Below are 922746 nucleotides of genomic sequence, written 5' to 3'. Positions count from 1 at the left end.
TCGGTTGACGAGGTGGTTGAGCTCACTATGAATTTCTACCGAAGGAATTATATTGAGGGCTTGTTTCTAAGTTCGGGAATTTTTAAAAATGCTGATTTTACGATGGAGCGCTTGTTACTGGTTTGCAAAAAGTTGCGACTGGAACAAAATTATAATGGTTACATCCATTTGAAAACAATTCCTGGAGCGAGTGATGAGTTGATCAAAGAGGCCGGGCTATATGCTGATCGGATGAGCATTAATCTTGAAATGCCTACCGAAGCTGGTTTAAAGCTGCTGGCTCCTGAGAAAAGCCATAATGACGTGATTAAACCCTTATCATTTGTTCAGCAAAATATCAAACAATTCGCAGCAGATAAAAAACTGATTAAACATGTACCAAAGTTCGTACCAGCTGGACAAAGTACCCAAATGGTCATTGGCGCAACACCGGAAAGCGATAAAGATATCATGTACACAGCGAATACATTTTATAAAAACTTTTCTTTAAAGCGTGTTTATTATTCAGGATACGTTCCAATCAGCAATGATAGCAGGATGCCGGTTTTAGGAACACAACCTCCATTGCTACGCGAAAACAGACTTTATCAAACAGATTGGCTCATGCGTTTTTACGGATTTAAGGTACAGGAGATTTTAAATGATGCTAATCCCAATCTGGATGTTGATATCGACCCGAAATTAAGCTGGGCTATTCGCAATATGCACCACTTCCCGATTGATATAAATAAAGCTGATTATAAAATGATTCTTCGCATCCCGGGAATTGGTGTAATGTCTGCACAAAAAATTGTTCAGGCACGTAAGTTTGGGAAGCTCAGAATTGATCAGTTAAAAAAGATAGGTGTGGCCTATAACCGGGCGAAACATTTTATTACCTGTGCCGACAGTCCTTATCAATTGAAAGACTATCAGGGAACTCAAATTAAGGCTTTCATTTTAGCCGATAGTCAAAGTAAGTACATAAAAACAGATAGCAATCAACTGATCCTGTTTTAATCCTATTGTTTTTTGATTCAAACAATTCTGTTCCGCTAGAATAAAATGACCTATATCTTCGATGGCTCTTTTCCCGGTCTTCTCACAGCAGTTTTTGAGCACTTCGAGCGTAAAGCGGCAAAAGTAAAGCTAAAAGCTGCAACGGTTTTTCAACCTGAAGCTTTTTCCGAACATTTGTATGTGATTACAGATTCAGAAAAAGCTGACCGGGTTTGGACGGGATTGCAAAAAAAAATAAAGCGGGACTGGATTCGAAAGTTTTATTGCAGTTATTTATCAGAAATTGCGGAAGCGTATGACCATTTATTTCAGTTTGCAATATATATTTTTCAGAACGAAGCCGGGGCCGAAAGCAATTATGGGAATGACCACGTGATAGCCTTGTCTAAATATGCCAAAAGTGTTGAACGGGAAAAGCACCGAATGGAAGCGTTTATTCGTTTTCAGCATACAGCCGATGGAATATTTTACACAGGTGTTGATCCCGATTTCAATGTACTCCCTTTGATTTCCAATCATTTTAAAAATCGTTATGCCGATCAGCAATGGATTATATACGATTTGAAAAGAAAATACGGCCTTCATTACAACCTCGACACCGTTGAAGAAATTACAATAGATTTCTCGAAAGGTACAAACAGTAAAAATCCAGATCCCATATTGCTTGATGGAAAGGAAGAATTGTATTCGGTTTTGTGGAAAGATTATTTTAAGAGTGCAAATATAGTCGCACGCAAAAATACCAAACTCCATATCAGACATGTTCCCAAAAGGTATTGGAAATATTTAACCGAAAAGCAATTGAGTTAACCTGGCATTAACATAAAACTATTAAATTGCACACATGAAATTGAGTGTGCTGGTTTTATTTACTGCCCTGGCTGTGTCATTATCTATCGGCATGGTAAATTTTTACTTTCAGCACAGTTGGTACTATCTGGCCATTTCATTTGGTGTGTCGTTCCTGAGCAGTTTCCTTGTTTTTTACTATCTTCTGGAGAAATACATTTATACCAAGATTAAGTTGATTTATAAGTTGATTCATAATCTTAAACTTGGAAAAGATTTAAAAGATGCGCTGGGCGAGTATGTAAGTTCTGACCCTATAAATGATGTTGAACAGGAAGTAAAAGAATGGGCCGGTGCGAAAAAGAAAGAAATCGATATGCTCAAAAAACAGGAGCAATTCCGTCGTGAATTTCTTTCTAACGTATCTCATGAATTTAAGACCCCTCTTTTTGCGATACAGGGGTATATAGAAACCTTGCAGGATTGTATTGAAGACGATCCGGATATGGCCATAAAGTTTTTGAAGAAGGCTGAAAACAACGTTGAACGTTTAAGCTACCTGATTAATGACCTGGACGCTATTTCAAAGCTTGAGACCGGGGAGTCGCCCATCAATTATCAAAAATTTGACTTTGTACAGCTGGCCAGGGAGGTAATGGAAAACCTTGAAGACAGAGCGAAAGACAAACACATTAAACTTTTTTTTAAAGATAAGTATACCGCCCTTACCATGGTTAATGCCGACAGGGAAAAAATCCGTCAGGTATTGATTAACTTAATGGTTAACAGTATTAAATATGGAATAGAGCAAGGCGAAACCGCAATAAAAATATTTGAACTACATGATCAGTTCCTGATAGAGGTTACCGATAATGGGATTGGCATTGAAGAAAAACATTTACTCCGTTTATTTGAGCGGTTCTACCGTATTGACAGCCATCGGGCAAGAGAGGTTGGCGGGACGGGTCTTGGACTGGCCATTGTAAAACACATTCTGGAAGCACATCAGCAAACCATTTCAGTGAGAAGTACACCCGGGATTGGCACCACCTTCGCATTTACATTACAAAAAGGGGGATAGGCACATCCGATCTATGACTTTGCTTACAGATACATTCTTAACTTTATAACAGCGGACACCAGTGAAGTGTGTAGTGGCCATATTCATCCTTAAGTATTCATTATCAAACAGCTAAAATCGTTGGCTTAATGGATTTATTGACTAAAATCAGTTAATATAATTATGAAATTAACATTAACTTAACATTGAGCTTGTAGCTTTGCAACATATTAAAAATTAACATGAATAATATTTTTAAGTTCTTTACACCTCAAGACAGAAAATTTCATCCTCTTTTTGAGCAAGCCGGTAGCAATGCTTTAAAAATTGCTGACGCTCTTTTAGAAATGGTAAGTACAGCAGATGCAGAAAGCAGAAAAACCATTTTTAAGGAAATAGAACGCTTAGAACACGTCGGAGATGATATTACACATTCAATCTTTCTTGAGTTAAGCAGGAACTTTATCACTCCCTTTGACAGGGAAGATATCCATGCATTGGCTACAGCTGTTGACGATGTTGCTGATTACATTTATGGAACAGCAAACCGTATGCAAATGTATAATATGAATACAATCAATGAGCCGATTGTTAAAATTGCCGAGTTGCTGGTTGAAATGTGTACTGACATCGACAAAGCTATCAAAGAACTACGCAGCTTTAAGAACATCCGCGTAATTGCAGATGCATGTATCCGCATTAACAGTGGAGAAAACCAGGCTGACTACGTATTTACATTGGCTGTTGCCCGTTTATTTGAATACGAAACCAATGCAATTGAATTAATCAAACAAAAAGAGGTTTTACAAACGATAGAAAAAGCGACAGATAAATGCGAAGATGTAGCAAATGTTCTTGAAACTATCCTGGTTAAAAACGCTTAATAAAACACAAACATGGTAACTACCTTATTGGTTGTTGTTGTAATTCTGGCAATTGCTTTCGATTACATTAATGGCTTTCACGATGCCGCTAACTCGATTGCAACGGTTGTTTCTACAAAAGTTCTTACGCCTTTTCAGGCAGTTTTATGGGCTGCGCTATTTAATTTTGCAGCTTATTTCTATTTTACAGACCATAAAGTGGCCAATACCGTTGCTAAAACGGTAATTGAAAGTTACATCACCCTGGAAGTAATTCTTGCCGGCTTAGTGGCTGCAATTATGTGGAATCTGTTAACCTGGTGGTACGGTATTCCTTCCAGTTCTTCTCATACATTAATTGGGGGATTTGCTGGCGCAGGAATGACACATGCTTTACTTACTGGCGCAAGTCCGCTTGCCGCTGTGGAGATGGGTTATGTTGTTAAAATTGTCTCTTTTATTGTATTAGCGCCAATTATTGGTATGGTAATCTCTGTTATATTAACCTTGATCATTATCAATATTTGCCGTTACGCTAAACCGGCGACTGCTGAAAAATGGTTTAAAAGATTGCAGTTGTTATCATCTGCAGCATTAAGTTTCTTTCACGGTGGTAACGATGCACAAAAGGTTATGGGTATTATTGCCACGGCATTAATTGCTGCGAAAGTAATTCCAAACTTCGAAGCGATGCCTGCGTGGGTTCCAATCTGTTGTTACTCCGCAATCTCTCTTGGTACAATGAGTGGTGGCTGGAAAATTGTAAAAACAATGGGATCTAAAATCACTAAAGTTACAGCCCTTGAAGGTGTTGCAGCTGAAGGTGCCGGCGCGGTAACCTTGGGAATTACTGAGCACTTCGGGATTCCGGTTTCCACTACACATACCATTACCGGTTCAATTGTTGGTGTGGGTGTTGTAAAGAGTGTTTCTGCTGTTCGCTGGGGTGTAACTATTAATTTGATCTGGGCCTGGATTTTAACTATTCCGGTTTCGGCAACTTTAGCCGCAATTATCTATGCCATTATCTATTTTGTAAAATAGAGCAACAATATATCGAATAAAAAAGACCATAGCAAAAGCTATGGTCTTTTTTATTTACAAGTATAATTGAATGAAAGCAACTAAAATTTAACACTTAACTCCACTTCGTTGGTCCCTTTTTGAGGCAACACCCAGTCTGGACCGGCCTGAACTAAACGGCGGGCCTCCGCGTCGGCCTTTTTATCAAGCGACTTAATTACTTTGATGTTTGATGGACGACCATTTTTGTTGACTTTAAAGCTTAGGATTACGTATCGCTCCGGACCTTTAGGATTGTACAGTTTATTGTTATGCTCCAGATATTCCTGATAATTAATGGTGGACACAGGAATTGGTTTAGAAATTTCTTCAAGCGGCTTACCATCTAAGTTTTGTACTGCACGCAAAGTAATTGTAGGCGCTTTGATATCTTCTTTCTTCCTACCATTTGACCCTGTAATTAATGCTATTTCCTGTAAAGATTTATCACCACTCATTGCATTTCTTATCGCATTAGGGTCCTGAACACCTATTACCGGAACTTCCTTAAACCCTATTGCACTAATCAGCAAGTCTTTATCCTTTGCTATGCTATCAACTGGTAGCGAGAAAAATCCTTTTGAGTCTGTAGCCGTAATGCCCTTTCCACCCAACGATTTTACTATAGCACCTTGAATAGGCCTGCCGTTCAGCTTATCGACTACATTCCCACTAAACACAACCTGCGCATTCCCTGTTGTGGGCAAAGGACTCATATCTGATTCTTTAAGTAATGTCTGCTGATCAGCCTGACGCGCTAGCGGTTGAGTTTTGGCCTTGACAGCAGTTTCTTCATATAATCGCTCCTGAGAGGCAGTAACGTCTATTTTGGCCTGCCTTGTGGCTTGTTTCCTGTTTTTTGCCAGATACCCTGTTTTTGCTTCAGTGATGGCATGGTCCATCGAAGATGACTGAAGGGCGATCTTTTGGCCGCCAGGCGTATGTGGCTTAGTTACTGCAACAGCGGTAGCGGTATCAAGATTAACGATTACTCCATTGGCTTTTCTAGCTGCTATTTCTGCATTCTTACGATTGGACTCCCTCATGAAAAACAGAATGCTTACCGCAATAAAAGCTACGGTGGCGGTTGCTGCAATGCTCAGACGCTGAGTGGTGATCCCCCACATTCTACGCTTAACAGGTTTTTCAGAAACCCTGTCATGAAGTTGTTTCTGTAAAATAGAAAGTGTTTGTTTACGTTTTGGTGACTGCCGCAAACCTTCAAGTGCTTCGGCCACAAATGGATCTTCCAGTGCCTGGCGCTCGACAAAGTGCATGCCCCTGGCATCAAGTTTACCATCAAGGTAATCTTCCAGCACATTAATATCTAACCAATCGTTATTCACCACTGTTTTTTTCTATACAAATCTTTAAATTCCGTTTACCATTCTGAATGTAGCTTTTGACCTTAAGCATATCATAACCAGTAATCTCTGCTACCTCTTTGTAGCATTTTTCCTGGAGATAAAATAAATCTACGCTTTTTCGCTGTTCCTCAGTTAAAGTTTCCATGCACTTTTCCATAATGGTAAGCTGTGTTTCTTTTGTGTTGTCAATATCCAGATGCACAAACTCCGTATTTTCCACAAAGGTGTCGTCTATAGAAACGTTATTTTGCCTGGAAGATTTTCTCAATGCCATCAGGCAATGATTCCTGGTTAAGACATGAAGCCAGCTTTTAAAATTCAGTACCTCGTGGATCTTGAGCTTAGTAACCAATTCTTCGAAAATATGCATTACAGCATCCTTACTCAATTCCTCATCTTTAAAATAATTGAAGCAAACACCGAAAACCAGGTGCATATACTTGTTATAAAGCGTACCCAATGCATTTAAATCACCTGTGTTTTTATACGCGGCGATAAGTTCTGCATCCTGGTGCTGGTTATTTCCAGCTGTGTTCTTTATAAACTTCAAAAATTAAGGTAGCTATATTAATTATCCCTCAAGTATAAAAAATATTTTTGAGTATCGATATGGAAAAGTAAGAGTAGCTACATCATCCTTAAAACTAACCGATTATGAAAAAGCTACTTTTATGTTTAATTGCAATTGTTTTGCTGGTGAGCTTCTCGCCGGACAAGAAAAGAATCATTACCGGAGTTGTTACTGATGGGAGCACCGGCCTGCCCAACGCCGCTATAGCAACCAACATCAGCAAACGGGTCACTACTACAAATTCAAAGGGAGAGTTTACTATTGAAGTGTCAGATAAGGACACTGAGCTGAGGGTATCTTACATTGGGTATGTTAGTCAGCATATCAAAATCGGGCGCAATAACAGGATTTCGATTACGCTGGTACCGGATTTGAAATCACTTGATGAAATTGTCGTCGTTGGGTATGGCATTCAGAAAAAAACTTCAATTACGGGATCTGTGGCCACTTTGGATCAGGCTCACGCTTTTCTGGGAAGAGCTGCAGGAGTATCCGTAAGCAAAATGAGGATGGAAAAAATGGACATGGTTAAAAACAATGAAAGCTATTCGATGATAAACGAGAATATTTTTCATAAAGCTAAAAGTGATCCGCTTTCTACGTTTTCTATTGATGTTGATGCAGCTTCCTATACAAATATCAGAAGATATGTAAATGGTGGAAGCCTCCCTCCTGCAGACGCTGTAAGGATAGAAGAAATGATCAACTATTTTGACTACGAATATGAACAACCAAAAAACGGGGAGCCGGTTAATATCATCACAGAGATTGGTCCTGCGCCATGGAATGCTGAACATAAACTGGTTCAGATCGCCTTGCAGGCAAAAGTAATTCCAACTGAACATTTACCTGCGTCCAATCTGGTATTTCTAATTGATGTGTCGGGGTCGATGAGTGATCCAAATAAATTACCGCTTCTGGTATCGTCTTTTAAATTGCTGACCGATCAGCTTAGGGCAAAAGACAAAGTGGCAATTGTTGTATATGCCGGTAATTCCGGAGTGGTTTTGCCGGCAACAAATGGTGATGAGAAAATTAAAATTAAGGAAGCCCTGGATAAGTTAAGCGCCGGCGGTTCAACAGCGGGAGGACAAGGCATAGAGCTTGCCTATAAAATAGCGGGGGAAAACTTTGTAAAAAACGGAAATAACAGGGTGATATTAGCTACTGATGGTGATTTCAATGTGGGTGCAAGCAGTGATGCTGATATGCAGGAGTTAATTGAAAAGAAAAGGGAAAGCGGCATATCTTTAACTGTTCTCGGTTATGGGATGGGCAATTACAAAGACAGTAAAATGGAAATAATGGCTGATAAAGGTAACGGTAATTACGCCTACATCGATAATTTAACTGAGGCCAGAAAGGTATTAGTTAATGAATTTGGCGGAACATTATTTACCGTTGCAAAAGATGTGAAGCTGCAGGTTGAATTTAATCCTTCGAAAGTTCAATCCTACCGTCTTATTGGATATGAAAACCGCTTGCTAAATAAAGAAGACTTCAATGACGATAAGAAAGATGCGGGTGAAATTGGTTCTGGGCATACGGTTACTGCACTCTATGAAATAATTCCGGTCGGTGCCAAAGATGTTTTATCAGGTTCTGTTGACGACCTGAAATACCAGAAAACCATTCAATCAGGATATGAAAATTCAGGAGAGATGTTAACAGTAAAGCTGCGTTATAAAGAACCTACGGGAAACAAAAGCAAATTAATCATACGCGGTTTAAGCGATAATCCTATTGGTTTGAATGCACGAAGCGATAATTTCAGATTTGCCGCAGCGGTTGCAGAATTCGGAATGATATTAAGGAAGTCTTCATTCAAACAAAATGCTAACTTTGAGCAGGTAATTTCTTTAGCTGAAAATGCAAAAGGAAAAGATGAAGAAGGTTACCGTTCAGAATTTTTAAGTTTGGTAAAATCAGCCAAACTAATGGCAAAAGATTTGCTAAGCATAAAAGATAAACTCATCATGAATGAAAAAAATTAATATTCTATCTGCATCCCTGGCATTAATGTTATTTTCAAACCTGAATGTAAACGCTCAGATTAAACTGGGCGATATTTTCAAGAAAGTAACTGAAAAAGCCACAACCACCAGTGCAACCGGCACACCCACTACATTGGAGATTGGACAGGGAATTAAGGAAGCCTTGCAAATCGGTGTTTCGGCCGGCGCTGATCGATTATCTGTTAAAGATGGTTTTCTGGGCAACCTTGCAGTGAAAATTTTAATGCCCCCTGAAGCCCAGAAGGTAGAAAAAACGCTTCGAAGTATTGGGTTTAATTCACTTTGTGATAATGTAATTACCAGTTTAAACCGTGCTGCTGAAGATGCAGCTAAAGAAGCAAAACCCATTTTTGTTTCTGCCATCAAGCAAATGACGTTGACCGATGCGACCAATATCCTCTTAGGCAATAAAGATGCAGCAACGGAATATTTTAAAAGGGTAACAACAGCAGACCTGACTCAAAAGTTCAGTCCGATTGTGACCAATAGTTTAAGTAAAGTAAATGCGACAAAATATTACAGCGACCTGACGACACAGTACAATAAAATACCATTAGTTAAACCAGTGAACACGAATTTAACTGCCTACGTTACACAGAAAGCGATTGACGGCTTATTCATTGAAGTAGCCAAAGAAGAACTTAAAATACGGGATAATCTAAGTTCACGAAGTTCGACACTTTTACAAAAAGTATTCGGTTACGCTGATAAAAAGAAATAGATTTAAAAAAAGCCCTGACTCAGGGCTTTTTCATTTAAGGCATATCAAAGTAAAATAATAGCTTTAGCTCATTGTGATAAAGTGATTACAAAAACAATTTGTAAAATTGTCCATGAAGAAACTCGACTTGATCCTCATTGCGTTCAGCACCTCATTCACAATAATGATTAGTTCATGCAATCATAAAAGCAATGATGCCAGTACGCCCGTTCTGGATACGGTTTCGCTTAGCGGCAAGAACTTTGCGCTAGCCTATCAGGATGGCAGTAAGATTGTGGCAACAAGCATTGACACCATGAAACAAATTTCATTTGGTGGCGCAACCCATCCGGCAATTTCTCCTGACGGAAATAAATTGGCTTATACGGTTACAGATAGTGCGGGTAATAAAAGTATCTGGGTTGCCGATTTGGAGAACAAGAGTCAGCAGCAGCTACATGCTGACAGCGAACAATTTGACCAGGCTTCATGGTCGCCTGATGGGCAAACCATTGCTTACCAGATACGGGTTAAAAACGGATGGAAAATCGGAACAACAAAAATTGATAATACCCAAAATATCATTTTTGATGAGCAGTCCAATATAAGCTATTTTGCACCTACCTGGAAAAACAATAGAGAAATAATTGCTCACGATTTAACCGGTCTATACACCTACGCTGTAACCGGAAAAGAATTATCCAAACAGTTGATTTCCGGCCTGGTAAATCACCAAATTACGATATCGGCTGTAAATCCCTTCTTCTATTCCAGTGATGGAAAACATATCATTTTCAGTGCCGGCAACAATGAGGTATTGGCAGGATCTGACAAACCCGGTACCGCTATTTATATTCTTAACCTTAAAAGCAAAGCGGTAAAAAGGATATCTCCGCAAAATACCAATACCCCTGATCTTTTTGTTACTCGTGACGATCGTATCTTTTTCAGTGGCTCGGAAAAACATTCTGAAAGCAGCAAAATCTATATTTCTGATTTAAAAGGCAATATTAAAGTGCTTGTAGACAAAGGGACATATCCAACAGCAGCCCTAAAGTAAGTTCAGCTATCAGTACCAATAAGGCTATTAAAAAAATCGTAAATAATTTAAAGTAATATTTACTTTCATCCGTTTACTGGTATATCTAACAGAATTTAGTGCCTACAAACGAATCCCAAAATATAATCTCTACCGTTGCCAGCTATGGCAAACGCTTATTTAGTTTCATCCGAGGCAGGGTGAATACAGATGAGGACGCAGAAGATATTTTACAGGATGTATGGTATCAATTGAGTAACCAGCCTGAAGCTGGTGCGATTGAACAGATTGGTGGCTGGCTTTATCGTGTCGCCAGAAACAAAATTACTGATCGCTATCGTAAACAAAAAGATGTTCTTATTGAAGATCTGAGCTACGAAGATGAAGATGGTGAAATTAACTTCAGGGAAATTTTACTCGCCGAATCTTACTCACCAGAAGAAGAAGGTTTAAAAAAATTATTCTGGGACCAGCTTTTCCTCGCACTGGAAGAACTTCCTGAAAACCAACGCTATATTTTTGTTCAAAATGAACTGGAGGACAGGACATTTCAGGAGATAGCTGATGAAACAGGTGAAAATATTAAAACATTAATTTCAAGAAAGGGCTATGCAGTTAAGCACTTGCGTAGTCGTTTACAAAATTTATATCAGGAATTTATAAACTATTAACTAGGAAGATATGATAAACAGAAAGTTTAGTAAAGTGCAAAAATTTATTTGCTTTTTACCTGTTGTGGCATTAATTGCAGCAGCTTTGGGCTACATCGTCATGTTTCTTTGGAACGCTATATTACCTGAAGTGGTACACGCGGGCAGGTTGAACTTTTGGCAGGCACTAGGCCTTTTGGTGCTGTGCAGAATACTGTTTGGGAACTTTAAAAAAGGTGGAGATAACAGCCGCTTCAAACAGCGTGCAATGGCCATGCGATCGAAATGGCAAAATATGAACGATGAGGAGCGGGCAAGGTTCAAAGAAGAATATAAACGAAGATGTGGCGGCGGATGGGGACACCGCAACAAACAATAATTCTGGCCGGCTTTTAAGCTGGCTTTTTTTATGCCGTATAGTCAACAAATCTCGCTTACAAACCCTGGAGGCTTATAAAAAACATTTTACGTTTTTTAAAGTAAAAATTAAGTTCTTCCGTCTACCCTATTAAATAACAGGATATCAATATGAAACAAATATTAAAATCAATAGGATTTGGAATTGTACTTGGTGCAATTACATTCTTTATACCATTTATATTTAAATTTATTTTTGGCATGATCATCATAGGGTTTGTATTTAAAATGTTCTTCAGGGGACGAAGACATCGCAGATTGGAACAGCATTATGAAAACTTCAGCTCGCATCATGCTCCGGTTGTTCCAATAGATAACCAATGGTATAAACCTGTAATCAGCGAAAACGGATACATCCAAAACATTAACGTAAACTACCAGTAATATGAAGGCTTTCAGAATAATATTAGCATTATTTGTGGCTGTAACGACCTTTTACAGCTTAAATGTATTGGCTATACAGTATGGTTATCGCGACAGACTGGATTTTAAAAACCGACATTATCACGAATATGACTGTAAGGATGAACATTATCGGAATCACGTCCATAACCATCATGTAGGAAAAGTAGAAGATAGCAATGTGGTGCGCATTGATAGTTCAATCAAAATAAGATAAGTTATGTCGCAGATTTTACTACTCAGCAGCCCTTCTCAGGATGATGTAAATCCAATTCTCCACTTAGCCAGTGAATTAATTAATCGTGGCGAACAGGTGACCTTTTTTAGTTCGGATGAATTCAAACGGCCTATTGAAGATATTGGAGCTGAATTTAAACCTTATAGCAAAGAGCTGGACGCATTTAACAAAAATGCTGACGAAAAACCTACATCTGGGTTGATTACAGCGCTTTTGGAACCGATGAAGTTCATCGACGATATTGCCGTACAAATAAGAGGATTGAAATTTGACTATGCCATATTTTCACCTGATTATCCATATGCCAGCATCATCACGAGGTTACTTGGAATTCCGAGATTGCAATACAGCAACTCTAATTGATGATATCAGTTAAATCAATAAATTAAATTTTTAAAAGAACAAAAATGTACAACGAACATAGATGCCATTCGGGCAAAATACACAGTGGCTGGAGACAAAAGGGAAAATTTGGTGACCACCACGGCAGAAAATTTACACGGAACTTTGAAGGGTTCTTCAGGGAAGGATTCAGACGTGTACCGGCAAATATTGAAGAAACAAACGAAAATTTCATCATCTATTTATTTGCACCTGCATTGATTAAAGAATATTTGAAGGTAAATACAAAGGACGACATATTAACCATTTCCTACTCGCCGAAGGAAACTGAGGAAACTATAGAAAAGTTTACCAGAAGAGAATACAGCAACGGAAGCTTTGAACGGGCTTTTTCCTTAAATGGAAAAGTTATGACCGACGCGATTGCTGCTAGTTATACAGATGGCATCTTAAAAATTACCCTTCCAAAAAACCCCGAAACTAATATTCCTGCGAAAGATATCGCTGTGAACTAGGTTTCGTCTATTATAATTTCAGCCGCCCTGATTGTGAAACAATCGGGGCTTTTTCTTTTTGAAAAGCCTGTAAATAGAAAGAGATTTTATCGGATCGTCGCCTTCAGAATCTTTTAACAGACGGATATTTAAATCGCGCTTGCTATTGGCCATATTTTAAGGTACTTTTGCTGAAATAGATAAAGATAACAGTTTGAATTTTAACGACTTTAATTTTAACCCCGACTTATACGAAGGCCTTATGGCAATGGGGTATAAAAGCGCTACTCCTATACAAGAACAAGCTATTCCTGTAATTTTAGATGACCATGACCTGATTGCCTGCGCGCAAACTGGAACAGGGAAAACTGCCAGCTACCTTCTTCCTGTAATGGATAAGATTAGCCGTGCGGCCGAGCGGCATAACAATACCTTAATCCTGGCACCTACGAGAGAGTTGGCTCAGCAGATCGACTTACAGGTTGAAGCGCTTGCCTACTTTACCAACATTAGCTCTCTAGCGGTTTATGGTGGTGGAGACGGCATTGCATACGAGCAGCAGAAACGCTCAATGCGTGAGGGCGTGGACATCATAATTGCTACCCCGGGTCGCCTTATGGCACACCTTTCATCAGGAGCCTTAAAGCTGGAGCATCTGCAACATTTGATTTTGGATGAAGCTGACCGCATGTTGGACATGGGGTTTTATGATGATATTATGCGTATTGTTAGCTATCTGCCGAAGAAAAGACAAACGTTGCTGTTTTCGGCTACAATGGCTCCGAAAATCAGAAAAATGGCGGGAAGTATTCTACATGAGCCGCAGCAGATTACCATTTCGATTGCTAAACCGGCTGAAGGAATTGATCAGCAAGCTTATAATATTCATGATCAGCAAAAGCAAGCCTTATTAAGTGACATCTTTAAGGATGGAACTTATAAAAGTGCCATCATTTTTGCCTCTACAAAAGACAAGGTTAAAGCACTTTACAAAACCTTTAAAGGACTAACGATTAAAGCTGAAGCTTTTCACTCAGACCTTGGACAAAAGGAACGTGAAGATATTTTACTGGCGTTCAAAAACAAAAGATTGCCGATTATTATCGGAACCGATGTGCTCTCGCGCGGTATTGACGTAGAGGGTGTTGACCTGGTTATCAATTATGATGTACCCGGCGACCCGGCAGATTATGTACACAGAATTGGTAGAACGGCAAGAGCAGCAACGAAAGGTACAGCCATTACACTTGTAAACGGACGTGATAAGCGTAAGTTCGACAATATTGAAAAGCTGATTGAAAAAGAAGTTCCGCGGATGCCTTTACCCGATCACATTGCAACAATGGAAATCAGCCACGTTGAAGAGAAAAAGCCTCAACATCAAAAGAATAACGGAAAGAAAAAGGTGTGGTTTAAAAAGAAAGCCAAACCAAGTAATCCAAGCTAAAAGTATTTAAACGCTGATCAAAATTGATTGGCGTTTTTGTTATGCTCTTATTATATAACTATAAAAAAGCCACAAGTTTAAATTATCTGGACTGCATATTTTTTTATCAAACTATTAACACTCTGGCAAACTTATTGGAATATTGGTTGCCAAACCACCATCAGAGGTTTCCTTGTATTTTGCATTCATATCCAGAGCCGTTTCCCACATGGTATTCACCACAGCATCGAGGCTAACTTTCGCTTTATCAGGATTGCTTTGTAAGGCCAGTTGGCTCGCCGTAATGGCCTTAATCGCACCCATGGTGTTCCTTTCAATGCAGGGAATCTGCACGAGCCCACCTATAGGATCGCAGGTAAGGCCAAGGTGATGTTCCATAGCAATTTCGGCCGCCATTAACACCTGCCGCTGTGAACCCCCTAAACATTCGGTCAACGCTGCTGCAGCCATTGCCGAAGACACGCCTATCTCTGCCTGGCAACCACCCATTGCGGCAGATATGGTAGCGCCCTTTTTGAAAATGCTACCAATTTCGGAAGCACAGGCAATGAATTGTATAATTTTATCTTCAGAATAGCCGTCACAAAAGGCAATGAAATATTGCAGAACAGCCGGAATAACTCCCGCAGCGCCATTTGTAGGGGCAGTAACTACACGGCCAAAAGAAGCATTTTCTTCATTTACGGCCAGTGCAAAACAACTTACCCAATCTAAAATATAGTTGAATCCATTACCACCTTTTCTAATTGCCTCAATCCATGAATTATAATCATGGTATTCCGTTTTGCCAATCAGGCGCTTATTCAGCGCAAAAGCCCTACGGGCAACATCCAGGCCTCCAGGTAAGAAGCCGGTGGTATGGCAGCCTCTGTAGATGCAGTCGCGCATAACAGCAAAATGTTGTAAAATACCGGCTTTGGTAACTGATTCAGCTCTCCACGCCAGTTCATTTTCCATCACGATTTCACTCACCTTTAAGCCGGTAGATAAACACCAGTGCAGGAGCTCTTTTGCTTTTTCCACCGGGAAAGGTAAATCAACCTGAGGCTTTAAGCTATTATCTTCACCTTCTTTAACTACAAAGCCACCTCCAATAGAGTAATATGTTTCTGAAAAAGCCTTACCAGTATTTAAAAAAGCCTGTATCGTAACGGCGTTAGGATGAAAAGGCAAACTTTCTGCAAATAGAAAAAGTAAGTCCTCATTATAGTCGAATTTGATTTCACGGTGTCCCGCAAGATTGAGTTTCTGGTCGTTTTGAATGGCAAGAAAAGTTGGGGTTACCGCATCTACATCAAAAGTCACCGGGTCGGCACCTGTTAAACCTAATAGCAAAGCTACATCCGTCCCGTGCCCTTTACCCGTTTTGGCCAAGGAACCGTAAAGCAAAATTTTTATCGTTTCAACACCATCTATTAAACCCTGACTACTAAGTGAATCCGTGAACTGTTGTGCAGCTCGCCACGGGCCCAGCGTATGAGAACTCGACGGGCCTATTCCTATTTTAAAAATATCGAAAACGGAGATTTGTTCCTTAATCATGAAGCAAATTAGTTACGCAAAGCTATGATTTGTTTTCTTAAAAAAACTAATTTGCCACCAAATACCAATTTTACAATACGATAATCTCAGAAATAAGTTTAATTGTTGATTTCTTATTAGATTTGAAAATGAAATTACGCTTTACTCTATTATTTTTTATTGCAGTTATTGCCAGTACTTATGCACAAAAGGCACAAAATGTATATCTGTTTAAAGATAACGGCAAACAGGTTGCAGATAAAGCTGATGCCGATTATATCCGCATTATACAAGAGCCGGATTCGGGAAATACTAATTTTAAATTACTGGAATACTATCGGAACGGCAAACGCAAAACAATCGGCGAAGTAAAGTCGTTTGAACCTACACTTATTTTTGATGGGATTATTATGAGTTACGACTCTTTGGGCAAGAGGACAGAGATGATTACCTATAAGGATGGCAGGCCAGCCGGCAGCAGCATAGCCTTTCATCCGAATGGAAAAGTGAGAAGGGAATTAGAGTACCTGACTGTAAGTCCATCTATGAATCAGATGATTGGTAAAAGCAGTTCGGTAAATGATTTTATTTTCAACACCAGTTCAAAGATCATGTTTGATGCAGATTCGTCTGGAAAGGTGAATATAGAGAATGGAAAAGGCCATTTGAAAGTTGTAAATAAATTTGATGATTTTGAATCAGTTGAAGAGGGGAATTATCTCGACGGATTAAAGACTGGTGAATGGACTGGCTATGATACCAAATCACAGACATCATTCAAGGAAAACTATGAGGCTAACAAATTAATAGCTGGTGAAAGTTTGAAAGATGGTATAACGTATAAGTATACAGTAAGTATGCAGGCTCCGGAATTTGATGGTGGGCAAGCCGCATGGAACAGATTTATTGCCTCAACAACGAAATACCCTTCAGATGCACAGAGAAGTGGCGTAAGGGGAACAGTTTATACGAGCTTTGTGGTAGATGGCAAGGGCCGTATTGTTGATATCAAAATTGAAAAATCTGTTTTTCCTTCCCTGGATGAAGAAGCAAGGAGAGTATTGCAATATTCACCTAAATGGGAACCAGGCCGGCAAAGAGGAATTCCTGTTAGGGTAAAGTACAACCAAAGTTTTCACTTTAACCTCCGCTAATATATTGATGAGTGCAATTTTCGAATATTCAAAAATCAAATTCAATAATATCATCGTCCTTTAGCATTTGCTCAACGAATTTCTTATGGTTTTTAGGGGTTCCGGTAGCAATCCAGTTGCCGGTAATGACGTTATTGACCAACGAATGCTTGCCCCGGTTAGGCTTAAGTTTGTTTTCTCTGAATACATCCTCATAGCTCTCCAGATCGCCATGGGCATGTTGTTTTTTGACTATCCTATAAACACGTTTGGTAAAGCGGCGGTCTCCGATTTCCTCTAAAAATGGAAAGATGATCAAAGCTAAAAGTACTACACCCGTAACGCCTATTGCCTGTTCGTAATACCCGGAACCGATAGCCATTCCTATTGCAGCTACAATCCAGATAATACAGGCTGTTGTTAGGCCTTTAACTCTGTTTTCTTCCTTAAAGATTACTCCCGCTCCTAAAAAGCCTATACCTGTAACAATATTCGAAGCAATGCGATCCTGGCTGGTAGGGCCTATTTTAATAGATAGAATAGTAAATAATGTGGCGCCTAAGCCAATCATCATCATGGTTTTTAAACCTGCAGACTTGCTTCTGTATTCCCTCTCAGCGCCTATTATACCACACAGGAGTGTAGCCAGCAAAAATTTATTGACTTCACTTTGGGTAATAAAATGGCTGTTATCCAAAATATCGTTCATTGCCCTTATTTAATGAAAGGCAAATTAATAAAAATCATAACACCTTAGGCCATTTGCCCTACCGCCGCTGGAACTATTTTTATAATATTTTTCATACCCTACTCCAATTTCAGAGGTTCCGCCAGTATTGCTATAATTGATTTTAGATGTGGTGGCATCATGGCTGATACCTAACCTGAATTTTTCACCATTGGTTCTGCGATTGAAGATATCAAAGATTACAGAAAAGACTATGGCATCATTTCCGTTTGCATTTCCATCATTTCTATACCAGATCCCCGCATTAATGCCGGCATATTTATATTGCAATCCTGCGCTATAAGAGCTTACATTTTGCTGTTTATAAGCCACAATAGATGGAATGATGTAACTGCCATCGCGATCATACTGATCAGGGATAAGCGTTAACTTGTAACTTAGGTTCCCAGAAATGCGAACAGGGAGTTTTGCCTGAAAGCCTGAAATCGATTCATCAGGACGGTTTAAGTGATGCGCGGCCAGCCCCATCATAAATTTCCCGAATACCAGGTTGGTACCGGCATTCGCATCCAGATAAAAACGGCTGTCGACACTGGGCCTTTCTGCTCCCGAAATACTACCTGGCAAATATCCTGAGCCAATGTCAATCTGATCGCCAAATACAAGCTTATCCCAATTCAGCTTCTGATTCGTGATTCCCGCTTGTAATCCAAAAGACAGGGTAAAATCATCCCCATCAATAATGTAAGAATAGCTGGCTGCAATATTATTTTTAACCAGGTATGCTGTGCCTTCACTGCTTCGGTTAAATATCAGGCCGATACCGCTATTCATGTTATGGAAATTTAAATCTCCCGACGCACTCATATAGGCATAGTCGCTCGCTAAACCGCTCCACTGGTTCCGATATAAGGCGTTAAAACGCATATCACCTTCAAACTGACCTGTTAAAGCTGGATTTAGATAGATTGGCGCGTTATAAAACTGCGAAAAAATATGATCCTGCCCTAAAGCAATTAGTGGCCCTGCTATCAGCAGCAATAGTAAACTCACCCTCCTCATCATCATCTGATTAAATATATTACACCTGTTTTTCGCGGCGGAGAGGAATCGAATGTCATCCCCTTCCAATCGCTTCCGTTTATGAACTTGACATCTATTTTCCAATAATAAACCCCCTGTGGCTGTTCCTGACCATTGTATGTACCATCCCATCCTTCCAAAGGTGCTCCATCATCAAGCTTCGTGGTTTCCCATAGTAGCTGACCCCATTTATTAAATACCGACATCGTCCATGATGCAATTCCCCTACCCTTAGCTTTAAATGTGCGGATTTCATTTTTAGCGCTTGCGGGCATAAAGGAATTCGGAACACTTAAATTTCCGGGAACGCCTATAATCCTAACCGATTGGGTAGTGGCTGATGAGCAACCCTCCTTGTTTAAAGTTTTCAGCGTAACGGTATATGTACCATTTTCAGCATAAGTGTGATTTGGATTTTGGAGCGTAGAAGATGCGCCATCGCCAAAGGTCCATTCCCAGCTAACAGCATTCATACTAACATCTTTAAAACCGAAGGTATAATTCGGAATAGACAACTCATTTCCGGGACTAACAGTGAATGCAGCAACGGGAGGAGAAACAATGCTGATGAAATTGGATATTGTAGTGGTGTTGGTACAGCCAAGTGTATTGGTGGTGGTTAGCTTAACCGTATAGTTTACGCCCGTTCCGGCATAAGTGTGTTCGGGTTCAAATTGTGTTGATGGTGTTGAACCGTCTCCGAAATCCCACAGGTAACCGACAGCTCCAACACTGGTATTTTTAAACTTGACTAACAAGTTAGTACAGCCACTGGTTTTGTCAGCAGAAAAAGCAGCAGTTGGTTGTGCCCTGACGGTTACTGTCTCAGTAGTGGTGTTTTTGGAACAATCGTTTTCTGCATCCAGTCTGATCGTGTATCTTCCGGGTTTAGTAAAGGTATAGGGATACACGCCAGCCGCGGTTGAGAATGCTGTATTCACCTCACCTGTATCTTCATTGGTAAAAGTATAAACAAAGCTGCTGGCACCGCTGGTGTTATTGACAAAGTTTACGGTATGTGGCGCACAACCAATTTTCTCATTACCATTTACGACCAGTTCGGGCACAATGTTATTGGGAGAAACCCTGATCGTATTAGATGTTGTTTGTTCCCCACAATCATTTTTCGCTGTCATCCTCACCACAAAATCCTTTACAACAAGTGTTTGGAAGGTATGCGGAACCGTTCTTCTGTCGTTAAAAGTTTCAGGGTTAGTGCCATCTCCAAAATCATAGGTATAGGTTGTGCCTGTACTTTCAGGACCAGTATTGCTAAAATTCACGAGCAGAGCCGAACACCCTGTAGTTTTATCAGGAGAAAATCGTGAAACAGGACTAGCTTTGACCATCACAGTTGAAGTGAAAGTAGATGGTCCACATGGTGTTGTAGCGGTTAGTGTTACTGTATAGGTAATGTCTTTACCTGTAGGATCGGGCTGAAAAGTTACTGCGGGTGGTTGTGGAGCAGTTGAGGTAGTACCATTGCCAAAATTCCAGGCGAAGGTTGCATCGGTTAAAGAAGTTGAGGTATTGGTAAAAGTAACGTTCAATGGTCCACAGCCTTGTGTAGCACTCTGGGTAAAAGAAGGTAGCACATCCTGGTAGCTAGAAAAGGTATGTGATGTTTCAGCAGTGCTACAGCCTAGGCTACTGTTAACAACCAGTTTGATTACAACAGTTCTATTTGGCTCATTTATCGTGTAGCCAGGAAATACGGCCTGAACCCCAATCTGTACGTTATCGGCATACCAGGTGTAGGTGGCATTACGATCGGGATATAAGGTTGCTGCGACATTGTTAGCACTAAGTTGGAAGGGCGCACATGCCTTATCGGTCAAAAAGGTTATTTCCGCCTTTGCAGGAGGATTTATCGTAAGTTTTACCTGGTTGCTTGTGGTGCCGGAACATGATCCACTGGAGACATTTCGTCTGTAATAGATTGTGGAAGTCGGTACGGGAGGGGTGTAGTTTATTGCTGTTGCACCCAATACATCACTCCAGGAAACCGCATCTAAGCTAGACTGCCATTGATAGTTATATGTTCCACTACCACCTGAAGGTGTAGAACCTGTTAATGCTGCTGCGGCGCTTCCCTGGCATATTTGCTGGTCTCCGCTAATGGTATTGTTGCTTAAGGTTGGAAGTACATTCACCTGTACACTGTTGCTGACTGAAGTACAAATGGTACTATTTACAAGCCGCCTGTAATAGGCAGAAAGGGAGGCAACTATGGTCAGGTCTTTACCAGTCGCAGATGTTATATTTACCCACGTATTCCCATCAGCACTACTTTGCCACTGGTAAGTAAAACTGCCTGCTCCACCAGCGGGAACGTCGCCCAGTATGCTTACGCTTTGCCCTGCGCAAACCGGTGACGACGAAACAGAAATATTATTGGTAACCGGAGGAAAATAAGTTATAGATGTTTCAGATGAGGAAGGTGGACACCCTGCGAACCCGTTAATTGTCCACCGGAATGTGTAAGTACTGCCCGGAGTTAAGCCCGTTACGGTAGTATTATTCAGGGATGGATTGGTTATGACAATACCTGTTTGTCCGGATGTAAGGGTCCATATACCAGTATTAGGCGCCGGGTTATTCCCATTTAAGGTAATTCCATTGCCGCTACACAGGGATTGGTTTGGGCCGGCATTGGAGACTACCGTACCTGGATTCACGGTTATTGTTGTTGCGGTTGATGCGGCTTCAATACATGCACCACTCTGAACGATTGCGCGGTACTGAGTGGTTACAGTTAAACCAGAATATACCAGTGGATTAGCGGTTGAGGTAATCGTTGACCAGGTAATCCCATTATCGATTGACCTTTCCCAACGGATAATATCTCCAACCTGTCCCGCGAGCGTAATGCTTCCCCCATTGCTACCCGAGCAAACCGTAGCATCACCAGATGTACTCCCCCCTACACTTAAGGGGTTTACCGTTATTTGCACATCATCTGATGCAGTAGAGCAGGATGCATCGCTAATGGTCCATTTAAAAACATAGCTGTTTCCGGGCTGCAAACCTGAGACTACAGTGTTGGCTTGGGTATCATTGGCAAAATTCACCGTATTTGATGCAGACACTACTGACCACTTACCCGAACCAACTATCGGCGTATTACCTTTTAAGGTGTATGTGCTTGCATTGCAAATAGACTCATCCGGCCCGGCAGCAGGTAATGTTGCACGCGGCTGGACGGTTATGGTTACAGAAACCGGGTTTCCTGTACATCCGGCAGAAGAAACAGGAGTAAAAACATAGGTAACGGTGCCGGTTGTTGTACTTGAGTTAAGCAGAATATCATTTACAGTATTCACTGATGTTGGGCTGGCCATCTGACTGTTTCCTGTGATCAATCCTGTAACAGTACTGGTGTAGCTATAATTAACTGCATTGATATTCGACGCTAAAGTAATTGCTGAAGAAGTATTGTCGCATATGATTAATGCCGCAGGCGTGGCTGTCATTACCGGATTGGGACTTACTGTAACTACTAAAGTAAAGGGCGTACCCTGGCAACCATCCTTTTCGGGCACTATGGTGTAGGTTACTGTTACATTGTTTACGGGATCTGAATTGGTGATAACGTCATTAATCGCACCGCTTCCCGACGGTGAATATCCGGCTGCGCCCTGGGTTCCGGCGGCAGTCCAGTTATAAGTAACCCCTGCTACAGACGATGAGGGGGTGTATGAAACATTTGTGCCTGTGCAGATATTCTTTGATGATGCACTATTCAGGCTAATGTTTTCCTTTATTCTCAAAATCACATCATCATTTATTTCATTGCAGGGCGTACCAAGTGTTGTAGTTGCCCTAAGCTGCAATGTGACCAGGCCGCTAGCCTTTTCTGTAGCAGTTGGCGTATACACAGCGTTCAGCACGCCGCGTCCGGGTGAAAAAGTACCTGCCCCCCCTATCCAGGTCTGGCTGTTTACAGATCCTGTTATCGTTGCATTTAAGGTGAAGTTCGATTCATTAAAGCATATACTCTGATCAGGTCCTGCATTAACAACCGGAGCGGTGGTAAATGTGAGTTTCTGGCTGCTGGTAGCAGTTCCGCAATTATTTTTGTGTACTATATTGACGGTATAGCTATCATAGTTGTCAAATTTGATAGATGGATATTTCGAGTTTGCCGTTGTGCCGCCTGTAAAACTATAGGTTCCACCAGCAGCCGCACTTACGGTCCAGGTATAAGTATCGGCCTGGTCTTGCGAAGTACCCGATATTGTGGTTTTAGTTGGACCGGTTGTGGTATTATTAAAATCATATGTAGCCAGGTTACACAGCGTAAAATCGGGAGATAAAGTTGCAACTGGCGAAGCATTTACCACTACTGTTTGAGGTGCGGTAGTCACTGTACCGCAGGAAGGCGTGGTAATGCTAAGCGTGATGGTATAAACACCTGCATTGGCAAAGCTAAACTCCGGTTCTTTACTTGCGGCGTTCGTTCCATTTACATAATTTACGGCAGGCGAGACATTCCAGGAATACACATTAGCTGCTTCACAAATGTTATCCAGCACGGATAGATCGGCCGCTTTTAAGGTAGAGTTACTACATATGGTATTAGTAGGCAAACTAAACGCTGGTTTTGGCGGGTCCTGAATACAGATTTCCATCTCTACAGGATCTGCCGGACATGCTCCGGAGCTGGTAGATTCCAGACGGATGATATGCTTTCCATGTGTAGGAAATTTATAAACAAGACTGTAAGAAAGCGGTTTATTTACCGCTACGGCTGCACCATCAACAAACCAGTTGTAGGTTACCGTATTGGGCTTACATTCAGGCGTATTCGTGTTAGGATCCTCTCCTAAAACGGATGTATTGGCAAAAGTTATATCTGTATTTGTACAACCCGGAGAATTGAATGAAAAGGCGTTTATAGGCTTTACCACGACTTTAGCAGAAGAAGATATTGGTGTACCGATAGTTCCGCAAAAGGAATTCGAGAGGTTAATGGTAACCGGAAAGGCATTATAGATTGTTCCTGCACTGGTTGTTGAAACACTGCCACAAGAGGATCTGATATAGGAGTGGCTTACTGTTCCGCCACTTTTCTTAATATCACAAAGTGAATAAACTGAAGTGGTTTGGTCTCCCCAGGTAATGGTGTAACTATCTCCTGGAAAATTGTACTGTATTCCTGCGGGCGAAACGATGTCTACATTGAATGTGAGCATGCCCAGCGGCAGACATACAATGTTATTACCTGACGTTCCAAATGCAGTAACAATTCTATTATTAACCAGCAGATAAGCTTTGGTGGCTACTGTTCCATTGGGCATTATGGCCTTAACGAAAATGGTATAATGTGCATACTGCGCTGTAAAAGATTGTATAGGTGTGGAAAAGCTGATGTTTGCAGGACTTCCTCCATTGAGCTCGTCAGTTACGGTTGCAGTAACATTACTGTTCGCAGTAGATTCATTGTTGAGGAAAAACTGATTGTTGTCCCTGCTGATACAGGTACCAAAGGTTTCTGTGTTATTTGGGTTTAAATAATTGGAGGTGACTTTGGCCTCAATAGCTGAACCTGCCTTCACTTCAAACGAGGCAGAGCCATTACTAACAGATGCGGGGTTAGTGGTTTTAATCCTTACTTTATAGCCTGTACCAGGTATTGTACCCGCGGGGATGATACCATTAACATAGGTACTATAAAAACCACTATAACTTCCTATTAAAGTTTCGGATGCGAAGCTTCCATTCTGATCGGAAAGGTATAACTGAAACTGGTTGCCTGGATTGATGCAGTTTGTACCCACATTGAACGGAACGGCAATTGTACTTCCAGGGGTATAGGGACCGCCATCAACAGTACCAATAGTTACCTGGGCAAAAGTTTTAGATGTAAAAAAAACTGCCCCTAAAAAAAGGGCAAATAAAAGCCAATTCCTCTTACAACGAATCTTCATAAATCTCTAACAGTAGGGAATGATTTTATTGCGTTTTTAAAGCGATGTTTTGTTGTTGTAAAGCTTTAATTATCCTACTTACTTATGTGTAAGACATATACAACGCATGTAATAATTATTCGAGTACAAAGAACGTAATTTTTCCTTTACACTAACAAAAGTTTACATCAACTCGAACAAAATGAACGGCTTGCAAGGATCAAAAAAGGCCCATTGCGTTCTATTGAAGCATAAAAAAACCCCCAAGGGTTGTAAACCTTGGGGGTATATTTTTACACGAAATTATTTCTCGGTATTTGGATTTAATGATTACATCATTCCACCCATACCGCCACCGCCCATTGGAGGCATAGCAGGAGAACCACCTTCTTCAGGTTCATCAGCCAAAACAACTTCAGTTGTTAATAACATAGCCGCAATAGATGCTGCATTTTCCAATGCTACACGGGAAACTTTAGTCGGGTCGATAACACCAGCACCGATTAAGTTTTCATAAACATCAGTACGTGCATTATAACCATAATCAGCTGTTCCTTCTTTAACTTTCTGAACCACGATAGAACCTTCAATACCTGCGTTTTCACAAATCTGACGTAAAGGTTCTTCAATAGCACGACGGATAATCTGGATACCAGTATTTTCATCTTCGTTAACACCTTTTAAATCAGCGATAGAAGCAACTGCACGAATGAAAGCAACACCACCACCTGCAACAATACCTTCTTCTACAGCCGCACGCGTTGCATGTAAAGCATCATCAACACGGTCTTTTTTCTCTTTCATCTCTACTTCGGAAGCAGCACCAACATAAAGAACTGCAACACCGCCGGCTAACTTAGCCAAACGCTCCTGTAATTTTTCTTTATCGTAGTCAGATGTTGTTGTTTCGATTTGTGCTTTGATCTGGCTAACGCGAGATTTGATATCATCAGAATTACCAGCACCGTTGATTACAGTTGTATTGTCTTTATCCACTACAACTTTCTCAGCAGAACCTAAATAAGTTAAATCAGCATTTTCTAATTTGTAACCTCTTTCTTCAGATACAACGATACCGCCAGTTAAGATTGCGATGTCTTCTAACATAGCTTTTCTTCTGTCGCCGAAACCAGGTGCCTTAACAGCAACAACTTTCAGTGAACCACGGATTTTATTAACTACTAATGTAGCTAATGCTTCGCCATCCAAATCTTCAGAAATGATTACTAATGGTTTACCAGTTTGAACCGTTTTTTCTAAGACAGGCAACAATTCTTTCATGTTGCTGATTTTTTTGTCGTAGATTAAAATGTAAGGATTATCTAATTCAGCCTCCATTTTATCAGCATTGGTTACGAAGTAAGGAGATAAATAACCTCTATCAAACTGCATACCTTCTACTGTTTTAACTTCAGTTTCAGTACCTTTTGCTTCTTCAACAGTAATTACACCATCTTTACCTACTTTACCCATTGCTTCGGCAATTAAAGCACCAATTACCTCATCGTTGTTTGCCGAGATTGAAGCTACCTGCTTAATTTTGTTGTTGTCTTCACCAACAGTTTGCGATTGCTCTTTTAGGTTTGCAACAACTGCAGCAACAGCTTTATCGATACCACGTTTTAAATCCATCGGATTTGCACCTGCAGCTACGTTTTTAATACCTGTTGTGATAATCGCCTGTGCTAAAACAGTTGCAGTTGTAGTTCCATCACCTGCAATATCAGCAGTTTTAGAAGCTACTTCTTTAACCATTTGTGCGCCCATGTTTTCAACCGCATCTTTCAATTCGATTTCTTTTGCAACAGTTACACCATCTTTAGTAATTGCAGGAGAACCGAATTTCTTATCGATAATTACATTACGTCCTTTTGGGCCTAAAGTTACTTTTACTGCATTGGCAAGAATATCCACACCACGTTTCAGGGCGTCGCGTGCTTCTACGTTATATTTTACTTGTTTTGACATTTCTTTTTAAATTTTGATTGATTGTTTGAGAGAATGATTGAATTGGATTTCGATGTATCCTATCATTCAAAAATCACTCATTCTATAATTTTTGATTATTTCCTTGATCAATGCTGAATTCACTCGTTGAGGCATCCAATCATTTGATCATTATTTACCCTACTACTGCGTAGATATCAGTTTCACGCATAATTAAGTAATCTTTACCTTCGTAAGGGAATTCGGTACCGCCGTATTTACCATAAATTACAACATCACCCACTTTTACGCTTGCTTTTTTGCCATCGGCATCTTCCTCAGAAACGGAAACTACAGTTCCTTTTGATGGTTTTTCTTTAGCGGTATCAGGGATATACAAACCCGATGCAGTTTTTTCTTCTGCGGCAGCTGGTTCAACAATTACTCTATTCGAACTGCCAGCAATTGGTTTTAGGTTTAACGCCATAACTTTTATTATTTTTTATTTTGATTTTGTTTTTAACTAAGCTATCAATTAACACTTTTTATGCCAATAGCCTTTCGGGGACAAATTTACACCACTACTGTCAAATTTCTAAACAAATGGCGTATAAGGACAAAAATTAGATGCCAGCTTGGCAGATTGAATCAATGGATAATTCAACAAGCCCTGATTCCAAAAAAAAAGCTTTCCTTTTAGAGGAAAGCTTTTAAATAATTGCCATTATGATGTTATTTCTTTGTAGTATCTGTTGATGCCGGAGTTGTAGCAGCAGGTTTAGTGCTGTTTAAACCGCCACCTAGCGGAGAAGGAGATGGTGTTTTATCTAAACGCTCCTGAATAGCAGAGTTACCTACTGCGGCAGTACCGCCACTGGTTTTTGAAACTGTAGTTATACCTAATGTTAACACTACGATCGCGGCTAATAAAATCCAGGAGCCTTTTTCCAAAACATCGCCAGTACGTTGTACTCCAAACATATTGCTTGTGCCACCACCTGTAGCTAAACCACCACCTTTAGGGTTCTGTATCAATACAAACAAACCTAAAGCTATACACGCAATAATTAATAAAATGATTAAAAAGGTTACCATGGTAATATTATATTTTTTAAAATTTCTTTTCTATAGATTGGATAAGGTCGGCAAAGTAACCACTTTTTTCTGGATATTTCAAACTTAATTTTTTATAAGTATCTATGGCCTTGTGATAAAGCATTTGTTCGATGTAAATCTTAGCCAGAGTTTCGGAAACGAGGTCGTAGTGGTCTTCAGCGCTTTTCTTTGCTTTATTCTCATTATCGATCTGTTCAGGCTTTGGAGGCTTTATTGTTGGATCTTCCTTTAAGAACTTTTCTATAATTTCTGCCCCTTTGGTATCCTTAATCTCTGCCGGGTATTCTGCAAGGTGATCAGCAACCTCAAACGGTGTTTGTATATGAAAAATATGTTCAACATATTGTTGCTGAAATTCTGCTGCATCAGGTTTTTGCTGTTTTTTGGAAAATTCATCCGGCTTGCGGTGTGCATAAGGTTGAAAAACCTGTTCGTGCTCTTTGCGTGTTTTAGCTAACCACCACAAAAAAGTGTATGGAAGCTGATCATCATCATATTTAGAAACACGACTGAAGTCCGGTTCATCAGGGATTACTGTTTCAATCTGCGGAACCTGTTGCACTGCTACTGTATCAATCTTTTTCTCAAATTCAAAAAAATCAATTGTCGCAACACTTTCTATAAATAGTTCTTCTTCACCTTTCAAACCGGTGACTTCATGCTCCATTAGGGGTTTGTCCTCCTCAACGGATACCATATTCAAGACATGAAAGAGTACATTCCCCTGGCTATAGAGTGCTGCTTTGGGAACAAATGAAGCTTCAGCTCTGGCCAACAACAAATGCAGAGGCTGTGCATAAGGATATTCGGCAACCATTTCTTTTAAAAAAGGTACATGCGACTTCCTCACCTTTCCAGGTTCGGCAATTAAATCAGCAAGTAGCTTTTTGTTATCCATGATCTGAGTTTGGTGCTAAGTTAAAAATTGTAGTCGGTATAAAATATTTTGTTTCACATATGGACACCTACCATTGGGCGAAAGCCCTGTTGAAGATATCTTCTGTAAGCTGCCGGTTGATATTTTCTATTGCTGCAGGTATGGCTGCTGCAGTGGGAGAATAATCAAGATACTTTGTAAAGCTCTCTTCAAAACTCTCTTTCTCATGATCTTTTACATTATTACGGTATTTTACAGATACGGTGATCGTTAATCTGTTTGCACCTGCTGTTGGCGTAGAAGTTCCCTGCAAAGCGACCGGCTTTATATCGTACCCTGTGATCCTGCCTTCAAAAACAGCATCGGCTTCTCCCGTACTTACGCTTAAACGGGTTTGGTTACGAATCCTTGTTTTTAACGCTTCGGTAAGCGCATTGGCTAATGTTGGTACAACAAGTGGCGCATTATTTTCGAACACACGTACGTTCACGGATTTTAAGCCATCGGTAGATGCACCACTGAATTTATAAGTACAGGCCGAACTGACGGTTAGGAGGGCAATTAAAGCAATAAGTCTGATTTTCATCTATTTATATCTTAACACTTGTGTGAAATAGAAAGTGATTTTTAAGCTGGAATTATCTCTTAAAAGCTAAAGTATTATAAATTCAACTCTTTAATTTTCCTGTATAGTGTACGTTCTGAAATACCTAACTCCTGAGCGGCAAACTTACGTTTACCTTTATGTTTCTTAAGGGCTTTTTTGATCAGGTCTGATTCTTTATCCACCAATGATAAGGATTCTTCCACTTCCTCAGCATCGTGCGCGAAATATTCGGGGCTTCCATTGCTGTTATTATTATTGTTTGGTGCCGGATGCTGAATGGTAAATGCATGCTCATTTCCTCCAGGCAGCTCAACATCGCGGTAAAGCTGATTGATGTACTGAGGATTATCGGCCAGCACTGTTGCTGTATTCCCTCCATGCTGAATAATTTCAGCAACAAGTTTTTTCAACTCCACCATATCTTTTTTCATGTCGAAAAGCACCTTATACAAAATATCTCTTTCGGTAAAATCTTCTTTCGACTGTGCATTTATTGCCATTGGCAAATTGCTGCCTGCTTCATTTGGGATATAGTTAAGGATAGCCTGTGCGTTAACATTTCTATCTTTTTCGAGCACACAGATTTGCTCAGCGATATTTTTCAACTGACGAACATTTCCGGGCCAGCTGTAATTGGTTAAAATCTGAACAGCTTCAGGCTCCAGGTGAAGCCCTGGCGAACGGTATTTATCACTAAAATCTGCTGCGAACTTTCTAAACAATAAGAAAATATCTTCCTTACGCTCATGTAGCGCAGGGATACGTAGCGGAACCGTATTCAAACGGTAATATAAATCTTCGCGAAATTTTCCGTTTTTTACACGGGTATATACGTCAACATTTGTAGCTGCGATAATGCGAACGTCTGTTTTCTGTACTTTGGACGAGCCTACTCTCAGGTATTCGCCACTTTCCAAAATTCTGAGTAATCGTGCCTGCGTACCCAGCGGCAGCTCGGCTACTTCATCTAAAAAAATAGTGCCGCCATTTGCTACCTCAAAGTATCCTTTTCGTGCTTCATGTGCACCGGTAAAAGAGCCTTTTTCGTGGCCGAATAACTCTGAATCAATCGTTCCCTCTGGAATTGCACCGCAGTTTACGGCGATAAAAGTTCCATGTTTACGGGCGCTCATTTGATGGATAATCTGAGAAAAAACCTCTTTACCGCTACCACTTTCACCAGTAATTAGCACAGACATATCCGTTGGGGCCACCTGACTGGCAATATCTATGGCACGATTTAGTAATGGAGAATTTCCAATAATACCGAATCGTTGTTTAATATTTTGTGTATCCATTCTTTAGTATCAAGTATATAGTATCAGGACTGGCCGCAAATTAAGATCGTTTGCGTTTAAGCCTTGTGGTTCTACACCACGATCTTTCCTATTAGTGTTGCCGAGGTACACCTTTCGATATATACATTGGCATACTGGCCTGGTTTAACGTTCTCAATTGCCGGGAAAATGGCCATTGCACCACTATCCCCTCTTCCGCAATAATCTTTATCTGATTTTTTAGAAGTGCCCTCTATCAGGACTCTAACTGTTTTGCCCACCCATTCCTGCAAGCGCATTAATGAATGCTCCTGCTGCTTAGCGAGTATTTCGGCTAAGCGACGTTTTTTAACGTCTTCAGGAATATCATCTTCCAGTTTACGGGCAGCTAAAGTTCCAGGTCTTTCAGAATAAGTGAAGTTATAGGCAAAATCGTATTGCACATAATCCATCATACTTAAGGTTTCCTGGTGTTCCTCTTCTGTTTCAGTACAGAAGCCTGCGATGATATCTGTTGAAATTGCACAGCCCGGGATAATTTCTCTGATGGCATCGATGCGATTGATATACCATTCGCGGCTGTAAGTTCTGTTCATTAATTCCAGCACACGGGTATTGCCCGACTGGACCGGTAGGTGAATGTAATTGCAGATGTTATCGTATTTAGCAATGGTACGTAAAACCTCATCGGTAATATCCTTGGGATGTGAAGTGGAGAAACGAACCCTTAATTCAGGACTAACCAAAGCTGTTTGCTCCAGTAGCTGAGCAAAGTTTACTGATTCTGTGCCGTCTTCAGAGGTCCAGGTATATGAATCTACGTTTTGTCCCAGCAGTGTAACTTCACGGTAGCCCGCATCAAATAAAGCTGTAGCCTCCTGAATAATTGAATGTGCATCACGGCTGCGTTCGCGACCTCTAGTAAATGGCACTACGCAGAAAGAGCACATATTGTTGCAACCACGGGTTATAGAAATAAAAGCTGTAATTCCGTTACTATTTAAACGAACCGGGCTAATATCTGCGTATGTTTCCTCGCGAGACAGTAAAACGTTTACGGCTTTATGTCCACTTTCTACCTGCTCGATTAAATTTGGCAAATCCCGGTAAGCATCAGGACCCACTACTACATCGACCAGGCGTTCTTCCTCTAAAAATTTTGATTTCAAACGCTCAGCCATGCAACCCAGCACGCCAACAATTAATTTTGGATTACGGCGTTTTTCCGCACCAAATTGCGACAGGCGATTTCGAACCCTTGTTTCCGCATTTTCGCGAATAGAACAGGTATTAATGAATATCACATCTGCCTGATGGTAATCACCTGTAGTTTCAAATCCAGTTTCAGAAAGAATAGAGGCAACAATCTCACTATCTGCAAAATTCATTGCACAGCCGTAACTTTCGATATATAATTTACGGGCATCGGCTTTAAGTGGTGTATCTAAAATTAAAGCTTCACCTTGCCTTGCTTCATCATGCGTCTTATCCTGTACTTGTAAATCAATCATTACTTAAAAACATTTGGAGGATTGCAAAAATACACAAATAAAATTAAAAGTGACAAATTGACATATTTAGTTGTAATGTTTACAAACGAATTATTTTCGGATTGGTCGTATTGGATCAGGTGATGTCTGAACGGACTAACAGATAGCGCATGAAGATACAAACCTTTCACAGTTCTATCTGTTACCTATCGATAAGGCAATAAAATGACTGCTCAAAAAAGAAATAAACTCTGGACCTGGATCGCGTGTATCATTGGTGGATTAATATTAATCGGAGCTTTTGGTGCAATGTTCATTAGTGCGCGATGGAAGCCTATTCTAACGGAAAAAATAAAAGAGGGGGTTTATAATGGCTCTCATCATCTGTATACTATAGATTTTAAAAGCATTAATCTTAATATTATTACCGGAAGTCTGGCGCTGCGTGAGGTAACTTTAAAGCCAGACACATCTGTGTACGATAGTTTGAAAAAGCTAAGTCTAGCTCCTGCGCACACCTTTGAACTGAAATTGAAAAAACTTCAGATTACACGTGTGGGGATTTTGACTGCATATTTCAAAAAACGTGTGGATGTAAATGAAATCAGGCTAGACAAACCATCTATTAATATGATTTTTAGCAAGGTTCCAAAAAAGGCCGATACCGCCAAAGTAGAAAAATCCCTTTATGAGCAGATTTCCAAAACCTTTAAATCGATTCGGGTGCATAGTATCAAAATTGTTGATGCTGACTTTGATTATGTGAATAACTCAGGTGGTAAAAAGGTGAAAAATGCCATTAAGCACCTTGATATAACAGTTGACGATTTTTTGCTGGATTCACTATCGGGACAGGACACATCACGCTTTTATTACACCAAAGATATTGCTTTCAGATTGGCTGGCTATAAATCGGTAACCAAAGACCGAATGTACAATATGAAAGTTGACACTATTACAGGCTCATATGCTACAGGTAACATCACAGTTAAGGGTTTTAAACTCACGCCACTTTATCCGGAATTAGCATTTGCCCGGAAATATAACATTCAGAAAGACCGGTATAATCTTTCGTTTGTGAAAATTGAATTTAATGGTGTTGACTTTACTGGATTAAATACCGATCAAAGCCTGCATGCCAGGTTGTTAAAAATTGGTCCGGGAAAAGTTGAGGTTTTCATGAGCCGCGAGTCGCCTCCTCCTCCAGGACTAGACAAAGGGCGAAATTATCCACATATGGCGCTAAAGCGTTTGAATATTCCGATGATCATTGATACGGTCAAACTGCAGCAAATAGATTTGAAATATTCTGAATATAATCCGGCAAGTAAGAAAACGGGATCTGTAGAATTTAATTCCCTAACCGGAAATATTCTGAATGTGACCAATGACAGTTTACGCCTGGCCAAAAACAATCATTCTAAGGCTAATTTTAATTCCCTTTTGATGGGCAGCGGTAGGCTGAATGTTAAGATCGATTTCAACCTGACCGATAAAAACGGGGCATTTGACTACAGTGGCAGTCTGGGTAAATTTGACTTTAGAAAACTCAATTCATTATCAAAGAACCTTGGTTTAGTTGAAATTGAAAGCGGCTATGTTCAACATATTGATTTTAAAGCAAGTGGAAATCTGCGCTCTGCTACCGGATCAATGAACATGCTTTACAGTAACCTTAAGGTCAAACTGCTATCGGACAACATTGATGGAAATGGCACTAAAGAAAAAGGGTTTCTATCATTATTGGCCAATGCGATACTGGTAAAGGATGAGAACCCAAAAAAGGGCGATGCGCCAAGAACAGCAACGATGACCAACAGCAGAATCAGCTCGGCCTCATTTTTCAACCTGATGTGGAAGACGATATTTGTGGGGATAAAAGATATTGTAGGTGTTGGTATTGTTCCGGAGAAGAACCCTGTAAAGCAACAGAAAGTCATCGCTAAGAAAATACGGCAACAAAAGCGTGAAGACCGACGTGAGGCCCGGAAAGAAAAAAACAGGAAGAACAGGCAGGAGGATCAATAAATTCATTTTATAAATGTATATTGCTGGTAAAACAAGCACTCCCCGTTTATTAAATGCCAGATACCAAGCGCAACCGTTATCAAGTTTATAAGTGGATTACAGGCGTACTATTCGCCATACTTATGTTGCTTTTTGGTTTGGCCTGGTTTTTAAATGTAAAATCGCGCCCGATTCTTACTGAACGGATCAAAACTTTGCTATACAAATCTACAGATAGCCTTTACACCATTAGTTTCTCTAATGTGTCGACGAATATACTGACAGGTAATGCCACACTGGAAAATGTTAGGATCAGGCCTGACACGACACGTTTTAAGCAGCTTATCGGATTAAAACGTGCGCCAAATAATCTGTATACTGTTTCCCTGAAAAAGCTTTCGGTCAAACATTTCCATCCTTTAACTTTATATCAGGAGCAAAAGCTTCAGCTCGATGAGATTATTTTCGACAAGCCGGAAGTATCTATGCAGAATCAACAATTTGCCTTCAATGAGGGGCGTGCACCAAGGCCGGTTAAATCGCCTTATGCTTTTATTTCGAAAAACCTGAAGGAGTTTTCAATCAAAAACATTCTGTTCAGGGATGCCAGTTTCAAGTACATTAATAAAAATCAAACTCACAGCCAGCCATTTTTGATTGACGATTTAAACATCACCTTAACCGATCTTCTTGTGGATTCCACTTCTGCTGAGGATGAAAGCAGATTTTATTTATTAAAGGATATTGTTATTAATCTCAACAACTATGTTTACACGACACCCAATAAAATGTACAACATTAAACTGGATCAGCTTGATTTCAGGGCTACGACAGGAAAGTTAAGGGTAAATAGTTTTGCTCTGGAACCGCTTTACGATGAGATGCAGTTCAGCAAGATACATCCTGGTAAGGAACGGTTTGATATTCGCATGAATGATTTGCAATTAAACGGGATTGACTTACCGCTGTACATCAGCAAGCAGGAAATATGGGCAAAGGAAATGGCTATTGCGCATGGTCAGGTATCAGTATTCAATGGGAATGATGGACTTCCAAGCGCTAGTGAGCGTGCCAAGGAGAGCAAGGTTGGCCGCTTTCCGCATCAGTTATTGCAATTGGTGGAAGTGCCAATCCTGGTACAAAAAATTCAGCTTAAAGATATTAACATTAATTACGGTGTTTTCAATGGTGAAAGCCAGCAAAAGGGAAGAATTTCCTTTGAGAACACCTCCGGTATCATCAAAAACGCGACTAACCTGGATAAAATCAAAGCCATAAATCCCATCATGGATGTTAACCTCAGGTCTTATCTTTTCGGTCAGGGAAAACTTGATGTAAACTTCAGATTTGACCTTAAAGCGAAAGACGGTGCATTTCTTTACAATGGAGTGCTGCATGGTTTCAATGCCCGAATTCTGAACCAGATCACCAAACCGCTGGGACTGGTGAGAATTAACCGTGGGACGGTAGACCAGCTGAAGTTCAGTTTCAAGGCCAATGATGCAGGGGCTCATGGTAAAGTTGCTTTTTCGTACTATGATCTATCTGTGGCGCTAATGAAAAATGATCCGACTAAAGACCATTTAATTACACGGGGATTTCTTTCCTTTTTAGCAAATGCGCTTATTATAAAATCGGAAAATCCAGGCCCAAGCGGAAAGCTGGTTACTGTTGACGTGGATTACCTGCGTCCCAACTACTCCTCTTTTTTCAACATGATCTGGAGAAGCCTGTTTGTTGGAATAAAGTATAGTGTGGGGATTACAGAAGAGAAACAGAATGAGATTAAAAAACACATTGCCAACTTTAAAGCCATGCAGGAAGGGCACCGCCTTCGCAAACTGAAACGGCTGGAACGCAGAAAAAAAACAGAGCAGCGTTAACCTATCATGTTGACTATTGTAACGTTTTATTATCTTTAGTATCTAAATTAAAAAACACAAGTTATGATTATTGCACTCATTATCATCGCCCTGTTATTCATTATTGGGATTTCATTTTACAATTCGCTTATCGGAAAGAAAAACCAGGTTACCAACGCTTTTTCTGCCATTGATGTGATGTTAAAAAAACGCTTTGATCTAATACCCAATCTCGTTGAAGTGGTAAAACAGTACACCAACTATGAACAGGGTACTTTAACCAGGATTGTTGAGCTGAGAGCTAAAGCCACATCCGGAACGCTTAGTGATACTGAAAAAGCACAGCTTGACAGCCAATTAAGCAGCAGCGTAAACGGGTTGATGGTTAATGTTGAAAATTATCCTGATTTGAAAGCCAATACGAATTTCATTAACCTGCAAACCACCTGGACAGAAAGCGAGGAACAGATTGCCGCGGCCAGAAGAACCTACAATGCCACGGTAACAGAATATAATAATGCCATCATGATGTTCCCAGGGAGCATTTTTGCAGGCATGCTCAACTACCAGACTGTTCCGGTACTGGAAACCGCAGCTGATGAGCGTAAAAATATTAGTGCCAGGGATCTCTTCAATAACTAATGTCTTCCAGTATCAATACAAATGTGGCTTTACAAAATGTGTTGGCTGCAATGGAAGTTGAGCGAAAAAAAATAGCTTCAGCTCAAACGAAAGGATATATTTTTATTGCAACCGGAATTGTTTTGGGGATTGTTGTCTTCTTTCTGGGTTTCCCTATAATTGGAATTATTTCGGGTTTACTACCTCTGGTATATGGCGGAATTTTACTATACCAGATCAATGAAGAGTTGCAAGCCTATAAAAATTCCTATAAGCATGATGTAATAGGTGCTGCACTGAAGTTTTTGGATCAGAGCTTAACCATTCAACCTAATATAGGTATTGAGGTTTCGGAGTTTATGTATACGCAATTATTTAACACTGAACCTGACCGGTACAACACAGAGGACCTGGTAAGCGGATCATCGGGGCAAACGAAGTTTTACTTTGCTGAGGTGCATGCTGAATACAAAACCGTTACGCAAACCAAGAATGGCACACGCACTGAGTGGCATGATATCTTTAAAGGAATTATTTTTGCGGCCGATTTTAATAAAGACTTTAATGGCATTACCATTGTCAGGCCGAAAGATTTTGGCAGCTTATTAGGTGCCTGGTTTTCTAAGCATATTTATTCGTTTGGAAATAAGGATGTGGTTCAGCTGGAGAATCCAGACTTCAGTAAAACCTTCGTAACCTATGGGAGCGATCAGGTTGAGGCCAGGTATATTCTGACACCATCTATGATGGAGCGTATTTTAAGTCTGAACAATCAAAGTAAGTACAGCATTAGCCTTTCATTTGTACAATCCAGAATGTACATTGCCTTTCCGCTTATCCGGAATTACTTTGAGGCTCCTGTTTTTAAATCACTGCTCAACCCAGATGCATTAAATGATGATATTAATGCCATCAGGTTTATGTATGATATTGTTCAGGAGCTGGATTTAAATACAAGAATCTGGGGGAAACGCTAATTTTTAATGCGTCAAATAGAAATTAGCTAAGGTGTTTTTTCACGATTTCTTCCAATGCTAAAATGTCGAATGGTTTTGACAGATAGCTATCTGCTCCAGCTTCGTCAGCAAGAGCCGAAATATCATTATTGGCAGAGAAATATATTACCGGAATGTGTTTGAGATCGGGATGGCTTTTTAACGCTCTTGTAGCCTGTATTCCTCCTAAATCCGGTAACCAGTTGTCCATAAAAATCAAGTCGGGCATATACTCCGAAACTTGTTTTTCAATTTCATTAGCGCTTTCTGATGTTTTAATCTCATAACCTGCATCTTCCAGAATAAAGGTGCACAAATCGAGAATATCCCGATTATCATCGAATACAAAAACCTTTTTCAAACTCATTTTAACCTCCAGAATAGCAATTAATTATTTAATTTATTTATGTACTTAGCCATTTCAAAACTATGCAGTAAAACATGTGGCTTCACATTTGAAGCGGCCTGTTGTGGCATGTAAGGCATTATAGCTGTCTCAGGATTCTGTATAACCACAATTCCCCCCAAATTGTTTACAGTTTTTAATCCCTCTACACCGTCCGCATTCGAGCCGGAGAGCAAAATACAAACCAACTTATCCCCAAATATATCTGCAGCAGACTGGAAAGTTACATCAATAGCAGGGCGGGAATAATTTATCTTCTCTGAATAATCTAACGATATACTTCTGTTTTGCTCAATAAGCAAGTGATAATCCGAAGGAGCCAGGTAAACTTGTCCGGGCTGCAATATTTCCTTTTCCTCGGCTTCAGATACCGGTAAAATGGTTCTGTTTCTTAGTAAATCACTCAGGAGCGATTCATTATTGGCTTTTCGGTGAATCACTAAAATAATGGGGAAAGTGATATTTGGACTGAGGTCGGGAAATATTTCGAGCAATACATCTAAACTTCCTGCTGAACCGCCAATGACCAATGCCTCACATCTTGTAGAACCTATAGTTTGCGCCATATTTTCTCCAGTTTCACTCTTTTATATTCTTTTGATTTGGCCCAGAATTCCAGACTTTCTTTACTGCCTAGTGCGAGGTAGCCCAATTTTTCAATGCTGCTATCAAACAGGTTAAATACCTTATGCTGAAGGTCTTTATCAAAGTAGATCAAAACATTTCTGCACATGATAAGCTGGAACTCGTTGAATGAGTGATCAGAAACTAAGTTATGCGTAGAAAATATCATTTTACTATTTAAGCTTTCATCAAATTTAACCAGTGAATAATTAGCGGTATAGTAAGATGAAAAATCTTTTATTCCTCCAGATTGAATATAGTTTTCAGAATACTGTTTCAGGTAGTTCATGGAAAACATCCCTTTTTTTGCTTTCTCTAAAACCGACGGGTTGATGTCGGTTGCGTAGATCAAAGACTTACCCAATAAATTCAGCTCTTTCAACACTATTGCCAGGGAATACGCTTCCTCTCCTGTTGAACATCCAGCTACCCAAACCCTGATAAAAGGGTATGTACCTAACACGGGAAGTACCTCGTTTCTCAAGGCTTTGTAGAAGGATGGATCACGAAACATTTCGGTAACATTTACAGTGATTTCCTCCAAAAACCGTTTGAAATATTGTTTATCACTTCGAATGGTATACCTGAATTCTGCGAAACTCACAAAGTTGTCAAGTGCATACAGACGTGTAATCCTTCTTTTTATAGATGCATGAGAGTATTCCAGAAAATCGTACCCGTGAGTTTCGAGAACATCATTGAGCAATAATTCAATCTGCTCATTATCTATTACATCACTTATCACCTAATTTGTAAATTTTTCTATTTGTACTATTAACTCATCAACATTTATCGGTTTTGAAACATAACCTGAAGCTCCGGCACTCAGGCAGCGTTCTTTATCGCCTACCATTGCCTGTGCCGTAACAGCGAGTACGGGTATGTTCTGCATTTCCTGGGATTTTTTCATCGCAGCAATTGCCTGGTAACCATCCATGTCGGGCATCATCATATCCATTAAAATGATGGATACATTTTCATTTTGTTGTATGATTGAAAAGCCTTCCCGGGCACTTGTTGCGGAGAGGCAATTGAAACCTTTGGCCTTTAGAACAGCCTTTAAGGCAAAAATGTTTCGGTTATCATCATCAATAATCAGAATTGTTTTTTGAGGCATATTAATTATAAAATGGTTTAAGATGTATGATGATTTTCATAAAGCCAAACCCGCAAAAGCGAAATCAGCTGATCCATATCAACAGGTTTACTAATGTAATCAGAGGCTCCGGCGGCGATACATTTCTCTCTATCGCCCATCATGGCTTTGGCCGTTACAGCAAGAATAGGGAGGTTTCTGTATTTCATGTCTTGTCTGATTGCCGTAGTGGTTTCATAACCATCTAACTCAGGCATCATCATATCCATTAAAACCACATCAACACCAGGATTTTCATTTAGCATTTTTAGCGCCTCTTTCCCATCTGTTGCAGGTAAGACCTTCATTTGATGTTGCTCCAGAATTTTTGTCAGGGAGAAAATGTTCCTTACATCATCATCAGCAACCAAAACGGTTTTACCTTTTAAAACATCCTGCAATTCTGAGAATCGTTTAGGCGCCTTGGTTTTCTCCTTGCTCTGTTCTTCCACCAGATGGAGGAACAGGCCTGCCTCATCTAATATACGCTGGTAAGAATGGGCTGTTTTTACCACAATCGAATCAGCATATTGCTTAATGCGGTTTTCTTCACCTTTTGAAAGGTTTTTACCTGTAAATATAATAATTGGAAGGTTTTCCAGACCAGGTGTTTTCTTTACCACTTCAAGTGTTTCATATGCATGCTTGTCGGGAATACCCATATCAAGAATTACGCAATTCACTTCAGGTTTATGCAATGCAGAAACACCATCATTTACCTGGCTTACAATTTCCGTCTGAATATTGAAGTTGCTTAAGAAATAACTTAAAGCCTTTGCATGCTGCTCATTCTCTTCAACGATCAATACTTTTTTAGGATGCCGGCTCAAAGCATGTTCCAGTTTAGAAAAGATTTCCTGCATGTGCTCGAAAGCAAATGGCTTGTTTATGAAATCGACAGCTCCTTTCAATAAACTTTCCTTCTTAACCTGTAATGATGACATGATATGAACAGGAATTGGTCTTGTTGCCGGGTCTGCCTTCAACTCTTCCATGACCTGCCATCCATCTTTAACGGGCAGCTGAATATCGAGCAGAATGGCCAATGGCTTATAAGATCTTGCCATTTCTATTCCCACATCACCTCTCACTGCAACTAGTCCCTTATAATTGCGTTTGCGGGTAAAATCGAGCAGGGTTTTCGCAAAAGGGGTATCATCTTCAACGATCAATATCACCTTATCATCGGGCGTGATATTATCTCTATCGTCATCGATTTCCTGAGGGATGTTTGCGACAGTTAAGCGTTCAATTTTCTTTGGTGCTGAGTCTGCTACCAGAATTGGTTTTCGTTCAACGATTTCAACCGTTCCTTCCAGGCCTTTATTTTTATCAACGGGAAGCGTAAGTGTAAAAATACTTCCTTCACCTTCTGTACTTTTCAGGTCGATATATCCTCCTAACAATTTGGCGAGTTCCCGGCTAATCGACAATCCAAGGCCCGTACCTCCAAACTTCCTCCTTGTTGAGCCATCTGCCTGCTGAAAAGCTTCAAATACCATCCCCTGTTTTTCCGGGGCAATGCCCACACCAGTATCGGTAACCTTGAAAATCAAGGCTTGTTGTTTTTCAGATTTAGTGATATTTAGTTTAACTGAACCTTGCGTTGTAAATTTGATTGCATTGGATAGCAGATTTTTAATGATCTGTTCCAGACGCATTTTATCAGTGTGGAAATACTCGGGAACATCCTCAGCTTTGTCGACTACGAAGTTCAGGCTCTTTTCTTTAGCCAAAGGATTAAAAAGCGAGCGCATGTTGAGCATGATATCATCTACTTTGATATTTGCCCTATCGAGCTCCATTTTGCCGGCCTCAATTTTCGAAAGATCTAAGATTTCATCAATCAAGCTCAGCAAACCCTGACCTGAGCTTTGTATCACCTCAGCATACTCCTGATGTTCGCGATCCATTTCTTCGTTCTCAGACATTAATCTGGACAGCAACAAAATGGAATTTAGCGGTGTTCTCAATTCGTGCGACATATTTGCCAGAAATTCAGACTTATATCGGGTACTTAATTCGAGTGCTTCAGCTTTCTGTTGAATTTCGATATTTCGTTCTTCGATTAATTCATTCTTTTCCTCGAGCAAGCTGCTCCGTTCTTCGAGCTCCTGGTTACTCTGTAATAACTCTTCCTGTTGCACCCTAAGCTCTTCTTCGGAGGCCTGCAGCTTTTGCGCCTGGGCCTCAAGTTCGGCATTAAGTCCTTCCAGCTCATTATGCTGAACCTGTAGCTCTTCAGATTGTGCCTGGGTTTCTTCAAGCAACTGTTGCAATTTCTGTCTGTTCTGAGCTCCCAGTAATGCCGTACCCACATCGGTTAGGACGAGATTTAAGAAATGGAGTTGCAGGTCCGTATAGTGTCCAACTGTACCCAGTTCAACACCTCCAATTGAAATTTCATTACGGATAATGGGTAAAACTACAAGTTGAGCGGGTTTGATATTTCCTGTGGCATGGGTAATGGTTAACTCATTCTGCGGAACATCTTCAATTAGAATCCGTTTGCCCGACTTTACCACCTGGCCTATTAAGCCCTGACCAAGTTCTATGGTGTCTGCCAAATTTGTTCCCTTTAAGGCGTATTGTGCTTTCAGGTGTAAATATCCATCATCTTTAAAGAGGTAAATTGCGCCAACCTGGCTTTTGGTGTATACGGCCAAAAATTCAAGGATATCTTCGGCCAAATGAAATACATCTTTTTCGCCAACCATTTTGATATTGAGGTTTGCCACACCGGTTTGTAACCATTCATTGTCGGCAAGTGTATCAAAAGATTTCTTCAACGAGGTTGACATGCTATTCAATGAACCTGAAAGCTCGCCAATATCATCCTCCGACTGGCCAGCTAACGTTACACCATAGTTACCAATGGAAATCTGATGTGCAATTTCTTTAATTGCCACAATCCGTTTTTCCATCTCATATTTTTTATCTTCAATTTCCTGGTGCAGTTTTACCCGCTCATCAAAATCTACGGAGACTTTTCTGTAGAAAAACAATGTAATCAGTATTGCGAGTAGGGCTGCAATGAGGATTAATATTGGTGTATATGCGCTAAGTTTGTTTAATTCTGCTGTACGTACATCTAACAGTCTTTTCTCTTCAGCAACCAATTTGCTTACAACGGAACGTGCCTGATCCATATATACCTTTCCCTGGAAAAGTACAGTAGGATCAATTGCGCCGCCGAGTGTTTTGATTTCGATGGTGGAGCTGATAATGCCCATTCGTTTGAAGAGAATAGCCCTTAATGCGGCAACATTTTTTTGCTGAACAACATTGTCTTTGGTTGCCGCTTCCACCCGCTTGAGAATAGCGGCAGCAGAATCGCTTGCGCCGTAGTAGGGAGCTAAAAAAACTTTATTACCGGTTAGAAGAAACCCTCTTTGTCCTGTTTCTGCATCTTTAAGGTAGGAGATAATATTTTCGCTGTTTAATATAACCTCATCGCTATGCTTGACCAGCTCGGTACTTTGAATGAGGTTCCTGATGCTCACATATGAAGCGAGTGAGCTGATGAAAAGAATAATTAGCGATAAACCGAGGCCTAAGCGTAAATTATTTTTAAGCGTTGTTTTCATTATAATATCTGAGGTAATTATTCTTGATTTTTAGTGATTTCTGCTTCGGTTATCGGGATGATAAAGTAAAATTCAGAGCCCTGATAGGGAGTGCTATTTACACCTATGGTACCATTGTGCCTTCTAATGATTTCTGAGCAGATGTATAATCCAATACCTAAACCATTAAATCTGTTGCTGCTATCTTCTACACGATAAAATTTATCGAAGATTTTTTGCTGTTGTTCTTTGGAAATACCTATCCCAAAATCTTTCACCGCAAGATAAAGTTTTTCGTCTTTGATGTTGATGGTTACATTCACCTGGTTGGTTCCAGGTGCATATTTTATGGCATTTGTAATAAAGTTAATTACAACCTGTTCGAGCCTCATCTCATCACCAAAAATCATATCCCTGGTTTGTCCAAGCTTGGTTATGATAAAATCCGGATTTGATTGCTGCAACATTTCAATCGCGTTATTGACCATATTATCGGCGCAAAAAGGCTGCATATTGAACTTCATCTTGCCGCTTTCGATTTTAGAAATATCAAGCAAATCGACAATCAGGTCGTTTAATTTTTCGAGCTGTATGCTGGCTTTATCCAAATGATTTTTGGCCAACTCCTTATTGTCTTTATCGAGGCTTCGCTGCAAGAGTTGAATATAGCCCTTAACACTCGTTAAAGGTGTTTTCAGTTCATGACTGGCTATACTGATAAATTCGTCTTTTTTATGCTCGGCTTCTTTTCTAAACTCTATTTCCTCAAGAAGTTTTTCCTGCACTTCGTTCAGTTTTCTGCTTTGCTCGTAAATGCGGTAGAAGGTTTTGATTTTAAGTAGCAAAACATTGATATCCACCGGTTTTGTGATGTAATCTAGTCCCCCGCTCAGGTATCCTTTGGTAATAAATTTGAGTTCTGTATTAACAGCTGAAAGGAAAATAATGGCGGTATCTTTTGCTTTACTGAACCCGGAAATGGCTTCTGCAACTTCGAATCCATCCATATCCGGCATCTGGACATCAAGAATGATTAACACATAATTGTTCTTTAAAACCTTCTTTAGCGCCTCCTCTCCTGATGATGCCGTGTCGACATCAAAGTTATGTGCTTGTAATACTTTCTGTAACGAGATCAGGTTTTCAGGCCTGTCATCAACTATAAGAATCATCTTTTTTAAAACAAATAAGAAGCTGGGATAATTATGTTTGGTTTAGAGACAAATATCTCATAACTGTAAACAAACAGGGAATATTGAAAAAGGTTTTAACTTTTTACAAATTATTTGAATTAAATGTATCGCCTTGTTTAAAGTCGCCTGTATCGAATCCTTTTTTAAACCAGTATACCCTTTGTTCTGAAGTTCCATGGGTAAAAGAATCTGGCTTTACCTCCCCTGTTGACTGTTTTTGTAGTTTATCATCCCCGATGGCATTGGCTGCTGTTAATGCTTCGTTAATATCTCCTTCTTCCAATCTAAAATCTTTTAGGTTTTGAGCATGATGTGCCCAAAGGCCTGCGAAGAAATCGGCTTGTAATTCAAGCTTAACCGAGAGGCGATTGTATTCAGTTTCGCTCACCTGCCCCCGTCCACGATCTAATTTTTCGGAAATTCCAAGAAGATTCTGCACATGGTGACCAACTTCGTGCGCGATTACATAAGCCTGTGCAAAATCACCTGCAGCTCCGAAGCGGTCTTTAAGCTCATCGTAGAACGATAAATCAATATATACTTTACTATCTCCCGGGCAGTAAAATGGTCCGACATTAGATTGTGCAAACCCACATGCGGTTTGTACTCCATCTCTAAATAACCATAGTTTCGGATATTCGTACTGTTTGCCCATGGCTTCGAATTCCTTTGACCACACAAGTTCTGTAGATTCGAGTACACCGGACACAAAAACAGCCTGCGGGTCATCGGCAGGGACGCCTTTTTTCACCTCTTCAGTACCAGCTCCAGCAGGAATCTGGCTTACCACACCTGTTAAATCTTTACCGAAGATAAGACCCAGTATTACAACTATAATACCGATACCACCGCCCAACACGGTTTTTCCCCCACCACTACTTCTACCGTCCTCTACATTATTACTTCCTTTACCAAACCATTGCATAGCTTTTTCTTTTGTTTAATGAATAACCGTAACTGAGGGACAATTGTTATGCTAAATTATAAATAATTTTCAGGATATTGCACCGGGCCTGATTTAACTGCGGAGAATGATGCAACGCATATAGCACAGCAAACCTCTTTATCCCGAAAAGGCACGAAACGAATACTGCGGACTTGGTGTGGAGTTTATGCGTTCCTGACCACACGGAAGCTAAGCGGAGACGGGCATTATATGCGGTTGAACAATAAGCGAAAGAAAAGCGGGCAATACTGGATTTGCATTACCCGCTATATTATATTTCTATGCACTGAAAGCTGTTAATGCTTTTGTAATTCTATCCTTTGTTTCTTCAATGCCCAGTAAAACGGCGATATCAAAAACGCCAGGCCCGAATTTACCACCTACTAACATGATCCGGAAGGGCAACATTAATTCACCTGGTTTAAAGCCTTTTTCTTCTGCAAGGGCTTTAAAAGCAGCTTCTTCACTCGTTGCATCAGTAAGTGTTAAACGTTCAGCAAAAGAGTTGAAAAAATCAGCTTTTTCCTGGGTCCATTTTGGTTTGACAGCGTTGATGTCATATTCTACAGGGCTGGCAAAGAAATAGCTGCTTTGGGATACAAAATCAGGCAACAAGGTGCACCGATCTTTTATGAGATCAATTACGGTAGTGAGGAAGTCAAGACTGTTCACATCTATTCCGGCATTTCTAAGTTCAAGAGCAACTTCAGGTGCAATTTTTTCGGCGCTTTGCGCTTTAATCCATTCGTGGTTATACCATTTAGCTTTTTCAAAATCGAACTTTGCTCCCGCTTTGCTTATTCTATCTACTGAGAACTTTTCTTCCAGTTCTTTAAGGGAGAAAAGCTCCTGGTCGGTTCCATCATTCCACCCTAATAATGCCAGCATATTCACAAAAGCTTCCGGCATAAAGCCTAACTCTTTGAAGCCTTTTGTAGTTTCATCCGTTTTAGGATCTGTCCAGTTCATGGCATAAACAGGAAAGCCTAGGCGATCACCATCGCGTTTGCTTAATTTGCCATGGCCATCGGGCTTTAAAATTAAAGGTAAATGTGCCCACTGTGGCATATCAGCCTCCCAGCCTAAATATTTCCAAAGTAAAATGTGAACCGGTGCTGAAGGCAGCCACTCTTCCCCGCGGAAAGCATGAGAAATCTCCATTGCTTTATCATCCACCACTACTGCCAGGTGATAGGTTGGCATTCCATCGGCTTTTAACAATACTTTATCATCCACAAGAGATGTATCAAAACTTACGTCACCCCGGATGGCATCGTTGAAATGAACGATTTCATTTTCCGGAACTTTTATTCGGATGACATGAGGTGTTTTTGCTGCAAGCAAATCTTCGACTTCGCTTAATGTTAATGTTAACGAGTTGCGCATTTGCATGCGTGTGGTTTGCCCATACTGAAAGTTGGGAATCTCTTTTCGTTTGACATCCAACTCTTCCGCGGTATCGAAAGCATAGTAAGCGTACCCATCATTAATAAGCTGTTCTGCAAATTTGCGATATCCGGGCTTGCGTTCGCTTTGGCGATAAGGGCCATAGGCACCTGGGTTTGCAGGGCTTTCATCGGGTGTAATTCCACACCAGTTTAAGCATGCTGTAATATATTCTTCCGCGCCTTCTACAAAGCGCGTTTGATCAGTATCTTCTACACGAAGTACAAATGTTCCATTATTCTTTCTGGCAAACAGGTAATTAAATAATGCCGTACGAACGCCTCCTAAATGCAGCCCTCCTGTTGGACTTGGGGCAAATCTTACTCTAACTTTTTTATCCATAATTGGTTGTTTGAGCGCTAAGCATTTGACGTTTGGCATATTAAGCGCTCAACGTCAAGCACAAAACGCAAGACATTGCAAAGATAAGTTTTTCCTCTGTTTTATACCGTTTTCATGTTCGATGAAGGCTTATTGTTATAAAAAAGTTTGCATTTTGCTTTTGGAAAAAGGATAATGGTTTTATGTTTTTTCCGTTTTGTTATTGTAATTTGGCTACCCAAAGCATGAACCCATATCAAAAGAAACGCCGTTGGAAGTTTTTCCTTCTCATTTTTGCCATCCTAATTGGCATTGCTTCAGTATTTTATACAGATTCGTTTGTTAAGAAAATGGAGCGTGAGGAAGCTATTCAGTTTCAGCTTTGGGTGAGAATACAGGAGCGTTCCATGTTTCTAATGGACAACGATAATTTTACTTCGATTGTTGAGACAGTAAGGGCGAACACCAAGGTTTCGGCTATTATGGTTGACTCTACTGGTGTAATCACTTCATTTTTTGGCCTTGACACCACAAAGACGAACTACATTACTGCCGATGCAAAGTTGACTTATGACAGCCTTTACTTCGTGAGGCAACTGAAGGTTATGAAATCGCAGCATAAACCGCTGGAGATGAACATTCTGGGCACGAAGTATAAAGCTTACTACAAGGATTCATTTATACTTACGCAGCTACGTTATTTTCCATACATCCAAATGGGTGTAATATTTTTGTTTTTGCTGACAGCTTATGCTGCATTTAGTTCGGCGCGAAGAGATGAGCAGGATCATGTCTGGGTTGGTCTTGCGAAAGAAACAGCCCATCAGCTTGGCACGCCTATATCCTCGCTAATGGCCTGGACAGAACTCATGAAATCTAAGTTTGATGCTGAAGATGATCCATTGATTGCGGAAATGGAAAACGACATTAAAAGGCTGGAAATTATTACCGACCGTTTTTCAAAAATCGGATCAAAACCTATACTGGAAGATCATACCGTTTATATCGTGATCAGTGATTTTATCAGATATTTCAAAGTTCGAACTTCAGATAAAGTGAAGTTTTTTATTACGGGCGATGAGCAGGTACGTGCGATGCTTAACATTCCACTTTTCGATTGGGTTATTGAAAATCTCCTTAAAAATGCTGCAAATGCTATTGAAAACGAGGGCTCAATTTCTATTAATATTATAGAAAACCTTGCGAAAGAGCAGGTTTTTATTGATGTTACCGATACAGGTAAGGGAATTCCAAGATCGAAATTTGACGCGGTATTTCAACCCGGTTATACGACAAGAAAACGCGGTTGGGGACTGGGATTATCGCTCACCAAACGTATAGTAGAAAATTATCACAGTGGGGAGATTTTTGTAAAAGACTCGGAGCTTGGTAAGGGTACCACATTCAGAATTATTTTAAAAAGCAGCTTGAGATATGAACCGACCACAGCCTAATGAATATCCGATCTGGGGTGAAACCTACATCAGCAAAGTTGACAGGGAGATATTTGAGATTTTAACTGAGCAGATCACAACACTGCCTGCATTATTTGAGCGGAACGCTGAGAAAGCTGATTATGCTTATGCTGAGGGGAAATGGACTTTGAAGGAAATGCTTGGCCATATTATCGACACAGAGCGTGTCTTTGCCTATCGAATTACCTGCTTTGCAAGAAATGAAGCGCAGCCTTTGCCTGGCTTTGATGAAGATGCCTATGTATTAAATGCGCGGTTTGCGACGCGTGACCTCAAGGATCTGATTGAGGAATTTGCGAGTCTCCGGAAGGCCAATTTATTTTTGTTCCGATCATTAAATGAGGATGAGTTGAATAGAAAAGGGATTGCTTCCGGAAGAGAGATTAATGTTAAATCCATTTTATTTATCGCAGCAGGTCACGTGATCCATCATGTTGGTATACTAAAAGATCGTTATCATGTGGTATAAAAACTTTACTGTAGAAGAATTGAATAGCCGCCCCAAAAATCACATCGGGGGATTGCTGGGCATCCAGTTTACTGAAATCGGTGATAATTATATTACAGGTATCATGCCTGTAGATGAACGCACGCACCAGCCTGCCGGCATTTTGCATGGTGGCGCTTCAGTGGTGTTAGCCGAAACCCTTGGAAGTATTGGTTCATATATGTGTATTGACCCGGAGAAGCATGTGGCAGTTGGGCTGGAAGTAAACGCCAATCATTTAAGGCCTGTAAAAAGTGGTTTTGTGAAAGGCATTTGCACCATTGTACATCGGGGGGCGAAGACTCACATCTGGGATATTAAACTTTATGACGAGCGGGGTAAAATGAGTTGCATCAGCCGTTTGACTGTTGCTATTATAAATAAACCTCAGTGATGGCCAAAAGGTGAAATGGTAAGCCGGATGTTAATAACCCGGCTTATCAAATTCAGACTTTCGGGTTATATGATTGGGTATCCAACCATTTCTTCTCGATCAGATAAGATACAATTAAACCGAATCCTCCAAAAACGCCTAAACATCCGAAATAAACTGCAACAGACTGTGATTCTTCCTGATGTGTTAAATCGCTTCCATATATTCCCCGAACCGTAAATAAGGCTACCAATAAGCCTAGCCCTAAGCCCACGAGTAATAGACCAAATTTTAAGCTGACAAAAGGCTTCGGGGTTGCTTTGTGGATACCCGGATCTATGCCACGCTCAATCATGGCCATTTTTTCTTTATTTGATAGATAACGAATTCCGAATACCATCGCGAATGCGCCTAAGAAAAGTGAAATTGGAACTAATATACCTTCCATAACTATAATTTTTAATTGTTAATATTTAAACTCTTGCCTGAACCGTGTTCTGTGTATTATGACTACATGTTTCTTAACCAGGTTACACCTAAAGGGAAAATCAGTCAACAACCGTATACTGCCGTAATGATTTAACCATTCGGTGTAACCTGATCATGATTGATGTCGTCTAATTGCTGAAGATGGAACAGACTACAGATTTAGCGATAATAGAGCGAGTATTGAGTGGTGATTCCACTCAATATGCCTTGTTGGTTAAGCGACATCAACGGTTTGTATTTACACTTGCATTAAGATTTAGTAAAAACCGGGAAGATGCAGAAGAAATTGCCCAGGATTGCTTCGTAAAGGCTTATAAGGCACTTGGCACTTTTAAGCAATCTTCCAAATTCACTACCTGGCTGTATACCATTACTTACACTACCGCAATGACCTTTTTGCGTAAAAAGCGGGTGGCAACTTCTTCGATTAACGATGAGGAAACAGCTTTTCAGCTGGAGAACCACATCTCGGCTTTCAAAGCGGATCATTACGAAAGAAAGGACATCCATAATTTTTTGAACCAGGCCATTGAGCAGCTATTACCCGATGATGCCGCGATCATCACCTTATTTTATCAGGGAGAGCAAAGTTTGGAGGAGATTGGTGAGAGTTTGCATATGGAGCCGAATACGGTTAAAGTAAAATTACATCGGGCACGGCAGCGGCTTAAGGATAAGCTACAATATTTATTACAACATGAAGTAAATGAATTATTATGAACAGAATAGAAGAACAGCTTTGGGATTATATTGACGGGAACCTGGACGAGGCTCATGCAAAAACTATCGCAGATCAGATTCATTCGAACCCGGAGCTAAAACACCAGTATGAGCATTTGGTAAGTTTAAATTTAACGCTGAATGCCTTATCGCAGGACGAACCTTCTTTGTCTTTCACGAGGAATGTTATGGAAAGCATTGCTCATGAACCGCAGCCAGTAGCTTTAACCACTAAAGTTAATAAAAAACTAATATATGGTATAGGTTTGATCCTGGTGCTTCCCCTTTTTTCTATGTTTGCCTATATCGTTTATTATTCAGATTTGAGGTTGCCCGATTTTAATTTAAATCTGAACTTCAATTTAAAAAAGTTTTTTACGCCTACCGCTTTTAATATTTTTATTTTCTCCGACATCGTTATCGGGTTAATATTTCTGGATCATTTACTGAGAAGTAAAGCGGCAGGGAAATAGACGGAAGCATTTGAGGGAGATAAAAAGTGTAAAAAAAAAGGCCCCGATGTGATTCGAAGCCTTATTTGCAAATATGATAGTTAATTAAATTACTTTCACATTAACGGCGTTTAAGCCTTTTTTACCGTTAGCAACTTCGTACTGAACTTTGTCGTTTTCACGGATTTCGTCGATAAGACCTGTTGAATGAACAAAAATTTCGCTATCGCCGTTCGCAGGGATAATAAAGCCAAAACCTTTAGTTACATTGAAGAATTTTACTGTGCCTTCTTGCATTGTATTAAATATTAAATTAAGAACGCAAGGTAAGTTTTAATTTTTAAAATCAAAATAATTTTTAACATTATTTTAACGTTAAAATTTTGTAAACATCAGATTATTAAGGCTTTTTAATTGCCTTACCAATCATAGTCAGCGTAATTTCACTATTGTGTGGGATTCCGAGAGTAGTACCTGGTGCCACATCAAACAAATTTCTGAGGTAGATATCAGCTATCCCCTGCGCTACTTTCTTTTTGGCCTCCACACTTTCAGGAAGTACATTATAAATGGTTTTTACGTGAATGCCACCCTGGAAATCGACAACCGCGGCTACCTGATATGCAAAATCCTTATATGCTCTGTCTATCCGTATAATGTATTGAGGAAACATATAATCGTAGGCTTCAGTTCTGTTATTGGAGCGATCTACGGTACTGATTTTTTCAACCTTGGCAATTTTACTTTTTGAAATAAACTGAACAGGGTCTGTGGCAGCAAAGGCGCTATCACTATTGTTATTCACTGTGGCACAACGGTGTTCTATATAAGCTGTATCTGCTTTTGTTGGTTTTTGTAGTTCTTCTGCTTTAGCTTTTAAGGTCTTAATGTAATCATTGGCGTAAAAAGTCATATTCACATCAGACCGGACATCTGAAGCGATAACCTTACCGTCGACCTGAATGCGCTGGAAAACCAAGCTATCTTTACTAATGTGTTTTACTTTAAAAAATTCAGCTGCAAAGTTATAAACATTGCCATGATCATACTGCAGGTAAAAATTCTGCATCCGATGCTTCTGCGGGCTCCATGCCGACATTGTATCTTCCGCAACTACCTCAATAATCCATGAGGGCTTTTGCATGAAGCCCTGGTCATTGAAAGAATAGCCGTCTTTAAATCTCCGTTTTACTTCTGTGTACCTGATTCCTTTAACAGGTTCAAAAGTAAAGTCTCTCAGCGTTGGATTGCTTGTTTTGGATCCACGGTTGCAGGCGGATAAGATCAGTACAAAAAAAAGCGGGTATAATATGTTTTTAAACATCATAGAAAATATTGGCTAAAATAATCAAATTACCATCAGAATCCTTGAAAACTGTTTTACCTTTTCTTGATCAGAATAACGTTGGCCACTTTGCGCTCGCCTTCATGATCCCACTTTTTATTATCGGTGGGATAGTTCACAATTCCATTATCAGGAAAACCGTTTATCCAAAGGGTAGTAGAACCTCCGCCATCGAAATTGATCGCGCTTTCACAGCCTAGCCAGTGCATGAACCTGGTCAGTTCAAACAGACTCATCCCGGCAGAGAGATCATTACGGCCATCTACTGTAAGTAAGATAATTTTACCGTTTTTCTTTATTCCCAGGCAGGTTCGTGGATGCCTAAGACGATTGAAAGCAGTGGTATCAAGGTATTGGTCTGTATTGTTTATGGTTAGCAATGGTCCGTTTAACAAAACATCAGCAGCTGAAATCCTATTTTCCCAATCTGACGTACCATCCCATTTCGCAATTTCAATTTTTCCATTTTTAATCACTATGGCTGCCTGCTGATGACGTGCCCTAACCCCGTTTTTATCAAATTGGTTAGTATTTACTATTTTGCCCTTTACTTTTACAAAATCAACAGACCCTCCATTCTTTACATCAAAGAAATTACCATTTACAGCAGCTAAAGCAGTATCACGTTTTCCGAAATTACTAGTGGTGACCAGAACTTTTTCTTCGGCCGCAAGGGTAAAAAAAAACTTCTTTCCTGTGTTTTTGACTTCTAAAAAAGAAATATTCTGATTGGCTCCAAATAGATTATTCTGTTTAAAGTGATGCTGATACAAGGCTATTTGTCTGGCAATTTTAGTTTTCTGCCATTTCGTTTTAGTTACAATTATAGAATCTGATTGCTGTGCAAAAGCCTTAAATCCGCAAAGGGATATGAAAATAAGAAGATGAATTTTTTTCAGCATGGTTACCTGTTTTGGATAAAATTAAGAAACACATTAAAACTCTATGTAACCTCTCAGAAATTATACATTCTTTGCTTTACAAAAAAAGGGAGCAGTTAACTGAATAACTGCTCCCTTCTAATGAGTGAGTGAATAAGTGATTACCCAACCACCCGGCTTTATTTCTTTGGATCTAAAATTTCTTTGATCCTGATACTTAAGTCTTCGTAGTGGGCTTTTGTGATTGCATCACCAGCAGCAGATCTTGCTTTGGTTGTAGCCAAAAGGCTTTTCAGTTCGGCACGGACTAATGGACGAATATCAGATAGGCCGACATTGATTGGTGTTAAGCCGTAACTCGCTGCATATTCAAGTGGGAACCCTGCCGGAAGATCATTTTCTTTCGTCATCAAATCTGATAATCGATCTACATAAGCACGTTGCAGGTTGCGTTTAAAGGCATCTGCCCTTCCCGCTACGAAAACGGAAGATTTCAGGTCTGTAAATAACTCAGGTAATGTGTAAGCTTTTACAGCACCATTTTTCACTTCATTATCTAACAAGCGGGCAATACGCGACGGAGACAATAAATTATTCAGGGTATTTGTTTGAACAGCTTTGATTCTATTTAACAATACGCCATTATCGAATTTGCTGAGTTGCTCGTTGCTGATTAACCAGAGTGGCGTCGTAAATAACTGTTGATTAAAGAATGTAATGGCTTCTTTTTGTTTGGTTTTTGGCAAGTAAGCATACACTGGACCTGACTGTTCATAAGTTTTGAAGTTCTCGCTCAAGCCACCAACATTGGTCGCCACGTGACCCATATAGCGGTTGAACTGACCAACGATTTCTCCATAAATTTCTTTTAAATCGCTGTAGTCTTTACCTTTCTGGTAGGTCCATTTTTCTACGTTTGGTAAAATGCGTTTTAAGTTAGCAATACCATAGGTACTGGCTTTCATCGCGTTATCACCCAAGTCTTCACTTTGCAACCGTGGGTCAAGGCTAGTTCCCTGGCGTCCATAGAAATAAAGTGGATTACCAGCATTCTTAAGTGTCCATTGATCGAGAACGTCTTTTTCCTGCTCTGCGGTTTTACCTCCGGGAATCCATGAGTATCCCCATTTAATTGACCATTTATCATACTCGCCGATTTGCGGATGTAGTTTGGTTACGCCATCACCTGGCTGAGCGATATAATTGAAACGTGCATAATCCATGATGGATGGAGCAGTTCCGTGTTTATCAGTGAAAGCTTTAGAACGTAAAGAATCAACCGGATAGGCATAGCTTGATCCAAAGTTATGTGGCAAGCCCAGTGTATGACCAATTTCGTGTGATGATACAAAGCGGATGAGCTCACCCATTTGCTCGTCAGTAAACTGTGCTTTACGTACAGCGGGGTTGATTGCAGCTGTTTGTACAAAGTACCAGTTTCGAAGCAGGTTCATCACGTTGTGATACCAACCGATATGCGTTTCTAAAATTTGTCCTGTCCTCGGGTCGCTGATGTGAGGGCCATAGGCATTTGCAATGTCTGAAGCGAAATAACGTACAACTGAATATCGTGAATCTTCTACACTAAACTGAGGATCTTCCTGTGGTGTTGGCGCCTGTTTTCCGATAATAGCATTTTTAAATCCAGCCGCTTCAAATGCAACCTGCCAATCGTTAATTCCCTGAATCAGGAACGGCACCCATTTCTTTGGCGTTGCCGGGTCTATATAAATGATGATTGGTTTTACCGGTTCAACCAACTCGCCGCGTTTGTATGCAACCGTATCTTTAGGCACTAAATTCCACCTGTGGATATAGGCTGTTCTTTCCGCTTTTTGTGCATTTGTTCCGTAGTCAATTTGCGACTGGCCGAAGAAGCCGACACGACTGTCCATGATTCTAGCTTTAACCGGGTTTTTTGGCAATAGTAACATGGATGTGTTAAATTCAAAGGTTACTGCAGCATTGCTATTGTCAGTCGGAGATTCTGTTGCACGATAAGTTTTAGCTGTTTTAACTTCGAGGTTAATGGGGAAAGTTTTTACAGTATCTATGTAAGACCGTGTCGGATCGTAAGCGATAACTTTATAGGCTTTACGGATCTGGTCTGTTGCGCCGATGGCCATTACATCGCCATTGTAAAAATCTGTTACATCAATTACTACACCTGTAGTATCTTTATTGTAAGCTTTAATTTCGAAGCTTGCCAGTATCTGCGCCAGGTTGGAGTTCTGAACAGATTCGTACATGTCGCTATTTGGATCAGCTTTGGTAGAATAGCTTGGTACACGGATATAAACCTGTTTTCCTCTGCGTTCCCATCTCCATACCTGCTCATTAATTTCTTCACCACCATATTGCTGATTGCCCACTTTAACATTTGCAGGAACCTTGGCTAAGCGTGTAACCACTAACATTTCGCGGTTAATCATGGAATCTGGTATCTCAAAGTACCATTTATCGTCTACTTTATGAGTTTTGAAAAGGCCGTTTGTAGTTCGGGCTTTTGCGGTGACCACTTCAGAAAAAGGCTTGATGCCTTCTTTTTTAGGCACAGCCGGTGTAGCAGCTGGAGTGGCGGGGCTACTTCCTTTCGGTGTTTTTGATTTTTTTTGAGCATAGACCGAATTTGATCCGGCAACACCCAGTGCTACAATACCGGCCAAGGCAAGTACTTTAAAGTTTCTCTTCATGAATAATAAAAAATTTGTTTGCTTGGTAATAAGAAGCTAAAGTTAACCGGTTGTTACAGGTGAAATGATGTTGTAACTATAAAATTACGCCCTATATCCTTTTTTCCAGCGTTACAATTTTAAAATAGACCTTATCTGCCCTAACGATTTCGAAAACAATGGTTCGATCTGATTTTGATTTAAAAAGTTCAGAGAGATCGTTGAGCGTATAAAATTCGACTGGTTTGAAATTGACACCAATAATTTCATCATCGGGACATAAGCCGGCTTTTTCTGCAGGGGAGTTTTCGTCTATTTCGGCAATGATAATTCTTTTAAAGGCTGCCTGATCGATATAAACTGTTAATCCTGTCATATCGTGCTCGAAGGGTTGCTTGTAATACTGATTGGGTTTCAGATACATGAACCCTTCCTGGTAGTTGAGCTGAATATCAAATTTTTTCAGGATCTCTGCCCCAATATTTCCATTTCTAAATTTAAGATCTATTTTTCCGGAAATGGTTTCAAAATCCGGAAAACCAGACAGTACATTTTTGAATGTAAAATGGCCAAGATTAATTTTCGCTATTCTACCCAGGTGTCCTTTGATTTTTCCACTTAAGCTCATTCCTAAACTTGCCGATATTGTTTTAACAGGGAGTGGAAAAGCTTTTCCATCCAACATTTCCATTGATAATGCATGACTGGCTCCAGTATCCATCAAAAATTTAGATTTGACTTTATCGCCTTGAGGGGTCTCCACTTGTGCATATACATAAGGTTTCAGCTTATCAATTTCAATGGGGATTTTGCTACCCCTATATCTGAGCTTTGCATGAGGGGAAGAAAAGATTATTCTGCTAGCGCTGTATCGGATATCTACCATAAAACTATTAAAAAAATGATATCCGATGAGGCCGTAAATTTTTATTCCTAAATATCCTGATAAATTAAACAAATCCTCTTTAAGAATTGCAGTAGGAATATTTTCGATTTTCGCGTTGCCTACCTGTGCATTGATGTCATGAGAGACATATGCTTCTAAAGCCTCGGCACCTAAACCGGAGACATTTATTCTGCGGAGCAAGGCAAAGTTTAAATTGTCGATAATAGAAGAATCAGTTACAATCATCGGACCAACGCCTGTATCCAGAACGAAATCAAAAGGTCCTTTTTCATTTATCATCACAGGGATAATAACCAGATTTTTGATGTTTTTAAACCCTATAGATTGCCTGTCGCGATTGCCGGAAAATAAAAATTCCTGCGACTTCACGGCTATAAAACAAAATAATAGTCCACAGCAAAACATGATCTCGCGTAAACAGATTATTACAACTGGCTTATACCTGGTTAACATTGAATTAAATTTAATAAATTAGTTGCTAATTCTTATCAACTAATTACATACCATGTTCCGATTTAAAAGCTGCTGCATCCTATTGATTTCCTGTATTTTTCTGACATCAGGCTTAACGGGCTGTTCGGCAGACAAAACTATATCCAGAAAAGTATCCAAAGCTTTTAAAAACTCAGAAGTAATAAAGCAGTACCAGGTTGGTTTTGCCTTATATAATATGGAGACAAGAAGAATGATCTTTCAAAAAGATGCAGATAAATACTTTACGCCTGCATCAAATACGAAGCTTTATACTTTTTTTGCCAGCCTGAAAATGATTCCGGAGCACATGCCTGCACTAAAGTATATCGAAAAGAATGATTCATTAATATTCTGGGGAACCGGGGATCCTGCATTTTTACAATTTGCGGTTAAAGACCAATCGGCCTATCAATTTTTAAAAGCATCGAATAAAAAACTCTTTTTCGCACCGGGCCGTTATTCTGGTACTTTCTTTGGCGATGGCTGGAGTTGGGATGATTACGATTATTACTATCAGCCTGAGATTACGGAAATGCCTATTATGGACAATATGGTCACCTCAAGTTATTTGTCGGATAAAAAAATAAATATTGAACCAAAAGTTTTTGCCCCATGTTTTGAGCTTGATTCTAATAAGACTAGCGGGGGGTTCCAGGTAACAAGAGACTTTCTCTCCAACCATTTTAAGTATCCAAAGGTTGAGGTTAAGGCTGGATATAGTCAGCAAAACCCTTATAAAACCAGCGTACAAACAACTATTGATGTCCTTTCAGATACATTGCATAAACCAGTAGGTGTTATTAAAATGAAAATTCCAACTTATGCGAAAACACTACAAGGCGCTAAGAGGGATTCGGTACTGAAACACATGATGCTGCCTAGCGACAATTTTATTGCGGAGCACCTGCTTCTAGTGTGCTCCAATCAAATAGGCGATACATTAAGCACAACAAAAGCGATAGCTCACATCAGTAAAACCTACTTATCGTTTTTACCAGACCGGGTGAAATGGGCAGATGGTTCGGGTTTATCGAGACAAAACCTGTTTACGCCAAGAGATAATGTTTATTTACTGGATTCTATCTATCATCTGGTTAATAACCAGGAAAAGTTATTTGATATGCTGCCTGCCGGAGGGAAGACCGGTACGCTGAAAAGCGCCTATCCAAAAACGGATAAACCTTTTGTATATGGAAAAACAGGATCACTGGGAGGTGTGCACAATCAAAGCGGGTATGTGCTCACTAAAAAGGGAAAAACTTATATTTATTCATTTATGAATAATAATTTTATTAAGCCAACATCGGAAGTGCGTGCTGAAATGGTTCGGATCATGACCTATATCCATGACAATTTTTAGCAATACCCGAAATAAATGAGTTACGATTTTACTTCTATTGATCAGCCTTTTTCAAACCAAATTGAATTGGATGGTAAAACCTATTTATATTTCGGGGGTACAGCCTACCTTGGTTTGCCTAAAAACGGAGATTTTATAGAATTGTACGTTGAGGGTGTTAAACGTTATGGATTAAATAACGGGACCAGCCGAAATAACAACATCCAGTTGGGGATTTATGATGAAGCGGAGCAAGTTGCGGCCGACAGGTTTGGCAGCGAAAATGCATTGATCATTTCAAGCGGTTATCTGGCAGCGCAGCTGGCTATACAAAGCCTGAGCTCATACGGTAAAGTCAGGTATTCGCCGGTATCGCATCCGGCGCTCTGGTTAAATACAGCACCGGATTTTAGCACAGCCACATTCGCGGACTGGAAGGATGAAACTGTTGAGCTAATTAATCATTCGGATGAAAGTAACTGGGTTTTGATCAGCAATTCGATGAATAACCTTTTTCCTGAAATATTTAATTTTGAGTTCATATCGCTCATTGATGTGAAGAAGAAATTGATTTTGATTGTTGATGACTCGCACGGAATAGGCATCAATAACAATGGTTTGGGTGCGATTGCAAAAATTCCAAGCAGAATAAATACAGAGGTGGTAGTAGTTGCTTCAATGGCAAAAGCATTGGGCGTGGATGCCGGAATCGTTTTAGGAAGTCGATTCATCATAAGTAAGCTAAAGGAGAGTCCAATTTTTTCAGGCGCATCTCCCCCTTCCGCAGCGGGGATGTATGCATTTGTTCATGCATCGGAAATTTATATTGATGCTCTTCAGAAATTACGGTCAAATCGGGATCAGTTCAAAAGGCAAATTTCCACAGGCTGGCAATATGAAACTGAGTTTCCCGTATTTTTGGTTAATTCACCGGGTATCGACAGGGAGTTATTAAAAGAAAACATCCTGATCTCATCCTTTCCATATCCATACAAAAACAGCCCAACTTTAAACAGGATAGTTTTAAGTAGCTGGCATACTGATGAAAATATCGATCAATTGCTGGCGGTGCTTGCTAAAAAATAACTTATTAAAAATGAAGAAGCTACTTTTAATTTTATCATTTACATTACTATATTCTGCAGCAGTACTGGCTCAAACAACAGAAATATGGATTGTTCGGCATGCCGAAAAGGATAAATCAGACCAAAAAAATAACGACCCTAATTTATCAGAAGAAGGAAAAATAAGGGCTGGGGATCTGGCTAACTATCTAAGTAAGGTAAATTTTGATGTTGCTTATAGTACTCCCTATAAAAGAACAAGGCAAACCCTTGATTCCATTATTATACAGAAGGTTCTGACCTATAAAGAACCTAAGTCTTTGACTGATTCAGTTAAGAAGAACTATACCGGCAAAACAATAATGGTTGCCGGCCATTCGAACACCGTTCTTGAAATTATCGAGGCTTTTGGGGGGAAACGCCCTAAAGAAATGCTAACGGAAGATGATTATGATTACATTTTTCACCTGACGATCAAAGACGATAAGGTAAAGGTAAAAATGGATCATTTTGGCAGACCGCATCATCTATAGTACATTAATCTGCAAAAATGAAAGTTGATCTGCAGCTTGCTTAAAGTTTTTCAAAAGGAATATCCATCAACTCGTAACCTTGCCAGCCCGAAAAATCATAGTGCCACCACTCATTTTCCAAAACATTCATTTTGTATTTTTTCATGGTATTGATTAAAAGCTGCCGGTTTTTTCTGACCTCATTGCTTACAGGCTCATAGTTGGCTGCAGCGGCGGGTAAAAAACTATCATAGGGCGTTGCCATGGCTACATCCTTATTTGTTTTCAAGTTTACAATAGTAAGATCTATGGCACAACCCCTATTGTGCTTCGAGCCTTTCGCTGGGTTGGCGACGAAATTCTTATCGCTGGCTTTCTGATAAAATGCAATCGTTATGGCGTATGGGCGGTAACCATCAAAGATTTTTAATCCATAGCCCTTCTTATTTAATGCTCTCTGAATCTTCTTCAATGCCTCTACAACCGGTTTCCGCGCAAAAGCCCTTGCCTGCTTGTACATCACTTGTTGCATAAAGTTGTTTTTAGTAGCGTATCTGATATCCAGGCTGATATTTGGAATTGATTTTTTAATTTCAATCAATTCGTTATCCGGATTCGCTTTTACAGAAGCCCTGTACTGGCTATAGGAACTAATTACAACTGGCTTTTGTATTGCTTTTGTTTGTGCAAAAGCACAGGCAGAAAAAAACAGGCTGAAAAGAAAGATTCTAATTTTCATAAGGATGCAGCTTTAGAATTTCGTCTTGCGTGAGCGAATTGACCTGTTTTACTTTTTGCAGACTATGTATTCCTGCATTGAAGATAAGATTATTTACTGGTTTGAAACCACCAGTAATTCTAAATTTTTGAACGGAAGATTAAACATATCTGCAAGGTCTTTATTGGTACAATTGCCCTGATAAATATATAATGCTTCTCTTATTCCGGGATTGTTCCACACCATATTGACCAATCCGCCATATTCTCCAATATCGAGCAAAATTGGCGCAAAAATATTGGTTAAGGCATATGAAGCTGTTCTTGGCACCCTTGAGGCAATATTAGGCACACAATAGTGGATTACATCGTATTTTCTGAATACAGGATTAGTATGATTTGTTACCTCAGAGGTTTCAAAACAGCCTCCCTGATCGATGCTGACATCGATAACAACGGAATGAGGCTTCATTCTGGCCACTGTTTCTTCCATTACCACACAGGGGCTTCTACCATGACTGGCCCGAATGGCACCAATTACGACATCGCAAGTTACGATGGCCTTATTTAAAACGATAGGTTGCATTACAGAGGTAAAAACGCGGCTGCCTAAATTATTCTGTAACCTGCGTAGGCGATAAATAGAACTATCGAAAACCTTTACTTCAGCACCAAGCGCCAAAGCCGTCCGTGCTGCATATTCACCTACTGTTCCTGCGCCTAAAATTACAATTTCTGTAGGTGGCACGCCTGTAAATCCCCCGAGCATCAATCCTTTCCCTCCAGTGACATTACTCAGGTATTCTGCAGCGATAAGGATTGAGGTTGAGCCTACAATTTCACTCATCGCCCTGACAACGCTTAGCACATTTCCTTCATCACGCAGGTTTTCGAAACATAGTGCATTGATTTTTTTGTGCATTAATGACTTGAGGTATTCCTGTTTAAGCGTTCCGGTTTGAAGCGAAGATATCAGGGTTTGCCCTTTGTGCATCAATTCTATTTCATCCAATGTTGGCGGAGCAATTTTCACCAGAATATCTGACTCAAAAACTTCTTTTTTGTCGTATGTGATTTTTGCACCCTGCTCCGCATATTCTGCGTCGGAGAAATTGGCGGCTATTCCAGCTCCACTTTCCAGTAAAACATGATGTCCGTTATTAACCAATAATGCTACAGATAATGGCGTTAAAGCGATTCTATTTTCCTGAAAAGAAATTTCTTTAGGTATTCCAATGTTCAAATTGTTTTTCCTGTTCCTGGTTTCGAGTGTTGCTTCCTGTGTTTGCAATAAGCCCTGACGGGCAATATCAGCCATTCCTTCGCGTAATCCTGTAGCCATGCTGCTTAAAAATGTATTAGTTTTAGGTTGTTCAAGATAAGCAAATTTCTGTTAATTAATTGAGAATTAATTGTTATGCCTTAAGAATTTGAACAATCTTCTGTTATCATCAAGAATGTCGATTTTAACTTTAACGAAATGATCGGGTAATAACTCAGCTACTCTTTCCGGCCATTCAATTAAACATATTTCACCGCCGTAGAAGTATTCTTCGTAACCCAAATCAAAAGCCTCCTGAATGTGCTTTATTCTGTAAAAGTCGAAATGATAAACTGAACAATTTTCACCAAGATATTCATTTACAATCGAATAGGTAGGACTTGATACGACTTCATCTACCCCAAGCATTTTACAGAATTCCTTTATGAAAGTGGTTTTGCCTGCACCCATATCGCCTTCGAAAATGAAAATTTTTTCGCTGCCGGCAAAATCATTGAGCCGCTGAGCAACGAAAGGCAGGTCTGATAAATGATTGGCTGTTATTTCCATTGTAAAATAATAAAGGCAAAAGTAATACATATTTGTATCTCTTTTGCCTTCTTTTTGTTGTGAGATTTATCAAAAAAATGCTGTTATTATCTCGGGGAATACGTTACGACCGGAATAATCATTTCTTCCAATGAAATTCCACCGTGCTGAAACGTTTCATTGTAGTAGTTGACAAACTGATTATAGTTATTGGGATATACAAAATAGCTGTCTTCCCTTGCGAAAATGTAACTGCTACTAATGTTTATTTTAGGTAACAATGCATCATGAGGGTTTTTAATTAGAAAGACATCTTTCGCATTGAAATTGAGGTTTCTTCCCTGCTTATATCTCAGGTTTGTATTCGTGGCGCGGTCGCCAATTACCTTAACCGCTTTTTTAACCCTGATGGTTCCATGGTCTGTTGTAATAATTACTTTGACCTGTTTTTGTGAAATTTTCTTCAGTAAGTCCCAGAGCGGAGAGTGTTCAAACCATGATAAGGTTAATGAACGGTAAGCAGCATCATCATTTGCCAGCTCACGTATCATTTGCATATCCGTACGTGCATGGCTAAGCATATCAACAAAATTAAAAACGATAGCATTAAAATCATTCTTCAACAGCTGATGAGTTTGTTCGACCAGTTCTTTTCCCTGTTCGAAGGTTAAGATTTTGTTGTAACTGAACTTACAATCTTTTCTTAAACTGCGTTTGATGTTATCGGCCAGAAAAGCTTCCTCATGCATGTTTTTACCTCCTTCGTCGTCGTCGTTCTGCCACAGCTGAGGGAACCGTTTTTCCATTTCCAAAGGCATCAATCCAGAGAAAATCGAATTTCGTGCGTACTGTGTTGCCGTTGGCAGAATGCTCGTATACATATCTTCTTCCTCTATTCTGAAATATTCTGAAATTAAGGGGTTGATAATTTTCCACTGATCATAACGCAGGTTATCGATAAGGATGAAAAATACCGGGGTTGTATCATTGATATGTGGGAAAGCCTTTTTCTTTAACAGTTCGTTTGAAAGCAGCGGAGCCTTATCTTTATCTTTAATCCAGTCAAGATAGTTTTCTTCAATAAATTTAGAGAACTGGGTATTTGCCTCTTGTTTTTGCATGGTTAAAATTTCATGCATCTGTGGATCATCCAGCTTTTCGAGTTCGAGCTCCCAAAAGACGATCTTTTTATAAGTTTCAATCCACTCCTCATAATTCAGGCGATCACTAAGCGTCATTCCCAGGCGACGGAATTCCTGCTGATACGCCATTGACGTTTTTTCACTCACCAGGCGTTTGTTATCAATCAATTTCTTGATGGTTAGTAAAACCTGTTTTGGATTTACAGGCTTGATGAGATAGTCGTCGATTTTACTACCAATGGCATCCTCCATTAAATTTTCCTCTTCACTCTTTGTAATGAGTACGACAGGAACATCAGGATTTAAATTTTTAATTGCCGATAAGGTTTCTATGCCACTCATTCCTGGCATGTTTTCATCTAAGAAGACTAAATCGAAATGAGATTTACCAAAAGCTTCGAGTGCGTCATTTCCGTTTGTGAATGTTGTTACGTGGTAACCTTTGTCATTCAATAATAATATATGTGGCTTAAGTAAGTCGATTTCGTCATCGGCCCACAATATCTTTGTTTCTTGCATGTTTCTAATAATAGGTATGAACTCCCTTTTAATTTGGGTAGTTAAATCAAACTATCAATAAAAATAGCAATTTTTGTACCGTATCTATCTATTTAACTATTTTTAACGATTGAATAAGAAGAAAATAATAAATGATCCCGTTTACGGTTTCATTAACATTCCATCAGCGTTAGTTTACGATGTTATTTCACATCCATACTTTCAGCGTTTACGTTACATTAAACAGCTTGGAATGACCCATCTGGTATATCCAGGTGCTTTACATACCAGGTTTCACCATGCATTGGGTGCCATGCACCTGATGAGTTTAGCCATTGAAGTATTAAGGAGTAAAGGGCATTTGATTACAGGGGGTGAAGAAGAAGCCGCTACACTGGCTATTTTACTGCACGATATTGGCCACGGTCCATTTTCTCATGCATTGGAACACTCCCTGGTTACCGGAATCAGGCATGAAGACATTTCATTAAAACTGATGCATGATTTAAATGTACATTTTGAAGGGAAGTTAACGCATGCCATTGAAATTTTTAATGGTACTTATCCCAAAAAATTCCTTCATCAGTTGATTTCAGGCCAGTTGGACCTGGACCGGATGGACTACCTTAACCGCGACAGCTTTTTTACCGGTGTTAGTGAAGGGGTTATCAGCTTTGACCGGATTATCAAAATGTTTAATATTGACGATGACAACTTAGTCATCGATGAAAAAGGTATATATTCGATTGAAAAGTTTCTGATTGCCAGACGTTTGATGTACTGGCAGGTTTACCTTCACAAAACGGTTATTTCCGGTGAAATGATTCTGGTAAAATTATTAGAGCGTGCAAAGGAACTGACCGGGCATGGAGAAAATTTATTTGCGTCCCCATCTTTAAGCTATTTTCTGAAAAATGATATCAACCAGGATAACTTTTTTTTCAACCACCAGAACCTGGAGCATTTTACCAATCTTGACGATCAGGACATTTATGCGGCCGTTAAGGTATGGGTAACTCATCCTGATAAGATACTTGCAAAACTTTGCCAGATGCTTACTTCGAGAAATCTTTATAAAGTAGAGATGGGCAACGAGATGGCAAGCCAGGATCGAGTGGATTTTTTAAAGGATGCTGCAATAAATATACTAGAAATTAAAGCCGAGGAAGCCCGGTATTTCGTTTTTACTAATGCGATACAAAACAGGGCATATAATGCGGGTGTGGGAAACATTAAAATTCTAATGAAAAATAATGACATCGTTGACATAGCAAAGGCCTCGGATTTATCGAACCTTGAATCGCTACAGAAAACGGTTGAGAAGTACATTCTGTGCTACCCAAGGGGTATTTAAACAATTTTAACAAAATATTTGACTTCTACTGCCGTTTTAAGTCTTACTATTGTGTAAAATATACAAGGCTTAACCTTCGCAGGTTTTTTTGTTCATATCAATTTAACATATACCTTTGTACGATGCAATTTACTGCAAAGCAGATAAGCGAGTTTTTAGATGGTTCCATTGATGGCAACCCTGATGTCGCCGTTACCGAACTTTCTAAAATAGAAGATGGAAAAGAAGGTTCTTTGTCTTTTCTTTCCAATCCTAAGTACGAGAATTTTTTATATTCCACTCGGGCATCTGTTGTAATTGTATCAAAAGACTTCGCTCCTGCCCAATCTTACACGAGCACGCTGATTCGTGTTGACAACCCTTACAGCTCTTTTACGATATTGCTTGATAAGTATAATGAGGCGATGAACGCACAGTCGGCACAATCAGGTATTGATAAGCTTGCTTTCGTTCACCCAAGTGCGAAGATTGGCAAGAATGTATTTATAGATGCTTTTGCCTACGTAGCTGAAGGTGTAATTATTGGGGATGGATGCCGGCTTAACGCACAGACCTTTGTTGGTGCAAACTCGAAGGTTGGGGACAACAGCACCTTTTTTCCAGGCGTTAAAGTATACCATAACTCGATCATTGGAAACCGGGTAACCGTACATTCGAATACTGTAATTGGTAGTGATGGTTTTGGCTTCGCTCCCCAGAAAGACGGAACATACAATAAGATCCCTCAAATTGGCAACGTCATTATAGAGGACGATGTTGAGATTGGAGCCAATACAACTGTTGACCGTGCCACAATGGGCTCTACGATTGTAAAAAAAGGGGCAAAAATTGATAATCTTATTCAAATTGCACACAATGTGGAGATTGGTGAAAATACAGTTCTTGCTGCTCAATCGGGTATATCAGGCAGTACTAAAATCGGCCCGAACAGTGTTGTTGGCGGCCAGGTCGGCATTGCAGGCCACTTAACGCTGGCGAAAGGAACCCAAATTGGTGCACAGGCGGGGATAAATTTTAACATTACCGAAGAAGACAAGCAGTGGCATGGTAGTCCAGCCCAACCGTTGCGCAACTGGATGCGTGCATCTGTTATCTTCAAGCATTTACCTGCTATTGAAAAAAGAATAAATACGCTCGAAGAAGAATTGAAAAAGCTAACTGCTGAACTGGAAAAGAACACATTACATAATGAACGTTAGACAAAAAACGATTAAAAAAGAGATATCAGCCTCGGGTGTTGGTTTACACACCGGAGCTAATGTTACCCTTACCTTTTGCCCTGCACCAGAAAACCATGGTTTTAAATTTCAACGTGTTGATTTAGACGGACATCCAATTATTGACGCTGATGCGGATAACGTCACTGACACATCAAGAGGGACTACCATTACCCAGAATGGAGCGAGTGTAAGTACCGTGGAGCATGTGATGGCTTCGTTAGTTGGTATGGATCTGGACAATGTTTTGATCAAACTTGACGGACCTGAAACGCCAATTATGGATGGCAGTTCGATTCAGTTTATTGATTTACTGGAAGAAGTTGGTTCGATTGAACAAAATGCGGATCGTGAATATTTTACGATCCCACATAACATTACGTATACGGAGGCCGACAGAAAGGTAGAGATTGTGGCGATGCCATTAGATGACTACCGTTTTACGTGCATGATTGATTATAACTCACCTGTACTTGGGAGCCAGCATGCGGGAATTAATACCATTGCTGAGTTTAAAAAAGAGATTGCTTCATGCCGTACTTTTTGCTTTCTACACGAACTGGAGTATCAATTACAGCATAACCTGATTAAAGGCGGTGATTTAAACAATGCCATTGTTATTGTTGATAAAGAGGTAACGAAGGCTGAACTGAGTCATTTGGCCAAACTATTTAACCGTGCAGATATTGACGTTGCCCCTCAGGGAATTTTAAACAATATGGAGCTGCGTTACCAGAATGAGCCTGCAAGACATAAATTGCTGGATATGATTGGAGATCTGGCACTGGTTGGTATGCACCTGAAAGGCCACATTATGGCTGCCCGTCCGGGGCATGCCGCGAATGTTGCCTTTGCAAAGAAAATTAAAGCAGCGATTAAAAAAGAAAAGAACAAAAAAATACAGAAGGTTTACGATCCAAGTGCCAAACCACTTTTCGACGTGGTGAAGATCATGGAAATATTACCTCACCGTCAGCCATTTCTATTTGTTGACAAGATCCTTGAATTATCAAAAAACCATGTTGTGGGCGTTAAAAACGTTACCATGAACGAGGAATTTTTCAAGGGGCATTTTCCTGGGGCACCTGTTTTCCCAGGAGTAATTCAAATTGAGGCTATGGCTCAGGTAGGTGGGATTTTAGTTTTATGCACTGTTCCGGATCCTGAAAACTACCTTACTTATTTCTTAAAAATAGATAATGTGCGATTCCGGGCGCAGGTGTTACCAGGTGACACGATTGTTTTCCGTTGCGACTTACTTGAACCGATCAGGAGGGGTATTGCCCAAATGAAAGGCGTGGGTATGGTTGGTGAAAAAATCGTAGTAGAAGCCGAAATGATGGCTCAAATTTCAAAAGTTAAACAAGCAGAACCAGCCCAATAATGATACAACCATTAGCATATATACATCCACAGGCAAAAATAGCCGAAAACGTAGTTATTGAACCTTTTGTAGTGATACATAAAGACGTTGTAATTGGCGAAGGTACCTGGATTGGCTCAAATGTTACCATTATGGATGGTGCACGCATTGGTAAAAACTGCCGTATCTTCCCCGGAGCTGTGATCTCAGGTGAACCTCAGGATTTGAAATTTGCCGGCGAGGTAACTACTGCAGAAATTGGCGATAATACTACTATACGTGAGTGTGTAACCATAAATCGCGGGACGAAGGATAAATGGAAGACTGTTATTGGCAGTAACTGTTTAATTCAAGCCTATTCTCATATTGCCCACGATTGTGAAGTTGGTAATAACTGTATATTCTCAAACAGCACCACGCTAGCCGGACACATCACTATTGGCAACAATGTTGTACTTGCCGGTTTGGTTGCGATACATCAATTTGTAAAGGTTGGTTCATATGCTTTCGTAACCGGAGGTTCATTAGTACGTAAAGATGTTCCTCCTTATGTTAAAGCGGCGCGTGAACCTCTTTCATATGCAGGGATCAATTCTGTCGGTTTACGCAGGAGAGGTTTTACGAATGAGCAAATTGACGAGATTCAGGAAATTTATCGCGTTTTATTTGTGAAACACAATAACGTAACGAAGGCACTGGATATGATAGAGGCTGAATTTAAACCGACTGAAATTCGTGATGAGATCGTTGATTTTATCCGAAATTCGAACAGAGGGGTAATGAAGGGCTTCGGAATGGGAAGTTAACTGAGGCAGCTACTTAACAATGAAAATAGCTTTAAACAATGTGGGCCGGAGATTCAATAAAGAGTGGATTTTCAGGTCATTAACCACAACGTTTAATTCTGGAAGCAGCTACGCAATCCTGGGCCCAAACGGCTCAGGAAAATCGACTTTATTAAGTATTTTAACCGGAAGCCTGGTTCCTTCAGAGGGAGCTATACTATTTTCTGATGGCAAAGATTTGCCGGTAGAGGAGGTATATCAGTATATTAGTTTAGCGGCTCCGTATCTCGAGCTTGTTGAGACCTTTACACTTAGGGAGATTATTGATTTTCACTTTAAATTTAAGGCCTTTGCGGATGGCGTTGATTCAAAATTGCTTGTTTCCATTTTAGGATTGGAAAAGGCGGCTAACAAACAAATCAAATACTTCTCCTCTGGGATGAAACAAAGAACCAAACTTGCTTTGGCCTGCTGCTCTGATTCTCCTATATTGTTTCTGGATGAGCCAACAAGTAATTTAGATGTACAGGGTATTAACTGGTATCGTGAACTGATAGAGCAATTCACAAAAGACCGGCTAACCATCATTGGTTCGAATCAAATTCCGGAGTACGATTTCTGTGACATCCAGCTACAAATATCTGACTATAAGTAAATTGTTAAGTATTAAAGATGTCTATACAGACTTACATTTGTCATCCATTTGTATTATAAAAATATTTTATTAAAAACATTTCGGAATTAACAAATTCTTCTTACCTTTGCACCACCAAAACGAGATACAAATATTAATTATTTCATCGTTTAGAGAAGACAATTTTTTCCATTAATCCGGAATTGAATATATAGCTGTAAAAGGCAAAAGATTTTTTCATAGTTTAGTTTGAGGTTTAGGTTGATTATGCCTTTGGAGTGGTTCCCAAAGGCATTTCTTTTGCGCTCAACTTTAATTGCCGCATTTTAAAATAGCGCTGCTGATGGTGATCAGCAGTGCTATTTTTTGTTATTTCAGTGTTTTTTCAAAAAGCTTAAAAATCCGTTTATATTCATCAGTCCAGCTGGACGGTTCAACAAAACCATGATCCTCTACGGGGTAAACTGCGAGCTCCCAGTTATTTTTACCGAGTTCAATGAAACGCTGGGTAAGGCGAACGATGTCCTGAAAGTGAACATTAACATCAACCATTCCGTGGGCCATAAGCAGATTGCCTTTTAATTTATCAGCAAAGTATATGGGTGAACTTTTTTTATAAGCAATAGGATCGTTGAAAGGTTCATTCAGAATATTAGATGTATAACCATGATTGTAATGTGCCCAATCGGTAACCGAACGTAATGCTGCTCCACTGGCAAAAACATCTGCCTCGTTGAACATGGCCATCAGTGTTATGAAACCTCCGTACGAACCGCCATATAATCCTACATGTTTAGGATTTACACCATATTTCTCTACCAGAAATTTGACGCCGTCAACCTGATCAGTTAAATCCTTTCCGCCCATAAAACGATAAATACCGGTGCGGTGGTCTCTTCCATAACCAGAACTAGCGGTATAATCAATGTCTATTACCGTGTATCCATGATCTGCGAGCAGGTTATTGAACATAAATTCCCTGAAGTAAGTGCTCCAGCCGAAGTGAACATTCTGCAGGTAGCCTGCACCATGCACAAATACCACTGCCGGATGACTGGCGGCAGGCTGATCGGACTTATAAACCCGTGCATATACATCGGCACCATAACGGTTCTTGAAAGACACTAAATCGGGTTCTCTCCATTTATATGAATTAAATTCCGGAGATGTTGATGAAGTAATTTTTGTGGCCTTTGCGCCAGCCTTATTTTGCTGAAGATAAAGCTCACCCGGCTTATTCATATAAGAGTAGTTAATTGCGATGTATTTTTCATCAGGAGAAAGCGTAATATCACTTAATCCTTTCATGGCGGTAAGCTGAATAATTTCTCCTCCGTTTACGCTAATCTTGAAGAAATTCGTAATTCCGGGATGTTCCTTATTGGCCTTGAAATAAAAATAGTTTTTGTCTTTAGAGAGCTCAAGCGTTTGAACTTCCCATTTACCTGAAGTGAGTTGCTTTTTGTCGCCACTGGAAACATTTGCGACATATAAATGAGAATATCCGGATGCCTCACTCTGATAATAAAAGCGATTATTGTCTATCCATCCCGAACTGCCCTGGTAAAAACCACTGATTCCAGGTCCGCCTATCCATGCCTCATCATGCTGCCTGTCGATGAGGTTGAATTTGCCTGTGGAAGCATCAAGTTTTAAAATCCAGCGATCCTTGTTATCCAGAGAGGATGCAATTACTATCGCAGCTGTACCATTCTGATTCCAAACAGGGCCGAAAAAATTAACAGGCCTATCAGCATTCTTCTTTTTTAGACTATCCAATTCCTTTGGATAATCTTTATAGAATTCCGGGATATCTTTTATTCCGGTGATTGTTGAAGTTTGAAGGGCGTAAACAGAATCCTTTACCGTATCGTAAATAAAGCCCTGTGAAAGGTTTTCGGTTTCGCCAACCTTTGTCCTGCCGGGGATATCTTCAGTATATCCTGAAGCAGTTACATAATTAGGGACTATGGTATTGTGGTTACCAGTACCAGGCGAGGTAAGCTTATAGGTGATAAAATGACCATCGGGACTGATTACTAAGCTCGTTAGTGATTTATCATTAGTATAAAGCTGTTTAAGGGGCTTTGAATCAGCAGAGGAAGCACCGAAACGGCCTCTGCCACCACGACCAGCATTCCGTGTTTCTGCATTTCGCTTTTTAATGATATCAAAAAGCTCAGTTTGCTGGGACTTCAGCCAACTTTCCTGTTCGGTGGCCGATTTTGTTGCAGACTTACCAGCGGGCTTTCCTTTGACAAAATTAGTTAGCTGTTTTGTTTCCGCACTGTTTAGGCCTAACTGAAAGAGATTATCGCCCAGCTGATAAATGACATCTCCATTTGTCAGGAAAGCTGGATTGCTTTCTCTTTCTATGGTATTAGTTAACCGCATTTCTTTTTTGCTATTGAAATTCTGCAGATAAATGTCGCCTCCTTTCTCGATCAGACCGAGTGTTTTATCTTTGTTATAGACATAATTCAGGCTCAAAAGCTTCTCATCTTCTTTATCTACAGCTTTTAAAGGCTTTGTTGACGTGGGAGTGATTTTAAAAAGTTCTTCTTTAGTCTTATTTTCCGGATTCCAGTTAAAGTATAATGTTTTGCTATCTGCTGTCCATCTGAAGTTTGCGGGTGAAACGCCCATCCACTTTGGATCGCGCATGATTTTTTCGACAGTTAGTGGAGCAATTTGTTGCGCAAAAGCATAGTTGCCCGTGCAAAGCAATAGGAAAAGTAAAGATTTCTTCATGAATATTGGTTTGGATACCGCAATTTAGACAATGCGAAAACTAAATCATGAAGGAAATGGAAATGTTACAAGTTTGGGCTATCTGATTACCCTTCCTGTTCGATCCACATTCACTATATCAAATGGTTTCAGGTATTCGTTTATGATTACAGAAAATTCCCTTCGGGTTAAGACTTTGTTCATATTGTATTTCGAACTGAATTTGTATTGTTTGACCCATTTCTTCTCGATTTCTGCTTTCGTTGTTTCCGGCGCTTTGTTACCGACATAACACACCAGGGATATCGTATTTTCGAGATTAACCGCGACATCTTTATGGTCGTCGAACCAGATCTGTGCTTTGTAGTAGTAATCTTTTACAGGCTGTTTGATTTCCTCATACAAAACTGCTTTTTCCGGATTAAAGAACAATTTTTCGTTTTTCAATTCTGCCTTTAAAATACCTGTAATACCTACCTTTTGAATGGCCAGCCAGTTTGAATCTGCAATTTTAACATCTTCAAAAGGCATTAGGGGTAGTTTATAACTTAATAATTCACCCTGTATTCTCTTCAAGTTCGACAAGCTGGTTTTAGTTTGGAAAAAGGCCGCATAAGCAGCCGTTGCGCCAGCAGCCTGACCTGTTTCTAAATGATCAGGCTCAATGTATAGGATGTTTTCCTGATCGGGGATGAGTAAATTGTAAAGCGAAATAAAGTTTACACTTTCCCCTATTGCACCAACTGTGGTTCGGTATGAATTTTCATAATAATTAACCGGGGTAGTTTCTGCCGGCTTTAAGGTTTGAATTTTTAAAGCCGCGTAAACTTGTTCAGGGCGATCAGTGATAATCAGAATTTTTGCCCTGATGCTTCTGTCTTTATTAATTTTAGCCTCCCAATTACTCCCCGATCTTTTAATCTCAATTATTGTGGTATTATTAATCACATCGAAAAGTTTCGAACTATCAGACCATGTTTTAACCACGGCATTGAAAATCTGACTCGTTATTACGGGGAGCGGAATACTATCTGCCAGTTTTAAAGATTTTCTGGCTCTTTTCTCAAAAGCTCCCGTTACGCCACTTTGTCTAAATTTTCTATAGTCATCTGTTTTAAACCCATCGCTTTGTGTCAAAACAATCGAATTTACACCCGACTCAGATGCCTGTACACCAGCAGCAAAGGCGGCATTTCCATTGCCTAAAATTAATACATCTGTTCTGGTAGTCTGAGCATCCGCAATTAAAGGAATCAACAGTGCAAAAACAAGAAACAACTTCTTCATTCAACGTGATTTAAATTAATTGCAATATGCTTTAAATGAATGAATTTTTAATGAAATGAAATTATTTTAACTAAATTTAATAGGCACATCGATAGGTTAACCTGTTTCTATAAAAATAAGTACCTTTCGGATATGGATATAGAACTACTTAAATACCCTATTGGACAATTTATCATGCCCGATGTCTTTGATAAGCAACTGGCAGAAATCTGGATTTCGGAGATTGAGCATTTGCCCGATCAGATCAAAAAAGTAACAGACAATTTGAGCGTTGAGGAACTGAATCGAACCTATCGTCCAGGCGGGTGGACTCTAAGACAGGTTGTACACCATATTCCAGACAGCCACATGAACGCTTACATTCGTTTTAAGCAAGCAGTTACTGAAGAAACTCCTGTAATCAGACCTTACTACGAAGAGCGCTGGGCAGAAACAGAAGAAGCGAAAAACGGTGACATTGAACTGTCGGTTACATTACTTGGTGCTTTACACCGTAGGTGGGTAACTTTCCTAAGAACCCTGCAACCGGAAGATTATCAAAAGAAGTACATTCACCCGGCACAGGATAGAGAGCTTACTTTGGCTAATATGTTAGGAATGTATGCATGGCACGGTAAGCATCATTTAGCACATATCACAACAACCATAAACACCACATAGCAGAAGTATGCATTTCGTTTATTGGCTTTCATTGCAGTGATTTACATCATGACCAGCATTGTTGCACTCATGGCAATCATTATTGCATCTTCTACAATGGTAACCGTACTCATTGGTAAATTAAACACTGCACCTAAACAGGCGCATCGAATTTTCTTTTTATTTATTACGCTTTCCAATACACCGAGAATACTAACAGTCATTACAACCAGTGTTACCCAGTTTAAGATCACCGGAGATAAATTACAAGCAAAACCTAAGCCTAAACCCAGTTCAATGAATGCGTAAACATAACCCCACAGGCTAAGCTTTTTAGCGACGATATCGTACATCGCATAACTTTCGGCAAATGCCTTCAGGTCGAGGAATTTGAAGAAGGAGAATACGAGGAAAAATCCTGCCATAAATACCCGCATAAAAGTCATCAAATTCAGGGTACTGTTTTGCCATGAAACGATGAATGAAATTGCAGTTACATAACCAAAAATCAATAAGATTGGCTTATAGGTTTGTATCCATGATTTGCTTTCTTGCATCACGTCATGAGGGGTATTTGCAGAAATCTGATATTTACTGTTTATTCCGCCGAGTGCATGCTGCAGATCAGATAAACCTATGTGCTTAGCCATGCCGATGGTCGCCGAGTTATTCTCCTTCGAAACCTCGACAGAAGTTACATTGGGTAAAACGAGCAGATTATTTTTAACTTTATTTTCGCAACCACTGCAGGTCATGCCGGTAAGTTGATAGGTATGTGTCATCATCATAATTTTAAACAAAAATACCTGATTAGCTGGTTAATAACGTTACAGAATAATCATAAAATGTTACAGGATTTTAAGTGGCATACGCTGTATAGAAATAAAGGGACAAGGTGTGACTAGCCGACCAGAACCGAAGTCATGGTTAACGAGCCGCCTACAGCCTTATCGTTAAAGAAAGAAATATCCTCCCTTTCGTTTTTCATTCCTAAGGTATAAATAAGTGGTAGATAATGTTCAGGGGTCGGAATGGCAAGCATTGCTTCAGCACCTAAATTTCTATAATCGATTAGGGGCTTATGGTCGCCGTTCATGATCAGGTTTTTAAATTTACCATTCATTTCGTTAGCCCAATCGTAGCCTCCTCCGTTAATCATTTCCCAACTCAGCATACGCAGGTTATGAACCATGTTTCCGCTCCCGATAACCAAAACACCTTTTTTACGAAGGGCATAAATCTCTTGTGCGATTTCGTAGTGTTGTTCAGGCGATTTTGTATAATCAATACTTAATTGCAGCACAGGGATGTTAGCTTCAGGATACATATGCCTTACAACAGTCCAGGTTCCATGATCTAAACCCCAATCATGATCTAACCCAACATTAGTACTATGTATGAGCGATGGTATTTCTTCAGCAAGTTTTGCATCACCGGGAGCAGGATACTGCACATCAAAAAGCGTTTGGGGGAAGCCTCCGAAATCATGAATGGTTGATGGAAAATCCATCGCTGTGACGAAAGTGCCACGGGTATACCAATGCGCTGAAACAACGAGAACTGCTTTGGGTACCGGAATATGTTTTGCCAAATCCGCCCAACTCTGGCTAAAATCATTATTCTCAATACCATTCATCGGCGAGCCATGACCAATAAAGATGGTTGGCATTAGCTCCGTTTGTGGCAAACGCTGTGTGAAGTTTTTGAATTGTGATAATGCTGACATCGCCAAGAAGTTTGAATAACAAAATTACAGCGCCAGATGAGGTTAAGTCTTGATATATGATAAGAAAAATAATCCTTTCGGAGGTTGATGTTAAATATAGGCTAAACTTCATCCAAAGGTTTTCTATCATTTAAATGTTTATAGGCGGAAGGTGTAAGACCTGTAACCTTTTTAAATTGAGATGAAAGGTGTGCAACGCTGCTATAATTGAGTTCGAAAGCAATCTCGCTTAAGGTGAGTTCTCCATAAGTGAGCATTTCTTTGGCCTTCTCTATTTTTTGTGCGATAAAATACTTTTCGATCGTTTGATTTTCAACTTCTGAAAAGATAGTGCTCAATTGGGGATATTCGAGATTTAGCAAGCTGCTTAAATAGACAGAAAGATTAATTTTTAATGCTTCCATGGAATAGTGAACGAGATTAATAATTGAGGTTTTAATCTGCTCTGAAAGCTGCGTTCGTTTATCCTCCAAAAGTTCGAAACCAAAAGCATTCAACTGTTCTCCTATTTTAGATTTATCGGTTGCAGAGATATCTTCCTGTAAAGAAACCCGACCCAGTTCGACAGAAACAGGGTTAAAGCCGAGTTTCTGCAACTCTGCTTTAACCACCATTTTGCAACGGTTGCATACCATGTTTTTGATATGCAGATTCATTATTTTGGTTTTATCGTTTCAGACACATCACCACAATCAAACATCATGCTTCCATAGTATGGATTTTCAATGTTTTCCTTTTCATTTAACCAGCTGGCTTTTGCCATCGGGCAATGCTGAACATATACCGTAGCATTATTAAATTTGATATTTCTTACCGTTTTAATCATTGCCGAAGAAAGACTTTCGAAAGATTTTCGCTGTGCTTTGATATCTTTTCCGGCAGCTAATTCGATTGACTTTGCTTTGATAATTTTTGATTGCTCCATCCAAAGCATATGTTGAGCAGCAGGAAGGTCTTTGTGTTGTATAGCATCAACCTTGTTAGAAAGCGCATTTGCTTTTACTTTTGCTACATCTTGTTTGTCGAAAGCCAGTGCATTTTTCACGTCGTAATAAGCTGCAAGCAATTGGTTAAAAGCCGCATCAGTTTTACTTTGTGCAAATGTTGTTTTGGTCATTGAGATAGCAAATACAGCTATCAGTACTATTATTTTTTTCATATTATCAATTATTTTAAAGCATTAAAAAAGTTAAATTCTGCCCTTAAAAGGTACATATTTTTGGTGTATCTGTTTACCATGTTTCCTGTAGCCTGGAAACGATATCCAAGGTCAATCCTTGTTCTGCTGTTTAAAATCAGCTGAACTGCCGGAGCTAAATCCAGGTATGACTCACCAGAGGATGGATCGGTTTTACCCAGCATCTCAAAGTAGAAATTAAAATTAGGCTCCTTGTAATTTTTGTACACCAGGGGGAAAAGCAAATATCCTGAAGACAGGCTGTAAGATAACATATTACTGGGTCGGGGCATTCCTGCGATCTGGCTTTCACTATCCTTAAAAGCATGAGCATAGCCGAGTGTCGCAGAAAGGGCCAGTTTATGCAGCAATTGCGTAAAAATCAGGCCTCCCTGTACCCCACTGTTATCTCCTTCCAGATTAATATCTCTCGTGTAGGTTGGCCGCTTGCTTGTACTTATCCTTCCGAAGGCAGCAGCCCTGAAATGGCTCTGTGCTTCATCTATTGATAAAAACCTGTATTTAACATATAAGCTCCCCCCTTCCAAACGATATTTTCCATCCATATCCGAAAGAAAAGCCTGTGCATGTGCCATCAGGTTTTTGTTAAAGCCAAACATCACTTCGGGAATTGTTCTGCTTACAAAATCAGGATTGTTAAACATACCTTCATTGGTTAGCCTAACCCCGATGGATTTAGTTGGCATATTGCTGGCCGGCTCAGTAAACACATATAATTCCTGGGCTACAACATGACCGACTGTACCGGCCAAAACCAGCACAACAAATAGTAATTTCTTCATTTTTTTAAGAAAGAACTAAGTGAAAAACACGGGTTTTCTTACCATTAACAACGGCAGCGCCGCTTGAATAAGCATCAGAGTTTACCGTTGCAGATTGTTTTCTAAATGCAGATCCTGAGATAAAATCTTTATCAACTACAGCTGCCTTTACTGTTCCGTTAAGCGTTTTGTTTTTAGCATTTACAAACCGGTAAACATTTCCATCCACAATTGCCTGGCCTTTATCGTCTACCTTAACCTGATTAAAAGTAAACTCAGCCATTAGTCCTCCTACCGAAAAACCTGCATCCTGAACTTTTTTACGAACCATGTCAAGATTAATGTCAGCCCCTTTTTTAAAAGTCAGGACAAAAATATTTTTATTAAGATCGGGCTTTACTGAATTGATGAAGCCGAGTGTTTCAAGTGATTTTTGTGTTGCATTTGAACACATAGAGCAGGTTAAACCGGTAACCTTTAAATCGGCTGTTGAAATTTGTTGTGCCGAAACGTTAACGGCAAAAAGAAGCATGATAATGCTGAATAATTTTATTGTTTTCATGATTTTTGAAATTAGAATTTAAGAAATAAACTATTCCTAAGGGATGTTGAACACCCTTTAAGGTTTACTAATTATCCTAATTCCTGAAAATGCAATTGAAAACGTGCAGTGCTACACCAAGCCTGAGCGGAGGTGCTTTGTTGCTTATTTTATTAAAGAAACTTGATTTTAAATCACTAAAGAAAGTAATAACCGGTGGATGAAGAAAAAGTTGAATTGAAAACAACTTAGGCATTTCCACCTTCGCTTCAACCTGATGGCTATCTTTGACTTTTACCGTTACCTGTGTATTTTTACAGCAACCATCGTCTTTCTTTTCAGCAGGAATATCTTTGCAGAACTTACAGGATACAGCATTACTGAACAGTTTAACATTTTCGAGCTTCCCGCCGCAAAAATGTAAACTTAAAGCCAAACCCATAACACTTACCGTATACAATACGGTTAAAGAAAGTGCTATTTTTTGTTTTAACTTCATTATTACAAAGGTAAAGCAAAAAAAACCGAATAACATTGCCTTTTATTTATTGAATTTCATTTTTTAAAGTAATTTAGCCTTAAACACCGTTTAAAATGAAGAAATTACTCCTGCTGATTGGGTTACTTACCACATTATCTACTTTTGCCTCAAAGCCAAAAAATCAATATATCAAGATTAAAACTGAATTTGGTGAATGCATTATCAAGCTATATAATGAAACGCCTCTGCACCGTGATAACTTTTTAAAGCTGACAAAAGATGGTTATTTTAACGGTACTTTATTTCACCGGGTGATTAAGGATTTTATGATCCAGGGCGGGGATCCCGATTCAAGAAATGCAAAACCTGATAGTTTGCTGGGCGAAGGTGGGCCGAAATATACCATCCCTGCAGAATTCAGAGACAGCTTGTTCCATAAAAAGGGTGTGCTTGCTGCTGCCAGGGACGGCGATATGATTAACCCAGAAAAAGCATCAAGCGGAAGCCAGTTTTATCTGGTGCAGGGAAAGGTTTTTACCGATGAGCAGTTAAATAGTCTCGAAGAAAAAAGACTGAAACATAAAATTCCTGACTGGCAAAGACTCGTATATAAAACTATTGGTGGTACACCTCACTTAGACCGGAACTACACTGTTTTCGGCGAGATTATTTCGGGGTTGGATATGGTAGATAAAATTGCAATGCTAACTACCGACAAAAATAACAGGCCTAAACAGGATGTTAAAATGGATATCACAATTTTAAAGAAACGGGAAGTTAAGAAACTTGAGAAGGCATTAGCAAGTCAGCTTTCGTAAAAATGAGACCGTTATTTAGATATTAGTGGTTCCTGACGGTTGTCATAGAAATATAATAAGTATATTCTATCGTTTTGGATCTCGTAAAAGATAGAAGTCAAACTGGTTATATTTCCTTTTCTAAATCTTTCTGATGAAAGGGATTCAAAAATTTCCGGGTGACTTCTGATTATAGAAATAACTTTGTTGGTCTGTTTCAAAAATTTCTTTGATGAGGTTTCTCCAAATCGGTTGTAAATAAACCAAAAAATCGCATCAAAAGTCTCTTTTGCCTCATCACTCCAAAATATTTCAAAAGTCATAGGTATTTGTTATACAATTTCATCACCTCGTCATGAGGTGTAAATTTTCCCTCTTCAACTTGTTTCATTCCTCTTTTAATACCCTCCTGAACGTGTAATGGTAAATCTTCCAAAATAAACTTCTCACTACTGCTTAAAAGCATGTCTAATTCAGACAAAAGATTTTCATCATTAGTTTCGAAGACTTTTTTAGCGATTTCAATTTTTAATTCTTCTATGCTCATAAACAAATTTAACGAAATGAAACTTCAATTACTATAGCCTGTCATCATTAATTTCTAAATTTACCACCAATGAAAATTATCTCCTACAACGTTAATGGCATTCGGGCAGCCAGTACAAAAAATTTTTTCGGATGGTTACAAGCCACGGATGCAGACATGGTATGCTTGCAGGAGGTGAAAGCCTTGCCTGTGCAAATTCCTGAAATAATTGCTTTAATAGAGCAGCTAGGTTACCATCATTATTGGTTTCCTGCTGAAAAAAAGGGATATAGTGGCGTGGCGATTCTTACGAGAATCAAACCTAATCATGTAGAATATGGTTGTGGAGAAGAATGGATAGACAAAGAAGGAAGGATTCTAAGGGCCGATTTCGGCGATTTTTCTTTGATGAGTTTATATATGCCTTCAGGTTCAAGTGGTGAAGAAAGACAGGTAAAGAAATATGATTTTATGCGGTTTTTCAACACCTATATAGGTGAGTTACGCAAGGAAATCCCGAATCTCATTGTGAGTGGCGATTATAATATCTGCCATACTGCCATTGATATCCATAACCCGAAATCGAATGCGAATTCATCGGGTTTTTTACCTGAAGAACGGGAATGGATGCAGCTGTTTTTAGACAATGGTTTTATCGACACCTTTCGTCATTTCAATAAAGATCCTCATCATTATACGTGGTGGAGTTACAGGGCTGGATCGAGAGGAAAGAATCTGGGCTGGCGAATCGACTATCATTTAGCCACGCGACCGATGGAAAGCAGATTGAAAAATGTCAGGATTTTACCTGATGCGATTCATTCAGATCACTGTCCGGTTTTACTGGAACTGGATTAAAGGTTTTCTGCCTCGTATTTTTCACCTGCCTTCAACATCAGCTCAATTTGCTTTAAATCGGCCGGTGTTAGCTCCTCTTTTTCCTGCAGTTCAAATACGGCAATCATGTTGTCTTCGTATTGTTTTTCTGTTTTGATAACGATTTCGTTTGCCATGATTGCTAAAATTTAATAATTGCTGTTGGTGTGATACAAAAATCAAGACGAATGTCGTGTTCACTTAAGTCATCAATTTTTTCTATTGCAGGTGACAAAGATAAGCCTATTTTCCGAGCATTTAAATTTTCAAGGAAGCGGTCGTAAAACCCCTTTCCATACCCTACCCTGTAGCCCTTTTTATCAAAAGCGAGTAGCGGTATAAATACCAGATCAACCTCCCCGTTGTGAAGACCACCTTTTTGTGGTTCTAAGATGTTATAGATGTTTTTCTTCAAATCGTGTGTACCCAGATACTCATGATGGGTCATTAAAGCTGTTTCGAAATCTGCTTTTGGAACGATAATTTTTATCTCCAGGTAGTTTTTTGCCAGCCAGTTAATGAGCAGAAATGTATCAGGTTCTCTTTTTTCGGTTATCGGTAAAAATATATGTAGTGCTTTTACATCACTAAAATCCAAAGTGGTAAACTGATCCAGCAAACCTTTGTTTAGTAATTCATACTCATCTTCGCTAATTGCTAATCTGTCTGTTAAAGCTTGTTTCCTGATCACTGATTTTAACATGGTATCGATTTAGGTAACTAATGCGATGGTACGCTTATTTGTTTGAAAAAACGGTTTAAAACAAAAAGCCCCGCAATGCGAGGCTCATGATCAATCTTATAGATTATTTTACGCGCTCAACATACTCTCCTGTGCGTGTATCAATCTTAATTTTATCGCCCTGATTAACAAACATCGGAACTTTCACTTCAACACCATTTTCAAGAGTGGCTGCTTTTAGCGCATTTGTAGAAGTATCCCCTTTAACTGCAGGTTCAGAATAGGTAATTTCGAACTCAGCAAAGTTTGGCAGCTGGCCCATAATTGCCTCGTCGCTTTCCATTGAAACGATAACACTCATTCCTTCTTTCAGGAATTTAATTGCTGAACCAAATAAAGATTTTTCAACATTATATTGCTCGTAGGAGTTATTGTCCATTACTACTAAATAGTCTCCATCTTCATATAAATATTGATAGTCGTTGGTTTCTACACGGCAGATTTCAACAGCCTCATCGGTATTCATACGTGCTTCAACAATTCTACCTGTTTTAATATTGCGGAATTTACCAGTATAAAAAGCGCCGCCTTTACCTGGCGTACGGTGATTCCATTCGTCGACAGTAACCAGTTCGTTATTTACACGAAGAATGTTACCTGTTTTAATTTCTGATGCTTTAGCCATATTATTTGATCCTATTTGGATTTATGTTTCTTTTTTTTGTGACGGCAAAGGTAAAATTATTTTAACAAAAACCTATGCCGGTAAGGGCTAAGGGATTAAGCTTACTTTACCCGTTCCATGTAATCGCCGGTTTTGGTATCTACCTTAACCTTGTCGCCCTGATTAATAAATAACGGCACCCTGATTTCTGCTCCTGTTTCAACAGTAGCATATTTCTGTGCACTCGTGGAGGTATCGCCTTTTACAGCTGGTTCTGTATAAGTGATTTCCAGTTCAACGCTGTTGGGTAACTGGGCAACTATTGGTTCATCGCTTTCAAAAGCAATGGTAACGTTCATTCCCTCTTTTAAAAACTTAATTGAGCTTCCGAAGAGTAGTTTTGGGATATTGTATTGTTCGAAAGTGTTGTTATCCATCACAACCAGATAATCACCATCTTCATACAAATACTGATAATCGTTGGTTTCTACCCTACAAATTGTTACTTCTTCATCTGTACGAAAACGGTATTCTACAATTTTTCCTGTTTTTACATTACGCATGCGCGCCTGATAGAACGCCCTTAAATTTCCGGGGGTCCGGTGAATATACTCTTCAACGCTTACCAGCTCTCCGTTGAAACGAAGAACGTTCCCGCCTTTTACTTCAGATGCTTTTGCCATTATATTATTAAATGTTATGTTAATTCCGAAACATCAAAGTTAAAAAATGAATTCTGATTTGAAAAAGCAAAAACCTATTTATCAGTTGGTGAGCATTATTGAGCAGGGCTTTAAAAAAACAAGAGATTTATAATGGCTATAATTAATCTTTAAATTATAGTTTTTAACTATATCTATATCAATAAATACAATGAACTATTAGTTATCTGCGTTTGATTGACTGATGAATTCACCGTACCTTTGTGGCACAAAATTAAAGACAACAAATTATGGCAATAGTAGGTAAAAAATTCCCGAGTGTTAGTATTGATGCAATGTCAGACATGGGTGATGACTTGAAGATCAATGTATTTGAAGAAGCTGTAAGCAAAAATAAAAAAGTATTGTTATTCTGGTATCCAAAAGATTTTACTTTCGTTTGTCCTACAGAATTGCACGCTTTCCAAGCTGCTTTGCCTGAGTTTGAGCAAAGAAATACCATTGTAATCGGTGCTTCCTGCGATACAAATGAAGTTCATTTTGCATGGTTAAATACACCAAAAGATAATGGTGGTATTGAAGGCGTAACCTATCCTATCTTAGCTGATACACACAGACAGCTTTCTGGTATTTTAGATATATTAGATCAGGAAGTTAATTATGACGAGGAAGGAAACGAATCTTTCTCTGGTTCGAACGTAACTTTCAGAGCCACTTATTTAATTGATGAAACAGGTAAAGTATTCCACGAAAGTGTTAACGATATGCCATTAGGTAGAAACGTTAAAGAATATTTACGTTTAATTGATGCTTATGCTCACGTACAGAAGCATGGTGAAGTTTGTCCTGCAAACTGGGAAGAAGGCAAAGAAGCAATGAATGCAAACAGAACTGGTGTAGCAGAATATTTAGCTGCCAACTAATTAAATAAAACATTATGTTTTTAGAATTAACAGAAGATAATCTTCAACAGTATTTAGCTGATCATTCGAAAGTTATGGTTCAGTATGCTGCATCATGGTGTGGTAACTGCAGAATCATGAAACCAAAGTTTAAAAAACTGGCTTCAGAAAATGAGGATGTAGCTTTCTTAATTGTTGATGCAGAGAAACTTCCGAATTCACGCAAATTCGCAAACGTTGATAATTTACCGACTTTTGCTGCATTTGAAGGTGGAAATCTGGTTGATCAGGTGCAAACCAACAAGGCTGAAGGTTTAGTAGAATTATTTAATAAAATAAAGTAATGAAGATTCCGGTTATCAGACAATTATTTCAAAATACCACTCCAGCACAACTGGAGACCACTTTAGAGGTTTTAGAGGCTTTTTGTGAATTTAGAGGGGTGAGTGAGCATGAGGTTGATGTTGCGGGCGAAATGATTACCAATATTTGTGGTGCGCTTGAGGTACATCAAATGGTAAGTGAAGGTGCTGCTGAGAAAGATGCGCTAAATGCCTTCGGTCAGAAAGTAATGGGATCGATTGACAGATAATTCTCTTTAATCAGACTCTTTGAAATATTAAGCCCTCTCAGATATAATCTGAAAGGGCTTATTTTTTGATGTTTAAGCCAGGTTACGGCCAGCATTTACAATACCAAAGACGGTTCTAACGGCTAATTTTTCTAAAGCGTGCTGAACCTTTTCATCATGATCATGCTGCAATTTTTCTAGTGCGAAATGCTGGATCAAGACCAGTGGCAAAATAATTTTTTCGCGTGTAGCGATAGATTTTTTATCTACAGGGTAATTGGCCATTAATACAGGCTGACCTGATAATTTTAACAGCATCTCTTTTGTTAATTCGAATTCATTATGCAACTGAGTCCAAAAGGCACCAAATTCTTTATCGTTGGCTAAATGTGCCGTAATCACGAAGTCTGACTTACTCATGCTCATCATACAATTATCTACGATGGTTTTAAGATAATCTGAATCCTCATACACTTTTACCACTTTATCCCAGCTACCCGCTATCTCCTGATTTTTAAGCGCAGTACCCATTCCATAAAATCCGGGAACATTTTGTTTCAGCATACTCCACGCTGTGACAAAACTAATGGCTCTCAGATCCTCTAATTTGAGTTCGCCGCCACCATTTCGTTTAACTGGCCTGCTACTGATATTGGCCTGCGAAAGCAATTTCAGCGGAGAAAGTTTTTCCAAGTAACTTACAAATAAAGGATGCTCGCGCAAATCGACAAAAGCTTTATAACCATCTTCTGCCATTTCATCCAATAGCAACTTATTTTGAGTATCAAGAAGTACGTTATGCTTTTCCTTAAGGCCGGAAGATATCCCAGCATTAATGAGCTGCTCAATGTTAAATTCGGCACTTTCTACAGATCCGTACTGAGAGCTAATGGTTTGCCCCTGAACGGTTAACTGAATATTTTTGTTTGCGATTTCCTTGCCCATGGAGGCATAAAAACGGTGCGTTTTCCCTCCTCCGCGTGATGGAGGCCCTCCTCTGCCATCAAAGAATGCAAGTTGAATATTGTGTTTTTTTGCCACTTCAGAAAGTGAAGTTTTACCGTTAAAAATAGACCAGTTGGCCATGAGGTAACCACCATCCTTTGTACTATCTGAATAACCCAGCATAATATCCTGTTTGTTTCCACGCGTAGCCAAATGGGCTTTATAGAACGGATTACTATATAACGTCTCCATGATCGCTGCAGCGCCCTTTAAATCATTTACAGTTTCAAAAAGTGGCACGAAATCGATTGTAAGGGAATCTTTGCTCCAGCCATTCCAAAGAAAAAGTTCGATCAGCTGAAGGATGTCGCTTGCCTGCTGACAATTACTAATGATGAATCTGTGGCAGGCTTTTTCACCATTGCGCTTTTGTATTCCCTTAATTTCTTTTATAGTCTGTATGGTATCCTCAATCAGGGCATCCCCTTCAGTAGCGTAAACTGGTGTTGCTTCCTTAAATGAAATCAGTTTTAGTTTATCGCCTTCTGGTAATTGGTCATAATCAGCAGGGTATAGAGAAGATATTGGTTTATTCTGTCGACAATAGGCATGAACGCTTCTTAGCACACGGCTATCCTGACGGATATCAAGGGATGCAAAGTAATTTCCATAAAGGTCTATCTTGCGGATCAAATCATTCACCAGATCTACGAATAGCCCATCATGTTCTTTGAGTAAAGTATCTTTAATTTTGTTTAGATTTTCTCTAAGATCATCAGATATATCGGTCAACTCACAGGCCTGATCAAAAGCATTTTTATACAAAACATCATGTAAGTAAGCCAGGTTCTCTTCCACACCCCTAAAAGTGATTCTTCGCTTGATGACTCTGAAATCACGATAGTAGCAACGGAACAAGATCTGGCGTAGCATTTTTGAAACTTCGAGGGTTGTTTCAGCATGAATGTTTGGATTTCCATCTCTGTCACCACCTGGCCAAAAGCCCAATTCGAGTATTTTTTTTGTTTCTAAATTATATTCGTCAAGGTTTTGGTCAATTTCTTCCTGAATATTTGCAGCAGCAAAATAGAAGGTATTTTCCAAAAACCAGGCCAGGTTAAGTGCTTCATCAACTGGTGTGGGAGATTTCTTGTTAAAAAAAGGCGTTTTACCTAATTGTTGTAGTAAGGAATTCATCGAAGTGATATCATTTTCGCGAATTGCTTTTGTGAGATCAGTAATGATGGCGAGAACGCTTCCCGGATAGAATTGCGTTGGGTGAGCGGTTAAAACAAGGCGAAGCGAAAGCTCATCGATTAGCTTTTCAATCTTAGCAAGCATGGGCTTGTTGTCGGCATTTTTTTTCAGGATGAATGCCAGCGTGCTTTGCTCATCTGTTGTGTTCAGCTTAGTAAAAGATGCATCTTCAACTGCATCGAATAGCACTACCTGACGTTCGATGTACTGTATGAACCGGAAAAGCAAGTCAATAATATCCTTACGTTCCGTATAGCTGGTGAACTTGGCGAAAAACTCTTCAATAATCTGCGCAGGCTTCTGTCCGTTTGCAATACCATCTTCACAGCTTTTGAAAAATAAAGGGAGTAAGGTTCCTGTATCTTTTATTTTATAAAAAGGGAGCGTTAAAAAAAGACTATTAAAAAGTTCAAATTTCGAGATCACCTCGTTGTTGAAAATAGATTCTCGCTGTGTGGTCAAACGGAGTTTAGGCATGTTGTAAGCAATAGTTTTGTATCATGTAATACTACAAAAAATGCTTAAGGTATTAAAATTCCAGGGCTTACAATTTGGATAATTGTAGAATAAATTTTAATTTTAGAATCTTATTTGGCTACCTGGTAGCCGGTTAAGAACATTTGCAATGTTTAAGGGCATTGCATTGATTGTTAATTTTTTGGGTTAAAACAGCCGATGTAATAAAATACACCGGCTGTTTTGTTTTTTATCATTATTTATGCCAATTCTTTGCAAATATTAATGGGCATCAGTAACAATATTTGCATTCTTCTTAAACTTTTGAAGATATAATAACGGAATTGAAAACAACATTATTAAACCTGCTACCCAGTAAGCATCGCTATAAGTGAGCAACATGGTTTGTTTAATAACCGAACCTTCTATCGCTTTCATCGCCATTAATTTTGCATCAATAAATGAAGCACCTTTAGCCATAAAGCCGTGTGTTAAAACATTTAATTTTTGAACAAATGCTGGATTATATTCATTGATGTTAGTGAGCAAGCTACTTCTATGGAAGCCGGAACGAATATGAATCAAGGTGGTTAATGCTGCGATACCAAAAGAACCGCCTAATTGCCTGCTCATGTTGTTCAATCCAGACCCCTGACCTATTTCTGGTCCGGATAAATCCTGCATGGCCAATGTTGTTAATGGTACAAACAACAGGGCCATACCAAAACCTCTGATTACTAGTGGCCAGAAAAAGTCGCCAGTACCGGAAGCCAGGGTAGAATTACTCAGCATCCAGCAGAAAACGAAGAATAAAAACATTCCTCCTGTAGCCATGAATTGTGCAGGAACACCCTTTTTAAGCATAATTCCGATAAACGGCATCATGGCAATGGTACAGATACCTCCTGCAATAAAGAGCTTACCCGTTTGCAGTGGCGTAAAGCCTAAGAGATTCTGCGCAAATACCGGGAAAACAAAAACAGAACCGTATAGTCCAAACCCCAGAATAAAGGAAGTAAACATACCAATTGAAAAACTTCTCTTTTTCATGATCCGGAGGTTCACAATAGGAAACTCTGTTGCGGTTTCTCTCCATATAAAAAGTAATAACCCAAATATAGAAACTACGGCCAACGCAGTAATATATGGTGTTGAAAACCAGTCTTCGCTTTCTCCTTTTTCTAGCACAGTTTGCAAGCTACCTACTGCAATTGCCAGCAGGGCAATACCCCACCAATCAACCGGCTTTCCTTTTCCATCTTTTGGTGTTTCCCGAATAAACGTATAGGTACAGTAGGCGGCGAGTATTCCGACGGGAATGTTCACATAAAAAATCCATGGCCAGTCTGCAACCTCCAAAATATAACCGCCAATTGTTGGTCCTACAGTTGGACCCACAACAGCACCCAGGCCAAATAATGCTGTAGCGATACCCACGTCCTCACGAGGCCAGGTTTCGATAAGAATTGCCTGTGCTGTTGAAATTAATCCTCCACCTGCAACCCCTTGTAAAATCCTAAACAGGATCAGTTCACTCAAAGAAGTTGCATTACCACATAGAAAGGAAACCAGCGTAAAAACAATGATGGAGGCTAAGAAATAATTTTTACGCCCGAAACGACTTCCTAACCATCCTGACATTGGCAGGATGATTACATTCGCAACAGCATAACCAGTGGATAACCAGGCGATATCCTCGAGGGTAGCGCCCAGGTTTCCCTGTATCTGAGGGATTGCTACGTTTACGATTGTTGTATCAATCAGCTCCAGAAGAGAAGCCGTGATTACCGTAAATGTAATGATCCACTTTTTTAAACCTACTTCGGCCATTTTAATTTTTAGTTAGTAGAAACTGAAGCCTTAACGCTCATTCCTGGACGTAATTTTGCTAACAATTCCTTTGATGGATGAATTTTAATTTTAACAGGGATACGTTGAACAACTTTTACAAAGTTACCAGTAGCATTATCTGGAGGTAAAAGAGAGCCTTTAGCACCTGTAATTGGTGAGAAGTTATAAACCTCTCCCTCTACCTTTTGATCAGGATAAGCATCAATTTCTATTTCAACTTTAGAACCTTCCTTAATCTTCTCTAGCTGAGTTTCTTTGAAATTTGCCGTTACATATAAACTTCCATCATTAACTACAGAGAATAAAGACTGTCCGGCTTGAACCAACTGTCCTTTTTGAACATTCTTTTTAGAAACCAGTCCTGTTGCAGGAGATTTAATATCAGTATATGATAGCTGGAGCTTAGCGAAATCGATATCACTCTGGCGTTGGCTGATCACGTTACTGCTCACTGCTAACTGCGACTGAGTTGTACCAACCTGTTTTACAGCCGCTGTGTATTGATCTTGTGCCGCCTGATAAGCTGCCTGAGCAACTTGTTTTCCTGCTTCTGCTGCTTCTTTGTTTGCTTTAGACTGATCGAATGCCTGTTGCGTAATGGAACCGTCTTTAACCAGGTTTGCATAACGATTAAAATCTTTCTGAGCCAGATTCAATTTAACTACAGCCGCCTGAACATTTGCTTTAGCCGATTCTACATTTGCTTTAGCTGTGCTGGTATTTGCCTGAGTTGCTACAATCTGAGATTCAGCTACACCTACACCTGCACTGGCCCCTTTTTGACCAGATTGTGCCTGTTCTAATTTTACTTTATAATCGTTATCGTCAAGTTTAACCAGAACCTGTCCCTCTGTTACGTGTGTATTCTCTTCGAAGTTGATGTCTTTTACATAACCGCCAACACGAGCAACTACCGGGCTGATGTCTCCATCAATCTGTGCATCATCTGTATCTACGTGCTTGCTATAATAACTCCACTCGGTGATACCAAAAACGATACCTATTACTAGTAAAACACCTAAAATGATCGGTACTACTTTACTTTTATTTTTCTTTTCAGTTGTCATTGTTGTATTTATTGCGTTATTTTTCCTGTTGATTTTAATAATGTATAATAGGCTAAACCTGCATCGGCTTTGGCTATTTCTAAGTTAATTTTGGCTTGATATAATAAAGTTTCAGCATCAATTCTATCCGTAACCGAGGCTACATTATTTTTGTACTTGGATGCTAATAACTTATCGTTTTCTGTAGCCTGTGAAATTGAGGTTTCTAAAACCTGGATCTTATTGACCGCTACCTGATAGGTCTGGTAGTTTCTGTTAATATCCGTTTTTACCTGATCAGATAGAATATCTTTCTGCAGGGTAATTTCGCTTTGCTGAATCTTCGCTTCATTTACCTTGTTTTTATTTGTCCACAGGTTACCAAAATTCCATGAAACAGTAGCTCCAACCGTTACCGGCAACAGGTACTGATTTACTGGCGGAACGAAACTTCCACTTGGATTAATGTAATAAAGATTTGCTCCAACACCAACCGTAGGCAGGGTATTTGCTTTTATGCTTTTAACATTGAAGCCAGCAACTTTATTTTGTACATCAAGTTGTTTCAGCTCCTGACGATTGGCTAAAGCCATATTAATATATTCATTTAGTGAACCTGCAACTTTTGATTCCGCTGCCGGATCAACAATTTTAACTTCAGTATCTTCCGGTAAACCCAATAGAATATCGAGATTATAATTAATTACCTTGCGATTGCTTTCGATATCCAACTGTGTTAAAGTTACGTTAGCTTGTTGTAATTGAAATCTGAGTACATCATTTTTAGTGACAATACCTTGTTCAAAAAACCGCTGTGCCTGTTTGATCTGAGCGGCGATAGACTCCAGATTCTGGGCCACTACTTTTTTGCTTTGTTCGACCTTATACAATGAATAATAAGTACTGATTATAGCATAGGTTATCTCTTCCTTGTTTTTGTCGGCATCCAGACGGGCAACATCAGCTAATAATTTAGTAGATGCTTTAGCATATTTTAACTTACCCCCACCATACACGAGTTCCTGTATTGCTGCCGTTCCTACAAAAGCATCAGCTCTTTTTGGAAGGTTTAATGTACTAGAGCCTTCACCTAAACTAAAAGTATTGGTTGGTATTTCAGCATGGTTGTATAAAAAGCTTGCATTACCGGTTGGAAGTACATTATCTTTAACTACTTCCAGCTTCGCCACTGCCTGGTCTATTTTATTTTGCGACAGTTTTAAATTCTTACTATTGGCTATGCCAAGTTCGATTGCCTGGTTGATATCTAGTTCCTTAATGCCTTGTGCAAATAAAGCAGCAGGTACTAATGATGCCACAAGCATTAATCTTATTGATTTGGGTATCATTTTTTTGTTGTTAAATAAACTGTTGTTAAGTCTTTCAGATAGGCTATCGCCCTGTCTTTGATTATTTTATTATCCTTCGGGTCGTTTAAATCGAAATTCGAGCACGGCATCACTTTGTTCGGAGAAATCACAATATTGGTAAGTGTGCCCATTATGGTTGCAATAATCATGCGGCCATCGATCTGATTAAAAGTTCCATTTTCCATTCCCTCATTAATAATCCGATCAATGAGCTGCATATTATGGCTCATGGCATCTTTTATTTTATCGTACATTTCAGGTCGTTGAGTTAGAGACAACTCCCTATGCATCATTTTATGAAAAGCTGTGTTGGCAAGAATCCTGTTTGCGTAACCCTCAATTACTTTGTGTAATTTTTCAAGCGAGGTTATTTTATCTTCATTAATGATGCGTAATTGAGAAGCAAAGCCAGCAATTCGGTTATTCATAATTTCCACGAATACCCCTTCTTTCGAACCGAAATAATAATTAATCATTGCCATATTTGCACCAGATTCTTTTGCGATCTGTCGCGTGGAAGTGCCTTCATATCCTGTTTCACAGAACAGTTTCTCGGCAGCATCGAGTATAGCTTGTTTTTTATCTATCTTTTCTGTTTTCATTTCTTTTTGACGGCACAAAATTAATCAAACGATTGATTAAAATCCAAATATATTATACTATCTTTTACATTATCCTGATAAATGATTACAATAAGTGGTATGGTGGGTATATTAAATTTCATACACGGCACTCATTTCTAAAATAAATATTAACTTTGGCACCAAATAACAAAAACATGAGTGTACAAGAAAACAGCAGCAATAATTTCAATTGGTTATATTATGCTTTGGGTTTATTCTTTGGAGTTCTAACCGGAGCAATCATTACACAAAACTATATTTTCGCTTTATTAGGCGGTGTATTTGGCTTACTTTCAGCGGGCTTGTTTTTAAATGCTATTGTAAAAGGCAGAAAATACTAGTCTATTCAGCTATCTCCCTGGCAATTAAACATCCCTATTTAAAGCTTGTTAATTAATTTACAGCAAATGAGAAATATCTTCATTGTTGTTTTCGCTCTTATATGCTTCAATGTTAGTGCTCAGGTAGCAACTAATGCGGACATTAAATTTCCTGCGGCAGATTCAAGTCCAGCAGATATTGTATATTTTCCTTTAAATGTGACTAAGGCGAAAGCCAATGGTTTGGTTGAACCGATCATCAAGGTCATCTATTCCCGCCCGCAAAAAAAGGGGCGTGATATTTTCGGTGTCTTGGAGCAATACGGAAATGTATGGCGCTTTGGAGCGAATGAGAATACTGAAATACGTTTTTTTAAAAAGGTAACCATTGGGGGCAAGAGAGTCAAGGCTGGTACCTATAGTTTATTTGCTATTCCTAATAAAGATAGCTGGACAATTATTTTGAATTTGCAAACAGATAGATGGGGTGCGTTTACCTATGATTCCAGGAAAGACATTGTTCGTGTGAATGTTCCGGTAAAAACATTGCCAAAACCCATCGAATACTTTTCTATTACCTTTACAAATATTGAAAAAGGTGCAACTCTGGTTGCGGCCTGGGACAAAACGCAGATAGAATTACCGATTGTATTTTAGGATTTATAAATCATTTAAAAAAGGCTTCAGGAATTCTGAAGCCTTTTTGCATTTAGAATGTTTACACAGTATTTCCCATAAAAGGATCGGTTGTGGTTATTTCCCCTGTTTCAACTTTTCCGGCATAGCGATGTTTGAAGTCTGGATTTCCACTCTGTAAGATGCTGAAATCATACCAATGTGCACTTTTGGACAAATTTAGTATTACGGTTGAGATCGATTTTGGTTTTAGGTTGATATTTTGGATTGCCGCCCTAAACTTATTGTCAATAACCTGAACAGTAAGTGGCAAAGCACTATTGTTCTGCAAAGAAAATGTCAGATTTCCGGTATTTTTCTTATTCAGAATGCCACTTTGTTCTGACGATGCTTTAATATCAATTTCAGGATTCTTCGAATTTCCTTTAAAGTGCCTGTAAAAGCCATTAGGCCCTGTGATTCTAAAATCGTAGACATTATCATCAAAATCTTCAATATTGATCCTCTCTGTAATGCTATCACCTGCCTTAACTGCATACGCCCATGTTTTGCCAACAACACCCTTGTAACTCGAACTTGTGTTCATGGTAAAAGGGGCGCCCACCGTTTCAACTTCGCTACCGAAAAGTGTCTTAACTGATTTAAATGTAATTTCCAGTTGCCTGTTAACTAATCTGGCATCGACAGATAACTGATATGGCAGTGCACTGGCTGGTTTGGTACCCTGTTCCTGAAAGGGAAGATGAACAGAATTCTGTTTTGAAAATGACTCAAGATCGTTAACCTTATTGACTTCAGTTTTATTTAATGCCACGGGACCAGTTTGAGCGGGTTTATTTTTGGCATTTATAATACTTGTTACAACATTATCGCGCTTCAATGACTCGGGCGAAGGAATCACCTCACCATTATATGGCCTGAAAGCTGATGTTAAATCACCACAGATATGACGACGCCAGTCACTTATGTTCTTACTCTTAATGGTTTTCCCTGATTTTTTAGTCAGCCACTTTTCCATAAACATTAATGATGAAGTATGGTCAAAAACCTGAGAGTTTACGAAGCCTCCTTTGCTCCATGGAGAAGCAATAACCAGGGGTACGCGGTAACCTAATCCAATCGGACTGCCTTTTTTTGTTTCAAAATCGGTGGCAAAATTAATTCCATCAGATACTTTTCCACTTGCCGGATCACTGGGATTTGGCACTACGAATGGTGGATGGTGATCAAAATAACCATCATTTTCATCATATGTAAGTATGAAAATGGTCTTTTTCCAAACCTCCGGATTTTTGGTTAAAATATCTAATGCCTCACTTACATACCAGGTACCGTAAAGCGGAGAACTGGTATGGTCGGAAAATTTTTGTGGTGCCACCAACCATGAAACTGCAGGTAATTTTCCTGAATCAACATCTTTCCTGAATTGATGAAAAATATCCCCTTTTGGCAGATTAATTGTTTCCGTTTTTCCTAAATCGTTTTTAAATGAGAATGGAGCTAAATCCAGGTAATTCTTCTCGCTGATATTGGTTTGAAAGGCTTTATCAATTAGATTTTTCTCCCTTTGAGAAAGTTTATCATATTTGGCCTGAACTTCTGCTGCAGTTAAGGCAGGTTTAACGGTTTTATCGCCGTTTTGCCTAAAATAAGCAGAAAGCTTCACATTGTGTCTGCTGATATACTCTATCGGATTATCTCCATAATTACCGAGCCAGTCATCGACCTCGCCCTGAGGAAGCCTTGAAGTCCATAACTCGTTCTGATAAATTCGCCAGTCAATTCCATTATCTTCTAAGAGTTCCTGGAAAGTTGGCCAATCTACAAAAACATCGTTTTGTGATTCGGCCTGGTCGTTATTCACTACCGCCACCTTGTTTTCACTTTTTTCGCCTCTGATAGTTCCTGTAAAAAAGAACAAACGATTGGGGGTAGTACCGGTTAAGGAAGAGCAAAAATGCTGGTCGCAAATTGTGAACGCATCGGCGAGTTGGTAATAGAAGGGAATATCGTCGCGGTTATAGTAGGCAAGTGTCATGGGTGTTTTTACGGGCAGCCATTTATCGTATCGACCGCCATTTCTTGCCGCTACCTGATCATTCCATGAATGTGGCAATCCCCCCTGCCAGGTAATTTTTGTTTTATTAATATCAATGTGAAAAGGTGCGTAAGTATATCCCTGACCATCTTTTTGTAACCATACCTTGTTACCATCGGGTTGAATGTGCGGGTGGGGATCGTTGAAACCCCTCACACCTTTCATTTTTCCAAACATATGATCAAAAGAGCGGTTCTCCTGCATCAGGAACACAATGTGTTCAGCGTCGTAAAATGTAGTGCCAGGATCAGCATTAATGGTCATGGCTTTTAATATTGATCCAGGCAGGGTATTGGCCATCCCGGTTGTACCAGCAAATAAAGCTGCCTTTTTTAGAAATTCTCTTCTTGAGTCCATAAACAATGTATTATTACCTAAATACTTTCAAGAAGTACAAAGTACTATATCTCCCATGTAAAATTCTAAAATAACCTGATACAACAGCCGCAAATGACATAATTGTTCCAACACTCACCAAGCCGACTTAATTTTCCTTTTTTCCGGTGAATTTCTTCACTTCCTCAAAGGTAAGTTCAGGTTCATTTGTCGTGATGTAATCAACCTGCTCTTTTAAAAGCCACTGGATTTCAGGAACCGTATTCACTGTCCATGCGTTAACTGTTAAGCCCAGTTTTTTTGCGTTTTCAATCCATCCATCCTTTTGATATATGCTATAATGATAATCGACACCTGTTAGGTGGTCGGCCTTCATTTGCTCTGCAGAAATATCACCCTTCAGGTAGGCTACTTTGGCTTTAGGAAGAACCTCAAGAATCCTTTTACAATAGTCGTAATCAAAACTAATGTATTCTGTCCAATCGATTACTCCTACTTTCTTGACCATTTGAATAGCTTTATTGGTCACCTCGATTCCACGTTCTTTACTTATTAACGAGGGCTTAATTTCCAAAATAAGCTTTGTTGACCGTTGCTTTTTACCTTCTTTCAGGTAAGCTTCGAGCGTTGGTATTTTTTCTCCGTTACTCATTGTTTTGGTCAATAACTCCTCATATTTAACTTTTTCAATCGTTAAGCCCTGGAATTCAGGATCATGATTAACAACCAGTATATCATCTGCGGTCATCCAGACATCGAATTCTGATCCATAACAGCCCAACCTTACTGCTTCATTTAGCGAAGCAATAGAATTTTGCGGAAAATTGTTTTTTTTCCATGCCCCCCGGTGAGCAATAACCTGATTTTTGTTCCAGTTAAATTTCTGAGCAAAAGATGTAGTGAAAATGAATACCATTAGGGTAAAAATAAATGCTTGTTTCATTGTGTTAGATATTTATAAAAAAAATCAAAAGTATGCCTTTATCATAACACCTGTTTAAAATCTATGTAACCTTTGTATTAATTAAAATTAAAGGAATATTATGAATAACTTAACAGACCCGAACGATTTTAAGTAAAAATCGAAAGCTATTAAAAATGAGCTCTTTTAATTGATGCGAACAATTTTTACATTTACGGAGATATGGTGAGTAATAATTACAATGAGTTACTAAAAAAAATAGATGAATTCATCCGTAAATTCTATCTAAACCAGATATTGAGGGGTAGTATTTATACATCGACCATTCTTTTAGCTGTATACATCGTTGTTTTTTTAAGTAATTATTACTTTCACCCTTCAATTGTTTTCAAGACCTTTATTTTCTATGCTTACCTTTTTCTGGGCGTAACCTTAATTTATTTTTTTATTGTTAAACCAGCTTTATCTATGCTTAAGCTGGGCAAACACCTAAGTTTTGATGAAGCGTCAATCATTATTGGTAATCATTTCTCGGATATTAAAGATAAACTACTCAATACCCTTCAGTTACGTCGGCTTGCCGATAGCAAACCTGAGCAAAGCCAACTCATTTTAGCTAGTATTGATCAGAAAATTCTGGAACTGCGGCCTGTTCCATTTTATACTGCCGTACGCATTAACGATAATAAAAAGTATTTAAAATATCTTTTAATCCCTGTTTCGATTATCCTTCTAACGGGGGTAATTGCTCCGGCAATATTGCGTGAAGGAACTGATAGTTTTTTTAAATACGATGAATATATTAGTCCAAAAGCACCCTTTAAATTTGTTATACTAAACAAAAGCTTAATGGCCACGCAGGGGGATGATTTGGTCATCAATTTAAAACTTGATGGTGACAACTTTCCGGCAGAAATTTATGTTGAAGATGGAAAAAACACTTACAGGCTTGAAAAAGAAGGTATCAGTAAATTTAATTATGCTCTTAAAAATATTCAGGAGGATAAAAAACTGATTTTTAAAGGTGGTGGTTTCAATTCATCAGTTTTTACGGTAAATGTTAAACCACGTCCGGAACTTTTAAATACAACTGCAACGCTATCTTATCCATCCTATCTAGGCAAACGTAATGAGGATATTGCCAATGTTGGCGATATGTTACTACCAGAAGGAACAAAGGTAACCTGGCATTTTAAAACACAAGAGAGTGATGCTATTTTGTTTGTATTGAATGGAAAGGTATTTGATCTTCCGCTTCATTCGAACGCAACAGGTTTTGTTTCTAAGATAATGGAAAATAGTAATTATAGTATTACCCCCATAAATGATGATGTTGCCAACAGAGATTCGTTAACACATCGGATTACGATCATTAAAGATCAATCTCCTGCAATAATTGTAGAGGAGAAACCGGACTCAACAAGTAACAAAACACTTTATTTTAGCGGACAGGTAACAGACGATTATGGATTCAGCCGTTTAAGTTTTAAATACAATGTTAAAGAGCACAACAAAGTTGTCAAAACGGTTACACGAAATATTCCAATTAAAGCCAATGCCACTGAAAATCTGTTTTTTCATTTCTGGGATCTAAAAAGCATCATGGCTGAACCTGGCCAGGAGATAGAATATTATTTTGAAGTAGCCGATAACGATGGCGTAAATGGCTCGAAGATTACCAGATCTGAAATCAAAACCTTTAAAGAGCCAACTAAAAAGGAAACCGCCGATCAGATCAATGCAGGTAACCAGGCTTTGAAACAGAAAATGCAATCGGCAATACGGCTGGCAAATACGATTGAGAAAGAAAGTAAAAAAGTAGCAGAAAGCCTGATAGATAAAAAACAAATTTCCTTTGAGGACAAAAAACAGATAGAATCGCTTTTAGATAAACAAAAGCAGCTGGATGAAGCTGTTAAAGAAATTAAGGCACAGAATGACAAAAACATTCAGAATCAGGAAGATCAACAACAAACACAGGAACTTTTAGAAAAGCAGAAACAAATCAAAGACCTTTTCGACAACGTACTGGATGAAAAAACCAAAGAATTGCTACAGAAACTTCAAAATCTGATTAATGATAAAAATAAAGATCAGACTCAGAATGAACTGTCGAAAATGCAGCTGGATAATAAAACGCTAAAAAATGAGCTGGATAGAATCCTTGAACTTTATAAACAACTTGATTTTGAACAGAACCTTCAGAATGATATCAACCGTTTGAATGAACTTGCCCAAGAACAAAAAGATCTGGCCCAACAAACAACCGACAAAAAACAGGATAGTGAGTCGTTAAAAAAGAAGCAGGATGAACTGAACAGGGAAATGAACGACCTGAAAGAGGATTTGAAGAAGTTAGAAGAGAAGAACCAGGCGCTTGAACGCCCCAACCCCTTTGAAAATCCCGAAAAGGATGTTCAGGATATCCAGAAAGAGCAGCAGGACAGTAAAGAATCACTGGACAAGAAAGATCATAAATCCGCTAGCCAAAAACAGCAGAAAGCTGGTGAGCAAATGGAAAAACTATCTAAAAAGATGAGTGATATGCAGCAGCAGGGAGAAGAAATGGAAAACAACCTGAATGCCAAAGAACTGAGAAGATTGCTTGAGAACCTGTTGAACACTTCGTTCGAGCAGGAACAGGTGATGCTCAATCTAAAGAAGATGACAGCCGCCGATCCTGCATATACTTCAAATGTGCAGAAACAGCGAAGTTTAAAAGACAATTTGAAAACCATTGCTGATAGTTTATTTGCTTTAAGCAAACGCGTTCCCCAGATAGAATCGACAGTAAATGAAGAAATGAACAAAATTAACTTCAACCTAGATAAAAGTCTGGAAAGTTTAGGTGACCGTAAAACAGCCGAAGCTAACCGTTATCAGCAATTTACCATGACTTCGATTAACAACCTGGGTTTAATGTTAAGCGAAGCATTGAACCAATTGCAAAACATGAAGAAAAACAGTAAAAGCGGAAGTGGAAAGAAACAGAAACAGGGAATGAAGCAGCTTTCGCAAATGCAGGAGCAGTTGAACAAAGGTATGCAGCAGGCACGCGAAAAAATGCAGAAACAAGGTGGAAACCAGGGAACGGTAGGAAAAGGAGAAATGAGCCAGGAATTTGGAAAAATGGTACAGCAACAGCAAATGATTCGACAGGCCCTCGAAAAAATAAACAGGGAGGATAACAAAGACGGTTCAGGCAAAATGGGCAATCTTAACGAAGCCATAAAAGAAATGAAGCAGACTGAAAGCGACTTAGTTAATAAACGACTGCAACAGGAAACGCTTAACCGACAAAAGGATCTTTTAACCAAACTACTTGAAGCTGAAAAAGCTGAACGTGACCAGGAGGAAGACTCAAAACGTGAAAGCAAAGCAGCTCAGCAGTTCCCTCCATCCTATCGAAAAATGCTCGATGATTTCAAAAAACAAGAACAGAACGGTAATGATATGTTGCAGAAAGTACCACCAACATTGAATTATTATTATAAAAACAAAGTTTCGCAGTACCTCAAGTCACTGAACATGAACCAGTAGATTAAGGCCAGTTAATAGCCTAAATTGCCATTCAGGTTGGAATGGTAAACGACAATATTCCTTCCGCTGATCTCATCAATTGCACAAAATTGATGAAACAGATCTTCGCCCTTTCAACGTTATCATTTCCAGGCTTTTTTTCATTAAAAATAATCTGTATTTACTTGTATGGAAATAGCCAGCTTTCTGTGCGTATCTACATGTTTTCAGCCGCATTCGTGGCGGCTCTTTAACAGGGGCCTGAAAGGGAATCGACAAGGCCTTAACAGGGATTTGCCCCTACTAACCCCCTATCAACCCCCTGTTAAACCCCTATTAACCCCCTGTTGACCTACGCTTGACGTTTTCAAATCAATTGCTGACTTATATTTTCTAAATTTGCCAGATAAAAGAACTCATATGCCTGCTATTTCATTTTTCAACGAGTCTGTGTCTTACAAGCTTCCTAATAAGCTAAAATTGAAGAAGTGGATCAAAAATACCATTGAAAATGAAGGCTACAGCCTTGCACAATTAAATTTCATATTCTGTAGTGATGAATACTTGCTTGGCATCAACCAGCAGTATCTTAATCATGATACCTACACTGATATTATCACTTTTGATAATTCAGAAGTAGAAAAACTAATTATTGGCGACATTTTTATCAGTATCGAGCGTGTGAAAGAAAATGCTAAAATCTATAAAACCAATGATTTTGATGAGGTATGCCGAATTATTATACATGGGACTTTGCACTTACTAGGTTACAAAGACAAGGGCAAAATCGCTAAAACACTAATGACTGATAAAGAAAATGAATATCTCGCAATACGTGAGCTTTAGAAAACTGAGATTGAGATATCTCTAGTATTCCATCATAAGCGCATCGCTCCCCGATCATCTGCTTCATGGCTTCAGATTTTGGCCACATGTAGCATAGAACATTGCATCATACGTTTTTCAACAGAGAGTGGCGAAAGAAATACCTAACCACCTTTTAATGTGCCATCCCATAAGCTTAATTTCTTTAGCGCAAGTTTATCTCGTGTTTAAGAATGCTAACATCATCACCCTGGCGTAAAACAATCGTGGATAATTTCAATGTTGATACATTTCTGACTGGCGTTCGTAGTAAAGTAATGTCTGTTCGTCGATACTAAGGCTTTGATGGTATAATAACTGTTGTTCACCTGCAACATATTTTATAGTTGATAGTCTTATTGATATACATTAAAAAGATACAGAACTGAAGTATTGATATTTGAATACCCAGTTGATCAAGATAAAAGTTTAGTTTTAGTTAATGATAGAAGCAGTGGCGGAGCGATTCCAGCCACTGTTTTTCGTTTCTGGCAATGTGGTAAACACGGCACCTTATTTAGCTATTATTAAGCATTCCAGATTGTAGTATTTCCAACAATTATTACTCCTGAGTAAAATATATTATTCCACAATGATACATAACTAAGTTCCAAATATATTATCCGTACTTTTGCTCTAATTTCTCTTTACAAATCTGAAAAACAAATTACATTGAGCACTTTACTTGCGGCAGAAAGCTTGGGTCATGGTTATCACGACGAATGGCTATTTAAAAACTTAACCCTCGGGATCAATTCAGGGCAGCGCGTAGCGTTAGTTGGAATTAATGGTGCTGGAAAGAGCACACTCCTAAAACTATTGGCAGAAAGGTTTCCTCCACTTGAAGGAAAAATTGTGAAAAACAAATCGGTAAAAATTGGATTTCTCGACCAGGAGCCCCAGTTTAACGATGGATATTCTATTAGTGATTTTATTTTTTCACTGGAAAACAAGCAGCAACAGCTGATAAAAGAATATGAAGAATTAATTGAGCAAGAGAACCCTGATGATAAAGCACTCAATAGGTTATATGAAGAATTAAGTGAACATAATGCCTGGGAATACGAACATGAGATTAAGACCATCCTTAACCGCATGGGCATTACCCATCTTCAGCAGAAGATTGCGACACTTTCCGGAGGACAGCGCAAAAGGCTTGCTTTGGCCAAACTACTTATTGAAGATCCTGAAATCCTGGTTCTGGATGAACCTACCAACCATCTTGATATCGACACCATAGAATGGCTGGAAAAACTGCTCACTACGGGTCAGAAAACAATTCTATTGGTTACACACGACCGGTACTTTTTAGATAATGTATGTAATACAATTGTTGAGCTAGACGGTGGAAAGATATTCAACTACAATGGTAACTATGCTTACTTCCTTGAGAAGAAAGCTGAAAGGGAAGCATTGGATTCAACAGTGCTTCATAAAAACCAGCAGTTACTAAAGAAAGAACTTGAATGGATGAGGAGAATGCCTCAGGCCAGAGCAACGAAATCGCAAGCGAGGATTGACGCCTTTTACGACCTGGAGGAAAAAACCAAGAAAAAAACAGATACAGGAAGCATTACCCTAAAAATGAAAATGTCACGTCAGGGCGGCAAGATTATTGAATTGGATCATATAAAAAAGGGATTCGATGGTCGTGAAATTATCAATGATTTCAGCTATACATTTAAAAAAGGCGACCGTATTGGATTAGCCGGTAAAAATGGTACTGGTAAATCTACCCTGTTAAATATTATCACCAGTAACCTTAATCCCGATTCGGGAACTGTTGATACCGGAGAAACAACAGTTTTTGGATACTATAAACAGGGCGGGTTAACATTCGATCCAAAAGAGCGTGTTATCGACGTTGTTAAATCCGATGCCGAATATATTAAGATGGCTGATGGATCGGTAATTACTGCCTCTGCCCTACTTACACTTTTTCTATTTCCACCAAAGAAACAACATGGCATGGTAGAAAAATTAAGTGGTGGCGAAAAGAAGCGCTTGAATCTGATGAAAGTATTGATGCAAAATCCAAACTTTTTGATCCTGGATGAGCCGACCAACGACCTGGATATCGATACCCTAAATGTATTGGAGGAATTCCTTGAAAACTTCCCCGGTATTTTAATGCTGGTATCGCACGACAGGTACCTGCTAGATAAGATGAGTGAACAGTTGTTCATTATGGAGGGAGAAGGCGTAGTTAAAATATATAATGGCAATTATTCAGAATACCGTTTAAGCTTAGATCAACCAAAAATAAAGACAGTAAGCAAAAAAGCTCCTGTCATTGTTGTAGAACCAGTTCCTGTCAAAGCTGTAAAGAAGCTAAGTTTTAAGGAACAAAAGGAACTAGAGGAAAGTGAAAAAGGAATGTCTGATACAGAACAGAGCATAGCCAAGTTAAATGAAACACTCTTAAAAATAGATACTTCAGACTATATCAAAATTCAGGAGATTTCTGAAGAAATAGTAAATCTTAAATTAAAGCTTGATGATTACACCTTGCGCTGGTTGGAGCTTTCTGAATAAATAATTTGAACCTAATGTCAACGTGATGTTTCACGTGGAACGTTATTGAGATATAAATTAAATATCTTTAGATTAAGATAAAATACACAATGTTCCACGTGGAACACGGAAGAATATTATTATGTTTTCAAAATACGATTTAATTGTTGTTGGTGCCGGACATGCAGGCTGCGAAGCTGCTGCTGCTGCTGCCAATCTGGGATCTTCAGTTTTACTTATTACGATGAATATGGGGGTGATTGCTCAAATGAGTTGTAATCCTGCTATGGGTGGTGTAGCTAAAGGTCAGATAGTGCGAGAGGTTGATGCCATGGGTGGATACTCAGGAATAATATCTGACAAGTCGACCATCCAGTTTAGAATGCTTAACAAATCGAAAGGCCCCGCCATGTGGAGTCCAAGAGCACAAATAGACAGGATGCGCTTTGCTGAAGAATGGAGACTAGCGTTGGAGAGGACACCTAACGTAGACATTTGGCAAGATAATGTAGTTGGACTTCTAGTGGAGGATAACACCGTTTATGGTGTTAAAACATCTTTGGGAATTGAGGTTGAAAGTACAGCGGTTGTATTAACCAACGGAACCTTTCTGAATGGGGTAATGCATATTGGCGAGAAAAAATTCGGTGGAGGCAGAACAGCAGAAAGGGCATCCACAGGCATCACTGAGCAATTGGTAGAGCTAGGTATGGAGTCTGGAAGAATGAAAACCGGAACTCCTCCACGGGTTGATGGCAGAAGTTTGGATTACTCTAAAATGGAAGAACAATGGGGAGATGAAAACCCAGGAAAATTTTCATTTACCGATACAGAAGTTTCAAAAGATCAAAGGTGTTGCTGGATTACCTATACCAATGATGAGGTGCATGAAACATTAAAAGAAGGATTTGAAAAATCACCGATGTTTACCGGTAGAATCAAAGGACTCGGCCCCAGGTATTGCCCATCAATTGAAGATAAGATTAATAGGTTTGCAGAAAGAAACCGGCATCAGATTTTTGTTGAACCTGAAGGGTGGAATACGTGTGAAATTTATGTAAACGGTTTCTCTACATCCCTACCCGAAGATGTACAATTCAAAGCACTACGCTTAATACCTGGTTTCGAAAATGCAAAAATGTTCAGACCGGGCTATGCCATTGAATATGATTTCTTTCCTCCTACCCAACTATCTTTAACGCTGGAAACTAAATTAATCAGCAATCTTTTTCTTGCCGGCCAGATCAATGGAACAACAGGATACGAAGAAGCGGCTTGCCAGGGTTTTATGGCCGGTATAAATGCCCATCAAAAAATAACCGATAAGCATGAGCTGATTATGAAAAGATCGGAGAGTTATATTGGTGTATTGATTGATGACCTGGTTACCAAAGGGACTGAAGAGCCTTACAGGATGTTTACCTCCAGGGCAGAGCATAGACTTTTATTAAGGCAAGATAATGCAGATATACGCCTCACTCCTATCGGACATCAACTTGGATTAATATCTGACGAGAGATTAGAAAAAGTCAACAAAAAAATTGAACATGCAGATGCATTGGTTAAATTTACTAAAACTCAGGGGATTGACATGAATGATGCAAATCCGATGCTTGAGCAGCTGGGTTCAAGCCTACTTACACAGAATGTCAAAATCCATAGTCTGGTTGGAAGGCCACACGTTGGTCTACACGATCTGATTAAAGTAAGCGAACCATTAGCCAAAGCAACGAATGAACTTGACACGGAAACCATTGAACAGGCAGAAATCAAAATTAAATACGAAAGCTATTTTGAAAAAGAAAATGAGATTGTAGCCAAGATGCAAAAAATGGAAGATAGAGAAATAAATCCTGACTTTGACTATAATAAAATTGTATCTCTTTCAAAAGAGGCCCGGGAAAAATTATTCAAGATCAAACCGCGTACATTGGGTCAAGCTTCAAGAATTTCAGGTGTTTCTCCTTCAGATATATCGGTTTTAATGGTTTATATAACTAAATAACTGTAAATCAATTACTTAAAATAAAAAATAGTAACTTAAAATAAAGCATTTTAAGCGATTAAAAACAATTTTTAATATTAAGGTTCCAAAAACAGTAAAAATTCATTAGAACGATTAAAACATGCTAAAAATAAAAGACCAATATTTTAACCTTGGAAATTTTATAACATTAACATTATTGCTATTATTTTTTGGTTGTGCAAGTATTCAAAGTCCTCAGGGTGGACCGAAAGATACAAAGCCACCAAAAATATTAAGCATGGTTCCAAAAAATCAAACCCGCAATTTTAAAGCAAAAAAAATCATAATTGAGTTTGACGAATACTTTAATATAAAAGATGAATACAAGGAATTTTCAATTTCTCCAGATCAGGAGACCGCACCAATATTAAAGAAGCGCCAAAAGCGTTTAGAAGTTGAACTTCAAGATTCCCTGGAAAAAAATACTACCTACACATTAAATTTCGGAAAATCAATAGCCGACGTAAATGAGGGAAATGTTGTAAAAAATCTTTCCTACGTTTTTTCTACCGGCCCTGAAATTGATTCGCTATATATTTCAGGAAGGGTAATCAATTCTCTTACTGCAGAATTAGAAAAAGATGTTACCGTATTTATTCTTCCGGTAGAGAGGGACACATTATTTGGGAAGAAACGACCATCAATTTATACTACTACTGATAGTGCGGGAAATTACAGATTAAGCAATTTGCGAAAGGGGTCTTACAAACTATATGCGCTGAAAGAAAATAGTGGCGGGGGTGATAAAATTTACCAGCAATTGAATGATGAAATAGGATTTGTTAAAGAACCGTTGGTTATTGACAAAAACCTGGAAAACCAGAATATAAAGATTTTCAAGGAACTGGCAACTGATTTCAGAGTATTAGAAAGAAAACTAAACCCAGACGGCAGTATTTTAATTACTGTCAATCAGCAGCTTAAGAATCCAAAAGTTACTGTTATGGACCCGCCTACCCTTGATGCTACAAAATATCTTCACTTTAACAAAACAAACGATACCGCGAAAGTATGGCTCACTGATTTAAGTTTTGACTCCGTTAAACTCGCCATACAGGACAAGGGGAAGGTGCTTCAAACCGTGAGTTTAACCCGAGGTAAAAAAGACACCTATACAAGGGAGCTCACCATCAGTGATAATACAAGTAATGGAAAGCTAAATCCTTATCAGCGGTATACGCTATCTTTTCCATTCCCTGTAACTGCTGCAGATCAATCAAAAATTATTCTTCTGGAAGACTCAGTTAAGAGAACTAATTTTCAGCTGGTAAAAGATAGTACAGATTTTCTGAAATACTATATTATATACCCTTGGAAGGTTAAAAAACCTTATGATATTAAATTTTTAGCAGGAACATTTTCGGCAATATTCAATACTAAAAATAAAGACGCCAGCAAACGATTTAATCTGGAAACAACAGATAGCTATGGAACCCTTGCACTTAAAGTAGAGATCCCGGATACAACCAAAACATATATTGTTGACTTTATAGATGAGAAGAAAAATTCAATAAAATCAACTGTAATTGCGAAAAACAGTACTATAAATTTTGCGAACTACCCTGCTGGAAAATATTTCATAAGAGTTGTTTATGACGATAACAAGAATGGAATATGGGACACCGGAGACGTTAAATCTGGCACCCAACCAGAAAAAATCTGGTATTCAACTACAGAAATGTCGCTTAGAGCCAACTGGGAAAGAGAAGAAAAAATCAGCATCCCATTAACAGCACCTGAAATACAGGAGACAAGCATCTTTCAACAGAAAAATGAGGATCAAAATAAAAATGAGCGTTCAGGATTAAGCAATCCTCCAAACAACACCAGAAAAAATTAGAAACTATTTAAACCAGTCAGCATACATGACATAATTATCTGGTAATTTATTTAATAAAGCCCGTTGCTCATCAGTAATGGGCTTTATTTTTTTTGCAGGAGCCCCCGCATAAATATGGCCGGATTCGCAATGTGTATTTTCTAAAACTACCGAACCAGCAGCAATGATGCAATAAGGTTCAATGATCGCCTTATCCATAACAATTGCTCCCATTCCGATTAATACGTTATCATGAACTGTGCAGCCATGTACAATAGCGTTGTGGCCAACTGATACACGATTACCTATTAGCGTAGCAGATTTAAGATATGTGGCATGTATTACTGCTCCGTCCTGTATATTAGATTCATTACCTATAGTAATGGAATTAACATCGCCTCTTACTACAGCATTAAACCAAACAGAACAGTTGTTACCGATGGTGACATCACCTACAATGGTTGCATTCTCTGCGATAAAAACATCAGCCCCCAGCTGTGGCGATTTATCTTTTACGGGAAGTATTAATGGCATTATTGGTCGTCTAAAGATTTACGAAAGTTGTTAATTTGAGTGGATATTAAGGTATAACTGATTATTAAAAAACTGTATCTACCAGTTCATTTGCATGTTTAGGATAATCCGTAGTATAATGTAATCCCCTACTCTCTTTGCGTTGCATGGCGGATTTGATTACAAGGTAGGCCGTTTGAATCACATTCCTCAGCTCACACAGTTTTACAGATACCTTATTCCTTTTGTAAAATTCTTCTGTTTCCTGATGAATTAAAAACAACCTCCTGTGCGCCCGCTCCAATCTGAAATCAGAGCGAACAATACCGACATAATCACCCATTATTTTTTGCAGCTCTCTGAGATTATGTGTCACCAAAACATCTTCGTTACTTTGTGTTACTCCTTTTGAATCCCATTCAGGAATATGATCAGGTATTACATTGTTCTCAAAGTTCTCAATAGCATCCTGATAAATACGGTGAGCAAAGACTGTAGCTTCCAGCAAAGAATTTGAAGCCAGCCTGTTAGCTCCATGTAAACCAGTTGATGAACATTCTCCACAGGCATAAAGATTTTTAATTGAAGATCTGCCATACTCATCAACCAGAATTCCTCCGCACATATAATGAGATGCAGGAGTAACAGGAATATAGTCTTTCGTCATATCGATACCTATAGAAAGGCATTTCGCATAGATGTTTGGAAAATGTTTTAATATATCAGCCTTGCTACGCATGGTAATATCGAGGTAAACAAAATCATCACCAGACTTTTTCATTTCATTATCCACTGCGCGGGCCACAATATCACGTGGAGCAAGGGACTTACGTTCATCATACTCATGCATAAACTCCTCGCCATTCTTGCGCCTTAAAACACCACCAAAGCCTCTCACAGCTTCGGATATTAAGAATGAAGGATACTCACCAGGATGATATAAAGCCGTAGGATGGAACTGGATAAACTCCATATTCCTAACTTTCCCCTTGGCACGATATACCATTGCCATACCATCACCTGTAGCTATAACAGGGTTTGTGGTGGCGGAATAGACATGCCCAGCGCCTCCGGAAGCCATCACAGTCACGTTTGCCACAATCTTTTCCACATCGTTAAGCTCTGTATTAAAGGCATATACGCCATAACAGTTAATATCTTCAGTACGTTTATCAACAAACTCACCCAGGTGATGCTGGGTAATTAACTCCAGTGCAAAGTAGTGTGTTAATATCTCTATGTTGGAATTCTCATGAATCTCTTTTAGTAAAACCCTTTCAATCTCGTATCCGGTGATGTCTTTATAGTGTAAAACACGGTGTTCTGAGTGACCCCCTTCTTTGGCAAGATCATAAAATCCAGAGTTGTCTTTATCGAAGTTTATACCATAATCAATGATCTCCTGAATACGCTGAGGTCCCTCTTTTACAACGATTTCCACAATTTTTTCGTCGCATAATCCATCGCCGGCAATGAGGGTATCCTGTATATGTTTTTCGAAAGAATCATCTTTATCAACAACAACAGCAACGCCTCCCTGGGCATATTTTGTATTAGATTCATCTTCGTTTGACTTGGTAACAATTAACACCTTACCATATTTTGCAGCTTTGAGTGCAAAACTCAAACCTGCTATACCTGAACCAATTACCAGAAAATCGACTTTTCTCATTTAAAAAACATTTACTTTATCAACGATGTTGATAAATATAGAACAACTGTTAGCATCATGTATAAATAATACTAACAAATAAATTTGAATGTTTAAAGCTACTGTAAAAAGACAATTTGCCACAATCTTTTGCGCAATTTTTAAGCTACTTTATACAAGTAATTAACTTTTCACACACTTATAAACAATTAACATTCTGTTATTGATAAATTTTGCCTTCATGTTAGATAGTGCTGAAAATCAATCTTATCATATTACAAAAATGTAATGCAAATGTTAGTAAACGATTAACAACTTACATTAACGAACTTTTTTTTGAAACTTGCCAACAATACTAACACACTAATAAACAAACAAAGATTTATTTAAATAAAATACTTATTAATTATTGAGACGTGGAAAGCTTTATCTTTGAGCCTCGTCAAAAATTCAAAAAAGGAAAGCCGGATAATGAACATAGATGTATTAGAAGAAATCAATAAAAAAGGTTTCGTAGAAGAAGACATTGATCCTACTTTGGATCTGTTTGCTGAAATAGAGAAATTAAAGAAAGAAAAAAATGCCATTATACTGGCTCACTATTACCAGGAGCCTGATATACAGGATATTGCTGATTATATTGGTGACAGTTTAGGCTTATCTCAGGAAGCAGCTAAAACAGATGCGGACATAATTGTTTTTGCAGGGGTACATTTTATGGCCGAAACTGCAAAGATTTTATCTCCGGGTAAAAAGGTTTTGTTACCCGATGTTAAGGCTGGTTGTTCACTGGCCGACAGTTGTCCGCCTCATTTGTTTAGAAAGTTCAAGGAAAAGTATCCTGATCATCTGGTAATTACCTATGTAAACTGCACTGCTGAACTGAAAGCTTTAAGTGATATTGTTTGTACGTCGACGAATGCAGTTCAGATTGTAGAGAGTTTACCAAAAGATCAAAAAATAATTTTTGGGCCGGATAGAAATCTCGGTGCTTATGTTGCCAAAAAAACGGGTAGAGATCTGGTATTGTGGAATGGAGCCTGTATGGTTCACGAAATCTTCTCGAAAGAAAAAATCACCCGCCTAAAGGAACGTCATCCGAATGCTAAGTTTATTGCGCACCCTGAATGTGAGGAGGCTGTTCTTCAGATGGCTGTTTATATTGGTTCTACAACAGGATTGTTGAAATACGCTATTTCAAATCCGGCAACTGAATTTATTGTTGCAACTGAAAGTGGTATTATTCACCAAATGGAAAAGGCCTGCCCGGATAAAACATTTATTCCGGCACCGCCGAATAACAGCTGTGCCTGCAACGATTGTCCGTATATGAAAAGAAATACTTTGGAAAAGTTATATTTATGCATTAAGAACGGGACACCGGAAGTTACTGTTCCTGAACATATTATTGAGCAGGCAAGAAAACCTATTCAAAGAATGCTGGATATTTCGGCTGAATTGGGCTTGTAGCAAATTTGCTACGGAAGCAGGGATTACACGGAATTAGTAGGCTTTGAAACTAAAGAACCGATAAAAATGAACAACATTCTTAAAAATTACTCGGGCTTATTATGGCTTTTGGCGGGAATTACCGTTGGAAGCGTAGTTGGTTTGATTTTTGGAAAGCGAGTAGAATCTATAAAACCATTAGGTGATATATTTCTGAACCTGTTGTTTACTGCAGTCATTCCACTGGTATTTTTTGCGGTTTCATCGGCCATTGCCAACATAGACCGCACCAAGAAACTGGGAAAATTGCTGACCATTATGGTACTGGTTTTTTTAGGTACTATTTTGATTTCGGCAATTTTGACTTTAGTTGCTACCCGGCTCTTCCCTATCCACCAGGCTTTGGGTAATAACCAACTCACTGCTGAGCATGAAAAAATACAGTCTTTTGGTGAGCAAATGACTCAGCTTCTAACGGTTGGTGAATTTTTCGAAATAGGGAGCAGAAAGAATATGCTGGCGCTGATTATTTTTTCTGTTCTGGTTGGATTTTCAACGTTGTACTCGGGCAGGGAAGGCGATGGTTTCAAGAACTTTGTAGTGTCGGGAAACGAGGTAATGAAAAAACTGATTATCCTGATCATGAAATTGGGACCAATTGGATTGGGTGCTTACTTTGCCTACCAGGTAGGTGTTTTCGGACCTCAACTTTTTGGTACTTATGCCAAGGCATTGGGATTGTATTATGGTGTGGGCGCCTTTTATTTTATTGTATTTTTTACCCTGTACGCGTTTATTGCGGGTGGTTTTAAAGCCATAAAAGTATTTTGGAAAAATAACATAGTACCGTCCTTAACTTCTATCGGAACCTGTAGCAGTATTGCAACCATACCTGCCAACCTGGAGGGGACTTTGAAAATGGGCGTTCCGGCTTATATTACCAATGTGACCATTCCACTGGGATCAACCTTGCATAAAGATGGGTCGAGTATCAGCTCTATCGTAAAAATAGCGGTTGTATTTGCTATTTTTGGAAAAGATTTAGCGCACATCGATACCATTATTTTAGCCCTTGGGATAACGGTTTTGGTTAGTATTGTGGAGGGCGGAATACCCAATGGAGGCTATATCGGAGAGTTGTTGATGATATCGGCTTACCAGTTGCCGCCCGAAGCCTTACCGCCTGCCATGATTATCGGTACATTAGTTGACCCGATGGCGACGTTGCTCAATGCAACCGGCGATAATGTGGCGGCCATGTTGATTGCGAGATTTACTGAAGGAAAAAACTGGATGGAAGAAAAAATTTTACCATCGTAATCATAAAAATCGAGGGATTAATCCCATACAATAACATATATGTTTGAAAATAAAGAGCGTACGGATATTAATGAGTTGGGTGAGTTTGGTTTGATCAAACACTTAACCGAAAATTTCAAAATTAAAAATGAGCAGTCGGTAAAGGGAATTGGCGATGATGCTGCTGTTTTAAATGCAAATGGGAAAAAAACCTTAGTTTCAACAGACCTGTTGCTTGAAGGTATACACTTTGATCTGGCTTATGTACCACTTATGCATCTGGGCTATAAGGCAGTTCAGGTAAATCTGAGTGATATTTATGCCATGAACGGTAAAGCAAGTCAAATCACTTTTTCACTGGGTTTATCGAGCAAGTTTCCTTTAGAAGCTGTAGAAGAAATTTACAAGGGTGTTGAACTAGCCTGCAACAAATACAATATTGATCTGATTGGTGGCGATACTTCATCGAGCAAGCAGGGTTTGGTTATTAGTGTTACCAGTATAGGCTATGCCGATGCTGATAAAATTGCGTATAGAAATGGGGCACAAGAACATGACCTGCTCTGTGTTTCCGGAGATTTGGGTGGTGCTTATGTTGGCCTCCAGATTTTGGAAAGAGAAAAACTGATTTACCTGGAAAATCCGCAGATTCAACCAGACCTTGAAGGTAAAGATTATATTATTGAGCGCCAGCTGAAGCCGGAGGCCCGGATGGATATTATTGCACTGTTGGAGGAAATGGATATTAAACCTACATCAATGATTGATGTTTCAGATGGCCTTGCTTCAGAAATACTGCATCTTGCCGATCAATCAGATAAGGGAGTTACCATTTATGAGGAGAAAATACCATTGGATCCGATGACTTATGAAACTGCGCGTGAGCTGGGATTGGACCCAACTGTTTGTGCATTAAGCGGCGGTGAAGATTATGAATTGCTATTTACCATTAGCCAGGATGATTACAAGAAATTGAAACATGATGTAGATATCACGGTAATCGGTCATATTACAGATAAAAACTCCGGGTGTAAAATGGTATCAAAATCAAACAATGTACATGAGTTGAAAGCACAGGGATGGAACGCTTTTAATAAATAGAAATCAGATTCAGGTAAAGCGCCTCAACCTCTTTGTATTTCAAAAGAGTTGAGGCGCTTTTGTTTAGCGGCATGTTCAATTGAAAAATGTATTACAGTAGAATCAAGATGTATTCTGCTAAAAAAATCGCCTTTCAGGGCTTTAAATAAAAATTACTATATTGCCTGGTTTTTTATGCCACTTTTGGATAAAAAAATCGGGTGGCTTCGCCACCTTTTGCAGAGTTTCAAATGGTCAAAAGAATTAGAACTCGTCTGACAGATATCTTGCATCAATGTGTTTGGTGGTTTTTGCGCCAAGTTTCTTTATTTTCTCGGATGTGTTTACCAGATTTCCCGATCCTTCGGATAATTTGTTCAGTGCTTTTTCATAAGCATCATGCCCATTTTTAATGTGTTTGCCAATATTTTCCATATCACTGATAAAGCCTACAAACTTATCGTACATGCTTCCACTAAGTCTGGCAATTTCCAGTACATTTCTATTTTGCCTTTCCTGTTTCCACATGCTGGCTATGGTGCGGAGTGTGGCTAACAAGGTAGAAGGACTCACAATTACCACCCGCCTGTCCCATGCGAAATTAAAGAGTTCTGCATCTTTTTGTACCGCAATGCTAAATGAGGATTCTATCGGCACAAACAACAAGACAAAATCGGGTGAATTGATTTTGTATAGGTCTTGATAATTTTTTGAGGATAGTTCCTGGATATGGTTCTTTATCGAAGCCAAATGCTGCTTTACGTAGCCCTCACGCTCTTCATCCGTATCGGCCGATACAGAGCGCTCATAAGCCACCAAACTCACCTTAGCATCTACGATCAGGTGTTTGTCGTCTGGCAGGTCGATAACCACGTCGGGTTGGAAGCGCCCACCCTCGGCTGATACATGGGAAGCCTGAATACGGTATTCCTGATCGCGTAGCAAACCCGAGCGTTCCAAAACCTTTTCCAAGATTACCTCGCCCCAGTTTCCCTGCTTTTTACTATCGCCTTTTAATGCTTTTGTTAAATTGTTGGCATCTTCCTGAATCATTTTACTCTGGATCTGAAGTTCGGAAATTACTCCTTTCAAAATATTTCTTTCGTCTGATTCTGCTTTGTAAACCTTCTCTACTTTATCTTCAAAAGCTTTTATGTTTTCTTTTAGTGGATTTAAGATCATATCCAGGTTGGTTCTGTTCTGCTCGACAAATTTTGTCGATTTTTCTTCGAGAATTTTATTTGCTATCAGCTCAAAATCCTTGTTCAGTTTTGCCTGCGACTGTTCGTAGCTTAACTTTTGCTCTGAAAGTTTTTCTTTTTCGGCCAGATAGAATGACCTCGTACTTTCGAGTTCTCTATTTGCATCGGCAAGGCGATCTCGTTCGGCCTGTAATTCATCAATTAAACGCTGCTGTTCCTGTTTTAGCAAAAATGTAATGTGTTCTTTTTCTGTGTTCAGGTTAGAAACCCGTTCGTCGGCTTTGGCTAAACTTATTTTCAGCAATTCATTCTCTCCCCTGGTTTTTTCAAAATCCTCAACGGAGATTAGGGGAGCCGAAGATTGCGGTTTTTTGAAGAATAGCAAGACTAAAACCAATAGAATAACAACGAGAAGGCTTATTGCAGCAATTTCCATAATGATAATATTTTTAGTAAAAGTGATGTTTAAAAACATATTAACCAAAAATTTTTGGTAACTGTGTTTGGGTTAAACCACTCATTTAAAATATTTGTTGCCCGTTAAGGCCCAATTTAAACACGCTATCCTATTTAATATTTAGGTCAATTGATCTAATTTTTATATTATTGATTTCAAATACATTTTAATGAACGAATTAACCGTACTCATTTCCTGCCCAGATCAAGTCGGACTGGTAACGAACATTACCCGCGTGTTGGCGGCACATCAACTTAATATTATCGCCATGCGTGAATTTGTTGATGAGGCAAACCGGGCATTTTTTACCAGGATTGCCTGCACCGGTGCACTTAATGATACCGAAAAGCTAAAGGAGAAGCTGCTCGAGAATCTTCCAAATTCAGCGGAAGTAAATTTAATTTCGCGGCAGGAAAAACAGATTGCGGTTTTGGTTACCAAAGAATATCATTGCCTGGCCGAAATCTTGATCAAAAACCAGTTTAAAACTCTTGGAGCGAACGTACAGTGTGTAATCGGCAACTATGGGGAGTTGAAGGATTTTTCAGAAAAGTTGGGGATTCCCTATTTTCACGTAGATCATAACGGGAAGGAAAAAACAGTTTTTGAATCGGAAATCAAACAGATCATTAACCGGTTTGATGTTGATTACGTTGTGCTTGCCAAATTTATGCGCATTCTATCGGCCGATTTTGTTAAAGATTACGAAGGGAAAATCGTCAATATCCACCATTCGTTTTTACCGGCCTTCATTGGTGCAAACCCTTATAAGCAGGCATTTGAGCGGGGCGTGAAGATTATCGGCGCAACTGCACATTTTGTAACGAACAATCTGGATGAGGGACCGATAATTACACAGCATACCACGCATGTTGATCATAATTATGGAGTGAAGGAGATGATTATTGCAGGCAAAGAAATCGAGAAAAAAGTACTTCTTGATGCTTTGGAATTAATTTTCGAGGATCGTGTTTTCGTAAGTGGCAACAAAACTGTCGTATTCAGATAGTACGGCATGTTCAATTTAATCTACACATTAGATAGACAATTATGAATTAGATGTGCTTTGATTGGCTCTGTATGGTGATTTTCTATATTCGTAGTAAATATAGGAACGCTTTTTGATATAATGGAAATTGAAAAACATACAGAAGAAAATGGGAGTTTATTTAATATTAATCGTCCCGGTACTATTGTTGAGCATGTTTGTGCAATGGCGGTTCAGAAATAAATTTTCCAAATACGCCGAAATGCAGATCAGCTCTGGTTTATCGGGCAAGGAGGTGGCAGAGAGGATGCTACGCGATAACGGAATATACGATGTGAAAGTGATGAGCACCGAAGGACAATTAACAGATCATTATAATCCATCAGATAAGACCGTGAATTTAAGCACGGATGTTTACTATAGCAGAAGCGTTGCTGCGGCAGCGGTTGCGGCACACGAATGTGGACATGCTGTACAGCATGCCAAATCATACTCATGGCTTAATTTAAGAAGTACTATGGTACCTGTGGTAAGTATTTCATCGAACCTGTTGCAGTGGGTTTTACTGATTGGCGTTTTATTGATTGGCTTTACTGGCAACCCGATTGTTTTAGCTATTGGCGTATTGGGACTGGCATTGGTAACTATTTTTAGCATTGTTACCCTACCGGTTGAATTCGATGCCAGTAACCGTGCTATATTATGGTTGAAAAACAATCAAAGCGTAATGCAAACTGCCGAAGAGAATAAACAGGCTAAGGATGCCTTATGGTGGGCGGCCATGACTTATGTGGTGGCAGCAGTAGGTGCGCTGGCAAATTTAATTTATTATGCTTCAATGCTTTTTGGAAGAAGCAGAGATTAACATTAAATATACATGCAAAACAAAAGCGGCTCAGAATTTCTGGCCGCTTTTGTTTTGTAATGCTGTCGTATACTAGATCTCACATCCATTTTCATCACATACGGCATCGTTGCTCTTGTTCAGGGATGTTAATTGTGTTTTATGCTGATGTTTCCATTCGTTAAAGCTTTGCGTCAAGGCGTCTTCAAATGCCTGTACAGGCTGTGCTCCTGAAATACCATATTTTCTATCCATTACAAAATAAGGAACACCTTGAATACCGAGATTCTGGCTTTCATAAATATCGTAATGAACAGCTTCGGCGAACTGATTACTTTTTAACACCTCTTTAGCTTCTGATTGATCTAAACCAATTTCTACTGCAATATCAACCAGTACAGCTTCATCTGCAACATTTTTGCTTTGTACAAAATGAGCTTCGAAAAGCTTTTCCTCGGCAGCGTCCTGTAGGTTATGTTTAGCTGCTAAATGGATCAGGCGGTGTGCATTAAAAGTATTTGCGGGGATATTGGAATCGAAATTAATCTGTAAGCCGGCGTTTGCAGCCATATCAACTACCTGTTTTGTCATTTGTTTTGCCTGCTCAACTGGCATCCCTTTGCTTCTCGATAAATAATCAAAAACGGTTTCATTATTTGTGTTGTGGTATTCCGGATTAAGCTGATAGCTTTTCCAGTTTACTTCAATTTCATTTTTAAAGGGCAGGTTTTCTATTGCCTGTTCAAAATGACGTTTCCCGATATAACAAAAAGGGCACATGACGTCTGACCAGATTTCTACTTTCATATTGTAAAGTTAAATGGTAAAAACAAAAGCCAGGTAAGTTGAAAGTAAAAAGGCCGAATGCTTAATGATAGCGGCCTTTTCAAAATCCATATTATTACTTATACAACTGGTTAAAAATCAACTTAAACGTACCATGTGTTTGGGCCCTAAAGGCAATTTCCGGGCCGAATGCGAGCAATGTTCCTTTTCCAATACGCGCTACAAATGCTGTCACGCCATCTTGAAGATAGGCTTGCCCCCATGCCCAGCCGCTTCTCAGTGGCGAAGGAGATCCGAACCACATCAGCGGCTTTATTTTACCCGAAGCAATGGCGTCGCCGGTAAGTTTAAATACCGGACTATTATCAAAATATACATCAGCCTCTTTTTCCATTCCCCATGCAGCAGGTAGTTTTGTGTCAACTTCCACATTCAGGACGCTGCCTGGAACATAGAATTTTTCGGATGGCAGTTTTTTCTCTTCCCCTTTTATAATTTCTACCATGGCATTACGCACAGGAAGATTTAAATGGTAAGCCAGGTTGGTACTGCTACCTATGGTTACAATGTTTCCTCCATCTTCTAAAAATTTCTTTAGCTGAGGAATAGATTTATCTGCGGTAATCCTTCCTAAGCGGTTTCTGTATTCGGCAGGGATATCTTCGGCTTTAGGTCCGAAGGTACGACCTGAGCCCCCTGTTGCCTGAATTGCAGGTACCGCTCCACCAACAAGAATAATCACATCAAATTTAGATTTCAGGTTTCCTGCATCAATATCCTGAGGATAAATAACTGTGGCATCGTAATGATATTGCTCCATCATCCAGCGTACCCAGCCCGAAGCCATTGATCCGCCGTAGGTATCCCAAAGGGCTATTCTTCCTGCTGAAATTTTTATTTTGTTTTTAGGTAAGGCTGCTGGCTTCAGCTGCACATTTGCTTTTGCCAAAATTGCTTTTCCGGCAGAGCCCACATAAAAGTCGCCGTTTTCAGCAGAACGGTAGACGTCAATTTTATTCTTCAACAAATCGTTCACAGCGGTGTATGAATCATTTTGTGCAGCACTTAAAAGAAAAGTATTTGCCGCAGTAATTTTATTTTCTGGTGTTAAAAGTCTGCCATAGGGGTTTTTCTCAAAAGGGCCTGTGAAATCATCAGTGATGCGATCGAATTTTATGTCCATCAAGTAGGCTAAGGTCCAGCCGGCGGCATCATAAGGGGGAATTGGGGCACCGCCTTCGGATTTAAAATCATTGGGGTGATCTTGCGGCTCGAACATATCCAGAACGTGAGGACGAAAAGCCTGATCGGTTTTTACCACGTAACTTCCGGCAGGGTAGTTTTTGCCATTTACTGAAAAAGGGGCTGTTGCTTTTTGTACCACAATGCCTGTTCTGATCAGCGCATTTAAGAACTTGATGGCAGAATTGAAATCAGCCTGGTTTGCAGACAGGATATATCCCCGAGGATCTCTGTTCGCAGGTGCATTCATTACGGTATCAAATGCCTTATTACTGATCGGTCTCCGGGGACCGAAATCAAAGTCTCCACCGGCTGCAGCATTTCCCTTATCCTGTTTAGCAGCATTGTTAATGGCATCAATCTTTTTTGGTGAAAAAGACCAGGTATCTTTTTTTCCTCTTTCTATTGAATTTCGACCCATTTGATAAATGTTAAATAACAGTGCATCGCAGTAGCGCTGGGCATAACCAAGTACGGCATAGTTTAACGATACCGAATAATCTATTGAATTTTTGAAGTACCATTTACGTGGCGTAATGGGGTTAGGAGAATCGCCGTTTGGCAATAGTCGCGACGGAACGAGGGGAATTTCTGAAGGTGTAGGGCTACCGATAATTTCGGTAAGCAAGCCAATCATATTGTGAAAATAAGTGGTTGTACGTAAACCCCCATTGTACCAGGTAGAATAAACCGATCCTCCACGCTGCGTATAGCCAGGTTTATTTTCTATGTTCATACGGTTGTGCATGGCAGCACCAACAGCATCTAAACTTGTTAAAAGCGCTGGATCAAAAACGTAGTTGAAAGGGTCGCGGTATGGCGGACCTGCTACAACTGTTCCTGCCGGGCCTGTTTGGTGGTGGTTATACATGATTTGTGGCAACCATTCTACAAAAAGCTGCCTGCCGATATTTTGTGTTTCCTTAAGGTTAAGCATAAAGAAATCCCGGTTATTATCATGCCCTGCATATTTTTCATATAGAACCGGCAGGCCTGAGGTTGTTCTTTTTTTTTCATCTTTTTCCCTCATATACCAGTTGCTTACGAGTTCCTGACCATCGGGATTGGCATGTGTAAAGAGAATAATCACATTATCCAGAATCTTTAATGTTTCAGGGTCAGTTTTGGAGGCAAACTCGTAAGCGGTTTGAATAAGCTGGTGCGCACCGACCACTTCAGTTGCATGAAGCCCACCATCAATCCATACCACTGCTTTACCTTCCTGGGCCAATGCTTTTGCCTGTTCAGGCGTTATTTCAGCATGGGCTAGTTTTTGTGAAATTTCTTTATACCGATCAAGTTTCTGAAGGTTTTCTGGCGATGAAACGACCAGCATATATTGGCTCCTGCCCTCTTCAGTTTTACCAATATCAACTAGCTTAACCCTTTTTGAAGATGCAGCAAGTTTTTTAAAATAAGCTTCTGTCTGGCTATAATTCGCGAGCTGATAATTATCGCCGATGTCGAAGCCAAAATGAGATTTGGGTGAAGGTACATTCTGGGCATAAGCGTTGCAGGCACCTGCGAGCAGAAACGATAAGCAAAGATTTTTAAAGTAATTTTTAACCATAAAGGGGAGTTTGTTGGATAAATCAAATATAATATAGAATGTTATGGAAAACCGGCTTGCTGTAAATTTGTTACAAGGTTGAAAATCAGGGTAAGTTTGAGTTAGAAATGCATTGGTGTTTAAATGTTGTTGCATTAATTTGAAAGCAAAGCTCAAAGCAGTAATTTAGGGGCTTTAATTAATAAAAATTAAATGACTTTAGAAGAAAGAATAAAGAACTCCACTACTAGTATTTTTAAGGCAGTTTTTCCGAATACGACTAACCATTATGATACCCTGTTTGGTGGTACTGCGATGCATATGATGGATGAGGTAGCTTTTATTACAGCGACCAGGTTTAGCCGTCAGATTATGGTTACGGTAAGTAGCGACAGGATTGATTTCAAAAAACCTATTCCTGCCGGAACAATTGTAGAATTGATCGGCAAAGTCATTCACATCGGAAACACCAGTCTTAAGGTAAGCGTAGAAATTTACATTGAACAAATGTATGCTGAAGGGCGGGAGCTAGCGGTACATGGCGATTTTACTTTTGTTGCGATTGACGAAAATAAGAAACCTGTACAAGTGATTAAGTAATGTTCAATGCTGGCTTTATGGTAATAAGGGATTAGATTATCAGCGCGGCTATTTAATTTTTGTTAGGTACACATCATCGATAAGGCAGACTGAATTGGGTAAGCCATCGGCATAGAAACCGATTTGTGCTGATCCTTTTTGTATTTCGATATTAGCTAGTTTGATTTCTTTCCAATCGTTATTTGTTGTAATTATGGGTTGTTCAATTTTATTGTTATTGCTCGAAGCAAATATTTTGAGCTGATTGAAAGGGCCTATCGTTTTTGCTTTAAATGTTAATTGGTAAATTCCATCGGTTAGAACAACGGCTGGAGCAGAATGAATGGTTTGGCTCACTGTGCGTATGAAAGCTACGCTGTCGGTTATAAGCATGCTTTTTTCACCAGTGACAAATTTACGGTCGGCCTCTGTATTCAGGTAGTTTAGAAAAGAGGTATTCGGATCGAACGGACTTATTTTGTTTCCCTTGGTTATTACGGTGTTCCAGCCGGTAAGTTGTTCCTGAACAGGCTTTACGCTACTCGGAATACGGTTTCTATCGGCTTCAAAACTTCCGTTTAACGCATAATTGTTAGCATCACCAACAATCCACTCTCCGGTTTTTTCGTTTAGATCCCATGAACTTAGTGAATTGAAATATGGCTCTGCTCCGGAGAAAGATAAGGGAGTCCATTGGTTGTAGCCCAACCCGTTCCCTGCAAAGTTAGCCCATCGATCGCCGCAGAAAATAATGGTTTCCTGCTTGGTTCCTTTAACGGATACGAAGAAACCTGTTTGTGTAACATGTGCAAAATCGTTTTCGCAGCCCTGCATGATCTTCATGCTATTGTGGGGTTTATAGGGGCCACGAATATTGTCTGCTACAAGAAAGTAAGCATAAGATGAATCCCATCCATAAATGTTTGATGCACACATGTAATATTTCCCATTGTATTTGAACATGCAATTCCCTTCCCGGCTTTCTCCTTTGAAAACTTCTGTGCAATCCAGTATGGTTACTTTATTTTCCTTAACACCGATTTCAGAAATATAGATCTTGTTCCGACCCCGGCCGTATGAATAAATGAGGTAGGATTTTCCGCTTCCTTCATCCGTAAAAACGGTTTGATCTCCGGTGTTTGAGGTGCCAATGAATGGCGTCATATCAATTTCCTGATGGATTGTAAAATTTCCCGTTGGAGAGCTGGAAACTGTAATAAGGAGCTTTTTGCCATGCTGAACAAACATTGCATATTGTTTAAGCGATTTTATGAAAACGACACCCAAACGGCCAACCCATGTTTTACCTCCATAACTATTAAGGTATTCCTTTGTGAGTACATCTTTCTCTCTGGACCAGTTTATTAGGTCTGTAGAGCTGTAACAGGTAACTGATTCAAATGTTGCATTATGGTGTGTAATTGCAGGATTTTGGCGGTACAAGTCTGCTTCAGCATAATGAACCCCGTACCAGTAATACTTTTGTTGGTTAGAAATGGGATCAGTAAATTTAAATATCCCACCTCCCTGGCTATATATTGGCTGCTGATCTTTAGTATACCAGAAGACATCATTTTTAATGTTAGAAAATTGTGCCTGTAGGGATAAAGATAGCAAAGTGAATATCGCTATACTTAAACCAATTGTTTTCATTTTTAAACTTAGAATCATTGCTTACCCGGTTAGAAAAGGTTGACGAGTAATAAATGTGCAGTTTAATGCGCAAGTAATTGTCCTGTACTGTTCTGAATTTAATATAAAATTAAATAGAGATATGCATATACCACCGGAGCGGCAAGCAATAAACCGTCAAAACGATCTAGCAATCCGCCGTGACCTGGAAGCAGTCCGCCACTGTCTTTAGTATCTAAACTGCGTTTAAGCATAGATTCAACTAAATCTCCCAAGGTTCCGAAGTTCGAAATTAAAACAGACATTCCTATCCAAACCCATACAGGGCTTTCTGTAAACCAGAAAGAGAGGCCAAATGCAACTACAGCGCTCACAAATATTCCTCCTAAAAACCCTTCCCAGCTTTTTTTTGGCGAATGACGTTCAAATAATTTCCGCTTTCCATACTTCACCCCGAAAAGGTAGGCTCCGGTGTCATTTGCCCATAACATTAATAAAAAAGCAAGTGGGTAGTGAAAGTTATATTCGTTCCAGTTTCTTAAAAAGCCTAATGCATGAAAGAAACAGAAAGGTATTGTAACGTAAACAAAACCCACAAATGTGTAAGAGATATTGGCAAAAGGGATTTTGTTCTTTTTATAAAGCTCGGTGATAAATACAGAGAAGATGAGCGGGATACATAAAAGCAGATATTTTACATCATACTGTAGGTAGTGTATGCCTGCGGCCATGAAAAAAATAAGCGCACCAGCTACAACTCCTATATTTCGGTGTGGACGTATGCCTGAATTTTTGATCAGTTTATAAAATTCCAATAGTGACAATATGCTTAACAAGAGATAAAAAGCACTAAAAGTATAGCTACCTAAAAAGATTGATGCGAGCATCACAATGGTAAAAAAAAAGGCGGTTATTGCTCTGGTTTTCATACTAGGAATAATATTTATGAAGTGGTGTGAATGACTTGAAATTATTCAATTTCATTTTGGACAATGTACTCAATAGCTTTATCGAAATCGACCTTGTTCACCAGAACATTAATCTCACCAATATTGTAGGCAGAGAGTTGTTTATTTATTGTAACAGCGGGAATGCCTGCCTCTGTTAACCCTTGTTTTAATACCTCAGCTGCAAACGCATTGCTTGTAGTATATACTTTAATCCAATTTTCGCTCACGTTCTGCGCTATCTTTAAAAAATTTAAACAAAGCTATGGTTATTATCGCACTAAGCAAATAGCCATACCAGGGAAAACCGATCGGTTGATCCGCTTTATCAAGTGGCATATGATGTTTTTGCATGTAAAATGCAGCACAAACGGCATAGGCATTGTTTAAGAAGTGCGCAATAATAGCATACCAAAGATTGCTGCTAAAATAATATAAGTAGCCAAAAGCTGCTCCCAGCAGCATTCGGGGAACAAATCCGTAAAATTGAACATGTATGGCACTAAAGATGATTGCAGTGAGCCAGATAGCGGCATGTGGATTACGAAAAGCTTTATCTAACGATCTTTGAATGCCTCCCCTGAACATTAGTTCCTCTCCTATTGCTGGTAGAATGGCTATCATGATCAGATTAACCACAAAATCCAGGTTACTCCTAACTGTAATTAGCTGAATGGTTACTTTCATCGCAGCGTCTTCTTTGTCTCTCATCCATTTCTCTACACCCTTTAAAAACTCTGGTAATATCATTTTTTGATTGGCCGTAGCTACCCATTCCATAAAGGGCATGCTGGCAATCATGGTACAAACTACTATGGTAAGCAACAGGAGCTGAGGTTTGCCAAAACTGTAAAATTGATTAGGTTTTTTACGTTCAGTATATGCCAGGGCTATTGGGGGAAGAATAAATGTTCCAATCGAGCTCAGAATCTGAATGATTTTAAATCCGGTGAGATACCGCGGGTCGCCCGAAAGAAGCAGGTTCAAATTGCTTATGATGCCTGTTCCATAAATGAGAAACACAATTATTATGGCTATGAAGCTAAAGATTACTGCACCTGCAACTGCGTAAGCCAAAAGTAAAAGTAATTGTAAGAAAGGATTGATTTCCTCATCGTTAGGTGTTACAAAATTCATTATTTGTACCTTTGTATGTTTTATAAATAGTTGAAGATAGATAAATGTCTGTAAAGATAGGAAATATAGATTTAGGTGAGTTCCCTTTATTGCTTGCACCGATGGAAGATGTAAGTGATCCACCTTTCCGGTATGTTTGTAAGCAAAACGGAGCAGATTTGATGTATACAGAGTTTATTTCATCAGAAGGATTGATTCGAGATGCGGCAAAAAGTATACAAAAACTGGATATATTTGAATATGAGCGGCCAATAGGGATTCAGATTTTTGGGGGTGATATTGAGCATATGCGCGAAGCGTCTGAAATTGCTTCTGCAGCAGGGCCAGACCTGGTAGATATTAACTATGGATGCCCTGTTAAGAATGTAGTGTGTAAAGGCGCGGGATCGAGTTTGCTTCGCGATATCGATAAAATGGTGAAGATGACAGAAGCGGTTGTTAAAGCATCGCATTTGCCGGTTACCGTGAAAACGCGATTAGGTTGGGATGATGATAGCAAAAATGTGTATGAGGTTGCCGAAAGGCTTCAGGATGTAGGTATCCAGGCGTTAACCATACATGGCCGCACCAGGGCGCAGTTATACAAAGGTGAAGCCGATTGGACACTAATCAGAGAAATCAAGCGTAATCCGCGAATCAAGATTCCTATTTTTGGAAATGGAGATGTAGATAGTCCGGAAAAGGCTGCAAACTGGCGGATGGAATACGAAGTGGACGGGATTATGATTGGACGTGCGGCCATAGGATATCCATGGATTTTCCGTGAAGTAAAACACTTTTTTGAAACCGGCAAGCATTTAGCAGGTCCTACTATAGCGGAGCGAATCGAAGTATGCCGGACCCATTTGGATAAATCATTAGATTGGAAAGGTCCTAAAACAGGCATCTTTGAAATGCGGCGACATTACGCAAACTATTTTAAAGGGTTACCCGATTTTAAGCCTTACCGAATGCGGTTGGTTGCCGAGCAGAATGTAAATAATATATATAGTATTTTGGAAGAGGTGGCAGAGAAGTTTGGCAATTATGATGCAACTAGTGTAATGGCCTAATTTTTGAAATCTTTTTTCTATATTAGTAAATAATGATGGTTACAGCTATTACAGATGGGGTTAAGGTTTCGGTAGAGACCATTTATCAGCCAGAATATTCAAATCCGGCAAACGAACATTTCATGTTTGCCTATCGTGTTGAGATATCTAATCTTTCGGATTTCGCAGTACAGCTTATGCGCCGTCAATGGTTTATTTATGATTCGAACAGCAGCCACAGAGAGGTTGAAGGTGAAGGTGTAGTGGGCGTTCAGCCCGTGATAGAGCCAGGTGAAACTCATGTCTACGTTTCAGGATGCAATTTAAAGACAGATATGGGCAGTATGCAGGGTACTTACCTAATGAAACGATTAATGGATGAATCAGAGTTTGATGTTGATATTCCGGAGTTTCAACTGATTGCCCCTTACAGATTGAATTAGTGGCTTTTAAGTGGTGTAAGTAAATATTCGAGGCCATTGACTCTGATTTCGAACATCGTTGCCATAAGCTCCCCCAACTTGCCTTTAGGAAATCCTTTATCTTTATACCATAGCAAGTAGCTTTCAGGAATATTGCAAATCAGATAGCCTTTGTATTTACCGTATGGCATTTTCATCTTTACTAAATCTAGTAACAAGGTTGGATCCATCAGGAGTTAAAATTTATGTTATAGCTAATCGATAAGGCCTAGCGTTTCAATTGCTTCATCAACATTACTGATATTATCAAAGGCAATTCGCAAGGTATTTTTAACTTCCTTCAAATTACACATTCGGGGATGATTTTGTGCGAAGGTAAGAATTTTAGTAAACGTAGCGGAATCAAAATAAGATGATTGCTTATCGCTAAGAAAATACCCTCTTAAACTGTTTTTCTTGAAGCTGATTTTCTCGAAACCCAGTTTCTTACCCAACCACTGTAATCGAACAACACTTAACATAGTTTTTACTTGTGGCGGCACCGGTCCGAACCGATCGGCCAGATGTTTTTCAAATACTGCCAAGTCCGTTTCGCTATCGAGCTTTGAGAGTTCGGTGTACAGATTGTAACGTTCAGTAATATTGGTAATATAGGCATCCGGAATATACAGCTCCAGATCGGTATCTACCTGGGTGAAACCAACAAACGGACGTGTCGGTTCATTTTCGAACAGACCTTTGAATTCGGCTTCTTTTAGTTCCTGAATGGCCTCATCCAAAATTTTATGGTACATTTCAAAGCCTATTTCGGCAATAAAACCACTTTGTTCAGCACCCAGGAGGTTACCGCTTCCGCGAATATCAAGATCGCGCATGGCTACATTAAAGCCACTCCCTAAATCCGAAAACTCTTCTATGGCACTAAGGCGTTTTCTGGCCTCAGAAGTTAGTGTGGATAACGGGGGCGACAAGAGATAACAAAATGCCTTTTTGTTACTTCTGCCAACCCTTCCCCGCATTTGATGCAGGTCGCTTAACCCAAACATATGCGCGTGGTTAATGATAATTGTATTGGCGTTTGGAATGTCCAGGCCCGCCTCAATAATTGTTGTGGCTACAAGCACATCTTTTTCACCATTGATGAAATCAAGCATTACATCTTCCAGTGCATCTCCGTCCAGCTGGCCATGGGCAATCCCAATACGGGCTTTGGGAACCAGTTTCTGTATGAGGCCGCCGAGTTGTGGTAAGTCATTCACGCGATTGTGAATGAAGAATACCTGTCCTCCCCGATCCAGTTCAAACTGAACCGCTTCCTGAATCAACTTATCGTTAAAAACATGTAATTCTGTACTAACAGGCTGACGATTGGGTGGTGGGGTGCTAATGATAGACAAGTCTCTTGCGCCCATTAAAGAAAAATGTAGCGTTCGTGGTATAGGGGTCGCCGTTAAGGTTAAGGTATCAACATTTACGCGCAGTGCTTTCAGTTTTTCTTTTGCTGTAACGCCAAATTTCTGTTCTTCATCAATAATCATAATGCCCAGATCTTTGAATTTTACATCTTTGCTTAACAAGCGGTGAGTTCCAATCAAAACATCCACCTTTCCTGCTGCGGCTTCGGCGAGCGTATCTTTAATCTGTTTACTGGTTTTAAACCGGTTGATGTAATCGACGGTTACGGGGAAATCTTTTAAGCGTGCAGAGAAAGTTTTAAAGTGCTGCAAGGCAAGAATAGTTGTAGGTACAAGGATTGCAGCCTGTTTACCTTCGGCTACTGCCTTAAATGCTGCACGTACAGCTATCTCAGTCTTACCAAAACCCACATCACCACAAACCAAACGATCCATCGGGTGTGGTGATTCCATATCCTTTTTAACATCCTGGGTGGCCTTTAACTGATCGGGGGTATCTTCATAAATAAAGGATGCTTCCAATTCTGTCTGCAAATAGCCATCGGGAGAAAAAGCGGTACCAGCCTGGGTTTTGCGTAACGCATAAAGCTTTATCAAATCTCTGGCAATGTCTTTAACTTTTTTTTTTGTTGTTTTTTTTAGTTTATCCCAGGCATCGGTACCTAGCTTATTCATTTTGGGTATTCCGCTATCCTTGCCGCTATATTTTGCGATGCGGTTTAATGAGTTAATATTGACATACAAAAGGTCATTATCTGCATAAATGAGGCGGATCATTTCCTGAGTTTTTCCATTTACCTCTACCTTTTCCAAGCCTGCATATTTACCTATTCCATGATCGATATGTGTAACATAATCTCCGGATTTCAATTCACGAAGATCTTTCAATGTAATGGCCTGACTTTTCTGATAACCCTTCTTTAGTTTGTATTTGTAATATCGGTCGAATATCTGGTGATCGGTGTAAAATGCAGTCTGAATTTTGGGGTCTATAAAACCCTCTCTAAGCATGCTATTAATCGGGGTAAACTTAGCGGTTTTATCAATGTCCTCCAGAATGGCATATAGGCGCTCAATCTGTTTTGGCGAGTCGGTAAAAATGAAATTAACGATTCCTTCTTTCTCATTTTCTTTTAGGTTATGAATGAGAAGGTTAAAGTCTTTATTAAAGGATGGTTGTGGTTTTGTATCGAATTCGAATCGCTCTTCGGTTTTATAAAAAAACTGTTTTCCAAATTCTACCAGGGGAAAATCATGTAAATGATCGCCTAATAGCTTTTCATCAGTGAAAGCAAACTTTGGGTCGATCCAGTCCGGATTTTGACTTTTATCTTTGGCAGATAAGGCCTTCCAGAGTTCAACAGCTTTTTTGTATCCGGATTTGACAATGTCTAACGTGAATTCTACATCTTTAAACCAGAGTTGTGTATCCGGATCTATATAATCGAGAATACTGATGTTGCTTTCAGTTAAGAATTTAGCCTGAACATTTGGTACGATAGTTAGGGACTTAACGTCGCCAACCGAAAGCTGACTCTCTATTTCGAAATTTCGGATACTTTCTACTTCGTCGCCGAAGAACTCAATCCTGTATGGCAAATCGGAGGAGAACGAAAAGATATCAACAATACCCCCCCGGATAGAAAATTGTCCGGGTTCATAAACAAAGTCTCGTCTATCAAAATCGTAGTCAATTAAAAATTCGTTTATGAAATCGATTCCTAATTTCGCTCCAATGCTTATCTCAAGGGTGTTTTTTTCGAGGGCCGAGCGATCGATAACCTTTTCTGCAATAGCCTCCGGATAAGAAACAACAATTTTTCCGTATTCCGAGTCATGGTTAAGTTCATTTAAGACTTCTGCACGTGCGAGCACATTAGCTGTATCAACCTGTGTAAAGTCAAAAGATTTCCGATATGATGAAGGGAATAGCAGCACTTGCTTGTCTAAAATGCTTTCCAAATCTGACTGAAAATATGCGGCCTCTTCCCGGTCAGGAAGTACAAACAGCATAGGTTTATGTAGCAAAAAGTAAGAGGAAAGTGCAATAATGGCATCGGCCGAACCTACCAAACCCTTTAATTGTATCTTCGGGTTTTTAGAGGCATTCAACGCTTTGGTAAACTGTGTTACCCTATCGTTGCTTTTATATCTGTTTAGTAAATCACGAATGTTCAAGGCACAAAAATAAGCTTATCTTTAATATTAACCTGTAATTTTATTAAAGGTTTTTAGTTTGTGTTTTGATTCTTCGGTTGCCAGTCCGAATTCGTCGTATTATATTTACAGTTCGTCGAATAAACATATGTTCCTGTAACAAAGGAAAGTTGAAACCTTCTAAAAGATATAAATTGAAAAGATGAATTACATTAAATACTTCCCAATGGAACTGGTGTTCTGGGTGACGGCTTTAGTGTTATTGGCTACAAGTAATGGCCATGAGCATCACTTTACACTTTGTCCGCTTGCTAACTTAGGTTACGGGGGCTGGTGTCCGGGATGTGGATTGGGCAGGTCAATCAGTCATATTTTTCATGGCCAATTTAATGAGAGCTTTTCTGAACATTGGTTTGGCTTGCCGGCAATTTTAATTATAGTTTATAGAATTTACAGCTTAATAGAACAACAAAGAACACATAAAAATTTAACAATAAAATAAACAGCAACCATGGATATCTTTCAATCGCCCTTAATGTCGTTACCAGGAATAACGCCTGAGGAATATGCATACTTACAACAAGCCACAACAGGTTTAAATGAACAACAATTACGCAATTTTTTAATGATTTATGGTAGTAGAAGAAAGCAGCCATCAGAAATCCTTTTGTTATCCTTAATCGGATTTCTGGGCTTCGCCGGGATTCACAGGTTTGTTATCGGACAAATTGGAATGGGTATTTTATACTTTTTTACAGGTGGCTTATGTATGATCGGGACGATTGTGGATGTAATTAACCATAAAAGCCTCACCTTTGAATATAATCAGAAAGCTGTATTTGAAAGCTTACAAATGGTAAGAATGGGTGGAGGATTTCAATAATTGCAGGGTGCAATTGTTGATTAAAATAATTTTAATGAGGTTGATTCAACAATTGGGTTCGTTTGGAGATTATTTCTGAACGGACTTTCTGTTTGTCAATTTTTTTATCTTTATCAAATGAAATTAGCAGAGATAACCAACTATTTAGAAAGTATTGCACCTCTTCATTATCAGGAAGATTACGATAATTCGGGTTTGATCGTAGGCGACCCCAATATGGAAATTCATGCAGCATTGATTGCGTTGGATTGTGTTGAGTCCATTGTGGATGAGGCTATCTCGGCTGGTTGTAATTTGATTATCACCCATCATCCGATTGTTTTTAAAGGATTAAAGAAATTTAACGGAAAGAATTATGTTGAGCGGGTAGTTTTAAAGGCGATCAGGAATGGAATTGCACTTTACGCCATTCATACCAATCTGGACAGCATACATACTGGCGTAAATGCACGTATCTGCGAGCGTTTGGGGCTTACAGGTACGAAGGTACTTTCTCCTAAGGCCGGGTTGTTAAAAAAACTGGTAACCTATTGCCCAACGGGTCAGGCAGAACAGTTACGTTCGGCTTTGTTTTATGCAGGAGCAGGTAATATAGGGAACTATAGTGAATGCAGTTTTAATGCTGAAGGTTTCGGAACTTTTAAAGGCAACGAACAATCTGATCCTTTTGTTGGAGAACAAGGTATTAGGCATAGAGAACCTGAAGTGAGAATCGAAGTAGTTTTTCCAACCCATGTTGAGCGTAAGGTTTTAGTTGCGCTTTTTGAGAATCATCCTTATGAGGAGGTTGCATATGATATCTATAAGCTGGAGAATAAGCATAATTTGGTCGGGTCGGGCATGGTGGGCTGGCTCGAGTATGATATGGACGCTTATGATTTCCTGCATTTGGTTAAGGATAGTATGCAGGCTAAAGTAATTCGACATACTGCACCGGTTGGTAAAAGAATTAAAAAAGTTGCGGTTTGCGGAGGTGCTGGAAGTTTTTTATTGAGGGAGGCCATTGCTGCGGGAGCAGATGTGTTTATAACCGCTGATTTTAAATACCATGAGTTTTTTGATGCAGAAGAAAAAATCATCATCGCCGACATCGGACACTTTGAAACTGAACAATTTACCTCAGATTTATTGCTTGAAATTATTCAAAAAAAATTTACTAACTTTGCGATCCGTTTAACGGAGCAAAATACAAACCCCATAAATTACTTGTTTTAATGGAACAAACCGTAGAACAGAAGCTAAAGGCTTTATACGAATTACAAAATATTCATACTAAAATTGATAAAATTCGTCAGGTAAGAGGCGAACTACCAATGGAAGTAGCTGACTTAGAGGACGATGTTTTAGGATTGGAGACCAGGATTTCGAAAATCAAAGGTGAGCTTGATGATCTTGAGGACGCAATCGTAACCCGTAAAAATACTATTAAGGATGCGCAAGCAGCAATTAAAAGATACGATACTCAATTAAAAGAGGTTAAAAATAACCGTGAATATGATGCTTTGACTAAAGAAATCGAGATTCAAGGGTTAGATATTCAGGTTTCTGAGAAAAAAATCAAGGAACATGGTTTTGAAATTACTTCAAAAACTGAAATCTATGATGCTGCTTTAGCTGACCTAGAAGGTAGAAAGAAAGATCTTGATGTTAAAAAATCAGAACTTGATGTAATTACTGCAGAAACTGAGAAAGAAGAGCAGGACTTATTAAAGAAGGCTGACAGTTCAGAACCTCAGATTGAAGAAAGGTTACTGGTTGCATACAAACGTCTTCGTAAAAATGCAGTTAATGGCCTTGCTGTAGTAACTATCGACCGTGATTCTTGTTCTGGCTGTTTCAATCAGATTCCGCCACAACGTCAGTTAGATATTCGTCAGCGTAAAAAAATTATTGTTTGCGAACACTGCGGACGTATTTTAGTGGATGAGGCTTTAACTCATGAAGTAGCTGAAGCATAAGAAACTATCAAATCATATTTAAAAGGCGTCGCAATGATAATTGCGACGCTTTTTTTATGGATAAAACAACAATTTGATTTCTGCGTTAAATGTAGATATTTGTTAAATTGTGAATTTCTGCTGTTAATTCAGCGCTTAACTGAAACTTTTTCGAATGGCTAAATGCACACGTTTATTTGTCCTGATTTTATTCATTGCCTCTCCCCTGTCTTTGTTTGCCAACTTCGATTTTAATGCTAATTGTTTAAATGCCTATAAGAGCATTTTCGAACTCAAGCTTGGAAATGCCCGTGCTTATATCTCAACTGAAAAAAAACAACACCCTAGCAATTCCATTATACCATTGCTGGAAAATTACGTTGACTATTTTACAGTCCTGACATCCGAAAGTAAGGCAGATTTTGACAGACTAAAAGGAAATAAATCGATAAGGCTAGATCAGATCAGTGACGACGATAAAGCATCACCTTACTACTTGTATGCACAGGCAGAAATTAATCTGCAGTGGGCTTTAATTCGAGGCCGGTTTGGTGAATATTTTAATGCAGCAATGGAGGTGAAAAGAGCCAATGCGCTATTACTTGAAAACACCAATAAGTTTCCTAATTTTCATCTTAATTACAAAGGGCTTGGATTGATCAATGCCGTGCTTGGAAATCTCCCAGAAGGGGCTTTGAAAACTGCCCTTTCAACTTTTGGCATAAAAGGCAATTTGCAAACCGGATTAAATATGTTTGAACGACTTGCAGATAACTTACCAAAATCTACTTATGAGCCATTTTATGAGGAGGTTGTGTTTTACTATGCATATGTGCTAACAGACGTTGCACATAGTCCGTCAGCCTACTTCAAGACAATGAAATATACCGAACGGATTGCTGATACGAGTTTACTTAAGAGTTATTTACGAAGCTATGTTTGTATCAAAAACTCACATAGTGAGGAGGCAATATCAATTTTGTCGAAAAGACCTGATGGAGGTCTTTATCAATCCTTTCCTTATTTAGATTACCTGGAAGGCGTGGCAAGATTAAATAAGTTGGACCTGAGCGCCACCCTGTGTTTTAACCGATTTTTGCAATCAAACAAAGGCGTAAACTTTATTAAGGACGCAAACCTTCATTTGGCTTGGATTTCCTTACTTAAGGGAGATAAAAGCGGATACAGTGCATATTGCACCAAAGCCATTAATAGTGGGTATAGCTATATGGAAAAAGATAAGCAGGCAAAAAATGATGCAATTGCATTAATCCCAAACGTAGACTTATTGAGGGCCAGACTTCTCTTTGATGGCGGATATTTTGGAAAGGCACAGCAAATCCTTGATAATAAAAAAACGGCTGACTATCCCAATGACCGTGACAAAATTGAATTTAATTATCGCCTCGGACGAATATATGACGATCTGGGCAAAGACGACCAAGCATTAGCAGCTTATCAGAACGCCATTAGCCTTGGTAAAAACCAAAAATATTATTTTGCCGCAAATGCAGCTTTGCAAATGGGTAAAGTTTATGAGCAAAAAAATAATATTGCCAAAGCAAGAGAGGCCTTTAACCTTGCAATATCAATGAAGAATCACGAGTATGAAAGCAGTATTGAAAGCCAGGCAAAAGCCGGTTTGAAGCGAATCAATTAAAACCGATACACAAATGCATTAATATGCATTCCTGCTCCAACTGATGCAAATACAGCAATATCTCCTTCTTTCACTTTATAACCTTGCACCTGTCCTTTCAGAACCAAATCCAGGAGGGTGGGTACGGTTGCAACCGAACTGTTTCCCAGCCAGGAGATTGTCATAGGAACGAGGTTTTCGGGAACTGTTTCTTTCCCATATAGTTTGAACAGGCGTTTCATGATGGCAGTATCCATTTTACCATTGGCCTGATGGACAAATACGATATCTACATCTTCAACATCCAGGCCCGCTTTATCAATGGCCTTTTTTATTACCTGAGGAACCTGTACAACAGCGAACTCATAAAGTTTTCTGCCATTCATTTTCAGATAGTAATTACCGCTTGTTTCTTCGGGATGTGAACCTTTGCCCATGGTTAGTAAATTGCCATAATTTACCGCATGTGTTTCGGTTTTGTGAGCGAGGATGCCTTTTTTCTCTTCATTCTCCTCTTTGCCTTCAAAGATAACTGCTCCCGCACCATCAGAGAAGATCATGCTATCTCTATCATGCGGATCAATAATCCGGCTAAGAGTTTCAGCTCCAATTACAAGTACTCGTTTGGCATCTCCACTCTTGATAAAATAATCAGCTTGTATAGATCCCTGAACCCATCCCGGACATCCAAAAATAATATCGTAAGCTACACAATCCGGATTTACAATACCCAACTGCTGTTTTACCTTTGCCGCCAAAGACGGCAAAACATCAGTACGGTTACTATTGAGAGGAATGTCCCCAAAATTATGGCAGAAGATGATGTAGTCGAGCGACTCTTTATCAATACCAGCATTCTCAATTGCTTTTTCAGCTGCTTTGGCACCAATATGATTACTCAATTGCTCGGGACATGCATACCTACGCTCCACAATTTCTGTAATTTCAGAGAACTTATGAATAATCTCTGCATTTTCCTTTTCCAAACGATTTCCGTTTTCGAAAAAAGTGGAATTGAGGAATTCCTTACCAGAAATAATGTTCTCAGGAATATAACTTCCGGTGCCGGTAATTACTGTATTGATCGCTTTGCTCATAATTATAATACCGCATACTAAATCGGTATGTAGTATAAAACTATGGTTAATAATTTAGAATAAGAAATTTTTAACTAAAATAGTGTTTTCAGTTTAGTTAAAATCATCGATTAAAAACACAAAAAGTTCTTTAGGCCCATGAGCGCCTAATACCAAGGTTTTCTCGATATCGGCAGTTCGGCTCGGACCAGTGATGTTACTGATCATTGAAGGAATCTGGTTCCCATATTTATTTTTTAACAGCGCAAAACCATCTTTAAGGTCAAGCACCAGCTGACTGGTTTTAGCAATTACAATATGGTGATGGGGGAAAATACTCAACCTACGGCCTGCCGCACTTTGATTGGATACCATTACACTTCCATTTCGGGCTATCAGAGCTTCGCACATGGTTATACCAACTTCCGCCTGTTCGAAATCTTTATCAGTCTGGTAAAAAGGAAATTCATATTTGCTAAGAAACGCCTGCAGTTCCGGTTCCCAGCAGTAGATTTTACGCCATTTAAACTTATCAGCGAGCTGCAGCATGTTTTCAAAGAAATCGATACCATCTTCGCAGAAAATAAAATTACCTGAAACCGCAGTCAATTGCTCGGCGAACAAAACTTCCAGTTCATCTGTATTTTTTTTATAAAGCTTACTCTCTTCAAGGTTGGGATAAGGGTTTTCACGTTTTTCTAAAAGTGCTTTTCTTATCTTTTTAAGGATTTGCTCCTTCGCGGTCGTATTATCTTTCATTATAAAAAAAAGCTACCCTGATAATTAAACCAGGGTAGCAAATGTAATTATTAGAAACTATTTATTTATGCTTCTACTGGACTTATGTGTCCGGTGTTGCCGCTTTCTTCGCTTCCGAATAAGCGTTTACCAAATATCTGCTCTAAATCATCTTTAAATAAAACTTCTTTTTCGATCAGAATATCGGCAAGCTGGATCAGCTTATCCTTGTTTTCCTCAAGTAAATTAATGGCTCTTTGATACTGGCCTTCAATTAAGATAGAGATTTCTTTATCGATGGTTAAAGCGGTTTCTTCAGAGTACGGTTTTGAAAAACTATATTCATTCTGGCCAGAAGAATCATAATAAGTAATATTTCCTAGTTTCTCATTCAAACCGTAAATGGTTACCATTGCCCTGGCTTGTTTATTTACCTTTTCAAGATCGCTTAATGCTCCGGTTGAAATGGTGTCGAACATCACTTTTTCTGCTGCTCTTCCTCCCATTGTTGCACACATTTCATCCAGCATCTGGTGCGGACGGACAATTGACCGTTCTTCAGGAAGATACCACGCAGCTCCAAGGCTTTGTCCGCGGGGAACGATGGTAACTTTGACAAGAGGTGCTGCATGTTCCAGTAACCAGCTAACTGTGGCGTGACCAGCTTCATGAATCGCTATTGCGCGTTTTTCGCTAGGCGTTACAATTTTATTTTTCTTTTCTAATCCGCCCACGATACGGTCTACAGCATCAAGGAAATCTTGTTTGTCTACCGCTGTTTTATTTTTACGGGCTGCTATTAGTGCAGCTTCATTACAAACGTTTGCAATATCAGCTCCAGAGAATCCCGGAGTTTGTTTTGCCAGGAATTCGGTATCTAACTCTTCGGATTTTTTCAATGGGCCGATGTGAACCTCGAAGATTTGTTTACGTTCGATAACATCTGGTAAGTCTACATAGATTTGTCGATCAAAACGTCCAGCTCTAAGTAGTGCTTTATCAAGAACATCGGCACGGTTAGTGGCAGCGAGGATAATAACATGTGTATTGGTTCCAAAACCATCCATCTCCACAAGAAGTTGGTTTAAGGTGTTTTCACGTTCGTCATTTCCACCCATTACCCCATTTTTACCACGGGCACGACCAATAGCATCAATCTCATCAATAAATATGATACATGGAGATTTATCTTTTGCCTGCTTGAATAAATCACGTACGCGAGATGCGCCCACACCAACAAACATTTCTACAAAGTCAGACCCTGATAGCGAAAAGAAAGGAACTTGCGCTTCTCCTGCAACGGCTTTCGCCAGCAATGTTTTCCCAGTACCCGGAGACCCCACTAATAATGCCCCTTTTGGAATTTTACCTCCTAAATCAGTATATTTTTTGGGATTTTTTAAGAAATCAACAATCTCCATTACTTCTGTTTTAGCTTCTTCCAAACCCGCAACATCATTGAAAGTAATATTTACCTGGCTTTCTTTGTCAAACAGCGTTGCCTTAGATTTGCCGATGCTAAAGATCTGGCCTCCGCCTCCTGCGCCACCACCCATTCTGCGCATCATAAAAATCCAGAAACCAATTAGAAGAAGTACTGGTAGTATAATGCTTAAAAACCAGCTTGCAAACGGACTGCTTCGGTTTTCAGGGATGTAAGAAATTGCCTTTCTTCCTGCGGGAAGATTTACTTGTGAGTCTTTAAGTTTTGCAGTTAGATCTGCAAATTTACCGCCCACTTCAAAATATACAGTTGGTACTGGTGTATTTGAAAAATTTACCGAGCTAGTGCTTTTAAGCGTTTTGTAGAACGGCTTTTTGTTTAGGGAGTCTTTATTGATGTATACTTCCGCCCTAACCAGATCCTCGCTTTGGTAAGCAACAATTTTATCTACATCACCTGGTAGAAGCATTTTATTTTCAAATACCTCGTAGGTCACTTTTTTTCCGCTATCGCTTGTGAAAAAGAATTGGGCTGCAACAATCGCAACAATAATGGCTGCGTATATCCAAAAGATATTGAATTTGGATCCCTTTTGTGGCTTTTTAGGTATATTGGGAAGCTTTTTTCCTTGTTTATTGTCGTTAATATTTTGGTTTTCGTTCATTTTGTTTTTCAAAATTGTGGTTCAACTGGTTATGCGCTTTGATAATTTGTGCTTTCTGCATCTCCCCAAAGTTCTTCTATACCATAGAAATGGCGTTTTTCTGTTTTAAATATGTGCACAACGACATCGAAATAATCCAATATGATCCAGTCTGCAGATTCAAAGCCTTCTTTATGTCTTGGATCGCTCTGAGTGGCTTTGTATATCTCTTTTTCAACACTATCGGCGATGGCTTTAACCTGCGTACCCGAGTTTGCGCTTGCAATAATAAAATAATCTGCTACTGACGTGTGAATACTAGTTAGGTCTAACCGCACAATATCTTCTCCTTTTTTCTCCTGAATGCCATGAACGGCCAATTCTGAAAGGTATGTAGAAAGGGCTACTATTTTCTTTTTTACCATTAAAATGCTTTAATTTTGGAATTATAACTATATAAATTCAACATTGCAAAATAACACTTTTTCAACACTATTTGTAGGTCAAAATTTAATCAGATTGAAAGAGGTTGATTCTACTAATAACTTTTTGAAAGATTTGGCGTCAAATTCCGAGCCATTAGCTGAAGGTACTGTAATTATGGCAGAAAATCAGTATGCGGGAAGAGGGCAAGTTGAAAGTGTCTGGCAAAGCCAGCCAGGCAAAAATATCAGCACAAGTATTTATTTAAGGCCTTCCTTTTTGCCTTTAAACAAACAGTTTTATCTAACTATTGCGGTTAGCCTGGCCGTTACCGATGCTTTGGGAGCTTTTATACCACATGGGATTAATGTCAAATGGCCTAACGATATATATTTCCAAAACAAGAAGCTGGGGGGAATCTTAATCGAAAACACACTGACAGGGTCATTAATCAAGGCATCTGTAATTGGCATAGGTCTCAATATTAACCAGGAAGAATTTTCCGATAATATCGCTTACAAGGCGATTTCAGTAATTCAAATTTTACAAAAATCTGTTTCAATTATAGATATTCTGGAAAAATTATTCGTTTATATGGAGAAATACTACCTAATTTTGAGATCAGGCAGATATGAATTTTTAAAGGATTTATATCTTGAGCGGCTTTATCTTTTTAAACAGTCTGCAGATTACAGACAAGGTGAAAAGGTTTTTAAGGGGTCGATTATAGACGTTGCAGAAAGCGGGCATATTTTGCTGGAGGTTGAGGGCGAATCACAATCTTTCAACTTTAAAGAATTAGAATTTATACACACAAAATAAACACACAATGAAAAAAATCACTTTAGTGGTTTCGATGGTTTTATTAACCATGTTTAGTGCCCTGGCACAAATTGAGAAACCAGTTACCTGGGCTTATTCTGCAAAAAAAATAAGCAGTACAGAAGCCGTTTTGTATATTAAGGCAACGATTGAAGATAGATGGCATATTTATTCTCAAAACGTTAAAGATGGTGGACCTGTTAAAACAACATTTACTTTCTCTCCATCAAAAGATTTTTCACTAGTTGGCAAAACCATTGAACCAAAGGCAATAACCAAATATGAGAGTACCTTTAAAATGAATGTAAGCTACTTTGAGAAATCTGTTATTTTTCAGCAAAAAGTGAAATTGAATAAGGGTGCTACGACCATTAAAGGGAAAGTAGAGTTTATGGTTTGTAATGATAAACAGTGCCTTCCGCCAGAAGAGGTTGAATTCAGCGTTCCGGTTAAATAAATAATTGACATCAAATTAGTTACAAACAGTCCCGAAGAACTCGGGACTGTTTCTGTTTAAAGTAAAATCTGTTGCTTTGTCGGCCGGTTGGTCCTACCCTTTAAAAATTATTCTTAATTTCACGCCTTCAATACACACACACAAATGAAAAAGGTTTTATTATTGTTAATAACGACCATAATGTTTTTCGCATTACCGGTTGTTAAAAGTTATGCGGCTAAGTTGCAAGATACGACATCGGCCAGTGTACCAGACGATGTCGTTTTTACTGAAGTCGGTTCAGCAGCAGATAGTGCCGCAAATGGAATTGTTAAGGATACTGTAAAAAAAGATGATGTTGTTTCGGCTAAAAAAGTAGAAACTGTTGCGGGACAGGGGGGATCGGATAGTTTGTTCTCCGTTTTTGCTGCCGGATTTATAGCGGGCCTGATTGCTTTTTTATTGCCATGTATATTTCCTATGGTACCTTTAACAGTAAGCTATTTTACTAAAAGAGCTGAGACAAAAGGTAAGGGGATTCAAGGTGCTGTTATTTATGGTGTTTCAATTATTGTCATCTATGTTCTGCTTGGGCTACTGATTACTATAATATTTGGGGCAAGTGCGTTGAATGAACTTGCCACGGATGGTTTCTTTAATGTATTTATCTTCTTAGTGCTTTTAATTTTCGGAATTTCATTTCTTGGAGCATTCGAAATTACCCTGCCAAGCTCGTTTGTAAATAAAATGGATTCAAAGTCTGATTCCAAGGGGTTGACAGGGATATTTTTTATGGCGGCAACGCTTGCTGTTGTTTCATTTTCCTGTACCGGTCCTCTGATTGGTACATTACTTGTTACCGTTGGACAAAGTGGAGGTTTTCTAGCACCTGTAATGGGTATGTTCGGGTTTTCTCTCGCCTTAGCTTTGATATTTGTGGTATTTGCAATATTCCCAAGCTGGCTTACAGGGCTGCCGAAGTCAGGGGGCTGGTTAAACTCTGTTAAGGTTGTTCTAGGACTTATCGAAATTGCACTCGCACTTAAATTTCTATCAACAGCTGATCTAGCATATCACTGGGGGATATTGGACAGGGAGGTATTTATTTCGATTTGGATAGTAATTGCATTTATACTGGGTTTTTACATTATCGGAAAAATTAAATTTTCACACGATAGCGACTTGCCATATGTTTCGACTGCAAGACTATTTATCGCGGGAGTTGCTTTTACTTTTGCATTTTATTTAATACCTGGCTTGTTTGGTGCCCCATTAAAAGCAGTCAGCGCTTTGGTTCCACCCATGTCTACACAGGATTTTGTGTTGGGACAAGAGGGCGGTTCGGCCGTAGCACAAACTGTTGCAGCTCACTCAAAAAGGAAGTATGCTGATTTTTTACATATTCCACACCAAATCGATGGTTTCTTCGATTACGAAGAAGCGCTGGCCTATGCTAGAGAGGTTAAAAAACCGTTGTTCCTAGATTTTACTGGTCACGGTTGCGTGAACTGCAGGGAAATGGAAGCGAGGGTATGGTCGGATCCCCGGGTGTTAAAAAAGCTGAAAGAGGACTATATCGTTGTTTCTTTATACACGGATGATAAAACGGCCTTGCCGGAGTCTGAACAATTTGATTCGAAGGTCTTGGAAACAAGAGTTAATACTGTTGGGAAAAAGTTTAAGCATTTACAAGCCGAAAGATTTAACACAATTTCGCAGCCTTATTACGTACTTTTGGGCACAGATGAAAAAGAATTGGTTTCTCCTCCGATTGGAGTTGAATTTAATATAGATGCATATCTGCAATATCTTGATAAGGGTCTTGCTGCATTTGCAAAAAAACAGTAAAATGAATAAGATTAAGAAAATAGGTGTTTTAACCTCTGGTGGCGATTCGCCAGGCATGAACGCTGCAATCAGAGCTGTAGTAAGGGCTTCAATCTACTACGATATCGAAGTTGTTGGATTTGTTCGCGGATATGAAGGCTTGATTAACAATGATTTTGTTCCGATGGATCGTAAATCTGTGGCTAATATTATCCAAAGGGGCGGAACAATTCTTAAAACTGCCCGTAGCGATGCTTTCAGGACCATTGAAGGCCGCAATCAGGCATATCAAAACTTAAAAGCTCAGGCTGTTGATGCTTTAGTTGTTATTGGTGGAGATGGAACGTTCACCGGGGCTAATGTTTTTTCCAAGGAACACGATTTACCGATAGTTGGTTTGCCTGGCACTATTGATAATGATTTGGCAGGAACAGACTTTACGATTGGTTATGATTCTGCATTAAACACCGTTATCGATGCTGTGGACCGAATCAGAGACACGGCTGAATCTCATGACAGGCTTTTCATTGTTGAGGTAATGGGCCGTGATTCGGGTTTAATAGCGTTGAGAAGTGGTATTGGTGTTGGCGCAGAGGCAATAATGATCCCTGAAGCTAATATGAATGCCGATGATATTCTCCACAAGCTGGAGCATAGCCGTAAAGATAAGGCGTCTAAGATTATCATCGTTGCCGAAGGGGATGATACCGGTGGAGCGTTTAAAGTTGGTGAGATTTTACAGGAAAAATATCCTCATTACGATACTAAAGTTTCTATTTTGGGACACATTCAACGTGGGGGTAAACCTACATGTATGGACCGTGTTTTGGCGAGTCAACTGGGAGTTGCTGCAGTTGAAGGATTAATTAATGGGGAAAGCCGCGTAATGGCAGGGCAAATGAATCGGGAAATTGTATTCACGCCATTTGATCATGCTATTAAACATATTGATGCGGAGAAAGTAAGCTCTACATGGCTAAAGCTTATTGATATCCTCTCTTTCTAAAACATCGGGCTCCATTTAGGAGCCCGATGTTTTTACAAGTCTTCCAGAATAACAGCGGTACCATTGGCGCTAACCATAAGCATGCTGCCTCCGCTACCCACCGTTTCATAGTCCAAGTCGATACCAACGATAGCATTTGCACCTAATGCTGCCGCATATTGTTGCATTTCATTTAATGCGGTGTCTTTTCCTTCTCTCAATACGCGTTCGTATGAGCTTGATCTTCCGCCAACGATATCAGTTATGCCCGCAAATAAATCTTTAAAAATATTTGCACCAATAATGGTTTCTCCGGTTACAAGACCAACATATTTAACAATTTTTTTGCCCTCAACAGAAGGCGTTGTGGTTAATAACATAGTTTTAGCTTTTGTATTTAGAAGTGTTTAAACTTAAATTGTTACATTCCTAAATTCTGTATCTCATTTTACACTTTGAAATATAAACAACCGGTTTTGTAACAAAGAGATAAATACCATAGAGGATGATTTTGGTAATGATTCTTCGAATACGAATTCTTTTCAGTGATATGCAAATTTCTCTTGCAGAACGACCTGAAAATAAAGAAAATAAACTATGTTTTTAATTTACAGTATTTTAGTTATCTTTGCAGCCCCGCAGTATGTAACTCCGGGAACTATGTTGAATACATAAATACAAAAAGAAATGGCAACTAAAATCAGATTGCAAAGATTCGGTAAAAAAGGAAAACCTTTTTTCCACGTTGTGGTAGCAGATTCCCGCTCTCCACGTGATGGTAAATTTATTGAGCGTTTAGGTTCTTATAACCCAAATACCAATCCTGCTACTATCGAAATTAACTTCGAAAAAACCTTAGCCTGGGTAAACAGTGGTGCACAACCAACTGATACGGCACGTGCTATCCTATCTTACAAAGGTGTTTTATACAAAAAACACTTAGAAGGTGGTGTTAAAAAAGGTGCTTTAACTCAAGAGCAAGCTGATGAGAAATTCACGGCATGGTTAGATGCTAAAGCAGACAAAATCTCTGGTAAATCAGAAGGTTTAGCTACTTCAAAAGCAGATGCACGTAAAGCGGCATTAGCAGCGGAAGCTAAGAAAAAAGAAGACAGAGCGGCAGCAATCGCAGCTAAAAATGCACCAGTTGCAGAAGAAGTTGTTGAAGAAGAAGCTCCAGCTGCTGAGGCAACTGAAGAAGCTCCTGCGGCAGAAACTACTACAGAAGGAGCAGAATAATTCTATCTCTTTTTTAAAGAAAATAGCGTTCCGACTATCGGAACGCTATTTTTATTTAAGATCGTCATTAGCGTTATGCCCACCATTCAAAAGGCAACCGGCAGTTGTGCCGGCTTGTTCGCAATGACAATACTATAATTTAGGCTAATGAAACACGAAGAGGCATTTTACATAGGCTACGTAACAAAGACCAGGGGTTTAAAGGGAGAAGTTCAGATATTTTTCGAATTTGATGATTATGAAAAATTAAGCTTTGACGTGGTTTTTGCCGATATGAATGGTAAACTCGTTCCCTATTTTGTTGCTTCAGCTAAACTGCAGGTTAATAAAACAGGTTATTTCAACTTTGACGATCTTGATCATGTTGATAAGGCTCAACCATTGTTAAGAAAGAAACTTTATCTTCCGCTTAGTCACATGCCTGAGCGTGATGAAGATGAATTTTTTTATACTGATTTAAAAGGTTTCACAGCCATTGATGAAACCCTTGGAGAGTTAGGGGAAATCACGGAAGTAAATGAATACCCACAGCAGTTCGTTGCAACTATTTTTTACAAAAACACTGAAATTCTGTTTCCGTTGAATGAAGACTTTATCATTGAAATTGATGATGAAGAAAAGGTTTTGACGCTTGATTTACCAGATGGATTGCTGGATATATATCTGAATAAGTAGAACACATTTTACTCCCTACCTATTATCTTAATGCGGTGTCTTGTGGCCGTTAAACTCCCGAAGAGCAGGTGTTGATCGAATTGTACTATTATTTAATATTAAATTAAAGATGAGTTACCTTTGTGCCATGCGTTTTGATATTATTACCGTACTTCCGGCTCTGTTAGAGAGTCCTTTCGCCCATTCTATTTTACATAGAGCTCAAAAAAAAGGGCTTGCTGAGATTGTAGTGCATAACCTTAGGGATTATGCTACCAATAAACAGAAAAGCGTTGATGACTATCAATATGGGGGTGGCAGTGGCATGGTGATGAGTATAGAACCATTTGCAGCTTGTATAGAAAAATTACAGGCTGAGCGAACATATGATGAGATTATTTTCATGAGTCCTGATGGGGCAACCCTTAATCAAAGTACAGCTAATGAGTTATCCATTAAAAAAAACATCATTATTCTTTGCGGCCATTACAAAGGGATTGATCAGCGAATCCGCGATATTTTCGTCACCCGTGAAATTTCAGTTGGTGACTATGTGCTGAGTGGCGGAGAATTACCTGCAGCTATCGTTGTTGATGCTGTTGTTCGTCTTCTTCCCGGAGTCTTAAACGACGAAACATCTGCCCTATCTGATAGTTTTCAGGGTGAGCTACTGGATGCGCCGGTTTATACCCGACCTGCTGACTGGAGGGGACATAAAGTGCCCGATGTTTTGTTAAGCGGGCACGAAGCAAAGGTTAATGACTGGAGACATGAGCAGGCGTTGGAACGCACCAAGCAACGTCGCCCTGATCTGTTAGAATAAAAATGTTCATTTTTTCGCTTTCTACAATTTTATTAGAGCAACATTATTAGTGCTGATCAATAAAATAGTTAAAATTAATGCATTCGTGAATAAGGTGTATGGCGGGTGCTTTACACTATTATTCTACAAATAATTGCTCTAACTAGTGCTTTGCTGATCTTTTGAAACATAAGTAATTACAATCTGTAAATGTGGATTTCTAAAAGATTGTGGAAAAAATAAAAAAGGTTTTTTTTATTGAAAAAAAATCCCTAATATTGCAATCCGAATTTCACGGGTTGAAATATCGATTTAATAGCTTAAAATCATGGATTTAGTAAAATTTGTTGAAGAGCAGGCCATCGCGAAAAAAGATTTTCCTGCGTTCAAGTCTGGCGATACAGTGAGCGTACACTATAAAATTCGCGAAGGTAATAAAGAGCGTATTCAGATTTACCAAGGTGTTGTAATTCAACGTAACAGTGCTGGTGCAAACGAGACTTTCACTGTACGTAAAATTAGCAATGGTGTTGGTGTTGAGCGTATTTTCCCTTTTAGTTCTCCAAACATCGAGAAAGTAGAAGTGAATAGCTATGGTAAAGTTCGTAGAGCAAAATTATTCTACTTACGTGCTTTAACTGGTAAAGCTGCTCGTATCAAATCTTTAAGAAAATAATATTCTTTATTATAAGATATAACCTTCACGATTAATTTCGTGGAGGTTTTTTTGTTTATACCTTTTTTTTATGTTGGAGTCTGCATTTTTTGATCAAATATTTTGGGGCAATAGCGTTAAAGCTTACTGTCTGTTTGGAGGTATTCTTTTTGTCGGCCTATTATTTAAACGGATAGTGTCGAGACTTTTAAGTAAGCTTTTGTTCAAGCTCTTCAGGAGTTTCTCCAGCCAGTCTCATGATGATGCATTTGTGTCATTGCTTATCAAGCCTTTAGAGACCTTCATTTTGCTCTCGACACTCTATCTGTCGATCAACCAACTCAAGCACCCTTTAGAAGTCGCAATATTTCATTATAGTAAGCTTGTTGGAAAGGTTAAGGAATCTATTCCTGTAAGCATCGGAGATTGTGTTGACAGAATATTTTTATTTATGATCATTCTGTCAATTTTCTGGATTATTTTGAGGATAATTGATTTTATCAGTCACGTACTTTTGTTCAAGGCGTCTTTAACTGATAATAAGTCTGATGATCAGCTCGTACCCTTTTTGAAGGAGCTATTTAAAACTATCGTAATTTTTATCGGATTTTTTACACTCCTTGGTTTCGTTTTTGAGGTGAATGTACTTACGCTGATTACCGGTTTAGGTATAGGGGGTATTGCCATCGCTTTGGCAGCCAAAGAAAGTTTGGAAAATCTAATAGGATCATTTACTATTTTTCTTGATAAACCATTCGTTGTTGGCGACCTGGTTAAAGTAGATGGAGTTGAAGGAACAGTAGAAAAGGTTGGTTTTAGAAGCACAAGGATCCGTACATCTGAAAAAACAATGGCCACTATTCCGAACAGAGGAATGATTGATGGCGTACTGGAAAATCTATCTTTGCGCAATCTTAGAAGAGTAGTTTTCACGATTGGTTTAACATATGAAACAACCGGAGATTCGGTGAAGAAAATTGTTTCCGACATAGCGGTTTACATCCGCTCATTTAACGGCACTGCTGATGAAAGTGTAGCTTTCAAGAGTTTTGGTGATTCTGGTTTGAATGTTGAAATATCCTATTTCGTTACCATACTAGATAACGCCGAATTCATTAAAATCAGACAGGAAATCAATCTGGAAATTATGGACATCGTGATGAGAAACCAATCAGATTTTGCTTACCCTACACAAAGATTGATAAGTGACAGACCACTTGGTGGTGATCATGAAAAAGAGGTTGGTAATGATGCTACCGACTAATATAAAGTATTGAAATACAAAAAAGGTCAATTTGATGCATTCAAATTGACCTTTCTTATGAATTTTAGTTAATTAAAATCCTATGATAAGGTGGCTAATGTCGTAATTCCACCTTTAACTACCTGATTTAACTCTACATTAACTTTTGTTCCAACAGGTAAGAAAACATCAACTCTAGATCCGAATTTAATGAAACCGAACTGTTCAGTTTGTTTCACCTGATCACCTTCTTTTACGTACCATACAATCCGGCGAGCCAGAGCTCCTGCAATTTGACGAAACAATACTGATGTCCCGTTTTTATGTTCTACTACTGTAGTGGTTCGTTCGTTTTCTGTCGAAGACTTAGGGTTCCATGCTGCTAAATATTTACCCGGATGATATTTAAAAAACTTAACTACGCCGGAGATAGGGTTGCGGTTAATGTGTACGTTTACAGGTGACATGAATATAGAAACCTGTAGTCGTTGATCTTTAAAATACTCCCCTTCGTTTGTTTCCTCAATTACAACCACTTTACCATCTGCAGGGCAGATTACGAGATTATCTCCGGCGGAAAAAGTCCGGCCTGGATTCCGGAAAAACTGCAACACAATGATGAATAAGGCTGCAGAGAAAATATAGATAAACCAGCGTAACCAGGTGATGTCATAATATTTGTAGTCAACAACGGCATTGATTACGAAAATGAGTAAGATAGTGATGGAAATGGTTGTGTAGCCTTCTTTGTGTATAGTCATTGTATTTGAAATGATTGTTGCGCAAAGGTGCGAAAAATAAATTAATAGAATGTAAAGTTATCCTGCTGTAGCCCTGTATATGTCAGTTAAGTTCCTCCCCAGCCCGTTATAATCCAATCCGTATCCAACAACAAATTCATTTGGTATTTCGAAGCCGATGTACTCCAAATCCTCAATCTGATACTTTAATGCAGCAGGCTTTAATAAAAGCGAAGCAACTTTTACTGAAGCAGGACTTTTCTCTTTTATGGTTTTTAGAATATGGGTTAGTGTTAACCCCGTATCAACAATATCTTCTACTACAATGATATCTCTCCCTTCGAGATTCTCTGGTAAACCAATTAATTCCTTTATTTGTCCTGTACTACTGGTTCCCTCGTAAGAAGCCACTTTCATGAAAGCTACTTCGCAAGGAACATCTATTTCTTTTATCAAATCGGCCATGAAGAGAAAGCTCCCGTTTAATACACCTATAAATATTGGGCACTTGGATTCGTAGTCTACATTCATTTGGATTCCCAATAAGCGTATTCTTTTGTTTAAAGTTTCGTTTTCCAAAAAAATCTCAAACTCTTTATCTTCTACTTTTATTTTGTGCATGTGAGGTTTTTATCAATTGAAAAGCTGGTGGACAACACTGGAACCCGAATTGAATTTACTGTCCATTTTCTAGTTCTTTTTCTCTTCTCCTTTGTTCGCGCCGCTCCTGCCTAAGTTGTTTTTTTGATTTTGTGGTATCCGATGATTGCACAGTAGGAGTATCCTTTTTTGACCCGCCCCCAAAAATACGATCGAAGAGACTTTTATTTTTGTCTTGCATGATTACTGTTGGCATTCCATCCTCGTCGTCGGTATCGAAGCCTGTTGTGTCAACCGCTGCAGTATCCGGAGCTAAATATTGGCGTAACCCTTCTCTTAACCTTACATTGTAAAAGCCATATCCTGAAGTATCTCCAGGTGTCAAACCACGACGGGCCATTATGTTACCCATAAACCTGAAGTAATTAAACATATAAGGTTTCAAACTGCCGTCAGCCATGAATTTATACATAGATGCCTTGGGTTTCGGAACTATGCTGGCGAGAAATAAACCGTCGCCTATGGTTAAATCTGCGGGTTGCTTACCAAAGTAATACCTTGATGCTTCGCCAATGCCATAGATATTCTGCCCTAGTTCCATGATATTGAAATAAACTTCGAGCATACGCTGTTTGCTTACCAGATGGTTGTGTTCAATGAGCCATACAATCAGTATTTCTTCGGCTTTACGTGCTAGTGTTTTCTGCCTGCTCAGGTATATATTTTTAACCAGCTGCATGCTAATCGTGCTTCCTCCGCGCTTAAATTTCTTCTCTTTAAAATTCACTGCAATCGATTTGCGGATCGATTCTTCAACAAAACCATTATGGGTATAAAAAGATGGGTCTTCAGCAGTTAAAACAGCATTTATGAAATTCTTAGAAATTGCATTTAAAGGTGTAAAATTGGGATTTGAAGGACCAATGGTGATATCGCGCATTGGTTTTCCATATTCATAAGGGGTATAAACGAATGGATTATTGATTTTTTGAAGATTGGTTTTGCCCCATTTTAAGATTTTAAAATTGAGGGGGGTAAGTGTTGAACTGAACCGAACACTGTCAGGAACAGCGGTATCGAGGTAAAAGTTAAGGTTGTATTTCACTTTTCCTTCTACTTTTAATCCGTCAAGGGATTCGAACAGGCCTTGTGGAAAGGCGTCCAGGACAGCCTGAGCATCCTGCTCTTCGGCGTCCAGTTTTAATTCGTAAATTTTGTTTTTACCGAGCGTGTATTTGACAAAGGGATGGATTTTAGCGTCTCGTAAATAGGCGGTTGATGTACTATCTAATGCAATATAATGTGGGCCAACCAATACGTCTGCATCCAATTTTGCACGCTGTACCACGATGTCGTTCCCAGCTAAACGGGCCTGGTTGATGAGCATGTTTTTTACCGACCATGAACCAGATATCTTATAATCGTCGCCGCTGTAGCCGGCATCTTTAAGTTCAGTTTGCAATGTGTCAAAACTTACCTTTCCATGGAATTTATTGTTTAAATAAGGCAACTCAAGCTTTTTGCCATCAGCATAAACTGTGAAGCTTAATTGCTTTTTACCCGGTTTTACAAGCCCGTCAATATGCCAGGTTGACTCGCCTTGATTTACATTGATTGTTGATTTTAAATCACCTCCGTCAATAGTTGCTGTGGTGGCGAAGCTGAGTTTAGCTGTATCGTGATCGTTGAATTTAAATACCAGATTCTTAACATCCATATCATCCGGGATTTTGTACAGAACCTGGTTAAGTATATTACTGGCTAATTCCGGCAGGTTGGCTTTGCCTTTATTCTCTGTGCTATCTTTTTTCTTTCTTTTTAGGAAGTCGATATTGGATGTGGAATCTTTTAGTACTACGCTTACAAATCCATTGGCCAGTTTAACTTCGGAAAGTTTAACATTACCAAAAATAAGCGGAAAAAGCTTAACTCCTACGCTTAGTTCTCCAATTTGAGAAAGCGTATCTCTATCTTTTGGAACAACAGAAACGGAGGTCATTTTAACTGTACTCAGTCCGGCAAAACCGGCAGAACCAATTTTTATTTCCAGGCCATAATCCTTTTCCGCTTTTGCTACGGCTTTCGCCACCATTTTTTTTAAAAGCGCTTCCCGTTTACTATATGCTACAGCACCTAAGGCTATACTGATGATCAAAAAAATGCCCAGAACCCACGCCCCGATTTTTAGATATTTTCCTGGGATTCTAATTTTTGGTATTCGCATATAGTCGTTAAAATGGTTAATTGCTTAAACGTAACAATTAAATGTTTATTTCGTGTTAAAATTACAGTTTAAAAGCCTAAATAAAAGTATTTGTGGCTATGTTTTGTTAATTTTGAATTTAAATTAATACGATGCAGATAAGCCCGCAACAAGTTTTGGATGCTTTAAAAAATGTTGAAGATCCTGATCTTAAAAAAGATCTGGTTACCCTGAACATGATTAAAGATTTAAGCATAGCTGATAACCAGATTAAATTTACTTTGGAGCTCACAACTCCAGCCTGTCCGATGAAGGACATGCTGAAAAATGCCTGTACTAATGCGATCAAACATTTTGTATCTGCAGAGGCAGACGTGAGTATCAATGTAACATCCAGAGTTACCGTGCCGGTTAATACTTCCTCACTTGATAACATCAAAAACATCATTTTGGTTTCATCCGGAAAGGGTGGTGTAGGTAAATCTACTGTATCTAGTAATTTGGCAGTTACGCTAGCGAAGGATGGAGCAAAGGTAGGTTTGATTGATGCGGATATTTATGGCCCATCTGTGCCTACCATGTTTGATTTAGTTGACGCAAAACCAGGTGCGGTTGAAACTGCGGATGGCAAAACTAAAATTATTCCGATTGAAAAATATGGTATTAAACTGCTTTCACTCGGCTTTTTCGCAGATCCTGGTCAGCCTGTGCCCTGGAGAGGGCCTATGGCCTCTAATGCAGTTAAACAATTATTCAATGATACCAACTGGGGTGAACTGGATTACCTGATTGTAGATCTTCCTCCTGGTACGGGCGATATTCACATCACCATTACCCAAAGTTTTCCAATTTCAGGCGCTGTGGTGGTGACAACACCTCAGCAGGTTGCGTTGGCGGATACACATAAAGGATTGGCAATGTTTAGAATGCCTGGAATTAATATCCCTATTTTAGGCGTGATAGAAAACATGTCTTACTTTACTCCGGCAGAACTGCCAGAGAACAAGTATTATATTTTTGGGAAAGGTGGAGGAACCGAACTTGCCAAAAGATTTGATGTTCCGTTTTTGGGTGAAATCCCAATCATACAAAGCATTGCCGAAGCTGGTGATGCCGGCAAGCCGGTTGCGCTTGATCAGCATCCTTTGCTTGATCAAATTTTCGGAAATATAGCCAGTAAAGTTGCACAGCAGATATCTATCAATAATGCGCAGCTAGTGAATTCCTAAAAAATTACTATTTTTATAATCTTAAAAAACTGATAATGAATTTAACAGAGCAAGTAGAACAGGCATTGGAAACTATTAGGCCATATTTAAAGGCTGACGGAGGTGATGTTTCTGTTGAAGAAATTACATCTGAGGGAACGGTAAAGCTAAAGCTTTTAGGTAATTGTGGTTCTTGTCCGATGAGTTTCATGACAATGAAGTCGGGAATTGAGCAGGCAATTATGAAGGCTGTACCTCAAATTACTTCGGTAGTTGCCGTTAACATGGCAGAGCAAGAGTAGCTTTAACACTATTTAACAAGATAGTTTTACTATTAGAATTACTTTTGTATTCATGAGATTTTGTGTTGCCCTAATTTGCGTATTATTTTCTTTATCTACTTTTGCACAGCAGAAGAGGACACAGGAAAAGCTTATCCAATTTTCAGGCATTATTACAGATATTGATAGTACAAATGTCATCCCCTATGTAACCATTACTAACCTTTCTGCAAACAGTAAGCGTGTAGGTGCTGACTATAGAGGGTATTTTACATTCATCGTAAATCCGGGAGACACCATTCTCTTTACGGCCATAGGTTACAAGAAATTTTCTACAATTATTCCCGAAAGCACACCAGATAGTAAATATACTATTATGGTCAAACTAAAATCAAACGTTGTAGATTTACCATCTGTACGTGTTTTTCCATGGGCAACAACTGAAGAATTTACCCGTGAATTCTTAACGATGAAGCTGGCTGATGATGATATGGCTATTGCAAAAAAGAACTTATCGAAAGCTTCCATAAATGGCTTAATTCAAACCTTGCCAAGGGATGGTCAGGAAATTTCAAGTCAGAATTATCGTTATAATTTTGACCGGATGGTGAACAAGAATATGGTTCAAACGAATCCCTTGTTGAACCCTTTTGCCTGGGGCAAGTTAATGCAGCAAATTTTCGACGGAGATAAAAAGCGTAGTGAAGATTATTAGAAGCTCAGTATGCCCTGTAGATTATCCTCGTCACTAAGAGGAAGCAGGTAATGTTTGGATTTCGCATCCTTAATCGTAACTAACGGGCAATAAAAAATGGAAAACAGCTGTGCCATTTTCCATCATTATCTCATATAGTGTATTCCCACCTACTTTTTTTTGTTTCTGTTCACAAACCTCATTCTATAATCGGTTTTTATATTTCCTTTTGCAATAGCATCAAGTTTGCTTTTAAGCATGGTTTTGCGGAGAACACTCACTTTATCTGTAAATAACTTTCCTTCTATGTGATCGTATTCGTGTTGAATCACACGTGCCGGTAATCCGTCTACCTCATCAACATGCTCGTTCCAGTTTTCATCAAGGTATTTTATCTTGATATTTGGTTTTCTTGAGATGTTTTCTCTGATATCCGGAATACTTAAACATCCTTCGTTAAAGTTCCAGGGCTCGCCGGTTTCTTCCAAAATTTCGGCATTAATGAAAACCTTTTTATAACCAGGGGTTCCATCCTCATCTTCACCAGTATCTACAATAAATAAACGGATTGGCAAGCCAATTTGAGGAGCGGCCAATCCAACTCCATTTGCGTAGTACATGGTGTCGAACATATTCGCAATCAATTCTTTCAACTCAGGGTAATCCTGATCAATATCAGCACCTTTTTTTTTCAAAACAGGATCGCCGTAAGCTACTATTGGTAATTTCATTATAAAATATTTTTTTCAAACGTCTAGGTCTGAAGGTATTAATTGTATTTCTAACCCCTGATAAAGTTTTAGCGTTTAGGGATGTTCATTAAGCGGAAGTTAGTTCTTGCCTTACGCGAACAAAATCGGTACAAAAATAAGCATTTATTCCAGTATCGGGCTGAAAGTGAAAATATTCAGTTGCTCTGCATTTAAAACCTCGTTTGCAATCTGAGCAATTCCGGTTGTGGTAACCTGATTAATTTTCTGAAAAACCTGTTCCAGTGAGTCGATTTTATTATGGTCAATAAGACTTTTTGCCATCGATATAATCAGGCCGATTCTGTTTTCTTCACTTAACGCAATTTGCCCGATAAATTTATTTTTGGCTTTCTGGAGCTGTAAATCATTCAAAGGATTATCTCTTAATTTCTTCATTTCTTTAAAAATTAAAGACAAGGCCTTTTCGTGTTTTTCCTTATCCGTTCCAAAGTAAATAGAAAAAATACCTGTATCACTCAAAGGAGAAAAGTTTGATTCTATGGTATAGGCAATACCATATTTTTCCCTGATTTGCAGGTTTAAGACTGAGCTCATGCCATTACCTCCAAAATAGTTATTCAGCAACATTAAACCCGCTTTCTGCTCGTCATGCGTAGAAAAAGTCTGCATGCCTAAAATACAATGCGACTGTGCTATAGGTTTATAAATTTCGGTGATTTTCGGCCTTAAGACAGCTGGTTTTGTTCTGTTAATTGCTGGAGAATTTTCCTTTACGTCAGAAAAATATTTATTCCCTTTATTTGCTACCTTTTTAAAGGTGTAGTCTCCCAAAACAGCTACTACAACTTCATTTGTACGGTAATTTGCATTTCTGAAATTGATCACATCTTCCCTCGTAAAATTATTTACGGTCTCTGTTGTGCCGAGAATATTGTTTCCTAAAGGATTACCGGCAAATAACATGTCTTCAAAATCATCATTGATCGCCTCTTCCGGCTGATCGAGGTAGGATGCAATTTCATCAAGAATTACACCTTTTTCTTTATCCAGCTCTTCTTCCGGGAATGTAGAATGAAAAATAATGTCGTTGAATAACTCCAGTGTTCTATCGAGATAGGGATTTAGGAAGGAAGCGTGAACACAGGTATATTCTTTAGTAGTGTAGGCATTTAAATCTGCGCCTACGCTTTCCAGCCGGTTCAGGATTTGAATGGTACTACGTTTCTCGGTTCGTTTAAAAATTAAGTGTTCGATGAAATGGGCTAAACCTGCCTTTTGTTCAGGCTCATCGCGCGAGCCTGTATTAACGATAATGCAGGCATGAGATATAGTAGAAGCCGAAGGTACGTGTAACACACGAATTCCATTCGCTAAGGTATGAACATTGTATTCCATTGACCGGTAAAGATAAGGAACATATTTCAGTGGATTTTCTCATTCGTGTAATAATGAAAGGCTAATCCACCACTTGTCGACACATTTAATCCTTTTGTCGTTGAACTGGTAAAAAAACTTACGGATTGAAGATATTTAAGCATCAATATTGACATATGTTTAAGCCAAAGCTGATTTACATCTTAACGATTGTTTTTATACTATTTAATAACCATGTATTCTCACAATCGCTCGGCGACCCTATTGTGAATATTGATTTTGGAGCCGGAACAGCAACATATGCAGGCGCTTTGGCTGCTAGTACAACAAGTTATACTTATGTTGCCCAGGCTTTTCCCAATGACGGGTCTTATACGGTGATGAAGAGTACAGCATCATCAGGAAATGTATGGTGGTCAACTCTTGATCATACCGGGAGTGTGACAGGAACATACGGATACATGATGGTGGTAAACGCCAGCTTATCTACCACCGATTATTTTTATAAAACAACTGTGTCTAATCTGTGCCCAAATACGGCTTATGAATTTGGAGCATGGATAGTAAATTTGCTCCGTTCGAGTGATAACAGCCCGCCAAACATTACTTTCACTATTGAAAAAACTGACGGTACTATTATCCAGACATATAATACGGGGCAAATTCCCCTTACATCTTCAGGACCTACGTGGGTTAAAAAGAGTTTTAATTTCTCCACGCCGGTTGGTGTAACAGACATTGTTTTAAGAATGCGCAACAACAGCGCAGGTGGTGCACCGGCCAATGACCTGGCTTTAGATGATATTACTTTTAGTCCTTACGGTCCAACCATTGCCGCCGGACTTGGTTCGGCCAGTTCGTTAACACAGACTTATTGCCAGGGAAGTTCTGGAATTGTGAATTTAAATGCTTCAGTATCTACTGCCGGAGGTTATACCACACCAGCTTCTCAGTGGCAGAGTAATGTTAATGGCGCTGGCTGGACAGATATTGTTGGTGCAACTTCACCCACGGCGACGGTCGATTTAACTGGAGCACCTTCAGGTAAATATTTATATCGCCTGGCTGTTGGTGAATCGGCAAATTTTGGAAATACAAAGTGTAGAATCGTCTCTTCTGTGCTAGCGGTTACCATTAACCCCCTTCCAGCTCCATCCCCCTCCGGGAACACTCCGCTTTGTGTTGGAGAAACATTACGCCTGGTGGCGCAGGGGGCTTCCACCTCTACTTACTCCTGGACAGGACCGAACTTTAGTTCTTCGCTTCAAAACCCAGTAATACCAAATGTTATCGATGCCAACGCCGGAACTTATACTGTATCAGTAAAGACTGTTGATGGCTGTACATCCTCAGGCAGTATAACTATAGCCATTGGCACCAGACCTGCAAGCTCTGTTAGTGAATCGGTAGCCATTTGCGAGGGTTCAAACACAACTTTGACTGCTTCGGGTGGTGTGAAATATGTGTGGACACCGGCTACCGGATTAAGCGACGCTAATATTGCCAGCCCGATAGCTACTCCCTTAGTAACTACAACCTATACGGTAAATGTATATGATGAAAGCAGTGCCTGCCCGGCGACGGGAACAGTAACAGTTACCGTAAATAAAGTGCCGGTTGCCAATGCCGGTGCCGATAAAAGTCTGGTAGTTGGAAATTCCGTTACTTTGTCAGCAAGCAGCAACGAAAGCAATGTGGTTTATAACTGGAGCCCTATCGATTTTCTCAGTGATCCGACAGTTTTGAATCCGGTTTGTACAGCAACTAAAAGCATAACATATACCTTAACCATTACATCTTTAAACGGTTGCGGGGTGAGCAGTGATGATATGAATGTAAAGGTTTACAATAAGTTGTTTATCCCGAGCGGAATTACCCCAAACGGGGATGGGATTAATGATACCTGGAATATTCCCGGGCTTGATTCCTATTCGAAGGTTCAGGTAAGGGTGTTTAACCGTTACGGAACTATTCTGTATGAATCTTCAAGCAATAAGGTAAGCTGGGATGGAACTTTTAAAGGCAGGTTATTGCCTGAGTCCGTTTACTACTATACCATTTTGCTTGATAATCAAAAACCGCTTAGCGGATGGGTGATGCTGAAACTATAACGTTTCTGAATCGGGGTATTGAATATTTAGATCTGAAATCAATTTCTCTTTTGTTGGTCTGCGCAATGCCAGAAATACAAAATTGGCCAGCGCAAAAATTAAAAAGAAAGCGTTATGAGTGAGGTAGAAGCCCACTAAATTGAATAGCGCCCCACCCTCTAACAATGCAGCGCCGATGATGAATGCACTTTGGTACTGATTGATTTTGCTTTCGGATGAAGCTGTTTTGTCGACCTTCGCAATTACGTTTCTGAAAAAATAGATACTTGCCGTGATGGTCATTAAACCCATGATTGGAAATATTGGGTTGAAGGGCGCCGAATGCTCAGGGTTGGCATCAAAAAACATCATGTCGCGGTTAAGGAAAATCGTGATTAATGCAAAAAGGAATACACCACTGCATAAGGCGAGGTGAATCATTTGTAGTGGTTTTAGTTTGTTGTTCATTTGGATTTTACCATTTAAGGGATTTAAGAAATATAAGTCAGTTATGCCTCACTAACTTATATTTCTTAAATGGTTAATGTATGATTTTATTTCTCAATTCCTTCTAAAGCGAACAAAAATGCCCAGCGTAAGGAAACATCTTTCAGGTAATCAAAACGCCCTGAGGCACCACCGTGTCCAAAATCCATATTGGTTTTAAGCAATAGGATGTTTTTATCAGTTTTCAAAGCACGGAGTTTGGCCACCCATTTTGCAGGCTCAAAATACTGTACCTGACTATCGTGTAAGCCTGTAGTAACCAGCATATTTGGATAGGCTTTTTTCTCTACATTTTCATAAGGTGAATAGCTTTTCATGTAATCGTAAGCATCCTTTTTCTTTGGATTTCCCCACTCATCAAATTCATTGGTAGTTAGCGGAATGCTTTCATCCAGCATTGTGTTTACCACATCTACAAAAGGGACGTCGGCAATGGCACCATTCCACAAATCAGGGGCGAGATTTACCACAGCTCCCATTAACAAGCCTCCGGCACTGCCGCCATGTGCATATAGATGTCCTTTTGAAGTATATTTCTGTTCAATCAGATATTCTCCTGCGGCAATGAAATCGGTAAAGGTATTTTTCTTTTTCATCAGCTTACCATCTTCATACCATTGGCGTCCCATTTCCTGCCCGCCGCGGATATTGGCAATAGCATAAACAAAGCCCCGGTTAAGCAAACTTAGGCGTGGCGATGAGAACGATGCATCCATGGTTGCGCCATAAGAGCCATAGCCATAAAGTAACAGGGGGGCATTTCCGTTCTTTTCAACCCCTTTTTTATATACCAAAGCTATCGGGATTTTTGTGCCGTCTTGAGCGTTAGCAAAAACACGTTCGGTTATATAATCTTTAGGGTTGTAACCTCCAACAACATCTTGCTGTTTCATCAGCTTCTGATCTTTCTTCTCGAGATCATAGTCATATACGGAGCTTGGAGTTGTTAAAGAAGTGTAGTTATAACGCAATGTTTTTCCGCCATATTCAGGGTTAGAGCCAATTCCGGCTGCATAAACAGGCTCATCGAATTTGATGTAATAATGGGTGCCATCCTTTTTGATTACACGTAATTCCGTTAAACCATTTTTACGTTCAGAAAGCACTAAGTGATCTTTAAATTCATCACCGTACTCCAGTAAAACATCTTTACGGTTAGGGATCACTTCCTTCCAGTTTTCCTTGTAAGTTTTATCCAGCGGACATTCCATCAAGCGGAAATTTTTAGCGTTCCAGTTGGTCACAATGTAAAACTTATCATCAACAGGCAAAACGTCATATAATACATCTTTAAATCGGGGTGAGAAAATTTTGAAAGCATTTTCAGGATGGTCTGCATCCAGTATTCTATATTCGGTGGTTAAAGTTCCCTGCGAGCTAATGAAAATATATTTTCCGTTTTTAGACTTTGAGACACCGATATAATTGGTATTATCTTTTTCATCATAAACAACGGCATCGGTTTTTGCATCGGTTCCGAGTGTGTGCTTCTTAATTTTTTCACTCAGTAAGGTTACCGGATTTTTTGAAGTGTAGAATAAGGTTTTGTTATCGTTTGCCCATGCCACAACACCTTCTGTATTGATGATGGCATCCTTATATATTTCGCCTGTTTGAAGGTTCTTTACCTGAATGGTATATTGCCGGCGCGAAACTTTATCTACGCCAAATGCCAGTAGATTATTGTCGGGACTTATCGAAAATCCTGTAGCGCTATAATATGAATGCCCTTTTGCCAATGCATCTATATCTAATAAAATTTCTTCTGTAGCCGTTAAGCTTCCTTTTTTACGGCAATACTTATAGTACTGCTCTCCATCGTCGGTTCGGGTATAGTAAAAGTAGCCATTTTTAAAAACCGGCACAGATTCGTCCTTCTCTTTAATCCGGCCTTTCATCTCTTTAAACAAATCTGTCTGGAACTGTTCGGTTCCTTTCATTATCTTATCGAGGTAATTGTTTTCGGCTTTCAGGTAATCAACTACTTTATTGCTATCAGGACCTTTTTTAAAATAATCAATCATCCAGTAATAATTGTCTATAACGGTATCGCCATGAATAACTCTTTTATACGGACTAACTTCAGCTATTGGAGGTTTGGCATCCGGCCATTTTATAGGTTTCATTTCTTGTTTCGTAGGGTTGTTGCAAGCTGTAATTGCACCAAGCAAAAACAGCGAGGGAAATATACGTTTCATCATGATGGTTTGGTTCAGGTTTATGCAATTTAAACTTTTTATCGGAGATTCTGATTTTGGAATAGATGGTTCGGTCTTGTATGGGTTTTTATCCACTCCCTTTTATTATTTGTTTCTCCCGCTGATATAGATGATTTTCGCAGATTTAAAGATTATCAGTTATTACACTAAACGAATATTATCATTTTGATAAAAATTAACCATCGCCCTTATATTCATTCGATTTGAAAAAAATAGATGCTAAATTGCCACATCAAATATTAGTAATGAAATTAGGGTACAAAAAAATTGTTGTTAAAGTTGGTTCAAATGTAATTACACAAGGGAATGGATTACCTGATGAACCGCGGATTCAGCATTTAGTTAATCAGCTGGCAGAGATTAAAAAGCAAGGCATAGAAGTTATTTTAGTTTCATCAGGTGCGGTAGCTTCGGGAAGGAGCCTGATTAAGGTCTCCGAAAAGCATGATGCTGTTACCACACGGCAGTTACTCGCAGCTATTGGTCAGGTAAAACTGATTAACACGTATTCAAATTTCTTTGAGCCTCATCAAATTAAATGCGCACAGGTTTTGGTCACCAAAGAAGATTTTCGCGACCGTGCGCACTATCTGAATATGAAAAACTGTATGCAGATTTTATTGCAGAACGAAGTTATTCCTGTAGTTAACGAAAATGATGTGGTTTCGGTTACAGAACTGATGTTTACAGATAATGATGAGCTTGCGGGGTTAATTGCGTCTATGCTGAATGCAGATGCACTGATTATTCTCAGCAATGTGAACGGGATTTATAATGGCGATCCGAAGCTGGCGGCTTCGAAGGTTATTGAAGAAGTAACTGGCGGCGTAGCGAATTTAGCTTCATTTATCCAAACCGGTAAATCGCAGTTCGGACGGGGTGGTATGATTACGAAATCTACAATGGCGCAGAAGGTTGCCAAACTGGGTATCAATGTTCATATTGCTAACGGAACAACTGATAATGTGCTTACGGGGTTACTAAACAATGCGATTATTCACACCCGCTTTGTTCCCGAGAAAACTAAATCGGGAAAGAAAAAATGGATTGCACACTCAGAAACTTCGGCAACAGGAATTGTAAAATTAAATGATGGCGCTAAAACAGTTTTAACGTCAGGCAAAGCGACAAGTTTGTTGCCAGTTGGAATTATAGCCATACAAAGCGACTTTTTGAAGGGTGATATCATCAAAATTGTTGACGAAGATGATCAGCTAATTGGTTTAGGTATTGCTGAGTATGGGTCGGATAAGGCCAAGGAAAGGATCGGGCAGAAAAAACAGAAGCCGCTGGTACATTATGATTATTTTTATTCGGCAATCTAGCCTGAATGATTAGTGGAAAAAGGCCAAAGTGCGTGTTAAAATAACTTGCTGCTGCTTGCTTCCTCCTACTACATATACAAAAATGGACTATTCAATATATTTCAATAAGGCACAAAAAGCTACTCGTACAATGGTTGGCCTTGATAAAGGAACCATCAATGTTGTTCTTGATGATGTTGCACAGGCTTTGGTTTCAAATACCAACAGCATCCTTGCTGAGAACGAAAAAGATCTCGCTAAAATGTCTGCCGACGATCCAAAGTACGATAGGCTTAAGCTTTCTTTGCAGCGTATTAAAGACATTGCAGCAGATGTAAAAAATATTATTCAACTGAACAGCCCCGTTGGTGAAATTCTATCGGAGAAGACACTGGAAAACCAACTGCAGATACAGAAAGTCCGGGTACCGTTAGGGGTGGTTGGAGTGATTTATGAGGCCCGGCCAAATGTTACGGTAGATGTTTTTTCACTTTGCTTTAAAACAGGAAATGTTGCAGTATTAAAGGGCGGTAGCGATGCTGAATTTTCTAATCTGGCGATTGCCAATGTAATCCATGATGTTTTGGCCAAGCATCAGATTAATGCGGATGTACTCACTTTGCTTCCTGCAGATAGAGCAGCCACGGAAGCACTCTTAAATGCCAGAGGTTTTGTTGATGTATTGATTCCCAGAGGTAGTCAGTCGCTCATCACTTATGTTCGGGAGCATAGTAAAATTCCGGTTATTGAAACCGGAGCGGGGATAGTTCATACTTATTTTGATGAATCCGGTGATCTGGAGAAGGGGAAACAAATCCTTTTTAATGCAAAAACAAGAAGGGTGAGTGTGTGCAATTCATTAGATTGTGTTCTCATCAATCAGAACAGATTAGCTGACTTAAACGAACTTTTAGCCCCCCTGGCCGGTGGAGATGTGGAGTTATATGCAGATGCAAAAAGTTATGAAACATTGAAGTCTTCATATCCATCAGCATTGCTGAGCCATGCTACGCCAGAACATTTTGGCACCGAATTTCTATCTTTGAAACTGGCAGTAAAAATAGTTGATGATTTGGATGAAGCACTTAATCATATTGCTGAATATAGTTCAAAACACAGTGAAGCAATCATTTCTGAAAATGCAGATCATATAACGAGGTTTCTTAATCAGGTCGATGCGGCAGCAGTATATGCGAATGCTTCAACTGGTTTCACTGATGGTGCCCAGTTTGGTTTAGGCGCGGAAATAGGGATTAGTACTCAAAAACTTCATGCCCGTGGGCCAATGGGGCTAGAAGAATTAACGAGTTATAAATGGGTGATTAGAGGTAATGGACAAGTAAGAAAGTAAATAAGTATATGCTTTAGGGTAATCTAGGAATAAGTTATATCTCAAACACTTCTCCCCTTTTGGGCATTTCGACATCAAAGCCATCTTCTTGTATTGCGATAGATAAACTTTCCATGCTTTTTTCTTCACCGTGTACCAGAAAAACCTTTTTAGGATTGCCGGTTTGTTTGATGGTATTTACTAAATCGTCATGGTCGCCATGCCCGCTTAGTAGATCAGTTTGACGAATAGTTGCATAAACCATCATTTCACGATCTTTTATTCTCACAATGGGGGCACCGCTTAATAGTTTGTATCCAAGTGTTCCTTTTGCACAATAACCGATGAAAAGAATGGTACAGTAATAATTCTGAATGTTGTAATATAAGTGATCCTGAATTCTTCCGCCCTCTAACATTCCTGCAGAAGAAATGATAATGCAGGGGTCGAAATAATTGGAAACATCTTTGCTTTCTTTCATGGTTTGAACGTAAGCCAGATGTTCGAATTCAAACTCATCACCCGTGGTTTTATAGAAATCTTTTGCCTCTTGGTTAACCAGGTTATGGTGTTTTCTGTAAACGTCAGTTGCCTGGATACCCATCGGACTATCAACGAAAATCTGAACGGGAGGAAGCAGCTTTTTAGTGAAGATTTGATTGAGGGCAAAAACCAGGGATTGGGTACGGCCGATACTAAAGGCGGGAATAATTAACCGCCCCGGGGTTTTAATGCAGGCTTCAGTAATTTCTTTGATCAGCCTTTCCTCAAGCGTTTGGTCTTTGCTATGGTAGCGGCCACCGTATGTAGATTCGCAAACAAAGTAATCCACAGGTGGGATAGGTTCTGGTTTCACCAATACAGGATAGTGTTCACGGCCAATATCGCCTGAAAAGGCTATTTTTTTCTCTTCACCGTTATCGTTTATGGTTAATACGGCTGCGGCAGCACCTAACAAATGCCCTACCGGAATAAAAGTCAGGCTAATATCGCCATTTATTCTAAAGGCTTTATTAAATGCTATCGTTACGAACCGATCAATCGTGTCCATAACATGTTTGTGCAGGTACAAAGGTTTTGGTCCGCTAAAATTACCTCGCTTGGTGCGTGGTTTCCGGCTTTGCTTTCTTAAAAACAGTTCAACGGAATCGTACAATAATATAGCGCTTAAATCGGCAGTTGGGGGAGTACAAAGTATCTGACCATCAAAACCAAGTCGTACAAGGGTAGGTAAATTGCCGGAATGGTCTATGTGTGCATGAGTTAAAATTACGAGGTTAATATCGGTTGGATCGAATGGGAACTGTTGATTTTCTTCCTGATAGGTTTCTTTCTCATAGTCCAATCCGCAATCTATCAGTATTTTATAATTTCCAACTTCAAGCAGGTGCATGCTTCCTGTTACTTGTTGTGCTGCACCCCAAAACGTTAACTTCATCTTCTAATCTTTCCGTAAATTGTTTGGTGTAAAGTAATACAATTGGTTGGATTTTTAAATAACAGGAAGTAATTTTTTAGTTATCGCAGTTTTTAGATTTCGCTGATGATGACAACAAGCAAAGTAGCTTTAGTGGTTAACTTGATATCATAGGGCATATCAAAGGTACCCCAGATCAAAATAAGATATTCAATTTCTTATCAACTGAGCGACTATCGTTACTGTTTAAAAGCATTATCTTTGTTAAAAAACATATAGCATGCAAGAACCCTTTGATATAGAAATAGGCCCAATAAATTATTCTGTTTTTCCTGAAGGAAATGATACCTATACCATTTTTAAGGATGGAAAAGAATATATTCAGATCATGAAAGATACATCTTCCATCTGGTTGAAACTGGATTATAAAACGGAACTTCCAATTTTTGAGGAAGATGAGGAAGTGAATGCCATTGGACAGGCGATTGAGCATTACGAGCCTGAAGAAGACGAAGAGGATGATTTGTAGTATATTACCCCTCTGGTATAACGAAAAAAGTCCCGACATGCGGGACTTTTTGCTTAGTGATCAAATATTATCTTGTACAGTTTGCTGTCCAGGTTTGACCATCTTTAACAACCAGCATTTTAAGTGAGCTGGCATCGATAGTGATTCCTGTTAATCCCGAGCCAACGCTAACGTAAGAATTATCACCTGTTTTCTCGAATTTTACACCAGTGATATCAGGGATATTACTTCCGAAGTAAAAGTTGTAGGTTTCACCCACTTTGCTCACTGTTACTTTTCCGTCAGAGCTATTAATTGTCGTTTGACCATTACGGTAAGAAACGGTTCCGTTATAGGTACCAACGAAAAAATCTTTGTCTGCCGGATCTGTATCTTTCTTACAAGATACCATTACAGTTAATGCAATTAAAAGCATGCTGAAAATTTGAATTGTCTTTTTCATGTTTTGTTTTTCAATTAGGAAATTGCCTGGTAGAGACAATTTCGGTTAGTTAAATGTAACAGGCTGTTTACAATGACTATGCCAAAACGTGTAAACGATGAATGAAACTTATTTAGCTGTTAACGATTTAAATTTTGTTTTATGACGTTAAGTGTTTGGTAAACAGGTGTTTTTGCTATCTCCTTTTTTGTTAAGCCTGCAATAAAATGAGTGATGCCATAATGTTTCGTACCAGGATGATTAGCAAACAGTGTTTACTAAAGCAGAGCGTGGGATTAACCTGCCCACCCATCTCTATCCAGGCTCCTGTAATTGATGGCCTCTGCAAGGTGTTCAAGTTCCACATCTTCACTATTATCAAGGTCGGCTATTGTCCTTGCTACTTTGAGGATGCGGTCGTAAGCGCGTGCAGATAAGCCGAGTCTTTCCATTGCTGATTTTAACAATTTGGTTCCTGCCTCACTGATATTGCATACCTTTCGTACCATTTTAGCACTCATTTGTGCGTTATAATGCAAGTCAGGTTGTTCTGCGAATCTCAAGTCCTGCTTTTCTCTTGCTTTAATTACCCGGGTTCTGATTATCTCGCTTTTCTCTGCGTTTTCTGATGAGGAAAGCTCTGAAAAGTCGACTGGGGTAACTTCAACGTGAAGGTCAATCCGATCTAATAAAGGTCCGGATATCTTACTTAAGTACTTTTGAACGATACCCGGGGCGCAAACACATTCTTTTTCAGGATGATTATAAAAACCACAAGGGCATGGATTCATAGAGGCTACCAACATAAAGCTTGATGGATATTCAACTGCAAGACGTGCCCTTGAAATGGATATTTTTCTATCCTCCAATGGTTGCCTCATTACTTCCAGCACGGTTCTTTTGAATTCCGGCAATTCATCCAAAAATAATACCCCATTATGTGCCAGGGAAATCTCCCCCGGTTGTGGGTTTGCCCCACCCCCTACCAGCGCAACATCTGATACGGTATGATGCGGGGAGCGAAAAGGGCGAATGGTCATTAGGGCATCTGCTGCCGACAATTTTCCTGCTACAGAGTGGATTTTAGTGGTTTCGAGTGCTTCTGACAGATTTAGCGGCGGTAGTATGGTTGGCAAACGCTTAGCGAGCATGGTTTTGCCTGCGCCGGGCGGACCAATCAAAATCACATTGTGACCTCCGGCAGCAGCTATTTCCAGTGCCCGCTTAATATTTTCCTGTCCTTTTACATCTGCAAAATCATAATCGTAGTTGGCGATGTTTTTAACAAACTCTTTTCTGGTGTCGATTTTAACAGGTGCTAAAAGTTCTGTTTTATTGAAAAAAGCAATTACCTGACTCAGCGTATCTACACCATAAGCGGTTAAACCATCAACAATTGCTGCTTCGCGAACATTCTGCCTGGGAAGAACGAAGCCTGAAAAGCCATCTTCACGTGCTTTTATCGCTATTGGCAAGGCTCCTTTTATGGCTTGAATGCTTCCATCGAGTGATAGTTCACCCATGATAAAAAAGTTTTCCAGTTCATCTGAAGGGATCTGACCTGAAGCGGCAAGGATTCCAATGGCGATAGGCAGATCGTAAGCCGAACCTTCTTTTTTAATATCTGCAGGAGCCAGATTGACCAGGATTTTTTGACGAGGCATACGGAAGCCGGCAGTGCGAATGGCACTGTCTACGCGGCGCAGACTTTCTTTAACCGCAATATCAGGCAATCCGACCATAAAATATTTCGCGCCTGGACTGATGCTTACCTCGATGGTAATTGTTAAAGCGTTAACTCCAAATACGGCGCTTCCGAAAGTTTTTACAAGCATTTAATTTCTTTAGAAAATAAAGGATGTTATGTTATTCGGGGATGGTTAAGACTAATATAGTAAAAATTTAAATAGTTGGTTGTGTATTGATTGGTAGTTAAAAGAAGTTCGTTTACAAGAGAATAGCGCAATGGATAAAACAAACATAAAAAATCCCAATCATTTCTGATTGGGATTATAAATCATCGTGTTCTTCTGGAGCCGATATTATCTTTTACCAAATGGCATTTTCGGCATGCCTTTCATCATGGCTGCTGCGGCGGCAGGATTTGAAAACTGCTTCATCATTTTGCGCATATCTTCAAACTGTTTAATGAGCTTGGTTACTTCTTCAACCTTACTTCCTGAACCTTTTGCGATACGTAATCTTCGGCTTTGCTGAATGGCATCAGGGTTTTCCTTTTCAAAGGGCGTCATTGAGTTGATAATGGCTTCAATAGATTTAAAAGCATCATCCTGAATGTCGACATTTTTCATCATTTTGCCTACTCCGGGAATCATGCCCATCAAATCCTTCATGTTACCCATTTTCTTGATTTGCTGAATTTGGTTATAGAAGTCGTTAAAATCGAACTTATTTTTACGGATTTTTTTCTGTAGTTCAGCCGCTTCCTTCTCATCGAACTGCATTTGTGCACGTTCTACAAGGGAAACTACGTCGCCCATGCCGAGAATACGGGATGCCATACGATCCGGATAGAAGACGTCTAAAGCTTCCATCTTCTCGCCGGTACCAATAAACTTAATTGGTTTGTTTACAACAGATTTAATCGAAAGTGCTGCACCACCACGTGTATCACCATCTAGCTTGGTTAATACAACACCGGTAAAGTCCAGGCGGTCGTTAAACACTTTTGCTGTGTTAACGGCATCCTGACCGGTCATTGAATCAACTACGAACAGGATTTCGTGTGGTTGGGTTTTCGCTTTAACTTCCGAAATCTCATTCATTAACGATTCATCGATAGCTAAACGACCAGCGGTATCAATAATGATCACGTTGTTTCCGTTTTGCTTACCGTGAGCGATACCTTCCAGGGCGATCCCAACAGGGTCATTTGATTCGCGGTTTGCATAAACCGATACCCCTACAGATGTTCCCAGAACCTCCAGCTGATCTACCGCTGCAGGACGGTACATATCACCTGCTACCAATAAAGGTTTCTTACCCTTACCTTTTAAGTGTAATGCCAGTTTACCTGCAAACGTTGTTTTACCTGCACCGTTTAAACCTGCAATTAATATGATGGTTGGGTTTGCTTTAATATCCAACTCTGTAACCTCGCCTCCCATCAGGGCCGCAAGCTCATCGTTCATGATTTTAGTTAGCAACTGGCCTGGTGAAACCGACGTTAATACGTTTTGGCCTAATGCTTTTTGCCTAACATCATCAGTAAATGTTTTGGCTGTTTTATAGTTAACGTCGGCATCTAATAATGCTTTACGAATTTCCTTCATGGTTTCCGCCACGTTGATTTCCGTAATACTGCCTTGTCCTTTTAATACTTTAAATGCTCTGTCTAGCTTGTCCTGTAAATTATCAAACATCTTTTTTATAAGCTAAAAGCCCTTGCGCTGAGCAAAAGCTACTTGTTTTTAATAAAAGGCAAATGTATCAAATTTTGGTTGTAAATCTTTGCAACTCAAAGCCAAAACTTGAACTGATGTGTCAATATATTTTTTGCTCCATGCAACATTTATACATCATGGTGGTCTTATAGTCATTAACTAAACCAAATGAAACGCTGGGCATTCCTATTTTTTACATTTATTACTACTTACTGTGCGGCTCAGGATCCGGCTAAGCAAAAGCAGTTGCAAGCCATACGAACTAATCAATTACCCAAAATTGATGGTGTTTTGGATGATGCCTGCTGGGAGCAGGTGCCTGTTGCCACAGATTTTTTTGAAATCAGACCGGTTCCGGGCCGGGTAGAGAAAAAGGATCGCCGCACAGAGATGAAACTAATATATGACGATGTAGCCATTTACGTTTACGCCCGAATGTACGATGCCCGGGATAGTGTGTCTCATGAACTGGTTTCTCGTGACAATATTGGAAATGCAGATTTCATATCGGTCATTGTGGATCCATTCTACGATAAAATGAATGGCAATGGTTTTTTCGTTACGGCAGCAGGGGTTCAGTTCGATGCTAAATATTCCCAGGTAGGCGATGAAGACCCAAACTGGAACGCGGTGTGGGAAAGTGCAGTTAAAATTGATGATCTGGGCTGGAGCTGTGAAATGAAAATCCCATATTCTGCATTGCGTTTTTCCACTAAGGATGTTCAGAACTGGGGGCTTAATTTCAGCAGGAGAATACAGCGCAGCAATACACAAACATTCTGGAACTATGTAAACCCGACGGTAAATGGCTTTATTAATCAGGAAGGTCTTTGGATGGGTGTTAAGGATATTAAGCCCCCACTTAGATTGTCTTTTTCTCCTTATGTATCGGCATATATTAATCATTATCCGGCAAATTTACCTGGTGTAAAAAACACTACTTCAAGGTTTAACGGTGGAATGGACGTGAAATACGGAATCAATAACAGCTTTACCCTCGACATGACATTGGTGCCGGATTTCGGACAGGTACAATCTGATAACCGCATTCTGAACCTTACTCCTTTTGAGGTCAAGTTTAACGAAAACCGGCAGTTTTTTACTGAAGGAACAGAGCTGTTTAATAAGGGAGATTTGTTTTATTCTAAGCGTATTGGTTCAATACCATCTTATTATAATTATTCGGAAGTGAGTGGCAGCGATAAAATTATAAAAGACCAGACGGAGGCGAAGGTATTGAATGCTACCAAAATCTCTGGTAGAACGGCGAGAGGATTAGGAATAGGCATATTTAACGCCATTACCAATAGCATGAAAACAGAGGTTGAAGATGCAAATGGAAATGTAAGGGAAGTAGAAACTCAGCCACTTACCAACTACAATATTCTTGTGTTTGATCAATCCCTTAAAAATAATAGTTCTGCAACCTTTATTAATACCAATGTATTGAGGCAAGGGAGTGCTTATGATGCCAATGTATCAGCGTTGCTTTTCAACCTAAACAACAAAGGGAACAAGTACTTTGTAAATGGTAATGGTAAAATGAGCTATTTAAGGGGAGCTGAAACCAGTACCGGATATAGTTATACCCTTAGGTTTGGAAAGCAGAGCGGTAATTTTACCTGGAGTTATAATCAGGTTTATGCTGACGATAAATTTGATCCATCGGACATGGGCTTTTTTACCAACAATAATTTTCTGGATCAGCGTATTGGCCTGGGCTATAGTGTGTATAAGCCTGGAAAGTGGTACAATGAATGGCAAAGCTGGCTTAACATTAACTATTCAAGGAGGGCAATTCCGGGTGATTTTCAAAGCGCTGGTGTAAACGGTGGATCATACGTACGCTTTAAGAACTTATGGTCGGCTGAAACAGATTTAAGCTATGAGGCTAAAGGCAAGGATTTTTACGAATCGCGAAACGGGCAGGTTTATAATTCCCCTGAGCGTTATGGTATTTCATTATACATTAACCCTAACCGAGCTAAGGCTTATAATTTCGGCGGAAATATCCGCTTTTTTGAACAGCAGCTTTTTGGAGGAAAAGAATATAATCTTTATTTGTTTCAGAATTTCAGGTTAAATGATAAAGTGGCTTTTGGATTAGACCTGAATTATAATCCCAACTTCGACTATGTGAACTGGGCAACCATGCAAGGCGGTCAATCCATTTTTTCGCGGTATGACAGGCGGACAGTAGAGAATTCATTTGACGCGAAGTATACTTTTACCAATCTGATGGGGGTTACGGTTGTGTTGAGGCACTATTGGAGCGACAGGCGAAATAAAGATTTCTTTTTGCTTAAGCAAGATGGCAACCTGGCGGATTATCAGGGTCCTGCATTAACAGGAACAGACCGGAATTATAATGTTTTTAATATTGATCTGATTTACACCTGGCAGTTTGCACCAGGCAGTACACTATCGGTATCATATAAAGATGCTGCTGAGACTTATGATACCTACTATACCCAGCGGTATAATAAGAACCTCGATGGCATTTTGGCTGCTCCTCAAAATAACAGTTTATCGGTGAAGGTTTTATACTATGTAGACTATCTGGATCTGAAGAAAAAACACAGGAAGATTTAAACTTATCTCGGAAAGGTAAAGGCAAAGCCCAGAGCAAGTGTCTGGCTCGCCTGAATTTTATTCGTTCCGGTATCATCATCAAACAGCATCACACCTGTTAAGCTGGTGTTCATGAAACGGTTGATTTTTGCAGTTAAAGCGATATCCAACCTGTGGTCTATCTTTTTTGCCTGAAAATCTTTGTAAGGGATAAACATCGCATACCTGGCTTTCAGATTGGTGTTGGTGAAAATGTCTTTATCAAAAGCCGTAACTACCTGAAACGCCAGCTCATTTTTGATGTTTTTGCCTTTTTCAACTGCATAAACCTCATTTTTATTATCATAAACTGCGGTATCGAGAACAAAAGTTTGACGGGCAGTACCTGTACCAATTCTGGTAGAGAAATATTTTACAGGTTTGTATTCAAAACCGACAGATTCAGTTAAATACCCTGGGGCCATAAATCTTGAGATTAGTACCTGTTGTTCATCCCCGTTGCCATCTCTGTAGTATCTGTAACCACTGTCAAACTGCGATTCAAAGGTTACTGATCCGAAAAAGAACCAGCTTTTCGATAACTGAAAAGATGCTTTGTTATCCCAATAGATGCGGTCGTTTGTTTTCTTTTGCAGCTGATCTTTGTTTTTAATTTTTCCATACTGCAGAATAACCTCGCTCACATAACTGTAACTGTCTTTGCTGTACTCGGCTTTGTAATTAATAAGACCGCCAACTGCTACCGAATTTGTTCCACCACCTTTCCAGTTATTGCTGAATTGTGCCTGGTTTACGTTGATGCCGATATTGGTTTTTGTTTTCCAATAGTTAACCTTCGCATTCACCACCAAAGGCTTAATATTTACCGGTTCAAAATTTAACGGACCCTGTCTGCTGGGCAAAGGACTACGTTTCAACTTGATTTCCATTCCTTTCGTATTGATGGGAACGGTATCAACTTCCTGTGCAAACAAATGAGCTGAGCAAAAACTTAGAATCAGGAATACGGTAGATAAACAGGTCTTCATTACCTACAAAGAAAAAGAAAAATTCGGGAGATAAAAAGCATTTAACAAAATGATTGTCGCACTGACAATTGTAACTCGCTTTAAATGAATTTATAAACTCAGCTTCAACCAGCCGAACCAACTTCCTTTTTTCAGGTATTTTAGATTGCTATCGTTTTGATAGGCTTCTTTCTCAAAAATGATGTTCCTGTAGGCTAAATCGTGGTTTTTAAAGCGAAGCAAATTGATTAAGTAGTTGATGAGGTATAGCAAATAGAACGGTAAAATAAGCAATTCCAGCTGCTGTCTTAAATGGATCCGTTCATGGTTGATTATTTGCCTATCAGCTTTATAACGTTCAGATTTAAGCAGGATAAACGGAAAAATTGCCATTCCTGCTGCGGGTAATCTCTTTACGATAATGATGGGGGCCATCACAGTTTCTCAATAGTTAATTTAGGAAGCGGAGGTAGCTGAAGGGCCCTTGGGTTGATGCGATAACTTCTGTATGCGTTTCTGATAAACACATTAAAAGCGTAGTCATCCGCATCGAGTACAAACTGATAAGTAGGGCGATATTGCTGCATAAAATCAGTTAGCTCGGTATCTTTTATTCCCAATACCTGCTGAACCAGGTTGGCATTGAAGCGGTAATCAATAAGGTCTTCACGATAGTCTTTTTCCAGTATTTTCTGGAGGTGACGGGCATTTCTTCCCTGTCTGCTGAGGAGGTTGTAAATGGCATCAATACCAAGTCCGACTCCGCCATTCCCCAAATTTAGCAGGTCTTTACTACTTCCTTTTAAAATCTGGTAGCGGTATTCCTGTTTCGATTTTTCATAGAGTTCCTGAGGACTTAATCTTTTTTCCTTGATCACCACATCGCGCAGCCGTATACCCAAAGATTTCAACTGAAAATAGGCTGCTGTTTGACCTTTAAAGATGATGGTATCAACACCATAGCCCGATAGTGCTGCCACGAGTGTGTCGCCAGGTATTGCATAAGTACTAAACTCACCCTTGGTGTTATTGTAGAGGCCGTCGCCGGTTCGGATGTTGTAGATGTAAACTTTTGCCAGGCGTTGTTTGGTTTCCTTGTCAATTACAATTCCCTGCACAGGTTTAGTTTGTGCATAAAGCATTGCAGAGCAACCAAAGCAGAAAAAAAGTAAAGCAAAAAGTTTCATTAGTCTACAAAACTACAAATAACTGTAGTGCAATGTTTAGCATTAACATTATTTAACCTTCAGTATTTGTCCGAGTCTGATGCTATCGGCTGTCATTTCGTTTAACATTTTAAGTTCATCAACGGTGAGGTTGAATCGCTTTGCAATGTTGTAAAGCGTATCACCTTTTACAACTGTATAGGTGCCGTCGGCCAAAATTGGCTTTGCACCTGCCGGAGGGGTATCAACAGGTGTAAACTTCTTTTTCTCCTGTGGGATATTTTGATTGATTTCAGTAAATACCCTGTCTTCACGCGCAATTTTTTGTTTCTCACTTTCAGACTGATCATATTGATAGAGCTGATATTTTTCGATCGTATTGATGAGCAGATCTGGGTATCTGGGGTTTGTTGCATAGCCCGCCGTTTTTAATCCCTGCGCCCAGCTTTTATAATCGTTTTTATCTAACTGGAAAAGAAAGCTATAGCGTTTACGTTTTAGAAATTCGGAGTGGTCTTTAAATGATTCCCGGGCATCTTTATAAACCCTGAAGCAGTCATTTTTCTGATCATCATCACGAAAATAGTTTTTGCCCTTCCAATCCGAAGTACATTTAATTCCGAAGTGGTTGTTGGCATATTTGGCAAGATCGCTGTTTCCACTCCCCGATTCCAGAATACCCTGGGCAAGGGTGATGCTAGCCGGAATGCCATATGCATTCATTTCTTCTATGGCTACTGCTTTAAACTCATCAATATAGCTTAGCGTGTTGTAGCTTTTATAGCTGTTATTATTGGCTTTATTTGCTGCTTTTTCAATTTGTTTATTGTTGCTGGAATATTTACGGGAAGCGCCACATGAGCATAAAAATAAAAGAGCAAAGGCTAGTACATATAAGTGAAGGTATGAACGCATGGGTATGGTGGATTGTAAATTTTTGGTAATTGGTTAAATGTAGCGGATTAGTATTTGATTTTTTGACCGGGCTTAAGCCTATTGCTTTTCATGCCATTTTTTTTCATGATTGCTTTCACAGTCGTTCCTTTTTTCTTTGCAATTACACTGAGGTTATCTCCTGGTTTTACAGCGTAAAGTCTGGCCGAGGTTCTTCTTTTCCGGTGATAGGTGGTTGTGGCATATACAGGCTCTACATATCCTTCAGGGCGTTCATCATATTGGTAGAGCTCATATTTTTTAACAAGCGCTACTACCTGGCTGGCCCAGCTCCGGCTTCGGGCATAACCACTGCGTTGGATTCCTCTTGCCCAGCCTTTGTAATCGTACTGATCATATTTGGCGAAGAGGTTGTTGAAAGGTTCGCGTGTTTCCATGATTTCTACGAAATGGCTGTAGGATTCATCCGCACTTTCATAATCCCGGTACGAGGAATGAATTTCTGCGTTATTGTTCGGGCCTTTTACGCCAAAATGGTTATTAAGGTACTGCGCAATCCTGCTGTTTCCGGCCGCCGATTCATGAATGGCCACTGCCAGAATGATACTTGCCGGAATTTTATGGTCGCGCATCAGGCCTTGCGCAAATTCTACATGTTGTGTAATGTAATCTTCTGTGGTTTGTGCCCGGGCGATTATTCCACTTAATAGTAAAAGGCAAAGTGTAAATATATTTTTCATTCTTGATTCTATTAATGTCATTGCAAGGCAAGAAGCAATGGCAACGGTAGTTATTTTTTTCTGATTACAAATAACCCATCCCTAACAGGTAGAATTAATTTTTCAACCCTTTCATCTTCAGCTATTTTATCATTAAAGCTAGTAATATTCCTGGTGTCTTTATCCTGTTTCTCCTGCAGTACTTTTCCACTCCATAGTACATTATCCACAATGATGATTCCACCGGGGCGTACCCGATCAAAAATCATATCGTAATAAGTTCCATTATTTTTTTTATCGGCATCAATGAATACAATGTCAAAAACCTCATTCAGCTGACCAATCGTTTCACCGGCATTTCCCAGGATATATTTAATTTTATCGTTATATGCTGATTTTGCGAAATTGGCGCGAACCATATCTTCCAGTTCAACATTGATATCCAATGTATAGAGCATACCATCGCTGGTTAAACCTTCTACAAGACACAGGGTGGCGTAACCGGTGAAAGTGCCAATCTCCAGGATACGTTTCGGGGAAATCATTTTGCTTAACATGCTTAACACACGTCCCTGGTAGTGGCCGGAAATCATCCTGGGCATTAAAACTTTAAGGTTGGTTTCGCGATCGATGTGATGAAGTAATTCATCTTCAGGCTCGCAATATTGAGTGAGGAGGTATTGTAAATCGTCGTTTATTAAGCTCATGTGTTCGGTTATAAACGGTTGGTTTCCATAAAATATTGTAAAATGATCGTAGCGGCGATGGTATCAACACGCTCTTTATTCTGCCTGTCGGACTTTTTTAAGCCGCTTTGCATGATGGCCTGGTGCGCCATTTTCGAGGTGAAACGTTCGTCTACCCAATGCTGAGGCATAGCAGGAAAAGCTTTTTTGAGTAAGGTAGAGAAGCCCTTTACATGTTGTTTCGAATCAGAATCTGAACCATCCATTTGTTTAGGATCACCCAGTACAAATGCCTCTACGGTTTCAGTTGACAGGTATTTTTTGATATAGTCAATTGCATCTTTCGGATGAACGGTATCGAGGCCTGTTGCGATGATTTGCAGCGGATCTGTAACGGCAATACCGATGCGTTTAGTTCCATAATCGAAGGCGAGAATACGGGCCATATTAATTTTTAAGCTTTAATTGCGGGTAGATCACCTACAGCTGATTTAATTTTAAAAAGCCAAAGGTAAGGTTTTTTACGGAATGGGTTTTTTACCGGCGGCTGTTCCATGCTGCAGGATATAGAGATTTGTGAAATCTGACTCCACCCCTACTCCACATTGACACCGGGGTTTTACGCTAAAAGGTGGAGTTATTTCGGATTATAGTCAGATTAGATGGCACGCTGCCCATCCGCAGCATTAAGGGAAACCAGGCAGAAAGGTAGTTGAAACCCGGGAATTTAAGTGTCTTAGCCAGATAATTTTCTTAGAATCTGCGGTAAGTTCGGATCGCTGAAGCATTGAATATCATATCTATTTCTTATTTTGCACCAAATGCAGTTTAAACAGATCATAGGACAAGACAGAATTAAGCAACAATTGGTTCAAACGGTTAAGGAAAACCGGGTAAGCCATGCGCAGCTTTTTTTGTCGCCCGCAGGCTCAGGCGCTGTTCCTTTGGCTATTGCTTATGCCCAGTACATCAACTGTTTAGATAAGGGAGTTAGTGATAGTTGCGGCGAATGTTCAAGTTGCAGGAAGTATGAAAGGCTCATTCATCCTGATTTGCATTTCTCCTATCCTTTTTTTGCTTCAGCCAGTACAAAAACTGCTGTAGACGTATTGGAAGAATGGAGAGCCATGCTGATGCAGGATACCTATTTTGACATGGATATCTGGCGTTCGAAGCTTGATGCGGCAAATAAACAGGCCAATATTCCGATTGCTGAATGCCATGACATCATTAAAAAATTAAGTTACAAGGCCTTCGAGGCGGAGACAAAGGTTTTGATTATGTGGCTGCCTGAATATCTGGACAAATCGGGCAATGCTTTGCTTAAGCTGATTGAGGAACCACCAGCCAATACCCTTTTCATTCTGATTGCACAAAACCAGGATCAGATATTGACCACAATTCTTTCCCGGACACAGATTGTGAAAATCCCTAAACTCACGGGTGATGAAGTTTCTGGTTATTTGTGTAACAATAGTGGTTTAACTGAACACCAGGCAATAGACTATGCGTTCCTGGCAGATGGCAATCTAATTGAAGCGAAATCGCTTGCTGCAGATGTTCAAACCGATAGTTCGGGCACATTTACCTCATGGTTAAGAATGGGTTTCGGCAATAAAGTGCCGGATTTGGTGGACTTTACTGATGAGGCAGCGAAATGGGGACGTGAGAATCAAAAGAATTTTTTAAAATATGGTGTAAATTATCTGCGCGAATGCTGTTTGATTTTAAGTGGTGCAGAGGCGCTTGTGAAATTACCGCCTCTAACCCTAGATACAGCAAAAAAGTTAAGCACACATGTACTTACCCTGCCAATGGCTGAAGCCATTATTGGTGAGTTGGAAAAGGCACATTACCACATTGAAAGAAATGCAAATCCTAAAATTCTGTTTTTAGATGTATCTTTACAGTTGGTAAAAATTATAAAGTTTAAAACGCTCCCCGCGGGGACTCAATATATATACAATTAGATATGGGATGTGGAAGTTGTTCAACAGGTGGTGGTTGCACCCCTAATGGATGCAAAAGTAATGGCTCATGTGGTACCGGTGGGTGCCAGACTATGGAAGTTCACGATTGGTTATCCAATTTGGATATGCCTTCAAATTATAAACCTTTTCAGGTTACAGAAGTAAAGTTTAAGGGCTCCCGTAAAGAGTTTTTCCTGAACAGCGATAATATTTATCTTGAGATTGGCGAGCTTGTTGCCGTTGAAGGGCCAACCGGAGGATTTGATGTAGGACACGTTTCGCTTACCGGCGAACTGGTTCGGATACAAATGAAACGCCGGAAGACTGCTTTAGATCAGATAACGAAAAAAATATACCGTAAAGCTACCGAAGCTGATGTAGAGAAGTGGAATGCCGCAAAGGGAATGGAGTGGGAAACCATGCACAAAGCCCGTAAGCTGGCATTGGATTTACGCCTGTCGATGAAAATCAGTGATGTTGATTATCAGGCTGATAAAACCAAGGCCACCTTTTTTTACACTGCCGATGGCCGTGTGGATTTCAGGGAGCTGATTAAAAAAATGGCTGAAAATTTCCGTATCCGTATTGAAATGCGCCAGATTGGGATGCGCCAGGAGGCTGGCCGTTTGGGTGGTATCGGATCTTGCGGCAGAGAATTATGCTGCTCTACCTGGTTAACCAACTTCAAAACCGTTTCTACAGCTGCGGCTCGTTATCAGAATCTTTCTTTAAATACGCTGAAGCTAGCCGGACAATGTGGCAAGTTGAAATGCTGTTTGAATTACGAGCTGGATACCTATCTGGATGCACTTAAGGATATTCCTGATCGTATTGAAAATCTGGATACCGAAGCCGGATATGCTCGCCATCAGAAGACCGATATTTTCAAAAAAATCATGTGGTTCAGTTATCAGGGAGACGAAAACTGGATTCCTGTAAAAGCTGCACGCGTAAAAGAGATTATGGCGCTGAACAAGGCCGGTAAGAAAGCTCCGAATCTTAAAGAGGAAGCAGTACAGGTTGCTGCTCCGGTAGTGGTAGAGAAATCATTTGATTACGAAAATGTAGTTGGCCAGGATAGTTTAACGCGTTTGGATGAGCGTTCAAGAGGTAAAAACAACCAGAACAGAAACCAGAAAAACCGTAACCGCAACGACAACAGAAGAGATAAGCCGGCTGACCGCAATGCGGCTCCGAATCAAAAGCCACAAGGACAACAGGCTGGTCAGAAGCCTCAGCAGAACGCCCAGAAGCCTCAGCAAAATGTTCAGAAGAACCAGCAACCAGGCGGAAACAAAGCGCAACCACAGGTTCCTAAACCACAACATGTACAGGGACCAAAACCGCAAGGCAATCACCCTAAACCAGTGCAGCAGCAAAGTCAGAAGCCTGTTCAGCAACCAAACCAGAAACCTGTGGTTAAGGCCGAGGGCGTAGCCTCAACTGATGGAGCTAAGCCTGATCAAAGTAAAAATAAGAACAGAAATAACCGTAGGAAGAACAACAATCGCCGAAATAACAATAATGGCTCAGATAATAAACCTACTACAGCGTAAAGGGTTAATCCTTTCGGGTTGCCTTTTATTGGTGATTACCTTTTTTTCGGGGTGTACCTCTGGCGTTGTCGATAGTAATTTAGAAATTGCCGACCGCAGGTGGACCTACCGTAATCACATTACTACGCCCTTTGAAATTAAGGATATTACCAAGGCATATAATATTTATTTCAAGCTGCGGCATACTGCAGATTACAAATACTCGAACATCTTTATTCTGGTACACTTTAAAGACGGAAAAACGGTATCGACGAAGCGCTATCAGTATAAGCTGGCCAAAAACGATGGTGAATGGTTAGGCAGCGGGTCGGGTAATATTTTTAATTACACATTACCGTTACTAACGAATCACCGTTTTCCACATACCGGAAAGTTCAGTATCGAAATTGAACAGAACATGAGGGACAATCCCCTGCTTGAAGTTAGCGATGCAGGGATCAGGATTGACCAGGGTACATAATATTTCAGATTGTAGAATAAAAGCGTGTGTCTTTTTTAAAGGTATTGCAACAGGCTTTCCAGTTTCATTCCTCTGGATCCTTTGAGCAGTACCAGGTTGTTTTTGATCTGTTTTTCCTCAAGATAGGCAGCCGCCTCTGCCGGTGTTTCAAAGAAAGTCGCCTTAAGTTTTTCTTTAAATGCGAAAAAGTATTTGCCAATTAATATAATCTCATCCAAACCGCTTTTCGTGGCTTGCGTGGCTATAATCTCGTGCTGCTTTTCTGATTCCGGACCTAGTTCGAACATATCACCTAACACGGCAGTTTTTTTATCTGCCGATAACACCGATATATTATTGAGGGCAGCAGACATGCTGCTTGGATTGGCGTTGTAGAAATCGCATATTACCGTATTGTTTTCGGTTTTGGTGAGTTGTGAGCGGTTGTTTTTCGGCTGGTAACCACTGAGGCCCTTGTTGATTTCTTCCTGTGTCATATCAAAGAAATCGCCGATGCAAATGGCGGCCAGGATGTTTTCAAAATTGTAGCTGCCTGTTAAGTTAGTAGTTACCTCTGAGTTGGTGTCGTGGTTTGTCCATTCCACCTCAATAAGTGGATCACTGCTCTTTAAAGTGCCTTTAATGGCGTTCCCGAGTTCTGTACCGTAATAAATCATCTTATTCAGACCGGCAGACGCACTCATCTCCAACAGGTACGCATTGTCTCTGTTAATAAAGGTATAGCCATTGTTCGCCTTAAGGTAGTTATAAAGCTCAGCTTTACCTTTTTTTACACCTTCAAAACCTCCAAAGCCATCTAAATGTGCCATGCCAACATTGGTAATAATGCCATGGGTAGGTTGAGCAATGGTGCATAACAGTTCAATTTCTTTTTGGTGATTGGCGCCCATTTCAATTACGGCCACTTCCACATCGCCGGTAATGGAAAGGATGCTCAAAGGCACTCCGATGTGATTGTTCAGGTTGCCGAAAGTGGCGAATGTTTTATAACGTTCAGACAACACTGCGTTGATCAGTTCTTTACTGGTTGTTTTTCCATTGCTTCCGGTAAGTCCTACAACAGGGATATTTAGTTGTTTCCGGTGAAAGCGTGCCAGATCCTGTAAAGTGGCCAACACATCTTCTACAAGCAAACACTTATCGTTTACAGCATATTGCTCTTCATCCACAACAGCAAATGCAGCACCTTTTTCTATTGCTTGGGCTGCAAACTCATTTGCATTGAAATTATCGCCTTTAAGGGCAAAAAAGATACAGCCATTTGCGATATTTCTGGTGTCGGTAGAAATTACCGGGTGATTAAGGTAGTGGCTGTAAAGGTTTTCGGTCGAGATCATGCTTATTCGTAAAAAATATGCTGTAAAATTAAGCTTTAGCAATAACAAAAAACAAATTTACTACATTAGTTAAAATTATCCCGTTTATGAAGAAAAGCCTTACGCTCAGCTTGTATTTTATTGCTGCCATTTTCAGTGCAAAATCTCAGGTAAAATCACCTGATGAATTTTTGGGTTATGAGTTAGGCTCACATTTCACACCGCACTATAAGGTGGCAGATTATTTCAGGCAAACGGCTTTAGCTTCATCAAACAACATCAGGTTAATTGACTATGGTAAAACCAATGAGGGCAGGCCGCTATTGGTTGCCGTGGTTTCCTCTGCAGAAAATATTGCCAATCTGGAAAAAATTAAAGCCAATAATATACAGCTGTCGCTTGGCAGTAACAATTCACTGGATTTAGCTAAACAGCCTGCTATCGTATGGCTCAGCTATAATGTTCATGGCAATGAAGCAAATTCTACAGAAACATCGATGAAGATGCTTTACACACTTTCTTCAGGCAAAAATGCGCAAGCCAGTGAGTGGTTAAAAAACACCGTTGTAGTGATTGACCCCTGTTTAAATCCTGACGGCAGAGACCGGTATGTAAATTATTTTAACAGCGTTGTGGGTAAAGTCCCTAATCCGGATCCTTCTTCCCGGGAGCATATTGAGCCCTGGCCAGGGGGAAGACCAAATCATTATTATTTTGATTTAAACCGTGACTGGGCATGGCAAACGCAGGTGGAGAGCCAGCAGCGACTTGCATTGTATAACCAGTGGATGCCTCAGGTACATGTGGATTTTCACGAGCAGAGTTATAATGAACCTTATTACTTCGCCCCTGCTGCTGAGCCTGTTCATCAGGATATCACGCCATGGCAAAGGAGCTTTCAGGTAGTAGTGGGTAAAAACAATGCGAAGTATTTCGATGCTGAAGGCTGGGGTTATTTTACCAAAGAACGTTTCGATTTGCTTTATCCTTCTTATGGGGATACCTATCCCCTATATAATGGTGCCATTGGTATGACTTACGAGCAGGGAGGCATCAGGGCCGGGCTTGCCGTGATCACCAAAGATGGCGATACGTTAACATTGAAAGACCGGATTGCACATCATTTTACCACGGGCATGTCTACTGTAGAGGTTTCTTCGGCCAATCACGATAAGCTTTTGAGTGAGTATAAAAAGTATTTTCAACAGGGATTATCGACCTCTCCGGGCATTTATAAAACTTATGTGATTAAGCCAACGAATCTCTCACGCCAGAAAAAGTTAGCCGAGTTGCTGACTAAAAACAAAATTGAGTTTAGTTACGGAGGGGATAAAAGCGGCAAGGCATACGACTATGACAGCCAGAAGGAAGAAAACTTCAGCGTAGGACGTAATGATATCGTTGTTAATGTTCAGCAGCCACGTGCTGTATTGGCCAATGTATTGTTAGAACCTCAAACCCTGGTAACCGACTCAAATACCTATGATATTACTGCCTGGGCACTGCCATACGTTTATGGTTTAAAAGCTTATGCCAGTAAAGAAAGTTTTAAGGGCAAGTTCAATGCGCCAGAGGAGAATAAAACTGCTTCGACTTCTGTGGATAAGCCTTTGGCCTGGTTATTTTCATGGGGGGCATCTGAAGATACACAGGTTTTAATTGCTTTGCAGCGTGAGGGCATCAGGGTTCGCCAGGCCGACCAGCCTTTTACGGTTGCCGGAAAAGATTATCCTGCCGGGACACTTATTGTATTGCGTGTGGAGAATGAAAGGCTGGTAAAGGATGCCAGGAATAAGGTATTGGCTGTTGCGGGTAAGCTGGACAAGCCTGTATTTGCCATTAGCAGTGGTTTTGTTGATAAGGGAAAAGACTTTGGATCCAACGTTTATCCCATTCTTAAGCAACCCAAAATTGCTGTTGTTTCGGGAAATGAAGCTTCTTCCCTGGCTTTTGGTGAGGTGTGGTACTACCTTGAAAAGGATTTAAATCTATCTCCAAGCATTATCACCGCAAAAGACATTAATACTTTAGATATTAATAAGGTGAATACCCTGATCTTGCCGGATGGCAGTTATAACGCTATCATCGGGGATGGTTTAACTGCCTGGTTAAATAAAGGCGGCAGACTGGTTTTAATGGAAGATGCTATTGAAAGTGTTCTGGATAAGAAAGGGTTCGACATTAAAAAGAAGGTTCCTGTAGTTAAAAAGGATGAAAAACCTTCTCCAAGTACCTTGCTGTTTAAAGATAAAGACCGCGATGATTATGAATTGGCTATACCTGGTGCTATATATAAGGTAAGTATGGATGCCACACATCCGTTTTCCTATGGTTTGGGTAAATTTTATTATTCGCTAAAAACAGACAGGAAAATCTATGAGCCCTTTAGTGAGGGCTGGAATGTGGGTCAGCTAAATGACAAGAGCTTAATGGCTGGTGTTGTGGGTAAAAAGGTTAGAGAAGCACTTAAAACCGGGTTGTTGATCGGAGTTCAGGAGTTTGGGCGTGGTCAGGTGGTGTACCTGGCGAATGATCCGTTGTTCAGGAATTTCTGGGAAGGTGGAAAGACATTGTTTGGGAATGTGGTTTTTTGCGGGTATTAATCTTAGATAATTTAAATTTATTCTGCTAAATAAGTATTAGCAATATTAAACTAATCCCTGACATGTGTCGGGGATTTTTTGTTTTGCCTGGTCACTTTTTGGTGATTCAGTCAGGATTATTTCATTTTCAACGTTAGTTCTAACGTCGTTTTAATGTAAATAATTTGTAACAAAGTGCCGAATGGGCTGCCTCTAGCCCTGATTTGTTAAAATATGTTAAAAAAATATTTGGCGGTGTGTATAAGTAACGATACTTTTAACGTAATAATAATCATTAACTAGCCTATTTCTACTATGAAAAAACTTTTACAAAGTTTGTTCATTTTGATGTTCGTTGCTTTAACAGCGACGGCTCAAGATCGAACAATCACAGGAACAGTTACCTCTTCGGATGACAAACAACCCCTTCCGGGAGTAAGTGTTAAGTTACAGGGAGCACAGGGTGGCGCTGTAACTGGTGCAGACGGACGATATTCCATCAGAGTATCAGGGTCTGCCACAGGTTTAACTTTTAGCTATTTAGGATACATAGCTCAAACAGTTTCACTATCTTCCAATTCAATTAACGTTTCATTGGTTCCAGATGCTACCACTTTAAGTGAAGTAACGGTTACTTCGGCTTTAGGGGTGAAGCGATCTGAAAGATCAATTGGTACAGCTCAGCAACAGTTAACCGCTGAAAAGATTAGTCCGACAAAAATTGCGGATATCAACACTGCTATTGCCGGGAAAATTGCCGGTACACAGATCAGTGGTGGTTCCGGAGCTAAATTCGGAACATCAACCATCCGTTTGCGCGGTATCAATACCTTAGGTGGTGGAAATCCGATTTATGTTGTTGATGGTGTAATTACAAGTGCTGATGGTGTTAACCCAGACGACGTTGAAACATTGAACGTTTTAAAGGGTCCAGGTGCTACGGCACTTTATGGTCAACGTGGTTCTGAAGGTGCTATCGTAATTACTACCAAAAAAGCATCTAAAAAATCAGGAATCGGTGTTGATGTAAATCACTCGACTACATTTGAGGAAGTGTACATTTTACCAAAGTATCAAAATGAATATGGCGGTGGTAACGGACAAACCTTCTTGACCTACACTGCTCCAGCAGGTAGCGCAAATTCAGTATTAAATGGTGCCCGTTATTATGATTTCTCAATTGATGAGAGCTGGGGTCCAAAATTTGACGGACAGCCTTATGCACCATGGTATGCTTTCGATCCAACTGATCCGGAATACGGAAAAACCAAACCTTATGTTGCCCAACCAGACAACGTGAAGAATTTCTATGAAACTGGTATAGCGAATAATACTTCGGTAGCATTATCAAAAGCGGGAGATAATTCGACTACACGTTTCTCATTCACTAATTTGACAAGAAGTGGTGTTTCTCCGAATTCAAGCCAACAAAAAAACTGGGTAGTTTTTAATAATACTACCAATTTAAGTGATCGCTTATCGGTAAGTGGAAACTTCAACTACGTTTACGAGAAAAGATTCAATATTCCTAGAGAGGGATATGGAACTCAAACCGCGGGTTCTTTCAACCAGTGGTTTCACAGAGATATCGAAATTGAAAAATTACAAAGATATCAACGTCCAGATGGTACGTTCACTACCTGGAACATTACAGGTCCGAATGATTTGACTCCAAAGTATTGGGATAACCCATATGTTGAGGTTTATAAAAATTTATCCGAAAGCTTTATCCAAAGAATATACGGAAGCGCGAGTGCCACCTATGATATTGGTTCGGGCTTAAAAGCTTCAGTGATTGCCAGAACAAACGTTACCAATATAAATTCAGACGGAAGAACTGCTTCATTTACATTGAATACACCGGCATTCTCAAGTACTTCTACTAAATTCTCAGAAACCAATTATGTTGGAAATCTATCCTATGATAAAGAATTCGGTTCGTTCTCTTTAAGAGCTGCTGTATATGGAGAATTGATGACTCAGGACAACAACAACGTAGCTGTTGGAACTGTGGGTGGATTCATTGTCCCTAATGTATACAATGTATCAAATTCATTGAATGAAAAATCAGCTACTAATTCATTTAGCCGCAGAAAGGTAAATAGTTTATATGCCTACACTACCTTGGGTTATAAAAATTATTTGTTCCTTGATTTGAACATCCGTAACGATGTCACCTCTACCTTGCCAAAATCTAATAATTCATATTGGTATGGTGGTGCTGCAGGTTCATTTGTTTTTTCTGAGTTTACAAAAGATTTTAAAGCATTATCATATGGTAAATTACGTGCATCTTTTGCCCGGGTTGGAACTGATATTGGTGCTTATGGTTTACAAGAAACTTTTCCATTGGCAGCCACCAACTATACAAAAGCTAGCGTAACTTACCCTTCTCAATCAGTTGCAAACCTTATTCCTAACCCTGAGTTAAAGCCAGCTTTATCTACTGCTTACGAAGTTGGTGCAGAAGTTAGGTTTTTCAAGGATCGTTTAAGAGGTGATTTTAACTTTTATACAAGACAGACAAAAGATCAGATCATTAATGTAACTACTCCAGGTTCATCAGGTTATACTCAGCGTACCATTAATGCGGGTAATATCAAGAATTATGGTTATGAAATTACTTTGGGCGGTACGCCAATTAAAACCAGAGATTTCACCTGGAATGCTGATTTTAATATCGGTATAAACAAAAATAAAGTTATTGCTCTAGCTCCTGGTGTAGATAATATTCTGGGTGGTATTGATGGTTCGGCCGGATCGTTTGGATTCGTGGGATCTCCAACGGCTTCATTGAATGCAAAAGTTGGACAACCATCTGGTTTTATCAATGGCCAGGGAATCGTTAAAGATAAAGACGGTAATAGATTAATTGATGATGAAGGATTCTATGTATTGCAGGATAATATGGATTTAGGTAGTATTCTTCCAAAATTCACTGGTGGTTTTGCAACATCATTTAGCTACAAACAATTTACGCTAGGCGGGTCGCTTGATTTCCAAAAAGGTGGAAAACTTCTTTCCTTAACTAAAATGATTACCGCTGGCTCAGGATTGTCTGAAGAAACAGCTGGTTTGAATGATAAAGGTAATCCAAAAAGAGATGATCCTGCTAAAGGTGGTGGTGTGAGATTAGAAGGTGTTAATGCAACAACCGGCGCACCTAACACTATATACGTAGACACGAGAGAGCTTTATGAGACTAAATTGCAAAACGTATTTGAAAACTGGATTTATGATGCTTCTTACGTAAAACTAAGAGAGGTATCGTTAACCTACAGTCTCCCTAAATCACTTTATAAAAAACTTCCTTTCCAAAGAATCGACTTTTCAGTAATCGGTCAGAACTTGTGGTTAATTTATAGTAAAGTAAAAGGAATTGACCCGACAGAATTACAGTCTTCATGGATAGACACGGCTCAACTTCCAGGAACCAGAACAGTTGGTTTTAATGTTAAGTTTTCATTGTAAGTTAAAGGATAAGAAAAATGAAAAATCAAATTAAAAAATATATATTGTTGTTCACCCTAAGTGCAAGTTTGTTTACAGCTTGTAAGAAAGACTTCGGTGATCTAAATACAAATCCAAATACTCCGTTATCTCCCAGCACTAAATTTTTATTCTCAAGTGCGGTTTTAGGAACAAGGGGTGTACCAAATGGTGCAGCGGGTTTATTATATGTTCAACACATGACTGAATTTGTTTATACAAATGAGTCCAGATATCTGTTAACGCAGTATTCGTATGATGGGATTTACGCCGGTCCGCTTCAGGATTTACAAAGAATTATCAAGCTGAATACTGATCCTGCTACAAAAATCACAAAAGAAGTAACAGATAACGGAACCAATGCCAATCAGCTTGGACATGCCAGAATTTTAAAGGCATTTTTAATGCTTCAGATTACTGATAGATGGGGTAACGTTCCATATACTGAGGCTGGCCTTGGATTAGTGAATGTTCAGCCGAAATTTGACACTCAAAAATTCATTTATAATGATTTATTGAAAGAGCTTAAGGAAGCACCGCTACAAATAGTTGCCGCTCAGCCTAATGATCCATTGTTTGGCGGAGATACTGCGAAATGGAAAAAATGGGCTAATTCACTTAGGGCTATTGTGGCTTTAAGAATGATGAAAACTGAAGATGTTGCTATTGCAAAAGTAGCATTTAGTGAAGCTGTAGCTGCAGGTTTGATGACCTCAAATGCAGATAATGCGATCTTTGCTTATCAGGCTAACTCAACATACGAGAGTCCATGGTATACAAACTATGTAAGGAACGGGCGTATCGACTATGGCGTTTCCCAAACTGTAGTGGATAATAACCTCGTTCCTAATAATGACCCAAGGTTGTCGATATTTTCAAGAACAATCGGTACCCCTGCAGTATATAAAGGTATTCCTTATGGTGTTACTGACCAATATACCGCTGGTGTTGATGGTGCCTTGTTAGGAAGAGCAATTTATGCCCAAACATTCCCTCTGCAGTTGACCACTTATGCACAGATGTGTTTCACTATGTCTGAAGCTGCTTTAGAAGGTTGGATTCCAGGCGGTGACGCTGAAATGATCAGCTGGTATATCAAGGGAATTGATGCCTCTATGGATCAATGGTCTGCTGTATCAACGAATCCAATTGTCTCGATCACACCAGCTCAGAAAACTGCATATGAAGCGCAGGCTAATATTGTGTTAACTGCTGCACAAACCCACAATCAGAAATTAGAAAGAATTCAAACTCAGAAATGGTTGAATTTTTATATGAATAATGGTTATGAAGCTTGGGCTGAATGGAGAAGAACAGGATATCCTGTTTTGGTTCCTGCGCGTGATGCTGCAAGTGCTGACAAGCAGATTCCAAGAAGACAAGCGTATCCTAAAACTGAAAGTGATTTAAATAAAGCCAACTATGATGCTGCGGTAGCAGCCCAAGGTCCGGATGTTTTAAGTACACGTTTATGGTGGGATAAGCCATAATATCATTTAGAATTTTCAATATAAAAAGGAGCTTTATTTATAAAGCTCCTTTTTTTTGTGGGTTTTTTTGTGATTTGTCATTCTATCTTATGTTTTATTTCCTTTCAGCTTATGTTAATTGCGATTTTCGGCAGTGAAGTTTTATAAATTTAGCTTAGTTTGGTAAATAATAGGCTGTTTATCTTTAAATTCTACTCTTAAACTGTTTTTTTAGTTGTTTTTGCAGTAAAAAAACAATGTAAAATATGTTAAATTGTTAAAAATTGTTAAAATAAATTTGGTTAAATGTTTTAGTAGCTATACTTTTAGCACATCATTAAATTATTAACTAAACTATTTTTAAATTATGAAAAAACTTCTACAAAGTTTGTTCATAATCTTGTGTATGGCTACGGCTTCGTATGCACAAGATCGAACAATTACTGGTACAGTTACTTCTCAGGAAGACAATCTTCCCATTCCTGGAGTAAGTGTCAAAATCAAAGGTGCCTCGGGCGGGTCGATGAGTGGGGCAGACGGGAAATTTTCTTTAAGAGCTAGCAGCGGCTCAATCCTCGTATTTTCCTACGTAGGTTTTAAGGTAAAAGAGGTTGTAGTTGGTGCATCAAGTATAATTAACGCCCAACTCGAAACGGATGCCAACCAATTAACCGAGGTTGTGGTGGCTGGTGCTTATGGTATCAAATCATCGGAGCGTTCGCAGGTAACGAATACTCAAACAATTTCTGGTGAAAAGCTAAATACCGTAAGGGGTACAAATGTTAACAATGCGTTAGCTGGTAAGGTTGCGGGTATTCAGGTTAGAAGTCAGTCCGCTGCCGCTTTAGGTAGAAATACTGCAGTAAGGTTACGTGGTGCAGGTGGTTTCGGCACAGGTAGCGGTGCATTGTACGTAGTTGATGGAACTATTCTTCCTAATGCTGATGATGTAAATCTTGACGACATTGAAAATGTTCAGGTATTGCAAGGACCAGCAGCAGCAGCAATACTAGGTTCACAGGCAGCAGCTGGTGCTATTTTGATCACAACCAAAAAAGGAAAGTCGACAACAGGATCTGGTATTACCGTTAATCTAGGTGCATTGTTTGAGAATGCCTATATCCTTCCAAATTATCAAAATACTTACGCCGGAGGTAACACTGCAGACATGACAAGATATACCTGGAAGTCAACTGATCCTGTTGCATGGAAAGCACTAGATGGTAAGTACTATCCAAACTACAGTGATGACTCGAGTTGGGGTCCACGCATGGTTGGCCAGGAATACATTCCATGGTATGCCTGGTATCCTGGTACTGAATATTCTTATAAAACAGCAAGTTTAACTCCAAATCCAGATAATGCTAAAAATTTCTACAACACTGGAGTAACCTTTAACAACTCCATCTCATATAGTGGTTCGGGCGAAAAGTATAATCTCAAGATGACTTATGGAAATCAAAATACAACGGGTTTGCTTCCTAATACGAGTTTAATTAAAAATACCTTCAATTTTAATTCTTCTTACGATTTAAACAAACACTTCACGGTTTCGGCCAATATCAACTATGTGAAAACCGTTCTTAATGGAGCTATTGACGATGCATACAGTAATTTGGCAACTGGTTCATTTTCTCAGTGGTTTCACAGAGATTTAGATATGGACATCATGAAGCAGTTGAGAGGGTTAACTGTTCAGGGGCTTCCTGGGGAAACTGTTTATGCCAGCTGGAATCACTCTGATCCAACCGCATATGATCCGTCAAATCCTAAAGCCTTTTATGGTGGAAATTATTGGTACAATCCGTATGTTTTTGGTGATCAAACCAGTCAGTTAAATCAAAGAGATCGTTTTTATGGAAACGTATCGTTTATCTATAAAGTTAATAATGATTTAAATTTCACCGCAACTTATCGCAAGCAACAAAATACAACTTTCACTGAAAACAAAACAAGAACTGAACTTGAAACCAGTGCCAATCAAACTGGTGTTAAAGCTTCTTACTATAGTGCAAATACATATTCAAACAGAGAAAACTATGAGGTGTTAGGTCACTATACTAAACAGATCAAAGATTTTTCAGTAGATGTAACTGCCGGTACAGATATTTTTAAAGGAGAATCTAATTACAATACCGCTGGTACTGTAAATGGTTTATCAATTCCTAATCTTTTCACTGTTGGTAACTCTGTGGATGCACCGAGTGTAGGAAACTACAGACAGGTTGAAAAATACAGGGCTTTACTTGCGCGCGCAACTTTTGGATACAAAAGATTTGCATTTATTGATGCCTCAATAAGGAATGACTGGTTTTCGACTTTGCCATCTGATCATAGTGGTGTATTGTCGAAAGCATTTGGAGGTTCATTTATTTTCTCTGAACTTTTGCCTAAAGAAGGTTTCAGATGGTTATCTGAAGCTAAGATCAGAGGTTCGTATGGAGAAATTCCTCAAGCTTTGGGAACAACCAACGATTCATTTGGAGCTTACCGCTATCCAGGATTCTCATATGGTGTAAATTCTTTGAAGTTTAACGGAAACCTACTACAAAGCACGCCAGATGCGTTAGTTGATCCGGATATCAGAGGGGCAGTTGCGAAAAGCTCAGAAATTGGTTTAGATCTAAAATTCCTGAACAGAAGATTGGGTGTATCAGCAACCTATTGGGATAAAACAGAAACCAACTATCCACGGTCTGTAGCTGTAAATGGAGCTAGTGGTTTTAGCTCAATACTAACGAACGTTGGTAAAATCACCAGTCACGGACTAGAATTTCAACTAACAGCAATTCCTGTAAATACACCGAAATTTAGTTGGAATATCTCGGCCACCTATGCAAATCTGATCAGTAATAAGGTTGTTGAGGTGAGTGAAAAATATGGAGTTACCCGGGCAACTGTAGAAGGTGTTTGGGGATCTACCATGCCTATCATGGTTCACGATGCAGGTTATGAATGGGGTCAAATCTGGGGTAATGGTAAAAAGCGCAATGCAGATGGAGTTCCATTGTTAGATGCAAATGGTCATTTTGTAAACGATCCAAACGTTTACTTTGGCAGCGTATTACCTAAACATACCGGAGGTTTACAGAATGCATTTACTATTCTCAACATGTTTGATGTAGCTGCAAATATTGATTACCAGTTTGGTGGTAAATTCGTTTCATTATCTAATCAATGGGGATCTTACAGTGGAGTAACTGCCCGTACTGCTGGTGTGAATGATAAGGGTAATCCGATTCGTGATAAAGTTGCTGATGGCGGCGGTGTACGAGTTGATGGTGTTGATGCCACTTCGGGTCAGCCAAAAACGTACTATCTCGAAGCTCAGGATTATTTCCAGGGATTATACAACTCTAAAACATTTGATGATTATATCTATGATCTGACATTCATTAAGTTAAGAGAAGTTTCAATTGGTTACCGCATTCCTGTAAAAAAATTAGGAATTGCTAAATTCGTTCAAAATGCAACTTTTGCCATTGTAGCAAGAAATCCGGTGCTCATTTATGCGAAGACAAAGGATTTTGATCCATCTGAAATCTCAGCAACAAGTGGCGAAACCTCTCAGTTGCCAGGAACACGTGGTTTAGGATTTAATTTGAGAATAGGATTTTAATAGTGGCGATTAAATTTTAAAGAAAAGACATGAAAAAGATTTTTATATATGCATTCACTGGCCTGTTATTGATAACGTCTGCAGGATGCAAAAAACTAGAAGATTTCGGTGCCACAAACGTCGATCCTAATAGTACAACTCAAGCTAACCCCTCTGCATTGTTAACAAATACGTTGGTTGGTTTAGCAAGTTATGCTTACGATACAAACGCAGGTTTTTATGGTCAGTATTTTGCTGAAACCCAATATCCTGATGCTTCACTTTACACCATAAATACGGCCAGGACGTTTACTGGCTACTATAGTGGTGCTTTATATGATTTACAGAATATTCAACTTCTGGAAAGCAGCAATAATATGAAGCAGATATCGAAAATTGTGCAACAATATATTTTTTGGACGATTACAGATAAATTTGGCGACATTCCATATAGCCAGGCACTAAAGGGAATAGAATTCAATGCGCCTGCCTACGATACTCAGGAATCCGTTTACAAAGGCATGATTGCAGCACTGACATCTGCGGTTGGGGCATTTGATAATTCGGCAATTTCTGGAGACATCGTTTTTAATGGCGATGTCGCTTCCTGGAAAAGATTTGCTAACTCACTGAGAATGTTAATGGCTTTACAGTTATCGAAAAGATATCCTGGAGCGACAGATTACTCTGCTACACAGTTTAAGGCAGCTTTAGCAGATGGAAATGGCTACATTTCAACAAATGCTCAAAATGCCAAGATCATCTATAATGTAAATTTTAAAAATCCTTTATTTAATGAATACAACGGCCGTAAAGATTTGGCTGAAAGTAAGACTTTGACTGATTTGATGACTAACACTTTAGCAAACGATGCCAGGCAAGGTGCCTATGGTGGGGCTTCTGAAGTACTTGGAAATACGGCTTCTTCTAGTTTAGGTGTTCCTTATGGCGTAGCCAGAGTTACTGCAACTGCATTCACTGATGCAAATACTACCTGGGCACGTGTTTTAAGAGGTGATCTGCGTACAGAGAGTAGTCCATATGTAATTTTATCTGCAGCCGAGGTTGCATTGGCCCGCGCAGAGGCGGCTAATATGGGTTGGACAACTGAAGTGTTGGCAACGGTTTATCTGTCAGGTATCACATTGTCTCATGAGCAATGGGGCGTAGGCGCTCCATCTGCCAGTTATCTGGCAAATGCCAATGTTGCAATTGGTGCGGTTGGTGCTACGGGCAATCTGAGGAACATTGCTATTCAGGAATATGTTGCGAGTTATCCGAATGGATTGAGGTCTTGGAATGTTTTCAGAAGAACCGGCTTCCCCGCCCTGGTACCTGCTGTTGCAGCAACAAATTCAACCAAGCAAATTCCTCGCAGATATACTTATCCTTCGACAGAATTGACAACTAATTTAGCGAGCGTAAATGCAGCTATAGCAAGATTGACGGGTGGTAATACCCAAGATGCTAAAGTTTGGTGGGATTTATAATAGTTAAGGAGAAATTAATTTTAACAATAAAATTATGAAAAAAGGTTTTTTAAAATACTTTTCCTTAGGAATGGTATTAACAACAATTGTGTTTTCCTCTTGCAGGAAAGATGATTATGTAGGTGATGACCCGCAAGCAACCAATACGGCAGGTAACACATTTGTAAAGGTTTTGGAAAATAATCCAACAAATATTTACTTCACTCCTTTCACTGATATTAAAAAGGTACACTTGATCAGCGTAAGAAGAGATGCTGCAAACGCAGATGCATTAAGTAAGCCCCAAACTATAGTTTTAACAACTGATGCCGCTGCAATAACAGATTACAACACAAAAAATCAATCTGATTACGAAGCGCTTCCAGCATCCATCTATACATTGGCTGCTGATCCTGGTGTTACAAAAACTGCAACAGGATATACGGTTACCTTTGCGGCAGGTGAATTTGCAAAGGAGATTGATATTTTACTAGATGGAAGTAAATACGATTTAGCAAAAAAGTATGCATTCTCAGTTAAAATATCAGATCCGGCAGGTAACCAAATTTCTTCAGGCCATGGTTCAGGATTCGTGTTAATCAGTATTAAGAATAAATATGATGGCATTTATGCCGTTACTGGTACCCTAACTGATGTTACGAATGCTGCATGGAGTCATTATACCAGTAGCGGAGAGAAGCTATATTATGCATTACAAACCTTGTCTGCTACAAAATGTGTGGTAATTGATGAATCGTATACAGGTATTCCTGCTACTCCTTTTTGGACCGGTACAGGTAAAAGCTATTTTGGAACTTTCGGACTGATTGTAGAATTCGATCCTGCAACAGATAAAATTGTGTCTGTTACGAATTATTATGGAACTCCTGCAAACACCAGGGCCGCTGCACTAGATCCTAGTGGAATTAATTCGTACGCTTCGGGTCTGATTAATATAAAATATTACATGTTGCAGCCAAATACGGTTACTACTGCTCCATATATAAGAACGCAATATAATGAGTCGTGGACTTATTATGAAGAGAGATAGGTCGAACTATTTTTTTTGGAGGGGACAGTATTCTGTCCCCTTTTTTATTTAAATTTATTTTATGAAGAAGTCACATCATTATTTACTGATTACCTTAATTGCTTCAGTTATTTTTACGGAAAAACTTAATGCCCAAATTACAACTGTAAATACTTATAAAAATCTTATTACTGTTAAAGAGTCTCGAGCAGACTTGTTGGGATCACCTTATCTTTATGCGGAATGGCAAATTGCTACAGTTAAATTTGGGGAAGGTGTGCAACCCAAAAAAGAGTCAATCAAATATGATCTTTTAGATGATATCTTGGTTGTTAAGGGGGAAGGCGGCAACGAGTATACTTTCACAGATCCACCTAAAGAGTTTCAAATATTGGGGTCTAGTGAGATTTATAAAAATGGTTTTTCTACAGTTGACAGATTTACAGAAAAAACCTTTTATAACGTGATTTACGATGGAAAAGTGAAATATCTTAAAAAGGATTCCAAAATAGTACTTGAAAGTAAATCGTATAATAGTGCGAGTATAGAATACAAGGTTGCAGATGAGACATTTTTTTACCTTGTTAAAGAAGATAACAGGCCTGTAAAGGTAAAGAATAATGAAAAATCTATTATTTCTTTACTTGGGAAAGCTGATCAGCTATCAAAATATATCAAAGAGAATAAGCTTGATGTGAAAACAGACGACGGAATTGTCAAACTGTTAACTTACTATGATACATTGTAATGTGAAATTGGATGTTCATTATCGACCGAAGGTTTTTTACTTTAAAGAATTACACTTTAGATATCTGATCAACAAATAGCAGTCGGTTTTATGTACGATGTGTGAAGTATAATCATCATATACAGTTAAACGTTTGTAAGGTAGTTCGAATATAGTATTTCCACCCAAGATTTGACAGGCTTGTTTGTTATCTGAAATATAATACCATTACATCCTGAAAAACTTGATGATCAGCAGTTTTAAAAAATTGCTCTTTTTTAAATATCATCGTGATAATAATCATAGAAGTTCTAATGAGGTTTTAATCTGGTATTCTAATAACGAATAACTAAATTTTTAGTGTCATTTGAAAATAATCTTTAAAACAGAAATTGTTAAAAATTGTTAATGTAACTTTTTTGTGTTCTATATTTAGTGATTAATTATTACAAATAAATCATTCACTAACTTAAATTTCATGAAAAAACTTCTACTAAGTTTGTTCATGTTCTTAATCTTCGCTTCAGTTGCGTTGGCTCAGAACAGAACGATTACAGGTATTGTGACAGGAAAAGATGATGGACTACCAATTCCAGGAGCAACTGTAAAAGTCAAAAACGGTACAGCAGGTACCACAAGTGATGTAAACGGTAAGTACACACTTAGAATTTCTAACACCGGTAGTGTAGAAATTGAATTCTCTTCTATCGGATTTACAACTATTACCAGAACTTTAGCTGCCAGTGCAACTACGTTAAACGGGAGTCTTGAAAATGACTCAAGAATTTTGGACGAAGTTGTTGTTAGCGGTTATGGATCAGGAAGAAGAGTTTCATCCATTGTTGGATCAGTAACAACAGTAAGTGCAAAAACTATTGAAAACAAGCCAGTAGCAAACGCTTTTGATGCTATGCAGGGTAAAGTTGCCGGTTTGCAGGTATTTACCTCTTCAGGTGAACCATCTGCCACGTCATCTTTGAGATTACATGGTGTTGGATCATTGGGTGCAAGTAACACGCCGCTTTATTTATTAGATGGTGTTCAGGTGAATGAAGGAAGTATTGTAAGTTTGAACCCTAACGATATTGAGTCGGTTTCGGTATTGAAAGATGCTTCTGCTACTTCAATTTATGGTTCACGCGCGGCTAATGGTGTATTGTACATCACTACAAAACGTGGCCAGATTGGCACATCAACAATTACTGTACAAAGTCAGTACTCAGTAACAAATAATGCTAACGATGACTTTTACAAAAATACGTTAAACACAGCTGAACTAAGCGCACTACAAGTTAGACAAGGGCTAAGAACCCAAGCTGCTTCGGATGCATTGCTTGCGCAATATCCAAATGATTTCAACTGGTACGATTATTATTATAAAAAAGATGCACCAGTTTATCAGGCAGATTTAAACGTTTCTGGTGGTGCTGGTAAGACTTCTTACTATGTTTCAGGCAGTTACTTCAAGTCTGCAGGTATTATGTACCGTTCGGCATTCGATCGTATTACCTTCCGTTCGAATATCAATACCAAGATTAATGATTATATCCAATTTGGTATCAACTTATCTGCTGGTACAGATAACAGACAATCCAACCAGTACAATTCAAACAGTGTAAATGGAGGATTATCACTATTGGCTCAGCCATGGTTTTCGCCATATGATGCAAATGGAAATGAGTACTATGGCGTTTTGATTCCGGGTTTAGGACGTTATAGCCCTAGATACCTACAAGATACCAACCCTTACAATGGAAATAATCTTCAATTCAATCCAACGGGTTATATTGAAATCAAACCGATCAAAAACCTGACTTTTAAATCTCAGGCGGGTATGGACGGTTATATCTACAGAGAAACTTTTGGACGCCTTCCATCATTTGTCGGCGGTTTGGGGGCAGGTACCTTGAATGAAACCTATGACAGGAATCTTACCAAAACGTGGACAAATACGTTAGAGTATAAATTTAGTTTTGATCAACATAATTTTACGGCCCTTGCCGGACAGGAATATGTAGATGGAACGCGTAATCAATTTAGCGGTAGTACTGTTGGTTTACCAACTGATGATTTGTTCTTGCTACAAAATGGTACTGCAACCAATAGAGGGGTAAGTTCATCTTTAACAGAATATGCCTATAAGTCACTTTTTGGTCGTCTTGAGTATAACTTCAAAAACAGATACTATTTGGATGGGTCTGTTCGTGAAGATAAATCATCCCGATTTGGTGCTAACAAACAAAATGCAACATTTTGGGCGGTTGGTGCAATGTGGAGAATTAAGCAAGAAAAATTCTTAAGTGAAGTTAGCTGGCTTGATGACCTTGTGTTACGTGCCAGTATAGGTACAAGTGGTAACTCTGCTATTGGTAACTATGAAAGTTTAGCTACTGCAAGTGCTTCCGGGAACTACAATGGTAACTTCGGTTTAGCTACAGCTGCCTCGGGTAATCCTGAATTAGGATGGGAAAGACAAAGGAAAACATCGGTAGGTGTTAAATCTTCGTTCTTGAATCGCATTAGATTAGACCTTGAATATTATTTCCGTGAAACGAGCAATCAGTTGATTAATGTTCCGCAACCATTTACTACTGGTTATGCAACAGTTAGAACCAACATTGGTGCATTACAGAATAAAGGTTTAGATGTGACTTTAGATTTCGATGTGTTAAGTCCGAAAGCGCTTAAGGGTGCCTATATCACACCATATTTCAACGCAAACTTTAACAGAAACAAAATCACTGAACTATTCCAGGGAAAGAACTATTATATTCTACCAAATACAGGAGTACTTTGGGCAATTGGACAGCCAGTATCATTCTCGTATCCAATGTGGGCAGGAGTTAATTCAGCAAATGGTTTGCCTCAATGGTATTTACCAAACAGCGGTGATGGAATTATCAATACAAGAACAGATAATGCAGCTGTAACCAATTCATTCTCAGCAGCAGGACTGGCACAAAATACTGGTATTGAGCGTTACCCTTGGTTAAATGGTGGATTTGGTTTTAATGCTGGTTATGATGGTTTCTATACATCAGTTGACTTTACCTATTCTAAAGGAAAATATTTAATCAACAACGATAGATATTTCTTTGAAAACCCAACAACCTTCGCTGGTTTCAACCAGGCAAAAGGCGTATTAGATTACTGGACAACACCGGGTCAGGATGCCAGGTTCCCTGCGTTAACTCAACAATTTACACAATTTGACTCAAGATTAATTGAAGACGCTTCATTTATCAGGTTAAAAAGTTTGCAGGTTGGATACAATTTCAAACAAAATCTTTTAAATAAAACAAAGGTAGTTAAAGGAGCCAGGGTGTTCTTCTTAGCTCGTAACTTGTTAACATTTACTAAATACACAGGACCAGATCCTGAAGTTGATAGTAACTTAGCTTTAGGAAATAATCCTAATACAAAACAAGTTGGTTTTGGTCTGCAGTTAACATTTTAATAGTTGAATTACTTTAAAAATAAAGTTATGAAAAAAATAATATTAGGGCTGGTAGGGGCGATATTAGCTTTAACGGTGATTACTTCTTGTAAAAAATTAGATTTAACACCGTACGATGCCGTAGCCATTGAAACAGGTTTCAAAACCCTTCAGGATGCAAAATACTGGGATAACGGTTTATACGCAGCGCTTAGGGCTCGTGTGTATGGAAGTTACAACATTCCTCAGGAAGTGCAAGGCGAACAATTAAACGCATCATTAGATTTTGGTAACAGAAATGGTGCACCTCATCGTTGGGGAACGTTTTTTAATGCCGATGATGTAGCAGGTGTTTATCAAGGCTATTACAATGGATTATCAAATGTTAACATTGTGATAAAAGGGTACGATCAAATTACTCCAACAAGTGCCGCTGAAACAGATAGTTTAAACACATTTAAGGCTGATGCGAGATTACTTCGTGCTTATTATTTGCAAAACTTAGCATTAAGATATGCGAAAGCTTATAACCCCGCTACAGCAGCGAGTGATGCGGGAGTTCCATTGCTTACGGAGTTCGATTTAACTGCAAAACCTGGAAGAGCGACTTTGAAAGCAACGTACGACCAAATTCTAGCTGATATTGCAGTTGCAAAATCTCTTAATACTAAACGTGTTAATCACAAGGGTGCTAAATATTTTACACCAGACGCAATTTTAGCATTTGAAGCTCGTGTACGTTTGTATATGCAAGATTGGGCAGGTGCATACGCAGCAGCAAATACATTAATTGCCAGCGGCCGTTACCCATTATATAATACTGCTGCAACAATTAAAAGTTATTGGACTAATGATACTTATCAGGAGGATATTTTCCGTATCGCAGCTACATTAGCTGAACAAGTAAATACAAATAGTATTTATTTAGGTATCAACGGTGCGGGTACAGCATTTGTTCCGGATTTCATCCCGACTCAAACTGTCGTGGATAGCTACGATGCTACTGACTTACGTAAACCAACATACTTCGAACAAAAAACATTGTTGATTCAAGGTGTAAGATATAATAACGTATGGTTAGTTAATAAATATCCTGGTAATCCAGCATTATTCACCAGTACAATTACCAATTACCAGAATGCAAACAAAATCTTCCGTATTGGTGAGATTTATGCAATTGCGGCAGAAGCTGCTGCGAACGCCGGTGATGTTGGTAACGCAGTTATTCAGTTAAACGCATTACGTACAGCCAGAGGATTAACCGCTTTGAGTGGTTTAACAGGAGGAACGTTGTTAGATCAGATTAGAGCTGAGCGTACACGTGAATTAAACTTCGAAGGCTTGCACTTATTTGATTTAAAGCGTTGGGGTTTAGGTTTCACGAGAGGTACAGCTCAAGTTCCGGCTGCTGTAAATCCAAATACTGGTTTCATCAATTTAACCATTAGTGCTACAGATCCTAAATTTACCTGGGGTTTGCCTACAAATGATTTATTATTAAATCCTAATCTAACTCAAAATCCAGGTTGGTAGTTTAATTTTAGTATATTATAAAGCCGTATCCTATTAATGTAGGATGCGGCTTTTTTCTTTCCAGGCATTCTATAAAGTGAAAAGCGTAGTTGTGATTCAACTGATTTATTATAGTCAGCTGTCAAACATTTTCGGATATTTAGCTTTTTTTTTATCTATTTCGATATTTTTTATTGCCTATAAGCAATTATATCTGACATGAATTTTTAGTATTTATGCGTTTTTCGCCAGAATAAACGCTTATTTTCTCTAAATATTTTGATAAAAGTCAAGTTTATATTGTGAATTAGCGGATTTATTAATGTTAGTTTAATCACTTTTGGGTAAAAGGTAGAAATTCAAATTATAAAATTAGTTTGTAATATTTGCATTACAGGTTCCTAAATTCTATATTAGGAAAATAATCAATTAACCTAAACTAAATTTTATGAAAAAACTTTTACAGAGTTTGTTCATGCTGCTGTTTGTCGCAGGTACTGCAATGGCTCAGCAAAGAACAATCACAGGTACTGTTACCGCGAAGGAAGATGGGATGCCACTTCCTGGTGTAACTGTCAAAACTAAAGGAGCAGCCGGTGGAACCACAACCGGCGCAGATGGCAAATTCTCCGTTAAGATTGCAGCCGGCGTAACATCACTTGAATTTTCATCTATCGGGTTTACAACCATTACCCGAACCATTGGCTCTTCAAACACACTTAACGTATCGTTAGAAAATGATTCGCAAACATTAACAGATGTTGTTGTTGTAGGATACGGTACTCAAAAAAGAGGTGAAACTACTGGAAGTACCGCATCTGTTAGCGGCGCCGCCATAGCCCAGAAGCCAATTCAAAGTTTGGAGGCAGGTTTAGCAGGTAGGGCATCGGGTGTTCAAATTACAGTTCCCGCGGGTGTGTTAAATACCCCGCCGGTATTCAGGATCAGGGGAACAAATTCCATCTCATTGAGTTCCCAACCGCTGTTTGTTATCGATGGAATTGTTGCTACAACAGGCGATCAGGGTTTAACAGCCTCTGCAGCAAATCCACTTGCAAGTATCAACCCAAATGATATTGAGAGTATTGATATTGCTAAAGATGCTGCTTCAACAGCCATCTACGGTAGCCGTGCAGCAAACGGAGTAGTGTTCGTTACTACTAAACGGGGTAAAACAGGTGCTCCAAAAGTAAATTACGATTTTTATGTTGGATGGTCGGAAGCGTATCGTTTACCAAAACTACTTGATGCTTTCCAGTATACAGATTATAAAAATGAAGCAATTGCCAATGCTGTAGCCATCCGCGCCAATAGTATGAATGTTACGCTGAATGGTGTTACCCAGGTACAGAAATTTGCGCTAACCAATGGTCCTGACGGGCAGCCTATCAATACCAACTGGTATGATTATGCATATCGCACAGGCGTGTCACAAAATCACAATGTTAATGTTTCAGGCGGTACTGATAATACGAAGTACTACATGGGCTTTGGTTATACCAATCAACAAGGTATATATCAAAAAAATGATTTCAAGCGATTAAATGGTTTGTTTAATATCGACAGCAAGTTGAATAAGTTTATTACCATCGGTGGTAAATTATCTTATTCAAATGAGAAAAACCTGGCTGCTATATCATCAGGTTCGTTGAATGGCGAAGCTTATGGTACTTCAGGGATAGCCAGAACTGCACTGGTAAATTCGCCAAACGTTTCACCGTACAACAATGATGGTAGTTTCAACTTAGGTGCAACCTTCGTAGGCCCGATGAATAACATTGTAACCGGTAACCAGGTAGGATTTTACAACTTTGCTCAGGTATTATCTTTAAATAGGGAAAATAACGAGCTTGACCATCTTCAGTCAAATGCCTATTTGCAATTAACCCCATTTAAATGGTTAAATCTAAAATCCATGTATGGTATTGATTATATCAATAGCGACAATGATATCTTTTACAACCCGGTTCACGGACCAGGACAAGGTGTAAGCGGTGAGGCCATCGGTGCTTTTAGAAAAAGAAAAAACTGGACATGGACCAATACTGCACAAGCTGATTATGCTGTATCTAACCATAACTTTAACCTACTACTTGGACAGGAGCAGCAACGCAATACGGTTACAGGCTATGGGATCGATCGCCAGGGCTTAACCGATCCTGCTTACGATGTAGTTCAGGCCGGCTTTACGCTAAATAACTCAACAGGTGCCGCTTACGGTGAAAATTATCTGTTGTCGTATTTCGGGCGATTAAACTATAACTACAACGGAAAATACTTTTTAAGTGGTAATTTAAGACAAGACGAGTATTCTGCTCTAGGTATCAAAAAAGGAACTTTTTGGGGAGCTTCAGCAGGATGGGAAATTACTAAAGAAAATTTCTGGAGCGATGCTGGTTTAGACAAAGTATTTAGCAGTTTCAAATTGAAAGGTAGCTATGGAAAAGTAGGTAATATTTCCGGAATTGGAGATTATGCTACCTTTTCTACTTATGGATCTGCCTTGTATGGTGGTGTAGCTTCGTCAATCTACAGTGCGGCAGGGAACAAAGAGCTTACCTGGGAAACCAGTAAGAAAACCGATATTGGTATCAATTTCGGAATTCTAAAAGGTCGTATTGAATTTGAGATCGATTATTACAAAAACAACATCGACGGTTTAATTCTAAACGTTTCGCAATCGCCTTCAACAGGTGTTCCCTCTACGGTTGCTACCAACGTTGGCTCGATGTATAATAAAGGTTTTGAGTTTAACGTGAATGCAACACCACTTAAATCGAATGATTTCTCATGGAATAGTAACTTCAATATTTCATACAATAAAAATGAAGTTACAGCTCTGGCTCCAGGTTTAACGGAGATTGTTACGCCTACAGGATCAACCACTACAGGGGAAAATGTTAACCGCAGTATCCCGGGTTATTCAGTAGGTTACTTATATGTTGTGCGTACCGGCGGAGTTGATCCGGCTACTGGTAGAAGAATCTTCATCAATAAAGCAGGCCGCGCTGTAACTTATCAGCATATTGTACCTACAGGTGCGTCACAGTGGACTTATTTAGATAATGGCGCAACCGCACCACCAATAACGCAAGGAGCTGATGCAGAGATGTATCACAACACTGCGCCTAAGTTCTATGGTGGTTTTGATAATACCTTCCGTTATAAAGACTTCGATTTAAACGTAATGCTAACTTATCAGTTAGGTTTCTGGGTTTCTTATGGAACAAATGCTGGTCTACACGATCAGAGATACTGGAACAATGCTGTAGATGTATTAAACCGTTGGCAAAAACCAGGTGACGTAACCGATTTCCCAAGAGCCATCTACACAGATAACGTTTCATATGGTAATACCATTCCATTGGATATAAATGTTTTCAAGGGAGATTTCGTTAAGCTTAGAAATTTAAGTTTAGGCTATACCATTCCTTCAACTGCATTCGGTAAATCAGGAATAAACCGTTTACGCGTTTACGTAGCCGGACAAAACCTTGCCATTATCACTAAATATCCCGGACCAGATCCTGAAGTGTCATCCAATGGATCAAGCGCATCCGGACAAGGTTCAGACCGCAACTCAGGTCCAAACGCCAGAACATATACTATGGGACTTAGTTTAGGCTTTTAAAATATAAAGGAATTAATCATGAACAAAAGAAATTTATATATAGCTATTTTGTGTTCGGCAGTCGTGTTTACCAGCTCTTGCAAAAGAGAGTTGCTCGATCCGTCACTTAAAACATCTGTAGCTGCAGAAAATGCTTTCGATACGCAGTTCCGTATTGAGAGCCAGGCCAATTCATTATATGGCTCGTTAAAGAATGGTGCTTTTTATGGTGGTCGTTATTTGGTTTACGGAAGCATCAGAAGTGAAGACTTTATCAATGAAACCGGGAATTTAGTTACTGCTTCAGATGTTTGGAGCATGAACCTGGCTAATAGTGCAACTTCAGTTAAAGGACTGTGGTCTCAGGCTTATCTTACTATCAACAGGTGTAATGTTTTTATTGACGGGATGACCTCGAAAGGAAATTCTGTTGTAGGAGAAGCTACCGGGGCAAAATATACTGCCGAAGCCAGATTGATAAGAGCCTTATCTTACTACAGTTTATTACAGCTCTTTGCCAGGCCATATGCTGATGGAAACGGAAGTAAGCCAGGTTTGCCACTTCGTTTAACTGGAATTACCGGTCCGGGTTCATCTGATCTGGCACGAAGTACTGTTGATCAGGTTTATACACAGATTCTTTCTGATTTAAATTACGCAGAAGCAAATCTGCCATCAACCAATGCCACAGCGTTATTGAATACTACCAGAGCCCATAAAAACACTGCAATTGCATTAAAAACCAGGGTTTATCTCACAATGGGTAAATGGGCTGAAGTAATTACTGAAGCCAATAAGCTGGTACCGGCAGTTGCTCCTTTTAAGGCAAAGGTGAATGTGGCTAATGATCTGGTATCAGATATTGCCTCGGTATTCAAAGCACCTTATACCACTGCTGAATCTGTATTCTCCTTACCAATGACTTCTTCGGCGAGTCCGCTTGATTACCCTGGTACTCAGAATTCCCTTTCATCTTATTTTTACTGGACAGGATCGGTAGCCGGAACAACCGAATTTTCATTAAATCCTACGGGCATTATCGCAAATACGGCCTGGAAAGCTGCTGATAAAAGAAGAGCTTTGATCTTCACCTCATCGGCATCAAAGCAATTTGTTGCCAAATACACCACAGCAAGTCCTTATACAGATTATGTTCCTGTAATCAGATGGGCGGAAGTCCTATTGAATTTAGCTGAAGCAAGGGTTCGTAGCACCAATACAATTGATCCGCAAGCACTATTGTTACTCAATGCTGTTCGTCAGCGTTCGGATGCAACAACTACACTTGTACCAACATCCGTAGCAGACTTTACCGACGCACTATTGTTGGAAAGAAGAATCGAATTTTTAGGTGAGGGCTTACGTGCACCTGATTTAACGAGATTATTATTAACCATCCCGGCAAAAGGAAGCGCTCCTTCAAAAGGACCAACGGAAAGTGGTTACATCTGGCCAATTTCATCAGATGAATTATCTCTCAATAAATTGATGACAGATAATTAATAAAAAAGGCGATTTGAATCTTTCAAATCGCCTTTTTTATTCTGAAAAAATTGCCTTACTTCTTATCCACACTATATTTCCCTGGACCGATAAAAATCAAACTCAGAAACAAAATACCCGATTCTATTGCATGGCTCGCACCCTGCAACCCATCTCCCTTTCCAAAATGTACCAGCGCTGCCACAATCATTGTGAAAACCAGTAAAATACAGGCAGGGCGGAAAAACAATCCCACAATCAATAAAAATCCCCCGAAGGTTTCAGTCGCTGCGGCCATAAAGCCCCAGAAAACAGGAAGAAAATTAATCCCCACCACTTTCATGCTTCCACCCAAGCCCGTCCAGCCATGAGGACCGCCAGCCAGTTTAGGGAAACCATGGATGATGAACATTACCCCGATTCCTAAACGGAGCAGTAATAAGCCTGTGTTGCGGTACTTTCCTAAAGTATCCAGAATTGCCATGTTATAAATATTTAAAGTGAACGTTATTGTTTTCAACCTTTAACGCAACGTTAGCGCCCAGTGCCATGCTCAGGTTGTTGTCTATATGCCCTGTCGGGAAGTTGAAGCAAACCGGATAGGCGTATTCTTTCACCACGTCCCATATCACCTCTTCAGCCGTTTGTCCAAAAGATATTTTCTCTTCAGCTATCTCATTGAAAGCGCCGATAATCAAACCTTTTAATTTGGCGAGTTTCCCTGCGCGTTTCAACATGCGCATCATGCGGTCTATGGCATACTCCTGCTCGCCAACATCCTCCAAAAAAAGAATTTTATTGTCGAAATCCATTTCCGAAACTGAACCCTGCATATTAACCAGAAGGGTGAGATTACCACCAAGCAAAATGCCTTCACCCACTCCTGCCCTGCTTTTGAAAGTGCTGGTATAGCTGTATTCCTGCGGCTCGCCAAACAGCGTTGCTCTTAAAGATTCAATTGCCGAAGGGGTCGACTCCTCAAAGGTATATGGCATTTGTGCATGCAGGCACTGTGTTTGTGTTTGCGCAATGATGTGCGAAAGTATTACGGTGATGTCACTAAAACCCACAAACCATTTTGGATGTTGTTTAAATACAGTAAAATCCAGCTCATCAATAATACGGATACTCCCATAGCCTCCTCGGCCGGAAATAATAGCCCTGATGCTGGTATCGTCAAGAAACTGCTGAATGTCGCGGGTTCTCAATTGATCGGTTCCGGCAAACTGATGGTGACTGGCATAAACGCTTTTCCCGATCACTACTTCCAGTCCCCAGCTTTCTAAAACTGCAATTGCGGTATCAATGGATTTGGGTAATTTCTTCGCCGGACAAACGAGGCCGATCTTATCTCCTTTTTTTAAATACGGGGGCTGCTTTATCATCTTCAAAACACTTATCTTTGCCAAAATAATAAAAATTGTTTTGGATAATAGTAAAATAAAAAGATATACCGTTACTGCAGCGCTTCCCTATACCAATGGGCCTGTACATATTGGTCACCTTGCCGGAGTGTATATTCCTGCAGATATTTATGCCCGCTACCTGCGCTCCAATAAACGCGATGTTAAGTTCATCTGTGGATCTGACGAGAATGGGGTGCCGATTACGCTGAAAGCGAAAAGAGAAGGCATTACGCCGCAGGAAGTTGTAGATAAATATCATAAAATCATTGGTGATTCGTTCAAGGAGTTCGGTGTATCATTCGATATCTACCACCGTACTTCTTCTCAAACGCATCATCAAACTGCTGCAGAATTCTTCAAAACACTTTACGATAAAGGCGTATTCACAGAAGAAATCACTGAACAATATTATGATCCTACGGCGAAGCAATTCCTGGCCGATCGTTATATCACCGGTACTTGTCCAAAATGTGGAAATGAAAATGCCTATGGCGATCAGTGTGAAAACTGCGGATCAACCCTAAATGCAACAGACTTAATTAATCCTAAGTCCACTTTATCCGGTGATCAGCCGATTCTAAAAGAGACTAAAAACTGGTTTTTACCGCTCGACCGATATGAAGAGCGTTTAAGAACTTATATCGAAAGCCATAAAGAGTGGCGCCCGAATGTTTACGGCCAATGTCAAAGCTGGTTAAATGCCGGCTTACAGCCACGCGCCATGACCAGAGATTTAGACTGGGGCGTACGTGTTCCGCTTCGCGATGCGGAAGGAAAAGTACTTTATGTTTGGTTTGATGCACCTATTGGCTACATTTCAGCTACTAAAGAGCTTTGTAACTATGCCAAGCTCGATGTTTGGAATCCGATGGCTGAGGAGTACTATATCAGCAATTTCGATTCTGACAAATGTGGTTGGGAGGAATACTGGAAAAGCGATGAAACCAAATTGGTTCACTTTATCGGTAAAGATAATATTGTATTCCACTGTATCATTTTTCCGGCAATGTTGATGGCACATGGTGAGTACACCCTGGCAGATAATGTTCCGGCAAATGAGTTCCTGAATCTTGAAGGTCAGAAAATATCGACATCCAAGAACTGGGCGGTCTGGTTAAATGAATACCTGCGTGAGTTTGAAGGCAAACAGGATGTTTTACGTTATGTGCTTACGGCTACGGCTCCTGAAACCAAAGACAATGACTTTACCTGGAAAGATTTCCAGGCCCGCAATAACAATGAGCTGGTAGCTATACTCGGAAACTTTGTAAACCGCGTGGTGGTGCTTACCCATAAGTATTTTGGTGGCTCAGTGCCTACCTGTATGGAAATTACCCCTGTAGATCAGGCTGTAATTGATGAATTAGCAGGTTATCCTGCCAAGATATCGGCTTCTATAGAGCAGTACCGTTTTAGAGAAGCGCTTTCGGAAGTGATGAATGTTGCCCGTTTAGGTAACAAGTATCTGGCTGAAACAGAGCCCTGGAAACTGATCAAAACTGATGAAGACCGGGTGCGTACCATTTTGCATGTTGCGCTACAGATTGCCGCGAACATTCAGATTTTGATTGAACCCTTCCTGCCATTCACTGCAGATAAGTTAATGAAAATGCTGAAAAATGGTGGTCACGACTGGGATGATGCGGGTTCTATTAGTTTGTTAAAACGTGGACATGACATTGGTGAAGCTACCCTGTTGTTTGAGAAAATTGAAGATGCTGAAATCGACTTCCAGATAGAGAAACTCAACCAAAGTAAAGCCAGTAATGCGGCGAACAATGCAACTGCTACCCCTGCTAAAGAAAATATTAACTTCGATGATTTCTCTGCAATGGATATCCGCGTGGCTACCATTATTGCTGCCGAGAAAGTAGAAAAAACCAAGAAGCTCCTCAAGCTTACGGTGAATACCGGTATTGATGAAAGAACGGTTGTTTCCGGAATCGCGGAACATTACAAGCCTGAAGACATTATCGGTAAGCAGGTAAGTATGATCGTAAACCTGGCACCACGTGAAATCAAAGGGATCGTATCTCAGGGAATGATTTTAATGGCAGAGAATGCTGAAGGTAAGCTGACTTTTGTTGCACCAGCTGAGAAGTTTCCGGAAGGTAGCGTGATCCGGTAGAAGGGTGAGATTTAGTTTGAAACAATAGATAATTTTATATATTTGCGCATTCAAGGGGAGTTCAGGCTCCCCTTATTTTTATCCGTCTATTCCTCTCATTAGTATACTATTTTAGTTCATACAATCAAATACTCGCGAATCAGTTTGGTGTTAATTGTTTTTATTTACTTTATTTTGCATATTTCTAATTACATCACTTAACTTGATATTAGGTAGTTCCCGTTTAATTTTGTGGTATATTTCATCTGAGATGATTGACCCAGTTAGATTGAGGGTTTCGAGTTTTTCTATTTTAATAAGTGTTGTACAAATACCTTTAATATCGGATTTTTCTGCTAATTGAATGCTCAAATGCTTTAAATCTGATAGCTCTTGTAACTCTGTTGGTAGTTCAATAAGAAATACCCCCTTTAATGATAATGTTTTGAGCGATTTAAACTCCTTTATGGCCTTTGGCAATGAATAAAAAACAGCATTTGGCGGCATTTTATTATCTGGCGGATAAATTGTCCAATTTGCGTTGGAAATTACAATATGCTCCAATTTTAATACCTCTGGATGTCGTTTAATATAAATTTCTGTAAAGTCAATAGCAGAAAATTCGTGATACCTGATTTCATTAAATGACATAGTTCGAATGCTAATTATACTTGTTCATCATTTTGGTGGGTGGTCAATAACTTTCAATTTTAGAATAATTACTTTTCCTTGTTTTTCGAAACACAAATTAGTGAACGTCAAAAACACAGTGTACTATTTAAAAAAAGCTGAGTCAATGATTTTAATTTTAGGTAAACCAATTTCAAATTTTGCTAATTTTTTTTTGTCTATAATAGAATCCGATAGATCCAAAACTTTTAGATATTTAAATTTCGCAAGATCAGAAATTATTTTCTCGACATTTGAATTTTTGTGTATTGAAAACTTAAGTCTTTCTAAACTTTCCAGCTTTAAAATATTACTATCGAGATTCGAAATGAATAAACCAACCATGTAAAATTCTTTCAAATTTTTACAAGTACCTATCCATTTGGGTATCTCTACCTTAATGCCATTTGTAGGCATATCCATCCATTTTATAACTGGAAAAATCAATATAGACTCATTATATACATAAATTTTTTTAATTTGAGATGCATTTTCAAAAGTATTTGTAGAAATAAATTTTGAGTAATTAATAATTAAATCTTTTTGATCAGTTTGGCCTGCTGCAGAACTCATAATACTCATATAAATAGTCAGTAAAATTAATATATTCCGTATCATAAATTTTTATTCTATTAAGGATGTCACAATACGCTTCGTTAGCATCAGACCATAAATTTTTCTCAATTCTAAGATATATTTTTTGCTGATTATTTGAAGTTATTATATTATAAACTTTATTTAGTTTAGCAAGAACCTGTTGATTGTATGAAGAGTTCATAAGTTTTTTCCATCCGTCAAAATCTATTACTAATACGCCTGTATCAATAACCGAGGTGTTGGCTCTATGAACTGTCTGTTTACACTGAGTGATAGTTTGTCTAGAATTGGGATGAATCAAAGTTTAGATCCTTTTGGAGTTTTTGTGTTGGCGCTGAGGCGGGATATTCCGTCATTATAATTCTGACTCTTTTAAGAATAAAACCTCCTTGGATATGTCTACAGCCCAGCCTACATTTGAAATAACTACTCCAAGGCCAAAAGTTTTATTATATTTGCGAAATTAATTTAATGTTTAATTAGCACTTAACTGCATAGTTAAGCATTTAATTTATTGATTACCAGATTTTGGTGGCGCTTTTCGCAGAGGTTTAAAAAAATCTGGCCCCGTAGTTCAACGGATAGAATAGAAGTTTCCTAAACTTTAGATAGCAGTTCGATTCTGCTCGGGGCTACTTTAAAACAAGAGTGCAAGGCTGCACTCTTGTTTTACTTCTACATTGTTCCAATCTCTTAAAGCGTATTGATAAAGTCAAATATCTTTTTCAAATCAGCATCTTTTTTAAAGTCTGTTTTCTCGGCTATTAAGTATCCGGATATTTGATCCGTTTTTGATGGTACCAAGGCAATGACATTCTTTTTTGATGGTGTAAATTTGGTCAGAACATCACCTTTCTTAATATAATAATTGCTGTTTTGAGTAAACAATGCGCTAACAGCATTTGATCCATAGCCTTTACTATCGATAATGGATACTGTAAACCGTTTATAAAGCGAGATATTTCCAACTGCAATTTCTTCCAGGTAGGATTTTTCATTTAGTTTATCTACAGGTTTAAAACCATTCACAAAAGTACGTGGACCATTAGGGGATTCTATGGTAAATGATGAAACCCGTTCAGATAAAAACATTGGTTCATTGTCGGAACCCTTAAATACCAACAAGTCTTCAGCAATATCATATTTTAAATCAGCATTTTCCATCTTTTTACCTGATGCTGTTTTAAACGAACCCTTATTCCAGTTTTCAATTAGATAGGGGCTTCCCTCAACTTTATCGTATTTTTTTGCTCCGAGAACTCTGCCATCAGAGGATTCAAATCTCATGCTAGTTGGTTGAGCGCTTACTGATAATGCGATGAAGCTTAGTGCGAATAAAATAATTGCTTTCATTTTTTAGTGATTTTGAGTGTTTGTGCTTTAGAATTAATTATGAAACGAAAGATAAACATTTTATATGCTTATCAGTATTTCCAGGATTGAATTAATTTCATTACGCACAATAAAGAGGAGAATCAACCGTATTATATATCGAGAGCGTTAATTTAGATGAACAGGAATGGTCCATAGTGATCGTTCCTGTTTTCTTTTGGTCCTAAACTCGTAATTATGTGCAGTATGATCTATTTTAATATCTTTCTATTTTGATTGCTGTTCTTCTGATCGATCTTTTCTGCTTCGTAACGCATCGTTAAAAATATCCACCTGCGGTTTTGGAAGAGAGCTATTCATTAATTTCTATAATTGCTAGTGTTGATTATTGGGCATTTAAGGCCAAAAATCGAGCTAACCTTAAAATATGGGGTAACTTAAGTCCAGCCTCATTTGTATAATTGTCATATGCCTCATAGGATTATCGTTAAACTCCCTGTCGCCCGCTTTAGCTACCTACCTTGATTAAACCTTTGAAATGAAATCAAAAGCAAGCCCACAATGGGAACCGTCATCGCCCAGGTTTCCATACCGGAAAATACCGCCGTTGCCAGCATGGCGCCGGCAATAAAGCATAACCATATCACCAGTAGCAATGCGGCGCGGCGCTTATGGGTATCCCAAATGCCTTCACTATCGCTGGGATATTTGTTCAGCATGGCTTCCGCCCAATGACCTGCCATATTGGTTAGGGTTCCGGTTACAAAATCAGGATTTACAGCCTGCCTGCCCACTTTGCCAGCCAGGGTATTCATCAAACCTACTGACAAAGCTAGTATTGCCACGGCCGGTACAGTAGCAATACCACAGCTGCGGTCAGCTATCAGGTAGCTCAGGAGCCCGCCTGCAACTACCACGTAACCCAACCACCGCTCCTTATACTCGTTCAGGTGCTTCATCACATTCCCTAGAAATACTCCAGCTATAAAGGAAACAATTGCAGTAGCAGCCAGGGCCATGCCGCCAAAGTTTCCTTTCGCCATCAGGTTTCCGCTTTGTGTGGTATTGCCGCTCATAAACGAGAGGTAAGTTTTAAACTTCATCAGTCCAAACGCATCAATGAATCCGGCTGTGGCGGCCAGGCATACCTGCAATATTTCCTGCTTCCGGTTCAGGGTCATCAGAGGATCTTTTGTTCCTGGCTTCAGGTCATCCGGCAGTTTCATGGTGTGGTTAAAAGGAGAGCTCATCGTTCAGTTTAACAGAGCCATTATGATGTTGCCGGGGCAATAAACAGTTTCCTGCCCGGAAGTTTTTTCACCAGTTCTGCGGGGATTCCAAAATTAGTCATCAGCACATCATCGGGGTTGGCAGCCAGCCATTCACTCAAATCTATGGACTCATAATTACCCGAATTAAATCCGATTAATATCCTGCATACTTCGGTACCTGTGTTTTTAATATAGTGGCCAGCACCCATTGGTACATAACCTACATCCCCTGCGCTGAACTGTTCTGTCACAGCTGTGGCTTCAGCCAGGAACACCGTCATTTCCGCACTACCTGAAATGTAGTATTGCCATTCATCAGCATTGGGATGCCAGTGCATTTCCCTTAAGGCTCCAGGCTCCAGTTCCAATAGCGAACCGGTGATGGTTTTGCTGATCGGGAATTCGTTTTGTGATACTAGCCGTTGTTTGCCTGCGCCCGGTATTACGCGCGGGGCCTGAGCATGCAGAGGGTAGCGGTGTGTACTTGTTAATATGGGGTAAGTTCGTGGCTGTGCAATTGCCGCACTATCATCGGGGTTTGCGCCCAAAACAAAGTAAGCCTCTTTGGTTGGGAAAAGCGCTACTTCTTCCAGGGTAAGTCCTAAATTCTGGGCTACAATCTCTTTAGGGGTGTGGGCAATGAAATCAGTTACGCTAAAAGTGTGGTCTTCAGAGAAATTGCCATTGTCAAAAATCAGGATAAAGTGGCATTCTGTGTTTCCTGTAGCTTCTAAGGCATGTCCATATCCCCTGGGGAAATACCACACATCTCCGGGTTCGAAATTGTCAATGTAGCTGGTGCCATCGGGGTGTACCAGGGTATTGCGCATACTTCCGGTAAGCACATAGCCCCATTCAGCAGCATTGGCATGCCAATGTAATTCGCGCATACCGCCCGGTTGCAAGCGCATAGAAACCCCGGCAAGGCCAACAGATGCCGGAAAATCATTTACCGAAGCGCCTCTGGTTATTCCGCCTGGTGCCAGTCTTGGGACTTTTTTCTCTAACTCATATTTGAAACTTAATTGCTGCTTTTCCATGATAATTTATTTTATGAGGTTGAATGATTGATCTGAATTAAAAGATATTTGGATTAGTTTGTACGTTTGAGGGGGATGGTGAAACCGAATATGGAACCTTTGCCGGGTTCACTTTCCACAAAAACCTTTCCGCCGTGTGCTTCCACAATTCCTTTGGAAAGATAAAGACCCAGTCCGTGGCCTTCAATGGTTCCGGTACGGCCATGGCCCGCCCTGAAGCGCTTGCTAAACAGCTGGTTTACATCAGCGGCGTTAATCCCAATGCCTTGATCAAGAACTGAAAACACGATATTATTGCCGGTTTTTCTGATGCTTACCTTGATGAAACTATGTCTGGGAGAAAACTTTACGGCATTACTCATCATATTATTCATCACTTGTGCCAGTTGTGTGCTATTACCGGAAATCAGTAACTGCTTGCTTAAATCAATCTTAAATACATGATCAGTGTTTACTGCTGCAAATTGCGATACGGTGTGGTAAACCAGTTCAACCACATCGAAGCACTCCGTTTGTACAGTTGGATGGTTTCGGCTGATGGAGAGATTCAGGTACTGATCTACCAGGTTATTCATAAAGGTTACCTGCTGGTCGGCTTTGGCCATATCGTCTGAAGGCCAGTCAGGCATCCGGTTTCTGATGTTTTTTGCGGTGAGCTGAATGTAGAGCCTTAGGGTACTTAGCGGCGATTTCAACTCGTGACAAAGAAAATCCATCAGGTCTGTTTTTCTCGCTTCCTCAAGTTTAAATGCTGTAATATCCAATAGGGTTCCTGTGATTACGTTTTCGCCATCCGTGGCCTGTTCTAAAATTCCGGTAAGCCTGAACCACTTCCATTCGCCATTGGTATCCATCAGCTTTAGCTCCTGTTCAAAGCCATTTCCTGTTTGGGCCAGGGCATTTATCTCGCGAAAAAGATCAAATTGTTTGCTTTCATAAAGCACTTTGTGTAATGATGCGAGGCTTTCAGTACCCTTTAACTGTGTCATTAAACACGATACCGGACAAAGTTTAACCACCTGATCAGCAAAGCTGAACCTCCAGAATCCCAATCCTGCCCTGTTAAGGTGATCATTGTATCGTGCAAATCCTGCTGATTTTCTTGCTGCATCATCCTTCTGTATGGTGTTGCCGGCAAGCCAGGTTTGGTGGTGACTAATCGTCATGATCTCTCTTGCAGGAGATTCGAAGTGCTGAAGTGTTAAGGTGGCATTGTTCATAATCGTGGTTCGTTTTGGTTTAGCTTTGAAGGGGATAAAAAGTATAGGGTTACCCTACCCGCTTTATCATTTAAAATGGTTGATTATATTTTCCAGTGAGTGCTTTGTTCTCAATGCTTTTGGCGAAGTTGGGTGTTTCCTCATGGTTGTGTGCATCTGATGCGGCCTGGCGTGCTGCTGCAGCATCCTTAAGGTTTAATCCATGTGCTTTTATGTACTCCAACATTTCAGGGGTGGCTGTAGCATGAATTTCGTTGGTATACAGGGTGGTATTGTCGTCGATTTTTGTGGCTTTAAGTTCCCATAGTACCTGCACCTTTGTGCGGCCTCCTTTGGTAATGGAATCTGAAATGGAGAGCATGCGGCAGTAATCCGGACGGGCTACATCGGCCACATAGTGCTGCACCATCAGGGCATCGCCAATGGTTTCTACATTTAACGAAACCGGCTGTCCGTCGTAAGTACTGCTAATGGCTGCCCCGATGTGCTGGGTAGAGCAGCGCTGATATTCTGCATCAGGAAGGTTTAGTAACCAATCGGCAATGTTTACTTTTTCAATAGGTGCATTAATGATCGCGGTAACTGCCGAATGTGATAATGCGTTTTCTGGTGTTTGTTGAATTTCCATGTGATATGTATTTAAGTGTTTTTGATTTTCTTAATGTAAATCTAGCGCACACCTAAACACTTGCTCAGCACTATTCAGCAGACGAGGATTAAGGCTCGTTGAAAAGGCATAATTACCCGTTAAACTCCAAACCTATGCTGCACACTGTAAACCGGTAGTAATAATGATGGTAAAGAAAAAAAACAAAAAAAATCAGGGGTCACACAATAAAGCTAGTTTTCCGGCGTATTATATATCGAGAGCGTTAATTTAGATAGACGGGAATTGTCCTTAGTGATGATTCCCGTTTTCTTTTGAAAGTTGAAATACTACAGATTGAGTTCCGTAACTATTTTAATTTAGCTAGTCAAGGCCGGATACCTCTTAAGCATCGTCGGATCTTCTGCCTGCTGTAACAGAAAATCAGCAACGTCAGCTCTAGAAATCTTTCCAACTTTCATTCCCTTATCAAGCTCTGGTAAGGCTTTATACTTTTGGGTAAGTGGACCATTTGTTAACATGCCAGGCCTAACCATTTCCCATTTGAGGCTGCTTTTTGCAATAATCTCCTCCATCCTGGTCTTATCGATATACTGATGCTTAAGAAAAAGTCTGATGACCGTGCGCATAAAAAAGCTCAGAAACTTGCTGCTCTCCCCCGCACCAAAACCCGTTATAACAAGAATTGGCGACTTAAAATCCAATATTTTACCAGCTTCTACCAGCGCACTGGCGGTGTCTGAAAACAGCGTATTTGGTTTTTTATTTTTTGTACCGATGGTAATCATTACCGCGTCTGCATCCTTCATTACCTTAGTGAGGTCGTTTACCGAAGTTGCGCTTCCGTTAACCTTTGTTAAATGGGGATGATCTGGAATACTCTCTGTTCGGGTTGATAAAGCTGTTACGTGATGGCCTTTCTCTAAAGCCTGTTTTAGCGTAGCCAATCCTATACCGGCTGAGGCGCCTATAATTGTAATGTTCATGTTTTTTTCGTTGAATTATTTATCCGAGATCAATCTGTTTGCAATACCAGGAGCAGAAACAACCAAACTTTCGTCGCCCCATTTCCAGCTTTCTCCACTGGCATTCAGGATATCCGCACCAGCTTCTTTTGCAATTAAAATACCCGCCAGCCAGTTAAAGGTATCCAGTCCCAATTGATGAAATACATCTATCCGGCCGGCACCAACATAAGCCAGTTGTAAACCATGCGGACCATAATTTCTAACCACCCCATAACGATTGAGTAAATCTGTCACCGCCGCGCCTTGTTGCACCCTAAGAACCGGGTTTGCGGGCTCTTCGTGTCCATATTCAAAAACAGCAAGCATAATATCCGGATCTGTTTTTACAAGCGGTTTGATTGGAGTGCCATTCATATAGGCTCCTTTGCCTTTCTCTGCCCAAAACAGCTCATCCGCTAATGGATCATATATCACCGACAAATACAATTCTCCGTTGCAAACCAAAACCAGGTTAATGGTCCAGCCTGGAATGTGTTGCAAATATTGAATGGCGCCATCCATGGCATCACAAATCCAATACGCGTGCAGTGGCAATGGATGTTTCTGTCCGTCGTTATCAAATTCATCAACTGTATTCCATGGAATATCCGGAAAACCGGGAGCTAAGCCATTTTCCAGAATCGACATACAACGTTCATCAATCTGGTTAAGTTGTTGAAAAAACGCTTCTTTATTAGCTGGAATAGTATTTTTTTTATAATCCTGAAGGAAGACCTTTCCAGCCTGTTTAACGGTATCCAAAACCAATTGGACGTTTATTTCCTGATTCATTTTTTGCTTTATTTATACCGCAAAGAACGTGGATAAATGCAGGATAAAATAGAACGAACCCTTGAAAGTATAGTCCTAATCGTGGTATTTTTGACGGAATTGCAAAGGTGTAAATCCTGTAATCTTTTTAAATAGCTTTCCGAAATAAACAGGCTCCTCATAACCCAACTGGTAGGCTATTTCCCTTACGGTATATTTTGTAAAACAAAGCAATCGTTTTGCTTCCAGCATGCCATACTGCTGAATCTGTGCTGATACAGAATCGCCCGTTATACTTTTAACGGTATCGTACAAATGTGCCACAGATATGTTCAGTGCTGCAGCATATTTTGCCGGTTGCTTCCAGTCTTTATAATGTTTTTTTAGCAGTTCTGTAAAAGCCTGCTCAATTAAAGTTGCACGATTGGCTTTTGTTTTTCCGGCAGGATCAGCAGCTATAATTTCTCCGGCAATCAGGCCAACCAATGCATTCAGCATGGAGTGACTGATGTGCAATTGAAACGGATTTGTGATGGCTGCCTGCATCTTCTCCATCTGCTCCAGTAAAACAACGGTATGATTGTAAAAAGCAGATGCCGGCTCCAAAATTAAAGGCCGGTTAAAACCTTTTTCCAGAATCGATTGAAACTCCAGATCGATCAATGCCGGGTCTATACTCATTGCCCAACCTTCAGGTTTGTTCGTGGAGATGATGTGATGGATTTGTCCCGGATTAATAAGCAATATGGCAGGCGCTGTAACCACGTTTTTCTCAAAATCTATATCAATGATAAAATCACCTCCAATAGCCACCATAATTAAATAATGATCGTCCCGATGAGGCTTTGAAAGGTCATGCTCATCAACATGCCGCTCAGTTGACATGTTTTTAATTATCAAACCCGCCTTAGCCAAAGGCGATAATGGATATTTGAAAACTCCGGTTGGTTTATGCTTCAATTTTTTTTTATAAGATTTTTAAAGATAGTGATGAAAGGATTACAGCAAATCAAATTTAAAAAGATATTTATCATCGGTAAATCAGCCCGTCAGAAAATTAAATTCCCCCTTCATCCATAGTGATGTAAATCACATTTATCAGCACCAGCTCTGAATGTGATTTATATCACCTGCTTTTCTTTGTTATTAGCCTCACATTCGCTGTACCATTACAAAATGATACACACGGTAGTGTAAACCCATTATTAAACAAAATACAAATCATGAAAACACTTAAATATTATTTAATTTTTTTATTAGCATTAATGGCTAATGCAGCAAGTTTTGCTCAAAATCCTGAAACCGAAAAACCAACCATCATTTTTGTACACGGCATTTGGGCTGATGGTTCAAGCTTCTCTTATCAAATCAGTGCCTTGCAGGCCAAAGGCTATCGGGTAATTTCCGTACAAAATCCAATCACGTCATTGGCCGATGATGTTGCCGCTACACAAAGGGCTATTGACCAGGTAAAAGGTAAAGTATTACTGGTGGGTCATTCCTGGGGAGGTTTTGTGATTACGCAGGCGGGTAACGACCCTAAAGTTGTTGGATTGGTTTACCTGGCAGCCTATGGACCGGAATTAGGAGAATCCCTTCTAGCTGTATCGGCAAATGGTCCCAAAACCGAACTTACCAAATATCTTGCGCCAACAAATGGTTTTGTATATATCTCTGAAGAAGGGGTGAAATCTGTATTTGCCAATGATCTGAACCCGAAACAACAGGCATTGGTTTATGCTACCCAAACGCCCGCTTTCCATAGTGTGTTTGATGATAAAAGTGGTTCACCCGCCTGGAAAACTAAACCCAGCTGGTATGTGGTAGCCAAAAATGATAAAACAATCGCTCCGGACCTGGAACGTTTTATGGCGAAAAGAATGAAGGCAAAAACAACTGAAATCGCATCCGGACATGTACTGATGATTTCAAATGCCAAGGAAGTATTGAATGTAATCGAAGCAGCGGCAAGCGCTAAGTAAACAATTTTTGGAGGAACAAACATGATAAATGACACTAATCTGAAACACACGTTTCAGATTAGTGATATGTTTGCAGGGTATAAAGATTATAATGGCGAGAAACGTAGAATTTGATGAAACGGCAGCAATCCAAAAAGCTATGGAGGTTTTTTGGGAAAAGGGCTATCATGGTACCTCACTTCGCGACCTCACCGAAGCAATGAAAATCAATAGCAGCAGTTTATATAATACCCTTGGAGATAAACAGGAGCTTTTTGTGAAGTGTGTTAATCATTACACCGAGATCAGAAAAAACGATCTTCAGGCGCGGGAAAAGAATAGCGGTTCTTCATTGAATACATTAAAAACATATATTGACGATGCTGTGTCGGTAATTATTAGCGGAGAGAATAGTTGTATGGCTATCAAAACGGCTTTCGAGGCTGCAGTTGATGATCAAAGGATCAAGGATATTCTGAAGGCAGATAGCGATTATGCCTATCAATTTATCCGTAACAATATCGCCAAGGCCATGGACGCAGGGGAAATTTCTAAAGAAGAAGATCCGGAACTTTTAGCAGATTACTTTATCAGCACCTGGACGGGTTGGCATGAATCTTTTTTGCTTCACCAGGACCCTTTGAAGATAAAGAAAATGGCTGCGTATTTCGTAAAACAACTCACTAAGTAATTTTTTTAACTAATTCTGAAGCACTTGCTTCAGATAAAAATCGCTCTTTTAATCGCAGAGATCATTTTGAAACAATCAATACAGAATTATAAATTAAATCATATGACAACAAAAGACCTTTTAGGTAGAACAGCTTTAGTTACAGGTGGAACTAAAGGAATCGGAAAAGCAATAGCAGATAAATTGGCGGCGCAGGGTGCAACAGTAATCGTTTCTGCCAGAAACCATCCATCCGAAAATGACCGTGGTTATCATTTTATCGCTGCCGATTTAACCCAGCCCGAGCAGGTGTTAAAACTCACTGAAGAAATTAATACAAAATTTGGCGGTATTGATATTCTGATTAACAATGTTGGTGGCCTGACTACTCCTGGTGGTGGTTTCAGCACCCTCAGCGATGAACATTGGGAAAATGAGCTTCAACTGAATCTTATTTCAGGAATCAGACTCGATAGGGCACTTTTACCTGCTATGATCGAAAAGAAAAGCGGCGTAATCGTACACATTTCTTCAGTTGCTGGAAAACAGGCATTATGGAACCTGAATATGGCCTATGCAGTTTCAAAAGCAGCGCTTAACAGTTACAGTAAGGCGTTAGCCAGCGAGTTAGCACCTCAGGGAATCCGTGTTGTTACAGTGGCTCCAGGTGCAACCAAAACTCCGCCAATGGAAAAATTTATTCAAGACTATGCAACAGCTTCGGGCATACCGGTAGAAGACGCATTGGTTCAATTACTTGCACAAACAGGTGGTATACCAATGGGAAGAATGGCAGAACCTGAAGAAGTTGCATCACTGGTACATTTCCTTGTTTCTCCATCAGCAGCTTATCTTACTGGAAGTATTTATGCTATTGACGGAGGTAGCTTACCTGTAGTCTCTTAAATCTCCGGCTGTAACCATACCTATTCATCGCAGATTTGAATAGTACCTTGTCATAGACGGGAATTGTCCATAGTGATGATTCCCGTTTTCTTTTACATGCTGATTTCGTTTGTTTTGCTGCAGAAAGCGGAGAGGCACGAAAATTTATCTCAAGCCCCTTGTTTCCTTTTAAAACAAAGTATATTAGGGGCAAAGTTTGGGTATGAAAATAACGCCTCATCAATTTCTTAATTACGGCATAGCAGCGGTTTGGCTGGTAAATGGGATTTATTGCAAGGTATTAAACCTGGTTCCCCGTCACCAGCAAATTGTTGCAGCTATTTTAGGAGAGCAATATTCAGGCTGGTTTACCATTGTCATTGGCCTGGCCGAAACGCTAATGGCCATCTGGGTGCTCAGCCGCTATCGGAGCAAGCTAAATGCCATCAGTCAGATCATTATTATTGCTACTATGAATACGCTGGAGTTTATTTTAGTGCCTCATCTGTTACTATGGGGCAGGTACAACGCTATTTTTGCGGCTTTGCTCATCATCACCATTTATATCAACGAATTTAAACTCCATCAGGTATTTCCTGACAACCCCAATGTTAGCCGCACTTAAAAACCACCCCTTCGCCGTCGAAGCTTTCTTTAAAAGCTCCGTTGTGCTCACTTTTGCTGTTCCTAAACAGCAGCTCGAACAGATGATACCTGAATGTCTGGAGCTCGATACTTTTCAGGATGAGTGGGCTTTTGTAGCAGTAGCCATGGTACAAACGAATGCTTTAAGGCCTAAGGGAATGCCAAAATTTATGGGTAATAACTTCTTTTTAATTGGCTACCGGATTTTTGTACGCTATACCAATGCTGCCGGCAAACGCCTGCGTGGACTCTATATCATTAAATCTGAAACGGATAAAAAGAAGATGGAGTTTATGGGCAACCTGTTTACCCACTACAATTACACCACTACCGATATTCACCAGGTTCATGAGGGAGACCGCTCCACGATTAGTTCCAGTCGATCAGACTTTAGTGTTACGATCACCAAAACTGATGATGCCACACTGCCTAAAGGTTCACCTTTTGCGGACTGGAAAGAAGCCCGGCGTTTTGCTGGTCCCTTGCCGTTCACTTTCACTTACAACGAGCGCAACAAGGAAGTTTTAATTATTGAAGGGGTTCGCGAAAATTGGGTGCCCATGCCGGTAACGGTAAACGATTACCATTTCGGCTTCATGGATGGCTTGAAACTTCAGGGTGCGGTACTGGCCAATGCCTTCATTATCGAAAACATTCCCTATTATTGGAAGAAAGGAAAACGCGAACAATGGCAATAGAACGTCGACCATTTCAGGGTGTACTCAATATTTTAAGCTTCAACAGGCATTTTTATGTGATCGGTTTGCTGGTCCTCGCCGGCATCATTTCAGCTGATTTAATGCTTCATGTCAACCATCTATATCTGTTCATCATAGTTATAGCTTTTATCTATGGTTTGTTTGCGCCGCTTATTGTTTCAGCCTATGTTTACGATTTTTCGGGATACTATACCTTTAACTGGTTGCACAAACTGGCACTAAATCCGAAGGCCAATCATATTGTAAACATTAATGCCGGCTTCGATGAAACCAGTTTTATCCTTGAAGATCATTTTCCGGATGCTAAAATCAGGGTTTTCGATTTTTACAACGCGTCGCAACATACCGAACCCGCTATTGTAAGGGCACGCAAGGTGAGTTTAACCTACCCTGATACCCAGGTTATCGAATCGGGTAATATTCCGGTATCCGATCAGTCAGCAGACTTGGTTTTCCTGTTGTCCGCAGCCCACGAAATCCGAAGTAACCAGGAAAAGGTTGTATTTTTAAAAGAGTGCAGGCGAATTTGCAAGCCCGGTGGAAAGGTAATCATGGTCGAGCATCTGCGCGATTTTCCGAACTTTGTTGCTTTTACCATCGGCTTTACCCATTTCTTTTCTGCCCCTACCTGGCGAAAAGCTTTTACACAGGCAGGCTTCAGCAAAATCGATGAAAGCAAGTTTACGCCATTTATGTCTGTTTTTACTGTAACACCATAACCGCCATTCTACCCTATGGAAATGCACCTTACCATTATTGGCATCCTTCTGGTTCTGCTTGCCCTTATTCACGTCATCTTTCCACGTTATTTCAACTGGTCGCAAGAGTTCGCGGGTTTAAGTGTTATTAACCGGGAGATGATCTATGTCCATACCTTTTTCATTGCCTTCATTGTTTTTCTGATGGGTTTGTTGTGTATGTTCTCAGCTCATGATCTGCTTCATACAACATTAGGAAAGCACATCTGCCTGGGGCTGGGGATATTCTGGTTCCTCAGGTTGCTGGTACAGTTTTTTGGCTACTCGGCAGTTTTGTGGAAAGGAAAGCGGTTTGAAACGGGTGTCCATATATTGTTTACGATATTATGGGGGTATTTCACAGTCGTTTTCTTTTTGGGATACCACCTCTAGATTTGCGTCATATCACTTATTATGCGCATAACAGGGGATCTATTTAATCCCATGTTTACTTAATATCTCCATGATCTGGGGTTGGATCTGTTTAATCATCCTGTCATAACCCAGGTCGCTCGGGTGTGTACCATCAATCGTTCCTTCATGGTCATCGCCAATCATGTTTTCTGAAGTAATGAAGTACAGGTTCTTCATGCCTTTTTGCAGGAGGTTAAGTACTTCAGTTTGCACATTCATGTTTTGTTTCTTTACCTGCCCGCCAAGTGTTTTATCCCAGTAGCCCGTTTCGCGCACCAGGCTTTGCATCACGATAATGGGTGCGCTGGGGTGTTTTTTTCTGATGGTATTAATTAAGTAAGCAGTACGTTCGGTTATGAGTTCCGGATTGGTATTGGGAACGCAGTCTAAAATATAGGCATCAGCATTGATGGAGGCTACCATATCGGCTACCTCGGGTTCCATTTTGGCGCTGCCACTTAAACCCAGGTTAATAAAATTAATGCCTGTTGCTCTCGTTAGCCTGGCGGGATAGGCCATTCCCGGGCGACTTGCGCCGGTACCCTGCACAATGCTCGAGCCGTAAATCAGTACCTTTTTTTTGAAAGGATCCGGGCTCCCGGTCAGGGATGCTCCTTTTGAAATCCCAATCTCTACCTGATCAACACTATCATATAGAGGTAAATACAACAAACATTCTTTTTCGGTATCATTCATGCGCTGAATCAGGATTTCATCGTTACATTGACCATTTACCTTTCCAATACCTGCAAACTGCCACTTGTTTCCGTTTTTAATGTACAGGTCTACCCCCTTTTGAGCGGTAGGTACCATACTGGCATTGGCCCTACTTTTAGAAACGCACCACCGGGCGGCAATTACCGGACTATTTGTTTTAAAAGAGATGGCCAAGCCCGCAGCCTGCGTGAGCAGCTGTGCTACCCTTGCCGGCAAACCCCTGTACTTATTGCTGTCTATCCTTTCATAGCGGCGGGGCGAATCTTCACTTTTACCAACCAGGGTAAGCTTGCCGGCATTGGTATATGTTAGTTCGCTGTTCTTTTGTGCCCTTAGGCTACAAAAGGTGAAGAAAAGGAGTATTGATAAAAGAAATTTCATGATTGATTGCTTGATGTTTGTGTGTTTATTTGTTCGGCGGTTTCATTTAACTTAAAGTGCGCTAAACCATCATGGACTAGCGCACAAATTAGTGATCTGAATAGCGACTTTTTTATTTTGATCCTTTTAACGGTTTAAAATCAAAACCATAGGATAATGATCAGAAGCATAATCCGTAAAGGCATCTTTTACCAGATACGAATTCACGTAACTCCCCAGCAGTGGTGTATTCATCCAGATGTAATCAATGCGGGTGAAGTTCCCATGGGTACGCAATTTCGTTGGGGCGCTCTTGTCATAGTTGCTGCGGTTTATTTTCCAGCTATCGTGGTAACCCGCAGTCAGCATGGCCTGGATGGTGGTGTAGTCTATTTTATCGTTATTCAATACTTTAGTGCCTGGGTTATTCGCTTCAGAGGCCCTCAATAAATTCATTTTGACAACATTATTATCATAAAAGGATGAATCCTGTGGCGACATATTATTGAAATCGCCCATCATCAGCACTTTTTCAGTTGCCGGGATTTTAGCTGCGCGGTTCAGTATGGTATCAATCTCTTCCTTACGTTTCATGTACGTATTCGGGTTGAGGTGGATCACAAAAAAATGATAGTCGAGCACCTTTGCCTGAACCAGGTGAAGCGTAGAGGGTTTAGATTTGATATCAGTAATCGGGAATTTAGAAATTAAGGCTACGGGCAAGCCATTCTGATGGTGCATCAAGGTATAGTTATAGCCCATGCTTCCGGCAAAGCTTTGCAGCTGTGCATAGGTAAAACCTTTCATTTCCTGAAAGGCAATTACGGCCGGTTGCAGGGTATCTACCCATTGCTTAAAGCTGGCGATCCTCGCGGCATCGGCCCTAAACCCTTCATAAATATTGTACGAAAGTACTTTGAAAGTTTGTGTACTATCGCCTGGTGCATTGATGCCCAGGTTGCGGGTATTCTTTTCAAAAGTGGTGTACTGGTTTGCACCGGGTTCCAGTGTTTCCTTGCTGCATGAGGTAAGTGCGCACATGCACACCAACAGGCAGGCAATGGCCTGTTTTAAGCTCGATAATGTCGTTTTCATGTTATGTTTTTTTCTTAGGTTTTTAGTTCTGCCACCATACTTTGCTGGTCAGCCTGTCGCCACCCATTCGGGCTGCGGCTTCATCGTAATTGGTTTTATTGGTTGCTTTTGTAATCAGCGGATATTCGAATCTTACAGGTACTGTTCCATTGTTTTTTGCAGCAGGGCCGATGGGTAATACAGGGTATCCCGTGCGGCGGTAATCGTACCAGGCTTCAAATCCTGAGAAAAACATGGCAATGTATTTCTGGCTCATCAGGCGTTCCATGGTTGCCGTGGTTCCGGTAAACCTTACGGTAGCGCGGGCCAGATAGGTAGTTCCGGCGGTGCCGTCCCAGGTACACTTCCATTGTTTCCACGAGGCTTCAACCCCCTTGTTAAAGTAAGTTTGTGCATTGGCATTGATCCAGCCTTTCAGGGCAGCCTCAGCCAGTAAAAAATTCACTTCAGCCCAGGTTAATACCGGAAAAGGATAGTTGTCGGCTTTTAGTGTAGTGGCCAGGGTAGAGGTTTTCAATCCGCCGTTATCTGCAAAGGCTAACGTTTCCTGTTCGCTATAGCCACTTGGAATGCCCACATAAGCACCAGGTGTGTTTTTGGTAGCGTATCTATACCTTCTGCCATCTACCGTAGTGTTCATTAAATCCATTAAAGGCTTTCCCATCCTTCGGCTGCCACTAAATTCAGCCGCTGCCATCTCGGCAAACAGGTTTATAAAGGGCTTGGTTCCGGTGTAGTTCATCATGGCTTCTTCTTCGTTGCTCTCAATCAGTGGAAACTTGGCGGGGTCGTTAAACAGTTCTGCAATCTGTGCCGGAGCATTCATTTCAGCTTTGCCAGAAACCCTTACCAACAGGCGCAGGCGCATCGAATTAGTAAATTTTTTCCATTTCAGCACATCATTGGCATAAATCAAATCCGAACTCACAAAAGGCTTGGTTTCGTTAAACAGTTCATTGGCCCTTTTCAAATCAGCCAGCAGGCTGGTGTAAATAGATTTTTGCGTGTCGTACTTCGGGTATAAGAGGTTTGCCTGGCCCTGGAAGGCTTCGGTATAGGGGATATCGCCAAACATGTCGGTAAGGTTAGACATGAACCAGGTTTTCATTACCAGTGCCGCTGCCATATTGTTCACATCGTTGAGCTTTTCGGCAATTTTGTACATTTCATTCATGTCGTTGGCCTTCACATAAAGGGTCGACCAAATGGCATCGAATTCATTTTCTTTAAACTCGTATCGGGCAAAATCATTGAGTACGCCGGTTTCCACGGTGTATTGCATCAGTTCATTGTTGAGGCGGTGTGCGCGTTTAGTAATCAGCCACATGCCATCAAACTGTGCCGGGGCCAGGCGCGAGCCGGGAGCCACAGTAGTTACCCTTACCGGATCGGTATTCAGTGTTTCAAAATCTTTGGTGCAGGCCGCAAATAAGCTTAGCACACCGGTTATCGAAATTATGGATGCGTATTTTATCAGATTTTTCATGTCGGGTAGGTTTAAAATGAGGCTTTAAGGGTTGCACCAAAACTTTTTGTAGACGGGAATTGTCCGGTTTCAAAGCCCGGTTCAATTCGGTTTCTGTTTAGCGTTGCAATTTCCGGGTCGTACAGCGGGAATTTCGTGATGAGCAATAAATCACGGCCGTACACACTAAAAGAGGCCGATTGCGCACCAATGTGTTTGAGCAGTTTAGCGGTGAATTTGTATTCAAGCGATAGTTCACGAAGTTTAATGTATGAGGCATCAAAAATATTGGCCTCAGCATTATCGCGCAGGTATTTCTGGTTATAATAATCGCCAGGCGTAGCCACAATGTCGTTTCTGCGGAAGGTACCGTCGGCATTCTGCACTACCCCTTCGCCCACAATACCACCATAGCGGCCTTCGAGGGTAGAGGTTAATTTACCGGCACCTGCCAGTACGGAATTTGAGAACGAGTAGATGTCGCCACCTTTTTGGCCGTCGAATAAAAATGAAAGGCTGAACCTGTTATAGGTAAACTGATTTTGGATGCCCGCTTTAAAATCGGGTACTGCCGAACCTAAAATTTTAAAGTTTTCGGTATCAATTAAAGGGAGGCCCCTGCTGTCGTTTATAATCTGTCCATCCGGTGCGCGGAGGTATCCCGAGCCGTAAATATCGCCTACTGCACCACCAACCACGGCCTTTATGTAGCCCCGTGGTCCTGTAGCCATGATAATTTCACTCACATTTGGCGCAAGCTCCTTTACCAGACTTTTGTTGGATGAGTAGGTTAATGTGGTTTTCCATTGTAGTTTGCTTTTTTTACTTAGCGGACTGGCATTTACCGCAAGTTCGTAACCCCTGTTGTTTATCAATCCCGCATTAAATATTCTGCCGGTATATCCGATAGCCGGATCGTTTGGAACGGTTAGGATCTGGTTGGAGCTATTGGCATTGTAGTAAGTAAAATCAAAACCCAGGCGGTTTCCAAAAAAGCGGATGTCTAATCCTATTTCCCTGTTGGTAATAATTTCGGGTTTCAGGTTATCACCCCCAGGCAAGGTAGTTGGGTTGGTATAACTTCCACCAAATTCTGAAGGGGTTAAATAATAGCCTGTGCGGTATGGGTCGGTATCATTACCCACCTGCGAGATAGATCCTTTAATTTTGAGGTAAGATAAAGCCTTGAAAGCAGATAAATCGAACATTTCAGTTGCAATGGCACTTCCCGAAACAGAATAGTAGAAATAAGAGTTATTGGCTTTCGGCAGCGTGCTCGACCAGTCGTTCCTTCCCGTTACATCTAAAAACAAATAGGTTTTATAATTAAACTGTGCCAGGGCATACAAACTTTGTACTTCTTTGGCTGCGGGCGATAGTGTCACCAATGGCCTGTCTTTTGCGTTGCCCAGGGTATAAATCCCAGGTGCGCTCAGCCTTTCGGCAGTTGTGGTGTTATTCTGGACTTTGTTTTTAAAAATGCTTCCGCCTGCAGAAAGCGAAAGTCCGAGGTTGCCCCATAACTTTTCATCATACTTATACAGGAAATCGTAGTTCTGTTCCCGCATCAGTACCGATTGCTCCTGGTAACGGCCGGCGGCGAAACGGATGCTGCTGAAAGGCCTGCGCAGCGTTCTAAAAGATGAGTTCTGGTCAATTCCCCCTCTCAGCATCAAGCTCATTTTAGCACTAAAGCTATAGGTAGCGGTAATGTTTCCAAAAATCCTATCCTGATCCAGGCTGTTTAAATTTTCGTAGAGGATAAAGTAAGGATTATCTACTGATGGGTTTAACAGGTTGTTTTGATCAATATCTTTAATGTCCCAGTAATCTTTATACCATTCGTTGGGGATGTTGGCCGAGCGGTACATTAAGCCATACATAAAGGAGTTGGTATTGTAGCCCGATAAGGGCAGGTTGTCGCTTTGTTTATGGTAGTAGTTTACGCGGGTGGTTAACTGAAAGTTATTCATTTTACTGTTGCTGGAAAACGAAAGCCTGTTAAAGCTATATCCCGTGTTGGGCAAAATGTAGGTATTGCGCATGTCGTTGTAGGAGAGGCGAACTGCATTTTTGGCGTCGCCCCCTGAAAGTGATAGTGAGTTGTTGTAGGTTGCGCCTACTACAAAAGCATCTTTAACATAATTTTTATCCGCTACCCAAGGTGTTCTGTTTACCCCGCGTGTTTTAGTTGCGGGGTCGAACTGAAAGTACGATTGTCCGTTAAAAGCCGGACCAAAAGAGCGGGTAGAGTTTGTGCTGGGACCATCGGCACTGGCGCCGTAAGAAAAATAGCTATTGATGGCGTTTCCTGCCCCGTATTCGTATTGAAAATCAGGAAAGTGCAATACGTCATCAAACGTTACACTGCTGTTAAAGGCTACACTCAGTTTGCCTTTGTTATCGGTATTGGTTTTGGTGGTGATTAAAATGGCTCCCGAAGCCGCGCGCGAACCATAGAGTGCTGCTGCCGATGGGCCCCTCAATACCGTCACCTCTTTAATGTCGCCGGGGTTTATGTCGCTTAAGGCGTTACCATAGTCTACGGGCGTTTCTGTATTGCCTGTTGCGCCATAGCTTAATCCGTTGTTGCCTACCATGCCACTCAATACCGGTACCCCATCAATCACAATCAAGGGTTCACCTTTATCCAGGTCTAAAGAGTTTTGCCCGCGCAGGGTAATGCGCACTGAACCGCCTGGGCCGGTACCAGCCTTGGTAATGTTTAATCCCGGTACTTTGCCTGAAAGGGCATTTACCCAGTTGTTGGGTACCGTTTTCGAAATTTCTTCTCCATCAATTTTGGTTACGGCATAACCCAGGCTTTTTTCTTCCCGTTTTATTCCCAGTGCCGTAACCACCACACTTTCCAATGCCTGCTCATCGCTTGAAAGTGTTACTGTGATCTGGCGTTCGCCGGGTTTAACATTTTTCAGTAACAAGGTTTGGAAGCCAATGTGGCTCAGCTCCAGGGTATACGTTCCGGCAGGAACAGGAAGTGCAAAAAGCCCTGCACTGTTGCTTGTGGTGCGGCTGTTCAGCTCAACGATCCTAATGGTAGCACCCGGAATGGCCGTTTTTGCCGAATCCACTATTTTTCCGCTAATGGACGTTTCGCGATTAACCTTTTCTACAATCACAATTTTGCCCGCCCTGAAAATGTAGCTTAGCCTGGTTTTGTTTAGCAATTGTTCCATGGCGCTTTCTACCGAAATGTTATTCGCATTTACAGAAACATTACTGTAGCTGCTTACCAGTTGCTCATTAAAAACAATCTGAATACCCGATGCTTTCTGAAGGCCGGAGAGGGCCGCCCGTAAATGCTGGTTCTGGATGCGCAGTGTAATTTTTACATCTGCCGGCGATTGTGCTTGCCCGGAAGTAGCCACTAATAGCTGGCCACTCATTAGCAGAAGCACGAAGAGATAATAAAGATGTTTCATTTGATGTTTTCTTGTCGTTTTATACTTTGATATCAGTGTTATGCACGACTGGTAGTAGAAGAAATTGAAAAATCTTTTTTTAATGGCTAACGGGCCTTGGCGGAAGGCCTAAAGGCACTTATCTTTTTTTAAATGTAATGGTATTGCCTTGCTTAACGTAAGCCAGGTTATTGGCGCTGGCTAAAATGTCGATGATTTCGCTAACCCGGTCGGTCGCTACAAATCCTGCCGTAATCCTAAAATCTTTAATTGCCGGTTCATCAAATTTAAATTGCAGGTGATAGGTGCTGGCAATGGTTGCACATACATCAGTTAAACGTTCGTTGTTAAAGGCCAGGTTGCCGTGCTGCCAGGCCACAATTGTTTTGGCATCAATCACCTGTTTCAGCATGGTGCCATTCTGGCTGTCTACTGTTGCCACCTCATTGGGTAATAAAATTTCTTTTTTCGTGCCGTCGCTGGTCGATACACTCACCTTTCCACGCGTTACGGCCACTTGTAATTCGCTGAGATAATGGTAAGCTTTGATGTTAAATGCGGTGCCCAACACCTGGGTATTGGTGTTTTTGGATGTGACGATAAAAGGATGTTTGGTATCATGTTTTACCTCAAAATAGCCTTCTCCTTCCAGCAGGTACACCTGGCGGGTGTGGTGGTTAAAACGGTTAGGATACCTGATGCGGCTTTGGGCATTCAGCAATACTTTCGAACCATCGGGAAGCGTAAGTTTGAGCTGCTGGTGTTCGCCTACCTGTTTCTCCACATAAACAACAGGGTCTACCACATCGCGAAGTTCATTTCTAAATAATAATACCCCGCCAATGGTAATGAAAAGTACGGCAGCAACCCTGAGTATTGGCCATAGGTTTTTACCAGGGAGGAGTTGTTTATCGATACCCGATTTTATGCGTTTGCCTGTTTCCATCGCCTCTGCATCAGTCCACTGCCATGCATTGCGTTCTGCCTCACTATCAAACCATTCTTCGAGCAGCTGTTTTTCGGCATCCGTGCTTTGTCCGTTTTCGTAGCGTTCCAGTAAATCCTTTGCATCTTTTTTATCCATCATTAAACAATATCGCCAAAAGTGGCTGGAGGTAGTAGGTGTTTTAAAAATAATTTTTGGGCTGTAGGGTTTCGGCTATTATCGCCATAGCAACCAGCAGGTAAACAGCAAACCGGCCGCGCACAAGGTATCTTTATTCAGCACCAGTTTAAAATGTTTCAATGCATTGTTGATTTGCTTTTTTACAGTTTTATCCGAGATACTGAGTTTTTCCGAAATCTCTTTATGGCTGAGCTGATCGTGCCTGCTGAGAATAAAGACGTCGCGCATTTTTGGCGGTAACTGTTCAACTTCCCTGTTAATAATGGCGTTTAATTCTTTAGCGTCGATGGCCTCATTCAGGGTATCCTGGCGGGTAGTGAGGTGCCTGATCAGGCTTTCCACATGCTTTCCCTTTTTGAGTTCGCCCTGCACGTGGCTTATTCCTTTGAACCTGGCCGCGGTAAAGAGGTAGCCCGACAGGGAGCTTTGTCCTGAAATATTGCCTCTGCGGTTCCATAGCGAAATAAAGATATCCTGAACAATGTCTTCTGCGGCGGGCTTATCGCGGATTACTTTGACCACATATAGAAACAGGCGCTGCCAGTATCGGTCGTAAATTTCGTCGAAAGCAAGCCGATCTCCCCGGCATAACCGCTCAAAAAGTACCTTTTCATCCAGGATCAATGATTGCTGATTAGCCATAATTTTTTCAAATTTAGCTATGCCAGGTTAAGTTAACGTTTCGCCAGGATTAAGGTGAATGCAAATCACCAAAGCAGCCAATATATTGGTTAGAGGGCGTTAGATAACAATAAAATTGGTGAATAATACTATTCCATAAGCACGAACATTATTTATTGATTATTAAAATAATTTCAACGTAACACAATAAAGCCTGTTTTCCGGCGTATTATATATCGAGAGCGTTAATTTAGATAGACGGGAATTGTCCATAGTGATGATTCCCGTTTTCTTTTGTATCTTGATTTCATTTGTTTCCCCTGCAGAAAGCGGGGAGGCACAGAAATTACCACAAAGCGCTTTTTATCTAAATGAATATTACCAAACTCGTTTTTCTCTTCCTTTTATTGATGTCAAATGGAAAAGTTTATTCACAAGACTATACATCAAGTTTTGATTTCAACTCTCAGGTTTTTGAGCGTTTAGAATTTAGTAAAAATGATATTCCCTGGTCTGGAATGGGCAATAAGTTATTGCCCTATCGGATAATTGCCTTGGGAGAACCAACTCATGGTAGTGCTGAATTTGCCACGCTTCGGCTGTCATTAACCAAGCAGCTCATCTTGTCAAAGGCCTTAACTAAAATTGGTCTTCGCTAAAGCTTTTTCATTGTTACGCTGCTGTACCTGAACTTTTGTCCTGGTATTAGCTGACCCGGTATTAAGCGTTTCGGTATTCCTTTTCTCCTTCTTCCACAACTCTGATCTCCACTTCGCCCACAAAGCCGCTATAAACAGAATTACTTTATAACCCCCTTTGGCCATATACGCCATTGAAGTTCTAAGGTACTGCTGTCGTGGCTCAAAATAGTCCATTGCTGCGGTGCGGATACTTCAGTTGTTACATCCAGCTGATTGCTTTTGGTGCTAGTCGAAGTTTCCGTGTTTAGCATGCTGCAGGCGGCGCATAGCGCCAGCCCGAGCAATACTAACTTCCTCATAACCCGCCTCCCTTCAGCCAATCGGCAAAATATTTAATGGTACGGATGTGGCGGTATTTGCTGTATACACCATCGCCTTCGTGGCTGCCTGCCGTATTGGTGTTGCCTTCAATGGTAATGATCTACGAGCCACGCTGCGTTTTTACAATACCGCAGTGGCCATCCGTTTCAGGCTGGCAAAATAACTCCAAAAATATCAGCAGGCTGAGATAAACTGCTCGATTTTCCGAGCAATTTATGTTTTGTTAATAAGGTTGTTCCACAACTGTACATAGTTGGGTACAATAACCAATTACGCTTCCATTTTGGTCTGTCCAATTTTGGTTGTATTGATTGTGAATATTCTGATCAAAGCAACGACTTTGACACTCGCCATCAATAGTAGTGCCTCCCATAACATTTTTCATTTCTGACCTAGTCAGACGTTTGATTTCTTGTGTTTTAATTTTCATCTAGATTAAATAATTGGATTTTAGGTGTTTATAATTGGGTCTTCATTGCTGCTAATTCTTTTTCATATTGTGGATTTGAACCCCCGCTCAACTTTATAGCTTCTTCCATATTCTTTATAGCTTCTTCCTTGTTACCTACCTTAAATAAAAGATTACTATACGTATTTATAAACCAAGGTTTTGGAGAACTTTCAGCAGCAAGAACTTTTCTAGACCACTCAAGTGCTATTGGAAAGTACAACGGTTCCTCACAAAACAATAATATTGTTCTTCCATAGCTATCAAGTTTGCTTACTTCCAGGTCTTTTCCAGCTATTTTCAGGTACTCATTTACTGCATTTGTGTAGCCTCTCCAATTTCTTTCCCACTGGTAGTACATTATTTTGGATTCATTTAAAATCTCTGTGGCATACTCCGGGTATTTTCTTTTTAAATTGGCGTCGATGCTTTCCCAATCTATATTTTTGTTATTCTGCCCCTGATATTCATAGAAACCAATTCCAAATATTTTCTTTACACCATTTTTCTTTAATAGTGGAAATACTTCTTCTTCAAATACAATAGTCTTAATCAAAGCTTTTGCCGTTCCCTCACCCATTACGGAGTCAATGGTAATACTATTATTGATAAGTATTGGATAACCTACATCAGTTGTTTTAGCCGTTGATCTGGTAATGAGTTTAATATTTTTTGTTGTTAACAGGTTTTTTTGTTTCGATAAATAAAGATTAGAATAGTTCATCCACTGTTCATAATCTCTATTCATTTGTGCTGAGCTAATTAGCGACAGAAGAAAAGTGGTATCCCGACGGCCTGTTTCAAATAAATGCTTTAAAGTTGAGTATTGTGTTGCAGGCTTCAGTGCTTGTTCTGCACTAGCGATGAACTCTTTGGCATTAAAATTTGCTGAGATTGAATGGACCATCTCTCCATTAGTATTAAAAAACAAATAAGTTGGATAGCTATTGATTTTATATAGTTTTCTTAAATATTCTACATCATTATACCATCCCTGAATATATGAATCATCTTTTTTTGTCTTATCGAATTGTACATTAAGATTTATAAAATTTTTATTAAAAAAATCCCCAACTTCTTTTTTTGTAAAAACGTTTACAGCCATCTCCTTACATGGGATACACCATGTTGTATAGGCGTCAAGGAAAATCATTTTATTTTCTTTTTTGGATTTTTCTATAATAGCTTTCCAGCCTGGCAATTTTTCGAAATTAATTCCTGAGCTTTGGGCAACGACGGTCTGAATATTTATGATGGAAAAAAATAGAATCGTGATTATTGAATATTTCATGCTTCAATTTAATTTTATAAATTAAGAAATATCTATGACTTTGAAACCATAGATGCATTATTTTACGTTTTCAAAAACTACAGTAATTTTTTTTGAAACCGTTAGCAAGCCAGGAAGTATAGGCCAGGCCTCCATAAGTTATAACAGTCCATACCTCACCTGTCGCCATCTTTGTTCCGAGTGAAATCGGTCACATTAATCAAGAGATAATTAAATACCCTGCACGCTTCCGCAATTTATAAAATTCTATAAGAAGTTTTGGGAAGACTTTCATTGAATTATATACTGGTGGAATCAGTCTATGAAACCACCAGTAATCTAGTCTAGCATTCCACCAGGCTACCTTGAGAGCAAGTAGGATTTGAGCCTGTAACACAGTCACTACAAACAATTTCTTTACCTCCTGAACCTGTTGAATATCCGTTCGGGCAACATTTATAGCTTTTAGGCTTTTCAACTACGCCACCCATAATTGTTTTCATTTCATTTCTGTTTAATAAATTAACTTTTTTCATTTTTTTAAGTTTTGAAGTACATAAAGGTTTTATCATTCTTTCACGCAAGAACAACTTAAGCGATGGCAGTTAAGCCGCCATTCATTTTAGGACGTTTGTTTGCAACCAAAAGCCCAATTTTCCGGAATATTCTTTAGCTTTTCTAAAACATCAAGTTTTTTAAATCATCAATCTTATAAGGGATAGGGATTTTATATCCATTAATAAAAACAGTTGGCGTATAGGTAATATCTGCCATCTTACACCAATCCCTTTGCATTTTTGCAAGGGATAAACTTTCATCTGTTGCAACAGCAGGATAGTGTTCCTTTAAAAGTTTGAAGGTTTTTATACGGCCAGAATACCAATCTTCTAAGGCATTTTGGGCTAACATTTCCGCAGTTACATTTAGTGAAAGAATATGATTAGCTACTTGAGCTCCGGGATCTGACAGGTCATCAGCAACATGAAATAGCATCTTTATTTTAATACTTTCGTCTTCTGATGACCAGGTTTTCGCAATTCCATGTGTTTGAAGACATGGTGAACAAAAAGGATCACTTACAATTGTAATAACATTTTCTCCATTCTCATTTCCAAAAATTATAGGCTTTACATCATCTGGCACTGCATATCTTGGCTGATTGTAAAGAGCCTGAGTAAATAAATTGGCATTATACTTAAAGCCATTCAGCTGAAACTTTAATCCACCAACTTCAACCCTATATTTCAGGAGTGGCTTTAATAAACCCCATATCACAATAGGAATAAGTAGGCATAAAAATATATTGAAAAGGATTTTAAAATCAATAATTGTAGTTGCTGAGAACAGGCCCAAAGTGAATGCAGAAATAAATTCAATCCACAAAATAAGTTGAACTGTACAACATAAAATACACCACTTATTATTTTTATACTGATATACAATTGAATATATACTATATGGCAAGCTAAATAGATTTACCCAAACAAGAACATACACTGCATTGTATTCCAAAAGTAAGGCCAGCAAGGTACCTGCAAAATAAAAAAAACCAATTTCGCTCCAACTAAGCCAGGAAGTAACATTTGCTGCATCTGATCTCAGTAATTTAGAGCAGTCACTTTTCCCCATTTTACAGATGTTTTGAACTGTAATGTTTTCTATACCATAACTCTGTGATAACAGCATAATTGTTGTTATCACACCAATAAGCTTTATGAAAATCATACTGGGAAATGATAAGTAAATAGTCTTTGCCTGAAAACCCGCAAATATTATCCAACCAAGTATTAAAAAAAACAATGGTATAGTAAGCTGATTGAGGATATACTTCAGTTTATTGTCCATATAGTTTTGTTCCCCGCTGCTTAGGTCTTTTTTTGCATGTAGCGCTATGCCATCCCAAATTTTTAAAAAGTCTTCTTCAGGAACACTGATATTTCCGATAAATTCATCTTTGTAATTAACTTTACCGTTCTCGATTTTTTGAACCAAAACAAACTTCTTTTCCACATCTTTTATACTGGCTAAGAATGGAAAATTCAGTTCACTGGAATCATATTCAGATTTTTCTATTCTATAGGCTTCATTACTAACTTTAAGCTGTCTTAGACAGTCACTGATAGATAACAAACTCGGATAGTTGGGATGATCTTTTAAAATTGATCTAACAGTGTCTTTATTGAACTTCACCTTTAAACTTCTTAAAAGTTCAAAAGATATATACTCTGAATTTAGATTTGGACTTCTGGAATTCATACATTAATCATTTTATATCTATAGTTTCGTAAAATATAGCCTTTTAGTACTTGATGAAAACTCCGCAATGATTTGCGTTTATTGGGTTTAACTAAGCGTTTTAAGCGCATTATTTAAATCTGATCAATTCAAAAACGTTTCTAAGTGCTTAAATATATTACCTCATTCAAATTCCTAACTAATCGATTTAGGAGAATCAAGAGGATTTTTATTTTTACGAATTTTCTGACAATTTATCTATTATCCAAGTGCCTAATACGACAATTACACCAAAGCACCTTTTTCCAGGACACATCGTTCATTTCGGCTGACAAAATCAAACATAATTTGGAGATTGAGGACGATTAAACCTCCGATTCGTTATGTATATAATTTTAAGAGCATTTTTTATTAATATGTGATGGTGGGTCTACAAAACCACCCTCAACCACCTCATTCCAAACCACCCTATCAATAAACCCATCACCACAATCACCCACCACCAGGCCAGCACAGTTATCTTGTTACTGTTCTTCGCTACAGCTTTTTCATTGTTACGCTGCTGTATCTGAACTTTTGTGCTGGTATTAGCTGACCCGGTATTAAGCGTTTCGGTATTCCTTTTCTCTTTCTTCCACAGTTCCATCATCTCCACTTCCCCAACAAAACCGCTATCAGCAGAATACTTTATAACCCCCTTCGGCCATATACGCCATTGAAGCTCCGAAGTGCTGCTATCCTGGCTTAATATAGTCCATTGCTGTGCTGCGGTTACTTCGCTTTTTAAGCTCAGCTGATTGCTTTTGGTGTTGGTCGAAGTTTCCTTACGCAGCATGCTGCAGGCAGCGCATAGCGCCAGCCCGAGCAATACTAACTTTCTCATAACCCGCCTCCCTTCAGCCAATCGGCGAAATATTTAATGGTACGGATGTGGCGGTATTTGCTGTATACCCCATCGCCTTCGCGGCTACCTGCCGTGTTGGTGTTGCCTTCAATGGTAACAATCCAGGAGCCACGCTGCGTTTTTACCATGCCACAATGGGCAATCCGTTTCATGCTGGCAAAGTAAATCCCAAAAACATCAGCAGGCTGCGGTACCGCTACACGTTTGCTTACAGGAAACAAGCCCGGGCTCCAGGCCGTGCGTGGTGTTTTATAGCCCGCTTTTCCGTATACCCAGCTCACAAATGATGCGCACCAGGGATCGCCTTTGTTATTGCTGGTGTAGCGCAGGTAGCTTTCTACGGCTATGCCATCATTGTTGCCCGTGGCTTCACGTACGCCGAGCTGACTTTCAGCCACCTCCAGGATGGCTTCGCGTTTGCTCAGTGATGAATGCCAGGCGCTTCGCCCGGTGTTTAGAAAATCGCTGCCACACAGGCCACTGCTCCCAAGAACAGTAACGCAAAGCAGGCATAGTAAAAACTTAATTGCTTCCATGATGATAAATCTTTAAACTGTAAAACCATAAAATGAATGTTGGGCAAACCCAGCGCGCTCCAGGCGGCGTAAAGCAGATACCAGCTGATGGTAAGCAAGGCCAGAAAAGTCAGGATGCTGAACAACAACAGCTGCCATACGGCTGCATCCAGTACCGCTGTAGTGGTATTGAAGAAGCCAGCGAAGAGCGGTGCCAACTGATAAGCTAAAATCAGCAGCAGTATGCCTGTAACCCAATAATAGTGTGTTTTATTGATCCGTAGTAACGGATCCATGATGAGTGTTTTCATAATATTAATGATTGAATTAATGAATTTTGAAACAGTAGCCGCAATCAGGTGATTTCATGCTGGCCCAGGTACCAGCTGTTTGACACTTTTTTGCCATTGGCCGAAACATATGCAGCATATACATGCACGGCTTTACCTACATAACTTTCATCCAAAGTGAAAATACCACTACCATCAGTCCGTTTGGCTACGTCGAATTTCCAGCAAGGCCAGTCGATGGTATCTCCCAGCACCACCACAAGCAGTTCATCATCATCGCTGTGGAAGGCATTCGTTAATACCGGCCAGCTTAAAAATATCGTACCTGCACCAGCAGCTTTTACCTTGCATGTTGATGGTGGACTCAGGTATCCATGGCTCAGCTTCACCTTCGCATAATCTATACTCAACTCCGGCCAGGTACCTGCAATTGCTTCTTTGCTGTGGTAACTTGTTGCTTTATTTGCCGGATGATGCCTGGGTTTAACATATTGGTAGCCCACTATGATCACCTCTTTTAAAGCGCCTACAAACTGAGCCGCTAACTTCATGCGTTCGCGTTGATCCAGCTGCTTTGGTGATGGCGGCCGATTGCTTTTGCACGGTAATGATTTCAAATAAAATTTTCCATTGCGGTTGCTGCCTACTACTTTACCAAGCTTACCGCTAAATCCGTCAAGCGGACCTCTTCCCATAAATGCCATAATCTTCTCTTTAAGTTTTTCTAAAAAAGTGGGGCTCTGAACAAGCCCCACCGGTTAATTTAGCTTAGGCCACTACAATTGGCCCGGCATAGGTGCTTTTCGACCTGCGGATGTTATCGCGATCGATGTAAAACATATACACCTCCACATCCTGGCCTGAAAAGTCGGCGGGCAACGCATAGTCTGCCGTACCGTCTCCCCTCAGGGCGAAATCGGATTTGATGGAGAAATAATCCTGTGCCATGTTGTATACCAGCAACACCATTCTGTCGTCGGTAAACCCATTAAGCTCATTCAGCTGCGGGTTCCAGCTCACGGTAAGCGTTGCTGCCGCTGTAGAGGTTACCGATACACCAATTGGTCTCAACAGCGTTCCCTTACTAATCTGCAACATACTATGGTCCAGCGCAAAATCCGGCGATGTTCCGGTAATGGCATTCGCCAGGGCAAACTGTACCCCCATGTTATAGCCTGTTGCTTTGTTGTTGGTTTGGCCTTTGTAGCCCATGTTCAGTACATCTTTTATCGGCGATAAAAAAGCAACCACAAGGGCAAACTTCAATCGTTGCTCTATCTGCTTTTCTGTGGCGGGTTTCGTACTCTTTTTGTACAAGCCTTTGATGTAATCCAAATCATTCCAGCTACTGCCGATGATACTTCCGGCCTTGCCGGAGAAGCCGCCCAGGGCTCCTTTTCTGATAATTCCCATAATCTTAATTTTTAAGTTAATTGGCTAAATGGCCGGCCGGTACATCTAGCACGAAACAAACATAGGGCTGTAAATGAGGCTGTTAAAATTTTGACCTGATTTGGACTGATTTGACCCGATTTGGACTGAATTTAGGTATCGAGACCTGAGATTTGGGATATTAGACGCGAGATTTGGGATATGAGATGCGAGACCTTATGCGATTGATCGTGGAAGGGATCACTCAATTCCCAGACAACTGGTTACCAAACGGGGGAAAAGTTCGGGTGGGTTTCTGCGGTGCTTTTGGTGCCACCTGAACACGGGGCGAACTTGTGCCGAACTTTTCCCGAAGTTGTGTGCCACTTTTCCGGGGCATTTCCCGAAGCCTTCCCGAACACTGGTCGAAGCCGGGTACAAGGTTTCCCGAACAACTCCCGAACAACCCGGCCAGCGCTCCCGAACAAAAATTTAAAAAAAGATTAGAAAATGTACTTTCTGAAGAGGATAAAACGACTAAAATGCAGATCGAAAACCGAGCGCATGTAGCGCGATAACCCATGATTTTTGCAAGTAAAATGGAACCATATATTTATAGTTTGCCTTTCTTTCTGCTTAACTCCAGGGCATCAAGTACATCCTTTTTATAAAAACGATCACCACCCAGAAGCTTCATGGGTTTTAGTACCTCGTCTTTAACCAGGCGTTTATAAGTGCTATCGCTAACTTTGAGCATATCCATTACCTGGGGCTTATCCAGCAGTTCAACATTGGTGAATATTTCAAGCAAGCTGTTTGCTATTCCGGTAAGTTTATTCAGAGAATTTTTGAGTTGAGAAATTTCCTCGGCGATTAATTCAGATCCTTTCATGCCAATAAAAAGTAATACAGGCAGAAAGCATCGGATCCGGTACACTACACCTTATCCCGCACCCTACCTGCGGTGTTTAAATTATTGGACATGACTGACTGTTAGGCTAATATAATAAAATTGAAATTTACAATCAAAATTCTGATTAAACTATTTACGCCTGTTATGTTTGTGGTAATATTGTCGGGTGAAATAGGCCTTTACTTTCTTTTTATACTCCCGGGCAATCAGGATATCATCTACTCTGGTTATACCGGGTTTGAGGATAAGTTCATAACCTTTTACCAATTCAATGACATCAATCGAGTAAAATACACCCTTCCTCACTTCAATAAATATTGAAGGATCAAGGTTTGCCCTCAACACATTTCCGGTAGCTTTAAAGTTTCTTAAATGGCCACTTTTGGTATAAATCGTGGCAAAATCCTTTCCAACAGCTATACACTGTATATCTTCAATTAATTCTTCAAAATTTTTATCGCCCAATGAGCAGGGAATTTTTTCCCAATAAACATACTCATTCTTCTCAGCTGCTTTCTCTTCAGCAGTTTTCGGCACCTCTGCCAGTTGTTTTGTCTCCAGGAGTTTCTTTTCTGTTTCTTCCAGTTTTACCTCCAATTCTTTCGCCCTCAGCCGCTCGGCTTCTATCTTCATTTTCAGCAATTCCTCCTCTTTCCATTTTTGTAGTGCATCTTCTTCCAGCCTTCGCAGTGCAGCCACTTCGAGCCGCGAACGGTAATTCATTATCCATCTCCATCTGATATAATAGGCTCCATTACCTAACAAAAATAACAGGGCAGAAAAAGGCAGTACCTTAACGATAAAACCACTCCCCTCCATAGAATGATTAAACATCATCAAATAAATCCAAACCAGGGCAATATCCATGGCAATAGGAATGAGCAAGCCGAAAAATAGCTGAACAATAATCCTCCATTGGTTCTTTCCCCAGGCACACCACTCATCCAGCCATTTATGAATGATATGCATATATTCTATCAACAAGAAGGCAATTACCGTCCCGAACACCAGTGAAATCCAAAATCTGTTCGTGAATATTAATTCAGACAGCGTTTTTGATGTTCCTGGTTTTAATAAAACAACTGCAATGAGTAAAGCGGCTATGCGCCTTTGTGCCAACGTGAAATAGAGTGGCGTATCCGGTTTGAGATAGAGCTTAAACATAGGTAAATATTTAACTGCGCCAAAATATCAAACCTTACCAATAGTGAGGGATGAAAATTATAACGAATTGGGGGTAAAATTCTTAACTTAATTAGCAGGTCACTTACATTCCAGCGTATAAATTTGCTATCCAGCAGGTTTGATTTGGTCGAAACTTCATCTCTTATTTAGCTTTAAGTGTGCCAGACAATTGTGTTTGGTGTACTAATCTAATCATACATGAATAAAAAACCTTTTACACAATCAGGTTTAAATGCCCTCCGAGCAGACATTAGAAACCTTCCGAAATCCGAAAAGCTGCGGGAAATTGCGGCATTGCAGCAAGATTTTGTCTCGTGGGCCGACGAACACCTGGAGTTTGAGAGCAGCCAGCGGATTTACCTGGCCAATTTAAGTGCTGAATTTATTTCAGTCGCTACCCAGTTATCGGCATTGGCCATTTCAAATGATGAACCGATCAGGTTGATCAAAGCGGAAAAGTCTGCAGGCTTAACAGCTGCTACACTTGCTGAAACTGCTGTAGCTGCCTCATCTGCGGATGCGGAAGGTAAGCTGATTACGCTGGGCTACACCAGTAATCCGGATGATGCAGGTAGCGAAGTGCTTACTTACGAAATCCGCTACACTACGGTGTAAGCAAAAAGATCCAACATCACTTTAACCAATTTTGGGCGTGACTGCTGTAGTGGTGTTGGGTCTTTTTAATCAATTATTGGCTAACCAATTAAGTATCCATAAAATGTTGAACGAATGAACTAAAACTTATCTAACCTATGAACCAAACTAACCTTAAACTTTTAAAAGAAAGACTTGAAAGTTTTTTTCCCATTACTTCCGAAGCCTGGGCTGCCATTCAGGCCAATATCCAAACCGTAATCTTAAACAAAACAGAGCATCTGCCTCGTGAGGTGGGTACAGTATCATACCTGGCCTCCGGGTTTTTGATGGAGGTTGACGGACATAACCGCACTAAAAAAGCTGCCGTGCTTGCCTTTATTCCTGAACAAAGCTTTATTGCCACCAGAATACAGAATCAGGTAAACGTATTGGTTTGTGATGAACCCTGCACCATCTATGAAATCCGGCGGGCAGATTTGCAAGCGCTAGATCGCTTTTTTCCCGGTTTGATTGTGCTGCACGATGCGCTGTGTGCCGAATACGACGAGCGTATTGCTGAGCGCGATCTGCTGCTTAATGAAAAAGATGGCCTTACGCGTATCCGCAAGTTCAAAGATACTTTTAGCCATTCCCTCAACCACATGCTTAAAATTCATATGGCTAATTTTTTAATGCTTGAATACCGTTACTTCATCAAAAACTACAAATACGTTTAATGCTTTCTATAGCATTCAGGTAACTCTAAAGGTGTCTGAAAACTACTATTTTGGTACCCTCATTTTCTTGGTAAAAGGTTGATTCATAGCGAACTTAGTACCAGAGATTGATACCCTAAGTCCTGATGACCTGAACCTGTACCGATACGGTTATGATCCAGTCAGCGGAGTGGTTCCGCCACCAGGATGAAGCTTTTCAATTTCAGGGAAAAATTAATGTAACCATGAAAAATGTAGTTAAACCGGACCAAGTTATTATCAATATCCTTAGTGGATTGCTTATTCTGCTATGGGTATATGTGGCTTTATCCAAACTTTCAGATTTCCACGCCTTTCAATGGCAAATGCGTAATCAGGTGTTCAGTCGGGAGATGGCCAACCTGATCAGCTATGCATTGCCTGGAATTGAACTGATCGTGGCTGCGCTGTTATTTTTTGAAAGCAGCCGGATGGCAGGCTTTGTGGTTTCAGCGTTTATGTTGTTGTTTTTTTCAGGCTACATTTTACTGATCGTGTTGCATGTTTTTCCAAGAGTTCCCTGCTCCTGCGGGGGTGTTTTAAAATCCATGGGGTGGAATGTCCATCTGTGGTTTAACCTGGCTTACCTGCTTCTTTCCATAATTGGGGGCTGGCTAAGCCATAAGCGAAAGGAGGTTTTGGCATAGACCCGATTATGCGAAAGCCAGTAACCACTTTCACCTTTAGCGAGATAATTAACATCATTTATGGCCGGTTATCAAGGGACCATCAATGATTACCTGTAAGTTTTACAGGGATACATAAACAATTTAATGAAAGAGAACATTATGTTTAATTTATTAAAAAATGCCCACATCGGTGCCGTAGCGGTGCTGTTGGGCGTAAGTTTAGTGGTTACACAAAGTGCCTTCAAAGTAGATAAATCCAACAGAGATGACTACACTTTTCATTATACTGGTCCTGGAACAATGACCGTAAGTGAAGTGGAAAATGTCGAAAACTGGAGCTACGAAGAAGATGCCGAATGTCCTGCTGGTAGTGATCGTGCTTGTGCGATCAGTATCAGCGATGGTTATGTAGACAATGAGCCTACGAGTCCAACTTTGAACTCGAGTGCTGCCATTGACGCTACGCTAACCGGATCCGGTAAAGCAAAAGTGGTAAGCCTAGCTAGTGGTCAGATCTTCAACAGATCAAACTAACCATTGGCTAAATGAAGGCAGGGGGATACCACCCCTGCCTTTTTTTAATTTTGAGGTATCCCCTGCAGTACAATATCCAATGGTAATGGCACAGCATAAAAAGATGCGTTCGGTAACAACTCAACCAGATGATTATTGATCTTTCGCTTTAGAATAATATTCCCGCCTTCCCTATTGTAACGCTTAACGTCTATCCACCTTACTCCCCTAAACACCATTTCCTTTCTACGTTCGAGTCTTATTTTCGTGAGTACATCAGTTTTGTCAGTCCCGGTAATGGGAACAAAAGTTTTAGTTTTGTCCCATCGTTTTACCAATAAGGCATTTACATCCAGCAGGGCTGCGTCTACATTTCCGAGCCATGCATTACACTCCGCACAAATCAGGTACAGCTCGTCGGTGGCTAAACCAGTAAAATATAGAGAACCATTAGCGGTATAGTTCCCTTTGAATTGCTGATAACCTGATATCGTAGTAAAAAATCCGGTCTTTCTTAAATCTGCTGTGTTATATGTACCTACGAGCGTGCTATCAATCCTGGCCTGGCTGGGATTGTGTATAACGTTCAACAAGCTCATTTCCGTGTAAAATATTGTTTCTGAATTGAACCGCTTAAATGGTATTGCGGCAGTAAGCGAGGTAATGTTGGGATCACTATTGTAATCCATCAATGCACTATTTAGTTTCATTGCTTCATTAGCATAGTTGAGTGCCTCAGCGTATTTACCCATATACAAATAAGTTCTTGCTAAAAGGGCGTAGGCAGCACCTTTAGAAGGTCTCGTCTGCTTTTGAGGATACGCCGGAAGCAATGCAATGCTCTCTACTGCGTCTGCTATCACCTGATTGTAAGTTTCCCGAACATTAGCTCGTACTGAAGGTACATTGAAATCCGAATTTTTTCTTAAAACTACTCCCATATCCGTAGCAGCCGAACTTTCATTGTATACTTTTGCATATTGAGTGGCCAAATTTAGTGTACTATAAGCCCTGAAAAACAAGCCGGAACCTTTGATATTGTCCCAGGCAGCAGCGTTTTCAGCATTACGTTCAATATTTGCGAGTAAATCCATGCTCAGGTTGGCGTTATAAATAATTTTATAGCCCGCGCTCCAATCATTATCAAACTCGATGTCGGGTAATTTCCATTGATATTGATTCTGATACCATACCGTAAGCGCATTATAATTGGCGGGTAGAATAAAATAATCGTCAGCTGCCGATTCCATTAATCCCGGAGTTACCCTAAAGTTCATGTAATCTGCATCATCCAAAAGGCCTTGCAGATCTTTAAGCGTTTGTGGTGTAACTAACTTATCATTTGATTTAACCTCGAGGTACTTTTTGCAACCCAGGCATGAAAAGGTGAGTAACGCTAAACCTAAATAAATCTTATAAATTTTCATGTTCATTATTTTAAAAGTTAAAATCCTCCTCTTAGCCCAAATAAGATTGATCTCGTGGGCGAATAGGTGCTCATATAATCAGGATCAAGATTGTATTTATTTGCCCGCCAGATAATGCCCAGGCGCTGGATTCCTCCATACAGTTCAAGGCTTTTGAAAAGCGGTTTCTCTTTTTTAAAGCCGAACTTATAACTTAGGTTTACATAATCGAGCCTGATATGATCTGCTCTGATCGCATTCGCATCAGAACTAGTGTAAACAGCATCGCGAGCAGAATTTGCCGGATAGCTGAATGCCGGTATATCCGTAATCAGTTCATCACCGGGTTTTTGCCATCTTGAGGCATAATCACCATAACCCCAACCATTGGTAATCAAATTGGAAGAACTAAAGCCTTGCTTCAATGCGTAATAACCCAGTTTATAAGATAGGTTAACAGATATGGAGAAAGATTTATAGCGGAAAGTATTGATCACTGAACCATAATACACCGGGCTTGATGGTCCCATGAAAACCATATTATCCCCCGTCACTATAGCCTCCTGCATAATGGCTGCATAATCAGTACTGGGGACGCCTTTCAAATAGCCCATGGGGTTGCCGGCATTATCCAGCCCCGCGTACTTATACACTGCCAATCCATATACCGGTTTACCAACCAAGGGACTAATTACATTGCTTGCGCCGATAATTCGATAAAGCCCTTGTGAAGTACCGGTATAGTAGGCAATTGTTTTGGAGGTATTGTAGTTGAAGTACATATCACTTGTCCACCTAAAAGACCTGCTTTGCATATTCAATGAATGCAAATCCACCTCCATTCCCTTTCCACTCATATCGGCTACGTTTTTGGTAATCACGTTTGATCCGCCCCAGGTGGTATAATCGTATAAGGTTGGTCCATATAAGTCGGTTCCCCTTTTTCGGAAAAAAGAAACTGATCCGGTAATCCGGTTACCTGCCGTTGCAAATTCTGCTGTTAAACTGAGTTGAGCCAGTTGCTCCCATTTCAATCCGGGATTGTTGATCGCATTGATACGGGTATAGGCTAATGAGGTTGCCGAATTTGTTGAATACGTTCCTACCGAGAGTGCCGTTTTGGTCACGTCCACATTTCCGCTGTAACCGAATGTAGTTTTGATCCTTAATCTGGGTAGCCATTCCAGGTGATAGAAATTTTCGCTGGAAAGATTCCAGCCTAGGCCTGCCGACCAAAGCGGCGTCCATTTGTCGTTGGTACTGGCGCCGAAAATATTCGAACCATCCGTACGGGCACTTCCTGATAAAATGTATTTTTCTTTAAAGGTATAAGCCAGGTTGAAATAATTACTGATGAACCGGTATTGGGTTGAAGTCAATGACTGGCCTGAGCCAATCTGACTGGAATTACCTGTCAGAGGATTTTTATAGCTGCCAATGGGGTCGACAGCAATATAGGTGAGCGGATCGGGACTATAGCCGTAATAAGAACCGCCGCTGCTGGTGCTGCTCACGTCCCGCATTTCCACTCCAGCCATGGCGTTGATGTGGTGATCGCCATAGGTTTTATCCATGTTCATTTGCCCCCTTGCGGTATAGCTTTTAGTGTTCCCGATGCTCCAGAAATTGATCCCGCCACGGGGAACAATATAGGTCACTATTCCGGTGCTCCTATTATACTGGCTAAAACCATTGATCAGGTTCCGGGTATAGTAACTGTTTTCATCTGCATAAGTATCCGTATTGAGCTGCTGATCCTGATACTGGTAAGCGGCATTCACATCAATCAGATCGAAGATCTTGTAAGATAAATTTGCGCTGGCATAAATCTCTTTAGTGATGTTCGTGGTCACATTATGCTTATAATCTTCAGTAGGATAATATTTCCAGTCGAGCAGTTTGCCGTTGGCCACCGTATCGGTAAATGCACCACGGTAAGTGGTGGCCAGTGGCAGGGCCTTGCCATTGGCATCTGTAAAAGAAAGATAGGGCACAGGGATCGAAGCCGCTACGACCATATTGGAATATGCAGGCCTCCCGGATTTGGCTGTGTTTTGGGTAACATAAGCCCTGGCACTCAGTTTCAGGTTTTTGGCCAGTTTAATTTCCTGCTGAAAGCTTAAATTGATTTTCTTTGAGTGGCTATAGGTCTCACCAATCAAATCCTGAAAATTTCCTGATGCCAGATAAGCATATTGCTCGCTGCCACCCTTAAAATTTACACTGTATTGCCGCGTTTGCGCATTTGTATAGAAAGCATCCAATGCATTTTGCCGTGTATCCTGTGTTTTCAACACATCCAATTGGGCTTCGGTTTCTGCAGCGCTTAACGTCCCATTTCTTTTCCTAAGCAAAAGCTCCACTGCAGGAGTCAGTGCGAGGTACGGCGTACTGGTAATCCTGGAATTGTAAAAGCCTTTATCAAACTTAAAGCGTTCCAGTTCGATATAATCAGCAGAACTCATTTGCGGACGGGCAAATAAATCAGGCAGGGATTGCACCATGTTACTTGCTGCAAAATCTATAGCCAATTTCTGGTTAAAGCTGGCTTTTCTGCTGGTCAGTACGATTACCCCATTCCCTGCCCGCGCGCCCCAGATGGAAGCAGCTGCTGCATCTTTAAGGATCGAAACCTGCTCGATATCATTGGGGTTGATGTTATCGATACTACCCTCGTAAATGAATCCATCCAATACAATCAGGGGATCAAGTGGCCCGTTAAACGTTCCGATACCCCGCACAGCCAATCCGGTTTTATTTTGTACGTTATTGGCGCTTTTACCCACGTTTTGCAGTAAGCCAGAACTTTGTCCCAATATTCTATCCAGAATATTTGCCCCACCCCTCGCATTTAGCTGGTCTTTATTGATGGCCGCAATGCTTCCGTTAGTTTCATTGGGTTTTAAGTTTTGATAACCGGTACTAATTTCTACCACCCCCAAATCAATACTTTCGGATTGTAAACTGATCATCACTTCTTCCTTGCCAGTCTTCAGAACGAATTGCGCTCTTTGATAACCGATTGCCGATACACTTAGCGTATCTGGCAGCCGCCTGATGCTGATGGTAAAGTTTCCGTTTTCATCCGCCTGCACGCTTCCGTTGTATTTGCTATTTACTGACGCACGAACCTTGCCTTCGCTAAAATTGATTTTACCCTTTATAATTTTCGAAGCGTTTTGCGCCAGGCAGCTCATTACCGAAAGGAAGACCGTCAGTAAGGTTAAGACCAGCAGCAGGGCATTCCATCGTTTAGAATACGAATTAAAATTTTCCTGTGTCATCATCTACCTGGTTTTAAGAGGTGCATCAATGGACTCGCCATAAAGGAAGCGGTTAATATTTGCGGCTGTTAGCGCCTTATGATCAGTGATTGCTTTGATTCTGCCGTCCCCCCGATCCAGATGTAATGTGGAACCACCCGGTGTGGAAAGTAGCGCTGCAGGAGTGGATTGTAGGCCATTACCGCAGCGCCAAAAGTCTTTTTGTCCTTTAAGAAGTTTTTCACGAAGCCACGAATATCTTTCAGGCTATCAATCCGGCTTCTGGTATCGAGCATGACCGGCCAAAAGGAATTGTTTACAGACTGAGCTAGACTATCCAGTTTAACCATATTTCTCAGGCATGGCTCGCACCAGCTGGCCCAGTAATCTAAGATAATAGGCTTTCCTTTAAATTGTTTGAGGCGGTAAGTCTGGTTTAAGCCGTCGGATATTTCTGTTAGCGACTCATTCCAAACCGCTGCAGGTATTTTATCACCTACATTTAGTGGAGTGACTTGCTGGGCAATCGCCCTGGTTATATTGAAAGTTAATACGAGTAAGATGAAGAGCAATAGGAGCAAAAAGCTCTTAATTATTGGGCATGGCAAAGCCCTTACGATGGAAATCGTTAATTTTTTCATAAAATCAGTTTTTAGTTAGTTTGAATTTTTGGTTCAGAAAGCCTGGTTAGGGCTTCGAAAGAATCAAAGCAGGCCGCAAGAATTAAAGAACCATTATTTGTCGTGCAGCCTGCTTGCTAGAATTACTCTGGCTGACGAGGCTTCATTGCATAAAGCCTGTTGAAGTGGTAAAATGAACGTTGTTTCATTATATAGTTAGTTTGGTTTATTTTCAATGAGCCATAAAATTTTAGCTACCACGAAGAACCTTTAAAACCTGGCTGCCTGGCACCACGCGCTCCTTCGTGATGCAGCAGGCTGCTTAGGAATCATACATCGCCCTCTCTCGCGATATCTTCCAATTTGTTTAATTCTTATTGCAGTTATAAATACCAAGCCCGTGGTTTTCCACCAGCTGATGGAAAACCATTATGCTAATTATAAAAAGATGCTTACCTTAGAATCGTCACAAACCCAGAATAAGTCCTTTGTGTTTTTAGCATAGGGCTTGTTCCGGAAATAAAATTATTGTTGCAAAGGATACTGTCTAATTAAATTAGGCAGACCGCTCCTTTTTAACAAAAGGCATTTTACTTTCCGGTATTTTTTTTACACACATGGGTATGTTGAATAACCCGTTCTTACGCAGGTTTTAGGGAATGATTTTATTCTGTTTATCAGTAATGAAATCATTTAATGAAATTGAATTTCTGTTGTTACCATAAAACTATCATTTGGTTATGTTAAAAACGATGGACTCTATCTGCGGCTATATTTAACTTATAACAAATATATAAAAGTTTGAGTACAACTCAAACTTTTTTTGAATTTTTTTTGATTTGGAAAAGAAAAATAATAAAAGTGGAAACAAAATTAAGGAGGCTGCTAAAGAAGCTGGGGCGTCTTCAAGACTAATTTCATTATGGGTAGATGTGGACTATACTACAGTAAGTAGCTGGAGCTCTAACAAATATCAGCCGAATGGCGACAACTTAGATCAAATTGGTGAATTACTTCAGAAAGATAATCGAGACTTATTAGAACCGCAAGGTCGAATAGATACAGGGTTGGCTAGAGCTTTAGAACAAGAAATGAAACGGTTGAATAAAGATGAAGGCATGCCTTATGAAATTGACCAATTTGTTAAGAAGAAAGGAAGGAGCGTCAAGGTTAATAACCCTGAAATAATTAAGAAAATCAAGGAATTCGCGTTAAAGTATATTGCCAACAATGATACTCTATAAGCGATTTCAATTCTCACCATAAAAAATAAGGAGAGGTCAACTGACCTGTTTCACATCTAAATTAAAATACCACTCAGTAAAGCGCTCAATTTTCATGGCTAAACCAATAGTATTCGGAGAAATAGAAGGTATTTCAGAAGGTCATCACTTTCAAGATAGGAGAACGATGATGAACGATAGTTTTCACAGAAACTGGGCTGGGGGCATTGATGGTACAGGAAGTACTGGTGTTGCCGCTATAGTCCTTTCTGGGGGCTACGCAGATGACGAAGATCTTGGTGATGTAATTATTTATACCGGTGCTGGTGGCAATGAAGGTGACAGTAAAAAACAAACCAAAAACCAGGACTGGAATAATAGAGGCAATGCTGGCTTACTTAAAAGTATGAACGAAGGTTTGCCTGTGAGAGTAATTAGAGGTGCGAAACACAAAACACCCTACTCGCCAAAAAAGGGTTATACTTATGCAGGTCTATATAGTGTTGTGGAAGCTTGGGAAGAAATTGGAAAAAGTGGTTTTAAAATTTGTAGATTCAGACTTGAATATACAGGCACTAATTCGAGTAGAAAATCAACCGAAGAGATAGAATTAGATTATTCCACTAAAGACAGAAAACAGGTAGAAACTGTTGTTTTAAGAGTAGTTCGTGACACCAAAATCTCAAGGGATATCAAACAGCTTTACGATTTTCAATGTCAAATATGCAATGAAACTATTGTTATCAAAAGTGGCCGTTATGCGGAAGGAGCGCATATCAAACCGCTAGGTAAACCACACAACGGAGATGACAATTCCAATAACTTAATATGTTTGTGTCCTAATCACCATGTAATGTTTGATAAAGGAGTGTTTTCGATATCAGATGACTTAAGTTTATTGGGCAGTGCGGTTGGCAAATTAATTTTGAAGGAACAACATCAATTGAATTTGTTGAATCTAGCACATCACCGCGAGGCACATGGATACGATTAGGGTTGTTTGTGGAATTATATTCAATGAAGATAAAATACTTCTTTGTAGAAGAAAGCCAAATAAGTCTTTAGGTGGTTATTGGGAGTTTCCCGGTGGAAAAGTTGAACTAAATGAATTAGAAGAGGATGCCCTTATTAGGGAATTGCGAGAGGAACTCTCCATTCAGGTTGAAGTAATTAAATTCTTTAAAACCATTACTCATCAATACGAGAATTTTCAAATCGAGCTTATATCATATTGCTGTGCATTCATTCAATCCGATTTTGTATTAATAGATCATGATGAAATTCAATGGGTAGAAACAGCGGACCTGCTTAACTTTAAACTGGCACCTGCAGATGTGCCTATTGCTACCGCACTAACATCTTTTTTAACTTTAAATAAGCCGTTCTAACAGAAGATCCTTCTCTGAAAAAGGTTTGGATGCAAGGACAATTAGAGAGGTTCACCGCACTTTTTTGTTGATTTAAGCTTTGGATATAGGTTGGATGCGTGAAATATACTCGATTGATTATAATCGCCATCTAGTGCACCAGTATTAGGTTCGGATGCTAGATAAAGAATTTAGAGCCTGTAAATAAATTTCTGGCCATTTTGGTTCGAAACAAAAGGGGCTTTGGGGAAATGGCCAGTAAGCCACTTTTTAATATATTGTAATCTTTAATTTGATTGATCGAATAAAATAGAGCGACAAGTCTATTGTGACAGTGTCGCTCTGAGTAATTGTTCATATTTATCTCCTATGGATTAATTGCCTTTACTATTTCCTGAGTTGAAATTTCTTCGAGAATATCCATTAATTCTGTTTCAAAGTTCAATATTGACATATCGTCATTTGCAATCCACTTCATAGCTTCTTGTTTTGGTGATATGCTGTTTTCTTTCAAGTAAGCTTCATAGTCTTTTTTTCTAACCCCTTTACCCTTATCATCTGCATCGACAAGGAAGGCATACTCGGTGTTGTGTTTTACAAAGTTTCTAAATCCATATCTCAAGAACCTATTATAGGTGCTAATTAAATCACTATCTGTTGACGATATTGATTTCGGTATAAATATTATTGGCTTACCGTTAAAAATCGGCAATTCATATTTTCCTTTCACCCAACTTGCTGTTGAGGAGTCGAAAATACTTGATACCTTTACTAAATTAGTTGGTATCCCGTATTTTGCACATTGCTCCTGTGTATACACAATTAATTGTGGCTTAATAATACTTACTATGATATCTGAAATTCTATCAGGACCAATTTGGGGAACCCCAAAATATAGCGTATTATAGGAAAATTGACCAGTTTTCAAAGAGTTTACTATTGATTCAGTATTCTCTTTTATCAAATCTTGTAACACTGAGCCGACAGAATTTCCATGTGGTTTATTAGTAGAATATCCTAGTCTTGTTGCGTTACACTCGTGCAAGCCTTTAAGTAGCATTTTAGATTCGTTACTTCTTTTAAATAATGCGCTGTGGAAGAATGTATCTAAAAAAGAATCTAAGGAATCTTTCATTTGCAAGGTGAGATGTGTTTTTAATTTCAAGACCTTATTATAGTCTACAAAAATTAAGTTGTCTTCCTCTAATTTTACGTCAAGAAAATCAACGTCTGCTTGTGACAAACCTAGTTTGTCTAATGCGAAATGGGTTGTAATGGTCGTTTTCATTTGAAGAAGTTTAATTGCTTATGTATTAAACTTAAATTCTTCATTTCTACCTTAACCTCCTTGAAGCTCGGTATTGTCAATAGTTGATGATTCATATCACAACTATTTCAAACACTATGCCAAAAAAATAAACACGTTTGTTAAACTTTGCATAGTTTATTTAATAAACATATTGTTTTTCTTGTTTAACTGTTTACCTTTGCAGTACCGTATTAGGACTCAATAATGGACTTTAAAACTGCATTGGTAAAGCATATTGGCTCTAAAATAAAGGAGGAGCGACTAAAGATTGGGCTTAATCAAAATGATCTAGGTGAGAAAATTGGTTTAACCCGAACATCGATTTCTAACATAGAAGCTGGAAGACAACAGCCGACTTTAGATATTTTGTATCAAATTTGCTATAATTTAGGCAAGGAGATACATTTTTTCTTACCGACATTTAATGATGTACAAGCATTAACTACTACACCTGAAAATACAACTATTGATAAGCTGAAAACAAATAAGCTTTCCGATAGTTCTATAAACACAGTTAAAGACATACTAAACAAATATAAATTATAATAGCATGAGATATATTGAGGAAAAGGCAGAAGACTTATTAAACAAATTCAGGTTTAATAAGTTGCCTATTAATCCCGAGTTATGTGCTAAAAAGCTTAATATCAGGGTTGAAGACTCTGAACTCGATGATGACATATCTGGAATATTTGTTGTTGAAGAAGATGAGAGTTATATTATATATAATAAATATGAAAGCCGTGTAAGGCAAAGGTTTACAATAGCTCATGAACTCGGGCACTTTATTTTACATAAAAGTTCAGGTGTGTTTGTTGACCGAAAACCGAAAGCACTCTATAGAAATTCGGCTTCAACTACGGGCGAAGTGTTAAAAGAGAGAGAGGCAAATGCCTTTGCAGCAGCTTTATTAATGCCAAAAAGTCTGATTGATAAGGAAATAAAAAAAATTACTGACACCGATGAAATAGTTGACAAGTTGGCAGATTTATTTGTTGTGAGTAAGTCCGCAATGAGCTTTAGATTATCGAATTTGGGCTATGAATTTTGGTAATGTAACTTTAATTCCCAAACTAATTTTTTTGATCGTAATTATGAATGGTCATTTATTGATATAATAATAGTTATAAATAAAATAATATGAACTCTGCAATTAATATAGCGAATTATTTTCTAAAAAAGTCTTTTCAAGATGGGATAGATATGAGTCCAATGAAACTAATTAAATTAGTTTATATTGCACATGGGTGGTATCTTGGCCTATTTGACTCGGAGTTAATATCCGAGCCAACACAAGCTTGGAAGTATGGTCCTGTTGTTTCATCTGTTTATCAGTGGTTTAAAAAATATAGGACTGAAAGGATTTCAAGTATTGATTTTCCTAATGAAAACTTAAAGAATGAATATTATACCTTGTCAAAAGATTTAGAAATAACAGCATTTTTAGATAAAATTTGGGAGGTTTATAAAAATTATTCTGGAGGGCAATTGTCTGATCTTACCCATCAGCCAAATACACCTTGGTCAAAGACGTGGAATGAAAATGGTGGAAGCTTAACATATGGTGCGATTATTCCAAATGAAATGATAAAGGCTCATTATAAGGAAAAGTTCAATCTACAATAAAATAATTTAAACGTGTCTCAATCCGAACTTCTCGACAAAATAGTAGCTCCAGAAAATATCTCGACTTCTGATAAAGTATCCAGTGCCAAAGAGGAAAAAGAATTATTTGATATAAGCTCGGAGACAACTAAATCTCGGCATTCTCGAAATCTTACTATCATTTCGATTTGGGTTTTAGGATTAGCTGGACTCATTCTACTTTTGATAAGAATTTATCATTTTTTAACACCAGTTTGTTGGCAATGGCTTAATGAACCTCAGATTCAAACACTAGATAAGCTGTTATTTAGTGGTACTTTAGGAAGTGTTTTAGGTAAATATAGTGGTTCCGTGTTTTCTAAAGAAAAGTGATAAGCTTAAGCTTTCAGGATTTTTAATATACTTAAAAATTAAACCCTTCTAGACACTAGTATTTGGCCAGTGTCTCAGGCTTGATTGTTGCTATTAACGCCTCTATTTCCTTATTTGCAGAGAAATCTTTTAAATGGAAGATACTTAAGTAGTCTAAATGAGATAATCCAGGTTTTATTAGATGATACCTTTCGAAACTCGATAGAATTCTGATATTATACAAATTTGTATTGTTATAGACTTAACCAACTGGAATTTTCCAAAAGCTTGAGCACAATGGTTTGATCTTCCTATTCTGATGATTATCTTGCAGCGCAATGATCCCTCTTCACGAACGCTTACCGATAAACCTGTTAACGGCCAGTTTTAACAGCACTGCTGCGGCCTATAAATTTTACTGGCTCCTCTCTATACTTGATGAGGTGGCTGATGGTGAGTATTATATCCCTAAGCATCGCTTATTTGTGGGTATGGTGGCTTCGAGTTGGTTCACGATTAATTATTTCAAAGTTAGTTTTGGTAAGCAAGATCAGTTACATAAAGCGGTGGAAGAAATTGGTTTTTTGGAAGGTATTAGTATAGATGACGACCGGAACCGCATTAGGAAACGTTTAAATGAAAGTTATCATCCGAAAACGCAACGGTTGCTTTGGCATTTCAATAAACAGGTGCCACACCGTTTTTTGAGTCCGTGGTTTCCGTTCAAAGGAGAAAATCAGAAATATATTTACGAAGCATCGGGCAGGTTCGAAAACGACTGCTTATACGCGGTGAATGAAACACATGTTACTATTAACCCGATATGGGTGGATTATCTGGCAAATAACATGGGTGTTTTGAAAAGCTTCTGTTACTGGAACTTAAGCTTGTACTTACAGAAACACAATCCTAACGTTCCTGATATTCCTAACAAACTGATAAAACCAGCTAAAAGAAATAACCTGGTTAAACAACACAAGTTTTGGAATACTATTATCAACGAACTTGGTGGCGTAGATTGTATTTATAACAATACGAGGTTGCAGGTAGGTAACTTTGCGGTAGAACACTTTATTCCCTACGCATTTGTATCGCATGATTTGATCTGGAATTTGATTCCAGCCAGTCCTTCCTTCAACAGTTCTAAATCAGATAGGCTCCCTCCCCTGGACAAGTACTTTGATGGTTTTTACCACCTACAGAAACAGGCAATCGAGATCATCAAATATAAAGCGATTAAAGAGCCTTTATTGGAAGATTACCTGAGCATCTTTCCTGATCTGGAAAGCTTAACACAGCTACCTGATGGGTACAAGGCTAAATTCAGATCGACCATTGAGCCATTGATTACGATAGCGGTGAATAATGGGTTTCAAATGATGTAAGATGGATGACGTAAAATGTCGATGTAACTTCCTAAAAAATTATTGCAAAAGCATAGCCTTCTAAAATGAGTAGTGAATATAACTTTATTAATATCCCTGATCAAAAGGGTGATATTAAAACGATTGCTGAGTTAATTAAGGTTACGAATATCGGAATAGAAGCAATTACTCATATTTATTACGACCATTCTTTCGATAAGAATGTATTAGAAAAGATGTTCCCTCTACAGGAAAATTTAATCTATCGGATTTTTGCCGCATTTCATCAGTATGAGCTTTTGATAGTTGGAATTAATGAAAAGTCTGTAATTGACTTAACCGGAGATAGATATTCTGGTCCTTTAGAATCTCATCCAACTGTTTACAGGTACAACAATGAATTAAGTTCTATCGTCGATAGCATCTTTTTTCACCTTTGTTCTGTCTTCGATTATTTTGCTCATTTTATTTCTTACATGTTCGAGCAAAACAAAGATAAAACGCTGGATTGGGATGCGCTGGCTAAAAAGACTAGAAATGTTTATAAAACAACACTAAAATCATCAGATGCTATCAGGGATGCCGACGTGAACATCCGCATTAAATTGGAGTGGCATCGTTCGCAGTTGATTCATAAGAAAAGAGACCTACGTTTTACGGGCATTATAAAAAATGAAACATCTAATTCGCTGAGTTTAATATTTTCTGCATCCTCCGCAACAATGAAACATTTTAAAAATATTATAATGGGGTATAATAGTGAATCTAAATATACATTGGATTGTTTACCATCTGCAGTATTTTATCAAACACTATATTCGATAAATAATCTGCTGAAGTTTTTGCGAATCGATTTGATTGCTAGTTCGAAGTTCACAGAGAACATAAAAAATCCTAAGCATAATTCACCAGCCTACATGCTTCATCCGCATACAAAACAAGCCTATCCTAAGTCTGAAGTGATTTGGGCTGATTATGTAGCGCAGATTAAAAGCATTTATAGTGATATAGAAAAGCGTGGCATGGCATTTAAAAACAATAAATAAACCCTGTTTCAATAAACTGAAAACATTCTTTTTAAATTTTTAGGATTAACTTAACAAAACTGAGCCAGATTAAGTTCAGCATTTGCGAGTTGTTGTGTCCAGAAACCATGTAGTTTGCCATGGTGATAATTTTGATCTTTATTTCGGATCTCCAATATTTTTTCTCTTGCCTTGTGGCTCATATCCTTTAGTGCTGACAATCTTGAATTAGCATTGATACGAACAAGACATTCTTTTGGAATACAATGTGCCTTTAGCCTCCCGTCTCCTCTGGCATCATCATAAATAAAACCCCTATCTGCCTCTGTTATAGAGAACAAAGACTTTAATTCGGCAGTATCTAACACTAAAAAGCCTTTTTGATAAGCTTTTTCACCAACAGGGATTTGATGATCTTCAACCAATAGTAAAATTCCATTATCATTTAGTAGTTTAGTGATCTGCCCGCCATCCTTAAATAGGTCAATCCATTCTATTGGATCAATCTCATGTAGTACGTTACACATGATAATTACATCGAAGCTGTTTTTGTCATATTTTGCCAGAAGATTTCCCATGTCATTAAAATAACGGCATGCTGAATCATCATAAATTTTAGATAACGTTTCAATACAATGGTCACGATCATTGGGAAACTTATCGTATCCTATGTAATCAATTTTCTCGGCTACATTAGCACCTTGTCGCCAGTCGAGCTCTGCCATGTTTGAAATTAATCTACCCTTACCAACACCATAATCAAGCACGCGAAGCCTTTTATCACCTATTCTATCTGCTATAGCTTTCCTAATTTGCTTAGACTGGGGATCATCCGCGGTGGTTTCTACCACCCTTGGTTCAAACAGACATTCGGTGGCATATCTTGAACTGGCAAATTGAGCTGGAAGACTAATGAAGTCTTGCAGTTTTCCAATCTCTTCTTCACTGCCCAATAAGCTATGGAGTACTTTTTCTGGTATTTTTCCTGCGTGTTTCACTTCGCCTTCATCAACAAACCAGATTTGCGCCGGATCGAAGTGCGCCAACAATGGGATAGAATGGGTTGCAATCCATATCTGGCCGTTTTCAATACTCTTCAGAATGCGGTCGATAGTCTCAATAATTACAGAGGGATGCAAGTGGTTCTCCGGCTCATCTAAAACTATAATCAAATCTTTTAGTGCCACTGATTGATTGTAAAGCGCTATGGAAAACTGTAGAAGTATTTTTTGACCATCAGAAAGGTTTGATTTTGAGAGAGGGAATCCAAATAATGTGGGGTTCCCCTCACGGTCTCTGGATAGTTCCGTATTCAAAAAAAGGTTAATTAAGTCCTTTAATCTAGCATAGTCGGATTTGGCCTCCTCTTTTATGGTGTCTCCGCCTGTAAATTCTGGATTGGAGGTGTTATACCAAACATCCTGAATATACTGTATGCAAGCAAAAGTCCCTCCAGAAAGTGCGGATACTCCAATCGTTTTTACACTCTTAGCACTATTGATTAAATCAATTTTATTAAAGCTATTTTGATCGGTTAAATCTAACCTTTTAGGTACAAAAAAAACTGGGTTATGTTGTTCACTAATTTCATCTGTCTCTATTAAGTTCCATGCGAGTGACTTAGCATATATATTTCGCTGGTTGAGTTGATCCCTATTTATGTGCTCTAAGCTTTGTAGCTCGCCTTGTAAATTGTGCTTAATTAAATCGCTGACATTGAGATTACTTAGTTGTTTTTTTAATGCTGAAATGCGAATTTCATTTTTATCAATTTGCTCATTGTAGGCGTCAACCTGTACCTTGTGTGTAATAACCGTACTTTTCGCAGGTTTTCCCTGAATTATTGTCATAATCTTGTTCAAAATTCTGGTCTTGCCTGCACCATTCTTCCCAGCTAGCAAGACAACATTTGACAGCCTGTCCATTTTGATTTCTTTAAGGCCATCTTTGGTATTTGGGTCAACAGGGATATTTATTTTAGTAATTTTCATTTAACTTCAAATGCAATATTAAGTTTTACACGCGGTTTAGCTAACTATTTTAAAGAAGGTTTTTGTTAATTATAATAGTTGAGTTGCTTTTTTGCAATGAATCTTGTACATGGGTTAGGGCTTGTCCAATAGCCTTTGCGATTGGTTTGAATTCCTCATAAGTAAAAAAATTCGATTTAGCATTATTACACCAGTAACAACACCATACGATATTAGCTAATTCATCGTAGGGTTTGAAAGGATCTTTTCTATCTAATTCCAGGCGTTTTCCGCGTTTCCCTCCACGTGTAGCATCAGGTCTGACTCCTGATCTCTGAAGGTTATACAGTTTTAAACTTTGGCTATTAGTAGTGCCACAATAATGGCAGCCTGAATCAAATTCCTCTTTCTTAAACCATTTATCAAATTCATCAAAAGTGGTCGATTTGAATCCTGCGGTTATTTTTAAGGTTTTCTTATTCATTTTCTCTCTTTTGTGAGAAAATATTTTCTGAAGTTCCTTTCTGGTCATTTTTATAAAACTGATTTTTAATAAAGTAGAATTTAATGCTGTTCAATGATAGCAAGTGTATTAACTTGTTTGAGACCTAATCATGAACCCATCTAGTCCAAACGAGGAAGTTTGATTTCCTTGAAGATTGTTGAACGAGCGGTCCGGATTTCCCCTTTTACTATAAAGTCGTTCAAGCTTTTCATATTCGCCATCCATGAGATTTTCATAAACCTCATTCTCAATACCTAACTCTAAGTTTAATGACTTAGACTGTAGCCTAATTACTCTATAGCCTTCATTATTGATTCTAATCGTTTTAGAATTTTCTTGCTGCTGTTCTTCTAAAGCAAAAAAAGGAGAATAGTAGTTCTGATAGAATTTTTCAATGTCAATTGTGATTTCTTTTTCAGAATCGTTAGAAGGAGGATCAACAATCCTTGAGATGATTTTATCAGGTCCGAAATACGTTGCACAAGCTGATAATGTAGCAGGTTTCAGCCCAAATATGGTGTCAACATTTTTTGCCTGTGCTTTAGCTTCGTTAATTTTTGTTCCTAACTGGGGTCTGCTTGTTCCCTTTGCCTCAAAAACATGCCAATGTCCAGATTTACACTTACCAACCAAATCTGGCTCCCTCTTGGATTGCAAATTAACAAAGTTGATCGCTCCTTGATTTTTAAGTGATTCTACATGAATAAGATTAGGTATGTCAATTAGTTTTTCTGCGTAAAGTTTTGCCACTGCCATACCGAGATTATAGCTTACCATTCGTTTTTTGTCAGCAACATAATCATTGAAGATGGGGTGTAAGGATAAGTCTGCATTACTTTGAATATTATTAAAAATCAATAGGCATTTTTCAATTACCGAATTCGACACAGCCCTTGCAAAACCATACCTTCTTATATCAGCTTTGGTCAGATAGCTTGGGTTTCCAACTGTAATCATACAGCGGTACAAGTCCCACACTGAGCAATTTAAAGAAGTCTGAATACCTGTATTAACAGGTAAGTAGGGGGCAAGGTAAGAATCTGCTGTATAATAAATTTGAGGCATTTAATTTAGTCTTGAATTTGTACTATATTGAATAATTGTTAATGACCATCCACATGATCATCATATAAACTTTTCATTAACATATTTGTCAATTCTATTGCATTTGTGATCTCAGTATCAATAAAATTCTTTAGGTCTTTCGGTTGTAATTTCCAGTAATTGATAGTAAGTTTTTTAGAAATTGAAACATAGGCTTTAGTTTTTGGCCTGTTTAATTTACGATAACCATATTGATTTTCCAGGCTTAAAATCTCCATGGATGGAATTACGCCTTCTATCCACTCTTTCCTTGAATTACCGTAACCTTCACCATGTATTGCAAACGCAAACTTGATATTATCTTGCTGTAGTTGAAGGATAGTGGAATACTTTCTTTTCTTATAAAGAATATCTGTTTTTATTGGAAAATCGATGAGCGCGTCTCCTCTCGTATCAGATACAAATGCAATGTTGGTATCAATCTGTTCTGAAAGAGTGTGCAGGAAACATTTTTGTAGAATTGTTTCGAGTTGGTTTGAGGCGATGAATTTTTCGTTGGGTGTAGCATAAGAAAAATCGACCTTATCAATTTTTTTCTTTTTGCCATCCATAAAAACCATATCGTAATCATGTGGCCTGCTCATGAAGTCATTTACACATGATGTTAAACGCTCAAGAAAAATTAAATATTCTCTCAGGATTACAGCATGGTGTTCATCATCCTTCAAAGAAATTTTTTGCAACTGCAGATACATCTGGTAATACGACATTCTCATCCAATTAACATCATTTGATTTTTCCCCTGTTAAAGTCAGAAAATAAAAACGCTTTGGCTTATCCGGAAACTTAATATCGCAAAATTCTTTGTACCTGTGAAGCTGGTTTGAGTGTTGTGATGATTTTAGTTTATTTTCGATAACAACAATTTCGGCACTGGTTTCGAGTAAAATATCAATGCCATTGACCTCGGTATGGATTTTTAAAATTTTACTTTCTGGGGCTGTATTAAATAATGCCTGAAGTAGTATGTGCTTATTGTCGATATCTACTGCCATACAATCGGATGAAAACAACCAGGCAAATAATTGAGAATGAATTCTCTCTACATCGGAGATTCCTAAATATTCGAAAAAAGACCTTTTATGCATTTTGAGAGCATGTTTTAGATTACTGCTACAAGGTATTAAAAATAGTTAAAGTATGTAAATGAATTAATGTATTTTGATTTTTAAAAATGATTTCCTAAATTAGACTACCCTATTGTTGTAATCACATCTCATTTTACCTATTCCGGAGGTTCGAATCCTTTCCGGGATACCAATCATCCCTATTGTTTTTTTGATCATCCCATGATGTACAGCGATTATTGTTGTACTCATTTAACTATTGGTTTTCATCAGATTAATCAAATAAGAAAATGGATTACTTAAAAGATTTGGAAAGTTTTTATGAAGACGTTAAAAAGGGCTTAACAGAGATTGGCGGGCATTTGCCACATAGCCAGCAGGAGGAACTGGAAGCAATGAATCGCAAACTGGTCAGGTCGAAATGTTTTGATTTAATAGAAAAGATGGCGGAGCCGCGTGTGAGCGAGTCATTAAATATCAGAATAGCCGACTTGCAATTGTCTGCGCGAACCAACAATGCATTAATTGGGAACAACATTTTTACGTTGGCAGATTTGCTGAGCCAGAGTATAACGGAGGTGGTAGGCATACGAAGTTTGGGACGTAAATCACTTCGGGAAATCCAGGGTATAATACGTCAATATGATGTAACATGGGAAATGCTGATGCCCAAGCGGGCACGAGAAATGGAAGAAGTGAGATAGCCCGCTGAACATGTTTGATAGGGTTCGAATCATATTGAAAGAACGGATGCCTCTTGTGGTAGCAATCGGCCTATGTTTCCTTATCGAATGGCTTTAAATTTCGTAAACCGGCTTTTTTAATGAAATAAGTTATATTAATTATTTTTTACCAGCCAATATCTAGCTGTTTGTGACGTTTCATTTGTACTTGCAATTGGATCTATGATAATATTTGAATAAACCAATCCCAATTATACCGAATCTGAAGCTTGCGCATAATTTTTTTGCTAAATGGAGAGAATTAATCTTCATAAAATCATATTACAAATGTCTATCTCATGAAGAATTATTTCATAATCGCGTTACTCACCTTATTGCCTTTTGTAAGTGCTTTTGCTCAATCTCAGGGTTGCTTATATAATGGGGTACTTTATCCTAATCTTAATGGAACGCTCATTGTTGGAGCTTATGGCTCCTGCCCTGCGAGAACTTTAATATATGATGGAGCTGCTTCCAAACCATATGTCAACACTTCAGCACAATGTACCGGAGCTAATTCAAATACAGCCGTTCTCGGTACGAAATATACCGGGCCGAATCAGACTAAATGTGTTGTTTTTTTTACTCCAGCCACATTTGTATGCAGCGATGTATATAACTATGTAGCTTGCCCACTAGACTCATCAGCTCCATCGCTTTTCATCTTAATAGCTGCAATAGGTATGTTTTTAGTAAGGAAAAAAGCCTTATTATTTTTTAAGGCTCCTAATTTGAAACATCGTCTAGTCTAAATAAAATATTTGCAATATTCCATCAATCACCTGAACAAGGTTGCAAATCAATTTAAATGTTCGATCCGTGACTTCCTTCCTGATAAACCATTATAAATTCAACTAGTGCCATATAGGCTACTCCAATGAAAGCAATAATGGCAGCCACAAAGACAGATATATGGGTATATGATCACTGGAAAAGCATGGATGCCCCACGGTTCATAGGTGTGATTTCTGCTCAGCAGAGTAAAGGACATAGAATATTTGGATTTGAATACGATCGGTTGCCACCCATCACATTTTTCATCTCAGCTTTGCTGAGTAAATTTAAAGTACGAGGGTAATACTGCCGCTAAGTTGTTTGCAGGATGCGCCAAAATCAATGATGTAGTAATATACACCGGTAGGTAAAGGCACATTATTTCTGGTGCCGTTAAATGGGATTTGATAGCCTACGGAAGAATAAACCAGGCTACCGGCACGGTTAAATATTGTAACTTTAATTTGTGGCGAATTTTCAATTCCCTTAATTAGCCAAACATCATTAATGCCGTCGCCATTTGGGCTAATGCTATTCGGAACAGCTAATGCTGAAAGGCCTACCTCTATGGTTACCGGTACACGGATGCTTTCGCAGTTACCCACTTTTGCGGATACAAAGTAAGTGGTGTTTTTAGATACCAATAGCTTAAATGTACCAGTTGCAGAATGCCCGAGGGGCTGCAATTCGGTTTCATTTTCATATAGAAGATATTCGAACTGCATTTGCGGGGCTTTAACCTGTATGTTTACTTGTCCGGGTGAGCAAAGTACAATAGGTTCTATTTTTGCTAGTGCGGGTGATAACGTTTGGGCGCGGATTTCAAATGTTTGCGAAACGGGTGCGCACCCTGATCCATCCCTTAACTGCAAGATATAGTTTCCGGCCAATTGATTGAGGAGCTGAGGCTCATTACCAATGATAGCGCCTGCTTCATTTAACCACTGATAGGCAATAGTACCTGTTCCGCCTTTAGCAGATAACCCACTGATGCTACCATTGGGAAGCCCGCATACTGATGGCTGTATTTGCAAACTACCCACCTCAAGGCTAACAGGCCTACCCTGCCCAATGGTATAAGTGGCAATCATCAGGTTGCACCCGTTCGCATCAACACCATACAGCTGATAATTTCCCGGGCCTATACCAGATAATATTAAACTGTTATTGTTGATGATGTTTCCAGATGCATCTTTCCAGAAATAGGAACTGGGTAAGACTTCTTCGCCGGTTAACGTAATCTCTATCCTTCCATCGTTTACACAATAGCTGGCATCTTTTAATACCTTGGTGTTACCACCAATTTTGATGAGGTTGGGTTTAGGGGTAATTTCGAAAGGACCATACTCTCTGTTACATGTAGTGTTTGCTGTTTTCAGCCAGTACTTTCCTACTGGCATTTGAGACAGCTGGATGCTGGTGGAAACAACCTGACGTTCCTCATTTACCCAGCTTAAAGTTGTTGCTCCATCAACTGCAATCCCGGAAATGCCACCATCGTTGTTACGACAGGAAGCTGTTTGGTAACTGATACTGCTGGTGTTGATTGAAATACCATTGATTTCGAAAATTTCGATGACGTCGCTCAAAACCGGCCCGCAGCCACCAGCATCTTCTATTTGCAGGATGTACTTTCCGGCAGGAATGTTATTAAGCTCGGCATTTGTTCCAACAATTGCGTTTGCAGCATTTCTCCAGGTGTATTTGATTGCTCCTGTAGCGGTGAATTTTAACCCGGTGATACTTCCTGTACCGGCATTGCAACTGGAATTTGTTTTTTCAACTGCTGATAAATCGATTACAGGCGAGTTTGTGGCCCGTAAAATAATGGGCTCGCCTATAGTTTGGCACTTTGACGACGATACCTTAAGAGTGTAGCTTCCTGCTGGGAGGTTCCTGATCTCACGGGTTGTAGCCACTTCTTTTCCTTCCTGGTTTACCCAGGAATAAGTGAGTGGGCTACTATCAGGCGCATAGGCAACAATATTGGTAATACTGCCATTGGCCAGGCTACAATCGGGATGCCTTATGGTAGCATATGGAACGATGATGGGTCTGAGGTCTTTAATGGTGAAATAATCAGATTCGGCGGAGCAGTATTCGCCAATGACCAGTTTATATCTTCCCGGAGGGGCATTTTCGAGTATGAGGGCATTTGAGACGGTTTCTCCCTTATCGTTTACCCATTTTACCTTGTCGGTATTGGCGATTACAATACCTTCTATTTTACCTGTAGTGGCACAATCGAAATCGGTGATTTTAATTTTTGTGGAATTGATGGCAGGATATGAAAATTCGGATGATTGTTTACCTACGTGTGCGTTTACTAGGATGTTTCGGCGATAGTTAGCTGTAAGATTAAACTGCCAGTTGCCATTGGCATCTGAGTTGGTGGTGCCCAGATAAGTTTCAGGTGCACATCCCTGACAATCGTCGCTAAGGAAAACATCTATAGTTGCCAATGGTGTTGAGGTTCCGCGGATGTAGCCTGTAGTTCGTTCAAGCACTTCCACCACAGGAGCATTAATCCCACGAGCTTCATATGCTTTAGTTACAATACATTTAAAAGAATTCCGGATTACCTTGAGGGCATTAACGCCATAACTGTTCACAATACCGCGACTGTACCCAACTACATTCCCTTTAGCAGGATCTTCATCACCAAAGATAATTTCGGCATCAAACAGCTCTGCAACAAAGGGGACCTGGCCAGGGCCATGTGGGTTTTTGCTATCAAGAGCTACGGTCCCGGTACGGTCTATACCAAACCAGTTGTGGTAAATATGGATAAAACCTTCAAGATATTTGAATTGAATGGCTCCACTGCCTGTTCCGTGAGACATGAGGTTGTCGGTGATTTCTATATTAACTTTAGTTTTTGGCGCGGTACCACTTGAATAAGGGCCATAAATCCTGAAGGTAGTCTCATTAAAGCCCCACTCTGTAGTAATCCCATCCTGATGAACCAGGGCGTTATTATTTTTGATTTTTAAATTGAATATGGTGCTTTTGTTTGTATAGGTAATCACAAAATAGGTAAAGATGATGTTCCTTTTTTTGGTGTCGCCTATTTCAAGATGATCCACATCGGTAAGAATCAGGGCTTCGGTGCGTATCGACTGAAGGGTATAAGGGCTCACACCAATGAGATTATCGAAAAGCTTCAGCCCGTCTGTATTTTTAATAGCTATACTCCCCAGATAGCCATTGTAACCGGTAATTACATTTCCTTTATTTTCATCACCAATAACAATGTTTTTACCATTGGTAATATCAATGCTACGTTTCTCACTACCCGCACCACTCACAGAAGGATTTGTTGTATCCAGGAGATATAATCCGAAAAAAGAGATGTCTTCTACATTGGTGCCTGTAAATACAACTATGGCTGGCTTTTCAAATGTTCTTAATGTTTTAAGGATAATTTTTGCATGGCTGTAACCGATATTGGCTCCAATTTGGGTGGTACCATCAATGGTGATGCGCGAGCTTAAAGCAGGCAAATCCGACAAGAGCTGAATGGTTCTGTCGTCTTCAGTGGTTCCTGGCAGGTTGAAATTTATGAAATCAGTTTCGGCTGTTCCATTGGCATTGGCCAGTGCAATTGCTTCGCGTAAAGTACCTGCACCTGCATCGGCTTTATTGGTTACGGTAAATGTGGCTGCGAGTAGTGAAAACCTGCAAAGTGCCAAGATAAAGAAGGTTAATATGATGGAGCGCATACAGAGGTCTAAATTAAGCATTCCTGCTTAATTTTTATGAGGTTAATTCTGTACCTAAAATACGCACTATGATGGCAAAACCCATCGGCAAAGGGTCAGAGAACGCAAAGCAAAATTGGGTTATTGGAAGCCATTAATATTGATGAAGACTGGAACCGCATCAGGAAACGTTTAAGTGGAAGTAACAGCCCAAGTACAGTTGAATGAATTGCAAAAGGAAAGGTGGAGTTTATTCAAATTGACGGGCGAAGTTACCCGCCAGAAAATACCACATTACTACTGACTTGCTGTCTTGTCGCCGAAATTGAGAAAATTGAAGTTGAATGATAAAGCAAACCAATTTTTGTTTTGATAAATATAGGTCTTACTCTTATCGCCGAAGCCATAATCCCATCCTATAACACCACCAATTTGAAATTTTTTCGAAACATCAAACACTAAGGCAAGGCCATAATTTGCGGCAAACATACTTTCACTCACTGTACCTGAAATACTTGTATTGTTTGCTGCTGTTTGATTAATGCTCGCGATTCCAAAAGAAGGGCCGACACTTACTCCACCAAGCCCAAGATAGCCTAGTCTGTAACCAATAAAAGTTCCTACGCTGAATGACGAATTACTTAATGAAGTTGCATGATTACCTGTTTCAGGATAAATTTTAAAGGGAACAATAAGTCCAGAAACGATGAAACTGTGGGAGTATTTCATAAAGTGGTCAGTTTTCATCGTTTCAAAATCAGCCTTTTTGATGTAGATAAATGTGTTAAAATCATCATCACTAATAAAACCGGTAAACTCGTCAGCCCACTTAACTGTAGCTTCTTTAACACTCTCATCACCATCGGGTATAAAAATTTGTACGTATTCCGTGGAAGTTGCAGGTACTTTGGCTTTTGCCGCTACTGCATTGACTACTGGCGGTCCGGCGGACGCAGGAACAGCCGCTACTGCCGGGATTTCATCTGTTTCAATTTTCACCTCCTTTACGGTGTAGAAATAATATTTGAAATCCCAGAAACGAAATTTAGTAATGTCAGGCAAGCCATTTACAGACTGGTACACTTTCACATTGCTATTGGTTGTTTGCTTAAGTTTAAAACCGTTGAAATCAGGGTTACTTTGTGCATTAGCCACGAGGCAAAAAAATAGGACTAAGAGGGGTGTTAAAATTAGATGTTTAGTTTTCATGTTTTTTGTTTTTAAAATATAACCAGTTACGTTTATTTTAAGATATCGATTCATCGAATACTTACATTAAAACTATTGAGAATAATTTTCATTTAAAATACTTATTTATAGGTATTTATTTATCTGCTATTTCAGGTCTTTGTTCGAGAACTAAATTGAATTTTTAACGTGAGATGAGGGTTTCAACCTGAAATTCTTAACTGAGATATGGGAAACCTTTAATGTTGGTTCTAATAGCTAGGCTAAGTAGAGTGCTAACTATTAGAGTTTAATTAGAGGTTTTGTCAATAAACATGGTTTATAAGTTTTAAACGTAGATTATTAATTAGATTTAATTAGAGATGATTCAGCTACACCGGCCTTTCTCATATAGAGGTGAAGGAGCTTCGTTTGCCCACGGTGCATAGGTATGATTTTTGCTCAGCAGAGTAAAGGACATAGAGTATTTGGATTTGAATACGAACTGGGTTGGCTAAAGTCTGATCAGTTGTTTTTGCTTGATTCCAGCCACTGGAATAACTGTTTTGAATAGGTTATCTTCTATGGATTGCGGTTCTCTTCCTGCACTGTATTTAAGATGGATGTAAAAATCCTTCTCTTAACTTTACTCTTAAAATTTCTGCATTATAGGGTTTGGTAAGGTCTATATGTATCTTTTGCTATTTTCCTTCTCTTAAATCTGATGTGGTTCTACTCTTAGATTTAACAGTAATCTGGCGATTAGGCTGGAAGTCTATCAAATAGTTTATTTAAAAACCTACTCACTAGTCTATCTAAAAGTCTATCTAGTAACCTATCTAATAGTTTATTTAAGCCTATTTACTAGATTATTTACCTAGTCTATCTAAAAGTCTATCTAGTAGTTCATCTTACTTATTTTCTTAAAACCCCAATAGGGTATATCATTGTTCCTGTATAATTGTTTTACTTATAGAAATCTAATATATGCTTTACTTGCTTGTAATCAGTTTTACTCAATAGCTAATTGATTTTATATCTGTTTTACTGAATCATATTGGTATTTTATTAGATTTATTGAAGCAATACGCGTTTTACAGAATTAAGTCCTCATACAAATTCCGCAATGTTACCTGCTGGAACATTATCTTTGCGTGATCAAATCATCCTATTATTAATGCCTCAACAAGAGAAACCAGCCAGGCCGCATAAGCTTAGTGATCTTCCTATGGGATTGCAGATTGTGCTGTTTATAGTTACGCTGGGAATTTTTTACTGGCTAAAACAGAGGCAGCAGGAACTTGAAAAAAGAGCCGGTATCCGCGAACTTCTTCCTGATATCCTGAAGGCTTTAGATGAAATTAAACAAAAGCAAAACATGCTGTTGTATTTCGCTAACAGCGATTGCCGCAAGCTTCAGTCCTCGCACAGTGCATTATTGAGTGCCATCCCAGGAAGCTATCGGAATTGTGGACTGGATCAGGCCGAAGTGGCTACCATTGCTCATTTCATTTCCGGTCATGACAACCTGGAAGCTACGCGAAAAGACTACAATACGCATTTTGTGAAGCGTGAAATAGCCGAGTTTAAAGACTTTTTTGCTGCGCTCGATAAGTATCCGCTCTCACAGGAGCAGATGAAAGCTGTAATATGCGATGAAGACAATAACCTGGTGATTGCTGGCGCCGGTACAGGGAAAACCACTACCATAAGCGCTAAGGTTGCTTACATTTTGGAAAAGAACCTGGCCAGGCCGGAAGAGCTGCTGGTGATTTCTTTTACAAATACGGCCGTAGAGGAGATGTTCGACCGGACTTGTAACTTTCTTAAAGATGATGACCTGGCCAGGTTAATCACGTTTAAAACCTTTAACAGTTTTGGCAACATGGTGATGCGTTACTGTAATCCTCACCCTGCAAAAATCGCTTTTGATGGAATAGATAAGAAGGCGAGGAAATTTCTTCAGGAATCTTTTGAACAGCTTTTTTTAACCAACGGCAGCTTTCAGCAAAAGGCCATCAACTTTATCGCTTTTTTTGCCCGCCCTCCGCAAAACCGGTTCGACTTTAAAACGGAGGCCGATTATTTTAAGCACGAACAATCTTACCGAAATATTTCGCTTAACGGAACAGTATGCAAAAGCCTGGAGGAAGTGATGGTGGCCAACTTCCTCTACTTACACCAGGTAAGCTTTGAGTATGAGTGTTTGTATCCTTTAGCCGCTGAAGACCGCAATCCGGAGTTTGGGCACTATCAGCCTGATTTTTATCTGCCTGAATATGGCTTATACTATGAGCATTACGGCATTGATGAAAATGGCCAGGTTCCTGATCATTTTAAATTTAAAGCACCCTTTCGGTCGGCAACGGAACAATACCAAAGCGGCATGCAGTGGAAGGCGACGATTCATGAAAAATATCAAACCAAACTGATTAAAACCTATTCTTTCCAGAATAAAAACCAGACACTGCTGAAGGCACTCAGGATTCAGCTCAATGCCCATGGGGTGATACTGAATAAGCGCCCTCCGGGTGAAATACTGGATAAGGTGAAGAGCCTCGACGACTATGAGGACTTTATGGGACTGGTTTATACTTTCCTGAACCTGATGAAATCGAACAACACCGGGGTTAAACAGCTAAGGAGCAAGGCTGCCGATAAGCGTTTCAACGTTTTTCTCGATGTTTTTGAACCCTTATTTGATGCCTACCAGCTTGAACTTTCAAGAACGGGTGGTATTGATTATAATGATATGGTGAACCGGGCTACATCGCACATTGCAAAAGGGGAATACCAGAAAAAATACAAGTATATTATGGTAGATGAGTTTCAGGATATGTCGCTGGGCAGGTACGACTTGCTGAAGGCTTTGAAGTTGGCCAATCCGGAGGCGAAGCTTTATGCCGTTGGAGATGACTGGCAGTCGATTTTCAGGTTTACCGGTAGCGACATTAGTATCATTACGCAATTTTCGAAGCATTTTGGGGTAACTGCCATAAACAGTATTTTGCAGACCTACCGTTTTAACAGGCAGATTCTGGACATTAGTAGCGGATTTATCCAAAGTAATCCGGCACAGTTAAGGAAACAACTTACCTCTCCTGCTCAGGCTAAACTGCCGGCATTTAAACTGGTGCCACAGGCTTCGTTTGGCAACAGGGCGCAACGCATGTTACAGAAATTCGATATCCTTTGTGATGTGCTGAGCAAAGTAGCGCTGGATTATAAAAGGGCAACAGTGTTTTTAATCGGCAGATATCACCATAACGCACCATCTGATTTGCGCGAACTACAAAAGCGGTTCCCAGGCTTAAAGATTAGCTATTATACTGCCCATGCCTGCAAAGGCTTAACCTGCGATGTTTCGGTACTGTTAGACCTGAATTCGGGCATCTTTGGTTTTCCATCGGAAGTGGCCGATGACCCTATTCTGAGCAACCTGCTGCACGAAGGGGAAACGTTTGAAAATGCTGAGGAAAGAAGGTTGTTTTATGTAGCATTAACCCGCGCCCGCCACCAGGTTTATATGGTATATGATCCGGGTAGCAAAAGTAAGTTTATGGAAGAGCTGATGGAGGTTTATAGTGTTGGTGAGGGGGAAATGGTGCAGCTTAAATGGTAGGTTAACGATAAGCTTACTGTTCCGAACCCGCTGAAGGGCGGACAAAATACGTTTGTTTGTAACTGGAAATTATATCGAGTTTAACACAGATTTCAAGGTTTTTAAATCATATAAATCTGGAAGTTGATATTGGTTGAAAATCAATGTTGGTGTCGACTTAATTCTGTAATTACTAATCCATTTTTGCTGTTCGTTAAGAATTTGATGGTCTAATTCGTTGATTGTTGACTGAAAGCGGTTCTTCCAATTAGCCGGGTCATCTTTTCCTGTCAGATACCAGGCATCGAGCGCAATGAGTGCGTCTGCAGGCGGTGAAGTCCTAAATAAGGAAAGTAGTGATAGTGCTATCTCTACCTGGTCTTTGTTTTTCTCGTTTAATGCAAATAGTATGTTGATTTTGATATGTGGAAAAGTCTTCATCAATTCAACTACTTCAGCATGCATTTTGGCACATGGACGGCAATAGGGATTACTGATAATAACTAAATGATTTTCACTATTTATATCACCAAAGGTAATTGGCATGTGTTTATGTGATATTTCATAAAACCGCTCTTTTGTCAATAACATTTTGAATACCTCTGAATGATTAGTGAATTTCCGGAGCTTTTGGTTAATTGGTGTCAAATCAATCTTTGCCTGGATCAAAGGTTTGATTATCCACCAGGATATCATCGGAACTAAGAGAGAGATTACTAAAACAAATACTGATGAAAAAGACAGGTTCCAGGATTGCAGCAACAATTGGCCGGATGCACGAGCGTAATATTGAAACGCAAAGAACTCCATCCACAACAGGATTTGGACCGTACAACATAAAAAACAATAGGTCTTTGTTTTGAGTTGATATCCTATTGAATAGAAAGTGTAAGGAATAGCTAGAACATTAAACCAGGCAAATACATTTGCGAAACGGGCATCTGATAGAAGTGATATTATTGAGCCTAGAAAATAAAAAAAACCAACCTCACTCCAACTTAGCCAGCTGGTTAGATTAGCAGCGCTGGATTTTAAAATTTGGTTACAGCCATTTTTTCCTTTGATATTACATAGCTGTTTGATGAAGGGGCTATCTGAATTAAATTTCTGAATTAACAAGGCAACGGATGTTAATAAACCTAAAGTCTTGATGAAAAAAATCAGGGACAATTCAATGGGATATTTCGAGGCTGCTACTTTCAAACCAAATAAAATGAACAGTGAGATGGCTATAAAAGGGAGCAATAGTGAGCGTGCAAATTCAATGAACCTTTTGGTTTTGTAACCATCCTCGCTTATTTCTTTATTTTTTTCTTCTACAAGAAAGATTGTTCCTCCCCAACGATTCAGGAATTCTTGTTTTGGCATTTCCTTTTTCGACAAGTGCTGATTGCTATAGATAATGCTTTCATCCCTAATCTCTTCGATTAAAAGAAAATTACCGTTACCCTCTCGAAGGTGCACTATGAAAGGCACCTCGGTGGCATAGGAAGTAAATTCACTGTGTGGTACGTTATAGGCTGTGTTACTAACATTCCAACCATCCAGACAATCGCTTATTGATAGCAAGCTTGGGTATTCAGGATGTTCCTGTAAACAAGTTCGAACCGAAGTCCGGGTAATCCCAAACCTTTGATTTTCTATTAGTCCAATAGCTACACTTTCTAAATTACTTAAAGGTTTGCGAAACATATTACGTGGTTATTAAAAGTTTCTCTCCAATACACTTACCTGCTATTCATCATTTTGATAATATTTCTGAAAAAGCGCTGAAGTAAGGAGCTTTCCTCAGTGATAATTTCGGCACTTCCCTGCATTCCATTTTTAAGAATAATTCTTCTGGACAAATCTTTATTTTCAAATCTGTCAAAACTCACTTTCGCGATGAATACGCTGTCGCGGTAAGCAACATCCGAAACATAGCTGAGCTTGCCCTCAATCATTCCGTATTGTTCAAAAGGATAACTGTGCATTTTAATCAGCGTAGTGGCGCCACGGCGGATTTTGCCCATGTTATATTGAGGAATTTGTACCTCACCAAAGAAATCTGTATTCCCTGGATTAACAATAAACACCTCCTGCCCGGATTGCAGGTTTTGATTTTGTTGAACAATGCCGGCAAAACTAACCTTCCCGGCCACGGGGGCAATAAACAGGTGTTGCATTACCCAGTTATCAATTTCAGTGATACATTGGTTTAGGGCCTGGGTAAATTTTGACTGTTCTTCGTATATGGTGTGCTTTAAATCGAGCAATTCTTTCTCTTTGGCGCTATAACTGCTCATATTGTTTAATATAGCGGTTTCACTCTGTTGCAGGGGATACTTCGAAACCAGGTATTTATTCTCCTGTTGTTGAAATTCGCTTCTCGATATCACCTTGCTGCCATAAAGTTTTTGGTAAGCCTTATACTCAGCTTCCTGATTGGCGTATTCAAGTTCCTGAATTTTCTTTTGTTTTTCAATTTGGCTGCCCAGCGCTTTGATGCTGTTAAGATCTTTTTCCAGAAATGCCATCCGCCGGAGATAATAACCATTTTTTAATGTAGCCACATATTGCAGGTATTGCTGGTGAAAATTCTGGTAACTACTTTGTAACTCCCCAAGGTTTAGTCCTTCAGGTACAACCATCTGTTGTGCTTCAGCATGATTAACCTTAGCTTGTAATGATTTAAGGCTATTACTTAACTGCAATACATGGGCTGGAATAGCAGTACTTTCGAAATACCCTAAAGGCTGATTAGCATGTACTTCATCGCCGTCTTTAACAAGTAGTGCTGCAAGCTTACCGCTTTGTCTGGCCAGTACAGCTTTTGGGGCATTCAATGAGTTTACCTTAACATTCACCATTACCACATCCGGGTAATCGATAAAGGCAGCCATTAATACAATGCCTGCTAATATGGCAAAGATCAACGTAATGCCCCACTTTAAAATCCATGAGGGTACAGCAGTGATAATTTCATGCACTTCTTCGCTGTGGAGGTTTTCTTCAAAATCTTTCTCTTCCATAACTTTAATTAGTTTCCAAGTTCGAGCTGATTCTTCACCAATTGGTAGTAAACACCCTTCCCGCCCGCCAGCTCGGCATGGGTACCTTGTTCAATAATTTTGCCTTTCTCCAAAACAATAATGTTATCGGCATGCTTTACAGTACTTAAACGGTGGGCTACTACGACAACGGTTTTGCCAACCAAAAAGCGTTCAAGATTTTCCATAATTACCTTTTCATTATGTGCATCGAGGGCATTTGTGGCCTCGTCAAAAAATATGTATTCAGGGTTTTTGTAAACGGCACGGGCAATGAGGATACGCTGTTTTTGCCCCTGACTGATGCCATTACCCTCAGCACCGATTTTGGTATTGAGCCCGAGCGGAAGGCGTTCAATAAAATCGGTGATGTTAGCTACCTCTATAGCATTTTTTAGTTTCGCCTGATCAGGGTATTCATCGCCAACGGCTATGTTGTGTGCAATGGTATCTGAAAAGATAAAACCATCCTGCATCACTACCCCGCAAAGGCTTCGCCACTGCCTGAAGCTTACCTGACTTAATGGTGTATGGCCTACTTTGATTTCGCCTAGCTGCGCTTCGTAAAAACGGAGCAGTAGTTTTAGGATGGTAGTTTTACCGCTGCCGCTCATCCCAACGATAGCAGTGGTTTTACCTGCGGGAATATGAAGATTGACATTGCTGAGCACCGCTTCGCTGCCCGCACCGGGATAGGTGAAAGTAATATTTTGTAAATTTAAACTCCGGTCGGAAGGAAGTTCTTTGATCAGGGTTTTTCCGGAAGGTTCCTCATCTTCCATTTCTCTGATTTCACCAAGCCTTTCTAATGAAATTTTCGCATCCTGCAATTGCTGGATAAATCCGAGCATTTGCTCTATAGGGCTGTTAAGCTGCCCGATAATATATTGTACCGCCATCATGGCGCCTAATGTTAATCCACCTTCGATAACCGATTTGGCAACCAGAAAGGTAATAAGTATGTTTTTACCTTCATTGATAAAAAATGCACCGGCCTGCTGGTATTGGCCAAGGCGTAAACTGCTGATATTGAACCTGAATAAGCCTGCCTGCAATCGCTCCCATTCCCACCGCTTCTGCTGCTCACAGTTGTTGAGTTTAATTTCCTGCATGCCCGTAATTAATTGCACGATGGCACTCTGGTTTTTAGAGGATATGTCAAAACGTTTGAAATCAAGATTGCGCCTCCGTTTGAGGAACAACATTACCCAGAAGCTGTATAATATGGTGCTTACCAGAAAGATAATAAAGATGGTGAGGTTGTAGTAGGCCAGCACGAAACTGAAAATGATGAGGTTAAAAACGGAAAAAATTACATTCAGCGTAGGCCCTGTTAAAAATGATTCGATCCGTTTTTGATCATTCATGCGCTGCATAATATCGCCGGTCATTTTAGTGTCGAAGAAACTGATTGGCAGTTTCATTAGTTTGATCAAAAAATCGGTGAGAATAGAAATATTAATCCTGGTGCTGATGTGGAGCAAAATCCATGACCGGATAAAGTCTACACTCATCCGCCCAACAAATAGCATGGTTTGGGCAATTAGAATGATATAAATGAAATTGAGGTTTCGCGTATTAATTCCGATATCGACAACAGATTGAGTAAGGAAAGGAAGAATCAACTGAAGCAAACTTCCTACCCCCAATCCAACAAAAAGCTGTATCACCAGCGATTTATATTGATATAAATATCTGAGAAGATAGGTAAAGCTCAACGCAGGTTGGTGATCACTCTCCTGCTCAAAAAAATCGGGACTGGGCGACAGCACGAGCGCAATACCCTCTCCCTGGCCTTGTTTTGGGAGCCAGCATTTGCGAAACTCAGTTTCAGAGTAAACAATTAAACCTTTGGCGGGGTCGGCAACATAATAGTTATTGCCCTTTACGCGATGCAGCACAACGAAATGATTCTGATTCCAATGGAGGATCATTGGAAGCTCCGTATCTTTCAGTTCCTTAAGGTAAAGCTTGAGGGCTGTAGTTCGGAAACCTATTTTTTCAGCCGCGTCACTGATGCCCAGCAGCGAAACACCCTCACGGTTGATGCCGGAAATTTCCCGGAGTTTTTGCAGGCTAAAACTTTTGCCATAATGTTTTGCAATCATGCGCAGGCAGCTTGGCCCGCAATCCATTTGATCTGGCTGCTTATAAAAGGTGAATTTTTTCAATGCGATGGGTTAGGTGATAAACGGTTAATTAGATTTCCTGAAGCTTGAAACTACCAGCTTTTTAGCAATTCGAGTAATCTTTTTTCAAAAGCGGGATCATCAGGACTGACAAAATGATCATTTAAAACTGTTCCATTTCTTTTGATGACCAGGTACCTCGGGATGGACTGAATATCGAAAAAAGACATCAGTGGAGAGTGCGGTTTATCAAGTAAACGATATTGGTATAAGTCGCCATACAGTTTGTCATCTTTTAAGGCCGCGATCCATTCACCCGATTTGCTTTCCTCATCGATACTGATGCTGATAAATTTAATGGGTTTATCCCGGAGCCTTGTTTTCACGGCTTCGAGGAATGGCGTTTGTTTGCGGCAAGGTACGCACCAGCTGGCCCACATATCAATAAATACCAGCGAATCTTTTTCATCAATGACATTTTCAAGCGATTGTGTTTTCTGAACAGGATCAATCAGCCGTACACTATTTAACGCCCGGAATTGATATTGACTTAAATGGTTGAGAACTTCCGAATGTGAGCCACCTTTAAGTTGATTGTAGGCAGATGCACGTTTGTAAGCGGCCTGGTAAGCGGGATCGGATTTTCTGGAATAGTGTTTAAGGGAAGCAATAGCAGAAGACAGGACACGTTCGGCTCCAAAAAACTGCTCATTACTAATTAAAAATTTTAACCTTTGATCAATATTTTTCAAATCCCGCTGATCTCTGGTGAGGTGATAAGAAGTAATGTAGTATATCAATGCGTCTACATCTGGCGATTGAATTTGGGAGAGCGTGTTTATTTCTGTAAGGATTTGATGTGCCTTTAGCTTTGTTTCGGCAGGGACATTTTGAAAGTTTTGTGGTGTAATGGCTTTGAGCAATGCGGTATAATAGCCAGTTGTTTTGGCAAGCTTCCAGGTATGGGCAGTAGCCTGGTTTAAAAAACCGGTACCTGAAAGGCTGTCAATACGTTTTAACTGCTTGCGGTATATTGATTTGATTGCATTGAAATAAGCCGATTGCGCCTCCTTTCCTTTAGAAGACGGAAGTTTTGTAGCCTGTTCGTTGAACCATGAATCGATAAAGAGTCGGGAGCTGTTTCCATCTTTAACTTCAATATCAAACTGATTTTTTACCTGAAGTGAAAGCTCATCACCAGGATGAAGGTAGAACTTGTGGTGGTAAAACACGCCGTGGTCAATGAGTCCATAACGAAACTCAATAGCTTTGCTGGAGGCCATGGTTTTAATCAGAATGGTATCATGATTTGACAGGTTTCTGAATCCGATGGTTTTATCTTCATCATAAAATATTGAAAACTTTTCGGCCGGCTTCAGAAAAACCCTGATTTTAATATCCCCTACCGCAACCCGTGCTTGTGCGGGTATAAAATAGCTTACCAGTATGGTGGTAGCAGCCCCTAAAAATAGTAGTGTGGTGATCTTTAGCTTCATATTTTCAAATTAGTTTGCATGGGAATAATCATTCCCATGCATGTGATTTGCTATACATATTCATGTTGCCACCCATCAGAAGGGCAATCCCAACCTGTTCTGTTACCTGTGTAACTTGCGTGACTTGCAGCTACATCGCCGGCGTTTACGTTACCACCTTCGTTTACATAAGCTACGATAGTTCTGGTGTCTCCATTGATTTCATAAACAATACAACCTCTGTCTGAGGTATCAGCTAAGCCACCCATCACATTTTTCATCTCAGCTTTGCTGAGTAAATTTACTTTTTTCATGTTTAAAATTTAAGTTGTGATTGTAATATTGGTCAACCTTTCACGCAAGGTTGACTTGAGCGATGACAGTAAACGCCGTCATTCGTTCCGGGAAGCGATCCGTTTGCAACCGTATGCTTCTCCTTTTTTGCAAAAATTCTTATACTTCTGTATCCAGGCTAACATCGCCCCAGATAGATAGGTACGATGCTAGCGCCAGAAACAAGATTGAGATGGTTAATAAAATATTTTCATATTGGGCATGGTCATTTAAACAGCACTTAATAGTGGAAACTGTTACCTTACTGCTCAGGGTTAGAAGTAAGGGAACAAAAATAACCTCCATTTTTTTGCGATGTGAATTAAATATATTCATACTGCTGATATGCTATTACGACATGACGAAGTTTCCGCTTTTAATGTTTAAATCAAAGCCACTGTAATGCCTATTACACCAAATGCCAGTTTCCTGGGACACACATGGATTTTATCGATACCAAGTGCTATAAGAATCGCCTGTAGCGGACAAAAAGCTCAGAAAAGTCGGTTTTCGTCAAGGTGAAAAGGCTGTGTACTTATGCCAACTGGTTTTTGTATCAAAAAAGACGTATTTTGTCCTTGAAATACCTGGTTTGGTGTATTATTTTTGATCATATACTTTCCAAGAGGTAGTTTTATCTATTGATTAACTTAATCTTTGGAAACATGACGAACAAGAAATTGAAAAAAACAACAATGTTTATCTTTAAAAGAAAACCTGCTTTTCATCTGAGTAAAGAGGAAATGCAAAAGATTAAAGGTGGTGGAGGCAATACCAGCGATGACATTCCACCATCTACGCTTCCGGGATGCGTTGAAGATAAACCGACGTTGGGCACCATCAGCCTTTAAATGCCTCACGTTTTAATCCATTACAATTAAACTAACCTTCCTTGTCAATGCGTGCTTCACTTACATTTTCAATCCTGATCCTACTTACCATTGCCACTGCTTCAACATACGCACAGAGTTGTAACTGTAAGGATAACCTCGAGTTTGTAGTGGCAAGAATTAAAAAGAATTATGTGGGCTACAGTGATAAGGTTAATCTTCAAACGGTAAAAAGATTTGATTTTTTAACTGATAGCCTGCTCGCTGAAGCTGGCAAAGTGCCCACATATCAGTGCTTGCCAATTTTAAAAACATGGTTATCTTTTTTTAATGACAAGCACATCAGCATTTCGTATGATGATAGCGGTTACAGCGTTGAGCAAATAAAAGACTACTACGCCAGGGAGGAAACAACCAGTTGGACAGCCTTATCCTTTAAGGACTATCTTGACAGGAATAAGGCTGTTTTAGACAGTGTTGAAGGTGTTTGGAAGGACGAGAGTGGGGCTTATCAGATTGGTATTGTAAAAGACAGTGGCGATTTCATTGGCTTTATCATTAAGGCTGATGGAAAAAGATGGTTGCCTCAGCAGGTTAAAATGCGTATTTCTAAAATAGGAAATGTTTATGGCCTGAAGTATTTTAGGGCAATAGATCATTCGAACAACATTCTCTCCATTTATAAAAATGCTGATACATTGACTTTTACAGATGGGAAAGTTTTGTCAAGATGGTTTAAGAACGGTCCGCCGGTTAGTGTGTCAGGAAAGCAACAAGCGGGTACATCTACTGAAAAACCATCTTTTAAAATACTTGACGATAAAACTTGCCTTTTTCAGCTACCAGCGTATGCAACATTGGCCAATGTTGCTGCGGTAGATAGCATTCTTAAACAACATAAAAACGCAATTAAAAACCACCGGCATTTAATCATAGATATTCGGAATAATTATGGTGGTTCTGTTCTGGTGTATGATAAACTGATCCCATACCTTTATACCAGGCCCATTTTAACTGAAGGTGGATGTGTATTGGCCACTGAAGAAAATATACGCGACTATTATAGTGCTATACCTGCAAATATTCCCGACAGCATTAAAAAAGGATTTGTCAGGAATTTAAATGTTTTAAAAGCACACCTTAACCAGCTATATCCCTTGTATCCTGTTGACACTATCAAACTCAAAGAAGTAATGGCTTATCCCAAAGAGGTATCGATAGTAGTAAACAGGAATACCGCCAGTGCCGCAGAACTTTTTATGCTCCAGGCTAAACAAAGCAGTAAGGTAAAGCTATTTGGCGAACGTTCTTCAGGGGCAATTGATTATTTGGAAGTGGTGAAAACAAAACTACCCTGCGATATATACACACTGGGATATCCTGCGTGCAAATCGTCGAGACTACCCGATTTTCCGCTGGATAATACCGGAATACAACCAGATGTTCAAATAACTTCAGAAATAAAAGATTGGGTAGGATTTATTCAATCGTATAAGGAAAGATAAATTGAAACAAAAACGGAAAATTATATTATACCACCTGTTCTTCTGGTTGGGATACATGCTGGTGAGCACGCTGATCGAATTTGCGGGCAACCCCGGTGGGTATTTCTTTAGTATCGGTGACTTTTTCTTCACTCAATTTCCGAATATCTGTACTTTTTACCTGTGCCTGTTGGTGTTTTCCAGATACCTTAACCCATTAAAAACATTCCCGCTGATGAGCGCGGTCGTTATGGTATACCTGATTTCATTCCTCATATGGTACGTTACTGCTTATCATGTCAGGCCGCTGATCAAAGCCAATGGTGGCGCCACACCGGAATTTCACATCTGGAAGTTTGCCGTACCTGTGCTGTGGCTATACATTAAGTATGCTTTTTTTGCTTTCGGATATCATTATGCCAGCGAAAACATCAAATACCAAAAGCAGTTGCGTATTATAGTGGAGGAAAAGCACCAGGCACAATACGCATTCCTCAGGGCACAAATTAATCCGCACTTTTTGAATAATACCCTCAATTTTTTCTATGCCAAATCTCTCCCGCTATCTTCAGAATTATCAAACGGTATTATGACTTTGAGTGAAATTATGCATTATTCCTTAAAACAGGATCATGAAAGCCAAACGGAAATTATTGAAGAGGAGGTGGACCACATCAGAAACGTAATTAAGATCAATCAACTCCGGTTTAATCATGAGTTACAAATCCTGCTCGAGGTAAAGGGCAGTACTACAAATGTTCGCGTTGTTCCGCTGGTTTTGATTACTATCGTGGAAAACATGCTAAAACATGGAGATTGTACTGATCCGGCTAATCCAGCCAGAATTACGCTCGATGTTGTTAAAGAACAAAATTGCATAACCTTTAAAACCTATAATATCAAAAAGAAAGGTCCGAAGGAGCAATCAAGCGGAATTGGAATCAATAACATTGGAAACAGACTTGCACACCATTATGGGACGAATTTTAGCCTGGAGATTACTGATACTGCTACCGATTATGCTGTTGAACTTACGCATCCTATATTGATATCAGGCAAAAATTAAAAAACCTACATTATGATAAACTGCATCATTGTCGACGATGAAGCCCATGCGATAGAAGTATTAACTCACTATATTAGATCAATAGATCAACTGAACCTGATCGCCAGCTTCACTAAACCAACGGAAGCCATTACGTTTCTAGGCGGGCAGCATATCGATTTGATATTTCTAGATATCCATATGCCCACGCTCTCAGGCCTCGAATTTATCCAGACAGTTCGCCACAAAAACTATAATTTCATACTCACAACAGCTTACCGTGAGTTTGCTTCTAATGGCTTTGACCTCGATGTGATTGATTATCTGGTTAAGCCTATCCCCTTTCCACGTTTTTTGCAGGCCATCACCAAAGTGCAGAAAACAATAAACCCTATGCCGCAACAGGGACAAAATGAATCAGTGGATGCCGATTACTTTATTGTTAAAACGGCTTCTAAAAGTAAGATGGTTAAAATTTACGTCAAAGATATTGACTACATAGAAGGTATGAAGAATTATGTTGCTTTTCACCATAATGGTATCAGAACGCTGGCTCTTACCACGATGAAAGACATCGAGGAAAAATTACCCGAAAAAAATTTTATGCGCATTCAAAAGTCATTCATAATTGCCTTGAACAAAATTGTCGCAATTAGCGGAAATCAGGTAATACTTAAAGATATCTCATCTGAAATATTGATTGGAGAAACGTATAAAAAGAATTTTTTAGACACTTTAAAAAAGCAAATGATCAACCCTGGTACTTAGCCTTTTCAGCAAGCAGGCATTAGGATAGTTAAGTTACCACTCATGCCATGAAATCGAGCTATTTACCAGCGGTGCTTTTAAGTATTTTGTTGATGTCCACGCCGTGGTTTGCCAAAAAAAGGACGCAGTAAAGAAATAACATCTTCACAGTTGCACCACCTTGTTTATATTTATTATGAGGAACCTGGGATTGAATGAAAGATGGCTTATGATTAAGAATTCAGTATTTCTATGGTCGGAGTTTTATCAGTAACAATATTTACAATAACATTTTGTGAATAAACGCAATACTGCTTAATAATTTCCAATGCCTTGCCTTCATGAAAAATTGGAAAATCTGTCCATTGATAAAGATAGTCCATGTATTTAGAATTTGTAACTTGCTTTAGTATCTTGGAATTAAATTCATCTGAATAGATAACTCCTTCCTTTTTCTCATCAGGGAGATTTTCCTGCATAAGCATATAGGACTGGATGCTTTTAAATGTAAATTTATAGATGACATCTTGATCCTGGTAATGTACCAACGATATAATAAGATCTTCGGTTTCTAGTGGGAACTCAATTTTGACTATTCCAAAGTCTCCAGCAGTGGTTTTTTCTGTAAACCTGTGGAATATGTCTTTCTGCATTTCTGTTATCGATACAATCATGAATTTATAAAATGAGCTCAAAAGCGAAATGAAATAGTACTTCCCATAATATTATCAGGCTAGGTTGCTATCAAAATAACACATAAATTTTAGATTAGGACAAAATTTGTACAATGCCTAATTCAATTTACCAGGTATTAAAAGAAGTATTGATTTACAAAGAAATTCCAGATTATTTTTCCGACAAATGAGCATACCAAAGCTAAAATGAAAAAACAGATACCTAGCCTATATTTCAAGAGTTTGTTTGCCTTAATTAATAACGGACATATACATCCTAACAATAAAAATAAAAAATAACCAGTTGTAAAAATGCGATTGATGAGGGCGAGATTCTTGATATGCTGATTTCCGGGGTAATATAGCTCATCTAAAGGTATTAATTGATATCCTCGATATGCCGTAAACATTCCACTTTGTATTAAGCTGATTATGCCTAAAGGGCCGCCAAATGGCGATATCATATAAGCCAATAAAATAAGTATACAAACGGAAACACTAATGATATACAATGTTTTTAAAATATTAATTCTTTTAAACATATTTGAGAATGTTATTATGATTAGTTTTTAAAGTTAAAGATTTAGTTATTCAAAGCTTATACGCAACGAATCAAATTTAAACCTGAAATGTAGGTTGTAAAAAAACAAGGCTGTAATAATGAATAAACTTATGAAGTATTTTATCTTTTTATTTTGTGGGCTAACATCATTTCAGATAGGACATTCTCAAGTAATAAACAAACAAGAATGGCTAATGATGTTTAAAGAATTAGCAACATACAAATGTATTTGCGCAATAACCGGTGATCAGCTGGAAAAGGCCTTAAACAGCAAAGGGGACATTTCATTTAATTTGCACGAGGAACTTATGGATGACTCTTTCGAGAAAGCAGATTCAATTGGAAGAGCCTATGCGAAAGACATTAAACCACTTGATGTAGATAAAGTTAATGACTTGTATAATTTAAAACCACTATTCCACCAGTGCATGATATTATACGGAAGTGAACATCTGGATAAACTTGCACGAGGATATTATCGAAGATATAAAAGGTTGAAACGTTCGCAAGATCAGTTCGAGTAACTAAATTGGTTGTGCTATGCTAAGTACTTTTAGAATTACAAAACTTAAACCAAAAAAGGTTGATTTAGATCAGCCTCTTTCAAGATATTTTATGGTTTGAATTAGTTAGTGTCTGAATGTTTTGATGATACTATGTAAATCTGTTTCTTCCTTTTTTGTTAAATGGCTTTTATGCCATTCAAAAATCTGTAAAGACTTCGGGCTTCGAAGCAACTTTCCATTCTTAAGTACTTCTCGTGGGGCTCCTATTATTGCCATCTTGTAAAGTTTTTTGGAATTAATCTGATCAAGCGATGGCGATAACGAGAAGGGTATATCGTTTAAGTTTCCGTCGAAAAACCTGTAGATTGAATCCATATTCTTTGAATTATTGACGACTGCATATTTATACAGAACCTTGTTACTGCCGATATTTGATATCTCTTCTGCGATCCCAAAATCCTGACTAAAGGTATTCATATTCGTTTTGCCTAAGTTGTTTTTTAAAAGAGCAGAGTCGAGTTCAATTAGATTTCCAGAACTACTTTTTGTCAAATCATACATGTGGCCAGATGTCTTACCACTTTGAAATATGGCGTAAAGATTTCCTGGTGTACTAGTGTAACCAGTTTTCGTTTCCTCAATATGATCTACAGGCATGATGTATACTTTGTATTCTTTAAAACTGACTATTTTCACATGGTTTTTAAATGTGTCTATCCGATCGTTGAGTCCAAGTTCTGCATAGGTTGTATATTCAATAACATTGACCTTAGTTGTAAGACAGCCAGTGAGTGACATGATGATTAATGCCAATAGAAAAGGCAAATTTTGGAAGAAAGATTTCATTAGTAGAGCGTTTGATTTGACTACAAATATAAGTGTTGAGGGTAGCTTTAGCAATATGATACAATCAGTAACTTTGTGTTTTGAGTCATATAATGAATTTACTTTAAGCACTTAATTCAATATAGCTTTTAAACTACCGCCCTCTTTTTTCGTTTGCAGATTTTTCCAGACTTCAACTTTAGAGATTGAATCAGTCCAAAGTCCATTTCTTTCGAGATGGGCGAAATCCAAAATCTGTCTGGAAACTGTGATATACCTTTCAATACTTCTGTTTTTTACGAAAACAAGTGTACAGTTTTGCTCATTCAGCGAAGAGTTCGATAGTTCGGATGCTAAGTTATCTGAGTATTTAACATTCCTTTTTTTGAATCGTTTTATTTCAGCATAAGGTGGCACTATATATATGTTGTCCCAATCAAATGGAATTAACTCGCAAAAATTAAGTGCAACGGATGTATCCTTACTAAGAATTTTAATTCGATTTTTAAGTGCTGAGTTTAAATCATGTTTTTCGACATGTTTCTTTTCACTGCAACTTAGGCAGAGTGACAGGATTGCCAGGATGTAGATAATATTTTTCATTGGAATTTGTTGCTCATGCAATTCATAAAATGCAGAGTTGTTTGGACTCCAGCTTACGGATTTGTTACATAGAAAAATATAGCGATGACAGTAAGCTGAGTGAAATAGATGGCCGCCTTTCAGACATCCTAATCGAGAACCTCGAAGCGAGGCAATCTCTTACTATTTTCTTATAAGCTCATTGTTGCTTGTCCCTGAGAACCCCCTCCAAAACAGCTCTGTTATTTTCGCCCCATTGCTCGATGCTAATAATTAGTGGCAACAGGCTATTCCCCAACGGCGTTAACCGATATTCGACTTTAGGGATTTTGGTATCGAAAGAAATCTTTTCTACGAAGCCATGGAGCACCAGTTCATTTAGTTGTTTGGTCATCACTCTCCTGTCGGCCGCGATGGTCTTTTGTAGTGCTCCCGGCCGTTTAATATCCTCTGAGATATAGTAGATCAGCATGAGTTTCCACTTCCCGTTTAAAAGCTCCTTAAATATGTGCAGGCCACACTCTTTTCTGATTGGGATTTTCTTTTGATACATCGTTCGGTCAATCAATTGTAAAAGCAAATAAGCACAAATTTGTGCGTACTTGATGTAAGGTTGCTAAGGAAGTAGGTTTGTTGAAATTAATATACAGACAATGATCAAATTTACATTTTTAGTACACAAACTGCCAGGCATGAGCCGTGAAGAATTCATTGATTATCATAAAAATCACCACGCGCCTTTATTCTGTTCTATCCCCGAAACCGAGCTTTATGTGAGGAAGTATGTGGTGAACCACCCAATGGTTGCGGAAGGTTTTCCTGAACCTTTTTACGATGCTGTAGTGGAAATTTCATTTGACTCCTTTGAGGATTTCAATACCTTCTTCTCTTCAGAAAACTATTTAACAAAGGTGCATCCGGATGAGCCTACATTTTTTGATACTTCAAAATATGTTGCAATGGCAACCAATGAAAACATTATCAAAGCGGGTTAATAGCAAAATTAAGTTTATAGTAGAACTATTGTGTGTTTACGGTAGTGAAGATGCGGACAACGGTAAGGCTAGAATAAAAAACCATGTAAGAAATAATGACTTACATGGTAATTCTTTGACGGATTTTTAATGCGGATGACGCATCATTATCTCATACTTTTTTCGATTTGCTTGGAAAGGTCTTTAATATCTCCTGATTTAAGATTATACGATAATGATTTTGAAGTTGAATAGATGGTTTCGCCTGTTTTTGAGTTTACCACACAAACAATTTTGCTCGAACTATCTTTAACGAAAAGTAAATAGTAGGCTGGTTCATCTGAGCTGGTAATCATCTTATCAAGTTCTGCTTTGGTGATGACTTTATAGGGGTACTTATAGTCGTCGAACAGGCGCTCCTCGTCGGCAGTTTTTTCCAGTTTACCAACAAAGGGGCTGAACCTGATCAGGTTGAAATCCGGAACATACAAGTTTTGCGTTGTTAGTTTAGCGAGTTGAGCTTTATTGGCAATATCATCACGTGTAGTTACGTTTTTACCGGCCGAAAGTAAATTAGTAATCTGGCTGAGGTAGTTGTGCAACATACCGGGGCTCCAGTTATAAAGTAAGCCACCGCCATCGAAGTCGTTATTTTTAAAAAAGCTTTTTACATCAAATGCCTTTTCATCGGGAGACAATGCCACCGCTGCTACCGGCTCGTGATCTGATTTTCTTAATAAGCGGTTTCCGGTAAAATATTTCTCTTTAAGGGTGGAGAGGGATAGCGAATAGTAAATGTTGGTTATGTTGTTCGATCTCATGGTTATAGCCTCAAGGACCAGAAAGCTATCATTAGGGCTTAATGTACTCTGATGATCAGGCGAAAGGAAGTCAATGCCTTTGGAGAGTGTCCAGTTTTTTTGGGCTTGCTCAAGGTATTGACTGGCACCAGGAAATTTGATGCTTTGCACCATGATATAGGTTTTACCCTCTTTGATTTTGCTGAGCTTTTTCGCATCGAAGATGCTTACCTGGGCATTAACATTGAATGAAGCTACCGTGAGCAGCAGCAGAGCGAAGCGTATTAATTTGATTGTCATGATTGATAATGTTAAGAATAACTATTTCCAGTCGGTGTAAACGGCATCATTTTCGGATGTATAAATTTCGCCGGTTAAATTCCGATCTTTTTGTTTATTGAAGCCAATTGCTATAGGCTTGGTGCTTGATGGATTATCGGATGTACGGGTGGTTACAGCAAAAGATTTACTTTCGTTAAACAGTGGGGTGACCATACCATTATAGCTACCAAAACTGTATTCGCTTGCACGCCTGAAGTTGATGAACACGTAAGCCTGGTTGATGTGGTTGGGTTTGGAACTGTCCGAAATATAACCGAGAACAAGGTCTTGATTGTTGCTGGAGAAGGCTACATATCGCATGGTTGGATAAGTGGAATTATCTTCAAATACCACATCTGCACTTTTATTGGCTGGCTTGATAATCATTTTGTATTTATCCCCATATAGATAATGATAGCCATGTACCACATAGGCCAGATCGCCTTTCATGGAGACAGAGGCTGATAAAACTTCGAGTGTTGAACCTGCGGTTATTCCATTGTAAGTAAAGTCGGGCAGTTTCATATCTGTTCCAAAATAAACCATTTTATTACCCGATAGGATGTAGAGGGTTTGATCGTCGGCACTCCAGTCAAACGACTTGATATTGCTATACTGGCTTAGCCGGTTGGTTACCGTGCCGGTTATATCTGTAATGACAATGGTGCTGCTGTAATATTCCAGATAAGCGAACTTTTTATGATCGTGCGACATTTTGATCAGTCGTTTGATAACGCCCGGTGTATTGGTAATGCGTTTGCCGGGTTTGGTGATGTTTTCGAGATAGTAAACATCGTTTTTATAGATTAGCGCTACATGTTCTACATCTGGATTTTTGAGCTTAATCAATGCGTCGATCTCTTCTTTGGAGACATAAGGATTTTCTGCTTTTTTGCACGAAAAGAACAGGCTAACCAAAAAGATGGATAATAAAAGTATCTTTTTCATGAGCTTAGAATTGATAAGATATTCCTGTCCCTACAGACCAGGCGGTAAAAACTTTACCTAAATCTTTGTGAAATATTGCCGGAGTGAAATTATCATTGTTTCCGGTAGGAGAATAAAGATTGTATTTTGCCAATACATTAAGGGCGATAGATTCTGTAATTGCAAAAGAAACACCCAGCTTAGGGGCAATATATACGTTTCTATCAGCGATTCCGGTAAACGACGATTGGTAAGGGTCGGTAGAAGTGGTTTCGTAATCGGTTTTATAGATCCCGAAATTTAAACCAACAAGACCTTTGATAACATCTGTAAACCGAATATGGTATAGAAACCCCAGGTAAATAGAAGTTACCTTGTATTGGGTAAACGTGTCAATGCCATAGTTCTCTCCATCATCAAGCAGATAGTAAAATGCTTCGGCACGTGGCTGATAAACGTGGTGCCCGACAGTGATGTTAGCCGAAAACCTGTCGTTTTGAGATAGCAATATACTAATGTTCGGAGAAATTGCTGGTTTGTAAATGTATTTTAGCTCTCCTAGCGGAGAGTCGTAGTCGGCGCCAATCTGGACACCAATACGCAGCCTGTCATCCTCATAATAAGGATACTGGGCTTTCAGAGCAGTGCATAGCAAAGCCATGAAAAATAATAAGAGCGACTTTTTCATTTTTGTTTGGTGCGCTAAAATACATTTTTTCGAGAATTATTAAAACCGGATTAGTGATTTACTAAACCTTCGAAATGATAAATGGCCAGTTCAACTTTTTCAGTTCACAATTGACAATTAACATTCAGCGGCTCAGAAGCGTTAAAATAAGTTAAACCTGATGGTCTTGCCTGGGGCACCAACTTATTAACCGAGCTTCGACTTTAGGGATTTCACTTAAATGTAAGCTTTACTCAGCTATAGGAATCGGTTTTTGTATTTAAACTATTAACTGTACTTTTACAGTATCTCCCTAAAAACCAACAAGAACAAATTATTTAACATCATTTTCTGTTGAATCAAATAACTTAAAGTAATATTAATGAGTGTATTGAAGAGGAATAATGTGCATGTTAAAGGTACCGGCACCTCTCCCATGATGTTTGCACACGGATTTGGCTGTGATCAAAATATGTGGCGTTTGGTTGTGCCTGCTTTTGAGCAAAGCCATCAGATTATTCTATTTGACCATGTTGGCGCGGGACTTTCGGATTTGACTGCCTACAACCCTTCAAAGTATGAAGAGCTGGATGGTTATGCAATGGATATATTAGAAATTGCAAATACACTCCAGTTAAAAGACGTTGTTTTTGTTGGACACTCGGTAAGTGCTATCATGGGCATACTTGCAGCTGCAAAATCACCGGAATTATTCAAAGCCCTGGTTTTGGTTTCTCCTTCCCCATGTTATATTAACGATGGAGATTACATTGGTGGGTTTAGCCGGATAGAAATTGATGAATTACTTACTTCGTTAGACAACAATCATATGGGCTGGTCAATGACGATGGCACCTTTGATTATGGCAAATGCGGATAGAGCTGAATTAAGTGAGGAACTTACCAATAGTTTTTGCCGTACAGATCCTACCATTGCGAAGCAGTTTGCCAGAGCAACCTTCCTTACTGACAGCAGAAGTATTCTGCCTGATTGTAAAACTCCTGCGCTTATACTCCAGTGTTCTGATGATATCATAGCCCCTGTGAGCGTTGGTGAATTTATGCATAAAGAAATGCCAAACAGTGAATTGGTTATCCTTGAAGCCACTGGTCACTGCCCGCATTTAAGTGCTCCTGAAGAAACCATAACCGCTATTCAACATTTCTTATAAACCATTCATTATATGATGAAACTACCTTTTGGGGATAGCCTGGAAGAATTCCTTGAACATTCGCTGTCCGGGCATGTTTTTACAAGTTCCCGTGGAGAAATTATCAATGTAAATGCCAAAGTTGTTGAATGGTTAGGTTTTAGCAGAGAGCAGCTTATTGGAAAGAAAATAACCAGTTTACTCGCTGTAGGCAGCCGTATTTTTTACGAAACACACCTTTCTCCCTTGCTCAGGCTGAAAGGTTACTTCGAAGAAATATCGGCGGAACTGTTATTAGCTGATGGGTCAAAAATGCAGGTACTCATCAACGGATATACCAGGAATGATGATACGGGCAATGAGGTGGTGGTATGTTTAAATATTTATCGGGCAACGGATAGAAGAGTTTACGAAGATAATCTCCGTAATGCCATTACCAACGCAGAAAATATTATTAAGACCGAACGTGAACTTGCAATTTTAAGGGAACAGTTCATAGCAGTTTTGGGGCATGACCTCAGAAATCCATTGGGTGCTATTAAAACCGGATCTGCTTTGTTAGCCCGCTCCCTATCTTCTGATCGGGACAAATCTATCCTGGGAACCATTACCAAAAGCACCCTGCGCATGGAAGAAATGATAACTAATGTAATGGATTTTGCCAGGGTACGATTGGGCGGTGGTATTCTGTTAAACAGGAATGAGGTATTGGTTGAGCCAATCATCATGCATATCGTAAATGAGTTGACTATTTCATTCCCCCAGCGAACTGTGATTATTCATATTAACACGGAAAAACCTGTAAGCTGTGATGTGAACCGTTTTTCGCAAATGCTATCGAATTTGTTGGCGAATGCTTTAACACACGGGGCAGCAGACAAACCGGTGAGGATTATTGCAAACACAACTGAAGATTACCTGGAAATTGATGTCATAAATGGAGGCAGGGCAATACCCCATGAGATAATTGGAAGTCTTTTTGATCCATTTACGCGGGAAGCCAATACGCCAAGCCAGCAGGGTCTTGGTTTGGGATTGTATATCGCTGCGCAAATTGCCAGTGCACACGGCGGCTTGCTTGAGGTTTCATCAGATGCTGATGAAACATGTTTTAGCTTTCGTATGCCGTTGGTAGGTTAGGGGCAGGCTGAAGAGGATTGATTTTAAAATTCACACGCTACATTTAATAAGCTGCAGATGCCTTCTCAATTAACGCAGCTTTATTCGGTACTTTAAGCCAGACCTGATAGGCTTTGACCGCTAGCAAATGCAGCTTTTTACTATTGTAAAATTCAAGAGCGATTCTCAAACTCCTTTTGCCATCTGCTGGCTCAGCAACCCTATCCTTTCTATTAAGGTAATCTTTGTTGATTATGCTCAGCAGGTAGTCACTGCTTTGATTAATCGACTTTTGATGCAAAACACTGAAAACCGGGTTATAAAATGATTTGTCGGCAGCGGTGATTTTAGCTATCAATGCCTTTTCACCTAAACCTTTCAAAAGGCCACCATAATAAACTTGTTCTTTATAACATTGTATCCATTCCTTTTCTCCCTCCCTCCCTTGAGCATTAGAGACATTGGAATAAAGTATAATGAATAAAGCGAAAAATAGAGTTCTCATAGCAGCTAAATTAGTTTGTCAATTCTTGAATTAATCGGTTACCTTAAGTTGCATGACAATTTTCCGGTTGTTAATGCCCAGATTGGAGGTTCGGGTTATAGTGGCTTGTAGGAGGCTTCCGTTATTTAAATTAAAAAGGTGTTTAGTGGATTCGCTAAATTCCATTTGCTTCCCTCCCAGTTGTTTCATAATTCCCTCGCCTTTAGCGGGGTTACTTTTGATGAGGAAATCGCGAATGATCGCGGTTAATATTTTGCCGTCGACCTTTTTAGTAGTTTCTACTGTGCAAAGGGAATCTTTAACGCTGGAGAGCCACACCTTCTCTACTGCTTCAATGAGCACCGGACTAACGGGGTTGGGCATTTTGATATCATTTTGAACAACTTTGCCTGGTGTGTATTCAAATCCATTCATCAAAAGGAAAAATTTAACTGGTTTGGCGATGATGGTTTCTACACCAAGTGGGGTTTCCAATCCGATCTTGAGCCGTTGAAAAACAGCTCTCGTTTCGGGGCTTCGGCTTTTCTCTGCCAGTTCTGCAGCCTTTTTAACTGCTATTCCGCGGATTTCAGCTGAATTTTTAATTTCAATAAATCTGCCAAATTCATTCACCCTGATCAGCAATGGCTGTCCCTTAAGCGGAGCCGTCAGCAAGTTTTCGAATACAGGTTCTCCAGGGGCCAGATTGATTTCGGTAAACCGCCAATCAAGAAGGTAGCCGGTGGGATATTTTTCGAGAACGGTAATGGCAACATTGAAGTTGGTCAGATATTTTTTGGCTACACCCGCCTCTACATCAGTGGTATGATAGGCAATGCTACAATGATGTACTTCATTGACTTGCCAACGGGGGAAAATGGAAATTTTAGCGGTATCGGCCTGCGCAAAAGTGATTACAGGCAGGAGGAGTAGGATTAATTTTGAAAACAGAAGTTTCATTACCGGAGCGTTTGTTATTGTTTTTTATCGCTGGCAAATATAGGGTTATACAGGGATGATTTAAAATCAACCAAAAACCTCCCCCTTTTCTTGTCGCATACTATCTTTTATTTTCTCCCGATGCTGCCATCCCCACTCACTCAGCGTTCGCATCACCTCTCTTAGCGTTTTACTGTACTCGGTTGCTTCGTAAATAATGCTTACCGGCCTGGTAGGGTAAACTTGTCTCCTGATGAAATCATTTAACTCCAGATCTTTCAATTCGTTTGCAAGCACCTTTGGAGATATGCCTCGTAATTCGTGCTGGATCTCATTAAATCTTTTTGAAGATTGAACCAGGCTTAAGATTAATGGAAGCTTCCATTTGCCATTTAATACATAAAGGGCGTCCATAACATTCGTTAGCGAATTGGCACATTCATTTTTATCCGGAAGAATATTTTCTGCAGTCGAAATCATTCTTCAAAGATACGCACTTACCTGAACGTAAGCGCTTTCCTTTAGGTAAGTACTAACCTTTTTATAGTTGAGTAAATTACTTTTGCGGGTACAAAAATTCAATTAAAATTATGAAACGTATTCTTCATTTAATTTCCAGTATACAGGGAAATCAGTCTTATAGCCTACAATTGAGCAGGGCAATCCTGAAAAAGATCTTAGATAAATATCCGGGCAGTGTGGTTGAGGAAGTGGATTTGAACAACGTAAACATTCCACATATAAATTCATCCCTACTGCAATCGATGTTTACGCCTGCTGATAAATACACGGAGGAAACCAGAGCACTCTTACGCTATTCGGATGAAGCCGTTGCCCAGTTGCTGGCTGCCGATATTGTGGTAGTTGGTGCGCCACTCTATAATTTAACGGTACCATCTACTTTGAAAGCCTGGCTTGATCACATCACGCGTGCAGGGATTACTTTTGGCTACGGGGAAAACGGACCGGTTGGGTTGGTAAAAGATAAGAAGGTGTATGTAGCGATGTCATCGGGAGGGGTTTATGCTGATGGGCCGGCAAAAGGCGCTGACTTTGTGGCTCCTTACCTGAAATCGGTGTTCGGACTTTTGGGGATGACAGATGTAACTGTTTTCAGGGCCGAGGGTGTTAAGGTTGCCGGATTGAAAGATACAGCGCTGGCGAAGGGGATTGAAAGTATTGTGATAGACTAGCGCCTGATCGAGAGGTGAATTTTCGCAGCAGGAAAATAAATACCTATCTGCAAAATATCTGAAATGGGATGAGGGCAAATGTGGAAATCATTCCGCAGGAAAGCTCACTATTGCAACTGTTTACTTAAGCAATGCATATGAGAAAAGATGTTGAAATTCTCTACATTTGCCTCCTACCAAACTACGCACTCACCATGTATCGATTATTGCTCCTTTTATCCTTTTTGTCAATCTTTGGTATAGCCCATGCCGAGGTATTTACGGTGAGCAGCCAACTGGATTCGGGGCCAGGTTCTTTACGTGAGGCGCTGGAAAAAGCTGCGGCAAACGGTACTGCTGAAACCGACTATATTCATTTTACAGCCACTGCCAGGCTGATCAGTTTGAAATCGCCTTTAATACTTTCCTCTAATCTTGTGATCGACGGAACCACTTTACCAGGTGCTGTGCTGGGCCTCTCGGATGCTAAAGTCACCCTCGAAACCACTATCCCTTATACCGATTATACGGAACGGACTGCACTGAAGGGGGCGGGGATTAACCACCTCGAGATTTATGGATTAAGTTTTTCAAATTTTGCTGCGGGAGGGCGTGGTGCCAGTCCCATTTACATCAACCAGGGTGCCGACCTTACTTTTGGCGTACCAGGGAAGGGTAATATTTTCCTGGCCTGCGATTATGATATCACCCTGTTCAAATGCAAGAAAATCAAAGTTTCGGCCAACTGGTTTGGAATTGCAGCAGATAAAAAAACAGTAGTAGGCACTGCCTTCGGCGGAACACTGGATTTCAGGTTGTGTGATGAGGTGATGATTGGGGGCGACACGAAGGCTGAAGGAAACCTTTGGGGCTATCGTTATTATGGTGTTGTAGTATCCGGGGTTAACCTTACTACACAAGCAGTGGAAGCAACAGGTGAGAAATGTATCATCAAAAACAATAGTTTTGGCGTGGAAGGCCTGAGTTCCGGAATCAGCAACCGTGGCATTATTCAGGACGTGAAGAATGTAGAACTCATTAACAATACTTTTATTGGCAGTGGCGCTTTCGACTTTAAAAACATTTATAATTCGGGAAAGATACAGGGAAACAGAATGGGCGTACAAAGTGATGGAAGTAAGTCTTATGTTTACAGTACAATAGGCCTGGAGAACTGTTCGAACATCGTTATTGGGGGCAAGAATCCTGGTGAAGCAAATGTGATGGCCAACCGGGTAAGCTTTGGGTCGGGAACGCCAGGTATATGGGCCACCAATTGCGGCGACATATTGATACAGCGCAATGCTATTTATTGTATTTCTGCGATGCCCATCACCTATAAATCAGAAAAATCGAAAGTAGAAATACCGGTGATTAAAATTAACGGGTATAATAACGGTACCCTAACGGGAACAGCTACACCAAATGCGGAGATTGAAGTGTTTTCGGATGGGGAATGTTACCAGTGCGATGCCAAGAAATACCTGGGAAGCACTTTTGCTGATGCACAGGGAAACTGGACAATGACCATTACACCTGATATAGGCTTTACCGCTTCGGCCACATTGAACAACCGTACATCGGAGTTTTTAGGTATGAGCCTGCAGATGGGCAACTATACAGTAAAACAACCTACCTGTGGCCAGGCAAATGGTTCAATTACCGGAATTGTGGTAACGGGAGCTACTGCGGTAGAGTGGCGTAACGCTGAAAACAAACTGATCGGTACCAATGCAGATTTGAAAGGCCTGGCGCCAGGAACCTATTCGTTTACGGCCTACCTGGGTACGGCCTGTAAAACGCAAACCTCTACATGGGAGTTAAAAGACGTGACGCCAGCGCTGTACACCACGGCGATGAAAATCCAGCCTGCCACCTGTAGCATGGAGAATGGCGGGATTAGTAACGTCTATCTGTCGAATCTTGAAACCGCAACAACGAAATCAGTTAATTGGTTGAATGATGCCGGTGAGGTTAAAGGGACTGCACTTACGTTACAAAATGTTAAAGGTGGAAACTACAGGCTGAAGGTGGTTACCACCTACGATTGCACGGTTATGTTTGGCCCTTTTAATATCCCTGCTGAGGGGGCTCCCGTTGCAGACCTCGCAAAAGTGCTGACTGAAAATGCTGATTGTGATTGGAAGAATGGGAGCGTAACCGGATTGGCAGCTACCGGGAAAGGGGTACTATCTTTTACGTGGAGAAATAATAATCAGGAAATAATGGGTAATGAAGCTGATTTACGTGGTGTACCTGCCGGAAAATATACTGTAGAAGTGAAAGATCAGGGCTCATGCGGATCGCTTTTTTATTCTTTCACCATTGATGAGAAAAATGGCATAACCGTTGATGATTCAGCCTACAATCTGAAAAATGCGGGTTGTACGGTTAATGATGGCTGGATCAAAAACCTGAAAGTGAGCTCATCTGAGGCGTTAAGCTACAGGTGGACAAATGATGCCGGAACACCTGTTGGCAACCAACCAGATATTGAAAACCTTCCGCCAGGAAAATACAAACTCACCATTTCAAATACTTATTGTAACCGCACGCTGGAGTATAACATCATCAGGCAAAGCGCAAAAGTTTTTCCCGAATTGAGTTATAAGATCACTGACGCCGCATGCGGTGAAGATTCGGGGATAATTACAGTTCAAACTTCGGGTATCGACCCCACAACAAAGCTGCGCTGGACGGATGCAACAGGCACAAACATTGGCAATACGAATAGTATAACGGAGTTAAAGGAAGGTGTATACAGTTTGTTTTTAACAGATGAAAAAGAATGTGAGCAACATTATAAAGACTATACGGTTTTGCGGATTGAACCCCTCACAATGGATTTGACTCAGGTAAAAAATCAGGCCGACCAGTGTGGTATGGGGCTTGGGTCGGTTAGTGACATTGTTGTTAATGGCGGGATGGCTCCTTATCAATTTGAGTGGCTGAATGACCACGAAGAAGTGGTGAGCAGACAAGCGCTGCTGGAAAATGTGCCATACGGATCATACAAACTACGGGTAATGGACAACAGCAATAGCAACTGTAACGTGGTGGAAAATGTATTTGTTGTCGACAATATCGGCCAGGAAATTGCGGCACCGGGGCTGGCACAGGTAAAGTTGTGTGGCGAGGGGGAGGGAACCATAAAAGTGTTGAACCCTATTGCAGGAAACTATAAACTTTACCAGTTTGACACTGGCGGGCAGTCATTGATGGAGAACAACACCGGAATATTTACCCTGGACATGGTAAAATCAAAATCGTATTTCGTGAGCCTGGCGATCGGAAACTGCGAAAGCAAACGTACTGCTGTGCCTGTTACGTTTGCCGAAAAACCGGTTGATGTCCCCTCCTCATTCACCCCTAATGGCGATGGGGAGAATGATACCTGGATAATCAAAAATATTGAACAATATCCTCAGGCAGTAATAAAGGTTTTTAATCGCCTGGGTAATGTGGTATTTAACAGTACCGGTTATAAAAGCCCGTTTAACGGAGAAACCAAAGGCAAAATTCTACCGGTTGGAGTGTATTTTTATACCATTCACCTTGCAGCAAACTGCAAAAACATTTCGGGTAGTTTGACTTTGATGAGGTAAGTGGGGCTAATAAACAAAAAAAAGCAATGAGTTGCTGCCCATCGCTTTTCGCTGTTCAATAAGGATTGTACTTTATTTACTTAATGCATAGGTGGCGCTGTATTCGGCAAGGCTTTGAGTGCTGGTTTTTAAAGCTGCAAACTGGTTCATTGATAAACTTGGTGTGTGGCCCATTACCAATGCGTGATCTTTTGTAGCTCCGCTTAACGACAGGTTAGCGTGGTCTTTTAATACGGTGTATAATCCGTCGGTATTAGAGTTGATGGTAGCTTGTGCGTAGTCTGATAGGAACAACTGTAGAAATTTGGTTTCGATTTTACCTTCAGTTTTAACGATGGCGTGATCGGCTGCCTGGATGCGGAAAAGGTCTTTTACATATACGGTAACTTTTGCCTGCTCATTTCCTTTGGTGCTGATACATAGTTTTCCGCCGCACTCAGTTACTTTTACACTTCCGGTATTGTCTTCACTGTAAGCAATGCTGCTGCGGCTGCCTTGTTTTACGGTAACTTCTACATTTCCCTGAACAGAGATGGAATTGAATTTTGCGTTTTCGCCTCGGATTGGTGATGGAGTAGTGCCGGCGAATGCTGTTGTAGCAGTTAATACAATTGCTAAACTTGAACTGATGATGGTGTTGATGAAAGTTTTCATATGCTTTAGATTTTAAGGGTTTAAATTTTTTGTTTTTATACTCATGAGACGCCGCTACATGAAAAACGTTGCACGCAATTTCCCTGCTTTATACTTAACGCCCGGGATTCTCGACGAACGGGCATTTTATCTATACTAATGTTAAGTTATGGAATATGCGGATACACGCGAGTAAAGGAGGTTTATTTCCAATTTGGGATCAGGATGCTAATGGAGACTTTTAAAATCCTGTAATAAGGCTTAACAAATTGTTAATCAATATTTAATGGCGAAACGGAGTACGGAAGGAGCTTATTGGCGACTTATGATTTTACAACCATAAAATCAGAATCACAGAAAACCATGAAAACAAAAACCGCATTACCAACGAAGAGCACGGCTACTAAGCTGGCCTTAGCCCTCGGCATTGCTGCCATGTTAGGTTTTAGCGCCTGCAAGAAAGCCGAAATGGAAACAACCGCAGAAACCTTTAGCGCAAAACACCACAACCTGGCCCTAAATGCTGCATCATTAAACGCCGCTGAAGAGCCCGCTTTTAAAGCTTTATCATTCAATGTAAGACATAATGATGCCGCCGATCCACAAAGTATTACCCAACGCCAGGGCATGATTAAACAAATTATTATCGACAACAATCCGGATGTATTTGGATTGCAGGAGTTTTCAGATAACAGTTTCGAAAGCTGGTTCAGGGCGGAGATGACACCACTGGGCTACGGTGAGTACTACGATACGGCCATCACGGGAACACCGAAAGCAATATTTTATAAAAATAGTCGCTTTAATAAACTAGATCAAGGCACTGTTAAAATCGGGCCCACAAATACGGCTACCTGGGTAATATTGCAAGATAAACAGACTGGTAACAAATATTTTATCAGTAACAGTCACTGGCAATTTGATTCGCAGGCGGTAAGGATTGATAATGCGAATGCCTTGGTAGCAGGAGTGAACCAGTTTAATACAGAAAACCTGCCTGAAATTGTATTTGGCGATTTTAATGCCAAACCAGGTACTACTGAAATAGGGATATTGAAAAGCGGACTGGATGTAGTGGATGCGTTAGGTGATAGTGATGGCGAATTTACTTTCCACAGCTGGAATGCTACAGGGAGCAGCAAACTGGATTGGATGACCAGTACGCGCAACCTCGCTTATACCAGTTCGGAGGTAATTAAAACGAGCTACAATGGTAACTGGCCATCAGACCATTGGCCGGTAATGGCCGTATACCGCCCGGCAGTATTTGGCGCTGCACACGAAGACAACAACGGAATAAGTGCCAGCGTTGCTACCAATTACTATTTTGCGGATGTAAATGGCGATGGTAAAAAAGATAAAATTTATTGGAGGAGTAGCTTTGATAGTGGCATTCCACAGGTTTTTTTGTCTAATGGAAACGGTACATTTGCTTCGCCGGCAATAAAACACACCGCAGGCGCATCAGCTTTGGCAAGCAGCTGTTATTACTACGCCGATGTGAATGGCGATGGCAAAGCAGATGAAATTGTATGGAACCCTACGCAAAATGCTGGCCGCACCAGGGTTTATCTGGCTACTTCAAACGGGAACTTTAGCAGCACTGCTATCGAAAATCCGGAAGGTACCAGCCAGGGGGCAACTACAGTATATCATTTTGCCGACGTGAATGGTGATGGCAAAGCAGATAAGATTTACTGGAACGCAACCTTTGATTCAGGTAAAACACGGGTTTACCTGGCTACCTCAAACGGGAATTTCAGCAGTTCAGTGGTGGCAGGAACGGAAGGTGCAAGTACTACAGGAGCTACCAGATTCTGGTATGCAGATATCAATGGCGATACACGTGCAGATAAAATACTATGGCATGCTAATTTGAATGGTGGAAAAACAATGGTATACTTATCTGATGGTGATGGTACCTTCACGCTGTCCAATGGCTTTAGCGATAGCGCTACCAGTGGCCTGGATAATACAAGGTTCTACTTTGCTGACGTAAACGGCGATGGGCGTGCGGATAAAATCTACTGGAATCCTACAAACTACCTGGGCAAAGTAAAAGTCTATTGGTCTACCACTGGAAATGCCTTTTCTGGACCGGTTTACTCATTGCGGGGAACATCACAAAGTGAAAACACCATTTTCTACTTTACTGATATTAATGGCGACAGTAAAGCTGACCAGGTACGATGGAACTATGCAGAGAATAGTGGTGCTTTAAGGAACTATTATGGGGAATAGATTTTAAACCTTAACCTTAAGTAAAAAGTTTACAATGGATAGCGTTACTAAAGTTCAACTAATCGTTGGGTTTTGTAACGCATTCCTGTTTGCTGCGCCTTTGTAGTTAAACTTAAAGATAAGTTAACATGGGCTGTTTAGTTTTGTATGAAATGACCATTAGCCCTAATTTGTTGATTTCCCGAATCAAAGAAGATGACGAGTCGGCTTTTAGCGCCTTGTTTGAACACTATTGGGAAAAATTATATAGCACGGCCTGGGCAAGGGTAAACGACAGTGAGGTGGCAAAAGACATTGTGCAGGAGTTATTTATTAAATTGTGGCAGCGCAGAAAATCACTCGACATTAAAGGTTCGGTTGATGCCTACCTGCAATCGGCGGTGAAGCTCAGTGTGATCAGTCATTTCAGGTCCAAATCAAAAGAAGATTTACAATTGCAGGATGCCGCTACACGGATGGAAATTATTCAGGAAGCAGTGGATGGCCTGGAAGACTATATCTTGCTGGAACAGCTGATTGCGGAAACGGTAGCCCGTATGCCCGAGCTTTTACAGCAGGTATACACCATGCGCAACGAAAGTAAAAGCATTAAAGAAATTGCTGCAGATTTAGGTATCGCTGAGCAAACGGTGAAAAATTATACCGCTGAAGTATTAAGAAGGCTGCGCCTGGTGATCCAGGATAAATACCCGGAAAAGTATGCCGCTTACCTTTCCATATTGCTGTATATGGTTAACAAATAGTTTATATAAGTTTAACTTTAATTAAAAGTACTTTCTGCCTTTTCTGGCGACTTACAGTCAGAACAGATGGAAAGTATTAAGCAATTCAAAAAATCGCTGACGCGGTTTCTTAAGAGAAATAACAGTCATAAAGAGAATCAGGTTGTAGAAGGCTGGTATCAATCGTATGAAGCACTGGAAAAGTATGCCTTCAGCGATGCCGACAAAGCCAGGATCCGCGAGGAACTGCAGATGGCAATACTGCCGCATCTGGTAAAACCCAGGGTACACCGCCTTTGGTGGGCTGCAAGCGCTGCCGTGGTAATATTGGTCGGTAGCTTTGCCTTATGGTCAGTGCGCCAACGCACGGTAAATACACCCGTAGCCTACCTGACCTCGGCTACTGAAACCGGTATGCTGAAGTATTTAATGCTGCCAGACAGTACAGAAGTATGGCTTAATGCCGCTTCAAAATTTAAATACCCACAAGCTTTTACGGCAAATTCAAGGAACGTTTATTTACCTGAAGGGGAAGCCTTCTTCCATGTAAAGCGTGATGTAAAACGCCCTTTCCATGTTAATATGGGTGCTTTACAGGTTACGGTGCTGGGAACATCGTTCGACATTAACAATTACGGCGACCTTACTACACAAACCATTGTAGTGAATACCGGCAAAGTAAGGGTGGCCAGCGGAAAGCGGGTACTGGCAGTGCTTGAAAAAGGCGACCAGCTGATTTATCATAAAACATCGCAGGCTTTTGAATTAAGTGAGGTAGACCAAACCCTGAGCTATAGCTGGAGGGATGGAAAAACCGTTCTCCGAAATGCAAGCTTCCAATCGGTAGCCAGTGTATTTAAAAACCTTTATGGCGTAACGCTCCATTCCGAAATCAGCAATATCCATCGCTTTAGCTACACGGCTACGATTCAAAGCCAGGTAACACTGCAAGATAACCTGGAACTCATTTGTAAAATGCATCACATTCAATATAGAAAGGAGGGCAATGTGGTAGTGCTTTACTAATCATCTGTATCCTTAACAAAACAAAGAAATTTCCTTATTAAAAAAATAAATGAACACTAAACAAACCATATGGAGGCTATTTATGCGAAGCTCATTATTACTATCCATATTTCTGATCAGTCTTTTTACGGTTAAAGCCGTAACACTTAATGCCCAGTCGTTAAGTACTAAAATCGATATCCAGTTTCAGCAAGGCAGTTTGAAAAAAGCCATTGCTACATTGGAGAAAGTAACATCGTTAAACTTTGCTTATGATAACAATTACCTTTCGCTGGATGGGATTAATATTCCGAACAAAAAATACCAGCAGCAACGTATTGGCGATGTGATTACTGACTTATTGCGCAACAGCGATATCTCGTTTAAACAGCAGGCTGCTAATATTGTCCTGTTTAAAAGAATCAACGGTATTATTAAAGGGGTGGTAAAAGATGAAAACGGACAAACTTTGCCTGGTGCTACAGTGCGTTTGGCAGGTAAAACCAATCTGGCGCTCACCAATGCCGACGGTTATTTTGAGCTGCGTGCTGAAGAAGGGACCTATATCCTGGAAGTGAGTTATGTAGGTTATGAAACCATCCGCCAGGAAAGAGTTACAGTTACAGCGGGTAAACCTTATGTTGCTAATTTCACCATGCGCGCAGGTACGTTATTGAAAGAAGTAAACATTAGCTACGGTACGCAGAAGGCAAAAGAAGTGAGTAGCTCGATTAGCGAGGTTGATGCAAAAGCCTTGCAGGATATGCCTGTTATTCAGTTTTCACAAAGCTTGCAGGGGAAAGCTGCGGGGGTACAGGTAGCTTTGAGCAGCGGGCAGCCGGGACGTGGCATTGAATTCAGGATTCGTGGTGCCGCATCGCTTTATGCCAGCAATCAGCCGCTTGTAGTGATTGACGGATTGCCCGTTACCGGAAGTATCAATAACATTAATCCCGATGAGATTGAATCGTTCTCCATATTGAAGGATGCTTCTGCAAGTGCCTTATATGGCTCAAGGGCAGGTAATGGTGTAATTTTAATTACTACCAAACATGCAAAAGCAGGCGATGCACAGATTGAATTTCATAGCAACTTCGGAATCCAGAAAATTCCCATGCGTAATGTGCCGGATGTAATGACTGCCCGTGAATGGGTGGATTTTCAGAATGAGTATTACCAGGACCGCGTGAAATATGAAAACTTTACCGGTACGCTTGATCCGATTTATGCCAACCCTGAGCAATATGGAGAAGGTACTAACTGGTTTAAAGTGCTGACCAGAAATGCGCCGATCCAAAGTTATGATTTAACTCTACGCTCGGCAAAGGAGAATTCATCTACAACGGTAATTGCGGGCTACCAGGAGCAGCAAGGGGTATTGATTAATACCGGAACCAAATTGTATTCGCTTCGTATGAACCACGATTTGCGTTTGGCCAACAACAAAATTAAAATCGGTTTTAACCTGGCACCAAGTTACCGCCTTGATCATAATAACCGTTTAAGCACGGATGGTGTAGGGGGATTATTTGAAAGGATTTTTGAGGCCAGTCCGTTGTTTGATCCGGTGAATCCGGATGGTTCAATGACCAAATATGTTTCCTCGGCACCAATGGTATTATACTTTAACCCTTATGCACAGTTTACCCTGGCTAAAGATGATTATAAAACCACCAGGATATTAGGAAACGGATATTTTAATTATGAATTTTTAAAGGGCTTATGCCTTAAAACCAATTTTGGGGTAGATAAAGGGGCAGAAACGCGTGATAACTTTAACCATTCGCTGCTGAACGCGAATGATGTAGCCTCGGGCCTTGCCAGTTCAATTGACAATTTCTCGTGGACGGCAGAAGCCAACCTGAATTATACCAAAGATTTTAAGGGCGGTCATCACATTGATGTGCTTGCAGGCTATTCAGCACAGAAGTTTGAACAGTTTAGCAGCAGTGTAACCGGAACAGGCTACCCCAGTAATGATGTAACCTATATCAACGCTGCTACAGTAATCAGTGCAGGAACCAGTAATGCTACAGAATATGCTTTACAATCGGTGCTTGCAAGGGCGAATTATGCTTACCAGGGAAAGTATTTGCTTTCTGCAGCCATACGAAGGGATGGATCGTCCCGTTTTGGGATCAATCAGCAATACGGTAACTTCCCTTCGGTATCTGCAGGTTGGGTGGCCAGTGAGGAATCGTTTATGAAAGATTTCAAATGGCTCGACCTGTTCAAACTAAGAGCCAGTTACGGTATTACCGGAAACAATTTCTTTGGTAATTATGCAGCAGTATCTACAATTGGTGAATACAACTATACGCTTGATGGAACGCTGGTTCCGGGACGTACACTAAATAACCTGGGTAATGCCGAGCTGGCATGGGAACGGGTAAAGCAATTCGATATTGGGTTCGACCTATCGATTTTAAAGAACCGGATTTCATTTACCTATGATTACTACCATAAAATTACGGATGGCTTGATTCAGGACAGACGTATTCCACGGGCTTCGGGTTTCACTACCATCAAATACAATGTGGGTAAGTTTACCATGTGGGGACATGAGCTTACGCTGAATACCGTAAATACGACGGGTCAGCTGAAATGGAATACCAACATCAATGTGTCGTTCGACAGAAATATCATTTCTTCTCTGATCAGTCCCGGGTTTATCAGAAGAAACAATACGGTAACTTCCGACTATTACCGTAACCAGGAAGGACATCACCTGGGTGAGTTTTATGGTTTTGTTTATGAAGGCTTATATAAAGATGCTGCTGATTTAGCCAATTCGCCTAAATATAAAAACCAATCGGATATTGGTACCATCAAAGTGAAGGATTTAAACGGCGACGGGGTGATTGACGACGTAAACGACCGTACCTTTATTGGCGATCCTACACCTGATTTTACTTTTGGGGTAACCAACAACTTCAGCTATAAAAACTGGGATTTATCCATCACGCTTGCGGGTTCTGTTGGTGGAGAGATTCTGAATGCATCGCGCTGGGCTTACCGTACCAACCTTGATGGATCGAGAATGCTGACTTCGGACGTAAAAGACAGGTGGCGTTCGTTGGAAAATCCTGGTTCGGGACTTTATCCGCGTACCAAAACCGGAACAACAGCGATGGGAAGACAGGTAAACAGCCAGTGGGTGGAAGACGGTACCTACCTGACTGCCAAAAACATTGCCCTGGGTTATACGATCAACTTAAAGAATAATATGATCATGCGGAACCTCAGGGTGTATGGATCGGTACAACAGGCTTTTGTGATCAGTCCGTATTCGGGTATGAACCCCGAGATTAATTTCGCCGGATTAGACCCGACCCTGGGTATTGGTATTGATGAGAACGCCTACCCTATTCCCCGCACATTTTCTATTGGTTTAACAGCAACTTTCAAATAATTGAATGATGAAAAAAATATTTCCTTTATTGGTGATCGGCTTTTTAGCCAGTTCGTGCAAAAAAGAATTCCTGGAGCTTACGCCGCCGGATTCTTACTCGCCGGGCAACTTTTATAAAACGGAAGCACAGATGAGGCAGGCCGTAAATGCGGCTTATACCCCGCTACGCAGCTTATTGGATAATGACTACTTTACCGGAGAGAGCCGTGGTGGGAATACCCATTACGAATACAATGCCGGCAACCGCGGAACTGCTTTTGTTCAGCGGGAGAGTATTACAGATTTTACCGACGATCCTACAAATGCTTATACCAACGCCGTTTATTTTCACTGTTACAGCAGCATCTCGAAAGCAAATACCGTGATTGAGCGGATTGCTGATGCAGATATTGCCCAAGCTGGTAAAAATGCTTTGGAAGGTGAAGCTAAATTTTTGCGGGCATGGAATTACTTCCGTTTGGTAAGGTACTTCGGCGGGGTGCCCTTATACTTGAAAGAGGTAAAAGTGGCTGATGATGCCTTTTTACCACGGGCGTCGGTTGAGGAGGTGTATGCGCAGATTATTGCCGATGCTCAGGATGCCATAACGAAGCTGGCCGTACCGGCTAAGTTTCCACAAAGTGGCACAGCAACCAAGGGTGCGGCAACCATGTTGCTAGCTGAGGTATATGCCACACAAAAGAAATGGGCGGAAGCCGAAGCACTACTGGTTACGCTTCCTGCCATGGGCTACCAGTTATTGCCCAACTATGCAGATGTTTTTTCCACAGCAAATAAAAACAGCCGTGAATCTATTTTTGAAGTGCAGTATATGCAGGGTTTGCAGGCAGGTCAGCAAAGTACTTTCATTTATCAGTTTTTACCAAGAAGCACCAATACCAGCCTGGTTACAGGTGTAGCAACCAATAATACGGGTACGGGCGGCTGGAATACCCCGAGCGCTGATTTAATGGGCAGCTACGAAGCTGGCGATAAGCGCAAGGAGGCATCTATTGGTATTGCTGAGGGTACTTATAACAGCAGTAAAGTCTTCGCGATTTCGGCCAACAAAAGCAGTGTAAATTATTTGCCGGCAGCGGGTAAGGTGGGGGTTCCTTACATTAAAAAATACCTGAATCCACATACCGATCCAAATAATACCAATGATAACTGGCCGGTTTACCGTTATGCTGATGCTGTGTTATTATTGGCGGAGGCGCAAAATGAGCAGGGTAAAACCGCAGCAGCGATGACCAATGTAAATCTAATCAGAACAAGGGCAGGATTAACCGGGCTTTCCGCACTGGCACAGGCAGATTTGCGCACGCGCATTGCGCAGGAAAGGCGTATTGAGCTGGCCTTTGAAAATCACCGCTGGTTTGATTTATTGCGTACGGGTAATGCGGTTGCTACCATGAGTGCTTATGGTGCGAAGCTAAAAATAACGAACACCTATCTTGGCGCCGACACCTATCAGGTGAACAATAACCGTTTACTGTTCCCCATTCCACAATCGGAACGGGAGATTAATCCTGACCTAACTCAGAATCCAGGATATTTTTAACATATAAATGATGATAAATTTTAAAAGAAGGTTTTGGCAGCAGGGTTTAAGTGTGGCACTGGCCGCGGTGATGTTGTTGAGCATCAGCGCTACATTATTGGACAAACCTGCAGAAGAGCAGGATGAGTTTACCATTGCGGTATTGCCAGATACGCAGTATTATACATCGGAAAAAAACGGGGGCAAAAATGAAATGTTTTTGGCCCAAACCAAATGGATTACCGAAAATTCAAAGAAAGAGAATATTAAGTTTGTGATTCATTTAGGGGATATTTCTGATGATGGGGAAAAATTTCCTGTGCAGTGGGACCGGGCCTGGGCGGCCATGTCGGTACTGGAAAAACCTTCGGCAGATTATCCTCAGGGGATTCCATACGGGATGGCTGTGGGAAACCACGACCAAACACGAAGCCAGTTTCCATTGAGCGGTAAGACCACCCTTTACAATAAGTTTTTTGGCATTAAGCACTTTGAAGGGAAGAAATGGTACGGTGGACATTATGCTAATGACAATGATAGTCACTTCGATTTGATGGAAGCCAATGGCGTCAAGATGCTCATCCTGTTTTTGGAGTACGACTCGTACGATGAGGATATAGAGCCTTTAAACCGCTGGGCAGAAACAGTGCTGCAAAAATATGGCGACAGGCAGGCCATTTTGGTGAGCCACTCGTTTATCCACTTTAATAAAACAGCCGGGACCAACGAGAAAGGTTTTCCTGCTTTTTCAAAACAGGGTCAGCGGCGCTTTGATGCTTTAAAACGTTTTCCGAATGTAGTGATGACCTTATCCGGCCATGTGGGTGATAACGGGGAAGGTTTCAGGATGGATGGCTATGCAGGGAATATCATTAAATCGTACCTTACCGACTACCAGAGCCGACCGCAGGGAGGGCATGGGCTGATGCGCCTGATTACGTTCTCGAAATCGAAGGATTTGCTGAAGTTCAGAACCTTTTCTCCTTTTACAGGCGAGGTGGAGAATGATAGCGACAGTGAGTTTAACATGCCCTGGTTACACCATACTACGGCAGCGCGTTTCATGGATTTTAATAACGACCAGCTGACGGATCTAGTGTCATTTGCTGATGGTAAATGGATAATAGGTAGTAAGAAAGTAGCCTTCGGTAAAGCCGGTGACCTGGCTGCACCAGCTGATTACAATGGCGATGGTAAAACTGAAATGGCCGTGTTCCGCGCGCAGGACGGTAAATTCCTGATCGAAGGTGGTAAGGAGGTATTGCTGGGCATGGCTGGTGACGTTCCGGTTTGTGGAGATTGGGATGGCGATGGTTTTGCCGATGTGGCGGTGTACCGCCCCGCTACCATGACCTGGTACATTGATGGTATGGACAGCATTAAGTTTGGGCATAAAAACGGCATTCCGGTTCCTGCCGATTATGATGGGGATGGAAAGCTTGACGTAGGTTTTTTCCGTACGGATAATTCGATGTGGCAAACGGCTTTAGGAAATATTCCCTTGCAGCTTCCGCATACTCCTGGCGATATTCCGGTTCCGGCCGACTATAATGGAGACGGACGGGTGGATATGGCCTTGTACAGGCCTGCTACCGGCGAATGGTTTGTGGGCTTTAATGCCGCAATTAAATTTGGTCAGCCAGGTGATATTCCTGTCCCGGGGAATTATAGTCCGGGAGGTAAAACCATTCCGGCAGTTTACCGTGACGGGTCCGTCATCACCATAGATGGTAAAAAAATCCCGCTTAATGGGATCAAAATATCGACGCTGGTGAATGTGAAAACCAGCGTTAAGGGTTTTATTAAGTAGTTTATTTCCCTTTTTTCAACTGAACGCAAAACGCCCATGGTGTTTTGCGTTTTTTTTATTATTAATTTCACATTTGCATGCAACATTAATCAGCTGGTTGCGACTTCCCTATAGAAACATATTGATAGCAGATTGTTAACGACTCAAATTTTGCCGATACCACGCGATATCACCGATCAGGAATTGATTTCCATGTGCATGCAGGGAAAGGATGCGGGCTATACAGGCCTGTATCAAAAATATGCCCGCAGGATTTATAATTCCATCAGTCGACTGATTGTGCATACAGCAGAGGCTGAAGATATTTTGCAGGAAACTTTTTTTAATGCCTTTAGTGATCCGGAACGGTTGAAAGGGGTTTTAAATTTTGAAGCCTGGGTGAAGCGGATGGCAATTAATAAAGCTATCTCCCATCTGCGGAGGAGAAAAATCCAGTTTGCCGATATGGGTGACATGGACCCTCGGGCAGAGGAAGATTATGATATGGGGGAAGATGAGCTTTTTAATTGTAAGGTAGAGGATGTGAAAAAAAGTATTGATGCGTTGGCAACAGGCTACAAAACCATCCTGAACTTATACCTTTTTGAAAAGATGAGTCAGGAGGAAATTGCATGCGTGCTGGGTTTATCGCATGCAACGGTGAGAACACAATATCACCGGGCAAAGAAGAGAATATTGTTGGCATTAAAAGATAAGGCATATTATGAATGATCCATTAAAAGATTTTGTAGAGCGGAACCGGGAGGAATTTGATCAGTTAGATGCCCCTCGGTTTAACCTGGATTTGTTTAAGAAACAAATAGAGGTGCCTGTGCAACAGAAAACGAAACCTGCCTTTTTACAGGTGGGCAAGTGGTTGGCTGCGGCAGCTATATTGTTAGTCGTGGCAGGGAGCTTCCTGATTTTCAGAACTTCATCCACGAAACATTTGAATACGCAGGCATCAGCAACGAAAAAAGCACGGCCGGTACAGGTTGTTCCTGATTTGAAAGAGCCGGTAAAAGCACATGTTGCGGCAGTTGCGCCTGGCCGCAGTGGTGATATAACAGCCTCCAGAAATGTAAATGTGGCGCAGGTTTCCAAACACGTATATGTGGCTGAAAAAGTTGATCAACTGACAGATAGCAGCTCGGCCAGTAACCGTTTAGCCCTGATACTGGAAATTGATAAAAGCGGGTACATCAGTGAACATATGATCAACCGGTTAGCGAAAACATTGGAACGCGATGGAAATAGCAACGTTCGTTTGGCGGCCCTGAATGTGATGGGTAAATACAAAGATGACGCGCATGTTTCAGCATTATTAATAAAATCGCTGAACAGCCAGAACGACCCCCTGGTGCAGCTTGAATTGGTGAGGGTTTTGGGAACAATGAACAATGCAACGGTTGACGACCGGCTTTATGCCCTGGTGAACGACCCTAATACGCTCGATGCGGTAAAAGATGAGGCCTACATGGTTTTAATGAAAGAGAATAAGCAATAATAGAAAATAGAGGATATGAAAAAACAACTACAATTGGTGGTAGCGCTGACACTTTTAAGCTTGTCGGTTTCTGCACAGAAAGAATATAAGCTGGCTAAATCGTCAGGAAAGCTCAATCTTAATTTAAGTGGCGCGACGGTAGAAGGCTATAACGGCGGTGAGATTATTTTTAGCTCGCCTGCTTCGGAAAAGGAGCAGGTTGACGAAAGGGCTAAGGGGCTGAAGGCTGTTAACAGTTCAGGCTTTAAAGACAATACAGGATTGGGTTTAGATGTGACGGTTAAGGGCGAAGATATTAATGTGAACCCGGTAAGTTTAACGGATGACCGCCGTTTCAAGATCAGGGTACCTCAAAATATAAAGGTTGTGTTTACAAATAACAGCTCCATGTATCAGGATAGCCTAACACTTAAAAACCTGAAAAGTGAAATTGAGGTTTCCGTTAATTTCAATGAGGTGAAGTTGGAAAATAATACGGGCCCCGTAAATGTGAAAACTTTGAATGGTTCGGTTGATGCGGTTTTCGCAGGTGAAATTAAGGGGCCTATTTCCATTGTCTCTGTACATGGACATGTGGATGTAGCACTGCCTAAAACGGCGAAAGTTTCTTTAGAGGCAGGTACCAATTACGGTAAAATTTATGCCGCTGAAGGACTGAATATTGCTATTGAAAAAGAAGCTGTTGAAAAGACAGATAAGCCTGCAACAGGGGTTGCATACACCACCAACGGAAGTGTTTTATTTAGTGGGTTGGTTTCGGGCAGCGGAGCAAAAGCCAGCACCAGCACACTTACGACTACCCAGGGCGGAAACAGGGTACTCAGTGCGATAAACATTTCGATGCGCAAGGAATCGGAAAATATAAAGGGGAAGATTAACGGGGGCGGTACAGTTTTGATTTTGAAATCGAACCATGATAGTATTTATATAAGAGAGAAATAAACCAAACAACTGAAAGCCCCGCACATGCGGGGCTTTATTTTTTAAAAGAATAGTCAGGAGCGAGTGAAGCCAGTGTGAAACTGGTGTTTGCTCTCTAACAGGAGATGCAATAACATTTCACTAATTCTGTTATTCACCCATTAGTGTTTCTGTTTTGGTGAGGAAGGTTTCTGTACATTCATTGATATCCATACCCATACGATCTGCAAGTGTTGTAAGCCACCACAGGCATTCACCTAATTTATGCTTCAGTTCTTCTTCAGTATCAGGCTGGGGCCATCGACCTTGTTGCGACATCACTAATCGGCCTACTAATCCTGCATCGGTTAAAAAAGCCAGTGCATCTTCTTCTATTGTCCATTCGCTGCCATGATGTTGCCTTTCCAGTTGATGGTATTTTTTACGAATGGCTGCTGTACGTTTTTTGATCGTTTCGAGGTCGAGATTTTTCATCTGATTTTTTGTTTAGTATAGCTGTTATTAAGCCGCTAATTATTTACTGGAAGATTTGGTGCTTAGCCATTAGTTAAAAAGACTTTTCAGCTGTATCCGCTCTTCATTTGCCAGTGGAATAATTTGTTCGACAAGGGAGATTAGCGTTTCTTCATTATTGAGCTGCTGACTGATCAGGGCCAAGATCATTTTCTCCTGTACTTCATTAAGCCCTTTGAATATCCGTGGCTGAATGCAATACAATTCTTTTACGAAATTTAGGAGCTGTTGTTTTCCCTCTTCTCCTTCCTGGCTTAAGCCGAATGCAGGTAGGCTATTGGTAAGTTCAAGCCTTTTAATTAACTCAACTGCGGCCTCATCCCTGACAAACTCTTTTTGCTTTGAAGCGACAATTTTTTGTAACTCTTTTATAAGTTGTTTGAAGATCGGGCTTTGTGGGTTAGAGCCGAATAGGTTTTCTGATGCGTCGGTATCGCTGAAATTGAAATTGTCGAAATAATCTGATTCAATATAAACGCTATGGTAGAAGTTGATGGCATTGTTGTTAAAGGAAGTAAGCTGTTTGAAAACTTCCTTCTTGCTGTTGTCGAGAAAATAGTAGTAAAACTTATCCCCTATTTTTTCATTCCAGCGTACAAAGGTAATGGTGAAGTTAAATCTGGATGTGGAGGCATCTGCAATTTCCCGATGGAATATTTGATGGTCGGCCAGGCTGTCTTCGTAGCGGATAGGTGTGCCATTGATGCATAGCTGATACTGATGTTTACTGTTGAGCAGCAGAAACCATCCAAATTCATGCTTGAGGTAATTGATAAACGCTTCGCTTGAAAATGAGTAAGCGGTAACGCCAAATAAATTAATCAGCTTGAGTCTGGTTCCCGTTTGCTTTAGCTCGTCAATGGTTCTGTTTTCATCGTAATAATAGTCCTTATTGGAGGCATTGATGCTTACATCGTAGTTATAATAATTTCCTGTTTCTTCATCGATGTAGGTGGTATTCCATACGGCTGATTGGGCAAAAGCAATGAATGAAAAGCGGCCTTTTCCTTTTTTACCTCTTACATATGAAGAACGCTGGTCTTTACCGCGTTTCAATGAATCAAGGAAAGAGCCAAATGTTTGTTGAAGGGAATCGAGATTAATTCCACTGCCATTATCAATAATTTCGATGGAGGGGATGAAGTCGATTTCATTGGTGTCGAAAACAATGTCGATTTTACTGGCCCCGGCATCAAAGCCATTCCAGATTAATTCGGAAATTGCTTCGGTATATTCTCTGGTAATGCCCGAAAACTCTACGCTGTTATTGTTGATGCTGACTTTATTTTCCATAGGGATATTGAATGGAAACAAAAATACTAAAATAGTTAGTATGGGAAAGGGGTTTGGAGTAATTTCAGCTTAGATGTTGGATAATTTTTTAGCTTTGATTAACCATTAAATATCCATAGATTATATGAACAACTTTAATATTATTGGAATAGCTGTTGAAACCACCAACAAAGACAACAAGGCTGCAGCAGATTTAGGTAAGCTTTGGCAGGAGTTCTATGCTCAGGAAATTTTTAATAAGATTCCGAATAAAGTAAGCGAGGACGTTATTGCGGTTTATACGGACTATGAAAGTGATTATACGGGCAAGTATACCGCGATCATTGGTCAGCGTGTGAGTTCGTTAGCGGATATTCCGGAAGGGCTTTTGGGTAGGAAAATCGAAAATGAACATTACAAAAAGTATACCGCCAAAGGGGAAATGCCCGCCGCAGTTGTAACGACCTGGCAGGATATATGGGCCAATGACGGCATGCTGAATAGAAGTTACAAAGCAGATTTTGAGGTGTATGGGGAGAAGTCGCAGTTAGGGCCGGATTCGGAAGTAGAGATTTATATTGGGGTGAAGCCTTAATACCAAATAGCTAATTCTACAGAATACCAACAAGGGAAGTAATACGTACGATGTAAACATATACGTATATTAGATCGTTATGAAAGCAAGGGTTAATTTGACAATTGAAAAGGATATTTTAACTAAAGCGAAGAAATACGCTTCAGAAGTTGGAAGTAGTGTTTCTGAATTGGTTGAAAATTATCTTTTAAATATCTCTAAGACAGCTGATGGGCAATCTTTGGTTGACTATATTGACAATTTAAAGGTTCCTGAAACCGATAACGCGATAGATTTCAAAAAACAATATTTCGAAGATATGGCTCAAAAATATGGCGACTAAGCTTTTTATCAACATCTGATGGCGATACCTTTGCCTGTTTTAGTTTCGAGTATAAAAAATGCAGCTATTACATCCAATTAAACGTTTTATTAAAAAATTTTCAAATAATTTTCAAAATTGTTTGCAATTAAGAAAAATAATCTGCTACTTTACGGTGTACAAAATACACGAAGAGCAATGACTTTTAACACTTCAATTATTACAACGATTATTATTACCACCGGTATAAACCAGCGGGGCTAATTTGTTGTAAATTGAATTAACATAAAAACACAGAAAGCGCCCCGATAGAACTCGGGGCGCTTTTTTTTTACCAAAAACCATAGAAACTGCACAGAACCAAATTAATTAACAAGCAACGTGTAAGCTTCATTAAAACCAAAAACAATGAAAGTACTTAAATTCGGCGGCACATCCGTAGGTTCGGCCGAGAACATTAAAACGCTACTGAGCATAGTAGCCCAGGAAAAATTACAAAGCAATCCGGTAGTTGTATTATCGGCAATGAGTGGCGTAACCAATTTGCTGACGGATATGGCCGAAAAGGCTGAGCGTGGCGAAGATTACGACGCATCTTTAAAAGAAATTGAGGCGAAGCACTTTGCAGTTATTCGCGCTCTTCTACCGGCGGCAGCGCAAAACCCGGTGTTTACCCGGCTTAAAATTTTCTTTAATGAGCTGGAGGACCTATTGCAGGCGGTAACCAATCTGCGTGAACTAAGTCTGCAAACCAAGGATCAGATATTGAGCTATGGCGAACGTTGTTCATCATTCATGATTGCGCACATTGCCTCCCAGCAATTTGCAGAAGCGCTTTATGTAAACGGTTCGGAGCTGATTAAAACGGATAGTAATTTCGGACAGGCAAAGGTTGATACTGAACTAACTGAAATGCTGATTAATGATTTCTATCAGGCGAACAGTACTAAAGTGCTTTTTGTAACGGGTTTTATCGCCAGTAATTTGGCCGGAAGGGTAACCACATTAGGTCGTGGAGGATCTGATTACACTGCTGCGGTGTGGGGTGCAGCCTTGAACGCCGAAGAAATTCAGATCTGGACGGATGTAAACGGGATGATGACTGCGGATCCACGGATAGTGAAAAAAGCGTTCTCTTTACCGGAACTGAGTTATACCGAGGCCATGGAGTTGAGTTATTTTGGTGCAAAGGTGATTTATCCGCCTACCATGATCCCCGCTTTCATGAAAAAAATTCCAATCGTAATCAAGAATACTTTCGAACCTGATTTTACAGGTACTTATATCAAAAGCGATGTTAAAACATCAAGCTTACCCATTAAAGGGATCTCTTCCATCGATCACATCAGTATCATCAACCTAACCGGAAGTGGAATGGTAGGTAAGGCTGGTTTCAGCGGCCGTTTGTTTTCACTCCTTTCGCGTGAGCAGATCAATGTGGTGTTGATTACACAGTCTTCATCTGAACATAGCATCACTTTTGCGGTGAAGCCTACAGATGCAGGACAAGCCATCAGTTTAATCAAAAAGGAATTCGAACTGGAGCTTGATGCCAATAAGCTGGCTTTACCTGAGGTAGAAAATAATCTTGCGGTGCTGGCTATTGTTGGTGAGAACATGAAACGTACACCGGGGATGAGCGGAAGATTATTCAACGCTTTGGGCAGGAATGGTATCAATGTACGGGCAATTGCACAAGGATCTTCGGAGTATAATATCTCAGTGATTATCAGCGCTTCTGATTTATCGAAAGCAGTAAACGCCGTGCACGACGCATTCTTTACTGATTTAAAACGTACGCTGAATATCTTTTGCCTGGGAACCGGAAATATCGGAAAGACCCTATTTAATCAGCTGAAAGAACAAATGCCTTTTCTGGCTGAGAATAATGATTTGCAGGTTAAAGTTGCCGGCATCAGCAATACCCGTAAAATGATTTTCAATACAGATGGTTTATCGCTTGAAGGCTGGGAAGATGAATTAAATGCGAATGGTGAGCAGGCTGATCTTGCTGGCTTCGTAGCGCGCATGAAAGCATTAAACCTGCCAAACTGCGTTTTTGTAGATAACACTGCTGCAGAAGCACCAATTGAATTTTATCAGGGCATTTTTGAAAGCAGTATTTCGGTAGTAACCTGTAATAAAAAAGGTAATTCGGCCGGCTACGCACAATACAAATCGTTTAAAGATACGGCCCGGAAGTTTGGAGTAGATTTTTACTATGAAACTAATGTTGGGGCTGGCTTGCCAATTATCCGTACGTTAAAGGAACTGATGATGAGTGGGGATAAAGTTGCCCGCATCGAGGCCATTCTTTCAGGAACCATCTCTTATATCTTCAATAATTTTAAAGGTGAAGCTGGTTTTTATGAAACGGTAAAAGAGGCACAGGATTTAGGCTATACCGAACCAGATCCCCGTGATGATTTAAATGGAAAAGACTTTATGCGTAAAATGTTGATTCTTGCGCGGGATGCCGGCTATCCGTTGGAGGCTGAAAATGTTAAAATTGATAATATTTTACCCGAAGCCTGTTTGAATGCTTCAACGGTGGATGACTTTTATGCAGAACTAAAAAACAATGCTGCCTATTTTGAGGATTTGAAAAACCGTGCCGCGAGCGAAGGAAAGGTATTGCGCTACATAGGAAAACTGGAAGATGGTGATGTGGAAATCAGCCTGCAAATGGTAGATGACAGTCACCCGTTTTACATGCTTTCGGGAAGTGATAACATCATCTCCTTTACTACAGACAGGTATAAAACACGTCCATTGGTGGTGAAAGGGCCTGGCGCTGGTGCAGAGGTTACTGCTGCCGGTGTTTTTGCAGATATTATAAACGTGGGTTCTTTAAGCTAAGATCAATAAGAGACTAATGATAAAATGGCGGTATCAAATCCTGAATTGATTTTCAGTACTGATATCGCTACCTGATAATCAAAAATGAAAGATAGTATAAAAGTTTTCGCTCCGGCTACAGTTGCCAATGTAGTATGTGGTTTCGATGTCCTCGGATTCGCAGTGAATGAGCCGGGTGATGAAGTAGAAATGCGTTTGACCGATACGCCCGGAGTGGTTATAAAGCGTATCACCGGAGATGATGGTCGTTTACCTTTGGATGCGGCTAAAAATACAGTGAGCGCCAGTGTTCAGCATTACCTGCAACATGTAAACCGCTTAGATGTGGGCGTGGAAATTGAATTGCATAAAAAGATGCCTATTGGCAGTGGGTTAGGTTCAAGCTCGGCCAGTACGGTGGCAGGTTTATTTGCCATTAACAAATTGATGGGAGATTTATTAACCGCAAAAGAACTGGTTCCCTTTGCCATGAAAGGTGAAGAACTGGCTTGTGGTTATGGCCATGCCGATAATGTAGCCCCGGCTATTTTAGGGGGCTTTGTTTTAGTAAGAAGTTACGAACCACTGGATGTAATCTCCTTGCCAACGCCCGCAGGAATGTATGCCGCAATTGTTTATCCGGAGGTGGATGTACCCACAAAAGATGCCCGCCAGATGATACGCAGTAAGGTGTTTTTGAAAGATGCGGTTACGCAGTGGGGAAATGTAGCTGGTTTGGTAAGTGGCTTGTTTATGAATGATTTCGATTTAATCGGGCGCAGTATGAAGGATGTTCTGGTAGAACCTACCCGTTCCATCCTGATTCCGGGTTTTGAGGAGATGAGAGCGATTGCCATGGAAAACGGTGCCATTGGTTTTGGAATTTCAGGCTCGGGTCCATCAGTTTTTGCCTTGACAAAAGATGAAGAAACCGCAAAGAAAATAACCAAAGCACAGCAACAGCACTTACATAAAATCAATATTAACAGCAAAGCATATGTTTCTTCGGTTAATGCCGAAGGGCCAAGAGTGCTGTAAAACAACCATCGAACCATGAAATTATATTCAACCAATAATAAAGATTTACGTGTTTCTTTTAAAGAAGCCGTTTTTAATAGTATGCCACGGGATAAAGGCCTGTACATGCCTGTAGAGATTCCGCAGCTTGATCCGGACTTTATCGAAAATATTCAAAAGTACTCGCTGCCTGAGATTGCCAATCAAGTAGCTTCGGCCCTGTTAAGGGATGAAATTCCGGCAGCAGACCTGAAAGCATTAATTGAAGATGCCATCAACTTTGAAGCGCCCGCAGTAAAGCTGGCGGATAAAACTTTTGTGCTGGAACTTTTCCATGGCCCATCGTTGGCGTTCAAGGATTTTGGAGCCCGTTTTATGAGCCGTGTGATGGCTTATTTTTTAAGGGATGGCGAACAGTTACTGGATGTATTGGTTGCCACATCAGGAGATACGGGTGGTGCAGTAGCGTTGGGCTTTTTAGGGGTGCCGAATACCCGTGTAACTATTCTTTATCCGGAAGGAAAGGTGAGTCCGATACAGGAATTGCAGTTAACTACAAATGGACAAAACATCAGGGCCATTGAAATTAAAGGCACTTTTGACGATTGCCAGGCTTTGGTAAAACAGGCTTTTGCCGATGCTGAACTCAATGCAAGCTTCCGACTGACATCTGCCAACTCGATTAATATTTCCCGCTTAATTCCGCAAACATTTTATTATTTCAATACCTATGCCCAGTTGAAAAGGCAAGGTTTAGATGAGATCATTTTCTCGGTACCGAGCGGAAATTTCGGAAATATTGGTGCTGGACTACTGGCCTATAAACTAGGCTTACCGGTGAAGCAATTTATCGCTGCGACCAATGTAAATGATACTGTTCCGAGATTTTTGGAAACAGGCGTTTACGAAACCAGGCCTTCTACGCAAACCTATTCTAATGCAATGGACGTTGGTGCGCCAAGCAACTGGGTGCGGATCATGGATTTATTTAAAGGTGAAATCGACTTATTGAAAGAAGTGGTTACTTCATATCGTTTCACGGATGAGGAGACGCTGGCAGGGATCAAGGAAATTGATGCAAAGTTTGATTATGTTGCTTGTCCGCATACCGCCATTGCCTATCTGGCCATTGAGCAATTCAGAAAACAAAATCCTGAAGATAGAAGCGCAGCTGTATTTTTATCTACCGCCCACGCTTGTAAATTCCCGGATATTTTTCCTGAAGACATTGCCGCTAAAATTGAAATTCCGGAACAGGTGACTGCTTTGGTTGGAAAACCAAAACAAGCTGATCAACTGGGCGTTGATTTTGAAGGTTTCAAAGCTTATTTGCTTGCTAACGCGTAAACAGATCGCTTAACGCATACTGGAGATTTGGAATTCAGCTGCCCAAATCTCCATTTTACGTCGATGTAAGTCGCTGTTTTATAAATACTAAAAGCCTAATTAAGAAAAATTCTAAATAAGGGAATAATCTCTTATCTTTGCGGAAATGAAAGCCGGGCTTTGGGACAAAATTCGTGGAGGAGATTCAGGTGCAATGCGAATGCTATATCAGGATTGTTATCAGGATTTGTATGCTTATGGATTTAGAATTTTGCCCGATAGACAGGTTGTCCAAGATACGCTTCATGAGCTTTTCGCCGGTATCTGGTTAAAAAGGGATACACTTGGACAGGTTGAATTCGTGGACAGCTACCTAAAGACGAGTCTTCGCAATAACCTGATCAGGGAGTCGAACAAGTCAAAGAAATTCAGCAGTATAGAAGATATTCCTTCACTCCTCACCATTAACGAACATTCTTACGAACAATTGCTCATCGAATCGCAGTTTATAGCTGAACGGAAGGACAAAATATCGCATGCGATAGATGCTTTAACGCCCACACAAAGGGAAATTGTAAGGTTGAAGTTTTTCGACGGGATGGAATATGATGCCATTGCGAGGCAACTTGAGCTTAAATCCCGTACGGTTTACAACCATGTTTATGCGGCCATTTGTACGCTAAGAGAAAAGCTACTGCAGAAGCACTAAGAATTTACCACCTAAGATAGGTAAGAGCATGTTGGTTTTTATATTGATTTCGCTGGTTATTACCACCTAAGACAGGTAAGAGCACCTCAGTTTAATATTGATTTCGCCATTTATTACCATCTAAGACACTTGAGAACACGTTAGTTATTTGATCAGTTGCGCACTTGATTACCCACCTAAGACATGCAATAATACTTCAGTTTTTAAACATTAATAAAAAAAGTAAAAAAAATCTGGTAAAAACAGGAGGTTGCTTACTCTATAGCTTAAACCGAACAAAACATCTTTTACCTTTTTACTTTTTGCCGTGGATTACACTTTGTTTCATGCTGAAGATTTTGCAGCAGATGAATCTTTTAATGCTTATTACCTGAAAACAGATGCTGCTGCGGTAGCATTCTGGGAAAGCTGGATTAGCCTACATCCTGAAAAAATGGATGAGGTGTATAATGCGGAACAAATTCTCGCCACATTGTACCTCCGGTTGGAAGATGAAGATTTGCAGATGGCTTTTGCTAAGTTCGATGATTTTCTGCAAGCTGATGCCGCCGATACAATGCCTTACGCACCGGATAAACCCTCGTTGTTGAATACCCGCGTGATGACGTCAGTTGGCGCCCTTGCCGTACTTTTAATCGTGGGTTTTTTCTTCATTAGGTTTAACATGGCAGAAAAATCTTTAAGTTATGTTACTTATCACAATGGTTACGGCAAAATCACTAAACTTAGCTTAAGCGATGGGACAACGGTTACATTGAATGCAAATAGTTCGCTAAAATACCCCAAATCTTTTGCTGCAAAGAAACGTGAAGTGATGCTTGAAGGGGAAGCATTCTTTGAGGTTACTAAAGATCAGGCACGACCCTTTTGTGTGAATGCCAAAGGCACGAGGACAACTGTTTTGGGTACGAAATTCAATATTTCAGCTTATCCGGCAGATAAAAATACTGTGATTGCATTGGTCGAAGGAAAGGTACTGGCAGAGGCTAACAGAGGGAAAGAGAAACTCCTGCTTAAGCCTTCGGAAATGGCCACGTTTAATGGTACTTCCAGACATCTGGTTAAAAGCAGCGTTGATATAGCAGCCATTACAGGATGGAAATCAGGATTGCTAATTTTCAAAGAAGCAGGATTCGAAGAAATTGCTGCCCGGTTTTATAATGTTTATGGCATTCAGCTAGTTGACCATACCAAAAATACCAGATGGAGTTTTTCCGCTCAGTTTGATAAGGCCGACTACATCACCGTGATCAAAAGCATATGCTTTTCTAAACATTTAAAATTCAAACAAACCCAGAACACCATCATATTAACCCGATAAAATGAAGAAAACTTACTCCCGTTATTTATTCAGACTATTATTGCTCTTCTCTCTCACACTTTCCATTACGAGTTATGCCCAGGTAAAAGCGCCTGAAAAAACTGCTGTTTCGATAAATGTTGTCAATAGGCCATTGGCCGAAGTATTAACAATCATCGAAAAACAAAGTGGTTACAAGTTTAACTATGATCAAACCGAGGTGAATATCAATCAAACGGTGAGCATTAAACAAAAATCAACCTTGAAACAAACGCTTGATGGTTTGGCCGGGCAATTGGGTTTGGCTTTTAATATCAATGGGAACTATATTTCTATAAGGAAAGGCCCGAAAGCTAGTCCCGTGCAGACCAGATCGATAAGCGGCCTGGTTACTGATGCAAAGACCGGGGGACCAATGCCGGGAGTTAATGTGTTTATTAAAGGTACCAGACAAGGTGCAGTAACTGATGCCAATGGTAAGTTTGTATATAAGCTAAGCGGAAACAGTATTGATAACCTGATCCTTACTTTCAATTTCGTTGGTATGAAAACCCAGGAAGTTAAAGTGACTAACGAAAATTACTTTAATGTAAAGTTGGATGATGATGCCCTGGGAATGGATGAAGTGGTAGTAACCGGATCATATACGAGTGATAAGAGACGTGAGGAAGTGGTGGGAAGTATTTCGCAGGTAACTGCAGAGCGGTTGCAAACGGACCGGCCTATCGAAAGCTTCGACAAGATGCTTGAGGGTTTGGTTGCGGGTGTACAGGTGGAGACAACGACAACTTTGAATACTCCGGTAAGAATTAATATCAGGGGAATGGGTTCCTTGCCGACTATTGGCGCCTCCAGGACAACTTCTTCTCAGCCGCTATTTGTAATTGATGGAATTCCTTTGTACGAACAACAGCGGGCTAATGAAAGCAGTACATTTAATAATGAAGATTATTTAAATCCCCTATCAAATATTAATCCGGATGATATCAAAAGTATTTCGGTATTAAAGGATGCTACAGCTTCGGCTCTTTATGGTGCCAATGCCTCAAATGGCGTGATTATCATTACGACTAAAAGAGGCGAAGCTGGCAAGACTTCCGTTAATTTGGGGTATGACACAGGGGTTGCAACCTTTATGAATGAATATAAGTGGTTAAGTGGTCCTCAATATTATAGCTTACTTCGAGAGTCATATATGAATGCGGGAACTTCCGCAACACAGGCGTCGCAACTGGCGGGAAGCAAAACAACTGACACAGACTGGCTGGATTTAACCACCAGAAATGCTGTTTATCGGAACGCAGCACTTGATATTTCTGGAGGTAGTGACAACACTACTTTTAGGTTTTCAGGAGGTTACCGTGATCAGCAATCCAGTAATTTAAATAATGATCTTCAAAAAATATACCTCCGCTTAACACTCGATCATAAATTCAGCGATAAATTTAAGGTTGGTTTCAATATGAGTCCGACCGTTACCAACAGTAACACCTTGTCGAGCTATGAAGCGGTAAGTCTTCCGCCTAACTTAGCGCCGTATACTAATGGTACTTATACCGATTTTCTAGGTGTACCTAACCCATTAGCAGTTTATGATCAAAATGAAAACAGCAATAAAGGTGTAACTTTTAATACAAGTGTAAATGCAAGTTATAAGCTTACTAATGAGATTACATTTTCAGGTACCTTAGGTGCAGAGTCATACCAGAATACACAAAGACAATATTTTTCTGGCCTCAACGCTACAGGCAGAACTTCAAACGGAATTCTTAGAATTTTTGATCGTAAGTATCTAGGTTATGTGGGGTTTGTGCAGGCTACGTATGATAAGACCATTAAAACCCATACGTTTAATTTTTTGGTAGGAACACAAGTTGAGGACAAAGAAACTGATCTGTTAAGAGGTAATGGTATAGGATTCAGTTTCGATAGATTGAGGGTGTTAAGTGCTGCTTCTGCGCAAGGCTCAAGTTCATCTAACACCGAAAGCGCTACCATTTCCTACTACTCTCAATTGGGCTATGATCTTGGAAAGAAATACTACCTAAATTTGAATGCGCGTATTGATAAGTCATCTATATTTGGTGGCGATAAACAAGTAGCATTTAATGGATCGGTAGGAGCGGCATGGATTATTTCAAAGGAAGATTTTCTTAAAGACAATAAGATGTTAAGCTTCTTAAAAGCCAGAGCCACTTTTGGTTCAACGGGAAACTCGCGTATTGGCAACTATTCTGCAAAAGGACTATATGATTTCGGTACTTCAAGTGGTAATACTTACAACGGAAATATAGCTTCGTCGCCTGACGGAAGTGCTGCACCAAATCCCGATTTAGGCTGGGAGAAAAATTACAAACTCAACTTTGCTATAGATTTAACTTTATTTAATAAAGTTCAGATTACCGCTGAATACTACAACAACAAAATCACGGATCTCATATCGTCAGTTAACGTCCCGTTAGAAACAGGCTTTTCCACAATTTCTGCAAATACAGGTACAACAAGAAATAGAGGTTTTGAATTGACCTTAGGCTCGCAGATCATCGAAAATAAAGATTTTGGATGGAATATGTCATTTAACCTTGGAGCAAATAAAAACAAGCTGATTGCCTTTAATAATGGTTACTTATCGCTATATGGAGCTAGTGATACAGGTTATGGTTTAAGAGTGGGTAATAGTACAAATGCTATTTACGGGTATAGATGGGCTGGCGTAAACCCACAAACAGGGAGGGAAGAATTTTATGATAATAATGGACAAATTAGAAGTGCTTCAGAAATTAATACATTGAACATTGCCAATGCTTCAGTGTTAGGTGATCGTTTACCGGATTTTCAGGGGGGACTAATTAATAACTTTACATACAAGAATTTTAACTTATCATTCAATATCATATACAGCTATGGAGCTGATATGCTGTTCAGTTATCTAAATGAAGGAGATGGACGAAATTTACAGAACCGCAACCAAAGTGTAAATCTTATAGATAGGTGGCAAAAACCTGGTGACATCACTGATATTCCACAATTACTAATTATTAGGTCGATTGTGGCTAATTCGTCACGTTATGTATATGAAATAAGTTATCTTAAGCTATCCAATGTTTCCCTTGGCTACAAATTTGGAGATAGGCTTACTCATAAATTGAGGTTGAAAAATCTGTCTGTTTTTGCTAACGGTAACAACCTATTCTATGTATATAAAAATCCAGGTACCAAAGGAAGGAACGGTGTTGCTGAGCGAAGATTTGTTTACCCTGAAACGAGGGCTTTTGTCGCAGGAATTAAAGTTGGCTTATAATTATAACAATCATGAAAAAAATATTAATTAACATATTAACTATTGTTTCCATTGTATCTGTTTCGTGTGAGAAAATACTGGACAAAGAGCCAACGGATCAATTATCAATAGAGGATGTATTCAAAGATGTTTCTGGTGCAAAGACTGCTTTGGCAGGGGCTTATCGAGGTTTATTAAGTACAAATCACTATCAAAGAAATACAATGGTGTATACGGACCTAATGGGTGGAAATATCAAATACAGCAAAAGCACAAACAATAGTTTAGAAGATATTTACAATTTTACTCAGGTATCTACCGAGTCGTCGCTTAATGCTACTTATTCAACATTGTACTCTGAGTTAAACAATATCAATAATATCATTTATTACACTGCAAACTCATTTGGATCTGATTTAGATAAAGCTAAGATTATTGCAGAAGCAAAATCCCTGCGGGCACTTATTCATTTTGATCTTGTAAGAATGTTTGCTCAGCCTTTCGGCTATTCAACCAACGGATCTCACTTAGGTATAGCAATTAACTTAAAACCACAGCTGTTTAGTGACGCCCAACCTGTAAGATCGACTGTAGCGCAAACCTATCAGGCAATTATCACTGATTTGACAGCGGCCATTAATACCTTCGATGACGCCAACGTAGGTATTTTAAACAGTGGCTATAAACAAAACTATTTCACAAAAGCCTCCGCACAAGCGTTGCTAGCTAAAGTTTACCTGAATGCCAACCAATGGGATAATGCGTATAACATGGCTGATGTAGTGATTAAAAATGGTTTGTATACTTTAATGCCGAATTCAGCATATGTAGCTAGTTGGACTGGTGTCATTCCTTCGGTCGAATCAATATTGGAGATCCCAAACGCCACTACCGACACAGGAAACTCATTAGGTACATACTATGATATCACAAACACAACTTACCGTCAATATGCCGCAACTACGGATTTGACGGGTTTGTATTCCGCAACCGATATCCGCAGAAGTACAAGCATGTTCAATAGCATTGCGATAAGTGGCGTAAACTATTTATTTACCAAAAAGTATGCTACTGGAGGGGTAAACGCAACACCCGTCAAAATCATTCGTCTATCAGAATTATACTTAATTCGCGCTGAGTCAGCAATTGAGAAAGCAACACCAGACTTTACACAAGCAAACTCGGATTTAAATGTTATTCGGAAACGTGGTGATGCCAGTGCCTCAACCCTGAACCTGACAGCAAAAAATGATTTGACAGATGCAGTTCTGTTAGAAAGACGTAAAGAACTGTGTTTTGAAGGCAACCTGCTTTTCGACTTACTAAGGAAGAAAAAGGATGTAAACCGCAATGATGTAACTGCAACAATTAAAAGCCTTCAGGCCAACGATCCAAAATTAATTATGCCCCTACCGGCGACTACCGTAAATGCTAACAGTAGCATGATCCAAAACACAGGTTATTAATCTTTAAGATATCAAAATATGAAAGCTATATTTTCCATACTTCTTTTAGCACTGATTATTTTCACAGGCTGTAAAAAAGACCAGCCAGCTGATAAGTTAGATTTATATCCTGATCAACCTGTGGCAACGGCTAACTCTTCAACAATAGCCGTGTTCCACCAATCAACAGCATTTTACCAGATGTTCGTTTATCGTTTAGAACCTACAACAAATACATGGGGGTCAAGAATTGCGAGTCATTTTTCCACAGTCTCAGTGTCAGATCCGAGTTTTCTTGGTTTCACAAATGCTGGTGTAGCAGATAGTGGAACGGCCATGTTCGATATGGTTCGGCTGTACAGTACCTATACGGGAACAACAAATATCAAGACTGTTAAAATTAATGTCGATCAGGTTTTGCAATTCTTCCCGGACTATTCGGGTGCCAAAACGGGTATCGTAAAAGTAAAAACCCAGGACGTTACCTTAACGAAATCTGATGCGACAACTTTTAAAATTGGCATGAGTGGTACTGGTACATATGATGAGAATACCAAAGTAATGGATTTGACTATCACTTTTAATGAAGCAGCTATCGGGGGAACGACCAGGACCTTTCAGTATAAGTTGAGCCCTACAGCCTTATCACTTTAGAATGAAACGACTTTTATTTATCGCTGTAATACTTACTTTCTTTGTAAGCACTACAGCTTTCTTGCAGGATGAGGAGTTTAGTATTGCGCAGCTACGCGAGCTGTACAGCGGTGATCAATCGCATTGGCCTAAACCCGATCTGGATGAGGAAGCGAAAGCAGGATTCAGAGATATTGGCTATCTGGGGCGCCCGGTTTATCCCGCATCCAATCCTTATTCCGCAGAGAAGGAAAAATTAGGAAAGCTGTTATTTTTCGATCCGCGTATGTCGGTATCTAAACAAATTGCCTGTGCTTCCTGTCACGATCCGGAACTGGGCTGGGGGGATGGCAAAAGGGTAGCCTACGGGCACGACCGCCAGAACGGTAAGCGGAATGCGATGACCATTTTGAACACCGCCTTTTACAATGAGCTTTTCTGGGATGGCCGAGCAACAAGCCTGGAACACCAGTCTGGCTTCCCGGTGAAAGATCATGTGGAAATGAATACCGATTTAACCATCATGGTTAAAAACATAAAGGCAATAAAAGGATATAAGGATTTTTTTAATAAGGCTTTTGGTTCAAATGAGATTACCCTGGAAAAGATTCAGCAGGCGATTGCCACCTTCGAAAGGGGTATTGTAAGTACGAACAGCAGGTTCGATGCCTTTGTACGTGGCAATAAAGCAGCGCTTAAGGATGATGAAGTTAGGGGTTTGCACTTGTTCCGTACGAAGGCGCGGTGTATCAACTGCCATAATACGCCCTTATTTAGCGATAATAAATTCCACAATGACGGGCAGACACTACTGGGGTCAAAGTTTGAAGATTTGGGAAAATATAATGTGACCAAAAACCTTAAAGATGTGGGCGCATTCAGAACACCTTCTTTAAGAGAAACAAACATTACCGGTCCGTGGATGCATCACGGAAACTTTCCTTCCTTAAGAGATGTGATCGAATTTTATAATCTGGGCAATCCTGTTGCCTTGCAAAAGGCATTGCAGTCGAAGATTCCGGATTCGCTGAGAACGCCAAAGTCGGCAATATTAAGAAAGCTAAATTTAACGCAACCGGAACAACAACAACTGGAAGCATTTTTGAAGTCGGTTAGTACTCAGGTGAACAAAATTAATCCCCCCGTTCTTCCCGACTAGGTAATGCTATAATCCGATGAATACCAATACTAAACTGGTGTTCATCGGATAAATTGAGCTGATTTTATTTAGCGTTTTGAGATTTTAATGAACTCAATTCGCGTTTCAACTCCTCAATCTGTGCCTGTTGTTCTTTGATGCTGGCCACCAGTAATGGAAGAAGGCGCTCATAATCAACTTTGGTAAGGGTTGCCGCATTGAAAGCATTTTTACCCGCAGGATATTGCTTAGCTTCCACTGCAACTACAGATGGTACAGCTGTTTTGGCATCGGCACCCACAAAACCATATTGAGAGGTTGAAGGCAGTTTCAGCTTTTCAACCCAGGTTTTATCATAATTAAAGCTAACGGGTTCGAGTTTGGTAACCATTGCTAAAGCATTGTTAACCGGTTGAACATTGGTTTGTGCTACTTCCTGGGCTTTGACCTGGAAAGATACAGCCGCTAAAAATGCAGCGAAAGAAAATGAAATTGCTCGTTTCATATAATTAGGTATTAAAGTTTATAATAAAATACGTCCCCGCATGTGATGCAGGGCAAAAGGGATGGGTAATAAATTTTAAATGGCTGGCGGAGGAGTGAGTACCTCAGGAAAATAAGCCAATTGAAAAAAATGATCAGGGATGATTATTTTTTGTTGAATGCATGGATAATGCTCAGCTAAGCTTACCAGAAAGAATTGATCGGTAAAATATTCCGGTTCGATTTTCTTCTCTTCCTTTTCGGTAGAATCTTCCTTCATTGAAGCAAGCTCTACAGTGGGATTAGTCAGTTTCAAATAGCTCATTACATTGCACACCTTTAGAAACAAGGTTAATGCAATGCACATTATGACTAAATATTTGAAACAAATCCATCTCATTCCTACAAATATAAGTTGTACAGATTAAAAACAGATAAGGATTTATAGATGTTTTAAGAAAAGCTTAAAATATGGCCCTTGCGATTTGTTTGGTTTGTTCAGGTTTCCCCATCGTATAAAAATGCAGTACCGGAACCCCAAAGTCCATCAACTCTTTACATTGCTTAATCATTGCTGCAGTACCAATTTCTTTTGCCTCAGCATTGTTTTTAGCATGAGATAAGGCATCGGTAAGCTCTTCAGGCAAATCGATATGGAAAATTTTCGGTAACACATTTAACTGTGTTAAGGTGCTTATGGGTTTTAATCCGGGGATAATAGGCACATTAATATCATTCTCCCGACATTTTTTTACGAAGTCAAAATACTTCTGATTATCGAAAAACATTTGGGTTACGATGAATTCAGCGCCCATGTCTACTTTTTTCTTGAGGTATTTGAAATCGGTGTTTAGATTTGGGGCTTCAAAATGTTTTTCCGGGTATCCGGCTACCCCGATGCAGAAATCGCTTTTGAAAGTTTCAATATCCTCGTGTAAGAATTTTCCTTCATTGTGGTTCTTAATGTGCTCAATAAGATCTGTGGCATAGCAGTGACCACCTTTTGTGGGAATAAATGAGCTGTCTGCAGAACGCGCATCACCACGTAATGCCAAAACATTATCGATACCCAGAAACTGTAAATCGATTAAGGCATTTTCAGTTTCCTCTTTAGTAAAGCCTCCGCAAATTAAATGCGGAACAGCATCTATTTTATATTTGTGGATGATTGCAGCACAGATGGCAATTGTTCCCGGACGCTTACGGTAGGAAACCTTTTGTAATAAACCGTTTTCCTGCTCTTTATAAATATAATCTTCCCGAAGGGAGGTTACATCTATGAATGGAGGATTGAACTCCAATAATGGGTCAATTGCATCGTATATCCACTGGATGCTTTGGCCTTTTATCGGTGGTAAGAGTTCAAAAGAGAATAACGTTTTACCGTTTGCGTTTTTAATGTGGTCTATTATTTTCATAACCCAAAAGGGGCTTTTAGTTTGGTTCGTTTATTAATATGCTAGGTTCGGACTTAGCCACCGCTCTACTTCTTCTATCGACATTTCTTTACGGGTAGCATAATCTTCAATCTGATCTTTGGTTATTTTGCCTAAACCGAAGTACCTGGATTCGGGATGGGCGAAATAAAAACCACTTACTGCTGCGGTGGGGTACATGGCATAACTTTCCGTTAAGCGTAATCCGATTTCTTTCTCCGCATCCAGCAAGGTAAACAAGGTTCCTTTTTCGGTATGTTCCGGGCAGGCCGGATAACCAGGAGCCGGACGGATACCTGCGTATTCTTCCTTAATCAGTTCCTGGTTACTCAGGTGTTCATCCTTCGCATATCCCCAGTATTCTTTACGCACGCGCTCGTGCATTCTTTCAGCAAAAGCCTCTGCCAAACGATCGGCAAGGGCTTTGGCCATGATGCTGTTATAATCATCGTGGTTAGCTTCAAATTCTTCTACCAGCGCATCAATTCCAATGCCCGCAGTAACTGCAAAGCCTCCAAAGTAATCCTGAATCCCGCTCTCTTTTGGTGCGATAAAATCAGAGAGTGCGTAATAAGGCTGTCCATCTACTTTTTCTGCCTGCTGACGGAGCGTGTGAATGGTCGTCAGCATTGCATCGCTTTCCACACTTCCGGTTTTTAATTCAATGTCATCGCCAACACTGTTTGCCGGCCAGAAGCCGATTACTCCTTTTGCGGTAAGCAATTTTTCATCGAGGATACGTTTAAGTAAAGTTTGGGCATCATCAAAAAGCTTCCTGGCCTCATCTCCCACGTTTTTATCATCGAAAATTTTCGGGTAGCTGCCACGAAGTTCCCAGGTGTGGAAAAATGGTGTCCAGTCAATGTAAGGAACGAGTTCTTCCAAAGGATAGTCGTCGAAAACTTTGGTACCAGTAAACTCAGGAACCGGTAGACGCTGTTCAAAGTTAATTTTGAACTTGTTCTCACGCGCTTCGGCTATGGTTTTGAAACGCTTATCTGAGCGTTTATTTAAATGTGCCTCGCGGGCTTTATCATATTCAGCTCTTATTCCGGCAACGTAATTATCTTTAGTTTCGGGGTTCATGAGTGTACTACAAACAGTTACACTTCTTGATGCATCCAGCACGTGAATGGCCGGTCCAGAATAGTTTGGTGCCACTTTTACGGCGGCGTGAATACGCGAGGTAGTAGCGCCGCCCAGAATTAACGGAATAGTAAAGCCTTCCCGCTCCATTTCTTTGGCAAAGTGAACCATTTCATCCAATGAAGGGGTAATAAGTCCACTCAAGCCAATAATATCGGCATTTATTTCTTTTGCCTTTTTAATGATGTCTTGTGCGGGCACCATTACGCCCATATCTATAATTTCAAAGTTATTACAAGCCAGTACTACGCCAACAATGTTTTTTCCAATGTCGTGTACATCGCCTTTTACGGTTGCCATTAAAACCCTTCCGGCAGAAGAACTTTGATTTTGATCTGGGTTATCCAGTTTTTCTTGCTCAATAAAAGGCAAGAGGTAGGCTACTGCTTTTTTCATTACCCTTGCGGATTTCACCACCTGAGGTAAGAACATTTTTCCGGCACCGAATAAATCTCCGACGATATTCATCCCGTCCATTAACGGGCCTTCAATTACCTGGATTGGGCGGGCATATTTCTGACGGGCTTCTTCAACGTCATCATCGAGGTATTCTACGAGGCCTTTTACCAGTGAGTGAGATAACCTTTCTTCTACGGTCCCTTTTCTCCATTCTTCGTCCTTTACAATTTCTTTGCCTTTTGATTTAACCGTGTCGGCATATTCTACCAAACGTTCAGTTGCATCGTCTCTGCGGTTAAGCAGTACATCCTCTACCCGTTCCAATAGTTCGGCTGGGATTTCCTGATAAACTTCGAGCATACCTGCATTTACAATTCCCATGTCCAGTCCGGCCTGAATGGCGTGGTAAAGGAAAGCGGAGTGCATGGCTTCGCGGACAACATTGTTTCCCCTGAAAGAGAAGGATATGTTCGAAACTCCACCGCTTACCTTGGCATGAGGAAGGTTTTGTTTAATCCACCGTGTGGCATTTATAAAGTCAACTGCATAGTTGTTATGTTCTTCTAAACCTGTTGCAACGGTTAAGATATTCGGGTCAAAAATGATGTCTTCTGGTGGGAAGCCAATTTCGCTAACCAGAATATCATAGCTGCGTTTGCAAATTTCTACCCGGCGTTCGTAGTTGTCGGCCTGACCTTGTTCATCAAAAGCCATTACCACTACTGCAGCACCATATTTCATAATTTTCTGCGCGCTTTCACGGAATTTCTCTTCACCTTCCTTTAATGAAATGGAGTTTACTATTCCTTTGCCCTGCAAACATTTCAGGCCATTTTCGATTACCGACCATTTGGAAGAATCGACCATGATCGGCAGTTTGGCGATATCAGGTTCAGAGGCGATCAGGTTCAGAAACTTAGTCATCGCCGCTTCTGAATCCAACATTCCTTCATCCATGTTGACGTCGATTACCTGGGCGCCACCTTCAACCTGTTGTAAGGCAACAGCAAGGGCCGCTTCATAATCACCGCCTAAAATGAGTTTTGAAAACTTTGGTGATCCGGTAATGTTGGTTCTCTCGCCTACGTTTACAAAAATGCTGTCTGGCTTGATGGTAACCGGCTCCAGACCGCTGAGGCGCATCACGGGTTCAATTACAGGAAGTTTCCTGGGTTTTGCTTTTTGTGCATTTTTAGCGATGCAGCCAATATGATCGGGTGTAGTGCCACAGCAACCGCCTACGATGTTGACAAACCCGGAGGTAATGAAATCGTCCACCAGGTGTGCTGTTTCGTGTGGCTGCTCATCATAAGCCCCAAATTCGTTTGGCAAACCGGCATTTGGATAGGCGGAAACATAGCAACCTGCCTTATTTGCAAGTTCTTCAATATGCGGACGCATTTCTTTAGCGCCAAGCGCACAGTTAAAACCAATGCTTAATGGTTTTGCATGCATTACTGAATTGAGGAATGCTTCGGCAGTTTGACCTGATAAAGTTCTTCCTGAGGCATCGGTAATGGTTCCGGAAATCATAATTTCCAGTTTCCGGCCGATGATTTCTTCATATTTTTTAATGGCAACAATGGCCACTTTTGCGTTTAAAGTATCGAAAATAGTTTCGATTAACAGTACGTCAGAACCTCCGTCTACCAGTCCGCGAACCTGCTCATAGTAGGCTGCTTCGAGTTCATCGAAATAAATGGCCCTGTAACCCGGGTCGTTTACATTTGGCGACATGGACAGGGTACGGTTGGTTGGGCCGATTGCACCGGCAACGAAACATTTGCGGTCGGGGTTGGCGGCCATAAATTCGCTGGTCGCCTCTTTAGCAATCCGGGCACCTTCGTAACTGAGTTCATATGAAAGGTCTTCCATCTGGTAATCGGCCATGGAGATTCTTTGTGTACTAAAAGTGTTGGTTTCGATAATGTCGGCACCAGCACTCAAGTATTCAAGATGTATCGCTTTAATAATATCCGGACGGGTAATGTTGAGCAAGTCGTTATTGCCTTTTACATCGCATGGATGATTTTGAAACCGTTCCCCTCTAAAATCCTCTTCTGTTAATGTATAGCGCTGAATCATGGTGCCCATTGCCCCATCGATTACCAGAATACGCTTTTCTAATTCTTCTCTAATGTTCATTGTTTTATAGTAGCAAGTAGCTGGTATCGGGTGTCAGGACTAACTGACGAACGACCTAACTGCAGATATTGGGCAAAAAATATAAGGCAAAATTGTCTTTATACTTGATACTTTATACCTGATACTCAAAATGCTTATTCAAAAAGTTGGCGCGGGAATCGTCCTTCCTAAAACTTATCTGTCCCCGATTAAAACCGGGATAGAATTTAGCACCTTGTGTGGACACAGGTTGCTAAGACTTCGTTGGGTCTAATCCCTCCGTCTTTCTTAATAAGCGTACAAAAATGCAACAAAGCGGCATCATTTCCAAAATTTATTGGATACTAGCCAAATAAAATTACAAAGGCCATGCAAATCTGCACGGCCTTTAGAATATTGTTCTGTTGGCGAGCTTATTTTCTGCTTCCGAAAATTCTTAATAAGAACAGGAAGATGTTAATAAAGTCAAGGTATAAGTTTAATGCGGCCATTATGGCTAATTTTTTGGTATCGGAAGAAGGGATTGCTTCACCACTTTGTTCAAGGCCCATTCCGATCTGCTTGATTTTCTGAACGTCGTATGCAGTCAATGCAGTGAAAACTGCAACACCCACAAATGCCATAATCAAACTAAACTGTTCGCTTTTGATAAATAGATTAGCTATCCCGGCAATAAACAAGCCTGCAACACCTACCATTAGGATTGGACCGAATTTAGTTAAATCAACCTCCGTGGTATACCCCAATACTGCCATAATTCCGAAAATTACCGCAGCAGCTCCAAAGCATGAGATAACAGATGTGCCTGTGTAAACCAATAGAATAAAGCTTAAGCTCACACCCAGCAAAACTGAGAATAAGGCGAAAACACCCAGTAAAGCGCCATAAGATAAGCGGCTAAAGCCCGCTCCCATCAATAAAACTAAACCAAGGGGCGCAAACATCGCTACAAAGCCTAAAGCCGTTCTCTGACCGGTTTCAAAGTTAATCAGTAATCTTAATGCGCTTTCTGTGTTTGAAATGTAGAAGGCGGAAAGTGTTGATAAAACCAACGCCACAAACATCCATAAGAAAACATTAGCAAAGAATTTTTTTGAAACAGATTTCTCCTGAACGAAAACGCTGTTGTCCTGATATTGATAATTTTGTTGTTCCATTTTGTTTTATGTGTATTTAAACAGTATAAAGTTAATATTTTAGTTTAATCTTTTTGTCAGCAATTCTTCAACTTTCTTGAAGAACTGAAGGGGTTTTAGTGTTCGCCATGGCATATTATTCAAGGCTCCGCCAAAGTTAATATAATAATCGATGCTATTATCCCGGAACTCTGCAATGACATGGTCCTGAAAGTTTATCCCAACAATCCAGCCATCTTCCACTTCCTGAAACCACTCTTCGTAATAGCTGTCATCTGAGGCGTGGAAGTTTAACACATTCTCCCCGATCAGGATGAATTTATTAATACCTTCATCCATCATCAGTTCCAGTATGTCGCGCTTTAAAAGCATGATGTCGTTATTGATGGCGTCATTCCATTCCCCAATAAATTCGATAATGGCGTACGCCCTGTCGTAATCGGCATACAGCACCTTCATATACAGTGTGTTGGATCCGAATTCATCCCATTGCGGGTGAAGCAGAAAGTTGTAAATCTGTTTATCGAAATGAAACTCAGAATATTCAGTATTGTAAAAAGGCGAACGTTCATCTTCGGCGGAGATATAGTCATCTCTCCATTGGTAATAAGGCTCTATCTCGTGCATGTTTCAAATTATTGAATGATTGAATTTTGAGTGAGTGAATGTTTAAGTTTCAATTCAATCATCCTTTTTCACTCATTTCCTAGAGTTGTCCGGCTTCTACAGCTTTTCTAACACTTCCATATTTATTTAAAAGATCAGCGGCTTCGTTGTAATCAATATTTAATTCATCAGCTACCATTTGCGTTCCGCGATCAACCAGTTTATGGTTTGTTAACTGCATATCGACCATTTTATTGCCAACCACACGGCCAAGCTGGACCATAACCGTAGTACTCAGCATGTTTAAAACGAGTTTTTGTGCTGTGCCTGATTTCATTCTTGTTGAGCCGGTAATAAATTCAGGTCCTACAACCACTTCTACAGGGAAGTCAGATTCTGCTGCAATTGGTCCGCCGGTATTGCACACAATGCAACCCGTTAAAATACCATTCTTTCTTGCTGTATTTAGACCACCAATTACATATGGGGTGGTTCCTGATGCAGCTAATCCTACAAGGCAATCTTTATCATTAATGCCAAATTCCTGAAGATCTTTCCAGGCTTGTTCAGCATCATCTTCGGCAAATTCGACAGCTTTCCTGATCGCCGAATCACCTCCTGCAATAATACCAACTACCCAGTCGAATGGAACGCCATAAGTTGGAGGACATTCAGAAGCATCGACAACACCTAAACGACCACTCGTTCCGGCTCCTATGTAAAACAGGCGGCCACCTTTTTTCATTTTATCGGCTACAGCGGTAGTCAGTTTTTCTATTTGAGGCAAAGATTTTTCAACGGCATAAGCTACCGTTTTATCTTCGTTATTAATGCCCTGCAATACTTCCAAAACCGACATTTTATCGATGTGGTTATAGTTAGATTCCTGCTCGGTAACTCTGTTCATAAATTTAATTTTGATAAAATTCGGTAAATTCTTTCTAAAACTGTGCTTAAAAATTCAAAAATATGTGGTTGCTAATTCTAACAATGTAAGGGGTGGGTTAATTTATATTAAAAATTATAAACAAAAGGTGTGAAAATGCGGTTAAAAAATATATCAAGCCGCTTATTTTCATAAATTTGCAGTAGCGCCAATGAAAAAGAATACCCGTACGAACATACTGATTGCCTTAAGCTATTCTGTGATTTTAATAGTGGGCATGGTATTGGGTATCAAATTCATTAAGGATCAGGGTTTCGGTGTAAAAAGGAGTCCGCAGCTGGCCAGTAACACCGATGGTAAGCTTGATGAAATTCTTCACATCATCAACAAAAATTATGTTGACGATATCAACACCGATTCTCTTCAGAATTTGCCAATCGATAGTGTTTTACATCAGTTAGATCCGCATAGCGTTTATCTTCCTCCATCAGATGCCCAGGATATGACCGACAATCTGGAGGGGAATTTCGAAGGTGTAGGGATCGAGTACTATATGCTTAATGATACCATGATGGTTACAGGTGTGGTGAAAGATGGCCCGGCCTTTCAGGCTGGAATTAAACTGGGGGATAAAATTCTAAGCATAGACAGCACAGTAGTAAGCGGAAGGAATTTGCCAAAAGAACAGCTTTCGGGACGCTTCAGAGGCAGGGCTGGAAGTGGTGTTGGGGTAACATTAATTCATAATGGTACACAGACCCCTAGCCGGTTGATGGTTACTAGGGGTAAGGTGAATATCAGTAGTATTGATGCTGCTTATATGATCAATGCTGAAACAGGTTATGTTCGCATCAGTAAGTTTGGTGCAAATACAGATAGTGATTTTTCTACAGCAGCCAATAACCTCAAGGCAAAGGGCATGAAAAAACTTATCCTTGATTTACGGGATAATGGAGGAGGATACTTTTCTGCAGCAACGGGCTTAGCAGATCAGTTTTTGCCTGAAAACAAGCTGATTGTTTATACCCAGGGTAAGCATGAGCCACGTACGGATTATTTCTCTACCGGTAATGGTGCTTTTCAAAATGGAAAACTTGCGATTCTGATTAATGAAAATACGGCCTCGGCAAGTGAAATTGTTGCCGGAGCAATTCAGGATTTAGGAAGGGGTATTATTGTTGGGCGCCGGTCTTTCGGAAAAGGGCTTGTTCAGGAGCAGTTTTCTTTCGGAGATGGTTCGGCATTAAACTTAACCATTGCACGTTATTACACCCCTTCAGGAAAGAGTATTCAGAAATCATATAAAAAGGGCTATGATGCTTACAAACATGAGCTGGATGAACGCATGATGGACGGTGAGCTAACCGGCGATCGGACTTCTTTTCAGGATTCGGTTGAAAAGACGGAAGGTGTAACTGTTCAACAGAGCAGGAAAGTTAAAATAAGTGGCGGCATTCAGCCTGATGTTTTTGTTAAGCTTGATACCACAGGATACAATAAGTTTTATGCCAGTCTGGTGAGTAAAAAAATCCTTTCAGATTACGTATTTAATGTGTTAACCAATAAGTACAGCGCCAGTTTTGTGGAGCAGAATATTAATATCTTCACGATTAATGATAATGATTTTAAAGATTTTATCGGTTTTATTCAGCGCAAAAATGTGCCAATAGACCGGTACCAGTTGTATAGTGCGCGTAACATCATCCTTAATGATTTGAAGGCCTTGCTTTGCCGTTATTATCTGGGTGATGTAGGCTATTATAAAGCTGCGAATTTAAATGATAGTGCAGTAAGGCAAGCGCTTAATAACTTGCAGTAGGCTATTCAGCATTTGCCTCTGACAGGATATCCATAGCTTAAAAGGATTTAAAAACCTGTGGTCCTTGTTGTTCATCGATTTTCTTATCTTTGCAGCCTGATGAAACAAAATTATCCAAATCTTATTGCTGTTAAGTTCCTTTAACAAGGTTTCATCGCCCCTTCTTACCCAAAATTTAATTTATGCTTAACCCAGAAATAGAAAAACGTAAAACCTTTGCCATTATTAGTCACCCCGATGCCGGGAAAACCACGCTTACTGAGAAGTTTCTTCTTTTTGGAGGAGCGATTAATACGGCCGGTGCGGTAAAACGTAACAAAGCGAATCAAAGCAATACTTCCGATTTTATGGAGATCGAGCGCCAGCGTGGTATCTCGGTTGCAACATCCGTAATGGGTTTTGAATATAGTGGCAAACGTATTAACATTCTGGATACACCAGGCCACAAGGATTTCGCTGAAGATACCTACAGGACCTTGTCGGCTGTAGATAGTGTAATTCTGGTAGTGGATTGCGTGAAGGGTGTAGAGGAACAGACGGAGAAACTCATGTCTGTTTGCCGCATGCGTAATACCCCCGTGATTATTTTTATTAATAAAATGGACCGGGAGGGTAAGGAAGCTTACGACTTACTGGACGAAATTGAGGAAAAGCTAAACATTAGCTTATGTCCGCTTTCGTGGCCCATTGGTCAGGGGCATACATTTAAGGGCGTTTACAGTATTTATAACAAACACTTAAATCTGTTTAATTCTGATAAAACCAAAGTTACCGATTCGGTTGTTGCGGCAAGTGATTTAAATGATGCTTCTTTACTGAATTATTTAAAAGATAGCGAAATCAGTACACTTAAAGATGATGTTGAATTGGTTAACGGCATTTATGGAGAAATTGATAAGGATTTATATACCGACGGATTGGTAGCGCCTGTATTTTTCGGAAGTGCCATTAATAACTTCGGTATAAAAGAGTTGTTGGATACTTTCATCGACATTGCTCCTAGTCCGAGACACCGTGAGGCCGAAGAGCGTGATGTGTTAGTTGAGGAAAAGAATTTTAGTGGATTTGTATTTAAAATTCACGCGAATCTTGATCCTAAGCACCGTGATAGAATTGCTTTCCTGCGGATCTGTTCCGGGAAGTTTGAGCGTAATAAATTCTACTACCACACCCGGCAGGATAAAAAACTAAAGTTTGCTAACCCCATGGACTTTATGGCAAATGAAAAAAGCATTGTAGATGAAGCCTGGCCGGGAGATGTGGTAGGTTTGTATGACAGTGGTAACTTCAAAATCGGTGATACCTTAACTGAGGGTGAAAAGCTGCAGTTCAAAGGTATTCCAAGTTTTTCTCCATCTATTTTTAAGGAAGTGGAAAATATGGATCCGATGCGTACCAAGCAGTTGGAAAAAGGAATAGAGCAATTAACTGACGAGGGTGTTGCACAATTATTTGTAATGCAACCGGGAAACAGAAAAGTGATCGGAGCGGTTGGAGAGCTTCAGTTTGAGGTAATCAATTTCCGTTTAGAACACGAATATGGTGCAAAATGTCGCTTCCGCACATTAAGCTACACCCGTTCGAGCTGGGTAACTTCTGGCGACAGAAAAAAACTTGAGGAGTTCGTTAAGCGTAAGCAACAGCATATTGGTTTCGATAAAGAGGATAACCCGGTTTATCTGGCAGATAGTGAATACATGATCAACTTAACCAAACAGGATTACCCGGATATCGATTTCCATAAGACGAGTGAATTCAAGAACTAGTTTTCAATTTATATCAGCCCCGCAATGCGGGGCTTTTTTTATATATTAAAATGTATAGGGGCACTACTTCATAAACCTTACATTTTCGTACTTTTGCGGCTATGTCAGTTATTAAACCCTCATTAGCAAAAGGTACACGCGATTTTACTCCTGTAGAAATGGTAAAACGCAATTTTATCTACGATACCATTAAAACGGTTTTCAGGAAGTATGGATATGCAGAAATTCAGACACCAAGCTTTGAAAATCTGTCTACCTTAACAGGTAAGTATGGTGATGAGGGCGATAAACTGATCTTCAAAATTCTGAACAGCGGGGAGTATTTGAAAGATCCTAAAAAGAAGGCCTTCGACTTTTCAGAGGAGAATAACAGCAATAAATTGATCCCGTTGATATCTGAGAAAGCATTGCGTTATGACCTGACCGTTCCTTTTGCGCGTTATGTTGTGATGCACCAAAGTGAAATTACCCTTCCTTTCAAGCGTTTTCAGGTTCAGCCGGTTTGGAGAGCCGACCGTCCGCAAAAGGGAAGGTATCGTGAGTTTTATCAATGTGATGTGGATGTTGTAGGCTCGGAAAGTTTATTGAACGAAGCTGAATTTATACTCATCTACAATGAGGCATTGGCAAAACTGGGCCTTAAGGATTTCACGGTTAAGATTAATAATAGAAAAATTCTATCAGGTATAGCTGAGATTATAGGCAAACCTGATTTAATTATAGACATGACTGTAGCCATCGATAAACTTGATAAAATCGGTTTAGATGGAGTAAGTAAGGAGCTTTTGGAGCGTGGTTTTACAGAAGACGATCTGGAAAAACTTCGTCCGGTGATTTTGCTTGAAGGCAGTAATGAGGAAAAGCTTGCAAGTTTGAAGGAAGTTTTAGCTTCATCTGAAACAGGCTTAAAAGGTATCGGGGAAATTGAAAGTGTGTTCGACTATGTGGATAGTCTTATTGCCTATGGTTTGCCGCTTACCGCGAAGTTGGAGCTGGATATTACGCTGGCAAGGGGCTTGAATTATTATACAGGCTGTATTTTTGAAGTGAAAACGAACGAAGTTGCCATGGGTAGCATTGGCGGCGGCGGGCGCTATGATGATTTAACCGGAATGTTTGGCCTTAAAGATTTGACGGGTGTGGGTGTTTCTTTTGGAGCAGACCGGATTTACGATGTACTGGAAGAACTAAACCTTTTTCCCTCCTCCGCAGAGATCGGTACAAAAGTGCTGATCAGTAACTTCGATGCTGAAGCAGAAAAGTATGCTTTACCTATACTACAACAGTTAAGGAGTGCCGGTATTGCTGCCGAATTGTATCCATCATCGGCCAAGTTAAAAAAACAGATGGCTTACGCTGATGCCAAAAATATTCCATTTGTGATTCTGATCGGTGGTGATGAAATGGCCAACGGTGAATTGACTGTAAAGAATATGCAAAGTGGTGAGCAGCATAAGATGAGTGTATTAGCTATACTCGATTTGCTAAAATAGCTTGAGCTGAGGGAACATTTTGTTCCCTATTTACCAATTCTAAGTAGTATCGGGAAATGGACATCTTTTACCGCGTCATTTCCCCAGGCTTCTTTTAGTTCTGTAAACATATATTCCAAAGGATTCCGTTCATTGGCCTTTTTATAGTGCTGTAGCGCAGACCAGGTGTTCAGGTAGCCTATCAGCTGATTGAAAGTCCAGGAGGTTTTGATTTGAAAATGCGGAGCGGTAATTTCTTCAAAAGGAAAGGGAATTGTTTTATAATTTTCTTCTATGTAGCGGCGTTCTGTGTCCCAGTATTTTCCGAGGATATCCTGATATAATTTATGAACAGATTTATCAACTTTTTTATCGATAAACATCAGTCCATAGCCAATTACAGCCAATATACCATCGGGCTTAAGTGTGCGTTTTACCTCTGAATAAAAAGCATCAAAATTAAACCAGTGTATGGCCTGAGCGACTGTGATGAGGTCGAAACTTTGATCTGGAACCTGCGTTTGATCGGAGGACTCCACCTGATAGGTAATATTGGGTAGTTTCAATGCCTGGCTCAGTTGTTTTTCACTGATATCTGTTGCGTAAACGTTCTCAAACTCCTGAGCAAGAATTCTCGCTACCTGGCCGTTTCCTGTTGCACAATCCCAGGCTGCACTTTTGCCCTTTACCAAAGAAAAGAGATAATCATAAAGTTCCTGCGGATAGGTTGGACGGTAAATAGCATATTCTGCCGCCTGTGTAGAAAAATTATCTTTCATATCTAATGTGTGTATAAGTGAACGATAGCCATATCATATCTATAATAATAACAATATTAAGAAATTTGTGTTTTAAGGGACCAAGAAGATAGCATACAATTGCATGCTATCTTTTACTTATTTTATAAGTAATTCTTTTAAATATTTATTTGGCATCTGGATTTTGGTGTCATCAGATATTTTTCCCGTAATCACATCTATTTTCATATTTTTCAATATTACATCTGCGGTATCTGCTGTATTAAGCTTAAGATTCTTGATGTGATATTTGTCTCCAATTGAATCATCGCCGTTAATCTCAATTTTTGATTTTTTTAAACAATTGATCGAAAGATTTTCAAAAGAGTGGGCATTAACTTGAAAGGTTGACTTATTTAGGTTTATATGAAGGTTGTTGATTTTAGTATCGTTGATAGACGAAATAACTTCCCCTTTATTATTGAAATTAGTGATCGCTCCCCCAAGGGTAAGGTTGCCTGTGTTGTTTGCATTGACCGTTAAGGAGTCAATCAATTCCGTTGTTAATTCAAATAAAAATGCGTTACGAATATCTAATGTTTCAACCGTGGGCGAGTAAATGACTATGTCTATTGGCCGCCCCTCACTAAAGTTTCCTGAGATAGATATGTTTAATATGCCATTCGTCACTTCGAAAGTGATTCGGTCTTTTGCGTAGCTGGGAATTTTTATTCCAGTAGAAGTTGATTTTGTAAGGTGTAAACTGATAAAAAGATTCCGTGCATCAGAAAAATTGACTTTTTTAAATGGCGCCTTAATTCCCATGGCTACTCTTCCTGGAGATTTTTGATCAAATGATTCATTGTTTATTTGTTGTCGTTCAAGGTAGGTACTTGGTGGTGCCGGTTGATAATAAAGTTTTACGGTTACAGCAGTTACTAGTATCGGTATGATAATCATTAGCAAGCCAAGGGTGATCAATAGTTTATTACTTGTTTTCATAATTTAGGCGTTAAAGTTTTCTTTTATAAATGCTTCATATCTGCTTTTTAAGTCATTAAAATCTACTTGCAGGAGATACATATTTCTAAACAAAACAGGAAGGTCATCAGCTATGAATTGAACTTTTCGAAAGTTTTTAACTTCTGTTAGGGCATTGGGAGATACGAAAAATCCAATCCCCCTTCTGTTTTGAATGATGTTTTTTTGCTGAAGTAGCTCATATGTACGCATCACGGTATTAGGGTTAACCTCTAGAGTTACTGCCATTTCTCTAACCGAAGGCATTTTTTCTTCAGATTTCCATTTTTGTAGCAGAATATGTTCACAAACATAGTCCGATATCTGTAGGTATATTGCCTTATTGTCTCTGAATTCCATATCAATTGGGATAAATTTTATGCTTCTTTCTCTCGTAAACGGATATATGTGATTCCCCAGAAGGCAAAGGTGAGAATCATCGTAATGATGAATATTGCAGGAAAAATCTGGTCTTTACCAATAATTATATCTCCTTTAACATTGATCATGTTTTTTGTCATCCAATCAGTTATCTTATACACAATGTAGCAAATCAACCATCCAAAACTTACAATCGATACAGCTGTTTTGATATAGTGAAAACGCTTGAAATAAATTGAACCCAGAAGGAATACACTCGTAAGGAACATGGGTACAAATACAAACCCCCAAAATTCTTCGAAATCAATTTCCGTTGTAATTGAATTTACTTTGAAAGTGCTAAAATGTGTTCTCTGCCCCTCAATAATAGTGTTATAATTAAAATTATAGTTTCTGGAAATGGATTCCATATACTTGCAAAAAGATAGATCCACAAGGTAAAAAATGATGATATAGCTAAGGCTACTTAATATAGCAGTATAGAAAACACCAGATAAAAACTTTTCGAAAGTTGAAGATGGCAGCATCAGATCAACAATTGCACGCTCTTTTCTGCCCAGGCTTGCAAAGTAAGTACTGGCCTCAATAGTAACGAAAAGAAAACCGACGAAAGCAAATACCAGGTATCTGAAATCCATATTAAGTGTTCCATTGTTATTCATCCTTGGAATACCTTCATAAAACGTTGGTAGATTAAACCAGTAAAAGCCAACTAATACTGCGGTCACCACCACAAGGCTGATCAGGTAAATATTACCAATATCTAGCCATTGCCTTCTTAATAAAAGTCCGAATCTTTTTATGTTAAAAGTATTGTTCATCACATTTAGTTGAAATAGGGTTTAAATTTATTTTTATCAGATAAGATGGCATTAAACAATAGTTCAATATCCAGTCTGCTTTCTTCTTGGTGGTAATTCGGCATTACTGCGCTATAACCGGATAATGATTGTTCAGCGTACAGGATGGAATTATCTAAATCTTTAACCCTTTTGAAGGTCAGTTTTTGCGTAATTTCTTCAACAGATGCATTTATTGCAATGTCATTCTCGTCCAGCATGATTACCGTATCGATTAGGTTATCCAAATCTCTAACCTGATGGGTCGAAATAATAATGCAACGGTCGTCCGTTAATGCAGAAGCCATTACCTTTCTAAATTGTGCTTTCGAAGGAATATCCAAACCATTCGTGGGTTCATCCATAATTACAAGTTTAGCCTGTGTTGCTAAACCAAAAGCAATCACAAACTTTTTCTTCTGACCATAACTCATATTGATCAGCCTATCCTGAGTTGGCACCCCAAATTCTTTAATCAGTTCATCAAAATATTTATAATTAAAGTTTTTATAAAATGGAGCATTGGCTTTAACAAAGCCGCTAATCTTTACGGACGGCAAGTAAAACTCTTCCGGAATAAAGCAGATTTGTTCCAATAGCGATGGATGACGTTTTTTAGGATCCAGGCCTAGAACGCTTAACGTTCCACTTTCTGCATAAACCAAACCAGCGAGGTTCTTTAATAAACTGGATTTACCAGCACCATTTTTACCTAACAGGCCATAAATATGCCCTGCGCTGAGCTGTAGATTCAGGTTCTTAAATAGGATTTTTCTCTTGCTGTAACCAAAATTAAGATTGTTAATTTGTATCATATCTACTGTATTAGTTAAATAATACACTAATGTATGAAAAAGTAATATGATAACCAAATTTTTATGAAAAAATCAATCCTATTTTATAAGCCCTTTGTAAAATCTAAGTCTAATATTAGTTGCATTGAAACTTCCTTCGATAGTGGATTGTATGTTTGTAAGTAATTCACATTGCGTTTTATCAACACTGCTTTCTTACCTGCCATATAATAGTTATGCGGTATATAAAATCATTAAACAATAAATCATATGTCAAAATTATTCTCTCCTTTTAAGATTAAGGATGTAACCTTGAAAAACAGGATTGTTATTTCACCAATGTGTCAATACTCTGCTGTTGATGGTTTTGCAAACGACTGGCATCTTGTACACCTGGGAAGCCGTGCCGTGGGTGGTGCTGCTTTAATTATACAGGAGGCTACAGCCGTGCTACCTAATGGCAGAATTACCCATGCAGATTTAGGAATCTGGAAAGATGAACACGTCGATAAGTATAAACAGATTGTTTCATTTATTCATGAAAACGGCGCAATTGCCGGTATTCAGCTGGCACATGCGGGTAGAAAAGCAAGTTGCGATTTACCGTGGAATGGTGGCGAACAATTAACAGAAGGCGAAAACAGCTGGGAAACCGTCGGCCCTTCTCCTATTGCCTTTAAGAGCGGCCAGAAGGCGCCACATGAATTGAGCATTTCTGAAATTCAGGATGTCGTTTTTGCATTTCGGGCGGCTGCAAAGCGTGCTGTAGATGCCGGTTACAAAGTGGTGGAGATTCACGCCGCACATGGCTATTTATTACACGAATTTTTTAGTCCGCTGAGTAACACCCGGACCGATATTTATGGAGGTAGTTTTGAAAACCGCATCCGGTTAGTCATCGACGTGGTAGAGGCTGTTCAGTCGGTTTGGCCGGAGAACTTGCCGCTGTTTGTGCGCATTTCTGCAACAGACTGGACAGAGAATGGCTGGAATGAAAATGATTCCTTGCAACTGGCCGCTGTATTGAAAGATAAGGGGGTTGATTTGATTGATACCTCATCAGGTGGCAATGTTGCTGATGCCTTTATTCCGGCAGGGCCAAACTATCAGGTACCATTTGCAGATAAAATCAGAAATGAGGTTGGCATTTACACCGGAGCTGTCGGCATCATTGTAGAAGCTCAGCAAGCTGAGGATATTTTACAGCAGGATAAAGCCGACTTGATATTTATTGCCCGGGAATCGCTACGTGATGCTTATTTTCCAACCCACGCCGCACAAGTATTGGGAGATGATACGGAGTGGCCAAATCAATATGTAAGGGCGAAAAGATAAACCTTCAAAAAAGTTTAACGTTGGACTATAATAAAAATGGTTCATCTGGTGGTACTGGTAATGAGTCAGCAGGCATAAGATGAACCATTAATATATTCTAGATATACCTGTTGATCAGATTCTCAAGATATTCCTGTTTACCACTTCGAACTTCCGGTTCACCGTTTTCGGCTGCATAGTTGCGCAGGTCTTCTAAAGTCAACTGCCCCTGCTCAAACGCGGCTCCCTTACCACTATCAAAAGACGCATAGCGATCAGTCCGGGTTTTTTTGTAATTAGATTTTTGCAGAATGGCATCTGCAGTAATTAATGCCCTTGCGAAAATATCCATTCCGCCTACATGAGCATAAAATAAATCTGCAGGATCAGTTGAATTCCGGCGGATTTTAGCATCAAAATTCACTCCGCCGCCCTGTAGGCCACCACCTTCTAAAATGATCAGCATCGATTCTGTCAATTCATTGATGTCGTTTGGAAACTGATCTGTATCCCAGCCATTCTGATAGTCTCCGCGATTGGCATCGATTGAGCCTAGCAAACCATTGTCAACAGCAACCTGCAATTCATGCTGAAAGGTGTGGCCGGCCAGTGTAGCATGGTTTACTTCCAGATTCAGTTTGAAGTCGTTCAGCAGATCGTATTGCTGTAAAAAGCCTTTAACTGTTGCAGCATCATAATCATACTGATGTTTAGATGGCTCGCAAGGTTTAGGTTCAATAAAAAATGTTCCTTTGAAACCCTGTTTACGAGCATAGTCTTTAGCGGTATGTAGAAATTGCGCCAAATGCTCCTGCTCCCGCTTCATATTGGTATTGAGCAGGCTCATGTAGCCTTCTCTTCCACCCCAGAAAACATAATTCTCTCCGCCAAGTGCTATGGTGGCATCCAGTGCCGATTTCACCTGTGCCGCGCCATGCGCAAGTACGTGGAAGTCGGGATTTGTTGCCGCCCCGTTCATGTAGCGTTTGTGGCTAAACAAATTTGCAGTTCCCCAAAGCAATTTAACACCGCTTTCTGCCTGCTTTTGTTTGGCATATTCAACCAGGCTTTGTAATCGCTGCTCATTTTCAGCAACATTATTCCCATAGTCTACCACATCCACATCGTGAAAACAATAATAGGGCAATTGCATTTTAGTGATAAACTCGAAAGCAGCATCCATTTTATCTTTAGCCCTCTCAATTACATCTTTCTTTTCATCCCATGGAAATACATGTGTTGCGCCTCCAAATGGGTCGCCGCCATTTCCATTAAAAGAATGCCAGTAGGCGCAGGCAAACTTGAAGTGTTCGCTCATTGTTTTTCCTGCAACAATGCGGTTGGCATCATACCATCGGAAAGCAAGTGGATTATCACTTGCCAGGCCTTCATATTTTATTTGGTCAATACCTTTAAAAAACTCTCTTTCGCCAGTGATTACTTTTGTCATGTGATTTTATGTGGTTCTAGTTTGCTAATGCTTTTTCTAATATTACTTTCCATGCCTGATAAACTTCTTCGTAGGCATCAGTATTCTCCGGTGCGATTGATTGAATCATTTGCTGATTAACGAAAGCTTCCTCAGTCGTTTTGAATATGCCAGCACCTATTCCCGCACCCAGAGCGGCGCCAACGCTTCCGTCGTTTTCATAAAGCTCCACTGGAATTCCGGTCACGTCTACAAAGGTTTGTACAAACAAGTCGCTTAAAAATAAGTTGGATTTCCCTGCACGGATCACCTGAGGTTTCATGCCGTTTTCACGCATAATGTCCAGTCCGTAACGAAATGAAAAAGCAATGCCTTCCTGTACTGCCCTGAATATTTCAGCCTGACCATGCAGATTTAAATCGATTCCAAGGATTTGTGAGCCGGTATACTTGTTGTTCAACATTCTTTCTGCACCATTTCCAAAAGGGAGTACCGTTAGTCCCTTGCTTCCTATTTTAGCGGTTGCTACCAGGGCATTCAATTCAGTATAGCTTTTATCTGGTGCAAAGGTATTTCTGGCCCAGCGATACATACTACCGGTACCGTTAATACAAAGCAGTATTCCGGTATGTTTCTGCTTATTGGTATAAGTTACGTGTGCAAAAGTATTTACCCGCGACTGCTTGTCATACGCCAGCCCTTCGCTTACGCCGTAAATGACTCCTGAAGTACCGGCGGTTGCAGCGACTTCTCCGGGTTTTAAAACATTTAATGATAAGGCGTTGTTGGGTTGATCTCCCGATTTATAGGAAACGGGTATACCTGGTGTTAAACCCAGCTTTTCGGCTATTTCTTCCTGAACGTAGCCATGGACTGAAAATAGTGGACTAACATGGGGGATGAGGTGTTCCGCAAAACCATAATTTCGCATCACCTCCTTCGATATTTCATCTTTTTTAAAATCCCAGAAAATTCCTTCAGATAATGCAGAGATACTGGTTGTAATTTCTCCTGTTAATTTCATCGCGATGAAATCTCCAGGTAACATGATTTTATCAATGCGTTGATAAATATCGGGTTCGTTTTGCTTTACCCAGGCCAGCTTGGAAGCGGTAAAGTTTCCGGGGGAATTAAGTAACGATGACAATGCTTTTTCATGCCCGATTTCATCAAATGCTTTCTCTCCAATTTCTACGGCCCGGCTATCACACCATATGATACTGTCGCGAAGTACGTTTTGATCTTTATCGACTACCACAAGACCATGCATTTGGTACGCAATGCCTATGGCAGCAATTTCTTTCGGATCGAACTGTTGGGTCGACTTGACTTTCAAAATAGCCTCCTGAGTATGGAACCACCAGTCGGCCGGCGACTGTTCTGCCCAACCCGTCTTTAGGGATTTAATTCCTGTTTCTTCGTCGGGATACTGAACAGACGCTATACACTTTTGATCAAGTGTCCGGACTACTGAAACTTTTATGGAGGACGTGCCTATATCAATGCCTAATAAAAACATTTCTGATGGGTATATCTGGTTATGCAAACGGTTGCATAAATGTAAAGGATAAATGATGAATAGCAAAATTTTTTAACGGCTTAATAGTTTTTCATAGTTTTAGCCCGATAAAATCAATTGAACGAATGGAAGAAATTAATTGGAGCGACTTTGAAAAGGTAGAATTAAGGGTTGGAACGATTATCGGGGCTTTTGAATTTCCTGAAGCCAGGAGGCCAGCATACAAGCTGCATGTAGATTTTGGAGAATTTGGCATCAAGACAAGCAGTGCACAAATTACAAAACATTATACCCTTGATGAGCTTAAAGGGCGCCAGATTGTAGGTGTGGTGAACTTTCCTAAAAAACAGATTGGTAAGTTTATGTCTGAGTTTCTGGTTACGGGTTTTGCTGACGAAAATGGCGATATCGTGCTGACTACTGTTGAGCGTGAAGTGCCGAACGGCAGCAAATTGATATAGCGGCAGGTTGCTACTGGAGGGTGGATTTGTTTTGATTGCAGAGAACTTTAACCATCTTTGTTTCATGAGTTTTTACAATTTCGAAAATACAGATCCTGAAGAAGAGGATATCCATTATATGAAGCTAGCCCTTGAAGAGGCTAAGAAGGCTTTAGCGGAAGATGAAATTCCGATTGGGGCAATTGTGGTGAGTAAAAACAGGATTATTGGCCGGGGTTTTAATTTAACCGAAAAGTTTAATGATGTTACGGCACATGCAGAAATGCAGGCCTTTACATCAGCGGCACAAACCATAGGAGGTAAATACCTTAGAGATTGTACTTTATATGTTACTGTTGAGCCTTGTGTGATGTGTGCCGGTGCAAGTTACTGGACACAGATTGGCAGAATTGTATACGGAGCGAGGGAAGAAAAGCGTGGTTTCATCTCAAAGGGCGCAAGTTTGCTGCATCCGAAAACAGTTTTAAAGGGCGGGGTGCTGGCCGCTGAATGCGCTGAGATGATGAAAAACTTTTTTGCTAAAAAGAGATAGCCTGCTATTGGTTGCTCTGCAATGGCTTGAGGGCAAAAAACCATTTGATGATAATAACATGAACAAATCTTAACCTACGAATGTTATATTTGCTTTAGAAACATTTTAAAAATTAAAACATAAAACTATGGCTTTTGAATTACCTGCGTTACACTACGCAACCGATGCACTAGAACCGCATATTGATAAAACTACCATGGAAATCCACCATGACAAACATCACCAGGCTTATGTTACCAACCTGAACAAAGCTGTTGAAGGTAAAGCTGAGGCTAGTTTGAGCATCGAAGAAATCGTAAAAAATATCTCTAAATATCCTGCTGCAGTTAGAAACAATGGTGGTGGTCATTATAACCACTCTTTGTTCTGGAACATTTTAGGTCCAAACAAAGGCGGTGAGCCAACCGGCGATTTAGCTAAAGCAATCAATGAAACTTTTGGTTCGTTTGCAGAATTAAAAACTAAATTACAGGAAGCTGGCGCTACACGTTTCGGTTCTGGCTGGGCATGGTTATCAGTTGGTGCAGATAAAAAACTTCAGGTTTCTTCTACTCCAAACCAGGACAATCCATTAATGGATGTTGCTGAAGTAAAAGGTACACCAATTTTCGGTATCGATGTTTGGGAGCACGCTTATTACTTAAAATATCAGAATAAACGCCCTGATTATTTAGCGGCTATCTGGAATGTGGTAAACTGGGATGCAGTTGCTGAACTTTATAAAAAAGCTTTATAAGCGATATTCCAATATCATAAGAAAGTCCCGGTGTAAATCGGGACTTTCTTGTTTTAGGATTATTAGTTAACTTTGAATAATTAAACTATTCAAAATGAAGCGGGTTATATTTTTATTCTTAATGATGGTTGGACTAGGTGTTGCTGCAAATGCACAGCAGAATAAAATGCCAACTCCGGATGAAATTGCAAAAAAAAATGTAGAGGATTTAGATAAAAGATTAAAGCTTAATGATACCCAGAAAAGCGTAATCTATCGCTATACTTACGAGCAGGCAAAAGAACAGGCTGAGATGATCAAAAGACAACAGGCTGGTACTTCACGTGAAGAAGATGTGGATAAATTTTATAAACTGCAGAATGAGACCTCAAAAAACATCCGCGGGGTGTTAAAAGGCACACAAACAACTGAGTATGATAAGATCATTGAAGAAAGGTTGAGTGGCAAATCTGCCAAGAATAAAAAGAAAAAGAAAAAAGGTGAGGAAGAAGAGGTAGAAAGCGATATCAAAGGATTGCTATCCGCTCCTCCACTCGAAAAGCAAAATCAGTAGGGTTAAACCCCTACGATGTCTTTCTTCTTTTTTTGTTTCATCGTTTTGGGAATGATGGCCAGGATTTCCTCTTTCAGCGCATTAAGCATTCTCTTTTTAATGAAGTTTTTATGCGTTACCAGGCTGATTTCACGTACAGGCTCAGGTGATTTAAAGTGACGGATTTTTGATGCCTGCTTTACATTAAGTTCGGCAATGGCCAGTTCTGGCAAAAGCGTAGCACCTCCATTCAGGTCGACCATCCTTACCAGTGTTTCTACACTTCCTGTATTATATTCCAAACCCTGCAATCTGTTGTTTCGGGTAGAACGGCAAATATTAAGCACCTGATTGCGCATGCAATGGCCTTCGTTTAACAGCCATATATTTTCATCATTAAGGTCTTCTGCGTCTACCGCTTTCTTTTTATAGAGTTTACTGTTTTTACTGATGTAGCCGACAAATGTTTCATAATACATTGGGGTTTCTATGATGTTGGCATCAGTTAGCGGTGTAGCCAGTATTCCACAGTCCAATACGCCCGTTTTTAAATGATGAATGATATCTTCTGTGGTATATTCCCAAATTAATAACTTCAGATCGGGATATTTTTCGAGCATAGCCGAAATTACTTCAGGCAGCAGATAAGGGGCAATGGTTGGTATAACGCCAATTTTAAGTTCTCCTAAAACATCCTGTTGCTGGCTGCTGATTAATTCTTTAACCTTTCCGCTTTCCTGCAGGATTATCCTTGCCTGCGCAATCACCTGGGAGCCTATTTCAGTAGGACTTACGGGTTGTTTGCTTCTGTCGAAGATTTTAACGCTCAGTAATTCTTCAAGTTTTTGTACCTGCATGCTCAATGTAGGTTGGGTTACAAAGCATTTTTCTGCTGCTGTTACAAAACTTCGGTAAGTATCTACCGCAACAATATATTCAAGCTGAACAAGTGTCATATAGTCAAAATCAATTTAATATCCCAAATATATAAATTTAATTAATTTGTTTTTTGGCGGGTAGCAGAAGGGTTGTGCTTTCCGGGTGTTGCTGTTCGTCAGGCAGTGTAAAAAAGGAAATTGCAATTAGGTATTAAATTGTAAATTTGTAAGAAAAAACTTTTGGGTAAAGATAAACTTAGACGCTTTGCAGAAATAGAAACTTTTGCAAACGTGTATCAATTAGATCAAGGCAAGGCATTAAAAGGCAAATGGGCGGCAGAACACTTTCAAAACAATAATCCTGTTGTTTTAGAGCTGGCCTGTGGTAAGGGTGAGTATACCGTTAATCTGGCAACTTTGTTTCCGGATAAAAACTTTATCGGCATCGATTACAAAGGAAACAGAATATGGCGCGGTGCAAAAACTGCCATTGAGGAACACATCAATAATGTTGCTTTCCTGAGAATACAAATCGAGAACCTGCTCGATTATTTTGAAGATGGCGAAATCGATGAGATCTGGATTACCTTTCCTGATCCGCAGCCTCAGGATAGCAGAGAGAAAAAACGACTTACTTTTCCTGCATTCTTAAACCGTTATAAAGCCGTTCTGAAAACAGGGGGACATGTAAATTTGAAAACAGATAATGATCAGCTTTACCAATACACTTGCGAGAAGGTAGCAGAATTGGGTTTAAAGATCCATAGAAATACAGATCATTTATATACGTCTGATCTAGTAGATAATGTACTTTCTATAAAAACTTATTACGAGAAAAAGTATTTATTACACGATAAGAATATTAATTACATTCAATTTTCATTTGATTAATGGATACCAGCTTTTACGAACAGGTTTATGAGATCGCACGTTTGATTCCAGTCGGGCGGGTAACATCTTATGGAGCTATTGCTAAAAGTTTAGGCGCAGCAAAGTCATCCAGAATGGTTGGTCATGCAATGGCTTACGCCGGAACGGCGCATCCTAAAGTTCCGGCACACCGGGTGGTAAACAGTAGCGGCCTTTTAACAGGGAAGTTTCATTTTGAAACGCCTGATACGATGGAAGCACTGTTACTTAAGGAAGGCGTTGAAGTCAGGAATGATAAAGTGGTCAACTTTAAAAAAGTCTTCTGGGATCCGCTTCATGAGATAGATCAGGGTCTTTAAGATTACACATTCAATAAGTCACTTACTCAATAATTAAATTTACATGGGCAAATTAGTAGAAGAATTTAACGGCTATCGGGAGAAAATGAACGATAGGATCATGGAGACCGCAAATACAAACATTAAACGGTTTTTTGCGCTGGATACCACTTCCTATGCAGACGGCGCTTTGGATGTAAAGACCAAAGAGATGCTGGGTTTAGTGGCTTCGATGGTGTTACGTTGTGATGATTGCATTAAGTACCATTTAGGCAAATGTTTTGATGCAGGTGTAAACAGCGATGAGATGAATGAAATTTTCATGATTGCTAATCTGGTTGGTGGCAGTATTGTTATTCCGCATTACAGACGGGCAGTGGAATATTGGGATGAGTTGAATGGATAATATCATTCGCTGCTCATGGGCGTCTTCAGATCCGCTTTACATTAAATACCACGATGAAGAGTGGGGAAAGGCGGTATACGATGATAAAACGTTGTTTGAGTTCCTGATTCTGGAAGGAGCCCAGGCGGGTTTGAGCTGGATCACTATTCTACGCAGGCGCGAAAATTACCGTAAGGCCTTTGCTGGTTTTGACGTAGAAAAAGTTGCCTTGTTTGATGATCAGGATGTTGAACGGTTAATGAAAGATGAGGGCATTATCCGCAACCGTTTAAAGGTGAACGGGGCAATCACAAATGCCAGGTTATTCCTTTCGATTCAGCAAGAGTTCGGCAGTTTTTCTACCTATCTCTGGCAGTTTATGCCTCAAAAAACGCCCATTCAGAATCAAATTAACCAGATGAGTGATGTGCCCGCAAGAACTGAGATATCAGATCAAATCAGTAAAGACATGAAAAAACGGGGTTTTAAGTTTTTCGGAACCACCATTTGCTATGCCTTTATGCAGGCAACCGGAATGGTCAACGATCACCTCCTCACCTGTTGTGCCAGATCCTAGTTGCTATTATACACTTTCACCAGGTTAATTACATCCCTGCTGTTGAATTCGGTACTGCTTTCAATAGTGGCTTTAACTGCTGGTTTATCTCCCAGCTTTTGAATCAGAATAGCTTTTACACCAGCTTCTTTATCTTCGTCGGTAATGGCTTTCATTGGTACTTCCTGTAGCGGGCCTGTACCTGGTTTTTCGATAAAGTATCGCACTACGGACGCACCTGCCGGAGGTTCAGGAGCAGAATTTCTGCCTCCACCGATGCTGATTCCACCGCCCATACCCATACCGCCAAACCCACCTGTTCCGGTACCTATACCTACTGACGGACTAAACCTCACCTTTTTTTGTTTGACTTGTGGTGTCAGCGTTCCTCCGCCAAAAGCGTAAAGGTTTACCGTGCCCATTTCAATGACCTTCACAAAACGGTACTCGAAATTTTTGCCATTTGCAAAACCCTTGCTGAGGAAACTATTCCCATTCCAGAAGAAATTCTTTACATCCTTAGCAAGCAAAAATACATCCTTCTCATCGTTTTCACTGATGTACACCGAGTAGTAATCGGTACCCTTTATTGTTCCCCGGATTACTTCATCATTGTTTTTTACAACAAAATCCTGAGCAGAAAGCTTAATAAAGGAGATAAGTATAAAAATAGCGGAAAGTATAAATTTCATAATCGTATGACTGGTTCACAAATAACGGAACTAATTTTGAAATGTTATCATATAATACGACTGAAGATTACATTTAACAGAAGCCCGGAAATTGTGGATAAAGCATTTTACCGGTATGTCTAAATTGGTTATTTTTACAACATGAACAAAAAACTCTTTCTTTTGGATGGGATGGCGCTAATGTACAGGGCGCATTTTGCGTTAAGTAAAAATCCGCGTTTTACCTCAACAGGCATCAACACATCAGCAGTAATGGGCTTCACCAATACACTATTAGATGTTTTAAAGAAAGAGAAGCCCACTCATATTGCAGTGGTGTTCGACACTGAAGCGCCTACAGAAAGACACACGACCTTTGAAGCCTATAAAGCACAGCGACAGGCCATGCCTGAAGATCTGGCGGCAGCAATGCCGTACGTAATTAAGTTGATTACCGGATTCAATATTCCTGTTATCACCTCTGACGGGTATGAAGCTGATGATATTATTGGTACGCTAGCGAAAAAAGCAGAAGCCAAAGGCTATCAGGTTTTTTGTATGACACCTGATAAAGATTTTGCCCAGCTGGTTTCTGAAAATATTTTCATTTACAAGCCTGCCCGTATGGGTAACGACATGGAAATCATGGGGGTAAAGGAAGTGCTGGCGAAATGGGAAATTGAAAATGTTTTACAGGTGATTGATATCCTGGGTTTGTGGGGTGATGCGGTAGACAATATTCCTGGTATTCCTGGAATTGGCGAGAAAACAGCTAAAGCCCTGATTAAACAATATGGCTCGATGGAGGAAATCATCAATAACTCACATCAGCTAAAAGGAAAGCAACGCGAAAATGTAGAGAACTTCGCAGAGCAGGGGCTGCTTTCCAAAAAGTTAGCCACCATACTACTCGATGTTCCGGTTGAACTGGACGAGGATAGTCTGGAATTGTGCGATCCAAGCCGTGACTTATTAGAACCACTTTTTACTGAGCTGGAATTTAGAACACTTGGTCGCCGTGTTTTCGGGGATGAGTTTTCAGTTACTACAGCAAGATTTCAAGAGGGCACACAAACTGACCTGTTTGGAAATCAATCTGGAGAAACCATTCAATATACCAATACACTGGAAGAGGAACCTGCTGAAAAGCTTCCGGCGAACACGATTGAAAATACAGCGCACGATTATCAGCTGATAGATACAGCAGAGAAGCGTGCTGAATTGATAAAATTGTTGCTTGCAGAACCCAGAATCTCTTTTGATACTGAAACCACAGGAACAGATGCAAATACAGCCGAACTGGTTGGTTTATCCTTTTCGGTTAAACCAGGTACGGGATATTATATTCCTGTTTCTTCAGATAGCAATGAAGCTCAGGCAGTTGTTAACGAATTCAAAGTAGTACTGGAGAATGAGCAGATTGAAAAGATTGGCCAGAACACCAAGTATGATATTCTGGTATTAAAGTGGTATGACATCGAAGTAAAAGGGAAGATTTTTGATACGATGCTGGCACACTACCTCATTGATCCGGATACGCGGCACGGAATGGATGTGCTATCTGAAAATTACCTGGGTTACTCACCGATTTCCATCACCAAACTGATCGGTGCTAAAGGGAAGAACCAGATCACTATGCGTGATGTGCCGGTAGAAGATGTAGTGGATTATGCGGCAGAAGATGCTGATGTTACCCTGCAGCTTGCCCATGTGTTTGAACCTAAATTAAAAGAGTTAAATGCTGCTAAGCTTGCGGCGGAAATAGAAAATCCTTTGGTTTATGTTTTAGCAGATATAGAAATGCAGGGTGTACGTATCGATATGGATACGCTCAGAAGCTACTCTGCAGAACTTGAAATTGAAATCAGGAAAGCTGAGCAAAGCGTTTTCGACAAAACAGGTGTTAAATTTAATCTCGCTTCTCCAAAACAACTGGGTGAGGTTTTATTTGATCACCTTCAGCTGGATCCGAAGGCGAAGAAGACCAAAACCGGGCAATATCAAACTGGCGAGGATGTTTTAACAGCGCTGGCCAGTAAAAGTGATATCGTTCAGGATATTCTGGATTTTCGCCAGCTGCAAAAGTTAAAGTCGACTTACGTTGATGCCCTGCCTTTAATGATAAATGAGAAAACCGGACGGGTACACACCTCCTATAATCAGGCAGTGGCTGCTACCGGAAGGTTAAGTTCCAACAATCCAAACCTTCAGAATATTCCAATCCGTACGGAACGTGGGAGAGAAGTACGGAAAGCATTTATTGCCCGCGACGAAAACCATATTTTATTATCTGCAGATTATTCGCAGATTGAGCTGCGCATTATTGCGGAAATCAGTAAAGAAGAGAACATGCTTGATGCTTTTAATAAAGGCATCGATATCCACACGGCAACAGCGGCAAAAGTATATGGCGTCAGTATCGAAGAGGTAGACGGTACACAGCGCAGGAATGCGAAAGCCGTAAACTTTGGAATTATCTATGGGCAATCTGCATTCGGGCTTTCTCAAAATCTGGGCATTCCACGTAAAGAGGCTGCCGAAATCATTGACCAGTATTTTACGCAATACCCCGGAATAAAACGATACATGAGTGATACCATGAACTTTGCCAGGGAAAATGGTTTTGTAGAAACGATTATGGGTAGAAGACGTTATTTGAGGGATATCAATTCGGCAAACCAGACTGTACGTGGTTTCGCGGAGCGAAATGCCATTAATGCGCCGATACAAGGCTCTGCTGCAGACATGATCAAAATTGCGATGATCAATATCCATCAGGAAATGAAAGCACAAAAGCTGCAATCTAAAATGACCATGCAGGTGCATGATGAGTTGGTTTTCGATGTGGTGAAATCGGAGAAAGAGATCATGAAAGCAATTATTCAGGATAAAATGGCCAATGCGATAAAACTGACCGTTCCGATAGTAGTGGAAATTGGTGAGGGAGAGAACTGGCTGGAAGCGCACTAATTTTTTATTTCGCCAATAATAACTAACTTCATTAAAACTTCATCCCGATTAATCAATTTTATATCAACAAATTAATGAGTTAAAAATTAAACAACGAGTATGAAAAAGTTATTAAGTTTAATCGCAATCGCAGCATTTGGTTTGACTACAGCATTTGCTCAAACACCTGCCGCAACAGCTCCTGCTAAAGCTAAAACTGTTGCTAAAAAAGAAGTAAAAACCACTACTGCTCCGGTTAAAGCAGGCGTGAAACAAGAAGCGAAAAAAGTTGAAACTAAAACGACTACAACAGCGGCCAAAGTAAAGGCCGATGGTACACCAGATATGCGTTTTAAAGAAAATAAAGCTAAGGCAGTAACCAAAGTTGCAGGTCCTACAAAAAAAGACGGTACAGCAGATATGCGGTACAAAGCAAATAAAGCTGCCGCTAAAAAGAATTAGGTTTAGGTTTATAATTGAAGGGTCCCGCACAATACATGTCGGGGCCCTTTTTTATTTTACAGGATGATGGTTTCACCAATTGCAGGAAGCAATAAAGTTTTATTTTCCCTTTTGAATTTAGCCACTGCTTCTTCAGTGTCAATACTGATTGGCGGGAAAGTATTGTAGTGTACGCCAATTACCTGATCGCATTCAGCATATTTGGCCGCTATGATCGCGTCGTCCACATCCATTGTATAATGCCCGCCAATCGGTAAGATGGCATAATCAAGGTTGTACAATTCAGCCAATAACTTCATTTCTACTGTTAAAGAAGTATCGCCGGCAAAATAGATTGTTTTTCCTTCCAGGGTAAGCACGAAGCCTGCCGGGTTACCACCATAGCTGCCATCAGGATTTGAGCTGCTGTGTACAGCCCAAACTGTACGTAGTTTGCCAAAGCCAAACTGTTGCGTGCCAAAGTTAAGTCCGGTGACTTTTTCAATGCCTTGCTCACTAATCCATTTTGCAACTTCAACCATGGCAATTACTTCAGCATTGGTTTGTTTTGCCAGCTCCACTAAGTCTGCAACATGGTCTCCATGCCCATGACTCACCAGGATATAGTCGGCTTCGATTTTCGAAGAATCGATATCCTTGGCTAAGGGGTTTGATTTAATAAAAGGATCGAAAAGGAATTTTTTGCCCTCTGCTTCAATTAAAAAGCATGACTGGCCGTAATAGGTGAAATTCATTCTATCTGGATTTAAGTGTGGGGTATAATGATGTATTCATTCAGTTTATGGTTTGGTCTTAACCGCCAAACATTCCACCTAAACCACCAAGCATATCTTTTGCTGATGCCTGCATCTCCGTAGCACTTACCTGCTCTGCACTGGCTAAAGCTTTATTTATCGCAGTTAAAAGAAGTTCTTCCAGCTCTTCTTTATCTGCCTGTTTTAGAAACTCCTCGTTGATGGTTACACCGGTAATGGTTTTATTTGCAGTAGAGGTAATTTTTATCGCTCCGTTTTCTACTTCTCCGTAAACGGATACAGTATCTAAGCGTTTCTTAATCTCTTCGGCTTTTTGCTGTGCCGCCATTAATTTATCAAACATAATCTGTTATTTTAATATCAAACGAAATTAGGGTAAATTGTGTTTTGTAAAGATGAATTTATATCATCTTTAGGTTAAGATGATGACACTAGTCCTCATCACTGCCTGGTAAGCTGCCATTTCCATGGTATGCTCCCTTACGGATGATGGGCATATCAAGGTGCTTATAAAGATCATCTAAATGCATCAGACTACCATTGGTGAGGTTGCCGAGAAATATAACGATAATGTTCTTATTGAGATCACGTACGTAGATGTGACGGAAACCATGCCACCAGCCTGTATGATAGACTACCTTATCCATTTTCTCCCCGTCAAACATTCTCCAGCCGTATCCATAATTAAAGTGACCATTAACAGGCTTATTTCGCCCCACATAAGATGAGTCGCTACTTTTTTTGGTAAGCAACCGGCCGTTTTTTAAATATTTATCGTATAAAACCAGATCATGCACTGTGCTGTAAATTCCTTTATCCCCAACCGGGCCATCTAAAAAGTTTTGCGCTACGGAATATCTCCAGCTGTTGCGGTCATGTCCAACCACATCTACCGGGATTTTTTCATACTCAGTGGTACTGTAAACATGTGTATGCTTCATTCCTGCAGGTTTGAAGATATGCTCCATCATGTATTGGGAGTAACGCTGTCCGGTAACCTTTTCTATAATCGCACCCAACACCATGAAATTCGAATTGTTGTAGTGGAAGCGGTTGTCGGGTTTAACATATGGATTGGGCTTACGCTCGGCAATAATATTCATAACCTCCTGGTTGGTTACGCCCTTTTTCATATTTCGTTTCTCCTTGCGCCATATGTCGTCGATGAAATAGACGTAGTTCATCATTCCACTGCGGTGGGTAAGCAATAGTTTTACCGTAATACCTTCATAAGGGAAGTTTGGAAAAAATTTTTTAACGTTATCATTTAAGGAGAGCTTTCCTGCCTCAACCAGCTGCATAATAGCTGTTCCGGTAAATGTTTTAGTAATGGAAGCCAGCTCGAATTCAGAATCAATTTTTAAGCTGTCGCGATGCAGGTAATCTGCCCAGCCCACGGCTTTTTCATACAATATCTTACCATCCTTTGCCACCAGTACATTCCCGTTGAAAGCGTATTTTCTATGAAGGTTGTCCACAAAATCTCCAATCCATTTATCCCCTTTCGCAGGGTTATAAGCGATCAGAAGGCTATCTGCTTTATCGTCTTCTTTAACGCGTATTCTGGCATCGGCAGCTTTTTTCTCTTCAGATTTTTTACTATTACATGCGGTGATTAAGCTTATGGAGAGGGCTAATGCTGAACATATGTATCTAAAATTCATTTATATCGAGGATAGTGTATTTAAAACCCGAAAATTAAAGAATTTAGACGGTTAAAACGAAAGAGTTTTAAACATTTGCGCAGTTTTGGTTATACCAGCATTCGAATAAATGTCCCTTAGTGCCGTAAACCGGGTCATTATCAGGGCTTTTAACTTTCGTAATTTCCTCATCGGCTTCAGGACGTTCTTCTGGCTTACCATATTTAATATTGTAATCTGCTCCATTGGGGTATGCGCCTATTACAGTGAAGTCTTCGCTCGATTTTAATTTCATGTGGGCCACGCCTGCTGGTATCACCACTACATCGCCTTTGTCAAGCTCAATGCAAACGCCATGATCCCCACCAAACTGAACTTCTGCTTTACCACAGAATACACCCATTACCTCATGTGTGTTGCTATGATAGTGCTGATAGTCGAAAATACCATCTACCCAGGCATTGGTATAGCCATTTTGTGCAAAAACCTTTTTAATGGCCTCTTCGGTTTCATCAGGATGAAGGAGAAAGGCACCTTTATAAATCATTAAAGGAAGATTTGGGTTATTGGGGAAATTACCGTTTTCTTCTATTTTATGTGCTACCAGATAGGCTTCCTGTACTAATTTTTCTTTATCCATAATGAGGGTGTTTCATTAAGTAACAAATTAGAGGAGAAAGGGTTTAAGATTTGTTTCGATCGCTTCGTTAGATCAATGTGCCTTGCATGATCTTAATCTGCGGGACATTTTAATTCCATAGCCCTTAAATTAAAAAAGCCATTCCTGAAGAAGGAATGGCTTAATATGTTAATCAGCCGGGGGGCTGAAATGATCGTTAATCGCTTATGCCAGTAACCTGATTGGCTCTTCCAATAAACCTTTTAAGGTTTGTAAGAACTGTGCTCCGGTTGCACCATCCACCACACGGTGATCGCAACCTAAAGTTAATTTCATTACGTTACCTGGAACTACAGCACCATTTTTAACAACAGGAACCGCTTGAATAGCACCTACAGATAAAATTGCACCATCTGGAGAATTAATAATCGATGTAAACTCATCGATACCAAACATACCCAGGTTAGAAACTGTGAAAGTACTTCCTTCCCAATCTGCAGGTTGTAGTTTTTTAGCTTTTGCTTTTCCACCAAAATCTTTTACCTCAGCAGAGATGTGCGATAATGATTTACCATCAGCAAAACGAACTACTGGCACCAATAAACCATCTTCAACAGCCATAGCTACACCAATGTTAGTATGCTCATTGAAACGGATTTTATCACCACCCCATGATGAATTAACTGCCGGGTGTTTTTTCAAGGCAACAGCAACCGCTTTAATTACGATATCGTTGAAAGAAACTTTTACCGGAGCAACTGCATTGATCGCCGTACGGGCAGCCATTGCATTATCCATATCAATACTTACAGTTAAGTAGAAATGTGGGGCAGTAAACAAACTTTCAGCTAAGCGTTTTGCAATTACTTTACGCATTTGCGAAACCGGTGCTTCAGTATATTTTACCTCTCCAACAAATGTCGGAATAACAGGAGCAGCTTTCTCTGCGGCCGGAGCCGATGATGGAGCTGATTCTGATTTCGCCGGAGCAGCAGCGGCTTTGAAGTTTTCAATATCTTTTTTAATGATACGTCCACCTTCTGCACTACCAGCAACCTGTGCTAAATCGATTCCTTTATCTTTAGCAATTTTCTTAGCCAAAGGCGACGCTTTTACACGGCTATCTAAAGAGCCTTCTGCAACAGGAGCTGAAGTAGAATCAGCAGTTGTAGCTTGTTTTTCTTCTTTCGGTGCTTCTTCTTTGCTTTCAGCTTTTGCAGCCGGAGCAGAACCACCTGCTAAAATTCCGCTTACGTCAGTTCCTTCCGGACCAACAATAGCGATAATTCCATTTACTTTAGCCGCCTGGCCTTTTTCTACACCGATGTGTAATAAAGTACCAGTTGCATAGCCCATCACTTCCATAGTAGCCTTATCGGTTTCTACATCAGCTAAAACGTCATCATCTTTAACTTTATCACCAACTTTTTTATGCCATTCAGCAATAACGCCTTCAGTCATGGTGTCGCTTAACAAAGGCATGCGGATAACCGTTACGCCTTTAGCAGCTAATTCTTCTTCGCTTAAACCACCACCTTGAGCAGGAGCGGCTTCTTCTTTTTTATCTTCAGCTTTAGGAGCTTCAGTGCTTTCGGCTTTTGGAGCCTCACCACCTTTTTCAGCTTCTAATGCTGCTTTATAGTCTTCGCCTTCTTTACCGATAACGGCCATGATGGCATCAACTGGAACAGCCTGACCTTCTTCTACGCCTATGTATAAAAGTGTACCATCCCAATAAGATTCCATATCCATTGTTGCCTTGTCAGTTTCTACCTCTGCCAAAACATCACCGCTTTTCACTTTATCGCCTACTTTTTTGTGCCACTTCGCCAAAACGCCTTCGGTCATGGTGTCGCTCATTTTGGGCATTTTAATTACATCAGCCATTATATCTAATTAATTGAAATCTTATTAATATTAGTCCATTACGTAAGGGTAGTTCTCAGTCATGTATACATCTTTGTATAACTCAGATGCATCTGGCCAAGGAGACTCTTCTGCAAATTTTACAGCCTGATCTACAATCGCTTTAACTTTTGTTTCCACTTCTTCGATCCATGCCTCATCAGCATATTTCTCTTTTAAGATGGTTTCTCTTGCGTGTTCAACAGGATCTTTTGCTTTGTAATCTTCTAACTCTTCTTTGGTACGGTATTTAGCCGGATCGGACATTGAATGACCCCGGTAACGGTAAGTTCTCATTTCTAAGAAAGTTGGTCCTTCACCTTTACGTGCACGTTGAATGGCTTCATCCATTGCATTGTGTACAGCAACAGGATCCATACCATCAACCGGAGCACATGGCATATCGAAACCTAAACCAATTTTATAAATATCGGTCATGTTGGTAGTACGTTGTACTGAAGTACCCATAGCGTAACCATTGTTTTCGCAAACAAAAATTACCGGTAACTTCCAGAGCATAGCCATGTTAAAAGTTTCGTTTAATGCACCCTGGCGTACAGCGCCATCGCCCATATAACAAATGTTAACATTATCAGTTCCTTTGTATTTTTCTGCAAAAGCAACACCAGCACCTAGTGGAATCTGACCTCCAACGATAGCATGGCCACCATAAAAATTATGTTCTTTGCTAAACATGTGCATTGAACCACCTTTACCTTTTGAGCAACCTGTGGCTTTACCATACATTTCTGCCATGATGCTGTCAGCACTTACGCCTAAAGCTAAAGCATGAGCGTGATCACGGTAAGTTGTAATCATCGAATCACCTTTTTGCATTGCAGATATTGCACCTGCAACTACAGCTTCTTGTCCAATGTATAGGTGACAAAAGCCACGAATTTTTTGTTGTCCGTATAACTGGCCTGTTTTCTCTTCGAATTTACGCATTAGTAACATCGATTCGAACCACTTTAACCAAGTATCTTTATTTATTTCTACTGCACTCATTTTAGGGTATTTGTTTTTTTGCGACAGCAAATCTAATTTTTTTATTGTAATTTTTGGCACTTTGAGGTGTAAAATCGTTATGGAACTTTAGTTTATCGTAGAATTAACAGTTGTTTTACAATCAAAGTCTTACAACCCCATCTGTTTTATAAAAAACAGCCATTCTAAAGATTTTAAACTTTGCGGTTTATCTCATTATGTATTGAATTGAAAGGGAAATTAAATTCTGCAAAATGGTCTTTAACCATAATTTATTAATTTCTCCAAATCATCGGTACGGGTGCCTTCGGGTGAGGTAAAATCGAGAATTCTTTATGCAATTTTTTAAGAAAATAAATAACAGTGTGTCGTAAATTGCTGCCGGTAACTGGAAACGCCGGGAATATTTTAACTATTTTAATTTGAGTGCAATATCCTCAACAGTTATGCGTTACCTAACAAGCTGAAAAGGTGGAGATGTTAATAACTTTCACTTTTTAACATTTAACATTTGGATAACATTTGTATAATTGATATTTTTGGCAACCAACAATAAGCCCATGTGGTTTACGTTACTGTGTAAGTGAATACCCAAACATAACTGTATAACATGATTAAAAAATTTTTGTTTTCATCCCTAATCGCTATCTGCACGTTCTCAGCCGCATTTGCGCAAACAAAAACAAAAGAATCTGGTAAAGAATTAAACGATCCCGACAATTTAGCCTCTCAGTATTTCTCGCAGGTTATGGGCGTTGCAGTTGATGCGACATCGAATTTAAAGCTATACAAGTTTATTTATGAGTGGATCGGAACTCCATACAGTTATGGTGGATCGAGCAAAAGAGGCATAGATTGCTCTGCTTTCACTAAAGCGATTTACGACAAAGTTTTCAACACAACCATCAGAAGAAATTCACGTGATATTTTTAGCATGGTTGACCCCTTATCAAAAGAGGACTTAAAAGAAGGGGATTTGGTTTTCTTCAAAATCAAAAGCAGAAGCATATCTCACGTTGGTATTTATCTAGGTGACAACAGATTTGCGCATGCATCCAGCTCTCGTGGTGTGGTCATCAGTAATTTAAATGAGCCTTACTATAGCCGGTATTTCTATAAGGGCGGCAGGGTGCTCGAATCATTTAAGAAAGAGTTTACAGTAGAATAATTACGTTGCAGTTATTGATATTCACAAATAGCCAATTACATCGACGTTAGAATATATAATCCTCCCGAAGTATTTCCGGAGGATTTTTTTATACCATTAAAACCAATTCATGAAGTTCGCAGGTAATCTGATTTTTGCTTTATTGACTATTCTTGTGATATTAAGCTGCACGAGTAATAATGCCCAGGTTATTGTGCCGGTTGCCGTGCAGGATACCCTACCCAAAAAGATAAAAGATACCATATCCATCACAGCAGTTGGCGACATCATGTTAGGGTCTGCTTTTCCATCAAAAACTAATCTGCCACCAGATGATGCAATAAATAGTTTTCAGGCTGTAGATAGTTTATTAAAAGGAGACATAGTTTTTGGGAATCTGGAAGGTTGCTTTTTAAATTCTGGAAATTCTACTAAGTGTAATGGCGTTAATCCCAACAGCTGTTATGCGTTCAGGATGCCTGACCGCTATGCGGGAATTTATAAGAAAGCGGGCTTTAATGTCCTGAGTGTTGCCAATAACCATGTCGGCGACTTTGATGCTAAAGGACGGAAAAATACAGCGCGATTATTGGATTCTCTTGAAATTCATTATGCCGGGCAGGTAAATAAGCCTTTCGAGCTTTTTGAGAAAGATAGCGTTAAATATGCTTTTTGTGCCTTTGCGCCCAATGAAAATACAGTCTCGATCAATAAAATCACAGAAGCGAAGGAACTGGTTGCCCAGCTGAAGCAGCAGGCTGACATTGTAATCGTTTCTTTTCATGGTGGAGGAGAGGGTGCCCGGTTTGAACATGTGCCGCGGAGTAATGAGATCTTCTATAAGGAAAACCGGGGAAATGTTTATGCTTTTGCACATGCTGTCATTGATGCGGGAGCGGATGTTGTGCTCGGTCATGGCCCTCATGTAAGCAGAGCGGTTGAAGTTTATAAGAAAAAATTCATTGCTTACAGTCTTGGAAATTTCTGCACCTACGGCATGTTCAGCTTAAAAGGGAATAATGGTATTGCACCCCTGGTCCGGTTAAAAATCAACGCTCAGGGTGATTTTCTATATGCCGATGTGGTATCCGTGCAGCAAGACAAAATCAACCGTTTAACAGTTGATGAAAATGAAAGGGCCTTCAAAAAAATAAAGGAATTAACCGATACTGATTTCATCGGGCATCAACTCCAGTTCGAAAACAACCGTATTACTGTAAAAGATTAGTTTCCCTTTACATCAAATCCGATTTATTTCAGAATCTTTGCTTTATGAAGAAAGGACTGATTATTCATTATATTATTGCTATCGCGGCTGCCGTACTGTTACTGGCTGCTGCTTATTACATTAATCAGAATCCAAAAAACCTATGGTCGGCAGGAATCATCATATTGGCAGGCTGCCTGGTTGCTTTTAGTCAGTATCAGATTATAAAACAGAAAAAAAAGCAACTCTAGCAGCGAATGATAGCAATTATACTTCGTCTTTTGTATTCTTTACCAGCCCTATTCCGGAAACAAAGAATATTAATCCGATAATACCGTATACCATGAGCCCTCTGGTATTCTGACTGTGATTTACGAAACCATAACCCGCATAAATTAGACCGATTATTCCTAATATGGTCAGTATAGTACCAAATGTTCTTTTTACGTTCATGATTTAAATTTTAGTATCATATAGACAAAAAATAATTCCTTTTGTTTTGGCGTTAAGATTTAAAGGATAAACCATTGTGTTGATTTTTTTATAACTTCATAAAAAAATCTAATTATGCAATACACAATTTACATTCTCGTCGTAATCGGAATTCTCATTCTTTTAAGTTCTTTCGTTACTGTTAAACAAGGTACAATCGCAGTAGTAACTGTTTTTGGAAAATACCAACGCCTGCTTAGGCCAGGATTAAATTTTAAGATTCCTTTAATTGAACAGATCTATTCGAGGATTTCCATTCAGAACAGATCTGTGGAGCTATCCTTTCAGGCGGTTACACAAGACCAGGCCAATGTATATTTTAAAGCGATGTTACTTTATTCTGTAATTAATCAGGATGAAGAAACCATTAAAAATGTGGCTTTCAAATTTGTTGATGCAAGCAATTTAATGCAGGCCCTGATCCGGACGATAGAAGGTTCCATTCGTGCTTACGTAGCCACACAAAAGCAGGCAAATGTATTGGCCCAAAGAAATGAAATTGTACTCCATGTAAAAGAACAAATTGATCAGGTTTTAGATGGATGGGGTTATCATCTTCAGGATCTTCAACTCAACGACATCACTTTCGATGAAGAGATTATGCGTTCGATGAGCCGGGTTGTAGCCTCAAATAATTTAAAAGCTGCTGCTGAAAACGAAGGTCAGGCTTTATTGATCACTAAAACCAAAGGTGCAGAAGCGGATGGAAATGCGATTAAAATTGCTGCAACCGCAGAACGTGAGGCTGCTCAGTTACGCGGACAAGGTATTGCCTTATTCAGGGAAGAAGTTGCAAAGGGTATGACCAATGCTGCTCATGAAATGCAGCAAGCCAATCTGGATACATCGGTAATCCTTTTCACCATGTGGACAGAAGCCATTAAACAGTTTGCTGAGTATAGCGAAGGAAATGTGATTTTCTTAGACGGGAGTACTGAAGGCATGAATAAAACCATGAAGGAAATGATGGCTATGCAACAAAGCCAGAATAATGCAAAGAAAGCTTAAATTTAATTCAATATAAAAAAAAGCCTGTGAGAAGTTTCACAGGCTTTTTTTTAACTCAATAAATGCCCTTAGAACTGCTGGGTAGTATTTCCGAGGTTCATTACATAATTGCCAGACTGTTGCATAAAGTCGCCCATTACTTTTAACGACTCATCTTCGATGAAATCAAATGAATCCTGTTTAGTAACCTTCTCTCCTTTTTTGATTGCAGGAAGGCCTCTTAGCGCCCTCAACTCATTTTGTCTGGCTAAAGATTTAGCTTCCTGAGCATCACGTTCGGCTTTAAGTTTAACCTCATTTAGCGGAACTGAAATTTCAGCGTCACGTTTTTTAAGGTCAGCAATATCCTGTTTCAAATATTTGAAATCCAGTGAACCTGCAACGCGTTGCTCGCTGTTTTTGATTAAGCCTGCCTTAACAGCTGTTAAGTTCGCTACGGCTTTGAAATTTGAGCTTGCAATAACATCCCATGGCAAAGCAGATGGCTCTGTATCTTCACCAATTTTATCCATTGGGTAAACCGATGGAAATGTAACATCAGGTATCACACCTTTATGCTGTGTACTGCTACCAGCTACACGATAAAACTTCGCCATTGTTAAGTTAATCTGACCCAGATTAATATCAGCAGCAGTTGTTGAACTAGGTGATGTTCCCACTGTTTTATCCCTTGAAATGATAGAAGCAATTTTTTGCAACATATTAGGGTTAACCAGCTTGTTTAAATCGATTGATGACTGAACGGTACCCTTACCATATGTTTGACTGCCCATAATGATACCGCGGCCGTAATCCTGAATAGCACCTGCAAAAATTTCAGACGCAGAAGCACTTAAACGGTCAACCATTACACCAAATGGGCCATCCCAGGCTACACCAGTGTTTTCATCTTCATCTACCTCAATTTTACCGCGTAAATCTTTTACCTGTACAACCGGGCCTTTATCAATGAACAAACCAGTTAATGATATCGCTTCAACAAGCGATCCCCCACCATTGCCACGTAAGTCCATCACAATAGCATTTACCTTATCGATGGTTTTTAGTGAGTCGATCAGTTTTCTTACATCACGCGTTGTACTTTTATAATTTTTATCTCCCGCATTTGCCGCTTTAAAATCAGCGTAAAAAGCAGGCAGGGAAATGATTCCGATTTTATATTCCTTACCATTGGTAGTAATGGTCTTTACTTTTTTCTTGGCAGACTGATCTTCCAAAATTACTTTCTCTCTAAGCATCTCTATAATCACTGGCTTAGAAGACATTTCTTTTCCGACAGGAATTACCTTCAACCGCACTTTAGTACCCTTAGGGCCTTTAATTTTAGATACAGTGGCATCCAGTCTCCATCCAACGATATCAACAAATTCTCCATCGCCCTGGGCTACTGCGATAATTCTGTCGCCGGCACTCAGTTGCTTGCCTTTAAATGCAGGACCTCCCGGAATAATTTCAGCAATTTTTACCACTTCATTTTCCAGTTGTAAACGTGCACCAATTCCCTCAAATGAGCGCGACATTTCCTCGTTGAACTCAGTTGCTCTTGATGGAACAAAATAATTTGTGTGTGGGTCTACCGATTCGGTGAAAGCATCCATCAGGATCTGGAAAACATCCTGATTATTGGTTTTCGATGTCTGCGATTGTAAATTCTGATAACGTTTGGTTAATGTTTCCACATTCTTAGCCTCGGCAGTACCGGCAAGGTTTAAGTTTACCAGCTCATATTTTACCCGTTTCTTCCAGTTATCATTCAAGGCGCTAGTAGAGGCAGCCCATGGCATTTTCTCCCTGTCGTAAACAAAGGTGTCGTTTTCGTTGAAGTTAAACTTGGTTTTAATTTGTGCTAAAGAGTAATTAAAGTATTCATTTAAACGTTTGGCATAAACATTATAGATATAGAACGGGCCACTTAAATCTCCATTTTTAAAATCGTCATCAAGCGTAAACCTGTATTTTTCGAAATCTTTGATGTCTGAAGCCAGAAAGTAATTTTTGCCCTGATCCAGTGATTTGATATACTTATCCAATATCAAAGAAGAGATTGAATCATTGATCTGGATTTTTTTGTAATTGTAGCTTTCAATCAGATTAACAACTTCTTTAATCACCAGTTGTTGTTGCTCGTCGGGTTTAACATTGGTAACTCCCTCAACTATAGGCTGAGTTTTAGGCGATGCGTGACAAGCCAGTACAGCAGCCGTAAAAATTACAAAAAATATTCTCTTTAACATCTCTTTAAATGATTTAAAATCCATTTCCAATTCTATATAGCCAATATGATACCATTTTATCAAAAAAACAAAAAAGAGACAGCATTATTACTGTCTCTTGTTAAAACTTTCTCAAATCTAGCTAAAAGCTTTTTATTTAACAATCTCTAAAGCTAACGTGACAGATTTAAAATTGTTTTACCATCCGGCAGGCTTAACCAATCGATTAAAGAATATTACAAAGTGATTATGGTGAAGCTAACTAGCTTTTCGCTTTAGCGCTTGTTTTGGCAGCGATGAGCTCCCGGGCATCCCGGATCTGGTTTTTATACTGGTTGCTTTTAATTGAAGTAGCCAGCCACTCTGCAGATTTTAAATCACGAAGTGCAAGTGTGAAATCTCTTTTTTTGATTTTTACCTGAACAATTCCCAGAACGGATTCAATGTATGCGTGATCGCTTCTCAATTGCTTGGCCAGGATACCTTGCTGCGTGTAGAACCACATGGATTGCGTGTACTTGTTGTTTGCAAGATAAACACGTCCTAACAGGTTATACGAGTTCATCAGACCGGGCTTGCTGCCCATTTTGGAGTAGTTCTTTAAGGCAACGTTCAGTAAAATCTGCTCTGCATCACCGAAGCGGCCAAGCTGATAGTGCATGTTGCTCATTTTTAAAATGGCCTGACCATATTTGCCGAAGTTTTTTATGGCGTTGTATTCAAATGCCGCTTTACCAAAAAGTGTGAGTGCTTCATTATAGTCGCCTTTGCGTTCTGAATCTTCAGCCTCTTCAAAGAAAGTGTTACCATCTTCGAGGTCAAATTTGGAAACGGCAATATTGATAGCTGTACCACCGTTTGGTTCCTGATAATCGGATTTTTCGATGTTTTGAGCGTAAAGTTGTAATGATGCAAAAAGGCTGATAAAAGCCAGTAAAATTTTGGTCATGCAACAAAAATAATACTTTAATTGAAATTTTAGCTAAATACCTGTAAATTACCATCAAAAGATGCCCACACCATATAGGGATGAGAATCGCAATGGTAAATTTCACCCGCAGCAGAAATTCCAATGATTCCGGCAAAGCCATCAAGTACCGCCAGTTCGGTAAAGGTTTTATCTGCAGCATCTTTTAAAGAAAATCCGTCGGTTACCCTGGTAACAATTTTAGCCGCCAATGCACCGCTTACAATATCTTCTCCAACGCCGGTGCATGAAATCCCTGCATGTTGATTGGCAAAGTTTCCGGCAACTGTTGCTGAGTCGCTCACCCTGCATGGAATTTCGAATCCTTTACCTCCTGTTGAAGTGGCAGCGGCAAGGTTACCTTCAGCATCAAGTGCTACACAACCTACGGTGCCTTTATTGTTTTGCTGGTTTAGTTTCGCCTCATATTCCGATTGTCGTTGAGGAGTAATCGGGTTGAAGTAGTCAAAGCCATTTTCCCTTGCAAAGATTTGGGCGCCCTCGCCACTCAAAACGCGGTCGTCGTAAGGAAGTAACTGCTTTGCAACCGCTATCGGATTTTTAATATCTTCTACATTAATTACACCGCTGAATTTTTCGGTTTTACCGTCCATTAGTGATGCACTCAGCCGCACTTTGCCATCACTTTGAATTTGTGAACCGATACCGGCATTGAACAGCTCATTATCTTCCAGCAATGCAACCGTATAAACAACAGTTTCCAAAGCCGTATGTGTTTTCAGGTATTCATGTCCAAGGCGAACAATATCCGAAAGCGCATCCTGTTTAGCTTTTTTGGTCTCCTGATTGGTGGATGACTCACTGAAAAAGCCTCCGTGTATAATGAGTTTCATTTTTGTTGTATCAAGTATCGGGTTAAGTTTTATGCTATCGGAGCAACCTTTGGGTGGTGAATCACCAGACTATGATCGGTTAAATCGTAAACATCTCCGTCGCACATGACGTGTACAACCATATTTTTGATGGATACAGGTTGCCCCATTTCCACATCAGTTAAGTTGGTGTCGGCCATGTGTCTCCCGTCAACCAATATCACCATCCCGGAACCAATGGCTTCCATGGTGTGGCCCTCTGAAATAAACAAACCGGTATCTTCTCCAAGTCCGATACCCAGAATACCAGGGTTGCTGGCAGCTGCATACAGTAAACGGCCTATTCTTCCCCGTTGAACGAAATGCGTGTCTACAATTACATCATCAATAAAGCCAAGCCCACCTGTAATTTTGACCTCACCCTTCAAAAGGGCGTCTTTACTGCTGCCTTGATAGATCATATTTTTTGAACTTGCAGCAGCCCCGGCAGATGTACCGGCAATTACCACAGGTTCGTTTCTATATTTTTCCAATAAAAGCTGATGTATTTTGGTCCCTCCAAATATGGATGACAAACGCAGCTGATCGCCTCCTGTAAAGATAATGACTTCTGCAGCCTTGATCCTTTCATAGTTTTCTTCAGCGTTTGCTTCCTCGCGGTTGGTAATATTTAATACACCCAGGTTGTGTACATCGAGCTGTGCATAAGCTTTAATGTATTCTTCACCAACCTTTTCAGGCATGAGTGAGGCGGTAGTGATGATCTCAAACCGGGATTCTGTGTCGCGTACGGATTCTGTAGTAATTCGTTTTAAAATTCCACGCTCAAAAAAATTCATATTGTCAGTTAAGCCGAACTGCGTTTCTGCAAAGCTTCCTGTGTTGATTGCCCCACCAATAATAATGAGTTTACCTTTCGGAACCATTCTTTGTGTATTATAATTATATCGAAAAACCCAAATATATCAGCTTAAGATAAAAAACACGACTTTTTTTGTCAATAATATTCGCTTTATTAACAAAAGTTGAAATTTTCTGCCCTTTAAATTCGTTTGAATGATGCTGAAAACAAAACAAATAAGCCAGATTTTTGATTTAGCTATTTGGGCGTCTATTTTCAAAATAAATGTATAATTTACAGTCATTAATTTTATCCATCAAACTGATTAAAAAGGCCATCCTAAACTGCATTTAGAAAACGAACAAATTATTACATGAAGATATTAAACATACAAGTATTGAGAGGGCCAAATATCTGGTCAATTAGCAGGAAAAAGCTTATCCAAATGCGTCTGGATCTGGAGGATATGGAGCAAAGGCCAACCAATAGCATCGACGGATTTAGTGAAAGAATTGAAAAACTATTGCCCAGTATGTTTACCCACCGCTGTTCAAAAGGCGTTGAAGGTGGGTTCTTCACCCGTGTAAAAGAAGGCACATGGATGGGCCATGTGATTGAACATATTGCACTGGAAATACAAACACTTGCAGGGATGGATACAGGTTTTGGCCGTACACGCCAAACTAAAACTGAAGGCATTTACAATGTGGTATTCAGCTATCTGGAAGAAAAAGTAGGGGTTTACTCTGCTGAGGCTGCGGTTCGAATTGCGGAGGCATTGATCGATAACAGAGAGTATGATTTGGAGCACGATATCCACAGGATGAAAGAAATCCGTCTGTTGGAGGCATTAGGGCCAAGTACTGGTTCTATCGTAGAAGAGGCGGTGAGCAGAAGTATTCCATGGATCAGGTTAAACAAAAGCTCGCTCGTGCAATTGGGTTACGGGAAAAATCAGGTGCGCTTCAGGGCTACCATGACGGAAAAAACCAGTAGCATTGCTGTCGACATTGCCAGCAATAAAGAAGAAACGAAGCGCTTATTAACTGAGGCTGCAATTCCGGTTGCTTCCGGTGTTACCATTTCCAATCCTGATGAGCTGGAAGCTTCAGTGAAAAAAGTTGGTTTTCCACTTGTATTTAAACCTTTGGATGGAAATCACGGAAAAGGCGCTACAATAAATGTAAAAACGATGGAGGCAGCATTAGCTGCTTTCGAATATGCCAAAACCTTCTCACGCAGGGTTATTATTGAAAAATTTATTACAGGCTTCGACTTCCGCGTGCTGGTAATCGATCATAAAGTGGTTGCTGCAGCGCAGCGCGACCCGGCCCATGTTAGAGGAAATGGTATTCATACCATTCAGGAGCTTATCGATAAGGAAAATGAGGATCCACGCCGTGGTTATGGACATGAAAATGTGTTAACTGAAATCAGTGTGGACCGGGATACCCTGGATTTGCTGGCTAAAAAGGAATATACGCTGGAAACCATACCGGAGAAGGGTGAAATTGTATATCTAAAATCAACGGCTAATTTGAGTACGGGTGGTTCATCGATTGATGTAACAGATATTGTTCATCCACAAAACATATTTATATGCGAGCGGATTTCAAGGGTAATTGGCCTGGATATTTGTGGTATCGATATTATGGCGCAGAATTTAACACAACCGTTAACTGAAAATGGTGGTGTGGTGTTAGAGGTTAATGCGGCCCCTGGATTTAGAATGCACCTTGCTCCAAGTGAAGGTTTACCAAGAAACGTAGCTGCATCGGTAATCGATATGCTTTATCCGCAAGGGAAATTATCTCAGATTCCAATTATAGCTGTAACAGGTACCAATGGTAAAACCACTACTACACGCTTAATTGCGCACATCATTCGAAGCAACGGAAAACGTGTTGGGTATACCACGAGCGACGGTGTTTATGTACATAACACCATGCTGATGAAGGGTGACACCACCGGACCGGTAAGTGCCGAATTTATATTGAAAGATCCTACAGTGGAATTTGCTGTGCTGGAAACTGCCCGTGGGGGCATTTTAAGGGCTGGATTGGGATTTAATGCCTGTGATATTGGTGTGGTAACCAATATTCAGGAAGATCACCTCGGAATAGCGGATATCCATAACCTCGATGATTTAACTCGGGTTAAAGCGGTGGTAATTGGTGCCGTTCGCCGTAAAGGCTGGGCGGTATTAAACGCTGATAATGGTTATTGCGTTAAGATTGCCAGAGACGCACGCTGTAACGTGGCTTATTTCAGTATGGATGAAAACAATCCCGTAATTAAAGACCATTGTAAAAAAGGTGGAATTGCTGCCATTTATGAAAACGGTTACATTACCATTAAAACCGGCGACTGGAAACTTCGGGTAGATAAGGCCACTCACATTCCACTTACCTTTGGTGGTGCGGTGAACTTCATGATCCAGAATGTATTGGCGGCAACTTTATCGGCTTACTTATGGGGATACAAACCTGAAGACATCCGTTTGGCACTAGAAACTTTTATACCATCTGCAGCACATACCCCAGGACGGATGAATGTATTCAGATTTAAAGATTTCAAAGTTCTGGTAGATTTTGCACATAATCCTGATGGCTTTAACGGCGTAAAAGCTTTCCTACAAAGTGTTGAGGCCACTGAACATGTGGGTATTATTTCTGGTACAGGGGACAGGAGGGATGAGGATATTGTGGAAACTGCAAGAATTGCTGCTCAGATGTTTGATAAAATATATATCTGTCAGGAAAAATACCTTCGCGGAAGGGATCAGCAGGAACTGGTGGAGCTTTTGGTAAAGGGGATAAAAGAAATAGATCCTAATAAGGAGATTATTATTAATAACAGAAGTACTGAATGCCTTCAGGATGCAATCAGTAATGCTAAAAAAGGTTCGTATCTGACCATATTAAGTAATACAATAGACAACACCATTCAACGCGTTACTGAGCATCTGGACAAAGAGCTGGAGGCATAGGCACAGAATATAAAGCCGAAGGTTCGCTGATCATGATCAGCGAACCTTCGGCTTTTTTGTTTAAATGTTATTAATGGCTATTGATTATGCCTGTGAATCGCGTAATCTCTTAATCTCATCATGAGAGGTTCTTAGAGCAGCTTTCTGGTCAGAGATCAACGCTCTGATGTTTGCAGGAAGTTCTTCTTCTTCTAAAGCTGCTTTATAAGCATTTTGAGCAGCATCTTCTCCAAACTCGCAGTTGTTTAGAACTGTTTGACGATCATGGCCTGTAAACAAGGCTTTAACATCCATCCATCCTCTGTAAATTTTACCTGAAGTAGTTGTGCCGGTCTCGATATCTTCACCCGATGCTGCAACTTCCGTTGCAAGTGCCATTTTGTATTTCTGACTTTCTTCAATCATATTAAGAAACAACGATTTCAAATCAGCGTCGCTATCTGTTAATTCTTTACGTGCTTTTTCATAACCTGCAATACGGTCGTTATTTATTTGAACAAGGTCATTTAAAATTTCTGATGTTACTGTTGTAGTTTTCATATTTTTAGATTTGATGTATAAATTCAACACGATCAGATACAAAAGGTTTGTCATTTTATAAAAACGGTTTCAGGTTTAGTTGCATACAAGCTGAAAGACAACATGAATAACTTTCTGTTAAGTTTCAGTCGCAAATTTTTTACTTGTTGTTTGGAACAGAAACCCACATTAAATGCTTTTATTAGTATTCTCTGAACAATCTAATTGTCTCAAAATGATGATACTCCAAACTCCGCCTGATGGTGGCACAATATATACAGAAACCAATCTTAATCAATTATTCCCGGAACCGCTAAACACGGTTACAAGCTGTTTCTTTCTGGCTATTGCAGTGTACTGGACATTTAAAATCTGGGGAAAAGGCAGGCAGCATACGTTCTTAACCATTGCACTGGTATTGCTGTATATTGGAGGTATTGGTGGAACTACCTATCATGGATTACGCCGATGGCCTGTTTTCATTATGATGGACTGGATGCCGATTATGCTTTTATGTTTATCGGCAGGCGTGTATTTCCTGGCCAAAATTACCAGGTGGTATTTTGCCGCACTTATCGTAATTGTTTATGCAGTATTTCAGTTTTATGTGCGGAAACTTTTTTCAAATGGAGACTTTCAGATTTTCATTAACATCAATTACGCCTTTATGGCGGCGCTGGTTTTATTCCCGGTTTTTGGTTACCTGATTAAAACAGAGTGGCGGAACGGAAAGTGGGTAGGCTTTGCCCTGTTGTCTTTTATTTTTGCCCTTACCTTCCGCATTGCCGATAAATGGGAGATTCTAACTGTAGGTACTCATTTTTTATGGCATACCTTTGGTGCTATCGCCTCGTTTTGTATGCTGCATTATATTTATCTGGTAAACTACAAGAGAACAATCGGCGGGTAAGCTGCGGCTTTTGGAATAGAGCTGCTTAAAAATTTGAATGAGCTTTGCTGTAGTTTAATTTTTTCTGGTTTCCAATGGCATATTCAATGCCCCCTGAAAGGTGCTTTAAGAATTTATCTTCATCCCAGGTTTCCTTGGTATGCCCCATGGATGTATAAAAGGCCCTTCCGCCGTCAAAGTCGTGGTACCAGCTAAATGGGTGGTTTGATCCGTTCTTACCTCCGGTATACGAACGTTCATCGATATTAATAAGCACCTTAATGTCAGGGTTGATATCTTTAAAGTTGTATAACTCATCTTTGTGCATCCACACAGAGTCTGTGATAAATTTTGTAGAAGGATGATTGTAATCTTTGATAAGAAACCGGGCTTCCTGTACAGCAGGATGGCTAATGAAATAGGCGCCTGCTAGTTTGCCGTACCATGGCCAGTCGTACTCAGTATCTGTTGCGGCATGGATGCCAACATAACCGCCTCCAGCCTGAATGTAACGTTCAAAAGCAATCTGTTGCTTGTCATTCAGTACGTCGCCTGTAGTGCTGAGGAAAACCACAGCGGCATATTTCTTTAAATTTGCTTCGGTAAACGCATCAGCATTTTCTGTGGTATCGGCCACAAAGTTCTTGCTCAAACCCAGTTTTTGAATCGCAAGCTTTCCGGTTTCTATTGAATTGTGTCTGTATCCTTTTGTTTTCGAGAACACTAAAATTCTTGCTGATTTTTTAGTGTTAGTGAAACTTTGAAACAGGAAGATACTGCAAAGAAGCAAGCAAGCAGAAGCTGCGTTTTTCATAATTGGTTAGTTTATTAATTTAAAAGATAAATTTAAGAAAGTTGTTTGATAATTTCTCTACATCTTTTTTCAACCTGCAGGCATACCGGATCAAACAATGCATCGTCCCAGTATGGATCGGTTACTTCATCATTGTCGAGAAACAGTTTTACCTTTTTGCGCTCTTCCTCACTCTGAGCGAGATTTTGTACGTCCTTCAGGTTGTTTCTGTCCATTACCAGAATCAGATCATATCTGGCAAACATGGAGTGGTTGAATTGCTGCGCGCGTTGTGTGCTGATATCATAGCCAAAGGATTTCGCTGCTTTCACACTCCTGTAATCCGGCGCTTTACCAATATGCCAGTTTCCTGTACCTGCAGAAGCAATTTCCCAATTCAGGTTTTGCTCAGCCGTTAAATGCCGCATGATACCTTCTGCCAGTGGTGAGCGACAAATATTACCCAGGCAAACCATTAAAATTTTCAAAATCTGATCTTTATTTTTTAGTCTTTAATTATAATTAAAATGATTTCCCTAGGTGACTGCATAACGAATGAGCAACATGGGCTTTATGCTTACTTATAAATGGTGTTTAGCATTTGCGCAAGCCGAACTCCACCTTTTAACAACTGTTCATTAAGCGTACCAACCCAGTCAAAATTGTAGCGATAGCTTAGCTTAGCATCTGGTTTGGTGTAATCGTAAATTTTTGAACAAACCTGATACGAATCATAAATGCAATCTTTCAGGCTGGTATTTCTCCAGTTGTATAATTGAACAGCAGATGGATGATTGATTGCTTTAGTATATTCGGTGTAGCTCAGTTGCTGGTACTCGATCAACTGTTCATCCCATACCCGGTGTAGGTTGGACTTTTCATTAAACCATAGTACCGAGACCCTATTGCCCCCCAAATCTTCCTTATGTGCAACGTGCATAGGCTGACATAAATCGCCCATCATGTGGATCAACATACGCAGTGCCAGTTTTTTCTCGCTCGCTGTACTTCCTGGTTTCTTCAAAACAGCGGTCAGGTCAACAATCTTGTTGTATAGATTTGGGGCCTTTTCAGTCTCCAGAATATTGTATACACCTTGTTTATCCAGTCCGCCAGGGAGATTAACAAAATGCCAGTTGTAAAGATAGTTGTAGGTTGAGTCTGACTTGATAAAATCTCCCCAGTTTGCCGACATTGCGATGCTTTCTGAACCCAGGATTGCCTGGATTGCTTTCCGGGCTTTAGCTGTAAGGTAACTGTCGGCAATTTCTCCAACTACGCGGTGGCCAATCATACCCCATGCATTGGCCTGTAATGGAAGGTAAGCCATTAAACCAACGGCAGCAATTGTAAATAGTTTCTTTTTGATTGATTTGAATATCATATTATAATTCTTTTTGTACACAGGTAACTTTCTCCTTTAAGGATAATTTAATTTCTCTTTGGTCGCTCAGGCTTTCCAGTACCAGGGTATCAGCTGATTTTTTCCTGATGAGGAAATTTTTCTCATATCGGCCGATTCTGTAGCATCCTGAGATTTTTTGCTTGTAATAGGCATTGGTAAAGGTGGCTCCAACAAATAGGGTATCACCCCGAACGGCGTAAACCCCTTTGGCATATTCTTTCCAGACACCATTGTTGTAACATGAATCTTCATAAAAATTGGTTTTGCTGTGCGTGACAAAGTCAATGTAAACCGAATCGCAGGTGATCTTGAAGTGGTGCTGGGTATAATTACTTAACTTATTGCTAAACGCAACAGAATCTTCATTCCAGATGCCCTGCATAAATTCCTCTCCTTTACCCTGTATGTTGGGCCGGGAAGAACAGGCAAGCTGTAGAACAGAAAATGTGAAAAGTATAAGGGATAAATGCTTTAGCCGGAAACCTCCATTGAACGCTTTCGAGTTGGCAAACTTAATAATTGAAGGCATATATTATTTAAATTCGTTCGGTGGGAATGAATCAGGGAAGCTTCTGAAGCTATTTACGGTATTATAGATCAGTATCAAAAGACCTGCCGCAAAAGAGATTCCACCGAAGAATCCAATGACCCCTGCAATGCTGTAATAGCTGGTGGTTTCAGTCATTGAAAGGTTTCGTGATTGCATCAGGAATGGCATTAATATATTATAAAAAATGCTGATCAAAATTGAAATGGAAGAACCAATCAACATTAAAATGGAATCAATTTTAACTTGTTTGGAAATGTAATAACAGCAAGTGATGAAAATAATCAATGGGGATAAAAGCGAAACCAAGCTATACAATATCGTCATAAGTAAATCTCCTGTATTTTTTTAAAAAATTAAAACACGTTGCCAACTGCTATTTCCATGTTGAATTTTTCGGGCTGCAATCCGGATAGCGCCTTTGATAAAAGTTGCTGACCCTTACTTCATGAGTTAGTAATCAGCAACTTTGTTTAAAGCTTATTTTAAGCTTCCAACCATATCTTCCGGACGTACCCACTCATCGAATTGTTCGCTGGTTAGTAAACCCAATTCTACAGCTGCAGCCTTTAGTGTTTTATTTTCTTTATGTGCTTTCTTAGCAATTTTTGCTGCATTTTCGTAACCCACATGAGGATTTAGAGCAGTTACCAACATTAGAGAGTTTTGTAAGTGCTTTTCAATCTCTGGTAAGTTAGCTGTAATTCCTTCTGCACATTTTACAGTGAAAGAAACACATGCATCTCCAAGTAAACGAGCCGATTGTAAAACATTCGCTGCGATTAAAGGTTTGAAAACATTCAGTTCGAAGTGACCGGACATTCCACCAATTGAAACAGCTACATCATTACCCATCACCTGTGCGCAAACCATTGTTAAGGCTTCCGGTTGAGTAGGGTTAACTTTACCTGGCATGATCGATGATCCCGGCTCGTTATCAGGGATTACAATTTCTCCAATTCCACAACGCGGACCAGAACTCAACATTCTAACATCGTTAGCGACCTTCATCAAGGCAACTGCTGTGCGTTTTAAGGCGCCAGAAAGTTCTACCATGGCATCGTGAGCGGCTAATGCTTCAAATTTATTCGGAGCAGTTACAAATGGAAGCCCGGTTAATTCTGCTATTTTTTTCGCTACCAATACGTCGTAGCCTTTTGGCGTGTTTAAGCCTGTACCTACAGCAGTACCACCTAGTGCTAATTCGGCAACCATTACCAAAGCATTTTTAATGGCCCTGATGCTGTTGTCGATTTGCTGAACATAACCTGAAAACTCCTGACCTAATGTTAGGGGGGTAGCATCCATAAAGTGGGTACGGCCGGTTTTGGTAATTCCTGAGAACTCCTCTACTTTTTTAGCGAGTGCATTACGCAATTGCTCCAGTCCCGGAATGGTATTTTCAACTGTAAGTTTATAAGCTGCAATGTGCATTGCAGTTGGGTAAGTATCGTTTGATGACTGTGATTTGTTTACATCGTCATTTGGGTGAAGAACTTTCTTATCATCAGCCAGCGCCCCTCCGTTAATCACGTGAGCACGATTGGCGATTACTTCGTTTCCGTTCATGTTACTTTGAGTACCTGAACCGGTTTGCCAGATAACCAAAGGAAACTGATCATCTAAATCCCCTGCAATGATTTCATCACAGGCTTTAGCAATTAAATCAGCTTTTTCTGCAGAAAGTACGCCAAGTTCAGTGTTTGCCAAAGCCGCAGCTTTTTTCAGATAACCAAAAGCATGGATAATCTCTTTAGGCATGGAACCTTCCGGGCCAATTTTGAAGTTGTTGCGTGAGCGTTCGGTTTGTGCACCCCAGTATTTGTCGGCAGGCACCTGAACCTCGCCCATAGTATCGTGTTCTATTCTGAAACTCATGATAATTTTGATTTGTATTGTCGCAAATTTAAGTTTTTTGCCTATAAAGCAAGGTATTATATTCGTTATTTCCCAGGGGTGTTTTCATTGGAAGTTCTCTGCGTATGAGGTTCACCAGATTGTATATGAAATTCATCGAATCTGAAGGCAGCCGACAAACAATTTATTCACTTATCTGACTGAACATTGAAGAGGTGTTGACACGGTTTTGGTAGAGGGTTGTCAGGGATTTGTCCCTACTAACCCCCTGTCACCCCCCTGTTAATCCCGCACTAAGCCCCTGTTAATCTGCCAATCTGGCAAAATTGGCCTCTGCGGAAAATTGAGCTCCTTTAGGGTTTATTAACTCGCGTGAGAATCACTATATTTCATTAGACTTTGAAGCAGGTTAAATTGAATTTTTCAATTCAAGTTTCATTGAATCTCCGTATCAACCCTGAGGAAAAAGGGAAGCTTGGCCATATCGTTTTTATATTAGATGAGTTCAGATCTGTGGCACTTTTCTGGGTAGATCAGCGGGCTAAAAACTTATTTTAGTAACAATAAGTTTAAAGCTAGAATGTATCTCTCAGAAGTAAATTCTATCTCATAAGCATCAAAAACTAGTTTAAAGGTTTCATTTACTATTTTGGGGTTTTTAAGGCTAGCTATTAAGTGCAGCTTTATAAAAAATTCCAAACATGAAAAATATAACGCTACTGTATTTATTGATGTTAACAGCGCAGCTATTAAGTGCGCAGAATAAAAACAAGTACCTTGTTGACGAATATGGAAACCCGATGCATTATTCACTGCTATCGAGATGGTCCAATTGCAATGTATTTATGCTTGTTGATGGTGGCACGAAAAAGGTCGTTCCTTATTTAAATTTAGATAACGCTCCGTTTGGAAACCTATCGCTGTTAACGGGAGCAAAAAGGATTGAGCTTGAGACAAGAATCCATAAAGATAGTATTCAATTCTACAGGTACTCTATAATACAAAATGATACAGTGCTTTTGAAAGATCAATTGATTCCTGATAAGGTAAAATTTAGGTGGAATAGTGCGAGCGATTTTCCAGGTTCTTTGACCATGGACTTGGGGACTTACAATATCGCAAACAAAAAATTGGAGGTAAGAATGTATAAGTTACCTCAAAAAACCAAGGTTAGCTATGGCATTATTTATAACAAACCTATAAAGGGTGCCGAGATATTGTTTACATCTGTTTACACTTCGAGAAAAGGAGTTAACGGGTGGCAACCGAACCCATTCAAAGATGGCGATAAAATAAAGAATAATGATGATACCAAAGCGATTGGAATAACCATCAAAAATACGGATTTAAACAGTATTTACGGTGTTACGTTGCAAAATATCGATGGCCGTGGCATGAATTTACTTTCCCCAAATTGGTCGGGTTTTGATAAAGATGGAAACTCGATAATGATGATAGATTCAAAGTATTTCAAAAGCCCGGGAGGTTATGTGATAACTGTTTATACCAAATCAGATCATTTTTCAGATCTCAATAAGCAGGCGCAAAAAATAAAGTTCAATGTTTTAAAAAATAAGACAAGACTTTTCTCCGAAAAACAATTAATCATTTATGGTTTAATAATATGTGCCATTTGCGGTGCTGTTTTCGGGGCAACCCTCACCTACGTCAAAAAGAAAGAGGCTAAGAAACTTGCACAGCAGGCTAAACAAAAAGAACTTGCTCAGCTTCAATTAAACTCTGTGCGCTCACAGCTTAACCCCCACTTTTTATTTAATGCACTGGCCGGCATTCAAAACCTGATGAATAAAAATGAGATTGATCATGCTAACCGCTACCTCAGTAAATTTGCCAGATTGACCAGGAACGTTCTGGATAGCAAAGAGCTGATCAGCCTGGCAGAAGAAAAAACATTACTCGATGATTATCTCCAAATGGAACAATTGCGATTCGGTTTTGAATATTCCATTCAGGCATCATCCGAACTGGATACTGAAAATGTAGAAATACCGGCTATGTTATTGCAGCCTTTTGTTGAAAACGCAGTGAAACACGGGATTGCCGATAAAGGTAGAACAGGTCGGGTCGAAGTGGTATTTGAAAAACGTAATTCAGATTTGATTTTAAAAATAACCGATAATGGTGAAGGTTTTGAGACAGAGCAAACTTACAATGGTTTAGGCTTGATGCTGAGCAAAAACCGGATATCTTTACTAAATACCCTACACAAGGAAACACCTTTTGTATTGGATATAAAATCAGGCTTAAATGGTACTTTAGTATCCGTTACCTTAACGCAATGGCTATAAAATGAGAGCAATATTAGTAGATGATGAACAAGCTAATCTGGAAAACCTTAATACTTTGCTGGCGAAGCATTGCCCACATATCAGAGTAATTTCTACCCTTGCAAATATTGATGATGCGCTGATCCAGATTAATCTGCACCAACCCGATTTACTTTTTCTTGATATACAGATGGGGAAAAATACCGGTTTTGATTTGTTAAGCCGTTTAACCGAAAAAACATGTGAAGTGATTTTTGTTACCGCATTTGACCAGTACGGAATTCAGGCAGTTAAATTTGCTGCGCTTGATTATCTTTTGAAACCTGTTGATCCCGATGAACTGCAGCAAGCAGTAATTAAGGCTGAAAGGCGGATTAAAAGTAAAATAAACGGTGAACAGCTTAGTTTTCTTCTTAGTCAGATGAAGCGCACTGAGCCAGCTGTTCCAAAAATTGCATTGCCTCAGCAACAAGAAATCAGGTATGTTTCGGTTGATGATATTATGCGTTGTGAAGCAGATAATACCTACACTTTTTTCTATTTAGTGAGTGGGGAAAAAATCCTGATTTCGAAGCCATTAAAAGAATATTCAGATTTGCTGAAACCACAAGGCTTTTTACGCGCACATCAAAGCCATTTGGTTAATCCAAAATTTGTAAAAAGTTGGCTAAAGGAAGATGGCGGGGTACTGCTAATGAATAGCGGAGAAAAAATTCCTGTGTCTAAGCCCAACAGGGAAATGGTTAAAGCTGTATTGGCCGGATAAACTGTTGAATGCAGATTTAATAATAACTTAATCTTATCTGAAAAACAAGTTTTAATGTATACTGTATATTCATCAAAATGATGATTATGGAACAGATGAGTGTTCGCCCTGATCAGGAGATCAGCTTCGAGTTTAGCCGGTTTCGTTTGCCGCAGTATGTAAATGAATTCAGGCCATTGCTCTTTAAAAATGGCGCAAGTTATTATGCCGTCTTAGGTCCTGATTTGCAAAATGGGATTTGCGGTTCGGGCGATACCCCCGAAGATGCATTGGTAGATTGGAACGACAAGCTTAGAGATCGGCTCCGGAATCCCGATCTCAACGATCCGGTAATCAAATACGTGATGGAAACCATCAGTGCCTTGAAAAAGGAAATCTGATATGCCTTTTAGTTAAAAGTTTGCCTGAACTCCAACGGCGACATATTGGTTTTCTTTTTGAATAAGGTACTGAAAGACTGAGCGTGTTCGAAACCGAGTTTGTAGGCAATTTCACTGACAGAAAGATTGGTGGTAGAAAGCTGTTCTTTAGCTTTCTCTATTACTCTTATATGGATATGCTGTTGTGTATTTTGGCCCGTATGTATCCTTAACAAGTCGCTCAGGTAATTTGGTGTAAGGTTCATCTGTCCGGCCACATAATTGACCGTCAACAGCCCATTTGCTGCGGTAGTCTGCTCAGAAAAATAAGCCTCCATAATTTGTTCAAATCTGATTAACAACTGGTGATTATTGTTTTTTCTTGTGATGAACTGCCTTTCGTAAAAGCGTTTGGAGTAATTTAGCAGCAATTCAATTTGCGATAAGATAATTTCCTGCGTATGTCTGTCGATATGCGCACATTCGAGGTTAATTTTGTCGAGAATGGCTATCAAATTCTTTTCTTCGTCTTCCGAGAGGTGTAAGGCTTCATTCACCGCATACGAAAAAAAGCCATAGCTCCCAATATTGGCCGCCAGCGGATGTTTAAGCAGGAAATCGGGATGAAAAATCAGTAAATAACCCGATCCGCATTCGGTATTGCGTAAATCCAGCTGCTGAACCTGATTTGGTGCAGTAAAACTCAGCACACCCTTATCGTAATCGTAATGCTGCTGCCCATATCTGATTTTTCCTGTTGCCTCTCTTTCAATGCCACGCAGTAAAAGTGATTAACAAAGCCTTCCCAGATTTCATCTTCCAGAAATGTACATTGATCAAGGTTGATCACGCTCACCAAAGGATGTAAGGGTTCGGGCAACGACAATAACCTATGGAATTGTGAAATTGATTTAATGGCATTCATAGTTGCTAATTTAAAAATTCTAAAAGAAGTATTCCATCTGCAAACAGTTATCCGCAGATGGAAAGTGGTTTAATCGATTAGTCCCATGCTGAACTCATCGTAAGGTAGTCCTGTATCGGTTCCCAATGGGATAATGTTTTCGAGGCTGTTCATTTCTGCTTTACTTAAGGTTATAGCGGCAGCAGCCAGGTTTTGTTCCACATATTTTCGTCTTTTGGTACCTGGAATAGGCAGGATACCCTGATTAATGATCCATGCCAGGGCCAGTTGCGAAGGCGTAACACCTTTTTCGGCAGCCATTGTTTCAATGGCTCTGACCAGTTCGATATTCTTATGGAAATGCGCTTCCTGAAATCTTGGAATGGCCCTGCGGAAATCGTTCTCGGGCAGATCGTCAATGCTGCGGATTTGTCCGGTTAAAAAGCCCCTTCCCAGTGGGGAGTAAGCCACAAAACCGATTCCCAGTTCATTCAAGGTTTTCAGAACGCCGCGCTCTTCTACTGTACGTTCGAAAAGTGAGTATTCACTCTGAACAGCGGTAACCGGATGTATGGCATGTGCTCTTCTTATTGTTTCTGATGAAACCTCTGATAAACCAATATAACCAATCTTTCCTTCTTTAATCAGCTCGCTCATGGCGCCAACCGTTTCTTCGATAGGTGTATTTTTATCCAATCTGTGCATGTAGTACAGATCAATATAATCGGTATCTAAATTTTTTAGGGAACGTTCAACTGCTTTTTTTACGTAATCCTTTTTGCCATTAATGGCCCAGGTTACCTGATTCTGTGCATCTATTTCCCAACCAAATTTACTGGCTATGGTATATTGGTTTCGGTTTCCGGCAATTGCTTTTGCTATGAGCTGCTCATTTTTGAAAGGACCATACAGGTCGGCTGTATCCAGAAAATTCCCTCCGAGTTCCAGCGATCTGTGAATGGTCGCAATGGCCTCATGCTCATCTGCAGGGCCATACATGTGTCCGTCCTGAAATCCGGTCATCCCCATGCAGCCTAGTCCGATTTGAGCTACTTCCAGTCCATCGCTTCCTAATTTGACTTTTTTTATTTCCATGATGTAATGTTTTCTTCTCCTACAAAATTCGTCAACGTGAGGGCGGTTCTTGTATGCTAATCCCCGAATGTTGTTTGCAAAACAAGGTAAAGCCAATGCAGTCAAGTTTTACGGGGATGGCTTCAATAACATTAACATAACGGCATAACCCGGTTAAAAAAACAAAGCATCCTTTCCTTTCGGTCGGGATGCTTCTGAGTTGATGTTGTTACACAGCAACATGGATGTGAAATTAGGGTTTCATTATTAGCGCCATTGTCAATAGGTGTTTTCAACGGCAGCAATATTTTATTTAGCTATTTTAACTTGCTAAGCGCAATTTTAATCCTGGGTAGCATGTCTTTAATATCCTGTAAAGTGCAGGCACCTACCGACGCGCGAAACCATGGCATGCTATCTTCATTTCCGAATGCTGAGAACGGCACCAGGGCTGCTCCTGCTTCCTTAATTAAATAGAAATTGACATCAGCACTGTCTTTCAATAGCTGGCCATCTTCTGTCGTTTTTCCGATGTAATCTATTTTAATCGTCAGGTAAATTGCACCCATCGGTTCAACGGCCTCCACATGGAAACCTTCACTCTTCAATTCATTGAAGCCATCGTAAAGTGCATTTAAGCTATCCTGAATCTGAGCTTTAAAACTGGTCAGGAAAGTATCAACCTGTGTTTTGTCATTAAAATAATGCGACATTGCAACTTGTTCAGCCTTTGGAGCCCATGCGCCCATGTGGCCAACCAGTGCTTTCATTCTGTTGATGATGTCTTCAGGACCAAAACCCCAGCCTACGCGTACACCTGTTGCGGCTAAACATTTCGAACTACCATCTACAAAAACGGTAAACTCGCGCATTGCCGGACGCAATGATACGGGATTTACATGCGCTTTGCCGAAAGTTAAAAGCGAGTAAATCTGATCGTACATGAGGTATAAAGGTTTTTCATCTGCTCCGCGTGACGCATTTTCTTCCAAAACAGCATCACAGATTTCTGCTAATGAATCTGCATCGAACATGGTTCCTGTTGGATTTAACGGAGAGCATAAGGCCAATAATGTTGCGCCTTTCAAATGAGGCCTTAACTGCGTTGCAGTTGGCATGAAGTGATGCGCCGCATCGGTTTCTACAGCGATTGCTTTTGCAGAAGTTAAATGGCAATAGTGGTTATTGTTCCAGGATGGTGCAGGGAAAACAACTGTGTCTCCCGGATCAATTAAAGCTAAGTAAGTAGCATAAATTAACGGACGAGAACCGCCGGAAATCAAAATGCTATTGGTGTTATATTCCAGCCCAAATCTATCGTTCAGCAATTCAGAAACAGTTTCTCTTAAAGTTAAAACCCCATCTGCAGGAGGATAATTTGTTTGATTGGCGTTATACGCATCTACAATTCCGGCTTTTAGTTCCGTGGGAATCGGATAGATATTTGCATCGAAATCGCCGATAGTTAAGTTAGCGATTGATGCACCTTTGCGTTTCATCTCGTTAACTTCGTTACCGATTTTTATAATTTCTGAGCCAATTAATGAACTGGCCAATACTGAAACTTTCATATATAGTTATTGATTGCTGCTTCCAGCAAATTTATAATGCATTTATTATCTTTTGAAGCTCTTTTTTATCAATGCTACTTTCTTCTGATTTATCATAGAGCGTTAACATATTAATCACAATTCCATCAATGGAAGTAGAAACCAGGTAGGTTATGATTCTAAAACCACCACTTTTACCCTTTCCTTTACTTTTTATGGCTAGTCTGATTTTAAAAAGTCCGCTACCTAAATCATTTCCTTGTGCAGGATTTTCCAAGAGTTTCGATTCAAGCTCGTAAAGCTCTTCCACTAAAGAGTGGTACTTTTTTTTGTAGATTTTTGCTTTTTTGATGAAAATGGCAGAATAAACAATTTTGTTCTCCATTAGATATCTTTTAAGCTCAAAGGCTTACGCTCACCTTGCTGCATTTCTTTAATTTCCTTTAAAGCTTGTGCAATTTCTGAAGTAATTTGACTTGTCGGTTCTACTTTAACTTTAGCCCCAATCTTGCTAAGAAATTCTTTAACGAATCCAGCATCTTTGTCTTTAATTTCAATTGTTAAAGTTGTCATAATTACAAAATTAGCAAAATTTATTTAACCAAGTCTTCTATTGCTTTATTCACTTTTTCGAAACCAAACTGAGAGAGTACTTCTTTCATTCCTGCATAAATCTGTTCGTTGCAAAGGTTGCCAATGCTGCCTTCGTGTGTGTGGTATATTTGGCCTGATGGTGCAAAAGTACCACTTTCTATCTGCTCGCCTACGATTTTATAAGCTTCTCTGAAAGGAACGCCCTGCAAAGCTAAATCATTTACCACTTCTACGCTAAACAGGTAATCGTATTTTTTGTCCTTCAGGATATCATCTTTAATGGTAATATTCTGGAACATGAAAGTTGCGATTTCCAGGCACTCGTTTAATGAGGTGATTGCCGGAAAGAGATTTTCTTTTAACAACTGCAAATCACGGTGGTAACCGGATGGCAGGTTGGTAATCATCATTGCAATTTCATTTGGCAGGGCCTGAATTTTATTACAACGTGACCGGATTAATTCAAAAACATCGGGGTTCTTTTTATGCGGCATAATACTCGAACCAGTAGTTAGTTCGGGTGGAAAGCTGATAAAACCGAAATTTTGATTGATGAACAGGCAAACATCCATCGCCATTTTAGCTAAGGTTGCTGCAACTGCACTCATGGCCTGTGCTAATATTCTTTCTGTTTTTCCACGACCCATCTGTGCATAAACCACGTTATAGTTTAAGCTTTCGAAACCCAATAGCTGAGTGGTTAAGGTTCGGTTTAAAGGAAAAGATGAACCGTAACCGGCTGCGGAACCCAGCGGGTTTTTATTGGTAATTTTCCATGCCGCGAGCATGAGTTCAAGATCATCGGCCAGGCTTTCTGCATATGCGCCAAACCATAAACCAAAAGAGGAAGGCATAGCAATTTGTAAATGCGTATAACCTGGCATCAGTTTATCTTTGTGTGTATTGCTTAGTTCGATCAGGAGGTTAAACAAAGTAGATGTCTGGTTAACGATGTCCTCAATGCATGCACGGAAAAATAGCTTTAAATCAACGAGCACCTGGTCGTTACGGGAGCGGCCACTGTGAATCTTTTTACCAGCTTCGCCAATTCGTTGCGTAAGGAGCCATTCTACCTGAGAGTGGACATCTTCAACACTATCTTCAATAGTGAAGTTCCCGGCTTCAATTTCCGCATAAATATGTTTGAGTTCCTGCTGAACGGTTTTCAATTCATCGGCAGTGAGTAAATTGATTGTTTCTAACATTTGTGTATGCGCCAGCGATCCCAGAACATCAAATTTTGCCATTTGTAAATCCAGTTCACGATCTTTCCCAACGGTAAAGCTTTCCACGAACTTGTTTACATCAATATTTTTTTGCCAAATTTTCATTTTGAATTTTAATTTAACGCTTTAATCTTAAGATTTAGCTCTGGATAACTGGTCTCAACATATTTACATATCCTTCTACTCCTTCAGCTACTTCCCTAACATATAAAAACTCATCGGCCATATGCGAACGGCCGGAGAAGCCGGGGCCGCATTTTACCGAGGGGATATCCAGTAAAGCCTGATCTGATGTAGTTGGCGATCCATAAGTGGTTTTACCTAATGCCACACCCGCTTGTACCACAGGGTGGTATTTATCAATAGAAGAAGGTTTCAGGCGAATGGAACGTGGCGTAACATCACAATCTACGTTTGCACGGATGATTTCCAAAACCTCTTCGTTCGTATAAGCATCGGTAACCCGCACATCAACCGTAAAAGTACAGTTTGCCGGTACAACATTATGCTGCGAGCCGGCGTTGATGATCGTTACAGTCATTTTTAGCGGACCGAAAACCTCGGATACTTTTGGGAATTGATAGTTTCTAAACCACTCAATGTCTTTCAAAGCTTTGTAAATGGCATTTTCGCCTTCTTCTCTTGCGGCATGACCTGCTTTTCCATGAGATACACAATCTAAAACCAGCAAGCCACGTTCAGCAATTGCCAGATTCATTTCTGTTGGCTCACCTACAATTCCGAATTCAAGCGCTCCCAAATCCGGCAGTACCAGTTCTAAACCATTGTTGCCTGAGATTTCCTCTTCAGCAGTGGCAGCCAGACAGATGTTATATTTTAAATCTTCCTGTTCGTAATAATATAGAAATGTACCAATTAGGGAAACCAGACAGCCTCCTGCATCGTTACTGCCCAATCCGAATAGCTTATCGCCTTCAATTGCTGCATCATAAGGGTCGCGGGTATAGCCGGAGTTTGGCTTAACGGTATCGTGGTGTGAGTTTAATAAAACTGTTGGTTTACTGGCATCGAAGTGCTTATTGTAAGCCCAAACATTGTTCATTTTACGTTGAGTTTTAATTCCCCGCTCTTCAAGAAACTGTGCAATCAAATACGCCGTTCTATCTTCTTCCTTACTAAAAGACTGAATGCGGATTAACTGCCGCAATAAATCCAGGCTTTCCTTTTTTATATTTTCTAACAACATAGTATTGAGTAGTTAGTATCAAGTATCAAGACAGATCCATCTTAAACTTGCCACATTTATGTTTGCTTAAGCGTTAGCCTCCTGCTTTTAGCCCTCCTTAGTATACAAATTCCCTGCTTTTAAAGCGGATAACTTAATGCCTTTAATTAATGATGAACTAAAACCATTGTGTTCCATTTCGTTTAAGCCCGCAATGGTACAACCTTTCGGCGAAGTTACTTTATCTATTTCTGATTCCGGGTGTGTGCCATGTAATAAAAGTAAATCGGCGGCTCCCTTTGCCGTTTGAACAGCCATTTTGAGGGCTTCGTCTGCATGAAAGCCAATTTCAACGCCACCTTGCGATGCTGCTCTGATTGCCCTTAAAAAGAATGCAATACCACATGCGCAAAGCGCTGTTGCAGAGGTCATAAGATCTTCATTTATTTTAACCACAGAACCAACAGTTTCGAACATCCTGGTTACATCAGCTATGTTTTCAGCCGAAGCATTATCACTGGCCATGCACGTCATCGATTGTCCGATAGCGATTGCCGTATTCGGCATTACCCGGATCACTTCCACATCATCACCGAGTTTTTCGCGTACGGCCGCGCAGCTTACGCCAGAGATTACTGAAATAACCAAATGTTTAGCCGGATCTACAGAATCATTGATTTCATCTAAAACTGTATTCAACTGCTGCGGTAAAACGGCAAGGATAATAACATCTGCATTGGCAACTGCCTGTTTATTGTTGTTACTCACCAGGTATCCTGCCTCAGCAAAAGGTTTCAGATGGTCAATGTTTCTACGGGTAAGCACAATGTCTTTAGCGTTGGCAAAATCTGCTTTTACAAGACCTTTAGCTAAGGACAAACCAATATTTCCGCTCCCTATGATGGCTATTTTTTTCATCTGTATTTAAGTGTTATTTCTTTTCTATTTCAACATCTTCGTTCCGAATGTACCTTCAGCAAGTTCGGCTAATTCATCTGCTTTACCAATGTAAACTGCGGAAACACCCTTTTTTATCGCTTCGAAAGCATTATGTAATTTAGGAATCATGCCGCCCTGTACCGTTCCATCCGCTTTTAGCCCTTCAAACTCTTCAGCCTTAATTTCCGTAACCACCGTAGTATCGTCATTTACGTCCTTTAATACTCCCTTTTTTTCGAAACAATACACCAGGCGTGTTTCGTATAAACCTGACATTGCTACGGCTATAGAAGAAGCAATGGTATCGGCATTGGTATTGAGCAGCTGCGTTTCCCCGTCGTGTGTAATGGCGCATAAAACAGGAACCAAACCAGCCATTAACAGGCTGTCTAACGTTGATGTAGCAACTGAATGTTCATCCAGATCGCCCACATAACCATAATCAATATCTTTAACCGGACGTTTTTTTGCTTTTATCACATTGCCATCGGCACCGGTTAACCCTATGGCATTGCTGCCTTTGGCTTGTAACTGTGCGACAATGTTTTTGTTAATCAGACCGGCATAAACCATGGTAACGATCCTTAAGGTTTCAATATCGGTAATGCGGCGGCCATCCACCATTTTGGCTTCAACACCTAAACTATTTCCCAGTTCGGTAGCGATCTTGCCACCTCCGTGAACCAGAATTTTATCTCCTGGCAAAGCCGTGAAATCCAGTAAAAACTGATGCAGGTTTTCGGAATTGTCAATTACATTTCCGCCGATTTTTATGATGGTGAGTTGTTCCATAATTTTTGGATTTTCGTCATTGCAGGGCACGAAGCAATCTAATCAGAAAGATTGCTTCGTGCTTCGCAATGACGGTCTACTTATTACAATTCTTCCAGCATTGCTTTAATTACTGCTTGTGCAGCCCAAAGTCTGTTTCCAGCCTCATGAATCACCAGTGAATTCGGGCCGTCCAGAATTTCAGAAGATAATTCCAGATCACGACGAACAGGTAAGCAATGCATTACTTTGGCATCGTTGGTAAATTTTAGTTTTTCGTTGTTCATCATCCAGCCATCAGGATAGGTTAAAACCTTGCCGTATTCCTTGTAACTGCTCCAGTTTTTTACATACACATAATCTGCCCCAGCTAAAGCTTCTTCTATATTATATTGAATATCGGCGCCAGGGGTAAATTCTTCAGCCAGTTCGTAACCTTCAGGTTGCGCAATGGTAAAATCGATCATTCCTTCTTCCTGTGCTTTGCACATCCATTCTGCGAATGAATTGGGAACGGCCTGTGGTAAAGCTTTTACATGAGGTGCCCATGCCAAAACTACCTTTGGTTTACGACCGTCGGGTTGTTTAGTCCATGTTTCGTGAATGGTGATAATATCTGCAAAACTTTGTAAGGGGTGTCGTGTTGCGCTTTCTAAACTTACAACGGGAACGGCACAGTATTTTACAAATTTGTTGAAGAAATCTTCACTGTAGTCCTCTTGCCGATTGGTCAGTTTCGGAAAGGAGCGCAAGCCCAGGATGTCGCAATACTGGCCCATAACTGCTGCAGCTTCACGAATATGCTCTACAGTAGAGCCATTCATCACTACGCCGTCCTGCGTTTCCAATGCCCAGCCTTCTTTATCAAGGTTCATCACCATAACGTTCATACCCAGGTTTAGAGCGGCTTTCTGCGTACTTAAACGGGTACGCAAACTTGGGTTCATAAAAACCAGGCCTAAGGTTTTGTTTTTACCCAAACTTTGGTGCGCGTAAGGATTTGCCTTTAATTCAAGCGCATCTTTTACAAATTGTTTGATGCTTGGAACATCGTGTACGGAAGTGAATAACTTCATTTTTTTTTGAGGTTAAAGGTTGAGGGCTGAAAGGTTGAAGGCTTGCCACCTTCTCACCCTACAGCACTCAAAATTTATAAAATGCGATTGTTACCGCTTAATTAATATTTTAATGATAACCTTTGGCTTTGCCTCCAGGCTTTTGGCCTTCAGCCTTCCCGCCCTCAGCCTATTTCACCAGCTTCCCAAATGCTGCCAGAAATTCATCGGCATGTGCTTTAGTTAAATTCAAGGCTGGCAGTAAACGGATTACATTTGGTTTTGCCTCGCCTGTAAAAATGAAATGCTTAAATAACAGTTCTTTTTTTACGTGTGCCAATTCTTCAGGTAGTTCAATACCGATCATTAGTCCACGGCCACGAACTTCTTTTACCTGTTCGAATTTCTTCAATTCGCTGATCAGGTAATTGCCGGTCTCTTCAGCATTTTTCATTAAGTTATCTTTTTCAATCACTTCTAAAACTGCTAAAGCTGCCGCGCAAGCCAGGTGGTTACCACCGAAAGTAGTACCCAATTCGCCATGCCATGGTTTAAATTTAGGAGCAATTGAAATCCCCGCAATCGGAAATCCGTTGCCCATTCCTTTGGCCATGGTATAAACATCTGCCTCAACACCCGAATAGTCGTGCGAGTAGAACAAGCCCGTTCTGCCATAACCACATTGAACAGAGTCGGCAATGTAAACGGCGTTGTATTCATCGCAAAGTGAGCGGATTTTTTGAAGGAAGCTTTTCGAGGCTTCTTTAATACCGCCAACCCCTTGAATACCTTCTATAATTACGGCCGAGATTTCGTTCCCCTGCGATTTGAAAGTTTCTTCTAAAGCCACCTCATTATTAAAGGGCAGGAAGATTACATTTTCGGTCTGGTTAACCGGCGCTACAATCTTAGGGTTATCAGTTACTGCAACTGCCAGAGAGGTACGGCCATGAAAAGCACCTGTGAAGGCGATAACTTTTTTTCTTCCGTTATAGAATGAAGCCAGTTTTAGCGCATTTTCATTTGCTTCAGCTCCGGAGTTTACCAAAAACAACTGGTAATCTTTTTTCCCTGAAACCTGACCTAATTTTTCTGCCAGTTGAGTTTGCAGAGGAATCTTAACTGAGTTGGAGTAAAATCCAACTTTGTTTAGCTGGTCGGTTAAACGGGTAACGTAATGTGGATTGGTGTGGCCGATAGAAATAACGGCATGACCGCCATAGAGGTCTAAATATTTCTGCTCGTTAGCGTCCCATACATTGCTGCCCGATGCTTTTGTGATTTCTATATCGTTAAGGGGATAAACGTCGAATAAGTTCATTTTTTGAGGGTTTTATCATACTGAGGAACGAGGTGTTTGGTTCACTGGTTGCGCCGCTGATCCGTTCCTCAGCATGAAAGGGTTATTAAAAATTCGCGGCCTTTAAACGCAGGCCTGCTGTCTCTTCCAAGCCAAACATTAAGTTCATATTCTGAACTGCCTGGCCGCTGGCTCCTTTTAACAGGTTATCGATAATGCTGATGATAAATAGCTTGCCGCCATGTTTTTCAATGTGAACCAATGCCTTATTGGTATTCACAACTTGCTTCAAATCGATGTTTTTCCGACTTACATGGGTAAAAGGGTGTGCATTATAGTATTCTTCATAAATGCCTTGAGCTTCCTCCAATGTTAAATCACTTTCCAGATATATTGCAGCCAAAATACCACGGGTAAAAGCACCGCGTTGTGGGATAAAACTTAAAGCTTCAGATAGTGAAGGCTGCAACTGCAATAAACTCTCGCCAATTTCATTGAGGTGCTGATGTTCGAAAGCTTTATAAATGGAAAGGTTATTGTTTCTCCAGCTAAAGTGAGAAGTTGTTGCCAAACTCTGTCCTGCACCTGTTGACCCGGTAGTTGCATTGATGTGAACTTCAGCATTAATTAAGCCGTTTGCGGCAAGTGGCAGTAAACCCAATTGTATACAAGTGGCAAAACAGCCGGGGTTTGCAATGTTGTTTGCAACCTTGATTTTATCGCGGTTTAATTCTGGCAAGCCGTATACGAACTCACGATTTTCAAATTCTGCGTTGATGTTTAATCTGAAATCCTGAGATAAATCGATGATTTTAATATTGTCGTTAATTGGATTAGCAGCTAAAAATTTCTTTGCATCACCATGTCCAACGCAAAGAAAAAGTACATCGATATCCTGAGGAATGTCGCTTACAAACTTCAAATCTGTATCGCCGATTAGATCGGTATGTACATCAGAGATTAAATTTCCTGCGTTACTGGTACTGTTTACAAAAGCAATTTCAACATTTGGATGGTTGATCAGAATACGGAGCATTTCGCCGCCTGTATATCCTGCTCCACCAATTATTCCTGCCTTTATTTTATTACTCATCGTTCTAAAGATTATAGATGGATATAAAAGTGTAGTATTTCAGTTTTAAGCTTCTTCGCCGTTAACTTTATGCCAGATCATTACCTGGTTGCCGAAGATTTTTGAGAAACCTTTTACATCTTCACCACTCCAGGCATTATTCATTTCGCCGTAGCTGCCAAACTTGTTGCTCATTAAATCGTGGTTTGATTCGATCCCGATAATCTGAAAACGGTACGGCAACAACTCAACAAATACTTTACCGCTTACAACCTTTTGGGTATCGGCTAAGAAAGCTTCAATATTCCGCATAATAGGGTCGTGGAACTGACCTTCGTGCAACCAGTTGCCGTAAAAAGAAGATAACTGCTCTTTCCAGCTCAACTGCCATTTTGTTAATGTATGTTTCTCTAAAGTATGGTGTGCTTTAATAATTAAAACGGGAGCTGCTGCCTCAAAACCAACACGGCCTTTAATACCGATAATGGTATCGCCAACATGTATATCCCGGCCGATGCCAAATGGTTGAGCGATGGCTTGCAGTTTTTGAATTGCCCTTACTGGCTCCAAAGTTTCACCATCAATGGCAACCAATTCACCTTTTTCGAAAGTTAATTCCAATTTACGGGATTCCGTTTCGGTAACCTGAGTAGGCCATGCGCTTTCAGGAAGGGTTTCGTTAGAGGTTAACGTTTCTTTACCCCCAACTGAAGTTCCCCATAAGCCTTTGTTGATGGAATAAGTCGCCTTTGCGGCGCTATATTCAACACCATGCTCGGCTAAGTATTCTATTTCCGCTTCGCGGGATAATTTTAAATCTCTGATTGGTGTGATGATTTCAACATTTGGAATCAGGATGTTGAAGATCATATCGAAACGCACCTGATCGTTTCCAGCACCCGTACTGCCGTGGGCAACGTAATCAGCGCCAATTTTTTTAACGTAGTTGGCGATAGCGGTAGCCTGACTAACACGTTCTGCACTAACAGAAAGCGGATAAGTTGCATTTTTCAATACATTTCCGAAGATTAAGTATTTAATGCATTCATTATAATAACTTTCAGTTTCATCTACTACAGCATGAGATTTTACCCCTAAAGCGTAAGCTCTTTTCTCAATTTCCTGTAATTCCTCATCAGAAAAACCACCTGTATTTACAATTACCGAGTGAACTTCAAGGCCTCGGTCTTGAGCAAGATAAATACAACAAAATGAGGTATCTAAACCTCCGCTAAAAGCTAAAACTACTTTGTTCATATGGGTATAATTATATTTTAACTGTCTTGTGGATTTGTTGTTTTGATTGATCCACAGGCAATTCTTTATTTATTAAATAACAGGGTAAATAAAAACATCAATACCTTTAAGCCCGATTTTGGCTTAGGTTTAACAACCAAACGCTGTTTGATGCGCATAAAGCGCTCGTATAACTTGGGTTTCTTTTGTAGTTCTTCGGCAAAACGTTTTGCTGCGTCGTGCTTCTGTGTGGCCGGGTCGTAAAGCATGGCGGTACACATGCAGTTCTTACGTTCCTTCATTTTCAGAATTTCGAAGTTAACACAGCTCTGGCAGCCTTTCCAGAATTCCTCGTCCTGGGTAAGTTCGGAATAGGTAACAGGCTCGTAACCCAAATCAGAATTGATTTTCATTACGGCAAGGCCGGTGGTTAAACCAAATATTTTAGCTTTAGGATATAATGCCCGGGAAAGTTCGAAAACTTTTTCCTTGATGGCATGTGCTAAACCTGCTTTCCTGAATTTCGGGGAAACGATCAAACCTGAGTTGGCTACAAACTGTCCGTGGCTCCAGGTTTCGATATAGCAGAAGCCTGCCCATGTGCCGTCCTTGTGGAAAGCGATAACCGCTTTTCCTTCAATCATTTTATTGGCAACATAGTCTGGTGAACGCTTGGCAATGCCGGTGCCGCGTGCTTTTGCAGACTCGGCCATCTCGGTTACGATTTCTTCTGCAAATACACGATGTTCAGGAAGTGCGACCTGTACAATAAATTCGTTAATATCCATTAATTTTCTAACGAAAAAATAAAAGTATTCTTGTTAATTGGGTTTTTAGAGAGGATCAATTCCTCGTAACGTTTAGTATAGGGTACTAAATACGTGGAGTAAAATTTTGCCGGCTTGTGGGGTAATTAAATACAGGCATGAAAGGATTCATAAACAAACGCTTCCCAAACGCCAGTTGCGCTGTGAAAGTAGAAAGTTTATGTAAAAGTTGTTTAATCATTTCTTGCGTATTAAAACGGCTTTAACTCTATTGAGGTGCAAAGGTTTAAATAATAATTGAGTTACGCAATAATAAACTGATTTTTTTATGTTTTGATTACAATTTATTAAACCAGGCTGACGCGGAAATGCCTCCGAACACCGCCTGTTTGTGTCACTGTGTCATTTATTATAGTTCCCGTAAATCGACACATTTTCATGCGGAACAAAAAGTATTAACTTTGCCGTTGGGAGTTTGATAAATTTTAACATTACTTTAACAACATTTAACAAATTCAATACGCTTTAAAAGCAATATTTGTAGCCTGTATAAATTTACCTTGCAGGAGCGCTGCAGATGAATATTAGCCTAACAATAATATAAAAAACATGAAAAATTTTACGCTGAAAAATTTGAGTATCTTCACCATCGGTATTTGTTTATTTGCGCTTATGGGTGCCTGTAAAAAGGAAGAAACCGATACTACCATTGCGTACTTACGAGTAGTAAACGCTTCACCATCGTCGCCTACCTATAACGTATACGTTAATGATTCTAAAATAAATTCAGCTGCTTTACCATATATTGGCAGTACATCTTATGCATCTTACAGTGCAGCTACTTACAGTATTAAATTTACTTCAGCAAGTTCGGCTGTGAGTTTATTAACAAAATCTTTAGCCTTAAACCCATCTACTTATAATTCGTACTATTTGGTGAACAGAGCTGGTGCACTTGATACTTATTCTACGGGAGACGATTTGTCTGTTGCTTCAACGGACAAAGCTTATGTACGTTTTATCAACTTATCTCCTGATGCCCCGGCTTTGGATTTAGCAAAAGCCAGTACTACCACCTCCTGGTTTACCAATAAAACATACAAATCTGCAACAGGCTTTATGGCCGTTGATGGTGGAAGCTATACGTTGAATGCAAAAGAAACTTCAACAGGAACAATCAAAGCCACCTCGGCCAGTATCACTTTTACAGCAGGTTATCATTACGATATTATCTGTGGTGGTGTAGTTACTCCGGCGAACGATTCTGAAAGATCACTGAATATTCAGGCAATCCTGATCAAGTAGCTTTCATTAACGAAATTTCCGTATTTTATTTGATTACTGCCATCCTTGGCAGGATAAAATTTCTTTAGAGGTGTTAAAACATGTAAAATATTGTTTTAACACTTTTCTTATTTAGAATTGTTACAAATTATTTGGATTATATAAAATTCTGCCGTTATTTTGCGTCTGTTTAGAATAAATCCAAATAAATTTAAAATGCTTAAATCCAAACTGTTCAGTTTAACGTTCTTTCTCTCAATTATCGCTTTAACTTCCTTTGCTCAGCAACTGGCAACAATCAAAGGAAAATTAACCACATCAGACGGAGCTCCCGCTCCTTTTATATCGGTAGGATTAAAAGGTAAGGGAATTGGTAATACTTCCGATGAAAACGGGAACTTCACCATTACCCGCATAAAGCCTGGAACTTATATATTAAAGGTTTCTGCTGTAGGCTTAAAATCTGATGAAAAAAATGTGACGGTTAGTGCGGGAGAAACCATTACGGTTAATTTTTCTCTTGCTGAGAACTCAAGTCAGCTAAAAGAAGTTAATATCATTACATCTAAAGCAAATAAATTCGGCACAAAGGCAAGTCCTTATGTTGCTAAGCTCCCCCTAAAAAATTTAGAAAATCCTCAGGTTTATAATACAGTTTCAAAGGAATTGATGGCCGATCAAATGGTAACAAACTTTAGCAGCGCGTTAACTTATGTTGCAGGTTTAGATAAACTCTGGACATCAACTGGTCGGGCTGGTGATGGTGCTGCGTATTATACTTTGCGCGGTTTCTCAACGCAGGTAGCTCTTGTTGATGGCGTAGCAGGTTTAACAAATGGCGATCTTGATCCCGCAAATATTGAGACAATTGAAGTAATTAAAGGTCCGTCGGGAACTCTGTTTGGCGGTGCTTTAACAAATTTTGGCGGTCTGATTAACATTGTTACAAAAAAACCAATCGACACATTAGGTGGTAACGTTACTTATAATACTGGTAGTTTTGGATTAAGCAGACTTACAGGGGATATCTACGGTCCATTAGCCAAAGATTTGTCATTCAGGTTAAACGTTGCCAACACCAAACAAAATAGCTGGCAGGATGCCGGGTTTAGTAAATCCACATTTCTGGCTCCGGCTTTAGAATACAGAATCAACGACAGGTTAAAGTTGAATATAGGTGCCGAATTTTATTCGTACGAGGGTACTAACCCAACGATGATTTTCTTAAACAGATCAAGACAATTGATTGCACGTACGCCTGCTGAATTGAATATTGACTGGGGTAAATCTTATACCAGTAATGATTTGGCGGTTAAAACACCTACCTCAAATGTTCACGGGCAATTGACATATAAGATATCTGACGAGTGGACCTCACAAACGAATTTTTCGCAAAGCAATCGTAAGTCAGAGGGGTATTATCAATATGTGATGTTTTTGGGTACAAATGATAATCTGCTTTCGAGATATGTGGCGAACCTTAATTCAGTAAGTACATCAGCAGACGTTCAACAAAATTTTATAGGCGATTTTAAAATTGGGTCTATCAGAAACCGAATGATAGTTGGTTTGGACTATCTAAACCAATATACTAATAACAGTAATACGCCATATATTCTTTTTGATCAATTTAGTACCGCAGGGATGGCTCCTGTAATCTCAAAGGATGCTGTGAATTCCAGGATTGGCACATTTGTTCTTCCTCCGTTAACTGCAGCTAATGCGCCTACCAAAAATGATTCTCGAAGTAAAGTTTACAGTGCTTATGCATCTGATGTTATTAATATAACTGATGCCTTGTCGGCAATGCTGAGCTTACGTGTTGATCGTTTTGACAACAAGGGGACCTATAATCAATTGAATGGGCTTGTTACAGGAAATTATTTGCAAACTGCTGTTTCACCTAAGTTTGGTTTGGTTTACGGAATTATCAAAGATAAATTATCTGTTTTCGGTAATTACATGAATGGCTTTAGAAATGTTGGAACCGTAACACAACCGTTAGCTGATATCTCAGGTGTTTTTAAACCTCAGCAAGCGAATCAAGTTGAAGGAGGTATTAAAGCAGACTTATTCAATAATAAGTTAAGCTTTACTGCAAGTTACTATAATATCAAAGTTAATAACACTACTAGAAGTGAATCGATTGTTCGTGATGGTACTACATATAATATAACAGTACAGGATGGAACTCAGGTAAGCCGTGGATTGGATATTAGCTTAAGCGCAAGTCCTATTGCAGGATTAAATTTAACAACCGGTTATAGCCACAATAATAGCAAAATGACCAAGTCCGCATTAACGGTTGAAGGCTTACGTCCGGTGGGATCTGGCCCTGAAGACAGCTTTAATGCCTGGTTGAGTTATACATTAAGCAATGGAAAATTTACTGGCTTAGGAGCGGGTGCCGGCGTTAATTATAGTGGCGATAATATCATTACTAACACCACAACAACAGGAGCATTTACTCTTCCAGCTTATACGATTTATGATGCATCTGTTTTTTATGATCAAAAACGTTACCGGATTGGTGCTAAAGTAAACAACATTGGAGACATAAGATATTATAAAGGGTGGACCACGGTTGAAGCTCAACTTCCAAGAAACTTTACGGCTAACATCAGTTATAAATTTTAATTATTAAGGGGGGTTGATACCCCCTTTTTCGAATCAATATAAAATGAGCAAATTAAAACTATTTACACTAACAGCAGCGATGCTGCTGATAAACCTGATTGCATTTGCACAGAATGCAACTATCAAAGGAAAAGTAACTACTGCAAATGGAAATCCCGCATCATTTATCACTATTGGCTTAAAGGGTAAGGGTCAGGGAACCACTTCAGATGAGTCTGGTAATTATACCATTCACCGGGTTAAACCTGGAGAATATACCATTGTTGCTTCAGCGGTAGGCATCAAGCCATCATCGCAGTTAGTAACAGTTACAGCGGGTGAGACTAAAGTTGTCAACTTTACTTTATCGGAAACGGACCAGGCTTTAGAAGAAGTTACCGTAGCAGGAATAAATGAAAAATATAAGGTGAGTTTACCTTCGGCAACACTACGCTTAAATGAACCTTTGTTAGAAGCACCACAGAATATTCAGATCGTAAGTAATCAGATTTTAAAGGATCAGCAGATCATCAGCATGAGCGATGGGTTGATTAGAAATGTGAGTGGTGCTGTACGTTTAGAACACTGGGGTGATTTGTATACAAACATCCAGATGAGGGGATCCCAGATTCAGGCTATGCGTAATGGCTTTAATGTGGTTTCATCATACTGGGGGCCGTTAACAGAAGATATGAGTTTTGTTGACCATGTTGAGTTTGTGAAAGGACCTGCCGGTTTCATGTTGGGTAACGGTGATCCGAGCGGTATGTACAATGTGGTTACAAAGAAGCCTACCGGCCTGAACCAGGGTGAGGTTTCGTTTACGGCAGGTAGTTACGACCTGTTCCGTACCGCTATTGATTTCGACCATAAGCTTACTGCTGATGGAAAGTTTCTGTTCCGTTTAAATGCAGCGGCGCAGAACAAAGGCTCATTCAGACAGTTCGAACAAAATGACCGTTATAGCTTTGCTCCGGTATTAAGCTATCAGATCACGCCAGGTACTAAATTAACAGCTGAGTATGTTTTGCAAAATGCGAAAATGACTGAAGTGGGCTCTTATTATATTTTCAGTACAGATGGCTATGCGACTAAGCCACAGGAGTTCACCCTGACGCAGCCTGGTGCTGCCCCAACCAGGATCAATGATAACAGTTTAACTTTAAACTTAACACAACAACTTGGGCAGGACTGGAAATTAACCGCTCAGGCTGCATATTATAAATATATGCAGGTTGGATCAAGCTCGTGGCCATCAGCGGTAAATACTGACGGAACCATCATCCGCAATATTGCCATTTGGGACGCAAAAAGTGCTATGAAACTGGCTCAGTTATTTGTTAACGGTACAGCAAAAACCGGTGGTATTGTTCACAGGATTCTGGCCGGATTTGACGGAGGAAAGAAAAATTATTTTGCAGATTGGGGACAATCGCACGACCTGGATCTGGCCTCTTCACCGTTTAATGTGAATAATCCAAACTACGGTTTTCCTTCAAATGGCTATCCTCAATTTGATCGCACCACTTCTTTAGAGCAAAGGGCTGCTACTGCGGGAGGTTTGATGGATCAGAAATACCTAAGTGCCTATGCGCAGGATGAACTGGGCTTTTTCAACAACGTGGTGCGTTTAACATTAGCAGGACGTTATACGTATGTGAGTCAGTCGGCCTGGGGAAATGCTCCGGATAAAGCTAAACACTTTACACCTCGCGTTGGCTTAAGCGTATCCGTTGATAGAAGTACATCCATTTATGCTGTTTACGATGAGGCCTTTACACCACAGTCTGGTTTAATGCGTGATGGTAGTAATCCAAAGCCAATTACCGGGAATAACAAAGAAATTGGTATCAAAAAAGACTGGTTCGATGGGCGTTGGAATACTACCTTATCTGTTTACAGAATAATGAAACAAAACGAACTGACCTCAGATCCATCTAATAAGGCGGGAGAAACGTATAGCATTGTTATAGGTGAGAAAAGAGCACAAGGTGTTGAGTTTGATTTAAGAGGAGAATTGGCCAAAGGTTTGAACCTAATTGCGAACTATGCCTACACAGATGGTAAAGTAACAGCGGTGGCTCAGGGTGTAACTTCAATTTTCGTTGGACAGGTAGTGCCTGGATTTGCAAAACATACCAGTAATGCGTGGCTTACTTATGCTATTCAGAATGGTGCGCTTAAAGGAGCCGGAATTTCAGGAGGCTTTACTTACCTCGCCGGACGCGCTACACAAACTTTTAGCGGAACAAATACAAATGAAAACCTTCCAAATTATTTCAAATTAGATGGTGGTGTATTCTGGGGCACCAAAAAAATAAAAATCACTGCGAACGTATTCAACCTGCTGGATAAATACCTGTATAGCGGCGCCTATTACACCGGTTATTTTAATGCGCCAACCTACGATCTTGGAGTGTATTCATGGCAGGCAGAAGCACCACGCAATTACCGCGTGAGCATTGCTTACAAATTCTAAAAAACAACATACCTGTACCGGCTGTGTCAGATCATACGGTGCAGGCTTTTACACTTAACCCGAAAAATTATGAAAACAAAAATCGCATTAATTCTATTGTTCGTCGCCTTTGGCATTTCAAATGTTTTCTCTCACGCTTTGTGGATTGAAACTTCTGCCACAGGAAAAAAAGGGCAGGCACAGGAAGTTAAAATTTTCTTTGGAGAATATGAGCAGAACGAACCAGATTCAGCAAAGAAATGGTTCAGCAATTTAAAGGAATTTAAACTGATTTTAACAGCACCAAACGGATCAACAAAAGTTTTAACTGCTGCTCCTGACGTATTGTTTTTTAAAGCAAGTTTTACTCCTGATCAAAATGGGACGTATAAATTATCAATTGTACACGAGGTAGCTTCCGTTTTTGAGAAAGCAAAAATTGAATATTATGCTTTTGCTGACGTTGCAGTAGGCGGTGGAAAAGTAAATACCACCTTCCCTGCTGATGCCGCTTTAACGATAAGACCTGAAAAGCCGTTCGCTAAAGCAGGGGAAGCAGTTGTAAGTCAGGTAGTGTATAACAAAGCACCATTACCTAAACAGAAATTAACCATTGTTGATGCCCTGAAAAAGGCACAGCCTGCAGAAACTGATGCTGATGGTAAATTTGTTTTTAAACCAGAGACAAAAGGAAACTACTTTTTTGAAGTTTTTGCAGAGGATAAAACTCCCGGCAAATTAAATGGTAAAGACTATGAAAAAGTTTGGCATTTAGTGACTTACACCACGCAGGTTAATTAAAATGCATACTGTTTAAAAATAACTAAACTATAAAATGAGAGTTTTAAAATTAGTATTGGTACTTGCTATTTCCGTTGTGGCGGGTGCACAGGCACAAGACAAGCTGGAGCAAGACAGACAAGCCATCAAGTCGCTTGCCGGATTTTATAAAGTAAATTTCAACTATGCAGAAGTTACTTCGCCAAATCCAGACTATCAGTTCAGTAAACCATACAAAAGCCATGGTAATGAATGGGCAGAAATTATTGTCGATGAGCCAAAAAGAATAGTTATTCAGCACATGCTAGCTATAAATGATTCGACGGTGATTAAACACTGGCGCCAGGACTGGACTTATGAAGATCCGGAGATTATGCTTTACACGCAGGATAATGCCTGGAAGAAAATTACACTGACCCCTGCAGATGTTAAAGGGAAATGGACACAGAAGGTATATCAGGTAGATGACAGTCCGCGTTATCAGGGATATGGCACATGGAGCCATGTTGGTGGTCACGACGCGTGGCAGAGTGAAACAGATTCTCCCCTACCAAGAAGGGAATCGACTACCCGTAACGATTACAACGTATTGAACCGTGGCAGTAGAATCACCATCACTAAAGAGGGTTGGATGTTTGAACAGGACAATAAAAAGGTTTTGCGTACGGCGAAAGGCGATAAGGTACTGGCTGTTGAAAAAGGATATGAAGAGTTTACCAAGATCGACCCTAAGAAATTTGACTATGCCCGGGAATGGTGGGATAGCCAGAAAACTTATTGGGCTGATGTTCGCGAAGTTTGGGCTGACTTAGCCCAAACTACCCGCAGCGATTTCAAGGTGCAGACTAAGGCCAACGGCAAATTGCTTTATGAAACCTTATTTACACTGGGTGATGAATCGATTAAAGAACATTGGTCTGCCACTCAGAACAAGGAAAAAATCAAAGCGGCTTTACTGCCTTATCTGGTGAAATAAAATCTTAATATTGATGAAGATGGTCGGCTACTTTAGCCGACCATTTTTTTTACCTATCTATTAAACGGATTAGCTTAAAGCTTCATGGTGTAATAGTTTTCGACTGGATAATGGTTCATTAGCGGATAAATCATATCTTTAAATTTATTGCGTCTGGAATGAGAAGAAGTATTTTATATTTATTGTGCCTGGCTGTTAACATTTGCTCAGCTCAGGACTCGGCTTATGTACGCAAAACGATAAATCATTTAACTTCTCCCCGTTTCTGGGGCCGGGGCTATACCAAAGATGGAATGAAAAAGGCAGCCGATTTTATATCGGGTGAATATAAATCCATAGGTCTGCTTCCGCTTTCACCAGATTACCAGCAGGACTTTGCTTTTGCAGTGAATACATTTCCTGGAAAAATGCAGGTATCGGTAAATGGAAAAAAGCTTGAACCAGGCAAGGACTTTATCGTGAGCAATGAGAGCCAGGGCATTCGGGCTAAAGCCAATCTTGATCAGCTGGATAGCGCCAGGTTTGCTGGTCAACCAAACATCAGGGTAATATTGAAAAACAAATTAACCTGGTCGGTCGCCAGTGAGGTTGCCGGTTTTACGGAGATTCAAATAGACAGGAATAAATTTAATGATATTCCAAAGCAGATTAACGTCGATATCGAAAACCACCTTATAGATAATTTTAAGGCGTCGAATGTTTGTGGTTTGGTAAAGGGTACAGAATTTCCGGACTCCGTTATGGTGATAACCGCTCATTATGACCACTTGGGTGGGATGGGTAGCGACACTTATTTCCCCGGAGCGAACGACAATGCTGCGGGCGTGGCAACTTTATTAAGCCTGGCCAAGTACTATGCCAGTCACCCACAAGCCTATTCCATCGCTTTTATATGTTTTGCCGCCGAAGAAGCTGGCTTACTGGGGTCGAGGTATTATGTTGAGAATCCCCTTTTTCCATTAGCAAGTATAAAATTTTTACTGAATCTGGATTTGGTGGGTACAGGAGATGCAGGTATGACCGTGGTTAATGCTACCGTTTACCCTAAAGCCTTTTCCATATTAAATGCCCTGAATCATCAGCAACAACTCATTTCAAAAATCACTAAGCGCGGAAAGGCTGCAAACAGCGATCACTATTTTTTTACAGAAAAAGGGGTTCCGGCATTTTTTATTTACACACAAGGCGGACCGCCAGCCTATCATGATGTGTTCGATACAGCAGATGGCTTGCCATTAACTGAATACAACGATCTTTTCAGGCTGATCGTTGAGTTTAATAAGAATCTCATGGCAAATTAATTTGTGATTTTAAACCATGATTTAATCAGCTGTATTACACTATAAAAGCAATGTTACTTTTCAACAGTGTATTATTGGTTAGGAATAATTACTTTTGGTGTCTTGAAACAGCACAGGCAAAACATTGGTAAATATCTCTCAGCATTTATGCTGGTTGTTTTTGCTATTGCATTAACGCCCTGGAGTGTGTTGCATCATCATGATAGTGTTCCTGTTGTTTCAATCGAAAAAAACTGTAAGCATGTTAGCCACGTTCAGGCGCACGGCGATACCTGTTTAGTTTGTAGTGCCAGTTTTGAAAAAAACTATATTCAAACACATCACATTTATCGTGTATTTCTTTCAGCAAAAGTTTTGAGCAAAAAAGAAATTGTACTTAAAAGCAACTATACCGAGCTTTTACGAACCAGTTTGCGCGGTCCCCCAAATAGCTTAATTTCTTAAGCAATTTCTAAGGTTATACAGTTTCAGAATTCACGAAGTCCTTTCAATCCTGTGTTGATTGATATTAAGCTTCGTTTTTTAAGGTTATCGATTCTGTTTTAACCTCATTATCCAAATATTCATTTCATGAGAATCGATGGACAGAATAAAGATGTTTGTTTCCGTTTTTTCTCGAATTTTAATTGATCACACATTATGAAAAAATTACAGCTTATTGGCTTTGTAATTATATATACACTATTGAGCAGCACGGCCTTTGCATCTGTTCTGAAAGACATTAAAGGAAAAGTTATTGATGGCAGCAGTAAGCAAACGCTACCTGGCGCAACTATTTTTATTCCTGATTTAAAAGTTACGGCTGTTACCAATAACGAGGGAGAATTTACATTGAATAACCTTCCATCAAAGGGAAGTTATTTAGTGGAAGTACATTACGTTGGCTATAAAACGGCAACACAAATTGTAAATTTTGCCAATGCAGCCGGATTGGAATTTTCGCTTCAGCCCACAGCGATTGAGACTAAAGAAATCGTAATTACCGGTAGTTTGATTAGCAGTACCAGTAAACGAAACAGTGCCTCTTCGGCAGTTTTGGGTAAAGATGCCTTGTTGGCTCCATCTACCAATTTAATAGATGCCCTGACGAAAATTCCCGGCGTTTCTCAGATTACAACGGGACCTTCAATTTCTAAGCCCGTAATCAGGGGTTTAGGTTACAACCGTATTGTCACTTTGGATGATGGAATTAAACAGCAGGGACAACAATGGGGTGATGAGCACGGTATTGAAATTGACCAGTTTAAGTCAGACCGCATTGAAGTTTTACGTGGGGCCGCTTCATTAATGTATGGTTCGGATGCGCTTGGTGGCGTAATTAATATTTTAGAGCCAAGTGCAGCACCCGAAGGGCAGGTAAAGGGCGAGTTTATTTCTAATTATTCGACCAATAATGGCCTTACAGCCAATTCACTTATGCTAACTGGTAATCAGAATGGTTTTGTATGGAGGGCACGTGGAACGTATAAAAATGCTTATTCTTTTAAAACCCCTACCGGATACTTTCCAAATTCAGGTTTTAATGAAACCGACTTAAGCGGAATGGTAGGATTAAATAAAAGCTGGGGATATACGCATTTGAATGTCTCTAGTTTCCGTAATAACATTGGCTTTTACGATCCATCGTTAGATGCCAATGGCAATTTCGTTAAAGAAGATGGCGAAGCTTTTATGACATCTGATTACAAAAGTCGTGACCTTGATTACCCTCGTCAGGATATCCGACATTTTAAAATTGCGTTAAACAACAATTTTATTTTAGGTAATGGTAATTTAAAAGCAGACTTTGGATACCAGCAAAACCAGCGCCGCGAGCTTGAGGATGGTCCTAGTCCGGCATTATTTTTCGATCTTAAAACCTATACCGGTGATTTGAAATATTATATCCACGAAACCGACGGATGGCAGCCTGTTTTTGGGTTAAGTGCCGATGCCGGCCGCAGTGAGAACAAAGCGGACGATGAATTTTTGATTCCGGATTATACCACTTATGGTATAGGCGTTTTTGCTTTTGCAAAGAAGAACTGGGAAAATAATACGTTTAGTATTGGTGCCCGCTACGACTACCGAAAAAACAATGGCAAAGAACTTTTTGTAGATGGTGAGCAGCAATTTGCAGCATTTCAGAATAAGTTCTCGAATGTAAGCGGTGCTCTGGGATTTACACATCAGTTTAATGAAGAATGGAATTTCAAAGCCAATGCCGGTTCAGCGTTCCGTGCACCAAATCCTGCAGAGTTGGCATCGAATGGTGTTCATGAAGGTACTTACCGCTATGAAATCGGAAATTCCAGCTTAAATCCAGAGCGCAGTTACCAGGTAGATGCAGCGTTGGAATATGAAGGCAAAATTGTGAGTGCGAGTGCCAGTATTTACAATAATTATGTTCACAACTTTATTTATGCGTCGAACAATGGCGAAACCATCATGGCAGAAGGTGATGAATATCCGGTTTACCGCTACGGACAAGTGAATGCAAACCTGTATGGTGCAGAAGCAACTTTGACCATACACCCGGTTCCGTTTATCCATTTTGAAAATACATTTGGCTATGTGCATGCAGAAAATACGAGTCTAAACAAGCCTTTGGCTTTTATTCCTGCCGGTACAATGCGAAATGAACTACGTTTTGAGCCAAAGTTAAAAGGAACAAATGATACCTATGTTTTTGTGGGAATCAATTCGGCATTCAAACAAGCCCGGGTTGACGAAGTTTTCGAAACGCCAACCAGTGGCTATACGCTGTTGAATGCAGGTATCGGCGCTACATTTAATTTAGGGAAGCAGCCAATAAAACTTTCTGTGGCGGCTAATAATCTGTTAGATCAGAAATATTATGATGCATTGAGCCGTTATAAACCGGGTCGTTTCAGCTCTGAAGACCCAAACCTGGGTGTATACAATACGGGTAGAAATATCACCTTCGGTTTGTATATCCCGTTTACGATCGCAAAATAAAAACACATATTTTACAGAAAGGACCTGGTGCACATCGCATCAGGTTTTTTTATGTCCGGGGTTTATTTTTTAAATTCTTGTTATTGGTTTGAATGTTTTAGTTTTCAGTTAATTAGTGTGTGAAAAATAATAAACGTCAATTTAACACTTTTTAATTCAAAAAAATGTGAAGAATCTTTTATGATTTTACTACATTTAGGTTTCTAAACCAAATAACACAAAATTTTAATGAAACAAAATTTACTGGACACGAAGGATTACATTGTATTCGCAGTATACTTCGTTATTGTAGCTGCTTACGGCTTGTACATCTACAACAAGAAAAAATCCACTTCAACAGGTTCAAAAGACTACTTTCTGGCTGAAGGTTCACTCACCTGGTGGGCAATCGGCGCATCGTTAATCGCCTCTAATATTTCAGCAGAGCAATTCATCGGGATGAGCGGATCTGGTTTTAAAATGGGCCTGGCCATTGCAACATACGAATGGATGGGTGGCTTAACACTGGTTATCGTTGCCATTTTCTTTATACCGGTTTACCTGAAGAATAAGATCGCAACCATGCCGCAGTTTTTACATCAGCGGTATAATGGTACCGTAGCCATGATTATGGCTGTTTTCTGGTTGTTATTATATGTTGTGGTAAACTTAACTTCAATCCTCTATCTAGGGGCTTTGGCAGTAAGCAGTATTTCTGGTTTCAGCCTTGACTTGTGTATGTATGCTATTGCTGCCTTTGCCATCATCATCACCCTGGGTGGAATGAAGGTAATTGGTTATACCGATGTTATTCAGGTTTTCTTTTTAATTTTAGGGGGGTTGGCAACAACTTATCTGGCCCTGAACCTCGTTTCTACACATTACGGCACCACAGGTATATTTGAAGGTTATAGTTTAATGACCAGCAAAGCTTCAGAGCATTTCCATATGATTTTTAAGCCGGATAATGAGAATTATATCGATTTACCTGGTTTAAGTGTACTGATTGGTGGTATGTGGATAGTGAATTTAAATTATTGGGGTTGTAACCAATACATCACTCAAAGGGCATTGGGTGCAGACTTAAAAACAGCTCGTGGTGGTCTTTTATTTGCAGCCTTCTTAAAGTTGTTAATGCCGATTATTGTGGTGTTACCTGGTATTGCCGCTTATGTATTATATAAAGACGGTGCTTTTCAGTCGGAAATGGTTCAGGATGGTGCTGTAAATCCCGATCGGGCATACCCGGTATTGCTGAACCTGTTGCCTGCCGGCTTAAAAGGCTTGTCATTCGCAGCCCTGACTGCTGCGGTAGTAGCCTCATTAGCTGGAAAAGCCAATAGTATTGCGACTATCTTTACTCTGGATATCTATAAAAAAGTATTGAAACCAGATGCATCAGAAAAGAACCTGGTTGCTACCGGAAAGATTGCTATTGTTGTGGCGATGATATTAGGTGTAATTATCGCTCCGCATTTGGGAATCGATAAAAAGGGCGGTTTCCAGTACATTCAGGAATATACAGGTTTTGTATCTCCGGGTATTTTTGCCATGTTTATTTTAGGGTTTTTCTGGAAAAGAACCACTTCAAATGCTGCGCTATTTGCCACCATCGGCGGTTTCCTGATGTCTATTTTCTTAAAAGTACTGCCACTTTATACGGATTTATCTTTCCTGTCAGGAATTGGTTTCTCTGTAAAAGCCGCATCAGGTTTGTATGAAATTCCTTTCCTCGACCGGATGGGCATTGTGTTTGTATTCTGTATACTAGGGATGGTGGTGATCAGCTTCCTTGAAAACCGAAAAGGAGATAATCCAAAAGGACTTGAGATTGATGCGAAGATGTTTAAAACCACAACCGGTTTTGCGATAGGTACCTTGATTATTGTGGGATTACTTGTTGCACTTTATAGTGTTTATTGGTAGTAAGTATTAAAGGAAAGAAAGAAGGCGTTCAATTTAGCATTGAGCGCCTTTTTGCATTAGTATTGAATTGTTTGCATGTTAATACACTTCAAAGAATGTATTAAATACTCTTCCTGTAACATTCTCACTGTTTCTACCGTATATGGTAAAAGGACATTTAATATTATGTAGTGCATGATCATTTAATGTACTCAAACCAATATTCATTCGTTTTTCATAATTGGGTTTTAGGTTTGCATTTACCGATTGAAAATCAGTGTTTACCGACACATTATTAAATTAAAATTATTAATACATCATATTTGAACCAGCAATTAAAACCGAATATTATGGCTTTAGCTTACATCAACCTTAGTGCGAAACAGTATTTTAATTTTATGTGCAGAACTGAATATGAGCGCAGGGTTTTTCACGATACCTACAAGGAATTTCAGAAAAAATCCAAACCTTACAGCCTGAATCAAACTTTCCACACGTTTGGCCAAATGTGCGAAGCAAACGGGAAAGCAAATACCTTGCATCAGAAATTACATTATGCCGTAATGAATACTATTGTATCCTTAGAGAACAAAATTCCGGTTTTGAGTGATGTGGATGGAGATTGCATTCTATTTGATCTGGCCAATCTTAGGATCTGTTCGTCTGATTTATTGAACAAGGCGGCACATGTTGTATCCATTACTTATACTAGTCCGAAACTTGTTTTGCATGAGATCGTAGGTGATCTACTGATCTTAAGCTATGATGAGAAAGGTAAGTTTAACAAAACATTTATGGTGAAGATGACCGATGATATTGTTATTAATTACGAGAAAAATCAGGAACTGGTATATAGCTAAAACAGATTTTCTTCTCCCTATACGAAGTATTTATTATTAATTTGCAAACATGCAGCGCTTTAAAACACCAACTTTTATCATTCATGTGGCAGGTTGGCTTTTGTTCTTAACTTTTCCGCTCCTGTTTATTAATAATGAGCAATCCGGGCAAAGCAGCCTGTTGCTGTTGGCATCACCCTATTACTGGTTGTTTTGCTTAACCTACATATCGATGTTTTATGTTAACGCTTTGCTTTTGGTACCGCGTTTAATGTTTAAAAAGCGATATGTATTTTATAGTGCGGTAGTATTGGGATTATTTAGTTTTGTTTATTATTCACAGCCGTACGATAATCTGCTGGGACATAACAAAAGCGTTATGACAGCTTTGGGCGCAGTTCAGGACGCTCAGCCCAAAGGCCTAAACCAGTCATTACAGCCAGATAAAACCCCTGATGTTGGCCCTGATGTTGGTATGCCATTCGGGCCGCTTCCGAATGAGGATTTACGGATGCAGGACCCTAACCTTAAAAGGCCGGGCGGTATTCTGGATCTTCATCAATCAGAAAATATTGATGTGATCAGTCTGTTTATTTTTATGATGATTATGGGGCTGAGTATTGCCACGAGCACCGTCCAGCGCTGGCAAAATGCCGAATCGAAGGTGGTGAAGGCTGAAGCTGAAAAAGCCACTGCCGAGCTTTCTTTTTTAAAAGCGCAGATTAACCCTCATTTTTTATTTAACACCCTGAACAATATCTATACACAATCGGTCATCAACAGTCAGCATACTTCTGAAAGTATCATGAAGCTTTCTAATATTATGCGCTATGTTACTGACGATGTAACACAGGACTTTGTGAATATGAAGGATGAAATTGATTGCGTACGGGATTATATCGAATTACAGCAGCTACGACTTGGGGCCGATGCCCAGATCAACTTTAATGTTCAGGGGAATCCCGAAGGCAAAAGGATTGCACCACTCATCTTCATGACTTTTATTGAAAATGCATTCAAATATGGGGTTACTAAAAAGGAGAGAACGGTAATCAATATCAACTTAAGTATTGAGGCGAATAAAATAGATTTTACCTGCGAAAATAAAATATACAACCATAAATTTAATCTGGAGCGTACCGGAATAGGAATTGCAAATACCCGCAAAAGGTTGGAGCATTTGTATCCGGAGCGTTTTAAATTGAATATTAATGATGGTAATGAAATGTTTTCAGTTAACCTTTGTGTAAATTGCTAATCAAAGAATAATTTATGGCTTTAAGATGTGTAGCTATTGATGACGAACCATTAGCGCTGGAGTTAATAAAAACCTATGTTGCGAGGTTTCCGGGGTTGCAGTTGATACAGGTTTTTGAAGATGCTTTATCAGGCGCAGAATACCTGAAACAAAACCCTGTAGATTTGCTTTTTGTTGATGTGAATATGCCTGATATCACCGGAGTAGAACTGGTACGCAGCCTGGTAAACAGTCCGATGATTATTTTCACCACAGCATATCGCAACTATGCTTTCGAAAGCTATGAATTGCAGGCTATAGACTATCTTTTAAAGCCAATTGACTTCTCGAGATTTACCGCTGCGGTAGAGAAAGCAATTGATTTCTGTAAATACAAAAGTGCCACTCAGGAAAGCATAAGTGATGAAAGCATTTATGTTTACTCAGAGTATAAGATGATTAAGATTTTGTTGCGTGATATCGAATACATTGAAAGTATGGGTGATTATCTGAAAATATATCTTAGCGGTAACGAAAAGCCCATTTTAACGCTGATGACAATGAAGAAGATTCTTGAAAAATTACCAGAAGATAGTTTTGCGCGTGTTCACCGGAGTTTTATTGTCGCCCTGGCTAAAATTAAGTCTATTCACAACAGAAAGGTAAACCTAAGCAGTGCCGAGTTGCCAATTGGCGATGCGTACAGTGGTTTCATTAATCAGCAGAAAGGGATATGAAGTTAAAGGCAAACATTGCGACCAGTGAAAACGGATTTATATTTAATCCGGCAACAGGCGATTCGTTTATCAGTAATTCTATCGCCGCCGAGATTTTGGCGTTGATGAAAACGGGAGAAGATGAGCAGGGTATTAAACGCAAAATTTTAGATCAGTATGAGGTGGAAGGCCACCAGCTGGATCGGGACTGGGACGATTATATGTTTCAGCTGAAAGAGGCGAATTTGTTAGATTTGTAGCAAATTGTCAATTCCGCTAATCATGAACGTTTCTCTTCATCACCCTCAAGCCAAAACCTTAACGGTAGCAGTTACCGGTTTAAATGCCAATGATAATCCGGGCCCGGGTTTGGCGGTAATCAGGGCACTAAGAGAAGGTTTTGGGGAGAATTTACGGATAATCGGCCTGGCTTACGAAACCCTGGAGCCTGCGATTTATCTAAAAGACATGGTGAACAAGACGTATCGGATTCCCTATCCCACTGCAGGAATTGAAGCGTTGAGTGAGCGTATAAGGCAGATACAGGTAGAAGAACATATTGATGTTTTAATACCGAACTTCGATGCGGAACTATATAATTTCATTAAGCTGGAGCAGGATTTGCTTAAGCAGGGCATTCATACCTTTTTGCCCTCCCATAAACAGCTGGCTCAACGAGACAAGGTAAGCTTAAAAGCATTTGGCGATGCCTTTAACTTTGATGTTCCTGAAGATGAAGCGATTTTTAGTGAAATTGATATTCATGATCTCGGAGATCTTTTTGGATATCCGCTTATGATTAAAGGTAAGTTTTATGAAGCTTATACTGTTCAGAATCTATCGGATGCACATAAAGCTTTTCATAAGTTACATGCTAAATGGGGCTTACCAGTGATTGTGCAAAAATTTATAAAAGGTACGGAAATAAATATAGCGGCATTGGGCGATGGAAAAGGAAATACCCTGAGTGTCATTCCGATGCGTAAATTATACATTACAGACAAGGGAAAAGCCTGGGCAGGGATAACCATTGAAAACGATAAGCTAATAGATTTAGCCCGAAGTTTTGCGAAGGCTACCCATTGGAAGGGAGGTTTTGAGCTCGAGGTGATTATGGATGGCGGCAAATTTTTTATCATAGAGGTTAACCCGCGTTTTCCGGCATGGGTTTATCTAACGGCCGCTGCAGGTCAGAATCAACCGAAGGCTTTGGTTGATCTTGCCCTCGGAAATACTGTTGAAGAGTTCAAAAGCTATCAAACGGGTAAGATGTTTGTCCGCTACGCTATGGATAACATTGTCGATGTAGGAGATTTTCAAAAACTATCAGCGTTCGGAGAGCTATAAAGGCATTTCAATCGTGATACACAATGATATTTGTAAAATAAATGAAGCAAAAATACGAACGACCAACCATCAGAAAAATGAACTCCGGCCTGATGAACAAGTTTGGGAGCAGAACTGATCTTGATCCTGTTAAGGAGATTGATGGCATTTCTGTCAAAAACCTGGTTTCAGATTATGGTTCCCCTGTGTTTGTATTGTCTGAAAAGCAGATCAGAAGAAACTACCAGTCGGCGGTACGTTCATTTAAAACCCGCTATCCAAAGGTACAATTTGCATGGAGTTATAAAACCAACTATCTGAATGCGGTATGTAAAATTTTTCATCAGGAAGGGAGTTGGGCTGAAGTAGTTTCAGGTTTTGAATACCATAAGGCGCTGAACAACGGGGTTTTGGGAAATCAGATCATTTTTAACGGGCCTGATAAAAAGGAAGCTGATTTAATTTTAGCGATTGAGAAACATTCCCTGATTCATATCGATCATTTCGATGAACTGTATCAGCTTATTCGCATCAGTGAACGAATCAACAAGAAAGCAAAAGTTGCCATTCGTGTAAATTTCGATACGGGGGTTTATCCTGCCTGGGATAGGTTTGGATTTAACTATGAAAATGGCCAGGCGTGGACGGCTATATCCAAAATTATAGCTGCAGAAAAAATAGATTTAGTTGGTTTACATTGTCATATCGGAACATTTATGTTGTCGACTTCGGCCTACGCGGTTGCGGCAAAAAAACTTTGCGATTTAGCATTGCGCTGTAAAAATGAACATCAGAACTCCATTCAGTATTTAGATCTGGGAGGCGGCTTTCCGTCAACCAATACATTAAAGGGGGCTTACTTACCAGGTGTAGATACAGTTCCCGGTATTGAAGAGTTTGCCGAGGCCATTACCACTACTATTCTGGAATCCGGTTTCTCATCTGATGAGCTTCCTTTGCTCATTTTAGAAAGTGGCCGTGTGCTGATTGATGATGCCGGCTATTTAATTGGTAGCGTGATTGCGAATAAACGCCTGAGCGACGGTCGCAGGGCTACCATCATGGATTTTGGAATGAATGTACTATTTACATCAAACTGGTACAATCATAAAGTTACTGTTGCGCAGGATGCGGGTCAGTATACCGAAGAGACGGTGTTGTTTGGGCCTTTGTGTATGAACATCGATGTGATTCGTGAGAGTATAAACTTTCCCCTTTTGGAAACAGGAGATCATGTAATTGTACATAAAGTGGGTGCTTATAATATGACTCAATGGATGCAGTTTATCAATATGCGGCCTGCGGTAGTTTTAATTGATCACCATGGGAAAAGCCATTTGATCAGAAAGCAGGAAACGCTTGAATATCTCGAAATGATGGAACAATTACCTGATTATTTAAAATAGAATTGAAAAGAAAAGTGCAATATTATCTTCAGGCGGCTTTAAACAGCTATGCGATTTTGTTTTTCTCACAAAACAAAATCCTTGGAGCTTTATTGTTTTTAGTTTCGATGTTTAACCCGAATGCAGGGATTTCTGGTCTGATTGCTTTAATTGTTTCGCTGGCTCTGGTGAGTAGTCTGGGTTTTAATAAAGAGGATATTAAGTCAGGGTTGTATAGCTTCAACTCGCTTCTATTAGGAATTGGATTCGGCACTTTCTATAATTTCAATTATACCTTCTGGCTTTGGTTATCTGCTGCATGTTTGTTATGCGTGGTGTTAAGTGTTAATCTCACGGCTTTATTGGGCAAATATGCTTTGCCAACACTATCCATTCCTTTTGTTATCAGTTTCTGGCTCGTATTGATTGCTGCTAACGGATACACAGGCATGGGTTTGATCCAAAAAAGCAGCTCGCTGGTTTTCGAGCTGACTACCGTAGTGCCTTCGCATTTTACCAGAATTTGTAATTTCTTTGATCGCCTGCACATGCCGGCTTATATGGATCTGTTTTTCCGGTCTGTAAGTGCGCTCTTATTTCAGAACAGCATTCTTGCCGGAATATTGATCAGCATTGGTTTTTTTATTCATTCACGTATCGGGTTTAGTTTGCTGGTTATTGGCTTTGTTATCGCTTGTTTAATCAATCATTTTACCGGCACTTATCCTGATGGAATCAGCAACTATCATCTTGGCGCTAATTTTATGATGGTGAGTTGTGCCATAGGAGGATTTTTTCTTATCCCCTCCTGGCGATCTTATTTATGGGCCGTAGTAAGCATTCCTTTTATATTTTTAATGTTGAACGGAATTTCCAGAATTCTCGGGTTTTACGATCTTCCTGTATTTTCAATGCCATTCTGTTTAGTTACATTGGGTTTGCTTCACTTTTTCCTGTTGCGAAAACAACCGGGTAAATTAAAGCTTACTGCACTCCAGAACTATTCTCCGGAAACAAATTTATACCAGTTTTTAAATGCTGAAGAGCGGCTGAAAGACCTGAAGTATCTGCCTTTGAATCTTCCGTTTATGGGCTCATGGACAATCTCGCAAGCTTATAACGGAGCTATTACCCACAAAGGAGAATGGAGGGAAGCTTTGGATTTTGTATTGACCGATACCGACCAGAAAACCTATTCACTTCCGGGAACAAAGCCCGAGGATTATTACTGTTACAATAAGCCTGTTTTAGCTTCTGCTGATGGTATTGTGCAGGAAGTAGTTAATCACATTGAGGATAATGCTATCGGGCATGCCAACCTTACTCAGAATTGGGGTAATACCGTTGTAATTAAGCACAGCGATAATTTATATACCAAAGTTTCACATTTGAAGAAGAATTCGGTAAAGGTTAAAGCAGGGGATTATATAAAGCATGGGGAGATTATCGCGTTATGCGGAAATTCAGGAAGATCACCGGAGCCTCATCTGCATTTTCAGGTTCAGGCTACACCATTCATTGGTTCGAAAACCATTGCCTATCCTTTTGTGTGTTATGTAGATGAAAAAAGTGATGCTTTAGCATCTTTTGAAATTCCTTCAGAAAATGATGTGATTAAGTCGCCTGAAATCAACCCCTATCTTAAAAACGTTTTTAACTTTCAACCCGGTTATGTCGTAAATATCTCAACCAACCTGGGGCACAAGGAAACCTGGGAAGTATTTTCTGATGATTACAGCTATACCTATTTTTTCTGTCACGAAACCGGATCGATAGCTTACTTTGTAAGCAACCAATATTTATTTTATTTCACCAGGTTTTATGGATCAAAAAACTCGGCTTTATACAGTTTCTACCAAGCTGCATATAGGGTAAGTTACTCGGCACATCCTTTAGAGGATTCATATGCAATGGATACCGGCCAGTTCAAGCCTGCATTGTGGCTACAGGATTTACTTGCACCATTCTATATTTTTACTAAAAATACCTACAGAAATTCTATAACATACAGGGCAGACGGAATTGATATCTATGCAGAAGCATTCACACGGGTTTTTAATAAACGCCAAAGCTTAATGCACGCGAATTTCACAATAGCATATGAAGGAATAACGCAACTCGATGTACAGCGAAAAAACAAACTGTTGAAAATAACATGGCACAGAGATTAAGGCTATTGATGTTGCTATTGTTGTTGACTGTAACAACAATTAAGGCGCAAACCCGCTATCAAAGCGCAGATAGTATTTCCTTTAGCCTGTTTAATGGAGGGGAGTGGCAGAGGCTTATCGCATTTGGAGCCGAGGCTTTAAACAACGGTGAAGACTTTCCTCTATTGCGTTTGAGATTGGGCTATGCATCATTTGTGAGGCAAAATTACAGTGATGCCCTAAAGCATTATGATAAGGTTTTGCTTGATGATAAAACAAACCAGACTGCGTTATACTATTCATATTTAAGCCATGTTTATCTAAACAGGCGAACTGATGCTGCATACCTGGTATCTAATCTGGATACAAATGTTATTGAAGGGGTTGCTGTAAAGCCATTTAAAGTATTACTGGCAGGTACAGAAGGTGGAATAAAGTTTACCAATATCTATGAACGGGGAAATTCATTTTTCTCCAGAACTTTTTTTGATATGAGGCTAGGGTACAAGTTGGATCTCTCTACTTCTTTCACTTATTTTAATCAGCCGGTATTTAATGATTACATTGAGCAACCTGGATATTATACTAAGCTAACCTATACACCCTTCAGAAAAATTAATTTCATTGGGGCCTATCATTACATGCGCTCGAATTTAAGGCAGCTGGTTTATCAAAATCATGCTGGTTTAATCGGCATCCGTTATTCTGACAGTGGAAATGATTTACAGGCAAATTTTATATTGTCTCAGATAGGAGATGAGAAAACCAGGCAATATGATTTAAAATTTACCAGATATATTACCGGAAATTTAAATTTTTATAACATCAGCAGAATTTCAATAGTAGATGTTTTGAATAACATCAACCCGGTTTTTCAACAGACTTTTGGAATTAAGCCCGTGAGGAACTTATGGTTTGAGGCCATGGTGACTTTTGGCAATCAATACAATTATGCTGAGGCCGACGCACTTTATATTTACAATGGGTTTGATAAAACTAAATTCAAGGCAGGGGGAAATTGTTATTTTATGTTAAAACAACACGTTCTATTGGGTATGAATTATACATTTGAACGTAAATCAGATAATATTTTTAGATTTGGTTATTTACAACACTCAATAAACGCAGGCATTACATGGAATTTTTGACACGATTTACATTATTTGCTGTTCTTGGCCTCTCTGGTTTTGAGATACATGCCCAGGGCAACGCGAATATGCAAAGGGCTTTCCAGAGTAGCTACAATGAGGAGAGCAAGAAGAACTATGCAGAAGCCATAAGTGATGTGATGCCGTTTTATTCGGAAGGAAATTATGAAACGAATTTAAGGATAGGCTGGTTGTATTATCTGGCCAAAAACTATAGTGCTTCTCAAAACTATTATACCCGTGCGGTCAATATCAGGCCCAATTCTATTGAGGCCAGGTTTGGTTTGATCAAACCGCTTTCTTTGTTAAGCAGTTGGGATAAAGTTGTAGAGCAATATAATAACATTCTTAAAACAGACCCGCAGAATACTCAGGCAAATTATTGGCTGGGTGTAATTATTTATAACCGAAAGCAATATGCTTCAGCAGCAAAATATTTTGCCAAGGTTGTTGGGGCTTATCCTTTTGACTATGATGGAAACCATATGTTAGGCTGGGCACTCTTGTTTTCAGGAAGAAAAGCGGAGGCAAAGGGGTGTTTTGAACGTGCTTTACTCATCAAACCTGGCGATTCTTCGAGCACAGATGGATTAAATAGGGCTGCCAAATAAGCTTAAAGGCATATTATATGCTTTTTTATGAATTGTGAAAATAAAAAATTGATTATAACTATTTAACCATACCTTTGGTACAAATTAAAATACAATATAATGCAACAAGGAACAGTAAAATTTTTTAATGAAACTAAAGGTTTTGGATTTATCGTACCATCAAATGGCGATGCCGAAATTTTTGTTCATGTTTCAGGTCTAATCGATAACATTCGTGAGAATGATACCGTAAACTACGAAGTAGAAGAAGGTAGAAAAGGCCTAAACGCGGTAAATGTAAAAGTAGCTTAAGAAAACTCAGTCACATAAATCGTAAAGAGTCCCGATGCAAATCGGGACTTTCTTGTTTTACGGACTTTTTATGTTTTCGGATCCCGGATGCTGTGTGATCGCCTCCTTCAACAATCACCGCCTGTAAGCGCTAAAGCGCTAACATTCTGTCGAAATCTTTCAAATTCTTTCACTTAAGCTTTAGAATGTTTCTAAATAAATGTTTTATCGTTGTTTTGTCATAATCGTTTATAAATTCATTGCATAATTAGATACTTTTGCAAGAAATTTAGATATAAATCCTAATCAAATGAGTGGTTTCGGAAATGCACTTTCTTCATCAATAGGAAAGAAATTCATTATGGGTATTACAGGTTTGTTCCTGATACTTTTTTTAATTGTACACGCTGGTATCAATTCGTTAATATTTCTTGACGATAATGGTCTTAAGTTCAACATTGGCGCTCACTTTATGGCGACCAACTGGATCATCAGGGCTGGTGAGTATATTTTGTTTGTTGGATTGTTGGTACACATCTTTCAGGCGTTGAGGTTAACTATTCAAAACAGAAAAGCCAGGCCAGAAAGATATGCTGTGAACGATGGAAACGCTAACAGTAAATGGTATAGCCGCTCAATGGGCTTGCTAGGTACATTATTGTTGATCTTCCTGGTTATTCACTTGAAAGATTTCTGGGTAGTATCCCGTTTTACAGGAATCCCAACGGTTGATGCTAACGGTCATGAAGACCTTTATGCAGTAATGAGAGAGAAATTTCAGGACCCTGTTAGGGTTGCTGCTTACGTATTGTTAATGATTTCATTGTGTTACCATTTACTACATGGTTTTGCATCTGCATTTCAGACCATGGGGTGGAATCACTCAAAATACAATGGGATTATCAAGAGTGTTGGTGTTTGGTATGCGATCATTATATCGATCGTTTTCGCTTTAATGCCAATTGCAGTTTATACCCATTTAATTGATTAAGTTTTAGCACAAAAGAGATATGTCAGATATTAATTCAAATATTCCAGAAGGCGAGTTAACAAGCAAATGGACTAAATATAAGTCTTCTGTGCCTTTGGTTAATCCATCGAACAAAAGAACTATTGAGGTTATTATTGTAGGTTCAGGTTTAGCAGGGGCTTCAGCAGCTGCTACTTTGGCCGAAATGGGTTACAAAGTAAAATGTTTTTGTTTTCAGGATTCTCCCCGCCGTGCGCACTCGATTGCCGCTCAGGGTGGTATCAATGCAGCAAAAAATTATCAGAATGATGGTGATAGTGTTTACCGTCTTTTCTACGATACGATAAAAGGGGGCGATTACCGCGCCCGTGAAGCCAATGTGCACCGTTTGGCAGAAGTAAGTGCTAACATTATTGATCAATGTGTGGCGCAGGGTGTTCCTCTGGCACGCGAATATGGTGGTTTGTTAGATAACCGTTCTTTCGGCGGTACTCAGGTTCAACGTACGTTTTATGCTGCGGGCCAAACCGGTCAGCAGTTATTATTAGGTGCATATTCTGCATTAGAGCGCCAGATTGGTATGGGTAAAGTTGAAATGTATACCCGTCACGAAATGCTTGAAGTTGTTAAAATCGATGGCAAAGCGCGTGGTATCATTGCCCGTAACTTAATTACCGGCGAAATTGAGCGCCATTTCGGTCATGCTGTAGTTTTAGGAACAGGCGGTTATGGAAACGTATTCTATCTTTCTACCAATGCAATGGGCAGTAACGTTACAGCAGCATGGAAAGCACATAAACAAGGTGCTTATTTTGCCAACCCTTGTTATACACAGATTCACCCGACTTGTATTCCGGTATCCGGCGATCACCAGTCGAAATTAACCCTGATGTCTGAATCGTTACGTAACGACGGGCGGATCTGGGTTCCGAAGAAAAAAGATGATAACCGTAAGGCTTCAGAGATACCTGAGGATGAAAGAGATTACTATCTGGAACGCCGTTACCCTGCTTTTGGTAACCTTGTTCCCCGTGATGTTGCTTCGCGTGCTGCTAAAGAACGTTGTGATGCAGGTTATGGTGTAGGTACTTCAAAGCTTGCTGTTTACCTTGATTTTAAAGCCAATACAGAACGTTATGGCCGTATAGAAGCATCAAAAGCGGGTAACCACAATCCTGATAAAGAAACCTGCATGCGTTTAGGTACTGCTGTTATCAAGGAAAAATATGGTAACCTATTTGATATGTATGCGCAGATTACAGGTGAAAACCCTTATGAAACGCCAATGCGTATTTATCCTGCTGTACACTATACGATGGGCGGTCTTTGGGTCGATTATAACTTAATGACTTCAGTACCGGGTTTATATTGTACAGGTGAGGCTAACTTCTCAGATCATGGTGCTAACCGTTTGGGTGCATCTGCTTTGATGCAGGGTTTGGCCGACGGATACTTCGTGTTACCATATACCATCGGATCTTATTTATCGAAGGAAATTTCTGTAAAGGCAATTTCAACAGATCACCCTGCATTCGTTGAAGCTGAAGAAAGAGCTGTAGGCATTTTAAATACTTTGATCAATATAAAAGGAACGAAGTCTGTAGATCATTTCCATAAGCGTTTAGGTCACATCATGTGGGAGAAATGCGGTATGGCCCGTAATGAACAAGGCTTAAAAGAAGCAATCGAAGAAATCAGGGCACTACGTGCTGAATTCTGGAGTAACGTTCGCGTTCCGGGAGTTGCAAATGAACTGAATACGGAGCTTGAAAAAGCAGGCCGGGTGGCCGACTTTATTGAGCTTGGCGAATTGATGTGTATTGATGCATTAAACCGTAACGAAAGTTGTGGTGGACACTTCCGTGAAGAATACCAGACAGAAGAAGGTGAAGCTTTACGTGACGATGAGAACTATGCTTATGTTGCAGCTTGGGAATTTAAGGAAGGTGTAAACTTCGAGCTTCATAAAGAAGAGTTAAAGTTTGAAAATATTAAAGTAGCACAAAGAAGTTATAAATAGTAGCAAGTTAACAGGATCAGGTATCAAGGTCTAAATTCAAACATGACACCTGATCCTGAATAATTGATACTTAAATCTCAATATCATGAGTACAGGAAATATGAACTTAACGCTGAAAGTATGGCGTCAAAAAAATAACAATACCAAAGGTGCTTTGGTTGATTATAAATTATCTGGTATTTCACCTGATATGTCTTTCTTGGAAATGTTCGATGTGTTAAACGAACAATTAATCAATACAGGCGAAGAACCAGTAGTATTTGATCACGATTGCCGTGAGGGAATCTGTGGGATGTGCTCAATGTTCATCAACGGCCGTCCGCATGGGCCTAAAGATCTGGTTACTACCTGCCAGTTACACATGCGTTCTTTCAAAGATGGTGATACCATCGTTGTTGAACCTTGGAGAGCAGCTGCATTTCCGGTAGTTAAAGATTTAACCGTAGACCGGTCTGCTTTCGATAGGGTAATTTCTGCCGGTGGTTTTATTTCGGTAAACACTGGTAATGCCCAGGACGCGAATAACCTGCCCATCCCTAAAATGCAAGCTGATGCTGCTTTTGAAGCTGCCGCGTGTATTGGTTGTGGTGCTTGTGTGGCTACCTGTAAAAATGCTTCGGCAATGTTATTTGTATCTGCAAAAATTTCTCAACTGGCATTGTTACCTCAGGGACAGCCAGAGCGTTACCGCCGTGTACAAAGTATGGTTGCACAAATGGACGCTGAAGGATTTGGTAATTGTACAAATACAGGTGCTTGTGAAGCAGAATGTCCAAAAGGTATTTCACTTGAAAATATTGCCCGTATGAACCGCGATTTCGCTACTGCTAAATTCATCTCTGAAGAGGCGGTTTAAAAGATATACTGTGCATTCCGGGAAACCGGAATTCTTAGGCCTCAAACTTTGTTTGGGGCTTTTTTATGCCGGTGTTTTTAAACTTCGTTAACCTTGTTGTTTAAAGATCGTTCCTGTAATATTCCTGCAATTGAAAAGATTCGAAACATTTATTATTTCCAGGCGAAAGATTTTATAAGTGCAGGTGCCAAAATAAAAGTTTGCGAAACTCATAATTTTCTTATGTTAGCATATTATAAAATTTCAGTTATTGAAATTTTATTTCGTAACATTTGTATATACGTTAAAAAATTTATATTTTTAGTCTTCCGAGACAGGAGAGAAAGCATAAAACCCCGGCAATTTTTGCTGGGGTTTTGTGCTTGGTGCTGTTCGCGAATCCTAGCTTCACGACTAATATAAGTCCCGACAACTGATCCTGATTTGCATGAACAGCAGTTGAGATAACGAGCGTATGGTTTAGTTAAAATATCTAACTCAAAGTGAAATTGATCGGAAGGGTGTATTGCACTTTCACTACTTTTCCATTCCGTACGGCAGGGTTCCATCTCGGTGAATTTTTAATTACCCTCAGTCCCTCTGCATCCAGTTCTTTAGTGATTCCCCTGGTAACTTTTGCATTGGTTATGGTGCCATCCTTCTCTACAGAAAAGGCTACAAATACTTTTCCCTGCATTTTATTTTTAATTGCGATAGCAGGGTATTTAATATTTTTAGCCAGGTATGAATACAGCTTCTGTGGTCCGCCTGGAAATTCGGTCGGTTTATCAGGAGAGCTGTTCAGCGCTTTTTTCTGCTGACCATTATCATTCAGATTGAAATTTACATTGATATTGTATTTTACCCTAACTGGTTTACCCTTGATTAAACCCGGATTCCAGTTTGGTGATTTACGGATTACCCTGATGGCCTCAGCATCTGTTTCCTTGCTCAGGCTTCTGGTCACTATAACATCGTTTAATGCGCCGTTTTTCTCGATAATAAACGATACAAAAACCTTCCCTTGTGTTTTGCTTTTTTGTGCCGCCTCCGGATACCTGATTTCTTTACCTAAATAGTCGTAAAATTTTGCGATCCCCCCGGGATACTCCGGGATCTTTTCTACTGAGGTGAAGTCAACAGGTTTGTCTTGGGCCCTGGCGAAATTTAATTGCATAGCGATGCCCGTTAGGGCTAAAATCATTAGCTTTCTCATCATTTAAAATTTAAATTGTTTATTACTTCTTCGTAGCGCTTTTTTTCGTGGTAATAATTACAACGCCGTTTTTAGTATTTCCGGAATACTGCTTTGATGTATTTGCATCTTTAATCACCGTTACAGATTCAATGGTGTTCTGATCTAGTTTTTCAATGCCCGAAACTTCTTTTCCGTCGACAACATAAAGTGGCTGTGCCTTTTTATCGTTATCCTTAAGAAGAAGGAATCGTTTAGCTGCCGCATCAACGTTTAAGGGGGTGCTCCTGTTAGCACTTCCATTTGGCTTAATAAAGATTCTGCTTGCTTTCCCCTTTAACATTAAGCTGGAGTCGGCCTTCAGGTTTCCTTTGCCTTTTGGGATAATATATGTGCCCTTTGTTTTAATTTCAATAACGCCACCAAAACCTTCACTCCCATATTTCATCATTGCAGTGCTGTCTTTTAATATGTTGATGGATTCAATCGCATTTGGGTCCATTTCCGAAAGCGATCCCGTTCCCCCGAAATATTGCTTATTCCCATCAATTACAATCAGCGGTTGTGGTTCTACGCCCACTGCTGTGCCCCGCAATCTAATCGTTGTATTTGAGGTGCTATCCGCTTTCTGCGCAAAGCCATATATGGCAGTTCCAAGCATTAAACTAAGGGTGATGATCTTTTTCATGTTGTCAGTTTTTAAAACTTTCTCTGAATATTCAGAATGGTTGATGGCTTGTCGATGGTAAGCTCTTGCGTATCAGGTTTTCTGAATAGGTTATTAATGGTTGATTTAGTTGTAATGATAATTGCACCTGCTTTTGCCTTCAAACCATAAAGGTTTATTGCACTCTGATCTTTAAGTACCGATACAGATTCGACATTATTTGGATTGATACTGGATAATGTTGAATTGTCCTGAAGTTTCACACCATCAACTACAATGATTCCCGGGAAATCCTTTCCGCCTTTTAAAGTTAAATTTTTAACTTCTTTTACCGGAGCTTTTGGAGTTTCACTATCCGTTAAGGTGAAGTTCACGTTAATGTTATACTTTACCCTTACCGCCATGCCATCTTTTACACCAGGGTTCCAACGAGGGGACTCGTTTAATACCCTTACCGCTTCCTCATCTAAACCACTGCCCAGGCCACGGGTAACCATAACATCGCTTATGGAACCATCTTTTTCTACAATAAATGAAAGGAACACTTTTCCCTGCACATTTTTTTCCTGTGCCAGTTCCGGATACCGGATTGTTTTGCTCAGGTATTCATAAAATTTTCTAATCCCTCCGGGATATTCCGGCTGGCTGGTAATTGATACAAAGTCGTAGACCTTTTTATCTGTTTCATTAAATGGTTCGCCTTCTATAACCGGACTGTCTTCAGTTATATTGATGCCTGGTAAGTTCGAAACGTTTGAGGTTTTCGAAATTGCTTTCTGTCCCACTCCGGTATCTTTGCCGGCATTAGTGGGTAGCGTTTTAGATACCTCCTGGCTAATTTCTTTCGCCGGAGGTGACACCATTTCCTGAACAAGTTCCATTGGTTTGTCCATTGGAATCTGATCAGTGAATAAGATTAGTTTTTCGTTTTTCCTTACAGTTGCAGATGAGAAAACAATCAAAATCGCAAATAGGGGTATTGAAATACCATATTTAATAATGGCTATTCTTTTTGACCGTTCCTTTTGAAGCATATAAATGCGCTTTTTAATCAATGACTTGTTAAAGAAGCCATTTGTTAGCGCGTTAGGTGAAATGCCGAAAGACTGGCTTAAAATCAGCATCGCATATGCTGCTTTGTCGCCCTGATAATCTGCTGCCAATTCATCCGCTAGAAATTCATGTATATTTTTAATCGATTTCTTATAGAGATAAATAATGGGATTCAGCCAGGTAACCACACCCAGGAGTTCAAAAAAAAGGATATCCAGCGTGTGCAGTTGTTTTACATGGGCTTCTTCATGAATATCGATTACATTTTTTTGCGGCAGGTTTACATCTACCACCTTCCTTGTTAAAAAAGAAAAAGCCGACCCTGTTTTGGCTGCCCGGATAGATTTTTTTACCAGAACCAGATTAAACACTAACCTACATAAGAAAAACACAATACCTGCACAGTATAAATAGACGAAAACATTTCCCCAGTTTAATCCGGAATTGTTATCATTTATTATAGTGGTTTGCTGAAGTACGGTTTGCCAGTTTACCGAAGTATATACCTGCTGTGCAATTTTTTCTTCTGTTAGCCATTCTAAACGAATAAATGGAATACAGATTGACAAGATACCTGCGCCAACCAGAAAGAAGCGGTTTAGCGTAAAATAGGTTTCACGGTCCAGTAACAACTTATAAAAGCCGTAAAAAACAATTAGATATAAGTTTACTTGCAATAGGTAGTGGGCAAAACTCATTTTGGACTGTTTTTAATTTTATTAATCATTTTTAAAATCTCATCGACATCACCTAAATCCAACTTTTCTTCTTTAACAAAGAATGAAAACATACTCTCTACAGAATTCTCGAAATAGTTTCCTAAAAGTTTTTCTGTTGCATGTCGTTTATATTCCTCTTTACTGATCAGGGGATGATATTGGTGTGCTTTTCCAAATGCCTCATGACCAATGAAACCCTTTGTCTCCAGTATCCGTATAATTGTCGATACCGTATTGTAAGCCGGTTTTGGTAAAGGAAGTTCGTCTATAACTTCTTTAACAAACGCTTTTTCCAATTGCCACATCACCTGCATAATCTGCTCTTCGGCCTTGGTTAAATCTTTAATTTCCATAATAATATTGTAATAAGGATATAGCAAAATATATTGCCTAACTAAAATTAAAACTAATTATTTAGTTAAGCAAATATTTTAACACTTTTTTCTTTTGAAGGTATTGAATTACAGGCTGTAGATAAAAAATACAGACATAGCAGGGTGTACAGGTTATGCAATATCTGGGTACTTGGAAAATGAAAGCGGGAGTTGCTTGCTAAATAGAGATAATCTGGTGCTTAATGCCGTACACCACCAGGCCCGTGCGCGATTTGATATTCAATTTTGCAAATAATGATTCCCGGTAGTTATCAACTGTCCGGGGACTCACGTTCATTAAATCTGCAATTTCTTTGTAAGTGAGCTCTGTACTGCAATATTGAAAAAAGGTAAGTTCCCTGGCCGTAAAAGCCGGCTTGTCTCCTTCCTTTAGCGCTACCAGTAACCGCCCAGAAACAACCTCATTCACAAAAAAGCCTTTTTCTACAATCACCTTAATAGCGGTTAGTAATTCAGACGGTGTAGATTCTTTAAGCATATAGCCACCTGCTCCCGCTTTAAGCATTGCGATGATGGCTTTTTCTTCTTCAAGCATGCTTAAAGCAAGCACGTGGACTTTAGGATAATTTGCCTTCACCCATTTAGTTGCCGCGTAACCATCCATCACCGGCATATTAATGTCCATCAATACGATATCGATATCGGGTTGAACGACGATCTTCTTTTGTAAATCTACTCCATTGACTGCCTGAAACCTGATGTCAATTTCATCAAATTCTTCCATTAAACTGGCTAAACCTGACCGGAAAAGGGTGTGGTCATCAACAATGGCAATAGAAATAGTGGGCTGCATAAAACTATGGATAAGGGATTTCGATCAATATGGACGTGCCTTGGTTGGGAGACGAAGTTAAATTTAATTGACCATTAATCATCTCAATTCTTTTATAAATAGAATTTAGTCCCATCCCAGACTTATTTTTATTCTCCTCCACCTCAAAACCGATCCCATTTTCCTTAATGTTTAAAAACAATATACCGTTATTAAAGTAACTTTCGATATCGATGACCGTTGCCTGAGCATGTTTGATAATGTTATTGATCACTTCCTGGAGTAAACGCAGTATAATCAGGTCTTTATCAGGTGAAGTTTCCGAAAAACCCAGAAGCTGATTGTTCACGTTTAGTTCGTAAACGCCGGATTTGCTCAGCCAGTTAATTTCCTGCTCAATGGCATTACCAATACCATTGGCAACAATTTGCTCGCCGTGAAGCAATTTAACCAGCTCTCGTAATTCTTTAATCGAGTTGTTTACGAAACCCAGTGAATTTTCGATCTTTTTCTTCGCCTTATCCAAATTGGAGAGATCAACAGAATTAAGGGTTAAGGTGGTTAAACTTAATAATTGGCCCACATTATCATGAAGTTCTGTCGCGATGCTTTGCATGGTTTGATCCTGAACCTCAATACGGGTCTGAAGTATTTCTGAATCAAACTTCTGCTTCATAGCCGTTTTCTCCAGTGCGTGATTTTTACGGTACTTGATGCTGATTTTGACATAGAATACCAAAATCAAAGGCATTAGTAAGAAGATTACGGAAGAGATGACGACTAGGATTGTAATCTGCGTTGTTTGCTCCTGCATATAAATGAATAAGCTAAAATGCTGTAAAATATAATATTAAGAACAGTGAAAATCCAGTTTCTAAGGGAATTTCCTTTGATCATGATAGATGTGAAAAGCTCATGGAACAAATTAGCGGTAGTTGTGCCAAAGTAAAAGAACAGTACGCCAGTAACCCACCAGAACTCCGGGTTTTTATTGATTTCCATAATCGCGTTATCTGTAAGTACGAAATAATAATAATAACAGCAGTATAACATAATTAAAGCAGATAATACCCCGCCGGCCCATGAGTTGTAGGTCATAATGCCATGCATGAGGAAAAAGGCTATCCAGAGTGAATAAAAAATAACCAATCCAATGATGATTATTTTTTTTGGATTGGTATATGGTTTCAAACAATAGTATATGCCTGTGCTGATCAGCGCAGCTTCAAATAAGGTATAAATATTATATACACAAAGATTATTGTGGAGTTTTCTGGCGGCCAGACGCGCGAAAAACAGCTCTGTGATGCACACAAGAATCATATAAATGAATGATACCTTCCAAAGCGGTTTGCTGTCTTTTCTAATGGTTGCCAGGGCAATTAAAAAGCATAAAAGCTCAAAGAAAGTGGTAAGACTCAGCCTGAGCATTTAACTATAAATTAGTTCCTTCGCAAACTGGAGGACATGACTCTCCCTTGTTTTCAATATCTCCGAGGTCATCCTGATGTTCTTCTTCATCTCCGTAGCCACCGGTAATACCAGAAAGCGTCGGCACCAACAATACGGTATTTCTTCCGAGATATTCTTTAGGAACTCCATCTAAAGAATTGGCAGTATACTGTCCAAAATAAATACGGAGACCATCATGTTTTCCATTTTCAATGCTTTTGGCAATCCTTAAGATCTGGTCGGCAGGGAACCATACTGCTTTAGTGTAGCTGGCTAACCCTGCTGCTTCTTCAGTGTATGCGGCTACCATTTCTTTTGCAATTTCTGCAGGTACATTTGTGAGCGTTTTTTCCTCATTCATAAAATTGGGATAGTTTGTTTGGGTTAAAAATCGATAATTTAAAATGCTTAAGCAAGTATTTTTAGGAAATTGTAATACCGTAAAAATACCCTTATACAAAGGGTGCTTTCTGCCTGATAACGTAAAACGCCAATACTTAATTTTGGTATATCAATTACGGCTAAAAACTGTTCCTGATCAGAAATCAAGTCTATCTCCCTGTTAATGGATATCCATCAATGCCGGAATAACCGCGATTTCTGCCGAATTAATAAGTTGCCTGTCTCAAACAACCAAACGATGATTAATAGTATTCTGCTCAGGGAGAACCACAGTAACATTAGCGAGAGAGAAGTTGAAATAGTACACCTGCTTTCGATGGGATACAATAGTAAAGAAATTGGCGAAATGTTATACATCAGTGAACATACTGTAAACACGCACAGACGAAATATGGTTAGAAAGCTTGATTTAAAAAACTCCTATCAGCTTATTGTATGGGCTTTTAAAGAGCGGATTCTTTCTTTCTAAATAAAAATAAACACATTAACGCAAAGCCTCTCAAATCATGAAGCCTGCTTTTGATTTATCAAAAAGCAGGCTTCTGTGTATTATGGCCTCGCTGGTTGCGGGGCAGGTAATTCCTTTCTCGGAATCTGTGCCTCACGCTGAGCGGTGTTATAAACAAATGAGGCAATAATAGTGGCCGATTGTTTTAAGTCATCTTCAACCAATCTATCGTAGGTATCCATATTGCTATGATGGGTACGCGTATTATAATCTGCCGGATCCTGAATGAACTGGAATCCTGGAATACCTACTGCATCAAATGCCTGATGATCTGTACCACCTGTATTGTTCACGGTAACTGTTCCTGCACCAAGATCGTTAAAAGGGCTTAACCAGCTTTGAAAGATGGGCCCGGCTGCCACATTGCCTTGTAAATAAATTCCCCGTATTTTTCCAGTTCCATTATCCAGGTTATAATAAGCGGATATCTTTTTTTGCTCTGGCTTAAGTTCCATTGTTTTTGGATCACCAAAATGGGTGTTGACATAACCTCTTGATCCATACAAGCCCTGCTCTTCTGAGCTCCACAATGCAATCCGGATTGTACGTTTCGGTTTAAAATCAATCGCTTTTAAAATTCGCATGGCTTCCATCATCACAGCCGAACCTGCCGCATTATCGGTAGCACCTGTAGCAGCATGCCACGAATCAAAGTGTCCACCAATCATAACCACTTCGTCCTTAAGCTTTTTATCTGTTCCCGGGATTTCTGCAATTACATTGTAGCCCTTCGGATCCTGATCATAAAACGATGTTTTAATTTCTGCTTCCAGCTCTACCGGTTTACCTGCGCGTAACAAACGTAAAATGTGCAGGAAATCTTCAGCAGCTACTTCAAGTTCCGGTGAAACCGGTTTAGCGTCTAAAGCATAAGAAGCACCGTTACTGGTAAAAAACGTTCCCTGTCCACCTCTGGCATAGGTAAGGATCAGTGCTACTTTTTCTTCTAATAACATGGCACTCATGGCTGCCCTTACTTCTCGCATCTTCATCATTTGTGCCATCCGGTCGGCCATTGGTCCACCTGCTGGCCGTTGCCTGCCTGCCCCTGCGGCCGCCGGCTTTGCGGCTGCCATCTGTGCTAATGTAGAATCAGCATAACGTGAAAAATCGGCTTTAACCCCGCTTGTCAAGGCCGCACCCTGATCAATCATCACAATTTTTCCCGCTAACTTTCCTTTATATTTTGAGAGGTCAGCAACACTATCTGCCTTGATTAGTACCACCTCAGATTTAATCGGGCCGTTGGTGCCTGGTGTCCATGCTTTAGGCGAAGCAATAATCGGGTGGTAAAACGGAGCTGTTGTAGCAGCATAATACTTATCAACCTGCCACCCTTTTCCAAAGGTTCCCCAGCTTTCTAAATGAGCATTTTTTAGTCCCCAGTCAGTTAATTGTTTTACAGCCCAGTCCTGTGCCCGTTTTAGTCCCGGAGAATTAGATAAACGCGGCCCAGCAACATCGGTTAAATTAAAAGCAATATCCATCACTTTTGAATTTTCTAACCCTGTAGTCCGTATTTTCTTTACTATTGCTGCGTCCGGAATATCTTGTGCAAAAGCAGAGAGACAAAGGCTCATGGCCAGTGCCGGCATTGTAAATTTTTTAATCATATTTTAGAATTGTTGGTTGTTTGATTACTCTAAAATACGGTTAAACCAGACGTTACATGATTTACCATGATATTTTTACAAATTTCCGGCTGTTTTTCTCTGTAAGAGATGAATTAATGAGGCTATTTAATGCTTTTTCTGGTTACAATAAAGTATCCGAGCACAAATAATACCCCGGCATAGATTAAACTGGTGTAAATTTCTTGTGTAAAGATTTCGAAGTCGGCCGGGTTTGAAAGTTTTTTGGCTGCCGTGCTACTGTTTAGTACCAATGAGGGATGGCTGTAGGGAATTAAGTAAGCATATTTCCAACCTACATTGCCGGTGATTATGCCCATGATTGTGCCAATGAAACCGACACCCATTGGCTTCAGGAAATCGCCCCAAACCAAACTTAGAGTAAACTGGATGGATAGAATACCCAGCGAGGATAAGAATAGTTTAAAATAGAATTTCGATAGCAGGAAGGATGGATCATACTGGTTGAAGCTGTATTTAGGTATCAGTATTTGTAGCAAGTGTCCAAAGGCTAGTGTAAGGCCGCCAAAGAGCAGCAGGCAGATGAATATCAGTACTACTGCATATAGATATTTGGCCGTATAAATCGAAAACTTATTTAGTGGTTGTGCAAAAAGTGTTTTCCAGGTATCGTTTTTATGTTCAATGTTATTGACAGAGAAGGCCATAAAGATAACATAGAAGGGCAAGATCAATACGCCCATTACACCCAGTGCGGCACCAATATACCGAAGCCAGAGCAGTAAAGGAGGGTAATGTAGCGCCAAAACCTTCTCTGAGCCTGAGTAAAACCCAAATGAAATGAGTCCGCAAATAATCACTGGTAAAAGGATGGCTGCCCAGAATGCCAGTGTTTTTTTTGATTTATAAAATTCTGATACCAGTGATATGAATAGTGAGCGCATCTTAGTTTTGTTGAGTAATATCCAGAAAAAGGTTTTCGAGGTCTTTGCGTTGCTGATAAAGGCTGCTCACAGTGAATCCGTTTTCAATCAAAAGCGTATTTATATCTCCGCTATGTTTCGATGAGATAAACGGTAAAGTGATCGTTTTATCCGTATGAGAAACGTTTTCAAAACCCGCTTTACTTAAAAATTCAGCGGCTTGATTACTTTGATTAACTTCTATTTCGAGCATGGGTTTACTCAATAAGTGCAGTTCACTGATTGTACCTTGAAACAATAGGCGGCCTTTATTAATGATTCCCACATGTGTGGCAGTGCGTTCAATTTCAGCAAGCAGGTGGCTTGAAACGAGAATTGTTTTATGGTGTTTGGTAGAAAGTTCAATCATCAGGTTTCTGATCTCAATGATGCCATTGGGATCCAGTCCGTTCGTTGGTTCATCCAGGAGGAGTAATTCCGGATCCGATACGAGCGCAAGTGCAATGCCAAGGCGTTGTTTCATTCCAAGCGAATACTTTGCAGATTTTTTATTGGCTGCTTCTGTTAGTCCTACAAGTTCGAGCATTTCATTTGCCTTTATTCTTGGGATACCCAGTAACATACAACGGTTAATCAGATTTTCCTTGCCTGTTAAGTGTCCGTATATTGCCGGCTGCTCAACAAGCGCGCCCATTTTCTTTAAGCAGGCGATCCGGTTCAGATTAATTTCTTTGCCAAAAATAAAAACCTGATCGGCCGGCGAGCGGAGCAGGTTTAATAATAATTTTATCGTTGTGGTTTTACCAGCACCATTTGGTCCGAGGAAGCCATAGATACTTCCCTTTGGAACTTGTAGGGATAGATCTCTAACGATGGTTTGGTTGCCAAAGTTGAAATTCAAGCCTACTGTTTCGATCGCGTAATCGCTCATTGCTTATTGGAAAATTGCCGTGGCCTGTTTTACGATCGCGGTAGAAGTTTTCGCTGGCTTTACTACGATTTCATCGTTTTGATTGGTATTAACCGTAAGCGTTAATATAATCATCATAAATACAGGTACTAATAAAAGTAAAAATGGCGAAGTGTTTGCTAACTTTTTCATAATCTGTTTATCTATTGTTGAGGCGGTTAAACGGTCTTCAGCAATCATCACTGTACTTAATGTATTGTTTACTATTGCTGTTTTCATGGTTGTTATCGTTTTGATGATTCAAAGGAACAGAATGAAAACTACCTGCTAAAATGTATTATACCAAGTGTTCAAGATTCTAGATCAACAGACTTTTTTGGCGTTGGTCGATAAAATTTGCCATTTGGACGGTTGGTAGAAAAAAAATGCCCGTTGGTAGATTGTTTGCTTTCAAAAATGGAAAGTTTATTTACTTTGGAGGCAAAGAAGAGATTAATAAAAAATTATTTGATGAATAAAAGCAAAGCACCAATCATACTACATTCGATTTTTTGGGCGGTGATTGTATCATTGACGATAGCATTCATCGCTACCAGCACTTCAATACTCAGTTTGAAAAGGCAGTTGATTTCATTTGGTGCCTTCGGAATATTAAACGTTTCATTGTTCTATATCAACTACATTTTCTTAATTCCTGAACTGGTTAAGAAAAGAAAAAAATATTGGCTTTACACCATTGCATTTTTCCTTTTGATTTTAATTGTTGCGATCATTAAAACAACTGTTGCTGTTTTAAATCCGTCCGACATGATGATGGACAAGATGCATACCACCAGTCAGAATGTAACAGAATACTTTCTTAACCGGGTTTTTGTAGGTGGCTTCTTTTTGATTTCCAGTTGTATAATCAAATTTACACTCGACTGGTTTGCTAATGAGCGTATTCAACGCAACCTCGAAAGTGAACGTCGTGAAATGGAGCTGCAGTTTCTAAAATCACAGCTTAACCCACATTTTTTATTCAATTCTCTGAATAACATTTACTCGCTGGCCTATCAAAAATCGGATAAAACAGCTGATGCGATCATGAAACTCTCTGAGATTATGCGTTACATGATTTATGAGAGCAATACGCCTACCGTATCACTGAGTAAAGAAGTAGATTATCTAACCAACTATATTGAACTTCAAAAAATCCGCTTTAAAGATGGAGCATTCGTTGAGTTAACATTAAATGGAGAGATAGATGATCAGAAGATTGTTCCGCTGATGCTTATTTCTTTTGTAGAAAATGCTTTTAAGCACGGTGTAGTAACCGATCCTGAAAATCCCGTGAAGATCAATATTATTGCCAATCAGAAAATTCTGCATTTCAGTGTCATCAATAAAAAGAATCAGCAGAATAAGGATGCACAAGGCGGTGTTGGCTTAACCAATGTTGAACGCAGACTTCAATTGATTTATCCTGACAGATATAAATTAAATGTTGTAAATTCGGCTACCCATTATACCTGTGAACTGATGATTGATATATAATCTGTTGATACGTGACAGATTTAAAACCAATCAATATTAATATTAACCTGAAATGAACCTAAACTGCATTGTTGTTGACGATGAGCCGTTGGCGCTCGACATTCTGGAAGACTATATATCAAAAGTTCCTTTTCTTACTTTAGTGAAAAGATGTGAGAACCCCATTGAGGCACTCCAGATTGTGCAGGCAGGTGGAATTGACCTGGTGTTTCTGGATATACAGATGCCAGAGTTAACTGGAATTCAGTTTCTTAAAATTGCCGGAAATAAAACACATTATATCTTAACAACAGCATACCCGCAATATGCATTGGAAAGTTACGATCTTAATGTTTCCGATTATTTATTAAAACCCATCGCTTTCGACCGATTTTACAAGGCGGTAGAAAAAGTACATAAGCAGGCAAAACCTGCTGATGCCCCGGCGAGCATAGCACAGCCAATAGTAACGCCAGCCCCTTTTTCAGGTTCACCAAATCCAGTTCAGGATTATATTTTTGTTAAAACGGAGCACAAAATTCAAAAAATCTACCTGCACGATATTCTGTATATAGAAGGGTTAAAAGATTACATTTCTATTTTTACCAAAGAAGAACGGGTAATTACCCTTCAGAGTATGAAGAAAATGGAAGAAGCACTTCCAAGCAGCCAGTTTATCAGAGTACATAAATCCTATATTGTTGCCGTGGATAAAATAGAAAGCATTGAGCGTAGCCGTATTACCATTTGTGATAAAATCATCCCGGTTGGCGATACCTACCGTGATGAATTTTTCAGGGTAATAGGCAATAAGAACATTTAGGGTTTTTACCCCGCCAGGGGCTATCCAAAAGCTTATTAAGCCTGCCCCAGCACTTTTCTGATTGCTGACTCTGCCTCAAGTGTAATCTCATTAGCTGTTTTGCCTTCAGGTTCAATGGGTTTTAAAACGGTCCATCTTAAGGCATTTCCTGCGGTTAGCGGAAACATTCCAAACCGGACTATTTTCCATGAATTTTCAATGGCAATGGGTACCACCAATGCATTTGGAACAGCCTTTAATATGGTTGCTACTCCTCCGAACTGAAAGGTTTTTACCTGGCCGTCTTTTGCACGTGTACCTTCAGGGAAGATAACTGTACTCCAGTTATTTTCTTTCATCCTACGGCCCAGTTTTATGATTTCCGAAATCGCTTGTTTATTGTCTTTCCTGTTAATATTAGCACCGCCACCCAAACGCAGATTTATTGAAATTGATGGAATTCCTTTGGTCAGTTCAATCTTAGAAATAAACTTCGCGCTGTACCTTCTTAAAAACCAGATCAGAGACGGGATATCGTACATGCTCTGGTGGTTAGCCGCAAATATAATTGGCCTGTCTGTTGGAAGCTGATATTCGTTTTTAAAACTGATCGAGTTAAAAAGAAAAAACTGACAATAGGTAAGGAAGAAATTTAAAAAGTCTACCGATACTTTATGTGCTTTATAGCCAAAAGCTTTATGGCAAATCCATTGAATAGGATGAAAGATACATAAGCTTAATCCGAAGAAAAAATAGAATATGGGGCTTAGAATATAGCCGAAAATTTTGCTCATAAAAATTAACTTAATCACAAAGATAGCAACTATTCTTTTTTGCCAATATCATATCTCGCCATTTAAAATCATGATTTTGACTTTTAAAACTGCGGCAACGCTCATTGAATCGGTAATTGCACCGCTCAATACCATTTGATAAGCCTCGTCAAAACTAATCTTTTTTATGGTTAGCTGTTCAGTTTCTTCAGGCATGGGTATTCCCTGAATTAGTCCGGTAGCAATGTAAATGATAGATAACTCGTCGCTCACTGAATTGGATAAATGCATGCGCTGAATCTCTCTCCAGTTTTTTGCACTCATCCCTGTTTCTTCGAGAAGCTCACGTTTTGCACTTTCCAGTGGCTCTTCATGAAACGGCCCTCCTCCTTCCGGAATCTCCCAGCTATAAGCTTTTAAAGGGTAACGGTACTGGCCTACCAGCCAGGTATTATAATTCTCGTCCAAAGGCAGTATACCTATCGCAAGGTTTTTAAAATGTACCTCCCCATAGATTCCCTTTCCACCCGAAGGGTTGAGTACCTGGTGTTCGGTTAGCCGAATCCAGTTGTTATCATATTTAACTTCACTTGCTAAAGTTTTCCAGGGATTGCTGTCTTCCATGTCGCAAGGTAATGAATTGAAAAAGGCGTTTAAAATAAATTTAAACGCCTTTCATTTTATTTAGAATGAACCTTCATCTGGCCTGTTGTCCTGCTGATCGTCTTTTTTCTTTTTGGCGGCGGTAAAGGTTGTTTTTCCGAAACGATAAGAGAACGTCAGACTACCCATTGTTCCCTGCATCTGGCGTTGGAAATCAACAATGGTGAAATTGTCTTCAGTTGTCATACTCCACCTGCGGGTATTGAATACGTCTCTCACATTGAAACTTAGGGAAGCTTTTTTATTCGGGAAGTCGTATTTAGCTCCACCATCTATACCATACATGGCATTACGTTTTCCTTGTGCCATCACCTCAGGCGCACGGTAGTCACCTCTTACCTGTAATGAAACATTTTTAACTACTGTCAGATTACCGGTTAAGTTGGCGTTCCAGCTAAATCCACTACTTGAAGCAATGTTGAATCTGCTGTCTCCTGCAAATTTAGCCTGATAAAGGTTTACGTTAGTCGTAAAGTTCAACGCCTTAATCAGATCGAAACGCCCAATTAACTCTAAACCTGCATTAATCTGGTTTGATAAGTTTTGGGGAGTTGAAGTAATGATTCCGTTCACAGGCGTACTTCTTACCCTTTGGATCACATCATTAGTCTGACGGTAGTATAAACTCGAAGTCAGCGTAACTTTCTTCCAGTACTTGCTGTAGCCTAACTCAAAAGAGTGCACATCCTCAGGTAATAAGTTGGGATTACCTCCCCTATAGTTCAACGGGTCTGAAACATCCAGGAACGGATTTGTATCCCATGGACGCGGACGGTTGACACGTCGTGTATAACTCACTTGTAGCTGATTATCGCCTTTTAATTTTTGGGTTAAGAACACACTCGGGTAAAGTCTTTTGTAATGAATCTTCCCATCGCTTCCGGTTAACACATTATTGGTGTAACCTTCCAAATGAGTATCCAGCCTCGCATCTTCGGCACGTAAACCAATTTGGTAGCCAAAATCTTTAATTTGATTCTGGTAGTTTAAATAAAGGGCATGCACCTGATCTTTACTGTCAAAATTATTGATCAGTGAATTATTCCTTACCACTACATCAGTGTTGGTTAACAGGGCATCAGCAAACTGATTATTGTTACCCAGGCGAATCTGACTTCTATAACCTGCCTCCACTTTTCCTGCCTTACCAACAGGCAAACTATAATCAGTTTGAATGTTATAGTTGGTATTGTCGCCCGTGTTATACACCCGTTGCAAAGATAAATTTTCGTTCATTTCTACGCCATTCCTGTTTGTCGTGGTGGTACTATAGAACTGATCGCTGTTATTTGTCCCGTGCGAATAGCCGAAATTAAAAGTTAGTTCCTCTTTTGGTTTGCTGAACTTTTGCACGTAATCCAGATTCAGGTCGTAACTACTGCCATAACCTTCTGTTTCATTCGTTCTGTTGCTAAGTATAACCGGAGACCGTGTACTGCTTAACTGTCTGATATCGAGTACTTCGTTTCTTTCATTTTCCCTAGAGTTGAAACCACCTGAAAAACTTACTACACTTTTAGGACTTAAATAGTAGTCAATTCCTGCCTTAGCATTATGACCTTTATCAAGTGAATTCGAAACTGTAGTTTGGTTTGCATATCTGGTCTTTGCTGTATCAGATTTATAAAAAATATCCTGATATCCACCACCTACGCGGTTTCCATAACGGTAACCATAGTTTCCATACAAATTGATTTTGCTGTTCTGGAAGCTTAGGTTGGTATTGGCGTTATAGTTATCGCGGTTACCAGCCGTTAATGCAACTGAACCGTTAAGACCCAGCTTAGTATTCTTTTTCAGAACGATATTAATGATACCCGATTGTCCTTCTGCATCATATTTTGCCGATGGATTGGTGATTACCTCTACGCTTTCGATTGAGCTTGCCGGGATTGACTGCAGGATTTGTGCAACGTTTCCGCCGGCAATTAAAGAAGGTTTTCCATCTATTAATACTTTCACACCTGTAGAACCACGTAAACTCACATTACCGTCCATATCAGTTGAAACTGAAGGAACGTTCTGAAGTAGATCCCCTGCCGATCCACCTTCGCTGATTACACTCTGATCTACAGAAAATATTTTTTTATCAATTCCCATTTGCATACCCGACTTTTGGCCGGTTACGGTAACTTCACTCAGGATATTGCCCTTTGCTGAGTTCATCTTAATGTCGCCAAAATTTAATGTACCCGTTGATGCCGTAATACTTACGTTATCCCTAACCATGGTTTGGTAACCTACGTAACTAATTTTGAAGGTAAACGTACCGGTAGGCAGATCGGCCATGGTAAATGCTCCGTTTACATCTGTTTGAGCAACTTTGGCATTTTTACCGGTAGACTTATTGATTAAAACTGCTGTAGCAAATGGAATAGTTTCTTGTGTTTTGGCGTCTTTTAGTACACCGGTAATTTTTGCTTTCCCACCATTTTGGGCGAAAAGACTTAGCGATAAACTTATAAAAAGAAGAATAAAAGGTATCGTACGCGATTGTAAAAGTCTCATTAAATAATTATATATGTGTGTTTTGTTATAAAGGGAGACAAAGTAACGGAGAGTTAGTTTAAATAAATGCCCGTAACTATTTTATTACAGCTATTTTATGGTAATATTTTCGTGAGTTTAAATATGGTTTTCATATTTGAAAATGTTCTGTCATGTTCAATGAAGCAACATTTCACGTCAAAGGAATGATATCAGCAAAAAAACATTTTTAGTATTGAAGAGATTAAAAACAGCTATAATGTTACTTTTGCTTTAGCATGAAAAAAATATTAATTGTTGATGACTTACACCCTTCTTTTAAGGAGCAGGCTATTGCTATGGGATACCATGTTGATGATCAACCTCAGATTACCCGTCAGCAAACCTTGGCTAAAATAAAAGATTATACTGGCATTGCTGTAAGAACAAAGTTCAGAATCGATGCAGAAGTTTTTGCTGCTGCTACGCAGCTTAAATTTGTTGCCCGTGCCGGAGCAGGACTGGATAATATTGACGATCATATTGCTTTCGAAAGAAATATTGAACTCATTAATGCACCTGAAGGTAATTGCGATGCGGTTGGAGAGCATGCAACTGGCTTACTTCTATCGCTGATGAATAACTTCCGCAAGGCGGATATTGAAATTCGAAATGGAATATGGGATCGAGAGGGAAACCGTGGATATGAGCTGAAGGGAAAAAGGGTTGGTATTATTGGTTATGGCTTCATGGGCCAAAGTTTCGCCAAAAAACTTGCCGGCTTTGAAGTCGACGTGATGGCTTATGATAAATATAAAACAGGCTTTTCTGATGCCTTTGCGCGCGAAGTGAGTATGGAGGAAATTGTAAAACATTGCGACGTGCTCAGTTTGCATATTCCTTTGACTACTGAAACCAGGCAAATGGTAGATGAGGAATACTTCTTCCACTTTAAAAAGCCAATTTTCTTTATCAACACTGCACGAGGAGAAATTGTGAACACAAAGGCCGTACTCGGTGCTTTGGCCTCTGGTAAAATTTTAGGTGCAGGTTTGGATGTTTTACAAACTGAGAAATTTCCTGCACTGCAAGAAGCCGACTGGTATGATGAACTCAGAATGAATGAGAAAGTCATTTTAACGCCACATGTGGGAGGCTGGACCTTCGATTCTTACCGTAAAATTTCTGAAGTATTGGCTGAAAAGTTAAGTGGTCTGAATTTTTAGTTAAAGAAATAATTCAAACATATTTTCAAATGATTGGTTACTATAATAGCGCTCGTTATTGAAAACTTAAAACGATCATGTTATGAAAAACGTAAGCACACCAAAAAACAACCCTACGGTTCAGGGAAGTTCAATTGCAGACAGAGCCAATCACGATGTTAAGGTTGATAAAAAAGTTCAAGGGATAACCAACGGCGGCGGTCAGCGGTCAGATCAGACTTCGAATAAAGACAACCAACGTAAATACGATAACAAAAAGTAATAGATGATGTAGGATGGATGATTTAAAACCATCCATCTTACCTCTTTTTTTCCTACTCTCCTGCCAATTGGATAATCTCCTTACCTTCAACAACTTTTCTTTCGTTGTTGTGGCTTAACACATTGATCATGGCGTTGCCCAGTTCCTGCATCGTACAAAATCCGTTTGCCGAAATTGCCCTACCAATTGGAAATATCCAGTTGATATATTTATAAAATTTGTGTGCGTATTTCTGTTCCTTAATGGGTTTAATAAAACCGGGCCTGAAATTAAAAACCTGCTCAAATGGGAGTTTCAACAAATCATTTTCAGTTTTCCCTTTTACTTTCTGCCAGTTTAAGCGGCCATTTGCATTAGTGCCGCTTCCCGAAACATAACAGAACGTCATATCCGGATTTAACCTGCTCAATGTTTCTGCAACATGTAAGGTAAGTGTATAAGTCATTTTATAATAAACATCGTCAGCAGCACCTACCGAGGTAATTCCGAGGCAAAAAAAGCATGCATTGTAACCGCTTAGCTGGCTTTCAATAGATGAAAAGTCGAAGAAATCAGTATGTATAATTTCTCTAAGTTTAGGATCTGCGTAACCGCAGGGTTTGCGGTTGATTACCAGTATTGAATCTACCTCAGAACTTTTCAGGCACTCGATTAAAACCCCTTCTCCAACCATTCCTGTAGTTCCGGTGATGATGACGTGATTCGGCTTTCTTGTTTTTCCCATGAAATAAGTTTTAAACATTAACTCTTAAAGTTGAGCTTTGTTTCAATCTCACTAAAATAGATGATGCAAAAAAAAAGGATAGCCTTTCGAGCTATCCTTCAAATTTATCTTGAGCCTTTCATCTGATAATCCTTTGGTGGTTCGGCACCTAGCAAATGCTGAACAAAATAATCCCATCTTCTGCGCATCATATATGGAGAATAGGTGCCATAGCCATGTGCACTGTTAGGGAAAATAACCAGGTCGAAAGATTTATTTGCTTTTTCGAGGGCTTCAACCACCAATAGCGTATTGTACGGAGGAACATTGTCATCCATCAAACCATGCACCAGCATTAGTTTTCCTTTCAAATTTTTTGCATAATTCTGATTGGCCTGAACCTCGTAGTCAGCATTTTCTAACAGGCCATTGTAGCGTTCGCCCCAATCGTCCTCATAGTTTCTGTTGTCGTGGTTTCCAGATTCAGAAATTCCAACCTTGAAGAAATCAGGGTAACGAAACATAGCCGTTGCTGTGGCAAATCCCCCGCCCGAGTGACCCCAGATACCAACTTTGGTTGTATCTATCGGGTACTTTGCAGAGAGCTCTTTAATTGCCGCAATCTGGTCGGGTAGCGTGTTAACAGCCATGTTGCCATAACTCATATCGTGAAAGCTTTTCGAACGGTCAGGGTTACTTGTACCTTCAATTACCACTACAATAAATCCTAATTCAGCTAAAGCCTGATGATCTCCCCTTGCAGCAGAAAACGACCAGCTGCCAACACTTCCACCTTGTGGGCCCGGATAAATGTAGTCGATAACCGGATATTTTTTACCTGCTTCGATTTTGGTCGGCGTAAAAACTAATCCATATATGTCTGTCTTCCCGTCGCCAGCTTTTACCGATACCGGTGCCGGGGCTTTCCAGCCTGTTGCAGTTAGCCGGGATATGTCTGTCTTTTCAAGGGTAGAAACAAGTTTTCCATCGAGGCTTCGTAATACAGTTACCTGAGGGATATTGGGCTGTGAATAAGTGTCGAGAAAATATTTTTCTGAAGGTGAAAGGGTAATGCTATGGTTTCCTTCTTCGGGGTTTAAAAGTGTAAGGTTTTTGCCATCGAATCCTGCTTTATAAAAATGGCTGAAATATGGATTGCCTTTTTCCCTGCCATTTGCAATAAAGTAGATCGTACGTGTCTTTTCATCTACCTTAATTAGCTGACTTACCACCCAATCGCCCTTGGTAATTTGATTTTTAACTTTGCCTGTTGTGGCATCGTACAGATAAAGGTGTCCCCAGTTATCCCGTTCTGAATACCAGATGATTTCTTTTGAAGAAGGAAGGTATCGCCAGTTGATTGCTCCTTGTCCTGATTCATACTGAGTCTTTACAGTTTCCTCAAAAACTTCGCGTACAGCTCCGGTTGTAGCGTTTGCAATGCGGAACTTTTCGTTTTTATGATCGCGTGAGGTAGAAACAAATGCCACCTCCGATCCGTCTGCTTTCCAGTCGATATCGTCAAAAGTTCCACTGCTGGAAATGTCATCACTTAAAGTTGCACGATGCTGATCAGGAGGGATATTAAGTGAGATCACCTTTGGCTGATCTACCTCAATGATTACCCTTCTAATCGTTGCAATTTCTTTATCACCTGGTAAGGGGTATTTCCAGGCTTCCAACTTTGGTGCACCCACATTTGTGGTAACCAGGTACATATCTTTCGAGTTGCGTTGGTCTTGCTGAAAGGTGGTAATCTTTTTCGAGTCGGGAGACCAGCGTACAATTGGCGCGTCGCTATGTTTCCATCCGGCATTATCCGTTGCATAGCCGTAATCCTTTACACCATCTGTTGTTAACTGTGTTATTTTGCCAGTGGCTACGTCTTTCAAAAATAAGTTGTAATCTTTAATAAAAACGGCTTTCTTTCCGTCAGGAGATAACTCTTCATTGCGGTTCCTGCGGCGTGGTGGTGCAGAAACACTTTTATATTCTGTGGTTAATACCTTGGTTTTTGCTGCAGGATCAACCAAAAAGGTTTGAGTACCAGTTTGGTTTCTGGTTACATACCAAAACTTGTCATTTTCAAGCCAGTTCGGCGATACGCCGGGGTTATCTATGTACTTTGAAGTGTTATAACCCATAAAACCTTCTGCATATTCATAGTCTTTTGCCGTTAAGGTTTTTTGCTGGGCATTTACGCCAATAGCTAAAGTACAAGCTATTGCGCTGAGCCAATATTTGTTCATCATTCGTTAGTTAATCTTAAAGGTAAAAATAACACTGTTTTACAAATAGAAGAGTATTAATCATGATACAAAATCAGATGAAGCCTATTTACACAGAGATTAAAATGATAAGAAATAATCATTAAAGGCTAATAAATGTTATTTGGACATTTATCGTTTTTTATAACTTGCGTTCCTGATGTCGTTTCAGGGTTTTTGCAGGCAAAGAAATGGTTTAACAAGCATCAGATAATATAACAATGAATTTCTTTTCAACCCAAATGCGGAGTTTACACCTTCTGATGGTAGTGATCATCTGCTCGTTTTCCAACGGACAAGCGCAAACCCGTAGCGAGTTCTTATTGACCAAAAACTGGAAATTCAGTAAGGGTGATCACCCTGAATCTGTAGCAAGCGATTTCAACGATTCCGGTTGGGAAACTGTCACTGTGCCTCACGACTGGGCCATTAAAGGTCCGTTTGATGGCGGTAACGATAGTCAGGATGTGGCTATTGTGCAGAACGGAGAAAATAAAGCGACCAGAAAAACAGGTAGAACGGGCGGTTTACCATTTATCGGTAAAGCCTGGTATAGAAATACATTTGTTGCGCCTGCATTTAAAAAAGGTAAAAAAGTGGTGATATTAATTGATGGGGCCATGAGCAATCCATTAGTTTATTTCAATGGTGAAAAAGTTGGTCATTGGGCTTATGGTTATAATTCTTTTTTCATTGATGTGACCCGGCAGATGAGAGAAGGCCAGAATACCATTGCGGTTGGGCTTGAAAATAAGACTGAAGCTTCAAGGTGGTATCCGGGCGCAGGGTTGTACAGAAATGTCCATGTAATCATCACTGAAGATATTAGTATTCCGGTTTGGGGAACTTATATTACAACTCCTTTAATCAATAAAGACTTTGCAAAAGTCAAGATCAAAACCCAGATCAGCGGCGTTAATGAAAATGATGAGACTTTAAGTCTTCAAACGTCGATTAAAAATGCAAAGGGAGAAACGGTTGCTACGGCGACAAAAGTGTTACTCGCTACCGACTTGAATGAGTTTGAACAGGATATTATTGTTAAATCCCCGGAATTGTGGTCGCCTGAAATGCCCAACCTTTATCAGGCTATTACGAAATTGTATGCCGGTAAAACATTGAAAGATGAGTACACGACCACCTTTGGAATCAGAACGATTAAGTATGAGGCGCAGAAAGGCTTTTCATTGAATGGAGTTTACCGCAAGTTTAAGGGCGTTTGCAACCACCACGATTTAGGCCCTTTAGGTACGGCCATAAATGTTGCTGCATTACGCCGTCAGCTTGTTTTGTTAAAAGATATAGGTTGCGACGCGATCAGAACCTCGCATAATATGCCTGCTCCAGAGTTGGTAAAATTGTGTGATGAGATGGGATTTATGATGATGGTGGAATCTTTTGATGAATGGAAGGCGCCGAAGGTTAGAAATGGTTACAGCCATTTGTTTGATGAATGGGCAGAAAAGGATGTGGTCAATATGGTGCATGCCAATAGAAATCACCCCTGTGTAGTGATGTGGAGTATCGGGAACGAAGTGCCAGACCAGGGAACCAAAAATGGCGACAAAATTTTAAAATTTTTACAGGATATCTGCCACAGGGAGGATCCTACACGGCCGGTGACTGTCGGGATGGACCGGATTCAAAATGCACTCGATAATAATTTTGCTGCTGTACTTGATGTTCCCGGCTTTAACTATAAACCTAACCAATATGAAATGGCTTACACCCGGTTGCCGCAGGGTTTCATCCTGGGTACAGAAACAGCCTCTACAGTAAGCTCAAGAGGTGTGTATAAATTTCCGGTAGTTCCTCAAAAACAAAAAATGTATGACGATAATCAGAGTTCCTCTTACGATCTGGAATATTGTAACTGGTCGCAAATTCCTGACGATGAATTTGTGAAGCAGGACGACTTACAATACGTTATTGGAGAATTTGTATGGACAGGTTTTGATTATCTTGGTGAACCAACACCATATGATGGAAAATGGCCTTCTCATAGCTCTTATTTCGGTATCATCGATCTGGCCGGGATTCCTAAAGACCGTTATTACTTATATCGCAGCAAATGGAATACTGCACAATCTACGCTTCACACTGTTCCTCACTGGACCTTTCCGGGAAGGGAAGGGCAGGTTACTCCTGTATTTGCCTACACCAGCTATGCATCGGCAGAACTATTTGTTAACGGAAAAAGCCAGGGTAAACAATTTAAAAGTCATGCTTCCAATACAAACCGATACCGCCTGATGTGGAAAGATGTTAAATATGAGCCAGGAACGATTAAGGTTATTGCCTATGATGAAAATGGGAAGGTCGCTGCTGAAGAAACGGTAAAAACCGCAGGCAAACCTGATCACGTTAAACTGGAAACTAACCGTAAAACATTAATTGCGGATGGACAGGACCTCGCATATGTTACGGCCAGCATTGTTGATGTCAATGGCAATGTATGTCCTGATGCCAATGATAGTTTGTCTTTTCAGGTTACTGGTGATGGAAGTTATAAAGTAGTGGCCAATGGCGATGCGACAAACCTTGAACTGTTTCACCTTCCGCACATGAAAGCATTTAATGGTAAACTGGTGGTAACTGTTCAATCTACTAACAAAGCTGGAAGCTTAAATCTTAAGGTATCAGGCAAAGGGTTAAAAACAGGAACAATTGCTATCTTAACGAAATGATGTCATAAAAAAAAGCGGGCCAGTAATATAAAATTACCGGCCCGCTTTTAAGCGGAGAGGGCGGGATTCGAACCCGCGGTACCTTGCAGTACACACGCTTTCCAAGCGTGCTCGATCGACCACTCTGACACCTCTCCAGAGTTTGGGTTTGCAAAAATATATTTTTTGTTCATATCTACATCATAGATCAGGAAATTCTCTACGGGTTTTTTTAATCCGGCTGATCCAACATCAGGATTTCTGTGGGAAAAGTACCGAAAATCTGTGGAAAGTGATCTGGATCTGTTCTCTCATAAAACGGAGCTTCAACGGAGATTGTACGGAGTTTGTTCGGACTTTTACGGAAACATCGCGATGAAATTCCATTTTAACCCGGTACAATTTTAGTTGTACTGTCGATGAAAAAGAAAAGGTGCCCATAACTATGAGCACCTTTTACTGGTATTTGAATCTGGATGCAAATTAATCGATAACCGTAATTTTTAGCATGTTGGTTTTTCCTTTAGCTTCCATTGGAATTGCAGCGGTATTAATTACAATATCGCCCTGCTTAACCAGTTTTTTGCTTTTTAAGAACTCGTTAACCTCAATGATGGTATTGTCGGTACTCTCCCATTTATCATAATAGAAACCCCTAACACCCCAAAGTAAACTCACTGCATTTAATAACGCCCTGTTACTTGTAAAGATGAAAGTTAAAGCCTCTGGTCTGTGGCTTGAAATTTCGAAAGCGGTATAACCACTTAAGGTCATCGATACAATACCTACTGCATTGGTTTGTTTAGCCAGGAAACAAGCTGAATCGCAAATGGCATCACTTAAAAATGAAGGAGATTTTGGTTTTAAGAATTTATCAGGATTGAAAGGATAATTGTTATCTTCAATGTTCTGAATAATTTTCTGCATGGTTTCGATCACGATCAATGGAAATTCCCCTACCGAAGTTTCACCACTCAACATCACTGCATCTGCACCATCCAATACTGAGTTAGCCACGTCATTAACCTCTGCACGTGTGGGGCGAGGTGTAGTGATCATGCTTTCCAGCATTTGTGTAGCCACGATTACCGGTTTAGAGGCCGCTCTACATTTAGCAACGATCATTTTTTGTAACAATGGAACTTCCTCCATCGGACATTCAACACCCAGATCTCCACGTGCAACCATGATCCCGTCTGTTACAGCGATAATTTCATCGATGTTAGCAATGGCTTCAGGTTTTTCAATTTTTGCAATTACACGTGCAGTTTTACCACGTTCTGCAATGATTTTTTTAAGTTCGATAATATCTTCTGCCTTACGGACGAAAGATAAACCGATCCACTCTACATCATTCTGAAGTACAAATTCCAGGTTCTCTCTATCCTCTGGCGTTAGCGATGGAATAGAAACTTTAGTATTAGGAAGGTTTACACCTTTTCTTGAAGTTAATATACCACCGTGAACAATTTCACAAACTACTTCATCTTTTAAGTTTGTTGATAAAACTTTCATTTGAAGTTTTCCATCATCCAATAAGATGATTTCTCCTGCCTGTACATCCTGAGGAAAGTTCTGGTAGGTAATGTAAATGCGCTCTTCATTACCAATACATTCGTTGGTGGTGATGATGGTTGTTTTACCGTTGATCAGGTTAATGCCACCTTCTTTTACTAAGCCAATGCGAATTTTCGGTCCCTGTAAATCGGCAAGAATACCTACATTATAATCATATTTCTGGTTTAGATCTTTGATTGTATCTAAAACTGCCTGGTGATCTGCCTGAGATCCGTGTGAGAAATTTAGACGGCAAACATCTAAGCCCGCATTAAACATGCTATATAAAACATCAGGTTTTGCGGATGCAGGCCCAAGGGTGGCTACAATTTTGGTTCTGGAATGAAAAGGTTTCATTTAATTAATCGATTTTTAGCAATGCAGTTTGAGTCGCTAATTATTCTCTAAAATAATTAAACTGCATTAAAATTTATATATTTTGTTTTTTTGTTCGTTGATTATAACCCTCAAATATAGTGTATTTACTACACGAAGTATATAATTTTTATATTACCAAATTCTCCTTGCTTCTTAACTTGGTTGGGTCTATTTTTGCAGCTACCTGAATATCAGGTAGTTTGTTTAGTCCGTTTAGTAAATAACTTAAATCTTCCTTGTCGATAAATTCTTTAATTATGATAAAGAAATCTACATTGGCCATCTCCGGAACGAGTAAACCGTCGCTACTTCTGTTGCTGATCAGATAATATTCTACCTCACCCTGCTCCACAAAAAAATAATATTTTGAGAAAGACCAGGCAGGTTCGTCTATATTGTAAAAGATCTCATGATCATCGATTTTTTCGAATTGTGTGTTTAGCCGCGTATTAATTTTGTGGCATAGAACATAATCTTTCAGGGGGGCGGTGATTGCAATTAATATAAAATCAAGATCTAAAGTAAGCTTTAAGTATGTTCTATTCAAGGCGAAATAAATTATTTACAGAACGAAATTAAAAAACTAATTCTATATTCGCTTGTTATTTGAGAGCCAAATTATGGTGTCGAAATAAAAACATTTGAAAATTGTAAGAATTTATTTTTCTTTGCACAGAATTATTTAACCATTAAATTATAAAATTATGTCTGATATTGCTTCAAGAGTTAAGGCTATTATCGTAGAGAAACTAGGTGTTGACGAAAGTGAAGTTACACCAGAGGCTTCATTCACCAACGATTTAGGTGCAGATTCTTTGGATACTGTAGAGTTGATCATGGAATTTGAAAAAGAATTCAATGTAGCTATTCCTGATGATCAGGCTGAAACCATCGGTACAGTTGGTCAGGCAATCGCTTATTTGGAAAAAAACGTTAAATAGAATTACGCTTTTTCAGTATAAATGGAATTAAAAAGAGTAGTAGTAACAGGGTTGGGTGCGCTCACTCCTATAGGCAATAATGTCCCTGATTTTTGGGAAGGATTGACTAACGGGGTGAGTGGCGCTGCTCCTATTAAAGGTTTTGATACTGAAAAGTTCAAAACAAAATTCGCATGTGAGGTTAAAAATTTCAATCCGGAAGAATTTCTGGAGAAAAAAGAAGCCCGCAAGTTAGATCCGTTTGTACAGTATGCCTTAGTTGCTACAGATGAAGCTGTGAAAGATGGTGGTTTCGATTTTGAGAAACTGGATACCAACAGAATCGGGGTTATCTGGGGTGCAGGTATAGGTGGATTGAAAACTTTTTTAGACGAGATTTCGAATTTTGCTAAAGGAGATGGTACGCCAAGATATAATCCATTTTTTATTCCAAAAATGATTGTAGATATCGCTCCAGGGCATATCTCTATCAAATATGGCCTCCGCGGGCCAAATTTTGCCACTGTTTCTGCTTGTGCTTCATCAACCAATGCCATGATCGATGCGTTCAACTATATCCGACTGGGTATGGCCGATGTGATCATCAGCGGTGGATCTGAAGCCATCATTAACGAAGCAGGGATGGGTGGTTTCAATGCCATGCATGCCTTATCTACCCGCAACGACGATCCTCAAACCGCATCACGACCTTTTGATAAAGACCGCGACGGCTTTGTGGCTGGTGAAGGTGCCGGAACCATTATCCTGGAAGAACTTGAACATGCAAAAGCAAGGGGTGCAAAAATTTATGCAGAGCTTGTTGGAGGTGGTATGAGCGCGGATGCTAATCACATCACTGCTCCCCATCCTGAAGGTTTAGGTGCAAGGATGGTAATGACGAATGCCTTAAAAGACGCAGGATTGACTACTGCCGATATTGACTACATCAATGTTCATGGTACATCTACGCCGCTTGGCGATATCAGTGAAACCAAAGCCATTGCTGATCTTTTCGGAGAAGACGCCTATCGTTTAAACATCAGTTCTACAAAATCAATGACAGGGCACTTATTAGGTGCTGCTGGTGCAATTGAAGCGATTGCGGCGATTCTTTCTGTTCAAAATGATATTGTTCCTCCAACAATTAATCATTTTACGGATGATCCTGCCTTTGATCCAAAGCTGAATTTTACTTTTAATAAAGCTCAAAAACGAGAAGTAAGGGCTGCATTAAGCAATACATTTGGTTTCGGTGGTCATAATGCCTCAGTGATTTTCAAGAAATACGAAGATTAATTTTACTGCTTTGCTATATAATTTTGTATGCTAATTAAAAATGGATAACTTAGTTAAATATGCTGATTAGCCGTTAATTGTGTTATTTATTTAATGCCGATATTTAAATTATATAAACTGTATCTTTCTCCAGAGAAAGAATTTGTAAAAAAGCTGAGAAACATTTTAGGCTTTATACCAGGAAATGTTACGCTTTATAAGATGGCCTTCAGACATCGTTCTGTTGCCAAAGTTCTTAAAAATGGCAGCAGAAGCAGCAATGAGCGTTTAGAATTTCTTGGAGATGCTGTATTAGGTTCGGTTATCGCAGAACTGCTTTTTAAGCACTATCCTTACAAGGAAGAGGGTTTTTTAACAGAGATGCGATCCAAAATCGTTAATCGTGCAAATTTGAATCAGCTTGCGAAAAAGATTGGCTTTGATAAATTAATTCAGTTCGATCAACGCTCGGTGAGTGTGCAAACCAAGCATAATTCTATGCTAGGTGATGCCTTTGAAGCAATCGTAGGTGCAATTTATATGGATAAAGGCTACAACTTTACCAAAGATTTTCTGCTCAGAAGAATAGTTAAGCCTCACATCGATATTCATACCCTTGAACTTACTGAAACGAATTTCAAAAGTAAACTGATTGAATGGTGCCAGCGCCATGGAAAAGATGTGATGTTTGAACTTGTGCAAAATGGTGAAGGAGAGAGCGCAAAATTGTTCACCATTAGCGCTATTGTGGACGGTGAAAAACAAGGAACCGGCAGAGACTATAATAAGAAAAATGCTGAAAAGCTTGCTGCCGAGAAAGCCTGCGAGGCATTAAGCATTTAGTTTGCTGCTTTAGCTACCAATTATTACCAATCAGATTATTACCTCAAATTTATCGAATCATCTTATTTTCCTTTACCAAGCGTGTCAGTAAACTTCTTAGAAGATTCCTTGATGTATTTTATATAGTCATAGCTGTTCCAGTACTGCGCTTTATCGTATTCAGGTCTGCAGTTTAGCATATAGGTTTCCAGTTCCTTCCCCCGTAGATTAGTGTTGTTCTGGATGATCGTACCATTAAAGTATTGATCAATCTGTGTCTGTTTTAGCTCATTGTCTGCATATCTGCTAAACCTGCGTGCATTTTTAGGATCTTTTCCGACTAGATTATAAAGCGCATTTAAGGGACTAAACACAGCTGAGAGAAATGTGGTCTTTCCGCCATTATATACACCTTTATTTTTAAAATCTCGTTTTAAATCTGCCAGGTCCTGCTTTTTGTTATTGCCAACAATGGTCACTTCATCAAGTGTAGTGCTTGCCCTTACCAGATAGATCAGAAGATCCTGGTTGCCCCTTACTACAATTTGCTGATCTATTAAATTTCTCTTGCTTACATACAACGTATCGCCGATTTTTGCTTTCAGCTGGAACATACCAATGTCGTTACTGCCTACCCCTAATCCGGTACGCTGGTTGGTAATTTCGGCGAGCGCTATGCGAATGTTCGAACCCTTTTCAATTACTACCCCCTTTACAATAAAGTCCTGCGCTTTTGTTAAAGTACAATACAAACATAGTATTTGCAGGAGAAAAGTGTATTTCAAAATTTTTATCATTTGTCAGTAGTCAAAGTATCTAAGTAAAAAGCAGCAGATTTTTTAATATAAGTTGCAGCATGCTTTATGTCAGTAAAAGTAAGTTTTCTTACGGTGTTCTAGTCTAACAGCTGATAAGTTTTCTTGTTTGTTATCAGGTCTGATTGTTACATCTTCCAGGATTTTATCTGCCCGAATGAGATTTATCATCATATCCTGATCATTTTTGACAACGGCAAACTGAGCTTCAAAGTTTCGCTTGTAAAACCATAATGTATCACCAACTCTAGCCTTGATTTGAAATAAACCCATATCATTGCTGCCCACGCTAATGTGAGTATCTGTATCAGTTACCAGGGCTAATGCAATACGAATGCTGGTTCCCTTTTCTGAAATAACCCCTTTCGCTACAATTTGTTGCGCCTGTGTATTTGTTAACGGGAGCAAAAGTGATAACAGGATAATTGCCGTCAAATATGCTTTTGTATTCATCGGGTTATTTTCAGTAAAATTAACACTTGTTAACCTTTCGTTTTGTTAAATAACGTTAATGCTTTAATGTTTATTTATGGTTAATATGGCGGTATTCATCGCTACCTGGAAACGTAAAGCGAAGGTGTATTAAAAAACTCTAAAGTTATTTTTCTATCTTTGCGCATGATAAAATCCATGACAGGATATGGCTTAGCAACAGCCGATTATGCAAACGCAAAGTATAGTGTCGAAATTAAGTCGCTGAACAGCAAATTTCTCGAGCTTAATTTAAAATATCCCAAAGCCTTTTCTGATAAAGAATTAACATTGCGTAATATCTGCAGCAAAGATATCGAGCGTGGTAAGGTAAGTTTGAGCATTAATGTAGAAAAAGCAAGTGGTGAACTTACCGGCGCAACTATAAATACAGCGTTACTGAGCCATTACTACAAACAACTGGTTGAAGTAAATTCGCAACTCGGGGCCGAAAGCAGCAATTTATTGCAAACGGCTTTGACCTTTCCTGAAGTAATCAGTTACAAAGAAGAAAGTGTAAGTGAAGATGAATGGAATCACCTTTATCAGATTTTCCTTGATGCATTATCTAATTTCAATAAGTTCAGAGAGGATGAAGGGGCAGTTTTAAAGGCAGATCTGGAGCTGAGGATTAAGAATATTCTTTCTTACTTTAAATTTGTTGAGGAACTTGAACCGAAACGTATTGCCCACATCCGTGAGAAGTTTTCTCAGTTTCTGGAAGACGCGGTTGGTAAAGTTAATATCGATCAGAATCGTTTTGAACAGGAGCTGATTTATTACATAGATAAAATTGACATCACTGAAGAGAAAACCCGCCTAAAAAGCCATTGCGATTATTTTCTGCAAACACTTGCAAGTAAGGAAGCAAATGGTAAGAAAATGGGCTTTATTTCTCAGGAAATTGGTCGTGAAATTAACACCATGGGCGCAAAAGCAAACGATGCTCAGATGCAGCAGTTTGTTGTTGGAATGAAAGAAGAGTTAGAAAAAATCAAGGAACAATTACTTAATGTATTATAGCAAAAAGACTAAGGGCTAAAGCGAGCGCTTCCTGGTCTTTATCTATTAGCGTTCAGCTTAAAAAATGAAACAAGGTAAATTAATCATATTTTCTGCGCCATCCGGAGCAGGTAAAACAACCATAGTACATCATCTGTTGAAGAAGTTCCCTGAGTTAAGCTTCTCCATATCAGCTACAACCCGTCAGTTGAGGGGAGAGGAGACACATGAAAACGATTATTATTTTATCAGCAAAGAAGAATTTTTACATAAAGTTGCCCACCAGGAATTTGTAGAATTTGAGGAGGTATATAATGGTACGTTTTACGGAACATTGCGCTCTGAAATAGATAGGATATGGGATAACGGACAGCATGTGATTTTTGATATCGATGTAGAAGGAGGTCTGCGTTTAAAACGAAAGTATGAAGATGATGCATTAGCCATTTTCGTTCAACCGCCTTCGCTGGAAGTTTTGAAAGAGCGCTTAAGCGGAAGGGGTACAGATAGTGCAGAGAAATTACAAGAACGATTCATCAAAGCTGAAAAGGAGTTAACCTATGCTGATAAATTTGATGTGATTTTAAAGAATTTTGATTTAACCACCGCCTGTGCGGAAGCCGAAAAGCTTGTTGGTGATTTTTTAAATAGTTAGTTTCTGTTGCTGACGGAGTGATCTTAAAAAATGAAATCCGAGAATGAAAACTGGTCTTTTCTTTGGCTCTTATAATCCCATTCATACAGGGCACCTGATCATTGCCAATTACATGGCTAACTATACCGGCCTGGATGAGGTGTGGCTCGTGGTTTCGCCTCATAACCCTTTAAAAGACAAAAGGGGATTGAGTAACATGTACGATCGCCTGGAAATGGCCCGTCTGGCGACTACAAATGCAGAAAATATAAAAGTCTCAGATATCGAATTCGGGTTACCTCAACCCTCATTTACTGTCGATACACTCATCTACTTGAATGAGAAATATCCAGCTAGAGAATTTGTATTGATTATGGGGGCTGATAATTTGGTTTCATTAAAGAAATGGAAAAATTATGAAGCGCTGTTAAAAAACTACCAGATTTACGTTTATCCGCGTCCGGGAGCCGATGTTGCAGAATGGGAAAACCATCCTTCCATTACATTGACAGCAACGCCACAAATGGAAATATCATCAACTTTTATCCGCTCTTCAATCAGGAATAAAAAAAACGTGCAGTTCTTTCTGCCCGATGAAGTGATCAACTTTATTGAGCGGAAAGGGATGTACCGGTAAATACTCAATTGGTTAACTGTTAATCAATACAGTTAACCAATTGATATCTTAATACATTAAAAATATTGTGGGTTTTTTGTGAAGATCAATTTCTTCCTTACGCCAGTTATAAACACTCTGTGTTTTAATATACTCATCTTCAGCTGTTAAGTTGCTGGCCACACAAATCTGGGTGTTTGGTTTGCAGCTTTTCAAGATCTCTTCAAACAACTGGTTATTACGAAACGGAGTTTCAATGAAGATTTGCGTCTGCTTATAACGGCTTGCTGAAAGATCAAGATCTTTAATACGTTTAGTACGTTGCTCCTTATCGATTGGCAGATATCCCCAGAATGCAAAACTCTGACCATTGAAACCAGATGCCATTAATGCAAGCAGGATTGAGCTCGGGCCGACAAGTGGTACTACTTTAATACCTCGTTTATGTGCTTCAGCAACAATGTCTGCACCTGGATCTGCAATACCCGGGCATCCGGCCTCACTCATTAATCCCACATCCTTCCCTGCAGCCAATTCATTAAAAAACTGGCCCAAATCGCTACGGTTATGTTTTCCATAGTCGTGCACAATCAGGTCTTTTTGAGGCGTAGTTAAGCCAGCCTCCTTCAAAAACCGGCGGGCAGTTTTACTGTTTTCCACGATATACGTGTCGATCTGGTTTATGGTGTCAACTAAATAAGGGGTAAATGTTTTGTGAGCCACTTCTTCGGCGAGTGGTACAGGTATAAGGTATAAGGTGCCATTTTGCATACTGCAAAAATACTCACAATAAATAGAATTAATGTTTTAAAGTTTTCTTCAGTGGCAGTATAATCTCTTTTCTAAACAGTGGTGTAGCAAATTTTATTTCTGAATGACTCTTTTTTTGCACAATTAAGCCAGGCTTAAAACGTTAAATAAGAGTTAAATGTGCCCTGGATGGCAATATTTGGCACAAAAGCAAAAAACTATGCAAGCATATTAAACTTTGTATTTTTTTGGTGCTCTAATTGATACACACAACATAGGTTATTAAATAAACACACAAATGAAAACACTGAAATTAAAGGCAATTGTGCTGGGGCTTTTTGCGCTCCTTGCCGGAACCACTACTTTAGTCAGGGCACAAGACTATCAGGACGATTACCAGGATGACGGCTATAGCACTGGCAACGTTTCTATGCAAACTTTCTATGATGAGCTATCTCCATATGGAACCTGGATTCAGGATCCACAATATGGTTATGTATGGCGTCCGGATGTAGACCAAAGCGAGTTCAGACCATACTATACCAATGGTCGCTGGGCGATGACTGAATATGGAAATACCTGGGTTTCCAGTTATGACTGGGGTTGGGCTCCATTTCACTACGGCCGCTGGGTGATTAACAGCTATCGTCAATGGATCTGGTTACCAGATACTACATGGGGACCAGCATGGGTTGACTGGAGAAGTGGCGATGGGTATTATGGATGGGCTCCGATGGCTCCTGCTATCAGCATTAATTTAAGCTTCGGCCGCCGTTATTCAGTACCTGAGTTTTGTTGGAATTTTATACCGCAAGCCAGCATTTACATTAATACATTCCCGAGATATGATTATGGACGGAATAATGTGTATATCCGGAATACAACGATCATCAATAATACTTATGTATATAACAGAAGATCTTATTACGGCGGACCAAGGATTGAAGATATCAGACGTGCAACCAACCGCGATGTAACTGTTTACAGATATGCTCAAAGTAACCGTCCGGGTGCAAGCAGGATTGGTGGAAGAGAAGTTTCGATATACAGACCAAGACCAGAGCGCAATCAGGTAGATAATAGAAAAGCAGCTCCAAGAAAATTTGAACAAGGTAACGCAGGCTTTAGCAGAGGTGGAAGAAATGAAGGCTATGCTAACCGCGATCCCCGAAATGGAAATAACAACGATCGTGGTGTAAATGGTAATGATAACCGCTTTGGATCGCGAAATGATAACAGACCAGCTCAACCTAATCGTGGCAATGATGTGAATCCGGGAAGAGAAAACCAGGCTAATGGAAACAGAGGTAATGTGTATGACAGGAATTCTAATGGCAGAGCAGATCGTGGTAATCCGAATGGTGTAAATCCAAGGGATGCTCAGGTGGGTATTGACCGAAGACAAAACGAACAACGTGCCCAACAGGCAGACCAGCAGAGGGCTCAGCGCAATGAGCAGATGCAACAGCAGCGTTCACAACAGATGGACCAACAGAGGGCTCAGCGTAATGAGCAGATGCAACAGCAGCGTTCACAACAGATGGATCAACAAAGGGCTCAGCGTAACGAGCAGATGCAGCAGCAACGTTCACAGCAAGCCGAACAACAAAGAGCTCAGCGTAACGAGCAGATGCAGCAGCAACGTTCACAGCAGATGGACCAACAAAGGGCTCAGCGTAACGAACAGATGCAACAGCAACGTTCACAGCAAGCGGAACAACAAAGAGCACAGCAACAACAGCAACAGCAGCAGCAACGTGCACAACAAGCCGAGCAGCAAAGGGCTCAGCAGCAACAGCAACGTTCGCAGCAGGTCGAGCAGCAAAGAGCTCAACAACAGCAACAACAACAACGTTCGCAACAGGCCGAGCAACAAAGAGCTCAGCAACAGCAGCAAAGAAGTAATGAAAGCCGCAGTTCAGAAGGAGGCAGACCTTCAAGAGGCGGAAGAGGATAGAATAAACTTAAATGTCCCGATGAAAATCGGGACATTTTTTTTGGTGGATTGGTTTTTGTTATAAAATTTAAAACACGAGTACCTTAATTATGTTTACATACTAAATAACTAAGACCATGAAAAAAGAAACAAAAATTATCGTTGGCGTATTAGCCGGAGCAGCATTAGGAGCAACCATTGCGTTAGCATTATCTTCAGATTCCAGTAGCGACCTAAAAGAAAAGGTTTCTGATTTCTTTGCAGACCTATTGGATTCATCAAAAGATAAATTAGCAGGTTTGGCCAGCAAAGCTTCGGACGTTGCTGATAAGGTTAAGGATAAAATAGCGGATGTACATGCATAAAAATTGTAAATGCCGGATATTTCCGGCATTTTTATGCTAATATTTCTAACCACATTTAAATGAAAATTGCTTTCCACGGTGCGGCCCGTACGGTTACCGGCAGTAAACACCTCATCACTTTAAAAAACAATACTCAAATATTATTAGACTGCGGCCTGTTTCAAGGGATGGGTAGAGTTACTGATAAACTTAACGACTATTTCGGGTTCGATGCCACTAAAGTCACCTATTTAGTTCTTTCTCATGCCCACATCGATCATTGTGGCTTGTTGCCAAAGCTGGTTGCTGATGGATTTTCAGGAACCATCTTCTGTACCTCTGCTACAATGGACCTGGCGAGAATATTAATGATGGATTCAGCCAAGATTCAAATGCAGGATGCAGAATTTTCGAACAGGCATTTACGTGAAGGCGAAGAAATGGAAGAGGCGCTTTACACCGATCAGGACGTAAATAAAACCCTCAGTCAGATGAAAATTGTGGAGTATGAAGAAGACTTCGAAATCGACCAATACATCACCTTACGCTTTACTGATGCCGGACACATTTTAGGCAGTGCAGCAGTTCATTTAATCATCCGTGAAGATAATCGATCGACACGCATCACATTTTCTGGAGACGTTGGCCGCTATGGAGATTTACTTTTAAAGCGTCCGCAGCAGTTTGATCAGGCAGATTATATTATAATGGAGTCTACTTACGGGGATTCTCTGCATAAGGATCTGGATCCGATAGAGGAGTTACTTCTGGAAGTTATTAATCAGACTTGCAAGATTAAAAAAGGTAAAGTAATTATACCCGCGTTTGCTGTAGGACGTACACAAGAGCTACTTTATGCACTGAATGGCCTCGAATTAAAAGGTAAATTACCAGATGTATCATATTATGTGGATAGTCCTTTGTCATCAAAAGCCACTGAAATTTTGAAGAACCATCCGGAGGTATATAACAATGGGGTAAAAGAAATTTTAAAGGTTGATCACGATGTTTTTGCTTTTAAAGGACTTAGGTTCATTGAAAGTGTGGAGGAATCAAAGGCTTTAAACCAGGACCCGAGACCATGTGTCATTATATCGGCATCGGGAATGGCAGAAGCCGGGCGGGTAAAACACCACATTAGAAATAATATCAGTAATCAAAAGAATACGATTCTAATGGTGGGATATTGCGAACCGAATTCCTTGGGCGGGCAACTCATCGCCGGTAAAAAAGTTGTTGAAATATTTAGGGATGAATACGATGTGAAGGCAGATGTAAAATCCATTAAATCAATGAGTGCACACGGTGATTATGAAGATTTGTTACATTTCCTATCCTGCCAGCAACCGGAAAAGGTAAAACAGGTATTTCTGGTTCATGGTGAATATGAGGTCCAGCAGAATTTTGCTACGCGATTAAAGGACGCAGGCTTTAAACATGTTGCCATTCCGGAATATCACCAGGAGTTCCACCTGGAATAAAAACTAGTATTTCGTCATACAAGCCCGTTTTCTATCTTTGCGCTATGGATGTTTTTGGTAAAGCACTAAATGATATTTATAAAACCGGGGAGGCCGATACACTCTGGTTACACAATTCTTATGGTGAACCTGAAGAAATGCCTTTAGAATTCTTTTTTCGGGATGATGAAGACATGCCGGTATTAGAACTTCAGGCATTACAAATGTGTAGTGGGAAAGTATTAGACATTGGGGCTGGTGTTGGTAGTCATGCGTTGCTGTTACAAGCCTTTAATATTGATGTTACCGCGATTGACGTATCTGAAGCCGCGGTGAGCATCATGAAAGACCGCGGAGTGAAAAATGCTTTGCTCCAGGATGTGTATACCTACAATGAAAAGTTCGACACCATTTTGATGTTAATGAACGGGATTGGATTAACAGGAACTTTAGCTGGGTTTAAAAATTTCTTAATCAGACTAAAAGATCTGATAAACCCCGGAGGCCAGGTGTTATTTGATTCATCGGATATTTCCTACTTATATGAAGAGTTACCTAAGCCTCAAAATCAATATTATGGCGAGGTTTCTTATCAATATGAGTATAAAGGTGAAAAAGGACACTGGTTTAACTGGATATACGTGGATGAAAACACCATTAAAAATGTTGCGAACGAAACTGGCTGGAATTGTGAAATCATTTTTGATGATGGGGAAGATCAGTATTTAGTCAAATTGACACAGGCGTAATAATCTAAAAGTCATAAAGGCTTTTGAACTTTTAATTTCAATCTGGCCTCGTATACATTTGCAGGTACAATGGCTAGCATAAAAATTAAACTCAGCGTTTTAGATCAGTCATCTGTAAGAAAAGGTGTTAATGCCGCGAGGGCAATAGAAGAAACCACATTACTGGCACAGGAAGCAGAAAGGTTAGGCTACCACCGTTTTTGGGTTTCCGAACACCATAATACCAGCAGCCTGGCTGGTTCGACTCCTGAAATCTTGATTGCACATCTCGCTAATCACACAAAAACCATGCGCATTGGATCAGGGGGCATCATGTTGCCTAACCACAGTGCATTAAAGGTTGCTGAAAGTTTCAGGCTGCTGGAGGTGATGCATCCTAACCGAATTGATCTGGGGATGGGGCGTGCTCCGGGAACCGACAGAATTACGGCATCAATGCTTAATCCATCTAACAATTGGAGTGAACAGGATTTCATGGAGCAGCTAAATGAACTTCAACATTATCTTCATGATACTTCTGACGGAGGAATTCAAGCGAAAATCAAAGCTATTCCAATTGCGGAAACAGTGCCGCATCAGTGGCTGTTGAGTAGCAGTGGACAAAGTGCATTATTTGCATCACATTTTGGCATGGGGCTTTCGTTTGCTCATTTTATAAATCCTGTTGGCGGGCCGGCAGCGGTTCAGTATTATCGGAAAAATTTTAAGCCATCCTTAAATTTAATAGCGCCTGCAGACAACGTTGCACTGTTCGTTTTCTGTTCTGAGAGTGAAGAAAAAGTAGAACAGCAGGCAGCACTGATGAGCTATCGTTTTTTACAACTAGAAAAAGGGGCTGGATTAACATCAACGGGTTATGAAGATATTAAACACTTAACTTATAATAGTGCTGAACAGGCCCGGATAGACGCGAACAAACCCCGAATGATATTCGGTACACCAGATGTTATTCAGGAAAAACTGACCAAACTTGCAAACGACTATGCTGTCGATGAATTCATGGCAGTGACGATCACTGAACACTTTGAAGACAGGATTAAATCGTATGAATTGCTGGCTGATTTATTTTTGAATTGATTTAAGCATAGCTATATAAAATTAAAAACTGAAAAACGTCGATCTACCACCCACTTTCTGTCCGAAGTTTTGGATGTTGTAGGTCACAGTAAACATTCCATATCTTCCAAGATTATTACTTTGACTATCCACTATACTGTTACCAGTAATTTGAATGTTTCTTCGCACATTGCTTTGCATAATGTCATTAACTGAAAGTTTAAGTTGTAAACGGTCGTTTTTCATCAATAAATAAGTAAGTGCTGCATTCCATAATTTAATGTTATTGTTATAACCATTAATGCTTTGGCTATTAATGGTCATCCCATAACTGGTTTCAAAAACGAGTTTTTTCGGATAGCGGACAATAAGTTCAGATGTACTTTGCTGGGTATTGTTGCTTAAATTGGTGTAATAGGCATCCTGATACTTACTGCGGTTCAGGTTTATGGAGTAAGACTGGTTGATTTCTATAACATCATTTAAATTCAAACGTGCACTGGCGTTAGGGCCGATATTAAACACGTCGGCATCGCTGCGGATATCATTAATGATCACGGGCGAATGGTTGAAGTTCACCCATAAACCTGCGCCTACCTTAAGGCTTGTTTTATCCTTCTTAAAGTCTTTAGAGATATTACCACCTCCACTGAAACTATAAATTCCGCCTGAATTTATAGGGTTGACCGTTTGTATACCATTACTGATATTTACGGTATTAATGATACCGTTTTTAGTAAAGTTTCCATATCCGTATAAATTGTAATTGATCTGGCTTTTAGGATCGTACTTATACATGTTTAGATTGAAGGTCTGCGTACGGGCAGGTAACAAATTAGGATTTCCATTCCGAATATAGAGCGCATTGGTATTATCTGCCACGGGCTGAAGGTAATTTACATCTGGCTCTGCGAAACGTGCGGAATAACTTAGCCTGAATATTTTATAGCGTAATTGAAAGGTTGGCCACATAAAATTGTACCGCTGGTCAATATCCTCCCTATTAGTAAAACGGTTGTTTAAGCCAATATAGTTGTAGATCAACCCGGGTTGGATATTCAAATCCTTTGTAATTTTATAGTTTAAACTCAGGTTTGCATTAGTTTTGACGCCGAATTGTTTAACAGTTTGAGTTAAACTTGGAATAACCACATCATATAACTGATTTGCAGGATTACGGTAAAATGTGTTTAGTGCATTTTCATTATTGATCACATTTCCGTTCACATCAACTTTAAGACTTAACTTCTTACTAATGGGTTCTGAATAGTTGGCATAGAGATACGACCTGAAGTTATCAATTTGGTTATTCCTCAATTGATCTGTTTCTGTAGTAGAGGGGGTTAGATAGGTAATGCGGGTGCTCCGGTTAAAATTTATGTTGGGATTAGGGGTTGAAGACACATCAAAACCAACACTAAATGAACGTCCGGCCTTTTTAAAGTCCTTGCTAAGATCACCAACAAGTTGATATTTATTGGTGGCATTATTGCGGTCGTTTAAATTGCTGAGTGAGTTGATGAGGGTACCAGAAGCATTAGTATTTCTGGAAAGCGTTCTGCTTACTGAATTATTTGAATTCAAAACCACAAAAGGCTCAATTGTAATTTGTGTAAGTGAATCGATCTGCCAGTCTAATTTTCCGGCAATATTATGCTTCAAAGTAATGGAGCTGGTGTTTTCATTGGTGTTGGTGATGAGCCTGTCGGTACCCAATGTTTGATTGGTGTTTGATAAGCGTTCCAGTACATTATCAGATTTACCGAAAAAATATTGAGTATTTAATTTGATCCCTTTTTTTGTTAGGGTATTCAGATTAAAACCAGCACCAGACGAGGTTTGGACGCCACTAGTGGCACCTCCAAAACCTATACCATTAAATTCGAAATAACCTCCGGAATTCATCATCATCGAATTAACCCCACTTCGGTTAAAACCGCCAAGGCGCTGAACGTCATTAGGGTTGAAGCCAGGTTGGTTGATGTTGTTCCCATATCCGAGGATGCTTACCTGTGTGGTATCCCTGAAAAAGTTCATTAAGCCACCTGCCTGATAGAGTTGCCTTAAGCCGCTTCCTGCATACAATTTACCAAATGCGCCTTGTTTGATGGCTCTTTTTAGTTTTAAATTAATTACCTGCGGAATTTCTGCAGCAACAAGGTCAGGATTTCTTCTTTTCGCCTGCTTGTCATCTACTACCTGAACTTTATCGATAATATTTGCCGGAAGGTTTTTGGTTGCAATCTGCTGATCACCTCCAAAAAACTCTTTACCATCAACCAGAATTTTACTTACCGTTTTACCATTTACGGTTATCGAACCATCCTCTGCAATTTGTACTCCCGGAAGCTTTTTTAACAAGTCTTCCACTACCGCAGAAGGCAGGGTTTTGAATGATTCGGCATTAAATTCAATAGTATCCTTACGTACAATTACTGGAGGGCGCTCAGCTGTTACAGTCACCTCATTCAGGTCATTTGCTCTGCTGGAAAGGTACAATGTTCCAAGATTTAATGTGGGGTTTTGCGCAGTAAGTTCTACTTCTTTCCTGTAAATTCCAAACTGCCATGCATTCACCACTAACCTGTATTTGATCCCGGTTTGCAGGTTATTGATTCTGAAAAGCCCCTTTTCGTCAGAAAGTTTGTAAGTCGTTAAAACACTATCACCAGTTTTGTAAACCGAGATGGTTGCATAGTTCAGGGTATTTTTATGATTGGCACTATCAGCCAAAATTCCTGTTATACTACCATTTTTTTGTCCGAAAAGATGTAATGACGCAAGGCAAAATGCAATTAAAAGTAAATGTTTCTTCATGTATTGTAATGATAAGGAATCTAAAATAGATGTGTTCAGGCTTTTTTGGTTAAAAATGTGATGAACTTTACAAAATATGTGACGGATAATTACCCTCTGTTTTACAGACACATCATTTGAAGAAATGTTGCACCTTATTGTTTAACTAAATCTTTAGGTAAAGATAGGTTGCCAGGTATTTAGTTGCAAGCACAATCGAAAAAATTACACAGTTATTTTTCCATATACTATTACTGAACAGCTTTTCTCAGCCCGCTTATTTCAATATTTGATTACTTTTGCGGCATGATTTCATTTTTCGAAGCTTCATTAAAGCAACTATCCATCCATCATACAGGGAATAAACTGGTAGAAGAATATTACAAACTATCTGATGCACCTTTGAAGATTGATGATGAGGTATTGGGTAACCTGCTGATGCAGTATTTCTTAAAACCATTTGAAAAAGTAAACGAGATTTATCGCTTTTATCATCCGAATGATAATTTAAATTTAAACGAGGTTTATCATTTTGCTCACGAAATTTTTGAAAATAATACGCTTTTTCATGAAAATTCACAGCAATTGGCCAAGTACCTGTATGATGTAGCCAACCATCCAAAAATCAAATCAGGCGAACTATATGTTACCTATTTCGAAAAGGTACAGATTGAAGGTGAGCAGCTGGATGTGGTGGGAATATTTAAATCAGAAACTAAAGATACTTACTTAAAGGTTTACCCTGAGCTGGATGGCTTTAATATTAGTTATGAACAGGATGCAATCAGTATTAATAAATTAGATAAGGGTTGTTTAATATTTAATGTAGATCAGGGGGAGGGATATAAGGTTGTCGTGCTGGATCAGTCGAAAAGTAACAACGAATCGGCTGTTTACTGGAAGGATGAATTTTTGAAGTTAAAAATCAGAAATGACAGTTACAACCAAACTAATAACGTCCTGGGGGTTTATAAGAATTTTGTTACGCAGAAGTTAGATGACGATTACGAGATTAGTAAGGCAGATAAGATTGATCTGCTGAACCGCTCTATGAAATATTTTAAAGAAAAGGAAACCTTTGATATTGAGGAGTTTGGTAATGAGGTAATCGGTAATGCAGAAGGCATCGAGTCTTTCAAAAATTATAAGAAAAACTACGAAGAGGAATACGAGAGCCCGATTGCCGATCATTTCGAAATTGCCGAATCGGCAGTTAAGAAACAGGCACGTGCTTACAAGAGTGTGCTGAAACTTGATAAAAACTTTCACATTTATATCCATGGTAATAAGGATATGATTGAGAAAGGTTACGATGACGACAAGTCGATGAATTTTTACAAGGTGTACTTTCGGGAAGAGGAATAAGACCGGGATGTACGCTGGTATCGCTAAATTCTGTTCTGTGCCTTAATGGCCAGATACTGGTTTACTACATTGATGGTTAAGTTTTGTGGAGCAGTTAAAACCGTTAATATTCCGTTTTTATTTAACTCTTTAACCATCAGTTTCTTTTCATAGATGAACTTTTCAGCGATTGTTTTGTGGTAAATGCCCTCGATATTTTTGGCTGGTTCGGTGCTTAGCGCTTTTAATTCGGTGTTTTCGAAGAAGACCACGAGCAGAAGATGGTATTTAGCCAGCCGTCTCAGATAAGGCATTTGCCTTTGAAGTGCCGATAAGCTTTCGAAGTTGGTGAAAAAGATCAATAGCCCACGCTGCTTAACCACAGTGCGGACGCAACTGTAAAGGGCTTCAAGATTGCTTTCCAGATACCTTGTTTTTTCCTGATATAAAACATTCATGATGCTGCCGAGCTGAGCAGCTTTTCTGTCGGCAGGCAAAATAGAGCCAATACGTTCAGAAACAGTGATCAAGCCTGCTTTATCTTCTTTAAGCATGGCAACTTTTGCAAGCGCAACGCTGGCATTGATCGCATAATCAAGTAAGCTTAACCCTTCAAAAGGCATCCGCATTACTCTGGATTTATCAATCAGGCAATAAATATTCTGCGACCGCTCATCTGTATAGGTGTTTACCATTAAGCTTCCCTTACGTGCTGTGGCTTTCCAATTCAGGGTCCTGATATCATCTCCTCCCACATAATTTTTTATCTGGTCAAACTCACGGCTCTGGCCGATTTTTCTGATTTTTTTTATTCCAAGATCGGTAAGCTGATTGGAAACCGCCATTAGTTCATATTGCCCCAGATGTATAAAGGAAGGATAAACAGGAAGCACAACTGCACCATCGAAATTAAATCTCCTGCTAACTAAACCTAATGGCGAACTGATGTAAGTTCGGATAAAACCAAAATCGTATGCTCCACGCTTTGTAGGCCGCAGGTTGTAATGAATGGATTTAACCTCAGCAGATTTTAATCCAAATTTAAAGTCTTTATCCCTAACCTGAAACTGAAAGGGAATTTCGTCAATTACACGTGCCCGGACTTCGAATCCATAACGGTTCTTTATTTCGATTTGAATTGGATTTTCATCCCCATTACTTAAACGCTTCGGGGTAATGCGTTTAGCTTCAATCCCATTTTGGCGGTATAAAATAAATACATCGGTAAAGAAAAGCATACACACCGCGCCAATGGTAACCTGCGGAATGTAACCCAGCCAATGGAAAAAGAACTTTAACAAAAAGAGGACCACGCAGGCTCCTAATACCATAAATAAACGGTCGTTAAGAAACAGATTGGTATAATATTGTTCGATGATCTTTTTCAAAGTCAGCTGTTATGTAATATGTGAATGCTTATCTTGGAACTTCGATTTGCCTGATGATCTGGTTAATAATATCATTTGTCGTCAGGCCTTCCATTTCTTTTTCCGGTGAGAGCAGTATACGGTGGGTTAGAACCGGAGTTGCTACCGCGATTATATCATCGGGTGTTACGAAATCGCGTCCTTGAATCGCTGCAAGGGCCTTTGCACTGTGTACAATTGCCAGTGAAGCCCGGGGAGATGCGCCGAGGTACAGCGCAGGATTATGGCGTGTTTCATTCACGATTTTCGCGATAAATTCTAACAATTTAGGCTCTACAAATAAGTTCCGTACAATAGCTCTTGCAGCCAGGATCTGATCGACAGACAATACCGCTTTTACTTCGCTCGATAAAGTTTTGTTCACCAGGTGGTGCTGCGCTGTCAGTATTGCAGTTTCTTCCTCCAGGGATGGGTATTTGATCTCAATTTTCAATAAGAAACGATCCAGCTGGGCTTCGGGGAGGCGATAGGTACCTTCCTGCTCGATCGGGTTTTGGGTGGCCAGTACCATAAAAGGCTCGTCCATTAAATAGGTAATGCCATCAATGGTGACCTGGCGTTCTTCCATTACCTCAAACAAAGCAGACTGTGTTTTTGCAGGGGCACGGTTGATCTCATCCACGAGAATAATATTACCAAATATCGGACCTTTTCTGAACTCGAAATCTCCGGTTTTGGTGTTGAAGATTGGTGTTCCGAGTACGTCTGAAGGCATTAAATCCGGTGTGAACTGTACCCTTGAAAACTGTGCATCAATTGATTTGGCCAGTAATTTGGCACTCAGCGTTTTTGCAACACCGGGAACACCTTCAATGAGCAGGTGTCCATCAGCGAGCAGGCCAACAATCAAGAAGTCTATAACCTGTTTCTGTCCAATAATAATATCGCCAAGTACATTTCTGATCTGATTAACTGCCTCGTTTAAAGTGGTCAGATCTGTACGCTGGTTAAATTGTTCCTGCTCCATTTCTAGTTGTATTTTTATAAAATTGTTCAATACTGTCATTTAAAGCAATCAGCTCATAATCGCTCAAATTGCTCATTTTTGGAATTTGGATAAAATACCTGGTCAATGTTTTTGCTGATATTTCATTTATTCCGGTTTTTTCTTTTAAAATGTCGGCAAAGCCGCTCTCCATATCATTGGTTTTAAGGTGGTATCTGCCGCGTAAGTATTCAAGAAAATAATTGATTTTTTTTAAGGCGATATCCAGGTTATTTCTTTCATGATAATAAACACTTCCCACTACATTGACAAATTCAACGGATGAATTTTTGTAGGGGTCAGCTACAGGAATTATTCTTTGCCTGCGTTTCATGTCATACAAAACAAACAGAATTAAGCTGAAAATGGCGAGGTAATAAGCCCAGCTTAATTCAGGATGTTCAAAGAAAACCCTGAGTATATCGGTAGTTTCATTCTTTTTTTCTGCAAAGTACTCGTCAAAAATAATCCGGTTGCTTGTTTGGATATAACTAAGTGTTTTTGCAGCATATTCGGCACCATATTTATCAAGTAAGGTAAAATTGGTATAAAAGCCCGGCTCTGCTACCAGGTACAGCGCCCCTTTCCCAAATTGATATTTCACAAAGTTGGGCTGTTGCAAACCATTTACCCCCAGTACGATTGCCTTATATTTATCTATTGAACTGAAATACTGGCTACCTATTCCCCGTTTAAATCCGTAACTCGATTCGGTTTTGAGATTTCGACTGGTGAAGTTGAGTATCCTCCCCTCCTGTGCCAAACCTACATTTGTTTTCAGTTTGAGTTCACTGGCCATTTTACCAAAAGAATAGCTGGCAATGAAGATTGAATTCCCAATGTTCATAAAATTCTTCATCTCTCCAAAGTCAGTTGTACTGATTTCTGCTTTCTGGGCAACTATGAGATAGGTAGAGCCTGTAACTTTTGTATTTTTAAGGGTATTGTAAACAGCTAATTTCGATTTTTCCACAATCACCTTTGGTGCAATATCTCTAATCCTGTTGTGCAAGATATAGGTACCATAAGGAATTTTATCATTACCGAGGTAGGTAGGCGCCCAGTTGGTGGGTGTAGGCTTGTTGTAGAGCGCAACCAGATAAGCCAGGATGAGCAGCACTCCAATAGCAAAAATGATTTTATAACCTTTCATTTAATCTGTGTTTTAAACTCATTAAACAATTGGTTGATTGGTTGAAAATTATGACTGTCTATAGGGAAATCGCCATACCAGATGTAGTCGAACTGAATGGTTAAACGGCTAAAGTTGTTTCGCAATTCAGGTTTACTGATTTCCATCAGGTAGTTGTAATTGGTTTTATCAGGCTGCCATTGAATGATCTGTGCATCGCTCAGTTTTTTTAACGACTGAAGATAGAGCATCCTTACTGCAAGGCGATACTTGCCTTCACTGATCAGGCGATTAAGCTCCTGATCATAATCTATGTCGTGGATATTTTCAGTAATTACATCATATGGTAATATTGTTTCCTGCGATCTCTTGCTAAAAATATTTTCTGCACCCACCATCTTAATGACAATGTAAATGATAATGGCTACTCCGGCACCGATAAAGAAATACTTTAAAACATAATTAGATGCGGCACCATAAAATAGTCTACCGATTAGTCCCCATAGTAACATCCAGAATTTGTCCCACCATGATAGTTGTTGTGCCTGATTATCATCGTATTGAAATTCTTTTTGATCCTGATAGTCTCTTATCGCCTCTCTGTTAAACTTTGCTGGTGCAATATCACTGCTGTCTTTCCGTAAAGCTGTATCGGCTTTTACGGGTTTTAAAGCCTGTGCATGAACCTGGGCAGGATGGAGATAGAGAACAAGTAAAAAAAGAAACCCGGCAAGAAATCGCAGCATATTAATATTCTTCTGGTCGGTGATCTGTTGGTTGTTCAGTATTTCCGAATTGCGTAATACGTTCCATTAATCCGAGGCTCTCCTTTTGTTCCACTAAACTGAAATAGGATAAGGTTATAGTAATGATAGGGACAATGAAAAATACCTGGCATAACGACTGAAGTACTGTAGTGATCATAGTGAGTGTTAATGACATTTGTGGAGACTTGTGTGAGAACATCCCAACCATGTTGAATAAACTCGTAGGTAGTACAACCATACTCATGCAGGCATACACAATGATCCAAACGATTACAATTGTGCCGAATGTTACCCAGAAGTTATCCTTCACCAGTGCAAAGCTTCGGTTAAATGCATAGCCTAGTCTGCTGTTTTCAATAATCATAATGGGATAAACCATGCACACGTAAGGGAACAGCCAGAAAAATGGAACCAGACAAAATAATATCCCTACTCCCAATAATAGTGACAGTACAATCGAACTCCAGAGAACCCTGAAAAAGTAATATTTAAAGTATCCCCAGACTTCATCTGTTGTAGGTATCGCATTTCCTTTTTGCACGTAGATGGCGATATATGAATGTACTGCCACGGTCATGCTAGTGTATGAGATGATAGTGAAGAAGATGGACAAAAAATATTCGATTCCATACATCGACCCGAAAGCGAAAGCACGGGTATTATCTACACTGACATTGTTTATCACATTAACCATTTTGTATTGTTGCAATAGCATTGTTGCCATACTAGCCAGTACAAAAAGTCCGCAAAAAATAAAATAAATTTTGATAAGCGGCTTGAAGTTTTGGCGCATGAAAGTAAATGTATCATTAATGACCTGCCCGAAATCTCTTCTTTTTTTAAATTCAAGTGGTGTTAGCATATTAATTAACAGTCGTTTTTTTAGATAATTTGAGCGGATAGATAATCACATACCAAACCATAAATGCTGCGGATATTAAGAGTATCAGCGAACTTAAGATCCATGGCATTTCGGTGTGTCGGGTAACAAAGCTTTCGAAAATTGCGGCGACGATAAAGATGGGTACCAGGCCGATGACCATTTTAAGTCCGTCTTTTGCCCCTTTTAAAACGGATGCTTTCCTTGTATAAGTTTTAGGAAACAAAAAGCTATTACCTAAAACCAGGCCGGCGGCGCCGGCCAGTACAATTGCTGAAATTTCCAGTGTACCGTGGATCCAGATGACAAGAACAGATTGGATACCCAGACCTTTACTAAAAAAAAAGTATTGGAAAGATCCCAGCATAATGCCATTTCTAAACAAGGAAACAATGGTGCCAATAGAAAAAATAATACCGAGAACGAAAGTATAAAGGGCTACGAAAATATTGTTGGAGCCAATTTGAACGAACATAACAAGTTCATTCTGATGTTTATACACGCCGAACGGATCGCCTTTTGCAATGTTCTCAATAGTCATGTTTACGTATTCATCTCCCATAATGAGGCGCACGAAGGTGTCGTCGTATTTTGCAGAGAGCACACCAATTGCGCAGGCCACCAGAAAAAAGGCCAGGGCATAAAAGATTTGCTTTCGGTGAACAAAAAAAAGTAGCGGTAGTTCTGTTTTCCAGAAATTGATAAAGCGGCTGGTTTTTTCTTTTTTATTTTTATAAACCGATTGATGGAGTTTTGAAGCCAGTCCATTTAGGTAAGCTGTTGTTTTTGAATCGGGATAAAAAGTTCTGGCATAAGCCAGGTCGTTAGTGATTTCTATGAATTGTGTCGCAATTTCATCGGGATTAGCCTGGCGCATATTTTCATATCGCTGCCATTTGTCTGAATTTTGTTTAACAAATAATGCTTCTCTCATGTAAAGGCGTTACCAAATCTTGGGTTAAAATAGTTAAATTTTCAGGGATAAAAAAAATGCTGGGCGAAAAGTCGGTTTATAATTTTTGCAGGGGCTATGGAGATCTCCTTAAAAAAAATTATGTTTGATATATGGATAGCATCAGGATTAACACTTCTCAAAATATAGATATCGATTATGAAATTGCAGGTTTAGGAGAGCGGATTGCCGCCAGATGTATAGATATCGGTATATTTTTAGCACTGGCCGTGATTTTCGTAGTTTTAATGCTGATCGCGCAGATGGGCATGTCGGGATATGCTGCCATGACTCTGTTTTTCGTGTACATGGCTATTTTTGTTTTTTATGACCTGGTTTGCGAGATGGTGATGAACGGGCAAACTGTTGGTAAACGGGTAATGAAAGTAAAGGTAATTAGTATTGATGGTACCCAGCCAACCTTCAGTCAGTATTTAATGCGGTGGTTATTTAGGGCAATAGATTTTGGTTTTCCCTTCGGTTGGGGAGTTGTAGCGCTTGTGGCAGTAGCTGTAAGTAAAAACCATCAGCGTTTGGGTGATATGCTGGCCAAAACTACTTTGATTAAAACAACACCCCGTACGCAGTACGAAAATGTTGCATTTAGCTTTGTGTTACCGGAGACATATGAAGCGCAATTTAAAGAAGTATTACACCTTTCTGATCGTGAAGCAGAACTGATTCATGAGGTTTTGATTGGTTACTATCAAACCAACAATACTGAACTGATTTATGCTCTGGCGGCAAAAATTAAATCTCATATCGCAGTGCAGGTACCTGCCGGGATGAATGAACTACAGTTTCTCGAAGCAGTCTTGAAGGATTATAAACACCTAACTTCTCTTGCCATTTAAGTTTAAGCAGCCAGATATTGAAAAGGCTCTTTTGGAATGTTTCTGGCGATCCAGAAAATCATAACCACTACAAAAATAATTTTTGGTGTAATTGGTTTATACCAGATATTTAACTCATAATCTTTACCGGTAATATAGGTTAAGGCCTTTAAGCTAAAGTGAACGAGCAGTATTGGCAAACTTAATACTAATAATAAGTTATAGTTAATTGCCTTTGAAATATCACCGTTAAGCAATGCATGTATTGATCGTTGTGAACCACAACCGGGGCAGTCGAGCCTGGTATATTTATGGAAGGGGCATTCGGGGAAAAAATGATACACCTCAGGATTATAACGATAGTATACAACACATAATATCACCACCAAAACAATTCCCAAGGTGTATTTCAATTTCATTATCTGTAATTGCTCATCATGGCTCCGCCCATTCCTAATACAACAAAGAAAAGAATGTATAAAACGTAAACGCCTATTCCTATGAAAAAGCCGATTTTAGTCCACTTTCCTGCTGCTGCAGATGCTGCCTGAGCACCAGCGAAATCGCCCATAGCGTATTTGCTGTTCACACTTGCGGCATTCACAATGCCGGCGATTCCAAAAGGAAGGCAACAAAATAAGGTTACAAGAATTGATTCTACAAGCCAGTTTTTAGGTGCCGGTCCAGGATTGTTTCCAAAAGGGCTTTGGCCGAAGGGTTGTTGCCCAAAGGGAGCTTGTTCATTAGGTTTCTGATCTTCCATGTCTAATGTTTAAATAGGTTTTAATTTAAATAGTTAAACTAATGTAAAATTTTTAATTTAAAAACAAAGTAAACAGGACATGAAATTATTTAAGTGATGCGTTAACCCGTTGAAATAAAGTCTGTGCCCATTCGCCATACATCTTTGCGCTCGGGTGCAAACCGTCTGATGCAATAAGCGAAGGATCGGTTTTTGCTCTTCGGGATGCCGTGGTTATAGTCGTGTAAGTTGCCCCAGCCGCAAGTGTAATTTCTTCGTTAGCTTTATTGAATTCATCAATTTCCTTCGCAATAGTCTCTGGATTTTTTCCGGAACTTTTCGCGAATGGTGTAACTCCCCAATCCGGAATGGAAACAACAAAAACTCTGGTCTTATTTCCACCTGCAAATGCGATGGCCTTTTGCAGCAACTCTGAAAACTCTTTTTTATAGGTATTTAAGGGATATTCCCGGTATTGGTTATTGACTCCTATCAGCAGGGTGACGAAACTGAATGTAGTAGTGATGTTTTCGGTCGCGATTGCAGTTTGAAGCTCATTTGTAGTCCACCCGGTTTTTGCAATGATTTTTGGATCAGCAACCTGAAAATTATTGTTTTTCAATAGCTGCTGAAGTTGATAAGGAAAGGACTCAGACTGGGTGACAGATTCGCCTATTGTATAGGAATCACCTAACGCCAGGTAAGTGAATTTCGCTTTTTGTGCTGATGTATCCTGTGTGATGATTTGAACGGGTTGCTGCGTGTCCGACATTTCTGCTTTTTTAGTACAGGCCGAAGATAATAAAGAAAATAAAATGCAGGTGGCAAGTTTCATAAAAGAACTTACGCAAAGTATGGGAAAAAAGATTTGCCGGTTAAATCAGTGCCATCTTAAACAAATCTGCAATATGATTTTTGAGTTTTTCTTCTACCTCTTCCATATTTAGCTCATATCCCAGTTCGGCTTTAAGTGACGTTACGGCTTTATCATCAATACCACAAGGAACAATATTTTTAAAATAATTGAGATCTACGTTTACGTTGAAGGCGAAACCATGCATGGTTACCCAACGGCTGCAGCGAACACCCATCGCACAGATTTTACGGGCTTTGTCATTATCCGGATCAAGCCATACACCAGTATATCCCGGGTATCTTCCCGCTTCAATGCCGTAGTCTTTTAAAGTCAGAATAACGGCTTCTTCCAGGGTGCGAAGGTAAAGATGTATATCTGTGAAGAAGTTGTCGAGGTCTAAAATCGGATAACCTACAATTTGTCCTGGTCCGTGATAGGTAATGTCGCCTCCCCTGTTAATCTTATAGTAGGTTGCCTGCTTATCTTTAAGCCCCTGCTCATCTAACAACAGATTTTCAGGATGGCCACTTTTACCAAGCGTGTAAACATGAGGGTGCTCACAGAAGATCAGGTAATTCGGCGTGGGCGTATGTGTGTTATTGAGCCGGTTTTCAGTTTTAATCGCTACCGTTTTATTCAGCAAATCCTCCTGTTTGTCCCAGGCTTCCTGATAATCTGTTAAACCCCAGTCTATAAATTGAGTGGGTATCAAAATCAAATCCTTTCCCGCTGTTTCTTTCATCACAAATATGTTTAAGAAGGATTAGCTACGTAGCCCAACATATATCCGTCTTTCGTTTTAAAATAATTTACACCAAGTTCTATAGTGCCTGCTGGCAATTCAACAATCGCACTTAAACTGCCTTCATTTTTCAGTTTAAATGGCTTAATATGAATATGCGCTTTAAACTCTAGTCCTTTTTTGCCATGCCATTTGTAAATGGCCTCTTTGGCACACCATGCTACATATAAACCTTCTATGTTGTCGCCAAGTTGCTTTTGAGCAAGTTCAACGTCGCTTAAAAACTTGTGTTTTATCGTTTTTATTTTATGTTTGATTAACTCTATATCAACCCCCACTGCATGCTCTTTGCTGATCATCACAGCGGCATAATCATAAGAGTGACTTAAAGAGATGTGGTAGTCGAAATTAACCAGGTAAGGTTTTCCATCTCTATCGAACTGGCAATCAATATATTCATCAGTATTCAACATTTTTCTGAGCAGTAGGCGAGTACTTAGCCAGTGCAGCAGTCTTTTGCCACTGTTTAATGATGAAATAATATCCAGTTCGTGTTGTTTCAGCTGTAAGCCAGCCAACAGTTCTTCTTCGGTTTCCTCAATTTTCCAGATTGCTAAAACCGAATGCTGATCAATATCTTTGTTGTAAACTATTGGCATTTATTTAATTGGAGATTACATGCAAAATTATCTTAAATAAATGATAATTTAGTCCAAAAATACGCATAAAAATGATATTATCTGATAGCAGAATATTAGAGGAGATAGATAAGGGAACAATCATTATTGAGCCATTTAAACGCGAGTGTTTAGGCACCAATTCATACGATGTTCATTTGGGTAAATATTTAGCTACTTACAAAAACCGTGTTCTGGATGCGAAAGTCCATAACGAAATTGAACATTTCGAAATTCCTAAAGATGGCTTCGTTCTTCAGCCGGGAACATTATACCTGGGGGTAACGTTGGAATATACGGAAACACATGCGCATGTTCCATTTCTGGAAGGTAAAAGCAGTACAGGTCGCCTGGGAATTGATATTCATGCTACAGCCGGAAAAGGAGATGTCGGTTTTTGCAATACATGGACTTTAGAAATCTCTGTGGCTCAACCAGTAAAAATATATGCAGGAATGCCCGTAGGTCAGCTGATTTACTTCGTAGTTGAAGGGAAGATCGATACCATGTACAATACCAAGGGCAATGCAAAGTATAACAATAAAACCACCCGACCTGTTGAAAGCATGATGTGGAAGAATAAGTTTTAATTTTCATAATACCCATTTATATAGTGTTTACAGCAGCGTAAGCTCAAAAACTGTGGGGGGATTTTCAGTTATTAAAGTCCTATTTTGCAGTCGATTGTAACATTTCGGTTAAAGTCGAAATTCATTAGAACTTCATCGAAATATGCCTCAGGTTTTGTACCTTGAGGCATATTTATTTTAACTCGACACATGAAACTCAAAATTACATTAACGCTCTGCTTTTTTATTGGATTATTTGGTTTTACGGCATTTGTATCAGATGATGATCCCTTTGCAGAATTACTCAAAAAGTTTGAAGCCTATACCAATAACTATCCACAGGAAAAAGTCCATTTACATTTAGATAAACCTTATTACGCGATTGGTGATGATATCTGGTTTAAAGCTTACGTTTTGAATACCAAAACGGCGGCACCGTCAAATATCAGCAGGATTTTATATGTAGAGCTGATTAATGAAAAAGATTCCGTTAAAAAAATCATCAAACTTCCTGTGATGGGAGGAATCACCTGGGGTGATTTCAAACTTACGGATTCGCTTGGGGAGGGTAATTATAGAATCCGCGCCTACACGAACTACATGCGTAACTTTGGCACTGATTTCTTTTTTGACAAAACCATCAAAATTGGGAATAGCTGGGCCAATAAAGTTTTTACGAAAACAACCTATAGCTACAGTAAGGAAAACACCACCGATAAAGTTGCCGCAACCATTCATTTTGAAGATAAAAATGGTATTGCGTATAGTGAAAATGATGTAAGCTATGATGTGCAGCTGGATTATCGTTCTGTTGCAAGGGGGAGGGCAAAGACAGATTTACAGGGTAATGTGACCATCAACTTCACGAATAATCAGTCTTTCCAGAATAAATCAGGCAAGATTTTGGCTACACTTACCCTTGCAAATAAGGAAAAGATCTTTAAATCCATTCCGATCACATCGACCTCAAATGATGTGGACGTTCAGTTTTTTCCTGAAGGAGGAACGCTGGTTGAGGAACTGCCGCAGAAAGTGGGGATAAAGGCCATTTCAGCCAATGGACGTGGAGAGGACGTTGAAGGCGCAATTGTAGATAACGAAGGCAATACGGTTACTACTTTTTCGACTGCTTATCTGGGTATGGGTAATCTTGTATTTAATTCTCAAAGCGGAAAAACCTACACTGCCAAAGTCAAATTTAAAGACGGTTCAGAGAAAACATTCAAGCTTCCGGTGGCGGCCAAAAGCGGCTATGCAATTGCGCTGAATAATACTGACACCAGTAAGGTTATACTCAGGATAATGGCGAGTGCCGATCTGGTAAATAGCGCAGAGTTGAAAGTAGTGGCACAAAGCGGAGGTAATGTATATTATGTTTCCAAAGCGAAAATGGACAAACAAGTATTGTTAGCAAATATTCCTAAAAAGAACCTACCGGAAGGGATTGTTCAATTTACCCTGTTTTCGGCAAATAATCAGCCGGTTGCTGAAAGATTGATATTTAACCATAATAAGGCTGATTTCATCGATCTTAATCTGGGCACTTCAGGCGTATCTGCACAAAGAAAAGGCAAGGCCAGTTTTGCTTTTGACGCCAGTAATGGTTCCAGCCCAGTGTTGGGTAGTTTCTCTGTGGCGGTTACCAATGCCAGTAAAGTTTCGCCCGATGAGGATAATGAAAGCAATATCTACACTTCGCTGTTACTCACCTCAGATTTGACCGGTTATGTAGAAAAACCTAATCATTACTTTTTAAAGGAGGATGTTCAAACACAGAAAGAACTGGACAACCTGATGCTTACGCAGGGATGGAGAAGGTTTTTATGGAAAAACGTCATTAGCAATGTTGGTCCGAATATTACCTACAAGCCAGAGCAATCCATTACAGTTAGCGGAACTGTAATGAAAGGGAATAAACCGGTGCCGAATGGTAAGGTAATGCTGATGGCCACAAAAGGTACGATGTATATTCTGGATACCGTGACCAATGCTGAGGGAAAGTTTGTTTTCGATAACCTGAGTTTTAGCGATAGCACTAAATTTGTGGTGCAGGCCAGAACAAAAACCGATCGGAAATTTGTCGAAATTAATCTGGATGTTATCCCCGGGCAAATTGTAACCAAGAATAGAAATGGTGCTGAAGTGGATGTTAATGTCAATAATACGCTGATGAAGTACATTAAGGAGAGCGACAACTACTTTAACGAGATGACGAGGTTAGGTCTGCTCGAAAAAACAATCAAACTGGATGAGGTGACCATTACCGAAAAGAAAAATCCGGCGAAGAACTCATCAAATTTGAATGGGGCGGGCCGTGCTGATTATGTGATGACAGCGGCTGATCTGTCGACCTGTGTTACATTATCGCAATGTCTTCAGGGACGCTTGCCTGGGGTCATTTTCCGTGGGAATATCCCTTATCTGATGCGCAGCCAGAATACCCCAATTCAGTTGATTGTGGATGGAATGCAAATGGAGGCTGATTTCCTGGATAACGTTTCACCTATGGATGTAGAGTCAATTGAATTATTGAAAAGTATCGGCAATACAGCTATTTATGGTTCACAAGGTGGTGGTGGTGTAATCATTATTACAACCAAACGTGGCGACGGCGGGAGAACCTACGATCGCTATGCTCCGGGTATTGTAACTTTCAATCCAAAAGGCTTTTCGGTTTCGAGGGAGTTTTATGCCCCTAAATATGATTCTGCTAATAATAGCAATAAAGCCGACTATAGAACTACCATTTACTGGAATCCACAAGTAGTGGCCGATAAAGATGGAAAGGCCAAATTTGAATTCTATAATGCCGATGAGCCCGGTACTTACCGGGTAGTAATTGAAGGTATAGATGCTGTTGGGCATTTAGGAAGAAAAGTTTACACTTATGATGTAAAATAGCTAAAAATAAATAAATTTGAATATTATGCAAGCATAGCTGTTTGTGTAGTGTTCAAATTTTAAATCCGAAACATGAATACAATTAAGGTAAGTGTAAAAGATCGTTTAGCCACCATTACTTTAAGTCGCGGTAAGTCTAATGCCTTAAACCGGGAGCTGATTACTGAACTTGACGACATGCTCAAAAACATTTCTGCCGACGATAATATTGGCGGCGTAATTTTAACAGGCACAGCACCTTTTTTCTCAGCAGGATTGGATTTGGTAGAGCTGTACAGTTATAACGAAGAAGAAGCAAAATCTTTTTTCCAATTATTTTTTGGATTTACAGCCAACATCGTTTCTTTCAAGAAGCCTTTAATTGCTGCTATAAGCGGGCACAGCCCGGCTGGTGGATGCGTAATTGCTCTGGCTTGCGATGCACGGATTATGGCAGAGGGACAATTTATTATTGGTTTGAATGAAGTTCCTGTGGGTATTATTGTTCCCAATAGTATTTTTCAGCTTTATTCATTTTGGTTAGGGAAAGCTGAAGCCTCAAGAAGTTTATTAACCGGTAAATTATACCAGCCTGAAGAAGCACTTTCAGTTGGCCTGGTCGATGAGCTGGTGAAAAATGAAAGTTTACTTACTGCTGCTGAAAGGAAAATCAAAAAGTTTATGGAGCTGGAACCTAATACGTGGTCGGAAAGTAAATTAAACATCAGAGCCGAACTCATCGCGGCCATGAATGCAGATCAATCTGAAACGCTTGAAAAAATGTTGAAGCAATGGTGGTCGCCAGCTACACGCCATATCCTGAAAACTATTCTGGAGAGTCTTCAGCGAAAATAATCACTTTAGGGTTTTCTACCATCTATCTACTATTTTTCACCTATAACAACCAAATATTATGTTCGCATTTAATCAGCCCATGCTTAGAGAAGACACTTTAAAAGGAAAAACCATTGTGATAACAGGTGGTGGTACAGGCTTGGGCAAAGCAATGGGTGTATACTTTTTGAAGCTAGGGGCTAATTTGGTAATTACCAGTCGTAAACAGGAAGTATTGCAAAAAACTGCTGATGAGATGGAGGAAAAAACGGGCGGTAAAGTTTTAGCCGTAGCCTGTGATGTACGTGAAGTGGAACAGGTAGAAAACGTTTTGGCTAAAGCATTAGAAAGATTTGGCTCAGTTGATATTTTGCTAAACAATGCTGCGGGTAATTTTATATCACCTACCGAACGCTTATCAGCGAATGCTTTTTCGTCCATTATTGACATTGTTTTAAAAGGAACGGTTAATTGTACCCTAACATTTGGAAAGCACTGGATTAAGGAAAAGCAAGCAGCAACGGTATTGAATATTATTACCACTTACGCTTTTACAGGCTCGGCCTATGTTGTCCCATCTGCCTGTGCAAAGGGTGGGGTTTTGGCACTTACACGTTCATTGGCGGTTGAATGGGGTAAATATGGGATCAGAACCAATGCCATTGCGCCTGGGCCATTTCCAACCAAAGGTGCCTGGGAACGTTTATTGCCTGGCGATTTAGCTAAGAAATTTGATTTCAAGAATCGTGTTCCGCTTAAAAGAGTGGGCGATCATCAGGAACTGGCGAATCTTGCTGCATTTTTAGTGAGTGATTTTTCTGGATATATTAACGGAGAAGTGATTACCATAGATGGAGGAGAATGGCTGCAGGGAGCCGGTCAAATGAATGGTCTGGAAGCCATTCCATCAGAGATGTGGGATATGTTAGAGCAGATGACACGAAACGCGAAGTAATGTGAAATATTGGGTGTATGATGTGGTCAGCATCTTTCATCAGATAACTTTTTCATTTTCCCTGGCTCAGCTTACCTTTTACATCCCTCATTTGCTATCTTTGCCGGCATGAATATCTTACTATTAGGTTCAGGCGGCAGAGAAAGTGCATTCGCCTGGAAAATGAGCCAGTCTTCGCACTGCGATAAGTTGATTATTGCACCAGGTAACGGTGGCACAGGTGTTTACGGAACAAACATTAATATCAATGTAAACGATTTTGATTCCATCAAAAAGGTAGTATTAGCCGAAAACATTGAGTTAGTCGTTGTTGGGCCGGAAGAGCCTTTAGTAAACGGGATTCATGATTTTTTTCTGGCCGACCAATCTCTGTCACATATCCCTGTAATTGGCCCTAAAAAAGAAGGCGCAATTTTAGAGGGAAGTAAAGATTTTTCGAAGCAGTTTATGGAGCGTCATGGTATTCCGACTGCGGCATCGAAATCTTTTACGCCTGAGACACTCGAAGACGGATTAGCTTACCTGGAAACGCATGCCCTGCCTGTGGTTTTAAAAGCCGATGGATTGGCAGCCGGGAAAGGTGTTTTGATTTGCACCGAAACTGTTGAAGCGCAGGAAGAACTGAAATTAATGCTTGGTGGTAAATTCGGTGCAGCAGGTGCAACAGTTGTAATAGAAGAATTTTTAAGTGGAATTGAGCTTTCTGTTTTCATTTTAACCGATGGTGAAAACTACATAACTCTGCCATCTGCAAAAGATTATAAGCGGATTGGTCAGGGCGATACTGGTTTAAATACCGGCGGTATGGGTTCTGTTTCACCAGTGCCCTTTGCTACCCCTGAGTTTCTTGAAAAAGTAGAAGAAAGGATTATCAGGCCTACGGTAGATGGTTTAAAGAAAGATAATATTGACTATACAGGTTTTATTTTCTTTGGATTGATTAAGGTGGGTGATGATCCTTATGTTATCGAGTACAATGCCCGTATGGGTGATCCTGAAACTGAAAGCGTGATTCCAAGAATTGAAAACGACCTGGTGGAATTGTTTTTAGCTACAGCTAATAAGCAACTTAATCAGGTAAATCTGGTTATTTCTGAACAAACGGCGGCTACGGTGATGATAGTTGCGGGTGGCTATCCGGGCGAATACCTGAAAGGGAAAGCAATTGCAGGGATTGAAAACCTTCGTCACTCCAATGCTTTTCATGCAGGAACTATTTTAGATAACGATGTAGTTAAAACCAATGGCGGCCGTGTGATTGCAATTACCAGCCTTCAGAAAGATTTGTTTACTGCCCTTCAATCTGCCACTGCTGATGCAGGAAGAATCTACTTTGATGGGAAATATTTCAGGGAAGATATCGGATTCGATCTGGTTTAATATATTTATATGCAGAAAGCCGCAGGTTAACAGATATTCAAATAAATCTGTCAGCCTGCGGCTTTAATTTTTTGTTATATTCTTATTTCGATTTACTTCCCAGTAATTCCTGAAGTTTATCTTGTAAAGCTTGCTCTCTTAACCCTTTCGCAATGATTTTTCCGGTCGGATCAATTAAAAAGTTGGCCGGAATTGAACGGATACCATACATTTTAGCTACTTCATTATCCCAGAATTTTAAGTCTGAAACATGTGTCCAGGCTAGTTTATCATCTGCGATTGCTTTTAACCACGCATCTTTTTTCCCTGGACGATCAAGAGATACGCCAAGAACTGTAAAGCCTTTGTCCTTAAATTTGTTATAGGCCACAACTACATTAGGATTTTCCTGGCGACATGGTCCACACCATGATGCCCAGAAGTCAACCAGCACGTATTTACCTTTAAAGTCGGATAACTTCACCGGTTTTCCAGCGGTATCTGCCTGTGTAAAGTCCATGGCCATTACGCCTACAGCTGTTTTTCTGCCTGCATCGAACATCTGGGTGAGTTGCTTTCCTATTGTAGATGCTTTCAATTCAGGAGACAATGCGGTAAATGCTTTTTCTGCAGCAACGGCTTGGTCAGGATCGCTTGCTAACTGACTAATTACCGAGAGGCTGATAAAAGATTTTGGATTGGCATTTGCATATTGCAATAATAATGGTGGCATACCTTCAGCCGCTTTTTCATAACGGGCTCTTAAGCCATCCATGGTGTCTTTATTTTGTTTTTGCTCTGGAGTATACCCGGCATATTCTGTATTGATTGCGGCAAGCTGATCGTTTACAGGCTTTGTTATGGCTTTTAATTTTTTGGCATCGTCGTTTACCAGTGAACCGGTAATCACCGCATTTTTTAAAGAATCGGCTGCGGCTAATTTAAGGTTTCCAGGTTCAACGTAAAGTGATAATCCATCCAATTTCTCTCCCTGTGCAGGGCGGTTAACATAAGGGTTTTTGTTTAAATATAAACTTCCCTGTGCCGGAGTAGCTAAAGATCCTTTGAACGCAAAGGCGCCATTGGCTACGGTTGCTGAATCGGTTACATTCTTACCGTCACCCTGATAAATAAGGTAAACTTTATCACCGGTTTTAAGACCTTTTACATCTCCGCTAAGGGTAAATGGTTTTTGAGCAATTGCTGCGAGTGGCAAAAGTGCTATCGCAGAAAATAATATTTTTTTCATGTGGGGGTTAGTTTAATCAGTTCAAAGATAGATATATTGTATGCCTAAAACGTAAATTGATGTGTAAAATTATGATAGCTTTTGATAGGTTCTCCACCACAGATCAGGCATCTCACCATTTACAGCAGTCTGGTAATCATCGTACCGGCAGGGTACCAAATGATAACGTTCATTTTGCGATTGTCCTGAAGGATAAGGTACCTGCATCCACCAACGATCTGACTTTTTACTTTTAACAAATACCATCTCACCAGAGCCATCTTTTAGACTGGTTCGGTAAATCATAAACTGTGATTTTGGCGTCAATGGAAAATCTTTCTTACGGGCATAAAATCCATCTACAAAATACCAAACCATTTGTGCCAGTAAAAAAGCAGTCTGGCCGTTATTATCATAGGCTGGATTGAATTCGTAAAACCCGATAGACGTTAATTTATCGTTCATCCCTGCATATCTTGATATTCTGCAGGCTTCTTCTCCATCGAAACCATTGGGTGTGGTGTTGGAGTTTGCAGCTGCATCTGCCGAACGGATTGCGCCGATATCAAAGCTAATCATGTTGGCATTGCGGATAATAGGCTCTGTTAAAGTAATATCCTGTGCAAATTCACCAAGACGGTGAACATCGAAATACAGTTTATCCATTACACTCAGACTTTCCTGGTTCACAAAATAAGTCTGATAGCCCACATTGCTATAATTAAAAAGATAATTCGGCTGGTGAAGGAAAATTTTGTTCAGATAACAATCCGACCGGGTTTCAATCCCATCACGTTCATCATCTCCAATATCAAACTGATTATCGATTACCACCAGGTCTACCTTTTGTTCCAGGTCTTCATACCCCAGGTATTGTCCATAGGTGAGATCTTGTCCACCTCCGATAATAATGGGTATAATATCTTTTTTAATCAACTCGGAAACGACCATTTTCATCGCTATGTAAGTGTCGGCAATAGTAGCCCCGTGTTTGATGTTTCCCAAATCAGCAATCCGGCAATTAAAGGCACCTTCGTTAAGGCGGTAAAACTTTTCTCTGAAATAATCAGGGCCTAAAGCGCAGCCTTCGTTATTAACAGCGCCCCTTCCGTCTAATACACCGATAATAGCTAAATCGTAGGTGTTTTCGTCAAAATCGGGAAATGATTCAGAGTGGATGTGTGCTTTTAAACCAAGCTGACTGGTGAAAAAACCTTGTTTGGGTGTAAAACTATCAGGGTTTACTGGTGAAAAGAAATCCGTTAGCGACATATATTTAAAACTCTCGCCTCAAATATCTATTTTTGAATGCGTATTTCCACATATAGCTTGAAAAAAATAAAATGATACTGGTAACCGGAGGAACTGGATTTTTAGGGTCTGAATTGATAAAGCAGTTAACTGATCATGGTTCTGCTGTACGGGCGCTGAAAAGGAAGAATTCTAAAGTTCCTGCTTTAATAGCCGAAAATCCATTGGTAGAATGGGTTATCTCGGATATTAATGAGCCTGCAGATCTGCAAACAGCATTCGAAGGGATAACCCAGGTTTACCACTGTGCGGCCTTTGTTTCATTGAGTCCAAAATATAAAAAGCAACTTTTTCATGTCAACATAGAAGGGACCTCTAACGTTGTTAACCTTTGTGTTGAGAACAATTGCCGTCTGCTTCATGTAAGTTCGGTTGCCGCGCTGGGGCTGGCAAAGAAAGGCAGTAAAATCACCGAAAAAGATTTCTGGGAGTATGATTCCAAAGCCCATGCCTATGGCTTGTCAAAATACGAGGGCGAAATGGAAGTATGGCGAGGAATTAATGAGGGGCTTAATGCCATTATTGTCAACCCTTCGGTAATCATCGGGAAAAATGCGGGTTTTGAAGGGAGTGGTGCAATATTTAAACTTGTTAAAGGTGGTTTTCCTTTTTATACCAATGGGGCATCTGGATTTGTGGATGTGGAAGATGTGGTACGTGCAATGATATTATTAATGGATTCAGAGATACGAGGTGAACGTTATATCATATCTGCGGGAGATATCCATTATAAAGAGTTATTTGCGGCAATAGCCAATGGCTTTAATGTTGAGCCGCCTAAAAAAGAAGCAAAGGGCTGGATGCTTGGAATTGCCTGGCGTACATTGAAATTAGTATCTGTATTTACAGGAAGTGACCCATCAATAACTAAAGATACCGCAAAAAGCAGTGTAACTTTTAGTTATTACAATAATAATAAAGTGATTGAGCAAACTGGAATTGTATTTAAACCAGTTTTGCAAAGCATTAAGGAAATTACCCAATATTTAAAATAATGCCCAAACAAAAATCCTATTACATCATCGATTTCGATAGCACTTTTACACAGGTAGAAGCGCTTGACGAACTCGCCAGAATCTCTTTGAAGAACCACCCTGAAAGAGAAGCCATTTACCAGAAAATTGAAGATTATACCAACCTGGCTATGGAAGGTAAACTATCTTTTTCAGAAAGCTTAGCCCAGCGTGTTAAACTTCTGGAAGCAAATGAAGAGCATCTGAAGCAGCTGATTAAGCACCTGAAGAAAAAAGTTTCTACTTCATTTTCGCGTAATGCAGATTTTTTTAAAAAGCACAGCGATGATGTACTAATTGTTTCCGGTGGTTTTAAAGAATTTATTACTCCGGTTGTTAGTCAATACCACATTAAAAAGGAAAATATTTATGCCAATACCTTTGTTACTACAGGTGATGGTAAGATTATCGACTATGACCATGCCAACCCTTTGAGTGAGGAGGGCGGCAAAGTTAAATTGCTTCAGCATCTTAAGCTGGAGGGAGAACTTTTTGGTATTGGCGACGGATACTCAGATTTCCAGTTAAGAGAAAGTGGATTGATTAACAAGTTTTTTGCATTTACTGAAAATATCTCGAGGGAAAGTATTGTTGCCAAAGCAGATCACGTTACACCGAGTTTTGATGAATTTCTTTATGTGAATGATCTACCCAGGGCTATATCATATCCAAAGAACAGAATTTTGTGTCTGGTAATCGGAGATGTTGATCCCAGAAGCCTGGCGATTCTTAAAAATGATGGCTTTTCTATCAGGCATAAATCTTCATTTGAAGACAAATACATTAAAGATGTTGGTATGATTCTTTATGCAGATGGAGAAAACATGGATAGAGAAAAACTTAAGGACGCCGCAAAACTTAAAACGATCGGTTATTTAGGTAACTCTAAAAATAAAATTGACCTTGATCTTTGCACGAAACAGGGTATTGTTGTTTTCGATGATGCTAAACATAATCCCCGTAATTTCGATTTTATTCCCAAGCGTGTGGCTGATTTTATGAATACGGGTGCTACTTATTTGAGTACCAATTTTCCAAATCTTCAACTTCCTAAAATCGACAAGTCTCATCGTTTAATCCATATACATAAAAATGTGCCGGGCATTATGGCTAATATCAATACGGTTTTTGCCAAACATGATATCAATATCGTTAGCCAGTTTTTGATGACGAATCCGGAAATCGGATATGCCATTACAGACATTAACACGGAATATGATAAGCAGTTATTTAAATCGCTTAAAAAAATTGAACATACCATAAAGTTCAGGGTCCTGTATTAAAAGCAAGTGACCAATACTAAATACTTAATGATTTAAATGGATTTTACACCGGAAATTTTAAACAAACTAAACCAGCTGCAGGAAAAGTACACAGCTATGGGGCAGGATATGGCTTCATACCTTGACGGATTGCTTTATGCGGATTTTCTTACTTATTGGGACTATATTCACCTTGATACTTTATTAAGCTTACAGAGTCCTAAAACCCCTATTCCTGATGAAGAGATTTTTATCATGTATCATCAGATTACGGAACTTTATTTCAAGCTCTCTTTACATGAATTCAGACAGATCTCAGAACATGAAAATCTGACGGCAGAATTTTTCACGGCGAGGGTAAAACGGATCAATGCCTATTTCAATGCCTTGACGACTTCTTTTGAAGTGATGGTGGACGGGATGGAGAAAGAACAGTTTTTAAAATTCCGGATGTCTCTTTTACCTGCAAGTGGTTTTCAATCGGGGCAGTATAGAATGATTGAAATTTGTGCTACGGATTTTACTCGCCTGGTAGATAAAAGCAAGCGTGAAGATTTAAGGAATGCAACCATTGAGGAGCAATTCGAACATATTTACTGGAAATTTGGCGCTACCGAGCTGGCATCAGGTAAACAGACATTAACATTGAAGCAGTTTATTAAAAAATATGCTAATCAATTTTTGCAGCTTGCGAAGGAACGATCAGATACTAATCTTTCGGCGCTCTATCATCAGCTCCAGTTGAGCGGGGCTGATGTTTCAGCATTAGCGGAAGAACTCCGCAAACTCGATTTGTATGTAAATGTTGAATGGCCTTTATCACATTATAAATCAGCTGTTCGTTACTTAGAAAAAGATCCGGTAGATGTAGCTGCAACGGGTGGTACAAACTGGCAAAAATATTTGCCTCCGCGTTTTCAAAAGAGAATTTTTTATCCGTTTTTATGGACAAACGAGCAGATGGAAGAATGGGGGAAAGGTTGGGTGCTTAGTGTACTCAAAACACTCAAAAACAAAGACTAATAATCAAATAAAGCTATTAAAAGCGCTTCATTTTTATTAATTTGCGCAAAATAATTATTGACAGCATTAGTGAGGTATTGAGCTGCTGAGTGTGATCGTTTACACTCAATCATCCTATTATTCACTCATTCAAAATTTCTATATCATGACCGAGACACTAGATATAAAAATCACAAAAGCCGATCAAACCCGATTGACTGTTACTGATTTTTCTCAATTACCCTTTGGTAAAGTTTTTACCGATCACATGTTTACCGCCGATTTTGAGGATGGCGAGTGGAAAAACCTACAAATTCTTCCTTATGGCCCCATCCCGATGAGCCCTGCGATTTCTGCATTGCACTATGGTCAGGCAATTTTCGAAGGTTTAAAAGCCTACCGTCAGCCTGATGGCAAAATCAGCGTATTCCGTGCAAATAAGAACTTCGAAAGATTCAATAAATCTGCAGAAAGGATGTCGATGGCGACCGTGCCAGAAGAAATCTTTATGCAAGGTTTAGCTGCCCTAATCAATGTAGATGAAAAATGGGTGCCAAATCAGGATGACTATGCTTTATACATCCGTCCGGTAATGTTTGCTACCGATCCTTATTTGGGCGTGAAAGCTTCAGATACCTATAAGTTTGTTCTATTGACTACACCTACCGGTCCTTATTACAGTTCTGCGTTGAAAGTTAAGATTGAAACAGAATTCACACGTGCAGATGATGGTGGAGTTGGCTTCGCGAAAACCGCAGGCAATTATGCACGTTCATTATATCCCTTCGAGCAGGCCAGGAAAGAAGGCTTTGATCAGTTGATTTGGACCGATTCAGTAACGCATGAATATATTGAGGAAGCTGGAACTGCAAATTTAATTTTTGTGATCAATGGAAAGTTGGTAACGCCATCCGTTCGGAGTACGGTTTTAGACGGTGTAACCCGCGATACGATTATTCAATTGGCTAAACAAGATGGTATTGAGGTTGAGGAACGCAGGGTTTCTGTTAAAGAAATCATCGAAGGAATCGAAAACGGCACTTTAACTGAGGCTTTTGCAGCAGGTACTGCAGCTACAGTAACCCACGTGGGCCAAATCGGTTATAAAGGTGAAGTTTATCAACTAACAGATCCTTCGACAAGGTACATATCAAATGGCATTGCTAAAAAACTTAATGACATCCGTTACGGACTAGTTCCAGATGAATTTGGATGGAACTGGATTTTGTAAACCAGTATTAGGTCAAAAAAAATTCCCCGTTCGTAAAAGTCCGGGGATTTTTTTTGCATATGTATTTTTATTTGCTTATTTATCGAGTATCACTACTCCTTTAGCTTCAAACGCTAACTCTTTTTTTGGATCGGTTATTTTCGCTACCTCTTCCGGAGTTTTTTTTGCATCTTCAGCATAATGGCGTAAAGTTTCTACAGATATGGTTTGTTTCTTCGCAATTCCATCAAGTACTACTTTCTTACCTACAATATCCATAGGCATAAAGAATGCATAATCTTTAAAGGTCACCCGCATTGGGTCGCCATTTGGCATCTCCAATGTCATCCAGCATCCTTTCTTTTTGCAAACATCAACAACCTTTCCTTCAATTTTCATGTCAACTTCATTCTTGTCACCCATAGCAGCTTCCATTTTAGCTGCAGGCTTTACCGCTCCAGGTTTTACCTCTTCGCCAAACTTTTGGCCGGTGTAAGCAGTTTGTGCAAAGCTAAGTGCTGTAAAAAAGCAAATGCCCAGGCTTAGAATAATTTTTTTCATGGTCTGATATTTTAGAATTTGTTTCCGGTTATTTATCTTATTCAAAGTTATTTAAAATTTATTTGAATAGTAAAAACAAAAAATCCTCGCTAGCGATCGCTAACGAGGAAAATCATCCCTATTGTTGTCATCACATCCCATGATGTACGAACATAATACATTAGGCAAATGACAATCCAAAAATTAACAAATTCTCAAGCAATATATTAAATTGTTGATATGTAGTGTTTTACGATTTTTTTACGTTCGAATGCCAAAAGGATTATTACTTTTTATTGGGGAATCTTAGTTATTTCTTCAAAAAACTGGTGAAAAATTTCCCCATATTCCCCATTTATACTAACCAAAAATCATCTCGAATACCTCTTCAATTTTGCTCACTGCCTTAATTTCCAGGTTGTATTTAGATATATCTATTCCTTTTAAATTATACTTGGAAATGTATATGGTTTCAAAACCCAGTTTATCTGCCTCAGCAATGCGCTGTTCTATTCTGTTCACTGCTCTTATCTCACCAGATAATCCAACCTCCGCTGCAAAGCAGTTTTTCGAAGATATCGGTATGTCCTGATGTGATGAGATAATGGCTATCAGTACCGCCATGTCGATTGCCGGGTCCTCCACTCTTAGACCACCCGCTATATTCAGAAAAACATCTTGAGTACTTAATCTAAAACCACAGCGCTTTTCCAGCACGGCGAGAAGCATATTCATTCGTTTGGTATCGAACCCTGTTGCTGATCGTTGTGGTGTGCCATATGCTGCTGCACTTACCAGTGCCTGTGTCTCGATTAACATGGGCCTGGCACCTTCCAGCATTGCTGAAACAGCAATTCCACTTAGCTCCTCATCCCTTTGTGAAAGTAAGATTTCCGACGGATTTGATACTTCCCGCAGTCCACTTCCCTGCATTTCATAAATGCCCAGTTCGGCAGCTGCTCCAAATCTGTTTTTCACTGAGCGTAAAATGCGGTAAACATGATGCCTGTCGCCTTCAAATTGCAATACGGTGTCTACCATATGCTCAAGGATTTTTGGGCCTGCTATGGCTCCATCTTTCGTGATATGACCAATTAAAAAAACGGGGACACCTGTTTCTTTAGCAAATCTCAATAATTCTGCAGTACATTCTCTTACCTGCGATACACTGCCGGGCGTCGAATCGATATGTGAGGAATGTAAGGTTTGAATAGAGTCGACAACCAATATTTCCGGCTCCAGTATTTCGATTTGTTTGAAGATATTTTGCGTAGAGGTTTCGGTTAATATATAGCAATCTGAAGAGGGACTTTCTTTAATTCGCTCTGCCCTCATTTTTATCTGTTGCTCACTTTCTTCACCTGAGATGTAAAGTAATTTTTTACCTTTCAGATTTAGTGCCAGCTGAAGCATGAGTGTTGATTTACCAATCCCTGGTTCACCCCCGATCAAAACCAGTGAACCTTCCACTAATCCACCCCCGAGTACGCGGTCTAACTCTTTATCTCCCGTCAATATCCTGCGTTCAACGGATGACTTTATCTCATCTACTTTATTGGGTTTACTTACCTTTCTGGTAGTTGATTCTGTTTTCCATGCCGGAACGGCAGCTGAATTCTTTTCTACAATCTCTTCTACAAAGGTATTCCACTGCCCGCATGATGGGCACTTTCCAAGCCACTTTGCCGACTCATAGCCACAACTCTGGCAGAAATATGCTGTTTTTGATTTTGCCAACTGATTATTGATTTAGATTACGAATTTAACCTTTCAGGGTTGAAACTGCTTTTATTTTTTTGAACAATCAGGCTATTCTTCGATATATCGTTTGCATTTCTTTAAGCATGCCGGATCAGATATTAACAAAAAAGCCCGAATCGGAAGATCCAGGCTTTTTGATAATGTAATTTGAATTATAATTTAATCTCTTCGTCTTTTGATGAGATGAAATGAAACTCATTTAAATAATACGATGATTGTGGTTTAACTTTAATCCATTGGCCATATTTAAAGAACCAACGGCGCTGTAAGTTAAAAATACCTTTAGTAATGTAAGCTTCGATATAAGGGTGAACACAAAGTGTTATTCCTTTTTCATTTTGCTCACGTAAAATATAATTCAGGTTATTCTCAATATCATCCATTAAAACGATACTCGCTTTAATTTCTCCAGTCCCATCGCAGGCCGGACATTTTTCTACCGTAACAATATTCATCTCCGGACGAACACGTTGCCTGGTGATTTGCACTAAACCAAATTTACTCGGCGGTAAAATGGTATGTTTTGCTCTATCCAACAGCATCAGCTCACGCAAATGATCGAATAGCATTTTACGGTTTGTTGGTTTGTGCATATCGATGAAATCGATTACCACAATACCGCCCATATCACGCAGGCGTAATTGTCGGGCAATTTCTTTAGCCGCCTCTTTGTTTACCTGTAAAGCATTCTCTTCCTGATTCTCTTTACTGGCAGTACGGTTACCACTGTTCACATCTATTACGTGTAGTGCTTCGGTGTGCTCTACAACCAGGTAGGCTCCTCCGGGGAGGTTTACTGTTTTTCCGAAAGCATTTTTAATCTGCTTTTCTATACCAAAATGATCGAAGATTGGTTCTTTCTGCTTATAAAGCTTAACGATTTTTTCCATTTCCGGAGAAATATCGTGTACATAAGAACGTATGTCGTCGTACAATTCTGGTGTACTCACGTAAACGTTTGTGAAATCAGGATTCAGAATATCACGAATTAACGTTGATGATCTGTCCATTTCGCCCCAAACTCGCTTTGAGGGTTCGGCAGTAGGCAGCTTCTTGATGAAGCTTTCCCATTTCGCAATCAGATCAAGCAGATCTTTTTGCATCTCGGCAACTCCTCTGCCTTCAGAAACCGTTCTGATAATTACCCCAAAATTTTGAGGCTTAATACTTTCAATAATCTTTTTTAAACGATTACGTTCAGTATTGCTTTTTATTTTTTTTGATATGGATATGGTATTGGAGAATGGCACCAATACCACATACCTGCCGGCGATTGATAGGTCGGAACTTAAACGAGGCCCCTTTGTAGAAATTGGCTCTTTAGCAATTTGTACAGGAATGAGCATGTTTTTGGCAAGCACTTCAGAAATTTTGCCAGCCTTGTTAATATCGGCTTCCAGCTTTAAATTGTCTAATAGTGTACCAGTTACCGAACCATTACGCTTAATCTTCGTCAGCTTAATTAAAGATTGCACCTGAGGGCCCAAATCGAAATAATGCAGGAATGCATCTTTTTCATAACCAACATCCACAAACGCGGCATTCAAACCAGGCATAATTTTCTTTATGCGGCCTAAATAGATGTCGCCTACGGCATAATTGTTATTGATTTGTTCTTTATGAAGCTCAACAAGTTGCTTGTCTTCAACTAAAGCTATGGTAACTCCGGCAGGAGTCGAATTGATAATTAATTCTTTTACCAACAGCTACAGATTTAAGGCTTCCGCCTGTTAACAAATGGATCGTAAACTTGAAAAATCTGATAGTTCCCAAGTATAAGCACGAATGGAAATTCGTATAAATACTTTAAACCTCATAGTATTTACTATGAGGTTTAGAAGGGTTTTATCAAAATAAGAAATTATTTTTTCTTATGTCTGTTTTTTCTTAGGCGTTTTTTACGTTTGTGAGTAGCCATTTTATGTCTTTTTCTTTTTTTACCGCTTGGCATAGTTTTAAGTTTTAATGTTTTTTATTAATCTGTTAATTAAATTTTATTCTTTAGTTCAGCCACTTTCTTATCGATAAATGATGATAAGGTTGGGTTAGCTGCTAATTTTTTGCTGTTTAAATAAGCTTCAACTGCTTCTTTGTTTTTGCCTAAATTTTCAAGGGCTGTTCCCAGGTAAAAGTAAGCTTCAGGAGTTGGAGACTCAGCGATAACCGTTTTGAAACGCGGAATTGCTTTGTCAAACTGGCCTGATTTGATAGAGAATAAGCCCAGGTTCATATTGGCTTTAACATTTTTAGGTTCTTTCGCAACAACCTCAAGCAGCATTGCAATACCTTGCATTGGTGCGCCTAAGCCATTTACGATAGTAACTCCTAATCCTGTTTTTGCTTCAATGTTTGTAGCATCCTTCTCTAAAGCATTTTTATAAGATGTATTGGCTTTTTGCAATAATGCAGGTTGTGCCAGGCTATCTTGTGTACTCTCAAAAGCTTTTATAAATTGATTACCAGCCGCTAACCAAGTTTTCGATGATGGTTCGTTTTGGGCAACAACTTCTAAATAAAGTGCTGATGGAGTAATTTGCTCCACATCATCCCATTTCTGGGCTAATTGTTTTGCAAGGTCGGTTTTTTCTGTACCAGAAGCACCTTTATAACTATTTTCTAAGGCAGTAATGTCTGTAGCTAAATTTTTGTTTAGCACATTTTTGGCTGCTGTTGATGAAGTTTCGATACTTAAAGCTGAAGGGTTTGCTGAAGCTCCGCCTGATACCTGACCAGTTGAAGGCATTTTGCCATTTTCTTCAGTTGGTTTTACTAAACCTTTAATGTCTCTTGTGAATAGGAAAGCAATCAACAATACAACCGCTCCAATGATGATGATTTGTTTTGATCTGATGCTGCTATTCATAATGACGACTTAAGCTTCTACGCTGATTTTTTTTGAGTTACTTTTAACTTTATCAACAAATACTTTTGCTGGTTTAAAGCTAGGTACGAAGTGTTCTGGGATAATTATTGCAGTGTTTTTCGAGATATTTCTAGCAGTTTTCTGCGCTCTCTTTTTAACAACAAAGCTTCCGAAGCCTCTAACGTATACATTTTCACCGCCAATCATGCTAGTTTTGATAACTTTGAAGAATGCCTCAACTGTTTCCTGTACATCAACCTTCTCAATTCCGGTTTTTGTTGATATTTCTGAAATAATATCTGCCTTAGTCATATTTACTTATTTATATATATTGTGTTTTAATATTATAACTGTTTTGGGGTTGCAAAAGTATTGCTTTTTAATGAGATAGGAAAATAAAAGATGATTTTTTTATCGCAGCGCTTATCATCCGATTGCAAGTTTTTTTTAAAACCAATAATAACACCGTAATTTGCAGGAATGACATTCCAACAAGAACTGATTAACTGGTATCAAAATAACAAAAGGGATTTGCCCTGGAGACATACAAAAGATGCTTATACCATCTGGTTATCAGAGATAATATTACAGCAAACCAGGGTTGACCAGGGTATGCCTTACTTCAATAAATTCCTTCAGAACTTTCCTTCGGTAGCCGACTTTGCCCGTGCAGCGGAGGCCCGGGTTTTAAAGCTCTGGCAAGGGTTAGGCTACTACTCCAGAGGCAGAAACATGCATGCCACAGCAAAAATTGTGATGGAAAAATATAACGGAATCTTCCCAAACCAACATGATGATCTCCTGAAACTAAAAGGAATCGGAGAATACACAGCAGCCGCAATATCGTCTTTTTCTTCCGGTGAGGCCCGCGCTGTAGTAGACGGAAATGTTTTCAGGGTACTTGCACGGCACTTTGGAATTGAAATTGCGATCAATTCCCCCGCAGGTAAGAAGGCTTTTTTTACGCTGGCAAATGATCTGCTATATCAGGAGAATCCGGCGCTCTATAACCAGGCAATAATGGAATTTGGTGCGCTGCAATGTAAGCCAAAATCGCCAAATTGTAGTGTTTGTCCGGTTAAGTTATCATGTTACGCATTTAATCAAAATGCCGTTAATTTATTGCCCGTAAAAATCAAGAAAGCTGCCCAGAAACACAGATTTATCAGTTATTTTATTTGTCATGAGAATGACAAGATACTGGTTCGTGAGCGGCAATCTGGTGATATCTGGCAACATTTATACGATTTTCCGGCCATAGAAACAACTGGTTCGGTATCACAAATGGATAATGTTTTCCACGAACACGTCAAGAGTACTTTCGGGAACCAGGTTGAATACACCCTTCTATCTGCCAAAAAGCATATTTTAACGCACCAAATAATCCATATACAATTTTTTGCATTAAAAAATTATATATTTAACTTTAATAAACAAAAGGAACTTAATTGGGTTTCATTAGAGAAGCTAGATGAGTTGCCGCAACCGAAAGTTATTCACGATTTTATAGTGGAATATTTTTCGGAGATAAGTTGGAATAACTAACCATCTTTAGCGGAAAAGGGTAAATAAAAAACTAACCAAAATATTTATGTCGGGCATTAACAAAGTTATTTTAGTAGGCCATTTGGGTAAAGACCCGGAGGTGCGTCATTTAGAAGGGGGCGTAACAGTAGCTAGTTTTCCATTAGCTACTTCTGAAACTTATAATAAAGATGGTAAAAGAGTAGAACAAACAGAGTGGCATAATATCGTATTATGGCGCGGACTGGCTGAGGTGGCATCCAAATATCTGCAAAAAGGTAAACTCGTTTATATCGAAGGGAAATTAAGAACCCGGTCTTTTGAAGATAAAGAAAAAGTAAAAAAGTATGTTACCGAAATTGTTGCTGAAAACTTTACCATGCTGGGCAGGAAAAGTGATTTCGAACAAAGTCCTGTTACAGCAGCTATTCCTCAAAATACGGAGTCTAAAATACAGGATGAGTTTACAATTAGTCCTTCTGATGAAAATGGAGATCTTCCATTCTAAAGTTTAAATTATAAAAAAAAAAGCTACCTGATTTATTCAGGTAGCTTTTTTTATGGTGTTTCATATTTTTATTCAACAGTAACCGATTTGGCCAGGTTTCTGGGTTGATCAACATTACATCCCCTCATTACAGCAATGTGATATGACAACAGTTGTAATGGAATGGTTGCTAATAACGGCAAAAATGCTTCAGCTGAATCCGGTATTTCTATACAATAGTCTGCCATTTTCTTTACCTCTGTATCACCTTGTGTTACTATTGCAATAACCTGTCCTTTCCTGGCTTTAACTTCCTGTATATTGCTGATTACTTTTTCATATGATGAGTTTTGTGTTGCGATGAATACGACTGGCATTTCCTCATCAATAAGCGCAATAGGGCCGTGTTTCATTTCGGCTGCCGGATAGCCTTCTGCGTGGATATAGGAAATTTCTTTAAGTTTTAATGCGCCTTCAAGTGCAACCGGAAACCCGCTGCCTCTACCTAAAAATAGGCAGTTCCTGGAATCTTTTATTTTTTCAGCTACTTCCTTAATCAAGTCATTTGACTCCAATGCGATCTGAATTTTATCAGGTATGTTATCAAGCTCTGTTAAAAGTTCAATCAATTTAGATGTGGTAATAGTGCCTTTTTTCTGTGCCATGTAAAATGCCATTAGTGTAAGCACTGTTACCTGAGCGGTAAAAGCTTTTGTTGACGCTACTCCTATCTCTGGTCCTGCATGCGTATAAACACCAGCATGCGTTAGTCGTGGGATAGACGCGCCAGCCACATTACATATTCCGAAGATGGTTGCACCACGTTCTTTTGCCATTTCAATTGCAGCCATCGTATCTGCAGTTTCTCCAGATTGAGAAATGGCAATAACAACATCTTTCTCCGTGATAATAGGATTTCGGTACCGGAATTCAGAAGCATATTCTACCTCTACCGGAATCCGGGCATACTCTTCAATTAAATATTCGCCTACCAAACCTGCGTGCCATGAAGTTCCGCATGCTACAATGATGATCCTGTCTATGTTTTTTAGCTTCTCTGCAAACTCTTTAATGCCTCCCAGTTGTACATAACCTTCCTCTGGATAGATACGTCCGCGCATGCAGTCTTTAATTGATCTGGGTTGCTCATAAATCTCTTTTAACATAAAATGATCAAAGCCGCCTTTCTCCAGCATCTCCAGCTGTAATTGCAGTTCCTGTACAAATGGGGTTTGTACCACATTATCTAAACGCTTAACTAACAAATCGTCTTTGGTAATCAAAGCGATTTCATTATCGTTCAGGTAGATTACATTTTTAGTATATTCAATGATGGGTGTTGCATCTGAAGCAATAAAATATTCGCCTTGGCCTACACCAATCACCATCGGACTACCTTTACGCGCAGCGATCAGGCGATCAGGATTACTCTTATCCATAATTACAATGGCATAAGCACCAATCACTTCATGTAATGCCAAACGTACCGCCTCAAGCAGATCAATCTGTTCTACTTTCTGTATTTCTTCTATCAGGTGAACGAGTACTTCAGTATCAGTATCGCTATTAAAGGTGTGGCCCCTGCGGGTAAGCTCTTCTTTTAGTGTGGCATAGTTTTCTATAATGCCGTTATGAATAATGGATAACTGCCCGTTATTCGAAGTATGAGGATGTGAATTCCTGTCGGATGGAACTCCATGCGTAGCCCATCGGGTATGGCCCATTCCAATTGTACCAGTTTTATCATGGTTTTCTGCAAATTCTTCCAGTACGGCAACTTTACCGGCCTTTTTATAAATATGCTGACCGCTGTTGTTCATCAATGCGATACCTGCACTATCATAACCCCGGTACTCTAGTCTTTTAAGGCCCTTTAATACAATTGGCCAAGCCTCTCTATAGCCAATATAGCCTACTATTCCACACATAATATTTTAAAATTTTAATTGTGTAAACATACTAAAACAAACGTTTGACTTAAATGAATTTTCCGTGAAAATTATCTGTAAATAAAAAGCCAGCCTATCGGGGATATGCTGGCTTTTAAAATACTGAGTTTAAGTTCTAATTTATCTTGGTGTAATAAATGTTCAGCTTAATCTTGTTAGTTGTAGTAGTTTTGGCTCCGATAATTGCTCTTTCTGCTGAAGTTGCGGTGGGAGTAGTTTCGAATAAGGTGTAAGATGTCGGTGCAAGAAAGGTACCATTATCCTCGATTGTTCCATCAATTAATGTTTGCACGTAATTGGTTACGTTAAAAATATACCTGTTGTTAATGGAATCGAAATAACCTCCAAACAAAGCCGGTGTACTATTGGCAACGTAACTTGTATAGTCTGAAATGTTAGCCGGTTGTTCGGCAAGGTCCCATCTGTATAAGGATAACCTTTGTGCAGCCAGGAAAGGATAAACTGAAGTTCCGCTACCCAGCTCGATGATCAGATCAGCTTTGTTTACCACTGATTTTCCATATGTACTGTTAAACTTAGCCAGATCAGGGAACTTAATTTTTGTTTTAACACCTACCAATCCCTGAAGATAGGTAGTTTGATATTCGGCTGTTGGGGCTAATAGTTGAGTTTGAACAGGTGTTCCGGTATAGTCATGACTAATCGTAGCAGTAATCGGTAAAGCCGTCGAACTGGTTCCGATAGGGAAGTTAACAGATGTAGTATCAATGCCGCTTGACGTGTTGGTATGCTTATATACCAATTGCAAATAAGAAGTGCTGCTTGAAAAGTCAATGAACGCAATTCCTCCGGTACCACTGGACGTCGTTTTGTTGATCTGCGCATATAACCCTTTGAAAATGTTAGCAAACTTAGCGTTGGTAGTGAAATTGGTTATTGCCAGGTTCATGATTTGTTGCTGTATAAAAGCCTTGTTCAGCGGAATTCTAAGTTGAGCGGGCATGTTTTTGATTGTGTCTGCAGCAGCAGTAACAATATCATAAATTTTTACAGGGGTATTAGGATTTATTTTACCTCTGAAGTTTCCCAAAAGCTGACTGTTGTGCGCCTGCACATCAGAGTTTTTATATTTAGTGATATTATTTGTTAGTTGATAGATATCAACACTGTATATGGAACTGGTGGTATCTCCGTAGAATTTAGTTACTGCATCAGTAGTTGGAAGGCTTAACACCAATACTGCAGAATCAAGAGTTGGGGAAGTGCCGAAATCCTGAGCGAGTGTTGTTGGTGGTGCAACTGTCATTGCAATGCTGGCCTCTGTTTTACCAAAAACAGGGTCATTCATATAGCCGATAGGATAACGGGCAAGCGCAATTGTGCTGATGTCTGCTTCTTTAACGATCTGTGTTGTAACATTAGATACAACCAGATTGCCGGTGATGGCGGTATTTGAATCGATATCTAAACCAACACCATCGGGATTCTTACACGACGCAAAAAGAAAAAGACTTATCAACAGGGTTAATAAGTCTTGTTTTGTAAATTTCATATTTAAAATAATAATACCTAATTAAGCAACTGAAACCAATTCATCATTTGAAATTTCTTCATAAAAAGTATAGAAGTTTTCAAAATTCTCGGTTAAGTTAAAAGCTAATGTTGGCTTATTGGAATCTTTAACAAATTTTAACACATCTTTATCCAGGTTTTCATCTGCTAAAACCACTGCATCAGAGTGCGTCACAGCACCAATGTGCATGCTATTACAATCTGAAGGAAGGAATGCTTTAGTATCCTCTTCGGTCATGTTAGACATTACTGCTTTCTTCGCAAAGTTGGCATTCAATTTTTCAGCAAATGAATCCTCATAAATAGAATATACTACCTTTGAGTTTTTGAAAGTAGGGTCGTTTTTGTAAGTGGTTTTGATGTAGGCAGGAACTAATGAACTCATCCAGCCGTGGCAGTGAACGATATCAGGGGCCCATCCTAATTTTTTTACGGTTTCCAATGCGCCTTTACAAAAGAAAATAGTACGCTCATCATTGTCATCAAAGAATTTACCACTAGCGTCTCTGAATACCTGCTTGCGCTGGAAGTACTCTTCGTTATCTAAGAAATAAACCTGCATTCGTGCAGCTGGGATGGAGGCTACTTTAATAATTAAAGGGTTATCATTGTCATCAATAATGATGTTCATTCCCGATAAGCGTATTACTTCGTGTAGACGATTTCTTCTTTCGTTGATATTACCGAATTTGGGCATAAGAATGCGGATTTCGAATCCCTTCTCTTGCATAGCCTGTGGTAATTGACGCGTAATTTCAGAAATTTTAGTAAGCTCGAGGAAAGGCGACATCTCGTGTGTAACAATCAGCAGCTTCGTTTTTGCCATCTCCATATTTTAAGAAAATATTAAGTTAAATAAAAGATAATGAGCGGCAAAGATAAGCATAATAATACTATTTATCAAGATTGGCAAGTATTGTTTGGTTTCATTTAGATTAATTTACACCTTTACGGCTTTAATTTAGATTGTCGACTTTGGAAGTATTTAAAACCAAATCAGCACTTAAGGCTTTTATTGCACCCTTAAAAGCATCAGGTAAAAAAATTGCACTTGTCCCTACCATGGGTGCTTTGCACAACGGCCACATTTCACTCATTAAACTGGCTCAGGAAAATGCAGATATCATAATTTGCAGCATCTTCGTTAACCCTACTCAGTTTACAGATCCAAAAGACCTTGAAAAATATCCAAGGCCAATAGAGCATGATCTGGCTATGCTTGAAGAGGCAGGTTGTAGTGGCGTATTTATGCCTGATGTGCAGGAAATGTATCCACAAGGTGCCGATGAAAAATGGCATATCGATCTTGGGAGTGCTGAATTCTTACTGGAAGGTGCATTTAGAAAGGGACACTATCAGGGGGTAACCCAGATTGTGAAAAAGCTGTTTGATGCAGTTGAGCCCGATCTGGCCATGTTTGGACAAAAAGATTTTCAACAGGTGCTTATGATTAAAAATATGCTCGCACATTTTAACTTGCCAATCAGGATTATCACCTGTCCGATTATCCGTGAAGAAGACGGATTGGCAATGAGCAGCAGAAATATCCACTTGTCACCCGCCGATCGTGAACATTCTTTAGTCCTGAGTAAATCGCTACAGTATGTGATTGACCATTGGGCTGTATACGATATTGATGAACTTGAAGAACGAGGGAAGGCACTCTATCGGGGGATTGACGGGGTGGAGCTGGATTATTTCACAATTGCCAACGGAAATACGCTTGAGCGGGCTAAATCTAAAGACGAAAATAGTCTGGTGGTTTTGGTGGCAGCAAAAGTGGGTTCAACCCGACTTATTGATAATATGATCATTAAATAGTTAACTTTGCACCATGGTTATTACAATATTAAAATCGAAAATACATCGCGTTCGTGTAACGCAAGCCGAGTTAAACTATGTTGGCAGTATTACGATTGATGAAGATTTGATGGATGCGGCTAATATTATCGCCAATGAAAAGGTGCAGATTGTTAATAATAATAATGGTGCCCGTTTCGAAACTTATGTTATAAAAGGCGAACGCGGTACTGGTACAATCTGTTTAAACGGAGCTACAGCGCGTTTGGCACAGTTAGGTGATGTATTAATCATTATGTCTTATGGTGCCCTTCCAATTGATGAAGCAAAAAAATATAATCCAATTTTAGTTTTCCCTGATGACAATAACCACTTGCTAAAATAGCCTTGTGACATTCGACCTTAAAACGGCTCTGAAGTATCTCCTATTATTCTCAATAGGTGTGGTAATACTTTATTTAGCATTTAGGGGACAGGATTTAAAAAGTTTATGGCAGGAAATTAAATCTGCTGATTATTTCTGGGTTTTGACATCCATGGCAGCTGTTCTGGTTGCGCATATATTGAGAGCGCTGCGCTGGCAGTTGCTATATCAGTCAATGAAATATAACATCGGCATTGTCAATATCTATCATGCTGTGATGATTGGTTATCTGGCCAATCTTGCACTACCCCGCTTTGGTGAAATAGGGCGTTGCTCGGTTATTCATAAAACAAATAAAGTTCCAATGTTTGTTTCCATCGGGACGGTAATAACTGAGCGGCTGTTTGATATCGGCGTGTTATTAGCCAGTGCAGTTTGTATTACCTTTTTTCAATACAATAAGCTTAGTTCCTTTTTTCATAAAATACTTCTTGAGAATATCATACACAGATTTGATCAGGTGAATTACTGGTGGTTCCTTGCGGCCTTCCTGATACTAATCTTGTTGGGCGGCTTTGTATTTTCTTTATTAAGACAAAAAGTCGGTCGCAAACTGCTGAAATTATTTATCAGCCTGAGGCAAGGGTTTAGCTCCTACAAAAAATTAAAACGGAAAGGAATTTTCTGGCTTTATACATTGTCAATCTGGTTTTTTTACATTTTGTCTATGTACTTTTGTTTTTCGGCTTTACATTCAACGGCTCATCTTGGGGTTAGCGTTGCCGCTACAGCTATCGTATTTTCAGGTTTTGCTATGGCCGCCCCAGTTCAGGGCGGCATCGGCGTTTTTCACTGGATGGTTGCGCAATCGCTTGTGCTTTCCGCTGTGTCATTTACCGATGGTTTAGCCTATGCAGCCATTATCCACTCGTCTCAGGTATTGCTGATTTTAGTTTTAGGCAGTCTGAGCTTATTCCTGGTGCTGACCAAAAAACAAATCTGACATTTAAGTAAATTGTTGCTTCCGGAAAGGTAAATATTATCGCTTAAATTAGCGTTCAGGTTTTATTCAGCGCCGATATAACAGGCTAATTCGTCCTTGCATTCCATACCACTCAGCCAAGTTTCGTACGTGTCTTGAACGTGTCTGGAACGTGTCTGCTACGTGTTTTCACGTTCTAGGTACGCTCAAGATTCGTTTCTGGCATGACCATTGAATGTTCCAGTTGTACTGTGTTCCCGGGGGAAAGTAAAGCGGTGGACGAAGGAAGGCCCTACCTGGGAGAAAGAAATCCTCCCATATCTGGAAAATTCTGACAGTATACAAAAAAGATCCTCCCCGCAAAAACGGATGCGATGAGGAAGGTTTACTTAAAAAAAAAATACTATGCAGCCATAGTATTTTTGATCTATTAATCATACATTTGATTTACTAACCTTTTATACATAAATGTTATGCATTTTGAATTAAGTGAAGAACAACTAATGATCCGGCAGGCTGCCCGCGATTTTGCGCAGCAGGAATTAAAGCCTGGGGTAATCGAAAGGGATGAGCATCAGAAATTTCCGGCAGAGCAAGTTAAAAAACTTGGTGAACTGGGATTTCTGGGGATGATGGTTGATGAAAAATATAATGGAAGCGGACTGGATGCCATTTCCTATGTACTGGTAATGGAGGAGCTTTCCAAGATTGATGCCTCAGCATCTGTTGTTGTTTCAGTGAATAATTCTTTGGTTTGTTACGGCCTTGAAGCCTACGGAACAGAAGAACAAAAAGAAAAATATCTAAAGCCTCTGGCTTCAGGGGAAAAGATCGGTGCATTTTGCCTTTCAGAACCTGAAGCAGGATCTGATGCAACTTCGCAAAGCACTACGGCGGAAGATAAGGGTGATTATTATTTGCTAAATGGAACGAAAAACTGGATTACAAATGGTGAAACAGCATCAACATATCTTGTTATTGCGCAAACCCATCCTGAATTAAAACATAAGGGGATAAACGCTTTTATTGTGGAAAAGGGAACACCAGGATTTACCGTTGGTCCAAAGGAAAATAAGCTCGGTATACGTGGGTCTGATACACATTCACTGATGTTTAACGATGTTAAGGTGCCTAAAGAAAACAGGATTGGTGAAGATGGTTTTGGTTTTAAGTTCGCCATGAAAACGCTGGAAGGTGGCCGGATCGGTATTGCAGCCCAGGCACTCGGTATTGCCCAGGGAGCCTTTGAGCTGGCAACTGCCTATGCCAAACAACGTAAATCATTTGGTAAGCCGATTTCCGACCATCAGGCAATCGCATTTAAACTGGCTGATATGGCTACACAAATAGAGGCTGCCCGATTATTGGTTTATAAAGCCGCCTGGCTCAAAGATCAGGGCTTGTCTTATACTCAGGCTGGTTCCATGGCTAAGCTTTTCGCTTCCAAGGTAGCAATGGATGTGACTATAGAAGCCGTGCAGGTTCACGGGGGTTATGGCTTTGTCAAAGAATACCATGTAGAACGTTTAATGCGCGATGCAAAAATTACACAAATATACGAGGGCACATCTGAAATCCAGAAAATGGTCATCTCGCGTGAGGTGATCAGATAATCTTAGGCTGGGCGTTTGGCCCTTGTTTCAATCGCCCAGCTCAATACTATTCTTTTTCTCCGGCAATAGCACCAAATATTGCCTTAATCAGCGCCACAATGATCGCCAGAAAAGCTGCTGCAAAGAAACCAGATGTATTGAATGAGGTCATCATGCTATCTACCAGAAGAATCATTAACACAGTAATGATGAATGATACCAATCCTAGTGTTAGGAAATTAATCGGGAAGGTTAATAGCCTCAGGATAAACCCTATTGTTGCATTTGCAAGGGCGATTAGAATTGCGGCAATCAAGGCGCTCGAATAGCCCGCTACTTCTACGCCGGGAACTAATTTTGCGCCGATAAAAAAGGCTAGTCCCATTAAAAGGATCTCGATAATTAATCTCATAATGTTAAATTTGACAATGGTTAAAAATTTAAATCAGCAACTGATCATTTTTATAGTGGCTGCATTTTTTATTTCTTGCTCAGGAAGAAACAACAAAGCAGTCATTAAGTTTTCGATAGATAGTACTTCAATTGTTCTTAACAATCTTGGTGAAGCCAGTCTTGTTCAGGTCAAAAATGTTTATTCAAAAAACCTTGATTCATCAAACCTGCTTTCAGTGATTGCCTTGCCAGGCGAGCTAGATAGCCTGCAGGATGAAATTGTGGTAAAGGGTCATTATGTGCTTCAGGGAGATTCCATCTTGTTTAAGCCAGATCAGCCTTTTAAGAAAAATAAAAGATATCTGGTTGAAAGTTTTATCGGTGTTGAGTTTGCTACGGTGAGTAAACTATTCTCTGGTACCATCAAACAGAACCTACAGCCGCAAAAACAAATTCTTAAGCGGTAGTAATCAGTATAATAATTCGCATGGCTATTGAAATTTTATAAAAAAATTATTACATTTGCATCGTAATCGAAGAAAAGAGAAGGGGACAGTGTCCCCTTTTTCTATGAAATCAGGTTAAAATATGCAAGTAGAAAAGAGAGTTGCTGACCTCGTAGAGGAAAAAATTGCAGACCGGCCAGAGCTGTTTCTGGTTGATGTGAAAATGTTGCCAAACAATAAATTAATTATTCATGTTGATGGTGACGAAGGTATTAGCATACAGGATTGTGTGGCCATAAGCAGGCATGTTGGTTTTCATTTAGAAGAGGAAAATACAATTGAACAAGCTTATAATTTAGAAGTTTCTTCTCCCGGAGTTGGTGAGCCTTTAAAGCTGATCCGTCAATATCAAAAAAATATCGGCAGAACGTTAAGTCTGAAATTAAAGGACGGAAAGAAGAAGGAAGGGAAACTTTTAGGGCTTGCAGAAAATAACCTGCTGATGGAGGAATCGGTTAAGGAAAAAGGGAAAAAAGCGGTTTTAGTTCAAACTGAAGTGTCGCTTAATGATATATTAGAAACCAGTGTGTTAATTTCATTTAAGTAAAATGAGTACTACAACAATTAATTTGATCGACTCTTTTCAGGAGTTTAAGGATTTTAAAAATATAGATCGCCCTACGGTGATCAGTGTGTTGGAAGAGGTTTTCCGTAGTATGTTGCGTAAAAAATACGGAACAGACGAAAACTGTGATGTGATTGTAAATCCCGATAACGGGGATTTGGAAATCTGGAGAACTAGAAAAGTAATGGAGGATGGTTTCTCAGAAGATGATGATTTAGAGATTGAACTTGCTGATGTACATCAGTTTGATCCGACTTTAGAGGTTGGTGATGATTATATCGAGCAGATTACATTAGAGAGTTTCGGACGTAGAGCAATTTTAGCAGCACGCCAGACTTTGGTTTCTAAAGTATTGGAGTTAGAAAAGGACGAGATCTTCAAAAAGTATAAAGACCGTGTTGGTGAAATTATTACCGGCGAGGTTTATCAGGTTTGGAAGAAAGAAACCCTGGTTCTGGATGATGAAGGTAATGAACTTTTAATGCCTAAAACAGAGCAGATTCCTGCTGATTATTTCAAAAAAGGTGATTCTGTGAGAGCAGTAATCTCTAAAGTAGAAATGATCAATGCAAATCCGAAGATCATTATTTCAAGAACAGCACCTGAGTTTTTACAGCGTTTGTTCGAACTTGAAGTTCCGGAGATTTTTGATGGTTTAATCACTGTTAAGAAAATTGTTCGTGAACCAGGAGAACGTGCTAAAGTTGCGGTAGAATCTTATGATGATCGTATCGATCCGGTAGGTGCTTGCGTGGGTATGAAAGGATCACGTATCCATGGTATCGTTCGCGAATTGAAAAACGAAAATATTGATGTGATTAACTTCACAAATAACATTTCATTATACATTACCCGTGCTTTAAGCCCGGCGAAAATCACGTCTATTAAATTAGATGATGAAACAAAACACGCATCTGTTTATTTAAAACCAGATCAGGTTTCATTGGCTATCGGACGTGGCGGACATAACATTAAACTGGCTGGTAAATTAACTGGTTACGAAATTGATGTGTATCGCGAAGCTGGAGAAGAAAACGACGAGGATGTAGATTTAGAGGAATTCTCAGATGAGATTGACAGCTGGATCATTGATGAATTAAAGGCTATCGGTTGCGATACTGCTAAGAGTGTTTTAGCACTTACAGTAGAAGATTTGGTTAAACGCACCGACTTAGAAGAGGAAACCATTAAAGAAGTGGTTCAGATCTTGCAGTCAGAATTTGAATAAGTGGTGTAATTGCCAAATAAACACTACTTTTGTATTATATTAAAAAATAAAAGGAGCTAGATGTCAGACGACAAACCAATCATTTTAATTAAAGCTATTAAAGAACTTAATATAGGCATGGGTACGGCCGTTGAGTTTTTAAACAAAAAGGGATTCTCTGCCGAGAAGAGCCCTATGTTTAAACTTACGCCAGACATGTACAGTGCCTTGTTGAAAGAGTATCAGGGAGATAAGATCGTAAGAGAAGAAGCCAAACAAATAGTGATTGGTAAAATACGTCGTGACGAGCCTGAGACTGAAAAGCCAGTAGAAGCGCCGAAGAAAAATACCGACTTTGAAAAAAGTGATGAGATTTTAATAAAAAATGCTCAGTCATTTACAGCACCGGCGGAGAAATCAAAAGTTGCCGAAACACCGGCACCGAAAGTAGAAACACCAGCGCCTGCGGCAGCAGAGCCTGTTGCAGCTTCAAAAGCGGAAGACAAATCTGATGACAGTGGTTTACCAGGAGTAAAAATTGTAGGTAAGATCGATTTAAACGACCTTAACTCTAAAACACGTCCTGTTAAAAAAGAGGAGACTGCGCCAGCACCATCTGCTCCGGCACCAACACCGGTAGCTAAAGTAGAAGAGTCAGTAAAACCGGTAGAACAGCCGAAGGTGGAAGAAAAACCAGTGGAAGTTAAAAAAGAAGAAGTTCCTGCACCGGCACCTGTTGCTAAAACACCGGAACCTGCTAAACCTGTTGAGCAGCCAAAAGCTGAACAAAAACCAGCAAATGCAGAGCCGGAAGTAATTAAGGCGAGAACGGTAAAATTAAGTGGTCCAAATATCATTGGAAAGATTACTTTACCTACTACTCCTGATAGAAGAAGTAACCCGGTAGCGTCGTCTAGTGATAGTGAGGCTGCTAAACGTAAGCGTAAACGTAAAAAAACGCCAGGAGCACCAGGCCAACCCGGACAACAGGGTGGTCAGGGCCAGCCGGGTCAAAACCCAGCAGGTCAGGGCCAGGGTGGAGCGCCAGGACAACCTCGTCAGCCTTATCAGGGCAACAGACCAGGGGGTACTCCTTATCAAGGCAACCGTCCGGCGGGACAAGGTGGTCCAGGTTATCAGGGCAACAGAAATAATAACAGACCTGGTTTCCAAAACAGGAACGCTACCCCAAGCGGACCAAAAGAAGAACCTACAGAGAAAGAAATTCAAGATCAGATCAAGGCAACCCTTGCCCGCTTAAGTGGAGCAGGTAAATCTGGTAAATTTGCTCAGCGTGCTAAATTACGTCGTCAGAAACGTGATGATGTAGCTTTCAATGCAGAAGAGGCAGCAAACGAGCTTGAATCCCAATCGAAAATATTAAAGGTAACAGAATTTGTTACTGCTAATGAGTTAGCGAGCATGATGGATGTACCGGTTACCAAAATCATTGGTACTTGTATGAGTCTTGGTATGTTCGTTTCCATTAATCAGCGTTTAGATGCTGAAACTTTAACTATCGTTGCTGATGAGTTTGGTTACGAAATTCAGTTTGTTAAGCCTGATGAAGATGAGGAAAATGTAATTGAAGAAGAAGATAACGAGGCAGACTTAATCGAAAGAGCTCCGGTTGTAACGATTATGGGTCACGTCGATCACGGTAAAACTTCATTACTGGATTATATTCGTAAAGCGAATGTCGTTGCAGGTGAAGCGGGTGGTATTACACAGCACATTGGTGCATACATGGTAACTACACCAACCGGGAAAAAAGTAACTTTCTTAGATACACCAGGTCACGAAGCCTTTACAGCGATGCGTGCCCGTGGTGCTAAGGCAGCAGATATTGCAATTATTGTAATTGCTGCGGATGATGCGGTGATGCCTCAGACAAAAGAGGCGATAAACCACGCACAAGCGGCAGGTGTACCTTTAGTATTTGCTTTCACGAAAGTAGATAAGCCAGGTGCAAATGCAGATAAGGTGCGTGAGCAGTTATCAGCAATGAATATTCTGGTTGAAGATTGGGGTGGTAAATATCAGTCACAGGAGATCTCAAGCAAAAGCGGTTTAAATGTCGATTTGCTTTTAGATAAGGTATTATTAGAAGCTGAATTATTAGAACTTAAAGCTAATCCGAATAAGAGGGCTACAGGTACTGTAATTGAATCGGCACTAGATAAAGGTCGTGGTATTGTAACTACAGTACTGGTTCAGGCTGGTACGTTGAGGGTTGGAGATCCAATTCTTGCAGGAAGTTACAGTGGTCGTGTTAAAGCATTAACCAATGAGCGTGGAGCTAAAGTAGAGTCGGCAGGTCCATCACAGCCGGTACAGGTATTGGGTATGCAGGGAGCGCCTACAGCAGGTGATCGTTTCAATGCACTGGAAAGCGAAACTGAAGCACGTGATATTGCAAACAAACGTATGCAATTGCAACGTGAGCAGGGCTTGCGTACGCAGAAACACATCACGCTTGATGAGATCGGTCGTCGTTTGGCAATTGGTAACTTTAAAGAGCTTAACATCATCGTTAAAGGTGATGTGGATGGTTCTATTGAAGCATTAGCCGATTCATTGCTGAAATTATCGACTGAGCAGATCCAAATCAATATCATCAGTAAAGGTGTTGGTCAGATTTCAGAATCTGACGTATTGTTAGCGTCGGCTTCAGATGCGATCATCATTGGTTTCCAGGTTCGTCCGTCGACAGGTGCACGTAAACTTGCAGAAGCAGAGCAAATCGACATCCGTTTATATTCTATCATTTACGATGCAATCAACGAGATTAAATCGGCAATGGAGGGTATGTTGGATCCTGAGTTCGAAGAGAAAATTGTGGCTAATGTTGAAATCCGTGAGACATTCAAAATTACCAAAGTGGGTACCATCGCAGGTTGTATGGTATTGGATGGTAAGATTACCCGTAACAGCAAAATCCGTATTGTTAGAGATGGTGTAGTTGTTTACACAGGTGAACTGGCATCATTAAAACGCTTTAAAGACGACGTTAAAGAAGTTAATAAAGGTTACGAGTGTGGTTTAAACATTCAGAACTTTAATAACATTGAAGTTGGCGATATCGTTGAAGCTTACGAACAGGTAGAAGTAGCGAGAAAGTTGTAGTTCAGCTAAAAGCAATATAAATATTTAAGGCCTCAATTTATTGAGGCCTTTTTTTGTTTTGTATGATTGCAACATTGCCCTGTTTTAATCGTACTTACTGCCCGATTATCCACCGCATTTTCTTTGGAGCTTTGGAAATTACAATGGTGAGCAGATATGATGTCGGATAAACAATTGCAAATCTCACGATCTGAAGGATAATAAGCACTCTTGTTGACTTCTGATCATTGGAAATATGTAGAGGTTCAAAAATCATCGGTAAAAGGTAAAAGATTAAAAGCTGGTGTGTAAGATAAATTCCAAAGGTTGTATCTCTCGGTTTTAGTTTTTTAATGAAGCTAAAATTGCAGTATTTAAACAGGAATATAAAGCTGATTAATGAATAAATAATATTTGACAATCTGAGGGTATTAAACGGATCTTTAGGCAGTATGTTCATCAGATTTATGGTTTCTGTACATGATAAGATGAAAGATGCAACAAGCGCCAGTACAATCTGCCATCCCTTTATTTTTTCAACCCAGTTACAAAATTTTTCAAAGTGGATGTTCAACTTAAATCCTAACCAAAGGTAAAATACAAATCCTAATACGGCTGTTGTATGTGCGGTGGGAATAATCTGTATATAAAGATTTAGAGCGTAAAACAATGATAATAGACCCAGAATAGCACCAAAAACATTCGAGTAAAGGTATTTTCTGAACGTTAACAAAACGGCGATGCAGATCATAAAATTTACGATAAACCAGTAACTCGTATCCAAAGTAATGTGATAAATGTTTTCGAAAAACTTGTCGGCAGGATTGATTAATAATTCCATGTTACCCGATTTTACGTACTTGAAGTACCAGCTGATATAAGTTAGGCATAACATGATGAAACACCAGAATAACCATGGTTTGAATGTATTGTCAAATCTACGTTTAAGGTAATCCCAAGAGTTATATTTTGTAAATTTATCGCCAATCAGGAAACCTGATAGAATAAAAAATATAATGGTTCCAAACTTAAAAACCTGAATGCTTAACGTTTGTGCGAGCTGATCGTCAAAATCTGTGAAGTACCTGTTCCAGAAAAGGGTAGAATGCTCCATCACAATCCCAAACATGGATATAAACCTCAGGTTATCGATAAAGCTGTAATTGATATGTTTTTTCGGCTCAGTCATTATTTGTGCTTAAATATAGCTTTGATATCCTTATTAAATACTGCTTCCTCTATTAAAAGCTCTTCTTTATATTTTGCAAAATCTTTAATCCTGACCGGGTAGTTTGCCAGGCAATCGGATATGAGATTAGTAATGTCGGGATATAAGCTTACGTCTTTATTAAAACGATATTCATCAGGGATAGGCATATCTTCCCGATAAGCTGCAGACCCATTTTTTCCAATGATCATACAACAATTCATCAGGCAGGCCTCCCTTGGCATTCGCTCTTTGCCGGGGTGAAAACCAAAGTCGATATACAATTTACTTTTATTCATTAGCGCAGCCACTTCTGATGCTAGAAGTCCCTGGACTGCTACCCAACTGAGTTGTGGCGTTTGTTTAATTAAATCATCCAAAAAAACATCATTCTTTTTTGGATTGTATAGAATAATATCTTCTTTAATACAATTATCATCTATCTCATTGATGAATGCCTGGTTCATATAGTCAGAAATTTTACCTGTTATGCGGATATTGTTTTCTTTTAATAAAACTTCGGAGTAGAAGGAATGCCGGATATGATCCAGAGGGAGCTTTCTAAGCCGCTCTAAAGTAGGTAGAGGCGGATTTATATGTGGATTAATCAAAGACTTTAAAGCATAGAAACGTTTCTTTTTTATTTTTTCCTTCCAGGGTTTTAGGCCTTCCCAATAGTAAGTTACACTTAACCACCAGATTGCTTTTCTGATCTTCGAATATGGTTTCTGATAAATAGGATATAAATTAGATTCAGCCAGGATCATCACGTTTTTAGCATTGTTGTCCACCTCTTTAGTATAAGGTACTGAGTATGCTTCATACTGAGGATGGATAGGATTAGGATGATTGGGTGGGATATATGACATTTGCGCATCAAAGCCATTTTTAATCAAATAATGTCCCAGCTGGTGTAAAGCCTCCGGGCCACCCGTTGCCATTGCGGCGGGACATTGAATGTAAATTTTCGCCCCTTTTTCTAATACGATCATCCCTTATTTGTAGTTTTTATATTCCTCAACAATTGAATGCAGTCCAGCATTTTCATATTTTTCTAACTCTCTATCCATATGACCGTAAACCTTTGCATAATGCGGACCACAAGCGTGGAGGCAGTAATGGTTTTTGATCAATCCTGATTTAAGCTTAAGCTTTCTGCTGAACAAGTTAACCAGTAGCCCGTCTTCTCCTTTAGCCATATTTAAATCATTCAGTAAAAACCTGAGCTTTATTTTATTATAGTTTTTCTTTTCGAAGCAAGCACACCAACCACCTGTAGGTCCTTTTTCTATTACTTTTTCACCCCTAATTTCTTCAACGTAATTGTCAATTGGAGGTTTAGCGCCTAGTGTAAACTCATTTTGAACGACATTTAATGCAAGAAAACCATAATCAGGAAATGCTTTCAAATAATCAATGAATATTTCTTCAACTGCAGGTGGAAAGGTCAGTACATCATCATCTACAATAATAATATATTCACCTTTTGCCATCCCAAAAAGGCGCTTGTAGGCATTTAGTCCGTGATTTTTTTTTCTTCTTACAATTTTAACAAGCGGATTTGAGCTGTATTTATCCAGAACAACATGAGTGTTGTCTGTTGAGCCATTATCCATTACAATCACTTCAGTTTCAGTGTTGTTTTTGATTGATGGCAATAATGCCGATAAACATTCATCCAGAAATTTGTATCTATTCCAACTGAGTATTACAAAACTTACTTTCATAGTGCTTTTAATTATTAAAACAAATTTTTCTTATTGTATTTAATTGACTTAATTTATTCTTTCCTTTCAAATGAAAATAGAACAGGATGTGATAGTATCTCAATAGGAAGAAAAATAGCCTGAATCCCCTAAGCCCCTCTTGATATGCTACCAGATAATCATAGATCTTCCGAATCTCCTTTTGATTTCTGTTATTCAAGCTAAAACCTGAACAATAATTTATCCAGTTTAAGTTGTAGTTCAAAAAACCCTTGTTCCCAGTGCTATCATCCTGTTTTTTCAAGTTAAGCGTATCTGTAATAGCTAAGTCATGCTGCCTGTAATTAACCAGGATATCAGGGATAGCCTTTATCTTTCCAATGGTTATCGCAACAAAGGTAATCCACCAATCGTGATAAAATTCACTTTTGAAAGGTAAAATAACTGATATTAAAGTGCTTTTAAAAAGCATTGCATGGCCTGCTACACAATTAGAAATAAGAAAAGGAAGGTTGGATGTTCCATCATATGAGCGGTAATGATCGCTCATTTTTACATGTGGGATTAATTTTCCCTGCTTGTCTATCAGGTTTGAGTCATGGTAGATCATGTCAGAATCACCAATCTGAGTAATTAGTGTGGTTAATTTTTCTATCATCCAAAAATCATCCTGATCAGAGAGTGCGATGTAGTCACCCGTACACCGGGAAATAGCCTGCTCGAAGTTTTTAACAAAGCCAAGGTTTTGATCATTCTGGTACAGCGAAATGATAGGATAATTCGACGCATAACGCTTGAGAATTTCAAAAGTACCGTCAGTAGATTGATCATCACAAATAATGATTTCAATAGATTCGTAGCTTTGTGAGAGAATACTCTCAAGTTGTTCTGTGATGTGTTTCTCTCCATTAAAAGTACACAGTGCTACTGAAATAAGTGGTCGTAATGTTTCAGACATGGTGATTTATTTTATTTCAATTCCTTGTGATTTAAATATTGGCTGCCAAAACTCAAGGTTCTTATCCCAGGCATGACAACCGAATGGAAGTACCCCTTTGGTTAATTCTAATGCATATTCACCATGGCTTTCAATAGAAAAAAGAGCTGCTTTTTTATAGTTTGGGATTTTTAACTGTTCTGATTTTCGGTTTACCGCTATACTCCAGAAGGCGTCCTCGTTGAAACGGTGAAAGTTTTGAGCAGTATAATCAGCAATCAATTGCTGCTTTGACTGGCATAAATCAAAGAACTTTTTGGTGTTCCTAAGCGAAAATCCGCCGTTACCCACTTTATTTTCAAACTGTAAGTCACTGGGGATACCAGTCCTTTTTTGTTTTACATCATACTTAATGTGAAAATAAGCCTTAAACTGATTCTTTAGTTTTTTGAATAAATCTGGATAGTCTGCTTCTCTTAACCAGGGAGCACCAATATAATCATAACCTGTCTCGCACCACTGTTGCAACTCATCTTTGAATACAAAAGCATCAGGCTGGTAGATTAAGATAAAATCATTGGCAAGAAATTTCTCGTAGAATATCGATGCCAACATCAATCTGTTATATCCGGCAATGTTTTTAAAATATACATCATCGAAGCTGTAAACGGTGTTAAATGGATACTTATAGTTTTTTAAATCTAGTGACAGGGGCTTTACCGCAACAATATTATATTCGCCAAGTACTTTAAAGCACTGGTTGAGCGAGATGATTTCCATTTCACTCAGCGAAGGTTTGTATATAGGAATAACTACAGTAACACTTTTTTTCATTCTATTGGTGAAATAATGCCTAAACAGGTTTGTTAATAAGATTCCAAAGTTATATTAACTAATGGATTAAATATAACTTTGCAGGAATAGAAAATTTATGAAAAAAATCGCAATTGTTGTACAAAGATATGGTTTAGAGGTTAATGGAGGTGCAGAATATCATTGTAGAATACTGGCAGAAAAGCTTAATCCTTTATTTGATCTGGAAGTGATTACTTCATGTGCCAAGGATTATACCACATGGCGGAACGAATATCAACCTGGTGTTTCAAGTGTCAATGGGGTTAAAGTAAGGCGATTTGAAGTTGCACAAGAGCGAAACAAAAAAAAGACTCAATCTATTGAACGGAGGCTGAGAAAAAAAACCTTTTTCCATAAAAGTCTGCAACTGTTCGGAATTCTTTCTTTTGTAGAAACACTATTTAATTTAAACGATAATCTCGAAGAGCTTGGGAATGAATGGGCGAAACACCAAGGACCATATACGCCTTCACTTATTGATTTTCTACAACACAATAAGCAGTACTATGACGCCGTTATTTTCTTTACCTATCTGTATTATCCTACTTTTTATGGGTTAAAGGCTGCATCGGAGAGATCTATATTAATACCGACTGCCCACGATGAGCCACCGATCTATTTCCCTAATTTTAAATCCTTTTTTAAGCTGCCTAAAGCAATTTTATACAATACCAAAGCTGAGCAAAATTTCGTCAATCAGCTTTTCCATAATAAGGGAATTTACAGTGACGTAGTGGGCGTAGGAATTGATGAGCCAGTTTATTATGCAAGGCCGAATATAGTACCCAAAATGGATCCATACATCATTTATATCGGTAGAATCGATCCGGCAAAAGGATGTGATATTTTGTTTGAGTATTTTATTGAATATAAAAAAACTGATACTAGTAATTTGAAGCTTTTTTTAGTGGGTCAGCCGTTCATGGAGATCCCAACGCACAACGATATCTTGCCTCAGGGTTTTGTAAGTGAGGAATTAAAAGGGGGCTTATTGCAATATGCCAAGGCATTAATTATTCCTTCATTTTATGAAAGTTTATCATTAGTTACATTGGAAAGCATGATGGCAGGGATTCCGGTTATTGCCAATGATTTTAGTGAAGTGTTAAGAGACCATATTGAACAAAGTGGCGGAGGGTACCTGTTTTCGGACGGCCAAACTTTTAAAAAGGCACTCGATAAATTAACGAGTCCGGCAACCGATTTTGCATTGCTAAAAAGCAATGCAAAAAAATATGTTGTAGAGAATTATAACTGGGATGTGGTAATTGATAAAGTGAGTAAAGCAGTTGATTATGTTTCCTCGGAAACTAATCGTTAAAAGCCTGCATATCAATTAACCTTTTATAAAGGCCGTTCTGACTCATCAATTCACTATGGTTGCCTGTTTCAACAACACTTCCTTTATCTATAACAACGATTTGATCAGCGTGCTGAATGGTGCTCAGTCGGTGGGCAATAACAATTGAAGTACGGTTTTTCATCAGGTTATTTAATGCCTCCTGTACTAGTTTTTCAGATTCGGTATCCAATGCAGAGGTAGCTTCATCGAGCAACATAATTGGCGGATTTGCCAATACTGCCCTTGCAATACATACACGTTGTTTCTGGCCTCCTGACAACCTGTTGCCGCGGTCACCTACAAACGACTGGTACCCGTTTTCGGTATTCTGAATGAACTCATGTGCATTCGCGATTTTTGCAGCAGCGATTACTTCTTCTTCTGTTGCATCAGGTTTCGCAAAAGCAATGTTATTAAAGATTGTATCGTTAAATAAGAAAGATTCCTGATTCACGATCCCCATTTGTGCGCGGATGCTTTCTACAGTTAAGTTCTTGTAATCAAAACCATCAATTTTAATACTTCCTGATTTAGGATCATGGAAGCGTGGGATCAGATCCATCAAAGTGCTTTTTCCGCCACCAGAGGGACCGACCAAAGCAATGGTTTTGCCTTTTTCGACATCGAAATTGATGTTATTCAGAATTTGTTTTTCGCCATAGTTGAAAGAAACATTCTCAAATTTTATTGCATTATTAAAGCCGCTTAAAGGTTTCGCATCAGCGGCATTCACCAGTTGAGGTTTGGTGTCAATTAAGTCTAGTACGCGCTCTCCTGCGGCAATGCCTGAGTGGATGCCACTGAATGAATCAGTTAATGCTTTTGCAGGCCGCATCACCTGAGAGAAAATAGCTATGTAAGCAATAAAGTCTGCTGCAGCCAAAGCATTAGCTTCTTTGTTGATGATAAGTGAACCGCCGTACCACACTATTGCCGAAACCATTAGTACACCTAGAAACTCGGAAACAGGGGAACCGAGCTGCTGACGGCGGGTCATTTTTCTCGTTAGGTTGGAATAGTAAATATTTTCCTTATTAAACTTTTCTTTAATCCGTTCTGTTGAATTAAAAGCCTTTATGATTTTGATACCACTTAAAGATTCATCCAAAAAGCCTATCATTTTGGCGAATGACTCGTGAGATTCTTTAGCCTGTTGTTTTAACCTTTTTACAATCTTGCTAATAATGAACCCGGAAACTGGTATCACCAATAAAGAGAATAAGGTTAACTTCACTGATATGTTAAATAGAAAAAATATGTAAACAATCAAAGTTACAGGCTCTTTAAAAACGACCTGTAAGGTGTTCGTCACAGTAAACTGAACAACCTGTACATCAGATGCTACTTTTGAGATAATATCCCCCTTACGTTCATTATTAAAAAAACCAACATGCATGTTCATTACATTGTTAAACACCGTTTTACGAAGGTTTAAGAGTGTATGAACGCGTAAATCTTCCATGTACCGTTGTGAAAAATACCTGAATAAGTTTGACAGTAATACTGATGCAATGATTACTACACAAACCAAACCCAAGGTTTTTTCAAGACCATGAGTTGCGCTATATTGATTTACCGTTTGTCTAAATTGGCCTAATATATCAAAAGATGAGGATGCTTTATCCATCAATGATTCCTTCTTTTGACCCTTGTTCGTATTCAGAAGTGTTTCAAACAGCGGAGACAAAAGTGCTAGATTAAGCGTGCCAAATAAGATCGACAACAGCGTTGCGATTACGTATGGAATTGCAAACTTTTCTATTGGCTTGGCAAAAGATAATAACCGAAAATATATTTTCATCAAAAATGTTTAAACGCCAAAGTTAAGCATTTAGGCAGGTTATTTAATAACCGCTGCAAAGCAATGGCTCGAAATCGACATTTGGATGATTTCTAATGTATTATTGCTTCAGTTGAAATAATAAGTTGAAAAATAATTCTTTCTTTGCAGGGCTAATAATTAACTGTATATGTTGAACAAATTGCGTTGGAGTATTTTTTTAAATCAGAAAATTGTTTACGGTTTATATATTCTGCTGGCCATAGTTGCCGCATTAAAACAATACCTACATCATTCTTTTAATAACTACCTTATATTTAAATATACCTTCTGGCACCTGATAGATTTAAAGCCACTATATGTAAATTCACCGCTAAACCCTTATTTTGATTGCAACCATTACGGTCCGGCATTCGCTCTTTTTATTGCTCCGTTTGCTATTTTACCCGATTGCGCGGGAACGGTTTTATGGAATGTTGCAAATGTCATTGTACTGCTTTGGGGAATTTTTAGCCTGCCACTAAATAAAAACACAAAAATTATTATTGGCTATATCTGTGCGCATGAAGCGTTAACAGCTCTTTTTAGCTATCAGTTTAATGTGGCATTAACAGGTACAATACTGCTAAGTTTCTCCTACATCATCAAAAACGAAAATTTCAAATCAGCGTTTTTCATTGCATTTGGTACAATGGTGAAACTGTACGGAATTGTAGCGCTTGCTTTTTTCTTTTTTACAAAAGATAAGCTGCGGTTTATTTTATATGGACTGGTTTGTCTAGCTATACTCTTTCTGGTGCCCATGTTGTTTTCTTCTCCGCAATATATATTACATACCTATCAAGACTGGTACAGATCTTTGGTTGAAAAGAATGATAGCAATACTACGCTAGACTCATTTCAGGATATTTCATTAATGGGCCTGGTTAGGCGGGTCGCTCATAATAAGGAAATTCCTAACGGACCGATGTTACTGGGTGGCCTTCTATTATTCCTTTTACCCTACATCAGGATAAACCAGTATAAGGAAGTTGGCTTCCGGTTGATGCTTCTTGCATCAACATTAATTTTTACGGTTATTTTCAGCACCGGCTCGGAATCTCCTACTTACATCATTGCATTTGTTGGCATCGCTATATGGTTTATGTTGCAACCGAAGAAAAATTGGTTTGTAGTGTCCCTGTTAATTTTCGCTTTTGTGGTCACCAGTTTATCCCCAACAGACATTATCCCCAGAGATGTCAGGTATTTTATCAGGATTTATTCACTGAAAGCATTACCATGTGCTATCATTTGGTTCACCATAATTTATCAAATGTTAACGGTGAATTTCAAAAAACAAGGTGAAAGTGATCAAATTTCGCCAGTTAGTGAATGATAAAGTTGCCAGTGCGCTTCAGCGCACTTTTTCCAGCTGAATTTTTGAGCATGTGCTCTGATTTTATCCGCAGGATCTGTACTGAGATAATGCTCCATTCCTTTTGCAAAAACATTTTGCATATACTTAGGATCGAAGTTTTCAAAATAATAAGCATGCTCGCCACCTATTTCAGGGAGTGAAGTGCGGGTAGATAAGAATACCGGCTTACCGAAGTTCATCGCCTCGATAACCGGAATTCCAAAACCTTCTGCCAGCGACGGAAATGCAAATGCAGTACAATTTTTGTAATACCAGTATTTGTCCTCCTTAGTTATTGGGCCGGTTATGTGCACACGAGTTTCAACGCCGTGGTTTTTTGCCTCATCCAGAATTTCTTTCACATAATCTGAGTTTTCTTTTCCAGCTATCACTAGCTCAAGTTCGTTGCCAACCAGTAAACACGGCAGGGTATGAAAGTTCTTTTTAGGAATCACCGTACCTATGGCAAAAATAAACTGCTTTTGAGGACGAAGAACCGGAGTATCAAAATCCGGGTATACCTCAAAGTCGCAGCCATTATAAATAACCGATATGGGTTTGTTTACTTTTAAATGTTTTAAAATATCTTGTTTAGTAAATTCGGATATGGCGATGATATGGTCGGCTTTGTCAATTGTTTGCTGGTGTTTTTTTAGTTTTTTTTTGCGTTTACTTTCTGATTCTTCCTCATAAACAAAATTTAAATCGTGGACGGTAATTACCCGTACGACCTTGCGTCCGGCCGGTGGTACATACCATGATGTTTGGTGCGCTGTGTGCCATAGTTTAATCTCTTTGTTAAAAGAGGGAAATATAAGTTTATGCAAGCTTTTCTGATTGATGAATGTGAAACCATTATCAAAATAATGCTGGTCTTTTTGCTGCAAATAAAGCACTACCTCATTATCAGGTTTGCCCTTTGCTCTTAAAGCTATACCCAATTTGTGGCAATATTCAAAAAGTCCCGTAAATGGATACTTCATCCGTTCACAGTCAAAAACAATTTTCATATCAATATTTTATCTGGAAACAATCTTATAATTTTTGTATTCTCCAATTCTGATGCCGGTGTATTTTAGGATTTTGTTTAAAAGCCTAACGCGAAGCGAATGGGTGCTCTTAACTTTTGTAAGGTCGTAGCTGAATTTCCAGTTTACTGCATTTATTCTATTCAGCATCACTTTTGGATGTGTGCCATTAAAGCGTTTAAGGTTATCGGCATTGCCATAATCAAATTCTGCCGTTGCAGGAACTTCTCTCTCCAGCGCATTTTTGTCATAAAATAAGTTGAAGTTTACACCTTTCCTTACCAGTCCTGCAGGTGGTTTAACCCATCCGTAATGAAAAACGTAGGCATCAATTAGCTTAACGTTAAGCTTTCTGCCATTTATACGAAATCCTTGTGCATCTTTATAGGATGAAACGCCCTTCAAATTTTTAACAATACGGATTTCTCTCCGGTACCAGCTACGCGATTCGGCAACGTAATCGTATGAACCGTAGAAGTGTTTGTATTTTAGCAATAAAGCTTCAATTTTATCATTTTTCAGCTCCAGCTCCATTTCCTTTTTAATAAGTGGAAGATAGCCTTCATGAATAGCTTCATCACCCTGGATGTAAATCATCCAGTCTGTATCCTTTGATATTTCTGCAATAGCCTTATTCGTCTCTTCAGCAAAAACACGCCCGCCCTCTCTGATGCGCTCATCCCAGATCGTATCAATGGTTCTGATCTTTGGGCTAATGTTTTTTACCATTTCCGACGTTGCATCTGAAGAATTGCCAAGGGCAACAACAAAGTCATCACATAAAGGCAATACTGAAAGTATGGCCTCTCTAGCTGGATAGTCATTTACAATTGCATTTCTCAGAAAAGTAAAGCCTGTAACTTTCATTGATGATTAAAATGGATGTTTGCGGTTTATGATTCAAATCTTCGCGATTTGATTGAAAATAAATCAGTTTATTTGTACAAAGATAGTTTTATTGATGAATACACATCTATCCATTTTAAACGAATTAAAACATGGCAATTATAAGGTTTTGGCAAGAACATTAACTCTTGTTGAGAACGATATTGCGCCTTCAGATTTAATTCTAAAAAATCTGGATACTTCATCAGGAGCTTTTGTTATTGGGATTACAGGCCCGCCCGGTGCAGGCAAAAGCACCCTTGTTAACGCATTAACCAGTGAATTGGTTGGTGACGGAAAAAGAGTGGCCATTCTGGCTATAGATCCCACCTCGCCGTTCAATTTCGGGTCGTTACTGGGCGACAGGATTCGGATGGCTGCCCAGTTTAACCATCCCGATGTTTTTATCCGATCATTGGCCACCCGGGGAGCACTGGGGGGAATTTCTGCCAAAACCATTGAAATGGTCGACGTATTAAAAGCATCAGACTTCGATGTGATTCTAATTGAAACTGTAGGTGTAGGTCAATCGGAGGTGGAGATTGCCGGACTGGCTGATAAAACGGTTGTGGTTCTGGTTCCTGAATCAGGCGACGAGATACAAAATATAAAATCCGGTTTAATGGAAGTTGCCGACTGTTTTGTGGTGAATAAAGCAGACCGGGATGGGGCGGAAGTTTTTGCAAATAATCTGCAGAAGATGATCCATCAGGGGGTAAAATCCGTTCCTGTGATCAAAACGGTAGCCGATCAGCGGATTGGTATTTCCGAGCTCGTAAAGTGGATTGAGCAGCCTCTTGAAAGCGACAATAAGAGGAAAGTTTTCCTGCTAGCAGAAAAGGCCTGGAAAATTATCCAACATCGAAAAATGCAAGCTATTGATAAAATAAGGCTGCATGATGAAATTCAGGCAGCCCTATCAAAGAATGACTTTAATGTTTATCGTTTTGCGGAAAGATTTATTAAATCCGTCGACTGATTCGTCTAAGTGTGATACTTTTTTTAACCCTTTGTTCGTACCTGGTTAACACCTTGGTAACCTTTTCTGTACCCATCCTTAACCTTTTCTCTACCTATTGCTTACCCTACGTTAACCCATTGTTAACCTATTCTTAACCCCCAGGGTTAAGAATAGGTTAACAAATACTCAACAAAAGGTTAATCTGGAGATCATGAAGTAGCATCATTAATAGTTACAATGCTCACCGTGTCAAACGGCAACAAGGTATTATCCGTTCATAATGTCCTCAATCTCCTCAGCATCCAAAGGAATATCAGCCATTAAATCGATATTTCCATTTTCAGTGATCAGAATATTGTTTTCCAGGCGAATACCGAGTCCTTCTTCAGGGATGTAAATGCCCGGTTCCACTGTCAATATGTTTCCGGCTCCAAATGGCGTATACCGCCCTGCAAAGTCATGTACGTCTATTCCCAGATGATGGGAGTTGCCATGCATAAAATATTTTTTATAGGCTGGCCATGCCGGATTCTGGTTTTTTACATCATCCGTTGCTATTAACTTCAGCTTAATGAGCTGCTCTGTCATTAATTCCCCAACTTGTTCGTGGTAAGTATTCCACACTGTCCCCACCCCAATTAGTTTAATTGATTCTTTCATCACATGATGCACAGCCTTGTAAACGTCTTTTTGTCGTTGGGTAAATTTTCCGTTCACCGGGATTGATCTGCTCATATCCGCATTGTAGTTGGCATATTCTGCTCCAAAATCGAAAAGAATCACATCACCATCCTTGCATTCCTGATTGTTATCATTGTAATGAAGAATATTTGCATTATGCCCAGAAGCAATGATAGGGGTATAAGCATGCCCTGTTCCGCCCTGTCTGATGAACTCATGGATAATTTCTGCCTCTATCTCATATTCTTTTACGCCAGGTTTTGTAAACTTAAGTACCCTGATAAAGGCATCTCTGGTAATGGCAGCTGCTTTTTTGGTGAGTTCTACTTCCACATCAGATTTCACTGCCCTCAATTTCCGCATAATTGGAGCTGCTCTTTCGAAATGATGCAATGGATAGTTGGCCTTCATTTTGTCAATAAACCTGATATCCCTGTAAGGGACAGCATGGGCATATCTATCGTTTTCGTTTGTGTTTAAATAAATATGGTCAGCATAATGAACAATACTATGAAGTATATTATCAAAATCTTCTAGCCAGTAAACCGACTGAATACCGGAAGCACTCTTTGCCTGCTCTTTTGTATATTTATATCCTTCCCAAACTTTGATGAAATCATTGGTCTGTCTTAAAAACAGGACTTCTCTGTATAAAGGATTAGGACAATCTGGGTATAACAGTAATATTGTCTGTTCCTGATCGATGCCTGATAAATAAAATAAATCGGGGTTTTGCTTGAATATAAAGCTTTGATCACCGCTCCTGGGGAACTCGTCATTGGCATTGAATATAGCTAATGAATTGTTTTTGAGTTCTTTAGTGAAGTTTTTTCTGTTTAATATAAATAATGACTGATCAATAGTTGGATATTTCATAAGTAAGGTAAATTTAAATAAGAAAATGCCAAATGTAAGAAAATGATTATTCAGGGGGAAGTTTGGAACGGAGTTTGTATAAATGTTTGAAATTTTAAATATTTGTTTAATTTTGCGATTACTAAAAAATTAATCAATTAAATTGTTTAACCCTTAAAAAAGAAAAAAGATTATGAATTATTCTACTTTAAAGAAAAGTGTTGCGCTTTCTTTAGTGGCATTAACAGGAGTAGCTTCTCTTGCTGTCGCTCAGGATGCTCCTGCAACTACTTCTTCTGCCAAGGTATTTGGCGGAAGGGCTCAGTACAGAACTTGGTCGATCGGTGTACACGGTGGTGTTTTAATGCCAGTTGTTGCTATCGGTGGATCAAATGACTTCAACAGATGGGATGCTAACTTAGGTTACGGTTTAAACATCCGTAAGCAATTAGGTCACTCTTTCGGTTTAGAATTAAACGGAACACGTGGTAAACTTTCAGGTACTAACGAAGGTATCACTACAGGCGTTAGAGAATTCGAAACAGAATTACAATATGCTGTTGACTTACGTGGTGTAATCAACGTTGGTTCAATCGATTTCTTACGTCGTGAGAATTCAGTTGGTTTCTTCGTAACTGCGGGTGGTGGTTTAATCGCTTACGCTCCAAAAGTAACTTTAACTAACGGAACTGTTATCGACTGGAAAGGTAGAGCTAATGGCCCTGCTGATGACAGACACGATGCTAAAGATTACGTAAAAGGTTTCTATATTCCAGTTGGTGCTGGTGTTAAATTCAAAGTTTCTGAGCGTGTTAACTTTAACTTAGGTTACACTATGAACTTTGTTGATGCTGATAACGTTGATGGAGTTTATGCAAAAGGAACTACTAAAGATAAATATTCTTACGGTTATGCTGGTTTAGAATTCTCTTTAGGTTCTTCAGCTAAACCAAGCTTAGAGTGGACTAACCCATTAGCTACTATGTACGATGAGTTAAAAGATCCAACTTTACGTCAAGAAGTTGAAGCATTGAAAAACCGTGTTTCTGCTGTTGAGAAATCTGTTGAAGATTTGAAAAAAGATTCTGATGGTGACGGTGTTGCTGATCAATTCGACAAATGCCCAGGAACTCCTGCAGGTACTGCTGTTGATGGTTCAGGATGTCCACTTCCAAAAATGGATACTACTGCAGCTGCAACATCTAATGTAACTGGTTTCGAGAAAATCGCTTTTGATTTCAACTCTTCAGTTCTTAAAACTGAGTCTTATCCTACTTTAGATAAATTATCTTCAACTTTACGTGAAAACGGTGGTAAAGTAACTGTAAACGGTTACGCTTCTAGCGAAGGTACTGCTGCATATAACTTGAAGTTATCTAAAGACAGAGCAAACTCTGTTAAAACTTACTTAGTAAACTCTGGCGTTAACGCTAGTCAAGTTGCTACTAAAGGTTTAGGCGAAGCTAATCCAATTGCTTCTAACGATACTGAAGAAGGTCGTATCCAAAACCGTCGTGTTGAAACTGCTAGAAACTAGTATTTCAATATAAAAGTTAAAGAAGAGTCCCGATGAAAGTCGGGACTTTTTTTGTGTCTTTTATTTTCCATATAACGCTTTTTAGCTAAGTTTGTGTAATGTACTTCTTCAGAAAAAAGGATCCTAACAGGCCAACAAATACGAATATTAAAATTATGCATTTTATCAATGCACTGGCAATTACGATCTTTCTTGCAGGAATTATTTACAAGCTTATTCAGTGGCTAAGTCACTAGTCAATTTCATCTTATGAAAAAAATAATCAATACAACAAATGCGCCCGCTCCGATTGGCCCATATAGTCAGGCCGTGCAGGCAGGAAACTTTTTATTTATCTCCGGGCAGATTGCGATTAATCCTGAAAACGGTGAATTAAATCTAACTAATATCGAAGAGGAAACCCACCAGGTGATGCGTAACCTTAAAGCTGTTTTACTTGAAGCAGGTCTAACTTTCGAAAACGTAGTGAAGTCGAGTATCTTTTTAAGCGACATGGGCACTTTTGCGCAGGTTAACGAAGTGTACGGGCAATACTTCAAATCAGATTTTCCAGCTCGTGAGACTGTTCAGGTTTCGGTATTACCGAAAAATGTTAACGTAGAAATCTCTGTTATAGCTATTACAGGTTAATACCTGATCACTTTTTTGGCAGGCATTATTTTTCCCATAAAGGGAAATTAATGCCTGTTTCTTTTTATTAAGAATTTTATCCATTTGCTTTTGCTCTTGTTGATGCTTATTTTTAACGGATATTGCTAAAAAATATAGTCAAACCGCAGCAATAACTATTTTGCAAAATTCAATTTTAGATACACGTATAGAGTTTATTAAAGGCGTAGGACCAAGTCGCGCAGATGTGATGAAGAAAGACCTTGGTCTATTCACATATCATGATCTGCTTGCCCATTATCCTTTTCGCTACATTGACCGTACAAAGTATTTTAAAATTAATCAGATTAATCCAGATTCCACTTATATCCAGATCATCGGCCGGATAGTGAGTAAAAAGGTGATCGGGGATAAAAGAGCAAAACGTATTGTTGCTGTTTTTAAGGATGACACCGGACTAATGGAACTGGTTTGGTTCCAGAGTCTGAAATGGGTAGAAGATCATATTCTGGTAGGCGCCGCATATGTCGCCTTTGGGAAACCAACGCTGTTTAATGGTACATTTAGTATCTCTCATCCGGAAATGGAATTGTACCAGAACCGGTCGGTAGGGAGAGGTAACCTGACCTTACAGCCGGTGTACCATTCTACAGAGAAGCTTAAAAAATTTATGCTTGATTCGAAAGGCATTCAAAGGCTTATCGCCGGTTTGCTCGATCAGGTGATTCCTCAGGTTCCTGAAACTTTACCTGCCTATATTTTAGATAAGTATCAATTGGCCGATAAAAAAACGGCTTTACTAAATATCCATTTCCCTAAAAACCAGAGTGAGTTAAATGCTGCGGAACGCCGCTTAAAGTTCGAAGAGTTATTTTTCATCCAGCTGCAGTTGCTGCACAACAAACATTTGAGGCAACTCAAATTTAAAGGGGCAACTTTCGATAAGGTTGGAGACAAGGTTAACAGGTTTTATAATGAATTTCTTCCTTTTGAACTCACCAATGCACAAAAGCGTGTAGTAAAAGAAATCAGGATAGATACACAACGTGGCGTGCAGATGAACAGGCTTGTTCAGGGAGACGTAGGGAGCGGAAAAACAGCCGTGGCCTTAATGAGTATGTTATTAGCAAACGATAATGGCTATCAGGCCTGTATGATGGCGCCTACGGAAATTTTAGCCCGTCAGCATTATGCTTCAATCGTAAGCCTGGTTACAGACGACCTGGTTAAGGTGGCTATCCTTACGGGAAATACCAAAAAGAAAGAGAGAACGCTTTTACATGAGCAGCTTGAAAACGGTGAAATTGATATCCTGATCGGAACACATGCTTTAATTGAAGATAAAGTCAAGTTTAAAAATCTGGGCCTGGTGGTGATTGATGAACAACACCGCTTTGGCGTTGAACAGCGGGCCAAACTTTGGCGGAAAAATATCATTCCCCCCCATATATTGGTCATGACTGCTACCCCAATTCCCCGTACCCTGGCTATGACGTTGTATGGTGACCTGGATGTTTCCATAATTGATGAGCTTCCTGCCGGCAGAAAACCCATTGAAACAAAGCATTTGTTTGAAGGGCAACGCTTGCGGATGTTTGGTTTTATGAAACAGGAGATTGCCAAAGGGCGTCAAGTATATATTGTTTATCCCCTCATTAAAGAAAGTGAAAAACTCGATCTGTTGCATCTTGAAGCCGGAGTAGAACAGTTGAGCTACCAGTTCCCCCGTCCCGATTATCAGATTAGTATTGTACATGGTCAAATGCATAATGCCGATAAACAGTTCGAAATGCAACAGTTTATTGATGGCAAAAGCCAGATTATGGTGGCAACAACGGTAATTGAAGTTGGGGTAAATGTTCCCAATGCATCGGTAATGGTGATCGAGAACTCTGAACGCTTTGGTCTTTCTCAGCTCCATCAGTTAAGAGGACGGGTTGGCCGTGGTGCAGAGCAATCGTTCTGTATTTTGATGAGTGGGAACAAATTAAGCAAGGAGGGTAAAGTACGATTGGAAACCATGGTGAGAACCAACAATGGCTTTGAAATCTCTGAAATTGATTTACAGCTACGTGGTCCGGGAGATATTACCGGTACGCAGCAAAGTGGCGTGTTGGATTTAAAGCTCGCTGACTTAGCTAAAGATCAGATTGTGCTTTCAGAAGCCAGAAATACAGTCATTGAAATTTTTGCTGAGGACCCTCAATTGGAAAAGCCTGAAAACAGGATCTTAAAAATTCATCTGCAAAAACTGGAGCGGGGAATTTCCTTTGATAAGATATCTTAATCATCATCGCACAGTAACGTTTATAATAGTATTTTGATTCCATTGTACTTTTAGTTTTTCAAACCTTAGTTTTGCAGAAACATTTTTCCAGTGGCAGATTCAGACCCCAATCCGGTTGTAACAAAACCCGACCCCTTTGCAGCCTTACGATATAGAGAATTCAAATCGTTTTTAGGTATGCGTTTTTTCTTTACGCTGGCCTATCAAATGCAGGCCGTGGTTATCGCTTATCATATTTATGATTTAACTCATGATCCTCTAAAGCTTGGTTTAGTCGGACTTTGTGAAGTAATACCGGCAATCTGTATCGCCCTTTATGGCGGCTACATTGCTGATAAAAGTGAAAAAAGAGGGCTATTAATCAGGATTTTTTCGGGCGTGTGGCTAGCATCAGTGCTGATGTTGTTCATTACCAGTGAATACCTCCACCTGAAAGAGGATTTGATAGTTTTGATTATGTATGGATTGGTTTCTTGTATCGGTATTGCGAGAGGCTTCTTCGGTCCGGCTACGTTCTCTTTAATGTCTAAAATTGTTCCTAAAGAACTGTATCCGAATGCGAGTACATGGAGCACCAGTAGTTTTCAGCTGGCTACGGTTATCGGACCATCATTAGGAGGTTTAGTAAATTGGCTTTGGGGCATTACCGCGGCTTATACTGTAATCGTTTTCTTTGTTTCCGTTGCTTTAATTTGCATATTCACCTTTAAAAAACATCCGGCTACCTATCTGCCAACACAAGATATTTTTAACAGTTTAAAAGAGGGTATTCAGTTTGTGTTTAAAACCAAAATGATGGTTTGGGCAATGAGCCTGGATTTATTCTCGGTGTTTTTTGGAGGAGCTGTGGCGCTGCTGCCCATTTTTGCCAAGGATGTTTTCCACCTCGGCTCTTTCGGTTTGGGGATGATGCGTGGTGCGGCATCGTTGGGGGCAGTAATTACCATGCTGGCCATGACACGGTTTTCACCAATGGCAAAACCATGGCGGAATTTACTGATCGCAGTTACAGGTTTTGGCCTGAGTATCATTTGTTATGGCCTGTCAAGAAACTTCTACCTTACATTGTTTTTCCTGTTTTTAGAAGGCTCTTTCGATAGTGTTAGTGTGCTTATCCGACAAACCATTATGCAATTGCTTACACCCGACGAAATGCGGGGAAGGGTGTCTGCGGTAAATAGCATGTTTATCGGTTCATCAAATGAAATCGGGGAATTTGAGTCGGGACTTACAGCAAAATACATGCGCCTTGTACCTGCTGTGGTTTTCGGAGGAAGTATGACGATTGGAATTGCCTTTTTCACCTGGCTGAAAACAAAGCCACTTACTAAGCTCAGTTTGCAGGATATTAATGAGCAAACAACTAACTAATAAAGCCAATTTTATAAAAATCCCAAAGGCTTCCAAAGTCTTTGGGATTCCCTGGAATTAGAATTTCCTGTTTTTGCCCCAGATCAGGTAAATAATCGAGCCTAAAAATGGAGCTAAAAGAATAATAATAAACCAAAGTATCTTTACCGGAAACACCATTGATGTGTTTCTTGATATGTGATAGAGCGCAGTGAGTATCAGGGCTAGCCACAGTATGGCCGCCAGGATAATAATCATTCCGATCTGGTTACTTTCGATTTGTGCTATCAACATCATTTCCTGTTTTTCTTATCATTCAACAATCCTCTCGCCAATTTGTTGGCGCCACATGGCCTGATATAAACCATTTTGTGCAATCAGCGCTTCGTGTTTACCCTGCTCAATGATATTGCCTTTTTCCAGCACGTAAATAACATCTGCATGCTTGATGGTTGATAAGCGGTGCGCAATTAAAATGGTGATGTGATCGGTCAAGTTTGAAACGGTTCTGATGGTTTTGGTAATTTCTTCTTCGGTAATCGAATCAAGTGACGAGGTTGCCTCGTCGAAAACCAGGATATCTGGCTGACGGAGTAGCGCTCTTGCTATTGATAAACGTTGTTTCTCTCCACCAGAAACCTTTACTCCACCTTCTCCGATTAATGAGTCCAGTCCTTTATCTGCTCTGGCTAATAGCGTCTGACAGGCAGCCTGGTTCAATACCTTGAAACATTCTTCATCGGTAGCAATCGGATTTACAAATAATAGATTCTCTCTGATGGTACCCGAAAAAAGTTGCGTATCCTGCGTAACGAATCCGATTTTCTCTCTTAAAGCATCAAGATCAATGTTATTGCTAGGCGTTCCATTGTATAAAATTTCACCTTCTTTGGGTTGATATAACCCTACCAAAAGCTTCACTAATGTCGTTTTGCCAGATCCCGATGGACCAACAAAAGCAATGGTCTGGCCATTATGGGTTTTGAAAGATATGTTCTCCAACGCATTTCTGTTTGCGGTTTGATGCTTAAAGCCAACATTGCTGAACGTTAAATCTTTTATCTTCTGGATAGAGATAGGATTTTCAGGCTTTTTGTCAACCGGTGTACTTAAAATCTTTTTGAAGTTGCCTAAAGATACCTCTGCTTCACGCCAGGCGAGGATAACATTTCCAAGCTCCTGAAGGGGACCAAAAAGGAAAAATGAGTAAAAAAGAAAGGTTAGGTACTGACCTGCTGTAATCGAATTATCAAAAATCAACAACAATAAAACCAATATCATTGTGCTGCGAACCAGGTTTACAGTTGTACCCTGTACAAAGCTCATGCTTCGCACATATTTTACTTTTTTAAGTTCCAGACCTAAAATTTTGTAGGTGGTTTTATTCAACCTATCGATCTCCTGATCAGCTAAACCTAAACTTTTTACCAGTTCGATGTTTCTCAATGATTCGGTAGTGGAGCCAGCCAGCGCTGTTGTTTCACCTACAATAGAACGTTGAATGGTTTTGATTTTACGACTTAAAAACCAGCTCACGAAACTAATAAGCGGAATCGCGGTGAAGTAAACCAACGTAACCTTATAGCTAATGGAAACCGAATACACGATAACGAAGATCATCCCGATGAGGCTCACAAATAAAATACTGATAAAGGAGGTAATAAACTTTTCAGAATCTAAACGAACCTTTTGCAGGATACCCAGCGTTTCACCGCTGCGCTGATCTTCAAAAACCTGATAGGGTAATTTTAAGGAATGCTGTAAGCCATCGGCATACATTTTAGCACCAACCTTTTGTACAATAACGCTGGTAAAATAATCCTGAAAGTTCTTAGCAATACGCGAAACCATTGCCGCACCAATGGCAAGACCGATTAAACCCAGCGAACCCCAAAGGTACTGGCTATAGGTTAATTTATCTTTTTGATTAATAAAACGATCTAGAATTCGTCCTGTGATATATGGATCTAACAGTGAAAAGCCAATATTTACACCTGCAAGCAATAGCGCAAGGGCCACAATCCACTTGTGGTTTTTCAGGTAGTCTAATAATAATCCCATTAAAGTTTTGTTGTTTGTTAATGCAAACATAAAAAAAGGGAACGGATAAAAATCCATTCCCTTTTTTTATGACTTTGCAGAAAGATACAGCGTATCTTTCAATGTTTAAAATCCGTATCTCAAACCAATTTGCGCTTGCCAAGGGTTTCCGGTTGGCGTTACGATACCAGTGTTGTTTAAACGGTAGTTGTAATTCGAGCTTGCAGCATCAAAGCCGGTAACAGCATATAAAGCCTGCGTACCTAAGGTTTCTGATGTTCCCCACGTTTTCTTAAATAAGTTTGCTACGTTAAACAAGTCGCCAGAAATTTCTACCTTTTGTTTCTTGCCAAATTTAATCTCATAAGCTAGTCTCAAATCAAATGTACCGTAGAAACGGTTTATACCACCATTACGCTCGGCAAATGTGCCTTCATATTTAGTGATATAATCTTTTAAGCTCTGGCTTGCAGCACCATTATCAAGTAATGTTTGTAAAGCAGTTCTAAGCGCAGCCGGAACATTTGCATTTGATCGGTTGAAGATGTAAGCTAAATCATTGGTTGCTACGAAATCACCATTGGTATTTCCTCCAGATAGTAAACTGTATCTTGTACCGCCAATGCCCGAATAACGGATACCCGCTTTAATACCGTAGAATGAAGGTAAAGTTCCGAAAACAACTACTTTGTTTCTAAACTGGCCATTTGAATAAGTCATTTTACTTAAGTCGCGTGGGTCATCGATAACAGGTAAAGATAGTGTTGCAGAATTGGCTACGTTACCATTATATGAGGTATTATCTTTAGTATCATTCCAGGTAAAACTCGCTGAGATTTCCCCGTCTTTAAAGTATCTCCATGTACCATCTATAACAACAGCAAATTGATTTACTTTACCTTTACTGTTCATTTCCAGTACTCTGCCAAATAAATTCGTTAAACGGCCTGTTTTCCAATCTGTAACTCCGTTACTCGCAATAATAGTATTTGCAGGTACATATACGCCTCTGTTCCCTTCATTTGACAGCCTGAAGAAAGGATTGGCAACCATATTTCTATCTACATACATGTAGTTATTACGTGCTAATGTTGCATAACCGGTAATACCAATTCTTATTCTATCATTTATTAATTTATTATATGATAGGTTAGCTTTATACACTACTGGTATTTTTGCGTCCTCAGCATAAGTATTGATGGTAGGAATTTGTAATCCTGGTAAAGTTGGCGCTGTAGCGGTTCCATTTCTGTAACCAATAAAGTTTGGAGTAGGAACGCCTGTGCCTGTAACGTCAACCGTTGCAAAGTGTTTACCATCAAATGTCAGGTTATTAATGGTTACATAATTGTTCACATCCGATCCGAAAATTCCGGCTCCTAAACGTACATAATCAGTATGTTTTTCATTAACGTCCCAGTTAAACTGAATACGGGGTTGAATTAAAAATTGCTTTAATTTATGATCTGTTCTTACCCCAATGGCATTAAAAAGATCCTGGTTTAGCGGTGATGTTGGGTATTTGCTATAATCTAAACGTAAGCCCCCTGTAAAATCTAAACCTTTACCTAGTTTAGTTTGCATCTGGCCATAAATTGCCGTATTCCATAACTTACCAACAACTGTCGGATCGGCAACTAATGGAACTTCTCGGTAATAACTGATTGGGATTAAATTGTCGAAGTTTTGTAAAGCAGTTTGCCTGTTTCCTGCTGCTACAGTACCCGAGGTGTTAAATGTAAAACGGCCATTCACTTCACTACCATACAACGATTTTGCATGAGTATACATCAGGTCAACTCCAAAAGTATATTTGATTTTATCGGTGTTGTAGTAAAAATTATCTACTAATTGGAAAACGTTATTGGTAAAACCCTCTTGTCCGAAACGGTGTCCGCCAATTTGAACTGCTGTTGCCAGTGTAGCTCCGGTTGGTGATGTAGATTCTAAGTTAGAAACCACAGCCCTTGGGATGGCAAAGCCTAGCTCATCATTTTGAGTACTGGCCTGGTAGGTGTATAAATGCTGCAGTTTTAATTCGTTGGTAATTTTACTGCTAATGGTAGAACGTAAAGTAGCCAATAAACTATTATCCACATTTTTGTCATTGCCATAACTTTCATAGAAATTAATGGCGGTATTGTCAGCTAAACCTAACGGATTTCTGTCGTTTGTATAGTTATCTCTAACGGTTAATAAATTCTTATCGTTAATCTGCCAGTCTAAGCGAAGAAATCCGGCGTCAGTACCTCTTTTTTTAGGGAAAGATCCAAATTGGGGGGTGTTTGCTACACCATATTTGGTTTTTGCTACAGCTAAAAAATTGTTCAGGGTGCTGTTCGTAATATTAAAACGAGCTATATCTGCATCCGAACTAATATCAGCAATAATTAACGGGCGGGAATCTCTCTGATGATCCCAGGCTGCAAAATAATGTAATTTATCTTTTATTATCGGTCCGCCTAAGCTAAATCCATATTGATAAGTAGAGAAATCGTTCACTCTTTTATTTCCTCTGATGTCGTAAGTACTGGCTAAGAAATCGGCTCTGTTATAAGCGAATGCACTACCTGTAATTTCATTTGTACCAGATTTCGTTACGGCACTAATTGTTCCACCGCCTGAACGGCCTAAACTTACATCGTATTGATTGGTTACTACTTTAAACTCACGTACACTTTCAATGGAGATGGAATAGGGTGCACCACTACGGCTGGTTGTACTTCCTGCTGAAGTTGGGTTTTTTGCCGTCATACCGTCAATTGTAAAGTTAGTAGAAGAACCTAACTGACCAGAAATTCCCCCAGGACCTGATAAAGGTGATAAATCTGTTAAACTCGAAAAGTTACGTCCATTTACAGGTAATAAGTTCATTGTTTTTGATGAAATTTCTGTAGAAGCACCAAATTGCTGTACTTTATTTCTTAATGCCGAACCATTAACTACGATACCATCAAGGGTTTGGGCGTCTTCCTGCATATTAACCGCCACACTTACAGCATCGCCCTGGTTAAGCATGTAGCCTGTTCTGTTTTGCTCTGCAAAGCCTATGTAAGTTGCTTTAACGGTATAAGGTCCGCCTAGAGGAAGTTCTTTAAAAGTATATTCTCCCTGAGCATTTGTTGATGTTCTGGTGGTGAAGCCTGTAGAATTGTTTCTGATTTGAACCGATACTCCGGGTATGGGCTTCTTCTGATTATCCGTTACAATACCGGATATGGATGCTTGTGTGGTTTGTGCAATTGCCGAATGAGTTGCAAAAGACAATAGTAGCATCACTGCAACTAGTAAATTTTTCATCATGATTAGTTCTGATTTTTATGATGCAAAATTGTTGTTGTAGTGTTAAGCTGATTTCTATTTTATGTTATTAAATGGTTTACAAATGGCCTTATTTTCGCCCTATGTTAAAATAAAAAACGGCCGATAAATTAATATCGGCCGTTTTGTTAAGCTGTTTTTTGCTTACTTTTTATCTGCAGCATACTTGTCGCTAAATTTTCTGTCGAGTTGCTTGTGCAGGTTGTCCAGGTTAATATCTCTACCCTGAATAAAAGCCTGTTCCACTTTATTGGTTCTCATGTCCAATGCATCACCCGCAGAAATGAAGAATGTGGCATCCTTACCATTTTCTATACTGCCTGTAGTTTTATCAACACCCATTACTTTTGCAGCATTCAGGGTAATGGTTGATAGAGCTTTTTCCTTATCTAAACCCCATGCGGTTACGGTGCCCGCCATGAACGGCAAATTCCTTTGCTGCCAGTAACCATCAATGCTAAGTACCACATTAAGGCCCGCGTTAGCTAAAACTGCCGCATTCTTGTAAGGCATATTCACATCATCATCATTGTTATTGGGTAATGAATGTGGTTGTTTAACCACCAAGCTGATGTTATGATCTTTCAAGAAATCGATTATCAGATAAGCTTCGTCTGCACCGGTGATTACAGGAGTGATGCCAAATTTTTTGGCAAAGTTAACCGCTGCAACAATGTCTTTTTGAGAATCTGCTGCTATAAATAGTTTTTCCTCGCCATTGAAAACTCTTTTCATCGCTTCAAAACGGGTATTGATCACCTCTGGCTTACCCATTTCAACATACGCTTTGGCTTCTGCAAAGAAAGAAGTAAGCTGGGCAATAGCGGCCTGTGTCCTTTCTGTTAACATCTCGGGCGACATTTGCGGCCTTCCAAAACCCCCAAATCCCCCCCTGAAGCGTGGCGTAACCGGCCAGGTCATGTGCATGGCATCGTCAGTCCTTAAAGCGGCATCTTCCCAGTTCCATGCATCAAGCTGTACCACCGATGAACTACCTGAAACGGTGCCACCTTGGGGAGTAGGTTGTGCCATTAATACTCCATTGCTTCGCAAAGTTGCAGGAACCTTCGAATCGGTATTATAAGCTACGATAGAACGAATGTGTGAATTGTAATCGCCAATTTCCTGAAAATCCAAAGTGGCTTTCACGGCTTCTATTTCAGTTAGTCCCAGATTAGTTGTTGCTGCAATAAAACCAGGATAGACATGTTTTCCTGTGGCTACAATTTTTATCACATCATCAACAGGGGCTTGTCCGCCGGCTGTTACAGATACGATTTTACCATTGCTGAAAACGAGGGTACCATTTTCGATCACCGTTCCATTACCCACGTGAATGGTTGCGCCTGTAATGGCAATGGTTTTACTTTGTTTTTTCGCTGGCGAAATGTTTGCCTGGGCAAAACACATCAGGCTTGTTGCTGAAAAAGCCAGACTCATTAAATATGTTTTCATGTTAGTGTGCATGTTCTTTCTCAGTTAATTCGGCTGAATAGTTCTCTAATGTTTCGCAATTGTATAAACGAGGCGCATCACCCATCGGGCGCTGCGTGCGACTGCCTTTGCTTTTACTTTCCAGCATTTTCTGGATTAAACGTGCTTTTTCAGCTTGTTGAGCTTTGATGATCTGCGCATCTTTTTCAATGTCCCAGTAAGCAATCCCATCTACAAAAGTTTTCTCTGCTTTTGCATAAATAGATAACGGATTTGCGCTCCAGATTACCACGTCAGCGTCTTTTCCAGGCTTTAAACTACCCACTTTGTCATCAATGTGAAGCATGTGTGCAGGGTTTAAGGTTACAAATTTCAGTGCATCTTCTTCTGGTACATTACCGTATAATACTGATTTACCAGCCTCCTGGTTTAAGTGACGGGCCATTTCAGCATCGTCAGAATTGAATGCTGTAGTAATGCCTACGTTGTGCATAATCTTTCCATTGTAAGGAATAGCTTCGGCAACTTCATTTTTATAAGCCCACCAGTCAGAAAAAGTTGAACCGGCAATGCCATGTGCTTTCATTTTATCTGCCACTTTATAGCCCTCAAGGATGTGGGTAAAGGTGTTTATTTTGAAGCCTAAGCTGTCTGCAACATGGATCAGCATATTGATCTCGCTTTGAACGTAAGAGTGACAGGTGATGAAACGTTTGTTGTTTAGAATTTCCACGATGGCATCGAGTTCAAGATCTTTCCGAACATTACTGCCTTTAACCGACATCGCTTTGGCATATTCTTTTGCACGTGTAAACTCATCAACAAAGGTTTGTTCAACACCCATACGGGTAACCGGGAAACGGGCACCTGTACCAAAATTACTTTGCTTTACGTTTTCTCCAAGGGCAAATTTGATGAAACCATCTGCACCTGCAAATTTCAGTTCTTCAGGCGATTTACCCCAGCGTAATTTAATCAGTTGAGACTGTCCTCCAACAGGGTTTGCTGAACCATGCAAAATATGCGAAGTGGTGACACCACCTGCCAGCTGGCGATAAATATTGACATCCTCCGAATTAATAATATCAGCTATGCGAACCTCAGCGGATACCGATTGAGCGCCTTCGTTTATCCCTCCGCTACCGGCAATGTGTGAGTGTTCGTCGATAATTCCGGCAGTAATGTGTTTGCCTGTTGCGTCAATTACTTTCGCACCTGCGGCAGACAGGTTTTTACCAACTGCCTTAATCTTTCCGTTCTCCAGCAAAACATCCGCATTTTGCAAAACACCGTCTTTTTCATTCGTCCATACTGTACCATTTTTAATCAAAACAGTTTCTTGTTTAGGCAACTCAACACTACCAAATGCGGTGAACGGGTAAATTACCGGGCCAACAGCTAATGCAGGTTTGGGTTCATCTTTTTTAGGCATTTCTTTAGCAGCTTCTTTGTAGCTGGCCGTAAATTTACCTGCCGAACCATCAGCAAGAGCAGATTCACCTTTAATGGTGATCGGATTTGCCGAGGTAATATATCCGCTTAAGCGAACATCACCTTTAGGGTTTTTCTTAAGGTTGAAGTTAATGCTCACCCAGTCGCCATTGCGTGTAAAGGTAGCAGTCGTTTTTACACTATCTGCACCTGTCCTTTCAATCGCTGCAGCAGAGCCTCCACCCGTTCCGGTTATTTTTAAGGTTAAGGCACCTACACCATCAATGTTCAGGTTATATGTTCCGCGAACATCACTTACGTCCATTTTGTTAACGATGAAGCGTTTTCCCTGAACCCAGTTTTCAAAAATGATGTTGCCGTTTTTGAATAGGTTATCAGAAGAGATCAGAAAGTTGGCCACTTTACCTTTCTCCAGTGAGCCTACTTTATCGCTGATTCCTAAAAGTTCTGCAGGAATAGTTGTGGTTGCTAGTAAAGCCTGTTTTTCGGTTAATCCATTTTCTATTGCAGAGCGGATGTTGCCCCAAAAATCGCGGCTATTCTCTAAACCGAATGCAGTTAGCGCAAACTTTACACCTGCTTTTTCCAAAACTGCAGGATTGGTGGGTGCCAGCTCCCAGCCCTTCATCTGCGATAAGGTAACGTTTCTGGCCTCCGCAGGATCTTCCACATCATATGCTTTTGGGAAAGATAAGGGAATAATTAAGCTCGCTCCTGTGGCTTTAACTTCATTGATTCGCTGATACTCATCTCCCGCGGATTTGATGATGAATTTTTTACCAAACTCCTTACCAATCTTATCCGCACGGAGGATATTTGCCCAACCGTCCACTTCAAAAATCTGCGGCATGGCCTGCTGTTTCCCAAACTCATCTAAAGAAATATTATATTCCTCTTTTTGTTTACTATACCATTGTGCATCATAAAAGGTTTGGCGGAGTAAGGCGATCGACCCCATTAAAGAGGTAGGATAATCATTTGATGATGTGCCTTTGTTAAACGAATAGTTAGCTGCGGTCTGATCTTTCAAAATAAGGTTATTGTCAGCATCATCGTTCAGTGTAACAGCGGCAGAAACCCCGCGGGCAATACCATCACGGCTGATGACATTAACACTCCCAAAACCCACTTTGCGCAATTCATCCGCTTTTTTACTGTCGGCAGAGAATATACTTTTAACGTAAGTTTCTGGTCTGATGGCCTCATTCCATCCGTAAGCCCCCTTTTTGGTCGAAACGAAAATAGATTGACGCTGGCCTCCAAAACCTCGTCCCTGCGCCGGAGTTTCGGCAATTCCATAACTGGTAAAGGCATCAACCAGTGAGGGGTAAATAAATTTTCCTTTTACATCTACAACAACATATCCTTTTGGTACTGCAACTCCAGCTCCAACGGCCTGAATGGTTTGGCCTTTAATTAATAGTGTTGCATTGGTGAGGGTTTGGTTGGCGTTGACTACAATAGTTGCATTAGTAAAAGCAAACATTCCAGGTCGGGTATCATAGGAACCGTTAACAGGGAAAGTAGTTTGTTGTGCAAACATTATCGTAGTAGAAAACACCAGCCCAAGGGCAAGTAAAATTTTCTTCATAATAAGTTTAGTGGTTATTTTGTTTAAAACTAATATAAATTAGTGTTGGAAGTGCTGAATATCCTATTTTTTACAATTAATGACTATTTTTGAAGAAACATATTTGGAAAAATGTATAGTATTTTAAAATCTGCGCACTCAGGGTGGCGCTACATCGTATTAATTTTATTAGTTGTTGCCGTAATTAATGCCCTGCAGGGGTGGTTAGGTAAAAAAACGTATACAGAAGGTAACCGTAAGCTAAATGTCTTTACCTTAATCAGCGCGCATATTCAGTTTCTGATCGGATTAGTGCTTTATTTTTTAAGTCCGCTAACTAAACTTCCGATGAGCGACACGATAGGAAGATACTTCAAAGCTGAGCATACCAGCATGATGCTGATTGCCATTATTCTGATTACTATTGGGAACTCAAAATCGAAAAAAGTGGCAGATGCTGTGGCAAAACACCGCACTATAACTATTTTCTTTGGATTGGCCTTAATTATTATTATTGCGGCCATCTCACTAATGATCAAAGAAGTTCCCGGAAGATCATTTTTTGGAGTTTCTTAAAAAATGATTGCTTTCTGAGTTAGCCGAAGTGTATTTTGCAACAGAAACTCTGGAATATTGATAATATTTTAAATAAAGCCGGCCTGCTAGCCGGCTTTATTCGTTAACAAATAAAAGTTTAACATAAAATATATTGAATTAATTGTGGTAAATATTTTGCTTTTTCAAATTTCTTTATATTTTTGTCGCTCATGATCAGCAATATACATACATGGCTTTGGCGCGGTAATTCTAGAAAGAGTTGCGCTGGCTGCGTATGAGAAAAATATAGTTTATCAACCTAAACCTTAATTGAACCAATAAAGCCCGGCGTAGAACCACACGCCGGGCTTTTATTTTTTTAAAAAATTACAAAGGGGAGATGCCTACATTGTTCCTCCCCGCAATGACGATAAAAATGTTTAAAATTAATACCACCTATAAAAAAATGCTTGCTGACACCACAACGCCTGTTAGCATTTATTTACGATTACGCGATGTTTATCCAAACAGCATCTTACTCGAAAGTTCAGACTATCACAGCCGTGAGAATTCTATGAGTTTCGTTTGTGCTGAACCTGTAGCCGGAATTATTTTGAAAGGCAAACGGCTGGAAACCTATTTTCCGGATGGAACCGTTGCGATCAAAGAAAGTAAAAACCTTACTGAAGAAATAGCCGAATTTAAGGATCAGTTTAAACAAACAGACTTTCCTGAAATTAAGTTCATTTCCAGTGGTTTATTCGGTTATTTCACCTGGAATGCCGTACAGCATTTTGAAGATATTCAGTTCACATCCGAAACTCCTGAAGGAGAGGAAATTCCGGAGATGCAATATCATTTGTATCGTTATCTGATTGCTATCGATCATTTTAAAAATGAAATCACTTTGTTCAAGAATACTTTCGAAGGGGAAGAGGAAGGCGGACTGGAAAAAATGGAGTACCTTATACAGAATAAAAACTATCCTGAATATAAATTCCAGCTTCGGGGGGAGGAAAGCTCAAATTTAACCGATCAGGGCTTTATGGAGCTGGTGGAAAAGCTCCAAAAACATATTTATCGCGGTGATGTTTTTCAGATTGTTCCGTCGCGGGCATTTAAACAAGCTTTTTCGGGTGATGAATTTAATGTATATCGTTGCCTGCGTTCCATCAACCCATCGCCCTATCTTTTCTATTTTGATTACGGTAACTTCAAGCTCTTTGGATCATCACCAGAGGCTCAAATTACGATCAAAAATAACACAGCCAATATTTTTCCAATAGCGGGGACTTTTAAGCGAAGTGGAAATGATATCGAAGATGCAGAACAGGCCCGTAAACTGGAGCAGGATCCGAAAGAAAGTGCTGAGCATGTGATGCTGGTTGATTTAGCCCGTAATGATTTAAGCAGGCATTGTAACCGTGTGGAAGTAAAATCATTTAAGGAGGTTCAGTATTACTCGCACCTTATCCATTTGGTAAGTAAAGTGAGTGGCCACCTTCAGGAAGATGTAAGTGCTTTTAAAGTTGTTGCCGATACTTATCCGGCAGGGACACTTAGCGGGGCGCCTAAATACAAAGCCATGCAGCTGATTGATGAGAATGAAAAACTGGGGCGCAATTTTTATGCTGGCGCCATTGGTTTTATGGGCTTCAATGAAGATTTTAACCATGCCATCATGATCAGGACTTTCATGAGTAAAAATAACGAATTGCATTACCGTGCCGGGGCAGGTATTGTGGCAGACTCTGTTCCGGAAACTGAAATGCAGGAAGTGAACAATAAAATTGCCGCCTTAAGAAAAGCACTGCAAATGGCTGAAGGCATCTAATAAAAAAAGCTGCAAGGTAAATCACCCGAAAAAAAGAAGAAATCAAGATGGAAAATAAAGATAAAAAGCCAGTTTTAGTGATAGATAATTACGACAGTTTTACTTATAACCTGGTTCATTTAATTAATGAAGTTGGATATGACGCTGTGGTATGGAGAAATGATAAGTTTGATTTGGCAGACGTATCACAATACGATAAAATTTTGCTTTCCCCGGGTCCCGGTATTCCGGAAGAGGCTGGTTTACTCCTGGATGTAATCAAAACCTATGCCCCGAGCAAAAGTATTTTCGGAGTATGTTTAGGGCAACAGGCAATTGCAGAGGTTTTCGGTGGAACTTTACTAAACCTCGGACGGCCTATGCATGGTATTGCGACACCCGTTACTGTTGTCGACGGCGATGAGCCCTTGTTCTGGGAATGTCCCCAAACCATCAATGTAGGACGCTACCATAGCTGGGTGGTAAGCAAGGAAAACTTTCCTTCCTGCCTGAAAATTACTGCAAGAGACCACAAGAGTGAAATTATGGCATTAAGGCACGAGTCGCTCGACGTTCGCGGAGTACAATTTCACCCCGAAAGTGTACTTACAGAATATGGTAAGCAGATGATGGAGAACTGGTTAACGAGTTAACAAATAAGAATTTACATGAACATTTTAGATAAAATCGTACTGCGAAAAAAGGAAGAAGTTGCTGATGCGAAGCGATTAATTTCTGTTAATGATTTAACGCAATCGGTTCACTTTAACAGAACGCCATATTCCTTCAAAGAGTTTTTACTGGCCGAAGATCGTACCGGCATTATTGCCGAGTTTAAGCGACGCTCTCCTTCAAAAGGATTAATAAACGGTATAGCCGATGTAGCTGAGGTGACCCAGGCTTATAATCATGCGGGGGCATCGGCACTTTCCGTATTAACCGATGTTGATTTCTTTGGTGGTAAAACCGATGATATCCTGGCCGCCAGAGCTGCAAATCAAATTCCCATCCTGCGTAAAGATTTTATGATTGATGAGTACCAGATCTTAGAAGCTAAAGCCTGGGGAGCGGATATCATTCTGCTCATCGCTGCAATCCTTTCTCCTCAGCAAATTAGTGATTTTGGTAAGTTTGCTCAAAACCTTGGTTTAAATGTGTTACTCGAGGTACACAACCTGGAGGAACTGGAAAGAAGTATCTGCCCGCACCTGGATGCTATAGGTGTTAATAACCGGAATCTTGCAGATTTTACGGTAGATATACAAACTTCATTTGATCTGGTGAATACTATTCCAAACGAGTTTTTAAAGATCTCTGAAAGTGCAATCAGTAACCCTCAAACCATTAGGGAGCTTAAAGCTGCCGGCTTTGACGGCTTTTTAATTGGTGAAAACTTTATGAAAACAGATGATCCGGGTACGGCGATAAAAGATTTTCTAGCACAGATATAAGTGGTCTAACTTCATAAATTTCAAAAACCGGCAAGGTTTGTTGATCTGCGTTTTTCGTTCGCTAATTTACAGCTGATCAATTTTCGTATATTTGTATAATTACATGGGAAAAAAGAAATTTTATGATACTGCTATCAAGCAGGAGCGGGCGATATTAGTTGGCGTGGTAACACCCGGTGAAAAAGAAGAGCAGACTAAAGAATATTTAGATGAGCTTGCCTTTTTAGTTGATACAGCCGGAGGAAAAGTGGAGAAGGTTTTTACTCAAAAAATGCTTAAACCTGAACGGGCAACTTTCGTAGGTACAGGAAAACTGGAAGAAATTAAAGCTTATGTTAAGTCGGAAGAGATTGATACCGTTGTGTTTGATGATGAGCTCTCGCCTTCACAATTGAGAAATATTGACCGTGAACTCGGTGTAAAGGTACTCGATAGAAGCAATTTAATCCTCGATATCTTTGCCAGCAGGGCACAAACCGCACAGGCAAAAACACAGGTTGAGCTCGCCCAATTACAATACGTTTTGCCTCGTTTAACGGGGATGTGGACTCACCTTGAGCGACAAAAAGGGGGGATTGGTATGCGTGGGCCAGGGGAAACGCAAATTGAAAGTGACAGGCGTATTATTCTAAATAAAATATCACTGCTAAAAGAACGCCTGAGGAATATTGACAGGCAGAATGAAACCCAGCGCAAAAACCGAGGGCAACTTATTCGTGTAGCGTTGGTTGGTTATACTAACGTAGGAAAATCAACCATCATGAATATGCTTTCCAAATCTGAAGTTTTTGCAGAAAATAAGTTATTTGCCACATTGGATACTACAGTGAGGAAGGTGGTGATTGAAAATCTGCCCTTTTTGCTGTCTGACACGGTGGGTTTCATCCGCAAACTTCCTCACCATCTGGTAGAATGTTTTAAATCTACCCTGGATGAGGTTCGTGAGGCGGATTTATTGATCCATATTGTGGACGTTTCGCATCCCAATTTCGAAGACCAGATTAATACCGTTAATGAAACTTTAAAAGATCTTGGCGCTGTAGATAAAGATACCATCCTGGTATTTAATAAAATAGATGCATATGTATCTCCTGAAGTTGACAACGAAGAGGATGATGGAAAACTAACACTCGAGGATTTTAAGCGCAGCTGGATGAGTCACGATAAGGTGCCTGTTCTCTTTATTTCGGCAATAGAAAAAGAAAATATTGAAGAATTTAAAACACTGTTGTACGATAAAATCAAAGCTGCGCACGTAGCGAGATACCCGTATGATAGTAATTTGTTATATTAGAATATGGAAAGTAAACGTCAGCAGAAATTTGCAGGGGTACTGCAAGAGGAGTTAGCACAGGTTTTTCAGCGTGAGGGTGCTGCATTTTTACCAAATACACTGGTAACCATTACCCGCGTTCGCGTATCGCCGGATTTAGCTGTGGCAAAGGTTTATCTAAGCTTTTTTAATACCAATAATACTACGCTTTCAATCAACACTGTGAATGCACATGCTGGTGAAATCAGATATAAGCTGGGCAGCAGAATCCGTCACCAGGTACGGGTAGTGCCCGAGTTAACATTTTTTGTTGATGATACCAACGAATATGTAGAACGCATGGATCATCTTTTCGAAAAGATTGCCAAAGAGCCCAGACAAAAAGACGAAGACGAAGAATAATTCTAAGCAGTATCGCAGTAAGTATGTCCAACTTTTCGAAGCCATCTTTTGAACAGATCATTGAGTCTAACAGACTGTTAATTCAGCCTGTTATAGATTTCGACACTTCGAAAGACCGGATACTTCAGATGGATTTCACAGCCGCTAATACCGAGCTGACCAATGAGATTTTAGATGATACTGCATTATTTTCTGCCTGGGTAAATCAAAAACTTGCCACCCGTGATGCCCGCTATGGAATTGGTGGCTATGATGAGCATAGAACCATTTATTCCCGAAGTGCTCATTTTGATACTGGCGAAGAGCCCAGGAGATTGCATTTAGGGGTTGATATATGGGCGCCGGCAGGCACTACGGTTTATAATTTTTTTGATGCCACTGTGCATAGTTTTGCCAATAATAACCATTTCGGCGACTATGGTGCTACGATTATTCTGACCTACGATATCGAAGGCATTCAATTTAACGTGCTTCACGGACATTTGAGTCTCAGTTCCCTGGACGGACTAACTGCAGGAAAGTTCATTCCGGCAGCCACTCCTTTTGCCACTTTAGGGGTAAAAGAAGAAAACGGCTACTGGCCTCCGCATCTGCATTTTCAAGTCATTCAGGATATGGAAGGCCTTAAAGGTGATTATCCTGGTGTATGCAAGTATAGCGAACGGGAGAAATATCTGGCCAACTGCCCTGATCCGAATATTATTCTGCAATCAACTTTTATTGCCTGATAAAGCGTAAATTAGTATGATGAGAAAGTTGATTATCCTTTGCCTGCTGCTCTATAGTGGTGCCAGCATGGCCCAGCTGCAGTTTAAATCTGGCAAAACCGGCTTCGCTACTTTTTTGAGAGACAAGATGATCTATCCCGGCTTTTCAAAAGATAACTGTATTCAGGGCACCGTAAATATCAGTTTTAAACTAGATGAAAAAGGAAGGGTGTATTCTTCGAAAGTGAGCAAAGGAATACTGAGTGAGCTGGATGAGGAAGCCCTTAGGCTTGTGAGAATGAGCAGTGGAAAATGGCAGGTTCCTGCAGGTTACGATACAACTGCTTCTGTTGTGGTACCTGTTAATTTCAGGCTTTCGGGTTACAACTGCGAAGGTAAATCCAGTTCAGATATTCAGGAAGCCATACGCAACTACCAGGCTGAAGAAGGGTTGACCAATTCCGTAATCAACTTTTATAAAAATATAGATCAGGCCAAACCAGGTCAGGAGGCGCAGATTATCTCCATCAAAAATCAGTTGGGTATAGATGATGATTACCTCAAATCGCGTATCGATAGCGGAATGAAAAAAATGAAGCAGGGCGATAAACAAGGCGCGTGTGAAGACTTTTTGTTTGTTAAATACATGGGGAGCAAACTAGCAGATGAATACCTGGTTAAATATTGCAAGTAGGTTTAAATACATCGCTTAATGAGAAATACAAGCAGACTTTTTGCATTGCTGGATGTAATCAGCATTATATTATTGGCCACGCAATTCTGGAGTATGGTCACTCACTTAAATCAAATTCCAGATCAGCTGCTCTCTCAAATTAAGGTAGCGTTATTAATCCCACTGTTTTTATCATTATTTGTTTCTGCTGCAGGACTCTTTCAATATAAGCGCTTTGGTTTTATTACCTATTATGTGCAGTTCCCATTCAGATTAATCGTATGGGTATTTTCTATCGGGTTTCTCACTTACCTCCCTGAGTTGTTTCAGGTTAGTTTAAGTGAAAAATGGTTTTATATTCTGCTCAAAGTATGCTTTGTCGCAGAGTTTTTCAGACTATACTTCACGATCCAGACTCACCGCGATCAATTAAGGAACAATTACTGATATCGCACGTGGTATCACTTCCGCACTTACTTCATTTACCCTCCCGATATATTCTCCGTCTACCTGAAAGTGAACCTGATGTTTTGAAAATATTTTTACTGATGCTGTTTGAAATACTTCAATCTTTTTAGGATTAAAAGGCAGTCTGGTTAACCATATCTTTATAATCTCCAGATAGGAATAATCTTTCACCAGGATAATTTCAAACAGCTCATCATCAAGTTTTCCATCTGGATTTATTTTGAGGCCTGTTCCATACATGGTGGCGTTGGCAATGGCCACCATTGCGGCCTTTGACTTTATTTTCTCGCCTTTCAGCGAAAGCTCCACTTCCATCCTTTTATGGTTCCAGAGCGCATGCCAGGTAGCTTTAGCATAACCCCACATCCCCCTTTCCGGCAGCGCATCGAATTTTTTAACCAGATAAGCATTAAATCCCAGGTCTGCCAGATGGATGCAGATCTCATCATCAATCTTAATCACGTGGATTTGTTTGGCAGTTCCATGCTCAATCAGGCTCAGTGCCTCACTGATATCTGTTGGGATACCAAGTTCTTTGGCCATACCATTTGCCGAGCCTGCAGGGATAATCCCAATGGGTGTTTGTGATTTTAATAAACAACTCGCAACCAGTTTCAAAGTACCGTCACCTCCAACCGCAATCACCCTGTCTGCCTGAACAGATTCAATTTGTTCTTTAATTTTTGCAAGCGAACAATTATCCGGTAGTTCATAAATCACTACATCTGCTTCTCTGTTCGCAAAATGCGAAGTGATTGCCTCTTTAAGGTCAATATCGTGACTTCCTGAACCTGGATTGATGATGAATTGAAGTTTCATATTTTTACCTTAATGATTTACAACACAAACAAGTTTTAACAAACACTGTTTTACAACAATGAATAAATCTGCAAGTGTAAAAGTTTATCATGGATACGGACACAAGCATAATCTGGTAGTTTATGGGCATGTTTTCAAACGCAGGGCGAAAAGCCGGCAGATTTACAGCAACAAAATATTTGTTAATATTCTACACCTGTTAAAGCTTTTCATCCTGAAGCCCTATCCATTTGTAAATGTAAGATTGCAGTTTTTTGATCAAACCATTTATAACCGTACAGAACAAGACGGTTTTTTCAGGTTTGAATGGGAAGCTACTGAAGATGTGAAAGCGGGATGGCATTTTGTAAAAGTTGAGGCGGTGGATGAGGCCGGAAATGTGTTAAGTGCAGGTGAAGGGAAAGTGTATGTTCCTCATATCACACAGTATGCTTTTATTTCTGATGTGGATGATACCGTGATGATTTCTCACTCGGCTACCATTGCCAGGAGGTTAAGAGAACTTTTTATCAAAAATCCACATACACGAAAAACGTTTCCGAATGTTGCAGAACATTACCGGCAGCTTGCTTTATCACATACGCAGGAGGATCAGCCCAACCCTTTTTTTTATGTCAGCAGCAGCGAATGGAACCTTTATGATTATTTAATTGAAACATTTCATTTCCATAAACTGCCAGATGGGGCTTTTTTACTGAACACATTAAAAAGATGGAAGGATTTAATAGCTACAGGTAGAACCGGACACGAGGGCAAGTTACTTAGGGTTATGAGGATACTTGATGCTTTCCCGAATCAAAAATTTGTTTTCTTTGGCGACAATTCTCAGCAGGATCCTACTATATATGCGGCTATCGTAGAAAAATATCCACAAAATATAGCTGCGGTCTACATCAGGAACATCAGGCCTGAAAAGTTCATAGATGCAAGGTCCGCTTTAGACAAAATTGAGCTTAAGGGTGTGGAAACCTGTTTGTTTAACAGTAGTGAGGAAGCCATCAGTCATTCAAAAAAAATAGGCCTGATAAAATAGTTCTTACGCTTTATAGTCAGTTATAGTTTTCAGGAAATGGATTTTCCAAAGGGTGTAAACGCCAGATTCATGAGCTTGAAATGCTGACGTCCGAACGGGATACCTACGATGGTGATACAAAGTAATATCCCAAAGAAAAGATGTGTCAGTGCAATCCAGAATCCTCCACAGAGAATCCAGATCAGGTTCATAATGGTTGACAGGCAGCCGGTGTTAGAAGATGTATCTTTAATTTTGACGCCAAAAGGCGCAAGGCCAACTATCGCAAATTTAAAACATTGAATGCCAAAGGGTATGCCAACAATAGTGAGGCATAAAATTAATCCGCCAATAATATATTCGAAAAAAATAAATATACCGCCAAAAATAATCCAGATGATATTGCCTAAAAAGTTCATGTTTTGCTTTTAGTTAAGATATCGAATGGCTGGCTTTGTTACAACGGGATACTTAAAGGCCAGGTTATTCAACCTCGCCTTCAAATACTAATTTTGCCGGACCGCATAAAAATACATTGGTAAATTTATGTCCGTCGTAATCGAATTCTATTTTAATGTCGCCGCCCAATACTTTGATCGCAGTTGTAATATGGCCTGTCTGGTTTTTGTATTTCGCCATTGCCATTGCAACAGCGGTAACACCAGTGCCACAGGCATAGGTTTCATCTTCAACGCCACGTTCGTAAGTACGCACAAATAAATGGTCGCCATTATCTTCAACGAAATTTACATTAATTCCCTTTTCGTTATAGTTGGTATTATAGCGGATGCTTTTTCCGGCATTAAAAACATCAAAACTGCTTAGGTTATCCTGTATGGCAACATAATGAGGAGAGCCTGTGTTCAGTACGAAAGCCTCGCCATCATTTGTGATGGAATCCACATCAATCATCTGAAGGTCAACCCAATCTCCCGATTCTGAAATTCTGGCATAATGAGGACCGTCTACTGCCAAAAAGTTAGTCTCTTTGCCAATGATGCCCAGGTGCTTAGCAAAGGCCACAATGCAGCGGCCACCGTTTCCACACATACTACCTAATTTTCCATCAGCATTAAAGTAGTGCATCTCAAAATCATAATCAGGATGTTTGGTCAGAAACATGAGCCCATCTGCGCCCACACCAAAACGTCGGTGACATAGTTTTTCAACCAGTTCATTATCAATGTTTTTTAGTGGTCCTGCAGTGTGATCAATCAAAATAAAATCGTTACCCGCACCCTGATATTTTAAAAAATTGATTTTCATTTAATCTTCATTATTTTATGCAATATTTGAGTTGCAATATTTCTTCGGCCCCTGATGTTTTGTAATTTAACATTTTTTAACAAGGTTTAAAGCGCTTTGAAGATGCAAATATCGTTTATATGGTATTAAATTTGAATAAACTTACGAAAGAAAATTTGAGCAGATAAAAACTGCCTGAGCATCCTGCTTAAATCAAAGTGACCAGGTGCTTAAGCAAATTGACCGAAATCGATTATAGGCAAACCATTAGCTAGCAAATTAGTTTATAACAGATCAGGTTTTTAAATTAACATTATCAAACAAGTGAAGTTACTAGAGTCTAACCAATCAATAGGTTTTAATGGCTTCATGACTATTAAAAAACAATATACAAACACATGAAAAAAATATTAGGAGTTACCGTATTAGCTGCCTTTATAGGTGGGGTAGCAGCGGTTGGGGGTTATAAGCTATTTGAGCGCAACCAAACAGGCAGTACAATTTCTGAAAAGCAGAATTTGTACTTTGCCAATAACCCGTTAAAGGTTTCATCTGCGGGTACTGCAGATTTTACGCAGGCAGCAGCTGCGGTTGCGCCGGGCGTAGTGCACATCAAAACTACTTATGAAGCAAAAAGTGGTGGTAATGAACGCAGTTCATCTCCTTTTGATATGTTCGATGATTTCTTCGGAGGCGGTGGCCGTCAGGCACAACGTCAGCCAAGGGCGGCATCCGGATCGGGTGTCATTATCAGCCAGGATGGATATATCGTAACGAATAATCACGTAGTAGAAAATGCTTCGAAAGTGGAAGTAGTGTTAACCGACAGAAGAAAAGTAGAAGCCAAGGTAATTGGTCGTGACCCTAATACAGATTTAGCCTTGATCAAAGTAAACGCTACAGGATTGCCGGTAGTAAAAATGGGTAACTCTGATAATGTTCAGGTTGGTGAATGGGTACTGGCAGTAGGTTTCCCGTTAGATTTAAATACAACTGTTACTGCGGGTATTGTAAGCGCGAAAAACCGGAGCATAGGTATTATTGGTCAGGAACAACGTGGGAATGAGATGACTGAGCAGGAATACCGTGAATATCAGCGTACAGGTAAAAGACCACAGGCACCGGCGAACACCAGTATCGAATCTTTTATCCAGACAGATGCTGCCATTAATCCTGGAAACAGTGGTGGCGCATTGGTAAACGCAAGTGGCGAACTGGTAGGTATCAATTCAGCTATCGCGTCTCAAAGTGGTTATAACCAGGGTTATGGTTTTGCTATACCGGTTAACCTTGCCCGTAAAATTGTTGATGATTTTATGAAATATGGCTCTGTTAAACGTGGTTATATTGGTGTTAACTTCTTCCCGCTTAGTGCAGAGGAAAAACCAGATAATATCAAGACAAACGAGGTGAGCGGCTTATACGTGAGTGATGTAGTTGCTGGTGGCGGTGCTGCTGCAGCTGGTATTAAACCAGGCGATATCATTAAAAAAGTAGAGGGAGTAGTCATTAACGACTCACCTGATTTACAGGAGAAAATTGGCCGCCTAAATCCAGGTGATAAAGTGAAATTAAGCGTATTGAGAGATGGTTCATTAAAAGACATTACCGTAACCTTAAAAGGTGAATCAAGTGTTGGTTTAACCGCAACTAATACTGCTGCGAAAAGTGTTGAGGTTTCTAAGTTGGGCGCAACGTTTGCTCCTGCTACGCAAGCCCAGAAATCTAAGTATGGAATTAATAGTGGGGTTGTAGTGACTTCAGTTGTTACTGGTAAAGCTTTCGATAACATTGGTGTAGAAAAGGGATTAATTATTACGAAAGTTAACGGACAGCCGGTAAGCTCTGTTGCAGATGTGCAGAAGGCATTGCCAATGGGCAGAAACAATATGATCAATATTTCTGGTATTGGTGAGCAAGGAACTTACAATTTCAGCTTCCCTGCACAGTAGATTTCTTTAGTACAATACTGAGCTCCTTGATGTTATGTCAAGGAGCTTTTTTATTTATACCCGTTTTCTGTAACGGGCTTAGATTGACAGGGGCTTGGCAGGGGCTTAATAGGGGGTTAACAGGGGGTTAGTAGGGGCAAATGCCTGTTAACCCCCTCTCGATTCCCTGTTGAGCCCCTGTAAATAAACTATCAGTATTGGGCTGGAATGGAACAAAAATGCTGCGGTTGCAAAACGAAAAAGGCGGCAATCTGTAATCCAGATGCCGCCTTTTATATATTGGAAATTTCTATCTTATTGAGAACAGGATCCGTCGGGGATTTCTTTACTGATTTTTACCACTTTGGTTACAACCAGTGTAGAATCAAAGTCCTGGGAAACGGTAGCGGTATCAGATTTTGTAAAATAGCCTTCTAATTCAACGTAAACTGGTTCATAAGGTTTTTCGAAGCCAAGGTTGTTGTATTGCAGTTCAAGGTTTTTAACACTATCGGTAACCCAGTATTCACGTCCGTCCTCACAAAGTGTAAAGGATTTCATTTCCGGGCCAAAGGTATACAAGCCCTTAACCATTTTTACATTCGTTTTATCACCCTCGGCTTTATTATCCCTATTACAAGCTGTAACGGCTACGCCAAGGAGCACAACGAATACTATTGCTTGCTTAAAAAACTTCATGCTATATAGTTTGATTTATCTGATCGATCTTCTTTACACTTAAATTAGATGACAAAGCAGATGCCAAAAATGAGAAAATACCAACTGTTATGAAAACTAATACAAAATCTTTCCATTTCAATCCTATCGGATAGGAATTCAGCATTGAACCCTCTCCCATTTTTATGATGCCGAAGGTATGTTGGACGTAATAAAATATTACACCAATGATTAAACCCAGCACGCAGCCCGACATCGTAATCATCATGCCTTCAATCAGGAAAATACGTTTAATTAATTTTCTTCCTGCGCCCAGGCTACTGAGGATGGCAATGTCCTTTACTTTATCAATTACCAGCATCGTTAATGAGCCCACAACGTTAAAAATGGCAATGATCAGAATAAAGGTAAGGATGATATAAACCATGCTTTTTTCCGAATTGAAAATATGATGCAGAGAACTATTTTGTTCAGCCCGGTTTTTCACTGAAAAAGTATCACCAAGTTTACTGGCAATTTCACTTTTGAAATCATCAACGTCTACTCCCTGATTAAGATTGATTTCGAGTGATGAAACATTTACAGGCTCATCAAGTAATTCACGGGCAAATTCGAGCGGCACAATGATGCCATTGTCAAACTCTTCCTGCACTTCGAAAACACCGCTAACAGGTATGCTCTTTAAATTGAAATCTTCAGTCGGATTGATAGAATTCACAGCAATCGTTTTCTTTGGGGAGTATAATTCCAGTTCGGTGAAGGGGTCGAAAGTATTAATCGCCAGATAACTTTGCAGGCCATTACCGATCACTGCGTGATTGCCGCTCTTGCTTTTTAATACAAACTTTCCTTCTCTAATCGTACTGTCTAGTTTTGGATTTTTTAAATAAGCATCACTTACGCCTTTCACCATACCTACGGCCTGCTTGTTATTGTATTTTAACAGGGCATTTTCCTGCAGTACTTCAGCGAAAGCGTAAACAGCTTTGTTTTTTCTGAGGGAATTGAAATAAGTAGTGTTGGGGTCAAAGGTTTTGCCTTTTGCAGGCGTAATCTGGATTTGTGAGGTAACGGTATCAAACATTCCCAAAACCACCGTTTCCAGTCCGTTAAAAACCGAAAGTATAATAATTAGTGCGGCGCTTCCAACCATAACGCCAACCATTGATATGCCTGATATCAGATTGATGGCATTTGTAGACTTCTTTGCGAACAAATACCTTTTGGCAATATAGAACGACGCATTCACGCTGGTAAAGATAGTTAAAATGTAAGATGTATCATGTAAGATGGAAAATGCAACCTGCCCTAACTCACTTTTCGCTAAAAGAAAGGATTGTGTTTTTTTTCAAACTCAATAGTTGTTGCCGGACCGTGGCCAGGGTAAACTTTGGTTTCTTCTGGTAATACAAAAAGTTTGGTTGAAATGTTTTCGATAAGTTGCTGATGGTTCCCGCCGGGAAGGTCGGTTCGGCCAATGCTGCCATAAAATAATACATCGCCCCCCATCAGGATATGATCTTCTTTGTTATAAAAACACAGGTGAGCAGGAGAATGTCCCGGTGCGAAAATCAAATCCAGCGTACTATTGCCGAATGATACTGTACCTGATTGAGGAAGAAAAACATCTGGTAAAGGTGAAAGCTCATAGCGGGTAAATCCCATTGAGGGTGCATAACCCGGGATTGCACTGATAATTGGTAATTCTCCCTCGTTAAACTGAGGCTTTAGTCCGTAAGTATCAAAAATAAACTTATTGCCAAACACGTGGTCCAGGTGGCAGTGTGTATTTAGAAGCAATACCGGTGTTAATTCATTTGATTTTATAAACGAAGCAATTTCGTTCTGCTCCGAGGCATCATACATCCCGGGGTCGATGATTACACATTCCCTGGTTTCATCGAAAAGCAGGTATGTGTTTTCACTGTACGCGTTAAATGTGAATGTTTTTACGGTAATCATAGTTCTTTAGTTTTTCCACCTAAATGTTGAAATAAGTGTATCGATATCAGTTTTTATAAATTTTATCACGGGTGCTATGGAATCATACTGCGGGCGTTCATTAAAATAAAGTGCACCCCTGAAATAATGTTTCACACTATCGGTTAAGAAAAACTGTACGGATGATGCAGTATTTCCTTCTATCGCGTAATACACTCCATAAACCCTTTTCTCTGGATAATTAATCAGTTTCTGATCGATTGCACTTGCTTTAATGGTATGCTTGAAAGCTAGTTTCCTTGCATCTTCCACCATTTCATTGAAGGCTTCTTTCCCGGAAACATCATAATAGGTTAAATGTAGATAACCATTAAACTGCTTAAAGTGTAAATTATACCAGTTATTTTGTGCGTCGCGGCTTTTATCTTGTTCAACTGAAGCGTAAGCAGGGTAAGAAAATGAGAAGGGCACAGGTGCCTTTAGTGCCTGATATGATTTTTCCGGAAATTCAATTCTGTAATAAGCCTTTGGTTTTGGACTATAATCATTATTCCGACAGGCCGAAAAACCCAGCAGTAGTGCAAACGGTAAAAAGATTATCTGTTTTATTTTCATAGCATTAAATACCTGATTTGATTGACCCGCTTTTCAATGATTGATCACCAGCATCATTATTTATTCCAGATGGCCCAGGCTTTCTCTGCCTGTTGATATAACATTTCTAAACCGTTTTTGATTTGGGCACCCTGTGCAGCGGCCTTTGCCAAAAAGGCTGTTTCTAAAGGATTGTACACCAAATCATAAGCCAGGTAGCTCGAATCGATTAAGCTGTAATCTATTTCAGGATAAGTATCAATATTTGGCGACATGCCCAAAGGCGTGGTATTAATTAGCAGCTTATGCGAGGCTAAAATTTCGGGCGTAATCTCTTTATACAATATCGCACCTGGAGTGGCTTTTCGCACCACAATCTGGTAGGTGATATTCAATTTTTTCAGTACATACTTTACCGCTTTGGCTGCTCCGCCATCTCCAAACACCAACGCCTTTTGATGGTGGTCTGCCAGCAATGGTTTAAGCGACTCTTCAAAGCCAAAAGCATCGGTATTGTATCCTTTTAAATAGTTTTCTCCGTCGAATGATTTAATGGAAATGCAATTTACGGCTCCTATCTGATCTGCTGCCTCATCAACCTCATTCAAATAACAAAGCACATTTACCTTATGTGGAATGGTCACGTTCAATCCACACAATGTTGAATTTGCATTTAGTAAATCAGGTAGAGATTTAATATCTTCAATAGGGAAAAGTTCGTAATGATGATCACCAATCCCTTCATTAAGAAATTTTTCTGTGAAGTATTTTTTGGAGAAAGAATGTGATAAAGGATATCCGATTAGTCCGTATGTTTTCATATTCTTATCATATTAAACAAGGCAAAACTAATCTGTCTGATAAGAAAGATTAATTTTGCCTTGCCAAAAGAATTTGTAATTATTTAGTTTTATTAAGGAAATAATCAAAGGTATCTCCTCTAAGTCCTAAGCGAATGGTTTCCAGTGGAATTACTTCAGCTGGCGCAATATTTCCTAAGTTTACATTGGTTCCAATTAATTTGATAAACCAAACCTGTTGTTCTTTTTGTGGTGCTTCCCAGATAATGGTTTCCTCAGGAATTTGAGTCAATATCTCATCAACCAAACCTTCGCGTACCTCACCGCTTCCACGGTATATACCCACATTTCCGCCTTCACGCGCTTCGGCAATTACTTTCCAGGAACCTGCTTCAATTTCTGCCTGCATTAATTTTATCCACTTATAAGGGGCAAATATTTTTGCTGCGTCTTTGCTTCCTACTTCAGAAATAACCGTAACCTGTTTTGATAGTTCGCTTATGAAACCGCATTTTTTATCATGTTCAATTTCAATAGAACCATCAGAAACTTCGGCATATTCCATTCCATATTGGTCTAAAATACGTTGATAATCTGTGAATTGATCACGGATGATAAATGCTTCAAACAAAGTTCCACCAAAGTAGGTAGGAATGCCCGCACTTTTATATAAAGCTAATTTTTCTTTAAGATTCGGGGTAACATGCGATGTTGCCCAACCTAATTTTACGATATCGGTATGTACGCCAGCTACTTCAATAAAATCTTCCACCTGGCGTAGGCTTAATCCCTTATCCATAACCATTGTTAAGCCTTTCTGGCGCGGTTTTGATGGACGTTCAGGAACGTTTAATAATGGGTAATTCATATGTGTACAAAAGTGAAAAAAAATTTCAGATTTATTAGTTAAATTTTTCTCACAAGACTGTTACCGAATATATCGGTTTATAACGCTGATAATGGCGCTGTTATCCTGTAGTTGAGGCAGGTATTCAAATAAAATATAATGTTTCTCAGGATCTGTTGTTAGTGCGGTTTCCAGATAACCCAATGCATCGGCATAGCTTCCCAATGCAAACAGATAGGCTACCATGCGGTAGTAGAGTTCGGCAGCTTCAGGATTATTTTTGATCGCTTCGGCCATCGTTTCTGAAGCCTCTAATAATTTTCCCTGCTCGTAAAGTACGGTGCTGAAATCCAGCCAGGCTTCAACATCCAGCGGATTATATTCGAGAACCTTCTCATATGCCGCTATAGATTCTTCAATCTGGCCCAGCTTGTAGTAGGCATCAGCCATTGCAAACCAGAAATCAGCATTCTCTGCTTCTAAATCAATTGCTTTTTTATAAAAATGTAAGGATTCGAAATAACGCTCCTCATGGTTTAGGGTAACCCCTATTCCAAACCAGGCATCAGCCATCTTCGGATCCATTTTTACTGACTTTTTATAGTATGAACGGGCCTCGTCCATTTTTTCCAGTTTCTCGCAGCATTCGCCTATGGCACAGTAGGTATCGGCATTTGGTTGCTCATATTCAAATGTTTGTTTATAAACTTCAATAGCCTCGTCATATTTATCTAACTGCACCAACGCATTGCCTTTATTGAAATAAGCCGAACTGAAATCCTCCTTAATCAGAATAGCATAATCATAAGCATCAATGGCTTTCTCAAAAAGATTTAATTTGTGAAAGCTGTTACCCAGGTTATACCAGGCAGCATAAGAATAAGGATCGGTGTCGATATACTGCTGATAGAATTTAATGCTTTCTTCCTGTTTATCCAGCACATCATAACAGAATGCCAATTCATATAAGCCATCCTGGTTTTCCATGTTTTGCTCCAGGCTCTGTTTAATATAGTTGATGGCATTCTCATAATCGCCCATGCTTTGATATACATAAGCCATCTGCAAAAGAATTTCATCAGTGCTTTCAGCCAGGCCAAGGGCCTTTTCGTAATTCTCCAGTGCCTCACTAAAGCGTTCGGTATTCTGGTAAATATTTCCCCTTAACAAATAGATGTCGGGCTCTGATGATTCCAGTAACTCTGCTTTTTGCAGGGAAATAAATGCCTGTTCGTGATTGTTGGTGAGAATATATAAGTGTGCTTGTTTAATTAAAAACACTGTTGCATATGGGTGCTGATTGATTGCAAAATCAACCACCTGTAATGCCTTAACAGGATCATTTTTCTCGATGTAAAAATCTACGATGTATTCGAATGCACCAGCATCAAAAAAATACTGATCCTGATTACGAAGCATTTCTTCATAACGTTCTACAGAACGTTGTGCGTCTTCGTTGGATTCAAAAAAGAATTCTTCTTCCATATCTATAACCTATTAAAGAGCCGTGCCAGTATCAGATAAACACATTATAAGTTTAATAATTTAAATTGTTGATTTTACAAATAATTATTAACATCAATTGTTAAAAACAATGTAAATGACTGAAAATAAAGCTTATTGGGTGTGATTATCGTGTTTAGATAATCTGTTGTTTTTTCAACATCGCGGTTCCTTCCTCCCTACTTTTACAAAAATAAGATAAATATATTGGAGTATGGTAATGAGTGGGTCATGAAAAAAAGGACATCGAAAGAGCTACCTGAAGATCTAAGGCCTTCTGTTTTGATTAATTTCGTTAAAATGAAAACTTTGGGTTTGAAATAGAAAGTTAATGCCTACGGCATTTTATTTAAGGGAATTGTAGTATTTCGTTATTGAAATAAAGTCTCCTTGAGTTTTTAGATCCAACTGCTCCTGAGTGATAAAAAATTTAAGCTCATTTTTCTTATCTGGAAAGGCTTCAAGAATTCCTTTTTTCGAAGGGTTAACTTTGTTGAAGTTCTTGCCTGAGCTGATGAAATACATGTTTTGCTGAACAATTCTATTGATCTTCTTTTTGGTGTAGAAGTCTTCTGTCAGCTCTTGCTTTGCAGTTGCCGCTCTGTATAGTGATGTGTTGTCTTTAAAAAGTAATTCGAAATAACCTTTCGAAGGGTCATTTTCTCTTTTAGAAAAAATATGTTTCATTCCGGCGGTATCTGTAATACTGAATGAAAATACCGAGTCTTGTATCGCATATGTAACATCCTTAGCATCGGTGTATTCCAGCTGTTGTGCAAGAAGGTTGTATCTGAGCTTATCTACTTTCAGGTCCCGATTGCTGTTTGTTTTTAGCATACTTTCTGAGTATTTATCGTTAAAGTACGGCGATCCTTCTGCCGACACGTTTGCGATAGATGTTCTGAGTGGTTTCGCACTTGGGCCAACCGTTACGTTCTGCGCGCGGGCTAAAGAAAACATTGAAAATATTGTTAACAGGCAAGCAATTTTTTTCACGACCAGGGTTTTGAATAAAATGATAAAAGTACCTTGATGAAGGGTTGAAAAATAAAGGCTACTTTTTGTTTTTATTCTGGTAAATGTAATCAAAATATCTCTTTGCTAAAACATTTTAGTGATTCTTTAAATCTATTTTACTGATTTTTAAAATAAAGTATTTTTTTCTTTGATTAATAGGTAAAAAAACAAGTAATTCGCGTTATTATTAACTAAAATAAACTAAGAAATGAAAAAACTTGTACTAAGTCTGTTCATGTTTTTATTTTATGGGATTCTCAATGTGAGTGCCCAGAGTAAAAATATTACGGGAAGAGTGGTTGACTCCAGTGATGGATTGCCACTACCGGGCGTGAACGTGAAAATTAAAGACACCAAAAAAGGCACACTAACTGGGTCAGATGGAAAATTCACCATCACTGTCAATTCAAATGAGGTGTTACAATTCAGCTATCTCGGCTATTTGGCTCAGGAAGTTACGTTCAGCGATCAATCTACGTTGATCATCAAGCTGGCCTCGGATTCAAAGAGTTTGGGTGAGGTTACTATTGCAACAGCCCTTGGTATTAAACGTAAACCAAAAGAAATTGGTTATGCCACACAACAAGTAACTGGGAAAGCTCTTACCTCAAGCAGACCAACCAATCTTGCCACCGGATTATCAGGAAAGGTTGCCGGCTTGCAAATCAATCAGGCAAATAACCAGATAGATGCTGGCGACCAGGTGAGGGTGGTGCTAAGAGGTAACCGATCTTTTACGGGTAACAACCAGGCTTTACTGGTACTTGATGGGGTCATCGTTCCGTTGAGTCAGCTTAACTCCATCAATCCGAATGATATCGATAATGTGAATATTCTGAAAGGCGCTAACGCAGCTGCACTATACGGTTCAGATGCTTCTAATGGTGTTATCATCGTAAGTACCAAGAGGGGATCTGCTGACGGAGGAACGGTAACTTATACTAATTCCACTTTACTAAATCGTTTATCCTATTTTCCAAAGCTGCAAACGGAATTCGGAGGTGGTACCGACCAGGACGCATACGGATTTGGCTTATATACCCCATTCGAGAATCAAACTTTTGGCGATCGTTTTGATGGTAGCCTAAGGCCTTTAGGGCGGGTTTTGCCGGATGGAACTTACCAGATGGTTCCATATAGCTATAAGGAGGGTGAAAAGGAAAACTTTTTTGAAACCGGTATTGATGAGCAGAATGATCTTACATACTCAGGTGGTAATGAAAATGGTACAACCTATATTAACATGCAACGTGTAAATAGTAAAGGCTATGTACCGGGTGATAAATCCAATAGAACCGCGTTTCGTATTAATGGAACTCGTAAGATTAATAAGTTTCTGGCCGACTATTCATTTAATTATACGCAGAGAAATTATGATAAGAGTACTAATCAGGTTTATAACAATGTGATTAATACCCCAGGAAATGTTCCGCTTAGCGAGTACAGTGACCTGAACTCTTTATACGGCAATCCAAATAATTATTACAACGACTATTATTCCAGCCCATATTTTGGTCTTCAGCAGTATCGCAACAATGAAAGACGGGATGATTTGTTAGGTAATCTATCAATCACTTATAAGCCGGTAGACTGGATCAGCTTAATGGCAAGAGGTGGTTTAAGCACCAAAAATACGCAGGGTAAAAATAAAAATTACGCATATACATATTCTGACTTTGCACATGATTCAGGAAAGGCTGCAGCCGCCACCCAATATATCAAATCATCGGTAGGTGATTACAATGAATTCGAAAGCAGATATACAGGCGATTTTTTAGCAACGGCTACTAAAACGTTTAATCGATTTAAGTTTACATTAATCGGGGGTGCTCAGATCATTCAGAAAAACTATAAATATATGTCTCAATCAGGCTCTAATCTGGTTGTAGATAATGTATTTAATATCAATAATCGTACTGGAGAGATTGTTGGCTCGGAAACAGAACGAAACTCGCGGCAGTTAGGTGTATTTGGTGATTTAACAGCCACGTACAATGACTACTTTACCATTCACATTTCAGGAAGAAATGATTGGGATTCTAGGTTGGCAGTTAGTAACAGATCATTTTTTTATCCAGCAATAGATGCTGCAATTACACTTTCAGATGCTATTCCAGCTTTAAAGGAAAGTAAAGTTATTAGCAATTTAAAATTGCGTGGAGGTATCTCGAAAGTATACGCAGTTCAAATTGATCCTTATCGATTGATTTCAACCATTAGTCCGGCAGGGAATTTTCCATATGGTAGTACAGCCGGTTATTCGATAGATAATTCGGTATATGATCCCAACTTAAAGCCCGAAAATACAATTTCCAAAGAGATTGGGGTAGATATAGGTTTCTTAAATAACCGCATAACGCTCGAAACCTCAGCATATTTGCAAAAGACCAAAGATCAGGAAATTATCAATGGTATTGATTTATCTGGCACAACCGGATATACGAGTGCGGTAATTAACACCGGAGTTGGTGAAAACAAAGGTATCGAATTCAGTCTGAATGCCGCTCCGGTAATCGGTTTGGCGAATGGTTTTAGATGGAACGTTGGTATTAATTACTCATATAATACCAATAAAGTACTGGAACTTTACCAAGGACAAAATCAATTAAGCATTGGAGATAATAATTATATTGTTGTAGGACAGAGTTTCCCTTCTTTGCAGGTCAGTTCTTATCAAACGGATCCTCAGGGACGAATAATAGTAGATCCGAATACCGGATTGCCGTTAACAAATCCGGTAAACAAAGATTTTGGTCAAACGAATCCTACCGATGTACTGGGAATCAACACCAGCATCACCTTTAAAAACTTCACATTGTCTGGCGTTGCGGAGTATAGAAGTGGTAATGTCTTTTATAACAGTTTTGCAGGTACGCTTGACTTTGCAGGAATTAGCTATACATCAGGAGAGGCAGGACGTGAGCGTTTTGTTTATCCTAACTCAGTCATCCAAACTTCGCCAGGTGTGTACATACCAAATACTAACACCACTACCATTTCAGGAAATGGCTCTTTCTGGTCTGATGGAATTCGTACAAATACTGCAGCTAACTATGTGATGAGTGCCGCATTCTGGAAAATCAGGGAATTATCACTGGCATATCAGGTACCTACTCAGTGGTTACGAAACAAAGCACCATTCATCAAAAATGCAAGCATCGCTTTGGTAGGGAGAAATCTTTTTATGTTCAGACCTAGCGATAATATTTATACCGATCCGGAAATAAATGTTGGTACAGGAAATGCACAAGGGGTTAACAATCTTAATCAGACTCCACCAACACGTATCTATGGTTTTACCGCAACTATTGGCTTTTAATTAAAATGGATATGAAAAAAATATTTTTATATATACTAACAGCATCAGTGCTAGTGCTTGGTGCTTGCAAAAAAGGGTTTTTAGATATAAATGACAACCCAAACAGTGCAACTGTTGTTAAGCCAGCGTTGGTTTTAACAGGTGCGTTGAACAATACAGCCGCTTATACTACAGGGAATTCAATTTTTTACAGCTTTGCAGCACTATGGATGAACTATTGGATGACACCAGGTGGTGTGTCTGGGTGGTATGAGGAGCGTTCGTATAATTTTACCACAAATTGGAGTGGATCTACTGTACTATGGTCAAATTTATATGACAACCTAAATGATTACGCTTATCTTGAAACTCAAAGTAAAGCGACAGGGCAAAACTTCTTTACCGCTATAGCAAAAACCATGAAAGCCTGGGATTACCAATACCTGGTAGATTTTTATGGTAATGTGCCATATACTCAGGCATCGAAGTCTGTATTATTCTTAACGCCAAAGTACGATAAGGCTCAGGCGATTTATGAAGATCTTGCCAAACAACTGGATACTGCAGCTAATTTATTTAAAAGTGCAACAGTTGCTCCTGCTGATGCCACTGCTGATATTTATGCTAAAGGAAATCTTCAGAAATGGGGTAAGTTCGCTAACACATTAAAGCTAAGAATATTGTTGCGTCAATCTGAAATGCCTGGTAGGGATCAATATATTAAAGATGAGATTGCAAAGATCAATGCAAATGGCTTTGGTTTTATAGGTTCGGGGGAAGGAATTGCCAATAATCCTGGATATTTAAACACAGCCGGTAAGCAGAACCCATTCTGGGCTGTTTATGGGTACGGAGTTGATGGTACCAGAACAGCATCTCATGGTTATATGCTGGCGAGTACTTACGGAATGGACTTCTTAAAAAACAACAATGATCCAAGATTAGGAAAGTTTTATAATACCGTAAATGATGGTGCAGGTAGTACTTACGTTAGCCTTGTTTGGGGGCAGGAAGTTAATTTCGACCAAACAATCGTTACGGTGTCCAGTATCGGTAAAGGAGTCCTGAAATCGTTTAGTCAGGATCAGCCGATTTTAACTGACTTTGAAAGTTTATTTTTGCAGGCAGAAGCTGCTCAGAGAGGTTACATTTCGGGTTCTGCACAGACTCTTTATGAATCAGCTGTTAAGGCGAACTTTGCCTATCTCGGATTAACTCAAGCAGAAGCTACAACGTATCTAACCGATCAGGCGGTTGCAACATGGTCTTCGAATACAGATAAAATTGCTTTAATTATCAAACAAAAATGGGCTGCAATGAATGGTACAAATGATATTGAACCATGGACAGACTACAGACGTTTGGAGCTCCCTGCAGATATGCCAATTTCTATTGCATCGACGGTTACCACCAGAAAAATTCCTGTACGAATGCTCTATCCTCAAAGAGAATACAATACCAATTCAGCAAACGTGGCTGCTGAAGGCAACATTAATCAATTTACTTCCAGAATTTTCTGGGATGTTAAATAAAATATTAGAAAGAGATGAAAACGAAAAATATTTTAGGTGGTTTTTTAGCTGTACTATGCGGATTAACCCTATCGTCGTGTTTAAAAAATAAAAATGAACAGCCTGACTTCTCAGGAACAACACCTGTAGTAGAAATTCCCGTTGGTTCGCCGGTTGGTGATGGTGGTGTAAACTCACTGTCTACTTCGCTTATCCAGCAGGACAGCCCTAGTGATTACATTTTTTATATCAACTATGCTGCCTCTACCACTAAGTCAACAGACATTAAAGTTACATTATCAACCAATGCTGCTACATTAACCAGATATAATGCAAGTCATACTGACCAGCAATTGACTATGGTACCGGCAAATGCATTTACCATGCCAACAACCATCATTATTCCTGCTAACCAACGCAGGGTACAGGTTCCGGTTAAAATTTCGAGCACTTTGCTTGATCCGGCAGTTAGCTATGGCCTTCCGGTAAGCATAACCGATGCATCAGGTGAAGTCATCAGTAAGAACTTTGGAGCGGTAGTAATTAAGGTAGCTGTTAGAAACAGATACGATGGTAAGTATAGCTTCAAAGGTTATGTATTCAGGGAAGGTGATACTGATGGTTTAACAGGGAATTTCAAAGGTTTAACGAAAGATTTAGTAAGTAATGGTGCAAATGCTTTAGATTTTTCTCAGGTTTGGGCTACAGGCGGCGGCGTTGGAGGAATTGACGGATTAACCATTAGTGTTAACCCTAATACAAATAGGGTAACAATGAAAAGCACTTCAAACATTTCATTGACGAATGATCCGGCTTATGATAATCGATATGACCCTGCAACTAAAACTTTTTACCTTTCTTTCAAATGGGGAACAAGCCCGACAAGTAGATACGCCACTGATACATTAACCTATCAATCGGCAAGGTAAATTATAGCGCTGATATAAATCAAAAAGGCCAACGATTAATCGTTGGCCTTTTTGATTTTAAAAACCCTTTTACTCTTTATTCAATTCTGCCGCAGCTTTATTAAATATCTCCACCTGCTTATTTAAGTTGGTTTTTGCTGTACCGCTTGCAGATGATGCTTGCTGTGATTTGCCTTGCGCTGCAGCTGAGTACGCACCTGAAAGTTGCTTGTTCAGGTAGCTTTGAAGTTTTAACCGTTCAATAACATTTCTGATATCCCCAATGCCTTTTTCAGTAACAGCAGGGTTATTGTTAGCACGTAAATACTGGAAATACTGACCGATTACCGCAAAGATTTTATTGCGATCGCCTTTACTCATAATGTCGGTGTAAAACGCCTGATGCTCATCTTTCGGATCTGCAACATATAACGCTGCAATTGAGCTTGAAATATGATCTTTTGTATCCTGATCCAAGGATGCCAAAGTCGCTGAACTTTGCTCTGGCGCCAGCTTCGAAAGACCAGCAATCCCTGCCGCTATCACTTTGTAAGATCTGTCTTTTATACTCTCGTTCATCAGCGTGGTGTACGCTTGATCTCCTGTTTCAGCAAGTTTGGATATTGCAGCTGATCTGACTTCTGTGTCTTTATCAGCTTTGGCCATTTGCAGTAGAACGGGTAAAGCGGCTGCTTTAATCTCCGCATCTTCAAGGTTTAAACCGTCAATGCTCAATGCGCGTAAATCGCCTGAGATATCTTTTAATCCGGCAAGTAAAACCTGCTGACCGCTTTTGGCTTTGCTTTGCATAATGAATTGTAAAGCCTCTATTCTGTTGGCATAGGCAGGTGCGTTTTTATACTGGAAATAATAGTTTTCTGCCGTTTTATTGTCATTGATTTCGCCTACAATAATTTTATCTACATCGAAATCGATTAGTGCTGGCTTGGCCGCTACCTCAAAAGAAAAATCCTGTTCACGCTGATTAATCAGAATCTCTTTTCGGATTTTCTGCCCGTTAGCATAGATGTCGATCTTAACAGGTAAAGTAAAGATTTGAACAGTTGCATCTTGCGTTTGTTTTACTTTTATAGTTGCTTTTCCATTGCTATAGCCGTAGTCTACCGCTAAAATGGGGTGTCCACCGGCATAATACCATTGATTAAAATAAGGACTCCAGTCTCTGCCTGAAATGTCTTCAAAGGCTAATCTTAGCTGATGGGTTTCGCCATTTTTGAATGCATTGGTTGTGAGGTATCTATTAAGGCCTTTATAAAAGGCTGCATCGCCAAGCTGATTTTTTAAGGCATAAAGAATAACAGAACCTTTTGCATAACTCACGTTATCGAACATGTCTTCTTTATCGGCATAATGAAATCTGGCTAAAACAGGACTGTCTCCGTTTTTAGTAGAACTGATATACGACTGCAATTTTTCATATCTCGATTTGTCTTCGGCATCTTTCCCGGCATCATATCCATGCCAGATGATTTCACCAAAAGTTGCAAAAGATTCATTCATGGTAAGGTTGGACCAGGATTCTGCGGTAACGTAATCACCAAACCACTGATGAAAAAGTTCGTGTGCTATCGTTCCTTCTTCATTTCCATCCAACAGTTCACGGTCAGTTTTTTGAACATGTTCTCCATGCAGAGTAGCTGTAGTGTTTTCCATTGCGCCAGAAACGTAGTCCCTTGCAACTACCTGCGCGTACTTATTCCAGGGGTAATCTAAACCTAAGATATCGCTGTAGAATTTCATCATAACCGGAGTTTTACCGAAAATCTGCTTTGCATAAGGCGCGAATCTAGGTTCGAGGTAATAATTTACTTCTTTGCCTTTGTAAGTATCTTTTGTGATTTTGAAATCACCAACAGCCATCATAAACAAATATGGCGAATGTGGTAGGTCCATTTTCCAGGTATCAGTTCTGGTACCGTTGGCATTTGCTTTTTGGGTAATGAGTTTACCGTTTGAAAGAGTGGTATATTTAGACTGGACAGTAATTGAAATTTCCTGAGTTGTTTTTTGGTCAGGCTTGTCAATGGTAGGGAACCAGGCAGAAGAAGATTCTGTTTCCCCCTGTGTCCAGATTTGTGTTGGTTTGTTAAGGTCGGTTCCGTCTGGATTAATAAAATAAAGGCCTTTAGCATCGGTTATTGCCGCGCTGCCCTTTACCTTAAGCTCATCTGGTTTGGCAGTATAGGCAATGTAAATGGTATACTTTTCCGCATTAGTGTACTTCTTATTGAGTACTACAAATAATTTATTATCATGATAGGTATACTTTAAAGGCGTATTTCCTTTTGCGCCAACCAACGCTACAGTCTTGATGTCCATTCCCTGTGCATCGAGAGTTAGTGAATCGGTAGCATAAAAATGAGGCTTTAAGGTTAGCCATTCTTTACCATATAAGTATCGTTTCGCATAATCAAAAGATACATCGAGTTTAGTGTGTATCAAATCATTGACCTTGGTTGCTGTGACGCGGTAAGGCGAAAGACCGGCAGACTTTTCCGGTGATTGTTCTTGTGCAAAAACGGCATTTGAGAGGAGTGCAATAGCCAGGAAAAGGCTAATGCGGAGGGATTTTTTATTCATTTTTTATGATTTTAATGCAGTTACCAGGTCACAACCTTTAACAATTGTGATAAAGTAAAGACTCAAATGTAGGCTGCTTTACTTTAATTTTTCGTTTTTTTGTGTAAATCGTTAGATATATGAATACAGATATTCAGTCTATTTTAAATGAGCTTGGTATAGAAATCAACAATGCCGCTTTCAGTACCGGAAAGGTTTGGGGAGGCAATTTAAACACTGAAAGTTTAGCAAGCTTCTCTCCTGTTGATGGAAAACTCATTGCTACAGCCAAAGTAGCCAGCCCTGGAGACTATGAAACCATTGTAGAAAAAGCAAAAACTGCTTTTGCTCAATGGAAAACCGTTCCTGCACCGAAAAGAGGTGAAGTGGTGCGCCAGTTTGGTGATGCATTGAGGCAGAAGAAAGAAGCTTTAGGAACACTGGTTTCTTATGAGATGGGTAAAAGTCTTCAGGAAGGGCTTGGGGAAGTTCAGGAGATGATAGATATCTGCGATTTTGCCGTAGGACTGTCACGTCAGCTTTATGGTTTAACCATGCATAGCGAAAGGCCGGGCCACAGGATGTATGAGCAATGGCATCCGCTTGGGATTGTAGGTATCATTTCAGCATTCAATTTCCCTGTGGCGGTGTGGAGCTGGAATGCTGCCCTGGCATTAGTCTGTGGCAATGTTTGCATCTGGAAACCATCAGAAAAAACACCGCTAACCGCAATAGCCTGTCAGCACATTATTGCGGATGTTTTTAAGCAAAATGATGTAGCAGATGGCGTTTGCAACCTGATTTTAGGTGACCGGGTAGTTGGTGAATTAATGACAAATGACAGCAGGATTCCTTTAATTTCGGCAACAGGATCTACCCGGATGGGTAAAGAGGTTGCTGCTACAGTGGGCGCACGCCTGGGGAAAAGCCTTTTAGAATTAGGTGGTAATAATGCGATCATCATTTCTGAACATGCGGATTTGGATATGAGTTTGATAGGTGCGGTGTTCGGTGCCGTAGGTACTGCCGGGCAACGTTGTACATCCACCCGGAGGTTGATTATTCACGAAAGTGTGTATGACGCGTTTAAAGAGAAGCTGGTTAAAGCTTATGATCAGTTACGTATCGGCAACCCCCTTGATGAGCATAATCACGTGGGGCCACTTATAGATCAGGATGCTGTTGCAGCTTATCTTGATTCGATACAGAAATGTAAAGTGGAAGGTGGTAATTTTATTGTAGAGGGCGGCGTTTTAACAGGTGATCATTATACCAGTGGCTGTTATGTGAGGCCTTGCATCGCTGAAGTAAAGAATGAATACAAAATTGTGCAGCATGAAACCTTCGCTCCTATTCTTTACCTGATTAAATATGGTACACTGGAAGAGGCGATTGCGCTACAAAATGGCGTGCCCCAGGGTTTGTCATCGGCAATTATGACTTTGAATTTGAGGGAAGCCGAGCAATTCTTATCTGCTACAGGTTCTGATTGTGGTATTGCAAATGTGAACATCGGCACATCAGGCGCCGAAATTGGTGGGGCTTTTGGTGGTGAAAAAGAAACAGGCGGCGGTAGGGAAAGCGGATCGGATGCCTGGAAAGCCTACATGCGCAGGCAAACGAATACCATCAATTATTCGGATACTTTGCCCTTGGCACAGGGGATTAAATTTGATTTGTAGTAAAAATAACATCATTAAAATGGAAAATATATCAGGGAAAAATGCATTAATTACTGGTGCAGGAAGAGGGATAGGCAAGGCAATTGCCATTGCCCTGGCGAATGAAGGTGTAAACGTTGCGCTGGTTGGCAGAACCCAAAGTCATCTGGATCAACTTGCTGAAGAGTTAAAGGCATATCATGTTAAGGTGGCTACCGCTACGGCTGATGTAGCAAATCTGGACTCGGTAAACAGTGCTGTTGAGAAAATACAGTCAGAACTTGGATTTATTGATATCCTGATCAACAATGCCGGAATCGGGAAGTTTGCAAAGTTTTTAGAGCTTGATCCAACCGAATGGCAGGAAGTAATACAAACCAATTTAATCGGTACTTATTTCGTGACCCGTGCTGTTGTTCCGCAAATGATGAAGAAGCAAACCGGAGATATCATTAATATTTCCAGCTCATCTGCTTTTAGTCCTGCGGCTGTAACCAGTGCTTATTCTGCCTCAAAAGCAGCGGTTAATGCATTTTCGACTTCTCTGATGCAGGAAATGAGGAAGCATAACATCAGGGTTACTGCACTAGCACCAAGTACCACTGCTACGGATATGGCAATTGATCTGAAGTTAACAGATGGCAACCCGGATAAGGTGATGCAACCTGAAGATCTGGCTGAATTGATTATTGCACATCTGAAGTTAAACAGAAGGATTTTTATTAAAGACGTTTCTGCCTGGTCTACCAACCCCTAAACTGATAGCGTTACTAAATGACCATTTAGTAACGCTATTGATATTTTTTGCTAAAGCTTTTTAATAAGTAAATAGCTTTTGGAATCTCCCCAGTTTCTCGCAATCTCCGTGTCATCGTCAGGATAATAGGTTTGTTGCAGCGAAGTAATAACAACTGTATATTCATAACCTGCCAGTGTTTTGCTAAACTGCATCAGCTTTCCGGGATAATAAAATTCCTGCTTATTTTTTGTTGCTTTCAGGCTATCTCTCTTGAAGGCGGGTATGGCTTCTTTGAAAATTTTGTTTACGTCAATGTATAAGACTTCTATTGCATCTACTGATAAGGTCAGGTTGTTTCCTGCATTATTGCTATTGGTTTCTATTTTATGGCCATTTACCACGAAACTTTTAGGCTGCGGGTAAGTGTTCATCTCTATTGCATAATCATAGCCCTTAACCTTTAAAATCTCATTTTCATCATTCACCAGTGTGAAACTAATGCTCTTTCTGGCAGTCTCTCCTTCGTCTTTTATCTTTAGCAAGGCCATTGCCGTATCTATTTTATCTTCCCGCTGCTTATAGACGTAATCATTTTTAAGTTCTATTTTACGTTCAATTTCAGAAAGGTCTTTTTTAACAAATGGCTGAAGGATGGCTAACCCATGGGCTTGTATGAGGTATCTGATTACGGATGGTCTCTCTTTCAGGTCTTCAGGTTTCTTCGATTTCAACATTCTTTCCAGTCGGTTCAGCTGCGAATACTTTGAAACTGAAAACGCACTCTGCGGGCCATAAGTAGCCAGCAGAGCAATGAGGCAAAGGCTTACAGGAATGGTTTTGATGTTTTGCTTTTTACTGTACAGGAAGTAGATTGTAATGGCCGCCAGCCACAAAGCCAATACGATGATGATGTACCGGCTTTCGGTAATTCCATAATGCCCCACACGTTTTGATACGGCAAGTGTTAGCAGTATGATTAATGGGATAAGCATGACGTAAAAAAACTTAGAAAATAATTTAATCCAGCCATTGCCGGCAGTATCCTTTATTGGGTAAATTAACAGCAACGATAATATGCCAAAAACAGCGTAACCCAATACTAAGCTCGATACAAGGCCTTTGGGTAATTGCCAAAGGATGATGATCTTGATTTCATAAACCAATAGTATGGCCAGGTAAATGGTCATCAGCGGAATGAGCACGAACTGGGTAAATATTTTTAAACCTTTTGGATAACTGTGATCTTCATTTAGGCCGGGAATATCTGTAGGTAGCCCAGAAAGGAAGAATATGGTATTGAAGCCTGCAGTAATAATGGCAAAAACTATCATGTAGGTAGACCATCTGATATCTGCTGCAAATAGACCGTCTATGGCAACCAGGGCAATTGCCAGTCCTGCAAACAGCACCGCCGAATATAAGGCTGATGTTAGAAACCGCAGGAAGAGGATTTTATTAAACTGCCAGAACCCCTGAGTATTGTCACTGCCCGTAAATGGGGAAAAAGCGACTAAAAGATGAAATGCGAAGGCCAGCAGCACAATCCTGAACATGTCTGCAATTCGATGGATTGGGTCAAGCAGAAAGAAAAGCAGCACGCAAAAGGCAAGCGCAACCATTCGTAACATCCATTTTTTTACAATTGGATAATTGTTTCGTTCTGCAAATAAATCCAGTGCCAGCATAAATGCCAGTGCCAGGTTCATCATCATGATACACTTTATGAGCGTATCACGAAGTTCTTCGTGTAATTCAGTTCGCTGCCTGTAATCGGAAAGGTGAATATAATAACACCAGCAAAATGTAGCGCAAAGCGCAAATAAAAATTCAAGCGGGAACCGTTTAATGACGTTTATTAATCCGGTGTAAAGATGATTTAGAGATGGAAGCTTCATATTTGCGTTTCATAGAATATGTAGTGAAGATAATACATTATTTTTTGTTAAAAAAGGTTAAAACGTTTTATAAAACTAAGGGATTAGTTTACCTTAGGAAAAACAAAACAATCTACTTAATGAAACGACTCTTACTCTCTATGTGCCTGCTGTTTTCCTTTGGCACATGTTTAAAGGCGCAAACCCAGCAGCACAGCATTAAAGGCCGCACGATCGATACTGCTTCAACAACATTACTGTCTGGAACATCCGTGGCGATTTTAAATGCCAAAGACTCTACACTGGTGAAATTTACACGCACATCTGAAAATGGGACTTTTGAACTCAATGGCATAAAAAACGGTAAGTTCATTTTATTAGCCTCTTATCCAAAATATGCCGACTTTGTGGAGCATTTTACCCTCGATTCAACTACCCAGGTCAAAGACTTTGGGAAGATAAATTTAACAGGCATGGCAAAGCTTTTAGCCGATGTCATTATTAAGGGTAACCGCGCAGCGATGAAAATAAAAGGGGACACTGTTGAGTTTGACCCTAAAGCTTTTAATATCGAGCCCAATTCGAAAGTAGAAGATTTGCTTAAGCAGTTTCCAGGTATACAGGTAGATAAAGACGGAAAGATTACCGCACAGGGTAAAACTGTTCAGAAAGTATTGGTTGATGGGGAAGAGTTTTTCGGCGACGACCCAACGCTGGTAACCAAAAACCTGCGCGCAGATATGGTTGAATCTGTTCAGCTTTACGACAAAGCGAGTGATCAGGCCAGTTTTACCGGTATCGACGACGGTGAAAAAACCAAAACAATTAATGTGAAACTGAAAGAGGATAAAAAGAATGGTTATTTTGGTAAAGCACAGGGCGGGTATGGAACTGATGATTATTATACCGGACAATTGATGCTAAACAAGTTCTGGGGTAAAAAGAAGTTTTCTGCCTATGGTATTTTTGGCAATAACGGTACAGTTGGTTTAGGATGGGATGACCGGGATAAATATAGCGGTAGCGCCATGACGATGAGCGACGATGGATATATGTATTTCAGTTCAGGTGGCGATGATTTTGATAGTTACGACGGGCAATATAACGGTGAGGGCTTACCGGTAGCACGAACGGGAGGTTTGCATTTCGACAGTAAGTGGAATAAAGACAAAGAATCGCTAAATACGAACTACAAAATCGGATCAATACGGGTAAGTGGCGACCGGAATACCATTAGCCAGAATAATCAAACTGCTGGGGTGATCAATAACGTGTCGGATCAATACAACAATAATGATATGTTCAGGCAGAAACTGGATGCCACTTACGAAATTAAATTAGATACCACGTTAACGCTTAAAGTAAGTGTTGATGGAACCTTAAAAGAAAGTAACACCTTCAATAGATATAACACTGAAAGCCGGAATGGCGCTGGTTCGCTTATTAATTCAACAGACAGGAAGCTCGAGAACAATGTAAAGGATCAGGTGTTTAATGCCACTGCTTTACTAACCAAGCGGCTTAAGAAAAAAGGACGTACCCTTTCGTTAAGTTTAAGTGAATCAATCAACAAAAGTGATACGGAAGGTTATCTAAACTCGGATAATAAATTTTATGCAACAGGTAGGCCTGACAGTTTGATTAATCAGTATAAGGTTAACCAGATTACCAATTCCACTTTCAGGTCTAATCTGGCTTATACTGAACCCATAACGGCTTCTTTAAGTGTGATTGTGAATTATGGATTGAGTTTAATGAATGGTCAATCAGACCGTAAATCTTTTAATCAATCTGTAAATGGTGTTTACAATATTTTAGATACTGAGTTTAGTAATGATTATGAACTGGACCAGATCATTAATCAGGGCGGGGCTGTATTTAATTATAAAAAAGGAAAATCAATTGCAACCTTAGGCTCCAAGTTCAGCGGGGTTAACTTCAAACAGTTCGATGTATATAACAACAGGTCGTATACGCGTAATTTTGTCAATTATATGCCTCAGGCTTCCTATCAGTATCGGTTTTCACAGCAGAAATCATTAAGGTTTAATTATAACGGTAACACGAATCAACCTACCCTGGAGCAAATTCAGCCTATTCGTGTCAATACGGATCCATTGAATATTACGCTTGGTAACCCCGAATTGCGCCCATCTTTCAGAAGCAGTATAAGCGCAAATTATAACTCTTATAAAGTGATTTCCGATCAGTCAATCTGGCTAAGCGCCTATTACAGCTTTACTGCAAATCCGATTGTGAGCGATGTGGTTACGGAGACATCGACAGCAAAGAGTACTTATAAATCTGTCAATCTTTCTAATGAAATACCATCAAACTTTTCATTTAATGGTCAAACGAGCAGAAAAATAAAAGGCATTGATATGAACGTTGGTATTAACGGTTATGTATACGGAAATACCTCTTACAATTACATTACCAGCCTTGTAAATGGTGTTGGTAACCGGGTGTTAAACAATACAAAAAATTATGTTTATCAGGGTGGGGTTAACATTTCAAAATATAAGGAGAAAAAGTATAATTTCTACGGACGTTTTGGGCCTACCTACAATGTTGCCAGGGCGAGTGTGAATACTTCCAGTAACAGTGATGGATGGGGATGGGACGGTTATGGAAGAATTGAAGTCCAGCTTCCGGGTAAATTTGAGGCTTATACTGACGGGCAATACGAGTTTAAGGGAGCAACCCAAACCTTTAACCAGGATTTTTCGCGTTTTCTCTGGAACGCTTCGGTATCTAAAAAGTTTTTCAAATCGCAAAATTTGAAGGCCTCTTTAGCAGTGAACGATATCCTTAATCAAAATGTTGGTTTTGACCGTTCTGCATCGAATGGGAACATAACACAAAGTAGCTATACTACTATTCAACGATACTTTTTGTTCTCCTTAATATGGGATTTTAGTAAAATGGGTGGTGGTCTTCAAACAAAAAAATAATCATGAAAAAAACGCTTAAATATCTCATCATTACTACAATTACTTTCTTTAATGCAAACCTGTTTGCTCAAAATGTACACTTCGTTCAAAACGGGGTAATCGAGTTTGAGAAAAGATCGAATATGTATGCCATTATCAAAAAGAAGATTAATAAGGAAAACGAATCCTGGTACGGACCGGCTTTTGATCAGTATAAGAAAAATTTTCCTCAGTTTAAAGTCTCAAAAAGTAGCCTGAGTTTCACAAAAGACAGAAGTTTATATAAATGGACTTCGCCTGAAGAGACGATGAGCAACAACTGGGTAACAAGAGATTTGTTTGCTGATTTAAAGAATACTATTGCTACTGATTTTAATACACAAACAAGTACTTCCCAAAAACGAGTTTACGAGGAAACCTATCTGGTTAAGGATAGTTTGCGTAAAATTAACTGGAAAATTACCGATGAAACACGTGAGATTGCAGGGTATGAATGCAGACGGGCAAATGCGGTGATTATGGATTCAATTTATGTCGTAGCTTATTATACTAATCAGATTGCAGTGTCTGGTGGCCCTGAATCTTTTACAGGCTTGCCTGGCATGATTTTAGGCCTGGCTGTGCCTCATGAGAATATGACCTGGTTTGCTACTAAAGTAACCGAGGTTACCGTTCCTGAAAAAGATCTGACTGCACCAGTAAAAGGAAAACCTACTACAAACGCGGCCCTGGGTAAAATTGTAGCTGGCGCACTAAAAGACTGGGGTTCTGAGGCCTTATCAGCTTCGAAGGTTTTCAATTTTTAGGAGTTCATTGTATTTTAGCAATCCCTTATTTTAGATGGGTAAGCTCCACGGTAGGTATCCTATTGTGGAGCTATTGATTATTTATCTATTTTAAACCAATCATACTCTGCTACACCAGAATCATTGGTTTGAGTATCTCTGATAGAGAATAAACCTAATTTTGCACCGATCCATTGTCCGGCTGTTGCCTGAAATTCTTCACCAGCATTAACGAATTTTATTCCGTCTTCGCTATAACTGAACTGACACTTTGCTCCCTTGAAAACCTGTACACGCAATTGCAGCTGTCCGGATTTAAGTTTTATGATCTCTTTCTTATCTTCTGTTTTTCCTTTATCTGCATTGTGACATATGCTGTAAACAAGATACAGTCCTTCCTTTTTACTCTTAATACTGAGCTGAGCATAACTCCTGCCCATTACTACAAGTCCTGTTTGTTCATTCTCCAACTTCGGATTGGGTTTGAAGTAGACTTTTGTTGTCGCCACAAATTCCTCCGCAGGAAACTTCTGCATCAGTAAATTTGGCACATCCCAAAGGTTTTTTGCTTCATCCGGAACTTTTGCGCTGTAGAGTTTTATTACGCCTTTACCTGCGTCAGTAAAATACCAGGCGGGTTGAGGATTGGCTTGCCATTGCCATTGCAAACCTAAATCGACAGTGTTGAATTCATCACTTTCTGCTGGTGTTGTAACCGGATAAGTCTTACCAACATCGGGCTTTTTGTAAATCATTACAGGCTCACCCTTTCCATCACCGTCTTTATCTGTTCCTATAACAGGCCAGTCGTTCACCCATTTCATGGGTTGCAGGTGCACAACTCTTCCGTAAGCATCTTTATCCTGAAAATGTAAAAACCAGTCTTCAGCCGTTTGTGTATTTACCCATGCACCTTGATGAGGGCCGTTAACTGTTGAATTACCCTGGTCCATCACTACTTTTCGTTCGTACGGACCGAATACATTTTTACTTCTCAGCACCAGTTGCCACCCTGTTGAAACACCCCCGGCAGGCGCAAACAAATAATAATATCCATTCCTTTTATAAAACTTAGGTCCTTCAATGGTAGGGTCGAGTTCATGTCCATCGTAAACAATTCTACCCCTCGCTGTTGCAGTTGTTCCATCGGCAGATAAGGGCATTATTGCCAACAGACTTTTAATCCCTGCGCGGCTTCCTGCATAGGCATAGGCCAGGTAGGCTTTTCCGTCATCATCCCACAGCGGGCACGGATCAATGAGGCCCTTTCCACTTGCTACCAGTTGGGGGGTGGACCATTCGCCGGTAATGCGCTTTGCTTTGGTCAGGTAAATTCCGAAGTCCGGATCGGGGTAATAAATGTAAAACTCGCCGTTTCTGTACCGGATAGACGGTGCCCATACGCCATTTCCGTGCTGTGTTTTTTCGAAATGTTCAAATGGTGGCTGGCGTTTCAAAGCGTGTCCGATGATTTTCCAGTTAACCAGGTCTTTTGAATGAAGGATGGGTAGGCCAGGTATGGCATCGAAACTGGAAGCAACCATATAAAAATCATCACCTATGCGAATGGCATCAGGATCTGAATAGTCTGCATTCAGAACGGGGTTTTTATAGGTTCCGTTGCCCTGATCAGATACCCACACCTTTGATACTTCAGTTAACTTTTGTGCCTGGGTGGAACCATTCGCCAAAAGGCTGATAGCAAGCATGGAGTGCAATAAGTATTTCATTTGCATTATATTTGGTTAGCGGTAAATTGCTCAAAATCTGCAGCCACATGATGCTGGTAGTCTATAACCGCAAATGTTGACTTGTAAACAAGATTAAGCATTTTTTATTTTATGCCAAATGTTTACTGTGCAATCGTTCCCGACATCGTTTGCGCTGTTTATTATTAATTTTTTTCTTTCTCCCGATTAATTATGTCTAACATTGTTTATCATATATTTAAAACACGGCTGCGTGGTAAAGTTTATTCTTTTACGTGGCCGATTTTATTTTAGCCTAACCAGATTTATGAAATCCATTATCCTATTTTTATTAACCACCATTTCTTTTGCCGCAAATGCAATGGAGATTAAAGCAGATTTTGTAGTCGCTGCAGACGGAAGCGGTAACTTTAAAACTGTACAGGAAGCCATTCATGCCGTTCCTGATTTTAGAAATAAAGTAACTGTAATTTTTATTAAAAAAGGGATTTATAAGGAGAAGCTTATCCTTGCTGCATCTAAAAAAAACGTAAAATTTATTGGGGAGAGTTTGAACGAAACCATTTTAACCTATGATGATTATGCACAGAAGAAAAACGCTTTTGGGGAAGAAAAAGGCACTTCCGGCTCATCGAGTTTCTACATTTACGGTGAGGGATTCTCTGCTGAAAACATCACCTTCGAAAATTCGTCTGGTCCGGTTGGCCAGGCCGTTGCCGTTTGGGCAGGAGGAGATAAGTCTGTTTTCATAAACTGCCGATTTTTAGGGTTTCAGGATACATTGTATACCTACGGAGGTAATAACCGCCAATATTATAAGAATTGCTACATTGAAGGAACAGTAGATTATATTTTCGGCGCGGCCACCGCATGGTTCGAGAATTGTATCCTTTTTTGTAAAAAACAGGGATATATTACCGCTGCTTCCACTGCCGATACGACGCGTTATGGTTATGTTTTCAATAACTGCAAGGTAAGGGGCGATGCCCCGACAAACAGTTTTTATCTTGGGCGCCCATGGAGACCATACGCGAAGGTTGTCTTCTTAAATTGCGACTTGCCAGAGCTGATTCGCAGTGAGGGATGGCATAACTGGGGCAAGGCAAGTAATGAACAAACAGCCTATTATGCAGAATATAAAAACAGAGGACAGGGTGCAAACTCTAAAGGCAGGGCAGACTGGTCACACCAGCTTTCGGAAGCTGAGTATAAAAGTTACATTTTGGAAAACGTTTTCCGAGGGTGGTTACCTGAATAACGGTTGAGTGGTAAATAATTATCATTCAATTATTTAAATTGTATTCGTTGCTTTTTTTGTAATGTTTTCCGGCAACGATTGCATAGATTTCTTTTCTCTTTTACACCCAAACAACGTACACTTGTTATTACGATAACCAAGTATAATTTAACAGCACAAATAATGAAACATATTTCTGGTAGTTTATGCCGTTCTAAAATAGCTCTCGCATGTATTTTTTTGTTGTCTGCAGGTTCGGTGATGGCACAGCAAATCCCTAAACTTCCAGTAATTCAGCAGGTTAAATTTAAAAAAGATACGACAAATATTGTTTCTTCAGGTGCCAAAGGCGATGGTATTACTTTAAATACCTCAATGATTAATCAGACAATTTCTGCTGTAAGCAAAAAAGGGGGTGGTGTCGTTTTAATCCCTTCCGGTTTATGGTTAACTGGCCCTATTGAGCTTAAGAGCAACGTAAACCTTCATTTAAAACGGGATGCTATCCTTCAGTTTACCGATGACTTCAGTCAATACAAATTGGTTGAAGGAAATTGGGAGGGACAGCCGGCATGGAGAAATCAAAGTCCGATTTCAGGCACTAATCTCGAAAATATCGCCATTACAGGTTCAGGTATTTTAGATGGAAATGGTGGCGCCTGGCGCATGGTTAAAAAAGATAAGCTTACGGAAACACAGTGGAAGAAATTAATTGCTTCAGGTGGTGTGGTTAGTGAAGACGGGAAAATGTGGTACCCATCCGAAAAAACGGTTAAAGGCTCGAAAACTAAAAATGCCGGGTTGATTGTTCCCGGAAAAACTGCTGCTGATTATGAAGATATTAAAGATTTCTTAAGGCCAAACCTGGTTGTACTTACCAATTGCAAAAAAGTTTTATTAGAAGGAGTTACCTTTCAGAACTCACCGGCATGGAACTTACATCCTCTGCTTTGCCAGGATTTAACGCTACGAAATTTACAGGTGAAAAACCCCTGGTATGCACAAAACGGAGATGGTGTTGATGTTGAATCATGTAAAAATGTACTCATTGAAGGCAGTACATTTGATGTTGGCGACGATGGGATCTGCATTAAATCCGGAAGGGATGAAGCCGGGCGCAAGCGTGGCGTTCCGACCGAAAATGTGATTGTAAGAAATAATGTAGTTTATCACGCACATGGCGGTTTCGTAATCGGTAGTGAAATGAGCGGTGGCGCCAGAAATATCTGGGTTTACGACTGTTCTTTTATCGGTACTGACATTGGCCTGCGTTTTAAAACCACACGTGGAAGAGGAGGTGTAGTAGAAAATATCTACGTAAACAATATTAATATGATCGATATTCCCGGCGAAGCTATTCTGTTCGACATGTATTATGCTGCTGTTGATCCTGTTCCATTGGCAGGGGAGAAGCGTGAGGCAATTAAAACGGTGACAGTACCCGTTACTGAAGCCACACCCCAGTTTAAAAATTTTTATATCAAAGACATTGTTGCAAACGGTGCTGATAAAGCAATTTTTTTTAGGGGTTTACCCGAAATGAATATTAAAGATGTTCATCTTGAAAATGTGACCATCCAGGCAAAAAAAGGGATTGAAATCATCGAGGCTTCAGGTATCTCACTCAAAAATGTCAATGTCATTACCGATGATACCAATCCGATTGTCAGGGTACAGAATGGTACAAACATCAGCTTCAACGGACTTCTATATAAAAACGGTGCTGATCTTCTGTTTGATATCAGTGGCGATAAAACCAGGGGGATAAAAGTTACCGGAACAGATGTATCTAAAGCAAAGAAAACATCGGCATTTGGCGAAGGTATTAATCAATCGGTATTGGAGATTGCAAAATGAAAAACATGAAGAGAACAATTTTATATACAGCGGTAGCCATTTTAGGATGCTCATCTTTGGTTCAAAATAGTTTTGCTCAAAAGAAACTTTCTGAACAGTTGACATTAACTGCGATGGAAAAGCTATTTCAGGATACAACAGTTTTAAAAGGTGCAAAAGGCCCGAGATGGAGTTACGATATGGGAGTTGTGCTCGAAGGTGCAGCGGCGGTTTGGCGCAATACCGGTGATGGGAAGTATTTCAAATACATCCAGTCTTCCATGGATGCCTACCTGGATAAAGAAGGAAATATTGCCACCTATAAAGCTGAAGATTTTAATATCGACAATGTTAAAAATGGCCGCTCTCTCTTGCTGTTATATAAAGTAACTGGTCAGCAAAAATACTTACTGGCTGCTACTCGTTTATACGATCAGTTACAAAAACAGCCCCGTACTAATGAGGGAGGTTTTTGGCATAAAAAAATATATCCTAATCAAATGTGGTTGGATGGCTTGTACATGGGCGAGCCATTTTATGCTGAATACGCCAAACTGATGGAAAAAGATGCTGCTTTCGACGATGTGGCAAAGCAGTTTATCTTAATGGAAAAGAATGCACGTGAAGCAAAAACGGGCTTGCTTTATCATGGTTATGATGAAAGTAAAACAGAGCAATGGGCAGATAAAACTACAGGTCGTTCGCCTAATTTCTGGGCAAGGGCGATGGGTTGGTACATCATGGCTTTGGTTGATGTACTGGATAACTTCCCTGAAAATCATCCGCAACGGAAGGAATTGTTAGCGATATTGAACCGTACGGCAACTGCAACAGTGAAATATCAGGACCAAAAATCAGGTGTTTGGTTTGATATCATGGATATGCCGGCAAGAAAAGGCAACTATCTTGAAAGTTCAGCATCAAGCATGTTCGTTTACGGCCTGGCAAAAGGTGTTCGGAAAGGCTGGTTACCTCAGTCTTTTATGGCAGCTGCAAATAAAGGTTATGCCGGACTGAAAAAGGAATTTATTGAAAATGCCGGTGACGAACGTGTAAACTTAACCAAAACGGTTTCAGTTTCCGGTTTAGGGGGTAAGCCGAAATACCGTGATGGAAGTTTCGATTATTACATCAGCGAAAAGGTGATTACAAATGATCCAAAAGGCATGGGGGCATTTGTATGTGCTGCGGCAGAGATGGAAACAGATGCTTTACCAAAAATTGGTAAAGGCTTAACCGTAACGGTCGATAATTTCTTTAACAACGAATATATAACCGGACCAACCGGGGATAAAATCCCCTTTCATTATGTTTGGGATGAAGATGATAACAACGGATTTGCCTTATTTGGTAAGGTATTCAACGACGCCGGTGTAAAAACAACTACACTGAAATCAGCACCAACAACTGCAAATTTAAAGGCAACTAATATTTATATCATCGTTGATCCGGATACTGAGAAGGAAACTGCCAATCCAAACTTTATGACTGCAGAGCATGCGAAGCAGGTTAGCGAATGGGTAAAAGCTGGCGGCGTACTGGTATTGTTGTTAAATGATGCAGGAAACTGTGAAATCGCGAAATTCAATGTTTTGCCTGAAAGCTTCGGCATTCACTTTAACGAGGATAGCCGCAATAAGGTGCAGGGTGCAAACTTTGAGCAAGGGGCTGTCCAGATACCCGCGGGAAATTCCATATTTAAAACAGCAAAAAAGGTTTACATCAAAGAAATTTCAACCATTGTTGCGAAGAATCCGGCAGCATCCGCTTTAACAGATAAAGGAGATGTAGTTATCGCAACCGCTAAATATGGAAAAGGAACCGTTTTCGCAGTTGGCGATCCCTGGTTTTACAACGAGTATATCGATGGAAGAAAGCTGCCCGCGGAGTTTGAAAACTTCAAAGCCACTAACGATTTGGTAAACTGGTTAATTAAGCAGGTTCCAGGTAAGAAATAAAAATTTGTCGGGGAAATTCAGTAATCACGGTGATAAATTTCCGTGTTAATTGCCAGTTCCAGGACTAAAGATAAACTAGCAAACATGATGAGAATTAAAGTATTATTAACCCTTTTTTGTAGCATGCTGCTTGCGACATCTTACGCGCAGTTCGCAACAGATTCTACTGCAGAAAAAATGCTGGTTTATCAACTCGGAAACGGGGGCTGGCCTAAGCAGCTTGAAGATAAAAGTGTGGTGAATTATGATGCTGCACTCAGTCCGGAATTACTGGCTAAAATTAAGTCAACCAAAGATCTGCATGCAACCTTTGATAACAAAGCCACCAGCAGAGAAGTGATTTATTTGGTTAAGGCATATAAAAAGACCGGGAACAAAGCCTATTTACAGGCTGCCGAAAAAGGGATAGATTATATTTTGACTGCTCAGTATGGAAATGGGGGCTGGCCGCAATATTACCCGGATAAAGCATTGTACCGATCGGAAATTACTTTCAATGATGATGCAATGATCAACGTATTAAACATCCTTCAGGATGTTGCAACCAAAAGAAATGATTTCGAAGCGGTAGATGCCAAATACGTTCCCAAAGCCGCCAAAGCAGTTACGGCAGGAGTAAATTGTATTTTACAAACACAGGTTAAGCAGAATGGTCAGCTGACGATTTGGGCTGCTCAATATGACAAAGATTCCCTTCTGCCTGCAAAAGCAAGGAACTTTGAGCCTGCATCACTTGCCACAAGTGAATCGGTTGGTATTGTCCGTTTTCTAATGTCAGTGGATAAACCTTCTGAAGGGATCAAAACTGCTGTAGCGGCTGCTTTGAAATGGTTTGAGACCTATAAGATAAAAGGTTATCGTTTCGACAGGGAAAAAGGAAAAGTGGCAGCGCTCGTAGCCGATGATAGCAGTATGGTTTGGGCCCGGTTTTACGATCTGGAGAAGAACGCTCCTATTTTTGGCGACCGTGACAATACCATCAAGTCTAAACTGGAAGAATTGAGCCCTGAAAGGCGAAGTGGTTACGCATGGTACGGAAACTGGGCGCAAAAATTAATTGAAAAAGAATACCCGAAGTGGTTAGCTGCTAAGGGGAAATAGAAAATTTATATAACGGAAATCGTAAGAACATGATTTTAAACAAGGAGAATTTACAGCACATCAATGGCGAAAAGGTTTTGAAGCCTACAGCAGAAATGTTGGAGTTACCAGAAAAAGTAATCCAATTTGGGACTGGTGTTTTATTGCGCGGTTTGCCTGACTACTTTATTGATAAAGCCAATCATCAGGGGATTTTCAACGGAAGAATAGTGGTGGTTAAAACAACTTCCAAAGCAGGTGTTGATGATTTCGCTGATCAGAATGGTCTATATACGCTTTGCGTAAAAGGCATCGAAGATGGAGTTGTCGTAGAGGAAAACTCCATTAATTCATCTATTAGCCGGGTATTATCGGCTACTTCCGAATGGGAGGAGATTTTAAAAACAGCCCGTCAGCCAGAGATGAAAGTCGTTATTTCCAACACTACTGAAATCGGTATTGTAAAAAGTGAAGATAAGATTACCGATTACCCGCCACAATCTTTTCCGGGTAAACTCCTCGCGTTTCTTTTTGAACGATATCAAGCTTTCAATGGCTCGGAGGAAAGCGGAATGGTTATCGTGCCTACTGAGTTAATCAGCGATAATGCAGATAAGCTCAAGGAAATTATCCTTGACCTCGCTATTCAGAACAAGTTAGGCTGGGATTTCGAAAACTGGCTTAAAACGGCCAACTATTTTTGTAAAACATTGGTAGACCGGATTGTACCTGGCAAACTCCCTGCTGAAGAACAGAAGAAAATTGAGGCAGAATTGGGTTACAGTGATGGTTTAATGATTATGGCAGAGCCATTCAGACTTTGGGCAATTGAATCGTCGAGCGAAAAGGTGAAAGAAATTCTGTCTTTTGCAAAAGCAGACAAAGGTATTTTTATTGTTCCTTCGATAGATAAGTTTAAAGAGTTAAAACTTCGTTTATTAAACGGAACACATACCATTAGTTGTGGACTGGCTATCCTGGCGGGATTTCATACGGTGAAAGAAGCCATGCAGGATGAGGAGTTCTCGGCACACGTACTTGAACTGATGAAAACAGAAATAGCGCCGGTGGTTGAAAATGCCGACATCACTGCTGATGAGGCTATTGCCTTTGCCAATAGTGTTGTAGACCGTTTCAGTAACCCTTTTCTGGAGCACCAGTGGCAGGCAATCACGCTAAACTATACTTCAAAACTGCAGATGCGTAACATGCCTTTAATCAGAGGGTATTACGCGCTTAAGAACGAAGTTCCACAGCTTACAGCTTTAGGTGTAGCAGCGTACATCATTTTTATGAATGTAACCAAAGATGGTGAATCATACAGTGCTCAGGTAAACGGTAAAAACTATCCTATACAGGATGAAATGGCGGATGTTTTGTTCGGTTACTGGCAGAACCCGGAAACGGTTGTAGATAATACGCTTGGCGACAGACGCTTATGGGATAAAAACCTCAATAATTATCCTGGCTTCAATGAAGCCGTAAAATCTTACGTTGAATTATTACAGAATAAAGGTGCAAAGGAAACTTTAAGTAACTTGCATACAGAAAGAACAGCTTAAAAAATGGTAACTAGAATTTTAAAAATCCATCCCAACGACAATGTATTGGTAGCCTTACAGGACCTGGCTAAGGGTGAAACAGTGATATATGATGGACAGGATTATATTTTGCATGATGATATTCAGGCGAAGCACAAATTTTTTATGCAGGATATGAATCCGGGTGACCACATCATGATGTACGGGGTACTGGTGGGAAAGGCGCAGCATTTCATTCCGAAAGGTGGATTGATGGATACCGAAAATACTAAACATGCTTCAGAACCTTTTGAGTTCAAACCTTACCATTATCAATGGCAGGCTCCTGATGTGTCGAAATTTGAGGGGAGAACCTTTAATGGATACCACAGAAGTGATGGCCGGGTAGGCACAGCCAATTACTGGTTGTTTATCCCGACAGTATTTTGTGAAAACCGTAATCTTGATGTGATCCGTGAGGCTTTACACAATGAGCTGGGATATGCTGTAACCGATAAGTATAAATCTTATGCGCATCATCTGGTGGAGGCATATAAGAATGGAGAAAATATTGAAGATGCCGATACCACTTCCATCGGACAGGCAAATCCGGTTGCAAACCGTATTTTTAAAAATGTAGATGGCATTAAATTTTTGAATCATCAGGGAGGTTGCGGAGGTACCCGTCAGGATGCAGCGGTGTTAAGCAAGCTTCTTGCTGCTTATGCCGATCACCCAAATGTTGCGGGAGTTACCGTTTTGAGTTTGGGATGCCAGAATTTACAGGTAAAGGATTTTATGGACGACCTTAAACAGCGGTCTCCAAATTTTGATAAACCTTTATTTGTTTTTGAACAGCAGCAGTCTCAAAGTGAAGAGCAACTGGTAAAAGAAGCCATCAGAAAAACTTTTATCGGCTTAACGGAAATCAATAAAATTGAGCGCCAGCCTGCACCAGTTAGTAAACTGGTTTTAGGTGTAAAATGTGGTGGCAGTGACGGCTTTAGCGGCATCAGTGCAAACCCTGCAGTGGGTTATACTTCAGATTTGCTGGTAGCACTGGGTGGAACCGTTCTTTTAGCGGAATTTCCTGAGCTTTGCGGTGCCGAACAGCAATTGATTGACCGCACAAAAGATGAAACCGCTGCACGTAAATTTATTCAGTTGATGACCGCCTATAACCAGGCTGCTGAAAACGTTGGATCAGGCTTTTTCATGAACCCGTCTCCTGGAAATATCAAAGATGGATTAATAACCGATGCGATTAAAAGTACCGGTGCAGCAAAAAAAGGCGGTACTTCACCGGTTGAAGACGTTTTAGATTACACCGAACCAGCCACGAAGCCAGGATTAAACCTGGTATGTACACCTGGAAACGACGTAGAAGCCACAACGGGTAAAGCAGCTTCTGGTGCAACTTTAATACTGTTTACCACAGGTTTGGGTACACCTACCGGAAACCCTGTGTGTCCGACAATCAAAGTAGCCACTAATAATGTTTTAACCAAACGTATGGGTGATATCATTGATATCAACTGCGGTCCGGTTATCGAAGGGGAAAAAACCATTGAGCAAATGGGTGAAGATATTCTGGAATACTGCATCAGGGCGGCCAGTGGGGAAGTAATTCCTAAGGCGGTTCTGTTGAATCAGGATGACTTTATTCCCTGGAAACGTGGGGTAAGTCTTTAGGCTTTAACGGTTATATCATTAATAAAAATATTTATAGTAAGCGGGCTTTAACAATCGCCCGCCCGCTTTCTCAACTCATAAAGAAAAGCATGAAACCTTTTTTAGACGACAACTTCCTGTTGCAGAACGAAACTGCTGTAAAGTTGTACCACGATTACGCAAAATCGTTACCCATTATCGATTATCATAATCATTTAATTCCGGAACAGATTGCCAACGATAAGCAGTTTGAAAACATTACTCAGGTTTGGTTAGCAGGCGACCACTATAAGTGGAGAGCTATGCGTGCAAACGGGGTTGATGAAAGATATATTACAGGCGATGCTTCGGATTTCGAAAAATTCGAAAAGTGGGCAGAAACGGTGCCTTACACTTTACGAAACCCATTATATCACTGGACACATTTGGAGTTACAAAGGTATTTTGGTATTACCGACATTTTATCGGGTAAAACCGCACGTAAAATCTATGATGAGTGTGCTGCCAAATTACAAACTCCGGAATATTCGGTACGTGGCTTACTGGCGAAAATGAATGTGGAAACCGTTTGTACTACCGATGATCCCCTCGATAGTTTGAACTTTCACCAACAGCTAGCCAGTGAGGGTGTAGCACTTAAAATGTTGCCTGCTTTCCGTCCGGATAAAGCCATGAACAGTGACGATGTAAAAGGATTAAACGAATATATTGATAAGCTGGAAACTGTTTCAGGGATGTCGATTACAAACTTCCTACAGTACATTGATGCCTTAAAGGGCCGTCATGATTATTTTGCTGAAAATGGTTGTTCGGTTTCTGACCATGGCTTGGAGCAAATTTATGCTGAAGATTATACCGATCAGGAGATCACCGCTATCTTCGATAAAATAAGAAGCAAACAAGCCATTTCATACGACGAGAATCTCAAATTTAAATCGGCGATGCTGATTTATTTTGCGGAGTGGGACCACGAAAAAGGTTGGGTACAACAGTACCACTTAGGCGCATTGAGAAACAATAATGCCCGTATGCTGCGCCAGTTAGGGCCTGATACAGGCTGGGACTCGATAGGTGATTTTAGTCAGGCACGAATGCTCTCTAAGTTTTTAAACCGTTTAGATAATCAGGATAAACTGGCTAAAACCATCATTTACAATTTAAATCCTGCCGACAATGAATTAATTGCAACAATGATCGGAAACTTCAACGACGGATCTGTTGCCGGTAAAGTTCAGTTTGGATCAGCATGGTGGTTTTTGGATCAGAAGGACGGAATGATTAAGCAATTAAATGCCCTGTCAAACATGGGCTTGTTGAGCCGCCTGGTAGGAATGTTAACCGATTCGCGAAGTTTCTTATCATTCCCTCGTCATGAGTATTTCAGAAGAATAGTTTGTAACCTGTTTGGAGAGGATATTGAAAACGGTGAACTGCCTGATGATTTAGAGTGGGTGGGTAAAATAGTGCAGGATATTTCGTACTTTAACGCAAAAAATTACTTTACATTTTAACCATTATAAGGCTTTTTGAAAGGAAATCTTTTGAATGATATCATTTCAAACGTTTTCCTTTCCTTTTCATACAGTTGATAGAAACTGCATAAAATGCGCCACTTAAATATAAAAATGAGCGACCAGATATTAACCCTGGTAAAAAAGGGAGAAAAAGTTTTAAGTTTTGGGGAAATACTTTTGCGCATCTGTCCGGATATGGATGGACAATGGCTTAAAGAAAACAAGCTGCCCTTCTATATTGGCGGTGCCGAACTTAATGTAGCTACAGCCTTAGCACTTTGGGAAGTGCCCTCCACTTACCTGTCGGCTATGCCCGATAATTCAATTACCGAGGAAATTGTAGTTTATCTGAACGAAAGAAATGTAGATACCACACCAATGGTTTTTCACGGAGACCGTTTAGGTTTATACTACCTTCCAAAAGGGAAGGATTTGAAAAATGCAGGTGTAATTTACGATAGGGCAAACTCATCCTATGCCGATTTGAAAGTAGGCCAAATCAACTGGGATAGTGTTTTTGAAGGCGTAACCTGGTTTCATTTCAGTGCCATTTGCCCGGCGATAAATCAAAATGTTGCCGATGTTTGTCTGGAAGCCGTTAAAGCAGCTCATGCCAGAAATATTACCATATCCCTTGATTTAAATTTCAGGGCCAAACTCTGGAAATATGGTAAGCAACCCATAGACATTTTACCACAGCTGGCGCAATACGCGACATTAATTATGGGAAATGTGTGGGCGGCAAATAAAATGCTCGGGACTGCTATACATGAAGATTTATTACCATCCGAAGGTTATGCTAAAGAAACTTTGTTACAACAGGCTAATGATACTTCAGCAGAAATTTTAAAGTCTTATCCGTTGTGTAAAGCTGTGGCCAATACATTTCGTTTTGATCATGGTAAAGGCATCAAATATTACACTGCCCTATATGCAGGTAGTACCTTAACCGTATCTCCCGAATACGTATCGGAAGAGATTTTAGATAAGGTAGGCAGTGGCGATTGCTTTATGGCCGGACTGATCTACGGATTTTACCAGGGCCTTTCGGCTTCAGAAACATTGAATTTCGCTACAGCTGCCGCATACGATAAATTATACATTCCGAGTGATGCTACAACCAGCACCGTTTCGGATATAGAAAAAAGAATTATACGCCATGATTAACAACAAACACAAAATATTAGATGCCATTCTGGAGCAGGGTATGCTCCCGCTTTTTTATCAGGATAGTGAAGCGGGGAGTGTAGAAATCCTTCGCACTCTGTATAAAGCAGGTGTTCGTGTTTTTGAATATACCAACAGAGGTAAGTCGGCATTGCCGAACTTTAAAAAGCTAAAAGAAGTTCGTGATGCAGAAATGCCTGATCTTTATCTGGGTATCGGAACGGTAAAAACCCCAGCAGAAGCGCATGCTTTTATCGATGCAGGGACTGATTTTATTGTAGCTCCGATTGTGAACCCTGCTGTTGCAGAAATTGCCAATAAAATTGGTATGCTCTGGATACCGGGGTGTATGACGCCAACTGAAATCAGTGTTGCTCAGGAACACAAAGCGATGTTAATCAAGATTTTTCCAGCCAATATTCTTGGGCCTGACTTTATTTCATCAATCAAAGATTTGTTTGCCGGACAGCTATTTATGCCAACGGGCGGAGTAGAAATTAATGCTGATAACCTCAAAACCTGGTTTAAATCGGGTGTGTGCGCGGTTGGCATGGGTAGTAAATTAATCAGCAAAGAGGTAATGGCTAAAGGTCTTTACGAGGAGCTGCATGATAATACCGTATTAGCGCTGGATCTTATTCAACAAAGCAAGTAACCCTTTTTAACCTAACCAAATGAAACAACCAAAAACAGGCAGCTACAGGTGGACAATATGTTTGCTTCTGTTTCTTGCGACAACAATCAATTATTTAGACAGACAGGTACTTTCGTTAACATGGACTGATTTCATTAAACCAGAATTTCACTGGGACAACAACGACTATGGTAATATTACAGCATTATTTTCAATTTTTTATGCTGTTTCTATGCTTTTCGCTGGCAGACTGGTTGATAAGTTAGATACCAAGAAAGGTTTTCTCTGGGCTATCGGAGTTTGGTCGGTGGGGGCATGTTTACACGCTTTTTGCGGAATTGCCACAGCGGGTATCATCAACGGAAACTGGTTTGTTGGTTTTGAAGGGGCAAAAGAGATCATTGCCCGGGTTAATGATACAGGACTGGTTGTTTCAGTGAGCGTAACACTATTTATTTTTGCCCGATTTGTATTGGCTGTTGGTGAGGCTGGAAATTTTCCTGCTGCCATTAAGGCAACGGCCGAATATTTCCCTAAAAAAGACCGTGCATTTGCAACGAGTATATTCAATGCCGGCGCAACTGTAGGCGCCCTGGCGGCCCCTATTACTATTCCTTTTATAGCCAAAGCTTATGGGTGGGAAATGTCCTTCATCATTATTGGTGCTTTAGGGTTTATATGGATGGGACTATGGGTATTTGTTTATAATAAGCCAGAGCTGCATAAACGGGTCAGTACGGAAGAGCTTGCATATATTCAGCAGGATTTGATTAACGACCGCAAACTGGCAGATTATGTTGAAGAGACTAAAGAAAAAGTTTCCTTTATTGATTGTTTTAAATATAATCAGACCTGGGCCTTTGCTTTCGGTAAATTTATGACAGACGGAGTGTGGTGGTTTTTCTTATTCTGGACTCCTGCCTATCTGAAATCGGTTTATGGAATGGATTCAACACAAAGTGCATTACCTTTGTTCGTGTTGTATATGATTACCCTGCTTTCCATTATCGGAGGTTGGTTGCCAACTTATTTTGTCGATAAAAAAGGAATGAATCCATACGAAGGAAGAATGAGAGCCATGTTGATTTTTGCTTTCTTCCCCCTTCTCGCGCTGGCCGCTCAACCGCTTGGTCACATTACCTATTGGATTCCTGTAATTATTATTGGTATTGCCGGTGCAGCACACCAGGCCTGGTCGGCGAATATCTTTTCCACTGTGGGCGATATGTTCCCGAAAAAAGCAATAGCGACCATCACTGGTATTGGCGGTATGGCAGGTGGAATAGGGTCTTTTATTATCAATAAGGGATCAGGTTTACTTTTCGATTATACGGGTAAAAATAAAATTGTCTTCATGGGCTTTAAAGGAGAGGAAGCCGGTTATTTTATTATCTTCTCTATTTGTGCTGTTTGCTATTTAATCGGCTGGACCGTAATGAAAAGTCTGGTTCCGAAATATAAAGTGATCGAGCTAAAATAAAAACCTTTCCAGGAGGCCTGCGCGCCTCCTGGATTACGAAAAGTTAATCTACTTGAACCATAGATTAACCTAATTATAAACCTAATAAACAATCAAATTGAGCACACCGCTAAACCTCGAAAGTATTTTCGTTGAAGAAAGCCAGATTCCAGATGAATTTAGGCTAAAGGAAGAAATCAATCAAAAAGAATTTCTTTCTAATGGAGAGATGAAAACCTGGAGTGGACCTTTTAACGAAGTTTTCTCTCCCGTATGTGTTAAAACTCCTGAAGGTTATAAACGAAAACGGATTGGCAGCTTTCCTGTTTGTACTGAAAAAGAATCGCAAGAAGCACTCGACGCCGCTGTTGCCGCTTATGATAATGGTCGCGGACAGTGGCCAACGATGAGTGTTGCAGACCGCATTACCTGTGTAGAGAATTTTACCCATAAAATGGTTGAACAAAAGGAAATAGTTGCGAAATTAATTATGTGGGAGATCGGCAAATCGTATGCTGACTCTGTAAAAGAATTTGATCGTACCGTTGAGTACATTTACGCAACGATCGATGCCTTAAAAGATATCGACAGGCAATCTTCGCGTTTTGAGATAGAGCAGGGTATTATAGCCCAGGTTCGTCGTTCACCACTCGGAGTAGTACTTTGTATGGGACCATTTAATTATCCCTTAAATGAAACCTTTACTACGTTGATCCCTGCACTGATTATGGGCAATACCCTTTTATTCAAACCGCCTAAACATGGTACGTTATTGCACTATCCTTTACTTGAGGCTTTTCGTTCAAGTTTTCCAAAAGGTGTAGTGAATACGATTTATGGCAGGGGAAATACTATCGTTCCGGGTTTAATGAAATCTGGTAAGATTAATGTGTTAACCTTAATCGGCTCTAGTAAAGTAGCTAACGAACTTAAAAAACTGCACCCTAAAGTAAACAGGCTAAGGGCAATTTTGGGTTTAGATGCCAAAAATGCAGCCATTATTACCAAAGATGCAGATCTCGATCTGGCAGTTTCTGAAACTGTTTTAGGATCATTATCATTCAACGGACAGCGTTGTACAGCAATTAAAATTGTTTATGTACACCGTAGTCTGGCGCTGGAGTTTTTAAAACGTTTATCTGCGGAGATAGAGAAACTTAAGTTTGGTATGCCGTGGGAAAAAGGAGTAAACCTGACCCCGCTGCCTGAACTGAATAAACCGGAATATCTGAAGGAGTGTATCGATGACGCTGTTGCGCATGGTGCAAAAGTGGTAAATAAGAACGGAGGACAAACGCTGGAGACATTTGTTTACCCCGCTGTGGTTTACCCTGTTAACGGAAATATGAAACTGTACCGCGAAGAACAATTCGGCCCAATAGTTCCTGTGGTACCTTTTGATGATTTAGAAGAGCCTATCGAATATTTGATTGATTCTCCACATGGACAGCAGGTGAGTATTTTTAGCAATAATGCGGCAGTAATTTCTTCATTGATTGATCCCCTGGTGAATCAGGTGAGCCGGGTGAACATTAATTGCCAATGTCAGCGCGGACCGGATGCATTCCCCTTCACAGGACGTAAAGACAGTGCCGAAGGAACGCTTTCTGTAGTAGATGCCTTAAGGTCGTTTTCTATTCGTTCGTTAGTAGCAACTAAGTTTACTGACGATAATAAGAAATTATTGAATGAAATTGTTAAAGGAGACGATTCGAACTTCCTGAGTACAAAATATATCTTTTAGAACGTACCTAAAAAGTAAACCCCGGATGAACAGTAAATACTGTAAGTCCGGGGTTTTATTTTTAACGCTTCGCTATGCCTGTTGCATAGGAAAAGTCTGAGTTTTAATGATTGTAAACTAAGCTTTAGTTACTTTCACCGCAGTCGGGCCTTTCTGTCCCATCTCTACTTCGAAAGTTACTTTATCACCTTCTTTTATTTGCGTAATACAGCCATTTGCGTGAACGAAAATGCTATCCTGTGTATCTGTGTTTTTGATAAAACCATAACCTTTACTGTCATTAAAAAAGCTTACTGTTCCTTTTTTAACAGGGTTTTCATCAATAATGTCCGCTTGTCGGGATACACCGATCTGAATGTCTTCAGTATTGATAACCTTTTTCTTAGCCGGATCAGGTGGGGTTGATGAGATGTTTCCGTTCTCGTCAACATAAGCCATCATATCTTCAAGAGCTAAGCCTTTTTTTGCATTGGCCTGGCGCTCTTCTCTCTTCTCCAGTTTTTCTTTCTGTTTTTTTAAACGTTTTTTTTCATTCTCCTGTTTGGTGTAGCTTGCCTGAGATTTAGCCATATTTTATTTAATCCTTTTCGATGTTATAATGTTGAGTAGTAATGGGAATTGATCAAATATAGCAATAGTTATGCGAAAATAAGATTTTAATTATTCAGGATTTTTTACAGCCTGACATTATTTCCAATGTTATCGGACTCGTATTCCTCTTTTTCAGGGCAATCCGGGCATTATTAAATAACAATAGCTGACGTTTTGCGTCAGCCATTGGTTTAATATAGGGTATCACTTTTAACGAATGGCTGATTTCACTAGCTCACCAAGCCTTCAATTTCCACTACCTCATTGGCGTCTTTTTCATAGTCTACTCCATCAATTTCGAAACCAAATAAGCTCAGGAAATCTGAACGGTAACCCGCTAAATCGCCAATTGCCGGCAATGTTTCAGTCGTAGCATCGTCCCAAAGCTTAGCCACTTTTGCCTGAACATCATCACGCATTTCCCAGTCGTCAATTCTGATTCTTCCTTTTTCATCAAGTGGGATATCGCTACCTGTATATAGGCGATCGGCATATAAACGCTGGATTTGCTCAATCGTTCCTTCGTGAATACCTTCTTCTTTCATTATTTTATATAACAATGAAATGTATAATGGGATAACCGGAATGGCCGAACTTGCCTGAGTTACCAATGCTTTGTTTACTGAAACATAAGCCTGACCGCTGATATCTTTTAGTTTATCTGTGATGGTGAACGCAGTTGCTTCCAGGTTATCTTTCGCGCGGCCGATAGTTCCCTTACGGTAAACCGGTTCTGTTAATGCCGGGCCTATATATGAATAGGCAACAGTTGTTGCGCCCTCAGCTAACAGGTTTTCTGCTTTTAGTGCGTCAATCCACATCGCCCAGTCTTCACCACCCATAACGGCAACGGTGTTGGCAATATCTTCATCGGTAGCTGGCTCAATTGAAATTTCAGTTACATTGCCGGTATGAAAATCTACAGTTTTATTGGTGTAAGTTGTGCCAATTGGCTTCAGCGTAGACCGGTGTAAAACGTCAGTAACGGGGTGTTTTCTAACCGGGGAAGCTAAACTGTAAATAACCAAATCAATCTGACCTAAATCAGCTTTAATTAAATCAATAGTTTGTTGTTTGATCTCATTTGAAAAAGCATCTCCGTTGATACTTTTAGCATATAAACCTGATGCGTGTGCTTCTTTTTCAAAAGCAGCACTATTGTACCAACCTGGCGATGCTGTTTTGCCTGCTGATGGTGCTTTTTCAAAAAACACCCCTATCGTTGCAGCATCTGACCCGTAAGCAGCGGTAATGCGTGATGCAAGACCGAAGCCCGTAGACGCACCAATTACCAATACTTTTTTAGGACCATTGATAGCACCCTTAGATTTTACATATTCAATTTGGTTCTTTACGTTTTGAGCACATCCGTCCGGGTGTGCTGTTAAACAGATAAAGCCCCTCATTCTCGGTTCAATAATCATTTTGTTCTTATTTTACGTTTTGTAATCTTAAAATTGACCTCTGCTAAAATAGCAGTCAGGGCCAAATCTTTAACGAAGATAAATGTTTAATCGCTTAACGTTAAATGAAATTTAAATTAACAGCCTAAGCAACGGTAATTTTGACCCGTATTTTTGTAATTTTAGCCCTTACAGATAACCGGAATATCTCAGGATGAAGAAATTATTATTGTTGGCCCTGATATCATTCATGGCCAGTGCAAGTATTATGGCGCAAACACAATACCAGAACTCGGGCTGGTTTATGTTTTTAAACAATACAAAATTTAATAAAAAATGGGGTTTGCAGTTCGATTTTCAGGCACGTTCTGCAGATGACTGGAAATACGTAAGAAATACGCTGGTTCGTCCTGCCGTGCAATATTTTATTAATGATCAGCATAACGTTGCCCTGGGTTATTTATGGCAGGCTACCCAATCGCAGTCTGTTATTGCAGGTAACACATTCCAACATGAACACCGGATTTTCGAGCAATATATTTATACACACAAACTGAGCAGTATTTTCGCAAGCCATAGACTCAGGGTTGAGCAGCGATTTATCGGCCGGGCAGGTGAAGACGTTTTTTCACAAAGATTCCGGTATTTCTTCAGGCTGATCCAACCATTAAAGAAGACAGAAGCGGCTTTTGTATCGGGGCCATTTATTGCCCTGCAGAACGAAGTGTTTTTGAACATCCAGAATAACGACAAAATTAATAATAGTGTATTTGATCAAAACAGGGCTTACTTAGCGTTAGGTTATCGTTTCTCAAAAAAAATTGATCTCGAAGCCGGATATATGAATCAGGCTCAGAAGAATATTTCGGGGCATTCCAATAATAACATCATACAGCTTGCAGTATACACCCGGTTCTAATTCCGTTTTAATGATTCAAAGTCATATTTGATATTGGGGCGATTACAAAATGTTAAAGCATTTGTAATAGTTCGTGCTTTTTGCTCAATTTGCTGCGTGAAAAGAATATCGATATTATTTCTTGCGGTGTTATTCGGAAAGAGAATGCAGGCCCAGGAAATCAAAACCTCATCAACTGAAAATACTCCGGCATCAAAGAGTTTATTTAATCCTGAACATAAAAGAAACTTCTCCCGTAAAGGTAATTTTTATTTCCACTGGGGTTATAACCAATCCTGGTATGGCAAAAGCGATATTCATTTTCAGGGACCTAACTATGATTTTACCCTGAAGGATGTGGTTGCTCACGATCGACAGTCAAAACTTAGCTGGGATTATATCAATCCGGGATTAATTACTGTTCCGCAATACAATATCCGCGTAGGCTATTTCATTAAAGATAACTACAGTATTTCTATTGGCTGGGATCATATGAAGTATGTAATGGATATTCCGCAAAGTGTGGCCATCACTGGCCACATTGGTGCTAATATTTCCCAGAATAACGTACCTACTGGAAACATGGCGGGCGATTATAACGGGCAAACGATCAATGTTAAGGAAAGCATGCTGACTTACGAGCATACCGATGGTTTTAACTACGCCAATATTGAGATCGAAAGGTATGATGATATTTGGGTTGCTCCCGGAGGAAATACATCTCTAACCCTTGAAACCGGCCTTGGTGGTGGATTAATGGTTCCACGTTCTGATGTACGCTTATTTGGTGAGGGAAGAAATAACAATTTTAATGTTTCTGGTTATGGCGTTTCTGCCAAAATCGGTCTAAAGTTTTACGTCTGGAAAAATGTATACCTCCAGAATACAACCAAAGTGGGAGCAACTAATTTAACAAATGTTCACACTACCGGATATGATAAAGTTGATAAAGCAAGCCAGAAAATCAATTACCTCGAAAATATGTGGGTAATTGGGGTTCAGTTTTAAACAACGAGAGGCCGGTTGATTCAACCGGCCTCTCGTTGTTTAAAGGCATTATCTAAGCTTTAAGCTTCACCAAACGTTCTCCCTCTAAAACCGGTATGCTTTCGCAAATGTTCAGCTGAAGGCAGAACACAACATCTTCTTCGATATTTAGTTGCGCAAGGCGGTTACTGTGCGAAGATTTATGGAGGTATTTTCTCAAGTCATCTTTAGCAAGATTGTATAAATCTTCCGCAGCCACACTGGAATCGTCAAAATGCTCAAAGCTTTGGCGTAATTTACGCACTACTGCTCCTGCAAATAAAGTGTCTTCCAGGTTAAACTGATCCTTCCATCCTGCGCAAAGCAGCAGTACATTTTTGTTCTGGCGCTGTAAGTAGTCACAGAGCGAATCTAAATTTAAAAATGAACCGATGACAACCTGAAATGCCCGCCTGTTAGCCAGATGCAATGCCTTTGTGCCATTGGTGGTGGTTAATACCACCGTTTTTCCTTCTACTTTTTCTTTGGTATAAGAGAATGGGGAATTACCAAAATCATAACCTGCAACTACTTCGCCGTTACGCTCTGCAGCCAGTAAATATCCTTTATCGCTATAGTTTAAACAATCTTCTACATTGGCAACAGGAATAATGGCTTCAGCACCATTTTCTATGCCATAAGTGATGGACGATGTAGCTCTTAGTATATCAATCACCACCACGATACTTTGCTCAATATCGTAAAGATCGATCAGTGCGGGCGTTAAACAAACTTCTATTTTTTTTGACATATCAGGAGATCTGAGTATTAGGCATCAAGGTGCCAGTATCAAGCAAAATCCGTCTTGATACCAGCCACTTCAATCTATTTATAAAAAGGAAACTTCACTACTTTAGCCTTAATCGACGTATTGCGGATAGAAATGAAAATTTCAGTACCTTCTTTTGAGAAATCTTTAGTAACGTAACCCATACCAATGGCTTTTTGCAATGATGGAGCCTGTGTGCCAGAAGTTACTTTGCCAATCACATTACCTTCGGCGTCAACAATTTCGTAATCGTGGCGTGGAATTCCGCGGTCGATCATTTCAAAACCTACCAGTTTCTTTTGTATTCCGGCCTCTTTTTGAGCCTGTAATGCTTCTGAATTGGTAAAGGGTTTTGAGAACTTGGTGATCCAACCCAGGCCTGCTTCAATTGGAGAAGTAGTATCATCAATGTCATTTCCATATAAACAGAATCCCATTTCCAGACGGAGCGTATCACGGGCACCCAGACCAATCGGCTTAATGTTGTAGGCGGCACCTGCTTCAAAAATCGCATCCCAGATCTGGTTTGCATATTGGTTTTCAAAATAGATCTCAAAACCACCGGCACCAGTGTAACCTGTAGCAGAAATCACTACATTATCAACGCCAGCGAAAGTTCCTTTTACAAAAGTGTAATATTCCATCGATGCTAAATTCACATCGGTTAAGCTTTGCAAGGCATCAGCAGCTTTAGGACCCTGAATAGCCAGTAAAGAAGTCTGATCTGATATATTATGCGTTTCAACACCTTTATCATTAAACTGCTGGATCCAGTTCCAGTCTTTCTCGATGTTGGAAGCATTAACCACCAGCATGTAGGTTTTCTCGTCAATGCGATAAACCAAAAGATCGTCAACAATACCGCCATCCTGATTGGGAAGGCATGAATACTGAACCTTACCATCGTAAAGTTTAGCCGCATCGTTACTGGTTACCCGCTGAATCAAATCTAAAGCATTTTCGCCTTTCAGAATAAATTCACCCATATGACTAACATCAAAAACACCCACTCCGTTACGAACGGTTGCATGTTCGGCATTGATACCTTCATAAGTTACAGGCATGTTATATCCTGCAAATGGAACCATCTTGGCTCCCAAGGCGATGTGTTTTTCTGTTAAAGCGGTATTTTTCATGATTAAAATCTAGTTGGCGGCAAAAGTACTAAGAAAATGAGAATCTTTTCAGTTAAATTTTATTGGCTAAACCGGAGGGGTGAACAGGTCGTATCTGCTCTAATCCGAACATCAAAAAGATCAGTTTTGAGGCAAATTCAATTTGGGATGGAAGAGTTGATACAGGTTAAGCGCTCATGAGCTCCTTATAAACCTGAAGCATTTTGATCGACACCAAATCTACAGCATGGTCATTCTCTACCGTTTTTCTGGCATTTTCACCGATTTCCATCCATCGTTTTGGATTGATGACACATTGTAAAATTGAGCGGTAAAATTCGTCGGCAGTATCAGCAATTAAAATATCATACCCATGCCGGCAGTTGATCCCCTCAGCAGCCGTTGCCGTAGCAATGATGCATTTCTTCATGGCCATTCCCTCGATAATTTTTACACGCATACCTGTTCCTGAAATTAAAGGAACAATCATAATGGCTTTGGAGTTGATAAATTCTATGGCATCAAAAACTTCACCTTCCACGATCAGGTTTTCAGAATCATATTCAAAGAAATGTTTCTGCATGTTCTTACCTGCAATATAAAACCGGAGGTCTTTATTCAACTTTTCAATATCAGGCCAAATATCATCAAGAAACCATTCCAATCCTTCCTGGTTTGGACGCCAGTCCATCGCGCCTAAATGAAACAATGTCGGGAAACTTGTTTTCGATTTATCAATCTTATACTTCTCCAGATCGATGGCTACAGGAAATACACTCATCGGCACTTTGCATCCGAACCGCAAAATGCTTTGCCTGTCGGGCTCGCTAATGGCAAAAATATGGTGAAAGCGGTTGATCTGATCTGTTTCGTAAGCTTTTAAACGCTGGGCAAGAAAGGCAAGATATTTTCTCCTGATCAAAAATTGTTCGGAGTGAGATAGACGCTCCCACAGCGTAAACTCGATATTATGTGCGCGGTAGATCAGCCGCGCGTTACTGTTGGCCTTTACCACATCCAGGTAAGGGACTACAAAAAGGCCCTCAAACTGTATAATATCAAATGTGTTTTCGCGGAGCAGATTTTCCAGCTGACGGGCTGCATCTTCATTGTAGTAGCGGGATACGTTGTAAGATTCATTAGTGAAGATATTGAAAAATGCTGACCACACATTCACTTCGACATCCAGATCTACTGTGTGATGCTTAATTTGCTCAAATATGGGGTCGTAAATATCTTCTACGTCAACCCGGCCTTTTTCGGGGTTGAGGCTAAACAAAGTGATATCTGCGCCAAGTTGTAGCAGGCCTTTCATGGTGTTGTACACCACAATTGGATAACCACTGTTTGGTGGAAAAGGGATTTTCTTGGTAATTAGCAGAATTTTCACAATGATGTGAAAATACTAAAAATTAGGCGTTGTTTGAAAACAAATCTAACTGCGGTGCGCTAACGTTGAATGTCTTACGGTGAAAAGGAGACAAACCAATTTCGATTACCGCTTTGCGATGTGCAATGGTAGGATAGCCTTTATTTTTTTGCCATCCGTATTCGGGGTAATCGGTGTGTAGATTACTCATGAATTCATCACGATGCGTTTTCGCCAGGATGGAAGCTGCAGCAATGTTCAGGTATTTTCCATCTCCTTTGATAATGCAGCTATGTGGAATTTGAGGATATGCCTTAAAACGGTTACCATCTATAACAAGATATTCAGGTGGGGTATGCAATTTTTCTATCGCCCTGTGCATGGCCAGAAAGGATGCATTTAATATGTTAATGCGGTCTATTTCCTCATGATCGCACGAGGCTACGGCCCAGGCCAGGGCTTCTCTTTCGATAATGGGGCGGAGCAAATCCCGCTGTTCGTGACTTAGCTGTTTTGAATCGTTCAAGCCGTGCAGTATAAACCCTTTTGGCAATATCACCGCAGCGGCAAATACTGGTCCCGCCAGGCAGCCTCTTCCAGCTTCATCGCATCCTGCCTCTAAAAAATCCTCCTGAAAACAGCTTAATAACATGGTGCAAATTTAATTATTAAGTATAATCTTTAAAATCATTTTCTAAAGGTTTATTTTTTACTAAACCGCTCAGTTTACGATTTCGTATCTTTATGTATTAAGGGTAAGCAATAATGCCGATATTATGGAATTGTGTAAACCTGTGCATCATTAAAATGTTCAATAGTTAAAACACATATTATGAAACATTTAAGAAGTTTTTTAGGATTGGCCCTGATTTCGATATCAGTTGCTTCCTATGCTCAAACTGATAAGGAAACTACCGCAAAGATTGTTGGTAATAAAGCCTATAACTTCGTTGCCAATACAGCGCTGCCAATGGCTAATAATGACCTCAACAGAATTATGAGCGCAATGCCTGGCGCACAAAGTGGCACCATGATTAACCTGACAGGCTCGCAGTATGATGTTAAGGTAACAAAAGATAGTGTAGTCGCCTACTTACCATATTATGGCAGAGCATTCAGTGCACCCTACAATTCCAACGAAGGAGGAATTAAGTTTACTTCCAAAAACTTTACCTATACAGAAAGTAAGAGTAGAAAAGGGGCTTACATCATCCAAATCAATACAAAGGATGTGACCCGGGAAAATTATCGGTTTACCATCAATATTTCACAAAACGGATATGCATCCTTAACGGCAAGCAGTGTAAACAAGCAGCCTATCGTTTTCAATGGTTACCTGGATGAGCCCGTTAAAAAAGATTAAAACAATGAAGCCAGATCTGAGGATCTGGCTTCATTGTTATTTTTTAAATATTTTTACTTCAAAAATATGCGGCCATTTTTTACCGGTTACAAACAAGCGCTTGGTAGCTTTGTCGTAAGCGATTCCATTTAATACATTGTTGTTAACAGCATCCTCGGTTTTAAAGTAACCTTCAGGTAACAGGCCCGAAAGATCAATCTTTCCTTCTACCGCCCCTGTTGCAGGGTTAATGATGAGGATATTATTGGTTGTATATACATTCGCATATATTTTTCCATCAATGTATTCCAGCTCATTTAGTTGTTGAATACTTCCTTTGTTATCAAAGACATCAATAGATCCTGTTTTTTTGTAGGAATCTTTATCCAGGAAAAATATGGTATTTGAGCCATCGGTTTTTAGGATTTTCTGGCCATCAAAGTTCAAACCCCAGCCTTCCTGGGTTCCTTCGTTATAAGAAAACTGTGAAAGCTTTTTAAAAGTTGCTTTATCGTATACAAAGCCAACTTTCTCCCGGTAAGTGAGTTGAATAATCTTATCACCAATCACTGTCATTCCCTCGCCAAAGTACTGCTTATCAAGGTCTGCTTTCTGAAGTACCTTTCCTGATGAGGGGTCAACCTTTCTCAAACTGGAATTACCATAATCTCCGGCGCTTTCGTAAAAAAAGCCATCATGATATTCTAAACCCTCAACATAGGAAGAAGTATCATGAGGTAATGTTTTAACTACTTTATAGCTGTATTCAACAGGTGGCTGAGCAGCAAGAATATTGATGTTAGAGGTGAGCTCTTCAGGTTCACCTTCGCCATAAATCCGGGCTGTAAGCAAATGGTTTCCCAATTTCAGCCCGTCCGTTTTTATTTTGACGGCTGCTGTATCTGCCTTGGCGGCAACAGTGGTGGTATCAATTAAGTAAACAACTGAGTCAACTTTCCTCTCTTTCCCGAATAGTACTTTGATTTCAAATTCATTGCCCGCAGACACATTCTGACCGATCATTGGTGAATCAAAGCTTCTGTAGGTTTTGGATTCATCATTACTGCAACCCGCTGCAAACGCTAAAATTGCACATACTAATAAGTTGTTTTTAATGTCTTTAATCTTGTGGCCAAAAAGCATCTTCTATATGGTTTAATTTATATTCCTTATTATTGGTAAATGTAATTGCAACAATATCAAACCGGATATCATACCTGTGATTCATGATCGCAACGTAGGCCGTGGCCGCTAATTCCATTTGCTTTTGTTTATGCCATTCAACAAAGTCTTCAGGCTCCCCAAATGCAGCAGAACTCCTTGTCTTCACTTCAACAAAAATAATTATCCGGTTTTTGCGTGCAATCAAATCTATTTCAGATTTTCCGCTCGTCCAGTTTTCGTCAAGAATTTCGTATCCCTGCTTTTCCAGATATATTTTTGCAATACTTTCTCCTTCTTTTCCTAATTCATTGTGTCTAGCCATTTGATCAATAATTTAAATAAACTGATAGAATGGGATGACAGCGTTTGAAAGTATTAATTTTTGGATCAGCTTCAAAATAAAACATCTATTTATTGCCTAAAACCGGAAATAAAATCCCTGAATGCTAATTTTATTTTACAATAACTGATCCAAGAAACTTAGAAATCTCTCGTTCTACACCTTTAATTACACCGTATCGTTGCATTAAAATCATTTGATTATCGGTATCATTCTCCTCTTTTATTTCCTTGAGCAGATTGGTTAATATCTTATCAACTTTACGTTTCTTCAAGTGAAAAATTCCGCCCAGTATGGTAGCTTTTAAATTCATGCTTTCATCTTTAACATAAATCAAATGCTTGTTTAACCAGTTTTCACTCAATGCATATTCGGATGTAGATAAAGTTATTGCCAGGTCAGCGATGTCACGTTCTTCATGTTTGATAAAATGATTGGCTGTAGGCAATCTGCCCTGGTCAATTTCTGAGCTGTAGTGATCTATAATTTTCTTGCATAACAAATTCTCAAACTCAACATCGGCCAGGTTTTGCATGATAAACGGGCCGATATACATATCATCAATTTTGTCCCAATTCACAAATTCGTGACCGTATGCCAGCAAAAGGCGAACGATTTCCTTTTCCTGTATCTCATCAGTATTGGTCGTTTGCTGTTCTTGCCCAAGCGGACCTGCAGAATCGTCCCATAAATCATCGGGCGGACCGAGCGGCTCTGGCGGACCGGACGAGTAAGGATTCTGATTTGAATTGCCTGATCTTTGAATGCCTTCGAAGTTTTTTTTCAACTTTGCCGAACGCATTTTGTTCAGCTCGCTCATTAAAATACTTTCTTCGATTTGCAGCAGGCTACTCGACTCGCGTACAAAAACCGAAGCTTTAATCGGATCGGGTATTTTGGCAATACTTTCTACAATGTCGCGTATAATGCCTGCGCGTTTGATCGGGTCGTTCCCGGCATCCTTAAGCAATACATTTGCCTTATATAAAATAAAGTCTTTCCGGTTGTTTTCCAGGTATGTTTTGAAGGCCCCTGCTCCAACATGGTGCATGTACGAGTCGGGATCATGCCCATCGGGGAAAGAAACAATTTTAACGTTAAGTCCCTCTTCCAGAATCATGTCCAACCCTCTTAAAGAGGCCTTTATCCCTGCAGCGTCGCCATCAAAAAGAATGGTTATGTTTTGAGTGAAACGACCAATAAGCTTAATCTGTTCTACAGTTAGCGAGGTTCCGGAAGAGGCCACCACATTCTCAATTCCAGCCTGATGAACGGAAAGCACATCGGCATATCCCTCTGCCAGATAACAGTTATCCAGGTCGCGAATGGCTTTCTTGGCATGGAATAAGCCATAAAGCACATTTGATTTATGGTAAATTTCACTTTCAGGCGAATTGACATATTTGGGGACATTTTTATCGGTTTTTAAAGTTCTACCTCCGAAACCGATTATTCTGCCTGTAAAATTATGAATAGGGAACATTACACGGCCGCGGAAACGGTCGTAAATTTTTCCATTGTCGTTTTTGATGGATAATCCTGTGGATTCCAGAAACTCCAGTTTATGTCCTGCTCCTGTTGCGCTTTGCGTAAGCGCATCCCAAACATCGGGTGAATAACCTACTTCAAATTTCTTTAGAATATCTTCTCTAAATCCCCGTTCTTTAAAATAGCTGAGGCCAATAGCCTTTCCTTCGGAAGTATCCCAAAGTTGTTTCACGAAGAATGCAGCCGCATATTGCGACACAATGTAGAGGCTCTCTTTAGCACTTTGTGCTTCGGCTGCCTCAGGCGACAGCTCTGCTTCCTCAACCTCTATATTGTATTTATTGGCTAGAAATTTGAGTGCTTCAGGGTATGAGTATTTCTCATGATCCATAATGAACCTAACCGAATCACCACCCTTGCCACAGCCAAAGCATTTATAAATTCCTTTAGTTACCGATACGTGAAATGAAGGCGTTTTCTCGCCATGAAAGGGGCAGTTACCAATTAAACTTGTTCCGCGTTTCTTTAAGTGCACAAAATCCCCAACTACCTCCTCAATCCGGGCGGTATCCATTATCTTATCTATCGTTTCGCGGTTGATCATATACGCACAGTGCTTTCCTCTTCTTGTTCACCACAAAGATAACAGAGAAAAAACACAAAGAACACAAAGAAATATCTTTGTGTTCTGGTAAAATACATTATTAAGGCTGAGGTTTTAAGAAATATTATTTCACCAGGGGTAGTAACTGATCAGCAACCAACTGATTACCTGTCTCGTTTAAGTGAACGCGGTCTACAGTTAAAACACCTTTCTCTTTGTCTTCAGAATTATTTTTACCCTCGTATTCCGTAAACACTTTTCTCAAATCACATACCGGAAGGTTATTTTTTGCAGCGAGTTCGCGGATCCCGGCAGCATATTTATTCAAATCACCATCTAAGGGATTGGTGCCGTCTTTTTTCTCACCTACAACTGATGGCGTAACTAGAACTACTTTACTTCCCACACCCTGAATCTTCTTGATTAAAGCCTGGTAAAACTTCAGGTATTTGTCATAATCTGTTCCTGTGTGTGATGACTGTTTGTGCCAAACATCGTTGATCCCAACATATATCACCACTAAATCTGGTTTTTTATTTAAAACATCATCTTCTAAACGCAGATACAAATCGTATACTTTGTTACCGCCGATACCCGCACCGATAATGTCATATTTGGTTGAGTCCAGTGCCTTCCTGATTAATGTTACATAACCGTTTTTAGATACGCCCTGCTGAGTGATGGAGTCGCCGAAGAATATAATTCGTTTGGGTTTAAATGTCATAGATGTGAACGCGATGAAGCAAAAGCTTAGTAAAATGGTGGCTCTGATTAATTTTTTCATATTGTTTAATAATATTATAGCTCTGGTTTTAAGCCTGATTAATAGTTTATGCTAATAAAGATAAGTCTTTTCAACTGGATGGCATATTACTACTTACCCTTTTCAAGCTTATAATCTTTATGTACAATCAGGAAACTGGCCCGTTCTTCTTTTTTGAAAGGATAATCCCAGTTGCCCTGATAGGTAATTTTGGTAGGGAGTTTATCATCTCCGAAATAACCCATCTCAATATTCATCTGTACATCGAAATCGAAAAGCATATTACTGTATTTCATATCTACGTATCTGCCCAGGATATTGAAATTCCGCTTGTCGAAAATGGTAACCAGATCTTTGATCATCAGTCCATCTTTGGTCCAGCTGCTTAAATCAGGTTTAACAGATACTTTAAACCGGTATACCGGAATAGAATCCAGGTAGGTGCCACTTGAAAAGGCGTAGTCATAATACTGGCGCATATTAGCAGAAAAAATCTCAGTTTTACTGCCAATAAAGGGAACTTTAACCGGTCGTCCGGGATTAAAAATCAATGTCTTGAGTTTATCCTTGTAGCTTTCGTTGGTGCCTCCTTTGCCATCACTGGCCGGGGCATTTGGAACGAAATCAGTATTGTAAGCATTCATAAAAATGTAATCGAACATTTCTATGGTATAAAGCTGATATTTGCCATTCTTTTTATAAAGGTTGCCGCTTTCTTCTTTCGCAAGGTATTCCATCTTGTATTGACCTGCATTATTATGTTTTATTTTGCGGTAAATTTTTCCATCTACCTTATTTTTCTTATCGTAGCTATAAATCCGGTTCTCAGCTATAAAACTGTAGCGTTTCATATCCCTGAAAGACTCATAGAAAGAGGTATCATTAACAATCCGGTTAATAAATGTTTCAATGTTCAATCGTTCCGCTTTGATACTAACAGCAGAATCCAGTGTAATGGTTTTGATCGTATCAGGATTAAAGCGCGGGATTTCCTGTGCATAACCAAAATAAGATAGGGTTACAAATAATAAAGCCGATAATGTTTTTTTCATACTACATGATATGGCAAAAGTGCCATGAAAAATCCGGATCCCATCGTCCATTTGTTCTAATCCAGTTGTTTCAAGGCGATATAGGCCATTAAGCCTGTAGATAACTGTAATGCATCCTCATCTACATCAAACCTTGGCGTATGCACCGAATACTGTGTATCTTTTTCTGCATTGCCTGTGCCTAAGCGATAAAAACAGGCATCGGTTACCTGAGAGTAAAAAGAAAAATCTTCAGCAGCCATCCAGATATCCAGATCAACAACATTTTCCTTACCCAGGTATTCCTCTGCAGATGTCCTGGCATTAGCCGTTAGTTTTGCTTCATTAATAAGGAACGGATAACCTTTATGGATGTCAAAATCACAGCTTCCCCCCATGCTTTCGGCAATTCCCTCTGCCATTTTTTTCATTCTTTTATGGGCTTCCGCTCTCCAATCTTCATCTAAAGTTCTAAAAGTACCTTCAATTTTTACCTCATTGGGAATAATATTCGTTGCACCATTTGCTGTTACCTTACCAAAAGAAAGCACAGACGGCAACCGGGGGTCGGCATTGCGTGATACAATTTGCTGCAATGCAATAATAATATGTGAAGCAATCAGTACCGGATCGATGTTTTGGTGAGGCTGTGCACCATGGCCACCTTTTCCGGTAACGGTAACATATAATTCATCTGTAGAGGCCATATAGATCCCGGAACGGAAGCCCACCTTGCCCGCGTCAATCAAAGGCATTACATGCTGGCCAACAATATAATCTGGCTTAGGATTTTCCAGCACACCTTCTTTGATCATGATACTCGCCCCACCCGGAAGAAGTTCTTCGGCGGGCTGAAAAATCAGTTTAATGGTTCCACCGAAATCATCTTTAAGTTGATTCAATATATAGGCTGTTCCCAATAAAGAGGAAGTATGGACATCATGTCCGCAGGCATGCATTACCCCGGGATTTTTCGATGCATAGGGCTTGTCGTTAGCCTCATGGATCGGCAGGGCATCCATATCTGCCCTTAGTGCAATTACTTTATCCGATGGCTTGTTGCCTTTAATTAAACCTACCACGCCTGTATTCGCACAGCTTGTAAATTCAATTCCCCATTTACTCAATTTATCTTTTACATATAAAGAGGTTTCAAATTCTTTGAAGGATAACTCAGGGTGGGCATGTAAATGCTGACGAAAACCAACTACATCTTTAAAAATCTGAGCGGCTAAGTCCTGAACTTTATTTTTGATCATCGTTTGTTGTGGTATCTAATTGTGGGGCATTAATTTTTTCCCTGAAAATAAATAAGGTGGGAAATGTTGGTCTGATTTCATTCATTAAGCGCTGGGCTTCCAAACGTGTCCGGAAATCGCCTACGCGCACGTAATAGTTTGGCTCTTTGTAAACTAGGTAGGTATTTAGTTTTGGATATAAGCTCTTAAAACGTGCCTGCTGATTAAATACTTCACGCCGGTCGGAGCCATAAAATACCTGAACGCGATAACCGTAAGCAGATACTACTGGCTTACCCGATTTCACCTCTGCAGTAGTCCTGTATACTTCAGCACGTTTGGCAATCAGGCTATCAATCAAGGGATCTTTAATAACGGTTACCTCACCCTTTTGGGCAAAAGATGCATTAAACAGTAATAAACAAAAAATGGTGGTAAGTATTATTTTCATGTATCATTAACCTTGGCGATTCAAAAATTGTTTGAACAATAGAAATGCCAAACCTGCTGCAAAAATCGACATTCTTAATGGGTTGTGCAAATGCATTAAACCTGGCGTTGCAAACCAGCAATAATTTCTTTTTGGAGTGAGCCAGTCCCGCGGTCGTCTCAAACTCCGGGATAGTTATCGATACATAAGGCCGTTCTGTCGATATTTTAAAATGAGCCACTTATTGTCTGTTAAATTTAGCTCCAATTATGATAAAAAAGATACTCATTACCTTATTTCTAGGTTTTATTTTCATCCACTATTCTTCCGCGCAACAAAAACTTTTAAGTAAAGTAACTGTGAATGGCTTTTATACTACAACGCTTGATGTTGTATTGGATAACTTCGTCAAAACACACCAGCTTAAAATCGTTTTTGACAGAAGCCTGGCTGAAAAAAAGCTGATTTCCGAGCGCTTTGATAATACACCGTTAAACATTGCGTTGAAAATGCTTTGCCAATCGGCCGAACTGCATTATTGGGTAGAGCCCGATGGTACCATCTATATTGTAAGGACTCCTGAAGAGGTAAGGGCTTTACAACGGGCACAACGATCAAGTCAGCCTTTGGAAAGCCAAAGTGTGAGGACCATTACCACAGAAAAAGTAGATACGGTTCGTAAAGGAGGCGGAAAGGTTACCTTGCAAAGGTTTAAATTAACAGGCAGAGTGGTTGATCAGCTAACCGGAGAATCGCTGCCCGGTGCTGTGGTTAATATTGAAAACACAGGCTTAAGGGCTACCACAAATGCCGACGGCTATTTTACCCTTTCCAACATTCCGGCTGATACCTGCGTACTGGCCACCGCTTACGTTGGCTATTTGTCTGATCGTTTGGCGCTCACTTCTATAAATCCTAAAGAAGTGCTATCTATTGGGTTAACGGTTGCCAGAAATAATCTGGAAGAGGTGACCATTAAAAGTAAGAAGAATGATGGTATCATGAGCACCGACAAACGTAAGGTTAGTGTGCTGCAGATATCGCCGGCTAAACTTGCGGAACTTCCAAATTTAGGAGAGAAAGACATTTTGCGTTCCTTTCAGCTGATGCCAGGGGTGAGTGCGAGTAATGAATCTTCCTCCGGCGCTTATGTACGCGGTGGTACGCCTGATCAGAACCTGGTACTTTTTGATGGATTTACGGTTTATCAGGTAGATCACCTTTACGGTTTCTTCAGTGCATTTAACAGCAACGCCGTAAAGGATGTGCAGCTGTTTAAGGGTGGTTTCTCTGCAAAATATGGGGGGCGCTTATCAAGTGTAACGGAAATTACAGGTAAAGAAGGAACCAAGAAAGACTGGAATGTTGGAGGAGACATCAGTTTATTGTCGGCCAATGTTTATCTGGAAACGCCTGTTAAAAAGAATGGATCTTTCTTGCTTGCGCTTAGAAAATCTTATCAGGGCCCTTTATACAATAAAATCTTTAGTCAGTTCAACAAAACCAGTACTGTTTCTGCAGGACCCGGGGGTGGCGGAGGTTTTGGTGGAGCTCAGGCTTCAACTACACCTACCTCATTTTTTTACGACCTGAATGCGAAATATACGCTCAATTTAGGGCAAAAAGATTTGATTGCATTGAGCGTGTATCAGGGTGATGATGACCTTGATAATAGCCGTACCATTAGTGTGCCATCGTTTTTAACCACCAGCAGTTCGTCTATTAGCCCGACTGTTACCGATAAAACTACTTACGGTAACCTGGGATCCAGCATCAAGTGGTCAAGACGCTGGAATAGTGAATTATACTCCAATACATTGGTGAGTTACTCCAGCTATCATAGCAATCGGGATAGAACCAATACAATTGGTGTCACCAACGCCGATGGTACAGAGAGTTCGGTAAGTACCGGAACCATTGAACGTAACCGGTTAAAAGACTGGAGTTTTAAATCAGATTGGGAATATCAGGTTAATAATAAAGTGAAATTTTTATTCGGAGCATATGGATCGGCACAAAATGTGATTTACAAATACAGTCAGAACGACACCAGCACATTAATTGATCAGTCAAAAGACGCCAAAACTGTTGCTGCATATGCAGAAGGTGAATTCAGCCCCTGGGAAAAGTTACAGTTTAAGGGAGGAGTAAGAGAAACCTACTATTCGCCTACGGGTAAAACTTATTTTGAACCCCGCTTTTCAGGAACATATACACTAACCGACCGCTTTACCATAAAAGCCGCCACAGGCAGATTCTATCAGTTTATCAATCGTGTGGTAAGGGAGGATATTCTCTCGGGCAGCAGAGATTTCTGGGTGTTGGCAAATGGAAACAGTATACCGGTGGGAAGCGCTAACCATTACATCGCGGGGTTTAGTTATGAAACCGATAAATACCTCTTCGATGTGGAGGGCTATTACAAAACGCTCAATGGGTTAACAGAATATTCACAGCGTCTGTCAGGCAACAGAATGTCGTCTACTTTAGAAGAGCATTTTTATAATGGCCATGGTTATACTTCCGGAGTAGAGTTTTTGCTGCAAAAGAAGGCAGGGAAATATACGGGGTGGCTAAGCTACACGATGGCTATTGCCAGAAACCAGTTCGATGATTACGGAGCCAGTTATTACTCGGCAAACCAGGATGCAAGAAATGAATTTAAAGCGGTGAATATGTATAAACTTGGAAACTGGACATTTTCTGCCACCTGGATATTTGCTACGGGCAAACCCTACACTGCCCCAATTGCCAGCTATACCATCGACAATGCCAGTGGAAGCAGCAAAACTTACTTAACCATCAGTGGGAAAAATACCGAAAGAATGCCGGCTTACCACAGGCTTGATCTTGCCGCCACACTCGATTTAATTAAAATAGATAACCGTAAAACGGGAAGCATTAGTTTCTCTCTGTTCAATGTTTACAACAGAACAAATATCTGGTATAAAGAATATACCATTTACAACAATCAGGTAATTACCACAAATGTAAATTATCTGGGCTTTACACCAAACATTACCCTTAGTCTAAAATGGAAATAAAATATATACTCAAAAGAATATGCTTCTTGTTGATCATTGCTACTGCTTACCTGGCCTGTAAAAAGGATGGGGGCGATGATTCAATCGCTGACCGCCCCGTTGTTCAGTCTTATTTAACAAATGGGAAAATCGTCACGTTAAAGGTTTATAAACAGAAAGGTTTACTGGATACAGCCAGTTACGGCGCCGCAGTAACCGGACTGACTGTAAGTTTTAACAATGGAATAAAGACCATTACCCTAAAGGAATCATCAAGTGGTGTTTACACAAGTACTGAAACAGATTTGATTATTGCAGGCAACTCCTGTTCCTTCAGTTTTGCTTATAATGGCACAACTGTGTCAGGATCAACGCTCGTGCCATCTAAACCTGTTTCCTTCGCCTCATCATCTTTAGAACAGGCCGTTCCAGATCCGGATCCTGACTCAAGCACAACCACTTTTACTGCAGTTAATTTTACTTGGAGCAATCCGGATAAGGGCGAATATCTGATGGTGTTTAAAAACCAGGAAGCTAGTCCGAACCGTATCGGGAGTGGATTTGGGCGCCGCAATGATTACCAGGATATTGAAGAGTATCTTGGACAGGCGTCGACGTTCAAAACGCAGCGAATGATGTTCCAGTTTTCCGGCTATTACGACGTATACCTCTACCATGTCAATGCAGAATACAATAATATCGTGAACAGCAGTTCAACAAGTTCTTTAAACCTCACCAATCCGCCAACCAATATTAAAAATGGCCTGGGCATATTTACTGCAATGACAAGAGATTCTTTGTTGCTGCACGTTTACCAGGAATAAAGATAAATTGTTTGAGTTTTAATCAACAAAAAAGCCTTTTCGATCAAATCGAAAAGGCTTCTATAATTTAACAGTAATTTACTTACAAATTCGCCCCGTGGCAATTTTTGTATTTCTTGCCGCTACCACAAGGGCAGGGTTCATTACGGCCAACTGTTGCTTCTTTGCGAACAGGTTGTTGCGGAACCGCTTCGCGCGTGTCGCCAAATTCAATACCTGGTTCTTCACGTCCAAACTCTTGTTTGGTGGTTTGTAACTTTGGCTGTTTAACAGGTGCCGGAGCTTCTTTAACTTGTTCCGGATCTTGCTGAACAGGGATTCCACCTTTATACAGGAAGCTTACCACTTCTTTATTCACCGAATTCAGCATGCTTTTGAATAAGTTGAATGCTTCCATTTTATAAATTACCAACGGATCTTTTTGCTCATAAACAGCATTTTGAACTGATTGCTTCAAGTCATCCATTTCACGTAAATGCTCTTTCCAGCTATCGTCTATTAAGGCTAAAACAATTGTTTTTTCAAATGAACGTACAACTTCTTTTCCTTTGTTATCAATTGCTTTTTTCAAATCAACAGCCACCTGAATACCGCGGATGCCATCTGTAAAAGGAACCACAATCTGTTCGATATGCTGACCGCGTTCTTCATAAACCTGAGTTAATACAGGTAATGATTGCTGGATAATGGCTTCAGACTTTCTGCTGTAAAATGCTTCAGCTTCCTCGAATAATCTTTCCGTTAACTGTGCAATGTTGGTTGAAGTGAAATCTTTTTCTGTAATGGCAGTATCAACAGAGAAGTTTTTAATTACTTCCAGTTTAAAACCTTCGTAATTCGCTTCTTCTTTATATTCCGTAACAATATCTTCGGCTACATCGAAAACCATATTGTTCATATCCACATCCAAACGCTCACCAAACAAGGCATTTTTACGTTTAGCGTAAATCACAGTACGTTGAGAATTCATCACATCGTCGTACTCCAGTAAACGTTTACGGATACCAAAGTTATTCTCTTCTACTTTTTTCTGGGCGCGCTCAATAGATTTGGTAATCATAGAATGCTGAATTACTTCTCCATCTTCAATTCCCATACGCACCATAATACCTGATATTCTTTCAGAACCAAATAAACGCATTAGGTTATCTTCAAGAGAAACAAAGAACTGAGATGAACCCGGATCACCCTGACGACCTGCACGACCGCGTAACTGCCTGTCTACACGACGGGATTCGTGACGTTCAGTACCTACGATGGCTAAACCACCGGCATCTTTAACACCAGCACCCAGTTTAATATCCGTTCCACGACCAGCCATGTTGGTTGCAATGGTTACCTGACCTGCCTGTCCGGCTTCGGCAACAATATCTGCCTCTTTCTGGTGCATCTTCGCATTTAGCACATTGTGTTTTATTCCGCGAAGTTTAAGCATGCGGCTTAATAGCTCAGAGATTTCAACCGAAGTTGTACCTACCAGTACCGGGCGACCTGCCTGCGTTAATTTTACAATCTCATCCGCTACAGCATTGTACTTTTCACGAACAGTACGGTAAACGTAATCCTGTTCATCCTGTCTGGATATATTTCTGTTGGTTGGAATTTCAACAACATCTAATTTATAGATCGACCAGAACTCACCCGCTTCTGTAGTAGCTGTACCCGTCATACCGCAAAGTTTGTGGTACATCCGGAAATAGTTCTGCAAGGTTACAGTTGCATAGGTTTGTGTGGCATCTTCAACTTTAACATTTTCCTTAGCCTCAATAGCCTGATGCAATCCGTCTGAGTAACGGCGGCCATCCATAATACGGCCGGTTTGCTCATCAACAATTTTAATCTTTCCTTCATCGATGATGTATTCCACATCAATCTCAAATAAGGTATAGGCTTTCAATAACTGGTTCACCGAGTGGATACGCTCAGCTTTTACTGAATAGTCGCGCATTAAAGCATCTTTCTGTACAACTTTATCTTCCAGAGGTAATGCAGATTTTTCCAGTTCTGCTACTTCAGTACCAACATCCGGCAATACAAAGAAATGAGGGTCTTCTCCTGATTGCGTAATCAGTTCGATACCTTTTTCAGTAAGCTCAACCTGATTGTTTTTTTCATCAATATAGAAAAACAATTCAGAATCTACTTTCGGCATATTCTTAGACTGATCGGCCATGTAATGGTTCTCAGTTTTCAATAACAGTCCGCGAACACCGCTTTCACTTAAGAATTTAATTAGTGCCTTGTTTTTTGGTAAACCACGGTAAGCACGTAATAATGCTAAACCACCTTCACCTTCTTCAGTTCCTGTGTTACCTGCATTAATTAATTTCTTTGCTTCATTTAATGCCTGGGTAACATAAGCTTTTTGTGCATTAACCAAACGCTCAATGCGTGGTTTCAACTCGTAAAATTCATGCTGATCGCCATGCGGAATCGGGCCTGAAATAATTAAAGGTGTACGGGCATCATCAATTAATACTGAATCGACCTCATCCACCATTGCAAAATGCAATTTACGCTGCACCAGTTGATCCGGTGTTTGCGACATATTGTCACGAAGGTAATCGAATCCGAATTCATTATTGGTTCCGTAAGTAATATCTGCAGCGTAAGCTCTTCGTCTCTCTTCAGAGTTGGGCTCATGCTTATCAATACAGTCTACAGACAGACCGTGAAATTCAAATAAAGGACCATTCCATTCACTATCACGTCGGGCAAGATAATCATTCACCGTAACGATGTGAACACCCTGACCTGCCAGTGCGTTTAAGTATGCAGGCAATGTACTTACCAGGGTTTTACCCTCACCGGTAGCCATCTCGGCAATTTTACCGCTATGTAAAACTATACCACCAATTAACTGCACATCGTAGTGAACCATGTTCCAGGCTACTTCAGTACCGGCAGCATCCCACTTATTGGCCCACTGCGCCTTATCGCCAACTATTTTAACGTTGTTTCTGCGTGCTGCATAATTCCTGTCAAACTCCGTTGCCGTAACTTCCAGGTAGTCGTTTTCACTTAAACGACGTGAAGTTTCCTTTACTACTGCAAAAGCTTCAGGTAAAATTTCCAGGAGCACTTTCTCCAGTTCAGCATCACGGTCTTTACCTAATGCATCAACCTGATCATAAATGGCTGTTTTTTCATGAAGATCAAGTTCTTCATTTTCTGCATCAGATTTTAATGCCGCGATTTTACCATCAATTTCCGTTAAGAACTCCGAAATTTTTTCTTTAAACTGAATGGTTTTACCACGAAGCTCATCATTACTCAGCGCAGATAGTTTGCTGTATTGTTCATTTATTTGAATTACTAATGGCTGAATAGCCTTTATATCTCTTTCAGATTTACTTCCGAAAATCTTTGCTAAAAATCCTAACATTATATTTTAAATCGTATTGTATATTAATAAAATTGAATTTCAATAACCAGGCCTTTGCTCTTTACAAGTCAATTTGGCTGTTATTGAGTGATATGGGGTGGGTAAAATCTTAATCAGATTTTTTGACAAAAAACTATGGACTGTTGTTTTTCGGCTTTTTTCGAATGGTAAGGTCAGCAATTATCTGATCTGCACAAACATGTTTTGCAACTTTTAATGGTGCCTGTGTGCCAATTAAAGCAAGTTTGCTGTAAGATAACAAATAAGGATTCCGGTCATCATTGAGCTGAACTGTGGTTCTGCCGGTATCATTAACACTCATTTTGTGCTCATTACAGTATTCATTCAATATCCTAAGCCCTTCAACGCGCTCGGCTTTTGCCAGGTGTGTTAAGCTAAAGAATACAAGAGATATGGTAACGAGGTGTTTCATTAATTTGCGGCAAAGCTAGTTTTAATCTTTTATAAAAAGAAATTACATCCGGTCAAAAACTGTACCTCAAATTCAGCTTCTGCATAATGCCTTTAACATTTCTCGTTTTTAGGTTAAACAATTTAATGTTTAACGATACAATTCTGTCATATATCGTCACATCGTCGTTACACCAGGGTTTCTTCTTAAATTTATTTAACGAAACAAATCAGTCTAGCCATGGAAAGAAAAAATTTCATCAGAAGTTTGATGATTGGGGCAGTCTCCACTCCGGTAATCATCGAAGCCTGCAAAAAGAGCAGCATTAGTGACGACGGTACAACATCGGGATCAGGCAGTGCAGGTACAACGGCAAGTACAAATGGTACCTGTACAGTTGCACCAACAGAAACAGAAGGGCCTTTCCCTACAAAGAGCCCAGCATCTTATGTACGCAGCGATATCACCGATGGACGCACAGGCTATAAGTTAACAGCTAAAATTACCATTGGTAACCTCAATAATAGTTGTGCAGCCTTAGCCGGTGCAATTGTAGATATCTGGCATTGTGATGCAGAAGGTAATTATTCAGAATATGGCGGTACCAGTATGCAATCCACCAACTATCAGTCTGTTCACTTTCTGCGTGGGCGCCAAACTACCGATTCAAATGGTCTGGTAACTTTTACATCTATTTTCCCCGGCTGGTACAGCGGGCGCGCAACACATATACATGTGCATGTTTACAATGCAGCAGGTACATCATTAAATGTTACCCAAATCGCCTTTCCTGAAGGATCGGGTACCTCGCTTGCATTGGTAAACGGATATTCCAAAGGATTAACCGGTTATACTTACAACAATGCCGACAATATATTTAGTGACGATAAAACAGGAGTACAGATTGCTGCAGTTACAGGTACGCTTGCTGCAGGTTTCGATCTTACTTTTAAGCTAAACGTAAAAGCGTAATATCCTTATATTTTTTTATTTTCAATCAGACGTTAGGATTTCCTGACGTCTTTTTTAATTTTATGCCATGCCTAAGAAAATAATTATTCTCTGCTACCGAAAAATAATCGACGACTCGAATGCAAATCCCTGGGACAAATTTGTGCATGAAGACAGTTTTCTGGAATTTAAAATGCAATCGCAATTGTATAATCAGGAGCTGAAATATAATACCTTCGCCGAGTTATTAATCAATGTACCAGGAGCAGATAAGCTTCATTTTCTGGTAAGTGCAGCGGTTACAGGATATCTGCGTCAGTTAAATGGTATTATCCCCGATGTACTCGATAATTTAGGAAGGCGGTTTCTAACCTTCGAAAATTTCAAATTTGAGATTATTAACTCTGATATTAATGATATTGAAAGGCATAAAATCGCCATTAACTTTTTTTCGAAACCAATGGTTTGGCATGATACTGTCGACAATCAGTTGCTTGTCTCTCTGGAACAAACCCTGGAAGGCGAAGAGATTTTTACCAATCTTTTCCAGCTGCAGCCATTTATCAGCATTCATTCAATTAAAGACTTAAGTTAAATTTATGGCACTTATACCTGGCCAGATCTTTTTGGCCGATCAGCGCGGATTTGCTGAAACCGCTATATTAAGAAGATACAGCACTTTCAATTTTGAAAAGTATTATAATGAACACAGAGCGCCATATGGGGATTTGTTTCTATGCAATGACGAATCTATAGCGGGAGGAAAGCTCAATTTCTTCCTGTCAAAACAAGACGCTTACCAGATTTTCTTTCCGGTAACCGGAGGAATCGACATTGTGCAAGGTGGAAACGAGTTTTCAGTAGACACCGGCCAAGTACAGGTCCTTAATTCAGGCAAGGGTGAAGTATTGGAGATTAGTAATCCCTATGCGAACGACGTGGTCAACTATATACAACTCGGCATAAACACTGATATGTTTTTGCTGCGTGCCCGTGATATGCTGTTTAATTTTGATTTTGAAAAAAACCCGAACCAGCTGATCCCGGTGATATCGCATTTTAAACTTCCCTTTAAGCTTAGTGCAGGTATTTTTGCAGGACGTAAGGAAGCCATCTACAGCATGCAAAATAATCAAAGTAAATTCTTTTGTATCGTTATCGATGGTGCATTTGAAATTGAAGGCAGACTCCTGCATGCCAGAGATAGTTTATCGCTTTGGGATACCGAACAGGTAGAACTGGAAGCCCTCAGCAATAACGCTATCATATTAATTTTAGAGTTTTGATGGATTTGCTATCTGTAAATAAACAAGTTTAAATTCATCATTACTCTGATATTTTGTTATTTAAATACAATCTCAGTTGCTCCGTAACCAAACTTTTCTTTTTGTGCATCCATATAAGTTTTGATATGTGGATTCATGCTGATCAGTTTATGGATTTTGTTCCGTAAAGTTCCGTTGCCTGTTCCATGGATGAAAATAATTTTATCGAAATGATGGACAATCGCTGCATCCAGTGCATTTTGAAAATGATTAAGCTGAATCTGTAATATCTCGTCTGTCTCCAGAAAATGGTGGTCATCGCGAAGTGTTTCAATATGCAGGTCGATTTCTTTCGCAGGGATATCTACGGTTTTCTTTTCGGCAGGTGATTTATAAAAACTTTCTTTCAATTTTTGCGGGTCGATGGTGACCTGCGCAATATCGTCCAGGCGAATAAGCCAGCCCTTATTTTTTAGGTATGGTAGTTCTTTTTGCTCAGTAGAGAAATCTTTGGCCCTGAACTTTTTGTGTATCACGAGTGGATTAGCAGGTTTGATGTCATTTTTGCTAAAAACCAGCATCTGAAAAATAAATTCGGGCCAAAGGTCTAAATCAGCCAGCGAAGCTGAATGTATTAAAGTAGCCTGACCATTTTGAACTATGCCATGGTACAGTCCGGCATATTTAGCTTTTTTTTCGCTGGTCAGGCTTGCCAGCAGCACCATGGGCAGCTGGTTTACCAAATGAAAATGCACTACATTTCCCGCTTTGTTATCGGTTGCTACAGCAACGTAGATTCCGTTTTCGAATTTGTGGATGGATGGTGCATTTACCTGAACTGGCTTCGGTGTATCCTGGTCTGTTGCAGTTTCGCCGAAGCCATGAACTGAGGTTAGATTGCTAATCGCAACCGGAATTTCAAAACCATCTTCATCAGTTACACCAAGTGTTTGTGCATCAATAATTCTGGTAACATAACCTTCTCGTTTTTCATCAACAAAACGGACAAAATCTCCAAGTTTGAATTTCATATTTAATTTTTAACCAAGGGTAAAATGCAAAAGTTTTCTGCTTAATGTCTGGTATCGTTGTTATGGTAAATACTGAGGTAACTGTCGTACCTGGAACCGGCAATTTCACCTGCTTCAACAGCTTCCATCACCGCGCATCCGGGTTCATTAATGTGCCGGCAGTTATTAAAGCGGCAATCGTGTGATGTTTTAAATATTTCTGGAAAGAAATGTCCGAGTTCTTCTTTTTCAATGTCTATAATGCCCAATTCCCTTATGCCTGGCGTGTCTACAATAAAGCCACCCTGCGGTAGTTCAAACATTTCTGCAAAGGTGGTGGTATGCTGTCCTTTATCACTCCAGTCAGATACTTCACCTGTCCGCAAATCGCGGTCGGGTAGAAGAGCATTGATAAGACTCGATTTTCCCACTCCCGAGTGGCCTGATATCAAGGTGATTTTATCTGTAATCAATTCCTGAATTACCGGAATATTGATGCCCTTAAGTGCTGATACTTCATAACATGGATAACCAATGTTTTCATAGATATCTTTAAATTCCTGAAGAATTTCCAATCCCTCTTTACTAAATAAATCCAGTTTGTTAAAAACAAGAACTGCAGGTACATCATAGGCTTCTGCAGTCACCAGAAATCTATCAATAAATCCCAATGAAGTTCTGGGGGAGGCAAGTGTAACCAGCAGGATTGCCATATCCAGATTTGCCGCCAGGATCTGGGCTTGTTTACTTAAATTGATGGATTTTCGGATAATGTAGTTTTTCCGTTGCAGCAGTTCGTTGATTAAGCCCTGATTACTGTCTCTTTCCAGCTCAAACTTTACCCGGTCGCCAACGGCAATGGGGTTTGTGGTTTTAATTCCTTTAATTCTGAATTTCCCTACAATACGGCAATCATAGCGTTCGCCATCATCAGCCAGAACACTGTACCAACTTCCTGTAGATTTTATAACTAAGCCCTGCATATGTTGAACAAAGGTATGAAAACGATGGAAGATGCAAGCGGAATCCGTTTACTTATTACTCAATGCCATATCGCTCCATCTTAGCATATAACGTCTTCCGGTCGATATTCAACATTTTTGCTGCTTTGGATTTATTATATTTTGCCTTGATCAATGCTTCTGCAATGAGCGCTTTCTCATTTACTTCATTCAAAGCCTTCAAATCAGATGGACTTCCAGGCATAGTTTGCTGGTTAACTGCAATAGTCATTTCATCAGGAAGTGCGCTAAGCTGCGCAACATCTCCTGGTGTCAATAATACCATCCGTTTGATTACATTACTTAGCTCACGAAGGTTACCAGGCCAGTCGTAGTTTAATAATAGCGATTTGGCTTCGGCCGATATGCTTTTTACATTACGATCCAGATCACGGTTGGATAAACGGATAAAGTGGGTGATGAAGAGTTCCAGATCACCCCCTCTTTCCCTTAAAGCCGGAAGTTGAATTTTAAACTCGTTTAGGCGATGATATAAATCTTCTCTGAACTCGCCGCCAGATATACTGTTAATTAAGTCATCATTTGTAGCGGTTACTATCCTCACATCAACTGATACCTGTTTGGTACTCCCCAATGGCTGTATTACCCTTTCCTGTAAAGCGCGCAACAATTTTATCTGTACTTCATAACTCAGGTTTCCAACTTCATCTAAAAATAAAGTTCCACCATTGGCTGCTTCAAACTGACCTTTTTTATCGTTCAACGCGCCCGTAAATGCGCCCTTCATATGGCCGAACAGTTCACTGGCTGCCAGATCTTTCGATAATGCGCCACAATCAATGGCTACGAAAGGTTTGTCGGCCCTCTTACTCTGCTGATGCAATGTTCTTGCTGCAAATTCTTTGCCCGTACCACTTTCTCCCTGAATAATAACCGACATGTCTGTTGGGGCTACCAATGCAATGTGCTCATACAGGCGGTCGGCAATTGCGCTTTTACCCTTAATAAAATCCTCATCAGCATTGTCAGGTGTTATCGTTTTGTGATCCTTCTTATTTAAAGAATCTTTAATAACCATTAAAAGTTCATCGGGATTAACCGGCTTGGTGATGTAGTCGAATGCGCCCATTTGCATGGATTTTACAGCTGTCCGAACATCGTTGAAGCTGGTCATAATGATAATCGGTACACTCAAACCCAAGTTCCGGGTATGTGTAATCACCTCAAATCCAATTCCATCGGGCAAGCGATAATCGATCAGGCACAAATCAAATTCCTGATTTTCAATTAATTTAACACATTGCTTAATGCTGGTTACAAGAGAAATCTCGTGGCCATTTTTAGTTAAAAAACCGTCAAGTAACTGCGCAAAAGTTGTATCGTCTTCTAAAATCAGGATTCTCGCCATACAACAAAAATAAGAAAAGCCAGTTAAAAACCGGCTTTTCTTATACTAGGTAGATGTAATATTTGGGGTTATTGTACGGGCTTACCGTCTTTATCAATTTTCACTGATCCTGTTTCTGCTTCTTTTTTAACATTAATCAGGTAGTATTCTTTTGTACCTTCTTTCACTGACCATGCTTCAGTTGCCGTCCAGCCTTTATATGCATCAGATTTTAATGCGGTTGTAACTGGTTCTGGTAACTCCTCCAGTTTAACCGGAGTTTTTACTGCACTATCCTGAACTGCAACGATTGCAACATTTTTAATTGTATTTACTTCACTTGCCTGTACTGCTGAGAATCCCGCAAAAGCTAAGAACGCAGCTGATAATATGAACTTTTTCATCGTCTTATTATTTAAATGTTATGAAATTGTGGTTAGCAATTTCGTGATTATGATTTAATGATGCGTGGCCTGTTGGCCACGCGTCAGGTTGATTATGCCTTGGTTACGGGCAGTTTATTATTGAACTGGTTTACCGTCTTTATCGATTTTTACTGAGCCAGTTTCTGCTTCTTTTTTCACGTTGATTAAATAGTACTCTTTAGTACCTTCTTTAACCGACCACGCTTCAGTTGCCGTCCAGCCTTTATATGCGTCAGATTTTAATGCTGTAGTTACAGGCTCTGGCAATTCTTCCAGTTTAACCGGAGTTTTTACTGCGCTATCTTGAACTGCAACAATTGCAGCTGATTTTAAATCTTTTACTTCACTTGCCTGAACTGCTGAGAAACCTGCGAAAGCTAAAAATGTAGCTGATAAAATGAACTTTTTCATAGTATATAACTTTTAAAATTTAATTTGTGTAACAATACTTGCTAATGTTTCATAATGGTGCCAAAGCAACATGATTGCGTAAATTGCTAATTATGAGTATTTTATTTGTGTACCACAAAATATGGGTTGTGGAGATTCTCCACAGGTTGGGGTGAAGGGCTACATAACGCTACCAATTTCATTGCTTTTTTTATTAAATTATTTTTTGAAAAGAAATATTTTTTCTATCATTGCAGCCCGATTAAAAGCCTCCTTAGCTCAGCTGGTAGAGCAACTGACTTGTAATCAGTAGGTCATTGGTTCGATTCCGATAGGAGGCTCTTTTTCATCTTTAGTCCAGCCGGACATTCAATCTAATTCATTTTAGCATCATATTAAGCAGGCTTAAAAAGAATAATTTTTTTGCAACCTCATATTCCGCTTAATTTGCAATATGGTAAAATACTTTTCTGCCGACTGGGTGTTCCCCGTAGATCAATCACCTATACGGAATGGGGTCGTTGCTGTTGATTCTGAAGGGAGAATAATCCAATTATTAACGTTAAAAAATGCAGAGTCGCTCGGTTTATCAGTTTTAAGGCATGCCGGTGCAATAGTGCCGGGCTTTGTGAATACGCACTGTCATCTGGAGTTGTCGCACATGCTGGGGCGGGTTCCTGAAAATACAGGCCTGGTAGAGTTTGTACAAACCATTATCAAAAGCAGGCAGGCTGACTCTGTGCAAATTCAGAATGCGATGTTGCAAGCTGATCAGCAAATGTTCGATAATGGCATTGTAGCCGTTGGAGATATTTCCAATCAACTGATATCGAAAGCAGTCAAGCAGAAAAGCCAGATTTACTACCATACTTTTGTGGAAGCCATGGGTTTCAATCCCCAAAGGGCAACCGCCATTATGGAGTATGCTCTGGGAATTAAGAATGATTTCGCCCCTCTTCCGGCTTCGGTTGTTCCACATGCGCCGTATTCTGTGTCTCCGGCGCTCTTTGAGCTCATCAACCATTGTGCAGAAAAAGAAAATGCTTTTATCAGTATACATAATCAGGAAACTGTAAACGAGAATTTATTCTTCGAATCCAAAACAGGAGGTTTTCTGGGCCTTTACGAATTCTTAGGTTTAGATATTGCCTTTTTTAAGCCAACCGGGAAAACCTCGTTGCCAAGCTGGCTACCCTATAGCACCAGTCAGAAAACCCTCCTGGTTCACAATACCATGTCCGGAAAAGGCGATGTTGAGTTTGCTAAACAAAATCACCCTGATTTATATTGGTGTCTTTGCCCGCTGGCCAATCTATACATCGAAAATGCTTTGCCTGATGTTGATCTGCTGATGGCGGAAGACCTGAAAATTACGCTTGGAACAGATAGTTTAGCGAGCAACCACAAGCTGAACATTTTATCTGAAATGAAGATTTTGCAGGAACGGAAAAATGTAAGTTTTGAAACACTATTGTCGTGGGCAACGAAAAATGGTGCTGAGTTTTTAGGCCTGCAGGATCAGTTAGGGACTATTGAGGTTGGGAAATCGCCAGGCCTTAACTTAATTCATTTATCAGAAGATTTCCTGATTGAGCGCGATGAAGTACTTAAACTCATTTAATATACGTTTCCGGGATTGTCGGCTTATTAATTTCCTGAGGCATTTACCTAACCCCACACAGGGTTATCGTTATAATTTTGATATTTGATAAATGACCTGATGTTATAAAACCTGATTAGTAACTTTGTAACCATAAAAATAAAAACTTTCAAAAAAAAAGACACACCCTTAATGAAACACATCAATATTAAAGTTACCGGTAAAGTGCAGGGAGTATTCTTCAGGGCGAGCACAAAGGCTGTAGCCGATCAAATGGGTATTAAGGGTTTTGTAAAAAATGAAAAGGATGGGTCTGTATATATTGAGGCTGAAGCCGAGCCATTTATTTTAGATGCTTTTATCGACTGGTGCAAAGAAGGCCCTGAGAAGTCGGTGGTTGATGGATTGGAAATAAACGATGACGAGCTTAAAGGCTATCGTAACTTTGAGGTGGTAAAGAAAAATCTCCTTTGGTAATCTCAATATTCACCAGCCAAACAATTAAAATCAACAATGTCTGTATATAAGAAGTTTATTGGTCAAACCATGGTATATGGGATCAGTACCATTGCCTCAAGGTTGCTCAATTTTATATTGACCCCAATCTTCACCAGAAGCTATGGCGCAAGTGCATTAGGAGTGTTTACTAAGATGTATGCCTATGCGTCAATGATTAACGCCATACTTGCTTTTGGAATGGAAACTACCTTTTTCAGGTATCTGAATAAACATGAAGATAAAAAGCAGCAGGTTTACAATAACTCCTTTCTGATCGTTGCTTTCATTTCTACCCTGTTTCTCCTTACCGGACTGGTTTTTACGGAAAGCATTACCAAGTGGCTTTTAAATAATAACATGTCGCATTATCAGGACCAAAAAAGGTATGTTCAATATTTTTTATGGTTATTGTTTTCAGATGCAATTTGTGTAATCCCTTTCGCCAGGATAAGAGCAGATGGAAAACCTTTCAGGTATAGCATCATTAAGTTTGTTAATATCCTGAGTTATGTTTTACTGAGTTTGTTTTTTATCTATGGAATTCCATTCATTATCTCCCATCATCTTCCCGGGACATCTTTTTTTCAATCCTGGTTCCGTGATAAATGGGTGGGTTATGTTTTCATTGCCAATCTGATTGCCAGTGGTTTTACCTTTCTGTTGCTTGTACCCGAGTTTCTGAAAGTTCAGTTCAAATTTGACGGTGATTTATTTAAGAAAATGCTATCGTATAGCTGGCCGGTGTTGGTGGCTAATCTTTCGTTTATCATTAATGAAAATTTAGATAAAATTCTTCTGGATAGGTTTACAACTGAAACGCAGGTAGGTATCTATGGCGCAGTGTGTAAACTGGCTATCTTTTTGAGTATCTTCAATATGGCTTTCAGACTAGGTGCAGAGCCATTCTTTTTCAGTTACGCTAAGAATGAAAATGCTAAGGTTACCTATGCCAAAATTCTCGAATATTTTGTAATTGCACTTTCCATATTATTTGTTGCACTTACCGCAAATATTGAAATACTAAAATATTTTATCAGTCGCGATGCAAAACACCTGGCTGAGTATTGGGTAGGCCTGCCGGCAGTGCCTTATCTGCTTGTTGGCTATGTTTGTTTAGGAATCTACATGAACCTGTCCATCTGGTACAGGCTTTCAGATCAAACCAGGTTTGGGTTATATATTTCTTTAGTGGGTGCCGTAATCACAGTTGTTTTCAATGTTTTGCTTATTCCAAAGTTTAGTTATATGGGCTCTGCCTGGGTATCAATGGCTACCTATGGCACCATGATGATCATCTCTTATATTCTTGGGCAGAAATATTATCCGATTCCATATAACCTTAAAAAAATCCTCACTTACCTGATCATATCTATTGTGTTGGTGTTTTCATCATTTTTCATTTTCAACAGAAATATTTATATTGGAAATGCCATGCTGATTGCCTTTGTTGCCGGGGCAGCATATTTTGAACGGAATGATCTTGTAAAAATATTGAAGCGCTAGTGTTTGTTTAAATTAATAACATGAAGAAGTATATTTTTCTTGCAGTATTAAGTTTCGGTGGAAAAGCTTTCGCTCAAATGCCTGTTGTATCTAATGCAGATAGAGACAGCAACATGGTAAAGCAGCTTTTTTTCGCCGGGCTGCGTGAGAAAATGTCTGAAAACTACAGCAACGCCGCCACAAACTTCAATAAGTTAGTTGGCATTGATCCTAAAAATCATGCGGCGTATTTCGAACTGGCCAATGCCAATCTCCGGATGGAAAAGTTAACGGAAGCGGAGATCAATATTAAAAAAGCCATAAGCTTAAATACTAACAATCAATGGTATTATCGTTTGCTGGTGGAGATATACAAGCGTAACAACAACATGCCTGCGTTGGTAGAAGCTTTCAATCAGCTCATCCGCATTAATCCGGAAAACGATGCCTATTATTTCGATAAGGCAAATGCGCTGTTCCTCTCCAATAAAGCAGAGGATGCCAAAGCGGTGTACAATCAAATTGAAAGTAAGTTCGGCCAGTCCAGGGAATTGCAGCTTGCTCAGAGAAGACTACAGGGGAATGGGAGTGCCAGCGAAAGCGACATTGTAAAGTTGCTTGAAGGAAATCAGGCCGATGTTAAAAACTATTTATATGCTGCAGGGCTGCTTTTACAAAAGGATAACCTTCAGGAAGCATCAAAAGTTCTTCTGAAGGCCCGGCAGCTTGAGCCCGGAAATTACGAAATCAACCTGGCACTCGCTGATATTTACAGGAAACAAAAAAATGATGACGCGGCTTTTGCTTCCTTAAAACTCGCATTTGAAAGCAATGAAATGCCCTTAGTTGATAAAATTAAGATCATTGCGGCATTGTTTCCAAATTTGAATCAACCCGTTGTAGCAACAAATGTAACAGCATTAAGCAAACTAGTGGCCGAGAAAAACCCATCCGATGCCAAAGCACTTGCCTTATTCGGAGATGTACTTTATCAGCAGAATAAACTGAAAGATGCCCTACAACAATATCAGGCAGCTTTAAAACTAAACGATCAGGTTTACGCTGTCTGGGAGCAGATCATCAACATTCAAACCTTACTGGGGCACTACGAAGATGCAGTAAAGATCTCGGATGAGGCCCTTACCTTATATCCCAATCAGGCAAGCTTATACTATTTCGCAGCATATGCTTTGTTCAAAACCGGCAAACCGCCTCTGGCTTTGAGTAATTTAAAAACGGCGCTTCAACTGGATGTTGACAACAAAAGCTTACAGGCGCAGGTTTATGCCCTTCAGGGAGATATCTATATCAACCAGAATAATTTCTCTCAGGCTAAGATGGCTTTTGAAAAGGCAATAGAAATTGAACCCGATAATTATCTTATCATGAACAATTATGCTTACTACCTTGCGTTGAGGAATGATGACTTAGTGAAAGCTGAGAAATATGCCGGCACCGCTGCAAATGCCTTGTCTAATAATTCGTCGGTTAACGATACTTACGCATTTATCCTTTTTAAACAGCAGAAATACGACCTTGCTCAAACCTGGATTGAGAAAGCGCTACAAAACAATAGCGCCAAAAACGGTGTTTATCTGGAGCATTACGGCGATATCCTGTACATGAAAGGTGAAAGAACTGCGGCGGTTGAACAATGGATAAAAGCAAAAGATGCCGGAAACGCATCAGAAGTTTTAAATAAAAAGATTAATGAGAAGAAATACTATAAATAGGGCGTTGTTACTGGGGTCAATTGTTTTTGCAACAGCCTGTAAGCCAAAGAAAGAGATCGTTGTAGCACCACCTGCCGCGCCAACCGAAACCAAGGTTGATAATTCAAAAACTGAAGCCTTAACGCTCTTAAACAATAAACAACTGAAGTTCAATACGCTCTCCCTTAAAGCAAAGGCTACCCTCGATATAGCAGGTGATGCGAATGATGTGACCATGAACTTCCGCATAAAGGATAAAGAAGTGATCTGGGTGAGTATCACGGCGCTTGGAGGTGCATATGAACCCGCACGGGCTTTAATAACGCCTGATAGTATTAAAATTATGAATCGGGCTAAAAGCCAGTATCTCAGTAAGCCATTCAGCTACATCTATAACTTTACCAATAAGCAGGTGAATTTCAATACCCTGCAAGCCATTTTAACTGGAAACGCAGCAAACGAGTTTTTAACTGCACAGTCGACTGTTAAAAAGGAGAATAATGTCTGGTTAGTTTCCGGAACGAAGCAGAATTTGGATTACCGCTTACTCTTTAATACGCTTTTTAAAGTTGCAGAAACCAATCTGAACGATACTAAAAACGGGCAGGCACTTAAAGTAACTTACACGGATTATCAAAAGTTAAACGAATCACTTTTCCCGAGTGCCCTTCAAATTAATACCCTATCCGGAACAAAGAAGATCAATATCAGTTTGCAGTTTGTTAAGATTGATGGCAATGTTCCACTTGAATTTCCGTTTAAAGTTCCAAAGAGTTATACTTTAGTTAAATAAACAACAATCTTTAATTTCAGCAAAGCGGGTTTGCTAATGTTTGCCCTATTAATTTATTACTGCCGCATTACTGGCGCGATAGCGGGCTAACCTATAGTTGCGTTTGATATACCGGCCGCATTAACTGGCAACCGGTGCAGAACCATGCCGCTGAGTCAATGAAGAATGTATGAAGATGGCTGTAGATTATTCTGTTATCGCTTTAGTATCTCAGTTTTAATATTTTTTACTATAAAATTTTTATACTTTTGGCTTAATGAAGCTACACAAACTTGTATCTATACTGTTTTTAAGCGCATTTGCACTGTCTGTACATGCGCAGCAATCCGAGTCTCAGTTAAGGAGAAAAAAGGAAGCTATACAGCGCGAAATTGAGCAGCTCCAAAAGAATTTAAGCAAGACTGCAAACGGTAAAAAACTCACCATACAGCAGATTAACGGCATCAATGCCCAGATTCGCTTACGTCAGGAAAAGATCGGGACAATTAACTCCGAAATTAAAAACCTCGATAACCAAATCTCTCAGAACACAAATACCGTACATACATTACAAGGCCAGCTGGGCGATCTGAAAAAGGAATATGCGGCCATGATTCGTTTTGCTCAAAGAAACCGCAACGCTTACGATAAGATGATGTTTGTTTTTGCGGCCAAAGATTTTAATCAGGCTTATAAAAGAATTAAATACCTGCAGCAGTTTAGCCAGTACAGGAAAAAGCAGGCGGGTTATATAGAAACGACTCAAAAGGATCTGAATGGAAAGATACAGGTTTTAGATAAAACCCTGAGGGAGAAAAGCAACTTGCTTAAAGAGCAGGAGCGTGAAAGGGAAAAGCTTGGTAAAGACAAAAATGAGCAATCCGCTGTATTGGGGAAATTAAGCAAACAGGAAAAGCAGTTTCAACAGGATATAGCACAACGCAGGAAACAGCAAAAGCAGTTGGATGTGGCCATTGCTGCCGCCATCAGGCGTGCTGTGGAAGCAGCAAGGAAGAAAGCTGAAGAAGAAGCAAGGCTTGCTGCGGCAAGGGAAGCCGCCGCTGCCAAAGCCGCTGCTGATAAAGCCAGGGCCGAAAACAGGCCTGTGCCAACCGCGCCGGCAGCTGCTACTGCCAAATCCAAGACCAGTAGCGAAGCGCTAACGGCAACACCGGAGAACGCAAAGCTTTCAGCCGGTTTTGAAAATAACCGTGGCAGGCTGCCATGGCCTTGTGCATCCGGAACGATTACGGAACGTTTTGGTGTGCATATGGTTGATAAAGCCTCAATTAACAATGAAGGGGTTTACATTACCATGGCTCAAGGGGGTGCGGTAAGGGCAGTTTTTGATGGTAAAGTGACTACGGTTTTCAACCAGTACGGCCGTTACATTGTATTGATAAGTCACGGTGAATATTTTACTGTTTACGCCAACTTAAAGTCCGTTAGCGTAAGCGTTAATGATAAAGTAGAAACGAAACAAACCATTGGAGTGATCGGAAATACAGGAGACGATGCGATCTTAAGTTTCCAGATCAGAAGGGTTTCCACCCCTTTAAATCCAGAGGCTTGGATCAGTAAATAAAAGAACACAGTTTTAAAATGTTTATATTTGTATAAAATAGATTAGTGATGTATCAAGGCACGTTATTAGAGTTTTTAAATATGGGTGGATCGGAGATCGTACTCATTTTAGTAGTTGTCCTTTTGTTATTCGGAGGTAAAAAATTGCCCGAACTGGCCCGCGGACTGGGAAAAGGGATCAGAGAATTCAAAGATGCATCTGATGGTGTGAAGAGAGAAATTCATAGAAATATAAACGCTATGGATATTGATAAGGAAGAAGCAGACAGAACAGCTGCAAATAACAATAATGAGCGTCATCATCCAACCGATGAAACCCCGGTTGATGAAAAAGTTGCAGGTACCACTCCGGTGAATACTACAGCCGACGCTGAAAAAGAAAAAGTTTAAATCAATAAGATATGTTAAATACAACAATAGCAGCAATGCTTGGAACACCTGAAATCATCATTATCGCGGTAGTGGTATTGTTATTGTTTGGTGGTAAAAAAATTCCTGAACTGATGCGTGGCTTAGGCAAGGGTGTTAAAGAATTTAAAGACGGAAAAGATGGTCTTGATGGCGATCAGGTAGATCCGTCTAACCGCGATAAAACTGTTTAATTTCATAGATTTTAGTTTTGAAGAAATACAGCTCTCTAAAGGAGATTCAAACACTCATTTCGCAAAAGGCTTTAAACTTACCCGCTTTACTGGCTTACTATTTTAAGCAGATTGAAGACCATAAACACCTCAATGCATTCAACGAGGTGTTTTTTTATTCGGCAGAAGTTCAGGCAAAAGCGGTTCAGCAGAAGATAGAAAATGGTACCGCAGGCAAACTTGCCGGTATGGTGATCGGTATAAAAGATAATATCTGTTATAAAGACCACATTGTTACAGCCTCATCAAAAATGCTGGAAGGTTTTGTATCCCCTTATTCTTCTACTGTTGTGGAGCGTTTGCTGCAGGAAGATGCTGTAATTATCGGCCGCCTAAACTGCGATGAATTTGCAATGGGGGGCTCTAACGAGACTTCGTACTTCGGACCTGCTAAAAACGCTGCAAATCCTGATCTGGTTCCCGGTGGCTCATCTGGAGGTTCGGCGGTTGCTGTGCAGGCAGATCTTTGCCTGGCAGCACTCGGGACTGATACCGGTGGTTCGGTTAGACAGCCGGCAGCATTCTGCGGGCAAATTGGCTTAAAACCAACTTATGGACGGATTTCCAGATACGGTGTAATTGCCTATGCATCTTCTTTTGATCAGGTAGGACCAATTGCTTCATCTGTAGATGATATTGCGGTAATTTTACAGGTTCTTGCCGGTGCAGACGAATATGATTCGACTGTTTCAGCTTCAGAAGTGCCAGATTATTCTTCAATAATAAACGATACCAAAAGCCATAAGATTGCTGTCTTAAAAGAAACGATTGAAAGCGATGCGCTGGATCCTGAAATTAAATCGGCAATACTAAAATCAATAGATGATTTGAAATCAAAAGGCCATACTGTAGAGTATGTTTCATTTGATTTGCTTGATTATCTGGTTCCCGCATATTACATCTTAACTACAGCAGAGGCTTCCTCTAATCTTTCCCGTTACGATGGTGTTCATTACGGACACCGCAACACGGATGCTACTTCGCTCAACGAACTGTATAAACTATCCAGATCTGAAGGCTTTGGTGAAGAAGTGAAAAAACGTATTTTACTAGGCACCTTTGTTTTGAGTGCGGGTTACTATGATGCTTATTATCAGAAAGCCCAGCAGGTACGCAGGCTCATTCGCGAGAGGGTAGATGCGCTATTTAATCATTACGACCTTATTTTATCACCGGTAGCCCCTACAGTTGCCTTTAAAATTGGCGATAATGTACAAGACGCACTCGTGATGTACATGGCTGATATCTTTACAGTGCTGCCATCCTTAACTGGTAACCCGGCGATTGCTTTGCCATTGGGCAATAATTCGGAAGGTTTACCGTTAAGTATTCAATTTACAGCCAAACATTTTGAGGAAGATAAGCTTCTGGCTTTTTCTCAGGCATTTTTAAAATAGGCATTAGCTCCTTTTGAGCTATGTAACGCCTCGCCATGCTGGCTCAGCATCTTTTGATTCTAATTCGTTAGAGTGGCGAAGCTTATTAAACCAATAGCCCATGATTAAAAAATTACTCATTACCTCTATTTGTGCCTTCTTTGGATTAATTTCCGCTTCTTCTGCGCAGCAGGTTTTAAAACTCGACAGTCTCCCAAAAGGACAAAACAATATTTTCATCAATACGGATACTACGGCGGTTCCATTGGTTAGTGAAAATCCGTTGATGATGAGCCAGAATTATATCTATAAACTCAGGCTTGATTCAATCAGGAAAACAGTTCCCCTTCCTTATAACGAATTTGTTCAGCAATACATCGACATCTACGCAAAACGTAAGGATATGTTTGGTAAAATGATGGGCCTATCAAACTATTACTTTCCAATTTTTGATAAAGCACTCAAGGATTTCAATATTCCACAGGAAATCAAATACCTCACTATTGTGGAGTCGCAGATGAATCCTCATGCCATCTCCAGGGTGGGTGCGACAGGAATATGGCAGTTTATGTTTGGTACAGGCAAGGCCTATGGATTAAAAATGGATAATTTTGTTGACGAACGTAAAGATCCGATTCAGGCCAGTTATGCCGCAGCTGCATATTTCAGAGATGCTTACGAAGAACTTGGCGATTGGCTATTGGCCATTGCGGCCTACAATTGCGGAAAAGGAAATGTTACCCGCGCCATGGCAAAAGCAGGTTCAAGCGATTTCTGGGAAATCAGGCAGTATCTGCCTAAAGAAACCCGGAATTACGTTCCCGCATTTATCGCAGCAGTTTACGTGATGAATTATTCAGGCCGGCACCAGATTTCAGCTCAGGCTTGTAACCTGTTTCTGAAAACCGATACCGTACAAACTTCACGATTCGTGTCTTTGTCGTCTCTTGCAAAAGTCCTCAATGTGGAGGAAGAAGCCATGTATGCATTAAATCCTTCCTATAAAAAACGAATCGTAAACGGAACGGAAGATGAGCCCAAAAGGATTGTGATGCCTAAGCTTCGTGATGCCGACTTTGCCGGTATTTATGATGTTCTTTACAATACTGAAGTGGATGTAGATATGAAAGTTGTACAGGCAAATACCGACGACGTTCGTGATTTGCGCAAAAAGAAATTGTCGGTAACTCCTGTAAATGTCATTTATCATCGGGTTGCTTCCGGGCAAAACCTGACTTCCGTAGCCAATAAATATGGCGTAGAAGTACAGGATTTAAGGGTTTGGAATGGATTAAAAAGTAAAACGATTGTTCCCGGACAAAAACTGAAAGTGTTTGCCAAGTATTCAAAACCTTTGAAAGTCCCTGCAGCATTTTTAAGTTATAAGGTTAAAACCGGTGATACACTATCGGGAATTGCCGAAAAATTTGAAGGGGCAACCGTTCAAAGTATCAGAAAGGACAACGGTTTAAGTAAAGCCGCTTTGCAGCCGGGAATGGTTTTGAAAATTAGTAAAGGATAAAGTTACGCAAAACTGGATGCCCGTATCCTGCTAAAGCTGTGCTGCTTATTTAACTTTTTTGGGTGCCTTTTTATTTTAAGCCTCATAAAAAGAATTGTACCTTTGCCTCGTCACTAATAAGTTACTTAATGAGTAATACGAATAGAAAGCAAGATGCATTGGATTACCATTCGCAGGGTCGTCCGGGAAAAATACAAGTAGTACCTACTAAACCTACAACATCGCAAAGGGATCTAACCCTGGCATACTCTCCGGGAGTTGCAGAGCCTTGTTTAAAAATAGCCAACAACACTGAAGATGTTTACAAATATACTGCCAAGGGAAACCTTGTTGCGGTGATCAGTAATGGATCTGCCGTTTTAGGTCTTGGAAACATAGGCCCTGAAGCAGGTAAGCCTGTAATGGAAGGTAAAGGCCTTTTATTTAAAATATTTGCAGATATCGATGTGTTCGATTTAGAATTGGATACCCAGAACGTAGATGATTTCGTAAAAATCGTTAAAGCCCTGGAGCCAACTTTTGGCGGTATCAATCTGGAAGATATCAAAGCTCCTGAATGTTTTGAGATTGAAACGCGTTTAAAGCAGGAAATGAATATCCCTGTCATGCACGACGATCAGCATGGAACGGCTATTATTTCTGGTGCTGCATTATTAAATGCCTGTGAGCTGCAGAAAAAGAAAATTGATAAGATTAAGGTTGTGGTAAGTGGTGCCGGCGCTGCTGCAGTTTCCTGTTCTAAAATGTACCTGTCTTTAGGTGTAAAGAAAGAAAATCTGGTCATGTTCGATATCAATGGTTTAATTGATGTGAAAAGAACTGATCTGGACGATAACAGAATGGGCTTTGCAACCACCAGAAAGGATATTTCAAATATTGGTGAAGCTTTGAAGGGTGCCGATGTATTGATTGGTCTTTCTGCTGCAAACGTCATCTCTGCAGAAATGCTCATGGGGATGGCCAAGAATCCGATTGTATTCGCAATGGCCAATCCAGACCCTGAAATATCTTATGATTTAGCGATTAAAACCCGCAAGGATATCATTATGGCTACCGGCCGTTCTGATTATCCTAACCAGGTGAATAATGTATTGGGATTCCCCTACATTTTCCGCGGTGCATTGGACGTCCGGGCCACCACGATTAATGAGGAAATGAAAATTGCTGCGGTGAAAGCAATTGCTGAACTCGCAAAAAAATCAGTGCCTGAAGCCGTTAATCTGGCCTATAATGCCAGAAATCTGAAGTTCGGAAAAGATTACATCATTCCAAAACCAGTCGATTTCAGGCTGATTACCGAAGTGTCAACTGCCGTAGCAAAAGCTGCAATCGAAAGTGGAGTTGCCCGGAAAGTGATTACCAACTGGGAGGCTTATAACGAGGAACTAAGAAAACGCTTGGGTTTAGATGATGCCATCATGCGTGCCGTTACGACCAAAGCCAAAATGGATCCTAAACGGGTGGTATTTGCAGAAGCCGATACCTACAAAATTCTGAAGGCGGCTCAGATTGTCAAAGATGAGAACATCGCCATTCCAATTCTTCTAGGAAATAAAGATAAAATACAGGCCATCATCGATGAGCATGGGTTGGAGCTGGAAGGCGTAGAGATCATTGATCAGATGCAGAATCCGGATAAAACCCAGCAATATGCTGAGGCGTTGTTTCAAAAACGTCAGCGTAAGGGTGTTTCTTCTATGCGCGATGCCGTGAAGCTGCTGAGAGACCGTAACTACTATGGCGCTTCCATGGTAGAGTTTGGCGAAGCCGATGCCATGATTTCGGGATTGACCAAAAACTATGGTGCAACCATAAAGCCAGCCCTCCAGGTAATAGGTGTAGAGCCTGGTGTGAAACGTGTGGCGGGTATGTACATGATGATGACCAAAAAAGGACCGGTTTTCTTTGGCGATACAACCGTAAATGTAGATCCTACTGCCGAAGAATTGGTGGATATCACTTTGCTTGTCGAAAAATCAGTAAAGCAGTTCAACATCAAACCACGTATTGCATTGCTATCCTATTCCAACTTTGGATCAAATGATGGGGTAACTCCTGAAAAAGTGCGTGAAACGGTACGCTTGCTTCATAAAAACCACCCCGAAGTGGTTGTTGATGGTGAGATGCAGGGGAACTTTGCCATTAATAATGAACTGTTGAAAGATAATTTTCCTTTCAGCACTCTGGCTGATGCACCTGCTAACACCCTGATTTTCCCGAATTTAGAGTCAGGAAATATTGCTTACAAATTGTTGCAGGAGCTTGGTGGTGCCGAAGCTGTTGGTCCAATTCTCCTGGGTTTAAATAAACCTGTTCATATTGTTCAGTTAGGAAGTTCGGTGAGAGAGATTGTAAATATGGTTACTATTGCAGTGGTAGATGTTCAGGCCAAAGAGGACATTGAAACATCGAAACGAAAAGGTATATTTGGGAAAACAACTAAGAAATAATAATTCATGTACGCCTATATTGATGGTAGATTGACGTTTAAAAATCCGGCATATGTTGTGATTGAAGCCGGAGGTATAGGCTACCATGTAAACATCTCATTAAATACTTACAGCGCTCTTGCCGATACAGAAAGGTGTAAATTGTATACCTGGCTATATGTTAAGGAAGACGCTCATACATTATACGGCTTCGCCGAAGAAGGCGAACGCCGTTTATTTCTGCACCTGATATCCGTATCAGGTATTGGTCCAAATACCGGCCGGATGATTTTATCTTCAATAACGCCGGAAGAAATTCAAACTGCAATTGTGAAAGCTGATCTGCCACTTATTCAGCGGATTAAGGGTTTGGGCGCAAAGACCGCACAACGCCTCGTGCTGGAGCTGCAGGATAAACTCAAAAAAGAGGGAGTAGATTCATTAATTTCTATGCCTCAACACAATACTGTTAAGGATGAAGCGTTATCAGCTTTGGTAATGCTCGGATTTGCCAAACAAACTGCCGAAAAAACAATTGACCAGATTTTAAAGGGTACAGAAGGAACACTTTCGGTAGAGCAACTAATTAAACAAGCTTTAAAAAAACTATAGATCTAACGCCTTTGAAGAGAATTTCTACATTTCTTTTTCTGATCTTACTATTCTTAATTGCCTCTCAAAACACTTTCTCTCAGGTGGTAACAGGCAAAACAGATTCTGTTGCATCAAAAAACAACTTTGGCCTTCAGGAAAAAGAGCGATTAGGGTTGGGAACCTCTGCCAATCCTTTTAATCCCTTACCTTCCAACCTCAAACGAATTGTTGAATATGATGCTAAAAACAAGCGTTATGTTGTTAAAGAGCTGATAGGTGATAGCTATGTATTGCAAACTCAATATTTAACCATTGATGAATACCAGCGCCTGGTGAACAGTGAAATTAAACGTGGCAACTGGCGCAGCATCTCCAATGCAGAGGTGAGCGATTACCGTAGTACAGGCATTATTCCGCAAATACAGATCAACAGCAAATCTTTCGAAAAACTATTTGGTGGAACTGTAATTGATATACAGCCACGCGGTGAAGCTGAGTTAACGTTTTTAGGGCGCATTAATAAAAACGAGAATCCGCTCTTCAACGAACGCCAGAGGGTACAAACCAACTTTGATTTTAATCAGCGGATTCAAATGGATCTGGTGGGGAACATCGGTACAAAACTAAAAATTAAGAGTAATTACAATACCGAAGCACAATTTGATTTTGAAAATCAGATCAAACTCGAATACACAGGGGGTAAGGATGAAATTATTCAGAAAATAGAAGCAGGTAATGTGAGTTTGCCACTAAATACCAGTTTGATCACAGGTACACAGGCCTTGTTCGGGGTTAAAACCCAGTTGAAATTTGGTAAGCTCAACGTAACCAGTGTTTATACCCAGCAGAAATCACAGTCGAGAGAGCTCAATATTTCCAATGGTGCGCAGCAGAACACCACTACCGTTCAGATAGACAGTTACGAAGCCAATAAACATTATTTCCTTTCCCAGTATTTTAGAAATAACTACAATAAAAACCTGGCCAATGCACCGGTAATTACTTCTCCGGTTCAGATTACTAAGGTGGAGGTATGGATCACAAACAAATCGGGTAGCACCACCGATTCGAGGGATGTACTTGGATTTATGGATTTGGGTGAAAACCAGCCTTTCAACACCGCTTTGTTTACCGGCGGGACATCCGCGCTTCCTGCAGGAACTACCGCTACAGGTTTCTCTCAGCAGTCGAACAACTTACTTTCCAGATTGCCCGCCGGAGCACGACAAACCAATTCAAATGACGTAATCTCCTTTTTTCAGGCGAACGGTGGTACAAACAACTTTGCAAAGCTTACCTATGCGCGCAAATTAACCGACAGGGAATTTACGTTTCAACCTCAGTTAGGTTATGTTTCACTAAATAATCCGTTAAATGCAGACGAGGTTTTAGCGGTTGCCTATCGTTATACTTATAATGGTGTAGAATATCAGGTAGGGGAATTTTCTACCGATATCACTTTCGACGCGGCCAGCCCAAAGGTTTTATACACTAAATTATTAAAAAACGAGACCAATAAGATCAGCCTTCCGATCTGGGATCTGATGATGAAAAACATCTATAACATTGGTGGATACCAGATCAGCAGCCAGAATTTCAAATTAGATATCTACCGCATCGACAACGAAACCGGTGTTGAAAATCCGGTAATGACCGAAGGCCAGAATACAGCCTCGAAACAATGGATCGCTTTAACGGAATTTGATCGTTTGAATCAGCAGAATGAGCGTAAATCAGATGGTATATTCGATTTTGTAGCTTCAAATAATGCATTCGGTGCCTATTCCACCGCCAATAATTCTGCCACCAGCAGTTTGTTTTCTACCAACAGTTCGGGAGCCGCTTCGCTCGTTACCAATACCAATTCAGGTTACATCACCATCGATCCTGCAAACGGAAGAATTATATTTCCGGTGATTGAGCCTTTCGGAAAGGATCTTGCTGCACGCTTTTTGCCTAGCGAGCAAGCGCTGATTGATAAGTATGCCTTTACCGCATTATACGATTCTACACAAACAATTGCTAAACAGCTGTTCCAGAATCAGAACAGATATGTGATCAAGGTAAACTATCAGTCTGATATTTCTTCTGAGTTCAGTTTGAATGCCATAAATGTACCTGAGGGTTCAGTAAAGGTATTTGCCGGTACCATGCCCCTTACCGAGGGTGTAGATTTTACTGTTGATTATCAGGGTGGCCGGGTAAGTATCATCAATCAGGCATTATTAATATCAGGGCAGGCGATCAGGATTACTACCGAAAACAACGAACTGTTTGGTCTGCAACAACGCTCGCTTTTTGGTACGCGTATGGATTACAGGGTGAACAATAAGTTAAACCTGGGTGGAACCATTATGAACCTGACCGAAAAACCATTGACCCAGAAAGTTAATATCGGTGAAGAGCCCATTTCAAATACCATCTGGGGAGCAGATATCAATTATAGCTCTCCATCCAGGTTTTTAACCAAAATGGTAGATAAGCTTCCGTTCATCTCTACCAAAGCACCATCCAGTGTGAACTTTTACGGTGAGTTTGCCCAGCTGATTCCCGGACACCCGCGCGCACTGAATTTTGCAGGCAGTAAAAACGGGGTAAGTTATTTAGATGATTTTGAGTCATCCAGATCGGTAATTGATTTGAAAAGTGCCATCTCCTGGCAGCTTTCGGGAACGCCTCAGCTTTTCTCTGAATCGCAACTAGTGGATAATTTAGCTTACGGCTATAACAGGGCAAGAATTGCTTTTTATAATATTGATCCGACTTTTTACAATTCGGCATCTTCCACCACACCTTCAAATATCCGCAATAACAGAAATGAGCTTTCAAATCATTATGTTAGGCAGGTAATTGAACAGGAAGTATTTCCATTCAAAGAAACCGCAACGGGACAGGCATTGAACATCACCACGCTTGATGTAGCTTATTATCCCACCGTTCGCGGGCCTTACAATTACCGAACTACAGGCTTCAGAGCCGATGGTAGCTTATTACAACCTCAAAACAACTGGGGCGGTTTTCAGCGGAAGATTGAGACCAACGATTTTGAAGCCTTAAACATTGGTTTCATTGAATTCTGGGTGCTCGATCCCTTTATTTATAAACCCAACTCTGCCGGAGGTGATTTGTATTTCAACCTGGGTAATATCTCGGAAGATATTCTTAAGGATGGCCGGAAATCACTGGAAAACGGTTTGCCAGCGACGGACGACCGCTCAAAATATGATACGACCAACTGGGGTCGTGTTCCAAAACTGCAACCGGTAGTACAGGCATTTGACAATAACGCTGATTCGCGTAAAGCACAGGATGTCGGTTTAGACGGACTTTCTGATGCTGACGAAAGGACCCAGTTTGCTTCAGCCATCACGCAGATTAAAGCGCAACTCAACTCTACAGCTTCCACTGCTCTTGATGCCGATCCGTCATCAGATAATTATACTTATTTCAGAGGGCCTGCCCTGGATCAGATCAATGCGGGTATCTTAAAACGATACGAAAAATACAACGGTACTGAAGGTAACTCTAAAACTTCCCAGCAATCACAGGAAGAATTAGGTCTGGATAACTCGGCATCGACATCACTTCCGGATGGCGAAGACATCAACAGGGATAATAACATGACCCAGAGCGATGAGTATTTTCAATACAAAGTATCGATGCGTCCCGGCGATCTGGTTATTGGCCAGAACTTCATTACAGATAAAGTAACCTCGCAGGTGAAACTGGCTAATGGAAATACACAACCTGCCACCTGGTATCAGTTCAGGATCCCAATTGGGGATTATCAGCAGAAAGTAGGAAGTATTGAAGACTTTAAATCGATTCGCTTCTTTAGAATGTTCATGACCAATTTCGCTGATACTGCCGTTTTGCGTTTTGCTAAAATGCAGCTGATCCGCGGAGAATGGAGAGCTTTCAACACAAAAAATGAAGCAGCTCAGGTGATTGCTGATCCCTCTTTACCTGCGCTTACCCCAGACAATTCGACAATAGAAGTTTCTACTGTAAATATTGAAGAGAACGGAAAACGTTCACCAATACCTTACGTTACCCCTCCGGGAATTTTAAGGGAGCGCGATTATAGCAACTATCGTGGCGACACCCGTTTAAATGAGCAATCCCTTTCTGTTACGGTTAAAAGTTTAAAGGATGGTTACAGCCGGGCGGCTTTCAAAACCGCTTACAGCGATTTCCGTTCTTACAAACATCTGGAAATGTATGTCCACGCAGAAGCGGTGAACAATCAAACCCTGGCTACAAATGACGTATCCGCTTTCCTTAGAATCGGAACGGATAACATCGATAACTATTACGAATACGTAATGCCATTGCAGGTTACCGCTCCGGGAACGAGTGATCCCGATGCCATATGGCCTGAAGCCAACAGGATGGATATCGACCTGACCTTATTCCAGAATGCAAAACTAGCACGTAATGACGCACGGTTAAGCAACGGCCAGCCCTGGCCAATTAATGTTCCCTTTACTTACACTGATGGTATGCGTACCATTGTGGTAAAGGGGCAGCCCGATATGAGTAAGGTAAGGGTATATATGCTGGGGGTTAAAAACCCGCTCCGAAATCTGGAGATCAGTGGGAATGATGATGGTTTGGAAAAGAATGTACTGGTTTGGTTTAATGAGTTAAGATTAACCGAATTTGATGAAAAAGGCGGCTGGGCTGCAACCGGTAGATTGAACCTGAAGCTGGCTGACTTTGCAGATGTAAATATTTCAGGTAGTAAGTCGACCATTGGTTTTGGTTCTATAGACTCGAAAGTAAGTGAACGCAACCGTGCAGATAATGTATTGCTTGATGTTTCTTCTTCTGTGGAACTTGGGAAATTCCTGCCTCAGAAATCAGGCGTTAAAATTCCAATGTTCGTGAACTATTCGAAACAGGTTTCTACGCCACAGTACAATCCGCGGACACCAGATATCGAACTGAAAAATGCATTGGATAAGGCGGGCACAAAAGCGAAGAAGGATTCCATTTTAAACTTCGCACAGGATTATACGGTGAGAAGAGGTATTAACTTTACCAATGTAAGGAAAGAACGTACTAACAACAGTAAGCCCGCACAGTTATGGGATATTGAAAACTTTGCTGCAAGCTATGCTTATACCCAATATAACCATCGCGATTTCATCAATGAGAGTAGTATACAGAATACCTATAGGGCATCGCTTCAGTACAGTTATTCAAGAGAAGCCAAAACGATAGCGCCGTTCGAAAAAATTATAAAAACCAACACACTGGCCTTGCTTAAGGATTTTAACTTTAGCATTTTGCCAAGCGCTATCAATTTCAGAGTTGATGTGGATCGTTTATACTCAGAAAATACGTTGAGAAACAACGATCCGAATAATACGCTTGGTGTGTATCAAACAGGATACGGCACTACTTTTAATAAAAACTTCACCATGAGCCGCATCTATGGTATTGCCTGGAATTTAACCCGGTCGATGCAGCTGGATTTTAATGCTACAAATTATTCCATCATTGATGAGCCAAGTGGAAGAGTGGAAGGATTGAAAAGAGATACGGTTTGGGAGAACCTGAAAAAATTAGGCCGTACAACCGATTACACACATAATTTAAATGTAACCTATAACCTTCCGATCGATAAAATCCCTGGCTTTAACTGGGTGAAGGTAACTACACGTTACGGTACAACTTTTAACTGGCAAACTGAGCCACTTGCAACCCTGGAAGATCCCAATATCAATTTGGGTAATACGATTCAGAATACCAGAACAGTTCAGGTTAATCCAACCCTAACCCTTACCAGCCTTTACAATAAATTTGGCTTTATCAGGAAGGCAGGTGATGAGAGTACAGAAGGGAAAGTAAAGAACTTCTTCATTAACCTGGTAACCAGTTTAAAAAATGTAAGTGGAAACTATGTGCAGACGAAAGGAATTTATCTGCCGGGTTACCTGCCAAAAACCCAGTATCTCGGTCTGGATAACGTAACCGGAGCACCCGGTCTAGGATTCGTTTTTGGTAGTCAGCAGGATATCCGTACCTCAGCACTGGCCAGCGGATGGCTAACCACTGATACTTTACAAACACAGTTGTATGTAAATACATTGCGTGAAGACTTTCAGTTGACAGGGCAAATTGAACCCTTTAAAGATTTGAGAATCACGCTTAAGGCAAATAAGGCGCAGAACCGTAACTACTCCAGTAATTTCAGGTATGTTGCCAGCTCTTCATCGTTCCAAAATCTGAGTGCCATTACCAGTGGCGACTACAGCATTTCTTATATCGCGATTGGTACTTCTTTTAAAGAAAACAATGCAACTGTGGTTTCTCAGCTGTTCAATCAGTTTATGGCCAACAGAATTGTGATATCCCGAAGACTGGGTGCGCAGAATCCAAACTCCAGCGGCGTTACCGGTGGATATGCTGATGGTTACAGCAAAGAAAGTCAGGATGTGCTGATCTCTGCCTTCCTTGCTGCCTACTCGGGTAAGGATGCATCTACATCCAAACTTAATGCCTTTCCGAGAATTCCATTGCCAAACTGGAACCTTACTTACAGTGGTTTAACCCGGATACCTTTTATTGCTGAAAACGTTTCTTCCGTTGATATCAGACATGGGTACCGTTCGGCATATAACATTAACAGCTACAGTTCATTACTGAGGTATCAGGAAACCGGTGGATTCTCCAGTACAAGAGATATAAATAATAATTTCCTCCCTGAGTACCAGTTTGCCCAGGTTACCATCTCCGAATATTTCGCACCACTTGTAGGTGTTGATACACGCTTTAAAAATAATTTAACTGCTTCGTTCGAATTAAACCGTTCGCGCTTACTGGGTTTAAGCTTATCCAATAGTCAGCTGGCTCAGCTTTCGGAGAATAATGTGGTATTGGGATTAGGTTACCGCACTAATAAATTCCGTTTTCCTTTTGGCTGGTTCAAAAGCCTTAAAATGGATAACAACATGGATTTTAAGCTTGATGTTGCCATCCGCGATAATAAAACTGTGATTTACCGTGCTGATGTTACTGAAGCTGAAGTTTCTTCAGGAGCAAAGAATATTACCGTTAGGCCAAGTGTAGATTATGTATTGAATCAGAAATTTAATATCAAGTTATTCTATGATTCTAATATTACCAAACCTTACACCTCGCAAACCTTTAATACGTCGTATAGTAATTTTGGTTTCAGCTTAAGATTTACGATAAACTAGGGCGCTTTTAAACGGGATTCTGATGTAAATCTCAAAAATCCTAGCTAACTTTGACAAACAAATTTAAAAAACATGAATTTTCCATCAGAATTGAAATACACCAAAGACCACGAGTGGGTTAAAGTTGAAGGTAACGAAGCTTTTATAGGTATCACAGACTTCGCACAACGCGAATTAGGTGATATTGTTTACGTTGATATCAACTCAGTAGGTTCAGAAGTGGCTAAAGAAGAAGTTTTCGGAACTGTAGAAGCAGTAAAAACAGTATCCGATTTATATATGCCCGTAACCGGAACAGTATTGGAAATCAATGCTGAATTAAATGATAATCCTGAACTGGTAAATTCTGATCCATACGGACAAGGATGGATGGTTAAAGTTTCATTAAGCGATTTGGCCGAGGTAGAAGGTTTACTTTCTGCAGAAGCTTATCAGGAATTGGTTGGCGCTTAATCAGAAGATTTTGTACAAAGCACTAAAACAACAGAAATGGGCGCTACTATGGACCATAGTTGTTTTAGTGCTTTGTAACATGAGAATGCCCGATACCGAAGGAGAGGGCTTCTTTTTTAAGGGATTCGATAAAATGACCCACCTGGGTTTTTTCTTTATTTTGTCGGTATTACTCTTCTATGGTAAAATCAGGTACCAGCATACATTTGCTTTTCGCACACTCACCATATTTAAAATTCTTTGCATCAATGCAATAATTGGTGGCGGAATCGAGTTGTTACAATGGAAGGTTTTTACCTACAGATCTGCCGAGTGGTGGGACTTCGGTTGCGATATGTTAGGTGCGTGCATGGCTGTATTCAGTTATGTTCTGCTCCATAAATTAAATTTCGATGAAAGTAAAGATTAGTTTATTTGGCCTGTTAGTGGTAATTTGCTTAAGCAGCTGCAGTATATTCAAAAAGAGCTGTAATTGCCCAAAAGTGTATTATAGAAATTACCCGTCTCAGCGCTAATCTGTTTCTCCAATTATTCTTCCAGGTTCTGGTAACAGGTATTTTGCTGTATTTAAAATGTTACCTTACTTTTAACAATCGTTAACAAACCTTTGGGCTTTCGCCTAGTCTGATAGGATAGTTTTGTAATTATATCTAATTTTTTAATGAAAAAGAACGTTCAAAGAGCAGTATTACTTGTTCTTATATTTTGCGGCTACTTTGCCCATGCACAAAATACGGGATCGGTTAGCGGTAAGGTAATCAACGCGAAAGATAAGAAGCCGGTCGACTTCGCAACCATTGCCATCAAGAGTCTGAAAGACTCCAGCGTAGTAGGCTCTGGTCAGACCGCTGCAGACGGGACATTTAGTTTTAAGGCCATTGCTCCGGGAAAATACCGGATTTATGCTGCCTTTCTTGGATTGAAAACTGCTACTAAAGATATAGAAGTGGCCAAAGCCGCAGTTAACGTAGGCGATATTGCCATGGCCGATGACGGCGTGGATCTGAGTACCGTAAATGTTACTGCGAGTATTCCGATCGTCGTAAAAAAAGATACCCTGGAGTTTGATGCCAAATCGATCAAAGTACGGGAGAATGCTGTGGTAGAAGATCTGCTTCAAAAACTTCCAGGTGTTGAAGTAGCCAAAGACGGCAGTGTAAAAGCACAGGGAGAAACCATTACTAAGGTAAAAGTAGATGGTAAGGAGTTTTTTGGTAATGACCCTTTACTGGCCACAAAGAATCTGCCGGCAGATATGGTAGATAAGATTCAGGTTATTGATGAGCTTTCTGAGCAGGCACAATTCACCGGAATTGACGATGGAACCAGAAACAAGATCTTAAACATCACCACTAAAGCGGGTATGAAACATGGATACTTTGGAAACAGTACTGTAGGTTACGGATCAGATGATCGTTATGATGCCAATTTAAACGTAAACAAGTTCGACGAAGACCGTCAGATTAGTTTTATTGGTCAGTTTAATAATATCAATAAACAAAACTTCGGACAAGGCGGTGGTGTTGGAAATGGTTTTGGTGGCGGCGGCGGCGGCGGAGGCCGTGGTGGAAACACCAGCAGCAGTACATCTAATACGGGTGGAATAACGAAAACCAACGCGGCAGGCTTAAACTTTGCCGATACTTACAAAGATGGAACACAATTCCAGGCAAGTTATTTCTTTAATGATGCCACTTCTGATTTATTGCAAACCTCGAACAATCAGGATTTATTTGGAAATACAACACGTAAGGTGAATGAAATTCTGGACAGGACTACAGAGAAAACAAATCACCGGTTTAACTTTATGGTTGATACAAAGATAGACCCCTCTCTGTCAATAAAAATCCAACCTAATTTTACCTACACCGAAACAAATGCCAACAGCTTAACTACTTATAATCGTGATTACGTAACCTCATTAACCAATGGTTTACAGCGTTACAATACCAATGCATCTACCCCCGCTTTTACCAATAACTTATTGGTGCGTAAAAGCTTTAAGCGCCGCGGACGTACCCTTTCTCTGAACTTAAGTACAAGCATAAATGATAATGATGCAAGAAACCTGAATTATATTTCTGACACTACCACTGTAGGTACAACCACAACAAAATCTTTAACAGATCAGCTGAATAACACCAGTAGTCATGCGATAAACAACACCACCAGACTGGTGTATACCGAACCAATTAATAAAACCCTGAGTGTTGAATTTAACTATCAGAATGGTTATTCAGACAGTGATTCGCAAAGAGATGTGTTTAATTTCAATCCGGTTACATTACAGTATGATCTGGTTGACAATACCTATTCAAATATTTATAATAACCGTACGCTAACCAATGCCGCTGGGTTCAGTTTTACTACTACTGAAAAGAAGTACAACTGGAATATCGGTTTGGCTGCACAGCAAACCAACAGGGTAAACACGAACCTGACTACCGGAGACGTACGCACTCAGAACTTTATCAATCTTACACCATCTGCGCAGTTCAGGTATAATTTCAGTAACCGTAAGCGATTATTCATCAACTACCGCGGGTCTACCAACCAGCCAACAATTGATCAGATTCAGCCAATCCCTGATAATACCAATACACAATCTGTGTATACAGGTAACCCTAATTTAAAACCAGCATTCAATAACAGGTTAAGGGTAAACTTCAATAATTTCAATATTGAAAAAGGCCGCTTTTTCTTTGCCAGATTAGATTTAAGTCAGACATCTAACAATATCAGTAACAACGTATCATTAATTACCGACCAGAATGATAAGAATTTTGGTAAGCAGGCCATAAGCTATGTGAACGTTGACGGGGTATTTTCAGGTGATGGAAGTGCTACCTGGTCATTGCCATTATTGCCAGAGCGTAAACTAAATCTTAACATTACCGGCGGTGCAAATTACGCCCGTAATGTTAACTTCATCATCCCGGTTGGAAGTACTGTTGCAGTTAAAAATATCACTAACAGTTATACCATTTCAAATGGTTACAAACTGGTTACCAATGTTGATAAGTTTGATTTAACGGGTGGTATCACCGGAAGTTTTACGCATTCTACTTATTCTGCACAATCTTCGGCTAATACAGAATATTATACTATTAATCCTAATTTTGATGTCAGCTATGTGCTGCCCGGAAATTTCAGGATTGCAACAACAGTAGAATATTATCGTAACCTGGGTGGTGGCGATTTATTCAACAGAGAGTATACGCTAATCAATCCTTATTTAAGCCGTCAGTTTTTCAAAAACAGGGGAACATTCAAATTCTCTGTAAATGATGCATTAAATCAAAATACAGGAATTACCAGAACAACATCCGGCACATCCATCTCTGATGTGAACTACAATGTATTAAAACGTTATTATATGCTTTCATTTACATACTCTTTAACGCGTATTGGAGGGAAAACCATGAGTGGTGACGTGCAGATGCCTGGAATGGGCAACGGAGGCGGTCAGCGCCAAAGAATGTAGGCAATTCTAAAAAATACTTCAAGGTCCTGATTCAAAAATCAGGACCTTTTTTTTTGTGATTTTAATAAATGTATAAATGACATTTATGTATTTCATTTGTTACTTAAGCCGAATAAACTTTTAAACCTTCTGTGAGTCTTTAATAATAATCAGCAAGCTAACCAGATGAGGAGAATTTTTACGCTTATACTTATTTTATGTTCTGCATTTGCCTACGCTCAAAAAACAGGTAATGTAAGCGGCCGGGTCATTCAGTCAAAAGACAAAAAACCAATTGATTACGCATCAATTGCCATTAAGAATCTTTCAGATTCTGTAACCTTTGGTGCGATGAGTACTGGTGAAGATGGAAAATTTATATACAAAGGGTTAAAGCCAGGCACTTATCGCCTGTATGCTGCTTTTCTCGGATTAAAAAATACCACTAAGGATTTCACTATTTCTGCTGATAAAACTGATATTGAATTGGGGGATGTGGTGCTCGAAGGGGCAGCTATCGATTTACAGACAGTCGAAATCAAAGCGGAAATACCGCCTATTGTGGTCAAGAAAGACACACTCGAATTTAATGCAAGTTCTTTTAAAGTTATTGAAAATGCTGTAGTAGAAGATTTATTGAAAAAGCTGCCGGGGGTTGAGGTGGATAAGGCGGGCGCAATAAAAGCACAAGGGGAAACCATTACCAAAGTGAGGGTAGATGGGAAGGAATTTTTTAGTAATGACCCTTTGCTTGCCACTAAAAATCTCCCTGCTGATATGATCGATAAAATCCAGATCATTGATGAGCTATCAGATCAGGCACAATTTACAGGGATTGATGACGGTTCGCGTACTAAAATCATCAACATCACCACCAGGAAGGACCGCAAGAATGGCTATTTCGGGAATTCGACAGCGGGTTATGGCTCAGATGACCGCTATGATATTAATGCCAACATGAATCGTTTTAATCAGGACCGTAAAATCAGTGTAGTCGCACAATTTAACAATGTAAATAAACAGAATTTTGGCGGCGGCCTCGGCGGTGGCAATGGTGGAAATAATGGAGGCCGTGGCGGTATCACGGATACCAAAGCTGGCGGAATTAACTTTGTGGATGTTTATGCCGATCAAACCGAGGTTAACTTTAGCTACTTTGTAAATAAATCAGATAATCTGATCGAACGAAACAGTGTTACCCAAAATCTCCTGGGAAATGTAACCACTATCTTCGACAACAAACAAGTGAATACCTCTGATCGGTTAAATCACCGCTTAAATTTTATGGTCGATACCAAACTGGATTCTTTAACCTCTCTGCGTATTCAACCCAACCTAAGCTATACCAATAATGAAAGCCTGAACATTAGCCGCTATAACCGGGATTATAAGCGCTACATGATTGACGGCTCACAAACCCTAACAAATCATAGCACTGCTCCATCCATAAGCAATAATATCCTGCTGCGTAAAAAGTTCATGCGACGTGGCCGTACCTTGTCGCTGAACCTGAATACCAACATTAATAACAATGACTCCGAAAATTACAATAATAATCCGGAGACAAGAATCGACAGCGGTAATGTCACTACACCCAAATTAACCAACCAGTTTAATGATCAGGAAAGTGAATCGCTGAGCCAAAGTACCAGGCTGGTGTATACAGAACCAATCAGTAAAACATTAAGCCTGGAGTTCAACTATCAGAATGGCTATAATCACAATACATCAGATCGTTATACCTATAACTACAATCCGGCTACTTTGCAATATGATCTGCTCGATCAGACTTACAGTAACGTTTATGAAAATACCATACTAACCAATAATGCCGGGTTTAGCTTCAACACCAACGAAAAGAAATATAACTGGAATGTGGGTATAGCCGTGCAGAACACAGACCGGACCAATAACAATATCAGCCGCGGTTATATACTCAGACAGAATGTATTCAACTACACGCCTTCTGCCATGTTCCGGTACAATTTCAGCAACAGCAAACGATTGGTGTTTAATTATAGGGGAAGCACCAACCAGCCAACCATACAACAGTTACAGCCTATTCCAAACAATACCAATACACAAAGTATTCCCGTTGGTAACCCCGATCTGAAACCTGAATTTAATAACACCCTTAGGGTAGCCTATAATACTTTTACTGCCGGTAAAAACCGGTCATTGTTTATCAACCTAAACCTTACACAAACCTCAAATCGTATTGCAAACAGCAGCAGCCTGATCCAAAGTGGCGACGATCAGGGTAAGCTTGCCATTCTTCCTGTTAATGTGAACGGTGTTTATTCTGGTAACATTACCTCTTCCCTGAGCTTACCCATCATGGAAGAAAACAAACTTAACTTTCACATTAATATAGGCGGAAATTACGATCGGGATGTGAATTTCACCAACTCGCTTAAAAATATAACCAACAGCTGGTCAGTTAATAACGGTTACCGTTTGGTTTCCAACCTGGAGAAACTTGATCTAACTGCAGGTGTGAGCGGATCTGTAAACCGTGCTACCTATTCCGTACAGCCAAATTCCAATACCCGATATTATACTTTTAGTCCCAACGTAAGTGTAAGTTATCTTTTTCCGGGGGATATACGATGGTCGGTTGATGCCGATTACAATCAGAATACTGGAAGAGGAGCAGATTTTGATACGCATTTTACACTTATTAACTCTTTCATCAGTAAACAGCTTTTCAAAAACAGGGGTACTTTCAAAGCTGCAGTGAACGACTTACTGAACGAAAACCAGGGCGTAAGCCGTACTGCAAACAACAATACCATCCGTGATGAAAGTTTTAATGTTTTGAAGCGTTACTTCATGTTTTCTTTTACCTACTCCTTAAACCGGATGGGCGGCCGTAATATGATCCGGGGTAATCAGGAAGGCGGGGGTAGAGACCGTGGATTCGGCGGTGGCGGCTTCGGCGGCGGCAGGTCGAGAAACTAGAAAATTGTAGCTATATCAACCTTTTTAAGTAAAATTTACCGAAATTTGGATACTGAAAAGGCGCTCTTATTTGGAATAAATCTAAAGAAAGGCTAACTTGCGCCCCAATCAGCACATGGATCAGCAGGGCCTGATAATCGAATCGGATCCACTGTAAAATGGTTACTTAAATCAAAGGCATCAGATGAAACTATCGCATCTAAAAGTAGGGGAAAAAGGGACAATAGTTGCCTTCACAGATCTTGACATGTCGGTTAAACTCATGGAAATGGGTTGTTTGCCTGGCGAAGTTGTGGAGGTGGAGCGCTTTGCTCCACTTGGTGATCCAATGGCGATTCGTGTGGCAGGTTATCAGCTTTGTTTGCGTAAAAGCGAAGCTGAGGTAATTATCATACAATAAATAAGCTGGTTTGGATATTAAAGTCGCATTAGTTGGTAATCCCAATACAGGTAAGTCTACGCTTTTTAATCGTTTAACAGGGTTAAATCAGAAAATAGGAAATTTCCCGGGTATTACTGTCGATAAAAAGACAGGCTATATGAAGCTTGTTAATGGCAAGGACGCTGAAATAATTGATTTACCCGGAACTTATAGTCTCTATCCGAAAAGCAGTGATGAAAGTATCGTTTTTCAGGTATTGGCTGATGAACAGAACAGCAGTCACCCCGATCTTATTGTCCTGGTTGTAGATGCATCAAACCTGAAGCGCAACATGCTTTTATATTCGCAGGTTGCTGATCTCGGAATTCCGATGATCCTGGCATTGAATATGATCGATCTGGCAGAGAAACAGGGTATAGAAGTTGATCTGGATAAACTGGCGGGAAAGCTGGGTGTTCAGGTGGTATCCATATCTGCCCGAAATAACATCGGCATGGATAAGCTGAAACAAGCCATTTCCAACGCCAACAAAATTGCTACCCAGTTTCAGGATGTGGATGTGAGCAGTTTGGCACCCGCTGCAATTAATGCAATTAAATCAAAGCTGAATTCTGATAACGATTATTATGCGTTGCAGGTTTTGCACCAGCACGAATACTTGACTTTCTTTACTGAACAGGAGCAGCAGGAAATTGAGGAGATTGAACAATCCCATCAGTTTGAATCCTCGAAGATTCAGGCTGCAGAAACCATAGCCCGTTATAAACACCTGTCTTCAGTATTGTCGGGTGTGGTATCAGATAGCGGAACAGCCAAGAAGTTTGTATTCAGTGATAAGCTTGATGGTATTTTAACCCATAAAATCTGGGGCTTTGCCATATTTTTACTTATTCTCTTTGTCATATTTAACGCCATTTTCGCCTGGTCATCGTATCCGATGGATTTGATAGAAAGCAGTTTTGGTTATGTCACCGATCTGGGGCATGAATATCTGCCTGCGGGCATGCTGACAGATTTAGCTCTGGATGGCGTAATTGCCGGTTTAGGTGGAATCTTTGTGTTTATCCCTCAAATTGCCATATTGTTTGCATTTATCTCCATCCTGGAAGATACCGGTTATATGGCAAGGGTGACTTTCATGATGGATAAGATTATGAGCAAAGTTGGCCTGAGCGGGAAGTCGGTTGTTCCGATGATTGGTGGCTTAGCCTGTGCAGTGCCATCCATTATGGCTGCCCGTAACATCGAAAACTGGAAAGACAGGATGATTACCATCATGGTAACGCCGTTGGTGAGTTGCTCGGCGCGTTTACCTGTATATATCCTCATCATTTCTTTAATTATTCCATCTGAAAATGTCTGGGGTATATTTAACATGCAGGGACTTGCCCTGATGGTGATGTATCTGGTTGGTGTAATTGCTGCGGTTCTTGTCGCCTGGATAATGAAGTTTATCATTAAAACCAAAGAGCGTGCCTATTTTATTATGGAGCTTCCTGTTTACCGCATGCCACGCTGGAAGAACGTTTTTTATACCATGTATGAGAAGTCGAAAACTTTTGTCTTCGAGGCAGGTAAGGTCATCATTGCAATATCCATTATCCTCTGGGTAATGGCATCTTTCGGGCCCGGAAACCGTTTTGAGAATATTGAAAAGAAATACGAAAGTGCATTAGCAGATACCACAAAGAACCCGGAACATATCAATACGCTGATTGCTACCGAAAAATTAGAAAATTCTTATGTAGGCATACTGGGTCGGTGGATTGAGCCTGCCATTCGTCCGTTGGGCTACGACTGGAAAATCGGCATTGGATTAATTACCTCATTTGCTGCCCGTGAAGCCTTTGTAGGTACCATGGCAACCATTTATAGTGTTGATGGGGGTGATGAAGATACGTCAACCATCCGCGAGCGTATGTCGGCCTCTGTTCACTCACGAACAGGCTTACCGGTATATACTTTTGCAACAGGAATATCCCTGATGTTGTTTTATGCTTTTGCTATGCAATGCATGAGTACCGTGGCGATTGTTTACAGGGAAACCAAAGGCTGGAAATGGCCGGTTATTCAAATTGTTTACATGACAGCCATGGCCTACTTCGCCGCATTAATCGCATACCAGTTGTTGAAGTAGGCACCATAGCATCATCTGTGAATTCCGTCAGGGATGTACCTAGCCCAGCTCAATCTGTCGTTTAATACTTTCTTCCAGGGAAATTAAGGTTTCCGTGCGTTGAATTCCGTTTACCGCCTGAATTTCTTCATTTAATACATGGCGGAGGTGATTGGTATCGCGACAAATAATTTTAGCGAACATACTGTACGATCCGGTGGTATAATGTAATTCAACAACTTCCTTGATCTTGTTTAGCTGGGCAACTGCATCTTTGTACTGAATACCCTTCTCTAAATAAATACCCAGGAAAGCACAAATATCGTATCCTGCTTTCTGTGGGTCGATGATCAGGTGTGAACCTTTAATAATGCCCATTTCCTGCAGTTTCTTCATTCTAACGTGTATTGTACCGCCCGAAACAATCAGATCTTTTGCTATTTCTGTATAAGGCTTTGTGGCATCCTGCATCAATTGCTTTAATATATCGATATCGAGGTTGTCAATTTCTAAATTGGAATTGTCTTTTTTAAGCATATTTTTGAATTATGATAAGCGAATTTACTAATATTTATCAATATTATAAAAATAAAATTAAATGTTTAAAATATTTGCAAGGTATTTATAGTTCCTTTACATTTGTATCAAGCAATTAACAAAAAGGGAACGTTCTTTAACAGATTTGCTTAACATACTGTAGGGTGGTGAAACAGGCAGACACACCTCCTTGTCTCGGTGGCGGAGAATAATGGGAATACCAGCAATGGCTAACCACTCCTTGGAGGTTCGATTCCTTCCCCTACAGCCATTGCAGTCACAATATACGTTTTATTTAAAAAGTAAGACCATTAATTGGAAACTGTTAATTTAAATGTTGGGTGGTGAAATTGGCAGACACGCCTCCTTGTCTCGGTGGTGGGGAATAATGGGACAAACGCAGTTTATTGGGTTGACCACAAATTAATTTTTTGAACTGTAGCTAACTACCCCTTGAAGGTTCGACTCCTTCCCCAACAGCATTTTTTATGAATAATAAGTTAGTTAATTGAGCAATCCTGGATAGGTTGCTCTTTTTATTTTCAGGCCATTTTGCAGAAACAGAAATGTTTAAAAATGAGAAAGCCCCATATCTCTATGAGGCTAAAATGAATGTCTTATAAGTATCCACCGATAAAACTAAACCAAACAAACTATATACTAAACGCAAGTCGGTTTGAATTGTTTTTAATTTTTTAAAAAAAATTAAAGATTCCTGGTATCAGTATCCAACCATCTTTTTTGAAGGTATTTCCTGAGTGGTTGGTCTATCCATATCATCACCAGGTAGGCGATGAGTACCAGTAGCATTACTGAAATAGCAACAATCAGCACGAGTTGGTTACCCGTTGGTTTATAGGTGTTGTAATAATTTCCGAATATCCATAAAGCTCCATAATGCGTCATATAAAGCGGATAGGAAACTTTACCAATCAGGTTACAGCATTTTTTTATACCTTCTGTTACATCAGTTCCTGCTCCAAGTGCAACCAGGAACGGAAAGTAAAGGAACACCACCAGTGTTTCCGTAATCCAGCTGATTGAAATAAACGGCATGATAAAGGCAAGAAATAAAAGGATGGCTGGTACAATAAAGCCCAGTTTGTTTTTGATGATCCATGACGAACGGTATACTAATAACCCGGCCAGGAAAGAATAAAAAATTCTGGCTCCACCTTCCCAGAAGGTAGCACCACTCCAGCCACCCATCAGTGAGCCCGTAGTGTAGCTTACGTAAAACAGGACTATTGTTGCGAGGATGAACAGACCGGTCAGGTATTTTCTGGACAAGCGGCAAAAAATAAAAGCATATAAAATATTGGCAATATACTCCCAGAAAAGAGACCATGACGGGGCGTTTAATCCAAATAGATTAAATGCACGATCTTCCATCTCAGGAAAAGGAATCAATAATAATGAACTGATAAATAGGATTATGATCCGGCCGAGGCTATAACCTGAAGCTGCAGTAGAAAAAGGATCAAATAAAAATGTCAAAAGCCCTAAAAATGATCCAACAACTACCAGCGGATGCAGCCTGATGACCCTCGCTTTGAAAAATTCTGTTATTCCAAGCTTTTCCATTCTGTTGTCATAAGCGTACCCGATTACAAATCCCGAGAGACAGAAAAAGAAATCTACAGCCAGAAAACCATGGCCAATGAAATTCTTTGTCCAGTCGGTAAAAATAATTTCCATGAAATGGAAAATGACAACCGACAAGGCCGCTACACCACGTAAACCATCAAGAACGGCGAAGTGTTGCCGGGTATCATTGTTGCGATAGGAAATTGTGTTCATCGGTAGAGTAAGCCGTTTTATGGCTTTACTGCAAGGATAAAAAAAATGTGAAGATTATTCCAGGAATGGAGTATGGTTGTTACAAACCAAAAGTGCCTGTTGCTAAACGCGGTCTTAAAAATTTTTTGCTATAGAAAAAGCCTTTCTTTTGGAAAGGCTTTTTTGTGTTAATCTAAATCGTCCCGTTGATTCAAGTATAACGATCTAAATGTAAGTGTTTTATAGTCCTGTTCCAATTAAAAGGTAAAAATACCCTGGTCTTTGTATCAGTAATTCTAACATAAATTTATTTGAACTTGATATTTATCAATTTTAAATCTTTTGATGCCATGTTCGGGGAGCCTTTGATTATTTTAAGTTATTATTTAAGAAAATCATGATCAAAGTCATAAACCCCTATGTAGAAGAAAGCAAACTGGACGAGCTCAAGATTGGTGATGCGATAACAAATGGAGGTGGCTATACCGATATCATTGTACACATCGAGACACTCATTTCTTCCAAAGGTAAACTCTACTCCATCACCACCCGGTCAGGGATCATTTTTTCTGTAAATAAATATCCAAACCGCAATACCCCAACAGGCGACTAAGCCTTTTCCTGCGGGATTTCCACTTTATCCGGATTTCAACATCTTGCTGCCAGCTGCAGATTTCATTCAAATTTTCCTGTTGCTGTTCCTACGACTTGCCTCATAGTTTCTTAGCTATTTTAATTTCTTGTGTATGACTGCCGAAATGCATCATCAGTTGGACTTGTCTTCTTTAAAGATAAGCGTAAGCCAGAAAAAAGATATCGGGCATACTCACACAAATCTTAAAGTGAAATCAAACACAACTTACCCAGTGCTTAAACAGTTGCTGACTGGGTAACCACTGGGTAAGCACTGGGTGAGCACTGGGTGAGCACTGGGTAAAAACTAAACGGTTATGCCTTTTCACCTACTGTAAAACAGGCTCAATTTTACCGGGTTTTTTAAGAAATTGAAATGTTACCTTTAGAAGCACTCTACTTCCCAGAAGCGCAACCAGTTTTCGTGGGGACTTAATTTAATGATGCCTTCCTTGTGACGAAGTTCCTGATCGTGATCGATACCATCCGCAACCCCGCACCATGGTTCCAGACAAACAAATGGTGCATCTTTCGCCGCCCAGATGCCAAAGAAAGGGAAATCTTCAAAATGAAAATGTAAGCCAAAGTCATTTTTGGTATTTAGCAGGCTGATACAGTTACTTTGCAATGTTTTAAACACCAAGGCATCGTTGTAGAAGAGTTCATGCCTGAGCTCCAGTTTGTGGCCATTAAGTTCGATATTGCTTGTGGTATTAGCTACCAGGCCATCCTTCAGTTCCCAGTAGGTTAATTTATCATCGCTGTTAAAGGCTAAATAGTAGTCACTATAGGTCGTGTCAGGTGTATTAGGTACTGCAAATGCAGGGTGAGCACCAAGAGAAAATAATAGCTCGTCAGTCCCATTGTTGATTACTTCGTAGGTTAAATTGAGTTTCCGGTCAATTAGCCTGTATCTCAATTTTAACTCGAAGTAGAAAGGATAAATCTTTAAAGTATCTTCCGATTGAGATAGGGTAAAGACTGCTTCGGTTTCGCTTATTTTTTCAACGCTAAAAACATGATCCCTTGCAAAACCATGCCTTGGCAATGCATAGTTTTTTCCATTATAAATAAAGCTGTCGTTTTTTAAAGAGCCTACAATAGGGAATAATACCGGACTGTGTTTTCCCCAGTATTTAGAATCGGCATTCCACAGGTATTCAATATTTGTTTCCTTGCTAAAAAGGCCTTGTAGTTCGGCGCCTTTGGCAGCCAGATTTACCCTTAAGTAATCGTTTTCGATGGTGATCATGAGGTGCTAAAAATAACAAATTCCATTTAAAACTCACCACGCTCTTCCCATATACAGGCAATATTGATAATGGTTTGCACGGCTTTTTCCATATCCTGTACACTTACCCATTCCTGTTTACTATGAAAGGCATGTTCACCAGCGAAAATATTCGGGCAGGGCAAGCCCATAAAAGATAATCTCGAGCCGTCGGTTCCGCCGCGGATGCTTTGTTTTTTGGCAACAACGCCTGCCCGCTCGATAGCTTCCACTCCGTATGCCACAATTTGTGGGTGTTGATCCAATATCTGTTTCATGTTTCGGTATTGCGGGGAAATCTTGAGGTCGTAACTTGAGCCGGGATATTTTGCCATTACAGATTCGACAATCGTTTTCAGGTGCGCTCCGTGTGCCTTCAGCCTTTCATCTGTAAAATCCCTGATAATGAAATGTGCTTCAGCCTGCTCCACTTGCCCCGAAATACTCACGGGGTGGATAAAGCCTTCCTTTTGACTGGTGGTTTCAGGGCTTAAGGTATCTTTAGGGAGTGTGTCAATGACTTCTGAGATAATTTTAATGGCGCTTTCCATCTTTCCTTTTGCAAAGCCCGGGTGTGTGCTTACCCCATCGATGATTAGGAATGCGCCATCGGCAGAAAAGGTTTCATCTTCAATTGAACCTAAAGTTTCGCCATCAATGGTATAGCCAAAATCTGCGCCCAGTTTCTGCAAATCTACCTGATCAACGCCGCGACCAATCTCTTCATCAGGCGTAAAAAGCACTTTGATTGTACCATGTTTTACCTCCGGGTTTTCCATAAAAAACCTGACCGCTTCCATAATCTCAGCCAGGCCAGCCTTATTGTCTGCACCCAGTAATGTGGTACCACTAGCTGTGATGATATCGTTTCCGATTTGATACTGCAGGTCTTTATGTTCAGACAATTTTAAAACAACTTTGCCGTCATCCGGAAGGATGATGTCCTGGCCTTGATAATTGTCATGAATAATCGGTTTAACATTTTCCCCGCTGCAGTCAGGAGAGGTATCCATATGGGAGCAGAAAAATATAACCGGTAATTTTTTATCACTGTTAGCTGGGATTGTACCATATACATAACCATTAATGTCTATTTCTGCATCAGAAATGCCCATTTCCTGTAATTCCTGAACTAAAAGCCTCCCCAGATTTTTCTGTTTTTCTGTAGATGGACAAGTCAATGATTGAGGATCGGACTGTGTGTCGATCTTAGCATATTTTATAAAACGCTTCGCTAAAGAGTTGTTAAAGCTGGTGTATTTGTTCATAATTCAAAGGTAAAAGTTATAGATATTGAATAAACATATTATTTTTGTTAAAAAAACGATATGATTTTAAGCCGTTTGAAAAAGTCTTTCCTGCCCGTGACCTTCATTTTCGTTGCCAATTTCACGTTTGCGCAATCTAACTATTTCAAATATTCATATGGATTTGGCGGTGGAATAAATAAATCCTACACCGACGTTTACGAAGGAAGTATAGGCTATACCACTTATGGTGTATTTGAATACAATTTAACCCCCTATGTTACGCTTGGACTGGATGGACAATACGGAATGGTTCAGGGGGGAGACATTCATACCGATCCTTATAACAGGCAGTTTGTTACAAAATACACCAGCGTTACCTTAAATGCCAAGGTGATGATGGGCGAGTATGTGTATTACGATAAGAGTGAGTTTTTATACAATTTAAGAGGCTTATATTTTGGTTTGGGCGTGGGCTTCATTAACAATAAAGTTACTGATGTAGTTCGGCAAAGGCCAAGTTTTTCTAATGATCCTGGCTATACCTTTCCTGGTAAAGATAAAAGTGTTAATCTGCATGTACCCATCAATGTTGGTTTCAATTATTTTATTACGGATGGCTATGGTTATCAGCGCTATATCATCAACATTAATGCCCAGGCAAACTACACTTTTGGAGAGGGACTGGATGGTTATGATGACCCGAGCAATAAGTTCAAGAACTATTCTCCCGATATCTTCAATGCTTATACGATAGGGTTTAGGTACATGTTTGGTACAATTAAAGCCTACCGTAAAACCCTTTAATCGTAAACACAATTCTTATATTTACCGCATGAGAAATATTTTCATGCTGGGCCTGATTCTCTGCACGCTTCACGCTTTGTCGCAAGAAACACCATTTGAAAAAAGTGGGAAAACAGAAACTGCCACTTATGATGCAGCAATAAGCTATTATCAACAACTCGCTAAATCTTATCCAAAAGCAAGACTACTGAGCTATGGCGCAACAGATTTTGGGAAGCCATTGCACCTGTTGGTTCTATCGAACAGTCAGGTTTTTGATCCGGCCAGTCTCCGGAAAAGTAAAAAGAGCATTTTACTGATCAATAACGGGATTCATCCGGGAGAGCCCGAAGGCATAGATGCATCAATGATGCTGGCCAGGGATTTGTTAAAAGCCGACAAACTGCCAAAGGATGTGGTGATCTGTATCATCCCGCTTTATAATATCGACGGCAGTTTTAACCGAACCGCTACATCAAGGGCAAACCAGAATGGCCCGGTAGCATATGGGTTTAGGGGCAATAGTAAAAATTTAGACCTCAACAGGGATTTTATCAAAACAGATTCAAAGAATTCGGCTACATTTCAACACATTTTCAATACCTGGCAGCCGGAAATATTTGTGGATACGCATACCAGTAATGGTGCCGACTATCAATATGTGATGACGCTGATTCCGACGCAGAAAGATAAGTTAAACGCCATTCTGTCCGGATACCTTACCCAGACATTGGTTCCGGGTTTGTATGCCGCAATGGACAAGAAGGGCTATCCGATGATTCCTTACGTAAATTCGATTGGTGAAACCCCTGAAACAGGAATAACTGGTTTTATCGAGTCGCCAAGATATTCGACTGGCTACACCACCCTGCACAACACTATTGGATTTATGCCGGAAACGCATATGTTGAAATCTTACCAGTTGCGTGTGGATGCGACCTATAAGCTGTTACAGAGTTATATTGATATTGTTCAACGCGATTCCAGGTTGATCATCGCCAATAAGCAAAAAGCAGATGAGGATGTGGCGAAGCAAATGGCCTTTCCTTTAGACTGGAAACTGAACAAGTCGGAGGTTAATGATATCTCTTTTAAAGGGTACGAAGACGGACAAAAACCCAGTGCGGTAAGCGGAGCAGATCGTTTGTATTACGACCGGACAAAACCCTATACGAAAACCATTAAAGAATGGAATAAATTTGAACCGGGTATCACCATCCAAAAGCCTGTTGCCTACATTATTCCCAAGGCCTGGGATAAGGTAACAGATCTGTTGAGGCTCAACCATGTGAAAATGTTTGAGCTGAAAACAGATTCGAAAATTCCGGTTGAAAGTTATTATATAAGCGATCTAAAAACCGGATCCAGACCTTATGAGGGGCATTATCTGCATTCGGGGGTAAAGCTGACCCCTACCTTGCAAACGCTCCAATACTATGCGGGTGATATTGTGGTTTACGTTAACCAGTCTACAAACCGTTATATCGTTGAGACGCTGGAGCCCCAGGCAACAGATTCGTTTTTTAACTGGAACTTTTTCGATTCCATTCTGGATCAGAAAGAACATTATTCTGCTTATGTATTTGAAGATACAGCCGCTCAGTTACTCCAAAACAATCCCGGTTTAAAAGCACGTTTGGAAGCAAAGAAATCCACAGATAAAGAATTCGCCGGAAACGCTGCTGCTCAACTTGATTTTGTCTATAAAAATTCTGATTATTACGAAAAAACACACAACAGATATCCGGTTGCACGTTTGTTAAAAGATGTGAAACTCGATTTAAAATAAACCCATGGAATACTTCAATATTGCTCCTGTAGCCTCACTGATTTTTGTTTTTACTATAGTAACCAGTTTATACGCGTTTTACGATCAATCACTTTATGGCAAGTTTATGCTGCATCCTTTCACGGTTTCGAGAGGCCGTAACGTATGGACAATCATTACCAGTGGGCTGATCCATAAAGACTGGATGCACCTTTTCTTCAACATGTTCACTTTTGTGGCTTTTGCCTTTACGCTGGAAAGGTTGCTGGGTAGCTGGCAATTCGGACTGTTATATTTTATTTCTTTGATATTGAGTGATTTGCCTACGATTTTCAGACACAGGGAAAACTTTAATTATAATAGCCTCGGCGCATCAGGTGCCATCAGTGCGGTGCTTTTTAGCTTCATTTTATTTAGTCCGATGACTAAACTCTACATCATGTTCATTCCGATAGGGATACCTGCTGTTGTTTTCGGCTTTCTTTATCTGATTTATTGTGCCTATGCCTCCCGCAACTCACGAGACGGTATCAATCATGATGCTCACTTTTTTGGGGCATTAACAGGATTGATATTTACCATCATCTTTGTGCCTGGTATTTTGCAGAATTTTATTGCTGCCATAATGAATGGACGATAGTTATCCTGCGGCAGGCAGGCAAGGGTTTTCGAAAAAGCTCATCGGGTTTTCGGGATCTTTAATGATCTCGAACTTAACATAGCCCCATGGTTTCCAGAAGTTTTCCAACACCTGAGCGTAAACTTTGTGTTGCCATACATCAAACAGCGGTTTGCTCATATTTCCTCTCAGCGGCATGGCCTCGATATAGGTAGTTCCTTCAACCGGCATAAAGGTATATTCAGGCAAACGGTTAAAGAGGTAGGCTGAATAGTAGAATCTGGCTGTAAGTTCCTCAAACTGTTCGGCGGTAAGCGCTTTTTCTGCAATCTCTTCAATGATCTGATGATGATAACGCTTATTGGTTCCATTGTCTTGCAGGCAGGCAACAATACCAAAATCTTTAAACTTTAGTGAAAAGGTCAGTGTATTGATTTCATCGCGGAAGCTAAAAGGGGTTTCTGTATTTTCCAGTTTTACTACTGTGATAGACCAGGGGGTAAATTCCTCAAATTCGATACTGGTATAGAGGCTTTGCAGCATGAAATTCAGATTGGCAAATTTCATCATCAGAGATTGCGACATGTTTAGTCCATCGGCAGTCATTTCATTTCGTAAGGCAGAATGCATTTCGATATACACAAAGCCATAGAGAAATTTACCGATCCAGTTGAAAAGATCACGCTCAGGCAAAGCAGCAACCGCTGCATAACCTTTGGCAAAGGCATGCTGAATCTTTTCTTCCAGCGGGTTAATAAACTGCTCATTTACCTCGCTGTTCACCGGAATCACAAGTGTATTATAGGAACGAATACTTTCATCCAAAAATTGAATTTGCTCTTCGCCGGTTAAACCGGATTGATCCAACAGCCATTTTGGAATCAGTGGTGCCTGTATAACAGGCGTATTGAAGGTGTTGCCACTTAAGAAGCATTTTTTATATAAAAAATCAAACTTTTGGAAGGGATTGTATAAGCCGGTATTCATCGGTACAATATTAGCCATTATATTTTAAGGGCTGGTTAAGCATAATTTATTTTAACGCTGGGATTACCGAAGGAATTATTGTGGCGATAGCCTAAGCTATTTTGAATCCCTGCAGCGAGATCAAAACGCTGCGGGGATTGCTAGGCTGTCTGATTTTAATAATTGTTGTAGAAGTAGCCTATCTGGTCGACCAGCTGACTGTAAATAGGCTTTGTGAATTCCAGGAACAATACATTTGGTGGCGGGGGCAGGGATTCTTTTCTTCTGGTGAGTACCAGCTGATTTTTATCTAAAGCACGGTCGTCGCCTTTGTAGCTGGCCCAGCTATCCCTCCATACATAGGTTCCCGGAAACTTTTGCTGGCGGATAACTTTTTTGCTCTGCCAATCCATGATGGTCATATCCAATAATCCGGAGGAAGAGATATTTTTATCAAATATGCTCAGCGTTGCTTTGACTGTTCCATAAATGGGTTTACGCTCGCGTGTTTCGCCAATCACCACACTGTCGCGTTTGATTTTTTCAACCCTTTCTTTCACGTAGGTCTGGCCAACAACAAAATCGTCAAAATTCAGGCTCAGTACCTGGTCGGGAACAACTTTCTGATCGGTTGCCTGGTCTTCGGAATAAAAAATCACAAACTTGTTTTTCGAATAGTTGCCTATAAAACCATCAATCTGCTGCTGGAAGTAATCGGCACTCAATTTATAAGGGCCTCTGTTTACCAGGATAGGTTGCACCACTACGCGCGTTACAGCCGCCCAATAGGCCTCATCCAATTTAGCTTTTACATCTTTATAATTGGGTTGCAGGTTTTGGACTTTTTCAAATTCGTAATAAGCTTTTTTAGCCGATGACCGTGTGTTTTCATTCAGGAAGCCTGTGCCCGAACTATATCTTGCCGCCGCAGCATTATACCTGCTATCCGCAACTTCTTTTATATATTTCGCCGGATTGGGTACAATGGTTAAGCACGCGGGGCAGGTATTGATATCATCGGCCAGCTGGTTGAGTTTTTGATAATCGTACGTGATCTGCTCCCATCTGAATAAATCGTTTGATAATTTAGCTTCATCTATTTTGCGAAGGTGATCCTGAATGGCAAACTCATACGCTGTTTTTAAAACCTGCTGGGCTTCTGCATTTTTCGGTGAATTTTGTAAACGGCTTACGGCTTTGGCTACAGAAGCATCATAATCTCCTTTTTGCAAAGCATTTTTACCCGTGGTACACCCGGCTAAAATAATGTAGCATAAATAAAGAAAATACCGGAGTTTTGAAATCGTTTTCATGGCTGAGCGAATTTATTCAAGGGATGAATATAGTGCAATTTATTCATTCATTGATTGGTTTTAACTGTACTTTTGCAAGGATATCACCACCTTGATTTTATTATTAGACGATCAGATATGAAAATTAGTTGCAAGCCTTTTGAATTGATTCTAAAACATCCTTTTTCAATTTCAAAGTTTACCAGAACGAGTACGCCTTTAATGCTGTTGAAAATTCAATATGAAGATGTAATTGGTTATGGGGAAGCATCTATGGTTCCATATATGGGCGAGAGCTACGAAAGCGCTGCAGCCTTTATAAGCAATGTGGATTTAAGCCCTTTTAAATATCCTTTCAATTTTGATGAGATCATCAGTTATCTGGACACTGTTGCGCCAGGCCAGCCAGCTATAAAAGCCGCCATAGATATTGCGCTGAACGATATTAACGGAAAAATACAGCGCAAACCATGTTATGAAATTTATGGTGCTGACCTTGCAAAAATGCCCGTTACTTCCTATACCATCGGTATAGACACGCCTGAAGTGATCAGGGAAAAACTGAAGGATGCTGCAGACTTCAAAGTAATAAAGGTAAAGCTGGGTAGGGATAACGACCGTGAAATTATCCAAACCATCAGGAGCATGACCAATGTACCTTTATATGTTGATGCAAATCAAGGCTGGAGCGACCGCATTAAGGCGATAGACCTGATTTACTGGTTACATGATCAGGGGGTGGTTTTGATAGAGCAGCCTATGGATAAAAATGATCTGGAGGGGAATGCATGGCTTACACATCGCAGTCCGGTTCCCTTACTCGCAGATGAGGCCGTGCAGCGTTTGGGCGATATGGAGCGCTTGAAAGGTGCTTATCATGGGATTAACATTAAGCTGATGAAAAGCTGTGGGATGTATGAGGGAAATCAAATGATACTAAAAGCCCGTTCCTTTGGTATGAAAGTTTTAATTGGCTGTATGAGTGAAACGAGCTGCGCAACGCTGGCGGCTGCGGCGCTGGCGCCATTATGTAACTGGGCAGATTTGGACGGACCCTGGTTAACCGTAAATAACCCTTTTGCCAATCCTGTTTTTGAGAATGGTAAGTATGTCCTGAATGACAGCCCCGGTTTAGGGCTCGAAGGTATTACTTCGGATCTTTTCCTTTAAAAGATTTCCTGATGTCTTTGGTAAGCTGATATTTAAAATAAAATAAACAGCAGGCTACACCGATTAAAAAACCTCCGGGAAGGTATTTAGCATTGTTGTAGCACCAGACTACCCCTAGCACAGAAAGGATAATGGCGAGGTTATAAAAGATATTTAACGCGAATTTTTTACCCAAAGTTTTGAATTGAATGTGTGATGAAAGAATGATGGAGTGATTGAATTTTGAATGATTGGTCAGGTGAATGGATTACTACATTCAATCATTCAAAATTCACTCATTCAAAATTTAATAAACCGGCATGTTCGGATCAAAAGCTTCCTGCCATGCTAAAATCCCACCTTTTAAGTTATATAAATTGTCGTAGCCATACTGTGCTTCCAATTGCATCACAGCAGCAGCGCTTCTTTTACCACTACGGCACTGGATAATTACTGGTTTGTCCTTTGAAACTTTATCAGCCTCAATTAAAATTCCGCCCAATGGAATATTCTCTCCATCCAGGTTAGAAACTTCATATTCGAATGTCTCACGAACATCGATTAGTTGAAAATCTTCTTTATTGTCGATTTTCTCTTTTAGTTCTTGTACCGATATCTCTTTCATTTTGATTTTTGTGTTTATGCAAATATAGGAAAATCAAGTTTACGGAAATGATCAAAAAAAGACATATAATTTTGCGCTAAACTGTAACAACTTTAATGCTTAGGCGTTTAACTATAAATTCTTAAAATGGACAAACTTAACCGTTTTTTCTGGTTTTGTTCTGGCGCACATATCCCTACACTGGAAAAGTATCCTACAGAGCAGAATAAATATACCGGCATTGGCGCTACTATCTTTTTTACAGGCTTATTTGCTGCCCTTTCTGGTGGCTATGCCATGTATTTCGTTTTCAAGGGCGACAATCTGGCTGTAATATTTGCCATTGTTTTCGGCTTTTTATGGGGTGCCGCCATATTTAATATGGACCGCTACATTGTATCGAGCATTAATAAAAGTGCCAGTACCAATAAGCAGCTTTTACAGGCCACCCCACGTATTTTACTGGCGATTATGATTGGTATGGTGATCTCCAGGCCAATTGAGCTCAAGATTTTTGACAAGGAAATTAAGGAACGCCTGAAGGTGAGCTATCTGAACGGACAGCGGGCAAAAATTGACACTTTAAATAAGGCCTTTGAAAACAAATACCAGGTTGAATTTGGTCGTTTAAACCAACAGAAATCCACGCGCGACTCGCTGGAAAAAGGAATCAAGGCAGACAGACAAAAACTTAACTTTGAAATATTTGGTAATAAAACTACTGAAACGTCAGGCGTTATGGGCTACGGACCCTATGCCAAACGAAAGGAAGCAGAAATAAAGCAGCGCGAAACGGAGCTGGATTCATTAAAAGCCGGTATTGCCAAATCAGAGACCTTTGTTAACAAACGCAAGGAATTTGATGGCCTGTTTAACGAAAAGCTGTATACCAAAAAGCAACTCGACAGCCTGGCCGATGTGGCGGGATTTGCGGACCGCAACTGGGCCCTGGGTCAGTTGAAGTTTAACGTAGATGGTTCAAGTGATAACAATACGGCTATTGCGGTTACTTTTATCGGCCTGTTGTTTATTTTCTTTGAATGTTTACCTGTTTTCGTCAAGCTGATGAGTGCCCGCGGACCATACGATTTTGCCTTATCTGATGGGGATGAGGTTTCGGTTTACTTATCTAAAAAAGATAAGGATTTTCATTTTGAGGTTGCCGATCAAATCCACGAGACGAGGGTAGATTCGGAGTCAACCAAGCAGAAAGAAATCATTAAAGGAAAGGCATATCGCGATCTGGAACGCTATAACCGGGGTGAAGAATAACCTTAAGACACTTCCGGAGTGCCGGATGATAGAAATGTATCCTGATTTATTTGTAATTTTAGTTCCATGAAGAAATTTTTAGGCACCGCTTTATTCAGCGTGCTGTCATTCGCCTGCTTTGGTCAGGATGAAATTAGTTACACCGTCTCCTTTCCAAATGCCATCCACCACGAGGCTGAAATTACTATGTTGATACCGAGGGTGCCGGCAGGGCCTTTAAAAGTGAGGATGAGCCGCTCCTCTCCGGGACGCTATGCTACACACGAATTCGGTAAAAATGTATACAATTTTAAGGCATTTGACCCAAACGGGAAGGCTCTGGCGCTGAAGCAACCAGCTGGTGATGTTTATGAAATTCCTGATCATGGCAACACGGTTAAAGTTACTTATACTTTATTTGGCAATTGGATAGATGGTACCTATGCCGGTTTCGATGAAACCCATGCACATATGAATATCCCTGCCACGTTTGCCTTCCCGCTTGGTTTGGATGCACGTGCGCGCCTGGTTAAGTTCAACTATGAGGGGAAACAAAACTGGAAGGTAGCCACACAGCTTAAACCAATGGGCAACAATACTTTTTATGCTTCCAACCTCCAGTATTTCATGGATAGCCCAACAGAAATTGCTGATTATAAAACTGCAAGCTGGGACGTTAAAAATAAGGATGGAAAAGTGCAGACCATTCATTTGATTACCCATTCTGATGATAGTCAGGAAACCATTAACCAATATGCCGAAATGCTGAAGAAAATGGTTGCAGAACATTACGCGGTATGGGGTGAATTTCCTGTTTACGATTATGGCCATTATTACTTTCTTGATGACGTGTATCCGGCAAATGCGGGAGATGGTATGGAACATCGCAATTCGACGTCAATCGTTCAGCGAACATCTAAAATAGCAGGCTACGAAGGCAATTTGCTGGGCACCTTTTCCCACGAATATTTCCATAGCTGGAATGTAGAACGTTTGCGGCCGAAAACTTTGGAGCCCTTTAACTTTGAACACGCTAATATCAGTGATGAGCTTTGGCTGGCTGAAGGTTTTACACAGTATTATGGTGGTTTATTATTAACGCGATCGGGCTTAAAGACGGTAGACAATGCGGTTCAGGCTTTTAACGGAATGGTAAACGCAGTGCTCAATTCACCCGGCGCAAACCGATATTCTCCAATCCAGGCAAGCAGGTATGCTGTTTTCGCCGACGCAGGGGTTGCAATAGACCAAACCAATAAAAACAATATATTTCTTTCCTATTATACTTATGGTGCTGCCACTGCTTTAGCGCTTGATCTTCGGTTGCGTTCGGAATTTAAACTTACGCTCGACGATTACATGAGGGCGCTTTGGAAAGCCTATGGCAAACCTGAAATCGCTTACACCGTACCCGACCTGGAAAAAACGCTTGGTGAATTGACAAAAAGTACCGCGTTTGCGAAAGACTTTTTCGGCAGGTACGTTTACGGAACGGAAAAAAACGACTATGCAAAATTATTGCTAAATGCGGGTTTCGTTTTGCGCAAGGCAAATCCGGGTAAAGCATATACAGGCTTTGGGCGTGTAACCGTTGAAGGTGGGAAAGTAAGTTTGCCGCAAACTTTAGTGGGCTCTCCAGCTTACCAGGCAGGATTGGATGCTGACGATGTGATCCTAACAATGGGTGGTAAAGAAGTTAAAGATCTGGCAACCCTGAACGCTGCTTCAGCAGATTTCAAACCCGGCGACGTTGTTGATGTTACTTATCTTTATCGTGGTGAATCGAAATCAACCAGGTTAACTTTTGCCGAAGACCCGGGGCTGGAAATCGTAACGATAGAGAAAACCGGAGGAACATTAACACCGGCTATGCAAAGTTTCAGGGATAATTGGTTAAACTCGCTAATAAAATCAAAATAACAGAATATACAACAATGAAAAAACTATTCCTATTTACGCTTGTCGGGATGGCGGGTTTGCAGCTGAAGGCGCAAAATATTGATAAAATCATCACCAGAGCATATACTGATCACCTGATTAAAACACTTAGTGCTGATGACATGCAGGGACGCGCCACGTTCACACCTGGCATTGATAAGGCTGCAACCTTCATCGAATCGGAATTTCAACAGATTGGTTTAAAACCTTTAACGGGCGAGAAGACTTTCCGTCAGACTTTTTACAAGTATCAGATTACGCCACAAAGCAGTAGTGTAAAAATTGATGGTCAGGCAATACCAACAGAAAAGATTTTTGCTACCGGTGTAAATGCAGCGAAAGTAACGTTAAACCAGTCAAATACTGCTGTGATCAGGTTTGATCCGGAAAAGCCTTTTGTTGAACAGCTCCGGGCGGTAATGGGCTCGACTAAAAACCAATTGATTCTGGTAGATGAAAAGTTTACTGAATATTTTAACCGTTACAAGGGACGTTTCAACAGGGCCGGAATAGTTGATGCAAAAGATATGGAGCCTGGCAAGCAGGCTGTTCAGGTTTTTGTTTTAGGAATACCTTCTGCCACAAGTTTTAATGCAGAATTTACTGCGGGCATCAAAAAAATGCCGCTTTTTAATGTTGCCGGAATGATTCCCGGTAAGTTGAAAGCAAAAGAGCTGGTGGTTTTCTCCGGGCACTATGATCACCTGGGTGTGTTGAAAAGCGTAGAGGGAGATAGCATTGCAAACGGAGCTGATGATGATGCATCAGGTACTACGGCCATGATTGCCCTTGCCAAATATTATAAGGCACAAAAAAATAACGAACGTACGCTGATTTTTGTTGCTTTCACTGCAGAGGAAATTGGTGGCTTTGGTGCGAAATATTTCTCAGAGAAATTGAATCCCGATGAGGTTGTAGCGATGTTCAACATCGAAATGATTGGTAAAGATTCGAAATTTGGCAAGAATACAGCCTTTATAACAGGGTATGAAAGGTCTGACTTCGGACAAATATTACAAAAGAACCTTGCCGGAACAGAATTCACTTTTCATCCGGATCCTTATCCTGAGCAAAACTTATTTTACAGAAGCGATAATGCGACGTTAGCTGCTTTAGGTGTTCCGGCCCATACCATCAGTACCGATAAAATTGATATTGATAAATTATACCATACAGTTAAGGATGAATACAGTTCTTTAGATGTTGAAAATATTTTATCTACCATAAAGGCTATTGCCAAGAGTGCAACTACTATAGTGAATGGCACTGATACGCCAACGCGAATCCCTAAATTAAAGTAATAGCAGATTAGGCTGAACGGGTTTAATATCAAAAAGTATATTATACAAAGAAGGCCGGTGCATTTGCACCGGCCTTTACTATTTGTTGAGTGTTTGTAAGCAGGTTACTTGCTTAAATACATCGATTTGTCTTTATAAAGCTTACGGAAGTAAGGATCTTCGAGATCTTTGATGAAACGGATCGCTTCACCAGTTGATTTCATCTCAGGGCCTAATTCCTTCGTCACTTCAGGGAATTTCTCATAAGAGAATACAGGTTCTTTAATTGCATATCCCTGCAATTTACGTTCGATGGTGAAATCTTTCAATTTTGCCACCCCCAACATAATTTTAGCTGCGATATTGATATAAGGAACATCGTAAGCTTTTGCAATGAAAGGAACTGTACGGGATGCCCTTGGATTGGCTTCGATTACATACACCTTCTCATCTTTAATGGCGAACTGAATGTTCAATAAACCTTTTACATTTAAAGCCTTTGCGATTTTGATCGAATATTCTTCCATTGCTTTGGTTACCGTTTCGGGTAAGCTAAAGGTTGGTAGTACTGCGAAGGAGTCTCCTGAGTGTATCCCTGCAGGCTCGATGTGTTCCATCATACCTACAATGTGAACATCATCACCATCAGAGATGGAATCAGACTCAGCTTCTTCAGCCCTGTCTAAAAAGTGATCAATTAATACGCGGTTTCCAGGTAAATCACCTAATAACTTAACTACTGCTTTTTCAAGGTCTTCATCGTTAATGACAATGCTCATGCCCTGACCACCCAATACGTAACTTGGACGAACCAATACCGGATAACCCACTTCGTTCGCAACCACAATTGCTTCTTCAGCATTTTCTGCTACACCATATTTTGGATATGGAATGTTCAGCTCTTTTAGTAAGTCTGAGAAACGACCACGATCTTCAGCAATATCCATGTTTTCGAAAGAGGTACCAATGATTTTGATCCCTTTTTCGGTTAACTTTTCGGCCATTTTAAGGGCTGTTTGACCGCCTAACTGAACAATCACACCTTCTGGTTTTTCCAGATCGATGATTTCGCGAACATGCTCCCAGAATACCGGTTCAAAGTAAAGCTTATCTGCCATGTTGAAATCGGTAGAAACCGTTTCAGGGTTACAGTTAACCATGATGGCTTCAAACCCTGTTTCTTTGGCAGCAAGCAGGCCGTGTACGCAAGAGTAATCGAACTCTATACCCTGACCAATACGGTTAGGGCCAGAACCTAACACGATTACCTTTTTACGGTCAGACGCGATGGATTCATTTTCTTCTTCGAAGGTTGAATAATAGTATGGCGTTTGTGCAGGGAATTCAGCCGCACAGGTATCAACCATTTTGTAAACCCTGCGGATGCCTAATTCTTTTCTGCGGTCGTAAACGTCATCTTCTGTTACGTTACCTAACAGCCAGGCGATCTGAACGTCAGAGAAACCTTTTTGTTTTAGCGTGAAGAAGAAATCACGCGGAATATTATTTAATGAATATCTTTTTAACTCAGTTTCTAAGGCAACAAGCTCCTGGATCTGGTTTAAGAACCATTTATCTATTTTGGTAACTTTGCGGATCGACTCCAATGGAACACCCATTGCCATCGCATCTTTGATTAAAAACAGGCGATTCCATGAAGCATGCTCCAAACCGTCCATTATTTCTTCGATGTTACGAACCTGACGGCCATCTGCCCCTAAACCTGCACGGCCAATTTCAAGACTCTGACAGGCTTTTTGTAAAGCCTCGATGAATGTGCGGCCAATTGCCATTACCTCACCTACAGATTTCATCTGCAAACCAAGCTCTTTGTTTGCACCTTTAAATTTGTCGAAGTTCCAGCGGGGAACTTTTACGATAACGTAATCTAAAGTAGGCTCGAAGTAAGCTGATGTAGTTTTGGTAATCTGGTTTTCAATTTCATCCAGGTTGTAGCCGATGGCTAGCTTAGCTGCGATTTTGGCAATCGGGTAACCTGTTGCTTTACTTGCAAGTGCCGATGAACGTGAAACACGTGGGTTGATTTCGATGGCGATAATATCATCGTTTACAGGATTTACTGAAAACTGTACATTACAACCACCTGCAAAAGTTCCGATGGCACGCATCATTTTGATGGCTTGATTTCGCATTTCCTGATAACAACGATCAGACAATGTCATTGCAGGGGCAACCGTAATTGAATCTCCGGTGTGGATACCCATTGGATCGAAGTTTTCGATTGAGCAAATGATAATTACGTTATCATTGCTGTCTCTTAATAATTCCAATTCATATTCTTTCCAACCTAAAACAGCCTGTTCTACCAAAACCTCGTGAGTTGGAGATGCCTCTAAACCGCGTTTAAGTGCTGCATCAAACTCTTCCTTTTTATGTACAAAACCACCACCAGAACCACCTAATGTATACGATGGACGGATTACCAATGGAAAACCGATTTCCTGGGCAGCTTCTTTACCTTCTAAAAAGGAGTTCGCGATCTTAGATGGCGCTACCCCCACACCGATATCAACCATTAACTGGCGGAAAGCCTCGCGGTTTTCGGTTTTTTCGATAGCATCAACATCCACACCAACTACCTTAACACCATATTTTTCCCAAACACCACGCTCGGAAGCTTCTACGCAAAGGTTTAATGCAGTTTGTCCACCCATGGTAGGCAATACAGCATCAATTCTTGGCAAATCTGAAGAGGCAATGTGCTCCTGTAAAATAGTCTCAATCGAATCAACGGTTAGCGGGCGAAGATAAACATGATCGCCGATGACCTTATCCGTCATGATGGTGGCCGGATTTGAGTTGATGATAGAAACGGTGATTCCTTCTTCTTTTAAAGAAAGAGCCGCTTGAGAACCCGAGTAATCAAATTCGCAGGCTTGTCCAATAATAATTGGTCCTGATCCGATAATCAATACTGAGCGAATGGAAGTGTCTTTAGGCATGATAGCTTAATACAAAAATTAAAATTCTAAAGTTTTGACCTGTTAAAGGTGAAGAAGCAAGAAGGTTTTTTGCTTTGAAAATAAGAAAATCCCAACTGTTCTGTCGGGATGCAAAGATACACCTTTAAAAGGTATTTAGGGACTATTTTTTTAAAATAAAAAAGAGGGCTTTAAAGGCCCTCCTGGTAAAGTTATTTTGCGCAGAAATGTTTATTGTTGTAATTTAATTTCGCCCAGATCAGTCGTCGCACTATCTTTAACGGCCACCTTTTCTATGGTAGTATCTTTATATGGCGCATTTGCTTTAATAGTGATGGTATAAACACCTTCTTTGAGATTTGAAAAGCCAAAGGCACCTTGTAGAATATCAGCTTTTAAAGTATCTGTTCCTGCTACAAGTGTAACAGCAGCAGCGCCATCGGCAGGGCTGATTTTACCTATAATGCCACCCAGCTTTGCATTTGTAAAAGCTATAGCACCAAGAGCCATCACAATGAGTACCGATAACATTGCACATATCTTTTTCATGGGATTATTTTTTAGGATGTACAGTTAATAACGCAGGCATTGGGAAATAGTTTTAAAAAATGAACACTTAAAGTTCCAATCGTAGTCTAATTGGTACATCGTTTTACCAAAAAGGATTAGAATGCCATTAGAAACGTTAATTACTGTTAAAAAGACGGCGAAAATATGCCGTAGCCCGTCAGATTTAAGTCACGAAGTTGTGGTAAAGGAAATATTGGCAATAATGTTGTAATAAGGAGAACATATACGCGTTTAGTATATACTTTAGAAAATGATCTAAAGCTTCCTCTGCGGAGTAGTTAACCGCCATGAGGATTTCTTCATAAATAGTTTGTTTGGTTTATTATCCGGTTAGAGGAGCCCTCCTCAACCGGATTTTTTCATTTAAAAGGTTTTTCTTTTACATTTGGCTAATATCGCCGAAACATTTATCGTGAACAAGTTAATCAAAAAAATTGCTATTGTAGGTCCGGAAAGTACGGGAAAATCTACCATGTCTCAGTTGCTGGCCAACCATTACCGCGTTTCCTGGGTACCTGAATATGCACGCTATTATTGCGAAAACCTGAATGGCCCGTATACTTTACAGGATGAGGTTAACATGTATTACGGGCAGGTAGCCTTAGAGGATGCCATTTTAACGGTAGCTGAAAAAGATTTTATTATTTGCGATACTACATTTGTAACCGTAAAAATCTGGAGTGATGAGATGTTGGGGGAAACACCCCAGATTGTTCTGGATGCACTGCCTGCACGGTCTTACGACCTGTATCTTTTGATGGATATCGATCTTCCGTGGCAGCATGACCCATTACGGGATTTTCCGGAAAAACGGGAATACTTTATGGCCATCTGGCATAAGGAATTAAAGGCATTAAATGCCAGCTATGAAGTAGTTGGTGGTTTGGGAGAGATGCGCTTTAAAAACGCTGTACAGGCTATTGATGCTTTTTTAGCTGAAAGTTAGCCATAAAGGCTGCAAAAAAATTTAATATTTTAACAATCATTGACATATTTTTCTACATTTGCCTCATCATTAGGGGTGCCTTGTTTTAAGTAACACAAAAACGGGCTGAGATCATACCCATTCTTAGGTAGAAATCTAGAGTTTCTACCTTGGATACACCTGATCCGGGTAATGCCGGCGTAGGGATTGGAGTTATGGAAGTTTAACTGAAATCGGGAGTACCCCTATTTCCGATGGGTTTAACTAAAAACAAAAACATTGAAAAATTTACTTTTTGCAGCGTTAGTTGCAATGTTGCCATTCTTTGCATTGGCACAGATTTCTGTTACCGGTAAAATCACCGACATCAACCAGCGTGCTTTACCTGGTGCAACCATCAAATTGAAAAATCAAAGAACGGCGGTGGTGAGTGATGCCAATGGTGATTACACTCTTGGCAATCTGAAAAGTGGGAGTTATACCGTTGTGGTGAGCTATATTGGCTATAAAAGTCAGGAAAAGTCTATCAATCTAAGTCAAAGTTTAAGCCTGAATTTTAGCTTACTGGCTCAGAATTTTCTAGCGGATGAAGTAGTAGTCAATGCGACCAGGGCATCTAAAAACTCGGCGACTACTTTTCGTAATCTCGACAAAGCAGAACTGGCCAAGAATAATTTAGGGCAGGATTTGCCTTATTTGTTAAATCAAACGCCATCTGTTGTCGTAACATCTGATGCCGGTGCTGGTGTTGGCTATACAGGAATGCGAATCCGCGGAAGCGACGCTACCCGGATTAATGTTACCCTTAACGGGATCCCCCTGAATGATGCCGAAAGTCAGGGAAGCTTTTTTATCAATTTGCCAGACCTGGCTTCATCGGTTGATAACATTCAGATTCAACGCGGGGTGGGCACTTCAACAAATGGTGCCGGTGCTTTTGGTGGAAGTTTAAACATTCAAACCACCACACGCAGAGATTCGGCATATGCTGAACTGAACAATACCTATGGTTCATATGATACCTGGAAAAATACAGTTAGCGTGGGAACCGGTTTGATTGACAACAAGTTTACGTTCGACGGGCGTTTATCGAGAATTAAATCAGATGGCTATGTAGACCGTGCCTCATCAAATCTGAAATCTTTCTTTGTTTCTGGTGCTTATTATGGAAAAAAAGATATCCTTCGTGCAAACGTTTTCAGTGGTACAGAGAAAACCTATCAGGCATGGAACGGTGTAAGTGAAGAGACTTTAAAAACTGACCGTACGCATAACGACTTTACTTATGATAATCAGACCGATAATTATCAGCAGGATCATTACCAGTTATTTTATACGCGTAACCTTTCCAGTAATCTGGTAGCCAATGCGGCTTTACATTATACTTATGGCCGGGGTTACTATGAAGAATACAAGGAAGATCAGGCCTTATCAAAATATGGCATCCCAGCGGTGGTAATTGGCGGGGTTACGCAAAACACATCTGATCTGGTGAGAAGGCTTTGGTTGGATAATGATTTTTATGGGGTCACTTATTCGTTAAACTATACGCCAAAAACTAACCTCAACTTTGTTTTGGGCGGGGCATACAACGAGTATAAAGGACGCCACTTCGATGAGGTAGTTTGGGCGCAATATGCCAACTACGATGGCAGCGGTTCTATTCGTCATCGTTATGATGACAATGATGCCTTTAAAACCGATTTCAATATTTTTGGCCGGGCGAACTATCAGATTGATCAGCTTAGCCTTTTTGCAGATTTACAGTACAGAAGGGTATACTATTCCTATTTCGGAATCGATCCAAATGGTACTCCTGCACAGCAGAATGCAACTTTGAATTTCTTCAATCCTAAAGCAGGTCTAACGTATAGTTTCAGTAACACCAGTAATGTGTATGCATCGGTTGCTGTTGGAAACAAGGAGCCTAACCGGAGAGATTTTACGGATTCAAATATTAACAGCAGGCCAAAGGCAGAACACCTGACAGATTTTGAAGCCGGTTACCGTACTCAGTTTTCTTCACTGAGTTTCGGGATAAATGGTTTTGCAATGATTTACAAAGATCAGCTGATTAATACCGGGAAATTAAATGACGTTGGTGGACAAACCCGTCAGAATGTGCCTGACAGTTACAGGTTGGGGATTGAGTTTGACGGAAAGTGGCAAATCGCTAAAAATCTTTCATGGGCAGCTACCGCAACACTGAGCAGGAATAAAATAAAAGATTTTGCAGAATATATTTATGATGAGGATCCGGCGGCATTTACAGCAACTGTTGTAAACAACTATCAAAACACCACCATTGCTTTTTCTCCATCCATTATTGCTTCCAGCGAAATCAACTATAATGTTTTACCAAAAGCAAGTATCGCTTTTTTAAGTAAATACGTGGGTAAACAATATCTTGATAATACCTCGGCAGAGACACGAACACTTTCCAGTTTCTTCGTAAACGATATCAGGTTAAGCTACAACACACCTTTGGCAGGAATGAAAAACGTTGGGTTGAGTTTACTGATCAATAACGTTTTCAGTACTTTATATGAAAGCAATGGCGGTACTTACCCCTATCTTTACAGTGGTACTTTAGAACGGTTTAACTATTACTATCCGCAGGCTACGCGTAACTTTTTACTAAGCTTAAACGTGAAGTTTTAGAAAACCGGAAGCTTAATTTGATTACTTTCGTCATTACCAGATACAGCATGCCCGGATATTTGAGGCAGACTGTGCCTGGTATTGACTATTTTGCTTTAAAAGGATATGAAATACATCGAAAAGCTTCAATACATTACCCACGATATTGTACAACTTACCCATATTGAGCAGGTGCAGCTGGCCTGCGAAGCCGGGGCAAAATGGATTCAATACCGTTGTTTAAGCAAAACTGATTCAGAACTTTTAGAGGATATTAATATTATTGCTCAAATTTGTGATGACTGGGGAACAACCCTGATTGTTACCGATCATGTTCACCTAAACGGTAAGGCTGACATTCAGGGCTTCCATATTGAGGATATGAATGCCGATTTCACGGCCTTGCGCAAGCTTGTAGGCAACAACATAACCTTGGGTGGTTCTGCAAATACGGTAGAAAACCTGGTTAGGATTGCCAAAGAGGGGGCAGACTATATTGCGTTTGGGCCTTTTGCTGGTACCAGAACCAAACCTAACGATTTACCGGCTCTGGACCTAAATGGCTGCTCAGATTTAATGGATGGCCTGGAGGACTTGAATATTCAGGTTCCTGTTCTGGCAGTAGGAGGGATTACCATTCATGATGTTGACGCATTAATGCAAACCGGTGTTTATGGTATAGCGGTTTCTCATGCGGTCAATTCTGCCGACGATTTTATAGGAGCCTACCAGGATTTTTATGAGGCGGTAAAATTATAGGCGCGATGTGTAAATCCCGATAACCGATACATCTTGAAACTTTAATTTCTATCTTCGCAATATGTCATCACATCACATTGTAAAGGAAAAACAGGAACCGGCTTTATACATCGACGAGCTTGGTAATTTTAATGAGGAATTTTTGGGACAGCTTTTAGAGTGGAGCCCTACACTTCTGGTGAACGGTGAAAACTACGATAAAATTCTTTCACTGGGTTTAAAGGTTGATGTTCTGGTAAACGGATCCGGTGAGCAGATCCAGGAAGATACCAAAATTATTCAAGGCCCTGCCGACGCCTTTATGGTTACCCTGAACCACTTGGTCGGTGAAAAATATCCCGCAGTAAATGTCATTACTAAAAAGTTTGATCTGGAAAAATATGCCGGTTTTGAAGAGGACATCAATCTGGTTATTTTTACTGAAAAGGCCAAGCACTATCCAATAAAATCGGGTTTTTCTGTGTGGAAACCGGCGGGCAGTCAGTTCTTAATTCATGGCAACCGATATCTGGAGGTTACCAACCTCACCCAAAATGAAGATGAGGTATTTGAAGTGGTGAAAGATGGTTTTGTAGAGTTTACTTTTTCAGGTCAGCCCATTTACATCAGCGAGCCATTATGATTACCCTTCGGAGAGCAAAAGAAAATGATATTGAATTGATCAGGGATATTGCTGCGGAAACCTGGCCGTCAACCTATTTGGATATCATTGGTCAGCAGCAGATTGATTACATGCTGGAGAAAATGTACAACAAAGGCGAATTACTGAAACAGCTGATGGAAGGTCACACTTTTCTGATCGCCGAAGAAGGATCGAATGAACTGGGATTTGCAGGTTATTCGATCGCTGATCACGAAGCAAAGATTTATAAACTCCACAAACTTTATGTATTGCCCTCAGCCCACGGAAAAGGGGTGGGTAAAATTCTGATCAATGAGGTTTTTAACCAGGTTAAAGATGCCGGTGGATCGGCTCTGGAACTCAATGTAAATAAGCATAACAAAGCCAGGGAGTTTTATTTGAAAGGTGGATTTAACATAAAAGAATCAGTAAAAATAGATATAGGTGGAGGATTCGTGATGGATGATTATGTAATGGAATATAAATTCTAGTTTCAATTAATTTTTCATTCTTCCCTGCTCCGATTCTGTGCCTGTAGAACGTCGGCGGGCAGGCTTAATCTCATTCTTCCCGAAACGATAAGTAAAGCTCAAACGTGCAATACGTGATTCGTTTTTCTGATGCACATAGTAGTTTAAGCCCGGATAGGTGCTTGATAAATTGTTTTCAGATATATTGAAGATATCTGAAACGGCAAATTTCAAGCTGGCTTTTTTCTTGAATAATGATTTACTTAAGCCCGCATCAACATAATAGCGCGATTTTAAGCTGAGTGTGCCATAATCAATCGGAGATTCGTAGCTGCCATTTAGTTCGGCGGTGAAGCCGCTCACAATGGTAAAGGTTTGCTGTGATTTAAACTGAAATGATGTTTTTCCTGTTTTTAGTGCACTGCCTGCCAGGTCAGGTGCTTCAAAACTCAGATAGAATACATTTAGATTATTGTTCATCTGCCACCATTTTGCTACCTCAATCGGTACATTTAAGTTAGCATTATAGCTGATGTTCTTTGCCAGGTTTTCATTGGTTTGAAATAATGCTTTTTGTGCTGCATCAGGTAAAAGCACCTCGGTAATTACGTCGGTTGTTCTGCTGTAGCCCAGTGTAAGCATGTATTTTTGTTTAAAAGTATAGCTCAGTTCAACATTGTTGGTATACTGCGGTTTCAAAAACGGATTACCTTTATTGTAAGTATACTGGTCTAAATAATAAACAAAGGGATTGAGGGCATCGTAACTTGGCCTGTCGATCCTCCTGCTGTATGAAAAGCCCAGCTGATTGTTTTTGGAAAGCGTTTGTTGAACAAACAGGGTAGGGAAAAAATCCCAGTAACTTCTGTCGACTACCGTATTGGTGGTGATCAGATTGCCTTTTGAATTGGTTTGTTCCATCCTCAAACCGAGCTGTATGCTGGTGTTTTTGAATTGTTTATTGATATTGGTGTATGCCGCATTTACATTTTCGTCGTACACAAAGCGGTTGCTTCTGCGAACATCGTTCTGCCAGTTATTATTGATGAGTTCCTCTGCCTGTAAATCGTTATCAGTTTTTACCCAGCTGCTTTTTAAGCCTGCTTCGAGTTTAACTGTTTTGCTTAAGGATACATTATAATCTATTTTAAAAGCTTTGATGTCAATTTTAGACGGCGTATTGTTTCTGATGTAATTTACAGGGCGCATTCTGGCTCCATTTGCAAAGAGGTAATCATTTTCATAATCCGAGCCATCGTTGCCGCTGTACCTCGAGTAATCTAAATCAGCAGAAAGTTCAGACCCTGCAGTATCTAATACCGACTTATAATTCAGGTTATAGGAAAGATTGTTGTATTTATTGGTTTGTAAAGTTTTAGAAACCAGTGAAGAGTCAACCTGATTAAACGAGGGGCCAATTAAAGTGTTATTGGTTGATTTTTCATTTCCATGATTGAAATAGCCATTTACCAACAGCCCGATGGTGTTTTTCTTGTCAATGAAATAATCCAGTCCGGCTTTAAAATTATTGTTTTGCTGTTTACGGCGGCTATCGCCGGCTTGCATAAAATAAGTGTCGGGTGTTCCGTTAGAAACGCGGTCAATCGTGATGATGTTTTCCCTTTCTGTTGTTCCGTAATTATAATTGCCAAACAGATTCAGTTTTGCGGTGCGGTGATTTAGGTTTATTCCGGTATTGCCGCGAAAGTTTTTGCCATATCCTGCTGTTGCACTCAGGCTGCCGTTGGTTCCACCGCTCTTGCTCTTTTTGGTTTTAATATTGATAATCCCGGAGTTTCCGGAGGCATCATATTTGGAAGATGGATTGGTAATCAATTCGATGGTTTCGATTTCAGAACTTTGCATGTTCCGGAGCAGGTTTGCCACATCGGCACTGCTCATATAGGTTTGCTTTCCATCAAGCTGAATCAATACACCTTGTTTGCCCTGCATCGAGATATTATCATTCTGATCAACAGATACACCTGGCGCTTTCTGTAAAACCTCGAGTGCAGTAGAGCCTGTCATGATGGAGCTATTGGATACATTCATAACTACCTTGTCCATTTTGCGTTCTATTAACGGTTTCGTAACTGCTACGGTCACGTCTTTCAGGCTTTGGCTGGTTGAAGTTAACTGATTCGACCCGAAATCAATCCTTTGCCCAGGATCAGTTAAAGTGATTGTTTTACTTTTCAGGGTTTTGTAACCCATGTTGCTGGCTTTGTAAAAATAATCTCCACGTTGAGAAACTGAAAAACCAAAAGTTCCGGTTTGATCTGTAAAAGCTGTTTTGACGATGCTTGAATCAGCTGCTTTGAACAGTACAACAGTTACATAGTCGGCCGGCTTTTTATTTTCATCCAGAATCACACCTGTAATATTTGCTTTTGGTGTACTTTGAGCAGAAGCGGTAACTGTCGAAAAAAGGCTACTTATTAATAGTACAATCTGATATAAGTTTTTCATTTGTTTTAGTTTATTCTTAAAAAAATCGGGCAAAAGAATTCCACAGAACGGTTATTCCGTACTTTAGAACTGATGCGCTATATTTTAAAGCTTAGCCCTGAAACGAAAGCTTCAGGTATTTAGTTATTATTATGACGACCGTTTTTAGGAAAGGTTACAGGAAAAAGTAAAAAACTAATCCGTAACGTAAAAAGCCGCAGACTGGCAGAATAAATCTGCAAATCTGCGGCTCACTTGATTACTGTAATTTTATTTTACACCTAGTACATCCACCCCTTGTTCGAATACCACATCAACCGGGATATTCTTTTTAGTCAGGCGGTCTAAATCCTGCTGAAGGGTAGAGGATATCACTGCTTTTTCTTTTTGCGCCTTTTCAACAGCAACTTTGTCGCCATTGCCTTGAAGGGTTATAATGAAAGCACTTAAGTCATTCATGGCAGATGCAAATTTTTCAAAATTTACTTTGTACGTGCCTTTGGCAGTACGCTCGAAAGCACCCTTCTCCTGGAAGTAGTTAAAACACTGCATATTGGCTTTGCCATGTGCTTCAGAAACACCAAAACGAACAGAACGTAAAATACCCGCCATGAAAGTAGTGTAGTAATCTTTTATGTCACCCTGGAGTTCGCCTTTTTTAAGTAGCCCGGTGACCATATACAGGCCCAGGATATCGGCCTTGCCTTCCTCAAGCCAGCTGTATTGCTCCTTTAGTGCTTCGCGGACAAAGCCCTTACCGGTGATGGTTTTTTTAATGCCTAAACCATGGGCAACTTCATGGAACATCACGTTGGCAAAGAAAGCATCAAATTTGATGTACTGCTGCTGTTCGGCGTCAATTAGCTCTTTCGAAATCGGAACAAGGATTTTATCAAACTTAGCCTGCATTGCATTTTTTAGCTGGGATCTGCGGGTTCCCTTTTCCTGCTGAATTTTTTCGTCGTTAGGCAGGTTTACAGCGATTGTTTTTGATCCGGCGTTACAATCTCCGGCATAATATACCACATCATAGGCATTCAGTTCCGAATCTGTCCCCGGAGTTTCTGTCTTATACTTTGCTGCAACAGGCAGGTTTTTTTGTAGTTCGGGAAGAAGCTTGACATATTTTGCCAGGCGTTTGCTCCATTCCTTATCTTTAATTAAAACATAGGCTTCATAACTGGTCCGGGCATTAAAAAGTTTGTCTTCGTAATTTTCAATCGGGCCAATAATGATATCAAGTCCGTTAGACTTCATGTCGAGCCAGGCATAATCGCTGGCCGTAAAATTATCCGTAACCAGTGCATCCGCCCGCAGATTTAAATATTTCTTCAATCCGGCATCTTCGGCAATCAGGGCAGCCTGTTTTAACAATGAGCTTGCTTTCTGCAATTCAGAAGCAAAGAGTACATGATAAGGTACAGTAATTAGTTTTCCTGTGCTATCCTTCTGAATTACTGAATAAGCGCCAAACTTGTCGGCCATATCCGACTTCTCAATTTCAGCCTTGGTGATACCATAAGGATAGAATGAGGCCCCTTCGGGTTTAGTACCTATACCAGATACGAAAGGTTTATCATTGTTCAACCTGTCCCAGGGGCCATAGTTGATATTGACAAAATCACGGGTTTTTTCATCTTTAATCGTTGCCAGCAAACTGTCGCGCTGCGGATAAGCCTGCTTCCAGTAGAGCTCATCCATAATTTCTGCAGCCTGAATGAGAAGGGGTAGTATTTTACGGTCGTTAACGCTCAATTGGTTAAGATTGGTGGTTAGCTTTACCCGTTCATAGATGGGTAAACGCTGTGCAACATAATCTGTGAGGCTATCTTTTTGAACTATTGCTCCATCGGTGGTATCTGATTTACCATTGTTTGAGCAAGCAGATAATAGCCCGGTAGTAAGGGCTACTGCTGAAATTAATATTGTTGACTTGTATAATTTATTCATAGTTAACGGATAATGGCGCTAAATTACTAAAAAATGAAAGGTTTGTATAAAGTTTGATGTATTGGGCCGAGTTTAACATAACTTTGCAAATCAGCAAATCAATTACACAGCACATGTTATCTTTCCACTCTACTAAGTATTCATCAATTTTCTTTCTGGCTCTGGTGACTTTTATATCGGCTTGCAGCACCAAAAAATATGCCGTTACAGAGAAAATCTATAAAAACAAAGCAAAAGATTTTTCTGAAATCATTAGCAGTACGCCTCCCAAAGGTCAGCTTTATGACTCATTAAATGCCGCAAATCAGGAATGGATCGGTTCTGTAAATTTCGGGATACGCAAACCGAATTTTGTTGTCATCCACCATACTGCCCAGAATAGTTTAACCCAAACCGTTAAAACTTTTTTTTCTACAACCGCAGGAACAAGTGCACACTATGTCATCAGTCGAGATGGCAAAGTGGTACATATGGTCAATGATTATTTGAGGGCCAATCACGCAGGTGTGAGTAAATGGGGAAAGGATACTGATCTGAACTCTTCCTCAATCGGGATTGAGCTGGATAATAACGGAACAACTGATGTGTGGCCTGAAGCACAGATTAACAGTTTGATTAAGTTGCTGGCAACATTAAAGAAGACATACAACATCCCCGTGGCTAACTTTATCGGTCATGCCGATATTGCCCCAAAAAGAAAAAACGACCCCAGGAACTTCCCCTGGAAAAAACTGGCCGATGCCGGTTTTGGTTATTGGTATGATAACATCCTGAAAAATCCACCGGTTGACTTTAATAGCGAAATGGCGCTGAAGTATATAGGTTATGATACCAGCAATCTTCCGGCAGCCATTACTGCCTTTAAGATTCATTTTATACAAAGTGACATCACCCCGAAGTTAACTCCGGTTGATATTTTGGTTTTATATAATGTTTATACAAAATATTAACCAAGAATATACTTTGCAATTTTTGCTTCGGTGACCATCTCATCATAAACAGGGCATAAAAAGGCCCGGATGAATCTGTGTTCATCCGGGCCTTTCTGTTTTTAAAGATGTTAAGCCCTAGTTAGGCTTTTTAAAGGTATCCTTTAAGGTTACTGTTCTGTTGAACACTAAATTTTCTGAGGTTGAATCTTTGTCAAGACAGAAATAACCTTTTCTGATGAACTGGTAGCGGCCATTTAAATCAGCTTCGGCTAAAGCCGGCTCGATGTAGGCATTTGGCAATACCATTAAACTTTCCGGGTTTAAATAATCTTTAAAATCCCCTTCTTCCGCATCAGGTGTTTCAGATGTAAATAAACGGTCGTACAGACGGATTTCGGCAGTTTTTGCATGTGTTGCACTCACCCAGTGGATGGTGCCTTTTACATTGATGCCACTGGTGTCGCTACCGCTTTTCGATTCAGGAATATAGGTACAGCGGATTTCGGTTACGTTGCCATTTTCATCTTTCACGAAATCCTCGCATTTTACTATGTAGGCAAACTTTAAACGAACCATTGCACCCGGTGCCAAACGGAACCATTTTTTTGCCGGAACTTCCATGAAGTCTTCGCGCTCGATATAAAGCTCATTACTGAAAGGGATAACACGGGTGCCCCCACCATCTTCCGCTTCAGGGTTATTTTCGCCGATTAAATCTTCTTTTCCTTTGTCGTAATTGGTAATGACCAGTTTAATCGGATCTAACACCGCCATAACGCGATTAGCTGTTTTATTTAAATCTTCGCGAATACAGAATTCCAGTAAGCTCAGCTCAATCAGGTTTTCACGTTTGGCAATACCAATGCGTTCACAAAATTCGCGTACACTTTTTGGTGTAAAACCTCTGCGGCGCAAGCCGGAGATGGTAGGCATGCGCGGATCATCCCACCCGCTTACCAGATTCTCGTTAACCAACTGAAGGAGCTTACGCTTGCTCATTACAGTAGAGGTTAGGTTCAGGCGGGCAAATTCATATTGTTTTGAGGGAAAAATCTCCAACTTTTCAATAAACCAATCGTACAGCTCGCGGTGCGATACATACTCTAATGTACAAATGGAGTGGGTGATGTTCTCAATACTATCACTTTGACCATGTGCAAAATCGTACATGGGGTAAATGCACCATTTGTTGCCGGTACGGTGATGCTCAGCATGTTTAATGCGATAAATAATCGGATCACGCATAAGCATATTCGGACTGGCCATATCGATTTTTGCCCTTAGGATATAGGCACCATCGGGAAAATCACCATTTTTCATTTTAGTGAAAATGTCCAGATTTTCTGCTACACTGCGGTTGCGGTGCGGACTATCTTTACCAGGTTCTGTTGGCGTACCCTTTAATGCTGCAATCTCATCTGCTGAGCTTTCATCCACATAGGCTAATCCTTTTTCGATGAGGGTTACTGCAAATGCATATAACTGATCAAAATAATCTGAAGCATATAATTCGTTTTTCCAGTTGAAACCAAGCCATTTGATATCTTCCTGCTGGCTGTTTACATATTCGGTTTTCTCCGTAACCGGATTGGTATCGTCAAAACGGAGGTTGGTGTAACCGCCATATTTTTGTGTTAGTCCGAAGTTTAAGCATATTGCTTTCGCGTGGCCAATGTGTAAATAACCGTTAGGTTCAGGCGGGAAACGCGTAACCAGGGTTTTATACTTACCACTATTTAAGTCGTTCTCAACAATTTCTTCAATAAAGTTCAATGACTTTTCTTCACTCATAAAAACCTGTAAATTAGGAATGCAAATGTAAAAAGATTAGTGCAATTCTGGTTGTTTTAGTTAATGATTAATTTAAACCTCAAAATGAATACATTTACATAACTAAATAGGAATGATGAGCAAAGCATTAAACCGGCCAATACGTGTTTTAGTAGCTAAAGTTGGGCTCGATGGCCACGACAGGGGTGCTAAGGTGATTGCCACCTCTCTCCGGGATGCTGGTATGGAGGTAATTTATACGGGATTACGCCAAACCCCTGAAATGGTGGTAAATACCGCCTTGCAGGAAGACGTGGACGCCATTGGAATTTCAATTCTTTCAGGTGCACATATGACTGTTTTTCCAAAAATTATACAGTTTATGAAAGAAAAACAGCTTGATGATGTGTTATTAACCGGCGGGGGGATCATACCGGAAGCAGACAGGGAAAAACTGGCCGGTATTGGCGTTGGGGAGTTATTTCCTCCGGGAACTACCATGGCAAGCATAGTGGAATATATTCAAAACTGGGTTACAGAAAATAGAAATTTTTAGATCATGACGTATCAGAATTTAATAACAGAAGTAAAAGAAAACATTCTTTATATCAGGATAAACAGAGAAAAGGCATTAAATGCATTGAATAAAGAAACGCTACAGGAGCTTGCCCACGTAATTCAGTTTGCCGGAGATACGGCAGAAGTGAGGGGGGTAATTTTAACTGGTTCCGGGGAGAAAGCATTCGTTGCGGGTGCCGATATTAAAGAGTTTTCAGACTACGATGCTTCGCAGGGCGAGCAGTTGGCGAGAGATGGACAAGCTACTGTTTTTAATGCAATAGAGAATTCTCCGAAACCTTTTATCGCAGCGATCAATGGGTTTGCCTTAGGTGGTGGCCTGGAGCTGGCTATGGCCTGCCATATTCGGATTGCTTCCGATCAGGCAAAATTAGGACTGCCCGAAGTAACCCTTGGTTTAATTCCCGGTTACGGTGGAACTCAGCGTTTGACCCAACTGGTAGGAAAGGGAAAAGCAATTGAAATGATTATCACTGCGGGTATGATACCCGCTACAGATGCAGAAAAGATTGGTCTGGTGAATTACGTTGTGCCTCAGGCCGACCTCATCAGCAAGGCTGAGGAAATACTTAACTTAGTAAAACTGCGGGCGCCATTAGCGGTAGCGGGAGCGATCAGGGCAGTAGTAGCTTCTTTGAATGGGCAGAATGGTTATAACGTTGAGATTGAGTCGTTTGGAAAATGTTTTGATACTGCTGATTTTAAGGAAGGTACTTCAGCCTTTGTGGAGAAAAGGAAACCTGTATTCTCAGGAAAGTAGTATGTGTGTATGATTAATTTGATTAAATTGAGAATAAAGTGTGGAAAATAATTCCCATTCTCGTTTTTTTTCGTTAAATATGTGTCGTCGATTAAAATAAAAATCCCTATCCAAAACAGTACGGTTGGATTGTTTTTATTAAAATAAATGACAGTTTAACCGGATGAAAAAGAAAATACTCATAATAGATGATGAAGTAAATATTGGATTATTGTTATCCAAGTTTTTAGGCAGGAACGGTTTCGACGTTTCAACGGTCATTACAGGAGGAGCTGCGTTAGATATACTTGAAAGGGAATCGTTTGATCTGGTGCTATGCGACTACCGGCTGGATGATACGGATGGCAGGGAAATCTTGATTAAAATAAAGGATAACTATCCGTTAACAGGTGTAATCATTATTACTGGCTATTCGGATATTAAGCTTGCTGTTGAGCTGATTAAGCTGGGTGCCTACGATTACATTACCAAGCCCTTATATCCGGATGAGATCTTAAATACCATCAATAAGGCCCTTGAAACACAGCGCGCGCTGAATGCGGATCAGGCACCGTCAAAGAAAAAGAATAATGCTGATTCAGGTGCTGATTATATAAACTATACAGAATATATAGATGGCACCAGCGAAGCATCAGCCTCTTTGCTGAAGCAAATCCAATTGATTGCCCCAACATCATATAGCATTATTTTAACCGGTAAAAGTGGAACGGGAAAAGAATGTGTAGCGAAGACCATTCATATGAATAGTTTGAGGCGGGATAAGCCTTTTGTCGCGATGGATTGTGGCTCCCTCACAAAAGAGCTTGCCGGCAGTGAGTTTTTTGGCCACGAGAAGGGTTCCTTCACGGGCGCATTATACACAAAAATCGGCCATTTCGAACAGGCAAATGGGGGTACGTTATTTCTGGATGAGATTGGTAACTTATCATATGAAATACAGGCGAGTTTACTGAGAACAGTGCAGGAAAGAAAATTGAAGCGTATTGGAAGTACAAAGGAAATCGATCTTGACGTGCGGATCATTGTTGCAACGAATGAAAACCTGGTTAATAATATTGGAAAGGGTACATTCCGGGAAGATTTGTATCACCGTTTTAATGAGTTTTCCATCCATATCCCATCGTTGAAAAAGCGTGGAAATGATATCTTAATCTTTGCCAAAAAGTTTTTAGCTGTTGCCAATCAGGAATTAAATAAAGACATCAGAGGGTTTTCGGAGGGTGTTCAGGAATGTCTTTTAAACTATAGCTGGCCGGGGAATGTAAGGGAGCTTAAAAATGTGATCAGGCGAATTTCGCTTCTGACTGATGGCAGGGAGATTCAGGTAGACGTGCTGCCGCTCGAGTTATCAAATGGAATAAAAAACTATAACCACGATTACCATATTCCCCTGATTAAAACCCGAATTACTGATCATCCAAGAAATTTGAAAAATGCGAGTCAGGAGGCGGAGTATGATGCGATCCTAAGGGTTTTGAAAGAAGTTAGTTTTAATAAAACAAAAGCGGCCAAAATCCTGAATATTGATCGTAAAACACTCTATAACAAGATAAAGGCTATTCAGGCCGACAACGAATAATAATTTCTTTTTCAACAAAACAATCTGTTCCGTTTTTACATTTAAGGAGTACCAATACATGCTAAATTATGTCAGTATTCTCTTATAAACAGCGAAATAATATCAATCTCGTTATCATTATAGCGCTGGGTATATTAATTGCCTATTCATTACAGAGTATTTTCAGTGCAATTTTAAGTACACTTGTTCTTTACACTATTATGCGCCCTGCCTATATACATATGGCTGAAATTAAAGGCTGGAACAAACGGGTGGTCGCCATTTCATTGATTGCTTTTAGCATTATTTTGATTGTTTTGCCATTTTATGCACTGAGTAGTATGGTGATCAGTAAAATATCTGAGTTAAGAAACAATGAAATTTTCTTCAAAAATCTGCTCGTGAAACTGCAGCACCTGATTCCGATTAAAATTAACCAGGATTTGATTCAGGAAGGAATGAACCGGTTGGGTAACTGGGCTACACAGCTTTTCCCCTCTTTGATTTCGAGTGCAGTAAATATTATTCTGAGTTTGCTCGTGATGTACTTTTTACTCTACTTTATGCTGATTGAGCGTAAAAAATTTGAACACTCTTTAATCAAATATGCCCCGTTGAGAGAACAGAATGCATTGAGGTTTGGTGATGAGATGAGAAATACAACCTACGCGAACGTACTTGGGCAAGGGCTAATCTGTTTGGTTCAGGGTTCGCTGGTAAGCTTATCTTTTTACGTTTTAGGATATAAAGATCCGGTGTTCTGGGGAGTAATTACCACTTTTATTTCCTTTGTGCCTGTGCTGGGACCTCCTGTAGTTTTCGTTCCTGCCGCAATTTTACAGATTGCCAACGGGAACAATTTTGCAGGATGGGCAATGCTGATATTCGGTTTTGTGGTGGTTATTAATATTGATAATGTACTCCGATTTATTATAGCCAAAAAAGTTGGTAACATTCACCCGATTATTACAGTAATTGGCGTAATTATTGGTATTCCTTTATTTGGAATATTGGGGCTCGTTTTTGGTCCGTTACTACTATCTTATTTTATATTACTTGTTAAAATTTATGAGACGAGTACACTTGCCTCAGAAAGATTAGAAAGAATTAAAACAAATAATGAGCTTGGTGAGTTATAAACATAGCTTAACAGTTAAATAATATAGTATTGTTATATTGTGCATACATTGTTTAACCCTTAAATACATAGATTATGAATGATAATTCAAAAGTTGTAGTTGCTCTATTAGCAGGACTAGCTGCTGGTGCCGCTTTAGGCATTTTATTCGCACCGGATAAAGGTGATGAAACCCGTGATAAGTTAAGCCAGTCTTTAAAAGATCTGGGTGACTCTATCAAAGATAAAGCTGCTGATGAAATTAACAATTTAGCGAGTCTGAAAGATAAAGTAGTAGACTCGATTAAAACTAAATTGAGAAGTGTTGAAGAAGAATACAGCGATGACGTGGAACACGCCTAACACCATAAAATTATAGCTGGACAGTTTTGCTGTCCAGTTAAATTTCATCTAAACTATGCAAGAAAACAAAGAAAAAAGTATCGAAGATATTGTTGAAGATGCCAAAGGCTACCTCGACGCCAGAGTAGAATATACCAGGCTCTACCTCGTAGAAAAGGTATCGAAGATTTTTGCTGATTTGGTAACCAATACTACGGTAATTGTTTGCTTTATTCTGGCTTTCTTACTGGGTTCCGTGACCCTGGCGCTTTACCTGGGTGAAGTACTTGGTAGTTATGCCGGAGGCTTCGGATGTGTATCCTTATTTTATATTTTGATTGCGGTGATTGTATATCTGACCAAAGATAAATACATCGAAAAAGCCATTATCAACGTGGCGATAAGAAAATATTTTGACAAACTTGCTGATAAGGAGGAGGAAGATGAGAAGTTATAAAAACATCCGTAGTCTGGAAGATCTGCAGGCCAAAAAACTTGAACTTAAGGTAGAATATACGCTAAAGCAAAAAATGCTTGTTGCTGACTCCAAATCTTATGTTAAGCAATTTACGCTGGGTGCATTAATTAAAAAATATGCAACACCAAATAACCTGTTTAAAGTTGATGACAAATTAAACATAAGCGGAACTGCAATGTCATTGCTCCTGCCGATGTTTATGAATAAAACTCTTTTTCGTGGTGCAGGGTTTTTAACGAAAGCCGCTGTTGGACTTGTATCTGGCAAGGTGGGTAAATCTCTTGATGCAGAGCATTTGTCTGCAATTTTCAACTCAGTAAAAGGTTGGTTTGGCAAGAAAACGGAAAAAAAAGACAAGAAATTTGTAGATTATGGCATTCCGCCGGATAGTGAGACATTTTAGCTCATTTTAACTACACAAAAAAGCCACTTAGTTTTATGCTAAGTGGCTTTTTTGTGGTTGAAACAGAAGTGATTTTAAAGATCTGTTTTGATCTTTAATTCTTTTAGCTGCTTATCATCAATCGTACTCGGGCTATCAATCATAACATCTCTGCCCGAATTATTTTTAGGGAAAGCAATCACGTCACGGATAGAGTCTAAGCCTGCGAAAATCGACGTTAACCGGTCGAAACCAAAGGCAATACCGCCGTGTGGAGGTGCACCAAATTCAAAAGCATCCATTAAGAAACCAAATTGTTTTTGAGCTTCTTCAGCGCTAAACCCTAAATGCTTAAACATTAATGCCTGCAACGCTCTGTCGTGAATACGAATAGAACCACCGCCAACTTCAGTGCCATTAATCACCATGTCGTAAGCATTTGCACGAACATTTTTCGGATCGGTATCCAGTAAGGCAATGTCTTCAGGTTTAGGTGAGGTAAACGGATGGTGCATGGCATGATAGCGTTCAGTTTCTTCGTCCCACTCCAATAGCGGGAAATCAAGTACCCAAAGTGCAGAGAATGTATTTTTATCACGTAAGCCTAAACGGTTTCCCATTTCTAAGCGAAGTTCGTTCAATTGCTTGCGCACTTTATCTGTAGCGCCGGCTAAGATCAGAATAAGGTCACCCTTCTCTGTTTCGAAAGCTTCGCTCCATTGCTTAAGATCGTCTTCATTGAAAAATTTATCTACAGAAGATTTAATGGTGTTATCATCATTGTGGCGGGCATAAATTAATCCTGTTGCACCAATTTGGGGGCGTTTGATGAAATCGGTTAATTCATCTAATTGCTTTCTGGTGTAATTTGCTGCACCTTTTGCGTTAATACCCACAACAAGTTCTGCATTATCAAAAACCGGAAAACCTTTATCTTTCACAAGGTGGTTCAGCTCAACAAATTGCATAGCAAAGCGCGTATCCGGTTTATCTGAGCCATATAAGCGCATGGCGTCGGCATATTGCATCCGCGGAACTTCAGGTAAATCGTAATTGCGGACTTCTTTAAACAGTGTACGGATTAATCCTTCAAAAGTACTTAAAATATCTTCCTGCTCAATAAACGACATCTCGCAATCAATCTGTGTGAACTCCGGCTGGCGGTCTGCCCTTAAATCTTCATCCCTGAAACATTTTACAATCTGGAAATACCTGTCAAAGCCGGAAACCATTAATAGTTGTTTGAAGGTTTGTGGTGATTGAGGTAAAGCATAGAACTCGCCTTCATTCATTCTGCTTGGCACAACGAAATCTCTTGCACCTTCTGGCGTAGATTTAATCAGCACCGGCGTTTCTACTTCGATGAAGTTTAACGCATCCAGATAACGGCGAACAGACTGGGCCATTTTATGGCGCAATACCAGGTTATTTCTAACCGGATTGCGGCGTAAATCCAGATAACGATATTTCATGCGTAATTCATCACCGCCATCTGTTTCGTCATCGATCATAAATGGCGGCAATTTTGCAGCATTTAAAATCTCTAACGCAGTAATTTTAATCTCCACATCACCTGTAGGCATTTTCGGGTTTTTGTTGCTGCGTTCAACAACAGTACCGGTTGCTTTGATTACGAACTCACGACCCAATGAACGTGCGGATTCGCACAGTTCGCGGTTGTCGTCCATGTTAAAAACAAGCTGTGTAATCCCGTAACGATCGCGGATATCGATAAAAGTCATCCCGCCTAAATCTCTTGATTTTTGTACCCAACCACACAAGGTTACATTATCACCTAAGTTATTAAGGGTTAATGCACCACAAGTTACTGTTCTTAACATATTTTGTAATCTAAATTGAGCGGCAAAAATACCGATTTTGTTTTGAAGTTTGGAAATGAAGATGGAAGGAAATTTTGCGGCTTAATTTTTCTGCTTTCTGGCCAGTTCACTATAAAACTCACGCATCAATCCAGTGATTTAGTTTTATAATGGTGTTTAGTATTTCTCCTCTAAAACTACTTCGATAGTTATCACCTTCCATTCGCCGTTTACATTTTTCCAATGGTAAACTTCTTCGGTTTGAATGGTTTGTTTTTTAGTAAGCAAAAGTAATTTTGGTTTGATAATAACTGATTTACGGGCCACCTTTTCCGTGAACATTCCGTCTTCGAATGAGGATCTAATTCTGTAGTGGCTTGTTTCAATACTTTTCGAATTTTTGAACAGACTTTGAATGTCTAGTTTATAATCTCTCAGGTTTACCGGTTTGGCGTCTGAACCTTTAAACTCAAAGTTGTAGTCGAAAATGGAGGCATAGGTTTCAATGTCTTTATCCTGAAATGCCTGATCTGCTTTTTGATGTAAGGGATTGATAACTGATATAATTAAGTCGATATCCATGGCATGAAGTTAAGGCTTTGTTTTTTAATACAAAAATATGATGTTGCCGGGTGATTGTTTCCATAAGCATATAATCTTGTAAATATTTTTCTATCTTGATGCAACGTTTTAAAATCCCCCATGTCTTATAATCAGAATATTCGAAATTTTGGAAGCTGTTTACGTAGATAAAAACCTGGAATTAGTTAAAGAATGCATGCAAGGCAGCCGTGCGGCACAGTTTGAGTTATACAAGCTGTATGCCAAGGCCATGTACAACGTTGCGCTGCGCATTTTAAACTACGAGGAAGAAGCACAAGATGTTTTGCAGGAATCTTTTTTGGATGCTTTTACCAGAATTATAGATTTCAGGCAGGAAACTACTTTCGGTTTATGGCTAAAGCAAATTGTGATCAACAAGTCAATCAACTATCTGCGTAAGCGAAAATTTGAATTTGTTGGTACAGAAGAAATCTCAGAAGTACCTGATGAGGTTGTCTACGATGAATATGAGGTAAAGCTGCAGGCAGAGGAAATCAGAAATGCCATTACCGAACTTCCTGACGGATACCGTGTAGTACTTAGTTTGTACCTGCTGGAAGGCTATGACCATGAAGAAATTGCACACATTTTAAAAATAAGTGAAAATACCAGTCGCACACAATACATGAGGGCGAAGAAGAAACTAAAAAGTATTTTAGAACAGAAAGGGATGAGAGATGAATAACAGAATAGAAACCTTTGTTAAAGAAAACCGCAGGGCATTTGATGTGATGGAACCGCCTGTTGGGCTATGGGCGAAGATAGAAGTGGAGTTGGATGCACAGCAAAAACTTAAACAAACCATTAAAAAAAAGCCTGTAAAATTATATTTATGGATGAGTGCTGCGGCAGCCGTAGTAGTTGTTTTTGCTTTAGGCTGGCTTTATGCCGGTAGGATGCAGGGGAAAGATATCGAATTGGTTGATGTTAATCCTGGTTATGCGCAGAAAGAAGTTCATTATGCAGGTTTGATCACGGAGAAACGGGATAGTCTGGCCATTTTTGCTTCGGCAAACCCCGAGTTATATAAAAAGTTTACTGCAGATCTGGTGAAACTGGATGAGGAATATGAACGGTTGAAAGCAGAATTGCCCAATTCACCCAATCAAACTTTCGTAGTAAAAGCGATGGTGAAAAACCGGGAAATACAGCTGCAATTATTGAAACAGCAGTTGTTGATTATTAATCAGGTTGATGATTATAAAAGGGTAAATCAAATTTAGTATTCCATTTACACTCACACCTCTTCATACTTTTAGTCGGTCGGCAGACGATGAGTTAGAGGGTATATTAAAAAATAAAAAAATGAAAAAACTAACCATATTTTTGGCCACTATGGCCTTCATTGCCGGAAACAGCTATGCACAACAAGAACAACTGGTTTCGGTAGTTACTGGCGATACTTATGCGTCGAATAATGTTAACGTAAACGCTCATGTTACTTTATCACAAGACATTCAAACTGGCGCAGATGGAGAACGATCGAAATCTTTTAGCAAAAGCTTTAGTGTAGATAACAATGACAAAATAAACCTAAACAACCAGTATGGATCTGTTACCATTAAAACATGGGATAAAAAAGAGGTTAAAATCGATGTAGATATTAAAGCCTATAGCAGTTCTGATAGTGATGTTCAGAAATTAATCGATGCAGTAAACATTGATGCTGCAAAAAACGGGGATGTGATCACGGTGAAAACAAATATGGCCGACAGAAGCGGGAGATATGGCAGAAGTGTAAAAAATGGAGTAACGACCTGGCGGCGCGAAGTAAAGATCAATTATGTGGTGTTTATGCCTGCTGTAAATCCATTAAGTGTGCTGCAGCAATATGGTAATGTAGAATTGGGAAATTTTTCCGGGCCTACTTCATTAAAGGTTCAGTATGGCAATCTTGTTGCGGGCAATTTAAGCAACGGGAACAATTATATTAATGTTCAGTATGGCAAATGTGATATTCAGGATTTGAATGCAGCAGTAATCAAGCATGAGTATAATGGTCCTGTAACGATTGGAGCTGTGGGGACCCTTCAATTGGAAGCGGAGTATGTTGGGGTTAATATTAATACCATCAGAAAGTCTGCCGATATTAAAGTTCAGTATGGTAAAGGATTGACTATAGGTGCCATAGGAGGAAACCTACTACTGAATGCTGAATATGCGAAAGTGAATATCAATACGGTAAAAGGAAACACCGTAGTGAAACAGGCCTATGGCGACTTAAATATAGCATCAGCAGGTAAAATAGGTATCAATGCTGAATATTCGAATGTTACATTGGGTACTTTGAATGGAGATGCCAATATCAATATGGATTACAATAAGCTAAGTGTGAGTGAAATCACCCCTGCATGCAGAAACTTTAGCTTTGACGGGGAATACGTAAGTATTGGTCTTGGATTTGCTGATCGTTATAATGCTAATTTCAATGTTTCAACATCTTACGCGGGATTTAAATACGGGGCGAACGTTACAGCTAGTCTGGCGAGTAAAGATGAGGAAGACAAAAAGTACACAGGTAAAATAGGTAGTGGTGGTACTGCCAATGTTTCAGTGAAGACCGAATATGGATCAGTAACCTTCAAATAAGAACTCCAGGCCAAACAAACTATATTAGTCCTGCTTTTCCGGCAGGACTTTTTTATTTCAATTTTAATCAGCGTCCGATTGATGGTCCGTTAGAGGTAATGGCATTAATTAATTTCTTTGCCTTTTATTTTATTGATGCCTTGTAAATCGAAATCAATTTGCTGCCCCATTGATTGCATTATGCCCGATATCTCTATCCGAAGGTGGCTATCCAGGATTAAACCTGTTTTAATATCCAGCTCTGCATCACCGTTATTCGTGCCTGTTAAATCTGTTTCCATTTTGTTACCCATGGTTTCAAATGCCCCTTTAGATAGGAGTGTTCCGCTAATGTTGACATAGGCGATGCCATCTTTTACTTCCTTAAGCGTATACTTTGTGATGGTTTCCATTGGCATTGTCATTTGCATTTTGGTATCTACAGTCCAGCTATCTCCAATTTTTACAGGCTTTCCAGGATATATTTTTAACGATGATTCCATGGTTTGCTTCATCGCCTCGCTGTTAAACTGATTAGCGAGTTGAGTTTTCATGCTATTGATCAATGCGGTATCTTTCGTCATTTTAGCCGCTACCGAATTCAACATCTGATCAAGTCCGTTAATTGCTTTTACTGAGCCGTCGGAGGTCATAGTCATGGTAAACGATGCACCCTTTAATCCGCTAAAGGGATTCTGCTTTGTAGTATCCTGATCGTCAGAATCCATCTGCATCACGTTTTTTCCAGCCGATGATTTCATGAATATCCGGTTATAGATTACCTCTATATCTTTCTCCAGGTTATCGCCGTTTTTAATGTAAAACGTATAATCAGTACCTATATTCTGGTTTAATAATATCTTCCGATCGCCTATTTTTTGAGTAATGATCTGGTCGGAAAGCATATTGAAATCATACTTTTTTCCTATTGGAAGATTTTGCTTCAATGTAAAAGATTTTTGAGCAAAGGCGTTCACATACGCAGTTAAGAGGTACAATACAAAAACAAAAACGGTTCTTTTCATTTGATATAAATTTCAGTGTTAACCTGCAGGTTGCTGAGCAAATATCCGGCTCAAATGATGGTACAAATCCGGATGTTTGTCTTTCAGTAATTCAGGTTTCTCAAAAAAGTATTCAGAAACTACCGCAAAGAATTCAGCCTGGTTAGTGATGGCATATGGATTGATATCCGATTTGTTTTCTTCTATCTTTTCCATTTCCTCGTGCATCATTTTGATCCACGGCAGGGTATATTCATGGCTAATGAGATTCTCTGGTACACCATCTGTTGCACCATCGCTTTTGTCTAGCAGGTGTACAAATTCATGGATGGCTGTGTTTTCTTTTCCGGCACTTTTCGAAAAGCCATGTCTTAATGCTGAACGTGATAAAATCATCTGCCCATTCATATAACCACTGCCTACCATTCCCATGATATTCCTTTCTCCCCCTTCGAACTGAAAATCCTTATTAAAGGTATCGGGGTATAGTAATACACTCGATAAATTTTTATACTGCCAGTCTGGAAATCCAAAAATTGGAATAACAGCACTTGAGGCAATTAACAATTCATCAAGGGTTGTCATCTCTAAACCAACGGCTTCTATTTTTACAGTCGCAAAGAAACCAGCAACCTTTTGTTCAAAACGTATCTTATCGGTAGAATCCAAATGATGGTAGTAGGATACGTAGTCGTTTAAAATCTGCTTGTCGGTTTCTGTGAGCGGTTCAACATGTGACTTCTTTTTTCTCAAAATAAAATATAGAACGATGAGGAATATTGGGATCAGGTAACCAAACGGCAATGAATTCATTTGTTTTTGTTTTAAGGGAGTTTACGTTAATGAGGCCCTGATTAGCTTTCGAGAATTTCCAGTTGTGTGATTATATCAAGTCTGCTCACCGGGTAGGCTACACCATTTGCCAATGCCTGGTAAACGGCTTCAAACAGCGGCAGGTAGCTGCCAACTTCAGATGGAATTGTTTCATTGGTTTTGTTGCCTTTATCATTAATGGTAGTTAACAGCCCTTCGGATCCTGCAGCTTCGATACCAAAGCCCTCATCTATTAGCTTTTTACCACTTAACAATTGCTCTTCCTGAATGTCCGTTCGTTTTTTGATGAAGCTGCCCGATACCCCATGTAGCACGAATGCCGCCTGTGGATTAACCACCAGCATACTCGAAGTTACAAACACATTTACGCTGTCAGGATATTGGAGTTGAATGGAAAAATAATCGTCAACTTTAGTGTCTTTTCTGTTTTTACCGAGGATTTTATGAAAACTAAGCGGTTTGCCAAACAGACTGATCACCTGATCTAAAAGATGGGGCCCGAGATCGTATAATAAGCCACTTGCCTCTATTGCTTCTTCCTTAAAAACTTTTGCACCAATTTCGTTTCTGTAGCGGTCGTAACGTAAATGCATTTCGTTTAACTTACCCAGTTTGCCACTGGCCAATACTTTTTTAACAGCAGCAAAATCGCTGTCCCAACGGCGGTTCTGGTAAAACAGAATTTGCCTGCCAACCTGATCCGCAAGTTCGAAAAGTTCCTTAGCTTGTGCAGAAGTTGCTGTAAAAGGCTTTTCTACTAAAATGTTTTTTCCGCTTTGTAATGCTGCTTTCGAGTGCTCGAAATGAAGGTTGTTTGGTGTGTTAATCACAACCAGTTCAATTTCTCCATCATTTAGCAGTTCATCTACACTGCCGTAGCTAATGAGATCTGGGTAGTCTGCAGTAGCTTTTTTTTGATTTCTTTCTACAACGGCTTTCAGCTGAAAACCCTTATGGTTGTTTAAAAACGGAGCATGGAAAACTTTTCCCGACATGCCATAAGCCAATAGTCCGGCTGGTATTATTTTATCAGAATTTGTACTCATAGGTTATAAATGTAACCAAAAATATTTTTTGCCCTGTATCCAATTGAGCCAAACCATTAACTTTTACATTATGAAGTCAATTTATTTTGATTTGAAACGGAACTTACAGCTTGACTTATTTTAACACTATCTTTGCAGCATGAAACCTTCGGAGATTAACGCAAAGTGGAAAGTACTGCAACAACGTATTGCTCAGGAATTCGATTCAGATGTTCCTGATTTAAAAGTAATGCTTTTTCTGATTGGAGTTCAGGAGTTGGGAAAGGGACCGAAAAAATACAGCAAACGACAAAAAGAAGAGCTCATGCATATTGCGACCTGCAGGCTTTTAAGTGAAATGGATTTTTATGAACTGGAAGGGGTAGACCAAGACGGCTGGCCACATTGGAAGTTAGTTAAAGCTATCCCGCCCTATACCATGCTTGAGCAGGAGATGCTTATGAAATCTTTGGTGGTTAATTACTTTCAGGATATTTACACCTAAATTTTGAAAAATAAAAAACCCCAATGTTCAACATTGGGGTTGGATATATAATGACCTCATAGGTAGAGGGAATTGGCAATATTATCCTTGTTTCTGGGCTGTTGATTTTAAGGCATCGTTAGCTACAATCACAATTTCTACGCGACGGTTTGATGCACGACCAGCTTCAGTTTCATTATCAGCAATTGGCTCTGAAAAACCTTTTCCGATGGTTACCAATCTTGATGCTGGTACACCTTGAGAAACAGCATAAGCTTTAACGGCTGCAGCCCTTCTTTCAGATAAACCCTGATTGTATTGTTCTGTACCTTTACTATCTGTATGACCAATAATTTTAATATCTGTATCTGGATATTGATTCAATGAAGCTGCTAAACTCTGAACATTGGTTTTTGCAGCATCTTTTAACGCTGTTTTGTCAAAGTCGAATAAAATACCACTATCAAATTTTACGATAATACCTTCGCCTTCACGTATTACTTCTGCATTCGGGATTGCTTTTTGAATTTCAGCAGCCTGTCTGTCCATTCTACGTCCGATAAATGCACCCGCCGTACCACCAATGGCACCACCAATTAAGGCACCCACAGCCGTATTACCAGCCTTTTTACCAATTAATGCACCTACAACACCACCAGCAGCCGCACCAATACCAGCACCTTTTTGTGTTTTAGTCAAGCTATCACAACTCTGGAACGCCATTGAACCTACTGCTAAACCTATACTTAATGTTGCTATTTTTACTCTTGAAATACTCATGATGATTAGATTTTAAATTCTAATGGTTCGTAGGCAAACACGGTGCCAAAAAATGCATTAGAATTATTTTTTTTCGATTTGAATTAATAATCAAGGAAAAGCTCAAAATTTAGATCACAAAAAAAGACCACCGGATATGCGGCGATCTCAAAATGTATCATTCTTAGTACAAACTATGCGGAAAAGTAACTCTCCAGTTCTTTTAAGGTATTTTCATCGGTTTTGAAATCTTTGATTACCTGTCCTTTTTCTACCAGTATGATGCGGTTACATACATCTGTAACATGATTTAAATCGTGGCTGGAGATAAAAGTGGTCATGTTACCTGCCTGGGCCTTAAGTAAATTTTTCAGGCGAATTTGTGTGGTAGGATCCAGGTTGGCAAAGGGTTCATCAAGGATAAGGATTTCCGGTTTTTGCATTAAAGCTGCGGCAATTCCCACTTTTACCTGATTACCTTTACTAAAATCACGAATATACTTACCACTATTTAATATCTCTCCGTTAAAAAACTCGTTATATTGAGTGAGGTAAGCGGAAACATCTGCAACTGAAAGATCATGCAGGCTACCAATGAAAATAAAATATTCTTCGGGTGTAAGGTAATCGATCAGAAAACCTTCATCCAGAAAAGAAGCGGTATAATCTTTCCAGTTTCCATTTTTCATCACGTTTTCACCTTTGGAGAGCACTTCTCCCTCGTTAGGACGGATCAGATCTAAAAGCATGCGAAAAAATGTTGTTTTTCCGGCGCCATTGTTCCCAACTAACCCTACAGTCTCACCTTTTTCTATTTGTATACGATCAATGTTTACAACAGTTTTGTCGCCATAAACTTTCTTCAAATTTTTTACTTCTATAATCATAATTATTCTCTAAAGCCTTCGGCTATTTTATAACGTTGTTTTTCAAATTTAGCGGTGATCAGGTTGATCCAGAAACTGCGCAGCAGTAACATGATTACTCCGAAAATTCCTATTACGGCTAAACCCCAATACGGCATTTTTAACAAGCCAAATGGCAAATACATTAAAATAGGAGTTAATGCATAGGGGAACATCAGTAACCATTGTGTTGCACCTGTGCCCTGATAATTGAAGCTGGCTGCTTTGGTAATATCCAGTCGCTTATAATTTAAGGTGGCCAGATATAGTACAATCACGGTTCCGAAGCCAATGTTGTAAAGGTAGCAGACCAGGTGCAGCAGCAACAGTTTTGGGCTTAGAAAGCCATAGAAAGTTGACAGTAAAGTCATAACAGTCGATGCAATGGTAAAGAGCAGAAACTTCGCTTTAATGAAATCTTTGAAGTTAATCTTGTTACTCAGTAAACCATCAAAATGGCCACTTTGCCAGGCAAACATGAACTGTCCGTAGATGATGATGGAAACCCCGGTCATGAATATGGCGGCGAACATCATTTTGCCAAATGAGTCGGATGCAATCATCGGTTGTTTATAGAATATGAATCCGTAAAACAGGAACAAAACCCCCAGTATTAATGATGAACGAGAACGTTTATGGCGGAGAATTAATTTCAACTCCAAAGCCGCCAGCTCCCCCACTTTACCGAAGCGGTTTAAAAAAGCATAATCGGTACTTACTTTCTTTTCCTTTTTCGATCCCATTTCCTCAACATAGAGGTTGCTTAACAGAAACCTTGAATTGAGGATATAGATGGTAATTGCTGCTAATGTAAAAACGAAACCGATATATGGATATTCTGCAACGGCTTTAAATACAAAGTCTGCGGCTTTCATCAGCGATATCACTTTGAAATATTCCAATGCGGCAAAGGCTGCAATAATCAATAATCCTGCAACGGTGTATAATGCATTTGTAATTGACTTTCTCTTAATATACAGTACCAGATAATTATTGAAAATAGTAAGCGATAATATCGAAACGATATACATCAGCGTAGTGAAACCGCCATAGATATCGGCAATTTCGATAAAAATGAATGGGAAAAATAAAAATACAGGCCAGATATTAAAAGCAGAAAAAAGCGCTTTTATGTTCAAAAAGTTAATGATTTTATTTTTCGATACCTTTAAGTGAAGGTAGGGTATAATACTTAATGTTGGCAACTCCTGTAATTGAAGCCTCATCATAAAGTCGAGTGCGAAGTAATAAAGGATTAAACCGTTAAAGCTTCTGAGGATGTCCTGATTCGGGAAAATTTTCGGAAGAAAAACAGTCATTCCAAAACCAACTCCAAGCGCTACAGCCAGGAAATAAAGCATGAAAAAACCGAGCAGGATTTGTGTGGCCATGCTGCCACCGCGATTTCGGGAGCGCCAAAAGGCTTTTCGCTGGTGGCTTAAAAAAGTACTCAACATATCAGTTTAGGTATTAGTTCTTAATTAGTAGCCATTTTCGGTCAAATGTTACACTAATAGTTGTATTTATCTTTCCAGTTCTGGCGTAGCTTTTCCCGAAGTTTTTCTTCGGCAGCATTTTTACCCGGATCATAAAGTTTGGTTCCGCTTAACTCGTCAGGGAAATATTCCTGCGCTTCGAAATTACCATCATAGCTGTGAGCATATTTATAGTCTTTTCCATAGCCTATGTTTTTCATCAGCTTTGTTGGCGCATTCCGGATATGTAAGGGGACTGGTAAGTTTCCTGTTTGTTTAACCAATGCCTGTGCATGGTTAATCGCTTCGTAAGAGGCATTACTTTTTGCAGAACTGGCCAGGTAGGTTACACATTGAGAAAGGATAATTCTCGCTTCAGGATATCCGATCACATTAACGGCCGTAAAGCAGTTGTTAGCAAGTAATAGCGCGTTCGGATTGGCATTTCCGATATCTTCTGACGACAGGATTAAAAGCCTGCGGGCAATGAACAGTGGATCTTCACCTCCTTCAATCATTCTTGCCAGCCAGTACACCGCCGCATTTGGATCGCTGCCACGAATAGATTTGATAAAGGCCGAAATGATGTCATAATGTTGCTCACCGGCTTTATCATATAACGCCAGATTCTGCTGGGCGTGAGCAAGAACATTTTCATTGGTGAGCGTAATTTTATTGCCACCAATGCCATTGATGGCTATCTCCAATACATTCAGCAGTTTCCGGGCATCGCCTCCACTTAGCCTGATTAACGCTTCATGTTCATTAATGGTTATTTTCTTTTCCTTTAGAAGGATATCTTTCTGGATTGCAGTGTGGAGTAAACCTGCCAGTTCTTCTTCGGTTAGTGATTTTAAAATGTAAACCTGACAGCGTGAAAGCAATGCGGAGATCACCTCAAATGATGGGTTCTCAGTAGTGGCACCGATCAGTGTCACCAAGCCTCTTTCTACAGCACCCAATAGGCTATCCTGCTGCGATTTGCTGAAGCGGTGAATTTCATCAATAAATAATATGGGTAAGCCCAGGAAACTGTCTTTCAGTTGAGCAGCACGGTCAATTACTTCCCGGATGTCTTTAACCCCACTGTTGATGGCACTCAGGTTGAAAAAAGGCCGGTCTAAAGTTTGTGAAATAATATAGGCCAGTGTGGTTTTACCAACACCCGGGGGACCCCAGAAAATCATGGAGGGAAGCTGGCTGCTTTCGATGGCCTTGCGCAAAACTGCACCTTGCCCCACAAGATGTTTTTGCCCTACATATTCATCAAGATTTTGAGGACGCATTCTTTCGGCTAGAGGGGCTTGACTTTGCATAATGGTAAATATATAAAATTGGTTTTCTTGCTACTTAACCAAGTTCTCCACAAGGCCTGGGCATAATTTTGTCATTTATATGATAACACACTAAAACAGGCATGGTTTTTAAGCCTAATCGTGTTTATTGTTTACAGATTAAGTTCAGATCCTTTATGAAGAAATTTTTCCTTTTAATAGCCCTTTCATCTTTTATATTCAATGCATCGGCTGTACAACTTACAGATACGCTTTCCATCACGCTGGAGAATGTGAAATACCCATACCCTGTTAAATATCTTCCAATTACGGTTGAAAGCCAGGACGTAAGAATGGCCTATATGGATGTAGCCCCAACGAAAAATGCAAATGGTAAAACGGCTATACTTTTTCATGGAAAAAATTTCGGGGGATATTACTGGACAAATGTAATTAAGACATTAACTGATATTGGCTACCGTGTAGTGGTGCCAGATCAGATAGGATTTGGTAAATCATCCAAGCCCTTTATTCACTATAGCTTTCATCAGATGGCCGCATGGAACAAAAAATTACTGGATACGTTGGGCGTACAGAAAGCTGTGGTACTGGGGCATAGTATGGGCGGGATGCTGGCGACAAGATTTGCTTTGCTTTACCCCGACAGAACTGAAAAACTTCTTCTGGAAAACCCGATTGGCTTAGAAGACTACCGGACATTTGTACCTTATGTTACCACCGCGCAACAATATCAAACGGAACTTAAAACATCTGCTGAAAGTGTTCGCAAATATTATCAAACTTCTTATTTCACCTATTGGAAGCCTGAATACGAATACCTCGTGAACATTGCCGGTGGGGTAACTGCCAGTGCTGATTACCCACGTTGGGCAAAAGTGGCTGCGCTTACCTTTACTATGATTTATGAGCAACCCGTAGTGTATGAGTTCCAGAATATCAAGGTGCCCACTGTCTTGTTTATTGGCAAAGAAGATAAAACTATTGTGGGGAAAGGATTATTAAGTCCTGATCAACAAGCTTTACATGGTCAGTACCGTTTTTTAGGCAAGCAAACTGCAGCAAAAATACCCGGGGCAAAAATCGTTGAATTCGAAGCCTGCGGGCACATTCCCCACATTGAGATACCTACAGAGTTTTTGGTGGCGCTTACAGGAAGTTTATAAAAGCAGGCCCGGGCGATCTGCTTTTTTATAAACAAGCTTTATTTAAAATATGAAATGCTTATCTTGAATCTGATAAGCATTATTTATTTCCCGATTATTATGAAGTATTCCCAGGCAGCAAAGATCTACGCAACAGTTACAGCAATTGTAGTATGGTTTTCCATTTTATTGCAGTTTGTGGTTAGTTTAAAACAAGCTCATTATCATTATATAGAGACCCTAAAGATATTCCTGTCGTTTTTTACCGTAACCACAAACATTATTGTAGCGAGCTGCTTTATGGTTATCAGTATTTTTCCGAAAGGTAAAATTCGTGACTTTTTTCGCCGCGCCGCAACGATTACAGCAATTACGGTCTATATTATTGTGGTTGGATTAATCTATAATTTTTTGCTGCGTGGTTTGGTTTTACAGGAAGGCTGGTCGCGCGTAGCTGATGAACTCCTGCATGTTGTTAGTCCGTTGCTGATGTTGATTTTCTGGATATTTTTCGTTGATAAATCCAGGCTTAGGTATAGGTCTGCAACGCATTGGTTAATTTATCCGCTGGCTTACATCGTATTCGTAATCGTGAGAGGTTTACTCATTAATGAATACCCTTATCCCTTTATTAATGTAGTAAACATTGGCTATCCCAAAGCCATTTTAAATGCTTTTTTTTGTGTGGTATTGTTTTGGCTGCTTTCTTTACTGCTGATCTGGATTGGTAAACGGAAAAACAAACTTTAGAGAATATATTCATCGTTAATGGGTTTTACCGGATCCGGAACGTCATTCTCCTCAAGCATTTGTAGCAGATTGATTTCGATGGTTCGGGTAATGGAATTCAATGGAACGCCTGCGGAATTATTTTCAAACGGATCAACCAGGCTCATACCGTTGACTTGTGTAGATACAAAAACAAATCCGATCAGCCAGCCTAAAAATATGGAGGCGGGGCCTGCATCCTGACTAATGACCAGAGTAAAGGTAACTACGAAAAGCCAGATAAATACCTTTGTTAAATAAGAGTAAGTGGTTGGGAATATGGTATTCTTAATTCTTTCGCTCATCCCCATAGAATCAGAAAACCTAACCAGCATTTCGTTAATTTCCATGAAGCGGAAACCATCAATTGCATTGGCTTTCGATAATTTCTGTAAATCTCTTGACTGAATATTCAGGATGGCGTTATGTGCGTTGTTGTGCTTAGCGATTTCTTTGAGGTCTTCATCCGGGAGGTACTTAATATAGATTTCGTCTACTGTTCCTCGAAGACTGGCTTTTAGCGCGTAAAGAAATGCAATATGTCTATGCACCATTCTTGTTGTTGTTTCCTCATCCTCATCAACGTAATTGATCACCGCCCGGGCAAAAGACCGGGAATCATTCACCAGAGCACCCCATATTTTACGGGCTTCCCACCACCTGTCATAAGCCTGATTATTATTAAAACCGATAAAAAATGCAATTGCTGTACCCAAAACTGTAGGGATGATGGTTGGGATAACAAAGTGGTGAGCAATAAGATATTCCCTTACGAAGTAAGCTGCGGTACAGGAGGCAATCATAATTAAATCAACCTGCCACGTGTTTCTTAAAATTCTACTAAGTCGGATATTTTGTATAATGAGCATATTCTTGAACTGGAAAATGAAAATACAAAATAAAAGCCCAAATGTTTCAAAATGCTCGAATTTCAGAAGCCGACAGTACAGGTTGCCAATTGGATTTCATATGTTTATATTAGGAAAACCAAATATTTTCAATTTATGAGCGAAACCTTGCCGAAGAATAACATCTTCAAAGTTATCGGTGCATCATCTTTAGGCACCTTAATCGAATGGTACGATTTTTACATCTTTGGCAGTCTTGCTGTCATCATCGGGCATCAGCTTTTTCCTGAAGATGCGGGGGCATCTGCACTGATTAATACGCTGGCTATCTTTGCTGCAGGTTTTATTGTACGCCCTTTTGGAGCGCTGGTATTTGGCCGGCTGGGCGATTTGATTGGAAGGAAGTATACTTTTCTTCTGACGCTGGTTTTGATGGGTGGCTCTACTTTTTTCATTGGGTTGATACCTTCATATAAGACCATTGGTTATGCTGCGCCAATTCTGGTATTGGTATTGAGGTTGATACAGGGTTTAGCCCTTGGTGGCGAATACGGGGGAGCCGCAACTTATGTTGCGGAGCACGCCCCGGAAAACAGAAGAGGCTTTTTTACCAGCTGGATTCAAACGACAGCAACGCTTGGCTTGTTTTTGTCGCTGGGCGTAATTGTCATCACAAAAAATATTCTGGGTGCTGATACTTTCGGCGACTGGGGATGGAGAATACCATTTTTGCTCTCCATTGTTCTCGTGGTGGTATCGGTATACATCAGGATGAAGATGCATGAATCGCCGCTTTTCTCTAAACTTAAGGCTGAAGGGAACATTTCGAAAAATCCTTTGAAAGAAAGTTTTAACAATAAAGCGAATTTTAAAATGGTTTTGCTTGCTCTTTTCGGTGCAACGATGGGCCAGGGGGTTATCTGGTATACGGGGCAGTTTTATGCACAATCGTTTTTAGAGAACACCTGCAAACTTGATTTTAACGATTCGCGGTATATTTTGCTTTGGGGAATTGCTTTTGCGACACCATTTTTTGTTGTATTTGGTGCCTGGAGCGACAAAGTTGGCAGGAAATGGATCATGCTTTGTGGGATGCTCCTGGGGATTATTTTTTACAGACCAATCTATCAGACATTTCTGGATGATACAGATCCAACGAAAATGGATATGAGTGCTGCAACTTTTAAACTGCCAAAAATTAAACACGAATTGATCGCAGGCACGCCAGACAGTTTACATACTTCCATAACCCAGGTAATGCTTACAAATGGAACTTCATTTAGCAAAGTCCAGGTTGATACGGTATCTGCAAGCAGAGGAGTTTTGCCAGCAAAAGAAGTCATTCGGGATAAGATACTTTCGAAACCTGTTTTCTGGAAGTTTGTCGGTCTTATATTTTTTCAGATTTTGCTGGTTACCATGGTTTACGGGCCGATTGCAGCCTTTCTGGTTGAGTTGTTTCCTACGAAAATCAGATATACTTCTATGTCGTTGCCTTACCATATTGGTAACGGCGTCTTCGGAGGGCTTGTCCCTTTTATCGCCACATTGATCGCGAGTTTTGCGGGTTCCACTCCGCTGTCGGGATTGTGGTATCCGATCGGGATTGCTACACTCAGCTTAATCATCGGAACAATTTATCTATCGAACAAAAAGGACGAACACATTAATGATTAAAGGGATGAATATTTTAAAGAAATTTTTAGGATTAGTATGGATGGTATTGGGACCGGTTGCGATGACTTTTCTATTTCTGCAGGCAGTAGACAAAGTTGGCTTAACCCATACGGATATTGAAAGAACAAATACCATGCTCCAGTGGGCAATTATACTATTTATCTTTTTACCAATTAGCCTGGGTCTGATGATTTTTGGCTTTTATGCGTGGAAAGGGGAGTATGATAAGCTTCCGGACAGTTCGGAAGAGATATAGATTTTGTACACGGAAACACTTAAGTCAGTGTTTCCGCACAAGTATTTGTAGAATGCAATTATAAAACCCTTAGCAAAAGGCCTTTCAGATATTCACCTTCCGGAAAGGAAATCCGGACAGGATGATCTTCCGGCTGGCAGAATTGTTTAATGATTTGTACTTCTTTACCTGCATCGAGTGCCGACCAGGCTATAATCTGCTTAAACGTTTCAATATCCACTGCTCCAGAACATGAAAAAGTAGCGAGTAAGCCACCTTTCTCCAAAAGAAGCATTCCAAGTCTGTTTAAATCCTTGTAAGCGCGCGCCGCACGATCTAATGCCGACCGTGAAGGTGCATATTTCGGCGGGTCAAGGACAATTACATCGAATAACTCACCCGCTTCTTTAAAAGCTCTTAATTGTTTGTTTACGTCAGATTGAATGGCGTTAACCTTACTTACATCAAATTTGTTAAGTTCAACATTTTGTTTCAAGGTTTCTACTGCCAAACCCGAACTATCCACACTGGTAACACTTGCGGCATCGTTTGCTAAACTATTCAGGCTAAAGCCACCGCTGTAGCTAAAGCAATCCAGTACGTTTTTACCCTTTGTGTAACTGGCCAGGATTTGCCTGTTATCGCGCTGATCGCAATAAAATCCAGACTTTTGGCCTTCGGCAATATTGATATTATAGGCAATACCATTTTCTTTTACTTCAAGAAATTCGGGTGGTGTTTCACCCCAAAGCAATCCATTTTCCACAGGGAGGCCCTCGTGAGTTCGGGCAGTGGCATCGCTTTTATCAAAAATGCCTTTAGGTTGCAGCTCGTTCCTGAGTATCTCAACGATTGTTGCCTTCTCTTTTTCAATCCCTGAACTTAAAATCTGTAAGGATAGGAAATCTCCATATTTATCTACGATTAGGCCCGGCAAAAAGTCGGCCTCGCTAAATATCAGTCTGCAGGTATTCGTTTGTTCGCTTAATATAAACTGCCGCGAAGCAATAGCTTGTTTCAGCCTGTTCTCATACCATTGTTTGTTGATCGCTCGCTCTTCATCCCATTCCAGAAGGCGAACGGCAACACGCGAATTGCTATTGTAGTAACCATAGGCTAGAAATTCATTGTCGAAAGCAAAAACTTTTACTACTTCTCCATCTTCAGGTTTTCCTTTAACTTTTTCCAAAGCACCAGAAAATACCCATGGATGCCTTTGCAATGCTGCTTTTTCTTTTCCCTTCTTTAATATGATTTCTACCATTTTGCAAAGGTAGTAATTAGTTTGGAGATAGGTGTTTGAGTAAGAAATCGAATACCTATAGCTTAGGCTTTATCATTTTAACCAGTTCAGTATCTAATATTTTAGTTTCAAATTCAGTTACGGGACGCTTGGCTTCGATCATCGATATCAGTAATTCAGTAGCCACTTGTCCCATTTCAAAGGCAGGCTGTTTAACTGAAGTCAGGGAAGGAGAAAAGAGTTCAACCAGATTGGAGTTGGTAAAGCCAGCTATAGCGATTGTGTTTGCGACTTCAGGATTGGTCTTTTTTAAAGCCATAATACAACCTGTTGTAAGGCGGTCGCTTGATATAAAAATGCCATCAGGTTTTAGCGGTAAAAGTTCTTTCACGGCCTGTTCAAGCTCTTCGCTATGCATTCCTCCGTGCTGGCAATATTTTACCAGATCAGGATTAAACCCAATGTGGTATTTGTTTAATGCTGCCTGGTAACCTTTCAGGCGTTCTCTGGTAATGGACAGGTTTTCTGAATTTGTCAAATGAGCAATGGTGCGCTTACCCGATAAAATCAGGTGTTCAGTAGCGTCAAATGCACCTTTGAAATTGTTGGCAATGACTTTATGCGTTTCAAAATCCTGTGGTACCCGGTCGAAAAATACGATAGGAAGACCTTTTGAATACAAATCGCGCAGATAGTGAAGATCTTGTGTCTCTGAAGAAAGGGCGATCAGCAAACCGTCAATAGATCTGGATGCCAGATGCTCAACGTTGAGTTTTTCCTGCGCAAAAGATTCGTGGCTTTGCGAAATGATGACATGGTAGTCTTTTGCATACGCAATTGATTCAATGCCATTAATTACCTGTGAAAAAAAATTATTGGCTATTTCACTTACAATAATGCCTATGGAGTAGCTTCTTCTTTCTTTCAGGCTGCGCGCAATAGGGTTTGCCCGGTAATTTACCTTCCCAGCATATGCCAATACCAGCTTTTTTGTCTCTTCACTGATTTCGTAACGGTCTCTTAAAGCCCTGGAGACAGTCGATGTCGAAAGTCCCAAAGCTTTAGCAATATCTTTTATGGTCGAAGTTTCAAATCTCATCTTGCGTATTGGGTACAAGTTACGAAAAATATATCTTCTGCTGGTTTTGTAAGGAAGATTAATAAACGTTCAAACTACGTTTTTGGGAACGTTTGCACACTTTTTTAGTTAAATAAAGTTTCATACCATTTTAAGTTTGTAAAATTGCTTACACAACGTAACCAAATATTAACGAACAATAACATTTCGAAATAGAATTATATTCTATGTGCAGCAATTGCACAACGTATATCAGCAACCAAATATTTTAAAATAACAGTTATGAGCAGAGTTCTACTCTTTTTTGCATTTCTCCTTTTTTCAGAATTATCTGTAGCTCAGGCGCAAAACAAACAACTAACCGGAACCGTAAAGGATAAAACTGATGGTCAGCCGCTGGTTGGTGTAAGCGTTACAGTGAGAGACTCGAAAACAGGAGCCAGTACAGATGCCAATGGTATCTATAAGATTAGTGTGCCCGCCAAAGGTGCAATACTTACTTTTACATACATTGGTTATAAAACCAAAAGTGTCGGGGTTACTGACCAGACAAAACTCGATGTTTCTCTTGAGGAAGATGCCAATACCCTACAGGAGGTAACGGTAAATATTGGCTATGGGTCAGTTAGAAAGGAAGCCTTAACGGGTTCAGTATCGTCGATTAAAGGAAAAGATATAGATCAGTTTCCGGTAAGTACGGTAGCTCAGGCTTTGGCAGGTAAAATGGCGGGGGTATCAGTGGCCTCTACTGAAGGGAGCCCGGGAGCAGAGGTGGTGATTAAAGTTCGCGGTGGAAGTTCCTTAACAGGTGACAATTCTCCCCTGTATATCGTGGACGGAATTCAGGTTGAGAATGCACTGTCTATCTTATCTCCGAACGAGATTGAGAGCATGGATTTGCTGAAAGATGTCGCTTCCACATCCATTTACGGTAGCCGCGGAGCGAATGGGGTACTCATTATTACGACTAAAAGTGGTAAAAATGGCCGGACGATTGTATCATTTGATGCCTATGCGGGTGCAAGGCAAATTGTGAATAAGCTTGATGTGATGAACCCTTACGAGTTTGTAAAATATCAGTATGAATTGTACAATAACAATACAGCACAGGATGTAAAAGATACTTTTACCAAGAAATATGGAACTTTTGAGGATCTGGACATTTATAAAAACATCCAGAATATCGACTGGCAGGATAAGGTTTTCGGGCGTCAGGCATGGAGCAATACCCAGATCCTCAATTTATCAGGCGGCAATGAAAAGACAACCTATAATTTTTCAATAAATAATACGGGAGAAGATGGGATCATGCTTAATTCGGGTTATAAAAGAACTTTCGCGTCTTTCCGTTTCGATCATAGAATTTCAGATAAGCTCAGAATGGGGGTGAACGTTCGTTACAGCCGCCAGCGTATTGATGGGGTCGGAACTTCATCTACCGGTTCGCAAGGAACGAATCGCCTGAGGAACTCCGTGCGTTATCAGCCTTATAATGGTGGCAGCGATTCGGGAGATTTATTTGATGCAGATTATTTAACAACAGGATTAACCAATCCTATTACGCTGGCTAACCAGGAGTTGAAATACGATTACAGAAATGACCTGATCAGCAGTGGATATTTGCAATATACGATCCTCAGGAATTTAACTTTTAAGAGTACTGTGGGGATGACTTTCTCCGATAGGAAAATCAATACATTTAACGGACCGGTGAGTAATGTGGCAAGAAACAATGCAGGCTTGCCGGCTATTCAACTGGATAACTCCACGACAAAAAGCATTCTGAACACCAATACCTTAAATTACAAACCAACGCTGGGTAAAGACCATAACCTTGATTTATTAATAGGTGAGGAAACAAACATGATTGATGTAACTGCAGGGAGTTCGACCATCAAATGGTTCCCAGTAAATATTACTGCGGAAGAAGCATTTGGAAGCATCCAGAAAGCAGAGCCACCGGCAGGTTCGGTACAGGATAAGCCAACGTCGCTCATTTCCGGAACAAGACAATTTTCGTTATTTGGACGGGCATCTTATGGTTTTAAAAATAAGTACTTTGCAACCTTCAATTTCCGTACAGATGCATCGTCGTTATTTGCTGAAGGTAAGCAATGGGGATATTTTCCATCAGGTCAGGTAGCATGGCGTGCATCAGAAGAGAAATTTTTCAAAGATCTGGATCTGAAATGGCTGGATAACCTGAAGGTCCGGGTGAGTTATGGTGCTGCAGGAAATAACCGCATCGGACAGGATTTATTCAGAACACTGTTTTATTCAAATTCGACCGCAGGAGGCTATGCGGCTTCTGATGCAGGCGTTACAACTGGCTTAATCACCGGAACCAGTACCGGAACGATTCTATCAAATCCAAACATTACCTGGGAAACCAATACTTCGACTAATGCAGGTTTGGATATTGATCTGTTTAAAAATAAGTTGACACTAACTGTTGATTATTACGATAACAAAACAAAAAACCTGTTATTGAATGCTAATGTACCACAAACTACAGGTTACACTACCCAGCAGCAAAATGTGGGTAAAACCCAAAATACAGGATGGGAATTTCAGTTGAACTATCAGGCAATTAAAACTAAAAACTTTACGTACAATACAAGCTTCAATATTTCATTTAATAAGAACAAAATTGTTGCCCTGCAAAACGGTGTAAGCTCATACATTACCCAATCAGGGTGGGTAAATAGCTTAGGTGATTTTAAAGTTGAGGTAGGGCAACCTGTTGGGCAATTTTATGGGTTTGTATCAGACGGGCGTTATACAGTTGATGATTTTACCTACGTGCAAAATACAAATGGAAGCTATACCTACACTTTAAAATCAGGAATTGCCAACAGCTATGCTTTACTGGGAAATAAAAATCCACAGCCTGGCGATATGAAAGTTAAGAAGTTATCTTCATCATCAAGCATGATCATTGGCGATGATGACAGAACAGTTTTGGGGAATGCGCAGCCGAAATTTACAGGAGGCTTTAACAATCAGTTTGCATACAAGAATTTTGACCTCACTGTTTTCGTAAACTTTAGTTACGGAAGTAAAGTGTACAACGCAAATAAGCTTGAATTTACTTCCCAGTATAATGTAAAGGATAATAATTTACTGGCTGTAATGAATGATCGCTGGCAAAACTTCGATGCCAATGGTGTAAAGGTTACTGATCCGGCATTGTTAACAGCCATGAATGCCAATACAAGCATGTGGACGCCAACAACCGGTAATTACGCTTTAACATCCTATGCCATTGAAGACGGATCTTTTCTGAGAATAAGCAACGTTACCCTAGGTTATACCCTGCCTTCATCATTAATTAAAAAAACAGGCTTCATTTCTAAATTACGGGTGTATGGAACAGTGAATAATCTTTATACCATAACCGGTTATACAGGTTATGATCCCGAGGCCAATACCCGCAGAACAAATCCACTTACTCCGGGGGTAGATTATGCTGCATACCCAAGAAGCAGGTATATTCTTGCAGGAATCAATATGGTATTTTAACATCAACATTAAAGAACAATGAACAATAAATTTATAAAATCTGCTTTAATGGTTATTGCTGTTGGAGCATTGAGTATTACTACTTCCTGTAAAAAATATCTTGATGTGGAATCGCCATCTACTTCTTCACCCGAGGTAGTTTTCGAGAGCACAACTTATACAAATGCCGCACTGATTGCTGTTTATAATCGTCTTTGCGGGGATAATGGTTATGGCAGCCGGATTTCCACGCTGTTTGGATTGGGTGCCGATGATTTTAAAACCTCGGGCAGTTACAGCTCATCTGATCGTAGAGGGATTAGTATGTACGGGGCGAGTTCTGATAATACTGACCTCATCAACCCATTTTTGCAGCTATACGCTGGTATAGAACGGGCAAACATTTGTATCAAATATATTCCTTCTTCCAAACTTTACAGCAACGGTTCTGCTGCTGAGCAGGCACTAATGAAACGCTATTATGGTGAGGCACTGGCACTGAGAGCGCAGTTCTTTTATGAGCTGATCAGAAATTGGGGAGATGTACCTGCATCTTTTGTACCAGCAGCAGACGCAGAAACACTTTATGGGGCTAATGTAGATCGCAATAAGACCTATGATCAGATTATTGCCGACTTAAAGGTTGCGGAAGATCTGGTGCCCTGGAGAAGTGCCCTAACCGAGTATGGCAGTTTTAGGTTTACCAAAGGTGCCATTAAAGGATTGAGGGCAAGAATTGCATTGGCACGTGGTGGTTATTCCCTGAAAGGAACACAAAATGTTCGTGCAAGTGATTACATTACTTATTATAAAATTGCTTATGATGAATGTTTGGATCTGATGAACAACCGTTCTCAGCATACATTAAATCCGGTTTACGAAAATGTTTTTAAATCCCTGCATGGAACCCGGTACGATGATGCTCATGAGTTAATGATGGAGGTAGCAGCTTATGGGAGCAATGCCTCAACTGATAGTAAACTGGGTTACTATAATGGTATCCGGTTTAATTCAGCATCTACTTTTGGCTCAGGCGGTGGCGGTATGAATGCCGTCCCGACTTATTTCTATGAGTTTGATGTAACAAAAGATTGTAGAAGAGATGTTACTATTGGAGTTTTTGAAATCACAGCGACCTCTAAAAAGATCATTAATACCCTGTTTAATATGACGGACGCAAAGTTCCGCAAATCGTGGACCGCTTTTAACGGCTCTTCCTCGTCTCAAAACTTTGCCATTAACTGGCCGATACTGAGGTTTTCAGATGTTTTACTGATGTATGCTGAAGCGGATAACGAAATCAATGGTGCGCCATCCGCTGCGGCGATCAGCGCTTTGCAAGAAGTACAGAGGCGTGCCTATGCAGGCTTTGAGACTCAAATTCCGGCTACACCAACTGATAAAGCAGGCTTTTTCACCTCAATTGTTAAAGAAAGACTTTTGGAATTTGGTGGCGAGGGAATACGTAAGTATGATTTGATCCGCTGGAATTTGCTGGGGAGTAAATTTGATGAAACCAGGACAAAACTAAGGGCCTTAATTGCCGGAAGCGGTGCATACACGGGTGTGCCAGATTATTTATACGCAAAAGAAGGGAACTACCTTCAGGGAACCAGTGTAAATGAAGTTGCAACCTTAGACCTGTATGGGGGTACACCTAACAATGTATTTGTATCGACAGGACTGGGTAGCTCAACTGCGCCAACGGGTTATACCACTAAAAACTGGAGAAAAGCGGTGACTGAAGATAATTCAATTACAGGAACATCTACGGGTTTAGCATATTACTTCGAAGCGAATAAAAAAGAACTTTTCCCTTATCCGAAAACGGTTTTGATTGAAAATCCAAATATTGTTCAGAATAATGGTTACTAATTTATTTACATCCTAATCATGAAAAAAATTATATTGCAACTAGGGATTAAGCTGATGCTTTTATCAGTAATTGTACTGCTGGCTTCATCTTGTAAAAAGACAGATGATGCACCAACAGACCCGGCACGGATTTTTAAGCCGAGCGATGTTAAAATTTCTGCAGGAGAAACGTCTGCTAAATTAACATGGACTTTGCCCTTAATGTCAACCGGTAAGGTTTTGAAATACAGTATTGATTTTTCAACCGATTCACTGTTTTCGACAATTAAATACAGTACAACCGCGGATACTGCGGGGGTAACAGTTACCGAGGATAATCTTGCCGTACGCACCAAATATTATGCAAGGATTAAGGCCAATGCAACGGAAACACAACCTGAATCAAAATATGTACGAAGCGGTGGTTTCCAGTTAACGGGCATTCAGTTGTTTTTACCCATACGGGATAGTGAGGTAAAAGAAAATAATGTAGTGTTGCGTTATACGCCAACGGTAGGCTTGAGTACTATTGTTTTAACTCCGGCAACCGGAACTGCAATCACTACAACGTTGAGCCCGGCAGAGGCTTCTGCCGGTTTAAAATCTATCACGGGTTTAACTGCTGCCACCAAATATACTGCGGAGCTTTTCGACGGGACTAAAAGCAAAGGCATCACCACCTTTACTACCCTTGCACCGACAACCTATACGGTAAGACTTAATCCGGGGGATGATCTGGCAGCGGCGATAACCGGAGCCGCGAACGGAGCTGTTATCGGATTAAATCCAGGGACCTACACGTTAACCGCTACTTCTTTTATCACCCAAAAAACAATAACCATTAAGTCAACTTCAGGTAACCCATCTGATACTAAAGTCAATTATAAAGAGTTCGATCTGGAAGGAACCGGAGCCGGGGTTACTTTATCCGGTATTGAATTTGATGGGACTCCCGGCGCCTCATTGTATTTTTTAAACCTGATCGGGTCGCAGGCTGCGAATGGTTCGGCCGCTACGTTCACCAATATTGTTGTCGACAACTGTATTGCACATGGATCTACCACAGCATTTTTGCGCGGCGACCGGGGAACAAATGCAAAAGATTTCAAAATTACCGGAATTACTGTTAACAATTCTGTTGTTTACGACATGGGGGCGAATGGAACCTCAACTTACTATACTTTTAACATCACGAAGCTTCAGTTTAATAGTATTATCGTTTCAAAATCCACACTTTATAATTGTGGTCCTGGTTTGATATTGGCTTCTACTATTGCTACGGGAGATCAGACTCCTTCAGTACAAATCAGTTATTCTACCATAAACGGCTTTGGCGGAAGCGCTAGATACGCTTTACTTGATGCAAATACTAATCCAGTTATCTTTAGTATTCAAAACAGTATTTTTGCTAACACACCAAAATCATCTACCGTTAATGCGGCAGCCATTAGGGGTACGGGAACCGGAAGTTCGTTAAGTATCTCCAACAGCAATTACTTCAACTTATCGACAGCACTCACAGCAGGAACAGCCTTAACTTTCGGCACAGCTACGTTAACAAGTAATCAGACAATAGATTTAGGCTGGACGGCCTCAACAACTAACTTTCAGCTTCCGGCAGGTTCTGCACTGAGAACGGCAAGTAATACCGCTACAGCAATCGGCGATCCAAGGTGGACATATTAATTTATTTTTTCAGGGGCAGGTTTTTCTGCCCTTTTTTATTGAAATTTATCGTAACTTTTACATGTTAATCAGATGACGAAATCTGCCTTAAATCTCTTTTTTGTTTTCGTATTATTCACTTTAAGTCACTGGCAAAAAGCCCTTGCTCAAGACCCAAAATATCCCTCAGAAATCACGGTATCTAAAGATGGATCAGCTCACTACAAAACGATCCAGGAAGCTGTTAATGCTGTGCGCGATCTTGGTGAGAAAGAAGTTAAGATTTATATTAAAAATGGCATTTACCCTGAGAAAGTGATCATACCCTCGTGGAAAACGAAGATAACCTTAATTGGTGAGACCAGGGAAAATACCATAATCACTTTTAATGATTATTCAGGAAAGATTATTCCTTCCGGAAAAGATGGATTTGGAAGAGACAAATTTACTACCTATAACTCGTATACCATTTTAGTGCAGGCGAATGACGTTAAACTAATGAACTTAACGGTTGTGAATTCATCCGGACGAGTAGGACAAGCAGTAGCGCTTCATGTGGAAGGTGACCGTTTTATCGCGGTAAATTGCAGCTTATTAGGGAATCAGGATACACTATATGTAGCTACAGAAAAAAGCAGGCAATTTTATCGTAATTGTATTATTGAAGGAACAACAGATTTCATATTTGGTACCGCAACGGTTGTATTTCAAGATTGCACAATCAAAAGTTTATCAGATTCTTACATTACTGCGGCATCTACCTCCAAAAATCAAGCTTTCGGATTTGTATTTTTGAATTGTAAACTGATTGCTGATTCACTGGTAACCAAAACCTATCTGGGCAGGCCGTGGCGACCATACGCAAAGACTGTATTTGTTAGATGCGATTTAGGTAAACATATTGTGCCTGCGGGATGGAATCCATGGAAGGGGGATTTAATGTTTCCTGAAAAGGAAAAAACAACATTTTATGCCGAGTACTATAATATCGGTGCTGGTGCCTCGACTCAAAGCAGGGTTCCGTGGGCCAGGCAGTTAAGCGAAAAAGAAAATAAAAAATATACCATAAAAAATATACTTAGTGGAACAGATTCCTGGAATCCACTAATTTCTGAATAATGATGAGAACAAAACTTTATACCTTGCTTGCGGTTTCCATCCTCCTTGGATTAAGCGCCTTTAGATTAGTGCAAAAACAAACCACCGTATACATTATTGGTGATTCAACCGCTGCCAATAAAAGTGTTAATGCTTATCCGGAAACCGGATGGGGGATGGAATTCCAATCTTTTTTTAAAGAACAGATTAAAGTTGATAACCGTGCGTTGAATGGAAGAAGCACAAAGTCGTTCCGGGCTGAGAAAAGGTGGCAACCTGTTTTTGAAAATTTGAAACCTGGTGATTACGTTTTTATAGAGTTTGGCCACAATGATGAAAAGGTAGACAAGCCAACTGTTGGGGTTTCATTAAATGATTTTAAAATTAATCTGGTGAATTATGTAAATGAGACAAGAAGTAAAAAAGCACTCCCGGTACTGCTTACGCCAATTGCGAGAAGAAGTTTTAAAAATGGAGTACTGATCGATACCCACGGAGACTATCCCCGCATCACCCGACAAGTAGCCGATTCATTGAAAGTACCATTGATTGATATGCTGTTGAAAACCGAATCGCTTTTAACCCGATTAGGAGAGCAGGAGTCTATTAAATTATTTAATCATGTAGATTCAGGAAATGTCAACTACCCTAAAGGCAAAAAGGACGATACCCATTTAAGTCCGTATGGGGCTAAGGAAATTGCAGGCCTGGCCGCTAAAGGGATTAAAGAATTGAAGTTAAGTTTGGCGAAACAGTTGAAATAAAAATTTTTCTGTTTAGCTTTTGTAAATCAATTGATTAGGCGTTTATCTGCAAATCATACCGTAGGACAATCGAAATTTTAACAAAACCGGTGTGGAATTTGTGCCGCTTTCACATCTATAGAGTACACACAAAGAAAAACATAATTATGAAAAAGTTATTAGCAATTGCATTCGTTGCATTTTTAGGCCTTTCATCGGCAATGGCACAACAAGCAGATTTACGCAGGAAAATTAATGTTAGTGGTTCAGCCGAAACTGAGGTTACTCCGGATATCATTTACATCGGTATATCTCTTAAAGAATATTTGAACGGGAAAAAGAAGGTAGAGATTACTGACCTGGAAAAACAACTCTATGCTGCGGTACAAAAAGCTGGTATTGCGAAAGAGAATCTCACCATCAGTAACCTGAGTAGCTGGAATTATGCAACGGAAAAAAAGAAAAATCCTGATTTTCTGGCCAGCAAACAATATCGTCTAAAAGTGAACGACCTGAATAAATTTAATGCAATCATCGATGCCATTGATGCGAAAGGCATTGCAAATACAAATATTGAGAGCTATGATTATTCAAAAATTGAAGGCTTAAAAAAGGACTTAAAAATAAAAGCTTTATTAGCGGCTAAAGAAAAAGCAGGGTACATGGTGGAAGCACTGGGAGATAAACTGGGTAGTGTAATCGAAATACAGGATGGTGGCGACAATATTGTACAACCTGTTTATAGAAATTACATGCTTAAATCATCAATGGCTGAAGCAGACACTGCACCAGAAATAGATTTCAAAAAAATAAAACTCAATTTCACTGTAAATGTGGTTTTTGAGATAAAATAAAATATTTAACATTTAGTTTAACGATTTTTTTAAAACCTACCAACACAAATTGGTAGGTTTTTTGTTAAGTACACATCGAAACACTAAAAAATTAAATATTATGAAAAGATTTATTTACACCCTTGCCCTTATTTTCGCTTTAGGAATCAGTTTTAATTCAGTACAAGCTGCTGATAAGCCCGCTAAAAATCCATCAGAATTAACTGCTGAGCAAACCGTGCAACTAGAGAAGATTAAAGATCGTGTAGAAGAGATTAAAGCGATGGATAAATCCAACTTAACTTCTGCAGAACGTAAAGCTTTACGTAAGGAATTGAAAGAGATGAAAAATCAGGCGCGTGCATTGTCTGGAGGTGTTTATCTTTCAGTTGGTGCAATTATTATCATCATTTTATTGTTGATCTTGATTTTATAATCAAAAAACTACATCTACCTATAAATAAAAAAAAAGCTTTGCAGCGATGCAAAGCTTTTTTTATGGAGTGATGTTTTAGGATTGCTTCGTACCTCGCAATGACGAGAATCGATTAAGGCTTTAATCGATCATATCAAAACCCGTATATTTGACCAATGCTTCCGGAATTCTGATTCCTTTTTCAGTTTGGTAGTTTTCCAATATTGAAGCCACAATACGCGGTAGCGCGAGGGCACTTCCATTTAGTGAGTGTGCCAGTTGTGCTTTTCCTTCTTTTCCTTTAAAACGAAGTTTTAACCGGTTACTCTGATAAGTTTCGAAGTTTGAAACCGATGATACCTCCAGCCAGCGTTCCTGTGCAGCACTCCACACTTCCATGTCGTATGTCATTGCAGATGTAAAGCCCATATCGCCACCACATAATCGCAATACGCGGTAATGCAGCCCCAGTTCTTTTAACAGCGACTGAACATACTGACTCATGTCTTCTAAAGTTTCATAAGATTTATCAGGATGGGTGATTTGCACCACTTCAACCTTATCAAACTGATGTAAACGATTCAATCCGCGTACGTGTGCGCCGTAAGATCCCGCTTCGCGGCGGAAACAAGGTGTATAGGCTGTATTTTTAACAGGCAGATCTTCCTCTTTCAGGATGACATCACGGTACAAATTGGTTACAGGAACCTCTGCTGTAGGAATTAAATATAAATCGTCGACAGTTGAGTGGTACATCTGACCTTCTTTATCAGGCAACTGGCCGGTTCCAAATCCCGATGCGGCATTTACCAGATGAGGTACCTGCATTTCTTTATAACCTGCAGCTGTAGCATGATCTAAAAAGAAATTTACCAAAGCACGTTGTAATCTGGCACCCTTACCTTTATAAACCGGAAAACCTGCACCAGTAATTTTCACACCCAGTTCAAAATCAATAATGTCGTATTTCGCGGCAAGCTCCCAATGTGGCAATGCTTTTGTTGGCAATTCTGCAGGTGCACCATGTACATAAACCACTTCATTTTCTTCAGCAGTTGATCCTGTAGGAACTAATTGGTTGGGCAAGTTGGGCAACTGAACAACTAAGTTGAATTGAGCTGTTTCCAGTTCAGTCAACTTTTCAGATAAGTTTTTGATGTTTTCCTTATGCGTAGCGGTTTTCAATTTAATCGCTTCTGCCTCATCCTTTTTACCTGTACGCATTAAATCGCCAATTTGTTTGGCTGCTGCATTGGCCTCAGCGGAAATCTGATCAAGCGAAGTTTGAGTGGAACGACGATCTTCATCAATTTTAATGATTTCATCTACCAACTCAGGTTGTTTAAAGTTACGTACACTTAAACGTTCTAAAACTTTCTCTCTATTTTCGCGGATATAATTAACTTGCAGCATTATTTAATTTTTTTACAAAGATAATAATTAAGTCGTCATTGCGAACGTAGTGCTGCAATCTCTCTTTAAAAGATTGCTTCGTTGGTTCTACCCGCAATGACGGCTATACAGGCACTATGAACGGCAAATTATATCTCGTACCTACTCCGATTGGCAACCTGGAAGACATGACTTTCAGGGCAATCCGCATCTTAAAGGAATGCGACTTAATCCTGGCAGAGGATACCCGTACGAGTGCACCGATGTTGAAGCATTTTGGTATTGACAAACGCGTGTTTTCCCACCATCAGCATAATGAACACAAAGCAACTGCAGAGATCATCAGATTTTTAAATGAAGGCCAGCAGATTGCGCTGATTTCCGATGCGGGCACCCCTGCGATTTCTGACCCTGGTTTTTTTCTGGTACGCGAGGCCATTAAAAATAATATTGCTGTAGAATGTTTGCCAGGCGCAACAGCCTTTGTACCTGCGTTGGTGAATTCGGGATTACCGGCAGATGCGTTTTGTTTTGAAGGCTTTCTGCCTGTAAAAAAAGGCAGGCAAACTAAATTCAAAAAACTGGCAGAAGAAGATCGTACGATCATACTTTACGAAAGTCCACATCGTTTATTAAAAACTTTAGAAGAGTTTGCGCAATACCTTGGTGAAGACCGACAAGCGTCGGTAAGTCGGGAATTGACCAAGATGTTTGAAGAAACTGTCCGCGGAACATTGACAGAAATAAAAACACATTTCGAGAACAATACTTTAAAAGGAGAATTTGTAATTTGCATTGCCGGAAAACCTGCAACAGTGAAAAACAAAAATAAGTATAGCGATGCTGAAGAATAGCATCAGCTTAATTCCAATCAATTAACAATATTATGATTAGCATAGATAGATTTCTTAGTGACGAGCAAGACCCAAAAGCGGTAGAAAAAGTTATTGGCAAATTGAACGATCTTTTAACTACCGGAGAAGAGCTTTTATACCTGGCAGTACAAAAAAAGCCTGCTGTAAACTTGTTGCCGGATAGTATTGCCATTTCCAACAAAAGAATTTTTTATTGTGAGCCGGGTAACCTCGGACTAACCATGAATTTTAAAGATATCTCCTGGAAAAATATCAAGGAAGTTTCTTTCAAAGAAGAGTTTTTTGGCTCAAAATTTATCTGCGTGCCACAACAGGGTGAAAATATTGTTACCGAATTTATTCCTAAAGTGCAGGCGCGTAAGTTACATCAATCTGCAAATCAGCAGCTGGAAGAATATAAGGAGTTATTGCGTCAGCAAAAACTGGAAGAAAACAGAGCGACCGCTTCACCTATTAATCTTTCTGCACAACCATTTGCAGATGTCCCACTTGTTGAACAATCTGCTCCCGAGCCGATTCAAATTGCGGAGGTTGTTGAGGAGCCGGAAGATGAAACGACATTAAAGTTGCGTAAGCTAAAAACACTTTATGATAAACACCTGATTACACAGGAAGAGTACGAAGCTAAAAAGGCTGCTATTTTAGATAGCTTGTAAAATGAAATCCAGACACACCTACCTGCTCGGATTATTGAGTTCATTTTTGCTTTGGCTGGCCTGGCCGCCTATGCCTTTTACCACGCCTTTGCTTTTGATTGCGCTCGTTCCATTGCTCATCGCAGTTGATGACATCTCGAGGAATGAAACAGCAAAAGGAGGAAGACGCGTTTTTTTAATAGCTGGACTAACATTTCTGCTGTGGAATACCGCTTCAATTTATTGGGTATACAATGCCATTAGTGCTTATAATGGTACGTTTGTAGCAATTCCGGTTTCATTAATTCCATACGGACTCGGTGCCATACTCATGACATTTGCTTTCTGGTTGTTTTATCGCCTGGGTAAATACACAGGAAGAAAGCTAGCTTATCTGGGTCTGATTGCCTTTTATATTGCTTTAGAATATCTGCAGCAAACCTGGGATCTTGCATTTCCATGGATGACCTTAGGGAATGGTTTGGCGGGTATGCATCAGCTGGCACAATGGTATGACTGTACAGGCGTTTACGGAGGTTCGCTGTGGATCTTGTTAAGTAACATCATGGCTTTTGAAGCCTATCAGAAATATAAAAGTCAAACCGGCTATCTGAAGTTCAGAAGTGCTGGTACCTGGGCTTTGGTTGTATTAGTTCCGATTTTGATTTCCTTAACAAAATATTTTACAGCCGAACAAAAGGGTACTCCCAGTAATGTGGTAGTCGTACAGCCTAATATAGATCCCTATCTGAAGTTAAGTGATATTCCACCTGCTGAGCAGATTAGTATACTCACTCATTTAACTGATTCTTTAGCGCAACCCGATACAGAGTATATCCTATGGCCTGAAACAGCGCTACCTATTTATGCTGATGAAGATAAGATCAGGACCTATCCTGAAATTGAGGGTTTACAGAATTATATGAATAAGTATAAAAACGGAACTTTGATAACAGGAATAGAAACCATTAAAGTTTATCCGGATAGACGGACCATATCTGCAAAATACGATCAGCAGAGCGGCCAATATTGGGACAACTTTAATTCGGCTATGCAACTCGAAAACTCTGCTAATGTTCAGTTTTATCATAAATCTAAACTCGTGCCTGGTGCTGAAAAAATGCCCTTTCCTAAGGTATTTTCATTTATGGATGCCGTTTTCTCTCAGTTAGGAGGAAGTGTGAGTGGTTGGGGATGGCAGGAAAAACCGAGTGTTTTATATTCCAGAAGTGGGATAGGTGCAGCTCCGGTAGTTTGCTATGAAAGCTTATGGGGCGACTGGATTGGTGAGCAGGTGAAGGATGGTGCACAATTTATTGCCATCATTACCAATGATGGCTGGTGGGGCAATACCTCTGGCAAAGATCAGCATGAAATGTACGCACGGCTTAGGGCTATTGAAAGTCGTCGGGATGTGGCAAGATCTGCAAATACCGGGATTTCCTGTTTCATTAATCAGCGCGGAGATATTACACAGCATACCGAATGGTGGACCAGAACAGCATTAAAAGGGGATGTCAATCTGAATGATGAAATTACTTTTTATGTGAAAAGCGGAGATGTGATTGCAAAGTTATTAGTTATTCTGGCGGTTGTACTGGCCCTGATTATCCCTTACAAAAAATGGATCGGTCGATCTAAACTAATTCATGGATAAAATAAAGAACTTACGCTGGTCTATCATACTATTATTATTGACACTAAATTTTGGGTGCGATCAGTTTACAAAAAAGGTAGCGAGAACTGAGATTGGTGAGTTTGAGCATATCAGCATTATAAAAGATCATTTTACCCTGTTAAAGGTAGAAAATTCAGGTGCTTTTTTAAGTCTGGGGGATGAGATGCCCTATCTTGTTCGGCTGATTATTCTTACGGGCTTTCCGCTTTTATTGCTGGGTTATGGCGTATATTATTTGTTTGCTAAAGGAAACTTAGCCCTGGGAATGCAGATTGCCCTCTGCTTTTTGATTGGAGGAGGCTTCGGTAACCTTTACGACAGGGTGATGTATGGTTCCGTTACTGATTTCATGCATATGGACTTTTACCTGTTTCAGACCGGCGTGTTCAATTTTGCTGATATATCTATTATGATTGGGATTGGGATTTTGTTTGTCCTTTCAATTAAAGGGAAGGTGACTAAACCTATAGAGCATCCTTCGGACGAAGGATAATGTAAAATTGTTTTTTTTCTTAACAGCGTCCCTATATTTTTGATCAAACATATCATTATCTTTAGGTGTTTAATCATCTTAGACATTCAAAAATAAAATCATATTATGAAAAGACACGCATCAGCCGTTTGGCAAGGTTCTATCAAAGAAGGTAGTGGTAAATTAACCACTCAAAGCACTACTTTAAATGATACCCAGTATTCTTTTAATTCACGCTTTGCCGAAGGTGTGGGGACCAACCCTGAGGAACTAATTGCTGCAGCACATGCAGGCTGTTTCACTATGAAACTTTCAGCTAATCTGGCAGAAGCTGGTTTTACTGCTGATAAACTGGAAACCAAATGTGAAATCAATCTTGATCCTTCTAAAGGTGAAATTGTAGAATCGCATTTAACTTTAACTGCAAGTGTTCCGGACTTATCAAAGGAAAAGTTCGATGAACTGGTTGCAGACGCTGAAAAAAATTGCCCGATTTCGAAATTATTAAATACTACAATTACTGTTGATGCAACTTTAGCATAAATAAAAAAAGCTAAGACAACTTCAAGTTGTCTTAGCTTTTTTTATTTATGCCATATACTTTCCTACAATTGGCATCCTTCTTCCCATGCCGAAAGCCTTAGGCGATACCCTTAAAATTGGTGGTGTCTGATAGCGTTTAAATTCTGCTACATTAACCATTTTCAAAATTCTTTGTACAAGAGCCGCATCGAAACCTTGTGCGACAATTGCTTTAGAGCCCTGTTTTTTCTCGATATGCTGGTACAAGATCTGATCCAGGGTATCATACTCGGGTAGGGAGTCGGAGTCTTTCTGATCAGGCCTTAATTCGGCTGAAGGCGGTTTAACGATCGTGTTGATGGGGATAATTTCTCTATCCTTATTGATGTATTTAGCCAGTTCAAAAACCTGCGTCTTATACACATCTCCAATTACACCGATGGCACCACACATATCACCGTAAAGGGTTCCATATCCAACCGCGCATTCACTTTTGTTTGAAGTATTGAGTAAGATATAACCGAATTTATTGCTCATAGCCATATTGATGATTCCACGGATACGGGCCTGTATGTTTTCTTCAGCAAGATTGAACGGTAAACCATTAAATGCCGGTGCCAGTATGTGATCAAATGATTCTGCAACTTCTTTAATCGGGATAATCTCATGCATACAGCCGATATTATTCACCAGGTCTAAAGCATCCTGAACGGAGTGGTCTGATGAGAACTTCGATGGCATTAATACTGACATGACATTTTCTGGACCCAAGGCACAGCAGGCCAGCGCACAAACCACCGCCGAATCGATTCCGCCGGAAAGACCCAAAACCGCTTTTTTAAAGCCTGATTTGCGAAAATAATCCTGAATGCCTAAGATAAGCGCGTCGTGAATTTGTTCGATATCTGTTAGTCTTTCTGCTTGTGGATATTTATTCCGGACGTTTTCGATTTCTTCCAGATCAAATACCTGCAAATCTTCCTCGAAATACTTCATTTCCGCTTTTATCGTTCCTTCAGCATCAAAAACCAATGAGCCACCGTCGAAGATAATTTCGGTTTGTGCGCCTATCTGATTAACGTAGAAAACAGGTAACTGATATTTTCTGGCATTATCTGAAAGTACTTTGATCCGTTCATCATCGTGCGTATAAGAGAATGGCGAAGCTGCAATGTTTATCATTACATCAGGTTGCTCTTTGATGAGCTCATCCATCGGATTCGAAACATATAACGGGTTATCATTAATATTCCATAAATCTTCACAGATGGTTAAGGCAATTCTTTTTCCTTTAAAATCAATACAATTAAAAGAGGTAGCAGGCTCAAAGTAGCGGTACTCATCAAAAACATCGTAGGTAGGCAGCAGTGCTTTTTTAGTCACTGATTGCACTTTTCCATCTGCTATGAAATAGGCAGCATTGAACAAATCTTTACCCTGAAGTACGTCGTTTTTAACAGGTAAGCCAACGATACAGGCAATATCGCTACAATGTTGGGCAATTTCCTGCGCAGCCTGATCACAGAGCACAACGAACTCATCGAACTCTAAAAAATCACGGGGTGGGTAGCCGCAAATGGCCAGCTCAGCAAAAACAACAAGGTCTGCGCTTTTTTCTTTTGCAGCACGAATATTATCGATAATCTTCTGTGTATTGGACTCAAAATTTCCAATATGGTAATTCAGTTGCGCTAAGGCTATTTTCATGTTAGTCGTATCAGGTAATGAGTATCAGGCCTGCATATCAAGTATTGGACCTGTTAAGCCAGAGGTCAATTTAACTCAATGGCTTATTAAAAAAATACTCCGAAATTCAGGGCTATATAATGATTCTTCACCGTTCTGCTTCCATCAGATACGATATTTGTAAAACCATTGTTAAAGGTTAAGCCAGCCATAATGCTTGCATTTCCGCTGATGTCGAATTCGCCGCCTCCACCAATAATCAAGCCGGCGCGGTAAAAACTGGTTTGATCTGATATTTTATTGTCATCCGCAACTTTGACTCCATTTGAAACTGCATCCTGTTTGGCACCGATGTTAATCGAGTTTGATAATCCAAACTGACCATACCACCTTGTGTCGTTAGCCTTTACTGTCTTCAGCTTAATTGTTAAAGGCAAATCCACATACTGAAGCTTATATTTCAAATCGTATGCTTTTGGATTGGAACTGCTACTCAAACCCTGATAGGGTGATACATTGGCTTCTGTACTTTTTCCGTTAATAGTGGTAATGGTTAGCGCAGTAGAAAAGCTGTAATTTGGTGCAAAATTAAAATCGCCCATCAAGCCGTAAGAAAAGCCTAAACTCAGGCCATTTGTTTTGCCCTGCTCAGGTTTCATCCAGCCAACGGTTGGTGTTGCAGTAAGGCCCAGTCTAAAACCATAACTGGTGAGGGGTGAGTTTTGTGCCCAAGTACCAATTGTTATAAAAGATAAAATTAAAATCGTCGCTAGTTTTTTCATGCTTTATGTGATTATATTTGCTTTACATGATGTACAACGTAAAAGCTAAGCAAATTTATCTAATTTTTCTTTTTGCCCTTGCATTTATTTCCTGCAAAGACAGTAAGCGGCCAGATGTTAGTCAGATAAATGTCGAAATAAAGATCCAAAGATTTGATAAAGAACTGTTTGCACTGAAGGGTAAGGATGTTGCTCAAACAAATACTTTCCTGTCAGGTAAATATGGTTTTTTTTATGATGATTACATTGGCAAGATGGTCGGTTCGCCAGATTACAGCAGCGGGCAAGTACTCAGTACCCTGTTCAAAGATCAGGCTTATACCGATCTGACTAAAGAGGTAGACAGTGTTTATCCTAATCTTAAAATTCAGGAAGAAGGACTTACCGAAACTTTTAAGTATATCAAATATTATTACCCTAAGGCAAAGCTTCCCAAATTTATATCTTTTGTTTCTGGTTTTGCTTACCAGATGCCGGTTGGGGATCATTATCTGGGTATTGGCCTGGATATGTTCCTGGGAAAAGACAGCAAGTTTTACAAGGCCATTGTACAGAGCGTGCCCTTGTATCTTTCGAGGCGGTTTAGTCCTGAATACATTGTTCCAAGGGTAGCTGAAACCTATGCGCACGAGGAGCTTTTTCAGGAGCCTGATGAAGACAGATCTTTGCTTGCTAAAATGATCTTTCAGGGTAAGATTCTTTATTTTCTTGATCAGGTTTTACCAGAAAATATGGCGGACTCTGTAAAGATAGGCTATAGTGCAGAACAGCTGAAGTGGGCACAGAATTTTGAAGGCGATATATGGGCATACTTTTTGGAGAACAACTTTCTGTATGAAACGGATTACCAGAAGATTCAGGTTTTTTTATCGGAAGGCCCGTTTACCCCGGGCCTTGGGGAAAACAGAGATTCTGCTCCCAAGTTAGGTGTTTACACTGGTTGGCAAATTGTTAAAAAGTACATGCAGGAAAATCCTGGTATCACCTTGCAACAACTCATGGCCGATCATGATGCGCAAAAAATTCTGAATCAGTCAAAGTATAAACCTAAGCAAAAATAAACACAACAAATCTCATCAATGAAAGTAGGAATCGTATTGTCTGGAGGTGGAATCAGGGGAATTGCACACTTAGGTGTTTTAAAAGCTTTCAGTAATCTGGGAATAACTTTTAGTCACATCAGTGGAACAAGTGCAGGTGCCATAGCTGGTGCTTTTTTTGCAGCTGGTATAGATCCCGAAGAGGGTTTAAGTATTTTCCTCAAGACAAAGTTGTGGCGCTTTATTCGTCCAGCTGTAGGTTCCCTTGGTTTGATCAACATTGAAAATACGGCTTTAATTCTGAAGGAGTATTTCCCGGAAGATTCAATAGAGAAACTTAAAATCCCATTAACAATCGCAGCTGTAAACTTTAGTGAGGGCAGATTAGTCTATTTTACAAAAGGACCATTAATCAGGTCTATACATGCTTCAAGCTGTATACCCGGAATTTTTAAGCCCATCATGATTGATGGACAGATGTATGTAGATGGAGGCATTCTAAATAATTTTCCGGTAGAACCGCTGATGCAGGATTGCGATTTTATTATTGGTTCTTCCTGCAATCACCTTAAACCGGTTGATAAAATTACCGGCATTACCAATTTAATGGGTAGAGCAGGCGTGATGTCGATCAATCATGATATGGAAAGAAAAGCGAAATTTTGTAATGTAATGATCGAGCCTAAAGGTCTTGGCGCAATAAGTACTTTCGATATGAAACGAGCAGAAGACATTTACTGGCTGGCGCATGAGGAGGCATTGATTACTATTAAAAACAGTCCGACTATAAGAGCGTTAATTACCAAATAACCCGAAAGTTACTAAAAGCAAAAAGCCCCAATCTATTTTGGGGCTTTTACATGATTAATGCTCAGTTAGACCTTTCTAACGCCTCCTGATCCAAATACTGTTTTCTCTACAGATGCATTTCCCGAGTAGTTGATGCTACCAGACCCGCTGATGACTGCTTTGATGCTTTGATCTGCTTTAATATTAACCTGGCCTGAACCGCTGATGGTTGCAGATAGCGTGCTCACTGAAAATGATTTGCCGGCAAAAGCGCCAGAACTGCTCATTACGATTTTAGCATGCTCTGCATTGCCGCTGAGGTTGATCGATCCTGATCCGCTGATCACTGCATTCAGGTTATCAACATCTGCTGTAGCTTTAATACTTCCGGAACCGCTTACCGTTGTAGCCAGAGATTGTGCATCCACTTTACCGTTTACTACCATGCTCCCCGAACCACTTACTGCTAAACTGCTAATGCTTTTTGCCGTAACATAAGCGGTAATTTTCTTGCCGTCATACTTTCTCGACCAGCTGGTAATACTGGTTTGAGGACGAATAATCAGTATGTTCCCCTTAACTTCAGTTACAATTGTTTCCAAAGCTTCGTCATCACCTTCTAATCTGCAGCTTTCAGTATTACCAATGGTAAGCACCACATTAATTGGACCAGCTGCAGCAACACCATTAAAGCTTTTTACAGCGCGTTCGTCTTCAAAACGTTTTGATGAGGAAATGTTAATCTGGTCTTTCGCGATTGCGTCAATACTTGCAGTAAGTGTTAAAGCAACTAATAGTGTGGAAAATATCTTTTTCATAATTTCAGAAGAATAAAAGTTAGTTTAATAGATGATAATGTATTCTTTTCTATAAGACGGATAGATGATTAAAAAGTTGCACAGAAAAGAAAATTTGTATCTTTTATTAATCTTTCTTTACCTCAACATAAAATGAAGGATCGACCTTGAAATTCTCGGCGGTAATGCCACTAAGATTGATTGTTTTCCAATCGTTTCCAGGTTTAATTAACGTATACCCCCCAGAGTTAACAGTTACCTTTACCGGCATATCAAAGCCTTTAACATCGGTGTTCCATTTATAAGAAAGGATGCCGTTACTGATTTTATATTCGAAAACCGGAATTTTTGTAAAGCGAAGGTATTGGTCAAAAACTTTATCCAGTTTTAATCCACTTTGTTTAGAGATGTAATTTTCGATTTCAGCAGTGGTAACGGTTTTATGATAAAAGGTTTTGTTCAGTCCGCGAAGAATTTGTCTGAACTTTTCATCATTACTAATCAACTGACGAATGGTGTGAATCAGGTTCGCACCCTTCGGGTACATGTCTCCTGAGCCTTCCTTGTTTACACCGTAAGGGCCAATAACCGGTACATCGTTATTTATTCCCTTTCTCAAGCCGATTGCATACTCATCACCCGTGGTTTTTGATCCTATACACTCTGAAAACAGCACTTCAGAATAATTTGTAAAACCTTCATGTATCCACATATCAGCAATATCTTTCGCTGTGATATTGTTTCCGAACCATTCATGGCCACTCTCATGTACGGTGATAAAATCAAATTTTAAACCCAGTCCGGTTCCACTTAAATCTCTTCCAAGGTATCCTTTCATAAATTTGTTGCCGTATGCCACTGCACTCTGGTGCTCCATGCCCAGATGTGGCGCCTCTACCAGCTTGTACCCGTCTTCGTACCATGGATATGGCCCAAACCAATATTCGAAACATTTTAGCATGGGTTTAACATCAGCATCCCAATGTGGGCGGGCCCTAGCACTATCAGTTTGTAGTGCCCAGAAATCTATACTAAGTTTTCCCTTTTCGCCATCATAGGTATCCATCCAATGGGCATATTTGCCAATATAGAAGGTTACATCGTAATTGTTAATCGGGTTCTTCACGAACCAGTTGTATTGCTTGTATCCATCTGGCTGGTCAACAGTATTCCTCAATCTTCCATTGGAAATTTCCTGCAAATCTTTAGGAACGCTAATGCTGATCAGCATGCTGTCTACTTCATCACTTTGATGGTCTTTATTTGGCCACCATACGCTTGCGCCTAATCCCTGGCAGGCTACAGAAACAAACGGATTTCCTGCCGTATCTTTTTTAAAGATAAAGCCTCCATCCCAGGGAGCATTTTTGGCAACGCGGGGATTTCCACTATAGAATACTGTAAATTGATCTTTACTTCCTTTTTTTATCGTTTTAGGAAAAGTTACAAATACCGCATGATATGCACGTGTGAACGGGATGACTTTACCACTGTAAACAACCTTTTCTACCTTAAGGTTATCAAATAAATCAAACTGCAGTCTGGTAAAATCCTGAGTCGCTGTGAAAGCAAATTGATTGCTTCCTGAAACCGATTTCTGGTCAATATCAATTTTAACATCTAAATGGTAATAATTGATATCGTAACAGGTTCTGAGCGGGGTAAGTGTTCCACGCAGAGTGTCTGCTATGGAGTTAACCTGCTCTTTACCCAGCATCTGCGCTTTTGCGGTGGTTATACATAATGCCGCAATAAAAAGAATTAAGGTTTTTTTCATTTATTTATCATTTTCATCATTGCTTTTTAATATGTTTACGGGCAATGACGCAACGTTCATTATTTAATTACATCAACCTCCACAAAGCTATCATTAAAAACAGATTGCGTTGCCTTTATATAGTCAGCCTCAGTAGCCTTATAAGGGTTATCTACAAATTTTTGAGGATTACGGGCAAATAAAGGAAAAGCCGTACTTTGCACCTGGATCATTAACCTATGCCCTTTTTTAAATGTGTGCAGTACATCCTGTAATTTGAAATTCACATCAGTTTTCTGGTTTGCTACCAGGGCCTCAGGCTTTTCAAAGCTATTGCGAAAACGCGCGGGCATGATTTCCGAACGCACCATTTGCCAGTAGTTACTCAAGGTGATGCTTTTATTTGGCATGTATGGGTTATTTGGCTCATCTGCCGGATAAACATCAATTAGCTTAACGATAAAATCAGCATCGGTACCGGTTGTGGCAATTTTAAGATGCGACATGATTTCTCCGCCCAGGGTGATATCATTTTCCAAAATGTCAGTCTGAAAAACGAGGACGTCTGGTCTCCTTCCTGCGAAGCGCTGATCTTCGCTCATGTAATTGTGTGGCGTGAAGCCGAGCGTTGTAGTAATATCTTCGGTGTAGGGCACAGGTTTAGCAGGATCGCTGATGTAAGTTACCGAGGCTGCCGAAGCTGGAGAACTGAATGTCAGTTTACCATCAGCGCCTAAATAAAGTTTTTGTTTTATTGCTTTTTCTGTTGGCCATTTGGAAAAGGTTTCCCATTGCTTTTTACCGGTATCAAACATATAGGCCTCCGGTAAACCTGTGTTTTTATCGCCATTACCTTTCAGGAAGTGATTGAAGAATTTAGACTCAATTTCTGTTTGATAAAAGGTAGCGATGCTATCACCGAAATATACGTTACTATGCATGGTATGCCCGGTTTCACGGCTCCACCTGCCATGTCCGAATGGACCCATCACAATCGTGTTATAAGCATTCGGGTTTTTCTTCTCAATAGTTTTGTAAATGTTTAAGGGGCCAGACAGATCTTCTGCATCATACCATCCACCGACAACCATTACGGCCGGTTTTACAGTATTATAATGCTTTAATAAACCCCGTTTTTGCCAAAATTCATCGTAATTAGGGTGGTTCACTGTTTCCTGCCAGAAGAAATTATCTTTATAGTATTTGTCGGCATTGGTTAAAGGTCCTAAATCTAAAGCAAACTGATACCCATCTTTTGTTTTTGGATTGATCATTTGCATGTTGTACCATGGCTTTGATGTAGTATCTGTTTTTTGAACGCCAAAAACCGGGAAAGTAGAAAAATAACTTTGCAGGAAAGATCCGTTATGGTGAAAATCATCGAAGAAGAAATCTGAGATCGGTGCCTGTGGGGAAGAAGCCTTCAACGCAGGGTGGTTACTTAAAATACCTGCTGCGGTGTAAAAGCCCGGATAGGAAATACCCCACTGCCCCACCTTACCGTTATTATTGGCTACATTCTTCACCAGCCAATCAACGGTGTCGTAGGTATCTGAACCTTCGTCTACATCCTTTTTAGTTTTTTTGTTATCGATTACCGGGGTCATGTTGGTCCAGGTGCCTTCACTTTTCCAGCGTCCGCGTACATCCTGATAAACAAAAATGTATCCCTCCTTCATCATTAATTCCGATGGGCCCAAACGCACCGGAAATTTGTCTTCTCCATAAGGTGCAACACTGTAACAGGTGCGCTGCATGATCACCGGGTATTTTTTGTCTTTGGCGGCGTCTCTAGGGCTATAAATTGCGGTAAAAAGCTTAGTGCCATCGCGCATCGGGATATACACTTCTTTTTTTATATAATTCGATTTAGGGTAACCAGCTTCCTGTGCAAATGTTGTAGCAGCAGAACAAAGCGTGATAAACAGAATGAGGTATTTCATGTGGGTTTATTTTAAAACAGAAATGGTGATGAATGAACTATTATTTACGTCGTGAAAGATCCTGTGTGTCGCTTTTTGAAAGTCAGCCGGCTCAGCCTGATAAATGTCCATAAATTTTTGTGGATTACGGTCTGCCAAAGGAAACCATGAATTTTGTACCTGGATCATGATTTTATGCCCTTTTTTAAAAGTATGCGCTACATCAGGAAGTGGATAATTCACTTTAGTAACCACTCCGGGAGTGAAAGCCTCTGGTTTTTCAAAGCTATTGCGGTATTTTCCACGCATAATTTCACCACGAATCAACATTTCGTATCCGCCCATAACCAGGTTTTTAGGATTCGGAACGGGGTTTGGTGCGTCTTCCGGATATACATCGATGAGTTTAACTACATAGTCGGCATCTGTACCGGTTGTTGAAACCACAAGGTTAGCCAATACGGGTCCGGTTAGGGTGATGTCTTCACTTAAAGCATCGGTTTGATAGGTTTTAACGTCTGGTCTGCGTGCTGCAAAACGCTGATCATCTATCATGTACTCGCGTGTACGTCGCGCCTGGATACCATCCTGATAGGGTACGGGATTGTTCGGATCACTCACATATTCATCCCAGCTGTCGGTTCTGCCCACTTTTTCAAAACTAAGTTTTCCATTGGGCTGCAGGTAAAGATTTTTGCTTTCCACATTCTGCGGTGGCCAGGTTTTAAACTTTTTCCATTCATTAGATCCGGTGATGAAGATGTTTGCTTCAGCCGCATTAAAATCTCCTTCACCCTTCAGGTAGTGTTTGAAAAATGGCAATTCATATTGCTCCTGATAGTCGATGCTGGTTGTTCGTCCAAAGGGGATATCTCCGAAATACGAACCATCACTTCTAACCCAACCGCCATGAAACCAAGGGCCGGCTACCAGAATGTTGTTAGCGCCAGGGTTTTGTTTTTCAATGGCTTTATAGGTATCGAATGTACCGTAAGCATCTTCAGCATCAAAAAAACCACCTACAACCATTACTGCCGGTTTCACATTTTTTAAATGAGGTGTAATTAATCTGGCTTTCCAGAAAGTATCGAGGTTAGGGTGTTTAAACAGGTCATTCCAGAATTTAATGCTGTCGGCAAAATATTTATCTTTCAGATTTTTAACCGAACCCGATTCCAGGTAAAAACGGTAGTTGTCCTGAATAGGAAATTCAAAACCTTTTGGCCCTTTATCTGGAGTAATTGGCTTCGGACGAGGTACCCCGAAACTGCTCATAAATCCGAAGGCATCCATCAGGAACAAAGTGCCACGATGGTGAAAATCATCTCCCATGAACCAGTCGGTTACAGGTGCTTGTGGCGAAACTGCTTTCAAAGCAGGATGTGCGTTAGGTAATGATGTTGTGGAGTAAAATCCCGGATAAGAAATTCCGTATATGCCGGCATTTCCGTTGTTCCCCTTGATGTTCTTTACCAACCAATCTATAGTGTCGTAGGTATCGGTGCTCTCATCAATATCTTTTTTACCTTTTTTTGTGGTTTGTGGCCGGATATCGGCAAAGTTGCCTTCGCTCATCCACCTTCCACGTACGTCCTGATAAACGAAAATAAATCCCTCCCGCATCATGGCAGGAAAATTTCCAAGACTCATTTTGTACTTATCTGCACCATAAGGTGCTACGGTATAAGGCGTTCTGTTAATCAGAAAGGGGTATTTTTTAGTTTGGTTTTTGGGTATGTAGATCGAGGTGAAAAGCTTGACCCCATCTCGCATGGGAATCTGACGTTCTATTTTGGTATAATTTTCCCGTACATAAGCCGAATCGGATTGTTGAGCCAGCAATTGATGAGAGATAAACAGACAAAACAGGAGGCTGAAAAATCTTGAAAAGTTCATTTAATTTAATATTTAGGAATAAACTTTAAATATAGGCGATTCAGATTTGATTAGAAAAAACATCCCGTAAAAGGTTTGTTAGCATCAATAAAGCTATTCGTCATCACTTTATCAAAATTTAGTTAAATTTAGTTAAGAGATAATCTTTAGGCAATTTTTCCCGTCATACTATCAATTGAATTAGACACAAAGATGAATAGGTTATTAAATAAAGGATTGGTTGTTTTCGCTGCAGCAGCGATGATTGCAACATTGAGTACTGAAAGTGTTTTTGCACAGCGTCCGGGCAGGGGGGGTGGTTCTTCTGGTGGAAGCAGATCCAGTGCAGCACCATCGAGAGGGGGTTCTGTTTCGAGGGGTGGCGGTCAGGCACCATCAGGAAACAGAATTTCACAGGCCCCTAATCGTGGTAATTATGCTCCGGCACCAGGTAGGCCGGGCAGACCGAGCTACGGGTACAACAGACCAGGTTATCGCCCCGGACCAGGTTATCGTCCAGGTTTTGGAGGACGTCCAGGATATGGTGGTCGCCCGGGATATGGCAGGCCTTATTATCGCCCATATTATAGCTACTATAATTTCTACAGACCATTTCTAGGTTTCCGGATAGGTGTTTTGCCCTATGGTTATTATCCTTTTTATTATGGGGATGCACAGTTTTATTATTCCGGAGGATTGTTTTATCAGCAAAATAACAATCAATACGAAGTAGTTATACCGCCGGTAGGGGCAGAAGTACCATCGCTACCTCAGGATGCGAATCTGGTTACCATCAACGGTGTAGATTATTATGAATACAAAGGCGTTTATTATACCCAGGGACAAAATGCAGACGGTAAACAGGTTTATGTTGTTGCAGGAAAGGATGGCGTACTCAACACAACTGATGGACCTGTAGATACTCACCAGATTGGTGATATCATTACACAGCTACCTGAAGGATGCAGAGAAGTGACCATCAAAAATGAGAAATATTATGTATCTCCTGATGATGTATACTATGAAGAAGTTGCTGATGGAAGCAATATTTCATACAGGGTTATTGGTAAGCTTTTTTAATAAATACCTGATAAAACGTTGAGCCGTTCCATTTGGAACGGCTTTTTTATTCTCACAAAAAAAGCCTGCTGTGTGGCTGTCGAATCCGGTTATTAACTTTTATTTGTTTTTAATTCCAATATGCTTCCATACTTTTACCAATAAAATGTTCCGGTTTGAAAAAAACATCCTTTAGCATTGTTCTGTTATTCCTCGCTGTGATTATTTCTTCCTGTTCCTCCACTAAAAGTATTTCTTCAAAGAAACAGGAACTTAACATATCAGCTGTTCACTTTCTGGATGAATACGTTCTGCCACTTAATGGGACTTTCCAGAATACCCTGGTTGGCGGATTATCTGGTATCGATTATGATGTTAAAGAAGATCAATACTACCTGATCAGTGATGATCCTTCGCAACTTAGTCCGGCAAGGATTTACACGGCGAAGATTGATATCAGCGGAAATAAAATAGATACGGTAAATATCACCGGGGTTACCTCCATATTGCAGGAGAATGGATTACCGTATCCAAAATATGAGTATGGTAAAAACTCAAAGGCTGATGGAGAATCCGTGAGATACAATCCCCGAAACAAAACCTTTATCTGGAGTAACGAGGGAGAGCGTTTGTTCCGGAAAACGGATACCACTATTGTGCAGCCGGCAGTGACTTTTATCTCTACTTCTGGTAAATTTATAGATACAATTCCACTGCCCGCAGGCTTTCACATCACCAAAAGGGCATATGGGGTTAGAAAGAATGCATTTTTTGAAGGATTGAGCTATACCAGCGACTATAAAACCTTATTTGCGAGTCTGGAAGAACCACTTTATCAGGACGGGGAGCAATCACATTTTGGTTTTGACAGGGCATTGACACGAATTTTGAAATTTAATGTAAAAACAAAGAAGAATACTGCACAGTATGCTTATCGTCTGGATGCGTTGCCCATAAATCCAACGGTTGAAAGCGATTGGAATATTAATGGGATTTCTGAAATTTTGGCTGTAAACAACCATACACTTCTGGTAATGGAAAGGGCTTGGGCAAAAGGCCGTGATGACCATTCTTTTGTGAAGCTTTACCTGGTTGATCTGGACGGAGCAGAAAATGTAATGGATAATCCATCTTTTATCAGGCATACTCCAAGGCCTTTAAATAAAAAACTGCTATTTGATTTTGATAGTCTAAACATGCATATCGATAACATTGAAGGCATAACTTTTGGACCTAAATTACCCAATGGCCACAGTAGTCTAGTTTTTTGCGTAGATAATAACTTCGGTAAAACCCAGATTCAGCAGTTTTTCCTGTTCGAAATCATGCCATAACTGGCACACAATTTTAAGAAATAGTCCAAAACAAAAATGAATAAAATAAAAGCCCTGTTGTTTGATCTTGACGGTACATTGATTGACTCAGAAAAGTTCCATTTCAATTGCTGGAATGATTTTCTAGTCCAATACGATGTTCAGCTCGATTTTAAAGACTGGCTAACCAATTACGCAGGAATACCTCTGCCACAAAATGCCAAAACCATCCTTACCAGATATAAACTGAATGAAGATCTGGATAGTTTTATCGAAAGACGGGAGCAGATTACCTTGGAAGGATTTAAAACGAAGGATATCGAACTCATGCCGTTCGCACTCGATTTTGTGGACTATTTTTACCAGAAAGGTTTTACATTGGCCGTTGTAACTGCAAGCCCGCGGGCGGATGTAGAAGCCGTTTTTGAAAAAAACGGAATGGCAAAATATTTTAGTGTTTTCATTACGCGTACGGATGTAATCAAAAGCAAGCCCGATCCTGAAAGCTATAACCTGTGTGTGGAGAAGCTAGGCCTGGCCAAAGAAGAATGTCTGGTTTTTGAAGACACTTTGAATGGCGTGAAGGCTGCGGTTGCTGCAGGAATTACCTGTTATGCTATCCAGAATAATATCAGGGCACATTTGAAACTCAAAGCAGCCGATCAACTTTTCCTTAACTTTTCACACGCAAAAAACTATATGCTCGAAAATATTTTAGCTGGCCGGACACCTAAATAAGCAATTGTTCATTGGCGATGTTAATCAGCTCAATGGAGTTTTTGACATCAAGTTTCTGCATCATATTGCGACGGTGAGTTTCTACAGTAAGCGGACTTAAAAATAGTTCTTCGGCAATTATAGGTGTCGTTTTTCCCTGCGCAATGAGCTGAAGGATTTGCTTCTCCCTTTTGGTAAACTTCGGACGACCCTTCAGATCATTTACAGAAGGTTTGGCGATAATTTCAATCACTTCCTTGCTAAAGGCAATGTCGCCCTTCCGGGCAGTTTCAATGCAGGCCTGAAGTTCTTCTACCGAGGCATTTTTCAAAATATACCCACTTGCACCATTTTGTAGAATCTGCATAATGATGCTCCGCTCCGTGTGATTGCTAATGGCGATTACGGCTGTTGCCGGTGATATTTTTTTAATATGTGCACACAGTTCAATACCGTTGATATCGGGTAACATAATGTCGAGTAAAACAATATCCAGCTGGTGCGATGATAAAAAGTTAATCAGTTCTGTACCCGACTGGAAACTTCCGGCAACTTCCATGTTCTCCAGGTTATTTAGCAGGGAAACAATCCCTTGTATCACAATCGGGTGGTCATCTACCACCGCCAGCTTAATTGTTTTATTCATATCGTAGTGGAATTTCAATGTTAATGGTTGTTCCATTTCCGGGCTGCGATTCAATATCGAAATTCCCTTTCAGGTAAGCAACACGGTTTTTAATGTTTTCTATGCCCATACCCTTTGTGTAATTTGCAGTATCGAAACCGCTGCCGTTATCTTCAATGGTAACGTAAAAGCGTTTTTCATTTTCACTACACTGCAAAACTACCTCACTCGCCCGGGCATGTTTTAAGGTGTTATTCAGCATTTCCTGTACAATCCGGTATATTATGATTTGTTCTTCGAGTGCGATGTTTCCGGAAATGTTGATCGCCTGAAAGTCTACATGCATATCATTGCTCATAGCCGATTCAGAAAGATCTTTTAATGCCGTTTCCAATCCGAATTTCAACAAAGTCTGCGGCATCATATTCCGGGCAATATGCCTGAGTTCAGTTACTGATCCATCGAGCTGATTGACAATTCTTTGCAATTCAATATCCGGAAGTGCAGCTTCCTGCTGTTTAGCCCAGTTTGATAAATTGATCTTCAAGCCTGATAACATGCCACCCAAACCATCGTGTAAGTCTCTCGCAACCCGGTTTCGTTCCTTTTCTTCTGCGTTTAACATTGCCCTTCCAATTTCGAGTTGTTGTTTTTGCTCTAAATCTGCCATTTTCTGATGGTAATTAATTGCCCGTTGCTCAGCAAGCTTTCGGTAATTTCGGTAATAAATCAGCAAAAGGATTAAAATGACAAGCAGCAGTACTGAAGCAGCAATCAAAAGAAAAGCGGTGGTTTTGCTTTTCCTGATAATCAGTGCATTTTGCTTTTTATCGGCATTTAATGTTGCTATTTTTTTCTGATTTTCGGCATTCTTATATTTAATTTCAAGTGCATTCACATCCTGTTTTAGTTTGCTTTCGCTCAGGCTGTCATTCAGGTGTTTGCTTTTCTGTAACCAGCCATATGCTTCCTCGAAATTATGGGTGGCAAAATTGACTTCTGCTGCAGCCTCTGCCAATGCAAGTTGATTACCGGCAAGAGCGTTAAACTCTGGTTTATCGATCACTGAATTCAGCGCGCTTTTAGCCATAGCATACTTTTTTTGCGCGAAGAATATTTTATAGCGCTCAAAACTCATTTCCTGAATAGAATAATGATCGCCGAATTTCTCTGCGAGAGTAGCCGCTTTGCTGGCATGTTGCAAAGCAGCAAAGTAATTGTTCGTACTGATGCAGTAACGTGTTGATGTTTTATGATAGTCCAGCCAGAAGTTATCGATTAATGCACCAAATTGCTTGTTTTCAGACTCCTCGAGTGTGTTTTTGGAAAGGTTCAGATAGCGTTTAGTCAGTTCATATTCTTTAAGCTGACAATAGTTATCCGCAAGCACCAAGTAGGCATTGATGAGTAAATATCGTTGTTTGGGAGGGGCACTTTTCAAGAGCCGTATTCCCTGGGTAAGGTAGGTTGTCGCTTTCGCGTATTGTTCCAGGTTCATGAATACCGTTCCGATAGAAATGTACTCGGTTCCAAGAAGTTCATTATCTCCAGCCACTTTGGATAGAGGAAGTACATGATGAATCAATACATCGAGCATGCCTTTTAAATTATCCTGATGCTGAAGGATTAATCCGTAATTATGCCAAACCATTGAGCGTAGTCTGTATACTTTTTTGGTATGGAATTGTTTAAGCAAGGACTCTGCCTGCATCAGCAGCATTTGTGCCTTTTCAAAATTGTTTTCCTGATAAATCCTAGACTCATACCAATAGGACCTGGCCACGAGCAGCGGGAATTTCTCAGCAAGGGATCTCGCTTTATTAAGTGAAGAAATCGCTTTTGAACTATCGGTTTCTGCCCAGAAATCAGTTAATCTGAATGCAGCTTCAGCTTTTAAACTATCGCTGACATTGCCGGTTATCAGCCGGTTTAAGCTATCCGTGAACTTTCGATCTGTTTCCCCGAGTTGTTGTGCATGGCTGCTTGAAGGATTAGAAATTAAGAATAGCAGGAAGATGATATAATTTCTCATTAAAAATAAAAATGCAAGGTTTATTCCTCAACCCGAAATCTAATGAATAATATACCTGAAAACAGGTATAAAAAAATGCCGGATAAAGGTTATTGTGTACTAAAACGCCCGTTCGTTTATTTGTGTATCTATTATTTAAATCTAATTATGAAAAACACAAAAATTAAAACATGGGTGCTTTCTTTCTTTGCGCTCATGCTCGTTACCGGTTTTACGGGATGTAAGAAAGACGATGACAATGTTGACGGTCCTTCGAAAACATCGCATAAGGTAGTTTTTAAAATGGTGGCATCTGCAGGCAGCAGTATCAGTACCGTAGTATATGGTTACGACAGCCAGATTACTTCTGCAACAACGTTAAGCGGTACTACCTGGACAAGTCCGGAAATCACCGTTCCTGCCGGAACAGTTTCTCTAAACGTAACCGGAAATGCACGCGGAGTGGATGCTTCCTCATCGTTAAAAGCACAAATTTACGTGGATGGAGAATTAAAGAAGGAAGGTTCATCAACCGGAGCTGTTCTCAGTGCACTTGCTTCTTACAGCCTTTAAAATTTCGCTCTCTTTTTAAGGATGATTCGTATAACAGACTTCACAATGGTTGAAGTCTGTTGTATTTTCCGATATCGCTACCTTTTCGCTCGTCTCGTTTTTAACTTAAATTAGAACCAAATAAGAGCTGATTTTACGGAATGCGTTTAAAAGGTAAAATTGTTCATTTTCAGGGTAGTGTTTAAGGTTTAACTTTCAGCTTTCCGCCTTTTTTCCCTACATTTGGTCAATCAAAATTTTAAAAGAATTATGCAATACGATGTCGTTGTTATCGGTTCAGGGCCGGGCGGTTATGTAGGCGCAATCCGTTGTGCTCAGTTAGGTTTGAAAACTGCAGTTATAGAAAAATACAAAACTTTTGGAGGTACCTGCTTAAACGTAGGGTGTATCCCATCTAAGGCTTTACTGGATTCTTCAGAGCATTTTCACAACGCCGCTCATACCTTCACTACCCATGGTATTAATCTTAAAGATCTAAAAGTTGATATGAAGCAAATGATCGCCCGTAAAGACGACGTTGTTGCTCAGAATACTGCGGGTATCACTTATTTATTCAAAAAAAATAAAATTGATTCTTACGAAGGTGTAGGCTCCTTTGTAGATAAAAATACTGTACTCATTACTAAAGCTGATGGAAGTACTGAAACCCTGACAGCGAAAAATGTGATTATCGCTACTGGCTCTAAACCAACTGCATTGCCATTTTTGCCAATCGATAAAAAACGCATCATCACCTCAACAGAAGCTTTAAACATCAAGGAAGTTCCTAAAACAATGGTTGTAATTGGCGGTGGCGTAATTGGTCTTGAGTTAGGTTCAGTGTACGCTCGGTTAGGTACAAAAGTTTCCGTTGTTGAATACTTACCATCAATCATCGCTACTATGGATGCTGGTTTGGGTAAAGAATTACAGCGTGTTTTGAAAAAAACACTGGGAATGGAATTCTATATGGGGCATAAAGTTACCGGAGCTACTACAAAAGGGAACACCGTAACCGTTACAGCTGATACGGCCAAAGGTGAATCAATTTCACTGGAAGCTGATTATTGCATTGTAGCTGTAGGCCGTACAGCATACACTGAAGGTTTGGGTTTAGAAAAAATCGGTATTACCGTTGAAGAGCGAGGTAAAAAAATTCCTGTAAACGAGCATCTGGAAACTTCCGTAAAAGGTGTTTATGCAATTGGCGACGTGATTACAGGAGCGATGCTTGCACATAAGGCTGAAGATGAAGGCACGTATGTGGCTGAAACCATTGCCGGACAAAAACCGCATATCAATTACAATTTAATTCCTGGGGTAGTTTATACCTGGCCTGAAGTTGCTTCTGTAGGTTTAACAGAGGAGCAATTGAAAGAAAAGGGTACGAAATATAAAGCAGGTTCATTCCCGTTCAAAGCGAGCGGACGTGCTAAAGCCAGTATGGATACAGATGGCTTCATTAAAGTTCTGGCAGACGCTGCAACTGATGAAGTTCTGGGTGTACATATGATTGGCCCACGTGCTGCAGATATGATTGCAGAGGCTGTAATCGCAATGGAATTCCGTGCATCAGCAGAAGACATTGCACGTACCTGCCATGCTCACCCAACGTATACTGAAGCCTTGAAAGAAGCGGCGTTAGCTGCAACTGATAACAGGGCCATCCATATTTAAACATCCTGCAAAGCCTGCTGATGATCAAAATCTGCAGGCTTTGCTTTTACCCCTTCTCCAACAATTCCTTAACAAAAAGATAACAATTAAAGGCTGAAAATCAGCGTTATCCAAATCTATTTTTGCGGATCAGATAAAACAATCATGAACCGTAAAAAACTTTTCTTTGCCTTACTAACGGCAACGATGGCATTTTCTGCCTGTAAAAAAACTTCAGAACCTATAGATGAAACTGAGCCGATTGTAGCGGAGGATATTGCTTCTTTCAAAGAAATTGCTTCTATTGATCTTGGAGGCGAAACCTCAGCAGAGATTTCAGCATACGATCCATCTACCAAAAAGCTTTTCGTAGTCAGTAACGAAGGCGGTGCGAAAGTGGAAGTAATCGATTTAACCAACTATCCAACGGTGACTAAATTAAGAACACTTACCTATCCAGCCAATGCCGGAATTAACAGCGTGGCTGTTAACAATGGTTTGCTGGCTGTAGCTTTAGACGGCGCTGATAAGCAGGGAAATGGAGATGTTGTGGTTTTAAAGACTTCCGATTTATCTCAAGTAAAAAAAATTACTGTAGGTGCCATGCCTGATATGGTTACATTTAGTCCTGATGGAAATTACATCCTGTCGGCTAATGAAGGTGAACCAAATGATGCTTATACAGTTGATCCAGTAGGATCCATATCGGTTATCAATGTAAAAAGTAATTATTCGGTTAAAACAGTAGATTTCTCCGGATTCGAATCTCAAAAAGCAACTCTACTTGCCGGTGGTTTTAGAATTTATGGGCCTAATGCAAGTTTTGCGCAGGATATTGAGCCTGAATATATCGCGGTAAGTGCTGATTCAAAGAAAGCATTTGTAACACTTCAGGAAAATAATGGTGTTGCAGAAGTGGATATCGTAAGTGGTACCATCACAAAAATTAATCCATTGGGTACAAGAGATATCAGTATGGCAGAAAATGCATTCGACGTGAGTGATAAAGATAGCAAGACTGTTTTGGGGGCCTGGCCAATTAAAGCTTTTTATCTGCCTGATGCCATTTCCTATTTCACCACAGGCGGTACATCTTATCTTGCATTGGCAAATGAAGGTGATACCCGTGCCTGGAAAGGTTATGATGAAGAAGCAAGAGTGAAAAGTTTAAAGTTAGATGCCGCAAAGTTTCCAACAGCTGCGACATTTCAGCTTGATGCAAATCTGGGTAGATTAACCGTAACTAAAGCATTTGGCGATACGGATGGTGATGGTGACTATGACGAATTGTATGCAACTGGTGGAAGAAGCCTAAGTATTTTAAACGCAAGTACAGGTGCATTAGTAGCGAACATAGGCAAGGACCTGGAGCAGCATGTTATAGATGCCGGTAAATACGACGATGAGCGTTCGGATAATAAAGGTGTTGAGGTTGAGGGCGTAACAGTAGCTCTGGTTAATGGAAAAACACTTGCTTTTATTGGTATGGAGCGGGTAGATATGATCGCTGTTTATGATGTTTCTACACCTGCATCTCCAAAATTTGTTCAATTGTTTGCAACAGGTGATGCGCCTGAGGGTGTTTTATTTGTGAAACCTAAGGATAGTCCGAATGGGAGAAGTTTACTTATTGTTGCCAGTGAAGGAGATGGAACAGTAAAGTTTTTTCAGCCAAATAAAATATAACCGCCAGTATTGATCGGCTTTCGGTCATATCATTTCGGAATGTAATCCCCGTAGAATTTAATAATTTACGGGGATTTTTTCTAACCTGCTTTTATTGTATCTAAATGATAAATAGGTCTTCCATTTACCAATTCATTTTGGGAACTTTGCAAAATATAACGAATACCATTTAAACCCTTTATTTTGGAAGAAATAAGTCCTGGTCAGGAAATTCTAAGTCGATCGAATATTAAAACTGAAGGTTCAGAAAGCACATTAAACCGCATTCGTCTTGCTGTTGCACTATTTTATTTCGGACAAGGAATTGCTTTCGCATCCTGGGCAAGTCGTATTCCTGATATCAAGCATACTTTAAACCTTTCAGATGGAGAGTTGGGAAGTATATTGCTCGCACTACCTGCCGGACAACTACTCACCATGATTATTTCAGGACGTTTAGTCACCCGTTTTGGAAGCAAAAGAATATTAACGATTACGGCGCCATTGTATGTTTTAGCGTTAACTAATCTTGGCCTTGCCACTGCCCCCTGGCATCTTGCCGCCTTTCTTTTCCTTTTTGGAATCGTAGGTAATATGTGCAACATCTCCGTAAATACCCAGGGTTCGGAAGCTGAAAAACTATTCGGACGCCCGATCATGACTTCCTTCCATGGGGCCTGGAGCATTGCAGGGTTTACCGGTGCTTTGGTAGGCTTACTGATGATTAACCTGCATATTGTCCCATATTATCACTTTTGGATAATTGCCCTCCTAATCTTTGGAAACGTCACCCTTAACTATAAGCATCTGGTTCCCGGAAAAGGAGTTGTTACCGAACGCAAGAAGAAATTTGTAATGCCTGACTGGGGATTGATTCAACTGGGCATCATTGGTTTCTGCAGTATGGCAACTGAAGGGGCGATGTTCGACTGGAGCGGTGTTTATTTTAAGGATATCGTTCGCGCACCTTCATCGCTGGTGATTTTAGGTTATACTTCTTTCATGATTATGATGGCTACCGGCCGCTTTATAGGGGATAAAATTATTGCCCGCCTGGGACGCAAACGCACCATTCAAATCAGCGGACTGATTATATCAGCAGGAATGTTTATCTCTGTGTTTTTGCCATATGTACTCACGGCAACTATTGGTTTTATGTTAGTTGGGGTAGGGGTATCCAGTATTGTACCAACCGTTTATTCTGTTGCTGGTAAAAACGGAAAGATCGCGCCTGGAATTGCCATTGCCATTGTTTCCAGTGTGAGCTATTTCGGATTTTTACTTGGTCCGCCGCTAATAGGTGGAATTTCCGAACTGTCAAGCCTTCAGTATTCTTATGCGGTAATCGGCTGTTTTGGATTGCTGGTAAGCTTTCTGGTGAGTAAAATGAGTGCTATTGAGTAGGTTTACTACTCAGATTATCCTTGGTGGTATTCATCGTATTTTTAATTAATCCGTATTCCTTCAACGCTGTCACTGCAAGTTCAATCAGCCTTAGGTTTTCATTTTGATGTCCGTGCTGCACTTCAACATTGATATATGGAATCTTTTCCTGCATGGCGTATACCGATAAGGACCCGTCATTCTCTACAAACTTCGATTGCAGAATGACATTTACATTCGCTTTTTTAAAACTAGTAAATAAGCGAGGCTCGGTAACGTAAACCAGGTCATCGCCGTCCATCTGGAAATTGATGTAAACCGAATCTGCTGTGCTCGATAAATCATAGCCGGGGAGGTAAGAAGATATTCCGAAACCACCATCAGCATTATTATGCAATGTTAATATATAACCTGTTTCTTTCGGGTTATAGAAATCTACGATTTGTTTGCCGGCATTCAAAATCATTTTTTCTACCTCATTCGAGCTATAGGCGCTTTTTTTCAGACGTGTATTCACTCCTTTCTCTGTGTAAATGGCATTGGGGTCGATGCGATACGGGTCATCCATATAATTGAAAACGTAGTCTCTTGCTCCGCCATACTGGCTGTCGATCAATTCCCCGCCACTCCACCGGATATAATCAAATCCTGCCTTAACACCGGTATCTTCGTTATCATGTACCACCAAAAACCTTACTCCATTAGGTTTGTAACTATACTTTACCAGATTAATGTTTAGATTGGCAACTTTAATGAATGATGAATCAGTAGTCATTGCAGAAAAAACAGGAGGGTGTTGAGCGTATGCGGTGAAAACAATAAACGCTAGAATTATTTGCTGAATAATCTTAAACATATCAGCTAATATACAAGAATGAAGCCGAAATGTTTTCTAACGCACTTTTTAACAAATTGCAGTAGCCGCTACAGCAAATTTTGTTATGGTAAACATAAAAAGCCCCGCGGGTTAGCGGGGCTTTCTGATTGTTAATCTGGGTGTTTAATTAGTGTCCGTGGTCTAAATCGTATTCCAGAACATCTTTATGGTCATAAGGTTCAACCATTAAGTCATCTATGGTTTTTCCTTTTTTATTAAAGCCAAAGCGCTCTAACATTCTGTCGAATATTAAATAAACTACCGGTACTACAATTAAGGTTAAGAATAATGAGCTGGTTAATCCGCCTACAATGACCCAGGCCAGACCATTTTTCCATTCGGCACCTGCACCGCTTGCCAATGCAATCGGAAGCATACCAAATACCATGGCGATGGTGGTCATCAGAATCGGACGTAAACGGGCATGGTTAGCCAGTACCAAAGCTTCTTTAGTTTCTTTACCTTCTGCTTTAAGGTGGTTGGTGAAATCGACTAATATAATCGCATTCTTCGCTACCAGACCCATTAACATAATCAAACCTAAAATGGTAAAGATACCGATCGAATTATTGGTCAATGCCAGGGCCAGTAATGCTCCGATTACTGCTAATGGAAGCGAGAACATCACTACCAGCGGATAAATAAAACTATCATATAGCGCTACCATGATCAGATAAACTAAAATTACCGATGCTAATAAGGCAATACCCAATGTTCCGAAACCTTCTGACTGGTTTTCCTGGTCACCTGCCCAGGTATAGCTTACCCCTACAGGTGCTTTAAGCTTACCATTCTTCTGCATGTCTTCCAGTTTCTGCTGGAATTCTGCAACAATGGTTCCTGTTGGCCTACCAATAGATTGCGCCTGAACAGATACTGAAGTAGACTTATTCAATCGCTCAAGCTGACTTGGGCCTGAACCCTCGGTGATCTCAGCAAACTGTGATAGCTTGATTTGGGCACCTTTATCATTCACAAAGATCAGATTACGTACATCATCGATGTTTTTTCTGTTGAAATCCTGGTACTGAATATTGATGTCGTACTCATATTCGCCTTTTCTGTATTTACCATCCGTATTCCCGGCAAATGCGGTTTGCATGGTCGATCCTACGGTTGAAAGGGTTAAACCCACAGCTGACATTTTATCTCTATCTACCTGAACATTAATCTCAGGAGTACCTTTTTCTACTGATAATTTGATCTCGGTTGCTCCGGGAATGGTTCTAAGCAATGCCTGTGCGCCTTCTGCATACTTCAATGCACTGTCTAAGTTCGATCCCATCACCACTAAACTAATCGGCGCATTTTCCGCGATGCCCAAAATACTAATCGGCACTGTTTTAACTTTCGCACCTACTAGCTCTTTTGCCAAAGCACGACTCATTTTAGTTGCAAATACATCAGAAGAAACTCCTTCTCTTTCTTTACGGTCAACTAATTTTACGTTGATCTCTGATTTGTAAGCTGTAGCCTGAGTACCGCCCATATCACCGCTGGCCTGGCCAACTGTGGTAATCAACTGGGTAATCTCTGGCTGTTTCTCCAGGAAAGCCTCAGCTCGCTGTGTGAAGAAGTTGGTTTGCTCTAATGGCGCATCTTTAGGTAACTCGATCTGGACAAGGAATTCACCTTTATCTGATTTCGGGAAGAACTCTGAACCGATAAATCCTGCACCTAATAAGCCACATGAGCCGAGGAACATTACAAAAACCATGATTAAGGTAAGTGCCTTATGGTTAAGCGACCATGTTAAGATACTCGTGATCCATAAGGTGAATTTCTTCAACTGTTTTTCGAACCACAAAATGAAGCGGCCAAACATGTTCTTGCCTTCGATATGTTCTAATTTTCCGAAACGAGAGAAAATTAAAGGTACAATGGTAAATGAAGCCAATAAAGACAGTAAAGTTGCGATGATTACCACGATACAGAACTGACGCAGAATGTTTGATACCAGTCCGCTACTTACAGCGATAGGGAAGAATACCACTACAATTACGAATGTAATGGACACAACGGTAAAACCAATTTCGCGTGTTGCATCGGATGCAGCCCGTACTTTGTTTTTACCCATTTCCATGTGTCGCTGGATATTTTCAAGTACCACAATCGCATCATCCACCAGGATACCCACTACAAGTGATAGTCCCAGTAGCGACATTAGGTTCAAAGTGAAACCGAATAAGCTGATACCAATAAATGTTGCTACCAGAGATACCGGAATAGATACCATTACAATTAATGCATTACGCAAACTATGCAGGAAGAAAAGCATTACAAAGGCTACCAGGATAACCGCTAAGATTAAATCGTGTATTACGGCATCTGCAGATTCAAGTGTAAAGATAGAGCTATCATTAACGATATTGATATCCAGTTTGTTGGCCGCATATTCTTGTTTCAGTTTTGCGATAATGGCGTGTGTGCCTTCACTTACCTCAACAGCGTTTGCATCACTTTGCTTGATAATCTGGATGGCAATGGAAGCCTGACGGTTAATACGTGCAAGTTTTTCAGTTTCCTTTTTCGAGTCCTGTACATCTGCAACATCACCTAAGCGGATCTGAGAACCATCTTGCGAAGTAGTTAAAACCAGGTTTCTCAATTCATCAATACTTCTGTATTTACCCGATAAACGGATCAAGACATCTTGTTTAAGTGTTTTTACACTTCCTGTAGGGAAATCTAAGTTTGAACTTAAAATTATTTGCTGTACCTGAGGTACAGAAAGGTTATAACCCTGAAGTTTGGCTGCATCAAGTGAAACCTGAATTTCACGTTCCGAACCACCTACTAAATTCACCTGTGCCACACCACTTACCCTCGAAATCACGGGGGCGATTCTCTGATCAATTAAATCGTAGAATGACACGTCGTCCATGTTTGCCGAAGCAGTCATGGTAATTACCGGTAAATCATCCAGCGAGAATTTACTTAAAGATGGTGTTTTTACGTCTTCGGGCAGATCAGCCAGGATAGCATTTACCTTACGTTGTGCATCATTCAGGGAAATATCGATGTTGGCCTTATCCGTTAAGGTGATGGTCACTGCCGATAAACTCTCATAAGATACTGAGTTGATCTTTTTGATGTTTTCCATTGATGATACCGCATCCTCGATTTTCTTGGTTACGGTATTCTCAACCTCATTTGGTGAAGCGCCAGGGTAAATTGTTGAAATAGATACTACGTTGTTCGAGAATTTTGGAAGTAATTCATAGCCCAACGAAAAGTAACTGAGTAGCCCCAATAAAGTAAGTGCGGTAAAAACCACAATTACCAGCGAGGGCCTTTTTATAGATATATCTGTTATCTTCATTTTAATTCGTATTGCGTTTTGCGATTGGCATTTCGCGATTTCAAAGCCGACTAAATCTCTCTAACTTATTTTACAATGCTTACAGCAGTACCTTCAGCTAAGTTGATCTGACCGCTGGTGATCACTGTTTCGCCTTCTTTTAGTCCATCAAGAACTTCTACATTGTCGCCTAAAATACGGCCTGTAACCACATTACGAACTTTAGAAGTATTGTTGGTTTTATCATAGATAAATACCTGATTGCTACTTACACTGCCCACGAATGAAGTACGGGGAATCAAAATGCTTGGAGCCTGTTTCGGGAAGTTAAATACTGCAGTTCCATACATCCCTGCCCTTAAGCTGTTTTTGGTGTTATTGCTTACCTCAATTTCAACCGGGAAGTTTAAAGTACCATCGGCTTTTGCTGCAATGAAAGTTACTTTTCCAGAGAATTTTTCATCCGGGAAAATGGTAGATTTGATCGCGATATCATCACCGATTTTCAAGCTTGCTACCTGAGCCTCGTTTACATTTACTTTCAGCTTCAGTTTAGATACGTCAACCAGTTCAAATAACTGGGTTCCCTGAGCGGTTACAAACGCACCAACTTCTATGTATCTCTTGTTCACAATACCGTTAATTGGTGATTTAATGTTAGCATCGCTTACTTTTCTTTGTGAGGCTTGTAAACGAAGTTTTGCATTTCTGGTAGCCAGTTTAGCCTGGTCAAGTTGTTGCTGGGTTACCCCGCCGGTTTCGTAAGAGCTTTGATATCTTGCTTCATCTCTTTTGGCGTTTTCGTAAGATGCCTGAGCAGTTTCTCTATCAGTATTGATAATCTCAGCATCAATACGTGCCAGTACCTGTCCTTTGCTTACACGTGAACCTTCGTCAACGTAAATAGCAGTAACACGACCGGCATTTTCAGATAAGAAATTAAGTTCCTGTTTCGGCGCAAAGGTTCCGTTTGCTACGAAGTCGATGTCTACAACTTTCTTCTCAACAGTAGCAACCCGAACGGCAACAGCACCTCCACCTTTAGCAATGAAAGCAGTTTTCTCTTCGTTCTTCTTTTTATTGTTGCTTAAAACATAGGCTATTGCACCAAGGGCAACAACAACTACGATGATTATGGTAATTACTCTTTTCATTTCTATTGTACTAGCGATTTAATATTTCCGTTTGATTTGATTAGTTGTATTTCGGCGATCTTATAATTTAATAAAGCCTGGGTATAGCTGTTCTGCGCCTCTGTTAATGAGTTTTCTGTTTCCAGTAGATCTGTCAGGGAAGCCAGTCCATTGTTGTAATTGTTCTGGGTGCTTTTGTAGATCTCCTGAGCTAAGTCTGCATTTTTACGTTGCGAATTAATCGTGTTCAGATTATTACGAAGCTGAATTTTTGCATTTTCGTAAGCCAGATTCAATGAATTGGTAGATTCTTTGCGGTCTTCTTTTGCCTTTAGGATGTCAACATTAGCCTGGCGAACTTTTGAACGTGTTAAAAAGCCATTAAAAATTGGAACCCTAAGCGTTAATCCAATTGCAGAAGCACCGTAACCAATTGCAGCAGCATTTGAATTAAGGAAATCGAAGCCATCACTTTGGCTCGAATAGGTATAGTTCCCGGTCAGTGCCAATGAAGGATAGTATTCTGCCAGGTAAGCTTTACGCTGCAGGTTGAGCAGTTTATCCTGGTTATCCAGTAATTTAACTTCAGTTCTATTGGCTAAATCCACAGAATCGGTAAATACGGGTAACTGGGTAACCTGAGTTAATTCTGTAGCTGGTAGTTCAATTGGATTGCTCACCGGCATACCCATTGAAAATTTTAACTGATTTTCTAACTGGGTGATGGCGTTTACTACCTGATCGCGCTGCGTATTCAGATTGGTGAGGTTGACCGTGATCCGATCAACATCAATTTTTCTGGCTAAACCATTTTTAAATTGATTTGAGATCACCTTTTCAACGATTTTTACATTTTTGATGTTGGTATCAATTACATTCAGTTGTTGTCTGTTTACCAGTACCTGATAATAATTGTTTGCTACCAGCTCGATAATTTGTTCTTCAGTTAACTGAGAAGTGAGGTTGTAATATTCCTCACTTGATCTCGCAGCCTGAAGGCCGGTGAACACCTGCTGGTTAAAAAGTTGTTGTGAAAGCTGAACGCCGGCTGATGAGTTCCAGTTCTGGCCTAATTTAAAGGCTTGTGTTTGTCCACCTAAATTGGCAACTAACTGACCGATAACAGGATTATAGGTTAGGCCGGCGGTACCTGTAATTTGTGGTAAAGCCTGAGCCCTCACTTCTTCAACCTTGTAGCGGCCGCCCTGTATATCCAGTTTCGCCTTGCGAACGCGGGCATTGTTTTGTAAGGCATAATTTAATGCGTCTTTTAGGGTAACCTTTTGTTGGGCAGCCACCAGTTGTGGTATGGCCATGCCAGCAAAGAGGATGAGCATTAATCTTACCGTTTTTACTCTAAGCATAATGTATTGTTTTTTTGTTTTTGGGTTCTTTTTTTTAGCAAGTAGCTGGTAATAAGTATCAGGACAGCACACTACTCCTGTTTAGCTTATGCTTTCGTTATCTGGCTTTAGCACTTTAATCCTTTTATAAAAATCGATGAAAGATCTTTCTGTTTCTGCGCCATTTTGTTCACTGCTTTTTTATCTGGAGTCAAATCTTTTCCAATTTCCAGCAAACACATGTTTACTAAACCCATCAAACTTTCCAGATAGAGTTCTGCTACATGTGACATACTTTCGTGTTTGATCTCCCCGTTAACCTGTGCCTTTTCAAAAATATCTGCAAAAAAAACTTTTTCGTTATCCTTTAGTGCAGTTAACTTTTTCTTCATCGAATCATCGTTGAAAATATCCGGCAATCCTTCCGATATTCTTAGCATGAAATATTTCAGGAAGAAGCTGCTTCGGATGTCGATGGTTTGGTACAAAACAGTTTCCAACGATGCATCCGGATTATACTTTTTCTTTAACAAATCAAAATAATCGGTAAATACTTTTTCAATCACACCAACAATCAAACTTTTCTTGTCGGGGAAATAATAATAAAGGGAGGGCTTGGAAACGGAGAGATCTTCAGCAATATCGTTCATGGTGGTTTTACCAATTCCGAAGTGACTGAAACGCTTGATGGCTCCATCAATAATTTGTTCTCGCTTTTTATCAGCTACAATCATTTTACTTTTCTACTTTCTGACTTTTTTAATACTTTGGTCAAAGTTAGATGTTTTAAATGAAATTGTTAATTGCCTGATTCATAATTCGAACGCAAGCTTACAATCATGTGACAATTAAAACCTTTTTCGTTGGTTTATAGTATATTTAGGAATTAATTTATATTATGGAGGTGATAATCGTTAGGCTTCTCGTTGTTTTAGTGACCATTGTATTGATGGAATGTTTTTCCTGGTGCATGCATAAATACCTGTTTCACGGACCATTATGGTTTTTGCATAAGAGTCATCATGAAAAAACGGAATCGTTCTTTGAATGGAATGATTTGTTCGCTGTTGGCTTTGCTGTGATTTCGCTGGCCCTGATGTTTGCAGACAGACATCATTTCGGGAATGTTTTTTTTGTTGGTGTAGGGATCAGTGTTTATGGGGTTATTTACTTTGTTGTGCACGACTGGTTTGTGCACCGGAGGTTAAAAACCTTCTCGAGTAAGAATAGCTATTTAATGGCGGTAAGAAAGGCACATAAAATCCATCATAAAAACAGAAATAAGGAGAGAGGCAAAGCTTTTGGATTGCTGTTCGTAAGTAAAAAGCTGTTTAAGGCAAAGTAAAATAAGGTTTGCCCTAATTCGGTTCATCCGGCGTTGTTGTGCCGCAAAAGTTTGTTTCTGTAATCATTTAATTTCCGTCTAAGGTAGAGGGACTGAATAGAGTCCGAAATAAAAACTTGTACATGCCTGCTGTCTGTTGTTGCTTAAAAATGTTCCATATACATAAACCTCATGTCCGTGGAAATTTTCAGGCAGGGTATATTCGTAATGGCCTGATCCTCTATTCGTGGCGCATGTGCTTGCTGCGATATCCATTTTATCATTTTTTTTGAGTACCGCAAATGCCAGCAGGTCATCAATCTTCATATTCGGATAATCAGATGGCAATTTTTTCCAGGTAAATAACAGATTTTGCTCACTTAATCTGAGTTCAAAATTTTCTGGTAATGCTAAGGTGCCTTCGCTGATTTTGATTTTGGGATAATCTAAATCAAAATCCGGGTATTCGCCAATTACGATATCCTTATTAAAACGGTGAACTGCATTCTGGGCAGAATGTGTTGCAGTTTGATTGATGAAGGTAATCGCAAAGAATTTAAAAAAAGGATTGCGCCATTCATTAAAATACCTGAACTTTGCCCTTGCAGCAATTTGTTTTAAGGTAGGCGGTTTACTTGATTTTTTAGGTAAACCCCTCAAATAATTTTTTCCGCGTGACACAACGCCGACTACTGAACCGACTTTTCCGCTGAAATTTCCTAAGATGCCATTTTTTACACTTCCCATATTGAAAAAATTTATAATTGAATTTACAACTATTCAGAATAAGTTGCAAATTTATTTTTAGCTTCTGCTTGATTTCCACTCAGGTTAAACTGCTGATTTACATAAAACTCCGATGAAACTCCGTACAATCTCCGATGAAGGGCGGTTGTAGCAAAAGAAACTTTAATTTAACGAAAATCAGTTTTTAAACCACCTTTTGTCTGTTAATATCCGGGCAGTTATTTTTTTTGCTTTACTTTGCAGCATAATATTGTAACTATGCTTCAAATCCAGGAAAACGTTTCGCTTAAGCCTTTTAATTCGTTTGGTATCGATGTAAGAGCGCGTTATTTTGTGGAAATTTTTGATGAGCAGGATTTAATAGATCTGTTCGGAATGGAGCTGTTCAAAAATCAGGAGCTTTTCATAATTGGCGGCGGAAGCAATGTGCTTTTTACTAAAGATTACGATGGTCTGATCATCAGGATGTGCATCAAGGGTATCTCTGCGGAAACAGATGGTTTAGATGTGTTGGTTACTGCCGGAGCAGGAGTGGTGTGGAATGATTTTGTTAATTATTGTGTAGGAAATAACTTTGGGGGCGTAGAAAACCTGAGCCTGATTCCTGGGACTGTGGGTGCTTCGCCCATCCAGAACATCGGCGCTTACGGTGTTGAATTAAAAGATGTATTTGAAAGTTGTACGGCTTTTGAAATCAAAACTGGTGAAATTAAGACATTTACTTTCGTTGATTGTCACTTCGGTTATCGTGAAAGTATTTTCAAAGCTGAATTAAAAGGGCAATACATTATCACCACTGTAAAATTCAGATTAAAAACAAAGGCGGGCGTTAACACATCGTATGGTGCAATTGAAGCCGAACTGCAAAAGCGTGGCATTGAGGTTCCTGGAATTGCTGATGTTTCTGCAGCTGTATCGCACATCCGGGTTAGCAAACTTCCCGATCCTTCCACTATCGGAAATGCCGGCAGTTTTTTTAAAAACCCGGTTATTGAAAAATTTGAGTTTGCTGATATTATTGCCAGGCACCCCGATGTGGTCCATTATCCTACAGCCGATAATAAGATTAAACTGGCAGCAGGATGGCTAATTGAACAATGTGGCTGGAAGGGGAGAGTAGTGGGTAAAACCGGTACCTGGAAAAATCAGGCACTGGTGCTGGTGAACCACGGAGGTGCTTCTGGCACAGCCATTTTTGATTTTTCTGCCCAGATTATAGACAGTGTGAAGTCTACTTTTGGAGTCACTCTCGAGCGGGAAGTAAATATTTTGTGACGAAATCCAGTCTCAAAACCCGTACAGGGTTTCGGGCTCGTGCCAAAAATTTTTGGTACTAACTTTGTTTAAGCTAAAGGGAATGAAACATAGTTCATTTGACTTTTTATCTTACCTAAAGCTAAACATCATGACAAAATTCGAATTTAACCACCTAGTTAACCACCATTCAGTATCCCTAAGATCTTACGCTTTAAACTTCACCAAAGATGCAGAAGATGCAAATGATCTTGTTCAGGATACTATGCTTAAGGCTATTACGTATTATAATAAGTTTAAAGAAGGTACAAATTTAAAAGGGTGGTTGTTTACCATCATGAAAAATACCTTTATCAATAACTATCGCCGCCTGGTTAAAACCAATACTTTAATTACCCAAAGCGACGATATATCTTCAGCAAACCTTTCTTATAGTGCAACCAAAAATCAGGCAGAAAGTAAATTCGTGCTCGGCGATATAGATAAGGCTTTAGCGCAACTGCCTGAAGAATATTATATTCCTTTTATCCGTTATTTCGAAGGCTTCAAATACCATGAAATAGCAGATATGCTGAACATTCCAATTGGAACAGTAAAAACTCGTATTCACGTTGCGCGTGGAATTCTTAAAAAATACCTGAAAACATACTCTAAAGACATTGCTTTAGCTGAAATGGCTTAAAATACACCACATGAAAAACATGAAGCCCGGGATTATTTCCGGGCTTTTTTTGTTTTGTTATTTACCGGAGGCTTCATCAAGAATTCGTATTTGAACGACTAGAGGGTGTGCGCTTGGCGGGAATTGAATTAAAAGCAAAAGGCCCGGATGTCTCCAGGCCTTCTTGCTTATCATATATTTGGTTAGTTGATTCTTATTTTTGCTTTCAACAACTTATCTTCTCTCTTATTTCGAAACAAATGAAAACCTTAAACGATTATGTGTTTTCAGGCTTTTAAATAGTGTTTTTGTTTTGTGGTTATAAAGATAGGGGAAATTTTAAGTTTGTCAAGCTTTTTTTAACTTTTTTTTTATTTCTTTTGCTACCACTTGCCCTGATATGATTGCAGGGGGCACTCCAGGGCCTGGAACGGTTAATTGTCCGGTGTATAAAAAATTTGTTACAACGGAAGCCATCTTTGGTTTTAGGAATGCGGTTTGTTTCAATGTGTTTGCTAAGCCATAGGCATTTCCTTTGAAGGCATGGTAGTCCTGCTCAAAATCTTTCATGGCATAGCTCCTTTTGAACAAAATATTGTTATGTATGTCGTTTCCTGTTAATTCATTGAAGCGTTTAAGGATCAAATTAAAGTATTCTTCTCTTTTGCTTTCGATATCTTTCAGTCCCGGTGCTACAGGAATTAAAAAGAAAAGGTTTTCGCATCCTTCAGGTGCTACACTGCTATCGGTAACAGAGGGGCAGCATACATAGAACAATGGTTTGGATGGCCATTTTGGTTCTGTATAAATTTCTTCAGCGTGTGCATCAAAGTTTTCATCGAAAAACAGGTTATGGTGTAAAATGTCTTTCAGTTTTTTATCTACAGCAACATAGAATAATAAACAAGAGGGAGCCATCGTTCGGCTGTCCCAGTATTCCTCGGTGTATCTTCGGTTTTCGGAATTTAAAAGTTTTTGTTCGATATGGTTGTAATCGGCATTTCCGATAACGAAGTCACTTTTATAATTCCCGTCGCTGGTCACTACCTCATCTGCAATATTATTTTTTACATTGATTTTCGTAACCTCTGTATTGAATTTGAACTTCACGCCTTGTTCTATGGCAATGGTTTGCATAGCTGAAACAATTTTATGCATACCGCCCTTTGGGTACCAGGTGCCCAATACCAGATCGGCATAATTCATCAAGCTATACAGTGCGGGTGTATTTTGCGGGGTGGCCCCGAGAAATAGAACCGGAAATTCCAGCAGCTTTCTGAGCTTATCATTTTTAAACAGCTTATGTACATGTTTTCGCATGTTGCCTAATAGTTGCAGCTTGATCCCGCTGACGGCTAAACGCGGATCAAAATATTCCATTATACTATGGGATGGCTTGAATACATACTCGTTCATTCCTACATCGTACTTGTATTTTGCATGTGCCAGAAATGAGTCGAGATTTTTACTGCTGTTGGGTTCAAGTTCTTCGAATAGTTGATACAAATCTGTTAAAGTGGAAGGAATGTCCATACGATCATTCTGTCCAAAATAAATCCTGTATGATGGACTTAGGCGTTGCAGGTCATAGAAATCAGCAGTGGTTTTGTTAAATAGCTGATAGAAATTCTCAAACACATCAGGCATCCAATACCAGCTCGGCCCCATATCGAAGGTAAAGCCGTCTTTCTCCCAGGTTCTGGCCCTTCCTCCTGCCATTTCATTTTTTTCGAGTACGGTAACCTCAAAACCATCTTTAGCTAAAACTGCAGCGGCTGCCAATCCTGCAAAGCCTGCGCCGATCACAATTACTTTTGGTTTATTATCCATTGCGTAAATAAAGTGATTTTTTACCGATTTTGTTTTATAAAGCACGTTAAGGAATGTGCCATCGTGGACTAATTTTCGAATCTTTTACTGCTGATTCTCCAAACGTTAAAAAACAACTGACTTTTTATACCTTTGTTTTACTAGATGAGGAAATTTCAAATTTTATTACTGTTTTTTTTTGGTTCCATTCAGGTTAGCTATTCACAATTGTCTCCGAAAGAGGTTGCCATACTAAAGAATAACTTAATCAAGGCTGTTGATAATTCATCACTTACCGACTCACTATATCTGAAACTAAGCGAATTCAAAAATAAGACTGCTTTAATTAACGGGTATTGCGGTACGTTAGAGGCGCTCAAGGCCAAGCACGCCTGGAATCCATACAATAAGATCAAATATTTGAAGCAGGCGTTAAAAACAATGCAAAAAGCCATTAATATGGATGCTGAAAATTTGGAGCTTCGTTTCATGCGTTTTTCCATTGAGCATTTTACACCAGGATTTCTGGGCTTTGGTAAGGAACTGGAAACCGATAGGAAAGAAATTATAAAACACTACCAAAACCGTAACTTTGGCGTAGCCAATGATGAATTAATCAGGAGTGTAGCCAGGTTTATGATCGACAGTAAACGATGTACTGCAGCCGAAATCAATATTTTAAAGAAATTTACCTAAATGAACTATATCTACCTGCTTATTAATATTGCTGTTATTGTTTTTCCACTTGTGCTTTCATTTGATAGAAAGGTGTACTTTTTCAGCAAATGGAGATTTGTAATTCCTGCGATTTTAATTACCGGTGCTGTTTTCCTGGTGTGGGATCTATTATTTGTAAAGCTTAATGTATGGTCATTCAATCCTGATTACATCGTGGGGATTAGCTTTTTTGGTTTACCGCTTGAAGAAATCCTGTTTTTTCTCACTGTTCCCTATGCCTGTATTTTTATTTATGAATGTCTTAACATTTACTTTCCAAAGAACGATTTACAGAAATACAGTTTTTCGCTCAGTAACCTGTTTTTAGGACTTTCCGTGGCCATGTTATTTTTTGGGTATAACCGGTGGTATACGATTATCAATTTTGGGTTCCTCTTAATTTTGCTGGCTTATGTGGAGTATATGAATGTTAAGTTCAGGTTTATGTACAAATTTTACAGGGCTTATCTTGTTTCGTTGCTGCCCTTTTACATTGTTAATGGATTTTTAACCGCAATACCAGTGGTGATATATAACGATAAGGAAAACCTTGGCTTTAGGGTGGGTACAATTCCGTTTGAAGACCATTTTTATTTAATGGGATTATTGCTGATGAATATTTATCTGTACGAATTTTTTAAAGACAAGTATAGCGCTAACAAAAACAGCACTGAACACCTGGTTGTGTAACTTACTCGCCATTGTAGCTATTAGAACATATCAAATGGATTTACCGGTTTATACCAAACAACAGCTTGCATTAAGAAACGGACAGGATAAGCCGCAAATATGGGTAGCCTATAAAGGTTTGATATATGATATGACCGAGAGCCGCTTATGGCGAAACGGCAAACATTACGAGCATTGGGCTGGTCAGGACTTAACAGACGAATTGCCCGACGCACCTCATACTGATGCTGTGTTTGAAAAGTTCAGCCCCATTGCGGCGCTGATTATACCAGGTTAATCTTGGTTAAGGTAGCCAGTTTCAATTCTTTAAATTCTGAGGGCCTCTTGCCAACCATTTTATAAAATGTATTACTGAAAGAGGAAATACTGTTATAGCCAACCTCATAGGCAATTTCGCTGATGGTGAGCTCGGTTTCCAGTAATTTCTCCATTGCTTTTATCATTCTCGCCAGTTTTAAGTACTGAAAAAAAGAAGTGTCCATGGCCGACTGAAATAAACGTGATAAGGTACGTTCGCTAAATCCATTGGCCTTTCCAACACTCTCCAGACTCATCGTATCATTTGAAAGATTGTCGATAATGTGTTTCAATACGGGTCTTAAACGCTGGTTTTCGGTAGTGGGTAGCGCGATTGGCAAAGGATGCTGGCTCACCACAGGGAGGATATTTTTCAGCGTGTTTAAAAAATCATATTCTTTGGTTCCTGGCTCTATATTTCCGTTCCATCTCTCTGAATACAAAAACATTTCGAGCAGGAGATTATTCACAGGGTATATGCCAATCTGATTATAGAAAGGATTTTCATCATCTGTGGTGGTGTCAAAATAAATATTCCGTACCACTGCAGCATGATACCGGTGTTGTAAATGGTGCTCTATACCTGCCGGTATCCATACGTAATGCCTGGCCGGCAGAAAGTAAGATTTCTCTTTGGTGTATAAAAAGATGATCCCTCCCTCTACGTAAGTCAATTGTCCTTTCGAGTGAGTATGGTCTTGAAATCGGTCTTCGAACCTGCTGTGCCAAACGTACATGGTTTCTGGTTTTTCGTCGATTGCAAATAAAAGGTCCTCGTTGCTAACTTTTAACATTTGGCCGGTTTGAATAAATATCTGTCACTTTAGATAAAACAAAGAAACAAATCTCTGTCGAAATTTGCATCATTAATTAACAGGTATGAATTTTATAGCTTATAAAAGAATGTTTTGGCTGTGTATGGCCTTTCTTTTATCATCCAATTTTTTACATGCACAAATCGCCTCATCCGGTCATTTTACCATTGATGAGGTTTGGGCACTTGCAGACAGTAACAGTAAGAAAAATCAGTTACACGAATTAGCCGCTCACGCTGCAGAAGCCCATATTAAGGTAAGTAAGGCAGAGCGGTTGCCTGAGGTTTCAGCTGCAGGTACCTATGCACATGTGCTTCCCTTGCCCATTTATGATAATGGTTTGTTTCATACGCCATCGCAGTTTGAGGTTGCGCCAACGTATTACAAAGCGGGAGCTGAAGCTTATGTAAACATTTATAATGGTGGGAAAACCAATACTGAAATTGCAGCCTCAAAGGTAGAAAGCGAACTAAGTAATGTGCAGAAGCGGCAAAGCCGTCAGGAAATTCACTATACCGCTGCAGTTTATTTTTATGATGTTTTTCGGAACATTTCATACAAAAGTTTGCTGGAACAGGATATTCGTGACCGGGAGAAGCAACTTGCCGAAATTAATTAGCTTTATAAAAACGGCACGGTTTTAAAAAGTGATGTGCTGAGGGCTGAGCTCCGTTTATCGAAGCAAAAAATGCTGCTTACGGAAATTGAAAACAGTATCAGGATTGCGAAACAGAAACTTAATATTTTAATTGGAAGACCTGATGATGCTACGTTAACTCCCGAGGTTTTAACCGCTGAAAGCGATGTTGCTGCTTTGAAGCAGGTGGAAGATTATGTTTCGGATGCCAAAAATTCTTCTTTTAAACTCCAGGTTTCGGAAAAGGAACAAGAGCTGGCTAAACTGAAACTAAAGAACGTTAAATCAAATATTTTGCCAACGCTGGGCTTCTTTGGAGAATATGCTTATGCTTATCCTCAAATTCAGTTTTATCCTTATGCGCTTTCGCTGTACAGCAACGGGATGTTTGGTTTAAAGTTGAAGATCCCCATATCATCATGGTATACCAATCAACATAAGGTAAAGGAAGCGCAAATCAGATTGAAGCAACAAGAAGTTGAGGATGAGGATGTGAAGGACAATATCAGGCAGGAAGTGCAGGAGAATTATATCCGTTACAAAGAATCGTTGCAGCGGATTAGTCTGGCAGAAGAAAATATCAAACAGGCTACGGAAAGTTACAGGATTGTACAGAATACTTATTTCAATCAACTTTCGCTCTTAACTGATTTACTTGACGCAGAAACACAGGTTTTACAGTCGAAATTCGAATTAACCACTGCAAAAGTAAATGCCAGAATTCAATACTATCAATTACAAAAAGCTGTAGGAAACTTATAAAATGAACACACAAACACAAAATAAGGCAGATAAAATTATCAGTAGGATTACCACCGTTATAGCGCTTATTGTGCTTGCGGTTTTGGTAGTATGGGGTGCGAAAACACTTCTTGGCTATTTACGTTACGAAGAAACCAATGATGCACAAGTAGATGAATACATAAATCCGGTCACGGCCAGGGTAAGCGGCTATATCAAATCAGTCAGGTTTGAGGAGAATGAAGAGGTTAAAAAGGGCGATACACTGGTTTTGATAGATGACGACGATTATACTGTTCAGCAGGATGAGGCTTCGGCTTCGCTGATGAATGCAAAAGCTCAGGTTTCGGTTCAGCAGAGTAATATCAAAACGGTTCAAAGTGCAGCTTCGGTTGCGCAGGCCAAGATTGCTGCGGCTAAGGCAAAACTATGGAAGGCTGAAACTGATTATAACCGATACAAAAAACTTTTTGATGCCGAGTCTGCTACCCGTCAGCAGCTGGAAACCATTGAGAGTACTTTACAGGTTGCTCAGGCAGAGTATCAGGCTGCGAAAGAAGATTATGTTACATCGATTTCCAAAACGAATGATATCAGGGCGCAAAGTGATGTGCTTGAATCAGAGATCAAAAGGAGGGCAGCTGTTGTAAAAAGGAATAACCTGAATACATCTTACACGGTAATCGTTGCGCCTTATGATGGGAAGATGGGGCGTAGAACCATTCAGGCCGGGCAATTGGTCCAAAGCGGACAAACTTTAGCTTATATTGTGGATAGAAGCGCCGGTAAATGGGTTGTTGCAAATTTCAAGGAAACACAGATTGGCAGAATGCATGTAGGTGAAAAGGTTAATGTAGAGGTTGATGCTTTTCCGAATGTGCTTTTTTCAGGTGAAATAGAATCATTGTCGGGTGCAACAGGTTCGAGGTTTTCATTGCTCCCTCCCGATAACTCAACAGGGAACTTTGTGAAAATTGCACAGCGAATCCCTGTTCGTATCAAATTGGTAGATAAGGGGAATGATTTTGGTTTGTTAAGTGCCGGAATGAGTGCCAGTGTAAAAGTAAACAGAAATGACTGAGGTTTTGCCCATATTTAAAGCAAGAGTACCAGAGTGGTTGGTTGTAACCAGCATTGTATCGGTATTGCTTTCATCGGTATTGCTTTTTGCATTATCTACTGCCGATGGCATTGCTGCCGCCGGCTATTATGGTGCTGAACCTTCTGATGTACAATTTTCGTTATTGATGTTTTATGCTGCCGTAGCAAGTTTTGCAGTGGTTGAACGACGCTTTTTTGCCCGTGTGGTTACAAAGGATTATTTGCTGATCTGTGTAGTGTTGGAAATTGCCATTGCCTATTGGTGTTACCATACCCGGATTATGGGTATTATATTTGCGCTCCGGTTTTTACAAGGGGTTGTAAATTGTGGAATTACCAGCATTTCGTTGAATTTGCTTTTTAGTCGCTTGAAATCTGAACATGCAAAGGAAACCGGATATACTATATTTTACGGGATGATACTTTGTGTTTCGCCCATTACAGCTTTGTTTTCCGTTCCAATCGTTGAGAATTTTGAATACAACGTGGTATATAAGGCGATAATTTTTTGTTTTTTACCCAGCGCTGTTCTGCTTTTCAGTGTAATGAACAAGGTACATGTGCTGAGGAAAATGCCACTGTATAAAATCGATTGGATGAGCTTTGTGTTGTTTTCGGTGATGCTGGTGCTGATTGCCTATGTGCTGGTTTATGGTCAGCAGCGCGACTGGCTGGATGATCCGGGTATTGTGCTTTCCATTGTAGCGATTGTTACTTTGGGTCTCACCTCTATTTTAAGACAAAAAACATTAAAGAGGCCGGCGATTGATCTGAGTGTTTTTAAATCGCGGAATTTTTCAATCGGGATTGTATTTCTGGTTATCCTATATATTATTCGCGGGGCCTTTTCCCTCACTTCGTCCTACTTTATCAATGTATTGGGTATGGATTCATTGCATGCCAATGAGATTATGCTTTTCAATATCGCTGGCGTGGTTTTAGGTTCTGTTATTGCTATCCGGTTTTTAACCCGCCAAAAACAGTTGCGGGTGCTATGGGTAACAGGTTTTACCTTGCTATTCATATTTTTTCTTTGGATGTGTCTGCTTTTTGCCAGCGAAGCCGGAACCAATAACTTTTATGTTCCTTTGTTTTTGCAGGGCGTAGGGGCTGGGATGGTGATGTCGCCAATAGTGATGTTCATTATGTCATCTGTCCCTGATAGCATGAGTCAATCGGCATCTTCGGTTGGGGTGTTTGTGCGGTTTTCGACGTTTAGCTTAAGTCTGGCATTTATTAATTTTTATCAGATTTATTTTAAAGGAGCACATAACAACGGACTGCGCGAAAATCTTTCTGTTCTTGATTTTACCCTGGCAGATCGGTTGAAAATGTATCAATCGGCTTTGACAGCGAGGGGAATGCCCAGGGATGAGGCGGGGAAGGCAGCCATTGGATTGCTTAATAAAGCGGTGCAAAAACAAACCTTTTTACAGTTTTGCGTAAGCTATTATGAATGGATTGCGGTCCTTTGTGTGGTTAGTATCATTTTGATTGCCTTGCAGCCTGTTATCAGTCGTACCGTAATCAACCTCAGAAACAAGCAGCCAGCAGCAGCAGGATTTTAAATGATAAAGCCGCAGATTCACATATGGTTATTTTATCTTTGTGAATCTGCGGCTAATAATGGATCATTACTAAAGCTCGATGGTAAAGGCGCTTAAGTTTACAAACTGCTGAATTCTTCCTGCAACTTCATCTTCAGTTAAATTTAATAATTTCTCTGTACCAAACTTTTCTACACAGAATGAGGCAAGTGCCGAACCATAAATAATGGCATTTTTCATGTTATTGAAATTGATGGTTCCAACTTTTGCTAAATAACCAATAAAACCACCGGCAAATGTATCACCAGCCCCTGTTGGATCAAATACTTCAGCCAATGGCAAAGCGGGTGCAGAGAAGATCTGATCTTCGTGGAATAACAATGCGCCATGCTCACCTTTTTTGATGATCAGGTATTTTGGTCCCATGGTCAGAATTTTCTTGGCTGCCTTAACTAAAGAGTATTCTCCTGATAACTGACGGGCTTCTGCATCATTGATCGTCAATACATCAACAAGCTTAATGGTTTCCAGTAAATCATCCATCATAATGTCCATCCAGAAGTTCATGGTGTCCATAACGATTAGTTTTGGGCGGTTTTTGAGGCGTTTGATCACCGTTTGCTGTACTTGTGGTGTCAGGTTGCCTAACATCAGGTATTCGCAGTCCTGGTAGCTTTCAGGAATAACCGGATCAAAGTTTTCCAATACATTTAATTCGGTAATCAAGGTATCGCGACTGTTCATGTCGTTGTGGTATTTTCCGGACCAGAAGAACGATTTCTCACCGGCTTTTATTTGTAATCCTTCGGTATCAATTCCGTGTTCGGTAAAGGTGTCGATATCGGCTTTTTGAAAATCATCTCCAACAACGGCAACGATTTTTGCTTTATTATAGAAATATGAAGCAGCTAAACTTGCGTAAGTTGCGGCGCCACCAACTATTTTATCTGTTTTTCCGAAAGGAGTTTCAATAGCATCGAAAGCTACAGTACCTATGATTATCAGGCTCATATATTTTAAATTGAATTTTTTTAAAAATTTTTCACTGCAAATATTGCATAAATAATTTAAAAGCCCTAATATTGCATTCCCAAAACGAACAAGGGGATGTTTGCTGAAAAGCTTAGAAACCTTGTTTTATTGGAAGCCGGATTCCTTCTTAGCTCAGCCGGTTAGAGCATCTGACTGTTAATCAGAGGGTCGCTGGTTCGAGCCCAGCAGAAGGAGCAAAAATCCTCACAGCAATGTGGGGATTTTTTATGAAAAAGTTGCCAGAGGATTTTGGCCGGTTAAAAAACATTCCTTCTTAGCTCAGCTGGTTAGAGCATCTGACTGTTAATCAGAGGGTCGCTGGTTCGAGCCCAGCAGAAGGAGCTCAGATTTTCAAGTCCGAAAATCACATGAAAACCCCATTTCTAGTCAATAGGATGGGGTTTTTTATTTCCATAATAGGAAGTTTCCTACCTCCATTTTGTCTTAACGACACACCATAGCTTCCGTCTATTAAAGCGGAGGCTCCAGCCATCAACTTGTCTTAGTAGTTTCCATCTTTTAATTCAGTATTATTGTTGAATAAACATAAGATAAACGAATTTTATCCGTTTATCTTGTTAATGTTTTGCATATTTTATGTATCTTTAGCATAAGATAAACGAAAATAAGCCGTTTATCTTATTGATATTTTACAATGGATATTCAGACAGCACTAAGAGAGTTATCTAACCAACCGCTGACCCACCAGCTACTGGCTGGCCTTTTGAAAGACTATAAACGGCCAAATGATAAGATACTATCTTTAAAAGCAGATGGTCTGATCGAACCGATCAAAAAGGGACTTTATATAGCAGGTAGGTCTCTTGGTGCTGAACGGCCTGAAAGCGCTCTGCTTGCCAACCATATACTCGGACCAAGCTACCTTTCAATGGAAAGTGCGCTCGCCCATTACGGGCTAATTCCAGAAAAAGTGTTTGCGGTAACTTCAATGACTACAAAAGCATCGAGGAAATTTCAAACCAGCATTGGACTATATAGCTATACCAACCTGCCATTGCCTTATTATGCATTCGGCCTTGCCACTGTGAATCTGTCTAAAGATCAGCAAGCCATAATGGCAACCCCCGAAAAGGCCCTATGCGATAAAATAGCTACAACAGCAGGCATAACCTTAAGAAGCCAGTCTTCTGCAAGGGACTATGTTTTTGGAAACCTGAGAATGGAGGAGGAAGATCTCGCTAAGTTTGATCTAAATGCGATGTTAAGTTGGCTGGAAAATGCACCCAAAAGGGAAAGCCTGGAAATGTTAATCAAAATGATCGAAAAAATATGATAAAGGAATGGCTCGAAGATTATCATCCCGCAAACAGGGAGGAAGCTAAAGATGCATTGAGGGAAATCATGCAGGAGATTACCCTGGCTGGGCTTAACCGTGCCGGTTTTTTTGAAAAGGCGGCATTCTATGGGGGAACTGCCCTTAGGATATTCTATGGGCTAGACCGATTTTCGGAGGATCTGGATTTTTCGTTGCTTGCCGTTGATCCGGATTTTTCGCTGGAAAAATACCAAGATGCTATCATAAATGAGTTCGCTGCCCTAGGAATGAAGGTATCTATTTCGGAAAAACAGAAGACAGTGAAGAGCAACATCAACTCAGCCTTTCTAAAATCAAAAACCATTTGGAGGGAACTTATATTGGAGGGTGTTATCCCACAGAACGGACTTAAGGAAGTAGCCAGTATCAAGATCAAAATAGAAGTGGATAAAGAGCCGCCATTGGGGTTTTCTACGGAGGAAAAGTTATTGCTCAAACCTTTTTCGTTTTACGTGAAGTGCCTGTCGCTTCCCGACCTTTTTGCCGGAAAGATGCATGCATTGCTTTTTCGCAAGTGGGGCACGAATGTAAAGGGGCGGGACTGGTATGATATGGAATGGTACATCAAAAAAGGATATCCTCTCAATCTCGATCATTTCGTCCTAAGGGCGATAGATAGCGGTGACTGGAAAAAAGAGACCATCAACGAAGAAGAGTTCAGGAAATTATTGGGCGAAAAGATTGAAAGGGTTAAAATGGACTTTGTCAAAGCTGACATCTCCAGATTTATAAAGGATCCAAAGGTACTTGAAATATGGTCCCCAAGTTATTTCCACGACTTGAGTGCAAAACTAAAAATCGAGACATCTAGTTAAGCTCTGGGCCTCGGTTTGGAAAAATTAAAGTCAGCAGCCATGTATTCAAAAGAATGTACTAAATCTGTATTTAATTAAAAACCCTTACAAATATTTGACGGCATCTCTTTGATAGTTTGTAACCAATTGGTTAATATGTAGTTAGAGGTGGTCAGCCTCCGTCTGTTAATCAGAGGGGCGCTGGTTACAAATATTTAACGGCTACCGTTTTGTAGTAGGAGGAGAAACGATAATGATGGCGCCCGGCGACACTACTTTTTTACCCCGAAATATTCCACATACCTGGATACAGCTCACCGATCAGGGCAAGCTGGTCTACTTTGTTCAGCCCGCAGGCAGGGCCGAGGAATTTTTCAGAACCATGAATAACCTCAAACACGCTCCAACCCAAAAGGAGGTTGATGAAATTCATTTGCGGTGTTATCACCGAGTTGCCTGATCTTTTTCCAGTCTTCACAGGCACCTTCCATATTGCCCAGCATCTGCTTACAAATCCCGCGGCGGTAAAGATTGCTGACATCATTAGGGTTTGCCTCAAGTGATTTATCGTAATGATACAAGGCAAGGGTATAATCTTTTAGCTGGTATGCGTCATTTGCAGATTTCGAACTAAAATAAGAAGGCATCGCCACACCTATACTCAGGTATTTCAATGATATATTCATCAATACTTTAACAGCTTTTCCGTTGTGATATGCCGGTAACCACATTCCGGCGGCCGAGTTGAAAGCTTTCCGATATTCTTCGTCGTACTTTTTGCTGATGCCCTGAAGGATTCTCAGACTATCAGGTTTACCATTTTCGTTGATGATAAAGGTAGAAATGAGTTCCACATCTTTTGGGTTCAGTTTCTTTTTACCAATTTCCAGCTGTAAATACCGTTGAAAAGAAGAGCCTTTAAAGGGTGCATATATTTTTTGTCCCGATTTATATACTGTATCATTTTCTTGAATGCTGAAAATATCATCAGCTTTTAACGGCATACTTCTCTGAACCAGTTTTTCATTGTAGAAGGTGTATTGCAGAGACATTGCATCATCAAGTGCCCCGGTAGCCGAAGCGCTAATCAACACCATCTTATTATTGTCCCATTCCATGATTCTCAAAGTATTGATCACCGAACCTTCAAGGGTTTTAATCATCAAACGGTTGCCCGATACCTGATAGAGATATTCTAAACCTTTATCGTTATAAGCTGATGAACTACCAAATTCTCCGGTTGGGGTAAAGGTATATTTTACATATGTGTATTTCAGGATGTTGTCATCAGGGAGATCTTCCCCGCTCAGGTAATTAATCTTTACCGCTACGTAAGAACTGTTGAGTTTATTCTGAGCAAAAAGGTTAATGGAAAAGAGCAAAAAAGCAATCAAAACTTTAACTAAGGTTAATCGATACTTCATAACAGAGCATTAATTTTCAAATATAAAATAATGCAAATGAATTATCTTATCTGCAAACCTCACCGAACTTTTCCAAAGGGATTCCAAAGGTCGCGCTTATTGATGCCATAAAAGCGACGGAAGTAATGATTAAACAGGTTTTTGCAGAGCTGACCGAGGATGTGCTTGCAAAGGAATACCCTTAACTTGTACTCGATAAAACAACAACAACGGTCTTTTTCATGATCCATCTGTATGGGCAATCCAGTTATCAATTGGGAATAGGCCGTTGCACAATACCGCGGCAAGGAAAAAAATTAATACATTCGGTTAAAATCGATTCCGGCCAATATGAATAGAATGAGCCTTTACAAATTGTTTTTTTTATTCGCGGTAATATGTTTAACCGTTTCAGCCGCTTTTCGTTTAAAAGAGAAGAACAATTACGATATCATTTTTATCGGCGACAGTATTACAGAATCGCGGATGGTAGAAAATGCCGGCACTTTCGGTCCTGCGGCTATTGCAACAGATTATTTAAATGTTTCAGGAAAGTTTCAAAATGTCCGATTCAGCAATCAGGGACACAGCGGTTATACAACGGTCGACTTTTTGCCCGTTACCAATAAGGCATTTGCGGAGCTGGTAAAAGCTGCAGATGCTTTTTTTGCTGAAAAAAATGCCGGCTTGGTTTTTAGTATTATGCTGGGCACCAACGACAGCGCAGAGAAGGGACCTAATGGATCTCCCGTTTCCGCTGAGACATATCGCTCTAACTTAAAAACCCTGGCCGACACGCTACTGAGCATGTACCCTAATGCTAAAGTTGTATTCCATACACCGATTTATTACAGTGACAGCACACAAAACCGATCAGTATATCTCCGTGCAGGAAGAGCAAGATTGCAGAGCTATTTCCCTCAGATCAGGTCTTTGGTTAAGGCATACAAGCAAGTGCAGCCAGGGCGGGTTTACCTTGGCGATGAAGATGCATATCCATATTTTAAGAAAAAAGACTTAAGCGATATGAATGAAGAACATGGCCCCGCCGGTACATTCTATCTTCATCCAAACAAAAAGGGGGCACAGGCGCTTGGTACGTTTTGGGGAAAAGCATTAAGCAGAAGTCTTAAATAAGAGAAAACACAGCTCTTTATTATCTCTTTAATACCTCACCAATCTTCTGGTGCACTCTCGCGGTACAATTCTGCTTTCACAGAACAGATTGCGCGAAATTCAATTTTAGTACCACTTACCTGATTCAGTTAAGGACCTTAGTTTTCCGAAAGATTTAGAATTTTCATCCCTTTTATTAAGGATTTTCACCCTACTCCTTTTATGATAATGATCAAATTTGATATAACAAGCAATTGACGATAGCAGCAATTCGTAAGCCTTGCTTGAGGTATAACCAAATTAACCAACATTAAACTAATATGATCAAAATTTACAAAAAGGGTTATTTACATCCTAAAAACAATGAGAACTTATCGCGCATGAAGTGCGTATGGCTTGGAATTGTCTTTGTTTTATGCACGGTAACTCATGCTTTGGCGCAGGAAGCTAAAATTTCAGGGACTGTTAAAGATGAAAAAGGGGAAACCTTACCAGGAGTAAGTGTTAAGGTAAAGGGTAGTACGGTGATTACTGTAAGTGACCCAAAAGGTAACTATAGCATTACAGCGCCAAAAAATGCGGTGCTTTTGTTTTCATATGTAGGCTATCAGGCACAGGAAAAGCCGGTTGGCACTGGTGTAGTGGTAAATGTCACCATGTTGCCTGATGCCGGCTCATTAAGCGAAGTGGTTGTAGTAGGCTATGGAACGCAAAAGAAGGTGAACTTAACGGGATCTATTGCGACAATAAGCGGTAAGGATATCGAAAATAGGCCGGTTGCCAATTTGTCCAACTCCCTCGCAGGTTTGGCTTCGGGTTTATACACGAATCAATCTTCAGGTCAGCCCGGGAGTGATGCATCGAGTTTGTCCATACGCGGGCTAAGTACGCTTAGCAGCTCAAGTGTTCTGGTCTTGATTGATGGCATTAGCGGTTCTATCGATGCGGTGAATCCTCAGGATGTGGAAAGTGTAACAGTGTTAAAAGACGCTGCATCAACCGCAATTTACGGTTCGCTTGCTGCAAACGGAGTGATACTGATTACGACTAAAAAAGGATCAGGAAAACCAACATTGAGTTACAGTGGTATATTTTCTTCCACCCGACCTTCACAGCTGCCAAAATTCGTAACCAATAGTGTGGATTATATGCGGTTAATCAATGAGGCTTCAGCAAACATCGGTGGGGCAGTAATCTATTCCCCGGATATCATCCAACCCTACATAGACGCGGCTTCTAACCCTGATGGTACAACTGCCCAGGGTATACCAAATGATGTTGCCTATGCCAATACAGACTGGGCTAAAACCACCATAAACCGAAGCGCATTGCAAAACAACAATATTTCATTAAATGGTAAATCGGAAAGCACTAGCTATCTTCTTTCCCTCGGTTACATCAATAATCCCGGAATAATCGACAATACTGCCTATAGCGATTACCGTTTCCGCATTAATCTGGAAACAAAGATCAATGATTACATTACTGTTGGTACCAACACCTTTGGCGATTTGGGTAAATACAGCCTGACCAATGTTTCAGACTTTCTGAATTTTCTCAGACAGATTGCACCTATGGCTTATCCCTATTACGATGGTTATTATGGTATAGATCCGGTACCCGTAAACGGGAGTACAGGTAATGTGCTTTCACGTTTGCGAGGAACAAAAGGGAACCGGATTTCCACAAATATCAGTAGTACCTGGTACGTTAAAGCCAATCTCGCTAAAGGGTTAACGTTTGAACCAAGAATTAGTTATGCACCCAAATTTAATGAAACCAATAGCTTCACCGATCCCCAATCCTTGCGTTTTAAAAACTTTCAAACGAATGCAATTACGCAAAGTAATGATCAAGCCGATCCGGTTAATTCCACAACAGCTAATAGCTTCAGCAAATCTTACAACATGACCATGGAAAGTCTCCTTCGGTATAATACTAATTTTGGAGAAAAACACCATCTTGGTTTACTTGCGGGGTATAATCAATACAAAGTTTATGCTTATGCAACCAGTATTACCGCCAAAGGACTAGTTGATGGTTCTGTAACAGCAATCAGTACAGCCAGTTCTTTTCCAACCAATCCAACAGGTAGCGCGGGCGACAACTATGCTTTCCGATCATTTTTCGGCCGCTTGAATTATAGTTACGTAGACAAGTATTTGTTTGAGGCAAATCTGAGACGAGATGGATCCTCTAAATTCGGGCCGGTAAATCAATTCGGATATTTTCCTTCTTTTTCGGCAGGATGGAACTTAGACAAAGAAGCATTTTTGAAAAATTTCCTGGAAAAAATAAAAGTTAATACATTCAAGATTAGGGCTTCATGGGGAAGGGTAGGTAATGTAGCGTCAGGAAATTATGACTGGCAATCGTTGTACTCTACAACCAGTGCGACCACAACGGCGTACTCACTTAATGGTACGTCAGTAGTGGGATTGTACACTTCCAAAATAGGGAATCCCGCATTACATTGGGAAACCACTGAAGAAACTGATTTTGGAATCGACCTAACCGCGCTAAAAGGATTGAGCTTTACCGCGGATTGGTTTAGTAAGAAAACATCGGGAATCCTTTTTCTTCCGACAATTGATATCACCCACGGTACCGCTACCGCTCCCACAGTTAATCTGGCAGGCGTAAGTGCCAAGGGAATAGAATTTACATTGGGCTGGCAGGGTAATAAAGGCCAGTTGCATTACAGTGCTACAGCTAACCTGGCATACTATTACAAAAATCAGGTGACGAATTACAAGGGATTAATCGCTACTACATATGGTGTAAATGCGGTTGACGGCAGTGTTTCCACTTCTAACAATGTTTCGGCAGTTTCTAGTGGGGGTAATAATCGTGTTGTAGAGGGTCACTTAATTAATGAGTTTTATTTGCAAACCGTTTACAAAGGCTCGGGTACCTATACCACAGCTACCGGTGCGGTTGATCCGAAAGGAGGACCCAAAGATGGTATGATCAGAACAGATGCCGATTTGAACTGGGTGATTGCAATGAAAGCTGCCGGTTATAGTTTTGGCCCGGTGAATACCGTTGCAGCAGGGAATCTTTATAAGGGTGATTTACTTTATTCGGATAACAATAATGATGGTGTTTATGGTAATGCAGGAGATGCACAATTCCAGAATTATTCAACCTTGCCAAAATATGTGTTCGGCCTGAACCTAAATGCGAGCTACAAAGGCTTTAATCTTTCGGTGATTCTGGCTGGAGGAGCAGGAATGAAGTTTTATACCAATTACGCTTATATCAACAGCTCATTTGTGCGGTTGGCTTCCAGCATTCCTCAACAAGTAGCAGATGACCATTATTCGCCAAGCAATCTGAACGGATATTATCCAAGGATAAAAACAGCCGATGTAATTAATGATGTTGCCAGCGATTTCTGGTTAAAAAACGGCTCATACCTTAAGATCAAAAATGTTCAGCTGGGCTATACCATCCCCGAAAGTTTAAAGAACCGACTGGGCGGCGTGATGAAATCTCTCAATTTCTATGTTACCGGTGAAAATATATTAACCCTTAGTGCTTTTAAACTGGGAGATCCGGAACAAGGTAGCCTGGGAACACCTTATCCGATCATGAAACAGTTTTCATTAGGTGTTAACGCTAAATTTTAAGTACAAATAATCATCAAACGATCATGAAAAAAATAATACAGATATGCGTTGTTGCGTTGGTATTTTTAAGCAGCTGCAAAAAGAATTTATTAAATACGGTGCCGGATAATCAATTGTCTTCCAAAACGATGTGGACATCCGATGCATCGACCATAGAAGGCGTAAATGGTGTTTATGCCGCACTAAGGGGAGGAACGAAAAACGGAGAAGGTGATATGCTTTATGAATTATACAGTACTGACCGATACGGCTATACTGGACAGGCCTATTTTGCTACTGATCTTACCGCAGGAACTGCAACGCCAAGTTTGTCGCTGTTTAGCACCGCCTGGCAGGCATTATACGAAGGCATAGCAAGAGCAAACGATGCGATTAAGAATATCCCGCTTCAATCACCGTCTACGGCGGTAAAAAAAGCGCAGTATGTGGCAGAATGTAAGTTTTTAAGGGCATATTTCTATTACCGTTTAAATCAGGTTTTCCAGGGGGTTCCCATTTATCTTGAGCCTACGGAATACGATAAATTCAACAAAGCCCGCAGCACTACAGATGAAGTGTGGACAAGCATTATCACCGATCTTACCGATGCGATCAATGAGACTAATCTACCTGGTAAATATGCTGCAGGGTCTGGTGACTATGGACGTATAACTAAAGGAGCAGCCTATGCGTTACGTGGAAAAGTTTACATGTATCAGAAGAACTGGGCTGCTGCTATTGCAGATTTTCAGCAGCTACCAAGCTTAGGATTTGCTCTATATACAGGGGCGGGCGCAGACAGTTATAATCAGCTGTTCAAGCTGGCTAATGAGCAGTCGCCGGAAATGATTTTTTCGATGCAGAATATAGATCTTGCAGGTTATGGTTCGGATATCAGTTTTTATAACGGAACCAGGGCTGCAAATGGATCTTGCTGGAGTTACTACAATGCATCGCCCTACCTTGCGGATCTTTACGAGAATGTTGACGGCTCTAAATTTAACTGGGACACTGTCATTCCCGGATATTCCGCATTAACACCGGCACAGCGTGAAGTCTATTTTATTCGTGACGGTGCAACAGCTGCGGAATTAACGGCTGCTGCTACGAGAGGCGCACAGGTGTCGCTATATCTGCCAGCTGGAAACGAAGCCAGGATACTCAGGGCATACGCCAGCCGGGATCCGCGAATGAACCAAAGTTTAATTACCCCTTACAGTACATTTTTCGGTCCGAATACCGTAGCTAAGTACTGGCGCTGGCCATATCGGGCAGAAACGGCACCTTCGTTCGATATCAGGGCAGACAATACAGTTGGTTTTTATTACTACCGGAAATTTGTGGAAACAGGTACCGCTGAGACATGGGTGAGGACCCAAACGCCGGTTGATTTTCCGATTATTCGCTATGCTGATGTGTTGCTGAATTGGGCCGAGAGCGCGAACGAAGTATCAGGAGTAACACAATCAACGGTAGATTTGGTTAATTTAGTGAGGTCCAGAGCAGGAGTTGCTTTATTACAGATTACCAATGCTGCATTGCCTACTTATGTGAGTTCGCAGGCCGACCTTCGTGAACGGATCAGAAATGAGCGGAGGATTGAATTTGTAAATGAAGGTATTAACTATTTCGACGAATTACGTTGGGGTACCTGGCTGACCAATAAATTCAAAGCGAATAACGGCGCCTTATATCCATGGGGAAAACCCTATGTTACTTATGTTAAGCAAGGCGATTACATAACAGCCTGGCCAACACCTAACTCTGTTGTGCAGATTACTGGCGGCAACGTAAAGCCCTCTCCTGGCTGGATATATTAGGTGCCAGAAAAAACACTCAGGTTATTTTACAAAAAAAGCAACAAGGAATCTCCCTGTTGCTTTTTTTTTATACTTCATCTGCCAAATTTAGAATCCGAAGCCGCTGGGGCCAACAGGATCCTGAATTTTACTTTTCCTGAAGTCCTTCATCGATTGCGGTTCCTTATCTTCAAGCGTGCTGAAATCTACTACGCCGGTTTTCTTTGCCCAATTAAAATATTTAACAGATAACTGACTAACCAGCTCATGGTTTTTCGCTGCGAGATTTTGAGTTTCACCTCTATCATTCTCCAGGTTGTATAACTCCCAACTGTAGCTTGGCCAATGTGATACCAGTTTCCATTTACCAGATCTTACTGCCCTGTTTCCTGCCCTTTCCCAAAACAAAGGCTCGTTTCGCTGAACGGTATCTTGTTTGCTAAATAAAACGGGCAATAAACTCTTACCCGGAAGCGCGTTTGGTATTGTCTGATTAAATTTTTTCGGATATGCGGCGCCTGATAGTTCGTAAAAGGTTGGTGCTAAGTCGATAATATGTCCTGTGCCTTTTTTGATTTGTCCGCCTTTAATTTTTGATGGAAACCAGGCAATGAACGGCGAGCTGATTCCACCCTCATACATATCATCTTTAAAGGCAAGAAAAGGAGTATTAGAAGCATAAGACCAGTTTTTGCTTTGCGATTCGTACGAGCCGATAGTACCTACAGGTCCAGTATTTCTGATGGCTCCGTTATGCCATTTTATCATCTCCTCTGCAGGAGCACCATTATCGGATATGAAGACGATCAGGGTGTTCTGATCAGCTCCGCTTTTTTTCAACTGTTCCAGTACCTTGCCAATTCCCTGGTCCATCCGATCCACCATTGCAGAGAAGACTTCCATCTTAGTGGCCCATTGATGGCGTTGATCGTAAGAAAGTCTACTCCAGTCGTAGATGTCATCATTTTTAACTGATGGAGTGGTGTTTTCAGCTACAATCCCCAGTTGCTTCTGTTTAGCAAAACGCGTTTTTCTTAATTCATCCCAACCTTTGTCATATTTGCCTTTGTATTTGGCGATATCTTCAGGCAGGGCATGTAAAGGCCAATGGGGCGCGGTGTAGGCTAAATAAAGAAAAAATGGTTTGTCTTTTTTGGCCTCTTCAGCAATGTAAGTTACTGCCTGTTCGGTTACCACATCTGTTTGATAAAACTTCCCTGCTTCCAAGGGGTAAGGTTTTCCATCCAGCATATAAGGCTGTTTTTTTCCACCATTAAAGTCTCCCTGATCGAAGTAACTGCCGTTATTGGCCATCAGACTTCTGTCGAAGCCGCGTTGCCAGGGGAAACTCTGATCTTTTCCAGAAACGTGCCATTTACCCGAAAGCAACGTGGTATATCCGTTATTTTTGAGTACTTCTGCCATGGTTAGCGATTCCTTATTCAGGTATCCCTGATAAGCCGGCAAACCCAGGTCATTGGCGAAATAACCTACACCAGCTTTGTGCTGATACTGCCCTGTAAGCAGAGATGCCCTCGTTGGAGCACAGATGGAATTGTTATAAAACTCTTTCAATCTGATGCCCTGATTCGCTAATTTATCCAGATTCGGGGTTTGAATCTCAGATCCATATTCCCCTATATCAGAATAGCCTAAATCATCAGCTAAAATAAGGATGATGTTTGGGTGCTTGTTTTGTTGTGCACGTGTATTGTGGGAATTGATCAGTATCAAAGCCAGCAATATTAAAAATGAATTCTTCATCGCTTTTAATTTATTGATTAATTTCTTCTTTCTCTCGCTGCTGAGGTTTGTGGTCTGCCAGGTTGAACAATTGCTTTGGGGCGGAGGATATTGTAATCTACAACGTCATTTTTATGAGCCCATTGGACATATTCCAACTTGAGTTTGTCTACAATTTCGGGGTGTTTTGCTGCAAGGTCATTATTTTCAGCCCTGTCTTTTTCAATATCGTACAGCTCATATTTGGCACCATTGGTGCCTATTGAAACGAGTTTCCATTTTCCATCACGAATGGCTTTGTTACCACCCCTTTCCCATGCCAGTGGTTCTTTTCTCTGGATTTCCTCAGCATTTCCGGTCAACAGCGGAAGCAGGCTCTGGCCGGCTAAGGGGTTTGTTTGTACACCATTAAATGTGGCTGGATATTTGGCTCCTGCCAGTTCGTAGAAAGTAGGTGCCAGATCGATGATGTGTCCGGTTCCTTTTTTGATTGTCCCTGCTTTAATTTTTGAAGGAAACCAGGCAATAAATGGGGCACTGATGCCACCTTCATAGGGCGTAGCTTTATAATTGCGGAGAGGCGAATTGCCGGTTTGTGACCAGTTGCTGTTTTGGGTTTCGTAAGAACCTGGGGCACCTACTGTTTCTGTAGTGCGCTGACTGTAAGGTCGCGTTCCGTTGCCACCCTGAGCGCCGTTATCTGAAATGAAAACGATCAGGGTATTGTCGTCTTTTTTAAGCTCTTTTAATTTGCTGCGGAGCTTGCCAATGCTCTGGTCTACATGATCGATCATGGCCGCGAAAACGGCCTGGCGAAGTGACCAGTATTGTTGTTCATCGTAGGTTAGTTTATCCCACGGCTTCACGTCCTGATCGTGTGAGGTAATTTTTTGATCCGCAGAAATGACACCCGCTTTAATGGCATTTTGATAACGTTGTTTACGGAGCGAATCCCAGCCAAGTTTGTAGGTGTCTTTGTACTTTTCAATGTCGGCTGGTAAGGCTTGTAGAGGCCAGTGGGGTGCGTTAAAAGCCAGATATAGGAAAAACGGTTTTTTATCTTTATCCTGCTCGGAAATGAAATTCAGCGCGTTATTGGTAATCTCATCTGTGAGGTATTTCCCCGGTTCCAGGTAAACCGGCTTGTTGTTTCTGACTAGTGGAACAGTTGGATTTTGCCGATCAGCAATTTCATAGTAATTGCTTGCACCACCGATGAAGCCAAAGAACTGATCAAAGCCACGTTGATTTGGCCACTGGTCTTTGTCGTCGCCAACATGCCATTTTCCCGACATTAACGTAGTATACCCGGCATTGTGCAACACCTCTGCAAGGGTCAAACTTTCTTTGTTGAGAAAGCCCTGGTAGGCTGGCAGACCGAGGTTAACGTTAAAATAGCCCACGCCAGCTTTATGTTGGTATTGACCCGTTAATACGGAGGCCCTGGTGGGGGCACATATCGAGTTGTTATAGAATTCCTTGAGTTTTAATCCGCCCTTTGCCAGTTCATTCAGGTTAGGAGTCTGGATTTCATTTGCACCATAAGGCCCGGTATCTGAAAAACCTAAATCATCTACGAGAATGAGAATGATATTTGGTTTCTTTTGTTGTGCAAAACCAGTTGACACCGTTAATCCGATTCCTGCGCTTAATATTGCCGCCCTGATGGCGGATTTACTGATTAATATCTTCATGTTTTATTTGCATTGAGGGTTAATTAATATCCCACCCAATCAGGGTGCTGTTTCAGTTTGGGGTTTAGGTTAATTTCCCTTAGCGGAGTAGGGAAGTGGGTGTGACGTTTAGCTGCGAGTGTTTTCCCTGCGGCCTTCAAAGTTGCGATATAATAATCAGCGCCGCGTCTAACCAGGTCAAACCAGCGTTGATATTCATAAACGAATTCTTTGCGGCGCTCCAGGAATACAGCGTCTCTAAAATCACTTTCGTTTAAAGCTGGTGAAATGTCGGCAAGTTTCGCAATACGTGCCCGTTGGCGAACGAGGTTGATAGCAGCATAAGCATCGGCATTTGGCCCATGATTGATTTCATTAGTGGCTTCTGCATAGATTAATAAAACCTCTGCATATCGGATAATTGGCGTGTTTTTAGACGACTGACTTTGATTGCCGATCACAGCGGGATCGTAATATTTATTAAACTGTGGCGCGAAGGTATATAGCTTGCCGTCTGTTGGGCTCACCAGTTGCGTTACAAAAGTCACTGCTTTTCGCGTATCTTCATTTGCATAGGTATTATAAAGTCCTCCTGCGGTGTGAAGTGCATCGGCGTAATCACCATTAATTCCAGGTACATCTGCCGAAGCTGATCTGCTTGCAAGGCTATTGCCCTGGTAGCCTGAATTACCCTGAAACTGTGCTGAAAAGATGTGTTCCTTTCCGTTTTTCGTAGCTACATTGAATACATCAGCAAAATTATCGAAGAGGCTATACCATTTGCTATCAATCACTTCTTTGCTTTTGGCAGCAGCATTTGACCAGTCTTTTTGCGTGAGATAGACTTTCGATAGCAGGCTTTTAGCGGAGCCCGCTGTTGCACGGCCAATATCCCTTGCTGTTTGTTGTAATGGATTGGGTAAGGATTCGGCGTCTTTTAAATCTTTAATGATTTGTGCGTAAACATCTGCTTCCGGTGATTTCGCGATATAAAGACTTTCAGGGCTTAAGCTCGTGGTTTCTTTTAGTATGAGCGGCACATCGCCAAACCACCGCACAAGATTAAAATAATGCAGTGCTCTCAAAAATTTTGCTTCATTAATCAGTTTCGCTCTTGATTGCTCACTAATCTGGCTGGCATCAATTAAAGCAATTTTTTCGATAGCAATGTTTGAAACGTTGATGGCGTCGTAACTTTGTTTCCATAGTTGTTCCATTCTGTCATTTGATGAATCGTGTGTGAGCCCTGAAATTGCCCGGACATGGGCATTTCTTGCCCGTGGTCCGGCTTCGTAGTCATCGGTAGCCATTTCAACTCCGATCTGGAGCAGGCTGTTGTAAAGGGACTGACCACTATCATATAATTTTCGGTAAGCGGCGGTAACAGCAGCGGTGGCTTGTGACTCATTTTGATAAAATTCGCTGGTTACCAATATCGATTCGGGCTTTTCATCAAGTTTGCTGCAACTCCATAACGTAAGCAAACCAATAGTGAAAACGTATAGTATATTATTCTTTCTCATATCTGATCAGGTTATAGTGTGATTTTTATTCCGGCGTAAATGGCTCTGGATACAGGGTAAATCCCTGAATCTGTTCCGGGAGAAACATTGCTTCCTGATGTAATTTCAGGATCAAATCCGGTGTATTTTGTCCATGTCAATAGATTCTGGCCACTTACGTAGAAATAGATGTTATTGATTTTAGCCTTTTGAGTAAAAGCTTTGGGCAAGGTGTAGCCTAGATTCACATTCTTTAATCTAAGAAAAGAACCGTCCTCAATAAACCGGTCTGAGAACACAGGCGCAGGATCCAGTTTTGCTCTTGGAATAGTTTGGCTTGGATTCGTGGGTGTCCATCGATCTAATGCCGATGCTGAAGCGTTCTGCTGTCCGGTGAACAGTTCCAGTGTTTGCTTATTGGCATTCAGGATCTGGTTGCCATAAGCACCCTGGATAAATATTGACAAATCGATACCCCTCCACTCAAAGGTGTTGGTTAAACCGAAGATGAAATCTGGTTGGGCGTTGCCAATAATGGTTCTGTCTAATGCCGTAGTGAAAGTACCATCGCCATTTAAATCTTTATATATTCTGACACCAGCCTTAGGAACGGCGCTTCCGGTGTATTTACCTTTGGCAGCTTCTTCACCCGTTTGCAGAATTCCATCGGTGACTGTTCCATAGAAACTTCCCAATGGCTCACCAACGCGTATAATGTAGTTGCCAGTGATATAGGATGTTGCGCCATTACCAATGGTTAATACCTTATTCCTATTTACAGAAAAGTTTACATTTGTGTTCCAGGTAAAGCCATCAGTTAAATTTCTGGTGTTCAATCCAATTTCAAAACCTTTATTACTTACTGATCCGAAATTCTGTAAAACGGAAGCCTGTCCGGTAGTCCAGGGCAGTTCTACATTCAGTAATAAATCAGTTGTTTTTTTGTAATAGGCATCCAGTGTGAGTTGGATACGGTTGTTGAACAGGCCAATGTCTAAGCCTGTATTGTATTGGTAGGTTGTTTCCCAGCTTAACTGATCATTGGCAATTCGAGTGGGTGCGAAACCGGTAAGAATATTTCCGCCAATGATGTAGGTATAAGTTCCCAAAGTAGCCAGCGACTGATATTCGCCAATTTCAAGGTTTCCTGTTGTACCAAAGCTGGCGCGGAGTTTTACATCGCTGAAAGTTTTAAGCAAAGGCTGGAAGAATTTTTCGTTGCTTAACTTCCATGATAAGGCTGCGGAAGGAAAGTAACCCCATTTATTGCCCGCACCGAATCTGGATGAACCATCAGCACGTAAACTGGCCGTTACAAAGTATCTGCGATCGTAGTTGTAATTTATACGGCCCAGGTAGGAATGAAGAATCCACTGTGAGGCGTCTGAAGCCGGGCGTACAAGGGTTGATCCACTTTGCAACGAATTATAGCTCAGGTCGTCGAGTATAAAGTTTTGTGCCCCTGCGTTGAATTCTTCAATCCGATATTCCTGTTGTGTAAAGCCTGCCAATAAACCAAAGTCGTTTTTGCCAATGGTTTTATTGTAAGTGATCGTATTTTCATTTAGCCACGAGTACGAGTTTAAAGCACCTCTGGCGGCTGTTCCATTTGTCAGGCTACCTTCGTAAATTGTAGCCGGGATATAACTTTTTTCAATGCCATTATTTATGTCAGTACCAAATAATACTTTCACGTTTAGTCCTGGGATGATGGTGTATTCTGCGAAGGCCGTCCCCAGTAAGCGGTTGGCAGTTGATTTATTAACCTGTTCATTAAGGGAAGCAATGGGGTTTGCGAAAATGTTTTCGAACGGGTTTCTGAGTGTGTAAGTCCCGTTAGGCTGATAAACGCTTGCAGTTGCAGGCATGGTGAGTAAGCCACTAATGATACCAGAAGGAGACAGGTTCGCATCAGATTTATTGAAATTCAGGCTGGCGCTAATTTTCAATTTTTCGAATGGATTGGCATCAACATTCGCTCTAAAACTCAGTCTGCTAAAATCCGTATTCTTAACAATCCCATCCTGGCTGAAGTAATTTGCCGAAAGGAGATATCTGGTTTTTGAATTTCCTCCACTTACGGAAAGGTTGTGGTTTTGGGTATTTGCAGATCTGAACGCCTCATCCTGCCAATCGGTACCTGCGCCGAGATTATTAATCTGCGCCTCACTCAGGTACTGAAAACGACCGTTTGCAGGCGTTGCATCATATAAGGCGTCGTTGCGCAGGATGGCAAAGTCGCGGGCGTTTAATAAATCAATTTTCTTGCGTAGCGACTGCACACCTACACTGCCTTCGTAGTTGATTGCGGCACGATCTGCCTTGCCTTTTTTTGTAGTTACGATCACAACGCCGTTTGCCCCGCGGGATCCATAAATGGCAGTTGCAGATGCGTCTTTTAAAATATCAATGGTTTCGATATCTGCTGGATTAATGCTGGACAATGGATTGATTAACGTGCCGCTAACTACGCCAGACGTGGTTGGACTATTATAGACCGGGAATCCATCGATCACATACAGCGGTTCATTTCCTCCCTGAATTGAGCTTCCTCCCCTGATTCGAATACTTACGCCGCCTCCCGGCTGACCTGAAGTTTGTGTAACATGTACGCCTGCTGCGGCACCTTTCAGCGCCTGATCCAGTGACGATACCGGCTGCTTTAATGCTGTTTGTGAAATCGTTGAAATTGATCCGGTTAAGTCGCTCTTTTTTTGAGTACCATAGCCCACTACAACCAGGTCGTTGAGATTATTGGCGGTTTCTTCCAATTCGATATCAAGATGTTTACCTGTTGCTATGACCTCGGTTTTTTTATATCCAATGTAGCTTACCAATAAGGTATAGGGGAATTTCTGCCCGGTTACAAAGTTGAATCTACCCTGGTCATCTGTTACTACTTCGTGTGTGGTGCCCTGAATGTGTACAATTGCGCCCGGAATAGGCTGTTTGTCTTTCGCATCCAGTACCCGCCCGGTGAGGGTTGAATTGACCAGAGGCTGGGTTTTGATTTGTGCCTGGGCATACACGACGCACAGGCTAAAAGCCATTGCGGCAAGCATTGGCTTTTTGATTTCTTTAAATCTGTACCTCAGTTTGTTGAAACTATTTCGCAGCACAGATTGAAAGGTCATCCCGACCTTTTCATTTATTTGCATATCTTTAATGGGTTTATTTTGTCAGTTGGAACAGGCGCCAACGCCAATTGATAGCCTGTTTCATTAATTTGAACCTGGGAGGGATGCATTGCATTCCTCTCCTTTTTATGTTAAGTTATTTCTGGTTAATTTCCTCCTCTCTTATTTATCGCCAACTTCTTAAAGCCAGGCAATTGAATGCTATTGATCACTATTTTGTTGTTTCTCTCAAGGAGTAAACAGGGCTATGCCAGGTAATGATATATCTCTTTTCAAGATTTAAAGTTTACAGGTGTTTTCAAATAGTCGAATTGATATTTGCTTATTCCAGTACAAAGACTGGGCTATCGTATATTTTTCAACAACAACACATGTTTGCCATTCGCATAGAAAATTCTAAATTTTTTACGGAATCAGGGGGGATGATGGCACCGTGAACTGACATGGTCTATTGTTTTCTTTTCGCTTATTCCGGGCAAATTTAAAAATAAAACTTACAACTGCAATTATATCTATAGAATTAGTAGATATAATTTTAACGCTGCATTTAGTTTCCAGTTTTTTAGGTACTCTGAAATCTGTTTATTTATTTAGGTAAACAATGATTAATGCTATACTTTTGCATTTTGAGCTATCGTTTAAAGCATGTCGAAATTTTTTTACCTTTTGTTTGCCTTTCTTTTGTCTGCAAGTGTTTTAGCAGCTCAGGAACCCGTTATTGGCTTAGATTCGGTTGCGGCGGTAAAATATCGGTATAAAAGATATAGGGTGGATTCAGCTACAGAAGCACGTCAGGTTTTTGTTACTGATTCTTTGATGAGACATACCTGGGTGTTGCCTGACAGCTTGATTAACAAGGGTGCTCTACTTGATACACTTCAGAAAGAATACATTTATCCTAAACTTGATTTACTTGCCTGGCAACACCAATACCAGCACTTAAAGAAAAAAGCAAATCCTTACCAGCTGGGTACCCGTATAAGAAAGGGGAATGTAGGGTTGTTGGGTTTTGTATTTCTAATGCTGATTATTTTTGCGATCCTGAAGTATGCATTTTCGAAGCAGCTATATGCCATTGTCCAATCTTTCTTTAGCAACCGGATATTAAATAACATTAATAAAGAAGACAACCTGTTTAGCTCCTGGCCGTTTTTGTTGCTTTTTGTGCAATTTGGTTTTGTGTTCGGAATGTTCTTCTTTCTGGTTGCGCAGTGGAAAGATATGTATCAGGCAAAAGACGGATTTAAGTTTTTCTTTACCATCTCTGTTACTATAATTGTTTTTTATGCCCTTAAGATGTTGGTATTGAGGTTTTTGGGTTTTCTGTTCAATGTTCAAAAACCAGTAGGTGAATACATCTCCATATTGTATTTGAGTTATTTTAATGCTTCACTTTTGTTTATTCCCCTTGTAGTGTCGTTTGCATTATCCCCACTTAAATATGGTGAAGCATATATTGTGTTGGCATTCTTATTGTTAGGACTGATTTTTGCTATACAATTATTGCGGGCGGGAGTGACGATACTTTCAAATAATAAGTTTTCAAAAATGCATTTAATTTTGTACTTTTGCGCCCTCGAAATATGTCCTATTTTAATACTAATTAAAACTATAGGATTGTAGCAGGAAAAAGGAAAATGCAAGAAAAGAACGACTCTAGAATTCGCAAAGTGAAAAGTATTTTGGTTACATTACCAAAACCTGAAACAGAAAAATCTCCTTACTACGATTTGGCTAAAAAACACAACTTAAAGGTTGATTTCAGGTCATTTATCCATGTTGAAGGGGTGCCGGCAAGGGACTTCAGGAAAGATAAGATTAACCTTGCTGATTTCACAGCGGTTATTTTTACCAGCCGCAACGCTGCGGATCATTTCTTCAGAATCTGCGAAGAAATGCGTTATGAAGTACCAGCTGAGCTGAAGTATTTTTGTCTGTCTGAAACTATCGCGTTGTATTTACAGAAATATATACAATACCGTAAACGCAAAATCTTTTTTGGAAAGCAAACAGCGGCCGACCTTGCGGAAGTGTTAAAAAAACATGCAAGCGAAAAATTCTTGTACCCATGTTCTGACGTAGCTACAGAAGATACGATGAAATTTCTGGAAAAAAGCGGATATGATTTTACACCGGCTGTATTGTTTAGAACGGTAGTGAGTGACTTGTCTGATCTTGCTGAAGTTTTTTACGATGTAATCGCTTTCTTTAGTCCTTCCAGTATTCAATCTTTATTTAAAAATTTCCCTGATTTTAAGCAGAATAATACCCGTATTGCGGCTTTTGGTGTGAATACCAGTAAGGCTTGTACGGACATGGATCTGATTGTAGATATTGCAGCACCAACCCCGGGTGTTCCCTCAATGACTATGGCTATTGAAAATTACATTAAAGTATCTAATAAATAATACATTAAATATTTTTTGTTAGTCAATACAATAAATGCGTAACTTTGCTGTTATTAGAGAGTTACGCATTTATTGTAACAAGAATATTAGGCTCCGTAGTTTTGATAAACCAACTTTCTTTGTTAAATAATACTATTTGGCGTAAAATATTTGCTTTTGTTGATAATTTCAGTGATTTTTGAGAAAATTGCTCCTAATCGTGCTTTGCACACCATAACGAATATGAAGAAAATTTACCTTCTAGCTATTGTAGGTATAACTGTATTGCTGGCAAGCTGTGGCCATGGAGGTCAGGGTGAGTTAGTAGGGTCTTATAACCGAAAATTTAAAAATAACAGAATTCCATTAGGAATGGTTTACATCCCACCGGGCCATACTCCGCTGGGAGGGGCAGACGAGGATATCACGTTTTCGCAGAACGGCCCGAGCAGAATGACAACAATCAGTGCATTCTTCATGGATCAGACGGAAATTTCAAATGCAGAATACCGCCAGTTTACAAACTGGGTACGTGACTCGATTGCAGTAACGATGATGGGGATGCCGCAGCAATTTACAGTTACGCCAAGAAACGGTTCTGCTACAGCTGTTGGTGGCGATAAGTATATCGACTGGAAAAAAGTGGGATACAACGGAGCAAACATTTGGCGTGCAAGAGGAAGAGGTGGCAATCAGGCGCAGCAAAGTCAGTTAGATGGCATGTATTACTCTGGTTTGGACGCCCTTCCAGGTAAAAAAGAATTTGACATCCGTAAATTTGTTTACACATATGCGGAGCTTAACATGGATAAGGCTGCAGCTGGTCATAAAGACCCCAATAGCAAACGTCAAGACTATATCGATCGCTTTACTATTGCCATCTATCCTGATACCATGGTTTGGAAAACCGATTATTCCTATTCGCAAAATGATCCGATGGTTCGCGGTTATTATAACCATCCCTCATATGATGATTATCCTGTTGTTGGTGTGAGCTGGGAACAAGCTAAAGCATTTTCACACTGGAGAACCAGACTTTACGACGGTGTTGCGGCATCAAGAAGATTGCCGGTAGGATCGAGGTCTGACTACAGACTGCCTGCTGAAACTGAGTTTGAATATGCTGCACGTGGTGGCAATACTAAAACCAAGTATCCATGGGGAGGACCATATATCAGAAATACGAAAGGCTGTTTACAAGCTAACTTTAAACCAGGACGCGGAGATTATTCGAGTGATGGGGGTATTTATACTGTAGGCGTAAGGTCTTACTTCCCGAATGACTATGGCTTGTATAACATGGCTGGAAACGTTGCCGAGTGGACTTTGACAGCTTATAACAAAAGTGCCTCGCCATTACTTCACGATTTAAACCCAAATTTTACTTATGATGCGGCCGCTGGCGATAGCAAATATAAAAAGCGAAAAGTGGTTAAAGGTGGTTCGTGGAAAGACACTGCTTACTTTTTACAAAATTCAGTTGGAACATATGAATACCAGGATACGCAAAGATCTTACATCGGATTCAGATGCGTTTCATCATACCCGGGCACAGATTTAAGAAATTAGAAACAAACCAAACAAGAACTAAAGACTAAAGAAAAACATCAATTTTATGGCAGCAAAAAAACAACCAAGCTGGTTACACGTAGCGATTTCATGGGGAGCAAGTATTGTAATTATCGGAGCGTTATTCAAAATCCTTCACATTGGAGGTATTGTGGGTAACTATATGATAGGTCTTGGTCTTGGCGTAGAGGCTTTCTTATTTTTCTTAACAGGATTTTTTCCACCAGAACCTGAACCAGCATGGGAAAAAGTATATCCTGAATTAAGAGAAGATTTTAAAGGTGAATTACCGGTTGCTTCTGCAAGACCTGTTGCAGCTGTTGCTTCCGCTTCAAATACAGCAGCTTTAGATAAAATGTTATCTGATGCGAAAATCGGCCCTGAATTAATTGAAAGCCTTGGTTCTGGTTTACGTACCTTTGGCGATAAAGTGAGTTCAATTTCAAATGTTGCTGACGCAGCTACTGCAACGAACGAATTTACAGGTAAAGTTAAAACTGCTTCTGCAGGTTTCGACAGCTTAAGTTCTTCTTTTGAAAAAGCTACTGCTAATCTGAAAGCTATGGGCGACAGCAATGTTGACACTCAGGCATACCACGATCAGGTAAATAATCTGGCTAAAAATCTTTCTGCTTTAAATGCAGTATATGAATTAGAGCTACAGGATTCAAGCGCGCACTTAAAATCAATGAATAAGTTCTATTCAAACTTATCACTTACCATGCAGAACTTTAATGAATCAATGGAAGATTCAAAACAGTTTAAAGAGGAAGTTAACAAGTTGGCTAAAAACTTATCATCACTTAATGCGATTTATGGTAACATGTTATCGGCTATGAATAGCCCACGTGTTTAATTATTTAGTTTTTAATTTTAAAAAGAAAGCTACATAACACATGGCAGGCGGAAAAGAAACAACAAGGCAGCGGATGATCAATATCATGTATTTGGTATTGTTGGCCATGCTTGCCTTAAACGTATCAGATACAATTTTAGATGCATTCAAAAATATCAACGATAGTTTGGATACTTCGAAAAACAACGTTAATACCAGTATTAATCAGTTATTTTCTGCTTTCGAAAATTCGAAACTGAAAGAAGAGCCTGCTCGTGCTCAACCTATTTACGAAAAGGCTACCAAAGCCAGAGCAGCGGCTGATGAACTGAATAATTACATTGAAAGCTTAAAGAAAGAATTTACACAAGCTGGTGATGGTATTGATGAGGAAACAGGAGATCTTGTAAACAGGTCTAATCAGGATATTGCTCAGAATATCATGATCAACCAAAAGAAGGCAGATGTTCTGAAAACTAAAATCAATGACACCCGTCAGAAATTAATCGCTTTACTTGATCCTCAGGATAGGGCAACTGTTGCCTTCTCGCTTGAAGCAAAGGATCCTGAAGGTGCGAGAAAAGGAAACTGGCAATCTACCTACTTTGGTGAAGGTGTTCCTTTAACTGCTGCAATGACCATTTTAACCAAATTGCAAACAGATACTAAGAATGCGGAGGCTGAGGTAATCAAAAAATTATTCGGTAACATGGATAAAGCTCAGGTTAACCTGGATCAGTTTGCTGCTGTTGCTGTTGCACCAACATCTTATGTAATTCAGGGACAACCGTACACAGCGGAAGTATTCCTGACAGCAAGTGACTCAAGATCCACTCCTGATATTTCAGTGAACGGAAACAAATTATCCATCAAAGAAGGAAAAGGTACCTATACTGGCGGTACCGGTTCTGTAGGTGAATTTACCTGGGTTGGAACAATCCGTGTTCGACAAACTGACGGTCAGGTAAAAGAATACAAAACTCAGCCCCAGAAATACCAGGTTGCTAAACCATCGGCAAGTGTATCATCAGACAAGATGAATGTAATTTATGCTGGTATTCCCAACCCATTTTCAGTTTCAGCTGCTGGTTTTCCTTTAGAAAGTGTGGTTGCAAGTGCATCTGGTGCTTCTCTCAGTAAATCTGGTGCGGGCAAATACAATGTTTTAGCAAGTGGTTCGCAAGTTGGCCAGGAGGTTTCCATCAATGTTACCGCTAACAGCGGAGGTAAGACGGTAAGTTTAGGTTCTCAAAAGTTTAGGGTAAAAGCTATTCCTGCTCCGATTGCAAAAGTTGGTGGCAGAATTGGAGGTGATGTTTCGTCGGTACAATTGAAGAGTGAATCTCAGATTGATGCAGATTTGGATGATTTTCCTTTTGATGTAAGCTTTAAGATATTAAGATATAAACTAACTGTAATTAAGCCGCGTTCGGAAGCTGTTACAATTCAGGGAAGTGGCGGTAGCTTTGCGGGTGCTGTTAAGAGCGCTATGAATGCCATTACTCCAGGATCGAAAGTATTTTTTGATGATATCGTCTCACAAGGACCTGATGGCCGTCAGAAGATTTTACCTTCGGTATCATTCAACGTTAAATAAAAAGAGATGAAAAGGATTTTAAGCATTGCAATTTTAACGGTATTAACAACAGCAGTCTTCGCACAGAAGAAGCCAACGAAGTTGGCGCCTAAAAAGCCTGCATCGACGGCTGTTGCACCTGTAGCAGAGACAAATACACCTGTTACATTGCCGGTTAATGCTTCAACAGTGAAGAAAAAATTGAAGGTTCCACCGAAAGATGGATTTTATGCCCGTAAGGATGTTGATAGTACAGAGATGGTTCCATTCGCAGACGTTCGCGAGGAGGATGTTTTCTATGCCAAGCGTATCTGGCGCGAAATCGATCTTCGTGACACTGTAAATTCGGTTTTGAAATCACCAAAGGGAAGATTTATTGACGTGTTGGTTGCTTCGATTAAAGCTGAAGAATTAACCGCTTATTCGCCGATTGATAGTGTTTTAAACGAAGATGATGCATTTCATTCTCCAATGAGCGCAGATTCTGCAGCTAAAGCGGCTTTAGGTACATCTGAAATATCGAATAACCAAACCGGAACGGTAACAACAGTGGTAAATGATTTTAATCCTGAATCGTTTCTGAAGTTTCGTATTAAAGAAGACTGGATTTTTGATACCAAAAGATCAATTTTTGAACCACGTATTGTGGGTATTGCTCCTTTAAAATATAACGAGTTATCAAAAACCTGGCAGCCGGTATTTTGGGTTTCTTACGATGAACTGAGACCAATCATTGCGCACAAAAGATTAATTAACACCAATAATGATGCTTCAAATCTAAGTTTCGACGATTTCTTTATCCGTCGCTTATTTGCAAGCTATATTGTAAAAGAATCAAATCCTGGTGACAACAAAATCAGAGATATTATCAGTGACCCTAAAGAGCGGTTATATGAATCAGAACGGATCAAAAAATCTGTCCTGGATTATGAACAGGGACTATGGGAATACTAAAACAAAAAAGCTTCGATGAAATCGAAGCTTTTTTGTTTTAAAAGGTTATCAGTTTGGAGGTAACGCACCATGTCCTTTCATTCGGTAAAACACTTATTCATTTTCCTTAAAGTATTCTAATAAAGTTACCGTCTGTTTTTTATTGAGAACTTCTGTCAGTTCTTTTTCTGTAGCTTCGCGAATTTTCTTAACCGATTTAAAGTGTTTTAGAAGTTTATCAGCGGTTGTTTTACCAATGCCTTCAATTTGTTCAAGCTCGGTCTTCAAAGTCCCCTGATCGCGTTTTTTACGGTGAAATGTGATGCCGAAACGGTGGGCCTCATCCCTTAGTTGCTGAATTACTTTTAAAGTCTCTGATTTTTTATCCAGGTATAAAGGAAATGAATCGCCAGGATAGAATAGTTCCTCCAGGCGCTTGGCAATACCAATAACCGTTACCTTTTTATCAATGCCTAAAATCTTCAGGCTTTTTAAGGCGGATGATAGCTGTCCTTTACCACCATCAATAATGATAAGTTGCGGTAGGGTCTGTTCTTCATCCAGCATTCTTTTGTAGCGTCTGAAAACTGCCTCCTCCATTGTCGCGAAATCATTCGGCCCTTCCACAGTTTTGACGTTGAAATGCCGATAGTCCTTTTTTGAAGGTTTGGCATCTTTAAATACCACTATTGCTGATACCGGGTACTTTCCCTGAAAGTTGGAGTTATCAAAGCATTCGATGTGTTTAGGCAATTGGGTCAAACGTAAATCCTTCTGCATGGTTGTCAGTATGCGGTCCGTTCTCAGATCAGGATTTAGTTTCTCGTACTGATTCAGTTTTTCTTTCTTGAAAAACAATACATTTTTTTGAGAGAGCTCCAGTAGTTTCTTTTTCTCACCCAGTTTAGGTACCGTAAATTTCAGGCGTTCATCTTCCAGTGAAAGTTCGAAGGGTACAATGATTTCCCTGGAAGTGCTGTTGAACTTAGTCCGGAACTCTAGCATAGCGGTGATTAAAAGCTCATCGTCGCTCTCGTCAAGTTGCTTTTTAATTTCAATGGTTTGTGTCTGGATGATTGTGCCGTTCATCACTTTCAAATAGTTCACAAAAGCATACCTTTCATCAGAAGCTATACTCACCACGTCGACGTTGGTAATTGCACTGTTTACAACAGTGGATTTGCTCTGATATTTTTCAAGCACTTCCAGGCGCCGGGCATACTGATGTGCCATTTCAAAATTAAGCTCTTCAGATGCTTTTTTAATCACGTTTTTTACTTCGCGGATTACATTTCCGATTTTACCGTTTAGGATTTCTTTTATCTCGCTAATGTTCTGATCGTAGTCTGTTTCACTTTGGTAGGCCTGGCATGGACCTTTACAGTTGCCAATCTGGTATTCTAAACATACCTTGAACTTGCCCTCCTCAATGTTCTTATCTGTTAAGGGGAGTGAACAGGTACGCAGGGGATAGGTTTCTTTAATCAGATCTAGGATGGTATGCATCATTCCTATTGAGCCGTAAGGACCGAAATAGGTCGAACCGTCTTTAATCACCTTTCTTGTCCAGTAGATTCTGGGGAAATTTTCGTTCTTAACGATAATCCATGGGTAAGTTTTATCGTCTTTTAAATTGATGTTAAATTTGGGCTGATGTTTTTTAATCAAACTATTTTCCAGCAGCCAGGCGTCAATTTCAGTATCTACGATGGTAAAGGTGATTTTCCTTATCCGTGAAACCAATACCCTTGTTTTTCCGTTGAACTGTTGTTTATCGGTATTAAAATATGAACCTACCCGATTGCGCAGATCTTTTGCTTTTCCGATATACATTAATTTACCATCAGCATCCCAGTATTGATATACACCAGGTTTATGGGGGATGGCGGTTAATGCGGTTTTGTGGTCGAAAATGCTCATTGATACAAAAATATGTTTATAAAAAAGAAATCTCTAACGATAAAGAAAGAGATTTAATTTTGTTTGAAAGTTTTTACCTTTCCTTAGCTATATCGGTGGTTAGGGTTAAAAGCCCAGTTTCTCATCCAGTTCGTTAGTACCTTCTTCCTGTTGCTGGTACTGGTTACAGTCATAGGTAATGTTAACGCCTGATTTTGGAGCTTCGAAATCAGCATGGCTGATTTTCAGGGCAGGGTTGGCATAAACGCGCTTGATAAACCCTGCAAAAATAGGCAAAGCAGTGTTTGCACCTTCACCCTGGTTGGTGCTGATGAAGTGAAATGCACGATCTTCACATCCTGTCCAGATTCCTGTTACCAGTTGCGGGGTAATGGCCATGAACCATCCATCCGAGTTATTTTGCGTGGTACCGGTTTTGCCTCCGATAGGAGCATTTACCTTGTATTTTCCGATAAGCCGGTAGCCGGTTCCACCAGTCACCACACCTTTAAGCATGCGGGTCATTACGTAAGCAACTTCCTCACTCATTACCGGTTTAGGGATTTCTTTTTGAGAGAAGAGCACCACACCATTTTTATCTTCAACCCGTAATAAATAAATAGGTTTGGTATATACACCCTTATTGGCGAAAGCACCATACGCGCCCACCATATTGTAAATGGATGAATCAAAAGTTCCCAGGCATATAGATGGGTATGGTGGTACATTGGGAATACCCATTTTTGTAGCCAAGTTTGATACCGCTACCGGCCCCACCTGTTTCATCAAATAGGCGGTTACAAAGTTTTGAGAATAGGCAAGTGCTTTTTGCAAGGTAATATTACCTGGAAGTGGTTTGCCAGAATTCCGGGGTGTCCATGGGTCGCCGAAACCTTCGATGGTAACAGGCGTATTGTTTACTGAATAGCAGGGTGAGTAACCATTTTCTATAGCGACGGTATAGGTAAATGGTTTAGCAGTAGAGCCTACTTGTCTGGTTCCCATTTTTACCTGATCGTATTTAAAATGTTCATAGTTAATTCCACCTACCCATGCCTTTACATGGCCATTGGTTGGATCCATAGACATCATGGCATTACGCAACAGCATTTTATAATAACGAACAGAGTCGATTGGTTTCATTACCGTATCAATATTTCCCTTCCAGGTGAAAATGGTCATGTCGGTTTTGGTATTGAAATCTTCAGTAATCTCATCATCCGATTTGCCTTCCAGTTTCAAGGATTTATAGCGGTCAGAACGTTTAATACCTTGTTCGATCTGTAAAGTTTTGTCTTTATAAGGGTTTCTGCCTTTCCAGCTACTGATAAATTGCGCCTGTAAAATTTTCATATACTCTTTTTGCGCTTCTTCAGCATAAAGCTGCATATCATAATTCAGGGTAGTATAGATTTTCAGTCCGTCACGGTCCAGGTCGTACGGTGTTCCATCAGGCTTATTAATTCCCTGATCCTGAAAAATGGCTTTAATATCGTTTTTCAGTACCGAACGAAAGTATGGTGCAATTCCATCATTTACAGTAGCTGCATTGAAATGCAGATCGAGCGGTTTTTCTTTTTGCTCATCGAACTCCTGCTGGGTTAATAGCTCTGATTTCACCATCATAGCCATAACGGTATTTCTGCGGTTTCTGGAGCGCTCAGGGTGACGGGTGGGCGAGTACATGGTAATTCCCTTTTGCATCCCTACCAAAGTTGCCGCCTGCGTTAATGTAAGTTTATCCGGGCTAGTATTAAAGTATACCCGCGCGGCAGATTTAATCCCATAGGCCTGATTACCGAAATCAACGGTATTTAGATACATGGTGATGATTTCTTCCTTCGTGTAGTTTCGCTCCAGCTTAACTGCCACAATCCATTCTTTGAATTTGGTTAGTACCAGTGAGAAAAAGTTCAGGTTAGATTCTCGTGGAAACAAATTTTTGGCCAGTTGTTGTGTGATGGTACTGGCACCTTGTTTTTTTCCAATTAAATTATATCCAATGATGGTGAAAGTACGTTTAAAGTCGATTCCCGAGTGTTCTTTAAAACGCGTGTCTTCCGTGGCAATTAAACCGTTAATTACGTTTGGTGAGATTTCTTTGTAAGTAACATTCGAACGGTTTTGAACGAAATAAGTTCCGAGGGTACGCCCGTCTTCAGCAATAATTTCTGATGCCTGGTTGCTTTTTGGGTGTTCGATATCCCTGAATGAGGGCAAAGCTCCAAACAATCCGAAGCCTATCATAGAGATGAAAATTGCAAAGATGCCTATCCCACCGATTAATACTTTCCAGATCACTAAACTATATCTTTTTATTTCCTGTGCAGAAAGGGCTTTGTTCATTTTGTGTGTTGTTGTTAAAAAATATGCCTCAATAAAAACAGATTGAGGGGCAAATTTATCAATTTTTAAGAAAGGAAACGGCTGAAGGCGTTTACTATCTTATTTAAAATTGTCTTTTAGAAAATCTAAGTACTCGTTAATACGAGCTCTTGAATTTAACTTTTCAAAATTCTCCTTGCTGATGATGAAGCCTTTATAAAGGTTTGCCGGCACTTTCATAATGTTTTTCAACTGGCCTGTAATGCTCGATTCATAAAGTCTGGCATCATCAAGGTCGATGAAACTGGTCACGTAAATCAGCTGATCGTTGTCCAGCTCTATCAATTTATGCGCCAAATCATTGTCAGGATAGTTTCCCCGGTTAAACTGGCCAATGCCAAAACGGGATGAACTTAATGTCAATGTTGCATCCGCAACATCAATAACGTAATAATACTCATCAGATTTTGCAGCACTGAAAACGCTTGCAGGCTTTACAGGATCGAGAGGTTTGACTTCGGCAATTCTCTCTACGGGTTTGGTAACCGGTTCAGCAGCTTTCTCCGCTTCTGCCAATTTGTTTTCAGCAATAAGAGGTTTTGCCGGAGCAATAGCTGGTGCCTGATTAACAAAACGTGGCTCATTTGAATCAAAATCAACCAGCGCTACCGGGCGTTGTTTAAACTCTTCCATGTTTGCCTCAATATATTTCAGGTGATCACGAACAAGCGGCGTAATGACCATATCATTCGGGTAGGTTGAAGTGATGTGATTAAACTCGGTTAACAGTGCGTCTACTTTTGAAGTTCGCCCTATGGCAATCGCTTTTAGGTAGGCGTACTGTGGTGCAAAATCATTATCAGGAAATGCTGAGATATTTTCACCTGCCTGCTTAATTACACTTGGATAGTCTTTCTTCGCGTATGCGTCAAAAGTAAGGTTGTAATTATTGATAGCCATGTTTTCCATCTGGCTTTGTTTAGCGGAGTAAGAGGGATCCAGAATGGTTTTTGCAAAGCTTGATTCAGGAAATCTGGTTAATACCATCTGGCGGTATTCATTAGATTTGTTTTGGTCTACCCCCTGGTAATTCAGGTACAAACTATAAAAGATGGCAACAAGGTGATTATTATTGGGGTATCTTCTTAATAATTCCTGATAGGTTTTATTGGCTTCTTCTTTGTCATTTAACTCCTGTTGGTAAAAACTGGCGATTTCGAAGTAAGCATCAATAATTTTCTGATCCGAAGCAGCAAGTAGTGCTGGTGTAACCGGCAATCCGTCCAGATATTGCTTTTCTAGAGATGTTTGTCCATCTGTACTTTGCGCATCAGTACCATTTGCCGGAATAATAGTATTGGCAACTTTACCTCCAGACATTACCTGATTGTTTTCCTGGGCAGACGACCGCTGACTTTGGCGCCAGTTATCTTCCAGCTGTCTGTTTCCCCAACGTTTCTTAAAATCAGCGAAGCCAGAGCTTATCGCTGCATTGTTATTGAAATAGAAAGTACTCCCTGCTGATGGTGTTGATGGATTGAGTGCTTGATTTGGAAAAGAAGGGTTGTTGATGGATTGGCTGCCTGTACCGGTTATGTCTGTTACTTCAACTTTAGGCGTAAGGTATGCTTTTACACGAGCAGTACGTTCACCTTCAGGTAGTCTGGCAATAAACTGAGCCGTATCCTCTTTTGCGATAATTGTAAATCGATCGGTTAAGTACTGCAGGTTTTCAGCCTTCTTTACAATGTTGTCGTAGTCCTGGAAGTTTTTCGGAAGAATGGCTACGGCACTGTCGTAATATAATTTTGCTTTTACATAATTCTTAAACTCCCTGAAATTCAAATCAGCGATTCTTAAATAGGAGAGTGCTTTCTGATTTTGGTTTCTAGCGCTTTTCTCTACAGACTTCTTATAATTTTCCTGAGCTTTAACGAAATTGTTTTCTTTTGCAAACAGCTCACCTACCTGGTAGTAAATCTGATCAGTATAATCGAAGTTTTTATCATCTTTTAACAATGCCAGAAGTGCCTTTTCCTCATTAACTTTATAACCGCTAATCAATGCCCTTAGCTTGATTCGTTGTAAGTTAGCATGAAAGTACATTTCAAAAGGCGCATTACTGTTTTCAACTTTGGTATAATTGATGAATGCGTTTTGCAGGTCGTTATCGTTTTCCTGAAGTTGTGCCAGTATATATTGCCAGCGAATACGCAATTGTTTTTCATCAGCTAATCTGATCGCACTTTGCAATAACAGCATCGCTTCTTTATATCGTTTCTGATAAATGCGCATCTGGGCAGCTGTTGCAAGGGGCTCTGCAAGGTCTTTTTTCAGCTCATCAGATGCACGCAACATGGTATCAATAATTTTCTCAGCAAAAACCATGTTGTTCAGCTCCATCTGACTACGAGCCTTCCAGTTCATGGCCATGATGAACGTTTTCAGATTGGTTTTGTACGTTCTTGCTGTATAATCAAAGTATTCTGAAGCAATGAAATAGTTTCCTTTCAAATAGTTCGCTTTACCAAGCAGCATATAGGCGTCGTCGATATAATTGCTGAAACTTTTCTCATTAATGATATACTGGCCTTTGGAAATGACTTCGTCTAATTGTTTGTTTGGTGCACCTGATGTTAACACCAGATTTACCAGTGGTTCGGGATCGAGATACACAGGTAAAAACTTTTCATAATTATCTGTGTAGCTTTGCAATAGCCCCTCATTATATTCTGAAAGGAGCACATTAGCGTTGTATATATAATTATATCTTGCCGTCAGGTTTTGAAATCTACGGTCGAAGCCTGTATCTTTATTTGCCACACAGCCAAAAATAAACAATAGGCCTACGCATAAAATGAATGGAGTGAAAGCTTTGTTGATGTTTTTCAAGTATGATAATCGCGTTAGTGGATATTCAATAAACAAAATTCTGATAAAAATATTTTATCAGGCATCAAATTTTAATTATTCAAAGTTAATTTAATTATTGCATTAATAAATGGAAAATCCTAAAGAAGAAGATACAAAGAATAAAGTAAATGCGGCTGCAAAATATTCAGCCATAGGCTTTCAAATGGTGGCCACTATTGGCTTATTGACTTTTATCGGATATAAAATTGATGAGAGAAGAAATAGCGAGACAAAACTGATTACTGCGGCTTTTGCGCTGCTTGGTGTTGGCATTGCCTTGTACCAAGTGATCAGGCAGGTAACCAGACAAAAATAACCTCTATAAAGTTTTTCTGCTACCTTTCCATTGGAGGTCAGCATTTTAATTATCAAAAATTTGCAGCATTTGGGAATTAAAATCAGATTAAAAGTTATCTTTGCAAAAGTTTTAATAAAGAAATTATTTAGTTGAATCTAGCCAAATTTACAAGCCTGTATTTAATTTTGATTGGTATCTCGGTAGCTTTTGTAGCTACGTTACCTGCATTATTCCCGAATACTTTTTTATTTGTTTCAGATTTCTGGTTGATTTTTGGTTTCATGGCAGTAATCACCTATTTGGCTTATGTGCTGGTTAATATAGGGCTGAAACGTAACCCCCAGGCTGGTGTAATGGCAATAATGGGATCGATTGGAGTGAAGATGATTTTTTGTATGGCTTTTGTGTTGATTTACAGTATAAAAGCTAAGGGAGATGGGCTTCTTTTTATACTAAATTTTTTTTCTGTTTATTTATTGTTTACCGTCTTTGAAATGTACTGTTTGTTGCGTAACTTGCGCCACCAAAATTTAAAGTAAAAAACTGCCAATAAATGGATTTTAACCAAGTTTTTATGTCGAAAGTTAAGAAGGTAATTGTTGCTTTTACGCTTTTAATAGCGTTTTTATCTATCAAGAATGATACTTTCGCTCAAGTTGACACTGTTTCATCATTGCCTGTAGATACTGCAGTAGCTGCTACTCATGAGGCTGGCGCTATAGCTAATCATGAAGAAGGAAACACTGAAAAGGAGAAAGGTTTTGATATTACTTCTTTTATTTTCCACCACATTAGCGACAGTCATTTCTTTACACTTTTCGGTCATGGTGAGCATGGTTTTACTTTGCATTTGCCAATTATTTTATGGACTGATAACGGTTTGGTAACCTTTAGTTCTTCCGCTTTCAAATTCAATGATGACGGTAAGGAAGTGGTAGAGAAAAACGGACAGCGTTTTGTGATGGCGCACAATAAAATTTACTATGCCAATGCAACGCCAAACGAGCATGGTGCATTTGTTTCGCATGTAGAAAAAGATGGTGCTGAAGTAGTAACTAATGTTCGTCCTTTAGATTTCTCAATTACTAAGAACGTTTTTAGTATGTTGTTATCGGTAGTGGTTCTGGTGGTGATGTTTACTTCAATTGCATCATCTTACAGCAAAAGAAACGGTAAATCACCAAAAGGCTTACAATCGTTTTTAGAGCCAATTATTTTATTCGTTCGTGATGATATTGCGAGACCAAATTTAGGTCATAAGTACAGTGCTTTCATGCCATACCTGTTATCGGTGTTTTTCTTCATCTGGATGAATAATGTATTGGGTTTGGTGCCATTCTTTCCGGGTGGTGCGAACGTAACAGGTAATATTGCTTTAACCTCTGTGTTGGCCGTTTGTACTTATCTCATCACTACATTTAAAGGCAATAAACATTATTGGAAACACATCTTCTGGATGCCTGGAGTTCCTGTTCCGATGAAAATATTTTTAGCTCCTCTGGAGTTAATCGGAACATTAACCAAGCCAATCGCTTTAGCCATCAGGTTATTTGCAAACATTACAGCTGGTCACATTTTAGTAATGTCGTTATTGTGCCTGATCTTTATTTTTAATTCACTTTGGATTGCTCCTGCATCAATTTTCTTCGCTGTGTTTATCGGCTTAATTGAGTTTTTGGTAGCATTTATCCAGGCTTTTATTTTTACTACGCTTTCGGCCTTGTTTATAGGCATGGCGGTTGAAGACCACCATTAATAGTTGAACATTATTGTTAAATAAATATAAATAAATCAGAAAATGACTGGAACATTAGCTGCAATCGGCGCAGGCTTAGCTGCAATAGGCGCTGGATTAGGTATCGGTAAAATTGGTGGATCTGCAATGGAATCAATTGCTCGTCAACCAGAGGCCGCTTCAAAAATTCAAACTGCTATGCTTATCGCTGCAGCCTTTATCGAGGCGGTTGCTTTATTCGCAGTAGTAGTTTCTTTGATCGCAAAATAATCAAAGAAAACCTCAATACAAGAACCTATCCGGGATTGCCGTTTAGGTTCTTGTTTAAATTATTTGTTGTAATAATAATATTAGATATATAAAATGGATTTATTAGTTCCTGAAGTAGGCTTATTGGTTTGGAATAGCATCGCTTTTTTATTGTTGTTGTTTTTATTGGCAAAGTTTGCATGGAAACCAATTATGAAATCGATCCATGAGCGTGAGCAAAGTATTGATGATGCTTTAAACAAGGCAGAATTGGCTAAACAGGAAATGGCTCGTTTAACCAGTCAGAATCAAGACTTAATGCAACAAGCCCGTGCTGAGCGTGATGAGATTTTAAAGCAGGCAAAAACTTTAAAAGACAGCATTCTGAACGAAGCTAAGAAACAGGCACAGGTTGAAGGTTCGAAATTGATCGAAAAAGCCAAAATAGAAATCGAGAACCAGAAGAAAGTAGCATTAGCTGAAGTTAAAGATCAGGTTTCTACTTTATCATTAGAAATTGCTGAGCGTGTTTTACGTACGCAGTTAGATGATAAATCAAAACAAGAAGCTTTGGTTGCGAACTTGTTAAAAGACGTTGAATTAAACTAGTTTGAGAATATAGATTTGAGACATTAGATATTAGATCTGGGTTTACTGCTCAAATCTTTCATCTCACATCTCACATCTCACACCTAAGAATATGTCAGAAATTAAAGTTGCAGGCAGGTATGCCAAATCATTAATCGACCTAGCTGTTGAAAATAACGGTTTAGCTGAATCGTATAGTGATATGGTTTTGTTTGAGAAGGTTGTTGATGAAACACCTGAACTAGAAGCGATATTGAAAAATCCGATTGTGCCTTTGGATAAAAAGATTGGCATTTTGAATGGTATTTTTACGGATAAAGTGGGTAAGCTAACCCTTACATTTTTTAAAACAGTTGTAAATAAAGGTCGTTCGGCAATCTTGTTTGCTACTGCTAAACAATTCATCAGGCAATACAATGAAATTAAAGGCATTGTTACTGCAGATGTAACTTCGGCTACTGCGCTGGGCGCTGAAGCTAAAGCCCAGATTATTTCAATTGTAAAGAAAGAACTGGGTGCCAACGAAGTGATTGTTAATGAAAAAATTGATGAAAAGCTAATTGGCGGGTTTATTTTAAAAGTAGGTGACAAGCAGTTTGATGCAAGTATTGCCAGCGGCTTGAACAAGTTAAAAAAGGAATTTGCGCACTAAGTTTTGCGCAGGGCGATAAGCGTTTTGCGTTACATCCGCTTTACGCCAAACGCTTAACATAGAAAACATTTACAAAAAGATATCAAAATAACATAAAATTATGGTAGAGGTAAGACCAGACGAAGTATCGGCAATTATCAGACAGCAATTGGCGGGCTTCAAATCAGAAACCGAACTGGAAGAAGTTGGTACCGTGTTGCAAGTGGGCGACGGTATTGCCCGTGTTTACGGTTTAACTAAAGTTCAATCGGGTGAGTTGGTTGAATTTGCAAGCGGATTACAAGGTATTGTATTAAACCTTGAAGAAGATAACGTGGGTGTGGTACTTTTGGGTGCATCAGACGAAATCAAAGAAGGTGATACAATCAAACGTACCAAAAAAATTGCCTCTATTAAAGTTGGTGAAGGTATGCTAGGCCGCGTGGTTAACACACTAGGAGAGCCTTTAGATGGTAAAGGTCCAATCTTAGGTGAAACTTACGAAATGCCATTAGAGCGTAAAGCACCAGGTGTAATTTATCGTCAGCCGGTAAATGAGCCTTTACAAACAGGTATCAAAGCAATCGATGCGATGATTCCAATTGGTCGTGGTCAGCGTGAGTTGGTTATTGGCGATCGTCAGATTGGTAAAACTGCTGTTTGTATCGATACCATTATCAATCAGAAAGAATTTTATGAAGCAGGTCAGCCTGTGTTCTGTATTTATGTAGCTATCGGTCAGAAAAACTCTACTGTGGCGAACATTGTGCGTACACTGGAAGAGAACGGTGCTTTACCATATACAGTTGTTGTTGCAGCTTCTGCTGCTGATCCTGCTCCAATGCAGTTTTATGCGCCATTTGCTGGTGCTGCAATTGGTGAGTTTTTCCGTGATACAGGTAGACCAGCTTTAATTGTTTATGATGATTTATCTAAACAAGCTGTGGCTTACCGTGAGGTATCGTTATTACTTCGTCGTCCACCGGGCCGTGAGGCTTATCCAGGTGACGTTTTCTACCTGCACAGCCGTTTGTTAGAGAGAGCTGCAAAAATCAATGCCAACGATGATATCGCAAAAGCAATGAACGATTTGCCTGAGTCTATCAAACATATCGTTAAAGGTGGCGGTTCATTAACGGCTTTACCGATTATTGAAACGCAAGCTGGTGACGTATCTGCATATATTCCAACTAACGTAATTTCAATTACTGATGGCCAGATTTTCTTAGAATCGAACTTGTTCAACTCAGGTATCCGTCCGGCTATTAACGTAGGTATCTCGGTATCACGTGTAGGAGGTAATGCTCAGATTAAATCGATGAAAAAAGTAGCAGGTACTTTAAAGTTAGATCAGGCACAATACCGTGAGTTAGAGGCTTTCTCTAAATTCGGTTCTGATTTAGATGCTGCAACGAAATCGGTTCTCGATAAAGGTGCACGTAACGTGGAAATGTTGAAACAAGCACAATTCTCACCATTCTCTGTTGAGAAACAAGTGGCAATTGTTTACGCGGGTACTAAAAACCTAATGCGTAATGTTCCGGTTGCGAAAGTAAAAGAATTTGAAACTGAATTCTTAACTCAACTGGAAATGCGTCATCCCGAAACTTTAGCAGCACTAAAAGCTGGTAAATTTGATGACACTATTACAGGTGTTTTAGATACAGTAGCAAAAGAGATTTCAAGTAAATACTAAATAGATTAAAGTATAAAGTATCAAGTATAAAGATTGGGTGTAAACCTTGCCTGGATACTTGATACTAAATACTCGATACTTAAAGAATGGCTAATTTAAAAGAAGTAAGAAACCGGATTGCATCAGTACAATCAACCCAACAGATTACCAAAGCTATGAAAATGGTTTCGGCTGCTAAGTTGAAACGTGCTACCAATGCAATTATCGCTTTACGCCCTTATGCAACTAAACTGAAAGAGATTTTAGGCAATCTATCGGCAAGTTTAGAAGGTTCTTCATCGCCTTTTATTCAGGAGCGTGAACCTAATAAGGTTTTAATTGTAACCGTATCATCAAACCGTGGTTTGGCTGGTGCTTTTAACATGAACGTAATTAAAGCGGCCAATAATTTAATTGCCGAGAAATATAGTGAACAGTTGAAAAACGGTAATGTGAGCATTATTTCTATTGGTAAAAAAACGCAGGATTTTTACGAGAAACGCAAATACAATGTTATCGGAAACAATAACGAAGTGTACTCTGCTTTAACTTTTGAGAATGTAACCAAGATTACTGATGTGATGATGGCTGGTTTTCTTCATGGTGATTTTGATCGTGTGGAGGTTGTTTACAATCGCTTTAGAAATGCTGCCGTTCAGTTTATCACTACTGAACAGTTATTACCTTTACCGAAAGCGGAAGAGTCTGCACAAGTTGAAGTTAAAGCTTCCAATGTAGATTATATCCTGGAGCCGTCTAAGGAAGAAATTGTGGAACAGTTGATTCCTAAGTCAATAAAAATTCAGTTGTACAAAGCAGTTCTTGATTCTCATGCCTCAGAACATGGTGCACGGATGACATCAATGGATAAAGCAACTGAGAATGCCGGTGAATTGTTGAAGTCGTTAAAGCTTTCATATAACCAGGCTCGTCAGGCAGCCATAACAACTGAGTTAACTGAGATTGTAAGTGGTGCAGCTGCATTGAATGGATAAAATAATCTGGAATCTTAAGTCGGAAGTCCTGAGTTTCTTAAAAAATTAAAGCCCATTTCTTAATTGAAATGGGCTTTCTTGTAGTTGTTCAGTTTCATAAGCTAAATGATTTGGAATTTCGACAATATGGTTGCCAAACTCAGGATCGTAAATTAATGGTGATATTCATTCAAAGCGACCTGATTGAGCAGCGGTAGCCTTATCTTTGTGTCAAATAAATTCAAATGAAAAAATATATCTTCATCATTTTTGCGCTCAGTTCTTTTTTAGCTAAGGCACAGGCTCCGGCACGTGATTACACCAATGCCGTACTTTGGCAGCAAACAAGTGGTGAGTACAGGGCACTTTGTTTTCAGGCCTATAACTTTGCCCGGTTATCGTTAAAGGAATCGCTATGGGCTGATACCAGTAAAAAACCGAATTGTGTTATTGTGGATATAGATGAAACTGTTTTAGATAATTCTCCCTTTCAGGGCCATGAAATCAGAAAAGGTTTAAGCTACAACCCTGCAGACTGGACAGCATGGACCAATCTGGCAAAGGCAGATACCGTTCCCGGCGCACTGGCATTCTTAAAGTTTGCGGCTTCGAAGAATATCGAAACTTTTTACCTTAGTAACCGTGATGAGAAAGACCATGCAGCGACCCTGAAAAACCTGCAAGCTTTTGGCTTCCCTTATGCTGATGATGCACATTTATTGGTTTCAAAGGGAACATCAGATAAAGAACCACGTAGACAAAAGATAGCCGAAACCCATGATATTTTAATGTTATGTGGGGATAATTTAAGTGATTTTTCCAATATCTTTTATCGGGAAAAGAAGAATACAAATGAACAGGTAAATGCCAATCAAAACATTTTTGGCGTAAAATATATTGTATTGCCAAACCCAATGTACGGCGACTGGGAAAAGCCTTTATATCAGGGAGAAAACCTTTCGGATAAGGACAAGGGAAAACAGCGTTTAGAACGATTAAAAAGTTACTAACGATGTATAAATATTCAGCAATAAGTATTACTTTTGCTGCATCATAAAAATAAACATTATGGAAAACAACGAATTAAAGCACAATACAGAGAGTATGCAAACGGCTAATCAGCCAGGAATTTATAGGATGATAATTTTTGGTGTACTGGTTTGCATTGTTGGAACTTATCTGCGTTTCGCTCACGATTCTTGGCAACTTTCTTTAGTTTCATGGATAATTTTATTCATTGGCGCAATTATCGCAATTAAAGGTGTTTTCAAAATTTTAGATGCATAAATAAAATTTCTCTCTAAATATGAAGCCGATTATGAACCATCATGATCGGCTTTTTTATTTTCAGTTTGTGGAAACTCAATCGGATGTGCATCCCAATACAGAGATTTCTGTTTAGCGGGTTACCTAAATCACTTTTTTGTATAAAGGGAAAATAGGGCAGGATACACTAACCAGAATGCTCACTTCTCATGGCCATTTGAAGCAATATTTTAAATTGATCATACATTTTAAATCATTGAATCATGAAAAGGATTATCATTACTATGGCTTTATGCGCCGTATTGTTCGGCTGCAATAGCGAGAAAAAATCAGAATCAGCCGATACGGTATCGGTCAATACCGGGCAAACAACACCTCAATCCGAGTTAGTAAGTAAAGTCATCAAAACTGCTGATATGCGATTTAAAGTAAAGGATGCTGTACAAACTAAACTGGAGATCAGTAAAATTGTTGCCGACCTTGAAGGCAGCATTGTAGAATCAAGTATTCAAACCACTACTTTAGATCAGGAACGTGTTGCCTACAGTGCCGATTCCCTTCAGGAGACAACCGTTTTCAAAGCAGAGGGGTTGATTATTGCACGTGTACCTCCAGCTTACCTGAATATTTTTAGTGATTTAATTGCTGCAGGCGCCGAACAGGTTGATAGTGCCAGGATGCAGGCAAGCGATCAGAGTATAGCATATCTGCGCAACAGTTTAAAAACAAAGAATCGGGAGGAAGCACTAAAGGCTGCAAAAATACTGGCTTCGAGAGAAGCAAGATCAGGTCAGGAGTTGATTGCGATGAAAGACGGGATTGTCGACATGAAGATGGATAATCTGGATCTCAACCAAAAGAGCAAGTTAAGCACTGTAACGCTAAGTTTTTATCAGGATAAAGGTGTCAGGAAAGTAATTGTGGCAAATGATAATCTGGTTGATCACAGGCCAGGCTTTTTTAAACAGTTAAGCACAGGATTGAATTCAGGCTGGCAAATGTTTCAGGAGTTTTTACTCCTTATCGCACGCTCATGGATATTGATTCTGATTGCCATTATTGGTTTTTTTGGATTTAAATATTTCAGTACTAAACGCTCACAAGCATAATATCATTGCATCATGAAAAGGATTATCATAGCACTGGCCTTAACCGCGGGACTACTCGGTTGCCAGAATGAAAAAGGGGACAAATCTGTTGCATCGGCTGAAGAAATCAGAATAGCTGAAATGGCAGATACGATCGCCACAGAGAAAATTGTGAAAACCGCCGACATCCGTTTTCGGGTTAAAGATGTGCAGCAGACCAAAGAGAAACTTAGCCAGCGCATCAAGGCAGAGGGTGGAACCATAGCAGAGTTTTCGACCGAAAGCATTATTCAGGAAACGCAAAAGGTGAAATTATCGGCTGATTCGCTAAAAGAAATTACTGCCTATAGAACCGAAGGCTACCTCGTGGCAAGAGTTCCTGCAGAGCGCCTGGACGACTTTACCAACACCATTGCTAAGATGGCCCTGTTTGTAGATCGTCAGTCAATGAAATTAGATGACCAGAGTCTAATGTATCTCGCTAACAAACTAAAAGCCGATAACAGGGAAGATGCTGTTCGAAGAATCAATAAACTCTCCACTAAGAAAAGTCCGAATGTAGAAACCTCGCTACTGATCAAAGATGATTATGTCGACAAGAAAATCCAGAATCTGCTTATAGACAGTCGCGTAAAATACAGCACCATCACATTAAACTTTTATCAGGATAATACCATCAAAACCATGACTGTTGCCAACGATAATGTGTATGATTATAAGCCCGGGTTTGCAAACCGGTTATGGCTAAGTATTACAAACGGATGGACTATATTCAAAGAGATTATTCTGGGGATTGCGAATTTATGGATGTTGATCATAGTTGGTTTAGCCTTTTTTTTCATCATCAGATATTTTGTTAAAAAAGATAAGAAAGCAAGAGATTTAGTTGCCCGGAATTGGGCTAATCAAAATCAATCTTAGTTGAGCTTTATAAGTCTATAGACCGGTAAGAAGTAATCAAATCAGATAACAGATTGCTTCTTGCCTTTCATCCAGGTATACCGTCTATTTTTTAGTCTTAACCGCAAGGCCTTTAACCTTCACCTTATTGTCACTAACAAATGATTCCCAGCCCGAATAGGTCTTGGATTTGCCACTGGTGGTGACTTTTTGAAAGGAGTGGCACACCGCTACTGCAAGGCCATCTGTGGCATCCAGAAACTCAGGTGTTTCCTTAAAATTCAGTAAACGTTGTAACATAGCGGCTACCTGTTCTTTGGTGGCATTTCCGTTTCCGGTAATGGATTGTTTAATTTTTCGGGGTGAGTATTCCGTAACCGAAATATTCCTTGATAAGGCTGCTGCTATAGCCGTGCCCTGAGCCCTTCCAAGTTTTAATAATACCTGAATATTTTTGCCATAAAACGGCGCCTCGATGGCTAAAACATCTGGCTTATACTGATCAATAAGCACAACCGTTTTTTCGAAAATACGTTGAAGTTTAAGAAAAGGATCATCAAGGTGAGTCATTTTAACAACCCCCATACTCAGTAATTCGGTTTTATTACCCTTTTCTAAAATGATACCATATCCCATCACCGCAGTTCCAGGATCAATACCTAAAATGATGCGTTCCTTTTTTTCGTTCAACATTACAGCAATATTAAGCATATTTGCAAACTAAACAGATAATCTTGACAGGCAAGCAGAAAAAAATATTATCCATACTCATCAAAGTTGCAATTGTGGTTTTCGCTTTTTGGTTCATATACCATAAACTGATTGCCAACAAGAATCTGGAAAATTTCCGAAGCCTGCTTAAAGATATCCCAAAACCCGAAATCGCTGGCGTTATAGGGCTGGTTGTAGTGCTCATGTTTTTAAACTGGTTTTTAGAAGCAGGTAAATGGAAGCACCTGATGTATAACATTGAACGTATTAGGTTCTACAGGGCAGTTGAATCTGTATTCTGTGGGTTAACAATGGCTATTTTTACGCCTAATCGTTTAGGTGAATACGGAGGGCGTGTTTTCTTTTTATCGCCCAAGAGAAGAGTCGTTGGCATTGTAGCAATGAGTGTAGGTAGTATCGGCCAGTTGGTGCTTACTAATGTATTTGGTGCCATAGCTGCATGTTTTTTCGTTTATAGGTTTGTACCTATGGATAGGGTTTTCTTTATCACAGTGGTTTTCTTTGCTGTTGTATTTAGCCTCTTCTTTCTGGTATTCTATTTTAACATCCGCTGGTTAAACGGCCTGTTGTTATCCTTTAAGTTTACCCGGAAGTATAAAAAATTTTATAGTATTTTAGGTCGTTACCGAAAAGGAGAATTGTTTAAAATCATTTTATTCTGCTTGGCAAGATACCTTGTTTTCAGCTCTCAGTACTTCATCCTTTTTGTATGGTTAATTCCGGGCTTAAACTATGGTGATATTATCATGATGACCTGTCTGTTATTTTTGGTGCAGTCTGCACTTCCTTCGCTCGATCTTTTCGATGTTGGCATCAGAAGCGTCACTGCTGTCGAACTTTTTAAACACATCACCGATCAGCATGTGGCTGTAATTGCATGTACTGCGAGTATTTGGCTCATAAATATTATTATTCCTGCTATCTTAGGCTCATATTTTGTCTTTAAACTGAATTTTTTTGGAAATCTTAAAACTAATTAGTCTCTTTTCTGCTGCATTGACCTTTATTTATGGTTTTCTTGTGTTTACCTTTATCAGAGGTTGGTATAAGTTAAGCTTCATGAAAACCACTGTCCGCATTCCTCACACAAAGGTTTCGGTAATTGTTGCGGCAAGGGATGAGGAGCTAAATATCAAGAGAACGATTGAGGCACTCATCAGTCAGGATTATCCAAAAGCGCTAACTGAAATTATTTTCATTGATGATCATTCTACGGATCGGACTGCTCAGATTATAACATCCTACGCTGATCAGGGAATCACGCTCATTAAATTAAACGAAGACCGCGCTTTAAATTCGTATAAAAAGAAAGCCATTCAAACCGCTATTGGTTCATGTAGCGGAGATTTAATCATTACAACGGATGCAGACTGTGTTATGGGCAATCATTGGCTTTCAGGTATCGTGAGTTTTTATGAGGATAAAGGTTATAAAATGATTTCATCACCCGTGGCGTACTTTGAAGAGAAAAGCTTTTTTGAAAGGTTGCAGTCTCTCGAGTTCCTTTACCTCATCGGCCTGGGCGCATCAACTATTGGTAACAGGCAGCCATCTACCTGTAATGGTGCAAATTTAGCCTACGAGAAAAAGACGTTCTACGAGGTTGGCGGATTTCAGGGTATTGACGACCTGGCCTCTGGCGACGATGAATTACTGCTTCATAAAATCGCTGCAAAATATCCTAATCAGATCGGCTTCCTTAAAAACCGTGAAGCAATTGTATATACCCATGCGAAGGAAAATTTAAGATCCTTCATTCAGCAGCGAAAAAGGTGGGCGTCTAAGAGTACCAGATATAAAAACAAGGCAATCATAGTTTTAGGTGTGTTCGTTTGGTTATTCAACCTGAGTATTCTGGCAAATTTTATTGCAGGATTCTTTTTTCCCATCCTTTTAGTCGTTACATTTTATCAGTTGTTAGTTAAAATGATTTTGGAAACACTATTTTTATGGGATGTAACAGGCTTTGCAAAAAGACAGCGTTTATTGATACTTATTCCTGTTTTGAATGTGTTGCATATCATTTATATCGTTTACATTGGAGTTGCAGGAAATAGCGGGAAATACAACTGGAAAGGCAGAATGGTGAGATAATGGATAATAGCCCCTCAAAAAAAGTATGGTTAAAGTTTAAGCGTAACAAACTCGCATTGGTGGGCTTAATCTTCATTTTACTACTGGTGCTGATGGGCATTCTGGGTTATTTGATTATGCCGGACAGTTCTCCGGATGCAAACATTCAAAAAGTGCAGATCGCCAAGCAAAAACCCGGTGCAAAATTCATGTTTCTGATTGTTGAACGCTACACGCATATTGCCCGTGTTAATTGGTTTCAAAAAATGCTTAACGGCCAAACTCCGGATTTTAAAAGTATTCCAATCACCGCCTACCGTATTGCTGGCCGGGATGTCTTTGTAACGGAATATATCGGAGAGGAAGAAAAAGCGAAAGAAACTAAATATAATCTGGCTGACCTTTGCCCTGACTGTGTCCTCCCGAATACTATTGAACGTGTTAAACCATTGTTCGAGAAACATAATATCTACAGTCAAACCTACCTTCTGGGAACCGATATCTACGGAAGGGACTTACTAAGCAGACTCATTTTAAGTATACGTGTTTCGCTTTCTGTGGGAATAATGGCAGTATTGATATCCTTGTTTATCGGTGTTGGATTAGGCGCTGTTGCAGGCTACTTTGGCGGTAGGGTTGATGCGATGATTAGCTGGGTGATGAATGTAATCTGGTCCCTGCCATCCCTTCTCCTTGTTATTGCCATCTCTTTCGCTTTAGGGAAGGGTTTTTGGCAAATTTTTATTGCTGTTGGATTATCTACCTGGGTTGATGTAGCCCGTTTAGTCAGAGGACAGGTAATGGCTTTAAAGGAAGTCGAGTTTATTGAGGCAGCCCGTGCATTGGGTTTCAGTACAAGCAGAATCATTGTTAAACATATCCTTCCAAATATTGCAGGCCCTATTCTGGTTGTGGCTTCGTCCAATTTTGCATCAGCAATATTATTGGAAACAGGGCTAAGCTTTTTAGGATTCGGTGCCCAGCCACCTACGCCAAGCTGGGGAAGTATGATTAAAGAGCACTATGGGTATATCATCATGGATGCTGCTTACCTGGCCATCCTGCCCGGGCTCGCAATCATGCTAACGGTGTATGCATTTAATGTTCTGGCAATCGGTTTGCGCGATGCATTCGACGTTAAAGGCCAAAATGTTACAGTTTAATTGCTGAGCTGAACCAGTTGATCCCATTTCATTCCTGTTATCAAACAAATATCGATATTTCTGCATTATAAGATATAATCTATCCACCGATATGCAAACACTGTTAACTTCATCACAAATGCGCCTTGCTGATGCTTTTACCATCGCTAACGAACCCATTTCCTCTATTAGTTTAATGGAACGGGCCGTTCAGGCCTTTGTTGATAATTTTATAAAGGAGGTAATTGATCTGAACGAACAGATAGCTGTTTTTTGCGGAAAGGGTAATAATGGGGGAGATGGTTTAGGTATTGCGCGTGTACTCATCAACTGCGGATACTGTAATGTAAAAGCATATGTTGTAAATTTTGGTGATAAACAAAGTGATGACTTTAGCGAAAATTTAAAGCAACTGGAACAAACAGGTTGTGATATCATAACAATTAGTCATGCTACTGATGCAAATGGCGTTATGGCTGATACAGTTATTGATGCCATTCTCGGTTCAGGCTTAAATAAGCCATTGACAGGTGAGTATGCTGCATTGATTGAAATTATGAATGCTTTTCCTGCCCGTATTTATGCCGTGGATGTCCCAACAGGCTTTCCGTCGGAGGGAATTATATTCGAAATCTACAATGGTATCGAAGCGTTTAAAACCATTTGTTTCCAGCGTCCTAAGATCAATTTCTTTTTCCCGGAGTCGGCTGCAGCAACAGAACGTTACGAGGTAGTGAACATAGGGCTGAATGAAGCTTTTATTGAATCACAGGATAGCGATATTCATTTGCTGGAAGATCAAGACATTCGCAAGATCCTTAAACCCCGAAAAAATTTTAGTCATAAAGGGATTTATGGACATGCATTGATCATCGCAGGATCTACTAACACCATGGGCGCTGCGATATTGTCCTCAATGGCATGTTTAAATGCAGGGGCCGGATTAACAACTGCCTGCATACCAAACAGTGGTTTGGTAACATTAAACTCCGTTTTGCCCGAGGTGATGGCTTTACCCAGAGATGAGTATACGCGGATAGAAAATACATCAAAATACCATTCCATAGCTATCGGTTGCGGCCTGGGGATTTCTTCTGAAAATGCTAAATTATTGGAGAGCCTGATTGCTGCCAGGCAACCCTTGGTTATTGATGCTGATGCATTAAATATATTAGGCGAAAATCCTGAATTGATTAAGCAGCTGCCTCAACATTCCATCCTCACGCCGCACATGAAAGAATTCGACAGGCTCTTCGGTATTCATCAGGAATGGTGGAGCCGTGTGCAAACGGCCAAAGCCAAAGCAAAGGAATTGCAAATTGTAATAGTGCTTAAAAATCAGTACACCTTCATTTGTGCTCCGGATGGCAGCATCTTTATTAATCCGACAGGTAATCCTGCAATGGCACAAGGCGGTATGGGCGATGTGCTAACGGGAGTTATTGCTGCTTTTGTGGCGCAAAACTACACCTCAGTTGAAGCTGCAATATTAGCTTGCTATGTACATGGAAAAAGTGGTGATGTTTTAGCTTCCGAACATTTTGTGATAAGTGCTACCAAGCTTGCCGAAAATGTTTCCCGTACAATAAGACACCTGCTATAATCTGTTTCTCACTGCATTTTAGGACTTTGCCAGGTTATTGAAACTGCAAGCGATAAGTCAAATCAGTTTTGGCCTGGGAATTGACGGGATTATATCTGGAAAACTAAATACCATCTAAATTATGGAGTCAAAAAAAGAGTACACGCTAACGGAGCTCATTCACGAGTCGGCAGAAAATCCAAATGAGAACGATTTTTTCGAACTGGAAAAACCAGCCATGCTGGAGGTAAATTTGAGAAATCAAAAAATCATGGCTAAAGCAGGATCGATGGTTGCCTATATTGGTAATATTGATTTTAAACGAGAAGGCTTACTTAGTAAAGGCCTTGGTGGCTTACTTAAAAAGGCAATTTCGGGAGAAGGAACATCACTTATGCATGCATCAGGTACCGGAAAACTTTATCTGGCCGATGAAGGCAAAAAAGTAAAGATCATCAAGCTTCAGAATGAGTCTGTTTATGTCAATGGAAATGATGTGCTGGCAATTGACGGCAACATTAAAAATGAAATTAAAATGCTTAAAAGCATCGCCGGCATGCTAAGTGGAGGCCTGTTTCAGGTGAAGCTTTCAGGTAGTGGTTATATTGCCATTACTACCCATGGTGAACCTATATTACTTAGGGTAAGCGCTAATCAACCAGTATATACAGATCCAAATGCAACTGTAGCCTGGTCTGAAAACCTATCTCCCAATATCAAAACCAACCTTACTTTTGGTTCATTTATCGGCCGGGGCAGCGGGGAGTCATTCCAGCTTGAATTTTTTGGAGAGGGCTGGGTTTTAGTACAGCCCTACGAAGAAGTGAAGTACGCACAAAAATCTTAAGCAAAAAAAATCCCGGTAGCGATTAACTACCGGGATATATTTTTATAAGGGTTAGTTTAAACACCACCCATCACGGTTAATTTGTCCATTGTTGGATTCACACTTCCCCCCGTCGGTTCAAGGGTTACTGCAAATGCCTGCGCTTCTTGTATGGTTTGCATTTTTTGAAGTGCCTCTGTACCTGTTGAATCACTTTTTCCAAAAACACCCAAACTTACTGGTTTGCCATTTACAAGCGCCCACAGCTGATATTCATGTTCTGCATCGGGCTTCGGTAAATCCATTGCCACATAATTAATCAGAACACTTTTATCATTTTTATTCCAGTAAACGTTCATTTTCGATTTCGGACTAAAGGCCTGGCCTGCCATGCGGATGGTAGCCCATTCTTTACTATCGTTCATCGCAACCATATTGTCCAAGCCCTGCTTATCGAATTCAAGTTGTCTCACTACGCCGGCAAATTTCTGCTTATCTAAGTTAAGAGAAGCTATTTGATCATGAGCATCGTTAAGTTTATTGTAAGTGATAAACAATGCAGCCGTACTCACAACCAATAAAGCAATACAGGCAACCAATGCAAAACGTAATGTTCGTAATTTGCCGTCACTCCCATCCAGGCGAACAACTTTAGGTTCTGTAGCAGCTATAGTGATATCAGATTGGTAAACAGTTTCCTGTTCAACCTCAAAACCTAGTTTTTCAAAAAGTTTTGCCTCAACAGCTGCAGATGGTTCTACAGCGTTTTGCATAGCATACTCCTCCATGGCCAGCTCAATAGCAGAAAGTTCAGCTTTAACCTCAGGGTTTTGCGCTGCCATTTCCTCTACCTGCAACGCTTCTTCCGGCGATAAATCACCGAGAACGTACAATTCAAGTACTCCAGATTCGATATATGCTTTTAAATTTTCCACGCTCAATTAAAACTCCTTCTCAATTCAATAATAGCCAGTCGGATTCGGGTTTTCACCGTACCTAGGGGCAGATCTAACTTTTCTGCGGCTTCTACATGCGTATAGCCTTTATAATAAACTAAATTGAGAACTGATTGTAAGTCTGGTTTCAGATTCTCTACAAGTTGCTTAACTCCCAGTACATCGGGATTAAAAGTAACCTTGTTTTGTTCATCAACGAAACTTACGTTATTTTCTATATCTTGGTTTTTGAGTGAATTCTTAAAATCTTTTGAGCGAAGCTTATCTATAGAAAGGTTACGGGCGATATTCATCATCCACGTAAACAAACGTCCTTTAGTACTGTCGTAGTTTTCGGCCGACTGCCAGATCTTTACAAATGTTTCCTGTAATACATCTTCTGCAAGCTCGGTATGGGTAATAATGCGGGTAATCACCCCGTAAAGGGCCGACGAATACATGCTGTACAGTGTTTTTAATACCGCAGAGTCTCTCGATTGCAGTGCTAAAACTAGTTCAGCTTCGGTTAGGGATGGTTTCTTTAATGCAGTCACTATTGGTTACTAAGATACAAATCAGAACATAAATTGCAAAGAAATGTTTTGTAAAACCATTCCTGCCGGGAATACGATTTCGGAAACAATTATTAATCAGGACTTATTTAATTCCTTCGATTGGGAACAAATGTTTCTCAGCATGATATGAAGATCGCACCAGCGGTCCGCTTTCAACATACTTTAGACCTTTTGCCAAACCCGCTTCTTTGTACATGGCAAAAGTGTCTGGATGAATCCAGTCGACTACCGGGTGGTGGTTACGGGTGGGTTGTAAATATTGTCCCAACGTAAGAATATGCACACCATTGGCTACTAAATCGTCCATGGCTTCGAAAATATCTTCTTTAGTTTCACCCAACCCAAGCATAATACCAGTTTTGGTTCTCAAACCAAATTCAGAGATTCTTTTTAAAGCTTCTAAGCTTCTATCATATTTAGCCTGGATACGTACCTGTCTGGTGAGGCGTTTAACAGTTTCCATATTGTGTGAAACTACTTCAGGACGTTCTTCCAGAACCCGGTATAAATTATCCCACTGACCTTTAAAATCAGGAATTAATGTTTCTAAGGTGGTAACAGGGCTCTCTCTGCGTATTGCCTGTAATGTTTCTGCCCAGATAATTGATCCGCCATCTTTTAGATCATCACGATCTACCGATGTAATTACGCAATGCTTAACGCCCATTAATTTCACAGAGTTGGCTATGCGGTTAGGTTCATCAACATCAACAGCTAATGGACGGCCCGTTGCAACAGCACAAAATGAGCAGCTACGCGTACAGATGTTTCCTAAAATCATGAAGGTTGCGGTACCTGCTCCCCAGCACTCACCCATATTCGGGCAGTTGCCACTCTCGCAGATGGTGTGAAGCTTATGCGTATCAACCAAACTGCGAACCTGTGCATATTCTTTTCCAACAGGCAATTTAACACGTAGCCAATCTGGTTTACGTTTAACTTCAGTTACAGCAGGTACTACCGGTAAATCAATCATAATGCAAAGTTAATGAATAGGATTGGAATGTTGTAATATTGAAATGTTTGAAGGTTGTAATAATATGGTTGATATTAAATCACACTCATTAATTGTTAGCGAAAAATCATAAGCTCAGGGATCATACACATTCCTCCATTAAATCATTTCATGTTTCTAACTTAATCTTACATTTGCAATATGAATACTGGCTTACAGCTTTATAATACGCTTTCACGTAAAAAAGAATTATTTCAACCGTTAAATGCTCCTAATGTAGGGATGTATGTTTGTGGTCCTACAGTTTATAGTGATGTGCACTTAGGTAACTGTCGCACATTTGTTTCTTTCGATTTAATTTTCAGATACTTAAAGTACGCTGGTTTTAAGGTGCGTTATGTGCGCAATATTACCGACGCAGGCCACCTTGAGGGAGACAGGGATGAAGGAGATGATAAATTTGCGAAGCGTGCAAAGCTGGAACAGCTGGAGCCTATGGAGATCGTGCAGAAGTATACACTGGGATTTCATGATGTATTGCGAATGTTTAACACTTTGCCTCCAAGCATCGAGCCAACGGCAACAGGACATATCATCGAGCAGATCGAAATGATCAAAATTATCATTGCAAATGGTTATGGTTATGAAATTGATGGTAACGTATATTTTGATGTAGAAAAATACAGTAAAGAATATAATTATACCATACTCACCAACCGAAACCTGGAAGACATGCTGAATAATACCCGCGAACTGGGTGGGCAGGATGAAAAAATGGGCAGGCTGGATTTTGCTTTGTGGATTAAAGCAAAGCCAGAAACGTTAATGCAATGGCAATCGCCATGGGGCATGGGTTTTCCTGGCTGGCATATAGAATGTTCGGCAATGAGCGCTAAATACCTGGGCGATGAATTTGATATTCACGGAGGAGGAATGGATCTTGCTGCCACCCACCATACTAACGAAATTGCACAGTCTGAAGCATGCAGCCATAAACAGCCTGCACGTTACTGGATGCATACCAATATGCTCACGGTTAACGGTACACGTATGTCGAAATCGGCTGGAAATGGGTTTTTGCCATTAGAATTATTTACTGGCGATCACCCTCTGCTTAAAAAAGGCTATAGCCCGATGACTGTGAAATTTTTTATGTTGCAGGCACACTATAGAAGTACCCTGGATTTTTCTAATGATGCACTCGATGCGTCTGAAAAAGGTTTCCGTCGCCTGATGTCGGCAGTAGGTCTGCTGGATAAAATCGTTACATCAGAACAGAATGATTTCGACATCGATGCATTGAAGGAAAACTGCATCAATGCAATGAACGATGATTTTAACAGCCCGATATTAATTGCTGAACTTTTTGAGGCGGTAAGGATAATCAATACCGTGTATGATGGAAAAGGGAAGATATCTGCGGAAGCGCTCGGAAAACTTAAAACGCTGGTTTATGATTTTGTTTTCGATATCCTTGCATTGAAAGATGAAGATGCAGGAAGCAATGATTTAAGTGGCGTTTTGGATATGGTTATTAACTTGAGGACTGAAGCCAAAGCAAATAAAGACTACGCTACTTCAGATAAAATCCGGATTGGCTTGCAGGAATTGGGGATTCAGTTAAAGGACAGTAAAGAGGGAACAACCTGGAGCAAGGTCTAATTAATCGCAATCGGTTATCGTTATGTGGGCATAACTGTTCTGGAAATAATTTACATTACACGTTAAATGTGTAATTGTTAATTACTTTTAGGACTATACATTTAATAAAATTTTATATTCGCCAAACATATTATCTACAATTTATAATGAAACACTTATTTTCTACAGCAATCGCCTCTTTGATAGCGCTCACTGCTTTTGCACAAAAAAACGATGGTACCACCAAATCCCTGGTTAATGCTGAGAAAGAATTTGCCAAATCGATTGCAAAAAACGGAGATAAGGAATCTTATATTGAATATTCCTCTGCGAACACACTGGTATTCAGACCTAATCCGGTTAATGCTAAAACGTTCTATTCCGGGCAGGAAAAAGGTGATAATGAAGTAAGCTGGACACCAAACCTGGCGAAGGTTTCACGTAGTGGAGATCTTGGATTTACAACCGGGCCATATGAATTGGGCAGTTCAGAAAAAAAATACGGACAGTATTTAACAATATGGAAATCTGAAAACGGTAAATGGAAGCTGGCAGTTGATTTAGGAACAACAAGCAACAAGCCTTTAGCCAAAGTAACCCCACAGTTTGTTGAACCAAAAGATCATGTTGCACCAAAGTTCATGAACGAAAGGGAAATCAAAGCTGGAAGAGAAATTATTCTAACGACTGAAAAAACTTTAAATACATTACTAAAAACCCACGGTATCGCGGCTTTTGGCGGTTTCTTAACTGATAATGCCCGTTTACTTTTCCCTGGGAATGAAGCTATAGAAGGAAAAGGGAAAATCGTTTCATTTTATAATGGCATGATCAGTAAAATCAATCTTAAAACTACAGGTGTTGATAAGGCAATAGGAAGTGATTTAGCTTATACTTATGGTGTAGCAACTGTAGACTATAAAGCCGATTTACGAGAAAGCTTTAATTATGTTTTTGTATACGAAAAAGCGGCAGATTCGAGCTGGAACTTAATTGTTCAGGCATTTGTACCTGCCGAAAGATAAATACAACCAATGTGAATTGAAAAAGGGCTTACTTGTAAAAGGAGCCCTTTTTTTGTGCGGGGTGTTTGTGTTCCTGGTTATAGGATAATGTGGTACAACAATTTGAATTGATCATCCCCTGATAGCGCGGGCCTATGCAATGCCCGGAAATTATTTTTCAATTAACCAAAAACGAGCACTGTTTTTGCTATAAATGAAGATATTTTAGACCAACCAATTTTCTTCAAGTTTATGTATAAAAAATTACTTTTAGTTCCGGCCTTTGCCATGTTGTTTATTGCGGCCTCTGCACAAAAACAAAAATTTGATATTCAGGGAAAAGCAGGTGCGAGGGGGATCATGCCAGAGAATACGATAGAAGGAATGCTTAAAGCACTCGATCTGGGGGTGACAACACTTGAGATGGATGCTGTTATTTCTAAAGATAAAATGGTTGTATTGTCACAAGAGCCATATTTCAATAACGAAATCTCACTACAACCCAATGGTAAACCGATCACACTAAAAGATCAAAAGAGCTTCAATATTTATAAAATGAATTATGAAGAGATTAAAAAGTTTGATGTAGGAAGTAAGGTACATAGCCGTTTTCCTGGTCAGATGAAGTTCAAGGCTTATAAACCTTTACTTTCAGAAACCATTGATGCAGTTGAAGCATATGTAAAAGAGCATAAACTAAAAAAACCGGTTTATAGCATCGAAACCAAAACCATCAAAAATGGTGATCATGAATTTCAGCCCGAACCGGCAGAATTTATTGATCTGGTTATGGATATTGTGAATGAAAAAAAGCTTGCCAAGCGTGTGATCATCGAATCGTTTGATATGCGTACGCTGCAGTATTTACATGAAAAATATCCTAAAGTTCAAACTTCGTTGCTTATTGATGAGAAAGAACCTTTTGAAGATTATATTGAGAAATTAGGGTTTAAGCCAACCATTTACAGTCCTTATTCTCTTCTGGTAGGCAAGGGCCTTGTGGACCGCTGCCATGACATGGGAATTAAAATTATTCCATGGACGGTGAATACCGTTAAAGAAGTGAAGTACTTTATGAACCTTGGCGTTGATGGCATTATAACAGACTATCCCAACATTATGGGGCAACTGAACAGATAAAAGAAAAGCGCTGAAATGGTTCAGCGCTTTTCTTTTATACCTACTAATTATAACTTGCCTAGTGGTGCGGCTCAGCGTGCTCTGAGTGGCTTGCCTCTGTTTTCTCATGACCACCTGCAGCACTTTCTTCGTGATGAAATATTGGTCGTGTGAAAGCTACAAGAAGAAGCAATACAATAATCCAGGCTGTTAATGGTAAAGCCCAAATGCCTTTTGTTTCCTGAGCCGGTGCGTGTGAATCGTGAGCTGACATATCGAATATTTTTAATTTTTGCTTTGTAATTGAGTGGTAAAGATAACAACAAAATTAAAATAAAAAGATTAATTGCCCATTTGTATCAGGATATATGTTGCCTTGTAAGTTAAAAAATGATAGCATCACTAACCCCCTTATGGCTCTGTTTACAATAAATTTTGTATAATTTTCTCAATCGATAACCCTTCCGCCTCGGCCCTGTAGTTGCGAACAATACGGTGACGTAAAATAGCTTCTGCAACAGCTTGTACATCTTCAATGTCCGGAGCATATTTCCCCGTCACAGCAGCATGGCATTTAGCACCGAGCACAAGGAATTGCGAAGCCCTTGGACCTGCACCCCAGCTGATGTATTTGTTGATTGCCTCAGTAGCGTATTCACTATTTGGACGTGTTTTCGCCACCAGCTTTACGGCATATTCCAATACATTATCTGTTACCGGAATATCTCGTATCAATTTCTGGAAAAACTGGATTTCATCAGCATGAATAATTTTTTCAAGCTGAACTGTTCTGTTGCTGGTTGTGTTGCGAACAATATTCAATTCATCTGCAAAAGCAGGATAGTTTAATTGAATGTTGAACATAAAACGATCCAGTTGTGCTTCAGGCAAAGGATAGGTTCCTTCCTGCTCAATCGGATTTTGTGTAGCCAGAACAAAAAATGGCTTCGGTAAAGTATGGGTTTGGCCAGCAGCAGTAACTGCTTTTTCCTGCATTGCTTCTAAAAGCGCCGCCTGAGTTTTAGGGGGTGTCCGGTTGATCTCATCAGCAAGGATGATATTAGAAAAGACAGGACCTTTAATGAATTTAAAATGCCTGTCTTCTCCAAGTATTTCTGCGCCAATAATATCACTTGGCATTAAGTCGGGGGTGAACTGAATTCTGTTAAAATCAAGATCCAGTACAGAAGCTACAGTTTGAACGAGTAGGGTTTTTGCTAATCCGGGTACACCAACCAGCAAACAATGTCCGTTGCTGAAAATGGCGATTAAAACAGATTTTATGATGTCATCCTGACCTATTACAACTTTGCCGATTTCGGCTTTTATTTTGTTGAAAGATTGATGAAGCGCATCAACAGCTTCTACTTCGTTTTTATACTGCATTAATTTTATTTTGCTTCTTTATTCTTCGTCCAGATTTTTAATTCATTGCAGGTATCGAACTCGTCGTCAATTTTAATATAAGTGCTTTCACGACGTTTTTCAAACCACTCGCTTAAGGTACGACTAATTTTGTCTTGTTGTGCAGCATCTCTGATTTTTGGAAAATCCTGCGCCATATTGGCTTTGTGTGGGGGTATCTTCGATTTCAGGTAAAGAATTCGGTAACCTTCTTTCCCGTCGGCACCTGTATATAAGTTTGGCTTGGATATGCCACCAATTTTCATCGTATCTATTACAAGGAATACAGAGGGATCCAGTTTATCAACCGGGATAAAAGTACTTCTTGATTGTACATCTTCAGCATTCAGCATCATTCCGCCATTGTACTTGGTTTCTTTATTATCAGAAAAAAGGTTTGCTGCCGCTGCGAAGCTGTATTTTTTGGCTACAATATTGTTGTAAATACTGTCAGCATGTTTTTGCAGGCGGGTTAAACTTTCTGGAGTAGTTTTAGGCATAATCAAAATATGTCTAACGTGAACCTGCTCTCCTCTGCGTTCCAATACCTGTAAAAAGTGAAAACCGTATTCAGTTTCAAATACAGGAGATATCTCTCCGGCTTTTAGTTTAAAGGCCCATGCGGTAAATTCTTTTACCATGGTATTTCTATCGATGAAACCATAATCACCACCATCGGCTGCAGATCCGGGATCTTCTGAGTATGTTTTTGCTAACACCCCCATATCTTCACCGCTTTTTACACGCAAACGGAGTGCTTCAATCTTATCGCGAAATCTTTGTTTTTCATCACGGCTCAACTGCGGTTTTAGAATTACTTCTCCAATTTCAACTTCAGTATTAAATTCAGGGATACTATCACCCAGCGATTTAAAATATTTTTCAACCTCCATTGGGGTTACGTTGATATTTTCAGTAATTTTTTGTTGCATTTTTTGTGCAATCAACTCATCTTTAACCGATGGCCTGATTTCATCTTTGTATTGCAATACTGATTTATTTAAGAACTGCTCTAAGCGCTCTTGTCCACCCGCACGTTGCATGCTATAACGCATACGTTTGTTTACCTCATCATCTACCTGATTATCCTCAACCATCACGGAATCAATTTCAGCCTGTTGCTTAAGCAATTTTTGAGTGAGTGTATTCTGTAAAATTTTACACTTAACATCTTCATTGGCAGGATTTCCCTGATAAAGATATTGGGTATACTGTTGGTTTAAATCTGAAAGCAGGATAATGTTATTTCCCACCACAGCAGCAACTTTATCGATATTATGCTTTTTTGTCTGAGCGTAGCTGCTTAAAAATAAGCAGATTAAAGCGGTTGCTACTAAAAAAACTTTCTTCATTCTAATTATATGTTATTCAAATTTTATACTCTAAGCTGATATTATAATCGGGCTAGTTTCTTTAACTCGTTTTCGTTAATTTTTACCTGATATTTTTGTTTAAGTCCTTTAACCCAGTTTTCCTCAAGGCTTTGCTGATAATCATTGATTACTTCACCTCTCACCTCACTCAAAGGTTTATTATAATACTGTTTGTTTCTTTTATAAAAATCTTCAATTGCCTGCTCGCTTTCCTGTGCCTTATTCCAGATCTTTTGCTCTGATGCATTAAACATCAATACGCCTTCTCTGTACTCATTTACCAGCAAATCGTGGTCCTTACTGTTAGAAGAAATTTTCTTATGGGAGGCAAGCGCTTCCTCATAAGTTTTAACTTCTTCCTGATAGGTACTGCTCTTATCAAGACCCATCTCCCTGGCATCCAAAACCTTTAGCTTAAAATTTATATAGAGGTTTAAGTAGGCTTGCAATTGATTTAAATCAGTGCTAAGACTTCCGTTATGACTCTTTTTGTAAGCCCACATAAATTCTTTAGCACTAACCGGTTTACCATTTATTACAGCAACATTCTGGGCAAATGAAATGCCTGAAACAAAACTGAAAATAAATAAGCAAAAAGATTTCCTCACGCAGAGCAGTCTATAAATTTTAATGGATAAAAGTAACAATTAGCGGTGCTATTATAAGATATTTAACTAATTTTAACAGAAAATATTATCGGGCAAAAATACGAATGGAAAACCAGCTTACCAACAATGCAAACGCTTTACGCTTATTTTTTACAGATGAGGTTTTTGTAGTGGAGGATAAAACGGTCAAAATCCCCCATTCTGCTATTACTGAGGCCGTTTTGCCTGATACAATTGTCGAACATAAAAAGCCTGATCCATCGCTTTCTACTCCCTTAACGGCTCAGATTCCTCCTGCTATACCTGAAGAAAAGTTAAAAAAATACACTTCAGAAGCAGAATCAATACCTATTGTCGCTGAACCAACAGCGTCTGTTGAATTCAAGTTCCTTGGAGGAAATAAGAAATCAGTGCTGATTCTGGTTAATGATAAAGACAACGATGTAAGTACGCCTGAAGGGCGCGAATTATTGCGGAAAATTGTTAAAGCAGTAGATCTTGCTACAGCTGATTTCGCTTTGGTAAATTATGCAAACTATATTGGGTCCGATTTCGATGCTTTGCAGCAGTTTTTCAAACCGGTAATCATGCTATCATTCGGGGTGGAAATCAGCCACCTAAAATTAGACCTGACCTGGCAGAATGAAATTATTCATCATGCTAGTACCAAAATCATTTTTGCCCCAAACCTGCATCAACTTGATAGCGACATCTCTGCGAAAAAACTGCTTTGGGGAAATCTTCAGAAAATCAGATAAAACAGATATTCAAGCATAAGCTGACAGGTTTACCGGCGTGCTGCATAAGTTATCCTCGGATACGCAGATAAAACTCATACAACTTCATGAAAAAACTAGTTTTCGCAACGAATAATAAACATAAAACACAGGAGATTCGACAGGCTCTTGAAGGGCAATACGAAGTCTTAAACCTGCAGGATATTGGATGTACCGACGATATTCCTGAAACTGCTGATACCTTCGAAGGGAATGCCTCATTAAAAAGCCAGTATGTGGTAGCACATTTCAATCTCGATTGTTTCGCGGATGACAGTGGTTTGGAGGTAGAAGCTTTAAATAATGAACCAGGAGTTTACTCTGCTCGCTACAGCGGTAGCAGGGATAGTCTGGAGAATATAAATCTTGTACTCGAAAAACTTAAAAACCAGTCTAACCGGAAAGCCAGATTCAAGACGGTAATCTCACTGGTTCAGGATGGTGTTAACCATTTCTTTGAGGGAACGGTTGAAGGAACAATCAGAACTGAATTGTCTGGTTCTGCAGGTTTTGGATATGATCCTGTTTTCCAGCCTGAGGGTTATGCCATTACTTTCGCAGAAATGAGTATGGCCGAAAAAAATCAAATCAGCCACCGGGCCATCGCATTGAAAAAGATGATCGATTTTTTAAACACTAGTTCCCGCTAATCACAGTAAGGAATATTCACTCACTTGCTTTTAATTGATTAATTTGAGTTTTTTAAAATAAGAGAAACTCCATACCTGTATATCCAGTAGTTTCCGGGCAGATTGGTAGTACCGTCGCGGATAACTCACTTGGGTTTTCCTTGCACTTTGCTTGCACATTCCTTGCACCTTGTTTGGGTATATGCAAGCAAAACCCAATTGAAACCCATTTAAACCCCCTTTTTTCTGCATAAATACCCTTAAACCCACCAGTAAGAGGGTTTTTGAAATATACTCGAGCATTATGTTCTACCTTACGGGGCTGACCAGGTTATTTCTGCAAGGCGCCTGCCTTTTTAGCCGGGATGGAATCTGTTGTAAGTGAACGGGACTTTAGAGGTGCCTTTGTCGTATCTGCAGGTTTGCTTAATAGCGGCTTCCTACTCAGTTGAGTACTATCGGCCACAGCTGGAACTTTTGTTTTGTTAAGCAGTAGTACAGGTTTTGCCGAAACGATTGCTTTTGGTTTTACCGGTGCTTTGCCATTCTGTATTTTGGACTTTACTTTAGCTTTGCCTGCCGATCCGACTGCATCCTTTTTAGACTTTGGTCGTTCACTGGGTTTCCATGAAAAGCCTTTTAAGGTGAGGTCTTTTGCCACCTTCACTTCCGGATTTAATGCACCTTCGATACTTTTGATGTAAACAATATCCTCGATGTCGTTTTCATTATCTTTGAAGATAAACTTAATCCGACTGCTTACCGTCTGGTTCATCTCTTTATAAACCTTAGTACTGTCATCCTGAGTATAATAAATACTTTCTGCATTACCGTCAACATATAAGTTCTTGAATTGTCCGTCTTTAAAAAAGCCTGTCATCAGCCTGCCTTTGATTTGATTGAAGCGGAGGGAATCTTTAGGGGTATTAACTAGGAAGGCATTTCTAATGGCCTGTAAATTGTTTAATTTTTTGTTTTTGAATTGTACATAAATGGTATCGCCAATTTGCTGCGAACCTTCCGACCAGATAATGGGGTTATTGTACAACCGTAATGTAGAATCAGCGCTGGTGTAAAACAAACTATCTGTTTTTGCCTGAATGTTGGTTTTGAAAACCTTTACCCCATGGTAAGCCTTTATAACCCGCGCCTGAAGCGTATCTGCGGGAGTTAAAACTGCAGTGTCGGGTTTTTTTACCGGGATCTTCGGGGTAACCTGTAACTTACCTTTATCTGTTTTGGATATCACCTTATCCAGCCCCTTACTTACGCTATCTAAATTTACTTTCAGCGCTTTCTTTACCACATCAACCACCAGACTGCCGGATTTTTTTTGTAGACTATCAACGTTCAATTTCGGAAGATTCTTAACTATAGAGTCGGCTTTGTCTTTTAATATATTACTGTTCTTTAAGCTGTCAGGAATTAAGCCGGTTAGCCTATTTGCCGCAGAATCTACCTTAACTTTAATCTCGTTTTTATCCTTGGGTAAATCCGGAGGCGTAATACCATCTTTGTCATCCTTTGGCTTGTTTTTGGCGTTTTTATTTTTTCCACCACGCTTATTGTTTTCTTCCTTCGGAGAAGTCATCTGTTTGAGTTCTGCTGCGGTGATTTTTTTCTCCTTCTCTCCGCCTGCATCCTCGTCATCATCTCCAATCTGATTATCGGCTTTGATGGAGATTTTAGGGATGAGTTTCAAAGACTTTTGCAAAACCATTTGTGTCTCCAGTGTATCAGCACCCATCCATAAACTATCAGGTTGCTTTTTGTTTTTTACGGTAACCGAATCTTCGGTTCCAATGCCAAGATAAGCATTTTTGGTTACCAGTGTTCGTTGATCTGCTTTGTAATAGTAACCTAAATCACCAAACATTTTCATTTTATCCTTGGTATCAGAAAAAACAATATTTTTAACTGCCCGGCCATATCCAACTTTACCATAGTAATACAAACTATCGCCTTTCAGTGATCGGGTACCTTGGGTATATAAGTTCTTCTTGCCGAAATAAGCATCTTCTGTTGCCGTATTATAGGCGCCATTTTCGGTGTAAAGGTTATCATCTTTTCCTTTGATGTTAGTTGGCCCATAAAAATATGTCCACTTGGTTTGCGTATTATAACGCATTGTATCGGATTTAATGGTTACCTGGGGCGTAACGACTACAACATCATACCTGAAATAGGAATCATTACTTGTGCTAAAATAATAGCCGTTCTTACTCGTAAGCGTAACCTCTTTGTTTACAATTTTGCCCCCAGTTGTATAGGTGCCTATTTTGCTCAATGTATTATAATCTAAAATATTGGTGGTTAAAACTGACGTCGGATCAATCATTCTAACATTACCCGTTAAGTGCGCCTGTTTTTTGTTACCATCATATTCCAGCTGATCAGAGTAAATATCTGTGGTAAGCTGGTTAATATGAACATTCTGATAAGCCTCAAAATAGTTTCTCTTGTTATAATATACCGCACTATCGCAAGTAAGGGTAGCATTATCCTGTTTAAAAACAGGATTTTTAAGGCGCGTCAAATTATTTTTTATATCGCCATAAATTTTCGAATATGAAACAATCTCGATTTTTGAAGCTGTTTGCTGGCCGAATAAAAAGATTGGACTGGTTAGCAATACGAAAAAGACAAATAGTTTATGCACCTTACAAAGTTAGTTTTTTGTTCCGAACGTTCGGAATACCAGTTAAAATTAAATATTTTTGATGAATGTTACCCGTACAGCAATTTCAGGATTTTATAGCACAGCATCAGCTGTTCGATAGGGATAACAAAGTTCTGTTGGCCGTTAGCGGAGGTAAGGACTCGGTATTAATGGTTCATTTATTCATGGCCGTGGGCGTTGATATTGGTATAGCGCATTGTAATTTCAATTTACGGGGAGATGAAGCACAGCGCGACGAAAGTTTTGTGAAATTACTAGCCGATACCCATCGTCTTCCGTTTCATATAACGCGTTTTGATACCAAAAAATATGCTGCGGAAAATAAAGTTTCCACTCAAATGGCCGCACGCGATTTGCGCTACCCCTGGTTTGAGGAAATCAGACAAGAGTATGGTTACGAGTATATTGCTTTAGCCCAACATCAGAACGACGCTGTCGAAACGGTGTTAATCAACCTCACCAGAGGAACTGGCATTAGTGGTCTGCATGGCATTATGCCAAAAAGAGACAGACTGATTCGTCCGCTGTTGTTTTTGAACCGTGAGCAGATTAATCATCTGGTTGATGAAAATCACCTTGATTTTGTTGAAGACAGCTCGAACCTAAGTACCAGTTATACCAGAAATAAACTGCGTTTACAGGTTATTCCGCATTTGAAAGAGATCAATCCAAATCTTGAAAAAACGTTTGCAGAAAACATTGCCCGTTTTGCCGAAATTGAGTTACTCCTGAAAAGGCAGGTCGAAGTATTAAGCGAAACATTATTACGAAAAAAAACAGACGGGGTTTATCTTTCCATAGCGGAGGTACAACAATTATTTCCCCGGAAATTATTAATCTTTGAATTGCTCAAGCCTTTTGGGTTTACCTCCGGAGTAATTGATGATGTGTTGAATAATCTGGACTCGCCAAGCGGTATACATTTTTTTAGCCTTACTCATCAGTTAATGATTAACCGGGGTGATCTTGTAGTTGTAGAAAAAATGAAAGGTAATTTACCCAATCAGATTTTCCATCCTACAACATCCGAAATCATCTTCGGAAGGCAAAGAATTTCATTGGCACACGCACAGGAAATTAAGTATGAGGTAAATGTTGACAAGGCATTTGTAGATGCTCAACAACTTATTTTTCCATTAGTGGTTAGAAACTGGCAAAACGGGGACAGGTTTATTCCCCTGGGGATGCGAAACTTTAAAAAATTAAGCGATTATTTCATTGATGAGAAAGTGCCTGTACACATCAAGCGCACTTGCCCGATTCTGGTAAATGGTAATGGTGATATCATCTGGATTGCGGGTATGCGCCAGGATAATAGATATAAATTGTCTCAAGCAACCAAAAAAGTTGTTATATTCGAACTCAAAATTATTTAAGTGGAAAGCAGGTACGCCTATATCGAAAAACAATACATCGGCCGTGATTATGTCCGCATTTTCATCCGCTTGATTATGGCTGCATTCTGTTTTGCCGCATACGTGTATGAGCGCGACCGCGATAATACTCAAGACCTTTTCCTCGTTGTTGGTTTCGGTATCATCGGCGTTTCCATGCTGCTTTTGTTTCTGATTCAATATAAAATTATAGTGGATAATGGTAGTATGATCCTTGATGGGTTGTGGACAACCAAGCGGGTTAAAATAGATCTAAACAGTATCATTGATGTCAAAAAGGCCACCTATAGCCGATATTTTTTTAATAATCCAGTATACAATCTCCATACTAAAGGCACTATCCGTTTTTATTCTTCGGGTAAAGATGCCGTTGTGCTTACTGATCGCGATGGCCTTGAATATTTCATCGGAACACAGCGGCCAAATGAGCTTTTTCTTGTGATTAAGGAAGAGATGCGTAATTTAAAGTAGTTAACTGATTTACAATCCGGAATTTTATTCGATTGTTTATCTTCACGGTCTCTTTTACAGAATTCTTTCGCCTCTTTTTATTGCAATCCACCGACACATATTATACATTAAAATCGGCTACATTTGCATTAACAACAACGCATTATTAAATGAAAATAGGAATTGTTTGCTACCCCACTTTTGGCGGTAGTGGAGTAGTTGCAACAGAGCTTGGAAAAGCACTTGCAAACGAAGGACATCAAGTTCACTTTATTACCTACAGCCAGCCTGCGAGGCTCGATTTCTTCTCGGCAAACCTGTTTTATCATGAAGTTTCAGTACGTGATTATCCATTATTTGATTACGCCCCTTACGAATCTGCGCTAGCCAGTAAACTGGTTGATGTGGTAAGGTTTGAACAGCTTGATGTGCTGCATGTGCATTATGCGATTCCACACGCCTCGGCAGCCTTTATGGCGAAACAGATTTTAGCCAGTTATGGCATTCATATTCCCGTTGTAACTACTTTACACGGAACTGATATCACTTTGGTAGGTAAAGATCCAACCTATAAACCAGTGGTAACTTTCTCCATTAATCAAAGTGATGGCGTTACAACCGTTTCTGATGACTTAAGGGAAGATACTTACAACCACTTTGAAATCACCAAGGAAATCAAAGTAATTCCTAATTTTATTGATTTCAGCCGCTTTAGCCTCCAGGCTAAAGATCATTTTAAAAAGGCAATTGCCCCAAACAATGAACGGATCCTGATTCACACTTCAAATTTTAGAAAGGTTAAACGAACGGCTGATGTGATCAGGATTTTTGAAAAAGTACAAGCTGTTATTCCGTCTAAGCTATTGATGGTTGGCGATGGACCTGAGCGTGCTTACGATGAACAACTTTGCAGAAGTCTGAACATTTGCGATAGTGTAAGGTTTCTGGGTAAGCAAGATGCGGTTGAGGAAATTCTTTCTGTTTCCGATTTGTTCCTGATGCCATCAGAGTCTGAAAGCTTTGGCTTGGCAGCATTAGAAGCAATGGCTTGTAAGGTTCCGGCCATAACAACAAATGCAGGCGGTTTACCAGAATTAAATGTTGATGGTTTCTGTGGCTACATGAGTAATGTAGGCGATGTAGATGCGATGGCTGCAAACGCGATAGCTATTTTACAGAACGATGCTACTTTACAGCAATTCAAAGAGAATGCTTTTACAAGGGCACAGGATTTTGATCTCAAAAAAATCCTTCCGTTTTATATTGATTTCTACAAACAGGTTATCGAAAATTCGATGCAAGTCAAATACTAAAATTTGCATTTCTGTTGCTTATTGGTTTATATTTAAACGCTTAAGTATACCTTGAGCAACAGAAAATCTTTGTTTCAGCAAATTTGAGCGTGATCAAACGTTTGTCTTTCTAGCAGATTTTTTCCCCTGAAAAGGATGGAAGCAACATTATTTTGATTAAAAAATCAAGTTGCTACATTTTTTTAAATAAATATCCCTATTATTTTTCAAGATCTTTCTTGTGATGCCGAACCTTAGAAAAAAAATGAACTAAAATGAAAATCAAACTTTTTGCGCTGCTTTTAATCTGTGCGATGGCATCAAATGCTGGTGCCCAAACCCAAACTGCTAAACACACATTCGCTATTGCCGATGGTAATTTTTTACTTGATGGTAAAGCAATCCAGATTCACAGCGGGGAAATGCACTACGCCCGGATCCCAAAGCCTTATTGGCGTCATCGATTCAAAATGATGAAAGCAATGGGCTTAAATGCTGTAGCTACTTATGTTTTCTGGAACTACCACGAAACGGCTCCAGGTGTCTGGGATTTTAAATCAGGGAATAAAGATGTTGCCGAATATATTAAAATTGCTCAGGAAGAAGGGTTGTATGTAATTCTTCGCCCCGGGCCCTATGTTTGCGCCGAATGGGAGTTTGGTGGCTATCCATGGTTTTTGGCTAAAGTTCCCGGAATGGTCATTCGTGGCAATAATCCCCAATATCTTGCGGCGACAAAGGCTTATTTCACTGCGCTGTATGCTCAGGTTAAGAATTTACTGGTTTCCAATGGTGGCCCAATTATTATGGTTCAGGGAGAAAATGAATTTGGTTCATACGTAGCGCAGCGTAAAGACATCAGTATCGAAGATCACAAAAGATACAGTGCTGCAGTGTTCCAACAACTCAAGGATGTTGGATTTAATGTGCCGTTTTTTACATCTGATGGGAGCTGGTTATTTGAAGGAGGAGCATTGCCAGGCGCTTTGCCCACTGCCAATGGCGAAGACGACGTTGTTAAATTAAAAGAAACCGTTAATAAGTTTAACGGTGGGAAAGGCCCTTACATGGTAGCAGAGTTTTATCCGGGCTGGTTAGATCACTGGGCAGAGCCGTTCCCTAAAGTTTCCTATAAAAATGTCGCCAAACAAACGAAAAAATACCTGGATGGTAATATTTCCTTTAACTACTATATGGTACATGGCGGTACAAATTTCGGTTTTACCTCAGGAGCTAACTATGATAATAAGCATGATATACAGCCAGATTTAACTAGTTATGATTATGATGCGCCTATCAGTGAGGCTGGGTGGGCCACTAAAAAATATGATACTTTGCGATCGATGCTTAAAACTACAAACACGCCGCCTGTGCCTGCAAAGAACCCAGTGATCGAGATTAATAATATCACATTAAACCAGTTTGTAGATTTAGATGATATCAGAAATAAAATAGCGCCCGTAAATGATGATAAGCCTTTAACCTTTGAAGAATTAAACCAGGGACACGGGTACGTTTTATATAGTAAAAAATTTAACCAGCCCATTAGTGGGAAATTGGAATTTGTAGGCTTGCGCGATTACGCAATTGTATATGTAAATGGTACTAAAGTGGCTGAATTAAACAGCTATTACAAAAAATACGACTGCGAGATTGATATACCTTTTAATGCAACACTTGATATTATGGTGGAGAATATGGGACGGATTAATTACGGCGCCAAAATTACCAATAGTACAAAGGGAATTATTTCGCCTGTTATCATTAACGGACAAACCATTACAGGTAACTGGGATATGTACAAACTGCCTATGGATGTTGTGCCAGATCTAACCGGCGCGAAGAATACTGCCACAGCTGGTCGGCCAACACTGTATGGAGGTACTTTTAATCTGACCAAAACAGGCGATACCTTTCTGGATATGCGTGGCTTTGGAAAAGGAATTGTATTTGTTAATGGGATTAATATAGGCCGTTACTGGAGCGTGGGGCCTCAGCAAACACTATACCTGCCGGGTTGCTGGCTTAAAACAGGTAAAAATGATATTGTAATATTCGAACAGAAAAATGATGTGCTTCAAAAAACCTTATATGGATTAGGTAGTCCAATTCTTGAAGAACTGAAACCCGAGAACGGTTTGCCAAAATAGTTTGCATGCTCGTTCTATAAATCATGGTCGCCCATGTTGGGTGACCTTTTTGCATTAACAGATTTCAATGCAGTATATTGGCTCCTTAAAGGCTTTGAAAGAAATACTTGCAAGTTTAAAACTTTCTCAAAATCAAATCATTATAAATCGTATCTTTGCCGCAAATGAAGAAAATAGTAGATTATAGAAGGCTTTTGAGTGTAGATAAAACCGCTAAGCTTGCAGACCTTAAGTCGGTTTATAGAACCCTAATGAAAGAATACCACCCTGATAAGTTTCACGTAGAGGAGGAAAGACTTGAGGCAGAGGCAAAGAGCAAAGAGATTATCGAAGCTTATCACTTCCTGGTGAGCATTGCGCCTGAAACATGTGAGCAAAATTTAGAGATTTACACACAAACCATTACCAATTCAAATATTCTTGATTTTGAATATAAACAATCGGTATTAAACATTCAGTTTTTCGATGGTAGTGCATATGAGTATTTTGATGTGCCAAGAGCAATCTATATCAAACTGGTTAATGCAGATTCACCAGGTCGTTTCGCACGCCGTCACATTTGCAACTCTTACCCTTACCGTAATGTAGCTAAAGTTGCTGAAACAGCTTAGTAATATATAATCTAAAAAAGACTCGCAAAATGCGGGTCTTTTTTTTGGTTATTTATCGAACACCAGGCAAACAGGAGCGCCCACATCAATTCTGTTTCCGCTGTCAGTAAGTTTTCCGGTATTTTGATTTCTGTTAAATATCACAACGTTATTGGTATACTGGTGGCCAACCAATAGAAATTTGCCTGAAGGATCAATTGAGAAGTTTCTCGGTCCTTTACCTAAAGTACTTACCGTTTCAATATGCTTAAGTCTGCCTCCGGTTATTACTTTGAACGCTGAAATTGTATTGGCATCACCACGGTTGGTTTCGTAAACAAATTTACCGTCAGCCGAAACATGTATATCAGCTGCGTCAACTTTTCCATTAAAGTTTTTCGTAGTCGTCCCTATTTCCTGAATTTTGGCAAGACTGCCATTGGCATAGGTAAATACAGAAATCATTCCGTTGAACTCGTGGGCCAGGTAAGCAAATTTACCATTCGGACTAAAAGTGATGTGTCTTGGTCCGGTACCTGGAGTGGCTTTGATAACTGATTTCTGACTTAATGTTTCTTCTTTTCCTGTCGGATTATATTGGTAGATATACGTTTGGTCTTCGCCAAGGTCATTAACCACTAAATATTTATGGTCAGGGGTAAATTTAGTCATATGCACGTGAGCACTTTCTTGTCTGCCTCGCGGATCTATACTTTTTCCCGTGTGTTTAATTACCTGAACTGCCTCCGATATTGATCCGTCAGCCTGACGGGAGAACACACCCAGACTCCCGCCCGAATAGTTTGCTACAATTACATTCTGAGCATCCACAGCGATAAAACACGGATCAGCACCATGGCTATCTACCTTATTCAGTAAAGTCAAATTACCAGTCTTTGCGTCATATTTGAAAGCACTTACGCTACTTGTATTGCCGGTTTCGTTTACTGCATAAGCAAATTTTCTATCTGGTGAAATAGCAAGGTAGCTCGGGTTTGCTGTACCCCGGGTTACGTTTTTAAGAGTCGTTGTTCCGGCAGTAATATCAAAACTATAGGTATAGATGCCCTCGCTCTTTCCGGGGGCAGTATAAGTTCCAACAATAAGGTTGTATGTGTTTTGCTGAGAGAAAGCGGCTGTCGATAAAAGCGACATTAAAAATATTCCAAAGTACCTTTTCATAATTAATCCTTGTGTTCAACAAATATGAGAAAAAAAAATGTTCAGCCATTGGTTAAATAATCTTTATAAAGCCAATTACGCAAATGTTTTTAATAGCGATACGATAGTGCGGGATAGAGTTTAAACGTATTTTCCAGTGGTATTTAAATCAAAAAAGGCAATCTCTCGATTGCCTTTGTATTTTATTTTATCAGGTGTTTGATCTGAATCAGTTCATGATCTTCAAGGTAACGCCACCTGCCACGAGGCAGATCTTTTTTAGTTAAATTTCCGTAAACTACACGGTCTAACTTCTCTACACTATAGCCTAAATGTTCGAAAATACGGCGAACAATTCTGTTTTTACCACTGTGTATCTGAATACCAATTTCTTTTTTGGTTCCACCCGCAACATAAGATATGTTATCTGGTTTAATCAAGCCATCCTCAAGTTCTAATCCGAAAGCAATCTTGTTTAAATCGCCTTGTGATAAAGCCTTATCTAGCTCAACATTGTAAATTTTGGTAATGCCGTTCTTAGGATGAGATAATTTATCTGCCAGGTCACCGTCATTTGTCATCAACAATAAGCCGGTTGTATTGCGGTCTAAACGACCAACCGGATAAATACGTTCGCGACTGGCTTTATCCACCAATTGCATCACTGTACGGCGTTCCTGAGGATCGTCAGTAGTGGTGATATAATCTTTTGGTTTGTTTAACAGTACGTAAACTTTTTTCTCACGTTTTAATAACTCGCCATTATAGCGAACCAGGTCCTTTGCAGGGTCAACCTTGTGCCCAAGCTCAGTAACAGCCTCACCGTTAACGGTAACTACACCAGCGGCGATTAATTCATCAGCCTTACGGCGAGAGCAAATTCCGGCATTGGAAATATATCTGTTTAGGCGTATTAAGCCTTTATCTTCATTAGTTTTACGGGCAGGGGCAATAACCGTTCTCTCAGGCCTGTTAAATTCTGTATCTCTTGGGGCAACATCCTCACGTTTTCTGAAAGGACGGGTGTCACCTTCCCTTGGTTCTCTTGGTTTTACATCTCTTGAGCTTCCGGCACTAGGCTTGAAGTCATCAGATTTTCCACCTCTGGATTTATAATCTTTATATCCACCTTCTCTAGGTTTGAAATCTCTTGATCCACCATCTTTTGATTTAAAAGTACGTTCCCCAGTTCTCGGTCTAAAATCTTTCGAATCTCCATCCTTAGACTTGAAATCACGCTCTCCTGTTCTTGGTTTGTAGTCTCTTGCTCCACCTTCTCTCGATTTAAAATCTCTGTCTCCTGTTCTGGGTTTAAAGTCTCTTGCTCCACCTTCTCTCGGTTTGAAATCACGATCGCCGGTTTTTCCTTTATAGTCTCTTGATCCGCCTTCTCTCGGTTTATAACCACGATCTTCTGATTTTGCACCAGCATCTTTAGATTTAAATTCACGGTCTCCGAATTTGAAACTTTGTGGTTCTGTATCTTTCGATTTAAAATCACGTCCGCCACTTCTTGGTTTGAAATCTTTTTTGTCGCCGAATGATTTCGATTTGAAATCCTTACCGTCTGCGCTTCTGGGTTTGAAGCCTTCTTTTGAATCGGATGATCTTTTGAATTTACTGTCTTTATCAGATCCGGCTGAATTACTTCTGCCTTCTGTTCTCCGGTTGCCCGATTTGGACTTGTCATCCCGACTGTTCCTGTTGTTTTTATTTATCATGATACGCTTTTAACCGCATTGGAAATGCGGGCTGCAAATTTATGAAATAATGCTGAACAAAACAATGTGCAGGAGTCGAAAAATTTAGCTCAAAAATAGCCTCTAAAATAGAAAAAATGAGTCGAAAATCAAAATTTAAAATCCACGTTTAAAGCACTTTAAGGGCCGATTTATAAGGTGTTTTTTGTAACTATTTGATAATGTGCTTATTATTTTTTAGCTTTGCCGACGTTTTTATATAAGTTTCACCAAAAAAAGGAGGAAGATGTTAAAGAAACACATCGTACCATTTTCAGTAGTGGCAACACTATTTATCTTGGCAAAAGTGTTCACTTACCAAATGCCCTTAGTACAAAAAAGTCTTTTTAAGGAAGAAAAATTAAGCTCTACAATAACAAAAACTGACAGTATCAAAGTTCAAGACGTTGTGAAACCTCTTACTTTAATGGCCCAGTTAAATTTCGCGGATGAAACCCTGCCTTTGGGCGATAAAAGGGTAGAAAGAAAAATGAAAAAAACTCTTGCCGCACACATGTACAAGAACACACAAACGAATATCTTGCACAAAAAGGCTGCAAAATGGTTTCCTGTAATAGAACCTATTCTTGCCGCCTACGGAATTCCCAATGATTTCAAGTATTTAGCTTTGGTTGAATCAGGAATGCGGGAAGGAATTTCGCCTAAAGGTGCAGCCGGAATTTGGCAGTTTATGCCGGGTACAGCCCGTACTTACGGATTAAAGGTAAACGGCAGGGTGGATGAACGCTACAATTTGCGTAAATCAACCATTGCAGCCTGTAAGTACATTAAAGAAATGTACAGAGGGCTGGAAAGCTGGACACTAGTTGCTGCTGCTTACAATGTTGGCGATGGCCGCTTGCGTAAGCAGATCAATAATCAAAATCAAGACAATTACTACAAAATGAGACTGAACCGTGAAACGGGTGGTTACGTATACAAAGTAATTTCCATGAAGCAGATTATGGAGCACCCTAAACGTTACGGATACGAAAAACCGCGTGTATTATTAGCATATAACGCTGAATAATAAATTAATATAAAGACAAGCATTTGGTAAGGCGTCCCGATATAAAATCGGGACGTTTTTTTTAAAATGCATTTCCCCCCACAGTCAGTCCTTTTAAGTCTTTATCCATTAAGCTTTAGTCTTTCAGCATTAATCCTTTTCTTTGCAATATGTTCAAACTGCGCATCAATCAAATCATCAATCAGCCTGGCGAAAATATTACTTTCCAGTTGGAGGATATAGATGGGAACTATCCCAGATACCTTGCAGGGCAATTTGTTTCTTTGGTTTTTGAAGGCAAGCATGGTGAGGTAAGACGATCTTACTCCTTTAACAGTTCGCCTGATGTAGACGAACCTTTGGCTATCACAGTTAAAAGAGTAGAGAACGGCGAAATTTCCAGATTTTTACATCATAAAACTACTGTTGGCGATATTTTAGCGGCACAAGAACCACAGGGACTTTTTAGCTATGTGCCTGATAAGAACTTGGAAAGAGATCTTTTTCTGTTCGCTGCGGGTGTGGGGATTACGCCGCTTTTCTCTATCCTAAAAACAGCACTGGTTAGGGAAACAAAATCATTGATCACCTTAATCTACAGTAACAAATCAATAGATGACGCCCTTTTTTATAATGAATTGATCGAGTGGCAGGAGAAATATCCTGAAAGATTGGAAATCATTTGGATATTTAGTAATAGCAAAAACCTGATGACTGCCCGTTTGAATAAATTTTATATAGAAAAGTTATTAAAAGAACATCTAAATTTTGAGCGGGATAAGGTTTTGTTTTATACCTGTGGGCCTATCATTTACATGGATCTGTGTAGGATAACTTTACTTGGGATGGGTTTTGATATAAAGCAGATTAAAAGGGAAACCTTTGTTTTGCCTGAGGATGAAGTGGATGAGGATGATGGTTCGGAGAAATCGGTAGATAAAAATACTTATTCCGTAATCTTGAATTTTAAAGGCGAAACCTATTATCTCGATGTTCCCTGGCCGAAACGGATTTTGGATGTAGCGCTCGAAAACAAAATAAAGCTGCCTTATAGTTGCCGTGGAGGAGTTTGCAGTACTTGCGTGGCCAATTGCACCCGCGGAAATGTGCGCATGGATTATAATGAGATACTCACCGATGAAGAAATAAAAGAGGGAAGGGTTTTAGTTTGTACGGGACATCCGACTGAGAACGGGACAACGATAGAGTGGTAAGTGGTTTGCGGTCTTTCAATATATCTTACCAGGAAATAAAACCATACAACATTCATCAACGTTTATCGGATATGATGAAAACTTTTCTAATGCTCATTTTTATACTGATTAGTTTTCAGCTTTATGCGCAGGATTCTTTAACTATTAAAAGAGAATACGCAAATAAACAATACGTGGGCCTTTATAAAGAAAATGCCGATTTCGCTTATACTTCCCCGTATGGAGAATTAGGTGCACCTTCGAAATATGTCATCAACGGCCGTTTAACCACAACTTATATGTTGTTGGGAAGTTATAAGTCGCCGGTTGCCTTTTCTATAATACCCGATTTTACCGTTCGTGTAAGAAATGAATTTTCGGCAGGTGTACGTACGCCAAGTTACAGGCTGGGCGGTGTGCTCTATGTTAGGCTAAATACCGAGCTCGAAAATTATAGATACGGAGAGCTGGCTTTTACCCATCACTCCAACGGGCAGGATCAGGATGCTGTAAATGCCGATGGAACGATAAATACGGTAACCGGAAACTTCAATGCCAATTATTTAACGGCTTCTTACCGCTTTGGATTTCTCACCGTGATAAAGCCTGACGAAAATTTTTATTCCTTTAATCACCGCATAGGTTTGCAGTGGTATAAGTTTTTTAGGTACGAACCTGTTTTAGACCGGGGTTTCGGTTTTACCAGGTTATTATACAATTTTTCGTTGCGCAGGTACGATGAGATTGAGAAGAATGCCCGAAATAAAACAAAAGTCAAAACCGAAAAAGAAACCTGGCGTTTAAATAGTGAGATTTCTTATGCGGTAAATCAGATCCCATTGAAAAACATGGCCAATATACAGAAGCGGTTAAATGCCGAGGTTAATTTTAATTATAGTTTTCCTTTCATGAACAATGTGTTTTTAATGGCTGCGATTGGTTATTATGGAGAGGATAATTACAATATTTATTTTCAGGATCACTATGGTTATTTGCGTTTTGGTTTGTCTTCTGGTTTCCTCAGAAATCGAAGTCGACATTATGACAATTAATCCTTAATACAGATTGCTTTGGGCTTTCTTTTTGATAAAATTTTTAGCAATTTTGCATGTTGAAATTCAGCCATCTTACGGGTTCAGTTTCTCCTCAACTTTTCAACAAATATGAGCAATAAATCTATCGACCTCGGTGAGCAAAAAGATGTAGAAGTATACGGTGCCAGGGTACATAATTTAAAAAATATAGACGTTAGTTTCCCACGAAACCAAATGGTAGTGATTACCGGCCTGAGTGGCAGTGGAAAATCATCCCTCGCATTTGATACCATTTACGCTGAAGGGCAGCGACGCTACATGGAAACATTTAGTGCCTACAGCCGGCAGTTCATGGGAGGAATGGAACGCCCGGATGTAGATAAGGTTTCTGGGCTTAGCCCGGTTATTGCCATTGAGCAAAAAACAACCAGTAAAAATCCACGGTCAACTGTAGGTACCATTACAGAGATTTACGATTTCATGCGTTTACTCTATGCCCGTGCAGCGGATGCTTACTCCTATAATACTGGTGAAAAAATGGAGCGCATGAGCGAGGATCAGATTATCCAGAATATATTCAATAAATTTGATGGTGCACCAGTGAATATTTTAGCGCCCGTAGTGAAGGGTAGAAAAGGGCATTACCGCGAATTGTTTGAACAAATTCGTAAACAGGGCTATGTAAAGGTGAGGGTTGACGGGGAGATCAAAGACATTACCGCTAAAATGCAGGTAGACCGTTACAAAATCCACGATATTGAAGTGGTAATTGATCGGCTAATTGTTGATACGAAAGATAGAAAACGCTTGCTTGATTCCGTGCAAACTGCCATGAAGATGGGTAAGGGTGTAATTAAGATTAGTGATAAAGATAATCACGTAGCCCATTTTAGTAAGTTCCTGATGTGCCCGACAACAGGTATTTCTTATGACGAACCTCAGCCAAATAGCTTCTCTTTCAATTCGCCATATGGTGCCTGCGAACGTTGCGACGGTTTAGGTTATATTTTCGTAGTAGATAAAGAGTCGGTTATCCCAAATCCAAAACTGAGTATCCTTAATGGCGGTTTAGCGCCTCTTGGTGAATACCGCGATATCTGGATGTTTCAGGTATTAAAAGCCCTGGCCAAAAAATACAGCTTCTCGTTATCTACGCCAATTGAAAAATTAAGTGATGAGGTAATTAATATCATTTTAAATGGTTCTCATGATTTAATCAAAGTTGAAGTTGAATATAATAAATGGAACGTTCAGAATTATAACATCACTTTCGATGGCATTATCAAAATGCTGGAAGAGCAGAATGAGAAGCGCAGCGAATCTGCCTCCGATGATATGGATGCTTTTCGCAAGTTGAAAACCTGTCCTGAGTGTAATGGTGCGAGATTGAAAAAGGAAAGCCTGCATTTTAAAGTTGATGGAATGAACATCTTCGATCTCTCATCCATGGATATCAACAACCTGAGCAAATGGTTTGAGAAAGTTGATGAACGATTAACGGACCGTCAGAACATCATTGCTAAAGAAATTTTAAAGGAGATTAATGCCCGGATAGGTTTTTTAACCGATGTGGGATTAACCTACTTGACTTTAGACCGTACTGCCCGTACACTTTCAGGTGGTGAGGCACAGCGTATTCGTTTGGCTACTCAAATTGGATCGCAGTTAATGAATGTGATGTACATCCTGGATGAACCGAGCATCGGTTTGCACCAGCGTGATAATGAGCGATTAATTAATGCATTGAAAAATCTTCGCGACCTGGGCAACACGGTTTTGGTAGTGGAGCATGATAAAGACATGATTTTAGAGGCCGATTGGGTAATTGATGTTGGTCCAGGTGCAGGGATACATGGCGGAACCGTGGTTGCAGAAGGAACGGCAAAAGACATATTGAAATCCAATACCTTGACTGCCGCTTATCTGAACGGCGATAAAAAAATAGAAATCCCAAAAGTCCGCAGACCAGGCAACGGGCATAAATTGTCCATTATCAAAGCTACCGGACATAATTTGAAAGAAGTTTCAGTTGATTTTCCTTTGGGTAAATTCATCGCGGTAACCGGTGTTTCCGGGTCAGGAAAGTCAAGTCTGATTACCGAAACGCTCTATCCGATTCTAAATCACCATTTCTTCAGAGCAAAAAAAACACCACTTCCTTACGAGAAAATAAGTGGTTTGAAAGAGATAGACAAAGTTATCGAAATTGATCAGGCTCCGATAGGAAGAACGCCCCGCTCTAATCCTTCAACCTATACCGGTGTTTTCTCTGATATCAGAAACCTGTTTGTTCAGCTGCCAGAAGCAAAAATCCGGGGCTATAAACCGGGTCGTTTTTCTTTCAATGTTAAGGGTGGAAGATGCGAGACTTGCCAGGGTGCCGGTTTAAAAGTGATTGAAATGAACTTCCTCCCCGATGTTCAGGTACCATGTGAAGAATGTGGCGGGAAAAGATATAATCGTGAAACTTTAGAAGTTCGCTTTCGTGGTAAATCAATTAGTGATGTATTGGATATGAGCATTGAAGATGCTTGCAATTTCTTCGAAAATATCCCGATTATATACAGAAAGATCAAAACGCTAAAAGATGTAGGTCTAGGTTATATTACTTTGGGTCAATCATCAGTTACCTTATCAGGCGGTGAGGCACAACGTGTAAAGCTAGCAACAGAACTCTCAAAAAAAGATACTGGCAAAACATTTTACATTCTAGATGAACCCACAACAGGACTTCATTTCGAAGATATTAATGTGCTCTTAGGTGTATTGCAGGAGTTGGTTGAAAAAGGAAACACCGTGCTGGTTATTGAACATAACCTGGATGTGGTTAAAGTTGCCGACTGGGTAATTGATCTTGGCCAGGAGGGTGGTGCCGGCGGAGGAAGAATACTTTTTGAGGGTACACCAGAGGGACTGGTTCAGAATCCAATCAGCCTTACCGGTAAATTTTTGAAGAAAGAATTTGAATTTGACGGCTATTCATTCGAAACTAAACCTGAGGTTAAAAAAGCAAAAAAAAAGAAAGCTTAATTTAAACATAAATATATTGTTACTGACGATCAGGATTAGTGCCTGATAATATGCCTGATACCAAATGATTTTCACCGACACCCATACCCATTTATATTACGAACAGGATAACGATAAGCAATCGCAATTGATGGAGCGTTGTTTTGAAAATAATGTAAACCGTTTGTTTCTTCCAAATGTGGATGTCAAATCAATTGCCATGATCAATGACCTGGTGAGTAAATATCCTGATAACTGTTTTGCGATGGCAGGCCTTCATCCTTGTGATGTTAAAGATGATTATATTTCAGTACTGGATACCATTAAAAACAGCATTCCAAATAGATCTGTTTACGCTATTGGTGAAATCGGCATTGATTTATATTGGGACAAAACAACATTGGCAATTCAGCAGGATGCTTTTCGAAAACAGATTGGGTGGGCTAAAGAATTAGGTTTGCCAATCGTAATACACTGCCGTGAAGCATTCGATGAAGTTTTTGAGGTATTAGAAAGCGAACGGGACGAAAAACTCAGGGGAATTTTTCATTGCTTTACCGGAAATGTTCAACAAGCCAAACAAGCCATTGATCTTAATTTTTATCTAGGTATTGGTGGTGTTGTTACCTACAAGAAGGCCGGATTAGACCTTGTACTTGCTGAACTCGATTTGAATGATCTGGTGCTGGAAACTGATTCACCTTATCTGGCTCCGGTACCTTTCAGAGGAAAACCGAATGAAAGTAGTTACCTCATCTATATTGCTCAGAAACTTGCCGATATTTATGGTGTATCTGTAGAAAAAGTGGCAAATATCACAACAGAAAACTCGAAGAAGATTTTCGGAATATAACGGTAAAACGTATTATTTCGTAAACCTGGTTCTCACAATGAATGCGTAGTTCCTACGTTTATTAACATAATCATATTTTATTATCAATATTTTACTGATTTAATATTTGTTTTGCCGAAATGCGCGTATTTATTGCCAATATAAAAAATATGCCTGATCATTTGTAATTTTTTAGTTTCTTTGCGCTGAGCAACCCAACCAACCAAATGACCAAAATACTTATTATTTATACCGGTGGAACCATCGGTATGATCAATGATCCCAGTAATGGGATGCTAATTCCTTTCGATTTCGAGCAGATTAAAGATAATGTGCCAGAGTTAGGGCGTTTAGATTATCATTTAGATGTGCACTCTTTCAATCCGGTTTTGGATTCCTCTAACATGGATCCGGAAATCTGGAAAACCATTGCTGAACTTATTTACGGTAAGTATGATCTTTATGATGGTTTTGTGATTCTTCATGGGTCAGACACCATGGCCTTCACTGCCTCGGCACTGAGTTTTATGCTCGAAAATTTAGGCAAACCGGTAATTTTAACTGGCTCTCAACTGCCGATAGGTGAGATTAGAACCGATGCCAAAGAAAACCTGATTACCGCATTGGAGATTGCTGCCACCAAGGAAAATGGTAAAGCCCTGGTTCCGGAAGTTTGCATCTATTTCGACGCACAATTGTTCCGGGGAAACCGGTCTATAAAATACAACAGTGAAAAGTTTGAAGCATTCAGGTCGCCCAATTATCCGGTTTTGGCTGAAGCAGGCGTTCATTTGCAGTTTAATAGAAATGATATGCTCAATGCGCCCGATGGCAAGCTGAACCTTCGAACCAATTTCAATTCCAATATTGGCGTTTTAAAATTATATCCGGGTATCACTCCACAGGCAGTACAAGCCATTACCGATTCGAAAGTCGATGCTATTATATTAGAAACGTTTGGTTCAGGAAATACCACTACTGCCGAATGGTTTTTAGACAGTTTGCGCAGTGCGATCAGTAAAGGCAAAATTATCATCGATATTTCTCAGTGTAAAAAAGGTTCTGTACAGTTAGGCCGGTACGAAACCAGCCGCGAGCTACAGAAAATGGGTGTATTGAGTGGGTACGATTTAACATTTGAAGCGACTGTAACCAAACTAATGTTCGTAATGGGACTTAAATTGTCTGTTGAGGACAGTAGTAAGCTGATGGAAAAATCAATTAGAGGTGAGTTAAGTCACGATTAGGCATCTTTCGCTATATAGTTTTCAAACCTTGCGAGCATAAAACTTGCAAGGTTTTTTGTTTTAAACAGTCAAGGTTTTATTTCTCAACAGAGAATTAGGTAAAACTTCTGCAATTATGATCCTCATCATTTCAGTTATTCTTAATTAGCGCTATTTTTGCTTGGAGGGTTAAGGGTAGACAGGCTTTGGCCAATCCCATATCTCAATGCTCATATCTAAAACATGAAAATAGAACAAATATATACCGGTTGTTTAGCAGAGGCTGCCTATTACATTGAAAGTAATGGAGAGGCGGCAATCATAGATCCACTGAGAGAGGTGGAAACCTATATAAAGAAAGCAGAAAAAGCTGGTGCAAAAATCAAATATATATTCGAAACCCATTTTCATGCTGACTTCGTCTCTGGCCATGTTGATTTAGCAGAGAAATCTGGGGCCAGGATTATTTACGGACCAACTGCTAAGACTGAATTTGATTCGCATATTGCGCAGGATGGAGAACAATTCAAAATCGGTCATCTAACCATCACTGCGCTACATACACCAGGACACACACTGGAGTCAACTACCTATTTATTAACCGATGAGAGCGGGAAGGATCACTGTATTTTTAGCGGTGATACTTTATTTATCGGTGATGTGGGTCGCCCCGACCTCGCCCAGAAGGGTGATTTGACGATGGAAGACCTCGCAGGCATGCTTTACGATTCATTAAACGAGAAAATTAAACCCTTAGCAGATGATGTTATTGTTTATCCTGCGCATGGTGCAGGCTCGGCTTGCGGCAAAAGCATGAGCAAGGAAACATTCGACAGTCTGGGACACCAAAAACAAGTAAATTACGCTTTAAAGGCACAAACCAAAGAACAGTTTATAACTGAAGTTACCGATGGGATTTTGCCTCCTCCACAATATTTCGCTAAAAATGCAGCAATAAATAAAGGAGAAATTGAAAGCATTGACAATGTATATCAAAAAGGTTTGAACCCTTTGATGCCTCAGGCATTTGAAGATACCGCAAATCAAACCGGAGCGATTCTGCTTGATACCCGTGATCCACAGGTTTTTGCAAAGGGATTCATTCCAAATTCAATCAATATTGGATTAAACGGGCAATTTGCGCCCTGGGTTGGTGCACTGATCACTGATTTGAAGCAACCCATTTTGTTGGTGACAGATCAGGATAAAGAAGAAGAAACAATCACACGATTAACCCGTGTAGGGTATGATAGTACTATTGGCTATTTAGAAGGAGGATTCGAAAGGTGGACAGATAGCGGAAAAGAAATTGATACCATAGAATCCATTTCTGCCGAAGCCTTTGAACTCGCAGCTGAAGAAAATGACATTACTGCACTGGATGTTCGTAAACCTGGTGAATATGAATCTGAACACCTGGAGTTCACACTAAGCAGGCCTTTGGATTTTATCAACGACTGGACAAATGAGATTGATCCTAAATCAACTTACTACATCCATTGTGCCGGAGGCTATAGATCAATGATCGCAGCGTCCATTTTAAAATCAAGAGGTATAGAAAATGTAATCGACATTGCCGGGGGTTATGGAGCAATAAAAAATACAGGTTTAAAAAGAACTGATTTTGCATGCCCGAGTAAGGCGATGAAGGTTTAATTTTATTACCATCCAAGACAGCATGTTTGGATTTATTTGTCAATAAGCCTAAAAAATCCTCGGTACCTCATGGTGTCTAAAGGTGGTTAACAATTTACTATGAGTGAAAACGAAAATCATTACGATGTATTAATAATTGGTGCTGGCCCCATCGGGATGGCATGTGCCATCGAAGCTCAAAAAGCAAACTTGAGTTATGTCATCATCGAGAAAGGTGCGCTGGTAAACAGTTTGTTCAACTATCCCGTATTTATGACTTTTTTCTCTACATCACAGAAACTGGAAATTGGAGAAGTCCCTTTTGTAACGATTAGCCCAAAGCCTAACAGAAACGAAGCAGTTGAATATTATCGGCGCGTGGCAGAAAAATTTAACTTGAAAATCAACCTTTTTGAAGTCGTTAACCAAGTGGTAAAGAATAATCATGTTTTTGAAATCCAAACATCCAAATCGACATATACTTCGAAGAACGTAGTTGTTGCTACTGGTTTTTATGATGTACCCTTGCTGATGAATGTGAAGGGTGAGGAATTGCCTAAAGTTACCCATTATTACAAAGACCCACATTTGTATGCTTTTCAAAATGTGCTGGTTGTTGGGGCGAATAATTCTGGCGTTGACGCCGCCCTTGAAACTTACCGCAAAGGGGCAAATGTAACGATGGTGATCAGAAGTGGCGAACTAGGTCCACATGTTAAATATTGGGTTCGTCCCGATATCGAAAACCGAATTAAGGAGGGAGCTGTCACCGCACATTTCCATTCAGAATTATTGGAAATCAGGGATCATGAAGTCGACATAAAAACACCAGATGGCGTAAAGACTATTCCTAACGATTTCGTAATTGCAATGACTGGTTATCAGCCGGATTTCTCCATGTTAAGAAGGTTCGGAATAAATTTGCCCGAAAGCTTATGCCCTGTTTACAATGAAGACACCATGGAAACTAACGTTAAAGGCTTGTACTTAGCCGGAGTAGTTTGTGGAGGGTTGGATACCCATAAGCTCTTTATCGAGAATTCAAGAGTACATGCAGCGCTTATTGTAAAGAATATCTCGTCGAACATTTACTAATCCGTCTCTAAAAGTTGCAGCCCTTTGTAAAGGCTGTTGTGTAAAATTGTTAGATGATTCTCTTCAGGCATAGGTGCATAACTCACGTTTATTTTTTTACCATCTTTTAAAATACCTGCCAGCTTTTTTGCATCATCTTCCATTCGTTTGCCCTCTGTACCTACAGAAACATAGACTTTGAGGCCCGGCGGATATTTTTGCTCAATTGTTGCAAGATCATTCAATAACGATTCGTTGTTCCACCATAAACTCGGACTGATGATTGCATAATGATTAAAAAGCTGGGGTTTTTTTATCAGTATTTCCGTAGCAAGTAGCCCGCCCAGCGATTGTCCGATAATTGTTCTCTTAAGGTTGGTTTTGTACTTCTGTTGTATATAGGGTTGCAACTCCTGCTCGATGAAAGAAATAAAACGGTCGGATTTTCCTGTAGTCGGGAAGTCTTTCAAATCTTCTGAAATGCTTGTAGGGAAGGTGAAATCTTTTTTACGGTCTACATTGGCGATACCTACAAGTATACTCTGCGGCATTTTATCAATCATACTTAGGAACTGTACCAGGCCGGCCACATGCAAAAAGTCTTCGTTTGCAGAACCATCAAGGAGGTAAATAACGGGATAAGTACGTGCCGAATCTGGAGCATACTCTGCAGGTAAATATATGTTCAGCTTTCGCGATTCTCCTAGCACTTTAGATTGTATTTCCAGAATTTCGCCTATAATCAACGGATTTTTAGCAATCTTTTGCTGCGCTGATAAAGATAATGAAATAAGGAGGAAAAGAATTGAGATATTGCATTTCATAATATATAGCAAGATAGTAAGTGAGAATTATATGAACATTATTTATTTGATTTCTCCTGTGTAAACTGCAAAGTGTTCTTAGTAAATTGACCAATAGCATGTTCTACAGCAGGCAGATCCTTCGAAGTGATATACGAACCAATAACATGGTTTCCAGCGTTTGGAACCGCCACTTTCCTTTTTAAACCGGCGGGTGTTCCCAGTTGTTCAAACATTTTCAGCATGGCATCAACGCGTACTACAGGATCTTGCTCAAGTTCGTTTTTATAATAGTATAACATTAAAACGGGCTGCTTTACTTTTCTAAATACAACCCTGCACATGGTGCTTTCTACAAACTCCTGAAGCTCTACCAGCGATTCTATGCGGTAGTTGGTGTACCAGTATTTTTTGTATTCTTCGGTTCTGCCATCGACTTTTCTTTCATCGCTTCTCAGTACCTTTCTCGCAATTTGCAAGCCCCACGGATCGTTTAATAACCAGGCATTTTTATCATTTATAGCAACATTAGGAGATAATAAAACTAAACTGTTTATTTCTGGGTAAACAGATGCCAGTTTGATTGCGGCTGTCCCTCCCGTTGATGTACCAACTAAAATAACTTTTTTTCCCAGTGTCTTCCCGATAGCATAGGCTTGCTTGCAGCTTTCCCATAGCCTGTCTGCAGTAAAGTGCTGCATGGGTGAAATGGTATCTAAACCATGATCAGCTAAACGGGCGAGAAAAAGATTTGCACTTAAGGTATTAGCCAGATTAAGGTGAACCGGGTTGCCCTCCATTTTTGAGGCAGAAAAACCATGCAGGTAAACAATGGCATATTCAGTTTGCTCATGCCCCCGGTCTGCCCATATAATCTCAGCTTCGTTCCCCGGTTTAACTTGATGTTCGCTTTCTATGCTTTTAATGTAAACATCTAAATCACGCAGTTCAGGAATTTTTGGCAGCGCTTCACTGTAAATCGGTTTCCTTGGTTTTGGACCCAGGAAATATCCAGCCACTAAAAGTGCTGAAAATCCTACCAATAATTTATACCGCTTTCTCATACCAAATTTATAGTGGTTTAAATGTAAACTTTGAAAGCTAAAATCACGAATTTTTCTACAAACCGCACCGGCAGGCCGCCTTAATGCTTCCAATACCTGTAATATGCCGAATATTAGCCGGCGTACATTATCTTTTTATGGGAAATAACCTTAAGTTTGCAATCAAAATTTTTCGACTTAATGCCGGGAATCGAACAGATCAAGAAACCTATAGCTGCTGACATTAAAGCGTTTGAAAAAACCTTTAAAGAATCTATGCATAGCGACGCACCGTTGCTGGATAGGATTACCCATTATATTGTAAAGCAAAAAGGTAAGCAAATGCGGCCAATGTTCGTGTTCTTCGCTGCAAAACTCTGTGGGGGCATTACTGAGTCCACCCATCGCGGAGCTGCACTTGTAGAGCTTTTGCACACGGCGACTTTAGTTCACGACGATGTTGTGGATAATGCTTACGAACGCCGTGGTTTTTTTTCAATCAATGCGTTATGGAAGAATAAAATTGCAGTGCTTGTTGGCGATTATTTACTGGCCAAAGGATTGTTACTCTCGGTAAACAATAATGAACACCGATTGTTACAGATTGTAAGTGAAGCGGTGAAGCAGATGAGTGAGGGAGAATTGCTGCAGGTGGAGAAAGTTCGCAAAATGGACATTTCTGAGGATCTTTATTTTGAAGTGATCAGACAAAAAACAGCTTCATTGATTGCTTCATGCTGTGCTGCAGGAGCGGCATCAGCTGGTGCTGATGATGAAACCATTGAAAGGATGAGACTCTTTGGCGAGAAGGTGGGGATTGCCTTTCAGATTAAGGATGATACGTTCGACTTTGGAACAGACGATGTTGGGAAACCTTTGGGAATTGATATTAAAGAAAAGAAGGTTACTTTGCCACTCATTTATGCCCTAAACAAGGCTGATAAAGCTGAGCGTAAAAAGATCATCAACCTGGTTAAAAATCACCAGGACGATCCTGTTAAAATTCAGCAAATAATCGACTTTGTGAATGCAAAAGATGGCGTTTATTACGCTAACCAGAAAATGTTGGACTACCAGAACGAAGCCTTCTCCATTTTGCATGCTTTTGATGCAGGGGAAGCCAGAACTGGACTGGAACAACTGGTGCTATATACTACAGAACGAAAAAAATAATGGGTAACGAATTACTGTTCAGTTTAGGCTTTTTATTGTTTATTGTGCTTATTCTGGCGCTGGATCTGGGACTTTTCAGTCGCAAAGATCATGTAATTAGTTTAAAACAGGCTGGTATAATGAGCCTGATTATGGTCGCACTGGCCATTGGCTTCTATTTTATTCTCCTTACTGAAGGCCATCAGTTACATGGCATCAGAGATTTCGCTCACTTAAAGGAGATCGTGGCCAAACATCAGCATCATATATCCCTCAATCCTGCTGATTTTGAAGGAAGTTTATCTACCTACAGGTCAAATTTAGGTCTGGAGTTTTTAACCGGTTATGTAATTGAATACGCCCTTTCTGTAGATAACATCTTTGTAATCGTTCTTATATTTTCAGCTTTTGCAGTTGAAGAAAAATACTATCACAGGGTACTGTTTTGGGGTATTCTTGGCGCAATCATTATGCGTTTTATCTTCATTTTTGTAGGTGCCGCGCTAATCGCCAAATTTGCGTGGATCCTTTATCTTTTTGGTGCATTTCTGGTTTTCACTGGTATCAGGATGTTCTTTAGTAAAGAGGAAGATGAAAAAATTGATCCTGAGAACCATCCGGTGGTAAAGTGGGCTTCTAAAATTTTTGCTATCCACCCGAAATATGAAGGCAAAAACTTTTTTGTGAAGATTGATCATAAGCGATTTGTAACGCCGCTTTTTTTGGTTTTGCTTATTGTTGAATTTACCGATTTGCTTTTCGCGGTAGATTCCATTCCTGCCATCTTCGCCGTAACCAAAGATCCTTATATCGTTTTCTTTTCCAATATTTTTGCAATTATGGGCTTACGGTCTATGTTCTTCTTATTGGTTAATATCATTCATAAGTTTCATTATCTTAAGACAGGCCTCGCAATCCTTTTGGCTTTTATTGGCGTGAAAATGTTAGGGCATACTTACCTGGAGAAAATTGGCTTCACCACTGAACATTCTTTGATTATCATTCTGGCTATTCTGGTGATTAGTATTGTGGCGTCGCTGGTTTTTCCAAAGAAAATAGCGCATAGGTAAGGTAGATGTATTAATATTTCTGGCTTAGTAACTATAGCTTTTTAAAATCGTTAAAAGATAGAATAGTGTATGTTGCTCCATTTTCAGGCAAAATATACGTTACAGGCCAATCTGTTGAACTAATTTTTGTATTTTCAACACTTCAACCAACTTAATTTTCATGAAATACCTTTTTTCAGCTGCAATGCTTTGCAGCGCATTGTTTGCTCACGCTCAGGATAATTTTGGCGATACTTTCCGAAAAATCAATACAGAAGTTCAGGAGCATTCTAAGGCTTACCAAACCTTAAAATATGAAACTGAAACCATCGGCCATCGCTTAACGGGTTCGCAAAACGGGGCAAAGGCTGAACAGTATGCTTTCGATTTATTAAAATCTTACGGTTGCGAGGTTAAGTTCCAGCCATTCGAAGTGGAAAGCTGGGCTAGAAAAACCATCAGCGTAGAGATTGGACCTGATAAAAACAGTTTGTCGAAAATTAAAGCAGTAACCCTGGCACATTCGCCTGTAAGTGCTGATGTTACAGGAGATATAGTTGATGCGGGGAACGGACTGGAAACAGACTATCAGGTTAATCCGAATAAGTTCAAAGGAAAAATCGCTTTAATTTATCTTGGCGTATTGCCGGGATCTCCTGCCGGGGCAAAATCATTGCACCGGTCAGAAAAAACAGCAATTGCCACGAAGTACGGTGCAACGGGTGTAATTATTATCAATACCGTGAAAGATGGTGTACTGCTAACCGGCACAGCCTCAGTTACCGGTAAACTGATCCCAATTCCGGCGGTTTGTATCGGTCTTGAAGATGGAATGGCCCTAAAGGAAAAGGTAAAAGGTCAGGTTCAAATTGCACGTATTGCCATGACAAACTTTTCGGGCGTGATCAAAGCGCGAAACGTGGTGGCAACATTCAAAGGCAACGAAATGCCAAAAGAAAAAATCGTTGTTGGCAGTCACTTAGATAGCTGGGATCTGGCTACGGGCGCGATTGATAACGGCATTGGCTCGTTTTCCATTATGGATATGGCGCGTACATTCAAAAAACTCAGTTTGAAAACTAAACGGACTGTAGAATTTGTTTTGTTTATGGGTGAAGAGCAAGGTTTATTGGGATCAAAAGCCTATATCGATCAGGCGAAGAAAGATAAAGATTTGGGACAGGTTAAGTTCATGCTTAATTACGATATGACAAACGATCCGAAAGGCTTCTCAACATCCCGCTCAGAAATGAAAACATTGTTTACTGCCTGGGGAGCTGATATTGTAAAGATAGATACAGGCTTTAAAAATTTATTTAATGCCGGTGCAGGCTTACATAGCGATCATCAGCCATTTATGTTGGAGGGAATACCAACAGGGGGTGGTTTTGGAGGAAAACTACCAAATAATTCAGGCCCGTTCTATCACTCAGATGGCGATAGTTTTAAACTGGTAGACGAACAACAGCTTAAAAATACTGTCCGCTATAGTGCAATGCTTACCTATGCATTGGCAAATACACCTAAAATTCCCGTTAGCGTTCAAAGTGAAGATGAATTAAAAGCTTTTCTGGAATCCCAGAACCTAAAAGAACCTTTGACTATTGCAGGTGAATGGAGATGGTAGCAGGAATGAATTAGCTTGGGATTGTAAATTTTATTTGCGCTTGATTATAATTTTATTAGATTCGGGCAAACAAACTAAATCATGAAGAAAACGCTAATTAATGCTCTTATTGCTTTGACAATCACATCGTCTCTGAGCTCATGTGCTACTGTATTCGGTGGAAAGGTTAATCAGGCACAAAGAACTAAACCACTTCCCGGCGAGCCATCTCGTCCAATCAGACCTGTTGCTTTAATAGCAGATATTCTGTTATTCTGGCCGGGTGCTATTGTTGATTTCGCTACAGGCGCAATTTACAAACCAGGCGGTAACGGAGTATCCAAGCCAGCAACAACAACTGAAACACCAAAGGCAGCAAACCAGGGTTAATATTAAGGCTTTCCAATCAGGGAAGCCTTAATTATATCTAACCTTTCTATTTTACATTCCGTAAACCACCTTGCTCTTTTAATTATTTGGGTTTAACGTGTGGATAGAGTAACTTTGCATCACATTTAAAAACAAGAAATTATGTCATCAGTAGAGACAACCTATATCCCTTACAAAGTTAAGGACATTTCACTGGCAGAATGGGGCCGTAAAGAAATCGAATTAGCCGAAGCAGAAATGCCAGGTTTAATGAGTTTACGTAAAGAGTTCGGTCCATCGCAACCGCTTAAAGGTGCTCGCATTGCAGGCTGTCTGCACATGACTATCCAAACGGCTGTATTAATCGAAACATTAACTGCGCTAGGTGCTGAAGTTACCTGGTCATCATGCAACATTTTCTCAACACAAGACCACGCTGCTGCTGCTATTGCTGCTGCTGGTATTCAGGTTTATGCATGGAAAGGTTTAAACGAAGAAGAATTCGATTGGTGTATTGAACAAACTTTGCACTTCGGTCCTGAGCAACAGCCCTTAAACATGATTTTAGATGATGGCGGCGATTTAACCAATATGGTTTTTGATAAATATCCTGAGCTGATTGCAGCTATTAAAGGTTTATCGGAAGAAACTACAACTGGTGTTCACCGTTTGTACGAAAGAATGAAGAACGGAACGTTGCATACACCTGCAATTAACGTTAACGATTCGGTAACTAAATCTAAATTTGATAACAAATACGGATGTCGTGAATCGTTGGTAGATGCGATTCGTCGTGCAACTGATGTAATGATGGCCGGTAAAGTAGCTGTTGTTTGCGGTTACGGTGATGTGGGTAAAGGTTCAGCAGAATCTTTAAGTTCACAAGGCGTACGTGTAATCGTTACTGAAATCGATCCAATTTGTGCTTTACAAGCTGCAATGGAGGGTTATGAAGTTAAACGTTTAGACACTGCAATTAAAGAAGCTGATATTGTTGTAACGACTACAGGTAACTGTGACATCGTTCGCGAAAAACACTTCCGTGCATTAAAAGATAAAGCTATTGTTTGTAATATCGGTCACTTCGATAACGAAATCGATATGGCTTGGTTAAACGGTGCTTACGGCGATACTAAAGTCGAAATTAAACCACAGGTTGATAAATATACTATCGATGGTAAAGATGTAATCGTTCTTGCCGAAGGCCGTTTGGTTAACTTAGGTTGTGCTACAGGCCACCCAAGTTTTGTGATGAGTAACTCATTCACTAACCAAACTTTGGCTCAGTTAGAACTCTGGACTAATACTGCTGCTTATGAAAACAAAGTGTATACTTTGCCTAAGCATTTAGATGAAAAAGTTGCCCGTTTGCACTTAGAAAAAATCGGTGTAGAATTAGAAGTGTTAGATCAACACCAGGCCGACTACATTGGCGTTCCTGTTGAAGGTCCTTTCAAAGCAGACGAATATCGTTACTAATCACTTCTCGTCATTGCGAGTAACAGCTTGCCCCGACCATTCGGGGAAGCAATTTCATTGATGATTCGTTTAAAGGGATGTGCAAAACTGCACATCCCTTTTTTGTTTACAAGTCATCCTGAGCTTAATGGTAGTGCTTCGGAAATTCAGCCCTGCTGTTCACTTGACCGCGTTGCACTTCGTGTTCGTTACCGTCAGGTTTATTTAACAAATATTTAGTTTTCCTTGTGCTGACGAAAACATATATTTGAAAAAATATCAAAATGAAAAACTTACTATTTGCACTATTCCTATGCCTGTCCGCAACACAGATTCATGCTCAGGCATCCACTAAAAAGGATCAGCAACCCAAGGTTATCAATAAACAGAAGGTAGAGATTGCATGTGGCGAATGCCAGTTTAAAATGAAAGGGAAAGACTGCGAATTAGCCGTCAGAATTGATGGTAAGTCATACTTTGTTGATGGCAAAGGAATCGACGAATTTGGCGATGCACACGGTAAACATGGTTTCTGTAATGCAGTAAGCAAAGCCGAGGTAACCGGAGAAATCGTTAATAACCGTTTTAAGGCAACAGAAATAAAATTATTAACCAAAGGGTAGTAAAGTTATTCAAATTCCTTTTCCAGGCCCTGTCTCAAATCAAATAGCAACCATTGCCTGTTCTTAACATCAGCTTGTTTGCTTTTCAATAGCTGAATAAAATCCTTTACGCCAATTTCTTCATTTCCATTGCCGTGGATCAATATAATGCTGCCTGCATTTGCCTGTTGACCTTTAGCTAACCAGGCGTCACTTCCAATTGGGATGTAACCATACCCTTCAACTTTTTGGACTAAGGTTTTATCAGAGACCAACCCGGGGAAACGGAAAAAAACGGACGGTACCAAGCCATTTTTTAACATGAGCTTTTCATTTTCCAACACCTCAATATCCAAATGAGTGCCAGGAGCGAGTAAAAAGTTTTCCGATAGCGGAAGGCTGTTTACTTCATGATTATACGTATGGTTTACCCAGGTAATATTTAATTCCTTTTTCTTTACCAAACTTTTAAGCCAGTTCAAATCATCCTCATGCTTCAACATCCATTTCCCTGATACCGAAATAGCCACTGGAACCGGCTGTTCTGATTTCTTAAATTCATCAAAAACTGATTCAAAGATAATTCTGTCGAGCGGCTTGTGTGAAGGGCACAAATCGATAGTAAGCGCTATACCTGTTTCATTCGGAATCGAATGATCTATACCTGCATTCTGTAGTTGAATATCTTTTGCCGCTGCCGCCTCTAAAGATTTTACGTAAGGCGTGTTTTTAAAAATGGCCATAACATTGTTCCACTCCAAACTTCTTAATGAATAGTTGCTGGCAATATCTATTCTGCTCTCGAAAGTATGCGGGTTTATCAATAATAAGTATTCTTGATTATTAATCTCAAAACTCCTTGTTGAAAGAAAGGTAGCCATGTCATTGTTCCCTTTCCTCGCCAGCGCATAATTAATCTTATAACGCGTTATATCATTCATATCCTGAGCAGAGATATGCTTATTGAAAGTAAAGCTTAAAAAAAATATGAGCGCTAAAATTTTAGATAACTTCATTGTTCCTTATTTAAAATCTTTCTAATTTATCTTAAAAATTTTATCTTTACAAGCAAGGCATGAATAAAGAAAAAGTAAAATTATGGTTCAAAAGGGTAGGACTGGCAGGCTTCCTGTTTTTTCTGATTAAAGGAATCATATGGCTTGTAGTGTTTTACTTTATCGGCAAAAACGTTACCTGAAGGTAAACAACATATTTGCCAGAAAATTCCATACAAATACAATTAATATCGCGAAGCATTTGGCGACATAAAAGTTAGTACCATTTTTGCGCTGGTGGAACAGATAAATAATAAAAGTGTTTAAGCCCAGTCCAATCAAACTTACAATTAAAAACTTGCTGAATTCAGTTCCCCAGTGGGTATTAGTACTTTGAAAAGTCCATACACGGTTAATCAGATAATTATTCGTTACCGCAAGTGTGAAGCCAATTGCATTAGCAATATACTTATTAACTTTAACCTTCTCCTTAAATAACCAGGTAGCCCCGAAATCAATTGCCATCCCAAGCAGGCCTGTTAATCCAAATTTTATAATTCGAAGTAATAAATCCATTTTAAAGTATTTTAACCAGAAAGAAATGTTCTAACACTTCTTTTCTCGTTTTTAAATTTAGGAATTTGGGCGTCAATTTAGTGGTGTGAAAATATTCAAAGTCTTTTAATACTGCAGTAGGGTACTTAGATTTTAAGTTTTCCATCTCCCTTTGATCAACAAATAAAATCCTGCCCTTTGCGTTTACTTTTTCCAGTTCCTTATAACTCCACAAATATTGAGGCTCCCCATTAGCGTAAAAGTCAAATGAGTAAGCGTCGCGGTAAAGAAGAACCGTCGATACAGCCTCTGGATAATTTTCTTTCAGCCACTGGCCTGCCTGCATACCAGCCTCATATTTTAAAAGCGCAGGATAAAAGAAAGAGGAGAAAAAGATCATTAATCCAGCCGACGTAAACACGCTTCGGCCAATCAGTGTTTCGGTTTTTGACCCTTTAAAAAGAATAAACGACGCAATCATGAAAACGACTATCATTGCGATGGCAGCGTAATAATTGTCAAATTTAAAAAACAGGGTCAGAATAGTGAGTATCCCCACGATTAAAACTGCTATTGTGCTTTGAATGCCGGTGAAGATATTCAGCGATTTTCCTTTAAGTTTTTGCAGGTAACAAGCAGTGATAATTGCAAACTGCGGTAAAATAATCAATATATAGTGAGGCAACTGAAATTTAGATAATGAAAATAACAAGAAAGTAATTGCCGCACTTGCCCAGACTAATATACTCTCCGCAGGTAAAGCACTCCTGCTTTTCTTTTTAAAAAGTGTAACAACTGCCGTATAAAACAAAACTGACCAGGGTAAAAAAGCCCACAAGGTGGTATGCAAAAAGAATGAGATATCGCCTTTTCCTTTAATTGGGCCATTATTGAAAAACCGTCCAAACTGGCTATCCCAAAAGAAAAATTTAATGCCCGAAACCCCCGTAGTTCCGAAAACGATTTTTTCGGGATGTAGGTCAAACTGAATGTATAGCGTATAAAGTTCTGGAATAATGAACACCAGAATCAATATAATGGCTATCCACCACTTCAGTTTTAGCAATTCTTTCCATTGTTTGGTAAGTAGCCAATAGATGATAAATCCACCAAACACCGGAATTAATACAAAAATTCCCTTTATCATAATGGCACATGCAGCAGAAAGAGAACCTGCAACAATATGCCAGAAAGTAGATTGATGTGCTTTATAGTAATGATATATTGCACCTAAAGTGAACGTAGTGATATATACTTCCGCCCGTACATCGAATGTTGATATCAGGATGTGCAGTGCACTTAGAAAAATTAAAGCACTGATCAATCCGGTTTTTTCGTCGTAAATATCTTTTGCCAGTTTGTAGAGATAGCCTGCTCCGATCAATCCGAATAAAAAAGATGGAAGCTTGTAGGCAAACGCATTAATGCCAAATATCTTGAAAGATGCCGCCGCTAACCAAAATGTTAAATGGGGTTTGTCTAACCAGTCTGCACCCCTAACATAAATATTAATCCAGTCGTTTCTCAACACCATATTCTTAGCAATGGAAGCATATAGCGCCGAATCGGGCTCCATAACGCCGCCCAACAATGCCAGTGAACTTACAATTGCGATGGCGGCAATTAAAATTTTATATAGTGTAGTATCTTTGATATTCATTTATAGCATTCATTCTATCTTTCTCTTCCTCTCTTCTCCATGCCCCCAAACCTCCTGTTACGGCAAATATGAGCAAAAAAAAGTCAAATTTTTTTAAGGCTTTAGATTAAAAGGAGCAAAGCCTTATCTTTGTTTCATGACAAAGTTATCGGTAAACATTAATAAAATTGCTACACTGCGCAACAGCCGTGGAGGTAATAATCCTGATTTGGTTAAAGTTGCCCTTGATTGTGAGCGCTTCGGTGCACAGGGAATTACCGTACATCCCCGTCCCGATGAACGCCATATCCGATACCAGGATGTTTATGATTTAAAAGCAGTTATTGCTACCGAGTTCAATATCGAAGGCAATTGCCGCGAAGATAAGTTTGTTGACCTGGTTTTGGCTAACAAACCAGCACAGGTTACCTTAGTTCCCGATGCCGAAGGTCAGATAACAAGTAACCACGGATGGGATACCCTAAAACATAAAGACTACCTCAAAGAGATGGTTGCTGTTTTTCAGAAAGAGGGAATACGGGTTTCTATTTTTGTTGATCCGGTTGTGGACATGGTAGAAGGTGCGGTAGAAACAGGAACAGATAGAATAGAATTGTATACCGAAGCTTATGCCCATAACTATTTTTCCGATCGCGAGAAAGCCGTTGTCAGTTATATTGCGGCGGCACATCATGCCAATAAATTAGGCCTGGGCATTAACGCCGGGCACGATCTGGATTTGCACAATTTGCATTATTTCGCACAAAGTATCCCAGGTCTACTGGAGGTTTCCATTGGTCATGCCCTAATCAGTGATGCACTTTATCTGGGTTTGGAAACAACTATCCAAAAGTATTTACAACAACTGGCTTAATAAGCTGAAAGACTTTAAACAATAATACGGTTATCGATAAAAATAGTATGCTGAAAGGAATTCTCCTTGTGTTTTTCGGTGCCTGTAGCTTCGGTATCCTGTCTACTTTTGTTAAACTGGCTTATCATGATGGCTACACGCTCGGTGATGTGACGGGTGCCCAAGCATTTTTTGGAGCAGTAATTTTATGGATCTTATTTTTCTTCCAACGCACAACTTCTGGATATAAAAACAAAAAGCGTTATCGCATCACACCTTACTGGAAAATGATACTGGCAGGAACCTGCACCGGTTTGGTCAGTATTTTTTATTACCAATGTGTAAAGCTGGTACCCAATTCAGTTGCCATCATTTTATTGATGCAGTTTATATGGATGAGTATTTTATTGGATTTTATCATTTATAAAAAGAAACCATCTGCACTTCAGCTTGCTGCGGTTTTTCTGGTTTTAGCCGGAACCGTACTGGCCAGTGGAATGGCAGAATCTAATATAGCTGATTTGAACCTGAAAGGAATTGGTTTTGGCCTGTTGGCTGCGGTTTCCTACGCAGGCTTTCTCATGTTGAGCGGACGGATTGGAAATGAATACCCGCCACTTCAGAAAGCTGCGCTCATGATCACAGGAGCATGCATTTTAATTTTTGTACTTTTTCCTCCGGCTTTTATTTTTAACGGAGCGCTTAGCGGAACCCTGTTAAAGTGGGGGGTGATCATCGCGGTTTTCGGCACCGTTATTCCTCCATTGTTTTACGCCGAAGGTGTACCTAGAATTGGAACTGCATTAAGCTCCATATTAAGTGCTGCCGAATTACCTGTTGCCGTAATGATGGCAGGATTTGTACTGCAGGAACAAGTATCTATCCTCCGATGGCTAGGTGTTTGCGTCATTTTATCTGCGATGGTTCTGCCAAACCTTAAATTTTTAAAACGACCAGCTTAGTTTTTTAACTACTGGTCGCACTATAAGATCGGCAATAAAATATTACTTCGAAACACTTTTCTTACTTTGCGGTTTAAACTAAAATTAAATACCTTTAAAATATAACGCAATGGCCATGAAAAAAATCACCACTTATATCCTATCTCTTCTGATCATTGGCATCGCCGGATGCAAAACTAAAACCACCATCAATCAGGATCAGGCAGGGGAAGTGATTATTGATTACCTGAAAGCAAACCCTGAATATAAAACGACACGTTTCAACTTCGGCGAAATTAAGTTTAACAGTACCAACGATATGTTCGAGCTTGGTAAATACAAAACCCTCGCCAGTAAAGGGCTGGTTGCCTTAAATTTGAAAGAAGCAAAAAAGAAATTTCTTTCTAAAGACAGTAGTTTCGTTTATCAGATTACACTAACAGAAAAAGCCAGTCCCCTGGTATTAAAACAAGATAAAAATAAAGCAACTGTGAAAGTACTCGAATATGCACTGTCGGATGAGAAGCCGGTAAATTTTGAGCAGGTTAACTCCAGTACGGCAAAAGTTACCGTATCATTAAAAATGGTCACTACCGATTTCGAACCTTTCGATAAGGATGCGAATAAAAACAGCAACTTCATTACCAAAACTTATAAGTTAAAATTAAGTAAAGATGAGGGCTGGAAGGTACAGCCCTAGGCGCTCACTTACCGCTTAATTCTGTACATAAAATTTGTTAGAGGTATCAACAGCAAACTTTAATTTTTAAATAATCCCTGCGTTCCGAATAAATACAAATGCCAGCATAATGTACTCGCAACAGGTGTGCTATCTGCCATTAAAAACGACCAATTTTGTCGCTTTTAATATCCGGATAATAGACCTTTTTTGCATTGGTTTATAGCGAAATACCTGTTCGTTTTTCCTACATTTGCACGAAATTTATTATTCATACCGCATGAGCTTAAATATCCATTACAAAGAGGATTTTCAAAATCGTCATATTGCTCCTAATGAGGCTGATACAGCTGAAATGTTGCAAACAGTTGGCGTAAATTCTATTGATGAGCTAATTGAACAAACAGTTCCACCGGCAATCAGATTAAAACAGCCATTAAATCTGCCTGCAGCAAAATCAGAAACTGAATATCTGGGTGCTTTAAAACAAACTTCATTGCTAAATAAAGTTTTCAAAAGCTTTATCGGTCAGGGTTACTATGATACCATCACACCAGGGGTAATTTTACGTAACGTATTCGAAAACCCGGGATGGTATACCCAATATACACCATATCAGGCAGAAATTGCTCAAGGTCGCTTGCAGGCGCTGTTGAATTTCCAGACCATGGTTATCGACTTAACCGGAATGGAAATTGCCAATGCATCACTTTTAGATGAAGGTACAGCTGCTGCCGAGGCAATGTTTATGCAATACAGTACGCGCAAAAACCAGGCTGCTAAAAAATTCTTCGTTTCAGAACTGCTTTTCGCTCAAACCACCGATATTTTAAAAACCCGCGCTAATCCTTATGGTATTGAACTGGTAATTGGTAGTCATTTAGACTTCGTTGCCACCGAAGATTTCTTCGGAGCTATCGTTCAGTATCCTGCTGGTAATGGTGAAGTATTTGACTATAAGAACTTTGCTTCAGAATTACACAATCAAAATATTAAATTAACAGTTGCTGCCGATATTTTAAGCTTGACCCTATTAACGCCTCCGGGTGAATGGGGAGCGGATATCGTTGTAGGTACTACACAACGTTTCGGTATTCCGATGGGCTTTGGTGGCCCACATGCGGCTTTCTTCGCTACTAAAGAAGAATACAAGCGTTCAATCCCGGGTCGTATTATTGGCGTAACCATTGATAGTCATGGTGATTACGCATTGCGTATGGCTTTACAAACCCGTGAGCAACATATCCGCAGGGATAAAGCAACTTCAAATATTTGTACCGCTCAGGCCTTACTGGCCATTATGGCTGGCTTTTATGCAGCTTATCACGGTCCCAAAGGATTGAAAGCCATTGCAGAACGTACACATGGTTTGGCTGTAAGCTTAGCTTCAACCTTAAAAAATCTGGGATACGAGCAGTTAAATTCAGCTTATTTCGATACAATTCGTTTTGATTTAGGTGATTCAAAAGGTGGGATTCACGCATACTGCCTGGATAACGAAGTCAACTTGAACTACGTTGCAAATACCGTAAGCATTTCGGTTGATGAAACTACAACTCTTGAAGATATCACTTTAATAGCTAAAATCTTTGCCAGAGCAAAAGGTATTGCAGGAGATCAGGTGGAAGTGGTAGAAGAGGTTGAAACTGTTATCCCATCGGCACTACAACGCAGTTCTGCGTATTTAACGCACCCGATTTTCAATTCGCATCATTCTGAACATGAAATGTTGCGTTACATCAAATCATTGGAAGCAAAAGATTTATCACTTTGCCATTCAATGATTGCTTTGGGTAGCTGTACTATGAAACTAAATGCAACGGCAGAAATGATTCCGGTTACATGGTCTCACTTCGGTCGCATTCACCCGTTTGCACCTGCTGATCAGGTATTGGGTTACTATTCTGTTTTCAATGAGCTGGATCAATGGCTGAGTGAAATTACTGGTTTTGCAGCCATGAGCTTACAGCCTAACGCCGGTGCTCAGGGTGAATATGCTGGTTTAATGGTTATCCGTGCTTATCACCACGATAGGGGCGACTACCACCGTAATGTAGCGCTAATCCCTGCTTCTGCACATGGTACGAACCCTGCTTCCGCAGCTATGGCCGATATGAAGATTGTAGTGGTTAAATCTCTTGAAAATGGTAACATCGATGTTGAAGATTTAAAAGCAAAAGCAGAATTACATAAGGATAATCTGTCATGTTTGATGGTAACCTATCCATCTACACACGGTGTATTTGAAGAAAGCATCATCGAAATATGCGAAACTATTCACGCCAATGGCGGACAGGTTTACATGGATGGTGCAAATATGAACGCTCAGGTTGGTTTAACAAGTCCGGCTAATATCGGAGCAGACGTTTGCCACTTAAACCTGCACAAAACTTTCTGTATCCCTCACGGTGGTGGTGGTCCGGGTATGGGCCCGATCGGTGTGGCGAAACACCTGGTACCTTATCTTCCTGGTCATGCCGTTGTTGATATCGAAAAAGGTAAATCAATTTCTGCAGTTTCATCTGCACCATGGGGTTCAGCATCAATACTGATCATTTCTCATGCTTACATCGCAATGATGGGTGCTGAAGGATTAACCAATGCAACAAAGTATGCGATCCTGAATGCAAACTATATGAAAGCCCGTTTAGAGCAGCATTATCCTGTACTTTACTCTGGTGCCCAGGGCCGTTGTGCACACGAAATGATTTTAGATTGCCGTTCTTTTAAAGCTTTTGGAATCGAAGTAACTGATATTGCAAAACGTTTAATGGATTATGGCTTCCATGCTCCAACGGTGTCATTCCCGGTTGCTGGTACGCTAATGGTTGAGCCTACTGAATCTGAGCCTAAACATGAGCTTGATCGTTTCTGTGATGCATTAATCGCGATCAAAAAAGAAATTAGCGAAGTGGAAAACGGTACTTTAGATAAAGTGGATAACCCTCTTAAAAATGCGCCTCATACCGTTTCTGTAATCACTGCTAACGAATGGGATCATGCTTACAGCCGTCAAACTGCTGCTTTCCCACTCCCATATGTTCTGGAACGTAAGTTCTGGCCTTCAGTAGGTCGTGTTAACGATAGTCACGGAGATCGCTCATTAATCTGTGCCTGTCCACCGGTTGAAAGTTATTTAGAGGAAATCGTTCCTTAGATATATCTTAATGTCATTGCGGGGCGGCTTTTTCAGCCGACGAAGCAATCTGATAAAATAAGTCATCTGCAAGTTTTGTGAATTTTATTTCATAAAGCTTGCAGATTTTTTTTGGCATAAACTTCCGTAACGATCAACCCGGTTTAAGAATGCGCAGCGTCTTCGTGCAATCTACGCAAACGTTTTCGTATCATTCTCATTACTGCGATGAGATGGAAAAGCTTTTAGTAATTTTATCTAAGTGAGATAAGTTTTTAAATCAGCGCATTTAAAGGTCTTTCTTACACTTTTACTATTCTGAACACGAAAAAATCCTGAATAATGACTAATCAGTTTTCAAGTCGCAAATTGAAGTATTCGATTTTACTTGTTTTTACATCCCTCTTTCTGAGCGATTATGTTCATGCTCAAAACGTCAGGAAAATTAATTCCACTACTGTCGGGGTATCACTTAATAATGGTCAAAAATTAATTTTAGATTTCTACGGCAGTAATATTTTTCGTCTTTTTCAGGATCAGTCAGGAGGCATGTTACGCGATCCTCAGGCTAAACCAGCAGCAAAGATTCTGGTAGATAACCCTAGAAAAAGTGTTTCGGATTTAACTGTAAGCGAAGAAAAGAATGTTGTGCTTATTTCGACAAGCGAAATAAATATTCAGCTTGATAAAAATACATCGTTGTTAAAAGTATTTCATCAGAAATCGAAAACGTTGGTTCTGGAAATGGTAAAGCCTGTCGCAATCGAAGGAAACCATGTAGTGCTAACCCTCAAAGAAAATACCGGGGAATATTTTTATGGTGGAGGGGTGCAAAATGGTCGTTTTTCCCATAAAGGCAAGGCGATTGCCATTGAAAATCAAAACAGCTGGACGGATGGGGGAGTAGCGTCTCCAAACCCCTTTTATTGGTCTACCAATGGCTACGGTTTGATGTTCTACACCTTCAAAAAAGGTAAATATGACTTTGGGGCAAAAGAGAAGGGGGTGGTTAAATTAACGCACGAAACAGACTATCTTGATGTTTTCGTAATGGTTAACGATGGCGCAGTTCCGCTTTTGAACGATTTCTATCAGCTCACAGGAAATCCGGCTTTGTTACCCAAATTTGGATTTTATCAGGGGCATTTAAATGCATACAATCGTGATTACTGGAAAGAAGATGATAAAGGTATACGCTTTGAAGACGGTAAAAAATACAAAGAGAGTCAGAAAGATAACGGTGGGATTAAAGAATCGCTTAACGGGGAAAAGAATAACTATCAGTTTTCTGCCCGCGCAGTAATAGGCCGTTATAAAGCACACGACATGCCATTAGGTTGGATACTTCCTAATGATGGTTACGGTGCAGGCTATGGACAAACCGGAACTTTAGAAGGAAATATTCAGAATCTGAAAAGTTTCGGCGAATATGCCAGAAAGAATGGCGTAGAAATAGGCCTATGGACACAATCCGACCTCCATCCAAAAGCCGGTATTAGTCCGCTTTTGCAAAGAGATATTATTAAAGAAGTAAAAGATGCAGGTGTTCGTGTGCTTAAAACGGATGTGGCCTGGGTCGGAGCGGGTTACTCATTTGGCTTAAACGGTGTAGCTGATGTTGCAAAAATCACTTCTTCCTATGGCGGCAACAGTCGGCCATTCATCATTTCTCTTGATGGCTGGGCCGGTACTCAACGCTATGCAACCATTTGGAGCGGCGATCAAACCGGTGGCGTTTGGGAATACATCCGCTTCCATATTCCAACCTATATTGGCTCAGGCTTATCTGGACAGCCAAATATTACCTCTGATATGGATGGTATTTTTGGCGGTAAAAATCCGGTAGTCAACATCAGGGATTTCCAATGGAAAACTTTTACTCCAATGCAGCTGAACATGGATGGATGGGGTACAAATGAAAAATATCCACAAGCACAGGGCGAATCAGCTACGTCCATTAACCGTAATTATTTGAAACTAAAATCCCAGCTTATTCCATACACCTATAGTATCGCGAAACAAGCAGTTAATGGTTTGCCAATTGTAAGGGCCATGTTTCTGGAATATCCCAACGATTACACTAAAGGCAAAGCAACGCAATATCAATACTTGTATGGCCCGTGTTTTTTGGTGGCGCCAATTTACCAGTCTACGAAAACAGATGATAAAGGCAATGATATCCGCGATGGGATTTATTTACCTGAGGGGACGTGGATAGATTATTTTACAGGCGATAAATACGAAGGAAACCGGATCATTAATAATTTCGACACACCGCTTTGGAAACTTCCCGTGTTTGTGAAGAACGGAGCAATAATTCCAATGACGAACGCCAATAACAATGTTTCCGAAATCGATAAGAAATTACGGGTGTTTGAATTTTATCCGACAGGTAAAAGCTCATTTACGCTATATGATGATGATGGTGTAACTGAAGCATATAAATTGGGAAAAGGCACATCAACATTAATTGAAGCCGCCGTAAGTGATAAAACAGCTACAATTAAAATTGCTGCAACGACAGGAGATTTTAGTGGGTTTACGAAAGAAAAATCAACTGAACTTAAGATTAATGTAACTGAAAAACCGAAATCTGTATCTGCAACAGTCCGGAAACAAAACATTAAACTGAAAGAAGTGAGTACTTTGGCCGATTTTTTAAAAGCGGAGAATGTTTACTATTATAACCCTGCGCCCGACTTTAATCAGTTCGCTACAAAGGGAAGTGACTTTGAGAAGGTTCTAATCGTTAAAAACCCTCAGGTTTTGGTAAAACTCGCCCCAGTTGATATTACTGTTAATACAACTTCAGTAGAGATTCAGGGATTTGTATTCGCACCGGTAGATAAACAAAAGGTTAAAACTGGCGGCTTGTCCGTGCCGCAAAATGTAAAAGTAAGTGATAAAAATAACGGGGCATATACCTTAAAACCAGAATGGAAAACGGTAAGTAATGCCGATTACTATGAGATTGCTTTCGGTGGAATGAACTATAGTACTATAAAGGATACCACATTAATGTTTGATGGCCTGAATCCTGAAACGGACTATTCTTTCAAAATCCGGTCGGTAAATAAAGACGGATATTCTGACTGGGCAATATTAAATGCAAAAACAAAGCCCAATCCCCTGCAGTTCGCTATTCATGGTATTGTTGCCGAAACTACAGCAAAAAATCAGGAAAGCGAAGGCATTGAAAATCTTTTCGACTTTGATGAAAGTAATTTGTGGCATACAGTGTGGGGCACCAAATCAGTTCCCTTTGATATGATAGTGGACCTGAAATCGATTAATCAGCTGGAGAAACTTAGTTATTTACCCCGCTCAGGCAGAGGCAATGGTGTTTTGTTAAAAGGAACGGTTTATTATAGCAACGATAAAGAAAACTGGATTACAGCCGGAACTTTTGAATGGTCAAATAACGGCGATGTGAAGTCATTTATTTTTAATGGTCAACCTGTGGCCCGGTATCTTAAAATTGAAGTTACCGAAGGTGTGGGCGGTTTTGGCTCGGGTAGAGAGTTGTATGTTTTTAAGGTTCCGGGTACAGAAAGCTATTTACCGGGAGACATCAACAACGATCGCTTAATAGACAAGAACGACTTAACTTCATACATCAATTACACCGGTTTAAAAAAAGGTGATGCCGATTTCGATGGCTACATCAGTAATGGTGACATCAATAAAAATGAGGTTATTGATGCTTACGATATTTCAGTTGTAGCCACACAGCTAGACGGGGGTATTAAAAATTTAACCGCCGGAACAGTGGCAGGTAAGCTTGAACTTAGTGTCCCTAAACGAAATTATGCAAAAGACGAACCGGTTGAAATTACAGTGAAGGGTATTAATTTAACTTCAGTTAATGCGTTAAGTTTTGGCCTCCCTTACAATGCACAGGATTTTGAGTTTGAAAGTGTAAAAGCAGTTAATACCGAAGGTATGGAAAACCTAACTTATGACAGGCTACACACCGATGGCAGTAAAGTGCTTTACCCAACGTTTGTAAATGTTGGCAATAAAGAAACCATTAACGGAACTAAAGATTTATTTATCATTAAGCTCAAAGCGAAGAAGAAACTTAGTTTTGAACTTAAAGCCGTTAATGGTTTGTTAGTGGATAAGAAATTGAATTCCGTTAAGTTTTAACTAATTAACTGAAAGTTCCAAAATGCCACAAAATCCCTGATGGGTCGTGTAAAAAACATTCGCTTCCCCAGTCCTCTTTTCTGACTGGGGATATTTTTACCCCTTCATATTGGTCTGGCAAACCAAGTGCCGAGAGCGCTTCATAAAACTGGTTAACGTCATTCACCTCCATAAAAATCATCGTGTTGTCAACCCAGTCCTTCACATAGGCATCTTGCAGATAAAAGGCCATTTCGCCGCTTTTAAAAACCGACATGGTGGTGCCTAAAGTCGTTTCTTCAAAACCTAGGTCCCGGTAGAAACTTCTGGATGTTTCAAAGTCCTTGGCGCCGATAAACGGGCGGATTGATTTTGCGTAGTGATTCATGCCTTAAAATTAGCTAATCTTTGCCATGACTAAAATTTATTTGAATGATTTAAAGCGCTCATTAAACCTCAGCATATTTTTGCTGTCAATAGCATGAATTTAAATAAAACGGGTTATTTTTAAAAAACTTAACATAGGTCAATAACAATGGCCCGGCCTTAATCATATATTTGTATCATAATTTAAAAACCAGAAAATGAAATTAAAAATCTCTTCAATCTTTTTATTAGTTGCAGTTGTGTCATTATCAGCTTTTACAACTATTAAACCAGTTACTTACACTGTTGACGCAGCAAAATCAACCATCACCTGGATTGGTAAGAAAGTTACAGGTTCTCACAACGGAACAATCTCTCTACAATCAGGAACATTAAATGTTGATGGTAAAAAAGTAACAGGTGGTACTTTTACTATTGATATGAACTCTATCAAAGATGCTGATGGAAGCGCTAAATTAGAAGGTCACTTAAAAGCTGACGATTTCTTTGGAACAGCTAAATTCCCAACCGCAACATTCGTAATTACCAAAGTTACTGGTTCAGATGCAAACTTAACTGTAACAGGTAACCTAACAATTAAAGGTATTACTAAGCCATTAAGCTTCCCTGCTTCTGTAACAGTTAACACAGATGGTACGGTTTCAGCTTTAGCTGGTAAAATCACTGTTGACAGAACTAAATATGATATCCGTTACGGTTCAAAATCATTCTTCGATAGCATTGGCGACAAAGCAATTGACGATAACTTTGAAATCGGCGTAAAATTAGTAGCAAAAAAATAATTTCCACTTGATGGGAAAACAAAAAGCGCTCAATTTATTGAGCGCTTTTTTTGTGCTTATAATTTAAGCTCCGGTCTCTATCCTATCTGATTTTAAACCCACCTTCAACCTCGTCTACAAAACCTGTTGCGGCGCTTTTACCATGGTAAAACAAACATTCCCAGTTCTCTTCCGCTGCGCGCTTGCCAAACACTTTCCTTAGTTCCATCGCCTTGCGTCCATCAAAATCATATTTTGCAATAAAATTTTTAACCAGCTCTTCCGGCTCAGGCAAAACATCACCACCAAAAAACACCTTCCGATTGCCTTCTGTTAACAGAAAAACCTGGTGATTCGGACAGTGCGCTCCCGTAAATTCAAAAGAAATTGTTTCATCCAGTGAACCGTCGCCTTCTACAAAATGCAATTGTGCATTGCGCTGCACAAATTCAAAAATATCAGTGTGATATGATGAGGACGTACTACTGAAAGCCGTTTCCCATTCGCCACGGTTAATCACATATTCTGCATCAGGAAAACTCAATTCTGTTTTATCCCCAAGCTTATGGATCATACCACCAGAGTGATCATAATGCAAATGAGACATCAGCACCTTCGTTATATCTATAGGGTCGAAGCCTGCATTACGGATGTTTTTATGCAAAATCAGTTCACCGTGGTCATCACTGAAACCCAATCCCGTGTCAAACAAAACCAGATCATTTTTTAACTCAACCAAAAATGGTTGAACATTGATAAATAAAGAACCAGGACGGTCTTTAAAACTATGTATGGCAGAATCAAATGGAACAAATTTCTTTGTTGCATTAACCGAATAAGTTCCTTCGAAAAGAGTGTGGACTTGCAAAATATCGATGTTTTTAATGTACTGCAAAGTTAACAATCTATTTATTTAATCGTTTTGTTAAAATCAGTCATGTCTTATTTAATATCGTTTATGATGATTAAATTGGTGGCATGAAAAGGATTTTTACATTTCTTATATGCTCTCTGCTATTCATCAGTTTTGTCATTGCTCAAAAACGACCCAATGTTATTCTTGTCCTTGCCGATGATATGGGCTACAGCGATCTTTCATGTTACGGAAATCCTTTAATCAAAACACCTTTCCTGGATAGCATGGCTGAGAAGGGAATCATGGCGACAAACTTCGTTACTACATCGCCAACCTGCACACCGTCAAGAGCATCCCTTTTAACAGGCAGGTACTGCAGCCGGATGGATTTACCAAGACCAATTGGCCCTGGTGATAAGCGGGGAATTCCTGAAAATGAAGTCACTATTGCGCAAATGTTAAAAGAATCCGGTTATCAAACTGCTTTAGTCGGCAAATGGCACCTGGGCGATCATGGCGCCTCACTACCAAATAAAAAAGGTTTTGATGAGTTTTTTGGAACACTGTATAGTCACGACTATCGCTACCCTTATGTTAAAACAGATACTGTAATCAAGATCTTCAGAAATGCCAAACCCGAAATATACAAACCCCACGACAGTATACTAACCACCTCATACACCCGGGAATCAATCAAATTTATAAAGAAAAGCACTGAATCAAAAAAGCCATTCTTTCTATACCTTGCCCAGAATATGCCTCATCTGCCTGTTGCTTTCGCTGCGCAGAAGTTCAGGACAAAACACTCGTCGGGAGGTGAACTTGGCGATGTTATTGAAGATATGGACGAAGGTTTGGCACAAATCTGGAAACAGGTCGTCGCATCAGGCCAGGCCGATAACACCATTTTTATTTTTACCAGTGATAACGGCCCCTGGATTAACGCACCACAACGCATGTATGATGATGGTTTCACGAAATTTTATCATGTGGGTACAGCTGGATTCTTTAAAGGCTCTAAAGGAATTTCCTATGAAGCCGGACACCGCGTGCCCTTCATCATCTACTGGAAGGGCCATACCCTGAAAGATAACCAATTCTCAAAACCTTTCTCTAACCTTGATGTTTTGCCTACACTCGCAAAATGGACAGGCTCCAGACTGCCCGTTCAAACACTCGACGGAGAATCAATAGCAGATTTGCTTACTGATAAAGATTTTAATAAACCCCACCGACCCATTTACTACCACAATTATGTGCTCGAAGGGGTTAAAGATGGCGACTGGAAACTCCGCTCTACAAAAAACGGAGAGCAGACGCTAATGGAGCTCTTCAATCTTTCATGGGATCCCTCAGAACGCGTCAATCTTTTTGATGATCCGAAATACGCAACCCAAAAAGCCAGTTTACTTAAACTCCTGGCGGAATATCCTGGAAATAAAAAATAAATTAACATTCTGAAATAAAGCGCCTCACTTTCGCAGCTACTTAAATTGGTGGAACAATATTTAATTTAAATGTATATTTACTCTTCGGAGATAGAATAAATGGAAAAAAGATGGGTAAAAGCATCAGTTTGTAACGATGATACGGTAACCAAAATTACAGAAGCGCTCAACATTGACCGTTCACTTGCGCAGATATTGGTGCAACGGAATATCTGCAGTTTTGAGGAGGCAAAAGATTTCTTCCGCCCGGATCTCAATCACCTTCATAATCCTTTTTTGATGAAGGATATGGATGTCGCCATCCAGAGAATCGATGATGCATTGGCCAGTCATGAAAAAATATTGATCTACGGCGATTATGATGTAGATGGCACAACTTCGGTTGCCCTGGCCTTTAGTTTCTTCTCCCAGCTTACCGAAAATATTGAATATTACATTCCCGACCGTTATCTGGAAGGTTATGGAATTTCAACCGCTGGGATCGATTACGCCCATCAAAATGGATTTACGCTGATTATCGCCCTTGATTGTGGAATCAAATCGGTTGACAAAATTGACTATGCAAATCAGTTGGGCATCGATTTTATCATTTGTGATCACCACTTGCCTGGGGCCGAGATCCCTGCCGCGGTTGCGGTGCTGGATCCAAAACGGGAAGATTGTGATTATCCCTTTAAAGAATTAGCTGGCTGTGGCATCGGATTCAAACTTGCACAAGCCTATTCGCAAAAACACCACCTGCCTAAAGAAAACTTTTTGCAATACCTAGATCTTGTCATGATCAGTATTGCCGCCGATATTGTTCCTATAGTTGGCGAAAACAGAATTCTTGCCTATTACGGTTTAAAAAAACTCAATACAAACCCTTGTGAGGGCCTAAGGGCTTTAATGGAAGTTTCCGGTAAAAAGGAAAACTACACCATTATGGATGTGGTATTTACCCTCGGCCCGCGTATTAATGCAGCCGGGCGGATAGATCATGCCAAGCATGCTGTAGCCATGTTGCTTTGCCAGGAAGATGGAAACGCCCTGGAACAAAGTGAAATCATTAACCTCAAAAATACCGAACGTAAAGCCTTCGATCAGGATATTACCCGTGAAGCACTCGCGTTGATCGGTGATAGTGAAATACTCATAAACAAAAAAACTACCGTTGTTTTTAATGAAAACTGGCATAAGGGTGTCATCGGTATTGTGGCATCCAGATTAACAGAAACGTACTACAGACCAACAATAGTACTCACCAAATCCAACGGACACGTGGCGGGCTCTTGCCGCTCGGTAATTGGTTTCGATCTTTACGAGGCGCTAAGCGGATGTTCCCATCTGCTTGACCAGTATGGAGGTCATAAGTTTGCTGCAGGCCTAACCATGCAGGAGCATAATGTAGATGCCTTTGCCGATAAGTTCGAAGAAATTGTATCCGCCAGCATTACTTCAGAGCAGCTAACGCCAATGATTAAAATTGATGCAGAAATAGAATTATCTCAAATTAATGGTAAGTTCTATCGCATTCTGGCACAAATGGGGCCGTTCGGTCCCGAAAATTTAGCACCCGTATTTGTAACCCACCAGGTGTACCTCGATAAGCCGGCAATGACGGTTGGCGCAAATCATTTAAAAATAAATATTAAACAACAAAATTCGCCTATTTTTGAGGGCATTGCATTTGGGTTGGCCGAATTTCAAAATCTTCTGCAACCAAAAGTTCCGTTTTCTGTTTGTTATACAATAGAGGAAAATGTTTGGAGAGACAAAAAGCGTTTGCAACTCAATATTAAAGGTATAAAAGTGAATTAGCTAACCTCATAACCCTAACAGGTTGAAATAAAACATATGATATTAAGAGCCGAAAATCTGGTAAAAAAATATAAGCAGCGTACTGTGGTAAACGACGTGTCGTTCAGTGTGAGTCAGGGCGAAATAGTTGGCCTTCTAGGACCAAATGGTGCGGGGAAAACCACTTCATTTTATATGATTGTGGGCTTAATCAAACCAAATGAAGGCCGTATCTTTTTGGAAGAAGAAGACATTACTGAAGACGCCATGTATCGCCGTGCTCAAAAAGGTATTGGTTACCTGGCCCAGGAAGCGTCTGTTTTTAGAAAGCTTACTGTAGAAGATAATATCCTCGCCATACTCGAAATGAGTAATCTGAGCAAAGAAGAACAAAAGCATAAACTGGAGGAACTGATTAATGAGTTCAGTCTGCACAAAGTGCGCAAAAACAGAGGCGATTTATTATCAGGAGGAGAACGACGCAGAACTGAAATTGCACGTGCCCTCGCTGCTAATCCTAATTTCATATTGTTGGATGAACCTTTCGCCGGGGTAGACCCGATTGCTGTTGAAGAAATCCAGAGTATTGTAGCTAAACTTAAACACAAGAATATCGGAATTCTAATTACCGATCATAATGTGCAGGAAACACTTTCAATTACTGATAGGGCTTATCTGCTGTTTGAGGGCAAAATTCTTGAGCAAGGTGTGCCCGAAGTTTTGGCGGAGAATGAAATGGTTAGAAAGGTTTACCTTGGCTCGAACTTTGTGCTCAAACGTAAAAAATTCGATGTCTAATTAAAGCTAATGGCAATTGTAAATTCAATTTTTACCTGGTTAATGAAAAAGCGGATCCACCAGATCGAGCTTTTTATGAAATATCCCCATGATGTACAGCAGGAGTGGTTTCACACTTTAATTGATAGTGCCGAAAATACCGAATGGGGTAGGATGTACGATTATAAAACCATTCTTACCCCTCAGCAATACCAGGAACGTGTTCCCATCCAGAATTACGACACCCTGAAACCTTATATCGAAAGGATGCTTGCCGGTGAACAGAATATACTCTGGCCATCAGATATTAAATGGTTTGCCAAATCATCAGGAACTACAAGCGACAGGAGCAAATTTATTCCGGTTTCCAAAGAAAGTCTGGAAGAATGCCATTTTAAAGGTGGCAAAGATATGCTCTCTATTTATTGCAATAATCGTCCGGAAAACCAGATGTTTACCGGGAAAGGACTTGTTTTAGGAGGGAGCCATCAGGTAAACCAACTAAATGAAGATTGTTTTTACGGCGATCTTTCAGCCGTATTGATTAAAAACCTACCCATTTGGGCCGAGTTTTACCGCACACCAGATATGTCCATCGCCCTGATGGATAACTATGAAATAAAAATGGATCGGATGGCGGAAGCGACCATTCATGAAAATGTTACCAGTATTTCTGGCGTTCCCACATGGACTATTGTCCTCGCAAAAAAAGTTTTAGAACTAACTGGTAAGCAAAACCTGCTCGAAGTGTGGCCAAATTTAGAGGTTTACATCCATGGGGCTGTTAATTTTACACCCTACCGCGAGCAATTCAAACAATTAATCCCTTCAAACGACATGTATTACCTCGAAACCTATAATGCTTCCGAGGGATTTTTTGGCATACAGGATCAGGATGATTCAGAAGAAATGTTGCTGATGTTAGATTATGGCATTTTCTACGAATTTATCCCAATGGAAAATATTGGTGAAGAAAATCCACAGGCACTGCTGTTGGGAGAAGTAGAACTCCATAAAAATTATGCTATTGTAATTTCTACCAACGGTGGATTATGGCGGTACATGATTGGTGATACGATTCAGTTCACCTCTCTGGCTCCCTATCGCATCAAAATCACTGGTCGTACAAAACATTTTATCAATGCTTTTGGTGAGGAAGTAATCATAGATAATGCTGAACAGGCACTAACAAAAGCATGCTGTGCTACGGGGGCTGAAATTAAAGATTATACTGCGGGTCCTATTTATTTTGAGGGAGAGAAAGCAGGAGGCCATGAATGGATCATTGAATTTGATACACAACCAGATGACTTCGAGAAATTTGTCGATATCCTCGATCAAACCCTTCGGGAAATTAATTCGGATTACGATGCAAAGCGATTTAAGGATATGGCTTTATGTCGCCCGAAAGTTCACAATGCGGCTCCCAATACTTTCTATAACTGGCTGAAATCGAAAGATAAATTAGGAGGGCAACACAAGGTGCCACGCCTGGCAAATGAACGCAAGTATCTGGATGATATCCTGGAAATACTCAAGTCTGCAGCTGCTTAATAAAATATGGATTGGTAATTGCTGTATCTTGTGTATGGGTCTGAACACAAATAAAATACTCAATCTTTTCAAAAAATCGCAGAGCAGAGCATCAGCGATCCTAAAAGATAAATCAAAAGCCAGCGTCACCGTCGAAAATGCGCTCGGAAAAGCCGTATCCAATAGAAGTGACTTAGAAGGCGTTTGGGATAAAATGGTATTGCTGTTAGCCGTTTCGAAAGATTTTATCAATGGAAACTACACCGCAATTCCTAAACGCTCAATTATTGCCATACTCGGCGGCTTGGTATATTTTCTTTCTCCGATCGATGTAGTGCCCGACTTTGTTCCGGTTTTAGGTTTTATAGATGATATTTTTGTTTTAAATCTGGTTTATAAACAGGTTCTTAAAGACCTGGAAGAATATAAAACCTGGAAAAGCGGCCAAGGTAAATTAGTCAGTATCGATGGCGAATCATAACAGTTTAGCTAACTGGCTTAGTCATCATCTTTTTGCATGTCCTTTCAAAGCTTACTTTGGCTTTGATTGTCCGGGCTGTGGCTTCCAGCGCTCAGTCATCTCATTATTTAAAGGTAATATTGCAGAGTCATTCCGATTTTATCCCGCAACTATGCCTATCCTTTTTCTTGCGGTGTTTGCCATCATTCACCTTAGCATGGATGTTAAAACAGGTGCCAGCATAATTAAAATCGCTTATGCAGGTATTGCAATAATTATCTTAATCAACTACATTTATAAAATATCTACTCATCAACTTATCAGCTAATCTATGTCAGAAGAACAAGATAATTCTCACGAGCACAAGCCTATAGATTTAAGTAAAAACGAAAGCAGTACAGAACCACCGGTTAACCCCGGCTTTTCTGCTCCTCCACCGTTTCAGCAACCTCCGCCATTTGGACAGTTTCAAGGTGGTTTTGGAATGGGACAGCAAAATCTCCCTAACGCAACAGCTGCGTTGGTATTAGGAATTATTGCACTGCCGGCATGTTGCTTTTACGGCATATTCGGCATTGTCTTCGGTATTATCGCGTGGATTCTGGGTGCTGGCGATGTAAAAAAATATCATCAGAATCCAGGATTATATAGCGAATCGTCCTATAAAAATGCAAAAGCAGGAAAAATCTGTGGGATGATTGCTACAATATTGAGTGTGCTGTTTATTGGTATAATCATATTGTTTGTAGTTGGTGCATTAACCCACCCTCAGGCATATGATAACTTCTTTAAAGGTTTCCATTAAGCATAAGCTTAATTTTACCTTAAAAATATAAATCGGATGTTGCATGACATCCGATTTTCTTATTTTTGTACGGTAAAACTGTAATTAAAAAAACTAACATAATGTATCCGGAATATTTAGTAGAACCAATGCGTAAGGAATTAACTAACGTAGGTTTTGAAGAATTAAAAAATGCACAGGAAGTTGATCAAGCCATTAAAGGTGAGGGAACTGTGTTTGTTGTTGTAAACTCTGTATGTGGTTGCGCGGCGGCTAACGCTCGTCCTGCAGCAAGAGCAGCGGCAGCTCACGCAAAACACCCTGATAAACTGGTAACGGTTTTTGCTGGAATGGAAAAAGAAGCTGTAGATCAGGCGAGAAGTCACATGATGCCTTTCCCTCCATCATCGCCAGCTATGGCTTTGTTCAAAGATGGTAAACTGGTTCATATGATCGAACGTCATCAAATCGAAGGCCGTCCGGCACAAATGATTGCTGATAATCTGATTGGCGCGTTTGAGCAATATTGCTAGAAAATTATCATGAAGAATCGGCAATAGAGAATTGTTCTATCGTTTGCCGATTCTTCATTCTTTAGTATTACCTCACTCAAAAATCTTTGTTGAGTAATTTCTCAAGCTCTCCAAACGATACATTCATTCTTACCCTGCCTTGTTTGGCATAAGAAATCTCGCCTGTTTCTTCTGAGATAATCACCGCCACGGCATCTGTAGTTTCTGAAACACCAATACCTGCCCGGTGCCTTAAACCAAATTGCGAAGGCAACTGGTCATTATCCGTTAGCGGTAAAATGCAGCTGGCACTTTTAATCTTATTTTCAGAAATCACCACCGCACCATCATGCAGTGGACTATTCTTCTGAAATATGCTCTCCAGCAGGCGTTTTGAGATTTTTGCATCCACCACTTCGCAGCTATTCGCGAAAAACTGCTCATCATAAAACTTTACAAATACAATCAAAGCTCCCGTACGGGTTTTTTTCATGGTTTTGCATGCATCAATAATAGGCTTTATTCGTGTTAAGTTATTTCTTTCAATTTCTTTCCGTCCAAACAGATAACCCCACCAGGCTTTGTTTTTTTGCAGAAAAGCATTCTTACCGATAAGTAGCAGAAAGCGCCGTATTTCTGGATGAAAAATTACGATAAGTGCAATAATACCCACACTCATGAACTTTTCAATAATGGTAGTGAGCAATTTCATATGCAGGGCATCCACCACTCGATAAAAAATCGCAATGATAAGCATGCCTACCAAAAGGTTTACAGCAAGGGTATTACGGATTAGGGTGTAGACATAGTAAATCAAAAGCGCCACAAGCACAATATCCACCACGTCGGTAACCGTAAACTGCACGAAATCGAAATCAAGTCCTTTCATTTAGGCACAAGATAGCAAAACCCTTAGCAGTTTACAATTTTGAGTTTTATATATTCAAAAATTATGAATGCAGCATTTCAACCAGTTTCACACACTCTACCGCTTCCTTAACGTCATGTACCCTTAAAATACCCGCCCCTTTTTGCAGTGCAATGGTGTTCAGTACAGATGTTCCGTTCAGTGCCTCAGCTGCAGTATTGCCTAATACTTTATGGATCATCCCTTTTCTTGAAAACCCCACTAGTACCGGAAGATTAAATATTTTCAAGTCTTCCATTTCATTTAATAACTGATAATTATGTGCAATGCTTTTGCCGAAACCAAAACCGGGATCAATGATAATATCGTGAATATGTAATGCTTTCAGTGCAGCAACTTTTCTAGCTAAGTAATCAATCACATCAAGGGTTACATGTTTATAAACGGGATTTTGCTGCATGTTTTGTGGAGTACCCCGCATGTGCATTATCATATAGGGCACCTGATGTCTGGCAACAACTTCAAACATCCCGCTATCCATGTCGCCACTGGCAATATCGTTTATGATATGCGCCCCTGTTAATATCGTCTCTTCCGCAACCTTAGCCCTGAAAGTGTCAATAGAAATAATCGCTTCAGGTATTTTCTTACTGATATTTTCAACTACGGGAAGTAATCGGCCCAGCTCTTCTTCTGTGGAAATGTCCTTTGCACCAGGACGGGAAGAATATCCCCCAATATCAATAAAGGTTGCGCCCTCATTCAGCAATTGTTCCGACTTGCGAAGTGCCTCGTCAACAGATTTTGAACGGCTGCTGCTGTAAAAAGAATCAGGAGTAATATTCACTATTCCCATAACTTTTGCCGTGCTTAAATCAATCAGTTTACCTTTGATATTTAAAGTTTGACGGGGTTCAAAAAAGTTTTTTTCTGCCATAATAAACCCTTTCGGGATTTGGGTTTCGCTTTAAAAATGTATCTTTAGCTTTTGTTGTTTCGCAGCAAAAATACATTAAAACTAAATATTTTACCGAATTGGCACAAACAAATACCGCTATAGAATTTGATGAAGTGATCGCAGTTTGCAGGTCTTTATTTCTTAAAAAAACAAAAGATTACGGAACCGCTTGGCGCATTTTAAGGCCAAGTTCTATTACCGATCAGATTTTTATCAAAGCGCAGCGTATCCGTACGCTGGAGGAAAAAAAAGTTAGCCTGGTAGGAGAGGGTGCCACCTCCGAGTATATAGGGATTGTAAACTATTGTGTAATAGCCATGATGCAGCTCGAATTAACTGATGCTGATCCGAATGAACTTCAGTATGAGCTCGTAGAACGTTTGTTTGAGGAAAAAGTTAAGGAAACTAAAGACCTTATGTTTGCGAAAAACCACGATTATGGCGAAGCCTGGAGGGATATGCGCATCAGTTCACTAACGGACTTGATTTTGATGAAGATTTTTCGTGTCAAACAAATAGAAGACAACGAAGGACAAACCCTCGCATCTGAAGGAGTTAAGGCCAATTACCAGGATATGCTCAACTATTCAGTTTTTGCGTTGATTAAATTAGGAGTTAAATAATGAAAAATATTGCTTTAGGCTTTTCCCGATTTTTTGTAGGTGCACTTTTTATATTTTCAGGCTTAATTAAAGCAAATGATCCGCTCGGTTTTGGCTATAAGTTACAAGAGTATTTCGAGGTTTTCCATCTTAATTTTCTTAACGGTGCAGCCACATCAATAGCCATTCTGTTATGCACGCTCGAAATTGTTCTGGGTGCTCTTTTATTGTTGGGCTTCTGGAGCAAAAAGGTAGCATGGGGTTTACTGTTGCTAATCATATTCTTTACCCTTTTAACCTTCATTTCTGCAGCTTTTAAAGTAGTAACCAGTTGTGGTTGCTTCGGAGATGCTATCCCCTTAACACCTTGGCAATCTTTTAGTAAAGACTTGATTTTGCTGGTTTTAATTATCATAATCTTTTTATACAAAGATCGCATTAAACCACTTTTCAGCAAAGAATCTTCACAGCGCAATATTGCAATTTTTGTTACCCTTATTTCTTTGGGTTTCGGCCTTTTTACCTATAATGTTTTGCCTGTTATCGATTTTCTTCCCTATAAAGTGGGCGCCCACATTCCTTCATTAATGGTCATCCCTTCCGGAGAAAAACCAGATGAATTTGAGATTATGTATCACCTCAAAAACAAGAAAACAAAAGAGGAAAAGGATATGAGCGACAAGGCATACCTTAAAACGGAAATCTGGAAAGATAATAACTGGGAAATAATTGGAGAGCCCACTAAACGCCTCGTTAAAAAGGGATACGAGCCCAAAATTAAAGACCTCATTATAACTGATGCTTCAGGTACCGATTACACCAAAGAGCTGATCGAAAACCCATATTATAGTCTGGTTTTTGTGGCGTACGATTTGCGTAATACAAATGAAAGGGCTATCGCAAAACTGAATGCTTTGGCCATAAATGCCACCCAGCAATTTAATATCCGCACAGTGTTATTAACCTCCAACTCAGCTCAGGATGCCGAAGCCTTTATCAAAAAGAACAATCTGTTTTCAGAAGTGTTTTATGCCGATGCCGTTCCGCTAAAAAGCATGGTTAGAGCTAATCCAGGTGTTATTCTATTACGAAATGGTGTAATTGTAAATAAATGGCATAATCACAATGTGCCTACATTCGACCAGCTGAGTAGAAAGTATTTCGATAAATAATGATTGCATACGCACTAAAAAAACTATTATACGGAATACTGGTAATGGCCGGTATCATACTGGTTGTTTTTGTGCTTTTCAACATCCTCCCCGGAGATCCTGCCAGGATGACCATGGGACAAAGGGCCGACGTTCAATCGCTGGAAGCCGTTCGTAAAGAGTTTGGTCTCGATAAGTCCAGGCCAGAACAGTTTGTGCTTTATGTGAACGATCTTTCACCTATCAGTATTTTGGATAACGACGATGCCGCAGCGAAGAAGTATAGATATGTAAAGCTGATTGATTTTACTAACAAAGCCCTTGTATTGAAATGGCCTTACCTCAGAAGCTCTTACCAAACGAAGAGAGATGTGCGGGATATTCTGGGGGAAACTGTCCCAAATACTTTTATCCTGGCATTAACGGCCATGATCTTTGCCACAATCATTGGTGTGTTTCTAGGCGTGGTTTCTGCTGTATATAAAGACACATGGATTGATAAATCCGCAAATGCTTTTGCCATCATGGGTATATCTGCGCCTTCATTTTTCGCAGGAATCATCATTGCATGGTTATTCGGGTTTGTATTAAGTGATTATACAGGTTTGAAAATGAGCGGTAGTTTATATTCTTATGATCCTTTTAACGGCGAAATACTCACACTAAAAAACCTCTGGTTGCCAATGGTTACACTGGGGCTTCGTCCGCTGGCAATCATCGTCCAGCTTACAAGAAGCGCCATGTTAGATGTACTCGCTCAGGATTATATCCGTACAGCACGGGCCAAGGGCCTCGATAGCAAAACAATCATTTATAAGCATGCCTTAAAAAATGCACTTAACCCGGTAATTACGGCCATTTCAGGATGGTTCGCCTCACTATTGGCAGGCTCTTTTTTTGTAGAATACATCTTTGGTTACAATGGTTTGGGACGAACAACTGTAGCAGCCCTGGAGATGTCTGATTTCCCGGTGGTCATGGGCTCAATATTATTTATAGCCTTAGTTTTTGTAGTCATCAATATCCTTGTTGATGTATTATATGCTTACATCGATCCGAGAATAAAATTAGCTTAACATTAATTTAAAATTAATATACAGATGAAAATCTTTTTAGTCGGATATATGGGCTGCGGCAAAAGTACCAAAGCCAAGCAACTGGCACACCGGCTGGATTGTCCGGTTATTGATCTTGACGCAGAGATTGTTTCCAAAACCGGAAAAACAATTGCTGAATACTTCACGGAATTTGGTGAAAGCGGTTTTCGGGATTACGAAAGTGAAATGCTTAAAACATTTGATTATCCCGAACATTGTGTAGTGGCAACAGGAGGCGGCTTACCATGCTTTTTTGATAATATGCAATGGATGAATACGCATGGCGAAACGGTTTATCTTCAAATGGCACCGGCTGCCTTGGTATCAAGACTGCACAACCGCCAGAAACGCCCGCTGATTAAGGATCTTAATGACGAGCAACTATTGGAATTTATAAAAGTAAAACTCCTGGAAAGAGACCCCTTTTATACGCAGGCAAAGATCATTGTCGATGCTTTCGATCTAGATGGTGAAAAACTGGAAGCAGCAATAAAAGGAAAGGCATAGTAACAATCTCACATTCCAATTATTCGACATTTTTTATTTCCTGATCGATTATCTTTGCCGACAAAAGCGCCAATGGAATTCCCCCTCCGGGATGGACACTCCCGCCGCAAAAGTACAATCCGTTGATTTTAGTGCTGAAATTGGAGTGCCTCAGAAAGGCCGAAAACTGATTATTTGAACTGTTTCCGTACAATGAGCCCTGGTAAGAGCCTGTTCTCATTTCTATACTACGCGGATCGAGTATCTCCTCGCATAAAATATCACCGCTAATATCCTTGTTGAGGATACGGTTAATTTTGCTGATGATATTTTGCTTTGCAGACAGGATTAAACTATCCCAATCCTGACTGCTGTTGGCAGGAACATTAATCATGACGAACCAGTTTTCGTGTCCATCCGGCGCATCAGTTTTAACGTGTTTAGCACTGATATTGATATAAACCGTTGGATCTTTATAAATGGCTTTGGCTCCCCATATCGCATCAAACTCGGCCTTGTAATCTTCCGCAAACATGATATTGTGCAGGCCAAGTTCAGGGTAATGGCCCTTAATTCCCCAGTAAAAAATCAGTGCCGAGCTGCTTCTTTCCTGAGTTAATAATTTCGTTGGAGGCGGGAGTTTTTTCAGCAGGTCACGGTAAGTAAACCAGATATCCAGATTTGAAATTACTAGTTCTGCAGGAATTAAAGTACCGTCCTCCTTAACCCCGATAACTTTTGCTCTATCATAAACGATCTCAGTCACCTTTGTATTAAAGTGGAATTTTACCCCAACATCTTTAGCGAGTTGGGTTAACGATGACGTAATACTATGCATTCCCTGTTTTGGGATAAAAGCACCAAAATGATATTCGAAATGCGGAATTACATTTAAGGTTGCGGGTGCCTGATAGGGGTTTGAACCATTATAAGTCGCATAGCGGTTAAATAACTGGGCTATTCTTTGATCTTTGAAAGAATGAGTATTAGCGTCTGCCTGTGTTCTGAATGCATCAATCTCGCCAAACCGAAATACCGATTTCAGCGTATCCCAATGTATAAAGCTTTTGATTTTATGAATAGATCGTTCAAGAAATACCCGGTGGGTAACATCGTATATTGTCTCGCTTTTTGCCAGAAATTTTTTGATTTCCTGAGCAGTTGAATTTGTTTTCTGTTCAATCTCTTTTGCAAATTCATCCAGGTCTGCCTTAGCGGTTAATGTAAGCCCATCCTCATAGAAATATTTACATATCTCATCTAATTTTTCATACTGGAAATAATCACCTGGATTTTTACCTGCAAGCTGGAAAAGTTCATCCACATATTGTGGCATGGTAAAAAGACTTGGCCCGGCATCAAAACGGAACCCATCAATGCAAATTTCGGTAAGCTTTCCGCCAGGGTAACCGTTAGCCTCAAATACCGCTACATCATAACCCTTTACGGCCATTCTGATGGCTGAAGCAATCCCTGCAACCCCTGAACCAACAATTATTGCTTTTGGCATGATGCGAAAATAGGATAAATATTTAATTATCTCTAGGTCCTACCTCAGCTCCTTCAGATATAAACTAGTCTGCTTCTCAATATCAACTGTTGCAACCTTTATAGAAGATCCAATTCGCGTCGTTTCTGCTTTAACAGGCATTTTACCAATGGTTGCCAGTGCATCAATATACCATTTACTCCATACTTCAATAATGTGCCGCTCTTCAGCAGCCGGTTTGCCCGCAGATAGTGCCTTTTTGCTCAGCTCAAACTCCTTTTTTAAACGGGCAAGTCCATCGGCCTTAACTTGTGCAACAGTTGCAGCTGCGGTCGAGTCATTGGCAGAAACTAAAGTATATGCAGCAGTTAGCCCACTCACGCCAACGTTTTTCATCTCAGCGGGCGAAACCTTATCTATCCGGTCGTTATCTGTATGGTAAAATACATCCGTAAAATGCCACATCAGCAAGCCGGGAATTTTATGCTGTAAAAATGGAGTGTGATCACTGCCCCCTTCAAAAGGATTGTAATTTACTCTCCAGTTGGCAAACTTGCCTTGTTCCTTACAAATATCAAAAATGAAATCATTGAAATAATGAGGAAACAGGTCTTTTTCTGTCACATCTCCCGCACCCCACTCTGTATGTTTATCTGTGCCCCTGGTCCATATTGCCGATGGATCAGGCATTTTTTCAATCAGAAAAGAGCCTCCTGTTTTTTGGGTATCCTCGCCTACCATATCCAAACCCATACCCCATAAAATACCTTTTGCTCTGGTGGTGTCTTCTGTAATATAACGCCTTGTCGATACAATTTCATCCCCCCATAGAAAGGTAATTGTGCGCTGAGGTCCAATCTTTTTTGTCTTAACAAGTTCTGCTGTTAACCTCGCCATTTCAGCAAGTGTACCCACTCCACTGGCATTATCGTTTGCACCTGGTTCCTGAACGTGGGCACTGAAAACAAATCTTTCACCTGGCCGCTCGCTTCCACGAACATTAGCTACAATAGTTAATTCTTCTGATGGATAAATTCTTGTCTGGATGTTAACCTTCAACTTAGTCATGCCTTTCATGCAGGCAGCTTTTAGCTTTTCTTTTGCTCCATATGACAATAATAATGTCCATACTTCGCTATTGGCTTTCATGCTGCTAAACTGTATTGAAGTTTGATGAACCTCAGGCTGAGTATATTTCGGCATTGAATAGCCAACTATGCCAATCGCTCCGGCTTTGGTCGCAGCAGCCAGTAATCTGGAAGGGTGATTCTCTGAAAAGATAATTTTTCCCTTCACATCTGTTTTTTCAACATCCGAAAGGTTACTGATGAATACAACTTCAGCGCTAACTCCCCCTGCAGGCGTAGAAGTGCAGTTAATGGGAATCATGTTTCTGTTCGTCTGGAAAGAAATTAAAGGCTCTGGATTTCCTTCGATATCGATTCGCGCATCTACAGGTTCCCAGGTATTATTCTTCATAGAGCGCTTTTCAATGCGGTAAGTCAGTACGCCCTCCGATTCGTTAAGCTTTTGCTTAGCGAATCCCGCATTTTTTAAAATCTGTTCAACATAATGAATACTTGCATTAAAACCCGTATTGCCTGGAATGCGGAAGAATTTTTCTACATAAGCGGTGGTATTATAAGCCTGCTTTTCGTTAAATCCGTCGCGGGTAAGCTTGAAATAGGAGTCAGTTGTATTTTGAGCGTAGCTTGCTGCTGCCGCGAAAAGCAACATAAACAGTATTTTCTTTTTCATTTAGTAATTTAAAACCGAAAGATAGTAAGAAAATTCCGTGTTAATAATGGTAGCGCTGGTCACTTCTCTGAAAGCAGCGCTGCCACTTACTCATGCAGGTTGAAACCTCCACTAACGCACTATCAATCAATTTAATCCATTGGTCTATCCTCCCAATGTAATATAATAGCCTTTAAACTAAAATTAACATAAATTTAATTTGAACTGTTATGGTTTCCGGTATAAATTAGCTATTATTGTAAATATAGAGGAGGTTTTTTATCATGAGCAAAGAAATATTAGAGTTTTCTGTACAAGTAGATGAGAAATTTGACTTAAAGTTTAACTGGTCAGATGGCTTCTGGGAAGCTGCATTCAAATTTTTCGGAAAGTAGAGCTTAAACTGATTTCTTTATTCCGGGTTTTCCTGATCCGGTATGAAATGATACTGCCATAACTTTTTCTTAACAACTTTCCCTGTGCAAGCCATTATTTGTATTCATTCTTACCTGAGCATTGTGCTTTAGTCTTTCAGCTTTTCCGCTTATCTTTGCACGATAATGAGTAGAAGAAAACCAGGTACGGTAACGGTCATTCCAAACGTACAGATAATTGATATTGCTGAAGAAGGTAAAGGCGTTGGCAAGGCCGATGAATTGGTTATTTTTGTAGATAAAGCAGTTCCGGGAGATGTAGTTGACGTACGCTTAACCAAAAAGAAAAAGAACTTTGCTGAAGCTATTATCGATCAGTTACATCAAAAATCTGAATTACGCACGGATCCTTTTTGCCCGCATTTCGGTACCTGTGGCGGTTGCAAATGGCAACATATGGGTTACGATTCTCAATTAAAATTTAAACAGAAAAATGTTGAGGCGGCCCTCCAGCGTCTCGGCAAAATCGATACTTCCAATACTGAACCGATCTTAGGTTCTGCACAAGACCGCTATTACAGGAATAAACTTGAGTTTACTTTTTCCAACAAACGTTGGTTAGACAGAACGGATATAGAGCGTGATGAAGATTTCGACATGAATGCACTGGGCTTTCACGTTCCGCTTCGTTTCGATAAAATCCTCGATATCGAACATTGCTATTTACAGGCCGAACCCTCGAACTCCATCAGAAACGCAGTACGTAAATACGCACTGGAAAATGGTTTGTCGTTTTACGATTTACGCAACCACGAAGGGGCACTGCGTAATTTAATTATACGTACATCCAGTACCGGAGAAGTGATGGTTGCGGTGGTTTTTGCCTATCCTGAAGAGGATCAGGTAGAAGGCCTGATGGGATTTCTTAAACAAGCGTTCCCACAGATTACCGCCTTACTCTATATCGTGAATCAAAAGAAAAATGATACCATCTTTGATCAGGAAGTCAATCTTTTTGCCGGTCGCGATCACATATTTGAAGAGATGGATGGCATCAGGTTCAAAATCGGCGTTAAATCTTTCTATCAAACCAATTCGGAGCAAGCCTTTGAATTATATAAAATCACCCGTGATTTTGCCGGATTTAAAGGTGATGAACTGGTTTACGATTTGTATACCGGGGCAGGAACTATTGCCAATTTTGTGGCAAAAAGCGTTAAACAGGTGGTGGGTGTAGAATATGTACCTACTGCAATTGAGGATGCTAAATTCAATTCTCAGTTAAATGGAATCGACAACACGATTTTCTATGCAGGAGATATGAAGGACATTCTCACTGCAGAGTTCGTATTGGCACACGGCCGACCAGACGTGGTCATTACAGATCCGCCAAGAGCAGGTATGCATGCCGATGTGGTGCAGCGCCTCTTAGAAATGGAATCTGATAAAATTGTCTATGTAAGCTGTAACGCGGCAACACAGGCCCGTGATTTAGAATTACTGAAAGAAAAATATGATGTGGTGCGCATTAAACCTGTAGATATGTTTCCGCATACTCAACATGTAGAAAATGTAGTATTATTAAAATTAAGAGGATAGAATTTCATTTCCTTATTCAAAATTCAATAATTAATATGGATAGAGAAGAATTATTAAGTGCTACACCCGAAGGTAGCGGCGAATCGCAGGGGAAAAAAGAAAGCCCGCTGGTTAGTCTGGAGAAAGATTTGCAATTTTATGCAGATGCCATTAAAGAGGTATCTGTTGAAATTATGGTTGAAGGAATTTCTGCTTACCCTATTTTCATTGCCCATCAGCATGAAGTCAATATTGGTGAATTGATCCTGAATAAAGAAGAACTGAATACAGACTGGACAATACAGGCCTCAACCCTGGAAGAATTTGTAGAAAAGGGAATTATCAATAAAGAGAAAAAAGAAACTTTCTTAAAAGCATACAAACGGCCTGAAGACCATATGTGTATTTTTGTAGTGGTTCCTGAAGGGGCAAACTTCATTTACTACCCATATAAAAAGGGCAGGGCCTAATGATCGGAAACAAAAACGCCGTTTTGCATCCACAAAACGGCGAATTATCATTAACTAAACTAAAGTTCTTAATTTACGTGGTGAACGTCGCCACTCTTTGAATTTGACGTTTTTCTCAATGCTGCATTGCCTTTATAACTCACATCGCCACCGCCGCTCGCAGCCGCTTCTAAGCCTTTGTTAACATAAATATTAACATCCGACCCGCCGGAAACCTGTACCTTTGCATAATCGGTAACAAACTCGTAAGCATCTATATCGCTTCCTCCACTCGATTGAATAGTCATATTATTGGCTTTTCCTTTTAAATCGATATCGCTTCCTCCACCGGATTGAATGGTGATATCCCCACAGGAAACTTCTAATTTTAAATCTGAACCCCCTGATGACCGGATAGCAAGCTTTTCAGTTTTAAGCAGGTTCTGCGTAAACACATCCGAACCGCCTGAAGCAGCAAGAGCAGTTAAAGTTTTATAGCTTACATAGGCTTTGATGATTCTGTTTTTAAACATTCCGCTCCAGCTAATGCCGTCCCTGAACTTAATGTTGATATTGCTACCACTTTGTTCCACTATAATATCTTTTAAGGTCGCCTCATCCGACTTTACAGTCACATTTTCACTTCCGCCTTGCGTGAGGTAAAGGTCTATACCGCTACTAACGCCTATGCTGTTAAAATTCTTTACAGGAAAGTTTTTAGCCTCCTGTGCCCTGGATAGAAAGCCAGCTGTTACCAAAAATAATGTCAGCGAAGGTATGGTTAGTGTTTTCATGTTTTTGTTTTAAGGTTATTCATAAGACGCACCTAAGGCCAAAACGTTGCAGTGAATCGAAATTATTTTTTAAATAGTTTGAATTTCATCCTTAAAATCGTTCTTTTTGTATTCAACCTTTTAATACATGGCATCGCAATTACTTATTCTCAATCAGAAACAGATTCAACAAAAAATAGATCGTATCGCCTATCAGATTTTGGAAGATAATCTGAACGAAAAAGAAATTGTTCTGGCAGGAATCTGGGACCGTGGATATAAACTGGCCATCCGCCTGGAAAAAGTGCTGAAAAAAATTTCCGAACTGAAAGTGACAATGCTTCGCATCGATCTTCAAAAAGAGAGCAGCAAGCTGGTTGCCAAAACTGATCTCGATGAAACACAATGGAAAAATAAAGTAATTATTATTGTCGATGATGTGTTGAACAGTGGAAAAACACTCGCCTACGGCCTTGGCGTTTTCCTGAACACACCGCATAAAAAAATACGCACCGTAGTGCTTATCGATAGAAGTCACAAAATATTCCCCATTGCAACCGATTTTGTCGGCCTTGAACTCGCAACAGTGTTGAAGGAACATGTTGATGTAATCATGGATGTTGAAGGAGAGGAAGACAGGGTTTATTTAAGCTAAATTCCTTCATTGGCTCCAGGGACTTTATCAGTTTACTACATTAATCCACGCCCAAATGCAGCAAAATTTGCAATTAACATCGATTTTTTGCAATTTCCCTACATGTATCGACCGCTTAAAAGTAATTTGATCTGTAATTTTTTCTCCTGGTACATTAAGCTGATCATTAAAAAAGATTTTTCGCATTTTAGGTTTAACGAACTGGAAATCAAAGAATCTGCTGCTGTTTTGGTTTTAGCCAACCACTTTAGCTGGTGGGACGGTTTTTTTATTTTTTACCTCAATAAGCTTCTCTTTAAAAAACACTTTCATGTTCTGGTAAGCGCTGAGAATTACAAAAAGGTTTGGTTTCTTAAATATCTTGGCGCATTTGCAGCAGAAAGTAAAGGAAAAGACGTACTGGCAACTTTAGATTATGCCGGTCAACTGTTAGATGATCCAAATAACCTGGTCCTTATTTTCCCACAGGGAAAGCTTTATTCAAATCATATAAAAAGCATACATTTCGAAAAAGGTGTTATGCAGATGATCAATTCCAGTCAAAGGAGAATGAACATCATATTTGCAGCAACATTCACCGATTACTTTTCAAAAAGAAAACCCATAGTTCAAACTTATCTCCATAATTGGGAAACAGAAGAATATGTAAGTTTGCAATTGTTAAAAAGCGCTTACAATAAACACTATGATCAGTCTGTTCTTAAACAAACACAAATCATCGAATGAGCTTTTTTATCTACGCAGTTTTAATCTTCCTGGTCATCAGATTTTCCGTCACAGTTTTTAATTTTATCTCTAATCCTAAATTGCCGAAGGTAATCAGGCATTATCACGACAAAGTTTCCATCCTCATTCCCGCCCGCAATGAAGAAGATAACATTATCGAATTGCTCCATTCTATAAAAAATCAGGATTACACCAATTATGAAGTCATTGTAATGGATGACCAGAGCGAGGATAATACCTTCGGCCTCGTAAATGATTTTTGTTCAGTAAATGCTAACTTCAGCATTGTCAAAGGTGAACCACTTCCTGCAAACTGGCTGGGTAAAAATTTTGCTTGCCACCAACTTGCTGCAATGGCCACAGGCAAGTATTTTTTGTTCGTAGACGCCGATGAAACCCTAAGCAGAGGATTAGTCAATAGCCTGATTAGCCGGATGGAGATGGGGAAGCTGGCTTTGTTGAGTGTTTTTACTAATCAGGTAATGAAAACATTAGGTGAAAAATTGACTGTTCCCTTGATGCATTTTATTTTACTAAATTTACTACCCCTCAGGCTGGTTAAAGTATCCCGAAATCCTGCTTTGGCTGCTGCCAGCGGACAATGCATGTTTTTCAATGCCGATGATTACCGCCAAAAACTATGGCACCAGCAGGTAAAAAATCAGGTGGTAGAAGACGTGGAAATTATCAAGCTGGTTAAGCAGGAGAAATTTAATGCCGAAGCCCTTTTGGCTAATGGCTTGATACATTGCAGAATGTACAAAAATCTGCACGAAAGCCTGGCTGGCTTTAGTAAAAATTTACTCGCAGGTTTTGGTAATAACGTCTTTATATTACTATTTTACCTGCTTTTGGTAATTATCGGACCAATAATTTTAATCGCAAACTTTAATATATCATTACTGTTGTTGCCATTAACATTAATCATTTTAAGCAGAATGATGATTTCCTATTTATCCGGACAAAATGTCCTGGTTAATTTGATTTTGCATCCGCTTCAAATGTTGTTTTTTCTGATAATTTCAATGATTTCTATAAAAAAATACATTTCAAAAACAGGCACATGGAAGGGCAGACCGATCAGGACGATTTAAAAGTTAAGAAAATTGCAGTTGCTGTAATTGTTATTTTCCATTTAGTTGGTCTGCTTGGTTTTTTGATTCCTGCAGCACAACCGTACTTTATAAAGCTGGTTCCTTTTCACTTGCTGTTAATGTTTGCTGTAATCGTATTTACTTATAACGCAGATATCAAACGATTACTCCTCTTTGTTTGCGGAGTATTCTTGTGTGGATTTCTCGTTGAAGTACTCGGCGTCCATACCGGAAAGATATTTGGAAGTTACTACTATGGTAATACGCTTGGATATAAGATTGCCGCCGTTCCTATTTTAATGGGCATTAACTGGGTAATACTGATCTTCAGCATCGGACAAATGATGAAGGCACTCAAAATCAGGAACAGCATTCTCGCCTCATTGCTTGGCGCATTGCTTCTGGTGATATTCGATTTTTTTCTCGAACCGGTCGCCATGAAATTCGACTATTGGCAATGGGACTGGCATAAAATACCTTTCCAGAATTTTATTGCCTGGTTTATCGTCTCCATCATCCTATTGAAGTTTTATTATGCTTTAGGCCTCAAGCAACAACGCTATATTGGTGTAGCCATGTTTCTTTCACAACTTATCTTTTTTGTTGTCTTGTACATGACAGCCGGAACAAATATTTTTGCTTAATTTTGCATCAATGAGTTACAACTTACAAGTCAGTATCGACAAATCATCGGGTTTTTGCTTTGGCGTAGTTTACGCGATTGAAATGGCTGAAGATATTTTGGAAAGTGAAGGCTATCTATATTGCCTTGGCGATATCGTACACAATGACGAGGAAGTGGAGCGACTCACCAAACGGGGCTTGAAAATTATTGATCACGAAGTGCTGAAAGGACTTCGCAATGAAAAAGTACTCATCAGGGCTCACGGTGAAGCGCCATCTACGTATCAGCTGGCTTTAGAAAATAACCTAACCCTGATTGATGCCTCATGTCCCGTGGTTTTAAAACTGCAAAACAGGATTAAAAATTCCCATGATGATGATGAGCAGGTCTTAATTTTTGGAAAGCATGGTCACGCAGAAGTAATCGGTTTACAAGGTCAAACAGATGGAAAGGCCATCGTTTTTCAGGACCTTGCAGAACTCGATAACGTTGAATTACCTGCTAAATTCACACTTTACAGTCAAACCACTAAAAGCACAGATAAATTTTATCACGTCAAAGATGAGTTTCTGAACCGTGGTTATGAGGTAAAAGCGAACGATACCATCTGCAGGCAGGTATCAAACCGCTATGAGGAACTGGAAGATTTTGTAAGTCATTACAATAAGATCGTTTTTGTTTCAGGGAAAAAATCTTCCAACGGAAAAGTACTCTATGATGTTTGTAAAAAATACAATGAAAACTCATACTTCATTTCCAATGTAGAAGAAATCGACAAGAACTGGTTTTCAGAAAACGATAAGGTTGGTATATGCGGTGCCACTTCTACACCTATGTGGCTCATGGAAGATGTTAAAGCATCTCTTGAACAGCTTTAGAAATAACTAACTTTTCTCCGTTTCTGCTGTTATTACCATAGTATAAACACGCAACATTGAAAACATCCCCTTCAAATTATGGAATTGTAATCGCATTGACAGTTATTTCCTGTTGGTTTGCACTATTGTTTTTTCTGCTCCAGCTAAATTTCCAATGGAATAATTACTGGGTTTATCCTTTGATATTTGTGCAGATGCATCTCTATACTGGTTTGTTTATTACCGCACATGATGCTATGCATGGAACAATCTCATCAAACAAAACAATTAATAATGTAATAGGATACGTTTCTGTATTTCTTTATGCGGGTTTTTTTTACAACACGCTTTACCACAAACACCATCAACACCACCAGCATGTTCACACCAGCGATGATCCCGACTTTGCTCCACACGGATTCTGGAGATGGTATTTAAGCTTTATGCGAAATTACGTCACTGTTATTCAGCTCATCATTATGGCTATAGCTTTCAATGTTCTGAAAATATGGATTGATGAAACAAACCTCCTTCTTTTCTGGGTTTTACCGGCTTTACTAAGTACCTTCCAGCTATTTTATTTTGGAACCTACCTTCCGCATAAAGGCGAACACGATAATGAACATTATGCTTCAACCTTGCCAAAGAATCATTTACTCGCATTCATCACTTGCTATTTTTTTGGCTATCATTTCGAGCATCACGAAAAACCTCATATGCCCTGGTGGCAACTTTATAAAACCAAATAGTGCGACGCTTATGCATTAAAATTTGACTAAAAAATGTTTACGATCACATTTTAGCGATAGGCAGAAATCAATAAAAAAGCGATATTTGCGCTTCAAAACATATTTTCATTAATAATGAGCAAAAAGGGAATTTTACTGGTAAACTTAGGAACACCCGATAGTCCGGAAACTGCAGATGTAAGGAAATACCTTGATCAGTTTCTGATGGATGAAAGGGTAATTGATATTCCTAAACTCAACAGAACGCTATTGGTTAAAGGTATAATTGTTCCTTTCCGTAGTCCCAAAACAGCTAAATTATATAAAGAAATATGGAATGAAAATGGTTCCCCACTTTTATACTATAGCCGTATTCAGGCAAAAATGCTTCAGGAAAAGCTGGGAGATGATTACCATGTGGAATTAGCCATGCGTTATCAAAGCCCTTCAATTGAATCTGCCCTGGCAAACCTTAAAGCAGGTCTGGTTGAAAGTATTCAGGTAATCCCCATGTTTCCCCAATATGCATCTGCAAGCTCGGGCTCTGTAATCCAGTTGGTGATGGAATTGGTAAGTAAATGGCCAACAGTGCCGCCTGTTTCTTTTGTCAACTCATTCCATGATAACGAATTGATGATTAAGGTTTTTGCAGAAAATGCCAGAAAACATCAGGTAGAAAGTTATGATCATGTGTTATTCAGCTTTCACGGCCTGCCTGAAAGGCAATTGTTGAAATGTGATCATACAGGCAGTTATTGCTTAAAAAGTGCTGATTGCTGCCAGACTTTGAACGATACGAATAAATTCTGCTATTCTGCTCAGGGCCACGATACGGCAAGGTTAATTGCTGCAGCGCTAAATCTTCCAAAAGATAAATATACGGTTTGTTTTCAATCGAGACTTGGAAAAGAGCCTTGGGTACAGCCATATACCACCGATGTGTTGAAAAAATTAGCGGCTGAAGGCAAAAAACGTTTGTTGGTCTTCAGTCCTGCCTTTGTTGCCGATTGCCTGGAAACACTGTACGAAATCACTGTAGAGTACCATGAAGAATTCAGGGCATTGGGAGGGGAGCATGTTCAGCTCGTGGAAAGCCTGAACGATAATCCATTGTTCATTGATGCCTTAGCAGGGATGATAAAATAATCTTTATGGCAAGATTCATCGTTTTAATGGGCGTTTCAGGAAGTGGTAAAACTGCTGTAGGAAGAGCACTTGCTCCAGCTGTTCATGCTGAGTTCATCGATGGAGATAATCTCCACTCGCAAAGAAATGTAGATAAAATGGCCGCAGGTATTCCCCTTACAGATGGCGACCGGCTAGACTGGTTAAATCTGATTGCAAAAGTCGGCAGGGATCATGCGGCCGCAGGTACAAACTGTATCATAGCCTGTTCGGCACTCAAAAAAGCCTACCGGGATTTACTCAGAGTGGAAAACCCAACTATTCACTTCATTTACCTTGAAGGAACTTTTGAATTGATTCATGAACGTATCAGTAAACGATCTCATCAGTATATGCCATCAAGTTTACTTAAAAGCCAGTTTGATACGCTGGAAAAGCCCGGTTTGGAAGAAGAAGACGTGCTTGTAGTTTCAATCGATCAGCCCATCGATAAAATCATTACTGAAATAGTTGATGCTAAACTGATCGCGTAATCATTGAAACAATAAGCGCTGTTGCCCCTTTTTTATTCTCAACATATTTTTTCGATGCATCTGCCGCAGCCTCATTCTCTTTGAAAAGATTAAATGCTTCCATCAGTTCTGCAGAGCTCGCTATACTTTTAGCTGCACCAATAGCGATCAGATCGTTCGCTTCCTGAAACTTATCATACTTCGGTCCGAAAATAACAGGCTTACCAAATGCAGCAGCCTCCAGCGTATTGTGTATCCCTGCGCCAAAACCACCGCCAATGTAAGCTACTTTACCATATTGATAAAGTGAGGACAGCATACCGATGTTATCAATAATTAAAACAGTTGGATGCAAATCGCTAAGCGAAGCCTGCTTGCTAAATACAGATAAACGAACGACGTCCTCCGGAAAAAGCTTTTCAATGTTTTCGATGTGGCGCTCATGAATTTCGTGTGGCGCTATGATAAACTTCCACTCAGGGTATTTACCAGGCAACACAGAAAGTAGGGTCTCGTCTTCCGGCCAGGTGCTGCCGCAAATTAGTGTTGGCGACCCGTTAACAAACTTTTCTATCTCTGCCAGCTGTTTTGGTATCTGTGCATTTTCGTAAACCCTGTCAAAACGGGTATCCCCGTTTATCGTAACATTATCCAGGCCCACAGATTTTAAAAGATCTTCGCTCTCCTGATTCTGAACAAAAAAGTAGGTCACTGATTTTAAGATATTACGATAAAAGCCACCATACCATTTGAAAAATGCCTGGCCAGGTCTGAAAATTCCCGAAATAACATATAATGGAATACCACGGTCCTTTAATCCCTGGAAATAGAAGTGCCAGAATTCATACTTCGTAAAAATAGCCATCTGCGGATTAACAATATCCAGAAACCTTTTTGCATTAAAGGCTGTATCTATTGGCAAATAGAAAACCTCCGCCAGTGTATAGTTTTTTCTGTTTTCATACCCCGAAGGCGAAAAAAAGGTAACGATTATCTTTTTATCTGGCTGAGCACTTTTAAGTGTTTCAAGAACAGGCCGGCCTTGCTCAAACTCCCCTAATGATGCAAAATGAAACCAGATGGGTTTATCCGTTTTGCTGATGCGTTCCTTAATCTTTTTAAAAATATCCTTTCGCCCCTTTATAAATAATCTCGCCTTTGTATTGAACAAAGAAAAAAATAAGATTATTAAATTGTAACCCCTAATTCCTAATATATAAAGTAAAAGCATTGCTGTAAATTCCTATCTTCGTGCCAAGATAAAGCGAATTTATTAAAAAAGCTTAAAATATATAAACCCATTAGGCTTTGTATACGTTAATCAATTGGTTACACAGAATAGCACTTTACCATTTTAATCCTTAAGATGTCAAAAATACTAGTTACCGGTGGAACCGGGTATATTGGTTCCCACACTGTTGTAGAACTGCATAATGCAGGTTATGAGGTAGTCATCGTAGACGATCTATCCAATTCTAACATTAAAATTTTAACCCAGCTTCATGCGATTACCGGCAAATGGTTCGATTTTCAGGAAATCGACCTTCAGGATGACAGGGCGGTTCAGGAATTTGCTGAGCAGAACAAAGACATCACAGGAATCATTCATTTTGCAGCTTCTAAAGCCGTAGGAGAGTCCGTTCAAAAACCATTGAAATACTATAGGAATAATTTTTATGGGTTGATCAATCTGCTTACTTCATTCAACAGCAAAATTGATTTCGTATTCTCATCATCTTGTACGGTATACGGTCAGCCAGATAGTTTGCCAGTAACAGAGGCCGCACCTGTAAAGAAAGCAGAATCGCCCTATGGAAATACCAAGCAAATAGCTGAAGAAATTCTGGAAGAAACTGCAGCAGTAACTCCAGAGTTGCGTGTGATCGCACTTCGCTATTTTAATCCGGTTGGCGCGCACGAAACTGCTTTGATTGGTGAACTTCCAAACGGTGTCCCCGCCAATCTGGTGCCTTTCATTACACAATCTGCAATTGGTAAAAGAGGCCCTATAACCGTGTATGGCAACGATTATGATACCCCTGATGGTTCTGCTATCCGCGATTATATCCATGTCGTAGACCTGGCTAAAGCGCACGTTGCGGCAGTAAAAAGATTAGCCGAGAATAAAACATCATCTGGCTATGAAGTGTTCAATATCGGAACAGGTAGAGGATCATCAGTTCTAGAAATTATAGCAGCCTTCGAAAAGGTGAATGGCGAAAAATTAAATTATAACATTGGCCCGAGAAGAGCGGGCGATGTCGTTCAGATATATGGTGATGTTCAAAAATCAAATGACGAATTGGGCTGGAAAGCACAGCTCGACTTAAATGAAATGATGCGTTCAGCATGGGAGTGGGAGAAATATATTAAAGCAAATCCTTTTGAATAAATTTGGATAGCCTCCCTCTTCGCAAATAAACTTTTTTAATGAAACTATCAGAGCACAAAGACCTTAAAACAGCAATTACAGATTTACCCGTAAAGGAAAAAGACAAGTTGCTGTTGCGTTTAATCGCTAAAGATAAAGTGCTCACCGAACACCTTCATTACAAATTACTGGAAAATGAAAGTGATCTGGATGATAGGAAAGAAACCATTAAAGCCGATGTAATTCAACTCATTCCCGATTTGAAAAAGCTTGCTGCAAAAGATGCCTTGGCACAAGTCAGGAAAATGATTACATCGGTTAACCGTTTTTATAAAATCACCAAAGATCCGATTGGTGAGGTTGAATTGAAGATTTTTATGCTGAACCATATCCCCTTGGAATATAAAAGATCAACCTTTGGTTACAGAGATTATGGCTTCCTGTTTATTGCTTATTACATTAAAACCGTAGAAGTAACAATTAATAAGTTTAAAAAACTTCACGAAGATATTCAGTTCGATTTGAGCAGTTATTTAAACGAACTGCTTAAGCGCATTTATGATTCTAAGCTTGCATCTGCAGCTGCTGATGTTCATCTGCCAAAAGAAATAAATTAAATACCTGTATTCCCATATGTTCGGATTCTTCAAAAAGAAAAAAATCGTACCCGAATTTAACTTCGCAAGTATTGGAACTGATATGCACTCTCACATCATTCCCGGAATCGACGATGGCGCACAAACACTAAAGGACTCACTGGCCTTGGCGCAGAAATTTAAGGCCCTTGGTTTCAGGAAGCTGATTGCCACACCGCACATCATGGCCGACTACTTCCGCAATACCCCTGATACCATTAATCGCGGACTTGATATTTTAAGAAAAGGGCTGCACGATATTCAGCTGGATTTAGATGTAAATGCTGCAGCAGAGTATTATCTTGATGAAACTTTAGAAAAAAAAATCAGGCAAAAAGAAGTACTTACCTTCGGCGCTGATTACATGCTCTTTGAACTTTCTTATATCAATCCGCCTCAAAATCTGTTTGATTTTATTAAATTAATACAGGATAGTGGTTATAAACCCATCCTTGCTCACCCCGAAAGGTATCCATATTACTACTCATCTTTTGAAAGCTATCATCAGATCCGGGAAACCGGATGTCTATTGCAAATGAACTCCATTGCCCTGACAGGATATTATGGTTCGGGGGCAAAAAAAACGGCTGAAGAAATGGTTGAGAATCATCTGGTAGATTTCATTGGGAGCGACATGCACCATCTTAAACATGCAGCTGCTTTGGAGAACAGCTTGACTACACCACTAATGCAGCGCCTCCTGGGGCAGCATCAGCTGAATAATACATTGATTTAAAACTGCTAACTCAAATTTTAATTATGCGTTGAGCTTGATACTGAACAAATATCCGATTTCTTACTCGTACCGCAAAGCTTCAACCGGATCAAGTCTGGATGCTTTTTTCGCCGGATAATATCCTGATAAAATGCCAACCAATACACACAGAACAAAGCCGCCCAGAATAAATGCCCATGGAATAAGAAATGATCCCCCCATGGCAAGGGATATAATATTACCCAAAACAATACCAAGAAAAATACCCATTACGCCACCCATTAAGCAAATTACAACAGCCTCAATTAAAAACTGACGTCTGATCACTTTCGGATTTGCACCAATAGCCTTCCTGATCCCAATCTCTCTGGTACGTTCCGTTACAGAAACCAACATGATATTCATTAAGCCTATAGAAGCGCCAATCAGTGTGATGATCCCAATAGCAATACCACCAACTGCTACAAAGGCCAGATTCTCAAATAAAGTTTGAGCAACAGCATCACTCTTCGTGATCTCGAAGTTGTTGGCTTCACTCACCTTCACTTTGCGAATATTCCGGAACAGGGCAGTCGCTTCTCCAATAACACCATCCTGGTTGTTATTGTCGCCAACCATAACAGTGATGGTATAGGATGGGTTAGCATTGGCGTTAATTTGTTTAGCTTTCAGCAAAGGAACATATACAGCCCTGTCGCCACTGAACCCCATACTTGAACCCTTTTTCTCTAAAATCCCAACAATTTTGAAACGATTGTTTCCAACATTGATTAATTTATCCATCGGATCTGAATCTTTAAACAAGCGCTCAACAACCTCATTACCCACAATGCAGACATTGCTGCCGAGTGATACTTCAGATAAGCCAAAGTTTCTGCCTTCAGATAAATTAAGCCCTTGAGAAGCCAGGCCGTTTTCATCGATACCCTGAATATTGATATTTGGATTGGTTTTTAAACTTCCGAATTTCACCGTAGAACCACCACTGGCAAATACACTCACGGCAACGGTGGCCGGAGCATTCAGACTGTCTTTAAATCTTACAGCATCTTCATAACGAATGGATTTAAACGGTTTCGGCCGTTTTCCATTTCCGATTCTGATACCCGTGCCCCGATTCCTGATCGTAAACGAATTTGCTCCCATGCTACTAAAAGCGTCCGTCATACTTTTCTTTACAGCATCAAGCGTAGTTAAAATACCTACCAGAGCCATTAAACCTATTGCAATAATTAAGGCCGTAAGCATGGTGCGTAAGCGGTTTGCCTTGATAGATTCTAATGCCAGTCTGATGTTTTCTCTGTAATTCATTGTATGAGTGTCAATATAGGGAAATCTATTTGGTTTATCTTCATGTCTCCGCTATATCCGCTGCCAATAAAAAAGTCCCGACGTTTAGACATCGGGACTTCAATATATGTTACAATAATATTTTAATTATGCTGAGAAACTTGTTCCACAACCACAAGTACTCGTTGCATTCGGATTTACGAATGTAAAACCACGCGAGTTAAGCCCGTCTTGCCAGTCGATCATCATGCCCATTAAGTACATCTGATGTGCTTTGTTCATAAAAACCTTGATGCCATCGATAAAAAATTCCTGATCACCGTCTTTTCGTTGGTCGAAACCCAGAACGTAATTCATCCCGGCACAGCCACCACCTTCAACGCCAACGCGTAAACCATAATCCTGGCCGATCTCCTGCTGATCCCTTAATTTAGTAAGCTCTTTCGTTGCACCTTCTGAAAATGTAACCGGTGCAAATGATGTATCAACTGTTGTGCTCATGTTATTTCAAGTTTATCTTTTACAAACTTAGATAAATTGCTTTTATATGTATAATAATTAACATCATAAAAAAGCAATTTATCGTTCTCTCCTTTATCAATGAGAATATGTACTCATAAAGGAAATATAAATAATAATGTACATTTTTGCTTTTCACTCAACGTTAATATTACCGTAAGTAAACAAACCATGAGCATTCAACAAGTTTTAACCGATGTAGTTATTTTATTTGCCGGCATCTTCCTGGCCTTTATGGCCCTCTATTACATTATAAAAGGTGATATACAACGCTTTTTTAATTTAAAGGTGCTCGAATTAAATAAAGAAAGCAGGGCGCATCTTCTGCCGTTGCGACTTCAGGCACATGAACGCTTGATTATTTTCACCGATAGGATCAATCCCGCAAATTTATTGGTGCGTTTGCATCAGCAGGGGATTAGCATTGCTGCATTGCAGACCGGAATTCTCAATGAGGTCCGCTCTGAGTATCAGCATAACATCACGCAACAGTTATACGTAGATAGCCAAACCTGGACAGTTGTTCGTAAATTGAAAGACGATACCATTGCCATGATTAATAATGCAGTTCAGGGATTGCCTGCCGATGCCAGTGGTATAGAACTGAGCAAAGCAATTTTGCAGCACATGGCTGTCATTAGCGACAATCCCTACGATTTGACAATCGAACTGATTAAGAAAGATATTGCCGTGCTGTTTTAATCATTGCGCGAATAAGCATTTGGATGTCGCAATCGGTTAAATAGTTTTAACAGTTAACCAAATTTACCATGAGCCACAAAAAATACACCACCACATCAGGCCTTGAGATAAAGGAAGTTTATACCTCATCCCGGCCAATGGAAGAACAGCCTGGCGAATTTCCCTTTACCAGAGGTATTCAAAAAGATATGTATCGGGGCAGGCTTTGGACGATGAGGCAATACGCAGGGTTTTCAACTGCTGAAGAATCCAATAAACGCTATCACTACCTGTTAAATCAGGGAACCACCGGACTGTCAGTAGCTTTCGATTTACCCACACAAATTGGCTATGATTCCGATCACGAAATGGCTGATGGCGAGGTGGGAAAAGTTGGCGTAGCCATCGATTCATTGAAAGATATGGAGATTCTTTTTGATAAAATAGCATTAAAGGACATCACAACATCAATGACTATAAATGCTACGGCTTCAATATTGCTGGCCATGTACATCGCTTTGGCAAAAAAGCAAGGGGCAGATATCAGACAGATTTCCGGTACCATCCAAAACGATATTCTTAAAGAATACGCCGCAAGGGGAACTTACATTTATCCACCCGCACCGTCTATGCGGATCATCACCGATATATTCGAGTTTTGTAGTAATGAAGTGCCCAAATGGAATACCATCTCGATTTCCGGTTACCATATTAGGGAGGCAGGCTCATCGGCGGTGCAGGAACTCGCATTTACCCTCGCCAATGGAAAAACATACTTGAAAGCAGCTATAGAAAAAGGCCTGGATATTAATGTTTTTGCTAAACGCCTGTCCTTTTTCTTTAATTGCCACAATAATTTTTTTGAAGAGATTGCCAAGTTCAGGGCAGCAAGGCGAATGTGGTCGAAAATAACCAGACACCTTGGCGCTACCGATGAAAAGGCACAGATGCTTCGTTTCCACACGCAAACGGGTGGTTCCACACTAACTGCACAACAGCCACTTAATAATGTAATCAGGGTAAGTAATCAGGCTATGGCTGCGGTGTTGGGCGGCACACAGTCGCTTCATACCAACGGGTATGATGAGGCCTTGTCTTTGCCAACGGAATCTGCAGCCAAAATCGCCCTTAGAACACAACAGATTATTGCCTTCGAAAGTGGCGTAACCGATACAGTTGATCCGCTGGCAGGCTCTTTTTTCGTTGAAAACCTCACCGATGAAATTGAAAACGCCGCATGGGCCTACATCGAAAAAATAGATGCCATGGGAGGATCAGTCAAAGCAATCGAAAATGATTACATGCAGAATGAAATTGCCAGCGCTGCTTATCAGTACCAGAAAGAAGTTGAAAGCGGGGAAAGAGTCTCGGTTGGGGTGAATAAATTTACGCAGGAAGAAGAAGGAATAAATGAGGTTTTCAATATTGACGACTCCATTCGCAAGCTTCAAATGGATAAGTTGATCAGTCTTAAGGCATCAAGAAACAGTGAGGCCGTCGCCGGCGCTTTAGGTGCCTTAGAAATAGCCGCCCGTGGAAACGTTAATTTAATGCCATTCATCATTGAAGCCGTTGAAGTATATGCTACACTTGGTGAAATTGCCGATGTATTTCGTGGCGTATTCGGAGAGTATTAATCATCTTTTGTAAACTGCATGCTTAATAATATTTTCTCTGAACACCTTAGTTAAACACGTGGTTTTTTACTTCATTTGACCTTAATCTCCCCCGGGAATTTGGTCAGCAATAATTTTCGCACTAAACGGATGAGTGAGGACAAATTGCCACATTTTTCTACACAATAAGGTCTAAAAATATTATTTGGTTAAAATCGTTTGAGATATGTATTATGATATTCAGTATGTTGTGTTTTAAACATTAAAAACACGTCTAAATTTATGCCTTTAAAAGCCTAGTGGCTTGAATTTTGCTTTTTAAATGGCGATCCGGAGTATTATTAGGATGAAACCAGCAAATAGCATTAAATGCCGAAAATTGATGTTAATAAATAGTTATCAACATAAAAAATTGAGGTTAACAGGGCTACTCAATTCCTTATCAGTAGGTTACAATTTATTTCAGAATTTTGTTTAAAATGTTGATAATTTTATCAATATTCGTAGTCCCGAAACGGACCATCCCTTTACGTCGAATCGGTACTGAAAATCAATAATATATAGAAATCGCAATGGAAAAAACTTGTACAGAAGTATGGAAGAACTGTCTTCAAATAATTAAGGATAACATCCCGACCCAAAGTTTCAAAACCTGGTTCGAGCCAATAACTGCCCTTAAATTAGAAGGTAAGGTTTTAACCATACAAGTGCCGAGTTTATTCTTTTACGAATGGCTTGAAGAACACTACGTGGGCTTGCTTCGCAAGACCGTAAAAAAACAACTTGGAGAGGATGGCAGATTAGAATACAATATCGTTGTTGATAAATCATCAAACAGTGGTAGTCCTTATACTACCAATATGCCATCAAATGGAAATGGGGCAGAGGCCAAGGTACAATCTATGCCTATTCCGGTTTCCATCAATAAGGATATCAAAAATCCATTTATCATACCTGGATTAAAAAAATTAAATGTAGATCCGCAGTTAAACGCTAACTATACTTTCGAAAACTACATCGAGGGCGATTGTAACCGCCTTGCACGTTCCGCAGGTTATGCTGTTGCAGCTAAACCAGGAGGCACGTCATTTAACCCGTTAATGATTTACGGGGGAGTAGGTTTAGGGAAAACCCACTTAGCGCAGGCAATCGGTAATGAAATCAAACGCAGCATGCCAGATAAGCTGGTTATTTATGTAAGCTGTGAGAAATTCTGTCAGCAGTTCGTTGATTCATTAAAAAACAACACCATAAATGATTTCGTTAACTTCTATCAGGCAATGGACGTCATCATTATGGATGATGTTCACAACTTTGCCGGCAAAGAGAAAACGCAGGATATCTTCTTCCACATCTTTAACCACCTCCACCAGTCTGGTAAACAGGTTATTTTAACTTCAGATAAAGCGCCAAAAGATTTAGCTGGCCTGGAAGAGCGTTTATTAAGCCGTTTTAAATGGGGTTTATCTGCCGATTTGCAGATTCCGGATCTGGAAACACGTATCGCAATTCTCAGAAAGAAAATGTATGCCGATGGTATTGAACTGCCAGGAGAAGTGGTGGAGTATGTTGCACACAACATTGACAATAATGTGCGTGAGCTTGAAGGGGCCATGGTATCTTTATTGGCACAAGCCACTTTAAATAAGAAAGAGATCGATTTAGCGTTAGCTAAACAGATGTTGAAAAACTTTATTAAAAATACTTCCAAAGAAATCTCCATGGAATATATCCAGAAACTGGTATGTGAGTATTTTGAGGTACCTGTTGATATGGTGAAATCACAAACACGTAAACGCGAAATTGTTCAGGCCCGTCAGATATCGATGTACCTTTCGAAAAGCCATACAAAATCATCTTTGAAAACAATCGGTGCATTTTTTGGCGGACGTGATCATAGTACCGTAATCTATGCATGCCAAACCGTTGAAGATTTGATTGATACGGATAAAAAGTTCAAAGCTTACGTACACGATATCCAGAAAAAATTAAAAATGAGCTAGTACGGGGCAGAATTTGTTTGCACCTGGTACTTAAACAAAAAGGGTGGCGATTTGATATTCAAATCACCACCCTTTTTTATTGACGAACCCTTTCAGTCGTTACTCAGCTATTACTCATTGCCTGCTGCGTGCAGTATCATTAAGGGTTCCCCGCCATTATAAACGCAGTAAGTCCGAGTCAAGTCCGCACTTTCCAGCATATTAAATTAATTCGGTAATTAAATGTGTGCCTGATCTATAGCCATTAACCCATAGTGCAATGCAGCTACATGAATACATTGGGCAATTTTATTCTCTTTTAAAAGTTGTTTTACTTCGTCGATGGTATATTCTTCCACATTCAGGATTTCGTGCTCGTCCAGGTGTTGCTCATGGGTTTTTACGCCCCCCGTTAACAGGTAAGTAAAGGTTTTGTTATTCGCTGTAGCCGGATTTGGATAAAGTTCTGCGATGAGCCTGCAGGTTTTAAACGTATACCCGGTTTCTTCTACCAGTTCTCTTTTTATTCCTGCTTCAGGACCCTCGTCACCATCAATTACTCCACCTGGGATTTCCAATGAAACAATATCGGCTGCATGGCGGTATTGACGAACCATAATAATTTTACCTTCTTCCGTCAGCGCAACTGCAGATGCCCAGTCAGGATACTCCAATACAAAATAATCATCCTTGATCGTTCCGTTTGGTAATTTCAGTTCATCAACCCTCAGGGTTGCCCATCTCTCCCTTACTAAATATTTAGAGGCAAGCTTTTGCCACTTTTCTATAATCATTCGTTTAAATTTAATCTGTTGGTTTAATCCTAGAGGTATTGTTGTATGGTTTGCTGACGGTGGAAATTTACCAGGTGCACAATTTTGTGATGAGCCGATAAATACTGATAAACCAAATTAAGCTTTGGCGCAATCACACTGTTCCGTTCAGCACTTAACCCCAGTTCATAATAGAGAAATTCACTTAATGAGTCCAGTTTCTCGGGAGGCATCTCGTTACCTTTCAGCCATTCATCAAAAGCATCTGCGCCATCAGCTTCCAGTACTTCAACCGGAAGAGAGAAGTTAGATACCATGGTTTGGTCAAAGAGCCTGCTGGCCTCATCGGGTTTCCCCTCAAGTTTCAGGCCCATGATTTTCGACAATACCTCTGCCAAACGTTGTATCTCCGCCGTGATCAATTCTCTTCTATGCACGCTATTTAAATATTATAATGGTAAATATAAAAAAATATACCCTACCAGCTACCGCTTGATCCGCCACCACCAAAACTACCGCCACCAAAGCCTCCAAAACCACCACCACCTGATGATCCGCCCCCGCTTCCCCAGCCACTGCCTCCACCACCACGGCTTCCGCTACCAAATAACATGGCCCAGAATAGCGCATCAGATGCACCGCGACCGCCAATTACCTGATTGCCACCGCCGCCGCCACGCCTGCTGATGATAATGATAATCACCACAATAATGATAATCACAAATACACTACCTAAACCAGCTCCTTTCTTTGAAAAAGTTTTAGGCTTGTCATTTTTGTATTCACCCTTGGTGTATTTTATAATGGAAGTTGTAGCCTCATCCAGCCCGGCATAATAGTTTCCTTCCCTGAAATTAGGCTTAATATCATTGTCTATAATTCTTTTGGCATATACATCCGGAAGTACTCCCTCAACTCCATATCCGGTTTGGATGGAGATTTTGCGATCGCCAACAGCGACAACAATCATAATTCCATTGTTCTTACCACTTTGTCCAACGCCCCATTTCCTTCCGAGCTCAAGGGCATACTCATTGATGTCGTAATCACCAACAGATTTTAAAATTGCAATGGCAATTTGCGTAGAAGAAGAATCATCAAAAGCAACTAGTTTACTTTCCAGCTGCTGTTTTTGATCGGCCGATAGTACGCCGGAATAATCATTAACGAGTGTAGACGGTTTCGCTGGGAAATCCTGGCCAAAAGACAAGCTAAACGTAAACCCGAGTAATATGAATAACAATAGTTTTCTCATGGTTTATTTGTTTTCCGGGTTATCTAAAAATACAATATCATTCGGCAACTCATTAATGTCACCTTTTTGTGGAGGGAAAAATAATGCTAGTTTTTCTCCCGCCAAAGCAACGCCAGCAATAATTCCATCTGCTAAATTCCCTTTGGCAAAGTGGGCGGTCATGGCAATTTTAGTAGTTTCCCAAAAATCATCAGGAACCAGCTTGTTAATGCCGGAGTCGCCTATAATGGCAAACTTATGGTCCGCATGCGCCAGGTAAATTAAAACACCGTTCCTTCTCGCTGTTTTATCCATATCAAGCTTCGAGAAATACTCCACAGCTTTTTCAATGGGATCTGCTTTGCAATGCTTATCAATAGCAATTCTGATTTCTCCCGAAGTGGCCGTTTCGGCATCAGCTATTGCCTTTGCGATTTTATCTTGTTCTATATCTGAAAATAATGGCATTTCTATAGTATAAATGGAATGAAAAAGGGTAGTGGTTGTTCACAAGTAAACAGCCACTACCCTTAAAATGATTGATGAAAATTAAAATTCTACTTTAGGAGCATCTTTTGCCGTAGCGTCTGCCTCGAAATAGCCCTTAGGTTTAAAACCAAACATACCTGCTGTCAGGTTAGTTGGGAATGACCTGATCTTACCATTATACTCCTGAACAGCATCATTGAAATCTTTACGGGCAACAGTGATTCTGTTTTCAGTACCTTCCAGTTGTGCCGATAGGTCACTGAACTGCTGAGTTGCCCTTAATTCAGGATAATTTTCTGTGATAGATAATAATTTTCCTAATGCCTGACTCAACTGACCTTGAGCAGCCTGAAATTTCTGAATATTCTCCGGGGTCAAATCGTCTGCTTTAACAGTCATCTGCGTTGCTTTAGCACGGGCTTCAGTAACCGCGGTTAGCGTTCCCTGCTCAAATTTGGCAGCACCTTTTACCGTTGCCACAAGGTTTGGAATTAAATCAGCCCGTCTCTGATATTGGGTTTGCACAGTTCCCCATTTCGACTTTACATTCTCATCTAATTTAACCATGCTGTTATAACCGCATGAACTTAAAGTGCTAACTGCAATCACAGCAGCTAATATTCCAAATACTAATCTTTTCATTTTTATGGTTTTTGTCTTTGTTATGTCAACTGAAATTTATTCAATTTACGAATTAGATATCAAATTGCATGCCTTTGTTACATTTAATCAGAATAAGTGACATTTTGTTTCTTATCCCGATCCTGTGGATTTTTCACTACGCTATTTCGGCATCAAACCTTATCTTTGTATCGATTCAGGATAAAAACCTGACAAGTTGTATGCAAAAGGATATCGAGATTACCTTGCTCCCCCACCAGGTAGAGCATACCGAAATAATCAAAACCAAACTGGCCGAAGGGCTTAAGGTTACGGAAAATCGTATCAATGGTTATGAAATCTTGAAAAGGTCGATCGATGCTCGGTCCCGGAAAGTTATTTTCCGCTTACAGGTCAGGGCTTTTGTAGATGAATTGCCAAGCCCGGAAATCAATATTATAAATTACCCGAATGTAAGTAATGCCAAACAGGTGCTGATTATTGGTGCCGGCCCTGCAGGTCTGTTTGCAGCTTTGCAATGCATCGAAAACGGACTAAAACCAGTGGTCATTGAACGGGGTAAAGACGTTAAGCAACGTCGCCGGGATCTTGCGGCCATCAATAAGCAAGGGCTGGTCAATACCGAGTCCAATTATTGTTATGGTGAAGGCGGTGCCGGAACCTATTCTGATGGTAAGTTGTATACCCGTTCGAACAAGCGCGGTGATATCAACAAAGTACTGCAGGTATTTGTAGATCATGGTGCAGAAAAAGACATCATCATTGATGCCCGCCCGCACATCGGGACCAATAAATTGCCTCATATCATTACATCGATCAAAGAGACAATACTTAATGCAGGTGGGGAAGTGATGTTTGATGCGAAGATGACCGATATCATTTCAGAATTTGGTCAGGTAAAAGGCATTGAAATTAACTATCAGGATAAACTTTTTGCAGATCATATCATTCTGGCTACCGGACATTCGGCGAGAGATATTTACGAGCTTTTACATAAAAAAAACATCTTAATTGAAGCAAAGCCTTTTGCTTTGGGTGTACGCATTGAGCATCCGCAGGAAATTATTGATGCTGCTCAATATCATTGTGACACCAGATCCGAGTTTTTGCCTCCGGCATACTATAGCCTTGTTGAACAGGTAGGTGCGCGTGGCGTGTTTTCGTTTTGCATGTGCCCGGGTGGAATCATTGCACCTTGCGCTACCGGTGAAAATGAAATCGTAGTAAATGGCTGGTCGCCATCTAAACGCAATAACCCCTATGCCAACTCTGGTACAGTTGTTCAGGTTACTTTAGATGATGTTAAAGGATATGACCCCCTACGTATGCTGAATTTTCAGGCTGAAATTGAAAAACGCTCTTTTGAAGCTGGCGGAGGTAACCTGGTTGCCCCCGCACAAAGAATGGTCGATTTTGTAAACAACAGATTGTCAATCGACCTTCCTAAAAACTCTTACCTTCCGGGCACAAAAAGTGTGATGCTCGACAACCTACTTCCAGAATTTGTGTCGCAAAGCTTAAGAGCAGCGCTACCACTTTTTGGAAATAAAATAAAAGGCTACTTTACCAATGAAGCTATTCTGGTTGGTGTTGAAAGCCGCACTTCTTCACCAGTTCGTATCCCCCGTGATAAGGAAACTTTTCAGCATCCCCAATTAAAAGGGCTTTATCCATGTGCTGAAGGCGCAGGATATGCAGGCGGAATTGTATCGGCCGCCATAGATGGGATTAACTGTGCCAATGCAATTCTGAATCAACCCTGAAAAACTTTATAATGTTAAGGTTGTTACTGATAAAATGAAAAAGACACTCATCATTGGGGCATCTCCGGATCCATCCAGATATGCATATAAAGCGGCTCACATGCTTCGTAGATTCAATCACGATATCATTAATGTGGGCATAAAAAAAGGAGAAGTCGCAGGAGTTGAGATTGAAAGGCCTGGCGAAATTCACCATGATATCGATACGGTAACACTATACATCGGTCCTGCTTTGCAGCCTCAATATGAAAACTACCTTCTGGAAACCAAGCCCAAACGGGTCATATTTAATCCGGGAACTGAAAATTATGAGCTTGAAAAATTGCTTGATCAACATGATATTGAGCCTGTAAGAGCTTGTACTTTGGTTTTGTTAAGTACAGGACAGTATTAAAAGCGATACACTAATCCCCAGTTTACATAATCAGCCTGAGCAAAGTGCATATACGTTTTTGCCTGAATGCCCAGACGGGGGGTAATATTGTAAGTTGGCCCGAATGTCCAGTACCAGGTGGCATCTTCCTTGTATCTGTTATAATGGAGATACTTGCCTACCTGGGCACCTACAGTGATTCTCCAAAGGTTGATCTCTGCACCCACACTTAAACCGGTACGCCACCTGTCGTAAGAGGTACCGTAGTTCTGGTAAGTCCCGGCATAGTCATCAGGATTGTAAACAGTATAATAATAAACGGCATCAGCACCTGCCTTCAAAACCATGATATCATTCAGATAAAAATTATATCCGGCATATAAGCCGCTTTTAAATAAATGTTTATCACTCTGCTGCGGAACGCCTCTGGCGCCCAAACCAACACTGATTTCGATTGAATTTCTTCGTAATGGAATATAAGTGCTTCTTTTTTCCTCAGATGGGTTTTTAGGGTTATTCAGCTTTAAACCCAGGTAAATGTTTCCGGTATTTAATCCGCCATTGGGTACCGTCAATCCACCATTTGAGATATGCAGGAAGCCAAATCCTGCGAGTAAACTGGTGTATTTGCCAACGGGTAACGCCATTCCCAGGTCAGCTTTTATAGCTTCATTTACCGGACTGCCCAGAAATCTGTTTTTCGGATGATTGCCAAAGTATTTATTGGTAAGACTTAAGCCAATACCCGGGGTAAAGTTAAATTTTGCCTTTCCTAATTTAAAAAGCTCAAAATCCATTTGGGCAACCAGTCCATATACCTGACCGAAAGAATTTGCTGAAGTATCTTTTGCGCCTTTCAACCGGCTGATATCTCTGAAAATAAAACCTAAGCCATAAGATTTTGCACCGAGTGCTTTTATCCAGTGATCTTTATTTTGTTCGATGTCTTTAAAATACGCAGCATCAAAGCCAATGATCTGGTCTTGAAATAAATGCCCCTGATCGCTGTTAATGTGAGTCCCAAATACCGGTTTGAAAAAGATGGAGTGATTTTCAGGCGCAATCTGTGCGTGTGTTGAAACTAACCCGAAAATAAAGAATATAGCTAGTAGGTGTTTTCTCATATTAACTTTTACTGAAACGATAGGCTAAACTGTAATATGCATAATGGTAACCCCGGGCGCTGTTTTTAACTTCATTTGTGATAAAAGTAGCCATATAGCTTCCTGTCCACCTGGCTATAGATAAGGTTAAACCAGCCTGGCCGGTTAAAACAAAAGGATTGGGCTGAAATGAAACTGGCCCTTTGTTCTTCAGGAACAAACCGCCTTCAATGCTCGAATCAAAAGCAACGGCATGTATTTGTGGAATCACAGAAAGGAAAAGCTCATACTTTCGCCTGGCTTTGCTGGTGTGATTATGACTCACCAGGCTACTAAACGCAGCCGATCCATCCATTTCATTAAATCTTCCAAATCTGAATAAGCTTCCCAAACTGGCTTTAGTAGTTACGTTTCCTGCAAATGCTGATGCAATCGCAGTTCCATCCAGTACCCCGTTTTCTGTGCTGAATATTCTTTTGTTATACTCCGCACCAAGATTGATTGTTGGCTCACTATTCAAAGCATACGCCCAGCCCGATATTTGATTCTGTCCAACCAGTTTATGAAAGGCCTTTTGAAAGGTTTCACCCAATGCATTTTTACCGCTTATACCAAGTTGTGCAGAAACTTTAAGCATTTGTTGTTGACTGTAAAACCTGCTATAATTCACTTCTCCATATAAGTATGCGGAAAAAGGCCTGTCGTGAGTTGCCGGATCAGGCGCATAGCTGTAAAAAGGGTTATATATTTTTTGTCCCACCTCAAAGCCAAGAATCTCTTTTGTTCTCTCGCCCCTTAACTTCTTTCCGTCGAGAGCATGTTTATATCTGATAAAAAATCCATTGGTATAATACCGGTCGCTCGTGATATCTACGTAAGCATCATTCTCACTAATCACAGAAACTTCGTTCTTAAAATTCTGGGCGTGGCCTAATTTCACCAACCCAATAATGGCAAGCGTAATATAGAGTTTCAATTTCATCAACAATCTTAGATTTTAATTGGCTGTAAAAGTATTAATAAATTGCAAAATTGTCCGTCAAACGGGGCATTATTAGTGGTTCCTAAGTCTGATCAACATCCATATCCCGCAATTGCCATTGATAAATAGACTAATCAGTCACCATATAGCTGAATACTCAGATCCCAATTGCCACCGATAACTAGACAAACCAGTCATCAATATATCTGGATACACTCATAACCCTTAGGTCGGCGTTTATTCGTCGATTCGTCACTGTTTGGTCGGGTACAATTGTCACAAGCCCGACCAATCCCCGACCAATGCCCGACTTAGCAGTGACGAAAGGCTTAATGGTGGTGCCGAAAAAATCACCTTTAATACTTGTTGTAATATACAGATCTCACGGATAGCCTGGCTCATTTTTGCAATTTGGCTAGGTAATATATATAGTAGTACAGTATTGGGCAGTAGCCAGTAGTGCTTTCTTGATAGGTTTAAATGGCCAGCGGCTTTTGCATACAAATTTCTTTTAAAAATGTTTGAGTGATTGTTAAATTTTTGACACTGTAAAACAGTGCTTTAAGGATTGGTTTGCATAAAAGGGTAAAATATATTTGGCAGGTGGTTATTTTTTTCTACTTTTGCATCCCGCTTCGGAGGAAGGGATTGATTGAAAAGGTGGTTTAAGATGATGTGAGAGGGGAAAAGGCCAAAGATTTATTTTAAAATAAATTTGCGGAAGAAAAAAAGATGATTACCTTTGCAACCCGGTTCGGAAGAACGGAAAGCCAGTTAAAATGGCAGATTGAAATAGCGGAGATAGAGAAAAGAAAGAGGCAAACAAATAAAAAATTATTTTATTTGGAAGTTAAAAAAAGTTTTCTACCTTTGCACTCCCAACCGAAAGGAAGGGAAGAAA

Annotated in this window: 815 protein-coding genes, 7 tRNA genes, 1 pseudogene and 1 riboswitch (1 of these 824 only partly in view); of the genes and pseudogenes, 451 read left to right on the top strand and 372 right to left on the bottom strand. The window is 39.9% G+C overall.

What is annotated here, in order from left to right:
* From AC570I_RS09135 to AC570I_RS09115, 5 genes are all read left to right on the top strand, one after another.
* Nucleotides 1-999 carry the 3' portion of a putative DNA modification/repair radical SAM protein gene (locus AC570I_RS09135; protein ID WP_497405215.1) on the top strand. 261 nt of this gene lie to the left of the window's left edge, so the window shows 999 of its 1260 coding nt (coding positions 262-1260); its start codon lies beyond the left edge, outside the window; the stop codon is at nucleotides 997-999.
* Nucleotides 1000-1044: 45 nt separating this feature from the next.
* On the top strand, nucleotides 1045-1809 hold the full coding sequence (locus tag AC570I_RS09130) for a TIGR03915 family putative DNA repair protein (RefSeq protein ID WP_047799613.1): 765 nt from the start codon (nucleotides 1045-1047) through the stop codon (nucleotides 1807-1809).
* Between the two features lie 34 nt (nucleotides 1810-1843).
* On the top strand, nucleotides 1844-2869 hold the full coding sequence (locus tag AC570I_RS09125) for a sensor histidine kinase (protein ID WP_047799614.1): 1026 nt from the start codon (nucleotides 1844-1846) through the stop codon (nucleotides 2867-2869).
* A gap of 221 nt (nucleotides 2870-3090) precedes the next feature.
* Nucleotides 3091-3732, top strand: coding sequence for a DUF47 domain-containing protein (locus AC570I_RS09120; protein WP_197082401.1), 642 nt, complete (start codon nucleotides 3091-3093; stop codon nucleotides 3730-3732).
* Nucleotides 3733-3744: 12 nt separating this feature from the next.
* Nucleotides 3745-4755, top strand: a complete 1011-nt coding sequence (locus AC570I_RS09115) for an inorganic phosphate transporter (protein ID WP_047799616.1) — start codon at nucleotides 3745-3747, stop codon at nucleotides 4753-4755.
* A gap of 80 nt (nucleotides 4756-4835) precedes the next feature.
* On the opposite strand, the gene AC570I_RS09110 is transcribed toward AC570I_RS09115, so the two are convergent.
* Both AC570I_RS09110 and AC570I_RS09105 read right to left on the bottom strand, forming a co-directional pair.
* The gene (locus AC570I_RS09110) at nucleotides 4836-6119 is read right to left on the bottom strand and encodes an energy transducer TonB (RefSeq protein WP_497405214.1); all 1284 of its coding nucleotides are present in this window, start codon (nucleotides 6117-6119) and stop codon (nucleotides 4836-4838) included.
* On the bottom strand, nucleotides 6112-6690 hold the full coding sequence (locus AC570I_RS09105) for an RNA polymerase sigma factor (protein WP_047799618.1): 579 nt from the start codon (nucleotides 6688-6690) through the stop codon (nucleotides 6112-6114). Before AC570I_RS09105 ends, AC570I_RS09110 begins: the two co-directional genes overlap by 8 nt.
* Before the next feature lie 104 nt (nucleotides 6691-6794).
* Between AC570I_RS09105 and AC570I_RS09100 the strand changes: the two genes are divergently transcribed.
* From AC570I_RS09100 to AC570I_RS09055, 10 genes are all read left to right on the top strand, one after another.
* A complete protein-coding gene (locus AC570I_RS09100) occupies nucleotides 6795-8705 on the top strand; it encodes a vWA domain-containing protein (RefSeq protein WP_497405213.1) in 1911 nt (636 codons plus the stop codon).
* The gene (locus AC570I_RS09095; RefSeq protein WP_047799620.1) at nucleotides 8692-9447 is read left to right on the top strand and encodes a DUF4197 domain-containing protein; all 756 of its coding nucleotides are present in this window, start codon (nucleotides 8692-8694) and stop codon (nucleotides 9445-9447) included. The genes AC570I_RS09100 and AC570I_RS09095 overlap by 14 nt, the downstream gene beginning before the upstream one ends.
* A gap of 112 nt (nucleotides 9448-9559) precedes the next feature.
* Nucleotides 9560-10486, top strand: a complete 927-nt coding sequence (locus tag AC570I_RS09090; RefSeq protein ID WP_497405212.1) for a TolB family protein — start codon at nucleotides 9560-9562, stop codon at nucleotides 10484-10486.
* 98 nt (nucleotides 10487-10584) lie between these two features.
* Entirely contained in the window at nucleotides 10585-11136 is a 552-nt protein-coding gene (locus AC570I_RS09085; RefSeq protein ID WP_047799622.1) for an RNA polymerase sigma factor, read from the top strand.
* Between the two features lie 10 nt (nucleotides 11137-11146).
* Nucleotides 11147-11494 (top strand): HMG-box domain-containing protein, encoded by a 348-nt coding sequence (locus AC570I_RS09080; RefSeq protein ID WP_047799623.1) that lies wholly within the window; start codon nucleotides 11147-11149, stop codon nucleotides 11492-11494.
* Nucleotides 11495-11643: 149 nt separating this feature from the next.
* Nucleotides 11644-11916, top strand: a complete 273-nt coding sequence (locus tag AC570I_RS09075) for a hypothetical protein (protein WP_497405211.1) — start codon at nucleotides 11644-11646, stop codon at nucleotides 11914-11916.
* 1 nt (nucleotide 11917) lies between these two features.
* The gene (locus AC570I_RS09070; RefSeq protein ID WP_497405210.1) at nucleotides 11918-12151 is read left to right on the top strand and encodes a hypothetical protein; all 234 of its coding nucleotides are present in this window, start codon (nucleotides 11918-11920) and stop codon (nucleotides 12149-12151) included.
* Between the two features lie 3 nt (nucleotides 12152-12154).
* Complete coding sequence (locus AC570I_RS09065) at nucleotides 12155-12535, top strand: hypothetical protein (protein WP_497405209.1); 381 nt, start codon at nucleotides 12155-12157, stop codon at nucleotides 12533-12535.
* Nucleotides 12536-12579: 44 nt separating this feature from the next.
* Nucleotides 12580-13029: an Hsp20/alpha crystallin family protein gene (locus tag AC570I_RS09060; RefSeq protein WP_047799626.1), complete on the top strand. Its 450-nt coding sequence runs from the start codon at nucleotides 12580-12582 to the stop codon at nucleotides 13027-13029.
* 193 nt (nucleotides 13030-13222) lie between these two features.
* Nucleotides 13223-14455, top strand: coding sequence for a DEAD/DEAH box helicase (locus tag AC570I_RS09055; RefSeq protein ID WP_047799627.1), 1233 nt, complete (start codon nucleotides 13223-13225; stop codon nucleotides 14453-14455).
* Nucleotides 14456-14569: 114 nt separating this feature from the next.
* Here AC570I_RS09055 and AC570I_RS09050 read toward each other — a convergent pair whose 3' ends face one another.
* Entirely contained in the window at nucleotides 14570-15997 is a 1428-nt protein-coding gene (locus AC570I_RS09050) for an L-serine ammonia-lyase (protein WP_497405208.1), read from the bottom strand.
* Nucleotides 15998-16125: 128 nt separating this feature from the next.
* On the opposite strand from AC570I_RS09050, the gene AC570I_RS09045 reads away from it, so the two are divergent.
* Nucleotides 16126-17130 carry a TonB family protein gene (locus AC570I_RS09045; protein WP_497405207.1) on the top strand — a complete coding sequence of 335 codons (1005 nt, stop codon included), beginning with the start codon at nucleotides 16126-16128 and terminating at the stop codon, nucleotides 17128-17130.
* Nucleotides 17131-17158: 28 nt separating this feature from the next.
* Here the strand turns inward: AC570I_RS09045 and AC570I_RS09040 are convergent, their stop codons facing one another.
* The 10 genes from AC570I_RS09040 to miaB form a co-directional block, all read right to left on the bottom strand.
* On the bottom strand, nucleotides 17159-17818 hold the full coding sequence (locus AC570I_RS09040) for an MgtC/SapB family protein (RefSeq protein WP_497405206.1): 660 nt from the start codon (nucleotides 17816-17818) through the stop codon (nucleotides 17159-17161).
* 24 nt (nucleotides 17819-17842) lie between these two features.
* On the bottom strand, nucleotides 17843-18865 hold the full coding sequence (locus AC570I_RS09035; RefSeq protein WP_497405205.1) for a PorP/SprF family type IX secretion system membrane protein: 1023 nt from the start codon (nucleotides 18863-18865) through the stop codon (nucleotides 17843-17845).
* Nucleotides 18862-24810 carry a DUF8696 domain-containing protein gene (locus AC570I_RS09030; protein WP_497405204.1) on the bottom strand — a complete coding sequence of 1983 codons (5949 nt, stop codon included), beginning with the start codon at nucleotides 24808-24810 and terminating at the stop codon, nucleotides 18862-18864. The genes AC570I_RS09035 and AC570I_RS09030 overlap by 4 nt, the downstream gene beginning before the upstream one ends.
* Nucleotides 24811-25119: 309 nt before the next feature.
* The gene (groL, locus tag AC570I_RS09025) at nucleotides 25120-26757 is read right to left on the bottom strand and encodes a chaperonin GroEL (protein WP_047799631.1); all 1638 of its coding nucleotides are present in this window, start codon (nucleotides 26755-26757) and stop codon (nucleotides 25120-25122) included.
* A 154-nt stretch (nucleotides 26758-26911) separates the two neighbouring features.
* The gene (locus tag AC570I_RS09020; protein ID WP_029281770.1) at nucleotides 26912-27202 is read right to left on the bottom strand and encodes a co-chaperone GroES; all 291 of its coding nucleotides are present in this window, start codon (nucleotides 27200-27202) and stop codon (nucleotides 26912-26914) included.
* 245 nt (nucleotides 27203-27447) lie between these two features.
* Nucleotides 27448-27810 (bottom strand): preprotein translocase subunit SecG, encoded by a 363-nt coding sequence (gene secG / locus AC570I_RS09015; protein ID WP_047799632.1) that lies wholly within the window; start codon nucleotides 27808-27810, stop codon nucleotides 27448-27450.
* Nucleotides 27811-27826: 16 nt separating this feature from the next.
* Nucleotides 27827-28729, bottom strand: coding sequence for a DUF8458 domain-containing protein (locus tag AC570I_RS09010; protein ID WP_497405203.1), 903 nt, complete (start codon nucleotides 28727-28729; stop codon nucleotides 27827-27829).
* 67 nt (nucleotides 28730-28796) lie between these two features.
* Complete coding sequence (locus tag AC570I_RS09005) at nucleotides 28797-29294, bottom strand: LptE family protein (protein ID WP_497405202.1); 498 nt, start codon at nucleotides 29292-29294, stop codon at nucleotides 28797-28799.
* A gap of 74 nt (nucleotides 29295-29368) precedes the next feature.
* Nucleotides 29369-30613 (bottom strand): sigma 54-interacting transcriptional regulator, encoded by a 1245-nt coding sequence (locus tag AC570I_RS09000; protein ID WP_497405201.1) that lies wholly within the window; start codon nucleotides 30611-30613, stop codon nucleotides 29369-29371.
* Between the two features lie 71 nt (nucleotides 30614-30684).
* Entirely contained in the window at nucleotides 30685-32103 is a 1419-nt protein-coding gene (gene miaB / locus AC570I_RS08995; RefSeq protein ID WP_497405200.1) for a tRNA (N6-isopentenyl adenosine(37)-C2)-methylthiotransferase MiaB, read from the bottom strand.
* 204 nt (nucleotides 32104-32307) lie between these two features.
* Between miaB and AC570I_RS08990 the strand changes: the two genes are divergently transcribed.
* The 4 genes from AC570I_RS08990 (at nucleotide 32308) to AC570I_RS08975 (ending at nucleotide 37549) form a co-directional block, all read left to right on the top strand.
* Nucleotides 32308-34110: an AsmA family protein gene (locus AC570I_RS08990; RefSeq protein ID WP_497405199.1), complete on the top strand. Its 1803-nt coding sequence runs from the start codon at nucleotides 32308-32310 to the stop codon at nucleotides 34108-34110.
* Between the two features lie 53 nt (nucleotides 34111-34163).
* On the top strand, nucleotides 34164-35972 hold the full coding sequence (locus AC570I_RS08985; RefSeq protein ID WP_497405198.1) for a hypothetical protein: 1809 nt from the start codon (nucleotides 34164-34166) through the stop codon (nucleotides 35970-35972).
* A 63-nt stretch (nucleotides 35973-36035) separates the two neighbouring features.
* On the top strand, nucleotides 36036-36593 hold the full coding sequence (locus tag AC570I_RS08980) for a LemA family protein (protein WP_497405197.1): 558 nt from the start codon (nucleotides 36036-36038) through the stop codon (nucleotides 36591-36593).
* On the top strand, nucleotides 36593-37549 hold the full coding sequence (locus AC570I_RS08975) for a DUF3137 domain-containing protein (RefSeq protein WP_497405196.1): 957 nt from the start codon (nucleotides 36593-36595) through the stop codon (nucleotides 37547-37549). Before AC570I_RS08980 ends, AC570I_RS08975 begins: the two co-directional genes overlap by 1 nt.
* Nucleotides 37550-37571: 22 nt before the next feature.
* On the opposite strand, the gene AC570I_RS08970 is transcribed toward AC570I_RS08975, so the two are convergent.
* The 8 genes from AC570I_RS08970 to gltX all read right to left on the bottom strand — a co-directional run bounded on the left by AC570I_RS08970 (nucleotide 37572) and on the right by gltX (nucleotide 47225).
* A complete protein-coding gene (locus AC570I_RS08970) occupies nucleotides 37572-37934 on the bottom strand; it encodes a response regulator (RefSeq protein ID WP_047799641.1) in 363 nt (120 codons plus the stop codon).
* A gap of 20 nt (nucleotides 37935-37954) precedes the next feature.
* Nucleotides 37955-38539, bottom strand: coding sequence for a chemotaxis protein CheB (locus AC570I_RS08965; protein ID WP_497405195.1), 585 nt, complete (start codon nucleotides 38537-38539; stop codon nucleotides 37955-37957).
* The gene (locus AC570I_RS08960; protein WP_497405194.1) at nucleotides 38524-39342 is read right to left on the bottom strand and encodes a CheR family methyltransferase; all 819 of its coding nucleotides are present in this window, start codon (nucleotides 39340-39342) and stop codon (nucleotides 38524-38526) included. The genes AC570I_RS08965 and AC570I_RS08960 overlap by 16 nt, the downstream gene beginning before the upstream one ends.
* Nucleotides 39343-39714, bottom strand: coding sequence for a response regulator (locus tag AC570I_RS08955; protein ID WP_047799644.1), 372 nt, complete (start codon nucleotides 39712-39714; stop codon nucleotides 39343-39345).
* 17 nt (nucleotides 39715-39731) lie between these two features.
* Nucleotides 39732-43319 carry a response regulator gene (locus AC570I_RS08950; RefSeq protein WP_497405193.1) on the bottom strand — a complete coding sequence of 1196 codons (3588 nt, stop codon included), beginning with the start codon at nucleotides 43317-43319 and terminating at the stop codon, nucleotides 39732-39734.
* Nucleotides 43320-43336: 17 nt separating this feature from the next.
* Nucleotides 43337-44470, bottom strand: a complete 1134-nt coding sequence (locus AC570I_RS08945) for a hybrid sensor histidine kinase/response regulator (RefSeq protein ID WP_497405192.1) — start codon at nucleotides 44468-44470, stop codon at nucleotides 43337-43339.
* 103 nt (nucleotides 44471-44573) lie between these two features.
* Nucleotides 44574-45416: a KPN_02809 family neutral zinc metallopeptidase gene (ypfJ, locus tag AC570I_RS08940; protein WP_497405191.1), complete on the bottom strand. Its 843-nt coding sequence runs from the start codon at nucleotides 45414-45416 to the stop codon at nucleotides 44574-44576.
* 300 nt (nucleotides 45417-45716) lie between these two features.
* Nucleotides 45717-47225 (bottom strand): glutamate--tRNA ligase, encoded by a 1509-nt coding sequence (gene gltX, locus AC570I_RS08935; RefSeq protein ID WP_497405190.1) that lies wholly within the window; start codon nucleotides 47223-47225, stop codon nucleotides 45717-45719.
* 224 nt (nucleotides 47226-47449) lie between these two features.
* Between gltX and AC570I_RS08930 the strand changes: the two genes are divergently transcribed.
* Genes AC570I_RS08930 through AC570I_RS08920 form a run of 3 tightly spaced genes read left to right on the top strand, consistent with a single transcriptional unit; the run spans nucleotide 47450 to nucleotide 49560 of the window.
* The gene (locus AC570I_RS08930) at nucleotides 47450-48658 is read left to right on the top strand and encodes a sensor histidine kinase (protein ID WP_047799648.1); all 1209 of its coding nucleotides are present in this window, start codon (nucleotides 47450-47452) and stop codon (nucleotides 48656-48658) included.
* Nucleotides 48639-49148, top strand: a complete 510-nt coding sequence (locus AC570I_RS08925; RefSeq protein ID WP_047799649.1) for a DinB family protein — start codon at nucleotides 48639-48641, stop codon at nucleotides 49146-49148. Before AC570I_RS08930 ends, AC570I_RS08925 begins: the two co-directional genes overlap by 20 nt.
* Nucleotides 49138-49560, top strand: coding sequence for a hotdog fold thioesterase (locus tag AC570I_RS08920; protein ID WP_047799650.1), 423 nt, complete (start codon nucleotides 49138-49140; stop codon nucleotides 49558-49560). The genes AC570I_RS08925 and AC570I_RS08920 overlap by 11 nt, the downstream gene beginning before the upstream one ends.
* Nucleotides 49561-49612: 52 nt before the next feature.
* Here the strand turns inward: AC570I_RS08920 and AC570I_RS08915 are convergent, their stop codons facing one another.
* Nucleotides 49613-49987, bottom strand: coding sequence for a DUF6249 domain-containing protein (locus AC570I_RS08915; protein ID WP_497405189.1), 375 nt, complete (start codon nucleotides 49985-49987; stop codon nucleotides 49613-49615).
* 182 nt (nucleotides 49988-50169) lie between these two features.
* Between AC570I_RS08915 and AC570I_RS08910 the strand changes: the two genes are divergently transcribed.
* Together AC570I_RS08910 and AC570I_RS08905 are read left to right on the top strand one after the other, a co-directional pair.
* On the top strand, nucleotides 50170-50748 hold the full coding sequence (locus AC570I_RS08910; RefSeq protein WP_497405188.1) for an RNA polymerase sigma factor: 579 nt from the start codon (nucleotides 50170-50172) through the stop codon (nucleotides 50746-50748).
* Nucleotides 50745-51221 carry an anti-sigma factor family protein gene (locus AC570I_RS08905; RefSeq protein WP_497405187.1) on the top strand — a complete coding sequence of 159 codons (477 nt, stop codon included), beginning with the start codon at nucleotides 50745-50747 and terminating at the stop codon, nucleotides 51219-51221. Before AC570I_RS08910 ends, AC570I_RS08905 begins: the two co-directional genes overlap by 4 nt.
* Nucleotides 51222-51305: 84 nt before the next feature.
* Here AC570I_RS08905 and AC570I_RS08900 read toward each other — a convergent pair whose 3' ends face one another.
* From AC570I_RS08900 to AC570I_RS08880, 5 genes are all read right to left on the bottom strand, one after another.
* A complete protein-coding gene (locus AC570I_RS08900) occupies nucleotides 51306-51497 on the bottom strand; it encodes a cold-shock protein (protein WP_010599196.1) in 192 nt (63 codons plus the stop codon).
* A 103-nt stretch (nucleotides 51498-51600) separates the two neighbouring features.
* Nucleotides 51601-52527 (bottom strand): hypothetical protein, encoded by a 927-nt coding sequence (locus tag AC570I_RS08895; RefSeq protein ID WP_231582669.1) that lies wholly within the window; start codon nucleotides 52525-52527, stop codon nucleotides 51601-51603.
* Between the two features lie 53 nt (nucleotides 52528-52580).
* Complete coding sequence (locus tag AC570I_RS08890) at nucleotides 52581-53447, bottom strand: phosphodiester glycosidase family protein (RefSeq protein ID WP_497405186.1); 867 nt, start codon at nucleotides 53445-53447, stop codon at nucleotides 52581-52583.
* A 158-nt stretch (nucleotides 53448-53605) separates the two neighbouring features.
* Nucleotides 53606-56119 (bottom strand): zinc-dependent metalloprotease, encoded by a 2514-nt coding sequence (locus AC570I_RS08885; protein WP_497405185.1) that lies wholly within the window; start codon nucleotides 56117-56119, stop codon nucleotides 53606-53608.
* A gap of 91 nt (nucleotides 56120-56210) precedes the next feature.
* Complete coding sequence (locus AC570I_RS08880) at nucleotides 56211-57374, bottom strand: aspartyl protease family protein (protein ID WP_497405184.1); 1164 nt, start codon at nucleotides 57372-57374, stop codon at nucleotides 56211-56213.
* A 136-nt stretch (nucleotides 57375-57510) separates the two neighbouring features.
* Here AC570I_RS08880 and AC570I_RS08875 point away from each other — a divergent pair, with 136 nt between their 5' ends.
* Genes AC570I_RS08875 through AC570I_RS08865 form a run of 3 tightly spaced genes read left to right on the top strand, consistent with a single transcriptional unit; the run spans nucleotide 57511 to nucleotide 60415 of the window.
* Nucleotides 57511-58839: a D-alanyl-D-alanine carboxypeptidase gene (locus tag AC570I_RS08875; protein ID WP_497405183.1), complete on the top strand. Its 1329-nt coding sequence runs from the start codon at nucleotides 57511-57513 to the stop codon at nucleotides 58837-58839.
* A gap of 15 nt (nucleotides 58840-58854) precedes the next feature.
* Nucleotides 58855-59904: an aminotransferase class I/II-fold pyridoxal phosphate-dependent enzyme gene (locus tag AC570I_RS08870; protein WP_497405182.1), complete on the top strand. Its 1050-nt coding sequence runs from the start codon at nucleotides 58855-58857 to the stop codon at nucleotides 59902-59904.
* 10 nt (nucleotides 59905-59914) lie between these two features.
* On the top strand, nucleotides 59915-60415 hold the full coding sequence (locus tag AC570I_RS08865; RefSeq protein ID WP_497405181.1) for a phosphoglycerate mutase family protein: 501 nt from the start codon (nucleotides 59915-59917) through the stop codon (nucleotides 60413-60415).
* A gap of 40 nt (nucleotides 60416-60455) precedes the next feature.
* Here AC570I_RS08865 and AC570I_RS08860 read toward each other — a convergent pair whose 3' ends face one another.
* The 4 genes from AC570I_RS08860 to porX all read right to left on the bottom strand — a co-directional run bounded on the left by AC570I_RS08860 (nucleotide 60456) and on the right by porX (nucleotide 64582).
* Entirely contained in the window at nucleotides 60456-61133 is a 678-nt protein-coding gene (locus AC570I_RS08860) for a M15 family metallopeptidase (RefSeq protein ID WP_497405180.1), read from the bottom strand.
* Between the two features lie 93 nt (nucleotides 61134-61226).
* Nucleotides 61227-62453: an alanine dehydrogenase gene (locus AC570I_RS08855; RefSeq protein ID WP_497405179.1), complete on the bottom strand. Its 1227-nt coding sequence runs from the start codon at nucleotides 62451-62453 to the stop codon at nucleotides 61227-61229.
* 66 nt (nucleotides 62454-62519) lie between these two features.
* A complete protein-coding gene (gene tsaE, locus AC570I_RS08850) occupies nucleotides 62520-62942 on the bottom strand; it encodes a tRNA (adenosine(37)-N6)-threonylcarbamoyltransferase complex ATPase subunit type 1 TsaE (protein WP_497405178.1) in 423 nt (140 codons plus the stop codon).
* 86 nt (nucleotides 62943-63028) lie between these two features.
* A complete protein-coding gene (porX, locus tag AC570I_RS08845) occupies nucleotides 63029-64582 on the bottom strand; it encodes a T9SS response regulator signal transducer PorX (RefSeq protein ID WP_497405177.1) in 1554 nt (517 codons plus the stop codon).
* Nucleotides 64583-64691: 109 nt separating this feature from the next.
* On the opposite strand from porX, the gene AC570I_RS08840 reads away from it, so the two are divergent.
* The 5 genes from AC570I_RS08840 (at nucleotide 64692) to AC570I_RS08820 (ending at nucleotide 69935) form a co-directional block, all read left to right on the top strand.
* Nucleotides 64692-65915 carry an HD domain-containing protein gene (locus AC570I_RS08840; RefSeq protein WP_497405176.1) on the top strand — a complete coding sequence of 408 codons (1224 nt, stop codon included), beginning with the start codon at nucleotides 64692-64694 and terminating at the stop codon, nucleotides 65913-65915.
* Nucleotides 65916-66037: 122 nt separating this feature from the next.
* Entirely contained in the window at nucleotides 66038-67114 is a 1077-nt protein-coding gene (gene lpxD / locus AC570I_RS08835) for a UDP-3-O-(3-hydroxymyristoyl)glucosamine N-acyltransferase (RefSeq protein ID WP_497405175.1), read from the top strand.
* Complete coding sequence (locus AC570I_RS08830; protein WP_047799665.1) at nucleotides 67104-68516, top strand: bifunctional UDP-3-O-[3-hydroxymyristoyl] N-acetylglucosamine deacetylase/3-hydroxyacyl-ACP dehydratase; 1413 nt, start codon at nucleotides 67104-67106, stop codon at nucleotides 68514-68516. The genes lpxD and AC570I_RS08830 overlap by 11 nt, the downstream gene beginning before the upstream one ends.
* A complete protein-coding gene (gene lpxA, locus AC570I_RS08825; protein ID WP_010599175.1) occupies nucleotides 68516-69301 on the top strand; it encodes an acyl-ACP--UDP-N-acetylglucosamine O-acyltransferase in 786 nt (261 codons plus the stop codon). Before AC570I_RS08830 ends, lpxA begins: the two co-directional genes overlap by 1 nt.
* A 19-nt stretch (nucleotides 69302-69320) precedes the next feature.
* Nucleotides 69321-69935 (top strand): ABC transporter ATP-binding protein, encoded by a 615-nt coding sequence (locus tag AC570I_RS08820; protein ID WP_497405174.1) that lies wholly within the window; start codon nucleotides 69321-69323, stop codon nucleotides 69933-69935.
* Nucleotides 69936-70283: 348 nt separating this feature from the next.
* On the opposite strand, the gene AC570I_RS08815 is transcribed toward AC570I_RS08820, so the two are convergent.
* Nucleotides 70284-72665 (bottom strand): S9 family peptidase, encoded by a 2382-nt coding sequence (locus AC570I_RS08815; protein WP_497405173.1) that lies wholly within the window; start codon nucleotides 72663-72665, stop codon nucleotides 70284-70286.
* Between the two features lie 78 nt (nucleotides 72666-72743).
* Nucleotides 72744-73931 carry a hypothetical protein gene (locus AC570I_RS08810; protein WP_497405172.1) on the bottom strand — a complete coding sequence of 396 codons (1188 nt, stop codon included), beginning with the start codon at nucleotides 73929-73931 and terminating at the stop codon, nucleotides 72744-72746.
* 132 nt (nucleotides 73932-74063) lie between these two features.
* On the opposite strand from AC570I_RS08810, the gene AC570I_RS08805 reads away from it, so the two are divergent.
* Entirely contained in the window at nucleotides 74064-74591 is a 528-nt protein-coding gene (locus AC570I_RS08805) for a YfiT family bacillithiol transferase (RefSeq protein WP_497405171.1), read from the top strand.
* A gap of 41 nt (nucleotides 74592-74632) precedes the next feature.
* Here the strand turns inward: AC570I_RS08805 and AC570I_RS08800 are convergent, their stop codons facing one another.
* From AC570I_RS08800 to AC570I_RS08770, 7 genes are all read right to left on the bottom strand, one after another.
* Nucleotides 74633-75358 carry a heavy-metal-associated domain-containing protein gene (locus tag AC570I_RS08800; RefSeq protein WP_497405170.1) on the bottom strand — a complete coding sequence of 242 codons (726 nt, stop codon included), beginning with the start codon at nucleotides 75356-75358 and terminating at the stop codon, nucleotides 74633-74635.
* Nucleotides 75359-75471: 113 nt separating this feature from the next.
* Nucleotides 75472-76296: a 4,5-DOPA-extradiol-dioxygenase gene (ygiD, locus tag AC570I_RS08795; RefSeq protein WP_497405169.1), complete on the bottom strand. Its 825-nt coding sequence runs from the start codon at nucleotides 76294-76296 to the stop codon at nucleotides 75472-75474.
* 101 nt (nucleotides 76297-76397) lie between these two features.
* Complete coding sequence (locus tag AC570I_RS08790; RefSeq protein ID WP_497405168.1) at nucleotides 76398-76952, bottom strand: AraC family transcriptional regulator; 555 nt, start codon at nucleotides 76950-76952, stop codon at nucleotides 76398-76400.
* Nucleotides 76952-77455: a DUF3347 domain-containing protein gene (locus AC570I_RS08785; protein ID WP_497405167.1), complete on the bottom strand. Its 504-nt coding sequence runs from the start codon at nucleotides 77453-77455 to the stop codon at nucleotides 76952-76954. The genes AC570I_RS08790 and AC570I_RS08785 overlap by 1 nt, the downstream gene beginning before the upstream one ends.
* 8 nt (nucleotides 77456-77463) lie before the next feature.
* Nucleotides 77464-78276 carry a hypothetical protein gene (locus AC570I_RS08780; protein WP_497405166.1) on the bottom strand — a complete coding sequence of 271 codons (813 nt, stop codon included), beginning with the start codon at nucleotides 78274-78276 and terminating at the stop codon, nucleotides 77464-77466.
* Nucleotides 78277-78280: 4 nt separating this feature from the next.
* Nucleotides 78281-78817 (bottom strand): heavy-metal-associated domain-containing protein, encoded by a 537-nt coding sequence (locus AC570I_RS08775; RefSeq protein WP_497405165.1) that lies wholly within the window; start codon nucleotides 78815-78817, stop codon nucleotides 78281-78283.
* 76 nt (nucleotides 78818-78893) lie between these two features.
* Complete coding sequence (locus tag AC570I_RS08770) at nucleotides 78894-79295, bottom strand: HYC_CC_PP family protein (RefSeq protein ID WP_497405164.1); 402 nt, start codon at nucleotides 79293-79295, stop codon at nucleotides 78894-78896.
* 95 nt (nucleotides 79296-79390) lie between these two features.
* On the opposite strand from AC570I_RS08770, the gene AC570I_RS08765 reads away from it, so the two are divergent.
* A complete protein-coding gene (locus AC570I_RS08765) occupies nucleotides 79391-80095 on the top strand; it encodes a peptidylprolyl isomerase (protein WP_497405163.1) in 705 nt (234 codons plus the stop codon).
* An 11-nt stretch (nucleotides 80096-80106) separates the two neighbouring features.
* On the opposite strand, the gene AC570I_RS08760 is transcribed toward AC570I_RS08765, so the two are convergent.
* Together AC570I_RS08760 and AC570I_RS08755 are read right to left on the bottom strand one after the other, a co-directional pair.
* Entirely contained in the window at nucleotides 80107-80397 is a 291-nt protein-coding gene (locus tag AC570I_RS08760) for a type II toxin-antitoxin system RelE/ParE family toxin (RefSeq protein WP_497405162.1), read from the bottom strand.
* The gene (locus AC570I_RS08755; RefSeq protein ID WP_497405161.1) at nucleotides 80394-80621 is read right to left on the bottom strand and encodes a hypothetical protein; all 228 of its coding nucleotides are present in this window, start codon (nucleotides 80619-80621) and stop codon (nucleotides 80394-80396) included. The genes AC570I_RS08760 and AC570I_RS08755 overlap by 4 nt, the downstream gene beginning before the upstream one ends.
* A gap of 69 nt (nucleotides 80622-80690) precedes the next feature.
* Here AC570I_RS08755 and AC570I_RS08750 point away from each other — a divergent pair, with 69 nt between their 5' ends.
* Complete coding sequence (locus AC570I_RS08750) at nucleotides 80691-81458, top strand: exodeoxyribonuclease III (protein WP_497405160.1); 768 nt, start codon at nucleotides 80691-80693, stop codon at nucleotides 81456-81458.
* Here AC570I_RS08750 and AC570I_RS08745 read toward each other — a convergent pair.
* The 4 genes from AC570I_RS08745 to efp (AC570I_RS08730) all read right to left on the bottom strand — a co-directional run bounded on the left by AC570I_RS08745 (nucleotide 81455) and on the right by efp (AC570I_RS08730) (nucleotide 83505).
* Nucleotides 81455-81613, bottom strand: coding sequence for a hypothetical protein (locus tag AC570I_RS08745; protein WP_156166737.1), 159 nt, complete (start codon nucleotides 81611-81613; stop codon nucleotides 81455-81457). The genes AC570I_RS08750 and AC570I_RS08745 overlap by 4 nt on opposite strands.
* A gap of 5 nt (nucleotides 81614-81618) precedes the next feature.
* Nucleotides 81619-82179: a 5-formyltetrahydrofolate cyclo-ligase gene (locus tag AC570I_RS08740; RefSeq protein WP_497405159.1), complete on the bottom strand. Its 561-nt coding sequence runs from the start codon at nucleotides 82177-82179 to the stop codon at nucleotides 81619-81621.
* Nucleotides 82180-82282: 103 nt separating this feature from the next.
* A complete protein-coding gene (efp, locus tag AC570I_RS08735) occupies nucleotides 82283-82843 on the bottom strand; it encodes an elongation factor P (RefSeq protein WP_047799679.1) in 561 nt (186 codons plus the stop codon).
* 101 nt (nucleotides 82844-82944) lie between these two features.
* Nucleotides 82945-83505 (bottom strand): elongation factor P, encoded by a 561-nt coding sequence (gene efp / locus AC570I_RS08730; RefSeq protein ID WP_047799680.1) that lies wholly within the window; start codon nucleotides 83503-83505, stop codon nucleotides 82945-82947.
* A 269-nt stretch (nucleotides 83506-83774) separates the two neighbouring features.
* On the opposite strand from efp (AC570I_RS08730), the gene AC570I_RS08725 reads away from it, so the two are divergent.
* Genes AC570I_RS08725 through AC570I_RS08715 form a run of 3 tightly spaced genes read left to right on the top strand, consistent with a single transcriptional unit; the run spans nucleotide 83775 to nucleotide 84978 of the window.
* Nucleotides 83775-84407 (top strand): peroxiredoxin, encoded by a 633-nt coding sequence (locus AC570I_RS08725; protein WP_316799176.1) that lies wholly within the window; start codon nucleotides 83775-83777, stop codon nucleotides 84405-84407.
* A gap of 14 nt (nucleotides 84408-84421) precedes the next feature.
* Nucleotides 84422-84730, top strand: coding sequence for a thioredoxin family protein (locus AC570I_RS08720; protein WP_047799682.1), 309 nt, complete (start codon nucleotides 84422-84424; stop codon nucleotides 84728-84730).
* Nucleotides 84730-84978, top strand: a complete 249-nt coding sequence (locus AC570I_RS08715) for a DUF6952 family protein (protein WP_010599336.1) — start codon at nucleotides 84730-84732, stop codon at nucleotides 84976-84978. Before AC570I_RS08720 ends, AC570I_RS08715 begins: the two co-directional genes overlap by 1 nt.
* A gap of 72 nt (nucleotides 84979-85050) precedes the next feature.
* On the opposite strand, the gene AC570I_RS08710 is transcribed toward AC570I_RS08715, so the two are convergent.
* The 5 genes from AC570I_RS08710 to AC570I_RS08690 all read right to left on the bottom strand — a co-directional run bounded on the left by AC570I_RS08710 (nucleotide 85051) and on the right by AC570I_RS08690 (nucleotide 92484).
* On the bottom strand, nucleotides 85051-87636 hold the full coding sequence (locus tag AC570I_RS08710; RefSeq protein ID WP_497405158.1) for a phosphoenolpyruvate carboxylase: 2586 nt from the start codon (nucleotides 87634-87636) through the stop codon (nucleotides 85051-85053).
* 261 nt (nucleotides 87637-87897) lie between these two features.
* Entirely contained in the window at nucleotides 87898-89445 is a 1548-nt protein-coding gene (locus AC570I_RS08705) for a DHA2 family efflux MFS transporter permease subunit (RefSeq protein ID WP_047799684.1), read from the bottom strand.
* Nucleotides 89446-89453: 8 nt separating this feature from the next.
* A complete protein-coding gene (locus tag AC570I_RS08700; RefSeq protein ID WP_047799685.1) occupies nucleotides 89454-90533 on the bottom strand; it encodes an HlyD family secretion protein in 1080 nt (359 codons plus the stop codon).
* Nucleotides 90534-90541: 8 nt separating this feature from the next.
* Nucleotides 90542-91861, bottom strand: coding sequence for a TolC family protein (locus AC570I_RS08695; RefSeq protein WP_497405157.1), 1320 nt, complete (start codon nucleotides 91859-91861; stop codon nucleotides 90542-90544).
* Entirely contained in the window at nucleotides 91858-92484 is a 627-nt protein-coding gene (locus AC570I_RS08690; protein ID WP_047799687.1) for a TetR/AcrR family transcriptional regulator, read from the bottom strand. Before AC570I_RS08690 ends, AC570I_RS08695 begins: the two co-directional genes overlap by 4 nt.
* A gap of 176 nt (nucleotides 92485-92660) precedes the next feature.
* Between AC570I_RS08690 and AC570I_RS08685 the strand changes: the two genes are divergently transcribed.
* Nucleotides 92661-92846 carry a hypothetical protein gene (locus AC570I_RS08685; protein WP_047799688.1) on the top strand — a complete coding sequence of 62 codons (186 nt, stop codon included), beginning with the start codon at nucleotides 92661-92663 and terminating at the stop codon, nucleotides 92844-92846.
* Between the two features lie 66 nt (nucleotides 92847-92912).
* A complete protein-coding gene (locus AC570I_RS08680; protein ID WP_497405156.1) occupies nucleotides 92913-93482 on the top strand; it encodes a DUF2911 domain-containing protein in 570 nt (189 codons plus the stop codon).
* A 61-nt stretch (nucleotides 93483-93543) separates the two neighbouring features.
* Here the strand turns inward: AC570I_RS08680 and AC570I_RS08675 are convergent, their stop codons facing one another.
* Together AC570I_RS08675 and AC570I_RS08670 are read right to left on the bottom strand one after the other, a co-directional pair.
* Nucleotides 93544-95916, bottom strand: a complete 2373-nt coding sequence (locus tag AC570I_RS08675; protein WP_497405155.1) for a phosphocholine-specific phospholipase C — start codon at nucleotides 95914-95916, stop codon at nucleotides 93544-93546.
* 127 nt (nucleotides 95917-96043) lie between these two features.
* Nucleotides 96044-96838 (bottom strand): glycerophosphodiester phosphodiesterase, encoded by a 795-nt coding sequence (locus AC570I_RS08670; protein WP_047799691.1) that lies wholly within the window; start codon nucleotides 96836-96838, stop codon nucleotides 96044-96046.
* A gap of 201 nt (nucleotides 96839-97039) precedes the next feature.
* Between AC570I_RS08670 and AC570I_RS08665 the strand changes: the two genes are divergently transcribed.
* The 5 genes from AC570I_RS08665 (at nucleotide 97040) to AC570I_RS08645 (ending at nucleotide 107580) form a co-directional block, all read left to right on the top strand.
* The gene (locus AC570I_RS08665; RefSeq protein ID WP_497405154.1) at nucleotides 97040-100357 is read left to right on the top strand and encodes a coiled-coil domain-containing protein; all 3318 of its coding nucleotides are present in this window, start codon (nucleotides 97040-97042) and stop codon (nucleotides 100355-100357) included.
* A gap of 399 nt (nucleotides 100358-100756) precedes the next feature.
* Nucleotides 100757-101182, top strand: a complete 426-nt coding sequence (gene ybeY, locus AC570I_RS08660; protein WP_497405153.1) for an rRNA maturation RNase YbeY — start codon at nucleotides 100757-100759, stop codon at nucleotides 101180-101182.
* A gap of 690 nt (nucleotides 101183-101872) precedes the next feature.
* Nucleotides 101873-103735 (top strand): ABC-F family ATP-binding cassette domain-containing protein, encoded by a 1863-nt coding sequence (locus AC570I_RS08655; RefSeq protein ID WP_497405152.1) that lies wholly within the window; start codon nucleotides 101873-101875, stop codon nucleotides 103733-103735.
* A 121-nt stretch (nucleotides 103736-103856) separates the two neighbouring features.
* Nucleotides 103857-105719, top strand: coding sequence for a tRNA uridine-5-carboxymethylaminomethyl(34) synthesis enzyme MnmG (gene mnmG, locus AC570I_RS08650; RefSeq protein WP_497405151.1), 1863 nt, complete (start codon nucleotides 103857-103859; stop codon nucleotides 105717-105719).
* 121 nt (nucleotides 105720-105840) lie between these two features.
* Nucleotides 105841-107580, top strand: coding sequence for an Ig-like domain-containing protein (locus AC570I_RS08645; RefSeq protein ID WP_497405150.1), 1740 nt, complete (start codon nucleotides 105841-105843; stop codon nucleotides 107578-107580).
* A gap of 3 nt (nucleotides 107581-107583) precedes the next feature.
* On the opposite strand, the gene AC570I_RS08640 is transcribed toward AC570I_RS08645, so the two are convergent.
* Both AC570I_RS08640 and nadB read right to left on the bottom strand, forming a co-directional pair.
* Nucleotides 107584-108093, bottom strand: a complete 510-nt coding sequence (locus tag AC570I_RS08640; protein ID WP_497405149.1) for a gamma carbonic anhydrase family protein — start codon at nucleotides 108091-108093, stop codon at nucleotides 107584-107586.
* A gap of 64 nt (nucleotides 108094-108157) precedes the next feature.
* Nucleotides 108158-109744: an L-aspartate oxidase gene (nadB, locus tag AC570I_RS08635; RefSeq protein WP_497405148.1), complete on the bottom strand. Its 1587-nt coding sequence runs from the start codon at nucleotides 109742-109744 to the stop codon at nucleotides 108158-108160.
* A gap of 450 nt (nucleotides 109745-110194) precedes the next feature.
* On the opposite strand from nadB, the gene nadA reads away from it, so the two are divergent.
* From nadA to thiL, 3 genes are all read left to right on the top strand, one after another.
* Nucleotides 110195-111193, top strand: coding sequence for a quinolinate synthase NadA (nadA, locus tag AC570I_RS08630; protein ID WP_497405147.1), 999 nt, complete (start codon nucleotides 110195-110197; stop codon nucleotides 111191-111193).
* Nucleotides 111194-111259: 66 nt separating this feature from the next.
* A complete protein-coding gene (locus AC570I_RS08625; RefSeq protein WP_497405146.1) occupies nucleotides 111260-112492 on the top strand; it encodes a dicarboxylate/amino acid:cation symporter in 1233 nt (410 codons plus the stop codon).
* A gap of 39 nt (nucleotides 112493-112531) precedes the next feature.
* Complete coding sequence (thiL, locus tag AC570I_RS08620; RefSeq protein ID WP_497405145.1) at nucleotides 112532-113572, top strand: thiamine-phosphate kinase; 1041 nt, start codon at nucleotides 112532-112534, stop codon at nucleotides 113570-113572.
* Nucleotides 113573-113815: 243 nt separating this feature from the next.
* Here the strand turns inward: thiL and AC570I_RS08615 are convergent, their stop codons facing one another.
* Entirely contained in the window at nucleotides 113816-115189 is a 1374-nt protein-coding gene (locus tag AC570I_RS08615) for a DNA recombination protein RmuC (RefSeq protein ID WP_497405246.1), read from the bottom strand.
* 190 nt (nucleotides 115190-115379) lie between these two features.
* Here AC570I_RS08615 and purU point away from each other — a divergent pair, with 190 nt between their 5' ends.
* The gene (gene purU / locus AC570I_RS08610) at nucleotides 115380-116219 is read left to right on the top strand and encodes a formyltetrahydrofolate deformylase (protein ID WP_497405144.1); all 840 of its coding nucleotides are present in this window, start codon (nucleotides 115380-115382) and stop codon (nucleotides 116217-116219) included.
* A 148-nt stretch (nucleotides 116220-116367) separates the two neighbouring features.
* Complete coding sequence (locus AC570I_RS08605) at nucleotides 116368-117063, top strand: zinc metallopeptidase (protein WP_047799702.1); 696 nt, start codon at nucleotides 116368-116370, stop codon at nucleotides 117061-117063.
* Between the two features lie 72 nt (nucleotides 117064-117135).
* On the opposite strand, the gene AC570I_RS08600 is transcribed toward AC570I_RS08605, so the two are convergent.
* Together AC570I_RS08600 and AC570I_RS08595 are read right to left on the bottom strand one after the other, a co-directional pair.
* On the bottom strand, nucleotides 117136-117849 hold the full coding sequence (locus tag AC570I_RS08600; protein WP_497405143.1) for a DsbA family oxidoreductase: 714 nt from the start codon (nucleotides 117847-117849) through the stop codon (nucleotides 117136-117138).
* Nucleotides 117850-117943: 94 nt separating this feature from the next.
* Entirely contained in the window at nucleotides 117944-120640 is a 2697-nt protein-coding gene (locus tag AC570I_RS08595; RefSeq protein WP_497405142.1) for a M14 family metallopeptidase, read from the bottom strand.
* Nucleotides 120641-120832: 192 nt separating this feature from the next.
* Here AC570I_RS08595 and AC570I_RS08590 point away from each other — a divergent pair, with 192 nt between their 5' ends.
* The gene (locus AC570I_RS08590; RefSeq protein WP_047799704.1) at nucleotides 120833-121219 is read left to right on the top strand and encodes an acyl-CoA thioesterase; all 387 of its coding nucleotides are present in this window, start codon (nucleotides 120833-120835) and stop codon (nucleotides 121217-121219) included.
* A gap of 48 nt (nucleotides 121220-121267) precedes the next feature.
* On the opposite strand, the gene AC570I_RS08585 is transcribed toward AC570I_RS08590, so the two are convergent.
* The 4 genes from AC570I_RS08585 to AC570I_RS08570 form a co-directional block, all read right to left on the bottom strand.
* Complete coding sequence (locus tag AC570I_RS08585) at nucleotides 121268-122851, bottom strand: family 43 glycosylhydrolase (RefSeq protein WP_047800349.1); 1584 nt, start codon at nucleotides 122849-122851, stop codon at nucleotides 121268-121270.
* Nucleotides 122852-122949: 98 nt separating this feature from the next.
* A complete protein-coding gene (locus tag AC570I_RS08580) occupies nucleotides 122950-123759 on the bottom strand; it encodes a phosphatidate cytidylyltransferase (RefSeq protein WP_047799705.1) in 810 nt (269 codons plus the stop codon).
* Nucleotides 123760-123800: 41 nt separating this feature from the next.
* Entirely contained in the window at nucleotides 123801-124007 is a 207-nt protein-coding gene (locus AC570I_RS08575) for a putative signal transducing protein (RefSeq protein ID WP_047799706.1), read from the bottom strand.
* Nucleotides 123988-124914, bottom strand: a complete 927-nt coding sequence (locus AC570I_RS08570) for a CPBP family intramembrane glutamic endopeptidase (RefSeq protein ID WP_047799707.1) — start codon at nucleotides 124912-124914, stop codon at nucleotides 123988-123990. The genes AC570I_RS08575 and AC570I_RS08570 overlap by 20 nt, the downstream gene beginning before the upstream one ends.
* Before the next feature lie 44 nt (nucleotides 124915-124958).
* Between AC570I_RS08570 and dusB the strand changes: the two genes are divergently transcribed.
* Together dusB and apaG are read left to right on the top strand one after the other, a co-directional pair.
* Nucleotides 124959-125966 carry a tRNA dihydrouridine synthase DusB gene (gene dusB, locus AC570I_RS08565; RefSeq protein WP_497405141.1) on the top strand — a complete coding sequence of 336 codons (1008 nt, stop codon included), beginning with the start codon at nucleotides 124959-124961 and terminating at the stop codon, nucleotides 125964-125966.
* 35 nt (nucleotides 125967-126001) lie between these two features.
* Complete coding sequence (gene apaG / locus AC570I_RS08560; protein WP_497405245.1) at nucleotides 126002-126388, top strand: Co2+/Mg2+ efflux facilitator ApaG/CorD; 387 nt, start codon at nucleotides 126002-126004, stop codon at nucleotides 126386-126388.
* Here the strand turns inward: apaG and AC570I_RS08555 are convergent.
* Both AC570I_RS08555 and mfd read right to left on the bottom strand, forming a co-directional pair.
* Complete coding sequence (locus AC570I_RS08555) at nucleotides 126385-126597, bottom strand: DUF3820 family protein (RefSeq protein WP_156166738.1); 213 nt, start codon at nucleotides 126595-126597, stop codon at nucleotides 126385-126387. The genes apaG and AC570I_RS08555 overlap by 4 nt on opposite strands.
* Before the next feature lie 24 nt (nucleotides 126598-126621).
* Nucleotides 126622-129960 (bottom strand): transcription-repair coupling factor, encoded by a 3339-nt coding sequence (mfd, locus tag AC570I_RS08550; RefSeq protein WP_497405140.1) that lies wholly within the window; start codon nucleotides 129958-129960, stop codon nucleotides 126622-126624.
* A gap of 181 nt (nucleotides 129961-130141) precedes the next feature.
* Here mfd and AC570I_RS08545 point away from each other — a divergent pair, with 181 nt between their 5' ends.
* The 5 genes from AC570I_RS08545 (at nucleotide 130142) to AC570I_RS08525 (ending at nucleotide 134419) form a co-directional block, all read left to right on the top strand.
* Nucleotides 130142-130441 carry a DUF2752 domain-containing protein gene (locus AC570I_RS08545; RefSeq protein ID WP_082120671.1) on the top strand — a complete coding sequence of 100 codons (300 nt, stop codon included), beginning with the start codon at nucleotides 130142-130144 and terminating at the stop codon, nucleotides 130439-130441.
* 9 nt (nucleotides 130442-130450) lie between these two features.
* Nucleotides 130451-130822: a TM2 domain-containing protein gene (locus tag AC570I_RS08540; RefSeq protein WP_047799712.1), complete on the top strand. Its 372-nt coding sequence runs from the start codon at nucleotides 130451-130453 to the stop codon at nucleotides 130820-130822.
* Nucleotides 130823-130939: 117 nt separating this feature from the next.
* Complete coding sequence (locus tag AC570I_RS08535) at nucleotides 130940-132037, top strand: Nif3-like dinuclear metal center hexameric protein (protein WP_047799713.1); 1098 nt, start codon at nucleotides 130940-130942, stop codon at nucleotides 132035-132037.
* The gene (locus tag AC570I_RS08530) at nucleotides 132037-132780 is read left to right on the top strand and encodes a zinc ribbon domain-containing protein (RefSeq protein WP_497405139.1); all 744 of its coding nucleotides are present in this window, start codon (nucleotides 132037-132039) and stop codon (nucleotides 132778-132780) included. The genes AC570I_RS08535 and AC570I_RS08530 overlap by 1 nt, the downstream gene beginning before the upstream one ends.
* A gap of 154 nt (nucleotides 132781-132934) precedes the next feature.
* Complete coding sequence (locus AC570I_RS08525) at nucleotides 132935-134419, top strand: tetratricopeptide repeat protein (protein ID WP_497405138.1); 1485 nt, start codon at nucleotides 132935-132937, stop codon at nucleotides 134417-134419.
* Here the strand turns inward: AC570I_RS08525 and AC570I_RS08520 are convergent.
* The 4 genes from AC570I_RS08520 to rsfS all read right to left on the bottom strand — a co-directional run bounded on the left by AC570I_RS08520 (nucleotide 134416) and on the right by rsfS (nucleotide 138724).
* Nucleotides 134416-135495: a 3-oxoacyl-ACP synthase III family protein gene (locus AC570I_RS08520; RefSeq protein ID WP_497405137.1), complete on the bottom strand. Its 1080-nt coding sequence runs from the start codon at nucleotides 135493-135495 to the stop codon at nucleotides 134416-134418. The two genes, AC570I_RS08525 and AC570I_RS08520, sit on opposite strands and share 4 nt — an antisense overlap.
* Nucleotides 135496-135588: 93 nt before the next feature.
* Nucleotides 135589-136233, bottom strand: coding sequence for a LutC/YkgG family protein (locus AC570I_RS08515; protein ID WP_047799717.1), 645 nt, complete (start codon nucleotides 136231-136233; stop codon nucleotides 135589-135591).
* Nucleotides 136234-136298: 65 nt separating this feature from the next.
* Nucleotides 136299-138320, bottom strand: coding sequence for an ATP-dependent zinc metalloprotease FtsH (gene ftsH, locus AC570I_RS08510; RefSeq protein WP_497405136.1), 2022 nt, complete (start codon nucleotides 138318-138320; stop codon nucleotides 136299-136301).
* 29 nt (nucleotides 138321-138349) lie between these two features.
* Complete coding sequence (gene rsfS, locus AC570I_RS08505) at nucleotides 138350-138724, bottom strand: ribosome silencing factor (protein ID WP_047799719.1); 375 nt, start codon at nucleotides 138722-138724, stop codon at nucleotides 138350-138352.
* A 94-nt stretch (nucleotides 138725-138818) separates the two neighbouring features.
* Between rsfS and AC570I_RS08500 the strand changes: the two genes are divergently transcribed.
* The 4 genes from AC570I_RS08500 to pfkA all read left to right on the top strand — a co-directional run bounded on the left by AC570I_RS08500 (nucleotide 138819) and on the right by pfkA (nucleotide 142813).
* Nucleotides 138819-139544 (top strand): biotin--[acetyl-CoA-carboxylase] ligase, encoded by a 726-nt coding sequence (locus AC570I_RS08500; protein ID WP_497405135.1) that lies wholly within the window; start codon nucleotides 138819-138821, stop codon nucleotides 139542-139544.
* Nucleotides 139545-139551: 7 nt separating this feature from the next.
* The gene (locus tag AC570I_RS08495; protein ID WP_047799721.1) at nucleotides 139552-140001 is read left to right on the top strand and encodes a protein-disulfide reductase DsbD domain-containing protein; all 450 of its coding nucleotides are present in this window, start codon (nucleotides 139552-139554) and stop codon (nucleotides 139999-140001) included.
* Between the two features lie 144 nt (nucleotides 140002-140145).
* The gene (locus AC570I_RS08490) at nucleotides 140146-141828 is read left to right on the top strand and encodes a protein-disulfide reductase DsbD family protein (RefSeq protein ID WP_047799722.1); all 1683 of its coding nucleotides are present in this window, start codon (nucleotides 140146-140148) and stop codon (nucleotides 141826-141828) included.
* A 1-nt stretch (nucleotide 141829) separates the two neighbouring features.
* Nucleotides 141830-142813, top strand: coding sequence for a 6-phosphofructokinase (pfkA, locus tag AC570I_RS08485; RefSeq protein ID WP_047799723.1), 984 nt, complete (start codon nucleotides 141830-141832; stop codon nucleotides 142811-142813).
* Nucleotides 142814-142845: 32 nt separating this feature from the next.
* Here pfkA and AC570I_RS08480 read toward each other — a convergent pair whose 3' ends face one another.
* Nucleotides 142846-143172 (bottom strand): heavy metal-binding domain-containing protein, encoded by a 327-nt coding sequence (locus AC570I_RS08480; RefSeq protein ID WP_047799724.1) that lies wholly within the window; start codon nucleotides 143170-143172, stop codon nucleotides 142846-142848.
* 307 nt (nucleotides 143173-143479) lie between these two features.
* Here AC570I_RS08480 and AC570I_RS08475 point away from each other — a divergent pair, with 307 nt between their 5' ends.
* The 5 genes from AC570I_RS08475 to AC570I_RS08455 all read left to right on the top strand — a co-directional run bounded on the left by AC570I_RS08475 (nucleotide 143480) and on the right by AC570I_RS08455 (nucleotide 147406).
* A complete protein-coding gene (locus AC570I_RS08475) occupies nucleotides 143480-144031 on the top strand; it encodes a 30S ribosomal protein S16 (RefSeq protein WP_047799725.1) in 552 nt (183 codons plus the stop codon).
* 147 nt (nucleotides 144032-144178) lie between these two features.
* Entirely contained in the window at nucleotides 144179-144706 is a 528-nt protein-coding gene (rimM, locus tag AC570I_RS08470) for a ribosome maturation factor RimM (protein WP_497405134.1), read from the top strand.
* 127 nt (nucleotides 144707-144833) lie between these two features.
* Nucleotides 144834-145508, top strand: a complete 675-nt coding sequence (trmD, locus tag AC570I_RS08465) for a tRNA (guanosine(37)-N1)-methyltransferase TrmD (protein WP_497405244.1) — start codon at nucleotides 144834-144836, stop codon at nucleotides 145506-145508.
* Between the two features lie 307 nt (nucleotides 145509-145815).
* A complete protein-coding gene (gene rplS / locus AC570I_RS08460; RefSeq protein ID WP_047799728.1) occupies nucleotides 145816-146163 on the top strand; it encodes a 50S ribosomal protein L19 in 348 nt (115 codons plus the stop codon).
* A 175-nt stretch (nucleotides 146164-146338) separates the two neighbouring features.
* Nucleotides 146339-147406, top strand: a complete 1068-nt coding sequence (locus AC570I_RS08455; protein ID WP_497405133.1) for a mechanosensitive ion channel family protein — start codon at nucleotides 146339-146341, stop codon at nucleotides 147404-147406.
* Nucleotides 147407-147486: 80 nt separating this feature from the next.
* On the opposite strand, the gene AC570I_RS08450 is transcribed toward AC570I_RS08455, so the two are convergent.
* The 3 genes from AC570I_RS08450 to AC570I_RS08440 are packed head-to-tail and all read right to left on the bottom strand — an operon-like array spanning nucleotide 147487 to nucleotide 150949.
* Nucleotides 147487-148146 (bottom strand): phosphatidylserine decarboxylase family protein, encoded by a 660-nt coding sequence (locus AC570I_RS08450; protein ID WP_497405132.1) that lies wholly within the window; start codon nucleotides 148144-148146, stop codon nucleotides 147487-147489.
* Nucleotides 148147-148203: 57 nt separating this feature from the next.
* Nucleotides 148204-148746: a hypoxanthine phosphoribosyltransferase gene (gene hpt / locus AC570I_RS08445; protein ID WP_047799731.1), complete on the bottom strand. Its 543-nt coding sequence runs from the start codon at nucleotides 148744-148746 to the stop codon at nucleotides 148204-148206.
* Between the two features lie 55 nt (nucleotides 148747-148801).
* Nucleotides 148802-150949, bottom strand: a complete 2148-nt coding sequence (locus AC570I_RS08440) for a transglycosylase domain-containing protein (RefSeq protein WP_497405131.1) — start codon at nucleotides 150947-150949, stop codon at nucleotides 148802-148804.
* Between the two features lie 131 nt (nucleotides 150950-151080).
* On the opposite strand from AC570I_RS08440, the gene AC570I_RS08435 reads away from it, so the two are divergent.
* Genes AC570I_RS08435 through AC570I_RS08425 form a run of 3 tightly spaced genes read left to right on the top strand, consistent with a single transcriptional unit; the run spans nucleotide 151081 to nucleotide 153132 of the window.
* Nucleotides 151081-152157, top strand: a complete 1077-nt coding sequence (locus AC570I_RS08435) for an Mrp/NBP35 family ATP-binding protein (RefSeq protein ID WP_497405130.1) — start codon at nucleotides 151081-151083, stop codon at nucleotides 152155-152157.
* A 35-nt stretch (nucleotides 152158-152192) separates the two neighbouring features.
* The gene (locus tag AC570I_RS08430) at nucleotides 152193-152438 is read left to right on the top strand and encodes a NifU family protein (RefSeq protein ID WP_025141622.1); all 246 of its coding nucleotides are present in this window, start codon (nucleotides 152193-152195) and stop codon (nucleotides 152436-152438) included.
* 52 nt (nucleotides 152439-152490) lie between these two features.
* Entirely contained in the window at nucleotides 152491-153132 is a 642-nt protein-coding gene (locus AC570I_RS08425) for a peptidase associated/transthyretin-like domain-containing protein (RefSeq protein ID WP_047799734.1), read from the top strand.
* A 149-nt stretch (nucleotides 153133-153281) separates the two neighbouring features.
* Here the strand turns inward: AC570I_RS08425 and def are convergent, their stop codons facing one another.
* Nucleotides 153282-153842, bottom strand: a complete 561-nt coding sequence (gene def, locus AC570I_RS08420; protein ID WP_497405129.1) for a peptide deformylase — start codon at nucleotides 153840-153842, stop codon at nucleotides 153282-153284.
* Between the two features lie 144 nt (nucleotides 153843-153986).
* Nucleotides 153987-155219 carry a M16 family metallopeptidase gene (locus AC570I_RS08415; protein ID WP_497405128.1) on the bottom strand — a complete coding sequence of 411 codons (1233 nt, stop codon included), beginning with the start codon at nucleotides 155217-155219 and terminating at the stop codon, nucleotides 153987-153989.
* Nucleotides 155220-155374: 155 nt separating this feature from the next.
* On the opposite strand from AC570I_RS08415, the gene AC570I_RS08410 reads away from it, so the two are divergent.
* A complete protein-coding gene (locus AC570I_RS08410; protein WP_497405127.1) occupies nucleotides 155375-157309 on the top strand; it encodes a T9SS type B sorting domain-containing protein in 1935 nt (644 codons plus the stop codon).
* On the opposite strand, the gene AC570I_RS08405 is transcribed toward AC570I_RS08410, so the two are convergent.
* A complete protein-coding gene (locus tag AC570I_RS08405) occupies nucleotides 157304-157756 on the bottom strand; it encodes a hypothetical protein (RefSeq protein WP_497405126.1) in 453 nt (150 codons plus the stop codon). The genes AC570I_RS08410 and AC570I_RS08405 overlap by 6 nt on opposite strands.
* A gap of 86 nt (nucleotides 157757-157842) precedes the next feature.
* A complete protein-coding gene (locus tag AC570I_RS08400; RefSeq protein ID WP_497405125.1) occupies nucleotides 157843-159996 on the bottom strand; it encodes a S9 family peptidase in 2154 nt (717 codons plus the stop codon).
* A 263-nt stretch (nucleotides 159997-160259) separates the two neighbouring features.
* On the opposite strand from AC570I_RS08400, the gene proB reads away from it, so the two are divergent.
* Together proB and AC570I_RS08390 are read left to right on the top strand one after the other, a co-directional pair.
* Nucleotides 160260-161339, top strand: a complete 1080-nt coding sequence (gene proB / locus AC570I_RS08395) for a glutamate 5-kinase (RefSeq protein ID WP_497405124.1) — start codon at nucleotides 160260-160262, stop codon at nucleotides 161337-161339.
* Between the two features lie 82 nt (nucleotides 161340-161421).
* Nucleotides 161422-162669, top strand: a complete 1248-nt coding sequence (locus AC570I_RS08390; protein WP_497405123.1) for a glutamate-5-semialdehyde dehydrogenase — start codon at nucleotides 161422-161424, stop codon at nucleotides 162667-162669.
* Nucleotides 162670-162703: 34 nt separating this feature from the next.
* Here AC570I_RS08390 and AC570I_RS08385 read toward each other — a convergent pair whose 3' ends face one another.
* On the bottom strand, nucleotides 162704-164086 hold the full coding sequence (locus AC570I_RS08385) for an MBL fold metallo-hydrolase RNA specificity domain-containing protein (RefSeq protein ID WP_497405122.1): 1383 nt from the start codon (nucleotides 164084-164086) through the stop codon (nucleotides 162704-162706).
* Between the two features lie 259 nt (nucleotides 164087-164345).
* Here AC570I_RS08385 and AC570I_RS08380 point away from each other — a divergent pair, with 259 nt between their 5' ends.
* Nucleotides 164346-164594, top strand: a complete 249-nt coding sequence (locus AC570I_RS08380) for a hypothetical protein (RefSeq protein WP_497405121.1) — start codon at nucleotides 164346-164348, stop codon at nucleotides 164592-164594.
* Nucleotides 164595-164661: 67 nt separating this feature from the next.
* Here the strand turns inward: AC570I_RS08380 and AC570I_RS08375 are convergent, their stop codons facing one another.
* From AC570I_RS08375 to ffh, 3 genes are all read right to left on the bottom strand, one after another.
* A complete protein-coding gene (locus AC570I_RS08375) occupies nucleotides 164662-165036 on the bottom strand; it encodes a hypothetical protein (RefSeq protein ID WP_047799743.1) in 375 nt (124 codons plus the stop codon).
* A gap of 275 nt (nucleotides 165037-165311) precedes the next feature.
* A complete protein-coding gene (locus AC570I_RS08370) occupies nucleotides 165312-166850 on the bottom strand; it encodes a YifB family Mg chelatase-like AAA ATPase (protein WP_497405120.1) in 1539 nt (512 codons plus the stop codon).
* Nucleotides 166851-167057: 207 nt separating this feature from the next.
* Entirely contained in the window at nucleotides 167058-168398 is a 1341-nt protein-coding gene (gene ffh, locus AC570I_RS08365) for a signal recognition particle protein (RefSeq protein ID WP_047799745.1), read from the bottom strand.
* A 189-nt stretch (nucleotides 168399-168587) separates the two neighbouring features.
* Between ffh and AC570I_RS08360 the strand changes: the two genes are divergently transcribed.
* Nucleotides 168588-171011 carry a DUF5916 domain-containing protein gene (locus AC570I_RS08360; RefSeq protein WP_497405119.1) on the top strand — a complete coding sequence of 808 codons (2424 nt, stop codon included), beginning with the start codon at nucleotides 168588-168590 and terminating at the stop codon, nucleotides 171009-171011.
* Nucleotides 171012-171013: 2 nt separating this feature from the next.
* Here the strand turns inward: AC570I_RS08360 and AC570I_RS08355 are convergent, their stop codons facing one another.
* The 7 genes from AC570I_RS08355 to ruvX all read right to left on the bottom strand — a co-directional run bounded on the left by AC570I_RS08355 (nucleotide 171014) and on the right by ruvX (nucleotide 175908).
* Nucleotides 171014-172018, bottom strand: coding sequence for a DUF3078 domain-containing protein (locus tag AC570I_RS08355; protein ID WP_316799111.1), 1005 nt, complete (start codon nucleotides 172016-172018; stop codon nucleotides 171014-171016).
* A 90-nt stretch (nucleotides 172019-172108) separates the two neighbouring features.
* Complete coding sequence (locus AC570I_RS08350) at nucleotides 172109-172432, bottom strand: hypothetical protein (protein ID WP_497405118.1); 324 nt, start codon at nucleotides 172430-172432, stop codon at nucleotides 172109-172111.
* Nucleotides 172432-173184 carry a hypothetical protein gene (locus AC570I_RS08345; protein ID WP_047799749.1) on the bottom strand — a complete coding sequence of 251 codons (753 nt, stop codon included), beginning with the start codon at nucleotides 173182-173184 and terminating at the stop codon, nucleotides 172432-172434. Before AC570I_RS08345 ends, AC570I_RS08350 begins: the two co-directional genes overlap by 1 nt.
* A gap of 48 nt (nucleotides 173185-173232) precedes the next feature.
* Nucleotides 173233-174078 carry a glucosaminidase domain-containing protein gene (locus AC570I_RS08340; protein WP_497405117.1) on the bottom strand — a complete coding sequence of 282 codons (846 nt, stop codon included), beginning with the start codon at nucleotides 174076-174078 and terminating at the stop codon, nucleotides 173233-173235.
* 47 nt (nucleotides 174079-174125) lie between these two features.
* On the bottom strand, nucleotides 174126-174797 hold the full coding sequence (locus tag AC570I_RS08335) for a glucosaminidase domain-containing protein (RefSeq protein ID WP_497405116.1): 672 nt from the start codon (nucleotides 174795-174797) through the stop codon (nucleotides 174126-174128).
* Nucleotides 174798-174847: 50 nt separating this feature from the next.
* Entirely contained in the window at nucleotides 174848-175483 is a 636-nt protein-coding gene (locus tag AC570I_RS08330; RefSeq protein WP_047799752.1) for an O-methyltransferase, read from the bottom strand.
* An 8-nt stretch (nucleotides 175484-175491) separates the two neighbouring features.
* The gene (gene ruvX / locus AC570I_RS08325) at nucleotides 175492-175908 is read right to left on the bottom strand and encodes a Holliday junction resolvase RuvX (protein WP_047799753.1); all 417 of its coding nucleotides are present in this window, start codon (nucleotides 175906-175908) and stop codon (nucleotides 175492-175494) included.
* Nucleotides 175909-176283: 375 nt separating this feature from the next.
* On the opposite strand from ruvX, the gene AC570I_RS08320 reads away from it, so the two are divergent.
* The 3 genes from AC570I_RS08320 to AC570I_RS08310 are packed head-to-tail and all read left to right on the top strand — an operon-like array spanning nucleotide 176284 to nucleotide 179448.
* Nucleotides 176284-177432: a DNA polymerase III subunit gene (locus tag AC570I_RS08320; protein WP_497405115.1), complete on the top strand. Its 1149-nt coding sequence runs from the start codon at nucleotides 176284-176286 to the stop codon at nucleotides 177430-177432.
* Between the two features lie 2 nt (nucleotides 177433-177434).
* A complete protein-coding gene (locus tag AC570I_RS08315) occupies nucleotides 177435-178988 on the top strand; it encodes a PSP1 domain-containing protein (protein WP_053058396.1) in 1554 nt (517 codons plus the stop codon).
* Nucleotides 178957-179448: a gliding motility lipoprotein GldH gene (locus AC570I_RS08310; protein WP_047799756.1), complete on the top strand. Its 492-nt coding sequence runs from the start codon at nucleotides 178957-178959 to the stop codon at nucleotides 179446-179448. The genes AC570I_RS08315 and AC570I_RS08310 overlap by 32 nt, the downstream gene beginning before the upstream one ends.
* A gap of 35 nt (nucleotides 179449-179483) precedes the next feature.
* Here AC570I_RS08310 and AC570I_RS08305 read toward each other — a convergent pair whose 3' ends face one another.
* Nucleotides 179484-180785, bottom strand: a complete 1302-nt coding sequence (locus tag AC570I_RS08305; RefSeq protein WP_497405114.1) for a UDP-N-acetylmuramoyl-tripeptide--D-alanyl-D-alanine ligase — start codon at nucleotides 180783-180785, stop codon at nucleotides 179484-179486.
* An 86-nt stretch (nucleotides 180786-180871) separates the two neighbouring features.
* Here AC570I_RS08305 and AC570I_RS08300 point away from each other — a divergent pair, with 86 nt between their 5' ends.
* The 11 genes from AC570I_RS08300 (at nucleotide 180872) to AC570I_RS08250 (ending at nucleotide 205189) form a co-directional block, all read left to right on the top strand.
* Nucleotides 180872-183367, top strand: a complete 2496-nt coding sequence (locus AC570I_RS08300; protein WP_497405113.1) for a M14 family metallopeptidase — start codon at nucleotides 180872-180874, stop codon at nucleotides 183365-183367.
* A 294-nt stretch (nucleotides 183368-183661) separates the two neighbouring features.
* On the top strand, nucleotides 183662-186817 hold the full coding sequence (locus AC570I_RS08295) for a SusC/RagA family TonB-linked outer membrane protein (protein WP_497405112.1): 3156 nt from the start codon (nucleotides 183662-183664) through the stop codon (nucleotides 186815-186817).
* 17 nt (nucleotides 186818-186834) lie between these two features.
* Nucleotides 186835-188325: a SusD/RagB family nutrient-binding outer membrane lipoprotein gene (locus AC570I_RS08290; protein WP_497405111.1), complete on the top strand. Its 1491-nt coding sequence runs from the start codon at nucleotides 186835-186837 to the stop codon at nucleotides 188323-188325.
* A gap of 346 nt (nucleotides 188326-188671) precedes the next feature.
* A complete protein-coding gene (locus tag AC570I_RS08285) occupies nucleotides 188672-191923 on the top strand; it encodes a SusC/RagA family TonB-linked outer membrane protein (RefSeq protein WP_497405110.1) in 3252 nt (1083 codons plus the stop codon).
* Nucleotides 191924-191952: 29 nt separating this feature from the next.
* Nucleotides 191953-193392 (top strand): SusD/RagB family nutrient-binding outer membrane lipoprotein, encoded by a 1440-nt coding sequence (locus tag AC570I_RS08280; protein WP_497405109.1) that lies wholly within the window; start codon nucleotides 191953-191955, stop codon nucleotides 193390-193392.
* Between the two features lie 34 nt (nucleotides 193393-193426).
* A complete protein-coding gene (locus AC570I_RS08275) occupies nucleotides 193427-194422 on the top strand; it encodes a DUF1735 domain-containing protein (protein WP_497405108.1) in 996 nt (331 codons plus the stop codon).
* Between the two features lie 61 nt (nucleotides 194423-194483).
* The gene (locus tag AC570I_RS08270) at nucleotides 194484-195149 is read left to right on the top strand and encodes a hypothetical protein (RefSeq protein ID WP_497405107.1); all 666 of its coding nucleotides are present in this window, start codon (nucleotides 194484-194486) and stop codon (nucleotides 195147-195149) included.
* Nucleotides 195150-195606: 457 nt separating this feature from the next.
* Nucleotides 195607-198585, top strand: a complete 2979-nt coding sequence (locus AC570I_RS08265) for a SusC/RagA family TonB-linked outer membrane protein (RefSeq protein WP_497405106.1) — start codon at nucleotides 195607-195609, stop codon at nucleotides 198583-198585.
* Nucleotides 198586-198612: 27 nt separating this feature from the next.
* On the top strand, nucleotides 198613-200097 hold the full coding sequence (locus AC570I_RS08260) for a RagB/SusD family nutrient uptake outer membrane protein (protein WP_497405105.1): 1485 nt from the start codon (nucleotides 198613-198615) through the stop codon (nucleotides 200095-200097).
* Between the two features lie 427 nt (nucleotides 200098-200524).
* Nucleotides 200525-203707 carry a SusC/RagA family TonB-linked outer membrane protein gene (locus tag AC570I_RS08255; RefSeq protein WP_497405104.1) on the top strand — a complete coding sequence of 1061 codons (3183 nt, stop codon included), beginning with the start codon at nucleotides 200525-200527 and terminating at the stop codon, nucleotides 203705-203707.
* An 18-nt stretch (nucleotides 203708-203725) separates the two neighbouring features.
* Nucleotides 203726-205189 (top strand): RagB/SusD family nutrient uptake outer membrane protein, encoded by a 1464-nt coding sequence (locus tag AC570I_RS08250; protein WP_047799771.1) that lies wholly within the window; start codon nucleotides 203726-203728, stop codon nucleotides 205187-205189.
* Nucleotides 205190-205244: 55 nt separating this feature from the next.
* Here AC570I_RS08250 and AC570I_RS08245 read toward each other — a convergent pair whose 3' ends face one another.
* On the bottom strand, nucleotides 205245-205652 hold the full coding sequence (locus AC570I_RS08245; protein WP_047799772.1) for a DoxX family protein: 408 nt from the start codon (nucleotides 205650-205652) through the stop codon (nucleotides 205245-205247).
* 1 nt (nucleotide 205653) lies between these two features.
* A complete protein-coding gene (locus AC570I_RS08240) occupies nucleotides 205654-206553 on the bottom strand; it encodes a S66 peptidase family protein (protein WP_497405103.1) in 900 nt (299 codons plus the stop codon).
* Between the two features lie 40 nt (nucleotides 206554-206593).
* On the opposite strand from AC570I_RS08240, the gene metG reads away from it, so the two are divergent.
* Nucleotides 206594-208702, top strand: a complete 2109-nt coding sequence (gene metG / locus AC570I_RS08235; RefSeq protein ID WP_497405102.1) for a methionine--tRNA ligase — start codon at nucleotides 206594-206596, stop codon at nucleotides 208700-208702.
* Nucleotides 208703-208852: 150 nt separating this feature from the next.
* On the opposite strand, the gene AC570I_RS08230 is transcribed toward metG, so the two are convergent.
* A complete protein-coding gene (locus tag AC570I_RS08230) occupies nucleotides 208853-209332 on the bottom strand; it encodes a hypothetical protein (protein WP_497405101.1) in 480 nt (159 codons plus the stop codon).
* A 123-nt stretch (nucleotides 209333-209455) separates the two neighbouring features.
* Complete coding sequence (locus AC570I_RS08225; RefSeq protein WP_497405100.1) at nucleotides 209456-209923, bottom strand: hypothetical protein; 468 nt, start codon at nucleotides 209921-209923, stop codon at nucleotides 209456-209458.
* A 587-nt stretch (nucleotides 209924-210510) separates the two neighbouring features.
* Between AC570I_RS08225 and AC570I_RS08220 the strand changes: the two genes are divergently transcribed.
* A tRNA-Arg gene (locus AC570I_RS08220) sits at nucleotides 210511-210582 on the top strand.
* Between the two features lie 58 nt (nucleotides 210583-210640).
* On the opposite strand, the gene AC570I_RS08215 is transcribed toward AC570I_RS08220, so the two are convergent.
* From AC570I_RS08215 to AC570I_RS08180, 8 genes are all read right to left on the bottom strand, one after another.
* Entirely contained in the window at nucleotides 210641-211300 is a 660-nt protein-coding gene (locus tag AC570I_RS08215; RefSeq protein WP_497405099.1) for a hypothetical protein, read from the bottom strand.
* Between the two features lie 491 nt (nucleotides 211301-211791).
* Nucleotides 211792-212529 carry a YoaK family protein gene (locus tag AC570I_RS08210; RefSeq protein ID WP_497405098.1) on the bottom strand — a complete coding sequence of 246 codons (738 nt, stop codon included), beginning with the start codon at nucleotides 212527-212529 and terminating at the stop codon, nucleotides 211792-211794.
* 20 nt (nucleotides 212530-212549) lie between these two features.
* Nucleotides 212550-213590, bottom strand: coding sequence for a cupin domain-containing protein (locus tag AC570I_RS08205; protein WP_497405097.1), 1041 nt, complete (start codon nucleotides 213588-213590; stop codon nucleotides 212550-212552).
* Between the two features lie 53 nt (nucleotides 213591-213643).
* Nucleotides 213644-214810 carry a PAS domain-containing sensor histidine kinase gene (locus tag AC570I_RS08200; protein ID WP_497405096.1) on the bottom strand — a complete coding sequence of 389 codons (1167 nt, stop codon included), beginning with the start codon at nucleotides 214808-214810 and terminating at the stop codon, nucleotides 213644-213646.
* 70 nt (nucleotides 214811-214880) lie between these two features.
* A complete protein-coding gene (locus tag AC570I_RS08195; protein WP_047799778.1) occupies nucleotides 214881-215438 on the bottom strand; it encodes a hypothetical protein in 558 nt (185 codons plus the stop codon).
* 338 nt (nucleotides 215439-215776) lie between these two features.
* Nucleotides 215777-216403, bottom strand: a complete 627-nt coding sequence (locus tag AC570I_RS08190) for an NAD(P)-dependent oxidoreductase (RefSeq protein WP_497405095.1) — start codon at nucleotides 216401-216403, stop codon at nucleotides 215777-215779.
* 15 nt (nucleotides 216404-216418) lie between these two features.
* Nucleotides 216419-217216, bottom strand: coding sequence for an inositol monophosphatase family protein (locus AC570I_RS08185; protein ID WP_497405094.1), 798 nt, complete (start codon nucleotides 217214-217216; stop codon nucleotides 216419-216421).
* Nucleotides 217217-217291: 75 nt separating this feature from the next.
* Nucleotides 217292-218080: a helix-turn-helix domain-containing protein gene (locus AC570I_RS08180; protein WP_497405093.1), complete on the bottom strand. Its 789-nt coding sequence runs from the start codon at nucleotides 218078-218080 to the stop codon at nucleotides 217292-217294.
* A 338-nt stretch (nucleotides 218081-218418) separates the two neighbouring features.
* Between AC570I_RS08180 and AC570I_RS08175 the strand changes: the two genes are divergently transcribed.
* The 7 genes from AC570I_RS08175 to AC570I_RS08145 all read left to right on the top strand — a co-directional run bounded on the left by AC570I_RS08175 (nucleotide 218419) and on the right by AC570I_RS08145 (nucleotide 223205).
* Entirely contained in the window at nucleotides 218419-219177 is a 759-nt protein-coding gene (locus tag AC570I_RS08175) for an alpha/beta hydrolase (protein WP_497405092.1), read from the top strand.
* Between the two features lie 91 nt (nucleotides 219178-219268).
* Entirely contained in the window at nucleotides 219269-219847 is a 579-nt protein-coding gene (locus AC570I_RS08170) for a TetR/AcrR family transcriptional regulator (RefSeq protein WP_047799782.1), read from the top strand.
* Between the two features lie 102 nt (nucleotides 219848-219949).
* Complete coding sequence (locus tag AC570I_RS08165) at nucleotides 219950-220732, top strand: SDR family oxidoreductase (protein ID WP_497405091.1); 783 nt, start codon at nucleotides 219950-219952, stop codon at nucleotides 220730-220732.
* 202 nt (nucleotides 220733-220934) lie between these two features.
* Nucleotides 220935-221336, top strand: a complete 402-nt coding sequence (locus AC570I_RS08160) for a DoxX-like family protein (protein ID WP_497405090.1) — start codon at nucleotides 220935-220937, stop codon at nucleotides 221334-221336.
* Entirely contained in the window at nucleotides 221320-222054 is a 735-nt protein-coding gene (locus tag AC570I_RS08155; protein WP_497405089.1) for a DUF2071 domain-containing protein, read from the top strand. Before AC570I_RS08160 ends, AC570I_RS08155 begins: the two co-directional genes overlap by 17 nt.
* Complete coding sequence (locus AC570I_RS08150) at nucleotides 222045-222794, top strand: class I SAM-dependent methyltransferase (protein ID WP_497405088.1); 750 nt, start codon at nucleotides 222045-222047, stop codon at nucleotides 222792-222794. The genes AC570I_RS08155 and AC570I_RS08150 overlap by 10 nt, the downstream gene beginning before the upstream one ends.
* Nucleotides 222795-222809: 15 nt before the next feature.
* The gene (locus AC570I_RS08145) at nucleotides 222810-223205 is read left to right on the top strand and encodes a hypothetical protein (RefSeq protein WP_497405087.1); all 396 of its coding nucleotides are present in this window, start codon (nucleotides 222810-222812) and stop codon (nucleotides 223203-223205) included.
* Nucleotides 223206-223244: 39 nt separating this feature from the next.
* Here AC570I_RS08145 and AC570I_RS08140 read toward each other — a convergent pair whose 3' ends face one another.
* From AC570I_RS08140 to AC570I_RS08115, 6 genes are all read right to left on the bottom strand, one after another.
* Nucleotides 223245-224324 (bottom strand): SGNH/GDSL hydrolase family protein, encoded by a 1080-nt coding sequence (locus tag AC570I_RS08140; protein ID WP_497405086.1) that lies wholly within the window; start codon nucleotides 224322-224324, stop codon nucleotides 223245-223247.
* Between the two features lie 126 nt (nucleotides 224325-224450).
* The gene (locus AC570I_RS08135; RefSeq protein WP_497405085.1) at nucleotides 224451-225398 is read right to left on the bottom strand and encodes an endonuclease/exonuclease/phosphatase family protein; all 948 of its coding nucleotides are present in this window, start codon (nucleotides 225396-225398) and stop codon (nucleotides 224451-224453) included.
* Nucleotides 225399-225420: 22 nt separating this feature from the next.
* The gene (locus tag AC570I_RS08130) at nucleotides 225421-226884 is read right to left on the bottom strand and encodes a SusD/RagB family nutrient-binding outer membrane lipoprotein (protein ID WP_497405084.1); all 1464 of its coding nucleotides are present in this window, start codon (nucleotides 226882-226884) and stop codon (nucleotides 225421-225423) included.
* Nucleotides 226885-226895: 11 nt separating this feature from the next.
* Nucleotides 226896-230306: a SusC/RagA family TonB-linked outer membrane protein gene (locus tag AC570I_RS08125; RefSeq protein ID WP_497405083.1), complete on the bottom strand. Its 3411-nt coding sequence runs from the start codon at nucleotides 230304-230306 to the stop codon at nucleotides 226896-226898.
* Nucleotides 230307-230424: 118 nt separating this feature from the next.
* Nucleotides 230425-231372: a FecR family protein gene (locus tag AC570I_RS08120; RefSeq protein ID WP_497405082.1), complete on the bottom strand. Its 948-nt coding sequence runs from the start codon at nucleotides 231370-231372 to the stop codon at nucleotides 230425-230427.
* Between the two features lie 75 nt (nucleotides 231373-231447).
* The gene (locus tag AC570I_RS08115; RefSeq protein WP_497405081.1) at nucleotides 231448-232053 is read right to left on the bottom strand and encodes an RNA polymerase sigma-70 factor; all 606 of its coding nucleotides are present in this window, start codon (nucleotides 232051-232053) and stop codon (nucleotides 231448-231450) included.
* 350 nt (nucleotides 232054-232403) lie between these two features.
* On the opposite strand from AC570I_RS08115, the gene AC570I_RS08110 reads away from it, so the two are divergent.
* The gene (locus tag AC570I_RS08110) at nucleotides 232404-232691 is read left to right on the top strand and encodes a hypothetical protein (RefSeq protein ID WP_497405080.1); all 288 of its coding nucleotides are present in this window, start codon (nucleotides 232404-232406) and stop codon (nucleotides 232689-232691) included.
* Here AC570I_RS08110 and AC570I_RS08105 read toward each other — a convergent pair.
* Nucleotides 232668-232907: a hypothetical protein gene (locus AC570I_RS08105; RefSeq protein WP_497405079.1), complete on the bottom strand. Its 240-nt coding sequence runs from the start codon at nucleotides 232905-232907 to the stop codon at nucleotides 232668-232670. The genes AC570I_RS08110 and AC570I_RS08105 overlap by 24 nt on opposite strands.
* Before the next feature lie 172 nt (nucleotides 232908-233079).
* On the opposite strand from AC570I_RS08105, the gene AC570I_RS08100 reads away from it, so the two are divergent.
* Complete coding sequence (locus tag AC570I_RS08100) at nucleotides 233080-233217, top strand: hypothetical protein (protein WP_497405078.1); 138 nt, start codon at nucleotides 233080-233082, stop codon at nucleotides 233215-233217.
* A gap of 295 nt (nucleotides 233218-233512) precedes the next feature.
* Here the strand turns inward: AC570I_RS08100 and AC570I_RS08095 are convergent, their stop codons facing one another.
* The 10 genes from AC570I_RS08095 to AC570I_RS08050 all read right to left on the bottom strand — a co-directional run bounded on the left by AC570I_RS08095 (nucleotide 233513) and on the right by AC570I_RS08050 (nucleotide 242164).
* Nucleotides 233513-234793 carry a thioredoxin family protein gene (locus AC570I_RS08095; RefSeq protein WP_497405077.1) on the bottom strand — a complete coding sequence of 427 codons (1281 nt, stop codon included), beginning with the start codon at nucleotides 234791-234793 and terminating at the stop codon, nucleotides 233513-233515.
* A gap of 323 nt (nucleotides 234794-235116) precedes the next feature.
* Entirely contained in the window at nucleotides 235117-235308 is a 192-nt protein-coding gene (locus tag AC570I_RS08090) for a hypothetical protein (protein WP_316799075.1), read from the bottom strand.
* A 142-nt stretch (nucleotides 235309-235450) separates the two neighbouring features.
* The gene (locus tag AC570I_RS08085) at nucleotides 235451-237028 is read right to left on the bottom strand and encodes a cysteine peptidase family C39 domain-containing protein (protein WP_497405076.1); all 1578 of its coding nucleotides are present in this window, start codon (nucleotides 237026-237028) and stop codon (nucleotides 235451-235453) included.
* A gap of 409 nt (nucleotides 237029-237437) precedes the next feature.
* Nucleotides 237438-237890: a hypothetical protein gene (locus tag AC570I_RS08080; RefSeq protein ID WP_497405075.1), complete on the bottom strand. Its 453-nt coding sequence runs from the start codon at nucleotides 237888-237890 to the stop codon at nucleotides 237438-237440.
* Complete coding sequence (locus AC570I_RS08075; protein ID WP_497405074.1) at nucleotides 237887-238447, bottom strand: C40 family peptidase; 561 nt, start codon at nucleotides 238445-238447, stop codon at nucleotides 237887-237889. The genes AC570I_RS08080 and AC570I_RS08075 overlap by 4 nt, the downstream gene beginning before the upstream one ends.
* Nucleotides 238366-238737: a hypothetical protein gene (locus AC570I_RS08070; RefSeq protein ID WP_497405073.1), complete on the bottom strand. Its 372-nt coding sequence runs from the start codon at nucleotides 238735-238737 to the stop codon at nucleotides 238366-238368. Before AC570I_RS08070 ends, AC570I_RS08075 begins: the two co-directional genes overlap by 82 nt.
* A 44-nt stretch (nucleotides 238738-238781) precedes the next feature.
* Entirely contained in the window at nucleotides 238782-239420 is a 639-nt protein-coding gene (locus AC570I_RS08065) for a DUF6266 family protein (protein WP_497405072.1), read from the bottom strand.
* A 64-nt stretch (nucleotides 239421-239484) separates the two neighbouring features.
* Entirely contained in the window at nucleotides 239485-240129 is a 645-nt protein-coding gene (locus AC570I_RS08060; RefSeq protein ID WP_497405071.1) for a DUF6266 family protein, read from the bottom strand.
* 571 nt (nucleotides 240130-240700) lie between these two features.
* The gene (locus AC570I_RS08055) at nucleotides 240701-240979 is read right to left on the bottom strand and encodes a helix-turn-helix domain-containing protein (RefSeq protein WP_497405070.1); all 279 of its coding nucleotides are present in this window, start codon (nucleotides 240977-240979) and stop codon (nucleotides 240701-240703) included.
* A 150-nt stretch (nucleotides 240980-241129) separates the two neighbouring features.
* Nucleotides 241130-242164, bottom strand: a complete 1035-nt coding sequence (locus AC570I_RS08050; protein ID WP_497405069.1) for a hypothetical protein — start codon at nucleotides 242162-242164, stop codon at nucleotides 241130-241132.
* Between the two features lie 219 nt (nucleotides 242165-242383).
* Here AC570I_RS08050 and AC570I_RS08045 point away from each other — a divergent pair, with 219 nt between their 5' ends.
* The 4 genes from AC570I_RS08045 to AC570I_RS08030 all read left to right on the top strand — a co-directional run bounded on the left by AC570I_RS08045 (nucleotide 242384) and on the right by AC570I_RS08030 (nucleotide 244679).
* On the top strand, nucleotides 242384-242800 hold the full coding sequence (locus tag AC570I_RS08045; RefSeq protein ID WP_497405068.1) for a hypothetical protein: 417 nt from the start codon (nucleotides 242384-242386) through the stop codon (nucleotides 242798-242800).
* 137 nt (nucleotides 242801-242937) lie between these two features.
* Nucleotides 242938-243498 (top strand): hypothetical protein, encoded by a 561-nt coding sequence (locus tag AC570I_RS08040; protein ID WP_497405067.1) that lies wholly within the window; start codon nucleotides 242938-242940, stop codon nucleotides 243496-243498.
* Nucleotides 243499-243650: 152 nt separating this feature from the next.
* The gene (locus tag AC570I_RS08035) at nucleotides 243651-244163 is read left to right on the top strand and encodes a MauE/DoxX family redox-associated membrane protein (RefSeq protein ID WP_497405066.1); all 513 of its coding nucleotides are present in this window, start codon (nucleotides 243651-243653) and stop codon (nucleotides 244161-244163) included.
* 126 nt (nucleotides 244164-244289) lie between these two features.
* Nucleotides 244290-244679 (top strand): hypothetical protein, encoded by a 390-nt coding sequence (locus AC570I_RS08030; protein WP_497405065.1) that lies wholly within the window; start codon nucleotides 244290-244292, stop codon nucleotides 244677-244679.
* Nucleotides 244680-244723: 44 nt separating this feature from the next.
* Here AC570I_RS08030 and AC570I_RS08025 read toward each other — a convergent pair whose 3' ends face one another.
* From AC570I_RS08025 to AC570I_RS08015, 3 genes are all read right to left on the bottom strand, one after another.
* Nucleotides 244724-246085, bottom strand: coding sequence for a RagB/SusD family nutrient uptake outer membrane protein (locus AC570I_RS08025; RefSeq protein WP_497405064.1), 1362 nt, complete (start codon nucleotides 246083-246085; stop codon nucleotides 244724-244726).
* Between the two features lie 17 nt (nucleotides 246086-246102).
* Nucleotides 246103-249351, bottom strand: a complete 3249-nt coding sequence (locus AC570I_RS08020; protein ID WP_497405063.1) for a SusC/RagA family TonB-linked outer membrane protein — start codon at nucleotides 249349-249351, stop codon at nucleotides 246103-246105.
* Nucleotides 249352-249416: 65 nt separating this feature from the next.
* Nucleotides 249417-249968 (bottom strand): TlpA family protein disulfide reductase, encoded by a 552-nt coding sequence (locus tag AC570I_RS08015; RefSeq protein WP_497405062.1) that lies wholly within the window; start codon nucleotides 249966-249968, stop codon nucleotides 249417-249419.
* Between the two features lie 818 nt (nucleotides 249969-250786).
* On the opposite strand from AC570I_RS08015, the gene AC570I_RS08010 reads away from it, so the two are divergent.
* The 3 genes from AC570I_RS08010 (at nucleotide 250787) to AC570I_RS08000 (ending at nucleotide 252558) form a co-directional block, all read left to right on the top strand.
* The gene (locus AC570I_RS08010) at nucleotides 250787-251191 is read left to right on the top strand and encodes a hypothetical protein (protein WP_497405061.1); all 405 of its coding nucleotides are present in this window, start codon (nucleotides 250787-250789) and stop codon (nucleotides 251189-251191) included.
* Between the two features lie 94 nt (nucleotides 251192-251285).
* Nucleotides 251286-252164: a YDG/SRA domain-containing protein gene (locus AC570I_RS08005; protein WP_497405060.1), complete on the top strand. Its 879-nt coding sequence runs from the start codon at nucleotides 251286-251288 to the stop codon at nucleotides 252162-252164.
* Nucleotides 252151-252558 (top strand): (deoxy)nucleoside triphosphate pyrophosphohydrolase, encoded by a 408-nt coding sequence (locus AC570I_RS08000; RefSeq protein WP_497405059.1) that lies wholly within the window; start codon nucleotides 252151-252153, stop codon nucleotides 252556-252558. The genes AC570I_RS08005 and AC570I_RS08000 overlap by 14 nt, the downstream gene beginning before the upstream one ends.
* 346 nt (nucleotides 252559-252904) lie before the next feature.
* Here AC570I_RS08000 and AC570I_RS07995 read toward each other — a convergent pair whose 3' ends face one another.
* On the bottom strand, nucleotides 252905-253825 hold the full coding sequence (locus AC570I_RS07995) for a DUF8370 family protein (RefSeq protein ID WP_497405058.1): 921 nt from the start codon (nucleotides 253823-253825) through the stop codon (nucleotides 252905-252907).
* 225 nt (nucleotides 253826-254050) lie between these two features.
* On the opposite strand from AC570I_RS07995, the gene AC570I_RS07990 reads away from it, so the two are divergent.
* The 6 genes from AC570I_RS07990 to AC570I_RS07965 all read left to right on the top strand — a co-directional run bounded on the left by AC570I_RS07990 (nucleotide 254051) and on the right by AC570I_RS07965 (nucleotide 258212).
* Nucleotides 254051-254392, top strand: coding sequence for a helix-turn-helix transcriptional regulator (locus AC570I_RS07990; protein WP_497405057.1), 342 nt, complete (start codon nucleotides 254051-254053; stop codon nucleotides 254390-254392).
* A gap of 4 nt (nucleotides 254393-254396) precedes the next feature.
* Nucleotides 254397-254900: an ImmA/IrrE family metallo-endopeptidase gene (locus tag AC570I_RS07985; RefSeq protein ID WP_497405056.1), complete on the top strand. Its 504-nt coding sequence runs from the start codon at nucleotides 254397-254399 to the stop codon at nucleotides 254898-254900.
* An 86-nt stretch (nucleotides 254901-254986) separates the two neighbouring features.
* The gene (locus AC570I_RS07980; RefSeq protein WP_497405055.1) at nucleotides 254987-255472 is read left to right on the top strand and encodes a Panacea domain-containing protein; all 486 of its coding nucleotides are present in this window, start codon (nucleotides 254987-254989) and stop codon (nucleotides 255470-255472) included.
* Nucleotides 255473-255484: 12 nt separating this feature from the next.
* Nucleotides 255485-255823, top strand: coding sequence for a hypothetical protein (locus tag AC570I_RS07975; protein WP_497405054.1), 339 nt, complete (start codon nucleotides 255485-255487; stop codon nucleotides 255821-255823).
* A 317-nt stretch (nucleotides 255824-256140) separates the two neighbouring features.
* Nucleotides 256141-257187, top strand: coding sequence for an HNH endonuclease domain-containing protein (locus AC570I_RS07970; RefSeq protein ID WP_497405053.1), 1047 nt, complete (start codon nucleotides 256141-256143; stop codon nucleotides 257185-257187).
* 65 nt (nucleotides 257188-257252) lie between these two features.
* On the top strand, nucleotides 257253-258212 hold the full coding sequence (locus AC570I_RS07965; RefSeq protein ID WP_497405052.1) for a hypothetical protein: 960 nt from the start codon (nucleotides 257253-257255) through the stop codon (nucleotides 258210-258212).
* Nucleotides 258213-258262: 50 nt separating this feature from the next.
* On the opposite strand, the gene AC570I_RS07960 is transcribed toward AC570I_RS07965, so the two are convergent.
* From AC570I_RS07960 to AC570I_RS07945, 4 genes are all read right to left on the bottom strand, one after another.
* Entirely contained in the window at nucleotides 258263-260182 is a 1920-nt protein-coding gene (locus AC570I_RS07960) for an AAA family ATPase (RefSeq protein ID WP_497405051.1), read from the bottom strand.
* A gap of 49 nt (nucleotides 260183-260231) precedes the next feature.
* A complete protein-coding gene (locus AC570I_RS07955; protein WP_497405050.1) occupies nucleotides 260232-260645 on the bottom strand; it encodes a hypothetical protein in 414 nt (137 codons plus the stop codon).
* 108 nt (nucleotides 260646-260753) lie between these two features.
* Nucleotides 260754-261731, bottom strand: a complete 978-nt coding sequence (locus AC570I_RS07950) for a hypothetical protein (protein ID WP_497405049.1) — start codon at nucleotides 261729-261731, stop codon at nucleotides 260754-260756.
* A 38-nt stretch (nucleotides 261732-261769) separates the two neighbouring features.
* Nucleotides 261770-262858: a PD-(D/E)XK nuclease family protein gene (locus AC570I_RS07945; RefSeq protein WP_497405048.1), complete on the bottom strand. Its 1089-nt coding sequence runs from the start codon at nucleotides 262856-262858 to the stop codon at nucleotides 261770-261772.
* 269 nt (nucleotides 262859-263127) lie between these two features.
* Here AC570I_RS07945 and AC570I_RS07940 point away from each other — a divergent pair, with 269 nt between their 5' ends.
* From AC570I_RS07940 to AC570I_RS07930, 3 genes are all read left to right on the top strand, one after another.
* Nucleotides 263128-263541 carry a DNA-directed RNA polymerase subunit alpha C-terminal domain-containing protein gene (locus AC570I_RS07940; RefSeq protein ID WP_497405047.1) on the top strand — a complete coding sequence of 138 codons (414 nt, stop codon included), beginning with the start codon at nucleotides 263128-263130 and terminating at the stop codon, nucleotides 263539-263541.
* A 317-nt stretch (nucleotides 263542-263858) separates the two neighbouring features.
* Nucleotides 263859-264311 carry a hypothetical protein gene (locus tag AC570I_RS07935; RefSeq protein ID WP_497405046.1) on the top strand — a complete coding sequence of 151 codons (453 nt, stop codon included), beginning with the start codon at nucleotides 263859-263861 and terminating at the stop codon, nucleotides 264309-264311.
* A 125-nt stretch (nucleotides 264312-264436) separates the two neighbouring features.
* Complete coding sequence (locus AC570I_RS07930; protein WP_497405045.1) at nucleotides 264437-264637, top strand: hypothetical protein; 201 nt, start codon at nucleotides 264437-264439, stop codon at nucleotides 264635-264637.
* Here the strand turns inward: AC570I_RS07930 and AC570I_RS07925 are convergent.
* A complete protein-coding gene (locus AC570I_RS07925) occupies nucleotides 264621-268076 on the bottom strand; it encodes a T9SS type B sorting domain-containing protein (RefSeq protein WP_497405044.1) in 3456 nt (1151 codons plus the stop codon). The genes AC570I_RS07930 and AC570I_RS07925 overlap by 17 nt on opposite strands.
* A 255-nt stretch (nucleotides 268077-268331) precedes the next feature.
* Nucleotides 268332-269243 (bottom strand): hypothetical protein, encoded by a 912-nt coding sequence (locus AC570I_RS07920; protein ID WP_497405043.1) that lies wholly within the window; start codon nucleotides 269241-269243, stop codon nucleotides 268332-268334.
* Nucleotides 269244-270378: 1135 nt separating this feature from the next.
* Between AC570I_RS07920 and AC570I_RS07915 the strand changes: the two genes are divergently transcribed.
* Nucleotides 270379-272823, top strand: a complete 2445-nt coding sequence (locus AC570I_RS07915) for a UvrD-helicase domain-containing protein (RefSeq protein ID WP_497405042.1) — start codon at nucleotides 270379-270381, stop codon at nucleotides 272821-272823.
* A 69-nt stretch (nucleotides 272824-272892) separates the two neighbouring features.
* On the opposite strand, the gene AC570I_RS07910 is transcribed toward AC570I_RS07915, so the two are convergent.
* Genes AC570I_RS07910 through AC570I_RS07890 form a run of 5 tightly spaced genes read right to left on the bottom strand, consistent with a single transcriptional unit; the run spans nucleotide 272893 to nucleotide 279749 of the window.
* Nucleotides 272893-274494: a cysteine peptidase family C39 domain-containing protein gene (locus AC570I_RS07910; RefSeq protein ID WP_497405041.1), complete on the bottom strand. Its 1602-nt coding sequence runs from the start codon at nucleotides 274492-274494 to the stop codon at nucleotides 272893-272895.
* A 35-nt stretch (nucleotides 274495-274529) separates the two neighbouring features.
* Nucleotides 274530-275813 carry an HlyD family secretion protein gene (locus AC570I_RS07905; protein ID WP_497405040.1) on the bottom strand — a complete coding sequence of 428 codons (1284 nt, stop codon included), beginning with the start codon at nucleotides 275811-275813 and terminating at the stop codon, nucleotides 274530-274532.
* A gap of 8 nt (nucleotides 275814-275821) precedes the next feature.
* Nucleotides 275822-278002, bottom strand: coding sequence for a peptidase domain-containing ABC transporter (locus AC570I_RS07900; protein ID WP_497405039.1), 2181 nt, complete (start codon nucleotides 278000-278002; stop codon nucleotides 275822-275824).
* 50 nt (nucleotides 278003-278052) lie between these two features.
* A complete protein-coding gene (locus AC570I_RS07895; RefSeq protein WP_497405038.1) occupies nucleotides 278053-279456 on the bottom strand; it encodes a TlpA family protein disulfide reductase in 1404 nt (467 codons plus the stop codon).
* 50 nt (nucleotides 279457-279506) lie between these two features.
* The gene (locus tag AC570I_RS07890; RefSeq protein WP_047799840.1) at nucleotides 279507-279749 is read right to left on the bottom strand and encodes a hypothetical protein; all 243 of its coding nucleotides are present in this window, start codon (nucleotides 279747-279749) and stop codon (nucleotides 279507-279509) included.
* Nucleotides 279750-280433: 684 nt separating this feature from the next.
* Between AC570I_RS07890 and AC570I_RS07885 the strand changes: the two genes are divergently transcribed.
* Genes AC570I_RS07885 through AC570I_RS07870 form a run of 4 tightly spaced genes read left to right on the top strand, consistent with a single transcriptional unit; the run spans nucleotide 280434 to nucleotide 283895 of the window.
* On the top strand, nucleotides 280434-280619 hold the full coding sequence (locus AC570I_RS07885; RefSeq protein WP_047799841.1) for a hypothetical protein: 186 nt from the start codon (nucleotides 280434-280436) through the stop codon (nucleotides 280617-280619).
* A 47-nt stretch (nucleotides 280620-280666) separates the two neighbouring features.
* Nucleotides 280667-282103 (top strand): S41 family peptidase, encoded by a 1437-nt coding sequence (locus tag AC570I_RS07880; protein WP_497405037.1) that lies wholly within the window; start codon nucleotides 280667-280669, stop codon nucleotides 282101-282103.
* Between the two features lies 1 nt (nucleotide 282104).
* Complete coding sequence (locus AC570I_RS07875; protein ID WP_497405036.1) at nucleotides 282105-283148, top strand: sensor histidine kinase; 1044 nt, start codon at nucleotides 282105-282107, stop codon at nucleotides 283146-283148.
* A gap of 12 nt (nucleotides 283149-283160) precedes the next feature.
* Entirely contained in the window at nucleotides 283161-283895 is a 735-nt protein-coding gene (locus tag AC570I_RS07870) for a LytR/AlgR family response regulator transcription factor (RefSeq protein WP_497405035.1), read from the top strand.
* A gap of 212 nt (nucleotides 283896-284107) precedes the next feature.
* Here the strand turns inward: AC570I_RS07870 and AC570I_RS07865 are convergent, their stop codons facing one another.
* Nucleotides 284108-284548, bottom strand: a complete 441-nt coding sequence (locus AC570I_RS07865) for a hypothetical protein (protein WP_497405034.1) — start codon at nucleotides 284546-284548, stop codon at nucleotides 284108-284110.
* 756 nt (nucleotides 284549-285304) lie between these two features.
* Between AC570I_RS07865 and AC570I_RS07860 the strand changes: the two genes are divergently transcribed.
* Nucleotides 285305-285634, top strand: a complete 330-nt coding sequence (locus tag AC570I_RS07860) for a hypothetical protein (protein WP_497405033.1) — start codon at nucleotides 285305-285307, stop codon at nucleotides 285632-285634.
* 105 nt (nucleotides 285635-285739) lie between these two features.
* Here the strand turns inward: AC570I_RS07860 and AC570I_RS07855 are convergent, their stop codons facing one another.
* From AC570I_RS07855 to AC570I_RS07845, 3 genes are all read right to left on the bottom strand, one after another.
* Nucleotides 285740-286462 (bottom strand): hypothetical protein, encoded by a 723-nt coding sequence (locus AC570I_RS07855; RefSeq protein ID WP_497405032.1) that lies wholly within the window; start codon nucleotides 286460-286462, stop codon nucleotides 285740-285742.
* Nucleotides 286463-286573: 111 nt separating this feature from the next.
* Nucleotides 286574-287044, bottom strand: a complete 471-nt coding sequence (locus AC570I_RS07850) for a hypothetical protein (RefSeq protein ID WP_497405031.1) — start codon at nucleotides 287042-287044, stop codon at nucleotides 286574-286576.
* A gap of 178 nt (nucleotides 287045-287222) precedes the next feature.
* Entirely contained in the window at nucleotides 287223-287576 is a 354-nt protein-coding gene (locus tag AC570I_RS07845; protein ID WP_316799038.1) for a winged helix-turn-helix transcriptional regulator, read from the bottom strand.
* Between the two features lie 100 nt (nucleotides 287577-287676).
* On the opposite strand from AC570I_RS07845, the gene AC570I_RS07840 reads away from it, so the two are divergent.
* Nucleotides 287677-288018 (top strand): EthD domain-containing protein, encoded by a 342-nt coding sequence (locus AC570I_RS07840; RefSeq protein ID WP_047799848.1) that lies wholly within the window; start codon nucleotides 287677-287679, stop codon nucleotides 288016-288018.
* 146 nt (nucleotides 288019-288164) lie between these two features.
* Here the strand turns inward: AC570I_RS07840 and AC570I_RS07835 are convergent, their stop codons facing one another.
* Genes AC570I_RS07835 through AC570I_RS07825 form a run of 3 tightly spaced genes read right to left on the bottom strand, consistent with a single transcriptional unit; the run spans nucleotide 288165 to nucleotide 290733 of the window.
* Entirely contained in the window at nucleotides 288165-289097 is a 933-nt protein-coding gene (locus AC570I_RS07835) for a hypothetical protein (RefSeq protein ID WP_497405030.1), read from the bottom strand.
* Nucleotides 289098-289118: 21 nt separating this feature from the next.
* Nucleotides 289119-290066 (bottom strand): hypothetical protein, encoded by a 948-nt coding sequence (locus AC570I_RS07830; protein ID WP_497405029.1) that lies wholly within the window; start codon nucleotides 290064-290066, stop codon nucleotides 289119-289121.
* Nucleotides 290067-290070: 4 nt separating this feature from the next.
* Complete coding sequence (locus tag AC570I_RS07825) at nucleotides 290071-290733, bottom strand: hypothetical protein (protein ID WP_497405028.1); 663 nt, start codon at nucleotides 290731-290733, stop codon at nucleotides 290071-290073.
* 361 nt (nucleotides 290734-291094) lie between these two features.
* Here AC570I_RS07825 and AC570I_RS07820 point away from each other — a divergent pair, with 361 nt between their 5' ends.
* Together AC570I_RS07820 and AC570I_RS07815 are read left to right on the top strand one after the other, a co-directional pair.
* A complete protein-coding gene (locus AC570I_RS07820; RefSeq protein WP_497405027.1) occupies nucleotides 291095-291883 on the top strand; it encodes an alpha/beta fold hydrolase in 789 nt (262 codons plus the stop codon).
* Between the two features lie 12 nt (nucleotides 291884-291895).
* Complete coding sequence (locus tag AC570I_RS07815) at nucleotides 291896-293002, top strand: PAS domain-containing sensor histidine kinase (RefSeq protein WP_497405026.1); 1107 nt, start codon at nucleotides 291896-291898, stop codon at nucleotides 293000-293002.
* A gap of 43 nt (nucleotides 293003-293045) precedes the next feature.
* Here the strand turns inward: AC570I_RS07815 and AC570I_RS07810 are convergent, their stop codons facing one another.
* The 3 genes from AC570I_RS07810 to AC570I_RS07800 form a co-directional block, all read right to left on the bottom strand.
* On the bottom strand, nucleotides 293046-293486 hold the full coding sequence (locus AC570I_RS07810) for a hypothetical protein (protein ID WP_497405025.1): 441 nt from the start codon (nucleotides 293484-293486) through the stop codon (nucleotides 293046-293048).
* Nucleotides 293487-293516: 30 nt separating this feature from the next.
* Nucleotides 293517-294425, bottom strand: a complete 909-nt coding sequence (locus AC570I_RS07805; protein ID WP_497405024.1) for a hypothetical protein — start codon at nucleotides 294423-294425, stop codon at nucleotides 293517-293519.
* Between the two features lie 66 nt (nucleotides 294426-294491).
* On the bottom strand, nucleotides 294492-294884 hold the full coding sequence (locus tag AC570I_RS07800; protein WP_497405023.1) for a winged helix-turn-helix transcriptional regulator: 393 nt from the start codon (nucleotides 294882-294884) through the stop codon (nucleotides 294492-294494).
* A gap of 110 nt (nucleotides 294885-294994) precedes the next feature.
* Between AC570I_RS07800 and AC570I_RS07795 the strand changes: the two genes are divergently transcribed.
* Both AC570I_RS07795 and AC570I_RS07790 read left to right on the top strand, forming a co-directional pair.
* Nucleotides 294995-295597, top strand: a complete 603-nt coding sequence (locus tag AC570I_RS07795; protein WP_497405022.1) for an FMN-dependent NADH-azoreductase — start codon at nucleotides 294995-294997, stop codon at nucleotides 295595-295597.
* 137 nt (nucleotides 295598-295734) lie between these two features.
* A complete protein-coding gene (locus AC570I_RS07790; RefSeq protein ID WP_497405021.1) occupies nucleotides 295735-299181 on the top strand; it encodes a T9SS type B sorting domain-containing protein in 3447 nt (1148 codons plus the stop codon).
* A gap of 72 nt (nucleotides 299182-299253) precedes the next feature.
* Here AC570I_RS07790 and AC570I_RS07785 read toward each other — a convergent pair whose 3' ends face one another.
* Nucleotides 299254-299835 carry a GIN domain-containing protein gene (locus AC570I_RS07785; RefSeq protein WP_497405020.1) on the bottom strand — a complete coding sequence of 194 codons (582 nt, stop codon included), beginning with the start codon at nucleotides 299833-299835 and terminating at the stop codon, nucleotides 299254-299256.
* Nucleotides 299836-300177: 342 nt separating this feature from the next.
* Here AC570I_RS07785 and AC570I_RS07780 point away from each other — a divergent pair, with 342 nt between their 5' ends.
* The 10 genes and pseudogenes from AC570I_RS07780 to AC570I_RS07735 all read left to right on the top strand — a co-directional run bounded on the left by AC570I_RS07780 (nucleotide 300178) and on the right by AC570I_RS07735 (nucleotide 312954).
* Nucleotides 300178-302055, top strand: coding sequence for an FG-GAP-like repeat-containing protein (locus tag AC570I_RS07780; RefSeq protein WP_497405019.1), 1878 nt, complete (start codon nucleotides 300178-300180; stop codon nucleotides 302053-302055).
* 128 nt (nucleotides 302056-302183) lie between these two features.
* Entirely contained in the window at nucleotides 302184-302798 is a 615-nt protein-coding gene (locus tag AC570I_RS07775; protein WP_497405018.1) for an RNA polymerase sigma factor, read from the top strand.
* A gap of 66 nt (nucleotides 302799-302864) precedes the next feature.
* Nucleotides 302865-303803, top strand: a complete 939-nt coding sequence (locus AC570I_RS07770) for a FecR family protein (RefSeq protein WP_497405017.1) — start codon at nucleotides 302865-302867, stop codon at nucleotides 303801-303803.
* Nucleotides 303804-303852: 49 nt separating this feature from the next.
* Entirely contained in the window at nucleotides 303853-307194 is a 3342-nt protein-coding gene (locus AC570I_RS07765) for a SusC/RagA family TonB-linked outer membrane protein (RefSeq protein ID WP_497405016.1), read from the top strand.
* Nucleotides 307195-307198: 4 nt separating this feature from the next.
* Nucleotides 307199-307852: pseudogene (locus AC570I_RS07760) on the top strand (RagB/SusD family nutrient uptake outer membrane protein); the annotation flags it as partial.
* On the top strand, nucleotides 307844-308737 hold the full coding sequence (locus AC570I_RS07755) for a RagB/SusD family nutrient uptake outer membrane protein (protein WP_497405243.1): 894 nt from the start codon (nucleotides 307844-307846) through the stop codon (nucleotides 308735-308737). The pseudogene AC570I_RS07760 and the gene AC570I_RS07755, both read left to right, overlap by 9 nt.
* Nucleotides 308738-308744: 7 nt before the next feature.
* A complete protein-coding gene (locus tag AC570I_RS07750; protein ID WP_497405015.1) occupies nucleotides 308745-310526 on the top strand; it encodes a metallophosphoesterase in 1782 nt (593 codons plus the stop codon).
* A 132-nt stretch (nucleotides 310527-310658) separates the two neighbouring features.
* On the top strand, nucleotides 310659-311237 hold the full coding sequence (locus AC570I_RS07745) for an RNA polymerase sigma factor (RefSeq protein ID WP_497405014.1): 579 nt from the start codon (nucleotides 310659-310661) through the stop codon (nucleotides 311235-311237).
* On the top strand, nucleotides 311230-312012 hold the full coding sequence (locus AC570I_RS07740; protein WP_497405013.1) for a HEAT repeat domain-containing protein: 783 nt from the start codon (nucleotides 311230-311232) through the stop codon (nucleotides 312010-312012). Before AC570I_RS07745 ends, AC570I_RS07740 begins: the two co-directional genes overlap by 8 nt.
* A gap of 15 nt (nucleotides 312013-312027) precedes the next feature.
* Nucleotides 312028-312954, top strand: a complete 927-nt coding sequence (locus tag AC570I_RS07735) for a hypothetical protein (RefSeq protein WP_497405012.1) — start codon at nucleotides 312028-312030, stop codon at nucleotides 312952-312954.
* A 129-nt stretch (nucleotides 312955-313083) separates the two neighbouring features.
* Here AC570I_RS07735 and AC570I_RS07730 read toward each other — a convergent pair whose 3' ends face one another.
* Together AC570I_RS07730 and AC570I_RS07725 are read right to left on the bottom strand one after the other, a co-directional pair.
* Nucleotides 313084-313407 (bottom strand): MazG-like protein, encoded by a 324-nt coding sequence (locus AC570I_RS07730; RefSeq protein ID WP_047799872.1) that lies wholly within the window; start codon nucleotides 313405-313407, stop codon nucleotides 313084-313086.
* Nucleotides 313408-313476: 69 nt separating this feature from the next.
* Nucleotides 313477-314739: an ATP-binding protein gene (locus tag AC570I_RS07725; protein WP_497405011.1), complete on the bottom strand. Its 1263-nt coding sequence runs from the start codon at nucleotides 314737-314739 to the stop codon at nucleotides 313477-313479.
* A 109-nt stretch (nucleotides 314740-314848) separates the two neighbouring features.
* Between AC570I_RS07725 and AC570I_RS07720 the strand changes: the two genes are divergently transcribed.
* The 11 genes from AC570I_RS07720 to AC570I_RS07670 all read left to right on the top strand — a co-directional run bounded on the left by AC570I_RS07720 (nucleotide 314849) and on the right by AC570I_RS07670 (nucleotide 329321).
* Entirely contained in the window at nucleotides 314849-315313 is a 465-nt protein-coding gene (locus tag AC570I_RS07720) for a GyrI-like domain-containing protein (protein WP_497405242.1), read from the top strand.
* Between the two features lie 79 nt (nucleotides 315314-315392).
* Complete coding sequence (locus tag AC570I_RS07715) at nucleotides 315393-315635, top strand: DUF6364 family protein (protein ID WP_497405010.1); 243 nt, start codon at nucleotides 315393-315395, stop codon at nucleotides 315633-315635.
* Nucleotides 315636-316022: 387 nt separating this feature from the next.
* Complete coding sequence (thrA, locus tag AC570I_RS07710) at nucleotides 316023-318473, top strand: bifunctional aspartate kinase/homoserine dehydrogenase I (protein ID WP_497405009.1); 2451 nt, start codon at nucleotides 316023-316025, stop codon at nucleotides 318471-318473.
* A gap of 84 nt (nucleotides 318474-318557) precedes the next feature.
* On the top strand, nucleotides 318558-319490 hold the full coding sequence (locus tag AC570I_RS07705) for a homoserine kinase (RefSeq protein WP_047799878.1): 933 nt from the start codon (nucleotides 318558-318560) through the stop codon (nucleotides 319488-319490).
* 15 nt (nucleotides 319491-319505) lie between these two features.
* Nucleotides 319506-320816, top strand: coding sequence for a threonine synthase (thrC, locus tag AC570I_RS07700; RefSeq protein WP_497405008.1), 1311 nt, complete (start codon nucleotides 319506-319508; stop codon nucleotides 320814-320816).
* A 145-nt stretch (nucleotides 320817-320961) separates the two neighbouring features.
* The gene (locus AC570I_RS07695; protein ID WP_497405007.1) at nucleotides 320962-321504 is read left to right on the top strand and encodes an RNA polymerase sigma factor; all 543 of its coding nucleotides are present in this window, start codon (nucleotides 320962-320964) and stop codon (nucleotides 321502-321504) included.
* A gap of 307 nt (nucleotides 321505-321811) precedes the next feature.
* Nucleotides 321812-322825 carry a FecR family protein gene (locus tag AC570I_RS07690; RefSeq protein ID WP_497405006.1) on the top strand — a complete coding sequence of 338 codons (1014 nt, stop codon included), beginning with the start codon at nucleotides 321812-321814 and terminating at the stop codon, nucleotides 322823-322825.
* A gap of 1 nt (nucleotide 322826) precedes the next feature.
* On the top strand, nucleotides 322827-326105 hold the full coding sequence (locus AC570I_RS07685) for a SusC/RagA family TonB-linked outer membrane protein (RefSeq protein ID WP_497405005.1): 3279 nt from the start codon (nucleotides 322827-322829) through the stop codon (nucleotides 326103-326105).
* Between the two features lie 11 nt (nucleotides 326106-326116).
* The gene (locus tag AC570I_RS07680; protein ID WP_497405004.1) at nucleotides 326117-327550 is read left to right on the top strand and encodes a RagB/SusD family nutrient uptake outer membrane protein; all 1434 of its coding nucleotides are present in this window, start codon (nucleotides 326117-326119) and stop codon (nucleotides 327548-327550) included.
* Nucleotides 327551-327568: 18 nt separating this feature from the next.
* A complete protein-coding gene (locus AC570I_RS07675) occupies nucleotides 327569-328183 on the top strand; it encodes a hypothetical protein (RefSeq protein WP_497405003.1) in 615 nt (204 codons plus the stop codon).
* 1 nt (nucleotide 328184) lies between these two features.
* On the top strand, nucleotides 328185-329321 hold the full coding sequence (locus AC570I_RS07670; protein WP_497405002.1) for a cytochrome-c peroxidase: 1137 nt from the start codon (nucleotides 328185-328187) through the stop codon (nucleotides 329319-329321).
* Nucleotides 329322-329385: 64 nt separating this feature from the next.
* On the opposite strand, the gene AC570I_RS07665 is transcribed toward AC570I_RS07670, so the two are convergent.
* The 7 genes from AC570I_RS07665 to murQ all read right to left on the bottom strand — a co-directional run bounded on the left by AC570I_RS07665 (nucleotide 329386) and on the right by murQ (nucleotide 337537).
* Nucleotides 329386-329805 carry a tail fiber domain-containing protein gene (locus AC570I_RS07665; protein WP_047799885.1) on the bottom strand — a complete coding sequence of 140 codons (420 nt, stop codon included), beginning with the start codon at nucleotides 329803-329805 and terminating at the stop codon, nucleotides 329386-329388.
* A gap of 75 nt (nucleotides 329806-329880) precedes the next feature.
* The gene (locus tag AC570I_RS07660) at nucleotides 329881-330108 is read right to left on the bottom strand and encodes a hypothetical protein (protein WP_497405001.1); all 228 of its coding nucleotides are present in this window, start codon (nucleotides 330106-330108) and stop codon (nucleotides 329881-329883) included.
* Between the two features lie 139 nt (nucleotides 330109-330247).
* Complete coding sequence (gene metF / locus AC570I_RS07655) at nucleotides 330248-331201, bottom strand: methylenetetrahydrofolate reductase [NAD(P)H] (protein WP_047799887.1); 954 nt, start codon at nucleotides 331199-331201, stop codon at nucleotides 330248-330250.
* Nucleotides 331202-331234: 33 nt separating this feature from the next.
* The gene (metH, locus tag AC570I_RS07650; RefSeq protein WP_497405000.1) at nucleotides 331235-334909 is read right to left on the bottom strand and encodes a methionine synthase; all 3675 of its coding nucleotides are present in this window, start codon (nucleotides 334907-334909) and stop codon (nucleotides 331235-331237) included.
* A 171-nt stretch (nucleotides 334910-335080) separates the two neighbouring features.
* Nucleotides 335081-335186, bottom strand: a riboswitch (SAM riboswitch).
* A 115-nt stretch (nucleotides 335187-335301) separates the two neighbouring features.
* Nucleotides 335302-336045, bottom strand: coding sequence for a Bax inhibitor-1/YccA family protein (locus AC570I_RS07645; protein WP_497404999.1), 744 nt, complete (start codon nucleotides 336043-336045; stop codon nucleotides 335302-335304).
* Nucleotides 336046-336084: 39 nt separating this feature from the next.
* Nucleotides 336085-336651, bottom strand: coding sequence for a hypothetical protein (locus AC570I_RS07640; protein ID WP_047799890.1), 567 nt, complete (start codon nucleotides 336649-336651; stop codon nucleotides 336085-336087).
* A 79-nt stretch (nucleotides 336652-336730) separates the two neighbouring features.
* Nucleotides 336731-337537: an N-acetylmuramic acid 6-phosphate etherase gene (murQ, locus tag AC570I_RS07635; protein WP_047799891.1), complete on the bottom strand. Its 807-nt coding sequence runs from the start codon at nucleotides 337535-337537 to the stop codon at nucleotides 336731-336733.
* 190 nt (nucleotides 337538-337727) lie between these two features.
* On the opposite strand from murQ, the gene AC570I_RS07630 reads away from it, so the two are divergent.
* From AC570I_RS07630 to hisS, 3 genes are all read left to right on the top strand, one after another.
* A complete protein-coding gene (locus tag AC570I_RS07630; protein ID WP_497404998.1) occupies nucleotides 337728-339335 on the top strand; it encodes a S41 family peptidase in 1608 nt (535 codons plus the stop codon).
* Between the two features lie 182 nt (nucleotides 339336-339517).
* Nucleotides 339518-341101 (top strand): peptide chain release factor 3, encoded by a 1584-nt coding sequence (locus AC570I_RS07625; RefSeq protein WP_497404997.1) that lies wholly within the window; start codon nucleotides 339518-339520, stop codon nucleotides 341099-341101.
* Nucleotides 341102-341202: 101 nt separating this feature from the next.
* On the top strand, nucleotides 341203-342594 hold the full coding sequence (gene hisS / locus AC570I_RS07620; protein WP_497404996.1) for a histidine--tRNA ligase: 1392 nt from the start codon (nucleotides 341203-341205) through the stop codon (nucleotides 342592-342594).
* 26 nt (nucleotides 342595-342620) lie between these two features.
* Here hisS and AC570I_RS07615 read toward each other — a convergent pair whose 3' ends face one another.
* From AC570I_RS07615 to AC570I_RS07595, 5 genes are all read right to left on the bottom strand, one after another.
* Nucleotides 342621-343352 (bottom strand): class I SAM-dependent methyltransferase, encoded by a 732-nt coding sequence (locus tag AC570I_RS07615; RefSeq protein WP_497404995.1) that lies wholly within the window; start codon nucleotides 343350-343352, stop codon nucleotides 342621-342623.
* A 117-nt stretch (nucleotides 343353-343469) separates the two neighbouring features.
* On the bottom strand, nucleotides 343470-344312 hold the full coding sequence (locus AC570I_RS07610) for a GIN domain-containing protein (protein WP_497404994.1): 843 nt from the start codon (nucleotides 344310-344312) through the stop codon (nucleotides 343470-343472).
* Nucleotides 344313-344315: 3 nt separating this feature from the next.
* Nucleotides 344316-344690: a GntR family transcriptional regulator gene (locus AC570I_RS07605; protein ID WP_497404993.1), complete on the bottom strand. Its 375-nt coding sequence runs from the start codon at nucleotides 344688-344690 to the stop codon at nucleotides 344316-344318.
* Between the two features lie 17 nt (nucleotides 344691-344707).
* Nucleotides 344708-345532, bottom strand: coding sequence for a hypothetical protein (locus AC570I_RS07600; protein ID WP_497404992.1), 825 nt, complete (start codon nucleotides 345530-345532; stop codon nucleotides 344708-344710).
* Between the two features lie 5 nt (nucleotides 345533-345537).
* Entirely contained in the window at nucleotides 345538-346365 is an 828-nt protein-coding gene (locus AC570I_RS07595; RefSeq protein ID WP_497404991.1) for an ABC transporter ATP-binding protein, read from the bottom strand.
* Nucleotides 346366-346614: 249 nt separating this feature from the next.
* On the opposite strand from AC570I_RS07595, the gene namA reads away from it, so the two are divergent.
* Nucleotides 346615-347679, top strand: a complete 1065-nt coding sequence (namA, locus tag AC570I_RS07590) for an NADPH dehydrogenase NamA (RefSeq protein ID WP_497404990.1) — start codon at nucleotides 346615-346617, stop codon at nucleotides 347677-347679.
* A 97-nt stretch (nucleotides 347680-347776) separates the two neighbouring features.
* Here the strand turns inward: namA and xylA are convergent, their stop codons facing one another.
* Both xylA and AC570I_RS07580 read right to left on the bottom strand, forming a co-directional pair.
* Entirely contained in the window at nucleotides 347777-349108 is a 1332-nt protein-coding gene (gene xylA / locus AC570I_RS07585) for a xylose isomerase (RefSeq protein WP_497404989.1), read from the bottom strand.
* A gap of 16 nt (nucleotides 349109-349124) precedes the next feature.
* Nucleotides 349125-350606 (bottom strand): xylulokinase, encoded by a 1482-nt coding sequence (locus AC570I_RS07580; RefSeq protein ID WP_497404988.1) that lies wholly within the window; start codon nucleotides 350604-350606, stop codon nucleotides 349125-349127.
* Nucleotides 350607-350731: 125 nt separating this feature from the next.
* Here AC570I_RS07580 and AC570I_RS07575 point away from each other — a divergent pair, with 125 nt between their 5' ends.
* The 4 genes from AC570I_RS07575 (at nucleotide 350732) to AC570I_RS07560 (ending at nucleotide 352888) form a co-directional block, all read left to right on the top strand.
* Nucleotides 350732-351067, top strand: coding sequence for a tRNA-binding protein (locus AC570I_RS07575; RefSeq protein WP_497404987.1), 336 nt, complete (start codon nucleotides 350732-350734; stop codon nucleotides 351065-351067).
* A gap of 64 nt (nucleotides 351068-351131) precedes the next feature.
* On the top strand, nucleotides 351132-351599 hold the full coding sequence (locus AC570I_RS07570; protein WP_497404986.1) for a nucleoside deaminase: 468 nt from the start codon (nucleotides 351132-351134) through the stop codon (nucleotides 351597-351599).
* A gap of 127 nt (nucleotides 351600-351726) precedes the next feature.
* Nucleotides 351727-352335 carry a superoxide dismutase gene (locus AC570I_RS07565; RefSeq protein ID WP_047799905.1) on the top strand — a complete coding sequence of 203 codons (609 nt, stop codon included), beginning with the start codon at nucleotides 351727-351729 and terminating at the stop codon, nucleotides 352333-352335.
* Between the two features lie 94 nt (nucleotides 352336-352429).
* Nucleotides 352430-352888: a hypothetical protein gene (locus AC570I_RS07560; protein WP_497404985.1), complete on the top strand. Its 459-nt coding sequence runs from the start codon at nucleotides 352430-352432 to the stop codon at nucleotides 352886-352888.
* Nucleotides 352889-352890: 2 nt separating this feature from the next.
* On the opposite strand, the gene AC570I_RS07555 is transcribed toward AC570I_RS07560, so the two are convergent.
* Entirely contained in the window at nucleotides 352891-353823 is a 933-nt protein-coding gene (locus AC570I_RS07555) for a hydrogen peroxide-inducible genes activator (RefSeq protein ID WP_047799907.1), read from the bottom strand.
* A gap of 162 nt (nucleotides 353824-353985) precedes the next feature.
* On the opposite strand from AC570I_RS07555, the gene trmB reads away from it, so the two are divergent.
* Genes trmB through AC570I_RS07535 form a run of 4 tightly spaced genes read left to right on the top strand, consistent with a single transcriptional unit; the run spans nucleotide 353986 to nucleotide 355915 of the window.
* Nucleotides 353986-354636, top strand: coding sequence for a tRNA (guanosine(46)-N7)-methyltransferase TrmB (gene trmB / locus AC570I_RS07550; RefSeq protein ID WP_497404984.1), 651 nt, complete (start codon nucleotides 353986-353988; stop codon nucleotides 354634-354636).
* Nucleotides 354636-354974, top strand: coding sequence for an MGMT family protein (locus AC570I_RS07545; RefSeq protein WP_497404983.1), 339 nt, complete (start codon nucleotides 354636-354638; stop codon nucleotides 354972-354974). The genes trmB and AC570I_RS07545 overlap by 1 nt, the downstream gene beginning before the upstream one ends.
* Before the next feature lie 43 nt (nucleotides 354975-355017).
* Nucleotides 355018-355359: a carboxymuconolactone decarboxylase family protein gene (locus tag AC570I_RS07540; RefSeq protein WP_497404982.1), complete on the top strand. Its 342-nt coding sequence runs from the start codon at nucleotides 355018-355020 to the stop codon at nucleotides 355357-355359.
* A complete protein-coding gene (locus tag AC570I_RS07535; protein ID WP_497404981.1) occupies nucleotides 355352-355915 on the top strand; it encodes a DNA-3-methyladenine glycosylase I in 564 nt (187 codons plus the stop codon). The genes AC570I_RS07540 and AC570I_RS07535 overlap by 8 nt, the downstream gene beginning before the upstream one ends.
* Here the strand turns inward: AC570I_RS07535 and AC570I_RS07530 are convergent.
* Complete coding sequence (locus AC570I_RS07530; RefSeq protein WP_497404980.1) at nucleotides 355912-356586, bottom strand: hypothetical protein; 675 nt, start codon at nucleotides 356584-356586, stop codon at nucleotides 355912-355914. The two genes, AC570I_RS07535 and AC570I_RS07530, sit on opposite strands and share 4 nt — an antisense overlap.
* A 141-nt stretch (nucleotides 356587-356727) precedes the next feature.
* Between AC570I_RS07530 and polA the strand changes: the two genes are divergently transcribed.
* Both polA and AC570I_RS07520 read left to right on the top strand, forming a co-directional pair.
* A complete protein-coding gene (polA, locus tag AC570I_RS07525; RefSeq protein WP_497404979.1) occupies nucleotides 356728-359535 on the top strand; it encodes a DNA polymerase I in 2808 nt (935 codons plus the stop codon).
* Nucleotides 359536-359634: 99 nt separating this feature from the next.
* Entirely contained in the window at nucleotides 359635-359976 is a 342-nt protein-coding gene (locus AC570I_RS07520; protein ID WP_497404978.1) for a hypothetical protein, read from the top strand.
* A gap of 56 nt (nucleotides 359977-360032) precedes the next feature.
* On the opposite strand, the gene AC570I_RS07515 is transcribed toward AC570I_RS07520, so the two are convergent.
* From AC570I_RS07515 to pdhA, 6 genes are all read right to left on the bottom strand, one after another.
* Complete coding sequence (locus tag AC570I_RS07515) at nucleotides 360033-360710, bottom strand: metal-dependent hydrolase (RefSeq protein WP_497404977.1); 678 nt, start codon at nucleotides 360708-360710, stop codon at nucleotides 360033-360035.
* A gap of 58 nt (nucleotides 360711-360768) precedes the next feature.
* On the bottom strand, nucleotides 360769-361074 hold the full coding sequence (locus tag AC570I_RS07510; protein ID WP_047799916.1) for a YbaB/EbfC family nucleoid-associated protein: 306 nt from the start codon (nucleotides 361072-361074) through the stop codon (nucleotides 360769-360771).
* Nucleotides 361075-361162: 88 nt separating this feature from the next.
* Nucleotides 361163-362395 (bottom strand): serine hydrolase domain-containing protein, encoded by a 1233-nt coding sequence (locus AC570I_RS07505; RefSeq protein WP_047799917.1) that lies wholly within the window; start codon nucleotides 362393-362395, stop codon nucleotides 361163-361165.
* A 67-nt stretch (nucleotides 362396-362462) separates the two neighbouring features.
* Complete coding sequence (locus tag AC570I_RS07500; RefSeq protein ID WP_497404976.1) at nucleotides 362463-363014, bottom strand: cupin domain-containing protein; 552 nt, start codon at nucleotides 363012-363014, stop codon at nucleotides 362463-362465.
* 204 nt (nucleotides 363015-363218) lie between these two features.
* A complete protein-coding gene (locus AC570I_RS07495) occupies nucleotides 363219-364880 on the bottom strand; it encodes a dihydrolipoyl dehydrogenase family protein (protein ID WP_497404975.1) in 1662 nt (553 codons plus the stop codon).
* 30 nt (nucleotides 364881-364910) lie between these two features.
* Nucleotides 364911-365906 carry a pyruvate dehydrogenase (acetyl-transferring) E1 component subunit alpha gene (gene pdhA, locus AC570I_RS07490; RefSeq protein ID WP_047800375.1) on the bottom strand — a complete coding sequence of 332 codons (996 nt, stop codon included), beginning with the start codon at nucleotides 365904-365906 and terminating at the stop codon, nucleotides 364911-364913.
* Between the two features lie 589 nt (nucleotides 365907-366495).
* On the opposite strand from pdhA, the gene AC570I_RS07485 reads away from it, so the two are divergent.
* From AC570I_RS07485 to AC570I_RS07475, 3 genes are all read left to right on the top strand, one after another.
* Nucleotides 366496-367053 carry a C40 family peptidase gene (locus AC570I_RS07485; RefSeq protein ID WP_047799920.1) on the top strand — a complete coding sequence of 186 codons (558 nt, stop codon included), beginning with the start codon at nucleotides 366496-366498 and terminating at the stop codon, nucleotides 367051-367053.
* Between the two features lie 109 nt (nucleotides 367054-367162).
* Entirely contained in the window at nucleotides 367163-368260 is a 1098-nt protein-coding gene (locus tag AC570I_RS07480) for a CapA family protein (RefSeq protein ID WP_497404974.1), read from the top strand.
* Between the two features lie 44 nt (nucleotides 368261-368304).
* On the top strand, nucleotides 368305-368490 hold the full coding sequence (locus AC570I_RS07475; protein WP_497404973.1) for a hypothetical protein: 186 nt from the start codon (nucleotides 368305-368307) through the stop codon (nucleotides 368488-368490).
* Nucleotides 368491-368506: 16 nt separating this feature from the next.
* Here the strand turns inward: AC570I_RS07475 and AC570I_RS07470 are convergent, their stop codons facing one another.
* Entirely contained in the window at nucleotides 368507-368692 is a 186-nt protein-coding gene (locus tag AC570I_RS07470) for a hypothetical protein (protein WP_497404972.1), read from the bottom strand.
* A 114-nt stretch (nucleotides 368693-368806) separates the two neighbouring features.
* Here AC570I_RS07470 and AC570I_RS07465 point away from each other — a divergent pair, with 114 nt between their 5' ends.
* Nucleotides 368807-369739 carry an SPFH domain-containing protein gene (locus AC570I_RS07465; RefSeq protein WP_047799924.1) on the top strand — a complete coding sequence of 311 codons (933 nt, stop codon included), beginning with the start codon at nucleotides 368807-368809 and terminating at the stop codon, nucleotides 369737-369739.
* A 68-nt stretch (nucleotides 369740-369807) separates the two neighbouring features.
* Here the strand turns inward: AC570I_RS07465 and AC570I_RS07460 are convergent, their stop codons facing one another.
* From AC570I_RS07460 to AC570I_RS07445, 4 genes are all read right to left on the bottom strand, one after another.
* Complete coding sequence (locus AC570I_RS07460) at nucleotides 369808-371973, bottom strand: carboxy terminal-processing peptidase (RefSeq protein WP_497404971.1); 2166 nt, start codon at nucleotides 371971-371973, stop codon at nucleotides 369808-369810.
* A gap of 241 nt (nucleotides 371974-372214) precedes the next feature.
* Entirely contained in the window at nucleotides 372215-372901 is a 687-nt protein-coding gene (locus tag AC570I_RS07455) for a hypothetical protein (protein WP_497404970.1), read from the bottom strand.
* A 29-nt stretch (nucleotides 372902-372930) separates the two neighbouring features.
* Entirely contained in the window at nucleotides 372931-373773 is an 843-nt protein-coding gene (locus AC570I_RS07450) for an isoaspartyl peptidase/L-asparaginase (RefSeq protein ID WP_497404969.1), read from the bottom strand.
* 29 nt (nucleotides 373774-373802) lie between these two features.
* Complete coding sequence (locus tag AC570I_RS07445; RefSeq protein ID WP_497404968.1) at nucleotides 373803-374678, bottom strand: cyanophycinase; 876 nt, start codon at nucleotides 374676-374678, stop codon at nucleotides 373803-373805.
* Between the two features lie 288 nt (nucleotides 374679-374966).
* Between AC570I_RS07445 and cphA the strand changes: the two genes are divergently transcribed.
* A complete protein-coding gene (cphA, locus tag AC570I_RS07440) occupies nucleotides 374967-377582 on the top strand; it encodes a cyanophycin synthetase (RefSeq protein ID WP_497404967.1) in 2616 nt (871 codons plus the stop codon).
* Nucleotides 377583-377666: 84 nt separating this feature from the next.
* Here cphA and AC570I_RS07435 read toward each other — a convergent pair whose 3' ends face one another.
* Nucleotides 377667-378122 (bottom strand): PA2169 family four-helix-bundle protein, encoded by a 456-nt coding sequence (locus AC570I_RS07435; protein ID WP_047800376.1) that lies wholly within the window; start codon nucleotides 378120-378122, stop codon nucleotides 377667-377669.
* A gap of 214 nt (nucleotides 378123-378336) precedes the next feature.
* On the opposite strand from AC570I_RS07435, the gene AC570I_RS07430 reads away from it, so the two are divergent.
* Nucleotides 378337-379011: a hypothetical protein gene (locus tag AC570I_RS07430; RefSeq protein WP_497404966.1), complete on the top strand. Its 675-nt coding sequence runs from the start codon at nucleotides 378337-378339 to the stop codon at nucleotides 379009-379011.
* Between the two features lie 25 nt (nucleotides 379012-379036).
* Here the strand turns inward: AC570I_RS07430 and AC570I_RS07425 are convergent, their stop codons facing one another.
* From AC570I_RS07425 to fumC, 6 genes are all read right to left on the bottom strand, one after another.
* The gene (locus tag AC570I_RS07425; protein ID WP_497404965.1) at nucleotides 379037-379804 is read right to left on the bottom strand and encodes a ThuA domain-containing protein; all 768 of its coding nucleotides are present in this window, start codon (nucleotides 379802-379804) and stop codon (nucleotides 379037-379039) included.
* Nucleotides 379805-379836: 32 nt separating this feature from the next.
* A complete protein-coding gene (locus AC570I_RS07420) occupies nucleotides 379837-380271 on the bottom strand; it encodes a low molecular weight protein-tyrosine-phosphatase (RefSeq protein WP_047799933.1) in 435 nt (144 codons plus the stop codon).
* Nucleotides 380272-380360: 89 nt separating this feature from the next.
* Nucleotides 380361-381167 (bottom strand): S1/P1 nuclease, encoded by an 807-nt coding sequence (locus tag AC570I_RS07415; protein ID WP_047799934.1) that lies wholly within the window; start codon nucleotides 381165-381167, stop codon nucleotides 380361-380363.
* Between the two features lies 1 nt (nucleotide 381168).
* Nucleotides 381169-381717, bottom strand: a complete 549-nt coding sequence (locus AC570I_RS07410; RefSeq protein WP_497404964.1) for a fumarate hydratase — start codon at nucleotides 381715-381717, stop codon at nucleotides 381169-381171.
* Nucleotides 381718-381720: 3 nt separating this feature from the next.
* On the bottom strand, nucleotides 381721-381894 hold the full coding sequence (locus tag AC570I_RS07405) for a hypothetical protein (RefSeq protein ID WP_497404963.1): 174 nt from the start codon (nucleotides 381892-381894) through the stop codon (nucleotides 381721-381723).
* Nucleotides 381895-382215: 321 nt separating this feature from the next.
* Nucleotides 382216-383613 carry a class II fumarate hydratase gene (gene fumC / locus AC570I_RS07400; RefSeq protein WP_497404962.1) on the bottom strand — a complete coding sequence of 466 codons (1398 nt, stop codon included), beginning with the start codon at nucleotides 383611-383613 and terminating at the stop codon, nucleotides 382216-382218.
* A 680-nt stretch (nucleotides 383614-384293) separates the two neighbouring features.
* Between fumC and AC570I_RS07395 the strand changes: the two genes are divergently transcribed.
* From AC570I_RS07395 to AC570I_RS07385, 3 genes are all read left to right on the top strand, one after another.
* The gene (locus AC570I_RS07395) at nucleotides 384294-385901 is read left to right on the top strand and encodes a sensor histidine kinase (RefSeq protein ID WP_497404961.1); all 1608 of its coding nucleotides are present in this window, start codon (nucleotides 384294-384296) and stop codon (nucleotides 385899-385901) included.
* A 1-nt stretch (nucleotide 385902) separates the two neighbouring features.
* On the top strand, nucleotides 385903-386646 hold the full coding sequence (locus tag AC570I_RS07390) for a LytR/AlgR family response regulator transcription factor (protein ID WP_497404960.1): 744 nt from the start codon (nucleotides 385903-385905) through the stop codon (nucleotides 386644-386646).
* An 86-nt stretch (nucleotides 386647-386732) separates the two neighbouring features.
* Nucleotides 386733-387026, top strand: coding sequence for a hypothetical protein (locus tag AC570I_RS07385; RefSeq protein WP_497404959.1), 294 nt, complete (start codon nucleotides 386733-386735; stop codon nucleotides 387024-387026).
* Nucleotides 387027-387034: 8 nt separating this feature from the next.
* Here AC570I_RS07385 and AC570I_RS07380 read toward each other — a convergent pair whose 3' ends face one another.
* The 15 genes from AC570I_RS07380 to AC570I_RS07310 all read right to left on the bottom strand — a co-directional run bounded on the left by AC570I_RS07380 (nucleotide 387035) and on the right by AC570I_RS07310 (nucleotide 400700).
* Nucleotides 387035-387715, bottom strand: a complete 681-nt coding sequence (locus AC570I_RS07380; RefSeq protein WP_497404958.1) for a helix-turn-helix domain-containing protein — start codon at nucleotides 387713-387715, stop codon at nucleotides 387035-387037.
* The gene (locus AC570I_RS07375; RefSeq protein ID WP_497404957.1) at nucleotides 387709-387930 is read right to left on the bottom strand and encodes a hypothetical protein; all 222 of its coding nucleotides are present in this window, start codon (nucleotides 387928-387930) and stop codon (nucleotides 387709-387711) included. The genes AC570I_RS07380 and AC570I_RS07375 overlap by 7 nt, the downstream gene beginning before the upstream one ends.
* Nucleotides 387931-387999: 69 nt before the next feature.
* Nucleotides 388000-389004 carry an aldo/keto reductase gene (locus tag AC570I_RS07370; RefSeq protein WP_497404956.1) on the bottom strand — a complete coding sequence of 335 codons (1005 nt, stop codon included), beginning with the start codon at nucleotides 389002-389004 and terminating at the stop codon, nucleotides 388000-388002.
* A gap of 296 nt (nucleotides 389005-389300) precedes the next feature.
* Nucleotides 389301-390554 (bottom strand): pyridoxal phosphate-dependent aminotransferase, encoded by a 1254-nt coding sequence (locus AC570I_RS07365; protein ID WP_047799941.1) that lies wholly within the window; start codon nucleotides 390552-390554, stop codon nucleotides 389301-389303.
* Between the two features lie 31 nt (nucleotides 390555-390585).
* Nucleotides 390586-390918 carry a type II toxin-antitoxin system RelE/ParE family toxin gene (locus tag AC570I_RS07360; RefSeq protein WP_047799942.1) on the bottom strand — a complete coding sequence of 111 codons (333 nt, stop codon included), beginning with the start codon at nucleotides 390916-390918 and terminating at the stop codon, nucleotides 390586-390588.
* Nucleotides 390918-391106: a hypothetical protein gene (locus AC570I_RS07355; RefSeq protein WP_047799943.1), complete on the bottom strand. Its 189-nt coding sequence runs from the start codon at nucleotides 391104-391106 to the stop codon at nucleotides 390918-390920. The genes AC570I_RS07360 and AC570I_RS07355 overlap by 1 nt, the downstream gene beginning before the upstream one ends.
* A gap of 20 nt (nucleotides 391107-391126) precedes the next feature.
* Entirely contained in the window at nucleotides 391127-392458 is a 1332-nt protein-coding gene (gene argH, locus AC570I_RS07350; RefSeq protein WP_497404955.1) for an argininosuccinate lyase, read from the bottom strand.
* A 34-nt stretch (nucleotides 392459-392492) separates the two neighbouring features.
* Entirely contained in the window at nucleotides 392493-393560 is a 1068-nt protein-coding gene (locus AC570I_RS07345) for a M20 family metallo-hydrolase (RefSeq protein ID WP_497404954.1), read from the bottom strand.
* A gap of 87 nt (nucleotides 393561-393647) precedes the next feature.
* Nucleotides 393648-394457: a pyrroline-5-carboxylate reductase gene (gene proC / locus AC570I_RS07340; protein WP_497404953.1), complete on the bottom strand. Its 810-nt coding sequence runs from the start codon at nucleotides 394455-394457 to the stop codon at nucleotides 393648-393650.
* A gap of 24 nt (nucleotides 394458-394481) precedes the next feature.
* The gene (gene argB, locus AC570I_RS07335) at nucleotides 394482-395270 is read right to left on the bottom strand and encodes an acetylglutamate kinase (RefSeq protein WP_497404952.1); all 789 of its coding nucleotides are present in this window, start codon (nucleotides 395268-395270) and stop codon (nucleotides 394482-394484) included.
* 83 nt (nucleotides 395271-395353) lie between these two features.
* Nucleotides 395354-396325 (bottom strand): Rossmann-fold NAD(P)-binding domain-containing protein, encoded by a 972-nt coding sequence (locus AC570I_RS07330; RefSeq protein ID WP_497404951.1) that lies wholly within the window; start codon nucleotides 396323-396325, stop codon nucleotides 395354-395356.
* A 169-nt stretch (nucleotides 396326-396494) separates the two neighbouring features.
* Complete coding sequence (locus tag AC570I_RS07325; protein ID WP_047799947.1) at nucleotides 396495-397625, bottom strand: aspartate aminotransferase family protein; 1131 nt, start codon at nucleotides 397623-397625, stop codon at nucleotides 396495-396497.
* Between the two features lie 85 nt (nucleotides 397626-397710).
* Nucleotides 397711-398697 carry an N-acetyl-gamma-glutamyl-phosphate reductase gene (gene argC, locus AC570I_RS07320; RefSeq protein WP_047799948.1) on the bottom strand — a complete coding sequence of 329 codons (987 nt, stop codon included), beginning with the start codon at nucleotides 398695-398697 and terminating at the stop codon, nucleotides 397711-397713.
* Nucleotides 398698-398742: 45 nt separating this feature from the next.
* Nucleotides 398743-399933: an argininosuccinate synthase gene (argG, locus tag AC570I_RS07315; RefSeq protein WP_497404950.1), complete on the bottom strand. Its 1191-nt coding sequence runs from the start codon at nucleotides 399931-399933 to the stop codon at nucleotides 398743-398745.
* A gap of 65 nt (nucleotides 399934-399998) precedes the next feature.
* On the bottom strand, nucleotides 399999-400700 hold the full coding sequence (locus AC570I_RS07310; protein WP_047799950.1) for an N-acetyltransferase: 702 nt from the start codon (nucleotides 400698-400700) through the stop codon (nucleotides 399999-400001).
* 588 nt (nucleotides 400701-401288) lie between these two features.
* Between AC570I_RS07310 and AC570I_RS07305 the strand changes: the two genes are divergently transcribed.
* From AC570I_RS07305 to AC570I_RS07200, 22 genes are all read left to right on the top strand, one after another.
* Entirely contained in the window at nucleotides 401289-401984 is a 696-nt protein-coding gene (locus AC570I_RS07305; RefSeq protein ID WP_497404949.1) for a DUF4397 domain-containing protein, read from the top strand.
* Nucleotides 401985-402179: 195 nt separating this feature from the next.
* Nucleotides 402180-404600, top strand: a complete 2421-nt coding sequence (locus AC570I_RS07300; protein WP_497404948.1) for a TonB-dependent siderophore receptor — start codon at nucleotides 402180-402182, stop codon at nucleotides 404598-404600.
* Nucleotides 404601-404643: 43 nt separating this feature from the next.
* Nucleotides 404644-407058: a TonB-dependent siderophore receptor gene (locus tag AC570I_RS07295; RefSeq protein WP_497404947.1), complete on the top strand. Its 2415-nt coding sequence runs from the start codon at nucleotides 404644-404646 to the stop codon at nucleotides 407056-407058.
* Between the two features lie 69 nt (nucleotides 407059-407127).
* On the top strand, nucleotides 407128-407838 hold the full coding sequence (locus AC570I_RS07290) for a DUF4198 domain-containing protein (RefSeq protein WP_497404946.1): 711 nt from the start codon (nucleotides 407128-407130) through the stop codon (nucleotides 407836-407838).
* A gap of 34 nt (nucleotides 407839-407872) precedes the next feature.
* Nucleotides 407873-408793 (top strand): DUF6607 family protein, encoded by a 921-nt coding sequence (locus tag AC570I_RS07285; RefSeq protein ID WP_497404945.1) that lies wholly within the window; start codon nucleotides 407873-407875, stop codon nucleotides 408791-408793.
* A 158-nt stretch (nucleotides 408794-408951) separates the two neighbouring features.
* Nucleotides 408952-410094 (top strand): M28 family metallopeptidase, encoded by a 1143-nt coding sequence (locus tag AC570I_RS07280; protein ID WP_497404944.1) that lies wholly within the window; start codon nucleotides 408952-408954, stop codon nucleotides 410092-410094.
* Between the two features lie 102 nt (nucleotides 410095-410196).
* A complete protein-coding gene (locus AC570I_RS07275; protein WP_497404943.1) occupies nucleotides 410197-410538 on the top strand; it encodes a hypothetical protein in 342 nt (113 codons plus the stop codon).
* Between the two features lie 195 nt (nucleotides 410539-410733).
* Nucleotides 410734-413052 carry a TonB-dependent receptor gene (locus AC570I_RS07270; RefSeq protein WP_497404942.1) on the top strand — a complete coding sequence of 773 codons (2319 nt, stop codon included), beginning with the start codon at nucleotides 410734-410736 and terminating at the stop codon, nucleotides 413050-413052.
* Nucleotides 413053-413280: 228 nt separating this feature from the next.
* Complete coding sequence (locus tag AC570I_RS07265; protein ID WP_497404941.1) at nucleotides 413281-414957, top strand: sodium/sugar symporter; 1677 nt, start codon at nucleotides 413281-413283, stop codon at nucleotides 414955-414957.
* Between the two features lie 329 nt (nucleotides 414958-415286).
* Nucleotides 415287-415796, top strand: a complete 510-nt coding sequence (locus AC570I_RS07260; protein WP_497404940.1) for a hypothetical protein — start codon at nucleotides 415287-415289, stop codon at nucleotides 415794-415796.
* 49 nt (nucleotides 415797-415845) lie between these two features.
* Nucleotides 415846-417033, top strand: a complete 1188-nt coding sequence (locus AC570I_RS07255; RefSeq protein ID WP_497404939.1) for a sensor histidine kinase — start codon at nucleotides 415846-415848, stop codon at nucleotides 417031-417033.
* A 14-nt stretch (nucleotides 417034-417047) separates the two neighbouring features.
* Nucleotides 417048-417749: a LytR/AlgR family response regulator transcription factor gene (locus tag AC570I_RS07250; RefSeq protein WP_497404938.1), complete on the top strand. Its 702-nt coding sequence runs from the start codon at nucleotides 417048-417050 to the stop codon at nucleotides 417747-417749.
* Nucleotides 417746-417988 carry a PqqD family protein gene (locus AC570I_RS07245; protein WP_497404937.1) on the top strand — a complete coding sequence of 81 codons (243 nt, stop codon included), beginning with the start codon at nucleotides 417746-417748 and terminating at the stop codon, nucleotides 417986-417988. Before AC570I_RS07250 ends, AC570I_RS07245 begins: the two co-directional genes overlap by 4 nt.
* Nucleotides 417989-418010: 22 nt before the next feature.
* Entirely contained in the window at nucleotides 418011-419075 is a 1065-nt protein-coding gene (locus tag AC570I_RS07240; RefSeq protein ID WP_497404936.1) for an ATP-grasp domain-containing protein, read from the top strand.
* A gap of 41 nt (nucleotides 419076-419116) precedes the next feature.
* On the top strand, nucleotides 419117-420460 hold the full coding sequence (locus AC570I_RS07235) for a hypothetical protein (RefSeq protein WP_497404935.1): 1344 nt from the start codon (nucleotides 419117-419119) through the stop codon (nucleotides 420458-420460).
* 2 nt (nucleotides 420461-420462) lie between these two features.
* Nucleotides 420463-422610 carry an urea transporter gene (locus AC570I_RS07230; RefSeq protein ID WP_497404934.1) on the top strand — a complete coding sequence of 716 codons (2148 nt, stop codon included), beginning with the start codon at nucleotides 420463-420465 and terminating at the stop codon, nucleotides 422608-422610.
* Nucleotides 422595-423737: a tetratricopeptide repeat protein gene (locus AC570I_RS07225; protein WP_497404933.1), complete on the top strand. Its 1143-nt coding sequence runs from the start codon at nucleotides 422595-422597 to the stop codon at nucleotides 423735-423737. The genes AC570I_RS07230 and AC570I_RS07225 overlap by 16 nt, the downstream gene beginning before the upstream one ends.
* Complete coding sequence (locus AC570I_RS07220; protein WP_497404932.1) at nucleotides 423725-424348, top strand: tetratricopeptide repeat protein; 624 nt, start codon at nucleotides 423725-423727, stop codon at nucleotides 424346-424348. Before AC570I_RS07225 ends, AC570I_RS07220 begins: the two co-directional genes overlap by 13 nt.
* A 99-nt stretch (nucleotides 424349-424447) precedes the next feature.
* Nucleotides 424448-424639 carry a cold-shock protein gene (locus AC570I_RS07215; protein ID WP_047799968.1) on the top strand — a complete coding sequence of 64 codons (192 nt, stop codon included), beginning with the start codon at nucleotides 424448-424450 and terminating at the stop codon, nucleotides 424637-424639.
* Between the two features lie 289 nt (nucleotides 424640-424928).
* The gene (locus tag AC570I_RS07210) at nucleotides 424929-425609 is read left to right on the top strand and encodes a succinate dehydrogenase cytochrome b subunit (protein ID WP_497404931.1); all 681 of its coding nucleotides are present in this window, start codon (nucleotides 424929-424931) and stop codon (nucleotides 425607-425609) included.
* A gap of 19 nt (nucleotides 425610-425628) precedes the next feature.
* Entirely contained in the window at nucleotides 425629-427608 is a 1980-nt protein-coding gene (locus tag AC570I_RS07205; RefSeq protein ID WP_497404930.1) for a fumarate reductase/succinate dehydrogenase flavoprotein subunit, read from the top strand.
* 85 nt (nucleotides 427609-427693) lie between these two features.
* Nucleotides 427694-428464, top strand: a complete 771-nt coding sequence (locus AC570I_RS07200) for a succinate dehydrogenase/fumarate reductase iron-sulfur subunit (protein WP_497404929.1) — start codon at nucleotides 427694-427696, stop codon at nucleotides 428462-428464.
* 472 nt (nucleotides 428465-428936) lie between these two features.
* On the opposite strand, the gene AC570I_RS07195 is transcribed toward AC570I_RS07200, so the two are convergent.
* From AC570I_RS07195 to AC570I_RS07160, 8 genes are all read right to left on the bottom strand, one after another.
* Nucleotides 428937-429662, bottom strand: a complete 726-nt coding sequence (locus tag AC570I_RS07195) for an energy transducer TonB (protein WP_497404928.1) — start codon at nucleotides 429660-429662, stop codon at nucleotides 428937-428939.
* Between the two features lie 19 nt (nucleotides 429663-429681).
* Nucleotides 429682-430326: a TonB-dependent receptor gene (locus AC570I_RS07190; RefSeq protein ID WP_497404927.1), complete on the bottom strand. Its 645-nt coding sequence runs from the start codon at nucleotides 430324-430326 to the stop codon at nucleotides 429682-429684.
* Between the two features lie 11 nt (nucleotides 430327-430337).
* A complete protein-coding gene (locus tag AC570I_RS07185) occupies nucleotides 430338-432056 on the bottom strand; it encodes a TonB family protein (protein ID WP_497404926.1) in 1719 nt (572 codons plus the stop codon).
* Nucleotides 432053-432430 carry a BlaI/MecI/CopY family transcriptional regulator gene (locus tag AC570I_RS07180; protein WP_047799974.1) on the bottom strand — a complete coding sequence of 126 codons (378 nt, stop codon included), beginning with the start codon at nucleotides 432428-432430 and terminating at the stop codon, nucleotides 432053-432055. The genes AC570I_RS07185 and AC570I_RS07180 overlap by 4 nt, the downstream gene beginning before the upstream one ends.
* 199 nt (nucleotides 432431-432629) lie before the next feature.
* The gene (locus AC570I_RS07175; protein WP_497404925.1) at nucleotides 432630-433265 is read right to left on the bottom strand and encodes a response regulator transcription factor; all 636 of its coding nucleotides are present in this window, start codon (nucleotides 433263-433265) and stop codon (nucleotides 432630-432632) included.
* 4 nt (nucleotides 433266-433269) lie between these two features.
* Nucleotides 433270-433995, bottom strand: coding sequence for a sensor histidine kinase (locus AC570I_RS07170; RefSeq protein ID WP_497404924.1), 726 nt, complete (start codon nucleotides 433993-433995; stop codon nucleotides 433270-433272).
* 29 nt (nucleotides 433996-434024) lie between these two features.
* On the bottom strand, nucleotides 434025-434675 hold the full coding sequence (locus tag AC570I_RS07165) for a hypothetical protein (RefSeq protein WP_497404923.1): 651 nt from the start codon (nucleotides 434673-434675) through the stop codon (nucleotides 434025-434027).
* A gap of 4 nt (nucleotides 434676-434679) precedes the next feature.
* Nucleotides 434680-435057: a hypothetical protein gene (locus AC570I_RS07160; protein WP_156166752.1), complete on the bottom strand. Its 378-nt coding sequence runs from the start codon at nucleotides 435055-435057 to the stop codon at nucleotides 434680-434682.
* A 279-nt stretch (nucleotides 435058-435336) separates the two neighbouring features.
* On the opposite strand from AC570I_RS07160, the gene AC570I_RS07155 reads away from it, so the two are divergent.
* Nucleotides 435337-435567: a response regulator transcription factor gene (locus tag AC570I_RS07155; protein ID WP_053058416.1), complete on the top strand. Its 231-nt coding sequence runs from the start codon at nucleotides 435337-435339 to the stop codon at nucleotides 435565-435567.
* A gap of 80 nt (nucleotides 435568-435647) precedes the next feature.
* On the opposite strand, the gene AC570I_RS07150 is transcribed toward AC570I_RS07155, so the two are convergent.
* The 4 genes from AC570I_RS07150 to AC570I_RS07135 form a co-directional block, all read right to left on the bottom strand.
* Nucleotides 435648-437219 (bottom strand): M28 family metallopeptidase, encoded by a 1572-nt coding sequence (locus AC570I_RS07150; RefSeq protein WP_497404922.1) that lies wholly within the window; start codon nucleotides 437217-437219, stop codon nucleotides 435648-435650.
* Nucleotides 437220-437341: 122 nt separating this feature from the next.
* Nucleotides 437342-438142 carry an ABC transporter permease gene (locus AC570I_RS07145; RefSeq protein WP_047799980.1) on the bottom strand — a complete coding sequence of 267 codons (801 nt, stop codon included), beginning with the start codon at nucleotides 438140-438142 and terminating at the stop codon, nucleotides 437342-437344.
* A 1-nt stretch (nucleotide 438143) separates the two neighbouring features.
* Complete coding sequence (locus AC570I_RS07140; protein WP_497404921.1) at nucleotides 438144-439052, bottom strand: ABC transporter ATP-binding protein; 909 nt, start codon at nucleotides 439050-439052, stop codon at nucleotides 438144-438146.
* A gap of 3 nt (nucleotides 439053-439055) precedes the next feature.
* Nucleotides 439056-439310 (bottom strand): hypothetical protein, encoded by a 255-nt coding sequence (locus AC570I_RS07135; RefSeq protein ID WP_047799982.1) that lies wholly within the window; start codon nucleotides 439308-439310, stop codon nucleotides 439056-439058.
* Nucleotides 439311-439541: 231 nt separating this feature from the next.
* On the opposite strand from AC570I_RS07135, the gene AC570I_RS07130 reads away from it, so the two are divergent.
* Nucleotides 439542-440567 carry a sensor histidine kinase gene (locus AC570I_RS07130; RefSeq protein WP_497404920.1) on the top strand — a complete coding sequence of 342 codons (1026 nt, stop codon included), beginning with the start codon at nucleotides 439542-439544 and terminating at the stop codon, nucleotides 440565-440567.
* 52 nt (nucleotides 440568-440619) lie between these two features.
* A complete protein-coding gene (locus tag AC570I_RS07125; RefSeq protein ID WP_047799983.1) occupies nucleotides 440620-441369 on the top strand; it encodes a LytR/AlgR family response regulator transcription factor in 750 nt (249 codons plus the stop codon).
* A 35-nt stretch (nucleotides 441370-441404) separates the two neighbouring features.
* Here the strand turns inward: AC570I_RS07125 and AC570I_RS07120 are convergent, their stop codons facing one another.
* The 3 genes from AC570I_RS07120 to AC570I_RS07110 are packed head-to-tail and all read right to left on the bottom strand — an operon-like array spanning nucleotide 441405 to nucleotide 445292.
* Nucleotides 441405-442142 carry a lysophospholipid acyltransferase family protein gene (locus tag AC570I_RS07120; protein ID WP_497404919.1) on the bottom strand — a complete coding sequence of 246 codons (738 nt, stop codon included), beginning with the start codon at nucleotides 442140-442142 and terminating at the stop codon, nucleotides 441405-441407.
* Nucleotides 442143-442190: 48 nt separating this feature from the next.
* A complete protein-coding gene (locus AC570I_RS07115) occupies nucleotides 442191-442745 on the bottom strand; it encodes an NUDIX domain-containing protein (protein ID WP_497404918.1) in 555 nt (184 codons plus the stop codon).
* Nucleotides 442746-442805: 60 nt separating this feature from the next.
* On the bottom strand, nucleotides 442806-445292 hold the full coding sequence (locus AC570I_RS07110) for a TonB-dependent receptor (protein ID WP_497404917.1): 2487 nt from the start codon (nucleotides 445290-445292) through the stop codon (nucleotides 442806-442808).
* A gap of 257 nt (nucleotides 445293-445549) precedes the next feature.
* Here AC570I_RS07110 and AC570I_RS07105 point away from each other — a divergent pair, with 257 nt between their 5' ends.
* Together AC570I_RS07105 and AC570I_RS07100 are read left to right on the top strand one after the other, a co-directional pair.
* Nucleotides 445550-446476, top strand: a complete 927-nt coding sequence (locus tag AC570I_RS07105) for an NAD(P)-dependent oxidoreductase (RefSeq protein ID WP_497404916.1) — start codon at nucleotides 445550-445552, stop codon at nucleotides 446474-446476.
* 82 nt (nucleotides 446477-446558) lie between these two features.
* A complete protein-coding gene (locus AC570I_RS07100) occupies nucleotides 446559-446738 on the top strand; it encodes a hypothetical protein (RefSeq protein WP_047799987.1) in 180 nt (59 codons plus the stop codon).
* A 52-nt stretch (nucleotides 446739-446790) separates the two neighbouring features.
* Here AC570I_RS07100 and AC570I_RS07095 read toward each other — a convergent pair whose 3' ends face one another.
* Entirely contained in the window at nucleotides 446791-447462 is a 672-nt protein-coding gene (locus AC570I_RS07095; RefSeq protein WP_497404915.1) for an NAD-dependent epimerase/dehydratase family protein, read from the bottom strand.
* 104 nt (nucleotides 447463-447566) lie between these two features.
* Complete coding sequence (locus AC570I_RS07090) at nucleotides 447567-449693, bottom strand: S9 family peptidase (protein ID WP_497404914.1); 2127 nt, start codon at nucleotides 449691-449693, stop codon at nucleotides 447567-447569.
* 236 nt (nucleotides 449694-449929) lie between these two features.
* On the opposite strand from AC570I_RS07090, the gene galB reads away from it, so the two are divergent.
* Nucleotides 449930-452395, top strand: a complete 2466-nt coding sequence (gene galB, locus AC570I_RS07085) for a beta-galactosidase GalB (protein WP_497404913.1) — start codon at nucleotides 449930-449932, stop codon at nucleotides 452393-452395.
* A gap of 52 nt (nucleotides 452396-452447) precedes the next feature.
* On the opposite strand, the gene AC570I_RS07080 is transcribed toward galB, so the two are convergent.
* The 3 genes from AC570I_RS07080 to AC570I_RS07070 all read right to left on the bottom strand — a co-directional run bounded on the left by AC570I_RS07080 (nucleotide 452448) and on the right by AC570I_RS07070 (nucleotide 454856).
* A tRNA-Ser gene (locus tag AC570I_RS07080) sits at nucleotides 452448-452532 on the bottom strand.
* Nucleotides 452533-452857: 325 nt separating this feature from the next.
* On the bottom strand, nucleotides 452858-454288 hold the full coding sequence (gene pyk / locus AC570I_RS07075; RefSeq protein ID WP_047799988.1) for a pyruvate kinase: 1431 nt from the start codon (nucleotides 454286-454288) through the stop codon (nucleotides 452858-452860).
* Between the two features lie 148 nt (nucleotides 454289-454436).
* Nucleotides 454437-454856 (bottom strand): IPExxxVDY family protein, encoded by a 420-nt coding sequence (locus tag AC570I_RS07070; protein ID WP_047799989.1) that lies wholly within the window; start codon nucleotides 454854-454856, stop codon nucleotides 454437-454439.
* 157 nt (nucleotides 454857-455013) lie between these two features.
* Between AC570I_RS07070 and AC570I_RS07065 the strand changes: the two genes are divergently transcribed.
* The 3 genes from AC570I_RS07065 (at nucleotide 455014) to rnc (ending at nucleotide 457347) form a co-directional block, all read left to right on the top strand.
* A complete protein-coding gene (locus tag AC570I_RS07065) occupies nucleotides 455014-455250 on the top strand; it encodes an acyl carrier protein (protein ID WP_008508386.1) in 237 nt (78 codons plus the stop codon).
* Nucleotides 455251-455271: 21 nt separating this feature from the next.
* Nucleotides 455272-456525 (top strand): beta-ketoacyl-ACP synthase II, encoded by a 1254-nt coding sequence (gene fabF, locus AC570I_RS07060; RefSeq protein WP_497404912.1) that lies wholly within the window; start codon nucleotides 455272-455274, stop codon nucleotides 456523-456525.
* A gap of 93 nt (nucleotides 456526-456618) precedes the next feature.
* Nucleotides 456619-457347, top strand: a complete 729-nt coding sequence (gene rnc / locus AC570I_RS07055) for a ribonuclease III (protein WP_047799991.1) — start codon at nucleotides 456619-456621, stop codon at nucleotides 457345-457347.
* A gap of 62 nt (nucleotides 457348-457409) precedes the next feature.
* On the opposite strand, the gene AC570I_RS07050 is transcribed toward rnc, so the two are convergent.
* Both AC570I_RS07050 and AC570I_RS07045 read right to left on the bottom strand, forming a co-directional pair.
* The gene (locus AC570I_RS07050; RefSeq protein ID WP_497404911.1) at nucleotides 457410-458123 is read right to left on the bottom strand and encodes a hypothetical protein; all 714 of its coding nucleotides are present in this window, start codon (nucleotides 458121-458123) and stop codon (nucleotides 457410-457412) included.
* Between the two features lie 69 nt (nucleotides 458124-458192).
* Entirely contained in the window at nucleotides 458193-458594 is a 402-nt protein-coding gene (locus AC570I_RS07045; protein WP_497404910.1) for a hypothetical protein, read from the bottom strand.
* 177 nt (nucleotides 458595-458771) lie between these two features.
* Between AC570I_RS07045 and AC570I_RS07040 the strand changes: the two genes are divergently transcribed.
* The 3 genes from AC570I_RS07040 to nadD all read left to right on the top strand — a co-directional run bounded on the left by AC570I_RS07040 (nucleotide 458772) and on the right by nadD (nucleotide 460885).
* Nucleotides 458772-459635 carry a YicC/YloC family endoribonuclease gene (locus tag AC570I_RS07040; protein WP_047799992.1) on the top strand — a complete coding sequence of 288 codons (864 nt, stop codon included), beginning with the start codon at nucleotides 458772-458774 and terminating at the stop codon, nucleotides 459633-459635.
* Nucleotides 459636-459699: 64 nt separating this feature from the next.
* Nucleotides 459700-460269: a guanylate kinase gene (gene gmk, locus AC570I_RS07035; protein WP_497404909.1), complete on the top strand. Its 570-nt coding sequence runs from the start codon at nucleotides 459700-459702 to the stop codon at nucleotides 460267-460269.
* Between the two features lie 43 nt (nucleotides 460270-460312).
* Nucleotides 460313-460885, top strand: a complete 573-nt coding sequence (nadD, locus tag AC570I_RS07030) for a nicotinate (nicotinamide) nucleotide adenylyltransferase (protein WP_497404908.1) — start codon at nucleotides 460313-460315, stop codon at nucleotides 460883-460885.
* A gap of 48 nt (nucleotides 460886-460933) precedes the next feature.
* On the opposite strand, the gene AC570I_RS07025 is transcribed toward nadD, so the two are convergent.
* The gene (locus AC570I_RS07025) at nucleotides 460934-461635 is read right to left on the bottom strand and encodes an SAM-dependent methyltransferase (protein ID WP_047799995.1); all 702 of its coding nucleotides are present in this window, start codon (nucleotides 461633-461635) and stop codon (nucleotides 460934-460936) included.
* A gap of 277 nt (nucleotides 461636-461912) precedes the next feature.
* On the opposite strand from AC570I_RS07025, the gene AC570I_RS07020 reads away from it, so the two are divergent.
* From AC570I_RS07020 to AC570I_RS07000, 5 genes are all read left to right on the top strand, one after another.
* The gene (locus AC570I_RS07020; protein WP_497404907.1) at nucleotides 461913-463571 is read left to right on the top strand and encodes a DUF6600 domain-containing protein; all 1659 of its coding nucleotides are present in this window, start codon (nucleotides 461913-461915) and stop codon (nucleotides 463569-463571) included.
* Between the two features lie 116 nt (nucleotides 463572-463687).
* A complete protein-coding gene (locus tag AC570I_RS07015; protein ID WP_047799997.1) occupies nucleotides 463688-463915 on the top strand; it encodes a YtxH domain-containing protein in 228 nt (75 codons plus the stop codon).
* Nucleotides 463916-463974: 59 nt separating this feature from the next.
* Nucleotides 463975-465375, top strand: a complete 1401-nt coding sequence (locus tag AC570I_RS07010) for an MBL fold metallo-hydrolase RNA specificity domain-containing protein (protein ID WP_497404906.1) — start codon at nucleotides 463975-463977, stop codon at nucleotides 465373-465375.
* A gap of 44 nt (nucleotides 465376-465419) precedes the next feature.
* Nucleotides 465420-466103: a class I SAM-dependent methyltransferase gene (locus AC570I_RS07005; protein ID WP_497404905.1), complete on the top strand. Its 684-nt coding sequence runs from the start codon at nucleotides 465420-465422 to the stop codon at nucleotides 466101-466103.
* 69 nt (nucleotides 466104-466172) lie between these two features.
* On the top strand, nucleotides 466173-467180 hold the full coding sequence (locus AC570I_RS07000) for an LLM class flavin-dependent oxidoreductase (RefSeq protein WP_497404904.1): 1008 nt from the start codon (nucleotides 466173-466175) through the stop codon (nucleotides 467178-467180).
* A gap of 21 nt (nucleotides 467181-467201) precedes the next feature.
* On the opposite strand, the gene AC570I_RS06995 is transcribed toward AC570I_RS07000, so the two are convergent.
* Complete coding sequence (locus AC570I_RS06995; RefSeq protein WP_497404903.1) at nucleotides 467202-469976, bottom strand: outer membrane beta-barrel protein; 2775 nt, start codon at nucleotides 469974-469976, stop codon at nucleotides 467202-467204.
* A 285-nt stretch (nucleotides 469977-470261) separates the two neighbouring features.
* Here AC570I_RS06995 and AC570I_RS06990 point away from each other — a divergent pair, with 285 nt between their 5' ends.
* The gene (locus tag AC570I_RS06990) at nucleotides 470262-471320 is read left to right on the top strand and encodes a nucleoid-associated protein (protein ID WP_497404902.1); all 1059 of its coding nucleotides are present in this window, start codon (nucleotides 470262-470264) and stop codon (nucleotides 471318-471320) included.
* Between the two features lie 23 nt (nucleotides 471321-471343).
* Here AC570I_RS06990 and AC570I_RS06985 read toward each other — a convergent pair whose 3' ends face one another.
* Genes AC570I_RS06985 through AC570I_RS06960 form a run of 6 tightly spaced genes read right to left on the bottom strand, consistent with a single transcriptional unit; the run spans nucleotide 471344 to nucleotide 477424 of the window.
* Complete coding sequence (locus AC570I_RS06985; RefSeq protein WP_497404901.1) at nucleotides 471344-472687, bottom strand: DUF58 domain-containing protein; 1344 nt, start codon at nucleotides 472685-472687, stop codon at nucleotides 471344-471346.
* Nucleotides 472688-472715: 28 nt separating this feature from the next.
* Nucleotides 472716-473693, bottom strand: coding sequence for an AAA family ATPase (locus tag AC570I_RS06980; protein ID WP_497404900.1), 978 nt, complete (start codon nucleotides 473691-473693; stop codon nucleotides 472716-472718).
* Nucleotides 473674-474864, bottom strand: a complete 1191-nt coding sequence (locus AC570I_RS06975; protein ID WP_497404899.1) for a DUF4350 domain-containing protein — start codon at nucleotides 474862-474864, stop codon at nucleotides 473674-473676. The genes AC570I_RS06980 and AC570I_RS06975 overlap by 20 nt, the downstream gene beginning before the upstream one ends.
* The gene (locus tag AC570I_RS06970) at nucleotides 474861-475589 is read right to left on the bottom strand and encodes a DUF4129 domain-containing protein (RefSeq protein WP_497404898.1); all 729 of its coding nucleotides are present in this window, start codon (nucleotides 475587-475589) and stop codon (nucleotides 474861-474863) included. Before AC570I_RS06970 ends, AC570I_RS06975 begins: the two co-directional genes overlap by 4 nt.
* Nucleotide 475590: 1 nt before the next feature.
* The gene (locus AC570I_RS06965) at nucleotides 475591-476472 is read right to left on the bottom strand and encodes a hypothetical protein (RefSeq protein ID WP_497404897.1); all 882 of its coding nucleotides are present in this window, start codon (nucleotides 476470-476472) and stop codon (nucleotides 475591-475593) included.
* Nucleotide 476473: 1 nt separating this feature from the next.
* On the bottom strand, nucleotides 476474-477424 hold the full coding sequence (locus AC570I_RS06960) for a stage II sporulation protein M (protein WP_497404896.1): 951 nt from the start codon (nucleotides 477422-477424) through the stop codon (nucleotides 476474-476476).
* A gap of 131 nt (nucleotides 477425-477555) precedes the next feature.
* Here AC570I_RS06960 and AC570I_RS06955 point away from each other — a divergent pair, with 131 nt between their 5' ends.
* Nucleotides 477556-478296 carry an RDD family protein gene (locus AC570I_RS06955; RefSeq protein ID WP_497404895.1) on the top strand — a complete coding sequence of 247 codons (741 nt, stop codon included), beginning with the start codon at nucleotides 477556-477558 and terminating at the stop codon, nucleotides 478294-478296.
* A 2-nt stretch (nucleotides 478297-478298) separates the two neighbouring features.
* Here the strand turns inward: AC570I_RS06955 and AC570I_RS06950 are convergent, their stop codons facing one another.
* The 5 genes from AC570I_RS06950 to AC570I_RS06930 all read right to left on the bottom strand — a co-directional run bounded on the left by AC570I_RS06950 (nucleotide 478299) and on the right by AC570I_RS06930 (nucleotide 481274).
* Entirely contained in the window at nucleotides 478299-478694 is a 396-nt protein-coding gene (locus AC570I_RS06950) for a DUF2752 domain-containing protein (RefSeq protein WP_497404894.1), read from the bottom strand.
* Nucleotides 478694-479038: a CD225/dispanin family protein gene (locus tag AC570I_RS06945; RefSeq protein ID WP_497404893.1), complete on the bottom strand. Its 345-nt coding sequence runs from the start codon at nucleotides 479036-479038 to the stop codon at nucleotides 478694-478696. The genes AC570I_RS06950 and AC570I_RS06945 overlap by 1 nt, the downstream gene beginning before the upstream one ends.
* Before the next feature lie 85 nt (nucleotides 479039-479123).
* On the bottom strand, nucleotides 479124-479789 hold the full coding sequence (locus AC570I_RS06940; RefSeq protein WP_497404892.1) for an SGNH/GDSL hydrolase family protein: 666 nt from the start codon (nucleotides 479787-479789) through the stop codon (nucleotides 479124-479126).
* A 103-nt stretch (nucleotides 479790-479892) separates the two neighbouring features.
* Entirely contained in the window at nucleotides 479893-480615 is a 723-nt protein-coding gene (gene lipB, locus AC570I_RS06935; protein WP_497404891.1) for a lipoyl(octanoyl) transferase LipB, read from the bottom strand.
* Between the two features lie 11 nt (nucleotides 480616-480626).
* On the bottom strand, nucleotides 480627-481274 hold the full coding sequence (locus AC570I_RS06930; protein ID WP_497404890.1) for a 4'-phosphopantetheinyl transferase family protein: 648 nt from the start codon (nucleotides 481272-481274) through the stop codon (nucleotides 480627-480629).
* A 71-nt stretch (nucleotides 481275-481345) separates the two neighbouring features.
* Here AC570I_RS06930 and dcd point away from each other — a divergent pair, with 71 nt between their 5' ends.
* The 5 genes from dcd (at nucleotide 481346) to purD (ending at nucleotide 487910) form a co-directional block, all read left to right on the top strand.
* Nucleotides 481346-481882 (top strand): dCTP deaminase, encoded by a 537-nt coding sequence (gene dcd, locus AC570I_RS06925; RefSeq protein WP_497404889.1) that lies wholly within the window; start codon nucleotides 481346-481348, stop codon nucleotides 481880-481882.
* 189 nt (nucleotides 481883-482071) lie between these two features.
* The gene (locus AC570I_RS06920) at nucleotides 482072-484762 is read left to right on the top strand and encodes a carboxypeptidase-like regulatory domain-containing protein (RefSeq protein WP_497404888.1); all 2691 of its coding nucleotides are present in this window, start codon (nucleotides 482072-482074) and stop codon (nucleotides 484760-484762) included.
* A 72-nt stretch (nucleotides 484763-484834) separates the two neighbouring features.
* Nucleotides 484835-485596 (top strand): enoyl-CoA hydratase/isomerase family protein, encoded by a 762-nt coding sequence (locus AC570I_RS06915; RefSeq protein WP_497404887.1) that lies wholly within the window; start codon nucleotides 484835-484837, stop codon nucleotides 485594-485596.
* Between the two features lie 58 nt (nucleotides 485597-485654).
* Complete coding sequence (locus AC570I_RS06910; RefSeq protein WP_047800016.1) at nucleotides 485655-486530, top strand: SDR family oxidoreductase; 876 nt, start codon at nucleotides 485655-485657, stop codon at nucleotides 486528-486530.
* A 108-nt stretch (nucleotides 486531-486638) separates the two neighbouring features.
* Nucleotides 486639-487910, top strand: a complete 1272-nt coding sequence (gene purD / locus AC570I_RS06905) for a phosphoribosylamine--glycine ligase (protein ID WP_497404886.1) — start codon at nucleotides 486639-486641, stop codon at nucleotides 487908-487910.
* 82 nt (nucleotides 487911-487992) lie between these two features.
* On the opposite strand, the gene AC570I_RS06900 is transcribed toward purD, so the two are convergent.
* The gene (locus tag AC570I_RS06900) at nucleotides 487993-489138 is read right to left on the bottom strand and encodes a redoxin domain-containing protein (protein WP_497404885.1); all 1146 of its coding nucleotides are present in this window, start codon (nucleotides 489136-489138) and stop codon (nucleotides 487993-487995) included.
* Between the two features lie 69 nt (nucleotides 489139-489207).
* Nucleotides 489208-490389: a formimidoylglutamase gene (locus tag AC570I_RS06895; protein ID WP_047800019.1), complete on the bottom strand. Its 1182-nt coding sequence runs from the start codon at nucleotides 490387-490389 to the stop codon at nucleotides 489208-489210.
* A gap of 71 nt (nucleotides 490390-490460) precedes the next feature.
* On the opposite strand from AC570I_RS06895, the gene AC570I_RS06890 reads away from it, so the two are divergent.
* The 4 genes from AC570I_RS06890 to AC570I_RS06875 all read left to right on the top strand — a co-directional run bounded on the left by AC570I_RS06890 (nucleotide 490461) and on the right by AC570I_RS06875 (nucleotide 494936).
* On the top strand, nucleotides 490461-491423 hold the full coding sequence (locus tag AC570I_RS06890; protein ID WP_497404884.1) for an NAD-dependent epimerase/dehydratase family protein: 963 nt from the start codon (nucleotides 490461-490463) through the stop codon (nucleotides 491421-491423).
* The gene (locus AC570I_RS06885) at nucleotides 491423-492724 is read left to right on the top strand and encodes an HAD-IB family phosphatase (protein ID WP_047800021.1); all 1302 of its coding nucleotides are present in this window, start codon (nucleotides 491423-491425) and stop codon (nucleotides 492722-492724) included. The genes AC570I_RS06890 and AC570I_RS06885 overlap by 1 nt, the downstream gene beginning before the upstream one ends.
* A 36-nt stretch (nucleotides 492725-492760) precedes the next feature.
* Nucleotides 492761-493726, top strand: coding sequence for a tryptophan 2,3-dioxygenase family protein (locus AC570I_RS06880; protein WP_497404883.1), 966 nt, complete (start codon nucleotides 492761-492763; stop codon nucleotides 493724-493726).
* A 145-nt stretch (nucleotides 493727-493871) separates the two neighbouring features.
* A complete protein-coding gene (locus AC570I_RS06875; RefSeq protein WP_497404882.1) occupies nucleotides 493872-494936 on the top strand; it encodes a branched-chain amino acid aminotransferase in 1065 nt (354 codons plus the stop codon).
* A 75-nt stretch (nucleotides 494937-495011) separates the two neighbouring features.
* Here AC570I_RS06875 and AC570I_RS06870 read toward each other — a convergent pair whose 3' ends face one another.
* The 5 genes from AC570I_RS06870 to AC570I_RS06850 form a co-directional block, all read right to left on the bottom strand.
* The gene (locus AC570I_RS06870) at nucleotides 495012-495476 is read right to left on the bottom strand and encodes a DUF4920 domain-containing protein (RefSeq protein ID WP_497404881.1); all 465 of its coding nucleotides are present in this window, start codon (nucleotides 495474-495476) and stop codon (nucleotides 495012-495014) included.
* A 339-nt stretch (nucleotides 495477-495815) separates the two neighbouring features.
* A complete protein-coding gene (gene radA / locus AC570I_RS06865) occupies nucleotides 495816-497192 on the bottom strand; it encodes a DNA repair protein RadA (protein WP_497404880.1) in 1377 nt (458 codons plus the stop codon).
* 176 nt (nucleotides 497193-497368) lie between these two features.
* Nucleotides 497369-498919 carry an Rne/Rng family ribonuclease gene (locus tag AC570I_RS06860; protein ID WP_047800025.1) on the bottom strand — a complete coding sequence of 517 codons (1551 nt, stop codon included), beginning with the start codon at nucleotides 498917-498919 and terminating at the stop codon, nucleotides 497369-497371.
* A gap of 284 nt (nucleotides 498920-499203) precedes the next feature.
* Nucleotides 499204-499872: a tetratricopeptide repeat protein gene (locus AC570I_RS06855; RefSeq protein ID WP_497404879.1), complete on the bottom strand. Its 669-nt coding sequence runs from the start codon at nucleotides 499870-499872 to the stop codon at nucleotides 499204-499206.
* Nucleotides 499873-500088: 216 nt separating this feature from the next.
* Nucleotides 500089-500391, bottom strand: coding sequence for an HU family DNA-binding protein (locus tag AC570I_RS06850; protein WP_010601128.1), 303 nt, complete (start codon nucleotides 500389-500391; stop codon nucleotides 500089-500091).
* A 168-nt stretch (nucleotides 500392-500559) separates the two neighbouring features.
* Here AC570I_RS06850 and mutY point away from each other — a divergent pair, with 168 nt between their 5' ends.
* Nucleotides 500560-501624, top strand: coding sequence for an A/G-specific adenine glycosylase (mutY, locus tag AC570I_RS06845; RefSeq protein WP_497404878.1), 1065 nt, complete (start codon nucleotides 500560-500562; stop codon nucleotides 501622-501624).
* 46 nt (nucleotides 501625-501670) lie between these two features.
* Entirely contained in the window at nucleotides 501671-502111 is a 441-nt protein-coding gene (locus AC570I_RS06840) for a single-stranded DNA-binding protein (RefSeq protein WP_047800028.1), read from the top strand.
* Between the two features lie 68 nt (nucleotides 502112-502179).
* Here AC570I_RS06840 and glmS read toward each other — a convergent pair whose 3' ends face one another.
* From glmS to AC570I_RS06825, 3 genes are all read right to left on the bottom strand, one after another.
* Nucleotides 502180-504018 carry a glutamine--fructose-6-phosphate transaminase (isomerizing) gene (gene glmS / locus AC570I_RS06835; RefSeq protein WP_497404877.1) on the bottom strand — a complete coding sequence of 613 codons (1839 nt, stop codon included), beginning with the start codon at nucleotides 504016-504018 and terminating at the stop codon, nucleotides 502180-502182.
* Nucleotides 504019-504154: 136 nt separating this feature from the next.
* On the bottom strand, nucleotides 504155-505552 hold the full coding sequence (locus tag AC570I_RS06830; protein ID WP_047800030.1) for a DUF4270 domain-containing protein: 1398 nt from the start codon (nucleotides 505550-505552) through the stop codon (nucleotides 504155-504157).
* A gap of 21 nt (nucleotides 505553-505573) precedes the next feature.
* Nucleotides 505574-506398 carry a glycogen/starch synthase gene (locus AC570I_RS06825; protein WP_047800394.1) on the bottom strand — a complete coding sequence of 275 codons (825 nt, stop codon included), beginning with the start codon at nucleotides 506396-506398 and terminating at the stop codon, nucleotides 505574-505576.
* A gap of 149 nt (nucleotides 506399-506547) precedes the next feature.
* Here AC570I_RS06825 and panC point away from each other — a divergent pair, with 149 nt between their 5' ends.
* The 4 genes from panC to AC570I_RS06805 all read left to right on the top strand — a co-directional run bounded on the left by panC (nucleotide 506548) and on the right by AC570I_RS06805 (nucleotide 510331).
* On the top strand, nucleotides 506548-507393 hold the full coding sequence (gene panC, locus AC570I_RS06820) for a pantoate--beta-alanine ligase (RefSeq protein ID WP_497404876.1): 846 nt from the start codon (nucleotides 506548-506550) through the stop codon (nucleotides 507391-507393).
* A gap of 13 nt (nucleotides 507394-507406) precedes the next feature.
* Nucleotides 507407-507757, top strand: coding sequence for an aspartate 1-decarboxylase (gene panD, locus AC570I_RS06815; protein WP_497404875.1), 351 nt, complete (start codon nucleotides 507407-507409; stop codon nucleotides 507755-507757).
* A gap of 4 nt (nucleotides 507758-507761) precedes the next feature.
* Complete coding sequence (locus AC570I_RS06810; protein ID WP_497404874.1) at nucleotides 507762-508739, top strand: lysylphosphatidylglycerol synthase transmembrane domain-containing protein; 978 nt, start codon at nucleotides 507762-507764, stop codon at nucleotides 508737-508739.
* 452 nt (nucleotides 508740-509191) lie between these two features.
* On the top strand, nucleotides 509192-510331 hold the full coding sequence (locus AC570I_RS06805; RefSeq protein ID WP_497404873.1) for an acyl-CoA dehydrogenase: 1140 nt from the start codon (nucleotides 509192-509194) through the stop codon (nucleotides 510329-510331).
* 46 nt (nucleotides 510332-510377) lie between these two features.
* Here AC570I_RS06805 and AC570I_RS06800 read toward each other — a convergent pair whose 3' ends face one another.
* A complete protein-coding gene (locus AC570I_RS06800; protein WP_047800035.1) occupies nucleotides 510378-510722 on the bottom strand; it encodes a phage holin family protein in 345 nt (114 codons plus the stop codon).
* A gap of 16 nt (nucleotides 510723-510738) precedes the next feature.
* On the opposite strand from AC570I_RS06800, the gene AC570I_RS06795 reads away from it, so the two are divergent.
* The 4 genes from AC570I_RS06795 (at nucleotide 510739) to infB (ending at nucleotide 516107) form a co-directional block, all read left to right on the top strand.
* Nucleotides 510739-511170: a hypothetical protein gene (locus tag AC570I_RS06795; RefSeq protein ID WP_497404872.1), complete on the top strand. Its 432-nt coding sequence runs from the start codon at nucleotides 510739-510741 to the stop codon at nucleotides 511168-511170.
* Between the two features lie 121 nt (nucleotides 511171-511291).
* Nucleotides 511292-511756, top strand: a complete 465-nt coding sequence (gene rimP, locus AC570I_RS06790) for a ribosome assembly cofactor RimP (RefSeq protein ID WP_497404871.1) — start codon at nucleotides 511292-511294, stop codon at nucleotides 511754-511756.
* A 1-nt stretch (nucleotide 511757) separates the two neighbouring features.
* The gene (gene nusA / locus AC570I_RS06785; RefSeq protein ID WP_047800038.1) at nucleotides 511758-513002 is read left to right on the top strand and encodes a transcription termination factor NusA; all 1245 of its coding nucleotides are present in this window, start codon (nucleotides 511758-511760) and stop codon (nucleotides 513000-513002) included.
* A gap of 60 nt (nucleotides 513003-513062) precedes the next feature.
* Nucleotides 513063-516107: a translation initiation factor IF-2 gene (infB, locus tag AC570I_RS06780; protein WP_497404870.1), complete on the top strand. Its 3045-nt coding sequence runs from the start codon at nucleotides 513063-513065 to the stop codon at nucleotides 516105-516107.
* A gap of 94 nt (nucleotides 516108-516201) precedes the next feature.
* Here the strand turns inward: infB and AC570I_RS06775 are convergent, their stop codons facing one another.
* The 5 genes from AC570I_RS06775 to AC570I_RS06755 are packed head-to-tail and all read right to left on the bottom strand — an operon-like array spanning nucleotide 516202 to nucleotide 520770.
* Nucleotides 516202-517275 (bottom strand): acyltransferase family protein, encoded by a 1074-nt coding sequence (locus tag AC570I_RS06775; RefSeq protein ID WP_497404869.1) that lies wholly within the window; start codon nucleotides 517273-517275, stop codon nucleotides 516202-516204.
* Entirely contained in the window at nucleotides 517275-518285 is a 1011-nt protein-coding gene (locus AC570I_RS06770; RefSeq protein WP_497404868.1) for a hypothetical protein, read from the bottom strand. Before AC570I_RS06770 ends, AC570I_RS06775 begins: the two co-directional genes overlap by 1 nt.
* Before the next feature lie 3 nt (nucleotides 518286-518288).
* Complete coding sequence (locus tag AC570I_RS06765; RefSeq protein WP_497404867.1) at nucleotides 518289-519020, bottom strand: glycosyltransferase family 2 protein; 732 nt, start codon at nucleotides 519018-519020, stop codon at nucleotides 518289-518291.
* Nucleotides 519021-519027: 7 nt separating this feature from the next.
* Nucleotides 519028-519957 carry a glycosyltransferase gene (locus tag AC570I_RS06760; protein WP_497404866.1) on the bottom strand — a complete coding sequence of 310 codons (930 nt, stop codon included), beginning with the start codon at nucleotides 519955-519957 and terminating at the stop codon, nucleotides 519028-519030.
* A gap of 6 nt (nucleotides 519958-519963) precedes the next feature.
* Nucleotides 519964-520770, bottom strand: a complete 807-nt coding sequence (locus AC570I_RS06755; protein WP_497404865.1) for a DUF5672 family protein — start codon at nucleotides 520768-520770, stop codon at nucleotides 519964-519966.
* A gap of 97 nt (nucleotides 520771-520867) precedes the next feature.
* Between AC570I_RS06755 and AC570I_RS06750 the strand changes: the two genes are divergently transcribed.
* On the top strand, nucleotides 520868-522112 hold the full coding sequence (locus AC570I_RS06750; RefSeq protein WP_497404864.1) for a glycosyltransferase family 4 protein: 1245 nt from the start codon (nucleotides 520868-520870) through the stop codon (nucleotides 522110-522112).
* Here AC570I_RS06750 and AC570I_RS06745 read toward each other — a convergent pair.
* Nucleotides 522102-523934, bottom strand: coding sequence for an ABC transporter ATP-binding protein (locus tag AC570I_RS06745; protein WP_497404863.1), 1833 nt, complete (start codon nucleotides 523932-523934; stop codon nucleotides 522102-522104). The two genes, AC570I_RS06750 and AC570I_RS06745, sit on opposite strands and share 11 nt — an antisense overlap.
* 169 nt (nucleotides 523935-524103) lie before the next feature.
* Between AC570I_RS06745 and AC570I_RS06740 the strand changes: the two genes are divergently transcribed.
* Nucleotides 524104-525291, top strand: coding sequence for a glycosyltransferase family 87 protein (locus tag AC570I_RS06740; protein ID WP_497404862.1), 1188 nt, complete (start codon nucleotides 524104-524106; stop codon nucleotides 525289-525291).
* On the opposite strand, the gene AC570I_RS06735 is transcribed toward AC570I_RS06740, so the two are convergent.
* Together AC570I_RS06735 and AC570I_RS06730 are read right to left on the bottom strand one after the other, a co-directional pair.
* Nucleotides 525267-526322 carry a glycosyltransferase family 4 protein gene (locus AC570I_RS06735; RefSeq protein WP_497404861.1) on the bottom strand — a complete coding sequence of 352 codons (1056 nt, stop codon included), beginning with the start codon at nucleotides 526320-526322 and terminating at the stop codon, nucleotides 525267-525269. The genes AC570I_RS06740 and AC570I_RS06735 overlap by 25 nt on opposite strands.
* 9 nt (nucleotides 526323-526331) lie before the next feature.
* Nucleotides 526332-527207, bottom strand: coding sequence for a glycosyltransferase family 2 protein (locus AC570I_RS06730; RefSeq protein WP_497404860.1), 876 nt, complete (start codon nucleotides 527205-527207; stop codon nucleotides 526332-526334).
* Nucleotides 527208-527301: 94 nt separating this feature from the next.
* Between AC570I_RS06730 and meaB the strand changes: the two genes are divergently transcribed.
* Complete coding sequence (meaB, locus tag AC570I_RS06725) at nucleotides 527302-528204, top strand: methylmalonyl Co-A mutase-associated GTPase MeaB (RefSeq protein WP_497404859.1); 903 nt, start codon at nucleotides 527302-527304, stop codon at nucleotides 528202-528204.
* Nucleotides 528205-528453: 249 nt separating this feature from the next.
* On the opposite strand, the gene AC570I_RS06720 is transcribed toward meaB, so the two are convergent.
* Entirely contained in the window at nucleotides 528454-529743 is a 1290-nt protein-coding gene (locus AC570I_RS06720) for an aminopeptidase P family protein (RefSeq protein ID WP_497404858.1), read from the bottom strand.
* A gap of 172 nt (nucleotides 529744-529915) precedes the next feature.
* Here AC570I_RS06720 and AC570I_RS06715 point away from each other — a divergent pair, with 172 nt between their 5' ends.
* The 5 genes from AC570I_RS06715 (at nucleotide 529916) to AC570I_RS06695 (ending at nucleotide 535526) form a co-directional block, all read left to right on the top strand.
* Nucleotides 529916-531259: an OmpA family protein gene (locus AC570I_RS06715; protein WP_047800049.1), complete on the top strand. Its 1344-nt coding sequence runs from the start codon at nucleotides 529916-529918 to the stop codon at nucleotides 531257-531259.
* A 98-nt stretch (nucleotides 531260-531357) separates the two neighbouring features.
* Complete coding sequence (locus AC570I_RS06710; protein ID WP_316798843.1) at nucleotides 531358-531495, top strand: DUF6728 family protein; 138 nt, start codon at nucleotides 531358-531360, stop codon at nucleotides 531493-531495.
* 13 nt (nucleotides 531496-531508) lie between these two features.
* Nucleotides 531509-531889, top strand: a complete 381-nt coding sequence (locus tag AC570I_RS06705) for a RidA family protein (protein WP_047800050.1) — start codon at nucleotides 531509-531511, stop codon at nucleotides 531887-531889.
* A 160-nt stretch (nucleotides 531890-532049) separates the two neighbouring features.
* Nucleotides 532050-534155 carry an ATP-dependent DNA helicase RecG gene (gene recG / locus AC570I_RS06700; RefSeq protein WP_497404857.1) on the top strand — a complete coding sequence of 702 codons (2106 nt, stop codon included), beginning with the start codon at nucleotides 532050-532052 and terminating at the stop codon, nucleotides 534153-534155.
* A gap of 90 nt (nucleotides 534156-534245) precedes the next feature.
* On the top strand, nucleotides 534246-535526 hold the full coding sequence (locus AC570I_RS06695) for an MFS transporter (protein ID WP_231582685.1): 1281 nt from the start codon (nucleotides 534246-534248) through the stop codon (nucleotides 535524-535526).
* A gap of 57 nt (nucleotides 535527-535583) precedes the next feature.
* Here the strand turns inward: AC570I_RS06695 and AC570I_RS06690 are convergent, their stop codons facing one another.
* The 5 genes from AC570I_RS06690 to AC570I_RS06670 all read right to left on the bottom strand — a co-directional run bounded on the left by AC570I_RS06690 (nucleotide 535584) and on the right by AC570I_RS06670 (nucleotide 545343).
* Nucleotides 535584-535802: a PLDc N-terminal domain-containing protein gene (locus AC570I_RS06690; protein ID WP_231582686.1), complete on the bottom strand. Its 219-nt coding sequence runs from the start codon at nucleotides 535800-535802 to the stop codon at nucleotides 535584-535586.
* Between the two features lie 15 nt (nucleotides 535803-535817).
* A complete protein-coding gene (locus AC570I_RS06685; protein WP_497404856.1) occupies nucleotides 535818-537566 on the bottom strand; it encodes an ABC transporter ATP-binding protein in 1749 nt (582 codons plus the stop codon).
* A 105-nt stretch (nucleotides 537567-537671) separates the two neighbouring features.
* Nucleotides 537672-540848: a TonB-dependent receptor gene (locus AC570I_RS06680; protein ID WP_497404855.1), complete on the bottom strand. Its 3177-nt coding sequence runs from the start codon at nucleotides 540846-540848 to the stop codon at nucleotides 537672-537674.
* A 162-nt stretch (nucleotides 540849-541010) separates the two neighbouring features.
* A complete protein-coding gene (locus AC570I_RS06675) occupies nucleotides 541011-542321 on the bottom strand; it encodes an amidohydrolase family protein (RefSeq protein ID WP_047800055.1) in 1311 nt (436 codons plus the stop codon).
* Nucleotide 542322: 1 nt separating this feature from the next.
* Nucleotides 542323-545343 (bottom strand): amidohydrolase family protein, encoded by a 3021-nt coding sequence (locus AC570I_RS06670; protein ID WP_497404854.1) that lies wholly within the window; start codon nucleotides 545341-545343, stop codon nucleotides 542323-542325.
* Between the two features lie 111 nt (nucleotides 545344-545454).
* Here AC570I_RS06670 and AC570I_RS06665 point away from each other — a divergent pair, with 111 nt between their 5' ends.
* The 9 genes from AC570I_RS06665 to AC570I_RS06625 all read left to right on the top strand — a co-directional run bounded on the left by AC570I_RS06665 (nucleotide 545455) and on the right by AC570I_RS06625 (nucleotide 552625).
* Nucleotides 545455-545898 (top strand): cytochrome B, encoded by a 444-nt coding sequence (locus AC570I_RS06665; RefSeq protein ID WP_497404853.1) that lies wholly within the window; start codon nucleotides 545455-545457, stop codon nucleotides 545896-545898.
* A gap of 397 nt (nucleotides 545899-546295) precedes the next feature.
* The gene (locus AC570I_RS06660; RefSeq protein WP_047800058.1) at nucleotides 546296-547693 is read left to right on the top strand and encodes an anthranilate synthase component I family protein; all 1398 of its coding nucleotides are present in this window, start codon (nucleotides 546296-546298) and stop codon (nucleotides 547691-547693) included.
* 47 nt (nucleotides 547694-547740) lie between these two features.
* On the top strand, nucleotides 547741-548325 hold the full coding sequence (locus AC570I_RS06655) for an anthranilate synthase component II (RefSeq protein WP_047800059.1): 585 nt from the start codon (nucleotides 547741-547743) through the stop codon (nucleotides 548323-548325).
* Nucleotides 548326-548340: 15 nt separating this feature from the next.
* Complete coding sequence (gene trpC / locus AC570I_RS06650) at nucleotides 548341-549123, top strand: indole-3-glycerol phosphate synthase TrpC (protein WP_497404852.1); 783 nt, start codon at nucleotides 548341-548343, stop codon at nucleotides 549121-549123.
* A gap of 103 nt (nucleotides 549124-549226) precedes the next feature.
* Nucleotides 549227-550417, top strand: a complete 1191-nt coding sequence (gene hflX, locus AC570I_RS06645) for a GTPase HflX (RefSeq protein WP_497404851.1) — start codon at nucleotides 549227-549229, stop codon at nucleotides 550415-550417.
* A gap of 3 nt (nucleotides 550418-550420) precedes the next feature.
* A complete protein-coding gene (gene rbfA / locus AC570I_RS06640; RefSeq protein ID WP_047800062.1) occupies nucleotides 550421-550798 on the top strand; it encodes a 30S ribosome-binding factor RbfA in 378 nt (125 codons plus the stop codon).
* A gap of 23 nt (nucleotides 550799-550821) precedes the next feature.
* Nucleotides 550822-551526 (top strand): peptidoglycan DD-metalloendopeptidase family protein, encoded by a 705-nt coding sequence (locus AC570I_RS06635; protein WP_497404850.1) that lies wholly within the window; start codon nucleotides 550822-550824, stop codon nucleotides 551524-551526.
* A 16-nt stretch (nucleotides 551527-551542) separates the two neighbouring features.
* Nucleotides 551543-552199, top strand: a complete 657-nt coding sequence (locus AC570I_RS06630) for an energy transducer TonB (protein ID WP_231582688.1) — start codon at nucleotides 551543-551545, stop codon at nucleotides 552197-552199.
* An 18-nt stretch (nucleotides 552200-552217) separates the two neighbouring features.
* Nucleotides 552218-552625 (top strand): hypothetical protein, encoded by a 408-nt coding sequence (locus AC570I_RS06625; protein ID WP_047800064.1) that lies wholly within the window; start codon nucleotides 552218-552220, stop codon nucleotides 552623-552625.
* On the opposite strand, the gene AC570I_RS06620 is transcribed toward AC570I_RS06625, so the two are convergent.
* Nucleotides 552608-553465 (bottom strand): diacylglycerol/lipid kinase family protein, encoded by an 858-nt coding sequence (locus AC570I_RS06620; protein WP_047800065.1) that lies wholly within the window; start codon nucleotides 553463-553465, stop codon nucleotides 552608-552610. The genes AC570I_RS06625 and AC570I_RS06620 overlap by 18 nt on opposite strands.
* 58 nt (nucleotides 553466-553523) lie before the next feature.
* Between AC570I_RS06620 and AC570I_RS06615 the strand changes: the two genes are divergently transcribed.
* Nucleotides 553524-554498, top strand: a complete 975-nt coding sequence (locus AC570I_RS06615; RefSeq protein ID WP_497404849.1) for an App1 family protein phosphatidate phosphatase — start codon at nucleotides 553524-553526, stop codon at nucleotides 554496-554498.
* Between the two features lie 29 nt (nucleotides 554499-554527).
* Here the strand turns inward: AC570I_RS06615 and AC570I_RS06610 are convergent, their stop codons facing one another.
* Nucleotides 554528-554896: a YccF domain-containing protein gene (locus tag AC570I_RS06610; RefSeq protein WP_047800067.1), complete on the bottom strand. Its 369-nt coding sequence runs from the start codon at nucleotides 554894-554896 to the stop codon at nucleotides 554528-554530.
* 64 nt (nucleotides 554897-554960) lie between these two features.
* On the bottom strand, nucleotides 554961-555743 hold the full coding sequence (gene dapF, locus AC570I_RS06605) for a diaminopimelate epimerase (RefSeq protein ID WP_047800068.1): 783 nt from the start codon (nucleotides 555741-555743) through the stop codon (nucleotides 554961-554963).
* A gap of 377 nt (nucleotides 555744-556120) precedes the next feature.
* Between dapF and AC570I_RS06600 the strand changes: the two genes are divergently transcribed.
* Nucleotides 556121-557674, top strand: coding sequence for a trypsin-like peptidase domain-containing protein (locus AC570I_RS06600; RefSeq protein ID WP_047800069.1), 1554 nt, complete (start codon nucleotides 556121-556123; stop codon nucleotides 557672-557674).
* Nucleotides 557675-557968: 294 nt separating this feature from the next.
* On the opposite strand, the gene AC570I_RS06595 is transcribed toward AC570I_RS06600, so the two are convergent.
* From AC570I_RS06595 to AC570I_RS06560, 8 genes are all read right to left on the bottom strand, one after another.
* Complete coding sequence (locus AC570I_RS06595) at nucleotides 557969-558352, bottom strand: hypothetical protein (protein ID WP_316798822.1); 384 nt, start codon at nucleotides 558350-558352, stop codon at nucleotides 557969-557971.
* A 1-nt stretch (nucleotide 558353) separates the two neighbouring features.
* Nucleotides 558354-559580: an ABC transporter permease gene (locus AC570I_RS06590; RefSeq protein WP_497404848.1), complete on the bottom strand. Its 1227-nt coding sequence runs from the start codon at nucleotides 559578-559580 to the stop codon at nucleotides 558354-558356.
* 74 nt (nucleotides 559581-559654) lie between these two features.
* Complete coding sequence (locus AC570I_RS06585) at nucleotides 559655-560293, bottom strand: MBL fold metallo-hydrolase (RefSeq protein ID WP_497404847.1); 639 nt, start codon at nucleotides 560291-560293, stop codon at nucleotides 559655-559657.
* Nucleotides 560294-560299: 6 nt separating this feature from the next.
* A complete protein-coding gene (gldD, locus tag AC570I_RS06580; protein ID WP_497404846.1) occupies nucleotides 560300-560887 on the bottom strand; it encodes a gliding motility lipoprotein GldD in 588 nt (195 codons plus the stop codon).
* A gap of 56 nt (nucleotides 560888-560943) precedes the next feature.
* Nucleotides 560944-561687, bottom strand: coding sequence for a shikimate dehydrogenase family protein (locus tag AC570I_RS06575; RefSeq protein ID WP_497404845.1), 744 nt, complete (start codon nucleotides 561685-561687; stop codon nucleotides 560944-560946).
* Nucleotides 561688-561766: 79 nt separating this feature from the next.
* The gene (locus AC570I_RS06570) at nucleotides 561767-562534 is read right to left on the bottom strand and encodes a phosphosulfolactate synthase (protein ID WP_497404844.1); all 768 of its coding nucleotides are present in this window, start codon (nucleotides 562532-562534) and stop codon (nucleotides 561767-561769) included.
* A 60-nt stretch (nucleotides 562535-562594) separates the two neighbouring features.
* Nucleotides 562595-563998 carry a tetratricopeptide repeat protein gene (locus AC570I_RS06565; RefSeq protein ID WP_497404843.1) on the bottom strand — a complete coding sequence of 468 codons (1404 nt, stop codon included), beginning with the start codon at nucleotides 563996-563998 and terminating at the stop codon, nucleotides 562595-562597.
* Nucleotides 563999-564361: 363 nt separating this feature from the next.
* On the bottom strand, nucleotides 564362-564976 hold the full coding sequence (locus tag AC570I_RS06560) for a hypothetical protein (protein WP_497404842.1): 615 nt from the start codon (nucleotides 564974-564976) through the stop codon (nucleotides 564362-564364).
* Nucleotides 564977-565241: 265 nt separating this feature from the next.
* Between AC570I_RS06560 and AC570I_RS06555 the strand changes: the two genes are divergently transcribed.
* From AC570I_RS06555 to AC570I_RS06545, 3 genes are read left to right on the top strand one after another with little or no spacing between them, the layout of a single operon-like run.
* Entirely contained in the window at nucleotides 565242-568352 is a 3111-nt protein-coding gene (locus tag AC570I_RS06555; protein ID WP_497404841.1) for a SusC/RagA family TonB-linked outer membrane protein, read from the top strand.
* An 11-nt stretch (nucleotides 568353-568363) separates the two neighbouring features.
* Complete coding sequence (locus tag AC570I_RS06550) at nucleotides 568364-569863, top strand: SusD/RagB family nutrient-binding outer membrane lipoprotein (RefSeq protein WP_497404840.1); 1500 nt, start codon at nucleotides 568364-568366, stop codon at nucleotides 569861-569863.
* A 14-nt stretch (nucleotides 569864-569877) separates the two neighbouring features.
* Nucleotides 569878-570771 (top strand): DUF1735 domain-containing protein, encoded by an 894-nt coding sequence (locus AC570I_RS06545; RefSeq protein ID WP_497404839.1) that lies wholly within the window; start codon nucleotides 569878-569880, stop codon nucleotides 570769-570771.
* A gap of 69 nt (nucleotides 570772-570840) precedes the next feature.
* On the opposite strand, the gene AC570I_RS06540 is transcribed toward AC570I_RS06545, so the two are convergent.
* On the bottom strand, nucleotides 570841-573351 hold the full coding sequence (locus AC570I_RS06540; RefSeq protein WP_497404838.1) for a M1 family aminopeptidase: 2511 nt from the start codon (nucleotides 573349-573351) through the stop codon (nucleotides 570841-570843).
* Between the two features lie 119 nt (nucleotides 573352-573470).
* Between AC570I_RS06540 and amaB the strand changes: the two genes are divergently transcribed.
* Nucleotides 573471-575012 carry an L-piperidine-6-carboxylate dehydrogenase gene (gene amaB / locus AC570I_RS06535; protein WP_497404837.1) on the top strand — a complete coding sequence of 514 codons (1542 nt, stop codon included), beginning with the start codon at nucleotides 573471-573473 and terminating at the stop codon, nucleotides 575010-575012.
* A 19-nt stretch (nucleotides 575013-575031) separates the two neighbouring features.
* Nucleotides 575032-575748, top strand: a complete 717-nt coding sequence (locus AC570I_RS06530; protein WP_497404836.1) for a 3-ketoacyl-ACP reductase — start codon at nucleotides 575032-575034, stop codon at nucleotides 575746-575748.
* A gap of 50 nt (nucleotides 575749-575798) precedes the next feature.
* On the opposite strand, the gene AC570I_RS06525 is transcribed toward AC570I_RS06530, so the two are convergent.
* Nucleotides 575799-577625 carry a DUF4153 domain-containing protein gene (locus AC570I_RS06525; protein ID WP_497404835.1) on the bottom strand — a complete coding sequence of 609 codons (1827 nt, stop codon included), beginning with the start codon at nucleotides 577623-577625 and terminating at the stop codon, nucleotides 575799-575801.
* A gap of 119 nt (nucleotides 577626-577744) precedes the next feature.
* On the opposite strand from AC570I_RS06525, the gene AC570I_RS06520 reads away from it, so the two are divergent.
* Both AC570I_RS06520 and AC570I_RS06515 read left to right on the top strand, forming a co-directional pair.
* The gene (locus AC570I_RS06520) at nucleotides 577745-580558 is read left to right on the top strand and encodes an outer membrane beta-barrel family protein (protein ID WP_497404834.1); all 2814 of its coding nucleotides are present in this window, start codon (nucleotides 577745-577747) and stop codon (nucleotides 580556-580558) included.
* Between the two features lie 2 nt (nucleotides 580559-580560).
* A complete protein-coding gene (locus AC570I_RS06515) occupies nucleotides 580561-581343 on the top strand; it encodes a GLPGLI family protein (RefSeq protein ID WP_497404833.1) in 783 nt (260 codons plus the stop codon).
* Nucleotides 581344-581420: 77 nt separating this feature from the next.
* On the opposite strand, the gene AC570I_RS06510 is transcribed toward AC570I_RS06515, so the two are convergent.
* A complete protein-coding gene (locus AC570I_RS06510) occupies nucleotides 581421-583052 on the bottom strand; it encodes a glycoside hydrolase family 43 protein (RefSeq protein WP_497404832.1) in 1632 nt (543 codons plus the stop codon).
* Between the two features lie 286 nt (nucleotides 583053-583338).
* On the opposite strand from AC570I_RS06510, the gene AC570I_RS06505 reads away from it, so the two are divergent.
* From AC570I_RS06505 to AC570I_RS06455, 11 genes are all read left to right on the top strand, one after another.
* Nucleotides 583339-584289, top strand: coding sequence for a pectinesterase family protein (locus AC570I_RS06505; RefSeq protein WP_497404831.1), 951 nt, complete (start codon nucleotides 583339-583341; stop codon nucleotides 584287-584289).
* Nucleotides 584290-584451: 162 nt separating this feature from the next.
* Complete coding sequence (locus tag AC570I_RS06500; protein WP_497404830.1) at nucleotides 584452-586125, top strand: glycoside hydrolase family 28 protein; 1674 nt, start codon at nucleotides 584452-584454, stop codon at nucleotides 586123-586125.
* Nucleotides 586126-586130: 5 nt separating this feature from the next.
* Nucleotides 586131-588062, top strand: coding sequence for a glycoside hydrolase family 88 protein (locus AC570I_RS06495; RefSeq protein ID WP_497404829.1), 1932 nt, complete (start codon nucleotides 586131-586133; stop codon nucleotides 588060-588062).
* An 84-nt stretch (nucleotides 588063-588146) separates the two neighbouring features.
* On the top strand, nucleotides 588147-589163 hold the full coding sequence (gene pelA, locus AC570I_RS06490; protein WP_497404828.1) for a pectate lyase: 1017 nt from the start codon (nucleotides 588147-588149) through the stop codon (nucleotides 589161-589163).
* A 29-nt stretch (nucleotides 589164-589192) separates the two neighbouring features.
* Nucleotides 589193-590704: a tagaturonate reductase gene (locus AC570I_RS06485; RefSeq protein WP_047800086.1), complete on the top strand. Its 1512-nt coding sequence runs from the start codon at nucleotides 589193-589195 to the stop codon at nucleotides 590702-590704.
* A 3-nt stretch (nucleotides 590705-590707) separates the two neighbouring features.
* Nucleotides 590708-592354 (top strand): UxaA family hydrolase, encoded by a 1647-nt coding sequence (locus AC570I_RS06480; protein ID WP_047800087.1) that lies wholly within the window; start codon nucleotides 590708-590710, stop codon nucleotides 592352-592354.
* An 89-nt stretch (nucleotides 592355-592443) separates the two neighbouring features.
* Complete coding sequence (gene uxaC, locus AC570I_RS06475; protein ID WP_497404827.1) at nucleotides 592444-593844, top strand: glucuronate isomerase; 1401 nt, start codon at nucleotides 592444-592446, stop codon at nucleotides 593842-593844.
* 114 nt (nucleotides 593845-593958) lie between these two features.
* A complete protein-coding gene (locus tag AC570I_RS06470; protein ID WP_497404826.1) occupies nucleotides 593959-595014 on the top strand; it encodes a PfkB family carbohydrate kinase in 1056 nt (351 codons plus the stop codon).
* Nucleotides 595007-595669: a bifunctional 4-hydroxy-2-oxoglutarate aldolase/2-dehydro-3-deoxy-phosphogluconate aldolase gene (locus AC570I_RS06465; protein WP_047800089.1), complete on the top strand. Its 663-nt coding sequence runs from the start codon at nucleotides 595007-595009 to the stop codon at nucleotides 595667-595669. Before AC570I_RS06470 ends, AC570I_RS06465 begins: the two co-directional genes overlap by 8 nt.
* Before the next feature lie 19 nt (nucleotides 595670-595688).
* On the top strand, nucleotides 595689-597128 hold the full coding sequence (locus AC570I_RS06460; protein ID WP_047800090.1) for an MFS transporter: 1440 nt from the start codon (nucleotides 595689-595691) through the stop codon (nucleotides 597126-597128).
* 97 nt (nucleotides 597129-597225) lie between these two features.
* On the top strand, nucleotides 597226-598851 hold the full coding sequence (locus AC570I_RS06455) for an NADP-dependent glyceraldehyde-3-phosphate dehydrogenase (protein WP_497404825.1): 1626 nt from the start codon (nucleotides 597226-597228) through the stop codon (nucleotides 598849-598851).
* 117 nt (nucleotides 598852-598968) lie between these two features.
* On the opposite strand, the gene AC570I_RS06450 is transcribed toward AC570I_RS06455, so the two are convergent.
* Nucleotides 598969-599421: a cold-shock protein gene (locus tag AC570I_RS06450; protein WP_047800092.1), complete on the bottom strand. Its 453-nt coding sequence runs from the start codon at nucleotides 599419-599421 to the stop codon at nucleotides 598969-598971.
* A gap of 251 nt (nucleotides 599422-599672) precedes the next feature.
* The gene (gene fabV, locus AC570I_RS06445; RefSeq protein WP_497404824.1) at nucleotides 599673-600866 is read right to left on the bottom strand and encodes an enoyl-ACP reductase FabV; all 1194 of its coding nucleotides are present in this window, start codon (nucleotides 600864-600866) and stop codon (nucleotides 599673-599675) included.
* A gap of 193 nt (nucleotides 600867-601059) precedes the next feature.
* Here fabV and AC570I_RS06440 point away from each other — a divergent pair, with 193 nt between their 5' ends.
* Both AC570I_RS06440 and AC570I_RS06435 read left to right on the top strand, forming a co-directional pair.
* Nucleotides 601060-601764, top strand: coding sequence for a DUF2490 domain-containing protein (locus tag AC570I_RS06440; protein WP_497404823.1), 705 nt, complete (start codon nucleotides 601060-601062; stop codon nucleotides 601762-601764).
* Nucleotides 601765-601860: 96 nt separating this feature from the next.
* Nucleotides 601861-602751, top strand: a complete 891-nt coding sequence (locus AC570I_RS06435; RefSeq protein ID WP_047800095.1) for a hypothetical protein — start codon at nucleotides 601861-601863, stop codon at nucleotides 602749-602751.
* Between the two features lie 52 nt (nucleotides 602752-602803).
* Here the strand turns inward: AC570I_RS06435 and AC570I_RS06430 are convergent, their stop codons facing one another.
* The 4 genes from AC570I_RS06430 to rnhB all read right to left on the bottom strand — a co-directional run bounded on the left by AC570I_RS06430 (nucleotide 602804) and on the right by rnhB (nucleotide 606674).
* Nucleotides 602804-603520, bottom strand: coding sequence for a 2-phosphosulfolactate phosphatase (locus tag AC570I_RS06430; RefSeq protein ID WP_047800096.1), 717 nt, complete (start codon nucleotides 603518-603520; stop codon nucleotides 602804-602806).
* Nucleotides 603521-603594: 74 nt separating this feature from the next.
* Nucleotides 603595-604674 (bottom strand): glycine cleavage system aminomethyltransferase GcvT, encoded by a 1080-nt coding sequence (gcvT, locus tag AC570I_RS06425; RefSeq protein ID WP_047800097.1) that lies wholly within the window; start codon nucleotides 604672-604674, stop codon nucleotides 603595-603597.
* Nucleotides 604675-604840: 166 nt separating this feature from the next.
* Nucleotides 604841-606043 carry a glycosyltransferase gene (locus AC570I_RS06420; RefSeq protein ID WP_047800098.1) on the bottom strand — a complete coding sequence of 401 codons (1203 nt, stop codon included), beginning with the start codon at nucleotides 606041-606043 and terminating at the stop codon, nucleotides 604841-604843.
* A gap of 22 nt (nucleotides 606044-606065) precedes the next feature.
* Nucleotides 606066-606674, bottom strand: coding sequence for a ribonuclease HII (gene rnhB, locus AC570I_RS06415; RefSeq protein ID WP_047800099.1), 609 nt, complete (start codon nucleotides 606672-606674; stop codon nucleotides 606066-606068).
* 180 nt (nucleotides 606675-606854) lie between these two features.
* Here rnhB and AC570I_RS06410 point away from each other — a divergent pair, with 180 nt between their 5' ends.
* Entirely contained in the window at nucleotides 606855-607385 is a 531-nt protein-coding gene (locus AC570I_RS06410) for a DUF4251 domain-containing protein (protein ID WP_047800100.1), read from the top strand.
* Nucleotides 607386-607421: 36 nt separating this feature from the next.
* On the opposite strand, the gene AC570I_RS06405 is transcribed toward AC570I_RS06410, so the two are convergent.
* The 7 genes from AC570I_RS06405 to AC570I_RS06375 all read right to left on the bottom strand — a co-directional run bounded on the left by AC570I_RS06405 (nucleotide 607422) and on the right by AC570I_RS06375 (nucleotide 614443).
* Nucleotides 607422-608507 (bottom strand): glutaminyl-peptide cyclotransferase, encoded by a 1086-nt coding sequence (locus AC570I_RS06405; protein WP_497404822.1) that lies wholly within the window; start codon nucleotides 608505-608507, stop codon nucleotides 607422-607424.
* Nucleotides 608485-608850 (bottom strand): YraN family protein, encoded by a 366-nt coding sequence (locus AC570I_RS06400; RefSeq protein ID WP_497404821.1) that lies wholly within the window; start codon nucleotides 608848-608850, stop codon nucleotides 608485-608487. The genes AC570I_RS06405 and AC570I_RS06400 overlap by 23 nt, the downstream gene beginning before the upstream one ends.
* Nucleotides 608851-608980: 130 nt before the next feature.
* On the bottom strand, nucleotides 608981-610960 hold the full coding sequence (gene dnaG, locus AC570I_RS06395; protein WP_047800102.1) for a DNA primase: 1980 nt from the start codon (nucleotides 610958-610960) through the stop codon (nucleotides 608981-608983).
* Between the two features lie 124 nt (nucleotides 610961-611084).
* Nucleotides 611085-611744: an SGNH/GDSL hydrolase family protein gene (locus AC570I_RS06390; protein WP_497404820.1), complete on the bottom strand. Its 660-nt coding sequence runs from the start codon at nucleotides 611742-611744 to the stop codon at nucleotides 611085-611087.
* A gap of 89 nt (nucleotides 611745-611833) precedes the next feature.
* A complete protein-coding gene (locus tag AC570I_RS06385; RefSeq protein ID WP_497404819.1) occupies nucleotides 611834-612775 on the bottom strand; it encodes a hypothetical protein in 942 nt (313 codons plus the stop codon).
* A 56-nt stretch (nucleotides 612776-612831) separates the two neighbouring features.
* Nucleotides 612832-614013 (bottom strand): M20 metallopeptidase family protein, encoded by a 1182-nt coding sequence (locus AC570I_RS06380; protein ID WP_497404818.1) that lies wholly within the window; start codon nucleotides 614011-614013, stop codon nucleotides 612832-612834.
* Entirely contained in the window at nucleotides 614000-614443 is a 444-nt protein-coding gene (locus AC570I_RS06375) for an SPOR domain-containing protein (RefSeq protein WP_497404817.1), read from the bottom strand. Before AC570I_RS06375 ends, AC570I_RS06380 begins: the two co-directional genes overlap by 14 nt.
* Before the next feature lie 248 nt (nucleotides 614444-614691).
* On the opposite strand from AC570I_RS06375, the gene AC570I_RS06370 reads away from it, so the two are divergent.
* Both AC570I_RS06370 and AC570I_RS06365 read left to right on the top strand, forming a co-directional pair.
* On the top strand, nucleotides 614692-617466 hold the full coding sequence (locus tag AC570I_RS06370; RefSeq protein WP_497404816.1) for a TonB-dependent receptor: 2775 nt from the start codon (nucleotides 614692-614694) through the stop codon (nucleotides 617464-617466).
* Entirely contained in the window at nucleotides 617457-618269 is an 813-nt protein-coding gene (locus AC570I_RS06365; RefSeq protein WP_497404815.1) for a DUF4249 family protein, read from the top strand. The genes AC570I_RS06370 and AC570I_RS06365 overlap by 10 nt, the downstream gene beginning before the upstream one ends.
* An 82-nt stretch (nucleotides 618270-618351) precedes the next feature.
* On the opposite strand, the gene secA is transcribed toward AC570I_RS06365, so the two are convergent.
* Nucleotides 618352-621654, bottom strand: a complete 3303-nt coding sequence (secA, locus tag AC570I_RS06360; protein WP_047800108.1) for a preprotein translocase subunit SecA — start codon at nucleotides 621652-621654, stop codon at nucleotides 618352-618354.
* Between the two features lie 133 nt (nucleotides 621655-621787).
* Entirely contained in the window at nucleotides 621788-622087 is a 300-nt protein-coding gene (locus AC570I_RS06355; protein WP_047800109.1) for a hypothetical protein, read from the bottom strand.
* Between the two features lie 219 nt (nucleotides 622088-622306).
* Here AC570I_RS06355 and AC570I_RS06350 point away from each other — a divergent pair, with 219 nt between their 5' ends.
* The 3 genes from AC570I_RS06350 (at nucleotide 622307) to AC570I_RS06340 (ending at nucleotide 624303) form a co-directional block, all read left to right on the top strand.
* The gene (locus AC570I_RS06350; protein WP_047800110.1) at nucleotides 622307-623038 is read left to right on the top strand and encodes a dioxygenase family protein; all 732 of its coding nucleotides are present in this window, start codon (nucleotides 622307-622309) and stop codon (nucleotides 623036-623038) included.
* A 67-nt stretch (nucleotides 623039-623105) separates the two neighbouring features.
* Nucleotides 623106-623612 carry a hypothetical protein gene (locus AC570I_RS06345; RefSeq protein ID WP_497404814.1) on the top strand — a complete coding sequence of 169 codons (507 nt, stop codon included), beginning with the start codon at nucleotides 623106-623108 and terminating at the stop codon, nucleotides 623610-623612.
* A 4-nt stretch (nucleotides 623613-623616) separates the two neighbouring features.
* Nucleotides 623617-624303: a pirin family protein gene (locus tag AC570I_RS06340; RefSeq protein WP_497404813.1), complete on the top strand. Its 687-nt coding sequence runs from the start codon at nucleotides 623617-623619 to the stop codon at nucleotides 624301-624303.
* Between the two features lie 56 nt (nucleotides 624304-624359).
* Here the strand turns inward: AC570I_RS06340 and AC570I_RS06335 are convergent, their stop codons facing one another.
* The 5 genes from AC570I_RS06335 to AC570I_RS06315 form a co-directional block, all read right to left on the bottom strand.
* Nucleotides 624360-625313, bottom strand: coding sequence for a Smr/MutS family protein (locus tag AC570I_RS06335; protein ID WP_497404812.1), 954 nt, complete (start codon nucleotides 625311-625313; stop codon nucleotides 624360-624362).
* 41 nt (nucleotides 625314-625354) lie between these two features.
* Nucleotides 625355-626275 carry a ribosome small subunit-dependent GTPase A gene (gene rsgA, locus AC570I_RS06330; protein WP_497404811.1) on the bottom strand — a complete coding sequence of 307 codons (921 nt, stop codon included), beginning with the start codon at nucleotides 626273-626275 and terminating at the stop codon, nucleotides 625355-625357.
* Between the two features lie 55 nt (nucleotides 626276-626330).
* Nucleotides 626331-627662, bottom strand: coding sequence for a sigma-54-dependent transcriptional regulator (locus tag AC570I_RS06325; protein WP_497404810.1), 1332 nt, complete (start codon nucleotides 627660-627662; stop codon nucleotides 626331-626333).
* 68 nt (nucleotides 627663-627730) lie between these two features.
* Nucleotides 627731-628045, bottom strand: coding sequence for a hypothetical protein (locus tag AC570I_RS06320; RefSeq protein WP_497404809.1), 315 nt, complete (start codon nucleotides 628043-628045; stop codon nucleotides 627731-627733).
* Between the two features lie 117 nt (nucleotides 628046-628162).
* On the bottom strand, nucleotides 628163-628477 hold the full coding sequence (locus AC570I_RS06315) for a hypothetical protein (protein WP_047800117.1): 315 nt from the start codon (nucleotides 628475-628477) through the stop codon (nucleotides 628163-628165).
* A gap of 247 nt (nucleotides 628478-628724) precedes the next feature.
* Here AC570I_RS06315 and AC570I_RS06310 point away from each other — a divergent pair.
* The 20 genes from AC570I_RS06310 (at nucleotide 628725) to feoB (ending at nucleotide 659270) form a co-directional block, all read left to right on the top strand.
* Nucleotides 628725-628797 (top strand) — tRNA-Thr (locus tag AC570I_RS06310).
* Between the two features lie 113 nt (nucleotides 628798-628910).
* Entirely contained in the window at nucleotides 628911-630077 is a 1167-nt protein-coding gene (locus tag AC570I_RS06305) for an amidohydrolase family protein (RefSeq protein ID WP_497404808.1), read from the top strand.
* 171 nt (nucleotides 630078-630248) lie between these two features.
* Entirely contained in the window at nucleotides 630249-630533 is a 285-nt protein-coding gene (locus AC570I_RS06300; RefSeq protein ID WP_497404807.1) for an acylphosphatase, read from the top strand.
* 36 nt (nucleotides 630534-630569) lie between these two features.
* Entirely contained in the window at nucleotides 630570-632057 is a 1488-nt protein-coding gene (locus tag AC570I_RS06295; RefSeq protein WP_497404806.1) for an oligosaccharide flippase family protein, read from the top strand.
* A gap of 20 nt (nucleotides 632058-632077) precedes the next feature.
* On the top strand, nucleotides 632078-633769 hold the full coding sequence (locus tag AC570I_RS06290) for a tetratricopeptide repeat protein (RefSeq protein ID WP_497404805.1): 1692 nt from the start codon (nucleotides 632078-632080) through the stop codon (nucleotides 633767-633769).
* Complete coding sequence (gene lolB1 / locus AC570I_RS06285) at nucleotides 633747-634541, top strand: lipoprotein insertase outer membrane protein LolB1 (protein ID WP_497404804.1); 795 nt, start codon at nucleotides 633747-633749, stop codon at nucleotides 634539-634541. Before AC570I_RS06290 ends, lolB1 begins: the two co-directional genes overlap by 23 nt.
* A gap of 256 nt (nucleotides 634542-634797) precedes the next feature.
* A complete protein-coding gene (locus tag AC570I_RS06280) occupies nucleotides 634798-636105 on the top strand; it encodes a murein hydrolase activator EnvC family protein (protein WP_047800122.1) in 1308 nt (435 codons plus the stop codon).
* A gap of 47 nt (nucleotides 636106-636152) precedes the next feature.
* On the top strand, nucleotides 636153-636494 hold the full coding sequence (locus AC570I_RS06275; protein WP_316798763.1) for a Sec-independent protein translocase subunit TatA/TatB: 342 nt from the start codon (nucleotides 636153-636155) through the stop codon (nucleotides 636492-636494).
* A gap of 11 nt (nucleotides 636495-636505) precedes the next feature.
* The gene (locus AC570I_RS06270; protein WP_197082411.1) at nucleotides 636506-636706 is read left to right on the top strand and encodes a Sec-independent protein translocase subunit TatA/TatB; all 201 of its coding nucleotides are present in this window, start codon (nucleotides 636506-636508) and stop codon (nucleotides 636704-636706) included.
* A 17-nt stretch (nucleotides 636707-636723) separates the two neighbouring features.
* Nucleotides 636724-638142 (top strand): Asp-tRNA(Asn)/Glu-tRNA(Gln) amidotransferase subunit GatA, encoded by a 1419-nt coding sequence (gene gatA / locus AC570I_RS06265; RefSeq protein WP_497404803.1) that lies wholly within the window; start codon nucleotides 636724-636726, stop codon nucleotides 638140-638142.
* 100 nt (nucleotides 638143-638242) lie between these two features.
* Nucleotides 638243-639643, top strand: a complete 1401-nt coding sequence (locus AC570I_RS06260) for a lytic transglycosylase domain-containing protein (RefSeq protein ID WP_497404802.1) — start codon at nucleotides 638243-638245, stop codon at nucleotides 639641-639643.
* A gap of 128 nt (nucleotides 639644-639771) precedes the next feature.
* Entirely contained in the window at nucleotides 639772-642093 is a 2322-nt protein-coding gene (locus tag AC570I_RS06255) for an NADP-dependent malic enzyme (RefSeq protein WP_497404801.1), read from the top strand.
* A 6-nt stretch (nucleotides 642094-642099) separates the two neighbouring features.
* Nucleotides 642100-642684 carry a Holliday junction branch migration protein RuvA gene (gene ruvA, locus AC570I_RS06250; protein WP_047800127.1) on the top strand — a complete coding sequence of 195 codons (585 nt, stop codon included), beginning with the start codon at nucleotides 642100-642102 and terminating at the stop codon, nucleotides 642682-642684.
* A gap of 11 nt (nucleotides 642685-642695) precedes the next feature.
* On the top strand, nucleotides 642696-649874 hold the full coding sequence (gene sov / locus AC570I_RS06245) for a T9SS outer membrane translocon Sov/SprA (protein ID WP_497404800.1): 7179 nt from the start codon (nucleotides 642696-642698) through the stop codon (nucleotides 649872-649874).
* Between the two features lie 72 nt (nucleotides 649875-649946).
* Entirely contained in the window at nucleotides 649947-650327 is a 381-nt protein-coding gene (gcvH, locus tag AC570I_RS06240; RefSeq protein WP_047800130.1) for a glycine cleavage system protein GcvH, read from the top strand.
* Nucleotides 650328-650337: 10 nt separating this feature from the next.
* Nucleotides 650338-650736 (top strand): VanZ family protein, encoded by a 399-nt coding sequence (locus tag AC570I_RS06235; RefSeq protein ID WP_497404799.1) that lies wholly within the window; start codon nucleotides 650338-650340, stop codon nucleotides 650734-650736.
* Nucleotides 650737-650988: 252 nt separating this feature from the next.
* On the top strand, nucleotides 650989-653811 hold the full coding sequence (locus AC570I_RS06230) for an outer membrane beta-barrel protein (protein WP_497404798.1): 2823 nt from the start codon (nucleotides 650989-650991) through the stop codon (nucleotides 653809-653811).
* 165 nt (nucleotides 653812-653976) lie between these two features.
* A complete protein-coding gene (locus AC570I_RS06225; protein ID WP_497404797.1) occupies nucleotides 653977-656751 on the top strand; it encodes a TonB-dependent receptor domain-containing protein in 2775 nt (924 codons plus the stop codon).
* 184 nt (nucleotides 656752-656935) lie between these two features.
* On the top strand, nucleotides 656936-657151 hold the full coding sequence (locus AC570I_RS06220; RefSeq protein WP_047800133.1) for a FeoA family protein: 216 nt from the start codon (nucleotides 656936-656938) through the stop codon (nucleotides 657149-657151).
* Nucleotides 657152-657161: 10 nt separating this feature from the next.
* Nucleotides 657162-659270 carry a ferrous iron transport protein B gene (gene feoB / locus AC570I_RS06215; RefSeq protein ID WP_497404796.1) on the top strand — a complete coding sequence of 703 codons (2109 nt, stop codon included), beginning with the start codon at nucleotides 657162-657164 and terminating at the stop codon, nucleotides 659268-659270.
* A 39-nt stretch (nucleotides 659271-659309) separates the two neighbouring features.
* Here the strand turns inward: feoB and AC570I_RS06210 are convergent, their stop codons facing one another.
* Nucleotides 659310-659786 (bottom strand): Lrp/AsnC ligand binding domain-containing protein, encoded by a 477-nt coding sequence (locus AC570I_RS06210; protein ID WP_047800134.1) that lies wholly within the window; start codon nucleotides 659784-659786, stop codon nucleotides 659310-659312.
* A gap of 158 nt (nucleotides 659787-659944) precedes the next feature.
* Between AC570I_RS06210 and AC570I_RS06205 the strand changes: the two genes are divergently transcribed.
* Both AC570I_RS06205 and AC570I_RS06200 read left to right on the top strand, forming a co-directional pair.
* Nucleotides 659945-660057 (top strand) — tRNA-Asp (locus AC570I_RS06205).
* A gap of 64 nt (nucleotides 660058-660121) precedes the next feature.
* Nucleotides 660122-660266, top strand: a tRNA-Asp gene (locus tag AC570I_RS06200).
* A gap of 225 nt (nucleotides 660267-660491) precedes the next feature.
* Here AC570I_RS06200 and AC570I_RS06195 read toward each other — a convergent pair.
* Entirely contained in the window at nucleotides 660492-661586 is a 1095-nt protein-coding gene (locus AC570I_RS06195; RefSeq protein ID WP_497404795.1) for an acyltransferase family protein, read from the bottom strand.
* Nucleotides 661587-661962: 376 nt separating this feature from the next.
* On the opposite strand from AC570I_RS06195, the gene AC570I_RS06190 reads away from it, so the two are divergent.
* A complete protein-coding gene (locus AC570I_RS06190) occupies nucleotides 661963-662178 on the top strand; it encodes a hypothetical protein (RefSeq protein WP_497404794.1) in 216 nt (71 codons plus the stop codon).
* 405 nt (nucleotides 662179-662583) lie between these two features.
* Here the strand turns inward: AC570I_RS06190 and AC570I_RS06185 are convergent, their stop codons facing one another.
* Entirely contained in the window at nucleotides 662584-663450 is an 867-nt protein-coding gene (locus AC570I_RS06185; RefSeq protein WP_497404793.1) for an aldose 1-epimerase family protein, read from the bottom strand.
* A gap of 26 nt (nucleotides 663451-663476) precedes the next feature.
* A complete protein-coding gene (gene pepT / locus AC570I_RS06180) occupies nucleotides 663477-664736 on the bottom strand; it encodes a peptidase T (RefSeq protein ID WP_497404792.1) in 1260 nt (419 codons plus the stop codon).
* Nucleotides 664737-664796: 60 nt separating this feature from the next.
* Between pepT and AC570I_RS06175 the strand changes: the two genes are divergently transcribed.
* The 3 genes from AC570I_RS06175 to AC570I_RS06165 are packed head-to-tail and all read left to right on the top strand — an operon-like array spanning nucleotide 664797 to nucleotide 667909.
* A complete protein-coding gene (locus tag AC570I_RS06175; protein ID WP_053058427.1) occupies nucleotides 664797-665522 on the top strand; it encodes a hypothetical protein in 726 nt (241 codons plus the stop codon).
* A 28-nt stretch (nucleotides 665523-665550) separates the two neighbouring features.
* A complete protein-coding gene (locus tag AC570I_RS06170) occupies nucleotides 665551-667290 on the top strand; it encodes a M14 family metallopeptidase (protein WP_497404791.1) in 1740 nt (579 codons plus the stop codon).
* Nucleotides 667291-667294: 4 nt separating this feature from the next.
* A complete protein-coding gene (locus AC570I_RS06165; RefSeq protein ID WP_497404790.1) occupies nucleotides 667295-667909 on the top strand; it encodes a rhomboid family intramembrane serine protease in 615 nt (204 codons plus the stop codon).
* Here AC570I_RS06165 and AC570I_RS06160 read toward each other — a convergent pair whose 3' ends face one another.
* Together AC570I_RS06160 and AC570I_RS06155 are read right to left on the bottom strand one after the other, a co-directional pair.
* On the bottom strand, nucleotides 667910-668893 hold the full coding sequence (locus tag AC570I_RS06160; protein ID WP_497404789.1) for a hypothetical protein: 984 nt from the start codon (nucleotides 668891-668893) through the stop codon (nucleotides 667910-667912).
* A 137-nt stretch (nucleotides 668894-669030) separates the two neighbouring features.
* Nucleotides 669031-670167, bottom strand: a complete 1137-nt coding sequence (locus tag AC570I_RS06155) for a hypothetical protein (RefSeq protein ID WP_497404788.1) — start codon at nucleotides 670165-670167, stop codon at nucleotides 669031-669033.
* Nucleotides 670168-670284: 117 nt separating this feature from the next.
* Between AC570I_RS06155 and AC570I_RS06150 the strand changes: the two genes are divergently transcribed.
* A complete protein-coding gene (locus AC570I_RS06150) occupies nucleotides 670285-671316 on the top strand; it encodes a dipeptide epimerase (protein WP_497404787.1) in 1032 nt (343 codons plus the stop codon).
* Here the strand turns inward: AC570I_RS06150 and AC570I_RS06145 are convergent.
* Both AC570I_RS06145 and AC570I_RS06140 read right to left on the bottom strand, forming a co-directional pair.
* Nucleotides 671294-671491: a DUF6358 family protein gene (locus tag AC570I_RS06145; protein WP_047800144.1), complete on the bottom strand. Its 198-nt coding sequence runs from the start codon at nucleotides 671489-671491 to the stop codon at nucleotides 671294-671296. The genes AC570I_RS06150 and AC570I_RS06145 overlap by 23 nt on opposite strands.
* Nucleotides 671492-671602: 111 nt before the next feature.
* Nucleotides 671603-671920, bottom strand: a complete 318-nt coding sequence (locus tag AC570I_RS06140; RefSeq protein WP_047800145.1) for a rhodanese-like domain-containing protein — start codon at nucleotides 671918-671920, stop codon at nucleotides 671603-671605.
* Between the two features lie 126 nt (nucleotides 671921-672046).
* Here AC570I_RS06140 and AC570I_RS06135 point away from each other — a divergent pair, with 126 nt between their 5' ends.
* From AC570I_RS06135 to AC570I_RS06125, 3 genes are all read left to right on the top strand, one after another.
* Entirely contained in the window at nucleotides 672047-673171 is a 1125-nt protein-coding gene (locus AC570I_RS06135; protein ID WP_497404786.1) for a DUF4407 domain-containing protein, read from the top strand.
* 66 nt (nucleotides 673172-673237) lie between these two features.
* Nucleotides 673238-675070 carry a M61 family metallopeptidase gene (locus AC570I_RS06130; RefSeq protein WP_497404785.1) on the top strand — a complete coding sequence of 611 codons (1833 nt, stop codon included), beginning with the start codon at nucleotides 673238-673240 and terminating at the stop codon, nucleotides 675068-675070.
* 14 nt (nucleotides 675071-675084) lie between these two features.
* A complete protein-coding gene (locus tag AC570I_RS06125) occupies nucleotides 675085-676389 on the top strand; it encodes a M20/M25/M40 family metallo-hydrolase (RefSeq protein ID WP_497404784.1) in 1305 nt (434 codons plus the stop codon).
* A gap of 104 nt (nucleotides 676390-676493) precedes the next feature.
* Here AC570I_RS06125 and carB read toward each other — a convergent pair whose 3' ends face one another.
* The gene (gene carB, locus AC570I_RS06120) at nucleotides 676494-679331 is read right to left on the bottom strand and encodes a carbamoyl-phosphate synthase large subunit (protein ID WP_497404783.1); all 2838 of its coding nucleotides are present in this window, start codon (nucleotides 679329-679331) and stop codon (nucleotides 676494-676496) included.
* 210 nt (nucleotides 679332-679541) lie between these two features.
* Nucleotides 679542-679859, bottom strand: coding sequence for a carboxypeptidase regulatory-like domain-containing protein (locus AC570I_RS06115; RefSeq protein WP_497404782.1), 318 nt, complete (start codon nucleotides 679857-679859; stop codon nucleotides 679542-679544).
* Nucleotides 679860-680292: 433 nt separating this feature from the next.
* Between AC570I_RS06115 and AC570I_RS06110 the strand changes: the two genes are divergently transcribed.
* The 5 genes from AC570I_RS06110 to AC570I_RS06090 all read left to right on the top strand — a co-directional run bounded on the left by AC570I_RS06110 (nucleotide 680293) and on the right by AC570I_RS06090 (nucleotide 685317).
* Complete coding sequence (locus AC570I_RS06110; RefSeq protein WP_497404781.1) at nucleotides 680293-680826, top strand: AAA family ATPase; 534 nt, start codon at nucleotides 680293-680295, stop codon at nucleotides 680824-680826.
* A gap of 291 nt (nucleotides 680827-681117) precedes the next feature.
* Entirely contained in the window at nucleotides 681118-683466 is a 2349-nt protein-coding gene (locus tag AC570I_RS06105) for a TonB-dependent receptor (RefSeq protein ID WP_497405241.1), read from the top strand.
* A gap of 105 nt (nucleotides 683467-683571) precedes the next feature.
* On the top strand, nucleotides 683572-684204 hold the full coding sequence (locus AC570I_RS06100) for a thiamine phosphate synthase (protein WP_497404780.1): 633 nt from the start codon (nucleotides 683572-683574) through the stop codon (nucleotides 684202-684204).
* Between the two features lie 61 nt (nucleotides 684205-684265).
* Complete coding sequence (locus tag AC570I_RS06095; protein ID WP_047800152.1) at nucleotides 684266-684826, top strand: hypothetical protein; 561 nt, start codon at nucleotides 684266-684268, stop codon at nucleotides 684824-684826.
* On the top strand, nucleotides 684823-685317 hold the full coding sequence (locus tag AC570I_RS06090) for a GNAT family N-acetyltransferase (RefSeq protein WP_497404779.1): 495 nt from the start codon (nucleotides 684823-684825) through the stop codon (nucleotides 685315-685317). Before AC570I_RS06095 ends, AC570I_RS06090 begins: the two co-directional genes overlap by 4 nt.
* 6 nt (nucleotides 685318-685323) lie before the next feature.
* Here AC570I_RS06090 and AC570I_RS06085 read toward each other — a convergent pair whose 3' ends face one another.
* Both AC570I_RS06085 and AC570I_RS06080 read right to left on the bottom strand, forming a co-directional pair.
* Nucleotides 685324-687765, bottom strand: coding sequence for a TonB-dependent receptor domain-containing protein (locus AC570I_RS06085; protein ID WP_497404778.1), 2442 nt, complete (start codon nucleotides 687763-687765; stop codon nucleotides 685324-685326).
* 249 nt (nucleotides 687766-688014) lie between these two features.
* Nucleotides 688015-689694: a DUF8614 domain-containing protein gene (locus AC570I_RS06080; protein ID WP_497404777.1), complete on the bottom strand. Its 1680-nt coding sequence runs from the start codon at nucleotides 689692-689694 to the stop codon at nucleotides 688015-688017.
* A gap of 113 nt (nucleotides 689695-689807) precedes the next feature.
* On the opposite strand from AC570I_RS06080, the gene AC570I_RS06075 reads away from it, so the two are divergent.
* A complete protein-coding gene (locus AC570I_RS06075; protein ID WP_047800412.1) occupies nucleotides 689808-690644 on the top strand; it encodes an N-acetylmuramoyl-L-alanine amidase in 837 nt (278 codons plus the stop codon).
* A 117-nt stretch (nucleotides 690645-690761) separates the two neighbouring features.
* Here AC570I_RS06075 and AC570I_RS06070 read toward each other — a convergent pair whose 3' ends face one another.
* Nucleotides 690762-692417, bottom strand: a complete 1656-nt coding sequence (locus AC570I_RS06070; protein WP_497404776.1) for a glutamine--tRNA ligase/YqeY domain fusion protein — start codon at nucleotides 692415-692417, stop codon at nucleotides 690762-690764.
* A 112-nt stretch (nucleotides 692418-692529) separates the two neighbouring features.
* Here AC570I_RS06070 and AC570I_RS06065 point away from each other — a divergent pair, with 112 nt between their 5' ends.
* From AC570I_RS06065 to AC570I_RS06035, 7 genes are all read left to right on the top strand, one after another.
* Nucleotides 692530-692952, top strand: a complete 423-nt coding sequence (locus AC570I_RS06065) for a cobalamin B12-binding domain-containing protein (RefSeq protein WP_497404775.1) — start codon at nucleotides 692530-692532, stop codon at nucleotides 692950-692952.
* A 3-nt stretch (nucleotides 692953-692955) separates the two neighbouring features.
* Nucleotides 692956-693735, top strand: coding sequence for an enoyl-CoA hydratase/isomerase family protein (locus AC570I_RS06060; RefSeq protein ID WP_497404774.1), 780 nt, complete (start codon nucleotides 692956-692958; stop codon nucleotides 693733-693735).
* Between the two features lie 163 nt (nucleotides 693736-693898).
* Nucleotides 693899-695314 (top strand): sigma-54-dependent transcriptional regulator, encoded by a 1416-nt coding sequence (locus AC570I_RS06055; RefSeq protein WP_047800159.1) that lies wholly within the window; start codon nucleotides 693899-693901, stop codon nucleotides 695312-695314.
* A gap of 68 nt (nucleotides 695315-695382) precedes the next feature.
* Nucleotides 695383-696432 (top strand): AI-2E family transporter, encoded by a 1050-nt coding sequence (locus tag AC570I_RS06050; RefSeq protein WP_047800160.1) that lies wholly within the window; start codon nucleotides 695383-695385, stop codon nucleotides 696430-696432.
* Between the two features lie 74 nt (nucleotides 696433-696506).
* On the top strand, nucleotides 696507-696773 hold the full coding sequence (locus tag AC570I_RS06045) for a YtxH domain-containing protein (RefSeq protein WP_047800161.1): 267 nt from the start codon (nucleotides 696507-696509) through the stop codon (nucleotides 696771-696773).
* A 55-nt stretch (nucleotides 696774-696828) separates the two neighbouring features.
* Entirely contained in the window at nucleotides 696829-697209 is a 381-nt protein-coding gene (locus AC570I_RS06040) for a phage holin family protein (protein WP_497404773.1), read from the top strand.
* Complete coding sequence (locus tag AC570I_RS06035; protein WP_047800163.1) at nucleotides 697196-697633, top strand: hypothetical protein; 438 nt, start codon at nucleotides 697196-697198, stop codon at nucleotides 697631-697633. The genes AC570I_RS06040 and AC570I_RS06035 overlap by 14 nt, the downstream gene beginning before the upstream one ends.
* 74 nt (nucleotides 697634-697707) lie before the next feature.
* On the opposite strand, the gene aspS is transcribed toward AC570I_RS06035, so the two are convergent.
* Nucleotides 697708-699453 carry an aspartate--tRNA ligase gene (gene aspS / locus AC570I_RS06030; protein ID WP_497404772.1) on the bottom strand — a complete coding sequence of 582 codons (1746 nt, stop codon included), beginning with the start codon at nucleotides 699451-699453 and terminating at the stop codon, nucleotides 697708-697710.
* Between the two features lie 156 nt (nucleotides 699454-699609).
* Nucleotides 699610-700014, bottom strand: a complete 405-nt coding sequence (locus tag AC570I_RS06025) for a hypothetical protein (RefSeq protein ID WP_497404771.1) — start codon at nucleotides 700012-700014, stop codon at nucleotides 699610-699612.
* Nucleotides 700015-700162: 148 nt separating this feature from the next.
* On the opposite strand from AC570I_RS06025, the gene AC570I_RS06020 reads away from it, so the two are divergent.
* The 3 genes from AC570I_RS06020 to AC570I_RS06010 all read left to right on the top strand — a co-directional run bounded on the left by AC570I_RS06020 (nucleotide 700163) and on the right by AC570I_RS06010 (nucleotide 702624).
* Nucleotides 700163-700720 (top strand): RNA polymerase sigma factor, encoded by a 558-nt coding sequence (locus AC570I_RS06020; RefSeq protein WP_497404770.1) that lies wholly within the window; start codon nucleotides 700163-700165, stop codon nucleotides 700718-700720.
* Entirely contained in the window at nucleotides 700713-701258 is a 546-nt protein-coding gene (locus tag AC570I_RS06015; RefSeq protein ID WP_497404769.1) for a hypothetical protein, read from the top strand. Before AC570I_RS06020 ends, AC570I_RS06015 begins: the two co-directional genes overlap by 8 nt.
* An 82-nt stretch (nucleotides 701259-701340) precedes the next feature.
* Nucleotides 701341-702624: a hypothetical protein gene (locus AC570I_RS06010; protein WP_497404768.1), complete on the top strand. Its 1284-nt coding sequence runs from the start codon at nucleotides 701341-701343 to the stop codon at nucleotides 702622-702624.
* 104 nt (nucleotides 702625-702728) lie between these two features.
* Here the strand turns inward: AC570I_RS06010 and AC570I_RS06005 are convergent, their stop codons facing one another.
* Genes AC570I_RS06005 through AC570I_RS05995 form a run of 3 tightly spaced genes read right to left on the bottom strand, consistent with a single transcriptional unit; the run spans nucleotide 702729 to nucleotide 705487 of the window.
* Nucleotides 702729-703628, bottom strand: coding sequence for a DUF6263 family protein (locus AC570I_RS06005; protein ID WP_497404767.1), 900 nt, complete (start codon nucleotides 703626-703628; stop codon nucleotides 702729-702731).
* An 18-nt stretch (nucleotides 703629-703646) separates the two neighbouring features.
* Nucleotides 703647-704420: a M90 family metallopeptidase gene (locus AC570I_RS06000; protein ID WP_497404766.1), complete on the bottom strand. Its 774-nt coding sequence runs from the start codon at nucleotides 704418-704420 to the stop codon at nucleotides 703647-703649.
* A gap of 41 nt (nucleotides 704421-704461) precedes the next feature.
* Complete coding sequence (locus AC570I_RS05995; RefSeq protein WP_497404765.1) at nucleotides 704462-705487, bottom strand: Gfo/Idh/MocA family oxidoreductase; 1026 nt, start codon at nucleotides 705485-705487, stop codon at nucleotides 704462-704464.
* Between the two features lie 139 nt (nucleotides 705488-705626).
* Here AC570I_RS05995 and AC570I_RS05990 point away from each other — a divergent pair, with 139 nt between their 5' ends.
* A complete protein-coding gene (locus AC570I_RS05990; RefSeq protein ID WP_047800170.1) occupies nucleotides 705627-705971 on the top strand; it encodes a hypothetical protein in 345 nt (114 codons plus the stop codon).
* Nucleotides 705972-706052: 81 nt separating this feature from the next.
* Here the strand turns inward: AC570I_RS05990 and AC570I_RS05985 are convergent, their stop codons facing one another.
* The 4 genes from AC570I_RS05985 to AC570I_RS05970 all read right to left on the bottom strand — a co-directional run bounded on the left by AC570I_RS05985 (nucleotide 706053) and on the right by AC570I_RS05970 (nucleotide 710405).
* Entirely contained in the window at nucleotides 706053-706730 is a 678-nt protein-coding gene (locus AC570I_RS05985; protein ID WP_197082412.1) for a YiaD family glycine zipper/OmpA-like lipoprotein, read from the bottom strand.
* A gap of 173 nt (nucleotides 706731-706903) precedes the next feature.
* Nucleotides 706904-707596: an ABC transporter ATP-binding protein gene (locus AC570I_RS05980; protein ID WP_047800172.1), complete on the bottom strand. Its 693-nt coding sequence runs from the start codon at nucleotides 707594-707596 to the stop codon at nucleotides 706904-706906.
* Between the two features lie 2 nt (nucleotides 707597-707598).
* A complete protein-coding gene (locus AC570I_RS05975; RefSeq protein WP_497404764.1) occupies nucleotides 707599-709071 on the bottom strand; it encodes a DUF5687 family protein in 1473 nt (490 codons plus the stop codon).
* 53 nt (nucleotides 709072-709124) lie between these two features.
* Nucleotides 709125-710405, bottom strand: a complete 1281-nt coding sequence (locus AC570I_RS05970) for a replication-associated recombination protein A (RefSeq protein ID WP_047800174.1) — start codon at nucleotides 710403-710405, stop codon at nucleotides 709125-709127.
* 155 nt (nucleotides 710406-710560) lie between these two features.
* Here AC570I_RS05970 and AC570I_RS05965 point away from each other — a divergent pair, with 155 nt between their 5' ends.
* Entirely contained in the window at nucleotides 710561-711547 is a 987-nt protein-coding gene (locus tag AC570I_RS05965; protein WP_047800175.1) for an alpha/beta fold hydrolase, read from the top strand.
* 99 nt (nucleotides 711548-711646) lie between these two features.
* Complete coding sequence (locus AC570I_RS05960; protein ID WP_047800415.1) at nucleotides 711647-712276, top strand: Pr6Pr family membrane protein; 630 nt, start codon at nucleotides 711647-711649, stop codon at nucleotides 712274-712276.
* On the opposite strand, the gene AC570I_RS05955 is transcribed toward AC570I_RS05960, so the two are convergent.
* On the bottom strand, nucleotides 712273-713163 hold the full coding sequence (locus tag AC570I_RS05955) for a bestrophin family protein (protein ID WP_497404763.1): 891 nt from the start codon (nucleotides 713161-713163) through the stop codon (nucleotides 712273-712275). The genes AC570I_RS05960 and AC570I_RS05955 overlap by 4 nt on opposite strands.
* 135 nt (nucleotides 713164-713298) lie before the next feature.
* Here AC570I_RS05955 and AC570I_RS05950 point away from each other — a divergent pair, with 135 nt between their 5' ends.
* Together AC570I_RS05950 and AC570I_RS05945 are read left to right on the top strand one after the other, a co-directional pair.
* A complete protein-coding gene (locus AC570I_RS05950; protein WP_047800416.1) occupies nucleotides 713299-714819 on the top strand; it encodes an MFS transporter in 1521 nt (506 codons plus the stop codon).
* A 4-nt stretch (nucleotides 714820-714823) separates the two neighbouring features.
* The gene (locus AC570I_RS05945) at nucleotides 714824-715075 is read left to right on the top strand and encodes a DUF6814 family protein (protein ID WP_047800417.1); all 252 of its coding nucleotides are present in this window, start codon (nucleotides 714824-714826) and stop codon (nucleotides 715073-715075) included.
* Between the two features lie 58 nt (nucleotides 715076-715133).
* Here the strand turns inward: AC570I_RS05945 and AC570I_RS05940 are convergent, their stop codons facing one another.
* Both AC570I_RS05940 and AC570I_RS05935 read right to left on the bottom strand, forming a co-directional pair.
* The gene (locus tag AC570I_RS05940; protein ID WP_047800177.1) at nucleotides 715134-716318 is read right to left on the bottom strand and encodes a class I SAM-dependent rRNA methyltransferase; all 1185 of its coding nucleotides are present in this window, start codon (nucleotides 716316-716318) and stop codon (nucleotides 715134-715136) included.
* A gap of 55 nt (nucleotides 716319-716373) precedes the next feature.
* Nucleotides 716374-717396: a LacI family DNA-binding transcriptional regulator gene (locus tag AC570I_RS05935; RefSeq protein WP_047800178.1), complete on the bottom strand. Its 1023-nt coding sequence runs from the start codon at nucleotides 717394-717396 to the stop codon at nucleotides 716374-716376.
* Nucleotides 717397-717657: 261 nt separating this feature from the next.
* On the opposite strand from AC570I_RS05935, the gene AC570I_RS05930 reads away from it, so the two are divergent.
* From AC570I_RS05930 to AC570I_RS05900, 7 genes are all read left to right on the top strand, one after another.
* Nucleotides 717658-720897, top strand: coding sequence for a SusC/RagA family TonB-linked outer membrane protein (locus AC570I_RS05930; protein WP_047800179.1), 3240 nt, complete (start codon nucleotides 717658-717660; stop codon nucleotides 720895-720897).
* 18 nt (nucleotides 720898-720915) lie between these two features.
* The gene (locus tag AC570I_RS05925) at nucleotides 720916-722751 is read left to right on the top strand and encodes a RagB/SusD family nutrient uptake outer membrane protein (RefSeq protein ID WP_047800180.1); all 1836 of its coding nucleotides are present in this window, start codon (nucleotides 720916-720918) and stop codon (nucleotides 722749-722751) included.
* Nucleotides 722752-722769: 18 nt separating this feature from the next.
* Nucleotides 722770-724416, top strand: coding sequence for a hypothetical protein (locus tag AC570I_RS05920; RefSeq protein ID WP_497404762.1), 1647 nt, complete (start codon nucleotides 722770-722772; stop codon nucleotides 724414-724416).
* A gap of 72 nt (nucleotides 724417-724488) precedes the next feature.
* Entirely contained in the window at nucleotides 724489-725514 is a 1026-nt protein-coding gene (locus AC570I_RS05915) for a pectinesterase family protein (protein WP_497404761.1), read from the top strand.
* Nucleotides 725514-726257: a rhamnogalacturonan acetylesterase gene (locus AC570I_RS05910; protein ID WP_047800183.1), complete on the top strand. Its 744-nt coding sequence runs from the start codon at nucleotides 725514-725516 to the stop codon at nucleotides 726255-726257. Before AC570I_RS05915 ends, AC570I_RS05910 begins: the two co-directional genes overlap by 1 nt.
* Nucleotides 726258-726403: 146 nt before the next feature.
* The gene (locus AC570I_RS05905) at nucleotides 726404-727090 is read left to right on the top strand and encodes an SIMPL domain-containing protein (protein ID WP_047800184.1); all 687 of its coding nucleotides are present in this window, start codon (nucleotides 726404-726406) and stop codon (nucleotides 727088-727090) included.
* A 100-nt stretch (nucleotides 727091-727190) separates the two neighbouring features.
* Nucleotides 727191-727505 carry a hypothetical protein gene (locus AC570I_RS05900; protein WP_047800185.1) on the top strand — a complete coding sequence of 105 codons (315 nt, stop codon included), beginning with the start codon at nucleotides 727191-727193 and terminating at the stop codon, nucleotides 727503-727505.
* Between the two features lie 120 nt (nucleotides 727506-727625).
* On the opposite strand, the gene serS is transcribed toward AC570I_RS05900, so the two are convergent.
* Nucleotides 727626-728897, bottom strand: a complete 1272-nt coding sequence (serS, locus tag AC570I_RS05895; protein WP_497404760.1) for a serine--tRNA ligase — start codon at nucleotides 728895-728897, stop codon at nucleotides 727626-727628.
* A 116-nt stretch (nucleotides 728898-729013) separates the two neighbouring features.
* Between serS and rsmI the strand changes: the two genes are divergently transcribed.
* The 5 genes from rsmI to AC570I_RS05870 all read left to right on the top strand — a co-directional run bounded on the left by rsmI (nucleotide 729014) and on the right by AC570I_RS05870 (nucleotide 733079).
* The gene (rsmI, locus tag AC570I_RS05890) at nucleotides 729014-729730 is read left to right on the top strand and encodes a 16S rRNA (cytidine(1402)-2'-O)-methyltransferase (RefSeq protein ID WP_047800187.1); all 717 of its coding nucleotides are present in this window, start codon (nucleotides 729014-729016) and stop codon (nucleotides 729728-729730) included.
* Between the two features lie 32 nt (nucleotides 729731-729762).
* A complete protein-coding gene (locus AC570I_RS05885; RefSeq protein ID WP_047800188.1) occupies nucleotides 729763-730407 on the top strand; it encodes a PH domain-containing protein in 645 nt (214 codons plus the stop codon).
* Nucleotide 730408: 1 nt separating this feature from the next.
* Nucleotides 730409-732043: an apolipoprotein N-acyltransferase gene (gene lnt / locus AC570I_RS05880; RefSeq protein ID WP_497404759.1), complete on the top strand. Its 1635-nt coding sequence runs from the start codon at nucleotides 730409-730411 to the stop codon at nucleotides 732041-732043.
* Nucleotides 732036-732557: a signal peptidase II gene (locus tag AC570I_RS05875; RefSeq protein ID WP_497404758.1), complete on the top strand. Its 522-nt coding sequence runs from the start codon at nucleotides 732036-732038 to the stop codon at nucleotides 732555-732557. Before lnt ends, AC570I_RS05875 begins: the two co-directional genes overlap by 8 nt.
* 105 nt (nucleotides 732558-732662) lie before the next feature.
* Complete coding sequence (locus AC570I_RS05870; RefSeq protein ID WP_497404757.1) at nucleotides 732663-733079, top strand: OsmC family protein; 417 nt, start codon at nucleotides 732663-732665, stop codon at nucleotides 733077-733079.
* A gap of 45 nt (nucleotides 733080-733124) precedes the next feature.
* Here AC570I_RS05870 and AC570I_RS05865 read toward each other — a convergent pair whose 3' ends face one another.
* Together AC570I_RS05865 and AC570I_RS05860 are read right to left on the bottom strand one after the other, a co-directional pair.
* Nucleotides 733125-734765 (bottom strand): NAD+ synthase, encoded by a 1641-nt coding sequence (locus AC570I_RS05865; RefSeq protein ID WP_497404756.1) that lies wholly within the window; start codon nucleotides 734763-734765, stop codon nucleotides 733125-733127.
* Nucleotides 734766-734851: 86 nt separating this feature from the next.
* Entirely contained in the window at nucleotides 734852-735526 is a 675-nt protein-coding gene (locus AC570I_RS05860) for a porin family protein (protein WP_497404755.1), read from the bottom strand.
* Between the two features lie 26 nt (nucleotides 735527-735552).
* On the opposite strand from AC570I_RS05860, the gene gldB reads away from it, so the two are divergent.
* Nucleotides 735553-736587 carry a gliding motility lipoprotein GldB gene (gene gldB / locus AC570I_RS05855; protein WP_497404754.1) on the top strand — a complete coding sequence of 345 codons (1035 nt, stop codon included), beginning with the start codon at nucleotides 735553-735555 and terminating at the stop codon, nucleotides 736585-736587.
* Nucleotides 736588-736605: 18 nt separating this feature from the next.
* Complete coding sequence (locus AC570I_RS05850) at nucleotides 736606-737376, top strand: patatin-like phospholipase family protein (RefSeq protein WP_047800195.1); 771 nt, start codon at nucleotides 736606-736608, stop codon at nucleotides 737374-737376.
* A gap of 65 nt (nucleotides 737377-737441) precedes the next feature.
* Here the strand turns inward: AC570I_RS05850 and AC570I_RS05845 are convergent, their stop codons facing one another.
* From AC570I_RS05845 to AC570I_RS05830, 4 genes are all read right to left on the bottom strand, one after another.
* Nucleotides 737442-738173 (bottom strand): head GIN domain-containing protein, encoded by a 732-nt coding sequence (locus AC570I_RS05845; protein ID WP_497404753.1) that lies wholly within the window; start codon nucleotides 738171-738173, stop codon nucleotides 737442-737444.
* 106 nt (nucleotides 738174-738279) lie between these two features.
* Nucleotides 738280-739929, bottom strand: a complete 1650-nt coding sequence (locus tag AC570I_RS05840; protein ID WP_497404752.1) for a M1 family metallopeptidase — start codon at nucleotides 739927-739929, stop codon at nucleotides 738280-738282.
* Nucleotides 739930-739988: 59 nt separating this feature from the next.
* Entirely contained in the window at nucleotides 739989-741851 is a 1863-nt protein-coding gene (locus tag AC570I_RS05835) for a CocE/NonD family hydrolase (RefSeq protein ID WP_497404751.1), read from the bottom strand.
* Between the two features lie 6 nt (nucleotides 741852-741857).
* Nucleotides 741858-743726, bottom strand: a complete 1869-nt coding sequence (locus AC570I_RS05830; protein WP_497404750.1) for a CocE/NonD family hydrolase — start codon at nucleotides 743724-743726, stop codon at nucleotides 741858-741860.
* A 192-nt stretch (nucleotides 743727-743918) separates the two neighbouring features.
* On the opposite strand from AC570I_RS05830, the gene AC570I_RS05825 reads away from it, so the two are divergent.
* The 3 genes from AC570I_RS05825 (at nucleotide 743919) to AC570I_RS05815 (ending at nucleotide 746815) form a co-directional block, all read left to right on the top strand.
* A complete protein-coding gene (locus AC570I_RS05825; protein WP_497404749.1) occupies nucleotides 743919-744785 on the top strand; it encodes a DUF6515 family protein in 867 nt (288 codons plus the stop codon).
* Nucleotides 744786-744940: 155 nt separating this feature from the next.
* Nucleotides 744941-746098, top strand: a complete 1158-nt coding sequence (locus AC570I_RS05820) for an esterase-like activity of phytase family protein (RefSeq protein ID WP_497404748.1) — start codon at nucleotides 744941-744943, stop codon at nucleotides 746096-746098.
* A gap of 36 nt (nucleotides 746099-746134) precedes the next feature.
* Complete coding sequence (locus tag AC570I_RS05815) at nucleotides 746135-746815, top strand: HAD family hydrolase (protein ID WP_497404747.1); 681 nt, start codon at nucleotides 746135-746137, stop codon at nucleotides 746813-746815.
* Here the strand turns inward: AC570I_RS05815 and AC570I_RS05810 are convergent.
* Complete coding sequence (locus AC570I_RS05810) at nucleotides 746808-747440, bottom strand: response regulator (RefSeq protein WP_047800202.1); 633 nt, start codon at nucleotides 747438-747440, stop codon at nucleotides 746808-746810. The two genes, AC570I_RS05815 and AC570I_RS05810, sit on opposite strands and share 8 nt — an antisense overlap.
* Entirely contained in the window at nucleotides 747433-749451 is a 2019-nt protein-coding gene (locus tag AC570I_RS05805) for a sensor histidine kinase (RefSeq protein ID WP_497404746.1), read from the bottom strand. Before AC570I_RS05805 ends, AC570I_RS05810 begins: the two co-directional genes overlap by 8 nt.
* Nucleotides 749452-749598: 147 nt before the next feature.
* Between AC570I_RS05805 and AC570I_RS05800 the strand changes: the two genes are divergently transcribed.
* The 4 genes from AC570I_RS05800 (at nucleotide 749599) to AC570I_RS05785 (ending at nucleotide 754707) form a co-directional block, all read left to right on the top strand.
* A complete protein-coding gene (locus AC570I_RS05800; protein ID WP_047800419.1) occupies nucleotides 749599-750003 on the top strand; it encodes a hypothetical protein in 405 nt (134 codons plus the stop codon).
* A 249-nt stretch (nucleotides 750004-750252) separates the two neighbouring features.
* On the top strand, nucleotides 750253-751659 hold the full coding sequence (gene lpdA / locus AC570I_RS05795) for a dihydrolipoyl dehydrogenase (RefSeq protein WP_497404745.1): 1407 nt from the start codon (nucleotides 750253-750255) through the stop codon (nucleotides 751657-751659).
* Between the two features lie 144 nt (nucleotides 751660-751803).
* Nucleotides 751804-753324, top strand: coding sequence for a choice-of-anchor I family protein (locus AC570I_RS05790; protein ID WP_497404744.1), 1521 nt, complete (start codon nucleotides 751804-751806; stop codon nucleotides 753322-753324).
* Between the two features lie 183 nt (nucleotides 753325-753507).
* On the top strand, nucleotides 753508-754707 hold the full coding sequence (locus tag AC570I_RS05785) for an MFS transporter (RefSeq protein WP_156166758.1): 1200 nt from the start codon (nucleotides 753508-753510) through the stop codon (nucleotides 754705-754707).
* Here AC570I_RS05785 and AC570I_RS05780 read toward each other — a convergent pair.
* The 5 genes from AC570I_RS05780 to AC570I_RS05760 all read right to left on the bottom strand — a co-directional run bounded on the left by AC570I_RS05780 (nucleotide 754697) and on the right by AC570I_RS05760 (nucleotide 762074).
* The gene (locus AC570I_RS05780) at nucleotides 754697-755542 is read right to left on the bottom strand and encodes a hypothetical protein (RefSeq protein WP_497404743.1); all 846 of its coding nucleotides are present in this window, start codon (nucleotides 755540-755542) and stop codon (nucleotides 754697-754699) included. The two genes, AC570I_RS05785 and AC570I_RS05780, sit on opposite strands and share 11 nt — an antisense overlap.
* 148 nt (nucleotides 755543-755690) lie before the next feature.
* Complete coding sequence (locus AC570I_RS05775) at nucleotides 755691-758885, bottom strand: efflux RND transporter permease subunit (protein WP_497404742.1); 3195 nt, start codon at nucleotides 758883-758885, stop codon at nucleotides 755691-755693.
* A gap of 65 nt (nucleotides 758886-758950) precedes the next feature.
* Nucleotides 758951-760018: an efflux RND transporter periplasmic adaptor subunit gene (locus tag AC570I_RS05770; RefSeq protein WP_047800208.1), complete on the bottom strand. Its 1068-nt coding sequence runs from the start codon at nucleotides 760016-760018 to the stop codon at nucleotides 758951-758953.
* A gap of 2 nt (nucleotides 760019-760020) precedes the next feature.
* A complete protein-coding gene (locus tag AC570I_RS05765; protein ID WP_047800421.1) occupies nucleotides 760021-761361 on the bottom strand; it encodes a TolC family protein in 1341 nt (446 codons plus the stop codon).
* A gap of 107 nt (nucleotides 761362-761468) precedes the next feature.
* Nucleotides 761469-762074 carry a TetR/AcrR family transcriptional regulator gene (locus tag AC570I_RS05760; protein ID WP_497404741.1) on the bottom strand — a complete coding sequence of 202 codons (606 nt, stop codon included), beginning with the start codon at nucleotides 762072-762074 and terminating at the stop codon, nucleotides 761469-761471.
* A gap of 164 nt (nucleotides 762075-762238) precedes the next feature.
* Between AC570I_RS05760 and AC570I_RS05755 the strand changes: the two genes are divergently transcribed.
* Nucleotides 762239-762685 (top strand): sterol desaturase family protein, encoded by a 447-nt coding sequence (locus AC570I_RS05755; protein ID WP_497404740.1) that lies wholly within the window; start codon nucleotides 762239-762241, stop codon nucleotides 762683-762685.
* 78 nt (nucleotides 762686-762763) lie between these two features.
* On the opposite strand, the gene AC570I_RS05750 is transcribed toward AC570I_RS05755, so the two are convergent.
* The gene (locus AC570I_RS05750) at nucleotides 762764-763411 is read right to left on the bottom strand and encodes a DUF6266 family protein (RefSeq protein ID WP_497404739.1); all 648 of its coding nucleotides are present in this window, start codon (nucleotides 763409-763411) and stop codon (nucleotides 762764-762766) included.
* 258 nt (nucleotides 763412-763669) lie between these two features.
* On the opposite strand from AC570I_RS05750, the gene murB reads away from it, so the two are divergent.
* Together murB and AC570I_RS05740 are read left to right on the top strand one after the other, a co-directional pair.
* A complete protein-coding gene (gene murB / locus AC570I_RS05745) occupies nucleotides 763670-764686 on the top strand; it encodes a UDP-N-acetylmuramate dehydrogenase (RefSeq protein WP_497404738.1) in 1017 nt (338 codons plus the stop codon).
* 130 nt (nucleotides 764687-764816) lie between these two features.
* On the top strand, nucleotides 764817-765347 hold the full coding sequence (locus AC570I_RS05740) for an RNA polymerase sigma factor (protein ID WP_047800424.1): 531 nt from the start codon (nucleotides 764817-764819) through the stop codon (nucleotides 765345-765347).
* A gap of 327 nt (nucleotides 765348-765674) precedes the next feature.
* Here the strand turns inward: AC570I_RS05740 and crtID are convergent, their stop codons facing one another.
* Nucleotides 765675-767156 carry a bifunctional phytoene desaturase/3,4-desaturase gene (gene crtID / locus AC570I_RS05735; RefSeq protein WP_497404737.1) on the bottom strand — a complete coding sequence of 494 codons (1482 nt, stop codon included), beginning with the start codon at nucleotides 767154-767156 and terminating at the stop codon, nucleotides 765675-765677.
* A 144-nt stretch (nucleotides 767157-767300) separates the two neighbouring features.
* Between crtID and AC570I_RS05730 the strand changes: the two genes are divergently transcribed.
* Genes AC570I_RS05730 through AC570I_RS05720 form a run of 3 tightly spaced genes read left to right on the top strand, consistent with a single transcriptional unit; the run spans nucleotide 767301 to nucleotide 768819 of the window.
* On the top strand, nucleotides 767301-767831 hold the full coding sequence (locus tag AC570I_RS05730; protein ID WP_497404736.1) for a hypothetical protein: 531 nt from the start codon (nucleotides 767301-767303) through the stop codon (nucleotides 767829-767831).
* Nucleotides 767832-768542, top strand: coding sequence for a lycopene cyclase domain-containing protein (locus AC570I_RS05725; RefSeq protein ID WP_497404735.1), 711 nt, complete (start codon nucleotides 767832-767834; stop codon nucleotides 768540-768542).
* A 34-nt stretch (nucleotides 768543-768576) separates the two neighbouring features.
* Nucleotides 768577-768819 carry a cytochrome b5 domain-containing protein gene (locus AC570I_RS05720; RefSeq protein ID WP_497404734.1) on the top strand — a complete coding sequence of 81 codons (243 nt, stop codon included), beginning with the start codon at nucleotides 768577-768579 and terminating at the stop codon, nucleotides 768817-768819.
* Here AC570I_RS05720 and AC570I_RS05715 read toward each other — a convergent pair.
* Nucleotides 768806-769633, bottom strand: coding sequence for a helix-turn-helix domain-containing protein (locus tag AC570I_RS05715; protein WP_497404733.1), 828 nt, complete (start codon nucleotides 769631-769633; stop codon nucleotides 768806-768808). The genes AC570I_RS05720 and AC570I_RS05715 overlap by 14 nt on opposite strands.
* 85 nt (nucleotides 769634-769718) lie before the next feature.
* Here AC570I_RS05715 and AC570I_RS05710 point away from each other — a divergent pair, with 85 nt between their 5' ends.
* From AC570I_RS05710 to AC570I_RS05695, 4 genes are all read left to right on the top strand, one after another.
* Nucleotides 769719-770273 (top strand): TolC family protein, encoded by a 555-nt coding sequence (locus AC570I_RS05710; protein ID WP_497404732.1) that lies wholly within the window; start codon nucleotides 769719-769721, stop codon nucleotides 770271-770273.
* Nucleotides 770274-770342: 69 nt separating this feature from the next.
* The gene (locus AC570I_RS05705) at nucleotides 770343-771053 is read left to right on the top strand and encodes a TolC family protein (RefSeq protein WP_497404731.1); all 711 of its coding nucleotides are present in this window, start codon (nucleotides 770343-770345) and stop codon (nucleotides 771051-771053) included.
* A 1-nt stretch (nucleotide 771054) separates the two neighbouring features.
* A complete protein-coding gene (locus AC570I_RS05700; RefSeq protein WP_497404730.1) occupies nucleotides 771055-772113 on the top strand; it encodes an HlyD family secretion protein in 1059 nt (352 codons plus the stop codon).
* Nucleotides 772106-773701 carry an MFS transporter gene (locus tag AC570I_RS05695; protein ID WP_497404729.1) on the top strand — a complete coding sequence of 532 codons (1596 nt, stop codon included), beginning with the start codon at nucleotides 772106-772108 and terminating at the stop codon, nucleotides 773699-773701. Before AC570I_RS05700 ends, AC570I_RS05695 begins: the two co-directional genes overlap by 8 nt.
* Before the next feature lie 69 nt (nucleotides 773702-773770).
* Here the strand turns inward: AC570I_RS05695 and AC570I_RS05690 are convergent, their stop codons facing one another.
* On the bottom strand, nucleotides 773771-774691 hold the full coding sequence (locus AC570I_RS05690) for a PfkB family carbohydrate kinase (RefSeq protein ID WP_497404728.1): 921 nt from the start codon (nucleotides 774689-774691) through the stop codon (nucleotides 773771-773773).
* Nucleotides 774692-774833: 142 nt separating this feature from the next.
* Between AC570I_RS05690 and AC570I_RS05685 the strand changes: the two genes are divergently transcribed.
* The 4 genes from AC570I_RS05685 to AC570I_RS05670 all read left to right on the top strand — a co-directional run bounded on the left by AC570I_RS05685 (nucleotide 774834) and on the right by AC570I_RS05670 (nucleotide 776863).
* Nucleotides 774834-774907: transfer RNA gene (locus AC570I_RS05685), tRNA-Asn, on the top strand.
* A 73-nt stretch (nucleotides 774908-774980) separates the two neighbouring features.
* A tRNA-Asn gene (locus AC570I_RS05680) sits at nucleotides 774981-775054 on the top strand.
* 313 nt (nucleotides 775055-775367) lie between these two features.
* On the top strand, nucleotides 775368-776006 hold the full coding sequence (locus AC570I_RS05675) for a type IV toxin-antitoxin system AbiEi family antitoxin domain-containing protein (protein ID WP_497404727.1): 639 nt from the start codon (nucleotides 775368-775370) through the stop codon (nucleotides 776004-776006).
* Nucleotides 776003-776863: a nucleotidyl transferase AbiEii/AbiGii toxin family protein gene (locus AC570I_RS05670; RefSeq protein WP_497404726.1), complete on the top strand. Its 861-nt coding sequence runs from the start codon at nucleotides 776003-776005 to the stop codon at nucleotides 776861-776863. Before AC570I_RS05675 ends, AC570I_RS05670 begins: the two co-directional genes overlap by 4 nt.
* A 371-nt stretch (nucleotides 776864-777234) precedes the next feature.
* Here the strand turns inward: AC570I_RS05670 and AC570I_RS05665 are convergent, their stop codons facing one another.
* The gene (locus AC570I_RS05665) at nucleotides 777235-778266 is read right to left on the bottom strand and encodes an energy transducer TonB (RefSeq protein ID WP_497404725.1); all 1032 of its coding nucleotides are present in this window, start codon (nucleotides 778264-778266) and stop codon (nucleotides 777235-777237) included.
* A 339-nt stretch (nucleotides 778267-778605) separates the two neighbouring features.
* Here AC570I_RS05665 and AC570I_RS05660 point away from each other — a divergent pair, with 339 nt between their 5' ends.
* The 3 genes from AC570I_RS05660 to AC570I_RS05650 all read left to right on the top strand — a co-directional run bounded on the left by AC570I_RS05660 (nucleotide 778606) and on the right by AC570I_RS05650 (nucleotide 784792).
* On the top strand, nucleotides 778606-779382 hold the full coding sequence (locus tag AC570I_RS05660; RefSeq protein ID WP_497404724.1) for a GDSL-type esterase/lipase family protein: 777 nt from the start codon (nucleotides 778606-778608) through the stop codon (nucleotides 779380-779382).
* A gap of 299 nt (nucleotides 779383-779681) precedes the next feature.
* Entirely contained in the window at nucleotides 779682-782993 is a 3312-nt protein-coding gene (locus AC570I_RS05655) for a SusC/RagA family TonB-linked outer membrane protein (RefSeq protein ID WP_497404723.1), read from the top strand.
* 23 nt (nucleotides 782994-783016) lie between these two features.
* Nucleotides 783017-784792, top strand: coding sequence for a RagB/SusD family nutrient uptake outer membrane protein (locus AC570I_RS05650; RefSeq protein ID WP_497404722.1), 1776 nt, complete (start codon nucleotides 783017-783019; stop codon nucleotides 784790-784792).
* Between the two features lie 87 nt (nucleotides 784793-784879).
* Here AC570I_RS05650 and AC570I_RS05645 read toward each other — a convergent pair whose 3' ends face one another.
* From AC570I_RS05645 to AC570I_RS05630, 4 genes are read right to left on the bottom strand one after another with little or no spacing between them, the layout of a single operon-like run.
* On the bottom strand, nucleotides 784880-786535 hold the full coding sequence (locus tag AC570I_RS05645; RefSeq protein ID WP_497404721.1) for an arylsulfatase: 1656 nt from the start codon (nucleotides 786533-786535) through the stop codon (nucleotides 784880-784882).
* A 17-nt stretch (nucleotides 786536-786552) separates the two neighbouring features.
* Nucleotides 786553-788208, bottom strand: a complete 1656-nt coding sequence (locus AC570I_RS05640) for an arylsulfatase (protein WP_497404720.1) — start codon at nucleotides 788206-788208, stop codon at nucleotides 786553-786555.
* A 23-nt stretch (nucleotides 788209-788231) separates the two neighbouring features.
* Complete coding sequence (locus tag AC570I_RS05635; RefSeq protein WP_497404719.1) at nucleotides 788232-789710, bottom strand: RagB/SusD family nutrient uptake outer membrane protein; 1479 nt, start codon at nucleotides 789708-789710, stop codon at nucleotides 788232-788234.
* Nucleotides 789711-789721: 11 nt separating this feature from the next.
* Complete coding sequence (locus AC570I_RS05630) at nucleotides 789722-792847, bottom strand: SusC/RagA family TonB-linked outer membrane protein (RefSeq protein WP_497404718.1); 3126 nt, start codon at nucleotides 792845-792847, stop codon at nucleotides 789722-789724.
* A gap of 624 nt (nucleotides 792848-793471) precedes the next feature.
* On the opposite strand from AC570I_RS05630, the gene AC570I_RS05625 reads away from it, so the two are divergent.
* The 6 genes from AC570I_RS05625 to porN all read left to right on the top strand — a co-directional run bounded on the left by AC570I_RS05625 (nucleotide 793472) and on the right by porN (nucleotide 800147).
* Entirely contained in the window at nucleotides 793472-794449 is a 978-nt protein-coding gene (locus AC570I_RS05625; RefSeq protein ID WP_497404717.1) for a DUF4271 domain-containing protein, read from the top strand.
* Between the two features lie 14 nt (nucleotides 794450-794463).
* Nucleotides 794464-795234 carry a uroporphyrinogen-III synthase gene (locus tag AC570I_RS05620; RefSeq protein ID WP_047800226.1) on the top strand — a complete coding sequence of 257 codons (771 nt, stop codon included), beginning with the start codon at nucleotides 794464-794466 and terminating at the stop codon, nucleotides 795232-795234.
* 222 nt (nucleotides 795235-795456) lie between these two features.
* Nucleotides 795457-796782, top strand: a complete 1326-nt coding sequence (porK, locus tag AC570I_RS05615; RefSeq protein WP_047800227.1) for a T9SS ring complex lipoprotein PorK/GldK — start codon at nucleotides 795457-795459, stop codon at nucleotides 796780-796782.
* Between the two features lie 46 nt (nucleotides 796783-796828).
* Entirely contained in the window at nucleotides 796829-797638 is an 810-nt protein-coding gene (porL, locus tag AC570I_RS05610) for a type IX secretion system motor protein PorL/GldL (protein WP_497404716.1), read from the top strand.
* A 40-nt stretch (nucleotides 797639-797678) separates the two neighbouring features.
* Entirely contained in the window at nucleotides 797679-799214 is a 1536-nt protein-coding gene (gene porM, locus AC570I_RS05605; RefSeq protein WP_497404715.1) for a type IX secretion system motor protein PorM/GldM, read from the top strand.
* 6 nt (nucleotides 799215-799220) lie between these two features.
* On the top strand, nucleotides 799221-800147 hold the full coding sequence (porN, locus tag AC570I_RS05600) for a type IX secretion system ring subunit PorN/GldN (protein ID WP_497404714.1): 927 nt from the start codon (nucleotides 799221-799223) through the stop codon (nucleotides 800145-800147).
* A 93-nt stretch (nucleotides 800148-800240) separates the two neighbouring features.
* On the opposite strand, the gene uvrC is transcribed toward porN, so the two are convergent.
* From uvrC to porW, 3 genes are all read right to left on the bottom strand, one after another.
* Nucleotides 800241-802046, bottom strand: coding sequence for an excinuclease ABC subunit UvrC (gene uvrC, locus AC570I_RS05595; protein ID WP_497404713.1), 1806 nt, complete (start codon nucleotides 802044-802046; stop codon nucleotides 800241-800243).
* A 105-nt stretch (nucleotides 802047-802151) separates the two neighbouring features.
* The gene (locus AC570I_RS05590) at nucleotides 802152-804371 is read right to left on the bottom strand and encodes a transglycosylase domain-containing protein (protein WP_497404712.1); all 2220 of its coding nucleotides are present in this window, start codon (nucleotides 804369-804371) and stop codon (nucleotides 802152-802154) included.
* Nucleotides 804372-804470: 99 nt separating this feature from the next.
* Nucleotides 804471-807191 carry a type IX secretion system periplasmic lipoprotein PorW/SprE gene (gene porW / locus AC570I_RS05585; protein WP_497405240.1) on the bottom strand — a complete coding sequence of 907 codons (2721 nt, stop codon included), beginning with the start codon at nucleotides 807189-807191 and terminating at the stop codon, nucleotides 804471-804473.
* Between the two features lie 160 nt (nucleotides 807192-807351).
* On the opposite strand from porW, the gene AC570I_RS05580 reads away from it, so the two are divergent.
* From AC570I_RS05580 to AC570I_RS05525, 12 genes are all read left to right on the top strand, one after another.
* The gene (locus AC570I_RS05580; protein ID WP_047800234.1) at nucleotides 807352-807579 is read left to right on the top strand and encodes an AtpZ/AtpI family protein; all 228 of its coding nucleotides are present in this window, start codon (nucleotides 807352-807354) and stop codon (nucleotides 807577-807579) included.
* A gap of 131 nt (nucleotides 807580-807710) precedes the next feature.
* On the top strand, nucleotides 807711-808100 hold the full coding sequence (locus AC570I_RS05575; protein WP_497404711.1) for a hypothetical protein: 390 nt from the start codon (nucleotides 807711-807713) through the stop codon (nucleotides 808098-808100).
* Between the two features lie 35 nt (nucleotides 808101-808135).
* Nucleotides 808136-809317, top strand: coding sequence for a F0F1 ATP synthase subunit A (atpB, locus tag AC570I_RS05570; protein WP_497404710.1), 1182 nt, complete (start codon nucleotides 808136-808138; stop codon nucleotides 809315-809317).
* A gap of 42 nt (nucleotides 809318-809359) precedes the next feature.
* The gene (atpE, locus tag AC570I_RS05565; protein WP_010601523.1) at nucleotides 809360-809566 is read left to right on the top strand and encodes an ATP synthase F0 subunit C; all 207 of its coding nucleotides are present in this window, start codon (nucleotides 809360-809362) and stop codon (nucleotides 809564-809566) included.
* Nucleotides 809567-809659: 93 nt separating this feature from the next.
* Nucleotides 809660-810154 carry a F0F1 ATP synthase subunit B gene (locus AC570I_RS05560; protein WP_047800237.1) on the top strand — a complete coding sequence of 165 codons (495 nt, stop codon included), beginning with the start codon at nucleotides 809660-809662 and terminating at the stop codon, nucleotides 810152-810154.
* Between the two features lie 91 nt (nucleotides 810155-810245).
* Entirely contained in the window at nucleotides 810246-810785 is a 540-nt protein-coding gene (gene atpH, locus AC570I_RS05555; protein ID WP_497404709.1) for an ATP synthase F1 subunit delta, read from the top strand.
* Between the two features lie 100 nt (nucleotides 810786-810885).
* Nucleotides 810886-812460, top strand: coding sequence for a F0F1 ATP synthase subunit alpha (gene atpA, locus AC570I_RS05550; RefSeq protein WP_047800239.1), 1575 nt, complete (start codon nucleotides 810886-810888; stop codon nucleotides 812458-812460).
* Nucleotides 812461-812546: 86 nt separating this feature from the next.
* On the top strand, nucleotides 812547-813434 hold the full coding sequence (gene atpG, locus AC570I_RS05545) for an ATP synthase F1 subunit gamma (RefSeq protein ID WP_497404708.1): 888 nt from the start codon (nucleotides 812547-812549) through the stop codon (nucleotides 813432-813434).
* 224 nt (nucleotides 813435-813658) lie between these two features.
* Nucleotides 813659-814423 (top strand): 5'-nucleotidase, lipoprotein e(P4) family, encoded by a 765-nt coding sequence (locus AC570I_RS05540; RefSeq protein ID WP_497404707.1) that lies wholly within the window; start codon nucleotides 813659-813661, stop codon nucleotides 814421-814423.
* A 58-nt stretch (nucleotides 814424-814481) separates the two neighbouring features.
* Entirely contained in the window at nucleotides 814482-814700 is a 219-nt protein-coding gene (locus AC570I_RS05535) for a hypothetical protein (RefSeq protein WP_316798629.1), read from the top strand.
* A gap of 242 nt (nucleotides 814701-814942) precedes the next feature.
* A complete protein-coding gene (locus AC570I_RS05530) occupies nucleotides 814943-815788 on the top strand; it encodes a DUF4349 domain-containing protein (protein ID WP_497404706.1) in 846 nt (281 codons plus the stop codon).
* 12 nt (nucleotides 815789-815800) lie between these two features.
* A complete protein-coding gene (locus tag AC570I_RS05525) occupies nucleotides 815801-816688 on the top strand; it encodes a DUF4349 domain-containing protein (RefSeq protein WP_497404705.1) in 888 nt (295 codons plus the stop codon).
* An 84-nt stretch (nucleotides 816689-816772) separates the two neighbouring features.
* On the opposite strand, the gene ruvC is transcribed toward AC570I_RS05525, so the two are convergent.
* On the bottom strand, nucleotides 816773-817360 hold the full coding sequence (gene ruvC / locus AC570I_RS05520; RefSeq protein WP_316798626.1) for a crossover junction endodeoxyribonuclease RuvC: 588 nt from the start codon (nucleotides 817358-817360) through the stop codon (nucleotides 816773-816775).
* Between the two features lie 41 nt (nucleotides 817361-817401).
* On the opposite strand from ruvC, the gene AC570I_RS05515 reads away from it, so the two are divergent.
* The 5 genes from AC570I_RS05515 (at nucleotide 817402) to AC570I_RS05495 (ending at nucleotide 823043) form a co-directional block, all read left to right on the top strand.
* Entirely contained in the window at nucleotides 817402-818379 is a 978-nt protein-coding gene (locus tag AC570I_RS05515) for a hypothetical protein (protein WP_497404704.1), read from the top strand.
* On the top strand, nucleotides 818357-819493 hold the full coding sequence (locus AC570I_RS05510; RefSeq protein ID WP_497404703.1) for a glycosyltransferase family 2 protein: 1137 nt from the start codon (nucleotides 818357-818359) through the stop codon (nucleotides 819491-819493). Before AC570I_RS05515 ends, AC570I_RS05510 begins: the two co-directional genes overlap by 23 nt.
* Nucleotides 819493-820635, top strand: a complete 1143-nt coding sequence (locus AC570I_RS05505) for an ABC transporter permease (protein ID WP_497404702.1) — start codon at nucleotides 819493-819495, stop codon at nucleotides 820633-820635. Before AC570I_RS05510 ends, AC570I_RS05505 begins: the two co-directional genes overlap by 1 nt.
* A gap of 91 nt (nucleotides 820636-820726) precedes the next feature.
* Complete coding sequence (locus tag AC570I_RS05500) at nucleotides 820727-822217, top strand: NAD(P)H-hydrate dehydratase (RefSeq protein ID WP_497404701.1); 1491 nt, start codon at nucleotides 820727-820729, stop codon at nucleotides 822215-822217.
* 121 nt (nucleotides 822218-822338) lie between these two features.
* On the top strand, nucleotides 822339-823043 hold the full coding sequence (locus AC570I_RS05495; RefSeq protein ID WP_497404700.1) for an AIM24 family protein: 705 nt from the start codon (nucleotides 822339-822341) through the stop codon (nucleotides 823041-823043).
* A gap of 56 nt (nucleotides 823044-823099) precedes the next feature.
* On the opposite strand, the gene AC570I_RS05490 is transcribed toward AC570I_RS05495, so the two are convergent.
* The 3 genes from AC570I_RS05490 to lipA form a co-directional block, all read right to left on the bottom strand.
* Nucleotides 823100-823957 (bottom strand): anti-sigma factor, encoded by an 858-nt coding sequence (locus AC570I_RS05490; protein WP_497404699.1) that lies wholly within the window; start codon nucleotides 823955-823957, stop codon nucleotides 823100-823102.
* A 2-nt stretch (nucleotides 823958-823959) separates the two neighbouring features.
* Entirely contained in the window at nucleotides 823960-824511 is a 552-nt protein-coding gene (locus AC570I_RS05485) for an RNA polymerase sigma factor (protein ID WP_047800249.1), read from the bottom strand.
* A 103-nt stretch (nucleotides 824512-824614) separates the two neighbouring features.
* Nucleotides 824615-825508 (bottom strand): lipoyl synthase, encoded by an 894-nt coding sequence (gene lipA / locus AC570I_RS05480; protein ID WP_047800250.1) that lies wholly within the window; start codon nucleotides 825506-825508, stop codon nucleotides 824615-824617.
* A gap of 180 nt (nucleotides 825509-825688) precedes the next feature.
* Between lipA and cysS the strand changes: the two genes are divergently transcribed.
* From cysS to AC570I_RS05465, 3 genes are all read left to right on the top strand, one after another.
* Nucleotides 825689-827149 (top strand): cysteine--tRNA ligase, encoded by a 1461-nt coding sequence (cysS, locus tag AC570I_RS05475; protein WP_497404698.1) that lies wholly within the window; start codon nucleotides 825689-825691, stop codon nucleotides 827147-827149.
* A gap of 146 nt (nucleotides 827150-827295) precedes the next feature.
* Nucleotides 827296-828153, top strand: coding sequence for a DUF4440 domain-containing protein (locus AC570I_RS05470; RefSeq protein ID WP_497404697.1), 858 nt, complete (start codon nucleotides 827296-827298; stop codon nucleotides 828151-828153).
* A gap of 231 nt (nucleotides 828154-828384) precedes the next feature.
* Complete coding sequence (locus AC570I_RS05465) at nucleotides 828385-829272, top strand: glycerophosphodiester phosphodiesterase family protein (protein ID WP_497404696.1); 888 nt, start codon at nucleotides 828385-828387, stop codon at nucleotides 829270-829272.
* A gap of 58 nt (nucleotides 829273-829330) precedes the next feature.
* Here the strand turns inward: AC570I_RS05465 and AC570I_RS05460 are convergent, their stop codons facing one another.
* From AC570I_RS05460 to AC570I_RS05445, 4 genes are all read right to left on the bottom strand, one after another.
* A complete protein-coding gene (locus AC570I_RS05460) occupies nucleotides 829331-829525 on the bottom strand; it encodes a hypothetical protein (RefSeq protein WP_047800254.1) in 195 nt (64 codons plus the stop codon).
* Between the two features lie 149 nt (nucleotides 829526-829674).
* Complete coding sequence (locus tag AC570I_RS05455) at nucleotides 829675-830637, bottom strand: AAA family ATPase (RefSeq protein WP_497404695.1); 963 nt, start codon at nucleotides 830635-830637, stop codon at nucleotides 829675-829677.
* Between the two features lie 5 nt (nucleotides 830638-830642).
* Nucleotides 830643-832007, bottom strand: coding sequence for a peptidylprolyl isomerase (locus AC570I_RS05450; RefSeq protein WP_497404694.1), 1365 nt, complete (start codon nucleotides 832005-832007; stop codon nucleotides 830643-830645).
* Between the two features lie 41 nt (nucleotides 832008-832048).
* Nucleotides 832049-832636, bottom strand: a complete 588-nt coding sequence (locus AC570I_RS05445; protein WP_497404693.1) for a hypothetical protein — start codon at nucleotides 832634-832636, stop codon at nucleotides 832049-832051.
* Nucleotides 832637-832740: 104 nt separating this feature from the next.
* Here AC570I_RS05445 and AC570I_RS05440 point away from each other — a divergent pair, with 104 nt between their 5' ends.
* Both AC570I_RS05440 and AC570I_RS05435 read left to right on the top strand, forming a co-directional pair.
* A complete protein-coding gene (locus tag AC570I_RS05440; protein WP_497404692.1) occupies nucleotides 832741-833394 on the top strand; it encodes a hypothetical protein in 654 nt (217 codons plus the stop codon).
* 86 nt (nucleotides 833395-833480) lie between these two features.
* Nucleotides 833481-834062: a non-canonical purine NTP diphosphatase gene (locus tag AC570I_RS05435; protein ID WP_497404691.1), complete on the top strand. Its 582-nt coding sequence runs from the start codon at nucleotides 833481-833483 to the stop codon at nucleotides 834060-834062.
* A gap of 310 nt (nucleotides 834063-834372) precedes the next feature.
* On the opposite strand, the gene AC570I_RS05430 is transcribed toward AC570I_RS05435, so the two are convergent.
* Entirely contained in the window at nucleotides 834373-836700 is a 2328-nt protein-coding gene (locus AC570I_RS05430) for an OstA-like protein (RefSeq protein ID WP_497404690.1), read from the bottom strand.
* A gap of 65 nt (nucleotides 836701-836765) precedes the next feature.
* Between AC570I_RS05430 and tilS the strand changes: the two genes are divergently transcribed.
* From tilS to AC570I_RS05405, 5 genes are all read left to right on the top strand, one after another.
* Nucleotides 836766-838097, top strand: a complete 1332-nt coding sequence (tilS, locus tag AC570I_RS05425) for a tRNA lysidine(34) synthetase TilS (RefSeq protein ID WP_497404689.1) — start codon at nucleotides 836766-836768, stop codon at nucleotides 838095-838097.
* Entirely contained in the window at nucleotides 838098-838586 is a 489-nt protein-coding gene (locus tag AC570I_RS05420) for a hypothetical protein (protein WP_047800261.1), read from the top strand.
* A gap of 149 nt (nucleotides 838587-838735) precedes the next feature.
* Nucleotides 838736-839878 (top strand): N-acetyl-alpha-D-glucosaminyl L-malate synthase BshA, encoded by a 1143-nt coding sequence (bshA, locus tag AC570I_RS05415; RefSeq protein WP_497404688.1) that lies wholly within the window; start codon nucleotides 838736-838738, stop codon nucleotides 839876-839878.
* 254 nt (nucleotides 839879-840132) lie between these two features.
* The gene (locus tag AC570I_RS05410; RefSeq protein ID WP_497404687.1) at nucleotides 840133-842007 is read left to right on the top strand and encodes a glycoside hydrolase family 35 protein; all 1875 of its coding nucleotides are present in this window, start codon (nucleotides 840133-840135) and stop codon (nucleotides 842005-842007) included.
* Nucleotides 842008-842171: 164 nt separating this feature from the next.
* Complete coding sequence (locus AC570I_RS05405) at nucleotides 842172-842618, top strand: KTSC domain-containing protein (protein WP_497404686.1); 447 nt, start codon at nucleotides 842172-842174, stop codon at nucleotides 842616-842618.
* Between the two features lie 48 nt (nucleotides 842619-842666).
* Here AC570I_RS05405 and AC570I_RS05400 read toward each other — a convergent pair whose 3' ends face one another.
* Both AC570I_RS05400 and AC570I_RS05395 read right to left on the bottom strand, forming a co-directional pair.
* Nucleotides 842667-843779, bottom strand: coding sequence for a lactonase family protein (locus AC570I_RS05400; RefSeq protein WP_497404685.1), 1113 nt, complete (start codon nucleotides 843777-843779; stop codon nucleotides 842667-842669).
* 182 nt (nucleotides 843780-843961) lie between these two features.
* Entirely contained in the window at nucleotides 843962-845479 is a 1518-nt protein-coding gene (locus tag AC570I_RS05395) for a pseudouridine synthase (RefSeq protein WP_497404684.1), read from the bottom strand.
* A 265-nt stretch (nucleotides 845480-845744) separates the two neighbouring features.
* On the opposite strand from AC570I_RS05395, the gene AC570I_RS05390 reads away from it, so the two are divergent.
* From AC570I_RS05390 to AC570I_RS05355, 8 genes are all read left to right on the top strand, one after another.
* On the top strand, nucleotides 845745-846527 hold the full coding sequence (locus AC570I_RS05390) for a lytic transglycosylase domain-containing protein (protein ID WP_047800267.1): 783 nt from the start codon (nucleotides 845745-845747) through the stop codon (nucleotides 846525-846527).
* Nucleotides 846528-846676: 149 nt separating this feature from the next.
* The gene (locus AC570I_RS05385) at nucleotides 846677-847720 is read left to right on the top strand and encodes a 2Fe-2S iron-sulfur cluster-binding protein (RefSeq protein WP_497404683.1); all 1044 of its coding nucleotides are present in this window, start codon (nucleotides 846677-846679) and stop codon (nucleotides 847718-847720) included.
* 89 nt (nucleotides 847721-847809) lie between these two features.
* Nucleotides 847810-848751 carry a hypothetical protein gene (locus AC570I_RS05380; protein WP_497404682.1) on the top strand — a complete coding sequence of 314 codons (942 nt, stop codon included), beginning with the start codon at nucleotides 847810-847812 and terminating at the stop codon, nucleotides 848749-848751.
* Nucleotides 848752-848862: 111 nt separating this feature from the next.
* The gene (gene uvrA / locus AC570I_RS05375; RefSeq protein ID WP_497404681.1) at nucleotides 848863-851763 is read left to right on the top strand and encodes an excinuclease ABC subunit UvrA; all 2901 of its coding nucleotides are present in this window, start codon (nucleotides 848863-848865) and stop codon (nucleotides 851761-851763) included.
* Between the two features lie 64 nt (nucleotides 851764-851827).
* Nucleotides 851828-852595: a TatD family hydrolase gene (locus AC570I_RS05370; protein WP_047800269.1), complete on the top strand. Its 768-nt coding sequence runs from the start codon at nucleotides 851828-851830 to the stop codon at nucleotides 852593-852595.
* 206 nt (nucleotides 852596-852801) lie between these two features.
* Entirely contained in the window at nucleotides 852802-853821 is a 1020-nt protein-coding gene (locus tag AC570I_RS05365) for an asparaginase (RefSeq protein WP_047800270.1), read from the top strand.
* A gap of 222 nt (nucleotides 853822-854043) precedes the next feature.
* Nucleotides 854044-855456, top strand: a complete 1413-nt coding sequence (locus AC570I_RS05360) for an MBL fold metallo-hydrolase (RefSeq protein ID WP_497404680.1) — start codon at nucleotides 854044-854046, stop codon at nucleotides 855454-855456.
* Nucleotides 855457-855555: 99 nt separating this feature from the next.
* Nucleotides 855556-856530, top strand: a complete 975-nt coding sequence (locus AC570I_RS05355) for a YpdA family putative bacillithiol disulfide reductase (RefSeq protein ID WP_497404679.1) — start codon at nucleotides 855556-855558, stop codon at nucleotides 856528-856530.
* Here the strand turns inward: AC570I_RS05355 and AC570I_RS05350 are convergent.
* Nucleotides 856527-857333 (bottom strand): alpha/beta hydrolase, encoded by an 807-nt coding sequence (locus tag AC570I_RS05350; RefSeq protein ID WP_497404678.1) that lies wholly within the window; start codon nucleotides 857331-857333, stop codon nucleotides 856527-856529. The genes AC570I_RS05355 and AC570I_RS05350 overlap by 4 nt on opposite strands.
* A 38-nt stretch (nucleotides 857334-857371) precedes the next feature.
* Nucleotides 857372-858376, bottom strand: coding sequence for an alpha/beta hydrolase (locus AC570I_RS05345; RefSeq protein ID WP_497404677.1), 1005 nt, complete (start codon nucleotides 858374-858376; stop codon nucleotides 857372-857374).
* A gap of 180 nt (nucleotides 858377-858556) precedes the next feature.
* On the opposite strand from AC570I_RS05345, the gene AC570I_RS05340 reads away from it, so the two are divergent.
* The 6 genes from AC570I_RS05340 to AC570I_RS05315 all read left to right on the top strand — a co-directional run bounded on the left by AC570I_RS05340 (nucleotide 858557) and on the right by AC570I_RS05315 (nucleotide 864612).
* Nucleotides 858557-859528 (top strand): polyprenyl synthetase family protein, encoded by a 972-nt coding sequence (locus AC570I_RS05340; RefSeq protein WP_497404676.1) that lies wholly within the window; start codon nucleotides 858557-858559, stop codon nucleotides 859526-859528.
* Nucleotides 859528-860577 (top strand): TerC/Alx family metal homeostasis membrane protein, encoded by a 1050-nt coding sequence (locus AC570I_RS05335; protein WP_497404675.1) that lies wholly within the window; start codon nucleotides 859528-859530, stop codon nucleotides 860575-860577. The genes AC570I_RS05340 and AC570I_RS05335 overlap by 1 nt, the downstream gene beginning before the upstream one ends.
* A 160-nt stretch (nucleotides 860578-860737) precedes the next feature.
* Nucleotides 860738-862183 (top strand): M28 family peptidase, encoded by a 1446-nt coding sequence (locus tag AC570I_RS05330; protein ID WP_497404674.1) that lies wholly within the window; start codon nucleotides 860738-860740, stop codon nucleotides 862181-862183.
* Between the two features lie 81 nt (nucleotides 862184-862264).
* Entirely contained in the window at nucleotides 862265-862552 is a 288-nt protein-coding gene (locus AC570I_RS05325; RefSeq protein ID WP_047800278.1) for a hypothetical protein, read from the top strand.
* Nucleotides 862553-862693: 141 nt separating this feature from the next.
* Nucleotides 862694-864010: an adenosylhomocysteinase gene (gene ahcY / locus AC570I_RS05320; RefSeq protein WP_497404673.1), complete on the top strand. Its 1317-nt coding sequence runs from the start codon at nucleotides 862694-862696 to the stop codon at nucleotides 864008-864010.
* Between the two features lie 263 nt (nucleotides 864011-864273).
* Nucleotides 864274-864612: a DUF6370 family protein gene (locus AC570I_RS05315; protein WP_497404672.1), complete on the top strand. Its 339-nt coding sequence runs from the start codon at nucleotides 864274-864276 to the stop codon at nucleotides 864610-864612.
* 5 nt (nucleotides 864613-864617) lie between these two features.
* Here the strand turns inward: AC570I_RS05315 and AC570I_RS05310 are convergent, their stop codons facing one another.
* The gene (locus AC570I_RS05310) at nucleotides 864618-865607 is read right to left on the bottom strand and encodes a polysaccharide deacetylase family protein (RefSeq protein WP_497404671.1); all 990 of its coding nucleotides are present in this window, start codon (nucleotides 865605-865607) and stop codon (nucleotides 864618-864620) included.
* Nucleotides 865608-865666: 59 nt separating this feature from the next.
* Between AC570I_RS05310 and AC570I_RS05305 the strand changes: the two genes are divergently transcribed.
* Nucleotides 865667-865789 carry a hypothetical protein gene (locus AC570I_RS05305; RefSeq protein ID WP_255352162.1) on the top strand — a complete coding sequence of 41 codons (123 nt, stop codon included), beginning with the start codon at nucleotides 865667-865669 and terminating at the stop codon, nucleotides 865787-865789.
* Here AC570I_RS05305 and AC570I_RS05300 read toward each other — a convergent pair.
* Nucleotides 865782-866162, bottom strand: a complete 381-nt coding sequence (locus AC570I_RS05300; protein ID WP_047800281.1) for a GtrA family protein — start codon at nucleotides 866160-866162, stop codon at nucleotides 865782-865784. The genes AC570I_RS05305 and AC570I_RS05300 overlap by 8 nt on opposite strands.
* Before the next feature lies 1 nt (nucleotide 866163).
* A complete protein-coding gene (locus tag AC570I_RS05295; protein ID WP_497404670.1) occupies nucleotides 866164-867801 on the bottom strand; it encodes an ArnT family glycosyltransferase in 1638 nt (545 codons plus the stop codon).
* A gap of 136 nt (nucleotides 867802-867937) precedes the next feature.
* On the opposite strand from AC570I_RS05295, the gene AC570I_RS05290 reads away from it, so the two are divergent.
* The 5 genes from AC570I_RS05290 to AC570I_RS05270 all read left to right on the top strand — a co-directional run bounded on the left by AC570I_RS05290 (nucleotide 867938) and on the right by AC570I_RS05270 (nucleotide 877538).
* Nucleotides 867938-868654 (top strand): pyridoxine 5'-phosphate synthase, encoded by a 717-nt coding sequence (locus AC570I_RS05290; protein WP_497404669.1) that lies wholly within the window; start codon nucleotides 867938-867940, stop codon nucleotides 868652-868654.
* 47 nt (nucleotides 868655-868701) lie between these two features.
* Nucleotides 868702-869595 (top strand): EamA family transporter, encoded by an 894-nt coding sequence (locus AC570I_RS05285; RefSeq protein ID WP_497404668.1) that lies wholly within the window; start codon nucleotides 868702-868704, stop codon nucleotides 869593-869595.
* Nucleotides 869596-869710: 115 nt separating this feature from the next.
* Nucleotides 869711-870274, top strand: a complete 564-nt coding sequence (locus AC570I_RS05280; protein WP_156166762.1) for a hypothetical protein — start codon at nucleotides 869711-869713, stop codon at nucleotides 870272-870274.
* A gap of 259 nt (nucleotides 870275-870533) precedes the next feature.
* On the top strand, nucleotides 870534-873410 hold the full coding sequence (gcvP, locus tag AC570I_RS05275) for an aminomethyl-transferring glycine dehydrogenase (protein ID WP_497404667.1): 2877 nt from the start codon (nucleotides 870534-870536) through the stop codon (nucleotides 873408-873410).
* A gap of 321 nt (nucleotides 873411-873731) precedes the next feature.
* Entirely contained in the window at nucleotides 873732-877538 is a 3807-nt protein-coding gene (locus tag AC570I_RS05270) for a TIM-barrel domain-containing protein (RefSeq protein ID WP_497404666.1), read from the top strand.
* A 4-nt stretch (nucleotides 877539-877542) separates the two neighbouring features.
* Here the strand turns inward: AC570I_RS05270 and AC570I_RS05265 are convergent, their stop codons facing one another.
* Nucleotides 877543-877905: a VOC family protein gene (locus tag AC570I_RS05265; RefSeq protein WP_047800288.1), complete on the bottom strand. Its 363-nt coding sequence runs from the start codon at nucleotides 877903-877905 to the stop codon at nucleotides 877543-877545.
* Between the two features lie 196 nt (nucleotides 877906-878101).
* On the opposite strand from AC570I_RS05265, the gene AC570I_RS05260 reads away from it, so the two are divergent.
* On the top strand, nucleotides 878102-878686 hold the full coding sequence (locus AC570I_RS05260) for a YceI family protein (protein WP_047800289.1): 585 nt from the start codon (nucleotides 878102-878104) through the stop codon (nucleotides 878684-878686).
* 82 nt (nucleotides 878687-878768) lie between these two features.
* Here AC570I_RS05260 and AC570I_RS05255 read toward each other — a convergent pair whose 3' ends face one another.
* Nucleotides 878769-879560: an MBL fold metallo-hydrolase gene (locus AC570I_RS05255; protein WP_497404665.1), complete on the bottom strand. Its 792-nt coding sequence runs from the start codon at nucleotides 879558-879560 to the stop codon at nucleotides 878769-878771.
* Between the two features lie 83 nt (nucleotides 879561-879643).
* Here AC570I_RS05255 and AC570I_RS05250 point away from each other — a divergent pair, with 83 nt between their 5' ends.
* The 8 genes from AC570I_RS05250 to AC570I_RS05215 all read left to right on the top strand — a co-directional run bounded on the left by AC570I_RS05250 (nucleotide 879644) and on the right by AC570I_RS05215 (nucleotide 886835).
* Nucleotides 879644-880969, top strand: a complete 1326-nt coding sequence (locus AC570I_RS05250) for a sulfatase-like hydrolase/transferase (protein WP_497404664.1) — start codon at nucleotides 879644-879646, stop codon at nucleotides 880967-880969.
* A 99-nt stretch (nucleotides 880970-881068) separates the two neighbouring features.
* Nucleotides 881069-882769: a single-stranded-DNA-specific exonuclease RecJ gene (gene recJ, locus AC570I_RS05245; RefSeq protein ID WP_497404663.1), complete on the top strand. Its 1701-nt coding sequence runs from the start codon at nucleotides 881069-881071 to the stop codon at nucleotides 882767-882769.
* 36 nt (nucleotides 882770-882805) lie between these two features.
* A complete protein-coding gene (gene lptB, locus AC570I_RS05240) occupies nucleotides 882806-883546 on the top strand; it encodes an LPS export ABC transporter ATP-binding protein (protein WP_047800292.1) in 741 nt (246 codons plus the stop codon).
* Between the two features lie 9 nt (nucleotides 883547-883555).
* Nucleotides 883556-885079 (top strand): GH3 auxin-responsive promoter family protein, encoded by a 1524-nt coding sequence (locus tag AC570I_RS05235; RefSeq protein ID WP_047800293.1) that lies wholly within the window; start codon nucleotides 883556-883558, stop codon nucleotides 885077-885079.
* 34 nt (nucleotides 885080-885113) lie between these two features.
* Nucleotides 885114-885539: a YkvA family protein gene (locus AC570I_RS05230; RefSeq protein WP_497404662.1), complete on the top strand. Its 426-nt coding sequence runs from the start codon at nucleotides 885114-885116 to the stop codon at nucleotides 885537-885539.
* A complete protein-coding gene (locus AC570I_RS05225) occupies nucleotides 885526-885846 on the top strand; it encodes a DUF2752 domain-containing protein (protein ID WP_497404661.1) in 321 nt (106 codons plus the stop codon). The genes AC570I_RS05230 and AC570I_RS05225 overlap by 14 nt, the downstream gene beginning before the upstream one ends.
* A gap of 3 nt (nucleotides 885847-885849) precedes the next feature.
* On the top strand, nucleotides 885850-886323 hold the full coding sequence (locus AC570I_RS05220; protein WP_197082414.1) for a CCC motif membrane protein: 474 nt from the start codon (nucleotides 885850-885852) through the stop codon (nucleotides 886321-886323).
* A gap of 101 nt (nucleotides 886324-886424) precedes the next feature.
* Complete coding sequence (locus tag AC570I_RS05215; protein WP_047800296.1) at nucleotides 886425-886835, top strand: BrxA/BrxB family bacilliredoxin; 411 nt, start codon at nucleotides 886425-886427, stop codon at nucleotides 886833-886835.
* Between the two features lie 76 nt (nucleotides 886836-886911).
* Here AC570I_RS05215 and cdaA read toward each other — a convergent pair whose 3' ends face one another.
* Both cdaA and folP read right to left on the bottom strand, forming a co-directional pair.
* Nucleotides 886912-887703, bottom strand: coding sequence for a diadenylate cyclase CdaA (gene cdaA / locus AC570I_RS05210; protein ID WP_047800297.1), 792 nt, complete (start codon nucleotides 887701-887703; stop codon nucleotides 886912-886914).
* 61 nt (nucleotides 887704-887764) lie between these two features.
* A complete protein-coding gene (gene folP, locus AC570I_RS05205; RefSeq protein WP_497404660.1) occupies nucleotides 887765-888619 on the bottom strand; it encodes a dihydropteroate synthase in 855 nt (284 codons plus the stop codon).
* Nucleotides 888620-888717: 98 nt separating this feature from the next.
* Between folP and AC570I_RS05200 the strand changes: the two genes are divergently transcribed.
* The 4 genes from AC570I_RS05200 to AC570I_RS05185 are packed head-to-tail and all read left to right on the top strand — an operon-like array spanning nucleotide 888718 to nucleotide 891997.
* On the top strand, nucleotides 888718-889263 hold the full coding sequence (locus tag AC570I_RS05200) for a DUF1599 domain-containing protein (protein WP_047800299.1): 546 nt from the start codon (nucleotides 888718-888720) through the stop codon (nucleotides 889261-889263).
* A complete protein-coding gene (locus AC570I_RS05195) occupies nucleotides 889263-890414 on the top strand; it encodes a BT_3928 family protein (protein WP_497404659.1) in 1152 nt (383 codons plus the stop codon). Before AC570I_RS05200 ends, AC570I_RS05195 begins: the two co-directional genes overlap by 1 nt.
* The gene (locus AC570I_RS05190) at nucleotides 890414-891469 is read left to right on the top strand and encodes an ABC transporter permease (protein ID WP_497404658.1); all 1056 of its coding nucleotides are present in this window, start codon (nucleotides 890414-890416) and stop codon (nucleotides 891467-891469) included. Before AC570I_RS05195 ends, AC570I_RS05190 begins: the two co-directional genes overlap by 1 nt.
* Nucleotides 891470-891493: 24 nt before the next feature.
* Entirely contained in the window at nucleotides 891494-891997 is a 504-nt protein-coding gene (locus AC570I_RS05185; protein WP_047800302.1) for a shikimate kinase, read from the top strand.
* 19 nt (nucleotides 891998-892016) lie between these two features.
* On the opposite strand, the gene crtD is transcribed toward AC570I_RS05185, so the two are convergent.
* Nucleotides 892017-893486: a 1-hydroxycarotenoid 3,4-desaturase CrtD gene (gene crtD, locus AC570I_RS05180; protein WP_497404657.1), complete on the bottom strand. Its 1470-nt coding sequence runs from the start codon at nucleotides 893484-893486 to the stop codon at nucleotides 892017-892019.
* Nucleotides 893487-893525: 39 nt separating this feature from the next.
* Nucleotides 893526-895223: a M28 family peptidase gene (locus AC570I_RS05175; RefSeq protein WP_497404656.1), complete on the bottom strand. Its 1698-nt coding sequence runs from the start codon at nucleotides 895221-895223 to the stop codon at nucleotides 893526-893528.
* Nucleotides 895224-895486: 263 nt separating this feature from the next.
* On the opposite strand from AC570I_RS05175, the gene AC570I_RS05170 reads away from it, so the two are divergent.
* From AC570I_RS05170 to AC570I_RS05160, 3 genes are all read left to right on the top strand, one after another.
* A complete protein-coding gene (locus tag AC570I_RS05170) occupies nucleotides 895487-895597 on the top strand; it encodes a hypothetical protein (RefSeq protein WP_047800306.1) in 111 nt (36 codons plus the stop codon).
* Nucleotides 895598-895762: 165 nt separating this feature from the next.
* Nucleotides 895763-897175: a 23S rRNA (uracil(1939)-C(5))-methyltransferase RlmD gene (rlmD, locus tag AC570I_RS05165; RefSeq protein WP_497404655.1), complete on the top strand. Its 1413-nt coding sequence runs from the start codon at nucleotides 895763-895765 to the stop codon at nucleotides 897173-897175.
* A gap of 35 nt (nucleotides 897176-897210) precedes the next feature.
* Nucleotides 897211-897624: a hypothetical protein gene (locus AC570I_RS05160; protein WP_497404654.1), complete on the top strand. Its 414-nt coding sequence runs from the start codon at nucleotides 897211-897213 to the stop codon at nucleotides 897622-897624.
* Nucleotides 897625-897692: 68 nt separating this feature from the next.
* Here AC570I_RS05160 and AC570I_RS05155 read toward each other — a convergent pair whose 3' ends face one another.
* Nucleotides 897693-898397, bottom strand: a complete 705-nt coding sequence (locus AC570I_RS05155) for a head GIN domain-containing protein (RefSeq protein WP_497404653.1) — start codon at nucleotides 898395-898397, stop codon at nucleotides 897693-897695.
* 127 nt (nucleotides 898398-898524) lie between these two features.
* Here AC570I_RS05155 and AC570I_RS05150 point away from each other — a divergent pair, with 127 nt between their 5' ends.
* The 8 genes from AC570I_RS05150 to AC570I_RS05115 all read left to right on the top strand — a co-directional run bounded on the left by AC570I_RS05150 (nucleotide 898525) and on the right by AC570I_RS05115 (nucleotide 904719).
* Entirely contained in the window at nucleotides 898525-899031 is a 507-nt protein-coding gene (locus AC570I_RS05150) for a phosphoribosyltransferase family protein (protein WP_047800310.1), read from the top strand.
* Nucleotides 899032-899133: 102 nt separating this feature from the next.
* Nucleotides 899134-899757 (top strand): lysophospholipid acyltransferase family protein, encoded by a 624-nt coding sequence (locus AC570I_RS05145; protein ID WP_497404652.1) that lies wholly within the window; start codon nucleotides 899134-899136, stop codon nucleotides 899755-899757.
* Nucleotides 899754-900851, top strand: a complete 1098-nt coding sequence (locus AC570I_RS05140) for a glycosyltransferase family 2 protein (protein ID WP_497404651.1) — start codon at nucleotides 899754-899756, stop codon at nucleotides 900849-900851. Before AC570I_RS05145 ends, AC570I_RS05140 begins: the two co-directional genes overlap by 4 nt.
* Nucleotides 900821-901495, top strand: a complete 675-nt coding sequence (locus AC570I_RS05135; protein ID WP_497404650.1) for a carotenoid biosynthesis protein — start codon at nucleotides 900821-900823, stop codon at nucleotides 901493-901495. The genes AC570I_RS05140 and AC570I_RS05135 overlap by 31 nt, the downstream gene beginning before the upstream one ends.
* A gap of 10 nt (nucleotides 901496-901505) precedes the next feature.
* Entirely contained in the window at nucleotides 901506-902354 is an 849-nt protein-coding gene (locus AC570I_RS05130; protein ID WP_497404649.1) for a 4-hydroxy-3-methylbut-2-enyl diphosphate reductase, read from the top strand.
* A gap of 56 nt (nucleotides 902355-902410) precedes the next feature.
* Nucleotides 902411-903082, top strand: a complete 672-nt coding sequence (locus AC570I_RS05125) for a fatty acid desaturase (protein ID WP_497404648.1) — start codon at nucleotides 902411-902413, stop codon at nucleotides 903080-903082.
* A 114-nt stretch (nucleotides 903083-903196) separates the two neighbouring features.
* Entirely contained in the window at nucleotides 903197-904207 is a 1011-nt protein-coding gene (gene hemH, locus AC570I_RS05120; protein ID WP_497404647.1) for a ferrochelatase, read from the top strand.
* A gap of 5 nt (nucleotides 904208-904212) precedes the next feature.
* The gene (locus tag AC570I_RS05115; RefSeq protein WP_497404646.1) at nucleotides 904213-904719 is read left to right on the top strand and encodes a gluconokinase; all 507 of its coding nucleotides are present in this window, start codon (nucleotides 904213-904215) and stop codon (nucleotides 904717-904719) included.
* On the opposite strand, the gene AC570I_RS05110 is transcribed toward AC570I_RS05115, so the two are convergent.
* Complete coding sequence (locus AC570I_RS05110) at nucleotides 904703-905869, bottom strand: 3-deoxy-D-manno-octulosonic acid transferase (RefSeq protein WP_497404645.1); 1167 nt, start codon at nucleotides 905867-905869, stop codon at nucleotides 904703-904705. The two genes, AC570I_RS05115 and AC570I_RS05110, sit on opposite strands and share 17 nt — an antisense overlap.
* A gap of 195 nt (nucleotides 905870-906064) precedes the next feature.
* Between AC570I_RS05110 and galE the strand changes: the two genes are divergently transcribed.
* Genes galE through AC570I_RS05095 form a run of 3 tightly spaced genes read left to right on the top strand, consistent with a single transcriptional unit; the run spans nucleotide 906065 to nucleotide 908440 of the window.
* Nucleotides 906065-907090 (top strand): UDP-glucose 4-epimerase GalE, encoded by a 1026-nt coding sequence (gene galE, locus AC570I_RS05105; RefSeq protein ID WP_047800318.1) that lies wholly within the window; start codon nucleotides 906065-906067, stop codon nucleotides 907088-907090.
* A gap of 38 nt (nucleotides 907091-907128) precedes the next feature.
* Nucleotides 907129-907686, top strand: coding sequence for a hypothetical protein (locus AC570I_RS05100; protein WP_497404644.1), 558 nt, complete (start codon nucleotides 907129-907131; stop codon nucleotides 907684-907686).
* A 16-nt stretch (nucleotides 907687-907702) separates the two neighbouring features.
* Complete coding sequence (locus tag AC570I_RS05095) at nucleotides 907703-908440, top strand: tyrosine-protein phosphatase (protein ID WP_497404643.1); 738 nt, start codon at nucleotides 907703-907705, stop codon at nucleotides 908438-908440.
* Nucleotides 908441-908500: 60 nt separating this feature from the next.
* On the opposite strand, the gene AC570I_RS05090 is transcribed toward AC570I_RS05095, so the two are convergent.
* Both AC570I_RS05090 and AC570I_RS05085 read right to left on the bottom strand, forming a co-directional pair.
* On the bottom strand, nucleotides 908501-909730 hold the full coding sequence (locus AC570I_RS05090; protein WP_047800321.1) for an ABC transporter permease: 1230 nt from the start codon (nucleotides 909728-909730) through the stop codon (nucleotides 908501-908503).
* Nucleotides 909731-909856: 126 nt separating this feature from the next.
* Entirely contained in the window at nucleotides 909857-910210 is a 354-nt protein-coding gene (locus tag AC570I_RS05085) for a HesB/IscA family protein (protein ID WP_047800322.1), read from the bottom strand.
* A 189-nt stretch (nucleotides 910211-910399) separates the two neighbouring features.
* On the opposite strand from AC570I_RS05085, the gene AC570I_RS05080 reads away from it, so the two are divergent.
* The 3 genes from AC570I_RS05080 to dnaA all read left to right on the top strand — a co-directional run bounded on the left by AC570I_RS05080 (nucleotide 910400) and on the right by dnaA (nucleotide 914528).
* Nucleotides 910400-910930: a DUF7935 family protein gene (locus tag AC570I_RS05080; RefSeq protein WP_497404642.1), complete on the top strand. Its 531-nt coding sequence runs from the start codon at nucleotides 910400-910402 to the stop codon at nucleotides 910928-910930.
* A gap of 68 nt (nucleotides 910931-910998) precedes the next feature.
* Entirely contained in the window at nucleotides 910999-912546 is a 1548-nt protein-coding gene (locus AC570I_RS05075) for an acyl-CoA mutase large subunit family protein (protein ID WP_497404641.1), read from the top strand.
* A 551-nt stretch (nucleotides 912547-913097) separates the two neighbouring features.
* Nucleotides 913098-914528 (top strand): chromosomal replication initiator protein DnaA, encoded by a 1431-nt coding sequence (gene dnaA / locus AC570I_RS05070; protein ID WP_316798540.1) that lies wholly within the window; start codon nucleotides 913098-913100, stop codon nucleotides 914526-914528.
* 218 nt (nucleotides 914529-914746) lie between these two features.
* Here dnaA and AC570I_RS05065 read toward each other — a convergent pair whose 3' ends face one another.
* The 5 genes from AC570I_RS05065 to AC570I_RS05045 form a co-directional block, all read right to left on the bottom strand.
* Nucleotides 914747-915301: an NUDIX hydrolase gene (locus AC570I_RS05065; protein ID WP_082120700.1), complete on the bottom strand. Its 555-nt coding sequence runs from the start codon at nucleotides 915299-915301 to the stop codon at nucleotides 914747-914749.
* A 29-nt stretch (nucleotides 915302-915330) separates the two neighbouring features.
* Nucleotides 915331-915717, bottom strand: coding sequence for a hypothetical protein (locus AC570I_RS05060; RefSeq protein WP_156166763.1), 387 nt, complete (start codon nucleotides 915715-915717; stop codon nucleotides 915331-915333).
* A 41-nt stretch (nucleotides 915718-915758) separates the two neighbouring features.
* The gene (locus AC570I_RS05055; protein ID WP_497404640.1) at nucleotides 915759-916535 is read right to left on the bottom strand and encodes a TPM domain-containing protein; all 777 of its coding nucleotides are present in this window, start codon (nucleotides 916533-916535) and stop codon (nucleotides 915759-915761) included.
* A gap of 3 nt (nucleotides 916536-916538) precedes the next feature.
* A complete protein-coding gene (locus AC570I_RS05050) occupies nucleotides 916539-916982 on the bottom strand; it encodes a TPM domain-containing protein (RefSeq protein ID WP_047800328.1) in 444 nt (147 codons plus the stop codon).
* An 81-nt stretch (nucleotides 916983-917063) separates the two neighbouring features.
* The gene (locus tag AC570I_RS05045) at nucleotides 917064-917645 is read right to left on the bottom strand and encodes a LemA family protein (protein WP_047800329.1); all 582 of its coding nucleotides are present in this window, start codon (nucleotides 917643-917645) and stop codon (nucleotides 917064-917066) included.
* A gap of 200 nt (nucleotides 917646-917845) precedes the next feature.
* Between AC570I_RS05045 and AC570I_RS05040 the strand changes: the two genes are divergently transcribed.
* Complete coding sequence (locus AC570I_RS05040) at nucleotides 917846-919387, top strand: NAD(P)/FAD-dependent oxidoreductase (RefSeq protein WP_497404639.1); 1542 nt, start codon at nucleotides 917846-917848, stop codon at nucleotides 919385-919387.
* A gap of 34 nt (nucleotides 919388-919421) precedes the next feature.
* Entirely contained in the window at nucleotides 919422-919781 is a 360-nt protein-coding gene (locus AC570I_RS05035) for a CoA-binding protein (protein ID WP_047800331.1), read from the top strand.
* Here AC570I_RS05035 and AC570I_RS05030 read toward each other — a convergent pair.
* Both AC570I_RS05030 and AC570I_RS05025 read right to left on the bottom strand, forming a co-directional pair.
* Nucleotides 919778-920884, bottom strand: a complete 1107-nt coding sequence (locus AC570I_RS05030) for an acyloxyacyl hydrolase (protein ID WP_497404638.1) — start codon at nucleotides 920882-920884, stop codon at nucleotides 919778-919780. The two genes, AC570I_RS05035 and AC570I_RS05030, sit on opposite strands and share 4 nt — an antisense overlap.
* Before the next feature lies 1 nt (nucleotide 920885).
* Nucleotides 920886-921845: a lipid A deacylase LpxR family protein gene (locus tag AC570I_RS05025; protein ID WP_497404637.1), complete on the bottom strand. Its 960-nt coding sequence runs from the start codon at nucleotides 921843-921845 to the stop codon at nucleotides 920886-920888.
* Nucleotides 921846-922746 lie beyond the last annotated feature (901 nt).

This window comes from Pedobacter sp. A2324 (assembly GCF_059693705.1).
Note: the sequence above shows the minus strand (reverse complement) of the source record. Positions and strands in the feature narration are given on the sequence as shown.

Excerpts from the sequence above, each read along its gene's own strand:
- AC570I_RS07885 (WP_047799841.1), top strand. The coding sequence starts at position 280,434 with ATGACGAACAAGAAATTGAAAAAAACAACAATGTTTATCTTTAAAAGA.
- atpB (WP_497404710.1), top strand. The coding sequence starts at position 808,136 with ATGTCGAAAGTTAAGAAGGTAATTGTTGCTTTTACGCTTTTAATAGCG.
- AC570I_RS08695 (WP_497405157.1), bottom strand. The coding sequence starts at position 91,861 with ATGATACCCAAATCAATAAGATTAATGCTTGTGGCATCATTAGTACCT.
- AC570I_RS08105 (WP_497405079.1), bottom strand. The coding sequence starts at position 232,907 with ATGGACTATTTTGAGCCACGACAGCAGTACCTTAGAACTTCAATGGCG.
- AC570I_RS05840 (WP_497404752.1), bottom strand. The coding sequence starts at position 739,929 with ATGAAAAAAACCTTAATTCTTTTTATTGCGGCATTATGTATAACCACC.
- AC570I_RS06440 (WP_497404823.1), top strand. The coding sequence starts at position 601,060 with ATGAAGAAATTATTATTGTTGGCCCTGATATCATTCATGGCCAGTGCA.
- AC570I_RS08385 (WP_497405122.1), bottom strand. The coding sequence starts at position 164,086 with ATGAAGTTAACGTTTTGGGGTGCAGCACAACAAGTAACAGGAAGCATG.
- AC570I_RS06805 (WP_497404873.1), top strand. The coding sequence starts at position 509,192 with ATGCATTTTGAATTAAGTGAAGAACAACTAATGATCCGGCAGGCTGCC.
- AC570I_RS08895 (WP_231582669.1), bottom strand. The coding sequence starts at position 52,527 with ATGATGTTTAAAAACATATTATACCCGCTTTTTTTTGTACTGATCTTA.
- AC570I_RS06175 (WP_053058427.1), top strand. The coding sequence starts at position 664,797 with ATGATTTTAAGCCGTTTGAAAAAGTCTTTCCTGCCCGTGACCTTCATT.
- AC570I_RS06540 (WP_497404838.1), bottom strand. The coding sequence starts at position 573,351 with ATGAATAAAAAATCCCTCCGCATTAGCCTTTTCCTGGCTATTGCACTC.
- porN (WP_497404714.1), top strand. The coding sequence starts at position 799,221 with ATGAAAAGGATTTTAAGCATTGCAATTTTAACGGTATTAACAACAGCA.
- cdaA (WP_047800297.1), bottom strand. The coding sequence starts at position 887,703 with ATGAAAGGACTTGATTTCGATTTCGTGCAGTTTACGGTTACCGACGTG.
- AC570I_RS05535 (WP_316798629.1), top strand. The coding sequence starts at position 814,482 with ATGGAAAACAACGAATTAAAGCACAATACAGAGAGTATGCAAACGGCT.
- AC570I_RS05315 (WP_497404672.1), top strand. The coding sequence starts at position 864,274 with ATGAAAAACTTACTATTTGCACTATTCCTATGCCTGTCCGCAACACAG.
- AC570I_RS05720 (WP_497404734.1), top strand. The coding sequence starts at position 768,577 with ATGGATTTACCGGTTTATACCAAACAACAGCTTGCATTAAGAAACGGA.
- rplS (WP_047799728.1), top strand. The coding sequence starts at position 145,816 with ATGGATTTAGTAAAATTTGTTGAAGAGCAGGCCATCGCGAAAAAAGAT.
- AC570I_RS05760 (WP_497404741.1), bottom strand. The coding sequence starts at position 762,074 with ATGATTGTAGCTGATAAAAAGCGAGAACAAATTATTGATGGAGCCATC.
- AC570I_RS06990 (WP_497404902.1), top strand. The coding sequence starts at position 470,262 with ATGATTTCATTTTTCGAAGCTTCATTAAAGCAACTATCCATCCATCAT.
- AC570I_RS06035 (WP_047800163.1), top strand. The coding sequence starts at position 697,196 with ATGAGAAGTTATAAAAACATCCGTAGTCTGGAAGATCTGCAGGCCAAA.
- AC570I_RS07045 (WP_497404910.1), bottom strand. The coding sequence starts at position 458,594 with ATGAATACAAAAGCATATTTGACGGCAATTATCCTGTTATCACTTTTG.
- AC570I_RS07105 (WP_497404916.1), top strand. The coding sequence starts at position 445,550 with ATGAAAAAAATATTAATTGTTGATGACTTACACCCTTCTTTTAAGGAG.
- AC570I_RS06375 (WP_497404817.1), bottom strand. The coding sequence starts at position 614,443 with ATGAAAATAATACTTACCACCATTTTTTGTTTATTACTGTTTAATGCA.
- AC570I_RS08915 (WP_497405189.1), bottom strand. The coding sequence starts at position 49,987 with ATGGAAGGTATATTAGTTCCAATTTCACTTTTCTTAGGCGCATTCGCG.
- AC570I_RS06570 (WP_497404844.1), bottom strand. The coding sequence starts at position 562,534 with ATGAATTACCCATTATTAAACGTTCCTGAACGTCCATCAAAACCGCGC.
- AC570I_RS08380 (WP_497405121.1), top strand. The coding sequence starts at position 164,346 with ATGCAAGAACCCTTTGATATAGAAATAGGCCCAATAAATTATTCTGTT.
- AC570I_RS07675 (WP_497405003.1), top strand. The coding sequence starts at position 327,569 with ATGAAAGCTATATTTTCCATACTTCTTTTAGCACTGATTATTTTCACA.
- AC570I_RS07505 (WP_047799917.1), bottom strand. The coding sequence starts at position 362,395 with ATGAATTTTAGATACATATGTTCAGCATTAGCCCTCTCCATAAGCTTA.
- nadA (WP_497405147.1), top strand. The coding sequence starts at position 110,195 with ATGAACATAGATGTATTAGAAGAAATCAATAAAAAAGGTTTCGTAGAA.
- AC570I_RS06955 (WP_497404895.1), top strand. The coding sequence starts at position 477,556 with ATGGATAGCATCAGGATTAACACTTCTCAAAATATAGATATCGATTAT.
- atpE (WP_010601523.1), top strand. The coding sequence starts at position 809,360 with ATGACTGGAACATTAGCTGCAATCGGCGCAGGCTTAGCTGCAATAGGC.
- argH (WP_497404955.1), bottom strand. The coding sequence starts at position 392,458 with ATGAAAATTTGGCAAAAAAATATTGATGTAAACAAGTTCGTGGAAAGC.
- AC570I_RS05065 (WP_082120700.1), bottom strand. The coding sequence starts at position 915,301 with ATGATTATAGAAAAGTGGCAAAAGCTTGCCTCTAAATATTTAGTAAGG.
- AC570I_RS07965 (WP_497405052.1), top strand. The coding sequence starts at position 257,253 with ATGAGTAGTGAATATAACTTTATTAATATCCCTGATCAAAAGGGTGAT.
- AC570I_RS08435 (WP_497405130.1), top strand. The coding sequence starts at position 151,081 with ATGCAGATAAGCCCGCAACAAGTTTTGGATGCTTTAAAAAATGTTGAA.
- AC570I_RS08645 (WP_497405150.1), top strand. The coding sequence starts at position 105,841 with ATGCTAAAAATAAAAGACCAATATTTTAACCTTGGAAATTTTATAACA.
- AC570I_RS07570 (WP_497404986.1), top strand. The coding sequence starts at position 351,132 with ATGAGTTTTTACAATTTCGAAAATACAGATCCTGAAGAAGAGGATATC.
- AC570I_RS07870 (WP_497405035.1), top strand. The coding sequence starts at position 283,161 with ATGATAAACTGCATCATTGTCGACGATGAAGCCCATGCGATAGAAGTA.
- AC570I_RS05325 (WP_047800278.1), top strand. The coding sequence starts at position 862,265 with ATGAAGAAAACGCTAATTAATGCTCTTATTGCTTTGACAATCACATCG.
- AC570I_RS05580 (WP_047800234.1), top strand. The coding sequence starts at position 807,352 with ATGGAAAATCCTAAAGAAGAAGATACAAAGAATAAAGTAAATGCGGCT.
- AC570I_RS06255 (WP_497404801.1), top strand. The coding sequence starts at position 639,772 with ATGAGTAATACGAATAGAAAGCAAGATGCATTGGATTACCATTCGCAG.
- rsgA (WP_497404811.1), bottom strand. The coding sequence starts at position 626,275 with ATGCAGGGCTTAGTTATAAAATCTACAGGAAGTTGGTACAGTGTTCTG.
- AC570I_RS07375 (WP_497404957.1), bottom strand. The coding sequence starts at position 387,930 with ATGAATGCCATTAAATCAATTTCACAATTCCATAGGTTATTGTCGTTG.
- AC570I_RS08755 (WP_497405161.1), bottom strand. The coding sequence starts at position 80,621 with ATGAGCATAGAAGAATTAAAAATTGAAATCGCTAAAAAAGTCTTCGAA.
- AC570I_RS08690 (WP_047799687.1), bottom strand. The coding sequence starts at position 92,484 with ATGAAAACAGAAAAGATAGATAAAAAACAAGCTATACTCGATGCTGCC.
- AC570I_RS07330 (WP_497404951.1), bottom strand. The coding sequence starts at position 396,325 with ATGAAGTTATTCACTTCCGTACACGATGTTCCAAGCATCAAACAATTT.
- AC570I_RS05470 (WP_497404697.1), top strand. The coding sequence starts at position 827,296 with ATGAAACACTTATTTTCTACAGCAATCGCCTCTTTGATAGCGCTCACT.
- nusA (WP_047800038.1), top strand. The coding sequence starts at position 511,758 with ATGAGTACTACAACAATTAATTTGATCGACTCTTTTCAGGAGTTTAAG.
- AC570I_RS05460 (WP_047800254.1), bottom strand. The coding sequence starts at position 829,525 with ATGTCAGCTCACGATTCACACGCACCGGCTCAGGAAACAAAAGGCATT.
- AC570I_RS06010 (WP_497404768.1), top strand. The coding sequence starts at position 701,341 with ATGAAAAAACTAACCATATTTTTGGCCACTATGGCCTTCATTGCCGGA.
- AC570I_RS08015 (WP_497405062.1), bottom strand. The coding sequence starts at position 249,968 with ATGAAAAAATTAACGATTTCCATCGTAAGGGCTTTGCCATGCCCAATA.
- AC570I_RS07360 (WP_047799942.1), bottom strand. The coding sequence starts at position 390,918 with ATGGAGAACAAAATTGTTTATTCTGCCATTTTCATCAAAAAAGCAAAA.
- AC570I_RS08710 (WP_497405158.1), bottom strand. The coding sequence starts at position 87,636 with ATGCCTAAACTCCGTTTGACCACACAGCGAGAATCTATTTTCAACAAC.
- AC570I_RS05560 (WP_047800237.1), top strand. The coding sequence starts at position 809,660 with ATGGATTTATTAGTTCCTGAAGTAGGCTTATTGGTTTGGAATAGCATC.
- panD (WP_497404875.1), top strand. The coding sequence starts at position 507,407 with ATGGTTATTACAATATTAAAATCGAAAATACATCGCGTTCGTGTAACG.
- AC570I_RS06585 (WP_497404847.1), bottom strand. The coding sequence starts at position 560,293 with ATGATTACCGTAAAAACATTCACATTTAACGCGTACAGTGAAAACACA.
- AC570I_RS05290 (WP_497404669.1), top strand. The coding sequence starts at position 867,938 with ATGACAAAGTTATCGGTAAACATTAATAAAATTGCTACACTGCGCAAC.
- AC570I_RS08480 (WP_047799724.1), bottom strand. The coding sequence starts at position 143,172 with ATGTTATTAACCACAACGCCTTCTGTTGAGGGCAAAAAAATTGTTAAA.
- atpA (WP_047800239.1), top strand. The coding sequence starts at position 810,886 with ATGGTAGAGGTAAGACCAGACGAAGTATCGGCAATTATCAGACAGCAA.
- AC570I_RS06920 (WP_497404888.1), top strand. The coding sequence starts at position 482,072 with ATGAAACTCAAAATTACATTAACGCTCTGCTTTTTTATTGGATTATTT.
- AC570I_RS06730 (WP_497404860.1), bottom strand. The coding sequence starts at position 527,207 with ATGAAAGTTACAGGCTTTACTTTTCTGAGAAATGCAATTGTAAATGAC.
- AC570I_RS08715 (WP_010599336.1), top strand. The coding sequence starts at position 84,730 with ATGAAGATTCCGGTTATCAGACAATTATTTCAAAATACCACTCCAGCA.
- AC570I_RS05465 (WP_497404696.1), top strand. The coding sequence starts at position 828,385 with ATGTATAAAAAATTACTTTTAGTTCCGGCCTTTGCCATGTTGTTTATT.
- AC570I_RS07485 (WP_047799920.1), top strand. The coding sequence starts at position 366,496 with ATGATTAAAAAATTTTTGTTTTCATCCCTAATCGCTATCTGCACGTTC.
- AC570I_RS08320 (WP_497405115.1), top strand. The coding sequence starts at position 176,284 with ATGCAGTTTAAACAGATCATAGGACAAGACAGAATTAAGCAACAATTG.
- AC570I_RS08305 (WP_497405114.1), bottom strand. The coding sequence starts at position 180,785 with ATGATCTCGACCGAAAACCTTTACAGCCACTACCTTAATCACCCGGTA.
- AC570I_RS07345 (WP_497404954.1), bottom strand. The coding sequence starts at position 393,560 with ATGTTGTTAGAAAATATAAAAAAGGAAAGCCTGGATTTATTGCGGCAG.
- AC570I_RS08390 (WP_497405123.1), top strand. The coding sequence starts at position 161,422 with ATGGACTATTCAATATATTTCAATAAGGCACAAAAAGCTACTCGTACA.
- AC570I_RS08865 (WP_497405181.1), top strand. The coding sequence starts at position 59,915 with ATGAAGAAGCTACTTTTAATTTTATCATTTACATTACTATATTCTGCA.
- AC570I_RS06105 (WP_497405241.1), top strand. The coding sequence starts at position 681,118 with ATGTTGCCATTCTTTGCATTGGCACAGATTTCTGTTACCGGTAAAATC.
- AC570I_RS05665 (WP_497404725.1), bottom strand. The coding sequence starts at position 778,266 with ATGAAGTATCGATTAACCTTAGTTAAAGTTTTGATTGCTTTTTTGCTC.
- AC570I_RS05175 (WP_497404656.1), bottom strand. The coding sequence starts at position 895,223 with ATGAAAAAGAAAATACTGTTTATGTTGCTTTTCGCGGCAGCAGCAAGC.
- AC570I_RS09115 (WP_047799616.1), top strand. The coding sequence starts at position 3,745 with ATGGTAACTACCTTATTGGTTGTTGTTGTAATTCTGGCAATTGCTTTC.
- AC570I_RS07285 (WP_497404945.1), top strand. The coding sequence starts at position 407,873 with ATGAGAGTTTTAAAATTAGTATTGGTACTTGCTATTTCCGTTGTGGCG.
- AC570I_RS07010 (WP_497404906.1), top strand. The coding sequence starts at position 463,975 with ATGAAAATTGCTTTCCACGGTGCGGCCCGTACGGTTACCGGCAGTAAA.
- AC570I_RS08130 (WP_497405084.1), bottom strand. The coding sequence starts at position 226,884 with ATGAAAAATCTGATAAAATACGCATCCATAATTTCGATAACCGGTGTG.
- AC570I_RS08815 (WP_497405173.1), bottom strand. The coding sequence starts at position 72,665 with ATGAAGAAATCTTTACTTTTCCTATTGCTTTGCACGGGCAACTATGCT.
- def (WP_497405129.1), bottom strand. The coding sequence starts at position 153,842 with ATGAAATTACCAATAGTAGCTTACGGCGATCCTGTTTTGAAAAAAAAA.
- AC570I_RS07040 (WP_047799992.1), top strand. The coding sequence starts at position 458,772 with ATGACAGGATATGGCTTAGCAACAGCCGATTATGCAAACGCAAAGTAT.
- ftsH (WP_497405136.1), bottom strand. The coding sequence starts at position 138,320 with ATGAACGAAAACCAAAATATTAACGACAATAAACAAGGAAAAAAGCTT.
- AC570I_RS08080 (WP_497405075.1), bottom strand. The coding sequence starts at position 237,890 with ATGAGAAAGTTAGTATTGCTCGGGCTGGCGCTATGCGCTGCCTGCAGC.
- lptB (WP_047800292.1), top strand. The coding sequence starts at position 882,806 with ATGATATTAAGAGCCGAAAATCTGGTAAAAAAATATAAGCAGCGTACT.
- AC570I_RS05230 (WP_497404662.1), top strand. The coding sequence starts at position 885,114 with ATGGGTCTGAACACAAATAAAATACTCAATCTTTTCAAAAAATCGCAG.
- rimP (WP_497404871.1), top strand. The coding sequence starts at position 511,292 with ATGCAAGTAGAAAAGAGAGTTGCTGACCTCGTAGAGGAAAAAATTGCA.
- AC570I_RS05505 (WP_497404702.1), top strand. The coding sequence starts at position 819,493 with ATGGATAATAGCCCCTCAAAAAAAGTATGGTTAAAGTTTAAGCGTAAC.
- AC570I_RS07300 (WP_497404948.1), top strand. The coding sequence starts at position 402,180 with ATGCTTAAATCCAAACTGTTCAGTTTAACGTTCTTTCTCTCAATTATC.
- AC570I_RS07460 (WP_497404971.1), bottom strand. The coding sequence starts at position 371,973 with ATGTTAAAGAGAATATTTTTTGTAATTTTTACGGCTGCTGTACTGGCT.
- AC570I_RS08920 (WP_047799650.1), top strand. The coding sequence starts at position 49,138 with ATGTGGTATAAAAACTTTACTGTAGAAGAATTGAATAGCCGCCCCAAA.
- AC570I_RS07995 (WP_497405058.1), bottom strand. The coding sequence starts at position 253,825 with ATGAAAACGACCATTACAACCCATTTCGCATTAGACAAACTAGGTTTG.
- AC570I_RS08675 (WP_497405155.1), bottom strand. The coding sequence starts at position 95,916 with ATGGACTCAAGAAGAGAATTTCTAAAAAAGGCAGCTTTATTTGCTGGT.
- AC570I_RS05915 (WP_497404761.1), top strand. The coding sequence starts at position 724,489 with ATGACGAAATCTGCCTTAAATCTCTTTTTTGTTTTCGTATTATTCACT.
- AC570I_RS08770 (WP_497405164.1), bottom strand. The coding sequence starts at position 79,295 with ATGAAGTTAAAACAAAAAATAGCACTTTCTTTAACCGTATTGTATACG.
- AC570I_RS08165 (WP_497405091.1), top strand. The coding sequence starts at position 219,950 with ATGACAACAAAAGACCTTTTAGGTAGAACAGCTTTAGTTACAGGTGGA.
- AC570I_RS06760 (WP_497404866.1), bottom strand. The coding sequence starts at position 519,957 with ATGTCTGAAACATTACGACCACTTATTTCAGTAGCACTGTGTACTTTT.
- AC570I_RS05310 (WP_497404671.1), bottom strand. The coding sequence starts at position 865,607 with ATGAAGTTATCTAAAATTTTAGCGCTCATATTTTTTTTAAGCTTTACT.
- AC570I_RS07095 (WP_497404915.1), bottom strand. The coding sequence starts at position 447,462 with ATGGGAAAAACAAGAAAGCCGAATCACGTCATCATCACCGGAACTACA.
- AC570I_RS06055 (WP_047800159.1), top strand. The coding sequence starts at position 693,899 with ATGAAAAAGAAAATACTCATAATAGATGATGAAGTAAATATTGGATTA.
- AC570I_RS07425 (WP_497404965.1), bottom strand. The coding sequence starts at position 379,804 with ATGAAAAACGCAGCTTCTGCTTGCTTGCTTCTTTGCAGTATCTTCCTG.
- AC570I_RS07190 (WP_497404927.1), bottom strand. The coding sequence starts at position 430,326 with ATGAAAAAGATCATCACCCTTAGTTTAATGCTTGGAACTGCCATATAT.
- AC570I_RS09095 (WP_047799620.1), top strand. The coding sequence starts at position 8,692 with ATGAAAAAAATTAATATTCTATCTGCATCCCTGGCATTAATGTTATTT.
- gmk (WP_497404909.1), top strand. The coding sequence starts at position 459,700 with ATGAAACAAGGTAAATTAATCATATTTTCTGCGCCATCCGGAGCAGGT.
- AC570I_RS06345 (WP_497404814.1), top strand. The coding sequence starts at position 623,106 with ATGCCTAAGAAAATAATTATTCTCTGCTACCGAAAAATAATCGACGAC.
- AC570I_RS06625 (WP_047800064.1), top strand. The coding sequence starts at position 552,218 with ATGAGAAATACAAGCAGACTTTTTGCATTGCTGGATGTAATCAGCATT.
- AC570I_RS06975 (WP_497404899.1), bottom strand. The coding sequence starts at position 474,864 with ATGAAAGGTTATAAAATCATTTTTGCTATTGGAGTGCTGCTCATCCTG.
- AC570I_RS06270 (WP_197082411.1), top strand. The coding sequence starts at position 636,506 with ATGTTAAATACAACAATAGCAGCAATGCTTGGAACACCTGAAATCATC.
- AC570I_RS06090 (WP_497404779.1), top strand. The coding sequence starts at position 684,823 with ATGATTACCCTTCGGAGAGCAAAAGAAAATGATATTGAATTGATCAGG.
- miaB (WP_497405200.1), bottom strand. The coding sequence starts at position 32,103 with ATGATTGATTTACAAGTACAGGATAAGACGCATGATGAAGCAAGGCAA.
- AC570I_RS05645 (WP_497404721.1), bottom strand. The coding sequence starts at position 786,535 with ATGAAGAATTCATTTTTAATATTGCTGGCTTTGATACTGATCAATTCC.
- AC570I_RS07560 (WP_497404985.1), top strand. The coding sequence starts at position 352,430 with ATGAAGCGGGTTATATTTTTATTCTTAATGATGGTTGGACTAGGTGTT.
- AC570I_RS06160 (WP_497404789.1), bottom strand. The coding sequence starts at position 668,893 with ATGGCTAATATTGTACCGATGAATACCGGCTTATACAATCCCTTCCAA.
- AC570I_RS08810 (WP_497405172.1), bottom strand. The coding sequence starts at position 73,931 with ATGAAGAAGTTGTTTCTTGTTTTTGCACTGTTGATTCCTTTAATTGCG.
- AC570I_RS08115 (WP_497405081.1), bottom strand. The coding sequence starts at position 232,053 with ATGGCTAATCAGCAATCATTGATCCTGGATGAAAAGGTACTTTTTGAG.
- AC570I_RS06080 (WP_497404777.1), bottom strand. The coding sequence starts at position 689,694 with ATGAATAAATTATACAAGTCAACAATATTAATTTCAGCAGTAGCCCTT.
- AC570I_RS08405 (WP_497405126.1), bottom strand. The coding sequence starts at position 157,756 with ATGAACAACAAACTAAAACCACTACAAATGATTCACCTCGCCTTATGC.
- AC570I_RS07645 (WP_497404999.1), bottom strand. The coding sequence starts at position 336,045 with ATGGAACAACAAAATTATCAATATCAGGACAACAGCGTTTTCGTTCAG.
- AC570I_RS07740 (WP_497405013.1), top strand. The coding sequence starts at position 311,230 with ATGAATGATCCATTAAAAGATTTTGTAGAGCGGAACCGGGAGGAATTT.
- AC570I_RS06005 (WP_497404767.1), bottom strand. The coding sequence starts at position 703,628 with ATGAAAAGAACCGTTTTTGTTTTTGTATTGTACCTCTTAACTGCGTAT.
- rnhB (WP_047800099.1), bottom strand. The coding sequence starts at position 606,674 with ATGTTATTAAGCTGTTTTCAGGAGGATTTTTTAGAGGCAGGATGCGAT.
- lpxD (WP_497405175.1), top strand. The coding sequence starts at position 66,038 with ATGCAATTTACTGCAAAGCAGATAAGCGAGTTTTTAGATGGTTCCATT.
- AC570I_RS07235 (WP_497404935.1), top strand. The coding sequence starts at position 419,117 with ATGAAGCAAAAATACGAACGACCAACCATCAGAAAAATGAACTCCGGC.
- AC570I_RS08605 (WP_047799702.1), top strand. The coding sequence starts at position 116,368 with ATGGGAGTTTATTTAATATTAATCGTCCCGGTACTATTGTTGAGCATG.
- AC570I_RS07890 (WP_047799840.1), bottom strand. The coding sequence starts at position 279,749 with ATGAAAAAAGTAAATTTACTCAGCAAAGCTGAGATGAAAAATGTGATG.
- crtID (WP_497404737.1), bottom strand. The coding sequence starts at position 767,156 with ATGGATAATAAACCAAAAGTAATTGTGATCGGCGCAGGCTTTGCAGGA.
- infB (WP_497404870.1), top strand. The coding sequence starts at position 513,063 with ATGTCAGACGACAAACCAATCATTTTAATTAAAGCTATTAAAGAACTT.
- AC570I_RS06870 (WP_497404881.1), bottom strand. The coding sequence starts at position 495,476 with ATGAAAAAAATTATTCTAAGCCTGGGCATTTGCTTTTTTACAGCACTT.
- trpC (WP_497404852.1), top strand. The coding sequence starts at position 548,341 with ATGAACATTTTAGATAAAATCGTACTGCGAAAAAAGGAAGAAGTTGCT.
- AC570I_RS06765 (WP_497404867.1), bottom strand. The coding sequence starts at position 519,020 with ATGAAAGTAAGTTTTGTAATACTCAGTTGGAATAGATACAAATTTCTG.
- argC (WP_047799948.1), bottom strand. The coding sequence starts at position 398,697 with ATGAGTAATAAAATAAAGGCAGGAATAATTGGTGGAGCAGGATATACA.
- AC570I_RS07830 (WP_497405029.1), bottom strand. The coding sequence starts at position 290,066 with ATGAAAAAGATACTTTTATTATCCATCTTTTTGGTTAGCCTGTTCTTT.
- AC570I_RS05440 (WP_497404692.1), top strand. The coding sequence starts at position 832,741 with ATGGAAAACCAGCTTACCAACAATGCAAACGCTTTACGCTTATTTTTT.
- AC570I_RS06125 (WP_497404784.1), top strand. The coding sequence starts at position 675,085 with ATGAAAAAACTATTCCTATTTACGCTTGTCGGGATGGCGGGTTTGCAG.
- AC570I_RS07895 (WP_497405038.1), bottom strand. The coding sequence starts at position 279,456 with ATGAAGCTAAAGATCACCACACTACTATTTTTAGGGGCTGCTACCACC.
- AC570I_RS05280 (WP_156166762.1), top strand. The coding sequence starts at position 869,711 with ATGAAAAAAATCACCACTTATATCCTATCTCTTCTGATCATTGGCATC.
- AC570I_RS09075 (WP_497405211.1), top strand. The coding sequence starts at position 11,644 with ATGAAACAAATATTAAAATCAATAGGATTTGGAATTGTACTTGGTGCA.
- AC570I_RS07820 (WP_497405027.1), top strand. The coding sequence starts at position 291,095 with ATGAGTGTATTGAAGAGGAATAATGTGCATGTTAAAGGTACCGGCACC.
- AC570I_RS06470 (WP_497404826.1), top strand. The coding sequence starts at position 593,959 with ATGAGCGACCAGATATTAACCCTGGTAAAAAAGGGAGAAAAAGTTTTA.
- argB (WP_497404952.1), bottom strand. The coding sequence starts at position 395,270 with ATGGAACAACTCACCATCATAAAAATCGGCGGAAATGTAATTGACAAT.
- AC570I_RS07260 (WP_497404940.1), top strand. The coding sequence starts at position 415,287 with ATGGCTTTAGCTTACATCAACCTTAGTGCGAAACAGTATTTTAATTTT.
- AC570I_RS08540 (WP_047799712.1), top strand. The coding sequence starts at position 130,451 with ATGGATATCTTTCAATCGCCCTTAATGTCGTTACCAGGAATAACGCCT.
- AC570I_RS07705 (WP_047799878.1), top strand. The coding sequence starts at position 318,558 with ATGAAAGATAGTATAAAAGTTTTCGCTCCGGCTACAGTTGCCAATGTA.
- AC570I_RS06740 (WP_497404862.1), top strand. The coding sequence starts at position 524,104 with ATGTTGAACAAATTGCGTTGGAGTATTTTTTTAAATCAGAAAATTGTT.
- AC570I_RS07960 (WP_497405051.1), bottom strand. The coding sequence starts at position 260,182 with ATGAAAATTACTAAAATAAATATCCCTGTTGACCCAAATACCAAAGAT.
- AC570I_RS07775 (WP_497405018.1), top strand. The coding sequence starts at position 302,184 with ATGGGCTGTTTAGTTTTGTATGAAATGACCATTAGCCCTAATTTGTTG.
- AC570I_RS06840 (WP_047800028.1), top strand. The coding sequence starts at position 501,671 with ATGTCGGGCATTAACAAAGTTATTTTAGTAGGCCATTTGGGTAAAGAC.
- AC570I_RS08930 (WP_047799648.1), top strand. The coding sequence starts at position 47,450 with ATGAACCCATATCAAAAGAAACGCCGTTGGAAGTTTTTCCTTCTCATT.
- AC570I_RS07850 (WP_497405031.1), bottom strand. The coding sequence starts at position 287,044 with ATGAAAAATATTATCTACATCCTGGCAATCCTGTCACTCTGCCTAAGT.
- AC570I_RS06220 (WP_047800133.1), top strand. The coding sequence starts at position 656,936 with ATGAAACTATCGCATCTAAAAGTAGGGGAAAAAGGGACAATAGTTGCC.
- AC570I_RS07615 (WP_497404995.1), bottom strand. The coding sequence starts at position 343,352 with ATGAAAGATAATTTTTCTACACAGGCGGCAGAATATGCTATTTACCGT.
- AC570I_RS08495 (WP_047799721.1), top strand. The coding sequence starts at position 139,552 with ATGAAAAAAATCACTTTAGTGGTTTCGATGGTTTTATTAACCATGTTT.
- AC570I_RS08450 (WP_497405132.1), bottom strand. The coding sequence starts at position 148,146 with ATGACTATACACAAAGAAGGCTACACAACCATTTCCATCACTATCTTA.
- AC570I_RS07810 (WP_497405025.1), bottom strand. The coding sequence starts at position 293,486 with ATGAGAACTCTATTTTTCGCTTTATTCATTATACTTTATTCCAATGTC.
- AC570I_RS07935 (WP_497405046.1), top strand. The coding sequence starts at position 263,859 with ATGAAGAATTATTTCATAATCGCGTTACTCACCTTATTGCCTTTTGTA.
- AC570I_RS09120 (WP_197082401.1), top strand. The coding sequence starts at position 3,091 with ATGAATAATATTTTTAAGTTCTTTACACCTCAAGACAGAAAATTTCAT.
- AC570I_RS05495 (WP_497404700.1), top strand. The coding sequence starts at position 822,339 with ATGGAGTCAAAAAAAGAGTACACGCTAACGGAGCTCATTCACGAGTCG.
- AC570I_RS05090 (WP_047800321.1), bottom strand. The coding sequence starts at position 909,730 with ATGAATTACAGAGAAAACATCAGACTGGCATTAGAATCTATCAAGGCA.
- AC570I_RS08775 (WP_497405165.1), bottom strand. The coding sequence starts at position 78,817 with ATGAAAACAATAAAATTATTCAGCATTATCATGCTTCTTTTTGCCGTT.
- AC570I_RS05885 (WP_047800188.1), top strand. The coding sequence starts at position 729,763 with ATGATTAGCATAGATAGATTTCTTAGTGACGAGCAAGACCCAAAAGCG.
- AC570I_RS06830 (WP_047800030.1), bottom strand. The coding sequence starts at position 505,552 with ATGAAATTTACAAAACAAGACTTATTAACCCTGTTGATAAGTCTTTTT.
- AC570I_RS08670 (WP_047799691.1), bottom strand. The coding sequence starts at position 96,838 with ATGAAACAAGCATTTATTTTTACCCTAATGGTATTCATTTTCACTACA.
- AC570I_RS07250 (WP_497404938.1), top strand. The coding sequence starts at position 417,048 with ATGGCTTTAAGATGTGTAGCTATTGATGACGAACCATTAGCGCTGGAG.
- AC570I_RS05875 (WP_497404758.1), top strand. The coding sequence starts at position 732,036 with ATGGATAAAATAAAGAACTTACGCTGGTCTATCATACTATTATTATTG.
- AC570I_RS06380 (WP_497404818.1), bottom strand. The coding sequence starts at position 614,013 with ATGATCAAAAATAAAGTTCAGGACTTAGCCGCTCAGATTTTTAAAGAT.
- AC570I_RS08160 (WP_497405090.1), top strand. The coding sequence starts at position 220,935 with ATGAAAATAACGCCTCATCAATTTCTTAATTACGGCATAGCAGCGGTT.
- AC570I_RS08075 (WP_497405074.1), bottom strand. The coding sequence starts at position 238,447 with ATGGAAGCAATTAAGTTTTTACTATGCCTGCTTTGCGTTACTGTTCTT.
- AC570I_RS06225 (WP_497404797.1), top strand. The coding sequence starts at position 653,977 with ATGAGGAGAATTTTTACGCTTATACTTATTTTATGTTCTGCATTTGCC.
- AC570I_RS05870 (WP_497404757.1), top strand. The coding sequence starts at position 732,663 with ATGAAAAGACACGCATCAGCCGTTTGGCAAGGTTCTATCAAAGAAGGT.
- AC570I_RS07470 (WP_497404972.1), bottom strand. The coding sequence starts at position 368,692 with ATGAACGTAAAAAGAACATTTGGTACTATACTGACCATATTAGGAATA.
- AC570I_RS08125 (WP_497405083.1), bottom strand. The coding sequence starts at position 230,306 with ATGAAACATCTTTATTATCTCTTCGTGCTTCTGCTAATGAGTGGCCAG.
- AC570I_RS07860 (WP_497405033.1), top strand. The coding sequence starts at position 285,305 with ATGATGTTTAAAGAATTAGCAACATACAAATGTATTTGCGCAATAACC.
- mutY (WP_497404878.1), top strand. The coding sequence starts at position 500,560 with ATGACATTCCAACAAGAACTGATTAACTGGTATCAAAATAACAAAAGG.
- hisS (WP_497404996.1), top strand. The coding sequence starts at position 341,203 with ATGTCAGTTATTAAACCCTCATTAGCAAAAGGTACACGCGATTTTACT.
- AC570I_RS08400 (WP_497405125.1), bottom strand. The coding sequence starts at position 159,996 with ATGATGAAACGTATATTTCCCTCGCTGTTTTTGCTTGGTGCAATTACA.
- AC570I_RS08360 (WP_497405119.1), top strand. The coding sequence starts at position 168,588 with ATGAAACGCTGGGCATTCCTATTTTTTACATTTATTACTACTTACTGT.
- AC570I_RS07185 (WP_497404926.1), bottom strand. The coding sequence starts at position 432,056 with ATGAGTTTTGCCCACTACCTATTGCAAGTAAACTTATATCTAATTGTT.
- AC570I_RS08515 (WP_047799717.1), bottom strand. The coding sequence starts at position 136,233 with ATGAAAGATAATACGACCGCGAAGGAGCAAATCCTTAAAAAGATAAGA.
- AC570I_RS07130 (WP_497404920.1), top strand. The coding sequence starts at position 439,542 with ATGAATAAAAGCAAAGCACCAATCATACTACATTCGATTTTTTGGGCG.
- AC570I_RS05965 (WP_047800175.1), top strand. The coding sequence starts at position 710,561 with ATGAAGAAATTTTTCCTTTTAATAGCCCTTTCATCTTTTATATTCAAT.
- AC570I_RS06450 (WP_047800092.1), bottom strand. The coding sequence starts at position 599,421 with ATGGCTAAATCTCAGGCAAGCTACACCAAACAGGAGAATGAAAAAAAA.
- AC570I_RS06930 (WP_497404890.1), bottom strand. The coding sequence starts at position 481,274 with ATGCCAATAGTTTACAACAAAGATATTGATCAGCATTCGGTTTTAGCA.
- AC570I_RS06775 (WP_497404869.1), bottom strand. The coding sequence starts at position 517,275 with ATGACTGAGCCGAAAAAACATATCAATTACAGCTTTATCGATAACCTG.
- AC570I_RS07385 (WP_497404959.1), top strand. The coding sequence starts at position 386,733 with ATGGAACAGATGAGTGTTCGCCCTGATCAGGAGATCAGCTTCGAGTTT.
- AC570I_RS06485 (WP_047800086.1), top strand. The coding sequence starts at position 589,193 with ATGATTTTAAACAAGGAGAATTTACAGCACATCAATGGCGAAAAGGTT.
- AC570I_RS07765 (WP_497405016.1), top strand. The coding sequence starts at position 303,853 with ATGAACACTAAACAAACCATATGGAGGCTATTTATGCGAAGCTCATTA.
- AC570I_RS05770 (WP_047800208.1), bottom strand. The coding sequence starts at position 760,018 with ATGAAAAGAGTAATTACCATAATCATCGTAGTTGTTGTTGCCCTTGGT.
- AC570I_RS08260 (WP_497405105.1), top strand. The coding sequence starts at position 198,613 with ATGAAAAAAATAATATTAGGGCTGGTAGGGGCGATATTAGCTTTAACG.
- AC570I_RS06140 (WP_047800145.1), bottom strand. The coding sequence starts at position 671,920 with ATGAAAGAGATATCGGTACAAGAACTAAAAGAGAAAATCGACAATAAA.
- AC570I_RS06595 (WP_316798822.1), bottom strand. The coding sequence starts at position 558,352 with ATGAAGTTTTTTAAGCAAGCAATAGTATTCGTTGTGCTCCTTGGCGTA.
- AC570I_RS05670 (WP_497404726.1), top strand. The coding sequence starts at position 776,003 with ATGATAAAGGAATGGCTCGAAGATTATCATCCCGCAAACAGGGAGGAA.
- AC570I_RS05335 (WP_497404675.1), top strand. The coding sequence starts at position 859,528 with ATGGGTAACGAATTACTGTTCAGTTTAGGCTTTTTATTGTTTATTGTG.
- gcvT (WP_047800097.1), bottom strand. The coding sequence starts at position 604,674 with ATGAAAAATACCGCTTTAACAGAAAAACACATCGCCTTGGGAGCCAAG.
- AC570I_RS05925 (WP_047800180.1), top strand. The coding sequence starts at position 720,916 with ATGAACAATAAATTTATAAAATCTGCTTTAATGGTTATTGCTGTTGGA.
- AC570I_RS07215 (WP_047799968.1), top strand. The coding sequence starts at position 424,448 with ATGCAACAAGGAACAGTAAAATTTTTTAATGAAACTAAAGGTTTTGGA.
- metF (WP_047799887.1), bottom strand. The coding sequence starts at position 331,201 with ATGAAAATAATAGACCACATTAAAAACGCAAACGGTAAAACGTTATTC.
- AC570I_RS08195 (WP_047799778.1), bottom strand. The coding sequence starts at position 215,438 with ATGGAAATTCAACAAACACCAGAAAACGCATTATCACATTCGGCAGTT.
- AC570I_RS07755 (WP_497405243.1), top strand. The coding sequence starts at position 307,844 with ATGTTGCTAGCTGAGGTATATGCCACACAAAAGAAATGGGCGGAAGCC.
- AC570I_RS05055 (WP_497404640.1), bottom strand. The coding sequence starts at position 916,535 with ATGAGAAAACTATTGTTATTCATATTACTCGGGTTTACGTTTAGCTTG.
- AC570I_RS07005 (WP_497404905.1), top strand. The coding sequence starts at position 465,420 with ATGGATGTTTTTGGTAAAGCACTAAATGATATTTATAAAACCGGGGAG.
- AC570I_RS08945 (WP_497405192.1), bottom strand. The coding sequence starts at position 44,470 with ATGATTCTTATAGTTGATGACAGGCCTGAAAACCTGATCTCGTTACAG.
- AC570I_RS05050 (WP_047800328.1), bottom strand. The coding sequence starts at position 916,982 with ATGCCATTATTTTCAGATATAGAACAAGATAAAATCGCAAAGGCAATA.
- AC570I_RS08860 (WP_497405180.1), bottom strand. The coding sequence starts at position 61,133 with ATGAAAATTAGAATCTTTCTTTTCAGCCTGTTTTTTTCTGCCTGTGCT.
- AC570I_RS07605 (WP_497404993.1), bottom strand. The coding sequence starts at position 344,690 with ATGGAATTCAGAGACAATAAGGCAATATACCTACAGATATCGGACTAT.
- AC570I_RS05905 (WP_047800184.1), top strand. The coding sequence starts at position 726,404 with ATGAAAAAGTTATTAGCAATTGCATTCGTTGCATTTTTAGGCCTTTCA.
- ypfJ (WP_497405191.1), bottom strand. The coding sequence starts at position 45,416 with ATGCAATGGTTTGGTAAAGGAAGTAATAATGTAGAGGACGGTAGAAGT.
- AC570I_RS08050 (WP_497405069.1), bottom strand. The coding sequence starts at position 242,164 with ATGTTTAAGCTCTATCTCAAACCGGATACGCCACTCTATTTCACGTTG.
- AC570I_RS05710 (WP_497404732.1), top strand. The coding sequence starts at position 769,719 with ATGAATTTTATAGCTTATAAAAGAATGTTTTGGCTGTGTATGGCCTTT.
- AC570I_RS07450 (WP_497404969.1), bottom strand. The coding sequence starts at position 373,773 with ATGAAACTCATTATACACGGAGGCTTTTTCAGTGAGTCATCCACCAAT.
- AC570I_RS06675 (WP_047800055.1), bottom strand. The coding sequence starts at position 542,321 with ATGAAAACATATTTAATGAGTCTGGCTTTTTCAGCAACAAGCCTGATG.
- AC570I_RS09020 (WP_029281770.1), bottom strand. The coding sequence starts at position 27,202 with ATGGCGTTAAACCTAAAACCAATTGCTGGCAGTTCGAATAGAGTAATT.
- carB (WP_497404783.1), bottom strand. The coding sequence starts at position 679,331 with ATGCCTAAAGACACTTCCATTCGCTCAGTATTGATTATCGGATCAGGA.
- atpH (WP_497404709.1), top strand. The coding sequence starts at position 810,246 with ATGTCAGAAATTAAAGTTGCAGGCAGGTATGCCAAATCATTAATCGAC.
- AC570I_RS09030 (WP_497405204.1), bottom strand. The coding sequence starts at position 24,810 with ATGAAGATTCGTTGTAAGAGGAATTGGCTTTTATTTGCCCTTTTTTTA.
- AC570I_RS06460 (WP_047800090.1), top strand. The coding sequence starts at position 595,689 with ATGAAACAACCAAAAACAGGCAGCTACAGGTGGACAATATGTTTGCTT.
- pdhA (WP_047800375.1), bottom strand. The coding sequence starts at position 365,906 with ATGAGTGCAGTAGAAATAAATAAAGATACTTGGTTAAAGTGGTTCGAA.
- AC570I_RS08520 (WP_497405137.1), bottom strand. The coding sequence starts at position 135,495 with ATGAGCAAAGCGATCAATACAGTAATTACCGGCACCGGAAGTTATATT.
- AC570I_RS05450 (WP_497404694.1), bottom strand. The coding sequence starts at position 832,007 with ATGAAGAAAGTTTTTTTAGTAGCAACCGCTTTAATCTGCTTATTTTTA.
- AC570I_RS06880 (WP_497404883.1), top strand. The coding sequence starts at position 492,761 with ATGGATTTTACACCGGAAATTTTAAACAAACTAAACCAGCTGCAGGAA.
- AC570I_RS08200 (WP_497405096.1), bottom strand. The coding sequence starts at position 214,810 with ATGAACAATGCCACCTTAACACTTCAGCACTTCGAATCTCCTGCAAGA.
- polA (WP_497404979.1), top strand. The coding sequence starts at position 356,728 with ATGAACAAAAAACTCTTTCTTTTGGATGGGATGGCGCTAATGTACAGG.
- AC570I_RS06340 (WP_497404813.1), top strand. The coding sequence starts at position 623,617 with ATGGCACTTATACCTGGCCAGATCTTTTTGGCCGATCAGCGCGGATTT.
- AC570I_RS08875 (WP_497405183.1), top strand. The coding sequence starts at position 57,511 with ATGTTCCGATTTAAAAGCTGCTGCATCCTATTGATTTCCTGTATTTTT.
- AC570I_RS06980 (WP_497404900.1), bottom strand. The coding sequence starts at position 473,693 with ATGGAGCAGGAACAATTTAACCAGCGTACAGATCTGACCACTTTAAAC.
- AC570I_RS05970 (WP_047800174.1), bottom strand. The coding sequence starts at position 710,405 with ATGCAAAGTCAAGCCCCTCTAGCCGAAAGAATGCGTCCTCAAAATCTT.
- AC570I_RS06195 (WP_497404795.1), bottom strand. The coding sequence starts at position 661,586 with ATGAACACAATTTCCTATCGCAACAATGATACCCGGCAACACTTCGCC.
- AC570I_RS06670 (WP_497404854.1), bottom strand. The coding sequence starts at position 545,343 with ATGAAGAAAATTTTACTTGCCCTTGGGCTGGTGTTTTCTACTACGATA.
- AC570I_RS08285 (WP_497405110.1), top strand. The coding sequence starts at position 188,672 with ATGAAAAAACTTCTACAAAGTTTGTTCATAATCTTGTGTATGGCTACG.
- AC570I_RS07540 (WP_497404982.1), top strand. The coding sequence starts at position 355,018 with ATGGGCAAATTAGTAGAAGAATTTAACGGCTATCGGGAGAAAATGAAC.
- serS (WP_497404760.1), bottom strand. The coding sequence starts at position 728,897 with ATGCTGCAAGTTAATTATATCCGCGAAAATAGAGAGAAAGTTTTAGAA.
- AC570I_RS05805 (WP_497404746.1), bottom strand. The coding sequence starts at position 749,451 with ATGAGAAATTATATCATCTTCCTGCTATTCTTAATTTCTAATCCTTCA.
- AC570I_RS06825 (WP_047800394.1), bottom strand. The coding sequence starts at position 506,398 with ATGGCAAAAACGAAGCTGCTGATTGTTACACACGAGATGTCGCCTTTC.
- AC570I_RS06385 (WP_497404819.1), bottom strand. The coding sequence starts at position 612,775 with ATGAAAAAAACATTATCGGCTTTATTATTTGTAACCCTATCTTATTTT.
- AC570I_RS08570 (WP_047799707.1), bottom strand. The coding sequence starts at position 124,914 with ATGAATTTTGTAACACCTAACGATGAGGAAATCAATCCTTTCTTACAA.
- AC570I_RS07265 (WP_497404941.1), top strand. The coding sequence starts at position 413,281 with ATGAAACAAAATTTACTGGACACGAAGGATTACATTGTATTCGCAGTA.
- AC570I_RS09125 (WP_047799614.1), top strand. The coding sequence starts at position 1,844 with ATGAAATTGAGTGTGCTGGTTTTATTTACTGCCCTGGCTGTGTCATTA.
- AC570I_RS08490 (WP_047799722.1), top strand. The coding sequence starts at position 140,146 with ATGAAAAAGGTTTTATTATTGTTAATAACGACCATAATGTTTTTCGCA.
- AC570I_RS07020 (WP_497404907.1), top strand. The coding sequence starts at position 461,913 with ATGAAAACACTGAAATTAAAGGCAATTGTGCTGGGGCTTTTTGCGCTC.
- AC570I_RS07780 (WP_497405019.1), top strand. The coding sequence starts at position 300,178 with ATGAAAACAAAAACCGCATTACCAACGAAGAGCACGGCTACTAAGCTG.
- AC570I_RS05140 (WP_497404651.1), top strand. The coding sequence starts at position 899,754 with ATGAGCTTTTTTATCTACGCAGTTTTAATCTTCCTGGTCATCAGATTT.
- ffh (WP_047799745.1), bottom strand. The coding sequence starts at position 168,398 with ATGTTTGATAATTTACAGGACAAGCTAGACAGAGCATTTAAAGTATTA.
- recJ (WP_497404663.1), top strand. The coding sequence starts at position 881,069 with ATGGAAAAAAGATGGGTAAAAGCATCAGTTTGTAACGATGATACGGTA.
- AC570I_RS06495 (WP_497404829.1), top strand. The coding sequence starts at position 586,131 with ATGAAGAGAACAATTTTATATACAGCGGTAGCCATTTTAGGATGCTCA.
- AC570I_RS09005 (WP_497405202.1), bottom strand. The coding sequence starts at position 29,294 with ATGAAAATCAGACTTATTGCTTTAATTGCCCTCCTAACCGTCAGTTCG.
- AC570I_RS06545 (WP_497404839.1), top strand. The coding sequence starts at position 569,878 with ATGAAAACGAAAAATATTTTAGGTGGTTTTTTAGCTGTACTATGCGGA.
- AC570I_RS05930 (WP_047800179.1), top strand. The coding sequence starts at position 717,658 with ATGAGCAGAGTTCTACTCTTTTTTGCATTTCTCCTTTTTTCAGAATTA.
- ruvX (WP_047799753.1), bottom strand. The coding sequence starts at position 175,908 with ATGGCCCGTATTCTCGCCTTCGATTATGGAACTAAACGCATCGGTATT.
- AC570I_RS07465 (WP_047799924.1), top strand. The coding sequence starts at position 368,807 with ATGCAATACACAATTTACATTCTCGTCGTAATCGGAATTCTCATTCTT.
- AC570I_RS05650 (WP_497404722.1), top strand. The coding sequence starts at position 783,017 with ATGAAAAAAATAATACAGATATGCGTTGTTGCGTTGGTATTTTTAAGC.
- AC570I_RS06480 (WP_047800087.1), top strand. The coding sequence starts at position 590,708 with ATGGTAACTAGAATTTTAAAAATCCATCCCAACGACAATGTATTGGTA.
- groL (WP_047799631.1), bottom strand. The coding sequence starts at position 26,757 with ATGTCAAAACAAGTAAAATATAACGTAGAAGCACGCGACGCCCTGAAA.
- AC570I_RS06655 (WP_047800059.1), top strand. The coding sequence starts at position 547,741 with ATGGAAAATAAAGATAAAAAGCCAGTTTTAGTGATAGATAATTACGAC.
- AC570I_RS06960 (WP_497404896.1), bottom strand. The coding sequence starts at position 477,424 with ATGAGAGAAGCATTATTTGTTAAACAAAATTCAGACAAATGGCAGCGA.
- AC570I_RS08110 (WP_497405080.1), top strand. The coding sequence starts at position 232,404 with ATGAATATTACCAAACTCGTTTTTCTCTTCCTTTTATTGATGTCAAAT.
- AC570I_RS06185 (WP_497404793.1), bottom strand. The coding sequence starts at position 663,450 with ATGATCACCATCGAAAACGATTACTTAAGGGTAAATCTGGCTGCCAAA.
- AC570I_RS08720 (WP_047799682.1), top strand. The coding sequence starts at position 84,422 with ATGTTTTTAGAATTAACAGAAGATAATCTTCAACAGTATTTAGCTGAT.
- AC570I_RS05980 (WP_047800172.1), bottom strand. The coding sequence starts at position 707,596 with ATGATTATAGAAGTAAAAAATTTGAAGAAAGTTTATGGCGACAAAACT.
- metH (WP_497405000.1), bottom strand. The coding sequence starts at position 334,909 with ATGAACATTAGAGAAGAATTAGAAAAGCGTATTCTGGTAATCGATGGG.
- AC570I_RS07255 (WP_497404939.1), top strand. The coding sequence starts at position 415,846 with ATGCAGCGCTTTAAAACACCAACTTTTATCATTCATGTGGCAGGTTGG.
- galE (WP_047800318.1), top strand. The coding sequence starts at position 906,065 with ATGTCAAAAATACTAGTTACCGGTGGAACCGGGTATATTGGTTCCCAC.
- AC570I_RS08190 (WP_497405095.1), bottom strand. The coding sequence starts at position 216,403 with ATGAACATTACAATTATAGGCGCCTCAGCCGGTATAGGATTGGCTACG.
- AC570I_RS06095 (WP_047800152.1), top strand. The coding sequence starts at position 684,266 with ATGTCATCACATCACATTGTAAAGGAAAAACAGGAACCGGCTTTATAC.
- AC570I_RS08205 (WP_497405097.1), bottom strand. The coding sequence starts at position 213,590 with ATGGAAAAGCAGCAATTAAGTTTCAAATATGAGTTAGAGAAAAAAGTC.
- AC570I_RS08700 (WP_047799685.1), bottom strand. The coding sequence starts at position 90,533 with ATGACAACTGAAAAGAAAAATAAAAGTAAAGTAGTACCGATCATTTTA.
- AC570I_RS08525 (WP_497405138.1), top strand. The coding sequence starts at position 132,935 with ATGGCTAAATGCACACGTTTATTTGTCCTGATTTTATTCATTGCCTCT.
- AC570I_RS08665 (WP_497405154.1), top strand. The coding sequence starts at position 97,040 with ATGGTGAGTAATAATTACAATGAGTTACTAAAAAAAATAGATGAATTC.
- AC570I_RS05845 (WP_497404753.1), bottom strand. The coding sequence starts at position 738,173 with ATGAAAAAGATATTTTCCACACTATTAGTTGCTTTAACACTTACTGCA.
- AC570I_RS05625 (WP_497404717.1), top strand. The coding sequence starts at position 793,472 with ATGTCGAAATTTTTTTACCTTTTGTTTGCCTTTCTTTTGTCTGCAAGT.
- AC570I_RS05705 (WP_497404731.1), top strand. The coding sequence starts at position 770,343 with ATGCTGCTTACGGAAATTGAAAACAGTATCAGGATTGCGAAACAGAAA.
- AC570I_RS05675 (WP_497404727.1), top strand. The coding sequence starts at position 775,368 with ATGGATATTCAGACAGCACTAAGAGAGTTATCTAACCAACCGCTGACC.
- porX (WP_497405177.1), bottom strand. The coding sequence starts at position 64,582 with ATGCAAGAAACAAAGATATTGTGGGCCGATGACGAAATCGACTTACTT.
- AC570I_RS07855 (WP_497405032.1), bottom strand. The coding sequence starts at position 286,462 with ATGAAATCTTTCTTCCAAAATTTGCCTTTTCTATTGGCATTAATCATC.
- AC570I_RS08070 (WP_497405073.1), bottom strand. The coding sequence starts at position 238,737 with ATGAAAACACTCATCATGGATCCGTTACTACGGATCAATAAAACACAC.
- AC570I_RS06210 (WP_047800134.1), bottom strand. The coding sequence starts at position 659,786 with ATGCTTAAAAAAGACAATTCCAATTTAGAAATTGACAACCTCGATATC.
- AC570I_RS08215 (WP_497405099.1), bottom strand. The coding sequence starts at position 211,300 with ATGAAAGCAATTATTTTATTCGCACTAAGCTTCATCGCATTATCAGTA.
- AC570I_RS07245 (WP_497404937.1), top strand. The coding sequence starts at position 417,746 with ATGAAGTTAAAGGCAAACATTGCGACCAGTGAAAACGGATTTATATTT.
- AC570I_RS08440 (WP_497405131.1), bottom strand. The coding sequence starts at position 150,949 with ATGCGAATACCAAAAATTAGAATCCCAGGAAAATATCTAAAAATCGGG.
- AC570I_RS07670 (WP_497405002.1), top strand. The coding sequence starts at position 328,185 with ATGAAACGACTTTTATTTATCGCTGTAATACTTACTTTCTTTGTAAGC.
- efp (WP_047799680.1), bottom strand. The coding sequence starts at position 83,505 with ATGGCAAAAGCATCTGAAGTAAAAGGCGGGAACGTTCTTCGTTTCAAC.
- AC570I_RS05160 (WP_497404654.1), top strand. The coding sequence starts at position 897,211 with ATGGATAGAGAAGAATTATTAAGTGCTACACCCGAAGGTAGCGGCGAA.
- murQ (WP_047799891.1), bottom strand. The coding sequence starts at position 337,537 with ATGAACAGAGTTACCGAGCAGGAATCTAACTATAACCACATCGATAAA.
- AC570I_RS07495 (WP_497404975.1), bottom strand. The coding sequence starts at position 364,880 with ATGGCTGATGTAATTAAAATGCCCAAAATGAGCGACACCATGACCGAA.
- AC570I_RS08265 (WP_497405106.1), top strand. The coding sequence starts at position 195,607 with ATGAAAAAACTTCTACTAAGTTTGTTCATGTTCTTAATCTTCGCTTCA.
- AC570I_RS08250 (WP_047799771.1), top strand. The coding sequence starts at position 203,726 with ATGAACAAAAGAAATTTATATATAGCTATTTTGTGTTCGGCAGTCGTG.
- AC570I_RS05225 (WP_497404661.1), top strand. The coding sequence starts at position 885,526 with ATGGCGAATCATAACAGTTTAGCTAACTGGCTTAGTCATCATCTTTTT.
- ahcY (WP_497404673.1), top strand. The coding sequence starts at position 862,694 with ATGTCATCAGTAGAGACAACCTATATCCCTTACAAAGTTAAGGACATT.
- ybeY (WP_497405153.1), top strand. The coding sequence starts at position 100,757 with ATGCCTGCTATTTCATTTTTCAACGAGTCTGTGTCTTACAAGCTTCCT.
- AC570I_RS06430 (WP_047800096.1), bottom strand. The coding sequence starts at position 603,520 with ATGTCAAAAAAAATAGAAGTTTGTTTAACGCCCGCACTGATCGATCTT.
- AC570I_RS05810 (WP_047800202.1), bottom strand. The coding sequence starts at position 747,440 with ATGAATAAAACAATTAAGCTGGCGGTGGTAGATGACCACCCGATTGTG.
- rsmI (WP_047800187.1), top strand. The coding sequence starts at position 729,014 with ATGAACGGCAAATTATATCTCGTACCTACTCCGATTGGCAACCTGGAA.
- AC570I_RS06075 (WP_047800412.1), top strand. The coding sequence starts at position 689,808 with ATGTTATCTTTCCACTCTACTAAGTATTCATCAATTTTCTTTCTGGCT.
- AC570I_RS05095 (WP_497404643.1), top strand. The coding sequence starts at position 907,703 with ATGTTCGGATTCTTCAAAAAGAAAAAAATCGTACCCGAATTTAACTTC.
- AC570I_RS05540 (WP_497404707.1), top strand. The coding sequence starts at position 813,659 with ATGAAAAAATATATCTTCATCATTTTTGCGCTCAGTTCTTTTTTAGCT.
- AC570I_RS07985 (WP_497405056.1), top strand. The coding sequence starts at position 254,397 with ATGAGATATATTGAGGAAAAGGCAGAAGACTTATTAAACAAATTCAGG.
- AC570I_RS07915 (WP_497405042.1), top strand. The coding sequence starts at position 270,379 with ATGCCTCAACAAGAGAAACCAGCCAGGCCGCATAAGCTTAGTGATCTT.
- AC570I_RS08925 (WP_047799649.1), top strand. The coding sequence starts at position 48,639 with ATGAACCGACCACAGCCTAATGAATATCCGATCTGGGGTGAAACCTAC.
- AC570I_RS06885 (WP_047800021.1), top strand. The coding sequence starts at position 491,423 with ATGCCCAAACAAAAATCCTATTACATCATCGATTTCGATAGCACTTTT.
- AC570I_RS05220 (WP_197082414.1), top strand. The coding sequence starts at position 885,850 with ATGTCAGAAGAACAAGATAATTCTCACGAGCACAAGCCTATAGATTTA.
- AC570I_RS05185 (WP_047800302.1), top strand. The coding sequence starts at position 891,494 with ATGAAAATCTTTTTAGTCGGATATATGGGCTGCGGCAAAAGTACCAAA.
- meaB (WP_497404859.1), top strand. The coding sequence starts at position 527,302 with ATGAATACACATCTATCCATTTTAAACGAATTAAAACATGGCAATTAT.
- AC570I_RS07305 (WP_497404949.1), top strand. The coding sequence starts at position 401,289 with ATGAAAAATTTTACGCTGAAAAATTTGAGTATCTTCACCATCGGTATT.
- AC570I_RS07920 (WP_497405043.1), bottom strand. The coding sequence starts at position 269,243 with ATGAAAACTAAACATCTAATTTTAACACCCCTCTTAGTCCTATTTTTT.
- AC570I_RS06315 (WP_047800117.1), bottom strand. The coding sequence starts at position 628,477 with ATGAAAAAGTTCATTTTATCAGCTACATTTTTAGCTTTCGCAGGTTTC.
- AC570I_RS07150 (WP_497404922.1), bottom strand. The coding sequence starts at position 437,219 with ATGATTAAAAAATTTACAATGCCGGCACTGGCCATGAGCCTTTGTCTC.
- ruvC (WP_316798626.1), bottom strand. The coding sequence starts at position 817,360 with ATGTTGAACGAAAAAAAGGAACGCATCATTTTAGGTATTGATCCTGGA.
- AC570I_RS07770 (WP_497405017.1), top strand. The coding sequence starts at position 302,865 with ATGGAAAGTATTAAGCAATTCAAAAAATCGCTGACGCGGTTTCTTAAG.
- uxaC (WP_497404827.1), top strand. The coding sequence starts at position 592,444 with ATGAAACCTTTTTTAGACGACAACTTCCTGTTGCAGAACGAAACTGCT.
- AC570I_RS08890 (WP_497405186.1), bottom strand. The coding sequence starts at position 53,447 with ATGCTGAAAAAAATTCATCTTCTTATTTTCATATCCCTTTGCGGATTT.
- AC570I_RS07000 (WP_497404904.1), top strand. The coding sequence starts at position 466,173 with ATGGCTAGCATAAAAATTAAACTCAGCGTTTTAGATCAGTCATCTGTA.
- amaB (WP_497404837.1), top strand. The coding sequence starts at position 573,471 with ATGAATACAGATATTCAGTCTATTTTAAATGAGCTTGGTATAGAAATC.
- AC570I_RS07925 (WP_497405044.1), bottom strand. The coding sequence starts at position 268,076 with ATGCTTAATTTAGACCTCTGTATGCGCTCCATCATATTAACCTTCTTT.
- gcvH (WP_047800130.1), top strand. The coding sequence starts at position 649,947 with ATGAATTTTCCATCAGAATTGAAATACACCAAAGACCACGAGTGGGTT.
- AC570I_RS08315 (WP_053058396.1), top strand. The coding sequence starts at position 177,435 with ATGGGATGTGGAAGTTGTTCAACAGGTGGTGGTTGCACCCCTAATGGA.
- AC570I_RS08985 (WP_497405198.1), top strand. The coding sequence starts at position 34,164 with ATGCCAGATACCAAGCGCAACCGTTATCAAGTTTATAAGTGGATTACA.
- thiL (WP_497405145.1), top strand. The coding sequence starts at position 112,532 with ATGTTTGAAAATAAAGAGCGTACGGATATTAATGAGTTGGGTGAGTTT.
- AC570I_RS05330 (WP_497404674.1), top strand. The coding sequence starts at position 860,738 with ATGAAATACCTTTTTTCAGCTGCAATGCTTTGCAGCGCATTGTTTGCT.
- AC570I_RS08340 (WP_497405117.1), bottom strand. The coding sequence starts at position 174,078 with ATGCGTTCATACCTTCACTTATATGTACTAGCCTTTGCTCTTTTATTT.
- AC570I_RS05910 (WP_047800183.1), top strand. The coding sequence starts at position 725,514 with ATGATGAGAACAAAACTTTATACCTTGCTTGCGGTTTCCATCCTCCTT.
- AC570I_RS08590 (WP_047799704.1), top strand. The coding sequence starts at position 120,833 with ATGACTTTAGAAGAAAGAATAAAGAACTCCACTACTAGTATTTTTAAG.
- AC570I_RS07905 (WP_497405040.1), bottom strand. The coding sequence starts at position 275,813 with ATGGAAGAGAAAGATTTTGAAGAAAACCTCCACAGCGAAGAAGTGCAT.
- AC570I_RS08965 (WP_497405195.1), bottom strand. The coding sequence starts at position 38,539 with ATGGCGCAAACTATAGGTTCTACAAGATGTGAGGCATTGGTCATTGGC.
- nadB (WP_497405148.1), bottom strand. The coding sequence starts at position 109,744 with ATGAGAAAAGTCGATTTTCTGGTAATTGGTTCAGGTATAGCAGGTTTG.
- AC570I_RS06045 (WP_047800161.1), top strand. The coding sequence starts at position 696,507 with ATGAATGATAATTCAAAAGTTGTAGTTGCTCTATTAGCAGGACTAGCT.
- AC570I_RS08140 (WP_497405086.1), bottom strand. The coding sequence starts at position 224,324 with ATGAAATTTCTTTTATCAATACTCCTTTTCTTCACCTTTTGTAGCCTA.
- AC570I_RS05385 (WP_497404683.1), top strand. The coding sequence starts at position 846,677 with ATGTTCAAACTGCGCATCAATCAAATCATCAATCAGCCTGGCGAAAAT.
- rnc (WP_047799991.1), top strand. The coding sequence starts at position 456,619 with ATGCCGATATTTAAATTATATAAACTGTATCTTTCTCCAGAGAAAGAA.
- apaG (WP_497405245.1), top strand. The coding sequence starts at position 126,002 with ATGGTTACAGCTATTACAGATGGGGTTAAGGTTTCGGTAGAGACCATT.
- AC570I_RS08805 (WP_497405171.1), top strand. The coding sequence starts at position 74,064 with ATGGATATAGAACTACTTAAATACCCTATTGGACAATTTATCATGCCC.
- AC570I_RS07725 (WP_497405011.1), bottom strand. The coding sequence starts at position 314,739 with ATGGAAAATAAAGTCAGCATCAACAATAACAGCGTAGAGTTTTCGGGC.
- atpG (WP_497404708.1), top strand. The coding sequence starts at position 812,547 with ATGGCTAATTTAAAAGAAGTAAGAAACCGGATTGCATCAGTACAATCA.
- AC570I_RS06995 (WP_497404903.1), bottom strand. The coding sequence starts at position 469,976 with ATGAAGAAACATTTACTTTTAATTGCATTTTGCCTTGCGTCATTACAT.
- ruvA (WP_047800127.1), top strand. The coding sequence starts at position 642,100 with ATGTACGCCTATATTGATGGTAGATTGACGTTTAAAAATCCGGCATAT.
- AC570I_RS06600 (WP_047800069.1), top strand. The coding sequence starts at position 556,121 with ATGAAAAAAATATTAGGAGTTACCGTATTAGCTGCCTTTATAGGTGGG.
- fumC (WP_497404962.1), bottom strand. The coding sequence starts at position 383,613 with ATGAGTTTCAGAATAGAACACGATACTATGGGCGAGGTTCAGGTGCCT.
- AC570I_RS08345 (WP_047799749.1), bottom strand. The coding sequence starts at position 173,184 with ATGAAACTTTTTGCTTTACTTTTTTTCTGCTTTGGTTGCTCTGCAATG.
- AC570I_RS08640 (WP_497405149.1), bottom strand. The coding sequence starts at position 108,093 with ATGCCATTAATACTTCCCGTAAAAGATAAATCGCCACAGCTGGGGGCT.
- AC570I_RS06510 (WP_497404832.1), bottom strand. The coding sequence starts at position 583,052 with ATGAAATACTTATTGCACTCCATGCTTGCTATCAGCCTTTTGGCGAAT.
- AC570I_RS07545 (WP_497404983.1), top strand. The coding sequence starts at position 354,636 with ATGGATACCAGCTTTTACGAACAGGTTTATGAGATCGCACGTTTGATT.
- AC570I_RS05500 (WP_497404701.1), top strand. The coding sequence starts at position 820,727 with ATGCAAACACTGTTAACTTCATCACAAATGCGCCTTGCTGATGCTTTT.
- AC570I_RS05390 (WP_047800267.1), top strand. The coding sequence starts at position 845,745 with ATGTTAAAGAAACACATCGTACCATTTTCAGTAGTGGCAACACTATTT.
- AC570I_RS05530 (WP_497404706.1), top strand. The coding sequence starts at position 814,943 with ATGAAAAGGATTATCATTACTATGGCTTTATGCGCCGTATTGTTCGGC.
- lpdA (WP_497404745.1), top strand. The coding sequence starts at position 750,253 with ATGCAATACGATGTCGTTGTTATCGGTTCAGGGCCGGGCGGTTATGTA.
- AC570I_RS06660 (WP_047800058.1), top strand. The coding sequence starts at position 546,296 with ATGTTTAAAATTAATACCACCTATAAAAAAATGCTTGCTGACACCACA.
- AC570I_RS05035 (WP_047800331.1), top strand. The coding sequence starts at position 919,422 with ATGAAAAAGACACTCATCATTGGGGCATCTCCGGATCCATCCAGATAT.
- uvrC (WP_497404713.1), bottom strand. The coding sequence starts at position 802,046 with ATGAGCATTTTCGACCACAAAACCGCATTAACCGCCATCCCCCATAAA.
- AC570I_RS06680 (WP_497404855.1), bottom strand. The coding sequence starts at position 540,848 with ATGATGAAAAATTTACTAGTTGCAGTGATGCTACTATTGTCTTTTGCA.
- AC570I_RS07600 (WP_497404992.1), bottom strand. The coding sequence starts at position 345,532 with ATGAACAATACTTTTAACATAAAAAGATTCGGACTTTTATTAAGAAGG.
- AC570I_RS05715 (WP_497404733.1), bottom strand. The coding sequence starts at position 769,633 with ATGTTAAAAGTTAGCAACGAGGACCTTTTATTTGCAATCGACGAAAAA.
- AC570I_RS07180 (WP_047799974.1), bottom strand. The coding sequence starts at position 432,430 with ATGGAAATTAAAGATTTAACCAAGGCCGAAGAGCAGATTATGCAGGTG.
- AC570I_RS05985 (WP_197082412.1), bottom strand. The coding sequence starts at position 706,730 with ATGAGTATTTCAAGAGTAAAAATAGCAACATTAAGTATAGGTTTAGCA.
- AC570I_RS05780 (WP_497404743.1), bottom strand. The coding sequence starts at position 755,542 with ATGTTTAAGATTATTCAGCAAATAATTCTAGCGTTTATTGTTTTCACC.
- AC570I_RS05690 (WP_497404728.1), bottom strand. The coding sequence starts at position 774,691 with ATGAGCCTGATAATCATAGGTACTGTAGCTTTCGATGCTATTGAAACT.
- dcd (WP_497404889.1), top strand. The coding sequence starts at position 481,346 with ATGATATTATCTGATAGCAGAATATTAGAGGAGATAGATAAGGGAACA.
- AC570I_RS07730 (WP_047799872.1), bottom strand. The coding sequence starts at position 313,407 with ATGAAAAATCTCGACCTCGAAACGATCAAAAAACGTACAGCAGCCATT.
- AC570I_RS06025 (WP_497404771.1), bottom strand. The coding sequence starts at position 700,014 with ATGGATATCGACTTAATTATATCAGTTATCAATCCCTTACATCAAAAA.
- AC570I_RS07195 (WP_497404928.1), bottom strand. The coding sequence starts at position 429,662 with ATGATGAGAAAGCTAATGATTTTAGCCCTAACGGGCATCGCTATGCAA.
- AC570I_RS07325 (WP_047799947.1), bottom strand. The coding sequence starts at position 397,625 with ATGAACTTATTCGACGTTTATCCCCTTAACGATATAGAAATCACAAAA.
- AC570I_RS07435 (WP_047800376.1), bottom strand. The coding sequence starts at position 378,122 with ATGAAAACTACAACAGTAACATCAGAAATTTTAAATGACCTTGTTCAA.
- AC570I_RS08415 (WP_497405128.1), bottom strand. The coding sequence starts at position 155,219 with ATGGAATACAATGTTCATACCTTAGCGAATGGAATTCGTGTGTTACAC.
- AC570I_RS08310 (WP_047799756.1), top strand. The coding sequence starts at position 178,957 with ATGGCTCAGATAATAAACCTACTACAGCGTAAAGGGTTAATCCTTTCG.
- AC570I_RS08425 (WP_047799734.1), top strand. The coding sequence starts at position 152,491 with ATGAGATTTTGTGTTGCCCTAATTTGCGTATTATTTTCTTTATCTACT.
- AC570I_RS05730 (WP_497404736.1), top strand. The coding sequence starts at position 767,301 with ATGAGGAAATTTCAAATTTTATTACTGTTTTTTTTTGGTTCCATTCAG.
- AC570I_RS06465 (WP_047800089.1), top strand. The coding sequence starts at position 595,007 with ATGATTAACAACAAACACAAAATATTAGATGCCATTCTGGAGCAGGGT.
- trmD (WP_497405244.1), top strand. The coding sequence starts at position 144,834 with ATGCGTTTTGATATTATTACCGTACTTCCGGCTCTGTTAGAGAGTCCT.
- AC570I_RS05075 (WP_497404641.1), top strand. The coding sequence starts at position 910,999 with ATGAGCCACAAAAAATACACCACCACATCAGGCCTTGAGATAAAGGAA.
- AC570I_RS08910 (WP_497405188.1), top strand. The coding sequence starts at position 50,170 with ATGGAACAGACTACAGATTTAGCGATAATAGAGCGAGTATTGAGTGGT.
- pepT (WP_497404792.1), bottom strand. The coding sequence starts at position 664,736 with ATGAACAAATACACCAGCTTTAACAACTCTTTAGCGAAGCGTTTTATA.
- AC570I_RS05755 (WP_497404740.1), top strand. The coding sequence starts at position 762,239 with ATGGAGGTGATAATCGTTAGGCTTCTCGTTGTTTTAGTGACCATTGTA.
- AC570I_RS07940 (WP_497405047.1), top strand. The coding sequence starts at position 263,128 with ATGGATTACTTAAAAGATTTGGAAAGTTTTTATGAAGACGTTAAAAAG.
- AC570I_RS07715 (WP_497405010.1), top strand. The coding sequence starts at position 315,393 with ATGAAAGCAAGGGTTAATTTGACAATTGAAAAGGATATTTTAACTAAA.
- crtD (WP_497404657.1), bottom strand. The coding sequence starts at position 893,486 with ATGCCAAAAGCAATAATTGTTGGTTCAGGGGTTGCAGGGATTGCTTCA.
- AC570I_RS07930 (WP_497405045.1), top strand. The coding sequence starts at position 264,437 with ATGAAAGCAATAATGGCAGCCACAAAGACAGATATATGGGTATATGAT.
- AC570I_RS07225 (WP_497404933.1), top strand. The coding sequence starts at position 422,595 with ATGGCACAGAGATTAAGGCTATTGATGTTGCTATTGTTGTTGACTGTA.
- AC570I_RS06515 (WP_497404833.1), top strand. The coding sequence starts at position 580,561 with ATGAAAAAAACGCTTAAATATCTCATCATTACTACAATTACTTTCTTT.
- AC570I_RS06945 (WP_497404893.1), bottom strand. The coding sequence starts at position 479,038 with ATGGAAGATCAGAAACCTAATGAACAAGCTCCCTTTGGGCAACAACCC.
- AC570I_RS08595 (WP_497405142.1), bottom strand. The coding sequence starts at position 120,640 with ATGGTTAAAAATTACTTTAAAAATCTTTGCTTATCGTTTCTGCTCGCA.
- AC570I_RS06405 (WP_497404822.1), bottom strand. The coding sequence starts at position 608,507 with ATGCTTTTTGGCCACAAGATTAAAGACATTAAAAACAACTTATTAGTA.
- AC570I_RS07800 (WP_497405023.1), bottom strand. The coding sequence starts at position 294,884 with ATGATTTCGACTGCAGAAAATATTCTTCCGGATAAAAATGAATGTGCC.
- AC570I_RS07175 (WP_497404925.1), bottom strand. The coding sequence starts at position 433,265 with ATGCAGCCCACTATTTCTATTGCCATTGTTGATGACCACACCCTTTTC.
- AC570I_RS05400 (WP_497404685.1), bottom strand. The coding sequence starts at position 843,779 with ATGAAAAGGTACTTTGGAATATTTTTAATGTCGCTTTTATCGACAGCC.
- ygiD (WP_497405169.1), bottom strand. The coding sequence starts at position 76,296 with ATGTCAGCATTATCACAATTCAAAAACTTCACACAGCGTTTGCCACAA.
- AC570I_RS06290 (WP_497404805.1), top strand. The coding sequence starts at position 632,078 with ATGAAGAAGTATATTTTTCTTGCAGTATTAAGTTTCGGTGGAAAAGCT.
- AC570I_RS08785 (WP_497405167.1), bottom strand. The coding sequence starts at position 77,455 with ATGAAAAAAATAATAGTACTGATAGCTGTATTTGCTATCTCAATGACC.
- AC570I_RS05080 (WP_497404642.1), top strand. The coding sequence starts at position 910,400 with ATGAGCATTCAACAAGTTTTAACCGATGTAGTTATTTTATTTGCCGGC.
- bshA (WP_497404688.1), top strand. The coding sequence starts at position 838,736 with ATGAAAATAGGAATTGTTTGCTACCCCACTTTTGGCGGTAGTGGAGTA.
- hemH (WP_497404647.1), top strand. The coding sequence starts at position 903,197 with ATGAGCAAAAAGGGAATTTTACTGGTAAACTTAGGAACACCCGATAGT.
- hpt (WP_047799731.1), bottom strand. The coding sequence starts at position 148,746 with ATGCACAAAATAAAAGTAGAAGATAAAGAGTTTGAGATTTTTTTGGAA.
- AC570I_RS08760 (WP_497405162.1), bottom strand. The coding sequence starts at position 80,397 with ATGACTTTTGAAATATTTTGGAGTGATGAGGCAAAAGAGACTTTTGAT.
- lipB (WP_497404891.1), bottom strand. The coding sequence starts at position 480,615 with ATGAAAGAAACAGCGGGAAAGGATTTGATTTTGATACCCACTCAATTT.
- AC570I_RS06875 (WP_497404882.1), top strand. The coding sequence starts at position 493,872 with ATGACCGAGACACTAGATATAAAAATCACAAAAGCCGATCAAACCCGA.
- AC570I_RS06750 (WP_497404864.1), top strand. The coding sequence starts at position 520,868 with ATGAAAAAAATCGCAATTGTTGTACAAAGATATGGTTTAGAGGTTAAT.
- AC570I_RS08185 (WP_497405094.1), bottom strand. The coding sequence starts at position 217,216 with ATGAATCAGGAAATAAACGTCCAATTGGTTTTGGATACCGTTAAACAG.
- AC570I_RS08300 (WP_497405113.1), top strand. The coding sequence starts at position 180,872 with ATGAAGAAAAGCCTTACGCTCAGCTTGTATTTTATTGCTGCCATTTTC.
- AC570I_RS08150 (WP_497405088.1), top strand. The coding sequence starts at position 222,045 with ATGGCAATAGAACGTCGACCATTTCAGGGTGTACTCAATATTTTAAGC.
- AC570I_RS05395 (WP_497404684.1), bottom strand. The coding sequence starts at position 845,479 with ATGATAAATAAAAACAACAGGAACAGTCGGGATGACAAGTCCAAATCG.
- AC570I_RS08255 (WP_497405104.1), top strand. The coding sequence starts at position 200,525 with ATGAAAAAACTTTTACAGAGTTTGTTCATGCTGCTGTTTGTCGCAGGT.
- AC570I_RS07155 (WP_053058416.1), top strand. The coding sequence starts at position 435,337 with ATGATTAATAGTATTCTGCTCAGGGAGAACCACAGTAACATTAGCGAG.
- AC570I_RS07310 (WP_047799950.1), bottom strand. The coding sequence starts at position 400,700 with ATGGATATTAACGAATTTATTGTACAGGTCGCACTTCCTGAACATCGT.
- AC570I_RS05380 (WP_497404682.1), top strand. The coding sequence starts at position 847,810 with ATGCTCATTTTTATACTGATTAGTTTTCAGCTTTATGCGCAGGATTCT.
- proB (WP_497405124.1), top strand. The coding sequence starts at position 160,260 with ATGAAATTAGGGTACAAAAAAATTGTTGTTAAAGTTGGTTCAAATGTA.
- AC570I_RS05700 (WP_497404730.1), top strand. The coding sequence starts at position 771,055 with ATGAACACACAAACACAAAATAAGGCAGATAAAATTATCAGTAGGATT.
- AC570I_RS06350 (WP_047800110.1), top strand. The coding sequence starts at position 622,307 with ATGGAAAGAAAAAATTTCATCAGAAGTTTGATGATTGGGGCAGTCTCC.
- AC570I_RS09040 (WP_497405206.1), bottom strand. The coding sequence starts at position 17,818 with ATGAACGATATTTTGGATAACAGCCATTTTATTACCCAAAGTGAAGTC.
- AC570I_RS07370 (WP_497404956.1), bottom strand. The coding sequence starts at position 389,004 with ATGGAAATAAAAAAAGTCAAATTAGGAAGCGATGGACTGGAAGTAGCT.
- AC570I_RS08685 (WP_047799688.1), top strand. The coding sequence starts at position 92,661 with ATGAGTGTACAAGAAAACAGCAGCAATAATTTCAATTGGTTATATTAT.
- AC570I_RS08705 (WP_047799684.1), bottom strand. The coding sequence starts at position 89,445 with ATGGCCGAAGTAGGTTTAAAAAAGTGGATCATTACATTTACGGTAATC.
- AC570I_RS06390 (WP_497404820.1), bottom strand. The coding sequence starts at position 611,744 with ATGAAAAAATTAATCAGAGCCACCATTTTACTAAGCTTTTGCTTCATC.
- AC570I_RS05265 (WP_047800288.1), bottom strand. The coding sequence starts at position 877,905 with ATGAATCACTACGCAAAATCAATCCGCCCGTTTATCGGCGCCAAGGAC.
- AC570I_RS08055 (WP_497405070.1), bottom strand. The coding sequence starts at position 240,979 with ATGAAAGGATCTGAATTAATCGCCGAGGAAATTTCTCAACTCAAAAAT.
- AC570I_RS07475 (WP_497404973.1), top strand. The coding sequence starts at position 368,305 with ATGAAGAAAGGACTGATTATTCATTATATTATTGCTATCGCGGCTGCC.
- AC570I_RS06800 (WP_047800035.1), bottom strand. The coding sequence starts at position 510,722 with ATGAGATTAATTATCGAGATCCTTTTAATGGGACTAGCCTTTTTTATC.
- AC570I_RS06665 (WP_497404853.1), top strand. The coding sequence starts at position 545,455 with ATGTATAGTATTTTAAAATCTGCGCACTCAGGGTGGCGCTACATCGTA.
- tilS (WP_497404689.1), top strand. The coding sequence starts at position 836,766 with ATGTTACCCGTACAGCAATTTCAGGATTTTATAGCACAGCATCAGCTG.
- AC570I_RS07280 (WP_497404944.1), top strand. The coding sequence starts at position 408,952 with ATGAGAAGAAGTATTTTATATTTATTGTGCCTGGCTGTTAACATTTGC.
- AC570I_RS06950 (WP_497404894.1), bottom strand. The coding sequence starts at position 478,694 with ATGAAATTGAAATACACCTTGGGAATTGTTTTGGTGGTGATATTATGT.
- AC570I_RS08155 (WP_497405089.1), top strand. The coding sequence starts at position 221,320 with ATGTTAGCCGCACTTAAAAACCACCCCTTCGCCGTCGAAGCTTTCTTT.
- AC570I_RS06305 (WP_497404808.1), top strand. The coding sequence starts at position 628,911 with ATGGTAAAATACTTTTCTGCCGACTGGGTGTTCCCCGTAGATCAATCA.
- AC570I_RS05660 (WP_497404724.1), top strand. The coding sequence starts at position 778,606 with ATGAGCCTTTACAAATTGTTTTTTTTATTCGCGGTAATATGTTTAACC.
- AC570I_RS05790 (WP_497404744.1), top strand. The coding sequence starts at position 751,804 with ATGAACCGTAAAAAACTTTTCTTTGCCTTACTAACGGCAACGATGGCA.
- AC570I_RS06690 (WP_231582686.1), bottom strand. The coding sequence starts at position 535,802 with ATGATGTTGATAGCACAAATCGAAAGTAACCAGATCGGAATGATTATT.
- AC570I_RS09000 (WP_497405201.1), bottom strand. The coding sequence starts at position 30,613 with ATGGATACACAAAATATTAAACAACGATTCGGTATTATTGGAAATTCT.
- AC570I_RS05155 (WP_497404653.1), bottom strand. The coding sequence starts at position 898,397 with ATGAAAACACTAACCATACCTTCGCTGACATTATTTTTGGTAACAGCT.
- AC570I_RS07430 (WP_497404966.1), top strand. The coding sequence starts at position 378,337 with ATGATGATACTCCAAACTCCGCCTGATGGTGGCACAATATATACAGAA.
- AC570I_RS08330 (WP_047799752.1), bottom strand. The coding sequence starts at position 175,483 with ATGAGCTTAATAAACGACGATTTACAATACCTCCTCACTCAATATTGC.
- AC570I_RS06745 (WP_497404863.1), bottom strand. The coding sequence starts at position 523,934 with ATGAAAATATATTTTCGGTTATTATCTTTTGCCAAGCCAATAGAAAAG.
- AC570I_RS05170 (WP_047800306.1), top strand. The coding sequence starts at position 895,487 with ATGAGCAAAGAAATATTAGAGTTTTCTGTACAAGTAGATGAGAAATTT.
- uvrA (WP_497404681.1), top strand. The coding sequence starts at position 848,863 with ATGAGCAATAAATCTATCGACCTCGGTGAGCAAAAAGATGTAGAAGTA.
- AC570I_RS05640 (WP_497404720.1), bottom strand. The coding sequence starts at position 788,208 with ATGAAGATATTAATCAGTAAATCCGCCATCAGGGCGGCAATATTAAGC.
- AC570I_RS05850 (WP_047800195.1), top strand. The coding sequence starts at position 736,606 with ATGAAAGTAGGAATCGTATTGTCTGGAGGTGGAATCAGGGGAATTGCA.
- AC570I_RS08085 (WP_497405076.1), bottom strand. The coding sequence starts at position 237,028 with ATGAATTCCAGAAGTCCAAATCTAAATTCAGAGTATATATCTTTTGAA.
- AC570I_RS07515 (WP_497404977.1), bottom strand. The coding sequence starts at position 360,710 with ATGAATTTCACCTATTACGGCCAGTCATGCTTTTTAATTGAAGCAGAG.
- AC570I_RS05250 (WP_497404664.1), top strand. The coding sequence starts at position 879,644 with ATGAAAAGGATTTTTACATTTCTTATATGCTCTCTGCTATTCATCAGT.
- AC570I_RS07530 (WP_497404980.1), bottom strand. The coding sequence starts at position 356,586 with ATGAAATTTATACTTTCCGCTATTTTTATACTTATCTCCTTTATTAAG.
- AC570I_RS05935 (WP_047800178.1), bottom strand. The coding sequence starts at position 717,396 with ATGAGATTTGAAACTTCGACCATAAAAGATATTGCTAAAGCTTTGGGA.
- dnaA (WP_316798540.1), top strand. The coding sequence starts at position 913,098 with ATGGAAAAAACTTGTACAGAAGTATGGAAGAACTGTCTTCAAATAATT.
- AC570I_RS08790 (WP_497405168.1), bottom strand. The coding sequence starts at position 76,952 with ATGAATCTGCATATCAAAAACATGGTATGCAACCGTTGCAAAATGGTG.
- AC570I_RS05340 (WP_497404676.1), top strand. The coding sequence starts at position 858,557 with ATGCCGGGAATCGAACAGATCAAGAAACCTATAGCTGCTGACATTAAA.
- AC570I_RS08035 (WP_497405066.1), top strand. The coding sequence starts at position 243,651 with ATGATCCAGTCAGCGGAGTGGTTCCGCCACCAGGATGAAGCTTTTCAA.
- cphA (WP_497404967.1), top strand. The coding sequence starts at position 374,967 with ATGAAGATATTAAACATACAAGTATTGAGAGGGCCAAATATCTGGTCA.
- AC570I_RS05100 (WP_497404644.1), top strand. The coding sequence starts at position 907,129 with ATGAAACTATCAGAGCACAAAGACCTTAAAACAGCAATTACAGATTTA.
- AC570I_RS07240 (WP_497404936.1), top strand. The coding sequence starts at position 418,011 with ATGAACGTTTCTCTTCATCACCCTCAAGCCAAAACCTTAACGGTAGCA.
- AC570I_RS05145 (WP_497404652.1), top strand. The coding sequence starts at position 899,134 with ATGTATCGACCGCTTAAAAGTAATTTGATCTGTAATTTTTTCTCCTGG.
- AC570I_RS06525 (WP_497404835.1), bottom strand. The coding sequence starts at position 577,625 with ATGAAGCTTCCATCTCTAAATCATCTTTACACCGGATTAATAAACGTC.
- AC570I_RS05865 (WP_497404756.1), bottom strand. The coding sequence starts at position 734,765 with ATGAAAATAGCCTTAGCGCAACTGAATTACCATATTGGAAATTTTGAG.
- gldD (WP_497404846.1), bottom strand. The coding sequence starts at position 560,887 with ATGAAAATAAAACAGATAATCTTTTTACCGTTTGCACTACTGCTGGGT.
- AC570I_RS07625 (WP_497404997.1), top strand. The coding sequence starts at position 339,518 with ATGCTTAACCCAGAAATAGAAAAACGTAAAACCTTTGCCATTATTAGT.
- aspS (WP_497404772.1), bottom strand. The coding sequence starts at position 699,453 with ATGTTAAGAACAGTAACTTGTGGTGCATTAACCCTTAATAACTTAGGT.
- AC570I_RS08000 (WP_497405059.1), top strand. The coding sequence starts at position 252,151 with ATGGATACGATTAGGGTTGTTTGTGGAATTATATTCAATGAAGATAAA.
- AC570I_RS06850 (WP_010601128.1), bottom strand. The coding sequence starts at position 500,391 with ATGACTAAGGCAGATATTATTTCAGAAATATCAACAAAAACCGGAATT.
- AC570I_RS05900 (WP_047800185.1), top strand. The coding sequence starts at position 727,191 with ATGAAAAGATTTATTTACACCCTTGCCCTTATTTTCGCTTTAGGAATC.
- AC570I_RS08905 (WP_497405187.1), top strand. The coding sequence starts at position 50,745 with ATGAACAGAATAGAAGAACAGCTTTGGGATTATATTGACGGGAACCTG.
- AC570I_RS09065 (WP_497405209.1), top strand. The coding sequence starts at position 12,155 with ATGTCGCAGATTTTACTACTCAGCAGCCCTTCTCAGGATGATGTAAAT.
- AC570I_RS05950 (WP_047800416.1), top strand. The coding sequence starts at position 713,299 with ATGAGCGAAACCTTGCCGAAGAATAACATCTTCAAAGTTATCGGTGCA.
- AC570I_RS08625 (WP_497405146.1), top strand. The coding sequence starts at position 111,260 with ATGAACAACATTCTTAAAAATTACTCGGGCTTATTATGGCTTTTGGCG.
- AC570I_RS06915 (WP_497404887.1), top strand. The coding sequence starts at position 484,835 with ATGAATACAATTAAGGTAAGTGTAAAAGATCGTTTAGCCACCATTACT.
- dusB (WP_497405141.1), top strand. The coding sequence starts at position 124,959 with ATGTCTGTAAAGATAGGAAATATAGATTTAGGTGAGTTCCCTTTATTG.
- AC570I_RS07170 (WP_497404924.1), bottom strand. The coding sequence starts at position 433,995 with ATGCCTTTGATTTTGGTATTCTATGTCAAAATCAGCATCAAGTACCGT.
- AC570I_RS07815 (WP_497405026.1), top strand. The coding sequence starts at position 291,896 with ATGATGAAACTACCTTTTGGGGATAGCCTGGAAGAATTCCTTGAACAT.
- AC570I_RS08800 (WP_497405170.1), bottom strand. The coding sequence starts at position 75,358 with ATGATGATGACACATACCTATCAACTTACCGGCATGACCTGCAGTGGT.
- AC570I_RS08375 (WP_047799743.1), bottom strand. The coding sequence starts at position 165,036 with ATGAAAAAGACAATTCAAATTTTCAGCATGCTTTTAATTGCATTAACT.
- AC570I_RS05860 (WP_497404755.1), bottom strand. The coding sequence starts at position 735,526 with ATGAAAAAACTAGCGACGATTTTAATTTTATCTTTTATAACAATTGGT.
- AC570I_RS07630 (WP_497404998.1), top strand. The coding sequence starts at position 337,728 with ATGAAAAAGAATACCCGTACGAACATACTGATTGCCTTAAGCTATTCT.
- AC570I_RS06900 (WP_497404885.1), bottom strand. The coding sequence starts at position 489,138 with ATGAAAAAAATATTATTTTCTGCGATAGCACTTTTGCCACTCGCAGCA.
- AC570I_RS07270 (WP_497404942.1), top strand. The coding sequence starts at position 410,734 with ATGAAAAAATTACAGCTTATTGGCTTTGTAATTATATATACACTATTG.
- AC570I_RS08145 (WP_497405087.1), top strand. The coding sequence starts at position 222,810 with ATGGAAATGCACCTTACCATTATTGGCATCCTTCTGGTTCTGCTTGCC.
- AC570I_RS06505 (WP_497404831.1), top strand. The coding sequence starts at position 583,339 with ATGAAATCCATTATCCTATTTTTATTAACCACCATTTCTTTTGCCGCA.
- AC570I_RS08240 (WP_497405103.1), bottom strand. The coding sequence starts at position 206,553 with ATGATAAAGCAGCCCCCGTATTTAAAAAAAGGAGATAAGATCGGCCTC.
- AC570I_RS08410 (WP_497405127.1), top strand. The coding sequence starts at position 155,375 with ATGTTTAAGCCAAAGCTGATTTACATCTTAACGATTGTTTTTATACTA.
- AC570I_RS06895 (WP_047800019.1), bottom strand. The coding sequence starts at position 490,389 with ATGTCGCTAACGGATTTCTTTTCACCAGTAAACCCTGATAGTTTTACA.
- AC570I_RS06370 (WP_497404816.1), top strand. The coding sequence starts at position 614,692 with ATGATAAAAAAGATACTCATTACCTTATTTCTAGGTTTTATTTTCATC.
- AC570I_RS05405 (WP_497404686.1), top strand. The coding sequence starts at position 842,172 with ATGAAGAAAATAGTAGATTATAGAAGGCTTTTGAGTGTAGATAAAACC.
- AC570I_RS06970 (WP_497404898.1), bottom strand. The coding sequence starts at position 475,589 with ATGCTGCGATTTCTTGCCGGGTTTCTTTTTTTACTTGTTCTCTATCTC.
- AC570I_RS08275 (WP_497405108.1), top strand. The coding sequence starts at position 193,427 with ATGAAAAAAGGTTTTTTAAAATACTTTTCCTTAGGAATGGTATTAACA.
- AC570I_RS05725 (WP_497404735.1), top strand. The coding sequence starts at position 767,832 with ATGAACTATATCTACCTGCTTATTAATATTGCTGTTATTGTTTTTCCA.
- AC570I_RS05995 (WP_497404765.1), bottom strand. The coding sequence starts at position 705,487 with ATGAGTACAAATTCTGATAAAATAATACCAGCCGGACTATTGGCTTAT.
- AC570I_RS08020 (WP_497405063.1), bottom strand. The coding sequence starts at position 249,351 with ATGATGACACAGGAAAATTTTAATTCGTATTCTAAACGATGGAATGCC.
- AC570I_RS08270 (WP_497405107.1), top strand. The coding sequence starts at position 194,484 with ATGAAGAAGTCACATCATTATTTACTGATTACCTTAATTGCTTCAGTT.
- AC570I_RS07970 (WP_497405053.1), top strand. The coding sequence starts at position 256,141 with ATGATCCCTCTTCACGAACGCTTACCGATAAACCTGTTAACGGCCAGT.
- AC570I_RS05235 (WP_047800293.1), top strand. The coding sequence starts at position 883,556 with ATGGCAATTGTAAATTCAATTTTTACCTGGTTAATGAAAAAGCGGATC.
- AC570I_RS08585 (WP_047800349.1), bottom strand. The coding sequence starts at position 122,851 with ATGAAAACAATTGGTTTAAGTATAGCGATATTCACTTTGCTATCTTTA.
- AC570I_RS08350 (WP_497405118.1), bottom strand. The coding sequence starts at position 172,432 with ATGGCCCCCATCATTATCGTAAAGAGATTACCCGCAGCAGGAATGGCA.
- AC570I_RS05775 (WP_497404742.1), bottom strand. The coding sequence starts at position 758,885 with ATGAAGATAACAGATATATCTATAAAAAGGCCCTCGCTGGTAATTGTG.
- gcvP (WP_497404667.1), top strand. The coding sequence starts at position 870,534 with ATGAGCTTAAATATCCATTACAAAGAGGATTTTCAAAATCGTCATATT.
- AC570I_RS08225 (WP_497405100.1), bottom strand. The coding sequence starts at position 209,923 with ATGAGTTCTGCAGCAGGCCAAACTGATCAAAAAGATTTAATTATTAAT.
- AC570I_RS06910 (WP_047800016.1), top strand. The coding sequence starts at position 485,655 with ATGTTCGCATTTAATCAGCCCATGCTTAGAGAAGACACTTTAAAAGGA.
- AC570I_RS09130 (WP_047799613.1), top strand. The coding sequence starts at position 1,045 with ATGACCTATATCTTCGATGGCTCTTTTCCCGGTCTTCTCACAGCAGTT.
- AC570I_RS07575 (WP_497404987.1), top strand. The coding sequence starts at position 350,732 with ATGGAAGAAATTAATTGGAGCGACTTTGAAAAGGTAGAATTAAGGGTT.
- AC570I_RS05190 (WP_497404658.1), top strand. The coding sequence starts at position 890,414 with ATGATTGCATACGCACTAAAAAAACTATTATACGGAATACTGGTAATG.
- AC570I_RS08245 (WP_047799772.1), bottom strand. The coding sequence starts at position 205,652 with ATGGCAATTCTGGATACTTTAGGAAAGTACCGCAACACAGGCTTATTA.
- porL (WP_497404716.1), top strand. The coding sequence starts at position 796,829 with ATGGCAGCAAAAAAACAACCAAGCTGGTTACACGTAGCGATTTCATGG.
- AC570I_RS08765 (WP_497405163.1), top strand. The coding sequence starts at position 79,391 with ATGAAGAAATTACTCCTGCTGATTGGGTTACTTACCACATTATCTACT.
- AC570I_RS08885 (WP_497405185.1), bottom strand. The coding sequence starts at position 56,119 with ATGAAGAGAAACTTTAAAGTACTTGCCTTGGCCGGTATTGTAGCACTG.
- AC570I_RS06150 (WP_497404787.1), top strand. The coding sequence starts at position 670,285 with ATGAAAATTAGTTGCAAGCCTTTTGAATTGATTCTAAAACATCCTTTT.
- AC570I_RS07945 (WP_497405048.1), bottom strand. The coding sequence starts at position 262,858 with ATGCATAAAAGGTCTTTTTTCGAATATTTAGGAATCTCCGATGTAGAG.
- AC570I_RS05635 (WP_497404719.1), bottom strand. The coding sequence starts at position 789,710 with ATGAGAAAGAATAATATACTATACGTTTTCACTATTGGTTTGCTTACG.
- AC570I_RS05750 (WP_497404739.1), bottom strand. The coding sequence starts at position 763,411 with ATGGGAAGTGTAAAAAATGGCATCTTAGGAAATTTCAGCGGAAAAGTC.
- AC570I_RS08005 (WP_497405060.1), top strand. The coding sequence starts at position 251,286 with ATGGCTAAACCAATAGTATTCGGAGAAATAGAAGGTATTTCAGAAGGT.
- AC570I_RS07640 (WP_047799890.1), bottom strand. The coding sequence starts at position 336,651 with ATGCACGAGATAGAGCCTTATTACCAATGGAGAGATGACTATATCTCC.
- AC570I_RS06685 (WP_497404856.1), bottom strand. The coding sequence starts at position 537,566 with ATGGGATTATTATTAGACTACCTGAAAAACCACAAGTGGATTGTGGCC.
- AC570I_RS05620 (WP_047800226.1), top strand. The coding sequence starts at position 794,464 with ATGCAAGAAAAGAACGACTCTAGAATTCGCAAAGTGAAAAGTATTTTG.
- AC570I_RS07610 (WP_497404994.1), bottom strand. The coding sequence starts at position 344,312 with ATGAAAACAAGTAATAAACTATTGATCACCCTTGGCTTGCTAATGATT.
- AC570I_RS05085 (WP_047800322.1), bottom strand. The coding sequence starts at position 910,210 with ATGAGCACAACAGTTGATACATCATTTGCACCGGTTACATTTTCAGAA.
- AC570I_RS06755 (WP_497404865.1), bottom strand. The coding sequence starts at position 520,770 with ATGAAAAAAAGTGTTACTGTAGTTATTCCTATATACAAACCTTCGCTG.
- AC570I_RS07140 (WP_497404921.1), bottom strand. The coding sequence starts at position 439,052 with ATGAGCGATTACGCGATCGAAACAGTAGGCTTGAATTTCAACTTTGGC.
- AC570I_RS07165 (WP_497404923.1), bottom strand. The coding sequence starts at position 434,675 with ATGCTCAGGCTGAGTCTTACCACTTTCTTTGAGCTTTTATGCTTTTTA.
- AC570I_RS08175 (WP_497405092.1), top strand. The coding sequence starts at position 218,419 with ATGAAAACACTTAAATATTATTTAATTTTTTTATTAGCATTAATGGCT.
- AC570I_RS06015 (WP_497404769.1), top strand. The coding sequence starts at position 700,713 with ATGAATAACAGAATAGAAACCTTTGTTAAAGAAAACCGCAGGGCATTT.
- AC570I_RS06610 (WP_047800067.1), bottom strand. The coding sequence starts at position 554,896 with ATGAACTTTTTAGGCAATATCATCTGGATTATTTTTGGCGGTATATTT.
- AC570I_RS08290 (WP_497405111.1), top strand. The coding sequence starts at position 186,835 with ATGAAAAATCAAATTAAAAAATATATATTGTTGTTCACCCTAAGTGCA.
- AC570I_RS07535 (WP_497404981.1), top strand. The coding sequence starts at position 355,352 with ATGGATAATATCATTCGCTGCTCATGGGCGTCTTCAGATCCGCTTTAC.
- secA (WP_047800108.1), bottom strand. The coding sequence starts at position 621,654 with ATGTTAGGATTTTTAGCAAAGATTTTCGGAAGTAAATCTGAAAGAGAT.
- AC570I_RS09070 (WP_497405210.1), top strand. The coding sequence starts at position 11,918 with ATGAAGGCTTTCAGAATAATATTAGCATTATTTGTGGCTGTAACGACC.
- AC570I_RS08040 (WP_497405067.1), top strand. The coding sequence starts at position 242,938 with ATGAACCAAACTAACCTTAAACTTTTAAAAGAAAGACTTGAAAGTTTT.
- AC570I_RS05305 (WP_255352162.1), top strand. The coding sequence starts at position 865,667 with ATGAATAAAGAAAAAGTAAAATTATGGTTCAAAAGGGTAGGACTGGCA.
- AC570I_RS06000 (WP_497404766.1), bottom strand. The coding sequence starts at position 704,420 with ATGAATTCATTGCCGTTTGGTTACCTGATCCCAATATTCCTCATCGTT.
- AC570I_RS08090 (WP_316799075.1), bottom strand. The coding sequence starts at position 235,308 with ATGAAAAAAGTTAATTTATTAAACAGAAATGAAATGAAAACAATTATG.
- AC570I_RS06165 (WP_497404790.1), top strand. The coding sequence starts at position 667,295 with ATGGAATACTTCAATATTGCTCCTGTAGCCTCACTGATTTTTGTTTTT.
- AC570I_RS07090 (WP_497404914.1), bottom strand. The coding sequence starts at position 449,693 with ATGATGAACAAATATTGGCTCAGCGCAATAGCTTGTACTTTAGCTATT.
- AC570I_RS05025 (WP_497404637.1), bottom strand. The coding sequence starts at position 921,845 with ATGAAATTGAAACTCTATATTACGCTTGCCATTATTGGGTTGGTGAAA.
- AC570I_RS06260 (WP_497404802.1), top strand. The coding sequence starts at position 638,243 with ATGATTAAAAAATTACTCATTACCTCTATTTGTGCCTTCTTTGGATTA.
- AC570I_RS07395 (WP_497404961.1), top strand. The coding sequence starts at position 384,294 with ATGAAAAATATAACGCTACTGTATTTATTGATGTTAACAGCGCAGCTA.
- AC570I_RS05355 (WP_497404679.1), top strand. The coding sequence starts at position 855,556 with ATGAGTGAAAACGAAAATCATTACGATGTATTAATAATTGGTGCTGGC.
- rlmD (WP_497404655.1), top strand. The coding sequence starts at position 895,763 with ATGAGTAGAAGAAAACCAGGTACGGTAACGGTCATTCCAAACGTACAG.
- murB (WP_497404738.1), top strand. The coding sequence starts at position 763,670 with ATGCTTCAAATCCAGGAAAACGTTTCGCTTAAGCCTTTTAATTCGTTT.
- lolB1 (WP_497404804.1), top strand. The coding sequence starts at position 633,747 with ATGAGAAGAAATACTATAAATAGGGCGTTGTTACTGGGGTCAATTGTT.
- AC570I_RS07415 (WP_047799934.1), bottom strand. The coding sequence starts at position 381,167 with ATGATATTCAAATCAATCAAAAAGAAACTATTTACAATTGCTGCCGTT.
- proC (WP_497404953.1), bottom strand. The coding sequence starts at position 394,457 with ATGAAAAAAATAGCCATCATAGGGAGCGGAAATATTGGTTTGTCCTTA.
- AC570I_RS06355 (WP_047800109.1), bottom strand. The coding sequence starts at position 622,087 with ATGAAACACCTCGTTACCATATCTCTTGTATTCTTTAGCTTAACACAC.
- AC570I_RS08535 (WP_047799713.1), top strand. The coding sequence starts at position 130,940 with ATGAAATTAGCAGAGATAACCAACTATTTAGAAAGTATTGCACCTCTT.
- AC570I_RS07200 (WP_497404929.1), top strand. The coding sequence starts at position 427,694 with ATGAGTACAGGAAATATGAACTTAACGCTGAAAGTATGGCGTCAAAAA.
- porM (WP_497404715.1), top strand. The coding sequence starts at position 797,679 with ATGGCAGGCGGAAAAGAAACAACAAGGCAGCGGATGATCAATATCATG.
- dnaG (WP_047800102.1), bottom strand. The coding sequence starts at position 610,960 with ATGATCAACCGCGAAACGATAGATAAGATAATGGATACCGCCCGGATT.
- AC570I_RS05830 (WP_497404750.1), bottom strand. The coding sequence starts at position 743,726 with ATGAACTTTTCAAGATTTTTCAGCCTCCTGTTTTGTCTGTTTATCTCT.
- AC570I_RS05825 (WP_497404749.1), top strand. The coding sequence starts at position 743,919 with ATGAATAGGTTATTAAATAAAGGATTGGTTGTTTTCGCTGCAGCAGCG.
- AC570I_RS06705 (WP_047800050.1), top strand. The coding sequence starts at position 531,509 with ATGAAAAAAATAATCAATACAACAAATGCGCCCGCTCCGATTGGCCCA.
- AC570I_RS06130 (WP_497404785.1), top strand. The coding sequence starts at position 673,238 with ATGAAGAAATTTTTAGGCACCGCTTTATTCAGCGTGCTGTCATTCGCC.
- AC570I_RS07955 (WP_497405050.1), bottom strand. The coding sequence starts at position 260,645 with ATGAATAAGAAAACCTTAAAAATAACCGCAGGATTCAAATCGACCACT.
- AC570I_RS07290 (WP_497404946.1), top strand. The coding sequence starts at position 407,128 with ATGAAAACAAAAATCGCATTAATTCTATTGTTCGTCGCCTTTGGCATT.
- AC570I_RS06300 (WP_497404807.1), top strand. The coding sequence starts at position 630,249 with ATGAAACACATCAATATTAAAGTTACCGGTAAAGTGCAGGGAGTATTC.
- AC570I_RS05295 (WP_497404670.1), bottom strand. The coding sequence starts at position 867,801 with ATGAATATCAAAGATACTACACTATATAAAATTTTAATTGCCGCCATC.
- AC570I_RS07025 (WP_047799995.1), bottom strand. The coding sequence starts at position 461,635 with ATGCAAAATGGCACCTTATACCTTATACCTGTACCACTCGCCGAAGAA.
- AC570I_RS05360 (WP_497404680.1), top strand. The coding sequence starts at position 854,044 with ATGAAAATAGAACAAATATATACCGGTTGTTTAGCAGAGGCTGCCTAT.
- AC570I_RS06940 (WP_497404892.1), bottom strand. The coding sequence starts at position 479,789 with ATGTCGGACACGCAGCAACCCGTTCAAATCATCACACAGGATACATCA.
- AC570I_RS07510 (WP_047799916.1), bottom strand. The coding sequence starts at position 361,074 with ATGTTTGATAAATTAATGGCGGCACAGCAAAAAGCCGAAGAGATTAAG.
- AC570I_RS08295 (WP_497405112.1), top strand. The coding sequence starts at position 183,662 with ATGAAAAAACTTTTACAAAGTTTGTTCATTTTGATGTTCGTTGCTTTA.
- AC570I_RS07050 (WP_497404911.1), bottom strand. The coding sequence starts at position 458,123 with ATGATAAAAATTTTGAAATACACTTTTCTCCTGCAAATACTATGTTTG.
- AC570I_RS05130 (WP_497404649.1), top strand. The coding sequence starts at position 901,506 with ATGAGTTACAACTTACAAGTCAGTATCGACAAATCATCGGGTTTTTGC.
- AC570I_RS08555 (WP_156166738.1), bottom strand. The coding sequence starts at position 126,597 with ATGGATCCAACCTTGTTACTAGATTTAGTAAAGATGAAAATGCCATAC.
- AC570I_RS06500 (WP_497404830.1), top strand. The coding sequence starts at position 584,452 with ATGAAACATATTTCTGGTAGTTTATGCCGTTCTAAAATAGCTCTCGCA.
- AC570I_RS06560 (WP_497404842.1), bottom strand. The coding sequence starts at position 564,976 with ATGTTTTCTTTAGCCCGCGCGCAGAACGTAACGGTTGGCCCAAGTGCG.
- AC570I_RS06550 (WP_497404840.1), top strand. The coding sequence starts at position 568,364 with ATGAAAAAAATATTTTTATATATACTAACAGCATCAGTGCTAGTGCTT.
- AC570I_RS07110 (WP_497404917.1), bottom strand. The coding sequence starts at position 445,292 with ATGAGACTTTTACAATCGCGTACGATACCTTTTATTCTTCTTTTTATA.
- AC570I_RS08065 (WP_497405072.1), bottom strand. The coding sequence starts at position 239,420 with ATGGCATTTATGGGAAGAGGTCCGCTTGACGGATTTAGCGGTAAGCTT.
- AC570I_RS08120 (WP_497405082.1), bottom strand. The coding sequence starts at position 231,372 with ATGATGGATAAAAAAGATGCAAAGGATTTACTGGAACGCTACGAAAAC.
- AC570I_RS05115 (WP_497404646.1), top strand. The coding sequence starts at position 904,213 with ATGGCAAGATTCATCGTTTTAATGGGCGTTTCAGGAAGTGGTAAAACT.
- AC570I_RS06070 (WP_497404776.1), bottom strand. The coding sequence starts at position 692,417 with ATGAGTGAAGAAAAGTCATTGAACTTTATTGAAGAAATTGTTGAGAAC.
- AC570I_RS07665 (WP_047799885.1), bottom strand. The coding sequence starts at position 329,805 with ATGAAACGAGCAATTTCATTTTCTTTCGCTGCATTTTTAGCGGCTGTA.
- AC570I_RS06715 (WP_047800049.1), top strand. The coding sequence starts at position 529,916 with ATGAATTATTCTACTTTAAAGAAAAGTGTTGCGCTTTCTTTAGTGGCA.
- AC570I_RS06615 (WP_497404849.1), top strand. The coding sequence starts at position 553,524 with ATGAATAAATCTGCAAGTGTAAAAGTTTATCATGGATACGGACACAAG.
- AC570I_RS05765 (WP_047800421.1), bottom strand. The coding sequence starts at position 761,361 with ATGCTTAGAGTAAAAACGGTAAGATTAATGCTCATCCTCTTTGCTGGC.
- AC570I_RS06135 (WP_497404786.1), top strand. The coding sequence starts at position 672,047 with ATGGACAAACTTAACCGTTTTTTCTGGTTTTGTTCTGGCGCACATATC.
- AC570I_RS07220 (WP_497404932.1), top strand. The coding sequence starts at position 423,725 with ATGGAATTTTTGACACGATTTACATTATTTGCTGTTCTTGGCCTCTCT.
- AC570I_RS07210 (WP_497404931.1), top strand. The coding sequence starts at position 424,929 with ATGAGTGGTTTCGGAAATGCACTTTCTTCATCAATAGGAAAGAAATTC.
- AC570I_RS08820 (WP_497405174.1), top strand. The coding sequence starts at position 69,321 with ATGAAAATAGCTTTAAACAATGTGGGCCGGAGATTCAATAAAGAGTGG.
- AC570I_RS08975 (WP_497405196.1), top strand. The coding sequence starts at position 36,593 with ATGTCTTCCAGTATCAATACAAATGTGGCTTTACAAAATGTGTTGGCT.
- AC570I_RS08030 (WP_497405065.1), top strand. The coding sequence starts at position 244,290 with ATGAAAGAGAACATTATGTTTAATTTATTAAAAAATGCCCACATCGGT.
- thrA (WP_497405009.1), top strand. The coding sequence starts at position 316,023 with ATGAAAGTACTTAAATTCGGCGGCACATCCGTAGGTTCGGCCGAGAAC.
- AC570I_RS07660 (WP_497405001.1), bottom strand. The coding sequence starts at position 330,108 with ATGAGCTATTTGAAACTGACTAATCCCACTGTAGAGCTTGCTTCAATG.
- AC570I_RS06555 (WP_497404841.1), top strand. The coding sequence starts at position 565,242 with ATGAAAAAACTTGTACTAAGTCTGTTCATGTTTTTATTTTATGGGATT.
- AC570I_RS05350 (WP_497404678.1), bottom strand. The coding sequence starts at position 857,333 with ATGAAATGCAATATCTCAATTCTTTTCCTCCTTATTTCATTATCTTTA.
- AC570I_RS07825 (WP_497405028.1), bottom strand. The coding sequence starts at position 290,733 with ATGAAAAAGTCGCTCTTATTATTTTTCATGGCTTTGCTATGCACTGCT.
- pfkA (WP_047799723.1), top strand. The coding sequence starts at position 141,830 with ATGAATAAGATTAAGAAAATAGGTGTTTTAACCTCTGGTGGCGATTCG.
- lnt (WP_497404759.1), top strand. The coding sequence starts at position 730,409 with ATGAAATCCAGACACACCTACCTGCTCGGATTATTGAGTTCATTTTTG.
- AC570I_RS05410 (WP_497404687.1), top strand. The coding sequence starts at position 840,133 with ATGAAAATCAAACTTTTTGCGCTGCTTTTAATCTGTGCGATGGCATCA.
- AC570I_RS06720 (WP_497404858.1), bottom strand. The coding sequence starts at position 529,743 with ATGAAATATCCAACTATTGATCAGTCATTATTTATATTAAACAGAAAA.
- AC570I_RS05285 (WP_497404668.1), top strand. The coding sequence starts at position 868,702 with ATGCTGAAAGGAATTCTCCTTGTGTTTTTCGGTGCCTGTAGCTTCGGT.
- AC570I_RS09035 (WP_497405205.1), bottom strand. The coding sequence starts at position 18,865 with ATGATGATGAGGAGGGTGAGTTTACTATTGCTGCTGATAGCAGGGCCA.
- AC570I_RS06100 (WP_497404780.1), top strand. The coding sequence starts at position 683,572 with ATGAAATACATCGAAAAGCTTCAATACATTACCCACGATATTGTACAA.
- AC570I_RS05040 (WP_497404639.1), top strand. The coding sequence starts at position 917,846 with ATGCAAAAGGATATCGAGATTACCTTGCTCCCCCACCAGGTAGAGCAT.
- AC570I_RS08970 (WP_047799641.1), bottom strand. The coding sequence starts at position 37,934 with ATGAGTTTGAAAAAGGTTTTTGTATTCGATGATAATCGGGATATTCTC.
- AC570I_RS06325 (WP_497404810.1), bottom strand. The coding sequence starts at position 627,662 with ATGGCGAGAATCCTGATTTTAGAAGACGATACAACTTTTGCGCAGTTA.
- AC570I_RS05195 (WP_497404659.1), top strand. The coding sequence starts at position 889,263 with ATGAAAAATATTGCTTTAGGCTTTTCCCGATTTTTTGTAGGTGCACTT.
- AC570I_RS08740 (WP_497405159.1), bottom strand. The coding sequence starts at position 82,179 with ATGTTAAAATCAGTGATCAGGAAACAAGCTTTAACAGACAGATTAGCA.
- AC570I_RS08950 (WP_497405193.1), bottom strand. The coding sequence starts at position 43,319 with ATGAAAACAACGCTTAAAAATAATTTACGCTTAGGCCTCGGTTTATCG.
- AC570I_RS07980 (WP_497405055.1), top strand. The coding sequence starts at position 254,987 with ATGAACTCTGCAATTAATATAGCGAATTATTTTCTAAAAAAGTCTTTT.
- AC570I_RS07125 (WP_047799983.1), top strand. The coding sequence starts at position 440,620 with ATGAACCTAAACTGCATTGTTGTTGACGATGAGCCGTTGGCGCTCGAC.
- AC570I_RS05630 (WP_497404718.1), bottom strand. The coding sequence starts at position 792,847 with ATGCAAATAAATGAAAAGGTCGGGATGACCTTTCAATCTGTGCTGCGA.
- rsfS (WP_047799719.1), bottom strand. The coding sequence starts at position 138,724 with ATGGTAAAAAAGAAAATAGTAGCCCTTTCTACATACCTTTCAGAATTG.
- AC570I_RS05835 (WP_497404751.1), bottom strand. The coding sequence starts at position 741,851 with ATGAAATACCTCATTCTGTTTATCACGCTTTGTTCTGCTGCTACAACA.
- AC570I_RS07580 (WP_497404988.1), bottom strand. The coding sequence starts at position 350,606 with ATGTTTTTATTAGGCATTGATATAGGCACGTCCTCCATAAAAGTTTCA.
- AC570I_RS09060 (WP_047799626.1), top strand. The coding sequence starts at position 12,580 with ATGTACAACGAACATAGATGCCATTCGGGCAAAATACACAGTGGCTGG.
- AC570I_RS06630 (WP_231582688.1), top strand. The coding sequence starts at position 551,543 with ATGATGAGAAAGTTGATTATCCTTTGCCTGCTGCTCTATAGTGGTGCC.
- AC570I_RS06770 (WP_497404868.1), bottom strand. The coding sequence starts at position 518,285 with ATGATCGTATTAGAAAAAGGGGCGAAAATTTACATTCAATGTCCCGCC.
- AC570I_RS06735 (WP_497404861.1), bottom strand. The coding sequence starts at position 526,322 with ATGAAAATTGTTTTTGACTGTGAACGGATGAAGTATCCATTTACGGGA.
- xylA (WP_497404989.1), bottom strand. The coding sequence starts at position 349,108 with ATGACAAAAGTAATCACTGGCGAAAGAGAGTTTTTTAAAGGTATTGAC.
- AC570I_RS06635 (WP_497404850.1), top strand. The coding sequence starts at position 550,822 with ATGTCCAACTTTTCGAAGCCATCTTTTGAACAGATCATTGAGTCTAAC.
- AC570I_RS06115 (WP_497404782.1), bottom strand. The coding sequence starts at position 679,859 with ATGAAAAAGATATGTGCAATGTTATCGGTACTCATTGTGATGGCTCTT.
- AC570I_RS08180 (WP_497405093.1), bottom strand. The coding sequence starts at position 218,080 with ATGTCAACTGAGCGGCATGTTGATGAGCATGACCTTTCAAAGCCTCAT.
- AC570I_RS06400 (WP_497404821.1), bottom strand. The coding sequence starts at position 608,850 with ATGGCTAGACACAATGAATTAGGAAAAGAAGGAGAAAGTATTGCAAAA.
- AC570I_RS08430 (WP_025141622.1), top strand. The coding sequence starts at position 152,193 with ATGAATTTAACAGAGCAAGTAGAACAGGCATTGGAAACTATTAGGCCA.
- AC570I_RS06295 (WP_497404806.1), top strand. The coding sequence starts at position 630,570 with ATGTCTGTATATAAGAAGTTTATTGGTCAAACCATGGTATATGGGATC.
- porK (WP_047800227.1), top strand. The coding sequence starts at position 795,457 with ATGAAGAAAATTTACCTTCTAGCTATTGTAGGTATAACTGTATTGCTG.
- AC570I_RS05435 (WP_497404691.1), top strand. The coding sequence starts at position 833,481 with ATGAAAAAACTAGTTTTCGCAACGAATAATAAACATAAAACACAGGAG.
- AC570I_RS06065 (WP_497404775.1), top strand. The coding sequence starts at position 692,530 with ATGATGAGCAAAGCATTAAACCGGCCAATACGTGTTTTAGTAGCTAAA.
- AC570I_RS08955 (WP_047799644.1), bottom strand. The coding sequence starts at position 39,714 with ATGCCTCAAAAAACAATTCTGATTATTGATGATGATAACCGAAACATT.
- AC570I_RS09050 (WP_497405208.1), bottom strand. The coding sequence starts at position 15,997 with ATGATTAAGGAACAAATCTCCGTTTTCGATATTTTTAAAATAGGAATA.
- AC570I_RS08170 (WP_047799782.1), top strand. The coding sequence starts at position 219,269 with ATGGCGAGAAACGTAGAATTTGATGAAACGGCAGCAATCCAAAAAGCT.
- AC570I_RS07205 (WP_497404930.1), top strand. The coding sequence starts at position 425,629 with ATGTCAGATATTAATTCAAATATTCCAGAAGGCGAGTTAACAAGCAAA.
- AC570I_RS07390 (WP_497404960.1), top strand. The coding sequence starts at position 385,903 with ATGAGAGCAATATTAGTAGATGATGAACAAGCTAATCTGGAAAACCTT.
- AC570I_RS06060 (WP_497404774.1), top strand. The coding sequence starts at position 692,956 with ATGACGTATCAGAATTTAATAACAGAAGTAAAAGAAAACATTCTTTAT.
- AC570I_RS05695 (WP_497404729.1), top strand. The coding sequence starts at position 772,106 with ATGACTGAGGTTTTGCCCATATTTAAAGCAAGAGTACCAGAGTGGTTG.
- AC570I_RS08355 (WP_316799111.1), bottom strand. The coding sequence starts at position 172,018 with ATGAAGACCTGTTTATCTACCGTATTCCTGATTCTAAGTTTTTGCTCA.
- gltX (WP_497405190.1), bottom strand. The coding sequence starts at position 47,225 with ATGGATAAAAAAGTTAGAGTAAGATTTGCCCCAAGTCCAACAGGAGGG.
- AC570I_RS06275 (WP_316798763.1), top strand. The coding sequence starts at position 636,153 with ATGTATCAAGGCACGTTATTAGAGTTTTTAAATATGGGTGGATCGGAG.
- AC570I_RS07990 (WP_497405057.1), top strand. The coding sequence starts at position 254,051 with ATGGACTTTAAAACTGCATTGGTAAAGCATATTGGCTCTAAAATAAAG.
- glmS (WP_497404877.1), bottom strand. The coding sequence starts at position 504,018 with ATGTGTGGAATAGTAGGCTATATTGGCTATAGAGAGGCTTGGCCAATT.
- folP (WP_497404660.1), bottom strand. The coding sequence starts at position 888,619 with ATGGCAGAAAAAAACTTTTTTGAACCCCGTCAAACTTTAAATATCAAA.
- galB (WP_497404913.1), top strand. The coding sequence starts at position 449,930 with ATGAATTTCTTTTCAACCCAAATGCGGAGTTTACACCTTCTGATGGTA.
- AC570I_RS07910 (WP_497405041.1), bottom strand. The coding sequence starts at position 274,494 with ATGTTTCGCAAACCTTTAAGTAATTTAGAAAGTGTAGCTATTGGACTA.
- AC570I_RS06565 (WP_497404843.1), bottom strand. The coding sequence starts at position 563,998 with ATGGAAGAAGAATTCTTTTTTGAATCCAACGAAGACGCACAACGTTCT.
- AC570I_RS08725 (WP_316799176.1), top strand. The coding sequence starts at position 83,775 with ATGGCAATAGTAGGTAAAAAATTCCCGAGTGTTAGTATTGATGCAATG.
- lpxA (WP_010599175.1), top strand. The coding sequence starts at position 68,516 with ATGATACAACCATTAGCATATATACATCCACAGGCAAAAATAGCCGAA.
- AC570I_RS06365 (WP_497404815.1), top strand. The coding sequence starts at position 617,457 with ATGGAAATAAAATATATACTCAAAAGAATATGCTTCTTGTTGATCATT.
- AC570I_RS08060 (WP_497405071.1), bottom strand. The coding sequence starts at position 240,129 with ATGGGAATTATCAGAAAAGGAGCCCTGGGCGGCTTCTCCGGCAAGGCC.
- AC570I_RS07115 (WP_497404918.1), bottom strand. The coding sequence starts at position 442,745 with ATGGAAGACAGCAATCCCTGGAAAACTTTAGCAAGTGAAGTTAAATAT.
- AC570I_RS06085 (WP_497404778.1), bottom strand. The coding sequence starts at position 687,765 with ATGAAAAACTTATATCAGATTGTACTATTAATAAGTAGCCTTTTTTCG.
- AC570I_RS07405 (WP_497404963.1), bottom strand. The coding sequence starts at position 381,894 with ATGCAATCACGAAACCTTTCAATGACTGAAACCACCAGCTATTACAGC.
- AC570I_RS05300 (WP_047800281.1), bottom strand. The coding sequence starts at position 866,162 with ATGGATTTATTACTTCGAATTATAAAATTTGGATTAACAGGCCTGCTT.
- AC570I_RS05525 (WP_497404705.1), top strand. The coding sequence starts at position 815,801 with ATGAAAAGGATTATCATAGCACTGGCCTTAACCGCGGGACTACTCGGT.
- AC570I_RS06170 (WP_497404791.1), top strand. The coding sequence starts at position 665,551 with ATGAGAAATATTTTCATGCTGGGCCTGATTCTCTGCACGCTTCACGCT.
- AC570I_RS08615 (WP_497405246.1), bottom strand. The coding sequence starts at position 115,189 with ATGGAAATTGCTGCAATAAGCCTTCTCGTTGTTATTCTATTGGTTTTA.
- AC570I_RS08830 (WP_047799665.1), top strand. The coding sequence starts at position 67,104 with ATGAACGTTAGACAAAAAACGATTAAAAAAGAGATATCAGCCTCGGGT.
- AC570I_RS08870 (WP_497405182.1), top strand. The coding sequence starts at position 58,855 with ATGAGTTACGATTTTACTTCTATTGATCAGCCTTTTTCAAACCAAATT.
- AC570I_RS09100 (WP_497405213.1), top strand. The coding sequence starts at position 6,795 with ATGAAAAAGCTACTTTTATGTTTAATTGCAATTGTTTTGCTGGTGAGC.
- AC570I_RS07835 (WP_497405030.1), bottom strand. The coding sequence starts at position 289,097 with ATGACAATCAAATTAATACGCTTCGCTCTGCTGCTGCTCACGGTAGCT.
- gldB (WP_497404754.1), top strand. The coding sequence starts at position 735,553 with ATGATGTACAACGTAAAAGCTAAGCAAATTTATCTAATTTTTCTTTTT.
- cysS (WP_497404698.1), top strand. The coding sequence starts at position 825,689 with ATGAATACTGGCTTACAGCTTTATAATACGCTTTCACGTAAAAAAGAA.
- AC570I_RS05815 (WP_497404747.1), top strand. The coding sequence starts at position 746,135 with ATGAATAAAATAAAAGCCCTGTTGTTTGATCTTGACGGTACATTGATT.
- AC570I_RS07500 (WP_497404976.1), bottom strand. The coding sequence starts at position 363,014 with ATGGATAAAGAAAAATTAGTACAGGAAGCCTATCTGGTAGCACATAAA.
- rbfA (WP_047800062.1), top strand. The coding sequence starts at position 550,421 with ATGGAAAGTAAACGTCAGCAGAAATTTGCAGGGGTACTGCAAGAGGAG.
- AC570I_RS05590 (WP_497404712.1), bottom strand. The coding sequence starts at position 804,371 with ATGAACAAAGCCCTTTCTGCACAGGAAATAAAAAGATATAGTTTAGTG.
- AC570I_RS07685 (WP_497405005.1), top strand. The coding sequence starts at position 322,827 with ATGAAGAAAACTTACTCCCGTTATTTATTCAGACTATTATTGCTCTTC.
- AC570I_RS06530 (WP_497404836.1), top strand. The coding sequence starts at position 575,032 with ATGGAAAATATATCAGGGAAAAATGCATTAATTACTGGTGCAGGAAGA.
- AC570I_RS08600 (WP_497405143.1), bottom strand. The coding sequence starts at position 117,849 with ATGAAAGTAGAAATCTGGTCAGACGTCATGTGCCCTTTTTGTTATATC.
- AC570I_RS07120 (WP_497404919.1), bottom strand. The coding sequence starts at position 442,142 with ATGAGCAAAATTTTCGGCTATATTCTAAGCCCCATATTCTATTTTTTC.
- AC570I_RS05135 (WP_497404650.1), top strand. The coding sequence starts at position 900,821 with ATGGAAGGGCAGACCGATCAGGACGATTTAAAAGTTAAGAAAATTGCA.
- fabV (WP_497404824.1), bottom strand. The coding sequence starts at position 600,866 with ATGATTATTGAACCGAGAATGAGGGGCTTTATCTGTTTAACAGCACAC.
- AC570I_RS05150 (WP_047800310.1), top strand. The coding sequence starts at position 898,525 with ATGGCATCGCAATTACTTATTCTCAATCAGAAACAGATTCAACAAAAA.
- AC570I_RS07880 (WP_497405037.1), top strand. The coding sequence starts at position 280,667 with ATGCGTGCTTCACTTACATTTTCAATCCTGATCCTACTTACCATTGCC.
- AC570I_RS08745 (WP_156166737.1), bottom strand. The coding sequence starts at position 81,613 with ATGGCAAACGAAATCGTTATCAAAACAGAAAAACAATACGAAGACAAC.
- pelA (WP_497404828.1), top strand. The coding sequence starts at position 588,147 with ATGATGAGAATTAAAGTATTATTAACCCTTTTTTGTAGCATGCTGCTT.
- AC570I_RS07950 (WP_497405049.1), bottom strand. The coding sequence starts at position 261,731 with ATGCCTCAAATTTATTATACAGCAGATTCTTACCTTGCCCCCTACTTA.
- AC570I_RS07595 (WP_497404991.1), bottom strand. The coding sequence starts at position 346,365 with ATGATACAAATTAACAATCTTAATTTTGGTTACAGCAAGAGAAAAATC.
- AC570I_RS07015 (WP_047799997.1), top strand. The coding sequence starts at position 463,688 with ATGAAAAAAGAAACAAAAATTATCGTTGGCGTATTAGCCGGAGCAGCA.
- AC570I_RS06040 (WP_497404773.1), top strand. The coding sequence starts at position 696,829 with ATGCAAGAAAACAAAGAAAAAAGTATCGAAGATATTGTTGAAGATGCC.
- AC570I_RS08990 (WP_497405199.1), top strand. The coding sequence starts at position 32,308 with ATGACTGCTCAAAAAAGAAATAAACTCTGGACCTGGATCGCGTGTATC.
- AC570I_RS06410 (WP_047800100.1), top strand. The coding sequence starts at position 606,855 with ATGAAACATTTAAGAAGTTTTTTAGGATTGGCCCTGATTTCGATATCA.
- AC570I_RS05260 (WP_047800289.1), top strand. The coding sequence starts at position 878,102 with ATGAAATTAAAAATCTCTTCAATCTTTTTATTAGTTGCAGTTGTGTCA.
- AC570I_RS05940 (WP_047800177.1), bottom strand. The coding sequence starts at position 716,318 with ATGGTAGAAATCATATTAAAGAAGGGAAAAGAAAAAGCAGCATTGCAA.
- AC570I_RS08280 (WP_497405109.1), top strand. The coding sequence starts at position 191,953 with ATGAAAAAGATTTTTATATATGCATTCACTGGCCTGTTATTGATAACG.
- AC570I_RS07840 (WP_047799848.1), top strand. The coding sequence starts at position 287,677 with ATGATCAAATTTACATTTTTAGTACACAAACTGCCAGGCATGAGCCGT.
- AC570I_RS07135 (WP_047799982.1), bottom strand. The coding sequence starts at position 439,310 with ATGAAAACAGCAATAGTAAACAATACATTAAGTACAGTGATGATTGCT.
- AC570I_RS07785 (WP_497405020.1), bottom strand. The coding sequence starts at position 299,835 with ATGAAAACTTTCATCAACACCATCATCAGTTCAAGTTTAGCAATTGTA.
- AC570I_RS07520 (WP_497404978.1), top strand. The coding sequence starts at position 359,635 with ATGAAAAAGTTATTAAGTTTAATCGCAATCGCAGCATTTGGTTTGACT.
- namA (WP_497404990.1), top strand. The coding sequence starts at position 346,615 with ATGTCAAAATTATTCTCTCCTTTTAAGATTAAGGATGTAACCTTGAAA.
- AC570I_RS07410 (WP_497404964.1), bottom strand. The coding sequence starts at position 381,717 with ATGCCTTCAATTATTAAGTTTGCCAACTCGAAAGCGTTCAATGGAGGT.
- AC570I_RS06280 (WP_047800122.1), top strand. The coding sequence starts at position 634,798 with ATGAAGCTACACAAACTTGTATCTATACTGTTTTTAAGCGCATTTGCA.
- AC570I_RS05955 (WP_497404763.1), bottom strand. The coding sequence starts at position 713,163 with ATGCTCATTATACAAAATATCCGACTTAGTAGAATTTTAAGAAACACG.
- AC570I_RS07160 (WP_156166752.1), bottom strand. The coding sequence starts at position 435,057 with ATGAATGAGGAAAAAACGCTCACAAATGTACCTGCAGAAATTGCAAAA.
- AC570I_RS05345 (WP_497404677.1), bottom strand. The coding sequence starts at position 858,376 with ATGAGAAAGCGGTATAAATTATTGGTAGGATTTTCAGCACTTTTAGTG.
- AC570I_RS06965 (WP_497404897.1), bottom strand. The coding sequence starts at position 476,472 with ATGCTAACACCACTTGAATTTAAAAAAAGAAGAGATTTCGGGCAGGTC.
- AC570I_RS05920 (WP_497404762.1), top strand. The coding sequence starts at position 722,770 with ATGAAAAAAATTATATTGCAACTAGGGATTAAGCTGATGCTTTTATCA.
- AC570I_RS05975 (WP_497404764.1), bottom strand. The coding sequence starts at position 709,071 with ATGTTGAGTACTTTTTTAAGCCACCAGCGAAAAGCCTTTTGGCGCTCC.
- AC570I_RS05945 (WP_047800417.1), top strand. The coding sequence starts at position 714,824 with ATGAATATTTTAAAGAAATTTTTAGGATTAGTATGGATGGTATTGGGA.
- AC570I_RS07065 (WP_008508386.1), top strand. The coding sequence starts at position 455,014 with ATGTCTGATATTGCTTCAAGAGTTAAGGCTATTATCGTAGAGAAACTA.
- AC570I_RS08900 (WP_010599196.1), bottom strand. The coding sequence starts at position 51,497 with ATGCAAGAAGGCACAGTAAAATTCTTCAATGTAACTAAAGGTTTTGGC.
- AC570I_RS05960 (WP_047800415.1), top strand. The coding sequence starts at position 711,647 with ATGAAGTATTCCCAGGCAGCAAAGATCTACGCAACAGTTACAGCAATT.
- AC570I_RS07795 (WP_497405022.1), top strand. The coding sequence starts at position 294,995 with ATGAAACGTATTCTTCATTTAATTTCCAGTATACAGGGAAATCAGTCT.
- AC570I_RS07100 (WP_047799987.1), top strand. The coding sequence starts at position 446,559 with ATGAAAAACGTAAGCACACCAAAAAACAACCCTACGGTTCAGGGAAGT.
- AC570I_RS05990 (WP_047800170.1), top strand. The coding sequence starts at position 705,627 with ATGAAACCTTCGGAGATTAACGCAAAGTGGAAAGTACTGCAACAACGT.
- AC570I_RS09045 (WP_497405207.1), top strand. The coding sequence starts at position 16,126 with ATGAAATTACGCTTTACTCTATTATTTTTTATTGCAGTTATTGCCAGT.
- AC570I_RS08780 (WP_497405166.1), bottom strand. The coding sequence starts at position 78,276 with ATGAAGAAATTACTATTTGTTGTGCTGGTTTTGGCCGGTACAGTCGGT.
- AC570I_RS06520 (WP_497404834.1), top strand. The coding sequence starts at position 577,745 with ATGAAACGACTCTTACTCTCTATGTGCCTGCTGTTTTCCTTTGGCACA.
- AC570I_RS08980 (WP_497405197.1), top strand. The coding sequence starts at position 36,036 with ATGATTATTGCACTCATTATCATCGCCCTGTTATTCATTATTGGGATT.
- AC570I_RS07790 (WP_497405021.1), top strand. The coding sequence starts at position 295,735 with ATGAGAAAAGATGTTGAAATTCTCTACATTTGCCTCCTACCAAACTAC.
- hflX (WP_497404851.1), top strand. The coding sequence starts at position 549,227 with ATGGGAAAAAAGAAATTTTATGATACTGCTATCAAGCAGGAGCGGGCG.
- AC570I_RS08750 (WP_497405160.1), top strand. The coding sequence starts at position 80,691 with ATGAAAATTATCTCCTACAACGTTAATGGCATTCGGGCAGCCAGTACA.
- AC570I_RS05455 (WP_497404695.1), bottom strand. The coding sequence starts at position 830,637 with ATGCAGTATAAAAACGAAGTAGAAGCTGTTGATGCGCTTCATCAATCT.
- AC570I_RS06710 (WP_316798843.1), top strand. The coding sequence starts at position 531,358 with ATGTACTTCTTCAGAAAAAAGGATCCTAACAGGCCAACAAATACGAAT.
- purD (WP_497404886.1), top strand. The coding sequence starts at position 486,639 with ATGAATATCTTACTATTAGGTTCAGGCGGCAGAGAAAGTGCATTCGCC.
- argG (WP_497404950.1), bottom strand. The coding sequence starts at position 399,933 with ATGAACAAAGTAGTTTTAGCTTTTAGCGGAGGTTTAGATACCTCATTT.
- AC570I_RS07845 (WP_316799038.1), bottom strand. The coding sequence starts at position 287,576 with ATGTATCAAAAGAAAATCCCAATCAGAAAAGAGTGTGGCCTGCACATA.
- AC570I_RS05270 (WP_497404666.1), top strand. The coding sequence starts at position 873,732 with ATGACTAATCAGTTTTCAAGTCGCAAATTGAAGTATTCGATTTTACTT.
- AC570I_RS07455 (WP_497404970.1), bottom strand. The coding sequence starts at position 372,901 with ATGACCAAAATTTTACTGGCTTTTATCAGCCTTTTTGCATCATTACAA.
- AC570I_RS08095 (WP_497405077.1), bottom strand. The coding sequence starts at position 234,793 with ATGAAATATTCAATAATCACGATTCTATTTTTTTCCATCATAAATATT.
- rimM (WP_497405134.1), top strand. The coding sequence starts at position 144,179 with ATGAAACACGAAGAGGCATTTTACATAGGCTACGTAACAAAGACCAGG.
- thrC (WP_497405008.1), top strand. The coding sequence starts at position 319,506 with ATGAAATTATATTCAACCAATAATAAAGATTTACGTGTTTCTTTTAAA.
- AC570I_RS07805 (WP_497405024.1), bottom strand. The coding sequence starts at position 294,425 with ATGAAACTTCTGTTTTCAAAATTAATCCTACTCCTCCTGCCTGTAATC.
- AC570I_RS07355 (WP_047799943.1), bottom strand. The coding sequence starts at position 391,106 with ATGACAACTTTAACAATTGAAATTAAAGACAAAGATGCTGGATTCGTT.
- AC570I_RS08045 (WP_497405068.1), top strand. The coding sequence starts at position 242,384 with ATGAATAAAAAACCTTTTACACAATCAGGTTTAAATGCCCTCCGAGCA.
- tsaE (WP_497405178.1), bottom strand. The coding sequence starts at position 62,942 with ATGGAAATAACAGCCAATCATTTATCAGACCTGCCTTTCGTTGCTCAG.
- mnmG (WP_497405151.1), top strand. The coding sequence starts at position 103,857 with ATGTTTTCAAAATACGATTTAATTGTTGTTGGTGCCGGACATGCAGGC.
- AC570I_RS07565 (WP_047799905.1), top strand. The coding sequence starts at position 351,727 with ATGGCTTTTGAATTACCTGCGTTACACTACGCAACCGATGCACTAGAA.
- pyk (WP_047799988.1), bottom strand. The coding sequence starts at position 454,288 with ATGAAACCTTTTCATTCCAGAACCAAAATTGTAGCCACCCTTGGGCCT.
- AC570I_RS08335 (WP_497405116.1), bottom strand. The coding sequence starts at position 174,797 with ATGAAAAATATATTTACACTTTGCCTTTTACTATTAAGTGGAATAATC.
- AC570I_RS07295 (WP_497404947.1), top strand. The coding sequence starts at position 404,644 with ATGAGCAAATTAAAACTATTTACACTAACAGCAGCGATGCTGCTGATA.
- AC570I_RS07695 (WP_497405007.1), top strand. The coding sequence starts at position 320,962 with ATGAAAGCCGGGCTTTGGGACAAAATTCGTGGAGGAGATTCAGGTGCA.
- AC570I_RS05800 (WP_047800419.1), top strand. The coding sequence starts at position 749,599 with ATGAAAAACACAAAAATTAAAACATGGGTGCTTTCTTTCTTTGCGCTC.
- nadD (WP_497404908.1), top strand. The coding sequence starts at position 460,313 with ATGAAAACTGGTCTTTTCTTTGGCTCTTATAATCCCATTCATACAGGG.
- AC570I_RS08545 (WP_082120671.1), top strand. The coding sequence starts at position 130,142 with ATGAATTACATTAAATACTTCCCAATGGAACTGGTGTTCTGGGTGACG.
- AC570I_RS05655 (WP_497404723.1), top strand. The coding sequence starts at position 779,682 with ATGATCAAAATTTACAAAAAGGGTTATTTACATCCTAAAAACAATGAG.
- AC570I_RS09010 (WP_497405203.1), bottom strand. The coding sequence starts at position 28,729 with ATGGATAACAAAAAGCTACTTGCTGATTTAATTGCCGAACCTGGAAAG.
- AC570I_RS08210 (WP_497405098.1), bottom strand. The coding sequence starts at position 212,529 with ATGAGCTCTCCTTTTAACCACACCATGAAACTGCCGGATGACCTGAAG.
- AC570I_RS07865 (WP_497405034.1), bottom strand. The coding sequence starts at position 284,548 with ATGATTGTATCGATAACAGAAATGCAGAAAGACATATTCCACAGGTTT.
- AC570I_RS06155 (WP_497404788.1), bottom strand. The coding sequence starts at position 670,167 with ATGAAAACGATTTCAAAACTCCGGTATTTTCTTTATTTATGCTACATT.
- AC570I_RS05370 (WP_047800269.1), top strand. The coding sequence starts at position 851,828 with ATGATTTTCACCGACACCCATACCCATTTATATTACGAACAGGATAAC.
- AC570I_RS05740 (WP_047800424.1), top strand. The coding sequence starts at position 764,817 with ATGACAAAATTCGAATTTAACCACCTAGTTAACCACCATTCAGTATCC.
- AC570I_RS07555 (WP_047799907.1), bottom strand. The coding sequence starts at position 353,823 with ATGACACTTGTTCAGCTTGAATATATTGTTGCGGTAGATACTTACCGA.
- AC570I_RS06335 (WP_497404812.1), bottom strand. The coding sequence starts at position 625,313 with ATGAAATTCAAACTTGGAGATTTTGTCCGTTTTGTTGATGAAAAACGA.
- AC570I_RS06050 (WP_047800160.1), top strand. The coding sequence starts at position 695,383 with ATGTCAGTATTCTCTTATAAACAGCGAAATAATATCAATCTCGTTATC.
- efp (WP_047799679.1), bottom strand. The coding sequence starts at position 82,843 with ATGGCTAAAGCATCAGAAATTAAAACAGGTAACATTCTTCGTGTAAAT.
- lipA (WP_047800250.1), bottom strand. The coding sequence starts at position 825,508 with ATGATTGATTTACCGGTAGTACCTGCTGTAACTGAAGTTAAACGTAAA.
- fabF (WP_497404912.1), top strand. The coding sequence starts at position 455,272 with ATGGAATTAAAAAGAGTAGTAGTAACAGGGTTGGGTGCGCTCACTCCT.
- AC570I_RS05215 (WP_047800296.1), top strand. The coding sequence starts at position 886,425 with ATGTATCCGGAATATTTAGTAGAACCAATGCGTAAGGAATTAACTAAC.
- AC570I_RS09090 (WP_497405212.1), top strand. The coding sequence starts at position 9,560 with ATGAAGAAACTCGACTTGATCCTCATTGCGTTCAGCACCTCATTCACA.
- AC570I_RS08580 (WP_047799705.1), bottom strand. The coding sequence starts at position 123,759 with ATGAAAACCAGAGCAATAACCGCCTTTTTTTTTACCATTGTGATGCTC.
- AC570I_RS09080 (WP_047799623.1), top strand. The coding sequence starts at position 11,147 with ATGATAAACAGAAAGTTTAGTAAAGTGCAAAAATTTATTTGCTTTTTA.
- AC570I_RS06190 (WP_497404794.1), top strand. The coding sequence starts at position 661,963 with ATGATCAAAGTCATAAACCCCTATGTAGAAGAAAGCAAACTGGACGAG.
- AC570I_RS05365 (WP_047800270.1), top strand. The coding sequence starts at position 852,802 with ATGACCAAAATACTTATTATTTATACCGGTGGAACCATCGGTATGATC.
- AC570I_RS06230 (WP_497404798.1), top strand. The coding sequence starts at position 650,989 with ATGAAAAAGAACGTTCAAAGAGCAGTATTACTTGTTCTTATATTTTGC.
- AC570I_RS08475 (WP_047799725.1), top strand. The coding sequence starts at position 143,480 with ATGGCAACTAAAATCAGATTGCAAAGATTCGGTAAAAAAGGAAAACCT.
- purU (WP_497405144.1), top strand. The coding sequence starts at position 115,380 with ATGAACGAATTAACCGTACTCATTTCCTGCCCAGATCAAGTCGGACTG.
- AC570I_RS07680 (WP_497405004.1), top strand. The coding sequence starts at position 326,117 with ATGAAAAAAATATTAATTAACATATTAACTATTGTTTCCATTGTATCT.
- AC570I_RS08025 (WP_497405064.1), bottom strand. The coding sequence starts at position 246,085 with ATGAAAATTTATAAGATTTATTTAGGTTTAGCGTTACTCACCTTTTCA.
- AC570I_RS08230 (WP_497405101.1), bottom strand. The coding sequence starts at position 209,332 with ATGTCATTTAATGAAATCAGGTATCACGAATTTTCTGCTATTGACTTT.
- AC570I_RS08135 (WP_497405085.1), bottom strand. The coding sequence starts at position 225,398 with ATGAAAACGACATTATCGAGCTTAAAACAGGCCATTGCCTGCCTGTTG.
- AC570I_RS07735 (WP_497405012.1), top strand. The coding sequence starts at position 312,028 with ATGAAAAAACAACTACAATTGGTGGTAGCGCTGACACTTTTAAGCTTG.
- AC570I_RS05030 (WP_497404638.1), bottom strand. The coding sequence starts at position 920,884 with ATGAGAAAACACCTACTAGCTATATTCTTTATTTTCGGGTTAGTTTCA.
- secG (WP_047799632.1), bottom strand. The coding sequence starts at position 27,810 with ATGGTAACCTTTTTAATCATTTTATTAATTATTGCGTGTATAGCTTTA.
- AC570I_RS07365 (WP_047799941.1), bottom strand. The coding sequence starts at position 390,554 with ATGAAAGTTTCAGTATTGGCCAGTTCATTAATTGGCTCAGAAATTATA.
- AC570I_RS05045 (WP_047800329.1), bottom strand. The coding sequence starts at position 917,645 with ATGAAAAGATTAGTATTTGGAATATTAGCTGCTGTGATTGCAGTTAGC.
- AC570I_RS08370 (WP_497405120.1), bottom strand. The coding sequence starts at position 166,850 with ATGCTTGTAAAAACTTTCGGAAGCGCCGTATTTGGAGTTAACGCTTTA.
- AC570I_RS06320 (WP_497404809.1), bottom strand. The coding sequence starts at position 628,045 with ATGAAAAAGTTCATATTATCAGCTGCGTTCTTAGCTTTTGCGGGATTC.
- AC570I_RS07145 (WP_047799980.1), bottom strand. The coding sequence starts at position 438,142 with ATGCGCTCACTATTCATATCACTGGTATCAGAATTTTATAAATCAAAA.
- AC570I_RS07750 (WP_497405015.1), top strand. The coding sequence starts at position 308,745 with ATGATGATAAATTTTAAAAGAAGGTTTTGGCAGCAGGGTTTAAGTGTG.
- dapF (WP_047800068.1), bottom strand. The coding sequence starts at position 555,743 with ATGAAAATCAATTTTTTAAAATATCAGGGTGCGGGTAACGATTTTATT.
- AC570I_RS07480 (WP_497404974.1), top strand. The coding sequence starts at position 367,163 with ATGAAGTTCGCAGGTAATCTGATTTTTGCTTTATTGACTATTCTTGTG.
- AC570I_RS07445 (WP_497404968.1), bottom strand. The coding sequence starts at position 374,678 with ATGGTTCCGAAAGGTAAACTCATTATTATTGGTGGGGCAATCAACACA.
- AC570I_RS06575 (WP_497404845.1), bottom strand. The coding sequence starts at position 561,687 with ATGAAAACATACGGACTAATCGGATATCCTTTATCACATTCTTTCTCC.
- AC570I_RS08680 (WP_497405156.1), top strand. The coding sequence starts at position 92,913 with ATGAGAAATATCTTCATTGTTGTTTTCGCTCTTATATGCTTCAATGTT.
- AC570I_RS06890 (WP_497404884.1), top strand. The coding sequence starts at position 490,461 with ATGATACTGGTAACCGGAGGAACTGGATTTTTAGGGTCTGAATTGATA.
- AC570I_RS08530 (WP_497405139.1), top strand. The coding sequence starts at position 132,037 with ATGGAACAAACCGTAGAACAGAAGCTAAAGGCTTTATACGAATTACAA.
- AC570I_RS06620 (WP_047800065.1), bottom strand. The coding sequence starts at position 553,465 with ATGAAACTTCAATTCATCATCAATCCAGGTTCAGGAAGTCACGATATT.
- AC570I_RS08855 (WP_497405179.1), bottom strand. The coding sequence starts at position 62,453 with ATGGCTACAGGATTACGCGAAGGAATGGCTGATATTGCCCGTCAGGGC.
- AC570I_RS06795 (WP_497404872.1), top strand. The coding sequence starts at position 510,739 with ATGGTTAAAAATTTAAATCAGCAACTGATCATTTTTATAGTGGCTGCA.